We start from the raw sequence: 898,876 nt of genomic DNA, 5'->3' as shown, positions 1-898,876 counted from the left end.
AGCTTCTGGACCCGCTGGATCTCGGGCCCACCCCGCTCGGCGGGGTGACCGGCCTGGTCGAGGCCGCACGCTGCGGGGACGTGGAGATCTTCAACCCCCTCGGCGCCGGTCTGCTGGAGAACCCGGACCTGCGGTCCGCCCTGCCGGATCTGTGCCGACAGATGCTCCACGAGGATCTCCAGCTGAGGCCCGCCGAGCCGGGCGCCGAGCCCGGGAGCTGGCTCAGCCTGGACCCGGACGGCGGCGACAGCCTGGTCGAACGACCGGTGCGGATCACGCTGCTGGTGATGGGCACGGAGGACGGCTACGAGGTGCTGCCCGGCGGGATCGCGACCACCGCCGACGACGGTCCCGAGGCGCTCAAGGACGTCTGGGTCAGCGTCCCCGAGACCGCCGCCGTCCCCGACCAGGAGCAGTCCGCCGCGAGCACCCCGGAGGTGCGGCCGGCCGCCGCGGCCCGCGGGGTGCTGACCGCGTACCCGGCGATGACCCGGTCGATCGGCTCGGACCTGTTCTGGTTCGGCCGCTACCTGGAGCGGGTGGATTCCACGGCCCGTCTGCTGCGCACCGTGGTGGACACCGTCAACGATCTGGAGGCGGAGCGCAGCCCCGCCGCACACACCGCACAGACGGTGCTGCTCGAGGCGGTCACCGAGATCACCACCACCTATCCCGGGTTCCATGAGCTGGACCTCCGCGATCGCGGAGCGGTGCAGGCGGAGCTCGAGAGCCTGCTGAGCGATCTGGGTCGGCCCGGGTCCCTCGCCCAGTCCTACACCGCCCTCGCCCACACCACCCGCACCCTGCGGGACCTGATCTCGGCTGACGTGTGGCCGGTGATCGCCGGCATGAGGCAGGGCGTCCGCGCCCTGAGCGGCCAGGGCGGCCAGCCCCTCGAGCAGGGGCTGACGGATATCGTCGACGGCTGCCTGACGCTGTCCGGCGCGATCGCCGACTCGATGCCGCGGAACCTGGGCTGGGATCTCACCGAGGGGCCGCAAGATCGAGCGGGCGATGAGCCTGCTGGCGCTGCTGCGGGCGACCCTGGGCCGGCGCCGCACCCGCGCCGCCGAATCGCGGATCGCCGGAGCGGTCGCTCTGATCACCGAGTCCGGGGCGTCGTACCGACGGTCCTACCATGCGGCGGTGCAGCCGGAGCTGCTGATGGAGCTGCTGCTGAACGACACCACGCTGCCACGTTCCATCGCCTTCCAGCTCGACAGGCTGAGCGCAGCGCTGGATCGCTTGCCCGAGGTCGCGCCTTCGCCGGAGCTCCGTGCACCGCTGACCGCGCTCCGCTCCCGCATCGGCTCCTGGGCACCGCAGGAGCTGCTGCGCCCTGCCGAGGGCGCCGAAGCGGGCGGCGGCGCACCGACTGCGCTGCTGGACGAGGTCGATGCCGCGATCGATCTGCTGCGGGAGCTCGCGACCGCGCTCGAGAATCGCTTCTTCCACCCGTCCGAATCCACCTCACGATGGGGGTCGACGATGTCTGAGCACGCTCAGAGCACCGCCCGCCCGCGCCCGCTGCTCCCACTGCGCGAGGGAGGCGCGGCCGCCTCCGAGCCGGTGCACTACCGGGTCCACCACCTGACCTCGTACCGATACGCCAAGCCCGTCTCGCGCAACTACGGCCGCGCCCACGTCGAACCGCGGGCCACCCCCACCAGCGCGTGCTGTCCCATGAGGTGATCGTGGACCCAGCCCCAGCACGGTTGACCGCCCACACCGACTTCTACGGCAACTCCTCCACATACCTGCTGGTCGACACACTGCATGAACAGCTGGACGTGCATTCCCATGCACGGGTTACAGTCGCCGAGCGCCGCTACCCGATCGAACCGATGTCGCGGCCCTGGGAACAGTGCACCCCGAGCACTGGGGTTCGCTGATCCCGGACTCCGGCCTCGACTTCGTCCACCCCTCACCCCGGATCCCCGCGGAAACAGCAGCTCAGGAGATCTCCGCCGAGGTGTTCCGGCCCGGGCGCGCGATCGGCGAGTGCCTGGCCGATCTCACCGCCCTGATCCACACCGACTTCACCTACGACTCCCGCGCCACCACCGTCACCTCCACCCTGGAGGAGGTGCTCTCGGCCCGTCACGGGGTCTGTCAGGACTTCTCGCATGTCGGGGTCGCGGCGGTGCGCGCCGCCGGCCTCGCAGCCCGCTACGTCTCCGGGTACCTGCGCACGGCCCCGTCGGCCGGTGGAGCGCTGGGCACCGCACCGGTCGGGGAGATGGTGGGCTCCGCCGCATCCCACGCCTGGCTCAGCGTGCTGGTCCCCGGCACGGGATGGGTGGACATCGACCCCACCAACCGCACCTTCGTGGACCAGCGTTTCGTGACCACCGCATGGGGCCGGGACTACGCGGACGTGCCTCCGCTGAAGGGGATCGTGGTGGGCCCTCCCGGTGCCAGCAGCACCCTGTCGGTCTCCGTCGGCGTGGTGCCCGAGCCGCTCGGGAACGGGAGCCCCGAATGAGCCCCGTGATCCCCGAACCGGACGAGCTGACCCGCGAGCTCGAAGACGCGATGCACGCGAAGGCGACCGCGCCATGGGACCGGATGATCCTGCAGACCCTCGGCGGAGGCGCCTTCATCGCGCTGGGCTTCGTCTTCATGGTCACCACGCAGCAGGGCATGGACGAGTGGCCGATCGGCCTCGCCCAGCTCATCGGCGGCACCGTCTTCTCCGTGGGCCTGGGGCTGGTCGTGATCAGCGGCTCCGATCTGTTCACCGGCACCACCATGACCCTGGTGCCGCGCCTGTCCGGGCGGATCTCCACCGGCAGGATGGTGGGCCACTGGGGCATCTCGGCCGCCGGCAACCTGATCGGCGCCGTGCTCATCGCGCTGCTGCTCCTGTTCGCCGGAACCCATGCCGCCAACGATTCGGCCTGGGGGCTGATCGTCCTGGACATCACCCAGGCGAAGCTCGGTCACGACTGGCACCAGGCCTTCTTCCTGGGCATCCTCGCCAACCTCGCCGTCTGCCTGGCCGTATGGATCGCCACCGCCGGCAGGAGCGTCACGGACAAGGTCCTCGGCGTGATCGGACCGATCGCACTGTTCGTGGCCACCGGCTTCGAGCACTCCGTGGCCAACATGTTCATGCTGCCGATGGGGCTGCTGATCAAGAACTTCGCCGGAGACCCCTTCTGGCAGGGCGAGGCGATGAAGGCCGCCGGCGCCACCGCAGCGGACTACTCCTCGATCACCCTCGGAGCGACGCTCTGGGACAACCTGGTCCCGGTGGTGCTCGGAAATATCGTCGGCGGGGCCGTGCTGGTGGGCGCGTACTTCTGGGCGATCCACCGCCGCGGGGATTCCGACCCGGCGCCGAGCTGACACCATCGCCCGACCATCGCAGAACCTTCACGGTTCCTCGACGTCAGGCCGCTCACAGTGGCCCCGGTCAGAGCGAATTTCGCGTATACAGTGGTGCGGAAATCAGTGCAGAGCGAAGTGGGGCGCAGGATGCCGCGCCCGCTCCGGACCGCATCCGACCCGGCGCCGCCGCGCCACGAGACCGAGGTGAGATGTCCTTCTCCCAGCAGCCCTTCCGTCTGGCCGTGATCGGCTCCGGCCCCGCCGGCGTCTACGCCGCCGAGACCCTGCTGCGCTCCGCGCCGGTGAAAAGCGGTGAGCTCCAGGTCGCGATCGACCTGTTCGACCGCCTCCCCGCCCCCTTCGGGCTGATCCGTTACGGAGTCGCCCCGGACCACCCGCGCATCAAGGGCATCATCACCGCACTGCACCGGATCCTCGGCCGCGGCGACATCCGCTTCCTCGGCGACGTCGAGTTCGGCACCGACCTCACGCTCGAGGATCTGCGCGCCCACTACGACGCGGTCATCTTCGCCACCGGCGCCCTGAAGGACGCCGACCTCGACCTCCCCGGCATCGAGCTCGAAGGCTCCTACGGCGCCGCCGATTTCGTCGCCTGGTACGACGGCAACCCGGACTACCCCCGCACCTGGGAGCTGGACGCCGAATCCGTCGCCGTCGTCGGCAACGGCAACGTCGCGCTCGATGTGGCACGGGTGCTCTCCAAGACCGCCGACGAGCTGCTGCGCACCGAGATCCCCGGCAACGTGTACGAGGGCCTGCAGGCCGCGAAGACCACCGATGTGCACATCTTCGGTCGTCGAGGCCCCGCCCAGACCAAGTTCTCCCCGCTCGAGGCGCGCGAGCTCGCCCACCCCAAGGGCCTCCAGGTCGTCATGGAAGCCCGCGATCTGGAGCAGATCACGGACGCCGAGTGGGAGACGATAAAGGCGGACAAGCGCACCGACCAGGTCGTCCAGACCTTCGTGGGCTGGCTCGAGGAGCAGCAGCGCCGCGAGGCCGCCGGCGAGGCGCCGACGGACCGCGAGGGCCGCCCGGTCCAGCGCCGCCTGCACATGCACTTCTGGCATCGCCCCGTCGAGGTCCTCGGCGAGGGTGGCGACGGAGGACGAGTCACTGGCATGCGCTTCGAGCGCACCCGGCTCGACGCCGAGGGCAACCTCGAGGGCACCGGCGAGTTCGTGGACTACGAGCTCGGTGCGGTCTACCGGGCCGTCGGCTACCACGGCTCCGAGCTGCCCGGCATCCCGTACGACGCGAAGCGCGGCGTGATCCACAACGCCGCCGGCCGGGTCTCTGCCGCGGACGGCACCGTGCTCCCCGGCCTCTACGCCAACGGCTGGATCAAGCGCGGGCCGGTGGGGCTGATCGGCGCGACGAAGTCCGACGCGATCGAGACCATCACCGCCCTGCTCGAGGACCTCGAGGCCGGTGCCGTCGCCGCCGCTCCCGAGCGGGACGGCGACGCGATCGTGCGCCTGCTCGAGGACCGGGGCGTGGAGTACACGACCTGGGACGGCTGGATGGCGCTGGACGAGCACGAGAAGTCCCTCGGCGCCGCCGCGGTGGACGCCGACGGCGAGCCCCGCGCCCGCATCAAGGTGGTCGAGCGCGAGGAGATGGTGCGCGTCTCCCGACGACGGTGCACCAGCCCTCGCACGCCTGAGCCGCGCACGCGCAGCAGACACCCCGCCGCAGGGCCGGGGTCGGACCGGAGCACCGGTCCCGGCCCCCGGCCCTGCCGCATGTCGGCGCCGTGGCGGCCGCTGCTGTGAGACCCGGAACAGCGCCGCCCGCGCGCGAGGCAGGGAGGTTCCCCGTCGCTATAGTGAAATGACTGTTCCAAAAAGAGAGGTGCTCTCATGCTCACCGTCACCTATGACCGTTTCGGCGACCCCGCTGACGTCCTGCGCACCGCCGAGGTCGACTCCCCGTCCCGGCGCCCGGCGAGGCGCTGCTGCGGATGGTGCTCAGCCCGGTCCACCACCACGACCTGTGGACGATCCGCGGGAGCTACGGTGTGCGCCCCGAGCTCCCCTCGGGGGCGGGCAGCGAGGCCGTCGCCGTGGTCGAGGCGCTCGGCGAGGGCGTCGAGGGCCTCGCCCTCGGCGACCGGGTCGCGGCCAGCGCCGTCACCGGCGCCTGGGCGGAGCTGTTCACCGCGCCGGCCGCCTCGCTGATCCCGCTGCCGGAGCAGCTGCCCGATGAGGCCGCGGCCCAGCTCGTCGCCATGCCCTTCAGCGCCGTCTCCCTGCTCGAGCACCTCGGTCTCGAGCGCGGCGAGGTGCTCGTGCAGAACGCCGCGACCGGGGCGGTGGGCCGGCTCGTGGCCCAGTTCGCGAGGTCGCGCGGGATCCGCGTGATCAGCCTGGTGCGGCGCGGCAGCGGCGTCGAGGAGCTCGCCGCGCAGGGCATCGGCGACGTGGTCGCGACCGACCAGGAGGGCTGGCAGGAGCAGGCCCGCGCCCTGATCGGCGACGCCCGCGTGCCGGCGGGACTGGACTCCGTGGGCGGCGAGGCCGCCGGTCAGGTGCTCTCGCTGATCGAGGACGGCGGCCGCCTCGTCGTCTTCGGCGCGATGGGCGGGTCGACCATGGCCCTCCCCTCCGGACCGATCATCTTCCGCGACCTGCACGTCGAGGGCTTCTGGGGCGCGCGCGTCTCACGGGAGATGTCCCCCGAGGTGCGGCGGCGCCTGATCGGGGAGATCCTTTCCGGCCTGCTCTCGGGCGAGGTCACGCTCCCGGTCGCGGACGTCCTCGGGCTCGACGAGGTCACCGGCGCCGTGGCGGCCACTCTGACCGACGGCCGCCGGGGCAAGGTGCTGCTGCGCGCGTGAGCGCGGCCCGGTCCGCGGACCCGGGAACGAGAGCGGGCCCGGGAGGAGCGATCCTCCCGGGGCCCGTCGGCGCTCTGGCGCCGCGAGGCTCAGTCGTCGGAGACGGAGACCGTCACGGGGATGTTCCCGCGGGTGGCGTTCGAGTACGGGCACACCTGGTGTGCGGCGTCGGCGAGGGACTGGGCGGTCTCGTGATCGAGCTCGGGGACGACCACCTCGAGCTCGACGGCGAGGGAGAAGCCTCCGGACTCGGCGGGGTCGATGCTCACGCGGGCGCCGACGCTCGACCCCTCGACGGGGATCTTCCGCCGGCGGGCGACGAGCTGGAGGGCGGAGTGGAAGCAGGCGGCGTAGCCGGCGGCGAAGAGCTGCTCGGGATTCGCGCCTTTCCCGCTGCCGCCCATGGCGGTCGGGACGGCCAGGTCGAGGGCGATGTCGGAGCCCGAGACCGCGACGTGTCCGTCGCGGCCGGCGCCGGTGGCGAGGGCCTCGGTGCTGTACAGATGGGTCATGGGGTGTCCTCCGTCGTGAGATGCGAGAGCGCGGCGTCGAGGGAGGCGAGTGCCGCCCCTCGATCCACGCGGGTCATGACCAGCGCGCTGACCAGCAGCGCGACGCAGGTCTCGGCGAGCCGCTCGTGCTCGTCGGCGGCGCCAGTCGGGAAGCGGGCCGCGGCACCGCGCAGGAAGGCGGCGCCCAGCTCGGCGCGATAGGCGCGCACCGCCTCGGCGATCCCGTCGTCCCGGGCGAGGCCGGAGCAGGCAGTGTTCACCAGCAGGCACCCGTCGGGCAGGGTGCGGCCGGACGGGTCCGCGAACAGCTCGCGGGCCGCACGGAAGTAGCCCTCGAGGGCGTCGGCGGCGACCGCGGGGTCCTGCAGCGAACCTAGCCCCGGGCGCACGACGCGCTCGAGATAGTCCTCGACCGCGGCGTCGAACAGTCCGCGCTTGGAGCCGAAGGCGTGGTAGAGGCTGGAGGCGTTCAGTCCGGTGGCGCGCTGCAGGCTCGCCATGGACGCGCCCTCGTAGCCCTCGCGCCAGAACACGTCGCGAGCGGAGCGCACGGCGTCCTCCCGCACGTATGCCGTCTGCCGTCCCATGGCTCCTCCTGCTCGATGCACGCCTTCGCCCGGCTGTCCACGCGGGGTCGGACCCACTATAGTGGAATGATCATTCCAAAGACCTCGGAGGTCGCAATGCTCACCCTCGGTTCAATCCTGGCCCTCGCCGCAGCGGCGCTCCACGTGGTCATCTTCCGCCTGGAGTCGCTCACCTGGGGCGGGCCGCAGGCGCAGAAGGTGTTCGGCGAACAGAGCGCCGAGGAGGTCGCCGCGACCCGCGAGCTCGCCTTCAACCAGGGCTTCTACAACCTATTTCTGGCCGTGCTGGCGGCACTCGGCGCGATCCTCGCCCTCGCGGGCGCGGTCACGGTGGGCGCGACGCTGCTGCTGGCCGGGACCGGGTCGATGCTCGCCGCCGCGACCGTGCTGCGGCTGAGCTCCCCCGCCCACCGCGGGGCCGCGGTGAAGCAGGGCACGCTGCCGCTGCTCGCGGTGCTCGCGACGGCGGGGGCCTGCTCCTCTGAGCTCCGCTCAGCGCCGGATCGAGGCGAGGTGGTCGGCGATGCGGTCCACCGCGTCGGCGATCACGTCGACCGAGGGCAGGGTCACCAGGCGGAAGTGGTCCGGGGTGTCGAGGTTGAAGCCCGTCCCCTGCGTGACCAGCAGCTTCTTGGAGCGCAGCAGGTCATAGGCGAACTGCTCGTCGTTCTCGATCGCGTACATCTCGCGGTCCAGGCGGGGAACATGTACAGCGCCCCAGAGGCCTTCACGACGCTCACGCCGTCGATGGCGCTGAGCCCCTCGTAGGCGACGTCGCGCTGCTCGCGCAGCCGCCCGCCCGGCAGCAGCAGCTCGTTCACGCTCTGGTAGCCCCCGAGCGCGGTGGCGACCACGTGCTGGGCGGGCACGTTGGGGCACAGCCGCATGTTCGAGAGCACGTCGAGCCCTTCGATGAAGCTCGCGGCGTGCTCCTTCGGGCCGTACAGCGCCATCCAGCCGGCGCGGAAGCCGGCCACCCGGTACGCCTTGGACAGGCCGTTGAAGGTGATGGTGAGCAGATCGGGGGCGAGTCCCGCGATGTGGGTGTGCACGGCGTCGTCGTAGAGGATCTTGTCGTAGATCTCGTCGGCCAGGATCATCAGCCCGTGCTTCCGCGCGACCTCGACGATCTCGCGCAGCACGTGCTCGGGATAGACCGCGCCGGTGGGGTTGTTGGGGTTGATGACCACGATCGCCTTGGTGCGTTCGGTGACCTTGTCGGCGATGTCGCTGACGTCGGGCCACCACTGCTGCTCCTCGTCGCAGCGGTAGTGGACGGCGCGCCCTCCGGCGAGCGCCACCGAGGCGGTCCACAGCGGGTAGTCGGGGCTCGGCACGAGCACCTCGTCGCCGTCGTCCACGAGCGCCTGGCAGGTCATCTGGATGAGCTCGGAGACCCCGTTGCCGAGGTAGATGTCGTCCAGCTCCATGCCGGGCATGCCCTTGGTCTGGTAGTACTGCGCGACGGCGCGGCGGGCCGAGACGATGCCCTTGGAGTCCGAGTAGCCCTGCGCGGTGGGCAGGGTCCGGATCATGTCCACCAGGATCTCGTCGGGCGCCTCGAAGCCGAAGGGGGCGGGGTTGCCGATGTTGAGCTTGAGGATCTTGTGGCCCTCTGCCTCCATGCGCGCGGCCTCTGCGGGGACCGGCCCGCGGATCTCGTAGCACACGTCGCGCAGCTTGGAGGACTGGGTGAAGATCATTCGGGGCTCCTGGCCTGGTCGGGTTGGGGGCCAGCGTAGCGCTCCGCACCGGATCCTCTTCGCCCGGGGTGCTTGACGAGACACGGTTTAATTTCATAGTGTAAATAACGTCGTGGCACCGACGCCGCGCCCCGCACCCCGTTTCCGCCCTGGAGGTCGCCGATGTCGCCGCAGCAGAGCCCCGCCCCGCACTCCGTCCTCGCGCCCCGGCCGGGTGCGACGCACCGGATCCATCTGCGCGCCGCCGGCGTCTCGGTGGTCGTGGACGTCACCGACGGCCGCTCCCCGCGATCACCCACTGGGGCACGGCGCTGGGCCCCCTCGGCGGCCAGGGGCTGGACGCGGTGTGCGAGGCGGCGGTCGATCCGGTGGTCCAGAACGCGGTGGACGTCCCCGTGCGCCTGGCGATCCTCCCGCAGGCGGCCGACGGCTGGCTGGGCCGCCCGGGCCTGAGCGGATCCCGCGAGGATGGCTCCGGCTGGTCACCCCGCCTGGTCACCGAGGCCATCACGCTGGATGGCCAGCCCCTGACCGGCCCGCACACCGAGTCCGGCCCGGGCCTGCTGCGCTTCGCGCTGGTCGATGCCGAGATCGGGCTCGAGGTCTCCCTCGAGCTGGAGCTGCTCCCCACGGGACTGCTGCGCCAGCGCGCCGCACTCACCAACACCGGCACCACCCCCTACCTGCTCGAGGACCTGACCCCCACCGTCCCCGTCCCCGCCCACGCGGATGAGCTGCTGGACTTCGCGGGCCGCTGGACCAAGGAGCGCACCCCGCAGCGCCGCGAGTTCACCGTCGGCACGCACCTGCGCGAGAACCGCCGCGGCCGCACCGGCGCGGACTCCGCGCACGTGCTGCACGCCGGCCCGGCCGGCTTCGGCTTCCGCCGCGGCGAGGTGTGGGGCGTGCACACCGCCTTCTCCGGCAACCATCGCCACGTCGCCGAGCAGGTCAGCACCGGCCGACGGGTGCTCGGCGGCGGCGAGCTGCTGCTTCCCGGCGAGCTCCGCCTGGCCGCCGGCGAGCGCTACACGGGCCCGTGGCTGTTCGCCTCCTACGGCGAGGGCCTGGACGAGGTGGCCTCCCGCTTCCACCGCCACCTGCGTGCGCGCCCGCACCACGTCAGCACCGACCGTCCCGTCACGCTCAACGTGTGGGAGGCGGTGTACTTCGATCACGACCTGGCGCGCCTGAAGGATCTCGCGGACCGTGCGGCCGCCCTCGGCGTGGAGCGCTTCGTGCTCGACGACGGCTGGTTCGGCTCCCGACGGGACGACACCTCCGGGCTCGGCGACTGGGTGGTCTCGACAGAGGTGTGGCCGGAGGGTCTGGCACCGCTGGTCGATCACGTGCGCGGCCTGGGGATGGAGTTCGGGCTCTGGTTCGAGCCGGAGATGGTCAACGAGGACTCCGAGACGGCCCGCGCCCACCCCGAGTGGCTCATGGCACCGAGCCCCGAGCGGCTCCCGCTGCGCTCGCGCAGCCAGCAGGTGCTGAACCTGACCATCCCCGAGGCCTATGCGCAGGTGCGCGACCAGATGCTCGCGGTGCTCGGCAGCACCGAGATCGGCTACATCAAGTGGGACCACAATCGTGACCTGCTGGAATCCGCCACCCGTGCCACCGGCCGCGCGGCCGTGCATGAGCAGACCGCGGCGACCTACCGCCTGATGGACGAGCTGAAGGCGGCGCACCCCGGGCTCGAGATCGAGTCCTGCTCCTCGGGCGGGGCGCGCGTGGATCTGGGCGTGCTCGAGCACACCGACCGGGTCTGGGTCTCGGACTGCATCGACCCGCTGGACCGCCAGCAGATGAACCGCTGGACCGCGCAGCTGATCCCGCTCGAGCTGATGGGCAGCCACATCGCCTCCGGCCGCTCGCACACCACGGGCCGCCTGCACACCCTCGGCTTCCGGGCGCTGTCCGCGCTGTTCGGGCACCTGGGCATCGAATGGGATCTGGCCCGTGCCACGGAGGCGGAGCTCGCCGAGCTGCGCGAGTGGATCGCCCTGTACAAGGAGCAGCGGGAGCTGCTGTTCACCGGTGACCTGGTGCGCGCCGACCGCGGGGACAGCGTGCTGTGGCTGCACGGCGTGGTCTCCCCGCAGCGCGAGCGCGCCCTGTTCACCCTCGCCGCCGTCGGCCGGTCCGATCAGTCCCAGCACGACCGGCTGCGATTCCCGGGCCTGGATCCCGCGGCCCGCTACCGCGTGCGCCCGCTGCTGCTCGGCGAGGGGCCGACGGGCCTGTCGCTGCCGCCGTGGTGGCGCCGCGCCGCGGAGCAGGACGGCCTGGTGGTCCCGGGCTCCGTACTCGAGCGCTCGGGCCTGGCCGCCCCGCTGATCAACCCCGAGCAGGGGCTGCTGCTCTCCCTCGTGCGCGAGGACGAAGGCACCCCCGCCGCGCACCGCTGACGTTCCACCCATCCCATCCCGACAGGAAAGAAGGAAGTCATGACCACCGCGACGACGTCGACGCGGTCGGCCCCACCACGCCGCAGGAAGAAGGACGACACGAAGCTGGCGCTGCTGTTCATCGCGCCCGCCACCGTCGGCCTCCTGGCATTCCTCGTGTGGCCGCTGCTGACCGGCATCTACTACTCCTTCACGGAGTACACGACCCTCACCCCACCGCAGTGGGTCGGCTTCGAGAACTATCAGGCGATGTTCGCCGATCCCGTGTTCTGGAACTCGCTGAAAGTGACCGTGCTGTACGTGCTGATCAACATCGGCGTGCAGACGGTCGTGGCGCTCGTGATCGCGGTGCTGATGCAGCGCCTGACCCAGTCCACGCTGCTGCGCTCGCTGGTGCTGGCCCCCTACCTCGTCTCGAACGTGGTCGCCGCGATCGTGTTCCTGTGGATCCTGGACACTCAGCTGGGCATCTTCAACATCTTCCTGCAGTGGATCGGCTTCGACCCGATCGCCTTCTGGGCCAGCGAGACCTGGGTGATCCCGACCGTCGCGCTGGTGAACGTGTGGCGCCACATGGGCTACACCGCGCTGCTGCTCTTCGCCGGCCTGCAGGCGATCCCCGGGCACCTCTATGAGGCGGCCCGTACCGAGGGCGCCGGGGAGATCACGCTGTTCCGCCGGATCACGCTGCCGCTGCTGCGGCCGATCCTGGCGCTGGTGCTGATCATGACGATCATCGGCAGCTTCCAGGTGTTCGACACCATCTCGGTGACCACCCAGGGCGGTCCGGCTGACGCCTCGCGCGTGCTGCAGATGTACATCTACCAGAACGCCTTCGCGGAGTATCAGTTCGGCTACGCCTCGGCTCTGTCCGTGGCACTGCTGGTGATCCTGATGGTGGTCACCTTCACCCAATACTGGCTCACCAACGCCGGCAAGTCGGACCTGGACTGAGAGGAGGAGAGACATGACCACAGCACCCCATCCCGTCACCGACGAGGTCCGCGAGCCCGGCCCGGCCGGTCAGCAGATCGCCGATCGGCACGTCACCCGCGCCAAACGCGGCATCCCCTGGGGCAGGATCCTGGCCTGGGCCGTGATGGTGATCTTCCTGCTGATCACCATCTTCCCCTTCTACTGGATGCTCCGCACCGCGCTGTCCAGCAACAATGCGCTGGCCACCGACCCGGGCAGCCTGCTTCCCGTCGGCCTGAACACCGGCGGCTTCGAGCGCGTCTTCGGCATGCAGGACGTGGAGACCGCGATCGCCCAGGGAGGCTCCGGCGCCTCCATCAACTTCTGGCGCTACCTGCTGAACTCCGTGGCCGTCGCGACCACCGTCACCATCGTGCAGACCTTCTCCTGCGCCATGGCGGCCTATGCCTTCTCCCGCCTGCGCTGGCGCGGCCGCGAGACGGTGTTCCTGATCTTCCTGGGGTCGCTGATGGTCCCGCAGATCTTCACCCTGCTGCCCAACTTCATCCTGATCAAGAACCTGGGGCTGGTGGACACCCTGCTCGGCATCATGCTGCCGACGCTGTTCATCTCCTCCTTCGCGATCTTCTTCCTTCGGCAGTTCTTCAACAACGTCCCCCGCGAGGTCGAGGAGGCGGCCCTGATCGATGGCGCGAGCAAGGTGCGGGTGTTCTTCACCCTGATCCTGCCGATGTCCAGCGCACCGCTGGCCACGCTCGCGCTGCTGACCTACATGACCGCCTGGAACGAGTACTTCTGGTCGCTGATGGTGTCGTACACCGATCAGTCCCGGGTGCTCACAGTCGCGCTGGGCGTCTTCCGTGCCCAGGCGCCGGGCACCGGACCCGACTGGTCGGGCCTGATGGCCGCGACCCTGGTCGCCGCGGCGCCCATGCTGATCCTCTTCGCCCTGTTCGCGAAGAAGATCGTCAACTCCATCGGCTTCAGCGGAATCAAGTGAGGCGATCCAGATGAGCATTCAGAGACCTTCCACGCCGCCCACCGCCCGCCCCGGGCCCCTGTCGCGCCGCCGGCTGCTGCAGGGCTCGGCCGCCCTCGCGGCGGGCGCCGCCGGGGCAGGGACGCTGGCCTCCTGCGGCGGGGCCCAGGCCCCGGCCGGCGCCACCGAGATCGACTACTGGCTGTGGGACGCCCTGCAGCTGCCCGCCTACTCGGCGGCGATCGACCTGTTCATGGAGCAGAATCCCGATATCTTCGTGCGGGTCACGCAGCTGGGCTGGGACGACTACTGGACGAAGCTGACCGCAAGCTTCGTGGCCGAGGCCGGCCCGGATGCTTTCGCCGATCACCTGGCTCGCTTCCCGGAGTTCGTGAGCCTGGGGGTGGTCGCGCCGCTGGACGGGCTGGGCCCGCTGGACGACGTGCCGGCCGAGCAGTTTCAGGAGGGCCTGCAGGAGCTGTGGACCGGACAGGACGGCAAGCGCTACGGCATCCCCAAGGACTACGACACCATCGCGATCCTGTATGACAAGAACATGCTGACCGAGGCAGGGTTGACGCCGGAGGACCTTGAGGGCCTGGACTGGAATCCTGAGGATGGCGGCACCTTCGAACAGATCCTCGCGCGCCTCACGGTCGATGCCAACGGTGTGCGCGGCGATGAGGACGGCTTCGATGCCGGCGAGGTCGTCTGCCATGGCATGGGCGGATCCGACGGGATCGATTACGTCGGACAGACCGCCTGGTCCCCGTTCGCGTTCTCCACCGGGTGGACCTTCACTGATGAGGAGACCTGGGGACGCCGCTTCAACTACGACGATGAGCGTTTCATCGCCACCATCGACTGGTTCTTCGGCCTCGTCGACAAGGGGTTCTTCCCGCCCTTCGGCAAGTTCGGTGAGTCCTCGCCCAAGCAGGCACAGCTGCAGGCTGGCAGCTCGGCGCTCGCCCTGGACGGCTCCTGGATGATCAGCACCTACGCCAACATGGACGGCCTCGACCTGGGGATCGCCCCGCTGCCGTCCGGCCCGATCGGGCACCCCATGTCAATGTTCAACGGGCTCGGGGACTCGATCTCGGCGCAGTCGGAGAAGAAGGAGGAGGCGGCGCGGCTGATCGCCTTCCTCGCCTCCGACGAGGCGCAGCGTGTGATCGGTGAGCGGGCGCCGTTCTTCCCGGCCACGGATGTGGGCACGAAGGCCGCGGTCGACAGCTTTGCCGCGGAGGGTCTGGACGTCACCCCGTTCACCGACCGGGTGGCCAACGGCGAGACCGGCCTATACCCGCTGGTGGAGAACTCTGCATCGATCATGTCGATCATGCAGACGGCCTTCGATCAGCGCTGGATGGGGCAGATCGAGGGGGCGGACTTCGCCTCGTTCAACGACCGGGTCAACGCCCTGTTCGAATGAACGCCTGAACGGCCGTACGGCGCTTCGTCGGCCCCACGCCTCAGCGCGCGGGGCCGACGAACTGCTGGATCGCGACGATCGCCGCGCCGCGAGCCCAGTCCTCGAATTCGCCCGGCAGATCACGCACGGCGATGTCTCGTTGCATGGGGGCCAGGCAGGCGCGCAGCGTGTCCTCGAGGACCGGGTCGGCGGACCGCACCAGATCCCGTGTCTCCCCGCCCAGCAGGATCGCCTCGGGGTCGAGCATCGCCGCGACCGACGCTGCAGCCCTGGCCAGGGACCTGGCCATCTCCGCGACCAGCTCTCGGGCACCCTCGTGCCCCTGCGCAACCAGGTCCCGCAGCTCCGGCAGTCCCGCGCCGGAGTGCAGGATGCCGGCGCGCTGAGCCCGCTCCAGCAGCGGGCCGAGGCTGGCGGCCTCGTTGAAGGTGAGGGGGCGTCCTTCCGCGTCCTGCCCCACCGGCAGCATCCCGGTAAGGCCGGCGACATGGGTCCGCCCCTCGACCAGCTCGCCGGCGTGGATGACGCCGATCCCGACGCCGGCACCGACGGTCAGCAGCGCGAAGGAGCGGTAGGAGCGGCCCACACCGAACCAGTGCAGCCCGTGCAGCATCGCCCGCAGATCGTTCTCGACGACAGTCGGCAGGTGGAGGCGTTCCTCGAGCATCTGTGCGAGCGGAACGGGCTGGTCCCAGTCGAGCAGCTGGGAGCCGAGCACCGTGCGCCGGTCGGCCACGCGGCCGCCGACGCTGATCCCGAGGCCGAGCAGGTGCGGGTGAGCTCCGGTCAGTGCCTCGACCGGGCCTGCGATCGCCTCCACCACGGCCGTCGGGGTCGTGCTCTCCAAGGGGAGCGTGAGCTCCTCGAGGACATTGCCGCGCACGGTGGAGGCCACGGCATGCACCTCGTCCGCGGTGACTTTCACGCCGAGGAAGCGCGGCCCTTCGTTCTCCTCGATGTCGAGCGGCTCATGGGGTCGACCCTTCGCACGTGCCACGGGGCCCAGGGTGTGCAACCAGCCGGCATCGAGCAGGTCCCGAGCGGCGCGGGTGACGGTGGGGGCCGACAGGCCCAGCCGGGAGGTCAGCTCGCTGCGGGAGCGAGGGCCGAAGCGCAGCAGGTCCCGGTAGACGGCGCGGGCGTTGGGACTACCGAGATCGGGGGCGGATCCGTCGGGGCGCAGCATCCGTGCCGGCATCGCATCTGGCATCGTCGTGCACCCCCTGGCCGCTGCGCCCGAGCGTTCCCCGCGCTCCGTGCAGTTTAGCCGGGTCCCGCTCTGTCGGCCCGGCTGCCTGCGCGTGGAGCATGAGAGATCACGCGCGGTGGACGAGCACGCCGGCGACGGTGACTGCGACCACCCTGTCCCCGTCCAGCTCCACCTGGTCCTGCCCTCCGTCGACCCGCTCCTCCAGGCCCATCAGCTTCGCGGGATGGCGGGTCGCCATCGCGAGCAGCTCGGAGCGCTCGAAGGGCAGGTGTTCAGCGGCCCAGTCCAGACAGCCGCGCAGGGACCTGCCGGATCCTGCCAGCAGGCCGGTGCCCGGGAGGGTCAGACTCCCGTCAGCTCGGACCTCGACGCTGCCTCCGACGGGGCTCGGGTACACCCCGGGGTCGCTCCCGGCCAGTGCCGCCGAGTCGGAGGTGAGCTGCGGGTCCCCCACCCCGAGCGCATGCTGGATCGGGATCTCGGTGCGCGCCGGCCCGAGGCGGTCCCCCGGGCGGACGCCGCCCATCTGCGGCGAGAGCCACCCCAGATCATCCATGAACTCCGCGGTGCACATCGAGTAGGAGCTGCGGGCAGCCGCCTGCCCCCAGGCATCGTGGAGGGCGTTGTCGACCACCCCGAGGGCCAGCAGCCCGGCCAGTCTCGGAATCTCATCGAGCCCTGCGACCCTGGCAGCTGCGGCCAGGGTCTCATCGAGCCGCTCGTACAGGGGCCGCCATAGCGCGAAGGGATCCGCGCACTGCCCGAGGCTGAGGAGCTGACCCACGAAGGTCCGCACGAGCGACCGCAGCACCCTGTCGCGCACCGACAGCTCCACCGGAGAGTGCGGCCACGCCCAGGGGACCGACAGCATCCCCGCACCGACCCCGCACGCTCGCGCACCGCCACCGGTCTCGACGGTCAGGCGAACCTTCGGGGATGTGAGGTGGGTCAGCGGCCTCCCGCTGATCACGAAAGGGGGCTCGAGCTCCACCTCGACGAAGGAGACCTCCGCTCGCAGCGCCCGAATATCGCTCGGGCGTCCTTCTGGCAGTACGACGTCCATCGATCTTCCTCCGAAGCTCCCGGGCCCCGTGTTCTCAGCCCGTGCGCACGGGCCCGGTGGATTGGCGCACGACCAGCTCGACTCCGAGACGACGTTCGATGGTGGGGACTCCCTCCGACGCAGTGAGCTCGTCCGCGCGGTCCTTGCTCAGTGCGAGCTCCAGGGCGACCGCGCCCATCTCCCGCAGCGGCAGCCGCACGGTGGTCAGCGAGGGGGCGAGGTCGCGGGCTACCGCGATGTCGTTGAATCCCGCGACCGAGATGTCCTCCGGCACGCTGCGGCCATGGTCCCGCAGGTACGCGAGAGCTCCCATCGCCATCTGATCGGCTGTGCCCAGCAGTGCTGTGAGCGCGGGATGATCGCGCAGCAGCTCCGCTGCGGCCCGGTAGCCTTCATCGCGGTTCGGCGGGCCGTGGTGCACGATCAGCCGAGCACCGACCGCCTCCAGCACCTCTTTCAGCCCCTCGTAACGCTCCTGGCTGGAGATGAGGGCCTCCGGGCCGGAGATGAGGGCGATGTCGCGATGGCCGAGCTCGGCGAGGTGCTGGCCGAGGAGCCTGCCGCCTTCGCGGTTGTCGACGAGCACCCGGTCCATCTCGACCACGGGGGTGCCGATGCCCACCACGTGGCCGCCAGCGCCCCGGAAGGACTTCACCCGGGTGGCGATGCCTGCGCGGTACTCCTCGTCGGCGAGCCCGGAGCCGGCGATGATCACCGAATGCGCGCGGTGGGACTGCAGCATCCGGAAGTAGCCCAGCTCGCGCTGCGGGTCACGCTCGGTGTGGCAGATCGTGACCAGCAGGTTCTCCGCAGTGGCACGTTCGTGGATGCCGTTGACGATCTCGGAGAAGTAGGGGTCCCCCACATCGCCCACCAGCACACCGATCGTGCCGGTGTTGCCGCGCAGCAGGCCCTGGGCCTGGGCATTGGGCACGTAGTCGAGCTCGAGCGCGGCGGACTTCACCCGCTCGCGGAGCTCCTCGACCACGGGGTAGGTGCTCCCGGAGAGCACTCGAGAGGCCGTGGGGACGGAGACCCCGGCACGTTGCGCCACATCTTTCAAGGTCACTGCCATCCCCGGAGAATACCTGCGGCAAGCGTTCTCTTGACGCCCTGGCGACTGCGGCCTAGGCTCACCGCAGCGGGGAAATGCTTTTCTCTCGCTCCGCCACACTCCACGACGTGAGGACGCTCAGTGTCGACCGTGATCACAGCCAGCACGATGCCCGCCCATGCGCCCGCCGACGAGGCCGAGCTCGACGAGCTCCTGTCCCGCCCGCTGCCCGGAGTGGGCGAGGCGTTGGCCGCCCTCGAGGGCGACATCGTCCTCCTCGGGGCCGGCGGCAAGATCGGCCCCACCATGTCACTGATGGCACGGCGCGCCCTCGACGAGGTCGGATCGGACACCCGGGTCATCGCGGTCTCCCGCTTCTCGGACCCCGCCTCACGCACGCTCCTCGAAGATGCCGGCATCGTCGTCCATCCCGCGGACCTCTCTCGCTCCGAGTCCTACGCGGACCTCCCGGACGCCGCAGGCATGTTCTACCTCGCCGCGATGAAGTTCGGCACCAGCGGGCAGGAGCATCAGACCTGGTGGTCCAATGCGGCGATGCCCGCGCTGGTCGCCGACCGGTATCGCGGTGTGCCCTCCCTGGTCTATTCCACCGGGAACGTGTACCCGCTGACCCCGCTCGGTAGGGGCGGGTCCACCGAGGCCGAGGAGCCCGCTCCGGTGGGTGAGTACGCCCAGTCGTGCCTGGCCCGTGAGCGCCTGTTCAGCTACGCCTCCCACACCTGGGGCACCCCGGTGTCGATCTATCGGCTGAACTACGCCTGCGAGCTGCGCTACGGCGTGATCGCCGACATCGCCACCAAGATCGCCGCCGGCGAGGAGGTGGACGTGACCATGCCCGCCGTCAACGTCGCCTGGCAGGGTGACATCAACGCCTGGGCGCTGCGCTCGATCGAGCTGGCCGGCACTCCCCGCGGATCCTCAATGCCACCGGGCCGGAGACGGTCTCCGTGCGCCGACTCGCCCAGTGGCTGGGCGAGGAGATGGGCGTCGAGCCGATCATCGTCGGCCAGGAGTCCCCCGATGCCCTCCTCAACGACGCCGCCGACGTCCATGAGCTCTACGGCTACCCCTCGGTGCCGCTGCGCCGCCTGGTGCGCTGGGTGGGACAGTGGGTCTCCGGCGGTGGCCGTCAGCTCGGCAAGGCCACCAAGTTCCAGCAGCGGGAAGGCAAGTTCTGATGACTGACCTGCACGCTCGCCTCGACGCCGGGGTGGCGATCCCGGCTCATCCTCTCGCTCTCGACGCCGCCGGCGGGCTGGACCTGCACGCGCAGCGGGCCCTGTCCCGCTACCAGTTGGCCGCCGGGGCCCAGGGCCTCGCCGTGGGCGTGCACTCCACCCAGTTCGAGCTGCACGACGACCCCTCGCTGCTGCGCACCGTCTGGGAGCAGGCCGCCTCGATCAGCGCCGAGGGCGTCGCCGGGGCGGTCGACTCCCCGCTGCTGATCGCAGGGCTCGTCGGCGACACCGCGCAGGCCGTGCGCGAAGCGGAGACGGCCCGCGAGCTTGGCTACGACGCCGCCCTCATGAGCCCCTGGGGCATGGTCGAGCGCAGTGACCGGACGCTGCTCGAACGCGCCGCCGCTGTCGGCGAGGTGCTCCCCACCATCGGCTTCTACCTGCAGGACAGTGTGGGCGGCATGCCGCTGTCCCGAGCGTTCTGGCGTGCCCTGTTCGATCTCGAGTCGGTGGTCGCGGTGAAGACCGCTCCCTTTGACCGCTACCGCACCAATGACGTCATGCAGGAGCTCCTGGTCCACGACCGCTGGGACGAGGTGGCTGTGCTCACCGGGAACGACGATGCGATCGTGGCCGATCTGGTCACCCCGTACCAACGGGTGGTCGCCGGGCGTCCACGGGTCGTGCGGGCGCGCGGCGGGCTCCTGGGGCAGTGGGCGGTGGGCACTCGCGCCGCCGTCGAGCTCGTCTCCCGGGCGAATGCCGAGGTGGCCGCCGGCGAGGTCACTCCCGATCTGCTCGCTCTGGGCAGCGACCTGGTCGAGATCAACGCGGCCGTGTTCGATGTCCTCCACGACTTCGCCGGCTGCGTGCCCGGGATCAGCGAGCTGCTGCGTCAGCAGGGCCTGCTGAGCGCCACCCGGTGCCTGGGCCCGGATGTCCTCTCCCCGGGCAGGCGGAGCTGATCCGTCAGATGCGCTCGCGCTTCCCCGCGCTGCTGGACGAGGAGTTCGTCGCCGCCGGGCGCGAGGGCTGGCTGTCGTGATCCCGGCCCTCGTCGGCTGGGGCTCCTCCTCGATGGCGCTGATCGGCCCTGCGATGGAGGCCGCGCTGGCGCCCTCCGGCCTCGGCTTCATCAACGAGGGCAGGGGTGGGGAGACCTCGCACCACACCGCCGCCCGGATCGGGTCGATCCCGCTGCTGGTCGCTGTCGAGGGCGGGCGCCTGCCGTCCGCCGGGATGGTCCGGCTGCTGCCCACCGAACTCGATCTCGTCCCCCACTCCCTCAAGCCCTTCGCCGGGCACGTGGCCGGTATCCCCGCCGTGGTCCACGGGACCGAGGAGGGCGTCTTCCTCACCCGTCTGCGGCCCGGGGCGCCGGTCGCGGTGGACGGTGACCCCTTCGTCCCCCTCGCTGCGAGCAGCCTGCACGGCCATGACGCCGTGCTGTGGATGGGCAAGAACGACCTGAACCGCGGGCAGGACGCGGAAGGGGTCATCGAGCGCATCGTCTCCTCTGCTCGTTTCCTCGAGCGGGCCGGCGCGCGGGTGGCCGTCGTCGGGCAGTTCGTGAACAACGGCGCGGAGCCCGCGCTGCGCGAGCAGGTGCTCGCGGTGAACACCGGCTGCGCAGAGCACTTCGGCACCGCCTTCCTCGAGGTGCAGGACTTCCTCACCTCACCCGCTCTGCCTGAGGCCACCGGGATCGCGCCCCCCCTCCGACCTCGCCGAGCGGGCAGCCGGGGCCAAGCCACCCTCGATCTCCACTGATCCGGGACACTTCGATCAGCTCGGCAACGCCGCGGTGGCCACCCATCTGCTCACCGGCCTGCAGCGCCTCGGTCTGCAGGATCTGCCCGCCCCGAAGAAGGAGACCCCATGACCGACTCCATCGATGCCCCCGGTGCCGCCCGCATCTTCGTGGCGATCACGCCGCGGGAGCTCGAGGTCCTCTACTCCCCGTCGTCCCTCGCCCGCCTGCGAGGCCTCGGCGAGGTCGTGCTCGCCCCCGACACCGGTGAGCTCCGGGCACCGCTGCCGGATGGCCTCGCGGACGAGTACGACGTGCTCATCACGTCCTGGAGCACCGCGCCCTTCGACCCCTCCGTGCTGAGCGGCACCCGGCTGAAGTACGCCGCGCATACCGCCGGCACCGTTCGCGGGCTGTTCCCGAAGCACGTGCTCGAGCAGGGCCTCCGGCTCGCCCAGGGCGGTTCAGCACCGATGGCCACGGCCGTGGCGGAGCTCGCCCTGACCCTCACCCTCGTGCTGCTGCGCGATGTGCACTCGATGGACCGCCGTCTGCAGGCGACCCGAGACTGGGCCGCCGGCGGCTCGGGGACCCTCACGCACGGCATCCGCGAGCAGACCATCGGTGTGGTCGGCCTGTCCCGGGTCGGGCGCGAGTACATCTCGATGGCGCGCGGACTGGGTGTGCGTGACCTCCTCGCCGTCGACCCCTTCGCGACGCAGGCCGATGCCGAGGCGCTCGGTGTGCAACTGGTGGGGCTCGCGGAGCTGTGCGAGCGCAGCGACGTGCTCGCGATCCACGCCCCCGTCACCGACCAGACCGACGGGATGCTCGACGCCGACATGATCGCGCTCCTGCGCGATGGTGCGATCGTGCTGAACACCGCCCGGTCCGCCGTGGTCGACATGGAGGCCCTGACCGCCGAGCTGGTGGCCGGCCGGCTGCGGGCGGGCCTGGATGTGTTCGACAGCGAGCCGCTGGCAGCGGACTCCCCTCTCTACGGCCTGGACAACGTGGTGATCACCCCGCATGTGGCCGGTGGCACCGTCGAGGCCCGCCTCGCCCAGGGTGCCGGGGTCGTCGATGAGATCGAAGCGTTCCTCACCGGCGCTCCCCTGCGCCACGAGGTCACCGCAGAGATCTACGACCGCCTCTCCTGAGAACCGGTGGAGCGCCCACCACGGATCTGACATGCTTCCGGTGACAGTTCTTCCGGGTGCCCTCGGCCCCCGGTCCACGCCACGCAGGGGGACCCATGAGCGAGACCAGCGCCACCGCGACCGATGAGCAGGTCACGATCTACACCGCGTACGAGATCGACTTCATGCTCGGGCTGCGCGACACCGAGAACGGGCGGATCACGCGCGAGCAGGTGGGTCTGCGCCGCGCACCCGAGGCAGCCCAGGAGTTCGTCACCGCAGCGGTCACCTCCGGTCTGCGCGCCCGCGGCAAGGTCGAGCGCTCGGACGACGGCCAGTGGCTGCTGGGCGAGGAGGGGCAGGTCGTCGCCACCGCGCTGACCGCCGCCGATCGCTGGCTCGGGATGGCCCTGGCCGAGGGTGAAGCGATGCGCATGGCCTTCATCATCAAGGCAAACGAAGCCATCATCATGCTCACCCAGGACGAGCTGGACTCCTTCGTGGTCACTGCGCTGCCCAGCAGCGATGAGGTGCCCACCTCCGTCTCCGACATCGTGCTGGCGTTCCTCGAGGAAGGCAACGAGCGCACCGTCTCCCTGCGCCGCACCGACCTCGACGCCCCGAACGACCCGGTTCCGCTGATGTTCCATGCGGAGCCGGACGGCAGCTGGAAGCTCGGGCACCTCCCGCTCGATGACGACGGCATCCTCGGGGTCTCCGACGTGACCGCCGAGGGGATCGCTGAAGCGACCCGTGCCCTGTGGGCCGACGGGATCAGCCAGGCCCCCGCCTCCGTCTGAGGCTCCCCCGCGGCGGCGGCGCCGGGCTCAGAACGGCCGGCGGGCGGACTTCTCCTGCTTCTTCAGCTCGATGCGCAGGGCACGGATGTCCTGCCCCGAGGGCTGGGAGTAGTTCCAGATATGGCGGTCGAAGGCGGGCATCACGACCCGGGAGCCGTCACGCAGCCGCAGCGCTGCGGTGAGCCAGTGCACGGGATGGACCACCCGGGATTCGACCGCGAGGATGTCGCGCCAGGGCACCTCGCGGGAGCGGAAGGCACCCACCACTCGCAGCCCGTGCTCGGAGATCTCCACACGGGATCGGGAGGTCGCCAGGGCGACCGCACCGAATCTCAGGCCGAGCGCGAACAGGATCAGCCCGATCCCGCCCAGGGAGAGCATCACGATCAGCAACCCGATCCCCGGGGAGCGTCCGTCCTCCAGGCCGAGGGCGAGCAGCAGGAGCGTCGCTGCGGTGACGACCGTGCCGCCCAGCAGGATCGCCGAGACCACCGCCCGGATCAGGGTGTCCCTCGTCACGGCAGTGGGGAACAGTGCACGGACGGCCCCGTTCGCTCCCCGGTCCCGGGGACTGCCGCGCAGGTCGGAGACCATCCGCTCGACTGTCGCATTGCTGCGCGAGTAGTCGGGCAGGGCGGTGCGCGGGCCGGTCTCGGGTCCGATCTGGCGGGGGATGGTCATGCGCTCAGGGTAGTGCGGGCTCCCGGAGACGGCGCGTAGTGTGCGGAGCATGTCCTCGAACGGCTCCTCACGCTTCCGTCGGCCCGCCCCGCTCTTCGACTCGGTCGCAGCGTCCATCCCCGGCGAGCCCGATCCCGCGTCCTCCGCCGATCTGGCCCACGACTCCGCACGGGCGCTGCTGGACGGGGTCTTCCACTCCTCGGATCCCGAGGTGGTCGCCCGCGTCGTGGCTCTCGCCGCGGACGACGGGCTGACGGATCTCAGCGCGCTGTGGTCCAGTGCGCCTGCCTCCACGCTCCCGGGCGCGCTGTGGCGGCTGTACGTGCTGCACACGTGGGTGCAGCAGCAGGGCGGAGACGAGGTGGTGCGTCGCTATCGCGCCGGATCCCGCACCGCCCCCGGGCTGCGCTATGTCTCCGGTTTCGCCGAGCCGCCCGAGGTCGAGCAGGTGCAGCGGACCATGGACCACATCCTGCGCGGTGCCTTCACCGGGGATCTGGCCCTCGCACTGCGGCGTGCGGGGGCGGTCGCCATGATCGTGGCGTACGGCACCGCGCATCTGGCCGACGACGATCTGGGCGATGAGCGCACTCGGCAGGCCGAGCGGCTCCTGCGCACCGGCGAGGAGCTCACCGCCGCGGGCCATCGCGCGGAGGCCGGCCAGCTGGACTGAGGCCCATGCCATGGCGGGCGGGCCTGCACTTGCCCTCGGCCCGGGCCCGTGCCCTACGATGGATGTGCGCCGGGCCGCGGTTGCCCCGGGCTCCAACATTTGCCGCTTCGAGCGGCCTTCGCGCCGACAGGCGCATCCCGGTCCGGCGCCTCAACATCGTGAATCCGGTCCGCAACCCCGTCCGGGCGTCGGCGACGTCATGCGCCTGAGGCGCGAGGAGGCGAACCGCAGTGGTGCAGTTCCTCTCCCGGCTCTTCCCCCAGCGCAGCGAGCGCCCGCTCTACGACCTCTTCGCGGAGCTCGCCGAACTGCTGGTGCAGGCCTCCGACACCCATTCGAAGGTGCTGGGCCACGGTTACCGGGAACGCACCCGCATCGCGCCCCGTCTGCATGAGCAGTCCACGGTCGCCGAGGAGCTGTGCCGTCGGATCGCCCAGCGGCTCGCTCAGTCCCTGATCACGCCGTACGAGGCGGAGCTGCTGTACGACTTCGCCCTGACCATCGCCGACACGGTGGACGCCATGGAGCACACCGCGGAGCTGCTGGTCGCCTCCCGCCTGGGGCAGCTGCCCACCTCGCTGCTGGATGCCGCCAAGGGGATCGAGCGCGCCGCCGAGCTCACGGTGGCCGCGAGCTGGAAGCTGGCCGGGATCCGGGAGCTGGGCGATTACTACGAACAGGTCCGCAAGCTCACGCGGCAGGGTGAGCGGATGGTCCGCAAGGCGCTCGGCGAGCTCTACACCCGCGGCGGCTCCACTCAGGAGCTGCTGCCCCTGCACGACGTCTCCGAGTCGATCCGGCACACGATCACCTTGCAGGAACGGGTCGCACGGATCGCTGATCTGCTGCGGGTCAAGGACGCCTGAGTGACGCTGTTCCTCCTGGTGACGGTGATCGTCCTCGCGCTCGCGATGGCGTATATGAATGGCTTCCACGACGCCTCCAATGCGGTCTCGACGACCATCACCACCCGCACCCTGCGGGAGTCGACGGCCCTCACAATGGCTGCGATCCTCAACGTGCTCGGCGCCCTGCTGGGGATGGCGATGATCGCCGTCACTCTGCCGTGGGCGATCCGTCTGCTGGGGATGTCTCCGCTGACGCAGGAGACCGCGGGGAGGCCCGACGTGCTCGGCCTGGCTCTGATCGCGATGATGCTGGCCACGATCGGCTGGGACCTGCTGACGTGGTACATCGGGATGCCCTCGTCCACCTGGCATGCCTTCTTCGGGGCGACGCTCGGCGTCTCGCTCGCGATCGGGGCGGCGGCGGACTGGGCGCAGCTCGGGATCCTGCTGGGGGTCTCCGTGATCGGCCCGGTGCTGTCCGCGGGGCTCGCCTTCGGGCTGATGCAGATCATCCTGGGGCTGGGACGGAACGAACGGCTGCTGCGGGGGCATCTGCGCTTCGCCCAGACCGTCTCCGCGGGGGCTGTCGCGACCGGGCACGGGATCAACGATTCGCGGCTGCCCCTGGCGGTCGTTGTCATCGCGGTCGCGACCACCGGCGCCTCCCAGGTCTCGACGACGGCGGTCATGTCCGCAGTTGCGCTCGCCATCGGTGCCGGGACGCTCGTGGGCGGGCATCGCATCATCCGCACCCTCGGGCGGAACCTGACCGATCTGTCGGTGGCGCAGGGGCTGGCTGCGGAGACCTCGTCGGCCGCCACCATGTCCCTCAGCCTCTTCGGCCTCGAGTCCCCGGTCTCAACCTCTCATTCCCTGGCCTCGAGCGTGGTGGGGGCAGGCGTCGCCCGGGGCCTGCGCACGGTGCGCTGGGGGTCGCCGGGCGCATCCTGCTGGTCTGGCTGGCCACTCCTCTGGCCACGGCGGTGCTGGGTGCGGCGCTGGTCGGGGTCTTCATGGAGGTGGCCGCGTCCTGAGGTCGCGGTGTCGTTCACCGATTCGGCGGCCTCGGAGGATCGACCACTATCCTGGGCCGGTCCGAGCCGAGAAGGAGCCCCGATGTCCGATGGTCAGTCCATGACGCCCGCCCCGCGCAAGCGTCCCAGCTACGGACTGCCGGGGCCTGCCTCGCCTGCTCCCGATGCCGGGGGCGGCCCGGTCCAGGGGTCACCGAGCTATGGCTCCCCGGCCCCTCATCGCCGTACGGAGCCACGCCGCCGTCGGGCTCCGCATCGCCCTCCGGGTTCCCTCCTGCCGATCCGTACGTCCCGCAGACGGGGCCGCTGCCCGCTCCGGGCGGATCCGGCCCCGCGCCCCGCAAGCGGCGCGGGCTGTGGCCCCTGATCGTCGGCCTGGTGCTGCTCGTCGTGGTCGCGCCGGTCGTCACGATCGGCGGGATCATCTGGTCGATCAGCTCGCTCGCCGTCGACGCGTCGACGGGGCCGGTCCCGATGGAGGGGGCGACGGCGCAGGTCGAGGTGCCCGCCAACGAGATGCTGATCGTGTACGTCCCGAAGGCGGACGAGGCCACGGCGGAATGCACCGCGGAGGGCGCGGATCCGGGCGCTGTGACCACGGTGCCCAGCTCGACCGACACCACCTTCGGCGACGGCTCCGAGTACGTCCAGGTCCTGGGCGTCGCTGCGGTCCAGGACACCACCGTGACGGTCACCTGCACCGGGACCGATGCGCCGGCCCATCTGGGCCCGTACAGCGTATTCAGCATGGCCGGGCCGCTGCTGATCGGTCTGGTCATCGGCGTGCTCGCCGGGCTGATCGGTCTGGTGCTCACCATCGTCGGCATCGTGAAGCTGGTGCGGTCGCGTCGTTCCTGAGCCCGGCGGGCGGCCGTCTCAGCCCGCAGTCGTCCTCGGTGCTGGGGTGGCCGCACTGACTTAGAGTGGCGTGATGACCCCGAACTCGAGGATGGAGTGGTGATCATGCACCCCCGTGCAGGCCAGCAGGCACTGGAGGAGGACCTCGTCGACGTCGACGCGCTCCTCGACGCGTACTACGACATCCACCCAGATGCCACGAACCCCGACCAGACCGTCTCCTTCGGCACCTCCGGGCACCGCGGCTCCTCGCTCGATGCGGCATTCAACGAGGACCACATCGCTGCGACCACGCAGGCGATCGTCGAGTACCGCGCCGCGCAGGGCATCCGCGGTCCGCTGTTCATCGGCCGTGACACCCATGCCCTCTCACGACCCGCCTTCGACACGGCCCTGGAGGTGCTGGTCGGCAATGACGTCGCCGTCCAGGTCGACTCGCTGGACGGATACACCCCCACTCCGGCGGTGTCCCACGCGATCCTGACCCACAACCGGGGCCGGGCCGCGAACGATCCGGGCCGGGCCGACGGCATCGTCGTCACTCCGAGCCACAACCCCCTCGCGACGGCGGCTTCAAGTACAACCCGCCGCACGGCGGCCCCGCGGACTCCGACGCGACCGGCTGGATCGCTGACCGCGCGAACCAGCTGCTGCGGGACGGGCTGCGGGAGGTGCACCGCCACGGCCGCCAGAAGGCGCTTCAGGATGCCGGCCGCTACGACTTCCTCCACACCTATGTGAAGGACCTGCCGAACGTGGTCGACATCGAAGCGATCCGTCGGGCCGGGGTGCGGATCGGTGCGGACCCGCTGGGTGGCGCCGCAGTGGACTATTGGGCCGAGATCGGTGAGATGCACGATCTCGATCTCACCGTGGTCAATCCCGAGGTGGATCCGCGCTGGTCGTTCATGACCCTGGATCGGGACGGGAAGATCCGCATGGACTGCTCGAGCCCGTGGGCGATGGCCTCGCTGCTCGAGAAGCGGGACGAGTACGACATCGCCACCGGCAATGACGCGGATGCGGATCGTCACGGCATCGTCACACCCGACGGCGGCCTGATGAACCCCAACCACTACCTGGCCACGGCGATCCGGTACCTCTTCGCGCACCGTCCTGACTGGCCCGCCACGGCAAAGGTCGGCAAGACGGTCGTCTCCTCGAGCCTGATCGATCGGGTGGTCGCTTCGCTGGGCCGCGAGCTGTTCGAGGTCCCTGTGGGTTTCAAGTGGTTCGTGTCGGGCCTGATCGATTCCTCGGTCGGCTTCGGCGGCGAGGAGAGCGCCGGTGCCTCCTTCCTGCGCCGCGACGGCTCCGTGTGGACCACGGACAAGGACGGGATCATCCTGTCGCTGCTGGCCTCGGAGATCCTCGCGGTCACCGGCCGCTCCCCCAGCACGCTGCACCACGAGCTGGTCGAGGAGTTCGGCTCGAGCGCCTACGCCCGCATGGACGCCCCCGCGGACCGCGAGCAGAAGGCGAAGCTCAAGGCGCTCAGCGCCGAACAGGTCAGCGCCACCGAGCTGGCGGGCGAGCCGATCACCTCGGCGATCACGGAGGCTCCATCCGGTGGTGCCATCGGCGGCCTGAAGGTGTCCACCGAGTCGGCGTGGTTCGCGGCCCGCCCGTCCGGGACCGAGAACATCTACAAGATCTATGCCGAGTCGTTCCGGGGCGAGGAGCATCTGTCGCAGGTGCAGGATGCCGCGAAGGCGCTCGTCGACGAGGTGCTCGCAGACTGACAGCTTTCGGAAGGAGCGCCGGGGCCCGACAGGGCCTCGGCGCCCTCCTGCGAGCTCGCGCCGGAAGGCCACCGCGACGCTTTCGGGACGTTTCCTTGAGGAGCGCCGGGTGCGCGCACGGCCCCTCACGCAGAGGCTGCTGGGGCGTGGAATCCCGCGTTGACCGGCATTCATGCAGGTCGACGGCAAAGAGATGGTCAAGAAATGGCCACCATTACGTACGTCACGGTGTCGTGGCGCCATGCACAGCGCCCTTGCGCGGGCCTTGGGAGGGGTGAACGATGGGGTCGAAAGTAAAGGGTCGGTAGGGTAATATGCTCCGTCGGACCCACCGGAGATGACACCGACCGCAGCTGCCGAGCTTGCGACCAGGAGAGGGGGCCAGCTTTATGCGTCTGCGCTCACGCCTGTGCGCCTGCTCCGCCGCTCTCGCCATGACACTTCCTGTCGCCGCGGCCCCCGCCTTCGCCGAGATCACGGACCCCGAGACCACGCAGTCCCCCTCCCTCGAGGCCGCGGACCCGCTCCCGGAGGATGACCCTGGGGGCGCGACCGAGGGCGAAACAGAGGAAGAGCACCAAGAAAAGCAGAAGCTCCCGCAGGAGCCCGACGAAGACGTCAAGGCGACCAGCCCCGAGGAGCCGGCGCCCGAGCAGGAGACTCCCGAGGAGCCGACGACCCCGAGCAGCCGTCCCTTGACGAGGAGCCCACCGAGGAGCAGACCCTCGGGGACAAGACTCCTGCGGGCAGCGAGACTCCCGAGGGCAGCGAGCCCTCCTCGCCCGCCGAACCCCCTGTCATCAACGAGGACTGCCCGGCCCCGGGAACCCTCTCCGTCGTACCCACACTGCTCAGCAAGACCATCGCCGAGGACTGCGCAGACGCCGGCGACGATGACGCCGAGGGCGGGGGCGGGGGCGGGCCCACCCTGGTACCGGGCGTGAGCGCTCCAGGCAGCGTGCCGGCTGAACCCTCGCCCAGCGAGAACACCGATCAGACCGACGAATCCGACCCGCCCGACGGGACCGACGACCCCACGGACCCTGGCGAGTCCACGGATCCCGGCGACGAGGAATCCACGCCTCCTCCCGAGGAGACCGAGTCCCCCTCGCCCAAGCCAACTCCCTCCCCGTCTCCGTCCCCATCCCCGTCCTTGCCAGAGACTCCGCCCGAGACCACCCCCGCCCCCGAGCCGAGCGAGACCCCCACGGCCCCTGAAGAGGACCCCTCCTCCGAAGCCGACCTCACCCCGGAGCAGAGCCCGGAGCAGGAGCAGAACGTCGAGCCCGAGGGTGCGGAGCCTGCCGCAGAGCCCGCTCCCGAACCAGCGCCCGCGGAGCCTGAGTCCGCTCCCGAACCCGAGCCGACTCCCGCCGAGACGTCGAGCGCTCCGGTGGAGAGCGAGAGCAGTGAGGAGACCGAGTTCAGCGGTGTCGGTGCCGAGGAGCCGAGCACACCCCCGCACCGTCACCGCAGCCCACCACAGCCGCGGGCGAGGGCGGCCCGGTGGTGAGGCTGTTCAATGCGATCACCGAAGACACCGGCTCATCCTTCGGGCAGATGCGTCAGGTCCTCGTCGCCGCGCTGGTCATCGGCTTCCTCACCACGGCCGGCTTCGTCGGCGCGACCTGGCACAGCCGACACAGCGTCGGCAAGCACGACACCGAGGACTGAGCTCAGCGCTGCTCGAGCAGCTCTCTGGCGAACGCGATGATGCCGGGCACGCTCTGCTGCATCTCGCGGATGGTCCGATCGAAAGCACCCTGTCCCTCGTACCAGGGATCATCGACGGCGATCTCCGTCGGGAGCGCCTCCGGATCCGCTCCGGGCTCGAAACGCCGCCACATCCTGATCTCGGGGACGGAGGATCCCTCCGGGGCCTGATCCACCATCCGGCGCAGCCTCTGGGCGTGATCGGCCGTCATCGGCAGCACCAGGTCCCAGGCCAGCAGCTCTGTGAGGTGGATGGTGCGGGCGGTGTGCTCGAAGGGACGCGCATAACCGGCACGCTCGAGCGCGAGCTCGGTGCGATCGTCCATCGGCATCCCCTCGGCCTCCCAGCTGGTGCCGGAGGACCCCACCTCCACCTGCCCGACCAGGCCTGCTTCCTGGATCGCCACGCGCAGCATCACCGCCGCAGCCGGTGAACGGCACACATTTCCGGTGCAGACGGTGAGAAGACGAATCGGGGACATGCCCCCATTGTGTCAAGCTCAGGGCGATGCGAGCGCAGAACCGCCGAGGAACGTACACTGTCGGCGGGAGTGCATGCGGTGCCCGGGGCAGCGCGAGAGCATGATCGCCAGGGCATGATGGCCCGTGACCACGCAACGACGGCTCAGGAGGACACCCATGGCCGACATTATCCGCGCCCACGACGACGACTGGTCGCTCGTGCGCGAGATCCGTCTTCGGTCCCTCAGCACCGATCCTGCCGCCTTCGGGCAGAGCTGGGACAAGGAATCCACCTACGAGGACTCCGTCTGGGAACAGCGCGTGCGCGAAGCCGCCTGGTTCCTGGCAGTCGAGGACGATCAGCCGGTCGCCGTCGTGGCGGCCCGGCGCGAGGAGGACTCCCCGCCAACGAGCGCGAGCTCCAGGCCATGTGGGTCACGCCCACCTCCCGTCACGGCGGCATCGCCGCGAAGCTCGCCGAGGCGGTCTTCGAATGGTCCCGCGAGGACGGCGCCGACACGATCACCCTGTACGTCGGTCCCGAGAACACCGGCGCCCGGTCCCTGTACGAGAGCCTCGGCTTCGTCGACACCGGCGACCGCTGGGAGATCGTCGAGGGCGACCCCGACAGCGCCTGGCTGAAGATGGCTCGCGGCCTCTGAGGGCCGGTGCGCATCCCTTCCCGGCTCACCTCGGCCCGCTCGGCCCTCCGTTCCCTCGCCACGCGCAGAGGGGGCGACCGACCGCACTGGTCGGCGCGGCTCGAGGACGTGAAGAACGCCGCCGTCGGCCGCGCCCTGCGGCAGCTCCGCTGGGACCTGCGGCTGCAGCCGTTCCACGGCTTCGGCTCCACCGGACGTGTGCGGGTGCTGGCGAAGGTCCTCCACGCCTCCCCGGCACCCCGGCTGACTTCCACGACCAGCCCGTCCACGATCTGCGCACGATGGCGGTGCGCGGCTGGCGGAACTTCGCCGGACAGGTGGCACCACACCGCACCGTGCACGTCCTGCTCGGCGACCAGCAGTTCACCGTGCGGGCCGACCGTGCCGGGATCGTCGATGCGACGCTCGAGGTATCGCTCGCGCCGGGCCATCACGAGGCAGTGCTGTGGACGGCACCGGGAAACGAGGTGAGCGCGGACATCACCGTGTTCGCCCCGGAGACCCGGGTCGGCATGGTCAGCGACATCGACGACACCGTGATGGTGACCTGGCTGCCCCGCCCGCTGCTCGCCTTCTGGAACGCCTTCGTCGTGCACCAGTCCTCCCGCCAGGTGGTGCCGGGGATGCCGATGCTCTACCAGCGCCTCGTCCGCGAGCACACCGCGCTGCCGGTGGTGTACCTGTCCACGGGTGCCTGGAACGTGTTCCCGGTGCTCAAGCGCTTCCTGTACCGCAACGGCTATCCGGACGGACCGCTGCTGCTGACCGACTGGGGGCCCACCAACACCGGGTTCTTCCGCTCCGGTCCCGAGCACAAGCACCGTGCCCTCGAGCAGCTCGCCGCCGAGTATCCCGGCATGCGCTGGATCCTCGTGGGGGACGACGGCCAGCACGATCCCTCGCTCTACGCGGACTTCGCCGCGCGCCACCCGGAGCGGGTCGAGGCGATCCTGATCCGTCAGCTCACCGAGCCCGAGCAGCTGCTCGCTCACGGCTCACGCCGCCCGCTGGAGGCCTCCGCACCCGCGAACGGGTCCCCGCTGACACTCGCCGCACCCGATGGGCACAGCCTGCTCAGCGAGCTCCGGCGCACCGGAAGGATCACCTCATGAGCTCCCACCGCACGGCCGTCGAGGCCCTCACCGGGCTCCTGCTGCGGGATGCTCACGAGAGCGACGTGGACACCCTCGTCGAGCTGGTCCAGGTCGCCTATCGCGGCGAGGGTGGATGGACCACCGAGGCGCATCTGGTGGACGGTCACCGCACCGACGCCGCCGAGGTCCGCACGATGCTCGCCGATCCGGCGGTGACGCTGCAGGTCGCTGAGCTCGATGGGGAGCTGCTGGGCTGCTGCTACACACGGCGTGAGCCCACCGACCCCTCCGGCATCGATCGTGCGGAGCTGGGCCTGTTCGCCGTGCACCCCTCCGCCCAGGGCCGCGGGCTGGGAGGCCGTCTCCTCGAGGCTCAGGCGGAGCGGCAGCGTGCCGCCGGAGCGGACGCTCTGAGCATCCAGGTCCTGCAGTCCCGGCCGGAGCTGCACGCCTGGTACGAGCGCCACGGCTTCACCCGCACCGGCCACAGCGTCCCCTTCGCCGGCAACGCCGACTGGCTGAAGGTCGCCGGCCTGGGGATGGATATCATGGAGCGCCCGCTGCAGTCCTCGTGACCAGCGGCTCCGGTGCTGGTCGTCCCTGCCAGGGGATCGCGTCCAGGACTAGGCTCGCGGCATGAGCAACGATGCCTACTCCCCTCCCCCGACCGCTACGACCGCACGCCGTACCGCCGCGTGGGCAGGTCGGGCGTGCAGCTGCCGCCCATCTCCCTGGGCTGCTGGCAGAACTTCGGCGAGAACCGCGATCCGCTGACCCTGCGCACCATCGTGCGCCGCGCCTTCGATCTGGGGGTGAACCACCTCGATCTGGCGAACAACTACGGGCCGCCTCCCGGCAGCGCGGAGACCCATGTGGGCCGGATCCTCGCCCAGGACTTCCGCCAGCACCGGGACGAGCTGGTGATCTCCACCAAGGCCGGCTACCGGATGTGGGACGGCCCGTTCGGTGACGGCGGTTCACGGAAGTATCTGCTGAACTCGCTGGACCGGTCCCTGGAGCGTCTGGGCCTGGACCACGTGGACATCTTCTACCACCACCGTGAGGATCCCCAGACCCCGCTCGAAGAGACGATGGGGGCGCTCGCCCATGCGGTGCGCAGCGGCAAGGCCCTGTACGCGGGCATCTCCAACTATTCTCCCGAGAAGACCCGGCAGGCAGCACGGATGCTCGCCGACCTCGGCACCCGCTGCTGATCCATCAGCCCTCGTACTCGATGTTCAACCGTCACATCGAGCACGGACTGCTGGACGTGGTGGAGGAGATCGGGGTGGGGATCGCAGCCTTCTCCCCGCTCCAGCAGGGCCTGCTCACCAACCGGTACCTCTCCGGGGTGCCGCAGAGCTCCCGGGCCGCAGGATCCTCCTCCTCGCTCGACGAGCGGCAGGTCCAGGACCCTGACTACCAGTCACGGGTGCGCGGCCTCTCGCAGATCGCCCACGACCGCGGCCAGAGCCTCGCCCAGCTGGCCCTGGCCTGGGCGCTGCGCCACCAGCAGGTCAGCACGCTGCTGGTGGGGGCGTCGTCGGTCTCGCAGCTGGAGCAGAACATCGCCACGCTCGAGAACCTCGAGATCACCGATGAGGAGCTCATCCGCATCGACGAGTTCGCGGTCGACGGCACAGCCCGCTGAGCCGTCCCTTGGACGACATCGAGTCGTAGGTCCGGTGCACCCTGGGTCCCCAGGAATGCACCGGACCTACGACTCGATGAGCTGGCGCAGCAGCGGATCAGCCGGTGTTCTTCAGCCCTGCCGCGACCCCGTTGATCGTGGTCAGCAGTGCACGCTGGAGCTCCGGCGAGAGCTCTTCACCGCGCTCGGTGGCGGCGCGGGCACGCTGCAGCATCGCGACCTGCATGTAGGAGATCGGATCCAGGTACCGGTCGCGCACGGCGAGGGTGCGCTTGAGGATCGGCTGGTTGTCCAGCAGGTCCAGCACGCCGGTGAGCCGCTCGATCTCCGCGACCGCGAGCTCGTACTCCTCCCGGATCAGATCGAACAGGTACCACAGGCGCTCAGGCACCAGGGAGTGCACGTAGTGCGCTGCGATCTGCATGTCCGTCTTCGCGAGCGTCATCTCGACGTTGCTGATCACGGTGCGGAAGAAGTGCCAGTTGCGGTACATCTCGTGCAGGTCCGGCTCGAGCCCCGCCTCGCGGGCGGCCTTCAGCCCGGAGCCGGCGCCGAACCAGCCGGGCACGATCTGCCGCGACTGCGTCCAGCCGAAGACCCACGGGATCGCCCGCAGACCGTCCAGGCCCTTGGAGGAGGTGGTGCGCTTCGAGGGACGCGAGCCGATGTTCAGGTCGCCCAGCTGCTCGACCGGGGTGGCGGAGACGAAGTACTCCGGCAGGTTCGGGTCATCGATCAGCTTCCGGTACCCCGCGAAGGAGGCGTCGGAGACGGACTGCATGACCTCGCCGAAGCGGTCGAGGGTCTCCGCCGGGGTGCGCGGCGCGGTGTGCAGGGCCGAGCCCTCGAGCACCGCGGCGAGCGACAGGTCGAGGTTCTCCTTGGCCAGCGAGGGCAGCATGTACTTGTCGGAGATGACCTCGCCCTGCTCGGTGAACTTGATCTCGCCCTCGAGCACGCCGTACGGCTGGGCCAGGATCGCGTCATAGGTGGGGCCGCCGCCGCGACCGACGGAGCCTCCGCGGCCGTGGAACAGGCGCAGGGTCACCCCGTGGCGGGCCGCGGCATCGCGCAGCGAGCGCTGGGCCTGGTGGATCTCCCACTGGGAGGTGATGACACCGGCGTCCTTGTTGCCGTCGGAGTAGCCGAGCATGACCTCCTGGCGGTCGCCGCGCAGTCGCACGAGCTCGCGGTAGGAGGGGTCCGACAGCAGCTCGTCGAGGATCTCGCCGGCGTGCCGCAGCTCGGAGACCTCTTCGAGCAGCGGCACGAAGCCGATGTCCGCGCGGTTCTTCTCACCGCCGGCGATGCTGACCAGTCCGGCCTCACGGGCCAGCAGCGCAGCTGCCAGCACGTCGTCGGCGCCGTGGGTCATGGAGATGATGTAGGTCTCGATGACGGAGGTGCCGTAGAGGCGGTGCGCGTCCCGGATCTCTCGGAACACGTTGTAGGTGGTGCGGGTGGGGTCGTCGAGGATCGATGGGTCCTCGGAGATCGCCGAGCCGACCAGCGGACGGCGACTGCCGAGCTCCCGGCCCAGCACGGTGGTGCGCTCGGCGCGGCTGAGCTCCGTGTAGGGACGGTCCAGCTCGCCCACACGGTCGAACAGGCGGGCCAGCACCTCGTGGTGCTTCTCGGAGTGCTCGCGCACATCGAGGGTGGCGAGGTTCAGCCCCGAGGCGGCCAGCACCTGCTGGGCGATGGCGAGGGCACCGTCGGCGGCGCGCACGCCCCCGTGGCGGCGCAGTGCGCCGCGCAGCACCTCGAAGTCAGCCTGCAGCTCGGCGCTGTCGCCGTAGTCCTGGCCGTGGACGTGCCCCTTCCCGCTGCGGATCCGCTCGCGGGTGGCCTGCAGCTTGGAGCGCATCGCACCGAGCTTGAGCCGGTACGGCTCCTCCCGGTACATCTCCTGCTGGACGCGGTCGACGTCCGACTCGTGGGAGAGGTCCGCGGCGAGGCTCTCCTGCAGCTGCTCGTCCGCGCCGGTCAGCTCGCTGGAGACGGAGAGCTCGAGGATGAGGTCGGCGACCACCTCGATCGCGAGGTCGATCGATGTCTCCGCCTGGAGCTTCAGCACATCGCGGGTGACCTCGGCGGTGACGAAGGGGTTGCCGTCGCGGTCGCCGCCGATCCAGGAGCCGAAGCGCAGCGGGACCTGGTCCGAGCGCAGGTCGGCGCCGTGCGCCCGCAGCTCCTCGCGCAGTCCGTCGAGCATCTCAGGCATCGTCTGGCGGAAGATCTGGCGCAGGTAGTAGAGGGCGTTGCGGGCCTCGTCCTGCGGGGTGGGGCGCTGCCGGCGCAGCTCATCGGTCTGCCACAGCGTCTCGATGAGCTCAGCCAGGTCACGATCCTGGCGTCGGCGCTCGGCAGTGCCCTCCTCGGTGTCGACCCCGAGGATGTCCGAGATGCGGCGCAGCTTCGTCAGCACGGCGCGGCGCGAGGCCTCGGTGGGATGGGCGGTGAAGATCAGCCGCACGTCGAGGGAGTCGACGGCCGCCTGCAGACCTTCCGCGCCGAGCTCCTCGTGGACGGCGCGCACGGTGCGCGGCATCCAGGACTCGGCCGAGGGGCGCTCCTGCAGGGCCCGCACACGGTAGACCTGCTCCGCGGCATTGGCCAGCAGGAAGTACTGGCTGAATGCTCGCGTGAGGGCGGTGGCCTGCTCGATGGTGAGCTCGGCGAGGCGAGACTGGACATCCTGGGCGCTGGCCTCGGAGTCGGCGGACTTCGCCTCCTTCGTCAGCTGGCGGACCTGCTCGACGAGGTCGAGCATCTCCTGGCCGTGCTGGTCGGCCAGCGTACGGCCGAGCAGCGTCGACAGGCGTCGAACCGTCGCCCGCAGCGGGGCGTCGATGTGGGGTCGTCACCGACGACGGGGAACTCGCTCGTCAACGTCGGGACGGCGATGGCGTCGGGGTCTGGCACGGGGCCTCCTGGGGTCGGCACGCCGCACGGCGGCCGCCGACAACACACAGGGCGACCGCGTCGGCGCGGAACGAACGGGCACAGACTACAGCGAAGGGCGGTCTGCGCCCCGGGGTCGACAGTACGCGGACTGCCGAGGCGGGGTCGGCGCGCCCTCATCGGGGGCGCCGCCGACCGTCCGCCCGGGGGTCAGAGCACGGCGCGCAGGAAGTCCCGCGTGCGCTGGTGCTCGGGCTCGCTGAAGATCTTCTGCGGCGTGCCCTCCTCGACGATGGAGCCCTGGTCGAACATCATCACGCGATCGGAGACCTCCTTCGCGAACTGCATCTCGTGGGTCACGATGAGCATGGAGATGTCTGTCTCGGCGGCGATGTCCTTGAGCACGCCGAGCACCTCGTCCACGAGCTCCGGGTCGAGGGCAGAGGTGACCTCGTCCAGCAGCAGGATCTCGGGATCCATGGCGAGGGCGCGGGCGATCGCCACGCGCTGCTGCTGGCCGCCTGAGAGCTGCGAGGGGTTGAAGTCGCGCTTGGCGCCCATCCCGACCTTCTCGAGCAGGGCGTCGGCTTTGGCGATGGCATCCGCCTTCGACAGCCCCATCACGTGGAGGGGGCCTCGATGATGTTCTCCAGCACGGTCATGTTCGGGAACAGGTTGAAGTGCTGGAACACCATCCCGATCTGGGTGGTGGTGCGACGGCGCTGCTTGTCCGGCACGCGCTGGCGCCTGCCGCCCTTCTCCTCGTACTGCAGAGGCTGGCCCGCGACGTGGATGTACCCGCCGGTGAGCTCCTCGAGCGTCATCACCAGGCGCAGGATCGTCGTCTTGCCGGAGCCCGAGGGCCCGATCAGCGTGACGCGCTCTCCGTGGCCGACCGTGAAGTTCAGGTTCTTCAGCACGGTGTTGTCGCCGAAGGACTTCACCACGTCGCGGAACTCGATGTGCGGGGCGGAGGTGGACCCGGTCCCGCCGGGTGCGATGTTCTCAGGCAAGTTTCTTCTCCAGTCGTCGGATCAGGACGGATGTCGGATAGCTCGAGACCAGGAAGATCAGACCGGCCAGCGTGATCGACTCGGTGTACCGGAAGGTGTCCCCGCCGTAGGTCTGCGCGATGCGGACCATCTCCGGGATGTAGATGACCACGAAGAACGGGGTCTCCTTGAACATCGAGATCGCGTAGTTGCCGAGGGCCGGGAGCGTGCTGCGGATCGCCTGCGGGACGATGACAGCGCGCCAGGTGCGCATCTGCGGCAGCGAGAGCGCGGTGGCCGCCTCCCACTGTCCCTTCGGCACCGAGTCGATGCCGGCGCGGTATACCTCGGCCATGTAGGTCGTGTAGTGGATGCCGAGCACCCAGATGCCGATCGCGAACGTCGAGTCGATGTACGGCGACAGCACCATGTTCGCGAACACCAGCTGCACCACGAGCGGGGTCATCCGGATGAACTCCACGACCCAGGTCACCGGCGTGCGGATGATGGCCGGGGAGATTCGCCGGACCATCGCCACGACGAGGCCCAGCACCACGGCGATGAGCGTGCCGAGCACGGTCGCGACCAGCGTGTACTTGAAGAAGGCCACCAGCAGGTCCGGGAGGACGGCGGCGGCATGGTCCCAGGACCACCAGGACTCGTTCATGACAGGCCCCCTTCGCCACAGCAGCGCTGCCCGGGGCACGCAGCAGCGATCCCAGGGACTTCGAGAGGGCCGGACCGCGACCGATCTTGTGCTTGGCCCGCACTTCGAGGGCGTTCATGATGATCACGATCACCCAGGCGATGAGGTAGTACGCCAGCAGGGCGAACAGGAACGCGAACCATGTCCCCGTCTGCTTGCGGACCTGCTCGACCTGGAAGAAGAGGTCATACAGCGTGACCGTGTAGACGATCGCGCTGCCCTTGAGGAGTTGGATCCACAGGTTCGACAGCGACGGGATCATCAGGGCCCATGCCTGCGGGATGATCACTCGGAACAGGCCGCGCACGGGGCTCAGGCTGAGCGCGCTGATCGCCTCGTACTGCCCCTTGGCTACCGAGCCGATCGATCCGCGCACCACCTCGGCACCGTAGGCCCCGTAGTTCAGACCCAGCGCCAGGACTCCGACCATCAGCGGCTCGAGACGCCAGCCGAGGGGGTACGGGAGCTGGGGCAGCACGAAGCAGAGCCAGAACAGCTGGACCACGAGCGAGGTGCCGCGGAAGAACTCCACGAAGATGCGCGCGACGATCCTCACCACGGCGAACCTCGCGGTCTGGAGGATGCCGAACGCGAAGGAGATCACCAGCGCCAGCAGCCCGCCGAGCACGGTGGCGAGCGCCGTCGTCTGGATGCCGTCGAGGATCTGCGGCGTCCGTGCCAGGAGGATCTGCAGGTTCGGTCCGAGCTGTTCGAAGAACCCGATCACACCATCCATCGGGGGATCACCTCCTGGGTGCGCATCGCTCCGGCGCGTCCCTGAGCGGGACGCGCCGGAGCGAGACGGTTCTGAGGATCAGGACTCACTGCAGGGACGACAGATCGCCCGCGCACAGGATCTCGGACGTCATCTCCTCCGGGGAGCTCCTCCTCGGTGAAGCCGAAGTCGCCCACGATCGAGAGGTAGCGCTCGGGATCGGCGATGATCTCGGCCAGCTTCTCGTTGTAGGCATCCAGCAGGGAGGTGTCCTCCTGGCGGAAGACGGTGCCACCGGCGCCGACCTGCTTCACGCCGTCGATCTCGGCCACGAAGCTCTCGGTGACCTCGAAGTCGGTGGCGGAGTTCTCCGCCAGCCAGTTCAGCGAGATCGCGGTGAGCGCGAAGGCGTCGGCGTTGCCGCTGCTGAGCGCGTCCACACCGTCCTGCGGGCCGCCGACCTCGATGCTGTCGAGTCCGAGGTCCTTCGCGTAGGTGCTCTCGATCGCGCCGCTCATGGTGGCGACGGTGAGGCCGGAGTCGACGAAGGACTGCATGTTCTCCAGGCCCTCGGGGTTGCCCTTGGGCACCATGAGAGCCGTCGTGTACTGGAACTCGGGCTCGCTGAACGCGGCCTCGGCGCAGCGCTCGGGGAGGATCGACATGCCGGCGCTGACGGCGTCGAACTGCTGGGAGTTCAGGCCCGGGATGAGCGAGTTCCAGTCGGTGAGCTTGCCCTCGACGTTGTCGATGCCCAGCTCGCCGAAGATCTCGCGGTGCATGGCCAAGGTCGCGCCGGTGAGCTCGCCGTCATCGTCGAAGCTGTAGGGGCCCTCGCCGGCGAAGCCGACGGTGATGGTCCCGGCCTCCTGCAGCCGGCTGAGCAGGTCTCCCCCGCCGCCGTCTTCGCCGCCCTCGCCACCTCCGCCTCCGCTGCTGGTCTGGCTGCAGGCGGCGAGCCCGCCCAGTGCTGCGGCTGAGAGGACCAGACCGCTCTTTCGGATGAAGCTTCGGCGGTTCTGCATGGAGATGCTCCCTTAGCTGTGTGTCTCGCGCTCTGCGGTGATGGGCGACACTACCTGTTGTCGGACAATCCGCAGATCGGCTTTTCGGATCGTGGTCCACGCTAGCGTCTCTCACCAGCATGGTCCCGACCCCTGGGCGGTTTCGTGACGGTGTCGTGACCCGGGCCGTCGGGCTCCGGGCCGCAGGATGTGACAGCGATGACTCCGTATCCGGGCCGCGTGCGGCCCGCCGGGGACGGATGATTAGATGACGCCCCGCGCGCACATCGCGCACGAGCACAGGAGGATGGATGCCCCCTCGCCAGGAGACGGTCCGGCTGCCGCTGATGCAGCCCATCCGTCGACCCTCGATCATCGATCAGGCAGAGCTCGAGCTGCGCAATGCGATCTATTTCGGTGATCTGCGGCCCGGCGACACCATCCCCGAGGTCCAGGTGTCCAAGCAGATGGGCATCTCCCGGTCCTCTCTCCGCGAGGCCTGCCAGCGGCTGGTCCGCGACGGGCTCCTCACCCAGATCCCGGGGCGCGGACTGTTCGTGACCAGGATGGATGCGGTGACGATGTCCGATTTCATCGACTATCGGCTGGGCATCGAGATGCAGGCCGCCTCGATCGTCGCCGATCGGGTCTCCAGGATGCGCGCCGACGGGGACGAGCAGGCGGCCCTGGAGCTGCTCGCACCCCTGCGGGGCTCCTCGAACGAACCCGTCGCGCCCTCGAAGCCGAAGAGGTGATCGAGGCCGGCAATGCGGATCTCGAGCTGCATCAGCAGATCGCGGAGATCGCTCAGAACCGCTTCCTGATCTCCTCGATGAGCACGATCGTGATCCTCACCCGGATGGGCAGCTTCTCCGACCCTCGCGGCTTCGGCGTGCGCGCCGACCTCACCCAGGCGCATGAGGCGCTGATCGACGCCTTGGCCGCCGGAGACGCCTCGCGGGCCCGCGCGGTGCTCCGCGAGACCCTGCAGGAGCTCGCACAGCGGCTGCGCAGCGGGGAGAGCAAGCAGGACGTGGTGCGCGATCCCGATCTCCTGGAATCCGACGGGCCGGAGTGGACCACCCTCGAGGATCCCGCCCCCTCTGAGCAGCTCTGAACAGCTCTGAGCGGCGCCGAGGCAGCGCTCGACAACGAAGAAGGCCCCTCCCCGCGATATCACCGCAGGTGAGGGGCCTTCTGCTTCTCGGCGGAGACGAGAGGATTTGAACCTCCGAGGCGGTTTATCACCGCCTACTCCCTTAGCAGGGGAGCGCATTCGGCCGCTCTGCCACGTCTCCTGGCGCTGGCTCTCGCGCAGCACGCCGACTCAGCATACGGGAGCACGCGGAGTGCACCAAAGCGAGAGCACGCAGATCACGTCACACTTCCGCCGCAGGGCCTCAGAGGCCGAGCTTCTCCTGCAGCAGCGCGATGTGCTTGGGAGTGCCGACTCGATACTTCACGAAGGTCAGGATGCCCTCGGCGTCGATCGCGAAGGTCGAGCGGATGGTGCCCTGGACCTTCTTCCCGTACATGTTCTTCTCGCCCCAGGCGCCGTAGGCCTCCATCACCTGGTGCGACTCGTCCCCGGCCAGGGTGTAGGGCAGGCTCTGCTTCTCGACGAAGCGATCGAGGTCTGCGACCGCGTCCGGGGAGATCCCTACGACCCGGTAGCCCGCGTCGAGGAACATCTGGTGGTTGTCCCGCAGATCGCAGGCCTGCTTGGTGCACAGCGAGGTGTTCGCGGCGGGGTAGAACCAGAGCAGGGCGGGCGCGCCGCGCAGCTCGGACAGGCTCACCCGGCCGCCACCGGCGGTGGGCAGGTCGAAATCGGGGGCGGCATCGCCGACGGCGAGCTTCACGGGGGCGGACGACATGGCTCTCCTGGACTCTGAGGGACGCGACCGCCCAGCCTAGCCGTGCCGCCTCAGCGCTCCGGGCCGTGGGCCCAGGCATGGGCGACGAGTTCGCGCAGCACATCGGTGTCGATGCCCTCAAGCGCACGCACCCAGACACAGGCGGCGCCTCGCCGGTGCTTCCCCAGCCGCTCCAGCAGCTCCTCGGAGCGCGGCAGGCCCTGCAGCCCGTAGAGGGCGAGCTCGGCCTTGCGAGGGCTGAAACCGAGCTGGAAGGTGTCGCCCTCCCGTCCGCTGGCGTAGCGGTAGTGGATCTGGCCGTAGCCGATCATGCTGGGCCCCCACATCGTCGCCCGCTCCCCCGTGATCTCGTCGAACATCGCCAGCAGCTCCGCTCCCTCGCGGCTCCGACGGGAATCGAGGCCCGCCACGTGCTGCACCGGATCCACGGCGGTGGCGTGGGTGACGATGTCCTTCGCGATCTTCCCGGTCGCACCCCGCGTGAGGACGCTCTGCCGCTCCTCGGGCGGTGGCGGGTTCCGCAACGAGGCGCCGTGCTGCTCGAGCACGGCCTGGAGCCGCCGCCCCGCAGCGGGACCCACGCCGTGCAGCTGCACGAGCTGGGCCCAGTCGCGATCGGCGAGCTCGCCGACGGTGCGCAGGCCATGCTCGGCCAGCGCGCGGGCGGCAGGTCGGCCGATGCCTGGGACGTCCCCGATCGAGGTGCTGAGCGTTTCCATGATCGGAGCGTAGACCCGCTCAGCCAGGCACGGCTCCGCCGTCGGCCCGCGCGATCGATCCGCGGGGGACGAACTGGGTGGGCAGGCCGACGCGGGCGGGCTCCACCTCGTCGCGCTCGCCCTCGTGGAGCATGTCGATCGCCCGGGCGCCCATGTCGTAGCGCGGCACCCGGATGGTGGCCAGGCCCGGCGTGACCATGGCGGAGAAGGGGATGTCGTCCCAGCCCACCACGCTGATCTGGCCGGGCACGTCCACGCCGTAGCTGCGCAGTCGTTCCATCAGTGCGAGGGCCATGAGGTCGTTGTAGACCAGCACCGAGGTGGCATCTGTCCGCAGAAGGGCCTCGGCCGCGCTGCGCCCGCCGTCGGCTGTGGGCGGGAAGGAGCCGATCTCGATCCAGTCCAGCTCCGCCTCGCCGCAGATGCGCCGGATCACGGCGCGGCGGGCACGGTCGGAGCGGCTGACGGCAGGACCGCCGACGTAGCCGATCCGTCGGTGCCCCATCCGGCGCAGATGCTGCACGGCCGCAGGGATGCCGGGCTCGGGGTCCGCGTAGACGCCCGGCAGGCTGGGCGAGACGCGGTTGACCAGGCTGAGCCGGGTGAGGGAGGCGGCTTCGTGCAGCGAGTCCTCATCCATCCGGCTCGAGCACAGCATGATGCCGTCCACCTGCGGGGCAAGGGTGCGCACGAGCGGCAGCTCACCGTCCGGGGACTCCCCGCATCGGTGATCAGCAGCTGCGCGCCGAGCTCGTGGGCACGCGCTTGAGCTCCTTTGAGCACGGCCGGGAAGAAGGGGTTCTCGAGGTCCGGCACGATCACGCCGTACACGCCGCTGCGGCCCGTGATCAGTGCGCGGGCGCTCCGGTTGGGGCTGTAGCCGAGCTCGACGGCGGCCGCGCGGACCTTCGCCAGGGACTCGGTCCCGACCATCTCGGGGCGCTGGAAGGCGCGGGATGCGGTCGCGATGGAGACCCCCGCCTGCCGGGCCACGTCCTTGAGCGTCGACGCCATGTCCACCTCCCCCTCATCTGCAACTTTTACAGTGTATCTGTGAGAGTAGCCCAGTTCCGGGCTTCCGTGCAGGCCATATCTATGTAATCGTTTACGATTTACGGCGATGGCGGCCATCGGGACAACGGACGTCCCGCACCCTTCCGAAACGGAGATTCACATGACCCTGCGCAACGACTCCCTCGAGGCGAGCATCCGCTACGACGGCTCCGCCCGCTCGCTCCAGCTCGTCGCCTCCGCGGCGGCGGCTCTGACCGCCTTCGAGGGCGAGGCCGCAGCGGCCGGTGACGGCCACGTGCTCACCGGCCCCCTGTCCACCGCGAACGCCAAGGCGCTGCAGGCCGCCTTCCCGGCTCTGCGCCCGCAGAAGATCGGCGGTCACCGCACCTCCATCGGCACCGGCGACCGCACCGGCCTCGCGACCCCCGGCCAGGCGCGTGCCTTCGCCGCCCAGGGCGCCGGCGTGATGCCCGTCCTCGCCCAGCAGTCGATCCGCGAGATGGACCGCCTGGGCCGCAGCGCCCGGTCCGTGATGGATGACGCGATCTTCGGCCTGGTCGAGGCCGGCTGGGACAGCGGCTTCGGCGCCGACTGCGACCACATCAAGACCACCGAGGGTATCGACCGCGGCCTCGAGGCCGGCTTCGTGATGTTCACCCTCGATCCGGGCGACATGGTCGCCGACGTCACCGCCGGCGTCACCGAGGCGGACGCCGAGGCGCTCCCCTGGGACCAGCTCGAGGACTCCCTCGAGGCCCTCAAGCAGCGCTACGTGGGCATGACGCTGGACGTCGGCCACTCGCAGATCGAGGTCACCGAGCAGGATGTGCTCACCGCCGCGGTGAAGTACGGCCGTGCGGTCGTCGAGTCGATGCGCCTGTACCGTCATGTCACCGAGAACGCGGAGCACGAGGTCGAGGTCGAGTTCGCGGTCGACGAGACCGCCTGGCTGACCACGTTCTTCGAGCACTTCTACATGGCCTCCGAGCTCAAGCGCCTGGGTGCCTCCTGGTTCAGCTTCGCCCCCGCTACGTGGATGGCTTCGAGAAGGGCCTGGACTTCCTGGGCGATGCCGAGGAGCTGCGCACGAACCTCGAGGCGCATCACGCGATCTCCAAGCAGTTCGGCGGCTACAAGATCTCCCTGCACTCGGGCTCGGACAAGTTCTCGATCTACCCGCTGTGCGTCGAGGCCACCCAGGGTCTGGTGCACCTGAAGACCTCCGGCACCAGCTACCTGTGCGGTGTCGAGATCGTCGCCGCTCACGATCCCGAGCTGTTCTCCACCATCTGGGACATCTCCCGCGCCTCCTATGTCGAGGCCCGCGCGAGCTACCAGGTCTCCGCCCATGAGGACCGCACCCCCACGTCGCTCGAGGGTGTGGACCTGCTCGAGCTGATCCGCTCGAACGATGCCCGCCAGATCCTGCACGTGGGCTACGGCGACTCCCTGAACGGGAGGGACGCCTCGGGCGCCTCGATCCACGATCGCTTCCTCGCGGTGGTCGCGGCGAACCAGGCCCAGCACACCGACGTCCTGGCCGCGCACATCGGCAAGCACGTCTCCCCCTTCGCGGCGGCGCCCACCCGCTGACCCCGCGCAGGCCACGGACGGCCGGCTCGTGCTCCTGCACGGGCCGGCCGTCCTGCGTGCAGGCCCTCAGCCGTGCGCCCTCCGTGCGATCCGGTGCGGCAGCAGCACCAGCAGCCCGCCCATCAGGGCGAGCAGCACCACTCCTGTCCCGACGGCGATCCCGCGGCTGAGCACCACATCGATCACGAAGACGGCCACCCCGCTCAGCAGCAGCCCGAGCAGCAGGATCGCGGTGCGCAGCAGGGTGTTGGCGGTCTTGACCATCTCGTCCTTGACCCGCTGGCGGAAAAGTCGCCGGTGCATGCCCACCGGGGTCAGCAGCAGCGCGACGATCAGCAGGGCGAGCAGCAGCAGACCGAGGTACCAGCCGACCTGGAGCGCGTCGAGGTCCTCGAAGCGGTCCTGGAAGGGCAGCGCCACCAGGAAGGCGGCGAGGATCTGCGATCCGGTCTGGAGCACGCGAGTCTCCTGGAGCAGCTCGTTCCAGTTGCGGTCCAGCCGCTCGGCCGCGGATTCCTCGCGTCGGTAGCGGCCTGCGGGGGCCTCCGCGGCCGGTGGACGCTCGTCGATGCCCTTCGCGCCCGTGTAGGAGCCGCTGCGAGGACGGTCGCTGCGCGCGGGCCGTGGGACGATGGACGCCGGAACGACGTGAGGAGTCGCGGATGCTGGGTGCGCTGATCGGGACCGCCTTCTGGTGGGCGGTGTACCTGCTGGTCTTCCGGCAGGACCGCCGACGGGTCCGCAACGGGGTGCTGCTGGTGATCGCGCTGTACTCGAGCGTCTCGACCCTGTCCCGGCTGGTCTCCACCACGCTGCCGTGGGGCGATCTGCTGGTGCTCGCCGGCACCGCGATGGCGCTGCTGGGGGTGCTCGCGCTCGGCGTCTTCATGGTCTGGAATGGCCTGACCATGGTGCGCAAGGAGGGCCGTTCACTCGGGAACCTGCTCTCCGGGGTGGCGGGGCTCGCGCTGCTGGGCGCCCCGGTGGCCGCCGGTGCGCTCGTGCTCACCCTGACCCCTCTGGGCCTCGCCGCCGGAGCGCTGGTGGCGCTGCTCGCGTTGCATCTCGGGCTGGCGTTCCTCGTCTTCCTGTGCGCCTCGGTCCCCTACCAGCTGTTCCCCCGGCAGCTGGAGACCAGCGGGATCATCATCCACGGCTCCGGGCTGATCGACGGGCGGGTCCCGAAGCTGCTGCGCGATCGGCTGGACCGCGCGGTCGCGGAACGGGAACGTCTGCTCGCGCTCGGTGCGGACCCGGTGCTGGTGCCCTCGGGCGGCCAGGGCGAGGATGAGCCCCGTTCGGAGGGGAGGCGATGGCCGAGTACCTGATCGAGGAGTGCTCGATGCCAGCGGAACGGGTCCGTGCCGAGACCTCCTCCCGCACCACGGAGGAGAACCTGCGCTTCTCGCACAGGATCCTCGACGAGGCCGGCCACCAGGGACCGTACGTGGTCGCCACCAGTCGCTACCACGCCTTCCGCGCCGCGCTGCTGGCACGCAGCCTCGGCTTCGACGATGAGGCGATCGGCGGGCCGACGGCCTTCTACTACGTCCCCAGCGCCACGCTGCGCGAGTTCCTGGCGATCCTGTCCTATCGCAAGGTGTGGCTGGCGGTGTCGTTCCTGCCCTCGCTGGCCTTCGTGGTGCTGCTGGTCCGGGCGGCGGTGCTCAGCAGCTGAGTCGCCGCCTGCGATCAGCTCCGCTGATCGAGGGAACGCACCCCGCGCCACGCGGCGGGGATCAGCACCGCGGCGATCGCAGCTTTGACCAGGCCTCCGGGGACGAACGGCCACACGCCCGCGGCGAGGATTCCCCCAGGCCCAGCTGCGCGCCCATCACGGCGTTGAGGATCATGGCGAGGTAGGGCACACCGAGCAGGAAGGGCACCACGCTCGCGGCGACGAATCCGGCCATGGCGAGGGCGGGCTTGCGGTCCCACGCACGCTCGGCGAACCAGCCGGCCACGAAGGCGGCGGGCACGAAGCCGAGGATGAAGCCGAAGCTCGGTGAGAGGACCGAGGCCGGGCCGCCCATGAACTCGGCGAACACGGGAGCGCCCGCCAGGCCCACGAGCAGGTAGGTGAGCAGCGCTGCCGCGCCGCGGCGGGATCCCAGAGACGCACCGACCAGGATCACGCCGAGGGTCTGACCGGTGATCGGGACCAGCGGCAGCGGGATCGTCACCTGCGCGAGGAGGGCGACGACACCGGCGCCTGCGAGCACCAGGCCTGCGTCCTGCAGGCGGGTGCGGTGCGGTGCCAGGGCATCGGCCAGGACGGGGCGGCGGGCCGGGACGGCGATCGCGGACATGGGGCTCCTCGGAAACAGGTGGGTGCGGGAGGGGCAAGCCTACGGCTTCTCCACGGGCCCTCGGGCCGGTCGGCCGCCCAGCGGACTCCGCTTGCGCGCGGCGGGCCGATTTGCGAGCGTAGGCAGAAAACCTCTTGGAGCAGGCGGCAGATGAAATCCCTTCACGTCACGACACCCGGTCTTGCGGAGGTCGTCGAGACCGCCACCCCGGTCCCCCAGCCTGGAGAGGCACTGCTGCGCGTGCGCTTCGCCGGCATCTGCGGCTCCGACATCCAGGTCCTCCGCGGCACCCAGCCCTTCGCCTCCTACCCGCGGGTCCCCGGGCATGAGTTCTCCGCCGAGATCGTCGAGATCAACGGGGCCAGCGAGCACTTCGCCCCGGGCGATGTCGTCACCGGTGTCCCGTACTTCCAGGACGGCAGCTGCTACTCCTGCCGCCGCGGCCTGATCAACGCCTGCGAACACAACGAGACGATGGGGGTCCATCGCGACGGGGCCTTCCAGGAGCACCTCACGATGCCGCTGGACCGCCTGCACCGGGCGGAGGGGGTGGACCCGCGCGATCTCGCCATGGTCGAGCCGTTCTCGATCGGCTACCACGCCGTGCGCCGGGCGGAGGTCGCCGAGGGCGACCGCGTCCTGGTGATCGGGGCCGGCGCGATCGGGCTGCTGACGATGCTCTCGGCGATCACCCGCGGAGCGCAGGTGTGGGTCGCCGACGTCGTGGCCTCGCGCCTCGAGCTCGCGGTGTCGATGGGCGCTCGAGGGGCCTTCGACCTCACTGCGCAGAGCATCTCGGAGGCAGCGGGCTCGGCGACCGGAGGGGACGGCTTCGACGTGGTGTGCGAGGCGACCGGCCTGCCGGTCTCCTTCACGAACGCGATCGAAGCCGCGGCGTACGGCGCGCGGCTGGTGCTGATCGGCAACGGCACCCGCGAGGTCACGTTCAACCAGTCCGTGCTGATCAAGAAGGAGCTGGATGTCTACGGCTCGCGCAACAGCCGGGAGGTGTTCGGGACCCTCATCGATCTGCTCGAGCGCAAGGTCGTCGACGTCTCGCCGCTGCGCACCCGGATCGTGCCGTTCACGGAGGCGGTGAGCGCCCTCGAGACGGCGGCGGGCGGCGCGACCGAGGACCTCAAGGTCCTCATCGAGTTCCCTGCAGGCTCCTGAACCGGTGCTCACAGCGCGGCGATGACTCCCAGGTCGGTGCGCACCCACCAGCATCCGTCCGCCCGTCGCTCGTCCTGCCGCGCATACCGGTACTCGAAGTACCGCACCCGGATCCCCGTCGGCGCCCGGCCCTGGAAGGGATCGGTGCGCAGCAGGCGCCGCACTCCTGGGTCCCCGCTGCGCAGCTTCTCGAGCAGCGCCACGAACCACGCCTCGGCCCCCGGTCGCAGGGCGAGGAACCACATCTGCCAGTCCAACCGCAGGTGGTAGGGAGCGAACTGCCGGGAACGGCGCGCCACGTCCCCGGCTTGCCCGGGAACTCGAAGGGCAGCCATTCCTCCTCCGCCGCCTCCTGCGGATCCGCCGCCAGGGTCCCCTCGATGATCACCTCGAACCGCCGCTGGGTCATCGAGCCGAAGGCCCCATAGGCGTTGACCAGGTGGAAACGGTTGAAGCTCGCGTTCATCAGCTGATGGGAGGAGAACAGGTTGCGCAGCGGCTTCCAGGAGAGCACGAGCAGCATCGCGGACACCGCGATGATCAGCAGGTGCCACCACAGCGGGGCGGCGTCTGCTGCGGGTGGCGTGCCGAGGAGCGGCCACTGCTGCCATCCCCCCACCCCGGCCACGGCCCGCCGACCGCCCAGCGCAGGAACGAGTCGCTGATCGCAGAGAAGGCGAGGAGGATCGTCAGCCAGTTCAGCCAGGCGTAGTTGCCGGTGACGACGAGGAAGAGCTGGGAGAGGATCACCAGCAGCGCGGCGATCGAGGCGATCGGCTGCGGGAGCAGGATCAGCCAGATCACCCCGAGCTGCACGACATGGCTGCCGAGCACCTCGAGGCGGTGCCACCAGCGCGGTGCCAGATGCGCGATCCGGCTCAGCGGGCCGGGCATCGGCTGAGTCTGGTGGTGATGGTCCATCGCGGTGAGATCGCGCCATGAGGCATCACCGCGCATCTTGATCATCCCCGCGCCGAACTCGAGGCGCAGCAGCATCCAGCGCAGGAAGAACAGGATCAGCAGCGGGGGCGCGACCGCGTGGGAGCCGAGGAAGCCCACCAGGAACCCGCACTCCAGCAACATCGACTCCCAGCCGAAGCCGTAGAAGATCTGGCCCACGAGTGGATCGAGAGGTACAGGCCCCACATCACCCCGAACACGGCGATCATGCTCCAGGCGGGGCCCTGCTGCGGCAGGCCGGCCACCACGGCGGCCCCCAGCACGATCCCCACCAGGCACATGATCCGCAGCAGCCGGTCGCTGTACGGGGTGAGGCGCCAGCGGAAGAGCGTCGGCCCCGCCCGGTCGCCGGCCCGTTCGAGGAAGTCCTTCGCCGGCAGCAGGCCCTCCTCCCCCAGCAGCACCGGGAACTGACGGAAGGTCGAGAGGAAGGCGAGCACGAACACCGCGGCGACGCCGCGCTGGATCACGTCTCGCGCGATCATGTGGTCGCTGCCGTCGAGCAGGGCCAGCACCTGGTGCAGATCCACGCGTCCCACCTCCCGAGCCCGGGGTACGAACGGTCGCTGACCCCTGCATTGTGCTCCGTCGCGCTTCCCGCGTCACCCTCTGCGCCCCGTCCGCTCGGTCCGTCCCCTGTCTCCGCCGGGGCGCGCACACTAGGTTCGAGGTCCCGACGAACGGAGGCCAGTCATGACTGCACCGAGAGAGCACGCCGCTGATCCGGCCCGGGTCCCGAAACCCGGCCGGCCTGACGAGGAGAAGGATTCGCACGGCCCTTCGGACATGCCGGATGCGCAGCGCCCCGAGGAGGGCAGGCACCCGGACGCGGACGACACCGCCCAGGAGCAGATCGCGGACGCGACGAGGCGCGACTCCGCGTCGACGCATGGGCCCGCCCACGAAGAACGGCCCGTGCGGAGACGACCGAGCCCCTGAGCATCGCTCACAGCACCAGCGGTGCCACCGCCGTCCACGCCCACCAGCTGCAGGCCGCCAGCACGATCACGAAACCCAGGTTCCACAGCCAGGCCGGCAGCGGGGTGAGCTGGGCGAGCTGAGCGGGATCATCGGAGCGGCCGCCGCCGGTGATCACCGCTCCCAGATGCCTCCATGCCCCCAGCAGCAGGAACACCCCGGCCGCCAGGGTCAGCAGAGCCGTCAGCGCAGGGCTCCCCCACCACCACAGGGCGCCGACCGCCGCGGCGGTGCCCAGCACGGCCACCAGCGTGTGCAGCGACCGGGTGAAGACCAGGGACAGCACGAGCACCACCAGCGCGATGAACAGCGCAGTGCGCGCCCAGCCGTGCAGCGAGATCTGCACCAGCAGCGCACCCACGATCGCAGGGGCCGGGTACCCCGCCCAGGTGGAGGCCACCCGGCCGATCCCGCGGCGCGGGCCGACGGTCACGGCGTGCCCGGACATATCGGCGCTGACGACGAAGCCGGTGAAACGTCGGCCCATCAGGATCCCGATGACCGCATGGCCGAGCTCGTGCACGATCGTCACCGCGAGGCGGGTCGGGCGCCATAGCGGCGGCAGCGCGACCGCCACCAGCGCGACGGCGAGCGCCACCAGGATCCACGCCCCGGCGGAGGGAGCGGCGTCCGGCGCGATGCGGCCGCCGATCTCACGGCCGAGCTGCTCGAAGTTCATCCGGTCATGCTCTCAGCCCGTGCTCGTCGCGCGCTGGGAGCGTGCCTGCACGTGACGCGGCACACAGCGTGCCAGACTGGCCGGAACCGTCGACGACGATACGAAGGACCTGGTGGCACCGCATGCCGGACATCGACCCCTCTCTCGCTCTGTGGATCACCGCGCCCGGCGAGGACCCGCAGAATCCCTTGCTCCGCCTCGCTTTCGAGCTGACCTCCCCACCGGTATCGGCGCGGCTGCTGGTGACGGGGCTGGGCACCTTCCGGGCCTACCTCAACGGCGCCCCGGTCAGCGATGGCCGGCTGGACCCGGGCCTGACGGATCCGCGGCGCCGGGTGCAGGTGTGCGAGGTCGACGTCTCCGCCCTGCTCGAGCAGGGCGAGAACGTGCTGGCCATCGACCTGGGGCGAGGTTTCCATGCGATGTCGACCCCGAACGAGTGGCGGTGGCATCTGGCGCCGTGGCGCGGGCCGGTGCGGGCCTGGGCGCAGCTGCGGCTCGAGCTGGCCGACGGCACCGTCACGGCGCTGTCCACAGGGGAGGGCTGGCGCACTCGGCCGGGACCGGTCACCTTCGATTCGATGTACGAGGGCGAGACCTTCGCCCCCACCGAGGATCCGGCCGCCTGGCGCCTGCCCGGCTACGACGACACCGACTGGCCCCCGGTGCTGGTGGACCGTCCCGGTGGCGGATCGCACCGGGCGCAGAGGGCCCCGGATCCGGTGCTGCAGCGTCAGGTGCAGGAACCTGTGGTGGTGCGGGACGAGCTCACCCCGAGTGTGGTCTCCTCCTCGCCGCAGCGGATCGTGCTGGACATGGGACGGGTGATCGCCGGCTGGTGCCGCTTCACGCTCTCCGAGGCCGTGGAGTCGTGGGCGTCGCCGCTCGAGTTCGTGGCCCGGCACGGGGAGAAGCTGCGGGCGGATGGCACGGTGGACGACGACAACGGGCACATCCACACCGACCGGTTCCAGCAGGACCGGGTGCTGCTGCAGCCCGGCTTCGCGCGCTCCTTCTCGCCCCGGCACAGCTATAAGGGCTTCCGCTATGTGCAGCTCGAACCCGTCGTCGGCGATCTGGGCGGGCTCGAGGTCACCGGCGTCCTGGCCCATGCGGACCTGCGCGAGGTCAGCTCGCTGGAAGCCTCGGAGCCGTATCTGGTGCAGTTCGACGCGGCGATGCGCGCCTCGCTGCTGAACAACATGCATCACGTCCCCACCGACACCCCGATCCAGGAAAAGAACGGCTGGACCGGTGATGCGCTGACCGCGCTGTCCGCGATGACCACGAGCTTCGACATGCGCCGGATGCTGCGCAAATGGATGGTGGACCAGATCGACGGGCAGCGGGAGGATGGTTCCCTCGCAGTGATCTCCCCGAACCCGGACTGGGGCTACGAGGAGCTCTCCCCCGCCCCGGAATGGACCTGCCTGCTGCCGGCGCTGCTGGACGAGATGGTCACCGAGTACGGCGAGGTGGAGCTGGTGGCGCAGCACGGCCCCGCCGCCGCACGGTATCTCGCGTACGAGCTGGATCGGCGCGACCAGGACGGGCTGATCTCCGGCGTGCTCGGCGACTACCTCACCCCGGGCAGCCCCGGCCCCGCCCCGGAGGACAAGCGGCTGTCCGGCTCGCTGTTCGTGGCCCAGGCCCTGCGCTCCCTCGCCCATGCGGTGGACCTGGCGACGGTCGAGAGCGGCCTGCCCGGCGGCGATCCCTGGACCGCGAGCGGGGAGAGCGTCGACGGTATGCCGGGACCGGAGTCGCTGCGGGCGGACGCCTGGGCCCTCGAGCAGGCCGTGAACGCAGTCTTCCTCGATGCGGAGCAGGGCCTCTACCGCGATCCGGAGCCCGCGGGGGCTGCCGCTTATCGCCAGACCAGCAATCTGCTGCCGCTGGCTTTCGGCATCGTCCCCACCGAGCAGGTCGAGGCGGTGGCCGCGCAGCTGGTGGCGGACATCGAAGCGCGCGGAGACCATCACGACTGCGGGCACATCGGGGTGCGCTTCCTGCTGCCGGTGCTCTCGGCGCACGGGCAGGGGGCGCTGGCCTGGCGGGTGCTGAACGCGCCCACCGCACCGGGATGGAAAGCCTGGCTGGAGGCCGGGAACTCGACCTTCATGGAGATGTGGGAGAACCCGCGCTCCTGCTCGCACTACTTCATGGGCACGCCGGTGACCTGGATCGATGAGCATGTGGCGGGGCTGCGCCGGGGGCCCGACGGGTGGCGGGAGTTCCTGGTCGAACCCGATGTGAACGTGCCCGTGGGCCGTATCGCGTTCTCCCGCCAGACGGATCTCGGGGAGATCGTGGTCGAGGTGGATCGCGAGGAGCGCAGCGTGACGCTCGCGGTGCCGGAGGGCTCTCGCGCCCGGGTGGTGCTGCCCGGTCTCGAGCAGACGCGTGAGGCGGGGCGGCACAGCCTGCACTGGTGAGCCCCGGACAGCACGACGCCCGCCGCACCCGGCTTCTGCCGGGCCCGACGGGCGTCGTAGTCATGCGGCCGATCCGTGGACCGGCCGGAGCGCTCAGAGGGCGCGGATGTTCACTGCCTGCATGCCCTTGGGGCCCTGCTCGGTCTCGAACTCCACGCGCTGGTTCTCCTCGAGGTCGCGACGACCGGAGCCGGCGATGGCGCTGAAGTGAGCGAACACATCGGCGGAGCCGTCCTCGGGGGCGATGAAGCCGTAGCCCTTGTCGGAGTTGAACCAGGTGACGATGCCAGTAGCCATGGCGATATTCCTTCGTTGTCGTGAACCACATTCGTGGCCCGGGTATCCGTGACGACGGCGCCGCCGCGGATGGGTTGTGCCCCTGACGTCACGGCGACCGATGCGGTCACCGCTGCCGTTCTGCGGGGCGGGTGCGGCCACGAGGGCCGCCTGAGCCGCGGCCAGCGACACGAAGTCGCCGATGCGGCCGAACTGGGGCCCGTAGGCCGTGTGGACCGGCGCGTCAGCGGAAGAGCTGACGACATGGCCGGCGAATTCTCCGGCGAGCGTGGCGACGTGGACGTCGTCATCGGCTCGGAGCCAGGAGAGGGTGGGATGCGCTGCAACGGCGGCGGTGATGCCGGCCATCGGCGCGAACGTGAGGGGTGACGCGGTGGCGTCGTCGTACAAAGGCAGTGCGGAGGAGGTAATGAAGTCCCAATTTCGTCGGAAGTGCTGCGCGACCGTCGTCGGTCGCCTCCGAGGGAGGCATCCTGCGCCGTGCGGGTCTTCCGCTGATCCTGCCATGCGGCGGGGTCGTGCGGTCGACTTCCAGAAGACTACGGCATGGATCGGGGTGCTCGCGCCATGATGTGACCCACCGGACGTCGGCGCAGTTTCTCGAGGCGAGGTCACGCTCATGGTCACGCCTCCCATCGCACCTCGGCGGCTTCCTTGTCCGGGCGCCATCCGCGCCATACGGGATGCCGCAGCCGCCCGTCCTCGGTGCGTTCGGTGTGCTGGACCTCGCCCACCAGATCCGCGCGCACCCACTCGGCATCACTGCGGTCCGCCGCGGGCACGTCCTCGACCGGCGGGGTCTTCCGGGCACGGGAGCGGAGTCGCTCGGCGGTCTGCTCGAGGCCCCGTTCGGTGAAGCCGCTGCCCACCCGGCCCGCATAGCGCAGCGTCCCGTCCTCATCCGGGACGGCCAGCAGCAGGGAGCCGATGGTCCCGGAGCGCTCTCCCCTGCCGCGCCTCCAGCCGATGACCACCACTTCCTGGTGTCGGGCGTTCTTGATCTTGATCCAGGTGCGCGATCGCTTCCCGGCCTGGTAGATGCCGCTCTCCTTCTTCGCCATCACCCCTTCGAGCTGCAGCTGCTGGGAGATCTCGATCGCGTGCTCGACATCGCCGTGGTCGGCCTGGGGCAGCTGGACGTGCTCAGTCGCGTCCACCGCATCGAACAGCGCCTCGCGCCGCTCGCGGTACGGCGTGCGCACCAGGGAGTCACCACCGCGGATCAGCAGGTCGAACAGCATGACGTGGACCTCGACCTCCTGCCGGGCCCGCTCGACGTCCCGCGGGCGGGTCAGCCCCAGGCGCTGCTGGAGCCGGGAGAAGGAGGGCCGGTCGCGGCTGTCCAGCGCCACGATCTCCCCGTCCAGCACCGTCTCGCCCGCCGCCCGCAGCTCAGCGTCCACGGCGTCATGCAGCTCCTCGAGCTCGGGAAAGGTGGCGGTGAGGTCCTTCCCGCCGCGGCTGGTCAGCCGCACGGCGCCGTCGACGACGCTCGCGATCACGCGCACGCCGTCCCATTTCATCTCGAAGGCCCATTCGTCCTCGTCGCGGATGTCATCGCGGCTGCCGAGGGTGGCGAGCATCGGGGAGATCGGATCGCCCCTCTCGGCAGGGCGCGCGGAGTCCGGCCGGGAAGCCTTCCGCTGAGTCGGCGCACCCTCGCCGCTGTCTGCACCGTCGCCGTCCCCCTCGGGCTGGTCCTTCATCAGGTGCAGCAGCCAGTTCGCCGCCGCCTTCTCCTTCGCGGCGGCGGACTTCCGTGAGGAGCCCATGCCCCCGGTGTGGATGAAGGCGTAGCGCCGCGGCGCCCCCGAGGCCGCCGTCCGGACGCCCGTGGCAGACCACGATGACCTCTTTGCCCTCGCGCCATTTCTCGATCTCGATGGTGCCGCTGTCCCAGAGGGTGACCTCGCCCCCGCCGTACTCCTTCGCAGGGATGGTGCCCTCGAAGGTGCCGTACTCGAGCGGATGGTCCTCGGTCTGCACGGCGAGCCGGTTCACGTCCACGTCGAGCGGCGGCCCCTTGGGCACCGCCCAGGAGACCAGCACCCCGGAGTGCTGGAGGCGGAAGTCCCAGTGCAGGCGAGAAGCGTGGTGCTCCTGGATCACGAACATCGGTGCCTTCGAGTCCAGGGCATCCTGCGCGTCCTGGGAGGCGTCGGTCCCGGAGCTCGCCTCCGGCACCGGCTCGGGGGTCCTGTCGGGATCCCGTTTCGAGCGGTAGACCTCGAGCCGATCCCGTGCCTGCTCGGCCGACGAGCTGGGAGCATCCGCCGTGAGTCCGAGCGGGGCGATCGGGTCCTGGCCGTCCTCGACCCGGTCGAGGACCTCGTCGAGCCCGAGGTGCTGGAGGCCCGGATCCTCGATCTCCTCCCAGGTGCGGGGCGCGGCGACGGTGGGCTCGAGCCGTCCGCGCAGCGAGTAGGGGCAGACGGTGGTCTTGTGACCGTTGTTCTGCGACCAGTCCACGAGCACCTTGCCGCCGCGCAGCGACTTCTTCATCGCGCTGACGACATGATCGGGGTGGTCCTGCTCGAGAGCCCGGGCCAGCTCGTGGGCTACCCCTGCGATCTCGTCGGCCGTGCTGCTCCCGTCCAGCGGGGCATAGAGGTGGATCCCCTTGGAGCCGGAGGTCACCGGGTAGGCGTCCAGGCCCATGTCGGTGAGGATCTCGCGGCACCAGCCGGCCACACGTGCGCAGTCAGCCAGCTCCGCACCCTCTCCCGGGTCGAGATCCAGGACCATTCGGTCGGGATTCGCGGGCTCGAGGTCCTGGTCGAAGCGCCACTGCGGGGTATGGATCTCGAGCGCGGCGAGCTGGGCGAGCCAGACCAGCACCGCGGTCTCTTCGATCAGGGGGTACGTGGAGGTGCCGTCGCTGTGCTCGATGTCAGCGCGGGGCAGCCAGTCCGGGGCATGGTCCTCGAGGTCCTTGCGGAAGAAGACCTTGCCGGGCTTCTCCGCCGTGCCCACCCCGTCCACCCAGCGCTTCCTCGTCGCCGGGCGTCGGGCGGCCTGCGGGATCATCAGCGGGGCGACCCGGCGGTAGTAGTCGATCACCTCGCCCTTGGTGGTCCCCGTGGCGGGGTAGAGGACCTTGTCGAGATTGGACAGCTTCAGCCTGCGCCCGTCCACCTCGACCGTCTGCTCGCGCGTAGCCATGGCCCCACTGTGCCCCTGATCAACGGATCCGTCACGGCAGACGCGGCTTCCCGACCGATCGTTCCTGGTCACCGCTCGGCACTCCGTGATGAGATGAGGCATGCGCGCGATTTGGAGTGGTGAGATCACCTTCGGGCTCGTGAACGTGCCGGTGAAGCTCTACGGGGCCACCCGCTCTCACGACATCTCGTTCCACCAGGTGCACGACGAGGACCACGGGCGGATCCGGTACCAGCGCACCTGCGAGGTGTGCGGTCGGGAGATCGACTACGAGCACATCGACAAGGCCTACGACGACGGCGACAAGACGGTGGTGCTCACCGATGAGGAGCTCGATGCGCTCCCGGCCGAGGACAACGACGAGATCGACGTGGTCCAGTTCGTGCCGAACGAGCAGGTGGACCCGATCCTGCTGGGCAGCTCGTACTTCCTCGAGCCCGTCGGCCGCTCCTCGAAGGCGTATGTGCTGCTGCGCCGGACGCTCGAGGAGACCGAGCGCACCGCGGTCGTGACCTTCACGCTGCGCACCAAGACGCGGCTGGGAGTGCTGCGCATCCACGGCGACCTGCTCGCCCTGCAGACGCTGCGCTGGCCCAAGGACCTCAAGGAGGTCGATTTCGGCCCCTCGAAGTCGAAGATCAGCGCCAAGGAGCTGAAGATGTCGGCCTCGCTGGTCGAACAGTTCAGCGGGGACTTCGATCCCGAGCAGTTCACCGACGAGTACCAGGCCCAGCTGCGCGAGCTGCTCGATGCCAAGCTCGAGCAGGGCGAGTCCGTGGACACCGAGGCGACCTTCGGCAAGGAGAGCTCGGAGGAGGACTCCGCGGAGGGCGGGAAGGTCATCAGTCTGATGGACGCCCTCGAGCGCAGCGTCCGCAAGCGCCGCGGAGCGCAGGAGTCCGAGGAACCCGAGGAATCGAAGGGATCGGACTCGAAGAGCTCGAGCACGAAGAGCACCAGCACGAAGAAGACCGGGACGCAGAAGGCGAAGAAGACCGGAACGAAGAAGACCGAGCCGAAGAAGACCGAGTCGGGGAAATCCGGGGCAAAGAAGACGGCGTCGAAGAAGGACGGGGCGAAGAAGACGGGCGGCAAGAGCTCGGGCGCGAAGAAGTCCGCCTGAGCACTCGGGACCAGCATATGGTTTCCTCAGAGGCGCCCCGAGAGGGTGGTCACGCCCAGCGCCGCACCCCGTCCGAGGAATGAGGCACGATGTCCGACACCACCGACTCCCTCCGTTTCCACTGGTTCCTTCCGCCTCGCGGGGACGCGATGTCTCCCACCGCGGTCTCGAAGGAGAACGCAGCTCCGGTGGATCCGGCTGAGCTGCTCGACTTCCAGACCGGGGTGGCGCTGGCCGCCGAGGAGGGCGGCTTCAGCGGGGTGCTGACCCCTGTCGGCATCGGCTGTCCCGACCCGTGGGTGGTGTGCTCAGCGGTCGCGGCCCGCACGAAGTCCCTGACGTTCATCGTCGCGCTGCGCCCCAGCCTGCAGTCCGCCACACTCACCGCGCAGCAGGCGGACACCTTCCGCCGCCTGCACGGTGGCCGGGTGATCCTCAACATCGTCACCGGCGGCAACCCGGCCGAGCAGGCCGGCTACGGCGTGCACGTCCCCCACGACGAGCGCTACGAGATCACCGACGAGGCGCTGCGGGCGATCCGCCCGCTGCTGGCGGGCGAGCAGGTCGACATCGAGGGCCGGCACCTGCACCTGGTGGGTGCGAAGCTCTCCGAGCCCACCTCGCAGCCGGTGCCGATCTTCTTCGGCGGCGCCTCGGAGAAGGCGGTCGAGGTCGCCGCCGCGCAGGCGGACACCTATCTGCTGTGGGGCGAGCCGCTCTCGGACATCGCCGAGCGGATCGACACCGTCCGCACCGCCGCGGATGCTGCCGGTCGCGAGCTCGACTACGGACTGCGCATCCATGTCATCTCCCGCGACACCTCCGAGGAGGCCTGGCAGGCGGCTGCGGACATCCAGTCGACCTTCGATGCGGAATCGGTCGCCGCGGTGCAGAAGCACAAGGCATCCATGGATTCGGTGGGCCAGGCCCGGATGGGCGCCCTGCACGGCACCGAGCTCCCGCAGGACGTCCAGGACCTGGTGATCGCCCCCGAACCTGTGGTCCGGGATCGGGCTGATGCGCGAGGGCGTCGGCACTGCGCTGGTCGGCTCGCACGACGAGGTCGCCGACCGGCTGGTGGAGTACGCCGATCTGGGCATCGGCGAGTTCATCCTCTCCAGCTACCCGCACGGCGACGAAGCACTGCGGGTGGGACGCGAGGTCCTGCCACGCGTCCGCGAGCGTCTGGCGGGCCGCACCCAGTCCGCCGCCGTCGGCGCCTGATCCCTCCCCTCCTCACCGTTCGGAGCCCGCCATGAACTCCCACCGTTCCCACCGCTCCTCCTCCGGCCGTTCCTCTGTCGGCCGGTCCCGCATCGACCGCCGCAGCCTGCTGACCGCCTTCGGTGTGGGCGGAGCCGGCGCCGCCCTCGCCGCCTGCGGCGGCCCCGGAAGCGGGGGATCCGACGAGCCCGACACGGCTCCCGAGCCGGGCGGGGAGGCCGGCGGCACCGTGAACTTCTACCACTGGCGCAGCGAGGACAAGGCAGTGCTCGACGAGCTCGCCACCGCGTTCACGGAGCAGTCCGGCGTCACGATCGAGCAGACCATCGACCCGTCGGAGCAGTACCAGTCCACGGCCGCGCAGAAGGCGCGGGGCGGAGATATCGGTGACGCTCTGACTGCCTTCCGCGGCACGCAGCTGGACCAGTTCGCGGACCTGGGGATCTTCACGGACCTCGGCGATGCGAGCTATGTCGGGAACTACGAGGAGAATCTCATCAGCCCCGGCCAGCACGAGGGCACCCAGCTGGGCCTGCCGTACCAGCTGGTGTTCAACATGCCGCTGCTGAACACGGAGCTGGCCGAGCAGGCCGGCGTCAGCGAGGTTCCCCGCGACTGGGACGCGTACCTGGACCTGATGGACAAGCTCAAGGGCATCGGGGTCACCCCGATCGCCTGGCCGGGCAACGATCCCGCCAACGCCTTCCAGATCATCAACTCACTGGCCATGAATGCCGGCCCGGATGACGAGATGTTCGCGAAGATCGAGACCGGCGAGAACAAGGCCACCGACGACTGGTGGGTGAAGGCCCTCGCCCAGTTCCAGGAGCTCTCGACCTGCTTCCAGGACAACTTCTCCGGCTCGGGGGTGGACGGGGTGCTGTCCCTGTTCAGCCAGGGTGAGGCCGCGATCCTCCCCACCGGCAGCTATCAGATCGGCCAGGTCCGTGAGGCCGGCGCCGAGTTCCCGCTCGAGTTCGCGCCGGTGATGACCAACGCCAGCGGCGAGGAGCCAGCGTACGAGGGCATCTTCAACTCCACCTACATCCTGGGCATCAACTCCGCGGCCACGAATCCCGAGGGCGCTGCGGCGTGGATCGAGTTCCTCTCCGATCCGGTCAATGCCGCGGTGTACGGCGACGGCACCTCTCAGCACGTCACCGTGCAGGGCGTCGAGTACGAGAACCCGGATCTGCAGGCGCTCTCGCCGTGGATCTCGAAGAACACGCTGCTTGCCCCTCGCTTCCAGTTCATCGATCTCGACATCCGCTCAGCGATCGAGAACTCCCTGATCGCGGTCGCCACCGGCTCCACCCCGGAGCAGGCCGCCGAGGAGGCCCAGAAGCTGGTGGAGGAGCAGCTCTGAGCGGCACGACCGCCCTCCCCGACGCCGGCGCCGCAGGCGGATCGACCCTGTCCTGCTCGCCTTCCTGGCACCGGCGGCCGTGGTCTATCTGTGGTTCGTGCTGTGGCCGACGCTGCAGGCCTTCCAGTTCTCGCTGACGGACTGGAACGGTCTCTCGGCAGATTTCGCCTGGGTGGGCCTGGACAACTACGAGAACCTGGCCACCAACGACTCCGTCTTCCGCAAGGCCGTCGGCAATTCGCTGTCGTTCATGCTCGTGGTGGTGATCGGGCAGACGGTGCTGTCGCTCGCACTGGCCCTCGCCCTGCTGCGCAGCTCCCGGCTCTCGATCGTCCTGCGTGCGCTGTTCTTCTTCCCCACGGTGCTGAGCTCGGTGTCGGTGGCGTTCATCTGGAGCTTCGTCTACGACCCGACGTTCGGGCTCGCGAACCGCCTGCTGGCCGCGGTGGGGCTGGGCTCGCTGCAACAGCCGTGGCTGGGCGATCAGGACATGGCCATCTACTACCTGGCCTTCGTGCAGATCTGGTTCCATGCCGGTCAGATGATGGTCGTGTACATCGCCGGCCTGCAGCAGATCCCGCAGGACCTGTACGACGCGGCGGCGCTGGACGGCGCCGGGCGCTGGCAGAAGTTCCGCTTCGTGACCTTCCCGCTGGTGCAGCCGGCCACGGTGATCGTGGTCGCCTACACCACCATCCAGTCGTTCAAAGCCTTCGATCTGATCATCGCCTCGACCGGCGGCGGGCCGAACCACGCCACGGAGATCCTGGCGACGCTGATCTACTCCACCGCGTTCCGGAACTTCGAGATGGGCTACGCCGCGGCGCAGTCGGTGATCTTCATGATCGTCATCGCGGCGATCACGATCCTGCAGCGGCGGGCCGTGGCCCTCGCCTCGGAGGGAGCGACCGATGAGCACTACCTCACCCACCACCACACCCCGCCGGCGCACCTCTCCCCGGCGCCCAGACTGGTCCGAGCTGCCCCGCGGAGTGTTGCTGGTCCTGTACGCGCTGCTGATCGCAGTGCCGCTGGTGATCGTGCTGTTCACCGCATTCAAGACGTCCTCTCAGATGTACCGGGACCCCTTCGGTCTGCCGCCCAGCCCGAGCCTGGCCAACTTCGCCGAGCTGTGGGCCGGGGGACGGATCGGCACCAGCTTCCTGAACTCGACGATCGTGACCGCGGTGTCGGTGACGGTGACGCTGCTGATCTCGAGCTGGGCGGCGTTCGCGGTCACCCGGATCGGAGGCCAGCTCGGGACGATCATCTTCGCGATCTTCTGCCTCGGTCTGGCGGTGCCCGCACAGGTCGCGATGATCCCGCAGTACGTGATCTTCGATCAGCTGGGGCTGACGAACTCTCTGCTGGGGCTGATGCTGATCAACATCGCGGTGACCTGCTCGGTGGCGATCTTCATCCTCACCGGCTTCTTCCGTACCCTCCCCCACGAGCTGTTCGAGGCCGCGGAGATCGACGGAGCCGGCAGCTGGCAGCTCTACTGGCGGATCGCCCTGCCGCTGTCGACCCCATCGCTCGCGGCAGTCGCGATCTTCCTGTTCGTGATGCACTGGAACGATCTGCTGTACCCGCTGCTGTTCATCACCGACCCAGATCTGGCCACGCTCCCCAAGGCGCTGCTGGACTTCAAGGGCGAGTACACGACGAACTACCCGGTGCTGTTCGCCGGGGTGATCATCGCGTCGATCCCGATGATCGTGGCGTACGTGTTCCTGCAGCGCTGGTTCGTCGCGGGCATCACCGCAGGCGCGGTGCGCGGCTGAGACCGGCCGCGGGCCGGGACGCCGCCCCTGCCGGGCCGGCAGATCAGCCATGATGAAGGGGCACACCGCACCTATCGAGGAGATTCCATGACCGTCGTCGTCACCGCCGTGTTCTCCCCCAAGCCCGGAAAGAAGCAGGAGCTCGCCGAGGCGATGCAGCGCGGCATCGCGGCCGTCCACGAGGAGAAGGGCTGCGAGCTCTACGCGATCCATGACGCCGAGGACGGCACCATCACGATGCTCGAGAAGTGGACCACGGTCGAGGACCTCGACATCCATGGCGCCGGTTCCGCAGTGGAGACGCTGAACGCCGATATCGGCGAGCTGATCGAGAAGCCGACCCTGGTCACCCGCATGACCCCGATCGCCGCCGGCACCGAGGCGCAGGGCCTGCTCTGAGATTCCCCGGCACAGAGCGCGGAGACCGACGACCGATCCCGCAGCCGCCGATCCCCAGGGAGACAGCACGCCCTGGGGATCGATCCTGCGCAACATCGCCCTGGTCCTGGTGATGCTGGCGATGCTCTGGCTCGCGTTCAACGTCCGCCTGCCCGAGCTGAGCACCTTGCAGTCCCAGATCGCAGCGCTGGGCGTGTGGGGTCTGTTCGCCTTCATCGCCCTGTACGCAGTGGTCGCCCTCACCCCGATCCCGGTGACGATCATGGCGGTCACCGGCGGGCTGGTCTTCGGGCTGCCGGTGGGCACCCTGCTCTCGCTGATCGGCGTGGTGATCGGCTGTTATGGCGCGTACTGGCTCGCCCGCGCCCTGGGCCGCGAGACGGTGCTTCGCATGCTCGGCGGTCACGCCCGGATGGTCGAGGAGCGGCTCGAGGGAGGTGGCTTCTTCGCCGTGTGCACCCTGCGGCTGATGCCCGGCGTGCCGTACTGGCCGGTGAACTACGGCAGCGGAGCGCTCGGCATCCGCAGTCACGACTTCCTGGTCGCCACCGCGCTGTCCTCGCTGCCCGGACAGCTCTCCCTGGTCGCGATCGGGGCCTTCATCGCCGAGCCCTCGCTGCTGAACGGGATCGTCGTCGCAGTCTCCTGGGCCGCGGTGATCGCGCTGACCGTCGTGTCATTCCGGCGGTGGCGCAGCACCCGCGAAGACCAGCCCGGCTCTGTCTGAGTCCTGTCCTCCCGAGGCCCCGTCGGCCTACACTGCACTCACGCCGATGGAGCAGCTCTTCCGCGGGGCCGCTCTCCCGGTCGCAGCGCGCCACCCGGTGCGCCCAGCCGCTCGACGGGTCCCCGTCGACTGTCGATGAGGACATGGCATGAGCACAGCCACTGAGGCCAAGCCCGGATTCAGTCCACGCGTGGCGCTGCAGAAGGTCGGCACCTCGCTGTCGAACATGGTGATGCCGAACATTCCGGCGCTGATCGCGTGGGGTCTCCTGACGGCCTTGTTCATCCCCAAGGGCTGGACCCCGAACGCACCGCTCGCGAGCGCGGTCGACCCGATGATCCACTACCTGCTGCCGCTGCTGATCGCCAACACCGGCGGCCGCATGATCTACGAGGCGCGCGGCGCCGTGGTCGGTGTGATCGCGACCATGGGCGTGATCGCCGGCTCCGACTGGCTGATCGCCCAGGAGAATGCCGCCGAGCTCGAGAAGTGGCTCGCCGCGGGCAATGCCGAGGGAGCCTTCGAGGCCCTGCCCGAGGTTCACATGTTCATCGGCGCCATGATCATGGCGCCCCTCGCCGCCTGGGTCATGAAGAAGCTCGACCGGTTGTGGCAGGACCACATCCCGGCCGGTTTCGAAATGCTGGTGAACATGTTCTCCGCCGGAATCCTCGGCTTCATCCTGCTGATCGCCGGGTTCTTCGGTCTCGCTCCGCTGGTGAACGGGCTGATGACCCTGCTGGCCGATGGCGTCGCCGGCCTGGTCAACGCCGGTCTGCTGCCTCTGGTCTCGTTGCTGATCGAGCCGGCGAAGGTCTTCTTCCTCAACAACGCCATCAACCACGGCGTTCTCACCCCCTCGGGATCTCCGACGCGGCCGTGAACGGCAAGTCAGTGCTGTTCCTGCTCGAGGCGAATCCCGGCCCGGGCCTCGGCATCCTGCTCGCATACTCGATCTTCGGAAAGGGCGCTGCCCGCGCCACCGCCCCGGGCGCAGCGATCATCCAGTTCTTCGGCGGCATTCACGAGATCTACTTCCCCTACGTGCTCATGAAGCCGCTGCTGATCCTGGCTGCGGTCGGCGGCGGAATGGCAGGCGTCGCGGTCAACGTCGTCTTCGGAACGGGACTGCAGTCACCGGCTGCCCCCGGCTCGATCGTCGCGATCTTCGTCGTCGCCGCCCGCGATTCCTATCTCGGCATCGCCCTCGCCGTGGCCGCAGCGGCCGCGGTCAGCTTCGTGCTCGCCGCCCTGCTGCTGAAGATCGGCAAGCAGGACGACGGGGACATCGGCGCCGCCACCGCGAAGATGGAGCAGATGAAGGGCAAGAAGTCCTCCGTCGCCGGAGCGCTGACCGGGGCGGGCGCCGGCACTGCGGCCGACGCTTCCGGGCACACCGGACCGATCCGGAAGATCGTCTTCGCCTGCGACGCGGGGATGGGTTCTTCCGCGATGGGCGCGACGGTGCTGCGCAAGAAGGTGCGCGCCGCCGGATTCGGCGATGTCGAAGTCACGAACAAGGCCATCTCGAGCCTGAGCGACGAGTGGGACGTGGTGGTGACGCAGAAGGAACTCACCGACCGTGCCCGCCAGCGCACCGGCTCCGCGGTGCACGTGAGCGTGGACCAGTTCATGAACTCGCCCCGCTACGACGAGGTGGTGGAGCTGGTGGAGCAGCGCAGCACGCCCGACGCCGGGGACGCCGGGGACGCGGAGGAGACCACGCAGGGCGACTCCACCGAGCCGGAGCCGCCGCGCGGCCGTCACGCCGCCGAGCGCCCGGCCGACGAGCCAGAGATCCTCGCGCCCGCCAGCATCATCCTGGACGGGACCGCGAGCGACTCCGCCACCGGCATCGACGAGGCCGGCGCCCTGCTGGTCGCCGCCGGCGCGGTGGACGAGAGCTATGTCGCCGCGATGCATGACCGCGAGGCCAGCGTCTCGACGTTCATGGGCAACGGCCTGGCGATCCCGCACGGCACCAACGAGGCGAAGTCCTCCATCAAGCGCTCGGCGATGTCCTTCGTGCGCTACCCCGGCGGGATCGACTGGAACGGCAACCCCACCACCTTCGTGATCGGCATCGCGGGCGTGGGCAACGAGCACCTGACGCTACTGCAGAAGGTCGCGATGACCTTCTCGGACCCCGCCCAGGTGGAACGCCTCGAGAACGCCACCACGACCGAGGAGATCCTCGAGATCCTCGGCGATGAGAAGGAGTGATCCGATGAGAGCAGTGCATTTCGGGGCCGGGAACATCGGCCGCGGCTTCGTGGGACTGCTGCTGCACGAGGCGGGGTACGAGGTGGTGTTCTCCGACGTCGCCGCCGAGCTCGTCGAGCAGCTGCAGGAGGCCGACTCCTATCAGGTGCGCACCGTGGGGCAGCACGCCACCAGCACCACGGTCGACGGGTTCCGCGCGGTGAACTCCGCGCAGGATCCGCAGGCCCTCACCGACGAGATCGCCTCTGCGGAGCTGGTGACCACGGCCGTCGGCGCACCCATCCTGCGATTCGTCGCGCCGGCCATCGCCGCAGGGATCGCCGCCCGCCCGGTGGGAGCTCCTCGCCTGGCCGTGCTCGCCTGCGAGAACGCGATCAATGCGACGGATCTGCTGGAGCAGGAGATCCGCTCCGCGTACCAGGGTGACGACCTCGAAGAGCGGGCCCTGTTCGCCAACACCGCGGTGGACAGGATCGTGCCGGTCCAGGCCGAGGGCGCAGGCCTGGATGTCACCGTGGAGGACTTCTACGAGTGGGCGGTGGAGAGGGGCCCCTTCGAGGGGCATGAGCCCGATATCCCGGGGATCACCTGGGTCGATGCGCTGGGCCCGTACATCGAGCGCAAGCTGTTCACGGTAAACACCGGCCACGCCACCACCGCCTGGCACGGCTGGGCCGCGGGGCACGCGACGATCGCGGACTCGATCACGGACCCGGCGGTCGCGCGCGAGGTCGAGGCGGCGCTCGCGGAGACCTCTGCGCTGCTGGTGGCCGAGCACGGCTTCGCCGAGGAGGAGATGGCCGCCTACCGCACCAAGGTGCTGGGGCGTTTCGCGAACACCGCCCTGCCGGATCCGGTTGAGCGGGTGGGGCGGTCCCCGCTGCGCAAGCTCTCGCGCGAGGACCGCATCATCGGCCCGGCCGCCGTCCTGGCCGAGCGCAATATGGGGCACGACGCCCTGCTGTCCTCCCTCTCCGCCGCGCTGGTCTTCACCCCCGAGGGGGACGAGGAGGTCGAGCGTCTGCAGCAAATCCTGCGCTCCTCCTCCGATGCTGGCATCGCGACCACGGAGATCACCGGCCTCGAGCCCGCCCATCCACTCTTCCCCGAGGTGCGTGCACGCATCGCCGGGGTATATTCCGGTCACACCGAGTGACTCCGACGTCGCGCTCACCGCGGCGACCCCAGCGAAAGGCACGCACCATGGCAGAGCGGACAGTCGAGATCGCCAGCGCCTCCGGGCTCCACGCACGTCCCGCCGGCATCTTCGCCCAGGCCGCGGCGGAGCAGCCCGCGACCGTGACCATCGAGAAGGCCGACGGCAACGCCGTGCAGGCCTCCAGCATGCTGATGCTGATGACCCTCGGTGCCGGCAAGGGCGACGAGGTCACCCTGCGCGCGGAGGGTGAGGGTGCCGAGGAGTCGGTCAACGCCCTGGCCGACCTCCTGGAGAAGGACCTCGACGCCGACGAGTGATCCCGGGAGCGCCCACTCCCGACCGGGCCCGCTCCCGCCCGCTCCCCGCGCCTGACCGGGCAACACGCCTCGCCCCGCCTCGCCCCGCTACGAACACGCCCCGCACGCGCATCGAGACCACCGATTCCTGCCATTTCCGGCAGAGATCGGTGGTCTCGATGCGCGTGTCGCGGGGAAGGGGCGGGCACGGCCAGGAGCGGGCACGCGGCCCGCGTCCCTGCTCAGGGCCGCGTCACAGCCCCAGCTCTCCCAGGATCGGCAGGTCGGCGCGGACGGCGCTGACCGCGTCCTCCGCGGTGCGGGCGGCGACGGCCTTGCGTGCGAGCTGCTGCGCCTGCTCGAGCGTCACGGTGGAGAGCACCTTCGCCACGGCGGGCAGCGAACGCGGGGTCATCGACAGGCTGTTCACGCCCAGGCCCACGAGCACCACCGCGAGGCCGGGATCGCCTGCCGCCTCGCCGCACACGCCGACGGGCTTGTTCGCGCTCTCCCCGAAGGCGTCGGGGTCACCGCCCGCGGTCCGGGCACCGTCGCAGGTGGCCTTCACCAGGGACAGCACGGAGGGCTGCCACGGGTTGTTCAGGTGAGCGAGCGAGCCGAGCTGACGATCCGCGGCCATCGTGTACTGGGTGAGGTCGTTGGTGCCGATGGAGGCGAAGTCGCACGCGGTCAGGTGGCGGTCCGCGGTGATCGCCGCGGCGGGGGTCTCGACCATGATCCCTGCAGGTTCGAGTCCACGCTCGCGGCAGAGCGCCACGAAGTCCTCGGTCTCGGGAACGGTCGCGATCATCGGCGCCATCACCCAGGGCTTCGCCTCGGACTGCGCCGCAGCGGCGGCGATCGCGTCGAGCTGGTTGGTCAGCACCGAGCGCTTCTCCCAGGAGGTGCGGTAAGCGCGCACGCCGAGCGCGGGGTTGGGTTCATCGGCGTTGGTCAGGAAGGGCAGCGGCTTGTCGGCGCCTGCGTCGATGGTGCGCACCACAACCTTCTTGCCCGGCAGGTGCGCGAACGTCTCGGCGTAGGCGGCCGTCTGCTCCTCGACGCCCGGTTCGTCCTCACGGTCCAGGAACAGGAACTCTGTGCGGAACAGCCCCACCCCGTCGGCGTTCGCGGCGGCGGCCTTCTCGGCATCCTTCGCGCCGCCGATGTTGGCCAGCAGCTGCACGCGGGTGCCGTCGGCCAGCACTCCTCCCCCGCCCTCATAGGTCAGCGGGTTCCGCTGCAGCTCGGTCCACGCCGTGGAGAAGCGGTGGTGCTCTTCGGTGACCTCGTCGGTGATGGTGCGAGGCCGGCGTCGACGAACACCTCGGTGCCGTCGTCGAACTCGTGAATGCTCTTGGCGGCGACGATCGCGGGCAGCCCCAGCTGACGGGCGAGGATCGCGGTGTGCGACTGCGGCCCGCCGTCGGAGGTGATCAGCGCGATCACCCGATCAGGGTCGAGGGTGGCGGTGTCGGCGGGTGCGAGATCGATCGCGGTGAGCACGAACGGCTCCTCGCTCTCGGGGATGCCGGGGGCCTGTTCGCCCCGCAGTTCGGCCACGATGCGGGCGCGCACGTCACGCACGTCGGTGGCGCGCTCGGCCATGTAGCCGCCGAGTCCCTCGAGCATGGTGGCGACCTGGTCACCGGCCTCCCACACAGCTCGCTCCGGGGTCTTCCCGCCGGAGTGGACGAGGCCCTGCGCGGTCTCGGTGAGCGAGGGGTCTGCGGCCATCTGCGCGGTGGCTTCGAGGATCTTCTTCCCCTCGCCGGTGGCGCGCTCGGCCAGCCTGATGAGCGAGCGACCTGCACTGCGGCGGCCGCGGTGGGGATCCGCCCGGCCTCGGCCGCGGCATTGGAGACCTCGGCCAGCTTCTCGCCCGCGGGCGGCTCCGCGACCGGCGGCGCCATCGACCGGATCCTCCCGATCACTCGGCCGGGACTGACTGCCACACCTGTGTACTGGGCCATCGTTGCCATCTCCTCTGAAGCGGCCGGAAGGGCGTCGTGGCACGCATGCTACGCGGGGCCGAGGGGCAGGGTCAGCCGGCCGAGCCCGGGGACTGCGGGGAATCCGCGGAGACGGGGCTCGGTGCGGAGGGAGCGGACTGCGCCGACTGGGCAGACTGGGCGGACTGAGCGGACTGAGCGGACTGAGCAGAGATCGCGGATATCGCGGAGGGAGCCGACGGGGCGGACTGCGCTGACACCGCCGACGGTGCGGACTGGGCCGACATCGCGGACTGCGCGGAGAACGGGCTGTTGGCCGTCATCATCTGCTCGACCGGCGGAATCTCGCTCGCAGGGCCCGAGCTCTCAGCCACCACCTCTGCGGGGCTCGACGCCGAGAGGGTCACGGGCTCCTCAGCGGGCTTCTCCGCAATCTGCACGGCGACCTGCTCCTGGACCGGCTCCTCCGCGTCCTTCTCTGTGCCTCCGGTGGCCATCGCGTATGCCACCCCGGGCATCAGCACTGCTGCGGTGGTACCGGCCGCCACGGTCCAGATCGTCTTCTTCGTGCTCATAGTCATTTCTCCTCCGTCGGCCCGTTCTCCGGGACGCTGTTCGTGATGACCTCAGACAACATCTCGCAGATGAGATCCTCCGAAGACGGCCATGAGACCGCACTCATCAAGCTCATCAAGGGGCGGAGGCACCCCGGACCGAGCCCTCTACGCTGGCCGGATGAGTGCCGTGGAATGGGAGCACCTGCCCACCCCCGACCTGACCGGCCACACCGTCGTGATGACGGGCGCGAGCGACGGACTGGGGCGTGAGGCAGCGCTCCGCCTCGCCCTGTGGGGCGCCGATCTGGTGCTGACGGTGCGCGACCGTGGGAAGGGCGAGGTGGTCGCCGCGCGGATCGTGCGCGAGACCGGCAGACTGGGCGCTGTACGCCTGACCAGGCTCGACCTTGCGGAGCTCGCCTCGGTGCGCGATGGGGCCGAGGAGATCGCTCGTACCCTCGGCCCAGGTGGGATCGACCTGCTGATCCACGTGGCCGGGCTCGTCACCGCACGCCGCCGGGAGTCGGCCGACGGGCTCGAGCTGATGACCGCGGAGCGCGGCGCGGGTCCCGTGCTGTTCGCCGCCACCCAGCCGCTGCCACCCGGCTCGTACATCGGGCCCGATGGCCGCGGCTCCCTGCAGGGGCGGCCGACGGTCCTGCGCCGCTCGGAGGTTGCCCTCGACCGGGAACTGGCGGCCGAGGTCACGGCGTGGGCCCGAGCGGAGGTGACAGCGGGCCCGCGGTGAGCGGAGGGTGCGGGATTCGAACCCGCGGTACAGGGTCACTGCACAATGGTTTTCAAGACCATCTCATTCGGCCGCTCTGACAACCCTCCTCGTGCCCGAAGGCACCCGCGAGAGTCTACCGCGATGAGGCGGCGAGCCAGCGCCGGTGCGCGGCGATCGCGGCCTGGGCGGGCCAGCGCAGCTGGGCCAAGGAGTCGATGAAGCGGAAGGGGTTCTCCCCGCGGTACAGAGCCAGGCGATCTGTGGTCGCGAGCGCCGTGATCCGGCGGCCAGGCGGATGCTTGAGCACCACGACGACGGCTCCTGTGGTCCAGTACGTGTTGCTCTGCTCGATGACTGCGATCTGTTCCCACGGGATCCGGTGGGTGCGAAGGTAGTGGACCAGGGTGAGGCCGTCGTCGTCGACGATGAACTGGACCCGGGTGCCGATCACGAGCATGACGACCAGGAGCACTCCGACCGCCCAGCACATCACGGCTCCGAGCATCCCAGCGAGCGAGTCCAGCGTGAGCAGCACCGCGCCGCCGACGAACATGGTCAGGATCGGAGGCCATGACACACCCCAGCACCCCGCGGACCCAGCCGGTCTCGAGCGCCTGGTAGCGGACAACCGGCATCGTCGCCCCTCTCCGCCGACTGTCAGGCGGCTCCGACCTGCTCGGCATACTGATTCACGAACAAGGCCATCTCCTCGACGCTGATCTCCTCGGGCACCGCGTTCAGGGTGATGACGCCGTCCTCGGTGAGCTGGTAGCAGGTGATGGAGCTGCCGGCTTCATTGGTCCCGCAGCTTCCGGTTCCTGCGGGGACGTTGTCGGTCTCGATCTCCGCGACGAGTGTCTCGTAGTCAGAGCTGAGCACGGTGGAGTCCACGCTGATCAGGATGCTCTCCTCGGAGTGGGAGTACATGTGGGCGGGACCGCTGCCCTCCATCAGGGAGTACGCACCGATCTCCTGCGGGGGCTCCGCCACGGCGTCGGCCGGGATGACTGCGTCCTCTGCCGCAGGCCCCGGGTCCGACGCTCCGGTCGCCCCGTCCGCGCTCTTCTTCTCGGAAGCTTCCTCCTCAGCGGCCTCAGCTTCCCGCTGCTCGACCTCCGAGGCGGCCTCCGCGGCGGCCTCCTCCTCAGAGGCTTCCTCGCTGGTGATGGCCGTGGCCGGGGCGGTGCTCTCGTCGGCCTCCTCGGCACCTCCTCCGCACGCGGCCAGGGCGAGCGTGGACAGGGCGAGGGTGGACAGGAGCACTGCGGTCTTCCGCATGGAGGTGGTCATCCTTTCGGGACGGGGTGGGAGTCCTCTTCACCCTAGGCGACCGGGCGGGGAGACTCGGTCTCCGTCCGCGCTCCTGCCTCAGCTCACCTGCGTGCGCCGCACCAGCACCAGCCAGGCACCGGCCGAGACCGCCCCGATCACGGCGATCGCGACCATCCACGGTCCCCAGCCCATGGTGAGGACATCCAGCAGGGCCCGACCGAAGCCGTCCAGGAGGAGCACTCCCGAGAGGATCCCCAGGCCGATCAGCGCCAGGATGGCGGCAGCGACCCAGAGGAACACCTGACCGAAACGGAGGACGGCGGCGGTGATCGCGGCACCGAGGAACAGCACCGTGAGGATCAGCAGGAAGGTCTGCAGCAGGGTCTGCCACGGTGCGCCGGTGCTGGTGTAGAACACGTCGAAGAAGCGGATACTGAGGCCGAAGCCCTCGGTCGCCTTCTCGATGGTCTTGCCGACGGTGATCAGCACCGAGTAGATGACCGCGTTGCCCAGGAACACCACGCTCAGTCCGGTGGCGAACTCCCGGCGGGTCAGGCCCAGTCCGAGCGCGAGGGGGAAGTACTGCCCCATGGAGGTGAATCCGTAGCCGATCAGCGGGCCCAACAGAGCGAAGATCGCCCCGTTCCACTGCAGTCCGTAGTACATCTCGGCTTGGGCCTCAGGGCCTCGGGAGCCGACGATCGCGCCGACCGCGAGCATGATCGCGAGGGCGAACGCGACGGCGATCAGCGGCCATCCGAAGGCCTGCATCCGATTGACCAGGTGCATGTCTATGACGTTGCGCGAGCGCATCAGAGTTCTCCTCTCAGGCCACCGGGGCGGCAGCCGCGGCGGTGGTGCGATGGACGATGTAGTTCTGCAGCGAGACAGGCGCGACCTGGAGCCCTGCGGCCCGGGCCCGCTCAACGCTGCCCGGCTCTGCATGGAGGGTGGAGGTGGCCAGCGAGCCGATCTCCTGGAGGTGGAGCACGTCGGCCCCGGCGGTGAAGGCCATGACCTCGTCACGTCGGCCGGAGACCTCGATGGCCGCGTTCTGCAGCGTCTCGGCCTCTTCCGAGATCGCGACCCGGCCCTCGTCCAGCAGCACCACGTGCTCGAGGAGGTTGGAGACCTCGTCGATGTGGTGGGTGGAGAGGATGACGGTGCGGGGGTGGTCCGCGAAGTCGGCCAGCAGATGATCGAAGAACAGCCGCCGCGCGACCGCATCCAGGCCCAGGTAGGGCTCGTCGAAGAAGGTCAGCGGAGCCCGGGAGGCGAGGCCGAGGATGATGCCGACGGCGGAGAGCTGGCCGCGCGAGAGCTTCTTGATGGCTCTCTTCTCCGGGAGTCGGAAGTCGGCGATCAGCTCACGGGCGAGCTCCTGGTCCCAGGCAGGGTAGAGCCCCTCGGCGATGCGCAGCACGTCCAGGGGCCGGAAGCCGTCGGGGTATTTCTGGCTCTCCTGGATGAAGCAGGTCTGCGCGAGCACCTGCGGGTTCTCCAGCGGGCTCTGGCCCAGCACCCGCATCTCACCGGAGGTCGCGAAGATCTGCCCGGTCAGGAGCTTCATCAGGGTGGTCTTGCCGGCGCCGTTGCGGCCCAACAGGCCATGCACCCGGCCTTCGGCGAAGGAGAGGGAGACGTCGTCGATCGCGGCGACGTCACGGAAATGCTTGGTGAGATTGCGGGTCTCGATCGCGGTCATCGGGACGCCTCCTTCGTGATCATCTCGGTGAGTTCTCGGGGTCGATGCCCAGGTGTGCGGCTTCGCGCAGCAGCGGGACGATGTAGGCGCGAGCGAAGTCGTCCCGCCGGCGTCGGCGCAGCAGCTCGGCGGCGCCGACGGTGACGAACATGCCCACTCCCCGCCGCTTGACCAGCACGCCGGCGTCGGCCAGGCGGTTCAGCCCTTTTCCTGCCGTGGCGGGGTTGATCCGCAGGAAGGCGGCCAGCTCGTTGGTGGAGGGCACCGGGGTGTCCTCTGGATAGGTGCCGTCGAGGATCCCGTCCTCGATCTGCTCCGCCACAGCGATGAAGAGCGGCTTCGACTCGTCGAGCACACGCGCCTCCTGTCGTCGAGGCCGCGAGCGCGGCTCCTTGGTTCATTACTCCACTAATGAACCACGTAACCAACCAGCCGTCAAGGGGCACCGACGGATTCGTGGGCAGGCAACCGGTGAGACACATAGGCTGGGGCCATCCGCCCCCGAGCGAGAGGAGCGCCTCATGCGCGCCGTACTGATCGAGTCCGAGGGCGCGACCCCGCGCCTGCTGGAGGACGCCGACGAATCCCTGCTCAGCGGTGACGTCGAACTGGACGTGCTGGTCTCCAGCTTCAACTACAAGGACGGGATGGCGATCGCCGGCAAGGGCATCGCACGCTCCCACCCGCTGATCCCCGGCATCGATCTGGTGGGCCGGGTGACCGACTCAGCCGGCCCGACTGGTTCGGCCGACGAGCGCTTCTCCGCCGGTGACCTGGTGATCCTCACCGGCGACGGGATCGGCGAGACCCGCCACGGCGGCTTCGCGACCCGGGCCCGGGTGCGGCCCGACGCCCTGGTGCGCCTGCCCGCCGGCCTCTCCCCGAACGGGCCGCCGCGATCGGCACTGCAGGTTTCACCGCGATGCTCGCGGTGCTGAGCCTCGAGGATGCCGGCCTCACCCCCGACGCCGGGGACGTGCTGGTCACCGGCGCTTCCGGCGGCGCAGGATCGGTCGCGGTCGCGCTGCTGGCGGGCCGCGGATTCCGTGTGCTCGCCTCGACCGGTCGCTCCGCTGAGAACGGCGAGTACCTGCGCGAGCTGGGCGCCGCCGAGGTGATGGACCGTCGGGAGCTCTCCGAGGAGCCGGGACGGCCCCTGCAGTCCCAGCGCTTCGCTGGCGCGATCGACGGGGTGGGCAGCACGACGCTTGCCAACGTCCTCGCCCAGACCTCGTGGGGCGGCACGGTCGCCGCCTACGGTCTCGCCCAGGGCCCGGACCTCCCGACGACCGTGCTGCCGTTCATCCTGCGCGGGGTGACCCTCGCCGGTATCAACTCGGTGGAGTGCCCACTGCCGCTGCGTGAGCGTGCCTGGGAAGCGCTGGCTCGTGAGCTCGACGGCGATGTGCTGGACTCGATGACCACCAGCATCGGCCTGTCCGAGACCATCGGTTATGCCGAACGGATCCTGGCCGGCGAGGTCCGCGGCCGCACCGTGGTGGAGGTGACCCAGTGACGATGCGCGCGATGACCATCACCGAGGACCACCGGCTGGAGCTCGCCGAGTTGCCGGAGCCGGTCCTCGCTCCCGGCGAGGTGCTGGTCGACGTGGTAGCCGCGGGCGTGAACCGTGCCGACCTCGCACAGACCGCTGGGAAGTATCCCCCGCCTCCCGGGGCGTCCGAGCTTCCGGGGCTCGAGGTCTCCGGGCACCGGCGCGACACCGGCGAGAAGGTGGTGGCCCTGCTCGCGGGCGGCGGCTACGCCGAGGTCGTCGCGGTCCCCGAAGAGCTGCTGCTCCCAGCGCCTGAGGGGATCGGCCTGGTCGAGGCGGCGGGAGTGGTCGAGGTGGCCGCGACGGTGATCTCCAACCTGGTGCTCGAGGCCGGCCTGCACGAAGGCGAGACGATCCTTATCCAGGGCGGCACCGGCGGCATCGGCAGCGTCGCGATCCAGATCGCCCGGCACCTGGGTGCGAGGGTGCTCACCACCGTCGGCTCCGAGGAGGCGATCGCGACGGCCCGCGCGCTGGGAGCCGACATGGCCTGGAACCGTCACACCACCGATCTGCTGGAGGCTGTCCGCGAGACCGGCGGGGTCGACGTCATCCTCGACGTGGTGGGCGGGCAGGCCCTCGCCGACCACGTCGGGATGCTGCGGGAGAACGGCCGGTTGGTGATCATCGGGACGCTCGGCGGGGCGAGCGGGGAGCTGCCGATCGGCCTGCTGATGAGCAAGCGGGGCCGGATCATCGGCACCACTCTGCGCTCACGCCCGGTGGAGATGAAGCACGGGATCCTCGAAGCGACCCAGTACCTGGTGTGGCCGCTGCTGGCGTCCGGGGAGCTGCGCATCCCCATCCACACCCGGCTGCCTCTCGAGCAGGCAGCGGAGGCGCACGACATCCTGCGCACCGGCGGGCACCTCGGCAAGGTGATCCTCGAGGTGGCGAGACCGGCCGAGGGGACACGTCGGGGCCGACGGCGCCGCGGCGCCTGAGCTTCAGCCCAGCAGCTTCTCCAGCACGAGCACGGTGCCGTCCTCGTAGATCGAGTCGGTGACGACGTCGGCCACGTCCTTCACGCCCTGCGGGGGCCTGGCCCATGGCCACGCCCGCGCCGGCCCAGGTGAGCATCTCGGTGTCGTTGAAGCCGTCGCCGACGGCGACCGTGTGGGCGCTGTCGATCTCGAGCCGCTCGCGCAGCACCTCCAGGGCGCTGGCCTTGGAGACGCCGGGGGCGGCCATGTCGAGCCAGGCCGTCCAGCCGATCGAGTACTCCACGCCGTGCACACCGGACTCGGCGATGACCTCGGAGAACTCCTGCGGGGTGAGATCCGGGACGTGGACCACCACACGCACCGCCTCGAGCCCCATCAGGTCGTCGAGGTCGCTCTCGATCGCCTCGACCCCGAAGCTCGAGTCCTGGAAACCGGTGGTGGAGCGGAAGCTGCCGTCGGCCATCTCGACGGCGTAGTGGGCGTCCGGGGCGACCTCGCGCAGCGTGCGCAGGGCGTGGCCCGGGTGGAAGATCTGGGTGTCGATGACGCGGTGGCCGCCCACGGCTTCGGGATCCATCTCGATGGTGACGGCGCCGTTGGAGCAGACCGCGAAACCGCGCGTGACACCCGCGGCCTCGACGATCGGCAGGGTCGCACCGAGGGAGCGGCCGGTGGCGATGACGACGGTGTGCGTCTCCGCGGTCCGCTGGAGCACCTGGTGCATCTCGGAGCTCATCACCCCGTCGTGGTCGACCAGGGTGCCGTCGACGTCGAGCCCGATCAGCAGGCGCTGGTCGGCGAGGCCGTCGAGGTGCTCGTGCAGGCGTGCACGGGTGGCCTCACGGTCGGTCGTGGAGAGAGAGGTCGTCATATCAGGCAGTGTGGCATCAGCATCCGACGTTCGGGTGAACCGACGGTGACGAAGTGCCTCGAGCAGGCGGCGCAGGGGTCTGGGAGCGGGCATCTCAGGCAGCGCTCCCCACGACCTCGAAGATCTCGCGCCCGCCGAGGTAGGGGCGCAGCCCCTCGGGGACCACGACCGACCCGTCGGCCTGCTGATGGTTCTCGAGGATCGCGGCGATGAAGCGGGTGGTGCCGAGGGTGCCGTTGAGGGTGGCGACCGGCCGCAGACCGTTCTCGGTGCGCTCGCGGATGTTCAGCCGACGCGCCTGGAACTGGGTGGTGTTCGAGGTGGAGGTCAGCTCGCGGTAGGTCTCCTGGCTGGGCATCCACGCCTCGCAGTCGTACTTGCGGGCGGCGGAGGTGCCGAGGTCACCGGCGGCGGTGTCGATGATGCGGTAGGGCACGTCGATGCGCGCCATCATCTCCCGCTCCCAGCCGAGCAGCCGCTCGTGCTCCTCGTAGGAGTCCTCGATGCGGCAGTAGGAGAACATCTCGACCTTGTGAAACTGGTGCACGCGGATGATGCCGCGAGTGTCCCGGCCGTAGCTTCCCGCCTCGCGGCGGTAGCAGGCGCTCCAGCCCGCGTACCGGATCGGGCCACCTTCGAGGTCGATGATCTCGTCCTTGTGGTAGCCGGCCAGCGCCACCTCGCTGGTGCCGACGAGATACAGGTCATCACCCTTGTCGAGGTGGTAGACCTCGTCGGCGTGCTCGCCGAGGAAGCCGGTGCCCTCCATCGCCTCGGGCAGCACCAGGGTGGGGGTGATCATCGGGGTGAATCCGGCCTTGGTGGCCTGGTCGATCGCGGAGTTCAGGATCGCCAGCTCGAGCTGCGCACCCACGCCGCGCAGGAAGTAGAAGCGCGCGCCGGAGACCTTCGCGCCGCGGGCCATGTCGATCGCGCGCAGACCCTCAGCGATCTCCAGGTGGTCCTTGACCGGGTGGTCGAACTGCGGGATCTCGCCCACGGTCTCGCGCAGGACGAAGTCGTCCTCGAGCCCTTCGGGGCGCCTTCGGCGAGATTCGGGATCTCGCGCAGCGCGGAGTCACGGGCGGTGAGCGCCTCCTCGGTCTCGGCCTCTAGGCGCTTGACGTCGGCGGCCAGCTGCTTGACCTCGGCCAGCAGCGCCTGCTTCTCCTCACCCTTGGCCTGGGCGACCTTCTTCCCGAAGGATTTCTGCTCGGCGCGCGAGGATTCGAAGGCCGCAGTGGTCTCGCGCCACCGGGAATCGGCCTCGAGCACCGCGTCCACGGTGGCAGGGTCGCGTCGGCGTGCCCGCTGTGCTTCGCGGACGACTTCGGGATTCTCGCGCAGGAGCCGCAGATCGATCATTGCTCCAGGGTACCTGCGCACGCACGCGCCAGTACCCTGACGGAATGGACCTCACTCTGCTGCTGCTGAGCATCGCCTCGGTGGTCACCACCGTCGTCACCGTCTGCCTGCTGGTGATGGTGCTGCGTCGACTGGGCCGCCACCGCCGCGAGCTCAATGAGCTGCGCACCGTCGCGCAGAACCGTTCGAGCACACCTGAGGCGGAGGACGACGCGATGGGCGCCGAGGAAGCCTCGCCCGCCGACGACGACCGGCTCCGCAGGGTCGCTGTGGTGCTGAACCCCTCGAAGTTCGAGGAGACGGACTCGTTCCGCCGCCGCATCACCGAGGTGGTGGAGCGGATCGAGGGCGCTGAGACCGTCTTCTACGAGACCACCATCGATGACCCCGGTGAGGGGCAGGCCCGGCAGGCCGTCGAGGACGGTGCTGACCTGGTGATGGCCGCCGGTGGCGACGGGACCGTGCGCATGGTCGCCTCCGTGCTGGCAGGCACCGACACCCGGATGGGGATCATCCCCGCCGGCACCGGCAACCTCCTGGCACGCAACGTCGACATCCCGCTGGACGACCCCGCGGCGGCGATGGTCGCGGCGCTCACCGGTTCGGATCACCAGGTCGACGTGGGCTGGCTGCGCACCGGCGACTCCGTGGCCGCAGCCCGTTCGGCGCCACGGCAGATCTTCCTGGTCATCGCCGGTTTCGGCGCGGATGCCGAGATGATTGGCTACACCGATCCGAAGATGAAGAAGCGGATCGGCTGGATCGCGTACGTCTTCGGCGGGATCCGCACCGTGCTGGGCCGCTCGGTGGACGTGGTGGTGCAGCTGCCCGACGACACCCGTCACGCGCACAAGGCCCGCACCGTGCTGCTGGGGAACGTGGGCAAGCTGCCCGGCGGCTTCGTGCTGATGCCCGACGCGACGATCGACAACGGCCGGCTCGAGGTCGTGGTCGCCGGATGGCGCGGTGCCGCAGGCTTCAGCCAGGTCGCCGCCCAGGTCGTCAACCCGAAGCTCATCCCGAAGTACGGGCCGAAGCTCTCCACGATGGAGCGCTACCTCACCCCCGGCATCCGGGTGACGACCACGAAGGCACAGCCGGTGCAGCTCGACGGCGATACGGACACCGAGGCCACCCACCTGATCGCCACGGTCGATCCGGGCGTGCTGCGCCTGCGTGTCCCGGAAGGGACGGATCCTTCGGAGGCCTAGACCTTCCCTGCGTCCGGCGCCATGAGCTTCCCGCTGCGGGCGAGCTCGGGGTCGGTGCAGGAGGAGAGGTCGAAGCAGCACGGCCTGCGCTTGCCGCCACGCAGCTTGTCGATCGAGACCTCCACGCGCCGAGCACGGGTGTCCGGTTGCGAGTCGCGCCGACCCAGCGCACCCATTCCCAGCGCGCCATCGGGGTGATCGCGGCCCACGTCTCGTCCAGGTCGTCGGCCTCGGCGAGCGCGGCGCCGAGGTCCTGCGGGATCTGCGGTTCGGGCCAGGCCTTCGTGGGGCTGAGGGTGAGCTCGACCCCGGTGCCGTCCTCGAGATCCAGCGCCTGCCGGAGCTCGTCATCGATGCGGAGCCAGTGGCCTCTGCGCCCATCGGGCTCGATGACGGTGCGCAGCCGGTGCCCGTTCAGCTCGGCCTCGGCGGCGACCTGGCCGCGGGAGGGCAGCTGGTCGCTGACCTCCTGCGGCAGCGGGATGATCAGCCGGTCGCCGACGGCACGCACCTCGGCGCGACCGACGACGGGCGAGCCGACGACGGGCGAGAGGGACCCGCTCCGGGCCATCACAGCTCCTGGTCCATGTCGAGCGTGCTGCGGACGCCCTCCACGCGGGAATCCTCCAGCGGCGGGACGACCATGACGGGGCACTCGGCGCCGTGCAGGGTGGCTCGGGAGACCGAGCCGAGCAGCGCGCTGGCCACCGCGCCCCGGCCGCGGGAACCGACGACGAGCAGCTGGGCGGTGCGCCCGGCCTCGTGCAGGAGCCCGGCGGGATCACCCACCACCACCTCCCCGGTGACGTCGAGGTTCGGCATATGTTCCTTGACCCAGTTCACCGCCCCGTCGAGCGCCGCCTGGACCTCGACGCGCCGGTGCTCCACAGCCTCGGACACGGCGGCGGGCACGGCGGGAGCCCAGAAGTCGCCGCTGCGCGGTGCCTGCAGGGCGGCGAGCATCCGCAGCGAGGTGCCGCGCTCCACGGCTTCCTGCGCCGCATGCAGCGCAGCGCGACGACCGGCGAGGGAGCCGTCGAGTCCGACGACCACCGGGCCGGAGGCGCGCTCGGAGTCGGAGGGGACGACGATCACGGGGCAACGGGCATGGGCGGGCAGCTCGGCGGCGACCGATCCGAGGATCCGTCCGAGGAAGCCGCCCCGGCCGCGCGCTCCGACGACCATCACCAGCGCGGTATCCGACGACTTGACGAGAGCTCCGACGGAGTCTCCTCCGCAGTGAGGTAGGTGACCTTGCCGGGATGGTCCGCGAGCTGCTTCGCCGCCTCGTCGAGCACGGCGTGGGCCTGCCGCTTCTTCACCTCCGCCTCGGGCTCCTGCGGGAGCGCCGCATAGGTGACGTAGAGGTCGAGCGGAGCGCGGTAGGTGGAGATGACGGAGAGCGTTACGCCCCGGCGCGTGGCGATCGCGGCGGCATGCGCGAGGGCTGCGGTGGCATGCGGGGATCCGTCGAACCCGACCGCGACACCGAGGCTTCGTGCGCCGGGATCGAAGGGGATCGTCTGGTGTTCGTGGAGGCCGTTGGAGTTCATGGTGCATCCCTTCGCGGGGCTTCCGAAAAGGCGACGATGACGCCCCGTCTCGAGTCCATCCCCGCCACCTCCACCGTACTCCCCACGGCGCCGGCGGTCCCGGGACTCAGGTCGGGGTGATCATCCCGGAGAGCCTCTCGAGCCAGTCACGGGCATCGTCGTAGGCGTGGTCGGCGTAGTCCTCGCGCACCTCGGCGCCCTGCCCGTCGGCCCTCGGGTAGGAGCCGAGGTAGTGCACGACCGGGCAGAGCCGGTGCAGGGAGCGCAGTGCGGCAGAGACGCGGCGGTCCTCGATATGCCCCTCGACGTCGAGGGAGAAGGAGTACCGGCCCAGGAAATCGCCGACGGGACGGGACTCGATCCGGGACATGTTCACTCCGTTGGAGCTGAGGATCTCGAGCGCCTCGAGCAGGGCGCCGGAGCGGTTGTGCGGCAGCTGGAGGACGAGCGTTGTCTTGTCAGCCCCGGTGCGCGCGGGGATCCGGCCCTCGCGAGTGACCAGCACGAAACGCGTGATGGCGCCTTCGTAGTCCTCGATGCCCTCGGCGAGGACCTCGAGACCGAAGTGCTGGGCGGCGAGCGGCGAGCAGACGGCCGCCCTCCCCACGCCTCCTCAGGGTCGAGGGCGGCGAGGTCACGGGCTGCGGCTGCGGTCGAAGAGGCTGCGGCGATCTCGGCCTCGGAGACGTTGCTGCGCAGCCATCCCTGCACCTGCGCCTGTGCGTGCGGGTGGGAGGAGACGGTGGCGAGCTGCTCCAGCGGTGTGACCTCGCGCGCGGCGAGCACGAAGGTGATCTGCACGGTCTGCTCGGCGACGATGGTGATGGCGTCGGTCGCGGCGAGCACGTCCAGGGTGCCGGAGACGCCGCCTTCGACGGAGTTCTCGATCGGTGCCATCAGCGCGTCGATGTCCCCGGCGAGCAGGTCGGTGGTGGCCGTGGCGACGGAGGAGAAGGGCACCAGCTCCGGCTCAGCGCCGGCGAACTCCTCGGGGGTCTCGGCGAGGGCCTGCAGGAGCGCCTGGTGGGTGAACGTGGTCTCGGGACCGAGGAATCCGTAGCGCATGGGGGAAGGGTACTCGGCCAGGTACGACCGGCGCGGATCAGGCCAGCGCAGTCCCGGAGCGGCGAGCCCTCAGAACGGCGGGCCCTCGTCCAGCGGGATCGGGCACGTTCAGGCGCGGGGCCGGGGTCCTTCGCCGATCCAGTAGCGACGTTTGCCGTCACGGACGTCCTCGAGCTCACCGCCGGCCTTCTCGATGACGTGGCGGGAGCCGTGGTTGTCCTCGTCGCAGGTGATCAGCACCGGGTCGATGTTCAGCTCCTGCGCCTCGGTGAGCGCGATCGCGAGGGCGGCGGAGGCGACCCCCTGCCTCCTGGCCGAGGGCCGCACCGAGTAGCCGATGTGGCCGCCGTGGTCGAGGAGGTACTTGGTCAGGCGGTGCCGGGTGGCGATGAATCCGAGCATCTCGTCGGTCTCGGCGTCGACGATCCAGCGACTGGTGCAATGCACCCAGCCTTCCGGGAGCTCGGTGGTCGGGTCCTCCTCGGCGAGGCGGGCTGCGACAAATTCGCGGACGTCTCTCTCACCGATCGGAGGCTGCTGCGGGTCACGGATTCCGGCCCCGTCGATCGCGGTACCGGCGAAATCGGCCACGCAATCCAGGTACTCGGCGGACCGGGCGACGGACGGGGGCACGAGTCGGATGGTGCGGGACATCGGATCATGGTGCCACGGCGGTGACATCTCAGTACGGCGGATCGGTGTCCCACCGCGCGTGCCAGGCGGCGTCCTCATCATCATGTTCGCCCTCGACCGCTGTGTCGATGGGCCCCCATTGCTGATGGATCCGATCCACCTCTCCGTTGCGCTCCATCTCCTCCATCATGCGTAGCCACTGGTGGTGCTGCCAGGAGTCCTCCAAGGCGGAGGCGATCCGGGGCGTGGCGAGGTCAGGCCGTGGCGCCACCCTCGTGGTGGCGAGGGCGGGGTTCCCGATGGTCCAGGTGGTGGAGCCGTCGGGTTCTCGGACGGGGTCTATCCGTCGGGCTGTCTTGAGGTCGTGGTGTCCCCAGTGCAGCCGGTGGAGGTTGTCGAGGCTGGTGGGTCCGCCGCGGGAGGGGTGCGCGTGGTCGAACTCCTCGATGTGGTCGTTCTCGGCGTCATCCGTGGTGGTGCGGGTGCATCCGGGGGCGGCGCAGCGGGGGTTCTGCAGACGCAGGTGTTCGACCATCTCGGGGTGGGTCGGTAGCGGTCCGCCGGGACGGGGAGGAAGGCGCCGCGGATCGGCTCGGTGAAGACCCGGTGCCAGACGGGCTCGGTCTCGGCGAGCGCGCGGGCCATCTCGGCGGGCAGCGGGATGATGCCGTCGTAGGTCGCGGGGGTGTCGTCCAGACCCATCAGGGTGAGCACGGGGATGACGACGTTCACGCGGTGGCGGGGCGCGGGCACCTCGACGCCGGCGGTGTCGAGCAGGGTGCGGTGGATGATCGCGTAGCGGAGGTCGGCGAGGCTCATCGCGCTGCCCCGGCGGGCAGCGTCGCCGTCGAGGTCGAAAGGAACCGGGGCACCCTTCTCCACGGCTCGCCGCTGATCGCGCTGGACGGCGTGTGCGGCGGCGTCGAGCCGGCGTGCGAGAGCCAGGATCTCCGGGATCGGCCCGGTGATGCGCAGGCAGGCGGTGCCGTCATCGCGCCCGTTGCCCTCGAGGGCCACGTCGCGGGAGTCCTCCGGGGAGGGCTGGGGCCCCTGGGATTCGAACCATGAGACCAGCTGGCGCAGCTCGTCACGGAACCTGTCCGCGGGAATGGAGGCGAGGTCCCAGGAGGCGATCTGCTCATCTGCTTGGGAGCGCTGGAATGGCGTGAGCTCGCGGACTGCTCGGAGGGCCCTGGTATGCCATTCCCACGGCATGTCACCGACGGCGAGGCGTTCGAAGCTTCGCGGCATCTGTGTCACCGCAATATGCGCCTCAGAAATGCGGGAGTTCGCGATGTCGGTGGTGGTGCGCAGGGCGATGGCGACCGCGAGGCTCCGCTCCTCGCGGTCCTCCGTGAGGTCCGGGTCGTCATGGTCGATCCAGAAGGGGGCCAGGGCGAGGAGCTGCCGTCCGTGACGCCGGGAGGCCTCTTTCTCTTCACGCAGGAGGCCGGTGATGGCGGCCGCGTCGGCGCTGCCGGGCGTGAGACCGCCCCGAGTGAGCAGGGAGGATTCCGTGAGCACGGACCGGGCTCGTACCCGTGAGGCCGGCGGACCGCTGAGCGCAGAAGCGCCCATTCCTGCAGAGCGCCGCCCTGCACGGCGTTCTGTCACCGTCATCATCCTCATCCTCACCCCCTCGAGAGTCCTTCGCGACGCAGGCCACGTTCGAACGATGCTCGCCACGATCGCGAGGCCGTCTGAGTCGAACATAGCCGCAGTATCGAACATTTCTGCGATTCGCTTTCGACCTTACCGAGGCGCACCGCAGAGGGCAATGGGACGGCACAAATGGGGATGAATATGTGGATAACTCCGAGTGGGGAGGAAAGGTGGCTAGCTCGTCCGGCGCGCGTGGCCCAGAATTTCCACATTCCTTCCACATTTCAGAATGGGCGTTGCCGCGCCACCTGCACTCGGGGATGCTGGACCTCCCAGGCGCTATCCCTCGTCGTGCAGTGCCAGCATCCAGCGTTCCGCTCGTCGGGTGCCGCCCGCCGGGTGGGGCACGATCTCCCCGTCGGCCGGGCGCCGAGGCTCCGAGCGACTGCCTGGGAGGGAGCGTTGCCCGGGGCGATGAGGAGCACGGCCTCCTCCAGCACGGGGTCGCGCCGCGCACGCCCCACGATCGCCGCGGCGAGAGGCGTGCCGAGTCCGCGACCTCGTGCCGGGGCCAGCAGCCAGTACGTCAGCACCGCCTGGCCGCGTGAGATCCCGGGTGCGATGCGGTGCACTCCTCCCCCACCGAGGAACCGGCCCGTTGCCTGATCGATCGCAGCGAACTCCTGGAGCGGGCCGTCCTCCCGCCAGCGCTCGCAGCGGCTGAGGAACTCGGCGAGCGCTGGCGGCTCCCAGGGCCGGCCGATGATCTCCCCGGCCAGGAGGGCATCCTGACCAGCAAGGATCTCCTGCGCATGCCGGGGCCCGAGCCTCTCGAGGCGGATCATCAGGGCAGGTGCTTTCCCATCACGACCTTTTCCCCAGGCAGCCTGCCGACGACGTCCCAGCCGCGAGCGATGTAGAGGCTGTGGCCTGCAGAGCTGCTGTCGGCATCCGTCTGGAGCAGCGCCCGCTCGCGCGGGAGGTCTCGGAGCAGTGCGTCATGGAGCTGGCCTCCGATGCCACGCCCCTGATGGTCGGGCAGCACTGCCAGCTCAACGAACTCCAGGTGCCCCCGACCCACTTGCGGGCGTCGGCGCCGAGTGCTCCGGCGACACTGTCGGCCCACCACTGCCCGCGCTCCCCGGTGTAGCCCCACCCGAAACCGACCAGCTCGTCCTCGAGCTCGGCGGCGACCAGGCGGAATCCCGCGCGTCTGCGGTGCTGCTCCCAGAACCTGCCTCGCCAGTCCCCCTCATCCTCGACCGGGCCGAAGGCGAGCTTCCAGACCTCGAGGACGCGGTCGCGGAAGGGAACCGCGCCGTCCGCGTCATGGGAGGCGATGCGCACGCGGTCCGTCGAGCTGCCCGTCACGCGGGCCCGTTGCCGTTCTCCCCGCGAGCACGGCACGCACCGTGGCGAGGATCTCGACGTCGCGGGCGCCGCGCGCACGGGCCGTGGCGACGGGTGCGGCGAAGAGAGAGATCAGGGCCGTATCGACCGGCCCTCCGGACTCGCGCGCGGTGGCCTCGGCGTCCTTACGAGCCTCCTGCACGGCTCCCGAGGCGATGGTCGTGCCCGCTCCGCGGCGCGTGACGATGATCCGTGCCTCCTCAAGCAGCTTGTAAGCGCGGGCCACGGTGCCCGCGGCGAGGCCGAGATCGGCGGCATAGGTGCGGATCGCAGGCAGCCGGTCGCCCGGCTTCAGCTCGCCGGTGCGGACCTGCTCGACGATCTCGCGGCGCACCTGCTCATAGGGAGGCTGTGGAGAGGACATGGAGACCACGATAAGCCGTGAGGAAAAGGTGGAGGGACTGCACCGGGCACCGGCGCGGGTCAGGACCTCCCCGTAGCATCAGGATGTGCTCCAGGATCTGCTCACCCCCATGCGTCGCGCACTTCTCGCCGTGCTGCTCGGCGCAGCCCTCCTGGTGGGGGTGCCAGCCGCCTCCGCCGACGATCCCGACGATCCCGTGCGGCTCGTGATCGCCACTGCGGGGCTCGGCTGGGAGGACATCGATCCCGAGGCCACCCCGAATCTGCAGTGCCTCGCCGACCGCTCCGGCGCGGGTGCCATGAACACCACCTCGACCACCGTCGTCTCGACGAAGCGGCAGGGCATGGAGACCCTGCACTCCGGGTACCGGGGGCTCGCGGAGGAGGCGCCCCGCACCAGCGGGATCCCGAACCCGGCGAAGGACCAGTGGGAGCAGCTCGGGGTCCCGGTCAGCAGCATCGAGCTCGACGGGCCGAGCACGATGATCATGCGCGAGGGCGCGCGAGATCCGGAGGCGTCGCAGGAGACCGCCTACACCGAGATCGCCGATGCCGTCGACGAGGGCGAGATCGTCCAGGCCGCCGCACCGTCCCTGCCCGACCACGATGATCCTGCCCGCGACCAGGCGCTGACCACGCTCGATGCGAGCGTCGGCGCGATCCTCGACGAGCTCGGCGGCTGCGAGAGCACGGACCTCCCCCGCACCCTCCTGGTCTCCGTCGCCGCCACCGATCCCGACGACCCGGAGGCGGTCGAGCGCACCGGCGCGGTCGCCTCCCGCACCGTCGGGCTGCAGGTCGCCCTCGACACCGCCTTCCCCGGGCAGGCGCTCACGAGCGGGGCCACCAAGCAGACCGGCGTGGTGGTGCTCACCGACGTGCTCGCCACTGTCCTCGCCTCCCACGACGCCACGGCCGACGGGCTGATCCCCGGCCAGCCGTTCCGCGGCACCGAGCATGACGATCCGCAGCAGCTGGCGCTCGACCGCTCGCTGGCGGCGGCGAAGGTCGATGGCGCGACCGTGCCGGCGCTGGGCTCCTGGTTCGTGCTCGGCGTGATCGGGATCGTGATCCTGGTGATCCCGCCGCTCGCCCGACGTCCGCGCCTCGCGGCCGTGGGCCGGGCGCTCGCAGCGATCGCTCCGCTCGCGCTTCCGGTGGGAATGTTCGCCTCGCTGGTGCCGTGGTGGCGAGCCGAGAACTCCACCCTGGCCCTGACCGGCGTGGTGTGGGCGGGCTCCGCCCTGTTGTCGGCACTGGTGCTGGCCGGTCCATGGCGGCACAATCGTCTGGGCCCGGCGGGCATCTCCGCGGCGCTGGTCGCCCTGCTGCTCCTCGGGGAATCTGCCATCGGCTCCCGGTTCCAGCTGTCCTCGCCGCTCGGCGCGCAGCCGATCTCCGGCGGGCGCTTCTACGGGCTGTCGAACCACCTGTTCGGGATGGTGCTGGCCGCGACGCTGATGGCGCTGCTGTGCCTGTTCGCGATCGTGCGCACGCCCCGCGCACGGGTGGTGTGGACGGTGGTCGTCGGCGCCCTGGTCGCGATCGTCTGCGTCGCCCCATCGATGGGAGCGGACTTCGGATCGATGCTCGCGACGATCCCAGCCTTCGGACTGCTCGCGCTGCTGGTCTCCGGCATCCGTCCGCGACTGTGGCACGTCCTCGCCCTCGGAGCCGGAGGCGCCGTCGCGGTGCTGGGCGTGTCTTTCCTGGACTGGCTGCGACCCGCCGAGGACCGCACCCACCTGGGTCGCTTCATCGACGAGCTGCTCAGCGGCGAGCTGCTGTCCGTGGTCGTCCGCAAGCTCGCCCAGAACATCGCGATGACCACGGGCTATCCGGCGCTCGCGGTGGTGATGGTGCTCGCGGTGATCGCCTCGGTCGCGATCCTGATGCCGAGCCGACTGCGCTGGCGGCGACTGGCGGCGCTGGACGCCGAGCATCCCGCTTCCTACTGGGTGCGGGTGACGCTCGTGGCCGGGGCCTGGGTCGGTTACGCCGTCAACGACACCGGGCCGGTGCTGATCGCCTCGATGCTCGGCATCTGGATGTGCTTCCTGCCGGCGGTGCTGCCCACCCCGCAGGAGGCGTCGGAGATCGAAGAGCGCGGCCGCGAGGCCGCCTGATCAGGAGTTCTCGGCGTCCACCGCGGAGTGCACCACGAACGAGGTGTATTCGTCGGGCGTCAGCGGGGTCGCCAGGGACTCCGGGATCTCGGCTCGCCCGCACCGAGGTGCGAGGCGATGATCACCGCGTGCAGCGGCGAGAAGCGACCCTCGACAGGGGCCTCCCCATCCGTGCGGCGAGCGCCTCGAGATCGGTCCGCGCGAGGAAGACGATGTCGTCGGGTGCGAAGTCGCCCTCCACCGGCAGGTTCCGCAGCAGCGAATCCAGCTCCGCCGCGTCCACGTCGCCGAGGGCGCGGGTCTCGTCGTCGGAGAAGTCTCCGTCCACCGGCAGATCGGCGAGGGTGACCCGACGGTCCTCGGCATGCTCGGCCCTCTCCTGCGCCGACTCACGCTCGGGGACGATCGTCCAGACCTTCTCCTCGTCGTGGTCGGTGGGAGCAGGAGTGTGCGGCGCCTCCGCCGGCGACGTCTCCGCCGACGGCGTCTCTGCTGGCGCTTCCTCCGCCGGCGGCGCGGCCTCGACCTGCGCCGGAGCGTCCGGATCGAGGTCAGGGCTCAGGTGGCGCTTGCGGGCGAGCGCCCGCACCACGTCGCGCAGCTGGGCGGCGCGGTGCAGCTGACCGCGCAGGTCCTTGCCGGTGGCGCGGTGATGGAGCTGGGCCGGGATCTCCTTGACCCAGAACCCGTTGCTCAGCGCGTCGATCGTCAGGGAGGTCTCCACGCCCCAGCCGGGAGCGAGCGGGAGGCACGCCTCCCAGGTCTCCCGCGTGATGCAGCGGGTCCCGGACAGCGGCTGGGTGGGCTCCCAGCCGGTGGCGCGCTGGATGCCGCGACGCGCGGTGCGCACCACGATGCCCATCCCGGAGGCGCCGTCCTGCGGGGGCAGCAGGGCGATGGCCATGTCCACGCCCTCGTCGAGCACCGCATCGACCAGCGGCTGCGCGGACTCGGCGGAACCGCCCATGTCAGCGTCGAGGAACAGCAGGGCACGGGGCACGCTCTCGCCCGGATCGATCACCGGCAGCGGGCCGGTGTGCCCAGGCTCGCGCGGCTCAGCGTGCAGCTCCTCGGAGAAGCTCTCGCCGCCGTCGGCCCGCTCGGCGTCCTCACGGATCGCGATCACCTGCGCGCCGGTGGCCATCGCCGCGGCCTTGCCGCGGTTGGTCTTGTGGCGCACCACCAGGGCGTCGGCCCCCATGGCGACGGCGGAAGTCGCGTCGGTGGAGCCATCGTCGACGACCACGACCAGGTCCACGCCCGCGATCCTGCGGGCGGACTCGATGGTCGCCTCGATCCGCTCCGCCTCGTTCTTGGCGGGGATCACGACGGCCACCCGCTCGGGGCGGTGCGCCGTCAGCAGCCCCGCGGGGCTCATCGCAGGGTCACCTGACGTGCCACGATGCCGCCGCGTGCACGCCGCTCGAGCGTAGTCAGCGGCTCGGTGGCGGCGAGCGCCTCCTCGAAGCGGGCCCGGAACGACTCCGCCTCCGCCTCGGCGGCCTCGGCGCCGGCACCCTTCGGAAGATCCCACACCGGGATCGAAAGGCCCTCGGCACGGAAGGAGCCGACGTACTTCGCTCCCTCGCAGAGCGCGGACTCACGACGGGCGTGGAGGCGGGTGACCGCATCGATCACCTTCTCCTCGTCGGCGTCGAGCACCCAGCGCACATGCTCCTTGGGACCGGCATCGACCCAGTAGGCGTGGGGCAGGCCGGCCACGGGGCGGGTCTGCATGATCGAGTCGTTGGCCTGCGAGATCGCCTGCTCGATCTCCGCAGTGCGCTCGGCGCTGGGATCGAGCCAGAACTCGAAGGTCTCCTGGACCTGGATCTCGAAGTCGCCGCTGAGATCGAGGACATCCTGCAGCCGGGGCGCATCCTCGTCGTCGGGGGACGGTGGTGACCGGGTTGCCGGGCTCGAGTGCTGCGGCGAGCTTGATCGCCTGACCGAGACCGCGGGAGAGGTCGTTGCCGGGGTAGGCGGCCTGGATGCCGACGGTGACGGAGCCGTCCGTGCGGCGCACTGCGGGCCATGCCATCGGCAGGATGGTGGCGAGCTCGACGTCGAGGCCGCCGTACTCCTCGGTGGTCTTCACGGCCATCGTCGCGGCCGGGATCAACTGGCGCATCGCCACCAGGTCCTGCTCGTTGGGCAGGCCCTCGAAGGGGCGGCGGACCAGCTCGTTGCTCGAAGGGGAACTCATGATGGGAAGTCTACCGATCCCAGGGCGTGATCGCGGCGACCTCCGCGGTGGGGGCGGCGCGACCTCCGCCGGCATCCGGTGTCCTCATGCGTACAGGCCGGCCGTATATCGCGGGGGCTGTACGCATGGGGACGGTCGGTGCACAACTCCCGCTCGACGGCGACGCCCCCGTGCGGCGCGGGTCAGCGGGTCAGCGGGTCAGCGGGTCAGCGGGTCAGCGAGGATTCTCCGCAGTCACTGTCCACCTCGACCTCGAGCCCGTGGAGGCGGATAGTGGTGACACCCTTCCAGGAGTCGATCCGGAGCACGCCGCCCGCGGGGCCCGCCGTTTCGAAGCCGTAGGCCGAGCCTCCGGTGTACCCGGGGTCTCCGAGAGCGTCCAGCCCGTGCTCCTGCAGCACCGCGTCGAGGCGCTGTTCGCGCTCGGCCCAGCCGGGATCGTCTTCAGGGAGCGCCAGCTCGGTAGTCCATTCCCCGGGCGCCAGCGACAGATCCCCTCGTCATCCTCGGCCAGCGCTTCGCCCGTCGGCCCCTCCCAGGAGAGGTCTTCGTCGAGTGCGACTGCCTCCTGCAGCTCGACGACGAGCGCGTCGATCTCTTCGCGTGCTTCCTCCAGCGGGGCTGCAGCGCCTCCGCCTGCCGTGCATGCGGACATCATCATGACGAGCACTCCTCCCCACAGTCCTCGGACAGACCACCTCTGCATTCGCCCCTCCTCAGGCTCGCACCCACGCTATCCACAGCCCGGGCGCGGCACCAGCGCTTCCCAGTTATTGTGGGCGGAGCGAGGACATGAGGGGGAAAGATGTTCTATGGGGCGGACACCACGAGCGTGCGGGACCATGCAGCGCGCTGCACGGACGGCGCCTCGAGGGTGCAGGACATCGCCGAACGGCTCCTGGCCGCCGTGCACGGCGTCCATTGGACCGGCCCCGACTTCGATCGCTTCGCCGTCGAAGCCCTGCGATCCACCGCTCTGATCACGGCGGCCGGAGCGGCGCTCACCGATCGAGCAGCCGAACTCCACCTTCACGCCGAGGAGCAGGACGGAGCAAGCACCCCCGATAGCGGCGCTGGGGAGAGCACCATCGCGGAGATCTCGCCCAAGACGTTCGCACAGCTGCTGCAGCGCATGGCTGAGGGTGATGGTGCCTCCGCAGAGGCGCTGCGCCTGTTCTGTTCGGCGCGGAAGGGAAGAGCACGTCCGAGGACCTCGGCGGCGAGCTCGACCCGGAACAGATCGACTCCCGAAGCATCGACCTCGACGACATCGAGCAGTTCTCCGCTGCGGAGGATCTCAGCCAGGGACGTATCGGCAACTGCTGGTTCCTCGCCTCTCTTGCCGCTGTGGCGGAGCAGAACCCTGAAGTGATCCAGGAGCACATCCGTCTCGTCGAAGGCGACACCCCCGAGTCGGACTATTGGGAGGTCGATCTCTGGGACGGTTCGGAATGGGTCACGCACGAGGTCACCCAGGACGAGATAGTCCGAGACGGTGTACGGGACACCGATGGGGACATCACGTGGATGACCATCTATGAGCGTGCGGCCGTCGAGCATATGGGTGGCGAGTACGGAGACATCGAAAGGAACTTCGCCGGCAAGGGATTCGACATCGTCGCCGGTGACAACGGATCGATGTCGCTCAGCCTCAGCCTGGACTCGATCGAGTCGAAACTCGATGAAGGGCAGAGCGTCGTCACGAGCACCCCGCCGGCGATCCCGCTGATCGGCCCGGCGGACGATGTCGTCCCCGGCCATGTCTACGTCGTGGATGAAGTGATCCGGCCGACGGACGGATCCGAGCCGAGGATCAGGCTCATCAATCCCTGGGGAGACCCCCACGCCAGCAAGCCTGCGGTGCTCGAGCTGACGCAGAGCGAGTATCAGCGCAGTTTCGTCTCACATAACTCCCTCGCGCACTGAGCACGCCGCCCCCGCGTGCGCCCCGCCTCGCCCTCACACCACGTGCGTGCCGACCTCCATCAGTTCCGTCGCGCGCTCCTCGAGGTCCAGCGGCAGGGTGCCGTCGAGCATGTGCAGGGCGAAGTCGTCGCTGAGGCGCTCGAAGAACAGCGTGCCGCGCACGGAGTTGCCGTGCAGGTCGAGCTGCGGGGCGTAGCTGGCGAGTCCGAAGCGGGACGGCAGCGCTGCGATGATCCCGCCGCCCACCCCGGACTTCGCGGGCAGGCCCACATCACTGACCCAGTCCCCCGCGTTGTCGTACATCCCGCAGGTGAGCATCACCGAGAGCACCTGGCGGGCGGCGACCCGGGAGAACACCTTCTGCCCGGTCAGCGGATTGGTGCCGCCGGAGGCGAGGGTCGCGGCCATCACCGCGAGGTCGGTGACGGTGGTGAGCACCGCGCAGCCCTCGATGTAGCCGCCCACCACCTCGGCGGCGTCTTCGCTCATCGAGCCGGCGGCGCGCAGCATGTACGCGAGCGCGAGGTTGCGGTCGGCGGTGGTCAGCTCCTCGTCGCGGGTCGCTTCGTGCAGCTCGAGAGGGCGGCCGGCGGCGGCGTCCAGCACATCGCGCAGGCGCTTGGTGCGCTCGGCCTGGGTGGGGCCGAGCATCGCGTGGGTGCGGATCGCCCCGATGTTGACCAGTGGGTTCTTCGGCTTCTTGGAGTGCCGGTCGATGCTGAGGGCGTTGAACTCCTCCCCCGTCGGCTCCTCGTCGACCACAGAATCGACGTAGTCCATGCCGTGGAGGTCGATCGCAGCGCCATAGGCAAAAGCCTTGGAGATCGACTGCACGGGGAAGGCGTGGTCCGTGCCGGCGGAGGTGATCTCCCCGTCGATCGAGCAGGTGGCCACGCCGAGGTGGTCATCGCGTGCGCCGGAGAGATACGAGAGCTCGGGGATGTCCCCGACCTCCTCGGCGCTGCCGGAGATGCCCCGATCGGGCAGGATCGCCCCGAGCTCCTCGGAGGTCTCGGGCACCGTCGCCGTGGAGAGGGCGACGGTGAGGCGGTTCAGGTACGTGGTCAGTGCGCTCGTCACGGCACCGACCGTACAGGCCTCCGCCTCGCCACATGAGAGACTGCCTCGCCCGCCCCGACCTCGCGAGATACCGTGAGGCATGACCGTTACGCCGCTGCTCGACACCGATGTCATCGCCCGCCACACCCTCGCGCACGACGCCTCCTCTTTCCTGCTGCTGCTGGAGGCGTGACGCGATGAACATTGTGGAATGGCGACATCCGGTGCGTGTGCCCGAGCCGTATCGCAGCCTGTTCGTGATCGCGATCGGGGTGATCCTGGTCCGCACCTTGCTCCCCTATTCGGCGACGTTCACCCTGGTCGTCAGCTTCGTGGGCGGCGCGGTAGGAATCGCGTTCGCCCTGGTGGTGCTCTCCCGCGGCTTCGATCCCGTGGTCCCGCGCTCCTGGTCCGAGAGCGGCTTCATCGTGGCGCTCCTGCTCGCTCTGATGCTGGTGATGTCGGTGTCCGAGGGATTCTCGTGGACCGGACGCTTGATCGGAGTGATCGTCGGCATCGGCATCGCGGTCTGCGCCTTTCATGTGGCGGAGGTACTGCATCAGCGGAGCAGCTCCAAGAGCAGCCCGCGAGGCTGACGAACGCCGTCCGCTGTCATGACCCGCCGGTAGTCTTCCCAGCGGTCCTCCTCCCCGGTGACGTCCTGCGTCCCACCAGCGGCTCCCCGCCCACTTCCCAGGTGGGACCGCACAGGACGACTCCCGAGGAGGACGATGCCCATGATGGGCGGACACCACGCGATCAGCGGCACCGCCGCCTGGATGGCCCTGGCCGGCTCCACCTCGATGATGGGGCATGCGGCGGGGTGGGGCCTGTGGGACCTGACGCCCGCGCAGGTGATCGCCGGGGCTGTGGTCGCCACCGGCGCCGCCCTGCTGCCGGACATCGACCATCCCAGTGCCACGATCTCCCGCTCCGGAGGCGGCCTCACGAAGGCGCTCACCCGAGCTGTCAGCTCGGTGGCCGGGCATCGCGGGGCGACCCACACGCTCCTGGCCGTCGCCGCCTTCACCGCGCTGGCGGCGTTCGTGAACGGGCTCGACTGGCAGGTCCAGGTGCCCGTGCTGGGCGAGGTGCAGGCTGGCGCCGCGCTCCTGGTCGCCGTGATGTGCGCCTTCGGCACCCGGGCGCTGAAGGCGGTCAAGGGAAGACTGCTGCCGTGGGTCGTGGGCGCCGGTTCCGGACTGCTGGTCGGGGTCGTCGCGCCGGACACGTCCCTCTGGCTGCCGGCCGCCGTGGCCGTGGGGACGCTGGCCCACCTCGTCGGCGACCTCCTCACGACCGACGGGATCCCCTTCCCCACCTGGCCGCTGACCGTGAAGCCGCCGAAGCGGCTCGCCTCGCCCTTCTGGCAGCGCAGCGGGGACATCGCCCTGCCGCTGCTGGGCAACGCCGGCAGCGCTCGCGAATGGCTGCTGTGCACGGTGCTGACCGGCTACGCCGCGGTCACGACGATCGCAACCATCGCCGGGGCACCCGAGGTGCTGAGCCTCTGAAGCACGGGTGAGCAGAGCCCAGAATCCTGAAAGATCTTGCAGGTTCTGCTCTCACCCTTGAGCATGTGACCTGCGCCCCCTACAGTGGAGACGGCAAATCACCGCACAGTCGAGGGTTTCGCCTTGCAGTTCTTGCAGGATCGTCGTTCTCCGTCGGCTCCTGCGCGCCCTCCCCGTCGGCCCCGGCCGGCGCCCTTGCTCGGACAGAGGAGTCCCCGCATGTCGGTCCCGCGGTCTGCCCATCCCATCCGCATTGCCACCCCCTCGCGCCTGCTCGCGGCGGTCACCTCGCTGCTGATGGCGACGGCCACGATCCTCGGCACCGCCCCGCTGGTGCACGCCGTCGGCCCGGCCCAGCCGGTGCTCGTCGGCTCCCTGCAGGACGAGCTGGGCTGCGGCGAGGATTGGGACCCTGCCTGCGAGGCGACGGCACTGGCACCCACCGATGCCGCCGGGATCTGGGAGTCGACCTTCGAGGTCCCCGCCGGGCAGTTCGAGGTCAAGGCCGCGATCGGCGGCGGCTGGGACGAGGCGTACGGGCTCGATGGCGGGGAGGAGAACATCCCGCTGGCCGTCGCGGCGCCCACCCGCGTGACCTTCCGCTTCGATGCGGAGACCACCCGACTCTCTGCGGCACTCGCTGACCAGGGCGGGGAGTACACCGAGGAAGATGCCGAACTCGCGCAGTCCCCTACCGCCATCCCGGCGGCGGCGAGATCTTCTACTTCGTGCTCACCGACCGGTTCGCCAACGGCGACACCTCCAACGACACCGGCGGGATCGAGGGCGACCGGCTGGACCACGGCTTCGACCCCGCTGACAAGGGCTTCTACCAGGGCGGGGACATCGCGGGCCTGCACGAGAAGCTCGACTACATCGAGGGCCTGGGGATGACCTCGATCTGGCTGACCCCCTCGTTCACGAACAACCCCGTGCAGGGCGAGGGCGAGGACGCGAGCGCCGGTTACCACGGCTACTGGATCACCGACTTCACCACCATCGACCCGCACCTGGGCACCAACGAGGAGCTCAAGGCCCTCATCGACGACGCCCACTCGCGCGGCATCAAGGTTTACTTCGACATCATCACCAACCACACCGCCGACCTCATCGACTACGAGGAGGGCGAGTACGGCTACATCGACCAAGCCACCTCCCCCTACCTCGACGCGGCCGGCAACCCGGTGGACGTCACCGCGCAGGCACAGTCCCCGGACTTCCCGGCGATGGATCCGGCGACCTCCTTCCCCTACACCCCGGTGCGCTCCGCGGAGAACCAGGTGATGGTCCCCGAAGTCCTCAACGACGTCACGATGTACCACAACCGCGGCAACTCCACGTGGGAGGGCGAGTCCGTCACCTTCGGCGACTTCGACGGCCTGGACGACCTCATGACCGAGGACCCGCGGGTGCTCGCGACTATGGAGGACATCTACACCACCTGGATGGACTTCGGGATCGACGGGTTCCGCATCGACACCGCCAAGCACGTCGACTTCGCCTTCTGGCAGGCCTTCACCGCGACGCTCGTCGACCATCAGGCCACGGCCCCGGCCGGGGAGCAGTTCTTCACCTTCGGCGAGGTCTACGACGCCGATGCGCAGCTGCTCTCCCCTATGTGCGCGACACCGACATGGACTCCGTGCTCGACTTCGCCTACCAGTCCTCCACGACGAACTGGGCCCGCGGCGGCACACCGCGCAGGGCATGGCGGGGCTGTTCGCAGCGGATGACCACTACACGACCGCGGACTCCTCCGCGGCGGATCTGCCCACCTTCGTGGGCAACCACGACATGGGCCGCATCGGCCATCTGCTGCGCGACTCCGACCGGCTCGACGAGCGGACCGCCTTCGCGCACGAGACCATGCTGCTGACACGCGGCCAGCCGGTGATCTACTACGGCGACGAGCAGGGCTTCGTGGGCGACGGTGACGACAAGGACGCCCGCCAGTCGATGTTCCCCAGCCAGGTGCCCTCTTACCTCGATGACACCCTGATCGACGGCACCCCCTACGGCGAGGGCGAGCACTTCTCGACCGACGCGCAGCTGTACCCGCTGATCAGCGAGCTCGCCACGTTGCGCAGCACCACCCCGGCCCTTGCCACCGGCGCGCAGATCGAGCTGCATGCCGAGGACGGCGCCGGGATCTACGCCTTCTCCCGCGTAGACCGCGAGGACAAGATCGAACATCTGGTGGCGCTGAACAACGCCTCCGAGGCGCGCACCGTCACCCTCACCGCCCTCACCCCGGGAGCGAGCTACTCCTCGCTGCACGGCGATCACGCCCCGGCGGCCGCTGCGGCCGACGGGACGCTCGAGGTCACCGTGCCCTCGCTGGGTGCCGTGGTATTGGTGGCCGATCAGCCCGTGGCCGCCGCCGGGGAGGCGCAGGAGCTCGCCCTGGATCTCGCCGACGGCGGCAAGGTCGAGGGCCGCGCCCCGATCTCCGCCACCGTCACCGCGGACCGCTGGGCGGAGACCTCCTTCAGCTGGCGCCTGGCCGGCGAGGTGGCCTGGACACCGCTGGGCACCGCGGAGGATGACACGCCGCGCGTCTTCCACGATGTGGCGGGCCTGCCCACCGGCACCCTCCTGGAGTACCGCGCCGTCTCCACCGATGCGGCCGGGAACCGGGTCGCGAACTCCACCACCGCCGTCGTCGGCGCGGACCTCTCCGTCGGCGGTGCCGAGAACGGCCCGGGCACGATCGGCGAGGACTCGGTGACCCTGCCCGGCTCGCACAATGCCGCGATGGGCTGTGCGGGCGACTGGCAGCCGGACTGCACCGCCGCCCAGCTCACCGAGGACCCCGAATCGGGCCTGTTCACGGGCACCTTCGACATCCCCGCCGGTGACCATGCCTTCAAGGTCGCCGTGGGCGGCGGCTGGGACGAGAACTACGGCGCAGGCGGCGTGCCCGGCGGCGAGGACATCACCTACACCCACGACGGCGGGCCGCTCACCTTCTGGTACGACCCCGTCACCCACGTGGTCCAGAACGGGGCCCAGGGCCCCTTCCTCACCCTCCCCGGCTCGCTCAACGCCGCCCTCGGCTGCCCCGAGGACTGGATGCCCTCGTGCATGCGCACCTGGATGCAGGACGCCGACGGCGACGGCATGTACACCTTCTCCACCGAGGACCTGCCCCGCGGGTCCTACGAGGCGAAGGTCGCCCATGGGGGATCGTGGGCGGAGAACTACGGCGTGGGCGGTGAGCTCGACGGCGACAACTACACCTTCTCCACCCAGGACGGAGAGACCGTGACCTTCAGCTACGACCTGGCCACCCACCAGCTGACCATCGAGGCCGCGGATCCGCTGACCTCGGGCTCCGGCAAGCAGCTGGGTCACTTCGTGGACGCCGGCACCATCGCCTGGCCCGCGGACCTGGTCACCGCGGAGGACGGCACCCGCTGGGAGCTGTTCACGGCGCCCGACGGCGGGCTCGCCGTCGCAGGCAGCGAGGTCACCGGAGGCGAGAGCCTCGGCGAGCTGACCCTGCGGGACGGCGGCCTGGACGAGGCCGAGCTCGCGGGCCGCGGGCACCTGAAGGACTTCCTCGCGCTGGATCTGCCGGAACTGGACCGAGCAGCGCTCGAGGAGGCGCTGCGCGGTGAGCTGGTGCTCGCCCAGCACGGACCGGAGGGCATCGAGGTCTTCACCGGACTGCAGATCCCGGGCGTGCTCGATGACCTGTTCGCCGACGATGCCGCCGCGCAGGAGCTCGGCGTGAGCTGGAACGACGGCGTGCCCACGCTGTCGCTCTGGGCACCGACCGCGCAGAGCGTGACGCTGCAGCTTCATGGCGCGGCCGAGACCGCCGGCGACCCGTCGGCCTCCCGTGCCGCCGCCGTGACCGAGGTGGAGATGGAGCGCGGGCCCGAAGGGATCTGGACCGCGATCGGGGAGGCGGACTGGGCCGATCAGGCGTACACCTTCGCGGTGGAGGTATTCGTGCCCGCCCTCGGCGAGGTCGTCACCAACACGGTCACCGATCCGTACTCGGTGGGCCTGACCCTGAACTCGCAGCACTCGGTGCTGCTGGATCTGGACGATCCGCGCTGGGCACCCGAGGTCTGGACGGACACCGCGGCGCCGACGGTCGAGCAGTTCGCCGACCAGACCATCTACGAGCTGCACCTGCGGGACTTCTCCGCCGGGGACGAGGCGCTGCCCGAGGAGCTGCGCGGCAGCTACGCCGCCTTCGGCCACCCCGACTCCGCCGGTTCCGCACGCCTGGCCGAGCTCGCCGAGGCGGGCGTGACCACCGTGCACCTGCTGCCCACCTTCGACATCGCCACCATCGAGGAGGACCGCGCCGCGCAGACCCAGCCGGAGATTCCGGCCGACGCGGGCCCGTCCTCGGACCAGCAGCAGGCCGCGGTCACCGAGGTCGCCGACCAGGACCCCTACAACTGGGGCTACGACCCGCTGCACTACATGAGCCCCGAAGGTTCGTACGCGAGCGAGGGCCACCAGGTGGGCGGCGAGCGCACCCGCGAGTTCCGCTCCATGGTGGGCGAGCTGCACGCGATGGGCCTGCAGGTGGTGCTCGACAAGGTGTACAACCACACCGCCGCGCACGGACAGGCGGAGACCTCCGTGCTGGATCGGATCGTGCCCGGCTACTACCACCGCCTGAGCCTCGAGGGCGCGGTGGAGACCTCCACCTGCTGCTCGAACATCGCCACCGAGCATGCGATGGGCGAGAGGATCATGGTGGACTCCACCGTGAAGTGGGCGCGGGACTACGGGGTCGACGGCTTCCGCTTCGACCTGATGGGCCACCACAGCGCCGACAACATGCTCGCGGTGCGCGAGGCGCTGGACGCGCTAACCCTCGAGGCCGACGGGATCGACGGCGCGAGCATCTACCTCTACGGCGAGGGCTGGGACTTCGGCGAGATCGCCGGCAACGCCCGCTTCACCCAGGCCACGCAGGGACAGCTGGGCGGCACCTCGATCGGCACCTTCAACGACCGGCTGCGCGACGCCGTCCACGGCGGCAGCCCCTTCGACACCGACAAGCGCACCGTGCAAGGCTTCGGCAACGGGCTCTACACGATGCCGAACGGCTACGCGGAGGCGAGCGAGGACGAGCAGCGCACCGATCTGCTGCACCGCACCGACCTGATCCGCATCGGCATGGCCGGCAACCTCGCCGACTACGAGCTGCTGAGCTCGGACGGCGAGGTGGTGCGCGGTGACCAGCTGGACTACAACGGCGCGCCCGCCGGGTACGCCACCCGTCCCGAGGAGACGGTCAACTACGTCGACGCGCACGACAACGAGGCGCTGTACGACATGAACGTGTGGAAGCTGCCGCAGGATGCGCCGATGGACGTGCGGCTGCGGATGAACACGCTGTCGCTGGCGACGGTGACGCTGGGACAGTCCCCCTCGTTCTGGGCGGGCGGCACCGATCTGATGCGCTCGAAGTCGCTGGACCGCGACAGCTATAACTCCGGCGACCACTTCAACACGATCGACTGGACCGAGCAGACCAATGGCTTCGGCAACGGCCTGCCGCCGGAGGAGAAGAACGGCGAGGCCTGGGATCTGATGGTCCCGATGCTCGAGGATCCGGCCAAGACGCCGACCCCCGAGGATATCGGGCTCTCGAGCGAGGTCACCCTGGATCTGCTGCGCCTGCGCTCCTCCTCGGCGCTGTTCACGCTCGGCGACGCGGACCTGATCAAGCAGAAGGTCAGCTTCCCCAACGCCGGTGCGGACGCCACCCCGGGCCTGCTGATCATGCGGGTGGACGACACCGTGGGCGAGGACGCGGATCCCGCGCTCGACGGCCTGGTGACGGTGTTCAACGCCTCCGACGAGCCGATCACGGAGGCGATCGACGACATGGCCGGGCTCGAGCACCAGCTGCACGAGGTGCAGGCCGGCGGCGCCGACGAGGTCGTCAAGGGTGCGAGCTGGGATGCGGCGACCGGCACCGTCACCGTGCCGGCGCAGACCGTGGCGGTGTTCGTGGCCCCGCAGGCCGGGGGCGGCGAGCAGCCAGGCGACGGAGACGAGGGTGAAGAGCCGGGTGACGGTGGCGAGGCGCCGGGCGACGAGGGTGAGGCCCCGGTGAGGGTGGCGCGGCACCCGGCGACGGTGGTGACGCTCCCGGTGACGGTGGTGACGCTCCCGGTGACGGTGGCGAGGCACCGGGCGCAGGGGACGAGGGCCAGGCTCCCGGCTCCGGCTCCGGTTCCGGTTCCGGCTCCGGCTCCGGCTCCGGCTCCGGCTCCGGCTCCGGCTCCGGCTCCGGCTCCGGCTCCGGCTCCGGCTCCGGCGCGGGCACCGACACCGGCTCCGGCTCCGGCTCCGAGGAAGCGTCCGACGGGGCACGCGGGCCCCTCGCCCGCACCGGCCTCGAGATCCTGCCCTGGGCGCTGGCGGCGACGGTCGCGCTCGCCGCAGGCATCGGCCTCACGGCCCGGGCACGCAGCAAGGTCTGAGTCCCCGCCCGCCAGGTCCCGCTCCACCGGCCCCTCTCCCGGCCCTCGTTCCCCGCGAGCGGACCCTGGGAGGTGGGCCGGTGCTCGTCCCTCGCAGCCACGCCTCCCTCGCCGCGCATCCCCTCGCCACGCATTCCCTCGCCACGTCGCGAAAGGTTCCACCTCCTGGCACCTTTCGCGACGCGGCGAGTCGGGGCGCTGCGGCAGGCCGGGGCGCTGCGGCGCGCGCTCAGCGCAGCACGGAGCTCAGCAGCAGGCTGGTCTCGCTAGGTGCGCGAGCACGAGAGACGGTTCCTGGTGATGTCGCAGCGGGCCGCCGCGCAGCTCACCCCCGCAGCGACGACGGATCGAGCGCTCCTGCGAGGTCCTCGCCGTGCCGGTGCCCACCATCGAGGCCGCCGGCGGCTCGGTGCGCTGCATGCTCGCCGGGATCCACCTGCCTCAGCGGCAGGCCGACTCCTCGACCGGGATCCCGAACACGCGCACCACAGTGGTCCCCGCCGCGGTGTAGACGTGCACCCCGGCGCCGTCCGCGCGATCGCTGAAGAACCCGTAGGCCGGGGCACCGTTGCGCCGCATCGCGCCGCCGACCTCGTCGAACCCGTGCTCGACCAGCACGGGGTTGATCGCCTCACGACGGGCATCCCAGGCCTCCGGATCATCCTCTGGAAGCATGATCTCGGCGCTCGAATCCCCTGGCGACCAGCGGCAGATCCCGTCATCGTCGAAACGGACCCGCTCCGAGTCCTCGTCCCAGCTCGCGTTCGCGCCCTGCAGCATCGACTCCTGCAGCGGCGGGAGCATCTCCCGGTACTGCGCGCGGGCCTCGTCCACCGGAACGGGCTCAGGTGCCGCGGGCGTGCATCCGGTCAGAGCGATCATCGCCGCCACCCCGACGAGGAGTGTGCGCCGCGAACGGGCACGACGTCCCCCGGTGCTTCATCCACATTCACCCATCCCCTCCCCTCAGGCTTCACCACTCGATCTAGCATGATCCGAGTCACAGTCTCGACGATGGAGCGTACTTGATGCTGGGTGCTGACACCGTTGTCCTCTCCGCCTTGGGGACGACTGCCGGACGACGCGCGGGCGACCTGCGCGATGTCCTGAGCGCAGTCCTCCACGCCGATGACCCGAGCATCTGGGTCGGTCACGACCGGAACGCCTTCGATCGGGAGATGCATGCTCTCCGAGCACGGCTCGACGCCATCGCACGGCGCGTGGGCGAGATGGCCGACGAGCTCTCAGAACACGCGCACGAGCAGGACCTCGCCTCGACGCCGGACGCCCCCGCATTGCCGTCATCGATGAGTTCGCTGCGGTCCCTGCTCGGACAGGCAGACTCCCCGGGGTATGCCGAAGACCTCTTGCGCCGCCTCTTCGGGGCGTCCGGCGGCTCGACCGAGGATTCACTGGGCGGCTTCGAAGACCCTCGGAACGTCAGCTCGCGCACCATCGGAGTGGACCTCGAGACGATCGAGGCATTCGACCCGAGGAGCACTGTCCAGGGCAACGACTTCGGTGACTGCTGGTTCCTCGCGACGCTCGCGTCCGTGGCCGCGCAGAACCCGGAGCTCATCGCGGAGCACATCGAGCTGATCCACGGCCCCACCCCGGACGAGGACTACTGGATCGTGACGCTCTACGAGGACGGCGAACCGGTCGAGCATGTCGTGACGCAGGAAGAACTGATCAAGGACGGAGTCCGCGGGCGCATCGACCACGACAGCGGCTCCTTCTCCGAACGCATCTCCTGGATGAGCGTCTACGAGCGGGCGGCCGTCGAACACGTCGGCGGGGACTACGGCGATCTCGAGGCGAATTTTGCCGGGAAGGGATTCGACATGATCACCGGTGACAGCGGGAGCGTCTCCATCGACGCCAGCTTCGACTCGGTCCGGGCGGACCTCGAGGACGGCAAGTCGGTGGTGACCAGCACGCCGCCGGGATGGCTGCTCGGTGGCGCACCGGACGGAGATGTCGTCGACGGCCACGTGTACATCGTCGAAGGCTTTTCGACCAACGAGAGGGGTGAAGAGGTGGTGGTCCTCGTCAACCCCTGGGGCACGCCGCAGCCACCGGCGTCGAAGCCTCCCGTCCTCGAGCTGACCCAGCAGGAGTACGCGGCGAACTTCGTCTCCCGCAACACCGTCGGCCATGACGCGTGAGCCGACGGCCCCGCCCGGCCCGCAGCCGTTGCCCCGCCCGCACCCACGGGGTACGGTCGCCTCAGCTGTGACACGAGCGACGACGAGGTGGATCGTGATCTATGCATGCTTTTCCGTTCCCGCATCCCGGGACGAGTTCGGATGACCGCCACCAGCTGGTCACCGACGGATTCTGCCTACCAGGCGCAGCTTCTGCGCGCCCATGAAGACCTGCGCGCCCACACCGAGCTGCGCGGCGACGGCGGCCTGGTCCGGGAGTCTGTGCTCGCTTCCTGGCGCCGCTCGCTGGCCGCCCGGCCCGCGGATGCTCTCCCCGCCGGCGCCGTGCTCGAGGGCGAGGAGCTCGCTGCCGCACGGCGCGAGCATCTGTTCTCCGCGGTGCTTCCGCTGCTGCGTTCGAGGCTGATCGATCCAGCCGTCGAGGCCGGGCTGGTGGTCGCGCTCGGCGACGCGCGCGGGCGGTTGCTGTGGGTCGAAGGGCGGCCCCAGCTGATCTCCCGCGCTGATGACATGGGATTCGCCGCCGGCGCGGACTGGTCCGAAGCCGCCATGGGCACCTCCGCTCCCGCTCTCGCCCTCACCACCGCCTCCTCGATGCAGGTGGTCGGGGCGGAGCATTTTCACGAGGCCGTGCATCCTTGGAGCTGCAGCGCTGTGCCGGTGCGGCACCCCCACACCGGGGAGGCGCTCGGGATCCTCGACGTCACCGGCACCGCCGAGGCGGTCTCCCCGCTGGTGCTGCCGCTGCTCGAGGCGACCGCTCGGGCCGCCCAGGACGAGCTGCGCGGGCTGTTGCTGAGCCCCGACCCGGTGGACGCCCCCTCGCCCCGCCGGCCGCGGATCCTGCCGCGCCCCTCGCCTGCCGCAGCGGCCGAGCTTCTGCTCACCGGACGTCGTACCCCGCTGCTGCGCGCGGGCTCCCGCACGATCGAGCTTCGCGGGCGCCACGCCGAGCTGCTCACGCTGCTGCACCTCTCCCCCGAGGGGGTCAGCGGCGGGGGAGCTCGCCGAGCAGCTGCACGGGAGCATCGGCGCGGAGGGGACTGTGCGCGCCGAGGTGGTCCGGCTGCGCAAGCTGCTCGCTGAGGGGAGTGGACTGACGATCGCCTCGCGGCCGTACCGGCTGCAGGGAAACGTCTCCAGCGATCTGCTGCAGGCCCGGGCGGCTCTCGAGCGCGGGGACCTCGACGCTGCTCTCGACCACTGCACCGGAGAGCTGCTGCCCTCTTCGGAGGCCCCCGAGATCTGTCGGATCCGGCGACGCTTCGATGACCACTTCCGCGAGCTCCTGCTGGAGGTGGGCACCTCCGTCCAGCTGTGGCGGTACGCGCAGCGGCCCGCGGCGGAGCACGAACTCGAGGTGCTGATGACGATCCTCGAGCTCGCCCCCGCCGACGCTCCTGAACGCTCGTGGGCCGCAGCGCGTGCCCGTGACCTGCGCGGAGAGGACTGCTGAGCACGGCTCCCACGCCGTTGCTCCGCCGCTCTGTCCACAATCGTCGCGATCCGGTGCCAGCAAACGCGGTTCCTGGATACCGTGTCGGTGATCTGACACACTCCCGGAAGGCACTTCCATGCCCCGTCGTCTCCTCAGCGTGGCCGCTGCCGGCGCCCTCCTGCTCGGCCTCGCGGCTTGCGGCGAACCGAACGACGGCCCTGTCACCACTCCCCGCCGGACATCGGCATCAGCGATCCGAGCGACGGCGGCGGTGACACCGAGCCCAGCGACGGCGGCGGTGACACCGAGCCCAGCGACGGCGGCGGCGAACAGACCGAGTCGCCCACGGCCGGAGCCCCCGACATCCCTCCGCCCGACCCGTCGGAGTACGCGGGGATGGACGAGAACACGCCGGAGGGGGCGGAGCAGGCGTTCCGGTACTACGTCGACCTGCTGTTCTGGGGGTACCAAACGGGGTCCGCCGAAGCTACGATCAAAATGTCTGGGCCAACATGTGATGGATGCCGCGAAATAACTTCTCAGATAGACGACATCCGAAGCAATGGCACCTACTGGGGCGATACCCAAGTATCCGCTTACGGTTCAGAAACGTATGGATCCGAAAATTACGATTATGAGATCGGATATATCTACATAGTGGGCGAACATGCGGAGCCCAGCGCGGGCGGCCAGACGACAGAGGTGCCGGAGAAGGCGTACTCCGCGATCGCTGGGATGTCCTGGAATGACGGCTACTGGACTGTCGGTGGATTGAGTATCGAGGAGACGGATAGTGACCTGTGAAGTTGTCACAAAGCGCACTGCAGCTCTCGACCCACTACGAACCCTGGCCCTCATTATCGGCATAACGCTCATGGCCCTACTGGCACTTCCAGCTCATGCGGCGCCCGAGCCGCCAGCCCCTTCCCCTGTTGAAGACGCAAACTCGTCGGACTCCCCCGCTCCGGAGACTCACGAAAATTCCGATGAACCGAGTTTCGGCGTCGGACACAGCAGGGTCAGGGAAGACGTCACCAACGGTAATAACAATCCCGGCGGCGCAGACTCGCACAATAAGCCGCCGCCCCCACCGCCCCACAGCTACATCTGGGCTCCCGTCTCGGAGTTCTCCGGCTGCGGCGCGGACGTCAGCGGAGGCTCTTCGTGGTCCTGCGCCCCGCACGCCGATTCCTGCGAAGCGGGCAACGGCAGCAGCTTCCAAGGCGTGGGCGACGCACTGATCATCGGCGGGGCCACCCCGGCACAGGGTCCCTCCGAAGGCGTCACCCAACGCGGCACCCGCATCGACAACGAAACCGGAGAGCGCACCGATCTCGGGATCCGCTGCGCCCGTCCCAACACCCCCGAGTTCGACAAGGCGCCACCGGTGGTCATCACCGTCACCCAGTCCGACTTCGCCCGCATGCCCGTTAAGCCCCTCCAGGCCCACGCCGGCCCCACCGACGGCTGGCTCGCCGTGAACATGATCAACGTGCTCTACGCCGAGTCCGAGCCGCAGGAGCTCAGCGTCGAACTGCTCGACACCCCGGTCGCCATCCGCGCCACCCCGCGCTCCTACCACTGGAACCTCGGCGACGGGAACACCATCACCACCACCAATCCCGGCAAGCCCTACCCCTCCGAAGTCGTCTCAGCCACCTACGCCCAGGAAGGCTGGTACGACATCACCCTCACCACCACCTTCTCCGGGCAGTTCTCCGTCGCCGGCGGCGAATGGCAGGACATCGACGGGACCATCGAAGTCACCTCCGATCCCGTGCCGATCTACTCCAAATCCCTCGAATCCCGCCTCGTCAACGGCGATGTCCCGGTCGACGAGGACGAAGACCCCTGGATCCCCGAGCGCACCCCCGACACCGAAGGCCCACAGGATCCCGCCGCCACCCACCGCAAGATCTGAGGCCCCGACCCCACGCAACGTTCATGCAACGTGACCTGGATTACGGTGCTGGGCATCCGACGACGACGTCGGCTGCGCACCGCCTGCGAAAGGAACGTCATGACTGTCTATGCACGTCCGGGAACCGAGGGCTCGAAGGTCACCTTCAAGCCCCGCTACGAGAACTACATCGGCGGCCAGTGGGTGCCGCCCACCAAGGGTGAGTACTTCGAGAACCCCTCTCCGGTGACGGGAGAGGTCTTCACCGAGGCCGCCCGCTCCACCTCCGAGGACATCGAGAAGGCGCTCGACGCCGCCCATGCCGTAGCGCCCGCCTGGGGAAGACCTCCGTGGCCGAGCGCGCGGTGATCCTCAACAAGATCGCCGACCGCATCGAGGAGAACCTCGAGATGCTGGCGGTCGCCGAGACCTGGGACAACGGCAAGGCGATCCGGGAGTGCCTGAACGCGGACCTGCCGCTCGCGGTGGACCACTTCCGCTACTTCGCCGGCGCGATCCGTGCCCAGGAGGGCACGCTCTCCCAGCTCGATGACGACACCGTCGCCTACCACTTCCATGAGCCGCTCGGCGTGGTCGGGCAGATCATCCCCTGGAACTTCCCGATCCTGATGGCGGTGTGGAAGCTCGCCCCCGCCCTCGCGGCAGGCAACTGCGTGGTGCTCAAGCCCGCCGAGCAGACCCCGGCCTCGATCCTGGTGCTCGCTGAGCTGATCGGGGATCTGCTGCCCGACGGGGTGCTGAACATCGTGAACGGCTTCGGTGTCGAGGCGGGCAAGCCGCTGGCCTCGAACAGCCGGATCGCGAAGATCGCCTTCACCGGCGAGACCACCACCGGTCGCCTGATCATGCAGTACGCCTCGCAGAACCTGATCCCGGTGACCCTCGAGCTGGGCGGCAAGAGCCCGAACATCTTCTTCGAGGATGTCGCCTCCCAGAACGACGCCTTCTACGACAAGGCCCTCGAAGGCTTCGCCATGTTCTCGCTGAACCAGGGCGAAGTGTGCACCTGCCCCTCCCGCGCCCTGGTGCAGGAGTCGATCTACGACAGCTTCGTCGCCGACGGCATCAAGCGGGTGGAGGCCACCAAGCAGGGCGACCCCCTGGACACCGACACCATGATCGGTGCGCAGGCCAGCAACGACCAGCTCGAGAAGATCCTGTCCTACATCGACATCGGCACGCAGGAGGGCGCGAAGCTGCTCACCGGCGGTGAGCGAGCGGATCTCGGCGGGCACCTCTCCGGCGGCTACTACGTCACGCCCACGATCTTCGAGGGTGACAACTCGATGCGCATCTTCCAGGAGGAGATCTTCGGGCCGGTGCTGGCGCTGACCCGCTTCAGCGACTACGACCAGGCGATCTCGATCGCCAACGACACCCTGTACGGGCTCGGCTCGGGCGTGTGGAGCCGCCAGCAGAACACCATCTACCGTGCCGGCCGCGCGCTCCAGGCCGGCCGCGTCTGGGTGAACAACTACCACTCCTACCCTGCGCATTCCGCGTTCGGCGGGTACAAGTCCTCCGGCATCGGCCGCGAGAACCACCTGATGATGCTCGATCACTACCAGCAGACCAAGAACCTGCTGGTCTCCTACTCGGAGAACAAGCTCGGCTTCTTCTGAGCGTCCCCCATCCACCGCTGCACCACCACACCACTGCACCACCGCCGACGGGCGGGTCGACCGGTATCGCGCCGGGTGGCCCGCCCGTCGGCCTACCCTGAGGGCCAGAGCACTCCTCGACCTTGCGCGATGACGCGCCCTACGACGGGAGATGAGAACGATGCCCCACCTGCTCGACGTGCCCGGCACGAGCCGCTGGATCCGGCGCGACGGCGCGGAGAACATCATGGCCGGGTTGGTCCGGTACCTCGAGGACGACCTGCGCCGCTGGGACTCCTTCGAGAAGATTCCCCGCCTCGCCAGCCACACCCCTTCGGCGTGATCGAGCTGATGCCGATCACCGACGGGGAGCTTTACTCCTTCAAATACGTCAACGGCCACCCGCTGAACCCCGCCCGCGGCCTGCAGACCGTCACCGCCTTCGGCGTGCTCGCCGACGTCGACAACGGCTACCCGATCTTCTTCGCCGAGATGACGCTGCTGACCGCGATGCGCACCGCCGCGATGTCGGCGCTCGCCGCCCGGGAGCTCGCCCGCCCCGGGGCGCGGGTCCATGCCCTGATCGGGGCGGGCTCGCAGGCCGAGTTCCAGGCCCTCGCCTTCCGGGCCGTGCTCGGGATCGATCAGCTGCGAGTGGTGGACGTGGACGAGGCGGCGGTGGAGAAGGTGCGCCACAACCTCGAACCCCTCGGCTTCCACGTGCAGCTGTGCGAATCGGTGGACGAGGCGGTCGAGGGCGCCGACGTGGTCACCACCTGCACCGCGGACAAGTCGCGCGCCGCGGTGCTGCATCGCGAGCAGGTGCGGCCCGGCATGCACCTCAACGCCATCGGCGGGGACTGCCCCGGCAAGACCGAGCTGGACCCGGCGATCCTCGAGCACGCCCGCGTGGTGGTGGAGTTCGAGCCGCAGACCCGCATCGAGGGCGAGATCCAGCAGCTCGGAGAGGACGCGGAGGTCACCGAGCTGTGGCAAGTGCTCAGCGGGAACGCCGCCGGGCGCACTTCGGACAAGGAGGTGACGGTGTTCGACTCGGTCGGCTTCGCGCTCGCGGACTTCTCGGCGCTGCGCTACGCCCAGGACGCGACCCAGGGCTCCGACCTGCTGGCCTGGATCGACGTGATCGCCGACCCGGACGATCCCAAGGACCTGTTCTCCCTGATCACCGCGCCCGACCACCCCGACTGAGCGCTGGCCCGGCCGAGCTCAGGCCTCGCGGGACGGGGCGACCTTCTCGGCGGGCTCGGTGACCTGATCGGTGCCGGTGGCGCGGCCCAGCTGGTGCATCAGGTGGTAGATGATCAGCGCCGCGAGGGTCCCCAGTGCGATGCCGGTCAGCTCGATGCTGCCGAAGGTCCAGGTGACGTTCGCGATGCCGACGACCAGCGCGACACCGGCGGTGAACTGGTTCTTGGGCTTCGAGAAGTCGACCTTGCCGTCGACCCACATCCGCACGCCGACGATGCCGATCAGGCCGTAGAGCACGAAGGTCACCCCGCCCAGCACGCCCGGCGGGATGGTGAAGATCGCGGCGCCCACCTTCGGGGAGAGCGAGAGCAGGATCGCGGCGATGCCCGCGACCCAGTACGCGGCGGTGGAGTACACGCGGGTTGCGCTCATGACGCCGATGTTCTCGCCGTAGGTGGTGGTGGGCGAGCCGCCGAAGCCGGCCGAGAGCGCGGTGGCGATGCCGTCGGAGGCGAGGGTGCGCCCCACCATGTGGTCGAGGTTGCGGTTCGTCATCAGGCCCACGCTGGTCACGTGCCCCACGTTCTCGGCCAACAGCACCAGCACCACGGGCAGGAACATCGGCAGCAGGCCGAGGTTGAACTCGGGGTGGTGGAACTCGGGCAGCCCGATCCAGGCGGCCTCCGCCACCGGCGCGAAGACGACCTCGCCGCGCAGCACGGCCACGCCGTAGCCGATCAGCACGCCCAGCAGCACCGAGACCCGGCCCAGAATCCCCTTGAACAGGGCGGTGCACAGCACCACCGCGAACAGGGTGACGGTGGCGGTGACCGCCGACTTCTGGAAGTTCTCGTACGCGGTGGGGGCGAGGTTGAAACCGATCAGGGCCGATCGAACCCATCACCACCGGCGGCATCAGCACGCTGATCCAGCGGGTGCCGATCTTCGCGACCAGCAGCCCCAGCAGCGCCAGCAGGATACCGGTGACCATCACGCCGCCGAGCGCGGCGCCCATCGAGTCGGCCTGGGTGGAGGCGGTGATCGGGGCGATGAAGGCGAAGGAGGACCCCAGGTAGCTGGGCACCTTGTTGCGGGTGATGATCAGGAAGAGCAGGGTGCCGATGCCGGAGAACAGCAGCGTGGTCGAGGGCGGGAAGCCGGTCAGCAGCGGCACCAGGAAGGTCGCGCCGAACATGGCGACCACGTGCTGGGCACCGATCCCGATGGTGAGCGGCCAGGCCAGGCGCTCCTCGGGGCGGACGATCGCGTCGGGCGCGATGGTGCGTCCGTCTCCGTGCAGGCTCCAGCGGAACATGGTTCTCCAGGGTGTGGGGAGGAAGGGTCTTGAAAGGGGGCGGGGCGGGTCAGGCCGCGGGGAAGATCTTGCGGCGCGCCGTCTCATCGGCGACATCCGGGACCCGCTCCAGCAGCGAGACGCGCCCGCCGTCGCGGGCCCTGAAGTCGGCGAACATCCGGGTGACGTCGGGGGCGCCGAACTCGTCCCGCACCGGGGCGGGGACGGTGAGCATCAGGGCGGCGCCGAGGCCGATGAACAGGGCGACACCGCCGGTGACCAGGCCCGCCCCTGCCGCCATCGCCAGCGAGTTCACGATCACGTCGAGGAAGCCGACGACCACCAGCACCAGCGCCGCGACCACGCCGCTGGCGCGGGCGGTGACGGCGGGGCGGGAGAGCAGCGAGGTGCGCCCGAACAGGGACACCACCACGAAGCAGGCGCAGACGACCGCGTCGATGAGGTGCAGGACCGTGCCTCCGGGCGCCTGCCCGGCAGTGGCGGCGATCGCGGCCAGCAGGTGCCACACCACGGCGGCGGCGTGCATGAGCGCGCTGAACTCGAAGGCTCGCACGGTGTAGACCAGCCAGTCGGTGCGGCGGAAGGAGACCGGCATGCTGCGCACGAAGGAGCGCGAGATCATCAGTCCGAAGGCCGCGACCAGGAACGGCAGGTAGACGAAGCCGGAGGCGAAGCTCAGCGGCGCCGCGAACTGCAGCCCGAGGGTGTTGTCGGCGAGCGCGGCGATCACCAGCGCCGCCACCACGGCGGTGGAGAACACGTACCAGGCACGCTCGCGGCGCAGTGCGGAGGTCAGCACGATGGCCAGCAGCAGCGCGGAGACCAGGGCGTTGGCGAAGGTCATCAGCGAGAACGCCCAGCCGGTGGTGAACACCCGCCCCACGATCATCACCAGGGCGATCAGCAGCGCGAGGGTCGCACCTCCGGCGACGCCCAGCAGGAGGGTGCGCGAGACTCTGCGTGCCCGCTGCTTCGGCAGGTAGCCCTCATGGGCACGTGGTTCGATGCCCAGGATCGCTCCGAGCAGCAGCAGGGAGACGCCGATGCCGATGCCCACGGGCGGTCCCTCGGGCAGGGAGGCGAAGAGCTTCGGCAGCGAGAGCACGAGGTCCGCGACGATCACGGTGACAGCGACGAGCAGCGCAGGCAGCAGGCCCGCCACCCGCAGGATCCGCACCGCGCCCAGCGGGGCCTTCTCGGGGACCCAGCGCAGAAGATGGACGATGACCAGCGCCGCGATACCGGTGCCGATGCCGATCTTCCCGCCGAGCTCCAGCAGCTGGCTGTCCGCGAGGGTGAAGGTGGTGGTCAGTGCGGCGACCAGGCAGATCAGGGCGAGCACGTCGCGGAGGGCGTCGAACACGCCCAGCTCCTTGAAGCGGTCCGGGAGCACGAGCCCGTTCAGCGGGATCTCGTCGTGCTCGGCGTTCGGGGTGGTGCCGGAGCGGGCGTAGGAGACGGCGCCCGGGGACCGCAGCGGGGCGACCAGCTGATCGTCCTCGGCGGAGTCCTCCGGCTCGGTCGCAGCGGGGTCCTCATCGTCGGCCCCCACCATGGGGATCGCCCCGGTGCTGGTGTCCGGCTCGAGGTCGAGGCTGCTGAGGTCCACCGTCTCGTTCTCGCCGGGCGGCAGGGCCGGCGAGGCGGCGCGGCGGGCGAGCAGCGGGGTGGCGTAGCGGTCGAAGGCGGCGCGGTCGGGCAGACGGTCGGTGGGCAGGCTGTGGGGATCATCGATGGCGAAGATCCAGTCGTCGTCCTGGTCCCGGTCCTGGCCGCCGCGCGGGTCCCTGTCCATCGACCTTCTCTCCTGCCGTCGGAGGCCCGCCCTGGGGGCCATGCATGCCTGCGCTCCGTGCGCGCGTGCGTCTTGCATCCTAGGGAGATCGTGGGCGCTGGCCCCGTCGGCGCGCCGTGCACTCGCTGCGCAGTGCGTCTCAGCGTGCGCTGTCGCTCACAGGTGCAGCCGCTTGGCGAGCTCGTGGCGCACGATCCCGCCCCGCACCGTCAGCAGCAGCACCACCGCGGCGACGCTGAGGCCCCCGCAGATCGCCGAGGGGATCACCGTGCCCACCCATCCCAGCGCCAGGAAGAGGATCGGGGTGAGCCCCAGCAGCACGGTCAGCCCGCTGTAGACGACGTAGTCCCCCACCTCGATCCGGACCACCCGCGCCGTGATCAGCAGTCCCACGATCGAGGCGGCGCACACGATCGGCACGACGAAGGTCAGGGACCAGCCGCTCCAGCCGGAGAGGTAGTCCCAATAGACGCACACGCCTCCTGCGAGCACCACCAGGTAGACGATGAACTTCGCGAGGTTGCGGCGTTTGCTGACGGCCATGACCACCACGAGCCAGGTGGTGACGATCCCCAGCCAGACGCTGCGAAGCGCGCCGATGCCGTCCTGATCGCGCCCGAACAGCAGCTGCGCGAGGAAAGACAGAACGATCACCGCGAGCGAGGTGAGGAACAGGACCCGCAGCACCCTGCGCCGGGAGAAGCGCAGCGGCACGGTCGGGTACGGGCCGGGCACGGGCTCGCCCACGAGCGTGGTCCCGCACAGCGGGCAGCGGGCCCATTCCCCCTCGACCTCGACGGTGCAGTCCGGGCAGCGCCTCATGTCCCGAACTCCATCAGCTCATCCTCCGAGGCCCGCACCGCGGAGACGGTGACGTCCACACCTGCCTCGGTGAGCAGCGCCGCGTACTCCCGCACATGGTCGGTCTCCACGAAGGGGGCGGTGAAGCTGAGGGTCAGCAGGCCGTCGTGGGACATCGCGCAGAACTGGGGCCGCACCGCGGAGACGTGGAACAGCATCCGCCCCACATGGGATTCGGCGGGCTCGGGCAGCTTGACCCGGCCGAGGTTGGAGATCGCGACCGTGAGCCTGCGGTTGTTCGCATGGTTGATCAGGCTCAGCAGCAGGTCCTTGACGGGCCGGGGCACGATCCGGGCCAGCGGCAGGCGCTCCACGCGGAGCAGCCGGTGCAGCTTCTGCTCGAGCGCCTCCGGGGTGGCCTCGGCGCTGAAGCTCTCCTGGAGCGCGCGGGCCACCGCTCCGGGCGAGTCATCGCCCCGGCCGTAGGTGTGCTCGACCCGGATGGTCGCGAAGAAGTTCCGAGCGGAGCTCGAGGGGAAGAACTGGCGCAGGTTGACCGGCACGGACGCCGCCATGGTGGGCGGTCCCTGCGCCCCGGCGTCGGTGCGGCGGATCGATTCGAAGAACAGGGCGGTGAGGTACATCGTCAGTGCCGCCCCCTCCGACTTCGCGATGCCCAGCAGAGGCTTCGCCGGCATCGTGAGCTCTATGACGCGGGTGCGGTGATCGGGAGTGCGGGTGCCGCGCACCCGGTGGATCCGCCGACGGGCGGGTCGCGGAGCGGGAGGCTCCTCGACCGCCTCCTCCACCGGGGCGTCGGCCTCCTCGACCGTGAGCACGGCGGGCGCGGCCTCCCGGCTGAACTCCTCCTGGTGGTCGGCCTCGGCACGGCGGCGTCGGCGGCGGCTGCGGAAGTAGTGGGCGAAGGAGTCGGTGGTCAGCTCATGCACCTCCTCGGCAGCTTCGGCACCGGTGCGAGCGCCGACAGCCTCTGGTGGCGGATCCGGCCGCTCCTGCGCACCCGGTCGCACCTCGTCCGCGGCGGCATCGGGCAGCGCTTCCTGCGGGAAGCGGCGACGGGAGTACCCGGTCAGCAGATCGGTGAGGAACCACAGCGCTCCGGTGCCGTCGGAGAGCGCATGGAAGATCTCCAGGCTGATGCGTCGGCGGTGATGCAGCACCCGGAACAGGAGCGTGCGGCGATCCGGCTGGTAGATCGGGGCGCAGCTGGGCTCGGTCTCCGCCTCCACCACCGGGAGCAGATCGCTGTCCTGGAGGTAGTACCAGAACACGCCGCGGCGCAGGACCGCGTGGTAGAGCGGGAAGCGGGCGAAGGTCTCGTCGAGCGCCTCCTGCAGCAGCGCGGGATCGACCTCGTGGTCCATCTCGGCGCTCATCCGGAACACCTTGGGGTCCACGTCGCTGCGGGCGGCGGGGAAGATGTTCGAGGCGTTGTCCAGGCGGACCCAGTGCCGACGGCTGACCGGTCTTCTCATGCGCGTTCCTGCCCGGGGGCACCCTGGTCGAGGAACTCGTCGATCACCTCGTAGGCCTCCCTGAGCGGGCGGGCGAAGCGGGGCAGGCTGATGAAGCCATGCAGGGCACGCTCGACGCGGTGCAGGTGGACCCGGTTCCCGGCCTCTTCAAGGGCCCGGGCGTAGGCCTCGCCCTCGTCGCACAGCAGATCCAGCTCGGCGGTGATCATGAGGGTGTCGGGCTGGCCGGAGAGATCGGTCGCCATCAGCGGGGAGACCAGGCGGCTCTTCCGCTGCTCGGGGTCGGGGACGTACATGTCGAAGTAGTCCTCGACCTCGGTGTTCGTGAGCCGGTAGTCCTCCCCGTGACGGCGCACCGAGGCGAAGGGGAGGTCTCGGGATCGTGGTCCCAGTGCGTGACGGGGTAGAGCAGGATCTGGCGCGAGGGCGGGCGGTGGCCGCGCTCACGCAGCAGCAGCGACACGGCCGCGGCGAGGTTCCCGCCGGCGGAGTCGCCCATCAGCACGATCTGGTCGGCGTTCTCGAGCCCGGCGCGGCGCGGGTCCTCGAGCAGCCTGCGGGCCGCGCCGTAGCAGTCCTCGAGCGCGGCGGGGAACGGATGCTCGGGGGCGAGCCGGTAGTCGACCGACGCCACCCGGCAGCCGGTGAGGTCGGCCATGGTGCCGCAGGCAGGCGTGTAGCTCTCGATGTCCCCGGTGACCCAGCCGCCGCCGTGGAAGAACAGCAGCAGCTCCTCGCGGCGCTGTTCCCGCGGGGTGAACACGCGCACCGGCACCCGGTGCCCGTCCCCGCTGTCGGAGAAGGTGTCCCAGGTGGGGGTGCGGTACCGCACGGCCGGCAGCGTCGCCAGCTGCCGCTGCAGCTGGCGGACCCGCTCGTAGTCCTCCCGCATGTCGACGCGGGCGACGGAGAGGAGGCGCAGCGCGAGCCTCAGGAGAGGATTCACGGGCGCCGCACCGTGGGAGCGGAGAGCAGTTCCATGACTGCGAGGATAGTCGTCACGGCTCAGCGCAGATCGCGGCTCTCGCCGGCGAAGCGCACGGCCGGGCCCGCATCGATCCGCCCCTCGCCCATCTCGATCACCGGGCCGATCAGCAGACGATGGGTGGCGGCGTCGACCGCCTGCTCGACCCGGATCGCGAAGTGGGCGAGCACGCCGGGAAGGATCGCGTCCCCATCACCGGTGCGAGCCACCTCGAGGCCGCTCAGCATCCCCTGCAGCGGCGCGGCCGGGGTGCCGAAGCGGTCGGCGAGGTGATGCTGATCCTCGGAGAGCAGGTTGAGGCAGAAGTGCCCGGCCTCCTCCACGGCCTCGGCGGCCCGGCCCATGCCGTACAGCGCGATCAGCATGGTGGGCGGGTCGTAGGAGATGTCGAGGTAGGAGTCGACGGTCACGGCGAGGTCGCGGGATTCCTGCTGCGTGCTCGCCACGGCGAGGCCCACCGCGAGCAGGTCGCTGAGACGGCGGTACTCGTCCTGATCCACGGGGTCCACAGGAGTCATCGGGGGCTGCTCAGCGCGCCGTCGGGAACATCCGGGCACGGGCCGAGTCGGTGTCCATGACCTCTTTTCCGAAGGGGAAGCAGGTCACCGGGATGAGCTTGAGGTTCGCCCAGGCCAGCGGGATGCCGATGATGGTGACGGCCTGCGCGAGAGCGGTGCCGACGTGGCCGAGGGCCAGCCACCAGCCGGCGATCACGAACCAGATCACGTTGCCCAGGGTGCTCATCGCGCCGCCGCTGCGGGTGTCCACGACCTCGCGGCCGAAGGGCCAGATCACGAAGCCGGCGATCCGGAACGAGGCCAGACCGAAGGGGATCGTGATGATCAGGATGCAGGCGAGGATGCCGGCGAGCAGGTAACCGAGGAACAGCGCCCACCCCGCGGTGAGCAGCCAGATGATGTTCAGGATGAGGGTCAGTACGGAGCGCATGCCCCCAGCCTAAGGAGCGGGAGCGGTTTCCGGCCATGGGGGCAACCCCGCAGTGGAGCTCCTGGCAGTGCCGGGAGCCGCCGGGGAAGGTCGGTCGCGAAGGTCTGTCGAGCATCACGCCCGACGGAGCGGAACCTGCCGTGCCCGGCGACTACGCTGGAGGCATGCCTGCTCCCGAGATCGCGCTGACCCAGCGTTTCCAGTCCGCTTTCGCCTCCGCCTTCGGGCCCGAGTTCGCCGACGCGGATCCGATCATCCGCCCCTCGCAGTTCGCTGACTTCCAGTGCAACGCGGCGATGGGCCTCGCGAAGCGACTGGGAAAGAAGCCCCGCGACATCGCCGCCGAGATCCTGGCCGTGGTCGACCTCGAGGACATCGCGGAGACCCCGGAGATCGCCGGGCCCGGCTTCCTGAACATCCGCCTGCGCACCGACTGGATCGCCGCGCAGGCCCGCGAGCTCTCGGCCGACGCACGCCTCGGCGTCCCCTCCCCGAGGCCCCGGACACCGTGGTGGTCGATTACTCGGCGCCGAACGTCGCCAAGGAGATGCACGTCGGCCACCTGCGCACCACCGTGGTGGGCGACTCGATCGTGCGCACCCTGGAGAAGCTCGGGCACACCGTGATCCGCCAGAACCACATCGGGGACTGGGGCACGCCCTTCGGCATGCTCATCGAGCACCTGCTCGAAGTGGGCGAGGAGAGCGCCGAGGCGGATCTGCTGCGCACCGACCCCAACGCCTTCTACCAGGCGGCGCGCGCGAAGTTCGACACGGCCGAGCAGGAGAGCTCGCGCGGCGCCGGCCTCGAGGGCTCCGATTTCGCCTCCCGTGCCCGCCGGCGCGTGGCGACCCTGCAGTCCGGCGATCCCGAGTCTCTGCGGATCTGGACGAACTTGGTGGAGCTGTCCAAGCAGTACTTCCACCGCATCTACGACATGCTCGACGTGACGCTGACCGATGAGCACCTCGCCGGGGAGTCCAGCTACAACGGCCAGCTCGAGGCCGTGTGCGCGGATCTCGAGACCGACGGCATCGCGAAGATCTCCGACGGCGCGCTATGCGTGTTCCCTGCGGGCTTCATCGGCCGCGACGAGGAGCCGCTGCCGCTGATCATCCGCAAGTCCGACGGCGGCTACGGCTACGCCACCACCGACCTCGCCGCGATCCGGCACCGCGTGGACACCCTCGGCGCGGACCGCATCGCCTACGTCGTCGGCGCGGCGCAGGAGCTGCACTTCCAGATGGTCTTCGCCAGCACCCGCGAGGCCGGCTGGCTGCCCGAGACCGTCGAGGCGCAGCATGTGAAGATCGGTTCCGTGCTCGGCGAGGACGGGAAGATCCTGCGCACCCGTTCCGGTTCCTCGCTGCGCCTGATGGCGCTGCTCGAGGAGGCGGTGGCCACCGCCCGCTCCGTGATCGACGAGCTGCGCCCCGACCTGCCGGAGGCGGAGCGGGAGCAGATCGCCCACGACATCGGCATCGGCGGCGTGAAGTACGCGGACCTGTCCACTGCGCACGATTCGGACTACACCTTCGACCTGGACCGGATGCTCGCCCTGACCGGCAACACCGCCCCGTACCTGCAGTACGCCGTGGCGCGGATCCGCTCGATCGGCCGCAAGGCCGCGGCGCAGGGCATCACGGCCGCGGCCGCGCCGCGAGTCGAGAACGACGCAGAGCGCGCTCTCGCGCTGGCGCTGCTCGAGTTCGGGCCGACGCTCACCGCCGTCGGCGCCGACTACGAGCCGCACCGTCTGTGCGCGTACCTGTTCTCCCTCGCGCAGGCGTTCACCTCCTTCTACGAGGCTTCCCCGATCCTCAAGGAGTCCGATGAGGAGCTGCGCGCCGGGCGCCTCGCTCTGGCCGAGCTCACCGAGCGGGTCCTCGTCGAGGGTCTTGATGCCCTCGGCGTGAACGCACCACAACAAATGTGACGCCCAGTTCACATTCACGTGGGCAACCCGCGGCAATTCACACAGGTGTCAGGGGTCGTGACCGAAACGTGCCCGGACGTTATCCAAACGTGCCCGGCCCGTGCGGTCTGCGCCCTGGTCCTGGTCGGAGGCGGTTCCTAGGCTTGGACAGTGCCGTCGATTCGATCAGTCCACCTGCTGCTGTGGGCCGTCTACGCCCTGACGGCGACCACCCATCTCGGCGCGATGATGATGGACGCCGAGATGCTCCGGCGCCTGACCCAGCCCCTGTTCGCGCCCCTGCTGATCGCTGTCCTGCTGACCGCCGCACCGCAGCGCTCGCGCACCACCACCCTGCTGGTGGCTGGGCTGCTGTGTGCATGGGGCGCTGACAGCCTGGGACAGCTGGCGCCGGACATCTTCCAGCTGCTCACCGTGTTCGGGTTCCTGGGCGCGCTGATCTTCTACTCCGCAGCGCTGTACCCGGTCTGGGCACGCTCCCGCGATGCGATGCGCATCGCCCTGGCGATCCCCTATGCCGGGGTGGTGCTCGGGCTGTTCGTGGCCTGCGCCGACGGCGCCGGTCCCCTGCTGCCCGCCGTGGCGGCATATGCGCTGGCGCTGGCCGTGATGACCTTCCTCTCGGCCGGCGGCAACGGGCTGACCTGGTCCGGCGGCACCCTGTTCCTGGTCTCCAGCTCGCTGCTGGCGATGGACTGGTTCCTGCCCGGCGCGTCGATCGCCTTCAGCACCGAGCTGGTGATGCTCACCTACACCGTCGGGCACGCCCTGCTCATCGCCGGGATGGTCCGGGCGATGCCGCAGCGCCGCTGGACGGTCTGCGCCCCCGGCGCCTCTCTGGTGATTGTCGAAAGCTGAGCGACGTACTGCGAGCCCGCGAGCGGTAGGAGCACAGCAGATCGAGCAGAGCTGATCGCGACGGGGCTCTAGCCCAGCACCCTCGCCAGCAGCTCCGCCTGCTCCCGGTGGAGGCGCTCGATGTCCTCGCCCTTGCGGGCGATCAGCTGCAGGCCCAGGCGCCCGCTGATCTCGCGGTACGACAGGTCCTCCCCGTTCTCCTCGAGGTGCAGCTTCGCCACGCGCACCTCGGACAGGAACAGGTCACGCATGCCGACGCTGAGGTGGATGGGCGGGAGCCCGTCGAGACGCTCGTTGATCGGGGAGAGATCCGGATCATCGAGCGCGGTGCGGCCGGCGTAGCGTCGCGCCGCTTCCCGCAGCAGACGCCGCTCGTGCACGGGGTCCACCTGGTCGGTCTCGGTGATCCCGGCGTTGGACAGCTCGAGATCCAGCCACGGGGACATGGCGATCAGCGCCGCGGGCGCGGGGATCTCCGGTCTCTGCTGCAGTCGCCGGGCGACCACGAAGGCCAGCCCGCCGCCGGAGTGCTGGCCGGCCAGCGCCCACGGTCGGTCTGTGAGGCGACCGTCGGCCGCGAGCGCGGCGAGCACGGACTCGACATCGTCCCTGCCCACCGGGTGCTGGTGGTCGGGGGCGTTGCGGTAGTCGACCATCAGCCCGGCGCAGTTGCGGGCGTCGACCTGGCGGGACAGCCACGCCCAGTCGCTCGCGAACGGTCCGGAGACGTAGGCGCCGCCGTGGAGATAGATGATGATGCCGTTCTCCGCACGGTGCTCGTCGAGCCAGACGGTGCGGGTGCGGCCGATCATCTCGGGCTCGATCGCATGCGACTTCAGCACATGACCGGGAGGCGTGGACCGGCGGGCCTCGCTCAGCGCCTGGTGGGACACGGTGGCGGGGATCGGGATCCGCCGCACGGCGCGCGCCCCCGTCATCACGGCGTCTCGGATGCGACCCATCACTGCCTCCTGTCTGCGACCCGCTCGGGGCCGCCTCGCTGGCGTATGAGACCAGCCTAACGAACACACCTGAGGCCACGGACCGTCACCGCGCCCCGGTAGCCTTCGGCCATGCCTTCGCACTCCGCACCCCGCCCGACCTCGGGCCCCCTGCTGGTCCTCACCGCGATGCCCGAGGAGTCCGCGCCGCTGATCGCCCGTCTCGAGGGCGCCACGTCTCTCGAGGTCCCCTTCACCGGCGGTGTGGCCGCGGTGCGCGGCACGCTGCACGGCACCGAGACCGTGGTGGTGACCACCGGCATCGGCATCGCCGCCGCGACCGCTGCGGCGACCTGGGGGATCCTCAGCAGCGCTCCTCGCTGGTGGTCGCCGCCGGCTCATGCGGCGGGCTCGCGGCCGATGTCGAGGTCGGGACCCTGATCGTGGGAGAGACCTTCACCTACTCGCTCGCCGATGCGACCGCCTTCGGCTACGCGCCCGGCCAGCTGCCGGGCGGCCCAGAGCGCTTCGAGGCCGTGCCGTCCTGGGTGGATGCGGCGGAACGGGCGGCGCTGCGAGCCGACGGCCAGGGAGAAGGCCGTGGCGTGCGCCGCGGACTGATGCTCTCCGGGGACGCCTTCGTCACCGCTGATCTCGCGGAGCCGATGCGCGAACGTTTCGCCGCCGCGCTGAGCGCAGACATGGAGACCACGGCGAGCGCGCGCACCGCGGCGGCGCTCGGGGTGCCCTTCGTGGCGCTGCGCGCGGTCTCTGACCTGTGCGGCCCCGCGGCGGGTCAGCAGTTCCATCTCGAGCTGGACGTGGTCGCCGAGTACTCGGCCCGCGCCGTGGCAGAGCTCGCGAGAGAGCTCTCCGTCTGACGTCCGGCGGTGCGTCGGCCCCGCAGGGGCCGACGACTGCTGTGCGCCGACCCACCCTCGCCCCTCCACGAGTGTGGCGACGCCCACCCCGAGGCCCGTTGAGGGCCGTTGATCCGCCTGTCCCCTGTCCCTGCGGCGGATCGCCCGTTACGGTGCTGGAGTCCCTGAATCGCCCGATCCATCTGGAAAGAGGCACCGTGTCCGCGTCGTCGGCCCCGAATTCTCCCCCTCCTCCCCGTCCCCCGCCGAAGAAAGTCCGGCGCCCGCGCATAGCTACTCGCTGTCGAAGCCGGTCTTCTTCATCGCCGGCGGGATCATCCTGCTCTCGGTGCTGTTCGCCCTGCTGCTGCCGGATCTCTTCAACTCCACGATCTCGACCCTGAACTCGACGGTCGTGAGCTCCATCGGCTGGTACTACGTCCTGATCGTGACCGTCTTCGTGGTCTTCAGCATCGTGGTCGCGGCCAGTCGCATGGGCAACATCCGGCTCGGCAAGGACGACGACAAGCCCGAGTACTCCATGTTCTCCTGGTTCGCGATGCTCTTCGCCGCCGGCATGGGCATCGGCCTGGTCTTCTGGGGCGCAGCGGAGCCGCTGACCTTCTTCAGCGAGAACGGTGCCCCACCGAACGCCGCCGGGCTGGACGAGCCCGCCCGGGCCGAGCGCGCGTTGGGCCAGACCTTCCTGCACTGGGGCCTGCACGCCTGGGGCATCTATGTGGTGGTCGGCCTCGCCGTCGCCTACGCCGTGCACCGCAAGGGTCGCCCGGTCTCGATCCGGTGGGCGCTCGAGCCGATCCTCGGCAAGCGCACCGACACCTGGGTGGGCGACGCCATCGACATCATCGCCCTGGTGGGCACGCTGTTCGGCATCGCCACCTCACTCGGCTTCGGCGTCAATCAGATCGCCGCGGGCCTCGATCACCTCGGAGTGCTCCCGAACTCCACACTGGTGCAGGTCATCATCGTGATCGTGGTGACGGCGCTCGCGACCCTCTCCGCCGCCAGCGGCGTCGACAAGGGCATCAAGCTGCTGTCCAACCTGAACATGGGCCTGGCCGCGATCCTCCTGGTCGCCGTGCTGATCCTGGGCCCGACCCTGTTCCTGCTCCGTGACGTGGTCTCCAACGTCGGCTACTACCTGCAGAACTTCCTGCAGCTGTCCTTCCAGACCCTGCCGTTCCGCGGTGAGGAGGGTGCCACCTGGATCAGCGGGTGGACCACCTTCTACTGGGGCTGGTGGATCTCCTGGTCGCCCTTCGTGGGCGTGTTCATCGCCCGCATCTCCAAGGGCCGCACCGTGCGCGAGTTCATCACCGGTGTGCTGCTGGTGCCCACTGCGCTGACGTTCCTGTGGTTCACCATCATGGGCGGCACCGCGCTGTACAAGACCGTCATCGAGGGCGTCGACTTCACCGGCGGCACCGGCGACATCGACCCGAACACCGCGCTGTTCGAGACCTTCAGCCAGCTCCCCGCGGGGACGCTGCTGTCCGGCGTCGCCGTGGTGCTGGTGTCGATCTTCTTCATCACCAGCGCCGATTCGGGCGCGTTCGTGATGGACATGATCGCCCACAAGGGCGACCCGAACCCGCCGCGGATCACGCGGATCTTCTGGGCCTCGTCCTCCGGCATCATCGCCGCGGCCCTGATCTGGGTCAGCTCGCTGTCCGGTGACGAGGAGGCCACGGGCATGACCGCGCTGCAGTCCCTGGCGCTGCTGTCCGCACTCCCGTTCTCGATCGTGATGATCGGGATGTGCGTCTCGCTGTGGCGCTCCCTGAGCACCGAGGTGAGGGTGATCGAGAGGCTCGAGCTGCGCATTCGCCAGCGCGAGTTCATCGAGCGCTACTCCGACGAGATCTCCGACCGCGTCGACGCGAGGGTCGACGAGCAGGTCGCCGAGCACCTGCAGACCTACACCGGCGAGATGCAGCTCCCGCCGCTGGACGGCCCGGACGAGGCGCCCCAGGGTGGTGGCACCACCCGCGGTCGCCGCAACCGCAAGAACCCCTTCACCCGGGGTTCCTGACCCCGCTGCACGTGGCGGCTGCGCTCAGCGGGCCGCCACGTGCAGCAGCTCGTCGCCCTCGACCAGGGCGCGCAGGTTCGCGGTGATCCGCTCGTCGGCCCCCACCGGGCGGCCGCCCGCCGCATGCGGGGTGATCAGCAGCCGCGGCGCGTCCCACAGCGGATCTCCCGCCGGGAGCGGCTCCGGATCGGTGACATCGAGCCCGGCGCCGCCGAGGGTGCCCGCCTCGAGGGCCTCCCGCAGTGCGACCTGGTCGACGGTCGCGCCGCGGCCGACGTTGATCAGCACCGCATGATCCGGCAGCGCCGCGAGCACCTCGCGGCCGACGACCCCGGCGGTCTGCTCCGTGGCGGGCAGGATGTCGATCAGGACGTCGACCTCGGGCAGCGCGTCCTGCACCTGTTCGTCGGAGATGACCTCGAAGCCGGCACGGGTGCCGGCGCTGCGGGCCGCGCCGCGCACCTCGGCACCGAGCGCCTTCAGGGTGGGGGCGAGATTCTGCCCGATCTGGCCGAAGCCCCAGATCAGCACTCGCGCACCGATCAGGGTGGTGATCCGGCCCTCGGGGTGGAGCGGCTGCAGACCGCCCAGCTCCGAGGACCATTCGTGGCGCTGCTGGGCCTCGCGGCTCTCCGGCAGCCGCCGCAGCAGGCTCAGCAGCAGCGCGAGGGCGTGCTCGCTGACCGTGAGCGAGTGCAGCCCGGCCCCGGCGGCGATCACCACGTCCGCCTCGAAACCAGCGGCAAGGATCCCGTCGACCCCAGCCGAGAGTGACTGCACCAGCTGCAGGTCCTGCAGATTCTCGGCCGCAGAGGAGAGGTGGCGGCGCGAGGCGCCCCAGACCACCAGCACTGCGGCGTCATGGTGCTCGGCGGGGATCTCGGCGCGCGCATCGATCGTCACCGCCTCCCATCCCTCGGGCAGCACGGGGTCCAGCAGAAGGGTGTCGGGCAGCAGGATCTTCATGTCCCCAGGGTACGGACCCCGGCCCGGTCCGGGGCCCTCCCACCGCTGTCCGGACACCGCCCGGCGGCGGGTGTGCCCTCGAGAGCCCGTCCGATAGCCTGCCCGTATGCGTTCTGGCCCCGCACCGTCCCTGACCGGTCTGATGAGAATGGCGGGAGGCGCGGCGACGGCGCTGCGCTCCGCGACCCGCAGGACGAGGCAGCGGACGCGCCGAGTCGCGGTCGCCGCCCCGCTGGACACCGCCGGTTTCCTCGGCGCTTCGGTCACCGCCTGGATCTCCACCTCCCCGAGCCTGCTGCCGCGCACCTGGTGGATGTGGGCCGTGAACATCGGCTTCTCCGAGGTCTACGGCTATGCCAGCGGCGCGCTCGCGGGCCGGGTGGTGCGCCGCATCGGCCGGGAGATCGGCCTGCAGGTGGCGATCGCCCCGGAGCATCGCCGACGGGCCCGCTGGGCGGGGGCGGGAGCGCTGGTGGGCATCACCGCGTACTCGTGGGTGCGCGGAGTGCTGCGCCAGCGGGAGATCAGCCATCTGGTCCAGCAGGAGCCGAAGAATCTCTCCACCCATGTGGTGGGCAGCGCCGCCGGTCTCGGCGCCTCCGGCGGCGGCGCTGGTCCTCGCCCGCTCGACCCTCGCCACCGCCCGTCTGTACCGGGCACTGCTGCGCCCCTACCTGCCTCCGCGAGCGGTGGCGGTGCTGTCCCTGCTGCTGACGGCCGCGACCGTCGCCGTGGTCACCGATCGGCTGATCCGCGGCCGAGTGCTGGAAGCCCTGATCGAGCGCGCCGACGCCGCGAACCGCCTGATCTCCCCGGAGGTCCCCCGCCCCACCTCGCCGCTGCGCTCGGGCTCCCCGGAGTCGCTGGAGGATTGGCAGTCCCTCGGCGCCCCGGGCCGCAAGATCGTCTCCAGCGGCGCGGACCGCGCCCCATCCAGCGAACCCTCGGCAAGGAGGCGCAGGAGGCGCGTGAGCCGATCCGGGTCTATGCCGCGAAGACGGGGACCCGCTCGCTCGAGGACACCGCCCGCGCCGTGGTGGCGGAGCTGGACCGCACCGGTGCGTGGGACCGTGAGGTGCTGGTGCTGTTCACCGGGACCGGCACCGGCTGGCTGCAGGAGTGGTCCCTCTCCGCGATCGAGTTCCTCACCGCCGGGAACTGCGCGACCGCCTCGATCCAGTACTCCTTCTATCCCAGCCCGCTGACCTACCTGATCGACCGCCGCTCCCCCAGACACGCCGGCCGGCTCCTGCTCGAGGCGGTTCGGGAGCGGATGGCCTCGCTCCCCCGGAGCGTCGGCCCGCCCTGTACGTGGCCGGGGAGTCGCTCGGCTCCTACGGCGGCCAGGCCGCCTTCCGGGACGTCCCGGAGATGCTCTCCACGGTGAAGGGTGCAGTGTGGACCGGCACGCCGAGCTTCACCCCGCTGTGGCAGCAGCTCACCTCGCGCTCACGCCCCGGCTCACCCGCGGTCGCGCCGATCATCGACGACGGCCGGAACATCCGTGTGGTGACCCGCCCGCGGGACCTGCACCGCAACTACTGGGGCGGCCTCTACGAACCGTGGCAGCACCCCCGGGTGGTCTACGCGCAGCACCCCTCGGATCCCGTGGCCTGGCTCGACCTCAGCCTGCTATGGCGGGAGCCTGCCTGGCTGCAGGAGCGGGTGGGGCACGATGTCACCCCGGCGATGCGCTGGTTCCCGTGGATCACGTTCTGGCAGCTCGCCGCGGACATGCCGCTGTCGATCAAGGTCAACGGCGGGCACGGGCACTCGTACCACGAGGAGATGGTGCCGATCTGGGCCGCGGTGCTGGGTCAGGATGCGTCTGAGGCGCAGCAGCATGCCCAGACCCGCCGTCACCGCGCGATCGTGAACGCGATCCGGGAGATCAACCCGCAGGTCTGATCCCGCAGCGGGGCCGGATCAGGGGTTGGGGCCGACGGCCACAGGGCGTGCGGGATCCGCGCTCCACTGCGACCACGATCCGGGGAACAGGCGCACCCGGGTGAAGCCGGCGCTCTCGAGCGCCAGCAGATCGTGGGTGGCGGTGACGCCCGAGCCGCAGTACACGATCGTCTCGCGGTCCTCTCGTGCCCCGGCGGCCTCGAAGCGTCGGCGCAGCTCCTCGGGCGGCAGGAAGCGGCCGTGCTCGTCGAGGTTCCCGGAGAAGGGCAGGTTCACCGCCCCGGGGACGTGACCGGCGCGGGGATCGATCGGCTCGACCTCGCCGCGATACCGCTCCGCCGCGCGGGCATCGATCACCAGCGCTTCGCCGGCAGCGACCTCGTCCGCGGTGGCGATGCGGTGCGCGGGCCAGTCGCGCACGGGCACATCGCCTGCGTCGGGGCTCTCGTCCTGCGTCGCAAGCGCGCCGTCCCAGGCGGCGAGCCCGCCGCTGAGGACGGCGGCGTCATGTCCCAGGGCCCGCAGCATCCACACCAGGCGGCCGGCGGGTGCCCCGTTGGTGTCGTCGTAGGCGACCACAGTGGAGCCGGCGGTGACCCCGGCGCGACGCAGCGCGGCCGCGAAATCCTCCGCGGAGGGCAGGGGTGGCGGCCCGCACCGGGCCGGGCTGGGGCGGCGAGCTCGGTGTCGAGGTCGACGTAGACGGCGCCCGGCAGATGCCCCGCGAGGTAGGTGGCATGGCCCTTGGAGCCGTCGAGGGCCCAGCGCACGTCCAGCAGGTGGAGCGCGCGCTGCCCCTCGGCCGCCTGCGCGCGCAGCGCGTGCAGGTGGGCGACGTCGATGATCGGGGGCAGTGCGGAGGTCATGACCGAAGACTACGTCCCCGCGGCGCTCAGGCCTTGAGCTGCAGGTCCACCCGCACCAGGCGGTGATCGGAGGTGGGGAACGGGTGCACTCCGGTCAGCTCGCTGCCGGGCTGGCCCTGCGAGGGCCAGTACACGGCCGAGGAGACCACCTGGAGCGGCCGTGAGGGCAGCACGTAGTCGACCCGCAGGTTGCCCGGCGAGGGGTCGTCGGCGAAGTCGGCAGTGTCGTACTGGGGCTGCCCGCGATGGGCCGCGTTCGCGCCGCCCTGCTCGGTGGAGGCCTCGACCGCGCCCTCGCTGCGGGGCAGGGTGTCCTGCACGCGCGCATGGGAGAGCAGCTGATCGATCGCGCCGGGCCAGGAGTCGCCGTCCAGTGGGTCGGAGTTGTAGTCGCCGACGATCACGAACTGCTCGCGGGGCGCGAGACCGCCGGAGACGCCTGCGTCGTCGACGATCCACGCCGAGCGGCGGCCGGGGCTGAGGTAGTCGGCCCACAGGCGGATCTCGTCGCTGTTGCGGCGCTGATTGCGCTTCTCCGGCCCGTCGAAGCTGGGCGGGGTGGGGTGAGCGGCGAGGACGTGCAGGGTGCTGGAACCGATCTGCACCGGCACGTCCCAGTGGGACTTCGAGCTCAGGCGCAGCTCGGCGGCGATCGCGGGCCCGTAGAACTCGGTGGGCAGGAGGTTGCTGGGCATATCCGCCCAGCGCAGGTTCTGGAAAGTGCGCACCTGCTCGGTGAGGATCGGGTAGCGGGAGAGGATCGCCATCCCGTACTGGCCGGGGAACTCGCCGAAGCCCCAGGCATCGTCCGGACCGCCGACGGTCCCGTCCTGGTTGAGGTCCAGGCCGCTGGGCACGCCGGTGTTCACCGGGGCGGTGAAGACGTACGGGTAGAAGACGGGGCTCTTCCCATTCTGCGGGACCTCGAGGTACTTCTCGCGGAAGAGGTCCAGGCCCTTGCCGTCCTCGTCGTGGTCGAACTCGTTGAGCAGCACGACATCGGGGTTGTTGATCTGGATGACCTCGGCGACCGCCCGGATCTGTGCATCCTCGCCGGTGGCGAGGTCCTCGAGCAGCTGCCCCTGCGCGCTGCGGTTCAGCGAAGCGTTGAAGGTCGCGATCCGCGCCTGCTGGAAGCGGCCCCGACGGCGGGAGGGTGCTGGCGCGGCCTGGGCGACGGCGGCCGCGGGCAGACCGATCCCGGCGGCGGCGGCCGCGGCGATCGCACGGCGACGGGTCAGGCGAGGAGTCATGTCTCCATTGTGCACCCTCGGCCGGGAGCCGCGGCACCGCGCTGTGGACGGCGAGCGCCCCGGCGCGCCCTCCCCTTCCCCGCTCCCGATGCCAGACTGGGTGCATGAGAATCGCCTTCCTGGGAACCGGCCGCATGGGCACCGAACTCGCCCTCCACCTGATCGCCGACCATGAGCTGACCGTCTGGAACCGCACCGCAGAGCGCACCGCGCAGCTCGCCGAGGCGGGCGCCGCGGTGGCGGAGACCGCCGCAGCGGCCATCGAGGGCGCGGAGCTGGTGATCACCTCGCTGTTCGGCCCCGACGCCGTGCGGGAGACGGTGACCGGGCCCGCGCTGATCCCCGCGGGCATCCCGTGGGTGGACACCACCACCGTCTCCCCACCGACGCCGACGAGTTCGCCGCCACCGTGCCCAGCTACGTGGGTGTGCCGGTGATCGGCACGCTCGGCCCGGCCCGCAACGGCTCGCTCGGTGTCTACGTCGGGACCCCCGATGAGGCCCTTCGGGCGCAGGTCCTGGAGCTGGTCGCGCCGTGGGCGGATCCGGAGCGGCTGCGCGGCGTGGACTCGGGTCGCAAGGCGGCCGTCGGCAAGCTGCTGGCGAACCTGGCTCTCGCGATCAGCGCGCAAGGGCTGCGGGAGGCGCTCGCGCTGGGCGAGGCCACCGGGACCTCCGCGGAGGAGACCCTGGACATGCTGGGTTCGACCGGTCTCGCGTTCATCGCCGGGATGAAGGGCGCCTTCGTGCGCGGCGAGCGCACCACCGAGGGCGGGGACTTCACCGCGAACGCGATCGCGAAGGATGCCCGGCTGATGATCGACACCGTCGGCGACGCCGAGCGGCCCGGTTCGGATCTGCCGGCCCTGCGCGGCGCGCTGGCCTCCCTGGATGCGGAGATCGGCGCCGAGCACGGCGAGCACGACTTCTCGACGATCCTGCTGCCGGGCGCCGAGCCCACCACCCCGTGAGCGTCCCGGTGCTCAGAGTCCGACGGCGCTGAGCACCGCCCGGGCGGTGTCCTGCGGATCCTGTCCGATCGGCACCGTCACGTCCTCGACGCCCGCGGCGTCGAGGATCGCGGTGAGCTCGTCGAAGCGGTCCAGGTGCCAGGCCAGGCCCTGGGGATCGAGCTCGTGCCGACGCCGCAGACGCGTGCGCACCAGCTCGCGGGGCGCGGTCAGCCGCACCACCGTCAGCGGGCAGCCGAAGGCCTCCTCGTAGAGGTCGCGGTCCCGCCGCACCTCGATCACCCCAGCGGCGAGGAGCACCTGCGCGCCCGCCTCGCGCATGTTCTGGGCGACGACGCGCAGGTTCGCCTGCTCGAGGCGGTTGTGGAAGGGGTCCTCCGGCGGGGTGGGCCAGGCACGGCGCAGCCAGTCGAGGTCGAGCGCGGCGCCCGGGATCCCGCGGGCGGCCAGCTCCTCGCCGATCGCGTCGACCGCGGTGGTCTTGCCGACCCCGACGGAGCCGATCAGGAGCAACGCGCGCGGCTGCGTGTCCGCGCGCGTTGGTGCGACTGCGTCGTCGGCGCGGCTCATCGCAGGTCCGCGAGCACGCCGACGGCGGCCTGACGGCCGGTGAACAGGCAGCCGCCGAGGAAGGTGCCCTCGAGGGCGTTGTGGCCGTGCACCCCGCCGCCGCCGAAGCCGCTCGCCTCACCCGCCGCGTAGAGACCGGGCAGCGCTCCCCCGCCGTCAGCACGCTGCACTCGCCCGCCGAGGTCCGTCTCGAGGCCGCCGAGGGTCTTGCGCAGCAGCACGTGCAGCCTCACCGCGATCAACGGACCGGCCTTCGGGTCGAGCAGGCGATGCGGGGACGCGGTGCGGATCAGCCGGTCCCCGAGGTACTTCCTCGCCCCGTGCAGGGCTGTGATCTGGGTGTCCTTCGAGAAGGGGTTGGCGAGCTCCGCGTCCCGGGCACGGATCGTGCGCTCAAGCGCTGCCGCGTCGATCAGGTCCTCACCGGCGAGCGCGTTCATCTGCGCCACCAGCGTGGGGACGCCCTCGGCCTGGAGGAAGTCCTCGCCATGATCGAGGAATGCCTGCACCGGGCCGGGCGCGCCGGGCTTGATACGAGAGAGCACCTGGCGGATGTCCTTGCCGGTGAGGTCCGGGTTCTGCTCGCTGCCGGAGAGCGCGAACTCCTTCTCGATGATCTTGCGGGTGAGCACGAACCAGGAATGATCGTGCCCCGTGGTGCGCAGATGACGGAGGGTCGAGGTGGTGTCGAAGCCGGGGTAGGCGGGCGCCGGCAGGCGGTTCCCGCGTGCGTCGACCCAGAGCGAGGAGGGGCCGGGCAGGATGCGGATCCCGTGCCCGCGCCAGATCGGATCCCAGTTGCGGATCCCCTCGGTGTAATGCCACATCCGCTGCTGATGGATCCAGTGCGCGCCGGCCCGCTCAGCGGCCAGCATCCCGGCGCCGTCCACGCTCGCCGGCACCCCGTGCACGAAACTGTCCGGCATGGTGCCGAGCCCGGCGGGCCACAGCTCCCGCACCAGCTCCTCGTTCCCGCCGATGCCGCCGGTGGCCACCACCACGGCTGCCGCCCGGTGCGTGAACTCGCCGCTGACCTCGCGGTTCGAGCCCACCCCACGGGGGTCTCGTCAGGTGCCAGCACGCTTCCCCGCACCCCGCTCACGCGGCCGTCCTCGACCAGCAGCTCCTCGACCGCGTGGCGGGTGCGCAACTCGATGCGACCCGCCTCCCGGTGCGCGGCGAGCTTCGTGGTGAAGGGGTCGACGATTCCCGGTCCGGTCCCCCACGTGATGTGGAAGCGCGGCACAGAGTTGCCGTGCCCCTCGGCGCGGCCGTCGCCGCGCTCGGCCCAGCCCACGACCGGGAAGCTGCGGTGGCCGAGCCGCTGCAGCCAGTCCCGCTTCTCCCCCGCGGCGAACTGCAGGTATGCCTCCGCCCAGCGGCGCGGCCAGTGGTCCTCGGGGCTGTCGAAGGCCGCGGAGCCCAGCCAGTCCTGCCGAGCGAGGTCGAGGCTGTCGCGGATGCCCATTCGGCGCTGCTCCGGGGAGTCGATGAAGAACAGCCCGCCGAAGCTCCACCAGGCCTGGCCGCCCAGGTCCTGCTCCTCCTCCCGCTCGAGCAGCAGCACCCGCCTGCCGTCGTCGGCGATCTCGGTGGCCGCGACCAACCCGGACAGGCCGGCACCGACCACGATCACATCCCAGTCAGCAGCGCAGTCAGCGGCGGAGCGGGGTGCCGTGCTCACGTCATTGCACCTTGATGCGGCGCACCCGGGTGAGGTGCTCGGTGCTGTTGCGGCCGGACATCGAGCGGCTCTTCTGGCGGTTGTTGGTGCCGACCCTGCGGTCCCCCTGCTTGAGGTTGCCGACGCTGACCTCCGTCTCCTTCTCGAAGTGGTGGCGCTTGTCGGTGTTGCGGTAGTAGCGGTAGATCCCGACGTACACCGCGATGAACACCCCCGGGCCGGCGAGGAAGGGGAAGGCGATGCCGATGGCACCGGAATCAGAATCGGCCAGCAGCATGGCGGTCGCCGGATCGGCGGCAAGCTCAGCGAGCAGCGGGAGCATCGCATCCTCCTGGGGTGCAGCGGTCGAGGGTCAGGGGCGTCATCGCGGGCGTCATCCCATCAGGAACCAGCCGAAGCCGACCACGGCCCCGATCACCGCCGCGACCGAGCCGGCGGCGCAGGCCACGGCGAAGATCTTCGGATGGGAGACGGGGACCGAGCCCATGGTGTTGCCGTTGCGAGCGTTGACCGCGATGTAGTGCACGAGCGAGCCCTCGCCCTTCGCGGAGTCCGCGTAGCTGTACAGCCACACCGGCACGTACACCGAGACCCAGCGGGTGCCGCGCACGGCCACCCCCTCCTGCTCCCAGCGCACCCCGCGGTCGTAGCGGCCGATGGTGGGGCTCGCCTTCGCCCGCGCGATCGCGAGGAACCGGTCCTCGACCTCGTCGTCCACATCGCGCACGTTCAGGTCGCGCCGTTCAGAGGTGAAGTTCTTGAGGTAGTTCGAGTTGTAGGCGACGGCCTTCTCGGTGTCGTACGGCTGCACGGCGTTGAGGATGTTGTTGGTGGCCTGCTTGTTGTCCTTCGCGTCGAAGCGCTGGGCGGACTCGACCGTGAGGTCGTCCACCAGCAGGTCGAAGGCACGCTGCACGGAGTAGACGTCCGCGTCGTAGTAGGTCTCGGTGACGTAGTTGTCCTTGCCCACCCTGCGCCGCACCGTGTACTGGCGGGTGGTGACCTCACCGGTGCCCTGCAGCACCGCGTGCATGTTCCCGTCCACGACCATGTACGGGATGTACACGCCCATGACGTTGTCCGGGACGAACTCCTCCTTGAAGCGGGCGTGCGCGAAGGCCTTGCGCTTGCCCGCGAAGGCATCGATGCGCTCGATCGCCTCCTCGCGCGTGAGATGGAAGGGGAGCACCGCATCGGGGACCGCGCCGTTGGGGATCTGCGAGTTGATCGACAGGGTCTGCCGGCACCAGTGGCAGCGGGCCTGCAGCTGCTGCTCGACGTTGATGACCACCTCGGCACCGCAGCCCTGGCACTTCAGGGTCATGGTGGTGAGGTCCTCCTGGATGTCCGCGGTGCCGGAGGCCATGGTGTGGCCGCGCAGCTCCGCGATCGAGGAGTCCAACCCGAAGGCCTGTTCCGCGTTCTCCTCGTTCCAGCTGTGACGGCAATACGCGCACACCAGAGCCTTCGCGGTCAGCGAGTACTGGATGTCGGTGCCGCCGCAGCGCGGACACTTGTTCAGCCCGTCGGTGCCGGAGGAGCTGGTATCGATGATCCGGTTCGAAGAATGCTTGCGGGCCGCCTGGGCAGCACCGGCGACAGCCTCGTCCCCGAGCATCTGGGGAGGCTGCTGGGTGCCGGGCTGCTGCGCCTGGGGCCCCGGGGCGCCGGGGAACTGCGGGGCTGCATGCTGCCCGGCGCCTGGCGTCCCCGAGGGCGTGAAGCCGCCATCACCGGCTCCGGGCGCGGGGTGGCCGGGTTGAAGGGGCTGCCCGGCCGGAGCAGGCGGGACCGGCCCGCCGGCGGGCTTACCCTGCCGGTCGGGCTGGTCCGGGCGCGCCCACTGCGGGCCCTGCGGGGAACGCTCATCTCCGTTCAGATCTCCGCTCAGAGTCCGAGAGCGGCCTTCTTCGCCGCCTCGTAGTCCTCGTCGGAGATCAGACCCTGCTCCAGCATCTGCTTGTACTGGGCGAGCTTGGCCACCGGGTCGTCCTGTGCGGGGGCCGCCTGCTGCGGCTCGCTCTGCTGCTGGGGCTGCGCCTGCTGCGGGGCGCCCTGCTGGCCCGGCGGTGCCCACGGCTGGACCGGGTTGACCATGCCGCCCGCGGCACCCATGCCCGCGCCGAACATCGCCAGGCCCGCGCCGCCGCCGGTCTCCCCGGCCGCCTGCACGCCGCGTGCGGCGGCCTGGTTCATGAAGGACTGCGAGCGCGCGCCGGAGAGGGCGTCGGCCTTCTGCACATCCCGGAGCAGCTCACGGGTGTGCTGGTCGTACTCGATGGAGACGATCGTGGTCTTCACGATCGCGAGCCCGCGGTCGCTGGACCAGCGATAGGACTCCTCGACCGCGGCCGAGAGCGATTGTGCGAAGCCCACCGAGTCGCTCTGGATCTTCGTGATCCGGTTGCCCTTGTCGGGATCGTTCGTATAGCGGGAGAACGCCTGGGCGAGGGAGCCGACGACCTCGTCGAACAGCTGCTTGCCGGCGGCGTTGCTGTGGTCCGAGAAGTCGAACACCGGAGCGTTCGGGGAGATGAAGGTGGCGGGAACGAAGTTGTGCACGAACAGCAGCGGGTCGATGATCCGCATCGTGTAGGAACCGCGGCACACTGCAGCGACCTGCGAGTTCAGGTAGGCGTCGTCCCAGTAGATCTCCGACTGGGTGCCGAACTTGTTGTCCGGGATCTCCTTGAGGCTCACGTAGAAGGCGAGCTGCTGCGAGGAGGGGCGGCCGCCGAACTTGAAGCGCTCCCAGGAGGTGCCGACGGTCGAGGCGAGGATGTCGTCACCGGCGAAGACTGAGCGCGCATCCGGAGACTGATCGTTGAACTCGTAGCCGCCCGCCTCGGTGATCAGACCGGTGGCGCGGCCGTCGACCACGGTGATCAGCCCGTAACCCTGGGGCACGATGATCTTCGAGCCGTTCGAGATGACGTTCTGCGAACCGCGGGTGTTCGAGCCGCGGCCGGCGTTGGTGCCGCGCGGGACCGCCGGGAACAGCGCCGCGGTCTGCGGAATGCCGTTCGGAACGGTCAGGAAGTCCTGCCATTGATCGGCGAGCATCCCGCCGACAGCGCCCTTGAATGCCTGGATGAATCCCATGTGAGCTCCTTCGTCGCCCCCGAGCGTGTGGTCGCCGTCATGTTATCCCGCGGGGCCGAACGTCCGCTGGGTCCACGCACTACCGTCGTGCTCCATGGAACGGTGTCGGGAGTGGGGCGAGCGGCATCAGGTCGCGCTCTACCTGCTGGCCATCGCCGCCGGTCTCGGCCTCGGAGCGCTCGCACCCACCGCGGCACCGCTGCTGGAGCTCGCGGTCGAACCCGCGATCGCGGCGCTGCTGCTCGTGACCTTCCACGGGATCCCGCTGCGCGGGCTCGGTGCAGCGTTGCGGGACGGGCGCTTCCTGCTCACGCTGCTGGGCGTGAACTTCCTGGTGGTCCCGCTGATCGTCCTGCTGGTCACGCGGCCGCTCATCGACTCCCCGAGCTACTGACCGGAGCGCTGCTGGTGCTGCTCGCCCCCTGCATCGACTACGTCATCGTGTTCACCGCGCTCGCGGGCGGTGCGCAGGAGCGCCTGCTGGCCGCGACCCCGCTGCTGATGCTCGCCCAGCTGCTGGCCCTGCCCGTGCTGGTGCCCGTGCTCAGCGAAGGCGCGACGGCGGGGCTGATCGACCCTGCCCCGTTTCTGCGCGCCCTGGTGCTGCTGGTGCTGCTCCCGCTGCTGGCCGCCGCGATGATCGAGCGCTTCGCCCCGCACTGGGATCTCTCCGGGGCGATGGTGCCGCTGATGCTGCTGGTCCTGGCCGCCGTGGTCGCCTCCCAGACCCCGCGCGCGCTCGGCGCGGGCACGGCACTGCTCGCCCTGGTGCCGGTGTACATCGCATTCCTGGTGCTGGCGACAGCGGCCGGGATCCTCGCCTCACGCCTCACGCGCCTCGAGACCGCTCCCGCCCGCGCCGTGACGTTCTCCGGCGCCACCCGCAACTCGCTGGTGGTGCTGCCGCTCGCGCTTGCAATGCCCTCACCGCTGGTGACTGCTGCGGTGGTCACCCAGACCCTCGTCGAGCTGCTGGGAATGGTGGTGCTGGTGCGGGTGCTACCGAGGCTGCTCAGCCGGTGATGTCGAACTTCGCGAGCCTGCGGCTGTCGCCCGAGCTCTGCAGCGCGAGCAGCTGGGCATAGATCCCGCCGGAGTTCGCGAGCTCAGCGGGGCTGCCGATCTCGTCGATGTTGCCGTCGCGCAGGGTGATGATCCGATCCACCTCGGCGATGGTGGAGAGCCGGTGGGCGATGATCAACGAGGTACGCCCATCCATCAGCTGGTCCAGGCCCTTCTGCACCTGGATCTCGGCCTTGGTGTCCAGCGCAGAGGTGGCCTCGTCGAGCACCAGCACCGGGGCATCCTTGAGGATCGCGCGGGCCACGGCGATGCGCTGGCGCTGCCCGCCGGACAGCTTGAGCCCGCGCTCCCCGATCACCTGCTCGTAACCCTCCGGGAAGCGGAGGATGAAGTCGTGGGCATTGGCGCGCCGCGCGGCCTCCACCACCTCCTCGTCGCTCGCCTCGGGACGGCCGTAGGAGATGTTGTCGCGGATCGTGCCGGAGAATAGCGAGGCGTCCTGGAAGACCACCCCGATGCGGGCGCGCAGCTGATCCAGGGGCAGCTCCGCGCTGGGGTGGCCCACCACCTCGACGCTGCCGCGGCGCGGCTCGTACAGGCCCAGCAGCAGGTTCACGATCGTGGACTTGCCGCCACCAGACTCCCCCACCAGGGCGATCTTCTCGCCGCGGTCCACCTGGAAGTCGATCCCGTGCAGCACGTCCTCGCCGGTCTCATAGGCGAAGGACACGTCCCGGAAGGCGACCACGGGCGCGCCGGGCACGGGGTCGACGGCAGTGCGGGTCGAGGTGATCGGGGCGGTGGCCACTGCCCCGGTGCCGTCGGCGGAGGCGGAGGTGGTCCCGCTCGCGTGGCCCGCATCCGCAGCATCCGTCGGCCGCGCCGCCATCACCGCGGCGGTGCGGGGATCCACGGGGGTCTCCATCACGCGGAAGTAGTCCTTGGAGCCGGCGATCGCACGCTGGGCGGAGTCGATCACCCAGCTCATCGACTCCACCGGGGCCTTGGCCATGGCCATCAGCTGGATCAGCAGCACCATCTCGCCGAGGCTGAAGTCGCCCTGCACCGTGCGCACGAAGATGATCACGTAGATGCCGAAGAAGATGAGGTTGAGGAACGCGCGACGGATCACGTCCATGCGGTGCCAGTGCGTCGACTGTGCGCGGGTGGTGGCGTCGGTGGAGCGGAAGCGGCGGGAGAAATCCTCGAGCTCCCCGCGCTCGCGCACGAAGGACTTCACCACGCGGATCTGCCCGACCACCTCGGCGAAGCGGCCCGAGGCGATGTCCACCTGCTCGTTCTTCTCCCCCTCCAGGCGCTGCCACTTGACCGAGGTCAGGGAGGTCAGCCACACGTAGACCGGGAACACGATCAGCAGCAGCACCGTGAGCGGCCAGGCGTACCAGGCGCTGATGGCGAGCACCGCGGCGGTGGTGATGAGCATCGACGCGAAGGAGTTCGACATCATCTTGGTGAAGTTCGTGATCTCGGTGATCGAACGGTTCAGCCGAGCCACGATGGTGCCGGTGATCTCGCCATCGAACCAGCGCTGCGGGCGGTGGAGCAGCTTGTCGTAATAGCGCACCGAGAGGATGGTGCGCATCCGGTTGCTCATCACGTCGCCGAACCAGCCGCCGACGTTGGAGATCACGGTGACCGCCAGCTCGGCGAGCAGCACGGCGCCGGCGATGAGGACTACGGTGCGCACGGCCGTTCCGGTCGCCGTCTGCCCACCCACTGCGGCGGCGACGGTGTCAGTCGCATGGCCGATCAGGAAGGGGACGGCCAGGCCCGCGACCGCGGTGAGCACCGAGCAGAAGATGATCGCGGTGTACAGCGGGGCCAGGGCACGGGTGAAGCGGACGATGCGCAGCAGGGAGGTCACCCGATCAGCCTAGGCGGCGCGTGCACCTCTGCCCACGTGCTTCTCCTCTCCCCTTACCCGCAGGTATCCCCTCTGAGCTGTCGAGACAACCTCTCCAAAGCGACAGCTCAGAGGGGATACCGAGGGGTAACCCGTCGCGCGGGGAAAGCGGGGCGGGCTGGGCGAGGGCAGGCGCGGGGCGGGCGAGACGGAGGAGGCGCCGCGTCAGTCCGACTTCGGGCCGACGACGCCCAGCAGCACCCCGAGCGAGCCCTTCTCACCCGCGCGGCGCCGCCGCACCACTCCGCTGAGCAGGGCGTAGGGCACCAGCATCACGAAGCCGACAGCGCTCAGCAGCAGGATCGCGACCACGAGCGAGCTGTCACCGCCCGGCTCGGCGCCGGTGCGGGCCACCAGCAGGGCGGCGGCGATGTTGCGCTGGCTGGTGAGGATCGCGGGGCCGTCGTGGACGGTGAGGGTCTCCCCGCGAGGTCCCCGGTGACGCGCCCCGCCACGAAGGCTATCGCCACCAGGCCTGCCGCCACGAGCAGCGCCGGGGAGAGCAGCAGCTGGAGCACGAGGTCCGTGTTCGCGCCGAAGCCGGAGAGGAACATCAGCACTGCGGAGACCGCGGCGATGCCGCCGGCAATGCGGGCGAGCAGATCGGCGCGCCCCGGCCAGACGGCGGCGCGATGACGATCCCCGCGATCATCGGGGAGAGCATCGTGCCCAGCAGCAGCCGGGCCACGGCCCAGCCGTTGACCGTCACGTCCTGCAGCAGGAACGGCACCACCAGCGGCATGAACAGGATCGAGCCGAGCAGCAGCACGGCCATGGGTCCGGCGGTCTCGCCGTAGGGGATGCGGGCCATCGCCCCGAGCTGCAGCACGAAAGGCGCGCCAGCCGCGCACAGGGCGATGATGAAGCCCTCGCCGATCTGGTGCGGGAGCAGGTCGCTGAGCAGCCGGATCAGCAGGGTGCCGACGGCGGGCACCACCACGAAGTTCGCGCCGAGCACGGCGATGACGGTGCGCCGGTCGCGCAGCTGCCTGCGGAAGGAGCGCAGCGGGGTGCGCAGCCCCATCGAGAGCATCGACGCGATCGCGAAGGCCGGCACACTGATGGCGATCAGCAGGCCGAGCAGGGATTCGATCGTAGGCACCACGGCAGGCTACGCGTCCGTGCCGGGAAGGGATCAGATCCAGCCGTTGTCCGAGGCCGTCCTCACGGCCTCTGCGCGGTGGGTGACCCCGAGCTTCCCGATCACGGCGGAGATGTGGTTCCGCACCGTCCCCTCGGAGAGGAACAGGGTCCTCGCGATCGAGGCGGTGGTGCCGCCGGCGGCCGCGGCCTGCAGCACCTCGGTCTCCTTCGTGGTCAGGGGGCTGGGGCCGACGGCGAGGGACTGGGCGGCGAGCTCGGGATCCACCACTCGCAGTCCCTGGTGGACGCGGCGGATCGCGTCGACGAGCTGTTCGACCGGAGTGTCCTTGACCATGAAGCCGAGCGCCCCGGCCTCCATGGAGCGCCGCAGATAGCCGGCGCGGCCGAAGGTGGTCAGCACGATGGTGCGCGGGGCGCCGTCGGTGCCGTTCAGCGTCTCGGCGACGGCGATCCCGTCGTCCGGTCCCGCGGCGCCGTCGGCTGTGGTGCCGGCCGGCATCTGGACGTCCAGCAGCAGCACGTCGTCGGGGCGGTGCTCGGCGACGGCGGCGAGCGTGCTCGCCCCGTCGGCCGCCTCCCCCACCACCTCGATCCCGGACTCCAGACGCAGCAGCGCCACCAGGCCCGAGCGCAGGATCGCCTGGTCATCGGCGACCACCAGGCGGATCATGATGCCGCTCCCACGGTCACGGCGAGCCGGGTGCCGGTCTCGCTCGAGCGCACCTCGAGGCGGCCGCCGGCGAGCGCCACGCGCGCCTCGAGGCCGCGGAGCCCGGAGCGGCCCGCGCCCTGCGGGATGCCGATGCCGTCGTCCTGGACGCTCACGGAGTGCTCATCGACGGTGATCTCGGCGCGGGTGGCGCGGGAGTGGCGCACGATGTTGGTGACTCCTTCGCGGATGACGTAGCCGAACAGCTCGGCGAGGTCGTCGTGCAGGGGCGGCAGGGCGGTGGGGACCTCGGCGTGGATGCCGACGGTGGTGAGCACGGTGCGGGCCGAGGCGATCTCGGTCGCCGCGCGCACGTGCTGCATGCCGCTGGCGGTCGCACGGACGTCGGCGAGCGCCTGGCGGACGGTGGCCTGGATGTGCTCGAGCTGCTCGCGGGCCGCCTCCGGGTCGCTGTCCAGCAGCCGACGAGCGAGCTGCGCGGAGATCGTCAGGGAGGTCAGTGAGTGGCCGACCAGGTCGTGCAGGTCGCGGCCGATGCGCTCGCGCTCCGCCGCGACGGCGAGCACGGCGTTGCGGTGCTGGGCGGCCTCCAGCTGCTCCTGGAGGATCTGTTGGCGCACCCCGTACCCGATGCCCCACGCCATCACGGTGCCCATCACTGCGAGCCCCGCCGCGATGTACACCTCGAACACCACAGCGAGCACGACCACGCCGAGGCTCATCAGCAGCATCGTCGGCACGGCCCAGCGCCAGGGCAGCAGCAGCACATGGGTCATGGCCTGGAACATCACCATGAACAGCACATTCGCACCCAGCACGGGGATCAGGAGCAGCAGCAGCGCGGTGCTCGCTGCGAACCAGGCCAGGCGCACCCGCGGCGGGTACAGGCCGATGCCGGTGGCGTAGACGAACAGCAGTGCGTAGAGCGGCAGCAGCAGCGTGACCGCGACAGCCCCGGGGCCAGGGTCCTGCCACCAGGCGACCGAGATCGGGATCAGGATGAACAGCACCGGCGGGAGGGCGAAGGCGAGGCCGCCGGACTCGACGGCGGCCCGGTGGATCGCGCGCGGGGTGAGGGGCCGGGCGTCGGCCTCCTCCTCGGAGCCGCGCGCCCAGGCTCCCCACGTCGGTGCCTCGGTGGTTCCCATGGCGGCCATTGTGTCAGCGCCGCTTCAGGCCCACGGCACGGCGCAGGCTGAGCGCGCACAGCACGCCGAGCACGAGGCTCCAGGTCCCGATCACGAGCAGCCCGGCCACCGGCAGCTCCCCGCCGTACATCGACCACTGACCGAGCCGGGAGATCCAGTAGGTGGGGATGGCCTGCCCGATCTGCTGCATCCAGTCCGGGAACATCTCCAGCGGCATCCACAGCCCGCCGAAGATCGCCATCGCCATCATGGTGACGACGCCTCCGGCCATCGCGGCGCCTCCCCCTTGAGCACCATGCCCAGCACGATGCCGATGAGGATGGTGGGCAGCAGTCCCAGCCACAGCACCACAATGGTGGCGAGGAAGTTCGTGGGACCCACCTCGACACCGGTGGCCAGCCCCGTCGCCCCGACGGCGAGGAGGGCGGGGACGATGACGGCGCTCGCGGCCATCACCGAGCCGGCCAGGAACGAGCGCGGGGACAGCCCGGCGACGATCAGCTGACGCAGGAAGCCGTTGCGCTGGTCCTCCTGGATCTGGGTGCCGGCGGTGACGGCGGCGCCGAGACCACCGTAGGCGGCCATGTTGACCATGATCATGCCGCGGGCGGTGCCCTCGGCCTCGTCGCCGAACATCATCGAGAACAGCAGGTACATCCCCACCGGCATCGCGATGGTGAAGACCATGAAGATCACGTTGGTGACGGTCATGCGGGTGGTGTGCAGCGCGTAGCGCACGGTGCGGGTCGCCGCCGACGGCGCGGCGGCGGTCCGAGCGGGTGCGGCGGTGAGTCCAGGGGCGGTGGTGGCTGTCGAGGGGGTCATCGGTCGGTTCCTTCCGGGTCGGTCTGGTCCGTGTGGTCGGTGATGCGCAGGAAGGCCTCTTCGAGCCCGGGTGCGGAGACCAGCACCTCGTGGACGTCGGCGGCGAGCGGCGAGGTGAACAGGGCGCGCAGCGCCGCGTCGGAGTCGGAGCAGACGGCGCGCACCCGGCGCGGATCCGTCGCGTCGGCCGTGGCGCTCTCGACGCCGGGCAGTGCGGCGACCTGTTCGGCGCCGGCGCCGCGCAGGGTGATCACGCGCCCGGCGACGGCGGCGCTGATCTCGGCGCCGGTGCCGTCGGCGACCACCCGGCCGCGGTCCATGACGATCACGCGGGCGGCCTCGCGCTCGGCTTCGTCGAGGTGGTGGGTCGCGAAGACGACGGTGCGGCGGTCGCGGCGACGCCCCGCATCTGGTCCCAGAAGGCGCGGCGAGCGCCGACGTCCATGCCGACGGTGGGCTCGTCCAGCAGCAGCACCTGCGGGTCGCCGAGCAGCGCGATCGCGAAGCGGACCCGCTGCGCCTGCCCGCCGGAGAGCGTGCCCATCTTGCGCCTGACCAGGTCGCCGATGTCGGCCTGGACGATGACCTCAGCCATCGGCATGGGGTGGGCCTGCAGGGAGTGGAGCATCCGCAGCATCGAGCGGACGCTCTGATCGGGGAGCAGAGCACCGGCCTGGAGCATGGTGCCGATCAGTCCCGTGCGGGTGGCGGTGGCCGGGTCGGTGCCCAGCACGCTCACCTCGCCGGCATCGGGCGTGGCGAGCCCGACCATCATCTCCATCGCGGTGGACTTGCCGGCGCCGTTGGGGCCCAGCAGCGCCACGATCTCGCCAGCGCCGATCTCGAGGTCGAGGTCATCGAGCGCGTGGACGGTGCCGTAGCGCTTGTGCAGGCCGCGCAGGCTGATCGCGGCGGTGGTGAGCGCGGGAGCGGGGGCGGGGGCGGTCGTCGTGGTCATGGCACCACCGTCCCGTGGGGGCGGCCCGTGCTCCAGTCCCGTCGATCATGTCCACCCCATGACAGCCGTCATGCCGATTGCTGCGGGGGCTAGTCTGGATCGGTGCTGATCAGACAGGTGCGGCCCTTCGACGCCGCGACCGGCCAGGTCCCGGCCCGCCCGGTGGACCTGCGGATCCGTGACGGCGTGATCGCCGAGATCACCCCCGGGCTCCGCCCCCACGACGGCGAGGAGAGCGTCGACGGCGGCGGCGCGCTCGCGATCCCGGGACTCTGGGACCAGCACGTCCACACCGGCCAGCTCGCTCAGGCCCATGCCCGGATGGACACCTCCGGGGCGGGCAGCGTGGGCGTGATCCTCGAGCAGGTGCGCAGCGAGCTCGCCGCACGCCGCGATTCCGCCGTCGACCCCGCCCAGGCGCTGATCGGTTTCGGGCACCGCCTGGTGGACTTCGCGATCCAGCCCACGGTGCCGGCCCTCGACGAAGCCACCGGCACGGTGCCGACAGTGCTGATCGGCGGCGACGCCCACCACGCCTGGCTGAACTCCGCCGCGCTGGCCGGCCTGGATCTGCCTCCGCGGGACGGGATCGTCGCGGAGGAGGAATGGTTCGCGCTGGTGCCCCGGCTGACCGTGCTGCCCGGCGTCGCGGAGTCCTTCGCGACCGGTGCGGCCATGCTGCAGCGGCAGGCCCTGCAGCGCGGAGTGGTGGGACTGGTGGACATGGAATGGGGCCGGCCGTGGGAGACGTGGCCGCAGCGGGAACCGAGGGTGCGGATCCGTACCGCCGTCTATCCCGAGGAGCTCGCGGCCGCGCCCGGCCCGACGGGCACGGTGCTCGATGCGCGGGGCCTGGTGAGCATGGGCCCGCTGAAGGTGATCGTCGACGGGGCGCTCGGCTCCCACTCGGCCTACACCCGCGACACCTACACACGACGGCCACGGCTATGCGGGCCGGGGTGTGCTGAGCGTCGGCCCGGAGGCTCTGCGGGATGCATTGACCCGGGCGAAGGCCCAGGGGCTCAGCGCCGCGGTCCACGCGATCGGGGACGCCGCCGCGCAGGTCGCCCTCGACGCGATCAGGACCGTCGGCATCGAGCGCGCCCGGATCGAGCACGCGCAGATGCTCACCGACGACGACATCGACGCGATGGCCGCCCTCGGCGTCACCGCCTCCGTCCAGCCCGCGCACCTGCTGGATGACCGCGATGCCACCGAGGCCGTGTGGCCCGGCCACGGCATCCAGGCCTTCCGCCTGCGGGACCTGCTGGACGCCGGGGTGCCGCTCGCCCTCGGCTCCGATGCACCCGTCGCACCGCTGGATCCGTGGCTCGCGATGGCCGCCGCCGTGCACCGCAGCGCCGACGAGCGCCCCGGCTGGCATCCCGAGCAGCAGCTGCAGCCGCGCGAGGCCCTCGCCGCGTCGACCGACGGGATCGCCTCGCTGCAGGTGGGCGGGGTGGGCGACGTGGTGCTGCTGGAGGGGGACCCTTTCGCGGACGTGCCGCTCGGAGCAGACGGGCTGATGGTCGATGCCGCGGCCCGGGAGGCGGCCGAGCGGCTGCGGGAGACCGCGGTGCGGGAGACGTTCGTCGCCGGGGTCCCGTCCCTCGCACGCTGAGACACCGTGCCGGTTCAGCTCCGCGCGGCGCTCTCCTGTTTGCGGGCGTACGCCCGGGAGGCCCGCACCCGGTCTCCGCAGCGCGTGGAGCACCAGTGGCGTCGGGCGTGCGTGCGCAGCAGGAACCGGTCGCACGGCGCGGCGGCGCACTGCGCGAGGGAGCCTGCCATCTCGCCGGTCAGCAGCGCGGCGGCGTCCTCGGCGATCTGCGCCATGGCGCGCTCGACGAGCCTCGTCACGGGATGGGCGTGCACCCGATGCAGCCCGCGGTCCTCGTCGTGCCGCAGCAGCGGCGCGCTCGGCACCCGGGAGAGTGCGCGATTGACGGCGTCCAGCACGTCTGCACCGGGGTGGCACCTTCCACCTGAGCTGTGAACAGGGCGCGGAGCGTCCCGCGGAGGTCGGCGAGGCGGCTCTGGCAGTACTCCAGCAGCTCGGTGCTCTCGGGGACCAGCTCGCGCCCGATGAGCCACTGCGTCGCTGCGGCCGGGCTGTCCAGCTCGTCCGCCGTATGGCCGCCGGGCAGGGTGACGTAGGAGTCGACCAGGGCGAGACTCACATGGGACTCGGTCCCCGGCGCAGGAGGGAGAGGGATCGTCGACACACTCTCACGGTACCGCCCTCCCCCTGCCGTGAGAATCCTGTTACCGTTCATCACGCAGAACAGACTGTTTTCCCGTGAGAATTGAGCGGCCCATGCTGCCTGTCGCCCCTCCGGCACCGCCCCCTTCGCCGTCTCCGTCCTGGACAACGCCCATACGGGTGTGGGGCAGAGCGCGCAGGAGACCTTCGCTGAAATCACTGCCCTCGCACAGCTCGCCGATCGGCGGGGCTTCCAGCGGTTCTGGATGTCCGAGCACCACGCCATGCCGGGCGCCGCGACTTCCTCACCGCAGCTGATGCTGGCCCGCCTGACCGCCGAGACCGAGCGCATCCGCCTCGGCGCGGGCGGCGTGATGCTCCCCAACCATGTCCCGCTCGTGATCGCCGAGCAGTTCGGGATGCTCGAGACCCTTGCTCCCGGCCGCATCGACCTGGGCCTCGGCCGCGCGCCCGGCACGGACCAGGCCACCGCCTCGGCACTGCGCCGCGGGCGCGAGGCCAATGACGCCTTCCCGCAGCAGGTCCGCGAGCTGCTCGGCTTCCTGGAGGACGATTTCCCGGCCGGCCACCCATACCAGGGCGTGCACGCCGTGCCCGGTCCCTGGCAGGCGGAGGAGAACGGGGTGCCGCGCCCGGGAACCCCGGACACCTGGATCCTCGGCTCCTCGCCGTTCTCGGCGCAGCTGGCGGCCCAGCTCGGCCGCCCATACGCCTTCACCCTGCAGTTCGGGGACGCCGATGTGGTCACCGCGATGCGCCTGTACCGCGAGAACTTCCAGCCCTCGGAGGCGCTCGCGGAGCCGTACACGCTGGTCAGCACTAGCGCCGTCGCCCATGACGACCCGGCCGAGGCCCTCCGTCAGGCTCGCACCGGTGCCATGGCGATGCTGCGCATGTTCACGCGGCAGAGCTACAAGGTGCTCACCCCCGAGGAGGTCGAGGCCTACTCCCCACCCTGCAGGAGCGGCAGATCCTGGACGCGTACACAGAGCGGTCGGTCCCCGGCACCGGTGCCCAGGTCGCCGAGCACCTGGACCACCTGCACGAGCTCACCGGGGCCGACGAGATCATGCTCGTGACCATGGGGCACTCCCGCGCGGTCCAGTCCCGCACGGTCGAGCTGATCGCCGACCACTACGGCCTCGGGAACGCCTGACGCAGGGTGACGGCGCGCCCCCACTCGGGCGCCCGCGCCGGCTCAGCCTCGCGCCACGTGCCGGGCCTGCGCGATCAGCAGGCCCTGGAGCGGCAGGCGTCCCAGTGCTATCACCCATTTCCGGGGCCGGGCGCGGCGCCAGTCGTAGGCCATCTGCAGGTTCGCGGGAAACACCGCGAGGAACAGTGCGGTCGCCGCGAGACCACCCCGGCGGCGGGTGCGCGGGACCGCGAGCAGGCCGGCCACGGCGAGCTCCGCCACCCCGGAGACGTAGGTATAGGTCCGGGCCGGGCCGGGCAGTGCCGGTGGGACGATGCTGTCGAAGGGCTCGGGCCGGACCAGGTGCAGGATCCCTGCCCCGCCGAGCAGCACGGTCAGGAACGCCGCGGTCCTCCGCCCGCCGCTCATGACGCGACCGTGGGTGCGGGGGCGGCCGAGGCGGACAGGATCGGTGGCATCGACGCCGAGGTTCTCGAGGAACATGCCCGTCAGTGTGCACTCCGCGCTCTCTCCCCGCTACCCGCCCTCGGCTCCCAGCACGTCCGCCCGTGCCTGGACGATCCGGTTGCCACGCGGCAGATCAGGGTCGTCCAGCAGGACGAGCACGTTCTCGCCGTCCTCGAGCAGCGTCACGGTCGGGAATCTGCCCTCCTGCCCGGGGATCATCGTCGCGTCCCAGGTTTCGCCACCGTCGAGGCTCGCCCAGATGCACGCTCCGATGCCCGTCTGTTCCTCGCCGTCGTCCCCGTCCTCGGCGGCGGGTCTGTCGATCCACCCTCCAGTGATCAGAGCCCCCTCCCCGAGGTCGATCACCCGTCCCCGCGAGGCGGAGTCATCGGCGAGGTGGATCCTCTCGAGGGCCCCTTCCGCGGAGAGCGCCCACTGCGCCGCCGTCGAGCCCCACCGGCCGTGGACGACCGTCCTCCCTCCGGCGGTCGTGACACCGTCGAGCCAAGTACCGCGGGGCGCACCCTCGAGCGGGACGACGCTCCAGTCCTCGCCGTCGCGCACGAAGGTGACCGGGTGGTGGCCTTCCTCCTCGTCGGTGAGCTGCCGATCCCTATCACGTTGCCGTCCACCGAGGTGAGCATCGCGACGCGGCCGCCTCGTGCACCGGGGCCCTCGTCGGCCAGTTCGATGCTCGGCGCGGGGGCCTCCTCCCACTCGATGCCATCCGCGGAGGTGAACAGGGTCGGGGTGAGCACGCTTCCGCTCACGCTGTCGGTGGGGATCCATTCGGTGAACGGCAGATGGTGGACGCCGTCGACAGTGGTCGCGGTTCCCGGCCAGCTCACGTTCTCGGGACTGGGCAGACCCTTCACCGCTTCCCAGCTCCCGCCGTCGGCCCTCGCCATCACGCTGAAGCCCGGGTTCTCCGCCACGTCGCTGTGCGGGACATCGCCGCTGAACAGGGTGAGCCCGTCGGCGAGGTGATGGACGGCCCCGCCCGTCAGATCCGTTCGACCGCTGACGGGTTCGAAGTCACGGATGATCCTCTCCTCCTCCACTCCGATCAGGAACTGGTCCTGTCGCTCCGCCCAGCGGATCTGCTCATCGGTGCGCTTCATGAACTCGGTGCTCCAGCGGAACGTGCCGCACAACCCGCGGCCCGGTGCGTCCTGCGCGATGGTCAGCTCCCGAGCCGGCGCGAAGCGGAGCCGCTCGGTGTCCTGGACCGCCTCCGATCGGGAGCCCATCAGCTGCTCCTCCACCCGGTAGAGCCGTCCGGCGTCGTCGAGGACGGCCGAGACGATCCGGTGGACCGCGTAGCGTCCCACGTCACCGACGGTCCAGGTGCCGTCCTCGGCTCGGCGCAGGCTCCGGCAGTCGTCGCCCCAGTACACCGGTGCCATGATCTCGCTGCCCTCGGCGGTGAGCACGGGGAGCCCGAGGTCCAGGTCGCCGAAGTCGATCGGCGTGTCCGGGGACAGCGATCCGCGACCATCCGAGTCCTCGAAGTTCTCGATCCCCCACAGCGGGAGCGGGATCTCCTCGATCGCGAAGTCCTCACCGGGCATGCCGGACCAGGCCGCGGGACGGCGGTGGGTGTGCTCCTCGTCCCAGTCGACGTCGGACCTGTGGTGGCCGAGGACGATGAACGTCCCCGCCTGGACCAGCACCTCGCGCACGGAGGGGTCCTTCCCGTCCCCGGCAGCGGCTCGGGGGCGCTCCAGGTGACGCCACCGTCGACCGAGCTCAGCAGAGCAGGCTCCCAGTCCTGCTCCTGCGTGCGCCGGGAGACGGCCACGAGCACGCTCTGGGCGTCCCTCGCCAGGGCTGTCACCTTCCAGTCCTCCTCGGGGACCGTGATCGGGCTCAGCGCCTCGATCGCACCGTCGTCGGAGACGTCCCAGATCTGCACGGCGCCGTGGTACGGCGCGGCGGCGACGAGCCCGTCCCCCACCGCGACGATGCTCCGCTCGATCGCGGTGCCCAGATCGGTGGTGGTCCAGTCGGCGAGGTCCGAGGAGGTCAGCATGCTCATGTGTCGACGCCCGTCCGAGACGACGGTGGTGTAGACCCGCACAGGATCCGTGTGCCCGTCCACGATGATCCCTGACGCGGCGGCGTCGACCGGGACGCTGAGGGGCTCCTCATCGGCGGCGGTGGCGATGCGGAGATCGGCCTCGAGCGACACCTCGCGACGGACCGCGAGCCCGAGCGGCCGCCCGCCGATAGGGGACAGCGCCCACTCACTCCGGAAGACGGGATCCTCGCAGACCAGATCGGACACCGTGGTCAGCGGGGACAGCGTCACTGCGGCGCGGGGTCGCGAGGCCCAGGGCAGCCAGTCCCACTCCCCGAGCATCCGGCGAGCCCCAGGGGTGCGAGAAGAGCACCGGAGAGGAGCAGAGAACGTCGAGAGAGGAGTGAACCTGTACGTACCGAACGCATGCATAGACCTGACCACACCCGTCGCGACGGGCCGTCGAGTTATCCACAATCCGCAGGCCACCGGCCGGCTCCGGCGCCCCGACGATAAATCCCTCGCGCCCCGGGACCGCGGCGTCGTACGCTGTGCCCGGTTCCGTGTGGAGCCCTGAGGGAAGGAGGAGCTGATGGTTGTCACCGTGCTGACCCCTGCTGTCCTCCCTTCCGCCCAGACCTGCTGAGCATCTCGCAGGCCCTCCCTCAGGAGACCCCATGACCACGTCCTTCGACAGGGACGCCTTCTTCGCACGCTCCATGTACACCGCCACCGTCGCCGAGCTCGACGAGGACCAGCGCTGGTCCTCCTGGCCCGAGACCGCGCACATCCTGGACCGCGGTCCGCAGCCGTTCCCTAAATGGGTGGTCCAGCACGACGGCGCGATCGACACCGAGCTCGGGATCCTCAAGACCGGCAAGGAGGCCGACGCCTTCCTCCTCGAGCGCGCCCTGCCCGAGGAGCAGCTCACCGGCGCCCCAGGCGAGGCTGTCCTGCTGGTCGCCAAGCGCTATCGCTCCCCGAGCACTCGACCTTCCACCGTTCGAACGCCTATACCGAGGGCCGACGCACCAAGGACTCCCGCGAAGCCCGCGCGATCGCGAAGGGCACCGCCTTCGGCAGGCAGGTCGCGGCCGCGCAGTGGGCCCGCACCGAGTTCGACGTGCTGAGCCGGCTGCGGGAGGCCGGCCTGCCGGTCCCCTACCCGGTGCAGATCGTCGGCACCGAACTGCTGATGGAGTTCATCGGCACCGACGACGAGCGCGGCGCCATCGCCGCCCCGCGACTGCAGGAGACGACCCCCGACCCGGAGACCGCGGCGCGCTGGGCCGAGCTGCTGCGGGGCTGGGTCATCGACCTCGCCCAGCTGGGCCTGGTCCACGGCGACCTCTCCCCCTACAACGTCCTCGCCGACTCCCGGCAGGCAGAACCGGATCCGGTGATCATCGACGTCCCGCAGGTCATCGACCTGATCGCGAACCCGCACGGCTCGGATTTCCTGCGCCGCGACTGCGTGAACGTGTGCACATGGCTGCGGGCGAACGGGGCGCCTGCGTCAGCCACCGATCCCGAGGAGTGGTGCGCCGCGGCCTGGCGGGGCTGGGACTGAGCTCAGCCACGTCGGCCGAAGGGCCACCAGCGCCGACGCGGCGGCTCCTCCGTCGCGGGGGCGGGTGGCTTCTCCATCGTCGGCTCCTCCGTCGGTGCCGCCGCGCGCAGCTCCCGCCAGCGCTCCGCCGCATCCTCCGGACCCCATGCCGGGGCGATCATGGTCTGGAAGGGATTGCGGCGGCGGTCCTCGTGCACCCGCTCGGTGAAGTCCTCGGCGTACTCGCGTGCCGCCTGCGCGGTGGGGAGCGCGGCGAGGGTCTCGTCGCGCTGCTCGAACTCCTTGCGCAGCAGCACCACCGCCGGCAGCAGAGCCTGGCGGTCGATGTCACCGCTGGCGATGCGCTGATTGATCCACCAGTCGGGATCGTGGCGGGCGGGCAGGTCCAGCGGTTTGCCGGCGCCGGGCAGGTCGTCGAAGTCGCCGCGGCGCGCGGCCTGCTCGATCGCGGATTCGATGCGGGCGACGTCAGGCGCCATCGCCGGCCCGAGGGTCCTCGGGTCGACCGGCTCCTCCTCCCGCGCGACGTCAGGACTGCCCGCCCTCCTCGGCCAGTGCCGCCAGCCGATCGATCGAGGCGAGCAGCTTCTCCGACGTCATCGCCTGCGCCTTGGGCAGGCGCTTCTCGTCGTACAGCCGCGTGTAGTCATACAGGTGCGTGACCAGGGTGCCGCCGTCGGTGGGCTCGAGCTGCCAGCCCCACAGGTGGCCGGGAGGGGCCTCACCCTGGGGCGCCGGCAGCCAGGCGATCGCGCGCCCTTCGGCGAAGTCGACGACGTGGTTCTCGCGCACCCCGCCGTTGCGGTTCCGCATCACGAACACATCGCCGACGGCGTTCACGCGCTGGCCGGGTGCGGCCTGGTCGAGGTTGTCGTTGCCGTCCCAGCGCGGCTGCTGCGCGGGATCGGCGATCAGTTCGAAGATCGCCGCGGCCGGGGCGGCGATCTCCCGGGAGGCGGTGACGAGACGCTGCGAGTCCTGGCTCATGGCTCCATAGTGCCACCCGAGAGGGCGGTGTCGTCGAAGACGTCGATCGAGCCGGCGTAGTTCGCGACCCAGACCCGGCGCTGGGTGGGCTCGTAGGTGACGCCGATGGGGTTCTGCCCCACCTCGACGCTCTGGATCTCCTCCATGGTCTCGGTGTCGAACTTCGAGACGGTGTTGGCGTAGTAGTTCACGACGTAGAGCGCGAGGCCGTCCGGGGAGATGGCCATGGTGCGCGGTTCGCGGCCGGTGTCCGTCGTGCGCAGCACCTCGCCGGTGGCGGCGTCGAGCTCGAGCAGCTCGTCGCTGCCGGAGACGGTGAGATACATGCGGCTCGCGTCCGGGGAGAGCACGAGGTGGCGGGGCTTGCGGCCCGTCTCGAGCATCAGCTCGCTCTCGCCGGTCTCGAGATCCACCTTGTACAGCTCGTCGGCGAACATCGCGGTGACGTAGGCGGTGCGGTTGTCGGGCAGCACCACGCTGCCGCGCGGGGCGGAATCGACGGGGATCTGGCGGATCTCCTCTCCCGCGTCGAGGTCGAGCACCGAGACCGTCTCATCGCACCAGTTCGAGACCACTGCGCGGCTGCCGTCCGCGGAGAGGGAGATGAACTTGGGGACCCGGCCCACCTCGATGACCTGGTCCCATTCTCCGCTGGCGAGGTTCAGCCGGTAGACGGCGGAGGTGCCGATCGCCTCACCGTTCTCGCAGCTGTCGGTGGCCTTCGCACCTGCGCCGGGGCCCTTCAGGGAGTACTGGGAGACGTAGGCGTAGGCGCCGTCGGGCGAGAAGACCGCTTCGACCGGCGCGCCGGTGGTCTCCCCCGCACGGTCCTCGAATCCGAACTCGGCGAGGTCCACGGTGTCGGAGATGGTCGCGGTGAGTTCGAGGGTCTCGGGGTCGTACAGGGTCGAGGAATGGCTGTACATCATGTTGTTCGCGATGACCGCACCGGCCGGGCTCGCGGCCACGGACTTCGGGGTGATGTCCCCGGTGATCCGATCCAGGTGCGCGAGGCGGGTGGTGTTCGAGGGGTCGCCGGGCGGGGGCTGCGGCACCGCACCCGCGGCCTGATCCCCTGCGTCGGATGTGACGGCGCTGGTCGCGAGACCGGCGACCATGCCACCGGCCATCACGAGGGACAGGATCGCGATGGCGATGGTGAACTGCTCATGGGGTCGGCCGCGCCGAGTCCTCCTGCGATGCTTCGCCTGCACGCTCATCGACAGCCCCCTCCCATGCCGCAGAACCTAGTCCGGCAGGCAGCGGAGGCGCGGGAGGGGCGCGGCGTGTCGCCCTCAGAGCTCGGGGCGGCCCTGCAGCACCAGCTCGCGGTAGAGCGCCCGGTAGCCGAGCTTCTCGTTGATCTCGATCATCCAGGGGTTCACGTGCGAGTTCCAGGTCACCAGGCTCCGCAGCTGCGGGGCTCGCTCGCGCAGCTGCCGGTGGGTGGCGACCTTCAGCGCGAGGCCCAGCCGGTGCCCGCGGTGTTCGGGCATGACCAGGGTGTTCTCCTGCCAGCCGAGGGTGCTGTCCGGGCCGGTGTGGAGGTGCACCTCGGAGTTCCCGGCGAAGCTGCCGTCGGGCGCGACGGCGACCGCCGTGAGCCGCTGGGTGCCCTCCTCCCGCATCCGCCGCTCGCCCTCCCGGATCCTCTCCGGCGTGTACTCGGGTGCCTCGTGCTCGACCTCCTCATCGGGTTCGTCGAGATCGAGCTGGCGCAGCATCAGTCCGTACGCGACCAGGTGCTCCTCGGGGATCTCACCGTCCCACAGCTCCACCCGGTACTGGCCGAGCTTCTCCTCCACCTCGGCCTGCAGAGCATCCAGCAGGGAGTCCTCGATCGGGAGCGGCAGCGCCCGGCAGACGGCGAGGTTCTTGCGGGAGATCCCGATCCGGCGCGCGAGACGGTTCACCGGCTCGTCGGTGCTGTCGGCGTCGCCGTCGGCCCCGATCTCGCCGCACCCCTCGACCAGGGTGCGGCCGGAGTCGCGGATCGCCGGGATCAGCACCTCCTCGACGAGTGCGGTCGCGATCCCCCGCCGCGGAAGGCGGGGTGCACGGAGACGCCCACGGAGATGCTCTCGAGGTTCTCCTGCAGCGGGATGAACGCCGCGGCGCGGCCGACGAGGCTCTCTCCGCCCTCCATCGTCTCGGCGAGCGCGATCCAGCGCTGGGTGCGCCAGTACGGGGAGTCCACGAGCTGGGCGCGCAGCTGCTCGCGGGTGAGCGCCTGGCTGCCGCCATAGGTGTGCTCGTCGAGGGCGGTCTCGAGCGCGAGGTACTGGTCGAGCTCGAGATCGGAGGAGGGGTCCAGGGGACGGATGCTCACGTGCATGGAGGAAGTGGAACACACCGGATCGGTGCTGGTCGACGGATTATTCTGGGGCGAGGCTTGACTCTTCCCCGGGGCAGTCCCGAGCGTGGGCATAGCCGGGATCGTCCCGGTGCCCGGGAGACCGGGCGAGGCACGACGGAGGATCGGATGGACGAGATGCTGCTGAGCATCGGGGAGCTGGCCGCACGCAGCGGTCTGAGCCCCAAGGCGCTGCGCCTCTACGCCGAGTCGGAGCTGCTGGTGCCGCGTCGGGTCGACCCGTTCACCGGTTATCGCTCCTACGGCGCGGACCAGGTCGATCGCGCGCGGCTCATCGCCGCTCTGCGCGGCATCGGGATGGGGCTCGCCCGCATCCGGGTGCTGTGTGATCTGGAGGGCGACGCCGCCGCTGCGGAGCTGCGCTCCTGGTGGCGGCAGGAGGAGGCCGACACCTTCTCCCGCGCCGCCGCCGTCCACACCCTCGCTCGTGACCTCGGAGAACTCCCCTCGGAGGACACCATGACCGCATCCACCACCACGCCCCGCACCGCCTCGGCGCTGCATATCGGCCGCGAGCGGCGCACCCAGCAGGACGCCGTGCTCCTCCGCGACCTGCCGAGCGGGCGCTCTCTGCTCGCCATCGCCGACGGCTTCGGCATCGCGGAGGATCTCGCCGCACAGATCCTCACAGCGTTCACGGCAGCGCTCGAGCACGCGCTGGAGAGCGACCCGTCGGCCGCCCCGCTGACCGCGCTCGAGACCGCCTGGTCTGCGGCCGAGGCGCTGGTCCCGGCCGACGGCGAGGCGGGCTCGACGCTCACGGCCGCGCTCCTGGACGGGGACCGGCTGCACGTGGCGCATCTCGGCGACACCCGCGTGGTGCTCCTCCGCGGGGAGCACATCGAGCACGTCACCCAGGACCACACGCGCCTGCGCTCCCTGGTCGAGGCGGGCCGACTCTCCGCCGAGGAGGTCGCCGCGCATCCGGACCGTGCGGTGCTGAACCGGGCTCTGGCCGCGGGCGCTCCGACAGCTCCGGACCTGCTGGTGCGCCGTCTCGAACCCGGCGACCTGGTGCTGCTGACGACCGACGGCCTGCACGCCGTGGTCGAGCCGTCGGCTCTCGCGGAGGCGCTCGCGGGCGACGGACAGGCGGACCTCGACGCCCTCGCCGGGGCGCTCGTCGACCTCGCGCTCGCCGCCGGCGGTCCGGACAACATCGCCCTCGCCGTCGCGCGGGCCTGAGGGCGGACGGTCAGCGCGCGGCGCGGAGCAGGCGGATGATCCCGACGATCGATGCGCCGATCAGTCCCACCAGGCCGACGGCGAGCAGCGGGCCGCCGCCGCTCCCCATCACCGCCCAGACGATCCCGAGATAGATCGCCTGCATCCCGAGCAGCGTCCAGACCAGCATCCGCTCCCCTTCGCGGTAGATGGCCTGGGCGTTGTCCTCGGTGACCTCGGTCGGATAGTTGAAGCCACGCGGGCGGGTGGACATCGCGGCGAGCGCCAGCGACAGCACCACCATGATCCCGGCGACGACGAGGACAGACCACTTCGGGCCCCAGTCGTCGGCCTGGCCGCGGGCGTCGAAATGGGTCGCCACCGTGTCCGGGAGGGAGGGGTAGCGCACGAGCAGCCAGGCCGTGATGCCGACCGTCGACAGCACCGTGAACCACCGCAGCGCCCTGGTGATCGGGCCGGTGGTGTAGGCACGGCGGGACGCTGGGACTTGGTGATGATCGTGCTCATGGTGCCTGCCACGGTACCGACGCCGTCGCGGCGCCCGCCTCCGCCTATCGTCGAGGGCTGCGTCGCGAACGGTGGGAACGGCGCACTCCGCGGTCGGGTTCGACGTCGGCGCCGACCCCGGCGCGGGCCTCGTGGCGCAGCGCGTCACCCAGGTACGGCAGGGAGAACTCGACGAAGCCGCGCCCGGCGGGGCGGATCAGCTCCTCCTCGATGAGGCGTTCACGGTAGGTGGACTGGTTGCGCGGGTCGATGCCCATCCGTCGGGCGATGTCGCCGACGCTCGAGGGCCCCTCGTCCTCCAGCATCGCGCGGAGGTATTCGCGTTTGCGGGGACTCAGACCACGCAGCGCCGGGCCGTGGACGTTCTTGATCATCGCCGCGACCACGGCATCGCGGCTGCCGCGCACGTCCTCGATCTCGATGGTGTCGGCGTCCCCGCTGCTCTGCCAGGCCTTGGAACCGATGAGCTGGATGAGATAGGGGTAGCCGCGGGAGATCTCGCCGGCCAGCACCGCGGCCTCGGGCGTGATCGTCTTGGAGGTGTCGGCGATGGTCATGCGGATCGCCTCTGCCGCGGTGCCCACGTCCACGCTGCCCACCTCGATCCGGTGGGCACGACGCAGGAAGGTGGTGCGCTCGTGGTCCAGCAGTGCATCGACCCCGGGCCGCACGCCGGCGGCGATGAACGCGACCGCGTGGCCTGAGCCGATCAGGTCCTGCACGTGCTGGGTGAGGGCATGCAGCTGGTCCCGATCCACCGACTGCAGCTCGTCGAGGGTGATCAGCAACCCGCCGCCGTCCTCGTCGGCGAGCTGGGCGAGGCGATCGAGCACCGTGCTGAGCACCTCCCCTCCCCCCTGTAGCGCTGGACGATGTCGCGCGAGGCGCTGAGCGAGGAGACGCGCGCGGAGGTCAGCCGCGAGGTCTCCGCCTCGGGATCGAGCTCGCGCAGATGGGCGATGGCCTGGCCGCGCAGCTCCTCGACCAGGGAGGTCGAGGAGGTGTGCATCCGCAGGTCGGTCCAGCCCGCGTCGAGGGCGAGCTCGCGGAACTCGGTGAGCAGCACTGTCTTGCCGGAGCCGCGGGTGCCGGAGATCAGGATCGCCCTCGCCTCCGGAACGTTCCCGGCGAGCGCCGCGGTGAACTCCTCGATCGCGAGGTCCCGCCCCGCGAGGATCATCGGGGTGAGGCCGAAGCCGGGTGTGAAGGGATTGGCACTGCCGGCGGTGGCGCCGGTGCCGGTGTCGGGGCTCGTGCTGCGCGGGGCCATGCCAGCCATCATGCCGCGTGTGTAGATGTGTGTACAGGGGGCGGAGCCCACGGTGGTGCGGGGCAGGGCGGCTCGGAGCGCGAGTGCTGCTGTGGGTCGATCGCCCCCGCCACTGCTCCTCCCCAACACGAACCCTCCCCATTGATCAAGAATGTGTTCTGGCTATTTCCACAATGCGCTTCCCGAGCGCGAAAGGCAGAGCATTCCACTCTCTTGGAAATTCCTTGGGTCGATCCCTACAACACAACGCCAAGAACAACCCGAATTCGAGCGACACAGACCGCCCGTCGCCCTCGCGCAGGCCACCAAGGCTCTCACCATCACTACAGCCCACGACCGTTCCTCCACACCGGTGGGTTATCCACAGAACGTTTCCTCCACACAGGCGGCTTATCCACAGATTCATCCCCATTTCACCCCGCCCCTTCAGTAAATGACTTGTCTCGAATAGTCTCGAGGAATCTCGCGGGCAGTGGTTCGTGGCAGATTCGACGACGTGTGAGGGGGTGGGTTCGGTGGGTGAGTTCGATGAGCGCGAGCATGAGGAGCTGGCTGCTCACGGAGCGCCGACTCCTGCGCAGGCCTTGCCGGAGTGGTCGGTGCGGGCGCGTCGGGAGTTGGATGAGGACTGTCTCCTCGAGGAGGTTGAGCCGGGCAGTCTCGAGGCTGGGCGGGTGCTCGGGCTGCATCGCACGATGCGGACCCGCGCGAGCCTCCATGCCCATCACCTGCGTCAGCTGGCGACGTTCTTCCGTGAGGATCCCGAGGTGCGGGGCGTGCTGGATGACGCGGAGGTGACGGCCCTGAAGGTCGCGGCCGGTCTGCGCTGCAGCTACGTGCGGGCCTGGGCGAAAGTCCGTGATGCGCATGCCGCTGTTGAGTGGATGCCGCTGACGTTCACGTATCTCCGGCGTGGGGATCTGCCGGAGGAGTGGCACCACTACCTGGTCCGGCATGTCCGTCGTCTCACCGAGCATCAGGCCCGCGAGGTCGATGCGCATATGGCTGGGGTGGAGCTGCCGTCGGTCTCACAGGACACCTTCGAGAAACACGTGCGCCTCGCGGTGAAGCTCGCAACTGCCGGCTCCCTGCCCACCCCGCCCTCACGCTCTCGCGATGTCGAGATCGTGGACGTCGATACCGAGACGGGGACCGCATCACTGCTGGTGACCGGTCCGATCCCGGAGATCCAAGCCCTCGCCCACCGGCTCGATGTCGCGTCCCGCACGGTGCAGAAAGCCCAGCGGACCGCGCTGGAGGCCGGTGCTGAGGGGCCGCTCCCCTTCGACATCGACCGCGATCTGGCCGAGCGCGGCAAGGCCCTGTCGTTGCGGACGCTGCGTTATGCGATCCTGACTCACTCGATCATGGATATCGATCCGGTTGAAGAGACCGCGAAGCCGTACAAGATCCTCGTCACTGTGCCAGCGACGACGCTGCTGGGCCTTGACGACGCCCCGGCAATGCTCGATGGGATGACCCCGGTCCCTGCGGAGCTGGCTCGCGAGCTTGCGGCGGGTGAGGGCACCTGGCAGAGGATCCTGACCGACCCGATGACCGGTGCGCATCTGCCCGTCAGCGCGACGACGTACCAGCCCACGTCGCAGATGCGGCTCCAGCTGCGGCTGCGTCATCCGGTCTGCGCGGTGCCCGGTTGCACCCGGTCCACGGCCATGGCGGCGGAGGATGACCACATCATCGAGTACGACCACGACCACTCCGGCCGCGGTGGGCAGACCAGTCTGTGGAACCTCCACCGCTTGTGCTGGCAGCACCACCAGATGAAGACCGCCGGCCTGATCGATCCCGTACGCGATCCCCACGACGATCCCGAGGCCGGGGATGGGACCACCACTGCCGGGCCGCTGGAGACGACCTGGATGATCGATCGGGAGATCCGCGCACGCGCCCGAGAGAACACCGACCTGCTCACCCCGCACACCGTCAAGGTGCTGGAACGCGCCTGGCGCGCACACCAGCACGCCCACGACGAAGCAACGAGACTCCACGCCGAGAACAGGGCCCGCCCTCGACAGGAACGGGTCGCGGAGCAACGCGCCGCCGCTCTCGCCGCTCACCGCGGGCGCCGGATCATCCCACCCGGCCCCACCATCGATGCGACCACGCCGCCCTTCTGACCGGCGCGGCGCCCGCCGCCCGGCTCAGGAGTCCGAGACCTCCACCCCCGCACCCGTCAGCTCCTGCTCGAGCGCCGGGATCGTCGCGGGATGCACCGCCGCGGTCAGGTCCCGCAGCACCCGCACCGGCGCGCCGGACTCGACCGAGCCCAGCGCCGTGGCGCGCACGCAGAAGTCGTACGCCAGCCCCACCACATCGATCCGCTCCCAGTCGCCATCGGCGATCAGCCGGTCCACGCGCTCATCCGTTGCGATCACCGTCCCCTCCAGCACGCTGTACGAGGGGATGCCATGCCCCTTCTGCACGACCTCGAGCCGCTCCCCCAGCTCCTCGGCGAGCGCCGCGATCTCAGGGCGCAGCGCCGCACCCTCGGTACCCGCGACACAGTGCACCGGCCAGGTCTCAGAGAAATCCGGCTCCGCAGGCGGTACCGCGAAATGCCCGCCGTTGTCAGTGTCCCCGCGGTGCCAGTCCTGGCTGGCGAGGATCCGGTCGTACCCCTCGCCGTGCTTCCGCACGTGCTCGGCGATCCGCGACGCCACAGCGCCGCCGCCTCCACTCCGAGGGCGCCGCCCTCACAGAAGTCGTTCTGGACATCGACGATGATCAGCATCCGCGACGGCACGGGGTCTCCTCGGTCAGTTGGCAGGGGTCGACACCCAGGGTACGGAGTGCCCCCAACGATCGGTCAGCCGTTGCTGGCACAATCGCCGCATGCCAGCGTCGCTTCCTCACCCGACCGTGCCCCGTTCCTATCCGCGGCTGCTCTCTCCGCTGGATCTCGGACCGTTCGAGGTGCGGAACCGCATCGTGATGGGATCCATGCACGTCGGGCTCGAGGACCGCCCGGGCGACGTCAAGAAGCTCTCCGCCTACCTCGGCGAGCGCGCCCGTGGCGGCGCGGGGCTGATCGTCACCGGCGGCTACTCCCCCGACCGCACCGGCCGCCTCACCCCGCGCGGAGGCCAGGCCGATGCGCGCACCCTGCGCGGTCACAAGGTGATCACCCGCGAAGTCCATGAGGCCGACGGCCGCATCCTCCTCCAGCTGCTCCACGCGGGCCGCTACGCCTTCCACCCGCTGTCCGCCTCCGCCGCGGCCGGGAAGTCCCCGCTCTCCCCGTTCCGGGCCCGCAGGCTGAGCCGTCGCGGCGTGGGGCGCACCATCGAGCACTTCGCCGAGGCGGCCGGGCACGCGATCGAGGCCGGCTACGACGGCGTCGAGATCATGGGCTCCGAGGGATATCTGCTCAACCAGTTCCTGGCCCCGGCCACGAACCGGCGCCGGGACCGCTGGGGGCGCGGCGCCGACGGCCGACGCGCGATGCCGCTCGCAGTCGCCGCCGCGGTGCGCGAGGCGCTCGGCCCGAACGCCCTCCTCAGCTACCGCATCTCCCTGCTGGACCTCGTCCCCGGCGGCCAGACCTGGGAGGAGACGACAGCGCTGGCCCAGGGACTCGTCGAGCGCGGGGTGGATGTGCTCTCCTCCGGGATCGGCTGGCACGAGGCCCGGGTGCCCACGATCGTCACCTCGGTGCCGCGCGCGGCCTTCGTCGAGAACACCGCCGCCCTGCGCGAGCTGGTGGACGTGCCGGTGATCGCCTCCAACCGGATCCATGCCCCCTCCGTCGCCGAGCAGGTCCTCGCCGACGGCCAGGCCGATCTCGTCTCCATGGCCCGGCCACTGCTGGCCGACCCCCACCTGCCGAACAAGCTCGCCGAAGGCAGCAGCAACCAGGTCGTCGCCTGCATCTCCTGCAACCAGGCCTGCCTGGACAAGGTTTTCGACGGCAAGCGCGCCAGCTGCCTGGTCAACCCCCGCGCGGGGCACGAGACCGAGCTGGTGCTGAAGCCGGTGATCGAGCGCCGCGCCCGCAAGGTGGCTGTCATCGGTGCCGGGCCCGCCGGGCTCGAGGCGGCGCTGGCCGCCGCCGAGCGCGGCCACGTGGTGACCCTGTACGAGGCGACCGACGAGATCGGCGGGCAGCTGCGCATGGCCGCCCGCATCCCCGGCAAGGAGGACTACGCGCAGGCGCTCGAGTCCTGGCGGATGCGGCTGGCGGCGGCCGGGGTCGGGATCCGGCTCGGCGTGAAGCCGCGCGGCCGCGACCTCACCGGTTTCCACGACGTCATCATCGCCACCGGCGTCGCACCGCGCCGGATCGACCTGCCCGCGGAGGGCGGGCCGCAGGTCATCAGCTACGCCGACCTGCTGGAGGGCCGCGCAGAGGCCGGCGACCGGGTCGCGATCATCGGCGCCGGCGGGATCGGGGTCGACGTGGCCGAGTTCCTCAGCGCTCCGCAGCCCTCGCCCACCCTCGACGTGGACGCCTGGAAGCAGCACTGGGGCGTGGTGGACGCCGACGAGGAGCATCGCGGCGGCGTCACAACCCGACCCTCCGCGCCTGCCCGGCGCGAGGTCCACCTGCTGCAGCGCAAGGAGACCCGGATCGGGGCTGGCCTCGGCCGGACGACCGGCTGGGTCCACCGGGCGGAGCTGCGTCACGCAGGGGTGATCCAGCACCGCGGAGTCACCTACCGCCACGTCGACGAACAGGGTCTGCACATCCTCGAAGGCGAGGAGGCGGCCGTGCTCGATGTGGACACCGTGGTGGTCTGCGCCGGCCAGGTCAGCGTCAACGCACTGGCCGAGGAGGTGGTCGCGGCGCGCAAGGGCCGCGCGCCCCGGGTGCACGTGATCGGCGGGGCCGACGTCGCCGCCGAGCTCGATGCCGAGCGCGCGATCCGTCAGGCCGTCGAGGTGGTCGCGGCCCTGTGAGACCGCGGGGTCAGGCTCCTTCGAGCACCTCGCGCGCGATCGGCCCGGCGGTGACGGAGCCGTAGCTGCCGTCCTCGACGAAGACCGCGACCACCAGGTCGCCCTGGGCGACGATCACCCAGGAGTGCAGCGCCAGCTCGCCGTCCTCGTTCGTCCACTCCGCGGTGCCGGTCTTGCCGATCACGGGCTCGCCGGGGAGGTCCGCGAGGTCATCGAGGCTCCCGTCGGTGACCACGCCGCGCAGCATCTCCTGCAGCTGGGAGGTCTCCTCCTCGGTCAGCGGTGTGGGCACCTCGGCGGCCGCTGGTTCCTGGTCGGCGAGGATCCGCGGGGCGACGGTCTCGCCCTGCTGGATGCTCGCGAGGACCACTGCCATCGACAGCGGGGAGGTGAGCACTCGGCCCTGGCCCATCATCGCTGCGGCATGCTCGGTGCCGGTGTCCTCCGGATCCACCGACCCCATGTACGCCTCGAGGCCTGCGGGCGCCTCCTGGCCGATCCCGAGGGTGGTGGCGGCGTCGGCGAGCGCGGGCTGGTCCACGGTGTCGTGCTCGAGCAGCAGGGCGGTGTTGCAGGAGTGCGCGATGACGCTGCGCAGCGGCATGGTGCCGAACAGGGACGGGTCCATCGAATCGGCGTTCTTGAAGCTCGCGCCCTCGATGGTCGCAGTCTCAGGGCACTCCAGCTCGGTGTCCGGGGTGACGCCCGCCCGCAGCAGCGAGAGCGCGGTGACCGCTTTGAACGTGGAGCCGGGGGCGTACTGGCCCACGAGGCCCACCGGGTAGGACTGGCCGGTGGGCCCGTGTGCGGCGGCGAGCACGTCACCGGTCGAGGGCTGCAGGGCGATCACGGCCGATGGCGAGTCCTCGTCGGCGATCGCGGCGGTGGCCAGTCGCTGCAGGTCATCGTCGAGGGTGGTGGGGACGGCGGTGCCGTCGACCGGGTCCACGCGGTGCAGGGAGCGCTCCTCCTCGCTCTCTTCGTGGACGGCGACCACGTCGAACCCGTGGGTGCCCACCAGGGCCCCGTGCTCGGCGGCGACCACGCCGCCGGTCGCGACCAGGTCCCCGGCCTCGATCTCCCCGTCGGAGTTCTCCACGTCCTCACCGCTGGCCTCGCGCAGGGAGCCGAGCACCCCGGGGGCGTAGTCCCGCTCGACCTCGAGGGGACGGCTCTGCTCGACGGCGAGGAATCCGGTGATCTGCGCGGCGTCGCCCAGCGGGTACTCGCCCTCGTCGTCGACGCGGATGGTGAGCGCGGGGACGAAGGCGTCGGGGCCGTGGTCGGCGACGGTCTGCGCGTAGCGGTCCGCGTCGGTGCCCAGCAGCCCGGCGAGCTCGCGGGCGGCGCTCTCCTGCTCGGCCTCGTCGATCTGGGTCTTGTCCAGGCCGAGCACCTTCACCTCGCGTTCGCCGTAGAGCACCCCGCCATCGCGATCGGTGATCGTGCCGAGCGCCGGATCCAGGGTTGCGAGGTCCAGGTGCTCGCCCTCCTGGAGGTCGGGGGCATAGGTCTCGGGGCCGAGGTCCGGAGCCCAGCCGTCCTCACCGCGGCGGAGGGTCGCCTGGGTGGTGTATTCCCAGGTCCCGGCCTCATCCGGGAGTGTCCAGGTCCAGGCGAGGGTCACGGTCCGCTCGCCGTCCTCGGCGCTGCCGGGATCGGCGAGCTCGACCTGCGGGGCGGCGCCGGTCGCCTCGATCAGCGGACCGAGCACCTCCTGATGCTCCGGGGCATCGGCCTGGGCAAGTGCGGCGGCGAGCGCCTCGGCCTCCTCCTGCCCGTTGCCGAAGCGATCACGCCACAGCAGACCGCCCGCCACCAGGGCGGCGATCGCGATCAGGGCGATCAGGACGATCAGGGGTGCTCGGCGGCGCGGAGCGGCGGAGGTGGGGGCCATGGCACCATGCTCGCACCTACACTCGTGGCCATGCCCCGAGTGCTCCATACCGCCCAGGCGCTCGTCGACGTGATCCTGGAGATCGACGAGCTGCCGCCGCGCGGCGGCAACGCCAATGCCCGCAGCGAGACCTGGTACGCCGGCGGTGCCGTGACCACGCTGATCGCCGCCGCCCGCACCGGGGCGACCGCGGTGCACGGCGGTGCGCACGGCACCGGTCCGCATGGCGACGTGATCCGGGAGGCGCTCGCGCGCGACGGCGTGACGCTCTCGGACGCGAAGCGCCCCGACATGGACACCGGCTACTGCACGGTGTTGCTCGAACCGTCGGCCGAACGCACGTTCCTGACCGTGTACGGGGCAGAGCGAGACATTACCGCCGCGTCCCTCGCGACGCTGGAACCGGAGCCCGGGGATCTGGTGTGCGTATCCGGGTACAGCCTGTTCGAGCCCACCCGGGCCCCGCTGCTGGAGTTCCTCGAGGCTCTGCCCGAGGGCGTGGACGTGGTGCTCGACCCGGGCGCTCCTTTCGCCACCTTCCCCGAGAGGTCCAGAACCGAGTGCTGTCCCGCACCACGGTGTGGACCTCCAACGCCGACGAGGCGAAGGCGCTCACCCAGCTCGACGCCCTCGAGGACACCCCCGAGTCGATCCGGCGCTGGCTGGCCCCCGGCGCGGCAGTGGTGGTGCGGGACGGCGAGCGCGGCTGCATGGTGTTCCACCACGGCCGGGGCACCCAGATCCCGGCGTTCCCGCAGAAGGCTGTGGACACCAACGGCGCGGGCGACACCCACACCGGGGTGCTGCTGGCCGAGCGTGCTCTCGGCACCGACTGGGAATCCGCCGCCACCCGTGCCAACGCCGCCGCCGCGATCGCGGTGACCCGGCACGGCACCGAGAGCGCCCCCACCCGCGCCGAGGTCGACGCGTTCCTCGCCTGAGCGGACGGTCCCTGCCACAGATCAGGCTCCGGATCTAGGATGGAGTCGCACATCACGTACGACAGGCGCAAGGAGACCATGGACGACCAGGCCGGGACCGGCATCAGCTTCCACGACTTCCGGGCGACGACGATCGACGGCGAGCAGCGGGACATGGGCGAGTACCGCGGTCGGCTCGTACTCGTCGTCAACACCGCCACGCAGTGCGCCTTCACCCCACAGCTGACCGCCCTGCAGGAGCTCCACGACCGCTTCTCCAAGCATGGCTTCACGGTGCTCGGATTCCCCTCTGACCAGTTCCGACAGGACCCCGGCACCGATGAGGAGATCCAGGAGATCTGCACCTCGAGCTACGAGGTGACCTTCCCGCTGTTCTCGAAGGTCGACGTCAACGGGCCGACGGCCCACCCGCTGTGGCAGTGGATGTGCGCACAGAAGGCCGGCGTGATCGGTGGCCGCATCGCCTGGAACTTCACCAAGTTCCTCATCGACGGCGAGGGGAAGGTGCTGCGCCGCTACGCCCCGCCGGTGCCGCCGGCACGGATCGCGAGGCGGATCGAGGCGGACCTGGGCCTGCGCTGAACTGACCGGCCCCGGTCAGTTGGTAGCGTGGGTCACAGCACCCGCCTACCCGAAAGGTGACTCCCATGGAAGGCGTCGTCCTCTTCCTCGTCCTAGGCTTCGGCCTGCTGATCTTCCTCGTGATCGTGGCCGCGCTGCTGTTCGGCGGCCTGCGCACCTCGCTGATGTTCACGGTGCACACGCAGGAAGCCGTCATCGTCGAGCGCTTCGGCAAGTTCAAGCGCGTCGCGCACGCAGGTCTGAACTTCAAGACCCCCTTCATCGACAACACCACCAAGCCGGTCTCGTTGCGCGTCCAGCAGCTGGAGGTGAACATCGAGTCCAAGACCAAGGACAACGTGTTCGTCAACGTGCCGGTCGCGGTGCAGTACCGGATCCGCGACGAGCAGGTCGTCGACGCGTACTACAAGCTGTCGAACCCTGAGGCGCAGATCCGCTCCTACGTCTTCGACACCGTCCGTTCGGCGCTGTCCGGCCTCGAGCTGGATCAGGCCTTCGAGTCGAAGGACGATATCGCCCGCAGCGTCGAGACCACGCTCTCGGAGCGTATGCAGGAGTTCGGCTTCAACATCATCAACACCCTGGTCCAGGACATCTCCCCGGACCAGCGCGTGCGCGACTCGATGAACTCCATCAACGCCGCCCAGCGCGACCGCGTCGCCGCTCAGTCGCTCGCCGAGGCGGACAAGATCAAGCGCGTCACCCAGGCCGAGGCCGAGGCCGAGTCCAAGCGCCTCCAGGGTGAGGGCGTCGCCGCCCAGCGCAAGGCGATCGCCCTGGGCATCGCCGAGCAGTACGAGATGCTCCGCAAGGTCGGCATCGAGAACTCCGCCGAGCAGCTGCTGCTGATGACGCAGTACTTCGACACCATGCAGGACGTGGCGCGCAACGCCCGCTCCAACGTGCTGTACCTGCCCTCGAACCCCGGTGCCGTCGGCTCCATGGGCGATGAGATCCGCACCGCGATGCTGCAGTCGCAGGCGGCGGCGGAGTCGAGCAAGGATGCCGATGCGGCCGACGCCGCAGACCGTAAGCGAGTCTCCGCCGACCAGCTGCGGGAGCAGGAGCAGGCCCGCACCGAGCAGGCCCGGGCGAATGCCGAGCAGCGTGCCCGCGAGGCGAAGCAGCAGGCCCAGCAGTCTCAGCAGGCGCCGCAGGGCTACCCCGGTGGGCAGGTCCCGCCGTGGGCGCACCCGGGCAGCGCGAACCAGGGCTGAGCAGTGACCGAGCGGCCCCACGTCGTGCTCGTCTGCGTCGACGAGATGCGAGCGGATGCGATGGGGGCCGCCGGCAACGAGCACATCGACACCCCGAACCTCGACGACCTCGCCCGCGGCGGGTATCACTTCACCCGCGCCTACTCGGCGACGCCCACCTGTGTGCCGGCGCGGGTCGCGATGTTCACCGGCAAGTCCCCCTCCCTGCATGGCCGTTACGGCTATCGGGAGGGGGTCTCGTTCCCCGAGGCCTACCCGGTGACGCTGCAGTCCACTCTGCGGAAGTCCGGGTATCAGACCTTCGCCGTGGGGAAGATGCACGTGTTCCCGGACCGGGCCCGCTGCGGCTTCGACGAGGTGCTGCTGCACGACGGGTTCCTGCACACCTCGCGCCGGCTGAGCCGGGGCCCGTCGGGCGCGATCGACGACTACGTCGAGTTCCTGCGCCGTGAGACCGGGGATCCGCGCGCCGACTACCAGGAGACCGGGATCGGCTGCAATGCCATGACCGCCCGGCCGTGGGAGCGGGAGGAGCGGCTTCATCCCACCCGCTGGGTCGCGGATGAGTCGCTGCGCTTCCTCGAGCGGCGTGACCCGACTCGGCCCTTCTTCCTGTACATGTCCTTCCACCGGCCGCATGCGCCCTTCGACCCGCCGCAGTGGCTGTGGGACAAGTACCGGGGGCGCTCGAGCCCCGAGCGCGCACAGGGCGAATGGGTGGCGGGCTTCGCGGAGCATCGCCGCGACTTCCACTCCGAGGCGGAGTTCGGGGCGCAGAAGGAGAGCACCCACGAGCAGGTGAGGGCCGGTTACTACGGCTCGATCGAGTTCATCGACCTGCAGCTGAACCGGCTCAAGGAGACCCTCTCCGATCAGGGGCTGCTCGAGGACACCGTGATCGTGTTCGTCTCCGACCACGGCGACATGATGGGCGACCACGACATGTACCGGAAGTCCGTGGGCTACGAGGGCTCTGCACGGGTGCCGCTGGTGATGCACGTGCCGCCGCGCTGGCGCGAGGGGTGGGGCGGCCCGGGTGAGGTCGGCGCGATCGCTGAGCTGCGGGATCTGATGCCGACGTTGCTGGGGCTCGCCGGGGTCGATGTGCCGGAGGGCGTGGATGGGGTGGATCTGGGCGCGGCCTCGCGCGGCGAGCAGGTGCGCGAGCATCTGCACGGCGAGCACCTGATCGGCTCGCTGGGCCGGCATTCGATGCAGTGGATCCGCTCGCAGCGCTTCAAATATGTGTGGTTCTCGGGCGACGGGCACGAGCAGCTGTTCGACCTCGAGGCGGATCCGCGTGAGGAGCAGGATCTCGCGGGAGATCCCGGGTTCGGAGAGGAGCTGGTGCGGCATCGGGAGCTGCTGATCGCCGAGCTCGCGGTGCGCGAGGAGGGTTTCGTGGACGGCGGGGCGCTGGTGGCGGGCCGACCGCTGCAGTCCGAGGCGTCGTGGCTGCGGGAGTTCGCGCGGCTCTGACCTGCCCTTGCATTTAGTTTAACTTTCAGCTACGATGGGATCATCACATCGACGACGAAGGAGTAGTGATCCCCCGTGAAGGCATGGCAGTTCACCGGTACCGGCAACCCCCTGGAGCTCAACGAGGTCGCGGAGCCCACTGCGGGCCCCGGCGAGGTGGTCGTGGACGTCAAGGCCTCCGGCGTCTGCCACTCCGACGTGGCGACGCTCGACGACGAAGGCTGGATGGCGCTGTTCCAGCAGGGCCTGCCCCGCACCATGGGCCATGAATCCGCCGGCGTGGTCAGCCAGGTGGGCGAGGGCATGGAGCACTGGCAGGTCGGCGACCGCGTGGGCCTGGCCCCGATGATGTCCGACGGCACCGCGCTCGGCTACGGCCCCTGGGACGGCGGCTTCGGCCCCAAGCTCCGCGCGACCGACGACAACCTCGTCAAGCTGCCCGACGCGGTCCCCTTCGACCTCGGCGCGATGGCGACCGACGCCGGCCTCACCGCGTACCACGCGATCATGACGCTCGGCGGCGCGAAGCCCGGCATGAAGATCGGCGTGATCGGCCTGGGCGGGCTCGGCTACATCGGTGCCCGCGTCGCCGCGCTGGCCGGCGCCGAGGTCTACGGCGCCGAGATCAACCCCGCGACCCGTGAGCTCGCCGGCGAGATCGGCCTGGCCGGGGTCGCCGAGTCGATCACCGAGTTCGCAGACAAGGGCCTCGAGCTGGTCGTGGACTACGCCGGCTTCGGCACCACCACCGCGCAGGGCGTCGAGGCGCTCGCCAAGTTCGGCACCTTCGTGCAGGTGGGCATGGGCAAGCTCGAGGCGCCCCTGGACACCTATCAGTTGATCACCAAGCAGCTGACCATCAAGGGCTCGAACTCCGGCACCAAGGAGGACCTCGAGGGCCTCTACGAGCTGATGGCCTCCGGCGAGCTCACGCCGCCGATCAACCACATCACCCACGCAGAGATCCCCGAGGCGATCGACAAGCTCCGCGCCGGCGGCGTGATCGGCCGCTACGTGGCGATCTACGAGGCCTGACACTCGACGGAAGTCGTATCGGGTCGACCCCGCGGGCGGATGCCGCGGGGTCGACCTCTGCGGTGGGATAGCAGGATGAAGGATCGTGCCACCTCCCCCACCGATGCTCCCGACTACTCCCTCGAGAAGCAGGTGGTCCGCACCGCAGCGGTGACCCTCGGCTGGTGGGTGCACGGGATGGTGCGACTGGTGCTCGCGATCGCGATGGTCTATTACGGCGTCGCGAAGCTCGTGTTCGGTCAGTTCGGCGTCGCCGACATGGGCGGCGCCCTCATCGCCCAGGGCGAGATGAGCCCGATGGGGGTGCTGTGGCGGATGGTCGCCCTCTCCCCGCTGTTCCAGTTCCTGGCGGGCCTGGCGGAGCTCGGGGCAGGGCTCGCGCTGCTGTGGCGACGCACCGTACCTCTCGGCGCGGTGCTGGCCGGCGGCTCGATGGCCCTGGTGTTCGTGCTGAACCTGGGATACGACGTGCCCGTCAAGCAGATCTCCCTGGCCCTGCTGATCATGTCGATCCTGGTGCTGATCCCCTGGATGCCCCGCCTGGCCCGCGCCGTCCTCGGCCACGGCGAGATCCGCCCCGGCCCGGTGCCCACGCTGATGCCATGGCGCCCGCTGGCCCGGGTCATGAACATCCTCGGGCCCATCGCGGGGCTCGTGCTGGTGGGGCTGATCAGCTGGGGCGTCGCTGCGATGTACCCCGAGCGCAGCACCGATGAGACCGCCCCCGCCGGGGTGTGGTCGGTGCAGGAGGATGCCGCCTCACCGGCCGCACAGCTGAGCGAGGACACCCGATGGAGTGCGATCGCCTTCGGAGAGAACGAGTACGACGGCCATGCCGTCGTCCAGCTCCGGTACGCGAACGGAGAACTGCTGACCGGCAGCTACCAGCGCACCGGTGAGGGCACCGTCGAGCTGTCGCTGCGGCCGCTGCGCGACCCCGGGGTCTCGATCAGGGAGCACACCGAGGACGACCCCACCGAACTGACCCTCACCGTCCAGGAGCGCGGGGACGGCACCGTCCACCTCACCGGTGAGGGACAGGACCTGGTGCTCGCACCGGATGAGTCCGCGATGGTGCTGTACGAGCGCGGATTCAGCTGGGGCGCGCGTGTGGACGATCCGTTCAACCGTTGAGCACCTCACTATGATCCGTTCATGACCGGTCGCCGCTACGGGTTCCTCTGCCTGCTCGCCGCCGTCTGCTGGACGCTCACCGTGTCGATGGCGGTCATCGCTGTCATGATCGGCATCTACTCCGCGTTCCTCGGGGTCTCCACGGTGCTGACCCCCTCACCGACGGACGAGCAGGACGTGCGCGCCGCATTCACAGCACTCGTCGTCGTGATCGTGGGGGCGGTGGCGCTGGGGCTGGCGACGGTGGGGCTCGATGTGGCGGTGACCGTGATGTCCGTGCGCCGGATCGGCGACAGCGAGCACTCCTCGGCGGTGCCGGTGCTGTCCCTGGTGGCGACCGGGATGTCCACCGTCGCGCCGTCGCTGCTGGCGGCTCTCGCCCTCACCGCCGGAGCGCTCGAGCAGCCGGAGGTCGCCGCGGGGGCCTGGTGGCTGCTCGTGGGAACGGTGGTGGTGCTCGCACCATGCACCCGCCTGGCACAGCTGATCGGGGGCATCATCGACACCGCGACGACGCCGGCCCCGTCGCGCCGTCCGGACGTCGGCCCCCTCCCCTAAGGTGGGGAGCGCAGCCCCGCCGGGGCCCGCGACCTGCGACGGAGGAGCGCCTGCATGCAGATCGAGTTCGGCTGGTCCCTCGATGGCGCCGCGTGGGCCGACGGCTCCAGCGCCACCGGATCCGTGCGGCTGGGCCCGCGCGGTCTGGTGCAGCTGCTGCAGACGCGGCTCGCGCTGACCCGCCCCTCCGTCGATCCGGCGGTGCGGGTCGCGCAGTACGCGCGTGCGATCGCCGCGGCCGATCATCCCTGGGCACGGGATTCCTTCACTGTGGATCCGTGGGCGACCGCGTCCACGATGCTGAGCTGGCGGGATGCCGCTGTGATGGCCGGAGCCCGGCTGCGCTCGGCGCCTGGCCTGCCGGCGCGGATCGAGGCGCTGTGCACGGTCGAGGAGGCCGCCGACCTCTCCCCGGAGCGGCTGATGATCTGCGGGAGCTGGTGGCACTGCTCGAGGAATCGCCGTGGCCGCTCGGCATCGACCGCCTCCTATGCCATGAGGAGCCCGGTTCCCTGCCGGGCCTGTGGCCTCGGCTCCTCGAGCTGCTGGCCGGGTGCGGGGTTCAGGCGATGCCGGGCGAACAGGCGCCGACGGGACGGCCGGAGCTGGTGCTGCTCGAGGCGGAGGACGAATGGGCCGCCGCCGAAGCCGCCGCCCGTTTCCTCGCAGGGTGTGAGGGGCGGACCGTCCATGTGCTCGCCACCGAGGACACGGTCCTGCTGGACCAGGAGCTGCATCGCCGCGGGCAGGCCGCGCTCGGAGTGGCCGGGGCGTCGGCGGACCGCACCAGCCTGCAGGTCCTCCCGCTGCTTTTGTCGATCGCGATCGCCCCCGTGGACGTGCAGCTCGGTGCGTTCCTCGACCTGCGGGTGCTGGACGCCCCGGAAGCCGACCGCGAACCGATCGGGTTGGTGCCCTCCCGGGTGCGTCGGCTGTTCCTCGACGCGCTGGCCGCGGAGCCCGGCACCGGCGGTCCGGCCTGGCAGGCGGTGCTCACGGAGCTCGCCGCCGATCCCGACGAATCTGCGGCCCTGGCGATCGCCCGGGCGGTCTCCGAGCTGGTGACCGACCCGATCCGCCCCGATCAGCTCACTCCGGCGCGGCTGCGTGCGGCGACCGCCTGGCTCGGCGAGCGGCTGCGCGCCCTCGGTCAGGGGGACCCCGGGCTGGTGCGGGCGAGCGCCCACCTGCAGACCTTCCTCGAGGTGCTCGACACGCTCGGGGAAGATCATGTGCTCGGCGAGCGGGAGCTCTCCCAGGTGCTCGAGGCCTCCGGCGGGCGAGCCGCCTCACCCTTCGCCCGACCCGAGGCGAGCACGGGGCGGACCACCTGCACCCGTCCGGCGCAGCTGCGCGCCTCCGGAGGGGACGTGCTGTGGTGGGGCGCGGACCGGCAGGACGCCCCCACCGGGGTGACCTGGGACGCGGTCGAGGTCAAGGCGCTCACGGCGCTCGGCGCGCGGGTGCTGGATCCTGCCGCGCTGGCCGCCTTGGAGACCGACGCCGGGCTTCGGGCGCTGCTCGGTGCCGGGCGGGTGATCGTGATCCGTACCCGCAGCCGCGAGGAGAAGGCGACCGCACCGCACTCGCTGCTGGCGCACCTCGCGGCGGAGCGGGCACGGCCCGGTGAGGACGTCGCCGCGGTGCTCGAACGGCACCGGATCGATCCGCGCAGCACCGTCGGCGCGGCGGGATGGGAGCTCGCGGGGTCGCGGCGGGAGCTGAGCGTCCCTCCGCTCGAGCAGCCCTGGGAGCCGCCGGAGGATCTCACCCGGCACACCGTGCCCGCGCCGCATCTGCTGCCGCGCTCGCTCAGCTACTCCCAGGCGGAGAACCTGCTGGGCTGCCGGCAGAAGTGGACCTACCGCGCGGGGCTGGGGATCCGGCCGGCCTCGGTCGCGAGCGTGCCCAGCGGCAACCAGATGATCGGCACTCTCGTCCATGCCGTGGTCGAGGAGCTGGTCAACGCCCGGCAGGAGCAGGGCGAGGCCCCCACGGCCGAGGACATCTCCGAGATGCTGGAGCGCCTGGTGCCGCAGCTCGCCTCGGAGCTGCTGCTGCCCGGCCGCGAGGTCGAGCTGACCACGATGCGTGAGACGGCCGTGCGCTCCCTGCTGGAGTTCTTCGGCCGGCTGGCCGAGGCGGGCCTGGTGATCACCTCGGTGGAGTCCCGCTTCGAGGAGCCGCTGACCCTGCACCTGAAGCGCGGGGACGTCGAGGTGCCGTTCACCGGCTACCGCGATGTGCTCGCCGAGGACGCCGCCGGCCGGCCCACCGTGATCGACCTGAAGTGGACCTCGGCGGCGAAGAAGTACCCCGCGCTGTTCGACGGCGGCGAGGCGCTGCAGCTGGCCTCCTACGCCTGGTCGCTCGACGATCCGAGCGCGGACGTCGGCTACTTCCTGCTCAAACAGGGTGAGTTCGTCTCCGCGAACCCGGCGCTGGATCCGCATGGCCGGCCCACGCTCGACATCGCGCAGGCCTGGGCCACGACCACCGCGGGGATCACCGAGGCGCTGGACGCGATCGGTGAGGGCACCGTCTCCGCGCAGTCCGGGCAGATCCTGCGCGACGCCGGGCAGGGTCTCGGCACTCCGCGCACGGAGGCGAAGAAGACCTACGCCGCGGTGCAGGAGGTGGCCCGGGCCGACGGCGGGATCGTGGTCGATGCCCGCTGCGACTTCTGCGATTTCTCCCTGCTGTGCGGCCTGAGAGGCGATGCGTCATGAGCTTCACCCTGATCAACGCCTCTGCCGGCTCCGGCAAGACATACACCCTGACCCGGCTGCTCGCCGAGCGTCTGGCCGCAGGGCTGGACCCCTCCGAGGTCATCGCCACCACCTTCACCGTCAAAGCCGCCGACGAGCTCTCCCAGCGGGTGCGCTCGACACTGCTGGACCGTCAGCAGGTCGAGGCGGCGCGCGGCATCGACAGCGCCCTGATCAGCACCGTCAACTCCGTCGCCGGGCGCCTGGTGACCGAGTACGCGCTCGACGCGGGGATCTCCCCACAGGTGCGGGTGCTCGACGACACGACGCAGAAGGCGGCTTTCGCCGCGGCGATCGACCGCACCGCCGCTGCGGCCGGGCTGCGCTGGGGCGCGATGCTCGCCCGCACCGAGCACGACGGCGACGAGCGGGACACCGGCTTCATCAGCAGGAAGCAGGCCTGGCGCGCCCGCGTGAAGGACGTGGCCGACGCCGCACGCACCAACCTCCTGACGGCCGAGAACCTGCGGGCCGCGGCGCCCGCCTCCTGGGAGGAGTTCCGCGCCGCGGCGCAGCTGCCTGAGCCCGGGCAGGATCTGCGCGTCCGCTGGCTGCATGAGCTGGGTGCGCGGATCGAGGGGTTCGCGGAGGATCTCGCGGCCTCCGTGGACGAGTCCGGGGAGGCGGTGAAGGGCGGGCCGATCGCGCCGCGCAGCGTGAACAAGGCACGAGGCGATCTCGAGGCGCTGCGGCGGCTGGAGCGGACCCTGCGGGACCGTGAACGGGCGCCGTGGTCGAGCTGGCTGCGGCTGGCCGGTGGATCCTTCGGGGCGCCGGCGAAGAAAGCCCTGGAGCCGCTCGCGCTCGAGATCGGCGAGGGCTTCGCACAGAACCCCGCCTGGCAGCAGGACCTGCAGGACCTCATCACGCTCGTCCTCGATGTCGCCGCGGAGTCGCTCGAGGCCTACGAGACCTACAAGCGCGAGCTGGGCCTGATCGACTTCATCGACCAGGAGGTGCAGGCGCTGCGCCTGCTGCAGGGCTCTGCGCGCGTGCGGGAATCGGTCGCCTCCCGCTTCCGGCTGCTCGCGGTCGACGAGTTCCAGGACACCTCCCCCATCCAGCTCGCCCTCTTCCTCGAACTCTCCCAGCTCATCGAGGAGAAGATCTGGGTGGGAGACCCGAAGCAGGCGATCTACGGCTTCCGTGACGCCGACCCCCGCCTGATGCGCGACATCATCGCCGCGCTCGAGGGCGGCGGCACCGTGTTCGGGACCGGCGATGTCCAGAACCTCTCCCACTCCTGGCGCTCCCAGAAGCTGCTGGTCGACTTCTCCAACGCTATGTTCACCCCCGTGTTCGCCCCTTCCGGCGAGGGCCTGGAGCGGGTGCGGCTCGCGATCCCCGCACAGCGGGAGGAGGCAGCGCACGGCGGGGTGCTCGAGGTGTGGGAGGCGACGAAGCATGACCGCAGGGTGGTCTCCGCGCAGAAGCATGCCGCGATGATCGCCGAGCAGATCCGCCGCCGGATCGACGAGGGCGCCTTCACCCCCCGGGGCACCGCGGTCCTGGTGCGCAGCAACGCCCAGCGGGCCTCCGTGGTCGCCGCCCTGCAGGAACGGGGCGTGCCCACCGCCGGCGCCGCTCATCCCCTGCTCGCGACCCGTGAGGCGCAGATGGTGCGGGCCGCGCTCGCGGTGACCCTCGACGGCTCGGACACCCTGGCCTTGACCGAGCTGGTGACGTTGCTGAGCGACCACGGGGCGCACGACGACTGGTTCACGCAGCTGATGGCGGCACCGGACCGGGACGTGCGCAAGGCCGTGTTCGCGAGCTGGTGGGAGGATCCCGTGCTGGCCGGGCTGCGGGAGGTGCGCCGGGCCTGCATCGGCTTCACCCCCGTGGAGATGATGAGCGCGCTGATCGACGCCCTGGACCTGCCGCAGCGGATCAAGCGCTGGAGCGGCCAGGACTCGCGCCGCCGCACGCTCGACGCGCTGCGGGCGATGGCCCGCGACACCACGGAGCGGCGCCGGGCAGAGGGCTCCCCGATCACGCTGACCGGCCTGCGCGCGGAGCTGGACGCCTGGGAGAAGGGGCCGGATCTCTCCGCCCTGCCCGAGGCGGTCTGGGTGGGCACCGTCCACGGTGCCAAGGGTCTGGAATGGGACCACGTGGTCACCTACCTCGGCGCGCCCCCGAAGGAGCGCGACCACTCCAGCGGGGTGCTCGTGGTCTCCCCGGCGCTCTCGACGTCACTGCACCGCTGGCCGGTCGCAGCCTGCGCTTCTGGCCGAAGGTGGCGACGCCCGCGGAGATCTCGGAGAACCTCTCCGGGTCGGACTTCGCGACCCGTCGGCGTGATGCCGAGGCCGAGGAGTCGGGGCGCCTGCACTACGTGGCCCTCACCCGCGCCGCCCGCACCGGGGTGCTCGCAGTCCCCGGCACCGCGACCGTTCTCGACACCCTCGTGGAGGGCACGCAGCTGGTGCGTTGGACGGAGGCGGCGATCGCCGTGCACGGCACGGATGCACCGCTGCCCGCCACTGTGACCCGCGTGAACGTCGACGACCTGGCGGAGGAGGCACCTGTCCGGCTGCCGGGCAGCACGGATCCGCTGGCCGCGACGGACGTGCCGCTGCGGCCGGAGGCCGGGGAGGGCCCTCGCGTCTCCGCGCGCTTCCAGGCCTCGGGCGTCGGCTCCGAGGAGTCGCTCGCGAGCGTGAGCGCGCCGCGCAGCATCGGGCCGGTCCTGGTGCGCGGCGGCGGGCCGCAGTGGGAGCGCGTGGGCGAGGCCGTCCACGCCTACCTCGCCCTGCCGCTCGACCAGCTCTCGGGTGCGCAGCGGGAGGCCGCCGCGCAGCGCCTGCTGGAGCGCTGGGTGGTCACCCGCACCGTCGATGCGCGGGTGCTGCACGAGACCGGGGAGGCGTGGTCACGCTTCCTCGCCGAGGAGTTCCCCGGCGCGCAGCAGCTCACCGAGCAGCCGATCACCTGGTGGAACGAGGAGGACCAGGTGATGGAGGGATGGATCGACACACTGCTGCGCCTGCCCTCCGGCGAGATCGTGCTGGTGGACCACAAGTCGTATCCGGGCGATGACCCGGTGGGCCACGTGCGCCGCCACTACCTGGGACAGATGGCGACCTACTCCCGCGCCCTGGCCGCGGCGGGCCGGGCACCGGACAGGATCCTGATGCACCTGCCGCTGCGGGGCGAGGTCATCGAGATCGAGCTGGCAGCGCATGCCCGCTGAGCTGAGCATCCAGCAGGCCGTCGACACCGCCCGCGTGCTGCTCGACGAGGCGCTGCGCAGCGGCGGGCGGCGGCTGCTGGGGATCGCCGGGGCGCCCGGGGCCGGGAAGTCGACGCTCACCGCGCTGCTCGCCCGGGAGCTTCCCGCGGGCAGCTGCGCGGTGGTGCCGATGGACGGGTTCCACCTGGCGGATGTGGCGCTCAAGCAGCTGGGGCGGCTCGAGCGGAAGGGCGCACCGGACACCTTCGACGCGGCAGGGTACGTCGCGCTGCTGCAGCGGCTGCGCACCGCGATGCCGCAGGACCCACCGGTGTGGGCGCCGATGTTCGAGCGGGAGCTCGAGCAGCCGCTGGCCGGAGCGATCGAGGTACCGGCCAGCGTGCCGCTGGTGATCACCGAGGGGAACTATCTGCTGTGCGATGACGCTGCGTGGGCACAGGTGCACGCGATGCTGGATGCGCGCTGGTTCGTGGAGGCCCCGCAGGAGCTGCGGCACACCTGGCTGATCGCGCGGCACGAACGGTTCGGGAAACCCCCAGCGGCGGCGCGGGAGTGGGCGCTCGGTCCCGACGAGGACAACGCCCGCCTGATCGCGGAGACCCGCGACCGGGCGGACGTGCTGGTCCAGCTGAGCTGAGCGGCGTGGCGCTCAGTCGCGCATCACCGCGCGGGCGAAGCTCGCGCTGCGCTCACGGAGCCCCTCGATCCGCTGCTGCCGGTGATAGGCCAGCAGCGCCGGGTCCTCGGTGCGCAGCTCGAAGGCCGCCGGGGCCCGGCGCACGTTGCGGGAGCAGCGGAAGTCGGCGCAGATCGCGGTGCCGATCGTGTTCCCGCGACGGCCCGAGGCCCCCGCGAGCGGTGCCACGAAGGAGGCGGCGCGGATCCCGTCGACGACGTCCTCGCACCAGGCGCAGAGCATCTTGCGGGTCGGGGGCCGTCCGGTGCCGCGCAGCAGCAGCCCGACGGGCTCGTCCTCGACCTCGAGCACGACGTAGTGCAGCTGCGGCTTGCGGGCGTCCTGCCAGCCGAGGTAATCGATGTCCTCCCAGCGCACGGCGGTGAGGTCGGGCAGCTCAGCGCGGGTGGCGTCGCCCTTGGTGGCGTTGCGGAAGCTGGAGCGGATCTGGTCAGGGGTCAGGGGTCGCATGGGGTCCTCACGGGAGGGAGCGGGAGTGTGCTGGGCGCGAAGGGGCGTGCGGGCACGCCGCACTCACGCCGAGCAGGCCGCGTGGACCGCCCCGCTCTCTGCATGCCAGATGCGCATGCGATGCTCCTCTCCCGTCATGGACCCGGCCACGCTACGCCGGGTGCCTCCGACGGACAAGGGAGATCTCCTCGCGCGCCTCAGACGATGATCTGGTTCAGCTCGGCGAGGTCCACGTCGCTGAGCTGGAGCGACATCGCCTGCGCGGAGTCGGTGATCGACTCGGGGCGGCTCGCGCCCGGGATCGGGATCACGTGCTCGCCCAGTGCGAGCTCCCACGCCAGGACCACCTGCTGGGGGCTGACCGCATGCGCCTCGGCAATGCGCTGGATCTGCGGGAACCGCTCCCCCACTGCGGCGGCGCCGCCGCCGGTGCCGCCCAGCGGCGACCACGGGACGAAGGCGATGCCGTGCTCGCCGCAGTGCTCGAGCTCGCGGCGGCTGGTGTGGAAGAAGGTCGGCGAGAACTCGTTCTGCACCGCGGCGAGCCCGCCGTCCCCGAGCACCTCACGGGCCACGTCGATCTCCTCGACGTTCGCGTTGGAGATGCCGACCTCACGGATCAGCCCCTCCTGCTGGAAGGCGGCGAGCACCTCGACCGCGTCGGCGTAGCGGATGCTGCGGTCCGGGCGGTGCCAGTAGTAGAGGTCCACGGAATCGGTGCCGAGCGCCGTGAGGGACTTCTCGAGCGCGGAGCGGAGATAGGCGGCGGAGCCGTCGCGGCCTCCGCCTTCGGCGGAGCGGGTGATGCCGCCCTTGGTGGCGAGCACGATCTGGGAGCGGTCGCCGCCCCAGCTGCGCAGCGCCTCGCCGACGAGCTGCTCGTTGTGGCCCATGGTGTCCCAGCTGGGGGCGTAGATGTCGGCGGTGTCGAGGAGGGTGATCCCCGCGTCGAGGGCGGCGTGGACGGTGGCCATCGCACGGTCATGCGGGGCGGGCTCGCCGCGCCCCATCGACAGCGGCATGGCGCCCAGGCCCAGGGCGGAGACGGTCAGGGAGCCGATACGGCGGGTGGGAGCAGTCATGCGGTAAGCGTATGCCTGAACGGGACGGGAGTCAGCCCTTCGGTTGTGTCGAATCTCGTTCGATGATCCGCGAGCGCAGCAGCGTGGTCGAGGGTTCCTCGTCGGGGTTGGCCATCCGCTGGGTGAGCATGCGGGCCGCGGCGCGGCTGGTGGCGCGCACCGCCTGGTGGACCACGGAGACAGACGGGGTGACCAGCCTGGTCCACAGGTCGTCATCGGTGGCGAGCAGCGCAGGCGCCCCCTCGACCCCGCGGATCGCCTCGAACGCCCCGGCGGACATCCGGTTGTTGGTGACGTAGACGCAGTCCGCCTCGCCCGCTGCCAGCAGCTGCTCCATCACCGTGCGGCCGGACTCGAGGTGCAGGTCGCCGCGCTGGAGGGCGTCGGCCCCGACCTCGACCCCGAGCTCGCGCCAGGCACCGAGGAACCCTGTGGCGCGGTCCTCGGTGGTGCGCAGGGTCTGCGAGCCGGCGATCACCGCCGGGGCGCGGAAGCCCCGTTCATGCAGGTGACGGGCGGCCTGCCGCCCCGCATCGTGGTTGTCGGTGGCGACCACGTCAGTGTGTGCTCCATCGATGCCGCGGTCCACCAGCACCACCGGGATGCCGGCATCGGTCAGCGGTCCCAGATCGGTGCGCATGCCGTCCACCGGCACCAGCAGCACGCCCGAGACGTGGCGGCTGACCAGCTGTGCGAAGCACTCCTGCTCGACGGCGAGATCGTCCTCGGTGTGCGCGACCGTCACCGAGTGGCTCTGGTCGCGGGCGATCCTCTCCACCTCGCCGATGATCTGGGTGAAGTACGGGTTCTCCGCATCCGGCGCGACCACCGCGATCTGGGAGGTCCCGCCGCGGCGCAGGGAGCGGCCCAGGGCGTTGGGCACGTAGCCCGTCGCCCGGACCGCCGCCTGCACCCGCTTGGAGAGCTCCTTGTCGACGGTGGTCGCACCGTTGATGACCCGGGATACGGTCGCCGAGGAGACGCCCGCGGTGCGCGCGACGTCCATGATCGTGGGCCGTGGTGACACCATGGGCTGCTCCTCGTTCCGCTCTGCCGGCCTGCGCCGCTCAGGATCCGACGATCACTGCATCGCCGCAGAGGTGGACGCTCACCCCGAGGCGCTGGAACAGCGCGGCCTTCGCGGTCAGCGCACGATCGGCGGCGTCGGAGTCGTCAGCGTAGACGAGCTGGGCATGGTTGGCCTTGTGCCTGCCCATGAACTGGTCACGGCTCACGCCGTGCAGCACCACATGCGCGATCGGCCACTCGGGGTTGGTGGCCTCCTTGCGCCGACGGGTCTCCTCCTCGGGCAGCTCGACGACGCTGCCGCGGCCCAGGTCCACGTGAAGGGCGTCGTTCTCGACGTAGACGCGCGACCAGACGATCTCGCCCGGCTTGGAGACGCCGTTGATCGTGGAGCCGCCGGCCGGGAAGAACTCCGGGCCCTGGCGCCACCCCTCGGCGTCGGTGTAGCCGTTCGGGAAGTGGCTGGGCGGGACGGAGCCGGAGATCTCGTAGACCCACACGTACTGATCTTGGTACTCCTCGCCCCAGCGCACGTCGTGCAGGGTGGTGGCGGGGTCCATGCCCATCGCGTTCCAGATCCGATTGGTGACCAGGGCGTCGACCGCGACCCCCTCGTCGACCTCGTTGAAGTTCGGCAGCGCCTCACCGTCCCACAGCACGCGGGAGCCGTCTCGGCTGGTCACCGGGGGCCGCTGCACGTTGTTCAGCAGGCCCTCGACCAGGTCGGAGGCCGGGCACACATCCTTGAGCCCCTGCTGGTACTGGATGCCCACCGCATCCAGGCCGTAGTCGTCGCTGATCCGCAGCGCGGCGATGTACATCTTGTGCTGCCAGCGCAGCTGGGCCTCGGTGAGCTCGGTGGCCTCGTCGGTGCCGAGCTTGAACGTCATCCCGGCGTTCCGCAGCCAGGCACCGATCGCGTCGGCCTCCTCGTCGGGGACGGTCTGCATCTCCGCCCACAGCGCGGACTGGCTCAGCCGCTCCTTGTAGATGCCCAGCGGGTTGAGCATCTCGTCGTCGATGATCGCGTTGTACATGCCCATGCAGCCCTCGTCGAAGATGCCGATGATGGCCTTGTCCCCCATGAGCTGATCGGCGAGCGCCCGGCCGAGCTCGACCTCGGAGGTGCTGGGCAGGGCGGGCAGGGCGCGCACATGGCTCGCGTCGTGCTCGACCGTGCCGGACTCGATCCAGGTGGAGATCCCGTCGCGGAACCAGGAATCGGTGCCGTCGACGGTCCACAGCGAGGAGTACGCGCGGTTCATCTTTGTCAGCCCGCCGTTGAGGTTCAGCAGGCCCACCAGGCCCGGCCACTCGGGGGCGAAGTTCGCGATCGTGAGGATCGGCCCGCGATGGGTGCGCAGACCGGCGAGCACGTGGTGGCTGTACTGCCAGTTCGCGGTGGCCACGATCAGCGGCGCTTCGGGCGGGATCTCCTTGAACACCTCGATGCCCATGCGCTGGGAGCGGATGAAGCCGTGCCCGAGCTCGGGATCCTCCTCGAAGGCGCGCTGCACGCTCCAGCCGGTCGCGCCGACGGCGTCGCCGACGATCCGCTCGAGCTCCTGCTGGTACGGCCAGGCCGGGACGTTCGCGCTCTCGCGCAGGTCACCGCTGGGGATGAGGTAGACGGTCTTCTCCGGCGCAGGGAGCTCTTGGCGGACTTGGGGCAGCTGGTACGTGACGGTCATGGGTGTTCCCTTCGTGGATCAGTGGCGTGCGGGACCGGCGGGGCTGTGCGGTCCTGCCCCGGCGCCCAGGTGGATCTCCATCGAATCGAAGCTCGGGGACTCCGGCCGGCTGGTGACGGGACGGTCGAGGTAGAAGATCGCGGTGGAGGCGATGTCGTCGCGCAGCGGCAGGTAGCGCCAGGCGCTCTTCCAGCCGAGCGCCTGGATGTCGACGCGGGGCAGGCCGGTGCTGAAATGGATCGGGTCGGTCACGTGCCAGCGGTACATCCCGAAGCGCTGCTGGGAGAGGTACAGCCCGTCGGGCCGGATCACCTGCGGCATCCCCAGGTACGGGGTGGAGAAGGCGGTGTACCCCTCGCCGGGGACGTCGAAGTTCCAGGCCCCGCCGAAGTAGTCCTCGGTGCCGGTGCCCGCGATGGTGGGGAATTCTGTGTCGTCGTCCAGGTAGAACTTGATCTCGCCCTCGCCCCACCAACCGTTGGAGTTCACACCCCAGGCGATATAGGTGCCGACGTAATGGCCCTGGCCCTCGATGCCGTCGACGAGCACGTGCGGGGTGGCCTCGTCCAGCGGGTTCGAGCGGCGCCACTGCGCATGGAAGTAGGCGTCCTCGCTGTGGTCCCCTCCGAGCTCGTAGGTCACCTGGTAGTAGACCCGCGCGTCCTGGTCGGAGGTGTTCTCGACCGTGAGGCGGGCACCCTCACGGAACGGCATCGGCCAGTAGGAGTTGAAGCCGCCATGCGGGTTCGAGGCGATCATCTGAGAGTCGACCTGTGCAAACTTCCCCCAGCCGTTGGCGAAGAAATCCCCGTAGGGCACCTCCACGGCGGGCTCCTCAGCCCCGTCCCAGTAGGCGCGCAGCACCAGCTGGCGCCAGTGGTCGGTGTGCGTGGTGATCCAGATGTGGGTGATCACGCCGGCGGAGTCGATGTCGGCGAGGGTGAAGGTCTCCCCGCCTTCACATCGACGCTGGGCGAGACCTTCCATCCCTGGCCGAGGTCGCGGGCGGGCGGGCTCTGCGCCGGTGCCCTCGGTGGCGCGACCGCCTCCAGCGACGGAGCCGTCGAAGTTCTCGGGGCTGATGGAGCGGGTCTGCACGGGGCGCAGACGCGAGAGCGGAGAAAGGGCATGGGACGAGCTGGCAGAACGGTTCACGGAAGCACTCCCTGGAGTCGGATCAGCGTCGATTCGTTCTCGCGTCGCGGAGCGACGGTGGGGAAACGATTACTGAGACCATACGGAAGGCGCTCTGGTGCGTCAATGCGCGCTCCGCGCCCCGTAGACCGAATCGTAACCTGGAGTCGGGGTCGAGATCGTTGACACCCATCGAGGGTGGGGTTAGCTTGACGCGTAAACGATTACCAGGTTGACACATCGAAGTGCCGACCCCGATCGCTCTGAGCAGCACGCGCAGTCACATCGACAGCTCGATCTCCACCCACCGCTAGATCCCCGATGACGAGGAGCAGCACCATGAAGCGCAGAGGTTTTCTTTCCGCAGCCGCCGCCACCGCCGGCGTGGCCGGACTCGCAGCCTGCGGCAGCGGCACCCCGGCCAGAAGGCCGACGACCCGGCGGCCGCGGGCCGCACCACGGTCGAGTTCTGGGGCAACGTCTTCACCACCCCGGAGAACGCCTGGTACGAGAAGATCGTCGAGGACTTCAACGCCGCCCAGGACGAGGTCTTCATCAACTACCAGGTGGTCCCCGGCGACGCCTGGGACCAGAAGCTCAAGGCTGCGCAGGCTGCGGGCACCGCCCCGACGTGTACATCCAGGCCGGCCGCCTGGACACCGCCGCCCGCACCGGCACCCTGCTGGCGCTGGACGACCTGTTCGAGGCGGACGTGCTCGCCTCGGTCACGGACATCGCGAAGGAGGTCTCCCAGTACCAGGGCCAGTTCTACGCCTTCCCACTGCTGGTCGAGCCGCAGATGATGCTCTACTGGAACCGGGACCTGTTCGAACAGGCTGGCCTGGACCCGGACACGCCCCCGGCCTCCTGGGACCAGATGTACGACGCCTGCGAGGCTCTGGCCGGAGTGATGGGCAACGGCGAGTTCGCCCTCAACACCGCGGTGGACTCCGGCACCTTCGGCTGGACCACCGTGGCTGCGCAGCAGCACGTCGCCGGCCACCTGCCGATCTCGGACGACTGGACCTCCGCGGATGCCGAGGACGCCAAGTACGAGGAGCTCATCAACTTCTACAAGACTCTCCAGGACAACGCCTGGATCCCCGCCAGCCGCTGGGAGAAGGCAACTCCGCCCAGGCCTTCGGCGAGGGCAAGGTCGCGATGATGTCCCAGGGCTCCTGGGGCATGTCCGAGATCGCCGCCGACTACCCCGACATGGTCTCGGTGGCCGGGGTGGCGCCGTGGGTGCAGTCCGACGGCGATATGTCGCACTCGATCTCCACCATCGGCAACATGAAGTGGGTGGTCGATGCCAAGGCGAAGGAGCCCGAGGCTGCGGCGAAGTTCATCAGCTGGGCCATCGGCGGGAAGCCGGAGGTGCTCACGCCCTTCTTCGCCGACACCCAGTTCACCAAGGCTCCTGCCCGTGACGAGGTGACCGAGGTGGTCAACTCCGATCCTGCAGCCGCAGATGCGCCGTGGTCCGACGTGGTCTTCAACGATGTGGTCCCCTTCTGCATCCCCGAGGCGCAGTATCCCTGGGACGTCAACGTGGCGATGGGTGACGCGCTCCAGGCCGGCATGCTCGGCGAGAAGAGCCCTGCCGAGGCCCTGTCTGATGCGAACGCCGAGATCCAGAAGGTGATCGATCGCGAGGGACTGGCCCAGGTCCGTGCCGAGATGGACGCCTGAGCCGGACGCGACAAGGAAGGAGAGGGATGGCCATCAACACCTCCGGCACCACCGGCGGCTCCGGGGTCCCAGCACCGATGGGATGCTCGGGGTCGCCGTCGCGGCGAAACAACGCCGCCGCCGCACCGTGCACCCCAGCAGGCGCCGGGACACCGGCATGGCGTACATCATGCTGGCGCCGGTGCTCGTGCTGCTGAGTATCTTCGTCATCTGGCCTGCGATCCAGGCCGTATACCTGAGCTTCTTCGACTGGAGCTTCTATGTCGAGTCGGAGTTCGTGGGCTGGAAGAACTTCCGCAACGTGCTCATCGACCCCAGCTTCTGGGAGGCGGTGGTGCGGGGCCTGCAGTTCGTGCTGATGACCGTGCCCGTCAGCTTGGTCCTCTCCTTCCTCGTCGCGACCCTGGCGACCACTGTCTCCCAGTGGATCTCCTCAGTGCTGAAGGTCAGCATCTACATCCCCTCGGTGATCTCGGGTGTCATCGCCTCGATCACGTTCGTGATCATCTACGACTACTCCGGCGGCCTGCTCAACGCGCTGGTCAACGTCTTCGGAGCACCCAACCAGGCGTGGCTGGGCGATCCGCGCTGGGCGCTCGCGGCGATCGCGGTGCCTGCGGTCTGGCTGGGGATGGGCATCACCACCCTGATCATGATCGCGGCGATGCTCGACATCCCCGAGAGTCTCTACGAGGCGGCGCAGCTGGAAGGTGCGAACTGGTGGCAGCGGACCCGTTTCATCACCATCCCGCAGATGAAGAACGTGATCCTGTTCCTGCTGGTCACCGGGTTCGTCGGCTCCATCCAGCAGTACGAGCTGCCCCTGGTGATGACCGGTGGCGGCCCGAACGGGGCCACCGAACTGCCGAACCTCTTCATCTTCAACCACTTCCGCGGCGACGCATACGTGGGCTATTCGATCGCCGCTGCATTGCTGCTGTTCGTGGTGCTGGGCTCGATCTCCTCGGTCATCTTCCGCATCGTCAACTCCGAGAAGCTGGTGGACTGAGATGACTGTGCTCACCGACCCCCGCCCCCACACCCCCTCGGCAGCTCCGGGCACGCCTCCGGACTGCGGCGCCGAGCCCGCCGACGCCGGTTCCTGCACCCGCGCACGCTCTTGGGCCTCGTGGTCAAGGCGTTCTTCAGCGTGCTGATCGTGTTCATGGCGCTGTTCCCGCTGGCGTGGATGATCATCTCCGGATTCAAGATCCGCACCGAGGTGGTCTCCACCCCGTTCCAGTTCTTCCCCGAGGTCTGGCAGTGGCAGAACTACGCACAGATCCTCGCGGACACGGCGTTCCTGCGAACGCTGATGATCACCGGCGGAGGCGCAGTGGTGTTCACCGTCGGCTCGATCGCCGTGAACTCAATGGCGGCCTATGCCTTCGCACGTCTCGAGTTCGCAGGTAAACGCTTCGTATGGCCGTTGGTGCTGATGACGATGTTCATCCCCGGAATGACGATCCTGCTCACCAGCTTCATCGTGGTCACCAACCTGCGCATGCTCGACACCCTCGCGGTGCTGATCATCCCAGGGTTGGCTGCAGCCGGGCACATCTTCTTCGTGCGCCAGTTCTATCTGAACATCCCCTCGAGCCTCGAAGAGGCCGCGGTGATGGACGGCTGCGGAAGGTGGGGCGTGTACCTGCGGATCTTCCTGCCGCTGTCGAAGGCGCCCTTCGTGGTTGTGTGGGGATCACCAGCTTCATGGCCTACTGGAACAACTTCGTCTGGCCGGTCATGACCATCACCAGCCCTGAGCTGTACCAGGTGCAGCAGTACCTGGCAGCGTTCCGCGGCGAGCGCTCATCGGAACTGGGGCTGCTGATGGCAGGCTCCGCCTGCGCGGCGCTGCCGATCATCATCATCTTCCTCATCTTCCAGCGTCAGATCATCGCGAACATCAAGATGGCTGGCCTGAAGTGAGAGGACGATGGGCTCAGAGCCTCAGGATCCCGGCGGTGGTGCGCCGGAAGAGCCCGTCGGCCATGTAGAAGTCGCCGAGGTCGGCCTCGAAGTCGACATGGAGCCACTCGACCCGGCAGGACCGGCACTCCTCGATCGCGTGCAGCACCAGCGAGCGGCCGATGCCGGTGCCCTGGTGGCCCGGATGGACGACCACGTCGAGCAGGAAGGCGTGCCGCCCGCCGTCGGTGATGACGTTGCAGAACCCGATCAGCTCCTCACCACGGCGGGCCGTGACCCAGCCGAGGGAGTAGCGGTCGAGACGCTCTGCCCACGGCTCGACCTGGCCATCGCCGCCGAAGGCCGCCGCGTGCAGCGCGGAGACCTCCTGATCGATGATCTCCTCGCGCCAGGCGAAGCGGAGCTGCGGATGGTCGTCCATGACTGACAGTGTGCCGGGAGATGGCGCTCCCCGCGCGGGTTTCCCCGGGTTCGTCAGCTCGAGAGCTTCCTCAGGGCCGAGCCCTTGTGCGCGGCGACGTGATCGGTCTTGTCGCTGGCGATCTCGTACTGGGGCTCGTCCTCGCTCGCGCGGCGCGTGTGTCCTTTGTAGTCGAAGTCGCGGGTATGGACCTCGGTGATGGTGCCCGAGACGCGCCCGGCCTCGGAGTTCCAGCTGACATGGTCACCGACGGCGAATTTCGTGCTCATGACGGGCCTCCTCGATCGTCGTACGCCCACCCTAACCCCGGGCGGCGCCTGAGCCTCCGGGCAGGATCTGCAGCTCCCGGATGCTCAGCCCACCACGGCCCCAGCCGCCGCCGGTGATCCAGGTGCGCCCATCGCCTGGATCGGTGACGATCTCGGCGCAGTGCTCGTCGAGGTCCACGTCGACCTGCCCGGCGTCCTCGAAGCGCAGCGGATCAGTCGAGAAGTAGGCCAGGGTGCGGTCGTACTGCGTGGACTCGCACACGAACAGGATCCACCCCTCGTCCCTGCGCACCACGAACGGGGATTCTGTCGGCCCTCCGTAGGTGCCCGAGACGGTCGACTGGTACGCGACCGCGGGCTCGGACCAGGTCAGGAGGTCTTCGCTGGTGCGCACCCCCACCTGGTGGAAGCCGCCGTCGGGCGCGGAATTGCGGGTGTAGTACATCAGCCAGCGCTGGCCGTCATGGATCACCATCGGGTCGCGCGCATCGAAGCCATCCTCGAACAGGATCTGCTCGTGCGGGGTCCAGGTGAACAGGTCCTCGCTGGTCGCGAGAGTCATCCGGTAGGCGGTGTGGTCCTCGGTGCCGCCGGCGTAGAACATCCAGTACCGGCCCTCGTGGTGGATGACGTGCGGCGCCCACACATGGGTCTCGCCGAGCTCGGTGCGGGCGTGCAGCACGGAGTCGTGGATCGTCCACTGCGCGCCCTCGAGATCGTCGGCGGAGGCATGGAGGAACATCGTCTCGTCGAGCGGTGCTGCCGGTTCGGGATGCCAGATCCCGAAGACGTGCCAGCGCCCGTCGGACGCACGGATCAGGGTGTGGTCGTTGATGTACCAGGGCTCATCGACTGAGGGGAGGCATCGAGCAGGCGGCGCTTGGCGCCGGGGATCAGACGGATGGTCACGGGTCTCCTCGGGGCGGGTCAGGTGGGGTCCAGCAGGTCCCAGGTGAGCACCTGGTGAGCGGGGTCGTCGGCGAAGGGGCGATGCGGCTCCGACTGGTACCAGAAGGCGGTCGAGGCGACATCGTCGCGCAGCGGCTTGTAGCGCACCAGGTCGTCGACCGGGCGCTGGAATCCCAGCGCCTGCACGCTCACCCGGATCCGCTCGCGGAACCGGATCGGGTCGGGGATGTGCCAGCGGTACATCCCGAACCGCTGCTGGGAGGCGTAGAACCCATCAGGACGGTGCACCTCGGGCATCCCCAGGTACGGGGTGGAGTACTCGGCGTACTGCCCTTGAGGGTCCTCGAAAGCCCAGGCCCCGCCCACGTAGTCCTCGGTGCCGGTGCCGCAGATGGTGGGGAAGATGGTCGGCGCCGTGGCACCCTCGCCGCCCTCCCCAGGGCCGACGCCCGCGAGGTCGTCGTCGAGGTAGAACTTCACCTCCCCTTCGCCCCACCAGCCGGATTGGTGGGATTCCCAGGCCAGATAGGTGCCCACGTAATGGCCCTGGCCGGCCACGGCATCGAGGATCACGTGCGGGCTCATCTCGTCCATCGGGTCTGAGCGTCGCCACTGGGCGTGCAGGTAGGCGGCCCGTTCGGGCACGTCCTCCTGCGACCAGGTGACCTGGTAGAAGAACCCTTCGATCGTGGCAGTGGACAGGTTCTCCACCTCGAAGCGGGCCCGGCGGCGGAACGGCATCCGCCAGTACGAGTTCAGCCCTCCGGCGGGCGCCACGGTCACCGGTATCGAGGTGACCGGCACGTACCGGGACCAGCCCTGGCAGAAGAAGTCGCCCAGCGGCACCTCGATCGAGGGCTCCTCCTCCTCGTCCCAGAACACGCGCAGCACTATCGAGCGCTGGTGCTGGGGCAGGACGGTGATCCAGATGTGCTGGACCACGCCCGGCCCCTCGATCTCGGCGAAGGTGCGCCGGGAGCGGCCCTCCAGGTCGATGGTGGGCGACTTCTTCCAGCCCACGGGCAGCTCGCGCGAGGCCCAGGCGGTGGAGTGGTCGCCGCGCGCAGCGCGTCCCCCACCGCCCGGGCGGCCATCGCGATTCTCCGCGCTGATCGAGAAGGTCCGAGCCTCGCTGAGCAGGGCGAGGTCAGCGAGGCCTGCAGTCTGCGACACCGTCATTCCCCGTTCTCGCGGGCCTTGAGCGCCTCCTCGAACTCCGTGCGCATGTCGTCGCCGCCGCGGGAGCGCCACTGCTCGAGGTAGACCTCCAGATCGGTCAGCGGCCGGTTGCCGACGATGATCTGGTTGACGTAGCTCTCGAACAGCTCGTCCAGCTGCGGCTGCGCACGGGTGGCCGCATCGGAGAACAGTCCCGCGCAGGGGTCCATCTCCGAGTTGTTCACGTACTGCTCGTTGATGGTGATCGCGTCCTGCGCCCCGGCGAAGTCGTAGACCACCGGGGCCAGGCCGTAGGTGAGCTGCGCGGCCTCGGGCTGGAAGCTGGTGCCCTCCACCGGCGTCGGCTCCCCTCCGCCGCTGCGCGTGAAGTAGTCGCCCTCGGCGCCGTGATGCAGGAAGTAGTGCTCCTCGCTGCCGAAGGGGGCGCGCAGGTAGTTGCAGTAGTCCAGCAGCATCTTCAGCCTCTCCTCGTCCTCGGCGGCCTGCGAGGAGATCCCCACTCGGGCGAAGACCCCGGTGGAACGGCCGAACAGGCCCGCACCGTCGCCCTCGTGGTGGGGCGGGACGAACGGGGCCCAGCTGTCCGGAGACTCCTGCAGCGCGTCGTAGTACACCCCGGGGTTGAACCAGTTCGCGGTCGCGATCCAGGAGATGCCCACCGTCCCGGCGGGGATCATCGAGAGGGTCTGACCGACGTTCGCGTCCAGCGACAGGGCGTCGGGGTGGAAGGCTCCCTCCTCCCACAGCTCGGTCATGAACTGCACCGCCGCCGCGAACTCCTCGGTCTCCTGGTGATAGGTGAGGGAGCCGTTCTCGTAGCGCCAGCCGATCGGCACATGGAACATGGCGTTGGCCGCGATCATCGCGGTGCCCGGGGCGTCCGCCAGGCCGTAGCGGCCGTCGACGCCCATCTTGGAGAAGGAGGCGAACAGCTCCTTGAACTCCTCGGCATCCGCGGGCGGATCCGGGTAGCCGTTCTCCTCCGCCCAATCCTGGCGGTAGCGGAACTCGTTGTTGTAGGCGGGCAGGTCGATCGGGAAGCCGACGATCTTGCCGTCGTAGGCGACGTAGCGCCACTGGTCCTCGCGGATGTTGGCGAGGTTAGGCCATTCGTCGATCGCGTCGCCGGCCAGCAGCGGGCTGAGATCCGCGAACGCCCCGTCACGGATCGCGCGGGCGGACTGCGCGGTGTCCAGCAGCTGCACGATGTCGGGCAGATCGCCGCCGGCCAACAGGGTGGCCAGGCGCTCGTCGTAGTTCCCGGCCGGGGCGATCTGCGGCTGGTAGTCGACGTTGAGGGTCTCGTTGTAGGACTGCCAGAACATGTTCTCCGCGAGCGGCGGCGCGGGGGCATCCCAGCTGATCTTGAACTCGGTGAGGACACCGCCGTCTCCCGGCGGGGCGTCGACGGTCCTGATCAGCTCGGCGGGGAGCTTCTCGTAGCCGGGCGGCACCCCTCCACGTCGGAGATGATCGCGCCGTCGACCTCGGGCGGCGGGGTGTGGTTCGGCAGCTCGAGGCCGGTGGCGTTGTCGATGGCGACGCCGCTTCCGGGCGTCTCGCCCGAACATGCGGCGAGGGCGGCGAGCGGGGCGATGCCGCCCGCGGCCATCAGGGATCGGCGGGTGAAGCGATGGGACATGGTCTCCTCCTTGAGACGGTGCCTGCTGAATGGTTCGGGCCGAGGCGCTCAGCCCTTGATCGCGCCGGTGAGCACCCCTTGGTGAAGAAGCGCTGGGCGAAGGGGTAGACGCACAGGATCGGCAGGGTGGCCAGCACCACGATCGCCATCTGGATGGCCTGCGGGGTCACCGAGCCGGCGGCGTTGGGGTTCTCGATGTTGCTGATCGGCGAGCCCTGCACCGCGTAGGTGTTCAGGACCAGCTGGATCGGCCACTTCGAGGTGTCCTGGATGTAGATCAGGGCGTTGAAGAACGCGTTCCAGTAGCCCACGGCGTAGAACAGGGCGATCACGGCGATCACCGCCTTGGACAGCGGCAGCATGATCCGGAGGAACACCTGGCCGTCGCTCGCACCATCGATGCGGGCGGAGTCGGTGAGCTCGGCCGGGATCTGCATGAAGAAGTTCCGCACCACCAGCATGTTGAAGGCGCTGATCAGGCCGGGCAGGATCAGCGACCAGTAGGAGTTCAGCAGTCCCAGCTCCTTGACCAGGATGAAGTTGGGGATCAGCCCGGCACCGAACAGCATCGTGAACAGCACCACGTACAGCACGCCCTTGGAGCCGGGGATGTCCTTGGTGCGGGTGAGCCCGAAGGCGAGCGTGGTGGTGAAAGCGACCGACAGCACGGTTCCCACGAAGGTGATCCCGATCGAGACCATCAGCGCGCGGGGGATGATCCGGCCGGCCAGCACGGAGCGGTAGGCGTCCAGCGTCCAGTCGGTGGGGATCAACCCGAAGCGCAGCGTCTCCCCGGCGGGGTGACCGAGGCGAGGATGACGTACGCGAAGGGGTAGAGCATCAGCGTCACGATGATCGCGATCGCGAGCATCTTCGCGGCCCGCACCAGCGGGCTGGGCTTCTCCATCCACGGAGCACGTGAGGCAGCCATCAGAACAGTCCGTCCGTTCCCAGTCGCTTGGCGAGCCGGTTGGCGCCGAGCACCATCACCGTGCCGACCACGCCCTTGATCAGCCCCACCGCGGTGGAGACTCCCCAGTCACCGCCGGCGATGCCGCGGAAGTACACGAAGGTGTCGATCACCTGCGCGGCTCCGGCGCCGACGGCGGGCTGCTGCAGCAGCAGCTGTTCGAAGCCGACGGTGAGCACGCTGCCCAGCTGCAGGATCAGCAGCATCACCGTCACCGGCAGCAGGCCGGGCAGGGTCACGTGCCAGATGCGGCGCCAGGAGCCGGCACCGTCCACCGCAGCGGATTCGTAGAGCTCGGCGGAGATGGTGGAGATCGCGGCGAAGAAGATGATGGTCCCCCAGCCGACGTCCTTCCAGACCACCTGGAGCACCACCAGCACCTTGAAGAACGAGGGGTCGCTCATCAGGTTGACGTTCTCGATGCCCAGCAGGGACAGGCCGTTGGCCAGGGAGCCGGCGCCGCCGAGCACCTGCTGCCACAGCGCGATGACGATCACCCAGCTGAGGAAGTGCGGCAGATAGACGATGGTCTGGATCCAGCGCTTGAGCCGCTCCGAGAGCAGGGAGTTGAGGAAGATCGCCAGCGCGATCGGCGCCGGGAAGGCGAAGGCGAGCTGCAAGAACGAGATGATCAGCGTGTTGGTGATCGCGTTCAGGATCTCCGGGTCCCGAATGATCGAGGTGAAGTTCTGCAGTCCCACCCAGCGCGAGCCGGTGACCCCGAGGTACGGGGAGTAGTCCTGGAACGCGATCACATTGCCCAGCAGCGGCACGTAGTGGAACAGGACGAAGAAGATCAGCCCCGGCAGGATGAAGGCGTACATCCAGGGGTGGTGACGGATCGCGGTCAGCAGCCGGCGCCCGAACGGAGCAGCCGTCTTGGTCTCACCGGAAGCGCCCGCGGCCGCTGCCCTCGACCGACTTCGCAGGGTCCTGGCCGAGAACGGCCCGAGCCCTAGCGGGCTCGGTGGGCGCTTCGCCCTGGGAATAGCTCGGGTCGCTCACGATCGGCACTCCATTGCGTCGATAATCGATTTCTCATCGCGGGCCCACCGTAGGCGAGATGAGGGGCCTGGTAAACCCCTATCGAGAAGTCGTTGACGGGTGTCGCAGAGGTGGCGGCCGGAACGCGCGCCGCCGAACGCGCTCTGACCTGGATTGTTGTTTGATGCGCCCGGAGGAAACTGGCTTGCCGACCGCCGGGTAGACGCGCCTTCGACGCAATGGAGCGTCAGTAAACGATTGCCGACCGGCCCGTCTCGTGCTTACTGTGGGACCGCAATGTCGTGACCCGCACCACAGCCGATGGAGACTCCGATGCGCCCGACGAACCCCGTTCCGACCACCCCTCCCCCGCCACCCCGACTGATGTCGATGCCGACGTCTCCCGTTCGGGATTCCTGCACGGCGGCGCTCTCGCCCTGGGCGCCGGCGCCCTGGGGGCCGCGCTCGCCACAGGCGTCTCGGCCCAGGCCGCACCCGCCGGCGGCAAGGGTCGTCCCGGCCGTGGCGTGGGCCGCGGCGTCGACCCCAACCCGGACTACCACCGCCCGGAGATCACCCGCCTGGCGACGGTCACCGGCCCCGGCATCACCACCCGCTTCCGGATGGATGCCACCGATCTGGGCGCACCTGCCGTCACGCCCGACGGACGGATCCTGGTGATCTTCGGCGACACCTTCGAGGAGCCCGCCGTGGGCGACAGCTGGTGGCGCTCCCCGTCGGCCTCTACGCCGATCCGAAGCGCAAGCTCAAACACGGCCTGGAGTGGATCAGCGCTGTGGGCGGCGAGACCGCCGAGGAGCTGGTCGAGTACCCGCACGACAGCGATCCGGTCTCCACCATCCTGCCCGGTGACGTGATCACCATCGGCGACACCATGTACCTGTGGATGATGCTCAACCACGGCTTCGGGAACGTCGGCTCCACCGAGATCTGGACCTCGACCGACTCCGGGGAGACCTGGGAGCGGACCGCGGAGATGTTCGCCGGCGACCACCTGGACGGCTTCTCCCAGCAGTGCACCTGGGCCCTCCACCCCACCGACGGCTACGTGTACCTGCTGACCACCGGCTTCCAGCGCGACAAGGAGGCCATCCTGCAGCGCGTGAAGCAGGACGCGGTGCTGGATCCCGGCGCGTACGAGACCTGGGGCGCGACCGGCGAGGGCGAGGACCAGCAGTGGGCCTGGGGCAATGACCCCACCCCGGTGGTCGGCGGCCAGGTGGGCGAGATGTGCCTGCGGATCGTGGACGGCGCCTGGGTGCTGACCTGGTTCAACGCGGGCCTGTACCGGGCCGATGTGCTGATCGCGGACTCGCCCACCGAGATCCAGAGCCCCCGCCTCGCGGAGACGCTCCTGTGGGGTTGCAACTGGGGCCAGGAGGACGACGAGCGCGTGGCCCAGCTGTACGGCCCCTACGTGCTGCCCGGCTCGACCCTGGATGATCTGCACCTGCTGTGCTCGCAGTGGAACACCGGCGAGGGCTGGCCGTACCACGTGCAGCAGTACCGGGTCGAAGGGCTGCGCCGGGCGATGGAGCCACGGGGCTGACCCGCCCCATGCGACGGACGGCGCCCGGCAGGGAGAGCTCCCTGCCGGCGCCGTCGCGTATGGACGTATGGATCAGTCGTAGACCTTCTCCTGGATGTCCTCGTCATCGATGGTGTCCGCATCGAACCAGTACGACCCGGTGTCGGTGAACTCCTCGAGCTCCTCGCCGTTGACTGCGGCGATCGCCGCCTCGACGGTGAGGCGGCCGATCGCGATCGGATCCTGGGTGACGGAACCGAGCATGAGTCCCGAGCGGATCGCCTCCTGCTGCGCGGTCCCCGAATCGAAGCCGACGATCACGAGGTCCTCGCCCGACATCCCGAGCTCCTCGACAGCGTTGACGATCCCGATCGCCGAGCCCTCGTTGGTGCCGTAGAGGGCGACCAGATCGTGCGCGCCGATCATCGCCTTGGCGATGTCCGCGGACTTCAGATGGTCACCGTCGCCGTACTGGATGTCGACGATCTCGATACCGGGATGGTTCTCCTCCATGTGGTCGACGAAGCCGTCGCGGCGGTCCACGCCGGTCAGGCTGATCTGGCTATGGCCGACGACACCGATCTTGCCCTCTCCCCGATCGCCTCGGCGAGGTGCTCGGCGGCGAGCGCACCGGCGGCATGGTTGTCGGTGGCGGCGAGGTTCGAGGGGTAATCGCTGTTGCAGCCGGCATCGAACTCGACGACCGGGATGCCGGCGCTCTCCGCCGCCTCGTACAGCGGTACGCAGGCCTCGGGGTCCAGGGCCGCGAAACAGATCGCGTCCGGCCCGCGGTCGATCGCAGCCTGCATCATCTGCAGCTGGGTGTCGACCTCGGTCTCGGCAGACGGGCCGTCGAAGGTGATCGTCACCCCGTGCTCCTCAGCCGCCTGGTCCGCGCCCCTCTTGACGGCCTGCCAGAACTGGTGCTGGAAACCCTTCGAGACGAGGGCGATGTCGAGAGCGCCCGCCTCTCCGGCGCCGCGGTTGCACGCCGGCAGGGCGAGCAGGAGGGGTGAGGCGGCCAGTGCCGCCATACCGGTTCTGCGAGTGAACTTCATCGTTGCTCCGATCGTCGATGCCGGTCTCCCGGCGGTGGGGGTGGTCGCCTGCTCGCGGCGGTGCGGGCAGGCGGCGAGAGAGGCGCTGGGTCAGGCGGTGCGCTTGTTGCGCAGGGTGTCGAAGAAGACGGCGAGGGCGATCACCACGCCCACGACGACGTTCTGCCACTCGGTCTGGATGGACAGGATGCGCAGCCCGTTGATCAGGACGCTCATGATCAGCGCCCCGATCAGCGTGCCGATGATGGAGCCGCGGCCGCCCATCAGCGAGGTGCCTCCGATGATCACCGCGGCGATGGCCTGGAGTTCGTAACCCACCCCCAGCTGGGGTTGGGCGGAGCCGAGGCGAGCCGCCATCACCACGCCGGCGAGGCCGGTGAACAGCCCGGCCACGACGTAGATGATGAGCTTCCAGCGCCGCACGTCGATACCTGAGAGCCGTGCGGCCTCCTCGTTGGAGCCGATGGCCACGGTGATGCGGCCGAGCACCGTCTTGGACAGCAGGAACCAGGCCAGGGCCGCGACCACGAACATGATCAGCACGGCGTTGGACAGCCCGGGGATGAGCTTGCCCAGGGCGATCGCCTGGAAGCCCTCGACGTCGTGGAAGTAGATGGGGGCGACCCCGGAGATCACCAGGGCGAGGCCCTGGGCGACCATCATCATCGCCAGGGTCGCGATGAAGGGTGGTAACCCTAATATCGCGACGTTGAGCCCGTTGATCAGGCCTATCAGTCCGCCGGTGAGGATGCCGAGCACCACGGCGACGATCATCGGCAGGCCGAGGTTCACTGCGAAGATCCCGGTCATCACCGAGCAGAGCGTCATGCCGGTGCCGATCGAGAGGTCGATGCCAGCGGTGGTGATCACGAAGGTGGTGCCGAGTGCGAGGATTCCGATCACGGCCGTCGCCAGCAGGATGCCGGAGATGTTCGACCAGGTCAGGAAGCGCGGACTGGCGGCCCAGAAGAAGATGACGAGGGCGATGAGGGTGCCGAAGGCCAGGCCCTGCTGCAGCCACACCTTCCACGCGGGGGCGTGGACGGCGCTGCGGGGGCCGCAGGGGTGGGGGCGTCGGCGGTGGTCGCGCCGCTCTCGGGAGTGCTCATGCTGCGGTTCCTTCCCCGCGTCGAAGCGCGTGGCGAGTTCCATGATCGAGTTCTGGGTGGCGTCCTCGTTGTCCAAGGTGCCCTGGACGCGGCCGTTGGCCATGACCACGATGCGGTGCGACAGGCGCAGCACCTCGGGCAGATCGCTCGAGATGACGATGATGATCGACTTGCCTCGGCGGCGAGCCGTTGCAGCAGGCGGTAGATCTCCTCCTTCGCGCCCACGTCGATCCCTCGGGTGGGCTCGTCGACGATGAGGATCTCGCAGTCACGCACGAGCCATTTGGCGATGACGACCTTCTGCTGGTTGCCGCCGGAGAGCAGCTTCACGGGCTGGTCGACGCTCGGGGTGCGGGTACGCAGCTCCTCGACGTACTGGGCGGCGACGCGTCGCGCGCGACGGTCGTTGACCACTCCGAGAAGTCCTGTGAAGCGGTCGTAGGAGGCTGCGATGGTGTTGGCGGTGACGGACTGCTCGAGCATCAGGCCGAGGGTCTTGCGGTCCTCGGAGAGGTAGCCGATGCCGTGGCGGACCGCGTCGGCCGGCTGGCGGATGCGCACCTGGTTCCCGTGCACCTCGACGGTGCCGGAGGTGGAGCGGTCGGCGCCGATGACGGCGCGGGCGGTCTCGGTGCGGCCGGCGCCCATCAGCCCGGCGAAGCCGAGGATCTCCCGCGTCGCAGCTCGAAGCCGACGTCCTTGAGCAGGCTGCGGGTGCTGAGCCCTTCGACCTTCAGCACCACCTCGTGCGAGGCGTTCTCGGGCAGCTCGGGACGGGAACTGGTCTCGAGGGTGCGTCCCACCATCATCTCGATGATGGTGGGGACGTCGATCTCGGAGCGCTCGAGGCTGCCGATGTACTGGCCGTCACGCAGCACCGTGACACGGTCTGCGAGCCTCCTCAGCTCCTCCATGCGGTGGGAGATGTAGACGATCCCGGTGCCGGCGGCCCGCAGCGAGTCGATCAGCCCGAAGAGGGTCTCGACCTCGGTGTCGGTCAGGGCACTGGTGGGTTCGTCCATGATCAGCACCCGCGCGTCGACGGACAGCGCCTTGGCGATCTCGACCATCTGCTGGGCGGCGACGGTGAGGTCGGAGACCCGGCGGCGGGGGCTCAGCGGGATCCCGAGGTCGGCGAGCAGCCGCGCGGTGTTGCGGTTCAGCGCCTTCTCTCGTCGAGCATCGGGCCGCGGCGGGGCTCGCGGCCCAGGAAGATGTTCTGGGCGACGGTGAGGTCGGGCATCAGGTTCATCTCCTGATGGATGATGCTGATCCCCAGTCGCTGCGCCTCGGCGGGCCCGGCGATGTCGACCTCGCGACCGTCGATCCTGATCGTGCCGGCGTCCTTCTGGTAGATCCCGGAGAGGATCTTCATCAGGGTGGACTTCCCGGCTCCGTTCTCGCCCACGAGCACGAGCACCTCTCCGGCGTCGAGCCGGAACTGGACATCCTGGAGCGCTCTGACGCCAGGGAAGCTCTTGGAGATTCCCTGCACTTCGAGCAACGGCTCGTTCACGTCCTACCTGCTTCCTCGGAGGGTTCACGGGCGCAGGAGCAGCATCATCGGATCATTTGAGATTTCTCCACGCCCTGAACGGACTGTGGTGAACCTATCAATCAATCGCGAACCTGCCAACAGACTGCACACGACGTGTCGCTGTCGCAACGCCCGCGCAGCACCACGTTCGGCGCGGCAAGGACTACAGATGGGATGTTTGCGCGGGCTGGCCGTCGAGCCGAGGGTCAGCGCGGCGGTCGCGCGAGCAGTGCGACGGAGAAGAACACCGCCGCCTGGCCCTCCTGGGCGCGATAGCGGTAGCCGCCGCCGGTGACCACGCGGCCGGAGCCGCCGGCCTCGATGACCCGCACCTCCGAACCGGTGTCGATCTCGAGCGCACCCTCGATGACGTGATGCATGATCCCGGGCACGGGGATGCCCGCGCCGCCCTCGTAGACGTCCTCGCCCAAGAGTTTCCACTTCCAGGTCTCCACGGAGAGCAGCTCAGTGTCCACGGCGTCCAGCAGCACCGCCCAGCTGCCGGCTTCGGTCGACCAGACCTCCACCCCGTCGGGGGCGCCGTCGGCCCCCACGCCCATCAGGGCGGCGAAGGTGGTGCCGAGGCCCGCGGCGACCCGGTCGAGGGTCGCTACGGAAGGGTTCGCCTGGCCGAGCTCGATCTGGGTGAGCATGCGGCGGCTGACGTCGCTGAGCTCTGCGAGGGCGCCGACACTGAGGTCCTGCTCCTGGCGTGCGGCGCGGATGCGGTCACCGAGCTGCTCGACCACCGCGGGGCGCATCCCTCCGCTCATCCGGGCCTCCTCGACCTCTCCTGCCATGCCGTGCACCGAAGCCTAACCGGGGGTGACGGGAACTATATTGCGCAACCACTTGATTGCGCACTATGTTGCGCATAGGCGGCATCGCCCCTTCTCCCCCACGCTTCGAAGGAGGTCCTCATGGCCGGAACCACCGCCCTCGCCCCCGCACAGCACACCCCGGTGCGCCGCCCGCGAGGCCCTCTGCTGCGCTGGTTCGTCTCCTACGGCTCCTTCGCGGTGCCGCAGGCCGCGGCCCCGATCGCCTTCTCGCTGATCGCGCTGCCGCTGACCGGGAACGCCGCCAGCGGCGCGGCCATGATGCTCGCGATGACGATCGCGCAGGTGCTGGGCGCCGTGCCGATCACTCGACTGGGCCGGCGCCTCTCCCCGATCCCCTTCCTGCGGGTGCTGATCGGCTTGCGCACCCTCGCCCTGGTGGGCATCGCGATCCTCGCCGGGATGCACGCCCCCTTCAGCCTGGTGGTGGCCGGGGCCGCGCTCGCGGGGCTGGTCAACGGCGCTGCCTACGGCACCCTCCGCGCTGTGCTGAACCATCTGGTGCCCGCGAGCCGGCTGCCGCGCTCCCTGGGCGTTGCGGCGACCCTGAACGAGGTCACCTTCGTCGCCGCCCCGGTGCTCGCGGCGGCGCTCGGCAGCATCTCCCCGCAGGCCGCGGCCTGGGCGATGGTGGTGCTCGGGATGGGCCCGATGCTGCTGCTGCCACGAATCCCCACCGCCACGGCGCCGGGACCCGAGCAGCGCGCGACCCGACTGCGTCTGTCCCCGATGATCATGCTGTGGCTGGTGTGCGGCGGCGCGAGCGCTGCATCGATTGCGGCGATCGAGATCGGCGCGGTCTCGATGGCGGTCTCCTTCGGGATGCCGGCGGCCTGGGGTGTGCTGTTCCCGGTCGCTATCTGCGTGACCTCGATCCTCGGTGGGATCTGGGTGAGCGTGCGCAACCGGGTGCCGCGGCGCCGCACCGTGCTCGCCTGGCTCGCGGTGACCGCGCTCGGCGTGGCCGCGGTGGGATTCGGGAACTCGGTGACCACCACCGTGATCGGCGCTCTTCTGGTCGGCGCGGTGCTCGCACCGCTGGCCACCTACTACTCGCTGGTGCTGGACCGGCTGGTCTCACCCGAGCACCGCGCCGAAGTGTTCGCCCAGCTGCGCACCGCGAACGCGCTGGGCATCATCACCTCGAGCGCCCTGCTCTCCCTGGCCACCCTTCAGACCACCTTCACCGTGGTCATCGGCGTGATGACCACGGTGATGATCGTGACGGGGCTGGTGTTCACGGCCGCCTGGGTCAACGCGCGGCGCCGGCGTCTGGCCAGGGAGGCGGCCGAGCAGAGGGCGCGCGAGGGCCTGTCGCCCCGCCTCAGCTGATCCCGTGCCCCAGCGGGTACGCCTCCCCGTGCCGTCGGCCTGCGGGATCGCGACCGGGAGCTTCCCGCGGGTGCGCACCGTGCCGGTGAGGACACCAGCGAGCGCGCGCAGCGAGGCATCGGCGTTGCCGTAGGCGGCGAGTGACACCGCCACCTCCCCCACGTGCACCACGTCGTAGGGGTTGCGCAGCGAAGCGTGGATGACCGGGACCCCGGTCGTGACGAGCGCCTCGACCAGCTCCACCTGCGCCGCGGGCGTGACGAAGCCGGCCGAGGAGGTGAACACCAGCACCGCGTCGACGCCCGCGGCGACTTCGGCGGCCTGCTCGGGGGCCGGGTCCGGGAGGGCGGTGACCTTGAGCCCCTGCTCGGCGAGCTCGCGGGAGGTCACCTCGAACTTCGCGACGGTGCCTGCGCCGGTGACCAGCACGCTCGCTCCGCTCGCGAGCGGAAGGGTGCTGCCGTCGTCGGTGATCCGGGTGATCGAGTCCTCGGCCATCCGCTGGGCCGTGCTCATCGAGCGGCGGGTGCCGATCGAGCTCACGGCACCGGCAGGATCGACATGCACCTGCTCGAACAGGCCTCGCTCGAGCTTCTGGCGCAGGATGCGGCGCACCGACTCGTCCAGCCGCTCCTCGGTGATCTCCCCATCGGCCACCGCCTCGCGCACGCCGCCGATCGCGACGGTGAGATCCGGCGGCATGAGCATCTGATCGGCGCCGGCGAGGATCGCCTCGACCGGGACCCGGTCGTCGCTGAACAGGGTGCGCACGCCGTCCATGGCGAGCGAGTCGGTGACGATCACGCCCTCATAGCCGAGCTCTTCGCGCAGCAGACCGGTGAGGATCGGGTGGGAGAGGGTCGCGGGGACCCCGGAATCGTCGAGCACGGGCACCACGATGTGCGCGGTCATGATCGAGTCGATGCCCTCCTCGATCGCGGCGAGGAAGGGCGGCAGGTCCAGCTCGTCGAGCTCCTCGCGGGTGTGGTCGATGACCGGCAGCCCCAGGTGGGAGTCCACGGCGGTGTCGCCGTGGCCGGGGAAATGCTTCGCCGACGCCGAGCAGTTCGCGCCCTGCAGGCCCTTGATCTGGGCGGCGGCGAGGCGGGCCACGGCCTGGGGATCCGCGCCCAGGGCGCGCACCCCGATCACCGGGTTCTGCGCCTCGACGTTCACGTCGACCACCGGGGAGAACGCCTGGTGGAGGCCGGCGGCCCGCATCTCGGCGCCGATGATGTCGCCGGCCTTGCGGGCGTGGGCACGTGAGCCGGTGGCGCCGAGCGCCATCTGTCCCGGCAGCGGGGTGGCGGGCTCGGGCAGCCGGTAGACCACGCCGCGCTCCTCGTCGGCGCTGATGATCAGCGGGATCCCGCCGGCGTCGAGGGCGGCGTCCTGGGCGCCGTTCGAGAGGGTCGCGATCTGCTCGATGTCCTCGAGGTTGTCGCTCCACACGAAGTAGATCAGCCCGCCCACGTGATGGGTGCGGACGATCTCGGCGATCGTGGCCACGCCCGTGGTCGAGGTGTTCGAGGCGTGCTCCTGATCGGCGCGGGAGCCATAGCCGACGGCCACGAACAGCTGGCCGATCTTCTGCTCGAGGCTCATGCCGGCGAGGATCTCGTCGATCCGGGCCTCATGGCGGCCGTTGCCCGCGCCGGGAGCGGCATGGGCGGTGGCGGGCAGTGCGAGCGCGGCGCCGGTGCCGGCGAGAGCGGCCGCTGTGAAGCCGCGGCGGCTGAGGCGGGGGTGGGGTTCAGCGTCATCATGGCGTGCTCCTGCTCAGTAGCGGCGGTAGCGCTGGGTGGTGACCTGGAAGCGACGGGATTCTCGGCGCCAGGCGGCGACGATCGACTCGGGACTGTCGCCGCCCTCGAGCATCAGGCGGGTGCGCTTGGTGCCGGTGAGCTTGTCGACCCAGCACTCGTCCTCCTCGGTGCGGCAGTCCTCGCCCTCGCGCCAGTCGCCTCCTCCACGTTCCGCAGCAGCGCGGCGAGCACGTGGACGCCGGTGCGCACCGGCTCGTAGGCCTCGACGTCGGTGACATGCATCTGGATCCCACCGCAGAACTCGCCGGCGTGCTTCGAGGTGGTGGGGGTGGCGAACATCGGCCGATAGAGCACGCCCGGCAGCTCGGCGGCCTGCAGCTCGGCAATGAGCGTGTCCACATGCACCTCGGTGATGAAGGGCGCGCCGAACCAGAGGAAGGGGGTGGTGGTGCCGCGCCCCTCGGAGATGTTCAGCGCCTCGATCATGCCGGTGCCCGCGTAGACCACGGCGGTCTCGGGAGTGGGGATGTTCGGGGAGGGCAGCACCCACGGCAGGCCCGCGGCCATCGGGTCCTCGGGGTCGTAGCCGCTCATCTGGATCACCTCGAGATCGGTGGCGCCGTCGAGGAACTCGCCGTTGAACAGCAGGGCCAGCTCGCCGACGGTGAGGCCATGGGTCTGCGGGATCTCCCCAGGCCCACGAAGGAGGAGGACAGCTCGGGTTCGAGCACGAAGCCCTCGATGTCGGTGCCCAGCGGGTTCGGGCGGTCCAGCACGATGAATCGCTTGTCGTTCTCGCCCGCCGCTTCCATCGCGTAGTAGAGGGTCCAGATGTAAGTGTAGAAGCGGGCGCCGATGTCCTGGATGTCGAAGATCAGCACGTCGACGTCCTCGAGCATCTCCGGGGTGGGCTTCTGGGTCTCGCCGTACAGGGAGCGCACCGGCAGCCCGGTCTTCTCATCGATGTAGTCGCCGACGGAGCCGCCCGCCGGTTCGGCGCCGCGCACCCCGTGCTCGGGGCCGAACAGGGCGGACATCGTGAAGCCGCCCTCCTCCTGTGCGCCGACCAGCAGATCGATCGTGGAGCGCAGGGAGCTGTCGGTGCCGGTGGGGTTGGTGATCAGGCCGACGCGCGCATCGCGCAGGGTCTCCAGCACGTCGGCTTCGAGCAGGTTCTCGATCCCGAGGCGGAAGCCGCCGTCGGCCTTCCCCTTGCCTTTGGTCCCGCCGCGCCCGGCGGGGGCGGCATGGGCGGCGCCGGCGCCGGCGAGCACCGCTCCGGCGGGCAGGGCGCCGAGGGAGGCGAGGACCCTGCGCCGGCCGGGCCGGGCCCTCTCGTCTGTCGTCGGCTCCGTCTGTCGCGGTGCTGCCTGGTTCACGAGGGGACCTCCGTCATCGTCGTCGGATCGTGCGCGCGGGAGCGGCGCTCCCGCATAAGGGCGCACGATCGAGCACGCTAACAACCCTGTGTCCCCGGTCACAACCGGCAGGGGCATCACCCCACGTGGGGCCGCGTGGCGATCGGGCTACCGTGAGGTCTGTGCGGCGGTCGCGCCGACAGAGGAGGGACGAGGACATGGTGGGCACGACGAACAGCTGCTGCGCGGCCGGGCGGGCGGGAATGGACGCCTCGACGGCTCTCGCCGAGACGGCGGAGACCGGCTCGGACACCGCGCGGCGCAGCCACCCTTCGCGGCCCCCGCCGCCGAGGTGCGGGCCCGGGCGGAGCGTGCGGTGCTGATCGAGGCGGGCAGCTTCCGGATGGGCACCGAGGATCCCGATCGCAACCGCGGCGACGGGGAATCGCCCGTGCGCGCGGTGGATGTGCCCGCCTTCCGCATCGACGCCGCCTGCGTGACGGGCGCCGAGTTCGCCGCCTTCGTCGACGAGACCGGGTACGTCACCGAGGCGGAGGAGTTCGGCTGGTCGTTCGTTTTCGGGGCGCTGGTCGAGAAGGAGCTGCGGCGCGCGAGCCGGAAGCCTCCCGGCACGCCCTGGTGGCGGGCGGTCGAGGGGGCCCGCTGGGACCAGCCCGAGGGGCCGGGCTCCACGGTCGCCGAGCGGGGAGATCACCCGGTGGTGCATGTGTCGCTGCGGGACGCGGAGGCTTTCGCGGTCTGGTGCGGGATGCGCCTGCCGCGGGAGGCGGAGTGGGAGAAGGCCGCACGGGGTGGCCTGGACCAGGCTCGCTACGCCTGGGGTGAGGAGCTGACCCCGGGTGGTGAGCACCGCTGCAACATCTGGCAGGGCGGCTTCCCGGTGCGCAACACCCTCGAGGACGGGTACCTGGGCACGGCGCCGGTGCGCAGCTTCCCGCCCAACGGCTTCGGGCTGTACGAGGTGGCCGGGAACGTCTGGGAGTGGTGCAGCGACCGCTGGCGCACGGGGCAGGCCGACTCGCTCACCGGGGACGTGCGGGTGATGCGCGGCGGCTCATACCTGTGCCACGACTCGTATTGCAACCGCTACCGGGTCGCTGCTCGCTCCTCGACCGCCGCAGAGGATGCCAGCGGCAACAAGGGCTTCCGCCTCGCGGTCGACGCCTGAGGCGGGACCCTCAGGTGCGGGCCGTGCCCCAGGTCCGCTTCAGCTCCTCGACGTGCTCGGCCAGGGCCGCGCCCATGTCGAACTCGGGGTCCAGCAGCCACTGCACCTGCAGGCCATCCATCAGCGCGATCATCGAGCGGGCGATCCGCTCCACGGGGCGTCGGGCAGCACATGGCCGCTGCGCTGATCCTCGCGGAGCCCGTCGGTGAGCAGCCCCTCGGAGGCCTCGAAGTGGCGCAGCATCCAGCTGTGCGCCGGATGTTCCGGCGCGATCGCCTCCCGACCATCGAGGTGTACAGCAGCACCAGCTGGCGGCGCCGCATGTTCTCGCGGGTCAGGCTCACGAGGGCGTCGAACATCCGCCACGGGCCCGCTTCGAGTCCCTCCAGGGGAATGCTGTCCATCCTGTCCCGGTGGTCGAGCACGGCCCCGAGCAACGCCGACTTCGAGCGGAAGTGATGGGCGAGCCCCGAGGGCGAGATGCCCGCAGCCTCCGCCACCTGCGCCATCGAGGTGGCGGCGTAGCCGTGACGGGCGATGAGGTCGATCGCCGCACGCAGCGCGTTCTCGCGCACCACGGCGGAGTCCTGGCCACGGGGACGACCACGCCCACGGCGGGCGGGGCGGGAGTCCTGTGCGTCGGCGCTCATCTCTCCTCCCCGCTCCGACCGTCGGAGTCAGCGCTCTACTATTTCACGCCCCGGATGAACATCGTCATGATCGCGCCGAGCAGAGCGATGATCGCGGCAGTGATGAGAAGTGGAGCGAAGTTCGTGCCTCCGCCGAGGCTCGCCAGCAGGAACCCGCCGAAGGCCGGAGCCAGCGACTGCGGCAGGGCATTGGCGATGTTGAAGACGCCCAGGTCCTTGCCGGCCTCCTCGCGGCTCGGCAGCACTTCGAGCACGAGCGCGAGGTCCACGGCGATGTAGGCGCCGTAGGCGATGCCCATGATCGCCTCGACCACGTAGAAGGCGGCGACCGTGTCCGCGTGCAGCAGCAGGTAGGTCGCCAGGGCGAAGATGAGGATAGAGGCGGCGACCAGGATCTTGCGCCTGCCCAGCTTGTCGGAGAGCCACCCGCCGAACACGCTCGCGGCCATGGAGGTGGCGGTGTAGATGGTGACGCCGACGGCGACCACACCGGTCGCGGACCCGGCATCGAGGCCCAGATGGTTCGTCATGTACAGCAGGCGGAACGTGACGAACATGAACGAGGCGAGGATGATCGTGAATCGTCCGGCCCAGGCCAGGGCGAAGTCCGGATACTTGAGCGGGTTCCGCCAGAAGGTGGTCAGCAGCTCGACCAGGTTGAACGGGTGGCGGTTCTGCTTCAGCACCGGCTCGGGGAGCATCAGCGCATAGACGATCGCGAGCGCCGCACCGACCACCGCGGGCACCATGAACAGCAGGACCATGTTGTGGTCCAGCACCGCGGCCAGCCAGGTGGCGACCAGAACCGCCAGGTTGGAGGCGATGCCCACCAGGCCCGACACCTTCCCGTACTGGGTGCTGGAGAGCTGATCGGACAGCGACGCCGTGAAGGCGGCGAAGGCCATGTTCGCGGTGGCCTGCGCGAGGAACCAGCCCACGGCCATGAGACCGGCGCCGGGAGCGATCGCGATGAGGAACAGGCCGACCACCATCGCCACGGCACCGCCGATGATCCACGGTCGGCGCCGCCCGAAGCGGCCTGTGGTGCGGTCGGAGATGCGACCGCCCAGAGCGTTGAAGAGGACGGCCGCCAGGGCGCCGGGGGCCAGGGCGAAGGCGGTGATCGCGGCCTGCTCGGCCGGGACCGTCGAGAGCGCGGTCGCCTTGAGCTGGATCGAGACGGTGGCAGGGCCCATGAGGCCGAGGAAGATGCCGAGCTGGCCGAGCACCACGCCGACGACGAACCACCAGGGCTTGACCCGGTCCGGCTCGATGCCGATGTGCGGAACAGGGAGCTTCGGCCCGAGCAGGTTCGGGCTGCCCTCGAGGTCGATCGTGGGATCAGGCGCGAAACCCTGACCAGGGGTGGAGACGGTCACGGAGGACTCCTTCGTCAACATGGAGCGCGGCGAGGCAGTGGTTCCGCAGCTGTGCGGGCCCGACGCGGCGATCGTGACGGCCATTATTAGTCGACGCCCACTAATAAGTCGAGCCATAACATTCCAGTGGTCAGTTTTGGTCGGCCTCTGGGCCGATGGGCGCCGTGGCCTGGGCGGATGCGTGCGCGACGGTGTGAGCCAGGCCACCGTGGAGGGGTCTCGGGGTCATGCTCGAGCCCGGAGGCCGCCGGTCGTGTGGCGTGATCGGATCTCGTCGTGACCCGACCACGGCCCCCGCCACGGCCGGGAAGGTTCCAGGCAGATGGCACCTTTCTCGCCGTGGTTCGGTGGCAGCCCTCGCCACGACCCAGAAGGTGCCAGGCAGATGGCACTTTCCTCGCCGTGGCTCGGTGGCCGTCCCGCCACGACCGGGAAGGTTCCAGGCAGATGGCCCCTTTCTCGCCGTAGCAGCTGAACAGGCACGGGACCGGCCGATCAGGCTATGGGCGCGCTGATCGGGTCCTGGGTCGGCCCACGGGCCGAAAGGTTCCGCGCGAGCGGCACTTTCCTGGCCGTGGCGAGAGAACCCGCCGCTGGCCAGGCGAAAGGTTCCACTGGGTGGCACCTTCCGGGTCGTGGCTGCTGGCGGGACCAGATCAGGCCCAGCGCGGCTGGTGGGCCCGGCTCAGCCGGCACCCGCCAGCGGCCAGGCGAAAGGTTCCACTGGGTGGCACCTTTCGGGTCGTGGCTGCTGGCGGGGCCGGGTCGGGCCCGGCTCAGGCGGCGCGGCGGCCGGCGGCGAGGTCGAGCAGGTGGTCGAGCACCACCTCGCCGCTCGCGCGCAGGCCGTTGTGCTCGTATTCGCTGGTGACCCAGGTGCGCAGGCCGGGCAGCAGGGCGGCGGTGGCGAGGGAGAACTCGCGCGGCACGTACACGTCACCGAAGTAGATCGCGGCGGCGCCAGGCACCGTGCAGCGCCGCAGAGCCTCGGGATCGTACAGCTGCGGCCAGTCGTGCTCGGCCAGCAGGTCTGCGGCCTCCGCCCACATCTCCAGCTCCGGATCCTCGGCGAAGAGGCTGCGGTGCATGTGCTCCCCCCGCCCAGCAGGGTCGGGTCCTCACGCACCTCGGCCGGCATCATGCGGTCCGCCGACCAGCGGGTGGCGACCCCGTCGGCCCAGCAGCTCTCGTGGATCACGGAGTACAGGGGGTTGCGGCCGCCGAAGGGCAGCGCGCCGGCGAGGTCGTGGGCGAAGGCCGGGGAGGCGGGGTCGAGGTCCAGCAGGTAGTGGAGGCGCTCGGCGCCCTGGGAGGCGCCGAGCAGGTGGCCGAGTCGGCGCAGCCGCTCGACCCCTACCCGCTGCCCGTCCGGCAGGCGGAGCCGGCCCGCGTCGGCGGCGTCGGCGAGGCGGCGGAAGCGGTCGCGGTCGGCGGGGAAGCGTGCCCAGTAGTGCTCGCTGCGGCTGGCCATCGCCTGCCAGGTGGTCGCGTAGACGTTGTCCATGTCCGGGCCGACGGTCGGCAGGCCGCCGGTGAACAGGGCCTTGTCGACGCCGCCGCAGGCGACGCTGAGGTAGCGCAGGGTGGTGAAGCCGCCGAAGGACTGCCCCAGCAGCGACCAGCTCCCCACACCGAGGTGCTCGCGCAGCAGTTCGGCGTCGGCCACGATCGAGTCGGCCCGGAAGCGGGTGAGGTAGTGCGCCTGCTGCGCGGGGGTGGCCTCGCGCAGGGTGGTGGCGCCGGGGATCGCCCCCTCGGGCAGCGTGGTGTCGGGGCCGGCGGGGGTGGAGCGGCCGGTGCCGCGCTGGTCGAGCATCACCACTCGGTGCTCGCGCAGGGCGCGGGCGAGCCATGCCGGGGAGGAGGCCTCGAGCGGGCGCGGGGCCTCGGAGCCGGGGCCGCCCTGCAGGTAGACGAGGTAGGGACGGTCCTCACCGCCGTCGGCGGTGACGATCCGGGCGAACACCTCGATCTGCGCGCCGGCGGGGTCGGCGTGGTCGAGCGGGGCGGAGAGGGTCAGGTCCCGCAGCTGCAGGCCGGGCAGGGTCCAGGAAGTCGAGGAGGTCATAGTGCTCATTCGTCGTCGCGGGTGGTGGTGCCGGGGAAGAACTCCCAGTCGAAGGTGTGCAGGGCGCCGGGGCGGTCCTCGCGGTCGATCGCGCGATCGATGATGATGCTCGAGAGCCTCACGAAGACGTCGTCCACCCCGTAGTAGCTGATGGGGCCGAAGAACTCGGTCTTGGCGGGGACGTCACCGATGGAGATGAACTCGAGATCTTCGGGCACCCTGATGCCGATCCGTTCGGCGGCGAGCTGGAGGGCCACCGCCTGGTAGCCGGTGAAGCAGATGACCGCCTCCGGGCGGTCCGGGCCCTGCAGCCACTCGACCGCCGCGAGATAGGTGTCGTGGCTGCCCTCGGGGACCACGTGGACGAGCGACTCCGCAGGGCCGTCTCCCCTCTCGTGCGCGGCCTCGAGGAAGGCACCGGTGCGTGGGTGGCCGAGGGCGCCGCCGGCGCGGTGCTCGAGGTTCGGGGCGAGCATCTGCACCCGTCGGTGGCGGGAGCGCAGCAGCTCGTAGGCCCGGCGGATCGCGAGGAAGGGCGTGGAGGAGACGACGTCGAACTCCTCCGGCTCCATCTGCGCACTGAACGCGACCAGTCCGCTGTGGGTCGAGGCGGCGAGCCGGCGCACCAGGCTGGGCCCGTTCTCGACGAAGTCGATGCTGGTCAGCAGGGCGGCATCGGTCGAGGCGCCGAGCAGGTACTCGTACCAGCGCTCATCGGCCAGGACCAGCGTGGACAAGTCGTGCTGGAGCGCGTCATCGCGCACCTGGGTGGTCAGCTGCACACCCCAGGGGTCGTCGAGGGTTCCCAGGGTCAGCACGATGCCGCCGCCGCGGCCGGTGCGCATGGCCTGGGCGTGGCGGTTGGGGACGTAGCCCAGCTCGGTCGCGGCCGCGCGCACCTTGGCCTTGGTGCTCTCGGAGCCGGCGGAGCGGGAACCGCCGCGGCCCGAGAGCACGAAGGAAGCGGTCGCCAGCGACACCCCCGCCGCGCGGGCGACATCGGCCAGGGTCACGGTGCCGCGGGGCACGGGGCCTCGGGAATCGCGGGTCATGGCTGCGTGGCCTCCTGGGAGCAGAACAGGGCGTGGCGAGGATGCTCTGCGCGCCAGGGCCCTCACCGTCGGAGCGCATCATCGGCCCTCCGCCTCACAGCGCCCCGCGCGGCATCACCCCGCGCCTGCTGATCGATTCCCCGGAGTCTACCGGCCGTCCTCGCGCGTCGGAGGCTGTCCGGGCAGGGGCCCGCCGTGCTCAGGACCCGCCGGTGAGCCAGTTCAGCGCCGGACCGATCGTGTTCAGCACGATGATCGCCCCGATGATGCCCACCGTCCAGGAGAAGGCGCCGCTCGCATTCTTCACCGCCCAGTCATGGGCCCGGTCGAGGAAGGCATCGGCGCGGCGTCCCAGCAGCCACCGCACGGTGCACAGCACCGCGCCCGGAGCCACCATCACCGCGCAGTAGACAACCAGGATCAGGGCGCCGCGGCCCAGGCCCACCCCATCTCGGCGATGATCCCCATCGCCGCGAGGTACGGGATCATCGAAGCGGCCTCGATCAGACCCGCCATGAGCGCGAGGCCGATCAGCAGGGAGGGCCGGCCCGAGGCGCGGCGGGCGCGCTGGGTCCATCGTCGAGCGGAGGCCTCGGGGTCGCCGCCGCGCTTGGCGATCGCCTTGGGGTCGATGCGGAAGGACCAGATGATCAGCAGCACGCCGAGCACGGCGAGCACCGCCATCACCTGCGGCGCGGCCAGCAGATGCCCGAAGGATTCGATCAGGGGAGCAGCCCGGCCAGCAGCGCGATGCCCAGCAGCAGGTAGAACACTCCGATCACGGCCAGGAACAGCAGGGTGCGCCCGGCCACGCGGCGTGCCCCGCCCTCCCCCGCCACCAGCAGGATCACGGGGATCACGAGCGTGCCCATCGAGGTCGAGTCCACGAGGGCGAGCACCAGCAGGCCCAGCGGGCCGGCGACATCGAGCAGGGATTCCATGCTCCTCATCGTGGCGTCGGTGCACCCGCCGGGGCCTCCTCCCTTGGGAGGAGCTGCGTCCGCCGGGGCCGGTGCGCGCGGGGGCGCCACGTATTCTCGGTGCATGTCCGCCGCCCCCTTGATGGTCGATCCCGAGGCGCCCCGAATCCGCCGGTGGGCCGACGGGATCTGCTGGTCGCCGGTGGGTATGCCGCGCTGGTGCTGCTGCTGGCCGGCACAGGGGCCCACAACTCCGGGTTCCTGCCGCAGGGGCAGGGCTGGCCGACGTGGGTCTCGGTGGCGCTGATGCTGGTGGGCTGCGTGAGCCTGATCTGGCGGCGCCGACGGCCCGGGGTCACGCTCGCCGTCGCGGGGCCGCTGGGCCTCGCGGAGATCATCGTGGGCGGTCAGGTCTCCGCCTACGTCCTGCTGTTCGAGGCGCTGTTCGAGCCGGTCATGCACGGCAGCCGTCGCCTGGCCCGCCTCACCACCCGGATCGCGATCGTCGGCACGGCGCTCGCGCTGCTGGCGGCGCTGTTCGCCGGACTGCCCGGCCAGCTGGTGTTCGTGATCGCGCTTCTCGCCACCCTGGTGGTGATGACCCCGCTGCTGTGGGGCTGGGAGGTGCGCCATCACCGCGGCGCCCGGCAGGCCGCCGAGCAGCTCGCCGGCCTCGAGCACGAGCTCGCCGAGACCCGGGCCGCCCACGCGGTGGAGACCGAGCGGCGCAGCATCGCTCACGACCTGCACGATGTGATCGCCGGTCACCTCAGCGCCGTCTCCCTGCACACCAATCTCGCCTCCTCCCTGGAGGATCCCGCCGCCCGCGACCGCTCCCTGACCACCGCGCGGGATTCCGCCCATGCGGCGCTGCGCGATCTGCGCTCGATGATCGGGGTGCTCTCCACCGAGCAGGCCGGGGCCCTGCCCGCGGTCACGCTCGACTGGCCCTCCCTCTCTGCGCGCCTGCGCGACCGCGACCCCGCCGCGCAGATGCGGATCGATCCGGCGCTCAGCGATCCCGCCCGGGTGGAGCCCTCTGTGCAAGCGGCGCTGCTGCGGATCGGAGCGGAGGCCGTCACCAACGCAGTCCGTCACGGCCGGGCGCCGATCACGCTGGACGTCGGGCTCTTCGGCCGCGAGGTGCGGCTGGAGCTGGTGAACCGACGGGCCGACGCCTCGGAGCCGGGCGGCGGGTCGGGCGGTGCGGAGGGCCGCGGGGTGGGCCGCGGGGCGATCTCGCACCGGGCCACCGCCGTGGGCGGCACCGCGAGCTCCGGTCCCATGCCCGCAGCCGGCCCCGCGGAGGCTCCCACGCCGGGCACCTGGCAGGTCCTCGCCCGGCTCCCCGCGCACGCCACCGGGCCCGGCGGTGCTGCCGATGCTTCTTCCGCGCATGACTCTGCACACGATTCGGCCCGAGATCCCGTCCCCCTCACCCAGGAGACCACTCCATGACCACTCCTCCTCCCGCAGAGGGCACCGGCGCGCAGCCCCCGATCCGGGTGGTGGTCGCCGATGATCATCCCGCCGTGCGCTCGGGGCTGGTGGCGTTGCTGGGCTCCGCCCCGGACATCACCGTGGTGGCCGAGGCGGCCGACGGGGAGGCCGCGGTGGCCGCCGCGCGGGAGCACCGCCCCGACGTGGTGCTCACCGATGTGCGCATGCCCGGCGCGACCGGGATCGAGATCACCCCGCGCCTGCGTGAGACCGGCGCGCATGTGCTGGTGATCTCTGGATTCGACCTGGATGACTATGTGCTCGGGGCGCTCGCGGCCGGGGCCGACGGCTACCTCGTGAAGACCGAGGACCCGCAGCGGATCCTCGCCGCCGTGCGGGATGTGCATCGCGGTGACGCGGTGCTCTCCGCAGCGGCGACCCGGGCCGTGGTGGGAGCGCTGCGCGGCCGTGGCACAGGGAGATCCGACTCCCCTGCTCCGGTGGCGGAGAAGCCGGGTCCCGTCGGCCCCGAACCCGCCTTCACCCGCCGCGAGGAGGATGTGCTCGCACTGGTCGCGCGGGGGCTGACCAATCAGCAGATCGCCCGGCAGCTCTTCGTCGAGATCACCACGGTGAAGTCGCATCTGTCGAACGCGCTGATGAAGCTGCAGCTGGACTCGAGGGTCCAGGCCGCGCTGTGGTGGCAGCAGCACCGGGGCTGAGATCGGGCGGTTGCGCGGAACGTAAGGCGGGCGCAGCGCGTCACATATCACCGTGACGAGAAGAGGGTCCCTGTGACAGGATCAGCGAGGCTGCGGATGGTGTCCGACGCCCCCACCGGAAGGTGACCCGACTGCTCCGCCCCACGTGCGGCGGAGGCACGGGTTCCGGCCCTCCGGTCCCTCGACGACGAAAGCACCGCTCTCCTCTCATGACCACGCACACCCCCACCCCCACCGGAGAGTTCCCGGCCCTCGAGGCACCCGGGATCGTGGCCGGCGGCTCCGCCGCGGCCGAGGCCGAGTTCAGCACCCGCGACGGGGCCGACGACCCCAGCACCACCGTGGTCGACGGCCACGCCCCGGCATCCGTCAAGGTCACCCCGATCATCGCGGTGCTGGTGGTCTCCGCCTTCGTGATGATCCTCAACGAGACCCTGCTGTCGGTCGCTCTGCCCACCCTGATGGAGGACCTGTCGATCAGCGCGGTCACCGCGCAGTGGCTCTCGACCGGGTTCATGCTGACGATGGCCGTGGTCATCCCCACCACCGGCTTCCTGATGAAGCGCCTGTCGGTGCGCACCGTCTTCTCCGTCGCGATGCTGCTGTTCCTGGCGGGCACCACCATCGCGATGCTCGCCCCGACCTTCCCGGTGCTGCTGGGCGGCCGCGTGATCCAGGCCGCGGGCACCGCGATGGTGCTGCCGCTGCTGATGACCACCGTCCTCGCACTGGTGCCGATCAGGTCCCGCGGCCTGGTGATGGGCCTGGTGGGCGTGGTGATCTCCGCTGCTCCGGCGCTGGGCCCCTCCATCTCGGGCTTCATCCTCCAGCACGGCACCTGGCATCACCTGTTCCTGATGATGCTGCCGATCATCGTGATCGCCCTGACCATCGGGCTGCTCTTCATGCGCAACTACACCGAGCCGGAGAAGGTGCGGCTGGATGTCATCTCGGTGATCCTCTCCGCGATCGGCTTCGGCGGCGTGATCTACGCGCTGGCCTCGATCAGCCAGATCGTCTCGGGCACCAGTCGCCTGGTCCCGCTGCTGGTGGCCGGGATCGGTGTGCTCGCCCTGACAGTGTTCACCATCCGCCAGCTGCGCATGCTCTCCCGCGGTGACGAGCCGCTGCTGGATCTGCAGCCGCTGAAGGTGCGCACCTTCACCGTTTCGGTGCTGGTGATCCTGATGGGCTTCGCGACGATGCTCGGCACGGTCGTGGCGCTTCCGCTGTACATGACCGGCGCGCTCGAGATGACCACCCTCGAGATCGGTCTGACGATGCTTCCCGGCGCGGCGGCCTCGGGCCTGCTGGGCCCGTTCGTGGGCGCCCTGTACGACCGGTTCGGGCCGCGGCCGATCGTGGTGCCCGGCATGCTGCTGATGGCGATCGTGTGCTGGCTCGAGGTGTTCCTGCTCGATGCGAACGCCACTCAGGGCCTGATCATCGCGCTGAACATCCCGCTGGGCATCGGCATGGCGATGGTGATGACCCCGCTGATGACGCTCTCGCTGGGGGCGCTGCCGCGCTCGCTGTACGGCCACGGCTCAGCGATCCTCAACACCCTCCAGCAGCTGGCCGGGGCTCTCGGCACCGCGGTGTTCATCGCGCTGCTGACCCTCGGCTCGGCCATCGCGGTCGAGTCCGGGGCCTCGGCGGAGATCGCTCAGGCCAGCGGTGCCTCCTGGGCCTTCGCCTTCGGCGGCGTGGTCACGACCGTCGCGGTGGTGCTGGCCTTCACCCTGAAGGCGAACCCGGCGGAGGTCGAGGCCGCCGGCTGAGCCGCGGGCGGGCATCTCACAGCAACGTCGAAAAGCGCTCGAGCGCTTCCGGACCCACCACGTCCTCCTCCCCCAGCGGCACCTCCTGCAGGGGCACGCGGGGCAGGGCGTCGCGGAGGGTCACCAGGTGCTCGTCCTCGACGGCGCGGCGCCGGGCGAGGAACTCACCGCGATCGGCCGGGGAGCGCCTGTTGACCACGAGCGCGCCGACGTCGACGCCGGTGCGGGTGAGCTCCTCGTGCAGCTCGATGGTCTCCAGCACGGGGAGGCGCTCAGCGGCCAGGACGATCGCGAACGACGAGAGCGCAGAGTCCACGAGCACCTCGCGCAGGCCGGCGAGGCGGTCGCGCCGGCGCAGCAGGATGGAGCGGATCTCCTCGTCACGCTCCTGGATCGGGTCGCGGGGGCGGTCGACCCGAGCAGGGTCGTCCCCCGATCGCGGTCGAGGCCGCGCATGGCGGCACCGAGCTTCTGGGATTTCTCGCGACGCTTCAGCAGTCCGTCGGTCCAGGCGGTCATCACCTCCGGCAGGGCCATCAGGCGTGCGGTGTGCCCGGAGGGAGCGGTGTCGAAGACGACCAGGTCGTGATTGCGCATCCCGGTCTCGACCAGTTCCGTCATCCGTTCCAGCACGGCGGCCTCGTGGGTGCCCGGAGAGCGGCGGGAGAGGTCCATGTGCTTGTCCACCTCGCCGGCGAGGTTCCCGGGCATGAGCCGCTTCAGGGTGCGGGCGACGTCCTGCAGGTGCTGATCGGTGGTGGCGTCGGGATTAATCTCGAGGCCCGCCAGGCGCCCGCCGACGCCGTCGCCTAGCGGGGTGGCGCGGTCACCGATCTTCTGCCCCCACAGATGGCCGAGATTGTGGGCGGGATCGGTGGAGACCACCAGGACGCGCCGACCCTCACGGGCCGCAGCGAGAGCCACGGCGGAGGCGACGGTGGTCTTGCCGACCCCGCCCTTCCCGCCCAGGAACAGCACTCGGCGCTCGGCGGCGAGCCTCAGCAGCATCGGTAGTCCTCCAGCGGTGAACGCTCCATCCCCATCCGGCGATGCCAGTCGTGGAAGCTGTCGTACAGCACGGGCAGCAGCTCTGCGGTGTAGTAGGCGGCGGGGTTGGGCACGCCCAGCAGCTCGCTCATCACGAGCATGCGGAACAGATCGTCCTCATCGCGCTGAGCGCGGGCGAAGGTGCGCCGGTAGGGGGCCACGTAGAACTCGTGCAGGCCGTCACTGAAGGCACGCCAGCGCTCCCTGAGGGAGGGACGTGCCGCGGCGGGGGCCACCCCGTCGGCGGGTCCGTCCGGGGACCCGCCGACGGGAGTGTGTGGGGACTGCGGGCTCACTCGCCGGAGCCGCCGTCCGCCGAGACGGAGTCCAGCTCGTCCTCATCCAGATCAGGTTCCGGCTCAGAGGCGTGGGCCCGCTTCAGGGCGATCGCGGATTCGACGATCACCCACACGGCGGCGACCACGATCACCAGGTCCATGATCAGCAGCAGCCAGTTGCCCTCACGGTAGAAGCTGCCCAGCTGGATCAGCGCCGCGTACACGCTGACGAACAGGACGAACAGCAGCGGGATCATGATCGGCAGCACCGGGCGGCGCTTGCGCATCAGCATCACCGCGAGGATCGCGAGGGTCAGCCCGGCGAGGATCTGGTTGGTGGTGCCGAACAGCGGCCAGATGATCATGCCGCCGGCGCCGTCGGCTCCTGCGCTGAAGGCCAGGCCCAGGCAGACCGCCAGCACGATCAACGTCGCGACCAGCGTTCCCAGCTTCACTCCCACGACCTGCCCGATCTCCTGGACCACGAAGCGCTGCAGGCGCACGCCGGTGTCCATCGTGGTCGCGGCGAACAGCACTGCCATGGTGGCCAGGATCGTGGCCGACAGCGAGGTGGGGATGCCGAGGCCCGCGTTCAGGATCGCGCCGCCGCCGGTCACGAAGGCTGCGACGCCGCCCTCGTTGAAGGCGGTGTACACCGCTTCCCAGTCCGCGAGGGTGCGGAAGCCCGCGGTGGTGGCGATGATCGCGCCGAGGGCCAGCAGCCCCTCTCCCACTGCCCCGAAGTAGCCCACGAACCGGGCGTCGGTCTCCTTGTCGAGCTGCTTCGAGGAGGTGCCGGAGGAGACCACGCCGTGGAAGCCGGAGATCGCACCGCAGGCGATGGTCACGAACAGCAGCGGCATGATGCCGGGGTCCCGTCGGGGACGTTCGCGTTGATCGCTGGGGCGACCAGCTCGGGCTGGAAGATCAGCACCGCGCCGTAGAGCAGTCCCAGGCCGATGAACAGCTGCAGGCCGTTGATGTAGTCGCGCGGCTGGAGCAGCACCCACACCGGCAGCACCGAGGCGATCGCGGCGTAGACGAACAGCACCAGGATCCAGAACGCCTCGGCTGACAGCCCGAGCACCGTCTCGGGCAGCACCACCGGGAACCTGTCACCGAGCAGGATCAGGCCGTACAGCGCGATCACGCCGATCACGGAGACGATCGGCAGGTTCCACTTGAAGCGATAGATCGCCTGACCGATCAGCACGGCGACCACGAGCGCGCCCCAGGTGGGGATCACGGAGGTGGGGGTGGAGACCAGCAGGCCGGAGATGACCACGGCGAACGCGGCGTTGACCATGAGCAGCAGCAGGAAGATGACCACCAGGAACAGGCGGCTGCCGCGCTTGCCGATGTAGCGCGCGGACAGGGTGCCGATGGATTGGCCGCGGTTGCGCACCGAGGCCCACAGGGCGCCCAGGTCGTGCATGCCCGCGAAGAAGACGGTGCCGAGCGTGACCCAGAGGAAGGCCGGCAGCCAGCCCCAGATCACGGCGACGGCGGGGCCGACGATGGGTGCGGCGCCGGCGACCGAGGTGAAGTGGTGGCCCCACAGGATGAACTTGTTGGTGGGGACGAAGTCGACCCCGTCCTGCAGCTCATGGGCGGGAGTGCGGAAGGAGGCGCTGAGCTTGTAGACGCGCCTGCCGAGGAATCGGGAGTAGAGCAGATAGCCGGCGACCATCATGGCGATGCCGACGACTGCGAGGATCAGGGAGTTCACCAGGAGGCCTTCCTGTCGTGGGTGGGGAACGGTCCACGGCGGGGACCACGAGCTGGGGGCCGACGGGCCGGGGCCCGCTGGTCAGCTTTCGCGTCCTCGTCGCGCGCGATGGGGTCACGCTAACCGACTCCCCCGCCGCTGTGGGGGAGGTTTCCGGAGCGTGACGTGGCTGAGACCCACGTGGCGCGCATGCGCGCTGGTAGCCTCGGGCCCCGCCGCTGACGATCGGCGTGGTCGTCCACGTCCTGCGGCACGACCTGGACTCCTGAGGTCACGCTTCACCGAGATGGGCGCGGGGCGCTCCTCAGGGGGCCGGAGGGGTGGACAGGGCACGCAGGTAGCGACGCGTGATGAGCTCCTGGACGAGGCGGGAGACCGGGGCGCCGAGCCGGGCGTACCAGGTGGCGGGCCGGGAGACGACATCGAGGTGGAACCTCACCTGCCCGGTCGCGGTGCGGGTCACGGTGAACTCCTCGATCCCGGATTCGGGATGCCCGGGCAGGGTGGCGTAGGCGAAGCCGGCGCGGTCCGGTTCCTCGATCACCCACAGCACGCGGCACGGGGCGGTGATCCGGAACGGCCGACGGCCGAGGTGCAGGCGCACCTCGGTGCCCACCTCAAGCGGGGTGTGGGTGGCGCTGGTCTGCAGGCCCGCGCGGCGGTGCACCGCCCAGGAGCGCAGCGCCGAGGCGGCGCGCTCGAAGTCCATGCCGGTGACCACGGTGCTGCGGTGGTCCCTGCGATACCCGGCGGGCGGATGCTCGAGTGCGTCGAGCGGTGCCGTGACCTGCTGCTCGGCCAGAGGGAGGCGGAGGTAGGAGGTCACGGTCCCCGAGTGTGAAGGGCGCAGGCGGTGGAGTCGGGCGGCGAGCGGCGCGGGGAAGACGTCGATGACCGTATCGAGCAGCAGCGTTGCCCGTGCCTCGCGCAGCATCTCGTCCGCCCAGGCTGAATCATCCCGGCCGATCGCCGGTGTGAGCGGCCGCGGCGTCCACTCCTCGGCCCAGGGCTGCGCGGTGACCGTCATCGAGAGGCTGGAGCCTTCATCACCGCTGCCGCCCTCGGCACCGAAGGAGGTGCGGTGGCTGGTCCAGCCGGGGCTCAGCACGGTCTCGAAGGAGCCGTCGACGATCGAGAGGAGCGTGCGGTCGAGCTCCTCGAGCAGATCGCGGGAACCGGAGTCGCAAGCGTCGCAGCCGCAGTTCGGCGTGGTGCTCACGGGCACTGCCGGATCACCGATCCCGATCACGAGGCCGAGGATCAGGGCCTCGCTGCCTTCGAGGTCGGCGCTGCCTGCTGCATCGTCCGGGGCGGTGCGGGCGAGGACCAGGGGCTGCGCGCCGGACCGACGGGGGCGCAGCACGGTGGCGCGATAGCGGTCGACGTGCGGCGTCACGGCCCAGTCGAGCTGTGCGCCGTCGTCGGTGTCTGCCCAGCCGCGGGCAGTGAGCACGCGGGTCCAGGCCTCGGTCCGGGACCAGAGGATCCGGAACTTGCCCGGGTCGAGGCAGCGGCTGTACTCCTCCTCGAGGCTGTCGCGCTCGTCGCCGTCGGCGGTGAGGTGCGGATCCTCCCAGCCGGGGGTCTCGGTGCCCGTCTGTGTGAAGGCGTCCTCCGCGTCTGCGAGCAGCTGCAGCAGGGCGTCGGAGAACGGTGGGCCGGCGTCGACCCATGCCTCGGAATCCTCCTGGGCGCTCTCGCGCAGGGAGGCGTGCTCCTCCTCCCACCAGGTGGGAGCGGGGGTCGTGGTCATGAGCGGACAGTACCCGGGCGAGACGCGGACCGACGAGGGATATATCAGCCCGTGTGCACCGGCTCAGACACCGCTGCGGCGCGCGGCGGAGGCGATGCCGAGCCAGGTGTGGCGGTTGCCCCACCAGCACCAGCCGAGCTTCGGTGCGTCCTTACGGTCCTTCCCGTCGCGGCCGGTGCCGCCGGAGATCCACAGCGCCGGGGTGCGGGAGTCGAGCTTCCCGGTGGGCTTGGTCAGGCGCGATCCGATCGTCATGAAGCAGCGGCCCCGCTCGAGCACCTCGGGCCGCTGGAGCACACAGTGCAGTCCCTCCGTGAGCAGCAGCGGGGGCGGTCACGCGCGGCGATCGCCGGCAGCGCCTCCTCGGGCGTCCAGTTGCTGAGGTCATCACCCCGCTCGAGACCCTCGACCAGGTACACCGACCCATCAGGCAGCTCGATGCCGGTGGGATCGAAGCGGTCCACGTCCGTCATGTCCTCGACCACGAAGCCGGGCCGGTCCCCGCGCCGCATCAGCGGAGCGAGGGCGGAGGCGGGCGCGAGCGACGGGTCCAGTGCGAGCAGCGCGTCGGTGCGTCCGCCGCCGAGCTGCGCGGCGGCGTCGTGCAACTCCTGCGCGGAGGTTCCCGCGAGGACGTGGATGCCGAGATCGATCAGGTGCTGGGCCTGGGCGGTGAGGGTGGGCAGAACAGCGGCGGTGATCGAGGCTCCTTCAGTGGGCGTGGCAGGCAGGGACAGTTCTCAACGGCGCCGCCGCCCGCGGTATTCCCTCACCATTGCATTCCCTCACCACTGCGCGTCCCACGGTTCACCGGGCCGGTAGCTGCCCACCGACCACTGGTGGCCCTCGGGATCCAGGACCTCGAAGCGGTAGTTGCCCCAGGGCGTCGTCCCGGGCGCTTGGACCACGTTGGCCGCGGCGTCGCGGGCCCGGGCGAAGAGGGCATCGACCTCGGCCTCGCTGTCGAGGGACAGCACCGGGGCGCGGCTGGTGGAGCCCTCGACCAGGGGCGAGGCGGTCTGGCCGTCGGCCGCGGCCTGGACCATCACTACAGCTTCGCCGAGGCGCAGCTCGGCATGGTCGAGCGTGCCCTCCTCAGCGCCGTAGCTGTTCACGAGCTCCATGCCGAACGCGCCGGTCAGCCAGGCCACGGCGGCGGCAGGGTCGCGGTACAGGGTGAACAGGGACAGGGTGGCGGGCATCGGGGCTCCTCGACTCGGGGACTCCAGCAATCGCGGAAGCACCCCCACGCTAGGAGTGACCGAGGACGGATTCTGTCCGCGAAGATCGGCTCCGCGTCAGCGCAGGGCGACCAGCGCCTGCACCGGGGCGTGATCGGAGGAAGGCGCCGTGACGGTCGGTGGAGACGTTGATCGCGGCCTCGAGGATCGTGAACTGCTCGGTGGCCAGCACCCAGTCGATCCGCTCCCCGCCTTCGACGGGCTCCTCGTAGGCGGGGAACGTGCCCCAGGCCGGGGTGAGCTGCTTCTGCGCGGCGTCCCAGGTGTCGAGGGTGGGGCCGTCGGTGACCAGCGTGGAGTACGCGCCCGAGTCATGGGCGGCGGAGTTGAAGTCGCCGGTGACGAGCGCCGGCAGCTGGTCCAGCTCGCCTCCCTCGAACAGGTCGATCATCGCCTGGGCGCTCTTGATCCGGGCGGGCTCGGACTCGTGGTCGAAGTGGGTGTTGATCATCGCGAACTCCCGCCCCGTGGCCAGGTCCTCCATCCGCGCCCACACCACGATGCGGGTGACGTTGTTGCCCCAGCTGGCGGAGCCGATCTGGTCCGGGGTGTCGGAGAGCCAGAACTGGTCCCATTCCCGCACGCGCAGGCGGCGCTCGGGGTCGTAGAAGATCGCGGAGTACTCGCCGGCGCTGCCGCCGTCGCGGCCGTAGCCGATCATCTCGTGGCCGGGCAGCGCCTCACGGATCGTGTCCAGCTGCCCGTACAGGGCCTCCTGGACGCCGAGGAGCGTGGGCCGCTCACGCTCGAGCAGGTCGATCAGGATCGGCCGACGGGTCGGCCAGTGGTCCGGATCGCCCTCCTCAGTGGTGGCGGAGTTGTCGTAACGGATGTTGAACGCCATCACGTGCAGGCGATCGCGGCGGGCCCGGCCGATCAGCGGCCGGTTGTCCCTGCCCCTGCCGGGACGCTCGGTGCGCTCTTCCCCGCCCTTCTCCGTCGGAGCCGCGGAGGCGGAGGCCGCCAGGGCTGTCGCGGCGGCTCCACCGGCGGCGACGGTGCCGAGGCCGAGCAGGGAACGGCGAGCGAGAGAGGGGGACATCGGCACATCTCCTGGGGATCGGGGCATGAGTGCCCTGTCGACGCTAGACCCTCCCCCGCGCCCGACAGGTCCCTGCGAGGATCGTCCCCCGATGTTCATCGGCGCGGCACACGGCGCTCATGCGCGCCCCGGGATGGCCTCGCGGCGGCGACGCGCTCCGCCGGCGAGCGCACGCAGCACGCCCTCGCTCGCCTCCCAGTCCATGCACTTGTCGGTCACGGACTGGCCGCGCAGGAGCCCAGCGGGACCCTGGTCAACGTCGAGCTTCTGGGCGCCGCCGACCAGGTTGCTCTCGAGCATCACCCCGGCCACGGCCGCGCCGTCCACCGCGATCTGGTCGGCGAGCATGGTGGCGACCTCGGCCTGGCGCAGGTGGTCCTTGTCGCTGTTGCCGTGGCTGGCGTCGATGACCAGGCGCGGGCTCAGGCCCTGTGCGCTCAGGCGCCCAGCCGCGGCGTGCACCGGGGCGGGTCCCCAGTTCGGGCCGTCGGCGCCGCCGCGCAGGATCAGGTGGGTGTCGGGATTGCCGGTGGTGGAGACGAGGTTCGCCCGTCCATCACTTCCGATCCCGAGGAAGGACTGCGGCGCCGAGGCCGCCGCGACCGCGTCGAGAGCCACCTGGACGCTGCCGTCGGTGCCATTCTTGAACCCGACCGGCATCGACAGCCCGGAGGCGAGCTGGCGGTGGATCTGGGATTCGGTGGTGCGGGCACCGACCGCGCCCCAAGAGATGAGATCCGCGATGTACTGCGGGCTGATCGGCTCGAGGAACTCGGTGGCGCAGGGCACCCCGAGCGCCGTGACCTCGCGAAGGAAGGCCCGAGCGCGGTGCAGGCCGGTGGCGATGTCGTGGGAGCCATCCAGGTGCGGGTCGTTGATCAGGCCCTTCCACCCCACGGTAGTGCGCGGCTTCTCGAAGTAGGTGCGCATCACCAGCAGCAGCTCCTGACCTACCTCGGCCTGGATCGCGGCGAGGCGGCGGGCGTAGTCCAGCCCGGCCTCGGGGTCGTGGATCGAGCAGGGGCCGACGACGACCAGCAGGCGCCGGTCGGTGCCCTCGAGCACGGCGCGCACCTGCTCGCGATGAGCGGCGACCTGCTGCGCCTGCTCGGCGGTCAGGGGCAGGTCGGTGAGCAGCTCAGCCGGTGTGGGCAGCGGGGTGTAGCTCGCGATGTGGCGCTCGGGAACGGCGGGCGCTGCGGCGGGGGCGGTGGCGAGGATCGTCATCGTGGGTCCTGTCCTTTCGAGGGGCGGACCCGATGCTCAGAGCCCGCCGGGGAATGGCGAAGGGCAGAGCTTGTGCTCTGCCCTTGTCGGCTCTGGAAGGTTGGGGACGCTATACGGCGGCCGGCCCCTCCGGAGCCGACATCGCATAGGTAAACCAACGGTTCTGCATGCGGGAGAGAGTACATGCTGCGGCGTGGGGTGCAAGTGCGGTCCGGGGAGCGGGCGGCCGACGGGGCGGGACCGGACGGCCGAACCATGGCATTCGCGGACGGGCAGGCCTACGGTGGAGGCAGGTTCGTCGACGAGCCTCGACGGCGAGCCGCTCTCCGAGGAGGACAGCGCCATGCCCCGCAACGTCGCACAGAAGCTCATCGCCGCGCATCTCGTCGAAGGGACGCTGGAGCCCGGAGCCGAGATCGGGCTGCGGGTCGACCAGACCCTCACCCAGGACGCCACCGGCACCATGGTCATGCTCGAGCTGGAGGCGATGGGCCTGGACCGGGTCCGCACCGAGCTGTCGGTCCAGTACGTCGACCACAACCTGCTGCAGACCGACGAGAAGAACCCCGACGACCACCTGTTCCTGCAGTCCGCGGCCGAGCGCTTCGGGCTGTGGTTCTCCAAGGCCGGCAACGGCGTCTCCCATCCCGTCCACCAGGCTCACTTCGGCCGACCCGGCGCGCTGCTGATCGGCTCGGACTCGCACACCTGCGCCGCCGGCGCGCTGGGCATGCTCGCGATCGGCGTGGGCGGGCTCGAGGTCGCGATGGCGATGGCCGGCCAGCCGTTGTACGTCACGCTGCCGGAGATCTGGGGCGTGGAGCTGACCGGGACGCTGCCGGACTGGGTGAGCGCGAAGGACGTGGTGCTGGAGATGCTGCGCCGCCACGGCGTCAGCGGCGGCGTGGGCCGCATCATCGAGTACCACGGCTCCGGGCTCGCGCAGCTCGACGCGATGGACCGGCACGTCATCGCGAACATGGGGGCCGAGCTGGGGGCGACCGCGACGGTCTTCCCGGCCGACGACTCCGCCCGCACCTACCTCGAGGCCGTCGGCCGCGGCGAGCAGTTCGAGGCCTGGGAGGCCGACGAGGGTGCGAGCTACGACCTCACCGAGCAGATCAACCTCTCCGAGCTCGAGCCGCTGATCGCACGCCCCTCCTCCCCCGGCAACGTGGTGCCGGTCGCCGAGGTCGCCGGAGAGGACGTGAACCAGGTGGTCATCGGCTCCTCCGCGAACCCGGGACTGCGGGACTTCGCCGTGGTCGCCGAGATCCTCGATGGTCACCAAGCCCATTCGCGCGTGTCCGTGGACATCAACCCCACCTCGCGCGAGGTGCTGGCGGATCTCATCACCGGAGGCTGGCTCGGCGCGCTCGTAGCGGCAGGCGCCCGGATCCACCAGTCCGGCTGCATGGGCTGCATCGGGATGGGCCAGGCCCCCGCCAGCGGCCGCAACTCCCTGCGCACCATGCCTCGCAACTTCCCCGGCCGCTCCGGCACGGAGGAGGACGCGGTATGGCTGTGCTCCCCGAGACCGCGGCGGCCGCTGCGCTGACCGGGAAGATCACCGATCCGCGCACGCTCGAGAGCAGTCTCGACATGGTCTACCCGCGGCCCACACTGCCCGAGAGCTATGCGCAGATCCACGACATGCTGATCCCTCCCCTGCCCGAGGAGGAGGCGAAGTCCGTCGAACTGGTCAAGGGACCGAACGTCTCCTCCCTGCCGGACTTCACCCCGGTCGCCGATCGCCTCACCGCGCCGGTGCTCCTGGTGATGGGGGACGACGTCTCCACCGACGAGATCCTGCCGGCCGGGCTCACAGGTGCTGCCCTTCCGCTCCAACATCCCGCGGATCGCGGACTTCGCCTTCACCCGGATCGATGGCGAGTACCCCACCCGAGCCCGCGCGACCGAGGGCGGGCACGTGGTGGTGGCCGGGAAGAACTACGGCCAGGGCTCCTCCCGCGAGCACGCGGTGATCGCGCCGCGCTACCTCGGACTGCAGGCCGTGATCGCGGTGAGCTTCGCACGGATCCACTGGCAGAACCTCGCGAACTTCGGCATCGTCCCGCTCGAGTTCGAGAACCCCGAGGATCTCGCCCCGATCAAGGTCGGGGACGAGGTGGTGCTCGAAGGCGTGCACGAGGCGCTGCGGGCGGGCCGCTCGCTGAGCGCGAAGATCGGCGAGCGCGAGGTGGCGGTGACGCATCGGCTCTCCCAGCGCCAGGTGGACATGGTGCTCGCCGGTGGGCGGATCCCGCTGACGGCGCAGGCGGTGTGAGCGGGCTGCGCGGTGTGAGCGGGCTGAGAGGTGTGAGCGGGCTGCGCTGTCCGACCGGGAGGTCGGCGGCTCAGCGCACCACCGAACTAGACTTCCCGCACCGCACGCGACCCGTGCGGACCCTCGACACAGGAGGTCTGCGATGAGCACCGACGAGAAGTTCGAGAACGCGAAGGACAAGCTGGGCGGCCAGGCCAAGGAAGGCTTCGGCAAGGTCACCGGCGACAAGGAGACCGAGGCCGAAGGCCACACCCAGCAGGGCAAGGCAGAGGCCAAGGACAAGCTCCAGGACGCCCGCGACTCCGTGAAGGGCGCGGCCGAGGGCATGTTCGGCGACAAGAACAAGCGGGACTGACCCGGCTCGGGAGACATCCCGGCCCGCGCGCAGTCCTCGGTGGCGGCTCCACATGGTGGGGCCGCCACCGGCGTGTGCGGGGTAGGCGGGGAAGGGTGACAGCCGCGTCGGCGAAGCGCATGCTGGGTGCCCCGCTCCCCACCGAGAGGACCTCCTGATGACGCAGCGCGTGTGCGTCCAGAACTTCACCGTCTCCCGCGACGGCATCGGTGCCGGCCAGAAGCAGACTCTGGAGCGGCCGTTCGGCCACGTCGACCCTGGCGACCTGATGGCCTGGGCCTTCGGCACCGCGCACTTTCCCGGCCGTACCGACCCCGGTGGCAGCCGCGGCCTTGAGGACTACCTGACCCGCGACTTCGCCCATGGCATCGGCGCCGAGATCATGGGTCGGCACAAGTTCGGCCCGCAGCGCGGGCCCTGGCCCGAGGACGGCTGGAAGGGCTGGTGGGGCGAGGAGCCGCCGTTCCACACCCCGGTGTTCGTGCTCACCCATCACCCTCGGCCGCCGCTGACCGTCGGGGAGACCACCTTCCATTTCGTCGATGCCACCCCGTCCGCAGCCCTCGAGCAGGCGAAGGCTGCGGCCGACGGCAAGGACGTGCGTATCGGCGGCGGCGTCAGCACGGTGCGTCAGTTCCTCGAGGCGGACCTCATCGACGAGATGCACGTGGCGATCGCGCCGCTGGAATACGGGACCGGACTGCGGCTGTGGGACCGGCCGGAGGAGCTTGAGGACCGCTTCCATCTCGAGCAGGTCACCGCGCCGAGCGGCGTCACTCACTGCTTCTTCTGGCGGCGCTGAATGCCCCGCTCCCCGGTTCGGGACCTCTCGAGCCGCCCAACGGGTCAGAGCACCTGGATCGCGACGCCGAGCAGCGCGCTCTTCACCGCGCTTCACCTTCACCATGCCGGACCGTCACCATGCCGACCCTCCACCACGCCGGACCTTCACCACGCTGCACCTTGACTACGCCGCACCTTCACCGCACGGCGAGCCATAACACGGCCTTGCGCGCGCCGAGATCACCGATCTCGTTCACCGGTGAAAGAGATCGGTGATCTCGGCGCGCGTGTCGCGCCCGACGGAGGGCGGGGCGGGGAGGGCTGCCGAGCGTTCCCGCGGGAACGCATAGGCGCCTCGGGAGCGCTCACTGCGAGCCGTCGAGCTCGTTCAGCATCTCGAGCGCGCTGAAGGCTTCGAGGATCACCTCGACGGTGCCATGGAACCGAATGCCTTCCTCTGCTGGAGCGACCTCCGCGTGGAGCACGCCGTAGGTGGCGAGCGTGACGAGGTCGCGCTGGGTGACCCAGTAGCGCTCCACCTCGTCCATATCGAGATCCCCGTCCGGGGTCTTCGGGACCTGGTCGCGGTCCATCGCGTCACGCACCGTCTCCGGGAGCAGGAGACCTCCCGGTGCCAGGGTGCGCGTCAGAGCGGCGAAGGTGTCCGGCCCGCCTACCAGCCCGCCCTCCTGCGGTCCCTGCTGCAGGGCGTCCAGGATCAGCAGGGTGAGCAGGGCCCTCGCGAAGCGGACGAAACCGTCGGGATCCTCCTGCTCCAGAACGGCGGGCACCAGGCCCGGTCCGGGCCGTACGCGGGCACTGGTCAGCTCCAACCACCGTCCGGAGACGAGCGCGTTCCAGGGGCCGACGATCGTGCCGACCTGCCACATCGAAGTCAGTGCCGGCCCGCTGAGGTCGAGCTGCCACTGCTGGATCAGGGCGCGGACATCTGCCAGGCGGAGCGCGCCGGTGGAGGTGACCTGGCGGCCCTCGCCCACGAAGTCGAGGAGTCGCACCGCGTCCCGCACCAGCGGGATCCGTGCATAGTTGGCGGCCGCTCCGGCCGGGTCCTGTTCGGCGTCGACCCTCCCGTCGAGCGCCTCGTGCGGCAGCTCGTCCTCCGGGAGGAACCACGGCCAGCCGGGCTCATCGAGGGTGGGGTCCGGGCTCGCGGCGGCGTGGGTGGGAGCCGGGGCGTGCGAGAAGAGAGCCGAGCCGCTCCCGGGGAAGTCGCCCGGGGAGGTGTCCCGCTGCCGGACACCGGGCGAGGGCGTTGCGTGGCCATGGGGGTTCGGGGAGCGGCGCGGCGTCGTCTTCGGCATGCCTCCATCATGACGAGCACGCTGCTGCCGTGGCGCGGCGACATGATCTGGGCAGCTCCGTCCGCGGTGCCGGTCAGCGCCTGAGCGTTCATCTGGCGGCCGCGTCCTGGCCCTTTGTGCGCGGTACGGTCACGCCCGCTCGCGCTCCTGCGCAGCGCATCCCTCCGCATCGAAGGCGTTCTCGTGCCTCACAACCTGCTGGTCCTCTCGGTCGATGGCATGTGCCTGACCGATCTGCCGTTCCTGCGCACCCTGCCGGCGTTCCGGCGGCTGCTGGAAGCCGGCTCCTTCGCCTCGGCCCGCAGCGTGCTGCCGGCGCTGACCTACCCCAACCACGTCTCGCTGATCACAGGGCGCACCGTCTCCGGGCATGGCGTGTACGGCAACACGAAGATGGAGCCAGGGAAGGCACCGACTGACTGGTTCTGGTACGCGGAGGATCTGGGCTGCCCCACCCTCTTCGACCTCGCGAAGGCGCAGGGGCTGCGTACGGCGAGCTTCTTCTGGCCGGGCACCGCGGGTGCGGACATCGACGTGCTGGTCCCGGTGATCTGGGATCCGGAGGACTGGTCCGATCCGCGCCCGGTGTTCGCACCGGTCTCCTCCGCAGAGGCGTTCCCGGCCCTGTTCGACAAGCATCGCGACGCCCTCACCTGGACGCCGGGCCCGGACTACGACCGGTTCGCGATCGCGCTCACTGCGGAGGTGCTCGCGGAGCGTTCGGCCGAGGTGGTCTTCTCCCATGTGCTCGCGGTGGACAAGGCCCGCCACCGCACCGGGGTGGGCTCGGAGGAGACCAGGGAGGCGCTGGTCTCGGTGGATGCCGGGCTGCAGGTGCTGCTCGAGGCGCTCGAGCAGGCCGGGACGCTCGAGAGCACGAACATCGTCCTCAGCTCCGATCATGGACACACCGATGTGGTCCAGGCGGTGGCGCCGAACGTCCTGCTGGCCGAGGCGGGGCTGATCCGGGTGGATGCCGACGGCGCGGTGACCTCGTGGGATGCCTGGGTGCATCCGGCCGGGCTGACCGGTCAGGTGCATCTGCGGGAGGGTGCCGGCGAGGCGGTGCGCGCCCGGGTGCTGGGTGTGCTCGAGGAGTGGGTGCTGGAGCCGGCGGTGCCGATCGCCGCCATGCACAGCGCCGACGAGGTGAAGGCCGCCCATGGCTTCGAGGGTCCGTTCGTCGCGATCCTCGAGGGGGCCGACGGCACGGTGATCCAGCCGCGCTGGCGGGGTGAGGCAGTGGTCAGCCGCTTCCAGCAGGAGTACACCGGGCCGCGCTCCGCGCACGGCGGCTTCCCGGAGGCGGGGATCCCGCCACTGATGATCGCCGCCGGTCCCGACATCATCCCGGGGTGCATCTGGAGGGGTGAGCGTGGTGGATCAGGCGGCGACGTTCGCGGGGCTGCTGGGGCTGGAGATCCCGGCATCCAACGGGACAGCTGCATGGGAGATGCTGCGCCGCGGCGTGTGGGAGGGCCTTCCCACCGCACCGACCACAATGGCGTCATGAACCTTCGCCGTCTTCTCGCATTCCTCGCCGCTCCCGTCCTCGCCGTCGGCCTCGCCGCCTGCGGCCCTGGCGATCCCGCCGAGGATCCCTCCGCCGGCGACGCCCCCCCAGGAGCAGACCCCCGCCGAGACGGAGCCCGCGGAGAAGGAGCAGCCGGCCACCGAGGAGGGCTCCCCACCGAGGACGACTCGGCGCCCAAGCAGGACGAGAGCGGCAGCGATGATCCCGAGTCGCGCGGCACCGTGATCGAGTCGTTGTGGATCGATGGCTCGTGGAACATCGAGCGGGTTGAGGAGGACCTGTGCGAGATGGGCGGCGGCTACCCCTCGCAGTACGCCGAGCAGGAGGATCTGTTCGTCTGCGGGCCCACGGCCGCGGGTGCCCAGGCGTGTGCGCTCGAGGGCGGGACCGTGCAGTGCATCGTCGATCCCGTCGGCAAGCAAGCCATCGAGTTCGACTCCCCCACCGCGCCCGAGCAGTTGGAGCCGCGGGACGACGAGGCTCTGCCGCTGCTGGTGGAGCTGCCCGACGGCGCGGTCTGCGCGACGATCTCCCACGACCATGACCAGCACTGGGAGGGCATGTTCAGCTGGTACCGCTGCGATGACGGCTCCGAGCTGCTGACGCCCGAGATGATCGGCGACACCTTCGACCGCGGTGAGCCGTGGACGGTGCAGCGCTCGACGGACATGGGCGACCCCGAAGAGACGGCGGTGACCACCGCGGTGTTCGCCGGTCGGTGAGCGACGGCCCAGGCCGAACCACCGAGCCGCTGCCGCCTCAGCCCTTCGTGGCACCCGCCGTCAGGCCGGCCACGATCCACTTCGAGGCGACCCCGAACAGGATCATGGTGGGGAAGACCGTCAGCACGGCTGCTGCGGACAGCGGTCCCCACTCGATGTTGAAGCTGGTGATGAAGCCGTTCAGCGCGGTGGGGATGGTGCGCTTGTCGCTGCTGTGGATGAGGGTCACGGAGAGGAACAGTTCGTTCCAGCTGTTCACGAAGTTCGACGTCTCCCGCAGCTCCCTGCGCGAGGCGCAGAAGATGCTCGGCTTTGCCGGCGTGCTCACGTCCCGCACCGGCGCCGGCACCTATGTCTCCGCCCTCACCGCGCAGACGGTCATGTCCGGTCTCGGCGTGACCATCCCGCTGCTCCCGCTGGAGGAGTACCTGGGCCTGTTCGAGATCCGTCAGCTGCTCGAGGGATTCGCGGCGGCGCAGGCCGCCGCGCGCTTCGATGACGCTGAGCGGGCCCGGCTGCTGGAAATCGCCGAGGATCTCGCCGCTCGGTCCTGGGAGGATGACGGCTCAGCGCTGGACGACGCCTTCCACGAGCTGCTCGCCACGGGGGCGCGCAACGAGGCGATCGCAGCGGTGCTGCGGTCCATGCGGCAGCGCGGGCGCCACTACCGGGTGTTCGAGCGCGACGACGCCGCCGAGCTCAAGGAGATGAGCGACCACGAGCATCGACGGATCGCCGAGGCGGTCCGGGACCGTGACCCGGTGCGCGCACAGCTCGCGGCGACCGCTCATATCCGCGCCACCCGCGAGTGGCTGGAGGGCTGCGCCCGGCACCGGAGCCGTGAGGCCGCACTGCCCACTGGCCCAGGGTCGCGCGCCTGCCACTCCACCTATTGAAGCTCTGCGTTCCCTCAGGCGCCGGGCAGCGTGACCGCGCCGGTGCGCACCGCGGCGACCACGCCGCCGTCGACCAGCAGGTCGGTGCCGGTGATGAAGGTGGAGTCCGGGCCGAGCAGGAACGCGGCGCTGGCGGCGATGTCGGCGGGGGTTCCGAGGCGTCCGGTCCCGGAGCCGGCGACCATGCCGCGCATGCTCTCGCCGCTGGAACCGGCCAGCTCCTGCTGACCCATGGGGGTGGCGATCACGCCCGGGCTGATGCTGTTCACGCGGGCACCGCGCTCGCCCCATTGGGTGGCGGCACTCTGCACGCGCAGCTGGTTGGCGCGCTTGGAGATGCTGTACGCGACACCCGGGTCCGGGACCGCACCCTCCTGCACGAAGGGCAGGGAGAGCAGCTCCTCGGCGGGGGTGTGGGTGAGGGCCTGCTCCATCTCCGCGGGGAAGCGGCCGACGGTGAAGCTGCCGGCCATGCTCGCGATGACCACCCCGGAACCACCGGGGGCGATGACCTTTCCGAACTCCTCGAGGCTCACGGCCACGCCGTACAGGTCGACGGCGAGAATCGCCGCTGCCGGCGCCTGCATGGGCGAGAGGCCGGCGGTGTGGACCACACCGGTGACTGCGCCGAGCTCAGCGGCCGCGGCGGCGAGCGCAGCGACGGACTCGCGCGAGGACACATCGACGCTCTGCGTGGTCACGGCGTAGCCGTCGCCGGTGAGCGCCTCGGCTACACGACCGAGCGCCGCGTCGTCGAAGTCGGCCAGCAGCAGTTGCTTTCCGGCCCCGGACCGGCGGGCGATCGCCTCTCCCATTCCACCGACACCGATCACGACCAGGACGTCGCTCATCCTCTGGCTCCTTCGTTGAGCTCCCGGTGGTGGGAGCGATGACTTCGAGTGCCCTCATCGAAGCACGAGCACCTCCGTGCCCGCTGGGACCAAGGGCAGGAGGGACGTGCGCCGCGGTGCCCTCGTCACTCGAGCCGGGCGACGTCCTTGCCGTCCTCGACCACGTAGTCGCCGGTGCGGAACGGCTCGGGGGTGAGCACGAGCAGCACCGCGCCGCTGGCCGTGACGCGGCTGCTGCGGACCTGGAAGCCGCGAGGCGGGGCCCCATCGGCGAAGAGCTTCTTGCCGCCTCCGACCACGACGGGGAAGACGATCAGGTGGTACTCATCGATCATCCCGGCCTCGTGGAGGGCGGCGACGAGCTGGGCGCTGCCGCTGACCTTGAGCTCGCCCTCCCCGTCTTCTTTGAGACGTGCGATCGCGGGCAGGGGATCGGCGCTGTCGATGACGGTGGTCTCGCCCCAGCCCGGATCGTAGCCGGCATGGGCGACGACGTAGCGCTTGCCGTGGTTGATCGCGCGAGCCACGGGATCGCTGTCGTCGACCTGCGGCCAGAAGGCGCGGAACGTCTCGAAGGTGTTCCGGCCCAGCAGGGCCGTGTGCGGGCTCTGGAGCCAGGAGGTGACGATCTCGCCGAAGTCGTCGTCGGCCGTATACGGCACCTGCCAGCCTCCGGCGGTGAAACCGCCGGAGGTGTCCTCCTCGGCGCCGCCGGGCGCCTGCATGACGCCGTCGAGGGTCAGGAAGGTGTTCACGGTCAGTTTCATGGTCGCTCCTCGTCGATCCCGGAGCTTCGAGTGTCGGCCGACGGTCGCGGGCGGGTCTTGTACGGGAACGACACCAGCGCGGGCAACCCTCTGGCCGCCCAGCGGCGTCGCGCGCATGATGAGTGCATGCCCCCTGCCGCTCCGCCGCCATCGTGATCGACATCGAGCACCGGCCCTCGCCCTCGCCGCACATCGCGCGGGTGTGGCGGGCGCATTCGCGGGGCGTGGAGACGATGACGTCGGTCGCGAACTCGATGTGGGAGCTGGTGGTGTGGAACGAGGGTGAGCAGCTGCTGCTGAGCGCGGTGCGCGGTCCCGAGACGCGGGCGAGCATCGCCCCCGTGCCGCAAGACTCGCGCTCAGCGGGGATCCTCTTCGCGCACGGCGTGCATATGCCGCATCTGCCCGTCTCAGCGCTGGTCGATGCGCAGGCCCCACCGCGCCCGGTCACGGGTGGCACGCTCGAGCTGGCCGGCCAGGCGTGGCCGCTCCCGGGGTACGACACCGCGGAACGCTTCGTGCAGCAGCTGGTCGAGGCCGAGATCCTGGTGCGTGATCCGGTGGTCGCCGAGGCGCTCGACGGCGGGAGCCCGGACGTCTCTGCGCGCACTGTGCAGCGGCGGGTGTCGGCGACGACCGGCCTCAGTCTGGGTTTGATCCGGCAGATCGCCCGGGCCCGGGAGGCGGCGCTGCGCCTCTCCGCCGGGGCGCCGATCCTGCAGGTGGTGCACGATCTCGGCTTCTACGACCAGCCCCATCTCTCCCGCTCGTTGATGCGATTCATCGGCCGCACCGCGACACAGCTCGCGCAGGGTCGAGAGGCGCAGCCGCTCTCGATGCTCTACAGCCCACCGGAGCTCGCGGAGCGGGGGTGAGCGTCGCGACCAGGTCGCGAGGAGACGGCGCCCTGCCCCGCTAACTGACTGGACAGGGCGCCGTGCACGACCGGCAGCCCTCAGGCCTCTGCGGCGATGATCCGCGCAGCCATGGCGCCGATGCCGATGGCCGGTGCCATCGTGTTGCCAGGCTGGCTCGGGAGCACGGAGGCGTCGGCCACTCGGAGCCCCTCGACCCCGCGCACGCGCAACGAGCCGTCCACCACCGAGTCGTCCCCGGAGCCCATCCGCGCGGTGCCGCAGGCATGGAGCGCGTGGCTGCTGGCCCAGGAATGCGCGATCGCGTCCTCACGGGTCTGCACTGCGGGCCCGGGCACCTGCTCCTCGTCGATCATGTCCGCGAGCGGGCTCTGCGAGGCGATCCCGCGGAAGGCTTCCAAGAGACGGTGCTGCGCGACCTGCTCGCTCTCGTGCTCGAGGTAGTTCGCGACGATCTCAGCAGGGGCGAAGGGATCCGCACTGGTCGCGTGGACCGAGCTCTCGGTAGTCGGCTGGCGCAGATAGCCAGCGGCGCTGAAGCCCGGATCGGCACCGACCCCGAAACCGGCGCCAGAGATGTCGTTCATGAACGGGTTGAACTGCAGCCACAGGTCCGCGACCGGCAGCGAGGGATCAGATTTGGCGACGGCCGCCAGCTCGTAGGCACCGGTGGAAATGATCCCGTCGCGTTCGATCAGGTACTTCGCTCCGGTCCTCATCTGCGCCATCTGGGTGGAGAGCTGCTCGTTCAATCCCATCTGTTTGCTGATCTTCCACTGGGCGGCGAACATGCGCTGCTCGACCGCGTGCTCACCGACGTTCGGGTTCTCGGCCAGCAGCGGCACCCCGATGCGCTTGATCACCTCTCCCGCCCCGATCCCGGAGCGCTCCAGCAGCATCGGCGTTTCCATGGTGCCGCCGGCGAGGATGATCTCTTTACGCGCACGGAACAGGCGCCGCTTGCCCTTGACCAGGGTCTCCAGGCCGGTGGCGCGGTTGCCGTCGAACAGGACCCGCACACCGTGAGCATGGCTCTGGTAGGTGACGTGCTTGCGCTTCCTGGCCTGGGCGAGGAAGGAACGGGCGGTGTTCCACCGCCGGCCGTTCTTGGTGATGATCGGCATGAAGCCGATCCTCTCGCCGTCGTGAGTTCACGTCCTCGGTGAAGGGCAGGCCGTAGCTCTCGGCGGCGTCGATGATCGCCCTCGTGAGCGGCTCCTCCTTGCGGCTGACGTGGACGTGCAGCGGACCGCCGGCACCGCGCGTCGGAGAGGCTCCGAGCTCGTGGTCCTCGATCTCCCGATAGGCGTCCAGGACGTTGGCCCAGCTCCAGCGGTCGTCGGTGACGGCGGCTACCGAGTCCCAGTAGTGCTGCCCGGCACGGTCGTACTGCAGACCGTTCAGCGAGGTGGAGCCCCGGCGACCCGGCCGCGCTGCCAAGAGTCCTTGAACTCGGAGTTCTGCGGGGTGGTCGGCTCGTAGTAGAAGGAGTACTTCTTGCCGCCATAGAGGAAGAAGAAGCCCTTCGGGATATGGATCAGCGGATCCCAGTCGCTGCCGCCGCTCTCCAGGACCAGCACCGAGTCTTTGGTCCGCTTGCTGAGCCCGTCGGCCAGGGTCGCCCCGCCCGCACCGGTCCCCACGATGATGTAGTCGAAAATGTCGTTGTCCACTGCATATACCTCTTCATCGAGAAACAGCTGCTGAACAGATGCCACGAGGAGCCCCGGGTGGTGCGGTCGCCGGGCTCTCCGTGCCAGTCCTGCGGTGTCGGTCGCCTCAGCGCGACCGCCCGGAACGGGCTGTTGCTGCACACCTGTGTTGTTACGCTGTTTACACTACCAGGCATGACCGCTCCACGACGAGGCTCCGCCCGAGCCGCCCGCCTGCATTCCTCCGACGCCCGCGCCACCGCTTCACAGCGCCAGCTGGTCGAGGCGCTCTCACGGGTGGTGCGCACAGAAGGCTTCAGGAAGGCCTCCGCCACGCGGATCGCGCAGGAGGCCGGACTGAGCCGCAGCGGGTTCTACGAGCATTTCGCGAGCGTCGACGAGCTTTCGCTGTTCGTGCTGGACGGCCTGCTCTCCGAGGCGACAGCGCTCGATCTGCGGGCACGAGCAGCCACGGGATCTGCGCAGAGGTCCCTGCCGCAGTACGCGGTCGAGGTGCTGCTGACGTCGATCCTCGACAACCGCGAGTTGTACCAGGGAATCCTGCTCTCCGACCGGGTCGGCGGAGTGGTCGTGCACGCGATGAACAGGTTTACCCAGAGCACCCGGTCCGTGGTCGAGGCGATCCGACCGGAGCAGTCCGAGACCGAGCTGGAGCTGCATGCCGCCGCGATCGGCGGCAGCGTGCTGGGCATGGTGATGCACTACCTGCGTACCGACGATAAGCGCCCCGCCGCCGAGCTGGCGAGAGAGATGATCAGCGCGATGCCGCAGTGGATGTACCCCTCCTCGGGTGCACGCTGAAATCCTCCTCCGGGACTCTGCAGTGCAGGCGGAGGGCAGGTGTGATGTGGTGGCCGCATGACGAACTCCCTCACTGCTGCAGACCGTTCGCGTCTCGCCCGCTGCGTGGGCCTCGCCCGGGAGGCGCTCGAAGCCGGGGACGAGCCCTTCGGGTCCCTCCTCGTCGGCGCCGACGGGACGGAGCTGTTCGCCGACCGCAACCGTGTCTCCGGCGGGGACGCCACCCAGCATCCCGAGTTCGCTATAGCCCGCTGGGCGGCGGCGCATCTGAGCCCGGAGGAGCGGGCCCGGGCGACGGTTTACACCTCCGGTGAGCACTGCCCGATGTGCGCGGCCGCCCACGCCTGGGTGGGCCTGGGCCGGATCGTGTACGCCAGCAGCAGCGCGCAGCTGTCGGGTTGGCTCAAACGGTGGGGCCTCGCCTCGGGGCCGGTCGCGCCGCTGCCGGTGCAGACGGTCGCTCCGGGCATCGAGGTCGCCGGCCCTGACCGCGGGCTCAGCGACGAGGTGCGGGCGCTGCAGGCAAAGCTGCGCGGGATCGATCTTTCGCAGGAGGGCTGACGGGAGCCCGGACCGGCTCTGCATCCCGCCCGCTCAGTGATCGGGTCCTGGGGCCGGGATCGACTGCCCATGAGTGCGGCCGTCGGCCCGCTCCCTCAGATCTCGATCTCGCGCCCGTCCTCGGTACGCAGGGTCAGCACGAAGCGGGAGCCGCGGCCCTCCCGGATCTCGGCGATCCCGTCACCGAGCCCGAGCGCGTCGTTGGACTTCTGCTGCGGCCCGGGGTTGACCTCGACCCGGTCGAAGGAGACCAGCTCGATCGAGGGCAGGTCGCCGAGGCCCGGCTGATCGGTGGTGCCCCAGTCGATGAGGAAGGGGACGCCGTAGTTGCGGGGGCCTGCGCCTGGGTGAGCCGCCAGGTGAGCTCGGTGCCGTCCGGGGCACGGCGGGAGAGCTCCTCCACGTCGCCGGGGTCGAAGCCTTCGGCACGGGCCCGCTCGACGACCTGGTCGATGCCCTCGGGGTGCACGGCGTAGGTGATGAGGGTGGGCTTCTTCAGCCGGTTGATGCTGAAGGTCTTCGGCAGCTCCTCCTCCTCGCGCTCGGGATCGGGGCCGATCAGCTCGAGGTAGTGCGGCCGCGGCTCACCGTTCACGGTCAGCGCCACCAGCGCGTTGGCGGTCCCGGTGGGGTGGGTGCCGCCGGGCGCGGCGGTGACACCGGTCAGCTCGCGGAACCAGTCCACGAGCTCGGCCAGGTCGGGACCGGCGATGACGATGTGGTCGAGAAGGCGGGGGACGCTCATGAGCGCTCCTTAGGGAAGATCGTGACCTCGGGGTCGCCGAGGAGGGCAAGAAAAGGGGTGGGCCCCGTCGAGGGGACGCAGCGGCCGACGGCGATGCAAGCACGCCGTTCAGGCTTCGCACCCTATCTCGGATAGGCCGGGATCATCTGATCGTGAGTGCTAGCGTGCGCGCATGGTCGACGACACCGTCCTGTCCGCACTCCGCGCTTTCGCCGCCGAACGGAACTGGGCCCAGTTCCACACTCCCGCGAATCTCGCCAAGTCGATCTCGATCGAAGCGGCTGAGCTGCTGGAGCATTACCAGTGGGGCGAGGAGGCGGATCTTGCCGAGGTCCGTGATGAGCTCGCCGATGTCCTCACCTATTGCTACCAGCTCGCGATGCGGTTGGAGCTCGACCCGGACCAGATCGTGCTGGAAAAGCTGGAGAAAACGCGAGTGAAGTACCCGGCCCCGAAGGGCTGAGCGTGACAGGGACGCGGTGCCGGCGAGCAACCTGATTGTCAGCTGCGGGCGTCTGCTCAGCTCGCCAGTGCCGCCACCGCGTCATACATCTTCCGGTGCACCGGTCGCAGCTCGGCATAGGCCGCTGCGGCCGACGGGTCCGGCTCGATCACCTCCCCGCCCTGCGCGGCGAGCGGGGCGATGCGGTGCTCCACGCCGAGCGCCTGCGCTCCGGCGAGCGCGGCGCCGAGCAGGGTCGCGTCCGTGCCATCGGCCAGGAGCACCGGGCGTCCGGTGACGTCGGCGAGGGTCCGCCGCCACGGCGCGGACGCCGCTCCTCCGCCGACAACGGGAAGAACCCGCCCCGCATCAGCGGGATCGAGCGCATGCGAAAGCGCGAGGGCGACGCCTTCGAGAGTCGCGGCGTAGAGGTCCGCCGGCCCGGTGGAGGCGTCGATCCCGAGCACCGCACCACGCAGCGACCCGTCCCGGACGGGGAACCGTTCCCCGCCGAGGGACGGCAGGACGAGCAGACCCGTCGGCCCGCGACCATGCTCGCGCTCACGCTCGATGAGCCGGTGGTCGGCGCTCTGGGCGTCGGCGCCGCCCAGGTAGGCCTCCCGCGCCCAGGCGGCAGCGGCGCCGCCGGCGAGGATCGCGGAGATGTGCAGCTCGGCGCCCCCGCCGAGGGCCAGGCGGTGCGAGGCATCGTCGGCTGCGGGCGCCGGCTGTGCGGGCCGCACGCTCGCGATCCAGCCGCTGGTGCCGAGCGAGGCGTGGTCCTGGCCGGGCCGGAGACCCGTGATGCCGAGCGTGGCGGCGCCCGCGTCGCCGGGGGCGAGCACGATCGGCACGCCGGCGGGCAGGCCGAGGAGGTCGCGGGCGCTCTCGTCGGTACGGCCCACGACCTCTCCGGCCTCGGTGGTCAGGCGTGGGAGCAGCGCCTCGTCGATGCCGGCGGCTCGGGTGACGGCGGGCGACCAGTCACGGGTGCGGGCATCGAGCAGCCCCGTGGCCGAAGCGGTCGTCAGGTCGCAGTGCAGCCCGGCACCGAGGGCGTGGGCGAGGTGGCCTGCGGGGCCGAAGGTGATGCTGCGGGTGAGCGCGGTGGTCTCGGGGCTGAGGCGGGTGAGGCGGCGGAACATCGCGGCGCAGCTGGCGGCGTCCTGCAGGTTCCCGGTGAGTGCGTCCCAGTCCTCGCCGTCGCGGGCGAGGGCGGCGCGGATCTCGCCGGCCTCCGCACCGGCCCGCAGGTCGTTGTAGAGCACGGCCGGCTGCACTGCGCCGTGCTCGCCCTCGAGGATCAGGTCCTGCATCTGGCCGGTGAGGCACAGCGCATCCACCTGGGCCGACGGAGGGAGGGCCCGCGAGATCGCGGCGCGTGCGGCGCGCACCCAGTCGGCGGGGTCCTGCTCCGCGCCACCGTCCGCAGTGTGACGGGTGGGGTACTCGGCGCTCGCGGCGGCGATCGTGCGCCCGACGAGGTCGATCAATGCGGCCTTCGCGGAGGAGGTGCCGAGGTCGAGGCAGAGGAGGCCGTGCATGTGGGACAGGGTATGGGACGAGGCCTGAGGACCGGACTGCACTGCGCTGCCCTCGGCCGAGCCGGCCGCCGTACCCCCTGGCAGCCGTCGCGGGAGACAATCCCTAGGGAACTCATTTTCGCTCCCGACGCGGAGAACCGACCCCGCCCGTCGGGCTCCACCGCCTGGAAGGAGGCGCACCATGACCGCCACCGAGGGGACCGAGCTCCCGATCACCATGGCCGATACCGCTGCTCCCGTGAGGATGTGGCTCCCTCAGGAGGAGACCGACGAGGCCGCGCTGAAGCAGCTGCGGAACATCGCCTCCCTCCCCTGGGTGCATGGCGTGCGGGTGATGCCCGACTGCCATCTCGGGATCGGCGCCACCGTGGGCAGCGTGATCGCGATGCGCGGCGCGGTCTCCCCCGCCGCTGTCGGCGTGGACATCGGCTGCGGCGTCGCGGCCGTGCGCACCGACCTGGTCGAGGAGGACCTCGAGGCCCTCGGCGCGCTCCGCTCCGCGATCGAAGCGGCGATCCCCGTGGGCTTCGCGGCGCACGAGGAGGCGATCTCGGGCAGCGAGCTCGCGCGCCTCGGCGCGCGAACCGGCCTCGAGGAGTTCTGGGAGGGCTTCTCCGCGCTGCCGGAGAAGGTGCAGAAGCGGGAGAAGAAGGCGCGCAAGCAGCTCGGCACGATGGGCGGCGGGAACCACTTCGCGGAGCTGTGCGTGGACAGTCGTGACGGGCGCGTGTGGATCACCCTGCACTCGGGCTCCCGCAACATCGGCAAGGAGGTCGCGGAGGTGCATATCTCCCGCGCGAAGGGCCTGGAGCACAACGCGCAGCTCGGCGACAAGAACCTCGCCGTGTTCCTCGCCGACTCCCCGGCATGGACGCCTATGTGCGGGACGTGCAGTGGGCGCAGGAGTACGCCTCCCGCTCCCGCGAGATCATGATCGGCCTGCTCAAAGACGCCGTCGCGAAGCACTGGGGCGCGCGCGGCCGCGGCGTGCGCTTCGACATGCCCGTGAACTGCCACCACAACTACGTCTCGATCGAGCGGATCGACGGGGAGGACATGGTGGTCACCCGCAAGGGCGCGATCTCCACGCGCGACGGCGACCTGGCGCTCATCCCCGGCTCGATGGGCGTGGGCTCGTACATCGTGCGCGGGCTCGCCAACCCAGACTCGTTCTACTCGGCCTCCCATGGGGCGGGGCGGAGGATGAGCCGGAACGCCGCACGGAAGACCTTCACCGTCGGCGACCTCGCGAGGCAGACGGAGGGCATCGAGACTCGCAAGGACGAGGGCGTGCTCGATGAGATCCCCTCAGCGTACAAGGACCTGCACGCGGTGATGAAGTACCAGTCCGACCTGGTGGAGCCGGTCGCGCATCTGCAGACGGTGCTGTGCGTGAAGGGGTGATGCAGTCCTACGGTTCAGCGCCCTCGCACTGCATCGTCGAATGCCATCGACTCGGCCTGCCGTGCGCCGCGCACCCGATCGTCACTGAAGGACGGCGACTGGGTCCCCTGGTGTTCACCCGGGAGACGGCCCGTCTGTTGCCGACCGCTCCGTCGAGGGTCTTCCCGGGCGGGTGAGCCCCGACTCGTAGCTGAGGACGACAAGCTGCGCGCGATCGCGCGCGCCCAGCTTGGCAAGCAGCCGGCTGACGTGAGTGCGCGCAGTATCGGGGCTGATGTGCAGTCTCGCGCCGATCTCCTGGTTGGACTCGCCCTTGCCGACACCCGCCAGGACCTCGCGTTCGCGGGAGGTCAACGGGTTCAGCAGTTCCGGATGCACTCCCTCCCCAGGCGGTCGCTCAGATGGCCCAGCACCTTGGTGGTGATCGTCGGGGACAGCAGTGAGTCGCCGGCGGCGACCACTCGGATCGCTTCGCGAAGATCGTCGGGGGCGACGTCCTTGAGCACATATCCGGACGCGCCGGCGTGGATCGCTGCAAGGACGTCGTCGTCCTCGTCGAACGTGGTCAGCATGATGACACGGACATCGGCGAGCGCAGGGTCCTGGACGATGCGCCGGGTTGCGGTGATGCCGTCGAGGTGGGGCATGCGGATGTCCATGAGGACGACGGCCGGACGCAGCTGGCGGACGGTTCCGAGGCCTGCTCTGCCGTCGGCCGCCTCCCCCACCACGACGATGTCGCCATCGTTCTGGGCCAGGACGCGCAGGCCGGTGCGCACCATCTCCTGGTCGTCGACCAGCACGATGCGGATCATGACGGCGCTCCTACGGGCAGGACGGCATGGACGAGGTGGCCACCGCCGGGCAAGGTGGTCGAGCTGAGCGTGCCGCCGAGCAGACGGGCCCGTTCAGTCATCCCTGTCAGCCCGTAGCCGGGCCCGCTGCCGGCGGGGGCTCCGTCGCCGTCGTCCATGACACTGACGTGCACCTGACCATTCTCATTTGCCACGCTGACCTGCACGGATGCGGCCCCTGCGTGGCGAATGACGTTGGTGAGCGACTCCTGGACGATCCGGTGGACCGCTGCCTCCACGGCCGGGGCGAGGTCCTGGGGGCGAACGGAGACGTCCACCGTCAGGTCGAGACCTGCTGTTCGCGCGCTCTCGAGAACGGTGTCCATGTCCTTGAACGACCGAACCTGGCGCGGCGCATCTTGGTCGCTGCGGAGCACGCCGACCATCGTGCGCAGCTCCTTCAGAGCTCGGCCGCTATGCTCTGCCACGTCATCGAGTGCTCGCGCGACCGCCGCGTCATCCCGTCCGAGCGCTTCCCGACCAACATTCGCGTGCAGCGAGATGACCGTGAGCATGTGCCCCACGGTGTCATGGAGCTCTCGCGAGATCTGACCACGCTCGTTCTGCACACGCATCTGGGCCTCTCGCTCGTGCTGCGCATTCGTCAGCCGCGTGATGCGCGCTTGCTGCGAGATGTGGAGTCGGCGTGCGCGCATCCCGTATCCGAGGGCGATGGCGGCCGTGATCAACGCCAGGTTGGTGACCGAGTCCGTGCCCAGGACGAACCCCACGGGCTGGGGATCGTCACGGAGTCTGAAGTACATCGAGACGGACATAACCAGGATCCCACCGCCGACCGCCCACCGGGTCAGCCCGGACTGCGCTGCGCAGCAGAGAGCCGCGACGACGGGGAGGGCGACTCCGATGGGCGGGTATCCCAGTGCGTAGTACGCGAAGGTTCCCAGGATGCTGAGGGCCAGCACGGCCACGGGCATGGTGCGGTGGAGCAGGAGGATTGCGCCGAACCCGAGGGCGAACACGTATGCCATGACATCCGGTCGAGCCCCAGAGCCCAGCTGCGACATCAGGATCACCACGCTCAGCACGACGGCGACGGCGCCCGCGAGGACGGCGTCCCCCGTTCGGACCGGAGGGGATCCGTCATCCGCGTCGTCCTGCCAGCTGGCCATCGACTCAGTCTAGAAGTGTCCGGGACGCGTTGCCTACGGTCAGGAGCGGGCTCCGAGCACGCTTCTCGACGTACCGCGAGCGCGCCCGGGCGCGGCCCAGGTCGAGAGGTGAGGCTGACGACGGACGGCCGTGTCCTCCATAGCGTCATCACCATGAACACACGACGCTCCCTGCCATGGCTCACCATCCTCGGACTGGGGACCTTCGCCCTGGTCAGGCCCATGACCCGCATCATCGCCTCCCAGCTGGACATCGTTGTTCCCTCCGCAGTGCCTCTGGTGCTCACCGTCGCCATCACCGTCGTCTGGGTCGTAGCCGTAGGGCTGCGCAGGGACGTGGCGCCCGTCCTGACCCTGGTCCTGGCAGGTGTCACCTACGCCGTGCTGTCGATCGTCCTGAGCGCGGTTCTCTCCCCCATCCTCGATGGGCAGCTCGCCGGGCCTCTCGCACGTCCGGTCGCGATCCTTCCGTTCGTGCTGTTCAACGCTGGTTGGGGGCTTGTCGCGGGCTTCCTGGCGCTGCTCCTCCAGCGGATCAGGTCAACGTCATGAGGAGGCTGGGCATCGGTCTGCTCGGCCTTGTGGGCGGTCTGCTTGCGGGGGTCGTCCTGCAGGACGTGCTGAGCCGGAGCCTGGGCTCCAGCGGCTCCTTCCCAGTGTTCGTCCTCGCCATGGGCTCGCTGCTCCCCCTCAGCGGGGCAGCCGGCAGCGTGCTCGCCCTCTGTCTCGACCACCGTCGGCATCACCGCAACGAGAAGCAGGCAGAGGGCGGCCTCCCGGATGAGCACGGGAGCACATCGGTCGACCGGTCGGCCCGCTGATCCGCCGATCGGTTGATCCTGCCCGTGACGACCGGAAATCAGTTCCCGGCATCTGTCTCGGTGGGTACGGTCCGACGCATGCTTCACGAACAGGTTTCCGCGGCATGCTCCACTCCGAGCGGCCGGCTGCTGACGGGCACTGTCTCGGGTTCCGAGTCGGCGCCCCCGGTGCTCTACATCGCCGGAGCCGCCACGGGCCGGAGCATGCGGTTCGGGGTCTCCGCTCTGGTGGCCGGAAAGATGCGGCTGCTGACGATGGACCGTCCCGGCCTGGGCGGGTCCACCCACGACCCCGGTCGGACAGTGAAGTCGACCGCAGAGGACTACCGGATCTTCGCCACCTCGGTGCTCGGGTTGGAGAGGCCGTTCTCGGTCGTGGCCAACTCCCAGGGAGCGCTGTTCGGCCTCGCCATGGCTGCGGCGGGGTGGACCGCGCATCTGACACACTGGTGTCACCGGCCGATGAGGTGGCACATCCCGCTGTCCATGACCTCATTCCCGAGGACGCACAGGAGCTGGTCCGATTGGTCGCTCACCGGCGGGACTCCGCGGCTCAACTGCTGGAGTCCATGAATGCGGCGACGATGGAGCAGATGGTGCTGGAGGGGGCTCAGCTGTCGATCGGGCCTGCTACTCCCATCCCTCGTTCCTGACCGACTACCGGACAGCGCTGCGTGAGGGTTTCGCGCAGGAAGGCCGCGGTTACGTCCAGGACACGCTGATGGCCATGTCCCCCTGGCCCTTGGAGTGGACGTCGCTCCGGTGCCCCGTGCACATCCTCTTCGGCGCCGAGGACCGGTCCCATTCACCGGATCTGGGAGAGCACCTGGGCCAGCGCATCCCTGAGGCTCATCGGCGGGTTGTGGACGGCGCGGGAGGTGCTCTGCTGTGGAGTCACACCGCGTTCGTGCTCGAGGCCTGTCTGGCGACTGATGCGGGGATCGCAGGGGGCCGCGCTCAGCCCAGGATCCCCAGTTCGTAGGCGGTGGCGACGGCGGCTGCTCGGTCGGACACGCCGAGTTTGTTGAAGATGTGGGCCAGGTGGGTCTTGACGGTGGCTTCGCTGACGAAAAGCTCCTTGGCGATCAGCCGGTTCGGGGTGCCTCTCGCCACGAGCAGCAGCACCTCCCGTTCCCGGGCGCTCAGGGTGGCTCTGCGCGAGGGGCTGTGCACGTGGGAGGCGAGACGCGTGGCGATCGCCGGGGAGAGCACCGTCTCCCCGGCGGCGGTCGAACGGATCGCCCCGATGAGGGTCTCGGCCGAGGAGTCCTTCAGCAGGTATCCGGTCGCTCCGGCCTCGATCGCTGCCACGGTCTCCGAGTCCGTGTCGTAGGTGGTGAGCACGAGCACCGAAGCCTCGAGCCCGCGGGCCTTCATCTCCCGCACGGCCTCGACACCACCGCCACCGGGCATGCGCAGGTCGATCACGACCACGTCGGGTTCTGCAGCTGCGGCGACTCGGACCGCCTCGGGGCCGCTCGCTGCCTGCCCCACGACCTCCAGGTCCGGCGCAGCGGAGATGGTCGCGACGACTCCATCGCGGACGACTGGGTGGTCATCGACCACGACGACGCGGATCATGCTGCGGCCTCTCTCGACAGCGCGGGCAGATGCAGGGAGACGGCCGTGCCCTGGCCGGCCGCCGTCTCGATGTCCAAGGTGCCGGCGAGACGCGCGGCTCGCTGCCGCATCCCCCGCAGCCCGAAGGACGAGTCGGTCACCGACGTGGCGGGATCGAAGCCGTTGCCGTCGTCGCGGACGTCGAGAGCGATCTGGTCATCGTCATACGTGACGGTGACACCGACACGGGAGGCGTCGGCATGCTTGCCGACGTTGGACAGCGCCTCCTGCGCGATGCGCAGCACGGTCGCCTCCACCTCGGCATGCAAGGGCCTGGCCTCTCCGACGATGATCACGTCGGCATGCACAGGGCGATCCAGTGACCAGTCCGTGACCAGCGCGGTCATCGCGTCGACCAAGCTGGTGGAGGTCAGCGGGCCGGGGGCGAGATCCATGACGGATCGGCGGGCCTCACCGAGGGTGGTGCGGGCCAGGTCGGTTGCCCTCGAGAGCCTGGCCTCGGGCTCCGGGTCATGCTGAGCGGCCTGCAATTGGGCGAGGATCGCCGCCAGGCTCTGGGCGAGCGTGTCGTGGATCTCCCGGGCCAGCCGCTGTCGCTCGTCCTGGACTCCGGCACGCCGGGCCTGCGCGACGACCGTGTCGTGCAGAGCAGCGTTCTCCCTGGCAGCGCGCTCAAGGTCGGCGTTCACCCGGCCCAGCTCGGCGATCATCGCCTTCTGCTCCTCTTCCCTGCGGGCATCGCGCAGCTGGAGATGTCCCAGCAGGGCGGCCAGGCCGATGTTGACCATCAGCAGCACCGTGAACACGAGCCACTGGATCCCGCCGGTCGGAGGGAAACCACCGGACTGAGACCCGGCGAGAGTGAGTGCTACGCCGACAAGGCCGATGCGCCGCACCCAGCGATTCCGGAGGTCGGCCAGCTCCAGGTATCCGACCCATGCATAGATTCCGAAGAACGGGTTGATCCAGGTCAGCAGGAATGCGAGCGTCATCCGCCCCAGGAAGTGGATGTCCGGGGCTGAGGAGCCCGGCGTTCGATGCCGGCGCTGCAGAAGCGACCACCAGGTCCACGCGGCGCTCACGAGGACGAGGCCGGCCTGTGTGACCAGCCAGCCCGGGGTGTGGACACCGAAGAGCACGGCGGTCGGGGCCGCGACTGCGGATGCGAGCACGAGCATGGCCAGGGGAACGGTGGGGGCCCACCGCTCCCCTCTGGTGCTCTCACGGGATGCATCCACCATCTCAGCATCTCACTCCCACCGGAAGAAGCGCACTGAGAAGAGTGCCAGCAGCACTCCCCACGCAGCGACGACGAGGAGGTCGCGCAGCTCCGGAAGTGCTCCGAGCATTGCGGCGTTCATCGCCTCCGATGCGGCACCGAGCGGGGTGAGCTCGACGACTCGGCGGAGCAGTCCTTCCATCGCCTGCACCGGGAGGTACACCCCTGCGGTGAACATCGATCCGAAGAACGCGAGGGATCCCAGGACGGCGGCCATCCGGGCATTGGGGAGATCGCGGTGATCGCAGCTCCCAGGGAGAAGGATGCGACCAGCGCCAGGACATAGGCGCCGATGTATCCGGGCCACGACTGGGGAAGAGGGGTGCCGAACACGAGACGTCCCACGGTGAGCAGGAGGATCGAGGATCCCGCCACGGTGGCGGCATGCAGCAGGACCTGCACCACCAGAATCGAGGCAGGTCGCACCGGAGTGGTGCGGAGTCGGCGCAGCACGCCGGCCTCGCGGTACGCGAGCACGATGGACGGCATCGCCATCAGGGCCGCCATGATCATCGACAGCAGGACCGTGACTGGGACGTAGAGGTCGACCACGGACATGCCTCCGAGGTCCGCGCTGTCCTCGCGGAACGACGGGATCGCGCCGAGGATGCTCAGCAGCACCACCGGGAAGAGCAGGATGTAGAAGAGCGAACCGAGTTCGCGACCGAAGAGCCTGCTCTCGGCGTGCAGGACAGCGATGGTCGGGCTGCCGCGCCGGGTCGGGTAGAGGGTCGGCATCGTCTGAGCGGTCATCGTGCGGGCTCCTGGGTGAGGTTCGGGGTCGGGTCGGTGAGAACGGGTGGGGTCGAGATGAGGTCCAGGTACGCGGTGTCGAGGGACCCGTCCTGGACACGCAGCCGGCGGGGAACGATCCGTTGGCTCTCCAGGCAGCTGAGGACGAGGAACGGGGCCTCGTCATCGCCCTCGACGACGATGCGGCCGGATTCCCTGCGGGCCGCGGCGACTCCCGGAATCGTCCGCAGCGCCTCCAGGTCGACGGCGGACTCGGCCATGAAGGAGGTGACGGTCGCTGCGGCCGCCCGTCCGATCAGGCCATCGGGTGTGTCCACCGCTCGGACCCTGCCGTCGTTGATGATCCCGATGCGGTCACAGAGCCCCTGCGCCTCTTCCATCGCATGGGTCACCAGGAGGATGGTGACGCCGCGCTCTCTCACGTCGCGCACGAGCTGCCATACCTCGCGCCGAGCCCGCGGGTCGAGGCCGGTGGTGAGTTCGTCGAGGATGGCCACCTGCGGACGGCCGATGAGCGCGAGGGCGATCGACAGCCTCTGCTGTTGGCCTCCGCTGAGCGTCCGGAACTGCTGATCGAGCAGACCGGTCAGTCCGAGGCGCTCGGCGAGCTGCGGCCATGGCTCGGGATCGTCATAGAAGGCCGACCACAGCTGCAGTGCCTCCCGGGCGGTGATCTTCGGCTGGAGTCGACTCTCCTGCAGCTGGATGCCGACGAGGCGGGTGATCTCACCGCGATCGGAGATCGGGTCGAGGCCGAGCACTCGCACGCTGCCGCCGTCGGGCACCCGCAGCCCCGCGATCAGCTCCACCGTGGTGGTCTTGCCCGCGCCGTTCGGACCGAGGATCCCGAAGATCTCGCCCCGACCGATGCTGAGGCTGACGTCGTCGACGGCGAGGACGTCGCCGTAGGACTTGCTCAGATGTTCTATGTCCACTGCTATCTGGTTCATGCTTCCAGCATTCAGGGGCCGGTCGCTGAGCACATCGGGGGACAGGCGCTGCCCAGCATCCGCCATTCGGCCGATGGGCGGACTCAGCTCGAAGCGTCCGGGTCCTCGCGGTCGGGCAGGACGCGCTCGTAGTGGACGAGGTCGACCTGCGATCCGGATGGCGCTGTGCCCCGGGCCCGTCGTATCGGGAGGAACCCGCCCTTCGCGAGGACGTGCCGGGAAGCCATGTTGTCAGCGGAAGTGCGAGCGGTGAGCGCCCTCAGGCCGCTCTGCTGCGCCCACAGGACGGCGAGGCCCAGTGCGGCGCTGGTCAGACTTGCGCCGCGAGCCTCCGGTCGCAGCCAGAAGCCGACCTCGGCCGCGTCCTCGGTCACGTCGAAGAGCACCAGGCTTCCGGCGAAGCGGTCCGTGACGGCGTCCGCGATCGTCAGGATGGCGAGGTCGCCGCGGGCCAGTCCCTCGGCGATCGTCCCGTCGATCATGCGGATCACCGAGTCCGGGGTGTACTGCGGCGCGGGCAGGTGGGCGAAGGCACGGACGGCTTCGTCCTCTGTCCCCTGGGCGTAGGCAGTCGCGTCGGCATGGGCCATCGCACGCAGCCGGACCCTGTCATCGGACACGGGCAGGAAGGAGATGTCGAGCATCCACCTAACCTAACGTTGTTCGTTTAGCTTGTACACTGGATTCATGAGCTATTGGGACGACCCCAAGCCTGTGCAGCGCGCCCGCGCGGTCGTGATCGACGAGCTGGCTCGGGAATCGGCGGCCCTGCTGGACGAGGGCGGGATCTCGGCGCTGACCATCCGCGCACTCGCGACGAGGCTGGGTGTTGCGCCGCCCAGCCTCTACTCACGCATACAGTCCGTCGATGACCTGCTCGACCTGTCGCTCGACCAGGTCCTGGACCGCGACGGCCAGGTCTGGGATGCCCGTATCGAGAATCCCTGCGAGCTCCTCCTCGCCCTCTACGACCACCTGGGGCGCCACCCGTGGGGACCGCAGGTGATCGGGCTGAGGCCTCCCCGAGGGCCCGCGTACGTACGGCTCTCCGAGCGGCTCCTCGGGCTTCTCGCCGACGACGGCGACGATGATCCGCTGTCGGTGGCCTACGCGATGTCGAACTTCGTCATCGGGAGCGTCGCCACGGCCGCAAGCGCTGCGGAGGAACCGGCCACGCGCGTCGATCCGATCAGCGCCCCCGTCTACGCACGCCTGCACTCCGAGCACGACATCGACCCCAGGGCGATCGTCGAGGCGGGGCTCCGCGCGCTGCAAGGGATCCGGATCCCCGACGTCTGCTAGCTGCAGGTCCTCACGCGGAGTCGCCTTCGAGGTCGGTGCTGTACGCGGTGCGCCCGCCGCGCAGCGGGATCCGGGAGTTCGCTCAGGCAGGGGCGAGGGTTGCGGCCTTGCGCCCCAGGATCAGCGCGGCACGGGCGTCGCACCCCTGTGGAACGCTGGTCGCGACCACACCGGAGCCCCCATGGCCGGGGCCGGACGAGAGGACCACCGATGTTCCCCACCCGCGATATCACGGACGCCGCCACCCTGTTCTACGACCTCGAGCGGATCCGCGGTTGGATCCTCGACGAGCTTCCCGGCCTCCAGGACCGGCTCCATCACGGGGACGCGGACCCGTACCTCACGCTCGACCTCGCCGAGGGCGGCCGCATCGTGATCGGGAAGATGGCCACGGGGATCCTGACCCGATGGGTGGTGGTCGTGCCCGGGGACCCGAAGCCTGTCATCCACGAGATCGAGGGCAAGGAGGACTACGCGCGGATCATCCGTGAAGCGCTGGGCGGGGCCGCCACCGGGGCGGGCTCACCCGGGTGAGCAACCGCGCGGGTCCCGGAGTGCACGCGCACCCGAGTCAGGCAACGGCCCGGTGCGCTCCGGCGTGCCCACGGACGCGGATGCAGGGCTGGTCAGCGATGGGCATATGCGCTCCGCATCTAGGCTTGGAGCGCTGCGCCATGATCCGTTCCGGGGTGGAACTGGTTGCGACTCTGCCGAGGGCGGCCGCGAGCGCTCGTGCTGGATCCGGCTCACCCGTCTCGGGATCCCACGCATGCGTGAGAGCTTCGTTGATCTCGTCCTTCGTCAGCTGCTCGGCGATCTCGAGCGGCAGTGCTCCCGAGGCGACTGCAGACCTGATGAGCCCTGGCGGTGCAGGTTCAGGCCGGTAGTCCCACAGCTCGAGCCCGTGCTTCTCGGCAGTCGTCTCGTAGAGCGCAAGCATTTCCCAGATCGATTGCGCCTCGTCCTCGGTGAGCTTTCCACTCGTGATGAGCGCGTTCACGGCGTCATAGATCCGATTGTCGCTGCGCTTGCCCAGGGCGATGATCTCGATCAGGCCCGTGCCTTCCGAGGAGACCGAGGAGCGGAAGACGATTCGACAGTCGGCACCAAGGGTGGCCGTGGTGTTCAGACCCGCGAGCCGGTCGGTCCCGCCGCGATTGGACAGGGGATGCTTCCCTGCTGGCTGTGTGAAAAGGGCACGGATGTCGTCGAGGACTTCATCCCAGCGGGATTGCTCGACGTGCTCGGCGATCCACTCGACGGCTTCGGTGCTCAGCACCACCTCAGCCTGGTCCTCCGGGAACCGTTCACCGTCGCGCATCAAGTTGTGCCCGTGACGCATCGATGGTGTGGAACTCCGAGCGCTCCGCCACAAGGGTGGAGACCCCCGGATGAGCTCCTCAGCAGCCGCACGGAGGGAGCGCTCTAGTTCGTCGAACCGTTCGGGGCTCATGACGACGGCGGTGGGCTTGCCATGGTTGGTCAGCACAACGGTGCGCTCAGCCGCCTTCTCTGCAAGGTAGCCGGCACCCTTCTTGGTGGCCGTGGTGGCGGGCATACGCAAGGGAGCACTCATGCACCCATCTTAGCGGGGACGGTCGCGAAAGTTCGAACTTTTGTGGAGGAGAACTCCGATCTCACTGGCTCGGCATGCTCACTCGCGGCGGCACCACGGCCGACGGGCAGCCGCTGATCTCGGCCGCCCTCGCGGTGTTCCCGGCGCCGTCCTACGTACTCAGAACGGCACGCCGCACCGCACGATCACGTTCGCGTACGGGGTGGTCTCCCCCGTGCGCACCACGAACCGTGCCTGACCGGTCAGCTGCTTGAACTCCTCATGGGGCACCGTCTCGGCGCCCGGAACTCGGGCATCGAGCAGTGCACCGGCCGCCGAGCCCGCCGCCTCGGTGGCGATGACCGCGCCCTCCACCTCGATCTCGGCGAGGATCGCGTCGAGCACCTCGGCGAAGCCGGGCACGCCGAGGGTCACGGCGAGGTCCACGCGCGCCACGCCGGGCGGCACGGGCAGGCCCACGTCACCGATCACGAAGGTGTCGGTGTGGCCCAGGCGGGCCAGGTGCGCGGACAGCTCGGGGTGGAGGATCCCGCCGCGCTTCATGCGTTCACCTCCGCGAGCGGGGGCAGCTCGTCGCCGGTGCTGGGGTAGCTGGGCTGGGCGCCGTTGCCGGTCGCCGCGTACGCCCCCACCTGGGAGGCGAGGCGGGCGGCGGCGGGCAGGGACTCCCCACGGGCGAGGCCCACGGCGAGCGCGCCGATGAACGCGTCGCCGGCGCCGGTGGTGTCCACGGCGGTGACGGGCGCGGCCGGGATCCGGTGCAGCCCTTCCGGGTCCGCGACGAGCGATCCCTGGGCGCCGAGGGTGAGGACCACCGAGGCGATCCCGGCCTCGCGCAGCGCGCGGACGATCTGCTCCGGGCTATCGGGCGCCTCGGCGTCGGGGGTCAGCTGCGCGAGGACCAGGGCGGCCTCGTGCTCGTTGACCACCAGTGGGTTCGAGGCGCGAAGCACCGCGGGGTCGAGCTCCATGACCGGGGCGGGGTTGTGCAGGAACCGTCCGGTGACCAGGGCCGGCAGGGCCTCGATCCCGTCGCGCGGGATCTCGCCCTGGCACACCACGATCGCGGAGGCCTCGAGCACCTCCTTCGCCGACGCCACCTGGGCGGCGTCCACCGACGCATTGGCGCCGGCGATCACCACGATGGAGTTCTCACCGTCTTCCGCCACGGTGACGATGGCCAGGCCCGTCGGCCCCTCGACCTCGCGCACGCCGGTCAGATCCACCCCGGCGGCGCGCAGGCCGGCCAGGCCCACCTGGGCCTGGGCGTCGGTGCCGACCGCGCCGATCATCCGCACGTCCCCGTCCAGCTTGGCGGCGGCGACGGCCTGGTTCGCGCCCTTGCCGCCGGGCAGCATCTGCCCGCCGGTGCCGTGGAGAGTCTCCCCGGCAGCGGGTGCCTGCGCACCTGGGAGAGAAGGTCGACGTTGATCGAGCCGACCACCGTGATCACGCCGCGGGAGCTCACTCGTACTCGCCCGCGTTGTCCTCGGTGACGGTGACGACCTCAACGGAGACCTCGTCCTCAGTGTCCTCACCCGCGAGCACCTTGACGGCCTCGGCCACGGACTGCTTGCCGAGCTCCTCGGGCTGCTGCGCGATGGTCGCATGCAGGGTGCCGGAGGCGACTGCGGCGACGCCCTCGGTGGTGCCGTCGAAGCCCACGATCATCACGTCGGTGCCGGCGCGGTCGCCGAGCGCCTCGATGGCGCCGAGCGCCATCTCGTCGTTCTCGCAGAAGATGCCTTTCACGCCGGGGTTGGCCTGGAGGAGGTTGGTGGCCACGTTCAGACCCTCGGCGCGGTCGAAGTTCGCGGTCTGCTGGGCGACCACGGTGATGCCCTCGAACTGCTCGATGCCCTCGGTGAAGCCCTGGCCGCGGTCGCGGGAGGCGGAGGAGCCGGGCACGCCCTGCAGCACGATGATCTCGCCCTCCTCGCCGATCGCTGCGGCGAGCGCCTCGGCGGCCTGGGTGCCGCCGGCGACGTTGTCCGAGGCGATGAAGCTGGCGAGCTCGCCGGAGGCGGCGTTGCGGTCCACGGCGATGACGGGGATGTCCGCGTTGTTCAGCGCTTCGACGGAGGTGGCGACCGCGTCGGAGTCGGTGGGGTTGACGATGACCAGGCTGACGCCCTGGGTGATGGCGTTGGCGAGCTGGTCGGCCTGGGTGGCGGAGTCGTCGGAGGCGTCCTGGATCTCGAGGGTGAGGCCCTGTGCCTCGGCCTCGGCCTGCGCACCGTCGACTAGCTGGACGAAGAAGGGGTTGGTCTGGGTGGAAACGGCGAGCATGACGCGCTCGCCCGCGCCCTCCGCGTCGCCGCCGCGGTTGCAGGCGGTGGTGGGGTGACGCCGGCGGCGGCCGCGGCGGTGAGCGCGAACAGGCCGCGACGGCTGGTCATGGACTTGGTGATGGTGATCATGGCGATCTCCTTTGTCGAGGGGAGGTCGTTCTCCCCGGGGTTTCGCGGTTCAGCGGGAGGTCTTGCGGCGCAGCACGTCGAAGCCGACGGCCAGGGCGATGACCAGGCCGATCACGACCTGCTGCCAGAAGGACGAGACGTTGAGGATGTTCAGGCCGTTGCGGATCACGGCCAGCAGGATCGCGCCGATGAGGGTGCCGGTGGCGCGTCCGGAGCCGCCGGCGAGGGAGGCTCCGCCGATCACGACGGCGGCGATGGCGTCCAGCTCGTAGCCCACACCGGCCTGGGGGCCGGCGGAGGAGAGGCGCCCGGCCAGGACCATGCCGGCGAGGCCGGCGAAGAGGCCGGAGAGGGCGTAGACGGTCACGAGGATGCGCTTGACGGGCAGGCCGGACAGGCGTGCGGCCTCTTCGTTGCCGCCGATGGCGTACATCGAGCGGCCCAGCACGGTGCGGGTGAGGATGAACCAGCACAGCAACCCCGCGACCACCATGGCGAGGATCGGGACGGGGAAGCCGCCGATCGTGCCGCCCATGAAGGAGACGGACTCGGAGGTGGCGATGGGGGTGCCGTCGGAGATGACCAGGGGTCAGGCCGCGGGCCACGCTCATCATCGCGAGGGTGGCGATGAAGGCGGGCAGCTTGCCGTAGGCGATCGAGAGGCCGGAGATGGCGCCGGCGGCGGCGCCACCAGCAGCCCGATCACCAGGGTGAGGATGCCGGGCAGGTTCAGCGAGGCGAAGGAGTAGGCGGAGACCACCGCGCCGAGCGCGGCGACGGAGCCGACGGACAGGTCGATCCCGGCGGTGACGATCACGAACGTCATGCCGAAGGCCAGGATCGCGACCACCGACGCTTGGATCCCGATGTTGATGAGGTTCGGGACGGTCAGGAACGCCGGGGTGGCGATGAAGAGCCCGATGCACAGCAGGATCAGGCCCACCAGGGCGCCGTTGTTCATGGCCCAGTGGCCGAGGCGGCTGAGCGTGGTGGGCCGCTTGCGGGCCGGGGTGGAGGTCGGTGAGGTCGTGGTCGCAGTCATGGCCGCGGCTCCTTTCGGAGGTGGGAACGATGGGGGCGGGCGGGGCCCGTCAGGACGCCTCGGAGGTGGGGGCCGGGTCGTCCTTCGTGGAAGTGACAGCGGAGGTGACTGCGGAGACGGCGAGGCTCATCACGGCGTCCTCGGTGGCGCCGTCGGCGTCGAGGATCCCGGCGACCTGGCCGTTGCTCATCACAAGGATGCGGTCACTCATGCCGAGCACCTCGGGCAGCTCGCTGGAGACCATCACGACGGCGCCGCCGTTCTCGGTGATCTCGTTGATGAGCTCGTAGATCTCGACCTTCGCGCCGACGTCGACGCCGCGGGTGGGCTCGTCCAGCAACAGCACGGTGGAACCGGCCATCACCCAGCGGGCGAAGACGACCTTCTGCTGGTTGCCGCCGGAGAGGTTGCGGATGGGCTGGTCGAGCCCGGCCATCCGCACCGAGAGCTGCTCGGTGACCTTGGCGGCGCGGGCGCGTTGCCCGCGCCGGTCGGCGAGGCCCCGCTTGGCGGTGGAGCGGAGGGTCGCGTAACCGGCGTTCTCGCCGACGCCTGCGTCCAGCACCAGGCCCTGGGACTTGCGGTCCTCGGGCACGAGGCCGAGGCCCCGGGCGATCGAGCGGCCGACGTCCCCTCCGGGGAGGTTCTTCCCCTGGAGGGTGACGGTGCCGGTGTCGTAGGGGTCGGCGCCGAAGACGGCGCGCAGCACCTCGGTGCGGCCGGCGCCGACGAGCCCGGCGATGCCGAGCACCTCTCCGGCGTGGACGGAGAAGCCGACATCCGAGAACTTGTCCTCGCTGCTGAGGCCCTCGATCTCGAGCAGCACCTCTCCCTGGGTCTCGGCGCGGCGGCGGGGGAACTGGTCGTCGATGTCGCGGCCCACCATGAGGGAGACGAGCTCGTCCTCGCTGGTGTCGGCCGGAACCTGGGCGATGAACTTACCGTCGCGCAGCACGGAGACGGTGTCGCCGATGCGGGGGATCTCGTCGAGGTGGTGGGAGATGAAGACCATGCCCACGCCGCGGGACTTCAGCTCGTGGACCACGCGGAACAGGGCGTCGATCTCGCGGCCGGTGAGCGCCGCGGTGGGCTCGTCCAGGATCAGCAGGCGGGCGTCCTGGGAGAGGGCCTTGGCGATCTCGACGAGCTGCTGGCGGGCGATGCCGAGCTCGCCGACTGGCTGGTCGAGGTCGACGTCCAGGCCGATCCGGTCCAGGGCTGCCTGGGCGATGCGGCGCATCTCCTTGCGGTCGACCATGCCGAGCCGCTTGGGGGTGCGGCCCAGCGTGATGTTCTCGGCGACGCTGAGCTCCGGCACCAGGTTCAGCTCCTGGTGGATGGTGGCGATGCCGTGGCGCTCGGCGGCCTTGACGTCGGGGAGCTGGACGGGCTGGCCGTCGACGAGGATGCGGCCGGAGTCCGGCTGGTAGATGCCGGACATCATCTTGATCAGCGTGGACTTGCCGGCGCCGTTCTCGCCGAGGAGCACCTCGACCTCGCCGGTGCGGACCTGCACGGTGACGTCGTCGATGACGGTGACCGGGCCGAAGGACTTGCTCACCCCCTCGAGGGTGAGCAGTGCGGGCTGCGCGTCAGTCATGGTGGGGGACCTCGGCTTCCGTGATGGTGGTGGCGGGGGTGAGTCTGAGGTGGGCGGGGAGGCGATGCTCCGTCTGGGGGCGCTCGCCGCGCAGCTGTGCTTCGAGCAGCTGCACGGCGGTGGTGGCCATCCCTTCGAGGTCCTGGCAGATCAGCGGCAGGGGCGGCTGCAGGAGGGTGAAGGGGGCGATGTCGTCGAATCCGACGAAGGGCAGACCGGCCGACGGGGTGATCCCGGCTTCGAGGCAGACCCGCACGGCGCCGAGCGTCATCCGGGAGTCGGCGGTGAGCACGGCGTCCACGCCGGTCTCGAGCAGGGCGCGCATACCCGCGCGACCGGATTCCTCCTGGAAGTCGCCGTGCTCGATGACGGTCTCGACGCCCGCCTCGGCGGCCGCGGCGGTGAACTCGGCCAGGCGCTCCACACCGGTGGTGGTCTGGGAGGGGCCGGAGAGGAATCCCAGGCGCTGCGCTCCCCGCCCACGAGGTGCGCGACGGCCTCGCGGATCGCGGGGCCGGTATCGGAGACGACGGCGGGCACGTCCATGCCGGGGATGGTGCGGTCCACGAAGACCAGCGGCATCCCGGCCTGCTGGACGGTGTGGAGGGTGACGTGGGCGGTGGAGAAGGGGGCCACGATGATGCCGTCGACGCGCTGGCGGCGCAGCACCAGCATGTATTCGCGCATCAGCTCGGGGTCCTCGTTGGCACTGCACAGCACCACGGACAGGCCCGAGGCGCGTGCCTCGCGCTCGACCACGTGGGCGAGCTCGGCGAAGAAGGGGTTGCGCACGTCCGGTATCAGCAGGCCGATGGTCTCGGTGCGTTCGGAGCGCAGGGAGCGGGCCTGGGCATTGGGGATGTAGTTCAGGCGCTCGGCGGCGTCGAGCACCCGCTCGCGGGTCCCGGCGGCGACGGAGCCATTCCCGGACAGGGCGCGCGAGGCGGTGCCAAGCGCCACTCCGGCCTCGGCGGCGATGTCCTTGATCGTGGGTCGCGACATCTCCAGCTCCTCACATCTTCATTGATGGAAACGTTTCCAAGCGGGAGCGTAGCACTGGATGAGGGGTGGGTACAGGGGCCGACGGGCCCGCCTCCCGGCCGCGGGGGCGCGGCGGTGTGCGTCGTGGATCGGACGCGGGCGCAGGTGGCCTGCGGTTTCTTCCGGGAGAAGATGCGCACTGCGCGAGCACCGTGATGTGGGTGACATATCTGCGCGGGCGGAGGGACCACCGACCCCGTGGACGGTCAGCCGCTCTGGGATGATCAGCAGATCGTCGCTGTTCTGCGTGGAAAGACTGGCTGTGGGGCCGCTTGATCGAATTCGCCGGCGCACTCCGTCGCCTGCCGCACTGACCTCACGATGACGATCGGGGCCGCGCTGCAGGACCTCGCGGTGGTCGCGCACAACGCCGAGTTCGACGTGGAGTTCCTGCGCGCCGAGTTCACCCGTGCCGGGATGCCGATGCCGCGCTTCTCCACCTACTGCACCCTGCAGGGCAGCACGCTGTATCTGCCGCAGCTGCGGCGGCGCACGCTCGCCCAGTCGACGTCGAGCTCATCGGCGGCAGCGGCTCCGGCCACAACCGCGCGCCCGAGGCGCTCACGGACGCGGTCCGCGAGACCGCCCGAACGTCGCTGCGCCAAGGATGAGATGGGGCCTCAGCGGAGCTCCTTGCGCAGGATGAGCTCTGTGGGCTCGTCTGGGAGCAGCAGGGCGCCCGCGTCCGCGCAGCCGCGGCGGCGGTAGAAGTGCTGGGCTGGCTCGTCGGACCGGGTCGAGGTCAGCACCGCGCCGTGACCGTCGGCCCGCGCACGCTCTTCCCAGTCCTCGACCAGCCGGCCGCCGAGCCCGCGACCCCTGGCCGGCTCGAACACGAACAGCATGTTCATGAACGGGATCTCGTCCCAGAAGAGCCCCCATCGGAGCCATCCGAGGATCCCCTCGGCCGCCTCGGCGACGAGCACGCGACCGGCCTCGATCGCGGCGCTGAGCATCTCGACCCGGAGGTGCCGATCGTGAGCGGCGAGGACCTCGAGATCGTCAGCAGTGGCGAGTCGGAGAGCAGGGGCGTGCAGCATGACGCGATCGTGGCACATCGCCGTTGGCGCGGCGGGAGCTGCATGCTGAGCCATCATGCAGACCCACCACGGGAGTCATGGCCCCACCGGGGCGACCGAACTCATGCGGTGCGCTGCGTGTCAGCCGTCGTGAGGATGGCCGTTCGGATCGGGCTCGGACCGCAGCTGATCCGCGATCTCCTCCTCCGGGCGGGGCGCCGTCGTCTCATCATCCTCGAGCTGTGGGACGGAGGGTTCCCCAGGCCCAGGGAACGGTACGTGAGTGGGATCTCCGGATCGAGCGGTCATGACGAGGCCTCCCATGTCGTGGTGCTCCCAGGGTACGCGGCGTGGTTCAGCAGCGTCAGCCGCTTCTGCGATGATCGAGAGAACGTCTGTCACTGTTCCGGAAGGGGCTCCTGTGGGGCTGCTCGATCATCTTCTCCGTCGCACTCCCTCGACGGCGGAAGCTGACTCCCCCACCTCGCCCGCGGTGCCCCGGTTCGCAGTCGTCGACGTGGAGACCACCGGGCTCGACCCGGACCGTCACCGGATCCTCGAACTCGCGATCCTGCGGGCCGACGAGCACGGACGCGTCATCGATCAGTGGACCGCGCGCTTCCATCCGGACGGTCCCGTCGGCGCGACCCACATCCACGGCATCACCGACGCCGACGTCGCGAACGCACCCCGATTCCGGGACCTCGCGATCACGGTCGGGACGGCCCTGCAGGATCTCGTGGTCGTCGCGCACAACGCCGAGTTCGACATCGGCTTCCTGCGCGCCGAGTTCACCCGCGCCGGGCTGCCGATGCCACGCTTCACGACCTACTGCACACTGCAGGGCAGCACGCTGTACCTACCGCAGCTGCAGCGGCGCAGGCTGCCGGACTGCTGCGCGGCGCTGGGGGTGACGCTCCAGGGCGCCCACTCCGCGCTCGGGGACGCCTTCGCCACCGCGGACCTGCTCGCGCAGTACCTCGCGCTGGATGCACGGACGGGGTACGACGCCCCGCTCACCGCGACGCGTGCGCTGCACGCCGGTGCCCTGGCGGGTCCGGGCCACCCTGTGGCGCAGCCCCCGGCGCCGGCGGGACCGCCCGACCCGCAGGATTCGGTCCCTGCCGCGCACGATGCCGCCGACGCTGTCGACATCTCGCCCACCGCGGTCCGTGCCTGGGCGCGTGCGCAGGGCATCCCCGTCGGCGATCGCGGCCGGCTGAGCGCCGCGCTCGTCGCGCAGTATCGAGAGGCGATGCGTGGGGAGGCGCTCTCGTCGGCGGGGAGCCCGAAGACCGTCGTCGCCACCGCACCGGACCCCGTCACCGCGCCCGTCGAGGCGCCCGCCGCCCCGCCGGCCGAGCCTGCCCCCTCGATGGCGCCCGCACCGTCGATCACGCCCGCACCGTCGGCCGCGCCCCTCACCATCACCGAGGAGTTCCAGGCCGCGCTCGATCACCTCCATGCCGGGCACCACCTGTTCCTCACCGGCAAAGCGGGCACCGGTAAATCCACGCTGATCCGCCACTACCTGGAGACCACTGCGCGGCGCACGATCACGGTCGCGCCCACGGGGATCGCGGCGCTGAACGTCGACGGGTACACGATCCACCGCCTGTTCTCTTTCCCGATCGGCGTGAGCGAGGAGATGGTGCGCGGCGGCGGCTATTACCCGGGCCGCTTCGCGAAAGCGCTCAAGGAGCTGGACACGCTCATCGTGGACGAGGCCTCGATGGTGCGGGCGGATCTGTTCGATGCGCTCACCGCGGCGCTCGAGCGGTTCGGTCCGCGGCCGGGCGAACCCTTCGGCGGGGTGCAGCTGGTGCTGGTGGGGGATCTGTACCAGCTGCCGCCGGTGGTCACCGATCACGAGGCGGCGTGGATCGAGGAGCGCTTCGGCACCCCGTTCTTCTTCTCCGCCCGCTCGTTCGATGCCGCGACGTTCCCGGTGGTGGAGCTCGGCACCGTGTTCCGGCAGCAAGGCGATGACCGGCTGGTCGATCTGCTGAACGCCGTGCGGGAGGGGACGCTGCTGGAGGAGGCACGGGCGGAGCTGAACCGGCGCACCGCCGCAGACTTCGAACCGGACCTCGACGAGTTCTGGCTGACGCTCGCGACCACCAACCGGATCGTCGGCGCCCGCAACCGGCAGATGCTCGAACGCCTCCCCGATCCGGCACAGCTCTTCACCGCGCAGATCAGCGGGGACACCGACGGTTTCGAGCACCCCACCGATGCGTCGCTCTCGCTCGCCGTCGGTGCGCAGGTGATGATGCTGACCAACGACGGCGGCAGCCGCTGGGTGAACGGGACGCTGGGCCGGATCACCGCGATCGGCGCGGATGACGACGGGCCGGTCATCACCGTGCTCCTGCGCAACGGCCGCACCGTCGCCGTGCGCCGGCACACCTGGGACATCACCCGCCCCAGCGTCCACGGCGGCTCGCTCGTGCATCAGGTGGTCGGCACCTTCACGCAGCTGCCGATGAAGCTCGCCTGGGCGATCACCATCCACAAGTCCCAGGGGCAGACCCTGGACCGGGTGGTCGTGGACCTCACCGGCGGCACCTTCGCCAACGGGCAGTTGTACGTGGCGCTGTCGCGCTGCACGAACCTCGAGGGCCTGGTGCTGAAGCGCGAGGTGCTCCCCGCGATCTGAAGACCGACCAGCGGGTGCGGCGTTATCTCGCCACCGGCGCCGCGCAGGCGGGCGTGCTCGGCGAGGCGTACCTGTCGGTGCTCACGGTGGGCACCGAAGGGGACCGGTGGCGCCCGCGCCCTGTCGAGATCGCCGTGGTGACCGACGACGGGGACGAGGCGACCACGGTCATCAACCCCACCAGCGACCTGTTCGGCGCGAGCTCCGAGTTCGGGATCACCACCCGGGACGTGCAGCTCGCACCACTGCTGGCCGAAGCCTGGCCGGCGCTCAGCTCGCTGCTGGCCGGGCGCATCCCGGTGGGAGTGGGGGTGGATCAGCAGCTCGCGCACATCGACTTCGAGCTCAAGCGCAACGGGATCGTGGAACCGATCCCGCTGGGGTTCGAGCTGCCGGGCGGCCTGCTCATCGAGGAGGAGCTCGCGCGGTTGAAGGCGCCGACGGCGCTCGAGCGGGCCCGGGCGGTGCGCGATGCGGTGCGGCGCGTGCGCAGCGCGGGCACCGACCTGCCGGGCTCCGGCACCGCGTTCCGACAGCTCGTGCACGGGCACGGCTACCTGCTCTCCCGCACCAGCGGGTCTGAGGGGATGACGGCGCCGACGGGCTTCGTGGTGGGCGGGAACCTCGGTGCCGAGGACGATTCCGCCGCGGTGCTCGCGCGCCTGCTCGAGGGGGCGTGGCAGCGGGTGCTGTCTCCCGATGCGGAGGTGGTGGAGCGTCTGCGCGGAGTGGAGCAGCACTTCGAGGTGCGGGTGCTGCCGGAGTGGTTCGAGGTGGGCGGCCCCGTGGTCGTAACCGACGTGCTGGTGCCGGGGGCTCGGGTGTGCTTCTCCGGAACGGTGGTCTCCGCGACGCACGGATGGCTCGAGAAGGAGCAGCTGCACGCGATGGCCGAGGCGCGCGGGCTCGTGGCGGTGCCGACGCTCACGAAGGCGCGGACGGACGTGCTGGTGGTGGCCGAAGCCGGGTCACAGTCGTCGAAGGCGAAGAACGCGGCGCGGTGGGAGAAGCCGGTGGTGACGGCGGAAGAGTTCCTGGAGTGGGCGGGGTGAGCGAGGCATCCCGTCACCGCCTCTCGCGACCGGAGAGGAGGAGCTGGTTCGCTGACTCGATCGACCACACTCGTGCGCCCAGTCCAGATCAGCACACAAGAGTTCGACATGAGGCACGGACAGCGCTTCGGGGTGACTACTGGGGCTCTGCGGCAATGAGGGCTTCATAGTTGCGTCCGCCGTAGTAGATGCCGAGCACCTCGACGGTCTCCTCTGTCACCGCGAAGGCGATCACGACCCGGCGGCGAAACCCGATCGTGCGCAGACCGGGCCGGAGGTCATCGCGCGCCTCGCCGATGTACGGGAAGACGAGCAATCCGTCGCAGTAGTCGAGAATCGCGGCCACATAGCCAGCGGCGCGTTCCGGATACCCGGACTCATCGGCGATCCACGTATAGAGGTCGGTCAGCTGCTCTCGTGCTCGCGGAGAGTAGACGATGCGACAGGTCATGCCTCGCTCGACGCAGTGCGATTCTCGTGCACCTTCGAGAGATGGGCGCGCATGTCGTCGGCGCTGATCGCCTGCGACGGGTCGGCACGCAGCTCGTCATACGCCGCGACAACGTCAGAGCGCAGCCAAGCTTCCACGGCCTCATCGCGGGCGAACAGGGCGCGCAGGCCGTCGCGGAGCACTTCGCTCTCACTCGCATACGCGCCCGATGCGACGCGTTCCTTCACCGCATCAGCCATACCCGTAGGGAGGGTGATGCTGAGCTGTTTCGTGGTGCGCATGGCGCCTCCTGCATCTCGAGTAGGACTTAATCCTACTCAGAACCACCCTTCGAGGACAGAGTTCAGCGCACATCCGACGGCGCGGGGCCCGCGAGCCGCAGCCCCCGGTAGCGGTTCACGGCCGCGTGGAGCTCGAGCGGGCGGGGCCGGGCAGGACGGCCGAGGTGGCCGGGGTGGCCGGGGTAGCCGTGATGGGGTGGGCCCAGCGTGCCCGGGGCAGGGATGCGGGGACACGCTGCAGCGAACACGTCGGCCGCCGGCGACCAGCACCGTGGAGACGCCGCGCTCGAGAAGCAGCCGTCGGACCCGGTCCACGAAGAGGGTGATCGGTTCTCGCTCGGCAGGGGCCAAGACGCGCATCCGCTCGTCAGGGGCCAAGACGCGCATCCGCTCGTCGCGGAACATCATGTTCGTGGCGGAGGTGTCCTCGTCGATCAGCAGCGCCGACGGTTCTGGGCGCGGAGGTCGCGGATCTGCGCCGTCAGCGCCTTGGCGTCGGCGCCGCCGACGTAGCCCTGTGCTTCCGTGAGCAGCTGCGCCGCCTCCGCGTATGCGGAACGCTGCCCGCCGGCGATGGACGCCCGTGCGAGGTCGTACAGCACTCGCGCTGCCTCCGCCCCGTCGGCGCTCGCTCGCCACCGGGCGAGGGTCAGCCATGCGGAGTCTCGAGCCCCGTGCTCGGCCGCCGTCTCCCAGGCGCGAGGCATGTCCTCATCCCAGAGCAGCACGCCCACGAACGACGGCCAGGTGCCGTGCTCGCCGGCTTGCTCCTGCAGGATGGTGAGAGCCTGCTCTCGCCAGTGCGCAAAGGTGGGTCCGCTCCTGAGCTTGAGGGACTGGAAGGTGCGCAGGAAGGGCTGCTCGGCGAAGTTCGTCCACGACAGCTCGGCAGCCTCGTCGTGTCGGCCCGCACGGGCGAAGGCCTCGGCGGCGACGGCCCGGAATCGGGCGCTGTCACCGAAGCGCTCCAGCAGTGCCCGTGCTTCGAGCACCGCGTCATCGATGCGCTGTGCGTCCAGGAGGACATCGATGAGTGCGGCAGCGTCACTGTCGGTGTCGAGCTCCGCTCTCAGCAGCGCGATCAGACCGTCGGTGCCGCCGATCGCCTCGGCGATTCGTCTGCGCTGCGCCGCGACCTGGTAGCGGTGAGCACGGTCATCGTCGCTGAGGCTGCGCCAGCGCTCCTCCACCGCGTCGCGGAACTGCTCGAGTCCTTCGGGGCCGAGCAGGTCGCGGTACTGCTCAGCGGCATCGCGGAACACGTCCAGGTCACTGGTCAGCGCTCGCTGCGCGAGGTCCTGTGCGAGCTCTCGCGAGTCTCCTGGGGACGCCTGTGTGGCGCGCAGGTGGATCTCCTCGGACAGCGTCGACGAGGATGCCGTGCGCAGGCAGCTCCTCAGCTCTCTGGATACAGGCGGGTTCGTCTCCTACTACAAAGCGCATGACTTCTTCACCGGCATCGAGGAGGTGCTGGACGGCGTCGAGGAGCTGCTCGAGCTCGGTGCCTCACAGGCCGCGGCGCGACTCGCTCTGCTCGCACTCGACGGCTTCGAAGAGCTCCTGCCGGGCGTGGATGACTCCGCCGGCGGGTTGTCCATCGTCAGCGCCCGGGCTCGGGGTCGGCTCCGGCGGCGATGAGCAGCTGTGCGTGCAGGGTGGGGTCATCCTGTGTGACAGCAAGCAGCTGGTCCGCGAGCCATTCGCGGTCCTGGGCGAGCAGGAACTCGCGCAGATCCGGCGCCTGAGGCGCTGTTTCCGCGGCAGGCTCGGTGGCCGACGGGTCGGAGTCCTGGAGCCAGAGCAGAGTGGCGGCCACGATGTGCTTGCAGATCGGCTGGACCTCCGCGAACGGGCAGATGCACGAGCCGGTGAGGCGACCGGTAGCGACGGAAAGCCGCACCGTGTACTCCTGCGTTCCCATCACCATCGCGACGGCGCTGCGCGACCCGGCCGAGACCAGTGCGACCCGACCTTGCTCGGCGTACTGGAGACCGCGATGGAACAGGACGTCACCGGCGCGCAGGCGAAGGGTGTCCTCGGAGAAGGGCAGCGGTGGCATGGGGTCCATTGTGGTGGCAGCGCAGTGCGCCCGAAACCGGACAAACAACCCCCGTGTCCACGAACCGGGGGTAGGCCCCCGGGGCGGTGGATACGTCCCGGGCCTCTCGCCTCCGCACAGGCGCCCACAACGTCACGCCCCGCAACACCAGGCCCTTCCGAAATCGTCGACGTGGGCGATGTCAAGGCGTCGAAGCAACATGGGGCTCGCCGACGAGCAGTCGAGCGAATGCCTCGGTGGGCGTGAGATAGCCCAGCCGGCGGCGGGGTCGATTGTTGATCTCCTCGGCGATGGTGGTGAGGTAGGGCTGGTGATCGGGGATCGTGCCCTTGGGCAGATACTCCCGGTAGAGCCGGTTGGTGTTCTCGTTGCTGGGCCTCTGCCAGGGCGAGTGGGGATCGGCGAAGTAGACCGGCATCGCCGTGGCCAGGAGACCTTCGCGTGCTGGGCCATCTCGCTGCCCTGGTCCCACACCAACGATGCCTTCATCATCTCGGGCAGGTCGTTGAAAAACTCGATGACCGCGTCAGCGGTTGGCTCGGCGTGCTTCGAGGGCAGGGCCAGCAGCCCGGTGAACCCGATCATCCGCTCCACCAGCGTCGACGCGCACGAGGTGCCGTTCTTCCCGATGATCAGGCCACCCTCCCAGTGCCCCGGCACCCGACGCTGGGCGGCGCCCTCACCTCGCTCCGCGATCGGGACCATTCCTACGATTGGGCCACCGCGCGTCCGCCCGGTCGTACGTGGTCGGCGCTTGGTCCGCTTGGACTGCAGGAAGATGCCCTTGCGGGCGAGCTCACCCTTCGGGATCGCGTAGATGTACTGGTAGATAGCCTCACCGGAGACGGTTCGGCCGCGTGCGTCAGGAGAGTTCGCCATGCGTTGAACGGTCGGGTCTGCGGCCTCCAGGCGCAACCGGCCCGCTATCTCGTTCGGCGTCCAGGACGCGGCCAGGTCGGCGTCCACCCTCGCCTGCAGCACCGGATCCCCCGCGACCTTCCGCTGCTGCGGGCGAGCCCGCCGACGCTGCGCTCTGACGTCTGCGGTCACGGCCTGGTAGCCGCGGGTCTTCGTCGAGTTCCGGTGAAGCTCCCGCGAGATCACCGACGGGCAACGCCCCAGGTGACGGACGATCCTCCGCACCGACCAGCCCGCTTTCGAGGCCGTCGAGATCTCCGACCTGTCACCGAACGACAACCCCACCCGCGCCATCCGCACACTCCACCGATCAGACCTCCGCCGACCGGGAGTGTTGCTTCGACGCTATGACACCACCGCCGGACACCGCCGCTCAACAGCACCGTGAAAGATCGAGGTTAAGTCCTGCTCATATGTCCCATCAGTCATGCATGATGGGGAAAGCGCTGGGATTCGCGCTCGAAATGCGCTGGCTGTGGCAGATTCTGCCACCGGATGTGAAGACGAGGGGCAATGAAGGAGCAGGACATAACGCCTCCGGGCTGGTACCCAGACCCGTCGGGCAGGCACGAGATGCGTTGGTGGGACAGCACGCGCTGGCGAGACGCGGTGACCGATCACGGAGCGCGGAGTGATGATCCCCTGCCGCCCGTTCAGCCCGCCCAGATCAAGATGGCACCTGTTATGGAGAACTTTCCCGAAGCTCACGTCGCCAGCCCACCCGAGGTCGACGCTCGAGCAGCGCTCGGCAACAACCCCGAAGCCGCGCTATCGGCAGCGGCGACTGCCAAGGTCACCATGTTCTCTGCGAAGAAGATCGCGACGGACCTTCAGGCAGAGACCAAGATTCTCTACGGTCGGGTGGAGGCTCTCGAACGAGTTGCTCGCGAGCTCGGCGGGCTCGAGGCAGCAGACGTCTCCCAAAGGATCGACGCCCTGCGCGAGCGGGAAGCAGAGCAGCGCGCCCGATTGAGCGAACACGAACGTGCGGCGACCGCACTGAAATCTAAGCTCCAGGATCAGATCTCCCGCGCAGAGGCGAAGCTCGCAACGGTCGAGAGGGACATCATCATCGCCCGCGACCGTATCGAGCTCGAGGCCCGCGGACTCTACGACTACGAGCACGTTGCGGAGGCATCAGCATCGTTGGCGTCCGAGCTCGCCGATGTGCGCGCGAAGGTCAAGGAGAGCAACAAATACGACAAGGCGATCCACGCAGCCACCGGATTCGTCTTCAACGATTCCACCGCGAAGGGGAAGACCTTCGTCAATCAGATGCGCCGCATCATGCTGCGTGCTTACAACGCGGAAGCGGAGAACGCGGTCAAGACGGTGAAGACCGGGAATCTTGCGCCCGCGATCAAGCGCCTCACCAGGGCGAAGGAGCAGATCGAGAAGCAGGGCACGATGATCGACCTCTCCGTCGACCACAGATACCACCGCCTACGCCTCCAGGAGATCGACCTCGCGGCCCGACACCAGGAGGCGGTCGCCGCGGACAAGGCCCTTGATCGGGAACGTCGCGAAGAGCTTCGCGAGCAGAGACGGGCAGAGCAAGAGCTGCGCGCGGAGAAGGAGCTGCTCGAGAAGGAGCGCTCCCACTACCTCAACTCGATCAGCCGGCTTCGCGCGGCAGGCGATGTCGCTCAGGCCGACGAGCTCCTGGCAAAACTCAGCCTGATCGATGAGGAGATCGCGCAGGCCGACTACCGCGCCGCGAACATCCGTGCCGGCTACGTCTACGTCATCTCCAATATCGGCGCATTCGGAGAAGGCGTCGTCAAGATCGGTATGACCAGGCGGCTCGATCCGATGGACAGGGTCAAGGAGCTTGGGGACGCCTCGGTCCCCTTCACCTTCGACGTGCATGCCCTGTTCTTCGCCAACGACGCAGTGGGGATCGAGGCACAGCTGCACCGCGATTTCTCCGCTCAGCGCCTGAACCAGGTGAATACTCGTAAGGAGTTCTTCCGCGTAACTCCTGAGGAGGTGCTCGAGTCCCTGAGGAAACAGAACGTCTCGGTGCTCGAGTTCCGCACCGATGCCGAAGCGGACGACTACCGCACGAGCCAGGCGATCTTGGGCCAACAGAGCTCCGGGAGCAAGCCTTGATGTCCGACACCGGATTTCACCTCGAGGGCGCACGAATCTCGCATCGAGCTGAAGACTCGGTCTGCCCGGTGGATCGCGTGAATGCTAGGTTGCAGACGTGACCAACGAACCACTCGTCGAGACCCTGCGCGCCTTTATGACCGAACGCGACTGGCAGCAGTTCCACTCCCCGGAGAATCTCGCGAAGTCAATCAACATCGAGGCGGGCGAGCTCCTCGAGTGCTACCAGTGGAACGCCGACGCTGATCGCGGCGAGGTAGCCGACGAGCTGGCTGACGTCCTCACCTACGCGCTCTTGCTCGCGGACAAGCTCGAGCTCGATCCTGAACAGATTATCCGCGCAAAGCTAGAGCGTACCGGGCAGAAGTACCCGGTGGAGAAGGCCAAGGGTCGGAGCACGAAGTATGACCGCCTTTGAGATCGAGCAACTGAGCTTCACGTCCGATTCGGTCGCCGAGGCGGGCGAACGGATCCCGCGCTTCACCAACTGGCCGGTGGTCTACCTGCTCGAGGACGGCACGGACATCTACGTCGGCGAGACCGGCAATGCCGAGCGACGGATACGGCAACACCTCAAGACGGAGAACAAGCAACACCTGCGCGAGGTTCGGGTGGTGCTCGACGACCGGTTCAACGCGTCAGCATGTCTCGACCTCGAGTCTTTCCTCATCCGCCTCCTGGACGGTGACGGGCGCTTCAAACTCCTCAACCTCAATGAAGGCGTCACCAACCAGGACTACTACCAGCGTAGCGAGTACAACGACACCTTCAAGGAGGTCTTCGACGAACTCCGCGACCTCGGATACTTCCAGCGAGCGATCCCCGAGATCGAGAATTCCGATCTCTTCAAGCTCTCCCCGTACAAGGCACTCAACACCGAGCAGGGCATCGCGGTGCTCGCCATCATGGAGGGTCTGGTCGAGGACTTACAGACTGGCGCCCGCACGCTCTCAGCGGTCCAGGGCGATCCGGGCACGGGGAAGACCATCGTCGGCATCTATCTCATGAAGCTGCTGCGCGACCTCGCCGAGTTCGATCCGAAGGATGACATCGACGGTGACTCGATGTTCTCCGACCTCTTCGTCGAGGGGAACCGGGACCTATTCCAAGGGCTCCGGATCGGTCTCGTCGTCCCTCAGAAGTCATTGCGGAAGTCGATCACCCGGGTGTTCCGCAAAGCGCCCGCACTGCGAGGCGCGCAGGTCCTCACTCCTTACGACGTGGCCGATGCCGACGAGGACTTCGATGTGATCGTCGTCGACGAAGCGCACCGTCTCACCCAGCGAGGCTCGCAGTCGCACGGCACTCTGACCGCTCGATACGGCGAGATCTCCCGCCGTCTGTTCGGTGAGGAGGAGGACGACTACTCGATCAACCAGCTCGACTGGATCCGCAAACGCGCCCGGCACACCATCCTGCTGCTGGACACGGCGCAGAGCGTGCGGCCGATCGATATCGAACCCAAGGTCTTCGCGCAGGTCATCAGCGAGGCACGGGAGCAGAAGCGTCTCTATCCACTCGATACCCAGATGCGCGTGAAGGGCGGCAAGGAGTATCTCGAGTTCGCTCGCGCGCTGATCTCCGATGAGCCTCCGGCATCGATACCCGACCTCGGCGAGTACGAGTTCCAGCTGTTCGATGACCTCGGCGCTATGCACGAGAGAATCCGCGAGCGGGACGCTGAGTACGGCCTCGCCCGCCTCGTGGCCGGCTATGCCTGGAAGTGGCGGAGCAAGAACAAGTCGGGAGAGCACGACATCGAGCTCGATGGCGTCGCCCTCGACTGGAACGTCTCCGACGTCGATTGGATCGCCTCGAAGACCTCCCTCGAAGAGGTCGGCTCGATACATACCGTCCGGGTACGACCTGAACTATGCCGGCGTGATCATCGGGAATGACCTGCGTATCGATCCCGCGAGCGGTCGGCTCATCGCAAATCGCGATAGCTACTTCGACGCCAAGGGCAAGGCTTCCAACAGGATGCGCGGCCAGACAACGTCCGACGAGGACCTGCTGCGATACATCACCAACGTCTATCGGGTGCTGCTCACCCGCGGCATGAGGGGGACCTACTTGTACATCGTGGATCCTGAGCTCCGACGAGCCGTTCGTTCAGCGCTGACGTCTGCCTGACCACTACCGAGCCCCCGCGAGTTCCAGCATTCTTTCCGCCGCATGACGATCCGTGATCAGCCCTGTGATCAGCCCTGATCGTGCGACCCCCATGATCGCCCGCGCCTTCTCCCTGCCCGCGGCTACGGCGACGACGTGTGGTGCGGCGCTGAGCTGGTGGATTTCGGTGGTGACGCTCATCCGGGTGATGTCCTGTGCCACCACCGCGCCGTCGGCGGTGAACCAGTGCCCCAATATTTCAGCGACCGGCGCCTCGTCGTCGAGCTGGGCGCGCACCGCTGGCGGGTAGGCCGTGCGCAGGGTGGATTTCGACTGGCTCCACGCACCGATGCCGACCACGGCAAGATCGAGCTGTTCGTAGAGTTCACGAACGGCGCCCAGCTGGGAGATCCAGTTGTCCCGGCGCTGGACGCTTCCGGCGAACATCGGAGCGCCGAAGGTGTGCACGGTGCCGCCGGCCTCTTCGACCCCGGGCCGCAGCTGCTCCAGAGGTGCCATCGGCGAGTTCGAGGGGAGGGTGCCGACCAGCTGCACTGCGGTGATCGCCGGAGTCTCTCGGACCTGCGCACCGAGCGCGTGCATCGTCTGGCCGCCGCCCATGCCCACCACGTCCCCGTCTTCAAGGGATTCCCGCATGAGCTGCGCAGCCATCAGGGCGACGGCGTCGCGCACCTGCGCGGACGTTCCCTTGGACTCGATCACCTGGACCAGCGGGAGCCCGAGCGTCGTCTTCAGGGGTTCCGCGAGCTCGGGAAGGTTCTGTGTGGGCTCATGAATCTCGATCCGGATGATCCCCCGCTCCTTTCCTTTCGCGAGCATGCGGGCGATCTTGAAGCGCGACAGGTCGAAGCGTCGGCCCAGATCGACCTTCGAGACGTCCTCGAGATAGTAGAGCCGCCCGAGCTCGGCCAGCAGCTGGTCCTCGGTCATCGCATCGCCGCGCGCCGCATCGCTGCCGTCAGCGTGCCCGAGGAAAGGCGCAGTTCGCATAGGCCGAGCACCTCCCTTGGTCTCAGATCGGATGCGTTCCGACGTGACAGTTGACACCGTCGGACACTCACCATAGCTTTGCGCATAGGAGCACGCCGTCGTGCTCATCTGAGCATCCTACGGGGCGGTACGCAACATCACCAGCTCCACGGCCAGCCGATGACGACGACGTTCACCTCAGTGGCCTGCCTTCCCGACAAGGAGAACGTGTTGCGCAAGATCATCAACGCCCCTCAGGACTTCGTCGACGAGACGATCGACGGGATCCTGTTGGCGCACCCCGACCAGCTGCGCGCTGCCGACGCAGATCGCCGGGCGATCGTGCGCGCGGACGCAGGGACCTCAGGACGGGTCGGCATCGTCACCGGTGGCGGATCCGGGCATCTCCCCCTGTTCCTCGGCTACGTCGGCCGCGGTCTCGCCTCGGGCGTCGCCGTCGGGAACGTCTTCTCCTCCCCCCCCCGAGCAGATTCACGCTGCGACGCTCGCGAGCGATGACGGTGCCGGGGTGCTGTATCTCTACGGGAACTACGGCGGCGACGTGTACACCTTCGATCTCGCCGCAGATCTCTCCTCGGCCGACGACGTCCGAACGACGACCGTGGTCGGCACCGACGACATCCTCTCCGCACCCACGGAGAAGGCGAGCACGCGTCGCGGCGTCGCCGGCCTGTTCTTCGCATACAAGACTGCTGGCGCTTCGGCCGAGCGCGGAGATGACCTGGCCACCGTCACCGAGATCGCCCAGCGCACCGTGGATCGCACCCGCACCATGGGCGTCGGCCTCTCCCCACGATCCTCCCGGCAGCCGGCGAACCGACGTTCACCCTCGACGAGGGGGAGATGGAGGTCGGGATCGGCATCCATGGCGAACCCGGGCACCATCGCGGTCCGCTAGAGACCGCCGACGAGATCACCGATCGATTCATGGTCGAGCTGGTCAAGGAGCTCCCCTGACCACCGGAACAAGAGTCGCGGTACTGGTCAACGGACTCGGATCGACTCCTCTCGAGGAGCTGTACCTGATCTACCGACGCGTGCACCGCACCCTCGCTGAACGCGGTGTCGAGATCGTGCACACCTTCGTCGGCGAGTACGCGACCAGCCTTGAGATGGCGGGAGCGTCAGTATCGATCTGCCACCTCGACGACGAGCTCTCCGACCTCATCTCGCAGCCCGCCGACTCGCCGTTCTTCACGCACGGGAATCCCACCGGGAGTTCGGCGCCGCGCGAAAGGCATGGCCGCGACGAAGACACCGGCTCCGTCAACGTCCAAGGGAACCGACCGCGAGATCGAGACGGTCCAATCACCCGGGCCGCTCCGGGAGACCCTTGTCGCCGTCGCAACCCGGCTCCCCGCTCACAATGACGAACTGCGGGACCTGGACGCTGCTCTCGGCGACGGCGACCTCGGCATCACGGTCACCTCCGGCGCAGAGGCCGTTCGTGAGGCGCTGCTCTCCCTCCCCGCAGGTGCTTCGTCCCGCGAGGTGCTCCGCGCTGCCGGCACAGCCTTCGCCTCGGCGAACCCCTCGACCTTCGCCGCGCTGATCGGTGGCGCAACCCTGGCTGCCGCTGCCGCCGCCGATTCTGAGCAGATCGAACCCCTGACCCTGGTCGAGAAGATTCAGGAGCGGGTCGCCCAGCGCGGTGGAGCCGACGTAGGCGACAAGACGGTGCTCGATGCCATCGACGCCATCCGCGCCTCCCTCGCCGAGACACCGGGCGCAGATCCCGTCGAACGGGCGCGAGCGGCCCGCGAAGCGGTGTCCGCCGCAGTCTCCGACTACGCCGACAAGCACTCCCTGCGAGGCCGTGCCGCATGGGTCGGCGAGCGCTCCGTCGGCCGCAAGGATCCCGGACAGGTCGCTGCGCTCCGCTTCCTCGACGACCTCATCGATCACCTCGAGACCCGTTCAGCCTGACCCGCATCCGCTGCATCAACTCTTCATAGGAGGACATCATGTCCCGCACTTCCCGCACCACTCCCAGCCGCCGCTCCATGCTCTACGCCGGGTTCGGCGTCTTCGCCCTGCCCGCAGCCCTTGCGGCCTGCGGCACCACCGAGGAGGGCGCCGACCCCGCCGCTCCCATCGATGGCGAGGGTGGCGGCGGTGACGCGAGCGGAGCTGTGGTCACGGTCCCGAAGCTCACCGGCATCCCGTGGTTCAACCGCATGGAGGAGGGCGTCAAGCTCTACGCCGAGGACACCGACGAGAATGCCTACTACCAGGGCTCCGCTGAGGCCGACGCCGCAGCGCAGGTTCGCGTGATCGAGGACCTCATCGCTTCCGGTGTCGCAGCCCTCTGCGTGACCCCGTTCCAACCCGACGCCGTCGAGCAGGTCCTCAAGAAGGCGATGGATTCCGACATCATCGTGATCACTCATGAGGCGCCGACGATCGAGAACGCCGACTACGACATCGAGGCGTTCAAGAACGACGAATACGGCATCAACCTCATGGATGAGCTCGCCAAGGCCATGGGCGAAGAGGGTGAGTACGCCCAGATGGTCGGCTCGCTCTCCTCGTCCACTCATATGGAGTGGGTCGACGCGGCGAAGAAGCACCAGGAGGAGAACTATCCAAACATGACCCTCGTCGGGGACCGCGTCGAGACCTCAGACGATGCCCAGAAGGCCTACGAGGGCATGCAAGAGCTGCTCAGCGCCCACCCGAACCTCAAGGGTGTGCAGGGTTCTGCCTCCACCGACGTGGTCGGCGTGGGCCAGGCCGTCGAGGAAGCCGGCCTGCAGGACTCGATCGCCGTGGTCGGCACCGCAACCCCGAAGGACACGGTGGATCTCCTGGAATCCGGCGCGATCGACGTCATCCAGTTCTGGGACCCCGGCTTCGCCGCCTACGCCCAGAACGTGATCGCCAAGATGCTGCTCGACGGCGGGACCGTCGAGGAGGGTGCCGACCTCGGCGTCGAGGGCTACTCGGCGATCAGCATCGAGGACAAGGTGATCTACGGCGACAAGGCCTGGATCAACGTGACTGTGGAGAACTCCGGCGACTATGACTACTGATCGCCCCGACGCCGTCGCTCCGGACCGCGCAGATTTCGCGGTCCGGGTCGACGGCGTCACCAAGACGTTCGGCACCGTGCACGCGCTCGACGACGTCTCCTTCCAGGTGCGCCGCGGGACGATCCATGCCCTCGTCGGTGAGAACGGCTCCGGCAAATCGACGCTGACCAAAGTGATCGCCGGCGCCCATGCCCCGGACTCCGGCACGGTCACTCTGGATGGCGAGCTGTTGGAGGACCTCACTCCGCGCGATGCCCTCCGCAAGGGCGTGCGAGTCATCTATCAGGACTTCGCTCTCTTCCCGAACATGACGGTCGCCGACAACATCGGCTTCGACGGCGGGGTGAATCCCGCCGGCCTCGTCCCACGCGGGAAGAACATCGCACGAACTCGCAGCGCGCTCGAGACCCTGGGCCTGACGATCTCCCCGTCGACCGTGCTGGGTTCGCTGTCGACGGCGGAGCGCCAACTGGTGGCGATCGCCCGTGCGGTCTCCGCCGACGGGCGGATCATCCTCATGGATGAGCCGACGGCAGCGCTCACCCAGAAGGAGATCGACGCATTCCTCGGCACCGTCCGCCATCTCGCCTCCCAGGGACTGAGCTTCGTATTCATCTCGCACAAGCTGCGAGAGGTGGTCGAGGTCGCCGACGACGTGACGATCATCAGAGATGGCAAGGTCGTAGAAAGCGGGCCCGCCGCGAACTTCGACCAGGAACGGATCTCGAATCTGATGACTGGCAGCGCGGTCTCGAACGTCCGCCGGGAGAGTGCATGGGAGGTCACGGAGAAGCCCCTGCTCTCCGCGCGACAGATGCGCCTGGGCTCCGTCTTCGCCGACGTGGATCTCGAACTTCATGCGGGGCGCGTGCACGGGCTGTCCGGACTCGTCGGCTGCGGGAAGATCGAGATCGGGCTAGCTCTAGCCGGCTTGATCCCCATCGATCAGGGCCGTATCGAGTTGGACGGGGCGCCGCTGCGGGAAGCGCGCTCCGAACGAACGATCCAGTACGTGCCGGATGACCGCCTCACCGAAGGTCTGATGCTGAACTGGTCCATCGCGGACAACATCGCCATGAACTCACTGGACCAGACGACCGGTCGCGGTGGGCTCCAGTCCGTGCCGAAGCTCGGCGAGCTCGGCACGCGCTGGAAGGAGCGCCTCCGTATCAAGACGCCCACTGTGGCAGCACCCGTCTCCGCCCTCTCCGGAGGGAACCAGCAACGCGTCCTGCTTTCCCGGATGCTCGCTCCGCAGCCCCGCGTGCTCATCCTCAACAATCCCACTGTCGGCGTGGACGTCGGCTCCCGAGCCGAGATCCACGACCTGGTCCGCTCGGTCGCGGATGACGGCACCGCGGTGCTCCTCATCTCCGACGAACCCGCGGAGCTGATGAGCATCTGCGACGACATCGCGTTCGTCGTGGACGGTCGTATCACCGCCCGGCACGCAGCAGACGAGATCGACGAAGAACGAATCATCGACATCAACGGACAGGGGAAGGCGGCATGACTGCACCGACCACCACCGCCCCAGCCGGCCGTGGATTCATCGAGCTGCTCCTGGCCCGCCGCGAACTGCTGCTGATCTCGGTCATCATCGCCACGGTCATCATCTTCTCGATAGCCAACCCCTCTTTCCTCTCCTTCGCGCACCTCTTCGGCCTGGGACGCTCCACCGTCTACGTCGGGCTGATGGCCCTGGGCGTGATGCTCGTGCTGCTCACCGGTGGCATCGACATCTCGGTCTCCGCCATCGCAGTGAGCTCGATGTACCTCACCACCGTCACGCTGATGGCCTTCGACTACCAGGGCACGTTCCTGCTGGCAGTGGCTCTCGCCGTCCTTATCGGGGGCACCCTCGGGCTCGTCAACGGCGTGCTGGTGACCTGGTTGAAGCTTCCCTCTCTGATCGTCACCATCGGCACCCTGACGCTGTACCGGGGAGCACTGCTCGCCTTCGTTGGCACCGACCGATTCCGGAGCCTGCCCGCGCAGATGGCGGAGTTCTCCGGTTTCGCGGTGATCAGGACATCCGACAACGGGCGCATGGTCGCGCTCCACGGCGCCGTCCTCATCCTCATCGTGCTCGCCGCGGTGCTCGCCCTCGCGCTGAGCCGCACCTGGTGGGGCCGCTACATCTACGCGATCGGCGACAACCAGGAGGCGGCCGAGCGGATGGGCGTCCCCGTACGCAGCATCCGTGTCACCGCCTTCGTGCTGTCAGGCGCGCTCGCCGGCCTCGCTGGCCTGTTCTACGCAGCGATGAGCAGAACCGCAGATCCGGCCTCGCTGAACGGGGTCGAGATGACTGTGCTCGCCGCCGTGGTCCTCGGCGGTGTTTCAGTGACCGGCGGGCGCGGCAGCGTGCTGGGAACCCTGCTCGGAGTACTGCTCATCACCATCGTGGGTTCGAGCCTGGTGCTGGTGGGGATCCCCACTGCCTGGCAGCAGCTCTTCATAGGTCTCTTCGTGCTCTTCGGCGTCGGTGTCCCCGCGCTCAGAGAACGCCGGAACGAACGTCGACGAGGAATGGTGGTGTCGGAATGATCGAGGCACGTCTGGGACCACGCGCACACATCGTGCTGCTCGGCGCTCTGGTCGTCGTGCTCGCGGGGACGCTCAGCGCCCTGGCACCGAGCACCTTCCCCACAATGCGCAACATGCAGTCGATGATGGGGCAGATCGCACCCCTGGCGATCCTCGCCATCTGCATCGGGATCACCTTCCTCATCGGCGGCATCGACCTGTCGATCGTCGCAGTCGCGAATTGCGCAGCGATCACCGCTGCGCTCGTGGGCGAGGCGATGGGGCCCGACGCCGGCGCCCTCGGAATCATGGCCGCGGCCGGTTCAGCGCTGGTCATTGGCCTGTTGGCTGGCTTGACCAACGGCTTCCTGATCGCCACGCTCAGAGTGCATCCGATCCCCATCACACTCGGCACGATGAGCGTGTTCATCGGGATCAGCACCGGCATCACGAACGGTGCCACGGTGTTCGGCAACGGATACATGAGCGGGCTGAGCACCGCCACCGTGGTACTGATGCCGATGACGTTCGTGGTCTTCCTGGTGTTGCTCGCCCTGTGCACGGGCATCACCCTGAAGACCCGCACCGGCTTCCACATGTACGCCCTCGGCGAGTCGGACAAGGTCGCCCGGTATTCACGGCTCCCCGTCACTCGAACGATCGTGATGACCTACGCCGCCTCGGGAGTGTTGGCCGCCATCGCCGGGTTGATCATGTTCTCGTCGACGAACGCCGCGAACGTGTCCTTCGCGAGCTCATACCTGATGCAGGCGATCCTCATCGCAGTGGTAGCGGGCATCGACCCGTACGGCGGCACCGGGCGCCTGTGGGCGATCCTGCTGGGTGCCGCCGCAATGCAGATGCTGCAGACCGGGATCAACATGTCGCTGGGCAGCTGGTCGGGTTCGGCGTTCGCGTCGAACTTCATCTGGGGTGTCCTGCTGATCGCTGTGCTGGGCCTGTCGAAGTGGTTGTCGACCCGGAAGCATCGAACCCGCGAAGCCGAGGTGGAGGAGAAGCTGGAGGAGGCGGAAGCCGTGGGAAGCGCGTGAGAAGTCGCGGGAACGGGTAGATCAGGCACGCATAGAGCGGGCAGTTGCCCTTCGCCGTCTGGCGCTGCACCTGCCAACGCTGGCGGAAGCCACCGCGAAGCCCTTGACCCCGCACCGCATAAGGACGACGATGCGGCGCTCGTGGGAAGGTCGTTCAGGCGGTCACGCTGCGACCTACTCCTCGCCGTCCGCGTCAGGGTCTTCCGCAACCGCCCGCTTCGAGAACAGGGAACCGACGCGCCCCGTCACAGAGGTCGCCGCCCCCTGCGCCTTCGAGCCGGCCCCCTTCACCGCTCCAATGGCACGCTCTTGAGCCGCCCGGTCATGTCCCTCGCTCCCGCCGGCTCGGACCGTCGAGCTTCACCTCCCTCTCCCGCCGCGTTCACCGCCTGGTTCTCGGGAGTCCGCCTGCGGATGATCGAGTCAATCGTTGCCTGACCGCCGCACGCACCGACGAAGAGCGAGACCACCATGAACACCACCCGCAGGACGATGCTGACCGCACTCGCGATGGGCGCCGCGGCGCCGCTGACGCTCGCAGCCACCGGAACCGCCGCGCAGGCGGCCGCCGCCGCACCTGCGGAGGCCCCGTCGGCCGACTCCCCGCCCGGAACAACGGCCTCCCCCTCACCCTCTCCGGCGGTGCCTGGCCGTCCCCGCATGTGCAGGGCATCGCCGTGGACCGTGAGCGTGGGCTCGCGTTCTTCTCCTTCACCGACCGCCTGGTGAAGACGGACCTGGACGGCACGGTGCTCGGCTCGATCAACGGCCTGCCCGCTCACCTGGGCGACATCGCGCTGAACCCGAAGAACGGCAAGGTATACGGCTCCATCTTCTGGGGCGACGAGAACCCGTACTACGCCCCGTACATCGCGATCTTCGACCCGGAGCAGATGCACGAGATCGACGAGAGCCCGGAGAGGAACTCCGCGCTCTCGCTGGTCCACCTCAAGCAGCTGCTCGCCGACCGCTTCGTGGACCTCGACGGCGACGGCACGGATGACGGCCTCTACGCCACGGCCGGGGTGGACGGCGTGGGCTTCGGGCCGCGGTTCGGCAGCACCACCGGGGACTGGCTGCTCACCGTCACCCACTCGCAGTGGCCGGACGTGGACCGCGAGGACAACGACCACCAGATCCTCGTGCAGTACGACCCGGACGTGTTCGACACCTTCGCAAAGCCGTATGACACCTCGAAGCCGGACCCCACCAGCGGGCCCACCGAGATCGACGGCCAGTACTTCGTCTTCACCGGGGCCACGCGCTGGGGCATCCAGAACCTCACCTACGACTCGACCCTCGGCCGCTGGTTCATGGGTGTCTACGCCGGGAGCAAGCCCGATTTCCCGAACTTTACGATGTTCGCGATCGAGGCCGCCTCGCAGCCGGTGCGGCAGGAGCTGCGCGGGGTCGGCGTCGACGGCGACACCCTGCCCCTGGCCGAGGACGGCCTCGAGGACGCAGCCACCGGGATCCGCGGCTGGTTCCAGAAGGCTGATGTCGGCTTCCAGGCCATGGGCGATGGGATGTACTACTTGTGCGAGAACTCCGTCGTGGACGGTCTGCAGGCCGCGACGCTGACGCTGAGCGTCTGGACAGACCATCCTCATGCGCCGTTCGCCCCCAGCCGAGGCGTCCGAGCCCTTCCAAAGCGCCCCGCAGCCGAGAATCATCTCGAAGGATCCCCATGGTCGGATCAAGCCCGGCGCGCTGCTTGTCGCGGAGGCGGGAACGTGGCAGCCGCAACCGACGCTCACCTATCGCTGGCTCGCCGACGGTATCGCCATCGAGGGAGCGAACTCCGAGCGATTCCGTCTCACCGGGAAGTGGAAGGGCGCGGAGATCACCGTCGAGGTGTCGGCCGAGCTCGAGGGCTACGAGAGCACCACGGTGACATCCGCTCCCGTCCGAGTGGGTTGACCAACGAGCCTGGCCCCCATTCAGAAGAGGGTCGAGACCGCCTCCCCCACCGTCCCCTCCGCATCCACCACGGGGATCAGCCGCCATTTGTCGAAGGCGGTGCACGGGTGGGAGAGCCCCAGGGTCACCACGTCCCCGATCGCGACCGGGGCCTCGCCGTCCCAGCGTAGGAAGCAGTGCTGGTCGTTGAGCGCCGTGACCTCGGCGTCGAGCGGCCGCTTCACCCCGCCGAGAGTGTCAGAGACGGCGAGCGGCACCGGCAGCCCCTCGTCGAAGGGCACATCGCGCTTGCCGGCATCGAGCAGGGCGAGCCCCGGCTCGGGTTGCGAGACCACCCGCGCGTAGGCGTGCATCGCGGGCAGCAGTGCCTCCCGCTCCGGCAGGCCGCGATCACGGTCCAGGGGCGAGATGCCCCGGTAGAAGCCGCTGTCGTGGACGATGTACGCCCCCGAGCGGAGCACCGCGCGGGTCCCGGCACCCCGGCGATCGCGGCGGCGACGAGATCGGGATAGGCGCTGCCCCCAGCGGTGATCCAGGTGGTGCCCTCGACCAGGTCCCGCACGCTCGCCCCGAGCACGGCGAGGCGCCCGCAGTACACGCGCACGGCCTCGAGCGCGGCCTCGCTGCGGTCGTGGCCGAGAGCTCCCTCGTAACCACTCACCCCGCGCAAGGTGAGCACGGGGAGGCGGCGACCGACTCCGCGATCGCGAGGGACTCGGCCTCGGTGCGGGCGCCGGTGCGGCCGCCCTCGGCCCCGAGCTCCACCAGCACGCCGAGGCGGGAGCCCTCGGGCAGCGCCTGCTCCATGAGGTCCACGGCGGCGAGGGAGTCAGCCCAGCACACGAGCTCCTGCGCGGGGTGCTCGGCGAGCCATCCGTCCAGGCGGCGCAGCAGGGCCGGGTCCAGGCACATGTTCGCGATCTGCACCGTGGGGATCCCGGCGCGCAGCGCCACGTCGGCTTGCCAGCCGGTGGCGACGGTGATGCCGGTGGCGCCCGCCTCGAGCTGTCGGCGCCACAGCACCGGGGCCATGGTGGTCTTCCCGTGGGGCATCAGCTCGAGGCCGCGGGCGGCGACCCAGTCGGCCATCACCTGCAGGTTGTGCGCCATTGCGGGGCCGTCGAGCACCAGCAGGGGGTGGAGAAGCTCGCCAGCGGCTCCTCCAGAACGGTGACATCGCGGCCGACGAGCCCGGCGGGGAAGGACTTGTCCTCGGCCGTGATGGTGCGGGGGCTCATCGGGCGATCACCTCGGCGAGGCGGGCGATCTCGGCGGGGTCCTCGAGCGCGCTGCCCACGGCCACCACGCGCACGCCGGCGTCGAGGAACTCGGCGGCGTTGCGGGCGTTCATCCCACCGGTCGCGACGAAGCGCATCTGCGGGAACGGGCCAGCCATGGCAGGGAACCAGCCGGCCCCCAGCAGCGAGGCAGGGAAGGCCTTCAGCCAGCGCAGGCCCGCGACGTGGGCGTGCTGCACCTCGGTGGCAGTGGAGACGCCGGGCAGGGAGGGGAGCCCGGCCTCCTCGCTGGCGCGGACCACCGCGAGGTCCAGACCGGGGCTGACGGTGAAGGCGGCACCGACGGACGCGGCGACCTCCACGGTGGCGGCGTCCAGCACGGTGCCGGCGCCGACCTGCTTGCCGCGCTCGCGCCCGGCGGCGACGACGGCGGCGAGCGCCTCACGGTCGACGTCGGTCTGCAGGGGAGCTCGACGGCGTCGATGCCGAGGTCCCAGGCAGTGTTGGCGAGCGCCAGGCTGCGCTCGACGCCCATGCCGCGCAGGATCGCCATCAGGGGCGCGGCGGCGAAGGCGGTGTCGAAGTAGGCGGCGCTGTCGGTGCGCTGAGTGCTGTCGGTGCTCTCGGGGCGGTCGGTGCGGTGGGCGCTCATGAGCGAGCCTCTCCTGCGCGATGTGCGCGGTCGGTGGCGGATGTGCTGGGCGAGGGGATGTCCTGGGTGCTGGAGAGCGCGTGGGCGGCGCGGGCGTGGCCGCGCACCAGGCGCCCGGCGGCGTCCTCGCCGCTCAGCAGGCCGTCCATCCAGCCGGCGGCGAAGGCGTCTCCGGCGCCCACGGCCTCGACCACCTCGATCTTCGGGGTGGGCACGGCGGTGCGCTCCCCCGCCGCGAACTCCACGGCGTCGACGTCGGCGTCCTTGACCACCAGGTGCGGGGCGTCCGGGAACAGGGCGCGGACGTCGTCGGCGGTGTCGGTCCCCCACAGCACGGCGGCCTCGTCCCGGCCCACCAGGACGATGTCGGCCTCGCGAGCGGCCGCGCGGATCTCGCGCCCGGCCTCCTCAGTGCTATCCCAGAGCGCGGGGCGGTGGTTCACGTCGACGCTCACCAGCGCGCCGGCGGCCCGGGCGGCGGAGATCGCGGCGTGCACCAGCTCGCGGCAGCTGGCCGAGAGCGCGAGCGTGATCCCGGAAAGGTGCACGATCCGCACCCGGGTGAGGTCCAGGCGTTCGAGCTCGCCCGGTCCCATGCGGGAGGCAGCGGAGCCGGCACGGTAGTAGAGGACGCCGTGGCCGGGGTCCTTGAGATACAGCCCCGTCGGGGCGCCCGGGTCCATCCGTACGTGCTGCACGTCCACGCCGTGGGCGGCGATGTCGCGGCGCACCCGCCGGCCCAGAGCGTCCTCGCCGAGGGCGCTGCACCAGGCGGCGCGGTGCCCGGCGGCGGCGAGGTGGCAGGCCACGTTGGACTCGGCCCCGCCCATGGACAGGCGGAGGTCCTCCGCCTCCTCCAGCGGCTCGGGCCGGGCGGGGGCCACCAGCGCCATCGTCTCTCCGAGGCAGAGCAGGTCCAGCGGCCGGTCGGGGTGCACGGCGGGCATCTCTCAGGCCGCCACTCGGGCGACCACGTCGATCTCGACGAGGATGTTCGCCAGCTGCGAGCCGACGGTGGTGCGCACCGGGAACGGCGCGGTGAAGAACTCCTGGTACGCGGCGTTGAACTCCTCGAAGTCGGCGAGATCTGCGAGGTGCACGGTGGTCTTGAGGACCTGGTCCATGGTCGCGCCGTGCTCGTCGAGGACAGCCTGGATGTTGCGCAGCACCTGGCGGGTCTGCTCGGCGACGGTGTCCGCGACGGCGTTGCCGTTCTCGCGGTCCTGGGGGCCGAAGCCGGCGGTGAACAGCAGGTCGCCGCTGACGATTCCCTGGCTGTAGGGGCCGGCCGGCTGCGGGGCGCGGTCGCTGACGATGGCCTGCTTGAGCGGGGTGTTCTGCGGGGTGGTCATGGAGGTTCTCCTTCTGGTGCCTTCAGGGTGACAGGTGCCGACGGGCGTCGGCTTGCCGGGTTCAGGGGCGGGGATCCGGGGCGAGCCGGCTCGCGCGCACGCCGCCGCCGGGCAGGGCGCCGGTGAGGCGGCCGCCCGCCAGCACCGGGACGCCGCCCACGAGCACGTCGTCGATCCCCTCGGCGAGCGCGAGCGGGGCGTCGTAGGTGGCGGCCTCGCGCACCTGCTCGGGCGCAACGAGGGCGAGGTCGGCGATCGCGCCGGGGCGCAGGCGCCCGCGGTCGCCGAGGGCGAAGAGGTCAGCGGCGGAGGTGGACAGGTGCTGGACGGCCTCGGCCCAGCTGAGGTCGCCGCGCTCGCGCACATAGGTGGCGAGGAAGGCGGCGAAGGTGCCGCGGGCGCGGGGATGCGGATGGGCGCCCACGAAGATCCCGTCGGAACCGCCCAGGTGACCGGGGTGGGCGAAGAGCCGGCCGAGGTCTGAGGCGGGGCGCTGGTCGCGCACGGCCATCACCACGTTGACGTCCAGCCGTGCGGCCAGCAGCAGGTCGAGCGCGGCATCGACCGCGTCGGTGCCGCGGCGGCGGGCGACCGCGGCGAGGGTGAGGCCGGGGGCCCAGGCGTGCTCGGCGGCGCTGGTGTGCGCGACGGTGATCAGCTCGGGCCAGTCCTCGCCGAGGCTCGGGTTCTGGGCGACCTGCGGGAACCAGTCCCGGCGCAGTACCTCGCGCTGCTCCGGCGAGCGCAGCTGCTCGAGCACGTGGTCCGTCTCCTGCGCGGTGAGGGCCGGGGGCAGCATCGTCATCGACAGCATCGAGCAGCCGCGCGTATACGGGTAGGCGTCGAAGGTTCCGCGCACGCCCTGCGCGGCCATCCAGTCCATCAGGCGCCACGCCTCGCCGGCGGGGGTGTGGAAGTGGGAGATGTGCACAGGCACCCCGGCGGCGGCACCGATCGCGGTCGCCTCCTCGACCCCCACCTGGGCGTTGTGCTCGTAGCCGCCGCGCATGTGGGTGACGTAGGGCAGGCCGTGCGGGGCCAGCGGCGTGCACAGCGCCGCGATCTCGTCGGCCTCCGCGAACAGGCCCGGCACGTAGTCGAGCCCGGTCGAGAGACCCACGGCGCCGTCAGCGATCCCGTCGGCGACCAGGTCCATCATCGCCTCCCGCTCGGCGGGCAGGGCCGGGCGGGAGTCCCGGCCCATCACCTCGTGGCGCACGGTCCCGGCCGGCACCAGGTAGGCGACGCCGAGCGGGATCCGCCCGTCGTAACCGGCCAGCAGGTCGGCGACGCGGGGCCCGCGGTAGGTGGGGTGGGCTCCGTTGATGGGGGCGAAGTACTCCCCCGCGAAGGCGCCGTCCCCGGGAGCGAAGGAGACGCCGTCCTGACCGGCGATCACGGTGGTGATGCCCTGGCGCAGCAGGGCGAGCTGCACCTCCGGCTCGAACACCGCCGCCTCGGCGTGCGAGTGGGAGTCCACGAAGCCGGGGACCACCAGGCGCCCGCCGGCCTCGAGCACGGTGGCATCGAAGGGAGCGGCGAGGTCGGGGCCGATCTCGGCGATCCGGCCGCCCTCGATGAGGACGTCGGCGCGGAGGGGGCCAGTCCGTCACCGGGGTGGACGAGACCGCCGTGCACGAGGAGCGAGCTCATGTCAGTGGGCCACCTTCTCGTGGAGTCGACCGGCGTTCGCCGTGTCAGGCCGGATCGAGGCCGCCGCCGTGGCGATCGCCCCGATCAGGCAGATGGCGACAACATAGACGATCACCGGCCAGATGCTGCCGCTCGCCCAGCCCACCAGGGCGGTCGCGATCAGCGGGGCGAGGCCGCCGCCGAGCGTGTTGGAGAGCTGGTAGCCGATGTTCACGCCGGTGGTGCGCTGCTCGACGTCGAACATCTCGGTGAGCATGGTGGAGAGCGTGGCCTGCATCGCGACGCCGGGGATCACGAATCCGACCACCATGCCCAGCCAGATCAGGCCCGCGCTCTCGGTGGAGTAGAGCAGGAACGTGGGCCACACCAGCACCGCGAAGCCGACGCAGCCGGCGATGTAGACGGTGCGGCGGCCCACCTTGTCCGAGAGCGCGCCGTAGGCGGGAGCGATCACGATCTGCAGGAGGCCCACGATCATGGTGCCCAGGAACCCGACGGAAGCGGCCGTGCCCTCGGCGACCATGTAGGCCAGGCCGTAGGTGAGCACGATGTACCCGGCGATGGACTGCGGCAGACCGATGAGGATGCCCAGGATCGTGTTCTTGGGGTGGCGGAACACCTCCAGCAGCGGCGAGCGGGCCTTCGTGGTGGCGGCCGCGGCATTGCGGGCGTGCTCCTGGAACTCCTCGGATTCCTCGAGGTGGCGCCGCAGCAGGATCGCGATGATGGACAGGACCAGGGAGAAGACGAACGGGATGCGCCAGCCCCAGGTCATGAAGAAGGACTCGGGCCCGGCGCCGAGGCCTGCGAACATGCCCGCGGAGAGCACGTTGGCGATGCCGGCGCCGGAGATGAGGAAGGCGCCGAAGAACCCGCGGCGGCCCACGGGGGCGTGCTCGACGACCATCGTCGCCGCCCCGCCCATCTCACCGCCCACGAACAGGCCCTGCAGCATGCGCATGAGGATCAGCAGGATCGGTGCGGTGGCGCCGATCGCGGCGTCCGACGGGATCAGGCCGATCGCCGCGGTGGACAGGCCCATCCCGATCACCGTGACCAGCAGCGTGACCTTGCGACCCAGCCGGTCGCCGATCGCGCCGAACACGAGCCCGCCCAACGGGCGGAACAGGAAGCCGACGGCAAAGCTGGCGAAGGAGGACAGCTGCGCGACGAACTCCGAGTCCCCGGAGAAGAAGACGTGCGGGAACACGGTCGCGGCGGCGAGGCCGTAGAGGTAGTAGTCGAAGTACTCCATCAGGGTGCCGATGGCTCCGCCGGCGATGGTGCGCTTCTGCTTCGCGCCCAGCTGCGGCGGGGCGCCCTCAGCTTCTCGCTGCATGGTCATGGTCGTGCTCCTCGGGGCGGGACGGCTCCGGGGCGGCGATGCGCCGGAGGTGCTGCGAGGGCGAGCTCGACGACGGGATCGCGACCGCAGCGAGGGAGACAATACATAAATTATCTCTCCTTGACTACCATTCTGTTCATACCGGTCGTGCGCGGATGAGACGATGGAGCCATCGCCGAAAGGAGGGCGCCGTGCCCGTCACCCCCGAGCTGTCTTCGCGCAGCGCCGTCGCAGAGCCCGTGGAGCAGGTCGCGGAGCCGCGCTTCACGGACATCGCCACTGCCCACCGGATGCTGGCCCCGCTGATGGATGCGATCGCCGCCGTGGGCGGCCCGCACTGCGAGGTGGTGCTCCACGACCTCAGCCGGCGCGACCTCGAGCGCTCGGTCTACGCGATCGTCAACGGCCACGTGAGCGGCCGGAGCGTGGGCGGGCCCTCCACGAACCTCGGCGCCGAGGTGCTGCGGGACGAGAGCCTGGACCACAACGCCTTCGGCTACCGCGGGCGCACGGCCGACGGGCGCGAGCTGATCAGCTCCTCGGTCTACTACCGCGACCACGATGGGCGGATCCTCGCCGCGCTCTGCATCAACCGCGACCTCTCCCCCACCCAGAACGCGATGGCGGCGCTGGCCGCACTGCTCCCGGAGAGCACCGCGGAGGCGAGCGACGCCCCGCACGAGCTAGTCGCCCCGGACGTCACCAGCGTGCTCGAGGACATGATCTCCGAGGCGATCACCGCCACCGGCAAGATCCCCTCCGCGATGACCAAGGCCGACCGCATCGAGGTGCTGCGCCTGCTCGAGGACCGCGGCGCCTTCCACATCAAGCGCGCCGCCGAGAAGGTCTCAGCACGGCTCGGGGTCTCGAGGGTGACGACGTACGGGTATCTGGACGAGGTGCGTCGGGGGTAGTGCCGACCAGTCCGCGGCGTCGGTGTCGGGGAGGACAGCATCGGCCCGGAGGACCTCAGCGCGGGCGAATGGCATGGCGTGGACAAGCCGCCCATTGGCTGGCCGCGTGCCGCTGTCGGCGAGGTCGCCCTCCCGTCTGTCACCCCTCCACATAGCCTGGCCCTGCCACCGCGCCCCGTAGAGCCCAGCTCCCCGCGACCAGGAGAGGAGACGATCCCATGTCCGGTCTCGCCCGCGCCCTGCAGAACCGTGAGCTCATGACCGACAAGGGGCCTCTGCAGCTTCTTCGTCGGGACAATGCGCCGTACATACTCGGGATGCTCGCGGAGCACCTCGGCGGCGCCGAGCGCACCCGCACAGCAGCGGATCTCTACGATCTCCTCGACGCCGATCTCGAGGAGCTGCGCCTCCACGACATCGACCTCCCCCGCAGTGCCCAGCACTACTGCTCCGCATGGGTCGAACAGGGGTATCTCACCCGCCGCGCCGCTCGCGCCGAGCGGACCGAGGAGTTCTCCCTGACGGAGCACACGCACGTGGCGCTGCGCATCTTGGACCAGGTCCACGCCCCGCGAGAGGCCGTGACCCGGTCGCGTCTCGCACTGCTCACGGACCGACTGCGCACCCTCGCGCAGGACACGGATCCCGACGCCTCCCGCCGCATCCTCGAGCTGGAAGCGGAGCGCGCGCGGATCGACGCACTCATCGATACCGTCCGCGAGCACGGCGCCGACCCGATGCCGCAGGATCAGGCCCTGGAAGCGGCGGAGGAGCTGTTTTCGCTCGCACTCGACGTCCCCTCCGACTTCACCCGCGTGCGCAGCGAGCTGGAGGACCTGCACCGGCAGCTTCGGCTGGGCCTCGTCGAGCACGACGGCCCGCAGGGAGAGATCCTCGATCAGCTGTTCCTCGGGGTCGATGCGATCGAGGGGTCCGAGGCGGGAAGATCTTTCTCTGCCTTCCACGCGATGCTCATCGATCCCGTGCAGGAGGCACGGTTCCACGAGGCGGTGGATGCGTTGGCCTCGCGCCCGTTCGCTGCTGCGCTCGGCGCCGATCGTGTGCTCTACCTGCAGTCCTATCTCTTCCGACTGCAGCGTGACTCCCATCAGGTGCGGCACGCGATGATCGATCTTTCCCGGTCGCTGCGGGAGTTCGTCCGCTCGAGGCAGTTCGAGGAGTTCCGCGCCCTGGCAGACAGGCTGCGACGCCCTCAGCGGCTCGGCCTCGAGATTGCGCCGCACGTCCGCCCCCACACGAAGCTCGGGGTCGAGCTGACACTGTCCACCTTCACGCCGCGCTCGGTGGGCCAGTTCCGGCTCCTCTCTCCCGGCGAGGCGACCGCGGATGATCCGCTCGAGGTCGCCCACGTAGGTGCTCTGGATCTCGACGCACTGCGCGCCACCATCCGGGAATCCGAGATCGACCTCGCAGAGCTCCAGGCCGCCGTCGATGCCACCCTCGCCACGCGGTCCGCTGCCACCATCGGCGAGGTTCTCGAGGCGTTCCCGGCCACCCAGGGGCTGGCATCGGTCGTGGGCCTGGTTGTCCTCGCACAGCGGCACGAGCAGCCGGCCCACGACGGTGGCGTGGAGGAGCTCATCCGGTGGGAGACCGACCACGGCGTGCGCTCGGCTCGGCTGCCCCTCCTGACATTCACCCGCTCGTCGAAGGAACGCACCCATGGCTGATTTGGACATCCCCACCACGTCACCGGCCGGTGAGCGTGTGGAGCTGTGGCCCGGCGACCCGGGCACCTTGCCGTTGGACGTGCGTCGAGTGCTCGTCGCCCTGCTCCGCGGCCCGTATATCTCCCATCAGAAGGACCCGCTGCTGTGGTCCGCGCTTCTCGCACACGAGCAGGTGGTGCGTCGACGGTTGGGCGATCTGCTGCTGGATCTGGCGATCGATGCTGATGCGGAGGTCGCCTTCTCCCGCAATCTGGTGCCAGACCCGGACTTCCCCTCACCGGTGCCGAGCGTGCTGCGCACCGCGCCGCTGAGCTTCATCGACTCGGCGCTGCTGCTGCACCTGCGCCATCTGCTCCTCCAGGGAGCCGCCCGACAGGAGCGGGTGGTCGTCGGCAGGGACGAGATCGATGCGCACATGCAGGCCTATGTCGCCTCCAGCGGCAACGATGAGGCGCAGTTCCGCAAGCGGCTGAACGCGAGCATCAAGCGGATGTACGACTACTCGATCCTGCTCCGCACCGACACGGAGGAGCGCTGGGAGGTATCTTCCATCCTCGCTCTCATTCTCTCCGCCGACGAGATCAGCGGGATCGAAGAGGAGTACCGGCGACTGCGGGATGCCACAGAGTTCGGGTCAGTGGGCGGGGCTGCCGCCCCGGACAACGAGGACAGCGCGGAGGAGGCCGACGAGCGGATGGCCGAGTTCGAGGAGTCCGACCCCGCCGACGGGATCCACGAGGAGGACCACACATGACCCAGCCGGAGCTCGCCCTCGGGGCCGTTGACTCGATGTCCGACGAGATCGCACCCGGAGACACCGCGCCCACTGACGGAGCACCCACCGACGCGACGACGGCCCCGGCTCCTCTGCATCTCGGGCAGATGCGCCTATCCCGCGTGCAGCTGCACAACTGGGGCACGTTCCAGGGCGGCCATGTGCTGCCCGTCCCCCGCGCCGGACTGCTGCTGACGGGTGAGTCCGGGTCGGGCAAATCTTCGGTGCTGGACGCGCTCAGCGCCGTGCTCATGCGTCCAGGCGAGACGCGCTTCAACGCCGCTGCACAGGACGGGCCCGTCGGTGACCGTGACCGCACCCCGATGAGCTATGTGCGCGGCGCGTTCCGCAAACAGTCCGATGACGACACCGGCGAGGTCACCTCCGGGTATCTGCGCCCGGCGACGACGGTCTCCGGCATCGCACTCACCTTCGAGGACGGCAAGGATCGCGTCGTCACGGCGATGCGAATCCTGCACGTCACCGGGCGTTCCGCCGCCGCGACCGATCTCCGCTCGGCGTTCGTTCTGTTCGATCGCGCGGTCGACCTCGCGGAGCCGCTGGCGCTGAGCAGGCCCGGGATCGATCGGCGGAAGCTCAAGCGGGCGCTGACCCCTCTGGTCGCCGAGGACACGTACACCAAGTTCGGCCTCCAGCTGCGACGGCACACCGGCATCCGCACGGAGGGCGCGCAACGGCTGCTGCACCGCACCCAGGCCGCGAAGTCCCTCACCTCGCTCGATGAGCTGCTGCGCGAGTTCATGCTCGATACGCCCGAGACCTTCGACCTTGCCGAGCAAGCGGTCGACCAGTTCAGGGCGTTGCAGGACGCCCATGCCACGGTGCTCGACGCCCGCGAGCAGGTGGACGTCCTCCTGCCGCAGCGGGAGCAGTGGCGCATCCACTCCGAAGCCAGTCGCGACAAGCAGCGGTGGGAGCGTCTGCACACCGCGGTCACTCCGTTCCAGCACACCGTGCTCGCCCAGCTCGCCGAGGCCGATCTCGCGACGACCCGCACCGAGCTCGAGGTCGCGCTGACCGCTGAGGAACGCGCCCGGATCGCCGAACGCGATGCCGACCAGCGGGAACGGGAGGTGAGGACGCAGAGGGACGGACGTGGCGGGGCAGATCTCCAGCTGCTGGAGCGAGACCTCGAGGACGCCCGCGCACAGTCCCTCCGCGTCTCGGAGAACATCGACCGTTTCCTGCCGGTGCTCGCACAGCTCGACGCCGCGCAGCCGTCCGGCCCCGAGGAACTGGCGGCAGCGCATGCCCTGGCGGACAGGGAGCAGGCCCGGATCACCGCGGAGATGTCGGCACTGTCGGAGGGAGCGACACCGCACCACGTCGCCCTCGATGGCGCGCGGCGGCGCATGGCGGAGCTGGAGACCGAAATCCGGTCGTTGCGGGCCCGACGATCGCGGGTGCCGGGCCGGATGGCGGAAGTGCGGGATGAGCTCGCGGACCTCGCCGGAGAGGCGCCCAGCGCGCTGCCCTTCGCCGCGGAGCTGATGGATGTGCGCGATCCGAGCTGGCAGGGCGCAGTGGAGAGGCTGCTGCACTCCCTGGCCGTGACCATCCTGGTTCCAGAACGTCTGTATCCGCAGGTGTCCCGGGCGGTCGAGGGACGGCACTGGGGCACGCGAATCTCCTACGAGCGGGTGCGCGACACCGCCCGGCACCATGAGTCTCCCGTCCGTCCCGGCGACGGTGCCCGCACAGTGCTCTCGGTGCTGCGCCTGACCGAGTCCCCGTTCCAGGAGTGGTTGCGCCACCGCATCGAACGCTCGCACCCACACGTCCTGGTGGACGACATCGCCGACCTCGCCCGCCACGAGCGGGCCCTGACCCGTGCAGGGCAGATCAAGAACCGCGACCACCACCTCAAGGATGATCGCTTCCGCATCGATGACCGGTCCCGCTGGATCATCGGCACGGACAACATGGAGCTGCTCGAGCTGCGCGGGGCGGAGCTCCAGACGACGAAGACCGCGCTCACTCGGGAGCAGACCGCGCTCGGCGACCTCGAACGGGAGCGCCGAGATCTCGAAGGGCGACAGCGCGCGCTCGACACGCTGCTCGACACCCGATGGGCCGATCTGGACCTGGCCGGTGTGCAGGAGCGTATCGCGAGCTATGAGGCCCGGCGTCGCACGCTCATGAACGATCAGGGACTCGGAGCCCTCGACCAGATGCTCGAGGAAGCGACGCGCGACCTCGCCATCGCGAAGAACGCCTATGACACTGCTCGACTGGCCGTGACCTCACTGGAGCAGGAGGCCGAGGAGGCACAGGCTGATCTGGACAGGGCGCGCAACGTGCTGGGCGGCGAGGAGCTGGCACCGGCCGATAAGGACGAGCTGCATCGGCGGCTGCTCTCCCATCGACGAACGGCGCTGAAGCGGGCCAACCTGCCAGAGACGATCCGCCTGCTGGACGGCGAGATCCGAGATGACCTGGACGCAGCACGGGAGAGGATCCGCCGTGCCGCCTCGGCGCTCGAAGGGGCGCGGCGGGAGTATCTGCGGCGCTGGGCGGAGCGGTCGGCGAACCTGGTCGACGACATCGACGCCACCGAGGATTTCCTGCGCATATTGGAGCGGCTGGAGAGCGACCGGCTGCCCGAGTTCGAGCACCGCTTCCGCGATCTGCTGCGCAGCCAGTCACAGAACAACATCGGGCAGCTCCGTGCGGTGATCAGCCATGCGATCCGTGACGTGCATCAGCGCCTCACGCCGGTGAACCGCTCCCTGGAGGCGACCCCGTTCGACACGGAGCGCCGCACCTGGCTCACTATCGTCGTGAAGAAGAAGCACACCGAAGAGGTACGGGACTTCCTCACCGCGCTGCTGGAGATCACACAGGGCGCCTTCGGCCAAGGAGAGGAGACCATCGCCCAGGCGGAGCACCGCTATGTGCGGATGGATGCGCTTCTGCGCCGTCTCGGGAGTGCGGAGACCAGCGACGTCTCCTGGAGACGTCGCGTGCTCGACACACGCCGGCACGTCGAGTTCGAGGCGCGTGAGCTCGATGAATCCGGCGCGGTGGTGGATGTCTACCGCGGCGCGGGCGGCCGTTCGGGTGGGCAGCGGCAACGTCTGGTGACGTTCTGCCTGGCAGCAGCGCTGCGCTATCAACTCATGGAGTCGGCCGACGGAGTGCCGGCGTATGGCTCGGTGGTGCTGGACGAAGCCTTCGGGAACTCCGACATGCATTACACCCGCGCCGGACTCGAGGTGTTCCGATCCTTCGGGTTCCAGATGCTGCTGGCCACGCCGCTGAAGATGCTGCAGACCATCGAGGAATACGTGGGCGGTGCCGCCGTGGTGGCCAAGAGTGCGGACAGCACCTCTCATCTCGCGGCCGTGACGTTCGCCGAGTTGGAGGCGTGATGCGTTTCCCGGAGGAAGTGCGCAAGCGCCTGCAGCAGGCATGGGCACGGAACACCGCAGCGTGGATCGCCGACCCATCGGGCGCGGCCGTCTCGGTGCCGCTGCATCCGCCGACGGGCGCCGAGGCGCTCGCCGACCCGACCAGCGCCCACACCTGGATCGATGCGTGGCGGAGTGCTGGCCCTCTGGCCGAGTTCGTGGCGTGGGAGGAGCGGCGCTGGGCGCACCTGGGCACCCAGCTGGTTCCCGTGCGTTGGCAGGCCGGGGAGGCAGGTGCGCTGTGCCGCCTCGCTGGGGAGGCGACCAGAACGGAGTGGGCGGTACTCTCCCGACGTGCGGAGGCGGCGGTGGAGGCCCTCGCGGCAATGACGCCCGCGGACGACGCTCCCTCGGATCTGCGGTCCCGCGTGGCCACCGCGATCACACGCCGCCGAGCGCAGTGGCTGCAGATGCCGTCGGTCGATGCGGACTTGTGCGTCCGGGCCGCTGCCTGGCTGCTCGCTCATCCCGGCAGCGGCTTCCGGATCCGTCAGGTGCCGCTGCCCGGGATGCACACGAAGTGGTTGAAGGATCACCGCGCCGTGGTCGAAGGGCTTGTCGGCGCCGCGCGGGCCGATGGCTCCACCGAGCTGGGGCTCCGGCCCGCGCCCACCTTCCACGATCTCGTGGTGCTCGATCCCCGTCACGTGCCGAGCGGCCGGGCCTGCCCCGATCGAGCCGCATGGATCCGGAGGCGCTCGCTGCGACGGGGCTTCACCCTCGCGTGGTGATCGTGTGCGAGAACTCGGAGACCGTACAGGTGCTGCCGGACCTCCCAGGGACCGTGGCGGTGGGCGGGACCGGGTACAACCTGCTGGATCTCTTCGCTGTGCCATGGGTCCAGAGGGCACCCGTCCTGTACTGGGGCGATATCGATGCTGACGGATTGCGGATCCTCGACAGGGCGCGTCACCACCACAGCGATGTCCACAGCGTGCTGATGGATCGAGCCGCTCTCGACGCGCACCGAGAACTGACAGGATCCGGTGGTGAGCGCAGCCAGGTCGAGCTGACGCGCCTCACAGCTACGGAGGCCGAGCTATATCGCGAGCTGAGCGCGACGGGACTGCGGCTGGAGCAGGAGCGGATCGAGCTGGGGTACGCCGTCGAACTGCTGCGCAGGACGATCGATGAGCGGCTGCACACCATGCCCGCTCCCTACCAGCCCTGACCTCCTGGTCATGAAGCACCGCCGCACCACACCCGGGACCTTCACCCGAGAACCCCATCGAGCGGCGGTCCCGGATCTGCATCCTTCCCGGAGCTGTCCGTTCGGCTGCTGCTCGGCGTCATGCGACACTCACCGATATCTGCGAGTGCATTTCGGGTCACCTCTCCTCACTGCTCACTTAATCCCGGTGCTCGAGATCCCCTGCACGAACTGTCGCTGGAAGGCCAGGAACACCACCAGGATCGGCAGCACGGTCACGGTCGCCACCGCCATCACCGCACCCCACGGGGAGGCGAAGGCCGGGTTGTTCGTCAGGGTGGACAGTGCCACCGGCACCGTGAGGCTCTCGTTGCCCTGCAGCACCACCATCGGCCACAGGAAGTCGTTCCAGCGGGCCATGAAGGCGAGGATCACGAGCACGCCGATCAGCGGACCGCAGGTGGGCAGCACCACGGAGAAGAAGGCACGGAACTCTCCGGCACCGTCCACACGGGCGGCTTCGACGAGGGCGTTCGGCACGGAGAGCATGAACTGGCGGGCGATGAAGATGCCCACCACGTCGAAGGCCGTGGGCAGGATGACCGCCCACGGCGAGTCCACGAGCCCCAGCCGCGCTACCACCAGGAATGAGGGCACCAGGGTGACCTGGATCGGGATCATGATGGTGATGAGGAAGGCCGTGTACAGCAGGCCCTTGCCCATGAAGCGGTACTTCGCCAGCGCGTAGCCGGCACCGAGAGAGACGCACACGGAGATCGCGGTGGCGACCACCGCGATGAACGTCGAATTCGCGATCCAGCGCCATACGGGCTGGGTGGAGAACACCTCGGAGAAGTTCGCGAAGGTCGGCTCTGCAGGCCACAGGTAGAACTCGGAGCTCTGCGACTGCCCGCCCGGGGTGAGCGCGGAGACCACCATCCAGTACAGCGGGAAGATCATCAACAGCGCGAGCACGGAGAGCGCGACAACGAGCAGCCAGCGCCGCGGGGAAGTCCGGGCCCTGCCGCCCCGTGTACGTGCGGAAGACGGTGTCGCCGGCGACGCAGCCGGTCTCAGGGTGGTGCTCATAGGAAGCTCTCCGCTCTCTTGGAGGCCTGCTGCCGCAGCAGGGTGAAGACCAGCAGGATCCCGACGAGCACCAGGCCCAGCGCGGCGGCATAGCCCATCTCTCCGTCCTGGAAGGCGGAGCGGAACACGTACTGGATGAGAACCGTGGTGGAGAAGCCCGGGCCGCCGCCGGTCATCACGTAGATGACGTCGAATGCCTGGATCGAGAACACCACGTTGAGGATCAGCAGGATCGAGGTGGTGGGGGTGAGCATCGGGACGGTGATGGAGCGGAAGCGCGACCAGCGCCCCGCGCCGTCGATCGCCGCTGCCTCCTTGAGCTCGGCGGGGATGGATTGCAGTGCCCCGAGATAGATGACCATGCAGAACCCGATGCGGGTCCACACCACCACGATGATCAGGGTGAACATGCCCATGGATGGCGAGGTCAGCCACGGGATCCGGTCGATGCCGAACACGGCGAGGGCGTTGTTGGCAACCCCGTAGTCGACGTTGAAGATCCAGGACATGATCACGCCCACCACCACTCCGGCGGCGACCATGGGCACGAAGAACATCGCCCGCAGCACGCCGCGGCCGGGCAGCGGGCGGTTCAGCGCCACGGCGAGCGCGAGCCCGGCGACCATTGCCGTGGGCACGGTGCCGATGGTGAACACGAGCGTGTTCACGAGCGCCGTGCGGAACAGCCTGTCGGAGCCCATCTGGGCAAAGTTGTCCAGCCCCACCCACTGCCCTTCGCCGAGAGTCTGGGTGTCCTGGAAGCTGAGGGTGATCGCGATAATGATCGGGATCAGGGAGAAGGCGGCGAACAGCAGCGCTGCGGGGCCGATGAAGATGTACGGGGTCAGGCGGCTGCGCCGCTCATCGGGACGTGACACTGAGCATCGCCTCCATCATCTGGGCCGAGGCCTCCTGCGGGGTGAGCTCGCCGAGGAAGCACAGATCCAGGTAGTCCCCGAACACCGCGTTCAACGAGCTGAAGTACTCCCCGGACTGCGCCTTCACCATCGACAGCGGGATCGTGGTGCCCTGGTCGATGAACTGCTGCATGACGTCCTCGTGATCGGCGTAGCCGATGTCCTCCGCGCTGAGCGAGGAGCGGGAGGGGATCCAGTTGCCGTTGTGGCAGAACTCCTGGATGCTCTCGCGGCTGGTCATGTAGGCGACGAGCTCCGCGGCGAGCTCGGGATGCTTTGAGGACTTCGTGACGGCCAGGGCGTTCCCGCCGAGGTCCGAACCTTCGCCGACGTTCCGGATCATGGGGGCGGTGCCCCACTGGCCCGGCATCGCCTCGTCGAAGTTGGCGATCGCCTCGGGGTTGGTCAGCGCCATGCCCACCTGCCCGGTGGTGAACAGGTCGAAGTCGACGTGCCCACCGCCGGATTTGCTCATGTTGCTGGGGCTGACCCAGCCCGTCGGCGTACCACCGGCGGCCGAAGGCGAGCGCCTCGATCGCCTCGTCGGAATCCATCGAGGGCGTCAGCCCGTCCTCCCCGAGGAACGCTCCCCCGTTCTGGTAGATCAGCGGCATCCAGCGGTAGGCGGTGTCCGGGCCGCTCCAGCCGTAGGAGAAGGCGTAATTGCCCGTGACCTGTTTGACCTCGGCAGAGACCTCCAGGAACTCGTCCCAGGTCCAGGCGTCCGCGAGCGCCGTCGGCGGCTGCACCCCGATCTCCTCCATCACCGCACGGTCGTAGAAGGTGATGAAGTTGTCGGTGTGCTGGAAGACGCCGAAGAGACCGTTGTCCCGCTGGCCGATCGCCCAGAACGGGTCGCTCCAGTCCTCCTGGTAGTCAGCCGGGATCGCCGAGGAGAGGTCGACCAGGCTGCCGTTGGCGGCATACCGGCCGATCTGCTGCGGGGTGATCCGGATGATGTCCGGCGCGAGGTCCGCCGCCAGGCGCGTGATGAACCACTGGTGGAACGATCCGGTCGTCACCTCCACGGCGACCGACGTCCCGGGGTGGTCCTCGACGAAGCGGTCGGCGATCGCCTGATACGACTCGAGATCGATCGGGATGTTCCACGACGACAGTCGCAGATGCTCCGTCCCGGTGTCCTGACCGCTGCATGCGGCCAGGGCACCGGCGACCGAGATGCCGGCCACCGCCAGTACCTGGCGGCGTCCGATGGGCGGGTTTCTCACGTGTCCACTCTCCTTTGAGCGACGGCTGCGGATGGGTTCGATCAGGCCTGCCGCAGCCCCTCCGGCAGCCTGTCCGCGTGCGCGGCCAGCAGCTCGTCAGTCATCGCGCGGGCGTCCTCGAGCGTGAGCAGCGCGGCGGTCAGCGGATCGAGCGCCACGGCGTGGTGGACGTTCTCCACGTTCCCCTCGAGCGCAGCGCGCACGGCGAGGGTCTGCACGTTGACGTTGGTGCGGTTCAGTGCGGCGAGCTGCGGCGGGAGGTCACCGATGGCGGTGGGCTGCACTCCGCGGGCATCGACCAGGCAGGGCACCTCCACGCAGGCGTCATCCGGCAGGTTCGTGATCAGCGCGCCGGTGTTGGGGACGTTGCCGTGGACCACGCTCGGGGTGCCGGAGACGATCGAGTTCGCGATCTGCGCGCCGTACTCGACGCTCGGGGCGAGCTCTTCCTTCAGCTTCTCCAGCTGGGCGTCGATGTCGCCCTGGTCGTCGTGGGCCGCGCAGATCTCGTAGTAGTCCCAGCGCTCGGGGATGAACTCCTCCACCAGCTCCGGGGACTTGCGGAAGTAGGGCAGATACTCCGAGGCGTGGTGGCTGGACTCGGTCTGGAAGTAGCCGAAGGCATTCATGATCGAGGTGCGCACCTGCTCGTTGCCGCCCTCGTAGTTGCTCGCCGCGTCGGCCGCCTCCGAATGGTCGCCATCGTCGCCCGCGAGGTTCTCGGCGCCGCGCCCGCGCTGGTGCTTCTCGGCCATCACCTCGCGGAGCTGCGGGTACAGGTCCTCCTGGCCATGCATGAACTCGAGGATCCAGGCCTGGTGGTTGATGCCCGCGCAACGGTAAGAGATCTCCTCATAGGGAACGCCGAGCGTGCGGGCGAGCATCCGGGTGGTGCCCTGCACGCTGTGGCACAGCCCCACCGTGCGCAGGCCCTTCGCGTTCAGATACGCGGTGGCCATCGCCATCGGGTTGGCGTAGTTGATGAAGGTGGCATCCGGGCACACCTCGAGGGCGTCGTTCGCGATCTGCTCGTAGGCGGGCACGGAGCGCAGGAAGCGGAACACGCCGCCGGGGCCCACGGTGTCGCCGACGGTCTGGTCGATCCCGTACTCGCGCGGGATCTCGACGTCGTGCTTATAGGACTCCACCCCGCCCACCTGGAAGGTGATGATCACGATGTCCGCACCGTCCAGCGCCGCGCGGCGGTCGGTGGTCTCCTCGACTGTGGTGGGGAAGCCGTGGTGGGCCACGAGCTCACGGGTCGCGGCGGCGACGGGCCCGAGCTTGTCGGGGTTGATGTCCATCAGGGTGAGCGTCGAATCGCGCAGCGCGGGGAAGGAGAGGATGTCTCCGATGAGGCGGAACGGGAACACGAAACCGCCGGCGCCGATGAGGGTGATCTTGGGATTCTTCACGAACGTCGTTGTCATGCCCTCACGCTAGGGGCGCAGGTGGCCGGAGGTCTCCCGGGATCATTGGCGAAACCTCCAGGATCCTACGGCGCTCCTGGTCGCTCGGGGTCTATGGTGCGGGGATGACGCACTGGCCGATCAGCGACGTGGTCGAGGAGATGCCCCCGGGGCTGTGGATCCGCCGCGGGGCCCCGCCGCCGATGTTCTCGATGCACCGCCACGACGACGTCGAGATCAACCTGGTGCTCGACGGCCAGCTCCACTACCTCTTCGGCGGGCAGCCGCTGACGATCCGCGAGGGCGAGATCGCCGTGTTCTGGGCCGCTCAGCCCCATGGCCTCGTCGGCTCCCGCGCCGGCGACATGTGCTGGGTGCACGTGCCCTTCAGCATGTTCCTCTCCTGGGGGCTGCCGGAATCACAGACCGCTCCCCTGCTCAGCGCCCAGCCCCTGATCACCCACGCGCCGGAACTTGCCCGGCGCATCGCGCACATGGCCGAGCGTTGGGGTGAAGAGGTGGGAGGGTCCGAGCCCGGCGGCGGAACCCCCGACGGCGCGGGCGACGAGGACAGCGCGGCGATCGCACAGCTCGAGATCCAGGCGGCGATGCGCCGGATCCTGCGCGCCTCGTCCCGCGCGAATCCCGAGGCACCGACCGACGGCGGCGGCTCCGTGCCCGCGGCCCGACTGCGACAGGTCAGCGCCATGGCGCAGTACGTGCGGGATCACCACCGCTCCCCCATCGCGGTCGCGGACATCGCCGCGTCTGTGCACCTCACCCCCTCGCACGCGATGACGGTGTTCCGTCGCACCGCCGGCGTCACCCTCGGCGACTACGTGACCATGTGCCGGGTCGCCGAGGCGCAGCGTCTGCTGCTGACCACCTCGATGAAGGTCACCGAGATCGCCGAGGTGGCGGGGTTCGGGTCGCTCAGCAGCTTCTACGAGCACGTGAGTGCGGCGTGCGGGATGACGCCGCGGGAGTATCGGCGGCAGGGTCGGTGACCGCCCAGCACGCAGGAACCGCCCCGCTCGTCGGCCCCTCCCGGTAGAGCCAACTCCTGTTCCCGCCCCGCGCAGAGGGCGGATCGTCGGGATCGCGCCTCGTTCACACTCCGCCATCCACGCGACGTCGATGCGATGCCGGGGCTAGTCTCTGCCGCCAAGGCCCCGCCCATCACACCACGGAGATCGACCATGCCCCAGAACATCCTCACCGAGCGCCTCGACGCCGGCCCCGTCATCTGCGCGGAGGGCTTCCTGTTCGAGCTCGAGCGTCGCGGCTACCTCACCGCCGGCGAATTCGTTCCCGAGGTCGCGCTCGAGCATCCGGAGGCCCTGCGGACCCTGCACGTGGATTTCCAGCGCGCCGGCTCCGACATCGTCGAGGCGTTCACCTACAACGGTCACCGCGAGAAGATGCGAGTGATCGGCAAGGAAGACCTCCTGGAGCCGCTGAACCGCTCCGCGCTGCGCATCGCCCGTGAAGTCGCTGATGCGGTGCCCGGGAACCTCATGGCCGGCAACATCTCGAACTCGAACATCTGGGACCCGGCGGACCCCGCCCGGCAGTCCGAGGTGCGCGGCATGTTCGAGGAGATGGTCGGCTGGGCCGTCGAGGAAGGCGCGGACCTCATCATCGGCGAGACCTTCTACTACGCTGGCGAGGCGCTGGCGGCTCTCGAGGTGGCGAAGGCGTCCGGGCTGCCGGTGGTGCTCACGCTCGCGCCGATGGCATTCCAGGAGATGGCCGACGGGGCAGGGATCGTCGAGACCGCTCAGCGTCTGGAGCAGGGTGGGGCCGATGTGGTCGGGCTGAACTGCTTCCGGGGCCCGGAGACCCTGATGCCGTGGCTGCGGCAGATCCGCGAGGCGGTCTCCTGTCACGTGGGCGCGCTGCCGATCCCGTACCGGACCACGCAGGAGGAGCCGACGTTCTTCAACCTGTCCGACGTCGCGGCGACCGTGCCCTCCCCGCACGGGCGCACCTTCCCCACGGCCCTGGATCCCCTGCTCGCCAATCGCTACGAGATCCGGGCCTTCGCCGAGGAGGCCTACGCACTCGGCGTGAACTACCTGGGCGTGTGCTGCGGTGCGGCCCCGATCCACATCCGCGAGGTCGCTGAGGCCGTCGGCCGCACCCCGGAGGCCAGCCGGTTCTCCGAGAACATGGCGAACCATTTCATGTACGGCAGCAACGAGCGACTTCCCGAGCATGTGGTGGGGCTCGGCGGGCGCGCCTGACCAGGGGCGGTGCCTGCGCGTCGAAGTCCGCCGCCTGCTGTCGCGGGCCCGTCCTGCTGCCGGGCGCCGCCGGGTGGGTCCTACGCCCCCGCTGCTCGCGCGGCCCGACGGTAGAGCTCGCGCAGATCACTCCCGGGCTCCCGGAGCCACGCCTGCCCCGCGACGTCGAGACAGGCGATGGCGCTGGCGACGATGGCGTCGGCAGCGGGCGGCCGTGCCTCGCCGCCGCCCGCCTCGAGCCGGCGCTGGATGTTCGGCACCATCAGCTCCTGCCACTGGAGGTGCTTCTCGATGCTGCGGGCACGGAGCGACGGCGTCCCGTACAGCATCTCCGCTTCCTTCCTCATGACCTCGTCGCCCGGAGCCTGCTCGGCGACCCGCCAGAAAGCCTCCTCGATCGCCTCCCAGGGCGGCACGTCCAGAGGGACCGCCTCGAGTGCCTCCTGCACCTTCGCGCCTTCCCCGGCGAGGTCCCCCAGAACCACATCTTCCTTCGTCCCGAAGTACCGGAAGAAGGAGCGTCTCGAGATGCCTGCGGCGGCAACGATCTGATCGATCGTGGTGTTCTCGAACCCCTGCTCCAGGAACAGCTCCATCGCCGTTCGCGCGATCTCGGCATGGGCGGCTCGCCGCGCCCGGGTCCACAATCCGTCGTCGCTCATGCCGACATCGTCGCGGCGGAAGGGTTCCTCATCAACGTCGCCAGCATGGCTGCCTACGCGCCGACGCCTCGGATGGCCGTCTACGGCGGGGCGAAGGCGTTCGTGCTGAGCTGGACCGAGGCGCTGTGGGCGGAGACCCGCCACACCGGAGCGACCGTCTTCGCGCTCTCCCCGGCGCCACCAGCACGGAGTTCAACGCCGTCGTCGGCACGGACGACGCGACGGCGGGCGCCTCGATGCGCACGGCCGAGGATGTGGTCGCGACCGCCATGGCGCATCTCGAGCACCGCTCACCCGGGCCGAGCACGATCGATGGCCGCCAGAACCGTCTCGCCGCCCTTGCCGGTCGCGTCCTGAGCCGGCGCACCCTCGCCGTGATGACGCACCGGCTCACCGCTCCTGCCGGCTGAGATGCGGCGCGGATGCGGACGATCTCGACCGCCCCTGGGTCGTCACGGGCCCACGGACGTGCCGCCCTGAGCACCGACCACACCCGGTAAGGTCGCGGGGTGCCCCGCACCCGCCGATCCAGCACCCGCCGACGCCGCAGCCCCTCGCGCCGCAAGGGATCCGGGAGCTCGCAGCGGCCACTCCCCTTCGTCGGCCCGGACGAGCGGACGTGCGTGCTCGACGTCCCCTACGGGACCCATCCCGCTCGGGATCCTGCTGACCCGGCGACCGCTGCGGTTCGTGGCCGAACCCGTTCTCGCCATCGCGAACTTCGGCCAGTCGGCCCCCGCCATCGACCTGATCGTGCTGCTGGCCATGGCCATTCCGGACGGTTTCCGCGCCTCGATCGTCGCGCTGGTCGCCTACGCCGTGCTGCCGGTTCTGCGGAACACGATGATCGGCACCCGCGGCGTCGACCAGCGGCTGGTCGAGGCTGGCCGCGGCATGGGGATGACGGCGTTCTCGGTGCTTCTGCGCGTGGAGCTTCCGCTCGCCGTGCCCGTCATGCTCTCCGGCGTGTGGCCCCCGTCCTCACTGACGACGCGCTGCGCGCACTGAATTTGCGGGTCGACGAGAACGGCGAGCTCCCATCCCACGTCGCCTTCGACTTCATGATCGAGCAGGGCTTCGTCACGAAGCCCTGACGAGATACGGGTCGCTCCGCTGGCTCAACCCCTCACAGCTGGCCCTGCTCTTCCGCACCGACCGGAATCGGGCTCATACGCGTGACCAGCGTGGGCTTGTCGAGCAGATCTTCGACGTCGCCTCTCAAGATGGCCTCCGCCGCGCCGACGGCGTGGGCACCGAGGTCCTCCGCATCATGGATAAAGCTCATCGCCCGGTTACCCTCACGCCCACCGCTTCCGCGGCGACGTATCCCCCACCCCGGCGTTGAACATGTTCAGCGGGTCGAGCTGCTGGAAGTGCTCGATCATCGGTTCGGGCGCCGGGTAGATGCGCCCGAAGTTGTGCTCGGCGGGCACAGCGGCGCCTCGGTCCTCGAGCAGCGCAGTCATCTGCTTCTTGAGCGCCACCGGGTCCACTCCCTTCTTCGCCACGTGGTCCTGGTGCAGCACGTGGCAGAAGAAGTGCCCGAAGTAGACGCTCTCCAGCAGCTGGTCGGCGATCTCCGGAGGCAGCACCTCGAGCCAGTCCTCGTCGTCCCGGCGCAGCGCGACGTCGAAGGTGACCATGGCCGAGGCCTCGCTGCGGTGCATGGCGAAGAAGCGGCTGGCGGCGCTGGCCACGCCGAAGCGGATCAGCGTGGCGCTCTGCGCCTCGTCGGCGTCGCACTCGAAGAACGCCCCCTCGTGCTCCGGCGCGGCGAAGAACTGCTCGAGCAGCTGCGTGGTCTCCTCGCGCTGGCTGCCGCTGACCACCAGCAGCAGGTGATGGGCGAAGCGGTCGCGGAACTCGACCAGGCGCGGCGGGATTTTCTCCGGGATCAGTGCGAACAGCTTCTGGGAGATCGTGTCGGCGACCGACGGCCCCATGCCCGGCATCTTCGCGAACACGCCGTTCGCCCAGCTCTTCAGGGCGAACATGCGCACCAGCGTGCGGGAGCCGACGTGCTTGAGGGAGACGTACGTGTCCTTCCCATACGTCACGGCCAGGTTGAAGGCGTGCGAGCTCATGTACTCCCCGGAGATCGGCAGCGGGCCCTCCGCAGCGAGGAACGCACGCCGCAGGCCCTCGAGGTCCGCGGGACGATCCGTGCCGATGTAGAACGTCGCCTTGTCCTCCTCGAGCGGGAACGTGCGGGTGCGCACCGCGAACACCATCAGCTTCCCGGCGCTGCCCGAGGCCTCGTGGAGGAAGGTCGGATCAGCGTTGAAGCGGGCCGGGGAGTCGGCGAGCTCGCGCACGTGCTCGGCATAGGCGGTGCCGGTGGAGTCCGGCGGCGGCGGGGTGACGTCGGCGGCGTCCCACTGCCCGCGCTGCAACCGGTCCAGGATGTGCGTGGGGTCGGAGCCGAGGTCGATGCCCAGGTGGTTCACGAGCTGGATCTGACCGTGCTCGTCGACCCGTGCGAAGATCGCCTGCTCGGTGTAGGCAGGGCCCTTGCGGATCTGGGTACCGCCGGAATTGTTCGCGATGCCGCCCACGACGCTCGCCCCGATCGAGGTCGACCCGATCACCGAGTGCGGCTCGCGCCCGTGCGGAGCGAGCTTCTCCTCGAGCGCGAAGAGGGTGGAGCCGGCCAGGCAGATCGCCTCGCGGGCGTCGTGGAGCAGATGGATCTGGTCGATCCGCAGCGTGGAGATGATGACGATGTCACGGTCGTAGTCCTGGTCACCGGGCCCCGATCCGCCGGTGAGCCCGGTGTTGGCGGCCTGGGTGATGACGATCAGATCGTGATCCACGCACACCTGCAGGGCGCGCCACATGTCCACCAGCGATCCCGGTCGCAGCACGGCGAGCACTTCGCCCGCGCCGAAGCGATCCCCGGTGGTGTAGCGGGCCGTGGCGCGCGCTGAGGTGAGCACGTGCTTCCGTCCCATGATCTCGGTGAAGGCCTCGACGGCCCCCGCCGATCGGTGGTTCTGCGGTGCGTGCATGTGCGGATGCTCCTTTGCCTCGGGTCAGCATCCCGATGCTACTCGCGGCCGACTATCGTGCGGTGCAGGACAGCCACCGTGCTGCCTCGCCCCGCTGGATCCTCCCTGGAAGGACGGCACCATGCAGAGCTCCGAGGATGCGGTCCGTGCGACCGCGGTCGAGATCCCGCCCGGACGCGTGATGACCTACGGGGACATCGCCGTGGAGACCGGCCTGCACCCCCGCCAGGTGGGACAGATCGTCGCCCGCATCTCCGAGGAGATCCCCTGGTGGAGAGTCGTCCGCGCCGACGGAACACCCGCCGCGTGTCACGGCGGCACGGCTCCTTCGCTGCTGGCGCAGGAGCACGTCCCGTTCGTGGGCGACAGGGTGGATCTGCGCAGACTGCGCGCTCCACGCTCGAACTGCTCCTGATCCGGCTCAGGCCGTGGTCGAGTCCCCCATGCTCAGGCGCCGCATCCGCAGGATTGTCGCCGGATCAGGCGGGTCTTGACGACCAGCTGCTCCACTGGGAGGGACGGGTCGTCCAGACGTGCGAACAGCCGCTCCGTCACGAGCCCGCCGAGCCGAGCCGGATCCTGGCGGACGACGGTCACCGCGGGATCCAGCAGATCTGCGTGCTCGAAGTCGTCGAAGCCGATCAGCGCGATCTCGTGCTGCTGGCCGCGACTCTGCAGCGCGCGCACCACCCCCACGGTGATCTCGTTGCGGGCCGCGAACACCGCGGTCGGCGGCTCCTCCCCCTCCAGCAGGTCATGCAGGACGCGGGCTGTGTCCTCGGCGGTCGATATCCCGTCGATGATCTTCAGGGAGTCCGCGGCGAGCCCGGCGTCGGACCAGGCGCTGCGCGCCCCAGCTATCCGCTGTGCGGAGGTGGCCAGGGTCGCCAGATGCGCCAGGACCACGACCCGCCGGTGCCCGTGCTCGATGAGGTGGTGACGGAGTCGCGGGCTCCGGTCTCGTTGTCGACCATGAGGGTGTCGATGGAGATGCCCTTCGGCGGGCGGTCGACGGCGATCACCGGTGTGCCCAGGTCGAGCTCGTGCTGCAGGAAGGAGAGGTCGCCGCTTGAGGGCATGAGCACGAGCCCGTCGACCCTTCGTGCCAGGAGGGTGAGCGCGCGCTGCCGCTCACGTTCGGCGTCCTCGTCGGTGCTCGACGAGAACACGCTGACGCGGCGCGCCTGGGCGGCGTCCTCGACGGCGCGGTGCAGCTTCGCATCGAACTCGTTGTCGACGCTCGCGACGAGGAGCCCCACGCTGTCGGTGCGGCCCGCGGCACGGCGGAGGTTCCCCGCGGTCATATCGCGCCGGTAGTTCAGCTCTGCGGCAGCCTTCCTCACCTTCGCTGCTGTCAGTTCAGAGACCCCGGGTTCGTCGTTGACCACCCGGGAGACGGTCTTGAAGCCCACCCCGGCACGTGCCGCGACGTCCTTCATGGTGGCGCGCTTCTTCGTCATCCCGTCTCTTCCGATCCGCAGCAAGGGGTGGTGGCCCCGAGGCTACGAGTCCCGGGGCCACCATCGTGTCCTGTATCAGCCTTCGAGGAGCGCGAGGCGGTCCGGGTCCTCTGCGAAGATCTCTTCCGCGTTCGCCTCGGTCACGACGATCGGATCCAGTGCATAGATCGGCACGTCGATCACGCCGTTGTTCTCCGACTCCTCGGCCGCCGGCGCCTCCTCACCCTTCTGGAAAGCGGCGATGATCTCGACGGTCTTGGCCACGAGGTCCTTCGTCGGCTTGTGCACGGTCGAGTACTGCTCGCCGGCCCAGATCGACTTGATCGACTCCGTCTCGGCGTCGAGGCCGTCGACCACGGGGATGTCCTGGCCGGCGCCCTTGCACGAGGTGATGATCGCGCGGGCGATGCCGTCGTTCGGGGAGAGCACGCCGTCGACGGGCTTGTCCGAGTAGTTCGCGGCCAGCAGCGAGAGTCCATGCGGGACTGCGCCTTGCCGTTGTCCCAGTCCTGGGTCGCGACCTGCTGGAAGTCCGTCTGCCCGGAGACGACCACGAGCGTGCCGTCGTCGATCTTCGGCTGGAGTGATCACGGACGTTCTGACAACGTTGTCTAAATGGTACCGAGTGCACCTTACTGAACGTTCGATGGGGTGTCCACCAGTTGCTTCACGCCACGACGGCTGCCGCGCAGCATCGCGGCGGCTCGCGGACCAGCCGCAGCTCTCGCTCGAGCCCGCGCTGCCTACGGCACCACGTTGTAGTTCTCCCGGAACAGGTTCCCGGGGTCGTAGCGCTGCTTGACGCGCTGCAGCTGGCGGTACTTCTCCTGCCCATAGATGGCGCGGGTGAAGTCGGCGATGGGGCGGGTGTATTCACGGGCTCGGAAGTTCACGTACTCGCCGTGCTCGCCGAGCTGCCGCATCGCCCTGCGGGACCGTTCGGCGTAGGCGGAGAGGCGCTCGTCCTCGCCCTGCTCCTGCCAGAAGCCGTAGAGGGTCATCCAGAAGCGCGCGGTGCGGTTGGGGAAGGCGGTCGACTCCTCGGGGACCCGGGCGAAGGCGCCGCCGAGGTGGTGGATGTCCACGCCGGTGCCGCGGCCCGGGATCGCGCCGGCGATGTCGAGGATCGTGTCCAGGGCGCCCTCGTCCATGCGGGTGAACGCCACATTGCGCCAGAAGCCGCGCGAGCCGTCGGGGTAGAGGTCATCCACCGAGCACTGCCAGCGGAGCCAGTCGATCGGCTCCGCAGTCTGCTCATCGGGCGGTGCCGCACGCCGCAGACGGTCCAGCAGCACCTGGCCCCGCTGCTCGTCGGCCCCGACGTAGACGCAGCGGATGATCATCCAGGTCTCGTCACCGCTGCGGGCTTCCTCGGGCGCCGACATGAACGTCACGATCGAGGTGAGCTCGTCAGGCAGGTTCCTCGACCACCGCTCGAAGGCGACCAGTGCCCTGCGCCAGTGGGGCTCGCGGTATACAGGCTCACCCCGAGCACCGGGTCCGGCAGCTCCACCGCCTGGAACGTGAAGGAGGTGACGACACCGAAGTTCCCGCCGCCACCGCGCAGCCCCCAGAACAGGTCCGGGTGCTCGGTCGCGCTGGCCACCAGGCGCTTCCCGTCGGCGGTGATCACCTCGGCGCTGATGAGTCGGTCCAGGGCCAGGCCCGCTCGGCGGATCAGCCACCCGACGCCGCCTCCCAGAGTCTGCCCGGCGATCCCGGGCCGGGACACCGTCCCCAGGGGGACGGCCAGGCGGTGCGGCACCGTGGCGGCGTCGACGTCGGCCGACAGCGCGCCGGGGGCGACCGTCACCTGCTGTGTCTGCGGATCGACTCGCACGTCCCTCAAGCCGCCGAGGTCCAGCACGATCCCGTCGTCCACCGTGCCGAGGCCGGCGATGCTGTGGCCGCCGCCGCGCACCGCCAGCGGCAGCCCCGTCTCCCGCGCGGCCTCCAGCACAGGGGCCACGTCAGCGTGGAGGCGGCGCAGACGATCGCCAGCGGATAGCGGTCGATCATCCCGTTCCACACCGCACGGGCTGATTCGTAGTCAGCGTCGCCGGGCTCGAGGTACCTGCCCTCGACCCGCTGGCGCAGCCGGTCCAGAGCGGGTCTCGCCTCAGGGACCGGGTATCCGCCTGTCGTCTCCATGACCTCGAACCCCTTGCGTCGATGGGCGGCATCCTGCTCCTGACCGTACTCCCGCAGGTCGGACGGGGCAACGGCGATGCCGGGCCGGGGCCTCGCAGGCGCGGGGTCTCCACCTGCTCGATCGGGGATGCGGAGCCATGCTCTATCGTCAAGGAACAGGGAGCCATCAGGCACCCAGAAACGGATACACGTGCAGCCTTCCCGCAATGGCCATGACGGATCAGCCACCACTTCCGCCCTCACCCTCGGGCTGATCGGGGCCTCCCGCAAGCAGGATGAGCGCCGGGTGCCGGTGCATCCCGCGCATCTGGACCGCATTCCAGACCACCTGCGCCACCGCATCCTCGTCGAGGAGGGCTACGGACTCCCCTTCGGGATCTCCGACGCTGAGATCGCACAGCTGGTGGGGCGCGTCGGGACCCGCGCCGAGGTGTTCGCATCCGCCGACATTCTCGTGCTGCCGAAGCCGCAGCATGAGGACGTGCGCGCCATGCGCGAGGGCCAGATCCTCTGGGGCTGGCCGCACTGCGTCCAGGACCGCGAGCTCACCCAGCTGGCGATCGACAAGCGCCTCACGCTCATCGCATTCGAGGCGATGAACCACTGGGGAGCCGACGGCTCCTTCGCACTGCATGTGTTCCATGCCAACAACGAGCTGGCGGGCTACTGCTCGGTGCTGCATGCGCTGCAGCTGCGTGGCACGACAGGAAACTACGGACAGCGTCTCACCGCGACGGTGATCGGCTTCAGGCGCCACCGCGCGAGGCGCGATCACGGCGCTGAGCGCCCACGGCATCTCGCAGGTCCGGGTGCTGACGAACCGTGCGGTCGCCGCCGTCGGCTCACCGATCCACTCGGTGGACATCGTCCAGTTCGGCCACTCGGACGCCCCCTACCAGAGCAAGGCCCTCACCGACGACGGGCCGGTGCCCCTGGCGCCGTTCCTCGCCGAGAGCGACGTGGTGGTCAACTGCACCCTGCAGGACCCCAACGCCCCGCTGCTCTACCTGCACGAGAACGATCTGCCGAAGTTCGAGCCCGGAAGCCTGATCGTCGACGTCTCCTGCGACGAGGGCATGGGGTTCTCCTGGGCGCGACCCACCACCTTCCAGGCACCCATGTTCGAGCTGGACAACGGCATCCACTACTACGCGGTGGATCACAGCCCCTCATACCTGTGGAACTCGGCGAGCTGGGAGAACAGCTCCGCTCTCCTTCCCTTCCTCGAGACCGTCATGACGGGACCCACGGCCTGGGCCGCGGACCCCACCATCGACCAGGCCATCGAGATCCAGGACGGCGTGATCCGGAATCCCGCGATCGTCGAGTTCCAGGGTCGCGAGAGCGCGTACCCCCACCGCTGAGCGGCCGCTCGGCTCTCGACCTCCGAGCCAGCCCCGATGAGATCGCCGACGCCGCAGGTTCGGCTCGCTCAGCAGCGTCTACAAACACATGAGCGCGGCGTGCGGCATGACGCCACGGGAGCATCGGCGGCAGGGCCACGGGCGGCTCCGGAGCCGGCACGCCGCTGCAGCACAGAGCCTCGAAGCATGAGGTAGTGTTCAATTTTCTCTCAAATTCCAGCATGTTGAACACATGGGATCGATTGAACATCCGAAGGGTGCCGCGGGCACCGTCATCCAGAATGTGCTCCACCATCTCAGTGACCTGGGCATCAAGCCCGACTGGCGGCACGGGGAGAACCTCGAGGGCAGTATCTGCACTGGCACTCTCCTGCTCGATGACGGAACCGGGGTGCACGAGTTCCCAGCCGTGGCCACCGCGACCGTCAGCCCCGCCGAACTCGCGCTGCTGCCCCATGACAAGCAGACGGTCCTGCTGACCCGCCACATGACCCCCGCACGAGCGGAGGCACTCGCCGCGCGAGGCTGGGGTGGCTACGCCGATTCGACGGGCAACGCATCGCTGCGGTCACCAGGGCTTCTCATCGAGATCGCGGGCAAGAGAGATACCGGGGCGGGCCGAACCTCCACCGCAGCTCCCTTCACGCGCGCCGGCCTGCCTGTCACCTTCGCCGTGCTCCTTGCGAATCAGCAGGAGCGTCGAGTCCTGCAGCGTGAACTGGCAGCGTCATCAGGAGCATCGATCGGCACTGTCAACCGTGTCGTCCGCGCTCTGCGCGAGCGCACGCCACCGATGCTCGACAAGAACAACCAAGTGCTGCGCCCCGCCGCGCTCGAAGACGAATGGGTCGCCGCCTACTCGACCATGCAACCCAGCACATGGCCCGAGGAGCGGTTCACCAGCGACATCTGGAAGGACCCCTCGGACCTCCTGGAGGTGGAGCTCCCCCACGGAGCGCTTCTCGGCTCGGAGCTGGCCGCCGCGCGCCTCGGCGCACCGATCCGGCCATCACAGGCCCTTGTTCATCTTCCTCCCGACGCCCGGCGCAACCTCATCCGCCAAGGGCGTCTGCGCAGAGCACCGGACGGCCTGGTGCGGATCCGCCCGACCTTCTGGAAATCCCCACCGACCGGGGAGGAAGGCGTCGTTCCCAGGCCACTGCTCAGGGCGGACCTGCTGCTCGAGGACGACCCCCGGCTCGACGAGATCCGCGCCCAGCTGTTCGGTGACACGCGATGATCGACCTGACAGGGCGCTCCGATATACCAGTCGCCGAGGAGGTCCTCGCGGAGCTGACAGACATCTGTCGTGACCTGGAGCTCGAGTTCCTCGTCGTCGGTGCCGCAGCTCGCGATCTCGTGATCCATGCCCTTCAGCAGAGCACCCCGATACGCGCGACCGAGGACATCGATATCGCTGTCGCCGTCCGCATCGGTGAACAGTTCATCGAGTTGGCGGATCGTCTGACACGGAAAGGACGCTCGGAGCACACTTTCGAGGTGTTCGGAGTCGAGGTCGACGTCGTCCCGTTCGGAGGGATCGAGCAGGGCCGCGAAGTGCGCTTCGCCGATGGCTATCTCCTGGATGTCAATGGACTGCAGGAGGCGCATGCCACGTCGGTTCCGGTGCGGATGCCGCTCGGCACCGAGCTCCGTGTCGCGAGCGCTCCCGCGCAGACCGCGCTCAAAGTGCTGGCGTGGAGGGACCGGCATCATGCCAATCCCAAGGACGGGCTCGACCTGCGAGTCATCCTCGCGGCCCTGGCCGAGGATCCGTTCGTCGATGACGTCTGGGAGGACGATGAGGCACTCAGCGCCACGGACGACGGCGTCGTCGCCGCAGCGAGTTACCACTACGCACGCCGTGCCGCAGAGGCATTCACCCCTTCGATGGCATGGCGGTGCTCGATACTCTCCACGATGCCCGGCTGCGTCCGGTTCTACTGCAACACATGCGGAGCAAGCTCGCTGCTGACCTGCTCGATGGGTTCACGATGGGATTCGCCGCCGGGCTCGAGCGTTGAATATCTGGCTCCCGCCCGAACTTCGGGGAGTGAAGTATCGGAGTGCTCCAGAGATGGTGCGCTTCCAGGTCTGCGCGGATGACGGTCGCCGGCGCAACGGCCATGGGCGAGCCGCCCTGGTCATAGGCGGGATCCCGGTAGCCTCACGGGATGCCCACCCCTCGCCGCTCCCCCACTCGCCGTCGCCGCAGGTCCCCGCGCCGGACGAGGTCCGGGCAGTCGCAGCGGCCGCTGCCGTTCGTCGGCCCGGGCGAGCGGCTGTGGGTGCTCGACGTGCCCTACGGGACCCAGGTCGAAGGCGCCTCCTGGCACCCGGCCGTGAAGATGCACCTCTTCGTCGGGCGCACGCTGCCCGAGCACCTGGCCCCTTACGCTCCGGGCCCGCACACGCTCGGGCAGTTCCTCGAAAACACCCTCAACCCCGATGATCCCGCGCCCAGCCCCGAGCCCGCCGAGGACCTCGAGCCCCGCCAGAACCAGTACGAGGCGGCCGACGCGATCGCCGAACGCGCCGCGGCCGGTGGGCGGCAGTTCCTGCTGGCCGACGAGCCCGGCGTCGGCAAGACGATCTCCGCCGTCCTCGGCGCCACAGCGGTGGGCGACCTCCGCGGTGCGCAGCGTGTGCTCGTGGTCGCCGACAGGCCTGCCGCGATCACCATCGGGCACTGGTGCCGCACCATCACGGCACTGGGCGATGACGGCCTGGAGTGGGTGGTGATTACCTGGGACCGGCTGGAGAAGGTCACCGACTACGACTGGGACGTGATCATCGCGGATGAGGCCCACGCGCTCCGGCGCACCACCACGAAGCGCTGGAAGCTCTGGGCGAAGATCTCCGGGCACAGCAAGCCCCCTGACAAGGCGCCGTTCGTCATCGCGACCACGGCGACGCCCGGCCACACACCGCTCGAACTGCCCTACCTCGCCCCGGCCTACGCACAGGTGCACGACGAGCCGATGAAGCAGTGGACCTCGGCCACCCAGCCCGCGGTCACGTTCGCGACCGCGCTCGAGCGCCACGGCGTCGGCCTGGAGAAGGGACGCTACGGCGCGACCTGGACCACCGACGCCGAGCGGCGCGCTGCGGATCTCGCTCTGGTGCGCGGCTGGCTCGAGGACGCGCAGCCGCCCGCGATGCTGCATCGCGCGGCGCCATGGGGCCCGGTGCCGATCTCCGGGATGCCGGTCACGCTCACGCCGACGGAGCGGGCCGCGTATGAGGCCGAATGGGGAGAGTTCTGCCGCGAGATGGACATCGCCCGCCGCGGCCGCAACACCGCCAAGGGCCGGGCAGCGCTGCTGCGCTTCCGTCAGAAGGCCGGGCTGATCCGCGTGGACTCGACTGTCGCCTGGATCGCCCAGCAGGTCGAGTCCGAGCGGCAGGTGGCGTGCTCGGTCGAGTTCGTCGGCACCGCCGCCGACCCGATCGCCGAGCGGCTGCGCGACTCCGGCCTCGAGGTCGCCACCATCTACGGACAGGGCCGCTTCGATGTCGAGGCCGAACGGCTGAAGTTCCAGACCGGGCAGGCGAAGGTCTGTGTGTTCACCACGGTCGCCTCGATCAGCCTCCACGCCGGCGAGACCCTCGAAGGCGGCCGCCGGGCGAGCACCGAACCCCGCGTCGGCGTCTTCCACCAGGCCCGGTTCTCGGGCATCGCGGGCCGGCAGGTCACCGGCCGTACCCACCGCGACCACCAGGTCTCCCCGTGGCACATCGCCTACGCGCATGGCACCGTCGAGGAGCAGGTCAGCAAGGTGATGGTGGAGAGGATCGCCGCCGCCTCCGACACCGTGGGAGGCGACACCGCTGGCCTCGAGGGCGTCGCCCAGCTGCTGGGGGCGGACTGGCTGCCGTCGGCGAGCCTCACCGAGGGCAACGCCTGAGGGGCGGGTCAGCCGTAATGTTCGGGCGCGTGCGCACTGTCCTGGGCGCCCTGCGTGCTCAGCCGAAGAAGCGTAGAAGCATCACCGGGAGGCGCACCAGGAGCTGTCCCAGGCCTGCAATCACGTCGAGCATCTCCAGGAAGAGCGAGGCCCGGTCGCCTCTGGAGACTCGTGCTCGTTGTCGGTCTCGGCGTCGTCCCATCGTTGCTCCGTTCCCCCGCGGCGGACCGGCGCTGCCTGGAGCAGCGCCACATAACGGGTAACCCTATGCCGGCGGCCACGGACGCGGGATACCAGGCCATGGGTGGCACCTCGGAGAAGCGCACGCGCACCGCCGTGCCGATACCTCTCTCCACGCCGTCGACCTCACGCTCGGTGAAGTTGCGTACCTCGTCCAGACCTGCCTGGGAGCGGGGCATCGACTCGAGCCGCGCCTCCGGACCGCAGGCGCTCGCCCCCGAGTTGAAGAGCATCACAAGGATGCGGAGCGTGAGACTGCTTCGGCTCTAGGCCCACGCCGTGAGGTGCGAGGGGTCGGAGCGCCGAGCCCGCACCCGTGCGATCACGCCACGCATCGCCACGGGAGCGCGGTAGAGGGCCATCGGCGAGTAGCGACGGTCCCGCACAGAGGGGCCGTAATCCAACACAACCTGACCGTCGCCTTCCCACGCACTGTCCGGATCTGACCGTTCAGGCGCAGAGGTGAGCAGACCACAGTCGTTGAGCCGCCCCATCACGTACAGGGTGTGCGAGAGGGCACGGAGGCCATGCTCAGAGGGGTGTCCGGTGACGTGGTCGAGCGGGACCTGGCGGATCCAAGGGTGGCGCAACATCTGGGACATGAACTGTACGACCTCACGGCAGTGCACCAGATCGCCGTCGGGAGGGAGGGTGGGCAGCAGCAGCCCGTCAGGCCCGCTGGCGATCAACAGTGCATCCATCAGGTGATCATCAAACCCCACACTCCATGGTGTGAATTCATGGCTGGTCAGTGCCGCTTCCAAGGCGGTCTCCACCTGGCTCTGCATCCATTTCAGCTGCTGCTCCGGATCCGACGAATCCCACTGGTCTTCCAGCCTCTTCAGGACTGGCCGCACCTGGCCCTCTTCTCTGAAGAGCACCCGTCTGCTCAGCAGGGTCCTCCAGGCGAGGTGGAGGATCTGGCCGGAGCCATGAAGGTGCCAGGACCAGCGCGTGTCGACCTCATCGAGGAGCTCCTCAAGCTCTCGACGATCCACTGCGAAGAGCTCCCCCTGCTTAGTGATGCGCCGCCCCTCTCCTACGAAGTCGAGCAGGTGACGGACAGTGAGGAGGAAGGGCAGCTGTTCGAATTCGGCAAGCATGCCTGCGCGTTCCTCGGCATCCTGTGGCTCGCGGCCCGGGACTGGAGCCTCGCCGAGGAACCACAGCGCACTATCGCGAACAGTCGCGAACACATCGGAATCAGTGAAGTCAGTGTCATCAGGCGTCATGTCTGGAGCCTGGAGGACTGCGCGAGCACGAGCCACGCCTAAAAGTCTGCAGTGGACAACTACGAGCTGTGGAGGAGAGGAAGCCAGTGCCAGCTGAACGAGCCTATGCGTAGCATCGCGGGCATGGATCGACATCGGAAGCGCGCCGGTATCGCCTGCGTCCTGCTCGCCTCGACACTGCTGCTGGGCGGGTGCAACAAGTTCGTCAGCGAGAAGTGCAGCGGCTCGGACTACGAGTCGACCTGCACCGCGTCGGTCGGTGCATCGGACGGGCAGTGGTCCACCGATCTCGAGGGCGGGGGCGGGCACACCGCGATCGTCATCAGCGGCACCTTCACCATCGAGTCCGGCAGCGGCACCCTGACCCTTTACGGTGCGGACGACCAGGGCATGGAGTACGAGCTCCGCCCCGGTGAGCCCGTGGTGGTCGAGGACCTCGCTCTGCCTCTGCTGGAGCGGCAGGGCAACAGCAACGAGACCTACGCGGTGCTGCAGACCACTGCTGAGGAGCCCATCGAGGACTTCTCCGCCGAGTACACCTTCGCCACGAGCTGAGCATCCGCGCTGCTTCCCTGACGTCTCGGCCTCACGCATCTGAGCCGCCCTACCGCACTCCCCTCTGGCTTGTCAGACGAGGCGGGCAGGGACGCCCTCTCACCAGGGGCTGGGCTTGTAGTCCTTCACGAAGCAGCCGTACATGTCCTCACCGGCCTCGCCGCGCACGATCGGGTCGTAGACGCGGGCTGCGCCGTCCACGAGATCGAGCGGAGCGTGCCAGCCTTCGGCGGCGATGCGCAGCTTGTCCTGGTGGGGGCGTTCGTCGGTGATCCAGCCGGTATCCACAGCCGTCATCAGGATCCGGTCCGTCTCGAACGCTTCGCCCGCGCTGGTTCGGGTGAGCATGTTCAGCGCGGCCTTGGCCATGTTCGTATGCGGGTGACCAGCACCCTTGTAGCGGCGGGAGAACTGGCCCTCCATCGCCGAGACGTTCACGATGTAGGCGCGGCGCGCCCCGGCCTGCACGGCGGCGCGCATCGAGGCGCGCAGCCTGCTGATCAGCAGGAAGGGAGCGGTCTCGTTGCACAGCTGCACCTCGAGCATCTCGAGCGCATCGACCTGGTCCACCGTCTGCGTCCAGGAGTTGTTGGTCTGCAGATCCGGGAGCAGGCCGCCCGCGTCGACCGCGGTGCCCGCGAGGTGCTCCTGGAGGCTGGCTTTACCGGCCCGCAGCGCGAGCGCCGTCATCGACGCGGCGGTCTGCGCGGCCCGGGCATGCTCGAGCGATTCCCCGTCGTGCTGCGGGACCGACTCGTTCTGCAGCACACCGGCGATCGCGGCGGGATGCGCCTGGGAGATGCGGTCGAAAGCTGTCATCTCCGGCAGCGCGAGGTCGCTGGGCAGCGGCGCGCTCTCCTGCTCGATCAAGGCCGAGTAGGCGCTCGGCGAGCGGCGCACCGTCTGCGCAGCGTTGTTGATGAGGATGTCCAGCGGACCGGCGGCGGCGACCTCGTCGGCGAGGGCGATCACCTGGGTGGGGTCACGCAGGTCGATCCCCACGATCTTCAACCGGTCGATCCAGTCAGCCGCGTCCTCCATCTGCGCGAAGCGCCGCACCGCGTCCTTCGGGAAGCGGGTGGTGATGGTGGTGTGCGCGCCGTCGCGCAGCAGCCTCAGCGCGATGTACATCCCGATCTTGGACCGGCCTCCGGTGAGCAGGGCCCGCTTGCCGGTGAGGTCGGTGCGCTGGTGGCGCTTGGCGTGCGACATCGCTGCGCAGTCCGGGCACAGCCAGTGGTAGAAGGCATCGACCAGGGTGTAGTCGGACTTGCAGATGTAGCAGCCGCGGGCCTTGTTCAGCTCTCCCGCGAACGCGCCCTGCGCGGTGGAGACCAGCGGGATCCCCTTGGTCTCGTCGTCGATGCGCATGGGGGAACCGGTGGCGGTCGCGGCGATCACGGCGCGGTCCGCCTTGCGCTGGGCCCAGGTCTTCTCCCCGCGGCGGGCCTTCGCGAGCTTCTTCTCGAAGTTCCGGGAAGCGCGCTTCAGGGCGATCAGATTCGCGTCCTCGTCGGCGAGCGCCGGGGCCGCGCGCAGCACGCGCAGCGCGGTGGCGATGTCCTCAGCGGTCAGCTCGTCGGGCTCACCGCCGCTATAGGGCGTCGAGGAATCAGGGGAATCAGGGAGTCCGGGCACCGATCGAGTCTATGGCTCCACGCGCGGCCGACGGGCGGGGCGTTGGTCACGTGCGCCGAGCCACCGCGGCCGGGTGAACCTCAGCTGCAGCGTGGCTCGTCAGGGCGGCCTGCGCGGTCATAACGCTCCCCTAAGCTCTGCCCATGACATCGACGTCCCTGATCACAGGCGCCAGCTCCGGGCTCGGCACCGAGTACGCCCACCAGCTCGCCCGCCGCGGCGACCACCTCGTGCTAGTCGCCCGCGACGCGGCCCGGCTCGAGGAGCTCGCCGCCGAGCTCACCCGGGCCGGCGCGGCGGAGGTCGAAGTGCTCAGCGCAGACCTCTCCTCCCCCGACGGCATCGCGGCTGTGGTCGAGCGGCTCACGGACGAAGCGCGACCTGTCGAGACGCTGATCAACAGCGCCGGGTTCGGCCTGCCGCTCGCGTTCGAACGGAACGACATCGAGGACGAGGCCCGCCACCTCCGGCTCCACGTCGAAGTGCCGATGCGGCTCATGCATGCCGCGCTGCCGGGAATGCTGGCGCGACGCTCCGGCACGATCCTCAACATCTCCTCGGCCTCCGCCGTCATGCCCCGCTCCACCTACGCGGCGGTGAAGTCCTGGCAGGTGATGTTCTCCCGCTGGGCCAGCAGCCAGTACCGCTCCCGCGGTGTCACCGTCACGGCGGTGTGCCCCGGCTACACCCACACCGACTTCCATGCCCGGCTGGGCCTCGCGAAGGGCGAGGAGGGCATCCCGGACTGGCTGTGGCTCGAGGCACCCCGAGTCGTGTCCGAGTCGCTGCGGGACGTGGCACGAGCGAAGGCCGTGTCCGTGCCGAGCCGGCGCTACAAGGCGATCTACACCGCGGCGCGGCTGGCACCCGATGGCCTCATGGCGAGGCTCGCGGCCCTGGGACGGTGAGCGGCATGCGGGGCAGTGCCGGGCTGGCACTGCCGGCGTTCACCCGTCCTCGCCGTCCACCGTCCGGAAGACCTGGCGGGCGGCGTCAGCAAGACGGAGCACTCCCGCCACCGCCACGATCAGACCGAGGAGCACGCTCTGCCCGAGGGAGACGCCGGTGGTCGCCCACGCGATCCCGAAGGCGATGATCGCGATCGAGACCACCGCCCCGAAAATGCCGCGGACGACGTTGCCTGCGTGGGAAGACATCTGTGCTCCGATCGGTCGAGAAGCCTTGAGCTTGCCCAGCGTCCCACGAGCGGCAGCAGCGCCACCACTGGCCGTCAGCATTCGACTCACCCCCGCACCCCGGACGCGCGGATCTCCTTCGGATCGATCCTCCGCACGAGGAGATCACCACGCTGCTGCGCCAGGGGCTGAAGGTCTCGATCGCCTCGGACGACCCCTCCTACTTCGGTGGCTACGTGGGCGACAACATCGAAGCGCTCGCGACCGCGCAGCAGCTCACCCGCGACGAGGTGGTGCTGCTGGCCCGCAACTCGCTCGAGATCAGCTGGGCCGAGCCCGAGCGCGTCCAGAGCTGGGTGCGCGAGTTGGAGGGCATTGCCGCCCGCTGACCCGTGCGGGCAGCAGCAAGTGCATCCTTGGTGTCCTGCACCGAGCTCCTCTCACGCCCTGCGACGCGCTGGCGTCGGTGCGGGTCGACGCTCCCGAGACCCGCAGCTCCACCCCAGTCGCGGCAGGTCGAAGAACCCAGGTGGCAGATTCGGTATCCATCCGTCCCATCGAAACGGCATCATGGTGGCCACAGCGGCGTCAGAAGCACGCTCAGGGGTCTGGACGGTCACGTAGGTCGTCCCAGCGCACGATGAGGGGAAGAACGAACGATGACCAGCATCCAGCCGGCAGCCGACCGGGCGATCACGCTGACGAAGTTCCGTGCCTATATCGGGACGGGGCTGTTCCTCTACACGCTGCTGATCGCCGTCCTGTGGGTGGCACCGAAGGGCGATATGCCGCCGGTGTGGCTGATCTGCATCATCCCGGCACTGACCTTCGTGATGCTGACGTGGAAGATGGTCGGGAAGGGTGCGACGCATGCGTCGCAGATGGGGAGAGTCGTCGGTTTCGGCGCCATCCTGGCTGTTCTCTGGATCGCAGGTTCGCTCCTGCTCAGCTCCGGAGGCGTCGAGCAATGGTTCCTCTATGTCCCTTGGTGGATGATGCATGCGCTGTGGCCGTTGGTCATGGCAGTCGGGGTGACAGCTCGATTCATCCTGCGCAAGCTCGTCCCCGGCGCTGCGAGGAAGGATGCGGAGAGGGTCCGCGTCCACAGGGAGGAGCTCCGCCGCCATAACGCCCACCGGGCCGAGCAGGAGGCCATCGAGAAGGCCCGTCTGCAGGAGATCGAGTACGACCGCCGGATGCAGCGGGAGGTCAACAGCCAGCTGCAGCCCAGCGCCCAGGGACGCTTCACCGGGTTGGAGCCCTCAGCGCTCACGGCGGTCGAGCTCCCCGCACTGGCGAACCTCTACGGCTCCCCGGGCGCCGGCCTCAGCGGCTCCGGCTTCGGCGCCGACAAGATCGCCAAAGGTCAGGACGGCGAGCTGAACTTCGCCCGCGCCCTCCAGCACGCCGGACAGCTCGACCGCTTCGCGACCTTCTGGTCCGTGCACATGCCTGACGAGACTGTCGGCGCAAGCACCACCTACAGCTCCGACATCGACTGTGTCGTCGTCACCGGCCGGTCCATCTACCTGCTGGACATGAAGAATTACACACAGGGGGACGTCACCTGGATCATGGAGGACGACGCCCTGCGCCTCATCGACAACCCCACCGGCGGGTACATCGGCAAGGCCCGCTCTATGAGCAGGAACATGGAGCTCGCCGCCGACCGCGTCCAGAAGAAGTTCCGTGCGCTCGGCGTCGGCCACGAGGTGAGAGCCCGCGTCGTCTTCATGCCGACCGACAACGGGGATCGGGACCATCGCTCCCGACGTCCTCTGGCCGGGCGGGATCTCGGCGGAGAACCTCGACCGCACGATCAACGAGCTCACCGCCGAACCGCCGTTCGATCCCGCCGCACCCGATAGCGAGCACATCGTGCGCGTCTTCCGCTGGCTGGTGAAGGATGAGTCCGGCTCCGCTCCGCGTCTCGGCGAGGCCTGGAAGCAAGCGCCCGGGATGCGCCGTCCGCGCCCGGCATCCGACACCGCCACCGGTTCCCCCGCCCGTGCTAGCAGCAGCACCGCAGCGTCGGCCGGGGCCCCCGCAGCCACGTCCGCGGCGACCTCCACCGACCATTCCGCAGGTGCTGGCGTCTCCGTGGCACAGGACGCCTCGGAGGTCGCCGCTGTGCAGCAGGCGGCCCCCGCGAAGGCCGCCGCCGCCACCCCGGCCCGCACCTGCGAGGAGTGCGGCGCGATGTTCGGTGCAGACTGGACCTTCTGCTGGGAGTGCGGTCGCGCGTGAGCCCAACTGGTACCTGGACGTCGACGGTGAGAGCCACAGCCTGCACTCGCGCAGCGGATGGAGCGACATCACCGTCAAGGACATCGACCTCCCCGCCGATGACCTCCTCACCCTCGGGACCGTCGACGGCGGCTGCCTGCTCACGGCGATGCGCGAGGTCAGCGGTGCGCTCGGTGCCGTGCACCGGCTCGGCAACCCTGACGAGGGCCCGCAACCTCCTGCCCTCCCTTTCCACCTCTCCGTCGGCATCCGAGAGGGCACGCAGTACTTCTTGGTCAACGGGAAGATCGACGGGATCGCCATCTCCCGCGCCATGGAATGGACGCCGAGCGGTGAGGGCCCCGAGCTGCATGCGCTGACCAGCACCGACCAGCTCGAGGGCCTCCACTCCGCCTCCGGGCAGCTGCAGCTGACGCTCGGCGCCCACGAGGACTGGACGGCGACGCTCGCCCTCAGCGCGGGGACGGACCGTCACCGCCTGCGGCTCCTGCGTGCACCGAGAGAGGACTCGCCGTTCCGTCTCATCGAGGGCCAGAGCCTGGTGCGGGCGATGGTGCCCGTGAGCGAGCTCGTCCCGCTGCTGGCCGACGTTCCCCCGAACAGGACGTCACGATCGCCTTCGTCCCCGGCCGGGTGCTGATCCGCTCCGCGGCCGGCATGCTCGGAGCGCTGAGCGCCGAGACGATCGGCGACCCCCGCCAAGGAACCTTTCACGCCGGGTTCGTCCGCGCAGGTCTCGACGCCTTCCATGACGAGATCGAGCAGGTGCGCCTGGCCCTGTTCGAGGAGCCCGACTACCCCACACTTCGTGTGGACGACCCCGACGCCCACTCGCGCTTCTCCGTGGTCGCGAGCGGCTGGAGCTACCGATGACCCCGCAGGCACAGACGCAGCAGGCACGCACCGAGGAGAGCCGGCGCGCCCGGGTCGACTTCTACGGGGTCGCCGAACCCTGGGATGTCCCGGAGGGATGGCTCGAGGAGTACCAGCGCCGCATGTGGAAGCTGGCCCGGCATCCCGGCGCGTTCGCTTTCTCCCACGACGGCACTCTGCGTGAGGACATCGTCCCCCTCCTCGAAACGGCTGTCCTGCTGCTGCACAAGCTCGGCGGGCTCACGTTCGTGGACGCCGAGAACTTCTCGTACCACTGGACCGCACCGTTCCTCTCACCCGGCTCCGATGAGGGCCGCTCCACGCAGGTCTACGGAGCGTCCTGGCCGACGGGCCACTCCCCGCTCACCACCGCGCTCTACACATCTCAGCAGGCGCTGCCCGTAGCGCTCCGTGCCGGAGCACTGGGCGATGCGCTCTCCCTGGTGCCGTTCATTGCGCCGCTCCAGCAACGGCTCACCGCGACCGTGTCGGTGCTCCGCCGTGTCTCTTCCGACGAGAGCATCCGCGAGGCGGCCGACGCCGCGGAGGACATCGACGAGCTCGATCGTGTGCTGTGCGATGCCGTCACCGCCGAGGAGGCCGCCGTCTTCCCCGACCTGAAGGGTCCCGCCGCGGTGCTGCGCAGCGCGTACGCCGAGCTCGCGCACCTCGGCACGCTCGCACCAGATGCCCCGGACCCGGCTGATCTGCTGGTGATGGCCGCCTTCCACAACTCCGATGAGGAGCGGTCCGAGCTCACAGTGGAGGCCATCGAGCTCGCCGGAGACGCCGTGCTGGGCCGACTGCGGGCTCCTGAGGTGCGCACCGATGCCGAGGAGGTCCGCGACCGCGTTGGCCGTTTCATCGACGCCCTGCTCGCCGACGGGCGGACCGCGGAACTGCGGCGCTGGGTCGGCGCCTCCTTCCGGTGGCAGGCACGGGCGCTGGGGGCGCCCGACAGCAGCTTCCCGACGGTCCCGGACCTGGATCGCGTCCGGGACGCGCTGGCCGGAGGCACGTACTCCGAGGCCGCTGGCACGACGTCCGAGGCGACGTCCGACCAGCCCCTGGACGAGCTCTCCCGACTGATCGGCCTCACCTCGGTGAAGCAACAGGTCGCATCGCTGGTCGCGGAGCTGCAGTGGACCGAACGACGGCGCGCGGCCGGAGTGCGCGTAGGCAGCCCCACGCGCCACGCCCTGTTCCTCGGCGGCCCCGGCACCGCGAAGACGACAGTCGCACGCCTTATCGCCCACATCTATCGCGACCTCGGGGTGCTCGAATCCGGTCATCTCGTGGAGGTCACCCGTGATGATCTGGTGGCTGAACACGTCGGCGGCACCGCTCAGCTGGTCAAGGCCAAGGTCGAGGAGGCCTTCGGCGGGGTGCTGTTCATCGACGAGGCGTACTCCCTGGCGCCGAAGGACTCCGGCAACGACTTCGGCAAAGAGGCTGTGGCGACCCTCCTGAAGCTCATGGAGGATCACCGTGATCGCTTCGTGGTGATCGCTGCCGGGTACCGCAAGGAGATGAACGACTTCCTGCGCGCGAACAGCGGCCTGGCCTCCCGGTTCCCGCTCACGATCGACTTCCCCGACTACTCGGACGCCGAGCTGCTGCAGATCCTCGCAGCCCTGGCCGAGGACATGGGCATGGTCGTTGCCGAGGACTTCGTCGCACGCTTCTCCGAGATGATCCCCTCGCCCCGACCGGAAGGATTCGGCAACGGGAGGTGGGTGCGCAACCTGCTCGAAGCCTCCCTCGGGCAGCAGGCGATGCGCATCGCTCCCGACACGGCGAGCGACGAGGAGATCCGCACCCTCATCGCCGACGATCTCCCCCGCAAGCAGCGCTCCCGGCCTGCCGAACGCCAGGAGGGCGACCGAGACCCCGTCGCCGAGCTCGAGGGCCTCACCGGTCTCGAGCCGGTCAAGCACCGGGTGCGGATGCTCTCCGCCGAGCTCAAGGCCGGCGAGCTGCGCCGCCAGGCAGGCCTGAAGGTCCAGGAACCGTCCCGGCACCTGGTGTTCACCGGCAACCCGGGCACGGCGAAGACCACGGTGGCTCGGATCCTCGCCCGCATCTATCAGAGCGCCGGGATCCTGGACAACGGCCACCTGGTGGAGGCCTCCCGTTCGGACCTGGTGGGCCAGTACGTGGGGCACACCGCACCGAAGACCACGGACAAGGTGCAGGAGGCGCTCGGCGGCGTGCTGTTCATCGACGAGGCGTACACGCTCGCGCAGAGCGCCGGCTCCGGGACCGACTTCGGCCGGGAGGCGATCGACACCCTGCTGAAGCTCATGGAGGACCATCGCCGGGACCTTGTGGTGATCGTCGCTGGCTACGGCGAGCAGATGGCGCAGTTCCTGGGCTCCAATCCCGGGCTCGCCTCGCGGTTCCCCACCACTCTCGAGTTTCCCGACTACACCGACGATCAACTCGTGGATATCTTCCGCAGCATCTCCGACGGCGCTGGCCTCGAGCTCGCCGAGGGCGCCGAGGACGCTGTGCGCGCGCTCCTGCCCGCTCCACGCCCCACCGGCTTCGGCAACGGCCGCGCTATGCGGAACCTCTTCGAAGCCGCGCTCAGCCACCAGGCGATGCGGGTTGTCGAGCTGCCAGAGGCGACGACGGAGGAGATCCGCATCCTGCGCCCGGAAGACATCAGCGGCTGAGGATCAGAGGCCGACGTGACCTCGTGCGCGGTAGAACTCCGGCGGCGTGCTCAGCCGACGATATAAGCCCCCAGCTCTCGCAGCCCGGCACCGTCATATCCCGGCCAGCCGTGCACCGCACCTGTCCGCTGCGCTGGGATGGCGGTCGCCCCGGCCCAGGCTCCGAGCAGCGAGCCGGTGATCGCGGCGATCGTGTCGGTGTCATCGCCGAGCGCGACGGCCGCGGCGATGCCTGCACGGAAGCTGTCCGCCGGATCGCCGGCCGTCTGCTCCACCGCGTGCAGCGCGGCGTACAGCGCCGTGACGGTGAATCCGTTCGGTGCCAGGGCGCTCTGGCGCCAGGTTCCGTCGGCGAGCGCCGCCCAGGCGTCGCGGCGCTCGGCCGGGAGCAGGCCGAAGCCGTCCTCCGGCCTGCCCTGCACGCCGTCGGCGACGGAGCGGCGGATCGCCTCGCACCACAGCACGCAGGAGTCCCCGGCGAGCGGGTCCGCGTGGGTGAGCTCGGCGATCAGACGGGCGGCGCGGGCGGTGCGTTCCGGATCGTCCGGGAAGGCGAGGGCGATGGGCGCGGTACGCATCAGGGCGCCGTTGCCGGCGGTGCGGCCGGAGCGAGCGTGCAGCTCCGCGGCCAGCATCGTCATCCGCTCAGCGAGGCCGGGGCCATCGTCGTCGGCCTGCAGCGCGCCGAGCACCTGGCGGGTCTGGGTCCCCACGTCGGTCGCGCCCTCGCGCAGCCAGTCCAGGAACCCGCGGGCGATCGCGTCAAGCCCCTCAGGGGAATCGATCGGGGTGTTCGACGCTGCGACGCGCGCGATGCACAGCGCCATCTGCGTGTCGTCGGACCACTCCCCCGGTGCGTACGGGCCGAGCCCGCCGCCGATCATCTCCGGGCCGCGCTGCGGATCGTACGGGGCGGTGGCGTACTCGTACGGGACGCCGGCGGCGTCCCCGCAGGCGAGCCCCAGCAGTGCTCCGGCGGCGCGGTCTGCGCGGGTGGCGGTCGTCATGAGGGAACGGTAGCGCGGGGGCCCGACGCTTCCGACGACACCGCGACCGGCACCGCGGTCGCTCCGCCCAGCTCCACCTCGACCCCCTCCGCCGGCCAGCCGAAGCCCTCCGGCAGATCCCCTGCCGCGATCCGCAGCACGCCCGGGTCTCCCACGACGAACACGTGGCAGCGCCCGTCCTTCTCGACCGCCCGGGCCCAGTCGGCGCCGGGGATCTGGAGCTCCCCGAGGCCGCGGGATCCGGCGAGCGCCTGCTTGTGCTCGGCCATGAACTCACCCAGCTGCTCGAGCACCTCGACCTGGGGCTCGGGCAATGTCCCGTCGGCCCGGGGCCCCACGTTCAGCAGCACCCTCCCGCCGCGGGAGACGGCGTCGATCACGTGCCGCACGGCCTGGGTGCCGCTGATGTACTGGTCGGGGCCCTCGAGCTGGTTGTAGCCGAAGCTCTGTCCGATGCCGCGGCAGTTCTCCCAGGCCTGATCTACGGGTGCCTCGCCCGCCTGGTATTCGGTGGTCACGAAGTCGTGGTGGGCGCCGGAGAAGCGGTCGTTGATCAGTCCCTCGGGCCGCTGCCGGTAGAAGTGCTCGAGCAGCTCGCCGAGGCCGCCCTGGTCGAAGTGCATGTTCTGATCCGGCCAGCCGATGTCGTTCCACAGCACGTCCGGGCCGTAGCGGTCGATGAGGTCGCGCACCTGGGAGCTGCAGTACGCCCCGTACTCATCGTCCCGGGGCCGCTTGGCGTCGTGGACGTCCTCGCCGTGCACCAGAGGGGCCGTGGGCCGTACGTGCCAGTCCAGGCCGCCGGAGTAGTAGACCCCGAACCGCAGCCCGGCCTCGCCGGCGGCGCGGGCGATCTCGCCCACCAGGTCTCGTCGCGGGCCGCGATGGGCGGTGTTGCGGTGCCCGGTGCCGGGGGCGTCCCACAGGGTGATCCCGTCGTGGTGCTTGGTCGTCAGCACGACGTAGTCGGCGCCTGCCCGGCGGAACAGGTCCGCCCAGGCGCCGGGGTCGAAGGCCTCGGCCCGCCACTGGTCCAGGAAGTCGTCGTAGGGGCGCCGCCGTGGACGGCGCGGTGGTGCTCGGCGGCCGCGGAGCCTTCGATGCGGATGGTGTTGGCGTACCACTCCGAGTAGGGGTTGCGGGTCAGGCGGTCCGCGCCGTCATCTGCGGCGCCGAGCTCGGCGCCGAGCTCCGCCCAGGCGGGCACCGCGTAGGCCCCCAGTGGATGAAGATGCCCAGCGGGGCGTCCCGGAACCAGTCCGGCAGCCGCGTGGGCAGGGTGTTCCAACGGTCGAGGTCATCCATGACGGGCCCTGCGCTCTCCGGGTCGCTGCATCGAGGGACGCGCTCCACGCTACGGGCTCACGCCCCCGGGCGCACCGGATCCATCGGGGCTGGGCGGGCTACGCCGCTGCGGCGCCCGACGGCGAGGGGACCACCCGGTTCAGCCGTTCGGACATTACCAGGCCAAGCACCACCAGCGCGCCGATGTACAGCGGGAAGATCCACATCCCGGTCCAGGTCGACAGCAGGCCGAACAGCGGAGGGGCGAGGGTGGAGCCGACGTACGCGGCGGCCATCTGGATGCCGATGATGGCCTGGGAGTTGCGTCGGCCGAAGTTGCCCGGGGTGGAGTGGATGATCGCCGGATACACGGGCGCGGAGCCGAGCCCCACGATCACCAGGCCCACGAAGCCCACCACGTCCGTGGGCAGCGGCAGCAGGAGCAGCACCGAGCCGACGCCGATCGCGATGAACCCGCCGCGGATCAGGGCCCGATCCCCGATCCGGTCGGCGAAGAATCCGGCCAGGAAGCGCCCGGCGGTCAGGCCCAGCACGAACAGCGCGCCGAGCACTGCGGCCGCGGCCGGTGGCGCGCCGCGCTCGGAGACCATGTACGACGCCGACCACACCAGTGCGGTGCTCTCGAGCGAGCAGTAGGCGAAGAAGGCCAGCAGGATCAGCACCACGCCGGGGACCTTCAGCGCAGTCTTCAGCGGCACGGGCGCGCTGCCCTTCTGAGCGGGCGCGTCCTCCACCAACTCATGAGTCTGGGCGGTCCGCGCCCGGGTGCGCTCACGGTCGACCTTGCCCCACAGCGGAATGCTGATCAGCAGCGCGAGGGTGAGCACGGCCTGGACCGCGCCGATCACCAGGTAGGCGCTGGGCCAGCCGCTGCCGGTGGAGATGGCCAGGCCCATCACGAAGGGGCTGATCGAGGCGCCCACGCCCCAGAAGCTGTGCAGCCAGTTCATGTGGCGGGCGGCGTAGTGCAGGGCCACGTAGTTGTTCAGCGCCGCATCGACCGCGCCGGCGCCGAGCCCGTACGGGATCGCCCACAGGCACAGCATCCAGAACTGGTCGGAGGCGGAGAACCCCACCAGCGCCGCGGCGGTCATCCCGACGCTGAGCGCGGTGACCACTCCGGCACCGAAGCGCAGGGTGAGCCGTTCGGAGGCGAGGCTCGAGACGATCGTGCCCACCGCGATGATCATCGTGACGATGCCGGCGAAGGCGACGGGGACGCCGAGGTCCTGGTGCATGACGGGCCAGCCGGCGCCGATGAGCGAATCGGGCAGTCCGAGGCTGACGAAGGCGAGGTAGATGATCGCGAGCAGGAGGGAGTACACGGTGTTCGACGAGGCTTTCGCAGTCGGGGAGGGCGATCGCGACTCTGCACCGCCGTACGGGATCGATCGTACGACTCTTCTCGGTGGCTGTGCCTACGGCCTCAACCGCCGGGCTCAGGCCCCCTTGCGCACCGTGATCGTCCAGCCGGCGTCGCCGACGCGGTCGAAGGCGACCACCTCGTGGCCGTCGTCGGCGGCCCACTGGGGCAGGGAGTCGGTGGCCTGGGTGCAGTCGAAGCCGATGATCAGGTCATCGCCCGAGTTCAGCTGCTCCATGGCGCTCTTCGCGTCGATCAGCGGGAACGGGCAGACGGCGCCGTTGGTCTCGAGGGTGTAGGCGGGCATGAGGGTCCTTCCGGTGGTGGGATGTCGAGAGTGAGGTCGGTCAGGCGGCGGGGCTGAGCGCAGGGGCGGGGCGGCTCTTCGCGGCGGCCTTCTGCGGGCGCACCAGGAAGAACCAGGCTGCTGCCCAGGTGCCGAGCATGATCGCGGCGAACGATACCCAGCCCTGGTAGCTGAACAGGCTGGTCTCCACCAGCGAGTTGCCGATGGTGCAGCCGCCGGCGAGCGCGGCGCCGATGCCCATCACCACGCCGCCGCCGGCGCTGCGCAGGATCGTGTTCGCATCCGGGACGCGCCAGCGGAACTCGCCGGAGAGCTTCGCGGCGATGAAGGAGCCGATCAGGATGCCGAGCACGAGCATCACGGACCAGTCCAGGAGGGTGACGTCCCCGGTGCTGAGGTAGGTGACTATCTTGGCCGACGGGGTGGTGATGCCGAGGCCGCCGTTGCGGCCGGAGGCGGTGGAGAGCAGCACCCAGGCAGCGATGGCGAGGAAGCCCAGCAGGATGCCGCCCACCCAGGGGCTCCAGGGGATGTCGGCGAGGTAGTGGCCGATGCCGCTGCGGCGGGCGGGCAGGCGCACCACCTTGCGGCCGGCGCTCTTGCGCACCTGGCGAACCACGAGCACCCCCACGAGCACGGAGAACAGGATCGTGGGCACCCAGACGCTGACGCCGAGGGTCTCCTGGATCGTCGAATCGGCGACGGTGCGGGAGCGTGCGGCCTCGGTGAAGCCGCCGAGCGGGCCGTACTTCATGACCGCGGCGAACAGGGCGTAGAAGATCAGCGCCACCCAGGAGCCGATGAGGCCCTCGCCAGCGCGGTAGTAGGTGCCGGTCGCGCAGCCGCCGGCCATGATGATGCCGACGCCGAACAGCAGCCCGCCGCCGATCACCGCGAGCGGCGCGAAGGAGGCGGGTTCGGGGGCGATGACGCCGGCGCCGGTGAGCGCGGCGACGCCGATCGCCTGGATCGCGATGGCGAGGAGGAAGGGGATGAAGAAGCGTGCGGAGCGGGCCATGTACAGGTCGCGGAACGCGCCGGTGACGCAGAATCGCGAGCGCTGCAGCACGTAGCCGAGCGCGGCGCCGAGGAGGAGGCCGGTGAGGATCATGGCGGCCACGCTAACTTATGTGGGACATAAGTAGAACCGGGGTGTGAACGAGAATGCTGCTGTCGACCGGTCGCGGTCAGGGCATCGCGCGCTTTCCGCGCTGGGCGGCCTTGTCCCGGATCCCCTGCACCGCACGACCCAGAGCGGTGGAGTTGTCCTCCTCCTCGGGGATCTCCACGTAGTCGACGATGGCGCGCATGGTCGCCACATCGATGCTGGGCATCCCGCCTTCGAGGAGGGTGCCGATCCGCTGGCCGACCAGGATCTCGAGCGCCTCGGCAGCCTCGGCTCCGCGGGTCGCGCGCACCTTATCGAGGCGCTCGGCCAGCTGTCGCGCGGCGACGGCGGAGGCGGGGACGGGCTCGGGGTGGCCGGCGACGGTGATCTGTTCCATGGTGCATCTCTCGATTCGACGACCGCACGCAGCGTCAGCGGGCGCGCGGGTGCCGGGCTGCTGCGGCCGGCTGGTCAGCACAGTACCGGCATCCGCGCGGGCCCGGCTCCCCGAGCGGTTTCGAGGTGGTCGGCGAGCTGATCGCCGAGCGAGGTCGGCCCGGCGAGCGCGCGGCGCGCAGCAGGCGCGATGAACAGCAGGCATCACGCGGGGTGCGCTGGGACACCCGCGATAGGCTCCGCTCCATGGACACGGAGCGGGGGCCGCTGGCCGGGGAACCACACGCCACAGCGATGAGCTGGCGCGATACGTCCGCGATGGCAGGATCGATGCCGCCCGGCGTGCGGCGGGCGAACTGATCGAGGCCGGTGCGCAGGATGAAGCGCTCGACGCGCTCGCACGCCTCGCCCCCACCGGGCCCGAGGCGCTCGAGCTGTTCGTCGAGATCCTCGACGCTTCCGGGGTGGTGCGGCGGTTCGCCGGCGCCGCACTGCTGGACCCTGTCGCCGTGGATGATGTCGCCCAGGATTCCCTGATCTCGATCGCGCAATCGGTCGGCGGGTACGACGGCCGGGCCAAGGTGACCACCTGGGCGCACAGCATCGTGCGCCGACGCGTGGTCGACCATCTCCGTCGCCAGCGCGAGACCGTCGAGCTGCAGGAGCAGCATCGCCCGGCGGCCCGGATGAGCTCGCTGATCGCAGACCGCCTCACGGTGCGGCAGGTGCTGGCCGAGCTCCCGGAGCTGTACCGGGTGCCGGTGCAGCTGCGCGATCTCGAGCAGCTGCCGTACAAGGTCATCGCCGAGCGGCTGGACCGCAGCGAGGGCACCGTGAAATCGCAGATCAGCCGCGGCCGCGCGATGCTCGCCGGCCGGCTCGGCGCCTCCGACCGTTCTTCCGGGGTGCGCTGATGAGCGAACTGCTCGGCCACTACCGCCTGCAGAAGGTGGTGGGGTTCGGCTCCTTCGCCACCGCGCACCGCGCGCACGACGAACGGCTGGACGCGACAGTGGTGGTGAAGGTCCTGGCCGAGAACCACAGCCTGAACCCGGAGATCCGGGAACGGTTCATCGCCGAGGGGCGCAGCCTGCGCCGGGTCGGCGGTCCGCACGTGGTCACCGTCCACGACATCGGGCAGACCTCCCGCCAGCAGCCCTACCTGGTGCTCGAGCATGCCGACCGCGGTACGCTGCGCGACCGCGTCGAGGCGCTGCGCACGCAGGGTTGGACCGCGAGCGACGACGATGTGCTGGCCGTGGCGCGGCCGCTGGCCGCCGCAGTGGACGCGGTCCACCAGGCCCAGCTCGTGCACCGCGATCTCAGCCCCGGGAACCTGCTGTTGACCAGCACCGGAGGCATCGTCGGTGATGCCGGGGCAGCCACGGGCCGGGAGGGGGCCGCGCTGCTGGGCGCGGACGAGCGGTTGCTGGTCGCGGATCTGGGCATGTGCAAGGACCTCGCCGTCAGCTCCGGGCTCACCGTCGCCGCCGGCACCGAGGGGTTCCGCCCTCCCGAGCAGTCCCGTCCCGCAGTGGTGGACATCCGGGCCGACATCTGGGCGATGTCCGCGCTGCTGCGATGGCTGATCCAGGGTGCCGCCCTGCCCGTCGCGCTCACGCAGGTCATCGAGCGGGGCCTCGCAGAGGACCCCAGCAACCGTCAGCCCGACGCCCGGGCCTGGCTCAGCGAGGTCGAGCAGGCGCTCGCCCCGCCAGCGGAGGTCATCCGCCGGCTGCCGCCGCCGCGACCGGCCCGTCGGCCGCCCCCTCCGACGCAGGCCCCGCCGCTGCCTCGCCCGCAGGTACGCCGCTTCGGCGCCGGCGCGCTGCCCTGACGGCCCTGGTGGCGGCAGTCGCCCTGCTGCTCGGACTGGGGGCGGGGGCGCTGCTGGGCCCCGGTGTCACCGCACCCGCGGCTCGAGACGACGCCTCCCTCGCGATCGAGGGGCCCAAGGAGATCACCACCGGCGAGGAGGCGGTGTTCACCGCCGAGGTGGAGGGGATCGACTCCTGGGTGTGGTCACTGCCCACCGGCTCCCACCTGGTCGATCAGGAGCAGGCAGCGCTGACCGCCTCCGGACCGGGCACCGCGGAGGTGATCCTGCGCGGCCGCACCGCCGACGGCCAGGAACTGGAGACGCGGGTCACCGTGAGGGTCGTCGGCTGAGCTCAGTTCATCGGCCGGAAACCTTCTCCGGATTAGATGCAACCATTCCGCTCCCCGCGACGACATACGGGTGACAACAGCTCAAGGGCAGCCGCGTTCCGGCCCCCGACCGTAGGAGAGACCATGACACGCATCCGCGAGGCCCAGCCCACCCGCCGCCAGGCGGCGCTCACCCTGTCCGCGCTCGCCGCGCTGTCCCTCACCGCCTGCGGCGCCGCAGACGCCGAGTTCGAGGACGACAGCCCTGAGGCCGGCCCCGAGGACACCGCACCGGACCAGCCCAACGCCTCCGATGGCGGAGGTCAGGAGCCGGACGACAAGGACGAGGAGGACCAGGCTGCGGCAGGCGGAGGGGTGATCGACCCGAGCGATGCGGTCGCGACGATCGACTACACCCTGCCTACCGACGAGATCGACGGAACGATGACCGTGGGCCTGCACCATCTGCGCCGACGCGGCCAGACGATGGAGCTGCTGCTGACCTTCACTCCGGAGTTCAGCGGGAGCGGGGCCTACAGCCTCTGGGACCTGCACGGGAGGGACCACGCGAGTGTGGCCCCGGCCCTGTTCGACCGCGAGAACCTCAAGCGCTACGACATCCTGCGCAGTGGAGGGGACTGGGACGGCGAGAACGTCTGGAACAGCAAGCAGGCGAAGCACAAGCTGGCCTCCGGCGACACCCAGGCGTACTGGGCGACCTACGCCGCGCCCGAGGACGACATCGACACGATCGACATCGCCATCCCCGGGGCCCCCGAGTTCGAGGATGTCGCGATCGAGCAGGCCTCGAGCGACGACGAGGGGACGGCGTGAGCATGACGATGCCCGACTCGCTGCGCACCTCCGCCGCGCGTATCGCAGCAGGCTCGGCGATGCTGCTGATGCTGGCGCCCCTCACCCCTCCGGCGCTCGCCGAGAACGGGATGAACGAGCGGCCCGAACAGCCTTTCGAGATCACCGAAAAGATCCTCGCCGACTCCGTCACCCACTTCGACCCGACAGCCTCCGTCACCTCGCTCGGCAGCACCGAGCCGGCCGAGGACCAGGTCATCGTGCTGGAGACCGACATCCTCTTCGTCTCCAACGCCTGGGACCTGCCCTCCGGCGCCGCCACCCGGATCGCCGAGCTCGCCGCCGAAGTGCCGGACGGGGCGACAATCCAGGTGGGCGGACACACCGACTCCCGCCCGGTGGATCGCTCCCGCTACGACTTCGACAACCAGCAGCTCTCCGAGCACCGCGCCCAGGCCGTGGCCGACGCGCTGGCTGGCGCACGCCCCGATCTCACGCTCGAGGTAGAGGGGTTCGGTGACCAGGACCCGGCCGTCGCCGAGAACCCCGACGATCCCTCGAGCTTCGCCGCCAACCGCCGCGTGGAGCTGCGATACGGGGACTGAGGCGCGGAGGCACCCTGGATACGAGTGCACTCCTGGGTGGATCGGCCGGGCCGCCGCCCCGGCGCCGGGGACGGGGCGCGGGCCTCCCGGTTGTGGAGCAGCTGGTCCAGCGGGCTCGGGCGCGCCAGGTACCGGCGCTCACCTCCCCTGGCCTCGGAACCGTCCCGAGCCCTAGGATCGAGGGGTACTCACCGCTACCAGCGTCGGCAGCGTTTCCTCGACCCCGTCGCGCTGGAGCCCCATGACCTCGCACCCCACTCCTCAGGCCGCACCGCTGTCCCCCGGCCGCCTGCGGCTGGTCATACTGGCGATGTCGCTGGGCGCCTTCGCGATCGGCACCACCGAGTTCGCGAGCATGGGACTGCTGCCGCAGATCGCCCGCGACCTCGGCGTCTCCATCCCGCAGGCCGGCATGCTGATCACCCTGTACGCCCTGGGCGTGGTGGTCGGTGCGCCCCTGGTGACGATCGCTGCGGTGCGGATGCCGCGCGCCCGTCTGCTGGTGCTGCTGATCGCCCTGATCGGGGTGGGGAACCTGCTCTCCGCGATGGCGGACAGCTACACCGTCCTCGCCGCGTCCCGCTTCCTCTCCGGCCTCCCCACGGCGCGTACTTCGGCGTCGCCTCGCTGATCGCCGCACGGCTCTCCCCCGCCGGCCGACGAGCCCGCTCCGTGTCCCTGGTGATGCTGGGCCTGACGATCGCCACCATGATCGGGGTCCCGGCCTCGACCGCGCTCGGGCAGAGCGTCGGCTGGCGCTCCGCCTACGTGATCGTCGTCGTGATCGCCGCGATCACCGCCCTGGCCGTGTGGCGACTGGTGCCCGAACCCGAAGGGGCCGGCACCACCGGCTCGATCCGCGCCGAGCTCGGCGCCCTGCGCCGCGGCCAGGTCTGGTTCGCGCTCGGCATCGGCTCGATCGGCTTCGGCGGCATGTTCGCGGTCTACAGCTACATCGGCGAGATCGTGCCCGGCGTGATGGGCCTCGGCGAACGCGCCGTGCCCATGGCGCTGTTCGTGTTCGGCCTCGGCATGACGCTCGGCAACATCCTCGCCGGCCGCCTCGCGGACCGCAGCGTCTACGGCACCATCTTCCTCGGCCTGATCGGGATGGCGCTCAGCCTCGCCGTGTTCGCGCTGGTCGCCCAGAACGCGATCGCCGGGATCCTCCTGCTGCTCGCGATCGCCATCACCTCCCAGATGATGGGCCCCTCGCTGCAGCTGTTCCTGCTAGACGCTTCACCCGACGCACCCTCCCTCGCCGCGGCGCTGCACCACTCGGCGCTGAACATCGGCAACTCCCTCGGTGCGGCGCTCGGCGCGGCCGTGCTCGCCGCCGGCTGGGGCCTGCTCGCCCCCGCCTGGACCGGCGTGGCGCTCGCCGTGCTGGGCCTGGGGATCGCTGGCTGGTCGTTCGTGGTGCATCGCCGCCAGCAGGCCCGCGGGGTCGCGGCCGAGGTGCCGGAGACCTCCGAGGTCCCCGCCGCCTGCTGAGCGGGGTGGGTCGTCGCGACCCGGCCGCGCGCCTCGTCGGCCCTGCCCGGCGCGTCGACCCTGCCTGGCGCGTCGATCCTGCCCGCGACCAGCAGATCGCTGAACCAGATCAGACCCGGATCCGCCCCACTCATCACCCGCACATGGCGCACCAGCCCCGGCGCCAGGCAGCTCAGCAGCTCTGGCCGCCGCGCGCCTCGCGCGACCGCCCCTCACCTGGAAACCTCCAGCAGTGCAATACGACCGGTAGGGGCGTGGGCTTCGGGACGGCTGGAGCGTACGTTGTGGAGCAGACCACATATCCCAGCGCACCTTCCCGAGCCCGGCGAGCCACGGCGCGTCGACATCGGATCCGACCCACGAGGAGGAACGCGCATGAGCGTCACCCTTCGCTCGCTCGAGACCGCCGTCCCCGCCACCGCTCTGCGACAGGAGGAGGTGCGCGACCTGCTGGCCGCGCAGCCGGATCTCAGCAGGCTCGGGAAGCGTCTGGTCTCCACCGCTTTCGACGCCTCCGGGATCGAACGGCGCTACAGCGCGCTGGCGGAGTGGGAGGGCCCACCGGCCGACGGCGAACCCGTGTTCTTCGAGGCCGGGACTGGTCGCTTCCTGAACCCCACCACCGGTACCCGCAACCGGGTGTACGAGCTGGAGGCGACGGCGCTGTTCACCCACGTCGCGTCGCAGGCGCTCGACGCGGCGGAGGGCATCGCAGCGGCAGACGTCACGCACGTCGTCACCGTCTCCTGCACCGGCTTCTTCGCCCCCGGCCCGGACTACCGGATCGTGCGCGCTCTGGAACTGAACCCGGCGACGCAGCGCTACCACCTGGGGTTCATGGGCTGCTATGCCGCTCTGCCGGCCCTGCGGCAGGCCCAGACGATCTGCCGCGCCGATCCCGACGCCGTGGTCCTCGTGGTCTCGGTCGAGCTGTGCACGCTGCACGTGCGCACCTCGAACGACCCTGACACCATCGTCGGCTCCTCGCTGTTCGGCGACGGCGCGGCCGCGGCGGTCGTCACCGGGAGGGACCTGCCCTCCTCGACCCCGGTGCTGCAGCTGGATCACTTCGAGACGGTGCTGACCCCCGTGGGTGAGGAAGCGATGGCCTGGAACATCGGCGATCACGGCTTCGAGATGGTGCTGGGCACGTATGTCCCCCACATCATCGATGAGCACATCACCGGCGCCCTCGTGCCGCTGTTCGCTCACGAACCCGAGCTCGCGGAGCGCCCCCACCGCGAGATCGAACACTGGGCCATCCATCCCGGTGGCCGCAGCATCCTGGACAAGGTCGAGGCCAAGCTGGAGCTCGACCCCGCGCAGCTGGTCCCTGCCCGGGAGACGCTGCGCGACTACGGCAACATGTCCAGCGCAACCGTGATGTTCGTGCTGCAGAAGATCCTCCACGCCGCAGCGCCGGGCACCCGCGAGCGGGTGTGCACCATGGCCTTCGGGCCAGGGCTGACGGTGGAGACCGGGCTGCTGACCGCCCACGGCGCCCCCACCTCCGACCCGTGAGCGAGGACGCGGCGCGGCGGGTGGGCCGGCTCGCTCTCCCACCCGATCTCAGCGAGCGTGATCTTCGGGCCGTCGAGCTGATGGACGATCCGGACTGCGATCCGCGGCGGCTCGCGCGCACCTACGCCCGGTTCCGGATGCTCAACTCTCTGGTCGCGGGCTGGCGCACCACCTATCGTCGCCACCTGCGCCCCCGCTTTCACGCCCACGGACCTACAACCCTTCTGGACCTGGGCAGCGGGGGCGGGGACCTCGCCCGGGCGCTGGCGCGCTGGGCCCGCCGCGATGGGTTCGATCTGCGGGTGACGGGCATCGACCCCGATCCGCGGGCGTTCACCTGGTCGCGCAGTCGGCCGCCGGTCGCGGGGGTGCAGTTCCGTCGCGCCTCCTCTGAGGAGCTGGTCGCCGACGGGTCGCGCTTCGATCTGGTGACCTCCAACCATCTGCTCCACCACCTCTCGCCGCAGCAGCGCGACGACGTTCTCACGGACTCCGAGCAGCTGGCGCGGCTCGCTGCGGTGCACAGCGACATCCAGCGGAGCCGGCTCGGCTATGCCCTGTTCTCGGTGGCGAGCCTGCCGCTGGCGCCGGGGTCCTTCATCCGCGAGGACGGGCTGACCTCGATCCGGCGCAGCTACACCGCTGCCGAGCTGCGCCTGATCGCACCCCGCGGATGGGCGGTGGAAGCGCTCGGTCCGTGGCGCCTGCTGCTCGTCCACGACTCCCGATGAACCGGACGGGGCCGGGGCGACGGTGCGAGGTGCTGATCGTCGGCGGCGGCCCGACGGGCCTGTTCCTCGCTGTCCTGCTCGCGGCCCGCGGCGTGGACGTGCGGGTGCTGGAGCGCCGCCGAGAGGTCAGCGCCCATTCCCGCGCGATCGGCCTGCATCCCCGGCGCTGGCGGCGCTGGCCGCGGTGGGGCTCCACGAGGCCGCGGTCAGGCAGGGGACGCAGATCTACTGCGGGAGGGCTCGTGCGCGCGACGGCGATCTGGGACAGGTGCGGTTCGGGCGCGCCTGGCCTGAGCGCCCCTATGTGCTGTCGCTGCCCCAGAGCCGGACGGAGCTGCTGCTCGAGGAGCGTCTGGCCGCTCTCGCACCCGCTGCCCTGCACCGCGGTTGGGAAGTCACGGCGCTACGCACCCACCATGGCGGCGTGGAGGTCACCGCGCGTGAGGACGGCGCCTCCGTTCCCGGTATGCGGATACGGGCAAGCGTCGTGGTCGGGGCCGATGGGGCGCGCAGCCGGGTGCGTGAGCTGCTCGCGATCGGCACCACGGGCACCGAGCATCCGGACACCTATCTCATGGGCGATCTCGCCGATCCTGCCGACGGCTCGGGGAACACCGCCAGTGCGCGCGAGGCGTTCATCCATCTCGAGCCCGACGGTGTGGTGGAGTCCTTCCCGCTGCCCGACGGGCGCCGTCGCTGGGTCGTACACACCGGTGTGAATCCGCCAGCCCACCCGGCTCCCGAACCTGCTCCCGAGACTCTCACCGAGCTCGTGCGCTCCCGCACCCGGATCCGTCTCGATCCGGGGTCGACGACCATGCTCAGCGCGTTCACCGTGCGCCGGCGCAGTGCCTGGCCGCTGCTGCGGGGGCGTGCCGTGCTGCTCGGCGACGCCGCCCACGAGATCAGTCCCATCGGTGGCCAGGGCATCACGCTGGGCCTCTTGGACGCGCTCGACGTCGCGCCACTGCTGAAGCGTTCTGTGACGAGGAGGCGGCGCGGCCCTCTGCGCGCGGATCCCCCTGGCGGCGTGCGGCGCGGCGAGTGCGGCGTCGCGCTCTCGTTGCCGGCATGCTCGCGCATGCGAACACGGCTGCAGGCCGTCCGCTGCCTTCGTCGCTGTCGTGGCTGCGGCAGCGGTCCGTGCGCCTCGCCCTGTCCACCCCGCTGCGCCACGTACTGGGCTGGGTGTACTCGATGGGCTGGACGGGTGCCTCGGCAGCAGGTGGAGGCACGAGCACGCGAACGGAGAGCTCGAGGGCTGCGGGCCGGCTACACGATGGCCGCTGATTTTGGGCATGAAAAAGAGAGTGGGAGGAGCGAAACCCCTTAAAGGGTCTCAAGCTCACTCCCACTCCCCACAAAGATGTCCGGCGGCGACCTACTCTCCCACACCCTCCCGAGTGCAGTACCATCGGCGCAATCGAGCTTAGCTTCCGGGTTCGGAATGGAACCGGGCGTTTCCTCGACGCTATGACCGCCGTAACACAATGAGACAACCAGCCACCCAAAACACCCAAACCCCCACAGGGATCCAAGTGTCCTCGGAGGTTGTTCCTCAAGAACCGCACAGTGGACGCAAACACGCATAAACAATAAAAATGTTGTAGTAAGTCATCGGCCATTAGTACCAGTCAGCTCCACACATTGCTGTGCTTCCACATCTGGCCTATCAACCCAGTGGTCTACTGGGGGCCTCTCACACCCGAAGGGTGTATGGATATCTCATCTCGAAGCAGGCTTCCCGCTTAGATGCTTTCAGCGGTTATCCCTTCCCGACGTAGCCAACCAGCCATGCCCTTGGCAGAACAACTGGCACACCAGAGGTCAGTCCATCCCGGTCCTCTCGTACTAGGGACAGGACTTCTCAAATATCCAACGCGCGCAGCGGATAGGGACCGAACTGTCTCACGACGTTCTAAACCCAGCTCGCGTACCGCTTTAATAGGCGAACAGCCTAACCCTTGGGACCAACTCCAGCCCCAGGATGCGACGAGCCGACATCGAGGTGCCAAACCATGCCGTCGATATGAGCTCTTGGGCAAGATCAGCCTGTTATCCCCGGGGTACCTTTTATCCGTTGAGCGACACCCATTCCACAATGAGGTGCCGGATCACTAGTTCCTGCTTTCGCACCTGCCCGACTTGTCAGTCTCGCAGTCAAGCTCCCTTGTGCACTTACACTCGACACCTGATTGCCAACCAGGCTGAGGGAACCTTTGAGCGCCTCCGTTACTCTTTAGGAGGCAACCGCCCCAGTTAAACTACCCATCAGACACTGTCCCTGATCCGGATCACGGACCGAGGTTAGGAATCCAGAACGACCAGAGTGGTATTTCAACAATGACTCCACACCCACTGGCGTGAATGCTTCCAAGTCTCCCACCTATCCTACACAAGCCGTCCCGAACACCAATATCAAACTATAGTAAAGGTCCCGGGGTCTTTCCGTCCTGCTGCGCGTAACGAGCATCTTTACTCGTAATGCAATTTCGCCGAGTTCGCGGTTGAGACAGTGGAGAAGTCGTTACGCCATTCGTGCAGGTCGGAACTTACCCGACAAGGAATTTCGCTACCTTAGGATGGTTATAGTTACCACCGCCGTTTACTGGGGCTTAAATTCTCAGCTTCGAACTCCGAAGAGCTCTAACCGGTCCTCTTAACCTTCCAGCACCGGGCAGGCGTCAGTCCGTATACAGCGTCTTACGACTTCGCACGGACCTATGTTTTTAGTAAACAGTCGCTTCTCCCTGGTCTCTGCGGCCCTCACCGCTCTCACGGTTCGGGCCCCCTTCTCCCGAAGTTACGGGGGCATTTTGCCGAGTTCCTTAACCACGATTCTCTCGAACGCCTCGGTATTCTCTACCTGATCACCTGAGTCGGTTTAGGGTACGGGCGACCGTATTCGTCACGCCGGAACTTTTCTTGGCAGTACAGGATCACTCACCTACGCCCATACGGGATCCCCATCACGTCTGACCCTTATATGGCCCCAGCATTACCCGGGGCCGGGCTGCACGCTTAGACGGACTATTCCATTAAGTCCGCGGAAGCTACCTCTCTGCGTCATTCCTCGCGCTGACCTACTACAACCTTGGTTCCCAGCCTCGTCAACCTCCACACCCCGAAGGGCATGGGGAAAACTCGGGTGGTTAGCATCGACTGCCTCGGTATGGGTCCTCCTACGATCGGTTCGGGAATATCAACCCGATGTCCATCGACTACGCCTGTCGGCCTCGCCTTAGGTCCCGACTAACCCAGGGCGGATAAACCTGGCCCTGGAACCCTTGATCAATCGGCGGACGGGTTTCTCACCCGTCTTTCGCTACTCATGCCTGCATTCTCACTCGTACAGCCTCCACCACTGGGTTCCCCCGCAGCTTCGCTGGCTGTACGACGCTCCCCTACCCATCCAGCCACAAGGACTGAATGACACAGCTTCGGCGGTGTGCTTGAGCCCCGCTAAATTGTCGGCGCAGAATCACTTGACCAGTGAGCTATTACGCACTCTTTCAAGGGTGGCTGCTTCTAAGCCAACCTCCTGGTTGTCTCAGCAACTCCACATCCTTTTCCACTTAGCACACGCTTAGGGGCCTTAGCTGATGTTCTGGGCTGTTTCCCTCTCGACTATGAAGCTTATCCCCCACAGTCTCACTGCTGCGCTCTCACGTACCGGCATTCGGAGTTTGGCTAAGGTCAGTAACCCGGTGGGGCCCATCGCCTATCCAGTGCTCTACCTCCGGCACGAAACACGTAACGCTGCACCTAAATGCATTTCGGGGAGAACCAGCTATCACGAAGTTTGATTGGCCTTTCACCCCTATCCACAGGTCATCCCCTCCATTTTCAACTGAAGTGGGTTCGCGCCTCCACGCGGTCTTACCCGCGCTTCACACTGCCCATGGATAGATCACTTCGCTTCGGGTCTAGAGCCGGCGACTGAACGCCCCGTTCAGACTCGCTTTCGCTACGGCTACCCCACACGGGTTAACCTCGCCACCGACCACTAACTCGCAGGCTCATTCTTCAAAAGGCACGCCGTCACCCCTAAAGGCTCCGACGGATTGTAAGCACACGGTTTCAGGTACTATTTCACTCCCCTCCCGGGGTGCTTTTCACCTTTCCCTCACGGTACTTGTCCGCTATCGGTCAAGAGGTAGTATTCAGGCTTACCAGGTGGTCCTGGCAGATTCACACCGGATTTCACGGGCCCGGTGCTACTCGGGAACAGCATCGCGCCGTACATCGATTTCGTCTACGGGGTCACACCCTCTACGCCGTCGCACTCAACACGACTTCGACTACCGCTGCACGTCCACGCTGAACCGCCGGCAGACGGTCCTGATACGTCCCACAACCCCCGACCTGCAACCCCTGCCGGGTATCACACAGATCAGGTTTAGCCTCCTCCGCTTTCGCTCGCCACTACTCACGGAATCACTGTTGTTTTCTCTTCCTGCGGGTACTGAGATGTTTCACTTCCCCGCGTTCCCTCCACACCGCCTATACATTCAGCGGCGGGTACCACGACATGACTCGTGGTGGGTTTCCCCATTCGGACATCCTCGGATCACAGTTCGGTTGTCAACTCCCCGAGGCTTAACGCAGACTCCCACGTCCTTCTTCGGCTCCTCTTGCCAAGGCATCCACCGTGTGCCCTTTAAAACTTACGGCAACACACAAAGACACAAAATCTTCAAAATTGCTTACAAGATGCTCGCGTCCACTATGCAGTTCTCAAGAAACAACCCCACACCAACACCACCCACGCAATCGCGGGGGCAGCATCAGGGAGGACCAGCCACACACCCCACAAAACCCCAGCCACCAAAGCGACCAGGGTCATGGGGCTGCGTGCAGCCTCACAACCCAATAGCGTGTCTCCACCTCAAACCACCCAGCAACCCACGTTCCACACCCCCAAAGGGAGCTGTACTAGCAAGCCATACCGGCTGATGAAGTGCCTATTCGTTGATGTTCCACCCTTGAGCAACCACCCCCACCACACTCGGGCAGGAAAATGGCCACCATAATTGGTGATGCTCCTTAGAAAGGAGGTGATCCAGCCGCACCTTCCGGTACGGCTACCTTGTTACGACTTAGTCCCAATCACCGATCCCACCTTCGACAGCTCCCTCACGAGGATGGGCCACTGGCTTGGGGTGTTACCGACTTTCGTGACTTGACGGGCGGTGTGTACAAGGCCCGGGAACGTATTCACCGCAGCGTTGCTGATCTGCGATTACTAGCGACTCCGACTTCATGGGGTCGAGTTGCAGACCCCAATCCGAACTGAGGCCGGCTTTTTGGGATTCGCTCCACCTCACAGTTTCGCAACCCATTGTACCGACCATTGTAGCATGCTTGAAGCCCAAGACATAAGGGGCATGATGATTTGACGTCGTCCCCACCTTCCTCCGAGTTGACCCCGGCAGTCTCCTATGAGTCCCCACCATGACGTGCTGGCAACATAGAACAAGGGTTGCGCTCGTTGCGGGACTTAACCCAACATCTCACGACACGAGCTGACGACAACCATGCACCACCTGTGCACCAGTCCGAAGAAAGCCACATCTCTGCGGCCGTCCGGTGCATGTCAAGCCTTGGTAAGGTTCTTCGCGTTGCATCGAATTAATCAGCATGCTCCGCCGCTTGTGCGGGCCCCCGTCAATTCCTTTGAGTTTTAGCCTTGCGGCCGTACTCCCCAGGCGGGGCACTTAATGCGTTAGCTACGACGCGGAAAACGTGGAATGTCCCCCACATCTAGTGCCCAACGTTTACGGCATGGACTACCAGGGTATCTAATCCTGTTCGCTACCCATGCTTTCGCTCCTCAGTGTCAGTAATGGCCCAGAGACCTGCCTTCGCCATCGGTGTTCTTCCTGATATCTGCGCATTTCACCGCTACACCAGGAGTTCCAGTCTCCCCTACCACACTCTAGCCTGCCCGTACCCACCGCACGCCCGAGGTTGAGCCTCGGGTTTTCACGGCAGACGCGACAAGCCACCTACGAGCTCTTTACGCCCAATAATTCCGGACAACGCTTGCGCCCTACGTATTACCGCGGCTGCTGGCACGTAGTTAGCCGGCGCTTCTTCTGCAGGTACCGTCACTTTCGCTTCTTCCCTACTGAAAGAGGTTTACAACCCGAAGGCCGTCATCCCCCACGCGGCGTCGCTGCATCAGGCTTTCGCCCATTGTGCAATATTCCCCACTGCTGCCTCCCGTAGGAGTCTGGGCCGTGTCTCAGTCCCAGTGTGGCCGGTCGCCCTCTCAGGCCGGCTACCCGTCATCGTCTTGGTGAGCCATTACCTCACCAACAAACTGATAGGCCGCGAGTCCATCCTTCACCGATAAATCTTTCCAACCCCCACCATGCGACAAGGGTTCATATCCGGTATTAGCCACGATTTCCCGAGGTTATCCCGAAGTGAAGGGCAGGTTACTCACGTGTTACTCACCCGTTCGCCACTAATCAGGTAGTGCAAGCACCACCGTCATCGTTCGACTTGCATGTGTTAAGCACGCCGCCAGCGTTCGTCCTGAGCCAGGATCAAACTCTCCATGAAAAAACATGAAAAACAGTATCCTGACAACATAAACAAACAACCAGCATATAACTGCTGTATCATCCGTATTATAATTGCCATTCAAAATAATGGCATCAACAAACAGACACGCTATTGAGATATCAAGCAACACGCGCACTCAGTGCTACTGAACCCTTCCGAGTTCTTCGCTCCGAGGCAACTCCGCTAACTTACGGCTTCCGGCTCTCCGAGTCAAATCCGCGTGGTGTGATCCGCGCCGCAATCCTTCTTCGAGAGACCTGCCATGCCTGGTCAGAGTGGGAATCTCGGTCCGGCTCACTGGCCTTCCCTCGTTCCCGTTCTCCTGGGCACAAGGAAGAACATTACGGGCCTGGCGCACCCCGGTCAAGCCAGAACAGCCATTTCAAGGGTGTCCTCGGCCACATCGCTGTTTTGGGCGTTGTGCGAGGTCAGCGGAGGGCTACTTGGGAGTAGCGGATCCGTGCCCACTGCCGGGGCCGCTGGCCAACCTGCCGTCCCCGCTCACCTGGTCATCGGGCGCAGGCGCCAGAGGGTGGTGACCTCCTGGGAGCGGGCCGCGTGCAGGAGGTCGTGGGGATCCTGGGCGGGGGGGTGCCGCGGGGAGGTGGAGACGCTGCCGAGGACCTCGAGCCCTGCATCCCGCACCAGTCGCTTCAGCTCCTCACGGCTGCGCAGGCGCAGATGCTCCGCGAGATCGGAGATGATCAGCCAGCCCTCTCCTTCCGGCCGCAGGTGCGACGCCAAGCCGGCGAGGAAGCCGCTCAGCATGCTCGAGCCTTCGTCGTAGATGCCCAGCTCGAGCGTGGAGGTGGGTGCACCGGGGAGCCACGGCGGATTGCAGACGATCAGGTCCGCACGCCCCGAGGGGTAGAGATCCGCTTCGAGCACCTCGATGCGATCCTCGTAGCCCAGACGCTGGATGTTGTCCCGTGCGCATTCGACGGCGCGGGGGTTGAGATCGGTGGCGACCACGCGGGCGGCGCCGCGCCGCGCGAGGACCGCGGCCAGGACTCCCGTGCCGGTGCCGAGGTCGAAGACCACCGCTCCCCGTCGACCTCCGGCATCGGTGCCTGGGCGACCAGGTCCACGTACTCCGAGCGCACCGGGGAGAAGACGCTGTGCCGCGGATGGATGCGCGCGTCCAGGGCCGGGATGTGCACGCCCCTCTCCTGCCACTGGCGGGCGCTGAGCACGCCGAGCAGCTCCGAGAGCGAGACGAGAGTCGGCTCCTGCAGCTCTCCATAGGCCTCCCGGCAGGCCACCGAGACGTCGGGGGCGCGGCGCAGGCCCAGGCGGTGACCCGGTTCGAGCAGCACCACCACTCCGCCGAGCAGCCGGGAACGTGCGGCGCGCTCGCTCCGATGGGCGTGGAACAGGCGGCTGATGTCGAGGTTCGCGGGCGGCACGCGACGGTCTGCCCGTCGGCCGATGGCCGTGAGCAGCTGGCGCGCGTTGTGGTAGTCGCCGCGCCAGAGCAGCGTGGCACCGCTGCGAATGCGACGCAGGGCGAAGTTCGCGGTGGCGGTGTCGTCGACGATCTCGATCTGCTCCGGCGGCGGGGTGCCGTTCTCGGAGTGCCAGCGCGCGGTGCGCGGTGTGCCGTTCTCGGTCCAGCTGATCGTGGACATCGGGTGCTCCCCAGGAGATCTCCGCTGCGAGGAGCCCGGCTCACGGCGATGTGGGAGCGCGGGTGGATCCTCGCGACGAGGCCCTCTCGTCGGGCTCTCAGTATCCCATCTGCTCCCGGCGCAGCTCGCAGGCAGGCTCGATGCCCTCAGTCAGCGGGCGGCGTGAGCTCCGGCGGTGTCGCTTCGGAATCCAGCTGCTCCGCCATGGCGATCAGGAACGCGATCAGGGTTGGGCGGGCCGGGGCCGGCACCTGCTGCGCGATCTCGAACATGCGGTCATGCAGGTGGCCCAGGCGCGCGCGCACCTGTGAGTGGGCGTGGTCGGTGGCGATCACGATCCGTGAGCGTCCGTCATGCGGATGGGGGATGCGCTGCAGATGGCCGGAGGCGGTGAGGCGGTCCAGGAGCTTCGAGGTGGAGGCGCCGGAGATGTGGAGGTGGTCGGCCAGGCGCAGCGGTGTCACAGGATCGCCCCCGAGCTCGCGGGCGATGACGAAGCGCAGCGCGGAGAGGTCGGTGGTGTTCATGTCCATGCCGTCGCTCATCCGGCGCCGGAGCTCCTGATCAGCCATCCGGAAGGTGCGCAGGGCGCTCAGCAGGGTGGTGGCGGAATCGTTGCCGTCGTACCAGTATGTGCTGCTCGGCCCGCCGTCCGGGGTTCCTGGCGCGTCGGTCATCCCTGGATGCTACAGTTCACATAGATAGCCAGGCTAACTAGATGATGGGATCATGGTGAGACCACCACCGAGCACCCCGACGAACTCCGACCCGCAGGACCACGTGATCCTCCTGGACGAAGACGGCACTGCGCGCGGGCTCGCTCCGCGCGCCACGGTCCACACAGCCACCACCCCTCTCCACCTCGCCTTCTCCTGCCACCTCATGCGTGCGGACGGCAAGGTGCTGCTGACCCGCCGTGCGCTGAGCAAACGCACCTGGCCCGGGGTATGGACCAACTCCTTCTGCGGCCACCCCCGCCAGGGCGAATCGATGGAGCAGGCCCTGGCCCGCCACGCCGGCCACGAGCTGGGGATCGGCATCCACTCGATCAGCGAGGCGCTCCCAGACTTCCGCTATCGCGCCGTGGATGCCTCCGGGGTGGTGGAGAACGAGATCTGCCCCGTCTTCGTCGCCGAGACCGATGAGGAGCCCCGCCCCCATCCGGCCGAGGTCGCGGAACTGCGCTGGGTCCACCCCCAGGAGCTCCACGCCCTCGTGGAGCTGTCACCGTGGACGCTCAGTCCCTGGGCGGTCGCGCAGCTGCCGGCGCTGCACGGACTGCTGCGCCCCTCCTCCGGTGGCAGTTCATGAGCGCCGCTGATCTCCCCGCGCTCGAGGGCACCCTGGAAGGCCTGCTCGCCGCGGGCGCCACATTGCCCGGGACGCTCCCCGTCGACGACCACCAGGAGCTGTGGTCCGCCCTCCGACGGGCCTCCGCGGGCGGCAAGCGGTTCCGTGCACTGCTGCTCTCGACCCATCGCGCTCTCGGCGGCCAGCGCCCGGAAGCCGCGATCCAGGTGGCCGCTGCGATCGAACTGCTGCACACCGCCTTCGTGATCCAGGACGACGTCATCGACGGGGACCAGATGCGCCGCGGCGCGCCCAGCCTGCCCGGCGATCTCGCCGCCCGCGCCCGCCGGCGGGGCGCCTCGCCCGAAGGTGCCCGCCGCTACGGCGAGGCGGCGGGGATCCTGGCCGGTGATCTCGGGATGCTGAGCGCCGTGCGGGCGATCGCTCGCTGCGAAGCCCCCGCGCCGGTGGTCGATGCCCTCCTGGATCTGGTGGAGACCACCATCCATGGCTCCGTCGCCGGTGAGCTCGCCGACGTGCGGCTCCAGCTCGACCTCGAACGCTCCGCCCCGATGCGTGAGGTGCTCGCGGTAGCCGAGCTGAAGACCGCTCTGTACTCCTTCCAGCTGCCCCTCCATGCCGCGGCCCTGCTCGCCGACGCCGAAGAGCCGGTGCTCTGCGCGCTCGACGAGATCGGCGTGCTCTTCGGAATCGGCTTCCAGCTGTTCGACGACCTGCTTGGCGTCTTCGGGGACGAGCAGCGCACCGGCAAGAGCGCGCTCGGAGACCTCCGCGAGGGGAAGCGGACCGCGATGCTCGCCCACGCCGCGACCACCGACTCCTGGGCGCAGCTGCACCCGCTCCTGGGACGGGCGGACCTCGACGCCGTCGGCGCGGCCGACGCCCGCTCCCTGCTCACCCGGTGTGGCTCGCGCACCTGGACCGAGGACCTCGCCCGCTGGCACCTCGACGAGGCGAACGCCGCCGCCGCGCGCCATGGGCTGCCGCCCGCTCTGACCCGCGAGATCCGCTCCGCGACCGACGAGGTGCTCCGCGCCGCCGAGCACGCCCTGCACCGGGCGCCCGCACCGCTCAGGAACGGACAGCCTGCATGAACCGCTGGGCTGTCCTCACCCCCGCCCAGATCCCCTCGGCCCCCACCGGGCACGGAACGGAGCACTCCCCATGAACGACGCCACCAGCCGTCCCACCACGACGCCGCGCAGCCCCCTGCTGCGCCGCCTCGCGGTCACCGTGAGCTTCCTGCTGGCGATGCTCGGCTCCGCGATCGGCGTCGGCGCGCTCGGCGGGGAGGAGATCTCCGAGGCCGCCGGCGGGCTCCTCGCCTCCGACGCCACCCATCTCGCCCCGGCCGGCCCCGCCTTCTCCCTCTGGACACTGATCTACGTCGGGCTGGGCGCCTACACGCTGTGGCAGTGGTGGGATCCGCGGGACGAGCGCCGCATCGCCGGTCACGCGATCGCCTCCCTGCTGCTGAACGCGGCGTGGATCCTCAGCATCCAGGCTGGGCTGGTGTGGCTGAGCATCCCGGTGATCGCCGTGCTGCTCGCCGTCCTCGCCGATATCTTCCGCCGCCTCGCCGCGCGCCCGCCCCGCGGGATCCTCGAGCGTCTCGCCGTGGATGGCACCTTCGGGCTGTACCTCGGCTGGGTCAGCGTCGCGACCTGTGCGAACATCGCCGCTGCGCTGAAGGGCGCCGGCTTCACCGGCTTCGGCGCACCGGACGTCCTCGCGGTGGTGGTGCTCGCCGTCGTGGTGCTCGTGGGGGTGGGCCTGACGGTGTACGGGCGGCGCCCGGTGGCGGCACCGCTGGCGATGATCTGGGGACTGGTGTGGATCGCCGTCGGCCGCATGACCGACGGCCCCGACTCCCCCACCGTCGCGATCGCCGCCGGTCTCGCCGCGCTGCTGATCGCGGTCTCCGCGATCGCCCAGCTGGTGCGGCGCCCGGCGGGAGCCACTGCGCGATGAGCTCCCTGCGCCACCGCGGACCTCGCCGCGTCGAGCCCGCCGGATCACGCTATGACCGTGCGGCCCAGCGCAGCGCCGCCACCGTGATCGAAGAGTACTCGACCTCCTTCGGCTGGGCCTCGCGGCTGCTGCACGAGCCGGTGCGCACCCATGTGCGCAGCCTCTACGCCCTGGTGCGGATCGCCGACGAGATCGTGGACGACCCGGCCCTGAGCCTCGGGGCCGACGCACGCCGGCAGCTGCTGGACGAGCTCGAGAGGGAGACCGCACAGGCCGTCGACCGGGGCCGCAGCGCGAACCTGGTGGTGCATGCCTTCGCCGTCGCCGCCCGCCGCCACGGCATCGACCAGGAGCTGATCGCCCCGTTCTTCGCCTCGATGCGGGCGGACCTCGAGGTGAGCGAGCACGACCCGGCGAGCCTGGCGCAGTACGTGCACGGCTCGGCAGAGGTGGTGGGGCTGATGTGCCTGCGCGTCTTCGTGGGCGGGGACCAGGCCGCATATGCACGGCTGCGCGTGCCGGCCCAGAGCCTCGGCTCCGCCTTCCAGAAGGTCAACTTCCTGCGCGATCTGGCCGAGGACCACGACCAGCTGGGTCGCAGCTACTTCCCCGGCCTGGATCCGGAGGACTTCGGCGACGGTGAGCGGGACCGGCTGCTCGATGAGATCGACGCCGAGCTCGGCCTGGCCGCCACCGCGATCCCGCAGCTGCCGCCCTCCAGCCGTCGCGCGGTCGCCGCCGCGCACGCCTTCTACCGCGCGCTCTCCCAGCGCCTGCGGGCAACCCCCGCCGCGCAGATCCGTCGCGCCCGGGTGCGGGTGCCGGACCATCAGAAAGCCCGGATCCTCGCGCGGGTCATGATCGGGGGCCGGGCATGAGCGGCCGCGCCCGCACCGCCGTGGTGATCGGCGGCGGGATCTCCGGGCTCGCGACCGCGGCGCTGCTGGCCCGTGACGGGTTCGTGGTGGATCTCGTGGAGGCTCGCGAGGTGCTCGGCGGACGCGCCGGCTCCTGGGAGCAGGACGGCTTCCGCTTCGACACCGGCCCCTCCTGGTATCTGATGCCCGAGGTGTTCGACCACTTCTTCCGCCTGCTGGGGACCTCCTCCGCCGAGCAGCTCGACCTGCAGCAGCTCGACCCCGGCTACCGGGTGTTCTTCGAGGGACACCGGGATCCGCTGGACATCCGCGCCTCCGCAGCCCGCAATGCCGACGCCTTCGAGCGGATCGAACCGGGTGCGGGGCTGCAGCTGAGCAAGCACCTCGACTCCGCCGCTCGCACCTATGACGTGGCCCTCGAGCGGTTCCTGTACACGTCCTTCACCTCGCTGCGGCCCTTCCTCTCACCGCGCGTCGCACTGCAGGCGCCGCGGCTGCTGCAGCTGCTCGCCGAGCCGCTCGAACGCTTCGTCGCGCGCCGCTTCCAGGATCCGCGGCTGCGGCAGGTGCTCGGCTATCCCGCCGTGTTCCTGGGCTCCTCGCCGGATCGCACGCCGAGCATGTACCACCTGATGAGCGCGCTCGACCTGACCGGCGGGGTGCAGTACCCGATGGGCGGCTTCACCCGTCTGATCGAGGCGATCACCGCCCTCGCCGTGCAGGCGGGCGTGCGCATGCACACCTCCACCCGCGCCACCCGGATCCTCACCACCGAGGACGCCGCGCACTCTGCCCGTCGGCGCCGGCCGCGTGCGAGGGGTGTCGAGGTCCAGGGGCCCGACGGCGCCCCGCGCACGCTGCACGCCGACGTGGTGGTCGCCACCGCCGACCTGCACCGGGTGGAGACCACCCTGCTGCCCCGCCACCTGCAGACCTTCCCGGGCTCCTGGTGGCAGCGTCGCGCCGCCGGTCCCGGAGCGGTGCTGGTGATGCTCGGGGTGGAGGGCGAGCTGCCGCAGCTGGCGCATCACACCCTGCTGTTCACCCGTGACTGGCACGAGAACTTCTCCGCCCTGCGCGAGGGCCGGGTGCCCTCCCCCGCCTCGACGTACGTGTGCCGCCCCTCTGCCACCGATCCGTCTGTCGCACCGGGCGGGCACGAGAACCTCTTCGTGCTGGTGCCCGTCCCTGCGGATCCGGGGCTCGGCCGCGGCGGCATGGACGGCGCCGGCAGCGCCTCGGTGGAGCGGGTGGCCGACGAGGCGATCGCGATGCTGGCCGAACAGGCCGGGGTGCCGGACCTGGCGGAGCGGATCGTGCTGCGCCGCACCGTCGGCCCCACCGACTTCGCCGAGGATCTCGGGGCATGGCAGGGCAGCATGCTGGGCCCCGCGCATACGTTGCGCCAGAGCGCCTTCTTCCGTGCCGGCAACGCCTCGAAGAAGGTCGACTCCCTGCTGTACGCGGGATCCAGCACGATCCCGGGGATCGGGCTGCCGATGTGCCTGATCAGCGCGGAGCTGGTCGCCAAGCGGCTGCGGGGCGACCGCTCGGCTTCCCCGCTGCCCGAACCGGAGCCCGCGGCAGGGGTGGTGGTATGAGCTCGCTGGTGTACCTGTTCGCTCTGCTGATCCCGACGTTCTGCATGGGACTGCTGGATCGGCGCTTCGGCCTGGCGCTGTGGCGGGCGCCGCGCCGCACGCTGCTGGTGGTGGCCCTCGGCATCGGCTATTTCCTGCTGTGGGACCTCGCCGCGATCGCGGCCGGCCACTACGGGATGGGGACCAGCGCGCTGATGACCGGCATCCTGCTCGCCCCCGAGCTGCCGCTCGAGGAGCTCGTGTTCATCACCTTCCTGTGCTACTTGACCCTGGTGCTGTGGGGGCTCGTGGCGACGCTGGGCCGACGGGTGAGCGGCCGCGCCGCCGCGTCGGCCCCGTCGGCCCTGCCGCATCCGAGCGACGAGGAGGAGCGATGAGCTACGCGGCTCTCGCCGGCCTGTTCCTGATCGGCCCCTTGCTGATCACCGCCCTCGCGGTGGTTCTGCACCGCCCGGGCCGCCGCTGGTGGGCCGTCACCGGTGCGACTATCGCGGCATTGCTGGTGATGACCGTCGTGTTCGATTCGCTGATGATCGCGGTGGATCTGTTCCGCTTCGAGGAGTCGCTGCTGCTGGGCTGGCGGATCGGCCTGGCGCCGGTGGAGGACCTCGCCTGGCCGCTCGCGGCCGGGCTGCTGCTGCCCTCGCTGTGGCTGCTGCTGACCACTGAGCGGGAACGATGAGCGCGGTGGCGTCCGCGCCCGGGGCGGTGCGTCAGCTGCTGGCCTCCTCGCGCCCGTTGAGCTGGATCAACACCGCTTATCCCTTCGCCGCCGCATATCTTCTGGCCGGCGGTGGGGTCGACGCTCCGCTGGTGGTCGGCACGCTGTTCTTCCTGGTGCCCTACAACCTGCTCATGTACGGCGTGAACGACGTCTTCGATCACGAATCAGACCTGCGCAACCCGCGCAAGGGCGGTGTCGAGGGGATCGTGTTGGATCGCCGCTGGCACGGCGTGACGCTGTGGTCCGCGGGTCTGCTCACGCTGCCGTTCGCCATCGCGCTGCTCGCCTGGGGCGGGCTGGTCTCCGCGCTGGTGCTGGTGCTCGTGCTGGCCGCGGTGGTGGGCTATTCCGCGCCAGGGCTGCGGCTGAAGGAACGGCCGGTGGCGGACTCGATCACCTCCTCCACCCACTTCATGGGGCCCGCGGCCTTCGGGCTCGCGCTGACCGGAGCACCCGTGGGGCTCACCGCGTCGGCGTGCCTGGTGGCGTTCTTCCTGTGGGGAATGGCCTCGCACGCCTTCGGCGCGGTCCAGGACGTCCAGCCCGATCGGGCGGCGGGGATCGGTTCGATCGCCACCGTGATCGGGGCGGCGGCGACGGTGCGGCTCTCGATCGGGCTGTACGCCGCGGCGGGGCTGGTGATGCTGCTGGCCGGATGGCCGGCGCTGCTGGCCGGGCTGCTCGTGATCCCCTATCTCCTCAGCACCTGGCCGTTCCGCTCGCTGCCCGATACGCGGGCCGAGGAGGCGAACCGGGGCTGGCGCCGCTTCCTGTGGCTGAACCTGGTCACGGGGTTCCTGCTCACCCAGCTGCTGATCTGGATCGCACTGACCTCCTGAATCCGGGAAGCCGCAGGAGGCCCGGGATGGTCGATGATGGCCTCGTGCCCCTCTGCCGCGGGGCACCGCCGCGAGAACAGGAGCCGAGATGAGACGCGCACTGGTCACAGGAGCCTCCCGCGGGATCGGCCGCGCCACCGCGATCGCGCTGAGCGAGCGCGGCGAGCAGCTCGCCGTGCACTACGGGACACATCGGGACGCTGCGGAGGAGACCCTGTCTCTGCTGCACGGTGACGGCCACGTGCTGGTGGGCGGGGACCTCTCCGATCCGGCGAGCGCACAGCGGGTGGTCCAGGAGGCCGAGGATGCGCTGGGGCAGATCGACATGCTGGTCAACAATGCCGGCATCGCCCCCGGCGAGGAGACCGACCACCCGGTGGCCTCCACCGACTACGCCACCTGGCAGCAGCGTTTCACCCGGATGATCGACCTCGACCTCACCGCCCCCGCGAACCTCTCCTACCTGGTCGCCCGCTCCCTGATCGCACGGGAGGCCCCGGGGTGATCGTGAACGTCGGCTCCCGGGGCGCCTTCCGCGGGGAGCCCGATGCCCCCGCCTACGCCGCCGCGAAGGCCGGGCTGCACGCCCTGGGCCAGTCCCTCGCGATCGCGCTCGCCCCGCACGGGATCGCCGTCGCCTCGGTCGCCCCGGGCTTCATCAGCACCGAGCGCCAGCAGCTGAAGCTCGAGGGTGCGGGCGGGGTCGCCCTGCGCTCCCAGAGCCCCTTCGGGCGGGTGGGGACGGCCGACGAGGTCGCCGCCGCGATCCTCTACCTCACCTCTCCGGCCGCGCAGTGGGCCTCGGGCACGATCCTCGACCTCAACGGGGCATCGCACCTGCGGAGCTGAGGCGGGGCTGAGGCGGAGCTGAGGCGGGCATCGAGACTACCGTCGCAGGGAACACCCTCGTAGCCCCGGGGTCGGCCCTCGGACGGGGTGGAGAAAGGTCCCGGCTACTCCCGGCTACGGTGTCCCCATGGATCGATCCCGGCCCCTGCACGTGCGCGCCTCCGCCGAACAGGTCCCCGACGAGGCGCTGGTCGCCGAGCTGAGAGAGCTGCTCGCGCAGACCGATGGGGTGGAGGAGATCGCGTGTCGGATGGCGCTGCTCGCGGACCCGCGCCGGCTGCAGATCCTGTTCTGCCTCCACGCCCATCCCGGGGTGCGCAGCTCTGACCTGGCCCGTGCGATCGAGGCGCACGAGTCGACCACCTCCCATGCGCTCGCCCTGCTGCGTGAGGAGGGGTGGGTGCGGGCGCAGCGCTCCGGGCGCGAGGTGCGCTACGAGCTGGCCGACGCGCTCGCCCACGAGATCCTGCACGCCCTCGGCTCCGATCACCTGCCCGGCGTCCACCACTTCCCCGAGACTCCCGGCAGCAGCGAGCACTCCCACCCCTGACCTCCTCCGGCCAGCGCCGAGCGGTCGACAATCCGCGGCATCGGACAGAGCCCCTCCGGCGAAGACTTGTATATTCGTTCAAGTATTCGACCGCGTGCGAGGAGGAGGCGCCATGGCGCTCACGCGCCTCCCGGCCCGGCAGGCAGCCTCCGCTCTCCCTCCGCCGCATCCAGCCGACGTGCTGGGCATGCGCTCCCGCACCCGCCGCTCCGCCCTGATCCTGGCAGGGCTCGCGGTCGCCGCACTGCTGAGCCTGCTGATCTGCCTGGGCATCGGTCCGGTGCAGATCTCCCCGCTCACCACCGCGCAGGTGGTCGGGCACCGCCTCGGCCTGCCCCTGCCCGTGACATGGGAGCCCTCGACGGAGTCGATCGTGTGGCAGGTGCGCCTGCCACGGGTGCTGATGGGCGCGGCCGTCGGCGCCTGCCTCGCGATCAGCGGTGCGACGCTGCAGGCCATGGTGCGCAACCTGCTCGCTGACCCCTACATCCTGGGGGTCTCCGGCGCGCGCCTCCACCGGAGCCGCGGCGGCGATCCTGTTCGGCGTGGGCGCGGCGATGGGCGAGTACGCACAGTCGGTGCTGGCCTTCGTGGGGGCCCTCGGGGCGGCGCTCGCGGTGTTCATGATCGCCCGGGCCCACGGCAGGGTCACCTCGCTGCGGCTGCTGCTGTCCGGGGTGGCGGTCGGCTACGCCCTCTCGGCCGTGACCAGCCTGCTGATCTTCTCTTCGGACTCCGCAGAAGGGTCCCGCTCGGTGATGTTCTGGATGCTCGGCTCGCTCTCGCTCGGACAGTGGAACGCCTTCCTCGCGATCGCGCTCGGGGCCGCGCTCCTCGGCACCCTGGTGCTCGCGGCGGGAGCGCCGGTGCTCGATGCGCTCGCCGCGGGGGACAGCACCGCGCACAGCCTGGGCATCTCCCCCGACCGTGCCCGGATCGCCCTGCTGGTGGTGGTCTCGCTGTGCACGGCTGCAGCGGTCGCCGGCGCCGGGGCGATCGGCTTCGTGGGGCTGGTGGTCCCGCACTTCGCGCGACGCCTGGTCGGTGCCCGGCACCGGATGGTGATCCCGGCCAGCGCCCTGCTGGGCGCGAGCCTCCTGATCTGGGCTGACGTCCTCGCCCGGATGGTGATGGTGCCGCGCGAGCTGCCGATCGGCGTGATCACCGCGGTCGTCGGCGCCCCTTCCTGCTGGTCCTGATCCGAAAGGCCTCACGTTGACCCCCTCCCCGCTCCGCCGCCGCACCCTGCTCGCCACCGGCCTGGCCGGCGCACTCGGGCTCGGCGCGAGCGCATGCGGTGCGGCCGACGGGCCCGACGCCACTGCAGGCTCACAAGGCCCCGTCGACGGCTTCCCCCTGGAGCTGGCCAACTGCGCGGAGCAGCTGCGATTCGAGACCCCACCTCAGCGGGTGGTGCTGCTGGAGAGCTCCCCGGTGACGCTGCTCGACGGGATCGGGGTGCTGGATCGGGTGGTCGCCCGCGCCGGCTCCTTCCCCCGGGCTACTTCGCCCCCGAGCTCGCGGCCCGCATCGACGCCATCCCGGCGCTGTCCGAGGATCTCGACGCCACGGGCCATCTGCAGATCAATCAGGAGGTGGTGATCTCCCAGCAGCCCGATCTGGTCATCGGCCTGCCCGATGGCCTCACCCGCGAGGGTCTGCGCGCCGCGGGCGCCGAGGCGCTGGTGCCGAACACCTTCTGCGGGGATCTCTCCAGCCGTGCATCCTTCAAGGATCTGTATGCCGAGATCACCACCTACGGCACGCTCTTCGACCGCGCGGACGAGGCTTCCGCGCTGATCACCGCACTGCAGCAGCGCGTCGGAGCGGTGACCGCCAACGCCGGGTCCTACACCGCACGCACGGCCGCGATGCTGTACCCGAGCATCGGCGGCGGCCCCTTGTACACCTACGGGACGCTGTCCATGGCGACCGCACAGCTGGACGCCCTCGGCCTCGAGAACGCCTTCGTCCGCACCGAGGAACGGGTGTTCGAGATCAGCGCCGAGCCTCTCCTGGCCGCCGATCCGGACGTCCTGATCGTGCTGCACCAGGGCGAGGTCTCCGGCGATGACGCGGTCTCCGAGGTGCTCGGCGCCGGGCGGCTCAGCGGTCTGCGCGCCGTGGCCGACCAGGCTGTGCTGCCGCTGCTGTTCAACTTCGTCGAACCCGCCTCCCCACTGATCGTCGACGGACTCGAGCAGATCGGCCAGTGGCTGGCCGAGCAGGCGGGGGACCCCGTGAGCTCTCCGCTGCTGCTCGAGGCCCGGGCGCTCACCCACCGCTTCGGCGACCTCCAGGTGCTCGCGGGGATTGATCTCACCGCCGCGCACGGCGAGGTGGTGGGACTGGTGGGACCCAACGGCAGCGGGAAGACCACCGCCCTGCGGATCCTCCACCGCGAGCTGGTGCCGGACTCAGGCCGGGTCCTGCTCGAGGGGCACGACCTCGCGGGCCTCTCCGGGCGGGAGCGAGCCCGACGCATCGCGGTGATGAGCCAGGACGGCACCGGCGAGCTGCCGATGACCGCGGCGGACGCGGTGATGCTGGGGAGGATCCCGCACCGCGGCGCCCCTGGGTGCCCTCACCCGCGCCGATCAGCAGATCGCCGCCGAAGCGCTCGAGCTCGCGGGCGCGCTGCACCTGGCCCGGCAGGACGTCTTCTCCCTCTCCGGCGGCGAGCGTCAGCGGGTGCTGATCGCGCGCGCCCTCGCGCAGCAGCCCCGCCTGTTGCTGCTGGACGAGCCCACCAACCACCTCGATATCGGCGCCCAGCACCATGCGCTGCAGCTGGTGCGTGCCCAGCGTCTGACCACGGTGGTGGTGCTGCACGATCTGAACCTCGCCGCCCGCTACTGCGACCGGGTGGTGGTGCTCGCAGGCGGCGTCGTCCGGGCCGACGGGCCTCCTGCGGAGGTGCTCGACGAGGTCCTGGTCAGCGAAATCTATGAGGTCGCCTCGGAGCGCCTCGCGGCGGCCGACGGCACCGCGCAGCTGCTGTTCCGCGGTCAGTCCCCCAGCGGATAGTCCACGTACGCAAGGCTCCGCGAGTCCGGCGCCCAGCTGTTCACGTTCATCGTGCCCTGCCCGCCGTGCAGGCGGACGAGGTCGCGGAGGCCCGTGCCCTCCGCAGCAGCGAGGCGGAGGATCACCTCGCGGTCCGCGGGATGCCCCTGGGTGCCGGGCGGGAAGCTGACGTAGGCCAGCCGCGCGCCGTCGGGCGAGAGGGGGGGGGACCAGTTCACGCGCTCATCGGCCGTGAGCTGTTCGATCCCGGTGCCGTCGGGGCGCATGCGGAAAAGCTGCGCATGTCCCGGGCGGGTGCTGCCCCGCTCCGAGTTGAAGTAGATCCAGCGCCCGTCGGGTGAGTACTCGGCGCCGTCGTCAGGGTGCTCGTCGTCCGTGAGCTGAGTCGCCGGGCCGCCGCGGGAGGGGAGCACGAACACGTTGGGCGGCAACCAGGTGCCGTCGGCCAGCCGCTCCACACCGACGTACGCGAGGGTGGCGCCGTCGGGGCTGACCCCGTGCAGGAAATGCAGCCGGTCCTCATCGTGCGTGATCCGGGTGGCGGGGCCGCCCGTGAGCGGGGCGCGGTGGATGTGACCGTCGTCGGCGGAGAGGTAGATGTGGTGCCCGTCGGGGCTCAGCACGTGATCGTTGTTCAGCGCGGGAAGGTCCCCGAGCTCGATCCGCTGCGGCTCCCCGCCGCTCACGGCGAGCCGGAACAGGTGGCCGTCGCCGTTGATGATCAGCCAGCGGCCGTCGGCGGTCCAGTTCGGCGCCTCGTAGAGCACCTGGTCGGATTCGTGGACCACACGATCCTCGCCGGTGTCGACATCGAGCACACGAACGCGGCAGCGCTGGCCGGCGGCGAGGGTGCGGGGCATGGCGCTCAGAGCTCGACGGTGCCGGTGCCGCCCGGAGGCTGATCGCCGGTGACCTTCGCCTTCACGATCTGAGCGACCCCGGCCACCTTCCCGCCAGGCAGCCCCCAGAACTGAGCGGAATCGCCGCTGACGCGCAGCAGGCCGAGGTTCGGATCCTCCTTGCCGTCCGGGAAGTACTCACGAGCCTGCTCGTTCCACAGCTCGTCGATCACAGCGCGGTCCTCGACGATCGCGGCTCGGCCGGCGACGGAGAGCCAGGAGCCGGCCTCGGAGACAGCGAGGTTCACGTGCGGGTCGCCGCGCAGCGCCTCGGCCTGCCCACCGTCGAGCGCGAGGAAGAACCAGACGTCGACGCTCTCGGAGACTCCCTGGATCGACATCGGGTGGGACAGCAGGCTCCCATCCGGGAGGGCGGTGGTGAGCATGGCCAGGTCCGCGCGGCGGAGCCTCTCCACGACGTCCTGCTGGGTGAGGGTCTGCTCGGTCATCCCGGTCATCCTTCGTCGGCGCCTGCTGGGGAGGCCGACAGTACAAGGCGCACCGCCCCGGATCCGAAGGATGGACCGGTCGGTTCGCGCGGCTCCGCGCCGACGATGCAAGCAGGACCACACGTTGCACGACAGTGCCCCATTGCCAACAGTGTGCCTCACACACTATGGTGTGGCGCATGAGCGACACCTTCGACATCCACCTGCAGGAGCTGCGGCGAGGCACCGTCGTGCTCGCCTGCCTGCAGCTGCTGCGCGCCCCTGGGTACGGCTACGGCCTGCTCGAAGACCTTGCCCGTCACGGTTTCGTGACGGACGCCAACACGCTCTACCCCCTGCTGCGCCGCCTCGAGAAGCAGGGATTCCTGACCAGCGAGTGGAACACCGACGAGGCCCGGCCGCGGAAGTTCTACCGCTCCTCGGCCGCCGGCGAGCAGCTCGCCGACACGCTCACCAGCGAATGGCGTGCGCTCACCGGCGCCATCGCCTCCCTCACCGCAGACGCCCCCACGAACGAGGAGTCCTGACATGAACACCGAACTCACCGAGCGTTATCTCCGGGCCGCGATCGCCGGCCTGCCCGCAGCGACGCAGGACGATGTCCGCACCGAGCTCACCGCCCTGATCATGGACGCCACCGAGGCGCGGATCGACCAGGGCGAGGAGCCGCCCGCGGCCGAGCGCGCCGTGCTCACCGAGCTCGGCGATCCCGCGATCCTCGCCGCCGAGTACGCCGACCGCCCGCTGCACCTGATCGGACCGCGCTACTTCCTGGTCTGGCGGCGCCTGCTGAAGTTGCTGCTGTGGATCGTCCCCGCGGTCGCCGTGGTGGGTGTGGCCATCAGCCAGGCATTGGTCGACGCGCCGCTCGGCACGCTGATCGGGAGTCCCTCGGCGTGGGCCTCAGCTCCGCCGTCCACGTGGCCTTCTGGGTGACCGTGGTCTTCGTGGTCCTCGAGCGCAGCGGGGCGGAGACCGGCACCAGCTGGGGCCCCGACCAGCTTCCCGAGTTGCAGAGCTCCGGCTCCGGCCGGACTGACGCGATCGCCTCGGTCGTGCTCGCCGGACTGTTCACCGCCGCGCTGCTCTGGGACCAGCTCCGGGGCGTGGTGCGGATCGACGGGGAGACCCTGCCGATCCTGAACCCCGGGCTATGGCCCGGGTGGATCCTCGCCCTTGTCGCCCTGCTGGCCCTCGACGTCGTGCTGGCGATGACGGTGCTGATCCGTCGACGCTGGACGGCGGGCCTCGCAGCAGCCAACACCGCGCTGGCGGTGCTGTTCATGAGCTGGGCGCTCACGCTGATCGGCCGCGCCGAGCTGGTGAACCCCGAGTTCGTGGACATCGTGCTGCACTCCAACGGCGTGGACGCACCGACCGTGCGCATCATCGCCGTGATCCTCGCGGCGTCGATCGTCGGCGGCTCGGTCTGGGACATCATCGACGGCTGGCTCAAGGCCCGCCGCGACCGTCGGCGCTGAGCGGGGCCCCCATCGAGCGGGGCAAAGTTGGGGAAATAGGGTCCGCTATTTCCCCAACTTTGCCCCGCTCGCGCGATGGATGCCCCCTCATGCGGTGGGTGCCCCTCACACGCGGTGGGTGCCCCTCACGTGATGCCGCCCCCTCACGCGGCGCTGCGGGCGCGGTGGGCGGCGACCGCGGCGTCGGCGTCGGCCATCACGAGCATTCCGTGGATGTGACCGCCGGCGAGCGCACCGCCGGCGGCGGAGGCACCGACCTGTGCGGCGGGGTCCGCGGCGTTGCCCGCGACCCACACCCCGGAGATGTCGGTGGCGCCGGCGTTGCCGGTGGCGATCTTCTTCCCCATCCCGGCGGGGAGCTCCTCGAGGGTGAGCCCGAGCTCGTCGAGTCCGTCCAGGCGAGGAGTCATGTCGGTCGCGGCCGTGAGCACCGAGCGCGGCACGAGCTCTCCGCCCACGAGCCGCACTCCGGCGACACCACCCTCGGCGTCCGCGACGATCTCCTTGACCGGGGTCTCGATGAGGGTGATGCCGAGGGCGTCGAAGCGTTCACGGGTGGCGGGGTCGATCTCGAGCCCGTCGGCGGCGAACACGGTGAGGTCTTCGGTGAGGGCGCGGAACATCAGCGCCTGGTGGAGGGACATGGGGCGGGTCGCGATCACGCCGATGGCCTGGTCGCGCACCTCCCAGCCGTGGCAGAAGGGGCAGTGCACAAGATTGCGACCCCAGTGCTCGGCGAGGCCCGGGATATCGGGCAGCCCGTCCCGGATGCCGGTGGCGATCAGCAGTCGCCGGGCGGTGAGGCGGCGGCCGTCGGCGAGGTCAACGGTGAAGCGCAGGTCCCCGTCGGCCGACGGCTCCGCGGCGCGGACAGATGTGACCGTGCCGGGAACGATGACGCCGCCGTACTGGCGCACCTCCGCGCGGCCTCGCTCGAGGTATTCGGCGGGCGGGGTGCCCTCGTTGCCGAGCAGGGCGTGGATCCCCTCGGCCGGGGCGTTGCGGGGATCGCCGCTGTCGATCACGACGACCGAGCGGCGGGAGCGGGCCAGCATCAGCGCGCCGTTCAGCCCGGCGGCGCCACCGCCGATCACGACGGCGTCGAGCAGGTCATCGGTAAGGGCGAGGGAGTCGGGAGTCACTGGTGCAGTCATGCCGACGACGCTAGACAGCATTGCCGCACATGCATAGCCTCTTGCGCATGACGCAAAACATTGGGGATGTCGACGGCCTTGTGCGGCAACGGATCCGTGCCCTGCGTCTCGCCCAGGGGCTCTCCCTCGGGGAGCTCGCCGGGCGGGCCCATGTGAGCTCCTCGACGCTGTCCCGGATCGAGAACGGGCAGCGGCGCCTGGCGCTCGACCAGCTCGTCACCCTCGCCCGAGCGCTGGACACGAGCTTGGACGCATTGGTCGAGACCCAGGAGGAGGAGGTCGTCTCCCATCCGATCACCGACCACGGGGTGGAGGCGCTGCGCTGGCGGATCCGCCACTCCCCCGACCTGGTGCTCCTGCGGCAGCGCGTCACAGGGCCACCCTCGGAGCCCTCTCGGATGCGCGCCCACCCCGGCCACGAATGGCTGGTGGTGCTCTCCGGCACGCTCACTCTCCTGCTGGGCGAGCGCCGCTACCGGGTCCAGACGAACCAGTCCGCCGAGTTCGACACCATGCTCCCTCACGCCTTCGGCGCCGAGGGCGGGCCGGTGGACGTGCTGCTGATCGTGGACCCCGAGGCCCGCAAGGGCCACCGCCACGACGCCGAAGGCTGAGCCCCGCCCACGTGACCCACGTCCGTCCGAAGGAATAAACCCCTGGGCTTTCCCGTTGTTCCCTGGTAGCGTCCTACGAGTTCACGGGTGGTCGAGCTCGTGAAGAGGACCGACGACGCATCGTCACCTGGCGGAGAGACCCGCCGTCCGGGCGGTAAACCCGCCTCTCGACCACTGCGAACCCGAGGCTCGCGCACTGCCATGGAGGCAGAGCGTCCCGAGCCCAGCTCGCAGGGCCTGCGCCCCCGCGCCGCCTCCATCCCGCCGACTCGGCGGCCTCCCGTGGAGCGTCGAGGCAGGTGCGCGCCACCGGCTACGGAACCGCCCCAGCGGGACCCGGCCTGCGATCGTCCGCCCCAGCGGACAGTTCGCGCCCCGCGCAGCTCGCGCATCCCGGCACCCCTGCCGGACCCAGACATCCGTCGGCCCAGGGCCGACTTCGAAGGAGTATCCATGCAGTACAAGACCAAGAATCCCGAGCACCGAATGCAGTCCCACCTGGTCGTCTTCCGCGATCAGAGCGCGGGCCTGCGCTACCTGACCCGCTCGACCCGCACCTCGGAGCACACCACCACCTGGAAGGACGGGAACATCTACCCCGTCGTCGAGGTGGACCTGTCCTCCGCCGCGCATCTCGCGCGCCAGCAGGCCGACTCCTCCCAGCGCGAGCTGGTCGGCGCCTCGGCCTGAACCAGGCAGTTCCACAACAGGGCTGCCGAACACCGAGCCGAGCCCGACAGCGAGCCGTGGGTCGCGTGCCTTCAAGCGTGCGCATGGAGGCGCGCGGCCCACGGCTCGTTCGTCATGAGGCCGGGGCGTCTGGATGCTCGAAAGCCAGGGCTCCCGGAGGGAATATCCGACCCCTCTCTCCACCGTTGAACTTTCAGTCATCAACGGAGGAGATCCTCATGCAGAAGAACATCCACCCCGACTACCGCCCCGTCGTGTTCCGTGACCGCAGCGCCGGGACTGCCTTCCTCACGAACTCCACCCGCACCTCGGAACAGAGGGTGAGTTGGGAGGACGGTCGCGAGTACCCGGTGATCGACGTCGAGATCTCTGCGGCATCGCATCCCTTCTGGACGGGCCGCAAGGGCACGGTCGTCGACACCGCCGGCCGCATCGAACGCTTCCGCCGCCGCTACGCCGACAAGGTCGTGCCCGCCCGCAGCGCCACGGCCTGACCCCCGCACGATCTCCGCCGAGCCCGGGGCCTGTTCAGGCTCCGGGCTCGAGCACGTGACGGCCCGCCAGCCCAGCAGGCGCTGGGCTGCGTCGTCGTCGAGCGCATGAGGCGCGGAACTCACGGCGATCGCCTCGAACGGCCCGCCGCGGTCCCGGTTCAGTGCGGCCCACACGGCGGCGGTCAAGTCCTCAGGATGCATCGCGGGGTGCGGGGTTCCGTCCTTCATGCGCACCATCTCGGCGTCCTCGTCCGGCACCACGGGGCTCTTCCAGCGCGGCCAGTCCTCGGCGGTGGTGGGATAGGCCAGCCGCAGCGAGGTCACCGTGATCGGCCCCTCCTCGGGGGTGGGCGGCTCCCCCTCGGCGGCGATTTGCAGGGCACTCTCGGCCAGGCGCTTGGTGAGCCCGTACAGCTCCGTCGCGTCGGGCTGAGCACCGGCGGGGATCGGCGTGAAGCTGTACTGCGCGAACACCGACAGCGAACTGATGTGCACGAAGGAGCGGGCACCCGCCAGGCGGGCCATGCGCAGTGCAAGCAGCACCGCGCCGACGTTGGTCGAGACCGCCTCGGCGGTGCCGGGCAGCTGCTCGGCCTCGGTCCCGCGCGGCAGCAGGACGGCCAGGTGGACGACCGCGTCCACCCCGTCGAGCGTTGCGGCGAGCGCGTCCGGGTCCTCGGCCCGTCCCACGACGTCGCGGACACCGTCCACGGGCTCCGGGCTCAGGTCCAGGACGGTCAGCTCGTGCTCGTCCTTCCAGGCTTCGACGAGGGCGCTGCCCACGCCGCCCTTGCCGCCGATCAGTGCGATGCGCATGGGTGCATCGTGCCGCTCCGGCGGCCTTCCGTCCAGAGCTGGAAAGGGATCAGCGGGGCTGACGCAGCGGATCCCCGTTCAGGCCTGCCCGGCGTCGAAGTAGTCGCGCAGGTCCTGCGGGACCGCCGGCACGTCGTAGGGGATGCCGCCGTTGCGGATCGACTCGGCGCCGTACACCCCCGTGGCCACGGCCTCGCGCGCGGCGACGGCAGAGACGTCGGTGGTCCCTCCGGAGCGGGCGAAGCGCAGGAATTCGTCGACCAGGCTGGGATCGGCGCCGCCGTGGCCGCCGTCGGCGCGGGCGATCACCTCGACGGCATCGGGCCGGCCGGGGCCGGAGCGGCGCGATTCCCAGATGTGGATCTGGTCCCCGCTCCCATCGCCCATGTTCTCGATCCGCCCGGCGTCACCGATCACGGTGTAGTTGCGGAAGTAGTCGGGGGTGAAGTGGCACTGCTGGTAGGAGGCCAGCACCCCGTTGTCGAGCGTCATGTTGAGCATCGAGATGTCCTCGACGTCGATGACCGGGTTCAGCTCCTTCTGCGAGGTGGGCGGCCAGGTGTCGGCGTCGTACCAGTCGCGCATCAGGCGGTCGGAGTTGTCGCGGCGGTCGGTGATGTCGCCATAGACGGCGAGGTCGCCGATGCCGGCGACCCGGCGGGTGTAACCCCGGCCAGCCAATGGATGACGTCGATGTCGTGGGCGCCCTTCTGCAGCAGCAGGCTCATCGACTTCGCGCGCTCAGCGTGCCAGTCCTTGAAGTAGAAGTCGCCGCCGGCGCCGACGAAGTGACGGCACCAGATCGCGCGGACGCGGCCGATGCGGCCGGCGTCGACGATCGCCTTCATCTGCCGCACCACCGGCATGTGGCGCATGTTGTGGCCGATGTAGAGGCGGGCCCGCTTCTCCTTCGCGAGGGCGAGCATCGCGTCGGTGTCCTCGACGTCGATCGCCATCGGCTTCTCGCAAAGGTGGGGATCCCGGCCTCGAGGGTGGTCAGGGCGACCGAGGCGTGGGCGAAGTCGGGGGTCAGGATCATGACCGCGTCGACCTCGTGCTCGGCCAGCAGCTGCTGGACGGTGTCGACGATCGCGACGTCTTCGCCGAGCGCCTTGCGGGCGTTCGCCCGGCCGTGCTCACCGGGGTCGGCCACGACGGTGATCGCCGAGCCGTTCCCGGGCTTGTGGGCATGCATGGCCAGGTAGTGGCGGGAGCCGAAGCCGATGACGCCGATCCGGAGGTCGTTCATGAGGGGGTACCGCTTTCGAGAGGAGCCGGGACGGCATCGCTCCATCGTCACAGCTTCGTAGCCGGAGTGCGATGCCCATTGGTCGTGAACCGATTTACAAACGTCGTGAAAGCATTTACGATCTGGATCACCCTGTCAAGCAGAGCCGCGGACGGTCCCCTCTGCGCTCCCTGATCAGGGGTGACCGAGAGGACTCAGCTCGTGATGACGCGAAGCACGGCCCCACCCGTTGCGCCACCCGGTGGACAACCGGAGGCCGTCGCCGCCTCCCCGGCGGACGCAGCCCTGCCCCGAGAACCTCTCGGCGCGGCGGCACCGTGACCGACGGGACGCGGCCCAAGAAGTCCCTGCGCGCCAGACTGCGCAAGGACTGGCAGATGCTGGTGCTGATGATCCCCGGCGCGCTCGCGCTGCTGCTGTTCTTCTACATCCCGATCCTCGGGAACGTCATCGCCTTCCAGGACTACCAGCCCTATTACACGATCACCGAGGCGCCTTTCGTCGGCTTCGAGAAGTTCGCGGAGCTGTTCCAGGACGACCGCTTCGGGCTCGCGCTGCGCAACACGCTGGTCTACGCCGCGTTCCAGCTGGTGCTGTTCTTCCCGCTGCCGATCCTGCTCGCGCTGATCGTGGATTCCATGATGAGCCAGCGGCTGCGCAAAGCGTTCCAGTCCATCGTGTACCTCCCCCACTTCCTTTCGTGGGTGCTGGTCATCGCCCTGTTCCAGCAGATGCTGGGCGGTGCGGGGCTGATCAACCAGGCCCTGGTGCAGTCCGGCATGGACCCCATCGGGTTCATGACGAACTCGGACACCTTCGCCCTGCTGATCGTCGCCGAGATCGCCTGGAAGGACGCCGGCTGGGGAATGATCATCTTCCTCGCTGCGCTGGCATCGATCGACCAGTCCCTGTACGAATCCGCCGCCTCGGACGGCGCCGGACGCGTCCGCCGCACCTGGCACATCACCTTGCCGGGCATGCGCCCCGTGATCGTACTGCTGCTGATCCTGAACCTCGGCTCGATCCTCACCGTCGGCTTCGAGCAGTTCATCCTCCAGCGCGATGCGGTGGGAGCGGATACCGCCGAAGTGCTGGACACCTACTCCTATTACACCGGCGTGATCGGCGGCGACTGGTCGATGGGCGCCGCCGCCGGACTGGCCAAGGGGATCGTCGGCACCATCCTCATCCTCATCGCCAACAAGGTCGCCCACCTGCTCGGCGAAGACGGCATCTACCGCGGGAGGCCCCAGTGACCACGCGCACCCACACCCCTCCTCCCGCTGCTCAGAAGGCACAGCATGGGCTCCACCAGCGCGTGTGGTCCTTCGCCTTCGGGAAGTCGACCCGCCCGGCCTGGATGGATGGAGAACCGAGCCTGCCGCTGACCATCGCGAAGACCTTCGTGATCGTCGCGATCAGCCTGTCGATCATCGTGCCGATGCTGGTGGTCATCTCGACCTCGCTCGCCTCAGGTGAGCAGATCCGAGAAGCCGGCGGCTACGTCCTGTTCCCCACCGATCCGACCCTCGAGTCGTACCGGACGATCTTCTCCAGCCCCCTGGTCTTCCGGTCCCTCGGCGTGAGCGTCTTCGTCACCGTGGTCGGCACCCTGATGGCGCTGTTCGTGACGATCTGCATGGCGTACGCGCTCAGCCGGCCCGTGGTCGGCGGCAAGTTCATGCTGATGGCCATCATCCTGACGCTGTTCTTCAGCCCGGGCATCATCCCCATGTTCCTCATGATCAAGCAGCTGGGCCTGCTGAACTCGATCTGGTCGCTGATCCTGCCGGGCGTGTTCGCCGGCTTCAACTTCATCGTGATGCGCTCGTTCTTCATGGGGATCCCGTCGGAGCTCATGGAAGCGGCGCGCATCGACGGTGCGAGCGATTTCCGGATCCTGCGCACCGTGGTGCTCCCGCTGTCGAAGGCGGTCATCGCCGTCATCGGCCTGTTCTACGCGGTCGGGTTCTGGAACGCGTTCTTCAACGCGATGCTCTACATCAACGACCAGTCCCTCTGGCCGATTCAGATGATCCTGCGCAGCTATGTCATCCAGGGCACCTCCCTGACCGCCGATCAGCTCGGCGTCCAGCAGGCACCGCCGCCGCAGTCCATCAAGATGGCCGTCGTCGTCGTGGCGCTGGCCCCGATCGTGATGGTCTACCCCTTCCTCCAGAAGTACTTCTCCAAGGGCGTCATCACCGGCGCCATCAAGGGCTGACGCCCACTCCCCATTTCGGCGCCCAGCAGGGCGCCCCCAGGAAAGGAATCCCGAATGCGGTTCGAGATCCGACGACGTGACCTCTTCGCCCTCACGGGCGCCGCTGCAGTGGCCACGGGCGCCACCGCCTGCGGTGGCGGGAGCAGCAGCAGGACGGCGGCGCCGAAGCCTCCGCGACCCTGGAGCTGCCCACCTATCAGCCGATCGAAGGGCTCACGCCCGACCTGCCTGGCAACGAGGAGGGGCTGCACAACGTCTTCCTCAAGGCTCCCGAGGAGCTCATCGAGACCACCGACGGACCGCCGATCACCTCCGGCGAGATCACGGCGCTGACGCAGACCTTCGCCACCCCGCCCACCCCGATGGACAGCAACGGCATGTGGGGGCGGCTGAACGAGGCACTGGGCGGCACCCTGAAGCTCGACATCGCGATCGACTCCTATCCCGAGAAGTTCGCGACCATCCTCGCCTCCGGGGAACTTCCGGACCTGATGTGGGTGCCGCCGAACCAGGGCATCCCGAACATCGGCCCGATGCTCGAGTCCCAGTTCACCGATCTCACCGAGTACCTCTCGGGCGATGCGGTGCTGGAGTACCCGAACCTCGCGGCGCTGACGCCGGGCTCCTGGCGCACGGCCGTGGTGAACGGGAAGATCTGGGGCGCACCGATCCCCTCGACACCCTTCGGCCAGGTGTACCTGGGCAACCCCTCAGTGTGGGATGAGGTCGACGGCTTCCAGTCCGCCAGCGCCGAGGAGTTCCTCGAGAAGTGCAAGGAGATCCTGATCCCGGGCAAGCGCTGGGCCCTCGAGCCCTTCCTGCCCAACGCCTTCCACATGTTCAGCCAGTGGTTCGGAGTGCCGAACCAGTACCGAGTCAACGAGGACCGCACCCTCACCGCGAATCACCAGATGGACGAATACCTCGAGACCCTCGAGTACGCACAGAAGGTGTTCGCGGCCGGGGCGTTCTACCCGGATCTCAACCACGCCGAGACCGCACAGGACTTCGCCAACGGCTCGATCGGAGCGCTGGTGTCGGTCGGCCCACGCGGTGCCACCGAGTACCGGCAGTACAACTCCGATCTGCTCGCGGACATCATGGTCCCGTTCTCCGCTGTCGAGGGGCGTCGCCCGGTCTACAACATGGGCTACGGGACCGTGGGCTTCACCCCGTTCAAGAAGACGGACGACGAGGCGAAGATCCGCGAGCTGCTGGACCTCGTCAACTGGCTCTCGGCTCCCTTCGGCACCGTCGAGTTCGTGCAGAAGAACTACGGCACCGAGGGCAAGGACTTCGAGGTCGAGGACGGCAACTACGTCCCGATCGGTGACGCCGACGCCGAGGTGCCCGGCCTGGTCAGCGCGCTGAACATCATGACCGCTGGCGAGGGCGTCATCTACAACACGATTCCCTCCGACTCCGAGTACATCTACGGCAAGGAGCAGGAGCTGCTCGAGCTGATGATGCGCCGCCCCACCAACGGTCTCTACTCGGACACGAGCTCGGACAAGGGCACCGAGCTCTCCGCACGCCTCAACGACGTGCGCAACGACGTCATCCAGGGCCGCAAGACCCTCGACGACTTCACCGCCGCGGTCAAGGACTGGGAAGAGGGCGGCGGCCTGAAGATCCTCGAGGAGTTCGCCGCGGTGCTGCCCGACGACGTCCCGGTCACGCCGTCGAGCTCCCTGTGAGCTGACCCGCCAAGAACACCGCAGGCCCGACCGGTCACCCGGTCGGGCCTGCAGTGCATCCAGGATGCCTGCGGACTCAGCCGTCGGTGCGGCCGAAGACGTGCTCCTCGGCGAGCACGAGCTGCGTCGGCTGCTTCTCGAGATCCAGCAGCAGCACCTCGTTGCGGCCCTCGCGCACGAGCGGCGCGGGGACGTAGAGGGTCAGCTGGGGGCCGATGTTCCAGTAGCGGCCCACGCAGAAGCCGTTGACGTAGGCGACGCCGTGGCCGGCGCCGGAGACGTCGAGGAAGGTGTCCTCCGGGCTCTTCGCGTCGAAGGAGGCGCCCACCAGGACTGGCAGGTCGTCGGCGTCGCTGGGGCCGTCGAGGGCGGGGGCGGTCTCGAGCAGTGCGGCGAGCTCCTCCCCCATGTCCTCGAGCGGCCAGGCATCCGCCTCCCAGCCGTTGAGGAAGCGGATCGTCTGCCAGACACCGCCGAGGATGCCCTTGCGCTCCCCGAGCTTCGGACCGAAATTCACCCGGCCCAGGTTCTCCACCAGGATGTCCACGCGCACGGTGCGGTGGCCTCCCTCGGGCAGCAGGCGCTCCGCGAAGGGTGTCAGCTCGATCGTCGCCGGGTCGATCTCGCTCTCCTCGTTGCCGACCACACCGGTCGCGCCGACGTTGATCCCGTCGACATACAGCCAGGCACGATCGTGCAGGTCGTAGAGGCGCAGCGGCTGGATGCGGGTCTCGCCGTCCACCACCTCGGCCGCGATCTCGATCTCGCGGGAGAGGCGCAGCAGGCCGCGCTCGAGGCCGAGGTCCTCGAAGGCGGGCGGGGTGGGGTGCTCCTCGGCGGGGCGGGTGAACCGCTCGGTGCCGCGCAGGGAGACGACCTTCTCGATCCTCACCTCACCAGCGGGCAGGGTCGCTGGCTGCGCGACGAGGCCCAGCTGCTCGAGGTGCTCCTCGAGCGGGGGCAGCTCCTGATGGTTCGCGATGACCTCGCGGAACGCCCGGAACTTCTCGGTGAGCGCACCGTTCTCCGCGATAGGGGCGTCGTAGTCGTAGCTGGTGGTGGTGGGCTGCAGGAAGCTGAAGTGGTTGGCGCCGGCCCGCATGCCGAAGTTGGTGCCGCCGTGGGCCATGTAGAAGTTGAGGCTCATGCCGTTGTCGAGCATGTCCGCGAGCTCCCCCGCGGCGTCCCCGCCGGTGCGCTCGTGGTGCTCCTCGCCCCAGTGGTCGAACCATCCGTTCCAGAACTCCATGCACATCTGCGGCTGGGCGGGCAGCTCGCGCTCGGTCATCTCGAGCACCTCGAGAGTGCGCGAGCCGAAGTTCACGGTGGCCAGCGCCCCATCCACGGTGCCGCCGGTCAGCCAGCGCCGGGCCGGGCCGTCGGAGGTCACCAGCAACTCCTCGATGCCGCGCTCGATCAGACCGTCACGGAGGTGGGCGAGGTACACCTTGTCGTCGCCGAAGCTGCCGTACTCGTTCTCCACCTGCACCATCACGACGCTCCCGCCGCGGGAGGTCTGGCGTGCGGCGATCACCGGGATCAGCTGGTCGAACCAGGCATCGACCAGCTCGAGGTAGGGGCGTTGCGGTTGCGCAGGCGCAGGTTGCGGTCGGCGAGGATCCAGCCGGGGAAGCCGCCGTTCTCCCACTCGGCGCAGATGTACGGGCCGGGGCGCACGATCGCATCCAATCCCTCCTCCGCAGCGATGTCGAGGAAGCGGCCCAGATCCGCGATGCCCTCGAAGGTGGTGACCCCGCGTACCGGCTGGTGCACATTCCAGGCCACGTAGGTCTCCACCGTGTTGCAGCCCATCGCGACCAGGCGGCGCAGCCGGTCGCGCCACTGCTCGGGGTGGACGCGGAAGTAGTGGATCGCACCGGAGATCACGAGGTGCGGCTCCCCGTCACGGAGGAACCCGTCGGGGGTGGGCTGGAGCAGGGCGGTCATCGTTGAGAGTCCTCTCGGGTTAAACGTCTTACACGAGTCTGTCAGGTGGGGCTGAGCAGGGCCCCGCCCTCCGGGATGCCTCACGATTCCGCGCCCGAGCCGAGCCGGAGCCCGCGTCCGAGCGGCACCGCGAGGCACCGCTGCCCCGTGCTCGGCTGGTCTCTCTGGCCCCTTGCCCCGTCGACCGCTGCACAGCGGGCGTTGTGGCTCTCCATAACGCCAACTGCGCAACGGTCGACGTGTAACCGGCTGAGGCTCAGGCCGGGCGGGGCGGGGCGGGGCGACCCAGAGGCGAGGCCCGGGGGGCGTCGCTCAGCTCTCGCGGATCACCGCCACCGCGCCGGCGGGCACGGTGTGGGCGCCGTCCGCGTCGGTGCCGCGCAGCAGCTCCTGGCCGCTGACCTGCACCACCTGGTCGCGGTCGGAGTGGTTCAGCACGAACAGGTAGGTCGTGCCGTCCTCGGCGAAGCGGCGCACCGCCTCCACGTCACGGTGCAGACCCGGCACTGCCGCCTCCACCCCAGCAGCGGCGGCGATCTCATCCACCAGTGCCTCGAGCCCCTCGGCGGAGGGGCGGGCTGCCACGTACCAGGCGGCGCCGCCCTCCTCCCCCACCGGGTTGCGGGTCACGGCGGGCCAGCCGTGCAGCGGCCCGTCGGCCCAGGTGCGCTTCGCCTCGGCGCCCTCGAGGTGGGTCTTCTCGCTCCACATGTCCGCGGCGGTGCCGTCGTCCAGGTGCAGGATCTCGCCCTCCTGCAGGGCGTAGAACTCCTCGGTGCGCACGCCCAGCAGATCCCGGAACGCGCCGGGATAGCCGCCGAGGTAGATGTGCTCGTTCTCGTCCACGATCCCGGAGAAGAAGGTGATGACCACCTGGGCGCCGGCCCGAGCAGCCTCGACCAGGCGCTCCGACTCCGGCTCGCTCACGGTGTAGAGCGTCGGGGCGATCACCAGCTCGTAACCGGTCAGATCGGTGCTGGTGGGGACGATGTCCACACCGATGCCGAGGTCCCACAGCGCGGTGTACCAGCGCAGCATCTCCTCGCTGTAGCGCAGGGCCTGGGTGGGGTGGGAGTCCAGCTCGCTGGCCCACCACGAGGGGTAGTCCATGACGAGTGCGACCCGGTTCAGCACGCGGCTGCCGTGCACCGGGGCGAGGGAGTCGAGCGCGCGGCCCAGCGCCACGGTGCCGCGCCACACGTCGGTGTCGCGCCCGCCGTGCGGGACCATCGCCGAGTGGAACTTCTCCGCGCCAGCCTTGGACTGGCGCCACTGGAAGAACATCACCCCGTCGGCCCCGCGGGCGACGTGCGAGAGGGAGTTGCGCAGCATCTCCCCGCGTCCCTGGTGCGGTTGCGGGGCTGCCAGTTCACCGCGGAGGTGGAGTGCTCCATGACGATCCACGGGTCACCGCCGGCGACGCCGCGGGAGAGATCCGCGGCGAAGGCCAGCTCGATCTGGCTGCGGGGATCGGCGGCGATCAAGTAGTGGTCGTTGGCGACCACGTCCACGTCCTCCGCCCAGGAGAAGTAGTCCATCCACTTCGTGGCGCTCGAGAGCATGAAGTTCGTGGTGGCGGGGACGTGCGGGGTGACCTCACGCAGCACCTCGCGCAGCGCCCGGTAGTGGGTGAGCAGCTCATCGCTCGAGAAGCGGGCGAAGTCGAGCTGCTGGGTGGGGTTGGCGTAGGTGGGGGCGGCACGCGGCGGCAGGATCTCCTCGAACGAGTCATAGCGCTGGGACCAGAAGGCCGTGCCCCAGGCCTCGTTGAGCACCTCGATGCTCTCGTACCGCGCCTCGAGCCAGCGCCGGAAGGCTGTCGCTGCATGGTCGGAGTAGTCGTGAGGCACGTGGCAGCCCAGCTCGTTGTCGACATGCCACATCGCGAGCGCGGGATGCTCCTGGTACCGCTCGGCCATGACGCGAGTCATCGTCAGCGCGTACTCGCGGAACAGGGGTGAGGAGACGGCGTAGGCCTGCCGTCCGCCCTGGCTGAGCGGTGCCGTCCTCGGTGACGGGGAGGATCTCGGGGTGCTGGCGGGTCAGCCACGGCGGCGGGGAGGCGGTCGCGGTCGCGAGCGCGACCTTGATGCCGGCGTCGGCGAGGTTGTCCATGACCTCGTCGAGCCAGTCGAAGTCGTACTCGCCCTCGCGCGGTTCGAGCATGGCCCAGGAGAAGATCGCGACGCTGAGCAGGGTCACCCCGGCCTCGCGCATCAGCTCGATGTCCTCGAGCCGCACCTCCCGGGGCCACTGCTCGGGGTTGTAGTCCCCGCCGTAGGCGATTCCGTCGACTCCGAGCGGCCAGGGTCGTGCAGCGGTCATGTCTCCTCCATTGCGAGAACGATCCAGAAGTGCGTATGACCAGGGTATGCGCCGGGGCAGCTGCCGAGAGGGGACGTCCGTCAACCGGTGCGGGTGGGGTCCCCGATCCAGCCGGCCACCAGCGGGGCGCGGGTGGAGGTCTCGTAGGCGAGGACCAGGAACGGGGAGTCCAGCACCAGCCGACGCTGCGGGGGCGCGGCGGCGGCCATCCGAGTCATCAGCGCGGTCGCGGCGGCGGCCTCCATCCCGTGCTCGTCCACGGTGAGCACGGCCTTCTGCAGCACCAGCGAGAGGAACCAGTCCGCACCCTCGGCGATCCCGGTGAAGTCGGCGCCGGGGCTGAAGGCCTCGGTCATGCCGAGCTTCTGCAGGGGCCCGTTCAGCTCCTCGTCCCAGGAGATGTCGAGGGCGGGGACGGTGAGGCCGACGCGATCCGATGAGCCGCCGAGGCCCTCGAGGAGCGCGTCGAGGCCGGTCCCGGGCTGCTCGGCGTCCTGCGCCCAGGCCTCGAGCACCTCGTCGATACCGGTGGCGGGCTGGATCAGCGCCAGGGCGATCTCGCCGCCGGCCGTGGGCAATGCGGTGGCGCGGCAGTGCGCGTCCTCGTACCAGCCCTTCGCGGTGCCGCTGAGCATCTGCACCGCGCGCACGGTGCCGTCGGCGGTGGTGAAGTCACCCTGCGTGGCCGTCAGCGGTGCAGGCCAGGCCGCTTTCACGTGCAGGGCGCTGACCAGCACCAGCCGTTCGCGGGCGGTGAGCGCGCCGGGCGGGATCAGCTCCTGGATCAGGTGGTTCGTCTGCTCCTCGACCCAGGCGTTGATCTCCCGACGGCCCGCCTCGCGGTTCTCGTCCTCGCGCACGTCGATCTCTCCAAGGTCGGCACCGAACCCGGTGGCGAGCTGCTCGCGGTACTCGGGCCGCACCGCCGTGCCCTGCTGCGCCCAGGCCCCGCCGACCAGCGAGGCGCGGGCCGGCTCGGGGCCGCCGGACCGTGCGCGGGACCGCTCCGCATCCCCGACGGCGGCGAGCACCTCGCGCAACTCCTGGGCGGTGCGGGCCAAGTGCTCCATGTTCCCTCCGAGCACCTGCTCCATCTGATCACGCGTCGCGCCGCGGGCGCCGAGCCCGGCCATGGTCAGAGCGACCTGCGCGGACAGCGGAGAACAGACGGCGTTGAGGGGCTGCGGTCGATGCTCGCGAGCAGTCGGGCGGTGAAGGCGGTAACCATCGGTCCATCCAATCCGTCAGCGGCCGACGGGGCAAGCGGGGCGGCGGGCGGCACGACGGGCGCGACTGCGTGCTGGGATGTGTTCAGCGGGTCTGCGTCGGATCCCCGATCCAGCCGACCACCAGCGGTGCGAGGGTCTCCCGCTCGTAGGCGACGAACAGGAACGGGGAGTCCAGCACCAGCTCCTGCATCTCCACGTCCGCGGAGGTGGTGTCCATGGCCACCGCGGTCGCAGCCGCAGCCTCCATCCCCTGCTCGTCGACCGTGATGACAGCCTTGTGCACCACATCGGAGATCAGCAGATCCGCCTGGCCGGTGATCCCGGAGAGATCAGCCGCGTCGGTGAAGGCGTCGGTCATGCCGAGGCTGCCCAGCACCTCCTTCAGCGAGGCGTCCCAGTCGATGTCGAAGGCGGGCATGCTCAGCTGAGTCGAGACCTGCGAGTCCTCGAGGCCGCTGAGCAGAGCGGAGAGTGCGGCGCTGTCCTCGGCCCAGGCATCGAGCACCTCGTCGAGCTCACCGGTGGGCTGGACGAGGGCGAGGGCGAGCGCGCCGCCGTAGGTGTCCAGGGAGGTTGCGCGGCACAGTTCGTCCTCATGCCAGGTGGCGGTGGAGCCGTGGAGCATCTCGGTGCTGCGCTCCTCGCCGCCTGCGGTGGTGAAGGTGCCGCCGCTCTTGCCGAGCTCTGTCGGCCAGGCGGCCTTCAGATGCAGGGCGTTGACCAGGACCAGGCGGGTTTCTGCGGCCAGGAAGCCCTCGGGGATCAGCTCCTCGATGAGGTCGTTCGTGGAGTCGGAGACCCAGTCGTTGATCTCGCTGCGGGCCTCCTCGCGGGCGGCGTCCTCGGTGAAGTCCGCTTCCCAGAGCCCGCTGCCGAACCAGGTGGCGAGGTCCTCGAGATAGGACTCCTGGATCTCGTAGCCCTCCTGCAGCCAGGTCCCGTTGACGAGCGAGGCGCGGGCCGGCTCAGGGGCCTCGTCGTCGTCCTCCTCGCGCTCCGCATCACCGATGACCTCCAGCTGCTGGGAGAGGGTGTTCGCGGCGCGGGCGAGCTCATCCATGCTGCCGCCGAGGGCGTCCTCCATCTGGGCGAGGGTCTGCCCGGCGGCGCCCATGCCCACCATCGTCAGTGCAACCTGCGCAGACAGCGGCGAGCAGACCGCGTTGACCTCCCCGCGATCGATCGCGCCGAGCATCCGCGCAGTGAAGGGGAGACGAGCTCCCCGGCACCCTCCGCGGGGCCCGGCTCGGCGCGCGGCAGCTCCGCGGCAAGATCCGGCTGCTCCCCCTCGTCCTGCCCTCCGCACGCGGCCAGGCCCAGGGCGAGAGGCGGCAGCAGCGCCGAGGCGGCCAGCAGCGAGCGACGGCGCAGCGGGGGCGCCGCAGCTCGGAGTGTGCGGAGGCAGAGGTGGTGCTCATGCCTCTATCGAACGATGAGCAGGCGCCCCGTGGCAAGGGACGACGACTCCCAGCGCCGCAGCGACGAGTCCCGGTGCCGCACCGCCCGCACATGACGATGGTCGGGCACCGGCGCCTGAGCACCGGTGCCCGACCATGGGTCAGGCCGAAAGGGTCAGCCCTTGACCGAGCCCTCGGTGAGGCCGCCGCGCCAGAAGCGCTGCAGCACCAGGATGAGGATCGCCAGCGGGATCACCGACAGCAGAGCGCCGCCGATGGTGAGCTGGTAGAACTCCGGCAGCCGGTCCGTCTGGGCCCGCCAGTTATCCAGGCCCAGGGTGATCGGGTACAGCTTCTCGTCGGCCAGCATGACCAGCGGGAGCATGTAGTTGTTCCAGATCGCGACGAACTGGAACAGCAGGATGGTCACCAGCGCCGGGGTCAGCTGGGGCAGGGCGAGGCGATGGAACAGGCCCAGCTCCCCCACGCCGTCGATCCGGCCCGCCTCGAGCATCTCGTCGGGCACCGCGGCGCTCGCGTAGATCGAGGCGAGGAACAATCCGAAGGGGCTCACCAGCGAGGGGATCAGCACCGACCAGTAGGTGTTGGTGATGCCGATCGAGCTGAACAGGAAGAACAGCGGCAGCGCCACGGCGGTGCCGGGCACCAGCACGCCGCCCAGGACCAGCGCGTACACGAAGCCCCGGCCCGGGAAGCGGTACTTGGCCAGCGCGTAGCCGGCGGCGGTGGCGAAGTAGGTCGCCAGCACCGAGCCCACGCCCGCGTACAGCAGGGAGTTCAAGCCCCAGCGCGGGAAGATCCCGTCGTTGGCGGAGAGCACCGCGCCGAGGTTCTCGAACAGCTGGAAGTTCTCGCCGAACCAGAACCCGCTGGTGCCGAAGAGGTCCTCGGTGGACTTGGTGGCGTTGATGACCACCCAATAGACGGGGACCAGGAAGTAGAGCGCCACAATCGCCAGCAGTGCGGTGATGATGATCGTGGTGGTCGGCTTGCGACCGGCGTCGCGAGCACCCGCGCGGCCGTCACCGCGGGCTGCCTTGGCGGCGTTGCCGAGCGGCTTGCGTCGTCCGGTCGTCGTCTCGTCGATGTCGGTGGTGCTCATGAGCGCTTCTCCGTCCAGTTGGAGACCCCCAGCGCGATCGCCGAGAGCAGGAAGGCGGCCAGGGCGATGATCACGGACTGGGCGGCCGCCATGCCGATGTCGTTGTACTGGAACGCGAAGGCGTAGGCGGACATGTTCGGGGTGTACTCCGAGGTGATCCCGGCGCTCATGGTCTGCAGCAGCCGCGGCTCGGCGAACAGCTGCAGGGTGCCGATGATCGAGAAGATCACCGTCAGCAGCAGGGCGGGGCGGATCAGCGGCAGCTGGATCGCCATTGCGACGCGGAAGGTGCTCGCGCCGTCGATCTTCGCGGCCTCGTACAGCTCGCCGGGGATGGACTTCAGCTGAGCGATGATGATCAGCATGTTGTAGCCGGTGTAGGTCCAGGTCACGATGTTCGCGATCGACCACAGCACCATGTTCGGGCCCAGGAAGTCGATGTTGATCCCCACCGCGCCCAGCACGTCCACGATCGGCGAGAGGCCGGGGATGTACAGGAACGACCACAGGATCGTGGCGATCACGCCGGGGATCCCGTAGGGCAGGAAGTAGGCGGCGCGGAAGAAGCCCGGCCACTTCGCCGAGGCGGTCTCCAGCAGCAGCGCCAGGACCGTGGCGGCGACGATCATCACCGTCACCTGCACCGCGCCGAACAGGACCATTCGCCCGATCGACGCGATGAAGTTGGCGTTGGTCAGCGCGGCGATGTAGTTCGACAGGCCTGCGAAGACGCTCTCGACGCCGGCCTCACCCAACAGGCCCGAGCGCTCGACCCGGGTGAAGCTGTAGCCGATCGCCATGATGATCGGGATGATCATGGTGCCGATGAACAGCACCAGGAAGGGTGCCAGCAGCACCCAGGGGGCAGTTCTCGATCTCATCGTGCCTCCTCCGCGTTCAGGCCGATGGTGCGCATGATCTCGACGATCTCGGTCTGCGCGTCGGCGAACAGATCGGCCAGCGGCACCTCGCCGGTGACCGCAGTGGTCATGCCGTCACCGACGATGGCCTGCACGCGCTGCATCATCGGCGCCCAGGTCCACTCGAGGTTCTGGCCCTCGGCCATCGGCACGATGACCTCTTCGTTGTAGTTCTGCCCGGAGAAGAACTCGTCGGGCTGCTGCCGGATCTCGCCGATGTAGTCGGCGGCCGGGGACCAGCCGATGCCGGAGTGCTCGATCATGGCGTCGATCCCGGCGGGGTCGGAGCACATCCAGGTCAGGAACTCGAGCGCCTCGGCGGGATGCTGACTGGTGGAGGACACTGCGGCCGCTGAGCCGCCGTGGCCGCCGGAGGCATAGCCGTCGGGCCAGGTGGGCATCGGGGCCACGGCCCACTTGCCCTCCCCGCCGGGGACGGTCTTGTTCAGCGCGTCGGACCAGGAGCCGCTGATGGAGGCGAGGACGTTGCCGTCCGCCGCGGCGGCGTACCAGGGGTGGTGTAGGAGCCATAACCGGTGCCGACGAGCTTCTCGGCGAAGATCTTGTCCCAGTACTCGGCGACCCGCATCGAGGCGTCACCGAGCATGTCCACGACCCAGCCGTCATCCTCGGGGCGGAACCAGTTCGCACCGGACTGCATCACCCAGGCGATCGGGTGGGAGCCATCCGAGGGATCGAGGCTGATCAGGCTCTTGCCGGCCTCGGAGACGATGCCGGCGGTCTCGTAGAACTCGTCCCAGGTGGCCGGGGCGGAAAGACCCAGCTCGTCCTCGAGCACCTCGCGGTTGTAGAAGGTGGCCACGGGGCCGGTGTCCTGCGGGACGGCCCAGTAGGTGTCGCCGACCTTCGCCTGGCTGATCGCGCCTGGATCGAACTTCGACGCCTGCTCCTCGAAGCCATAGCGCGAGAGGTCCACCAGAGCGCCGGCGAGCGCGAACTCGGGAACCTGGCGCAGCTCGACCTGGGCGATGTCCGGCCCGCCGCCGGCGGCGATCGCGGAGAGGATTTTCGCGTAGCCGCCGGTGTTTCCGCCGGGGATCCAGGTCGCGTCGACGTGGATGCGGTCCTGCGAGGCGTTGAAGACGTCGCAGACCTTCTGCAGGTCCTTGAGCCAGGCCCAGTATGAGAGATGAACCTTGCCATCCGCGGGCGGGATGGTGGGTTCGGCGTTCACCTCGCCGGGGTTCGGTGGCGCGCAGGCGGCGAGGCTGGCGGCCAGTGCCGCCCCGCCTCCCGCCAGCGCTGCTCGACGTGAAAGACGTGGCTTCATCGCTCTCCCTGTCCCTGTTCTTCTTTGAATTGCACCAGAGCGTGACCTTCATCCGGCGGATCCAAGGGCCCGACCGTGAACGTTCACTCGACCAGACGGTACCAGCGTCGGGGCCCGGCACGGAAGGCGGCCCGGCAGCCCGGCGCGAGCGCCCCGCACCCTTCCCAGCCCTTGAGGTGCGGCGTATACCACGCGGAGGCGCTCCTGTCTCACGTTTGTGGCATCTGGGTGCACGAATCTGCCGACCCGGTGGTAGCGTCTCGGCGCGGCATCTCGAAACTGCCGCATCACCTGCGCGCGCAACCCCGGTACACACCGTCGACGCGTCACCTCCCCGTCCCCAAGGAACTGCTTCATGGTCGACCTCCGCCTCGACGCCCAGTGGATCGACTACGCGATCATCGCGTTGTACTTCGTCTTCGTGCTCGGAGTGGGCTGGTATGCCAAGCGCGGCATCTCCACCTCCATCGAATTCTTCCTCTCCGGCCGCTCGCTGCCCGCCTGGGTCACCGGTCTCGCCTTCATCTCCGCGAACCTCGGAGCGGTCGAGATCATGGGCATGTCCGCCACCGGCGCCCAGTACGGCCTGCCGACCATGCACTACTTCTGGGTGGGCGCCGTCCCGGCGATGCTGTTCCTGGGCGTGGTGATGATGCCCTTCTACTACGGCTCGAAGGTGCGCTCGGTCCCCGAGTTCATGCGAATGCGATTCGGCACCGGGGCGCACCTGGTGAACTCGCTCAGCTTCGCCGTCGCACAGCTGCTGATCGCCGGCGTGAACCTCTCCCTGCTGGCCACCGTCGTGAACCGCCTGCTGGGCTGGCCGATGTGGGTGGGCCTCGTGCTCGCCGCCGCGTTCGTGTTGTTCTACATCACCGTCGGCGGCCTCTCCGCCGCGATCTACAACGAGGTGTTGCAGTTCTTCGTGATCGTCGCGGCGCTGCTGCCGCTGACCCTGATCGGGCTGCACCGCGTGGGCGGCTGGGAGGGCATGAAGGAGCGTATCGCCGGTGACGGCGTGGGCGGCGCCGAGCAGCTGCACACCTGGCCCGGCCAGGCGCTGTCCGGCTTCGACAGCCCGGTGCTGTCCGTCGTGGGCATCGTGTTCGGCCTCGGCTTCGTGCTCTCCTTCGGCTACTGGACCACGAACTTCGTGGAGGTCCAGCGCGCTATGGCATCGAAGTCCATCACCGCCGCCCGGATGACGCCGATCATCGGCGCGTTCCCCAAGATGCTGATCCCCTTCATCGTGATCGTGCCCGGCATGATCGCCGCGGTGCTGGTGGGCGAGCTCGCCGAGTTCAAGCAGCTGGACGTCGGTGGCGATGCCGCCGGCGCCGCCGCCTCCGGCGTCACCTACAACGACGCCCTGCTGCTGCTGATGCGGGACGTGCTGCCCAACGGCCTGCTGGGCGTCGCGATCGCGGGCCTGCTGGCGGCGTTCATGGCCGGCATGGCCGCGAACATCTCCGCCTTCAACACCGTGGTCACCTATGACCTCTACGAGCAGTACGTGAAGAAGGGTGCGCCCGACGGGCACTACACCCTCATCGGCCGCATCGCGACCGCCGCGGCCTGTGTGATCGCGATCTTCACCGCGCTGATCGCGGGTCAGTTCTCGAACCTGATGGACTACCTGCAGACCCTGTTCGGGTTCTTCAACGCCCCGCTGTTCGCGACGTTCATCCTGGGCATGTTCTGGAAGCGGATGACGCCGACGGCCGGCTGGGCGGGCCTGGTCTCGGGCACCCTCGCCGCCGTCGCGCTGTGGTCCGCCTCCACGTTCTTCGGCGTCTTCGAGCTGCCCGGCCAGGGCCTCGCCTTCGTCAGCGCCGCGACCGCGTTCGTGGTCGATATCGTGGTCTCGGTGATCGTCACGCGGTTCACGGCCCCCAAGCCGGCCCACGAGCTGAAGGGCCTGGTCTACTCCGAGACCCCGAAGGCCGATCTGGTCGATCCCGAGGCGAAGGACCTGCCCTTCTGGCGCCGTCCCGCTCCCATGGCCGGCATCGCCCTGGTCCTGGTCATCATCCTGAACATCGTCTTCGCCTGAGCGCGGACGGAGGAGAACACCCATGAGTGCACACAAGGACCAGACCCCGGGCGCGCAGAACGCCCCCGAGTCTTCCGACGCTCCCGCAGTCCCCGAGGACGCGACGGTCCAGACCGCCGGCGCCTTCGACATCCGCAACTTCATCGGCATCCTGCTGGGCCTGTTCGGCCTGGTGCTGCTGGGGGCGGGCATCTTCGCCTTCACCCCGGAGGCGGCCGCGAAGACCGGTGGGGTCAACGCCAACCTCTGGGCGGGCCTGGCGATGGTGATCTTCGGGATCCTCTTCATCGTCTGGACGAAGGTGGATCCGATCCGGATGGTCGTCCGCGACAACGAGGACGGCGCCGAGGAGCCCCGCGACATCGCGGCGCTCGACTGAGCTGCGGCGGGCCTGGCCCCGGCTCCTTGCACGCAACACGCTGGGCGCCCGCCATCGAGACCACCGATACCTGTCATATCTGGCAGATATCGGTGGTCTCGCCGGTTCCACCCCCGCGTGTCACTCGCCTGCGTGCCCCGGCCCTGCCACGGACCACGGCTCGGCCGCAGAGACCGGGAGCCCCAGCCCAGCGACCGGGAGCCCCCGCCCTTGCAGCCGATAGCCCGAGCCCAGCGGCCGATAGCTCGGGCCGATCCCCGCGCAGAGGGCTCCGCTCCCCTCGCATAGCATCGATGCCGACACCGCATCCGACGAAGGAGCACGAGTGACCGACCAGCCCCGCCCCGCAGACACCGCCGCAGGAACGTCCACCGTCCCGTCGACCGCCGCCGAGAAGCCCGCCCGCGAGGATCACCTGGTCACGACGCTCCACTCGCTCTCCTTGCCCGACGGTCCGCTGGACTACACGGCGACCGCCGGCACCGTGGTGCTGAAGGAGGAGCCGGAGGGTGAGGAGTACGGGCGCGGAGCCGCGTACGCGGAGCCGTTCTCCGTCTCCTACATCGCCCAGGGCACCGGCGGGGATGAGCCGCGCCCGGTGATGTTCGCCTTCAACGGCGGCCCGGGCGCCTCGACGGTGTGGCTGCACCTGGGGCTGCTGGGACCGCGCCGCGTGGATTCCGGGGATGCTGGCTCCCCGGCCGCTCCCCCGCACCGGCTGCTCGACAACCACGAGACGATCCTGAAGGACGCGGACCTCGTGGTGGTCGATGCGATGACCACCGGCTACTCCCGCCCCGCGCCGGGACAGAAGCCGGACCGCCACCACGGCCTGACCGCCGATCGCGACCTCATCGCCTCCTTCATCATCGACTGGCTGAGCCGCAACCAGCGCTGGACCTCCCCGATCTACCTGGCCGGCGAGTCCTACGGCACCACCCGCGCCTCTGCGGTCGCCGCACATCTGATGGATCGCTACTACGTGGCGATCGCCGGAATCGCGCTGATCTCCCCGGTGCTCGACTTCGGCACCATCCGCTTCCACGCCGGCAACGACCGGCCCTACCTCCACTACTTGCCCACCTATGCGGCGATCGCCCACGCGCACGACAAGCACGAGGAGCGGCTGCTGCAGGACGTGGTCGACGAGGCCGAGGCCTTCGCCGAGCAGGAGTACCCGGCGCTGCTCGCGGCCGGGCTGCGCCTGGCCCCCGAGCAGAAGCGGGAAGCCTCTGCCCGCATCGGCGCCCTGATCGGGGTGGACCCCGACTGGGTCGAGCGCGCGGATCTGCGGGTGGAGCACATGGCCTTCCTCGCCGAGCTGCTGCGCGATCAGGGCCTGGTCACCGGCCGCATCGACGGACGCTTCACCGCGCCGGCCGGGGATGGGAACTCCGGGAGGATGGAGACCGATCCGTCGATCGACCAGCTCGCTCCGTCGTACACCGCGGCCATCAACCAGTACCTGCGCAGCGAGCTCGAGTTCTCCTCCGACGTGGTCTACGAGATCATGTCCGGCCGCGTGCATCCGTGGAGCTACAAGGACTTCGAGAACCGTTCGGTGGAGGTCTCCTCGGACCTCTCCCGCCTGCTGCGCAAGTCGCCGCACACCCGGGTGCTGGTCTCCCACGGCTACCACGACGCCGCGACCCCGTTCCACGCCAGCGAGCACGTGCTGGCCCAGCTCGCGATCCCGCGCGAGGACTACACCGAGCGGATCCGCATCGAGTACTACGAGGCCGGCCACATGATGTATTGCCACGAGCCCAGCCGGCTCGCGTCTCACAGCACCTGAGCGAGTTCGTCACCGGCGCGGAGCCTGACGGTGCAGGAGCCAACGCGGCGGAGTGACGTCACCCAGCGTTCTGGGCCGGCCCGCAACGGGGCCGGCCCCCGCGCCGTGCCAGTCGTGAGATCCGTGCGCTGTGGCCGCGAGAACCGCACACTTCCCACGACTCGATCAGAGTCAGAGTGCGCCGCCGCCCACCCTCCTCTCGCGCCGCCCGAGCAGCAGGAACAGCAGCGCGGCGGCGATGGTCACCGCAGGCCAGACAATCAGGGGCGCGATCATGCCGGCGAGGTCGGCCAGCACCCCGCCTCCGAGGGCTGCGATCGGCACGGCACCCATCGTGAGCATGCGGCGCGCAGCCGCGGTGCGGCCGAGGGACGCAGGATCCACCGCTGCCGCCGCATAGGCGCCTCCGGCGATGTTCGTGATGGTCAGGGTGATCGACCACAGCGCACTGAAGGCGCCCATCACCACGTACCCGGTCGACGGCACCAGCAGGGCGAGCAGGGGCAGCGCGGCGACCGCAGACTGCACCACCGCGCCGACGCCGAAGATGGTCCGCACCGGCAGAGCGCGCACGATGCGCGGCGCCACGGCTGCCGCAGCGAGCCCGGAGAGCGCAGCGATGGTGCCGAGCACCCCGTAGAACAGCACTCCGAGGTCGAGGAAGCGCAGCACGAGGATCGACTCGACCGAATCTCCGATCGCGAGGCCGATGTTGCCGGCCATCACGAGCAGGGTGGTCGCCAGCAGCGTGCGGTCCTGGAACAGCACCACAAAACCATGGCCGAGGGAGGCACCCCGTACTGCTGGTGGAGCCGCCCGCCTCGCATCCTGTGTGGAAGAAGCCTCTGGTTCTGTATCTGAGCCAGCGCCCTCCGCTGTGGAGCTCCCTGTCCTGAGGCCGAGGAGCGAGGCCGCAGGCAGCAGTGCGAGCACGAAGAGCGCGAGCGCCAGTGCGAGCGGGACAGCGGCACTGCCCAACGCCAGCAGCGCACCGGCTGCGGCGGGGGCCACGACGCCTGCGACACGGTCTGCTGCGGTCATCCGAGCGACCAGGTCCGCGATCCGGTCCTTGGCTCCCACCAGCATCGGGGTGACCGCGACCTGGGCATTCTCCGAGGCGACGACGGCAACGCCCATCACGGTCACCACCGCCATCGCGGTCGCGGTGTTCAGGAGCCCGAACACCACCAGGAGCAGGGTGGCGAGGGCGAGGGTGGTCTTCAGAGCGAGGGAGAGGACCAGGATGCGCGGTGCGCCGATCCGGTCCACCAGGGCCCCGATCGGCACCACCAGGAAGAGGAACGAGAGCGTGCCGAGAGCGTTGAGGAGGCCGACCTGGGTGGCGCTGAATCCCAGGACGGTGACGACGATGATCGACAGCGCGGTGGAGTAGAGCTGGTACCCCGCTGCGTCGCTTGCGTTGGAGAAGAGGGCGCGTCGGGGCAGGGAGGAGTGCACGAGGGTGTTCACGGGGTGTCCGACTTTCGAGGAGAGCTGACGGCGTCACGAAATCGGCGCACGCGTCATCGCGGGCGCCCGCGGCGGCAGCTCTCAGGCGGAGAGTCGGGGTACGTAGAACACAGGAGGCACCCTATCTCTGCCAGGGCTTCCCATCGCTCACCCCTGCACTGGGGCGAGCTGCCCGAGCGTCTCGTTGAGCGCCTCGGTCGAGGAGGGGTGGGTCCAGATCCCGTTCTTCAGCTCGGTCGCGGTGGTGCCGGTGCGCATGGCGAGCGCGAGGAGGTTGATGACCTCCTGCGCATCGACGTGGAACAGGCGTGCGCCGAGGATCTGGTCGGTCTCGGCGTCGACCACGATCTTGACCAGGCCGCGTGGGTCGGCCACTGCCTTCGGGCGCGGCATCGCCTTGATCGTGGCGACCTTCTGGCTCGCCACCAGAATCTTCCGTCCTTCGGCGAGCGCCTCGGCCTCGGTGAGGCCGATGGCCGCGAGCGGCGGGGTGAGGAAGGTGGTGGTCGGGACGCCGATGCGGTCAGCGGTGCTGCGGGCCCCCTCGCCGGTCAGCTGTGAGAGCACCACCCGGAAGTCGTCGAGGGAGAGGTAGGTCTGCTGCTCACCGCCGTGCACGTCTCCGATCGCGTACACGCCCTCGGCGGTGGTGCGCAGGTGCTCGTCGACGGTGATCGCGCCGCGCTCGTCAGCGGCGATCCCCGCAGCCTCGAGCCCCAGCCCGTCGGTGGCGGGGCGGCGACCGGTGGCCAGCAGCACCGCGTCGGCATCGATCCGGCGCTCCTGCCCGTTCAGGTCCGCGACCACGCGGGCGGCCGACGGGCCATCCTCGATCGACTGCGCCGAGGCGGAGTTCAGCACGGTGATCCCCTCGTCGTCGAGCACGGCGGTGACCTCGGCGGCGACGTCCTCGTCCTCATCAGGCAGCAGGCGCTCGCGGCGGTTCAGCACCGTCACCTCCGCCCCGTATCCCGCGAACATCGAGGCGAATTCGAGACCGATCGGTCCGGCTCCGATGATCACGAGGCGGGCGGGGAAGGGGTCCACGTGCTGCAGCGTGGTCGAGTCGTGCACCCGCGGGGAGCCGATGCCGGGAAGGTCCGGGCGCGACGGGACGGCGCCGGTGTTCACGACGACGGCCTCGGCGGTAACCGTGAGGCGGTCCTCGCCGCCGGTGACCTCGACGGTGCGGCCCCCGGTGAACCGGGCACGACCGTCGATCAGGGTGACCGTGTCGAGCTCGGCGAGCATTTGATGGTTGACCTCGCGCATCTTTCCCACCACGGTGTCGCGGCGGGCGACGGCGTCGGCCCAGAACTGCTGCGGATCGTCGTCCCCGCGGCGCTGTTCGGCGTCGTGGATCAGGGTCTTGGTGGGCACGCAGCCGATGTTGATGCAGGTGCCGCCGTGCATGGTGTCGAACTGCTCGATCATGGCGACGCGGCGGCCTGCGGCGCCGAGTGCGGCGGCGAGGGTCTTGCCGCCCTTGCCCCAACCGATCACGAGGACGTCGACGGAGAGAGCCTGGGCGGCGGGGTTCTGTGTGGGCATATGTCCACCGTAGGCCTCCCCTGCGCACCTGTCCCGTGATGGACTGGAGGCATGGCCGCACCGCTCATCGAAGACCATGCACTGCTCTCCGACCAACGCTCCACGGCGCTCGTGACCCGCGACGGGGACGTGAACTGGCTGTGCCTGCCGCGCTTCGACTCCGACGCGGTGTTCTGCTCCCTGCTGGGGGATGACGAGCACGGCCACTGGTCGCTGCGGATCGCGGACGGCGAGGTGATCTCGCGCCGCTACCTGCCGGGCACGATGGTGCTCGAGACGCAGTGGCGCTCCCCCACCGGCGCCGCGACGGTCACCGAGTTCATGCCGATCGCGGAGGACGACTCACCCGTGGTCGGCCCGCCGGGCGGGGAGGCGACGGGCGGTGCGGGCAGCGCTCCCGGCTCCGCCACCTCGTTGCGCGGGGATGTCGAGGACCATGCCGATCTGTTCCGCATGGTGGCCTGCACCAGCGGTGAGGTCGAGGTGCTCCAGGAGCTACGGATCCGCTTCGAGTACGGCCTGGCCGTGCCGTGGGTGCGCAAGGGCGAGGACGTCGACGGGGAGCCGGTGCTGATCGCGATCGCGGGCGGTGACGCGGTGGCGCTGCACGGCCCGGCCCTCACCGCCGGGGAGGGTCGCTGCCATGAGGGACGCCACCGGCTGCGCGCCGGGGAGGAGACCGCCTGGATCCTCACGTGGTTCCCGTCCTGGCTCGAGGTGCCGCCGGCTCGGGATCCGCGTACCGAGCTCGAGCGCACCTGCGCGCAGTGGACGGGCTGGCTGGGCCAGGTGCGCGTGGACGAGGAGCACGCCCGGCCGGTGGAGCGCTCTCTGCTGGTGCTGCGGGCGCTGACCCATCGCCGCACCGGCGGGATCGTCGCCGCGGCCACCACCAGCCTCCCCGAGGACTTCGGCGGGGAGCGCAACTGGGATTACCGCTACTGCTGGCTGCGCGACGCCGCGCTGTCCCTCGAGGCGCTGCTGACGCACGGACACGTGGACGCCGCCGCCGGGTGGCGCGAATGGCTGCTGCGGGCGATCGCGGGCGATCCCGAGCGTCTGCAGATCATGTACTCGATCACCGGGGACCGGAAACTGCCCGAGCAGGAGCTCGGGTACCTGCCCGGCTACGAGGGCTCGCAGCCGGTGCGGATCGGCAACGGCGCCGCAGGGCAGTTCCAGGCCGACGTGGTGGGCGAGGTGATGATCGCACTGTCGATGATGCGGGACGGCGGTGTCGAGGAGACACAGTGGTCCTGGCCGCTGCAGAAGGCGCTGGTGCGCTTCACGATCGACCGCCTGGACGAGCCCGACCAGGGCATCTGGGAGATGCGGGGTGAGCCGGCGTTCTTCACCCACGGCCGGGTGATGGTGTGGGCGGTGTTCGACCGCGCGATCGACGCGGTGCGCACTCACGGCCAGGATGCGAGCGCCGAGGAGCTCGCCCGGTGGGAGCAGCTGCTGGGAGCAGGTGCGCACCGAGGTGCTCGAGCGCGGCGTGGGCGAGGACGGCGCCTTCACCCAGACCTATGACTCGCGCGAGGTGGACGCCTCGCTGCTGCAGATCCCGCACACCGGCTTCGTGCCCGCGGATGATCCGCGGATGCTCGCCACCGTCGCCCGGATCGAGCGGGACCTGCACGTGGCCGATGGCCTGATCCTGCGCTATCGCACCCAGGGCCAGGACGGTCTGAGCGGGGACGAGCACCCGTTCCTGGTGTGCTGCTTCTGGCTGGTCGAGCAGTACGCCGCCTCCGGGCGCGTCGAGGACGCCGAGACACTCCTGGCCACCCTGCTGGAATGCACTAACGACCTGCACCTGATGGCCGAGGAGTACGACGTCGACGCCCGCCGCATGGCCGGGAACTTCCCCCAGGCCTTCAGCCACCTGGGCCTGATCCGCGCCGTGGACGCGCTGGCCGCCGCGCACGGCTGAGCCGGCCCCGGCCGGACGGTCGGCGAGCACCCCTCGGCCGCGGCCCGGGTGCAGACTGGGAGCGAACCCCCACCACCGCAGGAGGACGTTCCGATGACCGACCGCCCCGCTCTGACCACCGCCCGCATCGCCGCCCTGCTCGAGCGCACCCCGCGCAGCTCCTTCGTGGGCGGCGGCTTCCTCGGCGGCACCCCCTCGCTCGAGGTGATCGACCCAGCGACCGGCCGGGCGCTCACGCAGGTCGTCGACGCCGACGCCACGACGATCGGCCTGCAGGCCCTCGACGCCGCGCACACCGCGCAGGCCGACTGGGCCGCGACCACCCCGCGGGAGCGCTCGGAGATCCTGCGCCGCGCCTACGAGCTGTGCCATGAGCGGGCCGATGACCTGGCGGCGCTGATGACCCTCGAGATGGGCAAGCCGCTCGCGGAGTCCTATGGCGAGGTCACGTACGGCGCAGAGTTCCTGCGCTGGTTCAGCGAGGAGGCGGTGCGCCTGCCCGGCCGCTTCCGCCACGCCCCGGCGGCCGTCGAGGCGATCGTGACGGTGGCCCGACCCGTCGGCCCCTCGCTGCTGATCACTCCGTGGAACTTCCCGCTCTCGATGGGCACCCGCAAGATCGCCCCCGCGCTCGCGGCAGGCTGCACCGTGGTGCTCAAACCTGCACAGAAGACCCCGCTGACCTCGCTCGCGCTGATGGCGATCCTCGCCGAGGCGGGCGTTCCGGACGGTGTCGTGAACTGTGTCGTGACCAGCGATTCGAAGGGGCTCTCCTCGACGTTGATGGTTGATCCGCGGCTGCGGAAGGTGTCCTTCACCGGCTCCACCGGGGTGGGGCGCACGCTCATCGCGCAGTCGGCCGAGCATGTGCTGAAGACGTCCATGGAGCTGGGCGGCAACGCCCCGTTCCTGGTGCTTCCCTCGGCGGACATCGAGGTCGCGGTCGACGCCGCGATGCTCGCGAAGTTCCGCAACAACGGTGAGGCCTGCACCGCCGCGAACCGCTTCTACGTCCACTCCGCGGTGGCCGAGGAGTTCACCCGGCGGCTGGTCGAGCGCACCGAGCAGCTGGTGCTCGGCCCGGGCGCGGAGCCGGGCACCACGCTCGGCCCTCTGATCGACGAGGACGCCGTCGCGAAGGTCGAGGAGCTCGCGGCCGACGCGATCGAGCGCGGGGCGCGAGTGCTCACCGGCGGCGGCCGCCCCGAGGGCGACGGCTTCTACCACCGTGCCACCGTCCTGACCGATGTGCCCCAGGACGCCCGCGTGCATCGCGAGGAGATCTTCGGCCCGCTCGCCCCGCTGACCATCCTCGATAACATCGACGAGATGGTCGCCGCCGCGAACGACACCGAGTTCGGGCTCATGGCCTACGTGGCCGGCGAGGACCTGCGCGAGATCACCGAGGTGACGGCCCGTCTCGAGTCGGGGATCGTCGCGGTGAACCTCGGAGTCGCCTCCGACCCGTCGGCTCCCTTCGGCGGGGTGAAGGAATCCGGGCTGGGCAGGGAGGGCTCCCATGAGGGGATCGCCGAGTTCCTCGAGACGACATACGTGCGCATGCCCCTCTGACCAGTGGCTATACCCGCCAGGGTGTTGCTTTCCAGCACATGGACAGCGCGCGACGAATTTTCGAACAATCTGAGCAATCGATTGCGGGGGCCTCCCGGAGTCGATACGGTCGGCGCGGAACGTCCCATCCCCCACCCCACGCCGACGTCCTTAGCCGGATGCGGCACAAGGAGTTCGACGTGCGCACCCTCTCTCGATCTGCAGTCGCCCTGTCCACCATGGCGCTCGCCTCCGCCGGCCTCGCGCTCGGCGCCGGCAGCGCGAGCGCTGCTCTGACCACCTTCTGCGACGGAGAGGCCTCCGACGTGACCGTCCCCGGCGATCTCCGCGTCGCCAAGGACACCTCCTGCGTCCTGACCGGCGTGACCGTCGAGGGCGAGATCCGCGTCCAGTCGGGCGGTGACCTGCTGGTCACCGACTCCTCGATCGCCGATCGCGTGGTCGTGCAGGCCGACGGCTACTTCGACGCGACCGGCACCGACATCGGTGGGAACGTCGTCTCCCAGGGCGGTTACGGCGTCTACCTCGACGACTCCACGGTCGCCGGCAGCTACGTGGGCCGTGAGGGCGAGGACGCCGATCCCTTCCTCTACTCGTACGACAGCTCGATCGAAGGCCGCGTGACCGTGGCCCAGGGGCTCGTGCACCTCGAGACCGTGACCGTCGGCGGTCACGTGACCAGCGAGAACACGCTGTACACGGACATCCTCGACTCCACCCTGTCCCGCAGCCTCACCGTCACGGGAACCACGGAGGGTTCCGCGCTGTGCGGCAGCGAGGTTGACGGCGACGCGATCTTCACCGGCAACGGCGGGGTGCAGATCGGCACCGGCGGCAGCCTCATCGACTGCGAGGACGGCAACTACCTCGGCGGCGACCTGACCATCTCGGACACCACCGACGGGGCGGACGTCAGCGACTCCATCATCCGCGGCGATCTTGCCGGCGAGGGCAACCCCGGCCCCCACCGGTGCCGACAACCGGGTCCGCGGCGAGTCCACCGGCCAGTTCGCCGAGCTGGCCCCCGCCGCCCGCACGATGAGCGCCCAGGCCGCTGCGGAGGACCACCAGGAGGAGCTCGACGGCAAGCGCGCCGAGCGCCGCGGTGCCGCTGAGAAGGCTGCTGAGCTCTCGGGCCCGGCGAACCTGCGCTGATCACTCCGGTGCGGTCGGCGTCGGCCCAGGCATCGCCCCCGGCGCCGACCGCACCTAAGATCCGTCCATGTCGCGAACCATCTACCTCACCGGCGAGGCGAAATCGCCGACCAACAACCCGATCACCTCGCAGTGGGGTCTTTTCTTCATCGGCCTCGTGGTCGATACTGAGTCCCACGTCATCCACGCCGCGGATTGCACCGCCACGTTGACACTCACCGTCGAGTTCGTCCGCGAACTGCTGGTGGGGCGTTCGCTCCTCGAGGATGATGTGCTGGTGGAGTCGATCACCGACAGGTACCACGGGTCCTCGCAGAGGGCGCTCGCCGCCGCAGTGCGCAGCGCCGCCGCGAAGTACCGCGACTTGTCGGCCGATCCCACCTCGTAACCGCATACCCGCTGCCGTCCGCCCGGAACCTCACCGAACCGGATCCCGTCGGAAGCACCGTGAACGCGCCTGCCCGCAGGCGCCGTTCATCGGTGCTTCCGATTTTTTGTCCCTGGACAGCGGCCCGTCCCCTTCGATCGAGGAGTCCCCGTGATCACTGACGGCCTGCTCATGCTCGGCGTCCTGCTGGCGCTGTCCTGCGTGCTGATCGTGCTCGAACGCACCACCGGCTGGAAAGTCTTCAAGTACGTGCCCGGCATGGTCTTCATGTACCTGCTGTGCGCGACCCTCAACACCGTGGGAGTGTTCGGCCAGGACGACGCCACCCGTGAGCCCATCGCGCAGGTCAAGGACGTGCTGCTGCCGGCGATGATCTTCCTGTTCCTCTTCGGCTGCGACATCCGCAAGATCATCCGGCTCGGCCCGAAGCTGCTGCTGACCTTCTTCGTGGCCTCCGCCTCGCTGTCCGCGGGCATGGTCATCGTCCACGCGATCTTCCAGAACGCGGTGCACTCCGAGGCGTGGAAGGTGTTCGGCGCGCTGCTGGCCTCCTGGACCGGCGGCAGCGCGAACATGGTCGCGGTGCAGGACATCCTGCAGGCGCCCGAGAACATCTTCGGCTACGCGCTGATCACCGACACGATCGGCTACTCGGTGTGGCTGATGCTGATGTTCGCCTCGGTCGCGGTCTCCCCGAAGTTCAACAAGTGGACGAAGGCGAACGCCTCCTACCTCGACTCCCATGCCGGCGAGCTCGAGGACGAAAAGCGCCCGGTGACCGTCTCCTCGCTGTCCATCGTGGTGTTCGGCGCGATCTTCATCTCGATCCTGTCGATCTGGCTCGGTGAGCTGCTGCCGGAGTACGGCGCGGTCATCAACGGCACCACCTGGTCGATCCTCATCGTCTCCCTGCTGGGTCTCGTCGTCGCGGTGACCCCGCTGGGGAAGACCGCGGGATCGAGCGAGGTCGCCTCCCTGATGCTGTTCGTGGTGATCGGGCAGATCGCCTCCGGCTCGGACTTCTCCGCGATCACCCAGGCGCCGATCTACCTGCTGATGGGCGCGATCGTGCTGGCCTTCCATGCCGCCGTGATGGTGGTCTACGCGAAGCTCACCAAGACCGAGCTGTTCTCCCTCGCGGTCGCCTCGACCGCGAACGTGGGCGGCATCGCCTCGGCCCCCGTGGTCGCGGCCGCGTTCAACAAGCAGCTGGTGCCCGTCGGCGTCCTGTACGCCCTGATCGGTTCGTTCATGGGCACCTTCGTGGGGCTCGCCGCCGCCCAGCTGATGTCCTACCTGTGAGGAAGGGGAGCACCATGACCGATCCGCACGCCCCTGGAGCTAATCCGCTGACCGTCGTGGCGGTCCGCTGCCACCGCCACCGCGCTCCCCTGCGCCCCTTCGTCACCGGCCCGCCGCACCGAGTCCGTCGAGTACGTGGTCGCGGAGGTGGAGCTGGCCGGTGGCACGATCGGTCAGGGCTCGGCGGCGGAGACCGTCGCGGTCACCGGGGAATCGGCCGAGACCATCGCCGCCGCCCTGACCGGTCCGCTGCGCGCAGCGGTCGAGGGGGTCACAGACTCGGTCGCCGGGCTCAGCGACCGCGTCGCCGCCGCGCTCGAGGGAGCGACCAGCGCGAAGGCCGCCCTCGAGGTCGCGCTGCACGATGCCTGGGCACGAGCTGCGGACCGCCCGCTGGTGGAGCTGCTGGGCGGGCGGCTCGAGGACGGGCTGATGAACGACATGACCATCTCGCTCGAGGATCCTGAGGTGATGGCGCGGCATGCCCGGGAGGCGGTCGCCGCGGGCGAGCAGATCCTGAAGATCAAGCTCGGCCACGACATCGCCGCGGACCGGGAGCGGCTCGCCGCGGTGGTGGACGCCGCCCCGCACGCGCGGCTGCGGCTGGATGCGAACCAGGGCTGGTCACCGTCGCAGGCGATCGAGATCATCACGGGCTTCGAGGCTGCTGGCCTGCCGATCGATCTGGTCGAGCAGCCGGTCGCTGCGGCGAACATCGAGGGACTCGCACGGGTGACCGCGGCGGTGTCGCTGCCGATCATGGCCGACGAGGCGGTGTGGAGCGTCGAGGATGCCCGCCGCCTGGTCGACACCGGTGCCTGCGACCTGCTGAACATCAAGCTGTCCAAGACGGGTGGGCTGCGCGGGGCGCTGGCCATCGCGGAGGTCGCGCAGAGCGCCGGGGTCGAGTGCATGCTCGGCGCGATGATGGAGCCGCGGATCTCGATCACCGCCGCCGCGCACCTGGCCATCGCGCATCCCGCGATCACCATGATCGATCTGGATCCCCGGCCTGGTTCGCCTCCGACGTCCCCGCCGGCGGCTACATCCAGGACGGCGCCTGGCTCCGGCTCACCGGCGGCCCGGGCCTCGGCCTCGAACGGCTCAGGGCCGACGTCGACCCCGCCGGAGGTGAACGCTGAGCTCCTGCTCCCCTCCCCTGACACAGCCACCGCCACCGCCACTGCCACTGCCAGATCGACCCGAAGGAGACACCATGTCGCCGCACACCCCCGCTCACCACCTCACCCGACGGGACGGCCTGCGCCTGGCCGCGACCGGCACCGCCGGACTCGCCGTCGCCGGGCTCGCCGGCCTCGCCCCGGCCGCTGCAGCGGACTCCCCCCGGCCCCGCCCCTGCGGGTCGTCCGGGCCCAGCTGCCGGCGATGGCCTCGAGGCCGGCAGCGTCGCCCACGTCGCGGTCACCGCCACCACCCTGTGGGTCGATCCCGCGACGGACCGGCCCGGCATCGATGACCCCTCGCTCACGAACCCCGTGGACCTCGATGCCTGGAATGCGAACATGCATGACACCGAGACCCGGGTCTGGCTGACGGGGATGCTCGAGTCACAGGCTGTGCTCGGCAGCGAGGTGATCGTCGACGAGATCGACGGCGACTGGGCGCATGTCGTGGTCACCGCCCAGGGCACCCCTCGTGACCCGCGCGGTTACCCCGGCTGGGTGCCGACGGTGCATCTCGTGGCCGATGCGGGTTTCGCCCGGCGCGCCGCCACCGGCCCGACCGCGACAGTCACGGCCCTGACCAGCACCCTCACCGGCACACCCTCGGGGAACCATCCCGGGATCGACGTCTCCTTCGACACGATCCTGCCGGTGCTCGGCCGCACCGGGAAGGCCGTGCGGGTGGCGGTCCCCGGCGGTCGCCCGATGTACCTGCCCGCGCAGGACGTGGTGGTGCGCGAGCACGGCCAGCAGCCGCCGCTGCCCACGGTCGAGGACATCGTCGCCACCGGTGAACGGTTCCTGGGCCTCCGGTACCTGTGGGCCGGGGTGAGCGCCTACGGCTTCGACTGCTCCGGGTACACGTACACGCTGTTCCACCATCACGGCATCAGCATCAACCGCGACGCCGGGGACCAGATGAACCACTCCGGGCTCGAGGCCGTCGAACGGGAGGATCTGCAGCGTGGCGACCTGGTGTTCTTCGCGACCGAGCCGGGTGGCGACTCGATCCGCCACGTCGCCCTCTACGTGGGGGACGACATGATCATGCAGGCCCCGAACGCCTCGCGCAGCGTGGAGATCATGTCGCTGACCGAGTACGACCCGATCGGCGAGTACGCCGGGGCGCGGCGGGTTCAGCTCGCCGGCTGACCGGCTGACCGCCCGAGGATGCCGACCCTGGTCGGGTACTGGCGCGGGAGCGATCTCTGCGGAGATATCGGCATACAGATCGCTGCGACGCCAGCACCCGACCATCAGGCCGGTCGCCGCTGGACAGCCTCAGTCGACTGGGCAGCCTCAGTCGACGATGCGGTTGTAGCGGAACGGGTGGTAGTGGGCGAGGTTGTCGTAGGGATACCCGGCGACGCGCGCCACGGTGCCGCCTCCGCCGAAGGACTGCTCGAGGCAGTGGTAACCGCCGCCCTCGGCCCAGCCGTTGAACAGCACCACATGGCCGACCCCGCTCGAGGAGTCGCCGTTGAGCTGGAGGATGAAGTCCCCTGGCAGCAGCTCTTCCTGCGTAATGGGGTGGGCGATGTCGTAGCCGCCCTGGGGGTGCAGGGTCTCGGTGGTGAAGCCCGTGGGGTTGTCGCTGTCTCGGGCGGCCAGCGCCATCGAGACGAAGCCGGAGCAGTCCTGGCGCCAGAGGATGTTCGAGTCGCCCTCGGGGCCGACGTCGTAGGCCTCCATCGAGTAGGGACGCGGGGCGTTCACCCAGACGTGGGCGCGGTCGATGACGTCCTGGCGGGAGATCTCGAAGTTGAAGCCGGGCACCGGGGCGGCCGTGGCGCTCGGTGAGAGCACGGTCGGGACCGCGAGCCCGGTGACAGCGGCGGCGCCGGCGACGCCGAGGCCGCGGAAGAAGCTGCGGCGGGTGTGCGGGGAGAAGCTTGCCTGATCGGTCACGGTGGAAACCTCCGGATCGGGTGCGCGAACCGCCCCTGTGCCCGATCTCGGAGCGACCGGGCGGCGGTGCCGCGCCTGCTCATGCATGCCCATCCTGATCACGGCGAGGTCACGGCGCACAACCCCGCAGCGGAGAGTTCGCTCGGAGGGACGAGGGCGCTGCGGCACGAACGTCCCGGCCACTTGTCCGGAGGTGCGAGAGGGACACGTTGGCCCTGCGGAGCACCTGGCCCACCGGAAGCGTCCTCAGTCTCCGGCGTCCCTGATGTCCCCGATGTCCGGTACATCCGCGACGTCCCCGAGAAGCTCCTGCACCAGCGCCGTGATCCGTTCGTCCGCCTCGTCCTGGTCGAGGCCGCCGGTCATCACCGCGAGCACGCGCAGGCCCGGCCCGTCGGGGTCGCCGACGAAGGCCACGTCATGCCGGTACCCCTCGACCCAGCCGGATTTCGAGCCCCAGGGGACGCCCGTGCGCAGCGCTGTCCCGATCACCGGGATCTGCTGGGCGGTGAGCTTCCCGGGCAACGGTGAGCCCCGGCGCGCCGAGGCCCATCGGCGGCCCGTCCCGGACCGTGGCGAGCATCGTCGCGGCGAGATCAGCGGCGCTGGTCTCATTGGTGAGCCCCTGCGCGAGGGCGGCCCCGTCACCGATCAGGCGCTCCATCCGGGTCGCGGTCAGCCCCAGCGCGGTGATGGTCGCAGCGATCGTGGGCAGCCCGATCAGCTCGGCGATCTGGTCGGTGGCCTCGTTGCTCGAGCGGTCGATCATGCGGTGCAGCAATTCCCGCACCGTCACCGGGGCGCCCTCGGCGGGGTGGCTCGGGTCGAGGTGGTCGCCGCCGAGGGTGAAGGGGGCACCGTCGGTCCCGGTGAAGGTGCGGGTGGCGGGCACTGCGGCATCGAGGTCGAGCGCGCCGTCGGCCCCGGCGCGCAGCGCTGCCAGGAGCACGTGGAGCTTGATCGTGCTCGCGGCGTAGAAGGCCCTGCCCTTCCCGTCGGAGGAGAGCACTCTCCCCTGCGCATCGAGCAGGCAGTGGGTGACGGCGACGTCAGTGGGCGGGGCGGCGGTGGGCAGAGCCATGTCATGACCCTACGCGCGAGGTGCCGCCCCGCCCGGCTGCGGTGAGGGGCTCAGGCGCCCTGGTGACCCGCGAACTCGTCCGGGTTCGGGCCGCGGCGCGCCGCAACGCCCTTGTCCAGGGCCGAGATCTGCGCGATCTCATCCTCGGTGAGGGTGAGCTCGAGGGAGGCGAAGTTCGAGATGATCCGTTCCGGGGTGACGGACTTGGGGATCACCACGTTGCCCAGCGCCAGGTTCCAGGCGATCAGCACCTGGGCCGGGGATGCGCCGTGGGCCTCGGCGATCTGCGTGACCACCGGGTCCTCGAGCTCGCCGCCGCCCTGGCCGAGCGGGGACCAGGACTGGGTGACGATGCCCTTGGTGGCGTGGAACTCGCGCAGCTCGGGCTGGGTGATGTAGGGGTGCAGCTCGATCTGGTTCAGCACGGGCACCACCCCGGTCTCGGACTCGAGGGCGATGAGGTCCTCGATGCGGAAGTTCGAGGTGCCGATCGAGCGGATGCGGCCCTGCTCCTGCAGCTCCACGAGCGCCTTCCAGGTCTCCACCGCCAGGCCCTTCGAGGGGGCGGGCCAGTGGATCAGGTAGAGGTCCAGCTCCTCGAGGCCCAGGTCCTCCATGGTCGCGTCGAAGGAGGCGAGGGTCGCGTCGCGGCCCTGGTCCTGGTTGGGGACCTTGGATGTCACGAACACCTCGTCGCGGGCGAGGCCGGAGGCCTTCAGCGCCTGGCCCACGCCGACCTCGTTGTTGTAGCCGCGGGCGGTGTCCACGTGGCGGTAGCCCGCCTCGAGGGCCTTGACGACCACGTCGGCGGCGACCTCGTTCTCGACCTGCCAGACGCCGTAGCCGAGCTGCGGGATCGAGCGGCCATCACGGAAGGCGATGCTGGGCGAGGTGGTCATGAATGCTCCTTGCTCTCGGGGCACGGCGGGACGCCGCAGTGAGTCTTGCCTCCCAGCCTAGCCGGGGCTCAGAAGGTGCAGACCCCGAGGGAGAACGGCCGGTCGCTCGGATCGGACTGGAGCCAACGGGCGAGCTCGGGCGGGCGCACCCGGTGATCATCCAGCCGGTCCAGCGGCAGCCAGGCGGTGCCGTCCTGGCCGGAGTCGGGATCGGTGCCCTCCCCAGGCTCCTCCCCTTCGGCGAGACCGCACCAGTAGGCGACGTTGACCTGGTGGAACGGCGGTATCGAGGCGTCGCCGACGGTGCGGCGCGGGCGCATGATCTCGAACAGGCAGGCCGCCTGATGCACTTCGACGGTCGCGCCGATCTCCTCGCGGCACTCCCGGATCATCGCGGCGACCTGGTCCTCGCCGTGCTCCTGGCCGCCGCCGGGCAGGGCGAACACCTCGGTGCTGTCGGCGTCGCGGTAGCGGTTCATCAGCACCTGCCGGTCGCGGATGATCAGGGCCTTCACTCCCAGTCGCGGGGTCCTCATGCGTTCCTCCCCTCGTCGCGGCGAGGAGGCATGGCCGCGGCCAGGTGCACCTCGGCCCGCTCGCGCAGCTGTTCGTCGTCCTCCGCGGCCAGCAGGTCCTGCACCGCGGCCTCGTCGCTGAGCAGGCCCATCAGCCGCTGCAGCGCCTCGAGGTGCTCCCGCGCATCGGTGAGCAGCGGCATCGCGACCAGGCGCACCTCGACGGTGCCGTCCCGGGTGCCCATCTCCCCGAAGGAGACGGGGCTGGCGAGGGTCGCGAGCGCGAGCCCCGGGGTGATCACGTGCTCCGGGTCGGCGTGCGGGATCGCGGTGGGCACGGGGGTGGGCAGTCCCGTGGGGTAGGTCTGCTCCCGCACGCGCAGCGCCTCGGGGAAGTCGACGGTCACCGCTCCGGCGTCCAGCAGCCGGCCGGCGAGGGATCGCAGCGCGTCCTCGCAGTCGGAGACGTCCAGTCCGGCGAGGACCACGGTGAGGGCGAGCGGGGCGGGCCCGTCGGCGGCGGGTGGGCGCGGATCGGTGCTCATGGCTCGATTCTGGCACCTGCGGACAGCCTGCCTGCGTACCCTGGGCTCGTTCGGACGGCGCGTCCTGCCGGTCCGGCCGATCTTCATGCCCCCTCACGCCCAGGAGAGCCCATGGCCGCCCCTCGTGATACCGCCGTGGTCGTGCGTGCGGCGCGGCTCTATTACGAGCAGCGCCGGTCGCAGACGCAGGTGGCGCAGGATCTGGGGCTCTCCCGCTCGAACGTCTCGCGGATCCTCACCCAGGCTCGCGATCGCGGGATCGTGGAGATCACGATCCATGACCCGGACGGTCCGCCGCGTCGCGATGAGCCGCTCGAGGCGGCGCTGCGGGCGGCGTTCTCGTTGCGCGAAGCACATGTGGTCTCCGCCCCGCGCGCCACGGCGATGGAGTCGGTGGCTCGTGAGGGCGCCGCGGTGATCGCCGAGCGCGCCGCGACGGTGCGCAGCATCGGGGTGTCGTGGGGGCGGACGGTCCAGAACGTCGTCGCCCAGCTGGACACCCTCTCGCTGCGGCCGACGCCCCAGGTGCTGCCCCTGGTGGGCGGCCACAGCGCCCTGGATCAGTTCGATTCGGGCGAGTCGGTGCTGAAGGTGCTGGCCTCGCGGCTGGGGGCGACGCCGCGGACCCTGTACGCGCCCGCGGTGCTCGAGTCCGCGACCACCGTGGCGACGCTGCGCGCCGAGTCCAGCATCGGCGAGGTGCTGGCGGCTGCCGCGCAGGTGGAGCTCGCGATCGTGGGGATCGGCTCGAGCGGCGTGCACTCCTCCACGCATGTGCTCGACCTGATGCGGCTGAGCGAGTCCGAGCGCGCGGCCTTCGAGGCCCAGCAGCCGGCGGGCGATGTGTGCGGACGCTTCATCGATGCGTACGGCGTCCCGCTGGGGGCACCGACGGATCAGCGGGTCCTCGCGGTGACCTTCTCGGAGCTGCTGCGGATCCCCGAGGTGCTGGGTGTGGCGGCGGGTGCGAAAGGCGCCGGGTGTGCTCGGGGTGCTGCGCAGCGGAGCGATCCACACCGCCGTGTTCGACGTCGACCTGGCCCGCGAGGTGCTCGCCCGCGCCTGAACGCGCGGGCCGGCCTGAGCTCGCGGGCCGGGCAGCTCAGACCTGACCCTTGAGCACCTGCTGGAAACGGGCGGTGAACTCGTGGTCCACCGGGAGCTCTGTCTCGTCGAGGTGGGTGATGGGGGCGGCCAGGCGGGTGGAGGACAGCAGCCAGGCGCCGTCGGAGCCGGCGACATCCGGGACCGTCATCAGCTGCTCCCGCACAGCGGTGCCTTCGTGCGCCTCGAGCCAGGCCGACAGGGACTTCACGCTGGTGCCGGCCAGCACCCCGGCGCTGACGGGGGTGGTGAGGAATTCGCCGCCGCGGCGCACCAGCAGGGTGGAGGTGGGGCCCTCAAGGACATAGCCGTCGCTGGCGACGAAGAGCACGTCGGCTGCGCCGCGGCGCTTCGCCTCTCTCACCGCAGCCATGTTGACCGCGTAGCTGAGGGTCTTCGCGCCGGGCAGCAGCCAGGGGCTGGTCTCAGCGCTGGTGGTGGGCAGGCCACGATCCAGCACCGCCACCCGCATCCCGGCGCGGTACGGGGCCCAGTCGTCGGAGACGCGGGCGTGGATCCAGCAGGTGGGGGTGCCGGTGCCCTCGATGCCTCGGGTGTACATGACGCGACGCGCACGCTCAGCTCGGAGACGGGCTCGTGGGCGAAGATCGCCGCCTCGACCGCTCCGACGAGCGTGTCCAGGTCGGGTTCGGGCAGCTCGACCAGTGCGGCGCTGCGGGCGAGCCGCTCGAGGTGGGGGATGACGTTGACGGGCACGCCGTCGAAGGCGCCGATGGTCTCGAAGACGCCGTCGCCGCGGGTGGCGACGAGGTCGGTGACCGACAGCTGCGGGACGGTCTCGTCAGCGACGTGGAAGCGGGCCCCGCCATCCACAGGGGCGCCGGTGACGCCCGGGACGAGGACGAGGACCGGAGCAGGGACGTCCGGGCTGTGCATGGTCATGTCGCGGCTCCTGATCGGGTGGCCTCACGGTGCGTGAGTCGGTCCGACCAGGGTAGACCCCGTCAGCTGCGTGGGCCGCTGAGGCCGGAGCGCCCGATGTCCTCACCGATCGAGGAGGCGTTGCCGGGGCCGGGGCCCATCGCGTCGCCGAGCATCCCGATCAGCCGCTCCAGCAGAGTGCGCGGCTCCTCGACGCTCTCGGCCACGACGCGCCCGGACGGGCCCGAGCCCGCGCTCTGCGCCGGCCCGTCCTCGAGGCCCTGGAAGCCCATCGGCCGGCCAGCCGCAGGGGCGGCGGCGGCAGGGGCGGCGGCGGCAGAGTCGTCCGCCGCACCGGTGTCGGCCCCGCTCTCCGCGCCCCCACCGGGCCCCGCACCGCCACCGGAGCCGCCCGCAGAACCGTCACCGGCGCCACCCCGGAATCACCGCCGGAACCGCCGGAGTCGTCACCCGCGCCAGCAGTCTCGGACCCCTCGGCACCACCGGGGTGGCCGCTCTCGGTCGACGACTGCCCCGCCTGGGGCGTGTCCTGCGGCGAGCTGGCCGGACTCCCCGATCAGGTTGCTGAGCCCGCCGCCGAGGCCGAGCCCGGTCAGCAGGTTCTCGAGCGCCATGCCCGTCCCGATCGCGCGGGTGATCATGTCCGCGAGCAGGCCGCCCAGCAGGGTGCCCAGGAAGGAGCCGAGGAAGGCGGCGCGCCCCTCGGGGGTGCTGAGCACCTCGCGCAGCAGCTCGGCGAAGGGGCCGCGCTGACCGCCGGGGCCGCCGTCGAGCAGGTCGCGCAGCACGCCCTCCGCCATCCCGACCACGTCGCGCAGGAACTCCCCGGGGCTCGACCAGCCGGCCCCTCCTCCGGCTCCCCCATGGGGCCGTCCGGGGCGGAGGCCTCCTCCTGCTCATCGGCGTGCTGGACGAGGCGGCGCGCGTGCTGGCGCAGTGCGACCTCCTGGTCCTGCAGGGAGGGGGCGCACGATGCCGGACCAGTCGGCGCGGAAGCGATCGGCGTCCTCACCGATCCATTCGATGTTGTCGATGGTCGAGGTCAGCAGGGTCTCCAGATCGGCGAGCGCCTCCGCCCGCCGCGAGCACACCGTGCCCATGGTTCGCAGGGCCTCGGTGTCTGCGCCCCAGAATCCGTTCATCGACCGCCGGTCCCCGTCCTCGTTCCATGCCCGGCTGTGCCGGATCCCCTGTTGTCAGTCATACCGTAAGCAGCTGCGCCCCGCTCGACCATGGGGAGGACTCCCCATGCCCGGCCTGCATCGATGGTGGCTCAGGAACCACTGAGCAGCTCCCTCACCCAGGCCGGCAGGCGGTCCTCGCCCACCCGTGAGGCGAGCAGGTGGGCGTAGGCCGCATCGATCCGCCCGAGCCCGTCGAAGCTGCCGGGGTCGCGGTCGTAGTTCATGTCGGTCTCGAGCCGGATCCGTTCCGGCTCCTCCTCGCTGCGGCCAGCCTCCATCCGGAAGGAGACGAAGGCCTGCTGCTGCTCGGCCGCGGCCTGCTGGAGGGCGTCCAGCAGCAGGGCGATCTGCGAGTCGGTCGCGAAGGTGGCGTCGCCGCCGCTGGTGGTGCCGTCGCGGTCGGTGATGACCAGGCGGCCTGCCCACTCCTCGCCGTGCGGGATGAAGGCGGCGCCCACGGCGGCCCAGCTCTCGGTGAGGTCGAGCGAGCTCAGCAGCACCCCGGCGAGGTCCTGGATGAGGGCGCCCTGGCGCTGCATCGGGGCGCTGGGCGGGGGCGGGGTCTGGGTCAACGGGGTCCCTCCACACGGGATCGATCAGCGGGTCGGTCAGCAGGTCGGTCAGCGGCGCCGGCGGCTCAGCCGGGGAAGCGGGCGCCTTCAGGGTAATTGGGCAGGTGCTCGTCCACGATCTGCTCGCCGTTCTCGTGGATGCGCACGTCGTATCCCTCGGGCACGTACTCCCATGGGGCGCTGCCTTGTTCGGGGCCGACGCCCTTGGGCTGCTCCTCGCCCCAGGTCACGAGGGTCTCGTAGGAGTAGGAGCTGCCTTCGTCGGTGATGCCGTCGGCCATCATCGATTCGTAGGTGTAGACGGTGTCCTGGCCGCTGCGGGCCTGGTTCACCTCATCCCACTGGCGGGTGTAGTTGATCTCCTCGCGGATGCCGCCGAGCTGGCGCGCCAGCACATGCCCGGCGTTGAACTCGACAGGTTCGGAGGTGCCGTCCCCGGCCATATCCCAGCGCTCGGCGATCTTGGACTGGATCGACTGGCTGCGGGACATGTCGCGGTCGACGATGACGTCCGGGACGTACATGTGCTCGGTCCGGCCCAGCTCGTCGGTGCGGTAGTAGGTCGAATCGTTGACGTGATAGGTCGCGTCGGGGAACACCTCGCGGAGGTTGGGGTTCATCTCGTCCCCGCCGCCGGTGGCCTCGACGTAGGCGATCCGACCCTCGCTGTCCGTGTAGTAGGTGCCGTGGTCGCCCACCTCGTAGGCGGTGTCCGGGGCGAGCTCGAGCGGAGCGCCGTCGGGGTCGAGGCCGAAGGGCTCGTCGTCCCCGCCCGGGGCGAGGTCATGGTCGCCGTCGACGTTCACCGTGTCCGAGGTCTGCGGCGGGCTGAGCTCCATACCGGAGTCAGGGAAGGCGAGCTCGCCCTCGCCCACCGCCTCGGAGGCCTCCGCGCCGCTCGCGAGCGGGGTGGAGGCGACCATCAGCCGGATGTCCGCGGCCTCGGCGGTCGCCATCGTGCCCACGGTGTCGGAGGCTGCGGCGCCGCCGGGCAGGGCTCGCGGTCCGGGCGGCGGGGCCGACGGGCCCGACGGGCCTGCGCTCCCGGTGGCCGCCCCGCCCCCGTCCTCCGAGGCCTGGTCCTGCTCGTCGGCGTGCCCGTCGAGCGTGCGGCCGTCGGCCCGGAGCCGTGCACCGCGCTCGAGCAGGCCGGGACGCACCCGCCCGCCCCAGTCAGCGCGGAAGGAGTCGGCATCCAGTCCGGTCCAGGTAACGGCGTCGATCAGCGCGCTGAGGCGGAGGGCGAGATCGTCGATCCGTTCGGCGCCCCGGCGACCGCGGCACCCGCTTGACGCAGCGCCTCGGTATCGGCTCCCTGGAACCCGGTCACGTGATCTCCCCTGCTCGTGGCCACGACGAGCTCACCGTAAGGAGCGCTCGTCACCGCCGACCATGGGGAGTTCTCCCCATCCCGTGGGGTGGCGTCGAGTGTTCATCCGCGCGCCACCGACAGGCCATGGGGAGCCGGGATCAGCCTCCCAGCAGTGCGATCACACGGCCGTGCGCGCTCCAGGCGACGTGCGTCTCGAGCGGGTCGCCGGGCACGTCGACCTCCATCAGGTCCACGCGAGCGCCGACGGTGGCGTCACGCAGGTCCGCGACGGCGAGAGTGCCTGCGGGGAGGTCCGACAGGCCGGAGGAGGCGGGGTCCTGCAGCGGCACCTCGGTCGCGGCGTCGATCTCGGTCATGCCGAGCAGCTCCGCGAAGAGGTGCTGGTCCATCAGCTGCTCGGCGGCGTCGGTGCGGGCATCCTCGGAGTCCTCGGCCGCCGGGCCGCGCTCGGCGAGGGCGGTCAGGGTCGCCTCGAGTGCCGCGGCGAAGCGCTCGAGGTAGGCGCCGAGGTCGGGGGCGGCCAGTTGCAGGGCGAGGTCCTCGCCGATGCCGTAGACCGCGCCGGGTGTGCCGTCGGGATCGAGGGCGAGCACCACGGCGGCGTCCGGGGTCTCGTACAGGGGGTAGAAGGAGGTCGCCTCTCCGAGCAGGGTGTAGGGGCCCACGTCGGTGCGGTCCTCGATCTGGAGGGTGAGCATCGTCAGTCCGCACACCTTCACGCCGCCGAGCTCATCGGTGATCTGCTCGAGGGCGGGCGGCGGATCAGCCGCAACCTCCTCCTCGGTGACGGCGAGGCCGGGGATCGCGGCGGCGTCCTGCTCATGGGTGTTGACCAGCGAGGCGAGGCGGTCCAGGACCGGTCGCACGGAGGCCAGCGGCAGCACCTCGGCCGCGGTGGGCCAGGGCAGGGAAGAGTTCATGGGCGTGCTCACGCGCCCAGTCTGTCACGGGCTCCGGCACGTCCCGGCCGAGCATCCCGATCCCGCAGCACGCCCCGCAACGCCCCCTGCAGCGGCGGCAAGTGCATCCGGTGGCGCTCAGCCAGCAGACGGCGCCCTATACGGGGAACGCGTGCTGGAACAGCGCCAGTGGATGCAGTGGGTCCGTGGGTCAGTGGGTCCGTGGGCCCCTCCCGCCCCGGACAGGGTCACGGACGCGTCGCAGGCCCGATGACCGCGGTCAGAGCGGCGACGGCCGTCTCGGCCTGCGCGGCAGTGAGATCGGCGGGCAGGGTGCAGCGCAGCGCGGTCTGCGCGACCTCGCGGGGGATCCCGAGGGCGGTGAGCACGTGGGAGGGCTCATCGCTGCCGGCGGCGCAGGCCGAGCCGCTGGAGGCGATCACCCCGTGGTCGGCGAGGTCCAGCAGGGTCGCCTCCTCCCGCTGCGGCCGGGCAGGCAGAAGGAGGCATGGCCGGGCAGGCGCGCCTGACCACGACGCGGATCCGCACCGGTCAGCAGCGCGTCGGGGCGCACGGCGCGCACCGCCTCGAGCAGCCGGTCGCGCAGCGGCGCCAGGCGGGCGGCCTTCTGCTCCCGTTCGGCCTCGGCGAGCTCGAGGGCGACCGCGAGCGCCACGGCGAAGGCCACGTTCTCGGTGCCGGAGCGGCGCGCGTTCTCCTGCCCGCCGCCGTGGATCAGCGGCTCGAGCGGCAGGCGGCCGCGGATCGCGGCCAGGCCGATGCCCTTGGGGGCGCCGAGCTTATGCCCGGACAGCGTCAGGGCATCGGCCCCGAGGTCTCGCAGGTCCTGCCAGCCGGCGGCCTGGACCGCATCGGTGTGCAGCAGCGCACCGACCTCGTGGGCGGTCTCGGCGAGCGCGCGGATGTCCTGGATGGTGCCGATCTCGTTGTTCGCCAGTGCCAGGCTGACCAGGGTGGTGTCCTCCCGCAGCACGGCCCGCAGCGCCTCCTGGGTCACCGTCCCCTCCGGAGCGACCTCGACCCACGAGACCTCGAAGCCGTGCAGCCGCTGCAGGTAGGCGACGCTCTCGAGCACCGCTTCGTGCTCGGTGGCGGCGGTGACCAGGTGCCTGCCGCGCGGGGCGGCCAGCGCCAGGCCCTTGAGCGCGAGGTTCGCGGCCTCCGTGCCCCCGGCGGTGAACACGATGTCGCTGCGGCGCACCCCGAGCACGGCGGCGGCGCGCCGGCGGGCGTCCTCGAGTCCCGCGGCGGCCGCCTCCCCCACCGCGTGGTGGCTGGAGGGGTTGCCGAAGGTGGCGGTGAGATAGGGCCAGGCCGCCTCGAGCGCCTCTCGGCGCACCGGGGCGGTGGCGGCGGTGTCGAGGTAGAGCATCACGTCCCCTCAGTCGCTCGCCACGGCGACGGCACCCGCAGCACCGCCGCCGCTCTCGGGACCCGCGGTGACCGTCATGTCCAGCCCCAGGTCGAGGTGGCGGGCGCTGTGGGTGAGGGCGCCGGAGGAGATGACGTCCACTCCGGTGCGGGCGATCTCGGCGACGGTCTCGAGGGTGACGGTGCCGCTGGCCTCGACGATCGCGCGGCCGGCGACCAGACGCACCCCGGCGGCGAGGTCGGCGAGGGAGAAGTTGTCGAGCATGATGATGTCGACGCCGCCGGCGAGCACCGGCTCGATCTGCTCGAGGCCGTCCACCTCCACCTCGATCCGGGTGGTGTGACCCAGCTGGGCGCGGGCCCGACGGATCGCCTCGGTGAGGTCCACTCCCTGCTGCGCGAGCACGGCGAGGTGGTTGTCCTTGGCCATGACGGCGTCCGAGAGCGAGAAGCGGTGGTTCACGCCACCGCCGCAGCGCACCGCATGCCGTTCGAGGGCGCGCAGGCCCGGTGTGGTCTTGCGGGTGTCGGTGATGCGCGCGCCGGTGCCCTCGACGGCATCGACCATCCGCCTCGTGGCGGTGGCGATCCCGGACATCCGCTGGACGAGGTTCAGGGCGATCCGCTCGGCCTGGAGCACGGCGCGGGCTGGACCGGTCACGGCGGCCAGCACCTCACCCGCGGCGAAGCGGTCCCCGTCGGCGCGGTGGGCGGTGACCTCGATGGCCGGGTCGGTGAGGCGGAACGCGGCGGAGACGACGTCGATCCCGGCCAGCACCCCGTCCTCGCGCGCGGTGAGCCGGGCGGTGGCGGTGGCGTGCAGGGGCAGGAACACCTCGCCGGTGAGGTCACCCCAGGGGGCGTCCTCGGCGAGGGCGGCGGTGACGACGGGATCGATCTGGGCGCGGGTCAGCATGCGGGGGCCTCCGGGGTGAGCATGAGGGTGCGGTCGGGATGGGGCACGGCGGGCGTGCTGGGATCGTCGAGCCGGTGGTGGGCGCCGACGGATTCCGGTCGTTCCAGGGCGTGGGCGACGAGCAGCCGGGCGAGGTCGAGGAGGTTGCGATCCTCGAGCGCGCCGAGGTGTGGAGCGCGGCGGGGTCCGGGGCGTGCCAGTTCGCGAGCTGGGCGGCGGCGGCCTCGAGCTCGCTCCCGGTGCGCAGCAGTCCGGCCCGGGCCCACATCAGCTCCTGCAGCTGGGTCCGGGTCCAGGGGATCCGGTCTCGGCGCGGCGCGGGAGCCCCACTGCCGCCCGCGGAGCCCGGTCGACCCGTTGAGGGCTCACCTGTGCCCGTGCGGCGGCAGCGCCGGCGCGGGTCCCGAACACGGCGCCCTCCAGCAGGGAGTTCGAGGCCAGACGGTTCGCGCCGTGCACACCGGTGCGGGCGCACTCCCCCGCCGCGTACAGCCCGGGCAGGGTGGTGCGGCCCTCGAGGTCGGTGCGGATCCCGCCCATCCCGTAATGGGCCGCCGGAGTGACGGGCACGGGCTCGCGGCCCCAGTCGATCCCGGCCGCGCGCACGACGCCGTCGAGGGTGGGGAATCGCCGACGCAGGCGCCCCGCGCCGATCCCGGTGGCGTCCAGCAGCACCGGTCTCCCCTCCTGCGTGGCCATGACCTGAGCGATCGCCCGGGCGACGAGATCACGCGGGGCGAGCTCGCCGCGGGGATCGAGACCGGGCAGGAAGCGCCGCCCGCGCTCGCAGCGCAGCAGCGCCCCCTCGCCCCGCACCGCCTCCGAGAGGAGGAAGGAGGCGTAGCGGCCGGGTACGGCCAGCGCGGTGGGGTGGAACTGGAAGAACTCGAGGTCCTCGAGCACGGCACCGGCCCGCCAGGCCGCGGCGAGCCCGTCACCCGTGGCCACCGCGGGATTCGTGGTGCGGGAGAAGAGCTGGCCGGCGCCACCGGTGGCGAGCACGGTCGCCCGGGCGCGCACCCGGCGGCGCGTCCCGTCGGCTCCGAGCAGCTCGGCACCGACCACCCGACCGTGCTCGAGCCGCAGATCCACCAGGGCGGTGTGCTCGAGCAGCGCGAGGCTGCCGCCTGCGCCGCCTGTACCTGTACCGCCTGCACGGCCCGCACCACCCGCACCATCCGCACTGCCGTGCTGCGACCGCTCGCGCACGGCCTGCACCAGAGCATCGTCGATGGCTCGTCCGGTCGCGTCGCCGCCGGCATGGAGGATGCGGGGCCGGTCGTGGGCGCCCTCGAGGCACAGCGCGTGCGAGCCGTCGTCGGCGCGGTCGAAGCGGACGCCGTGGGCGATCAGGCCCGCGATCGCCGCCGGCCCCTCCTCGCACAGCACCCGCACCGCCTCCGGATCGCCGAGTCCGGCACCGGCGGCGAGGGTGTCCCGGGCATGCGCGGCAGGGCTGTCCGCAGGGTCGAGGGCCCCGGCGATCCCGCCCTGGGCGCGGCGGGTCGCGCCGTCGGCGAGCGCGCCCTTGGTCACCAGCAGCACGTCGGCCCGCTGCGCGGCGCGCAGGGCCGCGGTGAGCCCGGCGATGCCGGAGCCGATCACGAGCACCTCGGCCCGGAGCTCGGACCGCCGCTCGGTGTGCACCGCCGTCCGCTGCGCCGCCACTCTCAGCGCCCCGGGGTGGGACGGGTCGCGGGTCGCACCGCGAGCATCCGCTCGAGCGCCGTCCGGGCGGGCTCGGCGACATCGGGACCCACGGTGATGCGGTTCAGGACCTCGCCGGCCAGCAGCGACTCGAGCACCCCGGCGAGGTAGCCGGGGTGGATGCGATACATGGTCGAGCAGGGGCACACCACGGGGTCCAGGCAGAAGATGGTGTGCTGGGGGTGCTCGGCGGCCAGGCGCTGGACCAGATTGATCTCTGTGCCGATCGCGAAGGTGGTGGGCTCCTCGGCCGCCTCGATGGCGCGGCGGATGTAGTCGGTCGAGCCGGATTCGTCGGCCGCGTCGACCACGGGCATGGGGCACTCGGGGTGCACGATCACGCGCACCCCGGGATGCTCGGCGCGGGCCTTCTCGATCTGCGCGGTGGTGAAGCGCTTGTGCACGGAGCAGAAGCCGTGCCACAGCACCACCTGCGCGTCCTGCAGGGTCTGCGCGTCATTGCCGCCCAGCGGCCGACGGGGTTCCACATCGGCATCCGCTCCAGGGGGATGCCCATGGCCTTGGCGGTGTTGCGCCCCAGGTGCTGATCGGGGAAGAACAGCACGCGGCGGCCGCGAGCGAAGGCCCACTCGAGCACGGCCGAGGCGTTCGAGGAGGTGCACACGATCCCGCCGTGACGGCCGACGAACCCCTTGATCGCGGCCGAGGAGTTCATGTACGTCACGGGGATGACCGGCAGCAGGCCGTCGCCGTCCGCCGCCTCCCCGCCATAGACCTCCATCAGCTGCTCCCAGCACTCCTCGACCTGGTCGATGTCGGCCATGTCGGCCATCGAGCAGCCGGCGGCGAGGTTGGGCAGGATCACGGACTGCTCCGGGGACGAGAGCAGATCCGCGGTCTCGGCCATGAAGTGGACGCCGCAGAAGATGATCGCCTCCGCCTCCGTGCGGGCCTTCGCCGCGGTGGCCAGCTGGAAGGAGTCGCCCACGTAGTCGGCGTACTGGATCACTTCATCGCGCTGGTAGAAGTGTCCGAGCACCACGGCGCGGTCGCCGAGCTCGGCCTTCGCCGCCCGGATCCTGCGGTCCAGCTCCGCGGCGCTCGCGCTGCGGTACTCCTCGGGGATCTCCCTCTGGCGCGGAGCGGCGGCGGGGATCGCATCGGCCATCGAGGCGCCGGGGCCGTACCCGGGGTCACGGGCATCGACGTCCCAGGGCGCGTCGAGCAGCTCGGTGGAGCAGGTGCTCCCGGCCGCGGCCCCGGACGAGATGTCCCGGATCGTCAGGTCGACCGAGGCGGCGGCGTTCGAGATGAGGGTCATGGTGTGCTCTCCGGTGGGGTGAGGGGTCATAGGCCCGTGAGCGGGCCGTTCTCGGCGAGGTGGATGGACTGGTCGTGGCGGTAGAGGCGGGCGGGGCGGTGGCGGCCTCCGGTGCGATAGGCCTCGGTGGCCACGAGTCGCCCGGAGGACTCCATCTGGCGGCGGAAGTTCGCGGGGTCGAGGGTGCGCTGCAGCACGGCCTCGTGGACCCCGCGCAGCTCGGCGAGGGTGAAGGTCTCCCCGAGGAACGCGGCGGCGATGCGGGAGTACTCGACCTTGTTGCGCAGCCGCCACAGGGCGTACTCGACGATGAGCGAGTGGTCGAAGGCGAGCTCGGGAAGCTCGTCGGCCACGAACCAGCGCACATTCACCCCGGCCTCGCCGGCGTCGGCCTCCTCGGGGCGCACGAGCGCCCAGTAGACGACCGAGACGGTGCGCTCGTCGGCCGAGTCCGACCTGTCCGGCCCGCCGAAGGCGTAGAGCTGCTCGAGGTACTGCGGGGTGAGCCGGGTGGTCTCGAGCAGGTTCCTCGCGGCCGACGCGGCGAGCCCCTCGTCGGACGCCAGCGGACCACCCGGGAGCGCCCAGAGACCCCGATGGGGATCTCGGATGCGACGCACGAGCGGGACCCACAGGGCCAGCCGACGGGTCCTCCGATGGGGGCGCAGGGCGAAGATGACCGTCGAGACGGCAAGGGCTGTCCGTGAGCTCATGACGACGACACCTCCTGTTAAAGTCGCGTGCACCTTTACTGGTGACGAGACATTAGGTTCAGGTTGACCAGAAGTGCACGGTGTGACGTAAATCTGTGACCGGGGTCACGACGGCAATGACTTTAAGTGCCACCCAGGGCGTCTCGTTCGACGGTGAACGGGGTGTCGGACGCGGGCGAGCGAACCGCTCGCCTCGTCCGGCACCTGTCGCCGGACCGTGGAGCGCGGTCCTGGTCGTGGCTCAGCCGAGCGCGCTCTCAGCCGGGCGGGATCTGGCCGTCGAGCGCCTCGACGTCGAGGGTGCCGTCCTGGGAGGCGGCGATGACCTCCCGGGCCCGCTCCACCGAGTCCCAGGTGTTCCACAGCAGCACGCCCTCGACCCTGCCGTCCTCGAGGTAGTGGACGACGGCGGCGGTGCGGTCCTCGTTCCACACCTCGCGCATCTCCAGGGACGCGTCGATCCGGCCCACGGCCTCGTAGCCGTCGTCGAAGAGGTCGGAGAAGAACAGCGGGCTGTGCTCGTACGGCTCCTCGACGCCGGCCATGTTCTTCCCGGCAGCGGCGCCGGAGGCCTGGGCGTGGTCGACGTGCTCGACATGGCGCAGGCCCAGCAGCGGGTCATCGAACAAGGCGATGTCACCGGCGGCGTAGACGTCCGGGGCGCTGGTGCGCAGGTACGGGTCCACGACGACGGCCCCGCGGTCGAGGTCCAGGCCCGCCAGCGCGGCAAGGGTGGTGTTCAGCTCGGCGCCGAGGCCGAGCACGGCGGCGTCGGCGTGCAGGGTCTCCGCCGCCCCGGCATGCAGCGCCAGCTCCTGACCGGTGCCGATCCCCATCAGCCGGAACCCGGGCACCACGGTGATGCCGTGCTCGGCGAAGGTCTGCTCGAGGCGCGCGGTGATCGAGGCGGGGAACATGTGCTCGAGCAGGTGGCGGCCGGAATGGGCCAGCGTCACCCGGGCACCGGTGCGGGTCAGCGCCGCGGCGATCTCGGTGCCGATGAAGCTGCCGCCCACCACGACGATCCGAGCGCCGTCCGTCGCGAGCGTGCGCAGGTGGCGGTAGTCGCCGACGGTCCGCAGGCAGAGGACCCGGTCGTCGTGGACATCGGGGAGGTGACGGGCGGAGGAGCCGGTGGCCAGCAGCACCGTCCCGTAGCGGATGTGGTGCCCGCGGGCGGTGACCACGCCGTGGGAGTGGGGCAGCAGCTCGGTGACCAGGGTGGAGGTGAACAACGACGCCCCGGTCTCCTCGACGGTGCGGAGGTCCTGGCTGTCGGGATCCGCGCTCTCGCCGGTCCAGAGGTCCTTGGACAGGGCGGGTCGGTAGACGGGGTCGTGGGGGTCGGCCGAGAGGATCGCGATGGTGGCCTCCGCGGAGGCGGCGCGGATCGCTCGGGCGGCGGAGTCGGCGGCCACTCCGCCGCCGATGATCACGTGGTCGTAGCGGGCTTCCAACTTCGTCATCGCAGGCTCCTTCGCCGACCGGATGGTGCCTCCACGATATTCCTACGAGGTCACGGCGGCAACGGGGCCGATCCCGCTGGGCAGCCAGCCGGTTCAGGAGCTTCGTGGTGACCCGTCGCACGGTCCGGCCAGCGGCTGCCGCTGCCCGTCGGTGCCGCCGGCGTGCTTGGATGAGCATCCCCGCCCCGTCAGCTCCGGAGGTCCTCATGGGACGCGAGATCGGCAGCACCGAATACACCCGCCCCCAGCGCACGCACTACCGCCGCGAGTTGCGCCGCAACCTGGACCTCTTCGAATCTTTCCTGGACACCGCCGAGTTCATCGACGAGGGCACCGTGGGCGTCGAACTCGAGATGAACCTCGCCCGGACAGACACGATGGAGCCGGCGCTGATCGCTGATCTGCTGCTCGAGGACCTGGACGACGAGGACTACGTCCACGAGATCGGCCGATTCAACCTCGAGGCGAACCTGCCCGTCTCCCGCCCCCAGGGGAACGGGCTCCACGAGCTCGAGCAGGAGCTGGGCGAGAAGATCGATCGCGCGGACACCGCCGCGCAAGCCCGCGGTGCACGGGTGGTCCCGATCGGCCATCTGCCCACCGTCACCGAGGAGCTCTTCCAGAACGAGGCGTGGCGGGCGCCCGGGGCCCGCTACGAGGCGCTCGAGAACAGCGTCCTGGAGGCGCGCGGCGAGGAGATCCACCTGAGCATCGAGGGCGAGGGGAAAGGCCGGGGCCTGGAGGCGACGTTCGACTCGATCGCGCCGGAATCCGCGTGCACCTCGATGCAGCTGCATCTGCAGGTCCCGCCGGAGCAGTTCGCCGCCGCCTGGAACGCTGCGCAGGCGATCGCCGGGCCGCAGGTGGCGCTCGCCGCGAACTCCCCTTCCTGCTCGGCAAGCGGCTGTGGCACGAGAGCCGCATCCCCACCTTCGTGCAGGCGCTGGACACCCGGCCACCCGAGTACGCCGCGCAGGGCGTGCGCCCCCGGGTGTGGTTCGGCGAGCGCTGGATCACGTCGATGTTCGACCTCTTCGAGGAGAACGTGCGGCTGTTCCCGGCGCTCATCCCCGAATCGCGGGAGATGGCCGAGGAGCCGTTGCTCACCGAGGGCTCGGCGCCCCGCCTGCACGAGCTGATGCTCCACAACGGCACGGTATGGCGCTGGAACCGTCCGATCTACGATCCCGGCACCGACGTCCCGCACCTGCGGCTGGAGAACCGCCTGCTGCCGGCCGGGCCGACGCCCGCGGACATGGCCGCCAACGCCGCCTTCTTCTACGGGATCCTCGAGTCGCTGGTCCATGAGCGGCGCCCGCTGTGGTCGCGGATGAGTTTCGAGCAGGCCGCCGAGGCCTTCCAGCAGTGCGCGCGCTGGGGCCTGGAGGCCCGGGTCCAGTGGCCCAGGGTGGGGCGGGTGCGAGTGGCGGATCTGCTGCTGGAGCAACTGATCCCGCAAGCCATGGAGGGCCTGCGAGCGCTCGGGGCCGACGAACAGGTCGCCGAGCACTACGGCGGGATCCTCTCCGAGCGGGCTCGCACCGGGCGGAACGGGGCGCGCTGGCAGATCGACACCGTGACCTCGCTCGAGCTGCGCGGCGCGAGCCGATCCGAGGCCCTCGCGGAGATGACGCGCCGCTATCGGGCAGAGGTGGACACGGGCCGGCCGGTCCACTCCTGGCCGGTCCCGGCCCGCCAGCGCGACTGACCCCGGCCCGCCTCGCCGCCGCGCGATGGGGAGCTCTCCCCATCGCGCCGGACGTTCCGCACGATTACCGTCCTGGGAATCAGCGGGTGCACCGGGCGCTCGCGATGATCGTCGGGGGACGAACGAGCATGGGCGAGTTCTGGGGAGCGGACACCGAGCAGCTGCAGGATCTGTACCGCGATTTCGAGCGCGGCTCGGATGCGATGGAGGACGAGTTCAAGCGCCTCGGCAACAGCATGTTCGGCTTCAACCGCCCCTCCTGGGAAGGGCCCGACGCCGACGCCTTCTTCGCGGAGTGGGAGCAGATCTCGAGCCGGGCGCGCGAGCTCTACACCATCGTCGAGGAGATGGGCCGCCAGCTTCGCGAGGAGGGGCAGGAGCAGGATGACGCCTCCGAGCCGGAGGGCGGCCTCCTCGACACCCTGAGCGGCATCGCCGAACAGCTCTACACCGGCTTCAACATCCTCAGGGACACCGCCGAGGAGCTGTGGAAGGGGCTCAAGCAGGGGCGGATCGAATGGCCCGTCTTCCAGGAGAGCGGCAACCGCCTCAAGAACTGGTGGAACGCCGCCGAGTTCGACAAGAGGCTCGGAGACCTGGTCGATTCCAAGGGGTTCAAGCGGATCGCGAAGCTCATCCCGTTCGTCGACATCCCCCTCACGATCGACGGGATCGTCAACGCGGACGACCCGGTGGAGGCCGTCCTGGCCGTCGGAGGCCTGATCGGGTACATCCCCCACCCGGCCACCGTCGTCATCGGCATCGTCTCCGACCTCGTCTCGATCGCCGACTGGGCCGGCGAGGAGTTCTTCGACGTCGACCTGAGCCGTGAGGTCGGCGACTGGTTCTCCGACGTGGCCAATGACGGCTTCGACCTCAAGCGCTGGAACCCTCTGCTCGCCTGACGCGCCCCGCCCTTCCGCCCCGCCCCAGCAACCCCTAGGCAGAGATGACCATCCCGCACATGAGCACCGCTGACGACTCCCCCACACCCGCCGTTCCCTGAGCGCCGCGGCCTCCGTGCTGCGAGAAGGCACCGGCGAACGCGTCGAGCTCAGCTCCTTCCTGGATGAGGAGCTCGCCGTCCTCCTCCAGGAGACCGGGCTGCCCGGGCCCGCCATCTGGATGCCCTGGGAGGAGCAGAACCCCGGCGGGGTCGAGGCCGGCGCCGCGAGCGTGGCTCGGATCCTGAGGCGTCGCCGCCACCTGGTGCCGGAGGCGCTCGCGGCCGAGCTCGAGGATCGCGAGCCCGAGATCGCCGAGGAGGCCCTGGTCACGGATCCCACCACCGCGGGGACGCTCGTCCTGCGTCGCAGCGCTGTCGCGGTGACCACCGCGCGGCGCACGATCTCCGTCTCCGGTGAGCCTCGTGAGCTGCGCTGCTACTTCTACCATCAGAGCGTCGGGGTGACCCTCGAGGAGAAGGTCACCGCTGAGGGGCTCCACTCCTTCGCCGTCCTGCCCACGGCCGAGGTCGGTGAGCGTCTCACGATGCTCGTGGACCCCCAGGGCGTCGCCTCGTCGGACTCGGAGATGCGGGAGATCCCCGCGGGAACGCCGCCCGAGGAGTGGGGCGAAGGGATCGCCGAGGGCACCCGCCACCTCACCCAGGTCGTCACCGCGAGCGCCGACAGCGCGACGGCCCGCAGCGCCGCCTTCCATGCCACCGATGCGGCCGTGCACGTGGCCGTCGCCGATTCCGTCACCGCCGCACCGGACGGCTCCACCGCGCTCCGGATCGCGCAGGTCGGGCCCGAGTCGCTGCAGGACGTCCTGGATCAGATCGTCGGCGGCGGGGACACTGCACCGACCGATCCCGCCTGATCTCCCGCGCGACACCGGTGCAATACTCGGCTCCCATGACACAGCGGAGTTCTCTCGGCCCTCGACTGCAGCGCCATCGCACAGCGGTGTCGGCCCTCGGGGTGATCGGATGGCTGGTCACCGGCCCGCTGATCGTGCTCATCTCCCTCGTGGTTGTCGGAGCCTCCAGGCTCCCGGAGCTGCTGCTCATCGCGCTCGTCGGCGTCGTCATCACGGCCGTCATGGCCGCGTACCTGCTGTGGAGCACCTCCGCCTACCTGGACGTGCATGAGGGCGGTGTGGTGGTGGGGCGGAGCATCTCCGCGGGCCGTCCCCGGCAGATGCGGTTCACCGAGATCCACCCCGGAACCCTCCGCGTGCATACGGGGATCAACAGCCTCCAGCCGACGATGAGCCAGCGCTTCGGTCGGTTCTCGAACGCTCACCTCTTCCTCGCTTCGGGATCCGATCTCGGCGTCACCCTTCCTCGGCCCCGACCGGGATTCCGAGCTCTCGGGGAGGGACAGGCCCCCGGCGGACGGCCGCGGCATCGTCGTGTTCGCCTCCCGCGAGGCAGAGGCGATCGCCGATCAGCTGCGGGCCGGGTTCGAGAGGGCCGGCTGCCCTCCCCACCTGGCGCGGGAGTACCTGCGCCACGGCGTGCGGAAGCTGCCCGGCAACGGGTTCCGTGCACAGCAGCAGATCCCCGGGATGGCGTACCGCTGACCACCTGGTGTCCACATGACGGGACGCCATCTCATAGCGCGGTACAGTGCCTCGCATGAGTACTCAGACCCCGGCGTCCGTGGACGCCGCCCGCACCTCCGAGGACCGCTCCGCGCGCATCGCGGTGACCGTCTTCCCCGTCCTGATCCTCGCCGCCGCCGCGTTCGGCTTCTTCGTGCCGAGCGTCGGCCAGTCCCTCGCGCAGTTCACCAGCGTCTACCTGGGCATCATCATGTTCGCGATGGGCCTGACCCTCACGATCCCGGACTTCGCACTGGTGGCCCGCAGGCCGCTGCCGATCCTGATCGGCGTGGTCGCGCAGTACGTGATCATGCCGCTGGTCGGACTCGGTGTCGCGATCCTGCTGCAGCTCCCGGCCGAGCTCGCCGTCGGCGTGATCCTGGTGGGCTCCGCCCCGGGCGGCACCAGCTCGAACGTCATCAGCTACCTGGCCAAGGCGGACACCGCCCTGTCGGTGGCGATGACCTCGATCTCCACTCTGCTCGCACCGCTGCTGACCCCGCTGCTGACCCTGTGGCTGGCCGGCTCCTACCTGCCCGTGGATGCGGGCTCGATGGCCATGTCCATCGTGCAGATGGTGCTCATCCCGGTCGTGGGCGGCCTCGTGGTCCGGCTGATCGCCGGCAAGCTCGTCGCTCGGATCCTCCCCGCCCTGCCGTGGGTCAGCGTCGCCGGCATCTCGCTGGTGGTCATCGCCGTGGTCAGCGGCTCGACAGAGGCGATCGTGACCGCCGGTGCGCTGGTGCTGCTGGCCGTCGTGCTGCACAACGGCATCGGCTACCTCCTCGGATACTGGGCCGCGCGCCTGCTCCGTCAGGGCGAGCGCGCCGCCCGCACCACCTCGATCGAGGTCGGCATGCAGAACTCGGGCCTCGCCGCGACGCTCGCCGCGAGCGCCTTCAGCCCGGCCGCCGCCCTGCCGGCCGCGATCTTCTCGATCTGGCACAACCTCTCCGGCGCCGTGCTGGCGATGTACTACCGCCGCAGCGCGGACAAGCACCAGGCCGACCGCTCCTGACCGACCACCCGATGCGCAGAAGGGCCGACGCACCGCTTCCGCGGGCGTCGGCCCTTCTGCCTGTCGTCCCGCTCAGCGGGACCGGGTCAGCGCGACTGCGGGCGACCACCCTCGGGCAGATCGGCCTTCGAGCTGCCGGTGCGGGCGGGCAGGGTGCCCGTTTCGGGCACCGCCACCTCGTCCCCGTCCTCGACCTCCTCGTAGGGATCGGTCAGCACCGGCACCTCGGTGGTGAACGTCGGCTCGACGACGTAGTCGTCGGTGTCGTAGTCCTCGTCCTCCTCGCGGCGCTCGTACTCCTCGGGGGCAGCACCTGCGCCCACTCGCGGGTACGCATCGGTGGCAGTTCGCCGGCGTCCTCCCGGAGCGCGCGCAGCAGCGCGTACATCTGGAACCAGCCCATGACGAAGAACGGCAGGCCGACCAGGATGATCGTGGATTGCAGAGCTTCCAGCCCGTCGGTGCCCGAGAACACCAGAAGAGTGGCGGTGACCAGGGCGATCGCCACGCCCCAGAAGATGCGCTGACCCAGCGGGTTGAAGTCCTCGTGGCCGTTGGCCATCGAGTCCGTGACCAGGGCGGCGGAGTCCACCGAGGTGACGAAGAAGATGATCACCAGGACGATCGCGACTACCGAGACGAAGAACGCCGCCGGATAATTGGCCAGGAGGCCGAACAGTGCGCCGGGGATGTCCCCGTCATCGACCACCCGTTCGACCAGTCCGCCTTCGCCGTTGAACTCGATGTCGAAGCTCGCGAAGCCGAAGATCCCGAACCAGATCACCGAGAAGCCCGCGGGCACCGCGAGCACACCGGAGACGAACTGGCGGATGGTGCGGCCGCGCGAGATGCGGGCGATGAAGATGCCCACGAACGGGGACCAGGTGATGGTCCAGGCCCAGTAGAAGACGGTCCAGGTGTTCTGCCAGCCGGAGTTCGCGAAGGTGTCGTTCCACAGGGCGAGCTCGGGCAGGGCCACCAGGTAGTTGCCGAAGGACTCGAAGGTGCCCTTGAGGATGAACAGCGTCGAGCCACCGGCGACCAGCACGAAGAGCATCAGCAGCACGGCCGCGACGATGTTGATGTTGGAGAGCAGCTTGATGCCCTTCTCCAGGCCCATCGACACCGAGATCAGCGCGAGCCCGCAGACCACGCCGATGATGATGAGGTTCCAGCCGGCGCTCTCGGGCACCCCGAACAGCTGGTTCAGGCCGCCGTTGATCTGCAGCGTGCCCAGGCCCACCGAGACGGCGATGCCGAAGATGGTGCCGATGATCGCGATGATGTCGATCGCCTTGCCGATGGGGCCGTGGATGCCCTCTCCCAGGAGGGGCTGGAAGATCGAGCTGACGCGCGGCGGCAGGTTGCGCTTGTGGATGAAGTACGCGAAGCACAGGGCCGGGAGGGTGAAGATCGTCCAGGTGTGCAGCGTGAAGTGGTAATACGTGAAGTTCATGGCGTCGCGCGCGGCGGCCATGGTCCCTGCCTCGATGCCGAGGTCGGTGGCGCGCGGCGGGTCACCGAAGTGGCTGACCGGCTCGGCGACGCCCCAGAACATGAGGATCGAGCCGATGCCGGCGGCGAACAGCATCGCGAACCATGCCCCGCCGGAATGCTCCGGCGGCTCATCGTCCGGCCCCAGCTTCACCCGGCCGAAGCGCCCCGCGGCGATGACGATCAGGAAGGCGAGGAAGACGGTGACGCCGAGGATGTAGAACCAGCCGAGGTTCGTCATCAGCCACTGCGAGGCAGCGTTGGTGGCTCTGCCCATGGGCTTGGTGAAGGCGATCGTGCCGACCACGAAGGCGATGATGATCGCCGCCGAGCCGAAGAAGATCACGGGTGACGTGCGCAGGCGCAATGCGTCATGGAGTTTCGTCAGCAAGGTCCAGTCTCCTCGTGGTGCGGACTTGGGGTGTACGGATCGATGCTCCACCGGGCCCTGCCGTCGCGGCGGGTCCGGGTGCCGGTCAGTATTGCAGGAGATGGGCAGGTGCCGGGGGAGTTCTCCCCATCGCCCGCGCTGACAGGGGCGGATACCGTAGCCGGATCAGCTGAGGAATCACGCGGAGGAAGACGATGAGCAACCCCTACGGAATGCCGAGCGGTCCGCCGCAGATGCCGCTGGCCCCTGCGCAGAAGAACCGGACCGGACTGTACGTCGGCATCGCCTGCGGGTGCCTGCTGCTGGTGACCCTCCTGATCGCTGTCGTCGGCGTCGGCCTCTGGCTGTTCTCGGGCGATGACACCCGCGCGGACCCCACGGACGACCCCACCACCACGAGCGAATCCCCTCGGACGAGCCGACGGACGAGCCCACCTCGGAGGAGCCGACGGAAGAGCCCACCTCGGACGCTCCCATCGAGACGCCGAGCGAGGATCCCTCCGACGATCCGACCTCCAGCCCCGGCTCGTCCTTCTCGATCCACGTCTCCGCACCCTCGGAGGGCGCCACCCTCGAGACCGATGACGAGACCCTCGATACCCAGAACGGGAAGTTCGTGGGTGTGGCGGTGACCCTGACGAACAACGGCTCGGAGGACATCGGGCTGTCCGGGTCGAGGTTCCGCTTCTACGACACCGAGGGCGAGGAGCACTCGCTGCGCTACGCCTCGTTCTCCACCTCCGGGCCGCAGGTCGCTCCCGGGGAGGAGGCCGCCGCCCTGCTCTACGCGGACGTCCCCGCGAACATGGAGCTCGCCTCGGTCAGCTACACGGACGATGTCGGCACCGGCGGGACGGAGATGACCTTCCCCGTCGGCTGAGCGACCGCTCGGTCAGAAGGAGTTCCCCGCTGGTCATGACATCGACAGCGCTCGCAGCGCGGGTGCACTCAGGGAAAGACCAGCCTCGTTACAGCGGTTTACCCGGCAGTGGTTGTTCACTGGTCTCAACGCGTCACCGGAGGACCTGCTGACTGAGGAGGAGGCAGGATCCACTGATCCGGGACGCGGGGAAGGGATGGCCCCGGCTCGTGGGGACGAGCCGGGGCACTTTTCTGTGCGGGCCCGCTCAGTGCCGCAGGTCGATCCCGAACACTCTGCGGATCTGCGCGACGGCATGCCGGGTGAAGCGTCGGTCCGAAGGGGTCGAGGCGAAGGGCAGCACGAGCCCCGGATGCTCCGGATGGGTGACACGGCCGTGCGTCGCGCCCGGCGTCACCACGAATCCTGCGCCTTCCATGCGCCGCAGCAGCTCGCGCCGGGTGGTGGGGTGACGTGTCCCCTGTCCTCCACGGGCGCTCGGCCCGGCGGCATCCTCGGCGATGTCCAGCGCCGGCTGGTAGTCCTCCGGGCGCACCGACAGCGCATAGCGTGCGGAGAACAGGCCGATCACGGCGTTGTCCGCCCGCCGCACCTGCGCCACCAGCCCGTCGCGCAGGAAGTGGTCGCTGGCCCCGGCATCCGCGGTCCAGGCGTCCTGAGGATCGGCCACGGCCTGCACGATCTGCTCGGTGGACAGCTCCTGCACCCCGACGGTGCGGATCTGATGATCGTGGATCCGCAGGGGCCGCGGCACCGGGCGCGGATCCTCGGCGCTCAGGGTGTGCACCGCGTCAGCAGGCGGGGCGGGCAGCGGTCGCGGCAGCTCGACGGTGCGGGGCCGACTGCGCGGCAGCCGCGCCGACGGGCTCGCCTCCGCCTTCCGCTGCGCCGGATCGGGTGCCTGTGCGGGTCGCCGAGGGATCGCGCTCCAGTCCACGGGCCGCACTCGACGGGCGGGGTCGATCCTGCCGCCCAGGGCCTTCGGGGTGGGCCGGCCACCGCTGCCGCCGTCCATGCTCCCACCTCTCGTCGCTGTCGGACTGCTCCCACAGATGGTGGCATGCCGACAGCGTCGGCTAGCGTGGCGCTCGTCGCCGACACTCCCAGCCGTGAGGAACCCGTGCTCGCTCGCACCGCCCGTCCCCGCCCGTCCACCGCCGGCTTCGCCGGCGCGTTGCTGGCCCTGACGCTGCTCGCCGCCGGGTGCGGTGACAGCGACCCCGCCCCGGAGGGGACCAGCTCCTCCCCGCCGCCTCTGATGACGGCGGTGCGTCCGACGCCGGCGGCGCCTCCGACGGGGTGGCCAGACCGCCGCCGGGGTCCCCCAGGACGCGTACCCAGCCACCCCTGCCCCCGAGGACTTCGAGGCGCCTGACGCCTGCTCGGGCGAGGGTGCCTACTTCGCGGACGTGGGCGGGACCGCCACTCCCGAGCTGCCCGAGCGGGCGGGCGAGACGCTGACCATCGAGGTCGCCGGCATCGAGGGCGAGGACGCGCAGCTGACCGCCACGCTCGGCGATGGCAGCCCGCGAGAGGTCGAGCCGCTGACCCTCGGCGAGACGGCGACGATCGACCTGTGGACGATCTCGGTGACGAGCGTCTGCGGCGACAGCCAGCAGGTGGAGTTCGACCTCATCGACTGACGGCAGCGGGGCGTGGAGAGTCCCGGAGCCCGGGAGGTCGCCACCGGCTCGCACCTTCACGGCATGATGGACGGATGCCCGCCGCACCCGCCCAGCACCGCTTCGATCTCGACGCCATCGGCGCGGGCCTGCCCGTCGCAGCGGCGCGCACCGAGCTCGAGGCGGCCGCCCGCAGCGGCGCGATGGTGGTCACGGCGCCGCCCGGGACCGGCAAGACGACGCTGGTGCCGCCGTTGGTCGCGAATCTGGCCGAGGGCCTGACCCTGGTCACCCAGCCGCGCCGGGTCGCGGTGCGGGCCGCCGCGCGCGCCGCCTCGCCCAGCTGGACGGCTCCGCGCTGGGCGGCCCGGTGGGCTTCACGGTGCGCGGCCAGCGTCAGGTCGGTGCGGACACCCGGCTCGAGATGCTCACCCCGGGGGTGCTGCTGCGGCGCCTGCTCGCGGATCCGGAGCTGCCGGGCATCGCCGCCGTGGTGCTCGATGAGGTCCATGAGCGTTCGCTGGAGACGGATCTGCTGCTGGGCATGCTCGCCGAGGCGCGGCAGCTGCGGGAGGACCTGCTGGTGGGGGCGATGTCCGCGACGCTCGATGCCGCCGCGGTGGCCGAGGTGCTGGACGGCGCCGGGATCGTGGAGGTCCCCAGCGCCCTGCATCCGTTGACGATCAGCCATGCCCCCTCCCCCGCTCCGCGGCTGGATGCGCGTGGCATCACCCGCGAGTACCTCGACCATCTCGCCCGCACCGCTGCACGGGCGCAGCGTGAGCAGGGCACCGACGCGCTGGTATTCGTGCCTGGCGCGCGGGAGGTCGATGAGGTCGTGGCGCGCCTGCAGGGGCTCGTCGGCGATGGGGTGGAGGTCCTCGCGCTGCACGGCCGGCTGCCCGCGGCGCAGCAGGATCGTGCCACCGGCGGCCGGCGCCCCGGGAGCCGCCCCGGATCGTGGTCTCCACCGCGCTCGCGGAGAGCTCCCTGACGGTGCCCGGCGTGCACCTGGTGGTCGATGCGGGGCTCTCCCGTGAGGTGCGGCGGGACCGTGGCCGCGACATGTCCGGCCTGGTCACCGTCAGCGCCTCACGTGCTGCCGCTGAGCAGCGTGCCGGGCGCGCGGCCCGTCAAGGGCCGGGGGCGGCGGTGCGGGTCTTCGCCGAGTCGGATCTGGCGGGGATGCCGGCCCAGTCCCCGCCGCAGATCAGCAGCAGCGACCTCACCGATGCCGCCTTGTGGCTGGCCTGCTGGGGCACGCCCCGCGGAGAGGGCCTGGCCCTGCTCACCCCGCCGCCGGCCGCCGAGATCCGCGCCGCCGAGCAGACCCTGCACGCCCTGGGCCTGGTGGACGGGGAGGGCAGGCCCACTGCGTCAGGCACCCGCGTCGCCCGCCTGCCGATCGGGGTGCGGGAGGCGCGGGCCCTGCTCGACGGGGCCCGGAGCCTGCCCGGGGACCAGGCGGCCCGCACCGCCGCCGAGATCGTCGCTGCGGTCTCCGACGACCATCGACCCTCGGGCGCGGACCTCCCCCGCCTGCTGCAGGATCTGCGCGCGGGCCGCGCCCCGGGCGCTGACCGCTGGCGCCGTGAGCGTGATCGGCTCACCCGCATCGCCCGTGACACCGGGACCTCCAGCGCGCCCACGATCACGGCGAGCACCCCGGCGGAGCAGGCCGGGGCGGTGCTGGCGCTCGCCCGGCCCGAACGGATCGCGCACCGCACGGGCGAGGGGTCCCGCTCATACCTGCTGGCCTCCGGCACGCGAGCAGCTCTGCCCGAGGGCAGCGGCCTGCTGGGGGCCGCGTGGATCGCGGTATGGGAGGTGCAGCGGGCACCGGGGCGGGCCGCCGACGGCACCGGGGCGGTGATCCGTGCCGCGGCCCCGCTCAGCGAGGAGGATGCACTGCGGATCGGGGCCGGTCTGCTGGTCGAGGAGCGCACCGCCCTCCTCGAGGAGGGGTCGGTGCGGGCCCGGCAGCGGCGCGCCCTCGGAGCGATCGAGCTGGCCTCGACACCGGTCGCGACGACGGCCCGCGACACCGTCCCGGCGGTCCTCGCGCACGTGCGCACACGGGGGCTGGCCGCCTTGCCGATGAACGACTCCGCCCGTGACCTGCGGGCTCGGCTGGCGCTGGTGCATCGTGAGCTCGGCGCGCCCTGGCCGGCGATGGACGAGGCGACGCTGCTGGAGGGGGTGGGGACCTGGCTGGCCCCTCAGCTCTCGGGGCGCACCACGCGGTTGGACCGGATCGATGTGGCCGGCGGGCTCCGGTTGCTGCTGCCCTGGCCGGAGGCTGCGGCTCTTGAGGAGCTGGTGCCGCAGCGTCTCGCGGTGCCCTCGGGCAGCACCGCCCACATCGACTATCCGGAGCCGGATGCGGAGGATGGCCGCCCGGTGGTGGCGGTGAAGCTGCAGGAGCTGTTCGGCCTCGCCGAGACCCCGCGCCTCGTGCGGGGCCGGGTGCCGGTGCTGTTCCATCTGCTCTCGCCGGCGCGCCGGCCGCTCGCGATCACCGATGACCTGCGCTCCTTCTGGGACGGGCCGTATCGGGAGGTGCGCAAGGAGATGCGGGGCCGCTATCCCAGGCATCCCTGGCCGGAGGATCCGTGGACCGCGCCCGCGACCTCCCGCACCACGCGGCGGCCGCTCAGGTCATGATCGTCGTGGCGGTGGTGGTCGCGATCATCACCGCGGTCATGTCGTTCATCATCTTCTTCACGGCGAGGGCCGCCGGATGGTCGACGTCGAGGCCCTCGATTCGCTGATCGAGCTCCTTGCGGGAGAGCTCCGGCAGGTCGCCGCCGAGGATCCGGTGGGCGACCCCGAGGGTGCGCAGCAGCTCCAGCAGGACCCCGTCCTGCAGGCTCGCGGTGCGGGGATCGCGAACGGCACCTGCGATCCGGGCGCGCAGGGAGTTCTCGTAGGTGTCGTCATGAGTGGGCCAGCTGGTGGTGAACCAGCCATCCTTGCGCTGCACCACGCCGACCGCGGCGAAGCCCTCGCCGATCACCTCGGTGAGGTCCATCGAGCGGTGGCCGATCACGGAGCCGATGGGCTTGCCATCGAGCCCGGCGAGCGCGCCGAGCGCCTGGTCGAGCACCGGCAGGCCCAGCGGGGTGTGGTCGAGGACGGTGACCTTGGGGGTGCGCTCCTCGGTGAGGGCGACCCGCTGGTACAGGGTGAGCTCGGTGATCGCGGCGGCGGCGAGCGCCTGCTGGCGGTAGTAGGTGGAGTCCTGACGGCCGGCATCGTTGGTCAGGAGCAGGAAGAGCTGTCCGGGAATCGTGTGCGTCGTCATCTGTCCAGTGTGAGTGCGGCCACGCACGGGCGGCACCCCTGATCGTCCACCGGCGGTTCCGTCTTTCGTCGGGCCTCGCATCCAGCCGTCACGGAGCAGCACCTGGCACCATCGACCCCATGCGCCTGCTCTCCACCCCCTCTCGCCTGTACCGCGTGCTCGCCCTCGCCGAGGTGGTCACCTGGACCCTTCTGCTGGCCGGCATGTTCCTGAAATACGTGCTGCAGTCCACCGAGCTGCTGGTGCGGATCGGCGGCGGACTGCACGGCTTCACCTTCATCGCATACATCGCAGTCACGGTGCTGGTCGCGGTCGACCAGCAGTGGAGGCTGAAGGATCTGCTGCTCGGCATCGGCTCCGCGGTGATCCCGTACCTCACGGTGCCCTTCGAGCGCTCCGCGCTGCGCCGCGGCCTGCTGGGCGATCGCTGGCGGCTGCGTGAGGAGCAGCCGAGCTCCGCACCCCAGCAGGTGGTGGGCCTGGCCCTGCGCCATCCGATCCCGGCTGCGCTGATCGTGATCGTCGGGGTGGCGGTGGTGTTCTCGGTGCTGCTGTCCCTGGGCCCGCCCACCGAGTGGTTCGCCTGAGACCTCAGCGCGGCGGCGCGATCGGATCGATGCGCACCACCTCCCCGTCACGCAGGTGGAGCCGGCTGATCTCGACCACCGGAGACCGGTGGGAGAGCCGGGGCACCTGCGGCTGATCAGGCTCGGGCGGCAGCGCCTCCCCGAAGCACACTCCGCACCCCTGCACGGCGAGCGCCTGCGAGCGTCTCGCCTCCCAGTCCACCTGCGCCGCGTGGGCGCGCTGGATCCAGGGGCCTCCGTGCGGCCGGCACGGCCCGGCGCCGTCGCGGCCCTGCAACGGGCATTGCGCGGGACGGGCCGTCACCAGCAGGTCGAGCCCTTCGATCTCCGGGACCCGGGGATCGGCGCCGGTGGGGATCACGTCGAGGCCGCCCGGGCCGATCCGCAGCACGGCGCCCTGCCCGTGGTCGACGGCGATCAGCAGCGCTCGCTCGAGCGCCTGGTCGGGATGCGGTGCCAGCAGGTCCTCGCGGGCGGCGGCGGCCGGTTCGAACCAGTCGCGGCGCGGCCCGACGAGGGCTCCGAGCGCGACCGGTCCGCCGCGCCGGCGCAGCGCTGCGGCCACCGCGGGGCGACGGAACCAGCTCAGCTCGGGAGGGCGGACTCGGCGCGGTGCTCCCTCGACGGGCGCGCCTGCCCGCATTCCTTCCCGGCTCGGCCGGGCGGGCTGATCGGCCGGCTGGGCGCGCACCTCGAACGGGGCCGCGCCGCTGCTGACGTCGGCGACGATCGTGCCCTCGGGGCTGAGGGTGGGCAGCACGGGCCCGAGCGCAGGCACCACCAGCCAGGTGTGCTCGAGCTCGAGCGGCCGACGGTCCCGCAGCGTGGCCCGGACGGTCTCGGCCTCGGGCGGGGTGGTGGGCTCCCGCCGCTGATACTCGAGCTCCTCCTGGTCCCCGGGCGCGGCGTCCGGCTCGTCCGCGAACAGCGCCGGATCCGCGCTCGCGGCGATGGGGCCGACGCCCGGCAGGTCCAGCTCGATCAGCTGGTCGCGCCAGGTCGCAGCGAGGGGCTCGTTCTCCAGAAGCATCTGCTCCACCTCCGTCTGTGACGCTATCGGAGGGCTGCGACAGTCGACGCGCACCCGGCGCCGCGCCTCGTAGACTCCTGGTGTGCGGTGCCATCATTTCGACTCCGGCGCGTGCAGGTCCTGCACGCTGCTGGACCTCCCGCGCCCCGGCAGGTTGCCGACGGGCACGCCCGGATCGAGCAGCTGCTCTCCCCGTTCCTCGCCACGGGCACCGGCTGGGATGCACCGATCCTCGGTGCGGAGTCCGGGTTCCGGGCTCGCGGGAAGATGGCCGTGGCCGGCAGCGCGCAGGAGCCGCGGCTCACCCTGCCGGGCCAGGCGGCGGGCGCCGATCTCTGCGACTGTCCGCTCTACCCGCCGGGCGTCGAGGCCGTGCTCGTGGGGGCGAAGGCCCTGATCCGGCGAGCACAGGTGCCTCCTTATGACGTCGCCCGACGCCGCGGCGAGATCAAGAACGTGCTGGTCACCGCCTCCCCCGACGGGGAGCACGTGCTCCGCCTGGTGCTGCGCAGCGAGCAGGCGCTGGATCGCCTGCGTGAGCATCTTCCCCGGCTGCTGGAGGCCCACCCCTCCGTGGTCTCCGTCTCCGCGAACATCCATCCGGAGCACACCACCGCGGTGGAGGGCGAGAGGGAGATCCCGCTGGCCGGGGCCGCGTCGATCGCGATCCGCACCGGTGATGTCACCCTGTTCGCGCGCCCGCGCTCCTTCCTGCAGACCCATACCGAGGTCGCCGGCGCCCTGTACCGCCAGGCCGCGGCATGGGTCTCGGAGATCGCTGACGCGCACGGAACGGCTCCACGGCTGTGGGACCTCTACTGCGGCCTGGGCGGTTTCGCCCTGCACGCGGCGCTCGCCGCCCCCGCGGCACGCGTCACCGGGGTGGAGGTCTCGCCGGAGGCGATCGACGGGGCGCGCGCGAGGCCGCTGCGGCCCAGGGCATCGAGGCAGAGTTCCTCGCGGCCGATGCCACCAGCTGGGCGATCGAGGAGGCTGCCGGCGCCGAGGGGCCGCCCGAGATCGTGATCGTCAACCCTCCCCGCCGCGGCCTGGGCCCCCGCCTGGCCGCCTGGCTCGAGGGCTCGGGGGTCCGCGACGTGCTCTACTCCAGCTGCAATCCCACGACCCTCGCCGCCGATCTCGAGGCCATGCCCTCGCTGCGCATCACCGCGGGGCGCTTCGTGGATATGTTCCCCCACACCGAGCATGCCGAGGTCATCGTGCGACTGCGCCGCACCGATCTGACCTGACACAGTGGGTCCATCACCCCGCCTCCGAAGGAGCCCCATGACCGCCACGCCCACCAGCCAGCTGACCGACGTCACGCGCACCGTCACCCTCACCCGCGAGCACGCCACCGTCGCGCTCGAGCAGACCTTCCCGGTGCACCCAGAGGAGCTGTGGTCCGCGCTCTCGATCGGCTCGCATCTCGAGGTGTGGTTCGGCCGCGCCAGCGGTGAAGTGGTCGAGGGCGGCCGCTTCGAGCTGCCCGATATGGAGACCCGCGGCAGCGTGCTCGCCGTCGAGGAGCCCCACCGCCTGCTGCTGAGCTGGGAGCTCGGCACGAGCAAGAGCGAGATGGAGCTGCTGGTCGCCCCGGTGGAGGCCGATGAGGAGGGTGCCGCCGCCGGCTCCCGCTTCACCCTGCGCCACACCGTCCCGCTCGACGCGCACTGGAAGACCTTCGGCCCGGCCGCGGTCGGCTGCGGCTGGGATGCGGCGCTCTACGCACTGGCCCTCCACCTCGAGGACCCGGCAGCGGATCTGATCAGGCGGCTCGGCGACTTCGCGGGCTCCCCGAGGGCGCGGAGTTCACCCACGCCACGGCGGAGGCCTGGTTCGAGGCGCATGTCGCCACCGGCGTGGACAAGAAGCCGGCCCGCAAGGCCTCGGTGCGCACCGCTGCCTTCTACCTGGGCGAGGAGCCGGAGCTGTCGTGACCGGCACGTCCGCGGCACCGTCAGCCGTCACCCTGCTGACCCTGGGCGGCACCATCTTCATGGCCCAGGAGTCGCCGGGCCGCCATGCCCGCCCCGACGATGCCGCTGGCCGGCGCCTCTCGGCGACGGGGGTGGACGGTGTCGCGCTCACCTCGCACGCGATCGCGAACGTCTCCTCCTCCGATGTGCGGCCTCGCCATCTGCGGGAGGTGCTCGAGCGGGCCCGCGCGGCGGTCGATGCCGGCGCGGACGGCGTGGTCCTCACCCATGGCACCGACACCCTCGAGGAGTCGGCGTTCCTGCTGAACCGCTGCTGGGATCGGGAGGCACCGCTGGTGCTCACGGGCGCGATGCGGCCGGCGAGCGCTCCGGGCGCCGACGGGCCCGCGAACCTGCACGACGCGGTCCGCGCGGCGGCCTCCCCGCTTCCCGGGGCCTCGGCGTGCTGGTGGTGTTCGACGGCCATGCGCATCTCGCGGACCAGGTCTCCAAGGCCTCCTCCCGCTCGGTTGCGGCCTTCACCTCGGCACCGTCCGGAGCGGTGGGGATGATCGATGCAGGACAGCTGCGCCTGCTCCACCGCCCCCTGCCCCGCCCCGACCCGCTGCGGGGCAGCCTCCCGGACCGGTTCCCGCCGGTCCCGGTCCTCACCGCAGGCCTCGATGAGGACTTCGCCCTGCTGGACGCCCTGGGCTCCGAGCACCTGGCAGGCCTGGTCATCGCCGGGGTGGGGATGGGGCACGTCTCCCCCGCCGCGATGCCGCGCCTGCGCCGTCTGCTCGACGCCGGCACACCCGTGGTGGTCGCGACCCGCATCGCCGCGGGCGGCACCTCCACCCACCATTACGCCTATCCCGGCAGCGAGGTGGACCTGCTGGACGCGGGCGCGGTCATGGCCGGGTTCCTCCCGCCGGCGAAGGCGCGGCTGCTGCTGCAGGCGCAGCTCGCCTCCGGTGCCTCCGCCGCGCAGATCCGCGAGTCCTTCGAGGCCTACGCGAGCTGAGCCGCCGGCGCGGCCGGGGTCGACGAGCAGACCACGTGGCACCCGCAGCGGAGTTGCAGGATCAGCGCCTCGCCGGCACCCGCAGCATCTCGCTGACCACGGCGCCGTCGGCCTCGGGGAACGTCAGGCCCAGCAGGTGGGCGAAGGTCACCGCCTCGTCGGGGACGGTGCAGCGGGTGAAGCGCGTGCCCTCGGCGATGTCGGGTCCGGTCATCGCGAACACTGCCTGGATGTCCTGCTCGGGCAGGTGGCCGTGCTGGGAGAGCAGGAAGGTGTAGTCCTCATCGAAGCGGCCGTACAGCGAGCGCCCCTCCCAGAGGTTCTGGAAGTTGGTGCCGCTGGTGCCCTCGAGCACGCCGAGGAATGGACCGGAGTAGCCGTAGTCCGCGCGCATGTCCGCCAGCGGGTGGAAGGCCGCGACGGGGATCTCGGGGTCCTCGACCCACTCCTGGACCAGGGCGAGCACCTTCTCGCGGGCGGCGTCGTCCGCCTCGGGGTTCAGGTGCAGCTGGCCGGTGAGCCCGCAGCCGTGCACCCAGGCGTCCCAGCTGCTGACCTCGCCGGCCTCATCGAGCCGCACGAAGCCCCGCTCGACCAGCAGGTTGTTGGCCCGGAAGCAGCGGCCCACCTCGACGTGCCCGTGGTCGGAGACGATCGCGACGTTGGTCTCCTCCGCGATTTCGGCGTCCTCGAGGGCGGTGAGAATCTCGCCGATCCAGCCATCGACCCGCTCGAAGGCCTCCTTCACCTCGGGGGTGAAGCGGCCGGTGGCGTGGCGGGCGGAGTCCACGTCCACCAGGTGCACGAACAGCACGTCGGGCCGGTCGGTGCGCAGGATGTCGGTCGCGACGGAGGTGTTGAAACGGCCGAAGACGTGCTTGCGCTGCCAGCTGATCTCGCCCGCATGGCGGTCCACGTACTCGCGGCCGCGCGGCGAGGAGGCGTCCCGCAGCACGGCGAGGGTCGGCTCGAGGCCGGCGCGGTCCCAGATCTCGGGCACGGCGATGTCGATCGACGGGGACCAGCCGGTGACCGGCCAGCCCACCGCGGCGGTGGTGAGGCTCTGCTCCTTGGCGAGGTCGAAGATCGTGGGGCTGGCGATGTCGCGGGCGTCCCAGAACCACTCGGGCGTGCGCACTCCCGGGGTGACCTTCTCGTTCGCGTAGATGCCGTGCCCGTCTGCCGTGCGGGCGGTGGTCTGCGCGGTGTGGTTGGGGTAGGTCACGGTGGGGTAGATCGCCTCGGCGCTGCCCCAGGCACCACCGAGGATGCGGGCGAAGTTCGGCAGGGTGCGGGCGAAGGGCACATCGACGTCGCTCATCGCGTCGACCGAGAGCACCACCAGGCGCCGACGCTCTCCGGCGGCGGAGGCGGTGGTCTCAGGACGGTCGGTCTGGACGGTGTCGCTCACGGAAACTCCTCAGGGGCAGCGCGGGTGGAAGCGCTCCCACGGTAGGAGTGGCTGGTCACAGGCCGACGACGCTCTGATGAACGCTGCGGGAACAGGTCCCTCGGTTCTGTTCACGTCGGCCGAGCCGCCCCACCCGTCCGGAGGTGGGGCGGCTCGGCACGTCGGGCTCCTCCTCTCAGGCGGAGCGGCACAGGCAGAAAGGGTGCCCTGCCGGGTCGAGGTAGACCCGGAAGCCGCCCGATCCGGAGGGCTGATGCTCATGGATGACCGCGCCGAGCGCAAGGGCTCGGGGCTCGGCGGCATCGATGTCCGTGACCGAGAAGTCGAGGTGGAACTGCTGGGGGTGCTCACCGGCCGGCCAGGTGGGGCGCTGAAAGTCGTCGATCCGCTGGAAGGCGAGGGAGGCCTCCCCGCCGGGCTCGTCGACCGAGACCCTGCCGCGCGGCGGGAGCAGCTCTGCCCAGTCGGAGTCGCTGCCCTCCTCGACGCGCCAGCCCAGGAGCTTGGCGTAGAAGGTCGCGAGCTGCAGTGCGTCGGGACAGTCCAGGACGGTGACATCGAGGGGGGGGGATGACGGGTTCCTGATCCAGGTTCTCCATGCGCCCACCGTAGGAGCCGCTCGGGCGCAGGGGAAGGGCTTCGCGGATGTCCGCCCAGGGCGAAGGGCCCCGCACGCCATTGTCCGGGAGGTGGTGACAGACTGGGGGCATATGTCGCGTGCCATCGACCGTCGAAAGGTGAACTGATGACCGTTTCTGCTGACCCCACCCCTGCCCTGCAGGAGTACGCCCGCCCCGAGAAGCTGGTGACCACGCAGTGGCTCGCCGATCAGCTCGCCGCCGGGCGCCCGGCGGACCTCGTGGTCGTCGAGTCCGACGAGGACGTGCTGCTCTACGAGACCGGCCACATCCCCGGCGCGGTGAAGATCGACTGGCACCTGGATCTCAACGATCCCGTCACCCGCGACTACGTCGACGGTGAGGGCTTCGCGAAGCTGATGGACGCCGCCGGCATCACCCGTGACACCACCGTCGTGGTCTACGGCGACAAGTCGAACTGGTGGGCGGCGTACGCGCTGTGGGTCTTCGAGCTGTTCGGACATGCGGACGTGCGCCTGCTCGACGGCGGCCGTGCGGCCTGGCAGGCCGAGGGCCGCGAGATGACCACCTCCGACGACGGCCGTCCCGCACCGACCACCGGCTACCCTGTCGTGGAGCGCGAGGACGCTCCGATCCGCGCCTACCGCGAGGACGTGCTGGATTTCCTCGGCGGCCCGCTGATCGACGTGCGCTCCCCGCAGGAGTACTCCGGCGAGCGCACCCACATGCCGGACTACCCGCAGGAGGGCACCGTGCGCGGCGGGCACATCCCCACCGCCCGCTCCGTGCCGTGGGCCCGCGCCGCCGCCGAGGACGGCCGCTTCAAGTCCCGCGCCGAGCTGGAGGAGATCTACCAGTCGGAGCTCGGTTTCGAGACCACGACTCCCACGATCGTGTACTGCCGCATCGGTGAGCGCTCGGCGCACAGCTGGTTCGTGCTGACGTACCTGCTGGGCTTTGAGAACGTGCGCAACTACGACGGCTCCTGGACCGAGTGGGGCAACGGCGTGCGCCTGCCGATCGCGCAGGGCACCGAGCCGGGCGAGGTCCCCGCACGATGACCGAAGGCACCGCACTGCCCGGCGCCTTCGCCGAGATCGCCGACGACTTCCACGCCCTCACCGGCCGGGACCGGCTGCAGCTGCTGTTGGAGTTCGCCAACGGCCTGCCGGCCCTGCCGGAGCGCTATGCGGAGCATCCGGAGCTGCTCGAGCCGGTCCCCGAGTGCCAGTCACCGATCTTCCTGATCACGGAAGTGGAGGGCGGCGGCCGCGAGGCGACTGCGCGTCTGTTCTTCTCCGCCCCGCCGGAGGCACCGACGACCCGCGGCTTCGCCGCGATCCTGGCGGAGGCGCTCGACGGCAGACCCGTCGGCGAGGTGCTCGACACCCCGGAGACGGTCACCACCGAGCTCGGGCTGGCCGAGGTGGTCAGCCCGCTGCGGCTGAACGGGATGGCGGGGATGCTCGCGCGGATCAAGCGGCAGCTGGCCCTGAAGGCCGGGGTCTAGGAACCGTCCTTGTCGTCGCGGTGCCCGTACCGGCCATAGGCCCGCTCGGCACCCGAGCGCAGTGCCCCGAACGCGGCGCGCCCCGCCTCGGACTGGGCGAGGTCGAAGGCGGCCCGGGCCCGTCGGCCGATATCGGCGGGGCTGCGGTGGTCGCCGTCGGCTGTCTGCGCCGCGGCCACGTCGATCTCTCCGCTCTCGATCCGCTCGTGCCGGTCCCGCGCCACCTTCAGCTCGAGCGGGACCCGCACCTGCCGCACCAGGACGCCGCGCACGTCCTCGCGGATCTGAGCGGCCTGCTCCTCCAGGTACTCCTCGAGCTCCGCGGCGCCCTCCTGCAGCACATGGGCCCGCCCCAGCAGGTACGAGGCCAGGTCCGAGGCGACCTCGGGTGAGAGCCCGTAGGCGTCGGAGGAGCCGCGAGCATCGCGCAGATCCACCGCATCGTCGCGCTCCAGCAGGCTGGGGGCGATGTCGACGGCGCTGAGCACATCCTCGACGAAGGCGTGGAAGCTCGCGTCCCCGGCGATATCGGCGCGGCGCAGGTCGGCGCGGCCCGTCTCCTCGGGCAGCGTCACCCGGACCACCCCTTCCCGCGCGAACTCATCCTGCGCGGCGCGGCGCAGCAGACGGCGCGCCGCTCGTTCCAGATGGCCCGCCTCCGCATCACGCGGGATCTCCGGGGCCACGGCCCGGGCGTCGGCGATCACCGTCGTGCGGACATGCGTCGCCTCGGCGCGCCGGCGCACCGTGCCCGGCAGCATCGCGAGCCGCTCTCTGAGGGTGAAGATCTGCACCATGGACGCCTCCTGCGGGATCGGGCGGGATGCCCCCATCGTACGGACGGCATCCGGGAGTTCGACTGATCGGTCGGCGATCCCTCCTGGCGGAAGTTCATGCAGGTGAGCCTCACCTGCGTGAGCGACAGATCACGACCTGCAGGAACACTCGGCTTCCGCTTGTCGTTGGTATGGATGAGACTGACGAGCAAGACCTTTCGACACGATATTCAGGAGATGACATGGCTGACCTCGCTTACACCATTCCCGGCCTCGGCACCGATGACTCGGTGCGCCTGGTGGAGTCCCTCCAGGATCGCCTCCACGCGATGAACGATCTGCACCTCACCCTCAAGCACGCGCACTGGAACGTGACCGGGTCCCGCTTCATCGCGGTGCACGAGATGCTCGACCCACAGGTCGAGCTGGTGCGCGGCTACGCCGACGAGGTCGCGGAGCGGATCGCCCAGCTGGGCGCGTCCCCGTCGTCGGCACCCCGGACGCCTGGTCTCCGACCGCAGCTGGTCCGATTACAACCTCGGCAAGGCCGATTCGCAGGAGCACCTGAAGGCCCTGGACGAGGTCTACAACGGCGTGATCGCCTCCAACCGCAAGGCGATCACCCTCGCTGGCGAGCTGGACCCGGTCACCGAGGACCTGCTGATCGGCCAGACTGCGGAGCTCGAGAAGTTCCAGTGGTTCATGCGCGCCCACTTCGAGGGCTGAGCGCTCTCCTAGGGGTCGGGCGCGGCCGAGTACGGTGAGGGCACCCGACCCCCAGGAGGACCCCGGCATGCCGATCGCCGCCCCCACCGCCGATGAGCTCGCCGTCCTGCAGGACGAGGCGGTCCGCTTCACCCGCGAGCTGATCCGTATCGACACCACCAACTTCGGGGGCAACGACCCCGCCACCTGGGGCAGGGGCGAGAGCGAAGCCGCGGAATACGTGGTCGGCAAGCTGCGCGAGGTGAGCCTGGAGCCGACGGTGATCGAATCCGCGCCCGGCCGCCCCAGCGTGATGGTGACGATCCCCGGGGAGGACCGCACTCGCGGGGGCCTCATCCTGCACGGCCACCTCGACGTGGTCCCCGCGAAGGCGGAGGACTGGTCCGTGGACCCCTTCGGCGCGGAGCTGATCGACGGCATGATCTACGGCCGCGGCGCCGTGGACATGAAGGACATGGTCGCGATGATCCTCGCGATCGCCCGCCATATCGCCCGCACGGGGCAGACCCCTCCCCGCGACCTCATGTTCGCCTTCTTCGCCGACGAGGAGAACGGCAGCGTGTGGGGTGCGCAATGGCTGGTCGAGAACCATCCTGAGCTGTTCGACGGCATGACCGAGGCGATCAGCGAGGTGGGCGGCTATTCGATCACCCTCCCGGAGAAGGACACCGGTCAGGATGTGCGCGCCTACCTGGTCCAGACGGCGGAGAAGGGCATCGCCTGGGGCGCCTGCGCGCCCATGGCCGGGCCGGGCACGGCTCCGTCCCCAATGACGAGAACGCCATCGTGCGCCTCGCCCGCGCGATCACCGCGATCGACGAGCACGAGTTCCCGATCGAGTTCATCGCCAGCGTGCGGGCCCTGTTCGACGGGATCACCGAGATCACCGGCGTGGGCTGGGACGAGGACGACATCGAGTCGTTCCTCCCACTGACCGGCGGGGCGCGCCAGTTCGTCTCCGGGACGCTGCGCGACTCGGCGAACCTGACCATGCTCTCCAGCGGCTACAAGGTCAACGTCATCCCGCAGACCGCCGAGGCCGGCATCGACTGCCGCTTCCTGCCCGGCCACCAGGAGCAGCTGCTGGAACTGCTGGACGAGCTCACCGGGGAGCATGTCGAGGTGATCGTGGACCACCTCGGTGTCTCGGTGGACTCCCCGCGGGAGGGCCCGCTGGTCGAGGCGATGACCGCCGCGATCCAGGCGGAGGACCCGGGCTCACGGGTGCTCCCCTACTGCCTGAGCGCCGGGACGGACAACAAGCCGCTGAGCGCACTGGGGATCACCGGGTACGGATTCGCGCCCCTGCAGCTGCCCGCCGATCTCGACTTCGCCCCGCTGTTCCACGGCGTGGACGAACGGGTACCAGTCGATGCGGTGCGCTTCGGGGCCAGGGTGCTGCTGCGCCTGGTCAGCGACTGCTGAGACAGCGTGTGCTGAGGCAGCGACCGCCTCAGCCGTCGAGGACGTCCTGCGGGGCGTAGGAGCGGCACACCTCGAGCAGCTCCGCCGCGGGGATCGGATCCTCCGGCCCCAGGCCCGTGTACCAGCCGGGGGCGAAGAGCAGGACTTCCTCGAGCAGGCTCGTCGCATCCAGAGGCTCGCCCTCCGCCGCCTGCTGCTCGGTCTCCACCAGCCACCGCCCGGCCAGGGCCAGTGCGGAGCCCGCGATGCTGCGTCCGGCCGACGCGCCCCGCAGACGCGTCGGCACCTGCTCACCGAGCCTGCCCAGGGCCACTCCGTGCAGCCGGGTCATGGTGTCGACCAGGATCATGTAGGTGCGGTGGGAGAACTTCCAGTCCAGCGCGCCGCGCAGGAAGGCGTGGTGCCGCTCGACGTAGGCCACGAACATCCCGAAACCGAACTGCACCGCCTCGTGCAGGCTCCGTCCCTGCTCCGCGAAAGCCCCTCCCCGCTCCCATGCGGCATCGAACATCTGCTGGAGCATCGCGCCCATCAGGTCATCGAGGCCGGAGAAGTGGCTGTAGAAGGCGGCACGGCTGACGCCGGCCCGCTTCGCGAGAGCATTGACGGTCACGTCGCCGTCAGTGGAAGTCAGGTCACGGGCGGCGGCGAAGATCGCGGCCTTGGTCCGTGCCGGGCGGGGGTCCGGAGCGCGGTCACTCGAGCTGGGCATCTGTTCATAGTAGCCCCGTCAAGATGTCCAGGGCCTGCATGTTTACGGCAGGCTGTGCGGCAGGATGGGGGCATGCGCTCCTTCCTGTCCGGGCTGTCCGGCCGCCACCAGCCGCAACGCCATCCGCTGCTCGATGGCCTGCGCGGGCAGACGATCATCCACACCCGCGTCGCCTCCCGCGGCACGTGGACGGTCACCGCCCGCGGCTGGGTGCTGCAGTCGCGGATCCAGCAGCTGGGCGGTCCCGCGCTGGACGAGGACCCGTCGTCGGCCGTCGGTCTGCGCGATCCGCGCCTGGTGGGCGCCACGATCCGCGACGCCGAGATGCTCGGCGACGGCCACCTGACGCTGACCCTGCAGAACCCGCAGGGGCCGCTGTGGCTGAGCACGGTCCCTCGCTGGCAGCTCGAAGGCCCCCGCGGTGCGCTGCTGCATGTCGCCGCGAAGGGGAGCTCACCGATCGCCCGCCCGGGCCTGCGGTGCATGCCACGGCCGAGCTCCTCGCCGCGCACACCGCCTCCTCCCGCAGCGGGATCGAGGAGCGCCTGCTCGCGATGGGGCGCGACCAGTGGCTGCATCCGGGGCACGTGGTGACGGTGCTCGCGAACGCAGGAGCGCTGGAGGACCCGGAGTTCGAGCGGCGCGGCCCGATCCTGCTGGCCCGTCTGCTCGCCCGCGGCGAGATCCGGCCCGGTTTCGTCACCGGCGGCCGCTTCACCGCCTGGGACATGTCGCTCGCGGAGGTGGTCGAGCACATCGGCACCACCTGGACGGCCATCGGCGGGCGCGCCCCGGGACCGGACATGATCGCCTGGTTCGAGCTCACCCGCCGAGGCCGGGACGCGCTGGGCCCCCGCAGCGACCAGACCATGCCGCCGGGGATGTCGGGCTACGACTCCCCGGCGTGGTCGGCGGTTTCCGGTGAGGACGCACCGTCTCACCACCCGCCACCCCTGACGGTTCCCGACCACCGTAATCTCCGCTCCAGCCCGGAGCAGGCCGATTCTGGTCGACTGTAAGGCTTCTCTCCGGTAACCCGACGTAGGGGTGAACAGCGGTCGAACAACGGGCGAGTCTCCACCGGAGGGTGAGCGGCGTTACGCTGTGGGTCGCCCCCACGTCGAGAAAGGCGTCCCGATGCCAGCACGTACCGTGAAGGTCGCGAGCACCAGCGGCCTCCATGCCCGCCCCGCCGCGATCTTCTCCCAGGCGGCCAGCGAACAGCCCGTCGCCGTCACGATCGAGACGGCCGACGCCGGCCCGGTGAAGGCGTCCAGCATCCTGATGCTGCTGACGCTGAACGTCGGCCACGGCGACGAGGTCACGCTCCGCGCCGACGGCGACGCCGCCGAGGAGACCCTCGACGCGCTCGCCTCCCTGCTGGAGAAGAACCTCGACGAGGAGTTCCAGGAGCACTGAGCCCGCCGCACCCGGCACCGCCGCATACGAGAAGGCCCCCGTCGGATCCCGACGGGGGCCTTCTCGTCCTGGTATCTCTCCAGGTCATGGGCGGTAGCGGCGGGATTTGAACCCGCGGTGGCTATGAACCACACTTCATTTCGAGTGAAGCACCTTCGGCCGCTCGGACACGCTACCGTCGAACAGCTTAACCGCCGCGCCGCCGAGCGTTCAAACTGTTCGCCCTCCGACGCGAGTCACATCACGTGCCGACGGACTGGCGGACCACCATCACATTGCCCGTCGCATGCAGCACACTGGCGTGGGCGGTCGAACCGACACGGCCCCGGCTCAGCCCTCGATGACCGAGCACCAGCATCCGTGCACCGGCCGCCGCAGCCAGCAGGCCCTCGGCGACGGATCGGTCCTCGAGCATCCGGGTCTGCACCTCCAGCCCCTCGTGACGCACGGCTGCCCTGTCGGCACCCTCCTCGAGCAGCCCTCGAGAGCGGCTCCCGGCACCCCACGCCTCCGCACTGCTCTCATACGGGGCATGCGCCCCGACCTGCACGTGGACCACCCGCAGCGCGGCGCCCCAGATATCGGCGAGGTCGGCAGCCACCTCCACGGCCTCACCTGCCGCTTCGGAGCCGTCGTATGCGACGAGCACGGGGCCGGCCCGGTGCTGATCGGAGCGGATGATCGCCACCGGGCAACCGGCGTCGTGGAGGATGCCGCGGCTGACCGAGCCCAGCAGCACCCCCATCACCGCCCCGAGCCCACGAGTGCCGACGACCAGCAGGTCCGTGCTCCCCGAGATCTCCTCGAGGACCTCGCGAGGCATGCCCGCGAGCAGCTCTGAGGTGACCGCCACCTCGGGGAAGCGGCCGCCGACCCGCTCGGCGGCGTCCTCGAGCAGGCGGCTGGCCTGGTTGCGGGGGCCGGCGGGGTCGATCACCGGTATCCCGGCCATCCCCTGGCCGATCAGCGGCCAGGTCCAGGCGTGGACGAGGCGCACTCCGGAGCCTGTGTCACGGGCGAGCTCCGCAGCCCAGCGGACGGCGGCCATCGCCGCTGTGGTGTCGTCGTAGCCCACCACGATGTTCGAACCGGTCAGATCCATGATCCACACCTCTCTGCGCAGCACTGCAGCAGTGGCACCAGGATACGCCGAGGAGGCCGAGGAGGTCCGGTCAGTAACCCTCGAGGTCGTCATCCTCCTCGTCGAGCTCCTCCCACGACCACCTCAGCCCGAAAGTTCCGGGACCGAAACGGGCCTCGCTGATCTGCATCCGATCACGCCGATCCAGTCGCACCGACGTCACCGACTCCCCCGCTTCCGTGCGCCGGAACCGCTCACAGTCCACGGGCTTGCGGTCGCCCCGGAACTCGAGCTCCAACAGCACGTCGTTCGCGCGGCGGGGCACGCTGTACATCGCCGCCGTCATGTCCGTGGCCGCCGCTTTCATCTCGACCCGGTAGGCGAAGGTCGCCACCTGACCGGCATCGAGGTGCCCGTCGACCTTCAGCTCCACGCCGTAGGCACGCCGCTCCGGCCACACCACGCGCCGGCCCACCGAGCACCCCTCGAGCGCGATGTACTGCGGGGCGTGGTTCGGCTCCGTGGGCCCGAGCACGTGGACCGCCGGCAGCCGGCAGATCCCCGACTCCAGAGCACGCACCGTCAACCGATAGTCGAAGCGCTGCACATCGTGGGCGGAATCGATCACTCCGAACTGCTGGAAGACCCGCTCATGGGCATACTGCTGGGGAGCTGCGAATCCCAGCTCGTCGAGCGCCTCGCGGAACACCTCCTTGCTGGTCCGTCGGCCCAGGAAGCTGGTGGACTGGACCGCACGACCTCGCAACCGCGGGGAGCCCACCAGGTCTGCGAGCGAATCCGGGGCCTGCCCAGCAGCTCCTCGAGCGCCGCCACCACGCCGAGCGACTGGTCACCGCCGGGCAGGCTGCGGCCGGACTGCCAGTTGCTCAGCGTCGCGACGCTCACCGGGCGATGCCGTGCTCGCAGCCGCTGCGAGATCGCCGTCAAGGACAGACCGCTGTGTTCGATGGCCGCGCGAAGCACCCCCGCGAAACGCTCACCCTCACGAACCGGCATCTCCTCGACGCTCCCTGCATCCACTGGACTTTCGACCTTTTCGGCTCCTGGCCATGCCCTTTTGCGCCCGCCTGCCTCCGTTCACCATTTCTGACATATCTCTAAAAAGCCCCACGTACCCTTCATGGCAGACCTCACATCCGAGGTCCGCATCACGAGGAGAAGAAGGTCGGAGCAGCATGCATCGTGTGATCCGGTGGCATCGACGAGTCGATGGTCGACCGGTGGTCTCCAACGACCACCGTCGATCCTTTCGGCCGCATCGCACCGGACACTCTGCGGTGGCAGCGGCACGCGACGGAACCGCTGAGGTGACAGCAGGTGGACACATCATGCACCTGAGGGTCCCCTCCAGTCGACCCTGCCCGCTGCCGGGCGGCGATGAAGCCGCCGGTTCACGCGGCCCCTGAAAAAGGACACCGCACCCCGATCCCCTTCTGACACATCACGGGCCGCTAGGCCGAGACGCTCCGTGACCTGTCGCCCGCTCAACGTATCGGCCACCTCGAGAGGAAAGCCGAAACATGCCTCAGCACATCGTGTACCCGGCGGGCCCCAGCCGCACCCACCGGGGAGATCATCTCTCGCCGCGCCCCGTCCCGTTCCCCGGCCCCTGGAACGCTCGCTGTTCGGCGAGACCGCTCCGGTCCCCTACCGCTGGCTCCGGGACTCCCGCTCCCCGAGGTTTCTGAACATTTCGCCGCAGAGAACGCCTACACGGACCAGCACACCGCCCACCTCGAGCGACTGAGCGCGGAGCTCGGCGCCGAGCTCGAGAAGCTGGCACCGACCGCGGGGCAGCCCTCGAACCTCGAGCTGTCCGCACCGGTCCTGCTGGACGGCTGGTGGTACATCGACCGTGCCCACCCTGCGGACGGGGCCACCCTGTCACGGGTCCGGGACCGTGCCGAGCTGCGCGGCCCCTCCGGGATCCCGGAGATCGTCCCCGGAACCCTCCTCGACGGCGAGGAGATCCTGATCGCAGACTGCCTCGGGGCGATCGGCATCGCGATCTCGCCCGACCATCGGCTGGTCGCGCGAGCCGAGGCCGCGGTCGGGGGCTGCCGGATCATCGTCACCGAGGCCGCCACCGGTGAGGTGGTCGACCGCTCGATCCGCGGCGCCGGGCCCGACCTGGTGTTCTCCGCCGATTCCCGCAGCCTGCTGCACACGAGGCTCGACGGCCTCGGCCGCCGGCACCAGGTGCGGTGCCACCGGCTGGGCGCCCCGGCCACGGAGGACGCCGTGCTCGTGGAGGAGCACGATCACTGGGCCCACCTGTCGCTGTCACGCTCCCGCGACGGCTCCGCAGCACTGATCCGCTCCTCCTCCCCGCTGGGGAGCGAGGTCTGGCTCGCGGAACTGACCACGCCCTGCGCAGCTCCGCACTCGGTCACCGGCAGGATCTCCGATGCGCATCCCGTGATCGAGCACGCCGGTGACCGGCTGCTGGTGATCCGTGAGGAGCCCGGCACACGTCGCAGCATCCTCAGCCAGGCGCCGCTGGACACCGCCGGCGGCCTGCCGAGCGGCCCCGCTCTGCTCGTCGCCCGCGACGGCGAGCATTTCGAATCGGTCGAGGCCTTCGCCGGGGCCGTTGCCCTGCAGGTGCGCCGCGACGGCCTGCCCGAGCTGCGGGTCATCCCCCGCCTCCCTGACGGTTCCCTCGATCTCCGGAACCAGCAGGTGGTCGGGCGTCGCGGTGAGCTGGATGCGGTGCGGCTCGAGCCCACCCCGGCCTGGGATCAGCGCACGCTGCGGTACCGGCTGGACAGCTTCGCCACCGCCGCCACCATCCTCGAGCACGACATCGACACCGGCACGAGCACCGAGCTGCTGCGCGCCGAGCTGCCCGGCTACGACCCGGCACAGTACGTCGAGCGCCGGCTGTGGGCGACCTCGGCCGACGGCACCCGGGTGCCGATCTCGCTGTTCGCCCGGCGCGACATCCCGGCCGACGGCACCGCCCCCTGCCTCCTCTACGGGGACGGCGCGTTCGGCAGATCGAACGATCCGGTCCTGCAGCCGGAGTCGCTGGCCATCGCCGACCGCGGCGTGGTGATCGCGGTCGCGCACGTCCGTGGCGGCGGCGAGATGGGGCCGGACTGGCACCGCCAGGGCCGGGGCCTGAGCAAGGGGAACTCCTTCGACGACTTCGTAGCCTGCGCGGACCATCTGGTCTCCACCGGCTGGGCGGCCCAGGAGCGGCTCGGTGCAGTCGGCACCGGCGCCGGCGCACTGCTCGTCGGCGCAGCGGCGAACCGCGCCCCGGAGCGATTCCGTGCAGTGGTCGGGGTGTTCCGCTGGTGGATCCCTTGGAGACCCTGCTGGACGCGGACGTGATGCTCACCCTCGAGCAGTGGGCCGAGTGGGGTGACCCGGCCAGCGACGAGGCGAACTACCGCTGCCTGCGCAGCTACAGCCCGGCCGAGAACATCCGCGAGACCGAGTACCCGGCGATCTTCGCCTGGACCGCACTGGAGGGCGCGGACGTCCCGGCGGCCTGCGCCGCGATCTGGATCGCGCAGCTGCGGGAGCGGGTCACCTCCGATCCCACCCAGCGCCCGGTCCTGCTGCGCGCCACCCCCACCATGGGATCCGCCGGAGACCCGCGGGTCGAAGGCGTGGCCTGGCTCCTCGATCAGCTGGGCGCGGTTACTCTCGGGGAATGACCCAGGAGCATCCCGCAGCCCCCGTTCCCGCCCACCGCCCCACCGAGCGGACCTTCCACGGTGATGCCGTCGTGGACCCCTACGAGTGGATGCGGGACAAGACCGATCCCGAGGTGATCGCCCACCTCGAGGCGGAGAACGCCTACGCCGACGCCCGCACCGCGCACCTCGACCAGCTCCGGAGCACGCTGGTCGAGGAGTTCGTCGGCCACACCCAGGAGACCGACCTCAGCGTGCCGGTGCGCCGGGACGCCTGGTGGTACATCACCCGCACCACCGCCGGGAACGACTACCCCGCCTTCACCCGGGTCGCCGATGCGGGCGTGCTGCCGCAGGTCGAGCCGGGGGTGATGCTCGAGGGCGAGCAGATGCTGCTGGATGCGCAGGCGGAGGCCGCAGGCTCCGAGTTCTACTCGCTGGGCGGTCTCGCTCCCTCCCCGACCACGCGCTGCTCGCCTACGCGGTGGACACCGCGGGCGATGAGCGCTTCACGCTGGTGGTCAAGGACATCGACTCCGGGGAGATCCTCGACGAGGCCGTCACCGGAGCCGGCTACGGTCTGGCCTTCTCCACCGATCAGCAGTGGCTGTTCTACGCACGGGTCGACGACGCATGGCGCCAGCACCAGATCTGGCGGCACCGCATCGGCACCGCCATGAGCGAGGACATGCTGGTCATCGAGGAGCCCGACGAGCGGTTCATGATCGGCTTCGACCGCTCCCGCGACGGGTCCGCCCTGGTGATCCAAGCAGGTTCCACCTCCACCACCGAGGCCTGGCTGCTGGATCTCGCGGAGCCGACGTCGGCCCCCGTGCCCGCCGGCGGCCGCCGCGACGGCGTGGACTACGGCGTCGAGCACGCCGGTGACCGCCTGCTGATCGTGCACAACGACGGCCACCGCGGCTTCGCGCTCGCACAGGCACCGCTCGAAGCGCCGAACGCCTGGGAGGAGCTGCTGGCCGCGGGTGAGGGCGAGCGCCTGCTCGCCGTCGAAGCGTTCGCGAGCTTCGTCGCCCTCGAGCTGCGCAGCGGCGGTCTGGCGAGCGTCCGCCTCATCCCGCGGGCGGCCGACGGATCGCTGCTGGTCGGCGAGGCCACCGACATCACCCACGGCGGAGAGCTGGACACCGTCGAGCTCGATGCGAACCCGAACTGGGAGCAGAGCACGGTGCGCTACCAGCTGACCAGCATGCTCACCCCGCCCACGGTCGCCGAGCGCGAAGTCTCAGGCGGTGCGACCACGGTCCTGCGAGTCACCCCGGTGCCGAACTACGACCCCTCGCTGTACGTCGAGCGCCGGGAATGGGCGAGCGCCGAGGACGGCACCGCGATCCCGCTGAGCGTGCTGGCGCGCCGCGAGGTGCAGGCCGATGGCACCGCGCCCGGCTACCTGTACGGCTACGGCTCCTACGAGGTGTCGATCGATCCGTCGTTCGCGCCCACCCGCCTGTCGCTGCTGGACCGCGGCGTGGTCATCGCGATCGCGCATGTGCGCGGCGGCGGCGAGATGGGCCGCGACTGGTACGAGCACGGGAAGCTGCTCGAGAAGAAGAACTCCTTCAGCGACTTCGTGGCAGCCGCGAAGCATCTGACCGACTCGGGCCTGGTCGCCGAGGGCCGGCTCTCCGCGGAGGGTCGCAGCGCGGGCGGGCTGCTGATGGGAGGCATCGCGAACCTCGCTCCCGAGCGGTTCCGTGCGGTCATCGCCGGGGTTCCTTTCGTGGACGCGCTGACCACGATCCTGGATCCGAGCCTGCCGCTGACCGTGGGCGAATGGGAGGAGTGGGGCGACCCGCTGCACGATCCCGCGGTGTACGAGTACATGCGCGAGTACACCCCGTACGAGAACATCCAGGCCGTCGAGTACCCGGCGATCTTCGCCTCCACCTCGCTGAACGACACCCGCGTGTTCTTCGTCGAGCCCGCGAAGTGGGTGGCGCGCCTGCGGGAGACCGTCACCTCCGACCAGGCGGAGCGGCCGATCCTGTTCCGCTGCGAGATGGTCGCCGGGCACGGCGGCCGCTCGGGCCGCTACCGCAAGTGGGAGCAGCGCGCGGATGAGCTCGCCTGGCTGCTGGATCAGCTGGAGGCGACCGCACGTCTCAGCTGACCAAGTACCCGCCGTCGACCGGGATCTCGGCGCCGTTGACCATCGAGGCAGCGTCGGAGGCGAGCCAGACCGCGACGTCGGAGACCTCGCGGGGCCGGGCGAAGCGGTCACTCGGGATCCGGGCGAGCATCGGCGCAGCCTTGTCGGGGTGATCGCCCCAGACCTTCTGCCCCATGTCGGTGAGCACGATGGTGGGGCAGATCGAGTTGGCGCGCACACCGTGTTCGCCCAGCTCGAGGGCAAGGGTGCGGGTGGCCATGACCAGGCCCGCTTTGGCGGTCGAGTAGGCGTAGTGCTCGGCCAGGGGCGCAGCGCGGCGGCGGAGGCGATCGTGAGGATCGCGCCGCCGCCCGCGGCCGCCATCGCTGCACCGGCTCGGGCCGCGAGCAGCGCGGGAGCTCGCAGGTTCACCTGCAGGGTCTCGTCGAAGTGCGCGGTGTCGAGATCCGTGACGCGCTCGGGATGGGAGAGGCCAGCATTGTTGACCAGCACGTCCAGGCCGTCCATGAGAGCTGAGGCCTCGGCCCAGAGCCGGTCGGGGACCTCCGGGTCGGCGAGGTCCGCCGCGAGCACCGCGGTGCGGATGCCGTGCTCCTCAGCCAGGCGTGCGGCCGGCTCCTCGAGCGTGGCCGCGACACGGGCGGTGAGCACGAGATCGGCGCCGGCCGCCGCGAAAGCGCGGGCGATGTCGGCGCCGATCCCGCGGCTCGCGCCGGTGATCAGGGCGCGGCGGCCGGAAAGAGGGTGGGAGGTCGAGGCAGTCACCCCCAGGTTACTCAGAACGCGGGGATGACGGCGCCGGAGTAGGTCTCCTCGAGGAAGCTGCGGACGTCCTCGGAGCGGAGCAGCTCGTCGAGCTTCACCAGCGCCTCGTTGTCCTTGTCCTCGGTGCGGACCACCAGCATGTTCGCGTAGGGGTTGTCCTCGCCGGACTCAAGCGCGAGGGCGTCCTCGGCGGGGCTGAGATCCGCCTCGAGCGCGTAGTTGCCGTTGATCACGGCGATCGCGTAGTCGCCCAGGGTGCGGGGCAGCAGCGCCGCGTCGATCTCCTCGAACTCCAGCTGCTTGGGGTTCTCGGCGATGTCGTCGATCGTCGCTGCAGTGGGCTCGATGCCGTCCATGAGCGCCAGCAGGCCCTCATCGGCGAGCAGTGCAAGGGCGCGGCCGCGGTTGGTGGGGTCGTTGGGGACGCCGACGGAGGCGCCCTCCTCGATCTCCTCAAGGCTGGTGAGCGACTCGGAGAAGACGCCCAGCGGCTCGATGTGGACCCCCGCGAAGGGGGTCAGCTCGTAGCCGTTCTCCTCGATCTCGGTCTCGAGGTAGGGCTGGTGCTGGAAGAAGTTCGCATCCACTTCGCCCTCGCTGAGCAGACGGTTCGGGATCGGGTACTCGGTCTGCTCCTGCAGGTCGAGCTCGAGCCCGGCGTCAGCGGCGAGGTTGTCCTTCACGAAGGTGAGGATCTCCATGTGGGGCATCGGGGTGGCGGCGATGCGGATCGTGGTGGTGCCGCCCTCCTCGGTCAGCGGCGCCTCGTCCTCGCCACCGCAGGCGGCGAGAGTGAGGGCGGCCAGGCCGGCGCCGGAGGCGAACAGGGTGCGACGGGAGATGGTGCTCATGAGGGGTTCCTTCTCTGTGAGGGGTTCAGGATGTGCGGGCACGGTGATCGACCGCGCGGGCCAGGCGGGAGCCGAGCAGCTGCACCAGGATCACGATCGCGACCAGCAGGATCACGGTGACGATGATGATCTCGGTCTGGTAGCCGGTGTAGCCGCGGTTGTAGGCGAGCTGGCCCAGGCCGCCGGCGTTCACGGAGCCGGCCATGGCGGTGTAGCCGATCACGGCGATCGTGGTGGTGGTGATCGAGCCGATGATGCCGGGCAGCGCCTCGGGGACCAGCACCTGGCGGATCACCTGCCAGCGACTCGCGCCCATCATCCGCACCGCCTCGATCTTCCCGGCGGGGATCTCGCGCAGGTTCAGCTCGAACAGCCGCGCAGCGAAGGGCACCGCCGCGATGGTCAGGGCTATCATCGCCGCGTTCGGGCCGGTGGAGCGGCCGGTGATCGCCGAGGTGAGCGGGATGAGCGCGATGATCAGGATGAAGAACGGGAAGGAGCGCAGCACGTTGACCACGAAGCCGGTGACCTGGTTGACGCCCCTCACCAGCGGGGAGGCCGAGCCGTCGGTCTCGAACAGCGCGATGCCCAGCGGCAGCCCTAGCAGCACCGTCAGCCCCATGGTCACGACGGTCATGTAGAGGGTGACCAGGGTGGCTTCCCAGGGACCGCCGTCCCAGCGGGTCAGCAGCGGGTTCGACGCCCATTCCTGCAGGATCTCGATCATGCGAACACCTCCTTCGTGACCACGCCCGCCGACTCGAGCTCGGTGAGGAACGCGGTCAGGCCTTCCCGCGAGATCGGCTGGCCGGAGTGGTTGCGCAGCGCCAGCTGCACGCGGCCCACCTGGCGGCCGCCGATGGTCTCGATGGTGCCGGCGACGAGCGTCGCATCGGCCTCGTAGTTCTCGGCCAGACGGATGAGGTCATCGGTGGTGCGGAACCGTTCGGAGTTGCCGTAATCGCAGTTGACCACGAGGGCGTCGATGCCGGTGGGCGCCGGCGGCAGCGGAATCAGCTCTGCGCTCAGCGGGCCGTGGGGGTCCGCGGCGACGTCCAGCAGATCACCGGTCTGGGTGATGCGGCCGTCCTGCAGCAGGGTGACGGTGTCACAGACCTCGCGGACCACGCCCATCTCATGGGTGATGATCACGACGGTGATGCCGAGCCGCTCCCGCAGATCGCTGATCAGGCGCAGGATCTGGTGGGTGGTGGAGCCGTCGAGCGCGCTGGTGGGCTCATCGCACAGCAGCACCTTCGGTTCGGCGGCGAGGCCGCGCGCGATGCCGACGCGCTGGATCTGGCCACCGGAGAGCTGCGCGGGATGGTTGTGCTCGCGGCCGCTGAGCCCCACCAGCTCGACCAGCTCTGCGACGCGCTCCTCACGCTGCGCGCGGGGGGGACTCCGGCGATCTCGAGCGGGTGGGCGATGTTCTGGGCGGCGGTGCGGGAGTCCAGCAGGTTCGCGTGCTGGAACACCATGCCGATGTTGCGGCGGGCGGCGCGCAGGGCGCGGCCGTCCAGCGCGGCGATGTCCGTGCCGTCCACCTCGACGCGCCCGGAGGTGGGCTTCTCCAGCCCGGTCAGGCAGCGGATGAGGGTCGATTTGCCGGCCCCGGAGCGGCCGACGATGCCGTGGACGCGGCCGGGTTCGAGATGGAGGTCGATCCCGCCGAGCGCGACGACGGGGTCTCCGCCGCCGGGCGCGGGGAAGACCTTCGTGAGGCTGTCGAGAGTGATCACCAATGCAGTCAAGCACCCGCGCCCCGCTCGTCGAAGCATCGCGTCATACTGCGAAACAAACGTCACAGACCTGCAGGCCCGTGTGTGGAGGGGGTCACTGCGGGATGCCCTCGGGACGCTCTGCTGACATTTGTCATCAGCGGGCCGTGAGGGATGCACGCGGGCCGGTGAGCCCGCGCCCTACTGCGAGCGTGCGCCTCCCGGAAGAGTGGAGCCATCACCACCACGGAAGGACATCGCATGTTCCAGGACCTCCTCGCCCAGCTCCACACCCACGTCTCCGGCCTCGAGCCGTGGCAGCAGGTGCTCGCCCTGGTCCCCGCCGGGGCTATCCCCTTCATCGAGAGCTATTTCGGCAGCTTCCTGGGCACCACGCTCGGCATCCACCCGGCGCTCGCGGTCCCCGCCGCTGTGATCGGGAACCTGCTCGCCACCTTCGTGGTCATCGCCCTGTCCGGGCGGGCACGGGACGCCGTCACCGCGGGCCGGGCTCGACCGCGCGACGAGGACAAGCAGCCCTCACGGTTCCGCCAGAAGGTGGCGTCGGCGCTCGAGAAGTACGGCGTGCCGGGCGTGTGCCTGCTGGGCCCGCTGATCGTCGCCTCGCAGATCACCGGCCCCACCCTGGTCGCCCTCGGTGCCGCACGCGGCCGGGTCTACCTGTGGATGGGCATCTCGATCATCCTCTGGGGCGTCGTGTTCGGCGTCTTCGGCAGCCTCTTCCTCGCCGCGATCGTCTGAGCCGATAGGCTCCCGACGACCATCCCGAGAGGACCCCCGTGACCCCCAGCAGCGGCCGCCAGTGGACCGTGTTCTTCGCCTACACGGCGTGGTCCGTGGTGCTCGTGCTCGTGATGGTGCCGCTGGGGGTCCTCGCCCTGCTGGGCCTGTCCCTGCCCGCCGCCTTCGCCGCGCACCCGATCGCGACGACCGTGCTGCTGCTGCAGATCCTCATCGGCGCCTGGTCCGGCCGAAGGACGATGACCGCCTGGTCGCGAGCGGAGCTCCCCACCGGCCGTGACCGCTGGGACCTGCCCCGGGTGGGCCGGCTCCCCGTCGACGCGATGCTGTGGGCCACGGCCGGGCTGAGCGCGGTGATCGCGGTGCTGTACCTGGCGGGTGACGCGGGTCCGCAGCTGCTGACCGTGTCCCTCATCGCGCTGCAGGTCCGGATCGTCATCCGTTGGCGGTGGGAGATCGGCGTGGGCTCTGCCCTCGCGCTCGGGGTGCTCGCCGTCCTGCTGGGCGCTGACCGGCCGATCGCGGCCACGATGTTCGCCCTCATGCTGGCCGCGGTGCTCACGGTGCGGATGTCGCTGTGGCTCGCGGCGATGGTGCGCGAGCTCGACAGCGCCCGGGAGGCACAGGCCCAGCTCGCCGTCGCCGAAGAGCGGCTGCGCTTCGCCCGCGACCTGCACGATGTCACCGGGCGCGACCTGTCCGTGATCGCGGTGAAATCCGAGCTGGTCGCCCAGCTCGCCGAACGGGAGGATCCCCGCGCCGTCGAGCACGGCCGCGAGGTCGCCCAGATCGCCCGTACCTCCCTCGCTGAGATCCGGAGCCTCGTGCGCGGCTACCGCGAGGCTGATCTGGCCACCGAGCTGCGCGGCACTGCCTCCCTGCTGCGCTCGGCACACGCCGAGGTCACGATCCGCGGCGACGCGGGCGACGTTCCGGCCCGGCATGCCGGCACCGCCGCCTGGGTGCTGCGAGAGGGCGGCACCAACATCCTGCGCCACGCCGACCCGTCGGCCGTCACCCTCACGCTCGGCCCCGACGGGGTCACCCTCGTCAACGACGGCGCGCCAGGTGACGACGAGGTGCTCGAGGGCAGCGGACTGACCGGGATGCGTGAGCGCCTCGGCGCCGGATCCGCGCTCGAGGTCCACCGCGAGGGCGGCGTCTTCACCCTTGCTGTCCGTTTCGATCCCCGGAAGGGACCCGATGACCGCCCACTCCCCCGAGGTGCTGCGCGTGATCCTCGTCGATGACGAGAACCTGATCCGCTCGGCGCTCGCGACCATGCTCTCCCTCGAGGACGACCTCGAGGTGCGCGGCGAGGCGGCGACGGTCGCGGACGGTGCACGCCTGGCCCAGGCCGAGCAGCCCGACGTCGCCGTCCTGGACCTGCAGCTGCCAGATGGGGACGGCCTCGAGCTCGCCGCCCGGATCGCGACGCTCTCCCCGCGACCCGCTGCCTCGTGCTCACCTCCCACGCCCGGCCCGGCTATCTCAAGCGAGCGCTGGCCCAGGGTGTGCTGGGTTTCCTGCCGAAGACCACCTCCGCTGACCAGCTGGCCCGCGCGGTGCGCTCGGTCGCCGCCGGGCGGCGGGTGATCGATCCGGAGCTCGCCGCCGAGACGATCTCCTCCGGGGACTCACCCCTGACCCCGCGCGAGGCGGACGTGCTCGAGTTCGCCGCCGACGGCGCCGCGATCGAGCAGATCGCGCGCCGTGCCCATCTGGCCGAGGGGACCGTGCGCAACTACCTCTCGAGCGCGCAGGCGAAGCTGCAGGCCGCGAACCGTCACGAGGCGGTCGCTATCGCGCGGCGCCAGGGGTGGATCTGAGGTTCGTCCCCTCTGGGCGCCCAGAGAGCCCACTGCGCAACGGTCGACGACGTCGGGGTCAGGCGCTCGTACTCTCGGCGAAGCTCGCGTCGACGATCCCGGCCACGTCGAGCGGCTCGGTGTAGGTGATCTGCTCTGCCGCGATCCAGGCCGCCTGCATCGCCTCGAGCTGATCGGGCTGCGGAGCGAGGTCGGGCAGGTAGGTGTACATCGGCGAGGCCTTCAGCACGTCGATCTCCTGGCCGAGGGTGTCGGCGAGGATCTGGTAGACCTCGTCGGTCTGGACGCCATCCTCGGAGAGCTCCTGGGCGCCCTTGGCCAGTGCGGTGAAGAAGCTCTGGGCGAGGTCCGCGGCGACGAAGGTCTCGGAGTAGATCACGCCGGTGCCGGTGGTGCCCTCCGCGGGGACGGCGATCGGGGAGGCGACTCCCGCCTCCTCCATCGCGGTCGAGAAGGGCGCTGAGGGGGTCGCCGCGTCGATCGAGCCGTTGGTGATCGCGGGCTCCTGATCGGGGGTGGCGAGGTTCGAGATTTCGACATCGTTGAGGGTGAGCCCGCCCTCCTCGAGCATCGCCGCGAGCAGGTAGCCGCCGGTCGCGCCGGGGCCGCCGGCGACGCCGATCGTGCGGCCCTTGAGATCCGCGACGGAGGAGACCGTGCCGTCGTCGAGCAGGTCCTGGCGCACCTCGAGAGCGGTGGGCGAGTTCTCGGGATCGCCCGGGGAGATGCCCATCGAGCCGACGATCTTGAAGGCGAGGCCCTGCTCGAGCGCGTTGAACATGCCGGCGCTGAATCCGGCGACCATCACGTCGAGCTGGTTGTTCGAGAGCATCGGGATGCCGTCCTGGCCGGATTTCAGCGGGGTCAGCTCGATCGTGATGCCCTCCTCCTCGAAGTAGCCCATCGAATCCGCCACGTACAGCGGGGAGAACAGGGCCGAGGGGAGGTGGCCCACGCGCACGACGCCGGAGCCGGCCTCGCCGCCGGAGTCCGGATCCTCACCGGTCACGGCGGAGCCGCATGCGGCCAGGGCGCCGCCCATCGCGGTCGCGGAGGCGAGGGAGAGAAGGGTACGACGACGCATGACGTGCTCCTATGCAGGGGTCTTCGGGTGTGCTTGTGGGGGTCTTCAGGCTGTGGTCAGCGCTCTCGGCGCCAGGGCAGCAGCAGCTTCTCCGAGCGGCCCAGCACCGTGGTGACGGTCGCACCGATGACACCGATGACCACCAGCCCCACGTAGAGCTTCTCGGGGATGAACAGCTGCCAGGAGTTCCAGATCAGGTAGCCCAGGCCGGTGGTGGTCGCGCCGGTGAACTCGACGGCGGTGACCACCACCACGGCGGTGCCGGTGGCGGTCTTCAGTCCGGAGAACACGAAGGGCATCGCGCCCGGCAGGACCACGAAGCGGAAGCGGTCGAAGCCCTTGGCGCCGTAGGCGGCGCCCGCTTCGAGCAGCTTGCGGTCGATCGCCCAGACGCCGGAGACGGTGTTGATCTGCATGATGAAGAAGGTGGTGATGAAGACGGCGATGATCTTCGGCAGCTCGGTGGGGCCGAAGATCATCAGCAGGATCGGGAAGATCGCGATCTTCGGCAGCGGGTACAGCGCTGAGAACAGTGGGCCGAGCGCTGCGTTCAGGGCGCGGGAGGAGCCCATCAGCAGGCCGACGATGATCCCGCTGAGCGCGCCGAGACCGCCGCCCACCAGCAGTCTCATCAGAGTGGGTGCGGTGTGCATCCACAGTTCGCCGTCGAGGAGCATCTCGTAGCCGGCGGTGACGATCCGGCTGGGCGGCGGGAAGAAGCGCGGGTCGATGATCTGGCCGCGGGCGCTGAGCTCCCACAGCACCAGCAGCAGGATCGGGGTGACGATCGACAGCACCAGGTCGCGGGTGGCGAGGGAGCGCTCCCGCGCGCGCTGCGCGCTCGCGGCGACGAGGGTGCGCTGCTCGCGATCGTTCTGCAGGGAGGAGCGTGTGGTGCTCATGCGGTCTCCTCGGCGGTGCGGGCGTCCTCGCGCAAGAGGTTCCAGACGCGGGAGCGCAGCTCGCTGAACTCGGGGGTGCGCTCGATCTCGACGGAACGGGGGCGCTCGAAGGGGACCGTGATGTCCTCGCGCAGGGTGCCGGGCCGGCCGGACATCACGATCACGCGGTCGGAGAGGATGATGGCCTCGTCGATGTCGTGGGTGACCATCAGGACCGTCTTGCGCTCCTGCTCCCACAGGGCGATGAGCTCCTCCTGCATGAGCATGCGGGTCTGGGCGTCGAGCGCGCCGAGAGGCTCATCCATCAGCAGCAGCGGGGAGCCGGTGGCGAAGGCGCGGGCGATCGCGACGCGCTGGCGCATACCGCCCGAGAGCTGGTGGGGGTACGCGTCCGCGAAGTCGTCGAGCCGCACGCGGCTGAGCCAGTCGCGGGCGATCCCCGTGCGCTCCGCCTTCCCGGTCCCGCTCATCCGCAGGCCGAACGCGATGTTGTCGAGCACGGTCATCCAGGGGAAGACGCCGTGCTCCTGGAACACGAATGCCGCGGGGATCCGCTGACCCTCATCGGGCATCGTCACCGTGCCTACGGTGCGCTCCTCGAGCCCGCCCAGGATCCGCAGGAAAGTGGACTTGCCGCAGCCGGAGGGGCCGACGATGCAGGTGAAGGACCCCGGTTCAAGGCTCAGGGAGAAGTTCTCGAGGGCCCACACCGGCTCACGACCGGAGAAGAAGACCTTCGAGACGTCCTCGGCGACGACGGCCGACGACGACACACCTGTTCCCATGACTGCTCCTCGACCCGCTCGATGACGGAACCAGTGTAGAGGCGGCGTTCGAATGGCGAGATTCGAAGCCCACGGTTCGGACAGCCTTCTCGGTCCTTGAGGAGAATGGGCTGCGCCGCCCCATCAGACCCGGTTCCCGACCGGCCACGTCACCACGGAGCACACGTCACCACCGAGCACCTGCTGGAGCGCTGAGCTCAGCGGGCCGGCGGTCACCCGAGGCAATCGACGCAGAGCACCACGTGCGTGTCGGCCAGCAGCTCGGCCACTCGCCGCCCTCCCACGCCTGCAGCTCAGCCTCGGGAAGGGCCTCGAATAACGAGTCCGGAACGCTGAACCGCAGGAATCCCTTCGGGCGCCGCCGTACAGCCTCGGGCGACTGCTCGATGGGCACGAGCCGGGCGACCGCAGTGCTGCCCCGCGAGATGGTGATCACGCTGCCCGCTTCGACCTCGCGCAGCAACGAGGAGAGGCTGGTCTTCGCCTCCTGGACCGTCACCGCCCGCTCACAGTGGCCCGGCCTGCCCTCAGGTGCCGCCGCGGTACTCATACGACCACGATAGGTCGCATCTGACCGACGTCGATAGAGGGTGCTCGACCCAGCTCAGTCGATCTGGTCAGATCGCGCTTCTGCAGCCCGCTTCCGCCGCGCTCTGAAGAAGTCCCGCAGCAGGTCACCGCATTCCTGACCACGCACGTCGGTGGTGAGCTCCACCCGGTGGTTCAGACGGGGCTCGCGCACCAGGTCGTAGAGCGAGCCCGCAGCCCCGGCCTTCGGGTCCATCGCGCCGACGACCACCCGCTCCACCCGGGCCAGCACGATCGCGCCGGCGCACATGGTGCACGGCTCGAGGGTGACCACCAGCGTGGAACCGGCGAGGTTCCAGCGCCCGGTGACCTCCGCCGCACGGCGCAGGGCGAGGATCTCGGCGTGGGCTGTCGGGTCCTCGTCGGCCTCGCGGCGGTTCCCGGCGATGGCGAGCACCGTGCCGTCGGGGCCGACGACGACCGCGCCGATGGGGACGTCCGCCGGCTCCCGCGCAGCGGCCGCCCGCGCCTCATCGATCGCCAGGCCCATCAGCTCGTCATCGGTCATGGGGCCATTCTCGCCCCTGGCGAGTCGCGCCTCACCCCTGCCCGGCCACCGGAACGTGCGTGACCGCGGCGGCACTCCGGTAGATTCCCCTCATGCGCGTTCTCCAGATCGACCACCCGCTCGTCGCCCACAAGCTGTCGGTGCTGCGCAATCGCGCCACCCACTCCTCGGTGTTCCGCCAGCTCGCCGATGAACTGGTGACCTTGCTGGCCTACGAGGCGACCCGCAACGTCGCCGTCGCGCCGGTGGAGATCGAGACCCCGGTGACCACGATGACCGGCACCCGGCTGACGAACCCCAAGCCGATGGTGGTGCCGATCCTCCGCGCGGGTCTCGGCATGCTCGACGGCCTCACCCGCCTACTGCCCACCGCCGAGGTGGGCTTCCTGGGCATGGTGCGCAACGACGAGACCCTCGAGGTCACCACCTACGCGAACCGCCTGCCCGACGACCTCACCGGCCGCCAGTGCTTCGTGCTGGACCCGATGCTGGCCACCGGCCACACCCTGATCGCCTCCTGCGAGTACCTGCACGAGCGCGGCGCCCGCGACATCACCTGCGTGACCCTGCTGGCCGCCCCTGAGGGCCTCAAGGCGATGGAGGAGCGGATCGATCCGTCGATCGACCTGACCATCGTCACGGCCGCCATCGACGAGAAGCTCGACGAGAACAGCTACATCGTGCCGGGCCTGGGTGACGCCGGAGACCGCCTCTTCTTCGGGGTCGTCGACTGATCGACGCACTGCGAGCTTGCGAGCGGCAGGAGAACAGTCAATCAGCACAGACTGATCGACGCACTGCGAGCCTGCGAGCGGCAGGAAGCATCCACGGGACTCATCCATGACACGAACCCCTCATAGGGGCTCGCTCCATGGATGAGCCCCGTCGCCATATGAGGGGTGGCTGCCGCTCGAGAGACGGGCGCGAACACCTGCGCCGTTTCACAGTGTGGACACCCCTTGCCCTTCAAGGCCGTCGGGTGCACTATCGATGCCATGACCACGAACGCCGCGTTCAGCGAGACCACCCGCCGGGTGGTCCGCTCCGTGCTGCGCTCGATGATGTCCATGATGATGATGCCGATGATGCATCGTCAGCCGAGCCTCTAGAGCTCAAGACACCTCCAGGGTCGGCTGACAGGAGCCGGCCGGAAGGCGCGGGCTCCAGGTGCTACCGGGAGCACACCCCTGAACGATCCGCCCACAGGCGTTGATCCCAGGGATCCCGGGTCCACCAGCCGCCGCGCTCACCGCGCCGCATCTCGGAGAACTCGCATCATGACCATTGCCCTGGATCGCCCCACCACCTTCACCGCCCCCGCACCGGCTCCGCTCGCCCGCTGTATCGCGTGGGCGGCACGGCCCCGCGGCCGCAGGCCGCCGCCGAGGACACGGTGACCATCACCGTCTCCGTCACCCTCCCCGCCGGCACCGGCGACGTGGAGGCCGCCCTGATCGCCGACGAGCTGCGCACCCACGCACAGCGCCAAGTCGCCGCGCGCGACGGACGCACCACCATCTCGGTCAGCAATCCGCACACCTTCGCGACCACCGGCCGTTCCGCTGCACGCGCACTGCCGCCCCGGGGACGGGCCGCCGCCCCGGTGAGCCCGCTGCGCCCGCGCCGCACCGGCGTGGTCTCCCCGAACGCTCCCGCTCGCCGGGATGCGGAGATCGCTCGCCGCCGCACGCTGCAGGCCACGGCGGTCAGCCCGTCCAGCCCGTCGACGGCGCCGGACGACAGCCTGGTGATCGACCTCTTCGGTCGCCGGGTGCGGATCGATGGGCAGGACGTGGATTTCACCTACAAGGAGTTCGAGCTGCTGTCCCAGCTGGCGCAGAACGCGCGCCGCACCGTGGGCCGCACCGAGCTCATGGAGACGGTCTGGGCCGAGTCGCCCGATGAGACCGGTGAGCGCACGGTCGACGTGCACGTGCGCCGCGTGCGCACCAAGCTGGGCCGCTACCGCCGTCTGATCTCGACGGTCCGCGGCGCGGGCTACCGCCTCGATCCCGGCAGCGACGTCGCGATCCTCGGCTGAGCGCCTGAGAGTCTCGGTCGTTCCCGAGCCGGATCTGCATCGATCCTGGTTCGGGAACGGCCGAGATCCGCGTTGAGCGACGGTCGGTCCCGGAGGGAAATGCGACGAGCGGCCCGGAGCACTCAACCGACATCGTCGGGGGCTCGCGGACCGCTCGTCAGGCCTGTCGTCCGTCAGGGGTGGGTGCGGGCGAACAGGCGGACGGGCTGCCATAGGTGGGGGAACCTGGCGTTATGCCCGTCTGGCCGCTCCCCAGGAGGGGGTCTTGAGGAACGGCACATCTATAAAGTTTTCAACGTCTTCCGACACTCGGAACAGTACCAGTCGAACCGGAGTGGCGCACCGTCCCGATCCTCAGGTGTGCATCTTCCGTGGCGGTCACGTCCTGAGGTCGAGCATAGGCCTTCGACCCGTCGCTGTAAACGCGCCAGCAGAGTCTGTTACCGCAGGTGGCATGCAGGTTCTACTCAGGCTCACCTGAGTATTGGGCACCCCGATCCTTCGTCATGCGCACATCAAATCCCGAGGCCGGACGGCAGTTCTCCGGCGCCCCGGGAGCCCGCCAGGACCCGCGCTTCCGAGCCTTCAGGAGGCCGCTCACAGGGAAACTGTGAGGACCGTCGCATCGTCATGCGGCTTCCTGGGCCGCCGACCGATCGGCAGGGCCCTCTCGGCGGCCCGCAGATCGTGCAGCAGAGCACACGGATCGTCGCTCAGCGCCCGGGCGAGGGAGGCGTCGTCGTGCAGCCCCAGCAGGTCCACGGCGCGGGTGACGCCATCCGAGACCAGGTGCACCGCCTCCAGCTCCGCGAGCGGGGTGCGACCCACCAGAGCCTGCTCGGCGGCCTCGGGTTCATGCCGCGCCACCCAGAAGCCCCCGGGTGCGTTGCGGCGGGCCTCGATCGCCTCAGGCGCCGTCTCGGCACGGACGACTTCGTCGATGCGGAGATCGCTGACCCGCCTGACCTCGCCGTTCCTGCTCATCAGCAGCAGCGAGGAGTCGCACAGCACCAGATGCTCGAGATGCTGCGCGGCGCGTCGGACCACGACCACGGTGGCCGAGGGGCCGCCCGCCCCGAGATCGCACTCGCCCTGATGCAGGCCGCGCACCTCCGAGATCGCGGCGGCCAGCGCGGCGCGGAGCCCGACGCCCGGATCCTGGGCGTTCGCCAGCAGCCGGGCCGCAAGAGCATGGGAGTACCAGGCGACGGTGTGGCGGCAGCCGGAGCGAAAACGCGCGGGCACTCCGGCGCCGTCGAGCACCACGGCGACCTCGCCGAGCACTCCCCGGCGTCCTCATCCGCGCCGGGGACGGCGGGAGCTGTGAGCAGTGTGGTGTGCACGCCGCCACTGTAGGTGGGGATCAGCGGAAGCCCGACGCCATCCGGCCGTAGAGTGGACCCGGACCAAGCCGCCCGTCTCCGGACGCGGCGGTGCCCAGGACGCGGAAGGAACCCAGATGATCGCGCAGGCGCGGATCACCTCCGACACGACTGCCACCGTGCATCTCGCCGAGGAGACCGTCGAGGTCTCCGGCGCTGATCTGCCGGAGATCCGGGACCGGGTGAAGCAGAGCTTCATCACCGCTGCGAAGGCCGCCGGGCACGACATCGACGTGGTCATCGTCGAGCCGCATGTCCACCACCACCTGCGCGTGGAGCCGACGGGCCGGATCACCGGCCGCGAGGCGGACGACCGCCCCCTGCACGGTCCCGCGATCGACGATCCGCTGATCGCTCCGCCCACCGATGACACCGCCGATCTCAGCAGCATCGATCAGGACGCTGCGCGGCCCGGCGACCGGTGAGCACATGGCGATCGGCTCTCCCGCCACCGGTGAGCTCTCTGCGGTGCGCCCGCACGGTGCCCGTCGCCGCCGGGTCGCCGCCACGCCGCCCAGCAGTGCGAGCGCCTCCACCCAGTCCGCAGCCACCGCCTCCGCCACGACCTCCGCACGCTCGGCAGTGTCTGCTGCGTCAGCACCGTCGGCCCCGTCGGCGGCCTCCGCCCGCTCGGCTGCATCGGCCCCGTCGGCGGCGTCGGCGCCGTCAGCTTCTTCTGCTGCGTCGGCTGTGTCTGCTTCTTCAGCTTCTTCAGCTTCTTCAGCCCCGTCGGCCCTGTCACCCGCGGTGGCGCCGACCGACAGCGACTCCTCGGCGCGCAAGCGCCCGCTGCCGCCGGCGCGCACCCTCCCCGAGCGGGACCCGTCCCGCCCCACCCTCCAGGATCTGCAGTCCTCGACCTCGAAGCGCGAGAAGGTCAAGGCCACCCGCGGCATGCCGGGCTTCATCACCCGCCTCACCGGCGGTGTCATCTCGCCGCGTCCCAACCGGCGCGAGCGCAGGGAGACCGAGCGTCTCGAGCGCATCCGTCGGCCGCTCGAGGGACCGCGCAACATCGCGGTGGTGAACCTCAAGGGCGGTGCCCACAAGACCACCGCCTCCCTGATGGTCGCCGCGACGCTCGGCGTGACCCGCGGCGGCAACGTGCTGGCCTGGGACAACAACGAGACCCGCGGCACGCTCGGCTGGCGCGGCATCCCCACCGATCATCACCGCACCGCCGTGGACCTGCTGCACGACATCGAGACGCTGCGCGCACCGCATGCGAGCAACGCGGACCTCGACCCGTACGTGCGCCCTCAGGGGGCGATGCGCTTCGACATCCTCGCCTCCGACGACGAAGACCCGGGCTCGGCCGCCTCGATCGACGAGGAGGCCTTCGCCGACCTCAACGATGCGCTCTCCCGCTTCTACCGCATCAAGGTCATCGACACCGGCAACAACGTGCGCGCCTCGAACTGGCTCGCGGCCGTGGAGAGCGCGGACCAGCTGGTGATCATCTCGACCGTGCGCGAGGACACCTTCAACGCCGCCGCCTGGATGATCGACGAGCTGCGGGCCACGGGCCTGGCCGAGCAGGTCGATCACGCGGTGACGATCCTGTCCCACTCCTCCAAGGGCAAGTTCGATCCCACGCTGCGCAGCCGCCTGCTCGCCCACTTCGGTGCGCACACGCGGGCAGTCACCGAGGTGCCCTACGAGCAGCACTTCGTCGACGGCTCCCACCTGGACTGGTCTCGGATCTCCCCGAAGACCAAGGAAGCCTGGCTCGACGCGACCGCACTGATCATCGACGGTCTCTGAGCGTCGGACCCGCGGCATAGTCTGAAGTCATGCCCGTCCGCCGCCTGCACCTCGTCGTCGATGACGACCTGGGCCCCGCCCTGTGGGTGCGGGAGCAGACCGGACCGGGCCGCTCCCGCGCGCTCGAGGACCTCTCCCCGCTGCGTCGGGACGCTCCCCCGTGCTCGGGGAGGCGCTGGCCGAGGCACCGGACCAGCTGCGTCACCGGGTGCGGATCCCCGGCCGTGACGGCGACCGCCGGGTGCCCGCCCTGCCGCTCGAGGGTGCTGCGCTGACCGGACTGGTCGGCGCCGCGAGCACGCTGCTCCAGGGCCGCTTCGGCGAAGACTTCACGGACCACCTCTCCTCCCTCCTCAGCGATGGCGCCGCGGCGCGGCTCGCGGAGGAGCTGATCGCGATGCCCGACCTGGTGGCGGCGATCGTGCTGGACCTGCGCGCCCGCACGCTCGTCGAGCAGCGCCATCTGCGCGCCCGGGCGGTGGAACGGTACGGGCGCCCGGTGATGCAGTGGCGGGCCCCCGACAAGGATTCCCCGCAGATGCTGCACGCGCTGGTGGACGGGCACGCCCGTCGCGCCTTCGCGGAGCACCTGCACCGCGCCCCGGCCCCGTCCGAGGACCGCCACGGGGTGCTGTGGGCCCTGGCCGACGAGGGCGAGCTGCGCGCTGACCTGCCCGCCCAGCGCAGGATCACCGCGGCGCTGGATGCCTTCGTGGACTCCGGCCGCCCCGGCGTGAAGCTCGGCTCCGGTGACAGCGAGCTGGTGGTGCGCCTGTTCGAGCCGCCGCTGGGCACCGCCTGGCCGCTGCAGACCTGCCTGCGGGAGTCCGACGGGACCGTGCACCCCGTCGCCGATCTGCGCGCCGTGGGGGATCTGAGCACCGCAGGTGCTGCGGAGGCCTCGGCTGCGGTGATGCGCCTCGCGCCCACCGTGCGCGGCGCGGCTGTGGACGAGACCGGGGTGGACTGGCTGCTGACCACCGCGGAGGCCTCCGAGCTCCTCTCCCGCGACACCCCCGCCCTCGAGGAGGCCGGGGTGACGGTGCTGCTGCCCCGCGACTGGACGAAGCAGAAGACGACGCTCCGCCCCCAGGACGTCGAGGAGGACCCCGGCGAGCGCAAGGGCTCCGGGGTGGGGCTCGGGGCGATGGTCTCCTTCCGCTGGCGGGTCGCCGTGGGCGAGACCGAGCTGACCGAGGAGGAGATGGAGGAGATCCGCGAGGCGCAGTCCGAGCTGGTGCAGCTGCGCGGGCAGTGGGTGCGGCTGGATGCGACCACGCTGCGCGCCGCCGAGCGCTTCCTCGACTCCTTCGGTGCGCGCACGAGCGAGGAGCGGGCGAGCCGGCCCCAGCCGCCGGCCCGTGGTGGTCAGCAGTCCGCGCCGCTGCCGCCGGTGCCGGAGCCTGCCGAGGTGTCGGGTCGGGCGCCGTGGATGGAGATGTTCTCCCTGATCCTCTCCCCGACGCCGCCGACGTCGACTTCGGGATCACGGCCCTCACCTCGGGCGGCAGCCAGGGCCTGGCCCGCCTGATGCCCGGCGGCCAGGGCCCGGAGCCCCACCCCCAGCCCCGCTCGCTGCAGGCCACGCTGCGCCCGTACCAGCTGGACGGGCTGAACTGGCTGTGGGCCCTGGACCGGCAGGGCCTCGGCGGGATCCTCGCCGACGACATGGGGCTGGGCAAGACCATGCAGGTGCTCGCGCTGCTGTGCCGGGAGCGCGAGCAGCTCGCCGAGCACGAGGCGACCGCGCCTCTCGGGCCCACCCTGCTGGTGTGCCCGATGTCGGTGGTCGGGGCCTGGCAGCGGGAGGCTGCGAACTTCGCGCCCGGTCTGCGGGTCCATGTGCACCACGGCGGGGACCGGCTGCGCGGCGAGTCCTTCGTGGCCGGCGCCGCCGACCTCGACCTCGTGATCACCACCTATTCGCTGCTGGCCCGCGACCTGCAGGTGCTCTCGGCCGTGGCCTGGCACCGCCTGGTGTTCGACGAGGCCCAGCACGTCAAGACGCCCGCCACCCAGGTCACCCGTGCCGCCCGCACGCTGCAGGCCCTGCACCGCCTGGCGCTCACCGGCACCCCGGTGGAGAACCGCCTCGCGGATCTGCACTCCCTGATGGAGGTCGTGAATCCCGGGCTGCTGGGCACCGCGCACAGCTTCCAGGAACGCATCGCGACCCCGATCGAGGAGGAGGGAGATGAGGCCGCGGTCAGCCGCCTCAAGCTCGTCACCTCCCCTTCATCCAGCGCCGCCTGAAGACGGACCGCTCGATCATCAAGGATCTGCCGGAGAAGATCGAGCTGACCCGGGTGGTGAACCTGACCCCCGAGCAGGCAGGGCTGTACGAGGCGATCGTGCAGGACCTGATGGTGCAGATCGACGGCGCCGAGGAAAAGAGCCGCCGCACGCTGGTGGTCTCCGCCATCACCCGCCTGAAGCAGGTGTGCAACCATCCCGCCCACTACCTCGGGGACGGCTCCCCGCTGGTGCGCGACGACGAGCACCGCTCGGGCAAGCTCGAGCTGGTCGACGACCTGCTGGGCGCCGCCTTCGAGGAGGGGCAGAAGGCGCTGCTGTTCACCCAGTTCACGACCTTCGGGCAGATGCTGGTGCCGTACTGGCAGGAGCGCTTCGCGGAGTACGGGATCAGCGTGCCGTTCCTGCATGGCGGGGTCTCCAAACGCGACCGAGATCAGATGGTCGCCGAGTTCCAGCAGGACCGTGACCGTCCCGGCCTGATGCTGCTGAGCCTGCGCGCAGGCGGCACCGGGCTGACCCTCACCGCCGCGAACCACGTCGTCCACCTGGACCGCTGGTGGAACCCGGCGGTGGAGAACCAGGCCACCGACCGCGCCTTCCGCATCGGCCAGCGCCGCGACGTCTCGGTGCACAAGCTGGTCAGCGCCGGCACCGTGGAGGAGAAGATCGACACCGTGCTCCAGGACAAGCAGTCCCTCGCCGAGCTGGCCGTCGGCCCGGGCGAGGACTGGCTGACCTCCCTCGACGACGACCGGTTGCTGTCCCTGCTCTCCCTCGACGAGGAAGAGGACTCATGAGCATCGTTCGTCGACGAACTGCGAGGAACGAGCGGGAGGAGATGAACTCATGAGCATCGTTCGTCGACGAACTGCGAGGAACGAGCGGGAGGAGATGAACTCATGAGCATCGAGCTGATCTCGCGGCGCGGCCCGGTCGGGAAGGGCTGGCACGCGGTCGCGCTGCGTGACGGCGCGGAGCGCCTGCTGGGTGCGGCGCGGGTGGGCCGCGGGAAGGCCGACGCCCGCGCTGGTCGGGTGCAGTGGTTGGACGTCGAGACGGGGGTCGCGCGCGGCGATGTGCGGGACGTCGACGGCGAGCTGTACCAGGCACGGCTCGAGCTGCCCGCCTTCCGTGACGGCGACCGTCAGGTCTTCCTGCAGGTCGCCCGGTCCCGTCCGGAGCTACCAGCCCGGATGGCCGGGGGACCTATCCGCAGGAGATCGAGGCGGAGCTGGCGAGATCAGAGGTGTCGCTGCTGCCCCGGGACGCCTCCGAGCTCTCCCACGACTGCTCCTGCCTGGACTGGCCCGGGCCCTGCCGCCACGTCGCGGCGCTGCTGTACGTGCTAGTCGAGGCGGTCGACGAGAAGCCCGTGCTGCTGCTGACCCTGCGTGGTCTCACACTCGAGGACCTGGTGGCCCCGGCGGCGCCCCCAGAACCGAGCGGCATCGAGGTCACGGCCGAGGAGCCTGACGCTCCCGCGCCCTATGACCCCTCGCGCACCGATCCCGCGAAGCTGGTCGAGGTGCTCGGTGAGGACGTCGCCGCGGTGATCCACAGCTTCTACGCCCAGCCTCTACAGTGACTGCCATGCCTGAGACCAGCCCTGCCGCCCCTGTCCTGCCCGATGCCGTGCGCTCCGCCGTCGCCGCACTGTTCGACAGTGCTGTCGCCGAGCACCGGACCTCTGGCGTGACCTGGGCGATCATCGGCGGTCACGACCATGAGGAGGCAGTCCTCGCCCACGGCGCCGCTGGGCACCGCGAGCTCGACGGCGGCGTGCCCGCCGCGGGCTCCTCCCCGATGGACCGGGCGAGCGTCTCCCGTATCGCCTCGATGACGAAGTCCTTCACCGCCGCGACGCTCCTCGCCCTGCGAGACGAGGGCCGGCTGCGGCTCGAGGACCCGGTCTCCACCTATCTGCCCGAGGCCGCCGGCGCCTTCGAGCTCGCCGAGGACGAGCGCGAGCCCACCCTCCGTGAGCTGCTGACCATGAGCGCGGGGCTGGTGACCGACAACCCGTGGGGCGACAGGCAGGAGGCCATGACGAGGGAGGAGTTCGCGGCGGTGCTGCGTGACGGGCTCGGGCACGTCCACCGCCCCGGCACCGGCTTCGAGTACTCCAACACCGGGTACGCCCTGCTGGGACGCGTGATCGACGAGGTCACCGGCGGGGACTATACCGGCGAGATCCGTCGCCGCTTCCTCGAGCCGCTCGCCCTCGGCGCCACCGGCTGGTCAGCCGAGGAGATCGACACCGCGCAGCTCGCGACCGGGCACCGCCTGGCCGATCGCAGCGACGCCACCCGCTTCGAGCCGGTGCCGCTGGACTCCCCGGCGTGTACGGCGCGATGGCCGGACTCTTCTCGACCGTCGACGATGTGGCCGTCTGGGTGCGCTTCCTCGCCGCGGCCGACGCGCCCGACTCCGCGCGGCACGAGACCGGCCCGCTCGCCGCCGCGTCCCGCCGGGAGATGCAGCAGCTGCACCGCCATCAGGCGCTCGCCCCGCTGCCGGCGGACCTCGATGACCCCGCCCGCACCTCCCCGGCTTCGACCGGGTGCGCGGCTACGGATTCGGACTGGTCATCGAGCACTTCCCCGATCTCGGGCAGGTCATCTCCCACTCGGGCGGTTACCCCGGGTACGGCTCCTTCATGGTCTGGCACCGCGACTCCGGGGTGGGGGTGGTGGCGCTCGCGAACTCGAAGTACGCCCCGGCCACCACCCTGTCCATGCAGGCGCTGCGCCTCCTCCAGCGGGAGGTCCCCGGGCTGCTCGCACGGCGCTCGACGGTGGCCGCGCCCCGCAGCCTCGAGGCGGCAGGTGCGGCGCTGGACTGGCTGCGCTCGGACGATGACGCGATCGCCGATGCCTGGTTCGCGGACAACATGGATCTCGACGTGCCGCGTGCGGAACGTCGGCGTCGGCTGGACGCCGCGCTCGCGAGCTCCGGCATCGACCGCGGGGCGCTCGAGCGGCTGCGGGCCGAGGACGCGCAGGTGCTCAGCCGTGGGCAGCTGCGCTGGACGCTCCCCGGCCACGGGAGGGGTGCGCCGTCGCTGCGGATCGATCTGCTGATGGACCCGCGGCGAGGTGCGCTGTTGCAGGCGCTGGACACCGCCGCGGTCACCCCGCGCTGAGGTGCTCGGAGGGACCGCTCAGGCGAAGACGCGCCCCTCGCCGCCCGGATCCGTGGTGCAGGAGACGTAGTCGCCCTCGGCGGTCAGGGCGATGACGCCCTCGTCCTCCGCGACGCATTCCTGCCCCGGCTCCACCTCGGCGAAGGCCGCATCGATGCTGCTGACGGGCCCCTCGCCCCCACCGAACATCGCGGAGGCGCTGCCGCCGTCGAAGACCATCAGCAGCACCGCCGCCGTGATCACACCGAGCACCAGCGCGGCCACGACCCCGAGCGCCACGGCGATCAGCGTGCCGCGGCTGCCCGCCCCGCCCTGCCCGGTGGGCCCGGTGGACGTCTGGGCGGCGGTGAAGCCGTGGGTCGGGAAGGGCGCGCCCTGCTGCGGCGGAGAGCCGGGCGGGGTCTGCTGCACCCACTGCGGGCCCGTCTGTGGAGAGGCCCACTGGGGGCCGGTCTGCGGAGAGGGGGAACCGGAGCTGAAGCCCTGCTGCACCTGCCCGGCCCGGATCGCCTCGAGCGAGGAGGGCGCGACCTGGGGCGCAGGACGCTCGGGACGCGCGGCGCCGGGGGCGTTCTCGGGCAGCGGGTCCAGGGTGTCTACGAACTCGAGCGGGGTACCGTCGGCATGGGTCAGCGGGTAGCCCTGCGGGACGCGCGGCAGATCCCGGCGCACCGTCTCGGCGTCCTGATAGCGATCCTCGGGCTGCGCGGCGACGAGGCGACGGATCACCGCGGAGAGCTTCGGGGTCACACCGCGCAGGTACTGATTCAATTCGTCGGGCCGGAAGGCGCCGTCGTGCAGCTTGATCGGGCCGTTCAGCGCCACCAGGGCGACCACGCCGGCCGCATACAGGTCATGGGAGGGCGTGGGCTCAGCCATCGAGAACAGCTCCGGGGCCATGTAGCCGGGGGTGCCGTTGACCATGCCCACATGGGTGAAGCGCACGTCGGTCTCATGGACCGCGATCCCGAAATCGGCGAGCCGGGAGGCGGGATGGGCGCGGCCGCGCGGCTCGAACATGATGTTCGCGGGCTTCACGTCGCGGTGGATCCAGCCCTCCTCGTGCACATGGGCGAGACCGTCCAGCAGCTGATCGAGGATGACCACCACGGCGGGCTCGGCGAGACTGCCCTTCTTCTTCACCACCGATTCGAGCGTGCCGCCGGAGACCAGCCGCATCGCGATCACCACGTGCTCGTCCTCGGCGCCCCAGCCGTAGGGGGTCAGCAGATGCGGATGGTCGAAGCTGACGCCCTTCTCGCGTACGAAGCGCATGAGGTCGGCGGAGTCGCGCTGACGCAGGACCTTCGCGGCGCACAGCTCCTGGGCCTTGGAATCCCAGGCACGCCAGACGGAACCGGAACCGCCCTTGGCGATCAGGTCGATGAGCGCGAAGCGCCCGACAATAACGTCAGCCATAATATTCCCAGCATAACTGCAGGATCTATGGCGGCGTTATGCTGGCAACGATCTCTGCGGCCCCGGCGCTCGGCCCGGGCCCATGCGTCGCGTCCGAAGGAGGGGGAGCTCGTGAGCATCGTCGCCGGGAGCCCGCTCGCCTTCGGCGGCGACCCCTTCTGGGATCCGGTCCCCTTCTCCCTGCCGCTGCTGCTGATCCTGGCGGCGATCTGCCTGCTGCTCACGCTCGGCTTCGTGGTGTGGCTGGTGGTGCAGCCGGAGGAGCCCGAGGTCGACACCAAGCCCCTGGTCGACAAGGCCACCCGGCAGGATCGCGAGACCGCGGTGACGATCCGGCGCCGGCTCGATGCGGACACCGGCCGGACCGATCCCACGGAGCCCGAGCTGCGATGAACCGGCACCGGGCCCCGAGGCTGCGCCGACGCTCGCTCACCTCGCTGCTCGCCGTCTCCGGCGGGATGCTGCTGGCCACGGGCTGCGGCAGTGCCCGCCCCGCCCCCACCTCCGCCGAGGTCCCCCGTGATCCGCTAGCCGTGCTGGATCCGGACGAATGGAACGCGCGCTCCGCCGAGGAGCTGCGCGCCCTGAGCGTGCAGGGAGCCGCGGACGAGCTGGAAACCTGGGCCGATCTGGGCGCCGAGGAGAGCTTCCTCGATCCGGCACGGGACACCCTGACCAGCTTCGTCGGGACCGCGTACCTCTCACCCGAGGAGCTGAGCGGCCTGGACCACGAGGCCGCTCACGACCGCGTCTCGAACGCCGCCCCGGAGTTCTGGCAGGAGGGCCTGCGCACCGCCTGGGACGGAGGCGACCGCCCCTTCTACGCCGCCGCGCTCGCCCCGCCGTTCCGCGCGGTGGGCCGCCCCGCCCTCGCAGCGGACTGGTACCGCACGGAGCAGGAGGACAAGCCCGCCCTCGCGCTGGGCACGACCATCGCCTGGACCGTCATCGACACCACCACCCGCGCCGTCGGCCAGTTCGCCTACCGGCTGGGCATCGTCGCCGAGATCGACGAGGACGGCGGCGCCTCCGCCGCCGCGATCCGCCTGTCCCTCCACGGCATGGACGGCTGCGGGATCGCCGAGCACGAGGGCCTGCTGGTCCCCACCCTCGCCGACGAAGAGGCGCACCGCTCGGTGCAGGAGGCCACCTGGGACGAGGTCCTCTCCTCGCCCCGCATCCCCCTCGAGCACCTCCTCGACAAGGACTCCTCCCTCTTCGCCGGGGACGACACCACCTACCTCCCCTGCGAATGACCCTCCCCGCGCACAGGCTGTTCACCTGACAGTGGCCCCACGCTCACCGGGCCCTCGCACCGCGGCCAGCAAGCCCCCTACGGTGCTCGGAACGCTGTCGAGACCCCCGGAGGAGCTCCATGAACACCGGCCGCACCCTGCTCCTCGCCGTCGACGGGCTCGACACCGGCGAGAACTTCCCGCATCCGCTGCTGACGGGCACCTCCCTGGCCACGGCAACCGCCCTGACGCTCCACCCCGGTGGCCCGTCCGAGCCCGCTCCCGCCCTAGCGAGCCTGGTCACCGGCGCGTCGGTGGCCCACACCGGGGTCGCCACGGCCGTCCCCCTCCCCCGGATCGCCCCGAGAGCCGCTCCACCTGGTACGCCCGCTCGATGGCCGCGCCCACCCTGTTCGACCAGCTGCGGCGCGAGGGACGGGTAGTCGCGGCGCTGCAATGGCCCGCGACCGCCGGCGCTGGGATCGACCTGTGCCTCCCCTGGTGGAGGACCTGCGCCACTACCGCAACCGCTGGGACATGGCCGTCTCCACCAGCTCGCCACGGATGATCCAGGAGCACCTCGAGCCGCGCCGTGAGGCCGGCGTGCAGCTCTCCCAGGTCCCGCCCGACGATCTGGTCGCCGAGATCGCCGCGGAGGCCCTCGGCCGCAGACACATCGACCTGCTCGCGGCGCGGCTGTCCGGCCTGGGTGCCGTGCAGCGGGCCTCCGGCCCGGACACCGCTGCGGTCCAGCGCGCGATGCTCGACACCACCGAAGCGCTCGAGCAGATCATCACCGCCTTCTCCCCCACCGAGGAGGACAGGGTGCTGCTGGTGCCGGGGCGCCCCCTGGTGCGCACGGCGCTGCTGGTGCACCCCAACGCGGCACTCGCCGCGCACGGTCTGCTCCGCACCGAGGGGCCGCGGCTGGCTGATTTCCGGGCCCTGGTCTGGCCCGACGGGCCGCGCGGCGTGGTGCATGTGCGCCGCGAGGAGAGCAGCACCGTGCGGGAGGCAGCTCTGGCCGCACTGCGCGAGCTCGGTGCGCATGTGCGGCTCTCGCTGCGCCTCGTCGAGGACGGGGTCGGGGCGACGGAGCAGACCGATGTCATCGCCGTGCTCGAGGGGAGCCCCGGCACCGTCTTCGGACTGTCGGCGACGCATCGCGCGCTGGTCGAGGGAGATGATCCCTACTATGCGGGCCCGCTCATGGTCAGCGACCCCTCGGCAGCCGCTGTGGCGCTCGCGCGCGGGCCGGGCCTGCCGTCGACGCCGGTCGCCGGCTCGTGGGCGGATCTCGGGGTGACGCTCGCCCGCGCGATCGGGGTCGAGCTGCCCGGGGCGACCGCGGAGGGGATGCGCGCCGCGGCGGCCGTCGCGAAGCACTGAACCGGCTGGCTCAGCGCGCGGCGCGCCATCCGGTCAGCGCCCGTCGGATCCGCGCCAGCAGGCTGGGCGGCGGTGCGGCCATCCGGTCCCGCAGCTCATCGAGGGCCGGCGCATGGTGGGAGATGTGGTGGCGCCCATCGTGCAGCGCCGGATGCGGAGGCCGCCCGATGACCTCTGCGGGTGAGACGTCGACGGAGAGCATGAAGCGCACTCGCCGCGTCGTGTCGGCATCCGTGATCACCTCGAGGGAGTCCACCGTCGTCCCCAGATCGGTGGAGAGCTCCTCCCGCAGGCGGGCCAGAGCCGCGTCGAGGGCGGAGGAGGAGTCCGGATCAGCGCGCACGGCCTCGGCGATCGGCATGACCACCAGGTTGCCGCCCACGTCGACGATCGCGTCGATCACCTCATGGGTCCCCGCCGCACGTCCCTCGTCCCGGAGCGTGAGCTGCTGCAGCACCACGCGCAGCGCGCCCGCAGCTGCGTGAGGGATCACCGCGTCACGGATCGACTCCACTGCCGGCGAGCTGCCGTCCCAGGTCACAAGGTCACCTCGCGTCATGGGGCACACATTAGCCGCACGTGCTCGGTTCAGGCGGAGGTGACCCCGGAACGGTCGATCCCCACTGCCTCGCGCACCGCGGCGATCTGGAAACGGCGGGCCTGCTGGGAGGCCGGGCCCTGCCCGAGGGTGGCCACGCTGCTGCCCGCTCCCGGGATCTCGAGGTGCGCGCGCGCGGCCCGCCTGGAGGAGCGCGGCGTGCAGCCGTCGGCTGTCCTGGATCAGCTCGTCCTCCGCGCCGGTGACCAGGTGCACCGGCGGCAGGCCGGACAGCTGCCCGTGCAGCGGGCTGAGCCGCGGTTCGGTGCGGGGCACGGGACCGGCGTAGAGGCGGGCGGCGGTGCGCAGCTCCTCCTGCCCGTGGTCCTCACAGCTGAGATCCGCCCAGGGGGATTCGAGCAGCACGGCGGCCGGGGAGTCGAGGCTGTCCTCCGCGAGGACCTGAGCGACCGCGAGGGCGAGACCCGCGCCGGAGCCCTCTCCCGAGAGCACCCAGCGGCCGGGCCGCAGCACGGCCTCGGTGCTCAGCGCGTCGAGGGCGCGCAGGACGTCCTCGATCGCGGACGGGAAGCGGTGGCGCGGGGCGAGGCGGTGGTGGATCATCGCGCCCGCCGCGCCGGAGCGCCGCGCGACCTCCTCGAGCCAGCTCCACGACTGCGGGCTCTCACCGCGCAGGTAGGAGCCCCCATGCAGGTGGACGATCGTCGCAGTGCCCGAGAGCTCCCGATCGATCCAGGTGACGGGGACGTGCCCGTGCCGGAGCCGCTGCACGCGCGAGGGCGCCGCGACGGAGCGGGAGGGCATGGACGGCCGCTGGGAGGCCAGGATGCGCAGGGTGCGGACGAGGCTCATGGGAGCATCCTGCCACGGAACCCGGTACGGACAGGGGGCGGCGGCTCAGCTCGCGATCTCGTCGTCGACCATCCGCGGCAGCGCGGCGCGGTAGCCCGAGACCGCCATCACCAGGCCGGTCCCGGCGAGGAACCACAGCACCGCGTCCGTCGAGCCGGTGGCGCTCAGCAGCGCGCCGGCCACGATCGGGCCGAGCGCGGCCAGGATGTACCCGTAGGGCTGGGCCATCCCGGACAGCCGCGCGGTGACCAGCGGGTTCCGTGTCCGGGCGGGGAGCAGCGCGATCGCGGTGGGGAAGACGAACCCGGCGATCCCGAGCACGCACGCCCACAGCAGCGGGCTCACTCCGGGCGCGAGCAGCAGGCCGATGTACCCGAGCGTGGTGAGCACGCCGAAGCCGCTCACGATCCAGCGCAGACCGCGCACCTTGGCGATCACGCTCGGCATCACCAAACCGCCCACCAGGCCCCAGCCGGCGATGACGGCGACCAGCATGCCGGCCCGGGCGGGGGTGACCCCGGCATCGGTGAGGATCTGCGGGAGCATCCCGAACTGGGTGTATGCGTTCAGCGACTGCATCGAGAAGGTCACCATCAGCGCGATCGCGGTGGGTGAGCGGAGCAGGGAGCCTCCGAGCTCGCCCCGCGGCGGAGCGGGCGGGAAATCGTGACCGGTGCGGGTCAGCACGACCACCCAGACGAGCACCGGGACCACCGCGAAGATCCCCCAGAAGCGCAGGGAGTCCTGCCAGCCGTCGGCCCCCGTGCCGGCCAGCGGCACTGCGAGCGCGGCGGCGGCCGAACCGCCGATCGCGAGCGTCACGCTGTACAGCGTCATCAGGCCGACGGTCCGTGCACCGCCGTGCAGCTTGATCCACGCCGGCACCAGCACGTTGCCGAGCGCGGGGCCCAGCAGCGCCAGCACCGACAGCGCCACGAACACCGAGAACACCCCGGAGGCCGGGCGCAGCAGCAGCGCGATCGCGACCAGCACGAACGAGGCCACCAGCGCACCCGTCAGGCCGATGCGGCGGGAGATCGGGACCGCGAGCAGGCCGAGCACGCCGAAGGCGAGGCACGGCAGGGCGGTGAGCAGGCCGGAGGCGAAGGCGCCCTGGCCGAACGCGCCCACCACGGACTCCATGAGAGGGCCGACGCTGGTGGCGCCGGGGCGCAGGTTCAGCGCGATCGTCGCGATGGCGAGCACCGCCAGCAGGGTGCCGATCGCGGTGGTGCGGTCCGGGATGCGCGTGGGGATGTCGTCGCGGGGAGGAGAAGTCGTCACGTCCCCCTCTACCCCGACGGCAAGAGGGAATCCATCTGTTGCCGCCTTGTCCCATCTCACCCCCGGCTCGCTGCCCTCCCGGTCGTACGGAGGCCTACCCTGGTGCGCGGCTCGACTCGTCGGCCCCACCTCCTCCGCCACGTCGAGGACCCTGCCTCGACGACCCCCAAGGACCTCCATGACCACCGCTTCGCCCGCGCTCGACGCACCCCGCACGCATCCCGTCGACCAGGTGCCTCCTCCGGGCCGGCTGACAGTGCTCTCGGTCCAGCACGTGCTGGCCTTCTACGCCGGTGCGGTGATCGTGCCGCTGCTGATCGCCTCGGGCCTGAACCTCACGCCCCAGCAGACGATCCACCTGATCAACGCGGACCTGTTCACCTGCGGCATCGCGACGCTGATCCAGTCGGTGGGCTTCTGGAAGGTGGGCGTGCGCCTGCCGATCATCCAGGGCGTGACCACCACCGCGGTGAGCCCCATCATCGCGATCGGGCTGGCGGCGACGGGTGGCGAGGGCGGCGCCGAGGGACTGCCGATGATCTACGGCTCGATCATCGTGGCGGGACTGTTCACCTTCCTGGTCGCCCCCTACTTCGCGCGCATCCTGCGGTTCTTCCCGCCGGTGGTGATCGGCACCGTCCTGACCACCATGGGCATCACCCTGCTGGGGGTCTCCGCCGGAGACATCACCAACTACGCCGAGGGCACCCCCGCCGCCCGCGACATCGTCTACGCGCTGGGCACGCTGGGGATCATCGTGCTGGTGCAGCGGTTCTTCCGCGGCTTCCTGGGCACCATCGCTGTCCTGCTGGGCCTGGTGATCGGCACCGCGGTGGCCGTGCTGCTGGGCGACACGTCCTTCAGCGGCGTCACCGAGGCCTCCGCCTTCGGGGTCACCACCCCCCGTCTACTTCGGCATCCCCACCTTCTCGCTCACCGCGATCATCTCGATGTGCATCGTCATGCTGATCACGATGGTGGAGACCACCGGTGACGTCTTCGCCGCGGGCGAGATCGTGGGCAAGCGGATCCGCCCGAAGAACATCTCCGAGGCGATCCGCGCCGACGGCCTCTCGACCCTGCTGGGCGGGGTGCTGAACTCCTTCCCCTACACCTGCTTCGCACAGAACATCGGCCTGGTGCGCCTGACCCGCGTGAAGTCGCGCTGGGTGGTCGCCGGGGCGGGCGTGCTGATGATCATCCTCGGCGTGCTGCCCAAGGCCGGGGCTGTGGTCGCCGCGATCCCCTCCCCCGTGCTCGGCGGCGCGTCCCTGGCGCTGTTCGCCTCGGTGGCGCTGGTGGGTATCCAGACGCTGTCGAAGGTGGATCTCACCGACAACCGCAACTCCGTGATCGTGGGCACCTCGCTGGGCCTGGCGATGCTGGTCAGCTTCAAGCCGGACATCGCGGGGGTGTTCCCCTCCTGGGCGCAGGTGTTCGTCTCCTCGGGCGTGACCGTCGGCGCGATCACCGCGATCGGGCTGAACCTGGTGTTCTTCCACCTGGGCCGTCAGCGCGGCTCGATGGTCACCACCACCGCCGAGGGCGAGCGGATCGGTATCGAGGACGTCAACGAGATGGACCGCGAGACCTTCGTGGGCACCTTCGGTTCGCTGTTCAACGGCGCCACCTGGCCGCTCGAGCGGGCCTGGGAGGCGCGTCCCTTCGCCGACGCCCCCGCCCTGCGCGCCGCGATCGAGGACGCGGTGCTCACCGCGGAGCGCTCCGAGCAGGACGCCCTGGTGCGCGCCTATCCGGACATGGCCACCCTGATCACGGCCGACGAGGAGCAGGCGGAGTCGATCAGCCAGGATGTGGGCTCCTTCGCGCTCGAGAACCTCACCGACGAGGACCTCGAGGCGGTGCGCGATCTCTCGGCCCGGTACGAGGAGAAGTTCGGGATGCCTTTCGTGGCCTTCCTGGGCCGCACCGACTCCTTCGCGAAGATCATCGAGAACGGGGTGCGGCGCCTGGACCACTCCCCCGCGCATGAGCGGCGCGTCGCCCTCACCGAGGTCGCCGAGATCGCCGGGGACCGCTTCGTGATCATGGTCGCGGACGCGAACCCCGTCGGCTCCGCCTGGATCCGCAAGTTCGAGTCCCTCCAGTAGGTCGCTGCAGTAGGAGTCCCCGCCGCCTGTGTTCCCGGCGGGCCGATAGCAGCAGGAGCTGGCCATATCGCCAGCTCGCCTCATAACAGGCCCGCCGACGACACACACCAGCAGGGAAGTGGACGAGGTGGGGCGCAGAGGGGCACCGGTCCGGCCCGACCCGCAGCTCGGCTGACCCGACCCGCGACCCGGCGCCGGCGGGACGAAGCACCCCTCCCGCCGACGCCGTGCCCGGGCTACCGTGGAGAGCGAGCGCCTTTCGCGGCAGCGCGGGGGCGACCTGCCACTGAAGGAGTCACCATGCCCCGCACCGTCACCTCCACCGCATCCACCGCCTGGAAGGGCGACCTGATCGCCGGCTCCGGGACCACCACCCTGGAGACCTCGCAGCTGGGAACTTTCGACCTCAGCTGGAAGGCCCGCTCCGAGGAGTCGGCGAAGGGCACCACCTCCCCCGAGGAGCTGCTGGGCGCCGCGCATGCCGCCTGCTACTCGATGCAGTTCTCGAACATGCTGGCCGAGAACGGCACCCCGCCCACCGCGGTGGACACCTCCGCCGACGTCAGCTTCAACATCGGCGAGGGCGGGATCACCGGCATCGAGCTGACCGTCACCGCGAAGATCGACGGGATCGACGACGCCGACTTCCAGCGCCTGGCCGAGGAGGCCAAGAGCAGCTGCCCCGTCTCGAAGGCGCTGGCCGGTGTGGACATCACGCTGAAGGCGTCGCTGGCCTGACCGCCTGAGCGAGCATCCCGACCCCTGCCGCGCCCGCTCCCTGCCCTGACGGGCTGAAGAGCTGACCGGCTACGGTCGGAGGATGCAGCCGATCCCCCGCCACTGGGCCACCGTCCGCGAGACCGTCCGCTTCCCGGGCGCTGAGGAGTGGGCGCTCACAATCCACGGCGCCTCGGATCTCTCCGTCGAGGACGCACAGCGCGACGCCCGTGAGCGCATGCAGCGCGTGGTCGCGGCCGGGGGCCCGGCGCGGGGGACCGGCAGCGGCGTGGAGTACTACCCGCTGCGGCGCCTGCCCGAGGAGCTGCTCGAGGAGCTTCACGGACCGGACGGCACCCTGATCGCCGCGATCACCCGCAACCGCTACGGCTCCGCGGTGCTGAACACTGATGCGGTGCTGATCAGCGACATCGATCTGATCGAGCCGTCCTCGCAGGACCGTGTCAGGGCGAGCGGCGGCGGGCTGCTCTCGCGTCTTTTCGGGGTGGCCGCGCCGAGGAGCTCAGCGAGCAGGAGCAGGATCCGGACGCCTTCGGTCTGCGCTCACCGGGTCGTCGCGGCAAGCATCATGCGCGCGCCCTGGCCCTGATCGAGGGCTTCTGCGCCCGACATCCGCAGCTGGGGGTGCGCACGTACCGCACCCGCAACGGCTTCCGGCTGCTGATCACCGGCAGCGGTGCGGCGCCGTCGAGCGAGCGTGCGCGGGAGCTGATGGGGCAGGTGCACAGCGATGAGCTGTACATGATCCTGTGCCGGGTGCATGACACCTATCGGGCACGCCTGACCCCGAAGCCCTGGCGCGTGCAGGTGGACCGCTTCGAGGAGCTCGGCACCCGCACCGCGACCGACGACATCCATCGCGCATGGGTGGAGCGCTATCGGGCCGCCTCGTCGGAGGTGGCTGTATGCCGGTTGCTGGCGAGCACCGGCCCCGCGCCGGGCCCGGTCGAGCAGCAGATCATCGCGCTGCACGACCGGGCGGTGCGGCCGGAGTCGGGGCTCCGCCTGGCCTGAACCTCAGTGATCGACCGTGGCCTTCTCGGAGCCGGCCCCGGTCATGGAGCGCACCTCCATCTCGGCCTGCTTGACCTCGTCGGTCTCGGCAGAGGTCACCGAGCCGAGCCAGCCGAGGAAGAAGCCCAGCGGCACCGAGACGATCGCCGGGTTCGACAACGGGAACCAGGCGAAGTCGACGCCCGGGATCATCGCCGTCTCACTGCCGGAGACCACCGGGGAGAAGGCGATCAGGAGGACGGCGCTCAGCAGACCGCCGTAGATGCTCCACACCGAGCCGCGAGTGTTGAACCGCTTCCAGTACAGGGAGTACAGGATCGAGGGCAGGTTGGCGCTGGCCGCGATCGCGAAGGCGAGCGAGACCAGGAAGGCCACGTTCTGCTCCGCGGCGAGGATGCCGCCGAGAATCGACACTCCGCCGATCACCAGTGCGGTGCGCCGTGCGACCGCGACCTCCTTCTTCGGATCCGCCTTGCCGTGCTTGAGCACGCCGTTGTAGATGTCGTGTGCGAAGGAGGCGGAGGCGGTGATGGTCAGGCCTGCGACCACCGCGAGGATGGTCGCGAAGGCGACTGCGGAGATGATCCCCATCAGCACCGTGCCGCCGAGCGCGTAGGCCAGGGCCGGGGCGGCCGAGTTCGAGCCGCCGGGCAGGGTGCCGATCACGTCGACGCCCACCATGTACGCGGCGGCGAAGCCGAGCACCAGGGTGCACAGGTAGAAGAAGCCGATGAGGGCGATCGCCCACACCACCGAGCGGCGGGCCTCCTTGGCCGTGGGCACGGTGTAGAAGCGCATCAGCACGTGGGGCAGCCCCGCTGCACCGAAGACGAGCGCGATCGCGAGGGAGACGAAGCCCAGCTTGGTGGCACCGGACTCGCCGTACTGGTGCATCGGCTCGAGGATCGTGGCGCCGTCGGGGTGGGAGTCCACCGCCTGGCCGAGGACCTCGGAGAGGTTGAAGCCGTTCAGGGCGAGGATCCAGACCGTGGAGACGCCGACGGCGGTGATCAGCAGGACGGCCTTGATGATCTGCACCCAGGTGGTGCCCTTCATGCCGCCGATCATGACGTACAGGATCATCACCACGCCCACCACGGCGATCACGATCGACTGGCCCACGCGGCCCTCGATCCCGATCAGCAGGGACACCAGCGCTCCCGCACCGGCCATCTGGGCCAGCAGGTAGAAGAAGGTGACGGCGAGGGTCGAGGTGGCGGCGGCGGTGCGCACGGGGCGCTGGCGCATGCGGAAGCTCAGCACATCCGCCATCGTGTACTTGCCGGTGTTGCGCAGCGGCTCGGCGACCAGCAGCAGCGCCACCAGCCAGGCCACCAGGAAGCCGACGGAGTACAGCAGGCCGTCGTAGCCGTACAGCGCCACCGCGCCGACGATGCCGAGGAAGGAGGCGGCGGAGAGGTAGTCGCCGGCGATGGCGATGCCGTTCTGCCGGCCGGAGAAGGCACGACCGCCGTGGTAGAAGTCCGCGGCGGTGGTGTTCTGCTTCGAGACCTTGATGACGACCGCGAGGGTCACCACCACGAAGGCCAGGAAGATCGCGATGTTCAGGATCGGGTTGCCGAACTCCATCAGAGATCTCCCTCCAGCTCTTCCCGGATCTTGGTGGAGATCGGGTCCAGGTTCTTGTTGGCGTGACGGATGTACAGCCAGGTGATCAGGAACGTCATCACGAACTGGCTCAGGCCCAGAAGGATGCCGAGGTTGAGGTTGCCCAGCACCGGGGTGGCCATGAGGCTCTCGGCGTAGGTGGACATCAGCACGTAGGCGAAGTACCAGACCAGGAACGCGATGGTCATGGGGATCGCGAAGCCGCGGAAGCTGCGGCGCAGGAGGGTGAAGTCCTCCGACTGCTGGACCTCGACGAACTGCTCAGGGGTGGGGCCCTCCGGAGGGGAGGCGGCCTCCGGCTCTGCGCCGGAGGCCTCGGGGGTGGGATGGTCACGGGACACAACTCCTTCGTTCTGCTCGTTGTCCTGGTCCGAGGAGGTGACGAGGACATCCCGGCGACGGTAGCAGGTGTGATGGCGGTCATAGGAAACTTTCGAGGCGTTTCGCCGCCCGGCCGTTAGGTCGGGACCCTCGTTCCGGCACAGGGGCCCGCTTAGGCTGGGTCCGTGCTCGACATCCTGGCCTTCGCCCGGGAGCGCCTGACCTGCGCTCCTGACCCGACGCCTTGCGCCGTCGCGACGATCATCGCGACCGAGGGGTCCGTGCCCCGGCCCGTGGGCACCTCGATGCTGGTCAGCGCCGACGGCTCCCTCCACGGCTCGCTCTCCGGCGGCTGCGTCGAGGGGGCGGTGCTCGAGGCCTGTCAGGAGGCGCTCGAGACCGGTGAGGCCGCTGTCCACCGCTTCGGGTTCAGCGAGGAGGACGCCTTCGCCGTGGGCCTGATGTGCGGCGGTTCCCTGGAGGTCCTGATCCAGCCTTTCGCCCCCTCCGGGCCCGGGATGCCGGGCGCTCTGGGCGCGGTCGAGGACGGCGCGCCTGCCGCGTATGTGGCGCAGCTGCCCGGTGGTGCCGGCTCCCCGGAGCTCGCCCTCCTCGTCGACGACGAGCCGGGTGAGGCGCCCGGGCGCTCGCTCCCCTGCTCCCCCAGGCGCTGCTCGAGGAGGGGACCTCCCGGGTCGCGGAGATGCTGCGCGAGGGGCGTTCCGGCGTCCTCCGCCTCTCCCCGCCCGACGCGGCTGTGCCGTCGGCCGAACTCTTCGTGGAGTCCCGTGTCCGACCGGCGCATCTGGTGGTGTGCGGGGCGAATGCCTTCGGGCAGGCGCTGGCCGAGGCGGCGCATCCGCTCGGGCTGCGGATCACGCTGTGCGATCACCGGCCCGCGTTCACCGATCCCGCGTCATTCCCCGGCGCGGAGGTGGTGCGCGCCTGGCCGCATGAGTTCCTGGCCGCGGCTGCGGAGCGCGGTGACCTCGATGACCGCAGCATGGTCTGCGTGCTCACCCACGATCCGAAGGTCGATGTGCCGGTCCTGCAGACCGCTCTCGGGCTCCACATCGCCTACGTGGGCGCGATGGGATCCCGGCGCAGCGACCGGGACCGGCGGGCCGCGCTGCGGGAGGCCGGGATCAGCGAAGAGGCGCTGGGTCGGCTGCACTCCCGATCGGGCTCGACCTGGGGGCGGAGAGCCCGGCGGAGGTCGCGGTGGCGATCCTGGCGGAGATCCTCGCCGCGCGGGCGGCGCGGGAGACGGTCGTGCCGCTGCGTGACGGGAGCGGCCCGCTGCACTGAGGGGTCAGGCCTCCTCGTCCAGCCGCCACAGCTGCTCGGGGAGGTCGAGGTCCGCGCCGTCCTCGAGGTCGGTGCAGTCCACCAGCTGCACGATCCCCTGCTGGGCCCGGAGCAGGTCACGGGCGCCCACGTCCTCATGCGCGGCCTCCGCAGCGGCAGCGGTCCACGCGGCGTCGAAGAGCACCGGGTGGCCCCGGCGAAGCGTCCCGGAGGGATCACGGTGGGCGGCGGCGGTGATCTCACCGCGACGGTGGGCGGCGAGCACCCTGGCGACCACCTCGGCGTGCAGCCCGGGCCTGTCCACCGGGGCGACCAGCACGTCACGGCCCGGACCGATCGCGGCCAGGCCGGTGCGCAGCGAGCTCCCCATCCCTTCGCGCCAGCTGGGGTTCTCCTGCGCTCTGGCTCCGGGGATCCGGGCCGTCGCAGCACCCACGTGCTCAGCTCCCGCGCCGGTGACCACCACGACCTCGCAGCACCCGCCGTCCAGCAGGGCGCGGGCGACGTGCTCGACCAGGGTGGTGCCGCGCGTCGGCAGCAGCGCCTTCGGGCCGCGCCCGAGGCGGGTCCCAGCGCCTGCGGCGAGGAGCAGGGCGACGGGCCCGTCGAGGGTCACCGGGGCAGGAAGTCGCTGCCGAAGAGGGGCAGGTCCCGCACCCTCACCCCGGTGGCGTGGTGGGCGGCGTTGGCGATCGCCGCGGCGGCGCCGACGATGCCGATCTCTCCGATGCCGCGGGCGCCGAGCGGCCCGGCCTGCGGGTCCTCCTCGTCCAGCCAGTGCACCTCGAGGGAGCGGATGTCGGCGTTGACCGGCACGTGGTACTCGGCGAGATCGTGGTTGACGACGTGCCCGAAGCGAGGATCGAGCTCGCCCTTCTCGTGCAGCGCCATCCCCACGCCCATGGTCATGCCGCCCAGGAACTGCGAACGGGCGGTGCGGGGGTTGATGATCCTGCCGGCGGAGAACATCCCGAGCATGCGGTCCACACGGATCTCGCCGGTGGTCTCCTGGACGCTGACCTGCGCGAAGTGGGCGCCGTAGGAATGCATCGCGAGCTCCTCCTCGGCGGGGTTCTCCTCGGCCTCCCCGGTCGACTCGGCGCCGTCGGAAGGTGCCCGGCCATGTTCGCGGCGGAAGGTCTGCGCGGCGGCCATCACCGCCGTGCCCCAGCTGGCCAGGCCCGTGGAGCCGCCCGCGACCGTCGCGTTCGGCAGGGAGGTGTCGCCGATCTGCAGCGTGATCTGCTCGGGATCGACTTCGAGGGCGTCGGCGGCGACCTGGGTGAGCGCGGTCCAGGTGCCGGTGCCGAGGTCGGCGGCGCCGATGCCCACCTCATAGCTGCCCGCGGTGAGGCGGATGCGGGCCTGCGAGCCCGGCTGGCGGGAGGCGGGGTAGGTCGCGGAGGCGACGCCGGTGCCGATCAGCCAGCCTCCCTCCCGGCGGGCGCGGGGCCGCGGGTCCCGCTCGGCCCAGCCGAAGCGCTCAGCACCCTCGCGCAGGCAGTCCAGGAGGCGCCGCTGGTTGAAGGGCAGTCCGGTATCCGGGTCGAGCACGGGCTCGTTGCGCGCCCGCAGCTCGATGGGGTCCAGTCCGCATGCCTCGGCGAGCTCGTCCATCACCATCTCCAGGCCCACCATGCCCGATGCCTCGCCGGGGGCGCGCATCCACGACGGCACGGCGATGTCCAGCGGGAGCAGGCGCTGGGTGATGCGGCGGTGCTCGCCGGCATACATCTGCCGGGAGGGCTTGATCGCCTCCTCGGGGAACTCCTTGGTGTGCGAGGAGCTGGAGACCGCCTCGAGGACGAAGGCGGTGATGGTTCCGTCGGGCCCGGCTCCGATGCGGAAGTGCTGCGAGGTGGCCGGCCGGTACCCGGTGATCGCGAACATGTGCTGGCGGGAGACCGCGTATTTCACGGTGCGGCCGGGCACGGCGCGTGCGGCGAGGGCCGTGAGCATCATGTCGGCATGCGGCACGCCCTTGGAACCGAAGCCACCGCCGACGTGCGGGCTGATGATCCGCAGCTGCTCGGGCTCGATGCCGAGGATCGGGGCGAGGGCCTGCCGTGCGGGGTGGACGCCCTGGGTGGAGGTCCACAGCGTGAGCTCCTCGCCGTCCCAGCGGGCGATGGTGGTGTGCGGCTCCATCGGGTTGTTGTGCTCGAGCGGGGTGGAGTAGCGCTGGTCCACGACGATCTCGGCGGCGGCGAGCGCGGCCTCGACGTCCCCGGTCTCGACGTCGTCCGCGCCGCCCTCCGCTTCCCGCACCTGGGGATGGTCGTGCCGGAAATGGGCGTCGTGCGGCGCGACGTCGGTGGTGATCTCGACGAGGTCGGCGCCGTGGCGCGCTGTCTCCGGGGTCTCGGCGAGGACGGCGCCGAGGTACTGGCCGCGGAAGCCGATCCCCTCGTCCTGGAGGATGGCCAGCTCGCCGTCCTCGGTGTCGGCGAGCCGGAGGGCGTCCTCGTGGGTGAGCACGAGCGCCACCCCGTCGAGGGCGAGCGCGGCGGCGGCGTCGATCGCGGTGACGCGGCCGCGGGCGATGGTCGAGCACAGCGGGTAGAGGTGCAGCGGGTCCTCGACGGGATGTTCATAGGCGTACGGGCGCGGCCGCGCACCTTGTCGGGGCCGTCGAGCCGCACCCGTCCGGTGCCGATCGCGGAGGCGCGCAGGAGGTCACTCATCACCGGGCTCCTCGGAGTGCTCAGATTCCGCGGCGTCCTCGGCCAGGCCCGCGAGCTCGGCGAGCACGCTCACCATCACGCCCTGGGCCATGGTCACCTTGAACTCGTTGCCCTCGACGGGTCGGGCCTGCTCGAGCTCCGCAGCCGCGGCTGCCCGGAACGTCTCACGGGTCGCGGGGGCTCCGGTGAGGAGCTCCTCGGCGCGGCGCGCGCGCCAGGGCGCATGGGCGACGCCGCCGAGGGCGAGGTGTGCGGAGCGGATCATCGGATGCGGGCCGCTCGTATCGAGGTCGAGCACCGCGGCGACGGACACCAGCGCGAAGGAGAAGGAGGCGCGGTCGCGGATCTTGCGATAGGTGGACCGGACCGTGCGGGCGGAGCGCACCGGGGCGGGCAGCTCGACGGCGGTGATCAGGTCGCCCTGCTCGAGCACCGTGTCGAGGTGCGGCTCCGTTCCGGGGAGGCGATGGAGCGAGGTGAGCGGGATCCGCCTCTCCCCCTCGGCGCCGAGCACCACCACGGTGGCGTCCAGTGCGGCCAGCGCCACCGCCATGTCGGAGGGGTGGGTGGCGATGCAGTCCTCGGAGGCGCCGAGGATCGCGTGATAGCGGGTGTACCCGCCGATCGCGGAGCAGCCGGAGCCCGGTTCACGCTTGTTGCAGGGGTGGTGGTGTCCTGGAAGTAGACGCAGCGGGTGCGCTGCAGCAGGTTCCCGCCGGTGGTCGCCGCATTGCGCAGCTGGCCGGAGGCCCCGGAGAGCAGGGCGCGGGAGAGCATCGGGTGGTCACGGCGCACGCGGGGGTCGGCGGCGAGGTCGCTGTTGCGGACCATCGCGCCGACGCGCAGTCCGCCGTCGTCGAGCTCCTCGATGTCCGCGAGGTCCAGGCGGCCGATGTCGACCAGCAGCTCGGGGGCGGTGATCCCGAGTTTGAGGTGATCGACGAGGTTGGTGCCGCCGGCGAGGTAGGTCGCGCCGGGCCGCTCGGCGACCGTCGCGACGGCGGCGGCGGGGTCGCTCGCCCGTTCGTAGTCGAAGGGTCTCATCGGCCTGCCTCCCCGGTCCCCGGCTGCGCCGCGGCCGCCTGCTGCACGGCGGCGACGATGTTGACGTATGCGCCGCAGCGGCACAGGTTCCCGCTCATCCGTTCGCGGATCTCGTCCTCGGTGAGCTCGACAGGCCCGCCCGGATCGGTGTCCTCGGTGACCACGCTGGGTCGCCCGTCGGCCGCTTCGCGGAGCATGCCGGCGGCGGAGCAGATCTGACCGGGGGTGCAGTAGCCGCATTGGAAGGCGTCCTGCTCGAGGAAGGCCTGATGCAGGTCGGAGAGCTCCCCATCGGGCGCGAGCCCCTCCGAGGTGAGGACTTCTGCGCCGTCGAGGGAGACGGCCAGGAGCAGGCAGGAGTTGAGGCGTCGGCCGTCGACCAGCACGGTGCAGGCACCGCACTGACCGTGATCGCAGCCCTTCTTCGGGGACATGTTGCCCAGATGATCCCGCAGGGCATCGAGCAGCGTGGTGCGGGCGTCCACGATCAGATCGTGCTGTTGACCGTCGATGACGAGGTGCACTGGATGGCCCATCGGGCGCCTCCGGGTCGGGTCGGGATTCGAACCTACTGTCCCCGGGAGGGCCCGGCAACCGCTCCGGCCACCGGCCGACCGATCGTTCGCCTGCGGTCGGAGGGCGGCTCCTGCGCCGCGGCTTGCTACGTTGGCCAGATGGACCTCCCCGATCTCTCCCTGACCGGTGGCGACGACGGCTTCGTGCACGTGCGCGGGGCGCGGCTGCACAACCTGCGGGACCTCGACGTGGATCTGCCGCGGGGCAGGTTGGTCGCGTTCACCGGCGTCTCCGGGTCCGGGAAGTCGTCCCTCGCCTTCGGCACGATCCACGGCGAGTCCCAGCGCCGCTACCTCGAGTCGGTCGCGCCGTTCGCGCGTCGGCTGATCGGCAGCGCCGTGGATCCCCGTGTCGAATCGGTGACCGGGATGCCTCCCACGGTCGCCCTCGAGCAGCGCACCACCGCGGGTGGCGCCCGCTCCACCGTCGGCACCACCACGAACCTCTCGAACGCGGTCCGTCTGCTGTACTCGCGGGCCGGGGAGCACCCGGCCGAGGTGCTCGAGGAGGGATCCCCGCTCCATGGCGGTCGCCTGACCTCGGACTTCTTCTCCCCGAACACGCCGGACGGCGCCTGCCCCCGCTGCCACGGCGTGGGGTGCTGCGCGAACCGACGGAGTCCTCGATGGTCCCCGACCCCTCGCTGTCGATCACGGGCGGGGCGATCGCGGCCTGGCCCGGGGCGTGGCTGGGCAAGAACTTCCGCGACATCCTCGACACCCTCGGCATCGACATCCACCGCCCCTGGCGCGAGCTGCCGGAGGAGACCCGGGACTGGATCCTCCACACCGAGGAGCAGCCCGTGGTGACCGTGCATCCGGTGCGCGAGCCCGGCCAGACCCACGGCCCCTACCGCGGGCAATGGCGCAGCGTCGAGCGCTACCTGCGCGACACCGTGGCGACCTCGAAGGCGGAATCCTCCCGCCGGCGGGCGCTCACCCACTTCTCGGTGACGCCCTGCCCGCTGTGCGAGGGGCACCGGCTGGGCCCGGCGGCACTGCGCGTCACCTACGTCGGCCTGCCGATCTGGCAGCTCACCGCACTGCCGCTCGACGATCTGCTCACCGCGCTGACCTCCCGCTCCGAGGCGCTGCCCGATGAGGAGGGCAGCCCCGAGGAGGAGGCGGAGAGGATCCTGCTGCCCACGGTGCTGCCGGTGCTGCGCACCATCGTGGGCCTCGGTCTCGGCCACCTCGCCCTGGACCGCCCCGCCGGGACCCTCTCCACCGGAGAGCTGCAGCGGCTGCGGCTGGCCGCGCAGCTGCGCTCGGGCCTGTTCGGTGTGGCCTATGTGCTCGACGAACCCTCTGCAGGGCTGCATCCCAGCGAGAAGGGTGTGCTGCAGCACCTGCTGGACTCCTTCCTCGCCGAAGGGAACTCGGTGCTGCTGGTCGAGCACGACATGGCGCTGGTCGCCGATGCCGACTGGATCGTGGATGTGGGGCCGGGTGCGGGGGCCGACGGCGGCGAGGTGCTCTACTCGGGCGTGATCGAGGGCCTCGGCGAGGCCGAGGGCTCGGTGACCGCCCGCTACCTGCAGCCCACCCCGCTGGCCCTGCGGGGACCGGGCGAGGTGCGCCGCCCCCGTGGCCGGCTGGAGATCGACGCCCTGACCACGCGCACACTGCGAGACGTGGACCTGCGCCTGCCGCTGGGCTCGTTCACCGCGGTCACCGGTGTCTCCGGCGCGGGGAAGAGCACCCTGGTCACCCAGGCACTCGGCACCGTGCTCGGCGAGCGGGTGCGCACCACGGTCGCCGATGATCCCGAGCCGGCGGCCGACGGGGGCGAGGACGCAGCGCCCGCAGCCACCACGGGCCTCGCGGAGGACCGGGTGCGGCACGGAGAGGTGCGAGGCACCGACGGCATCGACCGGCTGGTGCACATCACCCAGAAGCCGATCGGCCGCACCCCGCGCTCCTGCCTGGCCACCTACACGGGCCTGTTCGACCGGGTGCGGCGCCTCTTCGCGGACACCCCCGAGGCACGGGCGCGCGGCTGGGGCGTGGGCCGCTTCTCCTACAACGTCGCCGAGGGGCGCTGCCCCGAGTGCAGCGGCACCGGTCATATCGAGGTGGAGCTGGTGTTCCTGCCCGGCTCATACGCGACCTGCCCCCGCTGCCACGGCACCCGGTACAGCCCCGAGACCCTCGAGGTGACCTGGGAAGGGCTGAGCATCGCCGAGGTGCTGGGGCTGTCCGTGGCGCGCGCCCGTCAGGTGTTCGCGGAGGATCCGCCGATCTCCCGGGCCCTGACCGCGCTGGACGCGATCGGGCTCGGCTACCTCACCCTCGGCCAGCCCGCCACCGAGCTCTCCGGCGGCGAGGCGCAGCGGATCAAGCTGGCCACCGAGCTGCAGCGCACCGTGCGCGGGCACAGCGTGTACCTGCTGGACGAACCCACCTCGGGCCTGCACCCCGCGGACGTGGACCTGCTGGTCGAGGAGCTGAACCGGCTGGTGGACGCGGGCCAGACGGTGATCGTGGTGGAGCACGATCAGCGGGTGATCGCCCAGAGCGACCACGTGATCGACATGGGCCCGGGTGCCGGTGACAAGGGCGGTCGGATCATCGCCCAGGGCGCGCCGGCGCAGGTCGCCGCTGTGGAAGCGAGCGTGACGGGGCAACATCTGCGCGACGCGGCCCACGGCGGGGCCGGCTGAGCAGTCAGCTGCGCGGTGTGAGCTGTCCTTGCTCTGTCGCTCAGCGCGCCGTCGGAGCCCGTCCCTCAGCTCCGACGGAACGGTGGTCGGAATCGGGATGATCACCGGCGGGCAGGTCTGCAGGCGCTGGCTCGACATTCGTCGCGTCCCTGTCCGTTCCGGGCGAGGCCGCCCCAGTGCGTGGTGCGAGCGCTCCCATGTGGTTGAGCACGGTGAGCAGGATGGACATGGCGCTGGCAACGACGGCGAAGTAGTTCCCGAGCACGAGGGCGGTGCCCATGCCACCGCTCCAGGTGTTCCGGAACAGCACCAGCTGCATGTCGAACAGCAGCACCACCAGCGCCAGCACCTTCGCTGCGTAGGAGATCATCGCCCCCACCTGCCAGCCTCGGGAAACCTCCCTGTCACGGGCCACGCCCTTGACCCAGGGGTCGAACATCGTGGCGACCAGCAGCACGGACAGGATCTGGGCAGCGGCGAAGGCGGTCTCCGGGGTGATGTCCACGCGGCCAGTGTGTCGCAGCAGTGCACACGTGCCCATTGCTTCCGTCCTCGCCCTTCAAGGACGGATCACGCCCCCGCAGATGGACGACGACACCGAGTACGCTGCCGCGGTCACGCCGACCCTCGAACAGCGGCGAGGCGCTCACCCACGACGTTCCCGCGGGAACGCTTTCGCCGCCGGTGGAGCGGGCGGCGGAGCCGCGTCGATCAGCGGACGGCGCGATCGACTAGAAGCAGCCCGGGGCGGTGCGCATCCTCGGTCTTGTGAGCTGGGCGAGTGTAGCGTCCTGGTGACAGCGATATCTCGCGACGTCGTCATCGACGGGAGGGCTCACGGCCGGTTCGAGCTGCCAGAGCAGCTTCTGCGACCCGTGGTCTCGCCCGTTGGATCTGGTGGGCGGCTGTCCCAGCTCAGCGACCCAGATCTCGAAGAGGGTTATTCCAGGGAGGCTCAATGAACGCGAACGTTGTTTGGGAGCCCTGGCCCACCGCCCCGGACGCGCCCGCCGGGTTGCTGCGTCCCGGCGCGGCCGCCCTCGGCATCCGCCTCCAGGGGGAGCTGCGCGCCGTACTGCGCCGCTGGGTCGGGGACGGATCGGGGTGGTTCACCCGCTGGCCGGGCGACAACCCGTCGGAAGCCCCGGCGCCATCGATGTTCTTCAGCAGGGCAAGCAGCACCGACACCGCCGAGGCCTGGTTCGAGATGACCGACGTCGACGGTCAGGACCAGGTGCTCGCCCGCGCCGCGATCGCGCCCGGGGAGGAACTGCGATGGCTCGACGAGCCGCCCGTCGGCCCGCTCGGCGCTGTGACCGCCGGTCTCGCCGAACTGACCGCCCGGGCGTTCGGGCCGGGCGCCGCGCCGCAGCTCCGCGACGGCGAGGTGCTCGCCCTGCCCGGGCCCGAGCTGCCCGGCCTCGCCGAAGACCTGCGCCAACGCTCGTGGCATGTGCGCGACCATCGCGGATCGGCAGGAGACTCGATGCTTCGAGCCCTTGAAATGCCGCCCCTGCGAGATCCGGAGGAGGGCACTCTACGGGCCCGGCGCGCCCACCTCGTCCACTCGTCGGCCCCGCTCTCCGCACCGGGGCTCATGGTGTGGCGCACCGGCGGCGTCCGCCTCTGGCGCGGCGGCGCGCATCCGCTGCTCGACGCCCCGGTCTCTCCGAGCGATCTCACGGAGGCGGAGTCGTTGCTCGCCGAACACGTAACGGGCGAACCGTTCGGCGACGCCTGACCGAGCGCGGCGAGTCGACCGGTTCAGCCGCTGAAGCCGCCGCCGGAGTGGGCCATGTCCTTGAACCGCGCGTAGTGGCCCTCGAAGGCGACCGGGATCGTCTTGGTGGCGCCGTTTCGGTGCTTGGCGATGATGAGGTCCGCCTCGCCGGCGCGAGCGGACTCCTTCTCGTAATAGTCCTCGCGGTGGATCAGCAGGATGAGGTCCGCGTCCTGCTCGATCGAGCCGGATTCACGCAGGTCGCTCATCATCGGGGTCTTGTCGGTCCGCTGCTCGCTGCCACGGTTCAGCTGTGAGATCGCGATGACCGGCACCTGGATCTCCTTGGCCAGCAGCTTCAGGGCACGGGAGAACTCCGAGACCTCCTGCTGACGGGACTCGACCTTCTTGCCCGAGCTCATCAGCTGCAGGTAGTCGATGACCACAAGCTGCAGATCGTGCTTCTGCTTCAGGCGCCGGCACTTCGCCCGGATCTCCATCAGGGACATGTTCGCGCTGTCGTCCATGAACAGCGGCGCATCGGCGATGCGGCTCATGGCCCGGGCCATCGACTGCCAGTCACGATCATCCATCGAGCCGTCGCGCATGCGGTTCATCGGCACCTGCGACTCCGCAGAGAGCAGACGCATCGTGATCTCGGTCTTGTCCATCTCCAGGGAGAAGATCACCGAGGCCTTGCCGTTGTGGATGGACGCCGAGCGCAGCACGTCCATGCCCAGGGTCGTCTTACCCATCGCGGGGCGGCCGGCGAAGATGATCATCTGACCGCCGTGCAGACCCTGGGTGAGCTCGTCGAACTCGGCGAAACCGGTGGGCACGCCCGTGACCTGACCGCCACGGTTCTGGGTGGCCTCGATCGCGTTGAGAGTCTCGTCGATCACCTCGCCCAGCGGCAGGAAGTCCTCGCTCTGGCCACGCTCGGTCACGGCGTAGATCTGCGCCTGCGCCTCGTTGATGACCTCGTCGACCTCGCCGCCGTCGGCCGCATAGCCGAGCTGGACGATGCGAGTACCGGCCTCGACCAGGCGGCGCAGCTGGGCGCGCTCGACCACGATCTCGGCGTAGTAGCCGGCGTTCGCCGCCGTAGGCACCATGTCGATGAGGTCCGCGAGGTGGCGCCGCCGCCCACCCGGGCGAGCTCGCCGCGCTTGGTCAGCTCATCGGAGACGGTGACGAGGTCCGCCGGCTCGCCGCGCCCGTACAGATCGATGATCGCCTCGTAGATCATCTCGTGGGCGGGGCGGTAGAAGTCGCTGCCGGTCACGGTCTCGACGACGTCGGCGATGGCGTCCTTGGACAGCATCATGCCGCCCAGCACACCGCGCTCGGCGGGGAGGTCCTGGGGCGGGGTGCGCTCCAGACCGCGGTCGGGTCCGGCTTCGAAGGCTTCGGAGGATGTCACCGGGCCAGTGTAGGAACTCCACCTGACCATCGGGACGTGATCTTCTCGGCGGTGGGTGCGGGACCGATGGGGAGGACCAGTCGCGCGCGGTGCGCCGGGGTCATCCGCGCTGTGGCATCCCGAGCACGTAGGCGGCCTGGGCGAGATGCTGGATGGCGTCGTCGACGATGCTGACCAGACGGGCGCCGCGGGTGACGGGCGGGTCCCACTCCTCGTCGATCACGTCGTCCAGATCCGCGACCGTGAGGGTGCCGAGGTGGTCGTCCATCGCGGCGAGCGCGGCGTCGACATAGTCCAGCAGCCCCGCACCGTCCTCGATGATGATGCGGCGCGCCTCGGCGGAGCTGTGCCCGTAGCCCACGGCATCCCCTGCCTCACCGAGGCCGAAGCGCTGGTCGTAGCCCTGCGAGGTCCACACCTGCTCATCACCGGAGAGGGCGGCGAGCTGCACGTCGATCTCACGCCCGGTGTGCCAGAGCAGCCAGGCCACGGAGTTGTCGTGCCCGCCCGGGCGGGCGTTGAGCGTGCTGGGATCGAGGCGGCCGCGCATCCCGGCGGCGGCGTCGCGGGGGCGGGAGGCGAGGTCACGGAGCAGGTCGAGGGAGTCCATGCCTCCGACGCTACTCCGAGATGGACTGTTTCTGGCCTGGACCGACCGCCCGCTCGGCCATCCGGCCCCTTCGCCCGGGCGCCGCCACCACCCATCTCCCCGGAACCGCCACCACTCATCTGTCACTGGTGAGAGCTGAACGCTCCACAGCCGTTCAAAGCTCGCCAGCAGCAGTTTTCTGGTGGCGGGACGGGCGGCGGCTCAGTCGTCGAGCATCACGCCTTCGGCCTGCTCGGGGTGTCGCTGCAGCCAGCTCTCGATAAAGGGGCAGATCACCAGGACGGGCATCGGGATGGACCGCGCCTCGGCGAGGACGGTGCGCACCAGCACCGAGGCCACGCCCTCGCCCCGGTGCTCGGGGTCGGTGACCATGTGGATGAGGTCGATGCGGTGGCGGCGGCGCTCGTAGATGAGGATGCCGACGACCTCCCCGCCGCGCACCGCTTCGTAGCGATCAGCAGCGCGGCGGTCTCGCACCGAGATCTTCTCGTCGGGGCCGTGTTCGTGGACATCGGTGTCGCTGAACATCACCACGGCTCCCTCCGGCAGATGCTCCCACCACGTACGGCAGAGGGCCCGCACTGTCAGGGGCGGACGGCGCCGGTCCCGTGCCGAGGGCCGACACCGGTTCGGCACCGAGGAGCGATGCCCTTTCCGCGGCGAGGGCCGGCACCGGTTCCACATCAAGGAACGATGCCCGTTCCGCGCCGAGCGGCGGTGCCCGCGTGCGACCATGCTGGGCGTGACCGAGGAAACCGCCGACCACCCGTCCTCCCCCAGCGCCGCGCAGCAGGCCGAGCACACCGCGTTCTCCCGCGCCGCCGATGCCCTGCAGCGCCATCGCGAGCATTCGGAGGTCTGGGGTGACGAGCGCGAGGCCGTCAGCATCGCCCTGCGCTGGGCGGCCGCGCACACTACGGTCGCCACCGATCCCAAGACCACCGCCCGCAGCGCGGCCGAGCTGCAGTCCGATGTCGGCGAGACCATCACGGGTGAGGGCATCGGCGCTGAGCGGGCGATGGAGCTGTTCGACCACGTGCTGCTTCCGGCGACCCGCTCCGCAGAGGATCCGATGAACCTCGCCTATATCCCCGCCGCCCCCACCCGGGCCGCGGTCGCCTTCGACACCGTGGTCTCGGCCGCGAACGTCTTCGGCGGGATCTGGGAGAACGGCGCGGGCGCCATCTTCGCCGAGAACCAGGTGCTGCGCTGGCTCGCGGACCTGCTGGGCTGGCCAGCCGACTCGGCGGGCGTGTTCGTCGCCGGCGGCACCCACGGGAACCTCTCGGCGCTCGCCACCGCCCGTGACCATGCGCTGCGCGTGCGCGGTCGGCGGCCGGAGGGCGGCTGGGCGCTGGCCTGCGCTTCGACCGCGCACTCCTCGATCTCCTCGGCCGCGAAGCTGCTGGACATGGACGTGGTCACCATCCCCGTGGACGACCGCGGCCATCTCACCGGCGAGGCGCTCGAGGGTGTGCTCGCGGCCGACGGCCGGATCTGCGCAGTAGTCGCCTCGGCGGGGACCACGAACGCCGGGATCGTCGACGATCTCGGCTCCGTGGCCGAGGTCGCGCACCGCCACGGCGCCTGGGTGCATGTGGACGGCGCCTACGGCGGCGCGGCGCTGGCCGCTCCGAGCGCGCGGGAGCGCTTCACGGGCATCGAGCAGGCGGATTCGTTCATCGTGGATCCCCACAAATGGCTGTTCGCGCCGTACGACTGCTGCGCGCTGCTGTACCGGGATCCGCGTCCCGCCGCGGCCACGCATTCCCAGCACGCCGCGTATCTCGACTCGATCGATCGCGGCGAGTCGAACCCCTCGGACCTGGCCGCCCACCTCTCCCGCCGCACCCGCGGGCTGCCGCTGTGGTACTCGCTGGCCACGCACGGCACCGCTGCGTACACCGCCGCGATCGAGCGCTGCTTGGCCACCTCCCGCACCGTGGCCCGGGCGATCGAGGAGACCGAGCATCTCGAGCTGCTGCTCGAGCCGGAGCTGTCGGTGGTGGTGTTCCATCGGCCCGGATGGACTCCGGCCGCCTATCGCCGCTGGTCGCAGCGACTGGCGAAGGACGGCACGATCTTGTGCGTGCCCACCGCGTTCCGCGGGGAGGTCGCACTGCGGCTCGCCTTCGTGAACCCCGCGACGGATCCGGAGAGGGTGATCGACGTGCTGCGCACCACGATGCTGGAGGCCGACGGCAGCTGAGCCCCGGCCCGGGCCGTTCACTTCCCCGTCAGGGTCTCCTGCAGCGCGGCGATCCGGGCGACGTCCTCGTCCCGGCCGAGGTGGGCCCAGCCTTCGCGTGCGCGCCGCGCGGCCCGTCGTGCCCGGCCCCGAGCGCCCCGCGCGGCGAGCAGGTGGGCGTGGCGGTCATCGAGGTAGGTGGCCCAGTAGCGGGCGCGGGCGTCGTGCCCTGGCGGCATCTCGTCGATCGCCTGCATGGCCTCGCGTCGTCGGAGCTCGCAGGTCTCCTCGTCCACCCCTGCGACCCCGCGGGCGAGGGCGTCGCCGGTGGCGACGAACAAGCCCACCCGCGCGTCGACCTGGTGGTCCCACAGCAGCTCGACGGGCAGCGGTGATCCCCCTCGACGCGGGTGCGGCGTTCGATCGCGCGCACCGCCGCGGCGACCGGGTCCAGGCGTCCCAGGTCCAGCGCGCGGCGCATCATCAGCGCGTTCGCCTCGAGCTCGGTGCGGATCAGCTCCCCCTGGGCGGAGGTGGGGGTCTCGAGGTCGTCGGCGAGCGAGCGTGCATGGGAGGCGAGCTGACGCAGCTCGAGCAGTGAAGCAGCGTGGTCCCCGCGCCGCTCGTGGATGCTCGCTGCCAGGCGCGACGCCTCCAGCAGCGCGTGGTGGTCGCGCTGTTCGCGGGCGATGGTGCGCGCCTGCTCGAGCGGAACCTGGGCGGCGTCGTAGCGCTCCGCCTGCACGCGCTGCGCCGCCACCGCGAGCAGGGGTGCGATGCGCAGCGAGTCCCTGCCCAGGGTGCGCTGCAGGGAGGCGAGGCGGCCTGCGGTGAACGAGGCGTGGGAGGTGGCGCCGGCGGCCATCAGGGCCTGCAGCAGCGCGGTGATCAGCCCGATACGCAGCGGCGGGTCCTCGATCTCATGCAGCATCTCGAGCGCTTCGAGGGCGTGGTGGACCGCGTGCAGGGGATGCTCGCGCAGGAGCGTGCGGGCCAGCACCGCACGGGCGGCGATGGCGGTGCGCGCCGGGTCGCCGAGCGGGCCCCCGGCCGCCGTCTCCTGGTCCTCGATGAGCTCGAGCAGGTCCAGGGCCGCGGTGGTCGCTCCGGCCGTCTCGCCGGCCCCCTCGAGCGCCTGCGCGAGGCGGACGCGCAGCTCCCGCTCCGGATCCACCAGCAGCTTCTCGCGCACGCCCGGGAGGGCCGCCAGCGCCGCCCGCAGCCGGGCTGCGTCCCGTCGCGGATCGGCGACGGCGCCGCGCGGGCCGGCCAGGGCGGACCGTTCGAGTGCGCGCACCACCACGAGCATCTCTGGGGACGCCTGGGGGCTCTGACCGCGGCGTCGGCCGGCGCCGGGCTTCTCGAGCGCTCCCCGGGCCCGGGCGGGTGCGCCCCGTTCGGAGGGCCCCCGCTCGAGCAGCACGGCGAGCGTCGCCGCCGCCTGCTCGGTGAACCGCTGCCGGTGCAGCAGGGAGACCAGATCTGCCGTGTCGCGCTGGACCCGCGCGGGGTCGGAGGTCACCAGCGCTCCGCGCAGCGCGGTGCGCAGCAGATGGAACCGTTCGGCAGGTGCGGCTCGCACCTCGCGGAACTCCTCGGCCAGGGCGCGGGCCTCACGGAGATGCTCGGCGTGGATCAGGTCGCTCACCCGGTGCGCCGCCTCGAGGACGCTGCGCGGGTGGGGCAGCGGCAACTCGGCAGGGCGCAGCGCGATCCGCAGACGGCCCAGGTCCGGCAGGCCGCTGGCGGCCAGGTCACTGTCGGGGCCTGGGAGCGAGGAGGCGCCGGAAGTGATCACAGCACGAAACCTACCAAGCGCCGACCGGTCAGCACATCGACAGCTGTTCTCCGTACAATGACCGAGGCCCTCCTGGCCGCACGAAGAGAAGAGGTGGAAGTGAGCGTCGATCTGACAGGGAGCACCGCGACCTCGGATCCCACCGCTCAGGCGCTCGACCCCCACGCCTCGCTCCCTCGCAGCGGGCCCTACGCGGGGCACCTCCACTTCGACGAGACCGTCGCCCCCGTGCTGCGCACCGACTTCGACGTCGCCGCGTACGTGCGCAGAGGCACTGCCCGGCTCGAGGTCGACACCGCACAGCTCGCGGTCGAGGCCCCGCTCGGCGAGGATCTGCGGCTCGTGCTCGGCGTGCTGCAGCGCCTGGAGGCCTCGGCGCTCGCGGAGTCCCGGGCGATGCTCGCCACCTCCACCGGCAACGAGGCACGGATCACCGCCTTCCTCGCGACCTGGATGGTGGACCGCTTCTGGCAGTCCCGCGCGCTGCGGGACCTGCTCACCGGAGATCACCCGACGGATCGGCCGGAACCGCTGCACCGCCCCCGTCCCGTGCACGCCCTGCGGCGCCTCCACGTGGACCGGCTGCAGCCGCTGCTGAGCCCGCTGTGGACCGGCCTGGGCGGCGAGGCGGTCACCGCCGGGCACATGGCGCGGATGGCGATCCAGGAGGCCTCGCTCCAGGCCGCCCTCGTCACGGTCTCGCGTCGACTCTCCGGTGAAGCGCGACGGGTCGTCGACCTGGTCGTCGGCCGCCATGACGCCGCCGTCGACTTCTTCACCGCCGAGGCGATCGCGCGCCTGACCCGCTCGCGCCGCGAGGCCGCCACCGCCCGGCTGGTCCTGGCACTGGGCTCCCCGCTCGACGGGGGCGGGATCATCGACCCCGATCTGCGTGCGGCGCTGGCCGTCCTCGGCGCGGATCCGCACGATCGCGCCGCCCTGCGTCGCGCCCGGTACGAGATCACCAGGCTGCTGCCCGGACCTGATCTCCCGGACCTCCACCTCAGCTCTCTGCCCCGCTCCGGAGTGTGACATGGCCTTCGACCTCGACCAGTTCGCGCAGACCTCGATCCCCGTCAAATACGAGGACCTCGACTTCGACACCTTCGAGTCCCAGCCGCTGGATGCCCAGACCCTGCGCTCGCTGCGCTACATGTGCGACGTCGAATACCACACCTCCTGCTTCCTGCGCGATCTGCTGGTCACCCCCTCCCACCGGGAGGAGGACGCCGGCGGCTTCATGACCATGTGGAACCGCGAGGAGTTCTGGCACGGCGAGGCGCTGTCGAAGGTGCTCGCCCGGCACGGCATCATCGTCGACTACGACGAGGTCAAGGCCAAGCGCGAGAAGCTGGGCTGGATGGGAGCGCTGGGGCCGCTGAAGCAGTCCGTGCTGACGAACCTCGCAGGCACCGACTTCGTCGCCGTGCACATGGTGTGGGGCGCGGCCAACGAGCTCTCGGCCGTGGCCGCCTACCGACGGCTCTCCGCGATGACCGACCATCCTGCGCTGTCCCCGCTGCTGCAGCGCATCGCCCAGCAGGAGACCCGCCACGTCGCGTTCTACACCACGCAGGGCAGGGAGCGGCTCGAGGCCTCGCAGGCGGCGCAGAAGATCGTACGGATGGTGATGAGCCGGGTCTGGAAGCCGGTGGGAAGCGGCATGATGGACGAGTCCGAGGTCAGGCACGTCATGAACCACCTCTTCGGCGGCAACGGCGGGGAGCTGGACAAGCTCGACAAGCGGATCCAGAAGCTGCCGGGACTGGACGGGCTGACGATCTTCCGCAGCGCCTTCGCGCGGCTCGGCATCCCCGCCTGAGGCGGCCGACGGGTCCGTCGGCCGCGGGGGTCAGGCCCGCCGCTCAGTCGTCATCATCGTCATCGTCGTCGTCGTCATCATCGTCGTCATCGTCGTCATCGTCGTCATCGTCGTCATCGTCGTCATCGTCGCACTCGAGCTCGCCGTCGTCCCATTCGCAGACGCCCGCGGGCCGCGGCGGCTGGGCCTTCTGGCTGCTTCCGGTGCTCCCGCTGCTCGAGGAGGAGCTGTCCGAGCTGCCGCTGCGCGCGGGTGACGGCGCCGGGGCAGGGACGGGGGCGGGCTGGGGCGAGGCCTCGGGCTGCATGGCGCCCACCCCGGTGTCGGAGTGGATGCCGCGCACCGGCTGCTCGGAGGCGCTGGGCTGCGGGAGTGCGATGGCGGTGTCGTCGGCCGTCGGCTCCGTGACCTCCTCTGAGCGATCCATTGAGGCCGAGGCGGAGGCGTCGCCGACGGTGATCCCCGGCCTTGCCGCCGGGAGGCTGTCCGTCGAGGGCAGCAGAGCGAGCACGACCGCCGCGAGCACGACAGCCGCGAGGATCCCCAGAACCCGCAGAGTCTTCATGTCAGGCATCATCGCGCCCCGCGATGAGACGCCCGTGAACGCGTCATGAGGCCTCTCTCATGACAGATCCGACCCGCGACGAGATCGCTCATGCAGTGGGGTCGACGATCTTGTAGCCGGCGCCGCGCACTGTCACCAGACGCGCCGCCCCGAGCTTCCCGCGCAGGTAGCCCACGTACACATCGACCACGTTCGAGGCGCCGTCGTAGTCGTAGCCCCAGACCTTCGACAGCAGCAGGTCACGGGTGAGGACCTGGTTCGGGTTCTCCAGGAACACGCGCGCCATCGTGAACTCGCGGGAGGACAGCTCGACCGAGCGCGCCTGCCCGTCGACCGTGCAGCCGGCGATCCGGGTGCGCAGGTCCAGCGACAGGTCGCCCAGCTGGAGGACGTCCGCGCTGACACTGCCCGCGCCTGCGGTGGCCTCCCGGGCACGCAGCTTCACCCGGGCCAGCAGCTCCTCGAAGCGGAAGGGCTTGGCGATGTAGTCGTTCGCCCCGCCCTCGAGACCCTGCACGGTGTCGTCCACGCCGGTGCGCGCGGTGACCATCAGGATCGGGATCTGCACGTCCATCGCACGCAGCGCCTTCAGCACCTGGAAGCCGTCCATCCGGGGCAGGCCCACATCGAGGATGAGCAGGTCGAAGTCGCCGCTGGAGGCGAGATCGAGGGCGGAGATGCCATCCTCCTCCACCACGGTCGAGGCATAGCCGTTGGCCTTCAGCCCGCGCTCCATGAACCTCGCGATGCGCGCCTCGTCCTCGGCGATGAGGATCCTCATCCCTCGTCCCTCCTGGGTGCAGTGGTGGTGTCGTCCTCGGGGCCGCGCCCCTGCCTCTCAGTATCTCCCGCGGAAGCCGACGGGCCGTCCAGCTCCGTCGGCGTCCTGTCCGCGAACTGCGGGAACACGATCGTGAAGGTCGATCCGCGCCCCGGCTTGGACAGCAGGCGCACCACGCCGTCGTGCCCTTCGGCGATCGCGAGCACGATCGGCAGGCCCAGTCCTGAGCCCGAGCCGCGGCTGCCGTCCACACGGGTGAACCGCTCGAAGATGCGCCGCTGATCCGCGGGCCCGATGCCGATGCCCTCGTCCTGCACCGTCACGTGGATCTCGGGGCCCTCCGGTCCCAGCACCCGGTCCACCCCGAAACGGATCCGGCTGCCCTCCTCGCTGTAGCGCACCGCGTTCGCGGCCAGCTGGACGACCGCCTGCGTGAGGCGCTGCTCGTCGGCGTCGGCGACCACGTCGACGCTGCGCTCCAGGATCCATTCGCGCTCCGCGATGTGCTCGATGCGCGCGAAAACGGAGCGGGTGAACCCTGCCAGATCGAGGGGCCTGGGCCGCACGTAGTCGGGGCGCGCGGAGGCTGCGAGCTCCGAGAGGTCACCCACGACCCGGCCCATCCGGTCGAGCTCCTCGATCGCGATCTCGTGGGACTCCCGCACGTCCGAGACGTCCTCGACGTCGGTGGTCTCCAAGGTGCCGCGCACGATCGTCAGCGGGGTGCGCAGCTCGTGCCCCACATCGCTCATGAAGCGCCGCTGCTCGGCGAAGCCCGTCTGGATGCGCGCGAGCATGCGGTTGAAGTTCTGCGCCAGCGCCGCGATGTCGTCCCGCTCCTCGGGCACTGGGACGCGGTACTCGAGATCGTCGACGGTGATCTGCTCGGTCGCCGCGCGGAGGTCCTCGAGCGGCCGCAGCAGGCGCCCGGTGACCACATACCCCACCCACCCGGCGATCAGCAGGGTGATCACGGAGAGCCCCGCGAAGGTGAAGACGCTCTGCCACAGGTCCAGCCGCTGGGCGCCGATGTCGTTGGCGACCACGAAGATGCCCTGCGCCTCGTCCCCCTCGACGTTCACGGAGGCGACCAGCACCTGCAGCTCCCGGTCATGGGCCTCGAGCGGCACGATCACCGACCGCTGCGGCTGATGGGAGGCCAGCAGCCGCTCGAGCACCTGCGGGGTCTCCGGTGAATCGGGCGGGAGCAGAGCGAAGTCCTGGACCCGCGGCTGGTACAGGGGCTGGTTGTCGATGAAGGTCACGACGGATTCGTAGTCCGAGGGGGCCGCGGACTCCGTCGCCTGCAGCAGCACGCTGTCCACGGTGGTGTGCACGGGCGTGCCGTCATCGTTGTCGCTCTCGGCGATGAGGATGAGCTCGCTGTGCTCCTGCCAGAGCTCACCGTTGACACGCTGCTCGAGGGCCCGGAACTGCGCGGCATAGGTGAGCACCCCGGTGACCGCCAGCCCCACCGTCATGAACGCCATCATCACGGTCAGCACGCGGAGGCGGACGGTCCGGCCGCGGCTGAAGGCGCCGGCGATCCGGGCGCGGAGGCGTTCCTTGGGCATGGTGCGAATCGTAGGCGACGGGGGCGCGGGGCTGCGCCGCGGGCTCGTCAGCCCCGGCCCAGCCGCCGCCTGATGATCCGCACGATGCCGCCGCGCTCCTTGAGGGACCGGCGGTGACCGCCGGGCTCGGGAGCGGTGGCCACCGCGGTGGCGGCGGTGCGCTCGGAGCCCGCAACGGCGTGCTCGGCGCCGACGGTTCGGGCCTGCGCCGGCTGCTGCGCCTGCTGCCGTGCCCGCTTCTCCGCCTCGACCGTCGCACGCCGCTCGCGCAGCTCCGCGGCGCGCTCCTCCTCACGCAGCCGCTTCCGCTCCCCCGGCCCTCGGCGATCCGGTACAGCACCGGCACGATCACGAGGGTCAGCAGCGTCGAGGAGATCAGGCCGCCGATGACCACCACGGCCAGCGGCTGGGCGATGAACCCGCCGTTGCCGGTGATGCCCAGCGCCATCGGGATCAGCGCGAAGATGGTCGCAGCGGCGGTCATCAGGATCGGGCGCAGGCGCTTCGCGGAGCCCTCGTGCAGCGCCTCGTCGAGGCTCATGCCCGCGCGCCGGTACTGGTTGACCAGGTCGATCAGCACGATCGCGTTGGTGACCACGACGCCCACCAGCATCAGCAGACCGATCATCGAGGGCAGGCCCAGCGGCACCCCGGTGATCAGCAGCAGACCCAGCGAGCCGGTCGCCGCGAAGGGGATCGAGACCAGCAGGATCAGCGGCTGGACCAGGGACTTGAAGATCCACACCAGCAGCACGTACACCAGCAGGATCGCGGCGAGCATCGCGATGCCGAGCTGGCCGAAGGTCTCGTCGATGTCCGCGGCGGTGCCGCCGCCCAGGGCGGCGTCGACGCCCTCGGGCAGCTCCGCATCCTCGATCGCGGCGTTCGCGGCGTCGGTCGCGATGCCGACGTCCTCACCCGCCGGGGTGATCGATACGGTGACGGTCTCCAGACCGTCCTGGGTGGCGATCGAGGGGCGGGAGAGCTCCTCCTCGACGCTCGCGACGTCCTCCAGCGGGATCGAGCCCATCAGCTCGATGCCGCGGAGCTGATCGAAGGTGTCGATGGTGTCGTCCGCGGCGACATGGATGTCCAGCTCGTTGTCATCCAGGGTGATGGTGCCGATCGCCCCGGGGTACATCTGCTGGGCGACCATGCCGATCACGGCCTCCTCGGTCAGCCCCAGCTGTGCGGCGGCCTCCCGGTCCACGGTGACCACTGCGGTGGGCTGGTCGGACTGCAGGTCGCTGCCGACCTCGGAGACGCCGTCGGGCAGCGGGTCGAGCTCGGCGAGGATCGCGTCGTTCGCGGTCTGGCGATCCTCGGGGTGGGGCCGGTGATGAGGATGTCCACCGAGCTGGAGCCGGTGGGCGAGGCGATGTCCGCGGCCTCGATCGTCCCAGCCTCGGGCAGCGCTTCGAGCGCTGCGACCATGTCGTCCAGCAAGGCGCCCTGGTCGGCGTCGGGGTCGGTGGTGATCGAGAAGCTGACCTCGTTCCCTCCGCCGCCGCCCATGCCGAACTGGCCGCCGCCGATGGTGGTCTGGACCGTGTCCACGCCGTCGATCTCCAGCAGCGCCTCCTCGCTCTCGGTCGCCTTCTCCGAGGACTGCTCGAGGTTGGTGCCGGCCGGGAGGGTCTGGGTGAGGGAGGCGATGTTCTGCCCGGTGTCGCCGAGGAAGCTGATGTTCACCAGCGGGATCAGGAACACGGTGCCCACAAGCACCAGGATCGAGGCGCCGACGGTGATCAGGCGGCGCGGGAGCGTGTCCAGCACCAGGCGCAGCACCGGGGCGTACATCCGGTGCAGCCAGGTGCTCTCCTCCTTGGCCTCGGCCCGCCGCCGCGTGCCGCGGTGACCTGCGCGGGATCGTCGGGGTCGACGTCCTCGTGGCCCTTCGGGGGCTTCAGGAACCAGTAGGCCAGCACCGGCACGATCGTCAGCGCCACCAGCAGCGAGGACATCATCGCGATGCCGACGGTCAGGGCGAAGGGCCGGAACAGCTCCCCGGCCATCCCTGCGACCACTGCGACCGGCAGGAACACCACCACGGTGGCGAGGGTCGAGGCGGTGATGGCGCCGGCGACCTCCTGGACGCCGTCGAGGATCGCTCGGCGTTTGGTCTTGCCGTAGGCGAGGTGGCGGGTGATGTTCTCGATCACCACGATCGAGTCGTCGACCACGCGGCCGATCGAGATCGTCAGCGCCGCCAGGGTCAGCATGTTCAGCGTGTAGCCGGTGACGTACATGCCGATGAAGGCGATCAGCAGCGAGGTCGGGATCGAGATCGCGGTGACCACCGTCGGCCGCACTCGGCGCAGGAACAGCAGGATCACGCCGACGGCGAAGAGCAGGCCCAGCAGGCCCTCCTCGGCGAGCGCGAGGATCGACTCCTGGATGAAGGGGGCCTGGTCGAAGACCACGTCGGCCTCGGCGTTCCCGCCGACGCCCTCGAGGGTGTCCGCGAGGACCCCTCGACGCCCTCGGAGACGTCCACGACGTTGCCGTCGACGGTCGCGGTGACCATCAGCACCAGGGACTCGCGCCCGTTGGTGCGGGAGATCGAGGTGGCGTCCTGCGTGGTGCGCTCGACGGACGCGACCTCGGCGAGGGTGATCGGCTCGGCGGGCTCCTGCGGCTGGGCGTCGGGCTGCTCGAACTGACCGTCGGCGCCCGGGGCGCCCTGGCCGTCCTGGCCCTCCTGGCCCGGCTGCGCGCCGTCCTGGCCGCCCTGCTGGCCAGCGTCGCCGTCCTCGGCGGGCATGAGCACGATCTGCTCGAGGCTCTCGATGCTCTCGACGTTCTGGCCCAGCACCACGTCGAGGGTGCGGTCGCCGTCGACCACCGAGCCGCCGGGCAGGGACAGCCCATGGGCGTCCAGGGCGGTGGAGATGTCGTTCTCGGTGAGGCCGTTCTCGGCCAGCGCGCCCTCATCGGGCGTGATCCGCACGATCTCCTCAGGAGCGCCGATCACGGCGACGGAGGAGACCCCGTCCACGCGCTCGAGCTCCGAGGTGACCGAGGACTCCAGCCGGGTGGCGAGGTCGGAGGGATCCAGATCCGAGGAGACGGAGAGCACCACGGCCGGGAGATCGCTCGTGCCACCCGAGATGACCTGCGGATCAGCCTCCTCGGGCAGCTGATCCTCGATGCGGGTCAGTGCCGCATCGACCTGGTTCGACGCGCGAGCCACATCGCTGCCGTAGGTGAGCTCGACGGTGACCATCGACAGGCCCGCCTGCGTGCTCGAGGAGGTGCCCTCGACGTTCTCGAGCCCGCTCAGGGACTGCTCGACGGGAGAGGTGATCCGGTCGCGCACCTGCTCAGAGGTGGAGCCGGGTGCGGTGGTCATCACCTGGATCTGGGGAGCGAGACCGAAGGGATGAGCTCCTGGCGCATCGTGGTCATGATGAACATCCCGATGATCGACACCGCGATGCACACCAGCGCGATGAAGGATCGGTTGTTCAGGCTCAGCGTGGCCAGGCGGTTCATCCTGCTCCTCAGGGATCGTCTCCAACAGGGAGGTGCGGCCCGTCACCGCAAGAGCGATGCCCTGTCTCCGAATCCTCCTCGCGAACCTTCTCACGCGAGCCTGGACGGACGGATCCGACGAACGTCGCGACCCGCGTCGCACAATGGAGAGGTGCCCCACCCCACTGCCCCGCGGCCCCGAGGCCTGCCCGCCCGATGAGCCCCGCTGACGCACCCCGCGAGGAACGCGCGCGGCGCACGGTCGACCGCGACATCCTGCGCCTGGCGATCCCCAGCCTCGGCGCGCTGGTCGCCGAACCGATGTTCATCCTCGTGGACTCGAGCTTCATCGCCCGGGTCTCGACCACCTCCCTGGCCGGGCTCGGCCTCGCCTCCACCGTGCTCACCACCATCGTGGGCCTCGCGATCTTCCTGGCCTACTCGACCACCGCCGCCGTGGCCCGCTCCTTCGGTGCCGGCCGCGCCCAGGAGGCGATCGCCCGCGGGATCGATGCCTGCTGGCTCGCCCTGGTCGTCGGTGCGTTCTCGACCGCCGGGCTGCTGATCGCGGGTGAGCCGCTGCTGGCCGCCTTCGGCCCCTCCGAGGAGGTGCTCGCCGAAGCGGTGATCTACCTGCACATCAGCGCTTGGGGACTGCCCGCGATGCTCGCCGTGCAGGCCGCGACCGGCCTGGTGCGCGGACTCCAGGATGCGAAGCTGCCGCTGATCGTGGCCGTGGGCGGCGCGCTCGCGAACATCCCGCTGAACGCGATCCTGATCTTCGGCCTCGACCTCGGGATCGCCGGCTCCGCGATCGGCACCATCATCTGCCAGTGGGGCATGGCGGTGGTGCTGCTCGGCGTGATCGTGCGCCGCGCCCGACAGGAGAACATCCCGCTGCTGCCGCAGCTGTCGAACCTGGTCGCGGTGGGCCGTGACGCGGTGCCGATGTTCGTGCGCACCCTCGGCCTGCGGGTCGTGGTGATCACCGCGACGGTGGTCGCGACCCGGCTGGGGGACGTGCAGCTCGCCGCGCATCAGCTCACCATGACCGTCTTCGCGGTGCTCTCCCTCGCCCTGGACTCCCTCGCGATCGCCGGCCAGGCGCTGACCGGCAGGTACCTGGGCGCCTCAGACCCGCGCACCGTGCACGCAGTCACCCGGCGCCTGATGACCTGGGGCGTGATCGGCGGAGCGGTCGTCTCCGTGCTGCTGCTGGCCGCGAGCTACGTGGTCCCGCAGCTATTCACCCCGACCCCGCGGTGCAGGAGAACCTGCGCGCCGCCCTGTGGGTGCTGGTGATCACCCAGCCGATCGCCGGATACGTGTTCGTGCTCGACGGGGTGCTGATGGGCGCGGGCGACGCCCCCCTACCTCGCGAAGGTCGGCTCCCTGATCGCGCTCGCGATCCTCCCCGGGGCGACGCTCGTGGCCTGGTGGGAGCCGGAGGGCCCGCTGGGGCTGGCGATGCTGTGGCTGGCCTGCAACTTCCTGTTCATGGTGCTGCGCGCGATCAGCCTGGGGCTGCGCGTGCGCACCGACGCCTGGATGCGCCTGGGCGACTGAGTGCGCGCCGCGGGCCGGGCACGGCTCCCCGGCCCCGTGCCGGAACGAGGCCTCAGCCCTGGACCGCCGCGCGGGACGCGACGAAGGCATGCACCGCCGTCTCGATATCGGCCTCGCTGTGCGCGGCGGAGAGCTGCACCCGGATCCGCGCCTCCCCCTGCGGGACCACCGGGTAGGAGAACGCGGTGACGAACACGCCGTTCTCGAGCATCGCGTCGGCCATCCTCCCGGCCAGCGCCGCGTCCCCGAACATCACCGGCACGATCGCGTGCTGCCCGGGCAGCAGCTCGAAGCCCTCCTCGCTCATGCGGCGGCGGAACAGCTCGGCGTTGCGGAACAGGGTCGCGCGCAGCTCGGCGCTGCCCTCGACCAGCTCGAGAGCGGCGAGGGTCGCCGCCACGATCGCGGGGGCCAGCGAGTTGGAAAACAGGTAGGGGCGGCCCTGCTGGCGCAGCATCGCCACGATCTCGCGCCGGCCCGCGACGTAGCCTCCGCTGGCCCCGCCGAGCGCCTTGCCGAAGGTCCCCGTGTAGATGTCCACCCGGTCGGAGACCCCGAAGTGCTCGGGCGTGCCGGCGCCGGTCTCGCCCATGAAGCCCACCGCGTGGGAGTCATCGACCATCACCAGGGCACCGAACTCCTCGGCCAGGTCGCAGATCCCGGGCAGCGGGGCGAGGAAGCCGTCCATCGAGAAGACCCCGTCGGTGACGACGATCGTGCGCCGCGCACCCTTCCCGTCGCGCAGCGCGGCCGCCGCCTCGAGCTGGGCGCGCAGGTCCTCGAGGTCGGCGTTGCGGTAGCGGAAGCGAGCGGCCTTGGACAGGCGGATGCCGTCGATCAGCGAGGCGTGGTTCAACGCGTCGGAGATGATCGCGTCCTCCGCACCGAACAGCGGGGCGAACACGGCGCCGTTGGCATCGAAGCAGGAGGAGAACAGGATCGTGTCCTCGGTGCCGAGGAACGCGGAGACCGCGCGCTCGAGCTCCAGGTGCAGGTCCTGGGTGCCGCAGATGAACCGCACCGAGGCCATCCCGAAGCCCCGCTCAACCAGCGCCCGCTTCGCCGCGGCGACGATCTCCGGATGATCCGCCAGCCCCAGGTAGTTGTTGGCGCAGAAGTTCAGCACCTCGGTGCCGTCGCGGCCGACGGGCCCCGCCGTGATGCGGCCCGACTGCGGGGTGGAGATGACGCGCTCGTGCTTGAACGTGCCGGCCTGCTCGATCGCGTCGAGCTCGGCGGTCAGCTGGTCCTTGAGGTCCGTGTACATGTGGGGTCCTTCCGGGAGGGGGCGGGGGCGGCGACGAGGGGTCGCGTGGGCGGGGGTCGCGGACAGCGTGGGCGGGGTCGCGGACAGCGTGGGCGGTGGTCGCGGGCAGCGTGGGCGGCGGTCGCGGACAGTTCGGGCGGGGGTCGCGGACAGTTCGGGCGGGGGTCGCGGGCAGCGTGGGCGGTGGTCGCGGGCAGCGTGGGCGGCGGTCGCGGACAGTTCGGGCGGGGGTGAGGGGCCGCTCTCGCGATGGTGACGAGAAAAGTACCGCTCAGCTGGAACTTTCCGCCACGTGGGCGGGGTGAGGCGAGGGGTAGAAGCGACGGTGATGAGAAAAGTACCGCTCAGCTGGAACCTTTCGCGACGTGGACGGGATATGGCGGGCGAGGAGTGCGGGTAGCGGGGCGCGGGGCGGACGAACGGGGCGGAGAGGGCGAACACGGGACCGGGGAGCGGGGAGCGGGGAGGGCGAGCTTCGGGAGCCGCCAGCCGCCGGAGGGTCAGTCGTCCAGGGTGCTCCAGTCGAGCAGGACCTTGCCGGCGGTGCCGGCCTTTGCGATCTCGAAGCCGCGCTCCCAGTCCGCGGCGGGGATCACGTCGGTGATGGTGCGCAGGATCGCGGAGCGCAGCACCTCGGAGGTGCTCAGCATCGCGGACATCGCGTTCCAGGTCTCGAACATCTCCCGGCCGTAGATGCCCTGCAGGGTGAGCATGCGGGTGACGACCATGGTCCAGTCGATCTCGAACTGCTGCGCGGGAAGGCCCAGCAGCGCGATCGTGCCGCCGTGGTTCATGTTCTCGATCATCTCCTGCAGTGCCCGTGCCTGCCCGGAGATCTCCAGGCCCACGTCGAAGCCCTCACGCATGCCCAGGCTTCGCTGGGCATCGCGGACCTTCATGGTGGCCACATCCAGCACCACGTCAGCGCCGCAGCCCTCCGCCATCGCCAGGCGCTCCGGGGAGATATCGGTGATGGTGATGTAGCGGGCCCCGGCATGCCGTGCGACGGCGGCGGCCATCTGCCCGATCGGCCCGGCGCCGGTGATCAGCACGTCCTCCCCCACCAGCGGGAACTTCAACGCGGTGTGCACGGCGTTGCCGAGCGGGTCGAAGACCGCGCCGAGCTCGGGGTGATCAGCTCCTCGCCGCCGTCGTGCTCGTGCACCCACACGTTCTGGTGCGGGAGGGTCACGTACTCGGCGAACGCCCCGTCGCTCTGGACACCGACGGAGCGGGTGCGGATGCACATCTGGCGGCGGCCGGCGCGGCAGTTGCGGCACATCCCGCACACCACGTGCCCCTCCCCGAGACACGGTCGCCCACCCATACGTCGGAGACCTCCTTGCCGACCTCTACCACCTCGCCGTAGAACTCGTGCCCCGGGGTGAAGGGCACTGCATCGCACATCGCCTGCGCGGAGGTGTCCCAGTCCAGGATGTGCAGGTCGGTGCCGCAGATCCCGGCGCGCAGCACCCGCACCTTCGCGTCCCAGGGGCCGCAGCCGGGTTCGGGGACGGTCGTCCACTCCAGGCCCGCTCCGGGCGCCGCCTTGCGCAGTGCGCGCATCATCTCTCCTCCTCCTCGCCACGTTGCAAGAGCGCCGCTCCTGGCGGGCGCGAGGCCAAAACTATCGGAGATCGGGAGCCGGGGAGGCCGCATCGGTCCCGACGGCGAAGATCCCGGCCCCGACTCCCTCACGGGAATCAGGACCGGGATCTGCACCTCAGGGCCGTTCAATGGCCGCTCAGGGGTGGCCGCTCAGCGCGGCACGGCGGTCAGCTCACCAGCCGTCGGAGAGCTCCACGGTGAGGGTGCCGTCCTCCGCGAGGGTCACGGTGCCGGAGACGCGGATGCGGTTCTCGTCCGTCTCGTCGGTGGGCTCGTCGTCATCGCTCCATCCCTCGTACTTGTACGAGAACGTCGCCTGACCCGGGCTGTCATAGCTGGACAGGCTCCATCCGTCGCCCCAGTGATCCTCCTCGAGCTCCACGACCGGGTAGGCGTCGATGGTCCAGGAGCCGGAGCCCTCGACCATCCGGCTGCCGGCGTACGCGCTGAAGGGGCAGCCCTCCCCGGCTCAGCCGCGTCGGAGGTCGCGCACTCGTCGATCAGCGCATCGATCTGGGACTGGACGTCGGCGACGCCAGCGTCGTTCAGCGTGTAGGTCGGTGCGGCATGCAGCTCGTACCACTCGTTCGGATCGGCGGTGACGAACACCGTGCTCTCCTCGATGTCGAGGAAGTCCGAGCCGGCTGGCAGGCCCACGGTGTACTGGCCCGGGAGCACCACGGCCATCGCGTAGCCGTCCTCGACGGCGAGGCTGTCCACCGCGACCTCCTGGCCGTTGACCAGGAGCGAGGTGGCGCCGTCGGGGATCTGCAGCGACATGTAGGCGTACTCGGTCTCGCCCATCTGCCACTCGGGAAACACCAGTGCGGTGCGCCCGGCACGCTCGACGTGGAAGTTGCGCGTGGTGGTCACGCCATCCTGCGTGATCTTGGCGGTGACTTCCATCGCGTCGTCCCCGTACTCCTCGGAGCCGACGATCTCGAAACCGCTGATCCGCTCCTCGGCGGAGCTGGCGATCGCGTCGGTCAGGAGCGCCTGCTCGGCGGTCTGCACGTTCGGTGCGGAGATCTCCACCGCCGTGCTCGCGTTGCCGTCCTGCAGCGCGCTGAGGTACGCCTCGACCCGCTTCTCCGGGGAGAACACGGTGTTCGAGACGACGTTGAAGGCGATCGTGATGCCCACGATCAGCACCAGCGCGGCGCCTCCTGCGATGCCGCCGCCGATCAGGAGCTTGCGCGTCCTCGGCGAGAGCTGCACGGGAGCTGCGGCCGGCTGGCCGGAGGTGGCGTCGGCCGAGGCTGCGCCGGCGGCGCCGCCCATCGGCACGGTCGCGTAGGCGGCGCCTGCCGCCGGCTGCTCCGATGGCACGTCGGCCGGGGTCTCCTCCTGCTGCACACCGCCCGGCAGCTCGGTGGGGATCCCCTGCGCGTTCGGCGCCGACGAGGCGTCGGCCGCAGCGTTCGGGCCCGCTCCCGCGGTGGCCGTTGCGGCAGCCGTGCCCGCGAGGGCCGGGGCCAGCGGGCGGCGGAACCAGGAGAGCGCCTTGCCCGGCAGGTACGGCGCGACCAGCGGCATCACGAAGCGTGACAGCAGCTCGACGATCACGCCGGCCACGCCCGCGAGCAGCGGGGTCCAGGCGGCGAGGCCGACGGAGGCCCCGAACCGCTCGCCTTCCAGGAAGCCGCCGGAGACGACCATCTGTGCCGACAGGCGCGCGAGGATCATCAGCACCAGCGCGCCGGTGAAGTACGCGACCGGCAGCGCCAGCCACGAGACCGCGAGCGCGAGCACGTTGTTCGGCACCACCTGGCGCTGGTGCTGCCACAGCAGCGCGGCGACGATCAGGCCGACGGGGATGAGCACCAGCGCGCCCAGCCACGCGTACCACTCCAGCGAGAAGACCGAGATGTATTCGGAGCCGGAGACGCCGCCGAGCAGGCTGTCCATCAGGCCCGATCCGGTGACAGAGGCGCTGAGCGAGGACAGCAGCTCGAAGCCCGTGATGTAGGCCAGGACGTAGCCGCCCAGCAGGGGCAGCAGCAGGATCACGGAGAGCACCGGCGGGACCTCGCCGTTGATCAGCGCCTGGATCGAGGTGATCACCGTGATCGCGAGGAACCCGATCACCGTGACGAACAGGGCGTGGGTGACGGCGAGCTTGAAGCCCGCGGTGAGGTCGGCGACCAGCGGCCACCAGGCGGGGCGCGGGCGCATGCTGATCCGGCCCAGCGCATGCGCCAGGGTGATCAGGAAGAACGCGCCGAAGAAGGAGTCGAAGCCCGCCGCGTGCAGGCGCAGGGTGACGTCATCGGTGACCGGGATCGGCTGCGCGAAGATCAGTGCGGCGAGCACGGTGACCAGCGCGACCGCGAAGCCCGCGATCACTGCGGAGACCCAGATGCCCAGCTGTCCGCCGCCCTGGCGACGCTGCACGAAGCGCCCGCCGTAGAAGCTCAGCAGCACCATCACCAGCGTGATCCCCGCCGGCAGCAGACGGATCGAGAAGCTCGCGCTGACACCCTCCACCGTCTGGGAGAACCCGAACCCGCCGAGCATCGCGAGCGCGACCATCTGGAACGGGAAGCGCAGCGCGGAGCCGATGCCGCTGATCGCCTCCTCGGGACGGAGATCCAGGGAGTCGAGCGAGGCCTCCACCGGGTTGCCGATGCCGGCGATCATCGCGGCGATCGCGAGCAGCACGATGGCCACCACCGACATGATGATGCCGCCGACGTAGGTCGCCCCGCCCACCGCGAGGGAGGGCAGCGGGTTGGTCAGGCCTGCGGCGCTGAGCTTCCGCTTGAGGTCATCCGGGGTCATGCCCGCCGAAGCGGTGGCCACCGGGGCAGCGCCCTGCGGAGCGGGGGCACCCTGCGGAGCAGGTGACGGCGAGCCGTACGGGGCCGTAGAGCCCTGGACCGGCGCGCCGTATGGGGCGGGCGCGGGCGAGCCGTACTGCGGGGCCGGCGAACCGAACTGCGGCGCCGGCGAGCCGTGCTGCGGCTGCGCGTCGTGCTGCGGAGCGGGCGAGCCGTGCTGCGGCTGCTGCTCCCCCTGATGCGGCTGGCCCGAGTACGGTGCCTGCGGCGGGAGCGCGGGGCTCCCTGGTGCCTGCGGGGCCGGCGCCTGCGGCTGCTGGTCCCCTCCTTGCTGTGGATCCTGCGAGTGCGGATCCGATGACGGGTTCTGCCCGTCGCCCGGCACAGTCATGTGCTTCCCCTCGGAGTCGTCGAAATGATGCAGAGCGCCATGGGCCCGATCTACGACAGCACTGCGGAGCGCGATCGAGCGCGCTCTCGTCACACAGTCCCCACCCAGGTTTCCCCCACGACACCTTCAGTTTACTGGTACCCGCGGGGAAGGCCAAAGGAGATGGAAGAACCATGCTCAGCGCCGCCAGAGATCCTGGGCCCGGGCCCCGGCACGGAAGCCGAAGGCCTCGACCATCGCGACCGCCTCTGGGAACCCGTGGGCGAGGGCACCGGGCGCGTGCGCGTCGCTGCCGAAGCTGATCGCGCGCCCACCCTCCTCGCTCCACCACTGCGGCATCCACGGCCAGAGCCGTCGCGTGTTCATCTCCAGCGCGCGGCCGCTCTCGGCGATCGCCCGCAGCGCGGCGCGGAACTCCTCCTCGAAGGCGCGGGGTCGACCGGGCCCTCCAGTTCCTGGGGCCAATAGCGCAGGGCGTAGTCGAGGTGGGTGACGATCTCGAAGGGCTCACTCCCCGAGACCAGGGCGGGGACCTCTGCGAGATAACGGCGCAGCACCTCCGGCGCGGGCAGCCGGCGGTAGAGCGTGTCCGGCTCGGCCCGCCCGCCCTCGATCTCGAGGGTGTGCAGGGAGCCCAGCAGACGGTCGAAGCGAGAGAGGTCCAGCTGCTCGCGGGCGGTCTCCAGGCGCAGATGGGGTTGCCCGATCTCGAGCCCGGTGCCGATATGCAGCTGCGGGAACGCCGCACGGCAGCGCTCGATGCTCTCGAAGTAGCCGTCCGCGTCGAAGCGGGGCACGGCGACACGGCCATCGGGCTCGAGCAGGTGGCGCTCATGATCTCCGAAGTCCTGCGGGTCGCTGAACCAGGCGTCCTCGAGGTCGAGGTGCTCGGTGAAGAACAGCGCCGGCAGACCGATGCGCGCCGCGCGAGCGCAGGTCGCCTCCATCGTGCCGCGGGCGGCGGAATCCGGGCCCCCGGTGTCCCAGGAGAACTCGCTGTGCACGTGGCTGTCGGCGGGAAGGCTCATGGGGTCAGAATCCCACAGCCGCGAGCGGCGCGCCCTCAGGTGCTCAGGGGCAGGAAGAGCAGGCCGTTCCTCATGACGCGCAGGTCCAGAGCGGGTGCGGCGTCCATCAGTGCGGCCATGAGGCTCTCGGCGTGCTCGCGGCGGAGCGTCGTCGCGATCCAGAGGTCGGTGCCGTCCTGGAGTCGGACGGGCCTCGGCCGGGCGCTCAGCGGGAGATCCTCGGCGAGACTGATGGCGCCGTCCTGCACGACCGACGCCGCTCCCTCCCGTTCGGCGACGATGCGGGCGAGCTCCCGCACCACGCGGGGCGCGGGCATCTTCCGGGCCTGGATGCTCTCCGGGCAGTCCGCACCGAAGATCTGGAAGACGACGGGGCGGCGGCGGAGGGAGACCTTGTCCCGCAGCCGGTCGTACCGCCAGCGCAGCTGATCACCGCGGCGGCCCACCGCACCGATCGACTCGGTGCTGCTGATGTACTCCTCGCCGTACAGAGCCAGCAGCTCGTCGTCGAGCCGCCTGACACGGGTGACGGCGGTGGTGGTGTCCATGAGGTCACGCACCTCTGCGCTGTCGATCGCCTCGAGCTCCCGGGCGAGCTCCGTGAGGGTGGTCAGGCCGCAGGCGCGGACCAGCTCGCAGGCGAACTCGATGCCGCGGTCGCTGCCTGCGTTGTCATCGGGGAACCGGGCGGCGAGGAAGGTCTTCAGGGAGGGTGCATCGAGCACTGTCGGCGATGCCTCGGGACCGTCGGCTCCCGTTCCTGCGGCCGCACCGGGAGTGCCGTCGGCCGCACCAGGCTGCGGCTCCGGGGCCTGATCGTCCTCGAACCGGCTCTCCTCGAGCTGGTCGTCGTCCTCATCGGCGTCGACCCGGGTGGGGTTCGCCAGCACCCGCTCGATCGCCGTGAACGTCTCGTCGAGGGCGCGGCGGGCGTCCGCCGCCGCGCCGAAGAGCTGGTCGATCGTCTGCTGGTCGTGCGTGCTGACGTGCCTGTACCCGACCCCCTTGTAGCGGCGCGAGTGCTCGAACTCGGCCCATGCGTGCGCCGCGACGGTGCGCACCTGGATCTCGAGCCCACCGAAGCGGTCGAAGTACCTGCGCAGGTCGCCGCTGGCCACGAGCCAGTCCCGGGCCTGGCTCTCCTGCTCGCCCGTGACCACCAGGTGAGCGCAGTCGTAGCCACGGCGCTGCGGGGGCTTGGCGTCCCCGGGGTTGAAGTCCTCGAGAACCTCGAAGCGCTCGCGGATCAGCTCGACGGCACGGCTCTCGTCGGTGTCGGAGTACATGATCAGGCGCACGGCGACCGTGTCCGTGACCTGCCGCCGCGGATCCTCGTACCCCTTCTCCGCACATTTGCGCTGGAAGGAGGCGATGGACTTCGAGCGGGCCTCGACGACATGGGCGGTGATCGACCCCTCGGTGAGCAGCCGCTCGAGGTAGACCTCGATCTCGGCCGCGGCACCGGGCAGCCAGTCCCAGTCCATGTAGTCGGTGGTGTCGAACGTGCCTGTCATCCGTCTCTCCTCCGCAGCCCCGCCGGGGCGTGCCGGCTGGTGGCGGGTCTCCTGGTCACAGCTCACCACGCTATGCCCCTGGCCGTCCCGGTGGGGAGGGTTCTCGGGTTCGCGAGTTCCCAGCCGTGCCAGCGAGGGTCAGGCGGCCTGCGCGCCCCTCGGCGCTCCCCGACCCGTTCCGGATCCGTAATGTCCGAATTCTACCTTTTTCGCTTTTTGCGAGGTACGCTCCTTGAATGGTCGTTGCAGCAGCAGCGCCGACAGGACGGACCGGGAGGTCAGCATGCGGATCGGATATGCAGCAGGGGGTTCGACCTCTTCCACGTGGGGCACCTGAACCTGCTCCGCCACGCCAAGCAGCACTGCGACGTGCTGATCGCCGGCGTGGTCAGCGACGAGATGCTGCGCGAGGTCAAGGGGATCGAACCCGTGATCCCCACCGCGGAGCGTGCCGAGATCGTGCGACACCTCCGCTTCGTGGACCGCGTCTACGTGGAGAACACCCCGTCGAAGCTGGACGCCTGGCGCGACATGCACTTCACACACTTCTTCAAGGGCGATGACTGGCGCGGAACCCCCAAGGGGCTCCGCCTCGAGGAGCAGTTCGCCGAGGTGGGGGTCAAGATCCAGTACCTCCCCTACACCATGCACACCTCCAGCACCGCCCTGCGGCGAGCGCTGGCGGCCATCACCGAGGGCGCCCGCAGCCCCATCCCGAGACCGTGCTCGCCCGGTGATCCGGGACCTCACGGCACCCACGAGAGAAGAGATCGATCATGCGCGAACAGCCGACGCTCACGGCCACTCCCGCACCCACCATCGCTGAGGGCGCCCAGCCCTCGCAGTCCCGCCCCACCCGCCTGCTCCTGATCGCTTCAACTGGCGGTCACCTCACCCAGCTGATGGCGATGCGCCACTGGTGGGAGGACTGCGAGCGCACCTGGGTCACATTCGACAACCAGCACGCGCGCACCACCCTGGCCGGGGAGGACGTCATCCACGCCCACTCCCCCACCACGCGCAACATTCCCAATGCGCTGCGGAACATGGTGCTGGCGCGGCACACGCTGAAGGACCTGCACCCGGATCTGGTGGTCTCCACCGGCGCCGGGGTGGCCGCCCCTTCTTCGCGATCGCCCACCTGCGCGGAATCCGGACGATGTACATCGAGGTCATCGACCGGATCGCCTCGCGCACCCTCACCGGACGCATGGTCTACCCCTTCGTGGACCAGTTCGCGGTGCAGTGGCGTGAACAGGAGCGCCTCTACCCGGGCGCCGTCGTGATCGGGCCGACGCTGTGACCACGCGGGTCTTCGTGACGGTGGGGACCGACCACCATCCCTTCACCCGCCTCATCGAGTGGGTGGACCACTGGTCGGCATCCCATGACGACCTCGAGCTGGTGGTGCAGCACGGCACCGCCCGCCCCTCGCGGCACGGCGTGAACCACGAGCTGCTGGGCAGTGAGGAGATCGCCGCGCAGTACGCGGCCGCCGACCTGGTGGTCTCGCAGGTGGGCCCGGGCACGATCGCCGACGCCAACCGGGCGGGACACCGCCCGATCGTGGTGCCCCGCGACCCGCACCTCGGAGAGGTGGTCGATGACCATCAGGTCGCCTTCGGCGACTTCATGGCCTCCCGCGGACGCTGCGTGAGCGTGCGCACCCGGGAGCATCTGGTCTCCGAGCTCGATGCCTGGCTGGCTGCACCGAAGCCCCTGACCTGCCCGTCGGCGCTCTGCCCGCAGCCACCAGCTCCGCGGTCGCGGCGCTGTCCCGCACCATCCTCAGCTCCCCGCGGCGCCGGCTCTCGGCCCGTCGGCTGCTCAGCGCCGTGCGGCCCGCCCGGGCTCTCGACGCCCCCAGCTGACCACGCCCGGCGCCCCGGCACCGCACCGCGATGATCCGGTCGGCCTCGCCGCCGTCCCCACCCACCCGCTCCCAGCACGGAGAGGCTCATGAACTCGTTGACCCTGACCCACCCCACCCCCGACGACTGCCCATCGCAGAGTCGCTGAGACGACTCGATGCGGCCCAGAAGCCCGGGGCCGGCGTCCCCGCCTACACCCGCTGGGTGAACCGGCGCGCCGCTCGCTACCTGTGCGCGGCCGCCGAACGGATGGGTGCCACCCCGTCGGCGGTGTCGGTGATGAGCATCGTGGTGACCCTCAGCGGTCTCGGCGCGTTCCTCGCCCTGCACCGCACACCGCTGCTCGCGGGCGGGATCGCAGCGGTGCTGCTGGCGCTCGGGTACGCCCTGGATTCGGCCGACGGGCAGCTCGCCCGCCTGCAGCAGACCTCCAGCCTGCAGGGTGAGTGGCTCGACCACACCCTGGACGCGGTGCGGATGCCGGCCGTGCACCTGAGCATCGCGGCGGGGTTCCTGCTGCAGGGCATGCCGCTGCTGGCGATCGTCGGCGCGGCGTTCTCGGCACTGGCCTCGGCGTCCTTCCTCAGTCAGATCCTCGGCACCGCGCTGCGCGACCGCGCCCAGGGACAGCGGGTCGAGGTCCGTCGGCATCAGTCATGGCTGCTGCTGCCCGCCGATCCGGGGGTCCTGTGCTGGGCCTTCGTGCTCTGGCCGGTGCTGCCGCTGTTCGGTCTCGTCTATCTCGCATTGTTCGGCACCAATGTTCTGCATTTCCTCCTCTCGGCCAGCCGTCGCTGGCGAGAGCTCGGCGAAGGAGTCACGTCATGAGCACCACCCTCAGTCCCCGCCCCGTCCGTCACCGCTGTCGTCGCCTCCCATGGCCGCGCCGAGCTGCTGCGCCGGGCACTGCGTTCGATCGCCGCGCAGCAGTACGCGGGCCCGCTCGAGATCGTCGTGGTGTTCGATCAGAGCCCGATCGATCCGCTCGAGGATCTGCGCACGGAGCTTCCACCCAGCGTCATCCTGAACACCTGCGGCAACGACCGCGCCGCCGGTCTGGCCGGGGCACGGAACACGGGCATCGCCCGCGCGGCCGGGACCCTGATCGCCTTCTGCGACGACGATGACGAGTGGACTCCCCACAAGCTCACCGCGCAGGTCGCACTGTGGCGGGAACGGCCGGACGCAGCGGTGATCGCCTGCGGGATCAGCATCGTCACCCTCGAGGGGACGGTGGACCGCAGGCCGCCGATGCTCACCACCCGCGAAGATCTGCTGCGCTCCCGGGTGGGCGAGCTGCACCCCTCCTCCTTCTTGTTCCGGCGCACCGATCTGCTCGCGCTGCCCGGCGGCGTGGACGAGTCGATCCCCTTCGGCTACGGCGAGGACTACGACTTCCTGCTGCGCGTCACCGAGCGCGGCCCGATCGCGAGCGTCCCCCATGAGCTGGTGATCGTGCACTGGGATCGCGACTCGTATTTCGCGGGCCGCTGGGAGCGGATGGCCGAGGGGCTGAGCTATCTGGTGGCGAAGCATCCCGATCTGCTCCATGACGATCGCAACGCCGGACGCATGTGCGGCCAGGTCGCCTTCGCCTATGCGGCTGCCGGGGAGCAGGGCGCTGCGCGCCCTGGACGCGTCGCACCCTCACCCACCGGCCCCTCGAGCCGCGGGCGTGGCTCGCGATGCTGACCATGACGCGCCTGATCTCCCCGCAGTTCACGATCGCCGCGCTGAATCGGCGGGGGCGAGGGGTATGACCTCTCGCCGCCGGTGGGTGCTGCTCCTGCTGCTGCTGTTCGCGGCCGCCGCAGTGGTGGCCGCGGTGGTGCTCGCGGGCGGTCCACCGGAGGAGGATCCCACCGGGACCTCGGCCTTCGACCCCTCGGTCCCGACCAGCACCCACACCCCGCCCCCGGCAGGTGGCACCACCGCGCCGGCGGACCCCACCGATGCGCCGTCCGATGCGCCCGACGGAGGGGCGGATCCCTCGGATCCGCCCACCGGCACCGCGTCCCCGTCGGCCCCCTCGACCCCGACCCCGCAGCAGCAGGCGGAGATCTCGAAGGAGACCTCGTCGGTGCTGGTCTCGGTGCTCGAGCAGACCGCGCAGATCGATCCTGCGGTGCCGTCCGACGTCGTCGGGGATCTCTCCGACGTCGCCACCCGCTCGTACCTCAGCGAGCTGGAGGCCGAAAGGCTCGAGTTCGAGACAGAGGGGTGGACCCGCTCGGGCGCCTACTCCTTCGGCGAGGTCGAGGTGCTGGAGAGCTCGTCCACGAACGACGGGGAGGTCGCCACGGTCCGTCTGTGCGTGGACTCCTCGGCACTCGTCACCCAGCGCCGACGGTGAGGTCATCGCGACCTCCCCGTCGTCCACCCGCGCCTGGAACATCTTCGTCCTCGAGCGCTCCGACTCCGCCGACTGGCGGATCGTCGGCCGAACGTTCCCCGACGATCCGGCCTGCTGAGCAGCGGAGGAATCATGACCACCTCGACACCCGTCCCCACATCCCTCGTATCGCGGCTCTCCCCGCGGTCCGCTCCCTGCTGGGGTTGCTGGTCGCGCTCGCGACGCTGCTGCCGCTCGCGGCCTCTGCGGACCCGGGGAAGAACTCCCCCACCTCGGAGGATGCCCCTGCTCCGCCGGCCGCTGAGTCCCCTGCGGTCTCACCCGTTTCGCTGGCCACAGCGTCGTCGGTGCCGGAGCCGGACGGGCTGGGCGAGGGCACCGCTGCCGCTTCCTGCTGGGAGATCAAACAGCGTGACCCCTCTGCCGAGGACGGCGTGTACTGGCTGGTCACACCGGAGCTGGGTGCTCCGCAGCAGTTCTTCTGCGATCAGAGCACCGACGGCGGCGGCTGGGTGATGATCGGCCGCGGCCGTGAGAACTGGACCCAGAGCAACGAGGGTCGGCTGACCCCCGTGGACGTGGCGCAGACCCCGACCGGGCCCGCCGCCTTCTCCCCCGCGCAGCTGCCGGCGAGCACCGTGGACGGCCTGCTGAACGACGGCTCCGTGGATGAGCTGGCCGAGGGTGTGCGGCTGCGCCGGGCCCGCACCGTGGACGGCAGCTCCTGGCAGGAGGTCCGCTTCCGCTACTCGACGCAGCGTGAGGACTGGTCCTGGCAGTTCGCGGGACTGCAGGGCATCGCCTCGTGGCAGATGGACACCTCGAGCGGCGGGGGCGGGAACACCGGCAGCTTTGGCGCGGACAACTCCTACCGCCGCGTGGACACCAACGTGGACGGCTCGCGCGGCTGGGCCCGCGGCTTCAGCTACGGCTCGGGCGCCCGCGGCAGCTCCGCCTCGAGCTCGTACCTGTGGGCCTCCTCCGCCACGGCCGGCTATCCGCGGCCCTTCACCCAGGTGTTCGTGCGCCCTCGCCTGATGAGCCAGGACATCTTCGCCTCGATCCCGGATGCGGGCCTGCCCGAGAGCACCCAGGTCGCGACTGCGCAGAGCTATCCCCTGCCCACCCCGTGGGGCGTGAGCGGGCTCGGCGCGGCCGGCGGCGGCGAGCTGAACACCGAGGTCTCGGACTTCGCGGAGTTGAACGGCGTGATGTACGTGGGCGGCAACTTCCGTTACGTGCAGCGCGATGCGAACGGGACCGGACGGGTCGAGCAGAGCTATCTGGCGGCCTTCGATGTCGCCACCGGCGCGTGGATCTCTTCCTTCCGTCCCCAGCTGGACAACCAGGTCAAGGCGGTCGCCGTCCTTCCCGACGGACGGATCGCGGTGGGCGGCGCGTTCAGCACGGCGAGCGGGCGGCCCTCCGCCGCCTTCGCCGTGGTCGATCCGGCCACCGGCGCGGCGGATCCCTCTGCCACGACGCGGATCATCAACTACACCGGCGGGGTGCCGCCGCTGATCCGCACCATGGACGTGCAGGACGGTCACCTCTACCTGGGCGGCCGGTTCACCCACATCACCGGCGGCGGCGTCACCTCGGAGGTGTACCGGCGCAACATCGGCCGGCTGGACGTCTCGACCCTCGCACCCGGCGGGGGCTGGGATCCGATGCTCGACGGCACGGTGGTCTCGATCGATGCGTCCGAACACGGTGATCAGGTCTACGCGGCGGGATACTTCGGCTCGAGCCAGTGGACGTACGAGACGCCGCGCGCGGCTGCGTTCACTGCGCAGGACGCGACGGTCATCCCGTGGAGTGTGGACTTCTCGAACATCGCGGGCGGCCGTGTGGGCTACCAGCAGGCGGTGGCGGAGGTCGGCGACCGGGTGTGGCTCGCCGGAAGCGAGCACATGCTCTTCAGCTACGACCGCTCGAGCATGCAGGAGCTGAGCACCAACATCACCCAGAACGGTGGTGACTTCCAGGCCGTCGCCGCCTACGGCGAGGACGGGGTCGCGGCGGGCTGCCACTGCTCCGAGAACGTGTATCAGGGCGCCCGGAAATGGCCTGGGATCAGCGGGTTCTCGCGGGTCGAGCACATCGACCAGGTGGGTATCTGGAGGGCGTCCGACGGCGAGTACGTGCCGGAGCACAGCCCCCAGGTGAGCCTGCGCAGCGGCTACGGGGCCTGGGCGATCCAGGAGGCGTCGGACGGCTCCCTATGGGTCGGCGGGGACTACACCTACGCCCGCACACCGAACACCCTGAACCAGTGGACGGGCGCGTTCGTGCGCTTCGCGCCGACGGACGCCACCGCTCCCGCGGTGCCGCAGGGGCTCACGGCCGCGAGCGGTGCCGGGACGGTCCAGCTGAGCTGGCAGGGCGTGAGCGACGCCGGCTACGAGGTGCTGCGGGAGGACAGGGTGGTGGCCAGCATCACCGGCACCTCCCTCGAGTTGCCTGCGTCCGCGGACGCCGCACGCTACTTCGTGCGTGCGGTCGACACGGCCGGGAACCGTTCCGCGACCTCCCCGGTGGTGGTGCCGGAGACGGTGGATCCGGGCACGCTCCCGGTCACCGCGATCGCGGCCGGCGGGGACTGGACCTACCGCTACGAGAGCGATGCCCCGGCCGGGGACTGGACCAGCGCCGCCTTCGACGACTCGGGCTGGACCACCGGCACCGCGCCGCTCGGCTGGGGTCACAGCGACCTGGGCACCGAGCTGACGGCTGCGGGCACGAAGCCGCTGACCGCCTACTTCCGCCGCTCCTTCACCGTCGACGACGCCACACAGGTGGCAGCGCTCGAGCTCACCACCCGCGCCGACGACGGGATCGTGGTCTACGTCAACGGCACCGAGGTGGCGCGCAGCAACATGCCGACCGGCTCGATCGGGCACGGCACCTATGCCTCGGCGGCACCGAACGCCGCGGCTGCGCTGGCCAACCCCGTGACCGTCACGGTGCCGGGAAACGCGCTGGTCAGCGGCGAGAACGTGATCACCGCCGAGGTGCACCTGAACTACCGCAGCTCACCGACGGTCAGCTATGACCTCGGCGCGGTGCTGGTGCCCGGCGAGCAGCCCGCCCCGGATCCGGACCCCGATCCGGATCCTGACCCGATCCTGACCCGGAGCCAGAGCCGTCGTCGCTGGTTGCCGCGGGTTCCGACTGGGCTTACCGCTACGAGAGCGATGCCCCTGACGCGGACTGGGCCGGCACCGCCTTCGACGACTCGGGCTGGAGCACCGGCGCGGCGCCGCTGGGCTGGGGTCACAACGATCTGGGCACGGAGCTGACGGTGACGGGCACGAAGCCGCTGACCGCCTACTTCCGGCGATCCTTCACCGTCGACGACGCCACACAGGTGGCAGCGCTCGAGCTCACCACCCGCGCCGACGACGGGGTCGTGGTCTACGTCAACGGCACCGAGGTGGCGCGCAGCAACATGCCGACCGGGTCGATCGGGCACGGCACCTATGCCTCGGCGGCACCGAACGCCGCGGCTGCGCTGGCCAACCCCGTGACCGTCACGGTACCGGGGGACCTCCTGGTCAGCGGCGAGAACGTGATCACCGCCGAGGTGCACCTGAACTACCGCAGCTCACCGACGGCGAGCTTCGAGCTCACCGCCGAGGCAGCGGCGGGAGAACCTGTAGCGCCGCTGCGGGCCACGGTCGCGGAGGAGCCCACCGACACGGCACCTGCCGCCGAGGCCGCGCAGCCGCCGGCGGATGAGCCCGAGGCCGCCTCCCCGAGGACTCCACGACGGAGCCCGAAGGCACGACGGAGGAGAACACGGAGGACGCACCGGCACCGGCACCGGCAGCTCCCGGACCTGCCGACCCGTCACAGGACGCGACGGGTGACGCGGAGGAGCCCGAGGGCACGGAAGAGGACGCGAAGGAGGCACCGGCAGCTTCCTGCGAGGCGGCCCCGGCGCTGCCGGAGGACGGACAGACTCCCGTTCAAGAGGAGCCCGCTGATCCGGATGAGGTGATCGCGGCGGGCTCCGCCTGGAGTCTCGACTGCGGCCCCCTCGCCGGCGAGCCCTCCGACGAGAAGGACTGGACCGGCACCGACTTCGACGATGCGGCCTGGCTGAGCGGCGCAGCGCCGCTGGGCTGGGGCGGGGACGAGCAGCTGCTCGGCACCGTGCTCAGCGTCGGCGACGACGCCCCGCCAACCGCTCGGTTCCGCCGCACCGTCGAGATCGACGATCTGGACGGCGTGCGTTCCCTCCAGCTCACCCTCCCCGCCGGCGCCGACCTCGTGGTCCACGTCAACGGCGTCGAGGTGGAGCTGCCGGAGCTGCCCGATCCCGCGACCGAACCCGACGCCGGCGCCGAACCGGACGACGAGCCGACGCAGATCCTCACGGTCCCCGCGGAGCTGCTGGTCGCCGGCGAGAACACGCTCGCCGTCGAGGTCCTGCCGGGCGAGGACACGGCAGCGGGCTTCGCCTTCGACGCCCGCGGCGTCCTGATACGGGACCCCGCCTGATGGGCTCCACGGCAGCGGTGCCCCGCACCGGCTCAGCACCCGCCGCGGCCCTGCTCCCGGCTCCCGTCCGGGAGCAGGTGGGGCGCACCGCCTCGGGGGCCGTCCGGCTTCCCGCCTGGCCCCTGCTCGCCCTGCTGTACGGCTTCCCGCTGTACTGGGTCACGGGCCTGACCCTGTTCGCCCCGGTCACCTTCGGGGGATCATGGTGATCTTCCTGCTGCTGCGCGGCGGGGTGCGCGCCACCCCGGGCGTGCTGTGCTGGTTCGCGTTCCTCGCCTGGGTGGTGGTGTGCGCGATCTCGGTCTCCGGGCCGATGGAGCTGGTGGGCTACGCCCAGCGCACCTCGGATCTGCTCACCGTGGGCATCGCGTTCCTCTACTACGTCAATGCACGCGAATCCCTCTCGCTCACGCAGCTGCTGCGCGGGCTGACGGTGGTGTGGGGCACCGTGGTCGTCCTCGGCGTGCTCGCCACCCAGTTCCCCGGACGTCCGCCTCACCACGCCCATCTCTCATCTCGTACCCGGCTCGCTGCTGGGGAACGAGCTGGTGCGAGAGCTGGTGATGCCGCGTCTGGCGGAGGTCCAGGACCCGTGGGGCGCGGAGGAGCCGTTTGTGCGGCCCGCCGCACCGTTCCCGTACACGAACTCCTGGGGCATGGCCTATGCGTTGCTGACACCGCTGATGATGCTGGTGTGGACGCGTCTGCGCAGCCGGACGGGTCGGGTGCTGCTGGCGCTGGGGATGGTGGTCTCGGTGTATCCGGCCGCGCAGACCAGCAACCGAGGGATGCTGATCGCCCTGGCGCTGTTCGCGCTGCTGGTCGCCGGCCGGTTCGTGCTGGCCGGCAGCCTCCGGGTGGGCCTGGCGGTGCTGGGGCTGCTCGGCGCCGCGGGCGTCGGCGCGATGGTGGGCGGGGTGTTCGAGGCGATCGCGGAACGGCAGGAGGTCTCACACACCACCTCCGGGCGCAGCTCGATCTACCAGGCGACCTTCGAGAAGGTGCTCGAATCCCCCGTGGTGGGCTGGGCGATGCCGGACATGGACCCCTCGATCGGGATCGCCCTGGGCACCCAGGGCTACGCCTGGACCCTGCTGTACTCCTACGGGTTCATCGGCCTGGTGCTGTTCTACGTGTTCCTGGGCCGGGTGCTGCAGGGCTCGTGGCGGGTGCATGATCCTGCCGCGTACGTGCTCCAGGGGATGGTCGCGACCGTGGGCTGCACCATCTGGTTCTACGGCCTCGGCGTCACCCAGTGCCTGATCATGATGCTGGGCGCCGCGGTGCTCAGCCGGGCCGCCGCGGAGGGTGGTGGCACCGATGGTTGAGGTGAGCGCCCCGCGCCGGGCTCCGGAGATGAAGATGGGGCACGAGTCCGTCCTGACCTTCGCGGGCATCGTCGCCAACGCCGGGATCGCCTTCGTGGTGACCTGGCTGATCGCTCGCGGGCTGGGGGCAGATGCGACGGGGGCGTTCTTCCTGCTCACCGCGCTGTTCATGATCGCCACCGCGGTGATCGGCCTGGGCGCGGACACCGGCCTGGTGCGCGCCCTGTCACGGGCCCGCGCCGTCGGCGAGCGCGAGCATCTGCGGCCGACGGTGCGCACCGCCCTGCTGCCCGTCATCACGCTCGGCGTACTGGTGACCGGGGCGCTGCTGGTGGTGGCCGGGCCGCTCGCGGCCTGGCTGGCACCGGGCGAGGGGGCGGCGCCGACGATTCGGCTGCTCGCCCTGGCCCTGCTGCCGGCGGCGCTGACCGGGATCCTGCTGGCCGGCTCGCGCGGGCTCGGCCGGATCCGCACCTACACGCTGGTGCAGAACCTGTTCATCCCGCTCTGCCGGCTGGCCCTGGTCGGCGCCGTGATCGGGCTGCTGGGCACCACCTGGTCGGTGGTCGGGGCATGGGCTGCACCGCTGTTCCTCGCGGTGGTCATCGCCGGGCTCACCCTCAGGGTGCAGCTGCGCGCCGAGGCGGGCCCGGCCGCACCGCTGCCGCGCGGCGAGCAGACCGTGGTGGCCCGCAGGTTCTGGGCCTTCTCCCTCCCCCGCGGCGCAACGATCATCCTCGAGCGGGCCCTGGACTGGGCGGATGTGCTGCTGGTGATCGCACTGATGGGCCCGGGCGCGGGCGGCGTGTACGGCGTGGTGACGCGGATCGTGCAGGCCGGCAACATGCTCGAGGCGGCGCTGCGGATCGTGCTGGGACCGCGGATCAGCGCCGCGATCGCACAGGAGGACCAGGCCCGCGCGGAGAGCCTGTACCGCCAGGCGACCCAGCTGCTGATCCTCGGCTCCTGGCCCTTCTATCTGGCCATCGCCCTGTTCGCCGATGTGGTGCTGGGCATGTTCGGTGCGGAGTTCACCCTCGGCACGGTCGCCCTGGTGGTGCTCGCCTCCGCCATGGCGCTGAAGAACACCGCCGGCGCGCTGCAGACGGTGCTGCTGATGGCGGGCCGCAGCACCTGGCAGCTGCGGAACAAGGCGATCCAGCTGCTGGTGCTGCTGGCGCTGATGCCCGTGCTGGTGCCGTGGTGGGGCATGAATGGGGCGGCGCTCGCCTTCGCGTTCAGCATCGTGATCGACACGCTCCTGGCCGGCTCCCAGGTGCATCGCTCGCTGGGCTTCGCGGTCCCGCTGCGCACTGTCCTGGTCACTGCGGCGCTGCCGGCTCTGATCGTGATCGGCGGGTCGGTGCTGGTGCGCCTGCTGGCCGCCGACTCCGGCGCGCTGCTGCAGCTGTGCGCCCTCGCCGCCGTACTGGCCGTCTACGGGCTGGCGCTGCTCGCCGCCCACAGGAGAGGGGCTCTGCTCGATGAACGCGCCCAGAGCTGATCCCGGACCCGTGCTCCACGACCCGCACCCCCACGACCTTCCTGACAACTCAGCACCGCTTCACCCACAGGAGATGACCATGTCCTTCACCTACGTCCTCAGCACCCTTCGACGCAGGTGGCTGACCGTGCTGCTCGCACTGCTGCTGCTCGGCGGCCTCGCCGGTGCGGCCTTCGCCGAGACCACCCCGGACCGCTTCGAGGCCACGACCAGCCTCGTGGTCTCTCCCGTGATCTCGAATCCGCTCATCGGCAGCCGCGAGGATGTCAACATCCGCACCGAGCAGGAGATCCTCGGCTCCCGGGAGGTGGCGCGGCGCGCCGCCGAGTCGCTGGGCCTCTCCGATGCCGGCGAGTCCCTGCGGGGCGATGTCGAGGTGGCGGCCCCGCTGGGTTCGCAGATCCTCCAGGTGACGGTGCGTGCGGAAGCGCCGCAGGAGGCGGCCGACGGGGCCGACGCGATCGCCGCCGCCTATCTCGAGCTGCGGCAGGAGGCCGCCGCGAACCTCACCGAGCGGTACCTCGAAGGGGTCGATCAGCAGATAGAGGAGCTGCGGGCCGAGCCCTCCACCCCCACCACCGTGGCGCTGATCGAGAACCTGCAGCAGCAGCGCACGAGCATGGCGCCGTCGGATCATGAGCCGGGCCGCATCATCGGCGCTGCGGTGCCGCCTTCGGCGCCCTCGGGGCCCGGCCTGCTGATCACCGTCGCGGGGGCCGCGATGGCGGGGCTGCTGCTCGGTGTGGCCGCGGCCGTGCTGCGGGAGCGGCTCGATCCGTGGGTGCGCAGCGCGGACCGTCTCGAGCTGGCCGCGGGCCCGCTGGCCGTGGTGTCGAGCGAGCACAGCGATGAGCAGTTCTGGGTGCGGCTGGCCGATGAGGCCGTGCGCCGGGCCCGGGTCAATCCCGCCTGCGAGCCAGTGCGGGTACTGCTGCACGCCGCCGCGCCGATGCCGTCACGGATCGCCGCGGGCAGGCTGCTCGCAGCCGTGCACCGGATCCTCGACGATCCGGGCACCGGGCTGTCGTGGGGCGGGACGGACGCCGCGGCAGAGACGGCGGCCGGGGCATCGACCGGATGCGCCGTGATCGTGCCCTCGGGCCGCTACCGCACGAGCCTGGCCAGCGCCGCCCGACGCTCCGACGTCGCGGTCATCGCCGCGACCCCCGGACCGCACTGAAGGACCTGACGGAGCTGGTGAGCGCGCTGCGGGAGTGCGGGATCGAGGTCGTCGTCGGGCTGGCCGGCGCTCCGGCCCCGCCCCCGTCCGCTGAGGAGAGCGCTCAGGAGCGCCCCGCCCCGCAGCGGCACCGCGCCACCGGCACGGAGCAGCGCACGGTCGATCCGGCCCTCGTCGCCGGCTGAGTCCAGCTGGCCCGAAGCGCCCCACCTCTGTAAAGGGGTGGGCGCTTCGCCGTGCGCGGGGAGCGTGCGCGCAGGCGCAGCTGGTCCGTGCTCATGATCGCGCGACTGGCACTGTTCGGGATCGTGCGGCGAGGCGATGTACCAGATTCTCAGGACGTGCCGAGGTTGCTGCCACGCAGAACCCGCTGTTACCTTTCGCCGAGCGAAAGATTCATTGTTGCTCCCGATCTCGTACTAGGAGAATCTCCGTCATACGCCGTCGAAATCTACTCGCCGCTTCCGAATGACATCCTCCTCCAAGAATCCCAGGCCTGGTCTCCGTGTGGCCGTCCTGACCTTCGTGGTCCTGGCCATCGTCGCCCTGCCCACCGCCCTCTGGTTCGGGCTGGGTGAAGCGCTGTTCGGCGGCTCGGGCCAGGACATCGGCCTGACAGTGCTGATCTTCGCAGTGGGCCTCGGCCTGATCTGGTCGGTACAGTTCCTGTGGCAGTCCCACAAGGAGCGGAGGGCGGATTCCCGGCGCCGCCAGGACTCGGCACCGTCGGGAGGCTCCCGCCGATAGAGCGCCGGAAGAGCCTCCGGACAGCGGAACGCCCCCGCATGAGGGCTCAGCACTTCCCTCACACGGGGGCATCACCCCAACCCGCGGTGCGTCGCTCAGTACGCTCCACGGGAGGCCAGTACGGCGCGCGCAGTGCGCGCCAAGATCAGAAGGTCCTGGGCGAAGGACCAGTTGTCGACGTAGAAGAGGTCCAGTCGCACGGTGTCCTCCCAGGAGAGGTCGCTGCGCCCGGAGACCTGCCACAGCCCGGTGATCCCGGGCCGCACGGCCAGGCGCCGGTGGGCGTCGCCGTCGTAGCCGGTGACCTCCTGGGGCAGCGCGGGTCGCGGCCCGACCAGGCTCATGTCGCCGCGCAGCACGTTCCACAGCTGGGGCAGCTCGTCGAGCGAGTAGCGACGCAGCACCTTGCCCACCCGCGTGATGCGGGGGTCGTCGGACATCTTGAACAGCACGTCGTTGCCACGGTCGCGGGCGAGCTGCTCGAGCTCGGCCCGTCGGGCTTCGGCGTCGACCACCATGGAGCGGAACTTCAGGAACTCGAACGGCTCCCCTGTGCGTCCCACACGCTGCTGGCGGAAGACGACGCCGCCGCCGTCGCTGAGACGCACGCAGAGGGCCACGATGCCCAGCACGGGTGTCAGCAGGAGCAGCAGGGCGGCGCTGGCGACGATGTCGAACAGCCGCTTGCCGCGGCGCAGCGCCTTGCGTGCGCGCGGGAGGTCCATGTGCACCAGCGGCAGGCCGGCGACGGGGCGCATCCGGATCCGGTCGCCGGAGATCTCGCTGACGCCGGGGACGACGATCACGCCGACGTCCAGCCCCTCGAGCTCCCAGGCGACCCGACGGAACTCCTCAGCGCTCGCGGAGGAGCCGGCGGTGAACAGCACGATGTCCGGCTGCTGGGCGCGCACCAGGTCCAGCAGCTCCGACTCGTCGCCGAGGATCGGCACCCCGGCCCCCTCGTCGCGGCGCACGTCGCTGATGGGGGCGATCGCACCGACCACGTCGTATCCCAGCCAGGTCTCGCGGGCCAGGGTGCGCACGATGCCGCGCACGTGCCCGGTGGAGCCGACGACGAGCACCTGGGAGCGCAGCTGCCCGCGGGTGCGGGCGAGGTTGACGCCGCGCCGGGCGATGGCTCTGACTAGCAGCAGCAGCAGGGGGCCCACCAGGAACAGGGCGACGAAGAAGGGTCGCGAGAGGGGGATGTCGGCGAGGAAGAGAGCGGCGCCGACGAGGCCCACCGCGCCCAGGCTGCCGATGAGCACATTGCGGTAGATCTCGGGGCCGGCGGCGACCAGTCGGGGTTCACCCCGCCGGAGACGAGTATCGCGAGCATCCAGGCGGCGACGATGACAGCGGCGCTGCGCACCACGGACTCGGGAAGATCGGGGGCGGGATCGAGCCCGGCGAGGTTCTGCCGGATCACCACGGCGATCGCGCAGGCCAGCACGAGGGCGAAGAGGTCCGCGGCGATCATCGCCGCGATTACGAGGCGGTCATCCCCACGGTCTGTGCGGCGCCCGGCGCGCGGTCGCGCGAGGGCAGGAGCCGCCGGCGCCGGGAAGTGCCCGACGGGCAGCGGGGTCGGGGTTCCGGCAGCGGTCACTGCCTGCGGTGCTGGTGCCACGTGTGCCTCTCGATGCCGGACGGGGGTGGGAAGCCGGAACGGATGCGCGGTCGGTCGCCGCCTCGCGACCTGACTTCGCGATGTCCGTTTCGCCCAACTGTCCCTATTGCCTGTTTCGGGACTATACACCTCGGTGCCCGGAAAGGGGAGCCTCGGGCAAGATCTGCCCAAAGGGTGCTTTTTCCTAAATGTCCGTTTACGATCGGGAGGGTGTCCAGCTCAGCGAGCACCACCCCAGCGCCCGACCACGCGCACTTCCTGTCCACCCGGCACTTCAGCGGGCTGGACGGTCTCCGGGCGCTCAGCGTCATCGCGGTGGTCTGGCATCACACCTCGGGGCGGCCCGGGCCGTGGATCTCCTCGCAGGGCCACTTCGGCGTGGATCTCTTCTTCGCGCTCAGCGGAGTGCTGATCACCACGCTGCTGCTGCGGGAGCGGGACCGGAACGGTCGGATCTCTCTGATCGGCTTCTACATCCGCCGCGCGGGCAGGATCTTCCCGCTCTACTACGTCGTGCTCGCCACCTACGTCGCGCTGGTGCTGGCCACTCGGGCCGACACTTCTGAGGGGCAGTACTTCCTGGCGAAGCTGCCGGCGTTCCTCACCTACACCTCGAACTGGTTCGTGGATCTGGGTGCCGGGGACTCGGTGATCTTCTACTTCGCCTGGTCGCTGGCCACCGAGGAGCAGTTCTACCTGTTCTGGCCGCCGCTGCTGGCCTGCCTGCTGCTGCTGCGTTCCCGCCGCACCGCGCACACCCTCGTCGCGCTGGGCGGGCTCATCGTGGTCAACCAGATCGCACTGGTGAGCTCCTCGAGCAGCCTGGCGGTGACGATCCTGGGCTCGCTCGCCCTGCCGATCCTGCTGGGGGCCGTGCTCGCGATCCTTCTCCATGAGCCTGCGGGCTTCGCCATGCTCCGCGGCACCCTGGGACAGAGATGGTCGGCGCCGGCGCTGGCGGTGACGCTGCTGGTCTCGCTCGCGGTCCCCTCTCCCGAGCAGATCACGCAGGTGGTGATGGCCGCCCTGGTCGCGGCGATGTGCATGCGGGAGGATTCGTGGATCCACCCCGCGCTCAGCTGGCGGCCGCTGGTATGGGTGGGGATCATCAGCTACGGCATCTATCTGATGCACATGCTGGTCGCCAACGCCGCGCGCCTGGCCCTCGGCGAGCAGTTCGGGGTCGCGCTGTTCGCGGTCACCACCGTGATGGTGATCGGGGTGGCGACGGTCAGCTTCCGGGTGTTCGAGGCACCGCTGGTCGAGCGGGCCCGCCGACTCTCGAAGCGGCACATGGAACGGGTGGCCGCAGCGACGCGCGAGGACCCCTCCCCCGCCGGATGACCCCTCGATGCCGAGCGGCCGGCGCCCAGCCGGCCGCGCCCGTCGGCCTCAGCGGGCGTCGCGCAGGGTGCGGCGAGCGACGAGGGCCGCGATCACCATCAGCACCGCGCCGATGCTGCCGGTGACCACCACTCCGGAGTCGAAGGCCTGGTGGGCGGAGTCCAGCATCGGCCCGGCGATCGCCTCGGGCAGACGTTCTGCGACGGCGGTCGCACCGCCGAGGGTCTCGGAGGCCGCCGCGCGCTCGGCCTCGGGGAGCTCGACGGGGAGCTCGACTCCGGTGCGGTAGGCGAGGTTCAACAGGCTTCCCAGCACCGCGGTGCCGAGCACGGCGCCGGTCTCGTACGCGGTCTCGGAGATGGCCGAGGCGGCACCGGCGCGGTGCGCGGGCACCGCGGAGAGGATGAGGTCGTTGCTGATCGTCTCGGCCGCGCCCACCCCGGCGCCGAGCAGCGCGAAGGCGATCATCAGCAACAGGTCGGAGCCCCATCTCCCGGTGATCGCGACCAGGGCGAAGGCCACGGCGTTCAGCAGCAGGGCGATGCTCACCACGGTCGCGGGCGAGACGTGCCGCACCAGGCGCACGGCGAGCAATCCGGAGAGGATGGTCACCACCAGCCCGGGCACCAGCAGCAGCGCCGCGTTCATGGGCGAGTGGCCACTGACCAGCTGGAGGTGCTGGGAGACGAAGTAGAGGAAGCCCACCAGGGAGAAGACGCTGAGCAGGTTCGCGGTCACCGCGCCGCTGAACACTGGGCGGGCGAATAGCGTGACGTCGAGCATCGGCTCGGGGCGCACGAGCTGGCGGCGCACGAAGGCGATGCCCGCCGCGATCGCAACGGCGGCGCAGAGGATCACGGTCAGGTTGATCCCGTTCGCGGCGGCGGTCTTGATCGCGTAGACGAAGGGGGTCATCGCGAGCAGGACCAGCAGCACGCTGAGCGGGTCCACGGGCCCGGGTGCCGGATCGCGCGACTCGGGCAGGAGCGCGGGGCCCAGCAGGAGCAGCGGCAGCATCACGGGCACGGCCAGGAGGAAGACCGATCCCCAGGCGAAGTTCTCGAGCAGCAGGCCGCCGACGACGGGCCCGAGCGCCGCGCCGGCCGAGAACCCGGCCGCCCAGATCGCGATGGCCGTGCGCCGCCGTGTCGAATCCGCGAAGAGGTTGCGGATCAGGGAGAGGGTGGAGGGCATGAGCACCGCGCCGAACACGCCCATCAGGGCGCGGGCAGCGATCAGCGTGGTGGCGTCGGGCGAGAAGGCAGCGAGCGCGGAGACGACGGTGAATCCGGTGCCACCCACCAGCAGCAGGCGGCGGCGGCCCAGCCGGTCGCTCAGTGAGCCCATCGGCACCAGCAGGCCCGCGAGGACGAGGGGGTAGACGTCCACGATCCACAGCAACTGCTGCCCGGTGGGGGCGAGGGCCTCGGAGATCGCGGGCAGGGCGAAGCTGAGCACGGTGTTGTCCACCGAGACCAGCAGCACGGGGAGCATGAGCACCGCGAGGGCGATCCAGGGGTTGCGCGCAGGACGCGCGGGCGCCTCGGTCTGGATGTCGGGCTGCACGGGGACCTCCGGGGCGTGGCACGGATGCTCCACCGGGTGCGGAGCCCCGCCTACGCTAAACCGTCCAGACGGTACAGTTCAATCGTCGGCCCTTCCTCTTCTCAGTAAGGTTGATCTCATGTCAGCTCGGGACGCCCTGCTCGACGCCTATCAGGCGACCCTCCTCGAGGAGGGCCAGCGCGCGACGACGCTCTCAGTGGTGGCGGCGAGGGCCGGGGTCTCCAAGGGCGGCCTGCTCTACCACTTCGCCTCGAAAGAGGCCCTGGCTGAGGGGCTGATCGCCCGGCTGGAGGTGCTCGCGCAGGAGGATCTCGTCGCGATGCGCGAGGCGCAGGGCGGCCCCTCGCGCTATTACGTGCGCACCTCGGTGTGGACCGGCGGCGACTTCGACCTCGTCTTCGTGGCGGTCGCGCAACTCGCCCAGGAATCACATGCAGGGGCGCAGGAGGCGATGCGGCGCACCCGCGCGCAGTGGCTCGAGCTGATCCGGGCCGAGGTGGGCGAGGAGGCCACCGCCCGCGCGATCCTGCTGCTGGGCGATGGCCTCTATTTCGATGCCGCTCTGGGCGGTGCCGCCGAACCGTCGGACGGCCTCTCGATCACTCCCGCGGAGCTGATGCCGATCGTGGACCGGCTGCTCGCGGCCGCTGACGGCTGAGGGCAGGGGCAAGCGGCGCCGACCGCAGGCCTCAGCCGGCGTTGAGGTGCTGCTGGAGCGCCTTCACAGTGGAGTAGCTGGTGCGGAAGTCCCACACGCCGTTGCTGCTGTGACCGATGGCGGCACGGAGCTTGGCCGTGGTCTCGGCGCCGATCTTCCCATCCGGGACGGCGCCGACCTTGCGCTGCAGGGCTTTGATATCTGCGGTGGACAGCGAACCGTCGGCGCTGACACCGACCCACTGCTCGAGCGCGCGGGTGGTCGCGGGGCCGAACTTCCCGTCCACCACGAGGGTGCCGGTGCGGGGCGCGGCCGGCGCCGGGGCGCTCTTGGCGGGGGCGCCGCTGTTCAGGTGCGTCTGCAGGGCTTTGACCGTCGCGTAGTTGCTGCGGAAGTCCCAGGCGCCGTTGCTGCCCAGGCCGATGGCAGCACGCAGCTTGCGGGTGGTCTCGGCGCCGATCTTCCCGTCCGGGGCGGCGCCGACCTTCGACTGCAGGGCTTTGATATCTGCGGTGGACAGCGAGCCGTTGGCGCTGACACCGACCCACTGCTCGAGGGCGCGGGTGGTGGCGGGGCCGAACTTCCCGTCAACCACGAGGGCGCCGGGGCTGGTGCGGTCCTGGTCGCGGGAGGAGGAGCCACCCCGGCCACCGGGCTGCGCGCTGGGGTCGGCGTCGCCGCTGGCCTTGGTCAGTCCCGCGCGCTTGCCGCAGGTGGGCCAGGCGCCGGGGCCCTGCTGGTGGAGGGTGCGCTGGGCGACGGCGATCTGCTCAGACTTGGTGGCCTGGTGGGCATTGCTCGCGTACTCGTGGCCGCCGAAGGCCTTCCAGGTCGAGGGGAGAACTGGAGGCCGCCGTAGTAGCCGTTGCCGGTGTTGATCGACCAGTCGCCGGTGGACTCGCACTGCGCGACCCGGTCCCACACGGCGGTGTCCGCCGTGGCGATGCCGCCTCCGGCCAGGCTTGCTCCGGCGGCGATCACGGCACCTCCGGTGGCGGCGATCATCTTCGGCGCCACGCGCACGTTGCGGAAGTAGGCGGCGGAGCCATCGGCACGATGGGTGGGGACACGGCGCGGCGCAAGCATCAGAGGCTCCTGGGGGAAGTGAGCAGGGACGATGTCTTCACGGTGCCCCGCGCTCGGCCGCATACAGCCGCCGAATGCCAAGTCAGCGCCGCAACTTGGTGAAAGCTTTACCAAAAACGTCGAGGATTCGAATGACAGCGAGGGATTTACGGAGTACAAACGCCGCTGTCATTCCTGCCCGTCACCAGGCCGTTCGCGTAGCGTCGCGGTGCGCGCTTCCCTCGTTCCCCTGCTCCAGGAGCTGCCGGTGCCCTCCCCGCCGATGAGGGCGGACTCCCCGCCGGCGATGGCCAGAAGCTGTGCGAGGCGCTCACGGCCGAGGAGAGCGAGGGGCTGGAGATCTCGCTCGAGGTGCACAGCGACGGGCACGACGGGGCCTGGTGGCAGCCGACGATGCTGCACGAGCTGGCCACGCTGCTGCGCTGACCGGTGCTGCACTGGCCGTGCCCCGGATCCCGATACCCTCAGCAGGTGCCCTCGACGACCTCGCTCCCCCTGGCCTCCCTGGCCTGGCGGGCGCTGGCGGTCCTCGCCTGTGTGGGAGTGCTGACGCTGGGCGGTCTGACCCGTTCGAACGATCTGTTCCCCTTCGGGGTGCTGGACCAGTTCTCCTACGGCACCGACCCGAACGGGGAAGTGGTCAACACCTGCCTGCAGGGCGTGCGCGAGGGCGAGGAGCCCTTCGACATCCGCTTCGGCCAGCGCAGCGTCGGCATCGAGCGGGCCGACGTGGAGAACAACCTCCGCCAGATCGAAGCGGATCCGCAGCTGCTGGCCCCGCTGGCCGCCGAGTACGAGCGCCGTCATCGGGGCGAGGCACCGCTGGACGCGCTGGTGCTGTGCCAGCGGATCACCTCGCTGCAGGACGGCACCGCGCATGGTGAGGACGAGTTCGTGGAGGTCGTGCGGTGGGAGGCGCCATGAGGGGCTTCCTGTTCCCGGCCCTGCCGCTCGCCCGGATCCGGGTGCTGCGGGTGATCATCTACGCCTTCGTGGTGCTGGATGTGCTGACCTTCTCGCGCGACGTCCTCTCCCATGCTGGGAACTCCGGTTTCTACACGCCGCTGGCGCTGGCGCGGCTGCTGCATCTGCCGCCGGTGACCGCTCCGGTGGCGTGGACGCTGCTGGCGGCGATCCTGGCCGGCTGCGCGGCAGGGATCGTGGGATGGCAACCGAGGATCTCGGGCGCGGTGGTCGCGATCGCGTTCTGGCTGTGGATGCTCTACAGCAACTCCTACGGCTACATCGCCCACGACCACCTGGCCCTGATGGTGGCGACCGCCGTGCTGCCCACGGTCGCCGGCGCCCCCACTCGCAGCTCGAGGGCGGGCTCGGTGCACCCGCGCACAGCGAGGCCGCGGGCTGGGCGCTGCGCGCGATCCAGATCGCAGTGGTGTGCACCTACTTCTTCTCCGTGATCCCGAAGATCCTGTACTCGGGCTCGCTCGCGAACTGGGGCAACAGCGCGATCCTCACCTGGGCCTCGATCCGTCGCGGCAGCCCCCTGGCGCATCTGCTGGTGGAGCACACGCCGTGGGTGTTCGTCCCGGCGCAGTGGGCGGGTCTCGCCCTCGAGGCCCTCTCCCCCGTGGTGCTGTTCCTGCGCGGGAAGGCCCTGCACGTCGTCGTCGTGCTCTATCTGGGCTTCCATCTGTCGACCCTGGTGCTGCTGGGGATCCATTTCCTGCCCACCGTGATCTGCTGGGCGGCGTTCCTGCCGCTCGAGCGGCTGCGGGCGCCGCGTTGGGTGGCCGGGTTCAGGAGCCGTCAAGCGCGAGCGTGAGCTGGCCGTCCTCGTGTCACCGCCTCAGCCGGCGGCCTCGCAGGTCACCTCGGACTCCCCGCCGGACCATCCGGTGACGGCCGATTCGCCCTCGGCACAGTCCAGGGTGACGGTGTCCAGGTCGTGGGAGTGCCACTGCGGGGTGAGATTGCCATCGCGGTCGAGCATCGCGAACGCCGAGGAATCGATCTCGACCTCGTGCACCTGTGGTTCGATGCCGTCCGCTGCATCGAGGGTGAAGGTGACCGTACCGATCATCCGCACCGAGTAGATCGACCCCTCGCCCCACGTGTCGAGGACCTCGAGAGCGTCGTCCAGTTCCCAGGTGCCCGAGCCCGTGGCCTCCTGCGGGGCGGCGAAGGGGCAACCGGCAGGGCGCGGGGAGGAGCTGCGCAGGCACTCCTCGAAGGACGCGTCCAGCGCGCTGAGCAGCTGGTCCGTCCCGGCCCCGGTGAGCTCGTAGCCGATCTGCGTGGGAGGGCTGGCCCAGCTGCCGAGCACGGGCGGGGCGTTCACCAGCTCGGGGGACGGGATGAGGTGGTCACCGATCTCCTGCGCCCGGATCTCGATCGTCCCGGGCAGCGCATGCAGCATGAGCGAGCTCAGCCCGAAGGCTTCGTCGGAGCGGTGCTCCGCGGGGATCTCCACCATCTGCCCGTTGATCATCAGCTGCTCGCTGCCCACGGGGATCTCCAGGTTCAGCACCGGCAGGGTCACCGGCTGCAGCTCCCAGGTCTCGCGGCGCAGCAGGCCTTCGCGATGCCGTTCGAGGTGGAGGGTGGTCTCAAGGGCGTAGTCGTCCCGCATGAGAGACGCGATCACCTCGGCGCTGTCACCCTCGATGTTCACCTGGTCAATCGAGAAGCTCTCGATCCGTTCGGGCGCCGCGGTGAGCACCTCGTCGGTCAGGGCGATGTCCAGGACCCCGTCGCTCGGGCGAGGTGCTCGCGCACGATCTCCGCGTCCCCGTCGAGCACGGCCTGCAGGAACTGGGTGGCGGTCCGCTCCGGGAGCCGCCGCCGAGAAGCAGCAGCGGGAGTGCGAGGACGAGCGCGAGGACCAGGAGGATCGCACCGCCGACGAGGAGAGGGCGGCGCGGGCCACGGGGCTCGGGCGCCGGAGCGTTCGTCGAGGAGCCTGCGCTGCTCGGCGGATCGTGTCGGGGCGCTGCCGGATGCGCGGGCTGGTCGGCCTCGGGCGTCGACCACCCCACTGCGATCGTGCGCCCTGCCCCTGCGGGCCGCTGTGCGCGCGCCACTTGGCCCCCTTCGGCCGGTTCCGGTCTGCGTCGCCACAGAGTACTCGCGTGGTGCATTCAAGAGAGGTGCCGGCTCCCTTCCGCGTGCACGCATCCCACGGTCACACGCAGGAGCCCGAACGTCAGCGGCTCCTCGAGAGCGCGAGGGAACCTCCGCCCAGTGACTGGCCATGAGGATGCTGAGTTCGTAGCTGCCGGCCAACAGCTGCAAGACGATCTGCGGCAGGTAGGGAGCCCGGGAGAGCGCCAGGTCCTCGAAAGGGATCGTGACCCCGTTGATCGTCACCTGCTAGGCGGTGCGGGAAACGTCGAACGACGGCTTGCAGGAAGTCCGTGACCGCGGAGCCCGAGGGACCAGCAGGCATTCTCCAGCCGAGCTGGAGGCTCTGTCCCTGCGTGCGGTCGCGTCGTCGCGGCCCCATCTGTTGCCCTCTCGAGGGCGTGGTCTACAGAGCGCCCTTGCCGAGCTTCTCCCGGGCGCGGTCCGCGAAGCTCACGCCCATCGCCGCCAGGGTCAGGGCCATGATGATAGCGATCGCGATGATGAACGCCTCGAACCAGGCATGACCGCCCTCGGTGAGGGAGAAGATGATGCCGGGGATCATCGCAGTGCCGATCGCGGCGCCGGTGCGCTGGCCCAGCTGCAGGATCCCGCCGGCCACGCCGCCGAAGCGGGGATCCACGGAATTCAGGGTGAGGGTCTGGTTCGGGGAGATGGTCATTCCCTGGCTGAGGCCCATCAGCATCAGCGGCGCGGCCAGCCACCAGAACGCGATCATGCCGTTCTCGACGAACCCGGCGAGGATCCCGGTGCCCAGCAGGCCCAGGAAGGCGATCCCGAAGCCCACGATCACCATGCGTCGGCCGAGGGTGAGCACGTAGCGGCCGGCGATCTGCGAGGAGAAGGCGGCCGCGATCGAGGAAGGCAGGCCCATCAGGGAGGCTTCGAAGGCGGTGTGGCCGAGGTGCATCTGCAGGTAGAGCGGCACGATGATCCACACGCTGGTGGCGCCGAGGAAGTACACCGAGACGATGAGAATGCCGTTGCGGAACGCCTTGTTGGAGAAGATCGCGGTGTCCACCATCGGCGGGCGGCCGGCGCGCTTGTAGCGCTGCTCCCACCACCACCACAGGCCCAGCACGGCGATGCCGGCGGGGAAGCACAGCCACACCAGGGCGCTGGTGCCGCGCTCGAGGAAGGGCAGCATCACGCCCAGGATCGCGATGCACAGCAGGAGGCTGCCGATCGGATCGAGGTCCGGTCTGGCCTTGCCGCGCGCCTTGTCGTCAGGGATGAACTTGAACGCGCCGAGGATGGCGATCACGCCGATCGGGACGTTCATCAGGAACATCCATCGCCAGCCCTGGTCGGGGCCGAGGATCTGGATCAGCAGCCCGCCGATCACGGGGCCGACGGCGGTCGCGACCGCGACCGTGGTGGCCAGCAGCGCGAAGGCGCGGGCGCGGTCCTGGCCGCGGAAGTGCTGCTGGATCAGGGCGACCGTCTGCGGGTTCAGCAGGCCCGAACCGAGGCCCTGCAGGATGCGGGCGATGTTCAGGGTCTCGACGCTGCCTGCGAAGCCGGACAGCAGCGAACCGAGGGTGAACACACCGACACCGATCACGAACATGCGGCGGCGCCCGGTGGCATCTCCCGCCCTGCCGGCGGGGACCAGCAGCATGCCGAAGGCGAGCGCGTAGCCGGAGATCACCCACTGCAGCCCGCCGGAATCCGCCTCGAGGCTCTCCCCGATCGCGGTGAGGGCGACGTTGATGACGCTCACGGCGATCAGGGCCATGAACAGCGGGGCGAGGAGGACGGCGAGCAGGGGCTTGCGACGCACAGCGGGGGCCGGTGCGTTGTAGTGGGGGATCACCCGGCCACCTTATGCAGTGAGTGCACTTTGTGGAGGGTGTGGTGACCGGAGGGACACCGCAGCGGCCGGGCGCCACCCGTCGAGGCGGTGACGCCCGGCCGCTCGAGATCAGGACGACTGCGAGGGGCCCTGACCCGGTCCGAAGCTGCCGGGACCCTGCGGTCCCTGCTGCGCGTTCGGAGCCGGCGGCGCAAAGGAGTTCGTTTGCGCTCCGGCACGCGGGTCGCGGGCGTCGTCGTTGTACGGGCCGGGCGGGATGACGTAGCCGGAGCGTCCGCTGAGCAGCGGCGCGGCGGTCTGCACGGCCCGCGCCGTCGGGCGGTGGGGGTCGGCACGCCGGTGAAGCGGCCGAACTGCTCGCCGTAGCCGTCGGGACGGATCTGGCTGGCCTGGTCCAGCAGCGTGATCGCCTCGCCGGGGCTCGGGTACAGGGAGGACCAGCGGTGACCGGCCGGCAGCGGCGAGTTGAAGAGGTGCCCCTTGGGTCGGATCCACAGCGCGCCGGGCTCGGAGCGGTCGCGCAGGACGTGGGCGCGCCAGGTGGTGATCGGGTGGGAGGAGCCCCAGTTGACCCAGTGCACGAAGAAGCTCGGGTCGGTCGCGGCACGGTCGGCGAGCTCGTGGACGTTAACCTCGGTGCCCAGGTACTTCCCGCCCGAGAGCAGCCCCATCACACCGGCGGAGCCCTCGGGCGCGAAGCTGTAGCCGAAGTTGTCGGCGGTGTACTCCTGGGAGCGGGACAGGGCCGGGCCCAGGAGCGGGACCAGGGAGAGCAGGTTGGTGAACAGCAGGCGGAAGTAGGAGACGTGGCCGGCGGCGAGGTGGCCCACCTCATGGCCGATCACGAACTTCAGCGCGTCGCGGTCACGGCCCTGACCGCCGACCTCGAACAGGTCCGAGTGCACCACCACGAAGCGGCGGAACCCGTGGCCGGAGGCGAAGGCGTTGATCACGCCGTTGCCCATGGTCACGTAGGCGTCCGGGACGTTGCGCATCCCGAACTGGGCGGCGGCCTCGGCCACCATCCGGTAGCCCTCGGGGAACTGGGTGGGGCTCATCCGCACGGAGGTCGCGCGCAGCTGGGCGTACATGATCGCGCGCACCCACCAGATCAGAAACGGCAGCAGCGGCAGCAGGAACACCAGCTGAATCACCAGCGGGAGCATCGAGGCGTACTCCCACGCCTTGGAGACCGCGTCCTCGCCCTCTGTGGCGAACAGCCAGATCGTGCCGCCGATCGCACCGCCCCAGGAGAGGTAGCCGAGCACGGTCGCGGCCACGCCCACCCACAGCAGCGGCAGTTCCCAGGGGTGGCGGATCCGGCGCTGGCCGCGGACGCCGTGCGTGGTGGCGCCGTTGAACAGGGACGGCTTCTGCGGCGGCGCGGGGGCCGCCGGCGAAGCGGTGGGCGGAAGGTCATGAGGAGCTCCTCGAGCGCATCGGCTCATAGGGGTCGGAACGGCAGGCCCGTGCGGGCAATGGGAACGACGTTAGACCCGCTAGCCCCGCTGCGCATCACTGAGAGCCCTGGTCAGGCCCGAACATGGCCGCGAGGAGGGGTCACCATCAACATTCGTCGCGGTGAGGTCATCCGCACGGCCGACGGCGGTCGAACGAGCCGAGGCGCCGGCGTCCGCAGCGCGGCGGCTCAGCGGAACAGCCGCCCGAGCAGCGCCCGCTTCGCCCCGCGGTACGGCGGGGTGACCAGTCGCAGCGTGTCGGGGCGCAGCGGCTTCTTCACGACGGGCTTGGCATGGGTGAACACCTCGAGGCTCGCGCGGCCGTGGTATTTCCCCATGCCGGACTCCCCCACGCCGCCGAAGGGCATGGTCTGGGAGCCGAGGTGGGCGAGCGTGTGGCCGAGAGCGAGGGAGCCCGAGGAGGTCTCGGCCGTGAACCGCTCCTCGATCTCGGGGCGGGGACTGAACACGTAGGCGGTCAACGGCTTCTCGCCCCCATTGATGCGGGTGATCGCCTCGTCGGGCCCGTCCACGGCGAGCAGCGGGAGCACGGGGCCGAAGATCTCCTCCCCCATCACCGGATCGTCCCAGTCCACGCCGTCGAGGATCGTCGGCGGGAGGTAGCGATTGGCCCGATCGGCTGCGGAGGTGCCGCCGATGACGGCTTTGTCGTCGTCGATCAGGGCCAGCACGCGGTCGAAGTGCTTCTGGTTCACCATCCGGCCGTAGTCGCGGCTGCGCTGGGGAGTGCGCCCGTACATCGAGGTGACGGCGTCCTTCAGATGGGGCACGAGGGCGTCGAGGGTGGAGCGTTCGGCCATGAGGTAGTCGGGGGCGACGCAGGTCTGCCCGGCATTGGCGAACTTCCCCACACGATGCGGCGGGCGGTGGTGGCGAGGTCGATGCCCGCGTCGACGAAGACCGGAGACTTCCCGCCGAGCTCGAGCACGGTGGGGGTGAGGTGCTCGGCGGCGGCGCGTGCGACGATCCGTCCGACGGTCCCGTTGCCGGTGTAGAAGATCAGGTCGAAGCGCTGTTCGAGCAGGAGCGTGGTCTCCTCGACCGCGCCTTCGACGGCTCTCACCCAGGCCGGGTCGAGGTGGGTGCGCACCAGGTGCGCGAGGGCGGCGGAGGTGGCGGGGGCGACCTCGCTGGGCTTCAGCAGTGCGGTGTTCCCGCCGGCGATCGCGCCGATCAGCGGAGCGAGCGCGAGGTTCACGGGGTAGTTCCACGGGGAGATGATCAGCGTGGTCCCGAGAGGCTCGCGGCGGATCTGCCCGCTGGAGGGCGCGAGCAGCAGCCCTGGGCCGAAGCGCTCCGGTCGCAGCCAGGCGCGGAGGTTCTTCCGCAGGTGCGCGATCTCCTGGGTGACGACGCCCAGCTCAGTGATCAGCGATTCGGTGCGGGACTTGCCGAGGTCGAGCTCCAGGGCCTTCAGCAGCCGGGGACGCTCGGTACGGAGGCCGCGGGCGAGGGCATCGAGCTGGGCGATCCGCGCCTCGAGCGGCCGGGTGGTGCCCGCGTCGAAGGAGTCCCGCAGCGCGGCGACGTCGGCGAGGATCTCGCCTCGCCGGACGGCGTCGAGGGCGGACGGAGCGGCCTGGTGCGCGTCGGTGGACATGGCTCCAGGGTAGGGCCGACGGGTCGCGGTGCGCCGTGGGCGAACGACTGGTCTGCCCCCGCTCCGACGGGCGTCGATGCCCGACAATGGAGGCTGACGCCGTCCCGAAGGCCGGGCCGACGCGAGGAGGCTCCCCGAATGGCTGTGCTGCTGTCGGCACCGATCCTGCTGTCGATCACCCTGCTGATCTCCGGGCTCGCGAAGCTCGGTGCTCGCGAGGGGACGCAGGACGCGATGCGCTCGCTGCGCCTTCCGCTGCCGACGACGCACGCCTCGGTCGCCTCGGTGCTACCGGTGATGGAGATCTTCCTGGCGCTCGCGCTGTGGATTCCTGTGCCTCCCCTGCAGGTGCTGCTGGCAGGTCTGGTGACAGCTCTGATGTTCACCTATCTGGTGATCATCGCGCGGGCGCTGACGTTCGAGGAGCAGGTGCACTGCTCCTGCTTCTTCGGCACCCTCGCCTCCCCCACCGTCTCCCGCACCACGCTGGTGCGGAACGTGATCCTCAACGTGCTGGGCCTGCTGACCGTGGTCGCGGCCGCGAGCGGCGCGATGACCACCTTCTTGGTGCAGGCGCCGTTGGGGCTGATCGGGCTCGGGCTCGCACTGCTGACCGCGATCGCGCTTACCGCCGCCACGATCGGCGGCAGCGTCGCCGAGGCCGATGCCGACGCCGCGACCGCTGCCTCCACTGCCGCGGCCGACGTGGACGAGGACGAGCTGCTGGACTACGAGCGCTCCCCGATCCCGGCGGCGGTCCTGCAGCAGCCGGACGGCCGCCTGATCACCCTCACTCAGCTCACCGCGCAGCGCGCGGCACTGCTGGTGTTCGTCACCGAGGGCTGCGGTCCGTGCGAGCGGGTGTTGGACCACGCCGAGGAGTGGATCGGCGAGCTGGAGCATACGCTGCAGGTGCGGTTCGTGTTCCCCCGCCCCCTAGACCAGCTGCGCGAACGGACGACGGACCGCGTCGAGGGCCACGCCCTGCACGACCTGCAGTTCACCGCCCGGACCACGCTCGGCGGCACGAGTGCGCCGAGCGCGGTGCTGCTGGGGGCCGACGGTCAGCTCGCCGGCGGCCCCGTCAACGGCGGCAGCGCCGTGATCGAGTTCGTGCAGGAGATCAGGGAGCAGCTGGCGGAGGCGGGCGTCAGCGGCGAGCAGGACGCGACCGAGTGAGTGGCGGGACTCCCGCGGAGCGGTCCGGCGGTTCTCGCCTGCTCTTCGTGGACTGGGCGCGCGGCGCTGCCTATGTCTTGATGGTCATCGCGCATGTCGCACCCGGCGACGGTCCTGCGCGCGTCCTGCTGGTCAGCGAGTTCCTCACCGCTCCCCTGTTCGCACTGCTGATCGGAGTGGGCGCTCAACTGAGCTGGTCCACCTCAGGGGAGCACGGGTGGCGGTACGTGCTGCGGGAGGCGGTGCGGGCGGTGCTGGTCATCGCGCTCGGATTGCTGCTCATGCGGTCTGCGGCGAGCGTTCTGATTGTGCTCGTGCATCTCGGAGTGCTGATGTTGCTGTGCCTTCCGCTGGTGCGGCTACGCACGAACGTGCTGGTTGGCGCCGCCATCCTCGCCCTCGTCCTGGCTGTTGCGGTGCCGAGTCTCTATCGCGGTCTCATCGTCGGTCACGGAGCGGCGACAACCGCCTCGGAGCCGAACGTGTTCGTGACGGCGCTGGGCCTGATCGGCGGCACCGGCGGCTACCGGATGACGGGCTTCCTGCTGTGCGCGATCCTCGGGATGCTCACGATCCGGGTTCTGCGGAACATGTCGGCGGCGGAGTGGTGGCGCGGAGCCCTCGCGAGCGCCGCCGCCTTCGCGGTGATGCTGGCGCTGTTGGTCGTCCCGAACCTGCTGGGCCTGTACGAAGTGCACGCGTACGACGGCACTCCATCGGAGCAGATCGGCGTGGCGACTGGGGCGCTCGGCATACTGCTGACGATGTGGACGCTGCAGGCGAGCCCCCTCGGACGCGCGCTGCCGTCACGCGTCGCGCAGCTGCTCGCCGCACCGGGTCAGGCGGCCCTCACGCTGTACGCCCTGCAGATCCTCGTGCTCCACGTCTACCAGGTGAACAATCCGCTGATCCGTGACGACCACTGGTGGATGCTCGCATTGCTCGTCGTGCTTGGCGTGGGCTTCGCGATGGCGTGGCAGACGGTGCTCACACCGCTCACGCATCGGGTTACGGCGGCCAAGAGTTGGGTGCGCGGCCCGCTCGAGGGGCTGTCTCGCGGAGCCGAAGACCTGCTTGTGCCCCGGCCTCGGCGGGACGCCGCGATAGAGGCACCGACAATGAGTGAGGGCTCGCGCACACGGTGACGGCGAGCGTGCCGTGACCGAGTTCGTGCAGGAGATCCGGGAGCAACTGGCAGAGGCGCAGACCTACGGGGAGCTGCCGCCCGGCAGTGGAGTGTGGAGAGGAAGGAGCCCGTCGCGCCATGGCACGACGGGCTCCTTCACAGTCCAGTGCTGATCAGCGAGGGGCGAGCTTCCGGACGGCATCCTGCTCGCGGCCCTCGACTCAGCCTCTGCGGGCGCGGTTCTCCCCGACCGACCCTCGCCCGAGGGAGAGGTTCAGCAAGTCTGCCAGTCCGAGAATCTCAAGGTGGAGCGCCGCGACGTCATAGCGGCCCGACTCGAAGTTCGTGCTGGCATAGGCGGACGGGACGGTGCCACCCGACGAGTTCTGTGCATTCACAGTGATGGCCAGCACCCCGGAAAGAAGGTCCAGGAGAGATGCGAGGAGGTCGCTCACCGGAGTGAGCACGGTCTGCACTGCGCCCTCCGGCCCGAGCAGCCCGTCGAGGGCCCCTTCAACCAGCGAGCCGATCCCACCAAGAAGCGGATTCAGAATCGGGCCGAGAGGAAGCCCGATGAGTCGCACGTCCGCAGTCCCCTCGAGAATGCTGCGCAGCGAAGCGTCGATCTCCAGGGGGTATCGACCACTGATGGGCGCGCGAAGCCCACCTCGGACGCTCACCTGCAGGATGTCCTTCACTCGCTCGAGCAGCGCCTTGCGGATATCGTCTACAAGCTGAACCGCGGCCTCGGCCGGCGCGCGCCCCCTCGATGAGCAGACGGCTGTTGGGAGCGAGATCGTTGAGCCAGGGCGAAACACCGCCACCATAGGCCTCCCCGAGCAGTGCTCCTAGATCGATGGTGACGGGTGACCCCTGCGCCGGATCGCCGCTCAGATTCAACTGGACGGCGGGGTTGAGAGCTTCCGGATTCACCTCGCTCGGCCCCTCGGGCAGAGGAGTCCCGGTGATCTCGCCGGGGTTGAGCGACGCCGTGAGTGACAGGGTGTTACTCCCGAGCAGGGAGAGCAGAGGACCCAGCGCAGGGATTGCCTCAAGACCCTCATAGATCTGATCGGTGCTCAGCGTGATCGTCCCGAGCGACGTGTTGACGAAGTCGAGGAGCCCGCTGGTAGCCGTGGAGTCGACGACGAGAAGCTTCAGATACGCGAGGTTGTACTCGCGGGTGACGTCTTCCTCTCCCGGGTCTTCGCAGCCCGAGTCCATGCTCGCCCTGCCTGCCACGGCTCCGATGTCGAGATCGAGTCCGGCGAGAGTGGAGACAAAGTCGGTGACTCCGGGCGACTCGGTCAGCTCGAGCAGCAGGGACTTGAGATTGATGGTGCCGAGGGACGGCGGATTCGGCGCCTGCTCGTCGAAGGTGACCATCCCGCTGGCCCGATCAACAGCCCCTGCTCCTCCGACCTCGGCTGTGCCATCTCCTCCGAACGCGGCATGGGCAAAGGCGTACTCGTTGAGGATGCCCGCCTCCTGGCCGGTGGTGAGGTCGAGCAGCTCCGAGACGACTCCGGTGAGTCCACCGAGGTTCAGCTGGATGGCACTCAGCAGGCCGACATCGAGCTGCCCCGCATCGAGCGCCTGCGTCGCGGTGCCCCCTCCGGTCGGCGGATCGGAGGCAACCGCATGTGCGCCGCCGACCTCGGCGAGAGCATCGAGGTCGGCCCCTCCGATCATTCCGCTCAGGATCCTCGCTCGGGACTGTGCATCGAAGAGCGTCCCCGCAGGCATGCAGTTCAGCGGTGACGCCGCCATCGCCGGCGCGCTGAGCGAGAACGCGGCGACGGGGGTCGCCCAGGCCGCGCCCTTGACGAGGGTGCGGCGGGTGAAGGCGGAGTGTCCGGCCTCGGCGGGGCGGACACGGGAGGGTGCGGTCACGGAAACCTCTTTTCGGGCACAGGCGTCCCGGCGCCTCACCTCACGAGTGGCCGGGTCGCGTCGAGTGGACGACGGGGACGCTTCGCTCCGGGCGCACCAGCTGGCACCTTCCGAGGGAGGCGCTCTCAGGCGGACAGGTGCGACGGCGGACCGTCACGCCCCCGATATTGTCATGCCCTCGGCGAATAGAAAGGAGGGCGGTCACGATTCTTCGCCTCCGACACCTTTCCGTGACCGTACCGCCGAGTAAGTTTTTCGCGTCGCGACTTTTATCTGGATATTTCCGACAAGTCTCCTGTGGCGTCTAGTCTGTGCGCATGAGCTCTCCCGCCCCCGGACGCCGCCCGGAGCCGCAGCCGCCCTCGGTCCTGTTCGTGTGCACCGGCAACGTCTGCCGCTCCCCTTTCGCCGAGCATCTCCTGCGTGATCGACTGCCTGGCAATCGCGCCGCGAGCAGGGGCATCTTCGCCCTGGAGGGCATGGCGATGGAGTCGCAGATGGCGGGCGAGCTCTCGGCGCGCGGGGTCGACCCGCAGGGCTTTCGCGCCCGTCAGGTATCCGCCGCGGACCTCGGGGCGGATCTGATCCTGACGATGTCGCGTCGACAGCGCGCCTACCTCCTGGATGAATTCCCTGCCGCAGCTCGGCGCATTGGACATATGGGACATGTTCCAGAGCTCGTTCGGATGGCGTCGGAGAATCCGGATTCTTCGCTGAAGGAAATCATCTCCGCGTGGACGCGCCGCGCGATTCCCGCGGGCCTCGACGTCCCCGATCCCTACGGCAAGGACGCGGCGCAGGCGGCGCGGACGGCCGCATTGCTGACCGAACGGGTGGAGCAGCTGGTGCCGGTGCTGCGCCGGGGCATCCTCGCCCCCTGATCAGCCCTGGCGGGCCCAGCCGTGACCCACGAGCTCCGTGACCGCGCCGCGGACCAGGGCCGCGCTCTCGGGATGCTCCCGATCTCCTCGACCACCAGTTGCTCGAGCTGGTCGAAAGTGAGGGGGCCCGCGTCGGCGAGCAGGTCCCAGACCAGTCCCGCGAGGCCCGGCAGGTGGATCGCGCCGTGCTGGCCGAGCACGAACAGCCCGGACTCGACGGCGAGCGCCTGGCGGAACGGAGCGGCTGCGATCGTGCCGGGCGCCGGCGCCGTGTCCTCCCGGCATCCGCGTCTCCGGGACGCGGCTCGATCTCGACCGTCTCGACGTGCTCGGGCGGCGGCAGGCGGCGCAGCAGCTCCTCGAGCTCGGCGGCTTCCCGGTAGCGCACCTCCAGAGCGCCGCCCACGGAGTCCAGCAGGGCGGCGAGCGCAGCAAGGCCGCCGGGCACCTCCCACAGCGAGGAGGTCTGCGGCACGATCCGGGTCAGCGCCTCGGACAGCGACACCCGCGTCACCGAGGCCCCCTCCCCCGCCTCGTCCTCGTCCCGGATCCGCTCGAGCAGCAGCACCATCGCCGGCGCCGGGGCGGCCACCTCATCGGCGGCGCGCAGGCCCAGGCCCGGCAAGGCGAGATCCCGCTTCGCGCCGAGCTCCGGGTCGTGCTTGGAGACGGGCTTGGGATACGGGGTGAGCGTGAAGCTGCCGGGTGTGATGATCGTCAGCTCGTCGGTGAGATAGGCGCCGTCCCGTCCGAGCAGGGAGGAGGCGGTGGACTTCCCGGCCCCGGACGCGCCGACGAGCACGAGGGTGCCGAGCTCGGGGTGGGCGACGGCGCCGGCGTGGAGCAGCAGGCGGGTGCCGATCAGTCGGCGGATCACCTCGCGGGTGAGGTGGCCGGAGATGGTGTAGCTCGCCTCGGGCCGCGCCTGCAGCGGGACGGTCCCGGCGGGGAGGTCGCCGCCGGCGAGCGCGTAGTCGAGGCGGATCTGCGGCGTCGCACCGTCGTCGTCGGCCGAAAGCAGGTGGGACCACAGGGTGTCGATCTCCTCGGCCACGGTCTCCAGGCCGGGCCCGAAGGTGAGCAGCACGCTGTGGCCGGCGACCTCGAGCCGGGTCGCGGTGGCGAGGTCGGCGGTCACGCGGCGTCACCGTCGATCGTCTCGAGGATCCCGCCCGTATCGAGCTCGGCGAGGAAGCTGGTGATGATCTGCTCGGCGTCCTCGGGCACGTCCTCGACCTCCTGCCGCAGCCGGTCTGCGAGCTCGGCGGGACTCGCCGCGCGGTCCGGCGTCTCGGCGAGCAGCTCGAGCACGAGGGCGCCCACGCCCTGGATGCGGGTGATCGGGCCGTGGGGCAGCGCCCCCACCCACAGGTCCTCCCCGTCCCAGTCGCTGACCAGAGGGCGCAGCCGGTAGCGGGTCACGGGACGCTCGCCTGGACGAAGCGGCCGGAGCCGCCGGCGTAGAGCTGACCGGCGGCGGCGGGCACGAACAGGGCCTTGCCGGCGGTGAGCACGTGGCGGCCCAGGTCGCTCTGCACCAGCACCTCGCCCTCGAGGCCGAGGAGGGTGCGGGGTCCGCCGCCGGGGACGCGGTGGCGGGTGCGGAAGGTGCCGGGCGGATCCGTGAGCGTGGTGAGCGACAGCTCGAAGTCGTCGACGGGCGCGTAGTAGGCGACCGACGTCGCGTTCTGCCGCTCCGGCGCGACGCGCAGCGGCGGCGCGGCCTGCACGCTCACGCACTGCAGCATCTCGTCGGCGTCGACCTTCTTGGGGGTCAGCCCGGCGCGCAGCACGTTGTCGCTGGCGGCCATGATCTCCAGGCCCACGCCGTGCAGGTAGGCGTGCAGGGTGCCGGCGGGCACGAACATCGCCTCGCCGGGGCGGAGGGTGACAGGGTTCAGCAGCAGCGCGGCGACCACCCCGGGATCGCCCGGGTGGTGCTCGGCCAGCAGCGCGACGATCTGGTCGATGCGCGGGGAGGGCGAGCGGCCGGAGTCGGCACGAGCCCGGCAGGCCTCGACGACCTGCTGGACCGCCTCGGGGTCGGGGCGCATCGCAGAGGAGACCAGGGTGCGGAACGCGGCGCGCATGCCGTGGGCGGTGGGACTGCGGGTGAGGAGGGTGTGGAGCCGATCGGTGAGGTCGGTCCCCAGCCCCTCCAGGAGCGCGGCGGCGCGGCGCGGGGTGCGGAACCCGCACAGCGCGGTGAACCGGGTCAGCGCGATCAGCATCTCGGGCTTGTGGTTGTCGTCGCGGTAGTTGCGCAGCGGCGACTCGAGCGGGAGCCCGGCCGCGGTCTCCGCGGCGAAGGACTCCTGGGCGTGCTCGCGATCGGGGTGGACCTGCAGGGACAGCGGCTTCTCCGGCGCGATGACCTTCAGCAGATAGGGCAGGCGGGCGCCGAAGGCGCGCTCCACGCCGTCGCCGAGCATGCGGCGCGGGTCCGCGGCGATCGCGGCGTCGAGGCCGGCCCCGGCGTCCTGTCCGGTGACGAGGGTGGAGGGCGCCAGCGGGTGCGCCCCGTACCAGGCCTCGGCCCAGGGGCGCCGTCGGCGGGACGACCCAGGAACTCGGGGATCGCGGTGGTCGATCCCCAGTCGTAGTGCTGGACGCGGCTATCGAGCTCCCACATGTCCGCTCCCCCTCCCCTTCTCGTCCCTGCGTTCTTCTGCGCTCATGACGAGCGTCCTTTCGCCCGCGGGCGCTGCTGCCGGTCCCGCGGCCAGGGGCCGGCGGCTCCTACACTTGCCCCCATGACATCCCCCGTGCAGGTGCCGGTCCCGGTGCGTCTGCGCATGGCCCATGGCTGCCTCGACCATATTGCCCGAAATGCGGGTGTGAGGATCTTGCATCTCAAGGGCGAGGCGCTGCATCCGCTGCTGGCCGAGGGCCGCGCCGGCTCCTCGGACTGCGACGTGCTGGTGGACCCGGCGCAGGTCGCGCCGCTGGTGGCCGCGCTCGAGGCCGACGGCTGGGAGCAGGTGACCACCTTCGAGCACGGCAGCGTGTTCGCGCATGCGGCGGCGTTCCACCACCGCGTGTGGGGAACGGCCGATCTGCACCGCGCCTTCCCGGGTCTGGACCGGGATGCGGCGGCGACCTTCGAGCAGCTGTGGACGCGCCGGGAGAGCGTGGATCTCGGCGGCGCTGCGTGCGCGGTCCCGGATCTCACCGCGCAGAGGCTGGTGCTGCTGGTGCACGCCGCCCGCGATGCGAGCGGCCGCTCCCGTCATGACGTGCGCGTGGCCTGGACCGAGGTGGACGAGGCGGAGCGGTCGCGGATCGAGGGTCTCGCCGCCGAGCTCGGTGCCCAGGTGCCGCTCGCGCTCGCGATCGGTCGCCCGGAGACCGTGGAGGGCCTGCCCGGGGCGCGGGTGTGGCAGGCGGTGCACGACGGCGCCGCCCCGCGGGAGGTATGGCGGGCACGGCTGCGGGACGCCGAGGGACCGCTGGAGACGGTGCGGCTGCTGGTCGAGGCGCTGCAGGTCAATCGCGATCATCTGGGCCTCCGCCTGGGCCATGCCCCGTCTCGGCGCGAGGTGCGCCGGGAGTGGTGGGCGCGCTGGGGGCGCTTCCTGCGCCGCTGAGCCCCGGCTGACGGGCCGGCGCGTCGGCTGGCTGCTCCGTGCGGCAGTTCCGAGCGCGACTCCCGACGAGCCGTCGCACGAGCAGCCCGAGGCCGACGCCGAGCGCGGCCCCGGCGGTGTTGGCGAGGATGTCGACCAGGTCCTGCTCCCGCGTGCCGATCTCGCCCTGGTAGAGCTCGACCGCGATCGAGAGCCCCGCGCCGGCCGCCACCAACCACCAGGTGGGCACCAGCACGGCGAGCGCCGCGAAGAACGGCACGAACAGCGCCACGTTCGCGAGCGCCGCGAACATCTCCGGGGTGACCTGCTCACGCAGGCCCAAGGCACCGGTGACGGCGTACCAGATCCGCACGTTCAGACGGTTCACGGCCCAGCCGTCCGAGGTCAGCAGCAGCGCGCCCGCGCCGAGCGGGTAGAGCAGCAGCACGAGCGCGGCGAGGACGCTGAGGGGGCGGGGAAGGGCAGGGCCGGTGCGCTGCGCGGCCCCCGCCTCCGGGGCGAGCCGGGCCATCGTCAGTAGGCGCCCGAAGAGGCGAGCACGGCCTTGACCGTGCGCATGAGGATCTGGAGGTCCTGGGTGAAGGACCAGTTGTCGACGTAGTAGGTGTCCAGCCGCACCGTGTCCTCCCAGGAGAGGTCGCTGCGGCCCGAGACCTGCCACAGACCGGTGATGCCGGGGCGCACGTGCAGGCGCCGACGAGCGTCGTCGTCGTAGCGCTCCACCTCCCCGGGCAGTGCGGGACGGGGGCCGACGAGGCTCATGTCGCCGCGCAGCACGTTCCACAGCTGCGGCAGCTCGTCGAGGGAGAAGCGGCGCAGGAAGCGTCCGGGGGCGGTGATGCGGGGGTCGTTCCTCATCTTGAACATGACCGTGTTGCCGCGGTCCTGGACGGCGCGCTCGACCATCTCGACCTTCACGGCCTCAGCGTCGGTGATCATCGTGCGGAACTTCAGGAACTCGAAGTGCTTCCCGTCGCGCCCCACGCGCTGCTGGCGGAAGATCACCGGTCCTCCGTCGTGGGCGCGGATGCGCAGCGCGATCACGGCCAGCAGCGGGGAGATCACGACGAGGACGAGCGCGGCGACGACCACGTCGAACAGACGCTTGGTCCAGCGCAGGGCCTGGCGGGCGCGGGGAGATCCATGTGCACCAGCGGCAGGCCCGCGACGGGGCGCATCGTGACGCGGTCAGCGGATATCTCGGTGAGGGCGGGCACCACGATCACGCCGATCCTCTCGTGCTCGAGCTTCCAGGCGGTGCGGCGGAACTCCTCGGCGCTCGAGGTGGAGCCGGCGGTGAACAGGAGCATGTCCGGGTCGGCGGACTCAGCGATCGCCACCAGGTCACGCTCCGCGCCGAGCACGGGGATCCCGAGCCGCGAGGAGTCGGCGATGCCTCCCGGGGTCACGGCGCCCACGATGTCGTAGCCGAGCCACCGCTCCCGGTGCAGGATCGCGGCGATCGCGTCGACGTGGCCGACGGAGCCCACGGCGATCACCGACTGCCGGAAGACCCCCGCACGCGTGCGGTGGCGAGGCCGCGCCGGATCAGCACCCGATTCAGCAGCAGCAGCGGCGGACCCGCCGCGAAGAACGCGAGGAAGAAGGCGCGGGAGAGCTCGAGATCCAGCAGGTAGACGAGCGCGCCGATGACGCCGAAGGCAGCGCCGGAGGCGTGGAGCACGTTGCGGTAGAGCTGGGGGCCGGAGGTGAGCTGGCGCCGGTCGTACCCGCCGAGCACCGCGATCACGGCCAGCCAGCCCAGCGCCATGATCAGGGAGGCGCTGGCGACGTTCTCGCGAAGATCGCCGGCCGGCGGCAGGACGACCTGGCGGACGGCGAACGCGATGCCCACTGCCAGGGTGAGCGCGAGCACGTCCGCGAGGATCATGGCCGGGAGCGTCAGCAGGCGCAGGCGCGCCTCCGACGTGCGCTGGGTCCTCGTCGCGGCTCGACGGCGTGCCGCAGCGGTCCGCTCGGCGTCCAGCTCGGCCATGGTCCCCACTCCCAGGTCCCCGGAAACAGCGTTCAACAGCCCTCCACGGCTCATCGGCGACCACGGCCACCGTCTCACACCCTTCGCCGGACCGTTCGGCCCGACGCCCCGCCGCCTTGAGCGCCCGAAGGAGATAACGGGCGAAGCGACGCTTGGTTGCGACTGTAACGGTCGGTGGCGACAGTCGAGCACAGTTGTACAGAAACCGTGACCAGAGCCGCTGTGCCCACCCGGGCGGCCACCCCGAGAGCGAGAGGTAGGTCCGATGCGTGAGCGCGCGAGAGAGCTGGAGCGGCTGCCGCGTGGTGCTCGGCGTGAGCGTGCCGGTGACGTCGGCGAAGATCGCCTGGTTCGTGATGGACCTCTAGCTCATCGGGCCGGGGCCAGCTCAGAGAAGCGGCCATAGCGGGTGGCCAGTCCTCGCCACTGCTTCGCGAGAGCGAAGGAGCGCTCGACGACGTTGCGTCCCCTTGTAGGCGACCGCGTCGAACCCGGGCGGGCGCCCGCCCCGGGAGCCTCTGCGCTGGCGGGCAGCGATCTCGTCCCGCTTCTGCGTGATCCCGCGCCGGGCGAGGTGGCCGCGGTTGATCCTCGAGGTGTAGGCGCGATCGGCGAGGACCGCGTCGGGGCGAGTGCGGGGCCGGCCCGGGCCCACGCGAGGACCCCTCGGCCAGCACCTCGATCAGCATCGCGCCATCGTTGCGCTGCCCGCCCGTGACGACCACCGCCAGCGGACGCCCGTTCCCATCGACCACGGCATGAATCTTCGTCGTCAGCCCACCCCTTGACCGGCCAATGCCGTGACCCGCAGGTTCACGTGCGCCATAGCGGCGTCGCTTCCAGACCGTCTGCCACGGTCCGAAACGCTCTCGCGGGAGGTCCCGCCACAGGATCCCGGTGCGGTACCGGTAGACGATGCCCTCCACGATCTGGTGACTGTCCCGGAAAGGACGCCCCCGCCGACCATCGCTCGAGGGCAGGCACGGCGGGATCTGCTCCCACTGCCCATCCGACAGGACCGCGAAACTCGACTCACTCACCCCGACATCACCCCGCGAACCTCACCCACCATTGAGGAGACACGCCCTGGTCCAGCGGCAGGCGCCGACGGTTGCGCTTGGTCTCCCCGCACTGCTTCTCCGCAGCCAGCCAGCGCCGCTGCGAGCCGCGGGTCAGCTTCGTCGGCCGACGCGGCACGGGCGGCGCGACGGTCTCGCGCAGCATCTCCTCGAGCCGCTCCCGGCCGTGTTCACGCCCTGCCCGCCGGGTCCCGAGGCGTGCGAGAAGCGCTCGACGAGCTCGTCCCCGGGAACGACCAGTCCACGCGGCGCCCCGGGGCCGGGGGCGACGCGGAGATCGTGCAGGGAGGGCATGGGAGGAGTCTCCCAGGAGAGCCTCGATGTACGAGAGACTATCTTGCAAGATCACGCAAGGGCATCTGGCGTTCATGGGCGTCTGTGGCGGGAAAGTCGGCCCAGCTATGCCTGGCATGTGAAGTAGGCCACGAAACACTCGCAATCACCGGGATGCAAGTTCTTGCAGACGTTTGGGTGTTAGATAGGGTTGAAATCTTCCGAGGAGAGGGTCACCGTGGAAACTGCAGTTCGTCAGGAGGACACGCCGCCGAAGGCGTCCCGAGTCCCCGGCGCGGCGTGCTCGCCGCCGCCGCGTGGGCCGCCCCCACGCTCGCCGTCGCCACCGCGGCGCCGGCCATCGCCGCCAGCCCGCCCATCAATCCGCAGACCGATCTCCTCGTCGACGCCCTGGGCGGTGCCGAGGGCCGCTACTCGCCGAACAACCCTTACACGAACGGTGTCGTAGCACCGAACACCAACTTCCGTCGCATGTTCTCCGTGACGAACACGGGCGAAGGCGCATTCAACGGTTCGTTGCGCATCGACTTTACGATCCCGCGCATGTGGAACCAGGCTGGCGCGGGTAACACAGACGCGTTCAACAACTGGGGCACCGTCGATTGGAACACCGCCAATCTCGGCGGAGCATCTATCGGCGGCGTCACCTCGTGGACGGTTGGTCCGGATGCGCCGAGTTACACGCAGAACACCGGAGACTACGCGTGGACGGATGTCTGGCTTCGGAATGACCCAGCGCACTTCACCCTGACGAACGTGTCGCTTCCCCCGGCGGGACGATCCGCTTCGCTCCCAACGCGAACGTCCCGAACTCGTGGATCGGCGATCCCGGCGTGTACATCAACCCCGGCAACCCGAACCACATCTACTGGCGCTCGGAGGTCGACATCACAGCGACCACAACCGGCGGCGACAACCTGGGCACCTACCGCACGCCGGTCGGCAGCTGGACGAACGGCATCTGGTACTTCAACGGTGGCGGCCCCTACGCCTATGAAGACCCGGCAACGGGCATCTACCCGGGCTACGGCACGGCCTGACCCCTGCCCGGGCGCCCTCCCGCGGTGGGAGGATGCTCCGATGACCGCTACTCTCGTCGCCCACGGCCTCGCCGGCGGCTACGGCCACCGGATCCTGTTCGAGGGGATCGATCTGACCGTCGGCCCCGGTGACGTCCTCGGGATCGTCGGCGCCAACGGCGCCGGGTAAACGACCCTGCTGCGACTGCTCGCCGGGGCCGACGCCCCGTTCGCGGGCAGTCTCACGCTGAGCCCGTCGGACGCGTTCGTCGGCCATCTCCCGTAGGAGCATGAACGGATCGTCGGCGAGACCGTCGGCGCCTACATCGCCCGGTGCACGGGCTGCACGGCCGCGACCCGGGCGATGGACGAGGCCGCCGAGGCGCTCGCCGGTCCGGACGCAGGCGCGGCCGACGCCTATGCCGCCGCGCTACAGCACTGGCTCGCGAGCGGCGCCGCGGACCTCGAGGACCGGATCCCCGCGGTCCTCGCCGAGCTCGGCCTCGACATCCCGGGCACCGAGGTCGATGCGCTGGCGATGACCTCGCTGTCCGGCGGGCAGGCGGCGCGCGTCGGCCTCGCCGCGCTGCTGTTGTCCCGCTTCGACATCGTGCTGCTGGACGAGCCGACCAACGATCTCGACCTCGACGGCCTCGCCCGTCTCGAGGCGTTCGTGCAGGGGCTGCGGGGGCGGCGCCGTCGTCATCAGCCACGACCGCGAGTTCCTCTCCCGCTGCGTCACCGAGGTGCTCGAGCTCGACCTCGTCCAGCGCTCCCACCGGCTCTACGGCGGCGGCTACGACCCCTTCCTCGAGGAGCGCGCGACCACGCGGCGCCATGCCCGCGAGCAGTACGAGGAGTTCGCCGAGAAGAAGGCCGACCTCGTCGCCCGGGCCCGGACGCAGCGCGAATGGTCCAGCCAGGGCGTCCGCAACGCGATGCGGAAGAGCCCCGACAACGACAGGATCCGGCGCCGCGCGCAGAGCGAGTCCAGCGAGAAGCAGGCCCAGAAGGTGCGGCAGATGGAGTCCCGCATCGCCCGCCTCGAGGAGGTCGAGGAGCCCCGCAAGGAGTGGCAGCTGCAGTTCACGATCGGGGCCGCGCCCCGCTCCAGCAGCGTCGTCGCGACCCTCTCCGGCGCGGTCGTCCACCAGGGCGAGTTCACCCTCGGCCCCGTGACCCTGCAGGTCGACGGGGAGAGCGGATCGGCATCACCGGCCCCAACGGTGCCGGCAAGTCGACTCTGCTGCGGCTCCTGCTGGGCCGGATCCGGCCCGCCGAGGGCTCCGCCTCGCTCGGCGCCTCCGTCGCGATCGGCGAGATCGACCAGGCCCGGTCGCTGCTCGTGGGGGATCGCCCGCTCGCGGAGGCCTTCGGGGACCTCGTCCCCGAGCTGCCGCCGGCCGACGTGCGCACGCTGCTGGCGAAGTTCGCCCTCAAGGCGGATCACGTCGGCCGGCCCGCCGCCGAGCTGTCCCCGGGCGAGCGCACCCGCGCGGCCCTCGCGCTGCTGCGGGCCCGCGGCGTGAACGTCCTCGTCCTCGACGAGCCGACGAACCACCTCGACCTGCCCGCGATCGAGCAGCTGGAGCAGGCGCTCGAGAGCTACAAGGGCACGCTCCTGCTGGTCACCCACGACCGCCGGATGCTCGACGCCGTCCAGGTGGGCCGTCGCAGGCACATCGAGGTCGGGCGCGTCACCGAGGCCTGAGACGCCCGACGGGGCGGAACCGCGAGGGCGTGCGGATCTCCTGGAAGTCGATCACATCGGTGATGAACGCCCAGATCAGCACATTCAGCGTGGCGAGGCCCAGTTGCATGAAGGCGAAGCCGACCATGAACACGTGCGGGCTGTCGGTGTGGATGACGAACAGCAGGATGCCGGACACCAGGGCCAGGGGGCCTGACCCTTGTTCGTGGACACGCTGATTCCAGCATCTGCTGGGGAAGCGAGATCATGAACCATGGCCAGGAAGAACTACTCCGAAGAGTTTCGCCAGCAGGCGGTTGACCTGTACGAGTCGACACCGGGAGCGACGCTCCGCGGTATCGCGGAGGACCTCGGGATCGTCCGAGGCACGCTGCGACAGTGGCTCGAGACCGGGGCCTAACCCTTGTTCGTGGACACGCTGATTCCAGCATCTGCTGGGGAAGCGAGATCATGAACCATGGCCAGGCCCCCGACCAGCGGCACGGCATGGTCCCACAGTGCGAACCGTCTGGACCCGGTGGATTCGCAGTCTCGCGTGTACGCCACCGCCCGGTCCGGAGGGCCGATGGTCGCGGCGTCTCCGGCGGGCACGTCTCCTGCTGGGCAGCGGGCGATGCAGTCCTGGACCTACGACTCAACGGCGTTCGCGGTCGGGAGGAACGGGACGACCATCGGCACGACCGCCAGCGGCGCGGTGCTGGATACGGGGACGGCCATGCCCTACATCGGCTCCAACATCGGCAGCGTCGGCTTCTACTCCGGCACGATCGAGCACGTCATCATCATCCGTGGACGGGTGCTCTCGGACACACGCCTCGGCGAGTACGCGAATGCGGCAGGTGTCCTGTGACGACCCTCTACAACACCACTGGCAAGGTCGTCGCGATCTACGACACCACCGGGCGACTGGTTTGGGGAGGGACACCACCCGAGCCCGCACCGGACCCCACCCCGCCGACCGGACCGGACCGCAACATCGCAACCCGCATGGCACAGATGGGCGGTGGACAGAGCATCGGCGCGGGGCGTCTCGTCGCCACCACCCACCTCATCACCGTCGACACCCTCTCGCCCACCCTCGCCTGGGACTTCAGCACCAACGGCATGGGCGGATACTCCTCAGACCAGGAATCCACGGCACAGGCGTGGGTGAGTCGCGGGAACGGCATCCCGGTACCCGTCCACTTCGGCGGCGACCGAGGTGGTCTTCCCCGCGAACGCGGGGATGCCCACCACCATCATCTCGGACCCGATCCCCCTCGACCTCTACGCGGGCGAGGTGCTGCACGTCTGGGTCGAGTCGACCCCCATCGGCACGGGCCAGGTCGCCACCTCCGTCACCCAGTACGTGCCCGGCACGGACCGTGGCTGGGTGCAGGGCGGCACAATCACCGACCCCCTCACCGGCGTCGGCACATCCCCTGCGATGCGGCCCTCCCGAGTCATCGCCCCCTCGGACCTGCCCGCCTGGGTACTGGCTGGCGACTCGATCACGCAGACCACAGACACGTACAGCGAGATGCGGGCATCCAGCGCGGGCCTCGCCGCAGTCAAGACGGGCCGCTTCGGCGACTCGTACAACGGGCGGCACCCCGGCACTGACCGATTCCCCGGCCAGATCGCCCCGCACCTCCCCTACGCGACCCACCTCCTGGACTGCTACGGCATCAACGACAACGGCACCGGACTCGCGATCCCCACGGTCGCGCACGGGTGGTGGGGACAGATCCTCGCCGCCGCACCGGACACCCGCATCGTGAAGACCACCCTCCTACCCGTCTCCACGAGCACAGACGGCTGGCAGACACTCGCCGGGCAGACCGCGACCCGCACCGACCGGATCCACTTCAATCAGTGGCTGCGGGACGGTGCACCCCTCTCGGGCGGCGTACCCGTCGCGGTCGGGACGGTCGGTGCCGATCGCTGCCCCGTCGCCCAGAACGGCGTCATCATCCAGGCGGCAGAGGGCACGGGGCATCCCCTCGCTGGCGTGACCGACATCGCGGACGCAGTCGAATCGTCACAGGACTCCGGACTGTGGAAGACCGGCTGGCCCACCTCCGCATACCAGGACGGCCTCCACCCCCTCGGCGGTGGGCCGATCATGCAGACCCTCGCCAACCGGCTCACCACCGACCTCGACACCCTCGGAGTCTGACCAGTCACGCGAGGCCCCGCACCACCAAGGCGCGGGGCCTCGCCCATGCCCACAGCATGGCCCGCCCGTCCAGTCCGGCAACGGCCGGACACTTCACGGCCGACGAAGACACGTGTCGGTAAGATCCGAGGGCCGCCCCTCTGAGCCGAAGGCCGATATGACTGCGCAAGGTTCCCCGTCACCGATGCCACGCTGCCGCCACGTCGGCTGCATCGGACCTTCACGTCAGCTCTCTCGAGCCAGGACAACGCACTGAATCTTGTCCGCCTCACCCTCGCGATCCTTGTGATCTTCGGCCACGTATTCAGCCTCGCCGGGCTCCAGACATTCGAAGCAGGACCCCTCAAGCACGCCGGGTGGCACGGAGCCGCGGTCCACGGATTCTTCGCGATCTCGGGATTCCTGATCCTCGCATCTGCGATCAAGACTCCGCTAGCCCCCTACCTCTGGCGGCGCTTCCTTCGGATCTACCCCGGGTATTTCGTCGCGATCCTCGCGATCGCGTTCCTCTTCGCCCCTCTCGGTGCCCTACTCGACGCGAGCGTCCGGTGGGACGGGACCGCGGCGGTTCGGTTCGTCATCGGCAGCCTCGACCTCCGACCGAGTGCTTACCCGGTCGAAAACGCCGTGCCTTGGCAGCAAGGCTGGAACGGATCGCTCTGGACGCTCTTCTACGAGGGAGTCGCGTACGTGGGCCTCGGGCTCGCGACAGCGATCCCCTGGGTCAGGAGGAACATCAGGGTCCTAGCCCCCGTGATCGGGGTCCTCGGCACCATCGGATACCTGGGCCCGTCTCGCGCAAGGATCGCCACAGTCCTGCCGGACGACCTCGCCCGCATCGTTCACAACGGGCTCGAGCTGTGGACGTTCTTCGCTTGGGGGATGGTCGCCTACGTCTTCGCGGATCGGCTCCGCCCGCACCTCGGATGGATCGCCGCCAGTTCGGGCGTCGCGCTCGTCGCGCTCAGCGTCCCGGCGATCCCGACACGGCTCTCCGAGCTCGTACTGCTACCTGCCATCACCTACACGGTCCTCGCGGCCGGCGCACTGATCCCCTGGCGTCTCGGCGCCCGTAATGACATCTCCTACGGGGTGTACGTGTACGCGTTTCCGGTGCAGCAGATCCTTGTCATCCTCGGCGTCGGCCAGTTCGGCTGGCTGGTCACAGCACTGTCCTGCCTCGTTTGCACGATCCCCCTCGCATGGGCCTCGTGGAAGCTCGTGGAACAGCCTTCGATGAGGTTGCGCCGAGTCGTCCCTTCCCGCCGCCGCGCGGAGCCGATCCCGCAGTCAGCCTGACCCCGCTTGCCCCCTCTCGAAGGCCCTCACCATCTGGTGGGGGCCTTCCTCATGCCCGCACGGCGGGAGAACGGAGCACAACCATGCCCACGAATGGCCGCGCCGCCGACGCGCTGGACTACCTCGACGGCCCCGAGCCGGAGCTGTACGGCGACGAGCACGAGCCGATGGGGCCTACCCCGGTTCGTGGACACGGGGGTTGTTTACGCTGCGAGCGCGAGTTTATCGGTGTAGGTGCGTTCGTAGGTGTTCGGGGACTGGTAGCGGCACCAGGAGTGGCGGCGCTTGGTGTTGTAGCGGGTCAGCCAGCGGAACATCGTGCGGCGGGCGGTGAGCTCGTCGGTGAAGCACGCGGCGTCGCGGAGGACCTCGCGTTTCGCCGTCGCGTTGAACGACTCCGCCATCGCGTTGTCGGCGCTGGAGCCGACGGCTCCCATCGACTGGGTCACGCCGAGCCGGGCGCAGAGATCGGCGTAGGCCTTCGAGGTGTAGACCGAACCGTGGTCGCTGTGGAAGATCGCTCCTGCCAGAGATCCACGGGTCGCGGCGGCGGGCTTGAGTGCATCAGCGACGAGGTCGGTTCGCATGTGGTCCGCGATCGCCCAGCCCACCAGGCGGCGGCTGTAGCAGTCGATCACCGTGGCGAGATACAGGTTCCCACCCCCGCTGGTCTCGGACAGCGGCAGGTAGGTGATGTCACCGACGTAGCGCCGGTTCGGCGCCTCGGCGGTGAAGTTTCGGCCCAGCAGGTCAGGAACGACCTGGTCGGCAGGCTCCGGCACCGTCGTGCGGTGCCGGCGCTTCTTGACGAACCCGGCGAGGCCAGCGGTCCGCATCACGCGGGCGACCCGCTTGTGGTTCACGCGGTCCTCGAGTGCGGCACCGTCGTTGAGCTCGGCCGTGATCCGTGGGACACCCTGAGCGTCGTCCTTGGCGTGGATGATGCGGATCCGCTCCAGCAGCTCCGCATCGTGGGCGGCTCTCTCGGCCCGTGCCGGGGCGCCTGCCTGCCAGGCGTAGTAGGAGGAACGCTCGATCTCGACGAGCTCGCACAGTCGCTTCACCGGGTAGGTGGCGTGGTGGTCGGCGACGAACTGGAAGCGACTCACCAGCGCGTCTCCCCAGCGAAATACTTAGCGGCTTTCTGGAGGATCTCTCGCTCCGTGGTGAGCTTCGTCGTCTCCGCTCTCAACTGGGCGTTCTCTGCTTCCAGGCGAGCGACGCGTTGCTCGAGCGGCTCATTGGGATCGGCCGTGCTGGGCGTCGGCGCGGACCGCAACGGACTGTCGGTCAGCGTGCCGTCAGCCGCGGTCTTCTTCCCACTGGCGTGGGTCTCGAGCCACTGTCGCAGCGTGCCCCGGACGATCCCGAGGTCCTCCGCGATACCGCGGAGCGTCGCTCCCGGTGTCGACTCGTACAGGTCAACCGCCTGCTGGCGAAACTCTTCGGAGTAGTTCTTCCTGGCCATGGTTCATGATCTCGCTTCCCCAGCAGAAGCTGGAATCAGCGTGTCCACGAACAAGGGTCAGGCCCCCAGCTCAGAGAAGCGGCCTGCGGATTCGAGGGTGTTTCATTAGCTGTGTAAGGGTCCGGTCTCGAACCGAGGTGTGACCTGCTGTTCCGCCTCTGAGAAGGACCGATGACATGACCGATACTGCTGATGCCCAGAACCCTCTTGCCGGCGTGCTGAACGCCGATCAGGTCGATGCCCTCGTCAACGCTGCTGAGGACCTCGGCGAGGGCCGCCACGGGGTCGAGGAGCTTCTCTCACGGATGACCCAGGCCGTGCTGGAGAGGGCCCTGGAGACCGAGATGAGCGATCACCTGGGCTACGAGGCCGGCGACCCTGCTGGCGTCGGCACGGGCAACTCCCGCAACGGTAAGACCACCAAGTCCGTCCAGACCCTCCAAGGGCCGGTCCAGATCACCGTGCCCAGGGACCGCAATGGCTCGTTCGAGCCCGTGATTGTGCCGAAGCGGACCCGCCGGCTCGGGAGGGTCGAGGACATGATCCTGTCGCTGTATGCCCGCGGGATGACCACCCGCGATATCGGCTCCCACCTCGAGGAGATCTACGGCTCCAAGGTCTCCGCCGCCACGATCTCCCGGGTCACCGACGTCGTCGCCGACGAGGTCGCCCAGTGGCAGTCCCGCCCGCTGGAGACGGTCTATCCGATCGTCTATATCGACGCGATCTGGCTGAAGATCCGCGATGGCGGTGTCGTGGCGAACAAGGCCTGCCACGTCGCCGTGGGCGTGGATCTCGAGGGCCGCAAGCAGGTGCTGGGTCTATGGCTGGGCGTCAGCGAGGGCGCGAAGTTCTGGGCGAATGTCCTGACCGAGATCCGTAACCGCGGTACCAAGGACATCTTGATCCTGTGCTGCGACGGGCTGAGTGGGCTGCCGGCCGCGGTGAACAGCATCTACCCCGAGACCGTGGTCCAGACCTGTGTGGTCCACCTGCTGCGCTCGGCGATGAAGTACGCCTCCTACGCCGACCGCAAGACGATGGCTAAGGACATGCGCCCGATCTACACCGCCGCGACCGTGGAGGCCGCGCAGCTGGCGCTGGAGGCCTTCGCAGAGACGTGGCAGACCAAGGCTCCAGGGGCCGTGCTGGCCTGGCGGAATGCGTGGGAGGACTTTATCCCGTTCCTCGCGTTCACTCCGGAGATCCGCAAGGTCATCTACACCACGAACCAGATCGAATCGATCAATTACCAGCTACGGAAGATCACCAAGACCCGGGGCTCGTTCCCCTCGGACGAGGCAGTGATCAAGCTGGTCTACCTGGGCATCCGGAACATCGAAACCCGCCGCGGCGGCCATCTCGGCACCGGCACCCAGGGATGGCACCAAGCATTGAACGCTTTCGCCGTCCAGTTCCCCAACAGACTCCCCTCTGACCACCCGGCAGAGAGGCTGATCGACCGGTACACAGAAAACTTGACACCTCCCGGTGCACCACGATTCAATCGCGCGCGCGAGACACCCGGCCCACTAGCTCACGAGTAGGGAAGACTAGCTCCATGACAGTCGACCCGCAGCTCATGCCCGCGCAGGCCGAAGCCTCTCAGCAAGCGCGCTCCACCGGAGCAAAGACCCGTTTCATTCCTGAGATTCAAGGGCTTCGCACGCTGGCGCTGTTCCTAGTGGTCATCTATCACGTGTGGTTCCATCGGGTCTCCGGTGGTGTCGACGTCTTCCTCCTCGTCTCCGCATTCCTCATGACGGCGTCGGTGATCGCAGTAACTCGCCAGGGTCGGGGCTTCAATCCGGCGACGTTCCTGGTCCGCCGATTCGGACGGCTTCTCCCACTCGCAGGAGCCACAGTGGCGCTGACCCTCATCGGCGCCCTGACTTTCCTCCCTGTGTGGAGATGGCCGTCTTTGCTCGACGATGGCTGGGCGAGTCTCTTCTATGTCGAGAACATGCTTCTGCAGGAACGTGCCGCGGACTATTACTCGGCAGATCTCACCACCTTGTCTCCGAGCCAGCATTTCTGGTCGCTCTCGATCCAGGGGCAGGTATTCGTGCTGTGGGCGGTCGCGCACCTCATCGCAGTCCTTGCGGCTCGGATCACGAAGATTCCACTCAGGGTGTGGCTGGCACTCGGGTTCGGCATCGTGTTCATAGGGTCCCTCACATTCAGCATGTGGATGACTGAGGCCTCCCAGGAGCGGGCGTACTTCGATGTGCGGGCAAGACTGTGGGAGTTTGCGCTCGGCTCCCTCCTCGCGGTGATCGGGGAGGTCCGCATCCGTACCTCCATTGCACGGCTCATGATCTACATCGGGGTCGTGATGATCGCGGCGTGTGGCTTCCTGCTGCCAGTTGGGACGACATTCCCAGGCATCGCGGCGCTATGGCCGCTGAGCGGAGCTGGCCTGATCCTCTTGGCGACCACGCGGCCAACATCCCGGCCCACGCTGTTGGCGCACCCTTGGCTGGTACGGGCCGGCGCCTACTCCTACGCCCTATATTTGGTCCACTGGCCGATTCTGGTGATCGCTCAATCCATGTCGAGCACGGGCCAGCTCGGCATCGCAGGAGGTACCGCCGTCCTTGCCTCATCGTGCGCGGTGAGCATTGCCCTCGTGCATGCGGTGGAGAACCCTCTCGCTCGGTTCCAGCGGTCAGGTTCGGTGTGGCGATCCGCAGGCGTCGTCGTCGCGATCTTCGCTCTCGGTGCCGCCATGCTGGTGGGGCTCAGACCCTATGTGGACAACCGTGCTGCAGCCGACCCCGGCAGCAGTGCGCGCCAGAGCTGGGCAGAGCTCGGCGGGGAGTGCGACACCGATCTGCTGGCCGAGTACTGCAGCGCGCTCCCCGGCTCTGAACCCGATGTCCCCAGGGTGACCTTCCTCGGCAGCTCCCACACCCAGCAGTACATGGCGGCGTTCACACCGACGATCGAACGTGAAGGATGGGCTGCGCAGGCGTATCTCCTCCCGGGTTGCCTGTTCCGAACCACCCCAGGAGAGGGGCGCGATCAGACCTGCTTCGAGGCATGGTCCGCCGCACGCAGCGGAGACCTGCTTGATGACACCGATGTGCTGGTCATTCTAGGAACCGCCAGCACCCCGGAGGGCGACCACTCGCTCGACGGGATCGATGACTTCGTGGAGGACGTACGTGCCCACGGGACGGAAGTGATCACAATTCGCGATGTTCCCCGGTTCCACGACAATCTCTTCGCCTGCGGGGAGCAGCTCGGGCATGACGATGCCGCCTGCACCGTCACGCTAGATGAGAGCTGGGCGGATCCGTACGCCTCCACCGCCGCGAGCGCCAGCCTCGATCTCACCGCTCAGATCTGCCCTGGGCTGGAGTGCACACCGACTCGAGATGGCGAGTACGTCTATTTGGACGACAACCACATCACCGCCACGTTTTCGGCACAGCTCAACAACTCTGTCGATGCAGTTCTCGTCGAAGTGATGGACTCCGCCCGATGATTAGGCTCTGGTCCAGCCATTGCATCAACTGGGTCGACCGCCCCTTCCACACCACTCCACAGAGTGCCCCCGGGGATCGGCCACCAGGAACCAAACCCGTCACGATCCTGGTTCTTTAAGGAGCGCTGCTCATCGGGCTACCGAGTCTCGCTTGCCTTCCACCTTCCAGCGCCCGACCCCGGCGTTGAGGCCCTGCATCGTCATCTGCCTCGAAGCTTCGATAGAACCGGACGAACTCGTCCCCCAGCCCAGTCATAGCCTCGCGCGCGAAGTCGGGCGGCCGCGCCAAGGGCCTCCTTATAGATGGCCCGTGGCCGCTTTCCGCTCTCACGGAGCACACCGAAGCCCTGGTAACGCGTGATCGGCAAACCCATCAATACTGTCGCTACCAGACGACCCATGAGTCGTTCACGCCGTGCAACCTGAGCAGGCTGTGCAGCGAGCACCTCCTCGACGCTCACGGGCTCCAGCTGGATGTATCCGGCGGCCGCAGCAGCTCGCGCCGCCTCAACACCGCGCTGTGTTCGCGCGATAAGCACGCTGTAGCCCTCCAGCTCCTCGAAGAGCGGGTAGCCGCGCTCATCCGTCTCCCAGAGATCACCGGCCACGAGATCTGCAGACTCACCCATGCCATCACCACAGGTACGACATCTCCACGGCACGCTCGGGCCGAGGGTCCGTCCCCAGGAATCGTCGTACTCCGTCTCGACCACTGCACCGTCACTGAGCGCGGCTGAGAACTTGCCCGGCCAGCCCATGCCCCGATAGCGCAGCTTCACGACGTCTTCGGGTTCGCCGCCGAGCCGTGTGATGACGTCATCCGTGGCGGTCTGATTCGGGGTACCGGCGCAGAAGAACGAGAGCAGCAGTGGCCCCGCCCCCTCGTCCACCATCGCGCGCATCGAGGCGGTCTCACAGGGCTTGCTGACGACGGCCTCCTGGCCACTCATCGCTGTCACATCCCGCGCAGCAGCGACCGGAGCGTATCTACTGCTAGCGGAGGCGAGCGCCTGCTCCTTGCTCATGAGCGACACCGGCACGGCGCGGCGAGGTTCCCTCGATGAGGGCGCGACCGTATGGGACTCTCCTCCGCGTGATTCAAGATTCCAGATGCTGAGAGCGGTGAGCACTCCCCCGCTGGATCCAGCGTGCCGAGTCTCCGCATCGCACGCATTGGCTCGCCAGACGGCCTCATACGGTCCGAGAATCGGGTGCCGGTGGGCGGCTGCGCCACGGAACGGCGAGCGCACCGTAACCCCGGGCAGACCCTCCTGAAAGTGGTGACGTCGGTGGAGGAAGGGGTTCCGGTGGCGACCGGACGCATCTGACCTTCCTGCATCTCCATACGCAGCCCTGGATCCAGAAGTGCGCATGCGCCACATCCCGTACACCGTTCTGTGCGTGCTACGTGACTCGCGGCACTGGCGATAGTCTCGTGCTGCGACGCCTGTCCGATTCCACGCATATCGCCATACTAGAGTAGGTCTACAGCCCCACCCAGAACCGATAAGGAGATGTGGAGTGCCCGCGAGCACCACCCCGCCTGGCGAGGACTCTCCTCGTGTCCTCATCCTCTGGGCGAATGAGAGCAATCCGAATCTAGGGGTGCGCACTCTGGCCCTGGGCGCTCGCGCACTGGCCGAGCGTGCATGGCCAGGGTGCGAGACTCGCTTCCAGGGCACGGGCGGGCATGGCGAGGGCGGAAACGATGGCCCGATGCCGCTCACGATCCCGCGCTCCATCCTCAAGGAAGCTGTACTGCGAAAGCGAGGACTCGGAGCCTGGTTCACGAGCTTCGACATCATCCTCGACACTCGAGCCGGCGACAGCTTCGCGGATATCTACACCCTGTCGTACCTGATTCGGATGTCCACTGCCCCGTTCTACGCGATGGCCCTCGGAGTCCCCCTGGTGATGACCCCGCAGACCATTGGGCCGTTCAGCTCCCGCCGCGCGCGACTCCTGGCGGCGCAGACCTTGTCCCGGGCCCGTGCGGTGATGGTGCGTGATGATCAGAGCATCGATACGGTGCGGCGCCTTGCGAATCGGGAGCCGATCCAGTCGACCGATGTCGCGTTCGCACTCCCCCGCCCCCTCGGTCCGAGCAGTACGACGTGCTACTCAACGTGTCCGGGTTGCTCTGGGTCGAGAACCCGCATGTCGATCACCTCGCGTACCGGCAGACGATGCTCGGCATCATCGACGGCCTCGAGAGCCGCGGGCGCTCGGTCACGCTCTTCGATCATGTGCTCGGCAACGGCGCGCTTGACAATGACTCCTATGCGAGCGGGCAGATCAACGAAGCGCGTGCCGAGATGCTCCCGGTAATCGCTCCGCGCACGATCGATGAGGTCCGCGCGAGCACCGCCTCTGCGCGTCTGGTGATTGGTGCCCGCATGCACGCGAGCTTGAATGCTCTCTCTACAGGCACGCCTGCGATCCCGCTCGCCTACTCGAGGAAGTTCGCTCCGCTCTTCGAACCGCTTGGCTGGAACCACACCGTCGACCTCAGACATGGGTCCGGCCATGCTGAACGTGTGCTCGCTGCATCCGAGCTCGATCTCGATGCACAGGTAGAGACTGTTCTCGACAATGCCGACCGAGCACTGGAACGGGCAGTGCTGGCGCTGCGGAATGCCTTGTGAGTTCTCCAGCCCCTTCAGCCCGTAGTCTCGGCAAAGCGAGCGCCAGAAGCGGCGTCACCACGCTGAGCGGCCAGATGGCCCAGCTCGCGATACAGATGACTGCGCTCGTTGTGCTCGCGCGGCTCCTCGAGCCTCGTGAGTACGGCCTGATGGCCATCGTGACGGTGGTTATCGGGATAGGCGAAGTGTTCCGCGATGTAGGCCTGAGCACCGCTGCCGTGCAGGCGAAGGAGATCTCTCCAGCACAACGCTCGAACTTGTGGTGGTGCGCGACCGGTATTGGTTCAGCACTCGCCGTTCTGCTGCTCTGCGTCGCGCCACTCATCGCCGGCCTCTATCACCAGCCCGAACTGCTGCTCATGCTGGTGGCGATGAGTGCCTCATTCCCTATCGCTGGAATGGCCTCTCAGCTCAGAGCAGGCTTCCAACGAGAGATGCGCTTCGGTGCCCTGGCGCTCATCACGATTGTCACTGGTCTTGTGGCTCTTGGCGTTGCCATCCTGGCCGCCTTGAGCGGGTGGGGCGCTTGGGCTCTGGTGGTCCAGAATCTCACCGGTGCCACCCTCAGTCTGATCGCCCTCTTACTCTTCAGCTCCTGGCGCCCACGACGCTACTACCGACCGCTCCGTCTCCGTGAAGAGATACTTCCGTTTCGGCCTCCCCCTTCTCGGGACCCAGATTGCCAGCTATCTCTCGAGCAACGGTGACTCCGCACTCATCGGGTTGATCGCTGGGCCTGGCGTAGTCGGGCTTTACTCCCGTGCTGTGCAGAGTGCGCGCATGCCGCTCAACCAGATCCGCACGCCCATCTCTCAAGTCGCGTTCTCAGCGCTATCCCGACAGCAGGACGACACCCACCTGCTCACCCGCTTTGCCGAGAGGGGGCAGCTGCTACTCGCGTACCCTATGGCGCTAATCGCTGGCGGCATCAGTGCAGCGGCATCTCCACTGGTCGCGGTGATGCTCGGCGCTGGGTGGGAGGGCGTGGTGCCGTACTTGCATTTCATCGCCATCGGCGAAGGTCTGAACACCATGGCGATGACCGGTGGCTGGCTCTACACAGTTCGGGGACGAACTGCGTCCCTGCTGAAGTACACGTTGTTCTCTGCAGCCATCAGAACCGCGCTTCTCATCGCCGGGTTGCTTGCGCTTGGCCCGCTAGGAGCCGCGATCGCTGTCGCCATCGCTCCGCTGATCCTCTGGCCCATCTCCTTGACCTGGGCCGGCCGAGTGGCAGGCATCCCCACTCGCAACATGCTCATCACCTCCTACCGGATCTTCGCGGTCGGTCTCATCTCGAGCTCCACCACAGCCGTCGTGGTGTGGGCAAGCGCCGCACTGACCCCAGTAGCCGGAATCGCCCTGGCTGTGCTGACACAGCTCGTTGTTGCTGGCGTACTTGCAGTCATACCCGCGATCAGACGCGATTATCACAGCATCTGGCGTGCAGCGATGCTCGCTCGTTCCTGAGCAGGAGACCGTGCTAGCTCACCAGCAGACCCATGAGGTCTTCAGAGATATCTCCCCACATCACGCTAGTTGAGTTCCGCTGGAGCACTCGACGTCGCGCATTAGCGGCCACTCGCGTACGCAACTCTTCGTCCCGCATCAGATCCATGAGCATGTCCCGCCAGTCTCCAGCCACGTAGACCCGCGGCATCAGTGCCTCGGTGCCATGAAGAAAGTACTCGCTCATGGCTGGAGTTCCGGTGACCACGACGGGTGTTCCCACCGCGGCACTCTCCAGAGCCACGCTCTGCCCCGTGGGGTACGCGAAGTCATGTGTAGGTACCGCGACCGCCTTTGCGCGACGCATGAGGCTGCGATATTCGCGATGATCCACGGTCCCCACGAAACTAACGTTGTCAGGGATGTCCAACTGAGCAATATTGGTCGGCTTTGCAACGAGGGTCACCTCTATCGGAAGGCCTCGCACGGCGTTGAAGAACGTGGCGTAGTCGCGCCCGGAATCTTGCCCGACAGCGAGTACGTCGATGTCGCGCTCACGGGGTTCCCCGGCGTGAAGAACTCGACGTCGACACCGTAGGAGACCGTCCGGATCTGCTCCTCCCGGAACCCGCTGCCCATGAAGATCTCAACCTGGTTGCGGCTGAGCAGATAGATGCGATCGAGGCTCCGCATGTGCCGCACGATTCTCTGCTTCTCGGTCGAGTCGCCGTCCCGAAGGGTCCGGCCCGCCCAGCACGTCAACGCCGCGAGCGCCTTGCCTCTATACATGGGGACTCTCGCCCGCTTCATCGCCGACGCCGCGAAGATATGGGGCTCGAGGACCCCGATCACCGCGTCCGCCGATGCAACCTTGCCGGATGAGAGGACACTCTCCACCCAGGGATGACCCACTCGATGCGTTGTGGCATCGACGATCTTCCTCGCAACCCGGGATTTGGGCTCGACACGACGAGGGAACGTCACATCCCACGCACTTGAGTCAAGGTGCTCCATCCCGTATGGAAATCTCGAGGGGACCTCGCCTCGGATCCACTTCGCTTCCCAGGACTTCACGTCGAACTCGGAGAGGACTACCGCTTTCGCCACTACCGACCCCCTCCCTATTCGCGCTCATCGCATTACGTGCACGGCGTACCAGGCCCTTGAGTGACTTCATCCGCTCGTCGAGCGTTCCATAGAGCCGCCGGTATCGTCGATTCTGGGAACGGAGTTCAAAAATGTGCTCCCACAGCACGTCGGCATGCTGCAGATAGTAGTCGCCGCTCCCCCTCATGATCCGGGCGTAGGTCTTGGCCATCTCGCCCACGTCTCCTCCGATGCTATGGTTCATCGACGTCGAGGTCTGCCGATACCGGAACAAGACCTCGCTTACGCGCCGGAACCCCCAGCCGGCGGCAGTCATGCGGATCCAGAGGTCGTGGTCCTCGCGTCCACGCCGCAGCGTGTCGTCATACCCGCCAACCTGGTCAAAAGCTCGAGCGCGGACAACGGCAGAGCTGTAGACCATGTTCTCCCAGAGAATCTCTACTGGATCGTACGATGGCAGATCCCACACTCCATCGAGGTCGCCAAAGAACTCGGCGCCCGCGTAGGCAACGCCCACAGCGCTATCAGCTTCCAGTTCGGCCACTGTCGCATAAAGATAGTCGGGGAGGATCTCGTCATCATCATCGAGGAAGAGCAGGTAGTCGGCGTCCAGAAGGCTTCTTCCGAAGTTCCGCGCTCCAGCAAGGCCGCGGTTGGCAATCGCATGCACCTTCACCGGGTACTTCGTTTCTATAGCCCGGAGATGCTCGAGGGTCGCGCTTCGGGTGCTGCCATCGTCCACCACCACGACGTGACCCGGCATCAGCGTCTGACCAAAGATCGTGTCCAGAGCCGCATCCAGGTATTCATGACGGTTATGGACTGTGACGACGACCCCGACCAGAGCCGGATCGATACTTTCTTCTCTCATCGCAGTTCTTTCACTTTCGAAACTTCAGCGTGGAGTGCTGCCAGAAACCGCTCATCTCCGAAGCGCTCGTCGACGTTCGCCTTGATCCTCTGCTCTTCGAACTCTTCGTTGCGTCCGAGGGTGATCGCCTCTGCGATCTGACTGGGCTCGGCCTGTTCGAAGAACAGACCGTTGATCCCTTCCGTGACGGTGTCCAGATACCCACCCGCACGCAGGGCGAAGGTCGGCTTGCCAAAGGCTCCGGCTTCCAGAGGGGTGAGACCGAAGTCCTCATGGCTGGCCGCGATGAGCGCCTCCGACTTCGCATACGCCCAGCGCATCTCCGCATCGGACAGCCCTTCGGCGAACCGCACATTGCTCGGCGCCATCGAGCGCAGCCTATCGCGCTCAGGACCCTTCCCGATGACGAGCAGGCGGTCATCAGGGAGCTGTTCGAACGCCTGGACCACCTTGTCGACATGCTTGTAGGGCTGCAGCCGCGACACCACCAGGTAGTGCCCGTCCTCCGCGCCATCCTCGCCAGCCCATCCCTCAAGGCTCGAGATGGGCTGCTTAAACCCTTCCACGAGGTCCGGGCTGAACGGAGGGAACAGCGTGGGGGCGTCGATCCTGTAGACGCGATTGATTCGTTCACGCACGACGGAGGAGTTCGCGAGGTAAAGGTCCGCGGTCCGTGCGGCTCGCTGATCCCAGCGGGTGAGGAACGGGGTGAGCGCGGTGAGCGCGAGTCGCTTCGGATCCAGCGAGCCAGCCTCGCCGAGGTAGTCGTCGGGCAGATAGAGCCAGCGGGCGGGTGAGTGGCAGTACACGATCTTCTTCCCCGTCGTCGGGAAGGCGTGCGCCCAGCCGGAGGACGAGGCGATCACGACGTCCGCATCGATACTCATCCGCGATGAGGCCGAGGCGAGGAGTGGCAGTGCGATTCGCGGGTCACGGCGGAAGGTTCCGATGCGGTTCAGGCTGCTGGTGCGGATCCGCATCTCCTGGAACTCGGGGTAGGTCTGCTCGGGCTCGTAGAACAGCGTGTGGATCTCCGCCTCGGGGAACGCCTTGGCAAGGGAGAGCACCACCCGCTCGGCGCCCCCGCGCTGCGTGAGGTAGTCGTGCGCGATCGCGATGCGCGGGCTCATCGAGCCCTCCTCTCCTCGTCGACGGAATGGCTCGCACCTGCCACGCCAGCTCCCTCGACCGCGAGGGCGACGAGCTTGCGCCCTACGGGTCTCGGCACAAGCGGAAGCATCCGGTTGATCAACCCTGCCACTCGCTCGACTGCACGCCGGGAGCGCATGGACGCAGCGGTGAGCCGGACTCCCAGTCCCCACACGCCGTTCCCCGTTGCCGGGTCGCCGATAGACGCCTCAGGGTGCAGCCGGCGGAAGGTCGAGCGTGCGCCTCCCGCCTCGAAGGCCTTCACGGAACGAGCGGCGACAGTGCGTGCCGGTCCATGATGCTCAGCCGTCAATGCCTCGAATACCTCGATCGGGATGCCCGCCGCGTGGAGCCGGTAGCCGTAGTCGACGTCCTCCCAGCCATACCCCTGGTACCGATCGTCGTAGTGGCCGACCGATTCCCAGGTCTCCCGCGAGATCGAGCAGCTCGCGGCCCACAGACGCCACCTCTCCTGGGGCGGTCGGCTGAGCGCATGAGCGAGAGACTTCCTCGCCGCGTCCTCTCCGTAGGCCCGGGCGTACGCACTCGGTGCGTGGATGTCCCGCGTCGGTCCGACGACACCGACGGTCCCGCTCGAGGTGTGCGCCTCGACGTGCACGGCGACATAGTCGGGTGGGACAACGAGGTCGTCATCACAGCGGATCAGCACGTCACCGCGAGCTGCCTCGAAACCTGCATTCAGCGCGTCGACGCGCCCGCGATTCTCCGGAAAGACGATGATGCGCAGGTCGAGCCGGGACTCGTTCTCGAGCAGCGCCACCGAGCCGTCGTCGACTCCGTCCACGACGACGATGACCTCGAAGGGCGGCGTGCCCTCCTGCTGTGCAGCCAGGCTGTCGAGAAGCTGCGGGAGCCGATCCGCTCCGCGGAACGACGGCACGACTATCGATGCCAGCGGTTCAACGGCCACTTCTGTCTCCTGCGTTCCGAGTGCCTGCACTCTGGACGAGGCCGAGGAGGAGCTCTGCCACGCGCCCAGCACCAGCCTCCGGCGAGAAGCACTCCTCCCATCGACGACGGGCATCGCGCCGGACACCGTCCACGTCAAGTTCTCCGATCAACGACAGGATCGTCTCCGCCAGTGCCGCGTCGTCGCCTCGACGCGTGACCCAGGGATGCTCCGGGCCTGCCACCTCGGGAAGCGCCCCGGCATCCGAGATCACGAAGGGCACTCCTCGCGCCATCGTCTCGGCGGCGACGAGTCCAAACGGCTCTTCCCATACGGAGGGGAACACTGCCAGGTCCACCTGGTCGAAGAATGCTTCTCGGTGAACCCAGCCCAGATGGTCCACGGATCCGGTGAGCGGCTCGAGCGCGGCCTGGATCTCGCGATCGTCCGCCGAGTCACCGAACCTGTTCTCGCCGGCGAGGACAAGGCGCACCTCGCGCTCCGACTGTGCGATCACCTCGGCCATCGCGCGAGCGAGCACGTGCACGCCCTTGTCCTTCGTGAGCCGGCCGAGGAACCCCACGCGGAACGGCCCTTCAGGTCGAAGCTCTCTGTCCAGGAAGGCGATGTCTTCGGTCCAGTTCTCCAGCACCTGAGTGCCGGGGATCCGGGAGGCCATGAAGCGCGAGGGGACCAGGACCCGTGCAGCGCCGAAGCGACCGATCCGGGCTGCGACCGCGTTCAGTCCGGTGGGGAGGATGTGCAAGTGGGCGATCCTCGGCCCCATCCCGATCGTCGCGGCGGTCGGCACCAGCCCGTTGCACCACAGCGGGACCGTGAGGTTCCGCAGCCGCCAAGCGGCGAGCGCGCGCATGTACCCGAGTCGGGTTGATGCTTTCAACGGCACCACGTCGAAGCCGCGCATTCGTGCCTCGTCGAGCAGCTCTCCTGGCGCGGTCGGCGCCAGCACCGTCACGTCGATGTCCATCGACCGCAGCGCTGTCGCGATGTTGAGCAGCATGACCTCGCCACCGCCCATGTCGCCGTTGTTCGTGGCGATCGCGATCCTCGCGCGCACCGCCTCGACGAACTGGGCCAACCGCGAGTCACGACCGGAGATGTTCGTGCTCATCGCCCCACCTCCCATGGGTGGTGCAGGGCGGCGGGACAGCCGATCGCGCAGCGCCTCCAGCCCAGTCCTTGCCTTCTTCGACAGATACACCTCTCCGTACCGGTGGTAGAGGCAGGCGATGCCGGTGACGGCGGCGAAAGTGATGGCCATCCCGAGCCACCGTCCGGTGACCGGTTCGATGAGGTGCAGCAGCGCGTACCCGGTCACTGCATGACCGATGTAGAGGGAGTAGCTGATCCGGCCGTAGAACTGGATCGGCCTCCATCGGAGGATCGAGGTCCTCTCCCTCGTCACCACGACGAGGAACAGGGCAGCGACCACGGCGACGCATGCTGCCTGCGCCCAGCCGTGGAGGATCCACGACACCGCGATCGTGCCGGCCGCCGCGGTGATCGCCAGAGGGCTGAACCTCCGATCCTCTCGGGCGAGATAAGCCAGCATCCCCGCAGCGAAGAACGGACCCCATTCGACAAGTACCAGATTGAGCAACATCTTCCACGGCGGCGCCTCGACGAACTGAGGCGAGACCCCCAAGGTGTATGGCCGCGCCGCAACGGAGACGGCAAGTGCCATCACTACCCAAACGCCTGCAGTCCAGAGCACGACCTTGTTGGTCAGCCTCGAGCGCGTGATGACGAGAAGGGCGAAGATCACCCCGTAGAACTGCATTTCGATCGCGAGCGTCCAGTACACCTCGTCGACGTTGTCGAAGAGGAGCAGCCGTTGGATCATCGTGAAGTTCATCAGGCGGTCTACCCACCCGACATCGGTGCCGGGTACGCGGAACGTGATCGAGACAATGATGCTCACCGTCACCGCGATCCAGTACACGGGGTAGAGCCGGGCGGCCCGGGAGATCACGAAGTCGCTCGGGACGCGCGCGCGGCGTGCGGACATCAGGATCACGAATCCCGAGATGAAGAAGAAGAGCTGCACGCCGTAAGCGCCCCACCAGGCGTTCGGCACCATGGACTCGCCGCCGTGGTATCTGCTGTCGTAACCGCCGGTGAGGTGTCTGAGCACGACGGCAACAGCGGCGATCCCCCTCAGACCATCGAGTTCGAGGAAGCGGCCGCGTCGAGGCTGAACCCCGGTCACCGCTCCTCCTCGCTGACGGCGATCTGACGGTCTCGTTCCTGGCGGGCATTCGCCCAGAACCAGATCGCAGCACCGACCACGAGCGCCCACTGCAGCGTGAAGAAGACTTCGCCCAGGCGCCATGCGCAGATCAGCACCGCGATCGCGGCCGCCTGCACCGCAAGCTCCGGCTTCGTCAGGCGGGTCTCGAAGGGGCGCAGTGCGAGCACCACCGTGATCCCGAGGACGAGGAGGAGCCAGGGCCAGCCTCCCTCCACCAATGCGCTCCAGTACGAGTTGTGGAACAGCCAGCGACTTCCCGGGTCATCAGGGAAGGACACGTACGCCTCGCCCAGGCCCATGCCGAAGAACCCTGCGCCGTCGACCTTCACTTCGGAGGCGGCGTCGATCCGGCTTCGCAGCAGATCCGAGCCCTCCCGGTTCGAAAAGACGCCGATCTGGGAGTAGTCCTCCGAGACGAGATCGACGCCCAGGTAGATCAGCAGGCCGAACATCCACCGTCCGATGACGGGCAGGCGCGGCGCGATGAGGATCCACCCCACGCCCGCGACCATCGCGGCGATGGAGGTGCGGGAGCCGGTGAGCCACACCATCGCGGCGAAGACCAGCACGAGCGCCACTTTCACCCAGCGTCTGTCGACCACCGCGAGAACCAGCACGCCCACGATCGCGTAGGCCATCCCCGCGACGTTCTTGTCCAAGAAGAAGCCCGAGAGCACGCCCCCGTAGTTGTCCGGCGCCAGGCCCAGGTAGAACGCGATCGCATTGAGGATCATCCCGGTCGCGAGGCCAGCCAGTCCGGAGCGGAGGTCGATGCGTCCCGAGGCCAGCACGAGCAGGAACACCGCTGTCAGCCCGAGACGGAGAAGTCGACGCTCCCAGTCGAAGGCGAACTCCGTCGCCTCGGTGAACATCGAGAGCATCGCCAGATAGAACAGACCGATCACCAGCAGCGGCACCAGCATCTGCAGCCACCCGAGGTCCACCTGCGGCCGACGGGTGATGGCGAGCAGGACGATCCCGACGATCACCACCTGGTTGAGCGGGATCGGCAGGCCGAACATCGATCCTTCGAAGATCAGGCCGAAGAACAGCACCAGCTCGGGGATGCGCAGCTTCCCGACAGAGGACAGGACCCCCGCGGTCTCGCTGCGCAGCCGGGAGCCGACCGAAGTCGCGGTGCGGTCGATCCGCGCGTCCTGCGCGGCGGTGCGGTGGCTCATGCGGCCACCTCCCGGTACACGCCCGCGATCGCCGCAGCCATCTCCGCGACGGTGAGTCCGTGCTCCGCTCCCTCGGGCCGCGCCGCAAGGTCGCTCCCCTGCTCGATGATCCGCGCGGCCACGACCTCCGGCGAGCGCGCCTCCTCGGCCGTGACCAGGCACCGCTCGGGCACGATCTCGCCGTTGCCGCCCACGTCGGTGGCGGCCACGCCGAGGCCGTGGGCCACGGCGTCCAGCAGCGTGTAGGAGAGGTTCTCCCAGGCGGAGAGCTGGACGACCACGTCGTGGGCTCGCAGTGCCTCGCCCGCGTCCACGTGGCCGGGAAAGTCGATCCGGTCCTCGAGGTGGAGGGAGTAGGCGAGGGTGCGCAGCGCGCCCTCCTCCAGCCCGCGGCCGGCGATCGTGAGTCGGGCCTCGGGGTGCTCGCGGGCGACGTGGGCGAAGGCCTGCATCAGCTGGTCGATGTTCTTCTCCGGGGCGAGGCGCGCGAGGGACAGCACGCGCAGGCCCGCGCGGGGCTGCGGGGTGGGCTGCGGGGCGTCGACGCCGTTGCGGATCACAGTGAGCTTCTGCCCGCTCCCCACTGCGCCGCGACCTGCGCGGCGGTGGAGTCGCTGACGGCGATCACCCGGTCGGTGCGCAGCAGGCGGGCGCGATGCGCCCCGGCCTTCACCCGGGCCTGCAGGTCGCCGGACTGGTAGTAGCCGCGCACCCCGGAGATGCCGTGCTCGGTGGAGACCAGGCGGATCCGCTCCCCGCGGCCGGCGCGCAGCCCGGTCACGGCCGCGATCCCGGCGAGGTCCGCGAAGGCGAGATGGGTGTGCAGCATGTCGGGGCGCAGGCGCTGCAGGGTGCGGCGGATCGTGCGCACCGCGACGGCGGTGCCGTCGGCGGGGAGACGGTCCCGGTCACCACGGGCGTGCCCTGGGCGCGCAGCGCCTCGGCAAGAGGCCCCTCGGGGCACAGCACCACGAGGCGCCAGCCGGGAATGCCCTGCCGCGTCGCATCGAGCACGTGCCGTGCCACACCGCCGAGGTCAGAGACGGGCACGCACCACAGCGCGAGCGCCTCCTCGACGAGCACTTCGCTCAGAACCATTCCTGCAGCCGATCCAGGGCCACGAAGAAGCCCTCTCCGTTGTTGACGTGCCCCATCCATATCTCCGGGATGAACGGCGCATCGGGGGCTAGGCGGTCCATGCGCTCGGCGAGGTCCTTGAAGTCGACCTCGCCCTCGCCCACCTGCACTCCTTCTCCGTCCACCCCGACCGAGTCCACGATGTGCAGGTGCTCGGTATAGGGGCCCATCGCCTCGATGTACTCGCTGAAGGGGCGGTGGTAGAAGTTCGCGGCGAGCTTCGAGTGGGACACGTCGAAGGTGAGGCGGCGGCCGTAGGTCTCGCAGAACCACACCGTGTCCTCGGGCTCCATGAACAGGTTGTGGAACTGCTGACCGCCCATCAGCCACGGGAACGGCGGGACGGTCTGCGGAGTCAGGCGCACCCCGGCCTCGTCGATGCGCTCAAGGCCCCGCTGCACCCGCTCGTACAGCGGGTAGCGCTCCTCTGCGCGCAGGTGACGATCGGGCAGGAAGCCGCCCATCGTCACCACGACGATCGGATCCTCCTCGCAGGTGAAGTGCTCACGCATGTCGCGCGTCATGTCGATGACGCGCTGCACCTCGTGATCGAGCGCTCCCAGACCGCGTCATCCGGGGAGGCGAGGTCGATGAGGAAGTCGCCGGGGTACAGGTCCGGGGCGTGCACGGTGAAGGACTGCGGCAGCTTCTCCCCCGCCTCGAAGAACTGGCTGAGTTCGAGGTCCATGTCCTTCCCGCTCTGGTGGAACTCGAGGAAGTCCGGCTCGGACACCTCCAGCAGTGCGCGGAAGTCGTGGAAGCGCACCGGCAGGCCCCAGGGACGGTGGAAGCTGTAGTCGCTCCGGGACTGCGGACGGCCCGCGAGGTCGCCGGGGTAGAAGAAGTCCCCGGCGGGCACGTCGCGATGCAGGGTGACGCCGAGAAGTGCCTCCCGGCGATGGGGCTGCAGGCCGCGGCCGGGGCTCTTGACCTCGACGTCCGCCGCGGTGACCACGTCGCCGGTATGCAGATCCCGTGCGGCCACGAGCGACTTGGCGAGGTTGACTCGGTTCATCAACTCTCCGGTGGATACCTCGCGCGGCTTGTCGGTGCCGAGAGCTTCTTCCACCTCGCGGATCTCACGAACCATCGCCGTGAGCTCCTCGGGCAGCAGGGAGACCTTGTGGTCCGTGCCTTCGAGGGTCTTGTCGAGCGTCACGTGCTTCTCGATGATGTTCGCCCCGCGGGCCACCGCGGCGACCGGCACGTGCCAGCCGCGTTCGTGGCCGGAGTAGCCCACCAGGCAGTCGCCGAGCTCGGCGAGCCGCCCCATGTACCGCAGGTTCACGTCCTTGTAGGGCGCGGGGTAGGTCGACTGTGTCTGCAGCAGGGCAAAGGGGGCGCCCTGTGCGCGCAGCACGTCCACCGCCGCGGTGATCTCCTGTTCGCTGCTCATACCGGTGGAGACGATCATCGCCGCTCCGAAGCCGGCCACATGGCCAAGGAGGTCGTGGTTGGTGAGATCCGCAGAGGCGATCTTGTAACCAGGCATCCCGTAGCGGTGCAGCGCATCGGCGGAGGGGATGTCCCAGGGCGTGCAGATCACGTCAAGTCCCGCTCAGCACAGTGGTCGAACACGCGATACATGTCCTCCACTGACAGGGAGTACTTGCTCAGCAGGTTCATCGTGTACTGCGGACCCAGGTCCTCACCGGCGTCCCCGGCGCTGCTGGTGCGGTACAGCGCCGCCATGTCCCGCAGCTGGAACTTCACGGTATCCACACCGGCTGCGGCACACTCGTCCACGAGCTGCTTTGCGAGCTCGACATCGCCCTGGTGGTTGTTGCCGATCTCGCCGATGATCAGCGCCGGATGGTCCTCGCCCACGGTGCGGCGGCCGATGGTGAGGGTGCGAGTGTTGGGGGTCGCGATCGCGGTGAGCCGGCCGCGCTCGTCCACCACCGGGATGCGGTCCACGCCGCGCCCGAATAGTGTGGTGATCTCCTCCACGGGGGCGCCGGGGGCGACCGCGACGAAGTCGGGGTTCGCGGCGTCCACGGCGGGGGCGCCGAGGTCCGGGGTGGGCTGGGCCACCAGCCAGCGGCGGAGATCCCCGTCGCTGAGGGTGCCCCGCACGGTGCCGTGCTCGTCGACGAGGAACACCACCCGGGACTGGTTTTCGGTGATGCGGCGCAGGGCGTCGAGGACTGTGGCCTGCACGTCCACCGTGTAGGGCGCGGTCTGGCGGTCGAGGATCACGTGGTTCTCCATCCGAGTCGGGCGAGCATGCTCTCTGCGGCGGCGACGTCGGCAAGGGTGTCGATGTCCACGCCCTCCACCTCGTCCAGGACGAACAGTCCGGTGCGGCCGCCGATGCGGTTCTCATGGGTGCGGTAGATGTGCGGCGCCGTGACGTACAGGCTGCCGTTCTCGAAGTAGTGGAGCTGCTCGGGGGTGAGCTCCTGCCGGCGGGGCCGGGCGGTCACGTCATAGGCGGCGAGGGCGCTCTGTCCGGCGGATTCCGGCAGACGCCAGAAGAAGGGTGACTCCGGCACCACACCCACCAGCGAGTCCACCCCCGCGCGGCGGAACTCGGCGATGGCGCGGCGAATCGTGTCCGGCCGGCGCACCGGAGAGGTGGCCTGCAGCAGCACCACCGCGTCCAGCTGCGCACCGTCACCCTCGACGACGTCCATGGCGTGCAGGACGGTCGGCTCGGTGGGGGCGGTGTCGCCGGCGAGCTCGGCCGGGCGGTCGATCACGCTCGCGCCGTGCGCGCGGGCCACGGCTGCGATCTCGGCGTCCTCGGTGGAGACGGCGACGATCACCTCGCCGTCTCCGCGGGCCTCGAGGGCCTGGGCGATGGTCCAGGCGATCAGCGGTTTGCCTCCCACGGGCAGGAGGTTCTTGCGGGGGATGCCCTTGGAGCCCCCGCGGGCGGGGATCACGGCCAGCACGCTCATGCTGCTCCCTCGAGCACCTGGGCGATCACCCGGGAGGGTTCGTCGGCCGGGATCTCCGGGGCCGGGGTGGGCTCGCCTCCGTAACGGCGCATCCCGTAGCGGTCCCAGAACTCATGCACCCACGCAGGGGCGTGAGTCGCCTCCACCCAGCCGGGCAGGCCGCGCATGGCCGCCTCGAGCACACCGGTGGAGAACACCCCCACGACCGGCTGGCGCAGCTCGTGCAGCGGGAGAGCCGGATCCTGGAACTCGATGCCGCGTCGCCGCATCAGGGAGTGCGCGCTGCGGGAGAGGACATCCGTCTCGGCAGGGTGAGGGCGATACAGGGCGTTCTCGCGGCGGCAGAAACGGTAGGCGGTGCCAGCGGTGATCCGACGTGGAAGCTCCGCGCCATGCATCTGGCCAAGGAACACGATCTGCTCGTCGATCTCACCGCCGGGCTCATCGGCGTCGTGGCCTGCCTGCCACAGCAGCTGGGAGCCGACGGTGCGCACCTCGAGGTCGTCGCGGCCCGAGCGGTAGAACTGGGCATCCGCATCGCTCCAGGCGAGCAAGGTGGTGCGGGGCGGCAGCGGTGGGGCGAAGGGGTGAGCGCGCCGTGCTGGACCACGGCGGCCGCCACGTCGCGCTCCCGTGCCCAATCATGGGCCAGGCGCCCCACGTGCAGGTGCCAGCCGAGGCTGAGAACAGAAGAGATGTCGCGGGCATCGAGCACTTCCCGAGGCGAGGCGACGATCTGCCGCGTCCACTCCCCTCCCGTGAGCTCGGGCAGCTCGACCTCAGCCGGGGCCAGCACGTCCACGGCGGAGCTGAGATAGGGCAGGGCGGTGAGCAGGCTGATCCGGGAGGTGGGCGAGGCAGAGTCCACCGCGATCAGGATCCGGCCGCCGGTCTCAGCGCCGGTCCGGGAGTGCAGCACCAGGCCCGGCTGCGAGGGTGCGTCGCCGCGACGGGAGCGGATCGCTCCGGTGACGGCGTGCTTGAGCTGGCGGGCGCGGTGGCGAGACGTCTGCCATTCCTGCCAGCGCTCGAGGCTGCGGGGGTGGATCAGTGCCATAGGGCGTCGACCTCCTCGAGGCGATGGTCGAAGGTGTGCTCGGCCAGGGTGCGTCGGCGACCCGCCTCGCGCATCCGCTCGGCCCAGGCGGTGTCGTGCAGGGCGCGGCGGGCGAGGTCGGTGAGCTCGTCGAGGTCGTGCCAGACGGCCACCTCGGTGTCCACCTCGTAGAACTGGTCCACGTCATCGCGGTCCACGAGCTGCACACCGCCCATGCCGGGGATCTCGAAGGTGCGCATGGCGTGGCCGTTCTGGAGGCCGTGGATGGCCACGGCCGCGGCCGCCTCGGCATGGATCTGGTAGGCGCGCTCGAGCGGCACCTCGCGGGAGGAGGCGATCGCGGGGCGCCGCCACGAGAAGGTGCGGGCACGGTCGATCACGTGGCGGGAGAAGTCGCGGCCCCAGGCGTGGACGGGCAAGCCTCTCTCCCCAGCGTCTCGAGGGTCTCGAGGCGGTTGTCGTAGCCGGAGCCGATGAACACGATCTCGCCCGAGCGACGCCCGGTGGGCGCCGCTCGGTGCGGATCGAAGGCATTGGGCACGAAGTGCGCGTCCACTCCGCGGCGCTGCAGCTCCTCGGCCTCGGAGCGCGCGTAATCCACCACGGGGCCCACCGAGCGCAGGAAGTCTTCGGTGTAGTCATGGCGGTGCAGGTCGTCGTACAGCCACAGGATGCGCGGGGTCTCACCCAGGGCGTCCCAGAAGCGGTCGTCGAGGCCGTCACCCTTGATGATCACCACCCTGTCCGGTCGGACGCCGCGCATCATCGCGATCACCCGATCGGTGAGGCGGCGATTCTCCACGCCCTGGCGATCGCGGGCCAGGCGCAGGCGCTCGGGCAGCTGCACGGTGGCCTTGAGCCGGACCTTCTCCGCCAAGGTGTCGTAGGCGTCGTACCGAGCGGTGTGGACTTCGTAGCCACGGCGGGCGAAGGCGTCGCCGATGCTCTGCCAGTAGCCATGAAAGGAGGGGGAGATCAGCAGCAGCCGAGGAGTGGTGCTCATTCCGGCAGGTCCTTCCCGGCCCGGTGGATCAGCTGCAGCTCGTCGCGGGCCACGGCGAGGGGCGCACCTGGCGCCCGGCTACCCTTCTCCCAGTATTCCACAGCAGGTTCGCGCCCGTGGCCAGGGACATCCCTGCTCGCAGCAGGTGCAGGTTGCCGTGCCTGCGGGCGTAGCGCATGCGGGCGCCCACCAGCCAGCGGCGGCGGCGCTCCTCGTTGCCCGAGGACGCACCTCCGACGTGACAGACCTCGAGGTCCGCGTCGAGCAGGGAGGGGATCCCTTCACGACGCAGCCGCAGCTGGAGGTCGACCTCTTCGGTGTACATGAAGTAGCCCTCATCGAAACCGCCCACGTGGCGCACCTGCTTCAGCGGAAGCAGCAGAACGGCTCCGGAGACCCAGTCCACGGGAACCATGCCAGTGCCGCGCTCGGCATCGAGATCATGGCCCACGGCGCGGTGCAGCGCATCGCGGTGACGCTGCGAGGCGAGCGGGACGAGCCACTCGACGATCTGGTGGCCGATGGTCGGGAAGTACCGGGCGGCGTAGCCGGAGTGGCCGTCGGGGCCCACGATCCGGCAGCCGACCACGGCGGGCTGCCACGGCGCGGCATGCGCCAGAACTGCCCGGCAGAATCCCTCTGGGATCTCGAGGTCCGAGTTCAGCACCAGAGCCTGCTCGATCACGGGATTCTGCGCGAGGGCGGCGAGACCGGTGTTCACCGCGGCGCCGAAACCTCCGTTGGCCCCCGGCGCAGCAGCTCGACCCCAGCGGGGAGGTCGCCGGCGTCGACCGGCTGGGGGCTGGCGTCATCGACCACCACCACCCGGGCAGCTCGATCCGCGGTGGTGACCGAGGGGCCGGCCAGTGCGGTCAGCAGGGGCAGCACCGGGGCGATGTCGCCGTGCACGGGGATGACCACCCCGAGCTGCTCGAGGGTCACTCCTGTTCCCGGTCCGCGGGAGCGGCGCGGCGGCGCCGGGAGCGCTGGGGCGGTTCGGTCGGGCTGGACGTCGCGGGAGCGAGCGGCTCGGCAGGCCCGTCGGCCTGCTCGACGTCCACATCCTCGGCGTCCGGTACGAGCGCGCCGTCGTCGTAGCCGGTGGCGGCGCCGTAGCCGTAGGTGCCGTAGGCGGCGTACCCGTATTCGGCGTCGCCGTAGGCCAGGCGGGTGAAACGGCTCGCGGATGCGCGGTTCAGGACCACGCCGTAGACCTTCGCGCCGATCCCGCGGATCGCCTCGACCGAGCGGGTCAGGCCGATCATCCGGCTCTTCCCGGGCACGCCTACGAGGATCGCGCCGTCTGCGTGCCGGGCCAGCAGCTGCGCATCGGTGACCGCGAGCACCGGGGGCGCATCGATGATCACGAAATACTCGCGGGAGAGTTCCGTGATGAGCTCCTTCATGCGCCGGGAGCCCAACAGCTCGGAGGGGTTCGGCGGCACCTGGCCGGCGGGCAGCAGCGTCAGCTTCTTCACGGAGGAGGGCTGGGTGGCGTCCTCGAGGCTCACCGAGGAGGCCAGCAGCTGGGACAGGCCGATCGCGCCGTCCACACCGAACTGATCGGCCACCATCGGGCGGCGCAGGTCCGCATCGATCAGGAGGGTGGGCTGACCGGCGCGGGCCATCACCCGGGCCAGGTTCGCGGCCACCACGGACTTGCCCTCGCCGGGGGCGCTCGAGGTGACCACGATCGAGCGCGGAGGCTCGTCCACATCGACGTACCGCAGATTGGTGCGCAGCTTGCGGATCGCCTCCCGGGCGCCGAAGGCCTTCGGCTCCGGCAGCGTGCCGTCCTTCGCCCGGATCATCTCCTTGGCCTCCGGCAACGTGCCCAGGACCGGCAGATCGAGGGCTTCGGTGATGTCATCGGCGGTACGGATCCGCGAGTCGTTGCGATCGCGCAGCCAGGCGACGCCGAGCGCGATCAGCAGCCCGGCCGCCGCGCCGGCGGCGAGATACCGGTTGCGGTCCGGGGAGACCGGCGCACCTGGCACCACGGCGTTCTGGTACGTGGTCAGCTGGACGCTGACCGCGGCGTTCTCGTTGCCGCCGGTCTCGAGCGCGTGAGCTTCCGCGGCGGTCGCCTCGACCGCTGCGTTGGCGATCGCAGAGGCCTCCTCCGGAGAGCCCGCTGTGGCGGTGACGGTGATGATCGGAGCGTTGGGGTCCAGCTGAGTCTGCAGCGAGCCAGCGACGGTATCGGGGCTCGAGGACAGGCCCAGCTCATCCACGATGCTCTCCCCCACCGCGCGGGTGTTGAACAGCGGCAGGTAGGACTGCGCCTTGGAGTACTGGAACTGCATGTTCCCGCTCGCCCGCTGAATCGGATTCCCGGCGTCGTCCGTCTGCGCACTGGCGGAGACGTAACCGAGCGCACTGGCCGTGTACACCTCCGGCTTCGTGTATGAGAAGCCGAAGCCGGCGGCAGCACCGAGAACAGTGATCACCACGAGCAGGACCAGGTTGCGCAGAAGCAGCCTGAGGAAGTCTTCGATGGTCACCAGCACTCACCGTTCACGCTGCAGGAAGAGGGTCCTGGCCATCGTAGGTGAGCCGGGCCGGACTCTGCCCGGTTTGACCTCGATGGATGGTCACGACTTGGGAACCTGTGCCCCGGATGAGCCGCTACTCACCGGTAAGGGCGTCGTAGTCAGTGCCCGAGGTGCTCGGCCAACGCCATCCACTGCTCCCTCGGCACGAAACCCGCCTCGTGGATCTTCGAAAGGTCCAAGGTTGACTGCGCCGGTCTCGGGGCGATGCCGGTCTTGCCGGCGTAGTACTCGGCCGTGGCCACGGGGCGCACTCGCGCGGGGTCGTGGCCGGTGAGCGTGTAGACCTCGGCGGCGATGCGGGCCCAGCTGGCGGGCTCGCCCTCGCAGGTGACGTTGTAGGTGCCCGAGGCGGGGCGGGCGGTGAGCAGGTGGTCGATCGCAGCGGCGAGATCTTCGGTGAAGGTGAGCCGGCCGATCTGGTCGTCGACCACTGCCGGGTCGAAGCCGCGCTCGGCGAGGCTCGCCATGGTCGCCACGAAGTTGCTGCCCTCGCCGATCACCCAACTGGTGCGCACGATGTAGTGTCGGGCAGAGACCCGACCAGCTGATCACCGGCGGCTTTGGTCTGCCCATAGACGCCCAGCGGACTGGGCGGCTCGTCCTCGTGGTGCAGCGCGGCTGTGCCGTCGAAGACGTAGTCGCTCGAGACATGCACGAGCGTGGCGCGATGGGTGCGGGCAGCCTCGACCAGACGCGCGACAGCGGTGACGTTCACGGCCCAGGCCTCGCGGCGGCCCTCGGTGGTCTCGGCGGCGTCGACCGCGGTGTACGCGGCGGCGTTGATGATCGCGCCGTAGGGCGAGAAATCGAAGGCGTCGACGCTCGCGGGATCCGCGAGGTCCAGGCGGGTGCGGTCCACGATGTCGACGTCGGCCCTCCCAGCCCAGAGGGCGGCGAGGGCGCGGCCCAGCTGGCCGTTCCCGCCGGTCACCAGGGTGCGGCGCGGCGGGACGGGCACCACTTCGGCCAGGCGCGGGTGGTGCTGGTCCTGGCGGAGAGCTCCGCCTGCGGCAGCGGGATCGGCCAGGGGATCGCGGCGGCCTCATCGGCCAGGTGGAGGAAGGTGTACTGCGACTGCGCCGCCGCAGACCAGTGGTCGTTGACCAGATAGGTGTACGCGGCGGGTGCCTCCAGGGTCTGGAAGGCGTTGCCCACTCCGCGGGGCACGAACACCGCCACCTCGGGGCTGATCTCGTGCCAGTAGGTCGCCCCGAAGCTCGGGCCCTCGCGCAGATCCACCCAGGCGCCGAACACGCGCCCAGTCGCCACCGAGATGTACTTGTCCCACGGCTCGGCATGGATCCCTCGAGTCACGCCCACGGCCTGGTTGAAGGAGATGTTGTTCTGCACCGGCCCGAAGTCCGGCAGGCCCGCGGCGACCATCTTCTCCCGCTGCCAGTTCTCCTTGAACCAGCCCCGCGCATCACCATGCACGGGTAGGTCGATCACCAGCAGCCCCGGGATCGGGGTGGGGTGGACGGCGAGCTCGGTCATGGGGTCCTCTCGATGCCGCGACGGACGCGCCGTGCGATCACTGTCCGGTGGCCTGGTACTTCGCCTCGGTGGCGGCCTTCTGTGGGCGCCACCAGTCCTCATTGTCGCGGTACCAGTCGATGGTCGCGGACAGGCCCTTCTCGAAGTCCTCGTACTGCGGGGACCATCCCAGCTCCTCGCGCAGTGCGGTCGCATCGATCGCATAGCGCAGGTCATGGCCGGGTCGGTCGGTGACGTGGTCGTAGTCGTGCTCGTCCTGGCCCATCAGCTGCAGGATCAGCTCGACGACCTGTTTATTGTTTCTCTCCCCGTCGGCCCCGATGAGATAGGTCCGGCCGATCTGGCCAGCCTCGAGGATGCGCAGCACGGCGCTGGAGTGGTCCTCGGCGTGGATCCAGTCACGCACGTTCAGTCCCTGCCCGTACAGGCGCGGACGGATCCCGTCGATCAGGTTCGTGATCTGGCGGGGGATGAACTTCTCCACGTGCTGGCGCGGTCCGTAGTTGTTCGAGCAGTTGGAGATCGTCGCCCGGACGTCGAAGGACCGCACCCACGCGCGCACCAGCAGGTCGCTTCCCGCCTTCGTGGCGGAGTAGGGGCTGGAGGGGTTGTACGGGGTGGTCTCGGTGAAACGCTCCGGAGTGTCGAGGGCGAGATCGCCGTAGACCTCGTCGGTCGAGATGTGGTGGAACCTCACCCCGTGCCGGCGCACCGCCTCCAGGAGGGTGAAGGTGCCGATGAGGTTCGAGGCCAGGAACGGCGCAGGATCGTGCAGGGAGTTGTCGTTGTGGGACTCTGCGGCGTAGTGCACCACCGCATCGGCCTGCGCGACCAGGGGATCGACCGTCGCCGCGTCCGCCACATCCCCCACCACCAGGCGCACCCGGTGCTCCGGCAGTCCGGCGAGGGAGGAGCGATGTCCCGCGTAGGTGAGCTTGTCCAGCACCGTGACCGTATCCTCGGTGCGGGCGATCACGTGGTGGACGAAGGCGGAGCCGATGAACCCGGCCCCTCCCGTGACGAGCAGATGACGCGACAACGAAGAACCTCCAGAACAGGACCCGCAGGTCAGGGATGCACGGGGTGGTGGGCGCGCTCGCGGGCGAGCACGTCGAGCAGATAGCGACCGTATCCGGATTTCACGAGCGGCTCGGCCCGTTCTCGCAGCTGCTCATCGTCGAGATAGCCCATCCTCCAGGCCACCTCCTCGGGAGCGCCGATGGTCAGGCCTTGTCGCTGCTGGACGGTACGGATGAACTCACCAGCGGCCGCGAGATCGTCGAACGTCCCGGTGTCGAGCCAGGCGGTACCGCGGGTGAGCACCTCGACCTGCAGGCTGCCCTCGTCCAGATACATGCGGTTCAGGTCGGTGATCTCCAGCTCCCCCGCGGGGAGGGCTTCAGGGCTCTGGCCCGCTCGGTCACCGTCTCGTCGTAGAAGTACAGCCCTGGCACGGCAAGGTTCGAGCGCGGCTGCGCAGGCTTCTCCTCGAGCGAGAGCGCGCGGCCGTTCTCGTCCATCTCGACCACGCCGTACGCGGCAGGATCCTTCACCCAGTAGCCGAACACTGCCGCGCCTTCCAGGTCGCTAAAGCGGCCCAGCTGTGCGCCCATCCCGTGCCCGTAGAACAGGTTGTCGCCCAGCACCAGTGCGGCCTTCCCACCTTGCAGGAACGCCTCGCCCAAGGTGAAGGCCTGTGCGAGCCCGTCCGGGGAAGGCTGGACCGTGTACTGCAGGTTCACACCAAAGCGGTCCCCATCGCCCAGCACCCGCTGGAAAGCAGACTGGTCCTCCGGGGTGGTGATGATCAGGATGTCGCGGATCCCGGCGAGCATCAGCGTGCTCAGCGGGTAATAGATCATCGGCTTGTCGTAGACCGGCATCAGCTGCTTCGAGACACCGATCGTGAGCGGGTGGAGCCGAGACCCGGTACCGCCGGCCAGAATGATTCCGCGCATGCGGCCAGTATGTCAGCGTTCATCACCGCGCGAACCGCAGCGCGCTGGCCGCGAGGGCTCTGCGACCCCCGTGGGACTCAGCGCGGCATGTTGCGCAGGTTGGACGCGGCCATGTCGAGCATCTTGCCCACGCCGCCGCCGAGCACCACCTTGGTGGAGGCGCTCGCGAACCCGCGGATCTGCTGAGCGGTGATCTTCGGGGGCATCGAGAGGGCATCCGGATCGGTGACCACGTCGATCAGCATCGGGCCGGGGGTCGCGAGAGCCTCGGCGAGCTGCTTCTTGAGCTTCTTCGGATCGGTGATCCGCACCGAGGGCAGGCCCACTCCGTTCGCGATCGCGGCGTAGTCGACGTCCTCGTGGTCGGTGCCGTGATCGGGCAGGCCCTCCACCAGCATCTCGAGCTTGACCATGCCGAGGCTGGAGTTGTTGAACACCAGGATCTTCGTGTTCAGCTGGTGGAGCTTCACGGTGAGCAGCTCGCCCATCAGCATGCCCAGCCCGCCGTCGCCGCTGAGGGAGATCACCTGCCGGTCCGGGAACGCGAGGGAGGCACCGATCGCCTGCGGCAGCGCGTTGGCCATCGAGCCGTGATGCCAGGAGCCGAACACGCGGCGCTTCCCGTTGGGGGTGAGATAGCGGGCGCCCCATACGTTGCACATGCCGGTGTCCACGGTGAAGATCGCATCGTCCTCCGCGAGGTCATCGAGGGTGGCGGCGACGAACTCCGGATGGATCGGAGTCATCTTCTCGACGTTCTTGGTGTACGCGGCGACCACGCCGGTCAGCGCCTTGTGGTGGGCCTTGAGCTGCTTGTGCAGGAAGCGATGGCTCTTGCGGGAGGTCAGCAGCGGCAGCACCGCCTGCAGTGTGAGGCCCACGTCGCCGTGGAGAGCGAGATCCAGGGGGACGCGGCGGCCCAGGCGGGAGGCGTCGGCGTCGATCTGCACGATCTTCGGGGCCTTCTTCCCGTCGGCCCCCGGCAGGAACTCGCTGTAGGGGAAGTCGGTGCCCAGCAGGATCAACAGGTCCGCCTCGTGCATCGCCTCGTAGCAGGCGCCGTAGCCGAGCAGCCCGCTCATCCCCACGTCGTACGGGTTGTCGTACTGCATCCATTCCTTGCCGCCGAAGGCGTGGCCGATGGGTGCCTTGACCTGCTCGGCGAGCGCGAGCACCTCCTCGCGGGCCTCGCGCACGCCGGCGCCGGCGAAGAGGGTGACCGAGTCCGCTTCGTCGATCAGCTCGGCGAGGCGTCCCACGGGGCCGGCGGCCGGCTGGACGCGGCCCAGCTCGGTGGCGAGGTCGCGGGTGAGCGGGCCGTCCACCTCCTCGTCGGCGACGTCGCCGGGCAGCACGAGCACGGAGACGCCCTGCTTCGCGATCGCGGTCTGCACCGCGGCATGGAGCATGGTGGCACCGTGGCTGCCGGAGTTGACCATCTCGCAGAAGTGGGAGCATTCGCGGAACAGGATCTCCGGGTGGGTCTCCTGGAAGAAGCCGGTGCCGATCTTGCCCGAGGGGATGTGGGAGGCGATCGCGAGCACCGGGGCGTTGTCGCGGTGGGCGTCGAACAGGCCCTGGATGAGGTGGGTGTTGCCCGGCCCGCAGGAACCGGCGCAGACGGCGAGCTTGCCGGTCAGGCGGGCCTCCGCCCCGGCGGCGAAGGCACCGGCCTCCTCGTTGCGCACGTGGATCCACTCGATGCCCTCGGTGGTGCGCACGGCGTCGACCACGGGGTTCAGGGAGTCGCCGACGACCCCGTAGATGCGCTCGACGCCGAGATCGCGGAGCTGGGTGACGAGGAGCTGGGCGAAGGTGCTGCGGGCCATGCGGTGCCTCCTGGGATGGTGCGTCCGGATGGGCACCGGCCCCCAGGCGCGGCGCCCGTCCTGTTCACCCTAGTCGCGCCGGGCCACATCCGCGCAGGGTACGGGCCGATCGGTCAGCTCCGCCCCGCGGAGGCACTCAGTCGCCGCCGGGTTCCTCGAGGGAGCTCTCGGCGGCGGGCTCCGCGGCGGTGAAGCGCACCGTCTTCACTCGTCGTTCGTCGACCTCGGCCACCTCGAGCACACCGCCGTCGACCTCCACCCGGTCCCCCGCCTCGGGGATCCGGCCCAGCTGCGCCATCAGGAAGCCGCCCACCGTCTCGTAACCGCCGGTGTCCGGCAGGGGGATGTCGGTCGCAGATTCGAACTCCTGCAGGATGAGGCCGCCCTCGAAGGTGCCGTCGGCCTCGACGATGCGGTCCAGACCGCCGGGGGCGGGCCAGCTGTCGCGGTCGAACTCGTCGTAGATCTCGCCCACCAGCTCCTCGAGCAGATCCTCGAGGGTGACGATGCCGTCGGTGCCGCCGTACTCGTCCACCACCACGGCGATCTGGTCGGCGTGGGCGCGCATGCGGTTCAGCGCCACCAGCACCTCCACGGTGCCGGGGATGTGCTCGATCGGCCGCACCAGCGAGGAGAGCTTCGTGCCCGCCGGGTCCTCGACCAGCAGCAGGTCCCGCACGTGGGCGAAGCCGAGCACATCATCGACGTCCTCGCCGATCACCGGGTAGCGGGAGTAGCCGGAATCGCGGATCTCCGGGCGGGCCTCGACCACGGTCCGGTCCCCGCCGAGGAAGAGCACCTGGTGGCGGGGCTGCATCACCTCGACCACGGTGCGCTCGGAAGCGTCGAACACGTCGGCGAGCACCCGCGACTCGGCCTGGTCCAGCGCTTCGGAGCTGCGGACCATGGACTTGATCTCCTCGGCGGAGACCGCCTCGCGGTCGGCGTGCGGGTCCCCGCCCACTATGCGCACCACGAGATTGGTCGAGGTTGACAGCAGCCAGATCATGGGACGCATCAGCCGCCCGAAGACGCTCAGCGGCGGCCCGACGACCTTGGTCATCCCCAGCGCGTTCTGCATCGCGAGCCGCTTCGGCACCAGCTCGCCGAACACCAGCGAGAGGTAGGCGATGACCAGCGTCATCCCGATCAACGCCGCAGTGCTCGCCGAGGATTCCGACAGCCCCAGGCCGGTGAGGACCGGCACCAGCGAAGGCGCGATGGTGGAGGCGCCGTAGGCGGAGGAGAAGAAGCCTGCGACCGTCACGCCGATCTGCACGGCGGAGAGGAACAGGTTCGGGTCACGCACCAGCTTCGCCGTGCGCTCACCGCTGGCGCCGCTCTCCTCGAGCTGCTTGATCTGTGATTCGCGGAGGTTGACGATCGCCATCTCCGTACCGGCGAACAGACCACCGATGAGCACGAACACGAAGACGAGGCCGAGGTTCAGGAGCGCTGTCCAGTCCATGGGGCAACGTTACCTGTCGCGCCCCACGCTCACAGCAGCGGCAGCAGCTCCTCCCACACAGCCCGGAGGATCTCTGCCGCACCGCGCCCCTCGAGGCGTGAGGTGATGGTGATGACGGCGTCCTGGGCGGGCAGCACGATGATCAGCTGCCCCATGGCGCCGTCGGCCCGCCAGGCCCCCTCGGCCGTGCACTGCCAGATTCCGTAGCCGTACTGCGCGCTCTCGGGCTCGGGATCGCCGGTGGCGACCCAGGCATCGTCGGCGTGCAGCGCGTCGATCCAGGCGACGGGCACCAGCTGCGCACCGTCATACATTCCGCGCTGCAGCATCAGCCGGCCGATCCGGGCCAGCTGGCCGCTCTTCAGATGCAGGCCGGTCGCGCCCCAGCTGTGCCCGTCGCGCGTCGTGTGCCATTGCGGGTTGAGGATGCCGAGCGGCTCGAACAGGCGCGGCATCAGCCAGTCCCGCATCGTCATGCCGGTGCGTTCGGTGAGCACACGGGAGAGCAGGAAGATCGAGCCGTTGGAGTACTCCCAGCGCTGCCCGGGCTCGGCGGCAAGGTCGTTGCCCAGCAGCAAGGAGGTGAGGTCGGGGTGGTCGCGCTGCTCGTCGAGGAAGCCGAGGATCGGGGAGCCGGACGTCATGGTCAGCAGATGGCGCAGCCGCACCTGATCGACCCCGGCCCCGTAGCCGCCGCTCGGGGCGGGCAGGTGATCCACCAGCAGGTCCTCGACGTCCAGCAGACCATCCGCCGCAGCGATGCCGACGGCGAGAGCGGTCACCGTCTTGGAGACCGAGTAGATGTTCTCGGCGGTGTCCTCGGCGAAACGGTGGCTGAGCTCCGGATGGCCCGCCCGGTGCAGGTGCACCGCGCGCACCCCCAGGCGCTGCTCGAGGATCCGCTGGCGCAGCGGCAGCAGCAGAAGGGGATCCGGAACGACAGGGCTGGAGGCATCGGCGGCGTTCATGGAGCGACCGTACCGCCTGCATAGTCCTGCAGTTGCATGGATCTTTTCCGGATCTCCACCCAAGGTCAGTGGTCACAGCGACCGGTACCGGGAACAATGACTCCGTCGTGAAGTGCTTCACCTCCTCGCAGCGCTCACGGCATCGCAGTCCCCTTCCCCGTCGGCGCCGCCGTCGACCCGACCGAAAGGCACCCATGGACGCCCTGCGCCGCTATGTCTTCCCCGTGATCTGGATGCTGATCCTCGGCCTGATCGCCCTGGCGCTGGTGAAGATGGCCTTCTTCCCCGCCGGCGCCGACGCCGCGGAAGACGATCCCGAGTTCCCCACGGCCGATTTCGACCAGCATGCCCTGGTCATGGTCGAGACCGGGGATGTGTCCTCAGAGCTGGTGCTCCCGGCGATGGTCCAGCCCGACGCCGGCACCGACCTCAAGGCCACCGCCGAGGGTGAGATCAACAAGATCTGGTTGAAGAACGGCGACCACGTCGAGAAGGGGCAGCGCATCCTCCAGGTGCGCCAGCCGGTCGAGCCCGAGATGAGCGAGCTGCCCGCGCCCGAGGCAGAGCTGCCCGAAGGTGCACCCGAAGGTGAAGAGGCCGCGGGAGAGGCCGAGCCGGTCCCGGCACCGCAGCCCACCGCCCCCGAATACCGGTACGTGAACCTCGTATCCACTGCCACCGGCACCATCAGCGGCATGGAGGTCGCCGAATGGGACGCCATCGCCAAGCGCGACACCGTCGCGTCCATCTCCCCGGCACCTACTCGATCGTCGCCGACCTCACCCCTGAGCAGCAGCTGTCCCTGCTGGACGTCGAGCTGGACGCGACCGCGAAGCTGCCCACCACCCAGGATCCCGTCACCTGCACCTCCCCGCCATCACCGAGGACGCCGAGGTCCAGGAGCCCTCGGCGCCGCAGACTCCCGAGGTCGACCCCTTCACCGGGGAGCCGCTCTCCTCCGGCGGCAGCGACGTCTCCGCCGCGCAGCTGACCTGCCCCGTTCCCTCGGATGCACGCGTGGTCCCGGGTCTGAGCGTCGAGGTGACCGTGGACCTCGGCACCCGCACCGGCGTGCTCACCGTCCCCACCACCGCAGTGGAGGGCGAGGGCACCGCCGGCACCGTCTACGCACTGGATGACGCCACCGGGGAGACCGTCCCGCTCGAGGTGGTCCTCGGGATGCGCGACGACGGGCGCATCGAGGTCACCGAGGGGCTCGAGGACGGCCAGGAGATCCTGGAGTTCGCCCCCGGTGTCGATGCCGTTGAGGACTCGATGAGCGTGGAGGGCTGGTGACCGCGCCGCTGCTCGAGTTGCGCGACCTGCGCCGCTCCGTGCGACTGCCGAGCCGGGAGGAGCTGCACATCCTGCGCGGCATCGACCTGACAGTCGATTCCGGGGATCACGTCGCCGTCGTCGGCCGCTCCGGCTCCGGCAAGACCACCCTGCTGAACCTGCTGGGCCTGATCGACCACCAGACCGGCGGCGAGCTGCTGTTCGACGGAGTGGACGTCTCCCGCCTCGGTGACCGGCGGCGGGCCCGCCTGCGCGGCGCCTCCATCGGCTTCGTGTTCCAGCAGTTCAACCTGCTGGACAAGCGCACCGCCCTCGAGAACGTGATGATGCCGCTGATGTACGGCAGCGCCGGACAGTTCTGGCGGCGCGAGAAGCTCGCCCTGGAGATGCTCGACCGGGTGGGCCTGGCCGACCGGGCCCAGCAGCTGCCCTCCCGCCTCTCCGGCGGTGAGCAGCAGCGCGTCGCGGTCGCCCGCGCCCTGGTGCGCAGGCCGCGCCTGATCCTGGCCGACGAGCCCACCGGCGCCCTCGACGTCACCACCGGCGAGGCCGTGATGGCCCTGCTCGACGAGATCGCCCGCGAGTCCGATGCGGCACTCGTGACCATCACCCATGATCTGCAGGTCGCCGCTCTCTCCCGGCGCTCCTACCTGCTGGATGAGGGCGTGCTGGCCGACGTCGGCAGCTCCGGGGCGCACGATGCGCTCTCCGCGACCGTGGGCATCCGCGCCGGCCGCGCGGCCGTCGCCGCCAAGGCGTCCGACGATGCCACGGGCACCGCTCCCCTCCAGGAGGTCCAGCCATGACCGGGTTCCTCGCCTCGATCGTCGAGGCCTACGGCGAGCTGCGCGTGAACAAGGGCCGCATCCTGCTGTCCCTCATCGGCGTCGCATTCTCCGTGTTCGCCCTGACCACCGTGATGGGCGGCGGCGGCATGCTCGGCGGCGCCCTGCAGCAGTCCATGGAGAGGAGCAGCGGTCGCGACACCCTGCTTTCCATCCAGCCGATGGGCGAGGTGGGCTATGCGATCGACGGGGACGGCAACCCGATCTCGATGGCCTCCGGCTCCTCGGAGGAGATCACCCCCGCCGAACAGGACGCGATCGTGCTCGAGCAGCTCGACCGGCTCGGCATCACCCAACGCAGCCGCGAGGCCCACGCGCACACCCGAATCCAGACCCCGCAGGGCGTGGTCGGCACCGACCTGACCGGGGTGGATCCCTCCTACGGCGCGATGTATCGCATGAAGGTCGCACAGGGCCGGTGGCTCACCGACTCCGACCAGCACCGCCTGGCCCCCGCGCTCGTGGTGAACGCGCCGCTGTACGACGCTCTGGGCCGCCCGGAGCTCGGCACCGAGACCATCACCCTGTACGGCGAGAGCGGCTCGAGCGAGTCGGAGCGCGCGACCGTGGTCGGCGTGCTGCCTGCGGATTCCTCCATGGACTGGGGCCCGCGGGCGTACATCGCCGTGGACGGCCTCGCCGCGGTGCCGGGAGTGGACACCAGCATCTCGACGATCTCGCAGTATCTCGCCTGGGTTCCGCCCGAGCAGGGCGAGGAGGTGCGCAGCCAGCTCAGCCAGAGCCTCGCGAACACCTCCGCCGGAGCCTTCGACGTGTACCCCGCCTCGTTCAGCATGGAGACGATGGAGGTCTACAAGATGTTCGGCTACGCGATCGGCGGCGTGGCCGTGGTGATCCTGCTGCTGGGCGCGATGGGCCTGGTGAACATCTCGCTGGTGACCGTGCGCTACCGGGTGCGGGAGATCGGGATCCGACGCTCCTACGGTGCCACCGGCGGGCGCATCTTCTTCGGGGTGCTCATGGAGTCCGTGGTCGCGACCGTGCTCGCCGGCGCGATCGGTGTGGCCGCGGCGGTGGCACTGGTGAAGGCCCCGTTCGTGACGGATGCCTTCAGATCGGTGGGCCTGGTGGATATCCCGCCGTTCCCGGTGGACGCCGTGGTGGTGGGGCTGCTGGCCGCGACCGCGGTGGGCGTGCTCGCCGGCGCGCTGCCCGCACTGATCGCCACTCGGATCAGGGTGATCGACGCGATCCGCAGCTGAGGTGGTTCTATTCAGCCCGCCACCACAAAACTGTTGCCTGTGAGAGTTGAACGGCTATAGAGCGTTCAACTCTCACAGGCAACAGGTGAGTGGTGGCCCGAGCCGGCCGAGCAGGGGCCGGAGCGACAACCGGGTGGCGACGGGACGGGGCGGGGCGGGGCGGGGCGGTACGGCAGGCCCTGCTCAGTGCAGAACTGGCTCCGGGGCGGGCTCTGCTGCGGGGCGCCCCACTGGCTCCAGCAGTGCGATGCCCTCGCGGGAGCTGATCCAGGCGACCGTCGCCGCGGTGGCCAGCAGCAGCGCGACAGCTGCGGCGATGCCTCCGGCCAGGGCTGCGGCACCGGCCTCTGCGGCGGTCGCGGCGAGAGCTGCGGATGAGGTGCCCGGAGCAGCGGCTGCGGCGTTCAGCGCTGCCGCTCCTGCCCCGGCGCCGCTTCCAGCACCCACGGCGGAGACCAGGTGGGAGGCGATCATGACTGTCGCGGTGAGCACGATCGGCAGCTCCAGGCCGCCCGTCTTCCAGGCGAGCACTGCCGCGGCGAGGGCCAGTGCCAGGGCGGGCAGCGTCACGGGGGCGGTGAGCTCGCGACCGATCAGCACCACCGCGGTGGCCGCGAGGATCGGCAGCACGGGGCTGCGCAGCCAGGTGCCGACCGCCTGCATCACCGCTCCGCGCAGGGTCAGCTCGATCCCCACCGCCTGCAGCGGAGCCAGGACCAGCACCACGAGGGCGACCAGCAGCAGCTGCGGGAGGGACGCCCCGGAGCCCGCTGCACCGTCGGCCCCGGAGGTCGCGCCCGCGACCGCGGCGATCAGGACCACCACCGCGCCCATCGCGACGCCCCAGATTCCGTAGGCGCCCCGCAGCTCACGGCGCAGCCGCGCAGCGACCGACCAGACCGTGCCCAGCGGACGCCAGCCACCGAAGCGCACACCGATGATCCCGGCAGGGATCCAGGTCGCGCCCATCGCCAGGGCGAGGGTGACATCCAGCGGGCTGGTGGGATCGCCGCTGGTGACACCGATGGCGACGTTCACGCCGGGCACCACGGCGAGCACCAGGATGGTCAGCACCAGCACCACGGAGATCAGCACCACGTAGGCCACGAAGGCCGCGGCGAGGGTCACCAGCGGCTTCGACCAGCGGCCCCAGGCGGGGCGGAGGGTCGCGATGCGGTGGAAGGGGGTGGGCTTCTCGCTGCGGGCGGGCTGCTCTGCGGAGGGGGCGGTGAGTGGGTGCATGGCGGCTCCACTCTAGATCGCCACGGCTGGGAGGGGCGGGGCGGGCGCGAGAGAGGTCACTGCCGGGAAGCTCGCGCGCTCGTGTGCGTTGGGATAGGTGTGAACACACGAGCTCCTCGCACCCTCGGGATCCTCGGCGCCGGCAAGGTCGGCACCGTGCTGGCCCGCCTCGCCCTCGCCGCCGGCCATGACCTGCTGATCTCCGGCTCCGGTGACCCGTCCCGGATCGAGCTGATCACCCAGATCCTCGCGCCCGGGGCGCAGGCCGTCACCAGCGCTGAGGCCGCTGAGCGCGCCGATCTGGTGATCCTCGCGCTGCCGCTGGGCAAGCACGCCACGATCCCGTCGGACGCCCTGGCGGGAAAGATCGTGGTCGATGCGATGAACTATTGGTGGGAGACCGACGGGATCCTCGAGGAGTTCTCCCACGCCGGCGCCTCCACCAGCGAGTTCGTTCAGGACCAGCTGCCCGGCGCGACCGTGGTGAAGGCCTTCAACCACATGGGCTATCACGACCTCGAGGACCTCTCCGGCCGGGCCGCGCCGCGCGCGGCGATCGCGGTCGCAGGCCCCGCCCCCGAGGCGCAGACCGTGGCGGAGCTGGTGGATGAGCTGGGCTTCGACCCGCTGCTGATCGGCCCGCTCGCCGAAGGGGTACGGCTGCAGCCCTTCACCGAGGCGTTCGGCAGCAGCGGGGACGCCGTGACGCTGCAGGAGATCGTGGAGCGCTTCCCTCAGACCGGTCGCGGGCGCGAGGTCATGGCGGCGCTCGGCCAGAGGGTCTGAACCACCCCGCGACACCGATCGGCTGACCATGCAGGTCGGGGCATCAGCCGAGCGGCTGATCCGTCGGCCTCCCCTGCTCTCTACCCTGGTTCCATGACCGTCCTCGCGCCCCGCTCACCGGCGCCGCCCTCCGTGCGCAGTCCGCGCCAGTGGGCGATCGCGCTCGCGCAGAGTCTGGTGGGTACGGCGCTGGGCCTGCTGATACTCCTCATCAGCTTCGGCTCGCTGCTGGTGGAGTTCTCCGACCAGCCGCCGGCGGGCCTCGTGGGGATGTTCGTCGTGGATGCGCTGATCGGCGTGGTCGCGACCCTGCTCGTCGGTCCGCTGAGGTTCCTGCCGCCGGGCCGGCTGCACACCGGGGCGCATCTGCTGCTCGCCGCTGCCGTGGGCCTCAGCACGTGGTCGTTGCCGGCTGCGGTGCTCGCCCTGTACCGGATCGGGGTGCGGCGCCGCACGGTGCTCGACGTCGCGGCGATCCTCCTGGTCGCAGGTACCTCGTTGGCGTCGATGAGCCTTGATTCCCGGTTCCGGGGTGCGGCGCCGGAGGTCGAGGTGCTCGTCGCGATGGGGATCATGGTGGTGCTCACGCTGATCCCGCTGCTGCTCGGCCATGTGGTGGGGACCCGCTATGAGCTGCTCGCCTCGCTGCGGGAGCGGGCCGCCTCCGCGGAGCGTGAGCGGGAGACCGCCCAGCGGGAACGCACCGCCGCCGAGGGGAGGCCGCCGCCCTGGTGCGCGAGCGGGACGCCGAGGCCGCCCGGGTGCGTGCCGAGGAGCGGGCGGCGCTGGCCCGGGACATGCACGACAGCATCTCCCATCACCTGGCCGCGATCGCGATGCACGCCGGCGCCATGTCCTACCGTGAGGATCTCTCGCAGGAGGCGCTGCGACGCACTGCGGGCACGGTGCGGGATGCCGCGCAGCAGGCGAACCGGGAGCTGCGCACGGTGCTGTCGGGTCTGCGCACCGCCGAGGGGGACGCGCCGCTGGCCACCGCTCCCACCCTGGCCGGCATCGTCGAGCGCTGCCGGGAGGAGGGCCAGGAGGTGGAGCTGGTCTGGGAGGGCCTGGCTGCGGAGGATCTCACCGCCCGGGACCGCAGCACCGTGGTGGCGCTGGCCCGGATCCTCGCCGAGGTGACGCTGAACGCTGCCAAGCACGCGCCGGGCGTCCCGCTGCAGGTGACGCTCTCCCGCCGCGACGAGCAGGTGCGGCTGCGGGCACGGAACCCGCTGCCCCACGAGCCCGCCCCGGCGCTCTCCTCGGGCCACGGCCTGCTCGGTGTGCAGGAGCGAGCACGACTGCTGGGCGGGGACGCCCGCCACGGCACGGACGACGGGATCTTCGAGGTGGAAGCATGGATGCCATGGTGAACAGCGCAGAGCACGAGAACCGCACCGAGGGCACGGCGGTGCGGGTGCTGCTGGCGGACGACGAGGCGCTGATGCGCGCCGGCCTGCGACTGATGATCGACGGGGCGCACGGCATCGAGGTGATCGGTGAGGCGGCCGACGGCGGCGCGGCCCTCCAGCAGATCCGCGCCCTGTCCCCCGACGTGGTGCTGATGGACATCCGCATGCCCCACCTCACCGGCCTCGAGGCCCTCCGGGCCCTGCAGGAGGAGGACAGTGCTGCGCGGGTCGTCATGCTGACCGCCTTCGACACCGATGACTTCCTGCTCGAGGCCCTGCGCGCCGGGGCCGTGTCCTTCCTGCTGAAGGACTCTCCGCCCGAGGAGGTGGTGCAGGCGGTGCTCGATGCCGCCGCCGAACGGCCACGCTTCTCCCCGAGGTGCTCTCGCGCCTGGTGCGCCTCGCCTCCACCGAGTCGAACGGGACCGGCGTCGGCCCCGGTGGCCCCCTCGGGCCGCCGTCGGCCGACGCGGAGGCACCCGCCCCCGAGGGCATCACTGGCCGTGAATGGGGAGGTGGCCCGGTCGGTCGCCGAGGGTCTCGCCAATCAGGAGATCGGCGAGCGGCTGTTCATGTCGGTCGCGACGGTGAAGACCCACCTGGGCAGGCTCTATCACAAGCTGCAGGTCACCAATCGGGTGCAGCTCGCGATCCGGGTGCTCGAACTGGGAGGCTGAGCGCTACACCGCGGTGAACAGCGCAGCGATCCCCACCACGAGCGTGGCCGCCCACAGCCCGAGCACCCAGCGCGGGATCGCACCCGGCCTCGCGGTCACGTTCGTGATGTAGATGCCGCCGATCGATGCGAAGAGCAGCACCCCCGCGAGGATGATCAGCACGAAGGTCAGCACGCTCATGACCCGGCCCCCGCACCGCACTGCTGGCACATCATCCTCGGTCCCTCCTTCGTCGGCGCCGCAGGCACCGGATCGATACGACGGCCGGTCGCGTCAGCATGCGGGTGCCTGCGTCGTTCCAGCTCTGTTCAAGGATACGTGGATCCTGCTTACGAGCAGGCCCCCGGTGGACCGGCCGCGAGCAGTGCTCAGAGGTCGTTGTCGCCGCGTGAGGCCGATTCGGCCATGATGTTGCGTGCCATGGCGGGGAACACGAGGGCGTGGAAGGGGTAGATCCCCCACCAGTAGAGCCGTCCCCACAGGCCGTCGGGGAAGTAGACGGCCCGCTGGCGGTAGCGGGTCCCGCCCTCGGTCTCCTCCACGCCGAGCTGCAGCCACGCCCTCCCGGTCATCCGCATCTCCGCACGCAGCGTGAGGCGGTGCCCCGGCTCGATGCGCTCCACCCGCCACCAGTCGACCGCATCCCCCTCACGCAGGTGATGGGCGTGGCGGCGACCCCGGCGCAGGCCCGGACCGCCGACGAGGCGATCGGCCGCCCCGCGCAGCGACCACAGCAGCGGGGTGGAGTACCACCCGGCCTCTCCGCCGATCCCTTCGATCACCCGCCACACGGTCTGGGGGTCGACGCCTTCCTGGACCCGTTCACGTTCGTCCGTGTACACGGTGTGACCTGCCCAGTCCGGATCCTGGGGAAGCGAAGCAGCCGGGTGTGCGGTGAGGGCCGCGTCATCGTCCCAGCGCGACTCCAGGTCACCAGACCGCTGTGCGGCGAGCGCCGCCCGCACCGCCTGCCGGTACCGGGTGGGGCCGCCTGTGGGCGGAGCGAGCACGTCCTCGATCCGGGAGTCGTGACCGATCGCCTCGTGCTGCATCGACTGTGCGAGCGGCACCGTGATCGACAGCGGGATCGGGGTGATGAGCCCGATCCACAACCCTGACAGCAGCGGGGCGGGCAGCGGCAGTGCCAGCACGCGTCGGCGCGTCAGCGAGGCCTCCTCGGCGTAGATCGTCAGCAGGTCCCTGAAGCGGAGGTCCGTCTCTCCGCTGCCGAGGGAATAGGTGCCGTGCACCGGCTCCTCGGCCAGGCACGCCGAGGCCAGGTGGTGCAGGACGTCCGCGATCGCGACCGGTTCGATGCGGTTGCCGACCCAGCGCGGGGCGGGCATCACGGGCAGGCGTTCGGCGAGGTGACGGATGATCTCGAAGCTCGCCGAGCCGGCGCCGATCACCGTGGCGGCCTCGAGCACGAGGGTGGGCACCTCGCCCTCGCGCAGGATCTTGGCGACGCGTTCGCGGGAGGCCATGTGCTCGCTGAGCTCCGCACCGCGCGGGTGCAGGCCGGAGAGGTAGACGATGCGTCCCACCTCGGAACGGGCCGCCTCCTCGGCCATGATCCGCGCCATCCGCGCCTCGCGCTCCTGATAGCCGGTCCCTCCGGCCATGGAGTGCACCAGGAACACGACCACATCCACCTGCGCGAGCGCACGGCGCACGGCGATGCGGTCGCTCAGGTCCGCTTCGGCGATCTCGACGCGGTCGCCCCATGGACGGGCACGCAGGCGGTCCCCGTCGCGGCCCAGCGCGCGCACCACCGCGCCCTTCTCGAGCAGGCCGGGGATGAGCCTGCTGCCGATGTAGCCGCTCGCCCCGGTCACGAGGATTCGTGGCCCGGGGGCTGTCGCGCTCATCGCCGGGGCCTCGGGTCCCTCGGTGCGGAGCATTCGTGGGCGGTTCGGGCGTGAAGAGGGATCATGCTCTGCGCTCCTCCGGATCGGGGCCGATGCGCTCGAGACTAGCCCCCGCGCCATGCGCAGCGACACCGCCGGGAGCGCGTGCACGTCCCTTCCCGCGCCCACGGGTAGCGTTCGGTGCTGTGAGGACCCGACCGCCCGCCGCCCCCGCGCGCTGCTCCGTCGTGGTGCCCGTGCGGGATGACGAGGCCGAGCTGCGCGGGCTGCTGGAATCTCTGGCACAGCAGCAGGAGCCTCCAGCGGAGATCATCGTGGTGGACAACGGTTCGAGCGACGCCAGCGCGGCCGTGGCACGGGCGGCGGGATGCGTCGTCATCGCCCATCCGGTGCCCAGCATCGCTGCGGCCTCCGCTGCGGGCTACGACGCCGCCCGCGGTGAGCTCATCGTCCGCTGCGATGCCGATAGCAGGCCACCGCCCGGCTGGCTCCGCGCCCATCAGCGGGCGCATGCCCAGGGCGGGCCCCGCACCGTGCTCGTCACGGGCCCCGGTCGCTTCCGGCTGCCCGCTCCGCTGGGCGGGCTCCTCTCCGGCCTCTACATGGGCACGTATCTGCTCCTCACCGCCGCGGCATTGGGGCATTTCCCGGCCTTCGGCACCACCATGTCGATGCGACGGGACTGGTGGCATCAGGTGTGCGAGGAGACCTCGCGGAGCGCGGACGTGCACGACGACATGGACCTCTCGTTCCGGGTGCGGCCGGGGCAGCGGGTGAGGGTGACCGGCGCGGTCGCGGTGGAGATGTCGCCGCGGGCTCTGCGGGCGGGCAGCGGACTGCTGCTGCGCTGGCGCCGGGCCGTGCACACCCTGCGGCGGAACTGGCGCCTCGAGAGGCCGTGGCAGCGCTGGGCGGCGAGGATCGCCTGGCGGGGCGGGACGCGATGACGGAAGGCACCGCGGTGACGACGGGGTGGGTGCAGGGGCTTGCCCTGCTCGTGGTGCGCTGGTCCGGGTTGGCCATGGCCGTCGGGTTCGCCCTCCTCGGCCACTGGGTGGAGGCGGCGGTGGCGATGCTGGTGGCGCTCGGCCAGGTCGTGGGCTGGAGGTCTCGTCTCCCTCTCGCCTGGGAGGTGGCCACCTCTGCGGCCTGCATGGCCGCGGCGGTGAGCTCGTACCTGCTGCTCTTCGAGCGGATCTCCTGGTGGGACATCCCGGTGCACGCACTGCTGAACGGCCTGCTCGCCGTGCTGGTCGCCCGCGTGGTCCGCTCCCCCGACCCCTCAGCGGTGGAGGTCGTCGTGACGGGCGCGATCCTGGCGGTGGTCTGGGAGCTGATGGAGCTGGCAGGGCACTACTGGGTGGACCCCTCCGTGGAGGTGGCCCCGGCCGACACGGCACTGGATCTGCTCGCCGCGCTGGTGGGCAGCGTCGTCGCGGCGCGGCTGTGGCGCCGACGGCGAGCCTCGCAGCCGGCGCGCTGACGGGCGGGCCGCGGGCTCAGGGTTCCGGGACCCCGCGACGAGCTCGACCTTGTGCTGGGAAACGTTCCCGCGGGAACGCCTCTGTGAGCGGAAGGCGTCAGCCGCACTTGCGGAAGGTCTTGCCTCCGGGCATCCCGTACCGCTTGCCCGTGTAGCCGCCAGCATCGGAGTACGGGATCTCCGGGCCGTAGGGGACACAGCCCGATCCAGACGAGGACTCGGACCCGCCGGATGAGCCACCGCCAGAGGACTTCCCTCCGGAGGATCCGCTCGAGGACCCGCCGCCACCGGACGAGGAGCTCTTCCCAGAGGATGATTGCGAGGGCGCCGACGGGGCAGGCTGCTCCTGCCGCTCCCGTTCCTGACGCTCCTGGCGTTCGCGCTCCTCGCGTTCTTCTCGCTCCCTCTCCTCCTGTTCGAGGCGCTCCTGCTCCAGCCGCTCCTCCTCCTGACGGCGCTCTTCTTCCTTGCGGCGCTCTTCCTCGAGACGCTCCTGCTCCGCGTCGTACTCGGTCTTCAGCTCCTCGAGGGTGCTGTGGGACTTCTCGGCCTCGTCGCGCACGTCCCCGGCCTCTTCACGGAAGTCCTCGAAGTAGGAGTCGAGCAGCGCGCCCGCCATCACGGCATTCCCGAGCTCGGGCAGGCCGTCGGCGTCGAGCGAGGCGATGAAGACGTCCACGTCCTCGAGCACGCTCGCCGCCCCGGCGAGCGCGTCGGCCGGATCGCCCTCCACCTCGGCGGGCACCTCACCCACCGCGGCGCTCTGGGCCTGGAGCTGCCCGGGCAGGGTGCATTCGATCTCGTCCGAGAACAGGCCGGCCCCGTTCTCCTGCGCACGCTCGGACGCCTCCTCGACCTCGCGCAGGAACCGATCGTTGGGGGCGAAGTACACCGGGACGCCCAGCCCCGCCTCCGCGATCTCGGCGTTGATCAGGGATTCCGATTCGTAGACCCCGGCGAGCGTGCGGTCATAGCGGTCCAGCCGCTCCTCGTCGTACTCGAGCTCGATCGGGGTGCCGGCCGGCAGGCGCTCGGTGAGGAACTCCGTGGCCTCCGGGCCCAGGCACTGGACAGGCTCGTCGGGGTTCTTCGTCTCCGGGGTGTCGACGTTGAGCAGTCGGATCGTCGTCTCCTCACCGTCGACGATGGCGACGAGCGTGTCGCCGTCGATCACGCGCACCACCTCGCCGCGCCGGTCGCCGTCTCCTCCGAGGGCCCCGAACGCCGTTGCCCCCACCAGCACCGTGGCCACGAGTACCGCTGCGCCGATGATCCATCCGCGAAGCCCGCGGGCCGCAGTCTGCGATGCGCCGCCATTCATGCCCATGACCACCTACAACGCTCCTCAGATCGACCGGACCACCCGATGATCGAAGTATCGCCCATGGGGTCGACATTCCGGACATACCTAGGTCCCACACGTCTTCGCTGGAGGCGTCGACGTCACACGGATTTCAGCGGTCCCGAGCTGAGTTCTCCTTCGCCCGCCTTAGGTCCATGGCGAGAAGCGGGACGAAGCTGACGAAGAAATAGAACGGCGCATGCCGCCAGCTGCCGAAGAGGGCGCAGACCCCCGCGACCACCGCGAGCGACAGCAGGAAGTGGAGCAGCAGGTCGCGGCGCAGCAGGTGACGATGCGCGGCGCGCATCCGCTCGTGCGAGTCCTCTTCGGCCGACGACTCCCACTGGGTGTCGTCTTCGCTGTCCATCAGTTCTCCCCGTCGCGTTCGCGTCGTTGTGCGTCGACCCTACCGGCGCTGAGCTTCCTGTGGCCCGGCGCCGGAACGCTCAGTGCGCGCCGACGATGCGGTGCGGGACGTACGGCGCCTCGAGCGCGGCGAGCTCCTCCTGGCTGAGCGTGAGGTCGAGGGCGCCAAGTGCCCGATCGATGTGGCCGGTGCTGGTCGCGCCGATGATCGGGGCCACCACCGGGTCCTTGGCCAGCAACCAGGCGAGGGCCACATGGACGCGTTCCACGCCGCGCTGCTCGGCGATCGTCGCGACCTGCTCGACGATCTGCCGGTCGGTGTCCTCGGTCGCGTCGTACTTGGACTTCGCCGTCTGATCCGTGCGGGCGCGTTCGGTGTCCGCGTCCCAGTCACGGGTCAGCCGCCCGGCCGCCAGCGGGCTGTACGGGGTGGAGGCGACGCCGAGCTCCCGCAGCAGCGGCATCATCTCGCGCTCCTCCTCGCGGTACAGCAGGTTGTAGTGGTTCTGCATGGAGATGAACTTCGTCCAGCCGTTGACCTCCGCGACGTGCTGGGCCTGCAGGAACTGCCAGGCGAACATCGCCGAGGCACCGATGTAGCGGACCTTCCCCGCACGTACCACGTCGTTCAGGGCCTGCATCGTCTCCTCGATCGGGACCGAGTAGTCCCAGCGATGGATGATGTAGAGGTCGATGTAGTCGGTGCCGAGGCGCTGGAGGCTGGCCTCGACCTCCGCGAGGATCGCTTTGCGGGAGAGGCCGGCACCGTTCGGGCCCTCGTGCATGCGGCCGTGCACCTTGGTGGCCAGCACGATCTCCTCGCGCCGGGCGTAGTCGGTCAGGGCCTTGCCGAGGATCTCCTCGCTGCGACCGATCGAGTAGACGTTCGCGGTGTCGAAGAAGTTGATGCCCGCATCAAGGGCGTGCTTGATGACCGGCCTGGAGTCATCCTCCTCGAGCACCCAGGGATGGATCCAACGTGTGGGGTCACCGAACCCCATCGCACCCAGGCACAGCCTGGAGACGTCCAGTCCGGTGCTGCCCAGCTTCACGTAGTCCATGCGGTGCTCCTCCTGGTGACGGGTCCGGGGCGGCGTCGCCCTCTCCGCCATCCTGTCACCGCGGTCAGCTCCGCAGGTGCTGTCCCACCAGGCGGACGACGCGGGAGAGCAGCGGGATGCCGACGACCAGAATGATCCACCACAGGCTCATGCCCATCTGGTACCCGATGACGGCGAAGATGATCAGGCCGATCATCGAGGAGAACAGGCCGGTCAGCTGGGCTCCGAAGGAGCGTCCGCCCCGTCGGCCGCCCTGGTGCCCGCCGTGCCCCTGCCCGGTGAAGTCCGAGTGCCACTGGGACTGCTGCTGGCCATCCCCGCCCTCGGCCGTCTCTCGGAACCGCGGCGCCATGCTCTGCGCAGGATCGTCCTGGGCGGGAGGGCCGCTCGGCGGGGGCTGCGAGGAGAAGTCCGAGGACCATCCGCTCGAGCTCTGCGGGGACGGATCACGGTCCTTCCCGCCCAGCCATGACGGGTCCCCACCCGGTCCGCTGTCGCTGTTCCCCCAGTTGCGTGCCATGCGCACATAGTAGGCATCCGCCCGCCTGCGGCACGATGTCTGCGGGCTTCGCGGTACGGTCGCCGGATGATCCATCTCGACGATGACCAGGTGCGCAGCCTCCTTCCCGCCCCCACCGAAGCGGTCGCCCTGATGCGGGAGACCCTGCTGGCCCTGGCCGACGGCTCCGCCTCGGTGACCCCGAAATCCCAGGTGGTCCATGAGGCGGGCGGCTTCGCCAACGCGATGCCTGCGGCCTGGCCGGAGCGCGGCCTGCTCGGGATCAAATGGGTGGTGCTCACCCCGTCGAACCGCGAGCGCGGCGGGGAGATGATCGATGGCCTGATGGTGCTCTCCGGGATCGACGGCTCGACCCGCGCCACGATGGGCGCGGCCGAGCTGACGGCGCTGCGCACCGCCGCGGTCACCGGCGCCTCCCTCGTGCTGGACGACCGGCCGATCACCTTCTTCGGCACCGGGGTGCAGGCCCGTTCCCATGCACGGGTGATCGAGGCTCTCGGTCGCGGACCGCTGACCGTGTGGGGTCGGCGCTCCGCCGCGCTCGAGGAGCTGCGCGCCTGGTGTGCCGAGCACACCCCGCAGCTCGAGCTGCGCACCACCACCGACCGTGCCGGGGCACTGCGGGGCGCGGGCGTGGTCATCAGCGCTCTGCCGATCGGGCTCACGGATCAGGCTCTGAGGCCAGGTGAGGTCGCGGCCGACGCGACGCTGCTGCCCGTGGACTACGCCTCGGTGGCCGGCGCCGAGATCTCCCGCACCGGCACCGTGGTGGCCGATGATCCCGTGCAGTTCGAGGCGCTGCGCTCCCTCAAGCACGGCGAGGACTACCCGCACGCGAGCGGCGCCACCGGCGACCTGCTGCGCAGCGGCCGGCCGGAGGGCCTGGTCATCGCACAGAACCTGGGCTCCGGCCTCGGTGACGTGGTCCTCGCCGACGCCGTCGCCCGGGCGGCCGGCTCATCGGTCCCGTCGGCCTCTTCCACGTTCTTCGACACGGGCGTACTCTGAAATCCACAGCGTCGAGCGGATCACCCGCTTCCCAGCCGTGCTGCCGGTGCGAGCACCGCGCCGGCCGACCCGTCGGAGCTCCTGCACGGAGCAGACGAACGGAGGGACAGACATGTTCATCGACGGCCCCGTCCACCCACCCCTGACCCGCGCGGACGACGACCCCGCGCGCGCACCCGTGAGGTGGGCCGCGATCATCTGCGGGATGTTCTTCCTCGCGATCGGCTTCGCAGGATTCTTCCCCGGCATGACGCAGAACTTCAACACCATCGAGATGGGCTACGGCTCCGAGGCGATGGTGCTGGGCCTCTTCCAGGTCTCCTTCCTGCACAACATCGTCCACCTGCTCTTCGGCGCCGTCGCCATCGCGCAGTCGAGATTCTCGAACTCGGCGCGCCGGGTCTTGCGCCTCGGCGGCGGCCTCTCCGCGGCGCTGTGGATCTTCGGCCTGCTCGTGAACCAGGACTCGGCGGCGAACTTCCTGCCCCTGAACACCGTCGACACCTGGGCATACTTCGTCCTGGCGGTCGTCATGATCGGGCTGTCGTTCCTCTCCAGCGACATCACGCCCGCCACAGCGAAGGCCGACCACCGCTCCTGAACCTCGGCCGTGGGCCGACGCGCGTGCTCCGACGCATCTAACGCAGCACGGCGCGCGGCGCCGTGGCATCCGCCGTGCTGCATGGCAGATGGATGAGCGCCGAGAAGTCGGTGGAGGGTCTGCGCACCTCGAAGGTGTCCCGCACGGCCCGTGGGTCAGTGAACAGGGATGTATCCACCTGCCAACCGATGAACCGGCGGGGACCGGGGTGCACGAACTCCTCGCTGGTCACGACGGCTCGGCCGAGCTCGGCGAGCGCGCGGTCGGTGGTGTCCGCGTGGACCGGTGACAGCGGCACGACAGCGTAGTCGTCTCTGCCTGTCGAGGGGTCCACAGCCCGGCATTCACCCTCGCCGCATAGCATCCCCACCGGCACGTACCGCTCCCCGAGCGCCTGGCCGAGCAGGTGCCCCATCGTCGGCCCGCCCCAGCCCTCTGGGTTCCGGGCGAGATGCTCGTTGTGCGCCCAGAGCACGGTGATCCCTTGATGGGGCAGGTTCTCGAGCAGGGTGTCGGCCATGTGGGCGTCGCGGCGGTGCAGCCGGGTGAGGTCCGGCGCAAGCAGGTACGCGTCGGCGTGACGGCGAAGATTCTGCGCGAGCGCCGCCGTCTGCGGATCTCCGTCGGCCTCGAGCGCGTGGCATGCCTCCACCAGCGCGCTCACCCCGACGGCCGTGAGCGCATCGCGAGCAGCGACCGCGCGCAGCGCCGGCGCCTGTGCGCCCCTCTCGAGCAGTGCCCGCGCCGTGCGATAGGGCTTCGAGACGTCGACGCCGAGGAACCGTGGCCGCCGCGCCTCGTCGAGAGTTCCGGTGATCTCCTGAAGAGTGCGCAGACCCTCTCGGATCGTCGCGGTGTTCCAGAGCGAGCTGCCCAGGTCCCAGGCGGCGTCGAGGTCTCCCCATCCGCGCAGCGCGGCATCGACCTGCAGGCCTACCGTGAAGGACTCCTCGAACGCGAGCATCGCGAGGCTGCCCGATCGGGCCAGCTCATGGATCACCTCGAGCTTCAGGGCGAACGCCTCAGCGGTCCCGTGCGTGGGCTCCCCGAGCCCCAGCACCGCGTCCTCCGCGAGGCCTGAGAGGAGTCTGCTGACGGGGAGGCGCTCATACGGACAGCTTTACATCACTTTGGTCACCATCGCGTGAGACCCGCACTCCCAGCCGATATGATGATTCCATCATGCCGCTATCTCAGAGTCAGCGTCCCCTCTACGAGGTCAAGGCCAACCTTTTCAAGGGGCTCTCCCACCCGTTCCGCATCCGCCTGCTCGAGCTGCTCGCCGACGCCGACGAAGTCAGCGTCGCCGCGCTCCACGCCGAGACCGAGCTCGAGGCCTCTCACCTCTCCCAGCACCTGGCCGTGCTGCGCCGTCACCACCTGGTGACCTCCGAGCGTCGCGCGAGCCACGTCTACTACCGCCTGGCCGATCCGCGCATCCGCGAGCTGCTCGCGGTGGCCCGCGCCCTCCTGCTGAGCATGCTCAGTGAGGACCGTGCACGACTGGATGCCGCACAGAGCCTGCCGGAGATCAAGGCGGCGCACCGATGACCGCCCCCGCTCTCTCCGAACGTCTGCGCGCGGCACTGGTGCGCTCCCGCAGCCTGTGGCCCGCCCGCGAGGACTACCGCCTGCTGCCGAAGACCTGGCGGAAGGACCTGGTCGCAGGCGTGACCGTCGGCATCGTCGCGCTGCCGCTCGCGCTCGGCTTCGGGGTCAGCTCCGGCCTCACTGCGGAGCAGGGCCTCATCACCGCGATCGTCGCCGGGCTGCTCGCCGCTGTGTTCGGCGGCTCGAACGTGCAGGTCTCGGGGCCGACGGGCGCCATGGTGGTGGTGCTGGTCCCGATCGTCGCCAACTACGGCGTGGGCGCGATCGCGGCCGTGACACTGCTGGCCGGACTGATCGTCACGGTCACCGGACTGCTGCGGCTGGGGAAGGTCGTCTCGATCATCCCGTGGCCGGTGATCGAGGGGTTCACCCTCGGCATCGCCTGCATCATCTTCATGCAGCAGATCCCGCTGATCACCTCCGCGGATCCGGCCGCGCCGGGCGAGCACAGCTCGAACGCCCTCGTCGCCGCCGCGCAATCCCTCCTCGCCGCAGACCCCACCTATCTGCTGTGGGCGCTGGGCGCGGTGGCCATCGTTGCAGCGTGCATGGTGATCGCGCCGCGGATCCACCCCTCGATCCCCGGGTCCCTCATCGGGATCGCCGTCGTCGCGCTGCTGGCCGTGCTGATCCCCGGCCCGCTGGCCACGATCGGTGCGATCCCCGCGAGCCTGCCCGCCCCCTCGCTGCCGCACATCGACCCCGAGCTGCTGGGCGTGCTGTTGCCGGCCGCCGCCACCGTCGCGGCGCTCGCCGCGATCGAGTCTCTGCTCTCCGCGCGGGTGGCCGGCTCCATGGCGGACACCGGCGCCTTCGACCCCGACCGCGAGCTGGTGGGCCAGGGGATCGCCTCGGTCGGCGCGTCCCTGTTCGGCGGCATGCCCGCGACCGGCGCGATCGCCCGCACCTCGGTGTCGATCCGCGCCGGGGCCCGCACCCGCGCAGCCTCGATCGTGCACACGCTGGTGCTGCTCGCGGTGGTGTACGTCGCGGCCGGGCCGGTGGGGATGATCCCGCTGGCGGCCCTGGCCGGGGTGCTGTTCATGACCGCGATCCGGATGGTGCGACTGGCCACGGTGCGCGCGATCATGACCTCCACCCGCTCCGATGCCTGGATCTTCGCGATCACGGCGCTGATCACCGTGTCCTTCGACCTCATCGTCGCGGTGCTGATCGGTGTGACGCTCGCGGCCGTCGTCGCCCTGCGCGCCGCCTCCCGCTCGACCGGCGTGACGCTCGAGCCGATCCGCGCCGAGCAGCCCAGCGAGCTCGACTCCTCGATCGTCGCGGTGCGCTTCCAGGGGCCGCTGTTCTTCGTCTCCTCCGAGCGGGTCTTCGAGACCGTGATGGGGGTGGGCGAGGTGACCGTGGTGATCCTGCGGCTGGCCCGGCTCGAACGGGTCGACGCCTCCGGCGCCCAGGTGCTGGCGGAGATCGTGCGCGGGCTCGAGCGGCGCGGGATCACGGTGCTGAGGGGGGTGCAGGACAGCCACAGCTCCCTGTTCCGCCAGGTCGGAGTGCTCGCGGCGCTGCGTCACCACAAGCACCTGTTCGTCGACTTCGACAGCGCGCTCGAACACGCGAGATCCCACGTGGAGCGGGCGCGCGCCGCGCAGCCGCCGCACACCGGCGCCGGCTCCTGAGGCCGCGCCCCCTCAGGCCACGCGCACCAGCTCCCGGCGGAGCCGGCTCAGCTCATCCCGCGTGCTCCACCCGCTGAACAGGCCGGCCCCCGGCTCGAGCTCGCGACCCTCGGCGAGGGTGCCGACCTGCACGGGCTCGAAGCCGATCCGCTGCAGCAGCCGGCCCACGGCGTCGGCGGCGCGCTGATCGTCGGCCGCCACCGCGATCGCCCGGCGCTGTGGGTCGCCGTCCTCGCGGCCGTGGTCCTCGACGTCGTGATAGCCGATGTGGTTCAGGGTCTTCACCACATGCGCCGCCGGCAGGCGGGCCGCGAGCAGCTCGCTCGTGGACAGCCGACCGTCGAGGTCACCGAGCTCGGCGCGGGCAGCCGCGACCGCGGCGGCGTCCGCCTCGCCCCAGGGATTGGTCGCATCGATCACCACGGCGCCCTGGAATGCTGCGGGTTCGAGGGCGAGGGCGACATGCAGAGGCACCGTGATCGCGACGACGTCGCAGCTCGACGCGAGGACGTCGGGGCCGACGTGCCGCGCACCGGGCAGCCTCGCGGCGAGCGCGGTGGCCGGCGAGCGCCCGGCCACGGCGACCTCGACGCCGCGGCGCAGGGCGGCGCGGGTGAGGGCGCTGCCGATCTTGCCCGGGCCCAGCACCCCCAGACGCAGGCTGCGCACCGTGCGCGGCGTGGGCTCCGCGGCTGGCTCCCCGGGGGACTCGACGGAGAGGTTCGCCGCGTTCGCCCGCGCCGTCTTGCCGTGGCGGAGCGCGGCGTGCAGCAGGTCGCGGGCGAGGGCGTCGTTGCGGCGGTGGCAGGGGGCGTTGGTGCGGGGCCGGGCGAAGGCGCCGATGGGCAGCTCGGAGGTCCAGGGGCCGACGGCCCACAGCTGCGGCTGCGCGCGGCCATCCGGCCCGATCACGCGGTGGCGGGAATCGACCTCGAGAGTGCCCGGTGAGGCGGCGGACTCCCTGCCCACCGCAGTCCCGCCGCCGGTCACGAGGTCCCGCAGCAGCGGGTTCGTGGACTCGGCCAGGGACGGCTCGGGCAGGAAGGCGTCGACCAGGGCGTCGGTCGTGACGCGCGTGCCCGCCCCGCCGCGGGCGGTGAACAGGCCGGAGGACTCGTCGGCGCTGACCCTCACCCGCGGCCCCAGGAAGTGGACCACCCCGGCGCGCTCGAGCGCGAGCAGCTGGCACAGGCGGTGCGGCGGAGGGCCGGAGTCCACGAAGCTGAACAGGGAGTGCCACCAGCGCGGGTAGCCGCCGGCCGCGCCGCCGCGGAGCCGTGCGGGGGAAGCTGCTCCACGAGCACGCCGAACAGGCGCAGCAGCACCTGGAACAGGGCCCGGGCGGAGCTGACGTCCCCGTGGGTGCGGGAGCGCAGATCGTGCTCGATGTGGCGCACCACGGCGTCGCGGGTGACCTGCGGATGGGCGTCGCCCTCCAGCCAGGACAGCGGGTGATCCAGCCAGTCCAGGGGCTCCTCGCCAGGGGCGGCGAGGGGTGAATCCGGCACCCAGCGGTGGATCTCCTCGGCGATCAGCGGCACCACGTCGGCGCGGAAGTCGAGGAGCCCGTCGGCGTCCTCTCGGGCCCGCAGGGCCTCGGGGGTGACGTGCACGAGGTCACCGAGCCCGGTGGGCTCACCCTCGTCGCGCACCTTCGAGTGGTAGGGCACGCCGCGACGCGATCCCACCCAGAGCCGGGGCTCCCGGCCCGATGGGACGTAGCTCAGACGCCCGGGCTCCCCGGTCGCGGATCCGGCGTGAACTCGCCTCCGCGCCCTTCGGTGAGCAGCGCCATCAGGTCGATGAAGGCCAGGCCCATGCCGCGCACGATGACGTCGTGCCCGGGGGCGAGGAGGTCGAGCTGCGCGTCGGAGGCCTGGGACGGCGCGAGATAGGTGCCGCCGTGGCGGCGGGCGAAGGCGGCCAGCTGGTGCCGGACAGCCGACGGGCGCGCATCGTTGTGTCCCGCGGCCAGGAGCAGCAGGTCCGCGTGCAGCGGGTCACGGCCCTCGAGCTCGACAGCCCAGCCAGCCCCGTCGGCCTCATCGAGCCGGCCCTCCCCAGGAGCGTGCGATTCCGCGACCGCGAGAGAGCCGTGAGCGGCGGCGGGGCGCACCGCGGTCGCCATGGTGCGGTGCACGGTGACCGTGACCGCCTGCGGCAGTCGTGTGAGGACCTGGCCGAAGAACCATTCGAGGTAGAGGGCCTGCACACGGCGGCTCGGGAAATCCTCAGCCTGGAGCGCCTCGATCTCGGCGAGGCGCTCGGTGCCGGCGGTGGGCGCCTCGATGGTGCCGCGACGGATCCCCTCGGCCCACTCCGCGAGCGAGGGGCCCGCCTGGATGGGGCCGGCGCAGTCGACCGTGTCATCGGGATAGATCGAGACATCCGCCGCGCGCGAGTTCATCAGCAGCAGCGGGCTCTCCGCCGCCCGCCAGATGCGTCCGGCACCGGGCATGTGCGGATCCACGATGTCGACATGCAGCGGGGCGCGCGCGAGGGACGCACAGCGCGGCATTCGCGCCGAGCCGCTCGAGCACACCGATCGCCCGCGGTCCGCCGCCGATGATCGCCAGGCGCGTGCTCGCTGCCCTGATCGAGGAGTTCATCCGTCGGGATCCCTTCTGAGGTGCTTCTGTGTCACACAGTGACGGCCCATAGCCGCCGCCTTGCATGTTCATTAGATTGGCTTATACCGTCTGGTACTGCAAGCCCGGACCACCCTCCGGTTCACGTTCCGTCACGGAAGGCACCCCATGACCTCGTCCGTCGTCTCCCCGAGACCGCACGCCGCACGCCCTCGGCCACCCCGGCCACCGGGCATGCCCCGGCGAGGGGACCGCACGAGATGTCGTGCCCGAACGGCCAAGAACCCCCGAAGATCTCTCCCACCTGCGGGTCGTCCCCGCCCGGCATCCTGGCCGCGTGGTGCTCGCCGTGGCCGTCGGCCTGGTCGTCGCAGCCGTGCTCTACTCCTTTGTCACCAATCCGCGGTGGGAGTGGGGCGTGGTCGCCCAATGGTTCTTCGCGGAGTCGATCATCCGCGGCCTGCTCGAGACGCTGAAGCTGACCGTCCTCGCCGGCGCCCTGGGCTTCGGCCTGGGGCTCCTGCTCGCCCTGATGCGACTGTCCAAGTCGCCCCTGATCTCGAGCGTGAGCTGGACGTTCTCCTGGGTGTTCCGGTCCACGCCGCTGCTGGTGCAGCTGCTGCTCTGGTACAACCTCGGCTACCTGTACGAGCAGGTGCGGTTCGGGATCCCGTTCACCGATGCGACCTTCTTCGAAGCACGCACCAGCGACCTGATGACGCCGATGCTCGCGGCGGTGCTGGGACTGGGCCTGCACCAGGCGGCCTACTCCGCAGAGCTGATCCGCGGAGGCATCCTCTCGGTGGACCAGGGGCAGCTGGAGGCCGCGAGCGCGCTCGGCATCCCCGCCCGCGACCGCTCACTGCGGATCGTGCTGCCGCAGGCGATGCGGGCGATCCTGCCGCCCGCCTTCAACGAGGTCATCGGGCTGGTCAAGGGCACCTCGATCGTCTACGTGCTCGCGCATGCGGAGCTGTTCTTCACCATCCAGCTGATCTACGGCCGCACCCAGCAGGTGCTGCCGATGCTGCTGGTCGCGACGGTCTGGTACGTGGTGATCACCTCGGCGCTGTCCGTCGGCCAGTACTACATCGAGCGCCACTACTCCAAGGGGCGGTGCGCACCCTGCCACCCACCCCGCTGCAGTCGCTGCGCGCCCGCCTGGCCCGATTCCGCGCCACCCCGACGGGAGCTGCCGCATGAGCACCACCGACATCACGGCACCGGCCGGGGACTCATCGAGATCCGCGGCGTGCACAAGTCCTTCGGGGATCTCGAGGTGCTGCGCGGCATCGACCTGCGGATCGAGCCCGGCACCGTCACCGTGATCCTGGGCCCCTCCGGCTCGGGCAAATCCACCCTGCTGCGCACCATCAACCACCTCGAGCCCGTCACCCAGGGCCTGATCAGTCTGGACGGCGAGACCATCGGCTACCGCCGCGAGGGCGATCTGCTGCACGAGCTGCACGAACGGGAGGTGCTGCGCCAGCGCACCGCGATCGGCATGGTGTTCCAGAGCTTCAACCTCTTCGCCCACATGACGGCACTCGCGAACGTCGCCGAGGCGCCCCGCCGCGCCCTCGGCGTGCCGCGGCGCGAGGCCGAGGCCCACGCCCGCGAGCTGCTCGCCCTGGTGGGACTGTCCGACAAGGAGCGTGTCTATCCCCGACAGCTCTCCGGCGGCCAGCAGCAGCGGGTCGCGATCGCCCGGGCCCTCGCCCTGCGACCGAAGGGTGCTCCTGTTCGACGAGCCCACCAGCGCACTCGACCCCGAGCTGGTCGAGGAGGTGCTGGCGGTGATCCGTTCACTGGCGCGCGCCGGCACCACCCTGGTGATCGTCACCCACGAGATCTCCTTCGCCCGCGACGTCGCCGACACCGTGGTCTTCATGGACCACGGCCGGATCGTCGAACAGGGACCGCCGGCCGAGGTGCTCGACCGGCCCCGCCACGAGCGCACCCGTGCGTTCCTGGCGAAGGTCCGCACCGGCGGAGACACCCCGTCGGCCGCCCCCGAAGCCCCCACCGATCTGCTCCACCATCTCCCCGAGGACCACTCATGACCCGATCTCTGCTCTCGCGCCGCGCACTCGCGGCCTCCGGCCTGCTGCTGCCCGCCGCGCTGCTCGCAGCCTGCTCCGATCCCGCTCCCGCCGCGAGCGCCGGCGGCGACTCCGGCTCCGGGGCGTCCGACGGAGGCGGTGAGGGCACGGGAGGCATCGACACCTCCGGCGCTCAGGAGCTGATCCGTGGCACGGCCGATGAGGAGATCGCCGCTCTGCTGCCGCCCGAGATCGCCGAGGCCGGCGTGCTGCGGGTGGGCATCAACGGCACCAGCGCCGCACCGCTGTCCTTCCTGGCCGACGACAACCAGACCTACATCGGCTCCGAGATCGACATCGCCCGGATCGTTGCGGACAAGCTCGGCCTCGAGTTCGAGCTGAAGCTGACCACCTGGGAGAACTGGCCCCTCAAGCTCGAGGCCGGAGAGTTCGACGTGGTCCACGCCAACATCGGCGTCAACGAAGAACGGCTGCAGAAGTTCGACTTCGCCTCCTACCGCGCGGCCTTCATGTCGTTCCTGGTCAAGAAGGGAGCGGACTTCTGGCTCGAGGACGCCGACTCCCTCAGCGGCCGCATCATCGCCGTCGGCAACGCCACCAATCAGGAGCGGATCCTCACCGACTGGAACGCCGAGCTGGAGGCGGCGGGCAAGGAGCCCGCGGAGCTGAAGAACTACTCCACCGACGCCGACACCCTGCTCGCCCTCGGCTCCGGGCGCGTCGACGGCTACATCTCCCCTTCGCCTCGCTGAGCTTCATCGCCGCGCGCCGTGACGACTTCGAGCTGCAGGGCCGGATCAACGCCGGCTGGCCCGACGAGACCCTGGTCGCCGGGACCTTCGCCGGCGGCAGCGGCCTCGCCGAGCCCTACGCGGCGGCGCTGAACGCCCTGATCGCCGACGGCACCTACGCCCAGGTCCTCGAGCGCTGGCAGCTCAGCGAAGAAGCACTGACCGAGTCCCGCGCCCACACGAAGGAGAACCCGTGACCACCACCCACGAGCTGCCGGATCACACCGCCGCGGCCTCCGACCGGGTGCTGCCCGTGCTCGCCGTCGATCTCGTCACCGACCCCGCCCTGCTGGGCGGCCTCTCGACCTGGCCCGCGGCCTGGAGGACTCCGGCGTCGGTGCCCTGACCCTCAGCGACGGCGGCCTGCACCCGATCCACGTCGCCGCCCACCTCGCACCGCTGACCGGCTCCATCGGCCTGCTGCCGCGCACCGACGCGGTCTACGTCGAGCCGTTCCACCTGGCCACGCAGCTGATGAGCCTCGACCACATCAGCCACGGCCGGGCCGGCTGGCTGCTGAGCGCCGAGACCGACCCGGCGGTGCCCGCGACCGTCGGCCGCGCCGTGCTCGACCTCGACGCCACCGCCCGCGAGGCGGCCGACGTGCTCGAGGCCGCGCGCCGCATCTGGGACTCCTGGGCACCGGATGCGGTGGTGCGCGACGTCGAGCGCGGGCTGTATGTGGACGCCTCCCGCCTGCAGTACGCCGATGTCGAGGCCGAGACCTTCTCGGTGCGCGGCCCGGCCATCACGCCGCGCTCCCCGCAGGGGCTGCTCCCCGTGCTGGTCGCCGATGCGGATCGCGCCGCCGCCGGCGAGCGCGTGACGACCGAGCTGGCCGACGGGCGGGTGCTGGACCTGGACGTCTCCGGCGGTGCGCTCACCGGTGCGGTGAGCACTCTGATCCGTGAGGCCACCACGCGCACCTCCGACGCCGCCTCGGTGCGGCTGGTGCGCCTGGTGGGCCTGGACCTCGAGACCGACCCCCTGGGCACGGTCGCCGAGCTCGCCACCTCCCTGCGCGCCGAGGGCCTGATCGCCCCGGCCCCCGCCCCCGGGCAGGACCTGCGCGTGCAGCTCGGACTCGAGCCCGCACCGTTCCGCCCCGATCCCGCACGGCGCGGCGACCGCGCCCGCCTGACCCGCGAGGAGTCCGCATGACCACCGCCTTGTCCCCCGCCCTCGCCACCGGCCCCACCGCGCACCCGATCCACCCCGATCACACCCCCACCGGGCAGCTCGCCTTCGGCGCGTTCTTCCAGGGGTGAACTCCTCGACCATCTGGCGCCTGCCCCAGAGCGGGGACCAGGTGGCGTGGGAGTCCTTCGAAGCGCTCGTACGCACCGCCGAGCGCGGGAAGTTCGCCGCCTTCTTCCTCGGGGAGGGGCTGCGGCTGCGCGAGCACCGCGGCGTGCCCTTCGAGCTCGACGTGGCCGGCCGGCCCGACGCGCAGACGCTGCTGGCGGCGCTCGCCGCGATCACTGAGAACATCGGCCTGGTCGCCACGCAGAACACCACCTACAACGACCCGGTGGACCTCGCCCGACGCCTGCAGACCCTCGACCTGCTCTCCGGCGGCCGCGCCGGCTGGAACATCGTCACCACCGACAACGCGTGGACCGGGGAGAACTTCCGCCGCGGCGGCTACCTCGACCATGAGGACAGGTATATCCATGCCGAGGCGTTCGTGCAGGTCGCCGAGCAGCTCTGGCGCGGGGACCAGATCAGCCACGACGGCGCCCACTACTCGGTGCGCGCCCAGGGCGAGCTGCCCCGCTCCGCCCAGGGACGCCCGGTGCTGTTCCAAGCCGGGGCCTCCCCCACCGGGCAGGACTTCGCCGCCCGCACGGCGGACGTCATCTTCTCCCCGCACGGCACCCTCGAGGCCGCGGTCGATTTCCGCCGCAGCATCGTGGAGCGCACCGTCGCCGCCGGCCGCGACCCGGGCAGCGTGAAGATACTGCCGGGCGCGGAGATCGTGCTCGCGCCGACGGAGAAGGAAGCCGACGAGAAGATCCGCTGGGTGCGGGACCTGCAGATCGGCCCTGAGCAGGCGATCGCGCTGCTCGAGCAGTACTGGGGCCGGGACCTCTCCGATTTCGACCCGGACGGTCCGCTGCCGGACGTCGCCCCGGAGGTCTCCGAATCCGGGGTGACCCGCGGCGCCGGCTTCCAGTTCGCGAAGGCGGAGGAGCTCACCCGTGCCTGGCGTGAAGAGGCCGCGGAGAAGGGCCAGTCGATCCTCGAGTTCGCCCGCACGAAGGCCGGTTCGCGGCGCGGCAGCTTCAGCGGCAGCTACGACGCGGTCGCCGAGCGCCTGGTGGAGTTCGCGCGCCTGGGAGCGATCGACGGACTGAACATCACCCCGTGGCTGATCCCTTCCGGGCTCGACGACATCGTGGACGAGCTGATCCCCCGCCTGCAGGAGCACGGCGTGTACCCGGCCGACTACGCGGGGTCGACGCTGCGCGAGAACCTGGGGCTGCCGGTGCAGTGAGTCCGGCACATGTCACGGTTCACGCACGCTTGCTCGCGCGAGCACCTGCCCCGGTGACGCAGTGACGCGGGGACCGGATCACCAGGTGCCCGCGTTCTGGGAGTTGCGGATCCGCAACTCGCTGAACGGCCGGGCTCCGTGCCGGCACCAGGCCGGTCGAGCGGCCATGAGTACTGTGCCTGAACCCATAAGCCAGGCTTGCTACCCGCGCCTAGAATGGACCCATGGATCCTCGTCGACTCCTCATCTTCCGCACTGTGGTGCGCAATGGCTCGATCGGTGCCGGTGCCCGCGAGCTGGGCTGGACCCAGCCCGCCGTCTCCCAGCACCTCGCCGCACTCGAGAAGGAGGTGGGCACCCAGCTGCTGCTGCGTTCCTCCTCCGGCATCACCCCCACCGAGGCGGGCGGGCGACTGGCCGCGCACGCGGAGGCGATCGCGGCGCAGCTGCACGCCGCCGAGGAGGAGCTCGCGGACATCACCGCACTGCGTCGCGGCACGGTGAAGTTCGGGACGTTCCCGTCGGCCGCCGCAGTGGTGCTGCCGCCGATGCTCAAGCGGCTCTCGGAGACGGCACCCGATCTCGACGTCACCTTCTCCGAGCTCGAGCCGCCGGACGCGGTCGTCGCACTGCGTGAGGGCGAGCTGGACCTCGCCCTGGTGTTCCGCTACCCCTGCAGCGACATCGGTGACGAGGGCACCCTGGAGTGGACCCCGCTGATGGAGGACAGGGTGATGGCGGTGCTGCCGCGCGATCATCCCCGCGCCGAGGATCCCGATCTCACGCTCGCCGACCTCGCGAAGGATCCGTGGATCGCGGGCTGCGAACGCTGCCGGGCGAACCTCATCTCGAGCGCCCGCAAGGCCGGCTTCTCCCCACCGTGTGCGCCACCTCCACCGATGACACGATCGTCGTGCAGCAGCTGATCATGCACGGCGGTGGCGTCGCGCTCATCCCGGAGATCGCTCTGGAGGCCGCCCCGCCGGCCGATCTGGTGGTGCGTGCGCTGCCCGACCTCGACGACCGGATGATCGGGCTGCTGAACCGTCGTGGCGCGCTCGCGATCCCGGCCGTCGGCGCCCTGCGGGACGCGCTCGTGGCGGAGACCAACGAACGCCTCGCCACGGCGGTGATGATGTGAGCTCCCGGACCACAGGCATCCCCGCGAGCGCCTGGCTGCGGCCCGCACTGCTGCTGGTGGGCGGGCTGCTGCTCACCGCGCTGCTGTTCCTGGCCGGGCAGAAGATCGCCTCGGTCGCAGTCGCGATCTTCTCCGTGTTCATGGCCTACTGGACGAGCCCCCTGCGCTCGGGCCCGCACATCCCGCTCACCGAGGCCCGCACGCAGCGCGCGGACACCGCGATCATCCTCTGGGCCCCGGGCAACCCGCTCTCGGCCCGGCTGCAGGCGGCGATCCGCGGCCCCCGCGAGGATGTGGCCTGGGTGAACGTCTTCCGTGACCCGCATGCGCAGGAGGTGCTGGCCTCCCACGGAGGCACCGGCGCCCTGCCGCTGGTGATGGTCGGCGGGCAGACGATGATCAACGCGACGGCCGGTGGAGTGCTGGACCTGCAGGAGACAGTGCGGCGTGGGCAGGCCGACGGCGGCAGCGACACCGACCGGTAGCGCCCGCCCGTGGTGAGGTGCGGGCCGCTCAGGCGCCGGGCAGCTGCCCGATCACGACGGTCCATTCCCGGGCGCTGCGGTCCACGATGACGCGCTCGCGCATGAAGGGATCGCCGTCGAGCTTGGCGAGCGCCTCCTCCTCGGAGTCCGCGACGACGATCAGCAGCGCGGCCGGTCCGCCGCCCAGGGGCCCGGACAGCAGCAGCGTGCCCTCGCGGTGCAGCTCGGCGAGGTGCTCACGGTGCTCGGGCCGGAAGGTCGCAACTCTCTGCGCATCGTCGGTGTAGGTGTACTGGACGGCGAAGGTGGCCACGTTTTCTCCCTGGGTGCGTGGGCCGACGTCATCGCACGGCCCATTGGTCTCTGCCCTCATCGTGCCGTATCCGCCGGCGTCGCGACGGGTCGTCCATCGCCGGAGCTGGCGAGCGTTCCTGAGCCTCGGGCTGTTCAGCCGCGCAGCGGCAGCCAATCCAGCACGTCCTGGATGCTCTGGTCCCAGAAGTCCCAGGTGTGGGCGCCCGGGCGCAGGCGCGAGGTGAGCTCGACGCCGCGCTGCTCGGCGGCGGTGAGGAAGCGGCGGTTGTGGTCCAGCAGCTGATCCTCGGTGCCGCAGTCCAGGAACAGGGCGGGCAGCGTCGCGGGATCAGCCTGCTCGAGAAGTCCGAACAGGTCATCGGTGGTGCCGGCGATGTCGCGATCACCCCAGACCCGCTCGGCGAGGTGACCGGTGTTCAGCTCCAGGCTCAGCGAGGAGGGGTCCAGCGCACCGGAGAGGCTCGCGGCGGCGGCGAAGCGGTCCGGGTGGTTCAGGGCCAGCTTGAACGCACCGAAGCCGCCCATCGACAGTCCGGCCACGAAGGTGTCCTCGCGGGCGGTGGAGATGCGGAAGGTGCGGGCGATGAGCTGCGGCAGCTCCTCGGCGATGAAGGTCCAGTACTGCTCCCCCACCGCTTCGTCGGTGTAGAAGGAGCGGCGCACCTCGGGCATGACCACGGCGATGCCCTTCTCGGTGGCGTAGCGCTCGATCGAGGTGCGGCGCTCCCAGATGGTGCAGTCATCGCTCAAGCCGTGCAGCAGGTAGAGCACGGGCACCCCGGGCCCGCCCTCCGGCGCGCCCGCGCCCGCGGCGGCGTCGGCCCCGCCCATCCCGATGCCGGCGGCGGCCTGCGGCATCAGCACCACCATCGAGGTGCCCATCCCGAGGGACTCGGCGAAGAAGTCGGTGCGCATGCGGATCATCGGTGATCGCTCCTGGGTCGCGAGGCAAGGTCCTGGACCCATTGAACACTCCCGCGCCTACGATGGCGCCATGACTACCGCGACAGCCCCGTCCTGGATCCGTGACGCGATCTGCTGGCAGGTCTATCCGCTGGGCTTCTGCGGTGCGCCGCGGCAGCGCGAGGATCTCACCGGCGAAGGGTACGGCGGGGCCGACGGGGAGAACGTGGTCCACCGCCTGCCGCGGCTGCACGGCTGGCTCGACCATCTGGTGGGCCTGGGCGCGAACGTACTGCTGCTGAACCCGATCTTCGACTCCGTCTCCCACGGCTACGACACCCTGGACCATCGCCGCCTCGATCCGCGGCTCGGCGACGCGGGCGACGTCGACGCGTTGATCGCCGCCTGCCACGAACGCGGGATCCGGGTGGTGCTCGACGGAGTGTTCAACCATGTCTCGGACCGTCACCCGGTGGCGCGGCGCGCGATCGCCGCCGGTCCCGGCACCGAGGAGGGTGCGCGGATCCGCTGGTCGGAGGGGCAGCCCCTACGGATTCGAGGGGAACGACGACCTCATCGAGCTGAACCTCGCGGACGCCGTGGTGCAGGACAGGGTCGTGGAGATCATGGGGCACTGGCTCGAGCGCGGGGCCGACGGCTGGCGACTGGATGCGATGTACGCCGCGGGCGCCGAGGCCTGGGCCTCGATCCTCGAGCGGGTGCGCGCCGCGCACCCCGAGGCGTGGATCCTCGGCGAGGTCATCCACGGCGACTACCCCGCGTTCGCCGCCAGCTCCGGCGCGGACTCGATCACCCAGTACGAGCTGTGGAAGGCGATCTGGTCCGGCCTGCACGATCAGAACCTGTTCGAGCTCGCCCATGCGCTGGGCCGCCACCAGGAGTTCCTCGACGCCGAGGGCGGCACGCACCCGCTCACCTTCCTCGGCAACCACGACACGACCCGCATCGCCACCCAGCTGACCGACGGCCGGGATCTCGCGGCGGCTTATGCGCTGCTCGCCCTGCTGCCGGGCATCCCCGCCGTCTATGCGGGGGACGAGTTCGGTGCCGCCGCCCTCAAGGAGGACCGCGCCGGCGGCGACGACGCGATCCGCCCCTGGTTCCCGGGGAGCCCCGACGAGGTGGTCTCCGCAGCGACTTCCGCCGACAGCGCCCCGGGAGGCCCGCACCACCTCGCCCTGCTGAAGCCCGACGCCTCGGAGCGGATCCTCGAGGTCCATCAGCGGCTGTTCTCCCTGCGCCGCCGCGAGCCGTGGCTGGCGACCGCCTCGGTGCGCGTGGACGAGGATTTGCTCGAGAACACCTGGGCGCAGATCGTCCTGGCACCCCGCGACGAGGACGGCGTGGACGGTGCCGACGGCGAGGCTCCCGCGCCGCTCACCCTGGTGCTGAACCTCGGTGATGAGGCCCGCCCCGCCCCCGGCGAGGTGCTCGAGGCGGTCAGCGGCGCGGACATGCTCGACGGCGTCGGCCCCGCCGCCCCGGGAATGGTTCCCGCGCACGGCGTGGCCGTCATGCGCTGATCCGCACGGCACCAGCGAGGGCGTCGTAGGCTCATGCCATGAGCATGTCGATCAAGCCCGCAGCATCCGTGAACACCGCCCCCGTCGTCGCCCTCGGGCTGGTCGGCGGCTGGCTGACCGCCCGCGAGACAGGCATCCGTCCCCTCGGCGGCGTGGTGCTTGCCGCGGCCGGGCTGTACGCCGGCCGCACCTGGCTGGCCCGCCGTGGACCGGCCACCACCGCCGTGCTCGGCGCGACCTACGTGATCGGCTTCGGCCTCTCCCACCCGCTGGCGAAGAAGATCGGCCCCTGGCCTGCGGTGCTCACCGTGACCGCCGCGGCCGCCGGCGCCGCCGCGATGCTCTCCGACGCCGCCTACAGCGACTGGTCACCCGCCGACCGCAAGGACTGATCGCCGAGCTCGTCCGAGCTCCCAGCCCGCCTCAGCCGTCGCCACCTGCTCCGCGCAACAGCAGCTCCAGCAGGGCACGCGGCCCCACCGCACGCCACAGGAATGCGCTTATCGGGTTCCGATCGTCGGGATAGTTGACTAGGCTAAGCCTCTGGCCCCGATCGTCGGGGCCTCCCTGTCCCCGAGGTTCTCTCTTCCCATGCTCGGCACCATGCGCCGTCTCTGGCAGACGGTCCGTCCGATCCGCTTCCGCCTCTACCTCGGCCTGCTCAGCGCCATGACGGCGTCGATCGTCGCGCTGATGATCCCGCAGGTCCTCGAGTTCATCGTCAACCGACTGGGCTCCGACGCCACCGCCGCAACCCTCTGGACCGGCGGCGCGATCGTGCTCGCCCTCGGCCTGGTCGAGGCCTCCCTGATCTGGCTGCGCCGCACCTTCGCCGTCGCCCCCTCGACCACCGTCGAGAAGCAGATCCGCGTCCACTTCTACGAGAAGGTCCAGAACCTGCCGGTCTCCTTCCACGACGGCTGGGGCTCCGGCCAGCTGCTGTCGCGGATGATGAGCGACATCAACCAGATCCGCCGCTGGATCGCCTTCGGCATGATCATGGCCGTCACCAACGTCGTCACCATCACCGTGGGCATGGCGCTGCTGATCCGCTCCTCAGCGATCCTGGCGCTGATCTTCTTCCTCGCCGCCGTGCCGGTCACGATCATCGCCTACCGCTTCAACCGCAGCTACTCGGTGCTCTCCCGCCTCTCACAGGACCAGAACGGCGACCTGGCCACCACCATCGAACAGTCGGTCCAGGGCATCCGCGTGCTCAAGGCCTTCGGGCGCGGCCCGTCGGCCCTCGAGGGATTCACCGCACAGGCCGAGGAGCTGCGCCGCACCGAAGTCCGCAAGGCCACCGCGATCGCCCGCTTCGACATGTTCATGTTCATGCTCCCCGAGCTCGCGCTCGGCGTGGCACTGCTGGTGGGCCTGCATCTGACCGCCTCGGGCGAGATCTCCACCGGCCAGCTGGCCTCCTACTTCGCGACCGCCACCCTGGTGGTGGGCCCGGTGCGGATGCTCGGCATGCTGCTGGGCCAGGCCGTGAACGCGACCACCGCCCTGGACCGCCACTACGAGGTGATGGACACCGCGAACACCATCACCTCCCCGGCTCCGCGCAGCACATCGACCGCGCCGCCGCCAAGGGCGCGGTGCGCCTCGAGGGCGTCCACTTCCGCTACGAGGACGCCCCCGACCACGTGCCCGACGTGATCGACGGGGTGGATCTGGAGATCCGCCCGGGCGAGACGATGGCCCTGGTGGGCGTCACCGGCAGCGGCAAGTCCACCCTGCTGCAGCTGGTGCCGCGCCTGTACGACGTCACCGGTGGGACGATCACGATCGACGGCGTCGACGTTCGCGAGATGAGCCTGATGGACCTGCGCTCCCTCACCGCGGTCGCCTTCGAGGACGCGACCCTGTTCTCCGACTCGGTGCGCGACAACGTGCTGTTGGGCGCCGACCCCGCCCTCAGCGAGGAGGAGTCCGAGGCGCTGCTGCACCTCGCGCTGCGCACCGCCGACGCCACCTTCACCTACGACCTGCCCGTGGGGGTCGACACCCGCATCGGCGAGGAGGGCATGAGCCTCTCCGGTGGCCAGCGCCAGCGCCTGGCCCTGGCCCGCTCGATCGCCGCCAAGCCTGCCGTGCTGCTGCTGGACGATCCCCTCTCGGCCCTGGACACCAAGACCGAGGAGATCGTCACCGAACGCCTGCGCGAGGTGCTCGAGGGCACCACCACCCTGATCGTCGCCCACCGCACCTCGACCGTCGCCCTCGCGGACCGCGTCGCCCTGCTCGAGGGCGGCCGGGTGGTCGCCGTCGGCACCCATGCGGAGCTGATGGAGACCTCCGCCCGGTACCGGTGGGTGATCGCGCACCAGGCCGAGGAGCGGCGCCGCGACCAGGACATCGAGACCCTCACCGGCGAGCTCGAGCTCCGCGCGATCCAGGAGGAGGGCCGATGAGCACCCCCGCAGTGAAGAACCCGCAGCCGGGCCAGAACGATCCCGAGCACCAGGCCTACTCCGACGCCGAGAACAAAGCCTCCCGGAAGCGCTCCTTCGCCCTGCTCGGAGAGCTGATCTCCCCGGTCAAGCGCCAGTTCCTGCTGATGGCGATCATGGTCGTCATCGCGCAGCTGGCCGTCGTGGCCGGGCCCGCGATCATCGCCTGGGGCATCGACCACGGCCTGCCCTCCCTGATGGCGGGCGATCCCGGCCCGGCCTATCAGGCGGCAGGTCTGGCCGTCGGCGCCGCGATCGTCGGCGGTGTGCTGACCTACGGGTACGTGCGCCAGTCCGTCGTGGTGGGCCAGAAGATGCTGCTGGCGCTGCGCCGGAAGGTCTTCCGCTTCACCCAGAAGCAGGACCTCGAGTTCCACGAGTCCTACACCTCGGGCCGGATCGTCTCCCGCCAGACCTCCGACATGGAGGCGCTGCGCGAGCTGCTCGACTCGGGCGTGAACGTCATGGTGGGCGCCTCCCTGTCGATGGTGTTCACGATCGTGCTGATCGTGACCATGGACCCGGTGACCGGCATGGTCATGCTGCTGATGCTGATCCCCTGCGTGGCGCTGACGGTCTGGTTCCAGAAGCGCTCCCGCGTCGAGTACCGCGCGATCCGCACCCATTCCGCGCGGCTGATCGTCCACTTCGTCGAGGCCATGGCAGGCATCCGCGCGGTGAAGGCCTTCCGCAAGGAGGACCGCAACCAGGCGGAGTTCGACCGCCTCGCCCAGGACTACCGCGACGCCTCGATGCGCTCGATCAACGTCTTCGGCATCTACCAGCCGGCGCTGCGCGTGCTGGCGAACATCACCATCGCCGCGGTGCTGGTCGTGGGCGGGTTCCGCGTGTTCAGCGGCGACCTGCAGGTGGGCGTGCTGGTGGCGCTGGTGCTCTACTCGCGCCGCTTCTTCCAGCCCGTCGACGAGATCGCGAACTTCTACAACGCCTTCCAGTCCGCGGTGGCCGCGCTCGAGAAGATCGCGAATCTGCTCGCCGTGCAGCCGCACGTCAAGGAGTCCCGCACCCCCACCCCGCTGCCCACCTCACGCGGGCAGGTCGACTTCGAGGGCGTCTCCTTCCGGTACACCGAGGAGGGCCCGCTGGTGCTGCAGCCGACGGACCTGCACATCCCCGCCGGCCAGACAGTCGCCCTGGTGGGCCAGACCGGTGCCGGGAAGTCCACCGTCGCGAAGCTCATCGCCCGTTTCTACGACTCCACCGAGGGGGCGGTAAAGCTCGACGGGGTGGATCTGCGGGACATCTCCATGACGGACCTGACGCGCAATATCGTCATGGTCACCCAGGAGGCGTACCTGTTCTCCGGCACCGTCGCGGACAACATCGCCCTCGGCAAGCCCGGAGCAAGCCGCGAGGAGATCGAGGCTGCGGCGCGCGCCATCGGTGCGGACTCCTTCATCGAGAAGCTCCCCTACGGCTACGACACCGACGTGAGCAAGCGCGGCGGCCGGGTCAGCGCAGGGCAGCGGCAGCTGATCTCCTTCGCCCGCGCCTTCCTCGCCGATCCACGGGTGCTGATCCTCGACGAGGCCACCAGCTCCCTCGACATCCCCAGCGAGCGGATGGTGCAGGAGGGGCTGACGAAGCTGCTCGGGCACCGCACCTCGTTGATCATCGCCCACCGCCTGACCACCGTGATGATCGCGGACCGGGTGCTGGTGGTGCACGGCGGCGAGGTCGTCGAGGACGGCTCGCCCGCCGAGCTGGTCGCCGCCGGCGGTCGCTTCGCCGCGCTGTACCAGGCGTGGCAGGACTCGATGTGAGGTGAGGGTGCGGTGCGCTGGTGCGCGACCGGTGTGCCGCGCTCTCATCCTGACCGTCTCTGCAGAGTTCTCGTGGCGAGAGCACGAGGACATCACCGCGCCCGAAGCGGCGGCGCACTACCCTTCGATCGCTGACACGCTCGCCGAGGCACTGAGCACGGAGATCACCCCGATGACCTCGGACGATGCCTCCCCGCAGATCGGCACCTCGTCCTCCGGCTGCAGAGTGACCGGGGCCGCGCACCTCAGCGCGGACCTGCTGGCTGATGCCCCTGGCGAAGCCCCCGCGGAAGACGATCTCATCGCGGTCGCGAACCCGGTGCTCTCGGAGCACGGCTTCTCCGAAATCGGCCCCGAGAGCGAAGATCCCTCCCCGGTCCGGACCCTGGTAGCGACCGACGGGCAGGGCGGCGCGATGCGTCTGGTGCTCGAGTCCCGGCCCGGCCGTCCGACGCTGCGCCTGTGGTGGAGCGCGCACGTGGACACCGACGGCGCCGACTGCACCGACGAACTGCTCGGCTGACTGCACCGCGCCTCGGCGCCGGGCGCGTCCCTTTCCTCCGCAGTATCCGCCGTCGTCGGCGTCGGGCGTGTCCCACCCCTTCGCCGTACCCACTGTGCTCATGCGTACAGCCAGCCGCTATATGTGCCGACGTGTACCTATGAGGACACTCGATGCACCAGTCCCAGCCCGACCCGGTCCGGCCCGCTGTGCGCCCGCAGTGACCGTCCCGCCCACCCCCTGTGATCCACCCGCCAGTACTCGTGCCGGAGGTCCCTATCCCAGGGGCGGAACGCGCGCTACATTTCTCCCAGAATCACTCGATTCAGATCCTGAGGAGCCGGAGGAGCGATGCCGCTCCTGCGGCCGGTCACCCGCGGATCCCCGGCATCCTCAGAGGCACCCATGATCACCTCCCCCGTTTTGCGCGCTCGATTCCTCGCCCTCCTCCTCGCTGCCCTGATGGTCGCGGTGCTGGTGGCGATCGCCCCTCCTGCGGCCGAGGCTGCGGTGAAGAAGCCGCTGGACATCGTGAAGGTCTACTACGACCCGCCCGGCAAGGACCACTCGAAGAACTCCCATTACACAAAGGAGTACATCCAGGTCAAGAACACCGGGAAGAAGACGCTGACGCTCACGGGCTACGTCATCCGTGACAACGGCCCGCAGAAGTTCACCTTCCCCAAGGGCACGAAGATCGCGCCGGGCAAGACCCTCACGATCCGTTCCGGCAAGGCGAAGAACACCTCGAGCACCCTGCATTGGAACAAGTCCAGCTACATCTGGAACAACACCGGGGACACCGCCCGCCTGTACACGAACAAGGGCAAGCTCCTGGAGTCCTGCGCCTACAAGGGTGGGACTCACAAGAAGGCGACGAAGAAGTCGGTGCGCACCACGACGACCACCGCGTTCTGCTGAGCCCCCGGCCCCACCGCAGCCACAGCACGCCGGCCTCTCCGCTCAGGCCCCGAGCATCTCCCGCAGCTGTGCGGTGATCCCCTCGACCTCGACCGGCGCGTGCGGCCGGCGGAACGTCTCGGGCGTCACCAGGAATCTCTGCTCGAGCACCGCGGGGCCGGGCAGGGTGGACATGTGGGTGCCGTCCTCGCGGTATCCGCAGGCGTGCGAGACGCCGAAGGAGGGGCGGTTCCCGATCGCCGCGGCGGATTCCGCGCGCTGCGCGCCGAGGTGGTCGAAGGCGAGCACGAGCATCGCCTGGCGCATCAGCGTGCCGTAGCCCTGGCCGTGAGCGTCGAGGGTGAGCCACGAGCCGGAGGAGACGGTGCGACGCTCGGCGAAGCGCTGGGCGGAGACGTCCTGGCAGCCGATCAGGCGGCCGTCCGTCCAGATCCCCAGCGGCAGCGTCCACTTCTCGGGGCTGAACGTGCTGCGCAGCTGCCACTGGAAGCTCAGCGCGTTGCGCACCCGGGTGTCGGGCTCGGCCCGGTACCAGTGGAACATCGCCGGGGACTGCGGGTCCTCGAAGATCGGCCGACGCAGCAGCTCTGCATACTTCGGCAGGTCGGCGTCGGTCAGCGGGCGCAGGGTGAGGTCCCCGGCGCGCAGGACGAGGCCGAACGGAGGGTGCAGGGTCGCGAGCGTGGGCGGCGTGGGCGGCGCGGTCATCGGGTGATCGTAACGCCGGGGGCAGTGCCGGTCACGGCGTTATCGGCGATCGCTGCGCCTACGCTGTGGCCATGACGATCGACGTGCTGCTGTCCGGCTTCTCCCCTTCGCCGGAGCGGCGGTGAACGAATCGCGGGAGATCGTCGCGCTCGCTTCGCCGATGCTGCGGGAGCGGGGGCTGGCGGTGGTGGATCTCGAGCTTCCGGTGGAGTTCGGCCGGGCCGGGGAGCTGCTGGCCGCAGCGCTGCGGGAGCATCGGCCCCGCCTGGTGATCGCGACGGGCCTTGCGGCGGGCCGGTCGGGCATCACGCCGGAGCGGGTCGCGGTGAACGTCCGTGATGCCCGCATCCCTGACAACGCCGGGGCGAGCCCGCTGGATGAGCCGGTGGTGGCCGGAGCGCCTGTCGGATACTTCTCGAGCCTGCCGATCAAGGCGATGGTCGCCGCGCTCAGCGATGAGGGGTGCCGGGCTCGGTCTCGCAGACCGCCGGGACCTATGTGTGCAACGACGTGTTCTTCCAGCTGCAGCACTTGCTAGCCACCGAGCCTGCGCTGGAGGGGATCCGCGGTGGTTTCGTCCACGTCCCGTCGGGGGATGTCGTCGGCCCCGCGGCGGGTGCCCGTGCCCTGGTGCGGATGGTCGAGGTCGCTCTGCGCAGCGAGGTGGACGCGCCGCTCGCGGGCGGCGCCGAGCACTGATCTCCACGCTCTGTCAACTGCCGGAGTCGATGGGGATCACGCGTGTCCGTCCACTGCCGTGCGGTGTGCACAACTGGTGCATGAGGGGTCTCGTCGGCCTGAAACTACCTCTTTTCCACGCCCCTGGGGAAGTTATCCACAACGTTATCCACACCAGTGGATGAATGACAGACATGTAGTTCCGCAGGTACCGCGACTTCGCCGGGCGTGTCGCGGCCGATTCGTTCCGCGCCCAACCCTCCCTGCGCGGCGCCAGGCAGGTCCACCGCACTCACCCCCGCCCCCGACATCACTGCAGGTCAGCGTCGCTCCCTTGGGAGTGATAAAGACCGCTCTCTTGACGTCGAGAGACGTTTGCGCAGGCTGGACGGCTTTGCGAGCCCCGGCATCCCGATGGGGACACGGAGCGGTCCGAGAAGTTGTCCCCACCGCCCGTCCACAACGAAACCATGGTTATCCACAGCAATTTCCTGTAACCCCCAATGGGGCCACGAGTTATCCCCAAGTCTGTCCACATCTGGGGAAAACCACATGCGTGTAGTTCCCCGCAGACGCCACGCGAGAGCAGCGAAGGAGGTATAGCGGGGACAGCGACGGGCCGGGGCAGCTGCTCCAGCCGCCCCGGCCCGTCCGGTCCCTCAGATCCTGCGCCCGCTCACAGGCGGCATGTCACAGCGCCATCACCATCAGCGTCTTGACGATGATCAGCACCAGGCACAGCACCGTCGCCGCCGCGATCACGGCAGCGTGCAGGAACGCGGAGCGCCGGGCCAGGGCCTGCCGGTCCGCCCCCGGGGTGGCCTTGGGGCGCAGCGCGAACATCCCTGCGGTCACCGCTGCGCCGAGCACCAGGCCACCCAGATGGCCCTGCCAGGAGATGCCGGGGATGGTGAAGGTGATGACGAGGTTCAGCGCGATCAGCACGAGGATCTGCGCAGTCTGCCCGCCGAGCTGCCGATTGACGATGAACATCGCGGCGAACAGTCCGAACACGCCCCCGCTGGCCCCGAGCGTGCCGGAGACCCAGGCCGACTGGAACGGGTCGGCGATCAGGTAGATGGCGGTGTGCCCGCCGAGCACCGAGACCAGGTACACGGCGACGTAGCGATAGTGCCCGAGGGTGCGTTCGAGGTGCTGCCCCACGATCCACAGTGCGTACATGTTCAGCAGCAGGTGAAGGATCCCGCCGTGCAGGAACCCGGCGCTGAAGAACGTCCAGGGCATGACCACCGCACGGACCGGGATGAACAGGCCCAGCTGGAGGACGATCTGCGGCACCAGCATCTGGCCGACATACGCCAGGACGTTCAGCGCGATGAGGGTATAGGTGACGTACGGGGTGCCCCGGCCCATGCCGCCGCCCATCGCGTTGCGCGGCCGGGTCGAGGCCTGCTGCCGAGACACGTCGCGCTCGCAGTCCACGCAGAGCACACCCACCGGGGTGGGGCGCTGGCAGTCCGGGCAGGCCGGGCGCTCGCAGCGCTTGCAGCGCACGTAGCTCACCCGGTCCGGGTGGCGGGGGCAGACGGGCTGTGCCTGCGGCTCCGGGGAGTTCTCGGCGCTGTAGCCGTAGCTGGGTCGGTCCATGCCGTCCATTCCACCACGTGCGACTGGGCTCGGGCCGAGGATGCCTCGGCGCTGCAGAGGCGCTGGTTCAGGCGGCTGTGCACGGGAAGGCGGTGAACAGCGTCCCGAAGCGGCGGCTCTGCGCCTCTCTCACGGGCCTCAGCCCCTCGAGCACGAGCTTCCGCTTTCCGGCAGCGAGGTGGTGTCGCTGCGTCATGAGGCGAGGGCAACGCTCGCTGCAGGGTGGAGCCGAGGCTCCATCAAAGGTTGATCCGCTCGCTCGGCGCTCTCCATAGCGTGGAAGACACCCGACCCCGGGACCGAACCTCGGCCGCCACCAGCGGTCTTCTCTCGAAGGATCCACAGTGACTGCACCCACGTCCACCCCCGCCGACATCGGGCCGGGGACCCCTCCACAGCACCGACCACCGTCGCCGGCCGGATCGCCTCGGTCCTCACCGGCCGCCGCTCCGCCTGGGCGATGCTCGTCGTGTCCGTGGTGCTGCTGCTCGCCGTGATGGGCGGGATGCGGGGTGCCGGTCCCGCCGCCGGGATGGACGCGCTGCCGGAGAGCTCGGAGTCCTCCCGCGCGGCCGCGATCGCCGAGACCATGGAGGGCAGCCGCTACCAGCCGGTGTTCGCCGTGGTCACCCGCGCCGACGGCACCGCCCTGACCGCGGAGGACGCCGCCGCCATCGAGACGCTCCGCACCGATCTCGCCGAGGTCGCCGGCCGCGACGCCGTCGGCCCGATGCCTGCCGAGGACGGTTCCGCGGATCTGGTGATGACCACCGTCGACTCGCAGGCGGACAAAGAGACGGTCGACGCGATGATCACGGATCTGCGCGCCGCGGCCGACTCCTCCGTCCCCGCCGAGCTCACGGTGTCAATCACCGGTGGCCCGGCCGTCGCCTCCGATATCCGCGGCGCCTTCGCGGGTGCGGACTTCACCCTGCTGGCCGTCACCATCGCCGTGGTCGCGGTGCTGCTCCTGCTCACCTACCGCTCCCCCATCCTGTGGCTGCTGCCGCTGTCGGTCGTGGCCCTCGCCGACGGCGCCGCAGGCGCAGTCACCAGCACCCTCGGCGAGCAGTTCTCCCTCGCCTTCGACACCGGCGTGATCAGCGTGCTGGTGTTCGGTGCGGGCACCAACTACGCCCTGCTGCTGATCTCCCGCTACCGCGAGGAGCTGCGCCACCACACGGACCATCGCGCCGCGCTGGCCACCGCCTGGATCCGCACCACCCCCGCGATCATCGCCTCGAACGTGACCGTGGTGCTGGCGCTGATGACCCTGCTGGCCGCGGTCATGCCCGCCACCCGCGGTCTCGGGATCGCTGCGGCGGCCGGTCTGCTGATCGCCCTGATCGCCGTGCTGTTCCCGCTCACCGCGCTGCTCGCGGTGGTGGGCCGACGGGTGTTCTGGCCCTTCGTGCCGCGCCCCGCGACCTCGCAGGACACCGCGACCCGCCGTGACGAGGCCGAGCACGGCCCCTTCGCCACCGTCGCCCGCACGGTCACCCGCCGCCCCGCCTTCGCCGCCGTGGTCTCGGTGCTGCTGCTGGGTGTGCTCGCCACCGGCCTGGCGGGCACCCGGGTGGGCCTTGCGCAGGACGAGCAGTTCGCCTCGCCGAACGAGTCCTCCGTCGGCTTCGCCGCGATGGCCGAGCACTACGGTGCCGGGGAAAGCGCACCGCACCAGATCGTGGTGCGGGAGGGGGCGGCAGATGCCGCCGTCACCACCGCCGAGTCCGTGCCCGGCATCGACCGTGCCTCGATCAGCGGCACCACGCCCGAGGGCTGGGCCGTGCTCTCCGCCGTCGGCACCGCGCAGCCGGAGTCGCCGGAGGCGATCGACGAGGCCGCCGGGCTGCGTGACTCCCTGCACGCCCTCGAGGGGGCCGATGCCCTGGTGGGTGGCACCACGACGAGCGCGATGGACGTCCGCTCCGATTCCACGCGGGACCTGCTGGTGGTCGCGCCGATGATCCTCGCGGTGGTGCTGCTGGTGCTGATCGGCCTGCTGCGCGCGGTGGTGGCGCCGTTGGTGCTGCTGACCGTGAACGTCGCCAGCTCCGTCGCCGCGATCGGCCTGGGCCTGTGGGCCGGGCGTCTGCTGTTCGACATCCCCGCGCTCGACGTGACCGTGCCGCTGCTGGCCTTCCTGTTCCTGGTGGCTCTCGGTGTGGACTACACGATCTTCCTGGTCCACCGCGCCCGCCATGAGGCCGCCGTGCACGGGACCACGCAGGGCATGGTGCGGGCCGTCGGTTCCACCGGCGTGGTCATCACCAGCGCGGGCGTGGTGCTCGCCGCAGTGTTTGCGGCGCTGGGGGTGCTGCCCCTGGTGGTGCTGGGCCAGCTGGGCCTGATCGTGGGCCTCGGCGTGCTGCTGGACACCCTGCTGGTGCGCACCGTGCTGGTGCCGGCGCTGTTCGCACTGATCGGGGACCGCATGTGGTGGCCCTCCCGCCCCGCCTCCGTCGACGCGGCAGGTGTCGGTGCCGGCGTCGGTGCCGGTGCCGGCGCGGCGCCCGTCGCGAGCGCCTGATCCCTCCGGGTGGGGGCGAGACCCCGATTGCCTTCGCGAACAGTCGTCGTAAAGGTATTCTGGCCTGCGCCCCCACCCTCGACGAAAGAACCCCATGACGCCCCGACGCCCCTCTCTCGCGCCGCTCGGCACCACCTCCCTGGCACGCCGCGGCGTGCTCCTCGCCGGTCCGACTCTGCTCCTGGCCGGGTGCGGACTGCTCCCCTCCGGCACCGAGGACGAGGACCCCGCAGGCGGTGCTCCCGACGAAGAGGCCGCTGATCTGGAGGGAGCGGCGGAGACGGAGGACGAGTCCTCGCCGGCGCCCGGCACCTCCGCCACCATCGAGATCGACGTGCTGGAGGTGGAGGACGAGATGACCGCGGGCGGGCTGATGACCCGCATGTCGGACTCCGAGACGATGATCCATCCGCACGCCCAGGCCACCGTGGTCGCCACGACCCTGCTCGACAGCCTCACCGCGGAGCAGTACACCGCGCTGACCGGGAAGGACGTCCCCGAGGTCGACAACCCGGACCCGGAGGCAGAGGAGGAGCAGCTCGCCACCGTGATCCTGCCCGGTCAGCTGAAGAGGTTCCTGCTCACGGCATGGGAGTCGACCGACTCGGAGTGGGCGCCCAAGGTCGACCCCACCTACGCCGATCTGGACATCACCTACGGTGGGAACCAGGAGATCCGCCTGGACTCCCCAGCAGCGGCGATGCCGAGCGCAGCGGGACCGTGCTCGCGATCGTCGACGCCACCCCCAGCCCGGTGCCGTCGCCCTCCGCGCCGAGATGGGCGGCGGCATCCAGGAGCTCTCGCTGGTCGACGGTTCGCTCCTGACCACCCCGGCCCCGCGGATGTATGACGGCGGACTCGAGGTGGAGGTCTCCGACGCGACCGTCCTGGACACGAAGGTCCCCGACGGCTTCGGACAGGACTACATGACCCTCCACGGCACGATCGAGGAGGCGTACCTCTCCCCTACGTCGACACCAGCCTCGAGTACGGCGGAAATCTGGGCTGGGCCGACGAGGACGAGATCCATCTGGTGGTACCGCTGGTGTGGGACCGAGACAGCTCCTCGAACGTCAAGGATCTCACCGAGGTGGTGCTCGTCCTCCCCGACGGCACCGAGCTGCCCCCGGCCCAGGACCAGTCGTGGACGTTCAAGCACATGCCTCGGACAACCGTCGCTACCTTCACCATCCCCGCCGACCTGGAGACCGCGACCGTGAAGGTCAAGCCGCGCTTCGGGCAGGTGCTGAACGACGACTTCGAGCAGATCGAGGACCCGGTCACGGCGACGCTGACCTTCCGCTGAGGCCGGCCGCGGCCGGCCGCACCGAGCCCTCCTGAGCGAGCCCGGGCGGCGGAACGCCGACGGCGCGGGCGCGGCAGGCCGGGGCCCGGTCTGAAGGACGCCGTCGGCACATGTCACGGACGGGTCGATGGTGAGGCGAGCCGGCGATACTGCCAGGGCTCGTCGCCATAGGCCTGCGGAGAACACCGCCCGGCCCGCGCCCGTGCGCCCATGCACCCCGGCCCACCGCACCCCGGTGCGGACAGCAAGCAGCCCGCCACCGGTGTCCGGGGCGGGCTGCTCAGCGCATCGGGCGGTCCGCTCAGCGCGGAACCGGCCCGGGCGGGATCACTTCTCGATGGTGACCGAGTTGATGACGACATCCTCGAGGGGACGGTCGCGCATATCGGTCTTGACGGCCTCGATCGCGTCGACGACCTTCTTGGAGTCCTCGTCGGCGACCTGACCGAACACGGTGTGCTTGCCCTGCAGGTGCGGGGTGGGGCCGACGGTGATGAAGAACTGCGAACCGTTGGTGCCGGAGGGCTGGCCGGTCAGCGCGTTGCGGCGCTTGCCGGCGTTGGCCATGGCCAGCACGTAGGGCTCGTTGAAGTTCTTCTCGGAGATCTCGTCGTCGAAGTTGTAGCCGGGGCCGCCGGTGCCGGTGCCCAGCGGGTCGCCGCCCTGGAGCATGAAGCCTGAGATGATGCGGTGGAAGATGACGCCGTCGTAGAAGGGACGGGTGACCTTCTCGCCGGTCTCCGGGTCGGAGAACTCCTTGGAGCCCTCGGCGAGGCCCACGAAGTTCTCGACGGTCTTGGGAGCGTGGTTGGGGAACAGCTCCATGCGGATGTCCCCGTGAGTGGTGTGAAGAGTTGCGAACATGGCGTCATCCTCCCATACGCGCGCCTGACCGATCGGACGGGCTGGCAGGCCTCCTGGTTCTTCGCATCCCCTGTGAGGGTGCATGCTCGCTCGCGTTAGAGTTGAGCCACACGGGCCCGTGCAGCCACCGGCTGTCCTGGCCCAGGGACCACCGTCGGCCCGACCCGACGGATTCGACGAAAGGGGAACCCCATGGCGCTGACCACCAAGCGGAAGGCCAAGAAGGCCGCGAAGCAGGCGGAGAAGGTCACCGACGCGGCAGGATCGACCGCGCAGAAGGCGGAGAAGGCCGTCGAGGAGCTGCAGAAGCTCGCAGCCTCGGTGGGCCCTGTCGTCTCCGAGGGTGCGCGCGAGGCACGCACCCGGGCGACCGACTTCTACGACCACTACGCCCCGGAGGCCCAGCAGAAGCTGCGCGACCAGTCCGACAAGCTCCGAGACCAGGGCGAGAAGCTCTCGCAGAACCTCGGCCCCCGCGCGGACAAGCTCCGCCACGACGTGCAGGATGACTACATCCCGCGTGCCCGCAAGACCGCCGAGACCACCGGCACCGTCCTGAAGGCGGCCGTCGACGCCGCCCGCAAGGAGCTCGACAAGGGGCAGGGCGACATCCGCTCCGCCGTCCTCGAGCCCACCCCGCAGCCGAAGAAGGGTCGCGCCGGCAAGGTGCTGCTCATCCTCGGCCTCGCCGCCGCGGGTGCCGCTGCCGGCTACGTGGTCTGGCAGAAGACCCGCCCGGTCGAGGATCCGTGGGCACCGCCCGCCGATTTCGCCCGTGCGCACTACCCCGCCTCTGCGGCGAACGAGTCCGACTCCTCGACCGTCTCCGACACCGTCGGCTCGGCCGATGCCGGTGACGTCGCCTCGGCCCTGAAGGGTGAGGACCGCTCCTCCGACGTGGAGCCCAAGGAGGTCAAGGTCGATTCCGATCCGGACGCCTCCTCGGCCGACGACGAGAAGCGTGGCAACCACCGCGGCGACTCCTGAGTCAGCGCCCCCGGCGCCTCACGGAGCAGTCCGTGAACCACAGCGCGGCGGTCCCGTCCCCGGACGGTGACCGCCGCGCTGTCGTCATCTCCGGGATCGTCACCACCCGCCTGCACCTGGCACCGGTGCGCGCGGAGGATCTCGAGGAGCTGTTCACGCTGCACTCCGATCCCCGCGCCTTCGCCGAGGACACCACCGCCCCGCTCACGCAGCTCGCCCAGATGCGGCAGGTGCTCGCGCAGTGGTCCAGCACGTGGGAGCGGGACGGGCTGGGGTACTTCACGGTGCGGGCACGGGCTGCGGCGGAGCCCGACGCCCGGTGCGAGTCGCCGCGCGGCGGCCCACAGGGTGCCGATGGCGGCGCCGAGGAACTGCCGGCGGGCCTGCTCGGCGTCGTGGGTATCACCGCTCTGCGAGCCGACGACTCCGAGCTGCTGAGCGCCTACTGGCGGCTGGATCCCGGGGTGACCGGGCGAGGCGTGGCCAGCGAGGCGATGCGCGCCGTGCTCACCGATCCGCACTGCGGACCGGGCGGTCGCGAAGTGATCGCGGTGACCGCCTCCCGCAACCTCGCCTCGCGCACCCTCGCGGCCCGTCTCGGCTTCCGCCCCGCGGCAGCTGCGCGTCCCGTGCCCGGCGGGCGGGTGGGCGATGTGCTGCTCGTGCGTCCCGCTTCCTAGACTGGCGGGCATGTCTGCCGTCCCGACCCCGCCCGGCGCGGGCCGCTACGCCCCCTCCCCCAGCGGCGACCTGCACCTGGGGAACCTGCGCACCGCGATCCTCGCCTGGGCACTCGCCCGCCGCACCGGCCGCGCCTTCCATCTGCGCGTCGAGGACCTGGACCGGGTCAAGGAGGGCTCCGAGCAGCGACAGCTCGAGGATCTGGCCGCACTGGGCCTGGACTGGGACGGGGACGTGGTCCGCCAGTCCGAGCGGGGAGCGGCGTACGACGAGGCCATCGCCCGCCTCGAGACGCAGGGACAGGTCTTCGAGTGCTACTGCACCCGCCGGGAGATCCTCGAGGCTCCCAGCGCCCCGCACGCCCCGCCCGGCGCCTATCCCGGGACCTGCCGCGACCTCACCCCCGCCGCGCGCGAGCAGGGACGGCAGCGGATGCGGGAGCTGCGGCGCGCACCGGCTCTCCGACTGCGCACCGAGGTGGAGTCATGGCAGGTCCACGATCTGTGGGCGGGAGAGGTGACGGGGACGGTCGATGATCTGGTGCTTCGACGCGGCGACGGCGTGGTCGCCTACAACCTGGCCGTAGTGGTCGACGATGCCGCGGCCGGGGTGGACCAGGTGGTGCGGGCCGATGATCTGCTCAGCTCGGCTCCACGACAAGCGCACCTCGCCCAGCTGCTGGGCCTGCCGGAGCCGAGCTACGCGCACGTCCCGCTCGCGGTGAATTCCGTCGGGGCCCGGCTCGCGAAGCGCGACGGCGCGGTGACGCTGCGGGATCGTCTGGAACGCGGGGAGAGCGTCCGCGAGGTCGTGGGCCGGATCGGGGACTCGCTGGGGCTGCGCGGCTGCCGTGCTGCGGCCGATGTGCTCGAGCGATGGGACCCGGCCGCATCGCCGCGGCATCCGTGGGTGGTCGAGCTGCCGAGCTGACCCTGCCGGTGTCTGCCGGCGTTTGCCGCACCACACTTATTTCCGAACAGTAACGCTTCTCGATACACGAATGTATCGTGTGCGGCGTGATGCGACTCCTCCGTGCACTCCTCTCCGCTCTGTCCACCGTCCTCACAACTGTCCGCCGCGCTGTGTCCTCGGCCGTCGGCGTCCTGGCCGGTGCGCTCGCCCGCGCCCTCGGAGCGACCGGTCGCGGGCTCTCCGCCGTCGGCCGCGGAGCCCTCGCCCTGCTGCCCGGCGAGTGGAAGAAGCCGATCGCGGCACTGTTCGTGACCGGCCTCGCCCTGGTCCCACTGATCTACTCCGGCAACATGACCTGGTCGTTCCTCGACCCGAGCAACAAGCTCGACCAGGTCACCGCCGCCGTGGTGAACGAGGACGAGGGCGCCACGGCCACCTCCCCGGACGGCGAGGAGAGCCAGCTGGACGTCGGCGCGGAGTTCACCGACACGCTCCTGGACCTCGACAAGGAGACCGTGTACCGCTTCGTGGAGGTCTCTCCCGGTGAGGCTCATCGTGGCCTGGAGGACGGCACCTACGGCGCGACCGTCGAGATCCCCTCGGACTTCTCCGCCAACATAGCTTCCCTCGGCGGGGATGCCGAACACGCGGCCCCGGCTCTGCTCACGGTGACCACCAACGACTCGGTGAACTACGTGGGCGGGAACTTCACGAAGTCCGTGGGGACAGCGCTGACCGATTCGCTGCGCTCGAGCGTGCTCGAGCAGTACCTGGGCCAGATCTACGTGGGCTTCACGACCATCCACGACGGCCTGGGCGATGCCGTCGACGGCGCCGGCGAGCTCACCGACGGTGCCACCACCCTGCACGACGGCACCGGAGACCTGGTCGACGGCAGCACCGAGCTGGCTGACGGCACAGCACAGCTGGTGGACGGCGGCGCGGAGCTGGCCGACGGCGCGCACGCCCTGCACTCCGGGAGCCTCGACCTGGTGGTGGGCTTGGATCAGCTGAGCACCGGCGCGGTCACCCTGCGCGACGGGACCGCGACCCTCGACGCCGGCGCCCGCGAGCTCCGCACGGGCCTGGTGACCCTCGACGAGAACGGGCAGCCGCTGCGCAGCGGGGCCCAGCAGCTCGCCACCGGCACCTCGGAGCTCGCGACCGGGGCGGGCACCCTCGCCGACGGCGCCGGGCAGGTCGCCGAGGGCACCCGCCAGCTCGACGAGACCGTCACCGCCGCGCAGCAGCGGGCCGACGAGCTCGGCGTGACCTCCGAGAGCGTGCAGCGCACCAGCGAGGACCTCGTCACCGCGATCGACGCTCTCGAGGGCATCGCCACGGACCTGCCGGGACGACTCGCCGACCCGGTCACCGCCGCCGGCACCGTCTCCGAGACGGCCACGACCCTCGACGAGACCGTGACCAGCCTGGATGAGACCGCACAGGACCTCGACCAGACCACGACCGACCGCACCGAGGACGCCCGCACCCTGCGCGACGCCGCCTCCACCATCGGTGAGGACGCCACCGCACTGGACGAGGACGTGCAAGGCGCGCACGAGGCCACTACCACCGCCTCCGAGAGCGCCGCCACCAGCGAGCAGAGCGTGCGGGACTACACCGAGGAGGTCGACGTTCTCGCCGCACGCTGCGAGGACTCCGGCGCCGAGGCGTCGTTCTGTCAGGATCTCGCGAGCACGGCGGACTCCTCCCAGCAGGTGCGCGACGACGCCGAGCAGGCCTCCGCCGACACGACCACGGCCCAGGAGGCCACGGGCACCGCGGCCGAGCAGTCGACCGACATCGCCGGCACCGCCTCGGACATGACCGACTCCGCGGAATCGATGGTCACCTACACCGAGGGGCTCTCCGAGACCACCGGGGCCCTCGCCCAGGGCACCTCCTCCCTCTCCGAGACCACCCGGACCCTCGCCGCGGACACCTCCACCCTCGAGCAGGACCTCAGCACCCTGCGCGACGACGCCGTCACGGCCGCCCCCTCCCCGAGCAGGGGACGAGCGCCTCCGACCTCGCCGCAGACCTCGCGGAGCAGGCCCGCACCGCAGCCGAGGCCCTGCCCCAGGCCTATTCCGCTCTCGAGCAGGGCGCGCAGGACGCGCACCGCCTGAACACCGGCGCCCGCCAGGTCTCCTCGGGCGCCGACCGGCTCGCCGAGGCGAGCGGCACCGCGAGTGAGGGTGCCCAGACCCTGTCCAGCGGCGTCACCCGCTACACGGACGGAGTGGGGACCGCCCGCACCGGCGCCGAGCGGCTGGCAGGCGGCACCGGACAGCTCGCCGACGGCGCCCAGCAGCTGGCCGAGGGAAGCGCCGAGGCCGGCGACGGGGCCCAGCAGCTCGCCGACGGGGCCGGACGCCTCGAGGACGGGGCCACGCAGCTCCATGACGGCGCGACGCAGGTCGACGACGGCGCGAACGAGCTGGCCGACGGTGCGGTCGCCCTCGATGACGGGGCGGGCGAGCTCGCGGACGGCTCGGAGGAGCTGCGCGACGGACTCGCCGAGTCCCAGGGCGACATCCCCGCCTATACCGACGACGAGAGCGACGCGCTCTCGGAGACAGCCGCAGAGCCTGTGCAGATGAGTTTCGAGCGCGCCCACGAGCTCACCCGCTTCGGCGAGGGCCTGGCGCCGCTGTTCCTCGCGATCAGTCTCTGGGTGGGCGGCATGGCCATCTTCCTGATGATGCCTCCGTTCTCCTCCCAGGCCGCCGCTCGCGGCGTGGGCCCGGTACGACTGCTGGCCGGCGGCCTGGTGCCCGCACAGCTGCTGGGCCTGGTGCAGACCGCGATCGCCGTGGGCGCCCTGCACTGGCTGGTGGGCGTCTCGATGGATGACCTGCCACTGATGATGGGCCTGGCGGCGCTGACCTCGGTGGTGTTCGTGGCGCTGAACCACGGCTTCGGCGCTCTGTTCGGGCCGGTCGGGAAGTTCGTGGCGCTGGTGCTGATCGCGATGCAGATCTCCGGTGCCGGGGGCACCTACCCGGTCTCGACGCTGCCGCAGTTCTTCCAGGTGATCCACCCGTACCTGCCGATGACCCACGCCGTGGACGCCTTCCGCGGAGCGATCGGCGGAGGCTGGATCGACCCTGCCGGGGATCTGCTGTGGCTCGGCGGGTGGCTGCTCCTGGGCATCGCCCTGGGCCTCGCCGGCGCGCTGAAGGAGGGGCGCCGGGCCTCGGCCCCGACACCGCAGGACGCGGAGCCGCTCCCCGCCTGAGCGGCCCTCGCCTCCCCGCTCAGGCCAGGGCGGGCTCTCGCTCGGGGAGGCGGGTCGCCGGGAGGGCGGCGGCCCGGCCCAGGGAGCTGATCTCCCAGCCGGCGTCGCGCCACTGCCGCGGGTCGAGCACGTTGCGGCCATCGATCATCCGCGCTGCCGCGACCAGGCCGGCAGTCCGTGCGGGGTCGAGGTCGCGGTACTCGTCCCATTCGGTCAGCAGCACGGTCAGCTCCGCTCCGCGCAGTGCCGAGGAGGTGTCCGGCTCGAGCTCCACCAGTCCGCCGAGGCGGCGCTCGGCGTTCCGCAGCGCCTCGGGGTCCTGGTGACCGTGACCAGGGCCCCGGCAGCACGCAGGCGGCAGGCGACATCGAGCGCCGGCGAGTCCCGGGTGTCGTCGCTGAGGGGCTTGAAGGCTGCGCCGAGCACGGTGACCCGGCGTCCAGCGAGGTCGCCGAGCATCTCACCGGCGAGGGCGACCACCCGGGCGCGGCGCCGCTCGTTGACGGCATCGACCTCGCGGAGGAAGCCGAGGGCCTCTCCCACGCCGTTCTCTTCGGCGCTGGCGAGGAAGGCGCGGATGTCTTTGGGCAGGCAGCCTCCGCCGAAACCGACCCCGGCGCGCAGGAACTTCGCGCCGATGCGGTCATCCATGCCGATCGCGCGGGCCACATCGGTGACATCCGCCCCGGTGACCTCGCACATCTCCGCCACAGCGTTGATGAAGGAGATCTTGGTGGCGAGGAAGGCGTTGGCCGAGGCCTTGACCAGCTCAGCTGCCTCGTAACCCATCACCAGGCGGGGCGCTTCGCGTTCGAGGATCCGGGCGTAGACGGCGTCGAGCATCGCGACGGCCTGCGCGGCGACAGGGTCCTCGGTGTCGTGCACCCCGTAGACGAGCCGATCGGGATCCAGGGTGTCCTTCACGGCGAAACCCTCCCGCAGGAACTCCGGGTTCCACATCAGCGTCACGCCCTCGACCTGCTCGAGACGGCCGGCGAGCATGCGCGCGGTGCCGGCGGGGACGGTGGACTTGCCGACCACCAGCGTCGGCGCACCGCCGCGGGCGGGCAGCACCTCGGCGAGCGCGTCGACCGCGGCCTCGAGGTAGGACAGGTCGGCGCCGAAGCCGTCGGCCTGCTGCGGGGTGCCGAGGCCCAGGAAGTGCACGTCGGCGTCGGCGATGTCGGCGTAGTCGGTGGTGAAGCGGAGCAGATCGGCATCCAGGCCACGGGCGAGGATGTCCTCGAAGCCGGGCTCGTGGAAGGGGGCGCGCCCGGCCTGGAGGGTGGCGATGCGCTCGGCGTCGATGTCGAGGCCGACCACGTCGTGGCCGAGGTCGGCCATGGCGGCGGCGTGCACCGCACCGAGGTATCCGACTCCGATGACGGAGATCTTGGTGGTCTTCACGACATGCTCCTTTCGAGGTGGGTGGCGGTGCCGCCCAGTGGGGTGTCCTCTGCCGCGGGTGCGCGGAGGGGGCCGGGGATGCCGGGCCGGGGCCGGCCGGGTCGAGGGAGGCGGCGAGGATGCGGGCAGCGCCGCGCCACCGTGGTCGGAAGGCGTAGACGCAGGCGAGCCGGGCGATGGTGCCGCTCTCGTAGGCGGCGAGGGTCTCGGGTGGGATGCCGCTGCGGGCGGCGGCCCGGTCGATCTCCTCGCGGACCACGGCGGCCTGCTCCTCGGTCCAGATCCCCTGCAGCTCGCGCCAGGTGGCGTGCGCGCGGAGATTCGCGGCGTCGAGGGCGGGATCGCCGGCGGTCGCGGTGTCGACATCCAGGAGGGCGGGACGGTCGCCCTCCCGCCAGAGGATCTGCTTGTCGTGCAGGTCGCGGTGGATCAGGGCGGGCCGCTCGACGTCTCCCAGGCGCAGCAGCTCCCGGCGGGCCAGCGCCAGGGCGCGGCCGCGCAGGACGGCCCCGGAGGGGTCGACGGCGTCGGCACGTTCACCCCAGGCCTCGAGCACCTCGGCCTCGGCGGCGGGTCCGTGGAGGGTAGCGGCCCCCACGTGGTCACGGGAGGTCTCGACGGCGGTGGTCCAGGCGTCGAGGGTCTCGCGCCAGGCGCGGCACCAGGTGCCGTCAGCGGTGGGGAGCCCGTCGTGCAGGAGGTGTCCGGGCAGCTCGGCGAAGGTGACGGTGTCCTCGTCGGCGTCGAGCACCCGGGCTGTGCGGAAGGGGCCCTCGAAGGCGGTCGAGCGGCTGATGGCGTCCAGCAGCCGTGCGGCGCGGCCGGGGCGGACGATCTTCACGTAGCGGGTCCCGGCGGGTTCGCCCTCGCTGCCCTCTCCGGCCCCGCCGGCTCCGCCGTTCTCGAGGCGGACCACGGCGCGTTTGCCGGGCCGGTGCGAGACGACGGTGCCGCCCGGATGCTCCTCGAGCACGCGGGCCAGTGCGGGCAGGCGCGGATCGGTGCCGTCCGCGAGCACGGTGACCTGGCCGGTGGCGGGGTCGAGGCGGGCTGCGCGCAGGCGGGCTCCGGAGCGGGTGGGGGCGCTGTCCTCGAGCTCGAGGGGCAGGCCGCGGCCGTCGTCGGCCCAGGCGCGGTGCACGGTGAGCACGCGTCCGTCATGGGTGACGGTGGCGGGAACCAGGGTCTCCTGCTCCCCTGTGCTCGAGGCGGCGGGGGCCGGGGCGGGCAGCGGCAGGCGGCCGGGCCGTTCGAGGACGATCTCGGCGAGCGCGAGGCGCCGCTCGACCCGCTCCATCCAGTCCTCGCGGTGACGGCGCAGCGGGTCCAGGGCGGAGGAGAGCAGGGCGCGGGCGGTCCAGGCTGCGAGCTCGGTGCTCGGCGGCAGGGCGAGGCGGCGGGTGTACCCGCGGAGGAAGGCGGTGGCCTGTTCCTCGACGCCGGCGAGCAGGCAGGAGGCGATCCAGGAGCCGAGGTCGGCGCTGCGCGGCCCGAGGCCGGAGCGGTCCAGGTCCACCACGCGCAGGGGCAGGTGCCCTTCGCCGGGGACGGCGGTCTCGTCGACCGAGACCAGGACCTGGTCCGGGGAGAGGTCGCCGTGGATCAGGGCCTGGGGCCCGTCGGTCGTGAGGGTCTCGCGCAGTCGCTGCGTGAGCTGTGCGATCTGCTGTGCGCGGTGGGGCAGCAGATCGGCGACGGCCTCGGTGGTGGCGGGGACCGGGTCGCCGATGCGGGCTGCGGACAGGCCGCGGCCGGAGACGTCGGCGGCGTGCAGGCGGGCGATGATCTCGCCGAGCCGGGCGGCGGCCGGCATCGAGAGAGGATGGCAGGACATCCCCGCAAGATCTCCCTGGCCCCACTGCTCACCGATCAGCACGGAGGGGCGACCACGCCAGCGACGCTGGGCGACGGTGGGCAGGCCCAGCTCCCGCCAGCACTCGCCGACCTGCAGCAGGTCATCCAGCGGCCTGGCCGCGATGCGCAGCACCTCGCCGGAGTCGGGCAGGAGCAGCACGGCGTGGCGGCCGGGGTTGTAGCTCAGCACCCGTAGGGCGGTCTCGTCGCCGCACCGACGCAGCAGGCGGTGGATCTCGCGGCCCAGCCGCGGGTCGCTGTCGAGGCCGCCGCTGAGCAGGTACGGGCCGTCGGCCGCGGTGGTGTGCTCGAGGATCTCCGTCCCGCTGCGCTCGGCCCGGTCCAGGATGTTGTCGCGCTTGTCGCGGGAGGCGACCAGCTGCACCCAGCCGGCGCCTGCGAGGTCCTGGCCGCGCGTCCCGGCGGGGACGGTGGCGCGATAGGAGACGAGCACCGAGGCGGTGGGCTTGATGCGCACCCGGTCCAGGGCGATCTCGCGGCTCAGCAGGGCGGAGAGCTGCTCGGGGTCCAGCAGCGCCGCGGCGCCGGGCAGGCGGGCGTGGTCGCTGAGGAGCTGCAACGGGGTGGCGGTCATGGTCATCACCGGATCTCCTGTCCGTTCGGCTGGGGGCGTCGGGGGTCTGCTCCGCGGCGTGCTGCTCGACGATCCAGCGCGAGTAGTGGGAGTCGGGGTCGGCGGTGAGCTCGGCGGGGGTGCCGTCTTCGAGGATCCGGCCGTCCTCGAGCCACAGCACCCGGTCCAGGCCCGCGACGGTGGTGGCGTCGTGGGTGATCGAGATGGTGGTGCGGGAGCGGGCGAGCTCCCGCAGGGACTCGTTGACCTGCGCCTTCGAGGCCGGGTCGAGGCCGGTCGTCGCCTCGTCGAGCACCACCACGGGGGCGCGGCGGATCATGGCGCGTGCGATCGCGATGCGCTGGCGCTGCCCGCCGGAGAGGGTGTCCCCGCGGTTGCCGAGCACGGTGTCGTACCCCTGCGGCAGGCCGACGATGAAGTCGTGGGCGCCGGCGCGGCGGGCGGCCTCCTCGATCTCGGCGTGCGAGGCGTCGCGCCGGCCGAAGCGGATGTTCTCTCGCACCGATTCGGTGAACAGCACCGACTCCTGCGGGAGGATCGCGACGTGGCGGCGCAGGTCGGCGAGGCTCACCGAGCGGGTGTCGTAGCCGCCGATGCGGATCCGGCCCTGCTGCGGCTCGTTCAGGCGCAGCAGGTAGGAGACCAGGGTGGACTTGCCACCGCCGGAGGGGCCGAGGATCCCGATGTGCTGGCCGGCGGGGATCCGCAGGGTGAGTCCGTCGAAGAGGGGGCGGCCGTGGCCGTCGGGTGAGGTGATGTCCGCGAAGTCGATGGTGCCGCGCACGTGGCGCATCGGGACGGGGCGTTCCGGGCCCTGGATCTCGATCTCCTCGTCGAGGAGGTCGGCGATGCGCTCCCCGGAGGCGGAGGCGCGGGCGATGCGGCCGGTGTACTTGGCCATGTCGCGCAGCGGCTTCATGGCGATCTTCAGGTAGGTCAGGAACAGCACCATGTCGCCGGGGCTCATCTCGCCCCGCAGCACCTGCAGGCTGCCCACGACGAGCACGGCGCCCTGGGCGATGCCGACCAGCACGTCGGTGGCGCGTTCGAGGCCGGCGGCCAGCTTCTTGGCCTTCACCCCGGCCTTCATGGCCCTTTCGTTGCCGCCGGCGAACTCGTGGGCGACGGTCTGCTCGAGCCCGTAGGACTGGACCACGCGGATCGCGCCGAGCGCCTCGGCAGCGGCGCCGACGAGGGAGCCCTCGCCCTTGCGGGTGCTGCGGGAGGCCCGCACGATCTTCGGGGAGGAGCGGCGCGAGAGCAGCAGGTAGAGCAGGCCCGTGGCGATCACGATGCCGGAGAGCAGCGGGTCGAGGATCAGCATCACCACCAGCAGCACGGCGAGGGTGATGACGTTGCCGATCAGCGGCAGCCCGGCGGTGACGGCGACATCCTGGAGGCGGCCCACGTCCCCCACCAGCCGCTGGGAGGTGTCGCCGATCGAGGCGCGGGAGTGGTAGCGCAGCGACAGCGCCTGGACGTGGTCGAAGACGCGGGTGCGCAGCTCAGTGGCGATGCGCGCGCCGACCTTCGCGAACGAGATGGTGGCCAGGTAGTTCGAGCCGGCGCGCCCGGCGATGATGACCGCGAGGCCGAGCGCGGCGGCGATCACGGTCTGCTCGATGTTCAGCCCGAAGGGCGAGGCGTCGGAGGGGAGATCCGCGCCGAGCGCCGAGGTGACGGCGTCGACCGCGTACTTCAGCGGCCACGGCTCGAGCACCCGGAAGGCGACGTCGAGCAGCAGCCCCACCATCCCCAGCAGGCACAGCAGCAGGTGGCGCGGCAGGTGCGGGCGGGCGACCTGGAGGGTGCGGCGCAGGGCCGACGGGTCCAGGCGCTCCTTCTTCGGCACGGCGGAGCTGCCCCAGAGCCGGCGCAGCGGCGACGGTCGCTCGCTGCGGGCCACGGGCTGCCGCGGGGCGGAGCCGGTGCGGGAGGTGCCGATGGCCATCACACCCTCGCCCCCCGGCCGGGGCCGCGGACTCCAGGCGCTGCAGCAGCTCCCGGCAGCGGATGCGCCAGTCGTGCTCGCGCACCGCGGCCTCACGGGCGGTGATGGCGAGGCGGGTGCGGTGGGCGGTGTCGGCGGCGAGCTCATCGAGGGCGCAGGCGAGGTCCGCCACGTCGCCGGGCGTGACCAGCACGCCCAGCTCCCCGTGGCCGAGCAGCTCGGGGATGCTGCCGATCGCGGAGGCGATCGTGGGCAGGCCCGCGGCGAGGTACTCGTACACCTTCAGCGGGGAGAAGTAGTGCTCGCCGGCCGGGTAGGGCGCGGTGGCGATGTCGAGGCCGTGCAGGATCTCGGGCACCTGCTCGGGGGCGACGGCGCCGAGGAAACGGACCCGCTCCTCGATGCCGAGCTCGGCGGCGAGCACCTCGAGCTCCTCCTGCTGCGGGCCGGTGCCGCAGATGTCCAGGCGCAGGTTCTGCTTGGTGCGGGCGAGGGCGCGCAGCAGCAGGTCGGTGCCGTGCCAGGGCTTGAGGGTGCCCACGAAGCCGACGGTCACCGGGGCGTCCGCGGCCGGGGCGGCCACGGCACGATCACCGGGGGTGATGCGGCGGGTGTTCACGCCGTTGGGGGTGACGACCACGCGGGCCGGATCGGCGCCCTCGTCGAGGGTCCACTCCGCCACGGCCTCGCTCACGCAGGAGATGACGGTCGCGCCGTGCAGCTGGCGGAGCGTGGCGGCGAGCGCCGCGGACTCGTCGACCAGGCTGCGGTGCTGGCGCTGCTCGGCGATCAGCGGGGCGTTGACCTCGAGGATCGACGGGATCGAAGGAACCAGGGCGGCGCCGTCGGCGAGCGGCTCTGCGGGGTTCGAGAGCCGCGCCGCGGTGTCGGAGAACAGCGAGTAGCGCTCGTAGACGAGGTCGAAGCCGCCGGCGGCGATCTCCTCGGCGATCGCGGCGGAGGCCGCGGCGACGGCCTGCTCGCGCTCGGCACCGGTGCCCTTAGGCAGGCGGTGGCGGCGCACCTCGAGATCGGCGAGGTCGGCGGGGATGTCGTCGTTCGTGCGGGTGCAGAAGACGGTCACCTCGTGGCCGTCGGCCCGCAGTGCGCGGATGACCTCCTGCACGTGCACGGAGGCTCCCTTGGTGCCGAACACCCCGATGCCGGGGTCCAGCAGTGCGTACGCGATCCTCATGACTGGGTCCTTCCGGCGGGGGTGAACGGCTGGGCGGCCGACGGCGACGCGGCCGGGGACAGCGTCTGCACGGGGGCGGCCGGCGCGGCCGGGGCGGCGGGGGCGGCGGGGGCGGCGGCGACTACCTCCAGCGGCTGGGTGAGGATGTTGCGATGCGCCGAGCGTTCGGCCAGCGCACGCAGCCTCGTCGCCTGGCCGCTGGAGTCGTAGTTCTCCGCCACCAGCTCACGGGCGGCGGTGGTGAGGGCGAGGCGATCGGTCGCGGGGTCCAGCGCCTCGCGGACCGCGTCGATCAGGGCGGGGGTGTCGCCGGTGGGGACCAGCCAGCCGGTGCGGCCGTCGATGATCACCTCGCCGACGGCGGTGACCGAGGCGGCGACGCACGGGATGCCGGTGGCCATCGCCTCGAGCAGGACGGTGGGCAGCCCGTCGGCGTTGCCGTCGGCCCCGATCACGAACGGTGCGACGAACAGGTCAGCCTGCTCGAGCAGCTCGCGCACCTCCTCCTGGGTGCGGGGGCCCAGCAGGCGCACCTGCTGCTCGAGGCCGAGCTCGTGGATCTGAGCGTCGAGCTCCTCGCGCAGGGGCCCATCGCCGACGATGTCGGCCCGCACCGCACGGCCCTCGAGGCGGAGCGCGTGGACGGTGTCGATCAGCTGGTCGAAGCCCTTCTTCTCGACCAGGCGACCCACGCCGAGCAGCTGCGGCACCTCGGCCAGCTCGGTGCGGCCCCGGAAGGGGAAGCGCTCGAGCTCGAGGCCGTTGCGCACCAGCTCGAGCCGGGCCGTCTCCGCGGCGCCGAAGCGGGCGCGGAGGTGGCGGCGGTTGTACTCGCTGATGGTGACGGCGTGGTCGGCGTCCGCCAGTTTGCGGCGCAGGTCCTCATCCTCCACATCGCGGTGGAAGATGTCCTTCGCGTGGGCGGTGAAGGAGTAGGGCAGGTCGGTGACCAGCGCCGCGAGGCGGGCCACGGTCGTGGCCATCGAGGCGAAGTGGGCGTGGAGGTGGGTGACTCCGTGCTCTCGGGCGAGCAGCGCGACGGCGAGAGCCTGCTCGGCGTCGTCGGCGCCGGCCGCGACCAGCTCAGGGAGCTGCGCGGACATGCCGCGGGCGAGCTCGGGTGCGGACATCGCCTCGCCCCAGACCTCCCACAGGCGGCGCGGGCTCGAGGAGCGGCCCACCTGGATCACGGGGGCCTGGACCCGGGCCAGCTCCGGATGGAAGCGGGCATCGTTCGGGGGTCGCAGCGAGAAGATGACGATCTCCTCGCCTGCGGCCTCGCGGGCGAGGATCTCCGAGACGATGAACGTCTCCGAGAAGCGGGGGTACATCTTCAGCACGTAGCCGATGCGGTGGGGACGGTCAGCCGACATGGCGGGACACCTCCGGGAGTGCGGGGACGGATGCGGGCAGGAGTTGGGCGGCGAGGTGTGCGATCACGCCGAGCCCGCCGAGGTCGATGTGGCTGCGGTCCGTGCGGCCGGTGACCGAGCGGGCCCACCAGTCGGTGATGTCCGCGGCGGTGACCGTCTCGGCGTCGCTGGTCTCGACTGCGCCGACGGCTGCGAGGGCGCGCGCACGGCGCGGCTGCTCCTGACGCCGACGGCTGCGGGGCACCACGAGCGCGGGGGTGTCGGTGGCCATGACCTCGGTCATCGTGTTGTACCCGCCCATGCACACCACCGACGCGGCCCCGGCGATCAGCTCGGGGACGTCCGGGGCGCTGCGCACCACGGTGGTGGCCTCGCTCGTCGCGGCGGCCAGCTCCCGGATCTCGGTGATCTCCTGATCGGGCATCTGCGGTCCGGTGATCAGCAGCTGACGGTGCCCCTCGGGCAGGTGCGAGCTCGCGGCCAGGCGGGCGAGGCCCGCGCCGTCGGAACCGCCGCCGAGGACGGTCAGCACATAGGGCGGCGGCGGCTTCAGCGAGGTGCGCCCCGAGGTCAGCGAGCGACCGGCAGGCCGGCCATGGGCGAGGTAGCCGGTGGCGGTGGCCAGCTGCGCGAGGGTGGGTGGCAGCTCCCCGGTGAGGCGGGGGTCGTAGACCCGGTCGTCGCCATAGATCCATACCTTGTCCAGGAACGACGCCACATGCTCGGCGCCGCCCAGCGCCTCCCATTCCGCGGCGGCCACGCGCGGCGCATCGAGCACCTCGCGCAGGCCCAGCACCGTGGCGGTGCCCCGGGCGCGGAGGTTCGCGAGCACCGGCAGCAGCTCCCCGTCGATGCCGAAGGGGTGACGGTCGGCGATGAACAGGTCGGGGTTCAGCGCGGTGAGGGCGGCGTCCATGGTGGCGCTGCGCAGGTCGCGCAGGGCGGCGGGGTCCATGCCGAGGCTCCGCGGGCCGTAGCCGCCGCGGGTGCGGGTCATGCCGGGCAGCACCAGCCAGTCCCAGCCTTCGGGGAGCGGGTCGCGCCCGGCGTCGGCGTGGCCGGCGATGAGCAGCCCGCCGACGCTGCCGCCGGTCAGGGCGGGCAGGTGCTCCGCCAGCGCATAGGCGAGAGCGCGGTTGCGGCGAGCATGGCCCAGACCCACGGAGTCGTGGGAATACAGCGCGATCGTGGTGTCCATCGTGCTCTCCTGATCGTTCGGTGACGATCAGAAGAATGACAAGGGGCGATGAGTCGTCGATGAGCCGTCGATGAGGAGGCTCTCATCGCACCGGGGACAGGGTTCAGGCGGGGAGGAGCACCTCCTCGGCGCTCTTCATCTCACCCCGACCCAGTGCCCGCAGCTCCCATCCGGCCTCGGCCCAGCGCCGGGGATCGAGCACGCTGCGGCCGTCGAGCATCCGTGGCGAGGCGACCAGGCCCGCGGCCCGGACCGGGTCGAGATCGCGGTACTCGCGCCATTCCGTGAGCAGCAGCGTCAGCTCGGCGCCGCGCAGTGCGGAGCTGGTCTCCGCGTCCACGGCCAGGCCCGGCACCCGCTGGGCGGCGTTGGTGAGGGCCTGGGGGTCGGTGACCGTGACCTGCGCACCGGCTCTCATCAGGCGGTCGGCGACGTCGAGGGCCGGGGAGTCGCGCACATCGTCGCTGTCGGGCTTGAAGGCGGCCCCAAGCACGGTGATGCGCCGGCCGGCCACCCCGCTGAGCATCTCACCGGCGAGCTCGACCACCCGGACCCGGCGACGTTCGTTGATCATGTCGACCTCGCGCAGGAAACCGAGCGCCTCTCCCACACCGTGCTCCTCGGCGCTGGCGATGAAGGCGCGGATGTCCTTGGGCAGGCAGCCGCCGCCGAACCCCACTCCGGCGCGCAGGAACTTTGCCCCGATGCGGTCGTCCATCCCGATCGCGCGGGCCACGTCGGTGACATCTCCGCCCATGGTCTCGCACAGCTCGGCGATGGCATTGATGAACGAGATCTTGGTGGCGAGGAAGGCGTTGGCGGAGACCTTCACCAGCTCAGCGGTCTCGTAGCCCATCACCAGCCGGGCGCCCCGGCGGTGAGCAGGGCGGTGTATACCGCGTCGAGCATCGCCACGGCCTGCTCGGCGGCGGGCGTCCCGGGGTCGCGCACCCCGTAGACGAGCCGGTCCGGCTCGAGGGTGTCCTTCACGGCGAAACCCTCCCGCAGGAACTCCGGGTTCCACATCAGCGTCACGCCCTCGACCTGCTCGAGGCGGCCGGCGAGCATGCGGGCGGTGCCGGCAGGGACGGTCGACTTGCCGACCACCAGCGTCGGCTCCCCTCCGCGGGCCGGGAGCACCGCGCGCAGGGACTCGGTGGCGGCCTCGAGGTGGGAGAGGTCCGCGCCGAAGCCGTCCTTGCGCTGCGGGGTGCCGAGGCCAAGGAAGTGCACCTCGGCGCCTGCGATGTCGGCATAGTCAGTGGTGAAGCGGAGCCGACCGCTGGCGAGCCCGCGGTGCAGGATCTCCTCGAAGCCGGGTTCATGGAACGGGGCCCTCCCTGACTGGAGCGCGGTGATGCGCGCGGCATCCACGTCCAGTCCGATCACCTCATGGCCCAGCTCGGCCATAGCGGCGGCATGCACCGCTCCGAGGTATCCCACTCCGATCACGGAGATCACCATCAGCGTCGCTCCCTCCTCGCCGGCCCACGACCGGGCCAGGCCCTGGACCTCACGGTGTCAGGCGCAGGTGACGGTGAGGTGACGTCGCGGTGGAAGGGAGGGAAGGAGCTGGGGTCCGGTCACGCCCCCGGTGACCTTGTGAGCACCCCCGGTCGCCATGACGCGCGGGGCCACTCAACAGGAGCACCACCATGACGACCTCCGTCTTCGACGTCGCCGAGTACGTCCTCAAGAAGTGCATCGCCGCCGGCGCCCACGCCATCAGCGCCATGAAGCTGCAGAAGCTCGTCTACTACTGCCAGGCGTACCGCCTGGCGTGAGACGGCCTGCCGCTCTTCGACGAAGAGATCCAGGCCTGGCCGAGCGTTCCGGTCATTCCTGCGCTCTAGAAGCGGTGGTCGCACCCAGTCGCTCTGAGCATCGTTCCACGCGACTTGGGCTACATCCCCTCAGCGATCATCTGCGAGACGACTAAGAAGAGCGCGATGGGGAGGAAGACCTCGAGGACCCCCAAGAGGGCACCTCCGAGGGACCGCACGATGATCGAGTAGACGATCGTGATCAGACCCATCACGGGCGCAAGCAAGTATGTGTAACTATCCGTCAGGGGGCTGATCACACACGCGCCCACCGCCACGATCGCAAGGATTGTGAACACCAGGCCCTTCTGTTTTTCGAGCGTTGCTCGCATCGAAACAGAATCATGCGAGGCGCGCATCGTAACCCCCTTCGTCAGCAGCCGTTCACCGTCATCGAGGCACTGATCGCCATTGTGATTCCCACACTCACGGCCTTCGCTTTTGCGCTCAATTTGGAGTAATCCTTGCCCACGATGTAGAGCAGACCCTGATCGCACCCGCAATCGAAGTAGCCCTGCCGTGCGTAGCACTCATCGTGGTTCTTGCACATTCTGTCAAGAAGATCGATGGGTGCTCCCGGTCCAGAATGGCCAGGACCGCACCAATTTCCGTAGACAGGAAAAGAGGGGCCGCGAGCAGCAATTCCCTCCGGGACGAACGCCGCGTCCAAGTAATTATTGTATGCCTCTGCTGCAGTCAGAACCTCTTCTGCCTCGCCTGCACCCCTTGCCGCTTCGAGGTCGACACGGGGAAGACCGTCATCGCCAGCGCGGGTCTCATACTTCTCCAGGGACTGTTGAATCCGCTCACGGGCTGCATCCGCGGATTCCTCGGCATTCGCCGTGCCGCTCGCACCGAGCGCGGCAAGCAGTGTGACACCACCGGTAATCATCATTCTGCGCTTCATTACGCCTCCTTTGCCATCGCGCCGGCGCCACACACACGCGCCCCTCCCTACAGCATGAGACAATGTGACGTGGAGAATAACACGTGGGGAGTCCCTGAGTGGTCCACCAGACGCGCCGACGCGTGCATTCGAATTACCGCGACCGTCACCCGTTGCCTTGTGAGCACCCCGCTCGCCGGGGGTCTGGCTGCTCGGCCGGGTATGGCTTTGTTGCCCTGCCATCAATGGTCCGGGGTGTTGCCGCCTGGTCGAGAGACACGCGCTGAACCGGATCCGGTGACGCAGATCCATCCCGCGCTCGAGCGCGTCTTCGCCGGCGGCAGCCTCGCCCCCGGATTGGTGCTGGACCTGTTGGAGAAGTTCGGCGGCCCCACCGGGCTCAAGACGGCAGGCCGGGCCGAGGTTCTGCGTTTCGCCCGGTCCCACTCTCGCCGCGATCCCGAAGCGCTGATCGACCAGATCTTCACGGCGCTCGGCGAGCAGACCGTCATCGTTCCCGCGACCGCGGCCGTAGAGCTCGCGATCCCCAGAGCCGCTGGTCAGGTCAAGGAACTGAAAGAGCAACGAGCGACCGTGGCCAGGGAGGTCGTGGCCATGTTGGAGGACTTCCCTCTCGCATCGGTCTTGATGAGCATGCCGGGGATCGGCATCAAGACCGCCGCCCAGACCCTCCTGAACATCGGCGACGGCACCGCGTTCGACCGCCCCAACCCCGAGAAGGGTCAGCGGGAGCTCTCGGCGGTGGTGTGGAGCCAGACCGCGAGCCAGCTGTCCGGGTCGGCGGCGAGCCGTGCGGGGGCGCCGTCCTCGGCGAGGACTCCGCTCTCGAAGCACAGCGCCCGGTCGGCGCCGAGGATCGTCTCCGGCTCCCGGCTGCTGATCAGCGCGGTGCGTCCGGCGGTGAGGGAGGCCAGAGCCCGGTGCACCGCGTCGCGATCGGCGGGGGCGAGGTCGGCGTCGGCGTCGTCGAGCACCACCACGGGGGCGTTGCGCAGCAGGGCGCGGGTGATCGCGATGCGGCGGCGCTGCCCGTCGGACAGTGCGGCGCCGCGACGGGCGAGGTGGGTGTCGTAGCCGTCGGGCAACAGGGTGATGAACTCGTCGGCCCCGCTGCGGCGGGCGGCGTCGACGATCTCGTCGTCGGTGGCGTCCGGCCGGCCCACGCGGATGTTCTCCCGCACGGTCTCGCTGAACAGAGCCGACTCACGCTGCACGACGGCCAGGCCCCGGCGCACGTCCGCGAGGGACAGGGCGCGGGTGTCGTAGCGGTCCAGCAGCACGCGCCCGCTGTCGGGCTGGTCGAAGCGCAGCAGGTAGGAGATGAGGGCGGAGGCCTCGTCACCGTCACGGCCCACCAGGGCGACATGCTGACCGGCCGGGATCACGAGCGAGATGCTGTCGAACAGCGGGCCGTTCTGACCCTCGGCACTGAGCGCCGAGTACACGACCTCGCCGCGCAGTCGGCCGATCTCCTGGGAGCGGCCGGGCTCAGTGATCGCGGCGCGGTGCTCGAGCAGCTCTCCCACCCGGTCACCGGCGGCGACGATGGCGCGCAGACCGGTGGAGTGCTGGACGACCTCGCGGGCGAGGACCACGGCGATCAGCACGGCGGCGACCACCATCGTCAGCTCTCCGGGGGTCATGGTCCCTGCGTTCATCCGCCAGCCACCCAGGAGCAGTGCCGCGCCCACGCCGAGGCCGGTGATCAGCTCGGTGAGGAAGCTGCCGACGGCCCGGCTGGACCGGGCGGCGGAGCGGGAGCGGCCGGTGCGCTCGCCGAGCTCGGCGAGGCTGTGCGCGGCGCGCTCCTCGAGCCCGTAGGACTGAATCGTGCGGGTGGCGGCCAGCAGCTCGTCGGCGGTCTCCGCGAGGAGGGTCTCGTCGGCCGCGGCGGCCGTTTCACGTCGACGCTGCCGGTACAGGGAGGCGCGGGCGACCAGGGCGAACAATCCGGCGGTGACCAGCACGATCGCGGCGGCGATCGGTTCGACGACCAGCATCATCACCAGCAGGGAGGCCAGGGCCAGCAGTCCGGTGAGGAGCCGCGGGCCGGTGTGGGAGACCAGGTCCCGCAGCCGGGCGACGTCAGCGACCAGCGGGGAGGTGGTGCGGCCGAGGTCGTCGATGTCCCGCCCCGGGCTGAGGCGGTGGAGGTGGTCGAGGAGCTGTCCGCGCAGGTCGGTGGCGACGCGCCCACCCATCCGGTTCAGGGTCGAGACCGACAGGGCGCGGAACCCCGCCTGCAGCGCGACCAGGGCGGCCAGCGCCCCGGCGGCGATCAGCAGGGCGGTGCCCGGGTCGGAGCCGATGCCGGTGGGGGCGGTGGATTCGCCGCCGGCAGCGGCGAGGGCCGCGTCGATCGAGTACTTCAGCGGGAACGGCAGTGCGACCAGCATCCAGATGCTCAGCACCAGCGCGATCAGGCCGACGATCAGGGACGTGCGACGGGCCTGGAGGTGGGGGAGCACCAGGTCGAGGGCGCCGCTGAGCGTGCCGGGGTCCTGGCCCCGCCGCGGTCATCCGACGCGGCGGCCGGCTCGTGGGCGGCCTCCGGGATGGGCTGCGAGACGGGCTGCGGGGCGGGCTGCGGGACAGGCTGGTGAGCAGCGGCCCGCGGCTCCGCCGGGCGCTCCGGGCGCGCCTCACGCTGGGAGGCGGGCGGCGTGCGGTTCCCGCGCAGGTGCAGCGGCCCGGTTCCGGGCACGGGATACGCCCGGGGCCTGTGCGGCGCGCCGGGCCGCGAAGGCGCCGGGCGGGTCGTGGCAGGGGCCGCCGCCACAGCGGGCGCCGCAGCAGGATCCGCTGCGGCCGGCGAGGGCGCCTCGGGATCGGCCGACGAGTCCGGTGACGCGCCGCCGCGGACGACCTGCCAGCGCTCCCCCGACTCCGGGTCTTCCGAGCGGCTCGCCGCAGGCTCCACGGCGTCCTCGGTGACCTCGGTGGCGTCGAGGATGTCGGTGACCTCAGCGGGTTCCACCGCTTCGACGGCCTCGTCCGGGTCCGGAGCCTCGGCGCTCTCGGTGACGTCAGGGACCTCTGGGACCTCGGTGGAAGAGATCACGGCCGGGAGCTCATGGGTGGAGGGCGTCGGCTCCCCTGCCGGCTCCTGCACCCAGACGTTGGACGGTTCGGCATCCTCCTGCACGGCGCTCGGCGAGGACTCCGCGGCGGGTGCGGGATCGGCGGAGGGCGCAGTCTCGGCAGAGGAAGCGGTGTCGTCCTGGATCTCCTGCTCCTCCGTGACGGCGGGCGCCGGGTCAGCGGCCTCGTCGGCCGAGGCGGTGGCCTCCAGCAGCTCGAACCGTGCGGGGGCTGCCGAGAGTGCGGGCTCGTCGGCGGAGCCCGTCGCCTCCCATGCGTCGTGCGCCACCTCGTCGGACCAGGCTGGGGGCGTGGTGCGGCGCTTCGGCGATCCGACCTCGATCCAGGTCGGCTCCGTGGAGGGCGACAGGTCCTCCGAGTCGTCCTGGACGGGGCTGTGGGGGTGGCATTCGCGTTCATGCGCTCTGCTCCTCCTGGCGTCGCAGGGCAGCTCGGAGCGTCGCGGAAGGTGCGGCGCCGAGATGCCCGGCAGAGTGGTTCATGGTGGTCATGGCGGTCCTGAGGACGTCGGAGAAGCGGCGCCCGGAACGGGGCGCAGGGCGGGGACCGCTCCAGTCTGACACCGTCCGGGAGTCCCATCCTGCGCGGAGCGGGTGAACTGCCGGTGAGACGATGTGGAGGACTTCCTCAGCCTGCGCCATCAGCAGAACATCGCTCACGCGCGACCCCTCCCAGCACCTCCGCAGTACAGTTTTCAATGATACCGAGGGGTGCCGTCGGCGCCCACCCACCGATGGAGGACCACGATGACCCAGGCCCCGGGCCCTGCCGCGCCGAGCGATCCCGCAGCACCGCTGATCACGGTCGACATCTGGACGGATGTGGTGTGCCCCTGGTGCTACATCGGCGAGTCCCGCCTGATCGACGCGATCGAGGCGGAGGGGCTGACCGGTCAGGTCCATCTGCGCGCTCACTCCTTCGAGCTGGATCCCACCTCCCCCACCGACAGCGTGAAGGACAGCGTCGCCCACCTGGTCGAGGCCAAGGGCATGCCGGAAGCGAAGGTCCACGAGATGGAGTCGCAGATCCAGCAGATGGCGCAGGAGATGGGCCGCGAGTACGTCATCGGGCGTCCGATGGCCAACACCCGTGCGGTGCACCGGGTGATGCAGGCCGTCGGCGAGGCCCGCGGCATCGATGCGGCGACGGAGTTCTTCCTGCAGCTGCAGCGCGGCTACTTCACCGGGACCGTGAACCCCTTCGAGACCGAGGTGGTGATCGCCCGCGCGGTGGAGTCCGGCCTCGAGGAGTCGGTGGCACGCGCCGCCCACGCGGGCGACACCCACGATGCGCAGGTCGAGCAGGACGTGCGCGAGGCCGCCGCGATGGGCGCCCGCGGGGTGCCGTTCTTCCTGTTCAACGACAAGTACACCGCCCCCGGCGCGCTCCCCTGGAGTCTTTCCGGCAGGCGCTGCGACAGATCGCGGACGAGGCCCGGGCCGAGCGGGCCGAGTCATGAGCGGCGCACAGCACGGCGCCGACGGCGTCGCTGACAGCATCGGCGCCATGGCGGGTGGCGCCATGGCGCCGACGGGCGCAGAGGGCGCGGCATCAGCCGACGCAGCAGAGGCGGCACCCGCCGGGCGGGTCGACCTCCCCACCCCGCTGGCCTCGCTCACCTCCCTGCTGGGCGGCACGATCGAGGGTGGGACGGCCTGCGCGACGGACGGCAGCTGCGACTAGAACGCACGATTGCAGGGCAGTGCCCGTCGGCCACAGCACGCCACGACACCACATGGGCGGGCAGCATCGAGAGCGTCCGCGATGCCCAGAATCTCCGGTCGGGCCGTGTGAGCACAGGGAGGGCGCGTTCGCGGGGCTCAAGGAATTGCGGATACGCAACTTCGGGAGCGTCGCGCATCGACACCTCTCCCCGCACATCCCTTCCTGCACGCCCCGCCTCGCCGAACGGTCCGCCGCCCCTTCCTCACTTCTGACCGGCGAGCGGAGGGCGAGAGCGCCGTCGACCAGCTGCCCCGTCACGACGAGAACGAGCCCGGACGCACCGACAGGGCGCGCCCGGGCTCGTGCCGCCCAGCGGCGGTCAGTGGGGGTCAGCGGGCCAGGAGCTCCTCGGTGCTGGTGCCCGGCAGGCTGAGGGTGACCGGGGTGCCCCAGGGGTCCTCGACGGTGACGGCGCGGCCCTCGTCGACGAAATCGAGGCCGGCCTTCGTCAGGCGCTCGGTGAGCGCATCGAGGTCTTCCCGTGCGGGGAGGGTGATGGCGACGTCCGCCAGTCCCAGGCCGGCGGCGCGGGGGCCGGCGCCGCGGCTGTTCCAGGTGTTCATCGCGACATGGTGGTGGTAGCCGCCGGCCGCGGCGAAGAGGGCGCCGGGGTGGTTGCCCGCGGTGACCTCGAAGCCGAGGGTGTCGATGTAGAACTGACGGGCGACGTCGACGTCCCCGACCTGCAGGTGCACGTGGCCGACGATGCCGGGGCGGAGGCCGGGATCGGTCTGGACGGCCTCGGTGAGGTGCTCGCCGAGGTACTTGTTCGGGTCGATGAACAGGGAGTCCATGGCGATCTCGCCGTCCTTCCACTGCCACTGGTCGCGGGGGCGGTCCCAGTACAGCTCGATGCCGTTGCCCTCGGGGTCGGCGAAGTAGAAGGCCTCGGAGACGAGGTGGTCGCCGGTGCCGACGAAGCGGGAGCGGGGATCCTGGGCGGCGCGCAGCACGGTACCGGCGAGCGCGGCCTGATCCTCAAAGAGGAAGGCGGTATGGAACAGCCCGGCCTGGCCGGGGTCCACGGCAGGCAGACCGGGGGTGGCCACGAGTCGCACGAAGGGGATGCCGGCGCGGCCGAGGACACGGTGGACCTCTCCTCCCGCACGCGCCTTCTCCTCGATCGGGGTCAGGGCGAGGGCGTTCTCGTAGTAGGAGCTCATCAGCTCGAGGTCGCCGACGCGCGCAGGGTGACGGCGTCCATCGCGAGGTCGCCGGAGAGGTGCTGCTCGCCGATTGCGGCTGCCCCGGGCGCGGTGAGGGGTGAGGAGGTCATGGCGATCCTTTCGAGCGGCGGCTGATGAGTCCATCATCCCCGAAGTTGGTAGAACTTTCAATCAATGGGGATGTGGGGTGGCTCATGGGCCCTCGGAGCGCTCGCTGAGGAGGAGTCGCGGCGCAGCGCCCCGGGGACGGCCCAGGGCGATGAGCTCAGCCCACCGCCCTGTCACCGAGCCCGCTCACGCCTGGGCGAGCTGCGCGGCACGGTCCAGGATCCCGGCGCGAGATCCCGGAGTGGTGGCGACGTCACGGATCACCCAGGCCATCGCGACCGCGGCGTCGTCCATCAAGCGATACCCCTGCTCGGAGGCGGCGTGGGTCGCGAACTCGCGGGTGTGCAGCGCTCCCCCGGCGCCGGTGATGCCGACGAAGGGATGCAGCCCGGGAACCCGCTGGGTCACGTTGCCCATGTCGGTGGAGGCGGCCATGATCCCGAGCGAGCCATTCAGAGGCCGACCCAGGCGCTGCATAGCCGCGTTCCAAGCGGCGCCCAGCACCTCGTCCTGCTGCAGCGGCTCGTAGACGGGTTCGGTCTGCTCGATTCCGAGGGTGGCGCCGGTGGCGAGGGCCCCGGCCTCGAGGCAGGCGAACAGCCGGTCGCGCAGCTGCTCGAACTCGGGCATCGTCAGGGCCCGGCACTCGAGGTCGATCACGGCGGTCTCGGGGACGATGTTGGTGACGCCCGACTGCTGCGGGACCAGGGCCAGGCGCTGGCCATCCTTGACCCGCTGGCGCAGCATCCCGGCCGCGACCTGCGCGATCACGGCGGCATCGTTGGCGTTGATGCCGTCGGTGGGGTTGGCGGCGGCGTGCGCGCCGCGCCCGGTGTAGGTGGCACGCCAGCGGCCCACGGCCTGGCTGGTCGATCCGAGCACGTCATAGGTGTCGGTGTGCGGGGTGGGGTGGCTCATCAGCGACAGGTGCACGCCGTCGAAGATGCCGCGCTCGATGAGCAGCTGCTTGCCGCCGCCGTGCTCCTCGGCGGGCGTGCCGATCACCTGCAGCGTCACGTCGAGCTCGTCCACCACCTCGGCGAGGGCGAGGGCCGCGCCGACGGAGGCGCCGGCGATGAGGTTGTGCCCGCAGCCGTGACCGATCTCGGGCAGGGCGTCGTACTCGACGCACAGCGAGGCCACCAGGGAGCCGGTGCCGAGGGTGGCGCGGAAGGCGGTGGGCAGCTCGGCGATGCCGCGCTCGAGCGTGAAGCCGGCCTCTTCGAGGAGGTCGGCGCAGCGGTCGTGGGCGCGCTGCTCCTCGAAGGCGATCTCGGGATCGGCGTGGATCGCGCGGGCGAGGGCGTGGACTCGTTCGCGGTGCGCGGCATAGGCGTGGGCGGGATCCGCGGCGAGGAGATCCTGGCGGGCGGTGGCGTCATCGGTCACGCGATGATCCTGCCATGGCGCCCGTGGCCCCGGGCGGGAGACGCACGGGACAGGATCAGCTGCCCACGGCTGGGCGGAGCAAGTTGCGGCCGAGTGATGCGGAGTTGGGCAGATACCTGCCCTGTTCCCCCGGCTCTGCCTCGCTGGCGGGGGAGGGAGGCGCCACTCGCAAGAGAGCGGGTCTCAGTCGCCGGAGCGCAGCAGCGGGGGCATCAGGGAGGTGCCCTGCCCGGCGCGGTAGAGGCGGGCCGGGCGACCGCCGGTGGGGGCGGCGTGCCGGTCGAGCTCGTCGAGGAAGCCCTCGCTGCGGGTGGCCTTGCGATGGAAGTTGCCGGCGTCGAGGGTGGTGCCCCATACGCTCTCGTAGACGCCGCGCAGCTGCGAGACGGTGAACTCCTCGGGCAGGAAGGTCACGGCGAGGGTCGTGTACTCGAGCTTGCTGCGGGCGCGCTCGATCGAGCAGTCGAGCACCTGGGCGTGGTCGAAGGCGAGCGGGATCTCGCCGAGGTCCTCGAGCGCCCACCAGCGGGCGTCCGCGACGTCGTCACCGCGGCGGGGGTCCGGGAGGTTCGCGCCGAGGGCCATGAAGGACACCGAGACCACGTGGCCGCGCGGGTCGCGGCCGGGGTGCCGAAGGTCCGCACCTGCTCGAGGTGGACGGCGCCGCTGCCGAGCGAGGCCTCATCGGCCAGCACCCGGTAAGCGGCTGCATCGAGGTCCTCCCCGAGTTCGATGAAGCCACCGGGCAGCGCCCAGGCGCCGCGGTGCGGTTCATCGTCCCGCTGGATCAGCAGGACGTTCAGCGCGCCGTCCCGGAGGGTCAGGACGGTGAGGTCGACGGCGACGTGGATCTCGGATGCGGAGGATGCCATGTGCCCAGATTAGGCACACTGATTGTCACGATGACTCCAACTGCAAGGCGACTCACAGGTAGTGACCGAGCGGTCGCCTGCTCAGTCCTCGAGCCAGCGTCCCCACTTCTCCGCACGGTGCTCGGCCTCGACGATGCGCACGGTGCCGGAGGTCGAGCGCATCACGATCGATTCGGTGATGATGCGGTCGCTGCGGTAGCGCACCCCGCGCAGCAGGTCGCCATCGGTGATGCCGGTGGCGGCGAAGTAGCAGTTGTCGGTCGCGACCAGGTCATTGGTGGTGAGCACCCGGTCGAGGTCGTGGCCGGCGTCGATCGCCTTCTGCTTCTCGGCATCGTCGACCGGCGCGAGCCGGCCCTGGATCATGCCGCCGGTGGCCTTGATGGCGCAGGCGGCGATGATGCCCTCGGGGGTGCCGCCGGAGCCCAGCAGCATGTCCACCCCGGCGCCGCGGGCGGCGGCGATCGCGCCGGCCACGTCACCGTCCATGATGAATTTGACGCGCGCCCCTGCCGCGCGGATCTGCTCGACCAGCGGCTCGTGGCGAGGCCTCTCGAGCACGCACACGGTGACCTGGCTGACGGGCTTGTCCAGCGCCTTGGCGACCAGCTTGATGTTCTGCTCGACCGGCAGGCGGAGGTCCACGAAGTCAGCAGCCTCGGGCCCCACCACCATCTTGTCCATGTAGAACACGGCGGAGGGGTCGTACATGCTCCCCTTCTCCGCGACGGCGAAGACGGCCAAGGCATTGTTGTAGCCCAGCGCGGTCAGGCGGGTGCCGTCGATCGGGTCCACCGCGACGTCGACGTCGGGCCCGCGGCCATCGCCCACGGACTCGCCGTTGAACAGCATCGGTGCCTCGTCCTTCTCCCCCTCGCCGATGACGACGGTGCCGTTCATCTGCACGGTGTCCATGAAGGAGCGCATCGCGTCGACCGCTGCGCCGTCGGCCCGGTTCTTGTCCCCGCGCCGACCCAGCGCCCGCCGGCGATGGCGGCCGCTTCGGTGACGCGGACCAGTTCGAGGGCGAGGTTGCGGTCGGGGGCGTTGGGAGAGGTGGGGGTGTCGTTCATGGATCCTCCGTCATCGTCGTCGACTTCGTGGGAGCGTGCCAGGCGGTGCCCGTCGGGCCGACGAGGATCGCGCGCCCGAGGCACCGGTCTTCGCCTCGGACTCTACCTGCCCACACGTCACCGCTGGCGTCCGGCAAGCAGACATCGCCGTGGAGAGCGGAGCCTGCACACCGGACGCCAGTGGACGCGCGACGGTGAAGCCGCCGGGCCGGGGTGACCCTCAGTCGGTGAGGGGTTCTTCTCGACGGTCGTGGTGAGAGCGGCGGAACGCTCCTTGAGGCCGGCGCAGGGCGACGAACAGTGCGACTAGGCCCACGGTCAGGATCATGTGGCCCAGGCCCGCGATGCCGGGGATCGCGGCGGTGGTGGTCGCCGGGTCCTGGCCGTCGAGGGTGAGGATGCCGCGCACGGCCTGCATGGCCACGGTGACCAGCAGCCCGATGTTGTAGGTCCAGTAGAAGACGGTGAAGGAGCGGCGCCCGGAGAGGGAGAAGATCGCATCCAGGCCCAGGACGATCAGGAACATCAGCATCCCCAGGGCCAGGAAGTGGGTGTGGAGGGTGCTGAGCTGGGAGTCGACCCCGAGGTTGCCGGTGCCCTTGGTGTACTCGCGGTAGAAGAGGCCCGAGATGAGGCCGAGGATCATGTAGACGCAGGAGGTGCTGAGCAGTCGCTTCATGTCTACGGCTCTAGAAAACCTGCAGCGCGAGCGGATCAACCGAATGATGGATCTTGGTGGTCTCGAGGGGAGGGCGCGGCACGCTCACCGCCCGCCGGCGGCCGCCCCGCTCGAGGTGGGTCGCACGGCCCGTCGGTGCCAGGTCCAGAACGCCCAGCCCAGCACCGCGAAGCCCATCGCGGTGAGGGCCAGTGCGATAAGGCTCGTGCTGACCAGCGGTGCGACCGCCCCGGCGAGCACGGCGTTGAGGATAAGGCCGAAGAAGGTGCCCAACGACGCCGCGGCGCCGCGCTCATGGGGGAACAGGTCCATCACCTCGAGCTGGATCGGTGCGAACACCAGCGCCACCGTGAAGGCGATCGCCATCGGCCCGATCACCGCCAGCAGCAGCGACCAGCTCAGGCCGCCGGTGAAGGGCGGGGCGATCGAGACCAGCACCAGGTTCAGGAGGGTCGCCCCCACGGCCCCGAGGAAACCGATGGAGATCAGTCGGGCCCGCTCCATCCGCTCGGCCATGCGACCCACCACCCACGCCCCGCACATCATGCCCAGGATCAACGGCAGGAACAGCACCCAGAAGTCCTGCTCACCCAGACCCAGCAGGTTCACCATCATCAGGGAGGATGCGACCACGAACAGGAACTGGGCGGCGAAGCCGAAGGCGGAGGCAGCGGCGATCCGCATCATCACCGGCGAGCGGCCCACATGCACCAGGGAGCCCATCAGCGAGCGCACGCGCAAGGGGGTGCGGGCCTCGGGCGGGAGCGTCTCCGGCAGGCGCGTGGCCAGGAGCAGGACCACCAGCCCGTAGAGGCCGACCCCCGCGAACACCCACCGCCAGTCCCCCAGCAGCAGCAACCAGCCGGCGCAGATCGGGGCGATCGCCGGAGCGACCGAGAAGATCATCATCACCTGGGCCATCAGCCGCTGCGCCTCCGCCCCGGCGAACATGTCCCGGATGACCACGCGGGAGACGATCGTGGCGGCGCCCGCACTCATCCCCTGCAGCACGCGCAGCAGCACCAGGCTGCCCAGGCTCGGCGCGAACACGCTGCCGAAGATCCCGATCAGGTAGATGACCAGCCCGCCGATCATGACCTTCTTGCGGCCCAGCGCATCCGAGAGCGGGCCGTGGAAGATCGACATCACCGCGAAGGCCGCGAGATAGGCCGAGACCAGCTGCTGCAGGGCCACGTCATCCGCCACGAACTCCTCCCCGATCTGGGTGAAGGCCGGGAAGACGGTATCGATCGTGAACGGCCCGATCATCGCGAGCGAGGCGAGGGTCAGCGTGAGCCGGGCACCGGCCTTCTGGCGGTGCGACGGAGTGGGCGGTACGTGGGAGGAGGCGAAAGGCGGGGACACCAGTGCCATGCTAGAGACGTTGCGTCCCGCAGGCACCGGCGTCCCACCTGGCTCTCCGGCCTGTCACGCTCTTTCCGCTGAACTCCCCTGCGACCCGAGGTCACACCATGAAGCAGTTCACCATGCCGCACACCGACATCGCCGCCCCGAACGTGGTGCTCGGTCTGATGCGCATCGCCGAGAAGTCCGATGAGGAGATCCGCACCCTGGTGCGGACCGCGCGCGACGCGGGCATCGACTTCTTCGATCACGCCGACATCTACGGCGGCACCACCCACCGCTGCGAGGAGCGCTTCGCCGAGGCGATGCAGCTGAGCCCCTCCGAGCGTGAGCAGGTGACGATCCAGTCCAAGGCCGGGATCGTCACCGATGGCCCCTACTTCGACTACTCCTACGAGCATCTGGTGCGCTCGGTCGAGGGCTCGCTGAAGGCCCTGCAGACTGACTACCTCGACATCCTGCTGCTGCATCGCCCCGATGCGCTGGTCGAGCCCGAGGAGGTGGCCCGCGCCTTCGACGAGCTGCATGCGGCCGGCAAGCAAGGTGAAGCACTTCGGCGTCTCCAACCACACGCCGCGCCAGATCGAGCTGCTGCAGAAGCACCTGAACCAGCCGATCGTCGCCAACCAGCTGCAGCTGTCGATCACGCACTCGACGTTCATCGCCCAGGGCGTGGCCGCGAACATGCAGGGCACCGAGCAGTCCGTGGTGCGGGACGGCGGCGGGATCCTCGACTTCTGCCGCCTGCACGACATCACCGTCCAGGCCTGGTCCCCGTTCCAGGCGAAGTTCTTCGACGGCGTGTTCCTGGGCCATCCCGAGTACGCCGAGCTCAACGCCGTGATCGACCGGCTCGCGGCGAAGTACGAGGTCACCCCGAGGCGATCGCGACGGCGTGGATCACCCGCCATCCCGCGCAGATGCAGGTGGTGCTCGGCACCACCACGCCGCAGCGCGTCGCCGACTCCGCGGCCGGTTCCGAGATCCCGCTGACCCGCCCCGAGTGGTACGAGCTGTTCCGGGCCGCCGGGTGGATCGTTCCCTGAACCCTCTCCCCCGCAGCGAGCACGACAGCGCCCGCCGTCCCCGTGCAGGGGTCGGCGGGCGCTTTCGTGAGGGGGCCGGATCAGATGATCATGCGGCCTTCCTCGCGGGCTTCCTTGGCGTCCTTGGCGAAGCCGCGGGCGATCGTGATCAGGATGCCGAGCACGAGCACCGGCCACATCAGCACGTAGGCGGTCAGAAGAGCGGTCATGGCTGTTCTCCTCTCAGGAGGGGCGGCGCGGCGACAGGGAGGTCGCCGCGGGCGGAAGGGTCAGTTCTTGTCGGCGCGCACCGCAGCGGCGGCGCCCTCCGGGCGGAGGACGTCCTCGTCAGCGGTGAGGGTCTCGTCGTCGAAGTCACCGGTGACCTTGCGGATCATGGAGAAGTCGAAGTTCTGCGTGGACCGGAAGCTGAGCAGGTAGCAGACCAGGAAGGAGACCGAGTAGGCCACCAACGAGCCGGAGAGCGTTTCGTAGTCACGCAGGAACCCGAAGCCGAAGGGGGCAGCGTCGCGAGCATCGAGACGGTGCCGACGATCACGGCCACCCGCTTCCCGAAGAAGCCGAAGGACATGATGCCCAGCACCACGCCCACGCCGATGATGGCGAGCAGCTCGACCACCAGTGCCCACGCACCGGTGATCGGGATCAGCGTGAAGCGCACCGGCAGGAAGACCGCCAGGGCCGCGACCACGGCGAGGGAGAAGGCGAGGTTGGTGACCTTCTTCCAGTAGAAGGAGGCGATGACCGGGAAGACCAGGCAGCCCCACATCGCGCCGACGAAAACCAACAGGTCCAGGATGTTGAACTTGGCCGTGGCGAAGTACAGGGCCAGGCCGGTCGCGACGATCATGGTGATGCGGCCGATCAGCAGCATCAGCTTGGGGTTCACGTTCTTGCGGCCCACGGACTGGCCGTAGATGTCGGTCATCACGATCGAGCTGAGCGCCGAGAGGTCGGAGTCCGCGGTCGAGGACAGCGAGCCGATGATCATGATGAACGCGAGCGCCACCAGTGCGACGGGCAGGTAGGTGCCGACCATCTGGGGCATCAGGTTGTTGATGTCGCCGCCCATGGGCTCGATGCCCAGGTACAGCGCCATCACACCGAGCATGCCGATGCCGATCACGGTGCCGCCGTAGCCGACGGTGGCGGTGATGAAGGTGGGCTTGATGAGGTCCTCGCGCACAGCGAACAGGCGCTGGGCGATGGTCTGGTTGCCGATCGCGTAGGCGAGCACCGCGGCGATGTACGGAGCGCCCTGGTTCATGAAGGCGTCGGAGGAGAAGAAGCTCTCCTGCTGCGGGGTGACGTTGCCGTTGGCGACCCCTTCGGCGAACATCGAGGGCCCGCCGGCGAGGAAGAAGACCGCGGGGATGATGATGACGGCCGCACCGAGCATCGCCATCACCTGGGCGAAGTCCGTCAGCACGGAGGCGCGGAAGCCGGACCACAGGGTGTACATCAGCACGCCGGCGGCGATGATGAGGATGCCGGCGCCGAAGCTGAGCGGGGAGAGCATCGCGATGATCGCGCCACCGGCGATGAAGTTGGAGGTCAGCGAGATGACCGAGCCGAGCACGTTGGAGCCGGCGAGCATCAGCTGCGAGGAGCGGCCGTGGCGGGCGTACATCACCTCGGCGAGGGTGTGCGCGCGGGGGCGACCTTGCGGATCCGCTTCCCGAAGGGGTAGATGAACAGGATCATCAGCGCGCCCCAGAGCCCGTAGTGGATGGGGCCGGAGACGCCGTAGGTGTAGCCGGCGGTCACCGAGGCGTACATCGAGGACGCCCAGATCCAGGTGGCGGTCATCGAGGCGGCGGAGACGCCGAAGCCGATGTTGTTGCCGGCGGTCATGTAGTCATCGGCGTTCTCCTTCTTGCGGGAGATCGCGACCGACATCCACATCGTGCCCCCGTAGAACAGGAGCAGGAGGGCGATGACTCCGATGATCCCGAGCTGAACTATCTCTCCTGAAGCGGGCGGCATAGTACTTCCTTCCGTAGCGGCGAAACGATCTCCTTCACCCGGTACTCCACCTGCTGTGCTGCGCGCACCGTGGTGCGGCGCAGTGCGCGCTGCGCTCAGGGGTGGCGCCACCCGTGGGCCGACCGGCAATCGACCCCCTGGGCGCGTGCCGTCCGGCATCGACTCGGGCGGTGAGAAACACCTGCTCCGAGGATGGGACCGCAACGGCGAGGGACTGGCGCCGACCCCTCATCGGGGCGGCTCCGCCAGCACTCTCCGCGCTTGGGGCCGTATAGATACTCGCACAGAGGTCCCGGCATAGCCACCTCATCGGTAACTTATCGGATACATCTGCAGGTCAGAGCGCTCAAACTCATTGTCGGACAACTAGATCGGGGCAGTGTCCTGCATCTCCATTCACAGGAATGCACTCCTCCCCGGGATGGGCGCATGATGATGCACCCGGCCGCACGAGCCCTGGGAGGAGCCGCGTAAAGTGGCGGAGCATCGACGTCGGCCGCGCCGCAGCAGCGGCCAGGAAAGAGGACACATGGCGAGCAAGCGCATCGGGCTGATCGGCTGCGGAGATGTCTCGGTGGTCCACTTCGAAGCGATCCGGGACATCGAGGGCCTCGAGCTCGTGGGTGTGGCGGACACGGACCCGCAGGCGCTCTCCCGCGCCACGGAGGCCACCGGCGTGCCCGGCTTCGCGAGCACCCAGGAGCTGATCGATGCGCTCGCACCGGACGCGGTGCACGTGACCACCCCGCACGACGAGCACGTCGATCCCTCGCTCACGGCGCTCGCCGCCGGGGTGCACGTGCTGCAGGAGAAGCCGCTCGCGCACACCCTCGCCGAGGGCCAGCGACTGGTGGATGCGGTCGAATCGACCGACGGGCGCGCCGGCGGCGCGAAGGTCGGCATCTGCTTCCAGAACCGCTACAACCTCGCCAGCCAGCGCCTGCACGAGATGCTGGCCTCCGGGCAGCTCGGTGCGGTGCGCGGCGCCTGGGCCTCGGTGGTGTGGACCCGCAGCCCGGATACTACTACCGCGCCAAGCCCTGGAGGGGCACGTGGGCGGGCTCGGGCGGCGGCCTGCTGATCAATCAGGCGATCCACACCCTGGACCTGGTGCAGTGGCTGCTGGGCGGTGTGGAGCGCACCGACGGTCACGTGGCGACCCGCAGGTTCGGTGATCTGATCGAGGTCGAGGACACCGCGGAGCTGCTGCTGCATCACCCCGGCGGCGTGACCACCTCGTTCTACGCGACACTCACCGCGCCCCAGCACCGTCCGGTCGAGATCGAGCTGGACTGCGAGAACGCGTACGTGTGCCTGCGCGGCGGCACCGAGGGCGGGCTCACGATCCGCTGGGCCGACGGGCGCGTGGACACTCTCGGCGAGCGCTCGGTCACCTCCGGGGGCCGCTCCTACTGGGGCGTCTCACATGAGCTGCTGATCCGCGACTTCTACGAGCATCTCGAGGATCCGGAGCCGTTCTGGATCGGCCCGCGCGAGGCGATGGCCTCGATGGAGATCCTCACCGAGGCCTACCGGCTCAGCGGGGCGGGCCCGGGCGCCTGAGGCGCGCCCCGGCCGGTCAGGGGAGGGGGCCCTCGAAGGTCTCCGGATCGATCGGGCGCAGCCTGCGCGGCAGCGCGGCGACGACGAGGCGGTAGGAGTCGGTCACGAGGTCGACGAGCAGCTGCTCGCAGCCGACGGCGGAGTGCGGGCCGACCCGCTGCAAGGCGGCTAAGCCGCTGGGGCCGCTAAGGTCGCGCCATGTCATCCCTCGGCCTCGTCGTCACCGATCCCGCACGCTTCCCCGCGGCCGACACGATGCTCGATGCCCGCCCGCTGCTGCGGGCGCTCCACGCGCGCGGCGCGGAGGCCCGGGCCGTCGACTGGGCCGACCCCGAGGTCGACTGGGCTGACTTCGACCTGGTGGTGCTGCGCAGCCCCTGGGACTACTCGCTGCGGCCAGCAGAGTTCGATGCCTGGCTCGACCGAGCCGGAGCGGCCACCAAGATCCTCAATGAACCCGCCCTGGTGCGCTGGAACATGGACAAGCACTACCTCGCCGAGCTCGAGCAGGCGGGGATCCCGGGCGTCCCCACCACCTTCCACGCGGAGGAGGCCTCCCTGATCGCAGCGCTCTCCGCGGCGCACTCCGGTCCCGGTGGCGGGCACGTGGTGCTGAAGCCGACAGTGGGTGCGGGCGCGCAGCTGGCAGGGCTGCTGCGCCCCGGCGATCCTGCGGCCCTGGCGCTCGGGCGCGAAATCTTCGCCGAGCAGCGCACGGTGATGCTGCAGCCCGAGGTGCCTGAGCTCTCCGCAGGCCACGAGAAGGCGCTGTACCTGGTCGATGGGCACTTCACCCATGCGATCTCCAAAGGTGCGCTGCTGGCACGAGGCGGCGGGCTGCGTGGGGGAGCTACCGGGAGACCCCTCAGCAGGTGTCTGCGGATGCCGCCGAGCGCGCCTTCGCAGAGCAGGTCCTCTCCACCATCGCCGAGGTCACCGGGCTCGCCACTCCCCTGTACTCGCGCATCGACCTCGTCGATACGGCAGCGCACGGCCTGCTCCTCCTCGAGGCGGAGCTGTTCGAGCCGCTGTTCAACCTGCAGCTCGTCCCGGAGGTTGCCGAGGTGTTCGCCGACGCGATCCTGGCCAGGGTCTGAGGACGCTCGCATCACCACCGTCCCGGCGGCCGACGACGCCGCGCCGCGGGTCATGAGCTTCAACGCGCTCTTCTAAACCGACCGCGGGAGATCGGCTCGGCGACCTGGGGGAACGCAGGGCCGCACGTACACGGTGCTGGTCGACGAGTTCGGGCTGCAGGACTCCTGGCTCGCGGCCGAGCGGCAGCTCAGCCCCGCCTGGAGCACCTTCCCCCATTTCGGGGAGGTCGAGGAGTCCGAGTTCCGCATCGACTGGATCCTGCTGAGCCAGGGCGTGCGAGTGCTGGACGCGCGGATCGACGACTCCCGCCCCGATGGGGTGTTCCCGAGCGATCATCTGCCCGTGCGGGCGCGGGTGCGGGTACCGATGTCACCGAGCTGAGCTAGTCAGCACCGTCCGAGCTCGCCGCACGATGTTCCGCTGCCCTGAAAGCGTTCCCGCGGGAACGTGTTCAGGCACGCCATCGAGCGGACCGCCGCACCGGTCGCCCTCACAGAGGAGAAGTCGCTGGCCTGGCCTCGGGCAGACCCAGGTGCTCCCGCAGTGTGGCCCCCTCGTACTCGCGACGAAACCGGCCGCGCCGCTGCAGCACGGGCACGACCTGGTCGACGAAGTCCGTGATCCCGCCTGGGAGGGTGGGCGGCATGAGGTTGAAGCCGTCGGCCGCGCCCGCGTCGACCCAGCGCTCGATCTCGTCGGCCACCGACTCCGGCGTGCCGATGACGGTCGCGTGGCCGCCGCCGGCGGCGAGCAGCCCCAGCAGTTCGCGCACGGTCGGCCGCACGGAGTCGACGATGCGCAGCACCGTGGCGTAGCGCCCCTTCGGGCCGGTGAACTCCTCGAGCGGCGGGAGCGGTGGCACGGTGGCGTCGAGCTCCCAGTCCGAGGCGTCCTGGCCGATGAAGAAGGAGAGCTGGCGCAGGGAGTCCGCGACCGGCAGGCGGGAGTCGAGGTCCGCGCGCATCCGCCGGGCTTCCTCCTCGGTCGAGGCCACGTGGACGACCAGGCCCGGCATCACCGCGATCGTCTCCGGGGCGCGGCCCAGCGCGGCGGCCCGGGCGCGGATGTCCGAGCGGTAGGCGAGCGCGGACTCGAGGTCCCAGGCCACCGCGTAGATCCCTTCGGCGTGGCGGGCGGCGAGCTCGCGGCCCGGCTCGGAGGCCCCGGCCTGGAACAGCACCGGGCGGCCCTGCGGCGGCGTCGGCACGTTCAGCGGCCCGGCGACCTGGAAGGACTCCCCGTGATGCTGTGGCGGTCGCAGCAGGGACGGATCGACGTACACCCCCCGGATCGGCCAGGATGCTCTGGGAGGGCCATGAGTCCCACAGCCCCTGGAGCACCTCGATGAACTCCCCGCGGTGGCGTAGCGCTTCGCATGATCGGGCAGCGCGGGCATGCCGTGGTTGCGAGCCTCATCGTCGGTCATCGAGGTGACCACGTTGATCCCGACCCGACCGTGGGAGATGTGGTCGAGGCTCGCCAGCAGGCGGGCGGCGTGGAACGGGTCCCAGAAGGTGCTCGAGACCGTCGTGACCAGCCCGATCCGCTCGGTGGCGCGGGCCATCGCCGTGAGCGCCGTGATCGGTTCCAGGAACCATGTCGGCCCGCGCTCGGCCCCGGCGGGCGCGATCGACTGGCCGTCGGCGAGGAAGATCGCGTCGAGTCGGCCGCGCTCTGCGATCCGTGCGAGCTCCTCCCAATAGGTGATGTCGCCCAGACGCGACACCGAGGAGCCCGGCGCCCGCCAGGCCGCGGCGTGGTGGCCGCACGCGTGCGCGAACAGGTTCAGCCGCACCTGGCGGCGGGGCGCGGCGGCCATCAGTTCTTCACCAGCCCGCCGTCGACGACGAGATTCTGCCCGGTCACGGACCGGGACCAGGGAGAGGCGAAGAAGAGCACGGCGTCGGCGAACTCGGCGGGCGTGGTGACCGACTGCAACGGGTGCCCTCGGCGATCGCGTCGAAGACCGCCTCCGGGGTCGCGGAGCTCGCGTCGGTGGTGCGCAGCAGACCGCCGCTGACCATGTTCACGGTGATGCCGCGCGGGCCGAGGTCGGCGGCAAAGGTGCGGGTCAGCGCCAGGAGCGCCGCCTTCGCCGCGGTGTAGTCGTGATAGGGAACGACCGGGTTCTGGAACAGGTTGGTGCCGACGTTGACGACGCGCCCCGAGCCCGCCCGGGCGAAGCCGGGCAGCGCGGCCTGGATCGTGTTCAGTGCGCCCTGCACGGCGCCGGAGAACTGCGCGGAGAAGGCATCGTAGGCGATCTCGTGCGCCTTGGCGCGGGCGTCGCCGTTGAACGAGAAGCCGGGCAGGGCATTGTTCACGACGGTGCCGACGGGGAGGCCGAACTCAGCCTCGGCCCTCTCGAACAGGGTCTCGACCTGGCCCCGGTGCCGGACGTCGGCGCGGACGGCGATGGCCCGGCCCGGGTGGCGGCTGGCGAGGTCATGCGCGGCGTCCTCGCTGGTGAGATGGTTGATGACGACCCGAGCGCCTTTGCGCAGGAAGGCTTCGGTGAGCGCGCGACCGAGGCCGCGCGCGCCCCCGGTGACGAGAACGACCTGCTCAGCGATCGCGGGGACGGTGCGGGAGGTGGGGTCGAGGGTCGGCGAGGTCATGGTCAGCCGGTCCTTTCAGGCAGGCGAGCGCATCCGCCGCACAGCGGGTGGGAGCGCAACGCGCGAGGAGCGGTGCCGTGCCGGGGCTCGGCACCGCGCGGGAACGGACACGAGGACCTGATCGTCGGGTCCGAGCAGCTCGGGCACGGAGCGAGGCCGCCTCCGCCGCCGCGGCAGGCGGGGCCTGCGCCGCGAGGACCAGTGCATGGGACGACGGCGTGCAGCACAGCAGCACACAGCTCATCGACGACATCCCTCCGCGAGTACGAACTCGATCAGGTTCACCGGGTGTGATCTCAGCCCCGTCGGGGCACCCCGTGTCGATCATGGATGGTAGCAACACATCCACGGCTGCGGGGATGCCGCCCCACCGCGGCGCGGCGGACGACCGAGCCTGACAGACGCAATCACCTAGAACGATGCGACACAACGGAAAGCGCATGACGGACGGGTGCGTTTATCCACCTTCCTCGGTGCGACCGACGAGCCCGGCGGCGAGGTGCTGCTGATTCCTGCGAGATCCTCTCTCCCGCTCACGCTGACCCTCCGCCTCAGCGCGCCGCACGCCGGCTGATGCCCCCACTGTCCCGCACATTTTGCACCGTGCTGCGAGACGTTCCCGCGGGAACGTCTGACCAAGCAACCGACGGTCGGGAGGCTTCTCGAGCCCGCACGGCATCTACAGTGAAGCCTTCCCACGCGAAGGGCAGGGGCGAGACATGGAAGAGCACCCCGCCGCCGGCCCGGCGCCTCGCGCCGGAGGCTACGCGCTGAGCCTCGGCATCCTCGCCGTCCTCTGCGCGCTGATCCCCGTCATCGGGGACTACTTCGCAGTGCCCGTTGCTGTGCTCGCGATCGTCCTCGGGGTCATCGGCGTCGGGCATTACGATGCAGGCCGTGCCCCACGGCTGCTCCCCTCGGCGACGGGCGCCACGCTGGGCGCGATCGCCCTGCTGCTGACGACCATGTCGTTCCTCGCGACGACGACGTGAGGCTGCGGAGCGGTGAGGGGTCCCGGCCCGGCGCTCCTCACGCCCAGCTCTCGGTGCGCTCCTTCAGTGCGCGGTACGCCTCGAGCACCTCGGGCGTCGCCTCGCCGCCGACGGTCCGGGAGCCGGTGAGCTCCCAGGCGGGGGCTCCTCGGTGCCGGCGAGCGCCCAGGCGGCCTGGCGGGCGGCGCCGAGGGCGACGTACTCGGCGGGCGGGGCGAGCGTGACCTCGCGGCCGAAGATCGCGGGGGCGAGCTGCTGGACTGCTTCGCTGCGGGCCGCTCCGCCGATCAGGGTGATGCCGGCGGCTGCGGTGCCGGTGCGCTCCTCGAGCGCCGCGATCCCGTCGGCGAGCGAGCACAGCAGACCCTCGACGTAGGCGCGGGCGATGTCCTCGCGGGTGGTGGCGGTGCTCATGCCGGTGAGCGTGGCGCGGGCGTCGGGCCGGTTCGGGGTGCGCTCGCCGTCGAAGTAGGGCAGCAGGGTCACGCCGTGCGCGCCGGGCACGCTCGCGAGCGCGAGCTGCGCCATCTCCTCGTGGGAGACGCCGAGCAGGGTGCGGCCGGCCTCGAGGATGCGAGCGGCGTTGATGGTGGTGGTCATCGGCAGGAAGCGACCGGTGGCGTCGGCGAAGCCGGTGACGGTGCCGCTGGCATCGTTCGGGCGGGTGGGGCTGACCATCGCGCAGACGCCCGAGGTGCCGATCGAGACGGAGACGTCGCCCTCGCTCTGGGACAGGCCGAGCGCCGCACCCATGTTGTCGCCCGTGCCGGCGGCGATAGCGGCACCGTGCGGGGTGCGGGCCATGACCTCCTGCGGCGAGCCGGGCAGGCGCGGCAGCTCGAGCGAGCGGCCCAGCGCGAGCTCGACCAGCTCGGGCTTCCACTCCTCGGTGGCGGTGGAGTAGTAGGCGGTGCCGGAGGCGTCACCGCGATCGGTGAAGGCCTCTCCCCGCCCGCGAGGTGGCGGGAGACGTAGTCGTGGGGCAGCAGCACGCTCGCGGCGCGCTTCGCGTTCCCGGGCTCCTCGTCGCGCACCCAGCGCAGCTTCGAGGCGGTGAAGGAGGCGACCATCAGGCTGCCGATCTCCTCGACCGACGCCTCGGGCCCGCCCATCTCTTCGATCAGCGCAGCGGCCTGCGGTGCGGAGCGGGTGTCGTTCCACAGCAGCGCGTCACGCACCACCTCGCCCTGTGCGTCGAGCAGCACCATGCCGTGCTGCTGGCCGCCGACGGACACCGCCTCGGCCCGCTCGAGCAACGGCCCGGCAGCCTCGTCGACCGCGGCGAGCCAGACCCGAGGATCGACCTCGGTGCCCTCGGGATGGGCGGCGCGGCGCTCCTCGAGCACCTCACCGGACTCCGCGTCGACGAGGAGGGCCTTGGTGGCCTGGGTGGAGGAGTCGATGCCGAGGACCAGGGGTGCCATCGAGAGGCCTTTCCGTCAGTGGAGATGATGGGAGCGAGGATATGCCGGACGTGGGGAGAGGTCACGGGCCCGGCATGGGTCGGGCCCGGCACGAGCCGAGGCGGCACGTGCCGGGCCCGGGACGACTCAGGCGCGGAAGCCGAGCAGGTGCTGCATGGCCAGCTGCTGCAGGCGCACGAAGCCGTAGTTGCGCTCGCCGGCCTTGTCGGCGTCGAAATCCTCGAAGGTGGAGCGGTCCGCGATGAGGTCGTCCAGGGTCTCGCCCTCGGCGAGGGTGGACTGGGCGAGCTCCTCGATGCCGGAGTACTTCATCGCCTCCTGGACCTCGGAGTCCTGACGGAACGCGAGGGCGCGCTCCTTGAGCATCAGGTACATCTCCATGTTCGCCGCGGCGGAGTCGTACTGACCCTGCTCGTGCTCGGTGCGCGAGGGCTTGAAGTCGAAGTGACGGGCACCCTCGTAGGCGCCGGGCTTCGACGCGAAGCCGTTCTCGAGCAGGTCGACGGTGAAGAAGGCGGAGATCAGGTCGCCGTGGCCGAACACCAGGTCCTGGTCGTACATCGGGCCGTGCTGGCCGTTGAGGTCGATGTGGAACAGCTTCTCCGCCCACAGCGCCTGGGCGAGGCCGTGGGTGTAGTTCAGCGTCGCCATCTGCTCGTGGCCGGTCTCGGGGTTGATGCCCACGATGTCGCCGTGCTCGAGCTGCTCGATGAAGGCGAGTGCGTGGCCGATGGTGGGCAGGAAGATGTTGCCGCGGGGCTCGTTCGGCTTGGGCTCGAGGCCGATGCGCAGGTCGTAGCCCTTGGACTTGATGCCCGGCGACGGTGTCGACGCCCTCGGCGTAGCGCTGGTGCGCGGCCATGAGGTCCTTGGAACCGTCGTACTCGGAGCCCTCACGGCCGCCCCACATCACGAAGGTGGTCGCGCCGAGCTCAGCGGCGAGGTCCACATTGGCGAGCACCTTGCGCAGGCCGAAGCGGCGCACGGAGCGGTCGTTGGAGGTGAAGGCGCCGTCCTTGAAGACGGGGTGGGCGAAGGTGTCGGTGGTGACCATCTCGATCACCAGGCCGGTCTCCTCGGTGACCTTCTTCAACTGATCGATGATCGCCTGACGCTCCTGCGGGGTGGCGTCGAAGGGCACGATGTCGTTGTCGTGGAAGGTGAAGCCCCAGGCGCCGAGCTCGGCGAGCTTGCGCACGTGGGTGGCCAGCTCCAGCGGCGGGCGGGTGGCGGAACCGAACTGGTCCTGGGCCTGCCATCCGGTGGTCCACAGACCGAAGGAGAACTTGTCGTCGCGGGTGGGGGTGGGGGCAGTCATCAGAAGGCTCCTTCGTCGTTGGTCGGCGGTGCGCCGTTGTTAGTAAGTTACCGTAACTAACGTCGGCATGCCAAGCTGTTCACAGAAATTTCGGGGTTCCGCGCCACAGCCGCCCCGTCCGGAGCCATCGAAGGGGGCACAGGTGCAGTCCGCACATCTGCGCGAGCACAACCTGTCGACGGTCCTCGCCGCGCTAGCAGCCGCCTCCACCTCCGCCGCCCCGATCTCCCGTGCCGGGCTCGCCAAGCGCACCCGGCTCACCAAGCCGACCGTCTCCAAGCTGGTCGAAGAGCTGGTCAACGCCTCGCTGGTCGAAGAGGGCGAGCCGATCTCCGCGGGTGCCGGGCGGCCGATGGTGCCGCTGACCCCTGCCCGCGGCACCCTGCTGGCGATCGGGCTGGAGATCGCCGCGGACCACGTCGCCTGCCTCGGCATCGACCTGGCCGGCGAGGTGCTCAGCCATCAGATCGAATACCGGAAGGTCACGGCGAGCTCCGCCGAAGACGCGATCGATCTCGCCGCCGAGCTGCTGGGGAGGGTGCGCGCCGAGGCGGGCGACCTGCCCGTCGTGGAGGTGGTCGTGGCCGTCCCCGGCCGTATCGCCCCGGACGACGGCCGGGTCCTCTCGGCGCCGAACCTCGACTGGACCGAAGTGCCGCTGGTGGGGCGACTGCTCGCCCATCCGGAGCTGGCGGGCCTGTCCGTGCGGGCACAGAACGACAACCGCCTGTCTGTCCTCACCGAGATCGACCATCGCCCCGGCGAATCCTTCATCTACCTGCGCGGCTCGACCGGCATCGGCGGTGCCGTCGTGCTCGACGGCGCCCTGATGACCGGCACGCACGGCTGGGCCGGCGAGTTCGGGCACACGGTCATCGAGCCGGGCGGCGCCACCTGTCGCTGCGGTCGGCAGGGCTGCCTGGAGGCCTACGTCTCGTACCACGCGCTGCGCGAGCGGGCGGGGCTCGGCGACGACGTGCTCATCGAGGACCTGGTGGAGGCGCTCTCCCTCCGCAGCGACCGCGCCGAGGTGATCGGGATGATCGGCCGCTCCCTGGGGCTCGCGATCGCCAACGCCTTGAACGTGCTGGATCTGACCACCGTGGTGCTCTCGGGATACCTCGCCCCGATCGCGGACGAGCTGGAGCCGGTGATCCGGGAGACGGTCGAGCAGCACGCCCTCGCGGTCGAGGCCGGACCGGTGCTGATCGAGCGTTCGGACGGCCATGCGGATCCGGCCCTGCGCGGGGCGGCGCGGGCGGCGCTGCAGCCGGTGTTCAACGCGCCGGGGGCCTGGATCGGGCGCACCTCACCTCGATCCCACTGAGTCCGGAACACAGAGATCACTCCGCGGGGATTCTCGCCGAGTACATTGTTTCGCTAAACATTTCGGACGACGCCTGAGCGCACCGTCTGAGCACAAGTCTCTGACCTGCCCCTTCGCTCAGCGGCACCGCAAGGCCGCCCACATCCTTGACGCCTGACTGCAGGCTGAATAGCCTGGCGTTGTCGGCATTCGAGTTAAATCTTTTCGGAAATGTTTCTCCGGGAATGTCGGGGCAGGGAATGGCATGGACGCCGTTCCGCGGCTCCGGCGCACTGCATCCCGCACGTCCCCCGCCGACGTCGATCACGCCCCGCTCATCCCTGCCGGGCCCCTCCACACACCGGGAGTCACTGATGACCACCCCCTGCCGCCCCTTCCCCCATCGCTCACCAGCCGTCGCGCTTTCGTCGGGCTGACCGCCGCGGCCGCCGGCTCTCTCGCCCTGACCGCCTGCGGCGGCTCTGCGGAGGAGCAGATCGACGCCGCCTCGCTGGACGTCGGCGCGATGGACTCGTACGAGGCGGGACAGCAGTTCACGGCGACTGAACCGATCACCGTGTCGATGCTGTGGACGGACTGGCCCGAGCAGCCGGTCACGGAGACGTGGCAGGTCTTCGACCGCATCGAGGAGCTGACGAATATCCGGATCGAGCTCACCCATGTGCCCTTCAGCGACTCCGTGGAGAAGCGCAGCCTGCTGATCAGCGCCGGTGATGCCCCCAGTGTCATCCCGCTGATCTACCGCGGGGACGAGACCCCGTTCGTCGCCTCCGGCGCGATCCTGCCGATGAGCGACTACATCGAGCACATGCCCCACTTCCGCAAGTATGTGGAGGAGTGGGACCTCGGCGAGATGATGGAGAACCTGCGCCAGGCCGACGGGAAGTACTACATGCTCCCGGGCCTGCAGGAGGTCTGGGTCCCCTCCTTCTCGCTGATCATCCGCACGGACGTCTGGGAGGACGTGGGCATCGGGATCCCCTCCACCTGGGAGGAGGTGCATGAGGGGCTCGCGCTCATCAAGGAGAAATACCCCGATTCGCTCCCCCTGGCCGACGGCTTCGAGGGGCAGTCGCTGATCAACTACGGCGGATACGCCTTCGGCACGCGCGCCGGCTGGGGCTTCGGGGACGGCATGATCGGCGGCCAGGACGGCGAACCCCTCCGTTACGCCGCGACCACGGACGAATACCGCTCGATGCTCGAGTACTACCGCACGCTCGTCCAGGAGGGGCTGCTGGATCCCGAGACGCTCACCGCAGCGAACGACGGCAGCGGCGCCGGCGGGGTGGTGGAGAAGTTCGCGGCCGAGACCTGCTTCGCCGCCTCGGGCTCCTCCGGCACGGCGATCGAGTTCGCGCAGGCGCTCGACGAGACCGTCGGACGCGGCAACTACGACCTCCAGCTGATCCCGCCGCCTGCCGGACCGGCCGGCAACCTCATGGGCCCGCGCAACTTCTGGCACGGCTTCATGCTCGGCTCGCAGATCGCGGAATCGGAGAACTTCCTGGCGATCCTGCAGTTCCTGGACTGGCTGTACTTCAATCCCGAAGCGCGCGAGATGCTGCGCTGGGGCGTCGAGGGCGAAACCTATACGAAGGCGGAGGACGGCACCATCGAGCTCGCCGAGGGCCACTCCCTCGACTCCTTCGACCTGAACACGGGCGCGCCGGAACCGACATCCTCAAGGACCTGGGCTTCTCGACGTTCCTCGCCGAGGCCACGGAGTCCCGGGCGCTGAAGGAGTCGTACAACTCCGAAGCGTTCTCCACCTTCGTCGACGGGGTGGTGGAGAACCTGGAGTCGATGCCGCCGTGGGCGCCGGCACCGCTCGAGGAGGCGGAGCTCGAGCAGGCCTCGCTGATGGCGACCCCGCTGAAGGACATGGTGGACACCAACACGCTGCAGTTCATCGTCGGCGAGCGGGACCTCGGGGAGTGGGAGACGTTCCATGCCGAGCTCGAGGCCAGCGGCCTGGACTCCTACGTCGAGCTGATCAACAGCGCACGGGACCGCTTCGTCGAACAGTCCTGAGCCGCCGGGCCGACGGGCCGCCGGGCCGCCGGGCGGGATCAGGCGTCGTCGCCCCGGGGGCTGCAGTGGACTCACGCTCGATGAGGTGGGTCTCCAGCTTGAAGGGGTGGGCGAACAGCCCGGGGTCCGAGGACAGCGCGAGCAGGCGTTCGATCGCGACCTGTCCCATCGAGAACAGCGGCTGCCGCACGGCGGTCAGCTGCGGATGGGTCCACTGGGCGATCATCGTGTCGTCGAAGCTGATCACGCTGAGCTGCTCGGGCACGTCGATGCCCTGCCGGCGGGCGGCCCGCAGGGCGCCGACGGCGAGGGTGTCGGCCACGGCGAAGATCGCAGTCGGCGGCTCGGGCAGCTGCAGCAGGCGCTCGGCGCCCTTCTGCCCGTCCTCGTAGGAGAAGTTCCCGTGCTCGATGAGGTCGCGTTCCCACACCACTCCGGCCGAGCCGAGCGCGGAGTGGTAGCCCTGGACGCGCTGGCGGGCGGGCACCGAGTCCTTCGGCCCGGCGAGCACGCCGATCCGGCGGTGCCCAAGGTCCAGGAGGTGCTGGACGGCCGTGCTGCCACCCTCCCAGTTGGTGGCGGAGATGGTGACGATGCCGTTGACGTCCGGATCGATGGAGACCGGGTCGATCGCGATCAGCGGCAGGCGGAGATCCTTGCTCCATCGTGCGTGCTGGGCGCCGATCGGAGTGGTCACCAGGATCACGCCCTCGACCCCGCGGGCGGCGGCATCCGCCATCCAGGCGCGGGTGAGCCCGGCGGGGGTCTGATCGCCGCTGATCACCAGCAGGTCCACGCCGGCGCGATGCGCGGCCTGCTCCGCCCCCTCGAGCACCTGGAGCGAATAGGGGCTGGTGAGGGTGTCGAAGTGGATCAGTGCGGAGCGCCGACGGTCGGTGTCGCGACGCTTGGGCTCGTAACCCAGGTCGCGTGCGGCCTGCGCGACGGTCTCGCGCGTCGCCTGGCGCACGTCCGCTCGCCCGTTCATCACCTTGGAGGCGGTCGCCAGGGAGACCCCGGCCTTCTCCGCCACATCCTTCAAGGTGACGCGTTCGCTCCGCGTCTCGTTCTGCGCCATGTCCTCACCTCTCCCCTGATCCGGACGCACCGACCCCGGTGCATCTCGTCGAACGGTACCCGCATGGGCAGGCCTTGACCGGCCCCTCCGCCAGCCTTAGCCTAAACCACGACGTAACTTTCAGTAGTGTTTCATGCCAGTTTCGCCTACCGGTGCAGGAGTCAGGCTCCGCCCGGTCCTCACCGTGGAGGCCGCCCGCATGGCGCTGTTCGACATGCCCCTCGACTCGCTGCGGGATTACCGCCCGCAGCTCAGCGAGCCCGAGGACCTCATGCCCTTCTGGGACGAGACCCTCTCCCGTGCCCGCACCGCGTCCTCCCCGATTCTCTCGATCGAGCCGGTGGAGAACGGCCTCACCCTGATCCGGACCTGGGACGTCACCTTCGCCGGCCATGACGGCTCCCCTGTGCGCGCCTGGTACAACCGGCCCGCCGGAGTCGAGGCGGAGCTGCCGGTGGTGGTCGAGTACCTCGGCTACGGCGGTGGCCGCGGCGAGCCGCTCGAGCGCCTGGCCTTCGCGGGCGCCGGTTACGGCCACCTGGTGATGGACACACGGGGGCAGGGCTCCAGCTGGGGAGCGGGCGGCCACACCGCCGACCCGGCCGGATCCGGCCCGGCTGCACCCGGAGTGATGACCCGCGGCATCACCTCCCCGCACACCGCATACCTGACCCGTCTGTTCACCGATGCTGCCCGCGCCGTCGATGCCGCCCGGGCGCTGCCCGGGGCGGATGGCCGCGTTGCGGTCACCGGCAACAGCCAGGGCGGCGGACTCGCGCTCGGGGCTGCGGGCCTCGTGCCCGACGTCGACGCCCTGCTCACCAACGTCCCGTTCCTGACTCACATGCGCCGCGCGGTCGAGATCACCGACGCCGACCCGTACCAGGAGATCGTGCGCTACCTGGCTGTCCACCGGGGCCTCGAGGAGCAGACCTTCCGCACTCTGTCCTACGTCGACGCCCTGCACCTGGGGCGCCGGGCGACCGCACCCGCGATGTTCTCGGTCGCGCTGCGCGATGTCATCTGCCCGCCCTCGACCGTGTTCGCCGCCTACAACCTCTACGGCAGCGCCACCGACACGGACCCGGAGCGCGAGATCGTCGTCTACCCGTACAACAACCATGAGGGCGGCGGGCCTGCTCAGCAGCGCCGTCAGCTCGACTGGCTGCGCGGGCGCCTGTGAGCACCGCCCCCGCTGACCTCGCTGACCTCGCTCACCTCGCCTGGTTCGGTGAACACGCCGCCGCGCGCCTGCCCCGCGAGGTGCACCTGCACGCCGACGGGCCGCTCGCGGCCACCGTCGGCTCCGAGATCACGCGGCTGCGCTCCCTCGCGGAGGGCGCGCCCGGATCCCTGGCCCTGTACGACCTGACCGCAGCCCGTGCGGAGGGCACAGGCACGGAGGTGCTCGACGAACTCGAGGCGGCGGGCGCCGAGGCCTTCGCTCTGCGGACCGACGGCGAGCACCTCACCTTGGTCGGAGGCGGGGGCCGGGGCCTGCTGTACGGCTTCTACGCCGTGCTGCGAGGCACGGGAGGCACAGCGGACGGCGACTGGAGCGTCCACTCCCCCGCGCACGCGATCCGGATGCTCGATCACTGGGACAACATGACCGTCCACCCCGTGATGGGGCAGGTCGAACGCGGTTACGCAGGAGGCTCCCTGTTCTACGAGCACGGCGAGCTGCGCACCGATCTGACACGCGTGGAGCACTACGCACAGCTGCTGGGCTCGATCGGCATCAACCGCGTCGCGCTCAACAACGTCAACGTCCACGCCCATGAGGCCACCCTGCTCACGACCCGGCTGGACCAGGTGGCCCGCCTCGCGGAGATCTTCCGGGCGCAGGGCATCTCGGTGCTGCTGTCGGTCTCCTTCGCCTCCCCGATCCTGCTGGGCGGCCTGGAGATCTCCGACCCCCTGGACATCGAGGTGCAGGACTGGTGGCGCCAGGCGGCCGACGCGGTCTATGCGCAGATCCCCGACTTCGGCGGCTTCGTGGTCAAGGCCGACTCCGAGGGGCAGCCCGGGCCCTTCGCCTACGGCCGTGATCATGCCGACGGCGCGAACCTGCTGGCCCGCGCCCTGGCCCCGCACGGCGGCGAGGTGTTCTGGAGGGCGTTCGTCTACGACCATCATCAGGACTGGCGCGACCGCCGCACGGACCGCGCCCGCGCCGCCCACGACCACTTCGCGCCGCTGGACGGCCGCTTCGACGACAACGTGATCGTGCAGGTCAAGCACGGCCCCATGGACTTCCAGACCCGTGAGGCCGTCTCTCCGGTGATCGGGGCGATGCCCCGCACCCGCCTCGCGGTCGAGCTGCAGGTCACCCAGGAGTACACCGGGCAGCAGAAGCACCTGTGCTACCTCGCGCCGTGGTGGAGCGAGAACCTCCGCTTCCCCTTCGGCGATCCCGGCTCCGGCGCTGCGACGCTCGCTCAGATCGTCGCCGGCACCGCGGAGCGTCCCGGCGGGGTGGTCGCGGTCTCGAACGTCGGATCCGACGAGTTCTGGACCGGGCACCCGCTCGCGCAGGCGAACCTGTTCGCACTGGGGGGCGGCTCGCCTGGGACGCGGAGCTGCCTCCCGAGCAGATCCTGGAGGAGTGGATCGCGGCGACCTTCGGCTCCGATCCCCTGATCGGGGAGGTGCTGCAGGAGCTGCTGGCCGGGTCGTGGCTGCTGTACGAGCAGTACACCGCTCCGCTCGGGGTGGGGTTCATGGTGCGCCCGGGCCATCACTACGGGCCCGACGTGGACGGCTACGAGTACACCCCGTGGGGCACCTATCACTTCGCGGACCGTGACGGCATCGGCGTGGATCGCACCGTCGCGACCGGCACCGGTTTCGCGGGGCTGTACCCCGAACCGTGGGCCTCGCTCTACGAGTCGGCGGAGACCTGCCCCGATGAGCTGCTGCTGTTCTTCCATCACGTGCCGTACACGCACCGCCTGCACAGCGGGAAGACGGTCATCCAGCACATCTACGACTCCCGGGCCGACGCCTTCGAGCAGGTGCTCACGCTGCGCCCGCGCTGGCAGCAGCTCGAGGGCCGCGTCCCCGCGGCTCTGCATGCACGGGTGACGCAGCTGCTGCGCAAGCAGGAGCGCTCGGCCGAGGAGTGGCGCGATCAGCTGCGCACCTACTTCTTCCGCGCCTCCGGGATCCCTGACGCCAGCGGCCGCCCGATCTACTGACTCACTCCACTGACCCGATCCACTGACCAGCGCGCAGCAGAACGGGGGCGGCGCCGTGGCACCGCCCCCGCATGGGTCCTGCTCGAGACGCCTCGGAGGCGTCGGTCAGCGCCGCAGCGCCGGATGCCCCGCGTCCGCTCGCCTCGGCGAGCGCGTCCTGGACCGCGTAGTAGGCGGGCTTGCGGGAGAAGTCGTCCCACAGCACGGTCGCCGCGGCCTCACCGGGGAAGGTCACCGGCACCCACGAGTACTTGTCCAGCACGCCCCACAGGGTGAGCGAGGAGCAGCCCTCGACGGACAGCGCCGCCTCGGTCACACGGCGGTAGTAGTCGGCCTGCTGCTCGAGCTGCTCAGGCGTCGCGCCTCCCCCTCGGCCACATCCATCCGCACGTCGAGCTCGGTGACGGCTGTCTGCAGCCCGAGGTCGGCGAACCGCTGGAGGTTGTCGGCGAGGTCGTCGGGGAACCCGTAGCGCAGCGACAGGTGCCCCTGGGTGGAGAAGCCGTGGACCGGGACGCCGTCGGCGAGGAGGTCCACGATGAGCGCGTAGTAGGCGTCGCTCTTGGCGTTGATGCCGTCGACGTTGTAGTCGTTGAAGAACAGCAGCGCCTCCGGATCGGCCTCGTGCGCCCAACGGAAGCAGTCGGCGATGATCTCCGGGCCCAGCTCACGGATCCAGATGTTCCCGGTCGTGCGCAGCTCGGCGTTGTCGTCGAAGATCTCGTTGACGACGTCCCACTGCTGCATGCGGCCCGCGTAGCGACCGGCCACCGTGAAGATGTGGTCCTTGAGGATCTCGCGCAGCTGCTCCGGGGTGTGGTCGCCCTGCTCGATCCACTCGGGGTTCTGGCTGTGCCACATCAGGGTGTGTCCGCGCACCACCTGGCCGTTGGCCTCGGCGAAGTCTGCGATCGCGTCGGCGTCGGTGAAGTCGTAGGTGTCCGGCGCGGGGCGCAGGTGGTCCCACTTCATCTGGTTCTCGGCCGAGAGCGAGGTGAACTCGCTCGCGAGCACCTCGCGGTAGGGCTGGTCGCTGGTGAACGGGTCCGGGTAGTTCTCGTCCGTGTGGTGCCCACCGCCGGCGACGGCGCAGCCGATCTTCAGCGTGTCCCCGGCGGCGAAGGCGAGGTTGTCCTTCTTGGCCAGGCCCGGGGGCTTGCTGCGTCCGTTGCCCGGAGGCTTCTTCGGGCCTCCGCCCCCGCCCGGAGCGGCGATGGCTGCCGGGGCCGCGGCGGCGAGCGTGGTGGCGACCGCTCCGGCGGTGAGGATCTGGCGGCGTCTCATGGTGTCTCCTTCGACGTCAACATCTGGTCCTGCATGGGTGTATTGCTCGTGCGAGCGCCCCGCGGCCACGGGGGGGCGACGGGGCGCTGGGGCTCAGCCCTTGACGGAGCCGAGCATGATCCCCGAGACGAAGTACCGCTGCACGAACGGGTACACGCACAGGATGGGGATCAAGATCAGGATCATCGTGACCGACTGGATGTTGGCGTTGATGTCGCTCACGGTGGAGCCGGAGGCCGCAGCGCCCTCGGAGGCCGCCGTCGAGGCTCCGGCTATGAGGTTCCTCAGGAACAGCGTCACCGGGAACAGGTCGGTGCGGTCCAGGTAGAGGAAGGCCGCGAACCAGTCGTTCCAGTACTGCACCGAGTAGAACAGCACCATCGTGGCGATCACCGCCTTGGACAGCGGCATCACGATCCGGAAGAAGATCCCGAACCAGCTGAGGCCATCGATGTGCGCGGCCTCCTCCAGCTCGTTGGGCAGGTTCTCGAAGAACGCCTTCATGACCAGGAGGTTGAAGACCGACAGCGCCGGCGGGAGGATCACCGCCCACATGGTGTTCTTCATCCCCAGCGAGGAGATGAGCACGTAGTTCGGAACGATGCCGCCGTTGAAGAACATCGTGAACACGGCGATGCCGATGAGCAGGCCGCGCCCCTTGAGATGCTTCTTCGAGAGCACATAGGCGTAGGTCGTGGTCAGCACCATCGCGATGGTGGTGCCGATGAGGGTGTAGACCACGGTGTTGCCGTAGGTGCGCCAGAAGTTGCTGTTGTTGGCGACTGCCTTATAGGTGTCGAGGTTGAAGTCGACGGGGAAGAGGTTGACCTTCCCCGCGTTGATCGCCCCCGCGGAGCTGAACGACTGGGCCAGCAGCATGATGAACGGGTAGAGCATCAACGCGCACATCAGCACGAGCACGGTCATGTTCACGACCGTGAACACCTTGTATGAGGTGGAGTCCTTGATCCGGGAGGTTCGGGCTGTCACGGGCGCCGGGCGGGGTGCGTCCGGGGCCATTGCTTCGATCACCACAGGCTCGTCCCCACCAATCGCTTCGAGATGTAGTTGGCGGACATGACCATCGCGAATCCGATGATCGCCTGGAACAGGCCGATGGCCGCCGCATAGCTGAGGTTGTTGGACACCAGACCCACTCGGTACAGGTACGTCGAGATCACGTCACCGGTGGAATAGGTCATGGGGTTGTACAGCAGCAGGACCTTCTCGAACCCGACGTTCAGGAAGTTGCCGATGTTGAGGATCAGCAGGGTGACCATCGTCGGCCGGATCCCCGGGATCGTGACGTGCCAGGTCTGCTGCCAGCGGTTGGCACCGTCGATGCGGGACGCCTCGTAGAGCTGGTCGTCCACGGCGGTCAGCGCGGCGAGGTACAGGATCGTGCCCCAGCCGACGGTCTGCCAGGCCTCGGAGGCCACGTAGATGAACCGGAACCACTCGGGCTTCTGGAGGAACGAGACCGCGTCCCCACCGAAGGCCTCGGCGATCTGGTTGACAGTGCCCTGCAGGGAGAGCAGCTGGTAGACCATGCCCACCACGATCACGACCGAGAGGAAGTGCGGCAGGTAGCTGATCGACTGCACGATCCGCTTGAAGTGCGTGCGCCGCACCTCGTTGAGCATCAACGCGAGGATGATCGGCAGCGGGAAGCAGACCACCAGGGTCATGCCGCCGATGATCGCCGTGTTCGTGAAGACGTTCCAGAAGGCGGGATCGTGGATGAACATATCCACGTAGAGCATCCCGACCCACTCATCGCCGAAGATGCTGCCGCCGGCCCGGAAGCGCCGGAAGGCGATCACGTTGCCAAGCATCGGCAGGTATCGGAAGATCGCCAGGAAGATCAGCGGCGCGATCGCGAGGCTGTACAGCGGCCAATCTCGCTTGAGCGCCCTCTTCCACCCTCCCGGCCTCGGTTTCAGGACCGCGGGTCGCGGCGCAGACTCCTGCGCCGCGACCTGCTGGGACTCCGCCAGAGTCATGTCCTCAGCTCCTCCCTCAGTGTCTCAGCGCCGCTCACCCGTTCGCCTCGACGAAGCGATCGCGCGCGGTGTTGTTGAGCAGCTCGAGGTAGCGCGGCACGCCCGCCGCCTCCAGCTCGCCGAGGAAGGAATCCCATTCGCTCATATCGCGCTCGCCCATGATGAACTGCAGGGTCGCGGTATCCACGGAGTCCTTGATCGGAGTGGCCAGCAGCGAGGCCTGCTCAAGCTCGGTCTCGTCCATCGGCGTGGGCGGGAACGGATCGCGCGGGGTCCGCGTGGTCAGGACGTCGTCGATGTACTCGACGAACTCCGGGGTGCTGTAGGACTCCTTCAGCGCCCGGGACTCGGAGGACTCGGCCGGGAAGGTGGAGAACCCGAGATCGATCTTGATGTCGGTGCCGGCCCCGGTGTTGATCGCGTAGTCATCCAGGGAGAACCCGTCCATCAGCTCGATGGTGTCGTCCTCGGCCTTGGTGTAGTGCACGTCCTTCTCGCCCCAGCGCAGCATCTCGCGAGCATCGGGGTTGAAGTAGAGCCAGTCGACGAACTGCAGCGTGGCCAGGAAGTTCTCGGACTTCGTGATCTCCGAGCTGAGCATGAATCCGTGCCAGAAGTTGCGGGGCTCGACCTTGTCGCCGGCGGGACCGGCGGGCGGCGGGATGAGGCCGACGGAGAAGTTGCCCTCGCCCACGGTCTCGTTGAGCGCCGTGGCGAATTCGATCGCCGTGCCGGAGGACCCGGAAGCGGCGAAGCACGACTCATTGGCGAACTTCTCGTCGACGCCGGCGGCTCCGCTGCCGTCGTTCGATTCGGTGAGGGACTCCCTGTCCAGCAGGCCGTCCTCGACCAGACCGCGGAAGTACTCCACCAGCTGCTTGTACTCGTCGGTGGTCGCGACGTAGGTGAGCTTGCCGTCGGCACCCTCGATCGCACCGTCGCCGAAGCCCCAGCCGGCCTTGGTGCCGAAGGCGTGAGCGGCGTAGTTGAGCATGGACTGAGCCTCGAAGCCGTCGGCGAGCGGGACGGAGTCCGGGTACTCCTCCTTGATGAGCTTGAGTGCCTCGTGGAGCTCCTCCCAGGTGTTCGGCACCCCGCCTGCGACGTCTTCGAAGACGTCCTTGCGCACGACGAGGCTGAAGACGGGGACCGAGACCTCCTGCAGGCCCGGCACCATGTAGTACTTGCCGTCCTCCTGCTTGAGGTTGTTGATCATCTCGGCGAGGTCCCACTCCTCGACGTACTTCTGGAAGTTGGGCATCTTGTCCGCAAAGTCGCTGAGCGGGACCACGGCGCCCGAGGAGACGAACGGGGCGTCCTCACCGGTGTAGACCAGCGGGATCAGCGTGGGGGCGTCGCCGGCGCTGATGAGGAGGCTGCGCTTCTCGGTCGCATCGCTGAAGGGGATGTGCGTCAGCGTGATCTCGACGTTCGTGATCTCCTTGATGTGCTCGAAGAGCCGCCAGGAGTCCTCGACGGGGACCTCGGGCCAGTCGGTCCACAGCATGCTGACCTGGATCGGCTCGGTGGCCTTGAACTGGGTGTCCGCGGCGTAGTCATCCATCGCGCCGACGTTCTGGCTCTCGACGTCGACCTCCTCAGCGGAGTTGGACCCGCAGGCTGCCAGCGCCACCGTGGCGAAGGCCGCAGCGGAGAGTCCGACGAAGCTGCGTCGGGTCGGGGCGAAAGGGAAGGGGCGGGGCGTGGTCATTGCCGTCTCCTCATGAGGGTCAAAGCCGGACCGGATGGTGCGGCGAGGGGCGAAGCGAATCGAACCGGTGCTGCGGGGCGTCCACGCTCGGGTGCCTCCACGTCACCGTGGAGACGACCCGACCGAGCGGGACGGGTGAACCTCTCGTCTGCGACTCCCTCCAGCGACTGTGCCGCAGGAATTGCCGAGACTTTCGTCAAGCTTTCGTTGTGGGCCTTAACTTAACCGTCGATGTGATCTTGGTCAAGAAGTTCCCGAAAACTTGCAAGCACGGCAGGTGAATCGTCCCGCATCGCCGTGACCAGGTGCGCCAGACCGTAGCGCCACCCCCTAAGCCCTCCCGGCCGGGCCGGCAGAAGGTAACGTTTCTGCAACTGCGGCTCGACAAAACCCGAAACTTTCGGACATAATGAGATCTTGTCGTGTCCGGCGGCATCCTGCACGTCTCCCTGCACGTCTCCAGGAGGAGCAATGACGCCACCCAGTCGCCCGCGCGGTCTGTTCACCGAGATCACCGAAGGGGTCTACTGGTTCCTCGCGCTCGACGTGCTGCTCGTGCTCGCCGCCGCACCCACCCTCCTGCTGTGGACGGTGCTGTCCCCGGGGCCGCTGAGCTCGCTGCTGTTCGTGATCGGGGCGCTGCCGCTGCTGCCGGCCCTAGCCGCCGGGCTGTACGCCTGCCGGACCTGGCGGGAGGACCAGGATCTGGCCCCGGCCCGCCAGTTCCTGCGCGGCTATCGGCTCAATGCCCTCGACAGCCTCAAGGTGGGCACCCCCGTGCTGCTCGTGCTGGCCCTGCTGGCCTTCAACCTCACCTACTCCGACGCGGTGGGGACCAGCCTCCTCAACGTCGTCTTCCTGGTCGTGGGTGCGGCGGCGCTGCTGGTCCTGGCGCGGGTGCTCTCGATCGTCTCGACCTTCAGCTTCCGCACGCGGGACGTCTTCCGCCTGGCGGCGTTCACGCTGCTGGTGAAGCCCCTGTCCACGCTCGCCCTGCTGTCGCTGGGCGTGCTGACGTTCGGCATCATCCTGTTCGTCGGGGAGTTCCTGCTGCTGTTCGCGGCGTCGCTGCTGGTCTTCGCGCTGTGGGCCTCGGAACGGCCGGTGGCGCAGCTGCTCACCACGAAGTTCGTCAGCCGCGCGGAGCCCGACGGGGACGGCTCAGCTGCTGCTCCCCGCCCCCTCGAGGGATCGTGATCTCGACGCTCTCCCCGTCGTGCTCGAGCGAGTAGTCGCCCGCGAAGCCCTCGAGCGTGAGAACGCCCTCGCCGTCGGTGCGAAGGGAGCGGTCCTTCACCCACCACTCATCGGCGATCAGCGCCCGCAGGGCGTCGTAGCTCGGCTTGGGCGTGCCGTCGGCGCGCACCAGGCCCGCGGGTGCCCCGAGCCAGGCCCCGGCGTCCCCGAGCCCCCAGTACGTGAGCGACTCGACGGCCGGCTGGGCGAGCACGGTGCGGTAGTGCCGCTCGAGCTCGTCGGCCTGACGCGCTTCCCCCTCCGGGGTGGAGGGCCAGGAGTCGACGACGTGGTCGTTGAGGTCCCCGACGTGCGCGGGCATGAGGTCGCCCGAGACCAGCGTGGTCTCGGTCAGCTGGAGCGGCAGGCCGAAGCGGGAGAAGCGCTCGATCACCTCGGTGATCTGCTCCTCTCCCCGGTAGCCCTGGTGCATGTGGGTCTGCAGACCGATCGCGTCGATCTGCAGCCCGGCCTCCAGGCACTCCTCGATGACGTCCTCGAAGGCGGGCGAGAGGTCGAAGTCGTTCAGGACCAGCCGTGCTGCGGGGTCGGCTGCTCGTGCGGTCTCGAAGGCGAGCCGGATGACGTCCATCCGCCCTCGTGCCTGTGCGAGGCGGGTGACGGCGTTCTCCTCGGCCTCGAAGACCGGGAGGATCACGGTCTCGTTGATCGCGTCCCACTGCTCGATGATCCCGGCGAAGTCTGTGACCTCACGGGTGATCCGGTCACGGATGAGGCTCTCGACCTCGGCGTCGTCCTTCTCCAGCAGCCAGGAGGGCGCGAGGGTGTGCCACAGCAGCGGGTGCCCCTTCAGGCGCACCCCGTGGCTGCGCAGGCCCTCGGCCAGGCGGAGGATCCGCTGGGTGTCCGGGGCGCCGGGGGTCTTCTCGAACCATCGCCAGTAGAAGGGGAGGGTGGCCATGTTGAACAGATCTAGCCACTGCCGGGTGTGTTCGTCGGGCTCCTCGGGACGCAGCTCGAAGGCGGAGCAGCCGAAGCCGAAGGCGTGGCTGACCTGCTCGATGCGGGCCTCCTCCCCCGCCCGGGCCTCGCCGTGCTCGTCGACGATCCTGAGGCGGAGGGTCTCGACCCGCTCGCCCGGTGTCTGCGGCGTGCGGGCCGGGGTCATCGGTCGCCCCCGCCTGCCGGGGCGGCCGCGCCGGCGGCCGCTGCCTGGTGCTCGGCACGCAGCGCGACCGGCGAGACGGACACGGGCGTGTCCAGCACGGCGCGGCCGGTCTCGATCTCGCGCACCTGACCGCTGATGCGGAAGGAGCCCTCGAGGGTCATGTCCTCGCTCGAGGCGCCCAGCCGCACCCGGATCTCGCCGGGCTCGACGATGCGCTGCAGGTCGGGGCCGGTGAAGGAGGTGCGGTCGGCGTGCAGGCGGAAGCTCACGCGGGTGCTCTCCCCGGCCGCGAGGCCCACCTTGGTGAAGCCGACCAGGCGCTTCAGCGGGCGCACCACGCTGGCCACGGGGTCGCTGAGGTAGAGCTGGACGACCTCCTGCCCGTCGCGGTCACCGGTGTTGGAGACGGTCGCGGAGATCTCGACCGTGCCGTCGTTCGCGATCTCCGACGCGGAGAGCTCCAGCTCGCTGTACTCGAAGCGGGAGTAGCTCAGTCCGTGGCCAAGGGGAACAGCGGCTTGGGGTCGAGGTTGGAGATCCCGTCGCTGACCCAGGCGAGCACGGGGGCGAGGTAGGTGCCGGGCTGGCCGCCCACTCCGTTGGGGATGCCGATGGGCAGGCGACCGGAGGGGTTCACCCGTCCGGAGAGGACGCCGGCGATGGCGCTCGCGCCCTCCTCGCCGGGCATGAAGGCCTGGATGATCGCCTGGGCACGGCCGGCGTAAGCGCCGAGCGAGTAGGGACGGCCGGTGACCAGCACCAGGACCACCGGGGTGCCGGTGGCGAGCACCGCTTCGACCAGCTCGTGCTGGACGCCGGGCAGCTGCAGGCTCTCGACATCGCAGCCCTCGCCGGAGGTGCCGGCGCCGAACAGGCCCGCGATGTCGCCGACGGCGAGCACGGCCAGCTCGGCGGCCTCGGCGGCGGCGACTGCCTCGGCGATGCCGGAGGTGTCGTCGTCGGAGAAGCCGGTGCCGCCCACGGTGGTGATGCTCGACTGCGGGAACTCCTGCGTCAGGGCATCGGTGAGGGTCGGGACGTCCACGGAGCTGCCGTTGTCCTCGAGGCGGGACAGGACGTGGTTGGTGAAGCTGTAGCAGCCCAGGAAGCTGCGGGGCTGCACGGCGGCGGGGCCGATCAGGGCGATCGAGGCGGGGGCGCCGCCGTCGGCCGGAGCGGCGAGCGGGAGCGCGCCGTGGGGGTTGTCGAGCAGGATGATGGACTCCTCGGCCATGCGCTTCGCGAGCGCGCGGTTCTCGGCCGGGTCCAGGTCGATCGCCTCACCGGTGGCAGCGGCGTCGAACTCCGGGTCCAGCAGGCCGAGCTCGACCTTCTGGCGCAGGATGCGGCGCACGGCGGTGTCGAGCACCTGCTCGTCCAGGTCGCCGTCGCGCACGGCAGCGACCAGGTGCGGATAGGCGGTGGTCTCGGGCAGCTCGATGTCGAGGCCGGCGCTCAGGGCGGCGATCGCGGCGCCGCGGTCATCCTCGACGACGCGGTGCATGGATTCCAGGAAGCTCACAGCCCAGTAGTCGGCGACCACGGTGCCGTCGAAGCCCCAGGCGTCGCGGAGCAGCTCGGTCAGCAGCCAGTGGCTGGCGGCGGGCGGGGTGCCGTCGAGGTCCGCGTAGGAGTTCATCACCGAGCCGACCTCGCCGTGGCGCACCGCCATCTCGAAGGGGACCAGGTCGATGTCGTGCAGCTCGCGCATCCCGATGGAGACCGGGGCGTGGTTGCGGCCGGCGCGGGAGGCGGCGTGGCCGGCGAAGTGCTTGAGGGTGGCGATCACGCCGGAGGACTGCAGGCCGCGCACATACTCGGTGGCCAGCACGCCGGTGAGGTAAGGGTCTTCGCCCATCGTCTCCTCGATCCGGCCCCAGCGGTAGTCGCGCACGATGTCGAGCACCGGGGACAGTCCCATGTGGGCGCCGATGCCGCGCATGTCGGCGCCGATCCGCTGCGCCATCTCGCCGATCAGCTCGGGGTCGAAGCTCACACCCCAGGCGATCGCGGCGGGGTAGGTGGTCGCGCCGTGCGCCATGATCCCGGTCAGGCATTCCTCGTGGACCAGCGCCGGGATGCCATGCGGGGAGCCGGCGACGACGGCCTGCTGCATCGCGCGCAGGTTCTCCACCCCCTCCTCGGGCTCGAGCGGCGCGCTCCCGTAGGGGCGCGTGAGGTGGCCCAGACCGCCGTCGACAGCGGCCTCGAAGGGGTCGCGCCCCTCGTCGAAGGTCGACTGCATCGGGGCGAAGCCCTCGGCGTCACCGAGGGTGGGACGCTTCCAGTAGCTCCCGAGCTGGGCAGCCTTCTCCTCGAGGCTCAGCTCGGCGAGCAGCGCCTCGACACGCTGCTCGGTGCTGCGGCTCCGGTCATTCCACGACGGAATGGTCATGACGCTCCTTCGCACGGCCCGTGACGGTCGCGAACGAGCGGCCGACGACAACGTCGGTCCCGATCGCCGCGAGGCACGCCCCGGAGGCAGTTTCAGTCTAGGTTTAGCAATCTTTTCGACTGCTTTCGGTGGCGTGAGCGTACGACAGCGAGGATCATGGGGTCAACAGCTTCCCTCCGCTAGGGTGGGGGGACAACGCTTCCACGTCGGCGATCCCGTTCGAAGAGCGCTCAACACCCACTCTCCCCGCTGGTCGGGGAGGTTCTCGGCGCAGACGCCGCGTCGAGGCCACGAGATCGTACGAACCTCCAAGACCACCGCTCACCCCTTCCGAAACTTTCACTCAGGAGCAGTGCTTCACCGATGACCCCCACTCAAGCCCGCGCAGGCACCCTGAACGTCGGCATGATCGGCTACGGCTTCATGGGCGCCGCGCACTCGCATGCCTGGCGCAACGCCCATCGTTTCTTCGACCTGCCGCTGACCCCGCAGCTGCGCACCCTGGCCGGGCGCACCGAGAGCGCGGTCGCCGAGGCCGCGGAGCGATTCGGCTTCGCCTCCCACACCACCCGCTGGCAAGACGTGGTCGAGGATCCCGAGATCGACATCATCGACATCTGCACCCCCGGCGACACCCACTACGAGATCGCGATGGCAGCTCTCGCGGCGGGCAAGCACGTGCTGTGCGAGAAGCCGCTGGCGAACTCGGTCGAGCAGTCCGAGGAGATGACCGCCGCCGCGGCCGCGGCACGCGCGCAGGGCAGCCGATCGATCTGCGGTTTCTCCTACCGCCGCACCCCGGCCCTCGCCTACGCCCGCCAGCTGATCAGCGAGGGCGCCGTCGGCGAGATCCGCCAGATCCGGGCCCAGTACCTGCAGGACTGGCTCTCCGACGCGGACTCCCCGATGACCTGGCGCCTCGACAAGGAGCAGGCCGGCTCCGGCGCGCTCGGCGACATCGGCGCCCACATCATCGACCTCACCCAGTGGCTGACCGGCCAGCGGATCGCGGAGGTCTCCGGCACGCTGCAGACAGTGATCCCCACGCGCCCCGCGGCGGGGACCTCCCAGGGCCTGGGCGGCCGCGGCGACACCTCCGGCGAGCGCCAGAACGTCACGGTCGACGACGTCGCCCTGTTCACCGCACGCTTCGAGACCGGGATCCTCGGCTCCTTCGAGGCGACCCGGATGGCGCAGGGCCGCAAGAACGCGATGCGCGTGGAGATCAACGGCTCCGCCGGCTCCGTCGCCTTCGACTTCGAGCGGATGAACGAACTGGAGATCTACGACGCCACCGCCGCGGGAGGCCGTCAGGGCTTCACCCGCGTCCTCACCACCGAGCCGGAGCACCCCTACGCCGCCAACTGGTGGCCCACCGGCCACGGGCTCGGCTACGAGCACACCTTCACCCACCAGATCGCCGATCTCGTCACGGCGATCGGGGAGGGCACCGACCCCTCCCCTCCTTCGAGGAAGCGCTGCAGGTGCAGCGGGTCCTCACCGCCATCGAGGCCAGCTCGGAGCACGGCTCCAGCTGGCAGAGCACCGATCCGCAGACCCCCACCTCCCAGGAGAGCACCCGATGACCGAGCAGACCCCCACCGCCGCCACCGGCGCACAGAACGCGTCCCGGGTGGCGCTCGTCGTGCGCGGAGGCTGGGACGGGCACCAGCCCGTCGAAGCCACCGACCTGTTCATCCCCTTCCTCGAGGAGAACGGCTTCGCCGTGCGCATCGAGGACTCCCCCGCGGTCTACGCCGACGCGGAGTACATGGCCACGGTCGATCTGATCGTCCAGTGCAACACCATGAGCACCATCGAGCGGCCCCAGTTCGAGGGCCTGCGCGCCGCGATCGAGGCGGGCACCGGCATGGCCGGCTGGCACGGCGGCATCGCCGACTCCTACCGCAACGAGTCCGACTACCTGACCCTGATCGGCGGCCAGTTCGGCTGCCACCCGGGCAAGCACCCCGACGAGCGCACCGGCGAGCAGTCCGACAACTACATGCCGCACACGGTGAACATGCTGCCGGCAGCGGCCTCGCATCCCATCACCGCGGGCATCACCGACTTCGACCTGGTCACCGAGCAGTACTGGGTGCTGGCCGACGACTACATCGACGTGCTGGCCACCACCACGCAGAAGGTGCGCGAGTGGGACCCCTGGCACCGTGAGGTGACCTCCCCGGCGCTGTGGACCCGCCAGTGGGGCGAGGGCCGGATCTTCGTCTCCACCCCCGGCCACCGGGTCGAGGTGCTCGAGGACCCGAACGTCCGCACGCTGATCGAGCGGGGCATGCTGTGGGCCGCCCGCGGCTCCGAGCAGCCCTACGGCGATCACGTCCGCACGGAGGCCACGCGATGAGGGTGGGCATGATCGGCTGCGGAGTCATCTCCCGGCAGTATCTCGCCAGCTTCGACCAGCTCCCGGACGTGCAGCTCGTCGCCGTCGCGGACCTCGACCCGGCCCGCGCCGCGGCCGCCGCCGAGGGTCGCGAGGGGGTGCGGGTGCTGAGCGTCGACGAGCTCATCGAGGACTCCGAGGTCGATACGATCCTGAATCTCACCATCCCTGCGGCGCACGCCGAGGTGGATCTGAAGGCGATCGCAGCTGGCAAGAACGTCTACTCGGAGAAGCCCTTCGCCGTGACGGTGCAGGAGGGTGCCGAGGTGCTCGCCGCCGCTGAGGCGGCCGGGGTGCTCGTCGGCTCCGCACCGGACACCGTGCTCGGCACCGGCACCCAGACCGCGCGGGCCGCGATCGACGAGGGCGTGATCGGCACGCCGACCGCGGCGATGGCCACCATGGTCTGCCCCGGCCACGAGCGCTGGCATCCGCAGCCGGACTTCTACTACGTGCCCGGCGGCGGCCCGCTGCTGGACATGGGCCCGTACTACATCCACGCGCTGGTCACCCTGCTGGGACCGGTCGCCTCGGTGATCGGTGCGGCCAGCCGCACCCGCGATACGCGCACCATCGGCTCCGGCCCCCGGGCCGGGGAGACCATCCCCGTCAGCACCGACACCCACGTCACCGGCGTGCTGGTGCACGAGAGCGGGGTGCTGTCCACCCTGGTGATGAGCTTCGACGCGGTCGCCACCTCGGCGCATCCGATCGAGATCCACGGCACCGAGGGCACCCTCGCGGTCCCGGATCCCAATCATTTCGACGGCGAGGTGTCGGTGCGTCGCCTGGGCGGTGAGGGCTGGGAATCCCTGCCCGTGAACGGCGGCTACGCCGGGGCCGGTCGTGGCATCGGCCTGCAGGACATGGCTGTGCGTGGCAGGGAGCTGCGGGCCAGTGGCGAGCTGGGCCAGCACGTGCTCGAGGTGATGAACGCGGTGCTCGAGTCCTCGCAGAGCGGGTCCCGGATCGAGATCGCGAGCACCGTCTCCCGTCCTGCCGCGGTCCCCTCGACCGAGCACCTGACCACCATCAGCTGAACTTCCGGAAAGGCATCACGCCCATGCTCTCCATCGGGATCATCGGCACCGGGAGCATCTCTCGTGCCCATCTCGCCGCGTACCTGGAGTTCCCTGAGGACGTACGGATCGTCAGCCTCGCGGACATCTCCCCCGCCAAGGCTGAGGCCGCGCGCATCGAGCACGGCCTCAATGGTGCCCGGGTCTACGACGATGCCGCGTCGATGCTCGCCACAGAGGACCTTGACCTGGTCTCGATCGCCACGCCCCCGGGCACTCACTGCGAGCTGACCATCCAGGCGCTCACGGCCGGGGTGAATGTCATCGTGGAGAAGCCGATGGCACCGTCTCTCGAGGAGTGCGACCGGATGCTCGAGGCCCAGCGCCGCTCCGGCAAGCTCCTCTCGGTCATCGCGCAGAACCGTTTCCGCGATGACATGGCACGGCTGAAGGCCATGCTGGAGACGGGGAAGATCGGCCGCGTCGCCCACACCCGCATCGCCTCGGAGTGGGTGGCGCGGCCGCTCCTACTACGACCTGTGGTGGCGCGGGACCTGGGCGTCGGAAGGTGGCGGGCCCACTCTGAACCACGCCATCCACCACATCGACCTCGCTCTGTGGCTGCTGGGTCGGCCCCAGGCCGTCGCCGCGATGATGACCAACGCCGGGCACGACAATGCCGAGGTCGAGGATCTGTCGGTGGCGATCCTGCAGTACGAGCGCGGCCTGGCCGAGCTGACCAGCTCGGTGGTCCACCACGGCGAGCAGCAGGAGGTCGTGATCCAGGGCGAGCACGCGCGGATCTCGCAGCCCTGGAAGGTCGTCGCCGAGATCGCGCGCTCCAACGGCTTCCCCGATCCCGAGGGGAATCCGCAGCTGGTCGAAGAGCTCGAGTCCCTCGCGGACGCCAGGCCCCCGCTCGAACACACCGGACACACCGGGCAGCTCGGTGATGTGATCGCCGCGCTCCGCGAGGACCGGGCACCCCTGGTCGACGGGGAGGACGGCAAGGACGCGATCGAGCTGGTCACCGCGATCTATGCGGCGGCGATCGAACGCCGGACGATCGACCTGCCGATCCCTCCCGAGAGCCCCTACTACCGTGCCGGCACTCTCACCGAGCGCGCCCCGCACTTCTACGAGAAGACCTCCTCGGTGCTTTCACAGGAGGGCGAGACCATCATCATCGGCGCCACCCACGCCTAGATGTACTGACCGGAGACGTTAGTAGAGTGACTTTCTCTGGGAGCCTTGACCTTGACACTGTGTGATGCGGTCTGGTGGGAGTCGACATGTTGAGCATCGGAGAGATCGCGCATAGCACCGGTGTCTCGCGGCGCATGCTACGGCACTGGGAAGACGAGGGGTTGCTGACCCCAGCTGTAACCGACCCCGTGACCGGCTATCGGCGCTACCAAGACAGCCAGCTAGGGCGCGTGCGAGCCATCACGGAGCTGCGCGCGCTCGGGTTCGGTTTGGCCGAGATAGGGCAGCTGCTCGATCCGCAGATCGGGCAGTCCACGCTGGAATCGCTTCTGATTCACCAGGTAGATGCCTTGCAGCGGGAGATCACCGAGGCTTCAACACGTCTGGTCCACGTTCAGCACCGGCTGGACATCATCCAGAACAAGTCCATGGAGATCATCATGAATCTGTCCCTCACCGCACTGCCCAGCCTCAATTTCTGGGGGCTGAGCACCGCCGTCCTTGATGAGACCGAGATCGGTCACGCCGTGAGCGAGTTGTACCGGCGTCTCCCGCAATCCGATGAAGAGATCGTGCTTCTGTACGACGGCACGCGCGACGACCAGATCACCGTCTCGGCCGGGACTATGACGCAATCCGAATCTGAGGCGGTCAGCAGGATCGTCGTACCGGAGGTCCCGGAAGGCGTAACGGTCACGTTCGATGTGCCCCCAGAGAGCATCGCGGATGCCTGGATCCTCATCGAGACCGAGCTGGAGAAGCGACACCTGACCAGCTTTGGAGTCTATCGGCAGGTCAACAGCGCGACGGGGCACGTCACCCTGCAGGCCCCTGTTCGCGAGCGGCACTGATTTGTCGGCCACGGCAAACGGGGCCAGCGGCGTTGTCGAGCCGTCGCCTGGATGTGAGCCTCAATGAGCCATGCAAATGCGGCCCTTACCCCGCGCCACAGGCTGAAAGTTGCCCACCTGGTCGTCGACCAGGGGTGGCGGATCAGTGAAGTAGCGGCCCGCTTCCAAGTGTCCTGGCCGACGGTCAAGCGCTGGGTCGACCGCTACCTCGCCGGCGAACCGATGCAGGACCGCTCCTCGCGGCCGCGGAGATCTCCGGGCAAGACACCCAAGACTGTGACGAAGAGGTGCGTCAGCCTGCGGATGCGTCTGCGGGAAGGGCCGGTCCAGCTCGCTGCGAGACTCAACATCGCGCCGTCGACGGTCCATCGAATCCTGCGATCGGCCCGATTGAACCGACTCGCCTATGTCGACCGCGAAACCGGTGAGCCCATCCGCCGGTATGAGCATGACCATCCGGGATCGATGGTGCATGTGGACGTGAAGAAGCTCGGCAACATCCCCGACGGTGGCGGCTGGCGTTACGTCGGCCGCCGCCAAGGCGAGAAGAACCGCGCCGCGACACAGGACAAGTCACGCAACGCCTACGGCAACCCAAAGCTCGGATACGCATTCGTACACACCGTCATCGACGACCACTCCCGCGTCGCCTACACCGAGGTTCACGACGACGAAACAGCCGTCACTGCCGTCGGTGTCCTACGTCGGGCCGCCAGCTGGTTCACCGACCGTGGCGTCACGATTGAGCGAGTGTTGTCAGACAACGGCGGTGCGTACCGCTCGTACCTTTGGCGCGACACGTGCGAGGTCCTGTCGATCATCCCGAAGCGCACCCGCCCGTACCGCCCACAGACAAACGGAAAGGTCGAGCGTTTCCACCGCACCATGGCTGACGGGTGGGCCTATGCCCGTTGCTACCGCAGCGAGCATGAGCGCCGCGACGCGCTCAATGGCTGGCTGCACCACTACAACCAGCACCGCCCCCACACGGCCTGCGGTAACCAGCCGCCCTTCTCGCGATTAATCAACGTCCCCGATCAGTACACCTAGAGGTTCCAGATGACCGGGACCAGCAGGATCTTCACCACGATCGAGAAGGCGAAGAGGGTGGCGTAGGCGGCTTCGATCGCTCGTCGGCCCGCTTGGAACTCGCCGCCTCGAGCACGGCGGGCTGGCCGAGGAAGCCGGCCACCGCTCCCGCGGCGCGCGGGGCGGAGAGGTCCAGCACCCAGCGCCCGGCCACCAGCAGTGCGAGGCAGCTGAGCAGGGCCACGACGGCGGAGAGCAGCGCCGCGCGCCACGCGGTGGGCGAGGCGAGCATCATGGCGACGTCAGGTCCTGCGGTGAGGCCGAGCCCGGCGAGGAAGAGCAGCAGGCCCAGCTGGCGCAGGGTGCGGTTCGCGCTGCCGGGCAGCGCCCACACCACGGGGCCGGTGCGGCGCAGCGCGCCGAGCACCATGCCCACCAGCAGCGGCCCGGCGGCGGGCCCGAGGGCGAAGGCGCCGCCGCCCGGCATCGGGAAGGAGATCAGTCCCAGCGCGACGCCGAGGGCGAGCCCGAGGCCCAGGGAGAGCACATCGAGCTCGCCGGCCTTGCGGTCGGAGTCGCCGAGGAAGGAGTGGACGGCGTCCAGCTGGCTGCGGTCCACGACCACGGCGATCCGGTCCCCCGGTTCGAGGACGAGGTCGTCGCGGGCCAGCAGCTCGAGGTCACCGCGACGCACCCGGGTCACGACCGCGCCGAAGCGCACCGGGAGGTTCAGCTCGGCGATCGAGCGGGAAGCGAGGTCGGGGTTGGAGACGGTGAGGCGGGTGAACTCCACGAGCGAGCGGTCGTGTGCGATGTGCCGCTCGCTGGTCTCGCCGAGCGCTGCGGTGACCGCCTCGACCGGGTCGGGCATGCCTACGGCGACCACCTCGTCGCCGACCAGGAGATCCTCCCCGGCACGATCACCCGCACCCGGCCCTCGCGGCGCAGGTAGGAGAAGCGCACCTGCTGCTCGTGCCATTGCGGGACGTCCCGGAGGTTCACGGAGCGCTGCACCCGCACGGTGGTCGAGGACAGGCTGGCGCCGGCCAGGGCCGGGGTGTCCTTCCGTCCGGGCCAGTTCCGGGTGACGATGCTGGACCAGCATGATCCCGACGATCACACCGATCGGGTAGCCGAAGGAGTAGCCCACCGACGGTCCCGGGGTGCCGGTCAGCCGGGCCGCGGCATCGAGCGCGGGCGCTGCGGTGAGCGCGCCGGTGAACAGGCCCAGGGACAGGTCCCGGGCCAGGCCCAGCACCTGCCCGAGCACGAGGGTGGTGATCGCGGCGAGGACGGTGCTGACGGTGGCCGCGGCGAGCAGGGGCAGCTGGCGGTTCAGGGAGCCGAAGAACGCCGCGCCGGCGGAGATGCCGACGGTGTAGACGAACAGGGCCAGACCCAGGGTCTGCACGATTTCCATGCCGGCGCCGAGGTGAGGGGCGATCGCGGAGAGGGCCAGGCCGGTGAACAGCGCACCGGCGGCGCCGAGACGGATCCGGCCGAAGGGGATCGCGCCGAGCACGGCACCCGTGGCGACGACGAGGAACAGCGTGAGGAGCGGGCTCCCCTCGAGGGCGTCGATCACGGTGAACCTTTCCAGGGCCCGCGGCGATGCACCGGGAAGGTGCGCGCGTAGCGCAGGCACCGCTGTGTGGAGTGGCCTCCCACGATAGACCCGGGCCGGGGCGCTCGGGCAGTGGAGTTGCGCGAGGTCACTGCGGGGCGTCGCCTCGGCGGCCCCGCACCGTGCCGCCCGCCGGGGTCACCCGAAGGCCAACGGCAGCATCTGGCCTCGCACGCCGAGGTCATCCAGCGCGGCGCGCTCGGCCGGCGTCGCCTCCGCTCGCCCGGTAGCGATCCGCAGCGCCTCGGCGTCGGTCCAGTCCCCGGGCAGCTGGATCCGGAGCCTGCGCTCGACCAGCTCCCGCGCGGCGGCGAGGCCCTCGGCGGGCGGTGCCTCGGCGCCGGGCAGCGGCGCGATCAGGTCGAGGTGGTGCAGGGTCGCCTCGAGCACGAGACCGCCGAGGAGGTCCCGCACCGTGAGGGTCCTGTCCCCGGCGGTGACCGGCAGGTCGGGGTGGGCGAGCTGCGCGGCTCGGCGGCGGCCGCTGCGACGTGTTCGAAGCCCTCGCGCACCTGGGCGGCGCTGTCGTGGGCATCGGCCACGCGGGCGAGCAGAGCGTCGTCCGGGGAGCGGCCGTCGGGGATGGTCGGCGCCGGGGTCCACCAGCTGAGGGCGTCGGCGGTGGGGGAGGTGTCCGCGGGCGTGGCGAGGGTGATCAGCAGCTCCTGCGCCTGGAGGCTCAGGTGCTGCACGAGGTCCCGGACGCGCCAGCCCTCGCAGCCGGAGGGGCACTCAAGGGCGGCGTCAGGAAGCTGTGCCACGGCTCGGCGCAGCGCTGACCAGCTGAGGGTGAACAGATCCACCTCGCGCACGCTAGCAGCAGCCTCCCCGCGGGAGTGGGTTCCCCGCCCGTCGGCCCGCATGCGCGCTGGACCTGGCAACATCCGGCACCTCGCACCCGCTCCCGAGGTGATGCAGGACACTGGCGTCGAAGCCACCCGCGGCGCCCTGCGCCCCTCCCGCGACGACGCGGTCCGTCGTCCGCGCTCGACGGGGCGGAGGATGCCGGTCCGGAGCAGAACCGCTGCCGGCGCGCCGCACCCTCGATGGAAAGGACGTCCCCATGGCTGTCTCCGAAGGAGCCAACTACGCCCCGGATTCGATGCCGAAGCCGGTCGTCGAGCCCGGTCAGTTCATCTTCGCCGCGATGCATCTGGACCACGGCCACATCGGTGGCATGACCCAGGGCCTGCTCGATGCGGGCGGCACCCTGAAGTGGGTCTATGACCCGCAGCCCGAGCGCGCGGCAGCGTTCCAGGAGAAGTTCCCGCAGGTGAAGATCGCCGCCAGCGAGGAGGAGGTGCTCGCCGACGAGGAGGTGCACCTGGTCGCAGCCGCGGCGGTCCCCGTGGATCGTGCACCGCTGGGCATCCGCGTGATGGAGGCCGGCAAGGACTACTTCACCGACAAGACCCCGCTGATCAACCGCGAGCAGCTCGCGGAGGCGAAGGACGCCGTGGAGCGCACGGGCAAAAGTACGCCGTGTACTACTCCGAGCGGATCCACGTCGAGGCCGCGGTGCTGGCGGGCCAGCTGATCGAGCGCGGCGCGATCGGCAGGGTGCTCCAGGTCCAGGGGATGGGCCCGCACCGCATGGGCGATCCCTCCACCCGCCCGGACTGGTTCTTCGAGCGGGCGCGCTACGGCGGCATCCTCACCGACATCGGCAGCCACAACTTCGAGCAGATGCTCACCTTCACCGGTTCCGACGACGGCGAGATCCTCTCCAGCTCGATCGGCAACTTCGGCAACCCCGAGCACCCTGAGCTCGATGACTACGGCGATGCGCACATCGTCCTGTCCAGCGGGGCGACCGGCTTCGTCCGCGTGGACTGGTTCACCCCGGCCGGGCTGCGCACCTGGGGTGACGGCCGCACCTTCATCCTCGGCACCGAGGGATACATCGAGCTACGCAAGTACATCGATGTCACCACCGACAACGGCGGCGGCCAGGTGATCCTGGTCGACTCCGAGGGCGAGCACCGCATCAATGCCACCGGCGAGGTCGGCTACCCCTTCTTCGGCGAGCTGATCCTCGACGTGCTGAACCGGACCGAGAACGCCATGACGCAGGAGCATGCTTTCAAGGCCGTGGAGCTGGCTCTCGCCGCGCAGGAGCAGGCCCGGGAGCTCACCGGACGCGCCTGAGACACTCCGCCGCGGCCCGATCCGCCCCCGCCTCGAGCCCTCCGACTCTCGCCTTCACGGTGGGGAGCGGGGGCTCGCTGCTGTTCGGAGGGGTGCCCACGGAGCACCGTCTCAGCCGATGTTCCTGAGTTGCGCACGAAAGTTTTCTCTGCCCGTGGGCGCACCGAACGGCGAGCGACAACCCGCCCCTGCCCTGCACATGTGCACGCCAGAGCACGCCGTGACGCAAAAGAGTCCCGCACCGCTTGACCCAGGACGGTAAGCAGGATTAACTTACCCATACCGACATAAGTTTACGAAACCTTTCTACAATGTGTCGGACCGTGATCCTGGAGGCAGCAATGATGCAACCCACTCGCCGCGCGACTCTCGCGGGCCTCGGCCTGACGATCCCCGCTCTCGCCGGACTCAGCGCCTGCGGCGGCGGCACCCAGCCCAGCGGTGGCGGCGGTTCGCCGTCGAGCCTCTCCGTCTGGGCCCTCACCGGCGCGAAGGAGGACACCTACCAGGGGTCCTTCGACGCCTGGAACGAGGCGAACCCCGACAACGAGTTCGCCGTGGAGTTCTTCGCCAACGACTCCTACAAGGAGAAGATCCGCACCGCGATCGGCTCCGGCAACGCCCCTACCCTGGTGTTCAACTGGGCCGGCGGCACCCTGGCGGACTACGTCGCCAACGAGTCCGTCGTGGACCTCACCGGCAAGGTCGATGACGTGCTCTCGCGCAGCATCGACTCGATCGCCACCATCGGCGAGGTCGACGGCAAGCAGTACGGCGTGCCCAACAACGACACCCAGCCGGTGGTCCTCTACTACAGCACCGCCCTGTTCGAGGAGCACTCCGTCACCCCGCCCACCACCTGGGACGAGCTGATGACCGCGGTGGAGACCTTCTCCGCCGCCGGCATCACCCCGATCTCGCTGGCCGGGCAGAGCGTGTGGCCGGAGCTGATGTACATCCAGTACCTCACCGACCGCATCGGCGGAGAGGGCGTGTTCCAGAAGGTCATCGACGGCGAGCCCGACGCCTGGTCCGATCCCGCGATCACCTCGGCCCTCGAGGCGATCATCGAGCTGGTCGACGCCGGCGCCTTCGGCAACGCCTTCGGTTCGGTCGCGGCGGACGCCGGCGCGGACGCCGCACTGGTCCACACCGGTCAGGCCGCGATGCTGCTGCAGGGCAGCTGGGTCTACGGCACCTTCAAGCAGGACGCCCCTGAGTTCGTGGCCGACGGCGGTCTCGACTTCCTGAACTTCCCGGCGAAGGACGGCGGCACGGGCGATCCGGCCAACGTGGTCGGCAACCCGGCCAACTACTGGTCCGTCTCGGCGGACGCCGACCCGGAGGTCCAGGAGCTGGCCATCCAGTACCTCAACGATTTCAACCTCAACGACGACATGGTCGACAGCTTCCTGGCGATGGGTGCGATCCCCGCCGTCGAGGGGCTCGAGGAGAAGTTCGCCGGCCTGGAGGACGAGGCCTTCCTCTCCTTCGCCTACGACATGGTGCTGAGCGCCCCGCACTTCCAGCTCTCCTGGGACCAGGCGCTGGCCCCTGCCCCCGCACAGGAGCTGCTGAACAACCTCTCCCGGATCTTCCTGGGCGAGATCCAGCCGGAAGAGTTCGTCTCCAACATGAACGCGACGCTGGACGCATGACCGCCGGGCAGTCGCACGCACCCCTTCCCGGTGCCGCAGCTGCCGACCCCGCCGCCGCGTCGCACGAGGGCACCACGCCCCCTCGCGACGCGGACCGCGGACCCGTCGGCTCCCCGCGCGGCCGGCGCAAGACGTTGAAGACGGGCCCCAGCAATTGGCTGCTGGTCCCCGCACTGAGCTTCTTCGGCGTCTTCGCGCTGCTGCCCCTCGCGGGCGTGGTGGCGCTGTCATTCTTCGCCTGGGACGGCCTCGGCACACCGCAGTTCGCGGGCCTCTCGGCCTGGGTGAAGGTGTTCCAGGACCCGGTGACGCTCAACGCCATGTGGCTGACGCTGCTGATGACCGTGCTCAGCTACGCGGTGCAGTTCCCGCTGAGCCTGCTGCTGGGCACCTTCATGGCCGGGCATCAGCGCTACCGCGAGGCGTTCTCGGTGCTGTACTTCCTGCCGCTGCTGTTCTCGGCGGCGGCGGTCGGCATCGCGTTCAAGGCACTGCTGGATCCGAACTTCGGGATGTCCCGCGCCTTCGGCCTGGACTTCCTGCGGCAGGACTGGCTGGGCTCGCCGAACTTCGCCTTCTACACCCTGATCATGGTGATCTCGTGGTCGTTCGTGCCCTTCCACTCGCTGCTCTACCAGGCGGGCGTGCGGCAGATCCCGAAGTCGATGTACGAAGCGGCGACGCTCGACGGCGCCGGCCGGGTGAGGCAGTTCTTCGCCGTCACCCTGCCGCAGCTGAAGTACACGATCGTCACCAGCTCCACCCTGATGCTGGTGGGTTCGCTGACCTACTTCGACCTGGTGTTCATCCTGACCGGCGGCGGACCCGGCAACGCCACGAGGATCCTGCCGCTGGACATGTACCTGACCGGTTTCCGCTCCTACCAGATGGGTCCGGCCAGCGTGATCGCCGTGATCCTGGTGGCCGTCGGACTGACCCTGTCGCTCGTCCTGAACCGCATCTCGGGTGCGGACCGCATGGAGAGCCAGATGGAGGGCGCCTGAGATGAGCACGAGAACACACCGCTCCCCCAACGTCATCGGCGGTCTGCTGGGCTTCGCCTGGCTGCTGGTGATCCTGGTGCCGATCTACTACATCGTCGTCACCAGCGTGCGGCCGCGCGAGGACTACTACTCCTCGAACCCGCTGTCGCTGCCCTCCGAGTTCACGCTCGAGCCGTTCCGCTTCGTGCTCGAGAACGACTTCCTGCGCTACTTCGCGAACTCGGCGTTCGTCACCGTGATCACCGTGGTCGCCGTGGTGACCGCCTCGCTGCTGGCCAGCTACGTGATCGTGCGCTCGAAGACCCGCCTGGCGAAGTTCAGCCAGAAGCTGTTCCTGATGGGCATCGCGATCCCGCTGCAGGCCACGATCATCCCGATCTACTACCTGATCGTGCAGCTGGGCCTGTACGACACCCTGTGGGCGCTGATCCTGCCGTCGATCGCCTTCGCCATCCCGATCACCGTGCTGATCCTGACGAACTTCCTGCGGGATGTTCCCAAGGAGCTGTACGAATCGATGACCGTCGACGGCGCCTCGGACTGGCAGATGTTCCGCTCCCTGGTGCTGCCGCTGGCGAAGCCGGCCGTCGTCACCGTGGGTATCTACGACGCGCTGCAGGTGTGGAACGGGTTCCTGTTCCCGCTGGTGCTCACCCAGAGCTCCGAGAAGCGCGTGCTGCCGCTGTCGCTGTGGGCCTACCAGGGCGAGTTCACGGTGAACATCCCGGCCGTGCTGGCCGCGGTGATGCTCTCCGCACTGCCGATCCTGGTGCTCTACATCGCCGGGCGTCGCCAGCTGATCAGCGGTCTGACCGCAGGCTTCAGCAAGTAGGACCGGACAGCAGCGGGCCGACGGGCCTGCCGCGATCCTTCGACGACGCCCGGGCTCCCCTCTGAGGGGGCCCGGGCGTCGTCCATTGTCACGCCGCCCCGGCTCTCCCGGCCAAGCTGCCCGCGGGGTCGATCACGTTCTGGCAGAGCGCATCGACGCAGTCAGCGAGGCTGAACCCGGCACCGTCGCCTGCCGCCGCGATCGGCCCCGGCACTGGGACACGAGGGGGCATCTCGCCCGTCTGCCTGCGGACCCGGAGGTGCTCCAGCATCGCAGGCCATCGGGCCTGGACGGGCCGTCCGGTGCTGTCGAGCACCTGGAGCCGTGGTTCGTGGGGTGAAGAGCGGGAGGGATCGTGCACCACGCGCATCCCGCCCTCGTGGACCATCACGTGGTGGCGACGGCACAGGAGCGCGAGCCCATCGATGTCCGTCATGCCGCCCTGCGACCACGGGATGAGGTGATGGGCGTCGAGGTGCTTGGTCTGGTGGCAGCCGGGGAACGTGCAGGTGGTGTCGCGAAGGCGCAGAGCACGGCGCTGGGCCCGCGAGGCCAGGCGCTGCTTCCTGCCCAGGTGCAGGATCTCTCCTCCCGCGTCGGTGAGCATGATCGAGACCTGGCCGGTGCAGGCGAGACGCTCCGCCGTGGTGACCTCGAGCGGTCCTGCCCCGAGCGCGCCGCAGCGTGGAGGCGTTCCCGCGGGAACGTCATGAGCGCGCGGACGGGGCGTTCCCGCGGGAACGTTCTGTGCGAGGGTTTCGGCGCTGACCTGGACGATCACCAGATGCCGGTCCTCACCGGAGCGGTCATCGGGCTCGGCGGCAAGGTAAGTGCGAGCGAGGCCGTGCAGGGCATCAGCCTTGCGCTGCTCGAGCGTGGCAGTGGTGGTGATCTCGGCCGCGCGCTCGTCGGCAGAGTGGTCGTCGGCAGAGCGTTCGTCGGTGGCGTGATCGTCGGCGAAGCCGGCCTTCTCGTCGAGCCCGTCGGACGGTGCGCGGGAGGGGGACTCTCGCTCGAGCGCGGGAGGCGCTGATCCGTCCCGGTCCATCGCCAGTTCGAGCGCGGTGACCAGCTCGGCACCGATCTCTGCAGGCAACACGGCACGGACCTCGACCATCCCGTCTTCGCGCACGAACCATTCCGCCCGCCGCACGGCGTCCTGCCCCCAGGCGACTGCCGTCGGCCGCCCGGAAGCCCGCGATGGTGCGCATGAGCTGCGAGGCGGTCATCGCCCGCGCCATCTCGACCAGCACCTGCTCATCCACCCTGTCCGCGACGCGGGTCATCTCGCGGACCTTCGAGTAGGACAGCCGCCCCGCACGGAACTCCGTCACGGTCAGCGGCATCGACAGCAGCGCCCTGGCCACCCGCACGTGCTCCCGCGCAGTGCCGGGAGCCATCGAGCAGGACCACGACAACCAGTGAGCCGTCGACTTGAAGCCGACGAACCAGCCCACCGCGCCCCGGGCATCGAACTCACCGACCATCAGCAGCAGCTCGCAGGTCGCTGCCGCGATCGCCGCCGCGTGCTGCTGAATGCGGTCACCGAGCGACTCGGCGCCCGTGCGGTCCAGTCGGTCGATCTCGGGGCCGCTCGGGGATAGCGGAACGATGGTCATGACGGTCTCCCACCTGCCGGTGAACTCGGGTCCGTCACCAGCCCACCAACCTCCCCTCCGCGCCGCCAGGCCGCCGACGGGAATGTGGACGGGACAGGCGTGTGGAGGATCCGTCGAGCGCGAGGGCCAAGCGCTGGCCTGCTTCTCCACGGCGCCGGAAGAGCAGGTGGTCGGTCCCTGTCGCCCCCGCCTCCCCTGCGCCTAAGGTGGCGGTACCGACACTTCCAGGAGGCTTCCATGTCCCGCACCGCCGACCGCGCCACAACCCTTGCCGAGCAGCACGAATCCGGCGAAGTGCTGGTCCTCCCGACCGTCTGGGACACCTGGAGCGCCCAGATCGCCGTACAGGCAGGCTTCCGCGGCCTCACCGTGGGCAGCCACCCCGTCGCCGATGCGATCGGCAGCGCCGACGGCGAGAACATGGACTTCGCCGACTACCTCGCCGTGGTCGCCCGGATCGCCGACTCCGTCGAGGTGCCCATCAGCGCCGATGTGGAGTCCGGCTACGGCCTGGCCGCGAAGGAGCTGATCGAGCGGCTGCTCGAGGCCGGAGCCGTGGGCGCGAACATCGAGGACGTCGTCCACAGCGAGGGCAAGCGAGTCCGTGACCGCCAGGAGCACGCCGACTACATCGCTGCAGCCCGCAGCGCGGCCGACGCCGCCGGGGTGCCGTTCGTGATCAACGGCCGCACCGATGCCGTGAAGCTCGGCACCGATGTCTTCCCCGATCCGCTGGCCGAAGCGGTCGAGCGCATCCGACTGATGGAGGGAGCCGGTGCTCGCGCCGTGTACCCCGTCGGGCTGACGACCGCCGAGCAGGTCACCACGCTCGTCGGCGCGGTGTCGGTGCCGGTCAACGTCACCGCCCACCCGGTCGAGGGCCACGGTGCCGGCTCCCTGGCCGAGCTGACCGAGCTCGGCGCACGCCGCATCACCTTCGGCCCGCTGTGGCAGAAATGGCTCGGCGAGGTCTCGGCGGCGCAGCTGGACGAGTGGGCTCCGCAGAAGTGATCGGGGGCCGGTCACCGGCCCGAAGCCGGCCCGCTGCTGCTGTCCAGCTGCGGGCCGGCGCGGGCCGTGCCCCGGTCTCAGCCGTCGATCGCCGTCACGTCGATGCCCAGGTCGACGCCGTCGCGCACGTACAGCGGCAGGGTCATGAAGTCGTGCTGCTGGCGCAGCCAGCGCCCGCCCGTCTCGACGCTGCCGTCGAACACTGAGGTCCAGGTGCCCTCGGGCAGGTAGATCTCGACCTCGCCGTCGGGCTCGAACACCGGCGCGACCAGCAGCGAATCACCGAGCATGTACTGGGTGTCGATCGCATGGCAGGTGCGGTCTTCCGGGAACTCGAGCACCATCGGGCGCAGCATCGGGGTGCCCTGCTCATTCACCTGGACCGCCATCTGCTGCAGGTACGGCACCAGTTGCTGCTTGAGCAGGGTGAAGCGTCGCGCCACGGCGACGGACTCCTCGTCGAAAGCCCACGGCACCCGGTAGGAGCTCGAGCCGTGCAGGCGCGAGTGCGAGGAGAGCAGGCCGAAGGCGAGCCAGCGCTTGAACACCGTCGGATCCGGTGCCCCTTCGAAGCCGCCGATGTCGTGGCTCCAGTAACCGAAGCCGGACAGCGCGAGCGACAGGCCGCCGCGCAGGGTCTCCCCATCGAGGGCAGCGAGGAGTCGTTGTCCCCGCCCCAGTGGGCCGGGAACTGCTGGCCGCCGGCGGTGGCGGAGCGGGCGAAGACGATCGCATCCCCCTCCCCGCGGCGTTCCACCAGCAGGTCGAACACGGTGCGGTTGAACAGATGCGTGTAGTAGTTGTGCATCTTCTCGGGGTCCGAGCCGTCGTGCCAGGCGATGTCCCGCACCGGGATCCGCTCGCCGAAGTCCGTCTTGAAGCAGTCCACACCGATGTCCATCAGGCCCTCGAGCTTGCTGCGGTACCAGGCGACGGCGGCGGGGTTGGTGAAGTCCACCAGCGCCATCCCGGCCTGCCACAGATCGGTCTGCCAGAGGTTCCCATCGGTGGTGCGCACCAGGTAGCCGTGCTCGAGGCCCTCGTCGAACAGCACCGACTTCTGAGCGATGTAGGGGTTGATCCACACGCACACCTTCAGACCGCGGTCGTGGAGGCGGCGGATCAGGCCCTCCGGGTCCGGGAAGGTCGCCGGGTCCCACACGAAGTCGGTCCAGGTGAAGCCGCGCATCCAGAAGCAGTCGAAATGGAAGACGGACAGCGGGATGCCGCGCTCCTCCATCCCGTCGATGAACGACATGACCGTGGCCTCGTCGTAGTCGGTGGTGAAGGAGGTGGACAGCCAGAGCCCGTAGGACCACTCCGGCACCAGCGGCGGCCGGCCGGTCAGGGCGGTGTAGCGGCGCAGCACGTCCTTGGGGGTCGGGCCGTCGATCACCAGGTAGGTCAGGGACTGGCCCTCGACGGAGAACTGCACCCGGGTGGTCATCTCGGAGGCGACCTCGAAGGAGACCCCGCCGGTGTCCTCGACGAACACGCCATAGCCGCGGGAGGTCAGGTACAGCGGGACGTTCTTGTAGGCCTGCTCGGAGGTGGTGCCGCCGTCCTCGTTCCAGATGTCGACGCTCTGGCCGTTCTTCACGAAGGCGCCGAACCGCTCGCCGAGCCCGTAGACGCTCTCCCCGGCTGCAGGCTGAGCTGCTCGTGCATAAACCGCTGCCCGTCGGGTGCGATCACGTGCGCGATGGAGCGGGGCATGGAGCTGGTCAGCGCGCGGCCTGCGGAGGTGAACTCCGCCAGCCACTCTTCGCCCTCGCCGATCGCGAGGGCGAGGTCGCCCGCACGGAGCGTGGTCCGCCCATCGTCGGCGGTCTCGACGGTGCCGCGATAGTCGGCGTCGGCGTCGATCTCGAAGCGCGGCTGCGGGGTGCGCACCCGCGGTGGTTCTCCACCCGCACGCGGATCACGCCCTCGGCCACGGCCTCGTAGGTGACGGTCAGCTGGGGGTTGTTCAGGGTGTCGCCGCGGCCGCGGACGGCCCGGATGGGGGCGAAGGCGCGGAGCTGGCCGGCCTCGGCATCGACCTGCAGGTCGTGGACCTGACGGCCGCGCTCGACGGTGAAGCCCTCTCGGTCCATCCAGTATCCATTGGTGAAGCGCATGGTCAGCGCTCCTTTCTGCTCAGAGTTCGGGGTATCGGGAAGTCACTTGTACGCCCCGCGGACGATCTCGAAGACGGTCTCTCCGGCCGAGACGGCGAATTCCGGCAAGTGGAGGGCGAGGATCCGGGTGCGCGGACTGGCGAGGCTGCGCGCGATCGCGTTCGGGCGGTACCCGAGCTCCTGCATCGCGAGTTCGGGTCGCCCATCACCAGTCGAAGCGCTTCGACTCGCAGGAGTCCGCCACCCCGGACTACCAAGGGGAGGGGATGTTCAGCGAGAGTCGAAGCGCTTCGACACCGTCGTGGCAGCAAGTATGCGGCGCAGCATCGGGGGCGTCAAGCGCCCGTCAGGCAGGGGGCCCTACCAGCCTCACAAGCCGAGCACGGCTGTGGCGATCGAGAAGTAGATGATCAGGCCGGTGGCATCGCAGAAGGTGGAGATGAAGGGGTTGGAGAACACCGCCGGGTCCGCACCGACCTTCTTCGCGACCAGCGGCATCAGTCCCCGACGATCGCGGCCATGGTGCAGATCGACATCAGCGTCAGCCCCATCACCGTGCCGATCGCCATGCCGTAGACGACGAGCCCGGCGACGACGAATCCCAGAGAGCCCAGCACCGCCCCGAGCACCGCGCCCACGCGCAGCTCCCGCCACACCACCCGCGGCAGGTCGCGCACCCGCACCTCCCCACGGCCAGCGCCCGGGTCACGGTCGTCGCCGCCTGGTTGCCGGTATTGCCTCCCGTGCCCGTCAGCAGCGGGATGAACAGCGCCAGGATCACCACCTGATCCAGCCTGTCCTCGAAGATCTCGAGCACCTGCACGGTGAGGATCGCCGAGATCGCCAGCACCAGCAGCCACACGATGCGGCTGCGCACCACTCGCAGGATCGGGGTGGAGAGATAGGAGCGGGGCAGCGGCTCGGAGCCACCGGTGCGCGCGCTGTCCTCGTGGTTCTCCTGCTCGAGGATGTCGACGGCGTCATCGACGGTCAGGATGCCCACCAGGCGATCCTCCCCGTCCACGATCGGCATCGCGAGCAGCTTGGCGTCGAAGAAGCGCCGGGCGACGAGTTCGCGGTCGTCGGTGGCCGCTGCACGGACCGCCTCGTGGGCGAGATCGCCGACGAGGAGGTCCTCCTCGGCCACGAACAGGCGCCGCAGCCCCAACACGCCGAGCAGAACGCGGGACCCGTCGACGACGGGCAGCATGTAGATCGTCTCGGGCTCCTCGGCGTGGGCGCGCACGTGCGCGAGCGCCTCACGGACGGTCATCCCGGGGCTCAGAGCGAGCACCTCGGGCGACATATAGCGCCCGATCGCATGGCGCGGATAGCCGAGAACCGCCGTGGTCATGGCCCGTTCGCTCGCATCGAGCCCATGCATCAGCCGCTCGGCGACGGAGGCAGGCAGCTCGTCGAGCAGGGAGGCGCGGTCGTCGGGGTCCAGATCGCCGATGATGTCCGCGACCTGCTGGGTGCGCAGCGCGGAGATCAGCTCGGCCTGGTGGGATGCTGGGAGCGCCTCGAAGACAGCGAGCGCCGTGGCCTTGCCGAGCACGCGAAACAGGATCGCGGCCTCGGTCGACGGGCGCGCCTCGACGAGGTAGACGAGCTCCCCGATGGGCAGGGTTTGCGCCTCGCGGGCGAGCTGCTCGAGCTGGGCTTCGTCCTGCGTCTCGCCGCGCAGGAGGGCAAGGACGGTATCGATGGTCGTGCTGGCAGGAGTCACGGAGCCATTGTGACGGACGGGCGGAACCCGGGGGTGAGACGCTGCGAGAGGAGAGACAGGCCGACTAGCCGACCTTTAGACTGTTACCAGATTCAAAACTCAAGTTTTGCATGATGGAACGCGATGGAATGCCGAAGGTCGGGTGGCGCGCTGCGAAGCCGCTCCGCGCTCTCCGCGACATCGCACCGACCTGGAGGTTCACGTGCCGGATCCCGGTTCCACCCCCGCCCTCGATCGATCGCGTTTGGACGGGCTCCCCCTGCTCGGGGCCGCAGCCCCGCAGGACCCGGCGCGCGCGGGCATCATCCACCTGGGGCTGGGCGCATTCCACCGCGCCCATGCCGCCGTGCACACCGCCCGCGCCCTCGCCGCTGAGCCGGGTGACTGGGGGATCATCGGCTTCGCGAACCGTTCCCGCTCGGTCGTCGACGCGATGGCGCGCCAGGACGGCCTGTACAGCGTGCTCGAGCTCTCCGAGGCCGGCACCCGCGCCGATCTCGTCGACGTGCATCGCGGTTTCGGTGTGATGACCGAAGATCCCGGCGCTGTGATCCGCGAGATCGCCGACACCCACCGCCGGATCCTCACCCTCACCGTCTCCGAGGGCGGCTACTACGTCTCCCCGCGCACCGGACACCTGGACGTGGACGCACCGCTGCTGCGCGCGGATCTGGCGGACCCGTCGGCTCCGCGCAGCGTGATCGGACTGATCGCCGCCGGGCTCACCGCGCGCGCCGCCGCCGGCGGCGAACCGTTCACGGTGCTGCCCTGCGACAACGTCGCCTCTGCCGGGCAGACCGCCCGGCAGATGATCACCGAGTTCCTCGAACACTCCGGCGCCGACGACGCCGTGCTCGCCTACGTGCGGGACAGCGTCTCCTTCCCCGACGCGATGGTGGACCGGATCGTCCCCGCCACCACGGCTGGCACGAGCGACCAGGTGGCAGAGCTGCTGGGCGTGCGCGACGACGCCCCGGTGCGGGCCGAGCAGTTCTCGATGTGGGTGATCGAGGACGACTTCCCCGCCGGCCGCCCCGCCTGGGAGCGCGGCGGCGCGATCCTCTCCGACGAGGTGGAGAAGTACGAGCAGGTCAAGCTGCGTATCCTGAACGGACCGCACTCCCTCATCGCCTACCTCGGCGCGCTCGACGGGCGGGTCACGATCCCCGCATCCTTTGCGCAGGACTGGATCGCGGAGGCGACCCTCGCGCTCATTCATGACGAGAACCTGCCCACGATCGACCTGCCCTCGGGCTTCGACGTCGCCGGGTACATCGAGGACCTCACGCACCGCTGGCGCAATCACGATCTGGGCCACCGCACCCGCCAGGTGGGCTCGGACGGATCGATGCGGCTGCCCCAGCGCATCCCCGTTCCGGCGCGCTTCCATCTCGGGGCCGGGCGGATGCCTGCGCTTCTGGCCCTCACCGTCGCCGCCTGGTTCGCCTGCGTGGTCCCGCCGCGCGGCTTCGACCCCGGGGAGCAGGCCCGTTCGATGACCGATCCCGCGCAGGCGCGCCTGCAGGAGATCGGCTCACGCGCCACGACCCCAGCCGAGCACGCCCGCATCCTGCTCGAGAGCGGATGCCTCTCCGAGGAGCTCGCCGAGCACGAGGACTTCGTCGAGCTCGTCGGCGCACTGCTCACCACGATCGTCTCCTCGGGTCCGCGCGCCGCGGCCGCCGAGGCCCTGGCCGCGTCCATGAAGGAGAACCACTGATGAAGGCCCTGAGCATCCACGCCGCAGAGGACATCCGCTGGGAGGACGTCCCGAACGTCGAACCCGGCCCGGACCAGGTGCGCCTGCGCATCGCCTACGTCGGCATCTGCGGCTCCGACCTGCACTATTACTACAACGGCGCCAACGGGGCCTTTGTCATCACCGAGCCGCTGACTCCGGGCCATGAGCTCTCGGCCGTGGTGGATATGGATCCCAGCGGCGAGTACGCGCCCGGCACCCCGGTCACCGTGCACCCGGCCCGCTACGGGACCAGCGCTCCCGGCATCGAGGACCGCCCGCACCTGTGGCCGGGCGGAGACTACCTCGGCAGCGCGAGCGTCATCCCGCACAAGCAGGGCGCGGCCGCGGAGTTCCTGATCGTCGAGCGGAAGAATGTGCGCCGGCTGCCGGACTCGCTGCCGCTGGCGCGCGGTGCGCTCGCAGAGCCGCTCGCCGTCTCCCTGCACGCCGTGACGATCGCCGGTGATGTGGCCGGGAAGCGCTGCCTGGTGCTCGGCGCGGGACCGATCGGCCTGCTCGCCGTCGCCGCCCTGCTGCACCGCGGTGCAGCCTCGGTGGACGTGACCGATGTGCACCCCGAGCCGCTCGAGCGCGCGAAGGCCCTCGGCGCCGATCGCACCATCCTGGTCACCGAGGGCGCCCCCGGAAGCCAACGCCTACGACGTGGTGCTCGAGTGCTCCGGAGCGCCGGTCTCCCTGTCCTCAGGGGTAAAGGCGGCACGCCCCGCGGGGATCATCGTGCAGGTCGCGATCCTCCCCGATGCGGAGATCCCGGTGAACCTCGCCTCGCTGGTCGCCAAGGAGATCCAGCTGCGCGGGACCCAGCGCTTCGATGCCGAGATCGATGAGGCGATCGAGCTGCTCGCCGATGATCCGCGCTTCGACGCGGTGATCACCCAGAGCCTCCCCGCGGCCGACGCCGTGAACGCCTTCGCCACCGCGAAGGACTCCTCCCGCTCCGCCAAGGTGCTGCTGGAGCTCTGAGCCGCCCCGAGCCGCCCTCCCCGAGCCGCCCCTTCGTTCCCTCCAGGAGACCTCTCATGACTCTCGCTTCTCGCCCGTCCCTTCCCGAGCGCACCGCGGCCGCACGCCTGATCGTCGTGATCCGCGGCGAGCGCGCAGACCAGTACGCACCGGTGCTCGATGCCCTGGCCGGAGCCGGCATCCGCTCGGTGGAGCTGACGCTGTCCACCCCGGGCACGCTCGATGAGCTGCCCGCGCTGCTGGAGCGCTTCGGCGACCAGCTGGACATCGGCATCGGCACCGTCACCGACCCCGATGACCTGCGCGTCGCCGCGGAGCGCGGGGCGCACTACATCGTCACCCCGATCACCCGGGCGGATCTGCTCGAAGCGGCCGACGAGGCGCGGATCCCGATCGTGCCCGGCGGCCTCACCCCGAGCGAGCTGCACGCCGGCTGGGCCGCGGGGGCGGCCGCGGTGAAGGTGTTCCCCGCGTCCGTGGTGGGGCCCGGCTACGTCAAGGACCTGCGCGGTCCGTTCCCCGGCATCCGCGTGATCCCCTCGGGCGGGGTCGACCTCGAAGCGGCCCGGGCATGGCTGCAGGCCGGTGCAGAGGCCGTCTCCGTGGGCGGGCCGCTGCTGGGCGACGCGCTGAAGGGCGGCAGCCTCGAGGCGCTGGCCGATCGGGCCGTGCAGTTCGTCGGCGTCACCACCCGTGAGGCAGGGGCATGAGCAGCGCTCCGCGCGTGGTGACCGTGGGGAGACCATGGCGCTGATGCGCTCTGCGGTGATCGGCTCGCTCGCCCACCTGCCGAACGTGGACATCTCGCTCGGCGGCGCGGAGTCGAACCTCGCGATCGGGCTGCGCCGGCTCGGCGTGCCGGCCGCCTGGATCAGCCGGGTGGGTGATGACCCGCTCGGGCAGCGGGTGGTGCGGGAGATCCGTGCCGAGGGCGTCGAGGTGCACTGCGGCATCGATCCGCAGCGACCCACGGGCCTGATGGTCAAGTCCCGCCCCAGCGCTGCGACCACCAGGGTGGACTACTACCGAGCCGGCTCAGCCGCCACCGCCCTGGAGCCCTCGCACCTTCCCGAGGAGCTGATCGAGCAGGCCGAGATCCTCCACATCAGCGGCATCACCTCGCTGCTCTCGGCCAGCGCGCACGCCACCGTGGTCACCGCCGCGCGCCGCGCTGCGGCCGCCGGGGTGCAAGTGAGCCTGGACGTGAACTACCGGTCCCGGCTCGGCTCGCGAGAGCGCCTGGCCCAGCTGCTGGGCGAGATCCTCGAGCACACGGATATCCTCTTCGGCGGTCCGGAGGAGCTGTCCCTCCTCGCTCCGGACGCTGAGGAATCCGCACCGCACACCCCTCCTGCGCGCCCTCGCCTCGGAGGGCCGCCAGGTGGTCGCCAAGCTCGGAGCCGACGGCGCCGCCGCCCTCTCGGACGGCCGGCTCCATGAGGCGCCCGGCCTGGTCGTCGACGTGGTCGACACCGTCGGCGCGGGGGACGCCTTCGTGGCCGGCTACCTCAGCGCCCAGCTGGACGGGCTCGACGTCCCGGCCCGGCTCGCCCGGGCGAACGCCTGCGGGGCGCTGGCCTGCACCACCCCGGCGACTGGGAGGGCGCTCCGCGCCGGAGCGATCTCGAGGCACTGCTGACCGGCGGTGCCGCGGACCCGGTCAGCCGCTGACCGCCGGGGCCGACGGGTCCGCGGGGCTGCGTGGCCGACGGGCCGGTTCGCCGCAGGCCCGGCTCAAACGCTGAGGGGCGCCTCGGCCATCGTCGGGTAGTCGGTGTAACCGACCGAAAGCGCCTCACCCGTGTCCGGGTAGAAGGTGGGCTTGTGCTGCGGGTTCGGGGCGCCGCCGGCGGCGATGCGCTCGGCGAGGTCCGGGGTGGCGATGTAGTCGCGGCCGAAGGCGACCGCGTCCGCCGCGCCGGCCTCGATCAGCCGTGCCCCGTCGGCCGCCTCCATCTCGTCATTGGCGATCACGGGGCCGGCGAACAGCCCGCGGATCTCGGACAGGAGGCTGTCCTCCTCCTCGACCTCGCGGATGAACAGGAACGCGACCTTCCGCTTCCCGAGCTCCTCGGCGACGTGGCCGAAGATCGCGCGGGGGTCGCTGTCGCCCATGTCGTGCTCCTCGCCGCGCGGGGCGCAGGTGCACGCCCACCCGGCCGGGGCCCCACACGCTGGTGACCGCATCGGTGATCTCGAGCAGGAAGCGCGCCCGGTTCTCGACGGATCCTCCGTACCGGTCGGTGCGCTGGTTGGTGCTGTCCTGGAGGAACTGGTCGATCAGGTAGCCGTTCGCGCCGTGGATCTCGACCCCGTCGAAGCCGGCCCGCTGCGCGTTCTCGGCGCCGCGTCGGAAGTCCTCGACGATGCCGGGGATCTCGGAGGTCTCCAGCGCCCGGGGCTGGACGTACGGGCGCTTGGGGCGCAGCCGTGCCACGCGCCCGGCAGGGGTGACCTCGCTCGGGGCGACGGGCCGCTCACCATCGAGGAGCTCGGGATCGGAGATCCGGCCCACGTGCCACAGCTGCAGCACGATCCTGCCGCCGGCGGCATGGACCGCGTCGGTGACCTTCCGCCAGCCCGCCACCTGCTCGTCGTTCCAGATGCCGGGGTGCCGTGGTACCCCACGCCCTGGGGGCTCACGGAGGTGGCTTCGCTGATGATCAGCCCGGCCCCTGCGCGCTGGGCGTAGTACTCAGCGTTCAGCTCCCCGGGGATGCGGTGATCGCCGGTGCGGGCGCGGGTCAGCGGGGCCATCACGATCCGGTTGGGGAGGGTGAGCTCGCCGAGCTCGAGCGGGGTCATCAGGACGGACATGCGGACTGCTCCTTGGTGGTGCGGGACCGGGACGGGCCTCGGCGCCCCCGCTCGCACGCGGCGGCGAGAGCTCTCGCCCCCACCAACGAGCTGCTCTCCACGCCTATTCCTCACGATGATGCAGGTCCCAGACCCGCCCCACCGCATATGCGATCCTGACACCGGGCTCCACCCCGTGGAGAGGTGCCCGACGCCGAGAACGGAGGGGACACGCGATGGGAAGAGCTCATCACGTAGGCACTGCGCTGACGTGGCTCGGGATCGCAGCGAGCATGCTCTCGACCGTCGTGCTCGCACTGCCCACCTGGCGGCAGTGGTGGTTCGGCGACGCCCTGCGCACCGATGTCTCCACCCTGGAGTCCTGGGCGAACCCCGCCCTCTTCGACACCAGCAACGGGTTCAGCTTCCTGCCGATGCAGGCGTTCCTCGCTTCGCTGGTCACGGTGCTCATCGCCGCCCTCGCCCTGCGGCGGCGGTGGCTGTCGCTGCTCGGCGCCGCAACGGCACTGTTCTCGCTGTGCACGATGCTGCTCGGATGGGCTGTACGGGCCGGGCACGCGCCTGCGGCGACACCCGCTCTCGTGGGCCTCGTGATCGCCGCCTGCGCGCTCTTCGCCGCCCTGGTGCTGCGTGCCGTCTCGGAGCTGCGCGCTCCGGCGACGGCGCAGCCCTCCGCGCCCTCCCCGACCTCCGCGCCCGAGCCCCGACCCTGAGCCTCGTCGTCGCAGGCGCGGCCGCGCCGCTCACCAGTCGTGCACGGAGCCGTCCCGCAGGCGGTTCACCGGCAGGTACGCCGGCTGATACTCGTGCGCGGCCGCGGCCTCCTCGTCGAGATCGACGCCCAGGCCCGCGGTCTCTCCCGGGTGCAGCAGGCCGTCCTCGAAGCGGTAGCTGGTGCGGAACACCGACTTCGTGGTCTCCGAGTGCGGCATGTACTCCTGGATCCCGAAGTTGTGGATCGCCAGGCCCAGGTGCAGGTTCGCAGCCATGCCCACCGGGGAGACGTCCGTAGGCCCGTGGAAGCCGGAGCGGATGCCGTACACCGCCGCGAAGCTCATGATCTGGCGCAGCCCGGTGATGCCGCCGGCGTGGGTCGCCGAAGAGCGCACGTAGTCGATCAGTCGCTCGGTGATCAGGGTCTGATAGTCGTAGACGGAGTTGAACACCTCGCCGATCGCGAGCGGGGTGACCGAGTGCTGGCGCACCAGGCGCAGCACTGCCTGGTCCTCGCCGGGTGTGCAGTCCTCGAGCCAGAACGGGTCGTAGGGCTCGATGTCCTTCGCGAGCTTCGCCGCCTCGATGGGGCTCATGCGGTGATGGCCGTCGTGCAGGAGCCGCAGCTCCGGCCCGAACTCGGCGCGCACGCCCTCGAACACGGTGGGCAGGTGGCGGAGGTAGGCACGGGTGTCCCAGGTCTCCTCCGTCGGCCGCATCGCCGCGCCGGCGGCCGCGCGACCAGCCGGTTCGTACTCGTACTTGCCACCGGGCTCGGAGTCGTGGACGCCGTAGATCTGGTCCATCCCGGGCACCCCGGCCTGGATGCGCACGGCCTGGAAGCCCTGGTCGACGTAGCCGCGGATCGCGTCGTTGAGCTTGTCGATCGTGGTGCCGGAGGCGTGGGCGTAGCTGAGCAGGCCGGTGCGGGAGGCGCCGCCGAGCAGCTTGTACAGCGGCTCCCCGGCCTTCTTCGCGGCGATGTCCCACAGCGCCATGTCGATCGCGGCGATCGCGCTCATGGTGACCGGCCCGCGCCGCCAGTAGGGGCCGCGGTAGAGGTACTGCCAGATCGATTCGATCTGCGATTCGTCGCGGTCGATCAGGGTGGGGGCGACGTGGTCGCGCAGGTAGGAGACCACCGCCAGCTCGCGCCCGTTGAGGGTGCCGTCGCCGAGGCCGGTGATTCCGTCGCTGGTGGTGACCATGACGGTCACGAAGTTGCGGCCGGGGCTGGTGACGTTCACGTCGATGCGTTCGATGGCCATGCGGGGAGTCCTCCGGGGCGAGCACCGGGGCACCTCGTCGACGAGGCCCTCAGCGTTTTCTATGATGGAACGCGCGTTCTGCTTTCCGTGATGAGTCTAGGGGCGTCCGCCACCGCCCGGCAATCGCCGTCCGACGAGGAAGAAGGTCTCCCGATGCCCCTCTCCGCACCTGGCCAGGATGGCACGCCCTCCCCGTCGGCAGCGTCGACAAGGCGCTGATACTGCTGGAGATCCTCGCCGGCGCGGGTCCCGAGGGGATGACGCTGCGGGACATCGCCGAGGCCGGTGGGATGAACAAGGCCTCCGTGCACCGCCTGCTGCGGGCGCTCATGCATCGCGGCTTCGCCGAGCAGTCCGCGCTCGATCAGCGCTACCGGTTCGGCAACGCACCGCTCGAGCTCGCGCACGCCTTCGGGGCCGGGGAGAACCTGCCCACCCTGTTCGCGCCGGCGCTCGCGGCGATCTCCGAGCGCACCCAGGAGCTGGTGCACCTGGGGCGGATGGACGGCACCCGCGTGCTCTACCTCGACAAGGTCGAGCCCGAGCGCACGCTGCGGGTGTGGTCACGGGTGGGCAGCCGCGCTCCGGCCGCGCGCACGGCGATGGGGCGTGCGATGCTCGCGGCCGACGGGGTGCGCGGCCCCGCGCTCGAGGCCTACGCGCTGGCCACCGTGCCGCCGGCGGGCGAGGCGGGCGGCGCCGTCGAGCTCGCGCATCTCGGCGAGGTGGTGGAGACGGCGGCGGAGCGCGGGTGGTCGGCCGAGATCGAGGAGAACGAGGCGGGGATCGCGTGCGTGGGCGTGGCCCTGACGCGCCGCGACGGATGCTCGGTGGCGGTGAGCGTGACCGGCCCGATCGAGCGGATGGGCCAGGCACGTCGGGCCGAGGTCGGGGCGCTGCTGCGGGAGGAGCTGGAGCGCCTGGCGCCGAGCGGATTCGAGCTGACGCCGCTGCACTGAGGGATCCAGCGGGGACGCTGCCCGTGCGGCCTCCGTCCGGTGGCGCACCCACCGTCCGGAGGCCCCTGTGATGTGAGGATCAGGGACCGTGGACCAGGTCGTAGGCGACGTCGGGCAGGAAGTCCCCGGCCGCCGACCCCTCGCCCACGCCGCAGTCCCCATCGGACTCGCCGGGGGTCTTGATCCACAGGAGCATCTCCGCCGCATCACCCCACTGGCTGGGCTCGCCGATCTGCTGTCCTGCCGGATTGCACCAGTCGGCGTCGTCGGGGCCCTGTCCGTTCCGACTGGTGTCGATCACGAACGGCTTCGTGTAGCCGTACTGCTCCTCCAGGACGGCGTTGATCTCCTGCCCGTAGGCGGTGTTGTCCTCGGTGCTGCGGTAGTTGGAGACGTTCAGGGAGAAGCCGTGCGCGCCCTCCAGACCTGCGGCGTCGAGGCGCTCGGCCATGAGTTCGGGCTCCACCCATCCCGGGTTGCCGGCATCGAGGTAGGTCCAGGTGTTCGGGGCCCGCTCGGCGAACTCGCCGATGGCGCCGATCAGCATGCCCTCGCGTTCGGCGACCTGTGAGTCGCTCATGCACTCGTAGTCACCCAGCGCATCCGGCTCGAGGACCACCAGCGCAGGGCGCTCCCCGATCCCTCCGGCGAGCTCGGAGATCCACGCGCTGTACGCCTCAGGGGATCCTGCGCCACCCCCGGAGTGTCCGCCGCAGGCGTCACGCCCGGAGATGTTGTACGCGACCATGATCGGCAGCTGCCCCTGCTGATGGGCGGCCGAGGTGAGCTCCTCGGCGGAGTCGCCGTGGGACTCCGTCCAGTTCCCCAACCAGCGCGCCATCGGCGTACCCGCGATCTCCGTGCGGATCGCCTCTGCACGGGGGTCCGAGTCGTTCTCCTCTGCCCACTGCAGCGGGGTCGAGCCCGCATCGACGTAGAACGGCTGTCCCGGCGAGGGGGCGGCGTGGGCGTCGGCCTGGTCGGACTCGAGCACCTCGTCGGGCTCCGGGGCTGCGGCGACGCCGTCGTCGGACCCGGGTACTTCCGGGCCGGTGGCCTCCTGGGTCGCGCCGCACGCGGCGAGCGACATCGTCAGGACGGCGGCGGCACCGAGCACTGCTCGGCGCTGGCTGATTCTCACGAGATGTTCCTCCACTGTCGTGAACCGCTGAGCCTCTGCGCTCAGTCGGCTCCTGGATCGGCGCCTTCGTCGCACCGGCGAGACTGGATGCGCTTCCGGTGTCCTACCGGTTGCGTCCGGTTGATCATGCACGAGGGATTGCGAGGCGTCAACACGCCGTTCGGGAGAGCTTCGGCCCCAGTAGGCTCCTCGTCATGCCCTCCTCTCCCGATGACGCCCCGCCTCCCGGCGCATCCGCTGAGCGCGGACCGGGGGAGGCACTGCCCAGCGCCGGCCCACCCTGGATGACGTGGCCCGCCGGGCCGGGGTCTCCCGCACGGTGGCCTCCCGCGCGATGAACAACACGCGGGACGTCAGCGCGGCCAAGCGCGAAGCGGTCCGACAGGCGGCGCAGGAGCTCGGCTACGCCCCGAACTCCTCCGCCCGCGCCCTCGCCACGAGGCGGGTCGGGTCGGTGGTGCTGGCGGTGGTGGACGAGGAGCCGGCGCTCTTCAGCGACCCGTTCTTCTCACAGGTGGTCGTCGGGATCACCACCGTGCTGGCACGGGCTGAGCTGGACCTGACCCTGATGCTGGCCTCATCCCTCAGCAGCCGGGAACGCCTGGAGCGCCTGCTGCGCTCCCCGGATACCGACGGGGTCATGATGATGGCACCACGGGGCGATGATCCGCTGGTCCGGGTCGCCGACAACTCCGCGGTGCCGGTCGTCTTCGGCGGTCGTCCGCTGCACGGTCGGGCGGAGCACTACATCGACGTCGACAACCGCGGCGGAGCCCGCCGAGCGGTCGAGCACCTCGTGGCAGCGGGCCGTCGGCGCATAGCGGAGATCTCGGGGCCGATGGGCCTGGAGGCCTCGGTCGCACGGCACCGGGGTTCACCGACGCCCTGACGGTCGCCGGGCTGCGGGCGGACCTCGTCGAGGAGTCCGATTTCAGCTTCACCGGCGGGGAGGAGGCAATGGCACGGCTCCTCGCCGCCCACCCCGATCTCGACGCCGTCTTCGCCGCGTCCGACGGTATGGCCGCGGGGGCCCTGCGCGCGCTGAAGGCCCACGGTCGCTCGGTCCCCGAGGACGTGGCGGTCGTCGGTTTCGACGATCTCCCCTCGCCGAGCAGTCCGATCCGCCCCTGACGACGGTCCATCAGCCGTTCCATTCCTTCGGCTACGAGATCGCCACCATGCTGGTGCGGCTGATCGACGGGGAGCCCACGAGCCCGCTCATCCTGCCGACCCGCCTGATCATCCGGGAGTCGGCGCCGTGACGGGCACGCCCGGGAGTGCATCCTCGCCCGCCGAGGCACTGCTGGTCGCGGCGCGGAACGGTCGGCCGCTCGATGCGCTCGAGGTACTCGAGCCGCTGCCCCTCGCGCAGCGCAAGCGCGCCTGGACGCCGGCGCTACGGGAGGCCGCGGACGCGATCGACATGTCCCCGGACAGCGCCCGCGATCCTCAAGGGCGCTGGGTGGGCAGGCTGCGTCAGGCGCACTGGGATGCCGCGACCGTGGCGAGGCTGGGCACCCGCGAGGCGCAGATCGCGGCCAAGCGGGTGCATCCGATTGAACTGCCGGTGGCGAGGGATCTCATCCCACGGCTGTTCCCCGAGCATCTCGACGTGTTCGTGGAGGTGTGGTCGCAGGCCTTCCTCAGCAACCCCAGGGCCTGGGACCGGCTGCGCGGCGTCGAGGCGATGTTCGACTGGGCGCAGCAGGGCCTGGTCCCGCCGCCCACCCAGCGCGGCGCAGTGCTGCTGCTCATCGCGCAGCATGACCTCTCCGGATACCTCGACCAGCACCCGGTGCTGATCGGGACCACGCTGCCGCTGCTGTTCACGGTCGAGGGCCGCTCGGGGGCGTCGGCCGCGCAGCGGGACGAGACGATGCCCGGACTGAGCCTGGGCCGGCACCTCGTTCCGCGGCTGATCCGGGAGGGGCACTGGGAGCGTGAGCAGGTGCTGCAGTGGTGCGAGCAGGCGCTCGCGATGCCCCGCAGCGCGTACGAGCTGCGCTGGTTCCGGGCGCTGCGGGAGCGCGTGGAAGCGCTCCGCTGAACGGGGCGACGGCCCGGCTCAGGCCTCCTCGGCGGGGGCCTGCTGCCGGCGCGCCGTGAGCGTGCCGAGCACGCCCGCGACCACGGAGCCGATCACGAAGGCGGCCAGCGCTGCGATGAGCGTGGCACGCAGCGGCAGGTGCGGGGGCGAGGCGTCGGTGGCCAGGCCGATCACATGCAGCAGCACCGCGACGCCGAGCACCAGCGCGGCCACGGCACCTCCGGCGGCGACGCCGATCTGCAGCGCCCGCACCCGCCGGGCGACGGCCACCAGGAAGCCCACCAGGGCGACCAGCACCACCGCCTCGACCACCACCGCGGCGATCACCACCAGCAGCGAGGAGCTCAGGCCGAAGATCGTCGGCACGGTCTGGATCGGCTCGCCCAGACCGACCAGCACGCAGGCGAGGATCCCCAGCACCGTGGACAGCACGGTCCCGTCATCGAGCACCACGATCATCACGGCGGCGGCGATCGCGCAGCCCAGGCCCAGCAGCATTCCGATCCCGGCCAGCAGCTGCAGCGGGCCGGCGCCGAGGAAGAGGCTCCCGGCGGCCAGGAGCACCCCCAGCAGCAGGCTCACGCCCATCGCCAGTCCGGTGCGGTTCCAGGCACGGGCGGGGGCGGTGATGATCCCGGCGGCGAGCGGGAAGGCGAGCGGGATCGCGAGCATCGCCGCGGTCAGCACGGCGGCCAGCAGCTCGAGGGGGTCCAGATCGAACGACATGCTCCATGGTCTCCCGAGGAGCGCGGTCCGCGCGGGGGTTCACCGAAACGGGATCTCAGACCGGGGCGTCGGCCAGCAGGCGTCGGCGGTCGGCCAGGTGCCAGGCCCACAGCAGCGCACCGATAACCACGCCGATCAGCGCCGCGATCGCGACCACGGTGAGGTTCGGGGTGATCAGCGGGGCGATCACTCCGGAGAGCATGGCGTTCATGACCAGGGTGAAGAAGGTGCCCAGCGATGCTGCGGCGCCGCGCTGGTGCGGGAACAGGTCCAGGATCTCCAGCTGGATGGGGGCGAAGAACAGCGAGGCGGTGAAGGACATCAGCATCGGCCCGGCGAGCACCGGCACCAGGGTCGCATCGAGCTGTCCGGAGGGGTCGGGGAAGGCCATCACCAGCACCACGTCGATCCTCGAGATCGTGCGGCGACGCTCCGAGACCAGCCGGGTGGAGATCTCCCGCGAGCTCGGGGTCACCCCGGCGACGGTCACCTACGCGGTCAAGCGCCTGCTCGCCGCCGGCCTGCTGCGCGAGGCCGGATTCGCGCAATCCAAGGGCGGCAAGCGCGCCTCCCTGCTGCGACTGAACGATCAGGCCCGCTGGGCGATCGGCTGCACGATCGACGCGGACCGGCTCTCGCTGGCCGGCGTGGACCTCACCGGCGCGCTGCGCGCCCGGATCGCGGTGCCGCTGGGCGCCTCCCCGAGCCGGCGGAGGTGGGCAGGGCGCTGCACCGGGCCCTGACGATGATCCGCCCGGAGGGCCAGGCGCACTCGGCCACCGGAATCGGCCTGGCGATCCCTCACGGGTTCGGTGACCACGGTCCGGAGCTGCTGCGTGAGCTCACCGAGGGCCTGGAGATCCCCTTCATCAGCGCGAACGCACCGGCCTGCGCGGCGCTGGGCAGCTTCTGGAGCGGCGAACAGCCTGAGAGCGGTCTGTGCGCGACGGTGCACGTGGACGCGGGGCTGGGCCTGGCGATCCTGCAGGACGGCCGGCCCCTCCAGCCCGGCCCGAGCAGCTCGGCCACGCTGGACCACGTGGGCATCGATCCCGAGGGGCCGCCCTGCGCATGCGGCGGCCGCGGCTGCCTGCACCAGTACGCCTCGGCCCGCGCCATCATCGAGCGCGCCTCCCGCACCGGCGATCTCGCGCACGATCTGGGACTGCGGCTCACGGACTCCTCCCTCAGCAGCGATGTCGTGCTGATCGCACTGGCCGCCGCGCGCGGCGAGCCCCGGGCGCGGGACGTGTTCGTCGCCGCGGTCTCGGCGGTCGCGCAGGCGGTGTGGTCGGCGACCAGCGCGCTGGGGATCCGGGCGGTGGTGCTCTCGGGGCCTGGCATGCAGGCGGCGCCGGTGCTGGTGGGCGAGACGATGGATCGCCTGTTCACCGCGCGCGCCCGCAATCTCGGCGCGGAGGTGTCGGTGTCGGTCTCGCAGGTCCAGCCGCACCCGTGCGCGGTGGGCGCGGCGGTGCTGGCGCTGCAGACGTTCATGACCCCCGGCCGCGCCTCCCGCAGCGAGCCGGCGGGCGGGGTCTTCCCTGCGCAGGCGGTCTGACGCCGCACTCTGCAGGTTGGAGCGACACTGCAGGCCGGGCCGACATCACACCCTCCTCGAGCGCCACCCACGCCCTAGGACGATCACCGCGCCGCGGGCCTCACCCGCGATGGGCCCACAGGTCCCGCAGCAGGGCGATCTCGGCGAGGTGGTGGATGAGCTCGCGGTTGATGTGGGCGACGAGGGTGGCTCGGGAGTGGTCAGCCCAGTGGTGCTCCGCCTCGCCGACCGCGAGCTGGAGCTCCTCCTGGCCCCAGCCGCGCACGCCGTCGATCCAGCGCTTGTACTCGGCGTCGAACTGGGCGAGGGCCTCCGCGGCCGTGGCAGCGTAGTCCCAGGTCATGTAGTCCGCGGGCGGCCCTCCGTGGTGGGAATGGTTGCGCATGGCGAGCACGCCGACGATGAGGTGCCCCAAGCGCCAGGCGATGGTGGTCAGGGGCGCTGGGTCCGGTTCGGGGAACTCGAAGTCGATGGCCATCTGCCCCGAGCCGCCCTGGAGCGAGGTGGGTGGTTGCTCGCCGTCGGCCGCACGAGGGTGCACGGTCCAGGCCCGGCCGGAGCCGCCGGGATCGAAGAAGTACTCCTCGTCGGTGAGCCCCTCGAGGCGGGGCCGCAGGTGCTCGCGGACGTGGAACTCGATCTGGTCGAGCAGGACGGTGGGCAGGTCGCCGCCGAGACCGCGGGGCTGGTCGGTCTGAGTGATGTCGGGGCTGGTCATGAGGGTTCTCCTGTGAGGGTTGGAGCAGCGAGGCGTGAGGACTGGAGCCGTACGACGGGAGGGATGGAGCAGGGAGGCGGCGCCGGCGGGCGACGCGAGGGAGCGGGAGGGGTCACCAGCCGGCGGGCGGCCAGCCCTCCCCTGCGGCGAGCGCGTTGAGCTCGTAGGCGGTCTTGCCGTCGATGCTCTCCCGCAGGATGTCCGCATGGCCGGCGTGGCGGGCGTTCTCCTCGATCAGGTGCAGGGCGTGCCACCGCAGGCTCCACGTCGTGCGCCCCTCGAACCAGGGTTGGTCGGGGACGGGACCCCTGGTCTCCAGATCGACCTCACGGATCGCGGCGGCGAGCCCCGCACCGGCCTGTTGGAGCTGCTCGATCAGCGAGTCGGCGGTGTCCTTCTCGCGCAGCGCCTCGGAGGAGATGGTGCCCTCGGCCATGAGCTGATCCAGGGTGCTGGCGGGCGCCGGGGGCGCGTCCGGCGCGGCGTGGAAGGACTCTGCCGCACGCTCGGAGATCAGCAGCACGTGCCGTGCCAGGGCGCCCAAGCTCATCTCGGAGGCGCTGGGGATCTGGGCGAGCTGTTCCCGGTCGAGCCTGTGGAGGGCCGTGGCGATCTGGTCGATCTGCTGCTGGGCGAAGGTGGCGAGGCTGTCGCGCTCGTCGGTGGTCTCTGCGGTGAGGAAAGGCATCGTGCTCTCATCTCTCGTCTGCTTGGGGCCGGGACACGGTGCTCTGCGACCCTCCGGTGGTTCGAGACCCACTCTTCGCCCCCATGCGGACAAGTGCTGTCCGCGAAGTCACCCGGCTGCCTCGATAGCACCCCACTAGGATGCTGGTCATGGCCTCCGTCACAGCACGCTACCGACAGATCGTCGAGGTGCTGGCGCGCAACGGCCTCTCTGCCCTCGCTGCCCAGATCGGTCTGCGCGATCACCTTCCGCAGGCGCTGCGCCACCATCACGCGGAGGAGCGTCTGCCCATGGGGCCGGAGCGCCTGCGCACCGCTCTGGAAGAGCTCGGCCCCACCTTCGTCAAGCTCGGCCAGATGCTGTCGACCCGCAGCGATCTGCTGCCAGCGGACTACATCGCCGAGCTGACCAAGCTCCAGGACTCCGCGACCCCGGTTCCCTACGAGGCCATCGCCGCCTCGATCCGTCGCGAGCTGGGCGCCGACCCGCATGAGCTGTACCCGAGCTTCGCGGAGGCACCGCTGGCCACCGCCTCCATCGGCCAGGCCCACCGGGCCCGCCTGCATGACGGCACCGAGGTGATCGTCAAGGTGCGCAAGCCCGGGGTCACCGCCGAGGTGAGGGCGGATCTGGACGTGATGAAACAGCTGGCCTCGCTGGCCGCCCGCGAGTGGGAACTGGCGCGCGATGTGGACATCGAGGCCCTGGTCGACGCCTTCCACCGGATGATGCTCGGGGAACTCGACTACCGCACCGAGTCCGCGAACGCCGAGCAGTTCCGCCAGAACCTGGCCGAGAATCCCGCCGTACGGATCCCACTCGTCGTCGAGGAGCTGACGACCTCCGAGGTGCTCACCGAGGAACTCGTGACCGGCCGGAACATCACCGATTCCGTGGGGCTGGATGCCGCCGGCGTGGACCGTCGGACGCTCGCGCATACCGCCACCGACGCCCTGATCCGGATGGTGCTCGTCGATGGGTTCTTCCACGCCGATCCACACCCGGGCAACCTCTTCGTCGCCGCGGACTCCACGATATGGCTCATCGACTTCGGGATGGTCGGCCGGCTCAACCCCGCGGCCCGTGAGGATCTGCTGTGGCTGCTGCTGGCGATGTCTCGTCATGATGAGGAGGCCATAGTCGCCTCGCTGCTGAGGCTGGCGCCCCCGCGCCGAGGGATCGACCGTCGGCGCCTCACCCGGGACGTGGGGGCCCTGGTCGAGTCGATCTCCGGGCATCCGCTGGCCGAGGTGTCGGTCTCACGGGTCGTCGAACAGATCTATGCGCTGTTGCGCCACCACCGATTGCAGCTGCCCGCCGAGGTGTCCTCCATGCTGCGGATGCTGGTGCTCACCGAGTCCACCGCCGTGGTGCTGGACCCCGACTTCCACCTGGGAACGGTGCTCCAGAGCGTGATGCCGGTGGCGCTCGTCGAGCTGCTCAGCCCGGAGGCGCTCCTGCGACGGGCCAGCTCCGCCGGGATGCAGGCGCTCCGCGTCGGGCACGAGCTGCCGGGCCGCGCGGCACGGCTGCTGGACGACTACGAGGCCCACGGCATCGACATCGGCATCCATGCCGAGGACCTCGACCGGGCCATCTCCCGCCTGGAGGGCACCGCCGACAGGCTGATCGTGGGAATGACCCTCAGCGCCCTGCTGGTGGGCATCGGCAGCTTCATCTCCGCCGCCCCTGGACGACCCTCGCAGCTGCGCGGCCCCGCGCTGCTCGGCGTCGGCGGAGCAGCCGCACTGCTGGGCACGTACCTCGCCGCGAGCGGCGGCCCCGCGCGACGGGCTGGCCGCTTCGTGCACCGCAACCTCACCCGGCGCTGAGCGGGTCAGGCGGCGGCCACTTTTCGCACACCTGCGGACAGGTCCTGTCCGCGAAGCCGGGCAGACTGTCCCCATGAGCAACGTGACGACTCGAGCGCTGCGGCTGCTCGCCCTGCTGCAGTCGCGCACGGTGTGGACCGGGCCGGAGCTCGCCGCGGAGATGGCCGTGACCACCCGGACCGTGCGGCGGGACGTGGACCGGCTGCGGGAGCTGGGCTACCCGGTGCTCACCTCGGCCGGGCACGGCGGCGGCTACCAGCTTGGCGCGGGCCGGGCGCTGCCACCGCTGCTGCTGAGCTCGAACGAAGCGGTCGCAGTGGCGGTGGGGCTGCGACTGGCGGCGTCCTCCGGAGTGGACGGCCTGGACGAGGAAGCACTCCGGGCCCTGGCCGCGCTGGATCGGATCCTGCCCGCGCCGGTGCGGGCGGAGGTCGGTGCGATCACCGAGGCGATGGGCGTGATCACCCGCCCTGCCGCAGGCACCCGCTCCGAGGTGCTGATGACGCTCGCCTCCGCGGTGCGGGACGGGGTGCGGGTGCGGGTGGACTACGAGCGGGCCGACGGCGAGCGCGGCGAGCGCCGTCTCGAGCCGTACCGGGTGCTGTCGATGGAGGGCCGCTGGTACCTGTTCGCCTGGGACCTGGGACGGGAAGACTGGCGCACCTTCCGCCTGGACCGCATGCACGCGGTGCACGCCTCAACCTTCCCGATCGCCGAACGTCCCACCCCGGACATCGAGGCTGCGGTGCGGGAGTCGATCACGGCGGGTGGGTACACCCGCGCGGCAACGGTGCGGATCCTCGCCCCGCTCGAGGAGGTCGCACCGCACGTCCCGGCGAGGTCCGGAACGGTCACGGCCGACGGGCCGGATGCCTGCATCCTGCGCGCTGGCGCCGATGAGCTGCACTGGGTCGCGATGTACCTGGCGTGGATCGGCGCCCCGATCGAGGTGATCAATCCGCCCGAGCTGCTCGAGGTGATCGAGGAGCTGGGCCGGTGGGCGGGCCGGGCACGCGGGGCACCGGCCGAGGACCGCCCCGACTGAGAGCCGCGTGGCAGGCCGGCCTCGTCACATGGCGAGCAGCCCGATCGCGGCGGCGACGGTGAGGGCCAGGATGAGGTTCTCGAACACCTTCTGCGGGATGCGACGAGCGACCTTCGCCCCCGCGTAGGCACCGATCAGCACCACGGGGATCAGCATCGCGTCCATCACCAGGGTGTCGCGGGTGATCAGGCCCAGGCCCGCGGAGAACGGCACCTTGAAGAGGTTCACGATCGCGAAGTACCAGGCGGAGGTGCCCAGGAAGGTCAGCACCGGCAGCCGCATCGCGTAGAAGTACAGCGACATCACGGGGCCGGCGGCGTTGGCGACCATGGTGGTGAAGCCACCCAGCAGGCCGTAGCCGATGCCCTGGGCGGTCGCGGCGGCGCCGGGCTGCGATCCAGCGGCCGCGGCGCGGGTGGGCGGCAGCTCCTTGCCCGCGGCGGTGCCGGCGGCCTCGCGGCGCTGGGCGAGGCGGCGCCGGCCCACGGTGACGATCACCAGCACCAGCAGGATCAGGCCGATGGTCAGGCGCACCCCATCGCCGTCCACGCGGGCGAAGTAGAACACACCGATCACCACGCCGATCATGGCGCTGGGCAAGAGCCTGATCAGCGTGCGCCAGTCCGGTTCGCGGCGGTAGACCCACAGCGCGGTCATATCGCCCACGATCAGCAGGAGCAGCAGCGCGGCGGTGGATTCCTTCGCGGGCATGGCCAAGGCGAAGAGTCCCACCGCGATGGTGCCGGCGCCGGGCAGGGCAGTCTTGGAGAAGCCGACGATCAGGGCACCGAGGATCACCAGGAGCCAGGCGGACGAGCTCAGGGCAGGGATCAGCGCGGCGAGATCGGACATGGTGGGTGAACCTATCAGCGCGCTGCAGCGGCAGGTGGGGCGGTCCGGCTCAGCGCTCCCGGGCGGCGTCGGCCCCGACGGTGATCGCCCGGTCCAGGAGCCCGGAGATCTCGGTGAGGACCTCGTCGACGGGCCGTTCGGCGAGGGAGGCCATGAACGGCTCGATCTTCACGGGGCCGGTGTAGCCCGCGGCCGTGACGGCGCGGAGGAAGCCGTCGAGGTCGATGACGCCGGTGTCGAAGGGCAGGCGGCGGTCGAGGTCCTGCTGCTCGTCGAGCTCGCGATCGGCGCGGGCGTCGTTGAGGTCGACAGAGACGATCTCCGCGTCGGTCAGGCCGTCCAGCTGTGCGGCATCCTCCCCAGCGGTGTGCCAGTGGTAGCTGTCGAGGATGAGCCCCACGTTCCCGGCGCCGGTCTCAGCGATCAGCTCGCGGGCCTCGCGCAGGGAGTGGATGAAGGGGAAGCGTTGTGTGGACCAGAGGGTCTTCGGGCCGATGTACTCCAGTCCCAGCCGGATCCCGGCGTCCTCGAGCAGGGCGGCCACGAGCGAGATGCGGCCCTGGTGCAGGCGCCAGTTCTGGCGGTGGTCGAGCTCCTGGTGCATCGGGCGGATCCAGGTGCCCACGCGGGTGACACCGGCGGCCTTCAGCAGCTCGAGAGCGGCCGGCAGGTCCACGAGCGCCTGGCGGAACTCAGCGGCGGGAGCATCGAGGGGCACGGGCAGGCCCGCCATCCCCCACTGCAGGCCCTTTTCGCGGACCTCGGCGGCGTGCTCGGCGGTGCCGGAGGGTCCGAGGGTGCGGAAGTGGGCGAGGTCGGGATCGACGCCGCCGAAGCCGTGGGCGGCCGCGAGGTCGACGGCGCGGGAGTGGTCGAGGTCGAGCCCGAGGGCGCCGGGCGAGAGGGTCGAGAACATGGGTGCTCCTTCGTCAGGGGGTGGCGAGGCGGGAGGGGGCAGGTACGGGGACGCGGCCTGGACGACGAGGCTCCGCTGATCATGCCGGTGGCGTCCATCCCGGTGGCGTCCATGCGGGTGCTGTGCATGCCGGCGCCGTCCATCCCGGCGCCGATCATGCCCTGGCCTTCGCGCCGGCACCCGGCCCACGGCGGGGAGAGCTCCTCCTCCTCGAGGAACAGGCAAGCCGCGCCGATCGCGCCGGCGGCGTTGCCGAGCTCGGAGAAGTGCAGCGTGCACCCGGAGCTGCCGAGCCAGTCCGCGGTGCCGGCGCGAATCCGGGGCGCGGCCAGCGGCAGCAGTGCTGACAGCACCGGGCCGCCGACGATGATCCGCTGCGGGTCATGGATGCGGGCAAGAATGTCCAGCGCGGTGACCACGGCGGCGAGGTGCTGCTCCACGGCCTCGAGCGCGCCGCTCTCCCCGCGCACGGCGGCGCCGGCGATGGCGCCCACCGCGGCGGGGATGTCGTCCGGGCGGCGGTCCAGGCCCGCGGCGGTGGCGCGTTCGATCATGCGGCGCGCATCGGTGAAGAGGTTCAGGCAGCCGTGGCGGCCGCAGCGGCAGATCTCGTCGGCGATACCGGTGGGCAGGTGCCCGATCTCGCCGGCTTGGGTGGTGCCGCCGCGGAGGACGCGACCACCCGCGCTGACCGCGGAGCCCGCACCGTGGCTGAGGTAGAGGTACAGGACGGTCTCCTCAGCAGGGAGGTGCCCGGCCCAGATCTCGCCGGTCAGGGCCGCGTTGGTGTCCTTGTCCAGGAGGACGGGCAGGCCGGTGGCGGCTTCGAGCTCGGCGGCCACGGGGATGCCGTGCCAGCCGGGCAGCCAGGGCGGCGTGGTGATCACGCCGGTGGCGACGTCCAGCGGGGCGGGGGCCGCGACCCCGATCCCGAGCACCACCCGTCGGGGCGGGCCCTGGGGCCGGGCCTCTGCGCTCGCGCCCGGGACGGGAGCTGGCAGGTCGTGGATCTTCACCGCGCCGTGGCGGGCGCAGAGACGCTGGATCTCGGCGGCGATGCGGGCGAGATCCGCGGCGGCGTCCTCGGTGGGGGCGCCGAGGGTGGCGGTGTCCACGGCTCTGCCCTGCAGGTCGCAGATGACGACGGTGAGGTGGGCGGGATCCACGTGGACACCGACGGTCCAGCGGGAATCGGCGACGGCCCGCAGCGTGGTGGTGGGCTTGCCCGGCCCGGCGATGCGCTGCCCCGCAGTCTCGATGAGCCCCTCGCGCAGGAGTCGGCGAGCGATCAGGGAGACCGTCTGCCGCGACAGGTCGCTGCCGCGCACCACCTGGGACTGGGACATCCCCTCGGGCTCCGAGCGGATCATCTGCAGCACCAGCTTCTCGTGGTAGGAGCCGATGTCGGCCATCGATGTCCCGCGCATGCCGCTCCTTCCAGCTGTAGCCCTGTGGCGATCCCGGGTCGATCCCGGATCGATCCCGGGCCGATCCTGTCCCCGGCGGATCCTGAGGGCGCCTCCCCGCGTCGGCGCACGAGACGCAGGGCCCGTGGGCACGGCGAGGACATTCGTCGGCGCCGACCCGTTGATTATGTCAATCGGCGTGAGTAACCTACCTCACCAACGGCGGACGGATCATCCGGCCCGACTCCCCGACCCCAGGGCGTCGGGGCACCGGACCCGACTCTCCCGCTGCCCGGCGGAGCCGGTCAGTGCGGCGGGGCCCGTCCCCGAGCTGACGTGCGGCGCTAAGTCCTGCGGGCATGCCGCGACCCCTTCGAAAGATCGTGAGGAAGAATGTCCGCACCACTGCGCATCGCCGCACTCTCGGCCTGGCACGTCCACGCCGAGGAATACGCCCGGGAGGCACAGCAGCATCCCGGCACCGAGCTGGTCGCCGTCTGGGACGACGACTCCGCGCGGGGCAGCGCCCTGGCGGAGACGCTCGGGGTCGAATTCGCGCCGGACCTCGAGGCGCTGCTGGCCCGCGAGGATCTGGACGGGGTCACCGTCACCACCGCCACCAGCGACCACCGCGACGTGATCGGGCGGGCGCTCGCGGCGGGCAAGCACGTGTTCACCGAGAAGCTGCTGGCCCCCACCGTCGCCGAGGGTGAGGAGCTGATCGCCGCGGCGCGCGAGGCGGGGGTGCGGCTGACCGTCTCCCTGCCACGTCTGAGCCACGGCTATGCGCTCGCGCTGCGCCGGGTGCTCGAGGAGGGCACGCTGGGGCGCCTGACCTACTCGCGGGTGCGGCTGGCGCACAACGGCTCGACCGGCGACTGGCTGCCGGCGCGCTTCTACGATCCGGCCGCCGCGATCGGCGGGGCGTTCAGCGACCTCGCCGCGCACCCCGTCTACCTGACCCAGCTGATCCTGGGCGCCGACGTGCAGGTGCGCTCGGCGACCTTCGCGGACATGACCGGCCGCGGCGTGGAGGACAACGCCGTGGTCACCGTGACCGGCTCCGACGGCGCGATCGGAGTGATCGAGACCGGGTTCGTCACCCCCACGAGCCCCTTCTCGATCGAGGTGCAGGGCACGAAGGGCTCGTTCCAGCACGGGCTCGGGGCCGACGGCGGCACCACCGTCGACACCGGCGAGGGCCCCGTCCCCCTCGACCTCCCGGAGGACGCCGAGAACCCCTTCGCGCAGTGGGTCGAGGCGATCCGCACCGGTGAGGACACCGTCGAGAACCTCGAGCGGGCTCAGGCCCTCACCGCCCTGGTGGTCGCCGCGAACGCCGCGGCCGCCTGAGGCACACCTGCACGCGCCCGAACCAAGCACGTCCAGCACGACCCCCACGACTTCTGAGGAGCTTCCCATGAGCACGACTGTCCCCTCCCCCGTCCGCATCGGAATCCTGGGCGGCGGCGGCATCGCCACCGCTCACCTGAACGCCTACGCGACCGTCTCCGACCGTGCGAAGGTCACCGCCATCGCCGACGTCGACCCCGAGGCGCTCGCCCGGCGCGAGGCTGAGACCGGCGCAAAGGGCTACACCGACTTCCTGGAGCTGGTGAAGGACGAGAACGTCGACGCGATCGACATCTGCCTGCCCCACCATCTCCACACCCCGGCGATCCTCGCGGCCGCCGCGGCGGGCAAGCACATCCTGTGCGAGAAGCCGCTGTGCCTCACCCCGAGGAGGCGAAAGAGGTCAGCGACGCGGTGCAGAAGGCGGGCGTGACGCTGATGTGCGCGCACAACCAGCTGTTCATGCCGGCCGTCGCGAAGGCCAAGGAGATCCTCGACGCCGGCACGCTGGGCGAGGTGTACGAGGTGCGAACCACCGACTCGTTCTACAACGACTTCGATCCCGACTCGATGGGCTGGCGCGCGAACGCTGCGACCTCCGGCGGCGGCGAGCTGATCGACACCGGCTACCACCCCACCTACCTGATGCTGCACCTCGCGGGCGCAGTGCCCACCAGCGCCTTCGCGATGCTGTCCACCCACCGCCTGAAGTTCATGGAGGGTGAGGACTCGGCGCAGGTGCTGGTGCGCTTCGAGAACGGGGCCGTGGGCCAGATGGTCACCTCCTGGGCGTATCAGGCGGCGCCGGGTACGGACCGCTTCTCGGTGGTGGGCGAGAAGGGCTCGCTCAGCTCCGACGGCTCGACCCTGCGGGTGCAGGTGCGCGGTGAGGAGGAGCAGGTCTTCGAGCACGAGGAGGTGGAGACCTTCGCTGCGGAGATCGCGCACTTCGTGGACTGCCTGCTCACCGGCGAGCGCCCGATCAACACCGAGGTCGAGGGGGTCAGCGTGCTCGGCGTGATCCTCGCGGCGTACGAGTCCTCCCGCACCGGGAAGATGGCCGACGTGATCCGGCTCTGAGACCACCCGGTCACAGCGCCGCAGGGCCCGTCGTCCAGCAGTGGACGGCGGGCCCTGCGCTGCGCTGCTTCCACTGATCTGGAGCGTCTCGGCGCCATGGAGGCTCGGCCTGCAGGAATGCCCGCGAGGATGCCCATCCACAATCCTCGCCGGACGGTCGATCACCCGGCCCCAAGTGGGACGAGGTCGACGTGAAGATGCTCTCGGAGGCGAACGACATCCTGATCAGCGAAGTTCTGGACAAGCTGTCGCTCGAGACGAGCGTGCCGGAACCCCTACCGCCACGCGTGATCTGTTCAGTAGACTGAAGGGCCTGGCCCTCCGAAGGAGGTCACGATGAGTGTCGACAACCCGACACGGCGCGCTCGGAAGACCACGCCGTACACCGTCGTCATGAAGTCTCGGAACAACCAGCGCGTTGTCGTGCGGGATCCCTTGGATGCGCAATTCCTCGAACTAGCCGATGCGTTCCAGATGAAGGCTCGGAAGATCACCGGCGAGATCTCCGACGACAAGCACAGCTCTCGCGACTCTCACTGAGTCGAACAGGCTGACGCCGACCAGATCCGTAAGGCCCACTCAGCCGATCCAGGCGGTGCCCACGTCTCCTCCGTCGGCGGCGGCGCGGGCGGCACCGATCACGAGCGCGATCGCGGCGGCGCCGGGGTCGATGACTCCCCGCCACATCGCCGACGTAGCTGGCGCGGCCGCGGCGGGCGACGGTCTCAGCGGTGGCGCGGGCAGCCTCGACAGCGGCCTGTTCGGCCTCGGCGAGCGCGGAGGATGCGTCCTTTCCGGCGTCGACGGCGCCGCGCAGCGCGGTGACGGCGGGGTCGAGGGCGTCGACCATGGTCTTGTCCCCCACCTTCGCCTCGCCGTACTTCTGCACGGTGGCCTGCCCGGCCCCGAGGGCGTCGGCGAACTGGGCGAGGGTGGGCGCGCCCTCGCCGTCGGCAGCCTTGGCGAGGTCGCGGAAGAACATCCCGAACAGGGGCCCGCTGGTGCCGCCCACGCCGAGCCAGGCCATGTACATCGCGGTGACCCATTCGCGGTAGCTGCTGGGCTCGCCGTCCTCGATGTTGCGGTCGGCGAGCTTCATGGCGGTGCGCACGTTGGTGCCGAAGTCGCCGTCGCCGGCGCGGCGGTCGAGGTCGCCGAGGGGCTCAGCCGCACCGCCGAGGATGTCGCGCAGGCCGCGGATGAAGCTGCGACCGAAGTCGTCGGGCAGGGTGTCGTTGTTGGTCATCAGGGTCTCCTCACCAGGTCAGGGCAGGGGTGCGAACGGCGGCGTCCCACAGCCGGCGCTGCTCGTCATCCAGGGGCATCAGGGTGATCGAGAGGCCGTGCATGTCGAGGCTGGTCACGTAGGAACCGACCAGGGAGCGCTCGATCGAGATCCCGGCATCGGCCAGGTGGTGGTGCAGGGCGCGGGCGGCGAGCTGCAGCTCGAGCGGGTAGGTGCCGCCCAGGCCGTTGACGATCGCGAGCACCTCCTCACCGCGGCGCAGGTCCAGCTCCTTGCGCAGCGGCTCCACCAGCAGCTCGACCAGGCCGTCGGCGTCGCGGAAGGGGACGCGGCCGCGTCCCCGCTCGCCGTGGATGCCCACGCCGAGCTCGACCTCGTCATCCTCGAGGGTGAACTGGGGCTCCGTGTCGCCGGGGTGGGTGCCGGCGGAGAGGGCGAGGCTCATGGTGCGGGCGCGGGAGGCGGCACGACGGCCGATCGCCGCGACCTCGGCGAGGCTCGCCCCGGCCTCGGCGGCGGCGCCGCACAGCTTCTCGACGATCACGGTCGCGGCGGTGCCGCGGCGACCGGGGCCGTCCTCCTCACCGAGGTCGGTGGCGAGGTCGTCATCCACCAGCACGATCTCGGTGTCGATCGCGTCGTCGCCGCTGATCTCCCCGGCGATGCGGAAGTTCAGCACATCGCCGGTGTAGTTCTTGACGATCTGGACCACGCCGCGGCCGGAGTCCGCCGCCTTGGTGGCCTCGAGGACCTGCAGCGCGGTGGGGCTGGCGAAGACGGCACCCGCGACGGCGACGTCCAGCATCCCGGCACCCACGAAGCCGGCGTGCAGCGGCTCGTGGCCGGAGCCGCCGCCGGAGACCAGGCCCACCTTGTCGGTGGCCCGCTGACGGCGGGTGACGAAGCGGTGCTCGGCCTCGAGCTCGAGCATCAGGGGATGGCTGAGCACGAGCCCCTCGAGGGCCTCCGGGACCAGATCCTCGGGGTCGTTGACGATGGTGCGGCGCATGCTGCGCTCCTTCCAGGCGGGGCAGGTGCCTCCGACGCTACCGCGAGACACAGCCCTGCAGTGATGCAGACCACCGCGGCCCGTCGCCGCTCGCGCCTGCTGAGGGCGCACCCGGGGCTGTTGCTACTGGTGCAGATGGGATCGCTCCCATGGCTGTGACCTGCGCACCCAGAGTTCACCTGGCGTCCATCGAACGCGTCGGGGGATCGCGTACGGTGCCGTCCATGCGACTTCTCCTGATCCGTCATGGCCAGACCCCCAGCAACGTCGAGGGCATCCTCGACACCGGCTACCCGGGCCCCGGGCTGACCGCGCTCGGCCATACACAGGCCCAGGCCGTGCCCGGCGCCCTGCAGCACGAGAAGATCGCGGGTCTGCACGTCTCCCGCCTCCTGCGCACCCATGAGACCGCGGCCCCGCTGGCCGCTGCACTGGGAACGAGCCCGCGGCTGACCGAGGGGCTCGAGGAGATCCAGGCCGGGGACGTCGAGCTGCGGCGCGACGAGGAGTCGGTCGATGCGTACCAGCAGAACCAGGCTGCCTGGAGCGGCGGCGAGCTCAGCGGCGGCCTGCCCGGCGGCGAGGTCGGCCATCAGTTCCTGGACCGCTACACGGGCGCGCTGCGCCATATCGCCTCCCTCTACGCGGAGGATGCGACCGTCGCCGTGATCAGCCACGGCGCCTCGATCCGGGTGTTCGCCTCGCTTGCGGGGAACCTCGGCGCGGCCACCCGTCACGACCGCCCGCTGTTCAACACCGGCATGGTCAGCCTCACCGGCCACCCGGACGAGGGCTGGGTGCTCGAGGACTGGGTGAGCATCCCGATCGGCGGCGCGCACCTGCTGGGCGAGACGGAGCATGACGTGACCGCCGATCCGAAGGCCGAGTCCGCCGCCTGACCGACCTGCGGCGATGCCGAGCGGGCGCCTCTGACGTGCTCTAGAGTGAAGGCCACACCGTCAGCCGAGAGGGGCCCTCGTGGGATTCGAGAATTTGGGGATTATGTTCGTGATCGTCCCCGCGTTCATCGGCCTGATCGCTCTGCTGATCCTGCTCAGCGGGGTGCGGGACCTGCTGCGCGGGGCACGCCTCACCTCGCGGGGCCAGCAGGTCCGTGGCGTGGTGATCTCGGCGCAGGTTCACATCTCCGGCAGCGGCGACAACCGCAGCTCGACGATGGTGGAGACGATCGAGTTCACCACCGACCGCGGGCAGACGGTGCGCACCAACCCGCTGCGCGGTGACACCGGCATGCTGGACCGCACCGGGCAGGAGGTCACGGTGTTCTACGACCGGGAGCGGCCCGAGCGGATCATCGCACCGAAGAACGGGCGCAGCCTCTCCCCGCTCAGGCCGCTGATCAAGATCGGCGGCACGCTGGTGATGCTGGTGTTCGTCGGCTTCTTCGTGAACTTCAGCCAGGGGCTGCTCCGCGGCTTCCCGTTCTGAGTGCTGCCTACCGTCCTCAGGCGGTGGACCACTCCAGGCGCGGGTGCCCGGGCCGTCGTAGGGCGCGTCTCCATATTCGGCTTGCAGCTCGGCGGTGAGGGCCTGCATCTGTTCGAGGATTTGCGCATACGCAATGTCGTGAACGACGTTGGTCATCCCGTGCGGGTCGGCGACCAGGTCATAGAACTCATCCTCGACCGGCATGATGCGGTCCGAGGAGCCGGGGTGCCCAGCCCGTCGTTGTAGTAGCGGATGTACTTGTGGGTGGGGGTGCGCACGCCGTAGTGGGCGGGGGCGTATGCTCGGGGTCGTCGTGCTCCCAGTAGCGGTAGTAGACGGCCTGCAGCCAGTCCGGCACCTGCTCTCCGTGCAGCTCGCGCAGGAAGCTGCGGCCCTGCTGCGCGGGAAGGCTCTGCGACTCCTCCCCCGCTGCCTCGAGCAGAGTGGCAGCGAAGTCGACGTTGGAGATGGTGTCGGTGATCCGGGTGCCCGCGGCGATCTGGGCGGGCCAGCGCACCAGCATCGGCATCGGCATCGGCATCGGCATCGACTCATCCAGCATCAGGCGTCATCCCGGGTGCGCTCTGGGAGGGATCGGCATCTCCGAGGGGGCTGCGCGGCCGGTGACGGGCCGCGCAGCCGGTGGGTCACCAGCGCGGGTGGATGGACTCGCGCAGCAGCTCCTCGTAGGTCTCGCGCACGGCGGCGTCGAAGCGGCCGACGATCCCGGCCTGCGCGGGGGTGGGGGCGCTGCCGGCGGCGGCGTTGCGGCGGGCCTGCTCGCCGCTGCTGGCGCCGGGGATGGCGGCCGTGACCCCACTCTGGGCGAGGATCCAGCGCAGGCTCGCCTCCGCGAGCGGCATCGCCCCGCCGAGTGCCTGCTCGAGCCGGGCCACGGCGGCGAGGCCCGTCTCGTAGTCCACGCCGGAGAAGGTCTCGCCCTGGTCGAAGGCTTCGCCGTGGCGGTTGAAGCTGCGGTGGTCGTTCGCGGCGAAGCTGCTGCTGGGTGAGAACTTGCCGGTCAGCAGTCCGGAGGCGAGGGGGACGCGGGCGATGATCGCCACTCCCTTCTCGCGCGCGAGCGGGACCACCTCGTCGAGCGGCTTGAGGCGGAAGGGGTTCAGGATGATCTGGATCGAGGCGAGGTGCTCGCGCTCGAGGCTGATCAGCGCCTCCTCGCAGGTTTCGACGCTGACGCCCCAGGCGGCGATCTTCTTCTCCCCGGCGAGCGCGTCCAGCACGTCGAACACGCGGTCGTCGCGGTAGATCGCGGGCGGCGGGCAGTGCAGCTGCACCAGATCCAGAGTGTCCATGCCGAGGTTCTTGCGGGAGCGCTCCACCCAGGTGCGCAGGTTCTCCTCGGTGAAGGTTTCCGGGGCGAAGGGGTCGGCGCGGCGGGAGGCCTTGGTGGCGACGAACGGGAGATCGGCGGCCGCTCCCCCGTCGAGGGCGGCGTTGCGCATCTGCCCCACCAGTCGCTCGCTGCGGCCGTCGCCGTAGACGTCGGCGGTATCGAAGAAGGTCACGCCCGCATCGAGCGCGGCGCCGAGCACGGCCTGAGCGGAGTCGTCGGTGACGTCTCCCCAGTCGGCGCCGATCTGCCAGCAGCCCTGCCCGATCACGGACAGCGGGCGGCCCAGTCGGGCGGGTGTGCGGTACGGCATGGACATCGTCGACCTCGCAATTGTTCGGAGAGCCGCTGGAGGCGGCGTTCGAGGGACAGTGTTCCAGGTCGTGCCAGTTCCGCGGCGGCGCGGACCACCGGAGTGCGTCTGCGCGAGAGCTGCGGCCGGGCAGCGAGCGCTCCCCACCTCCTTGCCGCCGACGGGACGATGATCTACGCGGGTAGGGCAGGAGGGAGTCGATCCGGCATGATGAGCGGTGCGGGGCCGGCCGATCGCAATGCGCCGACCGTAGGAGACTCCGCAACAGACCACCGATGAGACGATCGACCCGAAGGAGGCGCAGTGGCCACACGCTCCGCCTCCGAACGCCCGAACATCCGCCAGGTCGCCGAGATCGCCGGGGTCTCCCACATGACGGTCTCCCGGGTGCTCAACGGGCACACGAACATCAAGGAGAGCACCCGCGAGAAGGTGCTCGTCGCGGTCGATGAGCTGGGCTACCGCCCCAATATCGCTGCCCGCGCCCTGGCCACGCAGAAGACGCTGCGGATCGGCGCGATCGTGGAGACAGAGACGGAGTTCGGCCCGGCCAGCGCGCTGCGGGCGATCCACCGCGCCGCACGCCAGCGGGGCTACTCGGTCAGCTCGATCGCGCTGGACGAGGACGATTCGACCGATGCCGGCCGCGCCTTCGAGCAGCTGGCCGGGCTCGGCATCGATGCGCTGTGCCTGGTCACTCCGCGCTCTGCGTCGCTCGCGGCGCTGCGGGCGATCTCCCCGGACATGCCGGTGCTGGTGGTCAAGCCCGAGCGGGAGGCGGAGCTGCTGCGAGTGTGCGTGGATCAGCAGCTGGGGGTGACGATGGCGGTGGATCACCTCGCGGCGCTTGGGCACCGGGACATCCTGCATGTCTCTGGTCCGATGGACTGGCTCGATGCGCGGGCACGAGAGCGGGCCTTCCGGGCCCGGACCCGCTCCTGGGGCATGCCGGAGCGGCCGATCGTGGCCGGTGACTGGTCTGCAGATTTCGGCTACGACTTCGCGGTTGGCCTGCAGCGCCTGCCCGACTACACGGCGATCTTCGCGGCCAACGACCAGGTGGCGCTCGGGATCGTGCACGGCCTGCATGACCGCGGGATCCGTGTCCCGGAGGATCTCAGCATCGTCGGCTTCGACGACGCCCCCTTCTCCCGCCACTCGATCCCTCCGCTGACCACGGTGCGCCAGCCCTTCGATGCGCTGGGCGTCGCGGTGGTGGAGGTGCTGCTGGCCGCGATCCAGGGCCAGCCCATCCCCCAGCGCACGAAGATCCCGCCAGAGCTGGTGGTGCGGCTGTCCACCGCGAAGGTGAGGCAGGGACCGTGAGCACGCGCGAGGTGGACGGGGGTGCCAGCAGGGGCCCGGGCGAGAGCGCAGGCAAGGGCACAGTCAGTGCCGCCGACGGGGCCGCAGTCACGGCGGAGATGAGGGGCATCGCCGTGGACTTCGGGCCCGTGCGCGCACTGCACGGGGTGGATCTGGACCTGCGGGCCGGCGAGATCCACGCGTTGATGGGCGAGAACGGGGCGGGCAAGTCGACTCTGATCAACGTGCTGGCCGGGGTGGTGGTGCCTTCCTCCGGCAGCATCCGCCTGGAAGGACGCCCGGTGCGCTTCTCCTCGGCGGCCGACGCTCAGGCGGCGGGAATCGCCGCGGTGCTGCAGAACGTGCCGCTCTCGCAGCACCTGAGCATCGGCGAGAACGTGATGCTCGGCCACGAGCCGTACGGACGCTGGGGCATCCACTGGAACGCGCTGCACGAGCGCGCCCAGCAGATGCTGAGCGAGCTGGGGCTCGGCGCGCTGGATACGCGGCGGCCGTTGCGGGAGCTCTCCCCGCGGTGCGGCAACTGGTCTCGATCGCGCGGGCCATGGCGACCCGCCCCCGCGTGCTGCTGCTGGACGAGCCCACCTCGAGCCTGGACGCGGCGGAGGTCGAGCAGCTGTTCGTGGTGCTGCGCCGGCTGCGGGACCAGGGGGTCGCGATGGTGTTCGCGTCTCACTTCCTCGAGCAGGTCCTCGCACTCAGCGATCGGCTGACGGTGCTGCGGGCGGGGGCGAAGGTGGCGGAGTTCCCTGCCCATCAGGTGGAGCGCTCCGAGCTGATCGCGCTGATGATCGGGCGCGATCTCCAGGACCTGCGGCGGATCGGCTCGCTGCGCCAGGAGCACCGCACCTACCCCGAGGGCACGCCCTTCTACAGCACGCGCGGCCTCGGTCAGCAGGACGTCCTGGCGCCCACGGATCTGGACCTGCACCGCGGCGAGGTGGTGGGGATCGCGGGCCTGCGCGGCTCCGGCCGCACCGAGCTGGCGCGGCTGCTGGCCGGGGGCGCGCGGCCCGACTCCGGCCGCACCGAGGTGGACGGCCGTGAAGTCTCCTTCTCCTCCCCCGCCGCGGCGCTGCGCCACCACATCGCGATGGCCAGCGAGGACCGGCTCAGCGAAGGCGTGATCGCGGGGCTGAGCATCCGCGAGAACATCACGCTGGCGCTGCAGTCGATGCGCGGATGGGCCCGGCCGCTGTCCCGCGCCGAGCGCGAGGAGCTGGTCGCCGCGTACATCGACGAGCTCGGGATCTCGCCCGCGGATCCGGCCACCCTGGTCGATCAGCTCTCCGGCGGGAACCAGCAGAGGTGCTGCTGGCCCGCTGGCTGGCCACCCGGCCGCGCCTGGTGGTGCTGGACGAGCCGACCAAGGGCATCGACATCCCTTCCCGGGTGGAGATCCAGTCCCTGATCGCCCGCCTGGCCGCGAGCCACGTGGGCGTGGTCATCATCTCCTCCGACCTGGACGAGCTGATCCGGCTCAGCGACCGGATCGTGGTGATGAAGGACCGGGTGAAGATCGGCGAGGTCAGCAACGGTCCGGGGTGAGCGTGGACACCATCGTGGAGATGATCGCGGCGCCCGCCGAGGAGGACGATCTCCCGCCGATCTCCGGGGCCGCGCACGGCTGAGCCGGTCCGCCGCCATCGGCGCTGGCCCACCTGGGTCACATCCGCTCACCCCTACCTGCCCGTTATGCGGCCGTGTCCATTTCGTGATGTGACCTACCTTGCGCCCAGTGATGTTCCCGGTAACATTCCTGGAACATGGTGCGGCACTCCGCCGCTCCCCTTCCGTTCCACACCCCTGAGCCCGGTCGATACCGGGCAGGCGCCTCCCGCGCCCTAGATCTCAAGGAGGAGATCATGACCCCCACACGTCGTACCCTTCTCGGCCTCGGAGCCGCCGGCCTCGTCGGTACCGTCCTGGCCGCTTGCTCCTCCGATTCCTCCGGCGGTGACGCTGGCGGCGGTGACTCCGGAGAGACGATCACGATCGGCTTCGTCGCCGTCGGCCCCGAGGGCGCCTGGCGCCAGGCCAACGAGGAGAACATCCAGGAGACGTTCACCCAGGAGGCGGGCTTCGATCTGAAGTACGCACCCGCCACCAGCCTCGACCAGAAGTCCCAGATCGACGCCTTCACCTCGTTCGTGGACGAGGGGTGGACGTGATCCTGCTATCCGCCACCGAGGGCTCTGGCTGGGAGGAGTCCCTGAGCCGGGCGCAGGAGGCGGAGATCCCGGTGCTGCTGATCGACCGCGGCATCGAGCCCGATGACACCGACCTGTACGTCACCCGCCTGGCCCCGGACAACATCGCCGTGTCCACCTCGGTCGCCGAGTGGGCGCTGGAGACGTTCCCGGAGGGCGCGAAGTACTTCGTGCTCGAGGGACCGGCCGGCGTCTCGGTGGTCAACGAGCGCAACGAGGGCTGGAACGCGGTGATGGAGGGCGAGTCCTCCTTCGAGAACCTCGGCGCACAGACGGCGAACTGGTCCACCGAGGAGGCCAAGAGCGTCTTCGAGACGGTGCTGAAGTCCAACAGCAACGATGTCCAGCTGGTCTTCGCGCAGAACGACGAGATGGGCCTCGGCGCCGCTCAGGCGGTCGAAGAGGCCGGGCTGGTGCCGGGCGAGGACGTCAAGATCGCGACCATCGACGGCACCAAGGCGGCGCTCGAGGCGCTCGCGGCGGGCACCCTGAGCTTCGTGGCCGAGTACAACCCGCTGTTCGGCGATCAGGCGATGGAGGCGGTCAACACCGCGCTGGACGGCGGCGAGGTCGAGTCCTACATCCAGGTCGAGTCCACCACCTTCGACTCACCCGAAGCCGCCGAGGAAGCCCTTCCTGACCGCAAGTACTGATCTGCAAGCACTGACCCGCGAGCACTGCCCGCAGGCACAGACCCGCAGACGGTCCTGAAGGCCGGTCCGGAGCTGACGGACGGCGGCCGTCCGCTCCGGGCCCCGGCCACGGGGCCGACGACCGCCGTCCGCACCAGACCGGGCACCGCCGCCCGCAGAACGCACGGAGAGAGACACGATGCCCGCACCACCGATCGTCGAGATGCAGGACATCTCGATCTCCTTCCCCGGGGTCAAGGCCCTGGACCGGGTGAGCTTCCGGCTCCTGCCCGGTGAGGTCCATGCCCTGATGGGGGAGAACGGAGCCGGCAAGTCCACCCTGATCAAGGCGCTGACCGGCGTGTACAGCATCGATGAGGGCACCGTCCTGATCTCCGGCACCCCGCAGCGGCTCCACGGCACGGCCGATGCCCAGGCCGCCGGGATCTCGACCGTGTACCAGGAGGTGAACCTGTGCACCAACCTCTCGATCGGCGAGAACGTGATGCTCGGCCATGAGCCCCGCGGGCCGCTGGGCATCAACTGGGGCGCGACCCATCGGCGAGCTTCCCAGGTGCTCGAGAAGGTGGGCCTCGGCGGGCTGAACCCGCGCCTTCCGCTGTCCTCGCTCTCGATCGCGCTGCAGCAGCTGGTCGCGATCAGCCGCGCAACGGTCACAGACTCCAAGGTGCTGATCCTGGATGAGCCCACCTCGAGCCTGGATGCGGCGGAGGTCGCCCAACTGTTCGCGGTGATCCGCTCGCTGCGGGATGAGGGGTGGCGATCCTGTTCGTCTCCCACTTCCTGGACCAGGTGTACGAGATCAGCGACCGCCTCACCGTGCTGCGCAATGGCGTGTTCCAGGGCGAGTTCCTCACCCGGGAGATCAGCCAGGCCACCCTCATCTCCACCATGGTGGGCAAGGAGATGGGGGCGCTGGACTCCCTCGAGCGCGCCAGCTCGCGCCGTGAGGTGGACCGCAGCGGCGACCCCGTCTACAGCGCCGAGGGGATCGGCCGCACAGGCTCCCTCGAACCCACCGACGTCACCTTTCACGCCGGGGAGGTGCTGGGCATCGCCGGCCTGCTGGGCAGCGGCCGCACCGAGCTCGCACGCCTGGTCTACGGGGCGGACAAGCCTGAAACCGGGACGGTGCGTATGCGCGGCGAGGACACCCAGATCTCCTCCCCCGCCCGCGCGCTCGCCGCCCGCATCGCCTACGCCAGCGAGAACCGGCGCGACGAGGGGATCATCCGCGATCTCACCGTGCGCGAGAACCTCATCCTCGCCGTCCAGGCCGAGCGGGGATGGGCCCGCCCGCTGCCCGCTCACGAGAAGGACGCCCTGGTCGAGAAGTACATGAGCGCCCTGAACGTGCGTCCCGCCGATCCGGACCGGCCCATCAGGAACCTCTCCGGCGGGAACCAGCAGAAGGTGCTGCTGGGACGCTGGCTGGCCACGCAGCCCGAGGTGCTGATCCTCGACGAGCCCACCCGCGGTATCGATGTGGGCGCCAAGACGGAGATCATGGAGCAGGTGATCGCCCTGGCCGATGAGGGCGTGGCGATCGTGTTCATCTCCTCCGAGCTCGAGGAGGTGGTGCGGCTCAGCGACCGCATCATCGTGCTGAAGGACCGGCGGAAGCTGGCCGACCTCACCGTGGATGAGAGCGTCTCGACCGACTCGCTGATCGCCACCATCGCCGAGGAATCCGCGCCGGGCCGGCCCGGAAGTCCTCACCCCGCAGGAACAGGAGTCAGCTCATGAGCCCCGACGGCACCCAGGGGACCTCGGCGGTGAGGGACCTGATCCGCCGCCCCTACTTCTGGGGCATCATCGCGATCGCCCTGCTGCTGCTGGTCAACACCCTCAAGGACCCCGGGTACCTGGCGGTCAGCTACAACGAGACCACCGGCAGCCTGGTCGGCAACGTCATCGACATCCTCCGCGCCGCCGCCCCGATCGCGATGATCTCGGTGGGCATGTGCTTGGTCATCGCGACCGCCGGCATCGACCTCTCCGTCGGCTCCGTGATGGCAGTCGCCGGGGCGGTCGCGATGGAGCTCCTCGCCTCAGCCGGCGGCTCCCCGGTGCGGCGGCCGCCGCACTGGCGCTCGCTCTGCTGCTGGGAGCGGCGCTCGGCGCGGTCAACGCCGTGCTGGTCTCGGTGGTGGGACTGCAACCGTTCATCTCCACCCTGGTGCTGATGCTCGCCGGGAGAGGGCTGGCGAAGGTGATCACCGGCGGCCAGAACACCGCCGCGAGCAACGAGACCTTCCGCTGGCTCGCCAACGGCTACGTGCTCGGCATCCCGGTGGTGTTCGTGCTCGCCGTGCTGATCGTGCTCGCGGTGGGCCTGCTGGTGCGCCGCAGCGCGCTGGGCCTGATGATCGAGGCCATCGGCATGGATCCGCGCGCCGCGCGCCTGGCCGGAGTGAACCGGCGCGGTCTGCTGTTCGCGGTGTACATCGCCTCGGGCACGCTCGCGGCCGTGGGCGGCGTGTTCGCCACCGCGAGCGTGATGACGGTGGACGTCTCCAACACCGGCTACCAGCTGGAGATGGACGCGATCCTCGCCGTGGTGATCGGCGGGACCTCCCTCGCAGGAGGGAAGTTCAATATCACCGGCGCCGCGATCGGGGCGCTGCTGATCGCCACCCTCGACAAGACGGTGGTGTTCCTGGGCATCTCCTCCTCCGCCACCCCGGCGTTCAAGGCGATCGTGATCATCGCGCTGTGCCTGCTGCAGTCCGAGCGGGTGCGCACCCTGTTCCGTGCCCGCCGCTCCCGGAAGTCCGGCGCCGGCACCGACGCCCCGCAGAAGGAGGCCGTGGCCGCATGAACACCGCCATCACCACCCCGCCCGCGACCAGCACTCCGCCGCGCACCACGCGCCTGCACCGGATGCTGAGCTTCTTCCGCGCCGACTCGCTGCCCACTCTGGCCGCGCTGCTGATCTTCGTGCTGATGCTGATCTACGGCGAGACCGCCTACGGCCGGATCTTCCAGCTCAGCACCGTCTCGAACCTCTTCATCAACAACGCTCACCTGATCATCCTCGCCGTGGGGCTGACCTTCGTGATCATCAGCGGCGGGATCGATCTCTCCGTCGGGGCGATCATCGCGCTGTCCTCCGTGTGCGGGGTGATGCTCGCCGGCGCCGGCTGGAACGCGTGGCTGGTCATCGTGGTCATGATCGGGATCGGTTCGGCGATGGGGCTGGTCTCCGGCATCCTCATCCAGTACTTCAACGTCCAACCCTTCATCGCGACCCTCGCCATGATGTTCCTGGGCAGGGGCCTGGCCTCCATGCTCTCCACCGTGCCGGTGCGGCTCGAGGAGGACTCCGGGATCCTGCTGCTGGGCACGAAGCTCAAGATCATCGACGGCCCGAAGGTCAACGACCTGGTCATCACCCCCGGCGTGCTCATCGCCCTGTTGGTCGTCGTCGCCGCGTTCGTGGTGCTGCACCGCACCCGCACCGGGCGCACCGTCTACGCCATCGGCGGCTCCGAGCAGTCCGCCTCCCTGATGGGCCTGCCGGTGCTGCGCACCAAGCTGCTGATCTACGTGATCAGCGGGACCCTCGGCGGGATCGCCGCGGTGGTCTACACCGCCCGCCTCGGCTCCGCCCAGAACATCACCGGCATCGGCTGGGAGCTGGACGCGATCGCCGCGGCGGTCATCGGCGGCACCCTGCTCACCGGCGGTTTCGGGTACGTGCTCGGCTCCGTGGTGGGCGCGCTGGTCCTGGGCCTGATGAACGTGCTCATCACCCGCGACGGCAGCATCCCCCAGAGGCGACCACCATCATCACCGGCGGGATCCTGCTGATCTTCGTGCTGCTGCAGCGCGCGGTGATGGCGAGGCAGCGGGAATAGCGGGAGGAGCAGCCGCGCTCGGGACCGCCTCTGACGGTGACGGCACCCACGGCGAGAGGGTGCCATGACCTTCTCGTGCTGTGGAGTCTCATGAGCGGGCAGGTGTCTGACCCACCACGACGCCGGGAAGAGAAACGACGCCGCGGGCGTTGTCTCCGAAGGTGCGGAGCCGTCCGGCGCCGCCTCCCGTCGAAAGGTGCTTCATGCCTGTCCCGCTCTCGATCCTCGACCTCGCCACCGCCGCCCGCGACCAGACCGTCGCGCAGGCACTGGAGGGCACGGTCGCTCTGGCCCAGAAGGCGGAGGAGACCGGGTATCGGCGGGTCTGGTACGCCGAGCACCACAACATGCGGTCGATCGCGTCCTCGGCCACCTCGGTGCTGATCGCGCACGTCGCCGCGCACACCACGTCCATACGGCTCGGAGCGGGCGGCATCATGCTGCCCAACCACGCCCCGCTGGTGATCGCCGAGCAGTTCGGCACCCTCGAGACCCTCCACCCCGGGCGGATCGACCTGGGCCTGGGCCGGGCGCCGGGCACCGACCAGAACACGATGCGCGCACTGCGCCGCAGCGGCGCCAAGGCCGACACCTTCCCCGAGGACGTCATGGAGCTGCAGGCCTACCTGCGCGGCGAGTCCCGGATCCCGGGCGTGGACGCCTATCCGGGCAAGGGCACCGACGTCCCGCTGTACATCCTCGGCTCCTCACTGTTCGGCGCGGGCCTGGCCGCCACCCTCGGCCTGCCCTACTCCTTCGCCTCGCACTTCGCCCCGGGCGCCCTGCACGAAGCGATCGCGCTGTACCGCCGTGAGTTCACGCCGTCCGAGCAGCTCGATGCGCCCCACGTCATCGCTGCCTACAACGTCATCGCCGCCGATGACCAGGCCGACGCCGAGCGCCAGCAGCACGAGATGATGCGCAGCCGGGTGGCGCTGCTGCTGCAGCCGGGCACCGAGTACACCGACGAGCAGGCCGATGAGCTGCTCGCCGCTCCCCAGGCCCGGCACCTGCACGAGATGGCGACCTACAGCGCCGTCGGCACCCCTGACGTGGTCCGGGACAAGGTCACCGAGTTCGCCGAGCTGACCGGCGCCGACGAACTGATCATCGCCCACCAGGGGCCGCAGGTGGAGCAGCGGCTGCGGTCCGCGGAGCTGCTCGCCGAGGCGTATCTGGGCTGAGAGTCGCTGCCTGCTGCGGCTCGTCAGCTCGTCACTCGTCGCGGCTCCACTCCTGGGTGGGGAGGGTGTCCCAGAGGGAGGTGTCCGCCGCATCGATCGATCCGTCGGCCAGCGCCCGGGTCGCCGTTTCGAGGGTGATCACGGTCTGCCTGATCAGGTATCCGCTGCTGCGGGCCCCGAGGACCGAGCCCTCGTTGGAGTGGTCGGACATGCCGCGCATCTCGAACAGCAGGGTGGCGATGTCGTACTCCACGGCCAGCCCGTTGCGGCTGATCGTCTCGGCGGAGCCGCCGGCGTACTTCCCGAGCAGGCCCCAGCCCGTGGAGTCGACCGCGTCGTAGACGATGACGCCCAGCCGCTTCGAGCGCTCGACCAGATCCGGATCGGCGTTGGGGCTGGTCAGGTGGAGGATCGAGCCGGAGACCCACTCATCGCCGATCGCGTTGTAGGCACCCTGGTGGTGCAGATCGATCATGTAGTCGATGTCGTAGGCGGCGAGCGGGACCTTCCCCGACTCGCGACTCGCCTCGAGCAGGGCGGCGAAGCGGGAGGCATAGGCGGGGTCGTCTGCCGCAGCACCGACGGGCGTCAGCGCGGCGAGGAGCTGGTCGGCGATCACCTCGGCGCTCCACCAGGCGGGGATCGACCTGCGCCATGGCGTGGTTTCCACTCGAGGTCGCTAGTTTCCGGTAGTGCCGGGAGTCAGCTGGGCGAACACGCCCCGGACGAACCCGCCGCCGCCGAATGCCGCTCCGGTGCGGACGACTGAGGGGCATCACCCGCTCGCGGGGAAAGCCGGTGACCCACACCAGGTTCGGCGTCCCGTTCATCCTCTCGGGCTCACGCAGCAGCGGCATCAGCCTGGGCCGGCTCGTGGCGAGGTGCACGGTCTCGCTCCGCCCCCTGTGTGCTCGGAGCGCTCGCAGAGCCGACACGATGGCGACGAGATCGACCACCTCCTGCAGGAGCGCACCCGCCACTGCGGGCAGGTAGCCGAAGGCGGCGACGAGCATCAGGACCACCGAGATGATGATGCCCATCCAGATCGACTGCAGCGCGATGTGCACGGTGCGCCGCGACACATAGGCGACGTCTGCCACGCGTGCGATGTCGTTCGAGGTGATGACCGCTGCGGCCGATTCGCTCGCGACGGTGGCCCCCGGCCTGCCATGGCGATGCCTATGTCCGCAGCTGCCAGCACCGGGGCGTCATTGATGCCGTCACCGACCATGAGCACCGGCCGCGGCCGGATGGCCTGCACGATCTCGACCTTGGTCTGGGGTGTGGTCTCGGCGTGGACCGTCTGGATGCCCACCGTCTGCGCGACGGACTCGGCGGTCGGCGCGACGTCGCCGGTCACCATCACGATCTCCGCCACGCCGGCTCCCCGAAGGCGGGAGATGGTGCCTGCCGCGTGCGGACGGATCGGGTCCGACAAGATGATGGTGCCGGCCAGTTCGTCACCGACCGACACATACACAGCCGTCTCCCCGGCGCGGAGCTCGGGCCGGTCGATCGACCCGGTCGCCTCCTCGATGAAGGCGGGCTTCCCGACCCGCACCACGGCGCCGCCGGCCAGGTGGGCGAGCACCCCGTTCGTCGCGACCTCGTCAGCATTCGTCACGTCCGGCAGCTCGAGCTGCTGCGCTCTCGCGGCTGCCACGATCGGATCGGCGAAGACATGGACGGAGTACTGCTCCGCGGCAGCTGCCAGCTGAAGCGTCTCGCTGCTGCTGCGGGAGGCCGGGTGGATATCCACCACGTCAGCCTTGCCCTGCGTCAGGGTGCCTGTTTTATCGAACGCGGCGGAACGCACCCGGGCGAGCATCTCCAGGACGCCACCGTCTTTGATGATGACGTTCAGCCGTGCGGCGGAGCTCATGCCCCCATGAAGGCGACCGGGGCGGCGATGAGCAGCGGGCAGGGCGTCGCCACCACGAGCACCTCGGCGAAGCGCACCGGGTCCCCGCTGAGGAACCAGGCGAAACCAGCGATGAGCAGCGCCACCACCGTGAAGGGCACGGCGTACCGGTCGGCGAGCCGCACCATCGGTGCGTGGGATTCCACGGCTCGTTCCACCAGTCGCACGATCGACGCATAGTTCGAATCGGCCGCCATCTTCTGCGCACGCATCGTGAAGCTCGCGGTGCCGTTCACCGTGCCCGAGAGGACGTGGTCGCCGGCGCCATAGCTCACCGGGATCGGCTCACCGGTCACCGAGGATTCATCGATCGTCGCGTGCTCCGACAACAACTCGCCGTCAACGGGGAGGATCTCCGAGGATCGCACCAGCAGCTCGTCACCGACCTGCACTTCGTCGATCGTGATGCTTTCCACCTCGCCTGTGCTGGGGTGGATTCGCTGCGCGAACGCTGGAGCTCGGCTCATCAGCTGGTCGAGCTCACGGCTGGCGCGGCGCGCGGCCAGGTCCTCCAATGCTTCGCCACCGGTGAGCATCAACGCGATGATGAGCCCCGCGACATACTCCTGCACCGCGAGGGTCGCGATCATGGCGATGACCGCGAGGATGTCGAGCCCCCAGTGCCCGCGCATCAGATCCCGCACCATGTCGATCGCCGTCACGACGATCACGATGCCGAGCACCAGGTACGCGGTGACGGCGAGAGCGGTGGTCTGGCCGGTCGCCCAGAGCACCAGCCCGGCCGTGAGTCCGATGATCACGAAGATCATGAACTTGCGGCGGCGGAGGAACTCCACTGCCCGCGACGTCGAGGACGGCGCTTCTCGGGTGGGTGAGGCGATGGTCTGTGTCGGCATTTCTACGCCCTCGATCTTTCTTCCTGAATGTGGAGAGCGGGCTGAGGGGACTGGTGCGCGATCAGATGTCCGTTGAGGTCAGGCCGCCAGAACGACCGCTGGCTTCATGATGGCCTCGTCTTCGGGGGTCAATCGGCCGACCGTGCTTGTCTGCGGTGATGACGCTCAGCCGCGTTCATCCTCGGTGAGCGGCACCGTGCGAGCAGCGGCGTGATGCTCGAAGAGATCCTAGATGTATGAGGTCATGACGTTGTCGACACGTTCGTGGACTCGGGTGGCCGGGGGCTGATCGGCGCAGGCGGTGTGCGGCCGATGATAGCTGTAATGGTGGACCCAGACGCTGATCGCTTCGCGGCGCTCGTTCTCGGAGTAAAAGGCGTGGGCGTAGAGGCATTCCTCGGCAAGGATCCGCTGGTAGCGCTCGACTTTCCCGTTGTGCCGGGGCATGTAGGGCCGGGTCCGCTGATGCCGCGAGGCATGCGCGTTCACGGTGCGAACGAAGGTCTTCGCGCGGTAGTTGGAGCCGTTGTCAGTGACCACTCGGACGAGGCGATTGATGCCGTGAGCAGCGAAGAACGCTCTCGCCCGGGAGAAGAAGCCGATGGTGGTTGCCGCGGTCTCGTTCTCCAAGTCCTCGGTGTAGGCGAGGCGTGAGTAGCCGTCGATCACGGTGTGCAGGTAGGTGTAGTCCACGCGCTGCTTGCGCGCCTTCGCATGGCCGCGGCCGTGAAGCCTCCAGCCACCGCCGTCGGGGATCCTCCCGACCTTCTTCACGTCCAGGTGGAGCATGTGACCGGGGAAGCGAGCGATGATCTTCCCAGTTTCGCGGTTGTTCTCCCCGGTCGGGTCGAGGTCACGGCGGCGGGAGATCCCGAGGCGCTGCAGCCATCTGCCGATGGTGCGGACACAGAAATGGTGCCCGCGTCCGGCGAGCTCGAGGGCGATGCGGCGGGCAGACCATTTGCGGTCTCGTCGCCAGGCATCGATGAGTTCGATGACCTCGATCGGTATCCGCGAGGGCCGTCTTGCGGGGGCGCTGGTGCGGTCTTCCAGGGCCTCGACGCCGTCTTCGCGGTAGCGGTGGACCCACTTCGTGAGCGTGGATCGAACTACTCCTGCTTCAGCGGCGACGTGGGCGATGGGTCTGCCATCATCTTCGACACGTTGGACCAGGCGGAGTCTTCCGGCAGGGGTCAGAGGCGAATTACGGTGGGTCATGGAACGGGTTCCTCCCGGGCGACGGATGTCTAGACACCACCCATCGTGCCGGTCAGGGACCCGTTCCTTCATCCCCGTTCCGTGACTACAACGTCATGACCCGCAACAACTAGACTCCGAACCAGACCGCCGCACGTCCAGTGGTGCCACGCAACAAACTTTCGATTCAGATTGATGGCACCGACTCTAAAAAAGTGATCGTATAGGCGCGCGCCGCCCACCTAGTCTCCACTCAAGGAGCCGTCAGCTTCGAACCATTGTTCAATCGAGTCACGGGAACACCGGCGTTCCGCAGACTTCGCTCCCTATGAGTCGTGATACAGCATCAAACATGTACGCCTCCTGCACGCAGATGGCGCTCAGAATTCGCACGCTGGAGACCCCTCACCACCGGCGAACCCGTCTTGACGGCTCCGCGGCAGTCGAGGAGTTGCCGCAACGATGGAAAGCTGAGTCGGCCTACCAAGGCCCGAGAGCGCAGCCAGCGGCTATAATTGCGGGCAGCTTCACGCCCAGACCCGAGGACTGAGATGGAAGAAGAGGCCGCAGTGGTAGACGACAACGAGGGAGCAGAGTTCACCTTTAGTTGGCTCGCGCTAAAGCTTCTCGGCCGAGGACTGTACTCTAATCCATGGAATGCCCTCTCCGAACTCGTTGCGAATGGCCTCGATGCCGGCGCAGACGCCGTACGAATTTATATCGATGCGACCAACAAGACTGACGCAACGATCGAGATTCTAGATGACGGCGTGGGAATGTCACGTTCGGACATCGACTCATATGTGACAGTTGGCCGCGATAAGCGCCAGGCAAACTCTGACAACAGTGGCGTCAACCACCCCATGGGCCGCAAAGGCATTGGGAAACTCGCGGCCCTATTCCTTTCCCCCCACTTCTTCATATCGACCAAGCACTCTGAGGGAGAATCGAAGTGGGAGCTGGACGCACGCGATGGAACCATAGGTGACAATGACCATCCGAGCCTCGCCCGTGTGTCCGCAACCCCGTCCACTCCAAACAATTATTTGTGGGACGACACCAGTACGGGCACACGAATCACGATCCTCGGCGTAGATCTAACAGGGTATGGACCTCAAGCCATAAAGGCGCTTAGCACGAGGCTCGCGAATCAGTTCTTACTTCCTGCCGCCAAAGAGGCGGGACTCTTCCTGTGGGTGCACACAACTGGACATGCAGCCGAACCTGCTTACAAGCCAGTCGAAAAATCGATCGCCTTCAACAATTTTAGCGAAATCCTCCAAAGCTTCCGCAACGCCAGTTACCGACCTATTGAACTAGCCGAAGCCGCCCCGGTCGTAAAGATTCCCGCAAAGGGCCTACCCGGCGGCACTTTTTCCTTCCCTCAAGAGCGCGAACCTTTCGGGACCCTAACTGAGGAAATAGACGGATGGAGCGAACTAGGGGACGATCTGAACCTGGAGGCTCAAACTTACAAGGGTCGCCCTTTCGCGCTGACCGGGTGGCTAGGAATGCACGCAACAATCCATCCGGATTCCGCAAAAGCCAACGATGAACGATTCACTAAGAACAAGTTCTATAACCCCGCGCAGATTCGCCTATATGTGCGAGGCAAGCTCGCAAGCGATAATCTCCTCTCACAATTGGGCCTGACGGGCACATATGTCAATTATGTCGAAGGAGAGATCTCGTTCGACGTGCTAGATGACGATCTTCTACCCGACATCGCGACTGCCAACCGACAAGACTTCGACCAAACAGATAGACGGATACTCCTCCTTCGCGCACTGGTGCGACCATTGGTGCGAAGATTAATGCAGGGCCGCACACACTTGGCAGCAACAATCACAAAGAATACTGAAGACGAGAGGGGTCGACGAGACACCGCGGGTAAGAAGCATTTCACGCAGCAGTTGCGTCTCGACTTTGATCAGTATGAAGAAATCTCACAATCCGTACGCGACGAACTACACTCAATAATCTCGAATAAAATCCAAGGTGACGTCACGCCAAAGCAAAACTACAAAGTTTTTATCTCTCACGCTAGCGCAGACCACGCCTTTGCCACATTGATAGACGAGCTATTGCGCTCGCGCGGCGCTAATGAAGAAGAGATTTTTTACACCTCTCGACCCGGCACAACCGTTGTCACCACCGACGCGCGAGCCTTGAGTGAGGTCGTAAGAAGGAATATAACTGACGACAACACCCTTGTTTTCTACCTAACGAGTAGGAACTTCATGAAGAGTCAGTACTGCCTTTTTGAAGGCGGCGCGGGGTGGGCCACCCGCGCAGTAAGCGAGTACCTGAAGCTCAACGTAGAATTTGATGCCATTCCCGGATGGTTAACTAACCGACGAGGTGAAGCGATTTTGCTTGGCGGTGACGGCAAAATCTCCCTTACTCCCGAAACGCACAACTATCTGATTGAGGGCGTTCTGAACCCCATGATCGACCACCTCAATCGCGGCAGGGACATTGGCGGCAAAGACGCGATTCGCCATTTTGTCCGCCGCGACGTACCGCTGGCGGTTGAACTGTCGCGCAATTCGGAGTCCCTCGAAGACTATTTCGACGAAGACATAGTGGAGCACTGGAATACTATTATAGAACCGAGAATGCCCGAGTATCTATCCCATTATTACGCGCCTTCCAACTCGATGTAGTAGCGCCAGCGGGTAGTGGACGCTCTGTAACGGCTCTCACGCGAGTAGTGATCGGGAGTCGCAAGACTCACTCGGCAGCGATGGCTCTACCCCTGCCAGATGTCGGTTGCTCGACTATGCTCGGGCAGATGGGAGTAATCACGCCTCTGCACAGCGCCCGACCGAAGGCCCTCGAGTTCTTTGCAGGCATCGGCCTTGCCCGTATGGGTCTGGAGGCCGCTGGGTTCCGCGTGGCTTGGGCAAACGACTACGAGGCCAACAAGAAGGCAATGTACGAGGCCCAGTTCGGCGGGCAAGACGATCACACCTTTGCCCTAGGAGATATCGGTCAGGTAGGCGTTGCTCAACTGCCGCGCGACGCTTCACTCGCCTGGGCCTCTTCCCCCTGCACTGACCTCTCCCTTGCGGGTGGACGAGCAGGCTTCGCTGGCGCACAGTCGGGCACCTTCTGGCACTTCATCCGTCTCCTCAAGGAGCTAGGGGACGACCGTCCTGAGGTCGCTGTCCTCGAGAATGTGACGGGATTGGCTTCGTCGCATGGCGGCGACGATCTCGCTGCGGCAATTCATGCTTTCAACGAACTTGGTTACTCTGTTGATGTCCTCGCAATCGACGCCAGGCGATTCGTGCCCCAGTCGCGGCCACGACTGTTCCTCGTCGCCGCCACCAATCCTCCGACCGACGTCGCGGACCCGAATTCTGAGCTCAGGCCGGACTGGCTACAGTGGGTTTTCGGCGACAAGAGCCTTCGCACACACCGTGCGGCCCTACCCGCGCCGCCGCTTCCGCTCACTGAAGGCCTGAGCGACCTTGTGGAGGAAATGCGACTGGATGATGAGCGTTGGTGGGATGCGGACCGAGCTCGAACCTTCTCCGATTCCCTCTCGCCCTTCCAGCGTGAGCGCGTTATCTCGATGCGACACTCACGCGGGGTCAAGTACAGAACTGCCTACCGCCGCACACGAAAAGGGGTTGCAGTATGGGAGGTTCGGCCCGACGACATCTCGGGATGCCTGCGCACGGCTCGTGGTGGCTCCTCGAAGCAAGCTGTCGTGCGGCTTGGGAACGGGCGAATGCAAGTCCGCTGGATGACCCCCAAGGAGTACGCGCGTCTCATGGGTGCTGGCGAGTATAACTTGAGCTCGGCACGACCCAATCAGGCGCTGTTTGGTTTCGGCGACGCTGTTGCCGTCCCTGTCGTCTCCTGGCTGAGCGAGAGCTATCTGCTTCCACTCATCAACGGCACCCTGGCTGACGGGCATCAGCGACAGCTTGAACTTAACGTCGAGGCTCTCTGATGGCAAGCCGGGGAGTCGCTAGCTACAATGACCCTGACCGCAGGCCTCCGACGAAAAAGTCCATGCCGACGCGATTCGTGCGGGGATTTCGAGAGCTGCTTACCGAGGCCCTCGATTCCATTGATCCGCTTAGCGGGGAACGACTCGGAAGGTGCATCGGTGTGTACGCCTTCTACGACTACGACGGCGAGCCGATCTACGTCGGACAGACCACCGAGGATTTCGCAACCAGGGTCGGCAGGCACCTTCGCGGCCAGCGGTCCGACACGATCGCCTACAGGATCCTCGATCCGCTCGAAGTTGCAGACATGGAGCTATATCCCCTAGAGCATCTGCGAGAAGCTCCAACGAAAGAACGGAATGCGCAGGTCGACGCCGTCGAATATTCGGTGTACGTAAATGCAATTCGAAACTCCAAGTATCAGGCAATTCTCAATGAGAAGATCCCACCAGTATCCCCTAGTTGACCTGCCGGCCGCGCATCGCTTCACGCTTATCCCGGAGGGCATGCGCGAGGACAGAGAGCATCCAGACGTGCGCATCGCGCGGCGCGCAGAGACACTCGCCCGGGTCGCCGCGGTTGCTCACGAGCGGGGCGAAGTGTCCGCGGGACTGCGACGTGTCATCGTGATCCAGGCAGTACGCCTTGCGGACCTCGCCGCAGCGAGACTGGCATTCGCCGAGGGGAGGCACCGACCCTCTCCTGAAGCGATCGATGTGCCCGAGCTGGTTGGAAGCGTGACTGCAGAAGCCGGCGAACGTGGAGGCAACTTGCATCGTGCCGACTACATCCCACTTAGCGCCGGTGCAGCCCAGAATCAGCGAAACGAAGAGCAGCCGCTGGGCAGAGACACAAAGCCCGCTAAGTAATTACCGAGACTCGAAACGCAGCCGTCATTTACATAGACGTAACGAGAATCCATTAAGGTGTGTGGATTCGCCTGTTCAGAAGAGACGCGAGCGGCCGTTAGCGGTCTGACACTCTTATCTACTTTCGTTTTTGCTTTTTGCCTCAACGCTCATTGCGCGCTAGTCGTCCCCGGCAGATTTTCGTGCCAACATTCGCACCGTCTTCCGGGAACCCTCATCTCGCACCGTCGCCACCACCCCAAACACCACCATCCCCACCACCGGCAGCAGCGGCCACCACCAGGTCACGCCGCCCTCGCTGACCACGCCCACGTTCGCCATCACGGCCAGCCCGGCGATCACGGTCACGCCTGCCGCGAAGGGCTTCCACAGAGGGGGCGCCGGCCTGTCGTCGGCCCGCGGGGTTTCGAACCGGCCCATCACCAGCACCACCACCCCGGTGAGCGCCAGTAGCGCGAGTACCCACAGCGGCCTGCTCGCCCACCACGCACCGCTCAGCGGTTCGGGCAGCAGCGCGCGGGCATCGAGGGCGAGCAGCACGTGCGCCACCCCCACCATGACGGTGAGGTGCCACAGGAACCAGGTCATGATCCGCTGGTTCACCAGCACCGTGACGAACCACAGCCCGGGCTTCTTCAGCAGGGCGGTCAGCGGCTTCTCGAGGGAGAGCACCAGCCCGGCTTGCAGCATGCCCAGGAACGCCATGGTGATGCGGGTGGGGCTCGAGTTGGAGATGTCGTCGGCTGCGGACGTGATCATCGAGACCGGATAGGGGCCCACGCTCACCAGCAGCAGCAGGCCCACCAGGCCGATCGCGGCGAGCAGCAGACGCCTGCCGGCGCCGGAGAGCCTGCCGTCGAGCCAGGCGTAGCCGACCTGGTGGAACGCGGCCCACACCAGCAGGTAGTTCGGGTAGCCGAGCAGCGGCTGGTCGGCGAGGAGACTGAGGGTGTCCACGGCGGCGGCGAGCGCGAGCACGCCGAGGATCGAGAACCAGCCGAACCGCTCCCACAGGATCAGGCAGGGCGGGGCCACGATGATCACCATCAGGTACGCGGCGAGGAACCAGGTAGGGATCAGCGCCATCTGGGAGGCGAGCTGGACGGTCGCATGCGGGGCACCGGCTGCCACGGCGACCATACCGATCACCAGCCAGGCCAGCAGCAGCGGGATCAGCGGTATCCCGGCGGCGGCGCAGCCTCGTGCGCAGCCATTCGGCGTAGCCCACGTCCTTGCGCCGGGCGGATCGCCAGGACAGGGCGTTGGAGTAGCCGCCCACCAGGAAGAAGATCGGCATCACCTGGAAGATCCAGGTGAGCGGATGGGTCAAGCGGGCCTGGTCGAGCACGCCGTGCGGCATGATCCCGCCGTCGGCGTCCACGGCGATGATCGTCCAGTGTCCGAGCACCACCACGGTGATCGCGGCGGCGCGCAGGAAGTCCACCACCCGGTTGCGGGAGGCGGGGGTGGCGGCGTCGACCTTCTGGGCGCGGCTCAGGCGCGGACTCGTCATCTCAGGCATCCCCTCGTCTCGCCCCGGCCGCGCCGGCGTCGGCGGGGAAGTAGCGGTCATGACCGGGAGCGGCGCTCCTGGATGAGGCGACAATCTACCCGTCCGGCGCCCCGCGCAAGAATGCAGTGCAGCTCTGCGGCGCGGTGCGCACGAGCCCTTCCCCGCCGTCACCACATCTGCCAGGCTCGCCCCATGACAGCTCACCACCATCACGGCGCAGGCCACGCCGCCGAGGACCCCCACGCCCACCTCTCCCCCACTGAGTACTGGGAGAAGCGTTACTCGGAGACCGAACGGATCTGGTCCGGGAAGGTCAACGCCAGCTTGGCCGCCGTGGTGGGCGAGCTGACCCCGGCACCGCGATCGACCTCGGCTGCGGCGAGGGCGGGGATGTGCTGTGGCTGGCCGAGCAGGGATGGCAGGCCCACGGCCTGGACATCTCCGAAACCGCCGTCGGCCGCGCCCGCGCGGAAGCCTCCGCACGTGGCTCCGACACCGCAACTTTCACGGCGACGGACCTCAGCACCTGGCAGCCGGAGCCGGAGTCGGTGGATCTGGTGACCGCCTCGTTCTTCCAGTCGAACGTGGCGCTGGACCGCACCGCGATCCTGCGCACGGCGGCGTCGGCCGTGCGCAGCGGTGGGCGTCTCGTGGTGATCTCCCACGCCGCCGGGCCGCCCGGTTCCTCCCACCGCGGCCCGAACATGATCACCGCCCGGGACGACGCCGCCCAGCTGGACCTGCCCTCGGATCAGTGGACGATCGAGGTCGCCGACGAGCGCAGCCGCCCGTCCGTCGGCCATGACGGGCAGCCCTCCGAGCTGGCGGACGCGGTGCTGGTGGCGCGCAGACGCTGAGGCGCACGCCCTACGCGCAGCCCACCCCGTCGCCGTCGCGGTCCAAGTGCTTGCCGTAGCCGGGATCGTCCGCGCGGACCGGGGCGGCGCCTGCGGCGCGGGCGGCGTCGCAGTTCTCGAACGGGGCTGTCTTTCCGCCGGCCCCGGAGGCCGGCTCCTCCGCCGAGGGTTCGTCGGCGTCCGGCGCCGACTGGTCCGCGCAGTCGGCGAGCACGCGCCGCATGGCGTCGGCCTCGGCGGGCTTCACCCACAGCTCGTAGCGGTGCTTGACCGCGATCTGCCGGGCCACGTACTCGCAGCGGCTCTCCCGCTTCGGCGGCAGCCAGGTGGCGGCGTCACCGTCGCCCTTCTGGCGGTTCAGGCTCGCCTCGACCGCCAGGAGGTTCAGCGGGTCGTTCGCGAACTCGCGCTTGGTGCTGTCGTCCCAGGTGGCTGCGCCCGTCTGCCAGGCGTCCGACAGTGCCACCACGTGGTCGATGTCGACCGTGGAGGCAGTGCGGTCGAAGGCGACGCTCTCGCCGCTGAAGGGCGAGAGGAGGGTGCCGGTGAGCACCACGCATCCGTCGGTGCCGGGCTTGAGCGTGATCTCCTCCAGGTCGCGGCGCAGGATGTCGTTGCGGGTGTCGCAGCCGTTGCGGTCCATGTCATCGCGCCAGCCGAAGGAGTCGCGGTCATAGCCCGTCTTCGGGGCGCGGCCCTTCTCGTCGAGCTCCTCGAGCAGCGCGAGCGCCGTCCCGTCGGCCGCCGGGACGGCATCGGGCTGCTCCGCAGTGTCGGTGAGGGGCTCGCACGCGCTGAGCGGCGCGAGGAGGAGCAGGGCGGCCAGGACCATCGGCCACAGCGCGCGAGCGCAGTGCCGGTCCGGGCGGGTGCGGCGGTCGTGGCGGAGGGGAAGGGTCAGTCGCGTGTGCAGGGAAGATCCTTCGTGCTCGTGGGGAAGGGCCCGGGCAGCCGGATGACCTCGAGATCACCCGCTCGGCCGCCGCGCCGTCGGGAAGCCTACGGCGCGCCCCTGACAGACGAGTCAGGCGTTATCCCTGCTCACTCCCCGTCCTCGAGCCCCTCCCAGAGCCCGAACCGGGCGAAGCCCGCCGACCTCGCGAGCGCTGCCGAGGGGGCGTTGTCGAGGTCGCAGCGGTACTGCGGCTCATATCCACGGGCCAACGCGGCGGCGCTGATCGCGCGCACCGTCGCCCGGCCCAGGCCCTGGCCGCGGAACTGCGGCAGGGTGATCACGCCGAGGTCCGCGATCGCGCTCTCGCCCCACGGGTACATGCTCGAGACGGAGACCAGCTGCTGTTCGCGGAAGGTGCCCACCACCAGCCAGTGATCCAGCTCCACGAAGGCCTCGTCGAGGTCGTCCTCCGGGGCGCGGGTGGTGAACGCGGCGAAGGCGTCGGCGTCGGCCGCGGTGAGCTCGCGGGTGCCCTCACCCCAGGGCTCTGCGCGCAGTCGCTCCTGCTCGGAGAGCGGGAGGTGGAACAGGTGGTCGGCGCTGGCGAGCTCGAGCCCTGCCCGTTCGAGGCGCGCCTCGAGCTCTGCACGGTCCAGGCGCTCGTCGGAGACGAGGCCCAGCTGCGCGGCCAGGTACGGGGCGAGGGAGAGGACCCCGGCCGCACCGTCCAGGCGCAGCAACGACAGCGGGAGCTTCTCCGAGCGAGTCGGATCGATGACCACCAGCAGCTCGCCGTCAGGGCAGGGCTCGAAGGCGGCCGGGAGCCGCTGGCTGGAGATGAGTGCGGAGAACACAGCGGCGGCCTCTTAGGGCTCGGGAACGTGGATCTCCACGGAAGCTACCGGAGACTGCAGCGACCTGGTAGTTCTTTTCGTTGGCCCGCTGCCGGACCGTCGGGGCGGCACGCTCGGGCGCGCCTCCGCCGTGACTCAGAGGCTCAGAGGCTCAGAGGCTCACCAGGGTGACGGCCACGAAGGCGGCCACGAGCGAGGCCGCGACGGCCAGGCTGCTGCGCCAGGTAGGTGCCTGATCGCTCGAATCCGCAGTGGCAGGGACCGCCGGAATCTGCGTGGTCTCGGTAGTGGCCTGCAGCTCCTGGCCGACAGTGACGTCATGGCGCGACTCCATACGTGGGTCCCTCCTTCTCGCAGTGGTTGGGAGCACCGTTCTCGAGGCCGAGTATCGGCTGATCAGATGCGGTTTCCGGGCATCTTTTGTGCTCGCGACCAGAGTAGGGCCGCGGGGGTCGCAGAAAAGGGTCCGAGACCATGGGTCAGGCGAATCACACCGGCGGTGACGGGCCTGGTTACGCTCGAGTCATACCGCGTGCTCGCCGCCGTGCCCGCGCCCTGTCCCGTCGGCCGCGAAAAGCCGCCGCGGCACCCCGCGAAAGGATCCGAGATGACCGCTCTGACCGACCGCATGACCGCCGCGCTGAAAGAGTACCGCGCCTGGCAGGAGCCGCTGCTGACGGACCTGCACCGTCATCCCGAGCTGTCGATGCGCGAGGAGCGCACACGGCGAATCATCGCCGCGCAGCTGGCCGAGTTCGGGTACGAGGTCCAGCAGATCGGCGGCGGCGTGGTGGGGGTGCTCTCCCGGGGCGAGGGGCCGACGGTGCTGCTGCGCGCGGACATGGACGGCCTGCCCGTGCAGGAGGCCTCCGGCCTGCCGTACGCCTCGGTGCACAGCCAGCAGGATGCCGACGGGACTCTCCAGCCCACGATGCATGCCTGCGGCCATGACTTCCACATGGTCGCGGCGCTCGGAGCGGCGAGGCTGCTGGCCGAGCATCGAGGGGACTGGTCCGGCACCTTCATCGCCCTGTTCCAGCCCGGGGAGGAGACCGCCGCCGGGGCCGCGGCGATGGTCGCGGACGGGCTGATCGACAAGATCCCCACGCCGGATGCATACCTGGGCCAGCACGTGCTGACCAGCCCCGCCGCAGGGAAGGTCGCCGTGGCGCCCGGCCCGGTGCTGAGCTCCTCGGTGTCGATGCGGGTGCGGGTGCACGGCGCCGGCTCGCACGGCTCGATGCCGCATCTGGGCGTGGATCCGGTGGTGCTCGCCGCCGCGATCGTCACCCGGATCCAGACCCTCGTGGCCCGCGAGATCGCCCCCGGCGACTTCGGGGTGGTGACGGTGGGCGCCCTGCACGCCGGGACCAGCGCGAACATCATCCCGGACCAAGCCGAGCTGGCGCTGAACTTCCGCGCCTACAGCGAGGAGATCCTCGACCACCTGGTCGAAGGGGTGCAGCGGATGGTGCGCGCCGAGTGCGAGGCGGCCCGCTCCCCGAAGGAGCCCGAGTTCGAGCTGTTCAACCGCTACCCCGTCACCGACAACGACCCGCAGCTGGCCGCACAGGTGCGCGAGGCGTTCATCGCCCAGTTCGGGCCGGAGCGGGTCGAGCACATGGACCCCGTCACCGCCTCCGAGGACTTCTCCACGATCCCGGACGCCTTCGGGGTGCCGTACTGCTACTGGGGCTTCGGCGGCTACGCCCAAGGGCGGGAGGCGGCGCCGAACCACTCGCCGCTGTGGGCCCCGGACCTGCAGCCCTCCCTGAGCACAGGCACCGAGGCCGCGGCGAGCGCCGCGTTCGCGCTGCTGGGGCGGGGCTGACCGGCGGGCCGACGTCGGCGCTCTGCCGACGCCGGCCCGCACGCGCGGCGGCGCGCCTCAGACCCCGAACGCGGCGAACTTGGCGTTGATCGCCTCGTCGTTCCAGCCCCACACGTCCTCGCCCCGCAGCACCGCATCGGCGCCGCCGTCGGCGTAGAACGTCTGGCCGCAGCAGTGGGAGTTCTCCACCGACGTCAGCCAGATCAGCAGGCGCGCCACGCTCTCGGCGTCCTGATGACCGTTCAGCGGCATCGGCACCACCATGTCCATGAACGCCGCGTACTGAGGATCGGCGAGCATGTCCTGCGTCATCGGGGTGCGCACGATGCCGGGGGCGACGGCGTTCAGCGGGATCCCGGCCCCGGCCCACTTCGGCCCGGTGGACTCGCGCCGCACCCAGCGGGAGATCGCCCGCTTCGAGGAGGCGTAGATGAGGTTGCCGGTGGCGGGATCGGCGGCGAGCTCCTCCGCCCGGGCGAGCGCCGCGGGCTCGTCATCCGCCATCAGCGCCTCGACCAGCGCGGGGTCGAGCGGCTGCAGGGAGGACATCGAGGAGACCAGCGCGACGCGCGGCGCCTCGGAGCGGGCCAGCGCCGGCTGCAGCGCCTCGAGGAACTCGGTCATCCCGAAGTAGTTCACCGCAGCGGTGACGGCCTTCGGGGCGGCGAGCCCGGCCGACGGGATCACCGCATCGACGATCCCGCCCGTCGCCTCGAGGGCGAGCCGGGCGGCCTCGGCGCGGCCGTCCGGGGTGGAGAGGTCCGCGGAGACCTCCACGCCCTGCAGATCGACGCCGACGACCGTGTGGCCCTGCTCGCGCAGCAGTTCGGCGGTCTTCGCCCCGATGCCCGAGGCTGCTCCGGTGATGATGTAGGTGCGGGTCATGACGGACCTCCTGGTGAGCGCACCGCATCGAGCAGTGCTCGTACCTCGACACTATCCACGCGCACGCATCGGATCCAGGGTCATAAGTCACCGGTTCACCGCATACCCTGGCCTGCGTGATCGATCCGCAGTGGTGGCAGCTGGGCCTGGCCGCGCTGGCCGTCCTGGCCGGGGCGGTCGCGGTGCGCACCACCGGAATGGGCTTCGCGCTGCTGTCCTCCCCGTTCCTGGTGATGGCGCTGGGCCCCTTCGAGGGAATCCTGGTCACGAACGTGTGCGGGATCGTCGCCGCGCTGCTGAACCTCTCCGTGGTCCATGCTGATCTCGACTGGAAGCGGGCCGGAAGCGTGATCCCCGCCGGGATCGTGGGCACCGTGCCCGGGGCGCTGCTGGTGCTGTGGCTGCCGGCGCCGGTGCTCGCGATCTCGATCAGTCTGCTGGTGATCGTCGGGCTGCTGTTCACCCTCGCCTCGCGCCGGCTCCAGGTGCCGAACTCACCGTGGGTGGGCGTGGGCGGAGGCTTCGCCTCGGGACTGATGAACGTGACCGCCGGGGTGGGCGGTCCGGGGCTGGTGGTCTACGCCCTGGCCACGCAGTGGAGCATCGCCGCTTCGCGGCCACCGCCCAGCTGCACTTCGCCGTGCTCGGCGTGGCGGCGCTGATCGCGAAATGGTCGCTGCCCTCGCTGCCCATCACGGGCTGGGCGACGCTGCTGGGGCTGCTGGTAGTGGGGCTGATCGGCGGCAACGTGCTGGCCCGCTGGGTGCACGGCGCCCGGGCGATGCGCTGGGTGATCGTGATCGCGATGGTCGGTGCGCTGATCTCCCTCACCCAGGGCCTCATCCAGCTCTGACCCCGGCCCCAATCACCCGCCTCGCGCACCGGGCACGAGGCCAGGGGCAGAGCGTTCCTCGCCGCCGGATCGTCGGCCCCCACCGTCGATCCTGCGGCTCCCGCTCTGCGTGAGCCTCGTGCCGGTGCCTCTCCCCCAGGAGAGTCCCGCACCCGCCACCTGGAATCTACGGGTCCGGGCCCGGGAGCGCGATGGGGTGAACTCCTGGGCAGAAGTCCCCGGGGAGAACTCCCCATGCAGGTCACCGGCCAGCGGGGACCGAATCTGATCGGGGCCGGCGCGATGGCAGGGCTCGCGCCGGCGCGGCCGCAGCAGCCGCTGGTGGCGCCCCACCCATGGCGATGCGCCGTGTAGAGGTCTACACTCCGGGACCCCTTGCGCCGATGCTCTCGGAGGTCGTGAGCGCGGCGAGGAGACACTGCTCCGCGGCCATCGAGGAGGCCCTGTGCGTCCGCTCGTGATCACCCAGAACATGACCGTCGACGGTTCGATCGAGATGCTCGATGACTGGTTCGACCCGTCCGGCGCCCCACCGGACCAGCACGAGATCCTCCAGCGGGACAGCGCCGCCTGCGATGCGCTGCTGCTGGGCCGGCAGACCTTCGAGGACTTCCGCGGCTACTGGCCGGCCCAGACCGATGACACCACCGGCATCACCAACGAGCTGAACTCGCTCGAGAAGTACGTCGTCACCTCGACCATGACCGACCCCGCCTGGCAGCACACCACGCTCCTGCCTGGCGACCCCGTCGCGGCGGTGCGCGCCCTGAAGGAGCGGACGGGGGCTGAGATCTCTCTGACCGGCTCCATCCAGCTGTGCCATCCCCTGATCGCCGCCGGGCTGGTGGACGAGTACCGGCTGTGGACCTACCCCTACGTCCAGGGCCGCGGGCGCCGGCTGTTCCCGAACGGCCACCCGGAGCGGCTCGAGCTGCGCGAGCATCACGCCTTCAGCTCCGGCGTCACCTATGCCTGCTGGACCCGAAGAAAGGATTGACATGACCGCCCCGACCCCTGGGGGAGGAATCGCCTGACGACAGGCCGATCGGAACGATCCCACCCCTCACCCTTGCAACATTTCTGTTGCGCGCCCATACTGGGGGCATGAGCACCACCGACCATCCCGTGAAGCCCGACGCCGAACTGCTCGCACTCAAGGTCCGATCGGCCTCGCGAGCGCTCGGAAGCCAGGCGAAGCTCGCGGCGTGGGTGGGCGTCGGCCGTTCACAGGCGACCAGGTGGGTGGACGGAGCCACGCAACCCAGCGCTGACACCGTGCGCGCCGTCACCGACCTCGAGTTCATCGTCTCCCGCGCCCGCTTGGTCTGGGACGATTCCGTGATCCCGGACTGGTTGAACGGTCACAACGCGTTCCTCGAGGGAGCGACACCGCTGGAGTTGATCCGCCATGGCCGCACATCGGAAGTCCTCGATGCCATCATCGGCGACGAGGCGGGCGTCTTCGCCTGATGCTGCTCTACCGCGTGCACCCGTGGATCGACGGCGTCGATCCCTCCGCACCGTACGGCCCGCTGTTCATCCCGCCCGGGCAGGGTGCGGGACGTTGGGACAATCCCGACCTCTACGCGCTGCGATACTTCTCGACCACTCCGGAGGGAGCGATCGCCGAGACCTTCGGCCATCTGGCAACGTGGTCTTCCGGCATGCTTCTCGTGCCGAGCAGCGATGACGCGGTCCGAGCGCTCAGCACCTACGAGATCTCCGATTCGACCCGCCTCGCCGACCTCGCCGATCCGGAGAGGCTCACAGCCCTCGGGATCCTTCGCGTCACCGAGGTGACCGAGCGCAACAAGCGCCGCACACAGCGCCAGGCGGCGAGGATCTACGACCAGGGCACCTGGGACGGGATCGCCTGGTGGTCGTACTACCATCCCGCGGTCACCCTGGTTGCGACGTGGCTGGAGGAGGGCATCCAGTGCACGCAGACCCGTCCACTGAGCATCGAAGCGCCCGAGATCACGAGGGCATCTCAGCTGATCGTGCGCACAGTGCGGTGAGCCCGCCACCCTACGATCACCCCCGGTTGTCGGTGGCGGGTTCCCACGTTCCCCGCAACTCCCTGAACGCAGACCAGGAGGTGGGAACGTCCGCCGAGGCGTCGTCGCGCACCTGTGGCTCCGGCACGCTTGGCTCGACGTTGCGATCGACCCGTGGGAACGGTGCGTCTGGGACACCCCCAGGCGCCCATTTCCCACGACTCGACCCCGCGGGAGGGCTCCGACGCCAGGGACCCGCTCAGGGTTGCCGCGTCAGAGGCTCCGATGCCAGTGCTCCCGCGTCAGCGCCGCCGGGTCAGTGCTTCCCGGCGTCGGAGCGCAGCGCGAAGGTGCCCTGGGCGCGGCGGCGGCCCTGGACGGGATGGTCGGGGACCACGGCGTCGAGGAACTGATAGCCGCTGCGGGTGTAGGCGGCGCGCAGGTCGCCCTCCGCCGCGGCGGAGCTCAGCGAGCGCCACCAGTCGGTGATGTCGCCCCATCCCGGTGCGGCGAGGGACCCCCGAACTGCTGGACGGCCAGCGCCGAGCACAGGGAGGCGAACCGCAGCCGCTCATCGAGCGGCCAGGAGGCCAACGTGCCCAGCACCATCGCGGCGGCGAACACGTCCCCGGCGCCGGTGGTGTCGATCGCGGTGACCGGCACGGCCGGGCAGTAGGCCTCCTCGCCGGTGGAGCCGTCGATCGCGTACGAGCCGGAGGCGCCGTCGGTGACCACCGCGAGCGGCACCTTCTCGGCGAGCGCGCGCACCGCCCGGTCAGGACTGTCGGTGCGGGTGTAGGCCATCGCCTCGAGCGCGTTGGGGGTGAAGGCGTGGCAGTGGATGAGCGGGGCGAGGTCGGACTCGTCCCAGCGGCCGGTCTCGTCGAAGCCGATGTCGGCGAAGATCATCGGAGCCGCGCTGGGCGAGCTGCGCCCACCAGGAGGTCTCCCCGCCAGGTCCACCACTGCGGCGCGGGCGTCCGGGGCGCGGGCGATGAGGGAGGAGAGCGGCTCGGGCAGGTCGTGACCATGCGTGGCCATGGCGCGGTCGCCCTCGGCGGCGATGGAGACGGTCAGCGCGGAGTGGAAGTCTGTGAAGCGGCGCGAGGCGGTCAGGTCGATGCCTTCCTCATGCGCCATGGTGTGCCACATCCAGTCGGCGTAGGCGTCGTCCCCGAAACCGGCGACCAGTCCGGTGCGCAGGCCGAGGCGGGCGGCGGCGGTGGCGAGGTTCGCGATGCCGCCGGGGCTCGAGCCCATGCCCTTGGACCACAGCTCCTCGCCGGGGCGGGGCAGGCGGTCCATGCCGGTGAAGACGATGTCGAAGAACACCGTGCCGGACAGCAGCACGTCCAGCGGCGGATCCTCATCGGTGCGCTGGGCGGCGAGCGGGTCCCAGTCGTCGCGCTCGGCCGCCTCGGGCGGGGCGGGGGTGGAGGCGCCCGGGCCAGGGGCCGCCGGAGGGTCGGGCGTAACGGGGTTGGTGGGCAGAGCGGGATCGTCGGTCGTCACTGAGAGGCTCCTTCGAGCATTCCGCGGATGAAGTGGCGTTGGAGGAACAGGAACAGGATCACGGTGGGCAGGGCGACGATCACGGCGCCGGCGGCCAGCAATGCGGTCTCGGAGGTGTACTGGCCCTGGAAGTTCGCCAGCCCCAGCGGGGCGGTGCGCAGGCTCCCGCCCGGTGCCATGACCAGGGCGATCAGGAACTCGTTCCAGGTCCACATGAACACCAGCACCAGCATGGTGAGGATCGCGGGCCGGGCCGCGGGCACCATGATCCGGGTCAGGGCGCGCATCGGGCCTGCGCCGTCGAGCGCCGCGGCCTCCAGCAGGCTCACCGGCATCGCCCGGAACTGGGCGCGCAGCCAGAAGGTGCCGAAGGCGACTGACTGGGCGACCTGCGGCATGGCGATCGCGAGATAGGTGTCGGTCAGGCCCAGGGTGCGCAGGTCGAAGAACAGCGGGAAGACCGTCGCCTCGGTCGGGATCATCAGCCCCAGCAGGAACAGGTAGAACAGCGGCGTCGAGCCGCGGAAGCGCATGGTGCCGAAGGCGTAGCCGGCACCGATCGCGAGCACGGCCGCGAGGGACACCACGATCGCGGCGACCACCACGGAGTTCCCCAGAGAGCGACCGAAGCCGCCCACGGTCCAGGCTTCGACGAAGTTGGAGAGGTAGAGACCGTCCGGTTCCCCCAGCGGGGCGGAGACCGAGGTGAGCAGGATGGTGAGGACGGGGGTGAGCGCGAACAGCGCGAAGCCCAGCAGGATCACGTAGTTCAGCGTCGTCTCGGCGCGGGAGACCCTCATGACTCACGCTCCCCGATCCGGGAGACGCCCACGTTGATCACGAAGATCAGAGCCGTCAGCACGATCGCGACGGTGGAAGCAGAGCCCACCTCGCGCAGCTCGAAGGCGCGGAAGTACACCTCGAAGCTGGGCACGGTCGTGGTGTTGCCGGGACCGCCGGAGGTGGTCATGTAGACCAGGTCGAAGGTCTTCAGGGCCGCGATGATGGTCAGCACGAGCGCGACCGAGATCTCGCCCCGTACCGCGGGCAGGGTGATCGCGAAGAACTCCCTGACCGGCCCCGCGCCGTCGAGGCGGGCGGCTTCGAACAGTTCGGCGGGGATGCGGCTCATCCCGGACAGGAGCAGCAGCATCACCAGCCCCATCTGCACCCACGTGCCGATGAAGCCGACGGCGGCCAGGGCCGTGCTCGGATCGCCGAGCCAGCCGCGGGTGAGCGCGTCGAGCCCGACGGCCCGCAGCGCGTCGTTGAGCAGGCCGTGCGGGGAGTAGATCTGCCGCCACGCCACGGCGACCACGACCAGCGCGATCACCTGGGGCAGGAAGATCACGGTGCGGAAGAAGCCCATCCCTCGCACCTGCCCGCGCCGCAGGATCGCGGCCAGCACCAGTCCCACCACGAGCGGGATCACCGCGTAGAAGACGATCAGGAGCAGCGCGTTGGCGATCGCCGCCCGGAAATCCGCGTCCCCGGCCAGGTCCAGGTAGTTGTCCAGCCCCACGAAGGTGGAGGGGCCGAATCCCTTCCACTCGAACAGGGAGAACTGCGCGGCCCGGCCCAGCGGGTACAGCGCGAACGCGCCGTAGACCAGGAAGGCGGGCAGGAGGAACAGGTACGGGGCGAGGGGGCCGCGCGCGACTGCGGAGGGGCGGGCGGGCGCCGACGCGGCCCGGCGCGGGTGGTCCCGGCGGGCCGATGGTGAGGCGAGCCGGCAGATAAGCCACCTCTCGTCGCCAGGGGCCCGTCGGCGTCACCGCCGGGGCCGCGGCCTGGTCCCGCCATGGGTCAGGATCCCTCCGTGAACGCGCCGTAGTCCTCCTGCAGGGCGTCAGCGGCGGCGGCCGGCTCGGCCTGGCCGCCGATGACCTCCTGGATGGTGGCGCCGGCGGTGTCGGCGAAGGACGGGGTCGCGTAGTCGAGGTAGGGCAGCAGCGTGCCCTCGGTGGAGACGGCGTCGAACGCCTCGTAGATGTCCTTGTTCACGCCGGAGTCCGGGGCGAGCTCCGCCGCGCGGTTGACGGGCATGCCGCCGTTCTCCGCGATCATCTCCATCGCGTCATCGCTGGTGATGAAGTCGATGAACGCAGCGGCGGCGGCGGGGTTCGCGGCGGCGGCGGGGATCGAGAAGGGGATGCCGGTGCCGCCGGTGGTGGCGACCTTCCCGTCGACCCCGGGCGGAGGTGCCATGAACCGCAGGTCCTCGCCCATCACGGCCTCCATGTCGGGGCCGAGCCAGGAGCCGCCGATGAGCAGCACACCGCTGCCCTCGGCGAAGGCCGGCCAGGCATCGTCGTAGGCGAGGCCGTTGGGCGAGTCGCCGAGGCGCCGCTGCTGCCCCATTCCGCGAGCTGGGTGAGCGCGGTGACGTTCTCCTCGCTGGTCCAGTCGGCGCCGGCGTTGCCCATGCCGAGGGTCACGATGGTCTCGGAATCGACGAAGCCCGCCTGCAGCGGACCGAAGACGTGCAGGGCCGGCCACTGGTCGAGGTTGCCGAGCATGATCGGCTGCTCGCCGGCCTCCAGCGCGGTCTCGACCAGGGAGAACACCTCGCCCCAGGTGGTCGGCGCCTCGAGGCCGAGCTCGTCGAGCTTCGCCTGGGAGTAGTAGATCCCGCAGACCTCGCCGGTCTGAGCGAGGCCGTAGAGGCTGCCCTCGCCGAAGGTGACGCCATCGCCCGAGTAGCTCATCTTGCCCAGCACGCCGGGCGTGAAGCGGTCCGTCCAGCCGTAGGCCTCGGCGTAACCGGTGAGGTCGGTGAGCAGGCCGTCGGCCACGAAGGTGCCCATGTCGCCGCGGGCGTTGTTGACCTGGAGCACGTCCGGCACCTCATTGCCGGACAGCGCGAGGCCGGTCTGCTGCTGGAGGTCGTCGAAGGACTGCGAGTTCCGGTCGATGGTGACGTTGGGGTGCTTCTCCTCGAAGGCGCCGATCAGCGCTTCGATGGCGTCGTTCTGTGCGCCGCGGACCTCCTGGTCCCACACCACCAGGGTGATGTCACCCAGCGCGGAGATGTCGGTGTCGACCTCGTCGGCCGCGGGAGCGGGGGCTTCGCTGCCACCACTGCCGGAGTCCGAGCCGGGGGCGCAGGCGGCGAGGACGCCGATCCCGCCGAGCACGGCAGTGCTGCCGAGGAAGTTCCGTCGTCGCATGTTCTCCTCCAGAGATGCTCGCGCTGCCCGGCACCCGCGCGGGCTGCGATCGGTCCGACGTCCTGCGCCGGTCACGCCCCCATGATCGCACTCCGCCGGTGCTACGGTGACGGCGCTATGAAGCTCGCCATCCTGGGCGGCGGAGGATTCCGCGTCCCCCTCGTGTACGAGGCCGTCGCCACTGCGGCCACCGGCCTGCAGGTCGACGAGATCGCCCTGCACGACGTCGACCCCTCGCGCCTGCGCACCATCACCGCCGTGATCGAAGGACTCGGCGCACAGCTGAGCGCCGCCGGGCCCGCGACAGCATTGCCCCGCCTCACCGCCACCACCGACCTGCGCGAGGCCGTGGTCGGCGCCGACTTCGTGTTCTCCGCCGTGCGCGTGGGCGGTGCCGGGGCCCGCACCGTCGATGAACGCGTAGCACTGGACCTGGGCCTGCTGGGCCAGGAGACCATCGGCCCCGGCGGGCTCGCCTACGCCCTGCGCACCATCCCCGTCGCACTCGACATCGCCCGCGTGGTCGCCGAGGTTGCGCCGGACGCGTGGGTCATCAACTTCACCAACCCCGCCGGGATCGTCACCGAGGCGATGCGCACCGTGCTCGGTGATCGGGTCGTGGGCATCTGCGACACCCCCATCGGCCTGGTCAGGCGGGTGGGAAGGCTGCTGGACGTGGATCTGGTGGCCGGAGAGCGGGGGCCGACGGGATCCCCGCCGCCTTCGACTACGTGGGGATGAACCACCTCGGCTGGCTGCGCTCGGTCACGCTCGACGGCCGAGACCGGCTGCCGGGACTGCTCGCGGACGACGCCGCCCTCGACGAGATCGAGGAAGCACGCCTGATCGGCAAGGACTGGGTGCGGGCCGACGGCGCCCTGCCGAACGAGTACCTGTTCTACTACCTGCACACCTCGGAGGCGATCGACCGGATCACCGGTGCCGCGACCACGCGAGGGGAGTTCCTGGCCAAGCAGCAGGGCGACTTCTATCTCGCGGCAGACACCGCACAGCCCGAGGGCAGCGAGCCGAACCCGCCCTACGACTCCTGCTGCACGTCCCCGCTGGACCTATGGCGCTCCACCCTCCACGAACGAGAAGCGACCTACATGGCCGAGTCCCGGGACGAGGAGCGGCGCGAGGAAGATGTCGCCGGGGGCGGCTACCAGGAGGTCGCGCTGCGGCTGATGACCGCGATCGCCACCGGCCGCTCCGAGCGGATGATCCTGGATGTCGGAAATGCTCCTGCGGGCAGCGACGCCCCTGCGGAGGAGCGGATCATCCCCGAACTCCCGGCCGATGCCGTGATCGAGGTGCTGTGCCTGGTCGACGGTGAAGGCATCCACCCCAGCCGGTGGCCCCGGTGGAGCTGGGAAGGCTGGGCATGATGAGCGCCCTGCGCGCCTCAGAGCGCAAGATCCTCGAGGCCGCGACGACAGGCTCGCGCGCGGCCGCCTGGCAGGGCTTCTCCACCCACCCGCTGGTCAGCTCGCCCACGCTCGGCGCGCAGCTGCTCGACGGCTACATCGCCGGGCACCCCCAGATCGCGGAGCTGTTCGGCGAGCGCTGAGCACTCCCACCGCCGCAGCTCCGCGATCAGAGCGCTGCGCTCAGATCACCGGGCTCAGATCACCGGGCTCAGAAGCCCGGGTTCGCGGGATCCGCGCCGATCCGGCCGTCGGCGCGATCCAGAGCGTTGATCTTCTCGATCTCCTCGGCCGTGAGCTCGAGCTGGACCGCGGCGAAGTTCGAGACGATCCGCGCGGGAGTGACCGACTTGGGGATCACCACGTTGCCGATCGCCAGATGCCAGGCGATGATCACCTGACCGGCGTCGGCCCCGTGCGCGGCGGCGATCTCGGTGATGACCGGGTTCTGCAGGATGTCGCCACCCTGACCCAGCGGGGACCACGCCTCGGTGAGGATGCTCTTCTCGGCGTGGTACGCACGCAGCTCTGCCTGCTGGAACTCGGGATGCAGCTCGATCTGGTGCATCACCGGCACCACACCGGTCTCAGCGATGATCTCCTCGAGCTGCTCGAGGGGGAAGTTCGAGACGCCGATCGACCGGGCCTTCCCTTCCTGCTGGAGCTCGATCAGCGCCTTCCAGGACTCGAGGTACTTCCCGCGCTGCGGGCTCGCCCAGTGGATGAGGTAGAGATCCACGTAGTCCATGTCGAGTTCGGCGAGAGAGGCCGCCAGCGCTTCCTTCGCGGAGTCGAAGCCCTGGTCGCCGTTGTCCAGCTTGGTCGTGATGAACAGGTCCTCGCGGGAGACGCCCGAGGCCTTCACCGCGCGGCCCACGCCACCCTCGTTGCGATAACTGGCCGCGGTGTCGATATGCCGGTACCCGGCCTCGATCGCCTGGCGGACCACGTCCGCGGCGACATCATTCTCGACCTGCCACACGCCGTAGCCGAGCTGCGGGACGGACGAGCCGTTATGGAAGGGAGCAGTGGGAACAGTGGTCATGCGTGAGCCTCCTGGTATGCGGTTGCCCAGTACTCTACGGCGCTCCCGTGTCACGGGCACTCCCCGGCCGGCCCGATACGGTGGCGGGGGTCCCTTCCGAGGCGCCCCGTCCTGGCGGCCAGGGCCGACCCCTGCCGAGGACCGCGCGCCGTGCGGGACTCCCCTCCTGCGTGAGACGAGTGTGATCTGTGAGCCTGTCCGTGGCGTTGACCCTGATCGGCCTGGTGCTGCTGGCCGCGGTGATCCAGCGTGCGGCCGGGCTGGGCCTGGGCATGCTGTTCGCCCCCTACGCGGTGGTGCTGATCGGTGCGCATGAGGGGATCATGCTCGCGAACTTCCTGGGCACCCTGATGCCGATCCTGCTGCTGCCGCGGATCTGGCCCCAGATCCAGTGGCGCACCGTCGCCTGGATCGGGCTGCCCGCGGTCGCGGTGATGCCGGGCGCGGCGTGGCTGTCCTCCATCTCCCCGCCCGGCCCGCTCTACATCGTCACCGCCTCCCTGGTGCTGCTGAGCCTGCTGATCTCGGTGGCGCTGGTGCGGGTGAACACCACCGTCGAGGGACGCGCCGCGCAGGTCATCACCGGGATCGGCTCGGGGCTCGGGACCGTGCTCGGCGGCGTCGGCGGACCGGCGGTGACCGTCTACGCGGCGCTGTCCCGCTGGCCGGTGCTGCCGATGGTCGCCACCCTCCAGCCGCTGTGGATCCTGATCTCCTCGGTGTCCTTCACCTCGAAGCTCGCCTGGGACGACGGCAGCTGCCGGACCTTCCGTGGTGGGTGTGGATCACGATGGTCGCGGTGGTGATCGCCTCGATCTTCCTCGGCGAGGCGGTGCAGGAACGGCTGAGCGAGCAGACCATCCAACGCTTCGTGATGGTGCTCGGCTTCGTGGGTGCGCTGCTGGCGCTCGGCACCGGGGTGTCGCTGCTGGCGGGGTGAGCAGGCACGTCATGAGCACACCTTCGCACCTCCTCGAAAGGCCGCAATGAGCATCCTCCTGCCCCGCATCGCCATCGCCGGTATCGCGATCGAGTCCTCGACCTTCACCCCCTACCGCTCCAGTGCGGCGGACTTCGAGGTGCGCCGCGGGACCGAGGAGATCCTGGCTCGGTACCCCTTCACGGCGCCCACCGCCCAGTACGTGGGCGTGCTCCACGCCCGGGCTCTGCCGGGTGGGCAGCTGGACCGCGACACCTACGAGGGATGGAAGGCGGAGATCGTCGCGGGGCTGACCGCTGCGACCGAGGCCGCGCCGCTGGACGGCTTCTTCTTCGACATCCACGGCGCGATGAGCGTGGTCGGTCTGGACGATGCCGAGGGTGATCTGATCACCGCGATCCGCTCCGCGATCGGCCCGGACACCGTGGTGGGCACCGCGATGGACCTGCACGGGAACGTCTCCGAGATCTTGTTCGAGGCGTGCGACCTGCTGACCTGCTATCGCCATGCGCCGCACATCGACGCCTGGGAGACCCGCGAGCGCGGTCTGCGCGACCTGGTGGTCGCGTCCGCGAAGGTCGCGGCAGGCGGCGCGCGCCCGCACAAGGCCCTGGTGCACCTGCCGATCCTGCTGCCCGGGGAGAAGACCTCCACCCGCATCGAGCCGGCCAAGTCGCTGTACGCCCGCATCCCGGAGCTCACCGCCCGCGAGGGCGTCACCGACGTGTCCTACTGGATCGGTTTCGCCTGGGCGGACCAGCCTCGATGCAAGGCCGCGATCGTCGCCTTCGGGGACGATGCCGGCGCCGTCGAGGCCGCCGCGCTGGAGCTCGCCGGTGCTGTCTGGGACAAGCGCCACGACTTCGAGTTCGTGGCTCCCACCGGGACCTTCGATGAATGCCTCGAGCAGGCTGTGGCCTCCGACCAGCGTCCCTTCTGGATCTCCGACTCCGGGGACAACCCCGGCGCGGGCGGGGCCGACGACACCACCTACGCCCTGGCCCGCCTGCTGGCCCGGCCCGAGATCCGCTCCGGTCAGGTCAGTGCGCTGATGGTCTCCCTGGTCGACCCGGAATCGACCGACGCCGCGACCGCTCTCGGCCTCGGGGACGCGGGGAGTTCACCGTGGGCGGGCGGATCGATGCCCGCGAGCCGGGCCCCGTGGCGCTGCGCGCCGAGGTCACGGCACTGGACCAGGCCCCGAACACGGGACGCTCAGCCGCGCTGCGCGTGCTCGACGACGACCGGGAGACCGGCCTGTCGGTCGTGGTCACCGGGCGGCGCTCGCAGTGGGCCACCCGCTCGATGTTCGAGCGGCTGGGCCTGTCCATGACCGGCTTCGACGTGGTCACGGTGAAGATGGGCTACCTCGAACCCGATCAGTACGAGGCGGCCGCAGGCTGGCTGCTGGCCCTCACCCCGGGAGGTGTGGACCAGGACCTGCTGCGGCTCGGGCACTCCCGGATCGACCGGCCAATGATCCCCTTCGACGCGGAGATCCCGGCGCCGACGGCGGCCGACCTCATGACCGGCAGGGACTGAGTCTGGTGGTTTGCGCCTACCGCTGAGTCATGTGCGCCCCAGCGCCGAAAGGGGCACGGAGGCGCTCATGACTCGGCCGTGCCCATCGCAAGGCGCGCGGTGGGGCTCCACCCTGCCCCTCACGAGTCGACGAGCGTGACCTCGAAGGAGTACCGCGAGGCGCGATACACGTGGTACCCGTACTCGACGACGGTGCCGTCGTTGGCGAAGGACTTACGCTCCATGGTCAGCAGCGCCGCACCCAGCTCCTCATCGAGCAGCTCGGCGTGCTCCTCGTCCACGCCGCGCTTGCGCACCAGCATGCCCTTGCCCACGAGCTCCTGGATCCCTTGCCGCACCGTCGGCCGTGAGAGGCGCAGCCGCTTCGACAGAGCCAGCTCGTTCTCGAGCCGGCTGCCGGGGGTGAGCACGCCGTTGCGGATCGCGTCCTCGATCCCCCGGCCAGCTGCAGGTACAGCGGGGTCTGGCTGCCGCGTTCCACCGTGAGGTCGAGCGTGATCGGACCGCTCTCGGCCGTGATGGCGTCAGTCTCCACGACGCCCTCCTTCACAGGTCGGGTCGGCCCAGCACGTGACCGGGCAGCGGTTCGCCGAGGTCACTGCGACCACGGACATCTTCATCCCGGAACGGCCGATCCCCACCAAGCTCGGGGTGGGCCACGGCGGCTTCGAGATCGGGGACGAGCGCGGCCCGGTGCAGAACGAGGACTGGGTGGCCGCGCTGGGCACGCTGTCCGGCGGAGCGCATGCCACGCTCGAGTCCTCGCGGGCGGCCCGCGGCCACCGCAACGACTACGCGCTCGAGGTGTTCGGCACCGAGGGCTCGGCCCGCTGGTCCTTCACCCGGATGAACGAGTTCGAGGTGATGATCGGCGAGGGCGGCACCGAGCACGGCTACACCACCGTGTTCGCCGCCCCCGGCCACGGTGACTACGCCCGCTTCCAGCCCGGCCCCGGCATCCCGATGAGCTTCGACGATCTCAAGACGATCGAGGCAGCCGCCTTCCTCTCGGACGTCGTGCACGGCACGCAGCGGGCCCCGAGGGCGGCCGACGGGCTCTCCGCGGCGGAGATCTGCGAGGCGATCGTGCGCTCGGCGGCATCGCGGTCCTGGGAGCAGGTTCCACAGGACTGAGTTCGCGCCCCGCGAATCTTCGGACGTTGCCCAGTGGCTCGCGATAACCTTTCGGCACGCCCAGGACGAGGCTCGCATGGTGCCGGAAGCAGTGACAGCACAGCTCCCCCACGCCATACCGGGGGCGTCCACCACGCCTCGAGGAGGACAGCGGGAACCAGTGAGCGCAGGACATGACCCGTCGGCCGAGCGGCCGACCAGTGGGAACAGTCGCTTCCCCGATCCTTTCGCGCCCGTTTCCGGCGACCCCGAGGCTGATGCGGAGCTCGCCTTCGCTCCCGGCGACCAGGATCTGCCGTGGAAGGCCACGGCGGAGCGCCGCGACCTCTGGGGACCGCTCGAGAAGCCGCTCGAGGGGAAGATCCACTCCCCGCATCGAAGGACGTGAGCCGCCCGCGCCGCTCACCGCTGGTGCGCTTCGGCGCGCCGGTGCTGCTGGGCGGTCTGGCCGCGGTCGCGACCGTGGCGGTGGGGCTCGGTGCCGCGCTGGCCGGCCCGCTGCTGGTGCTCGCCGCGGCCGCCGGCATCGGCGCGGTGACCCTCGGCGGCAGCGCACTGGTGCTGAACGCGCCGCGCCGCGGCCCGGGTGAGGTCCCCGTGCTGGGTGCCTCGGTCCCCGAGAGCACCCGTGCCGTGCTCACCCGGATCCTCGAGGCCGACGCCACCACCCGCGAGCGCATCACGCAGCTGCGACCGCAGGCCTTCGTACCCGCCGCCACCGAGGTGCTGGATGACGTGCAGTCCCTGATCACCCGGATCGACGCGCTCGTCGGCTCCGAGCAGCTGCAGTCGCTGCGCCCCTCCGCGGGCGAGGTGACGATGCTCGAGGGGATGGCCACCCGTTACGTGCCCGAGCTGGTCGACGCCGCGAGCGACACCCTCGGCTTCCTGCAGACCTTCGAGGGCTCCGCCCGTGAGGAGGCGCTCGAGAACCTCGAGAGCATCGATCGGCAGCTGCATGTGCTGGCCGAGGGGGTCGAGCAGATCGAGAGCGACATCGTCGGCGGGGTCTCCCGCTCCCTCGAGGTGCATTCCGAGTTCCTGCGCACCCGCTTCGCCGATCAGCACCTGAACCCGATCATCGACGTCTGACCCACCCCTTCACGAACGACTTCCACCCACCGCACCGCCCAGGAGGCACCGATGGACAAGCTGCAGCCACCCACCCCCGCCGAAGAGATCACGCCCGCTGAGCCGGTCGAGCAGATCAGCGACGACGACGCAGTCTCCGTACTGCCCGATCTGCCCGCCGAGCAGCAGCAGGAGCTCGAGCAGCGGGCCGACGCCTGGGTGGACCAGGTCGCTGACCTGAACCCGCACTCGCAGGAGTTCACCGCGCAGGTCAACGCGCTCGGCGCGGTGGCCCGCCGCACCTTCGAGCGCACCAGCCAGACCTCCTCCCGCTTCATGCAGCAGTCGCTGCGGGAGTCGAAGGAGAAGGGCAATGCGCAGGCGTCGGTCGCGAAGTCCCTCTCCGAGCTGCGCACCACCATGGAGGACCTCGCCCCGAAGGACGAGACCTTCGCCGAGAAGGCGCTGTCCTTCCTGCCCGGCCGCAACATGGCCAAGCGCTACTTCCGCAACTTCGAAACGAACCAGGATCAGCTGGATCAGGTGCTCGGCGCGCTCAGCCGTGGCCAGGAGATGCTGCAGAAGGACAACGCCGAGCTCTCCGTCGAACGCCGCGCCCTCTGGGAGGATCTCGGGGCGCTGCAGAAGGCCGCCTACCTGCTGAGCCTGCTGGATGACCGCACGGTGCGCCGCGCAGAGCAGCTCCGAGGCGAGGGCAAGGCGCAGGATGCCGACGCGATGGAGCGGGACGTGCTGTTCGCCGTGCGTCAGCGCCGCCAGGATGTCGCCACCCAGATCGCCGTCACCGTGCAGGCTTACCTGTCGATGGGCCTGATCGAGGACAACAACACCAAGCTCCAGCAGGGTGTGGAGCGGGCCCGCACCACCACCGTCACTGCGCTGCGCACCGCGGTGATCACCGCCCAGGCGCTCGAGAACCAGAAGATCGTGCTGGACCAGATCGATGCGGTCAACCGCACCACCGACGATCTCATCGGCCGCACCTCGCAGATGCTCGCGGACAACTCGCTGAAGATCCAGGAGCAGGCTGCGACCTCGGGCGTCTCCCCGAGACGCTGCAGAAGGCCTTCGACAACCTGTTCACCACCATGGACGGGATCGACGCGTTCCGCACCAAGGCCAACGAGAACTTCCTGACCACGGTGAACAGCCTCGAGCAGCAGGTGCAGCGCGCCCAGCCGTACCTCGAGCGGATGCAGAACGAGCGCCCCGAGCACGAGGAGATCGAGAGCGCCGCGAGCCTGCTCGAGATCGAGGACCGGCCGTGAGGGGAGAGCTCTGATGGCCTCCGCGGTCACGGATCGCGCGATCAGCGCGATCAAGCAGATGGTGGTCGATGGGACGCTCAAGCCCGGCGATCGCCTCCCCACCGAGAGCGAGCTGTCCGAGACCATCGGCGTCTCCCGCAACTCGCTGCGCGAAGCGGTCAAAGCGCTGTCCGTCATCCGGGTGCTCGACGTGCGCCAGGGCGACGGCACGTACGTGACGGCCCTCGAGCCGGAACAGCTGCTGGAATCCCTCGCCTTCGTCCTCGACCTCCACCAGGACTCCAGCCACGTCGAGATCCTCGAGATCCGCCGCCTGCTCGAACCGGTCGCGGTCGAACAGGCCTGCCCCCACCTCACCGAGGACGACTTCGCGAAGCTCGAGCAGACGATGGCAGACCTCGACGCCAGCTCAGGCATCGAGGAGCTGGTCACCGCGGATATCGCGTTCCATCGTCTGATCAACCAGCGCTGCCCCAACGACTACCTCAGCACCCTGCTGGAAAGCCTCGCCGGCTCCACCGCACGGGCCCGGGTATGGCGCGGGCTCACCGACGACTCAGCGGTTGAACGCACCCTGTCCGAGCATCGGCGGATCCTCGACGCGCTGCGAGCACGCCGCCCGGACCTCGCCCGCACCTACGCCGCAGCGCACGTCGCGGGCGTCGAGTCCTGGCTGCTGCACCAGGGAGAGCCGCCGGCCGAGTGAGGCCGGCGGTCCGCCGCGGCGGGGCTCAGGCGGCCGGCAGGGCCTGCTCGCCGAGGCGCCGGTAGATGCGCGCCGCAGTGCCGTGCAGCATCGCGCGAGCCGCCGGCTCGTCCCGGTCGCGCACCTGAGCGAGCAGAGGTGCGAAGCCGCTGCTGAGGTCCAGCGAGCGCGGGGCGATCGGCCAGTCTGAGCCGACCATCAGGCGATCCGGCCCGAACAGGGTGAGAGCGTGCTCGACCGCCTCGGTGAAGTCCCCGTCGCCGCTGGTGGCGAGCCCGGAAACCTTCGCGACCACGTTCGGGCAGGCCGCGATCTGCTCCAGCTGCTCCTGCCACCGGCCCATCGCCTCTGCGTCGCCGAGCGGTGGCTTGCCCAGATGATCGAGCACCACCGTGAGCCCTGGATGGCGCTGCGCGACCCGCACCACCTGGCCCATGTGGCGCTCGAAGGCGTCAGGGACATCGAGCGGGAGGCCGGCCGCGGCGAGCAGGTCGAGCGAGCGGGCGACCTCGGGGCGGTCGAGGAATCCCGCATCGGGCTCGTCGTGCACCAGGTGCCGCACCCCCCAGGGTGATCGGTCCGGGCCGGGTCGGCGAGCGCCGCGCGCACGGCGCCTGGGTCCACGAGCGGCAGCCAGCCCACGACGTCCGCCCGGGCGATCCCCGCCCCGGAGTCCGTCGCGTGGGCCTCGATCGCACGGGCCGTGGCCTGCATGTGCGCGGTGTCCTCGGGGGTGTCGTCGGCCTGCACCAGGATCACGCGGGTGACGCCGTGGGCGCGCAGATCCTCCCGCACGTCCTCGATGCCGACCGTGCGGCGCAGCGGGGCGGGGGCCCCGGCGAGCCACGCGTAGGGGCTCGCCTCGAGATCCCACAGGTGCAGGTGCGCGTCGGTCACCGGGAGGGCGGGGATCATCGGGGCTCTGCCGTCTGTGCGACGTCCTCCCAGGCCGCGGCCGGGATCTCGGTGCCCATCCGCTGGGCGTTGGAGCGGACCTGGGCGGCGGTGCGCATCCCCAGCACCACCGAGCGCACGGCGGGGTGGCGCAGCGGGTGCTGGACGGCGAGGTCCGGGAGGGTCACGCCGTGCCGCTCGGCGATGCCCGCGAGTTCACGTGCGCGGGCGAGCAGCGCGGCGGGGGCCTGGGCGTACTCGTAGGTGGCGTCGTCGGGCACCTGGTGCTGGGCGAGCAGGCCTGAGTTGAACACGGAGACGGCCACGATGCCCACGTCGTGGCGCACGCACTCCTCGAGCAGCTCGGCGGCCTCGGCCTGCTCGAGCAGGGTGTACCGGCCCGAGAGCATGATCAGGTCGATCAGACCGGTGCGCACGGCCCGCAGCAGGACGGCGGTGTCCTTGGAGCCCACACCGATCGCGCGGACGAGCCCCTCCTCCCGCATCCGGGCCAGGGCGGGCAGCCCCTCGTCGAAGGCCTGCTGCGTCGGCCCCTCCTCGGGGTCGTGGGCGAACAGGATGTCGACCCGGTCCAGGCCCAGCCGCTCGAGGGACTCTGCGTGCGAGCGTCGCACCCCGGCCTCGGAGAAGTCCCATTGCCGCACGTGATCGTCGTCGGGGACGGCGAAGGCGTTCGCCATGTCGTCCCCGGTGCCGGGCCCGGGCAGCAGCAGTCGCCCCACCTTGGTGGAGACCAGGTACTCCTCGCGCGGATACCCGGCGAGGCGCTGTCCGAGACGGCGCTCGCTGGTGCCGATCCCGTAATGGGGCGCGGTATCGAAATACCGGATCCCGGCATCCCAGGCGGCGCTGACCGCGCCGCCGGCCTCCTCATCGGTGGTGGGCCGGTAGAGGTTGCCGAGCTGGGCGGCGCCGAAGCCCAGCCGGGGCAGCTCGAGGGCGGGGCCGCGGCTCATGCCTCGCCCGCCGTCGGAGCGTGCGCAGGCAGGGACCAGACGGGCCGGATCCCGGAGTCCTCGCCGCCGTAGTCGTCGACTACCTCGAGGAACTGGTTGATGTGCTCCTGCCAGCGGAGGTTCGCGGGGTCGCCAGCGAGCTGCCGTCGCATCGCGGAGTAGTCCTCCACCTCGACCAGGTGGAAGATGTCGCGGCCATCGCGCCAGATCCCCCAAGCGTGCACCCCGGCCGCGCGCAGGGCCGTGTCGACCTCGTCGGGGATGCGGGCGTGCTCGCGGTCGTAGTCAGCCTCGTGCCCCTCGGCGATGCGGGTGTGCAGGGCGATCCGTTCCATCGTCATTCCTTCCGAAGACACAGAAATCCTGATGTGCGGTGAGTCATGAGGCATTCTCGCCCACCGCTCAATCATCGGACCTATACGCTCATGCACATCCTGCTCGTCGACGTACTCGACGTCAACTCCTGCTAGAAGGGTTCGGAGCCCGGACCTCCTGCACCGCGAAGCACCGCGAGAGTTAGGATGACTGCGAAGAAGATCCCGACACTCGATGAGGAGTCATCCGTGAGCCAATCCCCCAACCGCGCGTGCACGATCCCGCAGCGGAGTACGCCGGCATCCGCGCCCTGGTGACCGGCGGGGCCTCCGGGATCGGTGCGGCGACGGCGTCCGCACTGCTGTCCCGCGGGGCGCAGGTCGCCGTACTCGATCTGAGCCCCGACGGCGCGCCCGACGGCGTCTTCGCCCTGCAGTGCGACATCTCCGTCTCCAGCGAGGTCCAGCAGGCGGTCGAGAGCGCCGCCGCACAGCTCGGCGGCCTGGACGTGGTCATCAACAACGCGGGGATCGGCGCCCAGGGCGACGTCACCGCGAACGACGACGCCGAGTGGGCCCGGGTCATGGACGTCAACGTGACGTCTGTGGCGCGTGTCATCCGATACGCGCTGCCCTACCTGCGCCGCTCGGAGAACGCCGCGATCGTCAACACCGCCTCCATCGCCTCCGCGATCGGCCTGCCGCAGCGGGTGCTGTACTCGGCGACCAAGGGCGCGGTGCAGTCCATGACCCTGGCCACGGCCGCAGATCTGATCGGGGAGGGCATCCGCGTCAACGCCGTCCTGCCCGGCACAGCGAACACACCCTGGGTGGGCCGGCTCCTGGACCAGGCCGACGACCCCGCCGCCGAGCGTACGGCCCTCGAGGCCGCCAGCCGCACGGGCGCCTGGTCGAGCCGGAGGAGGTCGCCGAGGCGCACTGCTACCTGGCCTCGCCCCGCAACAAGTCCACCGTGGGCGTGCTGCTCTCGATCGACGGAGGGGTGACCGGCGTGCGCGTGGCCCGCTGATCCACCCCGGTCCCGGGTCGCCGTGCCGCGGCCCGGGGCCGGACCGGACACGAGAGGGTCGACAGGCAATCGCCTGTCGACCCTCTTCTGCGCTCAGGCGCGGGCGCGGAAGGTCTGGCGCTGCTCGCCAAGACCCTCGATGCCCATCTCCACCACATCGCCGTCGGCGATGTACGGGAAACGGCCCGAGAGCGCGACGCCCTGGGGGTGCCGGTGTTGATGAGGTCACCGGGCGAGAGGACCATGTACTGCGAGAGGTGATGGACCAGCTGGGCGACGCTGAAGATCATGTCCGCCGTGGTGGAATCCTGGCGAGCCTCGCCGTTGACCGACGACCACAGGCGCAGCGCCTGCGGGTCGACCTCATCGGCCGTCACCAGGGCGGGGCCGACGGGGTTGAAGCTCTTGGCGCACTTGCCCTTGGACCACTGACCCCCGGACTCCGCGATCTGGAAGTCGCGCTCGGAGACGTCGTGGCTGGTGACGTAGCCCGCGATGACGTCCAGGGCCTCCTGCTCGTCGGCCAGGTAGGACGCCTCGCGACCGATCACGACCCCGAGCTCGACCTCCCAATCCACCTTCTCGGCGCCCGGGGGATCTCCACCTCGTCGTGGGGGCCGACGACGGTATTGGGGTGCTTGAAGAACACGATCGGGGTCGTGGGCGGCTCGGCGCCGGACTCGGCGGCGTGCGCGGCGTAGTTCTGGCCGATGCAGATCACCGCGGTGGGGCGGGCGATCGGCGAGCCGATACGCTCCGAGTCCGCATCGCTCCAGACCGGGAGCTCCCCCGCCTCGAGGGCGGCGCGCACCTTCGCGATGCCGTCGGCGGCCAGGAACTCACCGTCGATGTCTCGGGGTGATCCCGTCGAGGGAATAGGTGGTGCCCTCATGGACGAGGGCGGGCTTCTCCTGGCCGGCAAGGCCGAGACGACGCAGCTGCATTGTCACTCCGTTTCAGGGGGTCTCGGCACCTCGCCGAGGCGTACAGGGGGTCTCCAGTCTCCCAGCAACTGGCGCGCCGTGGGCAACTGGACACCATGCAGACATCCGATGACTCAATGCCGAGACGCGGATTGTTACCGCACGGGCTCACGTGAGGCGCAAACGAGCGTCCAATGGGACCTCGCCAGTCCTCGGAGGTCTTCGTCGCTGAGGCTCAGCGCGCGATCAGTGCGACTCACGATGCACCTCATTGCCGCTGCCGCCTCGCAGGAAGTCGAGGTCGGCGCCGGAGTCGGCCTGGGTCACGTGGTCGACGTAGAGCTTCTCCCAGCCGCGCTCCGGGCGGGCGAATCCGGCCTCGGAGGCCTCGCTGGGTCGACGCGCGGCGAGCTCCTCCGGGCTGACCTCGATATCCAGACGTCGCCCGGCGACATCGAGGACGACGGTGTCGCCGGTGCGGACCAGGCCCAGGGGCCCTCCGTCAGCAGCCTCGGGCGTCACATGCAGGATGACCGTGCCGTACGCCGTCCCGCTCATCCGACCGTCGCTGATGCGCACCATGTCGCGCATCCCGCGTTCCAGCAGCTTGCGCGGCAACGGCATGTTCGAGACCTCGGGCATGCCCGGGTAGCCCTTCGGGCCACAGCCACGGAGGACGAGGACCGAGTTCTCGTCGACCTCGAGCTCGGGGTCGTCGATCCGTGCGCGGAAGTCCTCGATCGAGTCGAAGACGAGCGCCGGGCCGCGATGCTGGAGCAGCTCGGGCGTCGCCGCGGACGGCTTGACGATCGCGCCGCCAGGGGCCAGGTTGCCCCGCAGGACCGCGATCCCCGCATGCTCCTGGAGCGGCCGACCTCGCGGGAAGATGACGTCCTCGTCCCACACCGGGGCAGCGGCGAGGTGCTCGACCAGGGGCCGTCCGGACACGGTCAGCGGCGTCGGGTCCAGCAGGTCCTGCACCTCGCGCAGCACCGCGAGGAAGCCTCCGGCGCGGTGGAGGTCGTCCATCAGGTGCGTGCCCGAGGGCTGCAGATTCACCAGCAGCGGCACGTCGGAGCCGATCCGGTCGAAGTCGTCCACAGAGAGATCCACCCCCAGCCGGCCGGCGATGGCCAGCAGGTGCACGACCGCGTTGGTGGATCCGCCGATCGCGGCCAATGCGACGATCGCGTTGTGGAAGCTCTGCTCGGTGATGATCGCTTGGGGGTGAGTTCGGCTTCGACCATCTCCACGATGCGCCGCCCGCTCTCGTGGGCTCCCACGAGCAGACGCGAGTCGGGGGCCGGGGTGCCGCCGAGACCGGGCATGACCATCCCCAGCGCCTCGGCCATCAGCGCCATGGTGGAGGCGGTGCCCATGGTGTTGCAGTGCCCCTTGGAGCGGATCATGGACGACTCGGAGGTGAGGAACTCCTTGGCGGAGAGTTCTCCGCCGCGCACGTCCTCGCTGAGCTTCCACACATCGGTGCCGCATCCCAGGGCATTGCCACGGAAGGATCCGGAGATCATCGGGCCGCCGGGCACCACGATCGCGGGCAGACCCACCGAAGCCGCCGCCATGAGCAGCGCCGGAACAGTCTTGTCGCAGCCGCCGAGCAGCACGACCGCGTCGACGGGATTGGCGCGGAAAAGCTCCTCCATCTCCATCGCCGCGAGGTTGCGCCAGAGCATGGCGGTGGGACGCACCTGCGTCTCACCGATCCCCATCACCGGCAGGTCCAGCGGGATTCCGCCCGCCTCGTAGATACCGTTCGCGACAGACTTCGCGATCTCCCCGAGGTGCATGTTGCAGGGCACCAGGTCGCTCGCGGTGTTCGCGATGGCGATGTGGGGACGGCTGCCGTCGAAGGCGGAATCCGGCAGTCCTCGTCGCATCCACGCGCGATGGATGTAGGCGTTGCGGTCGTCTCCGACGTACCACTGGGAGCTCCTCAGCTCGGACATCGTCACTCCCCTCAGGATGGTGCGGTCAAGGTACTTATCATCCTACGTCTACCGGGCCCCTCAGCTCGTCAGTTCGAGACTGACACCGGAGAATCGGAATCCCCGCCAGGTCCGACCGTGCCGAACTTCGGAGAGTTAGGATGTCTGGGCTTGGTCCTGCCGGGCCGCGGTGGCCGAGCAGAAGGAGGCGGGCGGGGGCGGATCAGCCCTCGCCGCGGCGCAGCACCTCATACACGATCGAGTCGTCGCGGCGGTCCCATCCCAGCTCGCTGCCTCGCTGATAGGTCTTCTGCGCGGAACTCGTGAGCGGGACCTCCTGGCCGACCTCACGGGCCGCTTCGGCGACCAGGCCCATGTCCTTGACGAAGATGGTCAGCGCGGAGCGGACGTCGTCGAAGGCACCGTCGACCATGCGCTGGCCGCGGTCGCCGAACATGAACGACGCCGCCGCGCCGGTGCCCAGCACCTCGTGGACCTGCTTCAGGTCCAGGCCCATCGAGTCGGCGAGAGCGAGCGCCTCACCGGCTGCGGCGATGTGCACGCCGCACAGCAGCTGGTTCACGATCTTGAACCGCTGGCCGTCGCCGGGCTTCTGCCCCACCACGGGGGCGTTCGAGGCGAGGGCGTCCAGCACAGGGCGCACGGCGGCGACGTCGGCGTCGGCCCCGCCGACCATCACCAGCAGGTCCCCGGTCGCCGCGCGGGCGGCGCCGCCGGAGACGGGCGCATCGACCACGTGGGAGGTGATGCCCTCGAGCGCCGTGAGGGTCTGCTCGATCGCGGCAGGGCCGACGGTGGACATGATCAGCAGCGTCGTCGCCTCCGTGAGGACCTCGCTGATGCCCTCCTCGCCGAAGAGGACGGCATCCAGCTGCTCGGGGGTCGCGACCATCGCGACCACGACGTCGGCTCCGGCAGCGGCCTCGCGGGCCGAGGCGGCAGGGGTGGCGACGTCACGCACGGCCTCGCGCGGGCGGCGGGGTTCAGGTCGAAGGCGGTGACGGGGAACCCGGCGTCGGCGGCGGTGCGGGCCATCGGGGTGCCGATGGCGCCCAGTCCGATCCAGGCGACGGAGGTGGGGGTGGTGGCGGGGTCAGTGGCAGTGGCAGCGGCAGTATCCATGGGAGCTCCTCAGCGGTCAGTGATGGGACGGGCGGGCCGCGACGGCGGCGGTGAGGGTGTCCACGACGTCGGCCAGGGCCTGCGCCCCGCCCACGTTGCCGGGGAAGACGACGTACGGCATGCCGAGGACCTCCTCGGGGGCCTGCTCGGCGGAGAACAGGGAGACCTGCCCGGCCCAGAACTGGCCCTCGACCGTTGCGCGGCGGATCCCGAGGCCGTTCGCGGCGACCTCGTGCGAGGTGATGCCGCCCTTGGCGACGACCCAGGCGGGCCGTGCCGTGCGCACCTTCTGGACCACCTCGACCACGGCGTCGGAGACGCTGCGGGCGATCGCGAGGGACTCGGCGGGGTCGTCGGTGCGCACCAGGTCACGGCTCGTGTAGAGCACGCAGTCGCTGCCGGCGAGCGCTTCTCGCACCTTCTCCACGAGGTCCGTGAGGTGCTGCTCGCGGCGCTCGTCGAGGACGGAGGGGACGTGGATCTCGAACTCGGTGAGGGTGCCGCGCTCCTGCACGGCGCGCAGCTGGGTGGTGGTCAGGCCCACGTGCGAGCCCACCACCACCAGGCCGTGATCGAGCCGGCCCGCCGGGATGGCGATGGCATCCGCGTCGACCACGCGCGCACCGGACTGGCCGGTCAGCGGCCGCACGAAAGACGGTGCGCAGCGGGTGACGTAGGTGCGGCCCTCGGCCTCGAGCACGGCCATCGCCTCGGCGACGACCTCCATGTCGGAGTACTCGGTGGCGTTGACGACCACCCAGGCCCGCTGGCGAGCACCGGTGAGGATCTCGCGCACCCGGGAGGGGCCGCCGGTGCGGATGTCCTCGAGGGAGATGCTGAGGACGCTCGCTGCATCGATCGTGCCGGCAGAGCGCTCGGCGAGGAACTTGCGCAGGTCGGAGTGGGTGTAGCCGAAGGTGGCGTCGCGGGCGAAATCGGTCTCGGCGACCTCGACCGCCTTCCCCTCCACCGTGGCGTAGTGGATGTCGCCCTCGGTGAAGCGGCCCGCCTCGATCATCGCCGGGCACAGCACGAAGGCGTCGACCTCGACCCCGTGGGCGGCGAGCTCATCGGCGATCGCGACCGGTTCGGCGATCACGTGCCCGCGCAGGGTGGAGTCCGAGCGGGAGACCACGTGCAGGCCGCTCGCGGGGATCCCGCCATCGAGCACTCCCCGACGATCCGCCGGTTCATCGCCACGGCCGCGTCCTCGTCCAGGGCACGGGTGTTGGTCAGCACGAAGCAGGCGCTGCCCGGGGTGGAGAGCACCTCGACCGGGATCGAGGGGTCGTCGTCGAAGGCCACGTCGATGCCAGCCACGCACTGCGAGCCGGTGGGGTCATCGTCGAGGACGAGCAGGCGGCGGGAGGGGGCGACGGTCACGAAGGCCTTCTTCCGAGGGTCAGTGGGTGGAACGGGAACAGGTGAGGGCCGGTGCGCGATCATGCACCGGCCCTCACTGTCTCAGACGCTGGTCATGCGAAGATGACGAACACCACCGCCGACAGCGCGAAGCCGACGAGCGAGATGGTGGTGCCCACGACCGACCAGGTCTTGAAGGTGGTCACGGTGTCGAAGCCGCAGAACTTGCCGATCAGCCAGAAGCCGGAGTCGTTCACGTGCGACCAGCCGATCGAGGCGGCACCGATCGCGATGACCATGGCGGACACGGCGATCGCGCTGAAGTCGCCGCCCATGATGGCCGGGGCCATGATCGCAGCACCGGTGGTGGCGGCGACGGTGGCCGAGCCCTGCGCGATGCGCATGGCCATGGTCACGAGGTAGGCGGAGACGATGAGCGGCAGGCCCATCGCATCCAGACCGTTGGCGACCTCGTTGCCGATGCCGGTCTCGGTGAGGATGCGGCCGAACGCGCCGCCCGCACCGGTGATCAGGATGATCGAGCAGACGGGCGCGAGCGCGTCATCCACGAGGTCCTCGAGCAGTCCACCGACCTTCTCACCGCGGCGGCGCCGCGGGATCACGTACAGCAGCAGCATGGCAGCCAGGGCGGAGAGCGCCATCGCCACCGGGGTCGCGCCGAGCAGGCGAGAGAGATGGAAGAGGGCGTTGTCGGCGCTGATCGAGCCGGACTTCTCCATCGTGGCCATGCCGGTGTTGAAGAAGATCAGCACCAGCGGCATCAGCAGCACCAGGATGATCGAGCCGAAGGAGGGACGCTCCTCCTCCGGGACGTCGCGCGGCTCGCCGAGCAAGGCCGGCACCGGGGTGTTCGGGTAGCGCTTGGCGATGGCACGGGCGACCAGGTAGCCACCGAAGTACCAGGTGGGGAGGCCGATGAGCAGTCCGACGACGATGACGAGGCCGACGTCGGCGCCCATCATGATGGCGGCGGCGGTGGGGCCCGGGTGCGGGGGCAGCAGCGCGTGCATCATCATGAACGACGCGATCGAGGGCAGCACGTAGAGCATGAACGAGCCGCCGAGACGGCGGGCCACGGTGTAGATGACCGGCAGCATCACGATGAAGCCGGCGTCCAGGAAGATCGGGAACGCGTAGAACAGCGACGCGACGGAGAGGGCCAGCGGTGCCCGCTTCTCCCCGAAGGTGTCGAGCATCTTGTCGGCGAGCACCTGCGCGCCGCCGGTGATCTCGACGAGTCTGCCGAGCACGGCGCCGAAGCCGACCAATAGCGCGACTGTTCCGACGGTCGTGCTGAAGCCGGCTATCACCACGTCGATGACGTCGCCGACCCCGATCCCCGCAGCGAGGCCGGTGGCCACCGCGATGATCAGCAGGGAGAAGAAGGCATGCAGACGGGCCTTGATGATCAGGACCAGCAGGAGGACGATCGCGACGACCGCGATCGTCAGGAGCAGCCAGACCGGCCGCTCCGCGAGGACGAGTTCTTCCACGGATATCTCCAGAGGATGGGCGGGCGCGCTCCGTCGGGAGCCCCGAAGCAGAAACGCTCGGGACCCGGGCTCGTGCGCGGGTCCCGAGCGTTCAGCTCAGTTCCCGGGCGACGATGCCCGGCCGACGGGCAGAGCCCGCGGGGTGAGGGTGGGTGAGGGTCAGGCGTTCCTGGGGGTGGGCTTGGGCGCCGGGCCGAGCTCTGCCAGCAGCTGCGACATCTTCGCGTAGGCCTTGTTGCGGTAGGCGACCAGCTCCGCGGCGGTCTCCTCGTCGTAATCGCCGAGCAGGCCCTTGCCGTTCTTGACGCCCTTGCGGTCCTCGGCGACGGAGTCGGTGAGGATCTTGGGGGTGGACAGGCGATCGCCGAAGGCACCCTCGAAGGTCACGAAGGAGCTCGCGTACACGTCCAGCCCAGCCTGGTCGACGATCGCGAAGGGTCCGAAGAAGCCCAGGCGGAAGCCGAAGGTGGTGCGGACGATGGTGTCCACGTCCTCCGCGGTGGCGACGCCCTCCTCGACGACGGAGGTGGCCTCCTTCAGCAGCGCGTACTGGAGGCGGTTCAGGACCATGCCGGGGGTGTCGGCGACCTGTGCGCCCTGGTTGCCGGACTTCTCCAGCAGCTCCTTGACGGCCGCGACCGCCTCAGGGGTGGTGGTCTCGCCGGCGACCAGCTCGACGCCCGGGATGAAGGGTGCCGGGTTGGAGAAGTGCACGGTGAGGAAGCGCTCGGGGTTCTTCACGGCGCTCTCGAGCTCCCTGACCGGGATGGTCGAGGTGTTGGTGCCGATGATCGCGTCCGGGCGGGCGTGCTCGGAGATCTTCGCGAGGACGTCGCGCTTGACATCGATGCGCTCAAACACAGCTTCCTCGATGAAGTCGACATCGGCCACGGCGTCCTCGATGGACTTGCCGGCGGAGATGTTCTTCGCGACGAGATCGGCGGAGCCGGGGGCGTACAGGCCCTGCTCCTCGAAATCACGGGCCTCCTTCTGGAGGCGCTCGAGGGAGGCGTTCGCGTTCTCGACGCTGACATCGGCGATCGTCACGTCGAAGCCGGCGATGGCGAGGACCTGGGCGATCCCTCCGCCCATGTAGCCGGCGCCGACGATCGTCACGGTGGAGATGGTCATCTGGGGGACTCCTTCGTCTGTACGGGTTGCCGCCACAGTGGGCAGCACCGATGCCTACGCCCCTGCTCGGCGTCTGCCGAGAGTCCGCGCGGTCATCTCGTTCACGCGATAATACAGATCCTATTGGATATCGCCGCGCACGGATGTGACGAACGTCCCGGGACCCTCGTCACATCATCTCCCGGACATGACCACCTCCACCACCCTCGTCCCGCCCTGCGGGACCAGGCCCTCGCTCAGTGGGTGTAGGGACGGGACCTCGGAATCTCCGGGTTGAACTCGACACCGAAGCCGGGCGTCTCAGGCACGCGGATCTTCCCGTTCACGGGCACCGGCTCGCCCAGCAGCATCGGGGAGAACATCGGGACGATCTCCTCGGCCGTCGGATGCATCATCAGGAACTCCGAGAACGGGCTGTTCGTGCGGGTGATGACGAAGTGGTACGAGTACACCGAGGAGCCGTGCGGGACCACCATCGCGCCGTGGGCGTCAGCGAGCGCGGAGATCTTGAGCAGCTCGGTGATGCCGCCGCACCAGCCGACGTCCGGCTGGATGATGTCCGCCGCGCCCATCTCCAGCAGCTGGCGGAACCCCCAGCGGGTGGCCTCGTGCTCGCCGGTGGTGACCAGCATGCCCTTGGGCACGTTCTGGCGCAGCTGCTGGTAGCCCCAGTAGTCGTCGGGGATCAGTGCTTCCTCGAGCCAGCGCAGCCCGTAGTCGTGGGCGCGGTGGGCCAGGCGGGTGGCGTAGTCGACGTCAAGCGACATCCAGCAGTCGTACATCAGCCAGAAGTCATCGCCCACCCGCTCGCGCATATCGGCCAGCAGCTCGATGTTCTTGTTCATGCCCTCCTCACCGTGGGCGGGGCCGTAGTGCAGCGGCATCTTGCCGCCGATGAAGCCGAGCTCCTTGGCGATGTCGGGGCGCGCACCGGTGGCGTACATGGTCAGCTCATCGCGCACCGGCCCGCCCAGCAGGGCGTAGACCGGTTCCTGGCGGAGGCGTCCCAGCAGGTCGTACAGCGCCAGGTCCACCGCGGAGATCGTGTTCAGCACGATGCCTCGGCGCCCGTAGAACAGGGTCGAGCGGTACATCTGGTCCCAGATCCGCTCGATGTCGGTGACCTTGGCGCCCTCGAGGAAGCGGGCCAGGTGCTTCTCGACGATCCAGGCGCCGAGGTCGCCGCCGGTGGAGACGGCGAAGCCGACGGTGCCGTCGTCAGCCTCGATCTCGACCATCAGGGTGCCCAGCACGTTCAGGCCGAAGGACTGGCGGGACTGGGCGTACTCGGGGTAGATCGACATCGGGGTGGCGATGTGATCGTCGATCCAGTGGTCCGCGCCCTGGTCGTGGTAGTCGGCCCCGCCGCCGGTGACCGTGTAGGCGCGGACGTGGGCGATGGTGCGAGTGTGGGTGGCGTTCATCGGGTGGCCTCTTGAAGGGTCGGTGCGGCGCTGGTGCCGAGATCGTTGCGGGGTTCGTCGTCGAAGGCGACCAGGATCTTGCCGGGCGGTCCATCCCCCGCAGCGAGCGCGGTGAAGGCCTCGTGGGCCTGCGTCGGCGGCACGGTGCGGCTGACCAGCGGGGCGAGCGCAGCGGCATGGGCTCCGGCCCACGCGGTCGCGTCGGCGAAGTCGCGTGCGGTGTAGGTGAAGGAGCCGACGATGGAGCGCTCCTCGGTGCTGACCGCGAAAGCGGGGATCTCGAGCGTCGGCGAGCCCATCCCCACCAGCACCACGCTGCCGCCAAGGCGGGTGGCCTTCAGCGCATCGGCCATGGTGGCAGAGACGCCGACGGCGTCGATGGCGAGGTCCGCCGGGGCTCCGAGCGCCTCGGCGGCCTGCTCGGGGACCGGTCCGTCCGCGGGGTCGAGCACGGTCACGCCTAGCGTGGAGACCAGCTCGCGACGGTCCTCGGCGGGTTCGGACAGCGCGATCTCGCGGACGCCGGCCATCTGCAGGGCGATCACCACGCTCTGGCCGATCGGCCCGCCGCCGATGACCAGCACCTTCGAGCCCGGGGTGGGGCTGCCGAGGCGCACGGCGTGGACGGAGACGGCGAGGGGCTCGATCAATGCGCCGAGGTGGAGCGGGAGCTCAGGATCCAGCAGCAGCACGTTCCGTTCGGGCACCACCAGGTAATCGGCGAAGGCCGCCTGAACGTCGGGCGCCACCCCGATGACCTGCTTGCCGGGAGCGTGCTGCTCACGGTCACGGTAGGCCTCCGCCTCCTCCGGCGGGACCACCAGGGGTTGAAGGTGGCCGGGGCGCCGAGCGGCAGAGCCTCGACGTCGACCCCGGGGCCGTGCGCCGCGATCGTGCCAGCCGCCTCATGGCCCATGATCTGCCCGGGGAAGCGCCGGCCATTGTCCCCGGTGAAGCCGTGGAAGTCGGACCCGCAGATGCCGGTGGCGGCGATGCGCAGCAACACCTCCCCCGCGCTGGGCCTGGGCCTGGGCCGCTCGACGACATCGATGTGGTGGTAGTCGGACAGGACGAGAGCACGCACGGGAAAGCTCCTTCGTGAGATTCCGGGGACGGTGTGGAGACAGAGGGGTAGCGGGCCCGGGGCCGCGAACGACGCGGCCCCGGGTCCGTCTCGGGTCAGGAGCTGATGCCGGCGTCGGCGTTGACAGCCCGGTTGCGAGCGGCCTTGAGGGCCGCAGTGCGCTCGGCACGCTTGCCCAGCCAGCCCATCACCGGTGCCGAAGCGATCGCGAGGGCCACCAGGATGATCAGCACCGCGCTGATGGGACGGGTGAAGAACTGGGTCAGATCCCAGTTCGTCTTGATCACCGACTGCATGAAGTTGCGCTCGACGATCGGCCCCAGGACGATCCCCAGCACCACCGGCGCCAGGGGGATCCCACCCTTTTCGAACAGGTAGCCCAGGATCCCGAAAGCGACCATCAGCCCGACCTCGAGGTAACCGTTGTTGATCGCGAACGCGCCGCAGATCGAGATCGCCACGATCAGGCCCATCAGCACCGACCGCGGGATCCGCAGCACGAAGCCCGAGGCCCTGATCAGCAGGAAGCCCAGCGGCAGCAGCAGCAGGTTGGCGATGATGAAGATGAGGTACACGGCGTACAGGGTGTCGGTCTGGTACAGGAACAGGTCCGGACCAGGCGTGATGCCCTTGACCAGGAGCACACCGATCAGGATCGCGGTGATGGTGTCACCGGGGATCCCGAAGGCCAGCGTTGGCACGTAGGCCGAGGCGATGCCTGCATTGTTGGCACTGGAGGCGCCGGAGATCGCTTCGATGCGGGCGTCGTCGGCGGTCTTGCCCTTACGCACCCGCGAGGTGGCGCGGGTGAAGGCGTAGGAGATCCAGGCCGCGATGTCGGCGCCGGCGCCGGGCAGTGCACCCACCACACCGCCGATCACGGACCCCGAGCCCACGCGGCCCTTGTTCTTCCAGATCGCCTTGAGGGTCTGGCGCAGGGCGCCACGCCCCTCGAGCCGGGGGATCGGCAGCGATTGGCCCTTCTTGGCGGTGACCGCGCGCAGCACCTCTGACAGTCCGAACAGGCCGATCATTGCGGCGATGAAGTCCACGCCCCGGTACAGCTGCTCTTCACCGAAGGTGAAGCGCGGATGTCCGAGGGTCACGTCGAGGCCGACGGTCGAGATCAGCAGACCGGCCATCAGCGCGATGCCGCCCTTGAGCTGCGCTCCCTTGGAGACGATCACCGCGGCCGTCAGGCCCAGCACCGCCACCCAGAAGTACTCGTAGCTGGTGAACCGCAGCGCGAACTCGCCCAGGATCGGGGAGACGAAGATCAGCACCACTGAGCCGAACAGGCCACCGGCCACCGAGGCGACCAGTGACACGCCCAGGCCGAGGGATCCCTTGCCGTTACGGGTCAGCGCGAAGGCATCCTCCGTGTACGCGGCCGATGACGGCGTGCCGGGAATCCTCAGCAGGGCGCTGGGGATGTCGCCGGCGAAGATGGCCATCGCCGACATCGTGATGATGGCGGCGATCGCCGGCACCGGATCCAGGAAGAAGGTGAACGGCACGAGGAGTGCCGCCGCCAGCGTCGCGGTCATGCCCGGCAGCGCACCGATCACCAGACCGAACACGCCGGCCAACACGACCACCAGGATGGTGGTGGGGTCGGCGATCAGCAGCAGTGCGCCTTCGAAGTTCTCGATCATGTCAGAACCCCTGAACGGGCCGTCGGGAAGCTGGACCATCAGGCCCTGCTCGAACATCAGCCACAGACCGATCGCTGTCAGCACACCGGTGATCACGGCGACCCACCACTTCGCCCGCAGCGACCCCACGATCGCGGCCACCAGGATCGCCATGGTCAGCGGGAACCCGAGAATCTCGGCGAAGAGGACGAAGAACACGATCCCGCCCATGAGGATGGCGCCGTTGATCCACCGCCTGATGCCGTCGGACCCGATGTCGGTGTCCGCCACGGCCTGGGTGGCCATCTCCTCCGTGGAGACGTCGTCGTCGCTGGTCGGCACCGCGCTGATGCCCTCATCGGCCGGAGCCGATGGGGTGGCGGCGGCCGGCGGGGCCTCCGCCTCGGCCACGGCCATCTGCTCGCCGTGGAGGCGTTCACGCCGGGCCGAGAGCGCCGAGGTCAGCAGCAGCAGGACACCGAAGATGATCAGCAGCCCGCCGATCATCATCGGGAACAGTCCCGGCCCGGGGATCCCCTCGCGAATGAACGGCATGCCCGCGCCGTAGGGGATCACCACCGCTCCGACGGCGATCGACGCGATACCGATCACGAGGTTGCCGCGAGCCGAGACCTCAGCAGCGGAGGGATCGGCAGCGGTCACTTCGCGAGCCCCGCTTCCTCCATGACCTTGCCCTTCTGCTCATCGTCCTCGCGCATGAGGGTCTGGAAGTCCTCGGCGCCGGCGTACTTCACACCCAGACCCGAGTCCGACATGAAGTCGTTGAACTCATCGGACTCGGCGACCAGCCCGAGATGGCACTCGAGCTCCTCGACGACCGTCGGATCCATGTCCACGGGCCCAGCGATGCCGCGCCACACGCTCATGGAATAGTCCGAGCCCGTCTGCTCCTGGAGGGTGGGCACGTCGGGGAAGTTCGGGTCGGCCTCGGTGCCCATCACGCCGAGAGCCTTGGCCCGGTCGGAATCGAGCATGACCTTGGACTCCCCAGTGCATTGGTGGTCATGTCGATGCCACCCGCCACGAGCTCCTGCAGGGCCGGGGCCGCACCGTCGGAGGGCACGAAGTTGACCGCATCCAGCGGGAGGTCGTTGTCGATCAGCATGCCCAGCAGGGCCAGGTGCCAGATGCCGCCCTGGCCGGTCCCGGAGGAGGTCACCTCGCCCGGGTTCGCCTCGATGTAGGCCAGCAGCTCCTCGGCGCTCTCCCACTCGGCGTCCGCGGCGACCGTAATGCCGGCGCCATCCTCGTTCATCTGCGAGATGGCGGTGAGGTCCTCGCCGCTGATGTCGGTCAGGCCCTGGTGATGCATCATGCCGATCTCCACGGTCACGAGACCGATGGTCTGGCCGTCGGGGTCGGCGTCCACCATCGCCTGGTGACCGACCACGCCCGAGCCGCCGGTGCGGTTGACCACGTTCACGTTGGTCCCGAGCTGTCCGGAGAGCTGGTCGCCGATCAGGCGGGCGACGCCGTCGGTCCCGCCACCGGCAGTCCAGGGGACGATCAGCTCGACGGGTCCGGAGGGGTACTCGGCGTTGATGTCATTGCATTCCTGCACGGCCGCATTGTCGGCGCCGCCTTCTCCGGCACCGCCGGAGCAGCCGACCGCCACCATGGTGAGTGCGGCGGCTCCGGCGATGCCGGACATGAGGCGGCGGGTACGAGGGGTTCGCATGATGAGGTCACTCCACTTCGTCTTGCAGATCTGACACCGGACATCGGTTCGGTGAGGGGGCACGAGGTGGCGAGCCGGGCGCACGTCGGTGTGCACCGGGAGGTCGGGGGAGGGATCTGCTCTCCACGTCGGACTGATGAAGCTATCAACGTGTGGTGCCGGACACAGCCTCGAAAGGATCCGCGATCCGAAAATCCTATATCCAGGATTGGTAATGTGGGTCACGGCAGGGCCGCGACCTGGAGGGACGCGGCGCCCCGCACCGACCGCGTCACCGAACCGTGACCGCCGGGAGCACCCGCTCCCGCCCACCCCAAGACACCTCCCGGACGCTCCGGGAGCCCCCGCACCGCCTGAGGAGTCAATGTGCCCAGAGTTGAGCAGACGGACTGGCTGGAGACCTTCGTCGCCGTCGTCGACCACGGGAGCTTCTCCGGTGCCGCGCGGGCCCTGCACCGCTCGCAGTCGCGGGTCAGCACCCATGTCGCCAGCCTCGAACGGGCCCTCGGCGGGCTCCTCATCGACCGCACGCATCGCCCGATCGGGCCCACCGAGCTGGGCACCACCTTCCTGCCCCACGCCCGCGCCGTGCTGGAGACCCTCGAGCGCGGCGTCGAGGCTGTCGATCAGCACACCGGCACCCTGCGCGGGCGGGTCGTGATCGGCTGTCACCCGAGCGTCAGCGCCGGGTTCCTGCCGGACGTGATCGCCTCGGTCCACGCCCTCCACCCCCAGGTCAGGGTGGAACTGACCGAGCACACGACGCCGGACCTGATTTCCGGGATCGTCACCGGACGCTTCCACATCGCGATCCATTCGCTGGCCGCGGACCCCCGTCGGAGGAGCTGCAGAGCGTGCCGATGTGGACCGAGCGCTACGTGGCCGTGGTCCCCGCAGAGCATGAGCTCACACGGCACGAGATCCTTCCGGAGGGCGGCCTGGACCCGGAGCTGGTGGCAGATCACCCGTTGATCGCCGTGGCACGCCCCGGCGCGGAGGTCGACCCCGACACCGGCAGCGCGCTGCGCGCCTGGGGCCTGGAGATCCCGGTGACCTGGCAGACCGAGCAGCCCCAGACCGTGGTCAACCTCGCCCGGGCTGGGCTCGGGGTGGGGGTGCTGAACTCCCTGGCCGCACACATCAGCGACACTTCCGGGATGGCGGTGATTCCGGTGGGGACGCTGGCCGAAGGGCGCCAGGTCGCCGTCACCCGTGACCGGCGGACCACCGCCTCGCCGAGCGTCGACGTGGTGTTCGAGACGATCCTGGCCACCGCGCCTCCGGCGGGGGTGCGCCCGGTGGGCGACCCTTGACGTTCCCGAGGGAACCGTAGATCCTATAGGCCAGGGAGGCCATGCCTTCCGCCGCCACTGGAGTCGGTTCATCGACCACGGCCCGCCAGCCTCACCGGCGAGCGCTCGCTGTGACGTGGCGGTCCCCTGCTCGTGATGAGGCGACAAGGAACTCACCGTGACTGAGACTTCCCACCAGGAGCCGCAAAAAGCTGCGCTCACCCCTGTACGGCGCGATGGATAAGATCCCCGGCGGCACCATGGTGATCCCGCTGGTCCTCGGCGCTGTTGTCGGTACAACGGCCCCGGGATTCCTCGAGATGGGCAGCTTCACCACAGCCCTGTTCGCCACTCCGATGCCATTGATGGCGCTGGTCATCTTTGCGACCGGCATGCAGATCACGCCACGCTCGATCGGACCGGTTGCCGGTACGACGGGCGCGATCCTGCTGGGCAAGACCATCGTCCCCGGCCTGCTGATCGTGGGCCTAGGATTCCTCGTCGGCCTGGACGGCCTCCTCGGCATCTCGATCGTGGCGATGCTAGCCACCTTCGACAACTCCAACGGAGGCATCTGGCTGGCCTTCACCGGCAAGTACGGGAACAAGACGGACCGCGGCGCTTATGTCGCCTCCGCCGTCAACGACGGCCCGTTCTTCACCATGCTGTTCATCGGCGCCGCCGGCCTGGGCTCGATCCCGCTGGATGCCTTCGCCGCAGCGATCATCCCCCTGGTCCTGGGCATCATCGTCGGCAACATCGACCACAAGTGGACTGAGGTGATGCGTCCGGTCCCGAACATCGTGATCCCCTTCTTCGCCTTCGGGCTGGGCACTGGGATCGACATCAGTGCCATTCTGACCGGTGGCCTCACCGGCATCGTGCTTGGTCTGCTGGTCACGCCGTTCACCGGCGGCACCACGTACCTCGCCTACCGCTTCCTGCTGCGCCGCGGCCCACGCTCCGGCATCGGCTTCGTCGCCGGCACCACAGCGGGCAACTCCATCGTCACCCCCGCGATCATCGCCTCCGCCGATCCACGGTTCGAGCAGTACGTGGACGTGGCGACAGTGCAGGTCGCCACGGCTGTACTGATCTCCGCGATCACCGCCCCACTGGTCGCGGCGTGGTTCCTCAAGCGCAACGGCGCACTGAACAACCCCGATGAGCTCGAGGACACCGCCGAGGCGGTCCCCGGTCAGTACGCACCGTCGGCCCTCGAGGCGGGCGCCGACGCCGCCGAGGCGACCGCTCCGGCAGCGAACAGCGACAGCGCCGCGGCCCGGTCCGAGGGCCCGGCGCTCGGCCGACGACGGCGCGAGCCGGACGGCTCCTGACCGCGCCGATCGGACATACTCGGTCCAGACAGCTCTGCGGACCGGTGACCAGCGGCTCGGGCCCCTCGACGGGGTTCGGGCCGCTCGCTGTACCCGGCACGACCCCTTCGTCCCCGACATGATGAGGACATCTCCATGAGTTCCGCCGGCCCCGGCTCGCGCGTGACCCGAGCCCACCTGGTGTGGGCGGTCGGTGTCTTCGCGTACCTCTGCGCCGTCTCCGGACGCGCCTCCTTCGGTGTAGCGAGCGTCGAGGCGTCCACCCGCTTCGGTGTCGACGGCGCCGTGCTGAGCCTGTTCGGGGTCGTGCAGCTCGGCACCTACGCCGCCGCGCAGATCCCCGCCGGGCTGCTGCTGGACCGCCTCGGCCCCCGCCGCATGATGGTGCTGGGCGCGGTGATCATGGCGGCCGGGCAGGTGCTGCTCGCCTTCGCCACCGACGTCCCCACGGCGCTCGTGGCCCGGCTGCTGACCGGTGTGGGCGATGCGGCCACCCTGATCAGCGTGGTCCGTCTGATCGCCACCTGGTTCCCCACCGGGCAGGTGCCGGTGTTCACCCAGTTGGCCACCATGATCGGCCAGTTCGGTCAGGCCGTCGCCGCGGTGCCGTTCCTGGCTCTGCTGATCAACGTGGGCTGGACCGCCGCCTGGGCGTCGCTCGCCTTCATCCTGGTGCTGAGCGTGCTGCTGGTGATTGCGGTCGTCCATGACGAGCCGCCCGAGGAGCCCGGCGCCACCCCGGCCCCCGTGACCCGACCGGGCAAGGTGCTGAAGGACGTCTTCACCTCGCGCTCGGCCTGGTCCGGATTCTTCCTGCACTGGATGTGCCTGGTGACGGTGAACTCGTTCATGTTCATGTGGGGTGTTCCGTACATGACCAGCCTGGGCATCGGGGCCGCCGAGGTAGGCACGCTGCTGACGATCAACGTGGTGATCATGGTGGGCCTGGGCCCGCTGATCGGCGTGTTCACCGGTCGCTTCCCCACCACAGGCCGATGCTCGGATGGATCGCGGGCACAGTCCTCACCGCAACCTGGACGATCACGCTGCTGGTGCCAGGACAGCTCTCGGCATGGCAACTGATGCCGCTGATCACGGCGATGGCGATCGGTTCGGCGACCTGCTCGGTCGGCTTCGACCTGGCCCGCACCGGGGTGCCGCGGCGTGCGATCGGCACCGCCACCGGCATGGTCAACATCGGCGGATACTCCGCCTCGCTGGTCTCCGTGCTGCTGATCGGCATCGTGCTGGACCTGCGCACCGGTGACGGCGCTGCGGACCTGTCCGACTACCGGGTGGCTCTAGCCTCGCAGCTGGCGCTGATGGTGGCCGCCGGCGTCGGACTGTGGATCACCACCCGACGCCGGCGGAAGGACGCCCTGGCACCACAGGAGGCCTGAGGGGCGCTGGGGCACAGCGGATGTGCCGAGGGTCAGCCGACCCGCATGCCGCCGTTGAGGTTGTAGGTGGCACCGGTGGTGAAGCCGCCGTGCGGCCCGACCAGCCATGACACCAGTGCGCCGAGCTCCTCGACGGTGCCCAGGCGCCCCACCGGGGTGCGGGCGACGAACTGCTCGCGCCGCTCCCCTTCCAGGGGGCCGCCCATGATGTCGGTGTCGATGTTGGCCGGGGAGATCACCGCGGTGGTCACACCGGTGCCGGCGGTCTCCTTCGCCAGGCCCCGCAGCAGACCCTCCACGCCCGCCTTGGAGGCGGCGTAGGCGGAGGTCGAGAAGTTGCCGCCACCGTCCTGCGCCGCGGTCGAGCCGATCGCGACGATCCGTCCCAGGCCCTGCTCGAGCATCACCGGCAGCACCCGCTGGGCGAGATGGAACAGCCCGGTGGTGTTGATGGTCAGGATTCGCTGGAAGGACTCGCTGGTCATCTCCAGGAACCGAGTGGGATCGGCGATGCCGGCGCAGTTGACCAGCGCGCCGATCGGCGGAGAGGTCGCCTCCACCGCGGTGATCGCGGCGTCGACGCTGGCCTGGTCGGCGATGTCGACCTGCGCGGTCACCACGTGGCTCGCCCCGGCCGCCCGGGCCTGTTCGGCAGCCTGCTCCAGCCCTGCCACGTCCCGGTCCAGCAGAGCCAGGGGACGACCCTCGGCCGCGAGGAAGCGGGCCACCCCGCGACCGATGCCGCGGGTGGAGGCGACGCCCGTGACCACGGTGGTCAGCTCGGCGATCCGGGCCTCATCGGCCGCGGAGCGCTCGATGCTCATGCGGATTCCCCTGCTGCGGGCCGCCGGGAGTTCACGACGTTGCGCGGCTGCTGTCCGGTGGCGATGGCGATGACCTCGCCGCGCATTTCGGCGGAGGTGTTGTCGGTGAAATCCTTCGTCCAGCACAGCGAGTGCGGTGCCAGCACGACATTCTCCATGCCGATGAACGGGCTGTCCGCAGGCAGCGGCTCGACCTCGAACACGTCGAGGCCGGCCCCAGCGATGGTGCCGTTGCCCAGTGCAGTGATCAGGGCCTGCTCGTCGACCACGCTGCCCCGGGCGATGTTGATCAACGCAGCGCTGTCCTTCATCAGGCCGAGCTCGCGCTCCCCGATCAGGTGGCGGGTCTCAGCGGTGGCTGACACCGTCAGGATCAGGTAGTCGCTGCGCTCGAGCACCTCATCCAGCTCGAGCTGCTGGATCCCGACCTCCTCGCAGAACTCGGGGCGGGGTGAGCGGTTCCAAGCCACCACCTCAAGATCGAGGGCACGCAGCTGGCGCACGGTCTCCTGACCGATGCCGCCCAGCCCGATCATCCCGACCGTCGCCGTGGCCAGGCCCGGCCCGCGGTACTCGGCCTTGCGCTCCCACTGCGCCTCGCGGACCAGGCGGTCCTTGGGCAGGAGGTTGTGTGCGAGGGCGAACAGGAAGGTCAGCGCCGTGTGGGCCATCGGCACCCGCAGCCCGGTGGGGGCGTTGGTGACGGTGATGCCGCGGGCGTCGCACGCCGCCAGGTCGACCTGGTCGTAACCGGCGCCGAAGCGGGCGACATGCTTGAGGGTCGTCACCCCCTCGAGCTGCTCCTCGCCGAGGGCGAGAGAGCCCAGCAGCACGAGCGCGTCATAACCCTCGAGCTCCTCCCCGCGCAGCGGGGAGCCGTCGGCCGAGACCAGCGACCATTCGATGCCGTGCTGCGCGAACTGGTCCAGTCCGATGTCTCCGTAGATCGTCGAGCCGTCGGCCTTGGCATAATCGCCGGTGACGGCGACCTTCCAGGGGCGTCCGGTGGTCCCGGCGGCGGAAGCGGAAGCGGTGCTGGGCGTGTTCATGACATGAACTCCTCGGTGACCTGGGCGGGCTCGGGCTCTCGGTGCATGCCGAGGCCGTGCCATGCCTCGGGGTACTCCACGAAACTGCGGTTCAGCGCCTCGACGCTGGTGGCGCCGAGCTGCCCCATGGCCAGGGACAGCTCGCCGTCGAGGATGTCGAGCACGCGCAGCACGCCCTTCTCTCCGGCGGCGGCGTTGCCGTAGCCCCAGGCCCTGCCGATCGAGACCAGGTCGGCGCCGACGGCGAGGGCCTTGGCGATGTCGTCACCGGTGCGCACGCCCGAGTCGAAGATGACGGTCATGCGGTCGCCCACGGCGTCGGCGATCATCGGCAGTGCGCGGATGGAGCTTGGCGAGGAGTCGAGCTGGCGGCCGCCGTGGTTGGAGACGTAGATGCCGTCGGCCCCGGCGCGATGGGCGCGCAGCGCGTCCTCGGGGGTGAGGATGCCCTTGATGTAGAGCGGGCCGTCCCACTGCTTGCGCACGTCCTCGATGCTCTCCCACGTCAGGCTGAGGTTGGCGAGGTACTTGGCGACGAACTCCTGGTGGGAGACGGCGTTGTTGCCCTGGACCTCGTCCTTGAGGTTGCGGAAGCCGATCGCCGGCGGGCGCATGATCGCGCGGGTCCAGTTCAGGTGGCGGACCGCCTGCACCGCGTTCTGCGGAGTGATCTTCGGCGGGATCGACATGCCGTTGCGGTGGTCGCGGTAGCGCTTGCCGTTCAGCGGCACGTCCACCGTGACCACGAGGGTCTCCGCACCGATGGCCTTGGCACGCTTGATGAGGTTGGAGACGATCCGCTCGCTCTTGTACATGTACAGCTGGTACCAGAGCGGCCCGGTGGCCTGCTCGGCCAGCTCCTCCATCGCCCAGTTCGACGCCGTGGAGATGGTGAAGGGGATGTTGGCCTTGCCTGCGGCGCGGACCGCGCCCATCTCGCCCTCGCCGCCGATCATGCGCTGCAGACCGAGCGGGCCGAGCACGTAGGGGCGATCCAGGGCCTGACCGTCGACGGTGGTGGACACGTCGACGCTCGAGATGTCAGTCAGCCAGCGCGGTCGGAAGCGGACCTCGCGCAGGTCGGAGACGTTCTCCTCGCTGGTGAGTTCGTGGTTCGAGGCGCCGTCGATGATGTCGAACGCCATGGTCGGCAGGCGTCGCTTGGCTATGCGGCGGATGTCCTCGATAGAGGGGGCGGAGTCCAGCGGATCCAGGCGGAAACCGCCTGCGGTCAGCATCTTCGCGAATTCGAGGGCACTGGACAGAGGGGAGTCGGCCATCACTTCTCCTTGATCGGTGCCGGGCGGCGGTGCCCGGAGAGGTCCTGCGAGGACGGCCCGAGCAGCGTGCTCAGGCCGAGGTGGTCCTGGTCGCGCCTCGTTGGCGACCAGTGGGCCCGGGCGTCCCGGGAGACGGGAGGCCCGGGGCTCATCGGAGCCCCGGGCCTGCGCCGGATCAGTGCATGTGCTTGCCGCCGTCGACGTTGATCGACGTGCCGCTGACGAAGGAGGAGTCCTCGCTGACCAAGAAGCTGATCAGCCCGGCGACCTCTTCAGGCTGGCCCACGCGGTGCAGCGGGATATTGGCCGACATCGAGTCCTTGCGGTCGTCCGTCAGAGTGCCGCCCATGATGTCGGTGTCGATCGGGCCGGGCAGGATCACGTTGGCGGTGATGCCATGCACGCCCAGCTCCCGGGCCGCGCCGCGGGTCAGTCCCTGCACGGCGGCCTTCGCGGCGGCGTAACCGGTCTTGGAGAAAGTTCCGCCGCCGTCGAGGGCGGTGATCGAGGAGGTGTTGACGATGCGCCCACCGATGCCGCCGTCAATCATGCGCTGGGCTGCAGCCTGCATCATCAGCAGGGTGCCCTTGCCGTTGACATTCATGACGCGGTCCCAGATCTCCGAGGTGATCTCGAGGATCGAGTGGGGGCTGGGGATGCCGGCGAGGTTCACCAGGGCCACCAGCTGCGGCAGCTCGGCATCGACGCGCGCGAAGGCGGCGTCGACCGAGGCCTGGTCGCTGATGTCGACGCCGACGCCGATCACCTTCAGACCGGACTCGGCGGGGATCTCGGCGTTCAGCTCAGTGGCGAAGAACTCCTCGACGGCCGCGCCGTCGATGTCCGCTGCGGCCACGTGCCAGCCCTCGGCGACGAGCTTGCGCACAACGCGCCGGCCGATGCCGCGGGGAGCGCCAGCGCCGGTCACCAGCGCGGTGCGCTGGGCGGGGAAGGGCTGGATGGTCTTGATCTCGATGGTCATGTGGGTTCTCCTTCGAACGGGGCTCGGCTCAGGCGGTCGGCTCAGCCAGCGCGGAGGCCAGCACCTGCCGGATGTAGTGCACGTTCTCGGCGATGACGCCGAGGGAGTCGGAGCCGTAGTGCTCGCAGCAGAACGGGCCGGTGTAGCCGAACTCGAGGGCGCGACGGATGACCTTGCGGTAGTTGATGTAGCCGTACTTCAGCGGCATGGGCGCCGAGGAGTAGGCACCGGTCGCAGGGTCGAAGTCGCGGGTGTAGTTCTTGATGTGCCAGAAGTTCGAGTGGGGCAGGACCTTCTCGAACATGTCCTCCCAGGGCTCGACCTCGCGGTGCAGGCGCACCAGGTTGCCGATGTCGGGGTTTAGTCCCACAGCCTGATGGTCGACGTCCGTGACGAAGGAGACGGCCTCGTCGGCGGTGCCGACGTAGGTGTCCTCGTACATCTCGAGGCTGAGCTGGATGCCCTGCTTCTGCGCGGCGTCGCCGAGCTGCCGGACCCGCTCGATCGCGAGGTCGCGCAGCGCCGGGTCGTCGACGTGGCCGTCCTCGAGCCAGAACCAGATGGCATTCTGCTGCGCCTCCGTGGTGGCCTGCATGAAGCCCGTGTTGACCACGCTCACGCCGAAGCTCGGCGCGATCTCGATGAATCGGTGCGCGTCGCGCAGGTTCTGCTCGCCGTTGTTCACGTCCACGACGGAGTTGCGGGTCATGGAGATCGAGGCCAAGGACAGGCCCTCGCCGTCGAGCACGCGACGGAACTCCTCGAGGCGGTCGTCGCTGAGCTTCGCGAGCGGCAGCCAGGCGTCAGTGGGGTCGATCTGGTCGACGCCCAGCTCCTTGACCTGTCGCAGCTGAGAGGCCCAGACGGTGGACGGAGCCTCCAGGATGGGGGTGCCGTCCGGTGCCTTATTGCCGAACGAGAGCATGTTGGCCCCGATCGGCCAGTTCTCTGCAGAGAACATCGTTGTCCCTTCGAAGTCGAGGAATGATCTTCTTGATCCTATAGGATCGATGTACCGAAAGGGAAGAGGGAGAATCGGGCGAACTGTGGGCTTGGCCGGTGGGTCGGCAGTCCTCGGGGAAAGCGGGTGGTCACGGAACCGTGGCGCTCACCGGCACCCTGTGGTCAGGTCGAGGTCTGACTTTCGGTCGAGTTCCGCAGCACCCGGGCGGACGCCGCACGCATATGGCGGGACATCGCCGCAGAGACACGCTCGACATCACCCTCGGCGATCGCATGCGCGATCTCCTCATGTTCCGTGATCGCATCTTCGATGTCCTCACGCCGGTCCACTGCGTGCTCGAACCACACCCTCAGCAAGGTGCGCGTAGTCGAGAGGATCTCCGACAGCAGCTTGTTCCCACTGTTCGCCGCAAGTTCGCGATGGAAGGCGATATCGGCCTCGACATAGCGCTCAGGGTCATCCCTCGCCTCACGTTGGCGTCGGACCAGCTCCGGCAGCTGCTGCGCCTGCTTCTCGGTGCGCTCGAGAGCAGCCAGCTCCGCGGCGCTGCGCTCCAGGGCGGAGCGTACGACGGTCAGCTCAGGCGTGCGGTCCTGATCCAGCAGCAAGGACCACGACGAGGTGCTGGGCAGCAGCTCTGACGTGCCCGATCGCAGATAGGTGCCCGAACCCGCCCGAGTGTCGACGATGCCGAGAACCTCGAGCGCCGATATGACTTCTCGCACCGCACTTCGCCCCACTCCGAGGCTCTCTGCGAGTGCACGCTCCCCGGCCAGACGATCGCCGGGACGCATGCTCTCCCCCAGCAGGAGATCCAGCAGGCGATAGGTCACCGCACTGCTCGGCGACCGACTGATGCGGACGGGCCCTCCCGGGGTGCCGGGCTCCACATGGGCGGTCCCGAGCACCAAGTTCCTGGGGATGTCGGTAGCCGACGGCATCAAGACCTGGACCGTGATGTGCACCATCCTCGGAGCAGCAGGCATCGTGATCCTTAGCCTCGTGTGGCTGATCGTCTGACCCTGCAGTCATCCGCAGTTCGTTGCGCCGGACGGGCGGGTCCGGACATCACTGTCCTGCGCAACTTAATTCCTATAGGATTAAAGGGCTACGGGCCCCGTCCGCCCCGGCCCGCCCACGACTACCCGCCGTCGGTCCCCCGCGGCAGCCTTCGGAGGAAACCACGATGACGTACCTCTTCAACGATCCCGCCGACTTCGCGACCGAGGCCGTCGCAGGTCTTGCCGCGGCGCACCCCGACCACGTCGCAGTCGTCCACGGCGGCGTGGTGCGCGCCACCGAGACCCCGAAGGGGCAGCCCGCCCTGGTGATCGGCGGCGGCTCCGGCCACTACCCCGCCTTCGCCGGCTGGTGTGGGGCCGGGCATGGGCCACGGCGCGCCCTGCGGCAATGTCTTCGCCTCGCCCTCGACCTCGCAGGTGTACTCCGTGGCACGCAACGCGGAGAACGGCGGCGGCGTGATCCTCGGCTTCGGCAACTACGCGGGGGACGTGCTGCACTTCGGCGGTGCGGCGGAGAAGCTGCGCGCCGAGGGCATCGACGTGCGGATCATCAAGGTCAGCGACGACATCATCTCCAACACCCCCGAGAACCATCGTGACCGTCGCGGCATCGCCGGTGACCTGCCGGTGTTCAAGATCGCCGGTGCCGCGATCGAGGCCGGCGCAGATCTGGACGAGGCCGAGCGCATCGCGCTCAAGGCCAATGACGCCACCCGCTCCTTCGGCGTCGCCTTCGACGGCCCCACCCTCCCCGGTGCCCCGGAGGCACTGTTCCACGTGCCCCAGATGCAGATGGGCGTGGGCCTGGGCATCCACGGCGAGCCCGGCGTGCGCGACGAGCCGATCGGCACCGCCGACGAGATCGCGACCCTGCTGGTCGAGGGCGTTCTGGCCGAGCAGCCGGAGCGCGTCGAGGGCGGCTACCAGGGCCGGGCCGCGGTGCTCGTGAACGGTCTGGGCACCGTGAAGTACGAGGAGCTGTTCATCGTCTACGCGAAGGTCGCGGAGCTGCTCGAGGCCGCCGGCATCACCCCGGTGCGGCCCGAGGTGGGCGAGCTGATCACCAGCCTCGACATGGCCGGACTGTCCGTGACCCTGGTGTTCCTCGATGAAGAGCTCGAGCAGCACTGGCTCGCCCCCGTGGACACCCCCGCCTTCCACCGCGGTGCCATGCCGCAGATCGCTCGCCCGCGCCGCACCGAGTTCTGGCAGGCCGGGGCCGACGAGACGCCCACCTCGACCGAGCAGTCGCGCGAGGTCGCGCAGCAGATCGCCGGCGTGCTGGACCTCTTCGAGGCCGTCTGCGTGCGGGAAGAGGCCGAGCTGGGCCGGATCGACGCGATCGCCGGCGACGGCGACCACGGCCAGGGCATGGCCTACGGCACCAAGGGTGCTGCGGCCGCTGCGAAGACTGCGCTCGAGGCCGGCGCCGGGGCCCGCACCCTGCTGGTCCGAGCTGGCGATGCCTGGTCGGAATCCGCCGGAGGCACCTCCGGAGCGCTCTGGGGAGCGGCCCTCATCTCCGCCGCCAGCATCTTCGACGACCAGGCGGGCAGCGAGCCGCGGAACATCGTGGACGCGATCGACGCCGGGATCGATGCGATCCAGCGCCTGGGCGGCGCGCAGGTGGGCGACAAGACGATGGTCGATGCCGCCGCCCCGTTCCGGACCGCGATGGCCGAGGCCTTCACCGGTGACAACGCCTCCGAGGCGATCCTCTCCGCGGCCACGGTGGCCCGCGAGGCCGCCGACGCGACCGCAGACATCACCGCCGCCCTGGGCCGTTCACGCGTGCTGGGCGAGAAGTCGCTGGGCACCCCCGACCCCGGCGCGATCTCCTTCTCCATCCTCATGAAGGAGCTCGGGCAGCACCTGGCCTGATCCCTCGGGGCGTGCGGGACCGGACTCCCGCACGCCCTTCCCCGCCGGCGTTTCGCCTGCGACCCTCGACTCACGACTCACGACTCACCAAGGAGAAGCCCATGGCACTGAAGATCATCGTCGGCGGCGACAACGCCGGCTACGGCCACAAGGAAGAGCTCAAGGCACTGCTCGACGGCGACGACCGCGTCGAGTCCGTGTTCGACGTCGGCGTGGGCAGCGCCGATGACGGCACCTTCTACCCGAACATCGCGGTCGCCGCGGCGGAGAAGATCGCCGCGGGCGAGGCCGACAGAGCGCTGCTGATCTGCGGCACCGGACTGGGCGTCGCGATCGCAGCGAACAAGGTCTCCGGCGTTCGCGCCGTCACCGCGCACGATCTGTACTCGGTGCAGCGCTCGGTGCTGTCGAACAATGCGCAGGTGCTGTGCATGGGTCAGCGCGTGATCGGCCTGGAGGCCGCGAAGGAGCTGGTCAAGGTGTGGCTGGACCTCGAGTTCGACCCGAACTCCTCCTCCGCCGAGAAGGTCGACGCGATCTGCGCCTACGACGGCTCTCTCGAGCAGGCCTGAGAACCCCTGGGACGGAAGGACGGCACATGAGCACCCTGTGGGTCGGCACCAGCTGGAAGATGACCAAGACGCTCGCCGAGGGCCGCGCCTGGGCGAGCGGCCTGCGCGATCACTTGGCCGGGAAGGCGCCCGCCGGGGTGCAGCCGTTCGTGATCCCCTCGTTCACCGCCACCACCGCTGTCGCGGACATCCTCGGCGAGGACTCCCCCGTGCTGCTCGGTGTGCAGAACGCCCACTGGGAGGACGCCGGCGCCTGGACCGGCGAGGTCTCCGTCCCCCAGGCCAGGGACGCTGGAGCGCAGATCGTCGAGATCGGGCACTCGGAGCGCCGTGAGCACTTCGGCGAGACGGTCGAGACCACGCGCCTCAAGGCCGCCGCGGCACTGCGCCACGGGCTCACCCCGCTGCTGTGCATCGGGGAGACTCTCGAGGTCAAGGATGCTGGCGGGTCGAGCGAGTTCATCCTCGGCCAGGCCCGCGGAGCCCTCGAAGGGCTCGACGACCAGCAGCTCTCGCGCGTGGTGATCGCCTACGAGCCGATCTGGGCCATCGGCGAGAAAGGCCGTCCCGCCACCACCGAAGAACTCATCGAGCCGTTCGCCGCGCTCGGCGAGGAGTACGCGGGGAAGGTCGCCGGGCTGCTGTACGGCGGCTCGGTCAACCTCGACAACGCCGCGGACCTGCTCGGCATCGAGCACGTGACCGGACTGTTCGTGGGCCGCACCGCCTGGCAGCTCGAGGGCTATCTCGAGCTGCTGCGGATCGCGGAGGCGCACGCCGCAGCCTGAGATCGTGCGCGCTGGGCTCGTCATATCGCGGAAGGCCGAGCATCCCCCTGGACACCGGCCCCAGGTGACGGGGGATAGCCCCCAGACCGCTCCCGGAGCTCCGCGTTAGCCTGGTGCCTGTCATGAACGCACAGAGCAGCTCGCCGAGAGACCGACCGGCCCGCAGGGACCAAGGGCCCGGCCCCGGCGCGCCGCGAGGCATGGGCGGCGCAGCGAGGGGAGCCGCCGGGCGCAGCGCCGGCCCCGGTCCGGGCCGTCGCCCTCTCGAGGGCAAGATCCACGCCCCGTACTCGAAGGCCGTCTCCGCGCCGCGACGGCGCGGTCGCTGGCTCACCGTCGGCGTGCCCTCGGTGCTGGGCGGCAGCTTTGGGCTCGGCAGCTTCTTGGTGCTCGGTGTGAGCAGCCTGATCGGGGTGCGGGGCTCCTGGTGCCCCTGGCCGCCGGGGCCGGCGTCGCGCTCGTGGTGGGCGGCGGCACGGGCCTGCTGCTGCGCAACCGCCCGCCGCAGTCCGTCCGGCTGAACCGGGCCGCCGGTGAGATCCCGGCGGGTACCCGCGCGACGCTCGAGAAGATCGTGAAAGACTCCCGCTCTCAGCGCCGCCGCCTCCATCGGATGCGGCGCCGGGCCCCCAGCCCCGTGGTGCGGCAGGTCCTGCACCGCACGGAGACGCTGCTGGTGCGGATCGACGCACTGCTGGGCTCAGCCTCCCTGCAGTCGCGGCGCTCTTCCGACGGCGACGTGATGGTGCTCGAGGGGATGGCTGATCGCTACATACCCGAGCTGGTGGACGCCCTGGAGACCACCACCGGGTTCCTCTCCCCCACCACCACCGCAGCCGCGCGGGACAAGGCGGTCGCGAACCTCGAGAGCATCGACGAGCAGCTGACCGTGCTCTCCGAGGGGATCGACCGCATCGAGGAGGACATCGTCTCGGGGGTCACCCGCACGCTCGATGTGCACTCCGAGTTCCTCAGGACCCGCTTCGCCGACGGGCGGGACGACCCGTTCGCCGGTCGCTGACCTCCTGGGAGGTCAGCTCAACGGCCGGTCGCGACCGGCTGCGGCGCCGGTTCGCCCATCTGCTCCGCCACGTGCTCGGCCTCGGTGATCGTCAGCGAGCGCTCCAGCACGGCGTCGAGGTGGTCGACCAGCGCCTGCAGCGCACCGTCCTGATGATGACGGCGCACCTTCTCCAGGATCCGGCCGTGCTCGGTGTACGCCTCGTGGATGTCGAGCGCCGGAGGTCCTCCGGCCCAGGTCTGACGCATACGGTGCGTGTGGGAGCGCAGGGTCTCGACCATCTTGCCGAGGTAGCGGTTCTCCGCGCGATCGAAGAGGATCTGATGGAAGTGCCAGTCCGCGCGGAAGTGTTCCTGGAGCAGCTCGTAGGTGACCTCCCCCGCCTGCTCGATGCTCGCGATGACGTCGCCATGCGCGCGGTGGGCGGCCTCGAGATCCTCCAGCAGCGCGTCGAAGTGCTCGAAGGCGCGATCCAGCGCCGCCGCCTCGACGGCCTTGCGGGCGTCGAGCAGCTCGGTCATCTGCTCGGCGTCCAGCATCGGGGCGACCACGTAGCCGCGCAGCGCGACATACTCGACCAGTCCGGAGCGCTCGAGGGAGACCATCGCCTCGCGCACGGGCGTGGGGGACACCTCGAGATCCCGAGCGAGACCATCGATGCTCAGCCTCGACCCCGGGGCCCAGCGGGACTCTAGGAGCCGCTCCAGGATCAGCTCCTCAACCTCGGCCCGCAGAACCTGTCGGTGGACGGCCATGATGGCGTTCCCTTCATCCCTCGTGGGCGATCGCCGGGTGTCGCACCCGGCGATCGACGATCATAGAGTCCATAGGATACTTGGACCCTCTGCCCGGCGGAGCCCTCAGAGGATGCCGAAGCTGTCGAACACCTCGCGGACAGTGCGGCCCTCCTCGAGCAGCGAGCGGACATCGCCCTCCCGGCCCGCCTTCTCCTCAGCAGCCACGACGGCCTCCTCGATCCTCTCTGCAGGCACGACCACCACACCGTCGAGGTCCCCCAGCACGTAGTCCCCCTCGCGCACGGTCACCCCGGCGCAGACGATCTCGCCACCGACCTCGCGCACATCGATCCGGCCGAGGGAGTCAGCGGCGTGGACCCCGGCGAAGAACGCGGGGAACCCCAGGTCGCGGATGCCCTGCACGTCGCGCGTATAGGTGTCGGCGACGATGCCGGCGGCGCCCTTGAACTGCGCTGCGGTGGAGAGCAGCTCACCCCACAGGGACCCCGGGCAGGTCGAGCCGATCAGCACGTTCCCGGGCTTCACCGAATCGACGGCCGCGATCTCCGCGAGGTAGCGGTCCTCGTCGGCCGGCGGACCGTCTACCTCGACCACCCGCATCGTGTGGGCCCGTCCCACGATCATGTCGGTCTCGGCGAGGGGCCGGATATGGGGCGCCATCACCTGCTCACGCAGCCCCATCGCGTCCAAGCAATCAGACACCACTGCCACCGGCAGCTCGGCGAGCCTCGCCATCCACGGATCATTCATCGCTCTTCTCCTTCTCGGTGAACCCGGACGTCGTCGTCCGGGGAGCAGGTCCCGCCCGCGATCAGCCTCCCGCGATGGTCGAACGGTGTCCTGCGCGGTCAGTGGATATGCGAGCCTCCGTTGATGTCCAGCGTGACGCCCGTGAGATAGCCGCCGTCGCGACCGAGCAGGAAGGCGATGCCGCCGGCGACGTCCTCGACAGTGCCCACGCGGCCCACGGGCAGCTCCTGCAGCAGGAACTCCTTGCGCTCGTCGGTCAGCCGACCGCCCATGATGTCGGTGTCGATCGATCCGGGCGCGACGGAGTTCGCGGTGATCCCGTACTCGCCGAGCTCCCGCGCCCAGGTCTTGGCCATGCCCAGCAACGCTGCCTTGGAGCCGGAGTAGGCTGCGCGGCCGTACACACCGCCGCCGCGCTCCGCCGAGGCGGAGGAGACGTTGACGATCCGCCCGAGCTGGTGACGGCGGAACAGCTTCACAGCCTCTCGGGTCACGTAGAAGGTGCCGTGGACGTTCACGTCGAAGACGCGCTTCCACTCCTCGGTGCTGACCTCCGTGAACGGGGTGGGCGACGAGAGATCCGGCATTGTTGACCACGCCCACCACCTGCGGGAGCTCGCGGTCGATCCGAGCGACGGCGTCGATGACGGCCTGCTCGTCGGAGATGTCCACCCCGAGGCCGAGGGTCGGAGTGCCGTGCTCAGCGGCGATCTGCTCGGCCACCCGCTGCGAGGCGCTCTCGTTCAGGTCGAGCACCGCGACGGCCCACCCGTCGCGCGCGAGTCTGTCGGCCGTCGCACGCCCGATGCCTCGCTCGGAGGCGCCACCGGTGATGATCGCGGTGGGCGTGGTGGGGAACGCAGAGGCCGGGTAGGGGGAAGAGCCACGGTGTGGGTCCTTTCGAGACGGGAGAGGGGTCGGCCAGGGATCGGAAGCTAGGGTCGGACGACCGTCAGGGCAACGATGCCGCACGCGGTCCGACGACTTCAGGAGAGCAAGACCATGTCATCCCGACCATCATCGCCCATCGGTCCCACCGGCGAGAAGAGTTCATCACAGGGCGATATCGCCGGCGTCGGGCCGCGTCCCGTGCGATCGGTCGCCGTCCTCGGGCTGGGCCCGATGGGCCTGCCCATCGCCCGCAACCTCCTGGACGCCGGATTCTCCACCACCGTCTGGAACCGCACCCGGGCCCGGGCCGAGGAGCTCTTGGACGATGGAGCGATCGTCGCCGACGACATCGCCGCGGCCGCCTGCGACGTGGTGCTCTCCGTCCTGCCGGACGTCGGCCCGCTGCAGGATCTGCTCGACGAGGCCGCCCTGGCCGCATTCGCGGAGGCAGGGACGGTGCTCGTGGTCATGTCGACCACCGGCCCGCAGCAGGTGCGTGCGCTCGGCGACCTGCTCAGCCCCCACGGCATCCGGGTTGTCGACGCGCCCATGTCCGGTGGGGTGGCGGGCGCGGCCGCTGGCGCGCTCAGCCTGATGATCGGCGGGGACGACGCGGACGTGGCTCGCATCCGCCCGGTGCTCGCCCCGCTCAGCCAGGTCGTCACCCATCTCGGGGCCCTGGGCGCCGGCTCCCTGGCGAAGCTCTGCAACCAGATCGTCGTGGCTGGCACCCTGGCCGCTCTCGGTGAGGCGTTCGGCCTCGCACGCGCGAGCGGCATCGATGCGGCCCAGCTGGCCCAGGTGCTCGGCGGCGGTCTCGCTTCCAGCGAGGTCCTGACCCAGAAGCAGGACAAGCTCCTGCGTCGCGATTATTCGCTGGGAGGGAGCACCGACAACCAGGTCAAGGACCTGGTGTACGCGACTGAGGCGATGGGTGCCACGGAGGTCGAGGCCCGCTTGCTCCCGGTGCTGCTCGAGGCGTACCAGGAGATCGTCGACCGCGGCGACGGCCAGCTGGACCATGCCGCTGTCCAGGAGCTGTACGCGACGGACTGAGGGTAGGGAGCTGTGCGATCCTTCAGGTCCTACAGGATGTGGGATGCCTTTTGCGCGAGTGAGCGAGTGAGGAGCCGAGGGCGCTGACGCCTGAGCGACGGCGTCGACGGATGCCCTATCCCCTGACCACTCGCTCCTCGAGGATGCGCCCACCCAGGCCAGCCAGGGCTGCTGACGCAGCACTGTGCTGGTCCGCTCGACCGTAGAGTCATCCCAGCTTTTCGCTGTCACCGCCGCATTTCCTGACCGATCCCCTCCGTCCGGCCACCGATGACGCCTGCAGACATAGGATCTATAGCGCGTTACGGCTTGTCAAAGCAATGTTTGTTCTATACCTTGGCCGTAGTCCACAGGACCCCAATTTCCTATCGCGAAAGGTCCGTGACGATGACGTCACTCCGTTTCGAGGTCGCCGCTCTGCGCGATTTCGCCCGCTCCCACCTCGTCGCGGCTGGTGCGGCCTCAACCGACGCCGACCTGGTCGCCCGCTCCCTTGTGGATGCGGACCGCGCCGGGATCTTCTCGCATGGTCTGCTGCGCCTGCCTCTGTACCTCAGCGCCATCGAGGCTGGCGGCATCGACGTCCGCGCGCGCCCCCGCATCACCCGGGAGCACGGCGCCGTCACAGTGATCGACGCGGGCTCCACCTTCGGTCAGGTCGCGATGCAAGAGGCCGTGGACCGAGCGATCTCCGTGGCCCCCGTCCACGGGATGGCCACGGTCTCGGTCCGCGGCTCCACGCACTTCGGCGCTGGCCGCTTCTGGATGGAGCAGCTGAACGCCAAGGGCCTGGCCGGCATCCTCACCTCGACCACCGGCCCCGTCGCCACACCCTTCGGCGGAGCGCACCCGATGCTCGGCACCAATCCGCTGACGATCGGGCTGCCCTCCGACGGGCCGTCCCCGCTGCTAGCGGACCTGGCAACGACGGCCGGCGCCTTCGGCAAGGTGGTCTCCGCCCGGAACGAGGGCACCGAGATCCCGGCGGGCTGGGCGGTGGACGCCTCCGGTTCCCCCGACGGACGGACCCGGGCGCGGCGCTCGACGGCGGTGCGCTGGTCCCGTTCGGCGGGCACAAGGGATCCGGGCTCTCGGTGCTGATCGAGGCGCTGTCCGCAGCGCTGAGCACCGCATCGTTCGCCATGGACACCGTCGACATCTGGAACGACCCCGGCTCCCGCATGAACACCGGCCACCTCCTGATCGCCCTGGACGTGTCCGCCTTCGGCGACGCCTCGGCCGTGCAGAAGAAGGTGGCCCGCCTCCAGGAGTCGGTTCGCAGCTCGAACGCCGGCTCTCCTGTCCACGCCCCCGGTGACCTCGAGCACGCCTCGCTGCAGCAGAACATCGAGTCCGTGGCCCTGGCGCAGTCCACGGTCCTCCAACTCAGCGAACTACCGGTCGACGAGAGTCTTCCGTTCCCCACACCCATCGAAGAAGGGACTCCGTGATCGACATGCGCGATACCTCGCCACATGCACCACGCTCAACGGCCTCCGACTCACCCCGCTTCCCCCGTCGGGGCCTGCGCCGCGCCCTGGCCATCGCCGGCGTCCTCGCGCTGACCGGGTGCGGATTGCTGGAGCCCGTCGACACCAGCGCTATCCAGGCCGCCGAGATCGATCCCGACGCGCGCGTGATCCGCTTCGCCCATCCCTACGAACCCACCCACCCGGTGGAGACCTGCGGCGTGGCGACCCTGCGCGAAGAGCTCGTCGACGACGGCATCCACATCGAGAGCTACCCCTCCGCGCAGATCGGCTCCGAAGCCGAGACCACGGAGCAGGTCGCCACCGGCGGGCTCGAGCTCGCCGTCGTCGGCCCCTCCTTCCTGGGGGTCTGGCACGAGGACGCCGAGGTCCTCGACGGTGCCTTCATCTTCACCAGCGTCGACGAGTTCGACGAGGCCACCACCGGCCCGATCCTCAACGACCTCTACGACGAGGTGGCCGAGGAGACCGGGCTGCGCGTGACGAGCACCTGGTACTACGGGACCCGGCACATCACCTCGAACGTGCCGATCACGTCTCCGGAGGACCTGCAGGGCCTGAAGGTCCGCACCCCCGACGCCCCCTGTACCTGACCAACTTCGGGATCATGGGCGGCAACGCCACACCGATGGCGCTGAGCGAGCGAGGCGTACCTCGGGCTCCAGCAGGGCGCGATCGATGCCCAGGAGAACCCGATCCCGACCATCGCCGCGCAGAACTTCCAAGAGGTCCAGGAGTACATCAACCTCACCGCCCACTCGGTCCAGGGCATCCATATCGTCGCCTCCGAGCAGTTCGTGACCGAAGCACTGGACGAGGACGAGCGTCGCGGCTTCGACGCGGCCCTCGAAGAGGCCCGCGTGGCCACGCGCGACTGCATCGTCGCCCAGGAGGAAGAGATCCTCGCAGGGTGGGAGGAGAGCGGCGCGATCACGATCAACGATGACGTCGACGTCGCCGCCTTCCAGGAGCTGATCGCCGGGGAGCTCCCATCCCGGGTGCCGTGGGGCGATCTCTACCTCGAGATTCAGGAGTCCGTGTGATGAGCATGCAGTCCCCGAAGCCACTCGAAGGACAGCGGGATGGACAGGTGCCCCCGCTGGACACTTACATCGAGCGCGACTACTACGAGCGGCGGTTCCCCGCCTACGCGCGGCTGGTCGATGCGGAGCGATTCCTCTCCGGCATCCTGTTGCTGGCCATCTTCGTGATGATCATCTTCCAGGTGTTCACCCGCTACGTGCTGAACATGCCGCTGTCCTGGAGCGAGGAGCTGGCCCGGCTGATGGTGGTCTGGCTGACCTTCATCGGCGCCGGATTCGTCGCCTCCCGCAACGCGCACATCGCCGTGGACCTGCTGGCGGTGTACCTGCCCAAGAAGCTCGCCACCGCCACTCAGATCTTCGCCATGGTCATCGTCGTCGCGGGCTCCCTCTACATGGTCGTTGCCGCCGCCTCCCTGATGCTGCTCACCGGGTCCCTGACGATGACCGCGACCGCACTGCCCACCCCGATCCTCTACGGATCGGTGCTGGTCGGCTACCTGATGATCCTCGGGCACACCGTGCTCAACGTCGTGATGTATCTGCGACACCCGGATGAGATCCCGGACGCGGTCGAGAAGGCCGCCTCCATGGAAGGACTGTGACCCGATGGTTCTGCTGATCATGTTCGTAGCACTGCTGGTGCTGCTGGCGCTGCGCGTCCCGGTCTGGATGGCGCTCCTCATCCCGTCGATCGTCTACATCATCCTCGACGACACTGCGACGGCCGGTCTGGCCGCCCAACAGACCGCTTCCGGGGTGTTCGACTTCGCGATCCTCGCGGTGCCGATGTTCATCCTCCTGGGCAACATCGCGAACATCTCCGGGGCCACCGACAGGCTGTTCGATGCGGCGACCTCCGCCATCGGTCACGTCCGCGGCTCGCTCGGCTACGTCAACATCGCCACCTCCTTCGGCTTCTCGTGGATGAGCGGGGCCGCGATCTCGGATGCCGCCGCCATGGGCCGCATCCAGGTGCCGGCGATGAAGAAGCGCGGCTACCCCGAGGGCTTCTCCCTGGGCATCACCGGGGCCTCCTCTCTGATCGCGCCGATGATCCCTCCGAGCATCCCCGCGATCATCTACGCGGTCACCGCGGGCCTCTCCGTCAGCAGCCTCTTCATGGCCGGCATCGTGCCGGCGCTGGTCCTGGTCGCGGTGCTGTGCCTCATGGTCTGGCTCCAGACCCGCAAGCGCGACGACCTGCGCATGGAGAAGCCCCCGATGGCCAAGCGGGTGAAGGACATCGCCAAGGCACTGCCCGTCGCGGGTGCCGCCGTGATCATCCTGGGCGGCATCCTCTCGGGGATCGTCACCCCCACCGAGGCCTCCGCGCTGGGCGTCGCCTACGTGGCGATCCTCGCGATCTGCTACCGCAACCTCGGGCTCAAGAATCTCGGTCGCGTCGCGGCCTCGACGGTGGAGACCACCGGCAGCGTGCTGGTGATCGTCACCAGCGCCGCCCTGTTCGGCTGGGTGCTGGCCCGCGAGCAGGCGCCCCAGGTCATGACGGACGTGATCCTGCAGATCACAGATCGCCCGCTCGTCTTCCTGATCCTGATCAACATCCTGCTGCTCGTCGTCGGAGCGGTCCTCGAGCCGACCGCAGCGATCCTGATCCTGGTCCCGGTGCTGGTCCCGATCGCCGAGATCTTCGGCATCGATCAGACGCACTTCGCCGTCATGGTCATCTTCAACCTGATGATCGGACTGCTCACCCCGCCCGTGGGGCTGGTGCTGTTCGTGCTGTCCTCGGTGACGCAAATCCCGGTGACGCGCGTGATCAAGGGCGTCCTGCCCTTCTTCATCCCCATGCTGGTGGTGCTGCTGCTGATCACGTTCGTGCCGGCGCTGAGCACCTGGTTGCCCTCCTTCGTGGGGTAGCACCGGCTCCAGAGCAGTCTCGCGGCACTTCCGCACTCCGGCCGTCCTGTGGCGCATCGCGCAGCAGGGCGGCCGGCGCCGTCCCGGCCCCGCCGCGCGGAGCACCAGGCGCGGGTGAAAAGAGTAGTGGGCATCATAGGTCGGAGGACTCCCTTGCTCGCCCGTCAAAGATAAGCCCTGACCAGCGCCATTACCTTGCGGTCCGGCACCTTTCTGCCTACACTTTCCCCAAACATGGGATGATGCCGGGGTCGACCCGAGAATGCGAGAAACACATGTCAATCTTCAGCGACCTCCGCGTGAGTGATGTTCGGTTCCCGACGTCGCGAGCCTTCGACGGCTCGGACGCGATGAACCCGGACCCCGACTACTCCGCCGCCTACGTCGAGCTGGTCACGGACGCCGGCGACTCGGGCCACGGCCTGGTCTTCACCATCGGCCGCGGCAATGACGTACAGGTCGCCGCGATCAACGCGCTGCGCGACCACCTCCTCGGCCGGGACGTCGAGGCGACGCTGGCGGACCTCGGCGGCCTCTCCCGTGAGCTCGTGGGCGATTCCCAGCTGCGGTGGCTGGGCCCGGAGAAGGGCGTCATGCACATGGCGATCGGCGCCGTGGTCAATGCCGCCTGGGATCTGCGCGCCCGCCGCGAGGACAAGCCGCTGTGGCTGCTGCTGGCCGAGCTGACCCCCGAGCAGATCGTCGATCTGGTGGACTTCCGTTACCTCACCGATGCACTGACCCGCGGGGAGGCGCTCGAGCTCCTGGAGCGTGCCGCGAGCACGAAGGAGGCGCGCATCGCCGCTCTCAAGCAGGAAGGCATCCCGGCGTACACGACCTCGGCCGGCTGGCTCGGATACAGCGACGAGAAGCTCGTACGGCTGCTGCACGAGGCCCGCGACGAGGGCTTCGAGATGGTCAAGCTCAAGGTCGGGGCCGATGTCGACGAGGACGTCCGTCGCATGCGGATCGCGCGCGAGACGATGGGATCGGACTTCCCCATCGCGGTCGACGCGAACCAGCGCTGGGACGTCGCCGACGCGGTCGAGTGGCTTGAGCGGTTGGCACCGTACGACCCCGCCTTCATCGAGGAGCCCACCAGCCCGGATGACATCCTGGCGCACGCCGCGATCCGCAAGGCCGTGGCGCCGCTCCGTGTCGCGACCGGTGAGCAGATGCAGAACCGGGTCATCGCCAAGCAGCTCCTGCAGGCCGAGGCGATCGACGTGCTCCAGATCGATGCCTCGCGCGTCGGCGGCGTCAACGAGAACATCGCGATCCTGCTGCTCGCGGCGAAGTTCGGCATCCCCGTCTGCCCGCACGCCGGGGGCGTGGGGCTGTGCGAGATGGTCCAGCACCTCGCGTTCTTCGACGCCGCGGCGATCGGTGCCGAGGACCCGCGTCGATTCGTCGAGTACGTCGACCATCTCCACGAGCACTTCACCGATCCCGTCACCGTGGAGTCCGGGCACTACCGGGCACCTTCCCGACCCGGCGCGAGCGCCGAGATGCACCCGGGGTCCATCGCCGACCACCTCTTCCCGGACGGACCGGTCTGGAAGGACCCCTTCTACCCCGCAGCTCCCGCCGTGGTGCCCGTCTGAGATCCTGGGACCAGCGCCGGCCCACTCCACCGACCTCCAGAGGAACAGTAATGACGATCAGCGGCATCCTTCCCGCGCTTCTCACCGCCTATGACGATGAGGGGTCGATCAGCCTCGATCGCACCTCCATGCTGGTGTCGAAGCTCGTCGACACGGGCGTGGACGGCTTCTTCGTCTCGGGGACCTCCGGGGAGTACTACCTGCTCAGCACGGCCGAACGGCTCGAGCTGCTCGAGACAGTCGCCGCACATGCCGGTGACAGGCACGTCGTGATGCAGGTGGCGGCCTCCGACCAGCGCGACGTGCGCGAGATGGCGCGGCGCGCCGCGGACCACGGTGCCACGGCGATCAGCGCCAGCATCCCGCTGTACTACACGTACTCCGACGAGTCGCTGGTCGACTACTTCCGCGACATCCGCTCATGCAGCGAGCTCCCGCTCATCGGTTACACGATCCCCGGCTTCACCGGCCGGGTGCTGAGCGCGGATCTGCTCACGGGCCTGGCCGCCGAGGGCACGCTGGCGGGCCTGAAGTACACCTCGAGCGATCTCGCCGTGCTGGCCCGCGTCCGCGCGGGCACGCCGGAGGGCTTCTCCCTGCTGCTCGGTTCCGACGACCTGCTGGTCGCCGCCCTGTCCCACGGGGCGGATGGCGGGATCGGGGCGACGTTCAACATTGCTCCGCGGCTCTACGTCGACCTGCATCGCGCCTTCCGGGAGGGAGATCTCGCGGAGGCCCGCCGGCTCCAGGAGCTGGCCGTGGCCCTGCTCGGAGCGCTCGCGCAGGGCGAGGTATATCCGACGCTGAAGTCGGGCATGCGCGCCCGCGGCGTGGACATCGGCCAGTCCCGTGCGCCCATGGCGCAGCACACCCCGGAGCAGGACGCGCAGGTCGCCGGTGCGCTGGCTGCGGTCGACGGCCTTGAGGGCTACCTCATCAGCTGACCCGGGGGCGGTGCTCGGGTTCCCGAGCACCACCCCCGGCGCCGTCATCTCAGGCGCCTGCGATCGCCACCGGTTGACCGGTCCGCACGGACTCCTGGGCCGCGGCGACCACCGCGACGGTGCGCAGGCCCACCTCGCCGGTGGGATCCACCGCCTCGCCGGCGCGCACTGCGTCGAGGAAGGCGTCCAGCAGCAGGGCGTCGGTGTTGGTCCCGTAGGGCAGCCACTGGCCGTGTCCGCCCACGTGCTGGGCGAAGGCGTCGATCTGCAGCTGCCCGCCGGTGCCGAGGGCCTGCAGGCGCAGCCCGCCCCAGGTGGGGGCGTCGGCCGGCTGTGACCAGGAGCAGTCGATGGTGGCGACGAGTCCGGAGTCGTAGGTGAGGGTGACCAGGCCGCCGGTCTCGGCGCCCTCCCCGGCCCGCTCGGCGTACAGGATGCGGTTGGTGACCGCGTGGACGGTGGCGGGCGGGCCGAAGACCGAGTCGAGGATCTCGGCGATGTGCACCGTGTGGTCGACCATCGCGCCACCGCCGGCGAGCTCGACGTCGGTGAACCAGTCGCGGCCCGCGGGCAGCTTGCCGTTGTTGGTGCCGGTCAGGCCGATGACCTCGCCGAGGGTGCCGTCGGTGAGCGCGGTGCGCAGCGCCTCCACCTCGGGGGCGAAGTGCACCGGGAAGGCAGTCATCAGCACCACCCCGGCCTCGCGGCAGGCCTCGACCATCGCTTCGGCATCGGGGAGGTTCGTGGCCAGCGGCTTCTCGCACAGCACGTGCACGCCGCGGCGGGCCGCCTCGAGCACGAGATCCTTGTGGTGTGCGTTGGCGCTGGTCACCACGATGGCGTCGGGCCCCTCGGGCCAGGCGTCCCAGGCCGCGGCGTAGGAGGGGACCACGCGCACTCCGCGCACGTCGCCGTAGCCGTCGGGGTCGGCGACCACGAGGTCCACGTCGGCCCGGGCCTCCAGCAGCCCGGCGTAGCCCACGGCGTGGGTGTGCGCGCAGCTCATCAGCGCGACCTTCATCGGGGTGGCGGGGTCGATCGTTCGTGCGGTCAGCATGCGATGCTCCGTCCGGTGCGCAGGGACTCGAGGGCGGCGCGGGAGACCTCCACGGCGAGGACGCCGTCGGCCGCATCCACGCGGGTGGGGGCGCCGGCTCTCAGCGCCGTCGCGAATTCGACGATCTCCGCGGCGTAGGGGTCGCGCAGGGTGGAGACGTCCGGGAGGAAGCCGTCACCGCTGCTCTGGCGGGCGGAGGCGACGTCGTCGAAGACGATCCCGGGGTCACCGGCGCTGTCGTACTGCAAGTGCCCTCCGTCCCCGGCGAGGTCGAAGGTGTAACGGAACTTCGTTCCCACCGGCCCCCAGAATCCGCGGCAGTGGCTGATCGCGCCCGAGCGATGGGTGAGCACCACATGGGCGGTGCGCACGGTGCTGTCGGAGCTCGCGATCGCCTGCTGGGCATAGACCTTCTGTACGGGCCCGGCCATCCACAGCGCCTGGTCGATGTCGTGGATCATCTGGTCCATGACGATGCCGCCGGAGAGCTCCTCGTCGGCGTACCAGGAGCGGTCCGGCAGCGAGCCGGTGCGCTCGAAGCGCAGCACCGCGAGCTCACCCACCACGGCGCCGGTGTCGATCGCTCGCTTCGCCGCCGCGTACTGCGGGAAGAACCGCACCACGTGCGCCGGGAAGAGGCGCCGGCCAGCGCGCTCGGCATGCTCGGCGAGGTCGCGGGACTCCTCGGCGGTCAGGGCGAGCGGCTTCTCGCACACCACGTCCTTGCCGGCGTCCAGCGCTGCGCGCACGATCTCGGGGTGCGCGGGGGTGGGGGTGCAGACGTCGACGACGTCCACTGCGGCCAGCAGGGAGTCGAGGCTGTCGTGGGTGGTCGCACCGGATTCGGCGGCGAACTCCTCGGCGCCGGTGAGGCTGTAGCAGTGCAGCTCGGCGCCGAGTTCGGTCCAGCCGGGCAGGTGGGCGCGGGAGATCCCGCCGGTGCCGACGATGCCGACGCGCGGCGGGTCGGCGTGAGCAGTGGTCGTCATTGTCAACCTTTCATTCCCGAGTGGGCGAGACCTTCGACCACTCGGCGCTGGAGGACGAGGAAGAGGATCAGGATCGGCGCCATCGCCAGGAGGCTCGCAGCCATCATGACGGGATAGTTCGTCATGTGCTGTCCCTGCAGAGTCGCGAGGCCGACCGCAAGCGGCATGCTCTCCTCGTACGTGCTGACGACCAGCGGCCACAGCAGGTCGTTCCACGAGGCGATGGTCGTGAGGATGGCGACCGAGGCGAGTGCTGGGCCGGACAGCGGGAGCATGACCTTCCAGAAGATCTGCCACTGGTTCGCCCCATCGAGTCTCGCCGCTTCCTCGAGCGAGTCTGGCATGGAGCTGAAGTGCTGGCGCAGCAGGAAGGTCCCGAAGGCGCTGAACAGCCCGGGCATCGCAATGCCCAGAACAGTGTTCAGCAGGCCCATGTTCTGAATGATCGAGTACTGCGGGATCAGGTAGATCTGGCTCGGCACCATCAAGATCGACAGGAGCAGCGCGAAGATGATCCCGCGCCCGCGGAACTGCATGCGGGCGAAGGCGTACCCGGCCATCGCGCACAGGATCATCTGCACGACCACCCGCATCACGGTGACCAGGGCAGACACCGTGAACTGGCTGGCGGCGAACGGCAGCAGATCGAACACGTCCACGTAGTTGCGCCACTGCACTGCCTCCGGGACCAGGGTGGGAGGCACGCTCGTCACCTCCGCCTGTGTGGACAGCGACATGATCAGCTGCCACACGAACGGGAAGATCATGATCAGCCCACCGAGCGTGAGCACCAGATAGGCGTCGATGTTGCGCGGGCCGCGGGACCCGCGTCGTCGCGTCCCGCCCTGCAGAGCGCGAGTCCGAGCGCGACCGGTGGTCGCGGAGGCGACGGCGGTGTCAGGCATAGTTCACCCACTTCTTCTGGAGCCGGAACTGGACCACCGTGATGAGACCGATGATGGCCAGGATGAGCATGGCGATAGCTGAGGCGTACCCCTTGTCGTTCTGCCCGAAGGCCTGTTCGTAGAACAGGTAGACCAGGGACTGGGTGCGCGACATCGCGGGATTCGTCGGGCCCATCAGCGCGTACAGCAGGTCGAAGAGCTGGAAGCCGTTGATCGCCGTGATGATGGTGAGGAAGAAGATGCTGGGCGTCAGCAACGGCACCGTGACGGAGAAGAACTGCCGCATGGGCGCTGCACCGTCCAGTGAGGCAGCCTCATACAGCTCCGGCGGGATCCCGCGCAGGCCGCCGGACAGGATGATGATCGAGAAGCCGAGCGATGCCCACAGGCCGACGATGCTGACGGCCGCAAGCGCCCAGCCGGGGCTCGCGATCCAGTACGGGCCATCGATTCCGATCAGCGACAGGAGATAGTTCAGCATCCCGAAGTCGCTGTTGTAGATCATGCGCCAGACCATGGCGATAGCCGCCGGCATCGCCACGATCGGCATGAAGAACATGACCCGGTAGAACCAGGCGAAGCGCAGGCCCGGGCGGTTCAGCAACGATGCCAAGTACACCGAGAGCGGGATGCCCAGCATCACGACCGCGGTGTAGATCAGCGTGTTCAGGACGGCTCGAGGCACCTCGCCGTCCGTCAGGAGGGTGCGGTAGTTCTCCAGCCCGGTCCACTGGGTGCCGCCGAAGGCACCGAACTCCGTGAAGGAGTTGTAGAACGTGCTGAGAAGCGGCCAGAAGTAGAAGACCGCCACGCCCGCCATGAGCGGACCGATGAAGATCCAGGCCCAGGCGTCGTCCCGCTTCAAGGCTCGAGTGCGGTCACTGCTCATCGGCCAGTGCCTGGTTCATCTTCTCGGCGAGCTCGCCGAGCCCGGCCTCGACCTCGAGCTCGCCGTTGAGGATGCGCGGGAAGTAGTCGCTTTCGAGGCTGAGCCATGCGCCGGTGTTCTTCGAGACAGGGTAGGGGCGGGCGTCCGCCGCATTGTCGATGAACTTCTGGAGATCGAACTCGGGCAGCGCCTCGACATAGGCGGTGGCGGTGCCCTCGTACGCGGGGTTGGCGGCGCCCTCCTCGGCCTGGATGATGTTCGCCGCCTCACCGGAGACGAAGGCGAGGAAAGCCGCGGCTGCAGCCTTGTTCTTCCCTTCGGCGGCCATGGCATTTCCGATCCCATGGATCACGTTGGCGGTCTCGGAGCCCTGCGGGAGCGGGGCTGTGCGGATCGACTCCTTCACCGGGGAATCCTTGAACACCGCAGCGGACCAGTTGCCGGACCACAGCATCGCCGACTTCCCGCCGTTGAAGACGTCGGAGGGCTTGTTGTCGGTGAGATAGGCGATCGAGGGATGCGCCTCCTCCTCGACCAGCGAGCGCGCGAAGGTGAACGCCTCGATGGTGCCCGGGGAGTCGTAGCCGGAGGTGGTGCCGTCCTCGGAGATGATCTCGCCGCCGGCCTGGAAGCTCAGGGGGTAGAGGTACGCCTGGTTCTCGATGCTGTTGCAGCCGCCCCAGATCCCCTCGGAGCCGAGAGCAGCGGTGATCTCTCGAGCCGCCTGGGCGTAATCGTCCCAGGTCCAGTTCCCATCGGGTGCGGCTACTCCTGCCCGCTCGAAGAGCTCTTCGTTCCACCACAGGGCGATGGTGTCGAAGTCCTTCGGCGCCGCGTACTGACGTCCTCCATGGTGTAGAGGTCGTTCATGGCCTCGGGATACTTCGAGGTGTCGATCCCGGGGACCTCCGCGAGATCCTGGAGCTTGCCCTCTGCGGCGTAGAGCTGGAAGTTCGGGCCGTTCATCCAGAAGACGTCCGGGAGGTCACCTCCGGTCGCCTGGGTCTGGAGCTTCTCGAAGTACTGGGCGAAGGGGGTCACGCTGATGGCGACCTCGATGTTCGGGTACTCCTCGTTGAATGCGGCCACGATCTTCTCCATGGCCGGTTTCTGCGCCTGATCCCAGATGCTGTAGGCGATCTTCGCCGTCTCGTCAGCGGGGACCTCCTCGGGGATGCTTCCGCCCCCGCTCTCACCTCCGCCGCAGGCGGCGAGGGTGCTCGCGCCCAGGGCAACGGTGCCGCCGAGGAAGAGTCGTCGGGTGGTGAGGGTCATCGGTATCTCCTTGGGATGGGCCCAGCGATCGCTGGGTGTTGTGGTCTGGCAGAGAGCGGGGGTCAGCGGCGGATGGTGGGGACCAGCGGACTCGGCACTCCGAGGACTCTGATCAGCGCCTCTCGGAGGGCCAGAGCCAGAGCGCCGCTCATGGTGAGGTCCGCGCCGTGGCTCGCGGCGAGCACCGTCGGTGCGTCCTCGGTGACCGCGTATGCGTGGAAACGTTCTGCGAGGTCCTGCAGGGCGTGCGCTCCGGTGGTGGTCGCTCCGCCATGGACGATCACTGCCTCGGGATCGACGGTGTAGCAGAGGAGCGCGAGCACGGTGGCCAGCTGGTCATTCAGGGCCGGCAGCCATGACGCGTCGAGCGTGCCGTCATCGATGCCGTGCGCGACCTCGAAGTACTCGACAGTTCGGCCGTGCACGGTCAGCTCGGTCGAGACCGCGCCGCTGCGGGAGAGGATGTCGCCCTCGCCGACCACGCGGTGGTGGCCATGCCACAGGGTCCGATCCAGGACGATCGCCGGCCGGTGGAAATCGTGGTTGGTGAGATACACGAAGGAGGAGAGCTCCTGCGCGACGCCGATGCGCAGCTCCCCCATCGCCCGGAGGTTCATGTCGTTCTCCACCTGGACCGAGCTCAGGCGGATGATCTTCTCGGCGCGGCGCCCGAGGGAGTACCCGGTCAGCCCGGGGACACCGTTGGACAGCAGCACCCGGCCGTCCTTCGCCACGATGCCGGGAACTCCGATCACCGTCTCCAGCACGTCGGCGTGGTCGATGTCGTGCTCCGCGAGAAGTGCGGCCACGTGCTCGAGGACGAGCCCGGGCACGGCACGTTCCTCCTCGTGCCGATCCGGTGGAACGGGCGTTCCGACGTCGGCGGCCAGCAGCGTGTCATGACTGGTCACGACATCGAGGAGGGTTCTCCCCGTCAGGCTGGAGACGGTCACGTGGGATTCAGTCCGTCGAATATCCACGCCCAGGACCATCTGCGGCCCGCTGGTCGGGCCCCAGGTGCGCGCAGGCCGACCGGACCCTGTATGCCGCAGCTCGCTCTCGCGCAGCAGCCCCAGCTCCTCGAGCTCCCCGAGCGCACGCTGGACCGTCGGACGGCTCACCTCTGCGACCTCCGAGAGCTCACCGATGGTGGCGCCTCCCCGGTCGCTGACCTCCTTGAGGATGCGGGCGAGCGCGGTGGCGTACAGCCGCTGCGCCTCAGGCCGCAAGGCCGGATCGACCGTCACCGCTGGAGCGGTCCGGACCTGAAGGCGGTCATGCTCATCGACCGGGCTGAACGCCATGGCAGACCACACCTTCCACATCGAAGAACAGGCTGGGCGGGGAGTCGCCAGCGGCCTCGCTGGCGCTCCACACAGGTTATGAAACCTGTTTGCAGAAGTTATGCGGTGGATCACTCGCTTGTCAAGCGCGGGGCCTCTGGTCTCAGGCCAGGGCCGCCGCGAGGTCCTCCACCAGTCGTCGCCTCTCGTCGGCGGTGAGGTCGTGGACCGTCACCCGCAGGTGGCCTGCGGCATCGTCACCCGCAGCCCCGGGATCGAAGCGGAACTCGTCGTCGGTGCGCACCCGCCAGCCGCGACGGGCGAGCCGGGCGGCGACCTCCCGGGCGGGGCGCGGCACCGGCACCCACAGGCTCATCCCGTCCCCCGCGACCACCGGGAGCCCGTGCGCGGTGAGCAGCCGGGCGGCCTCGGCGTTGCGGGCAGCGTACTGCGCACCGGCGCGGGCAATGAGCTCGCGGGCGGAGTCGTCGGCGAGCACCCCGTGGGCGAGGCGCTGCAGGAGGTGGCTGACCCAGGTGGTGCCGGGGCTGAGGCGCAGCGCGAGCCTGTCCGCGGTGTCCGGGTCGGTGGCGGTGACGGCGAGGCACAGGTCCGGGCCGAGGAACTTCGAGACCGAGCGGACGAGCGCCCAGCGTCGATGGTCCGCTCCCACCACTGAACGGAAGGGTGCGCGGGAGAGGAAGGAGAAGTAGTCGTCCTCGATGACCAACACGTATGGGTGTTCGGCGAGCACGTCTCGCAGCTCTGCGGCGCGTCTCGCGCTGAGAGAGGCGCCGGTGGGGTTCTGGGCGCGCGGGGTGAGGACCACGGCGCGGGCGCCGTCCTCGAGCGCGGTGCGAAGGCCGCCGGTGGTCATGCCCTCCGCGTCCACCGGTACGGGGATCGCACGATAGCCGCCGTGGCGGACGGTCTGGATGCTCGCGAGGAAGCACGGGTCCTCGAGCGCGACGGCGTCCCCTCGCACCAGGGCCTGGGCGAGCAGCCGCTCGATCGCATCGACTGCGCCGCTGGTGAGGGTCAAGCGCACCTCGTCCCCGGCGGGGACGTCCGGGGCCATCCAGTCCCGCGCCCAGGCCTCGAAGTCCGGATCGATGACGGGTTCCCCGTAGAGCACGGGGCGGCCGACGGCGCCAGCGAGCGCGGGGGCGAGATCGGGGATGAGGGCGGGGTCGGGGTTCCCGGAGCCGAGGTCACGCAGAAAGGCTGCGGGCATCCCGGTGTCCGCGCTGGCGTGGATGTCGGCGAAGCCTTCCTGGGGCAGGGACGTGCGCGCGGCGACGCGGGTGCCGGCGCGGCCCTGGGCGATGACCACGCCGGAGCGGGCCAGCATGCGATAGGCGGCGACGGCGGTGTTGCGGTGGATGCCGAGCCGTGCGGCGAGGACGCGCACCGGCGGCAGCGGGTCGCCGGGGGCGAGGTCTCCGCGGTCGACGAGGGCCCGCACGCTCGCGGTGATCTCCGCCGCGGTCCCGCCGCTGATCGCCTGCTCGTCGCCTGGTTCCACGCCGTCGAGTCTAGGTGCCCCTCCTCGCGACGACAGCACGTCGCCCCGCGGCCGTCCGACCCGCGTTCACAGCGCCTCCGGACATCCCGCGGCGTATGGCACATGCCATGCTATTTTTGGCACAGATCAATGTGGTGCAGGGAGGGCCGACGCGTCGGATGCCGTCGGCCCGCGCCGCGAGAGCGACGGGAAGAGACCCCATGAGCACCAGCACTTCCACCACCCCCACCACGGCCAGCGCCCCCGAGTCCGGGCTCACCGAGTCGCTGAAGGGCGGCGTCATCATGGACGTCGTCACCGCCGAGCAGGCGAAGATCGCCGAGGACGCCGGCGCGGTCGCCGTGATGGCCCTCGAGCGGGTCCCCGCGGACATTCGCGCCCAGGGCGGGGTCTCCCGCATGAGCGATCCCGACATGATCGAGGGCATCATCGCGGCGGTCTCGATCCCGGTGATGGCCAAGGCCCGCATCGGCCATTTCGTCGAGGCGCAGGTGCTGCAGCAGCTGGGGGTGGATTACATCGATGAGTCCGAGGTGCTCTCCCCGCGGACTACGTCCACCACATCGCCAAGCACCGCTTCACCACACCGTTCGTGTGCGGCGCGACCCACCTCGGCGAGGCGCTGCGCCGTCTCACCGAGGGCGCGGTGATGATCCGCTCGAAGGGCGAGGCCGGCACCGGAGATGTCTCTGAGGCCACGAAGCACATCCGCACCATCACCTCCCAGATCCGGGAGCTCGCGGCGAAGAGCGAGGATGAGCTGTTCGTCGCTGCGAAGGAGCTGCAGGCCCCCTACGCCCTGGTCAAGCAGATCGCCGAGGCGGGCGCGCTGCCGGTGCCGCTGTTCACCGCCGGCGGCGTGGCCACTCCGGCCGATGCCGCGATGATGATGCAGCTGGGGGCCGACGGGGTGTTCGTGGGCTCCGGGATCTTCAAGTCCGGCGACCCGGCCAAGCGCGCCGCCGCGATCGTCCGCGCCACCGCGTCCTACGACGATCCGGCCGTGATCGCCGAGAGCTCCCGCGGGCTCGGCGAGGCGATGGTGGGGATCAACGTGGCGGATCTGCCGGCCCCGCACCGGCTGGCCGAGCGGGGCTGGTGACCGGGCCCGAGCTCAGCCCGCCAGCAGCGGCGCGATCTCCAGCCCCCACGCCTCGACGGCCGGCAGGTCCCTGAAGTCACCGGTGGGGGTGCGCATGGACTTCAGCAGCAGCCGCTCATGCAGCGGGATCTTGTCCATCAGCACCCAGCCGGGGAATTTCTTCACCGCCACCGGGGAAAAGCCGATGGTCTCCAGGAAGGTGTCGGTGGCCTTCTGCTTGCCGCCCTTGGCGGGGTCCGCCGCGGAGCCGGAGCAGGAGAAGAAGGCCATCGGCCGCTCGAGCAGGGCTGCGCGGTGTCCGGTGACCCACTGCACGGCGGATTTCTCGATCGCCTCGATGCGCACACCGGATCCCAGCACCACCGCGTCGTAGGCAGAGGGATCGGGGTCGGTGGCGACGTCGACGAGCTCGGCGGAGAGGCCTTCGGCTCCGAGCGTCGCGGCCAAGGTCTCGGCCAAGGTCTGGGTGGCGCCGGAATGGGTCGCGTAGGCGACGAGAACGGTCATGGGCTCATGATGGCACTGCAGAACCCGCCCGACCAGGGACCGAGGGCTCTGCGAACTGCGTGCGATGCAGCTCCTCGTAGCGACCTCCGGCCGCCAGCAGCTCCCCGTGGCTGCCGGTCTCAATGATCCGCCCGTCCTCGACGACCAGGATCTGGTCCGCCGCGCGGATCGTGGACAGCCGGTGGGCGATGATCACCGCGGTCCGTCCGGCGAGCGCTTCGGTCAGCGCCTCCTGGACCGCCGCTTCCGAGCTCGAGTCCAGATTGGAGGTGGCCTCGTCCAGGATCACCACCTGAGGCTGGTCGAGCAGGACGCGCGCGATCGTCATCCGCTGCCGCTCGCCGCCGGAGAAGCGGTATCCGCGTTCGCCGACGACGGTGTCCAGCCCGTCCGGCAGCGCCGACACCACAGGCACCAGGCGGGCCCGTTCCAGGACCTCCCACAGCTCGTCATCGGTGGTGTCCGGGCGGGAGATCGACAGGTTGGCGCGGACGGTGTCGTGGAACAGGTGGCCGTCCTGGGTGACCATGCCGACGGTGCGCTGCACCGAGGCGGTCGTTGCCTCGCGCACGTCGAGGTCCCCGATGCGTACGGCCCCGGCATCGACGTCGAACAGGCGCGGGATCAGGGAGGCGATGGTGGACTTGCCCGCCCCGGAGGAGCCGACCAGGGCCACCGTCCGCCCGGGCTCGACCCGGAAGGAGATGCCGTGCAGCACCTCGCGGCCCGCCCGCGGATCCAGGATGGCGACCTCCTCGAGGGAGGCCAGGGAGACCTGCTGCGCCGAGGGGTAGGCGAAGCGGACGTCATCGAGCTCCACGGATACCGGGCCCTGCGGCAGCTCCCGCGCGTCAGGGGCCTGCCGGATCAGCGGCGGGAGGTCCAGCACCTCGAAGACCCTCTCGAAGCTGACCATCGCGCTCATCACCTCCACGCGGGCGTTGGCCAGTGCGGTCAGCGGTGCGTAGAGCCGGGTCAGCAGGAGGGCGAGCGCGACCACGGCGCCTGCCTCCATGCGTCCGGTCAGCGCGAAGTACCCGCCGACCCCGTAGACCAGGGCGAGGGCCAGTGCCGAGACCAGCATCAGGGCGATGTAGAAGACCTCCTGGACCATGGCGCTGCGCACGCCGATGTCCCGCACCCGCGCGGCGCGCGTGGCGAACTCGGCCGACTCCCGGGCGGGGCTGCCGAACAGTTTGATCAGAGTCGCGCCGGGGGCGGAGAAGCGCTCGGTCATGCGGTTGCTCATGGTGGCGTTGTGGTTGGCGGCCTCGCGCTGCAGCCGGGCCAGGCGCGCCCCCATCCGGCGGGCGGGCAGCACGAAGATCGGCAGCAGCAGCACGGTCACCAGGGTGATCTCCCACGACAGGCTGACCATGGCGATGAACGCGAGCAGCAGCGTGACCACGTTGCTGACGATTCCGGCGAGGGTGTCGCTGAAAGCGCGCTGGGCGCCCAGGACGTCGTTGTTCAGGCGGCTGACCAGCGCGCCGGTGCGGGTGCGGCTGAAGAAGGCCACCGGCATCGCTTGGACGTGGTCGTAGACCGCGGTGCGCAGGTCCAGGATCAGGCCCTCGCCGATGGTGGCCGACAGCCACCGCTGGACGATGCCGAAGGCGGCCTCGGCCAGAGCCACCGCGGCGATGATCAGCGCGAGCGCGAGGATGGTGGACAGCCCGGCCGCGCCGGTGATGGCGTCGATCACCCGGCCCGCCAGCAGCGGGGTCGCGACGGTGAGCGCCGCCGTGATCACACTGACCACCAGGAACCCTGTCAAGCGCCGACGGTGCGGGCCGGCGAAGCGAGCGATGCGTCCCAGGGTGGCCCGGGAGAACGGCTGGCGGTCCTGCTGGGCGTGCATCGTCGAGTACAGCGATTGCCACGCTGCGGTCTCCATGCTCATCGGGGGCGCTCCTTCTCGGTCGAAGGGCCCCAGCCTCGAACTTCACGCACGCTTGAAGTCAAGAGCTGTGATCTCACGAGCGGAGTGCAACCGGCCACCGCCGCTGCTCGGCCCCTGCGCGCCTCAGCTCTCGGGCCGCCGGACCTCGATGATCAGCAGAACCGCCAGGGCGACGCCGGTGAGCACCAGAGACCACGTCACTCGCTGACCGGCGTCACGCTGCTGCCCCTGGACGGGCTTCCAGGAGGCGGCGCGGATATCCATCAGCGCATGGTCTATCGAGCACATCTCGAAGTGCTCGTTCCCGGTGGTGCCCGCTCGCGTTTCGAGAATCCGCTCCGCGGCGAAGCCCGGCCGAGGGGCCGTCTATTATGCGTGCATGATCGATGTCTTGAGGGGGATGGGATGACGGAGGCGGTGCGGTCGGGGCAGATCCGTGCACAGGACCTGGCACGAGTCGTGGGCTCCGGCCTCGCCGCGGTGTTCCTCGCCGGGACGAGCCTGGTGTACATGGACGTGCCGGACCTGGACTCCCCGTGGGGCTGGCTCCTCGGGGTCCTCTTCTTCGCGGCGCTGCTCGCTGCCGTCTCGTACCGGCACATCGCCTCGATGGCCACCGCCGGGGCGGTCCTGGCCGGGCTCGGTTTCAGCCAGATCCTCATGATGCAGATCGCCCTGCGTCATTTCGAGGTCAGTCCGCGGCGGCACAACTTCCTCGCCATGATGCCGCCGACGACCCTCGCGCTGCTGGGATGCGTCCTGCTGGGCGCCGCGCTCGGGTGGGCGGTGCAGCGCTCGAATGCCGCGGGCAAGTGGTCCCATTACGGCGTGGGGCGGATCCTGGGAGCATTGGCCCTCGGAGCCGGGCTGGGCTATGCGTTCGGGCGGGCCCTGGAGGTCGAGATCCACCTCGGAGGAGTGCTGCAGTTCCCGCCGCTGCTGCTGTGTGTGATCGTCGCGCTGGGCATCGGGCTGCTGCCCGCGCTCTCCCCGGCGGGGCTGCTTCCCGCGCTGGTGCTGTTCATCGTGCTGTGGGCGACCGGAGCGCCGGCCGATCTCTGGTGGGGCGCGGCCGTGCCGGTGACCCTCCTCGTCCTGCTGTCCGTGCTCACACACTTCGTCGGGTCCGTCGCGACGACGCGCATCACGCGTCCTGCGCACGATCGGTACCTGGCCACGCCGGGCTGAGCCCGTCGGTGCCCAGGGTGAGCCAGGTGTCGATGCCCAGGCGGTCCAGGAAGGCATCGTCGTGGCTGACCACCAGCAGCCCGCCGCGGTAGGAGTTCAGGGCGCTGACCAGTTCGTCGATGCTGTGCAGATCCAGGTCGTTGGTGGGCTCGTCGAGCACCAGCAGCTGGCGGGAGGGCCGGGCGAGCAACAGCGTGGCCAGCGCGACGCGGAATCGTTCGCCACCTGAGAGGTCGCTGATCCGGCGGTGGACGGTGTTCTCACGGAACAGGAATCTCGCCAGGTCGGCACGGATCTGCTGATCGGATGTGCTCGGGGCGGCGGCGCGCACGGCCTCGAGCACGGACATCTCGTCCTCACCGCTCGCGAGATGGTCGAGTCGTTGGGGCAGATAGCCGATCAGGTCCGTCCGTGGCACGGCGTACACCTCACGACCCTCTGCGGCAAGTGGGTGCACGAGTGTCTCCACCAGGCGGGTCTTCCCGATCCCGTTGGGACCGGTCAGAGCCGTGCGCTGCGGGCCCTGGAGCACCGAGACGACGCCCTGCGGGCCCCCGCAGCTCGGCCAGGCGCCGAGAGGAGGGGACATCGGGGTCGGGCAGCTCGACCGTGATCCGGGCCTCACGGCGCACGCGCTGTGCCTGCTGGTCGACGGCCCGCTGGGCGGAGTCGACCTTCTCATCGAGCTCGGTACGCAACCTGCCCTCCGACTCCTGGGCATCACGTGCGAGCTGGTTCATGATGACCTTCGGCCGACGCTTGTTCTCGGAGTCGGAGCGGGCGTAGCGCCGTCGCCGAGCGAGCTTGGTCTGGGCTTCTGCCTTCTGACGCTTCTCAATGCGCAGCAGCTGCTCCGCACTGCGCAGGGCCTGCTGAGCCGCGGCCTGCTGCTGCGCCACGTGCTCCTGGAAGGCGCTGTAAGGACCGCCATAGATGGTCAGGGAACCTGCGCGCAGCTCGGCGATCTCGTCCATGAGGTCCAGCAGCTCGACGTCATGGCTGACCACCAGCAGGGTGCCGCGCCAGGTGGTGATGGTCTCGTAGAGCCGGTGGCGAGCCCGTCGGTCGAGGTTGTTGGTCGGTTCGTCCAGCAGGACGATCTCGTCTCCGGCCAGCCTCAGCCCGGTCAGCGCCCCCAGCACGGTCTCTCCACCGGACAGGGTGCCCACCGACCGTTCGAGGCCGATGCCCACCAGACCCATCGCGTCCAGGGCGGCGAGCGCACGCGCTTCGACGCCCCAGTCGTCGGCAAGGGCATCGAAGTGCTCGGCGGAGGCGTCGCCGGCCTCGATCGCGCGAAGGGCCCGCAGTCGGTGGTCGATGCCCAGCAGCTCGGCGACAGTCGCGCCGGTGCGCAGAGTGAGCTGCTGGGGCAGGTAGCCGACCTGGCCCCGCACAGCAATGGTTCCCGCCGTGGGTCTCAGCTCGCCGGTGACCAACCGCAGCAGGGTCGTCTTCCCGGTGCCGTTGGCACCGATCAGACCGGTGCGGCCCGCGCCGAAGGTGGCGGTGAGCCCATCCAGGGCACGACTGCCGTCGGCCCAGGTGAAGGTGGTGTCGGTAAGGGTGATCGCAGAATTCTGAGTGGTGGGCACGTGGACTCCAGGGCTCGTCAGCAAAAGCGCTGAGGCCGGAGGTCCGGGCAGGGGAACGACGACGTCAGCGCGCGGGCGGGAACACCAGGCGGTAGAGCATCGTGAACAGTCCTCACTCAGGGGGAATCGGTGCCGGCGACGCTAACAGAGACAGGAACGGCTGAGCACCTGATTTTTCGAGGGGTCAGCGGATCAGCCGGCGCTCGCGAGCCACGCGGATCGCGGCGGTGCGGCTGTCGACGCCGAGCTTGCCGTAGAGGTGGACCAGGTGGGTCTTCACGGTCGATTCGGAGATGAACAGGGCCTTGGCGACCTCACGGTTGGTGGCGCCGGTGGCGAGCGCTGCGAGGATCTCGGTCTCTCGCGGGGACAGGGCGGTGGCGGGATGGGTCATTCGGCGGACCAGGCGCTGCTGCACCTCGGGCGAGAGGACGCTGCGACCGGCGGCGGCCTCACGCGCCGCATCGATCAGAGCCTGGGTGGGGGAATCCTTGAGCACATAGCCGGTGGCTCCGGCCTCCAGGGCGCCGACGATGTCGGCCTCCGCATCGAAGGTGGTCACCGCGAGGACCTGGACGCTCGGGTGGCGCTGCCGCAGGGTGCGGGTGGTCTCGATGCCGCCGATCCCGTCGCCGAGGTTCAGGTCCATCAGCACCAGGTCAGGGGCACCGTCGGGCGATACGGCCAGCTCGTCGAGCACCCGCAGCCCCTCGGTGCCGGAGCCGACCTCGGCGACCACCTCGATCCCCTCGTCGGCCTCCAGCAGGGCGCGCAGCCCGGCCCTGACCACGGGATGGTCGTCGACCATCATGATCCGGATGCTCACGGCGGCACCGTCCTTACTCATGCGCCGACCTCCTGCCGGTCGGTCGGCAGGGTGATGCCGACGGTGGTGCCTTCCCCCCGGCCGAGTCGATCGCCACGGTGCCGCCGGCGCGGTCCATCCGGGCGCGCAGCAGGCGCAGCCCGTCACCGCCGTCCCGGCCGCGCAGCGGGGCGGAGGGGTCGAAGCCGCGGCCGTCGTCGACCACGTCGAGGCTCACGCGGTCCGGCCACCAGGCCAGGGTGAGCACGCAGCGCTGAGCTCGGGCGTGCCGCTGCACGTTGGCGACCAGGGACTGAGCGGCGCGCTGCAGGGTCTCGACCTGTTCGGGCCGCAGCTCGCGCGGGGTCCCGTCGATGCGCAGCTCCCAGCGAGGCTGCTCCCCCAGGTCATCGAGCGCCTCGACGCGGGTGATCACGGTGCGCAGGGCCTGTTCGAGGGTGGTCTGCGGGGCTCTGTCCGCGAGGTCCCGCACCAGGCGGCGGGCGTCGGCGAGGTTCTCGCGGGCGGCGTCCTCGATGCGACCGAACTCCGCGACGGCCGAGGGGTGGGTGCGGCGCGCGCCGCGGCTGAGCATCACGATCGAGTTCAGGCCCTGGGCGAGGGTGTCGTGGATGTCCTGGGCCAGGCGCTGACGCTCCTCGGCGATGCCCTTCCGACGCTCGGAATCGGCCAGCTCGCTCTGCGCGGCCTGGAGCTGGGCGACCAGCTGCCGGTTGCGGTCGGTCTCGAGCAGGAGCCGGCTGTACACGGCGTGGGCGATCAGGGAGAAGGCCGCGCCGACCAGCGGGCCGAGGATCTCCCCATCCCCAGCGAAGAGCGCTCGTGGGCGAGCAGCGGGGAGACCACCGCCCAGAGTGCGACAGCGGTCAGTGCCAGTGGGCCGACGACCCGGCCGAGCACGAACAGGACCAGGAAGAACAGGGGGAAGGCGACCCACACGAAAGCGGCGGAGACGAAGGTGCTCGCCATCCATGCCGCGGACAGGACCAGCACCCAGGCCGGCGAGGGCAGCAGCAGATCGGTGTGGGCGGATCTGCCGGCCGCGCCGCGGGTCAGGGCGCGGCGGGAGCCGACCAGGTAGATCGCGGCGATGGCGGCGGCGACGAGGCTCGCCAGCAGCACCTGGACACCCTCGGCGGTGATGGCGCGCAGAGCGCCGACGGTGGGCAGCACCAGGAACGCCACGTGCATGGCGCCGCGCAGGGTGGCGGCGAGGGTCGAGGAGGTATCGGCGCCCGCCGCAGCTGACGCGGGGGCCGGGGAGGGGGCACGGTCGAGGTCCACTCCGTCACTGTAGAGCGGGCCGGGAGGCCGGGGCATCGTCCGAAAGGTCCGGTGCGGGGCGATGAGCACCCAGAAGCGGTGGGGCTGTTCGCTCGTCCCCTGGTCGATACGGGCGCGGGGGCGAGACAGCGCAGCGGCCGGCCCCTCCACGAGAGGGACCGGCCACAGCACGGAGCGGGCCCGGCATCGCACCGGGTCAGCTCAGGAGATCAGGCGCTGGGGATGACCAGGCCGGACGCGTTCTTCCGCGCGTTCTCGAAACGTGCCTGGACATCAGCCCAGTTCACGATGTTCCAGATCGCCTTGACGTAATCGGCCTTCACGTTCTGGTAATCGAGGTAGAAGGCGTGCTCCCACATGTCCAGCTGGAACAGCGGGATCGTCGCCACGGGCACACCGTTCTGCTGATCGTAGAACTGCTCGATCACGAGCTTCCCACCGAGGGGCTCGTAGGCGAGCACAGCCCAGCCCGAGCCCTGGATGCCCAGCGCCGCAGCGGTGAAGTGCGCACGGAACGCATCGAAGGAGCCGAAGAACTCCTCGATCGCCTGCGCCAGCTCACCGGTGGGCTTGTCGCCACCCTCGGGCGAGAGGTTCTTCCAGAAGATCGAGTGGTTCGTGTGACCACCGAGGTTGAACGCCAGATCCTTCGAGAACTGGTTCACCGTCCCGAAATCATTCGCCTCACGCGCCGCAGCGAGCTTCTCCAGCGCCGTGTTCGCGCCCTTGACGTAGGTCGCGTGGTGCTTGGAGTGGTGCAGCTCCATGATCTTCCCCGAGATCGAGGGATCCAGCGCGCCGTAGTCGTAATCGAGATCAGGAAGCGTGTAGTCAGCCATGAACAGTCCTTTCGTCGAGGTATTGCCCCGACCCTAAGACCTCAAGCGCACTTGAGGTCAAGCGGGGTCATCCCCATCGAGCCCCTCGTCCGAATCCTCGACGACGTCCTCGAGCCGGCGCGCCCCGGGCCGATCTCAGCGAGGGCGTCATCCGGGTTCAGCAGCGCGCAGGCCTTGAGGGAGAGGCAGCCGCAGCCGATGCATCCGGTGAGCTCGTGCTCGAGCCGCTCGATGGCCCGACGCCGCTCCTCGAGCCGCTTCTTCCAGCGGCGCGAGGCTCGCTGCCAGTCGACATGGGAGGGTGTGCTCTCCATCGGGACGTCGCCGAAAGCTTCTCCGACGTCGGCGAGCGGCATGCCCAGGCGTTTGGCGACGGTGATCAGGGAGACGCGGCGCAGCATGTGGCGCGGGTAGCGGCGCTGGTTGCCGGCGGTGCGCACCGAGCCCACCAGGCCGAGCTCCTCGTAGTAGCGCAGAGCTGACGCCGCGACGCCGGTGCGGCGGCTCATCTCGCCGATCGTGAGCAGCTCATCGGGCTCGTGGGCGGGGTTCACGCCCTCACCTCCCCTCCCGCTTGACCTCAAGTGCACTTGAGATCCTACGCTCTAGCCAGCTTCGACCGGAAGGACCCTGCTCGTGACCTATGTGATCGCGCTGCCGTGCGTGGACGTCAAGGACCGCTCCTGTGTGGACGAGTGCCCTGTGGACTGCATCTACGAGGGCAACCGGATGCTCTACATCCAGCCCGACGAGTGCGTGGACTGCGGAGCCTGCGAACCCGTCTGCCCCGTCGAGGCCATCTTCTACGAGGACGACACCCCGGACCTCTGGGCTGAGTACTACAAGGCCAACGTCGAGTTCTTCGACGACGTCGGCTCCCCGGCGGCGCCGCCGGCACAGGCGTGATCGACAAGGACCACCCGATCATCGAGGCCCTTCCGCCGCAGCCCAATCCCCTGGAGTGAGCTCCGCGGCGGGCCTCACACCCGTGTCACCCCTGGCGACACGCCCGTGACCTGCATGGATCCCGGGCCTCCCGGTCGTACAGTGCAGGCATGACCGCCGTTGACACCCGTGTGAAGCCCGCCGTCGCGGAGGCCCTGAGCATCGGCGACCTCTCCGCCCGCACCTCGGTCAGCGCCCGTTCCCTGCGCTACTACGAGGAACAGGGCCTACTCACTCCGGGCCGCACTGCAGCCGGTCATCGCCGCTTCGACGTGGAGACCGTGTACCGCGTTCTGCTGATCCAGCGGCTCTTTGCCGCCGGCCTCACCAGTGCGGATATCCGGCCGATCCTGCCCGCGCTGCTCGGAGCTCAGGAGCACGACCCCAGCCCCCTGGTCGCCCTGCGTACTCACCGTGAGCGGCTCGCCCACGAGATCGCACGTCTGCGCGACACCGCGGAGATCCTCGACGAGGTCATCGAGGAGCACGAGCGGGCCTGAAGCCCGCAGCTGCGTCGGACTCTCCGGTGCCCCGGATGTCGAGAATCGTCTTCCGGTTCCGTCCCGAGGTGCACGCGACCACAATGGGTCGCACCCCTCGAAGGAGAGACCGATGGCCAAGTACCTGTTGCTCAAGCATTACCGCGGCGCACCGCAGGGCGTGAACGACGTCCCCATGGACCAGTGGACGCCGGGCGAGGTCACCGCCCACGTGCAGTACATGGACGACTTCGCGCAGAAGCTGACGGGCACCGGCGAGTACGTGGATTCCCAGGCCCTCTCTCCCGAGGGCAGCTGGGTGCGCTATGACGGGGAGGGACGTCCCCGGTCACCGACGGCCCGTTCGCCGAGACCAAGGACCTGATCGCCGGGTGGATGATCATCGACGTCGACAGCCACGCGCGCGCCGTCGAGCTCGCCGGGGAGCTCTCCGCAGCGCCCGGCAAGGGCGGCAAGCCGATCCATGAATGGCTCGAGCTGCGCCCCTTCTACGGCGTGAATCCCCCGACAACCGGATGAACGAGCAGCTGCTGCGGGAGCTGGTGCCCGCAGTCATCGGGATCCTCCGCCGCCGCGGAGCAGAGTTCGCGGCGGCGGAGGATGCCGTGCAGGACGCGCTGGTCGAGGCGATCGCCTCCTGGCCGAAGGCTCCCCCTCGGGATCCGAAGGGCTGGCTGATCACCGTCGCCTGGCGGAAGCTCCTCGACCGGATCCGCAGCGAGGACGCGCGGCACCGGCGCGAGGAGCAGCTCGAGCAGCTGCCCGAGCCGGGACCGGTCAGCGCGGCCGACGACACCCTGCAGCTGTTCTTCCTGTGCGCGCACCCGTCCCTCACGTCGGCCTCCGCAATCGCCCTCACCCTGCGGGCGGTGGGCGGGCTGACCACCCACCAGATCGCGGCGGCGTACCTGGTGCCCGAGGCGACCATGGCGCAGCGGATCTCCCGTGCCAAGCGCACCCTCGCAGGTCAGAGCCTCGATGCTCCCGGGGATGTCGCCACGGTGCTGCGGGTGCTCTACCTGATCTTCAACGAGGGCTACACGGGGGACGTGGACCTCGTCGAGGAGGCGATCCGGCTGGCCCGTCGGCTCCATGCCGCGATCCCCCACCCCGAGGTCGCGGGGCTGCTGGCGCTGATGCTGCTGCATCACGTCCGTCGGCCGGCGCGGTTCTCCCCGGCGGGTGCCCTGATCCCGCTGGCCGAGCAGGATCGCACGCTCTGGGACACCCGGACGATCGCCGACGGGATCGGGATCCTGCAGGCCGCCCTCGCGCAGGACCGGCTCGGCGAGTTCCAGGCCCAGGCCGCGATCGCGGCGCTGCACGCCGACGCCCGCAGCGTCGAGGAGACGGACTGGCCGCAGATCCTCGAGTGGTACGACGAGCTGGTGCAGCTGACGGGGAGCCCGATCGCCCGCCTGAACAGGGTCGTCGCTCTCGGGGAGGTCGAGGGCCCGCGGGCTGGCCTGGCCGCGCTGGCAGAGCTGGACGAGACCCTGCCGCGCTATGCAGCGGTCGCGGCGCACCTGCACGAGGCCGCCGGGGACCGCCCCGAGCGGCGGCGCTGTTCACCGAGGCCGCGAACGAGGCGGCCAGCACCGCGGAGCGGGACCACCTGCGGCGACAGGCGGCAAGGCTGAACTCGGCGTGACGCTGCGGCCGGTCAGTCACCAGGACAGCTCGCGGCGCGGCCTCACATGGATGTCAGTGAGCTGGACGTCCTCGCTCGCCATGATCGCGGTGAGGATCGCGGCGGCCACGGAGGCGGGCTTGATCAGGGCTTCCCGGTCCACGTCCCCGGTGAACATCGGGGTGTCGGTGGGGCCGGGGTAGACGGTCGAGACCCGCACCCCGTGCTCCTCCTCCTCGACGCGCAGACCGTTGGCGAGCGCGCGCAGGGCGTGCTTGCTCGCGGCGTAGGGGTGTTGCGGGGCCGAGCCGCGGTGCCGGCCCCGGAGTTCACGAGCACGATGGTGCCGCGGGCGCGGCGCAGGGCCGGCAGGGCATGGCGCACCAGCTGCGCCCCGGCGGTGACGTTGAGGGCGAACACCCGGGACCAGCCCTCGGCCCCGGTGTGCTCGACCCCTCCGTCGGGGGAGATGCCAGCGGCGTGCACGAGCGCATCGACCCGCTCGGGGACGAGGGCGGCGAGGTCATCCTCGAGCAGATCCGCGGCGCGCGCGGTGATCAGCTCGGAGGCCTGTGCGAGCTCGGTCAGTGCCTGCTGGTCGCGGCCGACGGCGATCACCCGCCAGCCCGACGCGGCGAGCTGCCGGGTCACCTCGCGGCCGATCCCGCTGGTGGCCCCGGTGACGAGGGCGGTGAGGGTGCTGTCCTGGGAGGTGTCCATGGTTCCAGTCTCCCTCCGGGGACGGTCAGTGGCGAGCGACCTCGATGATCAGCAGCGAGGCGAGTGCGCCGTAGACGGTGCCTGCGGCCGCATCCAGCGCCAGGCGCACCTTCCGCCGGCCGAGCACGGCGTCCCGGAAGAGACCGGCCGCGCTGCCGATGGCAATGTCCGCGACCAACCCGGTGAGCTGGAGCAGCAGGCCGAGCATGAGGATCTGGCCGAAGGGGTTCTCGCCCACCGAGCCGAGGAACTGCGGGAGGAAGGCGACGAAGAACAGGGCGACCTTGGGGTTGGTGAGGTTCACGACGAAGCCGCGGCGGAACACGTCCGGAGCCGTGGTCGCCTCTGCGATGGCCGCTCCCGCGTTCCGCCATGTGGAGATGGCCAGGAAGATCAGGTACCCGGCCCCGGCCAGGCGGATCGCGTCGAGGGCGGAGGGAAGCTGCGTCAGCGCCACTCCGAGCCCGGTCGCGGCGACGAGCACCCAGATCGTCATCCCTGTGGTGACACCGAAGGCGCCGCGCACCGCGGCCCGGCGGCCCTGGCTGACACCGGTCGCGATGAGGAACGCCATGTCCGGACCGGGAGTCACCAGGATCACGAGGACAGCTGCCAGGAATGCAGGCAGGACCGACACATCGAGCACTTCGCCACCTCGGACACTCAGCGGGAGAAGCTCCCGGAACCACGCCCTCACCTGGGCCAAGAGTGAAGGTAGAGGTCGGCGATGCGGCGCCGCAATCGCCGAGTTGCGGCCAGAACGCGGAACATCCGAGCACTCTGCTGGGTGGCGTTACGCTGACTGCGTGCTCGACGACCTGGACTACCGCCTCATCGCCCTCCTGCGCTCCAACAGCCGCACCCCGGTGGCGGTCCTGGCGCGCGAGCTGGGGATCAACCGCTCGACCGTGACGTCACGGATCGATCGCCTCGTGGACACCGGCGTGATCGAGGGATTCACCATCCGGGTCAGCAGCGATCTGGAGCAGGACTCCGTGCGCGGGGTCATGCTGGTGGCGACCGAGACCCGCCGCAACCACGACATCGTCCACGAGATCCGCGGCTATCCCGAGATCGAACAGCTCCACTCGACCACCGGCACCTGGGACCTGGTGATCCAGCTGCGCTGCCGCAACCTCTCCGAGTTCGATCTCGCCCTCGAACGGATCCGCGCGATCCCCGGCGTCAACTCCACGCAGACGAGTCTGCTGTTCAGCTCGCTGCGCACCGACTGAACGGTTGCCTTCGAGCGTCGGCGCCGTTCCGACTGATCGGTCGAACTCCTCGACAGTCCCTCCCGCCGGGTCGAGCATGGCCGGACAGGCCGCTCGACCCGCCGACGGAAGGACGCCACCGATGACCGACCTCTCAGCCCTCGCCCTCACCTGCTCCCTCACTCCCTCCCCGGAGCCCTCCAGCAGCGATCTGATCGCCCGCCAGCTGCTGGAGGAGCTCGAGCAGCACGGCGTGACGACCTCCTCCGTGCGGGTGGTCGACCATGACGTGAAGCCTGGCGTGGCGGTCGACATGGGCGCGGGCGACGCCTGGCCCGCCCTGTACGAGAAGGTGCTGGCCGCAGACATCCTGGTGCTGGCCACCCCGATCTGGCTCGGCCACCCGAGCAGCATCGCCCAGCGGGTGCTGGAGCGGCTGAACGGCGACTCCGAGACCGATGAGGACGGCCGTCCCCGAGTGTTCGACAAGGTCGCGCTGATCGGCATCGTCGGGAACGAGGACGGTGCGCACAAGGTGACTGCGGATCTCGCTCAGGGCCTGAACGATGTGGGCTTCACGCTGCCCGCACAGGGCGCCACCTACTGGGTGGGAGAGGCGATGGGCTCGACGGACTACCAGGACCTCGACGAGGTGCCCGAGGCGGTCTCGGCGACGACCGCCACCGCCGCCCGCAACGCCGCGCACCTGGCACGGCTGCTGCGCGGCACCCCGTACCCGGCGGTCGGCTGAGGCACTCGGGCCACCCCGCCTCAGGCGGCACCGAGCAGCGCGGTGATCCTGTCGTAGAACGGGGCGGGGTCCTCGCTCAGCGAGGCCTTGACCATCGCGCTCCAGTCATCGACCACCACTTCGATCTGCCCCGCCGTCAGGGCATCGAGCGAGCAGCGCGGCACCTCGCGCGCCGCGATCTTCGGCCCGTCGTACCCGGCGGAGATGTCTGTATCCGCCGCGCCGAGGTGGACGCCCTGGACGAGGGTGCCCTGCGCGGCGAGTTCGATCCGCACACCGTTGGTCATGTTCCATTCGGCGGCCTTGGCGGCCGCGTAGGAGCCGGTGCCGGGTGAGGCGAACCAGGACAGGGCCGAGAGGACGTTCACGATCGCGCCGCCGCCGTTGCCGGCGAGCACCGGGGCGAAGCGGCGGATCATCTCGAGCGTGCCCCAGAAGTGGGTGTCCATCTCCCGGCGGAGCTCGGCCGGGTCGCCGGTGACCAGCTGCGCGCCGGTGGCGATGCCGGCGTTGTTGACCAGCACGGTCGTATCGGAGGCGGCCTGGGCCGCGGCGATGATCGAGTCGTGGTCCAGGAGGTCCACCCGCAGCGGCACCACGCGCGGGTCCTCGACGTCGAGGGTCTCGGGCCGACGGGCGGTCGCGTAGACCTTCGCCGCGCCGCGCTCGAGGAGCTCGAGCACGTACTGGCGACCGATCCCTCGGTTCGCTCCGGTGACGAGGGCGATCTGTCCGGTGATGTCCATGTCTGTTCTGCTTCCTGTGCCTGTGGCCTGCGAGGCGTCTCCACGCGGCCGATGGCGAGTACCGTAGGACCTGACGTTGACGGCAGGGGCAAGGATCAAGCAGGGTCGGAGAGGCCCAGATCACACGGAGGAGGCAGCATGCGCATCGGAGACGTGGCATCCCGGGCCGGGGTCAGTCCCCGCGCCCTGCGCTACTACGAGGAGCAGGGCCTGCTCACCTCGGAGCGCAGCGCGGGCGGGCAGCGCACGTATCCCGCCTCCGCCGTCGAGCGGGTGCGGCTGATCCAGACGTTCTTCGCCGCCGGGCTGTCGAGCCGCACCGTGCTGCAGCTGCTGCCCTGCGTGGACTCCGGCACGGGCTCCCCGAGGCTCTCGAGCTCCTCGCCCGGGAGCGCCGAAGGATCACCGAGACGATGGCGGACCTGCACGCCGCCCGCGACGCCCTGGACGAGCTGGTCTTCAACACCTCCCACCCCACGCCCGAGCACTGCCCGGGCCTGCGCGAGCCTGCCTGGTCGGCCTACGAGGCTGCGCCCGTCGAGTCGGCCCGGGCATAGCGACCCGGGCATAGCAAGAGGCCCTCCCCGTTTCCGGGAAAGGGCCTCTGTGCGGTGGTGGAGACTAGGGGGTCGAACCCCTGACCTGAAGCTTGCAAAGCTACCGCTCTACCAACTGAGCTAAGTCCCCGTATGTGGTTGTCAGGCGCGGCGCGCGGCCTGGGCCGCGGCAACCTCGTCCTGCTCGGCGAAGGCCCGTTCGGCCTCCGTCCACAGATCGTTGCGGATCCGGTCGGATTCGACCTTCCGCCAGGTGAGGATCCCGGCAAGGGACGTCCCGAGAAGGACGACCGCAGCGGTGATGAACTTTTTCATGAGTTCCTCCGATCCTCGAAGTGGGCCTAACTGGACTTGAACCAGTGACCTCTGTCTTATCAGGACAGCGCTCTAACCGACTGAGCTATAGGCCCATGGGGGCTGATCTACGAAGCCTACCGGTGTCAGCCACCGACGAACTACGTTACCGCGACGCGGGCCGCCGCGTCCAACCCGTCTGCCGGGGTGTTTCCGAGGTCACAGCGTTCCCGTCGGCGGGCCTCCTGCCGCACCGCCTCCGCGGACATCAGCGAAATGCGTCCAATCCGATCACAGGCCGGCTCCGAACTGCCGATGTGACCTCCCCTTCCGGGGACGTCCGGTGCTCGGTCCCCGAGCACGCCAGCAGCATCAGCAAGGAGATCGTCATGAACACTCGCACCGCACTTCCCCGACTCGGGGCACTGGCAGCGACGGTCGCACTGATGAGCGCCTGCTCAGGCGGGATGAGCGATGACCCCTCCACCGCCGAGGGCGACCCTCCCGCCGCCACCGAGCAGCAGGCCTCCGACGGCGGCGGTGAGGAGATGGTCATGGGCCCCGCGGCGAACCTCGTCGGCCCCGGCTGCGCCGACTACGCGGCGATGGTGCCCGACGGTGAAGGCTCGGTGGAGGGCATGGCTCAGGATCCCGTCAGCGTCGCAGCCTCGAACAACCCGATGCTCACCACACTCACCTCCGCTGTCTCCGGCGAGCTGAACCCGGAGGTGGACCTGGCCGACACCCTCGACGGCGACGAGTTCACCGTGTTCGCACCGGTCGACGACGCCTTCGCCGGGATCCCCGAGGAGGATCTGAATGCCTTGGTCGGTGACGCCGACGCCCTCACCGGCGTGCTCACGTACCACGTGGTGCCCGGGCAGCTCTCCCCGACGAGATCGCCGGCACCCACACCACGGTGCAGGGCGAGGACCTCGAGGTCACCGGCAGCGGTGACGAGCTCATGGTGGGCGAGGCGACCGTGATCTGCGGCGGCGTGACCACCCAGAACGCGACCGTCTACCTCATCGATACCGCGCACTCCTTCGAGGAGACCGCTGCCGAGCTCGCCGGGAGCCTCGCCCCGCTCGCCCCGCGTCCGGAGCTGAAGTCCGCGGTGATGGCCCGGATCGGCACCACTCGTCAGCTGTCCCCGTTGCCGGAGGAGGACACGGCACCGGAGGAGGCCCCCGCAGCGACGGCCGTCCCGTCGGCCCCGTCGGCGGAGGTGGTCCCCCTGGACCGCTACCGGGCGAGTGTTCGCCGCAGCCGCTGGGCCGCCGTCGCCGCGACCCTGCTGCTGGTGACCACGATCGCCGGTGTCGGGCTGTGGAGCGGGGAGAGAGCCTCCGAACGGGAGGCGCGGGCCTCCCTCGAGGCGATCGCCTCCCAGCAGGCGAACACCGAGGAGGAGCGTGCGCTGATCTCGACGATCATGGCGTCCGAGGACGTCTCGCACCTCACTGTCCCGTCCCGGGACGGCGGTTCCCTGCAGCTGATGTACTCCCGGGAGCAGCAGGCGATGGTCGTCCAGGGCGCGGAGCTTCCGGCGCTGCCCGAGGGCGAGACCTATCAGCTCTGGATGATCGACGGCGCCGACATCGCCGACGCCGGGCTGCTCGAGGACCCGGGTGTGGCGGTCACGCATGAAGGCGCCATCCCCGAGGAGGTCACCATCGGCCTGACCATCGAACCGGCCGGCGGATCGGTGCAGCCGAGCATGGCCCCGATCGCGGCCGAGGTGCTGTCATGACCTCTCCCGTGCGCCGCGCCGCGCCCGGCTGGTCGGCCGTGTCCGGCGTGGTCGCTGGGATGGTGCTGGTGGCGGTCGCGGAGCTTGTCTCCCTCGCGTTCAGCTCGTCCTCCGCGCCGTTCATCGCGGTGGGCGGAGCCTTCGTGGACGTGGTCCCGCCTGCGCTGAAGGACCTCTTGATCAGCCTGTTCGGCACCTGGGACAAGGTGGTGCTGTTCGGGTCGATGTTCGCCGTGTTCGCGGCGCTCACGGGGCTGATCGGATGGATCGGCGATTCCCGCCCCCGTCTCGCCTCCATGCTCCTGGCAGCTCTCGGGGTGCTCGCGATGATCCTCGTGCTCACCCGCGCCCAGAACACGGTGCTCGACGTCCTGCCCACCCTGGCGGGCACCGTGATCGCGACGCCGACCCTGCTGCTCCTGCTGCGGACCGCCCACGCACCCGCCGCGGAGAGTGCTGGCGCCGGCTGGATGCGTCGCCGCTCGCTGGTGGGCGTCGGCGCCGTGGGGGCACTCGCCCTGGTCGCCGCCGCCACCGCACGCGGTGTGAATGCGGGCCGTGAGACTGCCCGCCGCGCGGCGCAGTTCGTGCTCCCTGCCCCGCGCACCTCCGCTCCGCCGATCCCGGAGACCGCACAGGTGGACCTCGAGGGGATGCCGCCTTTCGTCACCCCGAACGGAGACTTCTACCGCATCGACACCGCCCTGGCCGTGCCGCGGGTGGACCCCACCACCTGGCGGCTGCGAATCCACGGGCTCGTGGACCGGGAGCTCGTGCTGAGCTTCGAAGAGCTGCTGGCCGAGCCGATGATCGAGACCAATCTGACTCTGACCTGCGTCTCGAACGGCGTCGGCGGCGATCTCGCGGGCAACGCCGTCTGGCTCGGGGTCCCGGTGCGCACCCTCCTGGAGCGCGTCGGAGTGAAGGACGGTGCCGATATGGTCCTCTCCCGCTCCATCGACGGTTTCACCGCCTCCACGCCGCTCGAGGCGCTCACCGATTCCCGCGACTCCTTGATCGCGGTAGGCATGAACGGGGACCCGCTGCCCGCGCAGCACGGCTATCCGGTGCGGATGGTGGTCCCGGGCCTGTACGGCTACGTCTCGGCGACGAAGTGGCTCACTGAGCTGAAGGTGACTCGCTTCGCGGACGACGTCGCCTACTGGACCTCCCGCGGCTGGTCCGAGCGGGGCCCGATCAAGATCGCCTCCCGCATCGACGTCCCCCGGTCCTTCGCGGATCTCCGACCGGACGCCGAGGGCGCCGTGATGCTGGGCGGGACCGCCTGGGCGCAGCAGCGAGGGATCGCGGCGGTCGAGGTGCGGATCGACGATGGGGACTGGCGAGAGGCCGAGCTTGGGGCGGAGGTCTCCGAGGACACCTGGACCCAGTGGTCGCTGCGCTGGGAGGATGCTGCGCCGGGCGATCACAGTGTGACGGTGCGAGCCACCGATGGCGAGGGCGAGGTCCAGACCGACGAACGAGCAGACCCTGTGCCGAACGGAGCGAGCGGCTGGCACACGGTGCGGTGCACCGTGGTGTGAGCGCTGCTGCTCAGCGGGGCAGACCATCCGCAGCGACCAGGCTGTGCGCGGTGATCAGCTGGTGCAGCGCCTGAGGGGCGGCGGCGAGGACGTCGCACACCTCGGCGGCGTCCCCCCCCGGGTGAGCGGGGAGTCGGTGAGTCCCACCAGCTCGTCGAACAGCTCCTGCTGGCGGTGCCGCAGCGGGATCGGCTGCTGCTCCTGGGAGATCACACCCCAGCGGGAGGCGTAGACGTCGAACTGGACGGGCCGTTCCCCGGTGGCCAGCGTGAGCGGGAAGTCGTCGGTGGACAGGCGCACCCGGTCGTAGTTCGGTTCGGTCTCGTCCACCACGGCCAGCTGCTCCTGGTCGAACCATGTCGCCACGAGCTCCATCCTCTCCCCCACGGCCCGGTACGGTGCGGCCGGCACGTAGCCGGGCGCAGCGACATGCGCGACATGGCCGACGGCGAGGTCATGCACCGTGCAGCGGACGAAAGGCGTGGTCAGCGGGATGTCACGGCTGGAGCGGCGGTATTTGCGGGCGATGGTCTGCGGGGTCTGATTGGAGCCGACGGCGACCACGAGGGTGCGCTCGGCCAGCGGCGCCACCCCCCCGCTTCGAGAGCCTGCTCGATCGCCACGGTGTCGACGAGGGCCTCGTCGAAGTCCTCGCTCGGGGCGCCCACGCCGTCGCTCGGATCCAGGTCCACGATGCCCGTGCTCAGAAGCAGCGCCGACCTCACCGCGGGCCCCACCCAGGGGTAGTCCTCGGGGGCGTCGGGCCGTGCAGGAGCATCAAGGGTCGAGGTGGGCATCCTTCGACCATAGCGAGATCGATAGACCCGCTCCAGGATCCCGCGACGACCCTCGCCCTTCCCGGCACCGGGCCTACGCTGGTCCCATGAGCGAGCAGCGTGCGTTCGATGCCCTGGAGGCCTCAAGCCTGTCCTTCGAGATCACCCGGCACGGCCGGGTGGGCTCCCGCTGAGGCCGCGGCGGCCCGCGCCGTGGAGCCGAGGGACATCATCAAGACCCTGGTGGTGCGGCGAGGGGAGGGTGACTTCCTCTTCGTGCTGGTCCCGGGCGACCGGGAGATCTCCTGGCCGAGGCTGCGGGCGCTGCTCGGCGTGAACAGGCTGTCCATGCCGGACAAGGATGTGGCGAAGGAGGTCACCGGCTACGAGCGCGGTACCATCAGCCCCTTCGGCGCGACCACCGCCTGGCCCGTGATCGCCGATGCCTCGCTCTCCGGCGATCCTCAGCGTCGGATCTCCCTGGGTGCCGGCGCCCACGGGGTCGCGGCGACGGTGTTCGCCGACGCCGCGCTCACTCACCTCGACGCCCAGATCGCCGACGTCACCGACCTCGCCGACCTCCGGGGCGCCTGACCCGCCACTGGGGGTGGGGTGGCTGCACCTCCCCGGCCAGTCGTCACTTCAGTACATCTCCAGAGGCCACAGTGCACTGAACCCACGACTCGATGCTGAACTGGCACGATGCTGCGGTGGTGGGGGCAGCAGGACGGGCGCGCACCCGAAGGTGCACGCCCGTTCGCAGCTGAGCGACGATGGCGGCCGATGACGGTGACCAGCCGGGCCACCGCCGAGCTCACTCGTCCGTGAAGGTCATCTTCAATCCACCCAGCAGCGCGGCCACCAGGTTGTACAGGAAGGCCAGCAGGGTGCCGAGCGCGGTGATGATGACGACGTTCACCACCGCGACGATGGTGCCGTAGCTGGTCATCTTCGAGAAGCTGAAGAACTCCATGAAGGGCAGCGGGTTGCCGCCGTTGAGGTCGCGGCCCAGCTGATCGATCTGGCTCCACAGGCCGATCGCCTCGACCAGGTTCCACAGCAGCACCACCGCGATCACGGTCGCGATGCCGATGGCGATCGCGGCGAGGAACGACAGCTTCATCACCGAGAACGGGTCGAGCCGGGCGAGGGTGAGGCGCACGCGGCGGGGACCGCGGCGCTCGCCCTCGGCGGGGTTCGCAGTCCCGGTGGCCTTCTTCGGGCTGCGGCTCGCGCCCTTGGCCGCGGATCCGCGGCCGGAGCCGATCCCCGTCTCCGAGGGGGAGGAGGCACTGTCGAACGCCGGGAGCTTCGTTGTGGACTCCGCCGGGTTGGAGGACCCGGTGGCGGTCCTGGAGTCACTGGTGCTCACGGATCACTCCTGCTTCGCGTCGGCGTCGCCCTGCGGCGACTGGTCGGACTCGTCAGAGCCTAGAGCATCGCTCTGCCCGGATTCGTCCTGCGACTCGGTCTCTGCGGAGATCTCCACAGCTTCCTCGCCTTCGCCGGTCGAGGGATCCGCGTCGACGATCTCGGGCGCCTCCGCCTCCTCCTCGTCGACCTCGGTCTCCTGTCCGGTGGTGACCAGCAGGATCCGGTCGCCCTTGTCGGGCTTGGCGAACACGACGCCCATGGTGGTGCGGCCCTTGGCCGGCACCTCGGCGACCTTGGAGCGGACCACGCGGCCGCGCTCCATGACCACCAGCAGCTCGTCGGACTCCTCGACCACAGCGGCGCCCACCAGGTGGCCCCTGTCGTCGGGCAGCTTCGCGACGCGGATGCCCAGGCCGCCGCGGCCCTGCAGGCGGTACTCGTCGACGGTGGTGCGCTTGGCGAAGCCGCCGTCGGTCACGGTGACCACGAAGGTGTCGGGGCGCACCACCTCCATCGCCAGCAGCTGGTCTTCGTGGCGGAACTTCATGCCGGTCACGCCGCTGGTGGCGCGGCCTGTGGGGCGCAGCGTCTGGTCATCCGCCGGGAACCGCACGGACTGGCCGTTGCGGGAGACCAGCAGCAGGTGCTCGCCCTCGTTCACGGCGCGGGCGCCGATCACACGGTCCGGGCGGGTGCCGTCGGCACCGTCGACATCGCGCAGGTTGATGGCGATGATGCCGCCGGTGCGGTTGGAGTCGAACGCGGTCATGGCGGTCTTCTTGACCAGTCCGGATTCGGTGGCGAGCACGAGGTACTCGGCGTCCTCGTAGCTGTCGATGGCGAGCACCGAGGCGATGTTCTCGTCGGGCTGGAAAGCCATCAGGTTCGCGACGTGCTGGCCCTTCGCGTCCCGCGGCGCTTCGGGCAGCTCGTAGCCCTTGGAGCGGTAGACACGGCCCTGGTTGGTGAAGAACAGCAGCCAGCGGTGGGTGGTGGTGGTGAAGAAGTGCTCCACCACGTCGTCCTCGCGCAGGGAGGCGCCGCGCACGCCCTTGCCGCCGCGCTTCTGGGCGCGGTACTGGTCCTCGCGGGTGCGCTTGACGTAGCCGCCGCGGGTGATGGTGACGACCATGTCCTCCTCGGGGATCAGGTCCTCCATCGCCATGTCGCCGGCGTGGGGCAGGATCTGGGTGCGGCGGTCATCGCCGTAGCGCTCGACGATCTCCGCGAGCTCCTCGGAGACGATCTCGCGCTGCCGCTCGGGCGAGGCCAGGATCGCGGTGTACTCCTCGATCAGGGCCTGCAGGCGGTTGTGCTCCTCGGTGATCTTCTGGCGCTCGAGGGCGGCCAGGCGGCGCAGCTGCATCGCGAGGATGGCGTTGGCCTGGATCTCGTCGATGCTCAGCAGGTCCATCAGGCCCGTGCGGGCCTCGTCCACGTCCGGCGAGCGGCGGATCAGCGCGATGACCTCGTCGAGCGCGTCGAGCGCCTTGAGGTAGCCGCGGAAGACGTGGATCTGCTCCTCAGCCTTGCGCAGGCGGAACTTCGTGCGGCGCACGATGACGTCGATCTGGTGCTTGGTCCACTCGCGCACGAAGGAGTCGATCGACAGGGTTCGAGGCACCCCGCCCGCGAGCGCCAGCATGTTCGCGGAGAAGTTCTCCTGCAGCTGGGTGTGCTTGAAGAGGTTGTTCAGCAGCACCACCTTCGCGACCGCGTCGCGCTTGAGGGTGATGACCAGGCGCTGGCCGGTGCGGCCGGAGGTCTCGTCGGTGATGTCGGCGATGCCCTGGATCTTGCCGAGCTTGACCATCTCGGCGATCTTGCGCGCGAGATTGTCGGGGTTGACCTGGTAGGGCAGCTCGGTGACCACCAGGCACATGCGGCCGTTGATCTCCTCGGTGGAGACCACGGCGCGCTGGGTGATGGAGCCGCGGCCGGTGCGGTAGGCGTCTTCGATGCCGGAGGTGCCCACGATCGTCGCACCGGAGGGGAAGTCCGGGCCCTTGATGAACTTCAGGCAGGCCTCGAGCAGCTCCGGCTTGGTGGCCTCGTGGTTGACCAGCAGCCACTGGACGGCCTCGGCGACCTCGCGCAGGTTGTGCGGCGGGATGTTCGTGGCCATGCCGACGGCGATGCCAGAGGAGCCGTTCACCAGCAGGTTCGGGAAGCGGGCGGGCAGCACGGTGGGCTCGTCCACGGTGTTGTCGTAGTTGCCCTGCATGTCGACCGTCTCCTGGTCGATGTCACGCACGAGCTCGAGGGCCAGCGGGGCCATCTTGCACTCGGTGTATCGCGGGGCGGCGGCGCCGTCATCACCGGCGGAGCCGAAGTTCCCCTGACCCAGGATCAGGGGTAGCGCAGCGACCAGGGCTGCACCAGGCGCACCATCGCGTCGTAGATGGCGCTGTCGCCGTGGGGGTGGTAGTTGCCCATCACCTCGCCGACGACCTTCGCGGACTTCGAGAAGGAGCGATCGGGGCGGTAGCCGCCGTCGTACATCGCGTAGACGATGCGGCGGTGGACGGGCTTGAGGCCGTCGCGCACGTCGGGGAGGGCGCGCGAGACGATGACGCTCATCGCGTAGTCGAGGTAGGAGCGCTGCATCTCCTGGTTGAGGTCGACTTGGGTGATGCGGTCGATCTCGGCCTCGTCCACCGGGTCCACGAGGGTGACGGTGCGCGAGGCGGCCTCGTCGGCGGTGATCTCGTGGGCGCCCTCGGGCGTCTCCTGGCCGCCGACGCCGGCGCTCTCCGCCGGGGTCGGGGTCTCGTCGGGGGTGCTGTTCTCGTCTGGGTTCTGCGGGGTGTCACTCATGGGGCAAGAGGCCTTTCGGGTGGGGCCGGTGGTTCGAGGGTCCCCGGGGGCGCGCGGGCGGGCCGGCGCCGCCCCGGGGGCCGACGTCAGATGTCGAGGAAGCGGACGTCCTTGGCGTTCTCCTGGATGAAGCGGCGCCGCGACTCGACGTCGTCGCCCATCAGGACGGAGAAGATGGTGTCCGCATCGGCGGCCTCGTCGACCGTGACCTGCTTCAGGGTGCGCGTGGCGGTGTCCATGGTGGTGGACTGCAGTTCCTTCCAGTCCATCTCGCCCAGACCCTTGTAGCGCTGGATGCCGTTGTCCTTGGGGATCCGTCGACCGGCGGCGCGACCGGCCTCGAGTCGCTCATCGCGCTCGACGTCGCTGAAGACGTACTCGTTGCGGGGCGTTGGACCACTTCAGGCGGAACAGCGGGGGCATCGCGATGAACACGTGGCCCAGCTCGATCAGCGGACGCATGTAGCGGAACAGCAGCGTCAGCAGCAGGGTGCAGATGTGCTGACCGTCGACGTCGGCATCGGCCATGAGCACGATCTTGTGGTACCGCAGCTTGGTGGCATCGAAGTCCTCCCCGATGCCGGTGCCGAAGGCGGTGATGAGCGAACGGACCTCCTGGTTGTCCAGGGCCCGGTCCAGGCGCGCCTTCTCCACGTTCAGGATCTTTCCGCGGATGGGCAGGATCGCCTGAGTGCGCGGATCCCGGCCCATCACGGCCGAGCCGCCGGCGGAGTCTCCCTCGACGATGAAGATCTCGGATTCGGCGGGGTTGCGCGAGGAGCAGTCGCGCAGCTTGCCGGGCATGCCGCCGGTCTCCAGCGGGGACTTGCGGCGGGTGGCGTCGCGAGCCTTGCGGGCCGCCTCCCGGGCGGCCGCGGCGCCTGGCCCTTCATGACGATGGACTTGGCCTCCTGCGGGTGGGAGACGAACCAGTCCTGGAGCTGATCGGTCATCACCTTGACCATGAAGGTGCGAGCGATGGTGTTGCCCAGCTTGGTCTTGGTCTGGCCCTCGAACTGCGGCTCGCCGAGCTTCACCGAGACGACCGCGGTCAGGCCCTCGCGGATGTCCTCACCGGTGAGGTTGGCGTCCTTCTCCTTGAGCAGCCCCTGTGCGCGGCCGTAGCGGTTCACGATCGAGGTGAGCGAGGAGCGGAAGCCCTCCTCGTGGGTGCCGCCCTCGTGGGTGTTGATCGTGTTGGCATAGGTGTGCACAGACTCCGAGTAGGCGCCGGTCCACTGCATCGCGACCTCGACGGAGATCTTCGCGTCGGTGTCCTCGGACTCGAAGGAGATGATGTCGGGGTGGATCACCTCGGCCCGCTTGGAGGTGTTGATGAATTCGACGAAGTCCTGCAGTCCGCGCTTGTAGTGGTACGAAGATCGTGCGCGGACCGTCGTCCTTCTGGGCACCCTCCGCCTCGAGCTCGACGTCGATCAGATCGTCGTCCTCGGAGTCCTCCGTCTCCGGGGCGCGCTCGTCGGTCAGGGTGATGCGCAGGCCCTTGTTCAGGAACGCCATCTGCTGGAACCGCTTGCGCAGCGTCTCGAAGTCGTAGACCGTCTCGTCGAAGATCTCTTCGTCGGCCCAGAAGCTGATGGTGGTGCCGGTCTCGACGGTCTCCTCGCCCTTCTCGAGCGGGCCGAGCGGGACGCCTCGGCTGTAGGCCTGGCGCCAGACGTGGCCCTGGCGGCGGATCTCGACCTCCATCCGGATGGACAGGGCGTTGACCACGGAGGAGCCCACGCCGTGCAGGCCGCCGGAGACAGCGTAGCCGCCGCCGCCGAACTTGCCGCCGGCGTGGAGCACGGTGAGCACCAGCTCGACCGCGGGCTTACCCTCGGTGGGGTGCATGTCCACGGGGATGCCGCGGGCGTGGTCGACGACCCGCACGCCGCCGTCAGCCAGCAGCGTCACCTCGATGGTGTCGCCGTGGCCGGCCATCGCCTCGTCCACGGAGTTGTCGACGATCTCCTGCACCATGTGGTGCAGGCCGCGCTCACCGGTGGAGCCGATGTACATGCCCGGGCGCTTGCGGACCGCCTCGAGGCCCTCGAGGACGGTGATGTCCGAGGCCTCGTAGTGTTCCGGGGCGCGGGCCGCCCGCTCTCCGGCGGTGGGCTCCGTGGGGCCGGACTCGGCCGGCACGGCACCCTTGCCCGGCACGGGGGTTGGGTCCGGCATGCTCACGGGCACGTCCTGATCGGGCATGGGGCGGTCGCTGTCGCTCACCTGATGTGGCTCCTCGCAGTCCAGGTCCCCTCGGTCGGGAGAGCGCCGAGGGCGGTTCGGAGAACCACGCGGACGAGGACCACCGGCTCATCGCACAGACGGCCCACCGATGGTCGCCACGCGCGCGCGCGCGCGAGCGAATCCACCTCTGCAGGCCACAGCGATCGAGCCGACAGCATCGAGTCCACGAGGACGTCGGAGGACGTCGGCCGAACCTCCCTGATTCTAGCGGAAATCGTCTCCCGAACCTATTCACCCGGTGATTCTGTGGACAACGCGACCCGGAACGGCCCCCAGGCGACGTGTAACCGCCTCGATTTCGACATCTCGGGGCCTTCGATGAGGTCCCGTACCCCTCACGGGGTGCTGTCGCGGCACAGGGGCGCCTAGCGCACCCGCGGGGGCCGTCCGGGCCGGGTCAGTCCCGCTCGCGCTCCGTTGAGGCTCCGGTGCCGAGCTCGGCCAGCACGCCAGTCGTGATCAGCGCGGCCGCCCCTGCCTCGTATCCCTTGTCCTCCTGGGATCCGGGCAGCCCCGCCCGATCGAGCGCCTGCTTCTCATCATCGCAGGTCAGCAGGCCGAAGCCGATCGGTACGCCGTGGTCGAGGGAGACCCGGGTCAGGCCGTCGGTGGCAGCGGCGCACACATACTCGAAGTGCGGAGTGCCGCCGCGGATCACGACCCCGAGGGCCACGACCGCGTCGTGGTCGCGGGCCAGGGCGTCCGCGATGACCGGCAGTTCGAAGGAGCCGGGGGCGCGCACCACGGTGGGTGCGGCGATCCCGGCCTCGGCGCTCGCCCGCAGCGCACCGGCGAGCAGACCGTCCATGACCTGCTCGTGCCAGGACGCGGCGACGATCGCCAGCCGGGTGTCCGGCTGGTGGGGGATCTGGGTGGTGGGGCTTCCGTGGCCGCTCATGCGAGGTCTCCTTCAGTGAGGGTGGGGAGGCCGACGAGGTGGTGTCCCAGTCGGTCCCGCTTGGTGGTGAGATAGGTGAGGTTCTCGGGGGTGGGATGGGTCTCGAGGTCGATGGTCCCGGCCACCTCGACTCCACCGCCGACCAGGGCATGGGCCTTCTCCGGGTTATGGGTCAGCAGCTCGACCGCCGCCACTCCGAGATGGGCGAGGATGCCCGGGACGGCGGCGAAGGAGCGGGAGTCCACGGGCAGGCCGAGCTCGAGGTTGGCGTCGACGGTGTCGCGGCCCGCGTCCTGCAGGGCGTAGGCGCGCAGCTTCTCGACCAGACCGATGCCGCGGCCCTCATGGCCGCGCAGCAGGATCAGCACTCCGCGCCCCGCCTCCTCGATGCGGGCCAGGGACTCCTGCAGCTGGGGGCCGCAGTCGCAGCGGCGCGAGCCGAACACATCTCCGGTCACGCATTCGGAGTGCACCCGGGTCAGCACCGGCATCTGAGTGGTGACGTCTCCGCGCACCAGCACCAGATGCTCGGCGGTGCCCTCACGCACTGCGCGCGCCTCGAAGGTGCCGTGGGGTGTGGGCAGCGGCACCGGCGCGGTGATCTCCAGCGCGGGGCGGTCGTGGCGCCGACGGTGCGCGGCGAGGTCCTCGATCGAGATCATCGGCAGGCCGTGGTGGTCGGCGAACTCGCGCAGGGCGGGGCCGCGCATCATCTCGCCCTCGTCATGGACGAGCTCGACGATCATCCCCACCGCAGGCAGCCCGGCGAGCCGGGTCAGGTCCACGGCGGCCTCGGTGTGGCCGCGCCGCTCGAGCACGCCGCCATCCTTCGCGCGCAGCGGGAGCACGTGCCCGGGCCGGATCAGATCCCCAGGCACGGTGCTCTCACCGGCGAGGACCTGCAGGGTGCGGGCGCGATCGCTCGCGCTGATGCCGGTGGTCACGCCCGAGGCGGCATCGACGCTCACGGTGTAGGCGGTGCGCAGCGGATCGGCGTTCTCGCGCACCATCAGCGGCAGCTCGAGGGCATCGGCCCGGGCGGCGCTCATCGGTGCGCACAGCAGCCCGCTCGAGTGGCGGACCGCGAAGCCGATCAGCTCGGGGGTGGCGGCGGAGGCGGCGAGGATCAGGTCTCCCTCGTTCTCGCGATCCTCGTCATCGACGACGACCACGGCACGTCCCGCGGCGATCGCGGTGATCGCGTCCTCGACGGGGTCCAGGCGCAGGGCGGTCATCGGCTCTGCTCCGCCCCGGGGAGCAGGCTCGCGGTGAGCTTCTCGACGTACTTCGCGAGCACGTCCACCTCGAGGTTCACCCGGTCGCCCACGCCGCGGACGCCCAGGGTGGTGCGGTCGAGGGTCTCGGGGATGAGTCCGATCGTGACCTCGTCACCGTCGATCTCTGCGACGGTGAGGCTCACGCCGTCCACGGCGAGCGAGCCCTTCGCGACGACGTAGCGGGCAAGGCCCTCCGGGAGCAGCAGGCGCAGCAGGGTGGTGCCGCCCTCCTCCCGCACGGTGACCACGCCGACGCCGTCGACGTGGCCCTGCACGATGTGGCCGTCGAGGCGGCCGTCGGCCCGCACGCAGCGTTCGAGGTTGACCCGGTCCCCGAGGTGAGATCGCCGAGGGAGGTCGCGGCGAGGGTGGTGGAGATGACGTCGGCGCTCCACAGCTCGCCCTCATGTGCGGTGACGGTCAGGCAGCAGCCGTTCACGGCGATCGAGTCGCCGAGCGAGATGCCGTCCAGGACCCGCGGGGAGCGGATCTGCAGGCGAGCAGGGTCGGTGCCCGGGGTGAGCGATTCGACGGTGCCGAGTTCTTCGATGATTCCGGTGAACATGGTGGTCCTTCCAGGTGAGGCGGGGTGGCTCGGGTGGGAGCCGGATCAGGGGGCGCGGGGGCGGAGGGTGAGCCGGAGATCGGTCCGGCCCTGCGGGGAGGGCAGCGGTGAGGCGTCGACCAGGTCGAGGTCGAGACGGTCCGTGAGGGTGGTGATGGAGAGGTCTGCGACCGCCGCGCGGCCGGCGCCGAGCATGGTCGGAGCGAGGTGGACGATCAACTCGTCGATCAGTCCGGCGCGCAGGAACGCGGCGGCGAGGATGGGTCCACCCTCGAGCAGGACGTGCCGGGCGCCGCGGGCGAACAGCTCCGCGAGGGCGGCCAACGGGTCGCGGGTGAGCAGCCGGATCTCCTCACCGGCGCCATCCATCTCAGGCAGTGCAGGGGCGTCGGAGGTTCCCATGACGGCGCGCAGCGGCTGGCGGGGGTGGAGGGCCCCGTCGGGTCGGCGGGCGGTGAGTGTCGGGTGGTCGGCCCGAGCGGTGCCGGTGCCGACCAGCACGACGTCGCAGGTGGTGCGCAGGAGGTGGACCTCCTCGCGGGCGGCGGGACCGGTGATCCACTGGCTGGTGCCGTCCGCCGCGGCCGCACGGCCGTCGAGGGTCAGGGCGATCTTGGCGGTGACCAGGGGGCGGTGGTGCTGCAGGCCGTGCGCCCAGCCCCGGTTGAGGGCGGCCGTTGCGACGGCGAGGTCCTCCGGGATATCGAGCTCGACATCGATCCCGGCCTCGCGCAGGCGCTGGATGCCGCCGGCGGCCACAGGGTTCGGATCGCGATGCGCGATGACCACCCGGCCGATACCGGCCTCGATCAGCGCCTCGGCGCAGGGCCCGGTGCGGCCGACGTGCGCGCAGGGCTCAAGGGTGACCACGGCGGTCGCCCCAGCCAGCGGGACGGACGCGGCGATAGCGCTGGCCAGAGCATCCGCCTCGGCATGCGGGGTGCCGGCGCCGCGGTGGTGGCCCTCGGCGAGGAGCTCTCCGCTCGAGCTCAGCAGCACGCAGCCCACCCGAGGGTTCGGGCCCAGCGCCACGGCGGGATCGCCCGCGATCTCGAGGGCGCGGCGCAGGGCCCGGCGCTCGGTCTCGTCCAGCATGATCTCTCCTCCGGTCCGCTGCTCGCGTTCCCGGAAGGAGAGGAAGGTGTGCGGGAACGGCGTCGCCCGGGGATCGCCGCTCAGCGCACCAGGGGTGCGCGGGGCAGGCTCGCCCGAGGACGTCGTTCGCGTGCGCTTCCCATCCGGACTCTGACCGTCGGTCCAGGAGTTTCACCTGGTCAGCCGAAGGCCAGAGGCCATCGGGTCGCGGACTATCACCGCCGGCTCGGAATTTCACCGACCCCAGTACACGCGAGCTTCATCAGCTCGTCGGTTCCCACCGTAGCAGGGGCCGCAGCGGTGTGACGGGGCATGAACTGCGCTCAGTCCCACCTGCTGATCTCCTACCGCTCGTCCCTCGCAGCACGTCGATCAGCCATAGGTATCCCGGGGGCCGCGCCAGGTCACCGTTCGGCGTCCCTTCTTCCAGCTGCGCTCGGCGGCTGCGGGCCCGGTGACCTTGAGTTCCGAGATCACGTGCGAGCCCACGTGCTCCTCGATGGTCGTGATCAGCTGCGGGGTGAGCATCCGCAGCTGAGAAGCCCAGGCCGAGGAGGAGGCGCTGACCACCAGCACCCCGTCCTCGAGGGACACGGGTCGGCAGTGGGTCGAGAGCCGTTCGCCCACGATGTCGTCCCACTCCTCGAGCACGCGCCCGGCGTTCATCCCGGCATTCCAGCCCAGGTTCCCCAGCACCTTCTTCAGCACGTTCTCGATGCCCTGGGGGTCGCGAGGATCTGGACGGGAACCGGAGTATCCCGGTGCGCGGCCGGAGCGGTCCCGCACGTCTCTGGCCTGGGTCTTCGCGGAGATCGGGAACAGTCCGCGGTCGCGAGCGGCGGCGCGGGAGCGGTTCACGGTGCGGCGCGCGAGCTCGAAAGGGTCTGTCGGGGCGGGCAGCTCCGGCGGATCGAAGAGCACCTCCGTCACGGCGCCGACGACGACGGCGTCGTCGTCGTGAGCGGGGCGCTCCCCCGTCGGGGCCGCTGCTCCGGCTCCCTCGTCGCGCGCTGCGGAGCGGCAGCCCGCGAAGCCGGCTGGGGCATCGGTCCGGCCTGCGGTGCATCGCTCGGCGGCGCCGACGCCGACGCTGCGGACCAGGTCCCCAGGTCATAGGGGTTCGCAAGCCGCGGACGAGGTGCCTCGTCGCGTCGGCCGGAACCTCCCGCGCGGCCGCTCACAGCCCCCGTCCCTCGCGCGGCGCCGCCTCGCCCAGGCTCACCTCGACCACATGGATCTCACCATCGAGGGAGTCGGGGATGTCGGTGTCGTTGGCGGTGGTGATCAGCACCTGCGAGGCGCCGGTGACGATCCGCCCCAACCGTTCACGACGGTGCGCGTCGAGCTCGCTGAACACATCATCGAGGATCAGGATCGGCTCGCCGTCACCGAGGTCGCCCTCCTCGAGGCGCAGCAGGTCGTAGGAGGCGAGCCGCAGTGCGAGCGCGAGCGACCAGGACTCGCCATGGCTCGCATACCCCTTCGCGGGGAAGTCGTGCAGGCGGATCTCCATGTCATCGCGGTGAGGCCCGGTGAGGGTGGCGCCGCGGTCGATCTCCTCATCGTGCCTGTCCGCCAGCATCTCGAGCAACTGGTCATGGATCTCCCGCGTGCTGGGAAGAGTGCCGGGCAGGGCACCGAGGGCGTCCAGCACATCGGAGCGGTACAGGATGTCTGCCGGGGAGCTGCCCTCGCCGCGTTGATCAGGTGGGAGGTCCAGCGCCGGATCGGCGCCCTCGTCGGTCGCGACCCGCAGGTACGAATAGCCCAGGTGGGGCCGCAGACGGTTGACCACAGGTGGAGCCGGGCGCGCAGCAGATCTGCGCCGTGGTGGGCGAGCTGCTGGTCCCAGACCTCGAGCGTCGCGGCGGCGGTGTCCGCCGGGTCCAGACCGCCGACGCTGCGCCCGCTCGCCCCACGTCGCATCGACCGCATCTGCTTGAGCAGGTTGCCGCGCTGCTTGAGCACCCGGTCGTAGTCGGCCTTCACCGAGGCATAGCGGGGGCGATGACGAACAGCAGCTCATCGAGGAAGCGGCGTCGGCCGTCGGGGTCGGCCTTGATCAGGCCCAGGTCCTCGGGGGCGAAGAGCACCGCCCGCACCTCGCCCAGCAGGTCACGGAGGCGGGAGACGTTCTGGCCCTGCAATCTGGCCCGGTTGGATTTTCCTGGTGTGATCTCGAGGTCGACCTGCAGCGCCCGTCCGGCCCGCACGAAGCTCGCACGGACGATCGCGGTGCTCTCCCCGCGGTGCACGAGGGCCGCGTCGTGCGGCACCCGGTGGCTGGATAGGGTCGCGAGATACCAGACGGCCTCGACGACGTTGGTCTTTCCCTGCCCGTTCTTGCCCACCATCACGGTGATGCCGGGCTGGAACGGGAGGGTGAGTCGCCGGTAGGAGCGGAAGTCGGTGAGGTCGAGCGCGGTCAGCTGCACGGAGGGAGCACTCCCTCCCTCAGATCCGCATCGGCATGATCAGGTACTTGTACGAGGTGTCGGGCTCTCCCTCGAGGGATTCCTGACCGGTCATCACCGACGGCTTGATCGAGTCGGTGAAGGTCAGGCGTGCGAACTCGGTGCCGAGCGCGCCCAGACCGTCGAGCAGGAAGCCGGAGTTGAAGCCGACCACCAGGTCCTCGCCCTCCAGATGTGCCTCGAGCACCTCGCTGGCCTGCGCGTCATCACCGGCACCCGCTTCGAGGGCGACCTGACCCTCCGTGAAGGACAGGCGCACGGGGGTGTTGCGCTCGGCGACCAGGGAGACGCGCTTGACGGCGTCGATCAGGGCGCCGGTGGAGAGACCACCGCGGTGATCGCGGAGGTGTCGGGGAAGAGCCGTCGCACCGGCGGGTAGTCGCCGTCCACGAGGGTGGAGGTGGTGCGGCGACCACCGGCCTCGAACCCGATGAGGTTCGCCGAGGAATCGTCGGACAGGGCGATCTCCACGCCGCCGCCGGTCGAGAGCGAGCGGGCGACCTCGTGCAGGGTGCGGCCGCGCACCAGGGCGGTGAGCTCGGTGCCGGGGGTCGAGGGGTTCCAGGTCAGTTCGCGCAGCGCCAGGCGGTAGCGGTCGGTCGACATCAGCGTCATCGTCTCGCCGGAGATCTCGACCTTCACACCGGTCAGCAGCGGGAGGGTGTCATCCTTCGATGCGGCGACGGTGACCTGCGAGATCGCTTCAGAGAAGACGTCTGCCGCGACGGAACCGGCGACCGGCGGCATGGCCGGCAGCTGCGGGTACTCCTCGACCGGGAGCGTGGCGAGGGCGAAGCGGGCGCTGCCGCAGCGGACCTGGAGCTTCGTGCCCTCGAGGGCGATCGAGACGTCCTTGTTCGGCAGGGCGCGCACGATGTCGGAGAGCATCCGGCCCTGGACCAGGACTTCGCCGGGCTGCTCGATCTCGGCTGCGAGCCGGATCTGGGCGCTGACCTCGTAGTCGAAGGTTGAGAGCTGCAGCTCGCCGCCGGCTTCGGCGACGATCCGCACACCCTGCAGGATCGGCATCGCCGGTCGGACGGGGAGGGTGCGGGTGGCCCAGGAGACGGCGTCGCCCAGGACGCCGCGATCGAGGTGGAACTTCACCGTTGCCACTCCTTCGCAGTGGTCGAATGACGGAATGTGCCGGACGCTGTCGCACGTCGCGGCCGAACGGAGCACAGCGTATCGGTTCCCGAGGTCTCCCGCCGACACACCGAGCGCCATCCTTGACTTCTCGACCTGTCGGCCGCGGTTTGCGCGGGTGCAGCCGCTGCCCAGCGCCACCGATCCGCGTGGCCGGACCCCTCCTCGTCAAAGCTCAGAGACGTTCCCCAGCACCTGGAATCACATGATCCGCGATCGCTCCCGAGCAGCCCTCCCCGTCCACATCCCCGCCGAGCAAGTACTTACAGTCCTCATCATCACGGCTGTGGATCCAGTGGATAACCCACATCAGTGCAGGTCAGCTTGAATGACACGGGAGTGGATGGATCGTTGAGGACTCATCGAGCTCCGTGCGCGGACTGTGCACGGACGAGCTGTCACAGCTGATTCTTGTCATTCGACCGTGCACATCGGCTCCTGCGTGGATCCTTGTCGTTCCACACTATCCACAGAGTTATCCACAATTGGGGAGAACTACTCCGTGACCTGCTGTGTTGTTCGAACAGCCCGATTGGGGCCCAAAAGTCACTGACGCGAGGCGGAGCTCGAGCTCTTGATCCTCGCGGTGAGCTCGGTGACCTGGTTGAAGATCGCCCGTCGCTCCTTCATCAGCTCGCTGATCTTCTTGTTGGCATGCATCACGGTGGTGTGGTCGCGACCACCGAACTCGTCCCCGATCCTGATCAAGGGCATGTCCGTCAGCTCGCGGCAGAGGTACATCCCGATCTGCCGGGCCGACACCAACCGGCGAGACCGGCCGGTGCCCACGATCTCCTCGACGGACAGAGCGAAGTACGTCGCCGTCTGCGCGATGATCGTCGAGGCCGTGATCTGGGCTCCGTCGTCATGGGAGAGCAGATCCTTCAGGACGCTCTCGGCGAGGGTGACGTCCATCGGCTGCCGCGACAGGGAATGCAGCGCCTGCACGCGGATCAGCGCTCCCTCGAGCTCACGGATGTTCGTGGCGATGTGCGAGGCGATGTACTCCAGGACGTCGTGCGGCACCTCGCCGGTGTTCTCCTGAGCGACCTTCTTGCGCAGGATCGCGATCCTGGTCTCGAGGTCCGGCGGCTGGACATCCGTCATCAGGCCCATCTCGAAGCGTGAACGCATCCGGTCCTCGAAGCCGCCCAGCTCCTTGGGAGGGAGGTCCGAGGTGATCACGATCTGCTTGTCCGAGTTGTAGAGCGTGTTGAACGTATGGAAGAACGCCTCCATCGTCTCCGGCGCACGCTGCAGGAACTGGATGTCGTCGATGAGCAGGATGTCGATGTCGCGGTAACGGCGCTGGAACTCCTGCGCCTTGCCGAACTGCCCCGACTGCACGGAGTTGATGAACTCGTTGGTGAACTCCTCGGAGTTCACGTACCGCACCACCACATCGGGGTAGAGGCTCTGCGCGTAGTGGCCCACCGCGTGCAGCAGATGCGTCTTGCCCAGTCCGGAGCCGCCGTAGATGAACAGCGGGTTGTAGGCCTTGGCAGGGGTCTCCGACACGGCAGAAGCTGCAGCCTGGGCGAAGCGGTTCGAGGAACCGATCACGAAGGTGTCGAAGGTGTACTTGCTGTTCAGCCGCGAGTCCTCGCCCGTCCCAGACGATCCGTTGCGCGCCGGGCGGCGCGGCGCGGGGCCGGGAGAGGGTGCCGAGGAACCGGTCAGGGCGGAGAGCCCGGAGTAGGCGCTGGGGTCGTCGGCGGCGCGGCCGCGGTACCCGGTGTGGGTGGCGAAGCGATCAGCTGCGGAGGCGGTCGAGGCAGAGCTCGCCGAGCCATCCGTGGGCAGGGCCGGCCGGCCGGGACGGTCCCCGTTCGAGGGAAGGATCGAGCCTTCGCCCCGCCGGAACGGGGTGCTGTGGAGATCCTGGCGAGCACTGTCCACATCGTTGTCCACAAAATGTGCACCAGTGGCGGTGGAGGACGAAGTCACAGGGGGTACCGAGACCGGATCGTCGGAGTCCCCCTCGAGCAGCAGGGACTCGTCGACCGTCACGGCGAAGCCGACGTTCCTGCCGACGGCCTCGTTGAGGGCGGCCTTCAGCGAACCGGCGATACGGTGCTCGAACAGCTCTTTTGCCGAGGTGGAGGGTGCTGCGACCAGCGCAGTGTCCGCCACCACGGCCATGAGTCGGGAGAGCGTGAGGAGGGCGATCACGCGCTGCGACACGGTGTCGTCGCGGCGCAGGGTCTGGAGCGTGCGCTCCCAGATCGCGTCGGCGTTCGCCTCGTTCATCAGGTCTCTCCCTAGGGGTCGAGCGGGCGGTCGGGACAGTTTTCCACAATAGCTTCTGTATTGTGGATCGAGGATGTGGATAACGGGGGTGAGGTCGGACTCCCGCAGGCTGGGGAGGCACCCGACGCCGGGCGTAGAGTGAGAATCGGGCCACAACCGGGCTTCTGACGGCCTGGGCCGTTGACCCCGTGCACCCTCGCGCCTAACATCGTTCAGTCAGCGCTGCGCGCCGTCCCGATACGGTTCCCGGATCCACTGAGGGCCCACTCCGGCATCGGATCGGACCTCGGCAGCCGCCCCGTCTCGGCGGGTGCGCCCGGACTTCCCGTTCGTGCAGCAGACCAGACCACCGCGAGGGCATGACCGTGCCCACGATCGAGGAGAACCATGAGCAAGCGCACGTTCCAGCCGAACAACCGTCGCCGCGCCAAGAAGCACGGCTTCCGCGCCCGTATGAGCACCCGCGCCGGCCGCGCCATCCTGAACGCACGTCGCGCCAAGGGCCGCGCCGAGCTCTCCGCCTGAGGCGAGCCGTCGAGGCGAACCGCGGCGTGCTCCTCGTGGCGCCGTGAGCTGGTCCACGCACCGGCTCAGCTCCGCGGACGAGTTCCGCGCCGTCACCCGCGGTGGCGCGCGCAGCGCCCGATCCCACGTGGTCGTGCATCTCACCCAGCTCACGCAGGGCGAGGATGCACCCCGCGTGGGATTCGTCGTGTCCAAGAAGATCGGCAACGCCGTGGTGCGCAATCGCGTCACCCGTCGGCTGCGGGAGATCATCCGTCCGCATCTCGCGACCTTGCCCGCAGGTTCCGCGGTGGTGCTGCGGGCACTGCCCGGGATCGAGGACCAGCCCTTCAGTACGCTGAAGGATGACGTCGACTCCGGTCTCGACTCCGCCTCACGCAAGCTCTCCCGACGTCGGGAGAAGAGCCGGTGAGCGGGCGCGGGGTGCTCCGCATGATGCTGCGGCTGCCGCGGAGGCTCCTGATGCTCCCGGTGCGCGGGTACCAGGTGGGCATCTCGCCCTACACCCCGCCCGCCTGCCGTTACGACCCGGTCTGCTCGCAATACGGCATGGATGCCCTGCGGGTGCACGGGGCCGTGAAGGGAACGCTGCTCACCACCTGGCGAATCCTGCGCTGCAACCCCTTCACCCACGGGGGCCCGGACCCGGTCCCGGCCCCCGGCATGTGGACCAATCCACGCCGACTGCGGCACCCAGCCCGGTAGGGCCTACCCTTGTCCCAGATTCCCGATCACAGCCGGCACCTCGTATGAACGACATGCGCATCCGTGCGGCAGGAAGACCAGGCCGATGAACCCCCTGTATCCCATCGAGTGGGCTGTCGCATGGCTCATGGTGCAGTTCCATGCGCTGCTGTCCGTGTTCATGGACCCCGACGCCGGCCTCACCTGGGTGCTGTCCATCTGGGACTCACCGTCGTGGTGCGTACTCTGATCATCCCGCTGTTCGTGCGCCAGATCCGCGCCTCCCGCGCGATGCAGATGGTCTCGCCCGAGCTGCAGGCGGTCCAGAAGAAGTACAAGGGCAAGACGGACCAGGCCTCGAAGCAGAAGATGGCCGAGGAGACCATGGCGGTCTACAAGGAGGCCGGCGCCAGCCCGTTCTCCTCGTGCCTGCCGGTGCTGCTGCAGATGCCGATCTTCTTCGGTCTGTTCCGCGTCCTGTTCATCAAGCTCCCGGCCGCCGCCGGCGGCGAAGCCTTCGGGGCGCTGAGCGCGGACCTGGCGCAGAGCGCGAGCACCGCGACCTTCTTCGGGAACGTCACCATCGCCGACAGCTTCCTGAAGTCGGGCGACGGCGGGGTCACCACCAAGATCGTCGCCGGTCTGATCATCGCGTGCATGTCCGGAGTCACCTTCTTCACCCAGAAGTCGCTGACCATGAAGAACATGCCCAAGGCGGCCCTCGAGGGCCCCATGGCCAGCACCCAGAAGATGATGCTGTACATGCTCCCGTTCATCTACGTGATCACGGGGCCGAGCATGCCGATCGGTGTGCTCATCTACTGGCTGACCACCAACGTGTGGACCTTCGGGCAGCAGTACATCGTCATCCGCGCCACCCCCACTCCCGGCACCGAAGCCGAGAAGGCCAAGCACGAGCGCATCAACGCCAAGCGGGAGAAGAAGGGCCTCGAGCCCCTCGACTTCACCCCGCCCAAGAAGGTCTCCGCCGAGCCGGAACCCGAGGCCCCGATCCGTGTGCAGCCCACCAAGGGCAAGAGCGGCAAGAAGCTCTCCGACGAGGAGAAGCTCGAGCGGGCCCGCGCCCTCCGCGCCAAGGCCGCTGAGGAGCGCCGCAAGGCCCAGGAGGCCGCCGGTGAGGTGCCGGAGTCTCCGTCGCAGGGATCGAACGCCCTGAACAAGAACAAGGGCGGCAAGAAGAAGCGCAAGAAGTGACCTCGCCCCGGGAGCACGGTCGCTCCCGGGGTGCAATCCCACATCCAGCATTTCCGGAGGATCCTGATGAACCTGAACGAGCCCCTGGCTGACGCCTCTGCGGCGGCGGAGAACGATACGCCCACCCCGTCGACGACGACGTGAGCACGGCCGAGGGACAGACCGCGGCCGAGGCACCCGCGGAGGAGACCGAGGCCGCTGCGGAGAGCGACGAGGAGCGGATGCGCCGTCTCGAGGAGGAGGGCGACATCGCCGCCGACTACCTCGAGGAGCTGCTGGACATCGCCGATCTCGACGGCGACATCGACATCGACGTGGACGGCGACCGCGCCTCCGTGGAGATCGCGGGGGCCGACAAGCTGGCTCGTCTGAACCGTCCCAAGGGAGAGCTGCTCGACGCCCTGCAGGAGCTCACCCGTCTGGCGGTGCAGACCCGCACCGGGAATCGTTCCCGCCTGATGCTCGACATCGGCGGGTTCCGGGCCGAGCACAAGGACAGCCTCGAGGGGCTCGCCGCGACAGCGATCTCCGAGGCGAAGGAGTCCGGCGCCCCGGTGCCGATGCGCCCGATGAACCCCTTCGAGCGCAAGGTCGTCCACGACGTCGCAAAGCGCGAGGGCCTACGCTCCGAGTCCGACGGTGACGGCAAGAACCGTCACGTCGTGATCTACCCGGCATCCTGAGGCAGCCCGTGCAGCCCCTTCCCGAATCCCTGCGCCCCACGGCCGAGCGGCTCTTCTCAGATCGCCTCGAGCTCGCGGAGCGCTTCGTCGCCCTGCTCGCCGAGCAGGGTCCGGAGCGTGGTCTGATCGGCCCGCGTGAGGTGGATCGCCTGTGGGAGAGGCACCTGCTGAACTGTGCGCTGATGGTCGACGCGATCGATGCCGCCGCCCCTGATGCGACCACGCTGGCGGACGTCGGCTCCGGCGCCGGGCTGCCCGGTGTGGTGATCGCGATCGCGCGCCCCGACCTGAAGGTCACCCTGATCGAGACGATGCAGCGCCGCACCACCTGGCTCGAGGAAGTTGATGCCGAGCTGGGTCTGGGCCTCGAGGTGGTCCGAGCCCGTGCGGAGGATCTGCATGGTGAGAGAGACTTCGAGGTCGTGACCGCTCGCGCGGTCGCCGCGCTCGACAAGCTCGCCCGATGGACGCTGCCGCTGGTGGCCGAGGGAGGTCTGCTGCTGGCCATGAAGGGGTCCTCGGCGGCCGACGAGGTGGAGAAGGCGCAGAAGGCCCTCGCCAAGCTCGGCGGCGTCGATCCCACCATCTCCCTGTACGGGGTGGGCGAGGTCGAGGTTCCCACTACAGTGGTCCAAGTGCGTCGCCGTGCGAAGGCGACCAGGAAGGGAGACGCACGTGGCTGAACGGCGCGATGATTCCTCCCCGGGACACGGCGCGATGGAAGACACCCCGCTGATGCGTGAGCTGACCCGGGATCTTGCCCGCAAGAAGAAGCTCGAGGGTCTCGACCTCCAGCGGCCCGAGAGCACCCGTGTCATCACGGTTGCGAATCAGAAGGGCGGCGTCGGGAAGACGTCGACCACCGTGAACGTCGCCGCGGCCCTGTCGATGGGCGGCCTGAACGTGCTGGTGATCGATGCGGACCCGCAGGGGAACACCTCGACTGCGCTGAGCATCGATCATCACGCTGAGGTGCTCAGCATGTACGAGGTGCTGGTGGAGTCCGCGCCGCTGAGCGATGTGGTGCAGGCGGTCCCGGATATGGAGCGCCTGTTCTGCGCGCCTGCCACGATCAACCTCTCCGGAGCGGAGATCGAGCTGGTCTCCCTCGTGGCCCGGGAGAACCGCCTGCGCAATGCGATCCGGGATCATCTCGAGGAACGCGAGCAGCGGGGCCTGGAGCGTCTGGACTACGTGCTCATCGACTGCCCGCCCTCGCTCGGGCTGCTGACGGTCAACGCCCTGGTGGCGGCGCGTGAGGTGCTCATCCCGATCCAGGCCGAGTACTACGCGCTGGAGGGTCTTTCGCTGCTGCTGAACAACATCGAGCTGATCCGTCAGCACCTGAACCCGGAGCTCGTGGTCTCCACGATTATGCTCACGATGTACGACGCCCGTACCCGCCTGGCCGCTCAGGTCGCCCAGGATGTCCGTGATCACTTCCCGGACCAGACTCTGGAGACGAGCATCCCGCGTTCGGTGAGGATCTCGGAGGCACCGAGCTACGGACAGACGGTGCTGACATACGATCCGGGCTCCAGCGGTGCACTGGCCTACCGCGCGGCCGCGTACGAGATCAACACCCGACCAGCCCCTTGATCCCCCACCGGGGCCGCGGCGACGGCGCATGCGGACCCGGGTGATACCCCTACGGCGACGACATTTCTCGGAAGGACAACGGCCATGACGCAGAAGCGAGGACTCGGTCGAGGACTCGGTGCCCTGATCCCGGGCGCCGGTTCGACCTCTGCTCCTGAGCAGGAGCTTCGTACGCGCACGCGTCCGGCCGACGAGACCGAGGGACGCTCCGGCAGCACCCGGCCGGTCGACATGTTCTTCTCCGGGGAGAGGGTCGACGCGGATGGCCGCCCGCAGCGAGGGCGTGCCGATGCGCTCGACCTCGCCACCGGGATGGCACGCGCCGCCGCTGAGCGTCGGGGCCGCACCGCCAGCAGCACCCGTGCCGCTGCCGCCTCCGGTTCCAAGGCTCCGGCCACCGAGACCGCAGAGGAGGAGCCGACGACCCGCAGCGCAAAGGCTCCGGTCCGTTCCTCGAGCAGCGCCTCGAGCGGAACGACAGCCAAGAAGCCGGCGACCAAGACCGCTGCCACCAAGAGCTCTGCGAGCAAGGCTTCCGCTGCGAAGACTGACGCCACCAAGAGCACTGCCACCAAGAGCGCACCCGCCAAGAGCACCGCTGCCAAGAGCGCGCCGGCAAAGCCGGCAGCGGCCAACCCCGCGGCGACGAAGACGACTGCGGCGAAGAAGTCCACCAGCCCCGCCGCCGATGCGACGACGCCGGAGACAGCCTCCCCGGCGGCCGCTTCCACCGAGGACAGCCCGGTCGTCGACGTGGAGCCGGTGACCCCGTCCCCGGCGAAGGCCCAGGCATCCGAGCCTGCTGAGACTCCGGCTCCGGTTCAGGAGAGCGACTCCGCTGTCGAGTCCGACGGATCCCCCGCAGACGGCGAGCCCCTCGGGGACTCGGGCTCGGAGCAGGCGGCTGACGGAGCGTCGCCGGAGCAGGGCCCTACCCCGGCTCTCTCTGCTGTGAGCCAGGATCTGGTGAGCGTCCCGGGCGCGGTGTTCGCTGAGATCCCGATCCACGAGGTACGGGAGAACCCGCGTAATCCCCGCACGATGTTCGACGAGGACGAGCTCGATGAGCTCGCCTACTCGCTGCGCGAGGTCGGTGTGCTGCAGCCGGTCGTGGTTCGCCCGATCCCGGTCACCGAGGCCGGCGAGTCCTTCGAACTAGTCATGGGCGAGCGTCGTTGGAGGGCTGCGCGTCGCGCGGGCCTTCCCGCGATCCCGGCGATCATCCGAGAGACCAGTGATGACGATCTCCTGCGGGACGCACTGCTGGAGAACCTGCACCGCACGCAGCTGAACCCTCTCGAAGAGGCCAACGCCTATCAGCAGCTGCTCGAGGACTTCGGCTGCACACAGGACGAACTCGGAGAGCGCATCGGGCGTTCGCGCCCCCAGATCACCAACACGCTGCGCCTGCTGCGGCTCCCCCTCTCGTACAGCGTCGCCTCGCCAGCGGTGCGATCAGCGCCGGTCACGCACGAGCTCTGCTCTCCCTCGATGATCCTCACCTGATGGAGGAGCTCGCTCAGCGGATCGTGCAGGAGGGGCTCTCCGTTCGTGCCGTGGAACGTCTGGTCGCGGGGGCGGGCAGCAGCCGGCCACGCGGACCGTGCGCCGCAGCACCTACGATCCTCACGTCGTGGACCTCACCAGCCGCTTGTCCAACCGCCTCGAAGCCCCGGTGCGCATCGACGTGGGCAAGCGCAAGGGCCGCATCACTCTCGAGTTCAGCAATCTCGAGGATCTTGAGCGCTTGGTCGAGAACATGGGACTGGACGTTCCTCTCCCGCACACAGATCACTGATCTCCGCCCTCTGACTTCCTGAGAAGGGGCCCGCGACTGCGCGGGCCCCTTCTTGGTTGCGCTGAGGACCAGAAGAAGCTACGGACGAGTAGTGGCCCCGTCCCGCCACGGGTTATGACGAAAGTATCGGTAGTGTCAGTACAGATTGGGCTCTAGTCCTGCTTCGGGTCTGCCTACGCTTACATAAGCGGGCGTCTGTCCTGGTCATCGACGCTTTTTCCGACTATCCACCGATGTGCACAACTCTGTGGATAGTCGCTCCAGCAGCAGCGGTGGAATCCTTGAAGGCACCCTCGGCCTTGGAGAGCGGACCTTTGTCCCCCTGACCGATATAGTCCTCGGCAATGCGGAGAAGGACATAGACGCTGGCGGGCTTACGGGACCTGCGCAGTCCCGCGCGACGTTTCACGCGAAACTTCGTACCCAGTGGCACACAACGGGGAATTGATTACCCTCTCTTCGCCGGCTCTCTTGTGTCACGTGAAACAACGTAGTGCGGATAGAAGGCAGCACGGAGGATCCTCGCCGCGGCGGTACAGCTCATCGTGGGCGACGCGAATACGTGAAGCAGCGGGCTTGCCAGCCCGCGTTTCACGTGCAACGGGCTTCGCCTGGCGACTGAAGCCCGCCCGAATGTGCTGGTTTCGGTGATTCCCGGAGGCTTCTTGCATGGGATAGCGGAGACCCACGGCGCACTCGCAGCCAGTTTCACGGGAAACTAGCTACTCTGCGCACAGGGGTTGCAGTGTGCATGCCCCTGGCCCGGCGGCGAGCGGGACGTACCACCGGCACTTGGAGGCGGAGTAGGCGACGACTCGACCCTTTCTTGCGACGCAGTTGCACGTGAAGCGTTCGCTACTCCTCGAGCCACGAGAATGCTAGCTGAACGGCAGTTCGGCTTAGGCGCCTCCTCCGGCGAGGCTGACCCTCGGTTGAGGAATGAGGCCTCGGAAGGAGATGCGCGATCGTTCCCCGTGAAACCCATGCTTCGGACGCATTCAATCCATCCTGCCCTGGACGGCTGCCCACCGGGTGCGCCCCAGGTGCGTTTGCGATGAAGCGCATGTTCCGGTGAGGGTGAGCTCTCGCTTCACGTGAAACGCGGCATCAGCGTCAACTGAGCGCGTTTCGCGTGAAACGCACCTGACTGTCGGGGATCTACACCCGACCTGGGCCGACCTGACCCGGGACCGAACCTGTACCTCGGCGGCTACGACTGCCAGGGATGTTCGAGTTTCCCGTGAGACCTCAGCGGACACGCCATTTACAGACCATCTTCGTCACCCGCTGATCTCGAAGCTGGCCCGGGTACTCCAGAACGGGCTGGCGATAGAAGAAGTAAGCGCGCTTTCGTGACGACAACTAGCACACGTTTGGAGCAGGTTTCACGGGAAACCGGCCAGACGCCGCCGGGCATGAACATAGGCGAGCCGTACGTTTCACGTGAAGCCGGGCAGAGGCCGACGGGCATGAGCACGGGTGAGCGGAACGTTTCACGCGAAACGATCGCTGCCCCTGGCGATCACTTCTGCAGCCACCCGGAAGCACGCCGGCGGCTCATCTCAGTTCATGTACGCGAGGGCAAGGCTACTCACAACCTCTCTTGGAGCCTCACCCGAAAGGCTTGTGGGGGGCCGAGCAGCACGGAGCAATGCGTCTGCCCCAGACGCTGCAGTGTGGCCCTTCGCTTCTGCAGCGGTCCGACTACGCACAGGAGCGGCACGAGCTGAGAGATGACGACTGTTTCCCGTGAAACGTGGGCTTCGGCCTGAACAGGCTCTGCCCTGTCCAAGACATGCCGCCCGAGGTGCGCCGCACCGGTCTCGCTGTAGCGAGCAGGTTTCACGTGAACCCGTACGCGCGCGCCGCTACCGTCACCCCTAGGGCTGCGACCAGACACGGACACCCGGCAAGTTTCCCGTGAAACGTGCGCGTGCCCGATCTGTCACCCGACATCTGGCCCACGGGGAGGCGGACGTTTCACGGCAAACACCTCTCTCAGGAGGAGGGGTTGCTGGGCAAGCTACGGGCCCAAAGAACGGCCTCCATGAACAGCTGGTGTACAGGGGATGGAATGCAGCGCGGCCAGCACGTAGCAGAGTGAGTTGCATCGTCACGTGGAACTGCGGTGGTGCGGGACTCCGGCTGGGCTTCTCTGCCGCCGACTCTGTCCTTCATGCCGCGCAATGGCCCTCATGCACAGTGTGAGTATCATTGTGGACAAGTCCTGATGGACACGTGTCCAACTATGTGGTCAACCGCGCGAAGCGGTGGATATCACGTGGAACCGGATTGGACAGCAGAACCTTACTGGCGAGCATCAGTGCAGGTCAGAGGCATATTGTCGCCAAAGCATACGCAAGAGAATTCCTGCTGGTTATCCACAATCCGTTGTGGACAACCCTGTGGATACACTCATCCCCGGCTGTGGAGAACCATGTGGACAGACATGTGGATAGCGCCGTTCCGGCACGTCAGAGCTGGTCGTCCCGCCCAGATTTGACACGGTCGAAGTCAGCCAGCTCTCCAGATCAGAGGCGTGGGCCGAACTCCGTCTCGACCACATGCTTGGGAAGAGCTCCACTGCGTCGGTGGGTGAGGGTCCACGGCCCCTCGAGGTGGAGCCCCTCCCCGCCCGGGCTCGCACCACTCAGGTGCGTCACGGTGAGCGTCTCCTCGTCATCGAGGGGCTCACCTGGTGTGAAGCGGAGCCAGGTGGGGAGCATGTCCACATCCCACAGCTCGAGCAGCTCGTCATCAGGGTCCTCCACGAGCACTGCGTGCACGGAGGTGCCCCATCGCCTGCTGAGCTCCTTCAGCACGGTCGGGGCCGGGCCCGATGGCCCGGCCCACTGCGCGCTGAGGAGGACCACTGCATGCGCAGCCAGCGCACGAGTGGTCGGCGGGTGCGACGGTGAAGTCACTGCCCGGCGGCGGCCGCCACTGCCCTCTCGGCGTGGAGGTTGGCTGCGGTGTCCGCGAGCCAGCGCTCAGCATCCAGCGCTGCCTGGCAGCCGGTCCCTGCCGCCGTGATGGCCTGGCGGTACGTGTGGTCCACGACGTCGCCCGCCGCGAAGACCCCCGGCACGGAGGTGCGGGTGGTACGGCCCTCGCACACGATGTACCCCTCGTCATCCAGCTCGAGCTTGCCGCGCACCAGATCGGTGCGCGGGAGATGCCCGATGGCTTCGAAGACGGCGGAGGTCGCCAGCACGCTCTCCTGACCGGTGACCGTGTCACGAAGGGTCACGGATTCAACCTTGTCGGTGCCGTTGATGCTCACGACCTCGCTGTTCCAGGCGAAGCTCAGCTTAGGATCGGCCTCGGCGCGGCGCGCCATGATCTTCGATGCTCGCAGCTCGTCACGGCGGTGGACGAGGGTGACCGACTTGCCGAAGCGGGTCAGGAAGGTCGCCTCCTCCACAGCGCTGTCGCCGCCGCCGACCACCACGATCTCCTGATCCTTGAAGAAGAAGCCGTCGCAGGTCGCGCACCAGCTCACGCCCTTGCCGGAGAGCGTGTCCTCACCGTCGACGCCGAGCTTGCGGTACGCGGATCCGGTGGTGATGATCAGCGTCTTCGCACGGTAGACGGTGCCGTCGTCCAGGGTGACGGTCTTGACGTCCCCCTCCAGCTCGAGCTCCACGGCATCGTCGTAGATCACCTCGGCGCCGAAGCGCTCGGCCTGCTCCTGCAGGTTCGTCATCAGCTCCGGCCCCTGGACGCCTTCGGGGAAGCCCGGGAAGTTCTCGACATCCGTGGTGGTCATGAGCGCGCCTCCGGCGTCGAGGGCGCCGGCGATGACGATCGGCTTCATCTCGGCACGCGCGGTGTAGATCGCAGCGGTGTAGCCGGCGGGACCGGAGCCGACGATCACGACCTCATGGACGGTGTCGTCCTGGGGGCCGCGACCGAGGGAGCCGGGGCGGTCTGTGCGATGGGCGCGGGGCCGCCGAGGATGTTGAGAGCCTGGATGGGCTGCGACATGGTGGATGTCCTTCCGTGGGTGTGGTCGTGGGCGGTCAGCGGGAGGCCCGTCACCGAGTATCGCGCAGGGCCCGCTGTGGTGGCCCCGTCGCGCTGTGGGTCATAGGGAGCCGATCATCACGTCCCCGGACCAGAGTCGGACGTCCTGCGGCGAGGTGTTGTCGTCCGAGGTGCCGCAGGTGGGAAGGACAACGGTGGCCGAGACGATGCCGCCGTTGGCGCGCAGGGTCTCGCGGTCCATCGGACCGTGCACGAGCAGCCAGCTCGCCGTCTCCTCGCCGCCCCATGCGACCTCCTCCATGATCAGGATCGATTCCGGGATCCCCTGCTCCTTGAGGCATTGTGCGGCGTCGAAGCTCGTCATCGGTTGGATGGTCCCGGTGTCGATCAGGCGCTGCACCTCGGTGCCGAGGGTGGTCTCAGTGATAACGGGTACGCCGGCGGAATTCTTCCCGCCTGAGATCGAGTCGACGGATGCTGCTGAAGCATGGGATCGGCTCGAGGTGGACAGCTCGAGCGCTCCGGCCAACTGGATGCCCAGCAGACCGGCGACGACCAGGGTGACGACGATCAGCGGGAGCGGGATCCCGAGGACTGTCCCGAGGCGCGGCTCGCGGTCTTCGTCCCCGCGCGCGGAGGGGCGGCGTCGGGGCGAGGAGCTCATTCGACCTGGATCTCCGCGATGCGGGCCCGGAACCGCCCTTGTTCATTGCTGTCGGGAGGGAGCTCGGAGATCCACAGGGCGACCTGCTCGGTCTCGAGGGGCTCGGGCGCCGTGAGGCGGACCTCGCCGTCCCCGGCGAGGTCGCCGGTGGCCAGGACCTCGCCGAGCGATCCGTCGCCCTCCAGCGCGCGCAGCTCGATCGTGCCACCGTTGTTCCGGGCGGTGGTGATGGTGACTGCGGTGAACGTCGAGGGTTCCCCGAACTCGAGACGGACGCCCACGTCGTCCTTGAGCCCGCCGTATTGGGGGCTGCCGTAGTGCTTGCTGGACCAGTACGTCGAGGGGTCGCCGTCGGTCATCCGCTCCTGCTGATCCGCGTTGTCCGGTTCCCGGTCGCTGCCCGGAGCGAACAGCTCCACGCCGGAGAGTTCGGGGCTGGCAGCTCGGGCTCTTCGGTCGCCTCCTCCGTGGGTTCCACGGGTGCCTCGCCGGTGTCCTCCTCGGTCGGGGCGGTGGAGCTCGGCGGGGTCGCGGTGGCCAGCGGATCGTCCAGCAGCCCGCCGATGTCTCGGGTGATCGAGGTCAGCGCGAAGACCAGGGCGACCATCACGACGATGGCGCCGCCGATGATGATCCACTGCGACTGCAGCGATCGCTTCTCGTGGTCCTGAGGGCCCATGGCGAAGGTCCCCGGTGCGTCGGCGTCGACAGCGACACCGACCACGTCCCGCAGCAGGGAGCCGCGCGAGGAGGGCACGGTGCTCTCCTCCGGTGTCTCCTCGAGCAGCGAGCGGTCCCGTCCGTGGATCACGATCGGTTCGTCCCCGCGCGCCGCTGCGACCGGCGCGGCCCGGCCGGCGACAGGGACCGGGCTCGGCGACTGACTGCCCGCACTGTGCACCACGGGATGCGTCGGGGTGGGCACGGAATGATCCGGGGTGGAGGCGGTCGAGGACTCCGAAGGAGCGTCAGAAGGCTGCTGTGCACGTCCGTCCGAGCCGTCCGGTGACTGCAAAGGCGCGAGAGCTGTGCGCTCACCCTGCTCGGCGTCGCCGGCGAGCGGCCACTGGGTGCCGGATGAACGGGCGGGAAGCTCGCTGTCCTGCGGCTGCGGGGAATCACCGGTGGTTCCGGCGGCACCGGCTGCGAGGCCGCCTGCCGCGAGGGTCCCGGCACCAGCGGCCGACGGGGAGTCCGGTGCCGCAGGGGGCTCTTCAGGGGACGGGAGGGCGAGATCCAGCTGGCCGGGGAAGGCGGTGCTGGACCGCTTCTGATCGAGGCGCAGATCTGTGACCAGCGACTTCGCCTCTTCTGAGGCGCGTTGCGCCTTCTCCTCCGCGGCCTGTGCGGCACGCTGCTGCTCGGCCTCGTCAGCTCTCTGCTCCGCGACGGTTGCTTCCTCGCCGTCGGCATCGTCCTGATCGCGCTGTTCGGCAGGCTCGGCAGACTCGGTGGACTCGGCAGACTCAGCGGCGACGGCCGCCGCTCCCGCTCCAGCCATGCCGACCGCGCTGGCGGCTCCGGCGGCGGCAGGGAGCTCCGGAACAGAGGGAACGCTCGGCTCAGGAGCCCGGACGACGGTGTCCTCGTCCGGGAGCTCATCGGGCACGGAGTCCATCAGGGCTGTGCTATCGAGCTCGTCCTCGTCGGCCATATCGGGCTCGGCGGATGGCGACGGCGACGGATCGTCCCGCAGGGCATCGGCGGGGGCGGAACCCTCCTCCACCATGCCCTCCTGCGAGACGGGCTCGTCGACCGCCGGAGCCGCCGGAGCGGCGCGCGGATACGCCTCAAGGGTCACGGGGATCGACTGCCACGGTTCGAGCGCTTCGATCAGGCCCCGCGTGGTCTCGGGGATGTCATCGGCCGACTCGTTCAGCACGAGGTCGCACAGCAGATCCAGATCCGCGGGGATCTCGGTGTCCACCACCGTGGAGGGCCGTGGGACGTCGCCGCTGGCATCATGCTGCGGGCTGCGGCCGGTCAGGGCGCGGTACAGCAGCGCGACGAGCGCTGCGGTGTCCTGGAAGGAGGCCACCTCCCGCGAGCGGTCCAGACCGGGGTGGGCGGCGGCCTCCACGCCGATCCCGAGGATCGCGACCGCTCCCGTGCGGGTGTCGACGAAGAGCCGGTTGGAATCGATCAGCTGATGGCGCACACCGCGTCGCCGGGCGGCCTCGAGACCGGTCGCGGCCTCTCCGATGATCGCGCGCGCCGTCTCCGGATGGAGCGGTCCCTGGGCCAGCAGCGCCGCGAGCGGCGGGGCGGGGGGGACGCGGATACTCCACCACAGTGGTCGGGCCGTCGGGATCCGCGGGCGCGGCCTGCTCGGCGGTGGCCTCCCGCGGGTCGTCCAGCACGACGATCTCCTGGACCGGCAGCAGGTGCGGATCCTCGACCAGATAGGCACGACGCACGGCGTCGGCGGCCTCCAGGGCGGCCTCGCCCCGCACGATGAACAGGACTACGTCCTGGCCGGTGGCCACCGACCGGGCGCGGCGCCACGAAGCGCCCTCGGCGACGCCGGACAGAGGGATCTTTCCCTCCAGCGTCCAGCGGGACCGCAGTGCGTCCGGCTCTGAGTTCGTGTCCACGGACCGTCCTTCTCCTCGTCCAGCGGGGGTGCGCCCGTCACGTGCATCGACCATGTTACGAGCTGACCGCCGTCCTGCGAGCCGTCAGGCGCTTCAGCTGGCGCTGCGTCACCCTGACGAGCTGCCGCATCTCGGGCACGTGCAGCAGGTAGGCGACCACGCTGAACACCACCACCATCACCCCCGCGACGAGAGCGCCGAGCAGTACGGCCAGCAGGCGATGCGTCCAGAACAGGTCGCCCGCGAGGGCCACCAGTCCGGTGCCGACGGCCCAGCTCACCACGGCGGCCACGCCCAGCTTCCCGAACATCAGCGCGCCGGTGACGGCGCTCGGAGGGGTCGTCCCGTGCCGCGCCGCATGGCGGCGCAGCAGCCACATGCCCATCAGCCACGCGACCAGGTTGCCGACGCTCGTGGAACCGGCCGCGGCCATCGCCGCGTACATCGGATCGACCGTGGTCAGGATGATCGGGACCGACAGCACGGTGATCGCCGTGATGGGGATCTGGGCGAAGAACGGGGTGCGGGCGTCCTCGTACGCGTAGAACAGGCGCTTGATGAGATAGAGCGAGGCGAAGGGCACCAGCCCCAGCATGTAGGCGACCAGCACCGTGCCGTTCGCGCGCGCGCCGATCTCACCGGTGCCGCCGCCGATCACCCACATGATCGGACCCGACAGGGCGATGAACACCGCGGTGCACAGCATCATCGGGACCGCCAGCATCCGGTTGGTCTCCGCGTAGCGGGACAGCGCACCGGCGTGGTCTTCGTCGGCCGCACTGCGGGAGATGGAGGGGAACGCGGCCGTGACCAGCGTGACCGCGATGATGCCCTGCGGGATCATGAATGCCAGGTAGGCCCATTCCATGGTGAGCAGGGCCGGGTACTTCGCGGCGAGCTCGGGCTGGCCCTGGAGCAGCTCCGTCTGCCGCACCGCCCCGCCGGTCGCCCAGCGCGAGGCCCAGATGCCGAGCTGCCCCAGCCCCAGCATCGCCAGCGACCACAGCCCGATCCGGCTGAGCTTGCCCAGCCCGAGGCCGCGCAGCCCCCACTTCGGGCGCAGGCGCAGATCGAGCTTCTTGACGTACCAGAACAGGAACAGCACCTGGGCGGCGGAGCCGCCCACGTTGATCACGGCCATCGCCACGACCATCGGCATCGTCCACTGGCCCGGATCGCCGACGGTGCCCCACAGGCCCAGGAACAGGCCGGCCCCGACGATGCCGACGAGATTGTTGACCACCGGTGCCCACTGGTACGGGCCGAAGGACTCATGGGCGTTCAGCAGCTGACCGCACATGACGTAGAGCGCCGAGAAGAAGATCTGCGGCATCATCCAGTAGCCGATCTGGATCGCGAGCGCGTAGGTCGCCGGCGGCAGCACACCGCTGGTGAGGGTCAGCAGTAGCGGCACCGCGACCAGGCAGATGGCGGTGACACCGAGAGACACCGCGGCGACCAGGGTCATCAGGCGCGAGATGTAGTCGCTGCCGCGATCGGGCCGTTTGACCGCACGCACGATCGCGGGGACCAGGATCGCGTTCAAGGTGCCGCCGCCCACCAGCAGCCAGATGGTGTTGGGCAGGGTGTTCGCGGCGCTGAAGGCGTTGGCCGCGGCGGACATCGAACCGCCGAGGATCGCGCCGAACAGGAAGTTCCGCACGAAGCCGAGCAGCCGCGAGATCATCGAGCCCGAGGCCATCAGCACGCTGGCACGCAGCAGTGTCGAGCGGCTCGTGGGGACGCCCTGGCGGCGGTGGCGGGGTATGTGGCGGACCCGGCGGGCGGTGCTCATCAGCGGTCCTCCTCGGTCTTCTCTGGTGCGGACCGGGGATGCTGCTCCCAGGCGTCCCGCGTGGCGTTGGGGTCGAGGGTGGAGCGTCCTGTGCGGGAGAGCTCCAGGGGGTCCTCGGGCCCGCGGACCGCAGGCGCCCGGGTCGAGGACCCGGTGCGTCGGGCACGGGCGACACCCACCACCACCAGCAGCCCCATCGCGATGACCAGCAGCAGGGTGGTCCAGTTCTCCCAGGACGGGTTGACCGTCAGCGGGACGCCGACCGGCGCGGTGAGCGGGCGTCCGTCCTCGGTGGTGAGGACGGTGGTGAGGGTGACGGAGCCGTTGGCGATCGCCTCGACATCCACCGCCGCGTCAGTCTGTCCGCGGGCGGGGACCTCCACCACCATCGGTTCGCCGATCTGCACCAGCGGCCGGTCGGAGGTGACCTGGACGCGCACCGTGATCGGGGTGTCGAGGCCGTTGGTAATGGTGATCGGGACGGCCACCGCGTCGGAGATGACGTTGTACCCCGAGGCGGGGACCACATCGATCCGGTCCTGCAGCTCGGCGGCGAGTGCGGAGGCCCTTCGCCCGCGCTGCCGGGATCTCCGGGTCGTCCCGCCAGCGCATCGAGGTGCCCGCCAGGATCTCGAGCCGTGGTGCGTCCAGCGGTGACTCGTCCTCCATCGCTGCGGCGAGGGTGTCGACGTCCTCCCAGGCCGTGTCGAGCTCGGTGAGAGCCTCGGGGGCGAGCAGCGGCGGTGCGTCGGCCTCGTCCTGATGCTCCCAGCGGCCGTTCTCCGCCGGGGCGCTGGCGTGCACATCCGAGGCGGTGACGCGTCCGATGGTGTACAGCTCCTCGCTCTCGCTGCGGGGGTCCGTGGTCCACTCCTCGCTGTCGGCGGCGTCCAGCAGCGCATCGGTGCGGCTCTGCTCGATCCAGGGCGCTTCAGCCATGGCGTCCAGTGCGGCCTCGGCCGCCACCGGATCCAGCATCGCGTCCGGTGAGGGGGAGATCAGCAGATGGCGGGGGCCGTCGCGTACTCGGAGGCGATGGTCGCGGTCTCCGCGAGCAGCCGCTGCTGGGTCTGTTCGGTATCGGAGCCGGAGGTGAGCAGGGAGAACTCGGCGGAGAGCTCAGGGTCCGGGGCCAGCAGCGGCAGCTGCGCCCCTCCACCGCTCCGGACTCGTAGAGCCCGACCGAGCTCGGGGTGACTGCGGAAGCGGGTTCCGCACGCAGGGAGCTGGAGGGCACGATCGCGGCAGTGCTGCCCGCCTCGAGCGCGGACTCGAGGGCCGCGGCGTCGGCGCTTCCGCCGTCCACCCGCAGCGCCGCTGCGCGGGGCTCGATCTCCCTGCCCTGCCAGACCTGCTCGCCCCGGTCGCGGACCACGCCCTCGAGACGCTCGGACCCGGCGTGGCGGAGGCTGATCGTGTCGGCCTGGGCGTACGGCATGGCGAGCACGGTGCGTCCCTCTGCGGCCTGGGCGAGGGTGTCGGCGAGCTCGGCGGAGAGCGGTGCGGCCTCGTACTCGCGCACCGGCCCCAGGGAATCCTCCTCCTCATCGGTGGCGTCGGTGTCCGACCCCTCGGTCCCGGTGTCGATCGGCACCATCGGCGGGTCCAACAGTGCCGGATCCAGCCACCAGTCGACGTCGCCGCGCGGGGCGAGCCGGCGCACCGAGGCCAGCCGGCCCGACTCGACGGAGCTCGCGAAGCTCTCGGGATCCGTGACGACAGCGGATGCGTCCTCGGAGGCGAGCGGTAGCAGCACCGACTGGGTGATCGAGTCGTCGGCGTCGGCCGGTCGCCACACCACGAAGGTGCGCAGGGAGGTCAGCGGCTCCTCGTCGGCGACGACGGTCAACGAGAGCCGGCGGGTCCCCCAGAAATAGGACTCCTCGAGTAGTTCAGCTCCTCCGCGTCGATCTCCACGGTGAGCACGGTCGATTCCCCGGGAGCGAGCCGCCCATGCTCCGCGGAGCTCGCGAGCGCGGCGCCGGAGAGGTCCGGGGAGGCGTCGGACTGCCAGTCGGCCAGGATGGTGCGGTCCGTGACCCGGGCAGTGCGGGTGCGCAGCTCGAGGGCGAGGGCCGACAGCGGCTCGGAGGAGGTGTTGGTCACTTCGAGCTGCGCCTCGACGGTCCCACCGGGGGCCAGGGAGGTGGGCGTGAGGGAGACGAGATCCATGCTCACAGGGGCGTCGCGCGCGGGATCCGCAGGGGCTACGGGGGCCGCTGCCGCACTGTTCCCGGGCGTGGCATGAGCAGGCGCCATAAGGGTCGCCGAGCCGCTCACCAGCACTGATGAGGCCATGACCAGTGCCGTCAGCAGTGCCGCGAGCACCGGGCGCACGGACGGCGGGAAGGACGGCATGCTGACACTGTAAGCGGCCGCTACCGTAGAGGGGCTGCAGGGGCACGAGACCTCTACATCGTGGAGAGCACCGCCGCGCAGCACCGGAACACCTCCCAGGACAGGACCTCCCGTGACCGATCCCCTCGACGAGACAGCTGCGCGCCTCGACACCGCCCGCACCCGGGCGGCCTCCATGTTCCGGGCCCTGCCCGAGGAGATCCACGCGCTGGGACGGCTGTTCGAGGCGGCGGGGCACGAGCTCGCGCTGGTGGGCGGTCCGGTGCGGGATGCGGTGCTGGGCCGCTCGAGCGCCGATCTGGACTTCACGACCTCCGCCCGCCCGGACGACACCGAGGCGATCCTGCGCACCTGGACCCGCGACGGGGCGATCTGGGACATGGGTCGCGACTTCGGGACCCTCGGTGGCGTGCGCGACGGGGTGAAGGTCGAGATCACCACCTACCGCACCGAGTCCTACGATCCGACGAGCCGCAAGCCCCAGGTCGAGTACGGCGACACCCTCGAGGGCGACCTGTCGCGCCGGGACTTCACCGTCAACGCGATGGCGGTGCGGCTCCCCTCGCTCGAGCTGGTGGACCCCTTCGGCGGGCTCGCCGACCTCGCCAACACCGTGCTGCGCACCCCGGTCGCCCCCGCCCAGTCGTTCAGCGACGACCCGCTGCGCATGATGCGTGCGGTCCGCTTCGTCGCACAGCTGGGCTTCCGGATCGAGGACGCCACGGCCGACGCGATCGAGGCGCTCGCCGAGCGCATCACCATCGTCTCCGCCGAGCGGGTGCGCGAGGAGCTCGTCAAGCTCATGCTCGGCGCCCATCCCCGCGGCGGCCTCGAGCTGATGACCGAGCTCGGCCTGGCCGCCCATGTGCTGCCGGAGCTGCCCGCGCTGCAGCTCGAGATCGACGAGCACCACCATCACAAGGACGTCTACCAGCACACGCTGACGGTGCTGGACCAGGCGATCGACCTCGAGAGCCCGGCCGGCTCGGGCGGCCCCTGCGAGGGACCGGACCTGGTGCTGCGCCTGGCCGCCCTGATGCACGACGTGGGCAAGCCCGCCACGCGCCGCTTCGAGGAGGGGGCGTGGTCACCTTCCGCTTCCACGAGACCGTGGGCGCGAAGATGACCGCGCGCAGGATGAAGGCGCTGACCTTCGACAAGGACACCACCAAGAGGGTCGCCCGCCTGGTGGAGCTGCATCTGCGCTTCCACGGATACGTCGAGTCGCCCTGGACGGACTCCGCAGTGCGCAGGTACGTGACCGATGCCGGCGATCTGCTGGAGCATCTGCACCGCCTCACCCGCGCCGATGTCACCACCCGCAACCGTCGCAAATCCCGCACCCTCGCTCGTGCCTACGGCGAGCTCGAGGCCCGCATCGACGCGCTGGCCGAGCAGGAGGAGATCGGCCGGATCCGACCTGACCTCGACGGCAACCGGATCATGGAGATCCTGAACCTGCCGCCCGGCCGGGACGTGGGCGAGGCGTACAAGCATCTGCTCGAGCTGCGAATGGAGCACGGGCCACTCGGCGAGGAGCGCGCTGAGCAGGAGCTCCGCCTCTGGTGGGACGCCCGCTCCAGTTCCTGAACGGCCGCTTCGTGCGGTGCGCGTGATGTGAGCGGCGCCGCACCAGACGTGCACACCCTGTGTGCTTCGACGCGGCGCCGTTCCGTCGGTCGGGACGTCGTGCGCATACTGGGAGGCCGTGCACCTGCTGGGTGCAGGGACCCGTATGCCCCCTCGTAGGACCAGGAGCAGTCATGAGCGATTCCCGACGCTCGTCCCGCGGCTCGTCGAAGAACTCGTCGGGCGGTGCTTCGCGCCGCGCAGCAGGTGTGCGCCGCGCATCCTCCGCGAAGCCTGCCGGGAAGCCCGCGAAGGCCTCCGGGTCCAAGGGATCCAGCCGCACCGCTCGCAGCACCACCGGGGCCAAGAGCTCCCCGGCACCGAAGCGCACCGCCGCGTCGAAGGTGCCGAGCAACCGCACTTCGGTCAGCGCCCGCCACGCCGGCGTCGCCGCCTCGGCCGCCAGTCGCGGGGGCGCGAAGAAGGGTGGCGCGAAGAAGAAGGCCGCCGCGACGAATTTCCTGAACTATCCCCGGGCCGGGGCGAAGAACCCTTGGCGCTGGATCCCCTCCCTGCGCATGATCTTCGGCGCGATGGCGCTGATGGTGCTGGCGGGTCTGGGCTTCGCCGCCTGGCTGTACAACGACACCGAGGTTCCCGAACCCTCGGACTTCGCCCTCGCGCAGACCTCTCGCGTCTACTACGCGGACGGCGAGACCGAGATGGGCCAGTTCAGCGAGATCAACCGCACCGAGCTGCCGGCCGACGAGATCCCCGACAGCATCAAGCAGGCGGTGGTCGCGAGCGAGGACACCAGCTTCTACGAGAACCGCGGCGTGTCCCCGCGCGGCATCGTGCGGGCGATGCTCAACAACCTCCAGGGCGGGGCCCGCCAGGGCGGGTCGACGATCACCATGCAGTACGTCGAGCGGTACTACACCGGCACCGAGACGTCGTACGTGGGCAAGGCCAAGGAAGCCATCATGGCCCTGAAGATCGACCAGGAGATCAGCAAGGACGAGATCCTCTCCCGCTACCTCAACACCATCTACTTCGGCCGCGGCGCCTACGGTGTGCAGGAGGCCTCCCAGGCCTACTTCGGCAAGGATGCCGCGGACCTCGACGAGGCCGAGGCGGCGCTGCTGGTGGCCGTGATCCCCGGCCCTTCCTCCTACGATCCCGCGAACGACCCCGAGAAGTCGGTGCAGCTGTGGGATCGCGTGATCAGCAGGCAGGTCAACGAGGGGCAGATGACCGCCGCGGACGCCGATGCCCTCGGCTTCCCCGAGACTATCGAGCCGCGCAGCGAGAACTCCCTCGGCGGCACCAAGGGCTACCTGCTGGCCCAGGTGCGAGGTGAGCTGATCGAGGAGGGCTTCACCGAGGAGGAGATCAACACCGGCGGGTACACGATCGTCTCCACGATCGATCCCTCGATCCAGAACAACACCGTGGAAGCCATCGGCAACCTGCCGGATGACCGGCCCGAGAACAACCGGGTCGGCACCGTCACGGTCGATCCCTCGACGGGCGCGATCCGGGGCATGTACGGCGGCCCGGACTATGTCGCCCAGGCCCAGAACGACGCCTCCCAATCGCGAATGCAGGCCGGATCGATCTTCAAGACGTTCACCCTGATCGCCGCCCTCGAGGACGGGTTCCCGCTGGACTCCCGCTGGGACGGCAACTCCCCGAAGTCCTTCCCCGGCTGGGAGGTCAACAACTTCAACAACACCGACTACGGCCGGGTGACCCTCGAGAAGGCGACCGCCAACTCGATCAACACCGCCTACGCCGAGGCGAACATCGAGATCGGCCCGCAGCGGACCATGGAAACCGCGGTCTCGCTGGGGCTGCCGGAGGAGACCCCGGCCTGAGTGCCGACGCCTCGAACGTGCTGGGCTCCGCCTCGCCGACGGTCCAGGAGATGGCCGAGGTCTACGCGACCATCGCTCGGGCGGCGTGCACCGCGACGCCTACATCGTCCAGTCCGTGACCCGGCCTGACGGCTCCTCGCGCCACGAGCACGAGATCGAGGAGACCCAGGCGATGGACGAGGAGGTCGCGATCAACGCGACCGTCGCGCTCCAGGGGCCGCCGAAGGTGGGCTCTGCCCGCTCGCTCGCCGGGGTGATGGACGGCCGCCCCGTGGCCGGCAAGACCGGCACCTCGGAGAGCTTCCGCTCCGCCTGGTTCGTGGGGTTCACCCCGCAGCTGGTGACCGCCGTGGGCATGTTCCAGCCCGGAGAGGACGGGTCCGAGGAGACCCTCACCCCCTTCGGCGGTGCGCAGAACATGACCGGTGGCACCTTCCCCACCGACATCTGGGGCGACATCATGGCCCCGTCGCTCGAGGGTCAGGAGATGCTCGACTTCCCCGAGAGGGTCCGCCTGGACAACGAGACGCGCGAACGCAGCTACGTCCCGCCGCCCCCGCCGCCGCCGACCACGGGGCGCCTGAGCCGACGGAGGAGCCCAGCGAGGAGCCCTCCGAGGAGGAAGAGCCGAGCGAGGAGCCCTCCGAGGAGGAAGAGCCGAGCGAGGAGCCATCCGAGGAGGAGCCGAGCGAGGAGCCGTCTGAGGAGCCGAGCGAGGAGCCTTCTGAGGAGTCGTCGGAGGAGGAGGCGTCGAGCGAGGACGGCGCTAGCGCCGGCCGTGACGAGCGCGACGACGCCGGAGACGGGCCCCCGGAGGCCTGACCCGGAGCCGACCGATCGGCCCGTGACCTCGCCGGATCGAGACGCGTAACCTCCACCGATGGACTCGCTCTGGCACGACACCCTGGACCGCTCCGAGATCCCGACCTCCGACCTGCCCGCAGGCGTCTCCTTCGACGTCGCGGTGACCGGCGCCGGTCTCACCGGGCTCGCTGCCGCGGTGATGCTCGCCCGCTCCGGCCGCCGGCTGATCGTGCTGGAGGCACGCACCGTCGGCGCCGTGGCGACGGGCAACCCACCACCGCGAAGCTCACCCTGCTGCAGGGCACCCGGCTCTCCGAGCTCCGCTCCCGGCACGGCCTCGAGACGGCGCGTGCCTACCTCGAGGCGAACGCCGCGGGGCAGCGCTGGCTGCTGGAGACCTGCCAGCGCGCGGCCGTGCCGGTCCAGCGCCGGCCCGCGAGCACCTACGCCACCACCGTGGACGGCGCGGAGCAGGTGCGTGAGGAGTGGCGCACGGCGCGAGAGCTCGGGCTGGACGCGGAGTTCACCCAGACCACCGAGCTGCCCTTCCCGGTCACGGGGGCGGTGGTGCTCGAGGACCAGGCCCAGTTCGATCCGCTCGACGTCCTCGCCGCCCTCGCGCGGGAGCTGCACGAGCTCGGAGGGGTCCTGGTGGAGGGCGCGCGGCTCACGGCGGCAGGGCGACTACTCGGGGGTCGCGCCGTACCAGCCGAACACCCTGGACGGCGGCTGCCCGTTCATGGCCGGGGAGATGGACGGCGCGTTCGAAGACCTGCCCGTCCGGGTGCCCGAGGGAGTGAAGGAGCGGGAGCTCTCGGTGACCTTCGAGGACCACTTCAGCCAGACCCGCCTGTTCTGGCGCAGCATGACCCCGCTCGAGAAGGACCACATCGTCGACGCCTACTCCTTCGAGCTCGGCAAGTGCTACGAGAACACGATCCGCGAGCGTCAGCTGCAGTGCCTGGCGAACATCGACGGGGAGCTGTGCGCCCGGGTCGCGGCGGCGCTCGGCATGCCCGCCCCGGCGCCGACCATCCCCTTCGCGGACCCGGCCGGCGGCCAGGAGACCAGCGGCCCCCTGTCCCAGCTGGGCGGCACCTGGCCGGCCGACGGCCGCCGGATCGGCATCGTCGTGGACCCGGAGGAGAAGAACCAGGATCTGCTCGCCCTCCACGAGGCGATCGCCCGCGCGGGGATGATGCCCGTCGTCATCTCGACCCGCGGCGGGGAGGTCGCCGGGGTCCCGGTGGGACGGACCCTCGCCACCGCCGCCTCCGTGGAGTTCGACGCCCTGCTGCTCGGCGGCAACCCGCTCTTCGCCCCCGATTCGCGCCCGACGGTCGATGCGAAGGCCGGGGCACCGGGGAGCGGGGACGTCGAGCCGCGCGTGGGCAAGCTGATCGACGAGTGCTGGCGTCATGCCAAGGCGATCGGCGCCTGGGGCACCGGCCGAGAGGCTCTTGAGGCGCGCACCGCCCCGGGTGGGGCCGGGCTCGTGCTCGGCGACGACGGACGCGAGGTGCTCGAGGAGATCACCGCCCTGCTCGGCGCGCACCGGGTCTGGGAGCGGTTCCCCGCGGGAGCGTGAGCGTCTCAGGCGCGCCGGCGTCGCCAGGCGGCGACGCCGGCCAGGACGGCGGCCACCGCCAGGAACGGCAGTCCGAGCCGCCACACCGCCCACTCGACCTGCGTCATCAGCAGCACGCATGAGGCGAGGCCGCCGATAGGCAGGATGAGCGGGGTGCGGAAGTGGCGGTGCTCCAGGCGATCGCGGCGCAGCACCAGCACGGCCGCGTTCACCGAGAGGAAGACGACCAGCAGGAGCAGCACCATGGTGCCGGCGAGCACATCGATCGTGCCGGTCAGCGCCAGCGCGATCGACAGCGCGGTGGTCGCGAGGATCGCGACCCACGGCGTGCGCCGCTCGGGCAGCAGCCGGGTCAGCACCTGCGGGAGCAGCCCGTCGGACGCCATCCCGTACGCGAGGCGCGAGGACATGATCCCGGTCAGCAGCGCACCGTTGGCCACCGCGATCAGCGCGATCACGCTGAACACGAACGGCGGCACGATCCCCGCGGCCTCCACCACCAGCGCGAGCGGCGCCGAGGAGCCCGCGAGCTCCTCGGTGGGCACCACGGCCGCGGCGACCACGCCAATCAGGGCGTAGACGACGCCGGTGACGATCAGCGCCCCGAACAGGGCGCGCGGATAGGAGCGAGCCGGATCCTTCGTCTCCTCGGCGATGTTCACGCTGGTCTCGAAGCCCACGTAGGAGTAGAACGCCAGCACCGTGCCCGCCAGCACCGCCGCGACCGGCCCGTTCTCGGGGGTGCCGAGATCCGTCAGCCGCCCGAGATCGCCCTCGCCGCGGAAGATCACGATCCCGCCCAGCACGATCACCAGCAGCAGCCCGCCCACCTCGATGAGGGTGGCGACCCGGTTCGCGCCGAGCGACTCGCTGATCCCGCGGGCGTTCAGTGCCGCCAGCAGCGCGAGGAACACGATCACCACCAGGAACACCGGCAGGCTCACGAAGGCGCCCAGATAGTCCCCGGCGAACCCCAGAGCCAGGGCACCCACCGAGACCACCCCCGCGGACAGCATGCAGAAGCCGACCAGGAACCCGGCGAAGGGGCCGAAGGCGCGGGTCGCGTAGTGCGAGGAGCCGCCGGCCCGGGGGTACTTGGTGGCCAGCTCCGCGTACGACCCGGCGGTCAGCAGCGCGAGCAGCAGGGCCACCACCAGCGGCACCCACAGCGCACCGCCCGCAATCCCGCGATCTCCCCGGCGAGCACGTACACGCCCGCGCCGAGCACGTCCCCGAGGATGAACAGGAAAAGGCCCGTGGTGGTGACGGTGCGTCGCAGCGTGGTGCGGTCGTCGGTGCTGGTCATGGGCCCACGCTAGAGGGCGGAGGTCGAAGGCCCCGGACCGATCGGTCGCCCCTGGTGGGCAGGGGTGGCACCATCGGGGCATGCGATGCGAACAGTGCAGCAAGAAGATCCGAGGCAGGGCGTACACCTCGATCACCGGGCGGAAGCTCTGCGACCGCTGCGGGACGCGCCTGCACGGCCGCACCGCCGGAGCGGTGGCCGGTGGCGGGATCGCCGGGGCCAGGAGCACCGGCGGCTGGTACGCCCGGGTGAAGAAGGCGATGGGGAGGGGCTGACCCCTCGCTCGACGGCCCGGTCTGTGATGCCGGGCGCACCCATCCCGTCGCCCTGGCCGATGTGGGGACGCGCAGGTAGGCTGACCCGGTCCGTGACGTGCATCGCCGATGCCCGTGCGGATGGCATGAACCCTCCTGCCACGGAAATACCGTGGCCGCAGAGACCACAGGAGGTGGGTAACCGAACATGCGCAAGTACGAAATGGTCGTCATCCTCGACCCGTCCGTCGATGAGCGGACCGTCACCGGAACTTTTGAGAAGCTCGTCCAGGTCATTCCGACCGAGGGCGGCACCATCGACAACGTCGACATCTGGGGCAAGCGGAAGTTCGCCTACGAGATCGACAAGAAGACCGAGGGCATCTACATCGTCCTCAGCTTCACCGCGAAGGCCTCGACCGCGCAGGAGCTGGATCGTCAGCTCGGGCTCAACGAGTCGGTCATGCGCACCAAGGTCATGCGTCTCGACGATAAGGCCACAGCCTCACCCGTCGACGACAAGTGACCCGCTGCCGCTGACCCCCGCAACATCCCACCCCATCCTGGAGCAGAGGAGCCCCCATGGCGAATGACACCGTCATCACCGTGATCGGCAACCTGACCGCCGACCCCGAGCTGCGTTTCACGCAGTCCGGCATCGCGGTCGCGTCGTTCACCATCGCGTCCACCCCCGCATGTTCGACCGTCAGGCGAACGAGTGGAAGGACGGCGAGGCGCTGTTCCTCCGCTGCTCCATCTGGCGCGACGCCGCGGAGAACGTGGCCGAGTCGCTCGAGAAGGGCACCCGCGTGGTCGCTCAGGGGCGCCTCAAGCAGCGCTCCTTCACCGACCGTGAAGGCCAGAACCGCACCAGCATCGAGCTGGACGTCGACGAGATCGGCCCGTCGCTGAAGTACGCCACCGCGAAGCCCAACAAGGTGCAGCGCGGCGGCGGAGGCGGAGGCGGTCGGGGCGGTTTCGGAGGCGGCGCTCCCCAGGGAGGCGGCCAGGGCGGCTTCGGCGGCCAGGGCGGTCAGGCCAGCCAGGGTGGCCAGGGCGGCTACAACAACGCGCCGCAGGGCGCACCGGCTGCCGACCCGTGGGCCGGCGGCGGCAACCAGGGCGGGTACGACGACCCGCCCTTCTGATCGCTTCGGCGATCGACGTCACATATAGATCCATTCCATCCCGGGTGCATGCCCGGGCTCCCCTCAGAAAGAAGGAGCACCACGATGGCCAAGCCCTCTCTTCGTCCCCCGAAGAAGAAGCAGAACCCGCTGAAGGCCGCGGGAGTCGAGACCGTCGACTACAAGGACGCTGCGCTGCTGCGCAAGTTCGTCTCCGACCGCGGAAAGATCCGCGCCCGCCGGGTCACCGGAGTCACCGTCCAGGAGCAGCGCAAGATCGCGAAGGCCGTGAAGAACGCCCGCGAGATCGCCCTCCTGCCGTACTCGACCTCCGGTCGCTGA

The 898,876-nt window shown here is 70.0% G+C and carries 828 protein-coding genes, 5 tRNA genes, 3 rRNA genes, 152 pseudogenes and 2 riboswitches (1 of these 990 cut by a window edge); of the genes and pseudogenes, 479 read left to right on the top strand and 509 right to left on the bottom strand.

Annotated elements, in window-relative coordinates; all coding sequences use genetic code 11:
• The 8 genes and pseudogenes from H3H54_RS04830 to H3H54_RS04795 all read left to right on the top strand — a co-directional run.
• Positions 1–929, top strand: a pseudogene (locus H3H54_RS04830) (circularly permuted type 2 ATP-grasp protein); its annotated part reaches 681 nt to the left of the window's first position; the annotation flags it as partial.
• Positions 930–1,014: 85 nt separating this feature from the next.
• Positions 1,015–1,392, top strand: a pseudogene (locus H3H54_RS04825) (alpha-E domain-containing protein); the annotation flags it as partial.
• A 96-nt stretch (positions 1,393–1,488) separates the two neighbouring features.
• Complete coding sequence (locus tag H3H54_RS04820; protein WP_262426404.1) at positions 1,489–1,692, top strand: transglutaminase N-terminal domain-containing protein; 204 nt, start codon at positions 1,489–1,491, stop codon at positions 1,690–1,692.
• Entirely contained in the window at positions 1,674–1,892 is a 219-nt protein-coding gene (locus tag H3H54_RS04815) for a transglutaminase N-terminal domain-containing protein (RefSeq protein WP_262425735.1), read from the top strand. The genes H3H54_RS04820 and H3H54_RS04815 overlap by 19 nt, the downstream gene beginning before the upstream one ends.
• On the top strand, positions 1,865–2,485 hold the full coding sequence (locus H3H54_RS04810; protein ID WP_262425734.1) for a transglutaminase family protein: 621 nt from the start codon (positions 1,865–1,867) through the stop codon (positions 2,483–2,485). Before H3H54_RS04815 ends, H3H54_RS04810 begins: the two co-directional genes overlap by 28 nt.
• Positions 2,482–3,351, top strand: a complete 870-nt coding sequence (locus H3H54_RS04805) for a formate transporter FocA (RefSeq protein ID WP_262425733.1) — start codon at positions 2,482–2,484, stop codon at positions 3,349–3,351. The genes H3H54_RS04810 and H3H54_RS04805 overlap by 4 nt, the downstream gene beginning before the upstream one ends.
• 191 nt (positions 3,352–3,542) lie before the next feature.
• Positions 3,543–5,126 (top strand): FAD-dependent oxidoreductase, encoded by a 1,584-nt coding sequence (locus tag H3H54_RS04800; protein ID WP_262425732.1) that lies wholly within the window; start codon positions 3,543–3,545, stop codon positions 5,124–5,126.
• A gap of 87 nt (positions 5,127–5,213) precedes the next feature.
• Positions 5,214–6,190, top strand: a pseudogene (locus H3H54_RS04795) (zinc-binding dehydrogenase).
• An 89-nt stretch (positions 6,191–6,279) separates the two neighbouring features.
• Here the strand turns inward: H3H54_RS04795 and H3H54_RS04790 are convergent.
• The gene (locus H3H54_RS04790) at positions 6,280–6,702 is read right to left on the bottom strand and encodes an organic hydroperoxide resistance protein (RefSeq protein WP_262425731.1); all 423 of its coding nucleotides are present in this window, start codon (positions 6,700–6,702) and stop codon (positions 6,280–6,282) included.
• Complete coding sequence (locus tag H3H54_RS04785) at positions 6,699–7,289, bottom strand: TetR/AcrR family transcriptional regulator (protein ID WP_262425730.1); 591 nt, start codon at positions 7,287–7,289, stop codon at positions 6,699–6,701. The genes H3H54_RS04790 and H3H54_RS04785 overlap by 4 nt, the downstream gene beginning before the upstream one ends.
• 15 nt (positions 7,290–7,304) lie before the next feature.
• On the opposite strand from H3H54_RS04785, the pseudogene H3H54_RS04780 reads away from it, so the two are divergent.
• Positions 7,305–7,742, top strand: a pseudogene (locus H3H54_RS04780) (DUF1304 domain-containing protein); the annotation flags it as partial.
• A 39-nt stretch (positions 7,743–7,781) separates the two neighbouring features.
• Here H3H54_RS04780 and H3H54_RS04775 read toward each other — a convergent pair.
• Positions 7,782–8,992 (bottom strand): annotated as a pseudogene (locus tag H3H54_RS04775) (pyridoxal phosphate-dependent aminotransferase).
• Between the two features lie 162 nt (positions 8,993–9,154).
• On the opposite strand from H3H54_RS04775, the pseudogene H3H54_RS04770 reads away from it, so the two are divergent.
• The 4 genes and pseudogenes from H3H54_RS04770 (at position 9,155) to H3H54_RS04755 (ending at position 14,753) form a co-directional block, all read left to right on the top strand.
• Positions 9,155–11,406, top strand: a pseudogene (locus H3H54_RS04770) (alpha-galactosidase).
• Between the two features lie 39 nt (positions 11,407–11,445).
• On the top strand, positions 11,446–12,360 hold the full coding sequence (locus H3H54_RS04765) for a carbohydrate ABC transporter permease (RefSeq protein ID WP_262425729.1): 915 nt from the start codon (positions 11,446–11,448) through the stop codon (positions 12,358–12,360).
• A gap of 13 nt (positions 12,361–12,373) precedes the next feature.
• Positions 12,374–13,342 (top strand): carbohydrate ABC transporter permease, encoded by a 969-nt coding sequence (locus H3H54_RS04760; protein ID WP_262425728.1) that lies wholly within the window; start codon positions 12,374–12,376, stop codon positions 13,340–13,342.
• Between the two features lie 10 nt (positions 13,343–13,352).
• On the top strand, positions 13,353–14,753 hold the full coding sequence (locus H3H54_RS04755) for a sugar ABC transporter substrate-binding protein (RefSeq protein ID WP_262425727.1): 1,401 nt from the start codon (positions 13,353–13,355) through the stop codon (positions 14,751–14,753).
• Between the two features lie 40 nt (positions 14,754–14,793).
• Here H3H54_RS04755 and H3H54_RS04750 read toward each other — a convergent pair whose 3' ends face one another.
• The 3 genes from H3H54_RS04750 to H3H54_RS04740 form a co-directional block, all read right to left on the bottom strand.
• Positions 14,794–15,963, bottom strand: a complete 1,170-nt coding sequence (locus H3H54_RS04750) for an ROK family transcriptional regulator (RefSeq protein ID WP_262425726.1) — start codon at positions 15,961–15,963, stop codon at positions 14,794–14,796.
• A 106-nt stretch (positions 15,964–16,069) separates the two neighbouring features.
• Positions 16,070–17,026 (bottom strand): hypothetical protein, encoded by a 957-nt coding sequence (locus H3H54_RS04745; protein WP_262425725.1) that lies wholly within the window; start codon positions 17,024–17,026, stop codon positions 16,070–16,072.
• 34 nt (positions 17,027–17,060) lie between these two features.
• Positions 17,061–18,101, bottom strand: coding sequence for a LacI family DNA-binding transcriptional regulator (locus tag H3H54_RS04740; RefSeq protein ID WP_262425724.1), 1,041 nt, complete (start codon positions 18,099–18,101; stop codon positions 17,061–17,063).
• A gap of 120 nt (positions 18,102–18,221) precedes the next feature.
• On the opposite strand from H3H54_RS04740, the gene H3H54_RS04735 reads away from it, so the two are divergent.
• The 5 genes from H3H54_RS04735 (at position 18,222) to H3H54_RS04715 (ending at position 22,968) form a co-directional block, all read left to right on the top strand.
• Positions 18,222–19,286, top strand: a complete 1,065-nt coding sequence (locus tag H3H54_RS04735; protein ID WP_262425723.1) for an NAD(P)-dependent oxidoreductase — start codon at positions 18,222–18,224, stop codon at positions 19,284–19,286.
• The gene (locus H3H54_RS04730) at positions 19,279–20,244 is read left to right on the top strand and encodes a dihydrodipicolinate synthase family protein (RefSeq protein WP_262425722.1); all 966 of its coding nucleotides are present in this window, start codon (positions 19,279–19,281) and stop codon (positions 20,242–20,244) included. The genes H3H54_RS04735 and H3H54_RS04730 overlap by 8 nt, the downstream gene beginning before the upstream one ends.
• Positions 20,245–20,320: 76 nt before the next feature.
• Entirely contained in the window at positions 20,321–21,049 is a 729-nt protein-coding gene (locus H3H54_RS04725) for a hypothetical protein (protein ID WP_262425721.1), read from the top strand.
• A 108-nt stretch (positions 21,050–21,157) separates the two neighbouring features.
• Entirely contained in the window at positions 21,158–22,189 is a 1,032-nt protein-coding gene (locus H3H54_RS04720; RefSeq protein WP_262425720.1) for a hydroxyacid dehydrogenase, read from the top strand.
• A 95-nt stretch (positions 22,190–22,284) separates the two neighbouring features.
• The gene (locus H3H54_RS04715) at positions 22,285–22,968 is read left to right on the top strand and encodes a hypothetical protein (RefSeq protein WP_262425719.1); all 684 of its coding nucleotides are present in this window, start codon (positions 22,285–22,287) and stop codon (positions 22,966–22,968) included.
• Between the two features lie 27 nt (positions 22,969–22,995).
• On the opposite strand, the gene H3H54_RS04710 is transcribed toward H3H54_RS04715, so the two are convergent.
• The gene (locus H3H54_RS04710) at positions 22,996–23,649 is read right to left on the bottom strand and encodes a PH domain-containing protein (RefSeq protein WP_262425718.1); all 654 of its coding nucleotides are present in this window, start codon (positions 23,647–23,649) and stop codon (positions 22,996–22,998) included.
• Positions 23,650–23,698: 49 nt separating this feature from the next.
• Between H3H54_RS04710 and H3H54_RS04705 the strand changes: the two genes are divergently transcribed.
• The 7 genes and pseudogenes from H3H54_RS04705 (at position 23,699) to H3H54_RS04675 (ending at position 30,478) form a co-directional block, all read left to right on the top strand.
• A complete protein-coding gene (locus tag H3H54_RS04705) occupies positions 23,699–24,322 on the top strand; it encodes a hypothetical protein (RefSeq protein ID WP_262425717.1) in 624 nt (207 codons plus the stop codon).
• A 230-nt stretch (positions 24,323–24,552) separates the two neighbouring features.
• Positions 24,553–25,188: a DUF47 family protein gene (locus tag H3H54_RS04700; protein WP_262425716.1), complete on the top strand. Its 636-nt coding sequence runs from the start codon at positions 24,553–24,555 to the stop codon at positions 25,186–25,188.
• Positions 25,189–26,571: an inorganic phosphate transporter gene (locus tag H3H54_RS04695; RefSeq protein ID WP_262425715.1), complete on the top strand. Its 1,383-nt coding sequence runs from the start codon at positions 25,189–25,191 to the stop codon at positions 26,569–26,571.
• An 11-nt stretch (positions 26,572–26,582) separates the two neighbouring features.
• On the top strand, positions 26,583–27,062 hold the full coding sequence (locus H3H54_RS04690; RefSeq protein WP_262425714.1) for a hypothetical protein: 480 nt from the start codon (positions 26,583–26,585) through the stop codon (positions 27,060–27,062).
• 105 nt (positions 27,063–27,167) lie between these two features.
• Positions 27,168–28,804 (top strand): annotated as a pseudogene (gene pgm, locus H3H54_RS04685) (phosphoglucomutase (alpha-D-glucose-1,6-bisphosphate-dependent)).
• A 940-nt stretch (positions 28,805–29,744) separates the two neighbouring features.
• A complete protein-coding gene (locus H3H54_RS04680) occupies positions 29,745–30,317 on the top strand; it encodes a hypothetical protein (RefSeq protein ID WP_262425713.1) in 573 nt (190 codons plus the stop codon).
• A complete protein-coding gene (locus H3H54_RS04675; protein ID WP_262425712.1) occupies positions 30,314–30,478 on the top strand; it encodes a hypothetical protein in 165 nt (54 codons plus the stop codon). Before H3H54_RS04680 ends, H3H54_RS04675 begins: the two co-directional genes overlap by 4 nt.
• 2 nt (positions 30,479–30,480) lie before the next feature.
• Here the strand turns inward: H3H54_RS04675 and H3H54_RS04670 are convergent, their stop codons facing one another.
• The gene (locus tag H3H54_RS04670) at positions 30,481–30,999 is read right to left on the bottom strand and encodes a protein tyrosine phosphatase (protein WP_262425711.1); all 519 of its coding nucleotides are present in this window, start codon (positions 30,997–30,999) and stop codon (positions 30,481–30,483) included.
• A 408-nt stretch (positions 31,000–31,407) separates the two neighbouring features.
• Here H3H54_RS04670 and H3H54_RS04665 point away from each other — a divergent pair, with 408 nt between their 5' ends.
• The 4 genes and pseudogenes from H3H54_RS04665 (at position 31,408) to H3H54_RS04650 (ending at position 34,386) form a co-directional block, all read left to right on the top strand.
• Positions 31,408–31,641, top strand: coding sequence for an N-acetyltransferase (locus H3H54_RS04665; protein ID WP_262425710.1), 234 nt, complete (start codon positions 31,408–31,410; stop codon positions 31,639–31,641).
• A gap of 281 nt (positions 31,642–31,922) precedes the next feature.
• Complete coding sequence (locus tag H3H54_RS04660) at positions 31,923–32,753, top strand: App1 family protein (RefSeq protein ID WP_262425709.1); 831 nt, start codon at positions 31,923–31,925, stop codon at positions 32,751–32,753.
• Positions 32,750–33,310, top strand: coding sequence for a GNAT family N-acetyltransferase (locus H3H54_RS04655; RefSeq protein WP_262425708.1), 561 nt, complete (start codon positions 32,750–32,752; stop codon positions 33,308–33,310). Before H3H54_RS04660 ends, H3H54_RS04655 begins: the two co-directional genes overlap by 4 nt.
• 120 nt (positions 33,311–33,430) lie before the next feature.
• A pseudogene (locus H3H54_RS04650) lies at positions 33,431–34,386 on the top strand (aldo/keto reductase).
• A 97-nt stretch (positions 34,387–34,483) separates the two neighbouring features.
• On the opposite strand, the gene ppc reads toward H3H54_RS04650, so the two are convergent.
• The 5 genes and pseudogenes from ppc to H3H54_RS04620 form a co-directional block, all read right to left on the bottom strand.
• The gene (gene ppc / locus H3H54_RS04645) at positions 34,484–37,240 is read right to left on the bottom strand and encodes a phosphoenolpyruvate carboxylase (protein WP_262426403.1); all 2,757 of its coding nucleotides are present in this window, start codon (positions 37,238–37,240) and stop codon (positions 34,484–34,486) included.
• Between the two features lie 260 nt (positions 37,241–37,500).
• Positions 37,501–38,237 (bottom strand): annotated as a pseudogene (locus tag H3H54_RS18685) (amino acid ABC transporter ATP-binding protein).
• Between the two features lie 58 nt (positions 38,238–38,295).
• The gene (ehuD, locus tag H3H54_RS04630) at positions 38,296–38,949 is read right to left on the bottom strand and encodes an ectoine/hydroxyectoine ABC transporter permease subunit EhuD (RefSeq protein ID WP_262425705.1); all 654 of its coding nucleotides are present in this window, start codon (positions 38,947–38,949) and stop codon (positions 38,296–38,298) included.
• A gap of 154 nt (positions 38,950–39,103) precedes the next feature.
• Positions 39,104–39,724: pseudogene (locus tag H3H54_RS04625) on the bottom strand (amino acid ABC transporter permease); the annotation flags it as partial.
• Complete coding sequence (locus H3H54_RS04620; RefSeq protein ID WP_262425704.1) at positions 39,712–40,728, bottom strand: transporter substrate-binding domain-containing protein; 1,017 nt, start codon at positions 40,726–40,728, stop codon at positions 39,712–39,714. The pseudogene H3H54_RS04625 and the gene H3H54_RS04620, both read right to left, overlap by 13 nt.
• A gap of 290 nt (positions 40,729–41,018) precedes the next feature.
• Here H3H54_RS04620 and H3H54_RS04615 point away from each other — a divergent pair, with 290 nt between their 5' ends.
• Both H3H54_RS04615 and H3H54_RS04610 read left to right on the top strand, forming a co-directional pair.
• On the top strand, positions 41,019–41,462 hold the full coding sequence (locus tag H3H54_RS04615) for a GntR family transcriptional regulator (RefSeq protein WP_262425703.1): 444 nt from the start codon (positions 41,019–41,021) through the stop codon (positions 41,460–41,462).
• A complete protein-coding gene (locus H3H54_RS04610) occupies positions 41,459–41,824 on the top strand; it encodes an FCD domain-containing protein (RefSeq protein WP_262425702.1) in 366 nt (121 codons plus the stop codon). The genes H3H54_RS04615 and H3H54_RS04610 overlap by 4 nt, the downstream gene beginning before the upstream one ends.
• A 91-nt stretch (positions 41,825–41,915) precedes the next feature.
• Here H3H54_RS04610 and H3H54_RS04605 read toward each other — a convergent pair.
• The 5 genes and pseudogenes from H3H54_RS04605 to H3H54_RS04585 all read right to left on the bottom strand — a co-directional run.
• Positions 41,916–42,005, bottom strand: a tRNA-Ser gene (locus H3H54_RS04605).
• Positions 42,006–42,107: 102 nt separating this feature from the next.
• Positions 42,108–42,584, bottom strand: a complete 477-nt coding sequence (locus tag H3H54_RS04600; protein WP_262425701.1) for a peroxiredoxin — start codon at positions 42,582–42,584, stop codon at positions 42,108–42,110.
• Between the two features lie 50 nt (positions 42,585–42,634).
• A complete protein-coding gene (locus tag H3H54_RS04595; protein WP_262425700.1) occupies positions 42,635–43,303 on the bottom strand; it encodes a helix-hairpin-helix domain-containing protein in 669 nt (222 codons plus the stop codon).
• A 19-nt stretch (positions 43,304–43,322) separates the two neighbouring features.
• Positions 43,323–43,994 (bottom strand): LacI family DNA-binding transcriptional regulator, encoded by a 672-nt coding sequence (locus tag H3H54_RS04590; protein WP_262425699.1) that lies wholly within the window; start codon positions 43,992–43,994, stop codon positions 43,323–43,325.
• Between the two features lie 236 nt (positions 43,995–44,230).
• A pseudogene (locus tag H3H54_RS04585) lies at positions 44,231–44,317 on the bottom strand (LacI family DNA-binding transcriptional regulator); the annotation flags it as partial.
• Between the two features lie 106 nt (positions 44,318–44,423).
• Here H3H54_RS04585 and H3H54_RS19465 point away from each other — a divergent pair.
• Positions 44,424–45,910 (top strand): annotated as a pseudogene (locus H3H54_RS19465) (tagaturonate epimerase family protein).
• A gap of 66 nt (positions 45,911–45,976) precedes the next feature.
• Here H3H54_RS19465 and H3H54_RS04570 read toward each other — a convergent pair.
• The gene (locus tag H3H54_RS04570) at positions 45,977–46,480 is read right to left on the bottom strand and encodes a DUF6328 family protein (protein WP_262426402.1); all 504 of its coding nucleotides are present in this window, start codon (positions 46,478–46,480) and stop codon (positions 45,977–45,979) included.
• Positions 46,481–46,572: 92 nt separating this feature from the next.
• On the opposite strand from H3H54_RS04570, the gene H3H54_RS04565 reads away from it, so the two are divergent.
• Together H3H54_RS04565 and H3H54_RS04560 are read left to right on the top strand one after the other, a co-directional pair.
• Entirely contained in the window at positions 46,573–47,238 is a 666-nt protein-coding gene (locus H3H54_RS04565; protein WP_262425697.1) for a hypothetical protein, read from the top strand.
• Positions 47,223–47,588 (top strand): YdcF family protein, encoded by a 366-nt coding sequence (locus tag H3H54_RS04560; RefSeq protein WP_262425696.1) that lies wholly within the window; start codon positions 47,223–47,225, stop codon positions 47,586–47,588. Before H3H54_RS04565 ends, H3H54_RS04560 begins: the two co-directional genes overlap by 16 nt.
• A gap of 61 nt (positions 47,589–47,649) precedes the next feature.
• On the opposite strand, the gene H3H54_RS04555 is transcribed toward H3H54_RS04560, so the two are convergent.
• Positions 47,650–48,219 (bottom strand): biotin transporter BioY, encoded by a 570-nt coding sequence (locus tag H3H54_RS04555; protein ID WP_262425695.1) that lies wholly within the window; start codon positions 48,217–48,219, stop codon positions 47,650–47,652.
• A 150-nt stretch (positions 48,220–48,369) separates the two neighbouring features.
• On the opposite strand from H3H54_RS04555, the gene H3H54_RS04550 reads away from it, so the two are divergent.
• Positions 48,370–49,392, top strand: a complete 1,023-nt coding sequence (locus tag H3H54_RS04550) for a zinc-binding alcohol dehydrogenase family protein (RefSeq protein ID WP_262425694.1) — start codon at positions 48,370–48,372, stop codon at positions 49,390–49,392.
• Between the two features lie 8 nt (positions 49,393–49,400).
• On the opposite strand, the pseudogene H3H54_RS04545 reads toward H3H54_RS04550, so the two are convergent.
• From H3H54_RS04545 to H3H54_RS04535, 3 genes and pseudogenes are all read right to left on the bottom strand, one after another.
• A pseudogene (locus tag H3H54_RS04545) lies at positions 49,401–49,915 on the bottom strand (lipase maturation factor family protein).
• A 17-nt stretch (positions 49,916–49,932) separates the two neighbouring features.
• A complete protein-coding gene (locus H3H54_RS04540; RefSeq protein WP_262425693.1) occupies positions 49,933–50,511 on the bottom strand; it encodes a lipase maturation factor family protein in 579 nt (192 codons plus the stop codon).
• The gene (locus tag H3H54_RS04535; protein WP_262425692.1) at positions 50,409–50,882 is read right to left on the bottom strand and encodes a hypothetical protein; all 474 of its coding nucleotides are present in this window, start codon (positions 50,880–50,882) and stop codon (positions 50,409–50,411) included. Before H3H54_RS04535 ends, H3H54_RS04540 begins: the two co-directional genes overlap by 103 nt.
• A gap of 163 nt (positions 50,883–51,045) precedes the next feature.
• Here H3H54_RS04535 and H3H54_RS04530 point away from each other — a divergent pair, with 163 nt between their 5' ends.
• A complete protein-coding gene (locus H3H54_RS04530) occupies positions 51,046–51,291 on the top strand; it encodes a hypothetical protein (protein ID WP_262425691.1) in 246 nt (81 codons plus the stop codon).
• A gap of 7 nt (positions 51,292–51,298) precedes the next feature.
• Here the strand turns inward: H3H54_RS04530 and H3H54_RS04525 are convergent, their stop codons facing one another.
• Positions 51,299–52,009 carry a M50 family metallopeptidase gene (locus tag H3H54_RS04525; protein WP_262425690.1) on the bottom strand — a complete coding sequence of 237 codons (711 nt, stop codon included), beginning with the start codon at positions 52,007–52,009 and terminating at the stop codon, positions 51,299–51,301.
• Positions 52,010–52,131: 122 nt separating this feature from the next.
• Here H3H54_RS04525 and H3H54_RS04520 point away from each other — a divergent pair, with 122 nt between their 5' ends.
• Positions 52,132–54,444, top strand: coding sequence for a glycoside hydrolase family 78 protein (locus H3H54_RS04520; protein ID WP_262425689.1), 2,313 nt, complete (start codon positions 52,132–52,134; stop codon positions 54,442–54,444).
• A 93-nt stretch (positions 54,445–54,537) separates the two neighbouring features.
• On the opposite strand, the gene H3H54_RS04515 is transcribed toward H3H54_RS04520, so the two are convergent.
• On the bottom strand, positions 54,538–54,741 hold the full coding sequence (locus H3H54_RS04515; protein WP_262426401.1) for a cold-shock protein: 204 nt from the start codon (positions 54,739–54,741) through the stop codon (positions 54,538–54,540).
• A 623-nt stretch (positions 54,742–55,364) separates the two neighbouring features.
• Positions 55,365–57,903, bottom strand: a pseudogene (locus H3H54_RS04510) (ATP-dependent DNA ligase).
• Between the two features lie 100 nt (positions 57,904–58,003).
• Here H3H54_RS04510 and H3H54_RS04505 point away from each other — a divergent pair.
• The 3 genes from H3H54_RS04505 (at position 58,004) to H3H54_RS04495 (ending at position 61,616) form a co-directional block, all read left to right on the top strand.
• Positions 58,004–59,026: a Ku protein gene (locus H3H54_RS04505; protein ID WP_262425688.1), complete on the top strand. Its 1,023-nt coding sequence runs from the start codon at positions 58,004–58,006 to the stop codon at positions 59,024–59,026.
• Between the two features lie 89 nt (positions 59,027–59,115).
• Positions 59,116–60,285, top strand: coding sequence for an LLM class flavin-dependent oxidoreductase (locus H3H54_RS04500; RefSeq protein ID WP_262425687.1), 1,170 nt, complete (start codon positions 59,116–59,118; stop codon positions 60,283–60,285).
• Positions 60,282–61,616 carry an ABC transporter substrate-binding protein gene (locus H3H54_RS04495; protein ID WP_262425686.1) on the top strand — a complete coding sequence of 445 codons (1,335 nt, stop codon included), beginning with the start codon at positions 60,282–60,284 and terminating at the stop codon, positions 61,614–61,616. Before H3H54_RS04500 ends, H3H54_RS04495 begins: the two co-directional genes overlap by 4 nt.
• 186 nt (positions 61,617–61,802) lie before the next feature.
• On the opposite strand, the gene H3H54_RS04490 is transcribed toward H3H54_RS04495, so the two are convergent.
• The gene (locus tag H3H54_RS04490) at positions 61,803–62,006 is read right to left on the bottom strand and encodes a hypothetical protein (protein ID WP_262425685.1); all 204 of its coding nucleotides are present in this window, start codon (positions 62,004–62,006) and stop codon (positions 61,803–61,805) included.
• Between H3H54_RS04490 and H3H54_RS04485 the strand changes: the two are divergent.
• From H3H54_RS04485 to H3H54_RS04455, 7 genes and pseudogenes are all read left to right on the top strand, one after another.
• A pseudogene (locus H3H54_RS04485) lies at positions 61,909–62,433 on the top strand (carbohydrate ABC transporter permease); the annotation flags it as partial. The gene H3H54_RS04490 and the pseudogene H3H54_RS04485 overlap by 98 nt on opposite strands.
• A gap of 94 nt (positions 62,434–62,527) precedes the next feature.
• Complete coding sequence (locus H3H54_RS04480; protein WP_262425684.1) at positions 62,528–63,400, top strand: carbohydrate ABC transporter permease; 873 nt, start codon at positions 62,528–62,530, stop codon at positions 63,398–63,400.
• An 87-nt stretch (positions 63,401–63,487) separates the two neighbouring features.
• Entirely contained in the window at positions 63,488–63,799 is a 312-nt protein-coding gene (locus tag H3H54_RS04475; protein WP_262425683.1) for a putative quinol monooxygenase, read from the top strand.
• Positions 63,800–63,911: 112 nt separating this feature from the next.
• A complete protein-coding gene (locus H3H54_RS04470) occupies positions 63,912–64,526 on the top strand; it encodes a TVP38/TMEM64 family protein (RefSeq protein WP_262425682.1) in 615 nt (204 codons plus the stop codon).
• Between the two features lie 148 nt (positions 64,527–64,674).
• Positions 64,675–66,749 (top strand): annotated as a pseudogene (locus H3H54_RS04465) (PTS sugar transporter subunit IIA).
• A gap of 4 nt (positions 66,750–66,753) precedes the next feature.
• A complete protein-coding gene (locus tag H3H54_RS04460; protein WP_262425681.1) occupies positions 66,754–67,905 on the top strand; it encodes a mannitol-1-phosphate 5-dehydrogenase in 1,152 nt (383 codons plus the stop codon).
• Positions 67,906–67,952: 47 nt separating this feature from the next.
• Positions 67,953–68,225, top strand: coding sequence for an HPr family phosphocarrier protein (locus H3H54_RS04455; protein WP_262425680.1), 273 nt, complete (start codon positions 67,953–67,955; stop codon positions 68,223–68,225).
• Between the two features lie 232 nt (positions 68,226–68,457).
• On the opposite strand, the pseudogene ptsP reads toward H3H54_RS04455, so the two are convergent.
• Positions 68,458–70,177, bottom strand: a pseudogene (ptsP, locus tag H3H54_RS04450) (phosphoenolpyruvate--protein phosphotransferase).
• 71 nt (positions 70,178–70,248) lie between these two features.
• Positions 70,249–70,731: a hypothetical protein gene (locus tag H3H54_RS04445; RefSeq protein WP_262425679.1), complete on the bottom strand. Its 483-nt coding sequence runs from the start codon at positions 70,729–70,731 to the stop codon at positions 70,249–70,251.
• A gap of 160 nt (positions 70,732–70,891) precedes the next feature.
• On the opposite strand from H3H54_RS04445, the gene H3H54_RS04440 reads away from it, so the two are divergent.
• The gene (locus tag H3H54_RS04440) at positions 70,892–71,461 is read left to right on the top strand and encodes an SDR family NAD(P)-dependent oxidoreductase (RefSeq protein ID WP_262425678.1); all 570 of its coding nucleotides are present in this window, start codon (positions 70,892–70,894) and stop codon (positions 71,459–71,461) included.
• A 1-nt stretch (position 71,462) separates the two neighbouring features.
• Here H3H54_RS04440 and H3H54_RS04435 read toward each other — a convergent pair.
• The 6 genes from H3H54_RS04435 to H3H54_RS04410 form a co-directional block, all read right to left on the bottom strand.
• Positions 71,463–71,550 (bottom strand) — tRNA-Ser (locus tag H3H54_RS04435).
• A 26-nt stretch (positions 71,551–71,576) separates the two neighbouring features.
• Positions 71,577–71,996, bottom strand: coding sequence for a PH domain-containing protein (locus H3H54_RS04430; protein ID WP_262425677.1), 420 nt, complete (start codon positions 71,994–71,996; stop codon positions 71,577–71,579).
• A gap of 104 nt (positions 71,997–72,100) precedes the next feature.
• Positions 72,101–72,721: a hypothetical protein gene (locus H3H54_RS04425; RefSeq protein WP_262425676.1), complete on the bottom strand. Its 621-nt coding sequence runs from the start codon at positions 72,719–72,721 to the stop codon at positions 72,101–72,103.
• Positions 72,722–72,811: 90 nt separating this feature from the next.
• On the bottom strand, positions 72,812–73,528 hold the full coding sequence (locus tag H3H54_RS04420; protein ID WP_262425675.1) for a hypothetical protein: 717 nt from the start codon (positions 73,526–73,528) through the stop codon (positions 72,812–72,814).
• 13 nt (positions 73,529–73,541) lie between these two features.
• Positions 73,542–74,420 carry an ABC transporter ATP-binding protein gene (locus H3H54_RS04415; protein ID WP_262425674.1) on the bottom strand — a complete coding sequence of 293 codons (879 nt, stop codon included), beginning with the start codon at positions 74,418–74,420 and terminating at the stop codon, positions 73,542–73,544.
• A 19-nt stretch (positions 74,421–74,439) separates the two neighbouring features.
• On the bottom strand, positions 74,440–74,775 hold the full coding sequence (locus H3H54_RS04410; RefSeq protein ID WP_262425673.1) for a GntR family transcriptional regulator: 336 nt from the start codon (positions 74,773–74,775) through the stop codon (positions 74,440–74,442).
• 166 nt (positions 74,776–74,941) lie between these two features.
• Between H3H54_RS04410 and H3H54_RS04405 the strand changes: the two are divergent.
• Together H3H54_RS04405 and H3H54_RS04400 are read left to right on the top strand one after the other, a co-directional pair.
• Positions 74,942–75,936 (top strand): annotated as a pseudogene (locus H3H54_RS04405) (MDR family oxidoreductase).
• A 2-nt stretch (positions 75,937–75,938) separates the two neighbouring features.
• The gene (locus H3H54_RS04400; protein WP_262425672.1) at positions 75,939–76,919 is read left to right on the top strand and encodes an NAD(P)H-quinone oxidoreductase; all 981 of its coding nucleotides are present in this window, start codon (positions 75,939–75,941) and stop codon (positions 76,917–76,919) included.
• 3 nt (positions 76,920–76,922) lie between these two features.
• Here H3H54_RS04400 and H3H54_RS04395 read toward each other — a convergent pair.
• Together H3H54_RS04395 and serS are read right to left on the bottom strand one after the other, a co-directional pair.
• A pseudogene (locus tag H3H54_RS04395) lies at positions 76,923–77,790 on the bottom strand (HAD family hydrolase).
• A 94-nt stretch (positions 77,791–77,884) separates the two neighbouring features.
• Positions 77,885–79,155: pseudogene (gene serS / locus H3H54_RS04390) on the bottom strand (serine--tRNA ligase).
• A gap of 44 nt (positions 79,156–79,199) precedes the next feature.
• On the opposite strand from serS, the gene H3H54_RS04385 reads away from it, so the two are divergent.
• On the top strand, positions 79,200–80,366 hold the full coding sequence (locus H3H54_RS04385; RefSeq protein WP_262425671.1) for a diacylglycerol kinase family protein: 1,167 nt from the start codon (positions 79,200–79,202) through the stop codon (positions 80,364–80,366).
• Here H3H54_RS04385 and H3H54_RS04380 read toward each other — a convergent pair.
• The 12 genes and pseudogenes from H3H54_RS04380 to H3H54_RS04330 form a co-directional block, all read right to left on the bottom strand.
• Positions 80,363–80,575 (bottom strand): hypothetical protein, encoded by a 213-nt coding sequence (locus H3H54_RS04380; RefSeq protein WP_262426564.1) that lies wholly within the window; start codon positions 80,573–80,575, stop codon positions 80,363–80,365. The genes H3H54_RS04385 and H3H54_RS04380 overlap by 4 nt on opposite strands.
• A pseudogene (locus H3H54_RS04375) lies at positions 80,572–80,937 on the bottom strand (DUF1905 domain-containing protein); the annotation flags it as partial. The pseudogene H3H54_RS04375 and the gene H3H54_RS04380, both read right to left, overlap by 4 nt.
• Positions 80,937–81,419: a universal stress protein gene (locus tag H3H54_RS04370; protein ID WP_395963722.1), complete on the bottom strand. Its 483-nt coding sequence runs from the start codon at positions 81,417–81,419 to the stop codon at positions 80,937–80,939. The gene H3H54_RS04370 and the pseudogene H3H54_RS04375, both read right to left, overlap by 1 nt.
• Before the next feature lie 87 nt (positions 81,420–81,506).
• Positions 81,507–81,590, bottom strand: a pseudogene (locus tag H3H54_RS19460) (hypothetical protein); the annotation flags it as partial.
• The gene (locus H3H54_RS04365) at positions 81,551–81,919 is read right to left on the bottom strand and encodes a universal stress protein (RefSeq protein ID WP_262425669.1); all 369 of its coding nucleotides are present in this window, start codon (positions 81,917–81,919) and stop codon (positions 81,551–81,553) included. The pseudogene H3H54_RS19460 and the gene H3H54_RS04365, both read right to left, overlap by 40 nt.
• Positions 81,920–82,025: 106 nt before the next feature.
• Positions 82,026–82,984: pseudogene (pheA, locus tag H3H54_RS04360) on the bottom strand (prephenate dehydratase).
• 108 nt (positions 82,985–83,092) lie between these two features.
• Entirely contained in the window at positions 83,093–83,638 is a 546-nt protein-coding gene (locus H3H54_RS04355) for a GNAT family N-acetyltransferase (protein ID WP_262425668.1), read from the bottom strand.
• A 28-nt stretch (positions 83,639–83,666) separates the two neighbouring features.
• On the bottom strand, positions 83,667–83,795 hold the full coding sequence (locus tag H3H54_RS04350) for a hypothetical protein (RefSeq protein WP_262425667.1): 129 nt from the start codon (positions 83,793–83,795) through the stop codon (positions 83,667–83,669).
• Between the two features lie 161 nt (positions 83,796–83,956).
• On the bottom strand, positions 83,957–85,141 hold the full coding sequence (locus H3H54_RS04345) for a DUF222 domain-containing protein (protein ID WP_262425666.1): 1,185 nt from the start codon (positions 85,139–85,141) through the stop codon (positions 83,957–83,959).
• Between the two features lie 362 nt (positions 85,142–85,503).
• Complete coding sequence (locus H3H54_RS04340) at positions 85,504–86,064, bottom strand: GNAT family N-acetyltransferase (RefSeq protein WP_262425665.1); 561 nt, start codon at positions 86,062–86,064, stop codon at positions 85,504–85,506.
• Positions 86,064–86,264 carry an N-acetyltransferase gene (locus H3H54_RS19455; protein WP_395963392.1) on the bottom strand — a complete coding sequence of 67 codons (201 nt, stop codon included), beginning with the start codon at positions 86,262–86,264 and terminating at the stop codon, positions 86,064–86,066. The genes H3H54_RS04340 and H3H54_RS19455 overlap by 1 nt, the downstream gene beginning before the upstream one ends.
• A 282-nt stretch (positions 86,265–86,546) precedes the next feature.
• The gene (locus tag H3H54_RS04330; protein ID WP_262425663.1) at positions 86,547–86,993 is read right to left on the bottom strand and encodes a GntR family transcriptional regulator; all 447 of its coding nucleotides are present in this window, start codon (positions 86,991–86,993) and stop codon (positions 86,547–86,549) included.
• A gap of 85 nt (positions 86,994–87,078) precedes the next feature.
• Between H3H54_RS04330 and H3H54_RS04325 the strand changes: the two genes are divergently transcribed.
• Complete coding sequence (locus H3H54_RS04325; protein WP_262425662.1) at positions 87,079–89,118, top strand: hypothetical protein; 2,040 nt, start codon at positions 87,079–87,081, stop codon at positions 89,116–89,118.
• 121 nt (positions 89,119–89,239) lie between these two features.
• Here the strand turns inward: H3H54_RS04325 and H3H54_RS04320 are convergent, their stop codons facing one another.
• The 4 genes and pseudogenes from H3H54_RS04320 to H3H54_RS04305 form a co-directional block, all read right to left on the bottom strand.
• Positions 89,240–90,496, bottom strand: coding sequence for a glycosyltransferase (locus H3H54_RS04320; RefSeq protein WP_262425661.1), 1,257 nt, complete (start codon positions 90,494–90,496; stop codon positions 89,240–89,242).
• Positions 90,493–90,987 carry a DUF5926 family protein gene (locus H3H54_RS04315; RefSeq protein WP_262426400.1) on the bottom strand — a complete coding sequence of 165 codons (495 nt, stop codon included), beginning with the start codon at positions 90,985–90,987 and terminating at the stop codon, positions 90,493–90,495. Before H3H54_RS04315 ends, H3H54_RS04320 begins: the two co-directional genes overlap by 4 nt.
• 106 nt (positions 90,988–91,093) lie before the next feature.
• Positions 91,094–91,249, bottom strand: a pseudogene (locus H3H54_RS04310) (DUF5926 family protein); the annotation flags it as partial.
• 281 nt (positions 91,250–91,530) lie between these two features.
• Positions 91,531–91,725, bottom strand: coding sequence for a hypothetical protein (locus H3H54_RS04305; protein WP_262425660.1), 195 nt, complete (start codon positions 91,723–91,725; stop codon positions 91,531–91,533).
• A 404-nt stretch (positions 91,726–92,129) separates the two neighbouring features.
• Between H3H54_RS04305 and H3H54_RS04300 the strand changes: the two genes are divergently transcribed.
• A complete protein-coding gene (locus H3H54_RS04300; protein WP_262425659.1) occupies positions 92,130–92,696 on the top strand; it encodes a hypothetical protein in 567 nt (188 codons plus the stop codon).
• Positions 92,579–93,250 (top strand): C2 family cysteine protease, encoded by a 672-nt coding sequence (locus H3H54_RS04295; RefSeq protein WP_316249200.1) that lies wholly within the window; start codon positions 92,579–92,581, stop codon positions 93,248–93,250. The genes H3H54_RS04300 and H3H54_RS04295 overlap by 118 nt, the downstream gene beginning before the upstream one ends.
• 33 nt (positions 93,251–93,283) lie before the next feature.
• Here H3H54_RS04295 and glsA read toward each other — a convergent pair whose 3' ends face one another.
• Entirely contained in the window at positions 93,284–94,330 is a 1,047-nt protein-coding gene (gene glsA, locus H3H54_RS04290) for a glutaminase A (RefSeq protein WP_262425658.1), read from the bottom strand.
• Between the two features lie 176 nt (positions 94,331–94,506).
• Here glsA and H3H54_RS04285 point away from each other — a divergent pair, with 176 nt between their 5' ends.
• The 3 genes and pseudogenes from H3H54_RS04285 to pulA all read left to right on the top strand — a co-directional run bounded on the left by H3H54_RS04285 (position 94,507) and on the right by pulA (position 102,287).
• Positions 94,507–94,905 (top strand): hypothetical protein, encoded by a 399-nt coding sequence (locus tag H3H54_RS04285; RefSeq protein WP_262425657.1) that lies wholly within the window; start codon positions 94,507–94,509, stop codon positions 94,903–94,905.
• A 141-nt stretch (positions 94,906–95,046) separates the two neighbouring features.
• Positions 95,047–95,823, top strand: a complete 777-nt coding sequence (locus tag H3H54_RS04280) for a metal-dependent hydrolase (RefSeq protein WP_262425656.1) — start codon at positions 95,047–95,049, stop codon at positions 95,821–95,823.
• Between the two features lie 219 nt (positions 95,824–96,042).
• Positions 96,043–102,287 (top strand): annotated as a pseudogene (gene pulA / locus H3H54_RS04275) (pullulanase-type alpha-1,6-glucosidase).
• Between the two features lie 441 nt (positions 102,288–102,728).
• Here pulA and H3H54_RS04265 read toward each other — a convergent pair.
• The gene (locus H3H54_RS04265) at positions 102,729–103,169 is read right to left on the bottom strand and encodes a hypothetical protein (protein WP_262425655.1); all 441 of its coding nucleotides are present in this window, start codon (positions 103,167–103,169) and stop codon (positions 102,729–102,731) included.
• Between the two features lie 296 nt (positions 103,170–103,465).
• On the opposite strand from H3H54_RS04265, the gene H3H54_RS04260 reads away from it, so the two are divergent.
• The 7 genes and pseudogenes from H3H54_RS04260 to H3H54_RS04230 all read left to right on the top strand — a co-directional run bounded on the left by H3H54_RS04260 (position 103,466) and on the right by H3H54_RS04230 (position 110,624).
• Entirely contained in the window at positions 103,466–104,455 is a 990-nt protein-coding gene (locus tag H3H54_RS04260) for a C2 family cysteine protease (protein WP_262425654.1), read from the top strand.
• A 141-nt stretch (positions 104,456–104,596) separates the two neighbouring features.
• Positions 104,597–105,541 (top strand): GAF domain-containing protein, encoded by a 945-nt coding sequence (locus H3H54_RS04255; protein ID WP_262425653.1) that lies wholly within the window; start codon positions 104,597–104,599, stop codon positions 105,539–105,541.
• Positions 105,501–105,911 (top strand): hypothetical protein, encoded by a 411-nt coding sequence (locus H3H54_RS04250; RefSeq protein ID WP_262425652.1) that lies wholly within the window; start codon positions 105,501–105,503, stop codon positions 105,909–105,911. The genes H3H54_RS04255 and H3H54_RS04250 overlap by 41 nt, the downstream gene beginning before the upstream one ends.
• A gap of 177 nt (positions 105,912–106,088) precedes the next feature.
• Positions 106,089–106,697, top strand: a complete 609-nt coding sequence (locus H3H54_RS04245; protein WP_262425651.1) for a DUF6318 family protein — start codon at positions 106,089–106,091, stop codon at positions 106,695–106,697.
• Between the two features lie 421 nt (positions 106,698–107,118).
• Positions 107,119–107,814, top strand: a complete 696-nt coding sequence (locus tag H3H54_RS04240; protein ID WP_262425650.1) for a PKD domain-containing protein — start codon at positions 107,119–107,121, stop codon at positions 107,812–107,814.
• Between the two features lie 99 nt (positions 107,815–107,913).
• Positions 107,914–109,436, top strand: a pseudogene (locus H3H54_RS04235) (aldehyde dehydrogenase family protein).
• Between the two features lie 160 nt (positions 109,437–109,596).
• A pseudogene (locus H3H54_RS04230) lies at positions 109,597–110,624 on the top strand (ornithine cyclodeaminase).
• 18 nt (positions 110,625–110,642) lie between these two features.
• Here H3H54_RS04230 and H3H54_RS04225 read toward each other — a convergent pair.
• The 8 genes and pseudogenes from H3H54_RS04225 to H3H54_RS04195 form a co-directional block, all read right to left on the bottom strand.
• Positions 110,643–111,939, bottom strand: a pseudogene (locus H3H54_RS04225) (uracil-xanthine permease family protein).
• 49 nt (positions 111,940–111,988) lie between these two features.
• On the bottom strand, positions 111,989–113,734 hold the full coding sequence (locus H3H54_RS04220; protein ID WP_262425649.1) for a hypothetical protein: 1,746 nt from the start codon (positions 113,732–113,734) through the stop codon (positions 111,989–111,991).
• A 156-nt stretch (positions 113,735–113,890) separates the two neighbouring features.
• On the bottom strand, positions 113,891–114,556 hold the full coding sequence (locus H3H54_RS04215) for a DUF6320 domain-containing protein (RefSeq protein ID WP_262425648.1): 666 nt from the start codon (positions 114,554–114,556) through the stop codon (positions 113,891–113,893).
• Positions 114,553–116,031 carry an alcohol acetyltransferase gene (locus H3H54_RS04210; protein ID WP_262425647.1) on the bottom strand — a complete coding sequence of 493 codons (1,479 nt, stop codon included), beginning with the start codon at positions 116,029–116,031 and terminating at the stop codon, positions 114,553–114,555. Before H3H54_RS04210 ends, H3H54_RS04215 begins: the two co-directional genes overlap by 4 nt.
• Positions 116,028–116,327 (bottom strand): alpha/beta hydrolase fold domain-containing protein, encoded by a 300-nt coding sequence (locus H3H54_RS18670; RefSeq protein ID WP_316249137.1) that lies wholly within the window; start codon positions 116,325–116,327, stop codon positions 116,028–116,030. Before H3H54_RS18670 ends, H3H54_RS04210 begins: the two co-directional genes overlap by 4 nt.
• Positions 116,276–116,977 (bottom strand): alpha/beta hydrolase, encoded by a 702-nt coding sequence (locus H3H54_RS04205; protein WP_316249136.1) that lies wholly within the window; start codon positions 116,975–116,977, stop codon positions 116,276–116,278. The genes H3H54_RS18670 and H3H54_RS04205 overlap by 52 nt, the downstream gene beginning before the upstream one ends.
• Before the next feature lie 59 nt (positions 116,978–117,036).
• Positions 117,037–117,534, bottom strand: coding sequence for a flavin reductase family protein (locus tag H3H54_RS04200; protein ID WP_262425646.1), 498 nt, complete (start codon positions 117,532–117,534; stop codon positions 117,037–117,039).
• Between the two features lie 10 nt (positions 117,535–117,544).
• The gene (locus tag H3H54_RS04195) at positions 117,545–117,964 is read right to left on the bottom strand and encodes a YccF domain-containing protein (protein WP_262425645.1); all 420 of its coding nucleotides are present in this window, start codon (positions 117,962–117,964) and stop codon (positions 117,545–117,547) included.
• Between the two features lie 164 nt (positions 117,965–118,128).
• Here H3H54_RS04195 and argS point away from each other — a divergent pair.
• Positions 118,129–119,900 (top strand): annotated as a pseudogene (gene argS, locus H3H54_RS04190) (arginine--tRNA ligase).
• 150 nt (positions 119,901–120,050) lie between these two features.
• Positions 120,051–120,758, top strand: a complete 708-nt coding sequence (locus tag H3H54_RS04185) for a lysoplasmalogenase (RefSeq protein WP_262425644.1) — start codon at positions 120,051–120,053, stop codon at positions 120,756–120,758.
• 68 nt (positions 120,759–120,826) lie between these two features.
• Here H3H54_RS04185 and H3H54_RS04180 read toward each other — a convergent pair whose 3' ends face one another.
• Positions 120,827–121,720 carry an alpha/beta hydrolase gene (locus tag H3H54_RS04180; RefSeq protein ID WP_262425643.1) on the bottom strand — a complete coding sequence of 298 codons (894 nt, stop codon included), beginning with the start codon at positions 121,718–121,720 and terminating at the stop codon, positions 120,827–120,829.
• A gap of 111 nt (positions 121,721–121,831) precedes the next feature.
• On the opposite strand from H3H54_RS04180, the gene H3H54_RS04175 reads away from it, so the two are divergent.
• The 3 genes from H3H54_RS04175 to H3H54_RS04165 all read left to right on the top strand — a co-directional run bounded on the left by H3H54_RS04175 (position 121,832) and on the right by H3H54_RS04165 (position 124,612).
• On the top strand, positions 121,832–122,140 hold the full coding sequence (locus H3H54_RS04175; RefSeq protein ID WP_262425642.1) for a hypothetical protein: 309 nt from the start codon (positions 121,832–121,834) through the stop codon (positions 122,138–122,140).
• Positions 122,083–122,580 carry a 5'-methylthioadenosine/S-adenosylhomocysteine nucleosidase gene (gene mtnN, locus H3H54_RS04170; RefSeq protein ID WP_262425641.1) on the top strand — a complete coding sequence of 166 codons (498 nt, stop codon included), beginning with the start codon at positions 122,083–122,085 and terminating at the stop codon, positions 122,578–122,580. Before H3H54_RS04175 ends, mtnN begins: the two co-directional genes overlap by 58 nt.
• 328 nt (positions 122,581–122,908) lie before the next feature.
• Positions 122,909–124,612, top strand: a complete 1,704-nt coding sequence (locus H3H54_RS04165; protein WP_262425640.1) for a BCCT family transporter — start codon at positions 122,909–122,911, stop codon at positions 124,610–124,612.
• Between the two features lie 24 nt (positions 124,613–124,636).
• On the opposite strand, the gene H3H54_RS04160 is transcribed toward H3H54_RS04165, so the two are convergent.
• Positions 124,637–125,578, bottom strand: coding sequence for an NAD(P)-dependent oxidoreductase (locus H3H54_RS04160; RefSeq protein WP_262425639.1), 942 nt, complete (start codon positions 125,576–125,578; stop codon positions 124,637–124,639).
• Positions 125,579–125,684: 106 nt separating this feature from the next.
• On the opposite strand from H3H54_RS04160, the pseudogene H3H54_RS18665 reads away from it, so the two are divergent.
• The 3 pseudogenes from H3H54_RS18665 to H3H54_RS04140 form a co-directional block, all read left to right on the top strand.
• Positions 125,685–126,113 (top strand): annotated as a pseudogene (locus tag H3H54_RS18665) (alpha/beta-hydrolase N-terminal domain-containing protein); the annotation flags it as partial.
• 31 nt (positions 126,114–126,144) lie between these two features.
• Positions 126,145–126,435 (top strand): annotated as a pseudogene (locus tag H3H54_RS04150) (alpha/beta-hydrolase N-terminal domain-containing protein); the annotation flags it as partial.
• 176 nt (positions 126,436–126,611) lie between these two features.
• A pseudogene (locus H3H54_RS04140) lies at positions 126,612–127,486 on the top strand (alpha/beta-hydrolase family protein).
• 18 nt (positions 127,487–127,504) lie between these two features.
• On the opposite strand, the gene H3H54_RS04135 reads toward H3H54_RS04140, so the two are convergent.
• Both H3H54_RS04135 and H3H54_RS04130 read right to left on the bottom strand, forming a co-directional pair.
• Positions 127,505–128,098 carry a rhodanese-like domain-containing protein gene (locus tag H3H54_RS04135; RefSeq protein ID WP_316249198.1) on the bottom strand — a complete coding sequence of 198 codons (594 nt, stop codon included), beginning with the start codon at positions 128,096–128,098 and terminating at the stop codon, positions 127,505–127,507.
• A gap of 280 nt (positions 128,099–128,378) precedes the next feature.
• Positions 128,379–129,605: an endonuclease/exonuclease/phosphatase family protein gene (locus H3H54_RS04130; protein ID WP_262425637.1), complete on the bottom strand. Its 1,227-nt coding sequence runs from the start codon at positions 129,603–129,605 to the stop codon at positions 128,379–128,381.
• 104 nt (positions 129,606–129,709) lie between these two features.
• Between H3H54_RS04130 and H3H54_RS04125 the strand changes: the two genes are divergently transcribed.
• Both H3H54_RS04125 and H3H54_RS04120 read left to right on the top strand, forming a co-directional pair.
• Positions 129,710–130,042: an NAD(P)-binding domain-containing protein gene (locus tag H3H54_RS04125; RefSeq protein WP_262425636.1), complete on the top strand. Its 333-nt coding sequence runs from the start codon at positions 129,710–129,712 to the stop codon at positions 130,040–130,042.
• Positions 130,015–130,575: an NAD-binding protein gene (locus tag H3H54_RS04120; RefSeq protein WP_262425635.1), complete on the top strand. Its 561-nt coding sequence runs from the start codon at positions 130,015–130,017 to the stop codon at positions 130,573–130,575. Before H3H54_RS04125 ends, H3H54_RS04120 begins: the two co-directional genes overlap by 28 nt.
• Positions 130,576–130,587: 12 nt before the next feature.
• On the opposite strand, the gene H3H54_RS04115 is transcribed toward H3H54_RS04120, so the two are convergent.
• From H3H54_RS04115 to H3H54_RS04095, 5 genes and pseudogenes are all read right to left on the bottom strand, one after another.
• Positions 130,588–131,145, bottom strand: a complete 558-nt coding sequence (locus H3H54_RS04115; RefSeq protein ID WP_262425634.1) for an AAA family ATPase — start codon at positions 131,143–131,145, stop codon at positions 130,588–130,590.
• Positions 131,142–132,829 (bottom strand): annotated as a pseudogene (locus H3H54_RS04110) (FAD-binding dehydrogenase). The gene H3H54_RS04115 and the pseudogene H3H54_RS04110 overlap by 4 nt, the downstream one beginning before the upstream one ends.
• Position 132,830: 1 nt before the next feature.
• Positions 132,831–133,151 carry a hypothetical protein gene (locus H3H54_RS04105; RefSeq protein ID WP_262425633.1) on the bottom strand — a complete coding sequence of 107 codons (321 nt, stop codon included), beginning with the start codon at positions 133,149–133,151 and terminating at the stop codon, positions 132,831–132,833.
• A 51-nt stretch (positions 133,152–133,202) separates the two neighbouring features.
• Positions 133,203–134,447, bottom strand: coding sequence for a TFIIB-type zinc ribbon-containing protein (locus tag H3H54_RS04100; protein WP_262425632.1), 1,245 nt, complete (start codon positions 134,445–134,447; stop codon positions 133,203–133,205).
• Positions 134,448–134,716: 269 nt separating this feature from the next.
• Complete coding sequence (locus H3H54_RS04095; RefSeq protein ID WP_262425631.1) at positions 134,717–135,931, bottom strand: SPFH domain-containing protein; 1,215 nt, start codon at positions 135,929–135,931, stop codon at positions 134,717–134,719.
• A 94-nt stretch (positions 135,932–136,025) separates the two neighbouring features.
• Between H3H54_RS04095 and H3H54_RS18660 the strand changes: the two genes are divergently transcribed.
• A complete protein-coding gene (locus H3H54_RS18660; protein ID WP_316249135.1) occupies positions 136,026–136,325 on the top strand; it encodes a hypothetical protein in 300 nt (99 codons plus the stop codon).
• A 14-nt stretch (positions 136,326–136,339) separates the two neighbouring features.
• Positions 136,340–136,954, top strand: coding sequence for an arsenic resistance protein (locus H3H54_RS04090; protein WP_316249134.1), 615 nt, complete (start codon positions 136,340–136,342; stop codon positions 136,952–136,954).
• Here the strand turns inward: H3H54_RS04090 and H3H54_RS04085 are convergent.
• The 9 genes from H3H54_RS04085 to H3H54_RS04045 form a co-directional block, all read right to left on the bottom strand.
• Positions 136,944–138,839: an ABC transporter ATP-binding protein gene (locus H3H54_RS04085; RefSeq protein WP_262425630.1), complete on the bottom strand. Its 1,896-nt coding sequence runs from the start codon at positions 138,837–138,839 to the stop codon at positions 136,944–136,946. The two genes, H3H54_RS04090 and H3H54_RS04085, sit on opposite strands and share 11 nt — an antisense overlap.
• Before the next feature lie 204 nt (positions 138,840–139,043).
• Positions 139,044–139,232, bottom strand: a complete 189-nt coding sequence (locus H3H54_RS04080; protein ID WP_262425629.1) for a hypothetical protein — start codon at positions 139,230–139,232, stop codon at positions 139,044–139,046.
• Positions 139,233–139,431: 199 nt separating this feature from the next.
• Positions 139,432–139,980: a hypothetical protein gene (locus H3H54_RS04075; protein ID WP_262425628.1), complete on the bottom strand. Its 549-nt coding sequence runs from the start codon at positions 139,978–139,980 to the stop codon at positions 139,432–139,434.
• Between the two features lie 33 nt (positions 139,981–140,013).
• A complete protein-coding gene (locus tag H3H54_RS04070; protein ID WP_262425627.1) occupies positions 140,014–140,652 on the bottom strand; it encodes a response regulator transcription factor in 639 nt (212 codons plus the stop codon).
• Positions 140,649–141,800 carry a sensor histidine kinase gene (locus H3H54_RS04065; RefSeq protein WP_262425626.1) on the bottom strand — a complete coding sequence of 384 codons (1,152 nt, stop codon included), beginning with the start codon at positions 141,798–141,800 and terminating at the stop codon, positions 140,649–140,651. Before H3H54_RS04065 ends, H3H54_RS04070 begins: the two co-directional genes overlap by 4 nt.
• A gap of 13 nt (positions 141,801–141,813) precedes the next feature.
• Positions 141,814–142,071, bottom strand: coding sequence for an ABC transporter permease (locus H3H54_RS04060; protein WP_262425625.1), 258 nt, complete (start codon positions 142,069–142,071; stop codon positions 141,814–141,816).
• Positions 142,047–142,625, bottom strand: a complete 579-nt coding sequence (locus tag H3H54_RS04055) for a hypothetical protein (RefSeq protein WP_262425624.1) — start codon at positions 142,623–142,625, stop codon at positions 142,047–142,049. Before H3H54_RS04055 ends, H3H54_RS04060 begins: the two co-directional genes overlap by 25 nt.
• The gene (locus H3H54_RS04050; protein ID WP_262425623.1) at positions 142,622–142,954 is read right to left on the bottom strand and encodes a hypothetical protein; all 333 of its coding nucleotides are present in this window, start codon (positions 142,952–142,954) and stop codon (positions 142,622–142,624) included. The genes H3H54_RS04055 and H3H54_RS04050 overlap by 4 nt, the downstream gene beginning before the upstream one ends.
• Complete coding sequence (locus H3H54_RS04045; RefSeq protein WP_262425622.1) at positions 142,951–143,583, bottom strand: ABC transporter ATP-binding protein; 633 nt, start codon at positions 143,581–143,583, stop codon at positions 142,951–142,953. The genes H3H54_RS04050 and H3H54_RS04045 overlap by 4 nt, the downstream gene beginning before the upstream one ends.
• Positions 143,584–143,685: 102 nt before the next feature.
• On the opposite strand from H3H54_RS04045, the pseudogene H3H54_RS04040 reads away from it, so the two are divergent.
• Positions 143,686–144,456 (top strand): annotated as a pseudogene (locus H3H54_RS04040) (amidohydrolase family protein); the annotation flags it as partial.
• Positions 144,457–144,544: 88 nt separating this feature from the next.
• Positions 144,545–145,204, top strand: a complete 660-nt coding sequence (locus H3H54_RS04035) for an amidohydrolase family protein (RefSeq protein WP_262425621.1) — start codon at positions 144,545–144,547, stop codon at positions 145,202–145,204.
• Positions 145,205–145,218: 14 nt separating this feature from the next.
• On the opposite strand, the gene H3H54_RS19450 is transcribed toward H3H54_RS04035, so the two are convergent.
• Together H3H54_RS19450 and H3H54_RS19445 are read right to left on the bottom strand one after the other, a co-directional pair.
• On the bottom strand, positions 145,219–145,374 hold the full coding sequence (locus H3H54_RS19450; protein ID WP_395963718.1) for a CGNR zinc finger domain-containing protein: 156 nt from the start codon (positions 145,372–145,374) through the stop codon (positions 145,219–145,221).
• A gap of 60 nt (positions 145,375–145,434) precedes the next feature.
• A pseudogene (locus H3H54_RS19445) lies at positions 145,435–145,859 on the bottom strand (ABATE domain-containing protein); the annotation flags it as partial.
• 109 nt (positions 145,860–145,968) lie between these two features.
• Here H3H54_RS19445 and H3H54_RS04025 point away from each other — a divergent pair.
• Entirely contained in the window at positions 145,969–146,886 is a 918-nt protein-coding gene (locus H3H54_RS04025; protein WP_262425619.1) for an LLM class flavin-dependent oxidoreductase, read from the top strand.
• Between the two features lie 119 nt (positions 146,887–147,005).
• On the opposite strand, the gene H3H54_RS04020 is transcribed toward H3H54_RS04025, so the two are convergent.
• The 3 genes from H3H54_RS04020 to H3H54_RS04010 form a co-directional block, all read right to left on the bottom strand.
• A complete protein-coding gene (locus H3H54_RS04020) occupies positions 147,006–147,371 on the bottom strand; it encodes a MauE/DoxX family redox-associated membrane protein (protein ID WP_262426397.1) in 366 nt (121 codons plus the stop codon).
• A gap of 108 nt (positions 147,372–147,479) precedes the next feature.
• Positions 147,480–147,776, bottom strand: coding sequence for a hypothetical protein (locus H3H54_RS04015; RefSeq protein ID WP_262425618.1), 297 nt, complete (start codon positions 147,774–147,776; stop codon positions 147,480–147,482).
• Positions 147,773–149,092: a hypothetical protein gene (locus tag H3H54_RS04010; RefSeq protein ID WP_262425617.1), complete on the bottom strand. Its 1,320-nt coding sequence runs from the start codon at positions 149,090–149,092 to the stop codon at positions 147,773–147,775. Before H3H54_RS04010 ends, H3H54_RS04015 begins: the two co-directional genes overlap by 4 nt.
• A 45-nt stretch (positions 149,093–149,137) precedes the next feature.
• Here H3H54_RS04010 and H3H54_RS04005 point away from each other — a divergent pair, with 45 nt between their 5' ends.
• The 3 genes from H3H54_RS04005 (at position 149,138) to H3H54_RS03995 (ending at position 151,000) form a co-directional block, all read left to right on the top strand.
• Complete coding sequence (locus tag H3H54_RS04005) at positions 149,138–149,482, top strand: hypothetical protein (RefSeq protein ID WP_262425616.1); 345 nt, start codon at positions 149,138–149,140, stop codon at positions 149,480–149,482.
• 625 nt (positions 149,483–150,107) lie between these two features.
• Entirely contained in the window at positions 150,108–150,560 is a 453-nt protein-coding gene (locus H3H54_RS04000) for a hypothetical protein (protein ID WP_262426563.1), read from the top strand.
• On the top strand, positions 150,488–151,000 hold the full coding sequence (locus tag H3H54_RS03995; protein ID WP_262426396.1) for an RIO1 family regulatory kinase/ATPase: 513 nt from the start codon (positions 150,488–150,490) through the stop codon (positions 150,998–151,000). Before H3H54_RS04000 ends, H3H54_RS03995 begins: the two co-directional genes overlap by 73 nt.
• Before the next feature lie 2 nt (positions 151,001–151,002).
• On the opposite strand, the gene H3H54_RS03990 is transcribed toward H3H54_RS03995, so the two are convergent.
• The 5 genes from H3H54_RS03990 to H3H54_RS03970 all read right to left on the bottom strand — a co-directional run bounded on the left by H3H54_RS03990 (position 151,003) and on the right by H3H54_RS03970 (position 154,322).
• Positions 151,003–151,479: a DUF1992 domain-containing protein gene (locus tag H3H54_RS03990; RefSeq protein WP_262425615.1), complete on the bottom strand. Its 477-nt coding sequence runs from the start codon at positions 151,477–151,479 to the stop codon at positions 151,003–151,005.
• Between the two features lie 49 nt (positions 151,480–151,528).
• Positions 151,529–151,987, bottom strand: coding sequence for an SRPBCC family protein (locus tag H3H54_RS03985; protein ID WP_262425614.1), 459 nt, complete (start codon positions 151,985–151,987; stop codon positions 151,529–151,531).
• Positions 151,984–153,207, bottom strand: a complete 1,224-nt coding sequence (locus H3H54_RS03980) for a YncE family protein (protein ID WP_262425613.1) — start codon at positions 153,205–153,207, stop codon at positions 151,984–151,986. The genes H3H54_RS03985 and H3H54_RS03980 overlap by 4 nt, the downstream gene beginning before the upstream one ends.
• Positions 153,208–153,282: 75 nt before the next feature.
• Positions 153,283–153,996, bottom strand: a complete 714-nt coding sequence (locus H3H54_RS03975; protein WP_262425612.1) for a hypothetical protein — start codon at positions 153,994–153,996, stop codon at positions 153,283–153,285.
• The gene (locus H3H54_RS03970) at positions 153,990–154,322 is read right to left on the bottom strand and encodes a hypothetical protein (protein ID WP_262425611.1); all 333 of its coding nucleotides are present in this window, start codon (positions 154,320–154,322) and stop codon (positions 153,990–153,992) included. Before H3H54_RS03970 ends, H3H54_RS03975 begins: the two co-directional genes overlap by 7 nt.
• Positions 154,323–154,469: 147 nt before the next feature.
• Here H3H54_RS03970 and H3H54_RS03965 point away from each other — a divergent pair, with 147 nt between their 5' ends.
• Positions 154,470–155,546: a MerR family transcriptional regulator gene (locus H3H54_RS03965; protein ID WP_262425610.1), complete on the top strand. Its 1,077-nt coding sequence runs from the start codon at positions 154,470–154,472 to the stop codon at positions 155,544–155,546.
• Positions 155,547–155,556: 10 nt separating this feature from the next.
• On the opposite strand, the gene H3H54_RS03960 is transcribed toward H3H54_RS03965, so the two are convergent.
• The 3 genes from H3H54_RS03960 to H3H54_RS03950 form a co-directional block, all read right to left on the bottom strand.
• Positions 155,557–155,970 (bottom strand): DUF1648 domain-containing protein, encoded by a 414-nt coding sequence (locus H3H54_RS03960; RefSeq protein ID WP_262425609.1) that lies wholly within the window; start codon positions 155,968–155,970, stop codon positions 155,557–155,559.
• A 127-nt stretch (positions 155,971–156,097) separates the two neighbouring features.
• Positions 156,098–156,886: a hypothetical protein gene (locus tag H3H54_RS03955; protein ID WP_262425608.1), complete on the bottom strand. Its 789-nt coding sequence runs from the start codon at positions 156,884–156,886 to the stop codon at positions 156,098–156,100.
• On the bottom strand, positions 156,835–157,323 hold the full coding sequence (locus H3H54_RS03950; RefSeq protein WP_262425607.1) for an ATP-binding protein: 489 nt from the start codon (positions 157,321–157,323) through the stop codon (positions 156,835–156,837). The genes H3H54_RS03955 and H3H54_RS03950 overlap by 52 nt, the downstream gene beginning before the upstream one ends.
• A gap of 515 nt (positions 157,324–157,838) precedes the next feature.
• Between H3H54_RS03950 and H3H54_RS03945 the strand changes: the two genes are divergently transcribed.
• The gene (locus H3H54_RS03945) at positions 157,839–159,461 is read left to right on the top strand and encodes an HNH endonuclease signature motif containing protein (RefSeq protein WP_262425606.1); all 1,623 of its coding nucleotides are present in this window, start codon (positions 157,839–157,841) and stop codon (positions 159,459–159,461) included.
• A 24-nt stretch (positions 159,462–159,485) separates the two neighbouring features.
• Here the strand turns inward: H3H54_RS03945 and H3H54_RS03940 are convergent, their stop codons facing one another.
• A complete protein-coding gene (locus H3H54_RS03940) occupies positions 159,486–160,004 on the bottom strand; it encodes an isochorismatase family protein (RefSeq protein WP_316249133.1) in 519 nt (172 codons plus the stop codon).
• A gap of 172 nt (positions 160,005–160,176) precedes the next feature.
• On the opposite strand from H3H54_RS03940, the gene H3H54_RS03935 reads away from it, so the two are divergent.
• A complete protein-coding gene (locus tag H3H54_RS03935; RefSeq protein WP_262425605.1) occupies positions 160,177–162,240 on the top strand; it encodes an NADPH-dependent 2,4-dienoyl-CoA reductase in 2,064 nt (687 codons plus the stop codon).
• Positions 162,241–162,250: 10 nt separating this feature from the next.
• Here H3H54_RS03935 and H3H54_RS03930 read toward each other — a convergent pair whose 3' ends face one another.
• A complete protein-coding gene (locus tag H3H54_RS03930) occupies positions 162,251–164,137 on the bottom strand; it encodes a penicillin-binding transpeptidase domain-containing protein (protein WP_262425604.1) in 1,887 nt (628 codons plus the stop codon).
• Positions 164,138–164,167: 30 nt separating this feature from the next.
• Here H3H54_RS03930 and H3H54_RS03925 point away from each other — a divergent pair.
• The 11 genes and pseudogenes from H3H54_RS03925 to H3H54_RS03875 all read left to right on the top strand — a co-directional run bounded on the left by H3H54_RS03925 (position 164,168) and on the right by H3H54_RS03875 (position 177,684).
• Positions 164,168–165,078, top strand: a pseudogene (locus H3H54_RS03925) (PfkB family carbohydrate kinase).
• A 78-nt stretch (positions 165,079–165,156) separates the two neighbouring features.
• Positions 165,157–165,660: a glutathione peroxidase gene (locus H3H54_RS03920; RefSeq protein WP_262425603.1), complete on the top strand. Its 504-nt coding sequence runs from the start codon at positions 165,157–165,159 to the stop codon at positions 165,658–165,660.
• Between the two features lie 65 nt (positions 165,661–165,725).
• Entirely contained in the window at positions 165,726–166,877 is a 1,152-nt protein-coding gene (locus H3H54_RS03915; protein ID WP_262425602.1) for an SPFH domain-containing protein, read from the top strand.
• A 3-nt stretch (positions 166,878–166,880) separates the two neighbouring features.
• Entirely contained in the window at positions 166,881–168,356 is a 1,476-nt protein-coding gene (locus H3H54_RS03910; RefSeq protein ID WP_262425601.1) for an arylsulfatase, read from the top strand.
• 75 nt (positions 168,357–168,431) lie between these two features.
• Positions 168,432–169,391: a zinc-binding dehydrogenase gene (locus tag H3H54_RS03905; RefSeq protein ID WP_262425600.1), complete on the top strand. Its 960-nt coding sequence runs from the start codon at positions 168,432–168,434 to the stop codon at positions 169,389–169,391.
• 75 nt (positions 169,392–169,466) lie between these two features.
• Complete coding sequence (locus H3H54_RS03900) at positions 169,467–170,525, top strand: DoxX family protein (RefSeq protein ID WP_262425599.1); 1,059 nt, start codon at positions 169,467–169,469, stop codon at positions 170,523–170,525.
• Positions 170,526–170,546: 21 nt separating this feature from the next.
• On the top strand, positions 170,547–171,083 hold the full coding sequence (locus H3H54_RS03895) for a hypothetical protein (RefSeq protein WP_262425598.1): 537 nt from the start codon (positions 170,547–170,549) through the stop codon (positions 171,081–171,083).
• Positions 171,084–171,523: 440 nt separating this feature from the next.
• Complete coding sequence (locus tag H3H54_RS03890) at positions 171,524–173,812, top strand: PD-(D/E)XK nuclease family protein (RefSeq protein ID WP_262425597.1); 2,289 nt, start codon at positions 171,524–171,526, stop codon at positions 173,810–173,812.
• On the top strand, positions 173,809–176,343 hold the full coding sequence (locus H3H54_RS03885; protein ID WP_262425596.1) for an exodeoxyribonuclease V subunit beta: 2,535 nt from the start codon (positions 173,809–173,811) through the stop codon (positions 176,341–176,343). The genes H3H54_RS03890 and H3H54_RS03885 overlap by 4 nt, the downstream gene beginning before the upstream one ends.
• The gene (locus H3H54_RS03880; protein ID WP_262425595.1) at positions 176,280–177,047 is read left to right on the top strand and encodes a PD-(D/E)XK nuclease family protein; all 768 of its coding nucleotides are present in this window, start codon (positions 176,280–176,282) and stop codon (positions 177,045–177,047) included. The genes H3H54_RS03885 and H3H54_RS03880 overlap by 64 nt, the downstream gene beginning before the upstream one ends.
• Complete coding sequence (locus tag H3H54_RS03875) at positions 177,037–177,684, top strand: nucleoside/nucleotide kinase family protein (protein WP_262425594.1); 648 nt, start codon at positions 177,037–177,039, stop codon at positions 177,682–177,684. Before H3H54_RS03880 ends, H3H54_RS03875 begins: the two co-directional genes overlap by 11 nt.
• Positions 177,685–177,696: 12 nt before the next feature.
• Here H3H54_RS03875 and H3H54_RS03870 read toward each other — a convergent pair whose 3' ends face one another.
• From H3H54_RS03870 to H3H54_RS03850, 5 genes are all read right to left on the bottom strand, one after another.
• Positions 177,697–178,194 carry an FBP domain-containing protein gene (locus tag H3H54_RS03870; protein ID WP_262425593.1) on the bottom strand — a complete coding sequence of 166 codons (498 nt, stop codon included), beginning with the start codon at positions 178,192–178,194 and terminating at the stop codon, positions 177,697–177,699.
• A gap of 197 nt (positions 178,195–178,391) precedes the next feature.
• Complete coding sequence (locus tag H3H54_RS03865) at positions 178,392–179,276, bottom strand: aldo/keto reductase (RefSeq protein WP_262425592.1); 885 nt, start codon at positions 179,274–179,276, stop codon at positions 178,392–178,394.
• Positions 179,277–179,307: 31 nt separating this feature from the next.
• On the bottom strand, positions 179,308–180,306 hold the full coding sequence (locus H3H54_RS03860) for a LacI family DNA-binding transcriptional regulator (protein ID WP_262425591.1): 999 nt from the start codon (positions 180,304–180,306) through the stop codon (positions 179,308–179,310).
• A gap of 37 nt (positions 180,307–180,343) precedes the next feature.
• The gene (locus H3H54_RS03855) at positions 180,344–181,993 is read right to left on the bottom strand and encodes a fucose isomerase (protein WP_262425590.1); all 1,650 of its coding nucleotides are present in this window, start codon (positions 181,991–181,993) and stop codon (positions 180,344–180,346) included.
• A gap of 18 nt (positions 181,994–182,011) precedes the next feature.
• The gene (locus tag H3H54_RS03850) at positions 182,012–183,091 is read right to left on the bottom strand and encodes a glycoside hydrolase family 172 protein (protein ID WP_262425589.1); all 1,080 of its coding nucleotides are present in this window, start codon (positions 183,089–183,091) and stop codon (positions 182,012–182,014) included.
• A 667-nt stretch (positions 183,092–183,758) separates the two neighbouring features.
• On the opposite strand from H3H54_RS03850, the gene H3H54_RS03845 reads away from it, so the two are divergent.
• The 5 genes from H3H54_RS03845 (at position 183,759) to H3H54_RS03825 (ending at position 186,748) form a co-directional block, all read left to right on the top strand.
• Positions 183,759–184,292 carry an extracellular solute-binding protein gene (locus tag H3H54_RS03845; RefSeq protein ID WP_262425588.1) on the top strand — a complete coding sequence of 178 codons (534 nt, stop codon included), beginning with the start codon at positions 183,759–183,761 and terminating at the stop codon, positions 184,290–184,292.
• On the top strand, positions 184,289–184,819 hold the full coding sequence (locus H3H54_RS03840) for a hypothetical protein (RefSeq protein ID WP_262425587.1): 531 nt from the start codon (positions 184,289–184,291) through the stop codon (positions 184,817–184,819). Before H3H54_RS03845 ends, H3H54_RS03840 begins: the two co-directional genes overlap by 4 nt.
• Before the next feature lie 82 nt (positions 184,820–184,901).
• A complete protein-coding gene (locus tag H3H54_RS03835) occupies positions 184,902–185,828 on the top strand; it encodes a carbohydrate ABC transporter permease (protein ID WP_262425586.1) in 927 nt (308 codons plus the stop codon).
• A gap of 120 nt (positions 185,829–185,948) precedes the next feature.
• Positions 185,949–186,566, top strand: coding sequence for a carbohydrate ABC transporter permease (locus tag H3H54_RS03830; RefSeq protein WP_262425585.1), 618 nt, complete (start codon positions 185,949–185,951; stop codon positions 186,564–186,566).
• The gene (locus H3H54_RS03825) at positions 186,530–186,748 is read left to right on the top strand and encodes a hypothetical protein (RefSeq protein WP_262425584.1); all 219 of its coding nucleotides are present in this window, start codon (positions 186,530–186,532) and stop codon (positions 186,746–186,748) included. The genes H3H54_RS03830 and H3H54_RS03825 overlap by 37 nt, the downstream gene beginning before the upstream one ends.
• Before the next feature lie 13 nt (positions 186,749–186,761).
• Here the strand turns inward: H3H54_RS03825 and H3H54_RS03820 are convergent, their stop codons facing one another.
• The 9 genes from H3H54_RS03820 to H3H54_RS03780 all read right to left on the bottom strand — a co-directional run bounded on the left by H3H54_RS03820 (position 186,762) and on the right by H3H54_RS03780 (position 192,962).
• A complete protein-coding gene (locus tag H3H54_RS03820) occupies positions 186,762–187,169 on the bottom strand; it encodes a GNAT family N-acetyltransferase (protein WP_262425583.1) in 408 nt (135 codons plus the stop codon).
• A 53-nt stretch (positions 187,170–187,222) separates the two neighbouring features.
• A complete protein-coding gene (locus tag H3H54_RS03815) occupies positions 187,223–187,438 on the bottom strand; it encodes a DUF2945 domain-containing protein (RefSeq protein ID WP_262425582.1) in 216 nt (71 codons plus the stop codon).
• A 31-nt stretch (positions 187,439–187,469) separates the two neighbouring features.
• The gene (locus H3H54_RS03810; protein ID WP_262426395.1) at positions 187,470–188,219 is read right to left on the bottom strand and encodes a family 43 glycosylhydrolase; all 750 of its coding nucleotides are present in this window, start codon (positions 188,217–188,219) and stop codon (positions 187,470–187,472) included.
• A gap of 146 nt (positions 188,220–188,365) precedes the next feature.
• Positions 188,366–189,520 (bottom strand): glycoside hydrolase family 172 protein, encoded by a 1,155-nt coding sequence (locus tag H3H54_RS03805; RefSeq protein ID WP_262425581.1) that lies wholly within the window; start codon positions 189,518–189,520, stop codon positions 188,366–188,368.
• A 2-nt stretch (positions 189,521–189,522) separates the two neighbouring features.
• The gene (locus tag H3H54_RS03800; RefSeq protein WP_262425580.1) at positions 189,523–190,980 is read right to left on the bottom strand and encodes an extracellular solute-binding protein; all 1,458 of its coding nucleotides are present in this window, start codon (positions 190,978–190,980) and stop codon (positions 189,523–189,525) included.
• Positions 190,944–191,168, bottom strand: a complete 225-nt coding sequence (locus tag H3H54_RS03795) for a hypothetical protein (RefSeq protein ID WP_262425579.1) — start codon at positions 191,166–191,168, stop codon at positions 190,944–190,946. Before H3H54_RS03795 ends, H3H54_RS03800 begins: the two co-directional genes overlap by 37 nt.
• Entirely contained in the window at positions 191,138–191,941 is an 804-nt protein-coding gene (locus H3H54_RS03790) for a carbohydrate ABC transporter permease (protein ID WP_262425578.1), read from the bottom strand. The genes H3H54_RS03795 and H3H54_RS03790 overlap by 31 nt, the downstream gene beginning before the upstream one ends.
• Complete coding sequence (locus H3H54_RS03785; protein WP_262425577.1) at positions 191,938–192,099, bottom strand: hypothetical protein; 162 nt, start codon at positions 192,097–192,099, stop codon at positions 191,938–191,940. Before H3H54_RS03785 ends, H3H54_RS03790 begins: the two co-directional genes overlap by 4 nt.
• Positions 192,099–192,962: a sugar ABC transporter permease gene (locus tag H3H54_RS03780; RefSeq protein ID WP_262425576.1), complete on the bottom strand. Its 864-nt coding sequence runs from the start codon at positions 192,960–192,962 to the stop codon at positions 192,099–192,101. Before H3H54_RS03780 ends, H3H54_RS03785 begins: the two co-directional genes overlap by 1 nt.
• Positions 192,963–193,424: 462 nt before the next feature.
• Here H3H54_RS03780 and H3H54_RS03775 point away from each other — a divergent pair, with 462 nt between their 5' ends.
• Both H3H54_RS03775 and H3H54_RS03770 read left to right on the top strand, forming a co-directional pair.
• On the top strand, positions 193,425–194,000 hold the full coding sequence (locus H3H54_RS03775; protein WP_262425575.1) for a DUF4185 domain-containing protein: 576 nt from the start codon (positions 193,425–193,427) through the stop codon (positions 193,998–194,000).
• The gene (locus H3H54_RS03770; protein WP_262425574.1) at positions 193,919–194,692 is read left to right on the top strand and encodes a DUF4185 domain-containing protein; all 774 of its coding nucleotides are present in this window, start codon (positions 193,919–193,921) and stop codon (positions 194,690–194,692) included. The genes H3H54_RS03775 and H3H54_RS03770 overlap by 82 nt, the downstream gene beginning before the upstream one ends.
• A 72-nt stretch (positions 194,693–194,764) precedes the next feature.
• On the opposite strand, the pseudogene H3H54_RS03765 reads toward H3H54_RS03770, so the two are convergent.
• The 6 genes and pseudogenes from H3H54_RS03765 to H3H54_RS03740 form a co-directional block, all read right to left on the bottom strand.
• Positions 194,765–195,705, bottom strand: a pseudogene (locus H3H54_RS03765) (ABC transporter substrate-binding protein).
• A 114-nt stretch (positions 195,706–195,819) separates the two neighbouring features.
• Positions 195,820–196,752: an ABC transporter permease gene (locus H3H54_RS03760; protein ID WP_262425573.1), complete on the bottom strand. Its 933-nt coding sequence runs from the start codon at positions 196,750–196,752 to the stop codon at positions 195,820–195,822.
• The gene (locus H3H54_RS03755) at positions 196,671–197,486 is read right to left on the bottom strand and encodes an ATP-binding cassette domain-containing protein (RefSeq protein ID WP_262425572.1); all 816 of its coding nucleotides are present in this window, start codon (positions 197,484–197,486) and stop codon (positions 196,671–196,673) included. The genes H3H54_RS03760 and H3H54_RS03755 overlap by 82 nt, the downstream gene beginning before the upstream one ends.
• Positions 197,486–197,980, bottom strand: coding sequence for an ATP-binding cassette domain-containing protein (locus H3H54_RS03750; protein ID WP_395963715.1), 495 nt, complete (start codon positions 197,978–197,980; stop codon positions 197,486–197,488). Before H3H54_RS03750 ends, H3H54_RS03755 begins: the two co-directional genes overlap by 1 nt.
• A 17-nt stretch (positions 197,981–197,997) precedes the next feature.
• A complete protein-coding gene (locus H3H54_RS03745; RefSeq protein ID WP_262425571.1) occupies positions 197,998–198,354 on the bottom strand; it encodes an ATP-binding cassette domain-containing protein in 357 nt (118 codons plus the stop codon).
• A 227-nt stretch (positions 198,355–198,581) separates the two neighbouring features.
• Positions 198,582–199,175, bottom strand: a complete 594-nt coding sequence (locus tag H3H54_RS03740; protein ID WP_262425570.1) for a helix-turn-helix domain-containing protein — start codon at positions 199,173–199,175, stop codon at positions 198,582–198,584.
• 120 nt (positions 199,176–199,295) lie between these two features.
• Between H3H54_RS03740 and H3H54_RS03735 the strand changes: the two genes are divergently transcribed.
• Positions 199,296–200,546, top strand: coding sequence for an MFS transporter (locus tag H3H54_RS03735; protein WP_262425569.1), 1,251 nt, complete (start codon positions 199,296–199,298; stop codon positions 200,544–200,546).
• 90 nt (positions 200,547–200,636) lie between these two features.
• On the opposite strand, the pseudogene H3H54_RS03730 reads toward H3H54_RS03735, so the two are convergent.
• The 4 genes and pseudogenes from H3H54_RS03730 to H3H54_RS03725 all read right to left on the bottom strand — a co-directional run.
• Positions 200,637–202,151 (bottom strand): annotated as a pseudogene (locus H3H54_RS03730) (glycoside hydrolase family 3 protein); the annotation flags it as partial.
• Positions 202,152–202,325: 174 nt separating this feature from the next.
• The gene (locus H3H54_RS19440) at positions 202,326–202,424 is read right to left on the bottom strand and encodes a hypothetical protein (RefSeq protein WP_395963352.1); all 99 of its coding nucleotides are present in this window, start codon (positions 202,422–202,424) and stop codon (positions 202,326–202,328) included.
• Positions 202,424–202,798, bottom strand: coding sequence for a hypothetical protein (locus tag H3H54_RS19435; RefSeq protein ID WP_395963713.1), 375 nt, complete (start codon positions 202,796–202,798; stop codon positions 202,424–202,426). The genes H3H54_RS19440 and H3H54_RS19435 overlap by 1 nt, the downstream gene beginning before the upstream one ends.
• 90 nt (positions 202,799–202,888) lie before the next feature.
• A pseudogene (locus tag H3H54_RS03725) lies at positions 202,889–203,808 on the bottom strand (exo-beta-N-acetylmuramidase NamZ domain-containing protein); the annotation flags it as partial.
• A 238-nt stretch (positions 203,809–204,046) separates the two neighbouring features.
• On the opposite strand from H3H54_RS03725, the gene H3H54_RS03720 reads away from it, so the two are divergent.
• Positions 204,047–204,859 carry a formylglycine-generating enzyme family protein gene (locus tag H3H54_RS03720; protein WP_262425568.1) on the top strand — a complete coding sequence of 271 codons (813 nt, stop codon included), beginning with the start codon at positions 204,047–204,049 and terminating at the stop codon, positions 204,857–204,859.
• A 10-nt stretch (positions 204,860–204,869) separates the two neighbouring features.
• Here the strand turns inward: H3H54_RS03720 and H3H54_RS03715 are convergent, their stop codons facing one another.
• The 7 genes and pseudogenes from H3H54_RS03715 to H3H54_RS03685 all read right to left on the bottom strand — a co-directional run bounded on the left by H3H54_RS03715 (position 204,870) and on the right by H3H54_RS03685 (position 210,949).
• Positions 204,870–204,992 carry a hypothetical protein gene (locus tag H3H54_RS03715; protein WP_262426562.1) on the bottom strand — a complete coding sequence of 41 codons (123 nt, stop codon included), beginning with the start codon at positions 204,990–204,992 and terminating at the stop codon, positions 204,870–204,872.
• 555 nt (positions 204,993–205,547) lie between these two features.
• Positions 205,548–206,888 carry an MFS transporter gene (locus H3H54_RS03710; protein WP_262425567.1) on the bottom strand — a complete coding sequence of 447 codons (1,341 nt, stop codon included), beginning with the start codon at positions 206,886–206,888 and terminating at the stop codon, positions 205,548–205,550.
• Positions 206,889–207,664: 776 nt separating this feature from the next.
• Positions 207,665–208,965 (bottom strand): annotated as a pseudogene (locus H3H54_RS03705) (alpha/beta fold hydrolase).
• Complete coding sequence (locus H3H54_RS03700) at positions 208,962–210,008, bottom strand: LacI family DNA-binding transcriptional regulator (RefSeq protein ID WP_262425566.1); 1,047 nt, start codon at positions 210,006–210,008, stop codon at positions 208,962–208,964. The pseudogene H3H54_RS03705 and the gene H3H54_RS03700 overlap by 4 nt, the downstream one beginning before the upstream one ends.
• A gap of 199 nt (positions 210,009–210,207) precedes the next feature.
• Complete coding sequence (locus tag H3H54_RS03695; protein WP_262425565.1) at positions 210,208–210,405, bottom strand: hypothetical protein; 198 nt, start codon at positions 210,403–210,405, stop codon at positions 210,208–210,210.
• Positions 210,406–210,428: 23 nt separating this feature from the next.
• Positions 210,429–210,692 carry a hypothetical protein gene (locus H3H54_RS03690; protein WP_262425564.1) on the bottom strand — a complete coding sequence of 88 codons (264 nt, stop codon included), beginning with the start codon at positions 210,690–210,692 and terminating at the stop codon, positions 210,429–210,431.
• Between the two features lie 38 nt (positions 210,693–210,730).
• Positions 210,731–210,949, bottom strand: a complete 219-nt coding sequence (locus tag H3H54_RS03685) for a hypothetical protein (RefSeq protein ID WP_262425563.1) — start codon at positions 210,947–210,949, stop codon at positions 210,731–210,733.
• A gap of 153 nt (positions 210,950–211,102) precedes the next feature.
• On the opposite strand from H3H54_RS03685, the gene H3H54_RS03680 reads away from it, so the two are divergent.
• The 3 genes from H3H54_RS03680 to H3H54_RS03670 all read left to right on the top strand — a co-directional run bounded on the left by H3H54_RS03680 (position 211,103) and on the right by H3H54_RS03670 (position 214,871).
• Positions 211,103–212,386, top strand: a complete 1,284-nt coding sequence (locus tag H3H54_RS03680; RefSeq protein ID WP_262425562.1) for a sensor histidine kinase — start codon at positions 211,103–211,105, stop codon at positions 212,384–212,386.
• The gene (locus H3H54_RS03675; RefSeq protein WP_262425561.1) at positions 212,383–213,090 is read left to right on the top strand and encodes a response regulator transcription factor; all 708 of its coding nucleotides are present in this window, start codon (positions 212,383–212,385) and stop codon (positions 213,088–213,090) included. Before H3H54_RS03680 ends, H3H54_RS03675 begins: the two co-directional genes overlap by 4 nt.
• 209 nt (positions 213,091–213,299) lie before the next feature.
• The gene (locus tag H3H54_RS03670; protein WP_262425560.1) at positions 213,300–214,871 is read left to right on the top strand and encodes a DHA2 family efflux MFS transporter permease subunit; all 1,572 of its coding nucleotides are present in this window, start codon (positions 213,300–213,302) and stop codon (positions 214,869–214,871) included.
• 16 nt (positions 214,872–214,887) lie between these two features.
• On the opposite strand, the gene H3H54_RS03665 is transcribed toward H3H54_RS03670, so the two are convergent.
• From H3H54_RS03665 to H3H54_RS03625, 10 genes and pseudogenes are all read right to left on the bottom strand, one after another.
• Positions 214,888–215,187 (bottom strand): arsenical pump-driving ATPase GET3, encoded by a 300-nt coding sequence (locus H3H54_RS03665; RefSeq protein WP_262425559.1) that lies wholly within the window; start codon positions 215,185–215,187, stop codon positions 214,888–214,890.
• A gap of 194 nt (positions 215,188–215,381) precedes the next feature.
• A pseudogene (locus H3H54_RS03660) lies at positions 215,382–215,879 on the bottom strand (ArsA family ATPase); the annotation flags it as partial.
• Positions 215,870–216,154 (bottom strand): cory-CC-star protein, encoded by a 285-nt coding sequence (locus tag H3H54_RS03655; protein WP_262425558.1) that lies wholly within the window; start codon positions 216,152–216,154, stop codon positions 215,870–215,872. The pseudogene H3H54_RS03660 and the gene H3H54_RS03655, both read right to left, overlap by 10 nt.
• A gap of 56 nt (positions 216,155–216,210) precedes the next feature.
• Positions 216,211–217,925: pseudogene (locus H3H54_RS03650) on the bottom strand (carbon starvation protein A).
• Positions 217,926–218,229: 304 nt separating this feature from the next.
• Complete coding sequence (locus tag H3H54_RS03645) at positions 218,230–219,678, bottom strand: DUF1990 domain-containing protein (RefSeq protein ID WP_262425557.1); 1,449 nt, start codon at positions 219,676–219,678, stop codon at positions 218,230–218,232.
• A 63-nt stretch (positions 219,679–219,741) separates the two neighbouring features.
• Positions 219,742–219,957 carry a DUF5701 family protein gene (locus H3H54_RS18655; protein WP_316249132.1) on the bottom strand — a complete coding sequence of 72 codons (216 nt, stop codon included), beginning with the start codon at positions 219,955–219,957 and terminating at the stop codon, positions 219,742–219,744.
• On the bottom strand, positions 219,930–220,286 hold the full coding sequence (locus H3H54_RS18650) for a DUF5701 family protein (RefSeq protein WP_316249131.1): 357 nt from the start codon (positions 220,284–220,286) through the stop codon (positions 219,930–219,932). Before H3H54_RS18650 ends, H3H54_RS18655 begins: the two co-directional genes overlap by 28 nt.
• Positions 220,287–220,463: 177 nt before the next feature.
• Positions 220,464–220,880, bottom strand: coding sequence for a VOC family protein (locus tag H3H54_RS03635; RefSeq protein WP_262425556.1), 417 nt, complete (start codon positions 220,878–220,880; stop codon positions 220,464–220,466).
• 49 nt (positions 220,881–220,929) lie between these two features.
• Positions 220,930–221,961 carry an endonuclease/exonuclease/phosphatase family protein gene (locus H3H54_RS03630; RefSeq protein ID WP_262425555.1) on the bottom strand — a complete coding sequence of 344 codons (1,032 nt, stop codon included), beginning with the start codon at positions 221,959–221,961 and terminating at the stop codon, positions 220,930–220,932.
• A gap of 117 nt (positions 221,962–222,078) precedes the next feature.
• Positions 222,079–223,188 (bottom strand): 3-deoxy-7-phosphoheptulonate synthase, encoded by a 1,110-nt coding sequence (locus H3H54_RS03625; RefSeq protein ID WP_262425554.1) that lies wholly within the window; start codon positions 223,186–223,188, stop codon positions 222,079–222,081.
• A 343-nt stretch (positions 223,189–223,531) separates the two neighbouring features.
• Between H3H54_RS03625 and H3H54_RS19430 the strand changes: the two genes are divergently transcribed.
• The 4 genes from H3H54_RS19430 (at position 223,532) to H3H54_RS03610 (ending at position 226,632) form a co-directional block, all read left to right on the top strand.
• On the top strand, positions 223,532–224,746 hold the full coding sequence (locus H3H54_RS19430; RefSeq protein WP_395963344.1) for an aconitate hydratase: 1,215 nt from the start codon (positions 223,532–223,534) through the stop codon (positions 224,744–224,746).
• 270 nt (positions 224,747–225,016) lie between these two features.
• Complete coding sequence (locus H3H54_RS19425; RefSeq protein ID WP_395963342.1) at positions 225,017–225,475, top strand: hypothetical protein; 459 nt, start codon at positions 225,017–225,019, stop codon at positions 225,473–225,475.
• A 142-nt stretch (positions 225,476–225,617) separates the two neighbouring features.
• Positions 225,618–225,830, top strand: a complete 213-nt coding sequence (locus H3H54_RS03615; protein ID WP_262425553.1) for a CsbD family protein — start codon at positions 225,618–225,620, stop codon at positions 225,828–225,830.
• 157 nt (positions 225,831–225,987) lie between these two features.
• Positions 225,988–226,632: a dihydrofolate reductase family protein gene (locus H3H54_RS03610; RefSeq protein WP_262425552.1), complete on the top strand. Its 645-nt coding sequence runs from the start codon at positions 225,988–225,990 to the stop codon at positions 226,630–226,632.
• Positions 226,633–226,978: 346 nt separating this feature from the next.
• On the opposite strand, the gene H3H54_RS03605 is transcribed toward H3H54_RS03610, so the two are convergent.
• Positions 226,979–227,935: a hypothetical protein gene (locus H3H54_RS03605; protein ID WP_262425551.1), complete on the bottom strand. Its 957-nt coding sequence runs from the start codon at positions 227,933–227,935 to the stop codon at positions 226,979–226,981.
• A gap of 183 nt (positions 227,936–228,118) precedes the next feature.
• On the opposite strand from H3H54_RS03605, the gene H3H54_RS03600 reads away from it, so the two are divergent.
• Entirely contained in the window at positions 228,119–230,191 is a 2,073-nt protein-coding gene (locus H3H54_RS03600) for an ectonucleotide pyrophosphatase/phosphodiesterase (RefSeq protein ID WP_262425550.1), read from the top strand.
• A gap of 37 nt (positions 230,192–230,228) precedes the next feature.
• Here H3H54_RS03600 and H3H54_RS03595 read toward each other — a convergent pair whose 3' ends face one another.
• On the bottom strand, positions 230,229–230,420 hold the full coding sequence (locus H3H54_RS03595) for a hypothetical protein (protein ID WP_262425549.1): 192 nt from the start codon (positions 230,418–230,420) through the stop codon (positions 230,229–230,231).
• Here H3H54_RS03595 and H3H54_RS03590 point away from each other — a divergent pair.
• Positions 230,410–231,087, top strand: a complete 678-nt coding sequence (locus tag H3H54_RS03590; RefSeq protein WP_262425548.1) for a FadR/GntR family transcriptional regulator — start codon at positions 230,410–230,412, stop codon at positions 231,085–231,087. The two genes, H3H54_RS03595 and H3H54_RS03590, sit on opposite strands and share 11 nt — an antisense overlap.
• 14 nt (positions 231,088–231,101) lie before the next feature.
• Here the strand turns inward: H3H54_RS03590 and H3H54_RS03585 are convergent, their stop codons facing one another.
• Positions 231,102–231,938, bottom strand: a complete 837-nt coding sequence (locus tag H3H54_RS03585; RefSeq protein ID WP_262425547.1) for an SDR family oxidoreductase — start codon at positions 231,936–231,938, stop codon at positions 231,102–231,104.
• Between the two features lie 125 nt (positions 231,939–232,063).
• A complete protein-coding gene (locus tag H3H54_RS03580) occupies positions 232,064–232,705 on the bottom strand; it encodes a dihydrofolate reductase family protein (RefSeq protein WP_262425546.1) in 642 nt (213 codons plus the stop codon).
• A gap of 152 nt (positions 232,706–232,857) precedes the next feature.
• Between H3H54_RS03580 and H3H54_RS03575 the strand changes: the two genes are divergently transcribed.
• Entirely contained in the window at positions 232,858–233,580 is a 723-nt protein-coding gene (locus tag H3H54_RS03575; RefSeq protein WP_262425545.1) for a helix-turn-helix domain-containing protein, read from the top strand.
• A gap of 80 nt (positions 233,581–233,660) precedes the next feature.
• Here H3H54_RS03575 and H3H54_RS03570 read toward each other — a convergent pair whose 3' ends face one another.
• From H3H54_RS03570 to H3H54_RS03565, 3 genes and pseudogenes are all read right to left on the bottom strand, one after another.
• Positions 233,661–234,713: a GMC family oxidoreductase gene (locus H3H54_RS03570; RefSeq protein WP_395963711.1), complete on the bottom strand. Its 1,053-nt coding sequence runs from the start codon at positions 234,711–234,713 to the stop codon at positions 233,661–233,663.
• Positions 234,714–234,783: 70 nt separating this feature from the next.
• Positions 234,784–235,020, bottom strand: a pseudogene (locus H3H54_RS19420) (hypothetical protein); the annotation flags it as partial.
• Entirely contained in the window at positions 234,981–235,253 is a 273-nt protein-coding gene (locus H3H54_RS03565; protein ID WP_262425543.1) for a GMC family oxidoreductase N-terminal domain-containing protein, read from the bottom strand. The gene H3H54_RS03565 and the pseudogene H3H54_RS19420, both read right to left, overlap by 40 nt.
• Before the next feature lie 174 nt (positions 235,254–235,427).
• On the opposite strand from H3H54_RS03565, the gene H3H54_RS03560 reads away from it, so the two are divergent.
• Both H3H54_RS03560 and H3H54_RS03555 read left to right on the top strand, forming a co-directional pair.
• A complete protein-coding gene (locus tag H3H54_RS03560; RefSeq protein ID WP_262425542.1) occupies positions 235,428–236,054 on the top strand; it encodes a TetR/AcrR family transcriptional regulator in 627 nt (208 codons plus the stop codon).
• Positions 236,055–236,111: 57 nt separating this feature from the next.
• A complete protein-coding gene (locus H3H54_RS03555; protein ID WP_262425541.1) occupies positions 236,112–236,615 on the top strand; it encodes a nucleoside deaminase in 504 nt (167 codons plus the stop codon).
• Between the two features lie 133 nt (positions 236,616–236,748).
• Here the strand turns inward: H3H54_RS03555 and H3H54_RS03550 are convergent, their stop codons facing one another.
• A complete protein-coding gene (locus H3H54_RS03550; protein WP_262425540.1) occupies positions 236,749–237,360 on the bottom strand; it encodes a VOC family protein in 612 nt (203 codons plus the stop codon).
• Between the two features lie 172 nt (positions 237,361–237,532).
• Here H3H54_RS03550 and H3H54_RS03545 point away from each other — a divergent pair, with 172 nt between their 5' ends.
• Positions 237,533–237,823, top strand: a complete 291-nt coding sequence (locus H3H54_RS03545) for a nucleotide pyrophosphohydrolase (RefSeq protein ID WP_262425539.1) — start codon at positions 237,533–237,535, stop codon at positions 237,821–237,823.
• A 56-nt stretch (positions 237,824–237,879) separates the two neighbouring features.
• On the opposite strand, the gene H3H54_RS03540 is transcribed toward H3H54_RS03545, so the two are convergent.
• Positions 237,880–239,346, bottom strand: coding sequence for an FGGY family carbohydrate kinase (locus H3H54_RS03540; protein ID WP_262425538.1), 1,467 nt, complete (start codon positions 239,344–239,346; stop codon positions 237,880–237,882).
• A gap of 217 nt (positions 239,347–239,563) precedes the next feature.
• Between H3H54_RS03540 and H3H54_RS03535 the strand changes: the two are divergent.
• A pseudogene (locus tag H3H54_RS03535) lies at positions 239,564–240,750 on the top strand (RtcB family protein).
• Positions 240,751–240,864: 114 nt separating this feature from the next.
• Here H3H54_RS03535 and H3H54_RS18645 read toward each other — a convergent pair.
• From H3H54_RS18645 to H3H54_RS03525, 3 genes are read right to left on the bottom strand one after another with little or no spacing between them, the layout of a single operon-like run.
• Positions 240,865–241,128 (bottom strand): helix-turn-helix transcriptional regulator, encoded by a 264-nt coding sequence (locus tag H3H54_RS18645; RefSeq protein ID WP_316249130.1) that lies wholly within the window; start codon positions 241,126–241,128, stop codon positions 240,865–240,867.
• Positions 241,110–241,565, bottom strand: coding sequence for a response regulator transcription factor (locus H3H54_RS03530; protein ID WP_316249129.1), 456 nt, complete (start codon positions 241,563–241,565; stop codon positions 241,110–241,112). Before H3H54_RS03530 ends, H3H54_RS18645 begins: the two co-directional genes overlap by 19 nt.
• The gene (locus H3H54_RS03525) at positions 241,562–242,734 is read right to left on the bottom strand and encodes a sensor histidine kinase (protein WP_262425537.1); all 1,173 of its coding nucleotides are present in this window, start codon (positions 242,732–242,734) and stop codon (positions 241,562–241,564) included. The genes H3H54_RS03530 and H3H54_RS03525 overlap by 4 nt, the downstream gene beginning before the upstream one ends.
• Positions 242,735–242,887: 153 nt before the next feature.
• Between H3H54_RS03525 and H3H54_RS03520 the strand changes: the two genes are divergently transcribed.
• The 3 genes from H3H54_RS03520 to H3H54_RS03510 all read left to right on the top strand — a co-directional run bounded on the left by H3H54_RS03520 (position 242,888) and on the right by H3H54_RS03510 (position 244,128).
• On the top strand, positions 242,888–243,286 hold the full coding sequence (locus H3H54_RS03520) for a hypothetical protein (RefSeq protein ID WP_262425536.1): 399 nt from the start codon (positions 242,888–242,890) through the stop codon (positions 243,284–243,286).
• Positions 243,283–243,555, top strand: coding sequence for a hypothetical protein (locus tag H3H54_RS03515; RefSeq protein ID WP_262425535.1), 273 nt, complete (start codon positions 243,283–243,285; stop codon positions 243,553–243,555). Before H3H54_RS03520 ends, H3H54_RS03515 begins: the two co-directional genes overlap by 4 nt.
• Before the next feature lie 78 nt (positions 243,556–243,633).
• On the top strand, positions 243,634–244,128 hold the full coding sequence (locus H3H54_RS03510) for an alpha/beta fold hydrolase (protein WP_262425534.1): 495 nt from the start codon (positions 243,634–243,636) through the stop codon (positions 244,126–244,128).
• Between the two features lie 384 nt (positions 244,129–244,512).
• On the opposite strand, the gene H3H54_RS03505 is transcribed toward H3H54_RS03510, so the two are convergent.
• From H3H54_RS03505 to H3H54_RS03485, 5 genes are all read right to left on the bottom strand, one after another.
• Positions 244,513–245,136 (bottom strand): response regulator transcription factor, encoded by a 624-nt coding sequence (locus H3H54_RS03505; RefSeq protein ID WP_262425533.1) that lies wholly within the window; start codon positions 245,134–245,136, stop codon positions 244,513–244,515.
• The gene (locus tag H3H54_RS03500; protein ID WP_262425532.1) at positions 245,133–246,314 is read right to left on the bottom strand and encodes a sensor histidine kinase; all 1,182 of its coding nucleotides are present in this window, start codon (positions 246,312–246,314) and stop codon (positions 245,133–245,135) included. The genes H3H54_RS03505 and H3H54_RS03500 overlap by 4 nt, the downstream gene beginning before the upstream one ends.
• Before the next feature lie 179 nt (positions 246,315–246,493).
• The gene (locus H3H54_RS03495; RefSeq protein ID WP_262425531.1) at positions 246,494–247,168 is read right to left on the bottom strand and encodes an ABC transporter permease; all 675 of its coding nucleotides are present in this window, start codon (positions 247,166–247,168) and stop codon (positions 246,494–246,496) included.
• Complete coding sequence (locus H3H54_RS03490) at positions 247,165–248,118, bottom strand: ABC transporter ATP-binding protein (protein ID WP_262425530.1); 954 nt, start codon at positions 248,116–248,118, stop codon at positions 247,165–247,167. The genes H3H54_RS03495 and H3H54_RS03490 overlap by 4 nt, the downstream gene beginning before the upstream one ends.
• An 83-nt stretch (positions 248,119–248,201) precedes the next feature.
• Positions 248,202–248,762, bottom strand: a complete 561-nt coding sequence (locus tag H3H54_RS03485) for a GNAT family N-acetyltransferase (RefSeq protein WP_262425529.1) — start codon at positions 248,760–248,762, stop codon at positions 248,202–248,204.
• Between the two features lie 43 nt (positions 248,763–248,805).
• On the opposite strand from H3H54_RS03485, the gene H3H54_RS03480 reads away from it, so the two are divergent.
• Together H3H54_RS03480 and H3H54_RS03475 are read left to right on the top strand one after the other, a co-directional pair.
• Positions 248,806–249,420 carry a TetR/AcrR family transcriptional regulator gene (locus H3H54_RS03480; RefSeq protein ID WP_262425528.1) on the top strand — a complete coding sequence of 205 codons (615 nt, stop codon included), beginning with the start codon at positions 248,806–248,808 and terminating at the stop codon, positions 249,418–249,420.
• 210 nt (positions 249,421–249,630) lie between these two features.
• The gene (locus tag H3H54_RS03475; RefSeq protein WP_262425527.1) at positions 249,631–249,954 is read left to right on the top strand and encodes a hypothetical protein; all 324 of its coding nucleotides are present in this window, start codon (positions 249,631–249,633) and stop codon (positions 249,952–249,954) included.
• A 37-nt stretch (positions 249,955–249,991) separates the two neighbouring features.
• On the opposite strand, the gene H3H54_RS03470 is transcribed toward H3H54_RS03475, so the two are convergent.
• The 11 genes and pseudogenes from H3H54_RS03470 to H3H54_RS03425 form a co-directional block, all read right to left on the bottom strand.
• On the bottom strand, positions 249,992–250,702 hold the full coding sequence (locus H3H54_RS03470; RefSeq protein WP_262425526.1) for a hypothetical protein: 711 nt from the start codon (positions 250,700–250,702) through the stop codon (positions 249,992–249,994).
• A 141-nt stretch (positions 250,703–250,843) separates the two neighbouring features.
• Positions 250,844–250,978 (bottom strand): annotated as a pseudogene (locus H3H54_RS19415) (type II toxin-antitoxin system prevent-host-death family antitoxin); the annotation flags it as partial.
• A gap of 177 nt (positions 250,979–251,155) precedes the next feature.
• Positions 251,156–251,539: a D-ribose pyranase gene (gene rbsD / locus H3H54_RS03465; RefSeq protein ID WP_262425525.1), complete on the bottom strand. Its 384-nt coding sequence runs from the start codon at positions 251,537–251,539 to the stop codon at positions 251,156–251,158.
• On the bottom strand, positions 251,536–252,354 hold the full coding sequence (locus H3H54_RS03460) for a ribokinase (RefSeq protein WP_262425524.1): 819 nt from the start codon (positions 252,352–252,354) through the stop codon (positions 251,536–251,538). Before H3H54_RS03460 ends, rbsD begins: the two co-directional genes overlap by 4 nt.
• Positions 252,355–252,460: 106 nt before the next feature.
• Positions 252,461–253,285: a substrate-binding domain-containing protein gene (locus H3H54_RS03455; protein ID WP_262425523.1), complete on the bottom strand. Its 825-nt coding sequence runs from the start codon at positions 253,283–253,285 to the stop codon at positions 252,461–252,463.
• 180 nt (positions 253,286–253,465) lie between these two features.
• Complete coding sequence (locus H3H54_RS03450) at positions 253,466–253,978, bottom strand: ABC transporter permease (protein WP_262426393.1); 513 nt, start codon at positions 253,976–253,978, stop codon at positions 253,466–253,468.
• 48 nt (positions 253,979–254,026) lie between these two features.
• Positions 254,027–254,458 (bottom strand): ABC transporter permease, encoded by a 432-nt coding sequence (locus H3H54_RS03445; RefSeq protein WP_262425522.1) that lies wholly within the window; start codon positions 254,456–254,458, stop codon positions 254,027–254,029.
• A gap of 49 nt (positions 254,459–254,507) precedes the next feature.
• Positions 254,508–256,058 (bottom strand): sugar ABC transporter ATP-binding protein, encoded by a 1,551-nt coding sequence (locus tag H3H54_RS03440; RefSeq protein ID WP_262425521.1) that lies wholly within the window; start codon positions 256,056–256,058, stop codon positions 254,508–254,510.
• Positions 256,051–256,482 carry a substrate-binding domain-containing protein gene (locus H3H54_RS03435; protein WP_262425520.1) on the bottom strand — a complete coding sequence of 144 codons (432 nt, stop codon included), beginning with the start codon at positions 256,480–256,482 and terminating at the stop codon, positions 256,051–256,053. Before H3H54_RS03435 ends, H3H54_RS03440 begins: the two co-directional genes overlap by 8 nt.
• 68 nt (positions 256,483–256,550) lie before the next feature.
• Positions 256,551–257,060 (bottom strand): annotated as a pseudogene (locus H3H54_RS03430) (LacI family DNA-binding transcriptional regulator); the annotation flags it as partial.
• A 659-nt stretch (positions 257,061–257,719) separates the two neighbouring features.
• Positions 257,720–258,139 (bottom strand): GNAT family N-acetyltransferase, encoded by a 420-nt coding sequence (locus H3H54_RS03425; protein ID WP_262425519.1) that lies wholly within the window; start codon positions 258,137–258,139, stop codon positions 257,720–257,722.
• A 472-nt stretch (positions 258,140–258,611) separates the two neighbouring features.
• Here H3H54_RS03425 and H3H54_RS03420 point away from each other — a divergent pair, with 472 nt between their 5' ends.
• Both H3H54_RS03420 and H3H54_RS03415 read left to right on the top strand, forming a co-directional pair.
• Positions 258,612–260,777, top strand: coding sequence for an exonuclease domain-containing protein (locus tag H3H54_RS03420; RefSeq protein ID WP_262425518.1), 2,166 nt, complete (start codon positions 258,612–258,614; stop codon positions 260,775–260,777).
• A gap of 14 nt (positions 260,778–260,791) precedes the next feature.
• A complete protein-coding gene (locus H3H54_RS03415; protein WP_262425517.1) occupies positions 260,792–261,829 on the top strand; it encodes a hypothetical protein in 1,038 nt (345 codons plus the stop codon).
• 136 nt (positions 261,830–261,965) lie between these two features.
• Here the strand turns inward: H3H54_RS03415 and H3H54_RS03410 are convergent, their stop codons facing one another.
• The 4 genes from H3H54_RS03410 to H3H54_RS03395 are packed head-to-tail and all read right to left on the bottom strand — an operon-like array spanning position 261,966 to position 263,823.
• Positions 261,966–262,280, bottom strand: a complete 315-nt coding sequence (locus tag H3H54_RS03410; RefSeq protein ID WP_262425516.1) for a type II toxin-antitoxin system RelE/ParE family toxin — start codon at positions 262,278–262,280, stop codon at positions 261,966–261,968.
• Entirely contained in the window at positions 262,277–262,561 is a 285-nt protein-coding gene (locus H3H54_RS03405; protein WP_262425515.1) for a type II toxin-antitoxin system ParD family antitoxin, read from the bottom strand. Before H3H54_RS03405 ends, H3H54_RS03410 begins: the two co-directional genes overlap by 4 nt.
• 36 nt (positions 262,562–262,597) lie before the next feature.
• The gene (locus tag H3H54_RS18640) at positions 262,598–262,948 is read right to left on the bottom strand and encodes a P-loop domain-containing protein (protein ID WP_316249197.1); all 351 of its coding nucleotides are present in this window, start codon (positions 262,946–262,948) and stop codon (positions 262,598–262,600) included.
• A 47-nt stretch (positions 262,949–262,995) separates the two neighbouring features.
• Positions 262,996–263,823 (bottom strand): hypothetical protein, encoded by an 828-nt coding sequence (locus H3H54_RS03395; RefSeq protein WP_262425514.1) that lies wholly within the window; start codon positions 263,821–263,823, stop codon positions 262,996–262,998.
• A 118-nt stretch (positions 263,824–263,941) separates the two neighbouring features.
• Here H3H54_RS03395 and H3H54_RS03390 point away from each other — a divergent pair, with 118 nt between their 5' ends.
• The gene (locus H3H54_RS03390) at positions 263,942–264,199 is read left to right on the top strand and encodes a hypothetical protein (protein ID WP_262425513.1); all 258 of its coding nucleotides are present in this window, start codon (positions 263,942–263,944) and stop codon (positions 264,197–264,199) included.
• Here H3H54_RS03390 and H3H54_RS03385 read toward each other — a convergent pair.
• The 3 genes and pseudogenes from H3H54_RS03385 to H3H54_RS03375 form a co-directional block, all read right to left on the bottom strand.
• On the bottom strand, positions 264,162–264,620 hold the full coding sequence (locus tag H3H54_RS03385; RefSeq protein ID WP_262425512.1) for an SWIM zinc finger domain-containing protein: 459 nt from the start codon (positions 264,618–264,620) through the stop codon (positions 264,162–264,164). The two genes, H3H54_RS03390 and H3H54_RS03385, sit on opposite strands and share 38 nt — an antisense overlap.
• A gap of 181 nt (positions 264,621–264,801) precedes the next feature.
• Positions 264,802–265,038, bottom strand: coding sequence for a hypothetical protein (locus tag H3H54_RS03380; RefSeq protein WP_262426561.1), 237 nt, complete (start codon positions 265,036–265,038; stop codon positions 264,802–264,804).
• 71 nt (positions 265,039–265,109) lie between these two features.
• Positions 265,110–265,832, bottom strand: a pseudogene (locus H3H54_RS03375) (IS30 family transposase); the annotation flags it as partial.
• A gap of 219 nt (positions 265,833–266,051) precedes the next feature.
• On the opposite strand from H3H54_RS03375, the gene H3H54_RS03370 reads away from it, so the two are divergent.
• The 4 genes from H3H54_RS03370 to H3H54_RS18635 all read left to right on the top strand — a co-directional run bounded on the left by H3H54_RS03370 (position 266,052) and on the right by H3H54_RS18635 (position 269,783).
• A complete protein-coding gene (locus H3H54_RS03370; RefSeq protein ID WP_262425511.1) occupies positions 266,052–267,650 on the top strand; it encodes a DUF4041 domain-containing protein in 1,599 nt (532 codons plus the stop codon).
• A gap of 136 nt (positions 267,651–267,786) precedes the next feature.
• Positions 267,787–268,068 (top strand): nucleotide pyrophosphohydrolase, encoded by a 282-nt coding sequence (locus tag H3H54_RS03365; RefSeq protein WP_395963708.1) that lies wholly within the window; start codon positions 267,787–267,789, stop codon positions 268,066–268,068.
• Complete coding sequence (locus H3H54_RS03360; RefSeq protein ID WP_316249127.1) at positions 268,055–269,548, top strand: DNA/RNA helicase domain-containing protein; 1,494 nt, start codon at positions 268,055–268,057, stop codon at positions 269,546–269,548. Before H3H54_RS03365 ends, H3H54_RS03360 begins: the two co-directional genes overlap by 14 nt.
• Positions 269,532–269,783, top strand: coding sequence for a DNA/RNA helicase domain-containing protein (locus H3H54_RS18635; protein ID WP_316249126.1), 252 nt, complete (start codon positions 269,532–269,534; stop codon positions 269,781–269,783). The genes H3H54_RS03360 and H3H54_RS18635 overlap by 17 nt, the downstream gene beginning before the upstream one ends.
• A 3-nt stretch (positions 269,784–269,786) precedes the next feature.
• On the opposite strand, the gene H3H54_RS03355 is transcribed toward H3H54_RS18635, so the two are convergent.
• Positions 269,787–270,773: a sugar-binding domain-containing protein gene (locus H3H54_RS03355; RefSeq protein WP_262425509.1), complete on the bottom strand. Its 987-nt coding sequence runs from the start codon at positions 270,771–270,773 to the stop codon at positions 269,787–269,789.
• 159 nt (positions 270,774–270,932) lie between these two features.
• Here H3H54_RS03355 and H3H54_RS19410 point away from each other — a divergent pair.
• The 8 genes and pseudogenes from H3H54_RS19410 to H3H54_RS03305 all read left to right on the top strand — a co-directional run bounded on the left by H3H54_RS19410 (position 270,933) and on the right by H3H54_RS03305 (position 278,115).
• Positions 270,933–271,730: pseudogene (locus tag H3H54_RS19410) on the top strand (dihydroxyacetone kinase subunit DhaK).
• Positions 271,697–271,903, top strand: a pseudogene (locus H3H54_RS03335) (dihydroxyacetone kinase subunit DhaK); the annotation flags it as partial. The pseudogenes H3H54_RS19410 and H3H54_RS03335, both read left to right, overlap by 34 nt.
• Positions 271,904–272,012: 109 nt before the next feature.
• Positions 272,013–272,699: a DAK2 domain-containing protein gene (locus tag H3H54_RS03330; RefSeq protein ID WP_262425506.1), complete on the top strand. Its 687-nt coding sequence runs from the start codon at positions 272,013–272,015 to the stop codon at positions 272,697–272,699.
• Positions 272,700–272,737: 38 nt separating this feature from the next.
• Positions 272,738–273,805 (top strand): autoinducer 2 ABC transporter substrate-binding protein, encoded by a 1,068-nt coding sequence (locus tag H3H54_RS03325; RefSeq protein ID WP_262425505.1) that lies wholly within the window; start codon positions 272,738–272,740, stop codon positions 273,803–273,805.
• Positions 273,795–275,318: a sugar ABC transporter ATP-binding protein gene (locus tag H3H54_RS03320; RefSeq protein ID WP_262425504.1), complete on the top strand. Its 1,524-nt coding sequence runs from the start codon at positions 273,795–273,797 to the stop codon at positions 275,316–275,318. The genes H3H54_RS03325 and H3H54_RS03320 overlap by 11 nt, the downstream gene beginning before the upstream one ends.
• On the top strand, positions 275,315–276,355 hold the full coding sequence (locus tag H3H54_RS03315) for an ABC transporter permease (protein ID WP_262425503.1): 1,041 nt from the start codon (positions 275,315–275,317) through the stop codon (positions 276,353–276,355). The genes H3H54_RS03320 and H3H54_RS03315 overlap by 4 nt, the downstream gene beginning before the upstream one ends.
• A complete protein-coding gene (locus H3H54_RS03310) occupies positions 276,352–277,386 on the top strand; it encodes an ABC transporter permease (RefSeq protein ID WP_262425502.1) in 1,035 nt (344 codons plus the stop codon). Before H3H54_RS03315 ends, H3H54_RS03310 begins: the two co-directional genes overlap by 4 nt.
• 471 nt (positions 277,387–277,857) lie before the next feature.
• A complete protein-coding gene (locus tag H3H54_RS03305; protein WP_262425501.1) occupies positions 277,858–278,115 on the top strand; it encodes a hypothetical protein in 258 nt (85 codons plus the stop codon).
• A 1,211-nt stretch (positions 278,116–279,326) separates the two neighbouring features.
• Here H3H54_RS03305 and H3H54_RS03300 read toward each other — a convergent pair.
• From H3H54_RS03300 to H3H54_RS03265, 8 genes are all read right to left on the bottom strand, one after another.
• Positions 279,327–279,767 (bottom strand): hypothetical protein, encoded by a 441-nt coding sequence (locus tag H3H54_RS03300; protein ID WP_262425500.1) that lies wholly within the window; start codon positions 279,765–279,767, stop codon positions 279,327–279,329.
• A gap of 196 nt (positions 279,768–279,963) precedes the next feature.
• Positions 279,964–280,416, bottom strand: a complete 453-nt coding sequence (locus tag H3H54_RS03295; protein ID WP_262425499.1) for an alanine racemase — start codon at positions 280,414–280,416, stop codon at positions 279,964–279,966.
• Complete coding sequence (locus tag H3H54_RS03290; RefSeq protein WP_262425498.1) at positions 280,395–280,544, bottom strand: hypothetical protein; 150 nt, start codon at positions 280,542–280,544, stop codon at positions 280,395–280,397. Before H3H54_RS03290 ends, H3H54_RS03295 begins: the two co-directional genes overlap by 22 nt.
• The gene (locus tag H3H54_RS03285) at positions 280,541–280,924 is read right to left on the bottom strand and encodes a bifunctional 4-hydroxy-2-oxoglutarate aldolase/2-dehydro-3-deoxy-phosphogluconate aldolase (protein WP_262425497.1); all 384 of its coding nucleotides are present in this window, start codon (positions 280,922–280,924) and stop codon (positions 280,541–280,543) included. The genes H3H54_RS03290 and H3H54_RS03285 overlap by 4 nt, the downstream gene beginning before the upstream one ends.
• A gap of 268 nt (positions 280,925–281,192) precedes the next feature.
• Positions 281,193–282,143: a sugar kinase gene (locus H3H54_RS03280; RefSeq protein WP_262425496.1), complete on the bottom strand. Its 951-nt coding sequence runs from the start codon at positions 282,141–282,143 to the stop codon at positions 281,193–281,195.
• Positions 282,144–282,146: 3 nt separating this feature from the next.
• Complete coding sequence (locus H3H54_RS03275) at positions 282,147–282,548, bottom strand: RidA family protein (RefSeq protein ID WP_262425495.1); 402 nt, start codon at positions 282,546–282,548, stop codon at positions 282,147–282,149.
• 61 nt (positions 282,549–282,609) lie between these two features.
• Positions 282,610–284,067 (bottom strand): amidohydrolase family protein, encoded by a 1,458-nt coding sequence (locus H3H54_RS03270; protein ID WP_262425494.1) that lies wholly within the window; start codon positions 284,065–284,067, stop codon positions 282,610–282,612.
• A 135-nt stretch (positions 284,068–284,202) separates the two neighbouring features.
• Positions 284,203–285,546, bottom strand: a complete 1,344-nt coding sequence (locus H3H54_RS03265; protein ID WP_262425493.1) for an MFS transporter — start codon at positions 285,544–285,546, stop codon at positions 284,203–284,205.
• 191 nt (positions 285,547–285,737) lie between these two features.
• Between H3H54_RS03265 and H3H54_RS03260 the strand changes: the two genes are divergently transcribed.
• The 6 genes from H3H54_RS03260 (at position 285,738) to H3H54_RS03235 (ending at position 293,528) form a co-directional block, all read left to right on the top strand.
• Positions 285,738–286,460 carry a transcriptional regulator gene (locus H3H54_RS03260; protein ID WP_262425492.1) on the top strand — a complete coding sequence of 241 codons (723 nt, stop codon included), beginning with the start codon at positions 285,738–285,740 and terminating at the stop codon, positions 286,458–286,460.
• Positions 286,461–286,678: 218 nt separating this feature from the next.
• Complete coding sequence (locus H3H54_RS03255) at positions 286,679–288,151, top strand: DUF3375 domain-containing protein (protein ID WP_262425491.1); 1,473 nt, start codon at positions 286,679–286,681, stop codon at positions 288,149–288,151.
• The gene (locus tag H3H54_RS03250) at positions 288,144–288,905 is read left to right on the top strand and encodes a DUF4194 domain-containing protein (protein ID WP_262425490.1); all 762 of its coding nucleotides are present in this window, start codon (positions 288,144–288,146) and stop codon (positions 288,903–288,905) included. Before H3H54_RS03255 ends, H3H54_RS03250 begins: the two co-directional genes overlap by 8 nt.
• Complete coding sequence (locus H3H54_RS03245; protein ID WP_262425489.1) at positions 288,902–292,318, top strand: ATP-binding protein; 3,417 nt, start codon at positions 288,902–288,904, stop codon at positions 292,316–292,318. Before H3H54_RS03250 ends, H3H54_RS03245 begins: the two co-directional genes overlap by 4 nt.
• The gene (locus tag H3H54_RS03240; RefSeq protein ID WP_262425488.1) at positions 292,318–293,088 is read left to right on the top strand and encodes a DUF3322 domain-containing protein; all 771 of its coding nucleotides are present in this window, start codon (positions 292,318–292,320) and stop codon (positions 293,086–293,088) included. The genes H3H54_RS03245 and H3H54_RS03240 overlap by 1 nt, the downstream gene beginning before the upstream one ends.
• A complete protein-coding gene (locus H3H54_RS03235; RefSeq protein WP_262425487.1) occupies positions 293,085–293,528 on the top strand; it encodes a DUF2220 domain-containing protein in 444 nt (147 codons plus the stop codon). The genes H3H54_RS03240 and H3H54_RS03235 overlap by 4 nt, the downstream gene beginning before the upstream one ends.
• 174 nt (positions 293,529–293,702) lie before the next feature.
• Here the strand turns inward: H3H54_RS03235 and H3H54_RS03230 are convergent, their stop codons facing one another.
• The 5 genes and pseudogenes from H3H54_RS03230 to H3H54_RS03210 form a co-directional block, all read right to left on the bottom strand.
• Positions 293,703–294,596 (bottom strand): carbohydrate ABC transporter permease, encoded by an 894-nt coding sequence (locus H3H54_RS03230; protein WP_262425486.1) that lies wholly within the window; start codon positions 294,594–294,596, stop codon positions 293,703–293,705.
• The gene (locus H3H54_RS03225) at positions 294,593–295,474 is read right to left on the bottom strand and encodes a carbohydrate ABC transporter permease (RefSeq protein ID WP_262425485.1); all 882 of its coding nucleotides are present in this window, start codon (positions 295,472–295,474) and stop codon (positions 294,593–294,595) included. The genes H3H54_RS03230 and H3H54_RS03225 overlap by 4 nt, the downstream gene beginning before the upstream one ends.
• Positions 295,458–295,988, bottom strand: coding sequence for an extracellular solute-binding protein (locus H3H54_RS03220; protein WP_262425484.1), 531 nt, complete (start codon positions 295,986–295,988; stop codon positions 295,458–295,460). The genes H3H54_RS03225 and H3H54_RS03220 overlap by 17 nt, the downstream gene beginning before the upstream one ends.
• 76 nt (positions 295,989–296,064) lie before the next feature.
• Positions 296,065–296,541: pseudogene (locus H3H54_RS03215) on the bottom strand (ABC transporter substrate-binding protein); the annotation flags it as partial.
• A gap of 242 nt (positions 296,542–296,783) precedes the next feature.
• Positions 296,784–298,172 carry an alpha-glucosidase/alpha-galactosidase gene (locus tag H3H54_RS03210; protein WP_262425483.1) on the bottom strand — a complete coding sequence of 463 codons (1,389 nt, stop codon included), beginning with the start codon at positions 298,170–298,172 and terminating at the stop codon, positions 296,784–296,786.
• Positions 298,173–298,276: 104 nt separating this feature from the next.
• Between H3H54_RS03210 and H3H54_RS03205 the strand changes: the two genes are divergently transcribed.
• Together H3H54_RS03205 and H3H54_RS03200 are read left to right on the top strand one after the other, a co-directional pair.
• The gene (locus H3H54_RS03205) at positions 298,277–299,158 is read left to right on the top strand and encodes a helix-turn-helix domain-containing protein (RefSeq protein WP_262425482.1); all 882 of its coding nucleotides are present in this window, start codon (positions 298,277–298,279) and stop codon (positions 299,156–299,158) included.
• A gap of 192 nt (positions 299,159–299,350) precedes the next feature.
• Positions 299,351–300,397, top strand: a complete 1,047-nt coding sequence (locus H3H54_RS03200; protein ID WP_262425481.1) for a homocysteine S-methyltransferase family protein — start codon at positions 299,351–299,353, stop codon at positions 300,395–300,397.
• Between the two features lie 80 nt (positions 300,398–300,477).
• On the opposite strand, the gene H3H54_RS03195 is transcribed toward H3H54_RS03200, so the two are convergent.
• The gene (locus H3H54_RS03195; RefSeq protein ID WP_262425480.1) at positions 300,478–301,059 is read right to left on the bottom strand and encodes a TetR/AcrR family transcriptional regulator; all 582 of its coding nucleotides are present in this window, start codon (positions 301,057–301,059) and stop codon (positions 300,478–300,480) included.
• On the opposite strand from H3H54_RS03195, the pseudogene H3H54_RS18630 reads away from it, so the two are divergent.
• The 3 genes and pseudogenes from H3H54_RS18630 to H3H54_RS03180 form a co-directional block, all read left to right on the top strand.
• Positions 301,015–301,179: pseudogene (locus tag H3H54_RS18630) on the top strand (hypothetical protein); the annotation flags it as partial. The gene H3H54_RS03195 and the pseudogene H3H54_RS18630 sit on opposite strands and share 45 nt — an antisense overlap.
• A gap of 5 nt (positions 301,180–301,184) precedes the next feature.
• Positions 301,185–301,469, top strand: coding sequence for a hypothetical protein (locus H3H54_RS03185; RefSeq protein WP_262426560.1), 285 nt, complete (start codon positions 301,185–301,187; stop codon positions 301,467–301,469).
• 238 nt (positions 301,470–301,707) lie between these two features.
• Positions 301,708–302,028 (top strand): annotated as a pseudogene (locus tag H3H54_RS03180) (ABC transporter permease); the annotation flags it as partial.
• 157 nt (positions 302,029–302,185) lie between these two features.
• Here H3H54_RS03180 and H3H54_RS03175 read toward each other — a convergent pair.
• Together H3H54_RS03175 and dld are read right to left on the bottom strand one after the other, a co-directional pair.
• Positions 302,186–302,344, bottom strand: coding sequence for a hypothetical protein (locus H3H54_RS03175; RefSeq protein WP_262425479.1), 159 nt, complete (start codon positions 302,342–302,344; stop codon positions 302,186–302,188).
• A 13-nt stretch (positions 302,345–302,357) separates the two neighbouring features.
• Positions 302,358–304,067 (bottom strand): D-lactate dehydrogenase, encoded by a 1,710-nt coding sequence (dld, locus tag H3H54_RS03170; protein ID WP_262425478.1) that lies wholly within the window; start codon positions 304,065–304,067, stop codon positions 302,358–302,360.
• A 121-nt stretch (positions 304,068–304,188) separates the two neighbouring features.
• On the opposite strand from dld, the gene H3H54_RS03165 reads away from it, so the two are divergent.
• Entirely contained in the window at positions 304,189–304,482 is a 294-nt protein-coding gene (locus H3H54_RS03165) for an MGMT family protein (RefSeq protein ID WP_262425477.1), read from the top strand.
• A gap of 32 nt (positions 304,483–304,514) precedes the next feature.
• On the opposite strand, the gene H3H54_RS03160 is transcribed toward H3H54_RS03165, so the two are convergent.
• The 5 genes from H3H54_RS03160 to H3H54_RS18620 all read right to left on the bottom strand — a co-directional run bounded on the left by H3H54_RS03160 (position 304,515) and on the right by H3H54_RS18620 (position 307,496).
• Positions 304,515–304,973: a substrate-binding domain-containing protein gene (locus tag H3H54_RS03160; RefSeq protein ID WP_262425476.1), complete on the bottom strand. Its 459-nt coding sequence runs from the start codon at positions 304,971–304,973 to the stop codon at positions 304,515–304,517.
• Positions 304,925–305,527 carry a LacI family DNA-binding transcriptional regulator gene (locus tag H3H54_RS03155; RefSeq protein WP_262425475.1) on the bottom strand — a complete coding sequence of 201 codons (603 nt, stop codon included), beginning with the start codon at positions 305,525–305,527 and terminating at the stop codon, positions 304,925–304,927. Before H3H54_RS03155 ends, H3H54_RS03160 begins: the two co-directional genes overlap by 49 nt.
• Positions 305,528–305,602: 75 nt before the next feature.
• Positions 305,603–305,956: a hypothetical protein gene (locus tag H3H54_RS03150; protein ID WP_262425474.1), complete on the bottom strand. Its 354-nt coding sequence runs from the start codon at positions 305,954–305,956 to the stop codon at positions 305,603–305,605.
• 314 nt (positions 305,957–306,270) lie between these two features.
• Positions 306,271–306,912 carry a BBE domain-containing protein gene (locus tag H3H54_RS18625; RefSeq protein ID WP_316249196.1) on the bottom strand — a complete coding sequence of 214 codons (642 nt, stop codon included), beginning with the start codon at positions 306,910–306,912 and terminating at the stop codon, positions 306,271–306,273.
• Positions 306,913–306,917: 5 nt separating this feature from the next.
• Positions 306,918–307,496 (bottom strand): FAD-dependent oxidoreductase, encoded by a 579-nt coding sequence (locus H3H54_RS18620; RefSeq protein WP_316249125.1) that lies wholly within the window; start codon positions 307,494–307,496, stop codon positions 306,918–306,920.
• A 309-nt stretch (positions 307,497–307,805) separates the two neighbouring features.
• Here H3H54_RS18620 and H3H54_RS03140 point away from each other — a divergent pair.
• From H3H54_RS03140 to H3H54_RS03125, 4 genes and pseudogenes are all read left to right on the top strand, one after another.
• Positions 307,806–309,042 (top strand): annotated as a pseudogene (locus H3H54_RS03140) (N(5)-(carboxyethyl)ornithine synthase).
• A gap of 232 nt (positions 309,043–309,274) precedes the next feature.
• The gene (locus tag H3H54_RS03135; RefSeq protein ID WP_262425473.1) at positions 309,275–310,282 is read left to right on the top strand and encodes a type IV toxin-antitoxin system AbiEi family antitoxin; all 1,008 of its coding nucleotides are present in this window, start codon (positions 309,275–309,277) and stop codon (positions 310,280–310,282) included.
• Entirely contained in the window at positions 310,279–311,148 is an 870-nt protein-coding gene (locus H3H54_RS03130) for a hypothetical protein (RefSeq protein ID WP_262425472.1), read from the top strand. Before H3H54_RS03135 ends, H3H54_RS03130 begins: the two co-directional genes overlap by 4 nt.
• A gap of 68 nt (positions 311,149–311,216) precedes the next feature.
• Entirely contained in the window at positions 311,217–312,950 is a 1,734-nt protein-coding gene (locus H3H54_RS03125; protein WP_262425471.1) for a helicase, read from the top strand.
• A 506-nt stretch (positions 312,951–313,456) separates the two neighbouring features.
• Here H3H54_RS03125 and H3H54_RS03120 read toward each other — a convergent pair.
• Complete coding sequence (locus H3H54_RS03120) at positions 313,457–313,891, bottom strand: hypothetical protein (protein WP_262425470.1); 435 nt, start codon at positions 313,889–313,891, stop codon at positions 313,457–313,459.
• Between the two features lie 3 nt (positions 313,892–313,894).
• Here H3H54_RS03120 and H3H54_RS03115 point away from each other — a divergent pair, with 3 nt between their 5' ends.
• Together H3H54_RS03115 and H3H54_RS03110 are read left to right on the top strand one after the other, a co-directional pair.
• The gene (locus H3H54_RS03115; protein ID WP_262425469.1) at positions 313,895–314,464 is read left to right on the top strand and encodes a hypothetical protein; all 570 of its coding nucleotides are present in this window, start codon (positions 313,895–313,897) and stop codon (positions 314,462–314,464) included.
• An 81-nt stretch (positions 314,465–314,545) separates the two neighbouring features.
• The gene (locus tag H3H54_RS03110) at positions 314,546–314,977 is read left to right on the top strand and encodes a hypothetical protein (RefSeq protein WP_262425468.1); all 432 of its coding nucleotides are present in this window, start codon (positions 314,546–314,548) and stop codon (positions 314,975–314,977) included.
• 99 nt (positions 314,978–315,076) lie between these two features.
• On the opposite strand, the gene H3H54_RS03105 is transcribed toward H3H54_RS03110, so the two are convergent.
• Positions 315,077–316,615, bottom strand: a complete 1,539-nt coding sequence (locus H3H54_RS03105; RefSeq protein ID WP_395963304.1) for an SDR family NAD(P)-dependent oxidoreductase — start codon at positions 316,613–316,615, stop codon at positions 315,077–315,079.
• 143 nt (positions 316,616–316,758) lie between these two features.
• Here H3H54_RS03105 and H3H54_RS03100 point away from each other — a divergent pair, with 143 nt between their 5' ends.
• Positions 316,759–317,523, top strand: a complete 765-nt coding sequence (locus H3H54_RS03100) for an SDR family oxidoreductase (RefSeq protein WP_262425467.1) — start codon at positions 316,759–316,761, stop codon at positions 317,521–317,523.
• A 39-nt stretch (positions 317,524–317,562) separates the two neighbouring features.
• Here the strand turns inward: H3H54_RS03100 and H3H54_RS03095 are convergent, their stop codons facing one another.
• A complete protein-coding gene (locus tag H3H54_RS03095; RefSeq protein WP_262425466.1) occupies positions 317,563–317,772 on the bottom strand; it encodes a hypothetical protein in 210 nt (69 codons plus the stop codon).
• 122 nt (positions 317,773–317,894) lie between these two features.
• Between H3H54_RS03095 and H3H54_RS03090 the strand changes: the two genes are divergently transcribed.
• From H3H54_RS03090 to H3H54_RS03065, 6 genes are all read left to right on the top strand, one after another.
• Positions 317,895–318,140 carry a hypothetical protein gene (locus tag H3H54_RS03090; RefSeq protein WP_316249194.1) on the top strand — a complete coding sequence of 82 codons (246 nt, stop codon included), beginning with the start codon at positions 317,895–317,897 and terminating at the stop codon, positions 318,138–318,140.
• Positions 318,141–318,410: 270 nt separating this feature from the next.
• Positions 318,411–319,619, top strand: a complete 1,209-nt coding sequence (locus H3H54_RS03085) for a nuclease-related domain-containing protein (RefSeq protein WP_262425465.1) — start codon at positions 318,411–318,413, stop codon at positions 319,617–319,619.
• Between the two features lie 10 nt (positions 319,620–319,629).
• A complete protein-coding gene (locus H3H54_RS03080; protein ID WP_262425464.1) occupies positions 319,630–319,998 on the top strand; it encodes a hypothetical protein in 369 nt (122 codons plus the stop codon).
• The gene (locus H3H54_RS03075; RefSeq protein WP_262425463.1) at positions 319,958–320,638 is read left to right on the top strand and encodes a hypothetical protein; all 681 of its coding nucleotides are present in this window, start codon (positions 319,958–319,960) and stop codon (positions 320,636–320,638) included. The genes H3H54_RS03080 and H3H54_RS03075 overlap by 41 nt, the downstream gene beginning before the upstream one ends.
• Complete coding sequence (locus tag H3H54_RS03070) at positions 320,632–320,871, top strand: hypothetical protein (RefSeq protein WP_262425462.1); 240 nt, start codon at positions 320,632–320,634, stop codon at positions 320,869–320,871. The genes H3H54_RS03075 and H3H54_RS03070 overlap by 7 nt, the downstream gene beginning before the upstream one ends.
• Positions 320,868–323,549, top strand: a complete 2,682-nt coding sequence (locus H3H54_RS03065; RefSeq protein WP_262425461.1) for an AAA family ATPase — start codon at positions 320,868–320,870, stop codon at positions 323,547–323,549. Before H3H54_RS03070 ends, H3H54_RS03065 begins: the two co-directional genes overlap by 4 nt.
• Before the next feature lie 50 nt (positions 323,550–323,599).
• Here H3H54_RS03065 and H3H54_RS03060 read toward each other — a convergent pair whose 3' ends face one another.
• The 8 genes from H3H54_RS03060 to H3H54_RS03025 form a co-directional block, all read right to left on the bottom strand.
• The gene (locus H3H54_RS03060; RefSeq protein WP_262425460.1) at positions 323,600–324,556 is read right to left on the bottom strand and encodes an ADP-ribosylglycohydrolase family protein; all 957 of its coding nucleotides are present in this window, start codon (positions 324,554–324,556) and stop codon (positions 323,600–323,602) included.
• Positions 324,553–325,593: an alpha-L-fucosidase gene (locus H3H54_RS03055; RefSeq protein WP_262426389.1), complete on the bottom strand. Its 1,041-nt coding sequence runs from the start codon at positions 325,591–325,593 to the stop codon at positions 324,553–324,555. Before H3H54_RS03055 ends, H3H54_RS03060 begins: the two co-directional genes overlap by 4 nt.
• Positions 325,509–325,763, bottom strand: a complete 255-nt coding sequence (locus H3H54_RS03050; protein ID WP_262426559.1) for a hypothetical protein — start codon at positions 325,761–325,763, stop codon at positions 325,509–325,511. Before H3H54_RS03050 ends, H3H54_RS03055 begins: the two co-directional genes overlap by 85 nt.
• Positions 325,700–325,861 carry an alpha-L-fucosidase gene (locus H3H54_RS03045; RefSeq protein ID WP_262425459.1) on the bottom strand — a complete coding sequence of 54 codons (162 nt, stop codon included), beginning with the start codon at positions 325,859–325,861 and terminating at the stop codon, positions 325,700–325,702. The genes H3H54_RS03050 and H3H54_RS03045 overlap by 64 nt, the downstream gene beginning before the upstream one ends.
• Positions 325,862–325,959: 98 nt before the next feature.
• Positions 325,960–327,186 carry a sugar MFS transporter gene (locus H3H54_RS03040; protein ID WP_262425458.1) on the bottom strand — a complete coding sequence of 409 codons (1,227 nt, stop codon included), beginning with the start codon at positions 327,184–327,186 and terminating at the stop codon, positions 325,960–325,962.
• Positions 327,187–327,300: 114 nt separating this feature from the next.
• Positions 327,301–327,531, bottom strand: coding sequence for a sulfurtransferase TusA family protein (locus tag H3H54_RS03035; RefSeq protein ID WP_262425457.1), 231 nt, complete (start codon positions 327,529–327,531; stop codon positions 327,301–327,303).
• A gap of 40 nt (positions 327,532–327,571) precedes the next feature.
• Complete coding sequence (locus H3H54_RS03030; RefSeq protein WP_262425456.1) at positions 327,572–328,642, bottom strand: YeeE/YedE family protein; 1,071 nt, start codon at positions 328,640–328,642, stop codon at positions 327,572–327,574.
• Between the two features lie 76 nt (positions 328,643–328,718).
• Positions 328,719–329,036: a hypothetical protein gene (locus H3H54_RS03025; protein ID WP_262425455.1), complete on the bottom strand. Its 318-nt coding sequence runs from the start codon at positions 329,034–329,036 to the stop codon at positions 328,719–328,721.
• Positions 329,037–329,499: 463 nt separating this feature from the next.
• Here H3H54_RS03025 and H3H54_RS03020 point away from each other — a divergent pair, with 463 nt between their 5' ends.
• From H3H54_RS03020 to H3H54_RS02980, 11 genes and pseudogenes are all read left to right on the top strand, one after another.
• Complete coding sequence (locus H3H54_RS03020; RefSeq protein WP_262425454.1) at positions 329,500–329,949, top strand: RNA polymerase sigma factor; 450 nt, start codon at positions 329,500–329,502, stop codon at positions 329,947–329,949.
• Entirely contained in the window at positions 329,949–330,872 is a 924-nt protein-coding gene (locus H3H54_RS03015; RefSeq protein ID WP_262425453.1) for a serine/threonine-protein kinase, read from the top strand. The genes H3H54_RS03020 and H3H54_RS03015 overlap by 1 nt, the downstream gene beginning before the upstream one ends.
• Positions 330,873–330,880: 8 nt before the next feature.
• Positions 330,881–331,204: a hypothetical protein gene (locus H3H54_RS03010; RefSeq protein ID WP_262425452.1), complete on the top strand. Its 324-nt coding sequence runs from the start codon at positions 330,881–330,883 to the stop codon at positions 331,202–331,204.
• A 123-nt stretch (positions 331,205–331,327) separates the two neighbouring features.
• Positions 331,328–332,017, top strand: coding sequence for a hypothetical protein (locus tag H3H54_RS03005; RefSeq protein ID WP_262425451.1), 690 nt, complete (start codon positions 331,328–331,330; stop codon positions 332,015–332,017).
• A gap of 2 nt (positions 332,018–332,019) precedes the next feature.
• Positions 332,020–332,601, top strand: a complete 582-nt coding sequence (locus H3H54_RS03000; protein ID WP_262425450.1) for an OmpA family protein — start codon at positions 332,020–332,022, stop codon at positions 332,599–332,601.
• 241 nt (positions 332,602–332,842) lie between these two features.
• Complete coding sequence (locus tag H3H54_RS19405; protein ID WP_395963705.1) at positions 332,843–333,232, top strand: MFS transporter; 390 nt, start codon at positions 332,843–332,845, stop codon at positions 333,230–333,232.
• Positions 333,229–334,095 carry an MFS transporter gene (locus H3H54_RS02995; RefSeq protein ID WP_395963702.1) on the top strand — a complete coding sequence of 289 codons (867 nt, stop codon included), beginning with the start codon at positions 333,229–333,231 and terminating at the stop codon, positions 334,093–334,095. Before H3H54_RS19405 ends, H3H54_RS02995 begins: the two co-directional genes overlap by 4 nt.
• 375 nt (positions 334,096–334,470) lie before the next feature.
• The gene (locus H3H54_RS02990; protein ID WP_262425449.1) at positions 334,471–335,616 is read left to right on the top strand and encodes a type III polyketide synthase; all 1,146 of its coding nucleotides are present in this window, start codon (positions 334,471–334,473) and stop codon (positions 335,614–335,616) included.
• Positions 335,613–336,347: a class I SAM-dependent methyltransferase gene (locus H3H54_RS02985; RefSeq protein ID WP_262425448.1), complete on the top strand. Its 735-nt coding sequence runs from the start codon at positions 335,613–335,615 to the stop codon at positions 336,345–336,347. The genes H3H54_RS02990 and H3H54_RS02985 overlap by 4 nt, the downstream gene beginning before the upstream one ends.
• Positions 336,290–336,499 (top strand): annotated as a pseudogene (locus H3H54_RS19400) (FAD-dependent oxidoreductase); the annotation flags it as partial. The gene H3H54_RS02985 and the pseudogene H3H54_RS19400, both read left to right, overlap by 58 nt.
• Positions 336,500–336,531: 32 nt before the next feature.
• Positions 336,532–337,680 carry an NAD(P)/FAD-dependent oxidoreductase gene (locus H3H54_RS02980; RefSeq protein WP_262425447.1) on the top strand — a complete coding sequence of 383 codons (1,149 nt, stop codon included), beginning with the start codon at positions 336,532–336,534 and terminating at the stop codon, positions 337,678–337,680.
• A gap of 35 nt (positions 337,681–337,715) precedes the next feature.
• Here H3H54_RS02980 and rrf read toward each other — a convergent pair.
• The 5 genes from rrf to H3H54_RS02955 form a co-directional block, all read right to left on the bottom strand.
• Positions 337,716–337,832 (bottom strand): 5S ribosomal RNA (rrf, locus tag H3H54_RS02975).
• Between the two features lie 120 nt (positions 337,833–337,952).
• Positions 337,953–341,020 (bottom strand): 23S ribosomal RNA (locus H3H54_RS02970).
• A 377-nt stretch (positions 341,021–341,397) separates the two neighbouring features.
• Positions 341,398–342,917: ribosomal RNA gene (locus H3H54_RS02965) — 16S ribosomal RNA — on the bottom strand.
• The 16S, 23S and 5S rRNA genes sit together here, the layout of an rRNA operon.
• Positions 342,918–343,421: 504 nt before the next feature.
• Positions 343,422–343,961 carry a class I SAM-dependent methyltransferase gene (locus H3H54_RS02960; RefSeq protein ID WP_262425446.1) on the bottom strand — a complete coding sequence of 180 codons (540 nt, stop codon included), beginning with the start codon at positions 343,959–343,961 and terminating at the stop codon, positions 343,422–343,424.
• A gap of 733 nt (positions 343,962–344,694) precedes the next feature.
• On the bottom strand, positions 344,695–345,225 hold the full coding sequence (locus tag H3H54_RS02955) for a MarR family winged helix-turn-helix transcriptional regulator (RefSeq protein ID WP_262425445.1): 531 nt from the start codon (positions 345,223–345,225) through the stop codon (positions 344,695–344,697).
• A gap of 52 nt (positions 345,226–345,277) precedes the next feature.
• On the opposite strand from H3H54_RS02955, the gene idi reads away from it, so the two are divergent.
• From idi to H3H54_RS02875, 16 genes and pseudogenes are all read left to right on the top strand, one after another.
• The gene (gene idi / locus H3H54_RS02950) at positions 345,278–345,859 is read left to right on the top strand and encodes an isopentenyl-diphosphate Delta-isomerase (protein ID WP_262425444.1); all 582 of its coding nucleotides are present in this window, start codon (positions 345,278–345,280) and stop codon (positions 345,857–345,859) included.
• The gene (locus H3H54_RS02945) at positions 345,856–346,953 is read left to right on the top strand and encodes a polyprenyl synthetase family protein (protein ID WP_262425443.1); all 1,098 of its coding nucleotides are present in this window, start codon (positions 345,856–345,858) and stop codon (positions 346,951–346,953) included. The genes idi and H3H54_RS02945 overlap by 4 nt, the downstream gene beginning before the upstream one ends.
• Positions 346,954–347,023: 70 nt before the next feature.
• Positions 347,024–347,830, top strand: coding sequence for a TspO/MBR family protein (locus H3H54_RS02940; protein WP_262425442.1), 807 nt, complete (start codon positions 347,024–347,026; stop codon positions 347,828–347,830).
• Positions 347,827–348,708, top strand: a complete 882-nt coding sequence (locus H3H54_RS02935) for a phytoene/squalene synthase family protein (protein ID WP_262425441.1) — start codon at positions 347,827–347,829, stop codon at positions 348,706–348,708. Before H3H54_RS02940 ends, H3H54_RS02935 begins: the two co-directional genes overlap by 4 nt.
• A complete protein-coding gene (gene crtI, locus H3H54_RS02930; protein ID WP_262425440.1) occupies positions 348,705–350,309 on the top strand; it encodes a phytoene desaturase family protein in 1,605 nt (534 codons plus the stop codon). The genes H3H54_RS02935 and crtI overlap by 4 nt, the downstream gene beginning before the upstream one ends.
• Positions 350,306–350,686, top strand: a complete 381-nt coding sequence (locus H3H54_RS02925) for a lycopene cyclase domain-containing protein (protein ID WP_262425439.1) — start codon at positions 350,306–350,308, stop codon at positions 350,684–350,686. Before crtI ends, H3H54_RS02925 begins: the two co-directional genes overlap by 4 nt.
• Entirely contained in the window at positions 350,683–350,991 is a 309-nt protein-coding gene (locus tag H3H54_RS02920; RefSeq protein ID WP_262425438.1) for a lycopene cyclase domain-containing protein, read from the top strand. The genes H3H54_RS02925 and H3H54_RS02920 overlap by 4 nt, the downstream gene beginning before the upstream one ends.
• Positions 350,988–351,872 (top strand): prenyltransferase, encoded by an 885-nt coding sequence (locus H3H54_RS02915; RefSeq protein WP_262425437.1) that lies wholly within the window; start codon positions 350,988–350,990, stop codon positions 351,870–351,872. The genes H3H54_RS02920 and H3H54_RS02915 overlap by 4 nt, the downstream gene beginning before the upstream one ends.
• A gap of 88 nt (positions 351,873–351,960) precedes the next feature.
• Positions 351,961–352,377, top strand: coding sequence for an SDR family NAD(P)-dependent oxidoreductase (locus H3H54_RS02910; RefSeq protein ID WP_262425436.1), 417 nt, complete (start codon positions 351,961–351,963; stop codon positions 352,375–352,377).
• Positions 352,374–352,721 carry an SDR family NAD(P)-dependent oxidoreductase gene (locus H3H54_RS02905; protein ID WP_262425435.1) on the top strand — a complete coding sequence of 116 codons (348 nt, stop codon included), beginning with the start codon at positions 352,374–352,376 and terminating at the stop codon, positions 352,719–352,721. Before H3H54_RS02910 ends, H3H54_RS02905 begins: the two co-directional genes overlap by 4 nt.
• Positions 352,722–352,848: 127 nt before the next feature.
• Complete coding sequence (locus H3H54_RS02900) at positions 352,849–353,271, top strand: helix-turn-helix transcriptional regulator (protein WP_262425434.1); 423 nt, start codon at positions 352,849–352,851, stop codon at positions 353,269–353,271.
• Between the two features lie 112 nt (positions 353,272–353,383).
• A pseudogene (locus H3H54_RS02895) lies at positions 353,384–353,716 on the top strand (iron chelate uptake ABC transporter family permease subunit); the annotation flags it as partial.
• A gap of 112 nt (positions 353,717–353,828) precedes the next feature.
• Entirely contained in the window at positions 353,829–354,470 is a 642-nt protein-coding gene (locus H3H54_RS02890) for a FecCD family ABC transporter permease (protein ID WP_395963700.1), read from the top strand.
• 16 nt (positions 354,471–354,486) lie between these two features.
• The gene (locus H3H54_RS02885) at positions 354,487–354,873 is read left to right on the top strand and encodes a hypothetical protein (protein ID WP_262425433.1); all 387 of its coding nucleotides are present in this window, start codon (positions 354,487–354,489) and stop codon (positions 354,871–354,873) included.
• Positions 354,867–355,739: pseudogene (locus H3H54_RS02880) on the top strand (ABC transporter substrate-binding protein); the annotation flags it as partial. The gene H3H54_RS02885 and the pseudogene H3H54_RS02880, both read left to right, overlap by 7 nt.
• 106 nt (positions 355,740–355,845) lie before the next feature.
• A complete protein-coding gene (locus H3H54_RS02875; protein ID WP_316249193.1) occupies positions 355,846–356,298 on the top strand; it encodes an ABC transporter ATP-binding protein in 453 nt (150 codons plus the stop codon).
• Here the strand turns inward: H3H54_RS02875 and H3H54_RS02870 are convergent.
• Together H3H54_RS02870 and H3H54_RS02865 are read right to left on the bottom strand one after the other, a co-directional pair.
• Positions 356,280–357,158: a biopolymer transporter Tol gene (locus H3H54_RS02870; protein ID WP_262425432.1), complete on the bottom strand. Its 879-nt coding sequence runs from the start codon at positions 357,156–357,158 to the stop codon at positions 356,280–356,282. The two genes, H3H54_RS02875 and H3H54_RS02870, sit on opposite strands and share 19 nt — an antisense overlap.
• Positions 357,159–357,163: 5 nt before the next feature.
• Entirely contained in the window at positions 357,164–357,646 is a 483-nt protein-coding gene (locus tag H3H54_RS02865) for a pyridoxamine 5'-phosphate oxidase family protein (RefSeq protein WP_262425431.1), read from the bottom strand.
• A 179-nt stretch (positions 357,647–357,825) separates the two neighbouring features.
• On the opposite strand from H3H54_RS02865, the gene H3H54_RS02860 reads away from it, so the two are divergent.
• The 3 genes from H3H54_RS02860 to H3H54_RS02850 are packed head-to-tail and all read left to right on the top strand — an operon-like array spanning position 357,826 to position 359,127.
• Entirely contained in the window at positions 357,826–358,173 is a 348-nt protein-coding gene (locus H3H54_RS02860; protein ID WP_262425430.1) for a PadR family transcriptional regulator, read from the top strand.
• A 1-nt stretch (position 358,174) separates the two neighbouring features.
• Entirely contained in the window at positions 358,175–358,582 is a 408-nt protein-coding gene (locus tag H3H54_RS02855; protein ID WP_262425429.1) for a permease prefix domain 1-containing protein, read from the top strand.
• Positions 358,543–359,127, top strand: a complete 585-nt coding sequence (locus H3H54_RS02850) for a hypothetical protein (protein ID WP_262425428.1) — start codon at positions 358,543–358,545, stop codon at positions 359,125–359,127. The genes H3H54_RS02855 and H3H54_RS02850 overlap by 40 nt, the downstream gene beginning before the upstream one ends.
• A 143-nt stretch (positions 359,128–359,270) precedes the next feature.
• Here the strand turns inward: H3H54_RS02850 and H3H54_RS02845 are convergent, their stop codons facing one another.
• Positions 359,271–360,281 carry an NAD(P)/FAD-dependent oxidoreductase gene (locus H3H54_RS02845; RefSeq protein WP_262425427.1) on the bottom strand — a complete coding sequence of 337 codons (1,011 nt, stop codon included), beginning with the start codon at positions 360,279–360,281 and terminating at the stop codon, positions 359,271–359,273.
• 47 nt (positions 360,282–360,328) lie between these two features.
• On the opposite strand from H3H54_RS02845, the gene H3H54_RS02840 reads away from it, so the two are divergent.
• The 3 genes from H3H54_RS02840 (at position 360,329) to H3H54_RS02830 (ending at position 362,079) form a co-directional block, all read left to right on the top strand.
• Positions 360,329–360,895, top strand: a complete 567-nt coding sequence (locus tag H3H54_RS02840; RefSeq protein WP_262425426.1) for a helix-turn-helix domain-containing protein — start codon at positions 360,329–360,331, stop codon at positions 360,893–360,895.
• Between the two features lie 453 nt (positions 360,896–361,348).
• Positions 361,349–361,585, top strand: coding sequence for a hypothetical protein (locus H3H54_RS02835; RefSeq protein ID WP_262425425.1), 237 nt, complete (start codon positions 361,349–361,351; stop codon positions 361,583–361,585).
• Positions 361,586–361,803: 218 nt separating this feature from the next.
• Positions 361,804–362,079, top strand: a complete 276-nt coding sequence (locus H3H54_RS02830) for a type B 50S ribosomal protein L31 (RefSeq protein WP_262426386.1) — start codon at positions 361,804–361,806, stop codon at positions 362,077–362,079.
• Positions 362,080–362,244: 165 nt separating this feature from the next.
• On the opposite strand, the pseudogene H3H54_RS02825 reads toward H3H54_RS02830, so the two are convergent.
• Positions 362,245–362,895: pseudogene (locus tag H3H54_RS02825) on the bottom strand (NAD-dependent epimerase/dehydratase family protein); the annotation flags it as partial.
• 78 nt (positions 362,896–362,973) lie between these two features.
• Positions 362,974–364,144: pseudogene (locus H3H54_RS02820) on the bottom strand (Gfo/Idh/MocA family protein).
• Between the two features lie 317 nt (positions 364,145–364,461).
• On the opposite strand from H3H54_RS02820, the gene H3H54_RS02815 reads away from it, so the two are divergent.
• From H3H54_RS02815 to H3H54_RS02805, 3 genes are all read left to right on the top strand, one after another.
• Entirely contained in the window at positions 364,462–365,400 is a 939-nt protein-coding gene (locus H3H54_RS02815; RefSeq protein WP_395963285.1) for a sugar ABC transporter permease, read from the top strand.
• 104 nt (positions 365,401–365,504) lie between these two features.
• Positions 365,505–366,368 (top strand): carbohydrate ABC transporter permease, encoded by an 864-nt coding sequence (locus H3H54_RS02810; protein WP_395963697.1) that lies wholly within the window; start codon positions 365,505–365,507, stop codon positions 366,366–366,368.
• Positions 366,369–366,730: 362 nt separating this feature from the next.
• Positions 366,731–368,065 (top strand): sugar ABC transporter substrate-binding protein, encoded by a 1,335-nt coding sequence (locus H3H54_RS02805; protein WP_262425423.1) that lies wholly within the window; start codon positions 366,731–366,733, stop codon positions 368,063–368,065.
• Positions 368,066–368,141: 76 nt separating this feature from the next.
• Here H3H54_RS02805 and H3H54_RS19395 read toward each other — a convergent pair whose 3' ends face one another.
• From H3H54_RS19395 to H3H54_RS02765, 9 genes and pseudogenes are all read right to left on the bottom strand, one after another.
• Positions 368,142–368,474: a hypothetical protein gene (locus H3H54_RS19395; RefSeq protein ID WP_395963695.1), complete on the bottom strand. Its 333-nt coding sequence runs from the start codon at positions 368,472–368,474 to the stop codon at positions 368,142–368,144.
• An 81-nt stretch (positions 368,475–368,555) separates the two neighbouring features.
• Positions 368,556–370,012: pseudogene (locus H3H54_RS02800) on the bottom strand (beta-galactosidase family protein); the annotation flags it as partial.
• A 312-nt stretch (positions 370,013–370,324) separates the two neighbouring features.
• Positions 370,325–372,337, bottom strand: a pseudogene (locus tag H3H54_RS02795) (beta-galactosidase).
• Positions 372,338–372,417: 80 nt separating this feature from the next.
• Entirely contained in the window at positions 372,418–373,470 is a 1,053-nt protein-coding gene (locus H3H54_RS02790) for a serpin family protein (protein ID WP_262425422.1), read from the bottom strand.
• A gap of 178 nt (positions 373,471–373,648) precedes the next feature.
• Entirely contained in the window at positions 373,649–374,761 is a 1,113-nt protein-coding gene (locus H3H54_RS02785) for a serpin family protein (protein ID WP_262425421.1), read from the bottom strand.
• Positions 374,762–375,138: 377 nt separating this feature from the next.
• Positions 375,139–376,086 carry a carbohydrate ABC transporter permease gene (locus H3H54_RS02780; RefSeq protein WP_262425420.1) on the bottom strand — a complete coding sequence of 316 codons (948 nt, stop codon included), beginning with the start codon at positions 376,084–376,086 and terminating at the stop codon, positions 375,139–375,141.
• Positions 376,083–376,967 carry a carbohydrate ABC transporter permease gene (locus H3H54_RS02775; RefSeq protein ID WP_262425419.1) on the bottom strand — a complete coding sequence of 295 codons (885 nt, stop codon included), beginning with the start codon at positions 376,965–376,967 and terminating at the stop codon, positions 376,083–376,085. Before H3H54_RS02775 ends, H3H54_RS02780 begins: the two co-directional genes overlap by 4 nt.
• On the bottom strand, positions 376,964–377,455 hold the full coding sequence (locus H3H54_RS02770; RefSeq protein ID WP_262426384.1) for an extracellular solute-binding protein: 492 nt from the start codon (positions 377,453–377,455) through the stop codon (positions 376,964–376,966). The genes H3H54_RS02775 and H3H54_RS02770 overlap by 4 nt, the downstream gene beginning before the upstream one ends.
• Positions 377,452–378,201 (bottom strand): ABC transporter substrate-binding protein, encoded by a 750-nt coding sequence (locus tag H3H54_RS02765; RefSeq protein WP_262425418.1) that lies wholly within the window; start codon positions 378,199–378,201, stop codon positions 377,452–377,454. Before H3H54_RS02765 ends, H3H54_RS02770 begins: the two co-directional genes overlap by 4 nt.
• Before the next feature lie 451 nt (positions 378,202–378,652).
• On the opposite strand from H3H54_RS02765, the gene H3H54_RS02760 reads away from it, so the two are divergent.
• The 3 genes from H3H54_RS02760 to H3H54_RS02750 all read left to right on the top strand — a co-directional run bounded on the left by H3H54_RS02760 (position 378,653) and on the right by H3H54_RS02750 (position 382,524).
• Positions 378,653–380,350: a sodium:solute symporter family protein gene (locus tag H3H54_RS02760; protein ID WP_262425417.1), complete on the top strand. Its 1,698-nt coding sequence runs from the start codon at positions 378,653–378,655 to the stop codon at positions 380,348–380,350.
• 22 nt (positions 380,351–380,372) lie between these two features.
• The gene (locus H3H54_RS02755; RefSeq protein ID WP_262425416.1) at positions 380,373–380,729 is read left to right on the top strand and encodes a hypothetical protein; all 357 of its coding nucleotides are present in this window, start codon (positions 380,373–380,375) and stop codon (positions 380,727–380,729) included.
• A 325-nt stretch (positions 380,730–381,054) separates the two neighbouring features.
• Complete coding sequence (locus H3H54_RS02750; protein ID WP_262425415.1) at positions 381,055–382,524, top strand: S10 family peptidase; 1,470 nt, start codon at positions 381,055–381,057, stop codon at positions 382,522–382,524.
• 171 nt (positions 382,525–382,695) lie between these two features.
• Here H3H54_RS02750 and H3H54_RS02745 read toward each other — a convergent pair whose 3' ends face one another.
• Together H3H54_RS02745 and H3H54_RS02740 are read right to left on the bottom strand one after the other, a co-directional pair.
• A complete protein-coding gene (locus H3H54_RS02745; RefSeq protein WP_262425414.1) occupies positions 382,696–383,994 on the bottom strand; it encodes an MFS transporter in 1,299 nt (432 codons plus the stop codon).
• A 147-nt stretch (positions 383,995–384,141) separates the two neighbouring features.
• Positions 384,142–385,545 carry an NAD(P)/FAD-dependent oxidoreductase gene (locus tag H3H54_RS02740; RefSeq protein WP_262425413.1) on the bottom strand — a complete coding sequence of 468 codons (1,404 nt, stop codon included), beginning with the start codon at positions 385,543–385,545 and terminating at the stop codon, positions 384,142–384,144.
• Positions 385,546–385,596: 51 nt separating this feature from the next.
• Here H3H54_RS02740 and H3H54_RS02735 point away from each other — a divergent pair.
• From H3H54_RS02735 to H3H54_RS02705, 7 genes and pseudogenes are all read left to right on the top strand, one after another.
• Positions 385,597–387,481, top strand: a pseudogene (locus H3H54_RS02735) (glycoside hydrolase family 15 protein).
• Between the two features lie 93 nt (positions 387,482–387,574).
• Positions 387,575–389,053, top strand: a complete 1,479-nt coding sequence (locus H3H54_RS02730; RefSeq protein WP_262425412.1) for an NAD-dependent succinate-semialdehyde dehydrogenase — start codon at positions 387,575–387,577, stop codon at positions 389,051–389,053.
• 179 nt (positions 389,054–389,232) lie between these two features.
• Positions 389,233–390,168, top strand: coding sequence for a hypothetical protein (locus tag H3H54_RS02725; protein ID WP_262425411.1), 936 nt, complete (start codon positions 389,233–389,235; stop codon positions 390,166–390,168).
• Between the two features lie 107 nt (positions 390,169–390,275).
• Positions 390,276–390,596 carry a DUF3870 domain-containing protein gene (locus H3H54_RS02720; RefSeq protein ID WP_262425410.1) on the top strand — a complete coding sequence of 107 codons (321 nt, stop codon included), beginning with the start codon at positions 390,276–390,278 and terminating at the stop codon, positions 390,594–390,596.
• Between the two features lie 150 nt (positions 390,597–390,746).
• Positions 390,747–391,898, top strand: coding sequence for a DUF819 domain-containing protein (locus H3H54_RS02715; RefSeq protein WP_262425409.1), 1,152 nt, complete (start codon positions 390,747–390,749; stop codon positions 391,896–391,898).
• Positions 391,899–392,033: 135 nt separating this feature from the next.
• Positions 392,034–393,452 (top strand): dipeptide epimerase, encoded by a 1,419-nt coding sequence (locus H3H54_RS02710; RefSeq protein ID WP_262425408.1) that lies wholly within the window; start codon positions 392,034–392,036, stop codon positions 393,450–393,452.
• Positions 393,422–394,234, top strand: coding sequence for a C40 family peptidase (locus tag H3H54_RS02705; RefSeq protein ID WP_262425407.1), 813 nt, complete (start codon positions 393,422–393,424; stop codon positions 394,232–394,234). Before H3H54_RS02710 ends, H3H54_RS02705 begins: the two co-directional genes overlap by 31 nt.
• A 147-nt stretch (positions 394,235–394,381) precedes the next feature.
• Here H3H54_RS02705 and H3H54_RS02700 read toward each other — a convergent pair whose 3' ends face one another.
• The 6 genes from H3H54_RS02700 to H3H54_RS02675 all read right to left on the bottom strand — a co-directional run bounded on the left by H3H54_RS02700 (position 394,382) and on the right by H3H54_RS02675 (position 398,030).
• Positions 394,382–394,990, bottom strand: a complete 609-nt coding sequence (locus H3H54_RS02700; RefSeq protein ID WP_262425406.1) for a hypothetical protein — start codon at positions 394,988–394,990, stop codon at positions 394,382–394,384.
• A gap of 246 nt (positions 394,991–395,236) precedes the next feature.
• Positions 395,237–395,482 (bottom strand): serine hydrolase, encoded by a 246-nt coding sequence (locus H3H54_RS02695; RefSeq protein WP_316249123.1) that lies wholly within the window; start codon positions 395,480–395,482, stop codon positions 395,237–395,239.
• Positions 395,409–396,071: a class A beta-lactamase-related serine hydrolase gene (locus tag H3H54_RS02690; RefSeq protein ID WP_262425404.1), complete on the bottom strand. Its 663-nt coding sequence runs from the start codon at positions 396,069–396,071 to the stop codon at positions 395,409–395,411. Before H3H54_RS02690 ends, H3H54_RS02695 begins: the two co-directional genes overlap by 74 nt.
• A 50-nt stretch (positions 396,072–396,121) precedes the next feature.
• Complete coding sequence (locus H3H54_RS02685) at positions 396,122–396,970, bottom strand: aldo/keto reductase (protein WP_262425403.1); 849 nt, start codon at positions 396,968–396,970, stop codon at positions 396,122–396,124.
• A gap of 68 nt (positions 396,971–397,038) precedes the next feature.
• The gene (locus H3H54_RS02680) at positions 397,039–397,506 is read right to left on the bottom strand and encodes an NUDIX domain-containing protein (protein WP_262425402.1); all 468 of its coding nucleotides are present in this window, start codon (positions 397,504–397,506) and stop codon (positions 397,039–397,041) included.
• Entirely contained in the window at positions 397,503–398,030 is a 528-nt protein-coding gene (locus tag H3H54_RS02675; protein WP_262425401.1) for a PTS sugar transporter subunit IIA, read from the bottom strand. The genes H3H54_RS02680 and H3H54_RS02675 overlap by 4 nt, the downstream gene beginning before the upstream one ends.
• Positions 398,031–398,141: 111 nt before the next feature.
• On the opposite strand from H3H54_RS02675, the gene H3H54_RS02670 reads away from it, so the two are divergent.
• Positions 398,142–399,149: a sugar-binding transcriptional regulator gene (locus H3H54_RS02670; RefSeq protein WP_262425400.1), complete on the top strand. Its 1,008-nt coding sequence runs from the start codon at positions 398,142–398,144 to the stop codon at positions 399,147–399,149.
• Here H3H54_RS02670 and H3H54_RS02665 read toward each other — a convergent pair.
• The 14 genes and pseudogenes from H3H54_RS02665 to H3H54_RS02600 all read right to left on the bottom strand — a co-directional run bounded on the left by H3H54_RS02665 (position 399,133) and on the right by H3H54_RS02600 (position 411,501).
• On the bottom strand, positions 399,133–399,696 hold the full coding sequence (locus tag H3H54_RS02665; RefSeq protein WP_262425399.1) for an aminotransferase class IV: 564 nt from the start codon (positions 399,694–399,696) through the stop codon (positions 399,133–399,135). The genes H3H54_RS02670 and H3H54_RS02665 overlap by 17 nt on opposite strands.
• 403 nt (positions 399,697–400,099) lie before the next feature.
• Positions 400,100–400,309 (bottom strand): hypothetical protein, encoded by a 210-nt coding sequence (locus H3H54_RS02660; protein ID WP_262425398.1) that lies wholly within the window; start codon positions 400,307–400,309, stop codon positions 400,100–400,102.
• 174 nt (positions 400,310–400,483) lie between these two features.
• A complete protein-coding gene (locus H3H54_RS02655; protein ID WP_262425397.1) occupies positions 400,484–400,846 on the bottom strand; it encodes a hypothetical protein in 363 nt (120 codons plus the stop codon).
• An 87-nt stretch (positions 400,847–400,933) separates the two neighbouring features.
• The gene (locus H3H54_RS02650; RefSeq protein WP_262425396.1) at positions 400,934–401,179 is read right to left on the bottom strand and encodes a hypothetical protein; all 246 of its coding nucleotides are present in this window, start codon (positions 401,177–401,179) and stop codon (positions 400,934–400,936) included.
• Positions 401,180–401,310: 131 nt separating this feature from the next.
• Positions 401,311–401,793 (bottom strand): hypothetical protein, encoded by a 483-nt coding sequence (locus H3H54_RS02645; RefSeq protein ID WP_262425395.1) that lies wholly within the window; start codon positions 401,791–401,793, stop codon positions 401,311–401,313.
• A gap of 65 nt (positions 401,794–401,858) precedes the next feature.
• Entirely contained in the window at positions 401,859–402,953 is a 1,095-nt protein-coding gene (locus H3H54_RS02640; RefSeq protein ID WP_262425394.1) for a DNA/RNA non-specific endonuclease, read from the bottom strand.
• Positions 402,954–403,263: 310 nt separating this feature from the next.
• Complete coding sequence (locus H3H54_RS02635) at positions 403,264–404,058, bottom strand: hypothetical protein (protein ID WP_262425393.1); 795 nt, start codon at positions 404,056–404,058, stop codon at positions 403,264–403,266.
• Between the two features lie 215 nt (positions 404,059–404,273).
• A pseudogene (locus H3H54_RS02630) lies at positions 404,274–405,418 on the bottom strand (cysteine desulfurase family protein).
• A gap of 9 nt (positions 405,419–405,427) precedes the next feature.
• Positions 405,428–406,333: a carboxylating nicotinate-nucleotide diphosphorylase gene (gene nadC, locus H3H54_RS02625; RefSeq protein ID WP_262425392.1), complete on the bottom strand. Its 906-nt coding sequence runs from the start codon at positions 406,331–406,333 to the stop codon at positions 405,428–405,430.
• Entirely contained in the window at positions 406,327–406,599 is a 273-nt protein-coding gene (locus H3H54_RS02620) for a hypothetical protein (protein WP_262425391.1), read from the bottom strand. Before H3H54_RS02620 ends, nadC begins: the two co-directional genes overlap by 7 nt.
• Position 406,600: 1 nt before the next feature.
• Positions 406,601–407,980, bottom strand: coding sequence for an L-aspartate oxidase (locus H3H54_RS02615; RefSeq protein ID WP_262425390.1), 1,380 nt, complete (start codon positions 407,978–407,980; stop codon positions 406,601–406,603).
• Between the two features lie 23 nt (positions 407,981–408,003).
• Positions 408,004–409,322, bottom strand: a pseudogene (gene nadA / locus H3H54_RS02610) (quinolinate synthase NadA).
• A gap of 26 nt (positions 409,323–409,348) precedes the next feature.
• The gene (locus H3H54_RS02605) at positions 409,349–410,035 is read right to left on the bottom strand and encodes an NrtR DNA-binding winged helix domain-containing protein (RefSeq protein WP_262425389.1); all 687 of its coding nucleotides are present in this window, start codon (positions 410,033–410,035) and stop codon (positions 409,349–409,351) included.
• A 257-nt stretch (positions 410,036–410,292) separates the two neighbouring features.
• Positions 410,293–411,501: an NAD(P)/FAD-dependent oxidoreductase gene (locus H3H54_RS02600; protein WP_262425388.1), complete on the bottom strand. Its 1,209-nt coding sequence runs from the start codon at positions 411,499–411,501 to the stop codon at positions 410,293–410,295.
• Between the two features lie 206 nt (positions 411,502–411,707).
• Between H3H54_RS02600 and H3H54_RS19390 the strand changes: the two are divergent.
• The 5 genes and pseudogenes from H3H54_RS19390 (at position 411,708) to H3H54_RS02575 (ending at position 416,777) form a co-directional block, all read left to right on the top strand.
• Positions 411,708–413,209: pseudogene (locus tag H3H54_RS19390) on the top strand (glutamate--cysteine ligase).
• 86 nt (positions 413,210–413,295) lie between these two features.
• Positions 413,296–414,114 (top strand): WXG100 family type VII secretion target, encoded by an 819-nt coding sequence (locus tag H3H54_RS02590; protein ID WP_262425387.1) that lies wholly within the window; start codon positions 413,296–413,298, stop codon positions 414,112–414,114.
• A gap of 115 nt (positions 414,115–414,229) precedes the next feature.
• Positions 414,230–415,033 (top strand): hypothetical protein, encoded by an 804-nt coding sequence (locus H3H54_RS02585; protein ID WP_262425386.1) that lies wholly within the window; start codon positions 414,230–414,232, stop codon positions 415,031–415,033.
• Positions 415,034–415,567: 534 nt separating this feature from the next.
• On the top strand, positions 415,568–415,738 hold the full coding sequence (locus H3H54_RS02580) for a hypothetical protein (protein WP_262425385.1): 171 nt from the start codon (positions 415,568–415,570) through the stop codon (positions 415,736–415,738).
• Positions 415,739–415,793: 55 nt separating this feature from the next.
• Positions 415,794–416,777: a bile acid:sodium symporter family protein gene (locus tag H3H54_RS02575; protein ID WP_262425384.1), complete on the top strand. Its 984-nt coding sequence runs from the start codon at positions 415,794–415,796 to the stop codon at positions 416,775–416,777.
• 86 nt (positions 416,778–416,863) lie between these two features.
• Here the strand turns inward: H3H54_RS02575 and H3H54_RS02565 are convergent.
• Positions 416,864–418,662: pseudogene (locus tag H3H54_RS02565) on the bottom strand (BCCT family transporter).
• A gap of 403 nt (positions 418,663–419,065) precedes the next feature.
• On the opposite strand from H3H54_RS02565, the gene H3H54_RS02560 reads away from it, so the two are divergent.
• Complete coding sequence (locus H3H54_RS02560; protein ID WP_316249192.1) at positions 419,066–419,542, top strand: DUF4352 domain-containing protein; 477 nt, start codon at positions 419,066–419,068, stop codon at positions 419,540–419,542.
• Between the two features lie 247 nt (positions 419,543–419,789).
• On the opposite strand, the gene H3H54_RS02555 is transcribed toward H3H54_RS02560, so the two are convergent.
• The gene (locus tag H3H54_RS02555; RefSeq protein WP_262425383.1) at positions 419,790–420,557 is read right to left on the bottom strand and encodes a hypothetical protein; all 768 of its coding nucleotides are present in this window, start codon (positions 420,555–420,557) and stop codon (positions 419,790–419,792) included.
• A 394-nt stretch (positions 420,558–420,951) separates the two neighbouring features.
• Between H3H54_RS02555 and H3H54_RS02550 the strand changes: the two genes are divergently transcribed.
• Complete coding sequence (locus H3H54_RS02550; protein WP_262425382.1) at positions 420,952–421,185, top strand: hypothetical protein; 234 nt, start codon at positions 420,952–420,954, stop codon at positions 421,183–421,185.
• 74 nt (positions 421,186–421,259) lie between these two features.
• Positions 421,260–423,828: pseudogene (hrpB, locus tag H3H54_RS02545) on the top strand (ATP-dependent helicase HrpB).
• Here hrpB and H3H54_RS02540 read toward each other — a convergent pair.
• Positions 423,818–424,468, bottom strand: coding sequence for a GPP34 family phosphoprotein (locus H3H54_RS02540; RefSeq protein WP_262425381.1), 651 nt, complete (start codon positions 424,466–424,468; stop codon positions 423,818–423,820). The pseudogene hrpB and the gene H3H54_RS02540 overlap by 11 nt on opposite strands.
• 119 nt (positions 424,469–424,587) lie before the next feature.
• Here H3H54_RS02540 and H3H54_RS02535 point away from each other — a divergent pair, with 119 nt between their 5' ends.
• Positions 424,588–425,055 (top strand): DUF3817 domain-containing protein, encoded by a 468-nt coding sequence (locus H3H54_RS02535; protein WP_262425380.1) that lies wholly within the window; start codon positions 424,588–424,590, stop codon positions 425,053–425,055.
• A 4-nt stretch (positions 425,056–425,059) separates the two neighbouring features.
• Here the strand turns inward: H3H54_RS02535 and H3H54_RS02530 are convergent, their stop codons facing one another.
• Positions 425,060–426,085, bottom strand: coding sequence for a hypothetical protein (locus H3H54_RS02530; RefSeq protein WP_262425379.1), 1,026 nt, complete (start codon positions 426,083–426,085; stop codon positions 425,060–425,062).
• Between the two features lie 111 nt (positions 426,086–426,196).
• Here H3H54_RS02530 and H3H54_RS02525 point away from each other — a divergent pair, with 111 nt between their 5' ends.
• From H3H54_RS02525 to H3H54_RS02510, 5 genes and pseudogenes are all read left to right on the top strand, one after another.
• Entirely contained in the window at positions 426,197–427,111 is a 915-nt protein-coding gene (locus H3H54_RS02525; protein ID WP_316249119.1) for a hypothetical protein, read from the top strand.
• A complete protein-coding gene (locus H3H54_RS18605; RefSeq protein WP_316249118.1) occupies positions 427,108–427,335 on the top strand; it encodes a hypothetical protein in 228 nt (75 codons plus the stop codon). Before H3H54_RS02525 ends, H3H54_RS18605 begins: the two co-directional genes overlap by 4 nt.
• Positions 427,336–427,372: 37 nt before the next feature.
• Positions 427,373–427,762: pseudogene (locus H3H54_RS02520) on the top strand (SRPBCC domain-containing protein); the annotation flags it as partial.
• Between the two features lie 322 nt (positions 427,763–428,084).
• Positions 428,085–428,548 (top strand): annotated as a pseudogene (locus H3H54_RS02515) (asparaginase); the annotation flags it as partial.
• Positions 428,549–428,572: 24 nt separating this feature from the next.
• Entirely contained in the window at positions 428,573–429,028 is a 456-nt protein-coding gene (locus tag H3H54_RS02510) for a hypothetical protein (protein WP_395963692.1), read from the top strand.
• Positions 429,029–429,089: 61 nt separating this feature from the next.
• Here H3H54_RS02510 and H3H54_RS02505 read toward each other — a convergent pair whose 3' ends face one another.
• A complete protein-coding gene (locus H3H54_RS02505) occupies positions 429,090–430,439 on the bottom strand; it encodes an alkaline phosphatase family protein (protein WP_262425378.1) in 1,350 nt (449 codons plus the stop codon).
• A 175-nt stretch (positions 430,440–430,614) separates the two neighbouring features.
• Entirely contained in the window at positions 430,615–431,046 is a 432-nt protein-coding gene (locus tag H3H54_RS02500; protein WP_262425377.1) for a VOC family protein, read from the bottom strand.
• A 138-nt stretch (positions 431,047–431,184) separates the two neighbouring features.
• Between H3H54_RS02500 and H3H54_RS02495 the strand changes: the two genes are divergently transcribed.
• Positions 431,185–432,099, top strand: coding sequence for a sulfurtransferase (locus H3H54_RS02495; RefSeq protein ID WP_262425376.1), 915 nt, complete (start codon positions 431,185–431,187; stop codon positions 432,097–432,099).
• A complete protein-coding gene (locus H3H54_RS02490; RefSeq protein WP_262425375.1) occupies positions 432,096–432,548 on the top strand; it encodes a SufE family protein in 453 nt (150 codons plus the stop codon). Before H3H54_RS02495 ends, H3H54_RS02490 begins: the two co-directional genes overlap by 4 nt.
• On the opposite strand, the gene H3H54_RS02485 is transcribed toward H3H54_RS02490, so the two are convergent.
• Positions 432,545–433,345: a hypothetical protein gene (locus H3H54_RS02485; RefSeq protein ID WP_262425374.1), complete on the bottom strand. Its 801-nt coding sequence runs from the start codon at positions 433,343–433,345 to the stop codon at positions 432,545–432,547. The two genes, H3H54_RS02490 and H3H54_RS02485, sit on opposite strands and share 4 nt — an antisense overlap.
• A 221-nt stretch (positions 433,346–433,566) precedes the next feature.
• Here H3H54_RS02485 and H3H54_RS02480 point away from each other — a divergent pair.
• A pseudogene (locus H3H54_RS02480) lies at positions 433,567–434,050 on the top strand (Dps family protein).
• A 67-nt stretch (positions 434,051–434,117) separates the two neighbouring features.
• Positions 434,118–435,475: pseudogene (locus H3H54_RS02475) on the top strand (M20/M25/M40 family metallo-hydrolase).
• 28 nt (positions 435,476–435,503) lie between these two features.
• Here the strand turns inward: H3H54_RS02475 and H3H54_RS02470 are convergent.
• Positions 435,504–436,187, bottom strand: a complete 684-nt coding sequence (locus H3H54_RS02470; protein ID WP_262425373.1) for a TetR/AcrR family transcriptional regulator — start codon at positions 436,185–436,187, stop codon at positions 435,504–435,506.
• A gap of 72 nt (positions 436,188–436,259) precedes the next feature.
• On the opposite strand from H3H54_RS02470, the gene H3H54_RS02465 reads away from it, so the two are divergent.
• The 3 genes from H3H54_RS02465 (at position 436,260) to H3H54_RS02455 (ending at position 437,606) form a co-directional block, all read left to right on the top strand.
• Positions 436,260–436,781 carry a hypothetical protein gene (locus H3H54_RS02465; protein WP_262425372.1) on the top strand — a complete coding sequence of 174 codons (522 nt, stop codon included), beginning with the start codon at positions 436,260–436,262 and terminating at the stop codon, positions 436,779–436,781.
• Entirely contained in the window at positions 436,742–437,206 is a 465-nt protein-coding gene (locus H3H54_RS02460; RefSeq protein ID WP_262425371.1) for a hypothetical protein, read from the top strand. The genes H3H54_RS02465 and H3H54_RS02460 overlap by 40 nt, the downstream gene beginning before the upstream one ends.
• Before the next feature lie 118 nt (positions 437,207–437,324).
• The gene (locus H3H54_RS02455) at positions 437,325–437,606 is read left to right on the top strand and encodes an HPr family phosphocarrier protein (protein ID WP_262425370.1); all 282 of its coding nucleotides are present in this window, start codon (positions 437,325–437,327) and stop codon (positions 437,604–437,606) included.
• A 91-nt stretch (positions 437,607–437,697) separates the two neighbouring features.
• On the opposite strand, the gene H3H54_RS02450 is transcribed toward H3H54_RS02455, so the two are convergent.
• The 3 genes from H3H54_RS02450 to H3H54_RS02440 all read right to left on the bottom strand — a co-directional run bounded on the left by H3H54_RS02450 (position 437,698) and on the right by H3H54_RS02440 (position 439,468).
• A tRNA-Ser gene (locus H3H54_RS02450) sits at positions 437,698–437,783 on the bottom strand.
• Positions 437,784–437,847: 64 nt separating this feature from the next.
• A complete protein-coding gene (locus tag H3H54_RS02445; protein WP_262425369.1) occupies positions 437,848–438,708 on the bottom strand; it encodes a universal stress protein in 861 nt (286 codons plus the stop codon).
• Positions 438,709–438,778: 70 nt separating this feature from the next.
• Positions 438,779–439,468, bottom strand: a complete 690-nt coding sequence (locus tag H3H54_RS02440) for an XRE family transcriptional regulator (RefSeq protein WP_262425368.1) — start codon at positions 439,466–439,468, stop codon at positions 438,779–438,781.
• Positions 439,469–440,181: 713 nt separating this feature from the next.
• Between H3H54_RS02440 and H3H54_RS02435 the strand changes: the two genes are divergently transcribed.
• From H3H54_RS02435 to H3H54_RS02425, 3 genes and pseudogenes are all read left to right on the top strand, one after another.
• Positions 440,182–442,047 carry a prolyl oligopeptidase family serine peptidase gene (locus H3H54_RS02435; RefSeq protein WP_316249191.1) on the top strand — a complete coding sequence of 622 codons (1,866 nt, stop codon included), beginning with the start codon at positions 440,182–440,184 and terminating at the stop codon, positions 442,045–442,047.
• Positions 442,011–442,376, top strand: a complete 366-nt coding sequence (locus tag H3H54_RS02430; protein WP_262425367.1) for a prolyl oligopeptidase family serine peptidase — start codon at positions 442,011–442,013, stop codon at positions 442,374–442,376. Before H3H54_RS02435 ends, H3H54_RS02430 begins: the two co-directional genes overlap by 37 nt.
• Positions 442,373–444,486: pseudogene (locus H3H54_RS02425) on the top strand (S9 family peptidase). Before H3H54_RS02430 ends, H3H54_RS02425 begins: the two are co-directional and overlap by 4 nt.
• Here the strand turns inward: H3H54_RS02425 and H3H54_RS02420 are convergent.
• The 4 genes and pseudogenes from H3H54_RS02420 to H3H54_RS02405 all read right to left on the bottom strand — a co-directional run bounded on the left by H3H54_RS02420 (position 444,479) and on the right by H3H54_RS02405 (position 447,883).
• Positions 444,479–445,251: pseudogene (locus H3H54_RS02420) on the bottom strand (SDR family NAD(P)-dependent oxidoreductase). The pseudogenes H3H54_RS02425 and H3H54_RS02420 overlap by 8 nt on opposite strands.
• Before the next feature lie 11 nt (positions 445,252–445,262).
• Complete coding sequence (locus H3H54_RS02415; protein WP_262425366.1) at positions 445,263–446,102, bottom strand: MetQ/NlpA family ABC transporter substrate-binding protein; 840 nt, start codon at positions 446,100–446,102, stop codon at positions 445,263–445,265.
• Positions 446,103–446,127: 25 nt separating this feature from the next.
• Positions 446,128–446,829: a methionine ABC transporter permease gene (locus tag H3H54_RS02410; protein ID WP_262425365.1), complete on the bottom strand. Its 702-nt coding sequence runs from the start codon at positions 446,827–446,829 to the stop codon at positions 446,128–446,130.
• Positions 446,826–447,883: pseudogene (locus H3H54_RS02405) on the bottom strand (methionine ABC transporter ATP-binding protein). The gene H3H54_RS02410 and the pseudogene H3H54_RS02405 overlap by 4 nt, the downstream one beginning before the upstream one ends.
• 201 nt (positions 447,884–448,084) lie before the next feature.
• Here H3H54_RS02405 and H3H54_RS02400 point away from each other — a divergent pair.
• From H3H54_RS02400 to H3H54_RS19380, 4 genes are read left to right on the top strand one after another with little or no spacing between them, the layout of a single operon-like run.
• Positions 448,085–448,585, top strand: coding sequence for a hypothetical protein (locus H3H54_RS02400; protein ID WP_262425364.1), 501 nt, complete (start codon positions 448,085–448,087; stop codon positions 448,583–448,585).
• A gap of 38 nt (positions 448,586–448,623) precedes the next feature.
• A complete protein-coding gene (locus H3H54_RS02395; RefSeq protein WP_262425363.1) occupies positions 448,624–449,835 on the top strand; it encodes a sensor histidine kinase in 1,212 nt (403 codons plus the stop codon).
• Positions 449,789–450,181, top strand: coding sequence for a response regulator transcription factor (locus H3H54_RS19385; protein ID WP_395963259.1), 393 nt, complete (start codon positions 449,789–449,791; stop codon positions 450,179–450,181). The genes H3H54_RS02395 and H3H54_RS19385 overlap by 47 nt, the downstream gene beginning before the upstream one ends.
• Positions 450,178–450,414 carry a response regulator transcription factor gene (locus tag H3H54_RS19380; RefSeq protein WP_395963257.1) on the top strand — a complete coding sequence of 79 codons (237 nt, stop codon included), beginning with the start codon at positions 450,178–450,180 and terminating at the stop codon, positions 450,412–450,414. The genes H3H54_RS19385 and H3H54_RS19380 overlap by 4 nt, the downstream gene beginning before the upstream one ends.
• A 58-nt stretch (positions 450,415–450,472) precedes the next feature.
• Here the strand turns inward: H3H54_RS19380 and H3H54_RS02385 are convergent, their stop codons facing one another.
• The 4 genes from H3H54_RS02385 to H3H54_RS02370 all read right to left on the bottom strand — a co-directional run bounded on the left by H3H54_RS02385 (position 450,473) and on the right by H3H54_RS02370 (position 453,648).
• Positions 450,473–451,498 carry an ABC transporter substrate-binding protein gene (locus tag H3H54_RS02385; protein WP_262425362.1) on the bottom strand — a complete coding sequence of 342 codons (1,026 nt, stop codon included), beginning with the start codon at positions 451,496–451,498 and terminating at the stop codon, positions 450,473–450,475.
• A 56-nt stretch (positions 451,499–451,554) separates the two neighbouring features.
• The gene (locus tag H3H54_RS02380) at positions 451,555–452,400 is read right to left on the bottom strand and encodes an ABC transporter permease (RefSeq protein ID WP_262425361.1); all 846 of its coding nucleotides are present in this window, start codon (positions 452,398–452,400) and stop codon (positions 451,555–451,557) included.
• Complete coding sequence (locus tag H3H54_RS02375) at positions 452,397–453,185, bottom strand: ABC transporter ATP-binding protein (protein WP_262425360.1); 789 nt, start codon at positions 453,183–453,185, stop codon at positions 452,397–452,399. Before H3H54_RS02375 ends, H3H54_RS02380 begins: the two co-directional genes overlap by 4 nt.
• Positions 453,186–453,351: 166 nt before the next feature.
• Entirely contained in the window at positions 453,352–453,648 is a 297-nt protein-coding gene (locus H3H54_RS02370) for a type II toxin-antitoxin system Phd/YefM family antitoxin (protein WP_262426379.1), read from the bottom strand.
• Here H3H54_RS02370 and H3H54_RS02365 point away from each other — a divergent pair.
• Positions 453,572–453,748 (top strand): hypothetical protein, encoded by a 177-nt coding sequence (locus H3H54_RS02365; protein ID WP_262426557.1) that lies wholly within the window; start codon positions 453,572–453,574, stop codon positions 453,746–453,748. The genes H3H54_RS02370 and H3H54_RS02365 overlap by 77 nt on opposite strands.
• Before the next feature lie 41 nt (positions 453,749–453,789).
• Here H3H54_RS02365 and tadA read toward each other — a convergent pair whose 3' ends face one another.
• Entirely contained in the window at positions 453,790–454,281 is a 492-nt protein-coding gene (tadA, locus tag H3H54_RS02360) for a tRNA adenosine(34) deaminase TadA (protein ID WP_262425359.1), read from the bottom strand.
• Between the two features lie 92 nt (positions 454,282–454,373).
• Between tadA and upp the strand changes: the two genes are divergently transcribed.
• Positions 454,374–455,015, top strand: coding sequence for a uracil phosphoribosyltransferase (gene upp, locus H3H54_RS02355; RefSeq protein WP_262425358.1), 642 nt, complete (start codon positions 454,374–454,376; stop codon positions 455,013–455,015).
• A gap of 614 nt (positions 455,016–455,629) precedes the next feature.
• Positions 455,630–456,322, top strand: coding sequence for a winged helix-turn-helix domain-containing protein (locus H3H54_RS02350; protein WP_262425357.1), 693 nt, complete (start codon positions 455,630–455,632; stop codon positions 456,320–456,322).
• A gap of 597 nt (positions 456,323–456,919) precedes the next feature.
• Here the strand turns inward: H3H54_RS02350 and H3H54_RS02345 are convergent.
• Complete coding sequence (locus H3H54_RS02345) at positions 456,920–457,606, bottom strand: protein phosphatase 2C domain-containing protein (RefSeq protein WP_262425356.1); 687 nt, start codon at positions 457,604–457,606, stop codon at positions 456,920–456,922.
• Between the two features lie 175 nt (positions 457,607–457,781).
• On the opposite strand from H3H54_RS02345, the gene H3H54_RS02340 reads away from it, so the two are divergent.
• From H3H54_RS02340 to H3H54_RS02295, 10 genes and pseudogenes are all read left to right on the top strand, one after another.
• The gene (locus H3H54_RS02340; protein ID WP_262425355.1) at positions 457,782–458,129 is read left to right on the top strand and encodes a hypothetical protein; all 348 of its coding nucleotides are present in this window, start codon (positions 457,782–457,784) and stop codon (positions 458,127–458,129) included.
• 322 nt (positions 458,130–458,451) lie between these two features.
• A complete protein-coding gene (locus tag H3H54_RS02335) occupies positions 458,452–459,468 on the top strand; it encodes a hypothetical protein (protein ID WP_262425354.1) in 1,017 nt (338 codons plus the stop codon).
• A 160-nt stretch (positions 459,469–459,628) separates the two neighbouring features.
• Entirely contained in the window at positions 459,629–460,999 is a 1,371-nt protein-coding gene (locus H3H54_RS02330) for an SNF2 helicase-associated domain-containing protein (protein WP_262425353.1), read from the top strand.
• A pseudogene (locus tag H3H54_RS02325) lies at positions 460,999–461,864 on the top strand (DEAD/DEAH box helicase); the annotation flags it as partial. The gene H3H54_RS02330 and the pseudogene H3H54_RS02325, both read left to right, overlap by 1 nt.
• A 12-nt stretch (positions 461,865–461,876) precedes the next feature.
• Positions 461,877–462,521 carry a DEAD/DEAH box helicase gene (locus H3H54_RS02320; protein ID WP_262426378.1) on the top strand — a complete coding sequence of 215 codons (645 nt, stop codon included), beginning with the start codon at positions 461,877–461,879 and terminating at the stop codon, positions 462,519–462,521.
• 102 nt (positions 462,522–462,623) lie between these two features.
• A complete protein-coding gene (locus H3H54_RS02315; RefSeq protein ID WP_262426556.1) occupies positions 462,624–463,073 on the top strand; it encodes a hypothetical protein in 450 nt (149 codons plus the stop codon).
• Complete coding sequence (locus H3H54_RS02310; protein WP_262425352.1) at positions 462,971–463,309, top strand: SWIM zinc finger family protein; 339 nt, start codon at positions 462,971–462,973, stop codon at positions 463,307–463,309. Before H3H54_RS02315 ends, H3H54_RS02310 begins: the two co-directional genes overlap by 103 nt.
• Before the next feature lie 5 nt (positions 463,310–463,314).
• A pseudogene (locus H3H54_RS19375) lies at positions 463,315–463,986 on the top strand (serine hydrolase domain-containing protein); the annotation flags it as partial.
• Positions 463,987–464,284: 298 nt separating this feature from the next.
• A pseudogene (locus tag H3H54_RS19370) lies at positions 464,285–464,395 on the top strand (hypothetical protein); the annotation flags it as partial.
• A gap of 123 nt (positions 464,396–464,518) precedes the next feature.
• A complete protein-coding gene (locus tag H3H54_RS02295) occupies positions 464,519–464,866 on the top strand; it encodes a hypothetical protein (protein ID WP_262426555.1) in 348 nt (115 codons plus the stop codon).
• Between the two features lie 18 nt (positions 464,867–464,884).
• On the opposite strand, the gene H3H54_RS02290 is transcribed toward H3H54_RS02295, so the two are convergent.
• Entirely contained in the window at positions 464,885–466,285 is a 1,401-nt protein-coding gene (locus H3H54_RS02290; RefSeq protein ID WP_262425351.1) for a serine/threonine protein kinase, read from the bottom strand.
• 111 nt (positions 466,286–466,396) lie between these two features.
• Between H3H54_RS02290 and H3H54_RS02285 the strand changes: the two genes are divergently transcribed.
• From H3H54_RS02285 to H3H54_RS02270, 4 genes are all read left to right on the top strand, one after another.
• Positions 466,397–466,678, top strand: a complete 282-nt coding sequence (locus tag H3H54_RS02285) for a hypothetical protein (RefSeq protein ID WP_262425350.1) — start codon at positions 466,397–466,399, stop codon at positions 466,676–466,678.
• Complete coding sequence (locus H3H54_RS02280; protein WP_262425349.1) at positions 466,675–467,541, top strand: hypothetical protein; 867 nt, start codon at positions 466,675–466,677, stop codon at positions 467,539–467,541. Before H3H54_RS02285 ends, H3H54_RS02280 begins: the two co-directional genes overlap by 4 nt.
• A 119-nt stretch (positions 467,542–467,660) precedes the next feature.
• The gene (locus tag H3H54_RS02275; protein ID WP_262425348.1) at positions 467,661–467,963 is read left to right on the top strand and encodes an alkaline phosphatase family protein; all 303 of its coding nucleotides are present in this window, start codon (positions 467,661–467,663) and stop codon (positions 467,961–467,963) included.
• A 46-nt stretch (positions 467,964–468,009) separates the two neighbouring features.
• Entirely contained in the window at positions 468,010–468,909 is a 900-nt protein-coding gene (locus H3H54_RS02270) for a phosphodiesterase (protein WP_262425347.1), read from the top strand.
• Positions 468,910–468,919: 10 nt separating this feature from the next.
• Here H3H54_RS02270 and H3H54_RS02265 read toward each other — a convergent pair whose 3' ends face one another.
• Complete coding sequence (locus H3H54_RS02265) at positions 468,920–470,320, bottom strand: alpha/beta hydrolase (protein ID WP_262425346.1); 1,401 nt, start codon at positions 470,318–470,320, stop codon at positions 468,920–468,922.
• 45 nt (positions 470,321–470,365) lie between these two features.
• Positions 470,366–471,604 carry an MFS transporter gene (locus tag H3H54_RS02260; RefSeq protein ID WP_262425345.1) on the bottom strand — a complete coding sequence of 413 codons (1,239 nt, stop codon included), beginning with the start codon at positions 471,602–471,604 and terminating at the stop codon, positions 470,366–470,368.
• A 178-nt stretch (positions 471,605–471,782) separates the two neighbouring features.
• On the opposite strand from H3H54_RS02260, the gene H3H54_RS02255 reads away from it, so the two are divergent.
• From H3H54_RS02255 to H3H54_RS02235, 5 genes are all read left to right on the top strand, one after another.
• Positions 471,783–472,598 (top strand): solute carrier family 23 protein, encoded by an 816-nt coding sequence (locus H3H54_RS02255; RefSeq protein ID WP_262425344.1) that lies wholly within the window; start codon positions 471,783–471,785, stop codon positions 472,596–472,598.
• The gene (locus tag H3H54_RS02250; RefSeq protein WP_395963248.1) at positions 472,567–473,715 is read left to right on the top strand and encodes a solute carrier family 23 protein; all 1,149 of its coding nucleotides are present in this window, start codon (positions 472,567–472,569) and stop codon (positions 473,713–473,715) included. Before H3H54_RS02255 ends, H3H54_RS02250 begins: the two co-directional genes overlap by 32 nt.
• Before the next feature lie 300 nt (positions 473,716–474,015).
• Positions 474,016–474,453, top strand: a complete 438-nt coding sequence (locus tag H3H54_RS02245) for an OsmC family peroxiredoxin (protein WP_262425342.1) — start codon at positions 474,016–474,018, stop codon at positions 474,451–474,453.
• Positions 474,454–474,535: 82 nt separating this feature from the next.
• Positions 474,536–475,042, top strand: a complete 507-nt coding sequence (locus tag H3H54_RS02240; RefSeq protein ID WP_262425341.1) for a hypothetical protein — start codon at positions 474,536–474,538, stop codon at positions 475,040–475,042.
• A gap of 35 nt (positions 475,043–475,077) precedes the next feature.
• Positions 475,078–475,467 carry a hypothetical protein gene (locus H3H54_RS02235; RefSeq protein WP_262425340.1) on the top strand — a complete coding sequence of 130 codons (390 nt, stop codon included), beginning with the start codon at positions 475,078–475,080 and terminating at the stop codon, positions 475,465–475,467.
• A 3-nt stretch (positions 475,468–475,470) separates the two neighbouring features.
• Here H3H54_RS02235 and H3H54_RS02230 read toward each other — a convergent pair whose 3' ends face one another.
• Together H3H54_RS02230 and H3H54_RS02225 are read right to left on the bottom strand one after the other, a co-directional pair.
• Complete coding sequence (locus tag H3H54_RS02230) at positions 475,471–477,057, bottom strand: cation acetate symporter (RefSeq protein WP_262425339.1); 1,587 nt, start codon at positions 477,055–477,057, stop codon at positions 475,471–475,473.
• Positions 477,057–477,437, bottom strand: coding sequence for a DUF485 domain-containing protein (locus tag H3H54_RS02225; protein WP_262425338.1), 381 nt, complete (start codon positions 477,435–477,437; stop codon positions 477,057–477,059). Before H3H54_RS02225 ends, H3H54_RS02230 begins: the two co-directional genes overlap by 1 nt.
• Positions 477,438–477,602: 165 nt before the next feature.
• Here H3H54_RS02225 and H3H54_RS18595 point away from each other — a divergent pair.
• Together H3H54_RS18595 and H3H54_RS02215 are read left to right on the top strand one after the other, a co-directional pair.
• A pseudogene (locus H3H54_RS18595) lies at positions 477,603–477,785 on the top strand (XdhC family protein); the annotation flags it as partial.
• 335 nt (positions 477,786–478,120) lie between these two features.
• Positions 478,121–478,555 (top strand): annotated as a pseudogene (locus H3H54_RS02215) (XdhC family protein); the annotation flags it as partial.
• A gap of 174 nt (positions 478,556–478,729) precedes the next feature.
• On the opposite strand, the gene H3H54_RS02210 reads toward H3H54_RS02215, so the two are convergent.
• The 5 genes from H3H54_RS02210 to H3H54_RS02195 form a co-directional block, all read right to left on the bottom strand.
• Positions 478,730–479,341, bottom strand: coding sequence for an NTP transferase domain-containing protein (locus H3H54_RS02210; protein WP_262425337.1), 612 nt, complete (start codon positions 479,339–479,341; stop codon positions 478,730–478,732).
• Positions 479,338–481,269, bottom strand: coding sequence for a xanthine dehydrogenase family protein molybdopterin-binding subunit (locus H3H54_RS02205; protein WP_262426377.1), 1,932 nt, complete (start codon positions 481,267–481,269; stop codon positions 479,338–479,340). The genes H3H54_RS02210 and H3H54_RS02205 overlap by 4 nt, the downstream gene beginning before the upstream one ends.
• A gap of 132 nt (positions 481,270–481,401) precedes the next feature.
• Entirely contained in the window at positions 481,402–481,926 is a 525-nt protein-coding gene (locus tag H3H54_RS18590) for a hypothetical protein (RefSeq protein WP_316249116.1), read from the bottom strand.
• Complete coding sequence (locus H3H54_RS18585) at positions 481,821–482,453, bottom strand: FAD binding domain-containing protein (protein ID WP_316249115.1); 633 nt, start codon at positions 482,451–482,453, stop codon at positions 481,821–481,823. Before H3H54_RS18585 ends, H3H54_RS18590 begins: the two co-directional genes overlap by 106 nt.
• On the bottom strand, positions 482,450–482,989 hold the full coding sequence (locus H3H54_RS02195; RefSeq protein ID WP_262425336.1) for a (2Fe-2S)-binding protein: 540 nt from the start codon (positions 482,987–482,989) through the stop codon (positions 482,450–482,452). Before H3H54_RS02195 ends, H3H54_RS18585 begins: the two co-directional genes overlap by 4 nt.
• Before the next feature lie 665 nt (positions 482,990–483,654).
• On the opposite strand from H3H54_RS02195, the gene H3H54_RS02190 reads away from it, so the two are divergent.
• Entirely contained in the window at positions 483,655–485,691 is a 2,037-nt protein-coding gene (locus H3H54_RS02190) for a hypothetical protein (RefSeq protein WP_316249114.1), read from the top strand.
• 40 nt (positions 485,692–485,731) lie between these two features.
• Here H3H54_RS02190 and H3H54_RS02185 read toward each other — a convergent pair whose 3' ends face one another.
• Positions 485,732–486,196, bottom strand: a complete 465-nt coding sequence (locus tag H3H54_RS02185) for a hypothetical protein (RefSeq protein WP_262425335.1) — start codon at positions 486,194–486,196, stop codon at positions 485,732–485,734.
• Between the two features lie 453 nt (positions 486,197–486,649).
• Between H3H54_RS02185 and H3H54_RS02180 the strand changes: the two genes are divergently transcribed.
• Positions 486,650–487,432, top strand: a complete 783-nt coding sequence (locus H3H54_RS02180; RefSeq protein WP_262425334.1) for a hypothetical protein — start codon at positions 486,650–486,652, stop codon at positions 487,430–487,432.
• Positions 487,433–487,455: 23 nt separating this feature from the next.
• Here the strand turns inward: H3H54_RS02180 and dnaB are convergent.
• The 3 genes and pseudogenes from dnaB to H3H54_RS02165 form a co-directional block, all read right to left on the bottom strand.
• Positions 487,456–488,864, bottom strand: a pseudogene (dnaB, locus tag H3H54_RS02175) (replicative DNA helicase).
• A gap of 70 nt (positions 488,865–488,934) precedes the next feature.
• Entirely contained in the window at positions 488,935–489,444 is a 510-nt protein-coding gene (locus tag H3H54_RS02170; protein WP_262425333.1) for a mycothiol transferase, read from the bottom strand.
• A gap of 201 nt (positions 489,445–489,645) precedes the next feature.
• Positions 489,646–489,972 carry a GNAT family N-acetyltransferase gene (locus tag H3H54_RS02165; protein ID WP_262426376.1) on the bottom strand — a complete coding sequence of 109 codons (327 nt, stop codon included), beginning with the start codon at positions 489,970–489,972 and terminating at the stop codon, positions 489,646–489,648.
• 205 nt (positions 489,973–490,177) lie between these two features.
• Here H3H54_RS02165 and H3H54_RS02160 point away from each other — a divergent pair, with 205 nt between their 5' ends.
• Positions 490,178–491,653: an aminotransferase class V-fold PLP-dependent enzyme gene (locus H3H54_RS02160; protein ID WP_262425332.1), complete on the top strand. Its 1,476-nt coding sequence runs from the start codon at positions 490,178–490,180 to the stop codon at positions 491,651–491,653.
• A gap of 28 nt (positions 491,654–491,681) precedes the next feature.
• Here the strand turns inward: H3H54_RS02160 and H3H54_RS02155 are convergent, their stop codons facing one another.
• A complete protein-coding gene (locus tag H3H54_RS02155; RefSeq protein WP_262425331.1) occupies positions 491,682–493,430 on the bottom strand; it encodes a hypothetical protein in 1,749 nt (582 codons plus the stop codon).
• 99 nt (positions 493,431–493,529) lie between these two features.
• On the opposite strand from H3H54_RS02155, the gene H3H54_RS02150 reads away from it, so the two are divergent.
• Both H3H54_RS02150 and H3H54_RS02145 read left to right on the top strand, forming a co-directional pair.
• The gene (locus tag H3H54_RS02150; protein ID WP_262425330.1) at positions 493,530–494,462 is read left to right on the top strand and encodes a hypothetical protein; all 933 of its coding nucleotides are present in this window, start codon (positions 493,530–493,532) and stop codon (positions 494,460–494,462) included.
• Position 494,463: 1 nt separating this feature from the next.
• Complete coding sequence (locus H3H54_RS02145) at positions 494,464–495,252, top strand: ferritin-like domain-containing protein (protein ID WP_262425329.1); 789 nt, start codon at positions 494,464–494,466, stop codon at positions 495,250–495,252.
• A gap of 43 nt (positions 495,253–495,295) precedes the next feature.
• On the opposite strand, the gene H3H54_RS02140 is transcribed toward H3H54_RS02145, so the two are convergent.
• From H3H54_RS02140 to H3H54_RS02105, 8 genes are all read right to left on the bottom strand, one after another.
• Positions 495,296–495,817 carry a hypothetical protein gene (locus tag H3H54_RS02140; RefSeq protein WP_262425328.1) on the bottom strand — a complete coding sequence of 174 codons (522 nt, stop codon included), beginning with the start codon at positions 495,815–495,817 and terminating at the stop codon, positions 495,296–495,298.
• Positions 495,818–495,905: 88 nt separating this feature from the next.
• On the bottom strand, positions 495,906–496,598 hold the full coding sequence (locus H3H54_RS02135; RefSeq protein ID WP_262425327.1) for a response regulator transcription factor: 693 nt from the start codon (positions 496,596–496,598) through the stop codon (positions 495,906–495,908).
• Positions 496,595–498,094 (bottom strand): cell wall metabolism sensor histidine kinase WalK, encoded by a 1,500-nt coding sequence (locus H3H54_RS02130; RefSeq protein ID WP_262426375.1) that lies wholly within the window; start codon positions 498,092–498,094, stop codon positions 496,595–496,597. Before H3H54_RS02130 ends, H3H54_RS02135 begins: the two co-directional genes overlap by 4 nt.
• Entirely contained in the window at positions 498,000–499,448 is a 1,449-nt protein-coding gene (locus tag H3H54_RS02125; RefSeq protein ID WP_262426374.1) for an efflux RND transporter permease subunit, read from the bottom strand. The genes H3H54_RS02130 and H3H54_RS02125 overlap by 95 nt, the downstream gene beginning before the upstream one ends.
• Entirely contained in the window at positions 499,349–499,972 is a 624-nt protein-coding gene (locus H3H54_RS02120; protein WP_262425326.1) for a hypothetical protein, read from the bottom strand. Before H3H54_RS02120 ends, H3H54_RS02125 begins: the two co-directional genes overlap by 100 nt.
• The gene (locus tag H3H54_RS02115) at positions 499,921–500,595 is read right to left on the bottom strand and encodes an efflux RND transporter permease subunit (protein ID WP_262425325.1); all 675 of its coding nucleotides are present in this window, start codon (positions 500,593–500,595) and stop codon (positions 499,921–499,923) included. Before H3H54_RS02115 ends, H3H54_RS02120 begins: the two co-directional genes overlap by 52 nt.
• Entirely contained in the window at positions 500,505–501,524 is a 1,020-nt protein-coding gene (locus H3H54_RS02110) for an efflux RND transporter permease subunit (protein ID WP_262425324.1), read from the bottom strand. Before H3H54_RS02110 ends, H3H54_RS02115 begins: the two co-directional genes overlap by 91 nt.
• On the bottom strand, positions 501,524–501,667 hold the full coding sequence (locus H3H54_RS02105; protein ID WP_262425323.1) for a hypothetical protein: 144 nt from the start codon (positions 501,665–501,667) through the stop codon (positions 501,524–501,526). The genes H3H54_RS02110 and H3H54_RS02105 overlap by 1 nt, the downstream gene beginning before the upstream one ends.
• Positions 501,668–501,862: 195 nt before the next feature.
• Here H3H54_RS02105 and H3H54_RS02100 point away from each other — a divergent pair, with 195 nt between their 5' ends.
• On the top strand, positions 501,863–502,948 hold the full coding sequence (locus tag H3H54_RS02100) for an MATE family efflux transporter (protein WP_316249113.1): 1,086 nt from the start codon (positions 501,863–501,865) through the stop codon (positions 502,946–502,948).
• A gap of 126 nt (positions 502,949–503,074) precedes the next feature.
• Positions 503,075–503,212: a hypothetical protein gene (locus H3H54_RS18580; protein ID WP_316249112.1), complete on the top strand. Its 138-nt coding sequence runs from the start codon at positions 503,075–503,077 to the stop codon at positions 503,210–503,212.
• Between the two features lie 52 nt (positions 503,213–503,264).
• Here the strand turns inward: H3H54_RS18580 and H3H54_RS02095 are convergent, their stop codons facing one another.
• The 6 genes and pseudogenes from H3H54_RS02095 to H3H54_RS02070 all read right to left on the bottom strand — a co-directional run bounded on the left by H3H54_RS02095 (position 503,265) and on the right by H3H54_RS02070 (position 511,800).
• Positions 503,265–504,479, bottom strand: a complete 1,215-nt coding sequence (locus H3H54_RS02095; protein ID WP_262425322.1) for a glycine C-acetyltransferase — start codon at positions 504,477–504,479, stop codon at positions 503,265–503,267.
• Between the two features lie 500 nt (positions 504,480–504,979).
• Positions 504,980–506,045 (bottom strand): annotated as a pseudogene (gene tdh / locus H3H54_RS02090) (L-threonine 3-dehydrogenase).
• Positions 506,046–506,309: 264 nt separating this feature from the next.
• Positions 506,310–509,258 carry a hypothetical protein gene (locus H3H54_RS02085; protein WP_262425321.1) on the bottom strand — a complete coding sequence of 983 codons (2,949 nt, stop codon included), beginning with the start codon at positions 509,256–509,258 and terminating at the stop codon, positions 506,310–506,312.
• A gap of 177 nt (positions 509,259–509,435) precedes the next feature.
• Entirely contained in the window at positions 509,436–509,624 is a 189-nt protein-coding gene (locus H3H54_RS02080) for a hypothetical protein (RefSeq protein WP_262425320.1), read from the bottom strand.
• Complete coding sequence (locus tag H3H54_RS02075; protein WP_262425319.1) at positions 509,621–510,286, bottom strand: PHP domain-containing protein; 666 nt, start codon at positions 510,284–510,286, stop codon at positions 509,621–509,623. Before H3H54_RS02075 ends, H3H54_RS02080 begins: the two co-directional genes overlap by 4 nt.
• 35 nt (positions 510,287–510,321) lie before the next feature.
• Entirely contained in the window at positions 510,322–511,800 is a 1,479-nt protein-coding gene (locus H3H54_RS02070) for a GTP pyrophosphokinase family protein (protein ID WP_262425318.1), read from the bottom strand.
• Between the two features lie 283 nt (positions 511,801–512,083).
• On the opposite strand from H3H54_RS02070, the pseudogene H3H54_RS02065 reads away from it, so the two are divergent.
• The 15 genes and pseudogenes from H3H54_RS02065 to H3H54_RS01995 form a co-directional block, all read left to right on the top strand.
• Positions 512,084–512,502, top strand: a pseudogene (locus H3H54_RS02065) (adenylyltransferase/cytidyltransferase family protein); the annotation flags it as partial.
• 457 nt (positions 512,503–512,959) lie between these two features.
• Positions 512,960–513,103 carry a UDP-N-acetylglucosamine transferase subunit ALG14 gene (locus tag H3H54_RS02060; protein WP_262425317.1) on the top strand — a complete coding sequence of 48 codons (144 nt, stop codon included), beginning with the start codon at positions 512,960–512,962 and terminating at the stop codon, positions 513,101–513,103.
• Positions 513,100–513,705 carry a glycosyltransferase gene (locus H3H54_RS02055; RefSeq protein WP_262425316.1) on the top strand — a complete coding sequence of 202 codons (606 nt, stop codon included), beginning with the start codon at positions 513,100–513,102 and terminating at the stop codon, positions 513,703–513,705. Before H3H54_RS02060 ends, H3H54_RS02055 begins: the two co-directional genes overlap by 4 nt.
• Positions 513,706–513,875: 170 nt before the next feature.
• A complete protein-coding gene (locus H3H54_RS02050; RefSeq protein ID WP_262425315.1) occupies positions 513,876–514,499 on the top strand; it encodes a CDP-alcohol phosphatidyltransferase family protein in 624 nt (207 codons plus the stop codon).
• Between the two features lie 33 nt (positions 514,500–514,532).
• A pseudogene (locus tag H3H54_RS02045) lies at positions 514,533–515,363 on the top strand (glycosyltransferase family 2 protein); the annotation flags it as partial.
• 64 nt (positions 515,364–515,427) lie between these two features.
• Entirely contained in the window at positions 515,428–516,024 is a 597-nt protein-coding gene (locus tag H3H54_RS02040; protein ID WP_262425314.1) for a hypothetical protein, read from the top strand.
• Positions 516,025–516,227: 203 nt separating this feature from the next.
• The gene (locus tag H3H54_RS02035) at positions 516,228–519,326 is read left to right on the top strand and encodes a fibrinogen-like YCDxxxxGGGW domain-containing protein (protein WP_262425313.1); all 3,099 of its coding nucleotides are present in this window, start codon (positions 516,228–516,230) and stop codon (positions 519,324–519,326) included.
• Between the two features lie 2 nt (positions 519,327–519,328).
• Positions 519,329–520,027, top strand: coding sequence for a hypothetical protein (locus H3H54_RS02030; RefSeq protein ID WP_262425312.1), 699 nt, complete (start codon positions 519,329–519,331; stop codon positions 520,025–520,027).
• Positions 520,024–520,530: a hypothetical protein gene (locus H3H54_RS02025; RefSeq protein WP_262425311.1), complete on the top strand. Its 507-nt coding sequence runs from the start codon at positions 520,024–520,026 to the stop codon at positions 520,528–520,530. Before H3H54_RS02030 ends, H3H54_RS02025 begins: the two co-directional genes overlap by 4 nt.
• Complete coding sequence (locus tag H3H54_RS02020) at positions 520,530–520,739, top strand: hypothetical protein (RefSeq protein ID WP_262425310.1); 210 nt, start codon at positions 520,530–520,532, stop codon at positions 520,737–520,739. The genes H3H54_RS02025 and H3H54_RS02020 overlap by 1 nt, the downstream gene beginning before the upstream one ends.
• A 339-nt stretch (positions 520,740–521,078) precedes the next feature.
• Complete coding sequence (locus H3H54_RS02015; RefSeq protein WP_262425309.1) at positions 521,079–521,858, top strand: O-antigen ligase; 780 nt, start codon at positions 521,079–521,081, stop codon at positions 521,856–521,858.
• Positions 521,851–523,362 carry an oligosaccharide flippase family protein gene (locus tag H3H54_RS02010; RefSeq protein ID WP_262425308.1) on the top strand — a complete coding sequence of 504 codons (1,512 nt, stop codon included), beginning with the start codon at positions 521,851–521,853 and terminating at the stop codon, positions 523,360–523,362. The genes H3H54_RS02015 and H3H54_RS02010 overlap by 8 nt, the downstream gene beginning before the upstream one ends.
• A 73-nt stretch (positions 523,363–523,435) precedes the next feature.
• The gene (locus H3H54_RS02005; RefSeq protein ID WP_262425307.1) at positions 523,436–524,542 is read left to right on the top strand and encodes a YveK family protein; all 1,107 of its coding nucleotides are present in this window, start codon (positions 523,436–523,438) and stop codon (positions 524,540–524,542) included.
• A gap of 17 nt (positions 524,543–524,559) precedes the next feature.
• Entirely contained in the window at positions 524,560–524,727 is a 168-nt protein-coding gene (locus H3H54_RS02000; protein WP_262425306.1) for a hypothetical protein, read from the top strand.
• 322 nt (positions 524,728–525,049) lie between these two features.
• Complete coding sequence (locus H3H54_RS01995; protein WP_262425305.1) at positions 525,050–525,289, top strand: hypothetical protein; 240 nt, start codon at positions 525,050–525,052, stop codon at positions 525,287–525,289.
• Positions 525,290–525,384: 95 nt separating this feature from the next.
• Here the strand turns inward: H3H54_RS01995 and H3H54_RS01990 are convergent, their stop codons facing one another.
• Complete coding sequence (locus H3H54_RS01990) at positions 525,385–526,533, bottom strand: sugar transferase (RefSeq protein ID WP_262425304.1); 1,149 nt, start codon at positions 526,531–526,533, stop codon at positions 525,385–525,387.
• Positions 526,434–526,769 carry a hypothetical protein gene (locus H3H54_RS01985; protein WP_262425303.1) on the bottom strand — a complete coding sequence of 112 codons (336 nt, stop codon included), beginning with the start codon at positions 526,767–526,769 and terminating at the stop codon, positions 526,434–526,436. The genes H3H54_RS01990 and H3H54_RS01985 overlap by 100 nt, the downstream gene beginning before the upstream one ends.
• A gap of 360 nt (positions 526,770–527,129) precedes the next feature.
• On the opposite strand from H3H54_RS01985, the gene H3H54_RS01980 reads away from it, so the two are divergent.
• On the top strand, positions 527,130–528,263 hold the full coding sequence (locus H3H54_RS01980; protein WP_262425302.1) for an acyltransferase: 1,134 nt from the start codon (positions 527,130–527,132) through the stop codon (positions 528,261–528,263).
• A 48-nt stretch (positions 528,264–528,311) separates the two neighbouring features.
• Here H3H54_RS01980 and H3H54_RS01975 read toward each other — a convergent pair whose 3' ends face one another.
• Positions 528,312–529,757, bottom strand: a complete 1,446-nt coding sequence (locus H3H54_RS01975) for an MFS transporter (protein WP_262426373.1) — start codon at positions 529,755–529,757, stop codon at positions 528,312–528,314.
• Positions 529,758–529,947: 190 nt separating this feature from the next.
• Here H3H54_RS01975 and H3H54_RS01970 point away from each other — a divergent pair, with 190 nt between their 5' ends.
• On the top strand, positions 529,948–530,487 hold the full coding sequence (locus tag H3H54_RS01970) for a TetR/AcrR family transcriptional regulator (protein WP_262425301.1): 540 nt from the start codon (positions 529,948–529,950) through the stop codon (positions 530,485–530,487).
• A gap of 31 nt (positions 530,488–530,518) precedes the next feature.
• Here H3H54_RS01970 and H3H54_RS01965 read toward each other — a convergent pair whose 3' ends face one another.
• On the bottom strand, positions 530,519–531,082 hold the full coding sequence (locus H3H54_RS01965; protein WP_262426554.1) for a peptidoglycan-binding protein: 564 nt from the start codon (positions 531,080–531,082) through the stop codon (positions 530,519–530,521).
• Positions 531,083–531,256: 174 nt separating this feature from the next.
• Positions 531,257–531,492, bottom strand: a pseudogene (locus tag H3H54_RS18575) (transglycosylase family protein); the annotation flags it as partial.
• Positions 531,493–532,044: 552 nt separating this feature from the next.
• Between H3H54_RS18575 and H3H54_RS01955 the strand changes: the two are divergent.
• The 3 genes from H3H54_RS01955 to H3H54_RS01945 are packed head-to-tail and all read left to right on the top strand — an operon-like array spanning position 532,045 to position 533,356.
• Positions 532,045–532,497, top strand: a complete 453-nt coding sequence (locus tag H3H54_RS01955; RefSeq protein WP_262425300.1) for a hypothetical protein — start codon at positions 532,045–532,047, stop codon at positions 532,495–532,497.
• A complete protein-coding gene (locus H3H54_RS01950; protein WP_262425299.1) occupies positions 532,494–532,991 on the top strand; it encodes a hypothetical protein in 498 nt (165 codons plus the stop codon). The genes H3H54_RS01955 and H3H54_RS01950 overlap by 4 nt, the downstream gene beginning before the upstream one ends.
• Positions 532,967–533,356 (top strand): hypothetical protein, encoded by a 390-nt coding sequence (locus H3H54_RS01945; protein WP_262425298.1) that lies wholly within the window; start codon positions 532,967–532,969, stop codon positions 533,354–533,356. Before H3H54_RS01950 ends, H3H54_RS01945 begins: the two co-directional genes overlap by 25 nt.
• 24 nt (positions 533,357–533,380) lie before the next feature.
• Here H3H54_RS01945 and H3H54_RS01940 read toward each other — a convergent pair whose 3' ends face one another.
• The 4 genes and pseudogenes from H3H54_RS01940 to H3H54_RS01925 all read right to left on the bottom strand — a co-directional run bounded on the left by H3H54_RS01940 (position 533,381) and on the right by H3H54_RS01925 (position 539,572).
• Positions 533,381–534,460, bottom strand: coding sequence for a hypothetical protein (locus tag H3H54_RS01940; RefSeq protein ID WP_262425297.1), 1,080 nt, complete (start codon positions 534,458–534,460; stop codon positions 533,381–533,383).
• Positions 534,461–535,060: 600 nt separating this feature from the next.
• Complete coding sequence (locus tag H3H54_RS01935) at positions 535,061–536,491, bottom strand: MFS transporter (RefSeq protein ID WP_262425296.1); 1,431 nt, start codon at positions 536,489–536,491, stop codon at positions 535,061–535,063.
• Complete coding sequence (locus tag H3H54_RS01930) at positions 536,488–537,939, bottom strand: M48 family metallopeptidase (RefSeq protein WP_262425295.1); 1,452 nt, start codon at positions 537,937–537,939, stop codon at positions 536,488–536,490. Before H3H54_RS01930 ends, H3H54_RS01935 begins: the two co-directional genes overlap by 4 nt.
• Positions 537,940–538,139: 200 nt before the next feature.
• A pseudogene (locus tag H3H54_RS01925) lies at positions 538,140–539,572 on the bottom strand (aldehyde dehydrogenase family protein).
• A 138-nt stretch (positions 539,573–539,710) separates the two neighbouring features.
• Here H3H54_RS01925 and H3H54_RS01920 point away from each other — a divergent pair.
• Together H3H54_RS01920 and H3H54_RS01915 are read left to right on the top strand one after the other, a co-directional pair.
• Positions 539,711–540,751, top strand: coding sequence for a MauE/DoxX family redox-associated membrane protein (locus H3H54_RS01920; RefSeq protein WP_262425294.1), 1,041 nt, complete (start codon positions 539,711–539,713; stop codon positions 540,749–540,751).
• Between the two features lie 47 nt (positions 540,752–540,798).
• Entirely contained in the window at positions 540,799–541,896 is a 1,098-nt protein-coding gene (locus H3H54_RS01915) for a hypothetical protein (RefSeq protein ID WP_262425293.1), read from the top strand.
• A 202-nt stretch (positions 541,897–542,098) separates the two neighbouring features.
• Here H3H54_RS01915 and H3H54_RS01910 read toward each other — a convergent pair whose 3' ends face one another.
• Together H3H54_RS01910 and H3H54_RS01905 are read right to left on the bottom strand one after the other, a co-directional pair.
• On the bottom strand, positions 542,099–542,353 hold the full coding sequence (locus H3H54_RS01910) for a hypothetical protein (RefSeq protein ID WP_262425292.1): 255 nt from the start codon (positions 542,351–542,353) through the stop codon (positions 542,099–542,101).
• 37 nt (positions 542,354–542,390) lie between these two features.
• A complete protein-coding gene (locus H3H54_RS01905) occupies positions 542,391–543,770 on the bottom strand; it encodes a choice-of-anchor G family protein (RefSeq protein ID WP_262425291.1) in 1,380 nt (459 codons plus the stop codon).
• Between the two features lie 317 nt (positions 543,771–544,087).
• Here H3H54_RS01905 and H3H54_RS19365 point away from each other — a divergent pair.
• Positions 544,088–544,411 (top strand): annotated as a pseudogene (locus H3H54_RS19365) (hypothetical protein); the annotation flags it as partial.
• Positions 544,412–544,493: 82 nt separating this feature from the next.
• On the opposite strand, the gene H3H54_RS18570 reads toward H3H54_RS19365, so the two are convergent.
• The 3 genes and pseudogenes from H3H54_RS18570 to manA all read right to left on the bottom strand — a co-directional run bounded on the left by H3H54_RS18570 (position 544,494) and on the right by manA (position 547,283).
• The gene (locus tag H3H54_RS18570) at positions 544,494–545,789 is read right to left on the bottom strand and encodes a hypothetical protein (protein ID WP_316249110.1); all 1,296 of its coding nucleotides are present in this window, start codon (positions 545,787–545,789) and stop codon (positions 544,494–544,496) included.
• On the bottom strand, positions 545,786–546,073 hold the full coding sequence (locus H3H54_RS01895) for a PqqD family protein (protein WP_262425289.1): 288 nt from the start codon (positions 546,071–546,073) through the stop codon (positions 545,786–545,788). The genes H3H54_RS18570 and H3H54_RS01895 overlap by 4 nt, the downstream gene beginning before the upstream one ends.
• Positions 546,070–547,283, bottom strand: a pseudogene (gene manA, locus H3H54_RS01890) (mannose-6-phosphate isomerase, class I). Before manA ends, H3H54_RS01895 begins: the two are co-directional and overlap by 4 nt.
• A 121-nt stretch (positions 547,284–547,404) precedes the next feature.
• Between manA and H3H54_RS01885 the strand changes: the two are divergent.
• On the top strand, positions 547,405–548,238 hold the full coding sequence (locus tag H3H54_RS01885; RefSeq protein ID WP_262425288.1) for a nucleotidyltransferase family protein: 834 nt from the start codon (positions 547,405–547,407) through the stop codon (positions 548,236–548,238).
• Here the strand turns inward: H3H54_RS01885 and H3H54_RS01880 are convergent.
• The 6 genes and pseudogenes from H3H54_RS01880 to H3H54_RS01855 all read right to left on the bottom strand — a co-directional run bounded on the left by H3H54_RS01880 (position 548,138) and on the right by H3H54_RS01855 (position 551,607).
• Positions 548,138–548,749, bottom strand: a complete 612-nt coding sequence (locus tag H3H54_RS01880) for a VanZ family protein (protein WP_262425287.1) — start codon at positions 548,747–548,749, stop codon at positions 548,138–548,140. The genes H3H54_RS01885 and H3H54_RS01880 overlap by 101 nt on opposite strands.
• A gap of 2 nt (positions 548,750–548,751) precedes the next feature.
• Positions 548,752–549,330 (bottom strand): sugar transferase, encoded by a 579-nt coding sequence (locus H3H54_RS01875; RefSeq protein ID WP_262425286.1) that lies wholly within the window; start codon positions 549,328–549,330, stop codon positions 548,752–548,754.
• Positions 549,300–549,737 (bottom strand): nucleoside-diphosphate sugar epimerase/dehydratase, encoded by a 438-nt coding sequence (locus tag H3H54_RS01870; protein ID WP_262425285.1) that lies wholly within the window; start codon positions 549,735–549,737, stop codon positions 549,300–549,302. Before H3H54_RS01870 ends, H3H54_RS01875 begins: the two co-directional genes overlap by 31 nt.
• Positions 549,734–550,270, bottom strand: coding sequence for a hypothetical protein (locus tag H3H54_RS01865; protein WP_262425284.1), 537 nt, complete (start codon positions 550,268–550,270; stop codon positions 549,734–549,736). The genes H3H54_RS01870 and H3H54_RS01865 overlap by 4 nt, the downstream gene beginning before the upstream one ends.
• Positions 550,271–550,603: 333 nt before the next feature.
• Positions 550,604–551,274, bottom strand: a pseudogene (locus H3H54_RS01860) (IS5 family transposase).
• 7 nt (positions 551,275–551,281) lie between these two features.
• Positions 551,282–551,607, bottom strand: a pseudogene (locus H3H54_RS01855) (hypothetical protein).
• An 833-nt stretch (positions 551,608–552,440) separates the two neighbouring features.
• On the opposite strand from H3H54_RS01855, the gene H3H54_RS01850 reads away from it, so the two are divergent.
• Both H3H54_RS01850 and H3H54_RS01845 read left to right on the top strand, forming a co-directional pair.
• On the top strand, positions 552,441–552,647 hold the full coding sequence (locus tag H3H54_RS01850) for a hypothetical protein (protein ID WP_262425283.1): 207 nt from the start codon (positions 552,441–552,443) through the stop codon (positions 552,645–552,647).
• Between the two features lie 40 nt (positions 552,648–552,687).
• Positions 552,688–554,337: pseudogene (locus H3H54_RS01845) on the top strand (ABC-F family ATP-binding cassette domain-containing protein).
• Here the strand turns inward: H3H54_RS01845 and H3H54_RS01840 are convergent.
• Positions 554,324–554,518 carry an MFS transporter gene (locus tag H3H54_RS01840; RefSeq protein ID WP_395963687.1) on the bottom strand — a complete coding sequence of 65 codons (195 nt, stop codon included), beginning with the start codon at positions 554,516–554,518 and terminating at the stop codon, positions 554,324–554,326. The pseudogene H3H54_RS01845 and the gene H3H54_RS01840 overlap by 14 nt on opposite strands.
• A gap of 72 nt (positions 554,519–554,590) precedes the next feature.
• Here H3H54_RS01840 and H3H54_RS01835 point away from each other — a divergent pair.
• From H3H54_RS01835 to H3H54_RS01820, 4 genes and pseudogenes are all read left to right on the top strand, one after another.
• Positions 554,591–554,725: pseudogene (locus H3H54_RS01835) on the top strand (transposase); the annotation flags it as partial.
• Positions 554,726–554,854: 129 nt separating this feature from the next.
• Entirely contained in the window at positions 554,855–555,187 is a 333-nt protein-coding gene (locus H3H54_RS01830; RefSeq protein WP_262425281.1) for a hypothetical protein, read from the top strand.
• Positions 555,188–555,562: 375 nt separating this feature from the next.
• Positions 555,563–556,495 (top strand): hypothetical protein, encoded by a 933-nt coding sequence (locus H3H54_RS01825; RefSeq protein WP_262425280.1) that lies wholly within the window; start codon positions 555,563–555,565, stop codon positions 556,493–556,495.
• A gap of 192 nt (positions 556,496–556,687) precedes the next feature.
• On the top strand, positions 556,688–557,794 hold the full coding sequence (locus H3H54_RS01820; protein ID WP_316249190.1) for an acyltransferase: 1,107 nt from the start codon (positions 556,688–556,690) through the stop codon (positions 557,792–557,794).
• 203 nt (positions 557,795–557,997) lie between these two features.
• On the opposite strand, the gene H3H54_RS01815 is transcribed toward H3H54_RS01820, so the two are convergent.
• Positions 557,998–559,262, bottom strand: a protein-coding gene (locus H3H54_RS01815; RefSeq protein WP_262425279.1) for an IS3 family transposase whose coding sequence is annotated in 2 segments (ribosomal slippage) — positions 557,998–558,917 and positions 558,917–559,262 — 1,266 coding nt in all. Because the reading frame shifts where the segments join, the coding sequence is not laid out codon by codon here.
• 176 nt (positions 559,263–559,438) lie between these two features.
• On the opposite strand from H3H54_RS01815, the pseudogene H3H54_RS01810 reads away from it, so the two are divergent.
• Both H3H54_RS01810 and H3H54_RS01805 read left to right on the top strand, forming a co-directional pair.
• A pseudogene (locus H3H54_RS01810) lies at positions 559,439–560,692 on the top strand (IS256 family transposase); the annotation flags it as partial.
• Between the two features lie 131 nt (positions 560,693–560,823).
• On the top strand, positions 560,824–562,752 hold the full coding sequence (locus H3H54_RS01805) for an acyltransferase family protein (protein ID WP_262425278.1): 1,929 nt from the start codon (positions 560,824–560,826) through the stop codon (positions 562,750–562,752).
• A 200-nt stretch (positions 562,753–562,952) separates the two neighbouring features.
• Here the strand turns inward: H3H54_RS01805 and H3H54_RS01800 are convergent, their stop codons facing one another.
• Positions 562,953–564,125 (bottom strand): Coenzyme F420 hydrogenase/dehydrogenase, beta subunit C-terminal domain, encoded by a 1,173-nt coding sequence (locus H3H54_RS01800; RefSeq protein ID WP_262426371.1) that lies wholly within the window; start codon positions 564,123–564,125, stop codon positions 562,953–562,955.
• A 343-nt stretch (positions 564,126–564,468) separates the two neighbouring features.
• Here H3H54_RS01800 and H3H54_RS19360 point away from each other — a divergent pair.
• The 4 genes and pseudogenes from H3H54_RS19360 to H3H54_RS01785 all read left to right on the top strand — a co-directional run.
• Positions 564,469–564,834: pseudogene (locus tag H3H54_RS19360) on the top strand (polysaccharide pyruvyl transferase family protein); the annotation flags it as partial.
• Positions 564,835–564,866: 32 nt separating this feature from the next.
• Entirely contained in the window at positions 564,867–565,397 is a 531-nt protein-coding gene (locus tag H3H54_RS01795; RefSeq protein ID WP_262425277.1) for a polysaccharide pyruvyl transferase family protein, read from the top strand.
• Positions 565,394–566,104 carry an oligosaccharide flippase family protein gene (locus H3H54_RS01790; protein ID WP_262425276.1) on the top strand — a complete coding sequence of 237 codons (711 nt, stop codon included), beginning with the start codon at positions 565,394–565,396 and terminating at the stop codon, positions 566,102–566,104. The genes H3H54_RS01795 and H3H54_RS01790 overlap by 4 nt, the downstream gene beginning before the upstream one ends.
• Positions 566,031–566,867, top strand: a complete 837-nt coding sequence (locus tag H3H54_RS01785; RefSeq protein WP_262425275.1) for an oligosaccharide flippase family protein — start codon at positions 566,031–566,033, stop codon at positions 566,865–566,867. Before H3H54_RS01790 ends, H3H54_RS01785 begins: the two co-directional genes overlap by 74 nt.
• Before the next feature lie 13 nt (positions 566,868–566,880).
• Here H3H54_RS01785 and H3H54_RS19355 read toward each other — a convergent pair whose 3' ends face one another.
• The 25 genes and pseudogenes from H3H54_RS19355 to H3H54_RS01660 all read right to left on the bottom strand — a co-directional run bounded on the left by H3H54_RS19355 (position 566,881) and on the right by H3H54_RS01660 (position 591,055).
• Positions 566,881–567,312 (bottom strand): glycosyltransferase, encoded by a 432-nt coding sequence (locus H3H54_RS19355; RefSeq protein WP_395963220.1) that lies wholly within the window; start codon positions 567,310–567,312, stop codon positions 566,881–566,883.
• A gap of 2 nt (positions 567,313–567,314) precedes the next feature.
• Entirely contained in the window at positions 567,315–567,758 is a 444-nt protein-coding gene (locus tag H3H54_RS01780; RefSeq protein ID WP_262425274.1) for a hypothetical protein, read from the bottom strand.
• An 88-nt stretch (positions 567,759–567,846) separates the two neighbouring features.
• Positions 567,847–568,824: a glycosyltransferase family 2 protein gene (locus H3H54_RS01775; RefSeq protein WP_262425273.1), complete on the bottom strand. Its 978-nt coding sequence runs from the start codon at positions 568,822–568,824 to the stop codon at positions 567,847–567,849.
• A complete protein-coding gene (locus tag H3H54_RS01770) occupies positions 568,821–569,954 on the bottom strand; it encodes a glycosyltransferase (protein WP_262425272.1) in 1,134 nt (377 codons plus the stop codon). The genes H3H54_RS01775 and H3H54_RS01770 overlap by 4 nt, the downstream gene beginning before the upstream one ends.
• Complete coding sequence (locus H3H54_RS01765; protein ID WP_262425271.1) at positions 569,951–570,904, bottom strand: glycosyltransferase family 2 protein; 954 nt, start codon at positions 570,902–570,904, stop codon at positions 569,951–569,953. The genes H3H54_RS01770 and H3H54_RS01765 overlap by 4 nt, the downstream gene beginning before the upstream one ends.
• On the bottom strand, positions 570,894–573,113 hold the full coding sequence (locus H3H54_RS01760; protein WP_262425270.1) for an acyltransferase family protein: 2,220 nt from the start codon (positions 573,111–573,113) through the stop codon (positions 570,894–570,896). The genes H3H54_RS01765 and H3H54_RS01760 overlap by 11 nt, the downstream gene beginning before the upstream one ends.
• Positions 573,110–574,336, bottom strand: coding sequence for an ABC transporter permease (locus tag H3H54_RS01755; RefSeq protein ID WP_262425269.1), 1,227 nt, complete (start codon positions 574,334–574,336; stop codon positions 573,110–573,112). Before H3H54_RS01755 ends, H3H54_RS01760 begins: the two co-directional genes overlap by 4 nt.
• Positions 574,333–574,896 (bottom strand): glycosyltransferase, encoded by a 564-nt coding sequence (locus H3H54_RS01750; RefSeq protein ID WP_262425268.1) that lies wholly within the window; start codon positions 574,894–574,896, stop codon positions 574,333–574,335. The genes H3H54_RS01755 and H3H54_RS01750 overlap by 4 nt, the downstream gene beginning before the upstream one ends.
• Entirely contained in the window at positions 574,893–575,300 is a 408-nt protein-coding gene (locus H3H54_RS01745; RefSeq protein ID WP_395963215.1) for a glycosyltransferase family 4 protein, read from the bottom strand. The genes H3H54_RS01750 and H3H54_RS01745 overlap by 4 nt, the downstream gene beginning before the upstream one ends.
• A 124-nt stretch (positions 575,301–575,424) precedes the next feature.
• The gene (locus H3H54_RS01740) at positions 575,425–576,015 is read right to left on the bottom strand and encodes a sugar phosphate isomerase/epimerase (RefSeq protein WP_262425266.1); all 591 of its coding nucleotides are present in this window, start codon (positions 576,013–576,015) and stop codon (positions 575,425–575,427) included.
• Positions 575,994–577,727 (bottom strand): annotated as a pseudogene (locus H3H54_RS19350) (N-acetylneuraminate synthase family protein); the annotation flags it as partial. The pseudogene H3H54_RS19350 and the gene H3H54_RS01740, both read right to left, overlap by 22 nt.
• Positions 577,669–578,376 (bottom strand): cytidylyltransferase domain-containing protein, encoded by a 708-nt coding sequence (locus H3H54_RS01725; RefSeq protein WP_262425265.1) that lies wholly within the window; start codon positions 578,374–578,376, stop codon positions 577,669–577,671. The pseudogene H3H54_RS19350 and the gene H3H54_RS01725, both read right to left, overlap by 59 nt.
• Complete coding sequence (locus H3H54_RS01720; RefSeq protein ID WP_262425264.1) at positions 578,373–578,930, bottom strand: hypothetical protein; 558 nt, start codon at positions 578,928–578,930, stop codon at positions 578,373–578,375. Before H3H54_RS01720 ends, H3H54_RS01725 begins: the two co-directional genes overlap by 4 nt.
• 493 nt (positions 578,931–579,423) lie before the next feature.
• On the bottom strand, positions 579,424–579,852 hold the full coding sequence (locus H3H54_RS01715) for a glycosyltransferase (protein ID WP_262425263.1): 429 nt from the start codon (positions 579,850–579,852) through the stop codon (positions 579,424–579,426).
• Entirely contained in the window at positions 579,810–580,436 is a 627-nt protein-coding gene (locus H3H54_RS01710; protein ID WP_262425262.1) for a DUF3880 domain-containing protein, read from the bottom strand. The genes H3H54_RS01715 and H3H54_RS01710 overlap by 43 nt, the downstream gene beginning before the upstream one ends.
• A gap of 28 nt (positions 580,437–580,464) precedes the next feature.
• Positions 580,465–581,157, bottom strand: a complete 693-nt coding sequence (locus H3H54_RS01705) for a glycosyltransferase family 2 protein (RefSeq protein WP_262425261.1) — start codon at positions 581,155–581,157, stop codon at positions 580,465–580,467.
• Positions 581,154–581,378: a hypothetical protein gene (locus tag H3H54_RS01700; protein ID WP_262425260.1), complete on the bottom strand. Its 225-nt coding sequence runs from the start codon at positions 581,376–581,378 to the stop codon at positions 581,154–581,156. Before H3H54_RS01700 ends, H3H54_RS01705 begins: the two co-directional genes overlap by 4 nt.
• Positions 581,375–582,940 (bottom strand): polysaccharide biosynthesis tyrosine autokinase, encoded by a 1,566-nt coding sequence (locus H3H54_RS01695; protein ID WP_262425259.1) that lies wholly within the window; start codon positions 582,938–582,940, stop codon positions 581,375–581,377. Before H3H54_RS01695 ends, H3H54_RS01700 begins: the two co-directional genes overlap by 4 nt.
• A gap of 149 nt (positions 582,941–583,089) precedes the next feature.
• Positions 583,090–584,485, bottom strand: a pseudogene (locus H3H54_RS01690) (sugar nucleotide-binding protein).
• A gap of 37 nt (positions 584,486–584,522) precedes the next feature.
• The gene (rfbB, locus tag H3H54_RS01685) at positions 584,523–585,524 is read right to left on the bottom strand and encodes a dTDP-glucose 4,6-dehydratase (protein ID WP_262425258.1); all 1,002 of its coding nucleotides are present in this window, start codon (positions 585,522–585,524) and stop codon (positions 584,523–584,525) included.
• Positions 585,525–585,553: 29 nt separating this feature from the next.
• Positions 585,554–586,443: pseudogene (gene rfbA, locus H3H54_RS01680) on the bottom strand (glucose-1-phosphate thymidylyltransferase RfbA).
• 77 nt (positions 586,444–586,520) lie between these two features.
• Positions 586,521–588,272 carry a pyruvate dehydrogenase gene (locus H3H54_RS01675; protein WP_262425257.1) on the bottom strand — a complete coding sequence of 584 codons (1,752 nt, stop codon included), beginning with the start codon at positions 588,270–588,272 and terminating at the stop codon, positions 586,521–586,523.
• A gap of 136 nt (positions 588,273–588,408) precedes the next feature.
• A complete protein-coding gene (locus H3H54_RS01670; protein ID WP_262425256.1) occupies positions 588,409–589,740 on the bottom strand; it encodes a hemolysin family protein in 1,332 nt (443 codons plus the stop codon).
• Between the two features lie 29 nt (positions 589,741–589,769).
• Positions 589,770–590,708, bottom strand: a complete 939-nt coding sequence (locus tag H3H54_RS01665; RefSeq protein WP_262425255.1) for a serine hydrolase — start codon at positions 590,706–590,708, stop codon at positions 589,770–589,772.
• Between the two features lie 134 nt (positions 590,709–590,842).
• Positions 590,843–591,055, bottom strand: coding sequence for a hypothetical protein (locus tag H3H54_RS01660; RefSeq protein ID WP_262425254.1), 213 nt, complete (start codon positions 591,053–591,055; stop codon positions 590,843–590,845).
• 362 nt (positions 591,056–591,417) lie between these two features.
• Between H3H54_RS01660 and H3H54_RS01655 the strand changes: the two genes are divergently transcribed.
• From H3H54_RS01655 to H3H54_RS01640, 4 genes are read left to right on the top strand one after another with little or no spacing between them, the layout of a single operon-like run.
• A complete protein-coding gene (locus H3H54_RS01655) occupies positions 591,418–591,699 on the top strand; it encodes a hypothetical protein (RefSeq protein WP_262425253.1) in 282 nt (93 codons plus the stop codon).
• Positions 591,700–591,725: 26 nt separating this feature from the next.
• Positions 591,726–592,004 (top strand): efflux RND transporter periplasmic adaptor subunit, encoded by a 279-nt coding sequence (locus H3H54_RS01650; RefSeq protein WP_262425252.1) that lies wholly within the window; start codon positions 591,726–591,728, stop codon positions 592,002–592,004.
• Positions 592,001–592,810, top strand: coding sequence for an ABC transporter ATP-binding protein (locus H3H54_RS01645; protein WP_395963208.1), 810 nt, complete (start codon positions 592,001–592,003; stop codon positions 592,808–592,810). Before H3H54_RS01650 ends, H3H54_RS01645 begins: the two co-directional genes overlap by 4 nt.
• A complete protein-coding gene (locus H3H54_RS01640) occupies positions 592,807–594,072 on the top strand; it encodes an ABC transporter permease (RefSeq protein ID WP_262425251.1) in 1,266 nt (421 codons plus the stop codon). Before H3H54_RS01645 ends, H3H54_RS01640 begins: the two co-directional genes overlap by 4 nt.
• A 183-nt stretch (positions 594,073–594,255) precedes the next feature.
• Here H3H54_RS01640 and H3H54_RS01635 read toward each other — a convergent pair whose 3' ends face one another.
• Positions 594,256–595,314: a CAAX protease gene (locus H3H54_RS01635; protein ID WP_262425250.1), complete on the bottom strand. Its 1,059-nt coding sequence runs from the start codon at positions 595,312–595,314 to the stop codon at positions 594,256–594,258.
• Positions 595,315–595,413: 99 nt separating this feature from the next.
• On the opposite strand from H3H54_RS01635, the gene H3H54_RS01630 reads away from it, so the two are divergent.
• Positions 595,414–596,100, top strand: coding sequence for an NADPH-dependent F420 reductase (locus H3H54_RS01630; protein ID WP_262425249.1), 687 nt, complete (start codon positions 595,414–595,416; stop codon positions 596,098–596,100).
• A gap of 114 nt (positions 596,101–596,214) precedes the next feature.
• Here the strand turns inward: H3H54_RS01630 and H3H54_RS01625 are convergent, their stop codons facing one another.
• Entirely contained in the window at positions 596,215–596,712 is a 498-nt protein-coding gene (locus H3H54_RS01625; protein ID WP_262425248.1) for a hypothetical protein, read from the bottom strand.
• A gap of 119 nt (positions 596,713–596,831) precedes the next feature.
• On the opposite strand from H3H54_RS01625, the gene H3H54_RS01620 reads away from it, so the two are divergent.
• On the top strand, positions 596,832–597,473 hold the full coding sequence (locus tag H3H54_RS01620) for a sensor histidine kinase (protein WP_262425247.1): 642 nt from the start codon (positions 596,832–596,834) through the stop codon (positions 597,471–597,473).
• Positions 597,458–598,189, top strand: coding sequence for a response regulator transcription factor (locus H3H54_RS01615; protein WP_262425246.1), 732 nt, complete (start codon positions 597,458–597,460; stop codon positions 598,187–598,189). Before H3H54_RS01620 ends, H3H54_RS01615 begins: the two co-directional genes overlap by 16 nt.
• Before the next feature lie 3 nt (positions 598,190–598,192).
• Here the strand turns inward: H3H54_RS01615 and H3H54_RS01610 are convergent, their stop codons facing one another.
• On the bottom strand, positions 598,193–598,369 hold the full coding sequence (locus tag H3H54_RS01610) for a hypothetical protein (RefSeq protein ID WP_262425245.1): 177 nt from the start codon (positions 598,367–598,369) through the stop codon (positions 598,193–598,195).
• A gap of 188 nt (positions 598,370–598,557) precedes the next feature.
• Positions 598,558–600,090 (bottom strand): SDR family oxidoreductase, encoded by a 1,533-nt coding sequence (locus H3H54_RS01605; RefSeq protein ID WP_262425244.1) that lies wholly within the window; start codon positions 600,088–600,090, stop codon positions 598,558–598,560.
• Positions 600,091–600,242: 152 nt separating this feature from the next.
• On the opposite strand from H3H54_RS01605, the gene H3H54_RS01600 reads away from it, so the two are divergent.
• Both H3H54_RS01600 and H3H54_RS01595 read left to right on the top strand, forming a co-directional pair.
• Complete coding sequence (locus H3H54_RS01600; protein WP_262425243.1) at positions 600,243–601,004, top strand: glycosyltransferase family 2 protein; 762 nt, start codon at positions 600,243–600,245, stop codon at positions 601,002–601,004.
• Positions 601,001–601,540: a hypothetical protein gene (locus H3H54_RS01595; protein WP_262425242.1), complete on the top strand. Its 540-nt coding sequence runs from the start codon at positions 601,001–601,003 to the stop codon at positions 601,538–601,540. Before H3H54_RS01600 ends, H3H54_RS01595 begins: the two co-directional genes overlap by 4 nt.
• Positions 601,541–601,637: 97 nt before the next feature.
• On the opposite strand, the gene H3H54_RS01590 is transcribed toward H3H54_RS01595, so the two are convergent.
• The 4 genes from H3H54_RS01590 to H3H54_RS01575 form a co-directional block, all read right to left on the bottom strand.
• Entirely contained in the window at positions 601,638–602,861 is a 1,224-nt protein-coding gene (locus tag H3H54_RS01590) for a thermonuclease family protein (protein ID WP_262425241.1), read from the bottom strand.
• A 133-nt stretch (positions 602,862–602,994) separates the two neighbouring features.
• Positions 602,995–603,249 carry a hypothetical protein gene (locus tag H3H54_RS01585; RefSeq protein WP_262425240.1) on the bottom strand — a complete coding sequence of 85 codons (255 nt, stop codon included), beginning with the start codon at positions 603,247–603,249 and terminating at the stop codon, positions 602,995–602,997.
• 79 nt (positions 603,250–603,328) lie between these two features.
• Positions 603,329–604,309, bottom strand: a complete 981-nt coding sequence (locus H3H54_RS01580) for an aldo/keto reductase (RefSeq protein WP_262425239.1) — start codon at positions 604,307–604,309, stop codon at positions 603,329–603,331.
• A 64-nt stretch (positions 604,310–604,373) separates the two neighbouring features.
• Positions 604,374–604,829, bottom strand: coding sequence for a hypothetical protein (locus H3H54_RS01575; protein ID WP_262425238.1), 456 nt, complete (start codon positions 604,827–604,829; stop codon positions 604,374–604,376).
• Positions 604,830–604,895: 66 nt separating this feature from the next.
• On the opposite strand from H3H54_RS01575, the gene H3H54_RS01570 reads away from it, so the two are divergent.
• Together H3H54_RS01570 and H3H54_RS01565 are read left to right on the top strand one after the other, a co-directional pair.
• Entirely contained in the window at positions 604,896–605,837 is a 942-nt protein-coding gene (locus H3H54_RS01570) for an ornithine cyclodeaminase (RefSeq protein ID WP_262425237.1), read from the top strand.
• 112 nt (positions 605,838–605,949) lie between these two features.
• A complete protein-coding gene (locus tag H3H54_RS01565; RefSeq protein ID WP_262425236.1) occupies positions 605,950–606,438 on the top strand; it encodes a DUF4383 domain-containing protein in 489 nt (162 codons plus the stop codon).
• A 37-nt stretch (positions 606,439–606,475) separates the two neighbouring features.
• Here the strand turns inward: H3H54_RS01565 and H3H54_RS01560 are convergent, their stop codons facing one another.
• Complete coding sequence (locus tag H3H54_RS01560; protein ID WP_262425235.1) at positions 606,476–607,498, bottom strand: erythromycin esterase family protein; 1,023 nt, start codon at positions 607,496–607,498, stop codon at positions 606,476–606,478.
• A 122-nt stretch (positions 607,499–607,620) separates the two neighbouring features.
• On the opposite strand from H3H54_RS01560, the gene H3H54_RS01555 reads away from it, so the two are divergent.
• Both H3H54_RS01555 and H3H54_RS01550 read left to right on the top strand, forming a co-directional pair.
• Positions 607,621–607,989, top strand: a complete 369-nt coding sequence (locus tag H3H54_RS01555; protein ID WP_262425234.1) for a helix-turn-helix transcriptional regulator — start codon at positions 607,621–607,623, stop codon at positions 607,987–607,989.
• A complete protein-coding gene (locus H3H54_RS01550; protein ID WP_262425233.1) occupies positions 607,986–609,692 on the top strand; it encodes a SulP family inorganic anion transporter in 1,707 nt (568 codons plus the stop codon). The genes H3H54_RS01555 and H3H54_RS01550 overlap by 4 nt, the downstream gene beginning before the upstream one ends.
• A 12-nt stretch (positions 609,693–609,704) precedes the next feature.
• On the opposite strand, the gene H3H54_RS01545 is transcribed toward H3H54_RS01550, so the two are convergent.
• The 3 genes from H3H54_RS01545 to H3H54_RS01535 are packed head-to-tail and all read right to left on the bottom strand — an operon-like array spanning position 609,705 to position 612,150.
• A complete protein-coding gene (locus H3H54_RS01545) occupies positions 609,705–610,910 on the bottom strand; it encodes an NAD(P)-binding domain-containing protein (protein ID WP_262425232.1) in 1,206 nt (401 codons plus the stop codon).
• Positions 610,823–611,362, bottom strand: a complete 540-nt coding sequence (locus H3H54_RS01540; protein WP_262425231.1) for a hypothetical protein — start codon at positions 611,360–611,362, stop codon at positions 610,823–610,825. The genes H3H54_RS01545 and H3H54_RS01540 overlap by 88 nt, the downstream gene beginning before the upstream one ends.
• 53 nt (positions 611,363–611,415) lie before the next feature.
• The gene (locus H3H54_RS01535; RefSeq protein ID WP_262425230.1) at positions 611,416–612,150 is read right to left on the bottom strand and encodes an FAD/NAD(P)-binding protein; all 735 of its coding nucleotides are present in this window, start codon (positions 612,148–612,150) and stop codon (positions 611,416–611,418) included.
• A 395-nt stretch (positions 612,151–612,545) separates the two neighbouring features.
• On the opposite strand from H3H54_RS01535, the pseudogene H3H54_RS01530 reads away from it, so the two are divergent.
• From H3H54_RS01530 to H3H54_RS01490, 9 genes and pseudogenes are all read left to right on the top strand, one after another.
• Positions 612,546–613,483 (top strand): annotated as a pseudogene (locus H3H54_RS01530) (amino acid ABC transporter permease).
• A pseudogene (locus H3H54_RS01525) lies at positions 613,473–614,343 on the top strand (amino acid ABC transporter ATP-binding protein). The pseudogenes H3H54_RS01530 and H3H54_RS01525 overlap by 11 nt, the downstream one beginning before the upstream one ends.
• Positions 614,340–615,095, top strand: coding sequence for a transporter substrate-binding domain-containing protein (locus tag H3H54_RS01520; protein WP_316249109.1), 756 nt, complete (start codon positions 614,340–614,342; stop codon positions 615,093–615,095). Before H3H54_RS01525 ends, H3H54_RS01520 begins: the two are co-directional and overlap by 4 nt.
• Before the next feature lie 232 nt (positions 615,096–615,327).
• Positions 615,328–615,480, top strand: a complete 153-nt coding sequence (locus tag H3H54_RS01515) for a hypothetical protein (RefSeq protein ID WP_262425229.1) — start codon at positions 615,328–615,330, stop codon at positions 615,478–615,480.
• Positions 615,441–616,295, top strand: a complete 855-nt coding sequence (locus tag H3H54_RS01510; RefSeq protein WP_316249189.1) for an LLM class flavin-dependent oxidoreductase — start codon at positions 615,441–615,443, stop codon at positions 616,293–616,295. Before H3H54_RS01515 ends, H3H54_RS01510 begins: the two co-directional genes overlap by 40 nt.
• Positions 616,292–617,631, top strand: a pseudogene (locus H3H54_RS01505) (LLM class flavin-dependent oxidoreductase). Before H3H54_RS01510 ends, H3H54_RS01505 begins: the two are co-directional and overlap by 4 nt.
• Positions 617,632–617,855: 224 nt before the next feature.
• Positions 617,856–618,557 (top strand): LysR family transcriptional regulator, encoded by a 702-nt coding sequence (locus H3H54_RS01500; RefSeq protein WP_262425228.1) that lies wholly within the window; start codon positions 617,856–617,858, stop codon positions 618,555–618,557.
• The gene (locus tag H3H54_RS01495; protein WP_262425227.1) at positions 618,545–618,772 is read left to right on the top strand and encodes a LysR substrate-binding domain-containing protein; all 228 of its coding nucleotides are present in this window, start codon (positions 618,545–618,547) and stop codon (positions 618,770–618,772) included. Before H3H54_RS01500 ends, H3H54_RS01495 begins: the two co-directional genes overlap by 13 nt.
• Positions 618,769–619,257, top strand: coding sequence for a hypothetical protein (locus H3H54_RS01490; RefSeq protein ID WP_262425226.1), 489 nt, complete (start codon positions 618,769–618,771; stop codon positions 619,255–619,257). The genes H3H54_RS01495 and H3H54_RS01490 overlap by 4 nt, the downstream gene beginning before the upstream one ends.
• Positions 619,258–619,285: 28 nt before the next feature.
• On the opposite strand, the gene H3H54_RS01485 is transcribed toward H3H54_RS01490, so the two are convergent.
• Both H3H54_RS01485 and H3H54_RS01480 read right to left on the bottom strand, forming a co-directional pair.
• Positions 619,286–619,570 (bottom strand): YciI family protein, encoded by a 285-nt coding sequence (locus tag H3H54_RS01485; protein WP_262425225.1) that lies wholly within the window; start codon positions 619,568–619,570, stop codon positions 619,286–619,288.
• A gap of 134 nt (positions 619,571–619,704) precedes the next feature.
• Complete coding sequence (locus H3H54_RS01480; protein ID WP_262425224.1) at positions 619,705–620,496, bottom strand: alpha/beta hydrolase family protein; 792 nt, start codon at positions 620,494–620,496, stop codon at positions 619,705–619,707.
• On the opposite strand from H3H54_RS01480, the pseudogene H3H54_RS01475 reads away from it, so the two are divergent.
• The 7 genes and pseudogenes from H3H54_RS01475 to H3H54_RS01445 form a co-directional block, all read left to right on the top strand.
• Positions 620,408–620,920: pseudogene (locus H3H54_RS01475) on the top strand (alpha-amylase family glycosyl hydrolase); the annotation flags it as partial. The gene H3H54_RS01480 and the pseudogene H3H54_RS01475 sit on opposite strands and share 89 nt — an antisense overlap.
• A gap of 7 nt (positions 620,921–620,927) precedes the next feature.
• The gene (locus tag H3H54_RS01470) at positions 620,928–622,019 is read left to right on the top strand and encodes an alpha-amylase family glycosyl hydrolase (protein ID WP_262425223.1); all 1,092 of its coding nucleotides are present in this window, start codon (positions 620,928–620,930) and stop codon (positions 622,017–622,019) included.
• Positions 622,020–622,057: 38 nt separating this feature from the next.
• Positions 622,058–622,411 (top strand): hypothetical protein, encoded by a 354-nt coding sequence (locus H3H54_RS01465; protein WP_262425222.1) that lies wholly within the window; start codon positions 622,058–622,060, stop codon positions 622,409–622,411.
• Between the two features lie 199 nt (positions 622,412–622,610).
• Positions 622,611–624,436 (top strand): annotated as a pseudogene (locus tag H3H54_RS01460) (ABC transporter ATP-binding protein).
• Complete coding sequence (locus H3H54_RS01455) at positions 624,433–626,259, top strand: ABC transporter ATP-binding protein (RefSeq protein ID WP_262425221.1); 1,827 nt, start codon at positions 624,433–624,435, stop codon at positions 626,257–626,259. The pseudogene H3H54_RS01460 and the gene H3H54_RS01455 overlap by 4 nt, the downstream one beginning before the upstream one ends.
• 31 nt (positions 626,260–626,290) lie before the next feature.
• Positions 626,291–626,782, top strand: coding sequence for a hypothetical protein (locus H3H54_RS01450; RefSeq protein WP_262425220.1), 492 nt, complete (start codon positions 626,291–626,293; stop codon positions 626,780–626,782).
• A 330-nt stretch (positions 626,783–627,112) separates the two neighbouring features.
• Complete coding sequence (locus tag H3H54_RS01445; protein ID WP_262425219.1) at positions 627,113–627,682, top strand: lamin tail domain-containing protein; 570 nt, start codon at positions 627,113–627,115, stop codon at positions 627,680–627,682.
• Between the two features lie 42 nt (positions 627,683–627,724).
• Here the strand turns inward: H3H54_RS01445 and H3H54_RS01440 are convergent, their stop codons facing one another.
• Positions 627,725–628,390, bottom strand: a complete 666-nt coding sequence (locus tag H3H54_RS01440) for a GNAT family N-acetyltransferase (RefSeq protein WP_262425218.1) — start codon at positions 628,388–628,390, stop codon at positions 627,725–627,727.
• Between the two features lie 160 nt (positions 628,391–628,550).
• Between H3H54_RS01440 and H3H54_RS19345 the strand changes: the two are divergent.
• Positions 628,551–629,089: pseudogene (locus H3H54_RS19345) on the top strand (pyroglutamyl-peptidase I).
• A gap of 669 nt (positions 629,090–629,758) precedes the next feature.
• On the opposite strand, the gene H3H54_RS01425 reads toward H3H54_RS19345, so the two are convergent.
• Positions 629,759–630,676, bottom strand: a complete 918-nt coding sequence (locus H3H54_RS01425; protein WP_262425215.1) for a rhomboid family intramembrane serine protease — start codon at positions 630,674–630,676, stop codon at positions 629,759–629,761.
• A 460-nt stretch (positions 630,677–631,136) separates the two neighbouring features.
• Here H3H54_RS01425 and H3H54_RS01420 point away from each other — a divergent pair, with 460 nt between their 5' ends.
• The 3 genes from H3H54_RS01420 (at position 631,137) to H3H54_RS01410 (ending at position 634,512) form a co-directional block, all read left to right on the top strand.
• On the top strand, positions 631,137–633,206 hold the full coding sequence (locus H3H54_RS01420) for an MMPL family transporter (RefSeq protein ID WP_262425214.1): 2,070 nt from the start codon (positions 631,137–631,139) through the stop codon (positions 633,204–633,206).
• Between the two features lie 94 nt (positions 633,207–633,300).
• A complete protein-coding gene (locus tag H3H54_RS01415; protein ID WP_262425213.1) occupies positions 633,301–634,056 on the top strand; it encodes a hypothetical protein in 756 nt (251 codons plus the stop codon).
• Between the two features lie 183 nt (positions 634,057–634,239).
• Positions 634,240–634,512: a hypothetical protein gene (locus tag H3H54_RS01410; RefSeq protein ID WP_262425212.1), complete on the top strand. Its 273-nt coding sequence runs from the start codon at positions 634,240–634,242 to the stop codon at positions 634,510–634,512.
• A gap of 327 nt (positions 634,513–634,839) precedes the next feature.
• Here H3H54_RS01410 and H3H54_RS01405 read toward each other — a convergent pair whose 3' ends face one another.
• Positions 634,840–635,376 carry a peptidylprolyl isomerase gene (locus H3H54_RS01405; RefSeq protein WP_262425211.1) on the bottom strand — a complete coding sequence of 179 codons (537 nt, stop codon included), beginning with the start codon at positions 635,374–635,376 and terminating at the stop codon, positions 634,840–634,842.
• Between the two features lie 192 nt (positions 635,377–635,568).
• On the opposite strand from H3H54_RS01405, the gene H3H54_RS01400 reads away from it, so the two are divergent.
• From H3H54_RS01400 to H3H54_RS01380, 6 genes and pseudogenes are all read left to right on the top strand, one after another.
• Complete coding sequence (locus H3H54_RS01400) at positions 635,569–636,363, top strand: hypothetical protein (protein ID WP_262425210.1); 795 nt, start codon at positions 635,569–635,571, stop codon at positions 636,361–636,363.
• 32 nt (positions 636,364–636,395) lie between these two features.
• Entirely contained in the window at positions 636,396–637,043 is a 648-nt protein-coding gene (locus H3H54_RS01395; protein ID WP_262425209.1) for a GNAT family N-acetyltransferase, read from the top strand.
• 10 nt (positions 637,044–637,053) lie between these two features.
• Positions 637,054–637,974: a tRNA glutamyl-Q(34) synthetase GluQRS gene (gene gluQRS / locus H3H54_RS01390; protein ID WP_262425208.1), complete on the top strand. Its 921-nt coding sequence runs from the start codon at positions 637,054–637,056 to the stop codon at positions 637,972–637,974.
• 89 nt (positions 637,975–638,063) lie between these two features.
• A complete protein-coding gene (locus tag H3H54_RS01385; protein ID WP_262426367.1) occupies positions 638,064–640,088 on the top strand; it encodes a YhgE/Pip domain-containing protein in 2,025 nt (674 codons plus the stop codon).
• Positions 640,034–640,183 (top strand): annotated as a pseudogene (locus H3H54_RS18565) (hypothetical protein); the annotation flags it as partial. The gene H3H54_RS01385 and the pseudogene H3H54_RS18565, both read left to right, overlap by 55 nt.
• Before the next feature lie 18 nt (positions 640,184–640,201).
• The gene (locus H3H54_RS01380; protein ID WP_262425207.1) at positions 640,202–641,200 is read left to right on the top strand and encodes a YhgE/Pip family protein; all 999 of its coding nucleotides are present in this window, start codon (positions 640,202–640,204) and stop codon (positions 641,198–641,200) included.
• A 19-nt stretch (positions 641,201–641,219) separates the two neighbouring features.
• On the opposite strand, the pseudogene H3H54_RS01375 reads toward H3H54_RS01380, so the two are convergent.
• From H3H54_RS01375 to H3H54_RS01345, 7 genes and pseudogenes are all read right to left on the bottom strand, one after another.
• Positions 641,220–642,544, bottom strand: a pseudogene (locus tag H3H54_RS01375) (UDP-glucose dehydrogenase family protein).
• Positions 642,545–642,902: 358 nt separating this feature from the next.
• Positions 642,903–644,420: pseudogene (locus H3H54_RS01370) on the bottom strand (phosphotransferase); the annotation flags it as partial.
• A 142-nt stretch (positions 644,421–644,562) separates the two neighbouring features.
• A complete protein-coding gene (locus H3H54_RS01365; RefSeq protein WP_316249108.1) occupies positions 644,563–647,007 on the bottom strand; it encodes an ABC transporter transmembrane domain-containing protein in 2,445 nt (814 codons plus the stop codon).
• A gap of 100 nt (positions 647,008–647,107) precedes the next feature.
• Positions 647,108–648,202, bottom strand: a pseudogene (locus tag H3H54_RS01360) (glycosyltransferase family 4 protein); the annotation flags it as partial.
• Positions 648,199–649,575: a glycosyltransferase gene (locus H3H54_RS01355; protein WP_262425206.1), complete on the bottom strand. Its 1,377-nt coding sequence runs from the start codon at positions 649,573–649,575 to the stop codon at positions 648,199–648,201. The pseudogene H3H54_RS01360 and the gene H3H54_RS01355, both read right to left, overlap by 4 nt.
• The gene (locus H3H54_RS01350) at positions 649,565–650,773 is read right to left on the bottom strand and encodes a glycosyltransferase family protein (RefSeq protein WP_262425205.1); all 1,209 of its coding nucleotides are present in this window, start codon (positions 650,771–650,773) and stop codon (positions 649,565–649,567) included. Before H3H54_RS01350 ends, H3H54_RS01355 begins: the two co-directional genes overlap by 11 nt.
• A gap of 103 nt (positions 650,774–650,876) precedes the next feature.
• Positions 650,877–652,237 (bottom strand): annotated as a pseudogene (locus H3H54_RS01345) (UDP-glucose dehydrogenase family protein).
• 191 nt (positions 652,238–652,428) lie between these two features.
• Between H3H54_RS01345 and H3H54_RS01340 the strand changes: the two are divergent.
• Positions 652,429–652,557 carry a hypothetical protein gene (locus H3H54_RS01340; protein WP_262425204.1) on the top strand — a complete coding sequence of 43 codons (129 nt, stop codon included), beginning with the start codon at positions 652,429–652,431 and terminating at the stop codon, positions 652,555–652,557.
• Between the two features lie 119 nt (positions 652,558–652,676).
• Here the strand turns inward: H3H54_RS01340 and H3H54_RS01335 are convergent, their stop codons facing one another.
• From H3H54_RS01335 to H3H54_RS01320, 4 genes are all read right to left on the bottom strand, one after another.
• Positions 652,677–652,811 carry a hypothetical protein gene (locus tag H3H54_RS01335; protein WP_262425203.1) on the bottom strand — a complete coding sequence of 45 codons (135 nt, stop codon included), beginning with the start codon at positions 652,809–652,811 and terminating at the stop codon, positions 652,677–652,679.
• A gap of 158 nt (positions 652,812–652,969) precedes the next feature.
• Positions 652,970–653,503, bottom strand: coding sequence for a phospholipase A2 family protein (locus H3H54_RS01330; protein ID WP_262425202.1), 534 nt, complete (start codon positions 653,501–653,503; stop codon positions 652,970–652,972).
• A 722-nt stretch (positions 653,504–654,225) separates the two neighbouring features.
• Complete coding sequence (locus tag H3H54_RS01325) at positions 654,226–655,971, bottom strand: ABC transporter ATP-binding protein (protein WP_262425201.1); 1,746 nt, start codon at positions 655,969–655,971, stop codon at positions 654,226–654,228.
• Positions 655,935–656,873, bottom strand: coding sequence for a hypothetical protein (locus H3H54_RS01320; RefSeq protein WP_262425200.1), 939 nt, complete (start codon positions 656,871–656,873; stop codon positions 655,935–655,937). The genes H3H54_RS01325 and H3H54_RS01320 overlap by 37 nt, the downstream gene beginning before the upstream one ends.
• A gap of 478 nt (positions 656,874–657,351) precedes the next feature.
• On the opposite strand from H3H54_RS01320, the gene H3H54_RS01315 reads away from it, so the two are divergent.
• On the top strand, positions 657,352–658,098 hold the full coding sequence (locus H3H54_RS01315; protein WP_262425199.1) for a DsbA family protein: 747 nt from the start codon (positions 657,352–657,354) through the stop codon (positions 658,096–658,098).
• Complete coding sequence (locus H3H54_RS01310; RefSeq protein ID WP_262425198.1) at positions 658,061–658,288, top strand: hypothetical protein; 228 nt, start codon at positions 658,061–658,063, stop codon at positions 658,286–658,288. Before H3H54_RS01315 ends, H3H54_RS01310 begins: the two co-directional genes overlap by 38 nt.
• A gap of 371 nt (positions 658,289–658,659) precedes the next feature.
• Here H3H54_RS01310 and H3H54_RS01305 read toward each other — a convergent pair.
• The 7 genes and pseudogenes from H3H54_RS01305 to H3H54_RS01275 all read right to left on the bottom strand — a co-directional run bounded on the left by H3H54_RS01305 (position 658,660) and on the right by H3H54_RS01275 (position 664,991).
• Positions 658,660–659,606: pseudogene (locus H3H54_RS01305) on the bottom strand (VOC family protein).
• Between the two features lie 184 nt (positions 659,607–659,790).
• Complete coding sequence (locus tag H3H54_RS01300) at positions 659,791–660,993, bottom strand: M20 family metallopeptidase (RefSeq protein WP_262425197.1); 1,203 nt, start codon at positions 660,991–660,993, stop codon at positions 659,791–659,793.
• Between the two features lie 183 nt (positions 660,994–661,176).
• Positions 661,177–661,578 (bottom strand): NrtR DNA-binding winged helix domain-containing protein, encoded by a 402-nt coding sequence (locus H3H54_RS01295; RefSeq protein ID WP_262425196.1) that lies wholly within the window; start codon positions 661,576–661,578, stop codon positions 661,177–661,179.
• A 119-nt stretch (positions 661,579–661,697) separates the two neighbouring features.
• A pseudogene (locus H3H54_RS01290) lies at positions 661,698–661,865 on the bottom strand (NUDIX domain-containing protein); the annotation flags it as partial.
• 81 nt (positions 661,866–661,946) lie between these two features.
• Positions 661,947–662,938 (bottom strand): annotated as a pseudogene (glpX, locus tag H3H54_RS01285) (class II fructose-bisphosphatase).
• 220 nt (positions 662,939–663,158) lie between these two features.
• Positions 663,159–663,617, bottom strand: coding sequence for a DUF2871 domain-containing protein (locus H3H54_RS01280; RefSeq protein ID WP_262425195.1), 459 nt, complete (start codon positions 663,615–663,617; stop codon positions 663,159–663,161).
• Between the two features lie 84 nt (positions 663,618–663,701).
• On the bottom strand, positions 663,702–664,991 hold the full coding sequence (locus tag H3H54_RS01275; RefSeq protein ID WP_262425194.1) for an MFS transporter: 1,290 nt from the start codon (positions 664,989–664,991) through the stop codon (positions 663,702–663,704).
• A gap of 98 nt (positions 664,992–665,089) precedes the next feature.
• On the opposite strand from H3H54_RS01275, the pseudogene H3H54_RS01270 reads away from it, so the two are divergent.
• A pseudogene (locus H3H54_RS01270) lies at positions 665,090–666,028 on the top strand (aldo/keto reductase family oxidoreductase).
• An 80-nt stretch (positions 666,029–666,108) separates the two neighbouring features.
• Here the strand turns inward: H3H54_RS01270 and H3H54_RS01265 are convergent.
• On the bottom strand, positions 666,109–666,237 hold the full coding sequence (locus H3H54_RS01265) for a putative transporter small subunit (protein ID WP_262425193.1): 129 nt from the start codon (positions 666,235–666,237) through the stop codon (positions 666,109–666,111).
• Positions 666,238–666,297: 60 nt separating this feature from the next.
• Positions 666,298–668,014 (bottom strand): annotated as a pseudogene (locus H3H54_RS01260) (sodium:solute symporter family protein).
• Between the two features lie 529 nt (positions 668,015–668,543).
• Here H3H54_RS01260 and H3H54_RS01255 point away from each other — a divergent pair.
• Entirely contained in the window at positions 668,544–669,095 is a 552-nt protein-coding gene (locus tag H3H54_RS01255) for a Gfo/Idh/MocA family protein (RefSeq protein ID WP_262425192.1), read from the top strand.
• Positions 669,017–669,577 (top strand): Gfo/Idh/MocA family oxidoreductase, encoded by a 561-nt coding sequence (locus H3H54_RS01250; protein WP_262425191.1) that lies wholly within the window; start codon positions 669,017–669,019, stop codon positions 669,575–669,577. Before H3H54_RS01255 ends, H3H54_RS01250 begins: the two co-directional genes overlap by 79 nt.
• A gap of 16 nt (positions 669,578–669,593) precedes the next feature.
• Here H3H54_RS01250 and H3H54_RS01245 read toward each other — a convergent pair whose 3' ends face one another.
• Positions 669,594–669,740: a hypothetical protein gene (locus H3H54_RS01245; RefSeq protein ID WP_395963183.1), complete on the bottom strand. Its 147-nt coding sequence runs from the start codon at positions 669,738–669,740 to the stop codon at positions 669,594–669,596.
• 35 nt (positions 669,741–669,775) lie between these two features.
• On the opposite strand from H3H54_RS01245, the gene H3H54_RS01240 reads away from it, so the two are divergent.
• Entirely contained in the window at positions 669,776–670,750 is a 975-nt protein-coding gene (locus tag H3H54_RS01240) for a hypothetical protein (RefSeq protein WP_316249107.1), read from the top strand.
• A 57-nt stretch (positions 670,751–670,807) separates the two neighbouring features.
• On the top strand, positions 670,808–671,056 hold the full coding sequence (locus H3H54_RS01235; RefSeq protein WP_262425190.1) for a hypothetical protein: 249 nt from the start codon (positions 670,808–670,810) through the stop codon (positions 671,054–671,056).
• A gap of 109 nt (positions 671,057–671,165) precedes the next feature.
• Here H3H54_RS01235 and H3H54_RS01230 read toward each other — a convergent pair whose 3' ends face one another.
• Positions 671,166–672,494: an NtaA/DmoA family FMN-dependent monooxygenase gene (locus H3H54_RS01230; protein ID WP_262425189.1), complete on the bottom strand. Its 1,329-nt coding sequence runs from the start codon at positions 672,492–672,494 to the stop codon at positions 671,166–671,168.
• 71 nt (positions 672,495–672,565) lie between these two features.
• A pseudogene (locus H3H54_RS01225) lies at positions 672,566–673,293 on the bottom strand (3-oxoacyl-ACP reductase); the annotation flags it as partial.
• A gap of 235 nt (positions 673,294–673,528) precedes the next feature.
• Positions 673,529–673,621, bottom strand: a riboswitch (TPP riboswitch).
• 123 nt (positions 673,622–673,744) lie between these two features.
• Between H3H54_RS01225 and H3H54_RS01220 the strand changes: the two are divergent.
• Together H3H54_RS01220 and H3H54_RS01215 are read left to right on the top strand one after the other, a co-directional pair.
• On the top strand, positions 673,745–673,867 hold the full coding sequence (locus H3H54_RS01220; RefSeq protein ID WP_262425188.1) for a hypothetical protein: 123 nt from the start codon (positions 673,745–673,747) through the stop codon (positions 673,865–673,867).
• Positions 673,868–674,012: 145 nt separating this feature from the next.
• Positions 674,013–674,285 carry a hypothetical protein gene (locus H3H54_RS01215; protein WP_262425187.1) on the top strand — a complete coding sequence of 91 codons (273 nt, stop codon included), beginning with the start codon at positions 674,013–674,015 and terminating at the stop codon, positions 674,283–674,285.
• Positions 674,286–674,322: 37 nt separating this feature from the next.
• Here H3H54_RS01215 and xylB read toward each other — a convergent pair.
• Positions 674,323–675,709, bottom strand: a pseudogene (xylB, locus tag H3H54_RS01210) (xylulokinase).
• A 126-nt stretch (positions 675,710–675,835) separates the two neighbouring features.
• Positions 675,836–677,027, bottom strand: a pseudogene (xylA, locus tag H3H54_RS01205) (xylose isomerase).
• Positions 677,028–677,169: 142 nt separating this feature from the next.
• On the opposite strand from xylA, the gene H3H54_RS01200 reads away from it, so the two are divergent.
• The 3 genes from H3H54_RS01200 (at position 677,170) to H3H54_RS01190 (ending at position 680,388) form a co-directional block, all read left to right on the top strand.
• On the top strand, positions 677,170–678,354 hold the full coding sequence (locus H3H54_RS01200) for an ROK family protein (protein ID WP_262425186.1): 1,185 nt from the start codon (positions 677,170–677,172) through the stop codon (positions 678,352–678,354).
• A 244-nt stretch (positions 678,355–678,598) separates the two neighbouring features.
• Positions 678,599–680,095 carry an extracellular solute-binding protein gene (locus H3H54_RS01195; protein WP_262425185.1) on the top strand — a complete coding sequence of 499 codons (1,497 nt, stop codon included), beginning with the start codon at positions 678,599–678,601 and terminating at the stop codon, positions 680,093–680,095.
• A gap of 44 nt (positions 680,096–680,139) precedes the next feature.
• Positions 680,140–680,388: a hypothetical protein gene (locus H3H54_RS01190; protein ID WP_262425184.1), complete on the top strand. Its 249-nt coding sequence runs from the start codon at positions 680,140–680,142 to the stop codon at positions 680,386–680,388.
• Here H3H54_RS01190 and H3H54_RS01185 read toward each other — a convergent pair.
• Complete coding sequence (locus H3H54_RS01185; RefSeq protein WP_262425183.1) at positions 680,351–681,466, bottom strand: LacI family DNA-binding transcriptional regulator; 1,116 nt, start codon at positions 681,464–681,466, stop codon at positions 680,351–680,353. The genes H3H54_RS01190 and H3H54_RS01185 overlap by 38 nt on opposite strands.
• Positions 681,467–681,665: 199 nt before the next feature.
• On the opposite strand from H3H54_RS01185, the gene H3H54_RS01180 reads away from it, so the two are divergent.
• The 3 genes from H3H54_RS01180 to H3H54_RS01170 are packed head-to-tail and all read left to right on the top strand — an operon-like array spanning position 681,666 to position 684,666.
• Positions 681,666–682,649 (top strand): acetylxylan esterase, encoded by a 984-nt coding sequence (locus H3H54_RS01180; RefSeq protein WP_262425182.1) that lies wholly within the window; start codon positions 681,666–681,668, stop codon positions 682,647–682,649.
• A complete protein-coding gene (locus H3H54_RS01175) occupies positions 682,646–684,109 on the top strand; it encodes a hypothetical protein (protein ID WP_262425181.1) in 1,464 nt (487 codons plus the stop codon). Before H3H54_RS01180 ends, H3H54_RS01175 begins: the two co-directional genes overlap by 4 nt.
• Complete coding sequence (locus H3H54_RS01170; protein ID WP_262426366.1) at positions 684,049–684,666, top strand: hypothetical protein; 618 nt, start codon at positions 684,049–684,051, stop codon at positions 684,664–684,666. The genes H3H54_RS01175 and H3H54_RS01170 overlap by 61 nt, the downstream gene beginning before the upstream one ends.
• Position 684,667: 1 nt before the next feature.
• Here the strand turns inward: H3H54_RS01170 and H3H54_RS01165 are convergent, their stop codons facing one another.
• The 5 genes from H3H54_RS01165 to H3H54_RS01145 form a co-directional block, all read right to left on the bottom strand.
• The gene (locus tag H3H54_RS01165) at positions 684,668–684,982 is read right to left on the bottom strand and encodes an endo-1,4-beta-xylanase (RefSeq protein ID WP_262425180.1); all 315 of its coding nucleotides are present in this window, start codon (positions 684,980–684,982) and stop codon (positions 684,668–684,670) included.
• Positions 684,979–685,950 (bottom strand): endo-1,4-beta-xylanase, encoded by a 972-nt coding sequence (locus H3H54_RS01160; protein ID WP_262425179.1) that lies wholly within the window; start codon positions 685,948–685,950, stop codon positions 684,979–684,981. The genes H3H54_RS01165 and H3H54_RS01160 overlap by 4 nt, the downstream gene beginning before the upstream one ends.
• Before the next feature lie 93 nt (positions 685,951–686,043).
• On the bottom strand, positions 686,044–686,970 hold the full coding sequence (locus H3H54_RS01155) for a carbohydrate ABC transporter permease (protein WP_262426365.1): 927 nt from the start codon (positions 686,968–686,970) through the stop codon (positions 686,044–686,046).
• Between the two features lie 8 nt (positions 686,971–686,978).
• Positions 686,979–687,953, bottom strand: coding sequence for a sugar ABC transporter permease (locus H3H54_RS01150; RefSeq protein ID WP_262425178.1), 975 nt, complete (start codon positions 687,951–687,953; stop codon positions 686,979–686,981).
• A gap of 34 nt (positions 687,954–687,987) precedes the next feature.
• Positions 687,988–689,664, bottom strand: coding sequence for an extracellular solute-binding protein (locus H3H54_RS01145; RefSeq protein WP_262425177.1), 1,677 nt, complete (start codon positions 689,662–689,664; stop codon positions 687,988–687,990).
• Positions 689,665–690,135: 471 nt separating this feature from the next.
• Here H3H54_RS01145 and H3H54_RS01140 point away from each other — a divergent pair, with 471 nt between their 5' ends.
• Complete coding sequence (locus H3H54_RS01140) at positions 690,136–690,861, top strand: DUF624 domain-containing protein (RefSeq protein WP_262425176.1); 726 nt, start codon at positions 690,136–690,138, stop codon at positions 690,859–690,861.
• On the opposite strand, the gene H3H54_RS01135 is transcribed toward H3H54_RS01140, so the two are convergent.
• Both H3H54_RS01135 and H3H54_RS01130 read right to left on the bottom strand, forming a co-directional pair.
• Positions 690,797–692,029 carry an endo-1,4-beta-xylanase gene (locus H3H54_RS01135; protein ID WP_262425175.1) on the bottom strand — a complete coding sequence of 411 codons (1,233 nt, stop codon included), beginning with the start codon at positions 692,027–692,029 and terminating at the stop codon, positions 690,797–690,799. The two genes, H3H54_RS01140 and H3H54_RS01135, sit on opposite strands and share 65 nt — an antisense overlap.
• A pseudogene (locus H3H54_RS01130) lies at positions 692,026–694,424 on the bottom strand (beta-glucosidase). Before H3H54_RS01130 ends, H3H54_RS01135 begins: the two are co-directional and overlap by 4 nt.
• Before the next feature lie 363 nt (positions 694,425–694,787).
• Between H3H54_RS01130 and H3H54_RS01125 the strand changes: the two are divergent.
• The 7 genes and pseudogenes from H3H54_RS01125 to H3H54_RS01095 all read left to right on the top strand — a co-directional run bounded on the left by H3H54_RS01125 (position 694,788) and on the right by H3H54_RS01095 (position 700,954).
• A pseudogene (locus H3H54_RS01125) lies at positions 694,788–696,010 on the top strand (Gfo/Idh/MocA family protein).
• A complete protein-coding gene (locus H3H54_RS01120) occupies positions 696,007–696,789 on the top strand; it encodes a ThuA domain-containing protein (RefSeq protein WP_262425174.1) in 783 nt (260 codons plus the stop codon). Before H3H54_RS01125 ends, H3H54_RS01120 begins: the two are co-directional and overlap by 4 nt.
• Positions 696,786–697,868 carry a Gfo/Idh/MocA family protein gene (locus H3H54_RS01115; protein ID WP_262425173.1) on the top strand — a complete coding sequence of 361 codons (1,083 nt, stop codon included), beginning with the start codon at positions 696,786–696,788 and terminating at the stop codon, positions 697,866–697,868. The genes H3H54_RS01120 and H3H54_RS01115 overlap by 4 nt, the downstream gene beginning before the upstream one ends.
• Positions 697,869–697,891: 23 nt before the next feature.
• Positions 697,892–698,197 (top strand): annotated as a pseudogene (locus H3H54_RS01110) (Gfo/Idh/MocA family protein); the annotation flags it as partial.
• Positions 698,198–698,384: 187 nt separating this feature from the next.
• A complete protein-coding gene (locus H3H54_RS01105) occupies positions 698,385–699,053 on the top strand; it encodes a Gfo/Idh/MocA family protein (RefSeq protein WP_262426364.1) in 669 nt (222 codons plus the stop codon).
• An 86-nt stretch (positions 699,054–699,139) separates the two neighbouring features.
• Positions 699,140–699,904 (top strand): MerR family transcriptional regulator, encoded by a 765-nt coding sequence (locus H3H54_RS01100; protein ID WP_069600088.1) that lies wholly within the window; start codon positions 699,140–699,142, stop codon positions 699,902–699,904.
• 63 nt (positions 699,905–699,967) lie between these two features.
• Positions 699,968–700,954, top strand: a complete 987-nt coding sequence (locus tag H3H54_RS01095; RefSeq protein WP_262425172.1) for an IS481 family transposase — start codon at positions 699,968–699,970, stop codon at positions 700,952–700,954.
• Between the two features lie 31 nt (positions 700,955–700,985).
• On the opposite strand, the gene H3H54_RS01090 is transcribed toward H3H54_RS01095, so the two are convergent.
• The 3 genes from H3H54_RS01090 to H3H54_RS01080 all read right to left on the bottom strand — a co-directional run bounded on the left by H3H54_RS01090 (position 700,986) and on the right by H3H54_RS01080 (position 703,360).
• Complete coding sequence (locus tag H3H54_RS01090; protein WP_262425171.1) at positions 700,986–702,518, bottom strand: TrkA C-terminal domain-containing protein; 1,533 nt, start codon at positions 702,516–702,518, stop codon at positions 700,986–700,988.
• Between the two features lie 177 nt (positions 702,519–702,695).
• Positions 702,696–702,947 (bottom strand): hypothetical protein, encoded by a 252-nt coding sequence (locus tag H3H54_RS01085; protein WP_262425170.1) that lies wholly within the window; start codon positions 702,945–702,947, stop codon positions 702,696–702,698.
• On the bottom strand, positions 702,914–703,360 hold the full coding sequence (locus H3H54_RS01080; RefSeq protein ID WP_262425169.1) for a maleylpyruvate isomerase N-terminal domain-containing protein: 447 nt from the start codon (positions 703,358–703,360) through the stop codon (positions 702,914–702,916). Before H3H54_RS01080 ends, H3H54_RS01085 begins: the two co-directional genes overlap by 34 nt.
• A 260-nt stretch (positions 703,361–703,620) precedes the next feature.
• On the opposite strand from H3H54_RS01080, the gene H3H54_RS18555 reads away from it, so the two are divergent.
• The 5 genes from H3H54_RS18555 to H3H54_RS01060 all read left to right on the top strand — a co-directional run bounded on the left by H3H54_RS18555 (position 703,621) and on the right by H3H54_RS01060 (position 708,199).
• Positions 703,621–704,094, top strand: a complete 474-nt coding sequence (locus tag H3H54_RS18555) for a Gfo/Idh/MocA family oxidoreductase (protein ID WP_316249102.1) — start codon at positions 703,621–703,623, stop codon at positions 704,092–704,094.
• A complete protein-coding gene (locus H3H54_RS18550; RefSeq protein WP_316249101.1) occupies positions 704,040–704,705 on the top strand; it encodes a Gfo/Idh/MocA family oxidoreductase in 666 nt (221 codons plus the stop codon). The genes H3H54_RS18555 and H3H54_RS18550 overlap by 55 nt, the downstream gene beginning before the upstream one ends.
• A 341-nt stretch (positions 704,706–705,046) precedes the next feature.
• Entirely contained in the window at positions 705,047–706,363 is a 1,317-nt protein-coding gene (locus H3H54_RS01070; RefSeq protein ID WP_262425168.1) for an extracellular solute-binding protein, read from the top strand.
• Positions 706,360–707,367 (top strand): carbohydrate ABC transporter permease, encoded by a 1,008-nt coding sequence (locus tag H3H54_RS01065; RefSeq protein ID WP_262425167.1) that lies wholly within the window; start codon positions 706,360–706,362, stop codon positions 707,365–707,367. The genes H3H54_RS01070 and H3H54_RS01065 overlap by 4 nt, the downstream gene beginning before the upstream one ends.
• 1 nt (position 707,368) lies before the next feature.
• Positions 707,369–708,199 (top strand): carbohydrate ABC transporter permease, encoded by an 831-nt coding sequence (locus H3H54_RS01060; RefSeq protein ID WP_262425166.1) that lies wholly within the window; start codon positions 707,369–707,371, stop codon positions 708,197–708,199.
• Positions 708,200–708,287: 88 nt separating this feature from the next.
• Here H3H54_RS01060 and H3H54_RS01055 read toward each other — a convergent pair whose 3' ends face one another.
• Positions 708,288–709,352: an HNH endonuclease signature motif containing protein gene (locus H3H54_RS01055; protein ID WP_262425165.1), complete on the bottom strand. Its 1,065-nt coding sequence runs from the start codon at positions 709,350–709,352 to the stop codon at positions 708,288–708,290.
• A gap of 703 nt (positions 709,353–710,055) precedes the next feature.
• Here H3H54_RS01055 and H3H54_RS01050 point away from each other — a divergent pair.
• Positions 710,056–710,829, top strand: coding sequence for an isocitrate lyase/phosphoenolpyruvate mutase family protein (locus tag H3H54_RS01050; protein ID WP_262425164.1), 774 nt, complete (start codon positions 710,056–710,058; stop codon positions 710,827–710,829).
• A gap of 77 nt (positions 710,830–710,906) precedes the next feature.
• On the opposite strand, the pseudogene yicI reads toward H3H54_RS01050, so the two are convergent.
• From yicI to mgtE, 5 genes and pseudogenes are all read right to left on the bottom strand, one after another.
• Positions 710,907–712,949, bottom strand: a pseudogene (gene yicI, locus H3H54_RS01045) (alpha-xylosidase).
• Between the two features lie 42 nt (positions 712,950–712,991).
• Positions 712,992–713,135 carry a hypothetical protein gene (locus H3H54_RS01040; protein ID WP_262425163.1) on the bottom strand — a complete coding sequence of 48 codons (144 nt, stop codon included), beginning with the start codon at positions 713,133–713,135 and terminating at the stop codon, positions 712,992–712,994.
• A 183-nt stretch (positions 713,136–713,318) separates the two neighbouring features.
• Positions 713,319–713,447, bottom strand: a complete 129-nt coding sequence (locus H3H54_RS18545) for a magnesium transporter (RefSeq protein ID WP_316249100.1) — start codon at positions 713,445–713,447, stop codon at positions 713,319–713,321.
• Positions 713,447–713,578, bottom strand: a complete 132-nt coding sequence (locus H3H54_RS18540) for a hypothetical protein (RefSeq protein ID WP_316249188.1) — start codon at positions 713,576–713,578, stop codon at positions 713,447–713,449. The genes H3H54_RS18545 and H3H54_RS18540 overlap by 1 nt, the downstream gene beginning before the upstream one ends.
• 116 nt (positions 713,579–713,694) lie before the next feature.
• Positions 713,695–714,678 (bottom strand): annotated as a pseudogene (gene mgtE / locus H3H54_RS01035) (magnesium transporter); the annotation flags it as partial.
• Between the two features lie 244 nt (positions 714,679–714,922).
• On the opposite strand from mgtE, the gene H3H54_RS01030 reads away from it, so the two are divergent.
• From H3H54_RS01030 to H3H54_RS01005, 6 genes and pseudogenes are all read left to right on the top strand, one after another.
• Positions 714,923–716,398, top strand: coding sequence for a mannitol dehydrogenase family protein (locus H3H54_RS01030; RefSeq protein WP_262425162.1), 1,476 nt, complete (start codon positions 714,923–714,925; stop codon positions 716,396–716,398).
• A pseudogene (locus H3H54_RS01025) lies at positions 716,398–716,751 on the top strand (alcohol dehydrogenase catalytic domain-containing protein); the annotation flags it as partial. The gene H3H54_RS01030 and the pseudogene H3H54_RS01025, both read left to right, overlap by 1 nt.
• Positions 716,752–716,986: 235 nt before the next feature.
• Positions 716,987–717,403, top strand: a complete 417-nt coding sequence (locus H3H54_RS01020; RefSeq protein WP_262425161.1) for a zinc-binding dehydrogenase — start codon at positions 716,987–716,989, stop codon at positions 717,401–717,403.
• 56 nt (positions 717,404–717,459) lie between these two features.
• Positions 717,460–718,113: a bifunctional 4-hydroxy-2-oxoglutarate aldolase/2-dehydro-3-deoxy-phosphogluconate aldolase gene (locus H3H54_RS01015; protein ID WP_262425160.1), complete on the top strand. Its 654-nt coding sequence runs from the start codon at positions 717,460–717,462 to the stop codon at positions 718,111–718,113.
• 34 nt (positions 718,114–718,147) lie between these two features.
• Positions 718,148–718,843, top strand: coding sequence for a sugar kinase (locus H3H54_RS01010; protein ID WP_262425159.1), 696 nt, complete (start codon positions 718,148–718,150; stop codon positions 718,841–718,843).
• Positions 718,785–719,042 (top strand): PfkB family carbohydrate kinase, encoded by a 258-nt coding sequence (locus tag H3H54_RS01005; RefSeq protein WP_262425158.1) that lies wholly within the window; start codon positions 718,785–718,787, stop codon positions 719,040–719,042. Before H3H54_RS01010 ends, H3H54_RS01005 begins: the two co-directional genes overlap by 59 nt.
• A gap of 95 nt (positions 719,043–719,137) precedes the next feature.
• Here the strand turns inward: H3H54_RS01005 and H3H54_RS01000 are convergent, their stop codons facing one another.
• Together H3H54_RS01000 and H3H54_RS00995 are read right to left on the bottom strand one after the other, a co-directional pair.
• Entirely contained in the window at positions 719,138–719,518 is a 381-nt protein-coding gene (locus H3H54_RS01000) for a hypothetical protein (RefSeq protein WP_262425157.1), read from the bottom strand.
• A gap of 79 nt (positions 719,519–719,597) precedes the next feature.
• Positions 719,598–720,160 (bottom strand): annotated as a pseudogene (locus H3H54_RS00995) (alkene reductase); the annotation flags it as partial.
• A gap of 332 nt (positions 720,161–720,492) precedes the next feature.
• Between H3H54_RS00995 and H3H54_RS00990 the strand changes: the two are divergent.
• The gene (locus H3H54_RS00990; RefSeq protein ID WP_262425155.1) at positions 720,493–720,933 is read left to right on the top strand and encodes a hypothetical protein; all 441 of its coding nucleotides are present in this window, start codon (positions 720,493–720,495) and stop codon (positions 720,931–720,933) included.
• Positions 720,934–720,963: 30 nt separating this feature from the next.
• On the opposite strand, the gene manD is transcribed toward H3H54_RS00990, so the two are convergent.
• A complete protein-coding gene (gene manD, locus H3H54_RS00985) occupies positions 720,964–722,202 on the bottom strand; it encodes a D-mannonate dehydratase ManD (RefSeq protein WP_262425154.1) in 1,239 nt (412 codons plus the stop codon).
• Between the two features lie 122 nt (positions 722,203–722,324).
• Here manD and H3H54_RS00980 point away from each other — a divergent pair, with 122 nt between their 5' ends.
• A complete protein-coding gene (locus tag H3H54_RS00980) occupies positions 722,325–723,161 on the top strand; it encodes an IclR family transcriptional regulator (protein WP_262426363.1) in 837 nt (278 codons plus the stop codon).
• 79 nt (positions 723,162–723,240) lie between these two features.
• Here the strand turns inward: H3H54_RS00980 and H3H54_RS00975 are convergent, their stop codons facing one another.
• A complete protein-coding gene (locus H3H54_RS00975) occupies positions 723,241–724,302 on the bottom strand; it encodes a glycoside hydrolase family 6 protein (RefSeq protein WP_262425153.1) in 1,062 nt (353 codons plus the stop codon).
• 334 nt (positions 724,303–724,636) lie between these two features.
• Between H3H54_RS00975 and H3H54_RS19340 the strand changes: the two are divergent.
• Together H3H54_RS19340 and H3H54_RS00955 are read left to right on the top strand one after the other, a co-directional pair.
• A pseudogene (locus H3H54_RS19340) lies at positions 724,637–725,564 on the top strand (substrate-binding domain-containing protein); the annotation flags it as partial.
• Complete coding sequence (locus H3H54_RS00955; RefSeq protein WP_262425151.1) at positions 725,561–726,349, top strand: hypothetical protein; 789 nt, start codon at positions 725,561–725,563, stop codon at positions 726,347–726,349. The pseudogene H3H54_RS19340 and the gene H3H54_RS00955, both read left to right, overlap by 4 nt.
• 18 nt (positions 726,350–726,367) lie before the next feature.
• Here the strand turns inward: H3H54_RS00955 and H3H54_RS00950 are convergent, their stop codons facing one another.
• Entirely contained in the window at positions 726,368–727,075 is a 708-nt protein-coding gene (locus H3H54_RS00950; RefSeq protein ID WP_262425150.1) for a hypothetical protein, read from the bottom strand.
• 55 nt (positions 727,076–727,130) lie between these two features.
• On the bottom strand, positions 727,131–727,550 hold the full coding sequence (locus tag H3H54_RS00945; RefSeq protein WP_262425149.1) for a hypothetical protein: 420 nt from the start codon (positions 727,548–727,550) through the stop codon (positions 727,131–727,133).
• Here H3H54_RS00945 and H3H54_RS00940 point away from each other — a divergent pair.
• Positions 727,522–727,818, top strand: a complete 297-nt coding sequence (locus H3H54_RS00940; RefSeq protein WP_262425148.1) for a winged helix-turn-helix transcriptional regulator — start codon at positions 727,522–727,524, stop codon at positions 727,816–727,818. The two genes, H3H54_RS00945 and H3H54_RS00940, sit on opposite strands and share 29 nt — an antisense overlap.
• Entirely contained in the window at positions 727,791–728,636 is an 846-nt protein-coding gene (locus H3H54_RS00935; protein WP_262425147.1) for an ROK family protein, read from the top strand. The genes H3H54_RS00940 and H3H54_RS00935 overlap by 28 nt, the downstream gene beginning before the upstream one ends.
• A 100-nt stretch (positions 728,637–728,736) precedes the next feature.
• Here the strand turns inward: H3H54_RS00935 and H3H54_RS00930 are convergent, their stop codons facing one another.
• On the bottom strand, positions 728,737–729,354 hold the full coding sequence (locus H3H54_RS00930) for a DinB family protein (RefSeq protein WP_262425146.1): 618 nt from the start codon (positions 729,352–729,354) through the stop codon (positions 728,737–728,739).
• Positions 729,355–729,466: 112 nt separating this feature from the next.
• Positions 729,467–730,042: a DinB family protein gene (locus tag H3H54_RS00925; protein WP_262425145.1), complete on the bottom strand. Its 576-nt coding sequence runs from the start codon at positions 730,040–730,042 to the stop codon at positions 729,467–729,469.
• Between the two features lie 149 nt (positions 730,043–730,191).
• Here H3H54_RS00925 and H3H54_RS00920 point away from each other — a divergent pair, with 149 nt between their 5' ends.
• Together H3H54_RS00920 and H3H54_RS00915 are read left to right on the top strand one after the other, a co-directional pair.
• On the top strand, positions 730,192–731,874 hold the full coding sequence (locus tag H3H54_RS00920) for an AarF/ABC1/UbiB kinase family protein (protein WP_262425144.1): 1,683 nt from the start codon (positions 730,192–730,194) through the stop codon (positions 731,872–731,874).
• Positions 731,875–731,947: 73 nt separating this feature from the next.
• Positions 731,948–732,919, top strand: a complete 972-nt coding sequence (locus H3H54_RS00915) for a YafY family protein (protein ID WP_262425143.1) — start codon at positions 731,948–731,950, stop codon at positions 732,917–732,919.
• A gap of 24 nt (positions 732,920–732,943) precedes the next feature.
• On the opposite strand, the gene H3H54_RS00910 is transcribed toward H3H54_RS00915, so the two are convergent.
• From H3H54_RS00910 to H3H54_RS00900, 3 genes and pseudogenes are all read right to left on the bottom strand, one after another.
• The gene (locus tag H3H54_RS00910) at positions 732,944–733,771 is read right to left on the bottom strand and encodes a sulfite exporter TauE/SafE family protein (protein ID WP_262425142.1); all 828 of its coding nucleotides are present in this window, start codon (positions 733,769–733,771) and stop codon (positions 732,944–732,946) included.
• 49 nt (positions 733,772–733,820) lie between these two features.
• Positions 733,821–734,687, bottom strand: coding sequence for a sugar phosphate isomerase/epimerase (locus tag H3H54_RS00905; protein ID WP_262425141.1), 867 nt, complete (start codon positions 734,685–734,687; stop codon positions 733,821–733,823).
• Positions 734,688–734,908: 221 nt separating this feature from the next.
• Positions 734,909–736,033: pseudogene (locus H3H54_RS00900) on the bottom strand (ROK family protein); the annotation flags it as partial.
• Positions 736,034–736,486: 453 nt separating this feature from the next.
• Between H3H54_RS00900 and H3H54_RS00895 the strand changes: the two are divergent.
• The 3 genes from H3H54_RS00895 (at position 736,487) to H3H54_RS00890 (ending at position 738,526) form a co-directional block, all read left to right on the top strand.
• The gene (locus H3H54_RS00895) at positions 736,487–737,446 is read left to right on the top strand and encodes a Gfo/Idh/MocA family protein (RefSeq protein ID WP_262425140.1); all 960 of its coding nucleotides are present in this window, start codon (positions 736,487–736,489) and stop codon (positions 737,444–737,446) included.
• A 67-nt stretch (positions 737,447–737,513) separates the two neighbouring features.
• Positions 737,514–737,879, top strand: a complete 366-nt coding sequence (locus H3H54_RS18535) for a Gfo/Idh/MocA family oxidoreductase (RefSeq protein ID WP_316249099.1) — start codon at positions 737,514–737,516, stop codon at positions 737,877–737,879.
• Positions 737,822–738,526 carry a Gfo/Idh/MocA family oxidoreductase gene (locus tag H3H54_RS00890; protein WP_316249098.1) on the top strand — a complete coding sequence of 235 codons (705 nt, stop codon included), beginning with the start codon at positions 737,822–737,824 and terminating at the stop codon, positions 738,524–738,526. The genes H3H54_RS18535 and H3H54_RS00890 overlap by 58 nt, the downstream gene beginning before the upstream one ends.
• 490 nt (positions 738,527–739,016) lie before the next feature.
• Here H3H54_RS00890 and H3H54_RS00885 read toward each other — a convergent pair whose 3' ends face one another.
• Positions 739,017–739,772 carry a DAK2 domain-containing protein gene (locus tag H3H54_RS00885; RefSeq protein ID WP_262425139.1) on the bottom strand — a complete coding sequence of 252 codons (756 nt, stop codon included), beginning with the start codon at positions 739,770–739,772 and terminating at the stop codon, positions 739,017–739,019.
• 10 nt (positions 739,773–739,782) lie between these two features.
• Entirely contained in the window at positions 739,783–740,781 is a 999-nt protein-coding gene (locus tag H3H54_RS00880; RefSeq protein WP_262425138.1) for a dihydroxyacetone kinase subunit DhaK, read from the bottom strand.
• A gap of 224 nt (positions 740,782–741,005) precedes the next feature.
• Here H3H54_RS00880 and H3H54_RS00875 point away from each other — a divergent pair, with 224 nt between their 5' ends.
• Positions 741,006–741,680 (top strand): histidine phosphatase family protein, encoded by a 675-nt coding sequence (locus tag H3H54_RS00875; RefSeq protein WP_262425137.1) that lies wholly within the window; start codon positions 741,006–741,008, stop codon positions 741,678–741,680.
• A gap of 79 nt (positions 741,681–741,759) precedes the next feature.
• Positions 741,760–742,230 (top strand): DUF3592 domain-containing protein, encoded by a 471-nt coding sequence (locus tag H3H54_RS00870; RefSeq protein ID WP_262425136.1) that lies wholly within the window; start codon positions 741,760–741,762, stop codon positions 742,228–742,230.
• Between the two features lie 187 nt (positions 742,231–742,417).
• Here the strand turns inward: H3H54_RS00870 and H3H54_RS00865 are convergent, their stop codons facing one another.
• Both H3H54_RS00865 and H3H54_RS00860 read right to left on the bottom strand, forming a co-directional pair.
• On the bottom strand, positions 742,418–742,792 hold the full coding sequence (locus H3H54_RS00865) for a sulfatase/phosphatase domain-containing protein (RefSeq protein WP_262425135.1): 375 nt from the start codon (positions 742,790–742,792) through the stop codon (positions 742,418–742,420).
• Between the two features lie 85 nt (positions 742,793–742,877).
• Positions 742,878–743,894, bottom strand: coding sequence for an aldo/keto reductase (locus H3H54_RS00860; RefSeq protein WP_262426360.1), 1,017 nt, complete (start codon positions 743,892–743,894; stop codon positions 742,878–742,880).
• A 303-nt stretch (positions 743,895–744,197) separates the two neighbouring features.
• Here H3H54_RS00860 and H3H54_RS00855 point away from each other — a divergent pair, with 303 nt between their 5' ends.
• The 11 genes and pseudogenes from H3H54_RS00855 (at position 744,198) to H3H54_RS00815 (ending at position 753,127) form a co-directional block, all read left to right on the top strand.
• Positions 744,198–745,220 carry a LacI family DNA-binding transcriptional regulator gene (locus tag H3H54_RS00855; protein ID WP_262425134.1) on the top strand — a complete coding sequence of 341 codons (1,023 nt, stop codon included), beginning with the start codon at positions 744,198–744,200 and terminating at the stop codon, positions 745,218–745,220.
• Entirely contained in the window at positions 745,217–745,933 is a 717-nt protein-coding gene (locus tag H3H54_RS18530) for an ATP-binding cassette domain-containing protein (protein WP_316249097.1), read from the top strand. The genes H3H54_RS00855 and H3H54_RS18530 overlap by 4 nt, the downstream gene beginning before the upstream one ends.
• Positions 745,879–746,631, top strand: a complete 753-nt coding sequence (locus H3H54_RS18525) for an ATP-binding cassette domain-containing protein (protein ID WP_316249186.1) — start codon at positions 745,879–745,881, stop codon at positions 746,629–746,631. The genes H3H54_RS18530 and H3H54_RS18525 overlap by 55 nt, the downstream gene beginning before the upstream one ends.
• Positions 746,613–746,768 (top strand): hypothetical protein, encoded by a 156-nt coding sequence (locus tag H3H54_RS18520; protein WP_316249096.1) that lies wholly within the window; start codon positions 746,613–746,615, stop codon positions 746,766–746,768. The genes H3H54_RS18525 and H3H54_RS18520 overlap by 19 nt, the downstream gene beginning before the upstream one ends.
• Positions 746,769–747,085: 317 nt before the next feature.
• Positions 747,086–747,391, top strand: a complete 306-nt coding sequence (locus tag H3H54_RS00845) for a hypothetical protein (protein WP_262425133.1) — start codon at positions 747,086–747,088, stop codon at positions 747,389–747,391.
• Entirely contained in the window at positions 747,382–748,083 is a 702-nt protein-coding gene (locus tag H3H54_RS00840) for a substrate-binding domain-containing protein (protein ID WP_262425132.1), read from the top strand. The genes H3H54_RS00845 and H3H54_RS00840 overlap by 10 nt, the downstream gene beginning before the upstream one ends.
• 178 nt (positions 748,084–748,261) lie before the next feature.
• Positions 748,262–749,829: pseudogene (locus tag H3H54_RS00835) on the top strand (sugar ABC transporter ATP-binding protein).
• Positions 749,826–750,269 (top strand): ABC transporter permease, encoded by a 444-nt coding sequence (locus H3H54_RS00830; protein WP_262425131.1) that lies wholly within the window; start codon positions 749,826–749,828, stop codon positions 750,267–750,269. The pseudogene H3H54_RS00835 and the gene H3H54_RS00830 overlap by 4 nt, the downstream one beginning before the upstream one ends.
• Entirely contained in the window at positions 750,218–750,904 is a 687-nt protein-coding gene (locus H3H54_RS00825) for an ABC transporter permease (protein WP_395963154.1), read from the top strand. The genes H3H54_RS00830 and H3H54_RS00825 overlap by 52 nt, the downstream gene beginning before the upstream one ends.
• Complete coding sequence (locus H3H54_RS00820) at positions 750,901–751,896, top strand: ABC transporter permease subunit (RefSeq protein WP_262425130.1); 996 nt, start codon at positions 750,901–750,903, stop codon at positions 751,894–751,896. The genes H3H54_RS00825 and H3H54_RS00820 overlap by 4 nt, the downstream gene beginning before the upstream one ends.
• 250 nt (positions 751,897–752,146) lie before the next feature.
• A complete protein-coding gene (locus H3H54_RS00815) occupies positions 752,147–753,127 on the top strand; it encodes an LLM class flavin-dependent oxidoreductase (protein ID WP_262425129.1) in 981 nt (326 codons plus the stop codon).
• Between the two features lie 31 nt (positions 753,128–753,158).
• Here the strand turns inward: H3H54_RS00815 and H3H54_RS00810 are convergent.
• The 3 genes and pseudogenes from H3H54_RS00810 to H3H54_RS00795 all read right to left on the bottom strand — a co-directional run.
• Positions 753,159–753,626: pseudogene (locus H3H54_RS00810) on the bottom strand (carboxypeptidase); the annotation flags it as partial.
• 400 nt (positions 753,627–754,026) lie between these two features.
• A pseudogene (locus H3H54_RS19335) lies at positions 754,027–755,905 on the bottom strand (heavy metal translocating P-type ATPase); the annotation flags it as partial.
• Between the two features lie 228 nt (positions 755,906–756,133).
• The gene (locus tag H3H54_RS00795; protein WP_262425126.1) at positions 756,134–757,123 is read right to left on the bottom strand and encodes an IS481 family transposase; all 990 of its coding nucleotides are present in this window, start codon (positions 757,121–757,123) and stop codon (positions 756,134–756,136) included.
• A 530-nt stretch (positions 757,124–757,653) separates the two neighbouring features.
• Here H3H54_RS00795 and H3H54_RS00790 point away from each other — a divergent pair.
• The 3 genes from H3H54_RS00790 (at position 757,654) to H3H54_RS00780 (ending at position 761,533) form a co-directional block, all read left to right on the top strand.
• Entirely contained in the window at positions 757,654–759,768 is a 2,115-nt protein-coding gene (locus tag H3H54_RS00790; protein ID WP_262425125.1) for an ATP-binding protein, read from the top strand.
• 128 nt (positions 759,769–759,896) lie between these two features.
• Positions 759,897–761,066 carry a DNA cytosine methyltransferase gene (locus H3H54_RS00785; protein WP_262425124.1) on the top strand — a complete coding sequence of 390 codons (1,170 nt, stop codon included), beginning with the start codon at positions 759,897–759,899 and terminating at the stop codon, positions 761,064–761,066.
• A gap of 161 nt (positions 761,067–761,227) precedes the next feature.
• Positions 761,228–761,533 (top strand): GIY-YIG nuclease family protein, encoded by a 306-nt coding sequence (locus H3H54_RS00780; protein ID WP_262425123.1) that lies wholly within the window; start codon positions 761,228–761,230, stop codon positions 761,531–761,533.
• Between the two features lie 562 nt (positions 761,534–762,095).
• Here the strand turns inward: H3H54_RS00780 and H3H54_RS00775 are convergent.
• Together H3H54_RS00775 and H3H54_RS19330 are read right to left on the bottom strand one after the other, a co-directional pair.
• The gene (locus H3H54_RS00775) at positions 762,096–763,076 is read right to left on the bottom strand and encodes an acyltransferase (protein ID WP_316249095.1); all 981 of its coding nucleotides are present in this window, start codon (positions 763,074–763,076) and stop codon (positions 762,096–762,098) included.
• A 109-nt stretch (positions 763,077–763,185) separates the two neighbouring features.
• Positions 763,186–763,449, bottom strand: a pseudogene (locus H3H54_RS19330) (acyltransferase); the annotation flags it as partial.
• Between the two features lie 266 nt (positions 763,450–763,715).
• Here H3H54_RS19330 and H3H54_RS00770 point away from each other — a divergent pair.
• Positions 763,716–764,306 carry a class I SAM-dependent methyltransferase gene (locus H3H54_RS00770; RefSeq protein WP_395963680.1) on the top strand — a complete coding sequence of 197 codons (591 nt, stop codon included), beginning with the start codon at positions 763,716–763,718 and terminating at the stop codon, positions 764,304–764,306.
• 10 nt (positions 764,307–764,316) lie between these two features.
• Here H3H54_RS00770 and H3H54_RS00765 read toward each other — a convergent pair whose 3' ends face one another.
• The 3 genes from H3H54_RS00765 to H3H54_RS00755 all read right to left on the bottom strand — a co-directional run bounded on the left by H3H54_RS00765 (position 764,317) and on the right by H3H54_RS00755 (position 766,389).
• Positions 764,317–765,138, bottom strand: coding sequence for a DUF1524 domain-containing protein (locus H3H54_RS00765; RefSeq protein WP_262425121.1), 822 nt, complete (start codon positions 765,136–765,138; stop codon positions 764,317–764,319).
• A 209-nt stretch (positions 765,139–765,347) separates the two neighbouring features.
• Complete coding sequence (locus tag H3H54_RS00760) at positions 765,348–766,055, bottom strand: GNAT family N-acetyltransferase (RefSeq protein ID WP_262425120.1); 708 nt, start codon at positions 766,053–766,055, stop codon at positions 765,348–765,350.
• A 151-nt stretch (positions 766,056–766,206) separates the two neighbouring features.
• A complete protein-coding gene (locus H3H54_RS00755; RefSeq protein ID WP_262425119.1) occupies positions 766,207–766,389 on the bottom strand; it encodes a hypothetical protein in 183 nt (60 codons plus the stop codon).
• Positions 766,390–766,662: 273 nt separating this feature from the next.
• On the opposite strand from H3H54_RS00755, the gene H3H54_RS00750 reads away from it, so the two are divergent.
• Positions 766,663–767,886 (top strand): amidohydrolase, encoded by a 1,224-nt coding sequence (locus H3H54_RS00750; protein WP_262425118.1) that lies wholly within the window; start codon positions 766,663–766,665, stop codon positions 767,884–767,886.
• 57 nt (positions 767,887–767,943) lie between these two features.
• Here H3H54_RS00750 and H3H54_RS00745 read toward each other — a convergent pair whose 3' ends face one another.
• The gene (locus H3H54_RS00745) at positions 767,944–768,771 is read right to left on the bottom strand and encodes an SDR family oxidoreductase (protein WP_087486255.1); all 828 of its coding nucleotides are present in this window, start codon (positions 768,769–768,771) and stop codon (positions 767,944–767,946) included.
• 116 nt (positions 768,772–768,887) lie between these two features.
• On the opposite strand from H3H54_RS00745, the gene H3H54_RS00740 reads away from it, so the two are divergent.
• From H3H54_RS00740 to H3H54_RS00720, 5 genes are all read left to right on the top strand, one after another.
• Positions 768,888–769,433 carry a sulfite exporter TauE/SafE family protein gene (locus tag H3H54_RS00740; protein ID WP_262425117.1) on the top strand — a complete coding sequence of 182 codons (546 nt, stop codon included), beginning with the start codon at positions 768,888–768,890 and terminating at the stop codon, positions 769,431–769,433.
• Entirely contained in the window at positions 769,412–769,624 is a 213-nt protein-coding gene (locus H3H54_RS00735) for a hypothetical protein (RefSeq protein WP_262425116.1), read from the top strand. The genes H3H54_RS00740 and H3H54_RS00735 overlap by 22 nt, the downstream gene beginning before the upstream one ends.
• A 445-nt stretch (positions 769,625–770,069) precedes the next feature.
• Positions 770,070–770,621 (top strand): dihydrofolate reductase family protein, encoded by a 552-nt coding sequence (locus H3H54_RS00730; protein WP_262425115.1) that lies wholly within the window; start codon positions 770,070–770,072, stop codon positions 770,619–770,621.
• Positions 770,622–770,728: 107 nt separating this feature from the next.
• On the top strand, positions 770,729–771,094 hold the full coding sequence (locus H3H54_RS00725) for a helix-turn-helix domain-containing protein (protein ID WP_262425114.1): 366 nt from the start codon (positions 770,729–770,731) through the stop codon (positions 771,092–771,094).
• On the top strand, positions 771,094–771,642 hold the full coding sequence (locus H3H54_RS00720) for an RES family NAD+ phosphorylase (RefSeq protein WP_262425113.1): 549 nt from the start codon (positions 771,094–771,096) through the stop codon (positions 771,640–771,642). Before H3H54_RS00725 ends, H3H54_RS00720 begins: the two co-directional genes overlap by 1 nt.
• A 295-nt stretch (positions 771,643–771,937) precedes the next feature.
• On the opposite strand, the gene H3H54_RS00715 is transcribed toward H3H54_RS00720, so the two are convergent.
• The 6 genes from H3H54_RS00715 to H3H54_RS00690 form a co-directional block, all read right to left on the bottom strand.
• Entirely contained in the window at positions 771,938–772,171 is a 234-nt protein-coding gene (locus H3H54_RS00715) for a hypothetical protein (RefSeq protein ID WP_262425112.1), read from the bottom strand.
• Positions 772,087–773,133 carry a carbohydrate kinase family protein gene (locus H3H54_RS00710; protein WP_262425111.1) on the bottom strand — a complete coding sequence of 349 codons (1,047 nt, stop codon included), beginning with the start codon at positions 773,131–773,133 and terminating at the stop codon, positions 772,087–772,089. The genes H3H54_RS00715 and H3H54_RS00710 overlap by 85 nt, the downstream gene beginning before the upstream one ends.
• Complete coding sequence (locus tag H3H54_RS00705) at positions 773,130–773,933, bottom strand: carbohydrate ABC transporter permease (RefSeq protein WP_262425110.1); 804 nt, start codon at positions 773,931–773,933, stop codon at positions 773,130–773,132. The genes H3H54_RS00710 and H3H54_RS00705 overlap by 4 nt, the downstream gene beginning before the upstream one ends.
• Positions 773,930–774,655, bottom strand: a complete 726-nt coding sequence (locus tag H3H54_RS00700; RefSeq protein WP_395963144.1) for a carbohydrate ABC transporter permease — start codon at positions 774,653–774,655, stop codon at positions 773,930–773,932. Before H3H54_RS00700 ends, H3H54_RS00705 begins: the two co-directional genes overlap by 4 nt.
• 284 nt (positions 774,656–774,939) lie before the next feature.
• Positions 774,940–775,410 (bottom strand): extracellular solute-binding protein, encoded by a 471-nt coding sequence (locus tag H3H54_RS00695; RefSeq protein ID WP_262425109.1) that lies wholly within the window; start codon positions 775,408–775,410, stop codon positions 774,940–774,942.
• Complete coding sequence (locus H3H54_RS00690; RefSeq protein WP_262425108.1) at positions 775,362–776,303, bottom strand: ABC transporter substrate-binding protein; 942 nt, start codon at positions 776,301–776,303, stop codon at positions 775,362–775,364. Before H3H54_RS00690 ends, H3H54_RS00695 begins: the two co-directional genes overlap by 49 nt.
• Positions 776,304–776,420: 117 nt before the next feature.
• Between H3H54_RS00690 and H3H54_RS00685 the strand changes: the two genes are divergently transcribed.
• From H3H54_RS00685 to H3H54_RS00675, 3 genes are read left to right on the top strand one after another with little or no spacing between them, the layout of a single operon-like run.
• Positions 776,421–777,044 (top strand): hypothetical protein, encoded by a 624-nt coding sequence (locus H3H54_RS00685; RefSeq protein WP_262425107.1) that lies wholly within the window; start codon positions 776,421–776,423, stop codon positions 777,042–777,044.
• On the top strand, positions 777,041–777,691 hold the full coding sequence (locus H3H54_RS00680) for a hypothetical protein (RefSeq protein ID WP_262425106.1): 651 nt from the start codon (positions 777,041–777,043) through the stop codon (positions 777,689–777,691). The genes H3H54_RS00685 and H3H54_RS00680 overlap by 4 nt, the downstream gene beginning before the upstream one ends.
• Positions 777,688–777,873, top strand: a complete 186-nt coding sequence (locus H3H54_RS00675; RefSeq protein ID WP_262425105.1) for a hypothetical protein — start codon at positions 777,688–777,690, stop codon at positions 777,871–777,873. The genes H3H54_RS00680 and H3H54_RS00675 overlap by 4 nt, the downstream gene beginning before the upstream one ends.
• A 68-nt stretch (positions 777,874–777,941) precedes the next feature.
• Here the strand turns inward: H3H54_RS00675 and H3H54_RS00670 are convergent, their stop codons facing one another.
• Complete coding sequence (locus H3H54_RS00670; protein WP_262425104.1) at positions 777,942–778,775, bottom strand: aldo/keto reductase; 834 nt, start codon at positions 778,773–778,775, stop codon at positions 777,942–777,944.
• Positions 778,776–778,963: 188 nt separating this feature from the next.
• Here H3H54_RS00670 and H3H54_RS00665 point away from each other — a divergent pair, with 188 nt between their 5' ends.
• The 3 genes and pseudogenes from H3H54_RS00665 to H3H54_RS00655 all read left to right on the top strand — a co-directional run bounded on the left by H3H54_RS00665 (position 778,964) and on the right by H3H54_RS00655 (position 781,257).
• A complete protein-coding gene (locus H3H54_RS00665; RefSeq protein WP_262425103.1) occupies positions 778,964–779,581 on the top strand; it encodes a TSUP family transporter in 618 nt (205 codons plus the stop codon).
• Entirely contained in the window at positions 779,575–779,715 is a 141-nt protein-coding gene (locus tag H3H54_RS00660; protein WP_262425102.1) for a hypothetical protein, read from the top strand. Before H3H54_RS00665 ends, H3H54_RS00660 begins: the two co-directional genes overlap by 7 nt.
• Before the next feature lie 46 nt (positions 779,716–779,761).
• Positions 779,762–781,257, top strand: a pseudogene (locus H3H54_RS00655) (M81 family metallopeptidase).
• A gap of 119 nt (positions 781,258–781,376) precedes the next feature.
• On the opposite strand, the gene H3H54_RS00645 reads toward H3H54_RS00655, so the two are convergent.
• Positions 781,377–781,667 carry a UTRA domain-containing protein gene (locus tag H3H54_RS00645; protein ID WP_395963140.1) on the bottom strand — a complete coding sequence of 97 codons (291 nt, stop codon included), beginning with the start codon at positions 781,665–781,667 and terminating at the stop codon, positions 781,377–781,379.
• 160 nt (positions 781,668–781,827) lie between these two features.
• On the opposite strand from H3H54_RS00645, the gene H3H54_RS00640 reads away from it, so the two are divergent.
• From H3H54_RS00640 to H3H54_RS00615, 6 genes are all read left to right on the top strand, one after another.
• Positions 781,828–782,391: a Gfo/Idh/MocA family oxidoreductase gene (locus H3H54_RS00640; RefSeq protein WP_262425100.1), complete on the top strand. Its 564-nt coding sequence runs from the start codon at positions 781,828–781,830 to the stop codon at positions 782,389–782,391.
• 160 nt (positions 782,392–782,551) lie between these two features.
• Positions 782,552–782,779 (top strand): hypothetical protein, encoded by a 228-nt coding sequence (locus H3H54_RS00635; protein WP_262425099.1) that lies wholly within the window; start codon positions 782,552–782,554, stop codon positions 782,777–782,779.
• Positions 782,776–783,483 carry a hypothetical protein gene (locus H3H54_RS00630; RefSeq protein WP_262425098.1) on the top strand — a complete coding sequence of 236 codons (708 nt, stop codon included), beginning with the start codon at positions 782,776–782,778 and terminating at the stop codon, positions 783,481–783,483. Before H3H54_RS00635 ends, H3H54_RS00630 begins: the two co-directional genes overlap by 4 nt.
• A 51-nt stretch (positions 783,484–783,534) precedes the next feature.
• Complete coding sequence (locus tag H3H54_RS00625; RefSeq protein ID WP_262425097.1) at positions 783,535–784,620, top strand: toxic anion resistance protein; 1,086 nt, start codon at positions 783,535–783,537, stop codon at positions 784,618–784,620.
• Positions 784,572–784,751, top strand: coding sequence for a hypothetical protein (locus H3H54_RS00620; RefSeq protein WP_262425096.1), 180 nt, complete (start codon positions 784,572–784,574; stop codon positions 784,749–784,751). The genes H3H54_RS00625 and H3H54_RS00620 overlap by 49 nt, the downstream gene beginning before the upstream one ends.
• A 13-nt stretch (positions 784,752–784,764) precedes the next feature.
• Entirely contained in the window at positions 784,765–785,457 is a 693-nt protein-coding gene (locus H3H54_RS00615; RefSeq protein ID WP_262425095.1) for a FadR/GntR family transcriptional regulator, read from the top strand.
• Between the two features lie 25 nt (positions 785,458–785,482).
• On the opposite strand, the gene H3H54_RS00610 is transcribed toward H3H54_RS00615, so the two are convergent.
• The 3 genes from H3H54_RS00610 to H3H54_RS00600 form a co-directional block, all read right to left on the bottom strand.
• Complete coding sequence (locus tag H3H54_RS00610) at positions 785,483–786,007, bottom strand: amidohydrolase (protein WP_262425094.1); 525 nt, start codon at positions 786,005–786,007, stop codon at positions 785,483–785,485.
• A gap of 361 nt (positions 786,008–786,368) precedes the next feature.
• The gene (locus H3H54_RS00605; protein ID WP_262425093.1) at positions 786,369–787,328 is read right to left on the bottom strand and encodes an aldo/keto reductase; all 960 of its coding nucleotides are present in this window, start codon (positions 787,326–787,328) and stop codon (positions 786,369–786,371) included.
• On the bottom strand, positions 787,325–787,663 hold the full coding sequence (locus H3H54_RS00600) for an L-rhamnose mutarotase (protein ID WP_262425092.1): 339 nt from the start codon (positions 787,661–787,663) through the stop codon (positions 787,325–787,327). Before H3H54_RS00600 ends, H3H54_RS00605 begins: the two co-directional genes overlap by 4 nt.
• Positions 787,664–787,914: 251 nt before the next feature.
• On the opposite strand from H3H54_RS00600, the pseudogene H3H54_RS00595 reads away from it, so the two are divergent.
• Positions 787,915–788,672: pseudogene (locus H3H54_RS00595) on the top strand (SDR family NAD(P)-dependent oxidoreductase).
• 93 nt (positions 788,673–788,765) lie between these two features.
• Here the strand turns inward: H3H54_RS00595 and H3H54_RS00590 are convergent.
• From H3H54_RS00590 to H3H54_RS00525, 14 genes and pseudogenes are all read right to left on the bottom strand, one after another.
• A pseudogene (locus H3H54_RS00590) lies at positions 788,766–789,616 on the bottom strand (fumarylacetoacetate hydrolase family protein).
• Between the two features lie 225 nt (positions 789,617–789,841).
• A pseudogene (locus H3H54_RS00585) lies at positions 789,842–791,400 on the bottom strand (dihydroxy-acid dehydratase).
• 361 nt (positions 791,401–791,761) lie between these two features.
• Positions 791,762–792,235 carry an NAD(P)-dependent oxidoreductase gene (locus H3H54_RS00580; RefSeq protein WP_262426357.1) on the bottom strand — a complete coding sequence of 158 codons (474 nt, stop codon included), beginning with the start codon at positions 792,233–792,235 and terminating at the stop codon, positions 791,762–791,764.
• A pseudogene (locus H3H54_RS00575) lies at positions 792,224–792,594 on the bottom strand (NAD(P)-binding domain-containing protein); the annotation flags it as partial. The gene H3H54_RS00580 and the pseudogene H3H54_RS00575, both read right to left, overlap by 12 nt.
• 103 nt (positions 792,595–792,697) lie before the next feature.
• Positions 792,698–793,852, bottom strand: coding sequence for a four-carbon acid sugar kinase family protein (locus tag H3H54_RS00570; protein WP_262425091.1), 1,155 nt, complete (start codon positions 793,850–793,852; stop codon positions 792,698–792,700).
• Complete coding sequence (locus H3H54_RS00565; RefSeq protein ID WP_262425090.1) at positions 793,777–794,064, bottom strand: four-carbon acid sugar kinase family protein; 288 nt, start codon at positions 794,062–794,064, stop codon at positions 793,777–793,779. The genes H3H54_RS00570 and H3H54_RS00565 overlap by 76 nt, the downstream gene beginning before the upstream one ends.
• Positions 794,065–794,156: 92 nt before the next feature.
• Positions 794,157–795,557, bottom strand: coding sequence for a GntP family permease (locus H3H54_RS00560; RefSeq protein ID WP_262425089.1), 1,401 nt, complete (start codon positions 795,555–795,557; stop codon positions 794,157–794,159).
• 159 nt (positions 795,558–795,716) lie between these two features.
• Positions 795,717–796,688, bottom strand: coding sequence for a 3-hydroxyacyl-CoA dehydrogenase family protein (locus H3H54_RS00555; protein WP_262425088.1), 972 nt, complete (start codon positions 796,686–796,688; stop codon positions 795,717–795,719).
• Between the two features lie 236 nt (positions 796,689–796,924).
• Entirely contained in the window at positions 796,925–798,112 is a 1,188-nt protein-coding gene (gene rhmD, locus H3H54_RS00550; RefSeq protein ID WP_262425087.1) for an L-rhamnonate dehydratase, read from the bottom strand.
• Positions 798,109–798,861 carry a zinc-binding dehydrogenase gene (locus H3H54_RS00545; protein WP_262425086.1) on the bottom strand — a complete coding sequence of 251 codons (753 nt, stop codon included), beginning with the start codon at positions 798,859–798,861 and terminating at the stop codon, positions 798,109–798,111. Before H3H54_RS00545 ends, rhmD begins: the two co-directional genes overlap by 4 nt.
• Positions 798,759–799,196, bottom strand: a complete 438-nt coding sequence (locus tag H3H54_RS00540; protein WP_262425085.1) for an alcohol dehydrogenase catalytic domain-containing protein — start codon at positions 799,194–799,196, stop codon at positions 798,759–798,761. Before H3H54_RS00540 ends, H3H54_RS00545 begins: the two co-directional genes overlap by 103 nt.
• A gap of 95 nt (positions 799,197–799,291) precedes the next feature.
• Positions 799,292–801,493 (bottom strand): tripartite tricarboxylate transporter permease, encoded by a 2,202-nt coding sequence (locus tag H3H54_RS00535; RefSeq protein WP_262425084.1) that lies wholly within the window; start codon positions 801,491–801,493, stop codon positions 799,292–799,294.
• Positions 801,490–801,825 (bottom strand): tripartite tricarboxylate transporter substrate-binding protein, encoded by a 336-nt coding sequence (locus H3H54_RS00530; RefSeq protein WP_262425083.1) that lies wholly within the window; start codon positions 801,823–801,825, stop codon positions 801,490–801,492. The genes H3H54_RS00535 and H3H54_RS00530 overlap by 4 nt, the downstream gene beginning before the upstream one ends.
• Positions 801,789–802,529, bottom strand: coding sequence for a tripartite tricarboxylate transporter substrate binding protein (locus H3H54_RS00525; RefSeq protein WP_262425082.1), 741 nt, complete (start codon positions 802,527–802,529; stop codon positions 801,789–801,791). The genes H3H54_RS00530 and H3H54_RS00525 overlap by 37 nt, the downstream gene beginning before the upstream one ends.
• A gap of 366 nt (positions 802,530–802,895) precedes the next feature.
• Between H3H54_RS00525 and H3H54_RS00520 the strand changes: the two genes are divergently transcribed.
• The 5 genes from H3H54_RS00520 (at position 802,896) to H3H54_RS00500 (ending at position 806,558) form a co-directional block, all read left to right on the top strand.
• A complete protein-coding gene (locus H3H54_RS00520; protein WP_262425081.1) occupies positions 802,896–803,501 on the top strand; it encodes a LysR family transcriptional regulator in 606 nt (201 codons plus the stop codon).
• Positions 803,390–803,842 carry a LysR substrate-binding domain-containing protein gene (locus H3H54_RS00515; protein WP_262426356.1) on the top strand — a complete coding sequence of 151 codons (453 nt, stop codon included), beginning with the start codon at positions 803,390–803,392 and terminating at the stop codon, positions 803,840–803,842. The genes H3H54_RS00520 and H3H54_RS00515 overlap by 112 nt, the downstream gene beginning before the upstream one ends.
• 215 nt (positions 803,843–804,057) lie before the next feature.
• Positions 804,058–805,158 (top strand): 2-keto-3-deoxygluconate permease, encoded by a 1,101-nt coding sequence (locus H3H54_RS00510; RefSeq protein WP_262425080.1) that lies wholly within the window; start codon positions 804,058–804,060, stop codon positions 805,156–805,158.
• A 135-nt stretch (positions 805,159–805,293) separates the two neighbouring features.
• Positions 805,294–806,241, top strand: a complete 948-nt coding sequence (locus tag H3H54_RS00505; protein WP_262425079.1) for a nitrate/nitrite transporter — start codon at positions 805,294–805,296, stop codon at positions 806,239–806,241.
• Positions 806,241–806,558: a hypothetical protein gene (locus tag H3H54_RS00500; protein ID WP_262425078.1), complete on the top strand. Its 318-nt coding sequence runs from the start codon at positions 806,241–806,243 to the stop codon at positions 806,556–806,558. The genes H3H54_RS00505 and H3H54_RS00500 overlap by 1 nt, the downstream gene beginning before the upstream one ends.
• A gap of 32 nt (positions 806,559–806,590) precedes the next feature.
• On the opposite strand, the gene H3H54_RS00495 is transcribed toward H3H54_RS00500, so the two are convergent.
• From H3H54_RS00495 to H3H54_RS00465, 7 genes are all read right to left on the bottom strand, one after another.
• Positions 806,591–807,382 carry an SDR family NAD(P)-dependent oxidoreductase gene (locus H3H54_RS00495; protein WP_262425077.1) on the bottom strand — a complete coding sequence of 264 codons (792 nt, stop codon included), beginning with the start codon at positions 807,380–807,382 and terminating at the stop codon, positions 806,591–806,593.
• Complete coding sequence (locus H3H54_RS00490; RefSeq protein WP_262425076.1) at positions 807,379–808,431, bottom strand: D-isomer specific 2-hydroxyacid dehydrogenase family protein; 1,053 nt, start codon at positions 808,429–808,431, stop codon at positions 807,379–807,381. Before H3H54_RS00490 ends, H3H54_RS00495 begins: the two co-directional genes overlap by 4 nt.
• Positions 808,428–809,711, bottom strand: a complete 1,284-nt coding sequence (locus H3H54_RS00485) for an alpha-hydroxy acid oxidase (protein ID WP_262425075.1) — start codon at positions 809,709–809,711, stop codon at positions 808,428–808,430. The genes H3H54_RS00490 and H3H54_RS00485 overlap by 4 nt, the downstream gene beginning before the upstream one ends.
• Positions 809,711–809,863 (bottom strand): hypothetical protein, encoded by a 153-nt coding sequence (locus H3H54_RS00480; RefSeq protein ID WP_262425074.1) that lies wholly within the window; start codon positions 809,861–809,863, stop codon positions 809,711–809,713. Before H3H54_RS00480 ends, H3H54_RS00485 begins: the two co-directional genes overlap by 1 nt.
• Before the next feature lie 23 nt (positions 809,864–809,886).
• Positions 809,887–810,693: an SDR family NAD(P)-dependent oxidoreductase gene (locus H3H54_RS00475; RefSeq protein ID WP_262425073.1), complete on the bottom strand. Its 807-nt coding sequence runs from the start codon at positions 810,691–810,693 to the stop codon at positions 809,887–809,889.
• Positions 810,694–810,721: 28 nt separating this feature from the next.
• Positions 810,722–811,654, bottom strand: coding sequence for a sugar phosphate isomerase/epimerase (locus tag H3H54_RS00470; RefSeq protein WP_262425072.1), 933 nt, complete (start codon positions 811,652–811,654; stop codon positions 810,722–810,724).
• 164 nt (positions 811,655–811,818) lie between these two features.
• The gene (locus H3H54_RS00465; RefSeq protein WP_262425071.1) at positions 811,819–812,490 is read right to left on the bottom strand and encodes a FadR/GntR family transcriptional regulator; all 672 of its coding nucleotides are present in this window, start codon (positions 812,488–812,490) and stop codon (positions 811,819–811,821) included.
• Positions 812,491–812,533: 43 nt separating this feature from the next.
• Between H3H54_RS00465 and H3H54_RS00460 the strand changes: the two genes are divergently transcribed.
• The 5 genes and pseudogenes from H3H54_RS00460 (at position 812,534) to H3H54_RS00440 (ending at position 816,941) form a co-directional block, all read left to right on the top strand.
• A complete protein-coding gene (locus H3H54_RS00460; RefSeq protein WP_262425070.1) occupies positions 812,534–812,677 on the top strand; it encodes a hypothetical protein in 144 nt (47 codons plus the stop codon).
• 166 nt (positions 812,678–812,843) lie between these two features.
• Positions 812,844–814,560 (top strand): annotated as a pseudogene (locus H3H54_RS00455) (dihydroxyacetone kinase family protein).
• A gap of 101 nt (positions 814,561–814,661) precedes the next feature.
• On the top strand, positions 814,662–815,132 hold the full coding sequence (locus H3H54_RS00450; protein ID WP_262425069.1) for a ribose-5-phosphate isomerase: 471 nt from the start codon (positions 814,662–814,664) through the stop codon (positions 815,130–815,132).
• A gap of 26 nt (positions 815,133–815,158) precedes the next feature.
• The gene (locus H3H54_RS00445) at positions 815,159–815,920 is read left to right on the top strand and encodes a triose-phosphate isomerase (RefSeq protein ID WP_262425068.1); all 762 of its coding nucleotides are present in this window, start codon (positions 815,159–815,161) and stop codon (positions 815,918–815,920) included.
• A gap of 427 nt (positions 815,921–816,347) precedes the next feature.
• Positions 816,348–816,941: a hypothetical protein gene (locus tag H3H54_RS00440; protein ID WP_262425067.1), complete on the top strand. Its 594-nt coding sequence runs from the start codon at positions 816,348–816,350 to the stop codon at positions 816,939–816,941.
• Between the two features lie 17 nt (positions 816,942–816,958).
• On the opposite strand, the gene H3H54_RS00435 is transcribed toward H3H54_RS00440, so the two are convergent.
• The 4 genes and pseudogenes from H3H54_RS00435 to H3H54_RS18515 form a co-directional block, all read right to left on the bottom strand.
• Positions 816,959–817,696, bottom strand: coding sequence for a GntR family transcriptional regulator (locus tag H3H54_RS00435; protein ID WP_262425066.1), 738 nt, complete (start codon positions 817,694–817,696; stop codon positions 816,959–816,961).
• Positions 817,697–817,801: 105 nt separating this feature from the next.
• Positions 817,802–818,449 carry an RraA family protein gene (locus tag H3H54_RS00430; protein WP_262425065.1) on the bottom strand — a complete coding sequence of 216 codons (648 nt, stop codon included), beginning with the start codon at positions 818,447–818,449 and terminating at the stop codon, positions 817,802–817,804.
• A gap of 98 nt (positions 818,450–818,547) precedes the next feature.
• Positions 818,548–819,036, bottom strand: a complete 489-nt coding sequence (locus tag H3H54_RS00425; protein WP_316249092.1) for an SDR family oxidoreductase — start codon at positions 819,034–819,036, stop codon at positions 818,548–818,550.
• Positions 819,037–819,067: 31 nt separating this feature from the next.
• Positions 819,068–819,421 (bottom strand): annotated as a pseudogene (locus H3H54_RS18515) (SDR family NAD(P)-dependent oxidoreductase); the annotation flags it as partial.
• A gap of 30 nt (positions 819,422–819,451) precedes the next feature.
• Here H3H54_RS18515 and H3H54_RS00420 point away from each other — a divergent pair.
• From H3H54_RS00420 to H3H54_RS00385, 8 genes and pseudogenes are all read left to right on the top strand, one after another.
• The gene (locus H3H54_RS00420) at positions 819,452–820,396 is read left to right on the top strand and encodes an NAD(P)-dependent oxidoreductase (protein WP_262425064.1); all 945 of its coding nucleotides are present in this window, start codon (positions 819,452–819,454) and stop codon (positions 820,394–820,396) included.
• A gap of 387 nt (positions 820,397–820,783) precedes the next feature.
• Complete coding sequence (locus tag H3H54_RS00415; RefSeq protein ID WP_262425063.1) at positions 820,784–821,497, top strand: Ldh family oxidoreductase; 714 nt, start codon at positions 820,784–820,786, stop codon at positions 821,495–821,497.
• Positions 821,386–821,847, top strand: coding sequence for an Ldh family oxidoreductase (locus H3H54_RS00410; protein WP_262426355.1), 462 nt, complete (start codon positions 821,386–821,388; stop codon positions 821,845–821,847). Before H3H54_RS00415 ends, H3H54_RS00410 begins: the two co-directional genes overlap by 112 nt.
• Positions 821,848–821,852: 5 nt before the next feature.
• Positions 821,853–822,929 (top strand): annotated as a pseudogene (gene dctP, locus H3H54_RS00405) (TRAP transporter substrate-binding protein DctP).
• Positions 822,929–823,534 (top strand): TRAP transporter small permease, encoded by a 606-nt coding sequence (locus tag H3H54_RS00400; RefSeq protein ID WP_262425062.1) that lies wholly within the window; start codon positions 822,929–822,931, stop codon positions 823,532–823,534. The pseudogene dctP and the gene H3H54_RS00400 overlap by 1 nt, the downstream one beginning before the upstream one ends.
• Positions 823,535–823,538: 4 nt before the next feature.
• Positions 823,539–824,813, top strand: a complete 1,275-nt coding sequence (locus H3H54_RS00395) for a TRAP transporter large permease (RefSeq protein ID WP_262425061.1) — start codon at positions 823,539–823,541, stop codon at positions 824,811–824,813.
• A gap of 275 nt (positions 824,814–825,088) precedes the next feature.
• The gene (locus H3H54_RS00390) at positions 825,089–826,417 is read left to right on the top strand and encodes an enolase C-terminal domain-like protein (RefSeq protein ID WP_262425060.1); all 1,329 of its coding nucleotides are present in this window, start codon (positions 825,089–825,091) and stop codon (positions 826,415–826,417) included.
• 50 nt (positions 826,418–826,467) lie between these two features.
• Positions 826,468–827,361 (top strand): dihydrodipicolinate synthase family protein, encoded by an 894-nt coding sequence (locus tag H3H54_RS00385; RefSeq protein WP_262425059.1) that lies wholly within the window; start codon positions 826,468–826,470, stop codon positions 827,359–827,361.
• 49 nt (positions 827,362–827,410) lie between these two features.
• Here H3H54_RS00385 and H3H54_RS00380 read toward each other — a convergent pair whose 3' ends face one another.
• From H3H54_RS00380 to H3H54_RS00345, 8 genes are all read right to left on the bottom strand, one after another.
• Entirely contained in the window at positions 827,411–828,418 is a 1,008-nt protein-coding gene (locus H3H54_RS00380) for a Gfo/Idh/MocA family protein (protein ID WP_262425058.1), read from the bottom strand.
• The gene (locus H3H54_RS00375; RefSeq protein ID WP_262425057.1) at positions 828,412–829,407 is read right to left on the bottom strand and encodes a Gfo/Idh/MocA family protein; all 996 of its coding nucleotides are present in this window, start codon (positions 829,405–829,407) and stop codon (positions 828,412–828,414) included. The genes H3H54_RS00380 and H3H54_RS00375 overlap by 7 nt, the downstream gene beginning before the upstream one ends.
• Before the next feature lie 2 nt (positions 829,408–829,409).
• The gene (locus H3H54_RS00370; RefSeq protein WP_262425056.1) at positions 829,410–830,312 is read right to left on the bottom strand and encodes a carbohydrate ABC transporter permease; all 903 of its coding nucleotides are present in this window, start codon (positions 830,310–830,312) and stop codon (positions 829,410–829,412) included.
• Positions 830,305–831,177 carry a carbohydrate ABC transporter permease gene (locus H3H54_RS00365; RefSeq protein WP_262425055.1) on the bottom strand — a complete coding sequence of 291 codons (873 nt, stop codon included), beginning with the start codon at positions 831,175–831,177 and terminating at the stop codon, positions 830,305–830,307. The genes H3H54_RS00370 and H3H54_RS00365 overlap by 8 nt, the downstream gene beginning before the upstream one ends.
• A 13-nt stretch (positions 831,178–831,190) precedes the next feature.
• Positions 831,191–832,006 carry an extracellular solute-binding protein gene (locus H3H54_RS00360; protein ID WP_262426354.1) on the bottom strand — a complete coding sequence of 272 codons (816 nt, stop codon included), beginning with the start codon at positions 832,004–832,006 and terminating at the stop codon, positions 831,191–831,193.
• Positions 831,967–832,476 carry an ABC transporter substrate-binding protein gene (locus tag H3H54_RS00355; protein ID WP_262425054.1) on the bottom strand — a complete coding sequence of 170 codons (510 nt, stop codon included), beginning with the start codon at positions 832,474–832,476 and terminating at the stop codon, positions 831,967–831,969. Before H3H54_RS00355 ends, H3H54_RS00360 begins: the two co-directional genes overlap by 40 nt.
• 62 nt (positions 832,477–832,538) lie before the next feature.
• Positions 832,539–833,780 (bottom strand): ROK family protein, encoded by a 1,242-nt coding sequence (locus H3H54_RS00350; protein WP_262425053.1) that lies wholly within the window; start codon positions 833,778–833,780, stop codon positions 832,539–832,541.
• A gap of 142 nt (positions 833,781–833,922) precedes the next feature.
• The gene (locus H3H54_RS00345) at positions 833,923–835,284 is read right to left on the bottom strand and encodes an aminotransferase class I/II-fold pyridoxal phosphate-dependent enzyme (protein WP_262425052.1); all 1,362 of its coding nucleotides are present in this window, start codon (positions 835,282–835,284) and stop codon (positions 833,923–833,925) included.
• Between the two features lie 200 nt (positions 835,285–835,484).
• On the opposite strand from H3H54_RS00345, the pseudogene pdxS reads away from it, so the two are divergent.
• Positions 835,485–836,386 (top strand): annotated as a pseudogene (gene pdxS / locus H3H54_RS00340) (pyridoxal 5'-phosphate synthase lyase subunit PdxS).
• A gap of 12 nt (positions 836,387–836,398) precedes the next feature.
• Here the strand turns inward: pdxS and H3H54_RS00335 are convergent.
• The 3 genes from H3H54_RS00335 to H3H54_RS00325 form a co-directional block, all read right to left on the bottom strand.
• Positions 836,399–836,893 carry a flavodoxin domain-containing protein gene (locus H3H54_RS00335; RefSeq protein ID WP_262425051.1) on the bottom strand — a complete coding sequence of 165 codons (495 nt, stop codon included), beginning with the start codon at positions 836,891–836,893 and terminating at the stop codon, positions 836,399–836,401.
• Positions 836,894–836,897: 4 nt separating this feature from the next.
• Positions 836,898–838,796, bottom strand: a complete 1,899-nt coding sequence (locus H3H54_RS00330; RefSeq protein WP_262425050.1) for an ABC transporter ATP-binding protein — start codon at positions 838,794–838,796, stop codon at positions 836,898–836,900.
• A gap of 123 nt (positions 838,797–838,919) precedes the next feature.
• Positions 838,920–839,060: a hypothetical protein gene (locus H3H54_RS00325; protein ID WP_262425049.1), complete on the bottom strand. Its 141-nt coding sequence runs from the start codon at positions 839,058–839,060 to the stop codon at positions 838,920–838,922.
• A 141-nt stretch (positions 839,061–839,201) separates the two neighbouring features.
• On the opposite strand from H3H54_RS00325, the gene H3H54_RS00320 reads away from it, so the two are divergent.
• Positions 839,202–839,984 (top strand): hypothetical protein, encoded by a 783-nt coding sequence (locus tag H3H54_RS00320; protein ID WP_262425048.1) that lies wholly within the window; start codon positions 839,202–839,204, stop codon positions 839,982–839,984.
• Here the strand turns inward: H3H54_RS00320 and H3H54_RS18510 are convergent.
• The 7 genes from H3H54_RS18510 to soxR all read right to left on the bottom strand — a co-directional run bounded on the left by H3H54_RS18510 (position 839,941) and on the right by soxR (position 845,037).
• Positions 839,941–840,441, bottom strand: coding sequence for an AAA family ATPase (locus tag H3H54_RS18510; RefSeq protein WP_316249185.1), 501 nt, complete (start codon positions 840,439–840,441; stop codon positions 839,941–839,943). The two genes, H3H54_RS00320 and H3H54_RS18510, sit on opposite strands and share 44 nt — an antisense overlap.
• Entirely contained in the window at positions 840,413–841,579 is a 1,167-nt protein-coding gene (locus tag H3H54_RS00315) for an ATP-binding cassette domain-containing protein (protein ID WP_316249091.1), read from the bottom strand. Before H3H54_RS00315 ends, H3H54_RS18510 begins: the two co-directional genes overlap by 29 nt.
• Positions 841,580–841,763: 184 nt before the next feature.
• The gene (locus tag H3H54_RS00310) at positions 841,764–842,426 is read right to left on the bottom strand and encodes a response regulator transcription factor (RefSeq protein ID WP_262425047.1); all 663 of its coding nucleotides are present in this window, start codon (positions 842,424–842,426) and stop codon (positions 841,764–841,766) included.
• Positions 842,419–843,153 (bottom strand): sensor histidine kinase, encoded by a 735-nt coding sequence (locus H3H54_RS00305; RefSeq protein ID WP_262425046.1) that lies wholly within the window; start codon positions 843,151–843,153, stop codon positions 842,419–842,421. Before H3H54_RS00305 ends, H3H54_RS00310 begins: the two co-directional genes overlap by 8 nt.
• An 11-nt stretch (positions 843,154–843,164) precedes the next feature.
• Positions 843,165–843,689 carry a hypothetical protein gene (locus tag H3H54_RS00300; RefSeq protein ID WP_262425045.1) on the bottom strand — a complete coding sequence of 175 codons (525 nt, stop codon included), beginning with the start codon at positions 843,687–843,689 and terminating at the stop codon, positions 843,165–843,167.
• Positions 843,690–843,898: 209 nt separating this feature from the next.
• Positions 843,899–844,528: a superoxide dismutase gene (locus H3H54_RS00295; protein ID WP_262425044.1), complete on the bottom strand. Its 630-nt coding sequence runs from the start codon at positions 844,526–844,528 to the stop codon at positions 843,899–843,901.
• Positions 844,529–844,569: 41 nt separating this feature from the next.
• Positions 844,570–845,037: a redox-sensitive transcriptional activator SoxR gene (gene soxR / locus H3H54_RS00290; protein ID WP_262426353.1), complete on the bottom strand. Its 468-nt coding sequence runs from the start codon at positions 845,035–845,037 to the stop codon at positions 844,570–844,572.
• Between the two features lie 127 nt (positions 845,038–845,164).
• Here soxR and fdxA point away from each other — a divergent pair.
• The 4 genes and pseudogenes from fdxA (at position 845,165) to H3H54_RS00270 (ending at position 847,613) form a co-directional block, all read left to right on the top strand.
• Positions 845,165–845,493 (top strand): annotated as a pseudogene (gene fdxA, locus H3H54_RS00285) (ferredoxin).
• A 90-nt stretch (positions 845,494–845,583) separates the two neighbouring features.
• The gene (locus tag H3H54_RS00280; RefSeq protein ID WP_262425043.1) at positions 845,584–845,973 is read left to right on the top strand and encodes a MerR family transcriptional regulator; all 390 of its coding nucleotides are present in this window, start codon (positions 845,584–845,586) and stop codon (positions 845,971–845,973) included.
• Positions 845,974–846,085: 112 nt separating this feature from the next.
• A pseudogene (locus H3H54_RS00275) lies at positions 846,086–846,492 on the top strand (YciI family protein).
• The gene (locus tag H3H54_RS00270) at positions 846,489–847,613 is read left to right on the top strand and encodes a sigma-70 family RNA polymerase sigma factor (RefSeq protein ID WP_316249090.1); all 1,125 of its coding nucleotides are present in this window, start codon (positions 846,489–846,491) and stop codon (positions 847,611–847,613) included. The pseudogene H3H54_RS00275 and the gene H3H54_RS00270 overlap by 4 nt, the downstream one beginning before the upstream one ends.
• Before the next feature lie 27 nt (positions 847,614–847,640).
• Here the strand turns inward: H3H54_RS00270 and H3H54_RS00265 are convergent.
• Both H3H54_RS00265 and H3H54_RS00260 read right to left on the bottom strand, forming a co-directional pair.
• Positions 847,641–848,323 (bottom strand): annotated as a pseudogene (locus H3H54_RS00265) (SDR family NAD(P)-dependent oxidoreductase).
• Positions 848,324–848,348: 25 nt separating this feature from the next.
• Positions 848,349–848,969 carry a LysE family translocator gene (locus tag H3H54_RS00260; protein ID WP_262425042.1) on the bottom strand — a complete coding sequence of 207 codons (621 nt, stop codon included), beginning with the start codon at positions 848,967–848,969 and terminating at the stop codon, positions 848,349–848,351.
• 160 nt (positions 848,970–849,129) lie between these two features.
• Here H3H54_RS00260 and H3H54_RS00255 point away from each other — a divergent pair, with 160 nt between their 5' ends.
• A complete protein-coding gene (locus H3H54_RS00255) occupies positions 849,130–849,558 on the top strand; it encodes an Lrp/AsnC family transcriptional regulator (protein WP_262425041.1) in 429 nt (142 codons plus the stop codon).
• Positions 849,559–849,679: 121 nt separating this feature from the next.
• A complete protein-coding gene (locus H3H54_RS00250; RefSeq protein WP_262425040.1) occupies positions 849,680–850,288 on the top strand; it encodes a flavodoxin family protein in 609 nt (202 codons plus the stop codon).
• 20 nt (positions 850,289–850,308) lie between these two features.
• Here the strand turns inward: H3H54_RS00250 and H3H54_RS00245 are convergent, their stop codons facing one another.
• Entirely contained in the window at positions 850,309–851,034 is a 726-nt protein-coding gene (locus tag H3H54_RS00245; RefSeq protein ID WP_262425039.1) for an SDR family oxidoreductase, read from the bottom strand.
• Between the two features lie 51 nt (positions 851,035–851,085).
• Here H3H54_RS00245 and H3H54_RS18505 point away from each other — a divergent pair.
• Together H3H54_RS18505 and H3H54_RS00235 are read left to right on the top strand one after the other, a co-directional pair.
• Positions 851,086–851,310, top strand: a pseudogene (locus H3H54_RS18505) (MerR family DNA-binding transcriptional regulator); the annotation flags it as partial.
• 137 nt (positions 851,311–851,447) lie between these two features.
• Positions 851,448–851,591, top strand: coding sequence for a hypothetical protein (locus H3H54_RS00235; protein ID WP_262425038.1), 144 nt, complete (start codon positions 851,448–851,450; stop codon positions 851,589–851,591).
• A 55-nt stretch (positions 851,592–851,646) separates the two neighbouring features.
• Here H3H54_RS00235 and H3H54_RS00230 read toward each other — a convergent pair.
• The 3 genes from H3H54_RS00230 to H3H54_RS00220 all read right to left on the bottom strand — a co-directional run bounded on the left by H3H54_RS00230 (position 851,647) and on the right by H3H54_RS00220 (position 852,001).
• Positions 851,647–851,721: transfer RNA gene (locus tag H3H54_RS00230), tRNA-Ala, on the bottom strand.
• An 11-nt stretch (positions 851,722–851,732) separates the two neighbouring features.
• A complete protein-coding gene (locus H3H54_RS00225) occupies positions 851,733–851,906 on the bottom strand; it encodes a DLW-39 family protein (protein ID WP_262425037.1) in 174 nt (57 codons plus the stop codon).
• A gap of 21 nt (positions 851,907–851,927) precedes the next feature.
• Positions 851,928–852,001: transfer RNA gene (locus H3H54_RS00220), tRNA-Ile, on the bottom strand.
• 273 nt (positions 852,002–852,274) lie between these two features.
• Here H3H54_RS00220 and H3H54_RS00215 point away from each other — a divergent pair.
• The 3 genes and pseudogenes from H3H54_RS00215 to H3H54_RS00205 all read left to right on the top strand — a co-directional run.
• Positions 852,275–852,921 (top strand): annotated as a pseudogene (locus H3H54_RS00215) (fasciclin domain-containing protein); the annotation flags it as partial.
• Between the two features lie 84 nt (positions 852,922–853,005).
• On the top strand, positions 853,006–853,638 hold the full coding sequence (locus H3H54_RS00210; protein WP_395963675.1) for an anti-sigma factor: 633 nt from the start codon (positions 853,006–853,008) through the stop codon (positions 853,636–853,638).
• Positions 853,635–855,182 (top strand): molybdopterin-dependent oxidoreductase, encoded by a 1,548-nt coding sequence (locus H3H54_RS00205; protein ID WP_262425036.1) that lies wholly within the window; start codon positions 853,635–853,637, stop codon positions 855,180–855,182. Before H3H54_RS00210 ends, H3H54_RS00205 begins: the two co-directional genes overlap by 4 nt.
• Before the next feature lie 54 nt (positions 855,183–855,236).
• Here H3H54_RS00205 and H3H54_RS00200 read toward each other — a convergent pair whose 3' ends face one another.
• Complete coding sequence (locus H3H54_RS00200) at positions 855,237–855,773, bottom strand: hypothetical protein (protein WP_262425035.1); 537 nt, start codon at positions 855,771–855,773, stop codon at positions 855,237–855,239.
• Between the two features lie 292 nt (positions 855,774–856,065).
• On the opposite strand from H3H54_RS00200, the pseudogene H3H54_RS00195 reads away from it, so the two are divergent.
• Positions 856,066–856,552: pseudogene (locus H3H54_RS00195) on the top strand (aminoacyl-tRNA deacylase).
• A gap of 220 nt (positions 856,553–856,772) precedes the next feature.
• Here the strand turns inward: H3H54_RS00195 and H3H54_RS00190 are convergent.
• The 11 genes and pseudogenes from H3H54_RS00190 to dnaA form a co-directional block, all read right to left on the bottom strand.
• Positions 856,773–857,330, bottom strand: coding sequence for a DUF3566 domain-containing protein (locus H3H54_RS00190; protein ID WP_262425034.1), 558 nt, complete (start codon positions 857,328–857,330; stop codon positions 856,773–856,775).
• A gap of 3 nt (positions 857,331–857,333) precedes the next feature.
• Positions 857,334–860,149, bottom strand: a pseudogene (gene gyrA, locus H3H54_RS00185) (DNA gyrase subunit A).
• 86 nt (positions 860,150–860,235) lie between these two features.
• Positions 860,236–862,333 (bottom strand): annotated as a pseudogene (gyrB, locus tag H3H54_RS00180) (DNA topoisomerase (ATP-hydrolyzing) subunit B).
• A gap of 466 nt (positions 862,334–862,799) precedes the next feature.
• Entirely contained in the window at positions 862,800–863,300 is a 501-nt protein-coding gene (ribH, locus tag H3H54_RS00175) for a 6,7-dimethyl-8-ribityllumazine synthase (RefSeq protein ID WP_262425033.1), read from the bottom strand.
• Positions 863,297–864,535, bottom strand: a complete 1,239-nt coding sequence (locus H3H54_RS00170) for a bifunctional 3,4-dihydroxy-2-butanone-4-phosphate synthase/GTP cyclohydrolase II (RefSeq protein ID WP_262425032.1) — start codon at positions 864,533–864,535, stop codon at positions 863,297–863,299. The genes ribH and H3H54_RS00170 overlap by 4 nt, the downstream gene beginning before the upstream one ends.
• Positions 864,532–865,142: pseudogene (locus H3H54_RS00165) on the bottom strand (riboflavin synthase). Before H3H54_RS00165 ends, H3H54_RS00170 begins: the two are co-directional and overlap by 4 nt.
• A gap of 45 nt (positions 865,143–865,187) precedes the next feature.
• Entirely contained in the window at positions 865,188–866,237 is a 1,050-nt protein-coding gene (gene ribD / locus H3H54_RS00160) for a bifunctional diaminohydroxyphosphoribosylaminopyrimidine deaminase/5-amino-6-(5-phosphoribosylamino)uracil reductase RibD (protein WP_262425031.1), read from the bottom strand.
• 126 nt (positions 866,238–866,363) lie between these two features.
• A riboswitch (FMN riboswitch) is annotated at positions 866,364–866,493 on the bottom strand.
• A 116-nt stretch (positions 866,494–866,609) separates the two neighbouring features.
• Positions 866,610–867,158, bottom strand: a complete 549-nt coding sequence (locus H3H54_RS00155; RefSeq protein ID WP_262425030.1) for a DciA family protein — start codon at positions 867,156–867,158, stop codon at positions 866,610–866,612.
• Positions 867,159–867,414: 256 nt separating this feature from the next.
• Positions 867,415–868,672, bottom strand: a pseudogene (gene recF / locus H3H54_RS00150) (DNA replication/repair protein RecF).
• Between the two features lie 19 nt (positions 868,673–868,691).
• Positions 868,692–869,818 (bottom strand): annotated as a pseudogene (gene dnaN / locus H3H54_RS00145) (DNA polymerase III subunit beta).
• Between the two features lie 585 nt (positions 869,819–870,403).
• Positions 870,404–872,107, bottom strand: a complete 1,704-nt coding sequence (gene dnaA, locus H3H54_RS00140) for a chromosomal replication initiator protein DnaA (protein ID WP_262425029.1) — start codon at positions 872,105–872,107, stop codon at positions 870,404–870,406.
• 387 nt (positions 872,108–872,494) lie between these two features.
• Here dnaA and rpmH point away from each other — a divergent pair, with 387 nt between their 5' ends.
• The 10 genes from rpmH to H3H54_RS18500 all read left to right on the top strand — a co-directional run bounded on the left by rpmH (position 872,495) and on the right by H3H54_RS18500 (position 878,633).
• A complete protein-coding gene (rpmH, locus tag H3H54_RS00135) occupies positions 872,495–872,632 on the top strand; it encodes a 50S ribosomal protein L34 (protein ID WP_262425028.1) in 138 nt (45 codons plus the stop codon).
• Between the two features lie 43 nt (positions 872,633–872,675).
• A complete protein-coding gene (gene rnpA, locus H3H54_RS00130) occupies positions 872,676–873,044 on the top strand; it encodes a ribonuclease P protein component (RefSeq protein WP_262425027.1) in 369 nt (122 codons plus the stop codon).
• Positions 873,041–873,337 carry a membrane protein insertion efficiency factor YidD gene (yidD, locus tag H3H54_RS00125; RefSeq protein WP_395963108.1) on the top strand — a complete coding sequence of 99 codons (297 nt, stop codon included), beginning with the start codon at positions 873,041–873,043 and terminating at the stop codon, positions 873,335–873,337. The genes rnpA and yidD overlap by 4 nt, the downstream gene beginning before the upstream one ends.
• Before the next feature lie 85 nt (positions 873,338–873,422).
• Positions 873,423–873,566 (top strand): hypothetical protein, encoded by a 144-nt coding sequence (locus H3H54_RS00120; RefSeq protein ID WP_262425026.1) that lies wholly within the window; start codon positions 873,423–873,425, stop codon positions 873,564–873,566.
• Positions 873,554–874,531, top strand: a complete 978-nt coding sequence (yidC, locus tag H3H54_RS00115) for a membrane protein insertase YidC (protein WP_262425025.1) — start codon at positions 873,554–873,556, stop codon at positions 874,529–874,531. Before H3H54_RS00120 ends, yidC begins: the two co-directional genes overlap by 13 nt.
• A gap of 140 nt (positions 874,532–874,671) precedes the next feature.
• On the top strand, positions 874,672–875,214 hold the full coding sequence (locus H3H54_RS00110) for a R3H domain-containing nucleic acid-binding protein (RefSeq protein WP_262425024.1): 543 nt from the start codon (positions 874,672–874,674) through the stop codon (positions 875,212–875,214).
• An 8-nt stretch (positions 875,215–875,222) separates the two neighbouring features.
• On the top strand, positions 875,223–875,897 hold the full coding sequence (gene rsmG, locus H3H54_RS00105) for a 16S rRNA (guanine(527)-N(7))-methyltransferase RsmG (RefSeq protein ID WP_262425023.1): 675 nt from the start codon (positions 875,223–875,225) through the stop codon (positions 875,895–875,897).
• A 34-nt stretch (positions 875,898–875,931) separates the two neighbouring features.
• On the top strand, positions 875,932–876,813 hold the full coding sequence (locus tag H3H54_RS00100; protein ID WP_316249089.1) for a ParA family protein: 882 nt from the start codon (positions 875,932–875,934) through the stop codon (positions 876,811–876,813).
• 84 nt (positions 876,814–876,897) lie between these two features.
• On the top strand, positions 876,898–878,319 hold the full coding sequence (locus H3H54_RS00095) for a ParB/RepB/Spo0J family partition protein (protein ID WP_316249088.1): 1,422 nt from the start codon (positions 876,898–876,900) through the stop codon (positions 878,317–878,319).
• On the top strand, positions 878,268–878,633 hold the full coding sequence (locus H3H54_RS18500; RefSeq protein ID WP_316249243.1) for a hypothetical protein: 366 nt from the start codon (positions 878,268–878,270) through the stop codon (positions 878,631–878,633). The genes H3H54_RS00095 and H3H54_RS18500 overlap by 52 nt, the downstream gene beginning before the upstream one ends.
• 2,509 nt (positions 878,634–881,142) lie before the next feature.
• Here the strand turns inward: H3H54_RS18500 and H3H54_RS00090 are convergent.
• The 9 genes from H3H54_RS00090 to H3H54_RS00050 all read right to left on the bottom strand — a co-directional run bounded on the left by H3H54_RS00090 (position 881,143) and on the right by H3H54_RS00050 (position 890,009).
• Entirely contained in the window at positions 881,143–881,433 is a 291-nt protein-coding gene (locus tag H3H54_RS00090) for a hypothetical protein (protein ID WP_262425022.1), read from the bottom strand.
• Between the two features lie 98 nt (positions 881,434–881,531).
• Positions 881,532–882,488, bottom strand: a complete 957-nt coding sequence (trxB, locus tag H3H54_RS00085; protein WP_262425021.1) for a thioredoxin-disulfide reductase — start codon at positions 882,486–882,488, stop codon at positions 881,532–881,534.
• A 210-nt stretch (positions 882,489–882,698) separates the two neighbouring features.
• Entirely contained in the window at positions 882,699–883,262 is a 564-nt protein-coding gene (locus tag H3H54_RS00080) for a hypothetical protein (protein ID WP_262425020.1), read from the bottom strand.
• Positions 883,259–883,621: a discoidin domain-containing protein gene (locus tag H3H54_RS00075; protein ID WP_262425019.1), complete on the bottom strand. Its 363-nt coding sequence runs from the start codon at positions 883,619–883,621 to the stop codon at positions 883,259–883,261. The genes H3H54_RS00080 and H3H54_RS00075 overlap by 4 nt, the downstream gene beginning before the upstream one ends.
• The gene (locus H3H54_RS00070) at positions 883,618–885,420 is read right to left on the bottom strand and encodes a hypothetical protein (RefSeq protein WP_262425018.1); all 1,803 of its coding nucleotides are present in this window, start codon (positions 885,418–885,420) and stop codon (positions 883,618–883,620) included. Before H3H54_RS00070 ends, H3H54_RS00075 begins: the two co-directional genes overlap by 4 nt.
• Positions 885,421–885,911: 491 nt before the next feature.
• Positions 885,912–887,651: a murein biosynthesis integral membrane protein MurJ gene (gene murJ, locus H3H54_RS00065; protein ID WP_262425017.1), complete on the bottom strand. Its 1,740-nt coding sequence runs from the start codon at positions 887,649–887,651 to the stop codon at positions 885,912–885,914.
• Positions 887,651–888,457: a DUF6049 family protein gene (locus tag H3H54_RS00060; protein ID WP_262425016.1), complete on the bottom strand. Its 807-nt coding sequence runs from the start codon at positions 888,455–888,457 to the stop codon at positions 887,651–887,653. The genes murJ and H3H54_RS00060 overlap by 1 nt, the downstream gene beginning before the upstream one ends.
• A 125-nt stretch (positions 888,458–888,582) precedes the next feature.
• Positions 888,583–889,500, bottom strand: a complete 918-nt coding sequence (locus tag H3H54_RS00055; protein WP_262425015.1) for a hypothetical protein — start codon at positions 889,498–889,500, stop codon at positions 888,583–888,585.
• Complete coding sequence (locus tag H3H54_RS00050; RefSeq protein ID WP_262425014.1) at positions 889,497–890,009, bottom strand: DUF6049 family protein; 513 nt, start codon at positions 890,007–890,009, stop codon at positions 889,497–889,499. The genes H3H54_RS00055 and H3H54_RS00050 overlap by 4 nt, the downstream gene beginning before the upstream one ends.
• Positions 890,010–890,184: 175 nt before the next feature.
• On the opposite strand from H3H54_RS00050, the pseudogene H3H54_RS00045 reads away from it, so the two are divergent.
• The 5 genes and pseudogenes from H3H54_RS00045 (at position 890,185) to H3H54_RS19320 (ending at position 895,847) form a co-directional block, all read left to right on the top strand.
• Positions 890,185–891,599 (top strand): annotated as a pseudogene (locus H3H54_RS00045) (CCA tRNA nucleotidyltransferase).
• A 173-nt stretch (positions 891,600–891,772) separates the two neighbouring features.
• Entirely contained in the window at positions 891,773–893,455 is a 1,683-nt protein-coding gene (locus H3H54_RS00040) for a transglycosylase domain-containing protein (RefSeq protein WP_262425013.1), read from the top strand.
• 115 nt (positions 893,456–893,570) lie between these two features.
• Complete coding sequence (locus tag H3H54_RS00035) at positions 893,571–894,326, top strand: penicillin-binding transpeptidase domain-containing protein (RefSeq protein WP_262425012.1); 756 nt, start codon at positions 893,571–893,573, stop codon at positions 894,324–894,326.
• 20 nt (positions 894,327–894,346) lie between these two features.
• Positions 894,347–894,904 (top strand): annotated as a pseudogene (locus tag H3H54_RS19325) (hypothetical protein); the annotation flags it as partial.
• 94 nt (positions 894,905–894,998) lie between these two features.
• A complete protein-coding gene (locus H3H54_RS19320; protein ID WP_395963812.1) occupies positions 894,999–895,847 on the top strand; it encodes a catalase-related domain-containing protein in 849 nt (282 codons plus the stop codon).
• A gap of 5 nt (positions 895,848–895,852) precedes the next feature.
• Here H3H54_RS19320 and H3H54_RS00025 read toward each other — a convergent pair.
• A pseudogene (locus H3H54_RS00025) lies at positions 895,853–897,153 on the bottom strand (APC family permease).
• A gap of 65 nt (positions 897,154–897,218) precedes the next feature.
• Here H3H54_RS00025 and H3H54_RS00020 point away from each other — a divergent pair.
• From H3H54_RS00020 to rpsR, 4 genes and pseudogenes are all read left to right on the top strand, one after another.
• Positions 897,219–897,428: pseudogene (locus H3H54_RS00020) on the top strand (hypothetical protein); the annotation flags it as partial.
• Between the two features lie 187 nt (positions 897,429–897,615).
• Complete coding sequence (rpsF, locus tag H3H54_RS00015) at positions 897,616–897,933, top strand: 30S ribosomal protein S6 (protein WP_262425010.1); 318 nt, start codon at positions 897,616–897,618, stop codon at positions 897,931–897,933.
• 56 nt (positions 897,934–897,989) lie between these two features.
• Positions 897,990–898,555, top strand: a pseudogene (locus tag H3H54_RS00010) (single-stranded DNA-binding protein).
• An 84-nt stretch (positions 898,556–898,639) separates the two neighbouring features.
• The gene (gene rpsR / locus H3H54_RS00005) at positions 898,640–898,876 is read left to right on the top strand and encodes a 30S ribosomal protein S18 (RefSeq protein WP_193117716.1); all 237 of its coding nucleotides are present in this window, start codon (positions 898,640–898,642) and stop codon (positions 898,874–898,876) included.

The organism is Brachybacterium sp. Z12, from assembly GCF_014400405.1.
Lineage (GTDB): Bacteria > Actinomycetota > Actinomycetes > Actinomycetales > Dermabacteraceae > Brachybacterium.
The sequence above is the reverse complement of the archived record's forward strand: the minus strand, read 5'-3'. Positions and strand labels throughout refer to the sequence as shown.

Excerpts from the sequence above, each read along its gene's own strand:
- H3H54_RS04820 (WP_262426404.1), top strand. The coding sequence starts at position 1,489 with ATGTCTGAGCACGCTCAGAGCACCGCCCGCCCGCGCCCGCTGCTCCCA.
- H3H54_RS04805 (WP_262425733.1), top strand. The coding sequence starts at position 2,482 with ATGAGCCCCGTGATCCCCGAACCGGACGAGCTGACCCGCGAGCTCGAA.
- H3H54_RS04800 (WP_262425732.1), top strand. The coding sequence starts at position 3,543 with ATGTCCTTCTCCCAGCAGCCCTTCCGTCTGGCCGTGATCGGCTCCGGC.
- H3H54_RS04790 (WP_262425731.1), bottom strand. The coding sequence starts at position 6,702 with ATGACCCATCTGTACAGCACCGAGGCCCTCGCCACCGGCGCCGGCCGC.
- H3H54_RS04785 (WP_262425730.1), bottom strand. The coding sequence starts at position 7,289 with ATGGGACGGCAGACGGCATACGTGCGGGAGGACGCCGTGCGCTCCGCT.
- H3H54_RS04765 (WP_262425729.1), top strand. The coding sequence starts at position 11,446 with ATGACCACCGCGACGACGTCGACGCGGTCGGCCCCACCACGCCGCAGG.
- H3H54_RS04760 (WP_262425728.1), top strand. The coding sequence starts at position 12,374 with ATGACCACAGCACCCCATCCCGTCACCGACGAGGTCCGCGAGCCCGGC.
- H3H54_RS04755 (WP_262425727.1), top strand. The coding sequence starts at position 13,353 with ATGAGCATTCAGAGACCTTCCACGCCGCCCACCGCCCGCCCCGGGCCC.
- H3H54_RS04750 (WP_262425726.1), bottom strand. The coding sequence starts at position 15,963 with ATGCCAGATGCGATGCCGGCACGGATGCTGCGCCCCGACGGATCCGCC.
- H3H54_RS04745 (WP_262425725.1), bottom strand. The coding sequence starts at position 17,026 with ATGGACGTCGTACTGCCAGAAGGACGCCCGAGCGATATTCGGGCGCTG.
- H3H54_RS04740 (WP_262425724.1), bottom strand. The coding sequence starts at position 18,101 with ATGGCAGTGACCTTGAAAGATGTGGCGCAACGTGCCGGGGTCTCCGTC.
- H3H54_RS04730 (WP_262425722.1), top strand. The coding sequence starts at position 19,279 with ATGACTGACCTGCACGCTCGCCTCGACGCCGGGGTGGCGATCCCGGCT.
- H3H54_RS04720 (WP_262425720.1), top strand. The coding sequence starts at position 21,158 with ATGACCGACTCCATCGATGCCCCCGGTGCCGCCCGCATCTTCGTGGCG.
- H3H54_RS04715 (WP_262425719.1), top strand. The coding sequence starts at position 22,285 with ATGAGCGAGACCAGCGCCACCGCGACCGATGAGCAGGTCACGATCTAC.
- H3H54_RS04710 (WP_262425718.1), bottom strand. The coding sequence starts at position 23,649 with ATGACCATCCCCCGCCAGATCGGACCCGAGACCGGCCCGCGCACCGCC.
- H3H54_RS04705 (WP_262425717.1), top strand. The coding sequence starts at position 23,699 with ATGTCCTCGAACGGCTCCTCACGCTTCCGTCGGCCCGCCCCGCTCTTC.
- H3H54_RS04670 (WP_262425711.1), bottom strand. The coding sequence starts at position 30,999 with ATGTCCCCGATTCGTCTTCTCACCGTCTGCACCGGAAATGTGTGCCGT.
- H3H54_RS04665 (WP_262425710.1), top strand. The coding sequence starts at position 31,408 with ATGTGGGTCACGCCCACCTCCCGTCACGGCGGCATCGCCGCGAAGCTC.
- H3H54_RS04660 (WP_262425709.1), top strand. The coding sequence starts at position 31,923 with ATGGCGGTGCGCGGCTGGCGGAACTTCGCCGGACAGGTGGCACCACAC.
- H3H54_RS04655 (WP_262425708.1), top strand. The coding sequence starts at position 32,750 with ATGAGCTCCCACCGCACGGCCGTCGAGGCCCTCACCGGGCTCCTGCTG.
- ehuD (WP_262425705.1), bottom strand. The coding sequence starts at position 38,949 with ATGAACGAGTCCTGGTGGTCCTGGGACCATGCCGCCGCCGTCCTCCCG.
- H3H54_RS04620 (WP_262425704.1), bottom strand. The coding sequence starts at position 40,728 with ATGCAGAACCGCCGAAGCTTCATCCGAAAGAGCGGTCTGGTCCTCTCA.
- H3H54_RS04615 (WP_262425703.1), top strand. The coding sequence starts at position 41,019 with ATGCCCCCTCGCCAGGAGACGGTCCGGCTGCCGCTGATGCAGCCCATC.
- H3H54_RS04600 (WP_262425701.1), bottom strand. The coding sequence starts at position 42,584 with ATGTCGTCCGCCCCCGTGAAGCTCGCCGTCGGCGATGCCGCCCCCGAT.
- H3H54_RS04595 (WP_262425700.1), bottom strand. The coding sequence starts at position 43,303 with ATGGAAACGCTCAGCACCTCGATCGGGGACGTCCCAGGCATCGGCCGA.
- H3H54_RS04565 (WP_262425697.1), top strand. The coding sequence starts at position 46,573 with ATGCTGGGTGCGCTGATCGGGACCGCCTTCTGGTGGGCGGTGTACCTG.
- H3H54_RS04560 (WP_262425696.1), top strand. The coding sequence starts at position 47,223 with ATGGCCGAGTACCTGATCGAGGAGTGCTCGATGCCAGCGGAACGGGTC.
- H3H54_RS04555 (WP_262425695.1), bottom strand. The coding sequence starts at position 48,219 with ATGTCCGCGATCGCCGTCCCGGCCCGCCGCCCCGTCCTGGCCGATGCC.
- H3H54_RS04550 (WP_262425694.1), top strand. The coding sequence starts at position 48,370 with ATGAAATCCCTTCACGTCACGACACCCGGTCTTGCGGAGGTCGTCGAG.
- H3H54_RS04530 (WP_262425691.1), top strand. The coding sequence starts at position 51,046 with ATGACTGCACCGAGAGAGCACGCCGCTGATCCGGCCCGGGTCCCGAAA.
- H3H54_RS04525 (WP_262425690.1), bottom strand. The coding sequence starts at position 52,009 with ATGAACTTCGAGCAGCTCGGCCGTGAGATCGGCGGCCGCATCGCGCCG.
- H3H54_RS04520 (WP_262425689.1), top strand. The coding sequence starts at position 52,132 with ATGCCGGACATCGACCCCTCTCTCGCTCTGTGGATCACCGCGCCCGGC.
- H3H54_RS04515 (WP_262426401.1), bottom strand. The coding sequence starts at position 54,741 with ATGGCTACTGGCATCGTCACCTGGTTCAACTCCGACAAGGGCTACGGC.
- H3H54_RS04505 (WP_262425688.1), top strand. The coding sequence starts at position 58,004 with ATGCGCGCGATTTGGAGTGGTGAGATCACCTTCGGGCTCGTGAACGTG.
- H3H54_RS04500 (WP_262425687.1), top strand. The coding sequence starts at position 59,116 with ATGTCCGACACCACCGACTCCCTCCGTTTCCACTGGTTCCTTCCGCCT.
- H3H54_RS04495 (WP_262425686.1), top strand. The coding sequence starts at position 60,282 with ATGAACTCCCACCGTTCCCACCGCTCCTCCTCCGGCCGTTCCTCTGTC.
- H3H54_RS04490 (WP_262425685.1), bottom strand. The coding sequence starts at position 62,006 with ATGAACGCCACCGACACCGAGCTCAGCACCGTGGGGAAGAAGAACAGC.
- H3H54_RS04480 (WP_262425684.1), top strand. The coding sequence starts at position 62,528 with ATGAGCACTACCTCACCCACCACCACACCCCGCCGGCGCACCTCTCCC.
- H3H54_RS04475 (WP_262425683.1), top strand. The coding sequence starts at position 63,488 with ATGACCGTCGTCGTCACCGCCGTGTTCTCCCCCAAGCCCGGAAAGAAG.
- H3H54_RS04470 (WP_262425682.1), top strand. The coding sequence starts at position 63,912 with ATGCTGGCGATGCTCTGGCTCGCGTTCAACGTCCGCCTGCCCGAGCTG.
- H3H54_RS04460 (WP_262425681.1), top strand. The coding sequence starts at position 66,754 with ATGAGAGCAGTGCATTTCGGGGCCGGGAACATCGGCCGCGGCTTCGTG.
- H3H54_RS04455 (WP_262425680.1), top strand. The coding sequence starts at position 67,953 with ATGGCAGAGCGGACAGTCGAGATCGCCAGCGCCTCCGGGCTCCACGCA.
- H3H54_RS04445 (WP_262425679.1), bottom strand. The coding sequence starts at position 70,731 with ATGAGCACGAAGAAGACGATCTGGACCGTGGCGGCCGGTACCACCGCA.
- H3H54_RS04440 (WP_262425678.1), top strand. The coding sequence starts at position 70,892 with ATGAGTGCCGTGGAATGGGAGCACCTGCCCACCCCCGACCTGACCGGC.
- H3H54_RS04430 (WP_262425677.1), bottom strand. The coding sequence starts at position 71,996 with ATGTTCGTCGGCGGCGCGGTGCTGCTCACGCTGGACTCGCTCGCTGGG.
- H3H54_RS04425 (WP_262425676.1), bottom strand. The coding sequence starts at position 72,721 with ATGCGGAAGACCGCAGTGCTCCTGTCCACCCTCGCCCTGTCCACGCTC.
- H3H54_RS04420 (WP_262425675.1), bottom strand. The coding sequence starts at position 73,528 with ATGCGCTCGCGCAACGTCATAGACATGCACCTGGTCAATCGGATGCAG.
- H3H54_RS04415 (WP_262425674.1), bottom strand. The coding sequence starts at position 74,420 with ATGACCGCGATCGAGACCCGCAATCTCACCAAGCATTTCCGTGACGTC.
- H3H54_RS04400 (WP_262425672.1), top strand. The coding sequence starts at position 75,939 with ATGCGCGCGATGACCATCACCGAGGACCACCGGCTGGAGCTCGCCGAG.
- H3H54_RS04385 (WP_262425671.1), top strand. The coding sequence starts at position 79,200 with ATGGACCTCACTCTGCTGCTGCTGAGCATCGCCTCGGTGGTCACCACC.
- H3H54_RS04365 (WP_262425669.1), bottom strand. The coding sequence starts at position 81,919 with ATGAACTCCAACGGCCTCCACGAACACCAGACGATCCCCTTCGATCCC.
- H3H54_RS04355 (WP_262425668.1), bottom strand. The coding sequence starts at position 83,638 with ATGTCCCGCACCATCCGACTCGTGCCCCCGTCCGTCGCCCGGTCCGCC.
- H3H54_RS04350 (WP_262425667.1), bottom strand. The coding sequence starts at position 83,795 with ATGGAGCGCAACGGAGAGGTGGATCGGATCCATCAGCAATGGGGGCCC.
- H3H54_RS04340 (WP_262425665.1), bottom strand. The coding sequence starts at position 86,064 with ATGATCCGCCTCGAGAGGCTCGGGCCCCGGCATGCGCAGGAGATCCTT.
- H3H54_RS04330 (WP_262425663.1), bottom strand. The coding sequence starts at position 86,993 with ATGTCCTCTCCACAGCCTCCCTATGAGCAGGTGCGCCGCGAGATCGTC.
- H3H54_RS04320 (WP_262425661.1), bottom strand. The coding sequence starts at position 90,496 with ATGAGCCCCGCGGGGCTGCTGACGGCGCACCGCCCCGAGCGGGTGGCC.
- H3H54_RS04300 (WP_262425659.1), top strand. The coding sequence starts at position 92,130 with ATGTTCTATGGGGCGGACACCACGAGCGTGCGGGACCATGCAGCGCGC.
- H3H54_RS04285 (WP_262425657.1), top strand. The coding sequence starts at position 94,507 with ATGAACATTGTGGAATGGCGACATCCGGTGCGTGTGCCCGAGCCGTAT.
- H3H54_RS04280 (WP_262425656.1), top strand. The coding sequence starts at position 95,047 with ATGATGGGCGGACACCACGCGATCAGCGGCACCGCCGCCTGGATGGCC.
- H3H54_RS04265 (WP_262425655.1), bottom strand. The coding sequence starts at position 103,169 with ATGATCGCTCTGACCGGATGCACGCCCGCGGCACCTGAGCCCGTTCCG.
- H3H54_RS04260 (WP_262425654.1), top strand. The coding sequence starts at position 103,466 with ATGCATGCTCTCCGAGCACGGCTCGACGCCATCGCACGGCGCGTGGGC.
- H3H54_RS04255 (WP_262425653.1), top strand. The coding sequence starts at position 104,597 with ATGACCGCCACCAGCTGGTCACCGACGGATTCTGCCTACCAGGCGCAG.
- H3H54_RS04220 (WP_262425649.1), bottom strand. The coding sequence starts at position 113,734 with ATGGACAGGGACCCGCGCGGCGGCCAGGACCGGGACCAGGACGACGAC.
- H3H54_RS04215 (WP_262425648.1), bottom strand. The coding sequence starts at position 114,556 with ATGAGGCGCTGCCCGGACTGCACCGTCGAGGTCGAGGGGGAATGGGCC.
- H3H54_RS04210 (WP_262425647.1), bottom strand. The coding sequence starts at position 116,031 with ATGAGAAGACCGGTCAGCCGTCGGCACTGGGTCCGCCTGGACAACGCC.
- H3H54_RS18670 (WP_316249137.1), bottom strand. The coding sequence starts at position 116,327 with ATGTACGTCCCCGACCCCGAGCAGCGGAAGAGCCGCCTGGTCTCCCCG.
- H3H54_RS04200 (WP_262425646.1), bottom strand. The coding sequence starts at position 117,534 with ATGACTCCTGTGGACCCCGTGGATCAGGACGAGTACCGCCGTCTCAGC.
- H3H54_RS04195 (WP_262425645.1), bottom strand. The coding sequence starts at position 117,964 with ATGCGCTCCGTACTGACCCTCATCCTGAACATCATCTGGCTGCTCACC.
- H3H54_RS04180 (WP_262425643.1), bottom strand. The coding sequence starts at position 121,720 with ATGGGTCGCATCCGAGACGCCGTGATGACGGGGGCGCGCGCCGTGCGG.
- H3H54_RS04175 (WP_262425642.1), top strand. The coding sequence starts at position 121,832 with ATGCCTTCGCACTCCGCACCCCGCCCGACCTCGGGCCCCCTGCTGGTC.
- H3H54_RS04160 (WP_262425639.1), bottom strand. The coding sequence starts at position 125,578 with ATGAAGATCCTGCTGCCCGACACCCTTCTGCTGGACCCCGTGCTGCCC.
- H3H54_RS04130 (WP_262425637.1), bottom strand. The coding sequence starts at position 129,605 with ATGACTCCTCGCCTGACCCGTCGCCGTGCGATCGCCGCGGCCGCCGCC.
- H3H54_RS04125 (WP_262425636.1), top strand. The coding sequence starts at position 129,710 with ATGAGAATCGCCTTCCTGGGAACCGGCCGCATGGGCACCGAACTCGCC.
- H3H54_RS04115 (WP_262425634.1), bottom strand. The coding sequence starts at position 131,145 with ATGAGCCGCGCCGACGACGCAGTCGCACCAACGCGCGCGGACACGCAG.
- H3H54_RS04105 (WP_262425633.1), bottom strand. The coding sequence starts at position 133,151 with ATGCTCCCGCTGCTCGCTGAGCTTGCCGCCGATCCGGCGACCGCCATG.
- H3H54_RS04100 (WP_262425632.1), bottom strand. The coding sequence starts at position 134,447 with ATGCTCGGGGACGAGGCTGTCGCCGGTGCTGCCCAGGCGGCCCGCAAG.
- H3H54_RS04095 (WP_262425631.1), bottom strand. The coding sequence starts at position 135,931 with ATGGGATTCATCCAGGCATTCAAGGGCGCTGTCGGCGGGATGCTCGCC.
- H3H54_RS18660 (WP_316249135.1), top strand. The coding sequence starts at position 136,026 with ATGGAACGGTGTCGGGAGTGGGGCGAGCGGCATCAGGTCGCGCTCTAC.
- H3H54_RS04070 (WP_262425627.1), bottom strand. The coding sequence starts at position 140,652 with ATGATCCGCCTGGTGGTCGCCGATGACCAGGCGATCCTGCGCTCGGGC.
- H3H54_RS04065 (WP_262425626.1), bottom strand. The coding sequence starts at position 141,800 with ATGGGAACCACCGAGGCACCGACGTGGGGAGCCTGGGCGCGCGGCTCC.
- H3H54_RS04060 (WP_262425625.1), bottom strand. The coding sequence starts at position 142,071 with ATGGCCGGAGGCGTCGTCACCATGATGGCGATGGCGATCTTCGGCGGG.
- H3H54_RS04055 (WP_262425624.1), bottom strand. The coding sequence starts at position 142,625 with ATGACCCCCTCGACAGCCACCACCGCCCCTGGACTCACCGCCGCACCC.
- H3H54_RS04045 (WP_262425622.1), bottom strand. The coding sequence starts at position 143,583 with ATGACCACGACGACCGCCCCCGCCCCCGCTCCCGCGCTCACCACCGCC.
- H3H54_RS19450 (WP_395963718.1), bottom strand. The coding sequence starts at position 145,374 with ATGGCAGGCTCCCTCGCGCAGTGCGCCGCCGCGCCGTGCGACCGGTTC.
- H3H54_RS04020 (WP_262426397.1), bottom strand. The coding sequence starts at position 147,371 with ATGAGCGGCGGGCGGAGGACCGCGGCGTTCCTGACCGTGCTGCTCGGC.
- H3H54_RS04000 (WP_262426563.1), top strand. The coding sequence starts at position 150,108 with ATGACCACGTCCTTCGACAGGGACGCCTTCTTCGCACGCTCCATGTAC.
- H3H54_RS03990 (WP_262425615.1), bottom strand. The coding sequence starts at position 151,479 with ATGGCGCCTGACGTCGCCCGCATCGAATCCGCGATCGAGCAGGCCGCG.
- H3H54_RS03985 (WP_262425614.1), bottom strand. The coding sequence starts at position 151,987 with ATGAGCCAGGACTCGCAGCGTCTCGTCACCGCCTCCCGGGAGATCGCC.
- H3H54_RS03980 (WP_262425613.1), bottom strand. The coding sequence starts at position 153,207 with ATGAGCGTGCAGGCGAAGCATCGCAGGAGGACTCGGCGCGGCCGACCC.
- H3H54_RS03970 (WP_262425611.1), bottom strand. The coding sequence starts at position 154,322 with ATGCACGTGAGCATCCGTCCCCTGGACCCCTCCTCCGATCTCGAGCTC.
- H3H54_RS03965 (WP_262425610.1), top strand. The coding sequence starts at position 154,470 with ATGGACGAGATGCTGCTGAGCATCGGGGAGCTGGCCGCACGCAGCGGT.
- H3H54_RS03950 (WP_262425607.1), bottom strand. The coding sequence starts at position 157,323 with ATGGCCCCGCGCAGCACGAGCCCCGACACCGGCACCGGCGCCACCGCC.
- H3H54_RS03935 (WP_262425605.1), top strand. The coding sequence starts at position 160,177 with ATGCCAGCGTCGCTTCCTCACCCGACCGTGCCCCGTTCCTATCCGCGG.
- H3H54_RS03930 (WP_262425604.1), bottom strand. The coding sequence starts at position 164,137 with ATGGCCCCCACCTCCGCCGCTCCGCGCCGCCGAGCACCCCTGATCGTC.
- H3H54_RS03920 (WP_262425603.1), top strand. The coding sequence starts at position 165,157 with ATGGACGACCAGGCCGGGACCGGCATCAGCTTCCACGACTTCCGGGCG.
- H3H54_RS03915 (WP_262425602.1), top strand. The coding sequence starts at position 165,726 with ATGGAAGGCGTCGTCCTCTTCCTCGTCCTAGGCTTCGGCCTGCTGATC.
- H3H54_RS03900 (WP_262425599.1), top strand. The coding sequence starts at position 169,467 with ATGAAGGATCGTGCCACCTCCCCCACCGATGCTCCCGACTACTCCCTC.
- H3H54_RS03895 (WP_262425598.1), top strand. The coding sequence starts at position 170,547 with ATGACCGGTCGCCGCTACGGGTTCCTCTGCCTGCTCGCCGCCGTCTGC.
- H3H54_RS03885 (WP_262425596.1), top strand. The coding sequence starts at position 173,809 with ATGAGCTTCACCCTGATCAACGCCTCTGCCGGCTCCGGCAAGACATAC.
- H3H54_RS03875 (WP_262425594.1), top strand. The coding sequence starts at position 177,037 with ATGCCCGCTGAGCTGAGCATCCAGCAGGCCGTCGACACCGCCCGCGTG.
- H3H54_RS03870 (WP_262425593.1), bottom strand. The coding sequence starts at position 178,194 with ATGCGACCCCTGACCCCTGACCAGATCCGCTCCAGCTTCCGCAACGCC.
- H3H54_RS03865 (WP_262425592.1), bottom strand. The coding sequence starts at position 179,276 with ATGACTGCTCCCACCCGCCGTATCGGCTCCCTGACCGTCTCCGCCCTG.
- H3H54_RS03860 (WP_262425591.1), bottom strand. The coding sequence starts at position 180,306 with ATGGTGTCACCACGGCCCACGATCATGGACGTCGCGCGCACCGCGGGC.
- H3H54_RS03855 (WP_262425590.1), bottom strand. The coding sequence starts at position 181,993 with ATGACCGTCACGTACCAGCTGCCCCAAGTCCGCCAAGAGCTCCCTGCG.
- H3H54_RS03840 (WP_262425587.1), top strand. The coding sequence starts at position 184,289 with ATGATGTCCCAGGGCTCCTGGGGCATGTCCGAGATCGCCGCCGACTAC.
- H3H54_RS03835 (WP_262425586.1), top strand. The coding sequence starts at position 184,902 with ATGCTCGGGGTCGCCGTCGCGGCGAAACAACGCCGCCGCCGCACCGTG.
- H3H54_RS03825 (WP_262425584.1), top strand. The coding sequence starts at position 186,530 with ATGGCCTACTGGAACAACTTCGTCTGGCCGGTCATGACCATCACCAGC.
- H3H54_RS03820 (WP_262425583.1), bottom strand. The coding sequence starts at position 187,169 with ATGGACGACCATCCGCAGCTCCGCTTCGCCTGGCGCGAGGAGATCATC.
- H3H54_RS03815 (WP_262425582.1), bottom strand. The coding sequence starts at position 187,438 with ATGAGCACGAAATTCGCCGTCGGTGACCATGTCAGCTGGAACTCCGAG.
- H3H54_RS03795 (WP_262425579.1), bottom strand. The coding sequence starts at position 191,168 with ATGTCCCATCGCTTCACCCGCCGATCCCTGATGGCCGCGGGCGGCATC.
- H3H54_RS03785 (WP_262425577.1), bottom strand. The coding sequence starts at position 192,099 with ATGGCTGCCTCACGTGCTCCGTGGATGGAGAAGCCCAGCCCGCTGGTG.
- H3H54_RS03780 (WP_262425576.1), bottom strand. The coding sequence starts at position 192,962 with ATGTACGCCTTCATCCTGCCGGGGCTGATCTTCTTCGTCCTGTTCCAC.
- H3H54_RS03755 (WP_262425572.1), bottom strand. The coding sequence starts at position 197,486 with ATGGGCGCCGGCCGCACCGAGACCGCCCGCGCCGTCATCGGCGCCGAC.
- H3H54_RS03740 (WP_262425570.1), bottom strand. The coding sequence starts at position 199,175 with ATGGCAGGAGAGGTCGAGGAGGCCCGGATGAGCGGAGGGATGCGCCCC.
- H3H54_RS03735 (WP_262425569.1), top strand. The coding sequence starts at position 199,296 with ATGGCCGGAACCACCGCCCTCGCCCCCGCACAGCACACCCCGGTGCGC.
- H3H54_RS19440 (WP_395963352.1), bottom strand. The coding sequence starts at position 202,424 with ATGCTCGAGGGCGGCGACAGTCCCGAGTCGATCGTCGCCGCCTGGCGC.
- H3H54_RS19435 (WP_395963713.1), bottom strand. The coding sequence starts at position 202,798 with ATGATCGAGGCGCTGAACATCTCCGAGGGGCGCGGCACCACCACCCCC.
- H3H54_RS03715 (WP_262426562.1), bottom strand. The coding sequence starts at position 204,992 with ATGATCGCGCTGATGGATGGCCTGCAGGTGCAGTGGCTGCTGGACCCC.
- H3H54_RS03700 (WP_262425566.1), bottom strand. The coding sequence starts at position 210,008 with ATGACCCGCGATTCCCGAGGCCCCGTGCCCCGCGGCACCGTGACCCTG.
- H3H54_RS03695 (WP_262425565.1), bottom strand. The coding sequence starts at position 210,405 with ATGGTGGCTCCGGGCGCGGTGCTGTGCACCGTGCGGTGGCTGCTGGGA.
- H3H54_RS03690 (WP_262425564.1), bottom strand. The coding sequence starts at position 210,692 with ATGGCGGTGCTCGCCGTGCTCGGCGTGCTGCTGATCATCTGGTCCTTC.
- H3H54_RS03685 (WP_262425563.1), bottom strand. The coding sequence starts at position 210,949 with ATGGAATCCCTGCTCGATGTCGCCGGCCCGCTGGGCCTGCTGGTGCTC.
- H3H54_RS03675 (WP_262425561.1), top strand. The coding sequence starts at position 212,383 with ATGACCACTCCTCCTCCCGCAGAGGGCACCGGCGCGCAGCCCCCGATC.
- H3H54_RS03670 (WP_262425560.1), top strand. The coding sequence starts at position 213,300 with ATGACCACGCACACCCCCACCCCCACCGGAGAGTTCCCGGCCCTCGAG.
- H3H54_RS03645 (WP_262425557.1), bottom strand. The coding sequence starts at position 219,678 with ATGACCACGACCCCCGCTCCCACCTGGTGGGAGGAGGAGCACGCCTCC.
- H3H54_RS03635 (WP_262425556.1), bottom strand. The coding sequence starts at position 220,880 with ATGCCCGCCACCCTGTCCCTGTTCACCCTGTACCGCGACCCTGCCGCC.
- H3H54_RS03630 (WP_262425555.1), bottom strand. The coding sequence starts at position 221,961 with ATGTCCCCCTCTCTCGCTCGCCGTTCCCTGCTCGGCCTCGGCACCGTC.
- H3H54_RS03625 (WP_262425554.1), bottom strand. The coding sequence starts at position 223,188 with ATGACGATCCTCGCCACCGCCCCCGCCGCAGCGCCCGCCGTTCCCGAG.
- H3H54_RS19430 (WP_395963344.1), top strand. The coding sequence starts at position 223,532 with ATGCCCCGCAACGTCGCACAGAAGCTCATCGCCGCGCATCTCGTCGAA.
- H3H54_RS03615 (WP_262425553.1), top strand. The coding sequence starts at position 225,618 with ATGAGCACCGACGAGAAGTTCGAGAACGCGAAGGACAAGCTGGGCGGC.
- H3H54_RS03610 (WP_262425552.1), top strand. The coding sequence starts at position 225,988 with ATGACGCAGCGCGTGTGCGTCCAGAACTTCACCGTCTCCCGCGACGGC.
- H3H54_RS03605 (WP_262425551.1), bottom strand. The coding sequence starts at position 227,935 with ATGCCGAAGACGACGCCGCGCCGCTCCCCGAACCCCCATGGCCACGCA.
- H3H54_RS03590 (WP_262425548.1), top strand. The coding sequence starts at position 230,410 with ATGAGGGTCACGGAGAGGAACAGTTCGTTCCAGCTGTTCACGAAGTTC.
- H3H54_RS03585 (WP_262425547.1), bottom strand. The coding sequence starts at position 231,938 with ATGAGCGACGTCCTGGTCGTGATCGGTGTCGGTGGAATGGGAGAGGCG.
- H3H54_RS03580 (WP_262425546.1), bottom strand. The coding sequence starts at position 232,705 with ATGAAACTGACCGTGAACACCTTCCTGACCCTCGACGGCGTCATGCAG.
- H3H54_RS03560 (WP_262425542.1), top strand. The coding sequence starts at position 235,428 with ATGACCGCTCCACGACGAGGCTCCGCCCGAGCCGCCCGCCTGCATTCC.
- H3H54_RS03555 (WP_262425541.1), top strand. The coding sequence starts at position 236,112 with ATGACGAACTCCCTCACTGCTGCAGACCGTTCGCGTCTCGCCCGCTGC.
- H3H54_RS03550 (WP_262425540.1), bottom strand. The coding sequence starts at position 237,360 with ATGAGCGTCCCCCGCCTTCTCGACCACATCGTCATCGCCGGTCCCGAC.
- H3H54_RS03545 (WP_262425539.1), top strand. The coding sequence starts at position 237,533 with ATGGTCGACGACACCGTCCTGTCCGCACTCCGCGCTTTCGCCGCCGAA.
- H3H54_RS03540 (WP_262425538.1), bottom strand. The coding sequence starts at position 239,346 with ATGCACGGCCTCCTCTGCCTCGACCTCGGCACCTCCTCCGCGAAGGCC.
- H3H54_RS03530 (WP_316249129.1), bottom strand. The coding sequence starts at position 241,565 with ATGATCCGCATCGTGCTGGTCGACGACCAGGAGATGGTGCGCACCGGC.
- H3H54_RS03525 (WP_262425537.1), bottom strand. The coding sequence starts at position 242,734 with ATGGCCAGCTGGCAGGACGACGCGGATGACGGATCCCCTCCGGTCCGA.
- H3H54_RS03520 (WP_262425536.1), top strand. The coding sequence starts at position 242,888 with ATGAACACACGACGCTCCCTGCCATGGCTCACCATCCTCGGACTGGGG.
- H3H54_RS03515 (WP_262425535.1), top strand. The coding sequence starts at position 243,283 with ATGAGGAGGCTGGGCATCGGTCTGCTCGGCCTTGTGGGCGGTCTGCTT.
- H3H54_RS03510 (WP_262425534.1), top strand. The coding sequence starts at position 243,634 with ATGCTTCACGAACAGGTTTCCGCGGCATGCTCCACTCCGAGCGGCCGG.
- H3H54_RS03505 (WP_262425533.1), bottom strand. The coding sequence starts at position 245,136 with ATGATCCGCGTCGTCGTGGTCGATGACCACCCAGTCGTCCGCGATGGA.
- H3H54_RS03500 (WP_262425532.1), bottom strand. The coding sequence starts at position 246,314 with ATGCTCGTGCTCGCATCCGCAGTCGCGGCCCCGACCGCCGTGCTCTTC.
- H3H54_RS03495 (WP_262425531.1), bottom strand. The coding sequence starts at position 247,168 with ATGACCGCTCAGACGATGCCGACCCTCTACCCGACCCGGCGCGGCAGC.
- H3H54_RS03490 (WP_262425530.1), bottom strand. The coding sequence starts at position 248,118 with ATGAACCAGATAGCAGTGGACATAGAACATCTGAGCAAGTCCTACGGC.
- H3H54_RS03485 (WP_262425529.1), bottom strand. The coding sequence starts at position 248,762 with ATGCTCGACATCTCCTTCCTGCCCGTGTCCGATGACAGGGTCCGGCTG.
- H3H54_RS03480 (WP_262425528.1), top strand. The coding sequence starts at position 248,806 with ATGAGCTATTGGGACGACCCCAAGCCTGTGCAGCGCGCCCGCGCGGTC.
- H3H54_RS03475 (WP_262425527.1), top strand. The coding sequence starts at position 249,631 with ATGTTCCCCACCCGCGATATCACGGACGCCGCCACCCTGTTCTACGAC.
- rbsD (WP_262425525.1), bottom strand. The coding sequence starts at position 251,539 with ATGAAGCGCGGCGGGATCCTCCACCCCGAGCTGTCCGCGCACCTGGCC.
- H3H54_RS03460 (WP_262425524.1), bottom strand. The coding sequence starts at position 252,354 with ATGCTGCCCGGCGGCAAGGGCGCGAACCAGGCCGTCGCCGCCGCCAAG.
- H3H54_RS03455 (WP_262425523.1), bottom strand. The coding sequence starts at position 253,285 with ATGCTCGCCGTTTCCACCCAGACCAACCCCTTCTTCGTCCAGCTAGTC.
- H3H54_RS03445 (WP_262425522.1), bottom strand. The coding sequence starts at position 254,458 with ATGACTGCGACCACGACCTCACCGACCTCCACCCCGGCCCGCAAGCGG.
- H3H54_RS03440 (WP_262425521.1), bottom strand. The coding sequence starts at position 256,058 with ATGACTGACGCGCAGCCCGCACTGCTCACCCTCGAGGGGGTGAGCAAG.
- H3H54_RS03425 (WP_262425519.1), bottom strand. The coding sequence starts at position 258,139 with ATGCTGCACGCCCCTGCTCTCCGACTCGCCACTGCTGACGATCTCGAG.
- H3H54_RS03410 (WP_262425516.1), bottom strand. The coding sequence starts at position 262,280 with ATGACCTGTCGCATCGTCTACTCTCCGCGAGCACGAGAGCAGCTGACC.
- H3H54_RS03405 (WP_262425515.1), bottom strand. The coding sequence starts at position 262,561 with ATGCGCACCACGAAACAGCTCAGCATCACCCTCCCTACGGGTATGGCT.
- H3H54_RS18640 (WP_316249197.1), bottom strand. The coding sequence starts at position 262,948 with ATGCGCGTCTTGGCCCCTGACGAGCGGATGCGCGTCTTGGCCCCTGCC.
- H3H54_RS03385 (WP_262425512.1), bottom strand. The coding sequence starts at position 264,620 with ATGCCACCGCTGCCCTTCTCCGAGGACACCCTTCGCCTGCGCGCCGGT.
- H3H54_RS03380 (WP_262426561.1), bottom strand. The coding sequence starts at position 265,038 with ATGCCGGTCTACTTCGCCGATCCCCACTCGCCCTGGCAGAGGCCCAGC.
- H3H54_RS03370 (WP_262425511.1), top strand. The coding sequence starts at position 266,052 with ATGAAGGAGCAGGACATAACGCCTCCGGGCTGGTACCCAGACCCGTCG.
- H3H54_RS03365 (WP_395963708.1), top strand. The coding sequence starts at position 267,787 with ATGACCGAACGCGACTGGCAGCAGTTCCACTCCCCGGAGAATCTCGCG.
- H3H54_RS03360 (WP_316249127.1), top strand. The coding sequence starts at position 268,055 with ATGACCGCCTTTGAGATCGAGCAACTGAGCTTCACGTCCGATTCGGTC.
- H3H54_RS03355 (WP_262425509.1), bottom strand. The coding sequence starts at position 270,773 with ATGCGAACTGCGCCTTTCCTCGGGCACGCTGACGGCAGCGATGCGGCG.
- H3H54_RS03330 (WP_262425506.1), top strand. The coding sequence starts at position 272,013 with ATGGCCGCGACGAAGACACCGGCTCCGTCAACGTCCAAGGGAACCGAC.
- H3H54_RS03325 (WP_262425505.1), top strand. The coding sequence starts at position 272,738 with ATGTCCCGCACTTCCCGCACCACTCCCAGCCGCCGCTCCATGCTCTAC.
- H3H54_RS03320 (WP_262425504.1), top strand. The coding sequence starts at position 273,795 with ATGACTACTGATCGCCCCGACGCCGTCGCTCCGGACCGCGCAGATTTC.
- H3H54_RS03315 (WP_262425503.1), top strand. The coding sequence starts at position 275,315 with ATGACTGCACCGACCACCACCGCCCCAGCCGGCCGTGGATTCATCGAG.
- H3H54_RS03310 (WP_262425502.1), top strand. The coding sequence starts at position 276,352 with ATGATCGAGGCACGTCTGGGACCACGCGCACACATCGTGCTGCTCGGC.
- H3H54_RS03305 (WP_262425501.1), top strand. The coding sequence starts at position 277,858 with ATGAACACCACCCGCAGGACGATGCTGACCGCACTCGCGATGGGCGCC.
- H3H54_RS03295 (WP_262425499.1), bottom strand. The coding sequence starts at position 280,416 with ATGGCGCACAACCTGCAGGTGATGGCCGACTGGGTCGCCGCCCGCGGC.
- H3H54_RS03290 (WP_262425498.1), bottom strand. The coding sequence starts at position 280,544 with ATGAGCCCCCGCACCATCACGGCCGAGGACAAGTCCTTCCCCGCCGGG.
- H3H54_RS03280 (WP_262425496.1), bottom strand. The coding sequence starts at position 282,143 with ATGCCCGCCGTGCACCCCGACCGGCCGCTGGACCTGCTCTGCCTCGGA.
- H3H54_RS03275 (WP_262425495.1), bottom strand. The coding sequence starts at position 282,548 with ATGACCACCCCGCAGAACACCCCGCTCAAGCAGGCCATCGTCAGCGAC.
- H3H54_RS03265 (WP_262425493.1), bottom strand. The coding sequence starts at position 285,546 with ATGACCATGCAGCGAGAAGCTGAGGGCGCCCCGCCGCAGCTGGGCGCG.
- H3H54_RS03255 (WP_262425491.1), top strand. The coding sequence starts at position 286,679 with ATGTCCGGTCTCGCCCGCGCCCTGCAGAACCGTGAGCTCATGACCGAC.
- H3H54_RS03250 (WP_262425490.1), top strand. The coding sequence starts at position 288,144 with ATGGCTGATTTGGACATCCCCACCACGTCACCGGCCGGTGAGCGTGTG.
- H3H54_RS03245 (WP_262425489.1), top strand. The coding sequence starts at position 288,902 with ATGACCCAGCCGGAGCTCGCCCTCGGGGCCGTTGACTCGATGTCCGAC.
- H3H54_RS03240 (WP_262425488.1), top strand. The coding sequence starts at position 292,318 with ATGCGTTTCCCGGAGGAAGTGCGCAAGCGCCTGCAGCAGGCATGGGCA.
- H3H54_RS03230 (WP_262425486.1), bottom strand. The coding sequence starts at position 294,596 with ATGAGCACCACCCTGAGACCGGCTGCGTCGCCGGCGACACCGTCTTCC.
- H3H54_RS03220 (WP_262425484.1), bottom strand. The coding sequence starts at position 295,988 with ATGAGCAAATCCGGCGGTGGGCACGTCGACTTCGACCTGTTCACCACC.
- H3H54_RS03210 (WP_262425483.1), bottom strand. The coding sequence starts at position 298,172 with ATGACAACGACGTTCGTGAAGAATCCCAAGATCACCCTCATCGGCGCC.
- H3H54_RS03205 (WP_262425482.1), top strand. The coding sequence starts at position 298,277 with ATGACGCACTGGCCGATCAGCGACGTGGTCGAGGAGATGCCCCCGGGG.
- H3H54_RS03200 (WP_262425481.1), top strand. The coding sequence starts at position 299,351 with ATGCCCCAGAACATCCTCACCGAGCGCCTCGACGCCGGCCCCGTCATC.
- H3H54_RS03195 (WP_262425480.1), bottom strand. The coding sequence starts at position 301,059 with ATGAGCGACGACGGATTGTGGACCCGGGCGCGGCGAGCCGCCCATGCC.
- H3H54_RS03175 (WP_262425479.1), bottom strand. The coding sequence starts at position 302,344 with ATGAGCTTTATCCATGATGCGGAGGACCTCGGTGCCCACGCCGTCGGC.
- dld (WP_262425478.1), bottom strand. The coding sequence starts at position 304,067 with ATGCACGCACCGCAGAACCACCGATCGGCGGGGGCCGTCGAGGCCTTC.
- H3H54_RS03165 (WP_262425477.1), top strand. The coding sequence starts at position 304,189 with ATGCAGAGCTCCGAGGATGCGGTCCGTGCGACCGCGGTCGAGATCCCG.
- H3H54_RS03155 (WP_262425475.1), bottom strand. The coding sequence starts at position 305,527 with ATGACGAAGAAGCGCGCCACCATGAAGGACGTCGCGGCACGTGCCGGG.
- H3H54_RS18625 (WP_316249196.1), bottom strand. The coding sequence starts at position 306,912 with ATGTCGGCGCCCGAGGAAGCCCGCAGCGGTGACGAGACCTGGATGATC.
- H3H54_RS03135 (WP_262425473.1), top strand. The coding sequence starts at position 309,275 with ATGGGATCGATTGAACATCCGAAGGGTGCCGCGGGCACCGTCATCCAG.
- H3H54_RS03130 (WP_262425472.1), top strand. The coding sequence starts at position 310,279 with ATGATCGACCTGACAGGGCGCTCCGATATACCAGTCGCCGAGGAGGTC.
- H3H54_RS03125 (WP_262425471.1), top strand. The coding sequence starts at position 311,217 with ATGCCCACCCCTCGCCGCTCCCCCACTCGCCGTCGCCGCAGGTCCCCG.
- H3H54_RS03120 (WP_262425470.1), bottom strand. The coding sequence starts at position 313,891 with ATGGATGCACTGTTGATCGCCAGCGGGCCTGACGGGCTGCTGCTGCCC.
- H3H54_RS03110 (WP_262425468.1), top strand. The coding sequence starts at position 314,546 with ATGGATCGACATCGGAAGCGCGCCGGTATCGCCTGCGTCCTGCTCGCC.
- H3H54_RS03100 (WP_262425467.1), top strand. The coding sequence starts at position 316,759 with ATGACATCGACGTCCCTGATCACAGGCGCCAGCTCCGGGCTCGGCACC.
- H3H54_RS03095 (WP_262425466.1), bottom strand. The coding sequence starts at position 317,772 with ATGTCTTCCCACGCAGGCAACGTCGTCCGCGGCATTTTCGGGGCGGTG.
- H3H54_RS03085 (WP_262425465.1), top strand. The coding sequence starts at position 318,411 with ATGACCAGCATCCAGCCGGCAGCCGACCGGGCGATCACGCTGACGAAG.
- H3H54_RS03065 (WP_262425461.1), top strand. The coding sequence starts at position 320,868 with ATGACCCCGCAGGCACAGACGCAGCAGGCACGCACCGAGGAGAGCCGG.
- H3H54_RS03060 (WP_262425460.1), bottom strand. The coding sequence starts at position 324,556 with ATGACGACCGCCACCCGCGCAGACCGCGCCGCCGGAGCACTGCTGGGG.
- H3H54_RS03045 (WP_262425459.1), bottom strand. The coding sequence starts at position 325,861 with ATGGATGACCTCGACCGTTGGAACACCCTGCCCACGCGGCTGCCGGAC.
- H3H54_RS03035 (WP_262425457.1), bottom strand. The coding sequence starts at position 327,531 with ATGCCCGCCTACACCCTCGAGACCAACGGCGCCGTCTGCCCGTTCCCG.
- H3H54_RS03030 (WP_262425456.1), bottom strand. The coding sequence starts at position 328,642 with ATGATCCTCACCGGCCTCCTCCTCGGCGCCGCGCTCGGCTACGTGCTG.
- H3H54_RS03025 (WP_262425455.1), bottom strand. The coding sequence starts at position 329,036 with ATGGAACAGATCACCGTCGCCGGCCACCCCGAGCCCGTCCCCGCCTCC.
- H3H54_RS03015 (WP_262425453.1), top strand. The coding sequence starts at position 329,949 with ATGAGCGAACTGCTCGGCCACTACCGCCTGCAGAAGGTGGTGGGGTTC.
- H3H54_RS03005 (WP_262425451.1), top strand. The coding sequence starts at position 331,328 with ATGACACGCATCCGCGAGGCCCAGCCCACCCGCCGCCAGGCGGCGCTC.
- H3H54_RS03000 (WP_262425450.1), top strand. The coding sequence starts at position 332,020 with ATGACGATGCCCGACTCGCTGCGCACCTCCGCCGCGCGTATCGCAGCA.
- H3H54_RS19405 (WP_395963705.1), top strand. The coding sequence starts at position 332,843 with ATGACCTCGCACCCCACTCCTCAGGCCGCACCGCTGTCCCCCGGCCGC.
- H3H54_RS02990 (WP_262425449.1), top strand. The coding sequence starts at position 334,471 with ATGAGCGTCACCCTTCGCTCGCTCGAGACCGCCGTCCCCGCCACCGCT.
- H3H54_RS02955 (WP_262425445.1), bottom strand. The coding sequence starts at position 345,225 with ATGACCGACGCGCCAGGAACCCCGGACGGCGGGCCGAGCAGCACATAC.
- idi (WP_262425444.1), top strand. The coding sequence starts at position 345,278 with ATGGTGAGACCACCACCGAGCACCCCGACGAACTCCGACCCGCAGGAC.
- H3H54_RS02945 (WP_262425443.1), top strand. The coding sequence starts at position 345,856 with ATGAGCGCCGCTGATCTCCCCGCGCTCGAGGGCACCCTGGAAGGCCTG.
- H3H54_RS02940 (WP_262425442.1), top strand. The coding sequence starts at position 347,024 with ATGAACGACGCCACCAGCCGTCCCACCACGACGCCGCGCAGCCCCCTG.
- H3H54_RS02935 (WP_262425441.1), top strand. The coding sequence starts at position 347,827 with ATGAGCTCCCTGCGCCACCGCGGACCTCGCCGCGTCGAGCCCGCCGGA.
- crtI (WP_262425440.1), top strand. The coding sequence starts at position 348,705 with ATGAGCGGCCGCGCCCGCACCGCCGTGGTGATCGGCGGCGGGATCTCC.
- H3H54_RS02925 (WP_262425439.1), top strand. The coding sequence starts at position 350,306 with ATGAGCTCGCTGGTGTACCTGTTCGCTCTGCTGATCCCGACGTTCTGC.
- H3H54_RS02920 (WP_262425438.1), top strand. The coding sequence starts at position 350,683 with ATGAGCTACGCGGCTCTCGCCGGCCTGTTCCTGATCGGCCCCTTGCTG.
- H3H54_RS02915 (WP_262425437.1), top strand. The coding sequence starts at position 350,988 with ATGAGCGCGGTGGCGTCCGCGCCCGGGGCGGTGCGTCAGCTGCTGGCC.
- H3H54_RS02910 (WP_262425436.1), top strand. The coding sequence starts at position 351,961 with ATGAGACGCGCACTGGTCACAGGAGCCTCCCGCGGGATCGGCCGCGCC.
- H3H54_RS02900 (WP_262425434.1), top strand. The coding sequence starts at position 352,849 with ATGGATCGATCCCGGCCCCTGCACGTGCGCGCCTCCGCCGAACAGGTC.
- H3H54_RS02890 (WP_395963700.1), top strand. The coding sequence starts at position 353,829 with ATGGGCGAGTACGCACAGTCGGTGCTGGCCTTCGTGGGGGCCCTCGGG.
- H3H54_RS02870 (WP_262425432.1), bottom strand. The coding sequence starts at position 357,158 with ATGCCCCGCACCCTCGCCGCCGGCCAGCGCTGCCGCGTTCGTGTGCTC.
- H3H54_RS02865 (WP_262425431.1), bottom strand. The coding sequence starts at position 357,646 with ATGACCGAGCAGACCCTCACCCAGCAGGACGTCGTGGAGAGGCTCCGC.
- H3H54_RS02860 (WP_262425430.1), top strand. The coding sequence starts at position 357,826 with ATGAGCGACACCTTCGACATCCACCTGCAGGAGCTGCGGCGAGGCACC.
- H3H54_RS02855 (WP_262425429.1), top strand. The coding sequence starts at position 358,175 with ATGAACACCGAACTCACCGAGCGTTATCTCCGGGCCGCGATCGCCGGC.
- H3H54_RS02845 (WP_262425427.1), bottom strand. The coding sequence starts at position 360,281 with ATGACTGCACCAGTGACTCCCGACTCCCTCGCCCTTACCGATGACCTG.
- H3H54_RS02840 (WP_262425426.1), top strand. The coding sequence starts at position 360,329 with ATGACGCAAAACATTGGGGATGTCGACGGCCTTGTGCGGCAACGGATC.
- H3H54_RS02835 (WP_262425425.1), top strand. The coding sequence starts at position 361,349 with ATGCAGTACAAGACCAAGAATCCCGAGCACCGAATGCAGTCCCACCTG.
- H3H54_RS02830 (WP_262426386.1), top strand. The coding sequence starts at position 361,804 with ATGCAGAAGAACATCCACCCCGACTACCGCCCCGTCGTGTTCCGTGAC.
- H3H54_RS02810 (WP_395963697.1), top strand. The coding sequence starts at position 365,505 with ATGGATGGAGAACCGAGCCTGCCGCTGACCATCGCGAAGACCTTCGTG.
- H3H54_RS02805 (WP_262425423.1), top strand. The coding sequence starts at position 366,731 with ATGGACAGCAACGGCATGTGGGGGCGGCTGAACGAGGCACTGGGCGGC.
- H3H54_RS19395 (WP_395963695.1), bottom strand. The coding sequence starts at position 368,474 with ATGGGGGAGGAGCTCGCCGCACTGCTCGAGACCGCCCCCGCCCTCGAC.
- H3H54_RS02790 (WP_262425422.1), bottom strand. The coding sequence starts at position 373,470 with ATGGCCGGGCTCGGCGCCCGCGGCGCGACGCGTGATCAGATGGAGCAG.
- H3H54_RS02785 (WP_262425421.1), bottom strand. The coding sequence starts at position 374,761 with ATGCTCGGCGCGATCGATCGCGGGGAGGTCAACGCGGTCTGCTCGCCG.
- H3H54_RS02780 (WP_262425420.1), bottom strand. The coding sequence starts at position 376,086 with ATGAGCACCACCGACATCGACGAGACGACGACCGGACGACGCAAGCCG.
- H3H54_RS02775 (WP_262425419.1), bottom strand. The coding sequence starts at position 376,967 with ATGAGATCGAGAACTGCCCCCTGGGTGCTGCTGGCACCCTTCCTGGTG.
- H3H54_RS02760 (WP_262425417.1), top strand. The coding sequence starts at position 378,653 with ATGGTCGACCTCCGCCTCGACGCCCAGTGGATCGACTACGCGATCATC.
- H3H54_RS02755 (WP_262425416.1), top strand. The coding sequence starts at position 380,373 with ATGAGTGCACACAAGGACCAGACCCCGGGCGCGCAGAACGCCCCCGAG.
- H3H54_RS02740 (WP_262425413.1), bottom strand. The coding sequence starts at position 385,545 with ATGCCCACACAGAACCCCGCCGCCCAGGCTCTCTCCGTCGACGTCCTC.
- H3H54_RS02730 (WP_262425412.1), top strand. The coding sequence starts at position 387,575 with ATGACCGACCGCCCCGCTCTGACCACCGCCCGCATCGCCGCCCTGCTC.
- H3H54_RS02720 (WP_262425410.1), top strand. The coding sequence starts at position 390,276 with ATGTCGCGAACCATCTACCTCACCGGCGAGGCGAAATCGCCGACCAAC.
- H3H54_RS02705 (WP_262425407.1), top strand. The coding sequence starts at position 393,422 with ATGCATGACACCGAGACCCGGGTCTGGCTGACGGGGATGCTCGAGTCA.
- H3H54_RS02690 (WP_262425404.1), bottom strand. The coding sequence starts at position 396,071 with ATGGCTCTGCCCACCGCCGCCCCGCCCACTGACGTCGCCGTCACCCAC.
- H3H54_RS02685 (WP_262425403.1), bottom strand. The coding sequence starts at position 396,970 with ATGACCACCTCGCCCAGCATCGCCTTCCGTGATGGCCGCTCGATCCCG.
- H3H54_RS02680 (WP_262425402.1), bottom strand. The coding sequence starts at position 397,506 with ATGAGGACCCCGCGACTGGGAGTGAAGGCCCTGATCATCCGCGACCGG.
- H3H54_RS02675 (WP_262425401.1), bottom strand. The coding sequence starts at position 398,030 with ATGAGCACCGATCCGCGCCCACCCGCCGCCGACGGGCCCGCCCCGCTC.
- H3H54_RS02670 (WP_262425400.1), top strand. The coding sequence starts at position 398,142 with ATGGCCGCCCCTCGTGATACCGCCGTGGTCGTGCGTGCGGCGCGGCTC.
- H3H54_RS02665 (WP_262425399.1), bottom strand. The coding sequence starts at position 399,696 with ATGTACACCCGAGGCATCGAGGGCACCGGCACCCCCACCTGCTGGATC.
- H3H54_RS02660 (WP_262425398.1), bottom strand. The coding sequence starts at position 400,309 with ATGGGCTTCCAGGGCCTCGAGGACGGGCCGGCGCAGAGCGCGGGCTCG.
- H3H54_RS02650 (WP_262425396.1), bottom strand. The coding sequence starts at position 401,179 with ATGAACGGATTCTGGGGCGCAGACACCGAGGCCCTGCGAACCATGGGC.
- nadC (WP_262425392.1), bottom strand. The coding sequence starts at position 406,333 with ATGCTGACCCGCGCCCAGATCGATCCCGTCGTCACCGCCGCCCTCGCC.
- H3H54_RS02605 (WP_262425389.1), bottom strand. The coding sequence starts at position 410,035 with ATGAGCTCACGGACAGCCCTTGCCGTCTCGACGGTCATCTTCGCCCTG.
- H3H54_RS02600 (WP_262425388.1), bottom strand. The coding sequence starts at position 411,501 with ATGACGAAGTTGGAAGCCCGCTACGACCACGTGATCATCGGCGGCGGA.
- H3H54_RS02575 (WP_262425384.1), top strand. The coding sequence starts at position 415,794 with ATGAGTACTCAGACCCCGGCGTCCGTGGACGCCGCCCGCACCTCCGAG.
- H3H54_RS02555 (WP_262425383.1), bottom strand. The coding sequence starts at position 420,557 with ATGGACGGCGGCAGCGGTGGCCGGCCCACCCCGAAGGCCCTGGGCGGC.
- H3H54_RS02540 (WP_262425381.1), bottom strand. The coding sequence starts at position 424,468 with ATGACGACGCACACGATTCCCGGACAGCTCTTCCTGCTCCTGACCAAC.
- H3H54_RS02535 (WP_262425380.1), top strand. The coding sequence starts at position 424,588 with ATGCGCCTGCTCTCCACCCCCTCTCGCCTGTACCGCGTGCTCGCCCTC.
- H3H54_RS02530 (WP_262425379.1), bottom strand. The coding sequence starts at position 426,085 with ATGCTTCTGGAGAACGAGCCCCTCGCTGCGACCTGGCGCGACCAGCTG.
- H3H54_RS02510 (WP_395963692.1), top strand. The coding sequence starts at position 428,573 with ATGATCGATGCAGGACAGCTGCGCCTGCTCCACCGCCCCCTGCCCCGC.
- H3H54_RS02495 (WP_262425376.1), top strand. The coding sequence starts at position 431,185 with ATGACCGTTTCTGCTGACCCCACCCCTGCCCTGCAGGAGTACGCCCGC.
- H3H54_RS02490 (WP_262425375.1), top strand. The coding sequence starts at position 432,096 with ATGACCGAAGGCACCGCACTGCCCGGCGCCTTCGCCGAGATCGCCGAC.
- H3H54_RS02485 (WP_262425374.1), bottom strand. The coding sequence starts at position 433,345 with ATGGTGCAGATCTTCACCCTCAGAGAGCGGCTCGCGATGCTGCCGGGC.
- H3H54_RS02470 (WP_262425373.1), bottom strand. The coding sequence starts at position 436,187 with ATGCCCAGCTCGAGTGACCGCGCTCCGGACCCCCGCCCGGCACGGACC.
- H3H54_RS02465 (WP_262425372.1), top strand. The coding sequence starts at position 436,260 with ATGCGCTCCTTCCTGTCCGGGCTGTCCGGCCGCCACCAGCCGCAACGC.
- H3H54_RS02460 (WP_262425371.1), top strand. The coding sequence starts at position 436,742 with ATGGGGCGCGACCAGTGGCTGCATCCGGGGCACGTGGTGACGGTGCTC.
- H3H54_RS02455 (WP_262425370.1), top strand. The coding sequence starts at position 437,325 with ATGCCAGCACGTACCGTGAAGGTCGCGAGCACCAGCGGCCTCCATGCC.
- H3H54_RS02445 (WP_262425369.1), bottom strand. The coding sequence starts at position 438,708 with ATGGATCTGACCGGTTCGAACATCGTGGTGGGCTACGACGACACCACA.
- H3H54_RS02415 (WP_262425366.1), bottom strand. The coding sequence starts at position 446,102 with ATGAGCACCATCTCCCGTCGCACCCTGTTCGCCTCCGGCGCCGGCCTG.
- H3H54_RS02410 (WP_262425365.1), bottom strand. The coding sequence starts at position 446,829 with ATGATCGAGATCCTGCAGGAATGGGCGTCGAACCCGCTGCTGACCCGC.
- H3H54_RS02400 (WP_262425364.1), top strand. The coding sequence starts at position 448,085 with ATGTTCCAGGACCTCCTCGCCCAGCTCCACACCCACGTCTCCGGCCTC.
- H3H54_RS19385 (WP_395963259.1), top strand. The coding sequence starts at position 449,789 with ATGACCGCCCACTCCCCCGAGGTGCTGCGCGTGATCCTCGTCGATGAC.
- H3H54_RS02385 (WP_262425362.1), bottom strand. The coding sequence starts at position 451,498 with ATGCGTCGTCGTACCCTTCTCTCCCTCGCCTCCGCGACCGCGATGGGC.
- H3H54_RS02380 (WP_262425361.1), bottom strand. The coding sequence starts at position 452,400 with ATGAGCACCACACGCTCCTCCCTGCAGAACGATCGCGAGCAGCGCACC.
- H3H54_RS02375 (WP_262425360.1), bottom strand. The coding sequence starts at position 453,185 with ATGGGAACAGGTGTGTCGTCGTCGGCCGTCGTCGCCGAGGACGTCTCG.
- H3H54_RS02365 (WP_262426557.1), top strand. The coding sequence starts at position 453,572 with ATGGGCACGAGCCGGGCGACCGCAGTGCTGCCCCGCGAGATGGTGATC.
- tadA (WP_262425359.1), bottom strand. The coding sequence starts at position 454,281 with ATGACCGATGACGAGCTGATGGGCCTGGCGATCGATGAGGCGCGGGCG.
- upp (WP_262425358.1), top strand. The coding sequence starts at position 454,374 with ATGCGCGTTCTCCAGATCGACCACCCGCTCGTCGCCCACAAGCTGTCG.
- H3H54_RS02340 (WP_262425355.1), top strand. The coding sequence starts at position 457,782 with ATGATCGCGCAGGCGCGGATCACCTCCGACACGACTGCCACCGTGCAT.
- H3H54_RS02315 (WP_262426556.1), top strand. The coding sequence starts at position 462,624 with ATGAGCATCGAGCTGATCTCGCGGCGCGGCCCGGTCGGGAAGGGCTGG.
- H3H54_RS02290 (WP_262425351.1), bottom strand. The coding sequence starts at position 466,285 with ATGGCTGACGTTATTGTCGGGCGCTTCGCGCTCATCGACCTGATCGCC.
- H3H54_RS02280 (WP_262425349.1), top strand. The coding sequence starts at position 466,675 with ATGAACCGGCACCGGGCCCCGAGGCTGCGCCGACGCTCGCTCACCTCG.
- H3H54_RS02275 (WP_262425348.1), top strand. The coding sequence starts at position 467,661 with ATGAACACCGGCCGCACCCTGCTCCTCGCCGTCGACGGGCTCGACACC.
- H3H54_RS02265 (WP_262425346.1), bottom strand. The coding sequence starts at position 470,320 with ATGAGCCTCGTCCGCACCCTGCGCATCCTGGCCTCCCAGCGGCCGTCC.
- H3H54_RS02255 (WP_262425344.1), top strand. The coding sequence starts at position 471,783 with ATGACCACCGCTTCGCCCGCGCTCGACGCACCCCGCACGCATCCCGTC.
- H3H54_RS02250 (WP_395963248.1), top strand. The coding sequence starts at position 472,567 with ATGCTGATCACGATGGTGGAGACCACCGGTGACGTCTTCGCCGCGGGC.
- H3H54_RS02245 (WP_262425342.1), top strand. The coding sequence starts at position 474,016 with ATGCCCCGCACCGTCACCTCCACCGCATCCACCGCCTGGAAGGGCGAC.
- H3H54_RS02240 (WP_262425341.1), top strand. The coding sequence starts at position 474,536 with ATGCAGCCGATCCCCCGCCACTGGGCCACCGTCCGCGAGACCGTCCGC.
- H3H54_RS02230 (WP_262425339.1), bottom strand. The coding sequence starts at position 477,057 with ATGGAGTTCGGCAACCCGATCCTGAACATCGCGATCTTCCTGGCCTTC.
- H3H54_RS18585 (WP_316249115.1), bottom strand. The coding sequence starts at position 482,453 with ATGAGACCCTTCGACTACGAACGGGCGAGCGACCCCGCCGCCGCCGTC.
- H3H54_RS02195 (WP_262425336.1), bottom strand. The coding sequence starts at position 482,989 with ATGGGCCATCCAGTGCACCTCGTCATCGACGGTCAACAGCACGATCTG.
- H3H54_RS02190 (WP_316249114.1), top strand. The coding sequence starts at position 483,655 with ATGGTCCCCGACCCCTCGCTGTCGATCACGGGCGGGGCGATCGCGGCC.
- H3H54_RS02180 (WP_262425334.1), top strand. The coding sequence starts at position 486,650 with ATGAACGCGAACGTTGTTTGGGAGCCCTGGCCCACCGCCCCGGACGCG.
- H3H54_RS02170 (WP_262425333.1), bottom strand. The coding sequence starts at position 489,444 with ATGGACTCCCTCGACCTGCTCCGTGACCTCGCCTCCCGCCCCCGCGAC.
- H3H54_RS02165 (WP_262426376.1), bottom strand. The coding sequence starts at position 489,972 with ATGTTCAGCGACACCGATGTCCACGAACACGGCCCCGACGAGAAGATC.
- H3H54_RS02160 (WP_262425332.1), top strand. The coding sequence starts at position 490,178 with ATGCTGGGCGTGACCGAGGAAACCGCCGACCACCCGTCCTCCCCCAGC.
- H3H54_RS02145 (WP_262425329.1), top strand. The coding sequence starts at position 494,464 with ATGGCCTTCGACCTCGACCAGTTCGCGCAGACCTCGATCCCCGTCAAA.
- H3H54_RS02140 (WP_262425328.1), bottom strand. The coding sequence starts at position 495,817 with ATGAAGACTCTGCGGGTTCTGGGGATCCTCGCGGCTGTCGTGCTCGCG.
- H3H54_RS02135 (WP_262425327.1), bottom strand. The coding sequence starts at position 496,598 with ATGAGGATCCTCATCGCCGAGGACGAGGCGCGCATCGCGAGGTTCATG.
- H3H54_RS02120 (WP_262425326.1), bottom strand. The coding sequence starts at position 499,972 with ATGTACGCCCCGGTGCTGCGCCTGGTGCTGGACACGCTCCCGCGCCGC.
- H3H54_RS02110 (WP_262425324.1), bottom strand. The coding sequence starts at position 501,524 with ATGACCACCGCACCCGGCTCCACCTCTGAGCAGGTGCGCGACCGGATC.
- H3H54_RS02105 (WP_262425323.1), bottom strand. The coding sequence starts at position 501,667 with ATGAACCGCCTGGCCACGCTGAGCCTGAACAACCGATCCTTCATCGCG.
- H3H54_RS02100 (WP_316249113.1), top strand. The coding sequence starts at position 501,863 with ATGAGCCCCGCTGACGCACCCCGCGAGGAACGCGCGCGGCGCACGGTC.
- H3H54_RS02095 (WP_262425322.1), bottom strand. The coding sequence starts at position 504,479 with ATGTACACGGACCTCAAGGACCAGCTGACCGCCGAGCTCGACGCGATC.
- H3H54_RS02085 (WP_262425321.1), bottom strand. The coding sequence starts at position 509,258 with ATGACTGTGCCGGGCGACGGGCAGAACCCGTCATCGGATCCGCACTCG.
- H3H54_RS02080 (WP_262425320.1), bottom strand. The coding sequence starts at position 509,624 with ATGAACACGCGACGGCTCTGGCCGTGGATGCCGCAGTGGTGGAGCGAG.
- H3H54_RS02075 (WP_262425319.1), bottom strand. The coding sequence starts at position 510,286 with ATGAGCCTTCCCGCCGACAGCCACGTGCACAGCGAGTTCTCCTGGGAC.
- H3H54_RS02070 (WP_262425318.1), bottom strand. The coding sequence starts at position 511,800 with ATGACAGGCACGTTCGACACCACCGACTACATGGACTGGGACTGGCTG.
- H3H54_RS02060 (WP_262425317.1), top strand. The coding sequence starts at position 512,960 with ATGTACATCGAGGTCATCGACCGGATCGCCTCGCGCACCCTCACCGGA.
- H3H54_RS02040 (WP_262425314.1), top strand. The coding sequence starts at position 515,428 with ATGACCTCTCGCCGCCGGTGGGTGCTGCTCCTGCTGCTGCTGTTCGCG.
- H3H54_RS02020 (WP_262425310.1), top strand. The coding sequence starts at position 520,530 with ATGGGCTCCACGGCAGCGGTGCCCCGCACCGGCTCAGCACCCGCCGCG.
- H3H54_RS02010 (WP_262425308.1), top strand. The coding sequence starts at position 521,851 with ATGGTTGAGGTGAGCGCCCCGCGCCGGGCTCCGGAGATGAAGATGGGG.
- H3H54_RS02005 (WP_262425307.1), top strand. The coding sequence starts at position 523,436 with ATGACCATGTCCTTCACCTACGTCCTCAGCACCCTTCGACGCAGGTGG.
- H3H54_RS01985 (WP_262425303.1), bottom strand. The coding sequence starts at position 526,769 with ATGATCGCCGCGGACCTCTTCGCCCTCGTGCTGGCCTGCGCGATCGCC.
- H3H54_RS01975 (WP_262426373.1), bottom strand. The coding sequence starts at position 529,757 with ATGCTCCCCGTGCTGCTGGTCTCGGTGGACAACACCGTGCTCAGCTTC.
- H3H54_RS01970 (WP_262425301.1), top strand. The coding sequence starts at position 529,948 with ATGTCAGCTCGGGACGCCCTGCTCGACGCCTATCAGGCGACCCTCCTC.
- H3H54_RS01950 (WP_262425299.1), top strand. The coding sequence starts at position 532,494 with ATGAGGGGCTTCCTGTTCCCGGCCCTGCCGCTCGCCCGGATCCGGGTG.
- H3H54_RS01930 (WP_262425295.1), bottom strand. The coding sequence starts at position 537,939 with ATGAGCCGATGCGCTCGAGGAGCTCCTCATGACCTTCCGCCCACCGCT.
- H3H54_RS01920 (WP_262425294.1), top strand. The coding sequence starts at position 539,711 with ATGGCTGTGCTGCTGTCGGCACCGATCCTGCTGTCGATCACCCTGCTG.
- H3H54_RS01885 (WP_262425288.1), top strand. The coding sequence starts at position 547,405 with ATGACATCCCCCGTGCAGGTGCCGGTCCCGGTGCGTCTGCGCATGGCC.
- H3H54_RS01880 (WP_262425287.1), bottom strand. The coding sequence starts at position 548,749 with ATGGCCCGGCTCGCCCCGGAGGCGGGGGCCGCGCAGCGCACCGGCCCT.
- H3H54_RS01825 (WP_262425280.1), top strand. The coding sequence starts at position 555,563 with ATGCCCACCACCATCATCTCGGACCCGATCCCCCTCGACCTCTACGCG.
- H3H54_RS01805 (WP_262425278.1), top strand. The coding sequence starts at position 560,824 with ATGACAGTCGACCCGCAGCTCATGCCCGCGCAGGCCGAAGCCTCTCAG.
- H3H54_RS01800 (WP_262426371.1), bottom strand. The coding sequence starts at position 564,125 with ATGCGCACTTCTGGATCCAGGGCTGCGTATGGAGATGCAGGAAGGTCA.
- H3H54_RS01775 (WP_262425273.1), bottom strand. The coding sequence starts at position 568,824 with ATGAGAGAAGAAAGTATCGATCCGGCTCTGGTCGGGGTCGTCGTCACA.
- H3H54_RS01770 (WP_262425272.1), bottom strand. The coding sequence starts at position 569,954 with ATGAGCCCGCGCATCGCGATCGCGCACGACTACCTCACGCAGCGCGGG.
- H3H54_RS01755 (WP_262425269.1), bottom strand. The coding sequence starts at position 574,336 with ATGAGCCACCGCACCGCCGCGCAGGACGCGCGGATCGACCGCACCGCG.
- H3H54_RS01725 (WP_262425265.1), bottom strand. The coding sequence starts at position 578,376 with ATGAGCGTGCTGGCCGTGATCCCCGCCCGCGGGGGCTCCAAGGGCATC.
- H3H54_RS01710 (WP_262425262.1), bottom strand. The coding sequence starts at position 580,436 with ATGAGCACCACTCCTCGGCTGCTGCTGATCTCCCCCTCCTTTCATGGC.
- H3H54_RS01675 (WP_262425257.1), bottom strand. The coding sequence starts at position 588,272 with ATGGCCCGCAGCACCTTCGCCCAGCTCCTCGTCACCCAGCTCCGCGAT.
- H3H54_RS01670 (WP_262425256.1), bottom strand. The coding sequence starts at position 589,740 with ATGGACTGGACAGCGCTCCTGAACCTCGGCCTCGTCTTCGTGTTCGTG.
- H3H54_RS01665 (WP_262425255.1), bottom strand. The coding sequence starts at position 590,708 with ATGAACGCCGCCGATGCCTCCAGCCCTGTCGTTCCGGATCCCCTTCTG.
- H3H54_RS01660 (WP_262425254.1), bottom strand. The coding sequence starts at position 591,055 with ATGCTGGTCGAAATCGGCCGTGGGGAACTCGGGATCGTCTTCCGCGGC.
- H3H54_RS01655 (WP_262425253.1), top strand. The coding sequence starts at position 591,418 with ATGGGACGCCATCGCCAAGCGCGACACCGTCGCGTCCATCTCCCCGGC.
- H3H54_RS01640 (WP_262425251.1), top strand. The coding sequence starts at position 592,807 with ATGACCGGGTTCCTCGCCTCGATCGTCGAGGCCTACGGCGAGCTGCGC.
- H3H54_RS01635 (WP_262425250.1), bottom strand. The coding sequence starts at position 595,314 with ATGCACCCACTCACCGCCCCCTCCGCAGAGCAGCCCGCCCGCAGCGAG.
- H3H54_RS01625 (WP_262425248.1), bottom strand. The coding sequence starts at position 596,712 with ATGGCCGAGCAGCAGCGGGATCAGCGTGAGCACCACCATGATCCCCAT.
- H3H54_RS01615 (WP_262425246.1), top strand. The coding sequence starts at position 597,458 with ATGGATGCCATGGTGAACAGCGCAGAGCACGAGAACCGCACCGAGGGC.
- H3H54_RS01610 (WP_262425245.1), bottom strand. The coding sequence starts at position 598,369 with ATGAGCGTGCTGACCTTCGTGCTGATCATCCTCGCGGGGGTGCTGCTC.
- H3H54_RS01605 (WP_262425244.1), bottom strand. The coding sequence starts at position 600,090 with ATGCTCCGCACCGAGGGACCCGAGGCCCCGGCGATGAGCGCGACAGCC.
- H3H54_RS01595 (WP_262425242.1), top strand. The coding sequence starts at position 601,001 with ATGACGGAAGGCACCGCGGTGACGACGGGGTGGGTGCAGGGGCTTGCC.
- H3H54_RS01590 (WP_262425241.1), bottom strand. The coding sequence starts at position 602,861 with ATGAATGGCGGCGCATCGCAGACTGCGGCCCGCGGGCTTCGCGGATGG.
- H3H54_RS01585 (WP_262425240.1), bottom strand. The coding sequence starts at position 603,249 with ATGGACAGCGAAGACGACACCCAGTGGGAGTCGTCGGCCGAAGAGGAC.
- H3H54_RS01580 (WP_262425239.1), bottom strand. The coding sequence starts at position 604,309 with ATGGACTACGTGAAGCTGGGCAGCACCGGACTGGACGTCTCCAGGCTG.
- H3H54_RS01575 (WP_262425238.1), bottom strand. The coding sequence starts at position 604,829 with ATGGCACGCAACTGGGGGAACAGCGACAGCGGACCGGGTGGGGACCCG.
- H3H54_RS01570 (WP_262425237.1), top strand. The coding sequence starts at position 604,896 with ATGATCCATCTCGACGATGACCAGGTGCGCAGCCTCCTTCCCGCCCCC.
- H3H54_RS01565 (WP_262425236.1), top strand. The coding sequence starts at position 605,950 with ATGTTCATCGACGGCCCCGTCCACCCACCCCTGACCCGCGCGGACGAC.
- H3H54_RS01555 (WP_262425234.1), top strand. The coding sequence starts at position 607,621 with ATGCCGCTATCTCAGAGTCAGCGTCCCCTCTACGAGGTCAAGGCCAAC.
- H3H54_RS01550 (WP_262425233.1), top strand. The coding sequence starts at position 607,986 with ATGACCGCCCCCGCTCTCTCCGAACGTCTGCGCGCGGCACTGGTGCGC.
- H3H54_RS01535 (WP_262425230.1), bottom strand. The coding sequence starts at position 612,150 with ATGCCCGGTGCCGGACGCATCTGGCGGGCGGCGGAGAGCCCGCTGCTG.
- H3H54_RS01520 (WP_316249109.1), top strand. The coding sequence starts at position 614,340 with ATGACCCGATCTCTGCTCTCGCGCCGCGCACTCGCGGCCTCCGGCCTG.
- H3H54_RS01500 (WP_262425228.1), top strand. The coding sequence starts at position 617,856 with ATGGATCCTCGTCGACTCCTCATCTTCCGCACTGTGGTGCGCAATGGC.
- H3H54_RS01480 (WP_262425224.1), bottom strand. The coding sequence starts at position 620,496 with ATGATCCGCATGCGCACCGACTTCTTCGCCGAGTCCCTCGGGATGGGC.
- H3H54_RS01470 (WP_262425223.1), top strand. The coding sequence starts at position 620,928 with ATGTCTCGGACCGTCACCCGGTGGCGCGGCGCGCGATCGCCGCCGGTC.
- H3H54_RS01465 (WP_262425222.1), top strand. The coding sequence starts at position 622,058 with ATGAGCATGTCGATCAAGCCCGCAGCATCCGTGAACACCGCCCCCGTC.
- H3H54_RS01455 (WP_262425221.1), top strand. The coding sequence starts at position 624,433 with ATGAGCACCCCCGCAGTGAAGAACCCGCAGCCGGGCCAGAACGATCCC.
- H3H54_RS01445 (WP_262425219.1), top strand. The coding sequence starts at position 627,113 with ATGCCGCTCCTGCGGCCGGTCACCCGCGGATCCCCGGCATCCTCAGAG.
- H3H54_RS01440 (WP_262425218.1), bottom strand. The coding sequence starts at position 628,390 with ATGACCGCGCCGCCCACGCCGCCCACGCTCGCGACCCTGCACCCTCCG.
- H3H54_RS01425 (WP_262425215.1), bottom strand. The coding sequence starts at position 630,676 with ATGGACCGACCCAGCTACGGCTACAGCGCCGAGAACTCCCCGGAGCCG.
- H3H54_RS01420 (WP_262425214.1), top strand. The coding sequence starts at position 631,137 with ATGCTCGTCGTGTCCGTGGTGCTGCTGCTCGCCGTGATGGGCGGGATG.
- H3H54_RS01415 (WP_262425213.1), top strand. The coding sequence starts at position 633,301 with ATGACGCCCCGACGCCCCTCTCTCGCGCCGCTCGGCACCACCTCCCTG.
- H3H54_RS01405 (WP_262425211.1), bottom strand. The coding sequence starts at position 635,376 with ATGTTCGCAACTCTTCACACCACTCACGGGGACATCCGCATGGAGCTG.
- H3H54_RS01400 (WP_262425210.1), top strand. The coding sequence starts at position 635,569 with ATGGCGCTGACCACCAAGCGGAAGGCCAAGAAGGCCGCGAAGCAGGCG.
- gluQRS (WP_262425208.1), top strand. The coding sequence starts at position 637,054 with ATGTCTGCCGTCCCGACCCCGCCCGGCGCGGGCCGCTACGCCCCCTCC.
- H3H54_RS01385 (WP_262426367.1), top strand. The coding sequence starts at position 638,064 with ATGCGACTCCTCCGTGCACTCCTCTCCGCTCTGTCCACCGTCCTCACA.
- H3H54_RS01365 (WP_316249108.1), bottom strand. The coding sequence starts at position 647,007 with ATGGCCATCGGCACCTCCCGCACCGGCTCCGCCCCGCGGCAGCCCGTG.
- H3H54_RS01355 (WP_262425206.1), bottom strand. The coding sequence starts at position 649,575 with ATGTCGGCTGACCGTCCCCACCGCATCGGCTACGTGCTGAAGATGTAC.
- H3H54_RS01350 (WP_262425205.1), bottom strand. The coding sequence starts at position 650,773 with ATGGACACCACGATCGCGCTGTATTCCCACGACTCCGTGGGTCTGGGC.
- H3H54_RS01340 (WP_262425204.1), top strand. The coding sequence starts at position 652,429 with ATGACGACCTCCGTCTTCGACGTCGCCGAGTACGTCCTCAAGAAGTGC.
- H3H54_RS01330 (WP_262425202.1), bottom strand. The coding sequence starts at position 653,503 with ATGAAGCGCAGAATGATGATTACCGGTGGTGTCACACTGCTTGCCGCG.
- H3H54_RS01315 (WP_262425199.1), top strand. The coding sequence starts at position 657,352 with ATGACCCAGGCCCCGGGCCCTGCCGCGCCGAGCGATCCCGCAGCACCG.
- H3H54_RS01310 (WP_262425198.1), top strand. The coding sequence starts at position 658,061 with ATGAGCGGCGCACAGCACGGCGCCGACGGCGTCGCTGACAGCATCGGC.
- H3H54_RS01295 (WP_262425196.1), bottom strand. The coding sequence starts at position 661,578 with ATGGCCCTCGGCGCGAACCTCCCGGACCCCCGCCGCGGTGACGACGTC.
- H3H54_RS01280 (WP_262425195.1), bottom strand. The coding sequence starts at position 663,617 with ATGAAGCGACTGCTCAGCACCTCCTGCGTCTACATGATCCTCGGCCTC.
- H3H54_RS01275 (WP_262425194.1), bottom strand. The coding sequence starts at position 664,991 with ATGGCACTGGTGTCCCCGCCTTTCGCCTCCTCCCACGTACCGCCCACT.
- H3H54_RS01265 (WP_262425193.1), bottom strand. The coding sequence starts at position 666,237 with ATGACCGCTCTTCTGACCGCCTACGTGCTGATGTGGCCGGTGCTCGTG.
- H3H54_RS01255 (WP_262425192.1), top strand. The coding sequence starts at position 668,544 with ATGGCGAGCAAGCGCATCGGGCTGATCGGCTGCGGAGATGTCTCGGTG.
- H3H54_RS01240 (WP_316249107.1), top strand. The coding sequence starts at position 669,776 with ATGTCATCCCTCGGCCTCGTCGTCACCGATCCCGCACGCTTCCCCGCG.
- H3H54_RS01230 (WP_262425189.1), bottom strand. The coding sequence starts at position 672,494 with ATGGCCGCCGCGCCCCGCCGCCAGGTGCGGCTGAACCTGTTCGCGCAC.
- H3H54_RS01215 (WP_262425187.1), top strand. The coding sequence starts at position 674,013 with ATGGAAGAGCACCCCGCCGCCGGCCCGGCGCCTCGCGCCGGAGGCTAC.
- H3H54_RS01195 (WP_262425185.1), top strand. The coding sequence starts at position 678,599 with ATGGACGCCGTTCCGCGGCTCCGGCGCACTGCATCCCGCACGTCCCCC.
- H3H54_RS01185 (WP_262425183.1), bottom strand. The coding sequence starts at position 681,466 with ATGGCGCAGAACGAGACGCGGAGCGAACGCGTCACCTTGAAGGATGTG.
- H3H54_RS01180 (WP_262425182.1), top strand. The coding sequence starts at position 681,666 with ATGGCGCTGTTCGACATGCCCCTCGACTCGCTGCGGGATTACCGCCCG.
- H3H54_RS01160 (WP_262425179.1), bottom strand. The coding sequence starts at position 685,950 with ATGAGACGCCGCCAGATCCTCACCGCCGGAGCGGTCGCCACCACGCTC.
- H3H54_RS01155 (WP_262426365.1), bottom strand. The coding sequence starts at position 686,970 with ATGGCCCCGGACGCACCCCGCCCGGCGCCCGTGACAGCCCGAACCTCC.
- H3H54_RS01150 (WP_262425178.1), bottom strand. The coding sequence starts at position 687,953 with ATGACTCTGGCGGAGTCCCAGCAGGTCGCGGCGCAGGAGTCTGCGCCG.
- H3H54_RS01145 (WP_262425177.1), bottom strand. The coding sequence starts at position 689,664 with ATGACCACGCCCCGCCCCTTCCCTTTCGCCCCGACCCGACGCAGCTTC.
- H3H54_RS01140 (WP_262425176.1), top strand. The coding sequence starts at position 690,136 with ATGACGCCACCCAGTCGCCCGCGCGGTCTGTTCACCGAGATCACCGAA.
- H3H54_RS01135 (WP_262425175.1), bottom strand. The coding sequence starts at position 692,029 with ATGACCCCGGCCCGCACGCCGCAGACACCGGGCGAGCGGGTCGAGACC.
- H3H54_RS01120 (WP_262425174.1), top strand. The coding sequence starts at position 696,007 with ATGACCGAGCAGACCCCCACCGCCGCCACCGGCGCACAGAACGCGTCC.
- H3H54_RS01115 (WP_262425173.1), top strand. The coding sequence starts at position 696,786 with ATGAGGGTGGGCATGATCGGCTGCGGAGTCATCTCCCGGCAGTATCTC.
- H3H54_RS01100 (WP_069600088.1), top strand. The coding sequence starts at position 699,140 with ATGTTGAGCATCGGAGAGATCGCGCATAGCACCGGTGTCTCGCGGCGC.
- H3H54_RS01095 (WP_262425172.1), top strand. The coding sequence starts at position 699,968 with ATGAGCCATGCAAATGCGGCCCTTACCCCGCGCCACAGGCTGAAAGTT.
- H3H54_RS18555 (WP_316249102.1), top strand. The coding sequence starts at position 703,621 with ATGGCTGTCTCCGAAGGAGCCAACTACGCCCCGGATTCGATGCCGAAG.
- H3H54_RS01070 (WP_262425168.1), top strand. The coding sequence starts at position 705,047 with ATGATGCAACCCACTCGCCGCGCGACTCTCGCGGGCCTCGGCCTGACG.
- H3H54_RS01065 (WP_262425167.1), top strand. The coding sequence starts at position 706,360 with ATGACCGCCGGGCAGTCGCACGCACCCCTTCCCGGTGCCGCAGCTGCC.
- H3H54_RS01060 (WP_262425166.1), top strand. The coding sequence starts at position 707,369 with ATGAGCACGAGAACACACCGCTCCCCCAACGTCATCGGCGGTCTGCTG.
- H3H54_RS01050 (WP_262425164.1), top strand. The coding sequence starts at position 710,056 with ATGTCCCGCACCGCCGACCGCGCCACAACCCTTGCCGAGCAGCACGAA.
- H3H54_RS01040 (WP_262425163.1), bottom strand. The coding sequence starts at position 713,135 with ATGCAGGAGCTCGGGTACCGCCCGAACGCGATCGCGCGCAGCCTCGCC.
- H3H54_RS18545 (WP_316249100.1), bottom strand. The coding sequence starts at position 713,447 with ATGCCGCTGGTCGCGAAGAAGGTCGGTGCGGACCCGGCGGTGTTCTCC.
- H3H54_RS01020 (WP_262425161.1), top strand. The coding sequence starts at position 716,987 with ATGTGCACCCCGAGCCGCTCGAGCGCGCGAAGGCCCTCGGCGCCGATC.
- H3H54_RS01015 (WP_262425160.1), top strand. The coding sequence starts at position 717,460 with ATGACTCTCGCTTCTCGCCCGTCCCTTCCCGAGCGCACCGCGGCCGCA.
- H3H54_RS01010 (WP_262425159.1), top strand. The coding sequence starts at position 718,148 with ATGGCGCTGATGCGCTCTGCGGTGATCGGCTCGCTCGCCCACCTGCCG.
- H3H54_RS01000 (WP_262425157.1), bottom strand. The coding sequence starts at position 719,518 with ATGGGCGACAGCGACCCCCGCGCGATCTTCGGCCACGTCGCCGAGGAG.
- H3H54_RS00990 (WP_262425155.1), top strand. The coding sequence starts at position 720,493 with ATGCTCTCGACCGTCGTGCTCGCACTGCCCACCTGGCGGCAGTGGTGG.
- manD (WP_262425154.1), bottom strand. The coding sequence starts at position 722,202 with ATGGCCATCGAACGCATCGACGTGAACGTCACCAGCCCCGGCCGCAAC.
- H3H54_RS00950 (WP_262425150.1), bottom strand. The coding sequence starts at position 727,075 with ATGTCGTTCGATCTGGACCCCCTCGAGCTGCTGGCCGCCGTGCTGACC.
- H3H54_RS00930 (WP_262425146.1), bottom strand. The coding sequence starts at position 729,354 with ATGACCAGCCCCGACATCACTCAGACCGACCAGCCCCGCGGTCTCGGC.
- H3H54_RS00925 (WP_262425145.1), bottom strand. The coding sequence starts at position 730,042 with ATGCCTTTCCTCACCGCAGAGACCACCGACGAGCGCGACAGCCTCGCC.
- H3H54_RS00920 (WP_262425144.1), top strand. The coding sequence starts at position 730,192 with ATGGCCTCCGTCACAGCACGCTACCGACAGATCGTCGAGGTGCTGGCG.
- H3H54_RS00915 (WP_262425143.1), top strand. The coding sequence starts at position 731,948 with ATGAGCAACGTGACGACTCGAGCGCTGCGGCTGCTCGCCCTGCTGCAG.
- H3H54_RS00910 (WP_262425142.1), bottom strand. The coding sequence starts at position 733,771 with ATGTCCGATCTCGCCGCGCTGATCCCTGCCCTGAGCTCGTCCGCCTGG.
- H3H54_RS00905 (WP_262425141.1), bottom strand. The coding sequence starts at position 734,687 with ATGTTCTCGACCCTCTCGCCCGGCGCCCTCGGGCTCGACCTCGACCAC.
- H3H54_RS00895 (WP_262425140.1), top strand. The coding sequence starts at position 736,487 with ATGTCCGCACCACTGCGCATCGCCGCACTCTCGGCCTGGCACGTCCAC.
- H3H54_RS18535 (WP_316249099.1), top strand. The coding sequence starts at position 737,514 with ATGAGCACGACTGTCCCCTCCCCCGTCCGCATCGGAATCCTGGGCGGC.
- H3H54_RS00885 (WP_262425139.1), bottom strand. The coding sequence starts at position 739,772 with ATGACCAACAACGACACCCTGCCCGACGACTTCGGTCGCAGCTTCATC.
- H3H54_RS00880 (WP_262425138.1), bottom strand. The coding sequence starts at position 740,781 with ATGCGCCGCACCATCGTCAACGACCCCGAGGATCTGGTCCCGGAGGCC.
- H3H54_RS00875 (WP_262425137.1), top strand. The coding sequence starts at position 741,006 with ATGCGACTTCTCCTGATCCGTCATGGCCAGACCCCCAGCAACGTCGAG.
- H3H54_RS00865 (WP_262425135.1), bottom strand. The coding sequence starts at position 742,792 with ATGCTGGATGAGTCGATGCCGATGCCGATGCCGATGCCGATGCTGGTG.
- H3H54_RS00860 (WP_262426360.1), bottom strand. The coding sequence starts at position 743,894 with ATGCCGTACCGCACACCCGCCCGACTGGGCCGCCCGCTGTCCGTGATC.
- H3H54_RS18525 (WP_316249186.1), top strand. The coding sequence starts at position 745,879 with ATGGTGTTCGCGTCTCACTTCCTCGAGCAGGTCCTCGCACTCAGCGAT.
- H3H54_RS00845 (WP_262425133.1), top strand. The coding sequence starts at position 747,086 with ATGACCCCCACACGTCGTACCCTTCTCGGCCTCGGAGCCGCCGGCCTC.
- H3H54_RS00830 (WP_262425131.1), top strand. The coding sequence starts at position 749,826 with ATGAGCCCCGACGGCACCCAGGGGACCTCGGCGGTGAGGGACCTGATC.
- H3H54_RS00820 (WP_262425130.1), top strand. The coding sequence starts at position 750,901 with ATGAACACCGCCATCACCACCCCGCCCGCGACCAGCACTCCGCCGCGC.
- H3H54_RS00815 (WP_262425129.1), top strand. The coding sequence starts at position 752,147 with ATGCCTGTCCCGCTCTCGATCCTCGACCTCGCCACCGCCGCCCGCGAC.
- H3H54_RS00795 (WP_262425126.1), bottom strand. The coding sequence starts at position 757,123 with ATGACCCACCGTAATTCGCCTCTGACCCCTGCCGGAAGACTCCGCCTG.
- H3H54_RS00790 (WP_262425125.1), top strand. The coding sequence starts at position 757,654 with ATGGAAGAAGAGGCCGCAGTGGTAGACGACAACGAGGGAGCAGAGTTC.
- H3H54_RS00785 (WP_262425124.1), top strand. The coding sequence starts at position 759,897 with ATGGGAGTAATCACGCCTCTGCACAGCGCCCGACCGAAGGCCCTCGAG.
- H3H54_RS00775 (WP_316249095.1), bottom strand. The coding sequence starts at position 763,076 with ATGGTCGCCGTGGCAGCCGGTGCCCCGCATGCGACCGTCCAGCTCGCC.
- H3H54_RS00765 (WP_262425121.1), bottom strand. The coding sequence starts at position 765,138 with ATGGTCCTGGCCGCCCTGCTCCTCCTCGCGCCGCTCAGCGCGTGCGAG.
- H3H54_RS00755 (WP_262425119.1), bottom strand. The coding sequence starts at position 766,389 with ATGGAGTCGCGCCATGACGTCACTGTCGGCCAGGAGCTGCAGGCCACT.
- H3H54_RS00750 (WP_262425118.1), top strand. The coding sequence starts at position 766,663 with ATGACCGCTCTGACCGACCGCATGACCGCCGCGCTGAAAGAGTACCGC.
- H3H54_RS00745 (WP_087486255.1), bottom strand. The coding sequence starts at position 768,771 with ATGACCCGCACCTACATCATCACCGGAGCAGCCTCGGGCATCGGGGCG.
- H3H54_RS00725 (WP_262425114.1), top strand. The coding sequence starts at position 770,729 with ATGAGCACCACCGACCATCCCGTGAAGCCCGACGCCGAACTGCTCGCA.
- H3H54_RS00720 (WP_262425113.1), top strand. The coding sequence starts at position 771,094 with ATGCTGCTCTACCGCGTGCACCCGTGGATCGACGGCGTCGATCCCTCC.
- H3H54_RS00705 (WP_262425110.1), bottom strand. The coding sequence starts at position 773,933 with ATGAGGGTCTCCCGCGCCGAGACGACGCTGAACTACGTGATCCTGCTG.
- H3H54_RS00690 (WP_262425108.1), bottom strand. The coding sequence starts at position 776,303 with ATGCGACGACGGAACTTCCTCGGCAGCACTGCCGTGCTCGGCGGGATC.
- H3H54_RS00685 (WP_262425107.1), top strand. The coding sequence starts at position 776,421 with ATGAAGCTCGCCATCCTGGGCGGCGGAGGATTCCGCGTCCCCCTCGTG.
- H3H54_RS00680 (WP_262425106.1), top strand. The coding sequence starts at position 777,041 with ATGAACCACCTCGGCTGGCTGCGCTCGGTCACGCTCGACGGCCGAGAC.
- H3H54_RS00675 (WP_262425105.1), top strand. The coding sequence starts at position 777,688 with ATGATGAGCGCCCTGCGCGCCTCAGAGCGCAAGATCCTCGAGGCCGCG.
- H3H54_RS00670 (WP_262425104.1), bottom strand. The coding sequence starts at position 778,775 with ATGACCACTGTTCCCACTGCTCCCTTCCATAACGGCTCGTCCGTCCCG.
- H3H54_RS00625 (WP_262425097.1), top strand. The coding sequence starts at position 783,535 with ATGGACAAGCTGCAGCCACCCACCCCCGCCGAAGAGATCACGCCCGCT.
- H3H54_RS00620 (WP_262425096.1), top strand. The coding sequence starts at position 784,572 with ATGGACGGGATCGACGCGTTCCGCACCAAGGCCAACGAGAACTTCCTG.
- H3H54_RS00615 (WP_262425095.1), top strand. The coding sequence starts at position 784,765 with ATGGCCTCCGCGGTCACGGATCGCGCGATCAGCGCGATCAAGCAGATG.
- H3H54_RS00605 (WP_262425093.1), bottom strand. The coding sequence starts at position 787,328 with ATGAGCCGCGGCCCCGCCCTCGAGCTGCCCCGGCTGGGCTTCGGCGCC.
- H3H54_RS00600 (WP_262425092.1), bottom strand. The coding sequence starts at position 787,663 with ATGGAACGGATCGCCCTGCACACCCGCATCGCCGAGGGGCACGAGGCT.
- H3H54_RS00580 (WP_262426357.1), bottom strand. The coding sequence starts at position 792,235 with ATGGTCGGCGGGGCCGACGCCGACGTCGCCGCCGTGCGCCCTGTGCTG.
- H3H54_RS00555 (WP_262425088.1), bottom strand. The coding sequence starts at position 796,688 with ATGACCATCTCCACCGTGACGATCGTCGGCGCCGGCTACATGGGCGGA.
- rhmD (WP_262425087.1), bottom strand. The coding sequence starts at position 798,112 with ATGAACGCCACCCACACTCGCACCATCGCCCACGTCCGCGCCTACACG.
- H3H54_RS00530 (WP_262425083.1), bottom strand. The coding sequence starts at position 801,825 with ATGCTCGATTCCGACCGGGCCAAGGCTCTCGGCGTGATGGGCACCGAG.
- H3H54_RS00525 (WP_262425082.1), bottom strand. The coding sequence starts at position 802,529 with ATGCGAACCCCTCGTACCCGCCGCCTCATGTCCGGCATCGCCGGAGCC.
- H3H54_RS00515 (WP_262426356.1), top strand. The coding sequence starts at position 803,390 with ATGTGGACCGAGCGCTACGTGGCCGTGGTCCCCGCAGAGCATGAGCTC.
- H3H54_RS00510 (WP_262425080.1), top strand. The coding sequence starts at position 804,058 with ATGGATAAGATCCCCGGCGGCACCATGGTGATCCCGCTGGTCCTCGGC.
- H3H54_RS00505 (WP_262425079.1), top strand. The coding sequence starts at position 805,294 with ATGAGTTCCGCCGGCCCCGGCTCGCGCGTGACCCGAGCCCACCTGGTG.
- H3H54_RS00500 (WP_262425078.1), top strand. The coding sequence starts at position 806,241 with ATGCCGCTGATCACGGCGATGGCGATCGGTTCGGCGACCTGCTCGGTC.
- H3H54_RS00495 (WP_262425077.1), bottom strand. The coding sequence starts at position 807,382 with ATGAGCATCGAGCGCTCCGCGGCCGATGAGGCCCGGATCGCCGAGCTG.
- H3H54_RS00490 (WP_262425076.1), bottom strand. The coding sequence starts at position 808,431 with ATGAACACGCCCAGCACCGCTTCCGCTTCCGCCGCCGGGACCACCGGA.
- H3H54_RS00485 (WP_262425075.1), bottom strand. The coding sequence starts at position 809,711 with ATGGCCGACTCCCCTCTGTCCAGTGCCCTCGAATTCGCGAAGATGCTG.
- H3H54_RS00480 (WP_262425074.1), bottom strand. The coding sequence starts at position 809,863 with ATGAGCCCCGGGCCTCCCGTCTCCCGGGACGCCCGGGCCCACTGGTCG.
- H3H54_RS00475 (WP_262425073.1), bottom strand. The coding sequence starts at position 810,693 with ATGACCATCGAGATCAAGACCATCCAGCCCTTCCCCGCCCAGCGCACC.
- H3H54_RS00470 (WP_262425072.1), bottom strand. The coding sequence starts at position 811,654 with ATGTTCTCTGCAGAGAACTGGCCGATCGGGGCCAACATGCTCTCGTTC.
- H3H54_RS00450 (WP_262425069.1), top strand. The coding sequence starts at position 814,662 with ATGGCACTGAAGATCATCGTCGGCGGCGACAACGCCGGCTACGGCCAC.
- H3H54_RS00445 (WP_262425068.1), top strand. The coding sequence starts at position 815,159 with ATGAGCACCCTGTGGGTCGGCACCAGCTGGAAGATGACCAAGACGCTC.
- H3H54_RS00435 (WP_262425066.1), bottom strand. The coding sequence starts at position 817,696 with ATGGCCGTCCACCGACAGGTTCTGCGGGCCGAGGTTGAGGAGCTGATC.
- H3H54_RS00430 (WP_262425065.1), bottom strand. The coding sequence starts at position 818,449 with ATGAATGATCCGTGGATGGCGAGGCTCGCCGAGCTGCCGGTGGCAGTG.
- H3H54_RS00425 (WP_316249092.1), bottom strand. The coding sequence starts at position 819,036 with ATGCCGGATCTCTCGTCGCCCACCCCGTTCACGGAGGTCAGCACCGAG.
- H3H54_RS00420 (WP_262425064.1), top strand. The coding sequence starts at position 819,452 with ATGTCATCCCGACCATCATCGCCCATCGGTCCCACCGGCGAGAAGAGT.
- H3H54_RS00415 (WP_262425063.1), top strand. The coding sequence starts at position 820,784 with ATGACGTCACTCCGTTTCGAGGTCGCCGCTCTGCGCGATTTCGCCCGC.
- H3H54_RS00400 (WP_262425062.1), top strand. The coding sequence starts at position 822,929 with ATGAGCATGCAGTCCCCGAAGCCACTCGAAGGACAGCGGGATGGACAG.
- H3H54_RS00395 (WP_262425061.1), top strand. The coding sequence starts at position 823,539 with ATGGTTCTGCTGATCATGTTCGTAGCACTGCTGGTGCTGCTGGCGCTG.
- H3H54_RS00390 (WP_262425060.1), top strand. The coding sequence starts at position 825,089 with ATGTCAATCTTCAGCGACCTCCGCGTGAGTGATGTTCGGTTCCCGACG.
- H3H54_RS00385 (WP_262425059.1), top strand. The coding sequence starts at position 826,468 with ATGACGATCAGCGGCATCCTTCCCGCGCTTCTCACCGCCTATGACGAT.
- H3H54_RS00380 (WP_262425058.1), bottom strand. The coding sequence starts at position 828,418 with ATGCTGACCGCACGAACGATCGACCCCGCCACCCCGATGAAGGTCGCG.
- H3H54_RS00375 (WP_262425057.1), bottom strand. The coding sequence starts at position 829,407 with ATGACGACCACTGCTCACGCCGACCCGCCGCGCGTCGGCATCGTCGGC.
- H3H54_RS00370 (WP_262425056.1), bottom strand. The coding sequence starts at position 830,312 with ATGCCTGACACCGCCGTCGCCTCCGCGACCACCGGTCGCGCTCGGACT.
- H3H54_RS00355 (WP_262425054.1), bottom strand. The coding sequence starts at position 832,476 with ATGACCCTCACCACCCGACGACTCTTCCTCGGCGGCACCGTTGCCCTG.
- H3H54_RS00350 (WP_262425053.1), bottom strand. The coding sequence starts at position 833,780 with ATGGCGTTCAGCCCGGTCGATGAGCATGACCGCCTTCAGGTCCGGACC.
- H3H54_RS00335 (WP_262425051.1), bottom strand. The coding sequence starts at position 836,893 with ATGACCGTTCTCGTCGCCTACGCGACCCATTCCGGCGCCACCCAGACC.
- H3H54_RS00330 (WP_262425050.1), bottom strand. The coding sequence starts at position 838,796 with ATGAGCATGGAGACCGCAGCGTGGCAATCGCTGTACTCGACGATGCAC.
- H3H54_RS00325 (WP_262425049.1), bottom strand. The coding sequence starts at position 839,060 with ATGGATATCCGCGCCGCCTCCTGGAAGCCCGTCCAGGGGCAGCAGCGT.
- H3H54_RS00320 (WP_262425048.1), top strand. The coding sequence starts at position 839,202 with ATGACGGAGGCGGTGCGGTCGGGGCAGATCCGTGCACAGGACCTGGCA.
- H3H54_RS00310 (WP_262425047.1), bottom strand. The coding sequence starts at position 842,426 with ATGAGTAAGGACGGTGCCGCCGTGAGCATCCGGATCATGATGGTCGAC.
- H3H54_RS00295 (WP_262425044.1), bottom strand. The coding sequence starts at position 844,528 with ATGGCTGACTACACGCTTCCTGATCTCGATTACGACTACGGCGCGCTG.
- soxR (WP_262426353.1), bottom strand. The coding sequence starts at position 845,037 with ATGAGCCGCCGCACCGGCGTCGCGGCGTCAGCTCTGCGCTACTACGAG.
- H3H54_RS00280 (WP_262425043.1), top strand. The coding sequence starts at position 845,584 with ATGACCGCCGTTGACACCCGTGTGAAGCCCGCCGTCGCGGAGGCCCTG.
- H3H54_RS00270 (WP_316249090.1), top strand. The coding sequence starts at position 846,489 with ATGAACGAGCAGCTGCTGCGGGAGCTGGTGCCCGCAGTCATCGGGATC.
- H3H54_RS00250 (WP_262425040.1), top strand. The coding sequence starts at position 849,680 with ATGACCGACCTCTCAGCCCTCGCCCTCACCTGCTCCCTCACTCCCTCC.
- H3H54_RS00245 (WP_262425039.1), bottom strand. The coding sequence starts at position 851,034 with ATGGACATCACCGGACAGATCGCCCTCGTCACCGGAGCGAACCGAGGG.
- H3H54_RS00235 (WP_262425038.1), top strand. The coding sequence starts at position 851,448 with ATGGCGGACCTGCACGCCGCCCGCGACGCCCTGGACGAGCTGGTCTTC.
- H3H54_RS00225 (WP_262425037.1), bottom strand. The coding sequence starts at position 851,906 with ATGAAAAAGTTCATCACCGCTGCGGTCGTCCTTCTCGGGACGTCCCTT.
- H3H54_RS00210 (WP_395963675.1), top strand. The coding sequence starts at position 853,006 with ATGGCCCGGATCGGCACCACTCGTCAGCTGTCCCCGTTGCCGGAGGAG.
- H3H54_RS00205 (WP_262425036.1), top strand. The coding sequence starts at position 853,635 with ATGACCTCTCCCGTGCGCCGCGCCGCGCCCGGCTGGTCGGCCGTGTCC.
- ribH (WP_262425033.1), bottom strand. The coding sequence starts at position 863,300 with ATGAGCGGCCACGGAAGCCCCACCACCCAGATCCCCCACCAGCCGGAC.
- H3H54_RS00170 (WP_262425032.1), bottom strand. The coding sequence starts at position 864,535 with ATGACCGCCCTGCGCCTGGACCCCGTCGAGGACGCGATCACCGCGATC.
- ribD (WP_262425031.1), bottom strand. The coding sequence starts at position 866,237 with ATGCTGGACGAGACCGAGCGCCGGGCCCTGCGCCGCGCCCTCGAGATC.
- dnaA (WP_262425029.1), bottom strand. The coding sequence starts at position 872,107 with ATGAACGAGGCGAACGCCGACGCGATCTGGGAGCGCACGCTCCAGACC.
- rpmH (WP_262425028.1), top strand. The coding sequence starts at position 872,495 with ATGAGCAAGCGCACGTTCCAGCCGAACAACCGTCGCCGCGCCAAGAAG.
- H3H54_RS00120 (WP_262425026.1), top strand. The coding sequence starts at position 873,423 with ATGAACCCCCTGTATCCCATCGAGTGGGCTGTCGCATGGCTCATGGTG.
- H3H54_RS00100 (WP_316249089.1), top strand. The coding sequence starts at position 875,932 with ATGGAAGACACCCCGCTGATGCGTGAGCTGACCCGGGATCTTGCCCGC.
- H3H54_RS00095 (WP_316249088.1), top strand. The coding sequence starts at position 876,898 with ATGACGCAGAAGCGAGGACTCGGTCGAGGACTCGGTGCCCTGATCCCG.
- H3H54_RS00080 (WP_262425020.1), bottom strand. The coding sequence starts at position 883,262 with ATGAGCTCCTCGCCCCGACGCCGCCCCTCCGCGCGCGGGGACGAAGAC.
- H3H54_RS00075 (WP_262425019.1), bottom strand. The coding sequence starts at position 883,621 with ATGACCGACGGCGACCCCTCGACGTACTGGTCCAGCAAGCACTACGGC.
- murJ (WP_262425017.1), bottom strand. The coding sequence starts at position 887,651 with ATGAGCACCGCCCGCCGGGTCCGCCACATACCCCGCCACCGCCGCCAG.
- H3H54_RS00060 (WP_262425016.1), bottom strand. The coding sequence starts at position 888,457 with ATGTGCACGCCAGCGCCCCGGCGGAGAACGGCCGCTGGGAGCATCAGG.
- H3H54_RS00050 (WP_262425014.1), bottom strand. The coding sequence starts at position 890,009 with ATGCCGTCCTTCCCGCCGTCCGTGCGCCCGGTGCTCGCGGCACTGCTG.
- H3H54_RS00040 (WP_262425013.1), top strand. The coding sequence starts at position 891,773 with ATGAGCGATTCCCGACGCTCGTCCCGCGGCTCGTCGAAGAACTCGTCG.
- H3H54_RS19320 (WP_395963812.1), top strand. The coding sequence starts at position 894,999 with ATGGCCGGGGAGATGGACGGCGCGTTCGAAGACCTGCCCGTCCGGGTG.
- rpsF (WP_262425010.1), top strand. The coding sequence starts at position 897,616 with ATGCGCAAGTACGAAATGGTCGTCATCCTCGACCCGTCCGTCGATGAG.
- rpsR (WP_193117716.1), top strand. The coding sequence starts at position 898,640 with ATGGCCAAGCCCTCTCTTCGTCCCCCGAAGAAGAAGCAGAACCCGCTG.